The 922,746-nt window shown below is 42.8% G+C and carries 817 protein-coding genes, 13 tRNA genes, 9 rRNA genes, 7 pseudogenes and 11 riboswitches (2 of these 857 only partly in view); of the genes and pseudogenes, 193 read left to right on the top strand and 653 right to left on the bottom strand.

Going from position 1 to position 922,746, the window contains the following annotated elements; all coding sequences use genetic code 11:
- The 8 genes from EQM06_RS04705 to EQM06_RS04670 form a co-directional block, all read right to left on the bottom strand.
- Positions 1 to 1,947: the 5' portion of a DUF5693 family protein gene (locus EQM06_RS04705; RefSeq protein ID WP_128745226.1), read on the bottom strand. Its footprint begins 255 nt before the window's first position; 1,947 of the gene's 2,202 nt are visible here — the first part of the coding sequence; its start codon is at positions 1,945 to 1,947; its stop codon lies beyond the left edge, outside the window.
- Positions 1,948 to 1,976: 29 nt separating this feature from the next.
- A complete protein-coding gene (locus EQM06_RS04700; protein WP_128745225.1) occupies positions 1,977 to 2,375 on the bottom strand; it encodes a hypothetical protein in 399 nt (132 codons plus the stop codon).
- 70 nt (positions 2,376 to 2,445) lie between these two features.
- On the bottom strand, positions 2,446 to 2,805 hold the full coding sequence (locus tag EQM06_RS04695) for a type II toxin-antitoxin system PemK/MazF family toxin (protein WP_128745224.1): 360 nt from the start codon (positions 2,803 to 2,805) through the stop codon (positions 2,446 to 2,448).
- A 43-nt stretch (positions 2,806 to 2,848) separates the two neighbouring features.
- Positions 2,849 to 3,697 carry an NAD(P)H-hydrate dehydratase gene (locus EQM06_RS04690; RefSeq protein WP_128745223.1) on the bottom strand — a complete coding sequence of 283 codons (849 nt, stop codon included), beginning with the start codon at positions 3,695 to 3,697 and terminating at the stop codon, positions 2,849 to 2,851.
- 13 nt (positions 3,698 to 3,710) lie between these two features.
- Positions 3,711 to 5,087 carry a magnesium transporter gene (gene mgtE / locus EQM06_RS04685; RefSeq protein ID WP_128745222.1) on the bottom strand — a complete coding sequence of 459 codons (1,377 nt, stop codon included), beginning with the start codon at positions 5,085 to 5,087 and terminating at the stop codon, positions 3,711 to 3,713.
- Positions 5,088 to 5,334: 247 nt separating this feature from the next.
- Positions 5,335 to 6,417, bottom strand: coding sequence for a flavodoxin family protein (locus tag EQM06_RS04680; RefSeq protein ID WP_230975025.1), 1,083 nt, complete (start codon positions 6,415 to 6,417; stop codon positions 5,335 to 5,337).
- A gap of 65 nt (positions 6,418 to 6,482) precedes the next feature.
- Positions 6,483 to 7,448, bottom strand: coding sequence for a lactate dehydrogenase (locus EQM06_RS04675; RefSeq protein WP_230975024.1), 966 nt, complete (start codon positions 7,446 to 7,448; stop codon positions 6,483 to 6,485).
- 26 nt (positions 7,449 to 7,474) lie between these two features.
- Positions 7,475 to 12,346: a nicotinate-nicotinamide nucleotide adenylyltransferase gene (locus EQM06_RS04670; RefSeq protein ID WP_128745221.1), complete on the bottom strand. Its 4,872-nt coding sequence runs from the start codon at positions 12,344 to 12,346 to the stop codon at positions 7,475 to 7,477.
- Positions 12,347 to 12,623: 277 nt separating this feature from the next.
- Here EQM06_RS04670 and gdhA point away from each other — a divergent pair, with 277 nt between their 5' ends.
- Positions 12,624 to 13,970, top strand: coding sequence for an NADP-specific glutamate dehydrogenase (gene gdhA / locus EQM06_RS04665; RefSeq protein WP_128745220.1), 1,347 nt, complete (start codon positions 12,624 to 12,626; stop codon positions 13,968 to 13,970).
- A 139-nt stretch (positions 13,971 to 14,109) separates the two neighbouring features.
- On the opposite strand, the gene EQM06_RS04660 is transcribed toward gdhA, so the two are convergent.
- The 16 genes from EQM06_RS04660 to EQM06_RS04580 form a co-directional block, all read right to left on the bottom strand.
- Positions 14,110 to 17,550 carry a pyruvate carboxylase gene (locus EQM06_RS04660; RefSeq protein WP_128745219.1) on the bottom strand — a complete coding sequence of 1,147 codons (3,441 nt, stop codon included), beginning with the start codon at positions 17,548 to 17,550 and terminating at the stop codon, positions 14,110 to 14,112.
- 245 nt (positions 17,551 to 17,795) lie between these two features.
- Positions 17,796 to 18,593 (bottom strand): mechanosensitive ion channel family protein, encoded by a 798-nt coding sequence (locus EQM06_RS04655; RefSeq protein WP_128745218.1) that lies wholly within the window; start codon positions 18,591 to 18,593, stop codon positions 17,796 to 17,798.
- A 34-nt stretch (positions 18,594 to 18,627) separates the two neighbouring features.
- Positions 18,628 to 19,611 carry an ADP-ribosylglycohydrolase family protein gene (locus EQM06_RS04650; RefSeq protein ID WP_128745217.1) on the bottom strand — a complete coding sequence of 328 codons (984 nt, stop codon included), beginning with the start codon at positions 19,609 to 19,611 and terminating at the stop codon, positions 18,628 to 18,630.
- Between the two features lie 26 nt (positions 19,612 to 19,637).
- On the bottom strand, positions 19,638 to 20,510 hold the full coding sequence (locus tag EQM06_RS04645; protein ID WP_164914350.1) for a carbohydrate kinase family protein: 873 nt from the start codon (positions 20,508 to 20,510) through the stop codon (positions 19,638 to 19,640).
- 2 nt (positions 20,511 to 20,512) lie between these two features.
- Entirely contained in the window at positions 20,513 to 21,487 is a 975-nt protein-coding gene (locus EQM06_RS04640) for an ABC transporter ATP-binding protein (RefSeq protein WP_128745215.1), read from the bottom strand.
- Positions 21,488 to 21,489: 2 nt separating this feature from the next.
- Positions 21,490 to 22,284 carry an ABC transporter permease gene (locus tag EQM06_RS04635; RefSeq protein WP_128745214.1) on the bottom strand — a complete coding sequence of 265 codons (795 nt, stop codon included), beginning with the start codon at positions 22,282 to 22,284 and terminating at the stop codon, positions 21,490 to 21,492.
- Entirely contained in the window at positions 22,281 to 23,102 is an 822-nt protein-coding gene (locus EQM06_RS04630) for an ABC transporter permease (RefSeq protein ID WP_230975023.1), read from the bottom strand. Before EQM06_RS04630 ends, EQM06_RS04635 begins: the two co-directional genes overlap by 4 nt.
- A 116-nt stretch (positions 23,103 to 23,218) precedes the next feature.
- The gene (locus tag EQM06_RS04625; RefSeq protein ID WP_128745213.1) at positions 23,219 to 24,298 is read right to left on the bottom strand and encodes an ABC transporter substrate-binding protein; all 1,080 of its coding nucleotides are present in this window, start codon (positions 24,296 to 24,298) and stop codon (positions 23,219 to 23,221) included.
- 141 nt (positions 24,299 to 24,439) lie between these two features.
- Positions 24,440 to 25,087 (bottom strand): undecaprenyl diphosphate synthase family protein, encoded by a 648-nt coding sequence (locus tag EQM06_RS04620; protein ID WP_128745212.1) that lies wholly within the window; start codon positions 25,085 to 25,087, stop codon positions 24,440 to 24,442.
- A gap of 55 nt (positions 25,088 to 25,142) precedes the next feature.
- The gene (locus EQM06_RS04615) at positions 25,143 to 25,973 is read right to left on the bottom strand and encodes a DUF368 domain-containing protein (protein WP_128745211.1); all 831 of its coding nucleotides are present in this window, start codon (positions 25,971 to 25,973) and stop codon (positions 25,143 to 25,145) included.
- Positions 25,974 to 26,027: 54 nt separating this feature from the next.
- Positions 26,028 to 27,020, bottom strand: a complete 993-nt coding sequence (gene galE, locus EQM06_RS04610; protein WP_128745210.1) for a UDP-glucose 4-epimerase GalE — start codon at positions 27,018 to 27,020, stop codon at positions 26,028 to 26,030.
- A 237-nt stretch (positions 27,021 to 27,257) separates the two neighbouring features.
- Positions 27,258 to 28,487, bottom strand: coding sequence for an ATP-binding protein (locus EQM06_RS04600; RefSeq protein ID WP_128745209.1), 1,230 nt, complete (start codon positions 28,485 to 28,487; stop codon positions 27,258 to 27,260).
- Positions 28,488 to 28,780: 293 nt separating this feature from the next.
- Positions 28,781 to 30,652 carry a translational GTPase TypA gene (gene typA / locus EQM06_RS04595; protein ID WP_128745208.1) on the bottom strand — a complete coding sequence of 624 codons (1,872 nt, stop codon included), beginning with the start codon at positions 30,650 to 30,652 and terminating at the stop codon, positions 28,781 to 28,783.
- 162 nt (positions 30,653 to 30,814) lie between these two features.
- Entirely contained in the window at positions 30,815 to 31,981 is a 1,167-nt protein-coding gene (locus tag EQM06_RS04590) for a class I SAM-dependent methyltransferase (RefSeq protein ID WP_128745207.1), read from the bottom strand.
- 135 nt (positions 31,982 to 32,116) lie between these two features.
- Complete coding sequence (locus EQM06_RS04585; protein ID WP_128745206.1) at positions 32,117 to 32,674, bottom strand: N-acetylmuramoyl-L-alanine amidase family protein; 558 nt, start codon at positions 32,672 to 32,674, stop codon at positions 32,117 to 32,119.
- A gap of 121 nt (positions 32,675 to 32,795) precedes the next feature.
- Positions 32,796 to 33,473: a uracil-DNA glycosylase gene (locus tag EQM06_RS04580; RefSeq protein ID WP_128745205.1), complete on the bottom strand. Its 678-nt coding sequence runs from the start codon at positions 33,471 to 33,473 to the stop codon at positions 32,796 to 32,798.
- Positions 33,474 to 33,629: 156 nt separating this feature from the next.
- On the opposite strand from EQM06_RS04580, the gene EQM06_RS04575 reads away from it, so the two are divergent.
- The 4 genes from EQM06_RS04575 to EQM06_RS04560 all read left to right on the top strand — a co-directional run bounded on the left by EQM06_RS04575 (position 33,630) and on the right by EQM06_RS04560 (position 37,155).
- The gene (locus EQM06_RS04575; RefSeq protein WP_128745204.1) at positions 33,630 to 34,349 is read left to right on the top strand and encodes a DUF6873 family GME fold protein; all 720 of its coding nucleotides are present in this window, start codon (positions 33,630 to 33,632) and stop codon (positions 34,347 to 34,349) included.
- Positions 34,346 to 35,413, top strand: coding sequence for an elongator complex protein 3 (locus EQM06_RS04570; RefSeq protein ID WP_128745203.1), 1,068 nt, complete (start codon positions 34,346 to 34,348; stop codon positions 35,411 to 35,413). The genes EQM06_RS04575 and EQM06_RS04570 overlap by 4 nt, the downstream gene beginning before the upstream one ends.
- Before the next feature lie 99 nt (positions 35,414 to 35,512).
- Positions 35,513 to 35,776, top strand: a complete 264-nt coding sequence (locus EQM06_RS04565) for an ACT domain-containing protein (protein ID WP_128745202.1) — start codon at positions 35,513 to 35,515, stop codon at positions 35,774 to 35,776.
- A 20-nt stretch (positions 35,777 to 35,796) separates the two neighbouring features.
- The gene (locus EQM06_RS04560; protein ID WP_128745201.1) at positions 35,797 to 37,155 is read left to right on the top strand and encodes a PFL family protein; all 1,359 of its coding nucleotides are present in this window, start codon (positions 35,797 to 35,799) and stop codon (positions 37,153 to 37,155) included.
- Positions 37,156 to 37,266: 111 nt separating this feature from the next.
- Here the strand turns inward: EQM06_RS04560 and EQM06_RS04555 are convergent, their stop codons facing one another.
- From EQM06_RS04555 to murB, 7 genes are all read right to left on the bottom strand, one after another.
- Positions 37,267 to 37,479 carry a zinc ribbon domain-containing protein gene (locus tag EQM06_RS04555; protein ID WP_128745200.1) on the bottom strand — a complete coding sequence of 71 codons (213 nt, stop codon included), beginning with the start codon at positions 37,477 to 37,479 and terminating at the stop codon, positions 37,267 to 37,269.
- A gap of 94 nt (positions 37,480 to 37,573) precedes the next feature.
- Positions 37,574 to 38,260, bottom strand: a complete 687-nt coding sequence (locus tag EQM06_RS04550) for a DUF554 domain-containing protein (RefSeq protein ID WP_128745199.1) — start codon at positions 38,258 to 38,260, stop codon at positions 37,574 to 37,576.
- Between the two features lie 360 nt (positions 38,261 to 38,620).
- Positions 38,621 to 39,565: a DNA-binding protein WhiA gene (gene whiA / locus EQM06_RS04545; protein WP_128745198.1), complete on the bottom strand. Its 945-nt coding sequence runs from the start codon at positions 39,563 to 39,565 to the stop codon at positions 38,621 to 38,623.
- Between the two features lie 114 nt (positions 39,566 to 39,679).
- Positions 39,680 to 40,534 carry a 3-keto-5-aminohexanoate cleavage enzyme gene (gene kce, locus EQM06_RS04540; RefSeq protein ID WP_128745197.1) on the bottom strand — a complete coding sequence of 285 codons (855 nt, stop codon included), beginning with the start codon at positions 40,532 to 40,534 and terminating at the stop codon, positions 39,680 to 39,682.
- 83 nt (positions 40,535 to 40,617) lie between these two features.
- The gene (gene rapZ, locus EQM06_RS04535; RefSeq protein ID WP_128745196.1) at positions 40,618 to 41,463 is read right to left on the bottom strand and encodes an RNase adapter RapZ; all 846 of its coding nucleotides are present in this window, start codon (positions 41,461 to 41,463) and stop codon (positions 40,618 to 40,620) included.
- A gap of 6 nt (positions 41,464 to 41,469) precedes the next feature.
- Complete coding sequence (locus tag EQM06_RS04530) at positions 41,470 to 42,237, bottom strand: PHP domain-containing protein (protein WP_128745195.1); 768 nt, start codon at positions 42,235 to 42,237, stop codon at positions 41,470 to 41,472.
- A 28-nt stretch (positions 42,238 to 42,265) separates the two neighbouring features.
- The gene (murB, locus tag EQM06_RS04525; protein ID WP_128745194.1) at positions 42,266 to 43,198 is read right to left on the bottom strand and encodes a UDP-N-acetylmuramate dehydrogenase; all 933 of its coding nucleotides are present in this window, start codon (positions 43,196 to 43,198) and stop codon (positions 42,266 to 42,268) included.
- Between the two features lie 389 nt (positions 43,199 to 43,587).
- Between murB and EQM06_RS04520 the strand changes: the two genes are divergently transcribed.
- Positions 43,588 to 44,856 (top strand): argininosuccinate synthase, encoded by a 1,269-nt coding sequence (locus tag EQM06_RS04520; protein ID WP_128745193.1) that lies wholly within the window; start codon positions 43,588 to 43,590, stop codon positions 44,854 to 44,856.
- Positions 44,857 to 44,918: 62 nt separating this feature from the next.
- On the opposite strand, the gene EQM06_RS04515 is transcribed toward EQM06_RS04520, so the two are convergent.
- Positions 44,919 to 45,641, bottom strand: coding sequence for a Fic family protein (locus tag EQM06_RS04515; RefSeq protein ID WP_164914349.1), 723 nt, complete (start codon positions 45,639 to 45,641; stop codon positions 44,919 to 44,921).
- 111 nt (positions 45,642 to 45,752) lie between these two features.
- On the opposite strand from EQM06_RS04515, the gene EQM06_RS04510 reads away from it, so the two are divergent.
- The 5 genes from EQM06_RS04510 to EQM06_RS13240 are packed head-to-tail and all read left to right on the top strand — an operon-like array spanning position 45,753 to position 47,622.
- Positions 45,753 to 46,451: an MgtC/SapB family protein gene (locus EQM06_RS04510; RefSeq protein WP_164914348.1), complete on the top strand. Its 699-nt coding sequence runs from the start codon at positions 45,753 to 45,755 to the stop codon at positions 46,449 to 46,451.
- A gap of 19 nt (positions 46,452 to 46,470) precedes the next feature.
- Positions 46,471 to 46,662: a hypothetical protein gene (locus tag EQM06_RS04505; RefSeq protein WP_128745190.1), complete on the top strand. Its 192-nt coding sequence runs from the start codon at positions 46,471 to 46,473 to the stop codon at positions 46,660 to 46,662.
- Positions 46,663 to 46,676: 14 nt separating this feature from the next.
- Positions 46,677 to 47,039 (top strand): hypothetical protein, encoded by a 363-nt coding sequence (locus tag EQM06_RS04500; RefSeq protein WP_128745189.1) that lies wholly within the window; start codon positions 46,677 to 46,679, stop codon positions 47,037 to 47,039.
- 27 nt (positions 47,040 to 47,066) lie between these two features.
- Positions 47,067 to 47,351 carry a metallophosphoesterase family protein gene (locus EQM06_RS13245; RefSeq protein WP_128745188.1) on the top strand — a complete coding sequence of 95 codons (285 nt, stop codon included), beginning with the start codon at positions 47,067 to 47,069 and terminating at the stop codon, positions 47,349 to 47,351.
- The gene (locus EQM06_RS13240; RefSeq protein ID WP_128745187.1) at positions 47,332 to 47,622 is read left to right on the top strand and encodes a metallophosphoesterase family protein; all 291 of its coding nucleotides are present in this window, start codon (positions 47,332 to 47,334) and stop codon (positions 47,620 to 47,622) included. The genes EQM06_RS13245 and EQM06_RS13240 overlap by 20 nt, the downstream gene beginning before the upstream one ends.
- On the opposite strand, the gene EQM06_RS04485 is transcribed toward EQM06_RS13240, so the two are convergent.
- The 12 genes from EQM06_RS04485 to EQM06_RS12860 form a co-directional block, all read right to left on the bottom strand.
- The gene (locus tag EQM06_RS04485; protein ID WP_128745186.1) at positions 47,623 to 48,708 is read right to left on the bottom strand and encodes an HD domain-containing phosphohydrolase; all 1,086 of its coding nucleotides are present in this window, start codon (positions 48,706 to 48,708) and stop codon (positions 47,623 to 47,625) included.
- A gap of 44 nt (positions 48,709 to 48,752) precedes the next feature.
- Positions 48,753 to 51,566: a hybrid sensor histidine kinase/response regulator gene (locus EQM06_RS04480; protein ID WP_164914347.1), complete on the bottom strand. Its 2,814-nt coding sequence runs from the start codon at positions 51,564 to 51,566 to the stop codon at positions 48,753 to 48,755.
- 183 nt (positions 51,567 to 51,749) lie between these two features.
- Positions 51,750 to 52,400, bottom strand: a complete 651-nt coding sequence (locus tag EQM06_RS04475) for a superoxide dismutase (RefSeq protein ID WP_330548366.1) — start codon at positions 52,398 to 52,400, stop codon at positions 51,750 to 51,752.
- A gap of 206 nt (positions 52,401 to 52,606) precedes the next feature.
- Positions 52,607 to 52,762, bottom strand: coding sequence for a hypothetical protein (locus EQM06_RS12865; RefSeq protein WP_164914346.1), 156 nt, complete (start codon positions 52,760 to 52,762; stop codon positions 52,607 to 52,609).
- A 92-nt stretch (positions 52,763 to 52,854) separates the two neighbouring features.
- The gene (locus EQM06_RS04470; RefSeq protein WP_205666593.1) at positions 52,855 to 53,982 is read right to left on the bottom strand and encodes a hypothetical protein; all 1,128 of its coding nucleotides are present in this window, start codon (positions 53,980 to 53,982) and stop codon (positions 52,855 to 52,857) included.
- A gap of 119 nt (positions 53,983 to 54,101) precedes the next feature.
- Positions 54,102 to 54,184, bottom strand: a tRNA-Leu gene (locus EQM06_RS04465).
- Between the two features lie 6 nt (positions 54,185 to 54,190).
- Positions 54,191 to 54,265: transfer RNA gene (locus EQM06_RS04460), tRNA-Glu, on the bottom strand.
- Between the two features lie 8 nt (positions 54,266 to 54,273).
- Positions 54,274 to 54,390: ribosomal RNA gene (gene rrf, locus EQM06_RS04455) — 5S ribosomal RNA — on the bottom strand.
- A gap of 114 nt (positions 54,391 to 54,504) precedes the next feature.
- Positions 54,505 to 57,399: ribosomal RNA gene (locus tag EQM06_RS04450) — 23S ribosomal RNA — on the bottom strand.
- A gap of 319 nt (positions 57,400 to 57,718) precedes the next feature.
- Positions 57,719 to 57,794 (bottom strand) — tRNA-Ala (locus EQM06_RS04445).
- Positions 57,795 to 57,835: 41 nt separating this feature from the next.
- Positions 57,836 to 59,353: ribosomal RNA gene (locus EQM06_RS04440) — 16S ribosomal RNA — on the bottom strand.
- Together the 16S, 23S and 5S rRNA genes with 3 tRNA genes alongside form the textbook arrangement of a ribosomal RNA operon.
- A gap of 568 nt (positions 59,354 to 59,921) precedes the next feature.
- The gene (locus EQM06_RS12860) at positions 59,922 to 60,071 is read right to left on the bottom strand and encodes a hypothetical protein (RefSeq protein ID WP_164914345.1); all 150 of its coding nucleotides are present in this window, start codon (positions 60,069 to 60,071) and stop codon (positions 59,922 to 59,924) included.
- A gap of 338 nt (positions 60,072 to 60,409) precedes the next feature.
- Between EQM06_RS12860 and EQM06_RS04435 the strand changes: the two genes are divergently transcribed.
- Positions 60,410 to 60,484: transfer RNA gene (locus EQM06_RS04435), tRNA-Glu, on the top strand.
- A 105-nt stretch (positions 60,485 to 60,589) separates the two neighbouring features.
- Here the strand turns inward: EQM06_RS04435 and EQM06_RS04430 are convergent.
- The 11 genes from EQM06_RS04430 to EQM06_RS04380 form a co-directional block, all read right to left on the bottom strand.
- Positions 60,590 to 61,624 (bottom strand): PQQ-dependent sugar dehydrogenase, encoded by a 1,035-nt coding sequence (locus EQM06_RS04430; RefSeq protein WP_128745183.1) that lies wholly within the window; start codon positions 61,622 to 61,624, stop codon positions 60,590 to 60,592.
- A 101-nt stretch (positions 61,625 to 61,725) separates the two neighbouring features.
- A complete protein-coding gene (gene abc-f, locus EQM06_RS04425) occupies positions 61,726 to 63,204 on the bottom strand; it encodes a ribosomal protection-like ABC-F family protein (RefSeq protein WP_128745182.1) in 1,479 nt (492 codons plus the stop codon).
- A gap of 334 nt (positions 63,205 to 63,538) precedes the next feature.
- Positions 63,539 to 64,741: an FprA family A-type flavoprotein gene (locus tag EQM06_RS04420; protein WP_128745181.1), complete on the bottom strand. Its 1,203-nt coding sequence runs from the start codon at positions 64,739 to 64,741 to the stop codon at positions 63,539 to 63,541.
- A gap of 44 nt (positions 64,742 to 64,785) precedes the next feature.
- Complete coding sequence (locus EQM06_RS13545; RefSeq protein ID WP_128745180.1) at positions 64,786 to 66,690, bottom strand: acyl-CoA dehydrogenase family protein; 1,905 nt, start codon at positions 66,688 to 66,690, stop codon at positions 64,786 to 64,788.
- Between the two features lie 68 nt (positions 66,691 to 66,758).
- Positions 66,759 to 67,181 (bottom strand): RrF2 family transcriptional regulator, encoded by a 423-nt coding sequence (locus EQM06_RS04410; protein ID WP_230975022.1) that lies wholly within the window; start codon positions 67,179 to 67,181, stop codon positions 66,759 to 66,761.
- A 196-nt stretch (positions 67,182 to 67,377) separates the two neighbouring features.
- A tRNA-Leu gene (locus tag EQM06_RS04405) sits at positions 67,378 to 67,460 on the bottom strand.
- Positions 67,461 to 67,466: 6 nt separating this feature from the next.
- Positions 67,467 to 67,541, bottom strand: a tRNA-Glu gene (locus EQM06_RS04400).
- An 8-nt stretch (positions 67,542 to 67,549) separates the two neighbouring features.
- Positions 67,550 to 67,666: ribosomal RNA gene (gene rrf / locus EQM06_RS04395) — 5S ribosomal RNA — on the bottom strand.
- A 246-nt stretch (positions 67,667 to 67,912) separates the two neighbouring features.
- Positions 67,913 to 70,807 (bottom strand): 23S ribosomal RNA (locus tag EQM06_RS04390).
- 391 nt (positions 70,808 to 71,198) lie between these two features.
- A tRNA-Ile gene (locus EQM06_RS04385) sits at positions 71,199 to 71,275 on the bottom strand.
- A gap of 41 nt (positions 71,276 to 71,316) precedes the next feature.
- Positions 71,317 to 72,834: ribosomal RNA gene (locus tag EQM06_RS04380) — 16S ribosomal RNA — on the bottom strand.
- Between the two features lie 1,030 nt (positions 72,835 to 73,864).
- Between EQM06_RS04380 and EQM06_RS04375 the strand changes: the two genes are divergently transcribed.
- The 3 genes from EQM06_RS04375 to EQM06_RS04365 all read left to right on the top strand — a co-directional run bounded on the left by EQM06_RS04375 (position 73,865) and on the right by EQM06_RS04365 (position 75,690).
- Positions 73,865 to 74,569, top strand: coding sequence for a DUF421 domain-containing protein (locus EQM06_RS04375; protein ID WP_128745179.1), 705 nt, complete (start codon positions 73,865 to 73,867; stop codon positions 74,567 to 74,569).
- On the top strand, positions 74,566 to 74,949 hold the full coding sequence (locus EQM06_RS04370; protein WP_128745178.1) for a DUF4363 family protein: 384 nt from the start codon (positions 74,566 to 74,568) through the stop codon (positions 74,947 to 74,949). Before EQM06_RS04375 ends, EQM06_RS04370 begins: the two co-directional genes overlap by 4 nt.
- A gap of 65 nt (positions 74,950 to 75,014) precedes the next feature.
- Positions 75,015 to 75,116: riboswitch (THF riboswitch) on the top strand.
- A gap of 73 nt (positions 75,117 to 75,189) precedes the next feature.
- The gene (locus EQM06_RS04365) at positions 75,190 to 75,690 is read left to right on the top strand and encodes a folate family ECF transporter S component (RefSeq protein WP_128745177.1); all 501 of its coding nucleotides are present in this window, start codon (positions 75,190 to 75,192) and stop codon (positions 75,688 to 75,690) included.
- A 104-nt stretch (positions 75,691 to 75,794) separates the two neighbouring features.
- On the opposite strand, the gene EQM06_RS04360 is transcribed toward EQM06_RS04365, so the two are convergent.
- From EQM06_RS04360 to EQM06_RS04340, 5 genes are all read right to left on the bottom strand, one after another.
- On the bottom strand, positions 75,795 to 76,037 hold the full coding sequence (locus EQM06_RS04360) for an RNA-binding S4 domain-containing protein (protein WP_128745176.1): 243 nt from the start codon (positions 76,035 to 76,037) through the stop codon (positions 75,795 to 75,797).
- A gap of 72 nt (positions 76,038 to 76,109) precedes the next feature.
- Positions 76,110 to 76,388 carry an HU family DNA-binding protein gene (locus EQM06_RS04355; RefSeq protein ID WP_128745175.1) on the bottom strand — a complete coding sequence of 93 codons (279 nt, stop codon included), beginning with the start codon at positions 76,386 to 76,388 and terminating at the stop codon, positions 76,110 to 76,112.
- A gap of 48 nt (positions 76,389 to 76,436) precedes the next feature.
- Positions 76,437 to 77,285, bottom strand: a complete 849-nt coding sequence (gene mazG / locus EQM06_RS04350; RefSeq protein ID WP_128745174.1) for a nucleoside triphosphate pyrophosphohydrolase — start codon at positions 77,283 to 77,285, stop codon at positions 76,437 to 76,439.
- Positions 77,286 to 77,303: 18 nt separating this feature from the next.
- Positions 77,304 to 78,902 (bottom strand): putative polysaccharide biosynthesis protein, encoded by a 1,599-nt coding sequence (locus EQM06_RS04345; RefSeq protein ID WP_128745173.1) that lies wholly within the window; start codon positions 78,900 to 78,902, stop codon positions 77,304 to 77,306.
- A 14-nt stretch (positions 78,903 to 78,916) separates the two neighbouring features.
- Entirely contained in the window at positions 78,917 to 80,206 is a 1,290-nt protein-coding gene (locus EQM06_RS04340; RefSeq protein ID WP_128745172.1) for an amidohydrolase, read from the bottom strand.
- A gap of 238 nt (positions 80,207 to 80,444) precedes the next feature.
- On the opposite strand from EQM06_RS04340, the gene EQM06_RS04335 reads away from it, so the two are divergent.
- On the top strand, positions 80,445 to 80,936 hold the full coding sequence (locus EQM06_RS04335) for a stage V sporulation T C-terminal domain-containing protein (protein ID WP_128745171.1): 492 nt from the start codon (positions 80,445 to 80,447) through the stop codon (positions 80,934 to 80,936).
- A 74-nt stretch (positions 80,937 to 81,010) separates the two neighbouring features.
- Here EQM06_RS04335 and mfd read toward each other — a convergent pair whose 3' ends face one another.
- The 5 genes from mfd to murC all read right to left on the bottom strand — a co-directional run bounded on the left by mfd (position 81,011) and on the right by murC (position 88,207).
- On the bottom strand, positions 81,011 to 84,436 hold the full coding sequence (gene mfd / locus EQM06_RS04330) for a transcription-repair coupling factor (protein ID WP_128745170.1): 3,426 nt from the start codon (positions 84,434 to 84,436) through the stop codon (positions 81,011 to 81,013).
- Positions 84,429 to 85,019, bottom strand: a complete 591-nt coding sequence (gene pth, locus EQM06_RS04325) for an aminoacyl-tRNA hydrolase (protein WP_128745169.1) — start codon at positions 85,017 to 85,019, stop codon at positions 84,429 to 84,431. The genes mfd and pth overlap by 8 nt, the downstream gene beginning before the upstream one ends.
- A 29-nt stretch (positions 85,020 to 85,048) precedes the next feature.
- A complete protein-coding gene (locus EQM06_RS04320) occupies positions 85,049 to 85,999 on the bottom strand; it encodes a ribose-phosphate diphosphokinase (protein WP_128745168.1) in 951 nt (316 codons plus the stop codon).
- Between the two features lie 107 nt (positions 86,000 to 86,106).
- Positions 86,107 to 86,808: a UDP-N-acetylglucosamine diphosphorylase gene (locus tag EQM06_RS04315; RefSeq protein ID WP_128745167.1), complete on the bottom strand. Its 702-nt coding sequence runs from the start codon at positions 86,806 to 86,808 to the stop codon at positions 86,107 to 86,109.
- A 10-nt stretch (positions 86,809 to 86,818) separates the two neighbouring features.
- Positions 86,819 to 88,207 (bottom strand): UDP-N-acetylmuramate--L-alanine ligase, encoded by a 1,389-nt coding sequence (gene murC / locus EQM06_RS04310; protein WP_205666592.1) that lies wholly within the window; start codon positions 88,205 to 88,207, stop codon positions 86,819 to 86,821.
- 258 nt (positions 88,208 to 88,465) lie between these two features.
- Between murC and purR the strand changes: the two genes are divergently transcribed.
- From purR to trxA, 4 genes are all read left to right on the top strand, one after another.
- Positions 88,466 to 89,275: a pur operon repressor gene (purR, locus tag EQM06_RS04305; RefSeq protein ID WP_128745165.1), complete on the top strand. Its 810-nt coding sequence runs from the start codon at positions 88,466 to 88,468 to the stop codon at positions 89,273 to 89,275.
- 124 nt (positions 89,276 to 89,399) lie between these two features.
- Positions 89,400 to 89,684: a septation regulator SpoVG gene (gene spoVG, locus EQM06_RS04300; RefSeq protein WP_128745164.1), complete on the top strand. Its 285-nt coding sequence runs from the start codon at positions 89,400 to 89,402 to the stop codon at positions 89,682 to 89,684.
- 238 nt (positions 89,685 to 89,922) lie between these two features.
- A complete protein-coding gene (locus EQM06_RS04295; RefSeq protein ID WP_128745163.1) occupies positions 89,923 to 90,834 on the top strand; it encodes an NAD(P)/FAD-dependent oxidoreductase in 912 nt (303 codons plus the stop codon).
- Between the two features lie 123 nt (positions 90,835 to 90,957).
- The gene (trxA, locus tag EQM06_RS04290; protein WP_128745162.1) at positions 90,958 to 91,269 is read left to right on the top strand and encodes a thioredoxin; all 312 of its coding nucleotides are present in this window, start codon (positions 90,958 to 90,960) and stop codon (positions 91,267 to 91,269) included.
- A 130-nt stretch (positions 91,270 to 91,399) separates the two neighbouring features.
- On the opposite strand, the gene EQM06_RS04285 is transcribed toward trxA, so the two are convergent.
- The 3 genes from EQM06_RS04285 to EQM06_RS04275 form a co-directional block, all read right to left on the bottom strand.
- Entirely contained in the window at positions 91,400 to 92,590 is a 1,191-nt protein-coding gene (locus tag EQM06_RS04285) for a coenzyme F420-0:L-glutamate ligase (protein WP_128745161.1), read from the bottom strand.
- Positions 92,591 to 92,630: 40 nt separating this feature from the next.
- Positions 92,631 to 93,446 (bottom strand): lytic transglycosylase domain-containing protein, encoded by an 816-nt coding sequence (locus tag EQM06_RS04280; RefSeq protein ID WP_128745160.1) that lies wholly within the window; start codon positions 93,444 to 93,446, stop codon positions 92,631 to 92,633.
- Positions 93,447 to 93,515: 69 nt separating this feature from the next.
- Complete coding sequence (locus EQM06_RS04275; protein ID WP_128745159.1) at positions 93,516 to 94,874, bottom strand: NCS2 family permease; 1,359 nt, start codon at positions 94,872 to 94,874, stop codon at positions 93,516 to 93,518.
- A gap of 238 nt (positions 94,875 to 95,112) precedes the next feature.
- Between EQM06_RS04275 and EQM06_RS04270 the strand changes: the two genes are divergently transcribed.
- Both EQM06_RS04270 and EQM06_RS04265 read left to right on the top strand, forming a co-directional pair.
- On the top strand, positions 95,113 to 97,062 hold the full coding sequence (locus tag EQM06_RS04270; protein ID WP_128745158.1) for an FtsW/RodA/SpoVE family cell cycle protein: 1,950 nt from the start codon (positions 95,113 to 95,115) through the stop codon (positions 97,060 to 97,062).
- Positions 97,059 to 98,432: a penicillin-binding transpeptidase domain-containing protein gene (locus EQM06_RS04265; RefSeq protein ID WP_128745157.1), complete on the top strand. Its 1,374-nt coding sequence runs from the start codon at positions 97,059 to 97,061 to the stop codon at positions 98,430 to 98,432. Before EQM06_RS04270 ends, EQM06_RS04265 begins: the two co-directional genes overlap by 4 nt.
- A gap of 62 nt (positions 98,433 to 98,494) precedes the next feature.
- Here the strand turns inward: EQM06_RS04265 and pyrE are convergent, their stop codons facing one another.
- The 4 genes from pyrE to EQM06_RS04245 form a co-directional block, all read right to left on the bottom strand.
- A complete protein-coding gene (gene pyrE, locus EQM06_RS04260; protein WP_128745156.1) occupies positions 98,495 to 99,181 on the bottom strand; it encodes an orotate phosphoribosyltransferase in 687 nt (228 codons plus the stop codon).
- Positions 99,182 to 99,278: 97 nt separating this feature from the next.
- Positions 99,279 to 100,187 (bottom strand): DUF3298 and DUF4163 domain-containing protein, encoded by a 909-nt coding sequence (locus EQM06_RS04255; protein ID WP_128745155.1) that lies wholly within the window; start codon positions 100,185 to 100,187, stop codon positions 99,279 to 99,281.
- Entirely contained in the window at positions 100,177 to 100,692 is a 516-nt protein-coding gene (locus EQM06_RS04250; RefSeq protein ID WP_128745154.1) for an RNA polymerase sigma factor, read from the bottom strand. The genes EQM06_RS04255 and EQM06_RS04250 overlap by 11 nt, the downstream gene beginning before the upstream one ends.
- A gap of 181 nt (positions 100,693 to 100,873) precedes the next feature.
- Positions 100,874 to 101,536 (bottom strand): peroxiredoxin, encoded by a 663-nt coding sequence (locus tag EQM06_RS04245; protein WP_128745153.1) that lies wholly within the window; start codon positions 101,534 to 101,536, stop codon positions 100,874 to 100,876.
- A gap of 187 nt (positions 101,537 to 101,723) precedes the next feature.
- Here EQM06_RS04245 and EQM06_RS04240 point away from each other — a divergent pair, with 187 nt between their 5' ends.
- The 3 genes from EQM06_RS04240 (at position 101,724) to EQM06_RS04230 (ending at position 105,227) form a co-directional block, all read left to right on the top strand.
- On the top strand, positions 101,724 to 102,221 hold the full coding sequence (locus EQM06_RS04240; protein WP_128745152.1) for a PH domain-containing protein: 498 nt from the start codon (positions 101,724 to 101,726) through the stop codon (positions 102,219 to 102,221).
- The gene (locus tag EQM06_RS04235; protein WP_128745151.1) at positions 102,214 to 103,677 is read left to right on the top strand and encodes a PH domain-containing protein; all 1,464 of its coding nucleotides are present in this window, start codon (positions 102,214 to 102,216) and stop codon (positions 103,675 to 103,677) included. The genes EQM06_RS04240 and EQM06_RS04235 overlap by 8 nt, the downstream gene beginning before the upstream one ends.
- Before the next feature lie 74 nt (positions 103,678 to 103,751).
- Positions 103,752 to 105,227 (top strand): spore germination protein, encoded by a 1,476-nt coding sequence (locus EQM06_RS04230; RefSeq protein WP_128745150.1) that lies wholly within the window; start codon positions 103,752 to 103,754, stop codon positions 105,225 to 105,227.
- A 70-nt stretch (positions 105,228 to 105,297) separates the two neighbouring features.
- On the opposite strand, the gene EQM06_RS04225 is transcribed toward EQM06_RS04230, so the two are convergent.
- From EQM06_RS04225 to EQM06_RS04100, 26 genes are all read right to left on the bottom strand, one after another.
- On the bottom strand, positions 105,298 to 106,230 hold the full coding sequence (locus EQM06_RS04225) for a dihydroorotate dehydrogenase (RefSeq protein WP_230975021.1): 933 nt from the start codon (positions 106,228 to 106,230) through the stop codon (positions 105,298 to 105,300).
- Positions 106,223 to 107,032: a dihydroorotate dehydrogenase electron transfer subunit gene (locus EQM06_RS04220; protein WP_128745149.1), complete on the bottom strand. Its 810-nt coding sequence runs from the start codon at positions 107,030 to 107,032 to the stop codon at positions 106,223 to 106,225. Before EQM06_RS04220 ends, EQM06_RS04225 begins: the two co-directional genes overlap by 8 nt.
- Before the next feature lie 8 nt (positions 107,033 to 107,040).
- Entirely contained in the window at positions 107,041 to 107,943 is a 903-nt protein-coding gene (pyrF, locus tag EQM06_RS04215) for an orotidine-5'-phosphate decarboxylase (protein ID WP_164914344.1), read from the bottom strand.
- A gap of 57 nt (positions 107,944 to 108,000) precedes the next feature.
- Positions 108,001 to 109,293, bottom strand: a complete 1,293-nt coding sequence (locus EQM06_RS04210; protein WP_128745148.1) for a dihydroorotase — start codon at positions 109,291 to 109,293, stop codon at positions 108,001 to 108,003.
- 3 nt (positions 109,294 to 109,296) lie between these two features.
- Complete coding sequence (locus EQM06_RS04205) at positions 109,297 to 109,728, bottom strand: aspartate carbamoyltransferase regulatory subunit (protein ID WP_128745147.1); 432 nt, start codon at positions 109,726 to 109,728, stop codon at positions 109,297 to 109,299.
- A gap of 11 nt (positions 109,729 to 109,739) precedes the next feature.
- Positions 109,740 to 110,666, bottom strand: coding sequence for an aspartate carbamoyltransferase (pyrB, locus tag EQM06_RS04200; RefSeq protein WP_128745146.1), 927 nt, complete (start codon positions 110,664 to 110,666; stop codon positions 109,740 to 109,742).
- Between the two features lie 409 nt (positions 110,667 to 111,075).
- On the bottom strand, positions 111,076 to 112,401 hold the full coding sequence (locus tag EQM06_RS04195; protein WP_128745145.1) for a diaminopimelate decarboxylase family protein: 1,326 nt from the start codon (positions 112,399 to 112,401) through the stop codon (positions 111,076 to 111,078).
- 99 nt (positions 112,402 to 112,500) lie between these two features.
- Positions 112,501 to 112,716: riboswitch (cobalamin riboswitch) on the bottom strand.
- A 158-nt stretch (positions 112,717 to 112,874) separates the two neighbouring features.
- Positions 112,875 to 115,586 carry an S-layer homology domain-containing protein gene (locus EQM06_RS04190; RefSeq protein ID WP_128745144.1) on the bottom strand — a complete coding sequence of 904 codons (2,712 nt, stop codon included), beginning with the start codon at positions 115,584 to 115,586 and terminating at the stop codon, positions 112,875 to 112,877.
- Between the two features lie 73 nt (positions 115,587 to 115,659).
- The gene (locus EQM06_RS04185; protein WP_128745143.1) at positions 115,660 to 118,242 is read right to left on the bottom strand and encodes an energy-coupling factor transporter ATPase; all 2,583 of its coding nucleotides are present in this window, start codon (positions 118,240 to 118,242) and stop codon (positions 115,660 to 115,662) included.
- Entirely contained in the window at positions 118,215 to 119,120 is a 906-nt protein-coding gene (locus EQM06_RS04180) for an energy-coupling factor transporter transmembrane component T (protein ID WP_128745142.1), read from the bottom strand. Before EQM06_RS04180 ends, EQM06_RS04185 begins: the two co-directional genes overlap by 28 nt.
- A complete protein-coding gene (locus EQM06_RS04175; protein WP_128745141.1) occupies positions 119,110 to 119,931 on the bottom strand; it encodes a DUF4430 domain-containing protein in 822 nt (273 codons plus the stop codon). The genes EQM06_RS04180 and EQM06_RS04175 overlap by 11 nt, the downstream gene beginning before the upstream one ends.
- 11 nt (positions 119,932 to 119,942) lie before the next feature.
- Complete coding sequence (locus EQM06_RS04170; protein ID WP_128745140.1) at positions 119,943 to 121,613, bottom strand: S-layer homology domain-containing protein; 1,671 nt, start codon at positions 121,611 to 121,613, stop codon at positions 119,943 to 119,945.
- Positions 121,614 to 121,719: 106 nt separating this feature from the next.
- Positions 121,720 to 121,934, bottom strand: a riboswitch (cobalamin riboswitch).
- A 95-nt stretch (positions 121,935 to 122,029) separates the two neighbouring features.
- Positions 122,030 to 123,058 carry a homing endonuclease associated repeat-containing protein gene (locus EQM06_RS04165; protein WP_128745139.1) on the bottom strand — a complete coding sequence of 343 codons (1,029 nt, stop codon included), beginning with the start codon at positions 123,056 to 123,058 and terminating at the stop codon, positions 122,030 to 122,032.
- Positions 123,059 to 123,140: 82 nt separating this feature from the next.
- Complete coding sequence (locus tag EQM06_RS04160) at positions 123,141 to 124,109, bottom strand: TIM barrel protein (RefSeq protein WP_128746789.1); 969 nt, start codon at positions 124,107 to 124,109, stop codon at positions 123,141 to 123,143.
- Between the two features lie 108 nt (positions 124,110 to 124,217).
- The gene (locus tag EQM06_RS04155; RefSeq protein ID WP_230975020.1) at positions 124,218 to 124,496 is read right to left on the bottom strand and encodes a hypothetical protein; all 279 of its coding nucleotides are present in this window, start codon (positions 124,494 to 124,496) and stop codon (positions 124,218 to 124,220) included.
- 212 nt (positions 124,497 to 124,708) lie between these two features.
- Positions 124,709 to 124,884, bottom strand: a riboswitch (cobalamin riboswitch).
- Positions 124,885 to 124,976: 92 nt separating this feature from the next.
- Positions 124,977 to 126,026 (bottom strand): homing endonuclease associated repeat-containing protein, encoded by a 1,050-nt coding sequence (locus EQM06_RS04150; RefSeq protein ID WP_128745137.1) that lies wholly within the window; start codon positions 126,024 to 126,026, stop codon positions 124,977 to 124,979.
- Positions 126,027 to 126,090: 64 nt separating this feature from the next.
- Complete coding sequence (gene addA, locus EQM06_RS04145; RefSeq protein ID WP_128745136.1) at positions 126,091 to 129,681, bottom strand: helicase-exonuclease AddAB subunit AddA; 3,591 nt, start codon at positions 129,679 to 129,681, stop codon at positions 126,091 to 126,093.
- Positions 129,682 to 129,795: 114 nt separating this feature from the next.
- Positions 129,796 to 131,175 carry a nitrogenase component 1 gene (locus tag EQM06_RS04140; RefSeq protein ID WP_128745135.1) on the bottom strand — a complete coding sequence of 460 codons (1,380 nt, stop codon included), beginning with the start codon at positions 131,173 to 131,175 and terminating at the stop codon, positions 129,796 to 129,798.
- Positions 131,141 to 133,441 carry a nitrogenase component 1 gene (locus tag EQM06_RS04135; RefSeq protein ID WP_230975019.1) on the bottom strand — a complete coding sequence of 767 codons (2,301 nt, stop codon included), beginning with the start codon at positions 133,439 to 133,441 and terminating at the stop codon, positions 131,141 to 131,143. Before EQM06_RS04135 ends, EQM06_RS04140 begins: the two co-directional genes overlap by 35 nt.
- A 24-nt stretch (positions 133,442 to 133,465) precedes the next feature.
- Complete coding sequence (locus tag EQM06_RS04130; protein ID WP_164914343.1) at positions 133,466 to 134,119, bottom strand: Dph6-related ATP pyrophosphatase; 654 nt, start codon at positions 134,117 to 134,119, stop codon at positions 133,466 to 133,468.
- A gap of 235 nt (positions 134,120 to 134,354) precedes the next feature.
- On the bottom strand, positions 134,355 to 139,460 hold the full coding sequence (locus tag EQM06_RS04125) for an S-layer homology domain-containing protein (protein WP_164914342.1): 5,106 nt from the start codon (positions 139,458 to 139,460) through the stop codon (positions 134,355 to 134,357).
- Between the two features lie 150 nt (positions 139,461 to 139,610).
- Positions 139,611 to 140,186: a hypothetical protein gene (locus EQM06_RS04120; protein WP_128745131.1), complete on the bottom strand. Its 576-nt coding sequence runs from the start codon at positions 140,184 to 140,186 to the stop codon at positions 139,611 to 139,613.
- Between the two features lie 176 nt (positions 140,187 to 140,362).
- A complete protein-coding gene (locus EQM06_RS04115; protein WP_164914341.1) occupies positions 140,363 to 141,088 on the bottom strand; it encodes an enhanced serine sensitivity protein SseB C-terminal domain-containing protein in 726 nt (241 codons plus the stop codon).
- 227 nt (positions 141,089 to 141,315) lie between these two features.
- Positions 141,316 to 141,522, bottom strand: a riboswitch (cobalamin riboswitch).
- Between the two features lie 117 nt (positions 141,523 to 141,639).
- Positions 141,640 to 141,966, bottom strand: coding sequence for a hypothetical protein (locus EQM06_RS04110; protein ID WP_128745129.1), 327 nt, complete (start codon positions 141,964 to 141,966; stop codon positions 141,640 to 141,642).
- 271 nt (positions 141,967 to 142,237) lie between these two features.
- Positions 142,238 to 142,451: riboswitch (cobalamin riboswitch) on the bottom strand.
- 117 nt (positions 142,452 to 142,568) lie between these two features.
- Positions 142,569 to 142,721 (bottom strand): hypothetical protein, encoded by a 153-nt coding sequence (locus tag EQM06_RS13095; protein WP_230975018.1) that lies wholly within the window; start codon positions 142,719 to 142,721, stop codon positions 142,569 to 142,571.
- A gap of 67 nt (positions 142,722 to 142,788) precedes the next feature.
- On the bottom strand, positions 142,789 to 144,387 hold the full coding sequence (locus EQM06_RS04100; RefSeq protein WP_128745128.1) for a putative polysaccharide biosynthesis protein: 1,599 nt from the start codon (positions 144,385 to 144,387) through the stop codon (positions 142,789 to 142,791).
- A gap of 220 nt (positions 144,388 to 144,607) precedes the next feature.
- Here EQM06_RS04100 and gpmI point away from each other — a divergent pair, with 220 nt between their 5' ends.
- Complete coding sequence (gene gpmI, locus EQM06_RS04095) at positions 144,608 to 146,146, top strand: 2,3-bisphosphoglycerate-independent phosphoglycerate mutase (protein ID WP_128745127.1); 1,539 nt, start codon at positions 144,608 to 144,610, stop codon at positions 146,144 to 146,146.
- A 63-nt stretch (positions 146,147 to 146,209) separates the two neighbouring features.
- Here the strand turns inward: gpmI and EQM06_RS04090 are convergent, their stop codons facing one another.
- Positions 146,210 to 146,746, bottom strand: a complete 537-nt coding sequence (locus EQM06_RS04090) for a TetR/AcrR family transcriptional regulator (RefSeq protein WP_128745126.1) — start codon at positions 146,744 to 146,746, stop codon at positions 146,210 to 146,212.
- Positions 146,747 to 146,891: 145 nt separating this feature from the next.
- On the opposite strand from EQM06_RS04090, the gene EQM06_RS04085 reads away from it, so the two are divergent.
- Entirely contained in the window at positions 146,892 to 147,530 is a 639-nt protein-coding gene (locus EQM06_RS04085; RefSeq protein ID WP_205666591.1) for an oxygen-binding di-iron domain-containing protein, read from the top strand.
- 131 nt (positions 147,531 to 147,661) lie between these two features.
- Here the strand turns inward: EQM06_RS04085 and EQM06_RS04080 are convergent, their stop codons facing one another.
- The 10 genes from EQM06_RS04080 to EQM06_RS04035 form a co-directional block, all read right to left on the bottom strand.
- The gene (locus EQM06_RS04080; RefSeq protein ID WP_164914340.1) at positions 147,662 to 148,513 is read right to left on the bottom strand and encodes an RNase LS family HEPN domain-containing protein; all 852 of its coding nucleotides are present in this window, start codon (positions 148,511 to 148,513) and stop codon (positions 147,662 to 147,664) included.
- Positions 148,514 to 148,653: 140 nt separating this feature from the next.
- The gene (locus EQM06_RS04075; protein WP_128745123.1) at positions 148,654 to 149,259 is read right to left on the bottom strand and encodes a TIGR04100 family radical SAM protein; all 606 of its coding nucleotides are present in this window, start codon (positions 149,257 to 149,259) and stop codon (positions 148,654 to 148,656) included.
- 94 nt (positions 149,260 to 149,353) lie between these two features.
- Positions 149,354 to 150,802 carry an aminoacyl-histidine dipeptidase gene (locus tag EQM06_RS04070; protein ID WP_128745122.1) on the bottom strand — a complete coding sequence of 483 codons (1,449 nt, stop codon included), beginning with the start codon at positions 150,800 to 150,802 and terminating at the stop codon, positions 149,354 to 149,356.
- Positions 150,803 to 150,923: 121 nt separating this feature from the next.
- Entirely contained in the window at positions 150,924 to 151,577 is a 654-nt protein-coding gene (locus EQM06_RS04065; protein WP_128745121.1) for a CpXC domain-containing protein, read from the bottom strand.
- A 1-nt stretch (position 151,578) separates the two neighbouring features.
- Positions 151,579 to 152,085, bottom strand: coding sequence for a hypothetical protein (locus EQM06_RS04060; RefSeq protein WP_128745120.1), 507 nt, complete (start codon positions 152,083 to 152,085; stop codon positions 151,579 to 151,581).
- 31 nt (positions 152,086 to 152,116) lie between these two features.
- Positions 152,117 to 153,670, bottom strand: coding sequence for a glycoside hydrolase family 26 protein (locus EQM06_RS04055; RefSeq protein WP_164914339.1), 1,554 nt, complete (start codon positions 153,668 to 153,670; stop codon positions 152,117 to 152,119).
- 16 nt (positions 153,671 to 153,686) lie between these two features.
- A complete protein-coding gene (locus EQM06_RS04050; protein WP_128745118.1) occupies positions 153,687 to 155,246 on the bottom strand; it encodes an NAD(P)/FAD-dependent oxidoreductase in 1,560 nt (519 codons plus the stop codon).
- Positions 155,247 to 156,530, bottom strand: a complete 1,284-nt coding sequence (locus tag EQM06_RS04045) for an aminoacetone oxidase family FAD-binding enzyme (protein ID WP_128745117.1) — start codon at positions 156,528 to 156,530, stop codon at positions 155,247 to 155,249.
- Between the two features lie 29 nt (positions 156,531 to 156,559).
- Complete coding sequence (locus EQM06_RS04040) at positions 156,560 to 157,132, bottom strand: HdeD family acid-resistance protein (protein WP_128745116.1); 573 nt, start codon at positions 157,130 to 157,132, stop codon at positions 156,560 to 156,562.
- A gap of 41 nt (positions 157,133 to 157,173) precedes the next feature.
- On the bottom strand, positions 157,174 to 157,554 hold the full coding sequence (locus tag EQM06_RS04035; RefSeq protein ID WP_128745115.1) for a universal stress protein: 381 nt from the start codon (positions 157,552 to 157,554) through the stop codon (positions 157,174 to 157,176).
- Positions 157,555 to 157,698: 144 nt separating this feature from the next.
- Here EQM06_RS04035 and dinB point away from each other — a divergent pair, with 144 nt between their 5' ends.
- Positions 157,699 to 158,931: a DNA polymerase IV gene (gene dinB, locus EQM06_RS04030; protein ID WP_128745114.1), complete on the top strand. Its 1,233-nt coding sequence runs from the start codon at positions 157,699 to 157,701 to the stop codon at positions 158,929 to 158,931.
- 75 nt (positions 158,932 to 159,006) lie between these two features.
- On the opposite strand, the gene EQM06_RS04025 is transcribed toward dinB, so the two are convergent.
- The 9 genes from EQM06_RS04025 to EQM06_RS03985 form a co-directional block, all read right to left on the bottom strand.
- Positions 159,007 to 160,539 carry a DEAD/DEAH box helicase gene (locus EQM06_RS04025; protein WP_128745113.1) on the bottom strand — a complete coding sequence of 511 codons (1,533 nt, stop codon included), beginning with the start codon at positions 160,537 to 160,539 and terminating at the stop codon, positions 159,007 to 159,009.
- A gap of 95 nt (positions 160,540 to 160,634) precedes the next feature.
- On the bottom strand, positions 160,635 to 161,150 hold the full coding sequence (locus tag EQM06_RS04020; protein WP_128745112.1) for a cob(I)yrinic acid a,c-diamide adenosyltransferase: 516 nt from the start codon (positions 161,148 to 161,150) through the stop codon (positions 160,635 to 160,637).
- 21 nt (positions 161,151 to 161,171) lie between these two features.
- Positions 161,172 to 161,603 carry a Fur family transcriptional regulator gene (locus tag EQM06_RS04015; protein WP_128745111.1) on the bottom strand — a complete coding sequence of 144 codons (432 nt, stop codon included), beginning with the start codon at positions 161,601 to 161,603 and terminating at the stop codon, positions 161,172 to 161,174.
- A 32-nt stretch (positions 161,604 to 161,635) separates the two neighbouring features.
- Complete coding sequence (locus tag EQM06_RS04010; RefSeq protein WP_128745110.1) at positions 161,636 to 162,472, bottom strand: metal ABC transporter permease; 837 nt, start codon at positions 162,470 to 162,472, stop codon at positions 161,636 to 161,638.
- Positions 162,469 to 163,200 carry a metal ABC transporter ATP-binding protein gene (locus tag EQM06_RS04005; RefSeq protein WP_128745109.1) on the bottom strand — a complete coding sequence of 244 codons (732 nt, stop codon included), beginning with the start codon at positions 163,198 to 163,200 and terminating at the stop codon, positions 162,469 to 162,471. Before EQM06_RS04005 ends, EQM06_RS04010 begins: the two co-directional genes overlap by 4 nt.
- Positions 163,197 to 164,087, bottom strand: a complete 891-nt coding sequence (locus EQM06_RS04000; protein WP_230975017.1) for a metal ABC transporter solute-binding protein, Zn/Mn family — start codon at positions 164,085 to 164,087, stop codon at positions 163,197 to 163,199. The genes EQM06_RS04005 and EQM06_RS04000 overlap by 4 nt, the downstream gene beginning before the upstream one ends.
- A gap of 363 nt (positions 164,088 to 164,450) precedes the next feature.
- Positions 164,451 to 166,679: a formate C-acetyltransferase gene (pflB, locus tag EQM06_RS03995; protein ID WP_205666615.1), complete on the bottom strand. Its 2,229-nt coding sequence runs from the start codon at positions 166,677 to 166,679 to the stop codon at positions 164,451 to 164,453.
- A gap of 121 nt (positions 166,680 to 166,800) precedes the next feature.
- Positions 166,801 to 166,886: riboswitch (ZMP/ZTP riboswitch) on the bottom strand.
- A gap of 46 nt (positions 166,887 to 166,932) precedes the next feature.
- Positions 166,933 to 169,524 (bottom strand): ATP-dependent chaperone ClpB, encoded by a 2,592-nt coding sequence (gene clpB, locus EQM06_RS03990; protein WP_128745106.1) that lies wholly within the window; start codon positions 169,522 to 169,524, stop codon positions 166,933 to 166,935.
- Positions 169,525 to 169,727: 203 nt separating this feature from the next.
- Positions 169,728 to 170,444, bottom strand: a complete 717-nt coding sequence (locus tag EQM06_RS03985; RefSeq protein ID WP_128745105.1) for a site-2 protease family protein — start codon at positions 170,442 to 170,444, stop codon at positions 169,728 to 169,730.
- Positions 170,445 to 170,615: 171 nt separating this feature from the next.
- Here EQM06_RS03985 and EQM06_RS03980 point away from each other — a divergent pair, with 171 nt between their 5' ends.
- Positions 170,616 to 170,975 carry a LysM peptidoglycan-binding domain-containing protein gene (locus EQM06_RS03980; RefSeq protein WP_128745104.1) on the top strand — a complete coding sequence of 120 codons (360 nt, stop codon included), beginning with the start codon at positions 170,616 to 170,618 and terminating at the stop codon, positions 170,973 to 170,975.
- 154 nt (positions 170,976 to 171,129) lie between these two features.
- Here the strand turns inward: EQM06_RS03980 and cls are convergent, their stop codons facing one another.
- The 8 genes from cls to EQM06_RS03940 form a co-directional block, all read right to left on the bottom strand.
- Positions 171,130 to 172,602, bottom strand: a complete 1,473-nt coding sequence (gene cls / locus EQM06_RS03975) for a cardiolipin synthase (protein ID WP_128745103.1) — start codon at positions 172,600 to 172,602, stop codon at positions 171,130 to 171,132.
- Between the two features lie 13 nt (positions 172,603 to 172,615).
- A complete protein-coding gene (locus EQM06_RS03970; protein ID WP_128745102.1) occupies positions 172,616 to 174,034 on the bottom strand; it encodes a PstS family phosphate ABC transporter substrate-binding protein in 1,419 nt (472 codons plus the stop codon).
- A 4-nt stretch (positions 174,035 to 174,038) separates the two neighbouring features.
- Positions 174,039 to 174,755 (bottom strand): hypothetical protein, encoded by a 717-nt coding sequence (locus EQM06_RS03965; protein ID WP_128745101.1) that lies wholly within the window; start codon positions 174,753 to 174,755, stop codon positions 174,039 to 174,041.
- A 30-nt stretch (positions 174,756 to 174,785) separates the two neighbouring features.
- Positions 174,786 to 176,162, bottom strand: a complete 1,377-nt coding sequence (locus EQM06_RS03960; RefSeq protein ID WP_230975016.1) for an MFS transporter — start codon at positions 176,160 to 176,162, stop codon at positions 174,786 to 174,788.
- Positions 176,163 to 176,208: 46 nt separating this feature from the next.
- Positions 176,209 to 177,483 carry a sialate O-acetylesterase gene (locus EQM06_RS03955; RefSeq protein WP_128745099.1) on the bottom strand — a complete coding sequence of 425 codons (1,275 nt, stop codon included), beginning with the start codon at positions 177,481 to 177,483 and terminating at the stop codon, positions 176,209 to 176,211.
- A 191-nt stretch (positions 177,484 to 177,674) separates the two neighbouring features.
- Complete coding sequence (locus EQM06_RS03950) at positions 177,675 to 178,517, bottom strand: serine hydrolase (RefSeq protein ID WP_128745098.1); 843 nt, start codon at positions 178,515 to 178,517, stop codon at positions 177,675 to 177,677.
- Between the two features lie 8 nt (positions 178,518 to 178,525).
- Positions 178,526 to 179,818, bottom strand: a complete 1,293-nt coding sequence (gene lysA, locus EQM06_RS03945; protein WP_128745097.1) for a diaminopimelate decarboxylase — start codon at positions 179,816 to 179,818, stop codon at positions 178,526 to 178,528.
- Positions 179,819 to 179,908: 90 nt separating this feature from the next.
- Entirely contained in the window at positions 179,909 to 181,363 is a 1,455-nt protein-coding gene (locus EQM06_RS03940; protein ID WP_164914338.1) for an amino acid permease, read from the bottom strand.
- A gap of 294 nt (positions 181,364 to 181,657) precedes the next feature.
- On the opposite strand from EQM06_RS03940, the gene EQM06_RS03935 reads away from it, so the two are divergent.
- Complete coding sequence (locus EQM06_RS03935; RefSeq protein ID WP_164914337.1) at positions 181,658 to 183,484, top strand: sigma-54 interaction domain-containing protein; 1,827 nt, start codon at positions 181,658 to 181,660, stop codon at positions 183,482 to 183,484.
- A 125-nt stretch (positions 183,485 to 183,609) separates the two neighbouring features.
- On the opposite strand, the gene EQM06_RS03930 is transcribed toward EQM06_RS03935, so the two are convergent.
- The 3 genes from EQM06_RS03930 to EQM06_RS03920 are packed head-to-tail and all read right to left on the bottom strand — an operon-like array spanning position 183,610 to position 187,183.
- Positions 183,610 to 184,368: a serine hydrolase gene (locus EQM06_RS03930; RefSeq protein ID WP_128745095.1), complete on the bottom strand. Its 759-nt coding sequence runs from the start codon at positions 184,366 to 184,368 to the stop codon at positions 183,610 to 183,612.
- Between the two features lie 36 nt (positions 184,369 to 184,404).
- A complete protein-coding gene (locus EQM06_RS03925; protein WP_128745094.1) occupies positions 184,405 to 185,763 on the bottom strand; it encodes an amidohydrolase family protein in 1,359 nt (452 codons plus the stop codon).
- A 25-nt stretch (positions 185,764 to 185,788) separates the two neighbouring features.
- Positions 185,789 to 187,183 (bottom strand): APC family permease, encoded by a 1,395-nt coding sequence (locus tag EQM06_RS03920; RefSeq protein WP_128745093.1) that lies wholly within the window; start codon positions 187,181 to 187,183, stop codon positions 185,789 to 185,791.
- Between the two features lie 552 nt (positions 187,184 to 187,735).
- On the opposite strand from EQM06_RS03920, the gene EQM06_RS03915 reads away from it, so the two are divergent.
- Positions 187,736 to 188,302: a M15 family metallopeptidase gene (locus tag EQM06_RS03915; protein ID WP_128745092.1), complete on the top strand. Its 567-nt coding sequence runs from the start codon at positions 187,736 to 187,738 to the stop codon at positions 188,300 to 188,302.
- 105 nt (positions 188,303 to 188,407) lie between these two features.
- Here the strand turns inward: EQM06_RS03915 and EQM06_RS03910 are convergent, their stop codons facing one another.
- The 11 genes from EQM06_RS03910 to EQM06_RS03860 form a co-directional block, all read right to left on the bottom strand.
- Positions 188,408 to 189,205, bottom strand: coding sequence for a serine hydrolase (locus EQM06_RS03910; RefSeq protein WP_164914336.1), 798 nt, complete (start codon positions 189,203 to 189,205; stop codon positions 188,408 to 188,410).
- Positions 189,206 to 189,212: 7 nt separating this feature from the next.
- A complete protein-coding gene (locus EQM06_RS03905) occupies positions 189,213 to 191,012 on the bottom strand; it encodes a sigma-54 interaction domain-containing protein (protein ID WP_128745090.1) in 1,800 nt (599 codons plus the stop codon).
- Between the two features lie 49 nt (positions 191,013 to 191,061).
- Entirely contained in the window at positions 191,062 to 192,396 is a 1,335-nt protein-coding gene (locus tag EQM06_RS03900; protein ID WP_128745089.1) for a Na+/H+ antiporter NhaC family protein, read from the bottom strand.
- Between the two features lie 413 nt (positions 192,397 to 192,809).
- Positions 192,810 to 192,995 (bottom strand): hypothetical protein, encoded by a 186-nt coding sequence (locus EQM06_RS03895; RefSeq protein WP_128745088.1) that lies wholly within the window; start codon positions 192,993 to 192,995, stop codon positions 192,810 to 192,812.
- Positions 192,996 to 193,726: 731 nt separating this feature from the next.
- Positions 193,727 to 198,406: a DEAD/DEAH box helicase gene (locus EQM06_RS03890; RefSeq protein WP_164914335.1), complete on the bottom strand. Its 4,680-nt coding sequence runs from the start codon at positions 198,404 to 198,406 to the stop codon at positions 193,727 to 193,729.
- A 1-nt stretch (position 198,407) separates the two neighbouring features.
- The gene (locus EQM06_RS03885) at positions 198,408 to 201,614 is read right to left on the bottom strand and encodes a hypothetical protein (protein WP_128745086.1); all 3,207 of its coding nucleotides are present in this window, start codon (positions 201,612 to 201,614) and stop codon (positions 198,408 to 198,410) included.
- 167 nt (positions 201,615 to 201,781) lie between these two features.
- Positions 201,782 to 204,526: an AAA domain-containing protein gene (locus tag EQM06_RS03880; protein ID WP_128745085.1), complete on the bottom strand. Its 2,745-nt coding sequence runs from the start codon at positions 204,524 to 204,526 to the stop codon at positions 201,782 to 201,784.
- A gap of 124 nt (positions 204,527 to 204,650) precedes the next feature.
- Entirely contained in the window at positions 204,651 to 205,247 is a 597-nt protein-coding gene (locus EQM06_RS03875; RefSeq protein ID WP_128745084.1) for a hypothetical protein, read from the bottom strand.
- A gap of 177 nt (positions 205,248 to 205,424) precedes the next feature.
- On the bottom strand, positions 205,425 to 205,673 hold the full coding sequence (locus tag EQM06_RS03870) for a PF20097 family protein (RefSeq protein ID WP_128745083.1): 249 nt from the start codon (positions 205,671 to 205,673) through the stop codon (positions 205,425 to 205,427).
- A gap of 219 nt (positions 205,674 to 205,892) precedes the next feature.
- A complete protein-coding gene (locus EQM06_RS03865) occupies positions 205,893 to 208,277 on the bottom strand; it encodes an AAA family ATPase (protein ID WP_128745082.1) in 2,385 nt (794 codons plus the stop codon).
- 296 nt (positions 208,278 to 208,573) lie between these two features.
- Positions 208,574 to 211,054 (bottom strand): HD domain-containing protein, encoded by a 2,481-nt coding sequence (locus tag EQM06_RS03860; RefSeq protein WP_164914334.1) that lies wholly within the window; start codon positions 211,052 to 211,054, stop codon positions 208,574 to 208,576.
- A gap of 481 nt (positions 211,055 to 211,535) precedes the next feature.
- Between EQM06_RS03860 and EQM06_RS03855 the strand changes: the two genes are divergently transcribed.
- Positions 211,536 to 212,222: a helix-turn-helix domain-containing protein gene (locus EQM06_RS03855; RefSeq protein ID WP_128745080.1), complete on the top strand. Its 687-nt coding sequence runs from the start codon at positions 211,536 to 211,538 to the stop codon at positions 212,220 to 212,222.
- Positions 212,219 to 213,253, top strand: coding sequence for an IS3 family transposase (locus EQM06_RS03850; protein ID WP_205666590.1), 1,035 nt, complete (start codon positions 212,219 to 212,221; stop codon positions 213,251 to 213,253). Before EQM06_RS03855 ends, EQM06_RS03850 begins: the two co-directional genes overlap by 4 nt.
- Positions 213,254 to 213,508: 255 nt before the next feature.
- On the opposite strand, the gene spoIVA is transcribed toward EQM06_RS03850, so the two are convergent.
- From spoIVA to miaB, 6 genes and pseudogenes are all read right to left on the bottom strand, one after another.
- Positions 213,509 to 214,987 carry a stage IV sporulation protein A gene (gene spoIVA / locus EQM06_RS03845; protein WP_128745079.1) on the bottom strand — a complete coding sequence of 493 codons (1,479 nt, stop codon included), beginning with the start codon at positions 214,985 to 214,987 and terminating at the stop codon, positions 213,509 to 213,511.
- A gap of 72 nt (positions 214,988 to 215,059) precedes the next feature.
- Positions 215,060 to 216,265, bottom strand: a complete 1,206-nt coding sequence (locus EQM06_RS03840) for a pyridoxal phosphate-dependent aminotransferase (RefSeq protein ID WP_128745078.1) — start codon at positions 216,263 to 216,265, stop codon at positions 215,060 to 215,062.
- Between the two features lie 21 nt (positions 216,266 to 216,286).
- Positions 216,287 to 217,357 carry a butyrate kinase gene (buk, locus tag EQM06_RS03835; protein WP_128745077.1) on the bottom strand — a complete coding sequence of 357 codons (1,071 nt, stop codon included), beginning with the start codon at positions 217,355 to 217,357 and terminating at the stop codon, positions 216,287 to 216,289.
- A gap of 51 nt (positions 217,358 to 217,408) precedes the next feature.
- Complete coding sequence (locus EQM06_RS13400; protein WP_128745076.1) at positions 217,409 to 217,981, bottom strand: indolepyruvate oxidoreductase subunit beta; 573 nt, start codon at positions 217,979 to 217,981, stop codon at positions 217,409 to 217,411.
- A gap of 1 nt (position 217,982) precedes the next feature.
- Positions 217,983 to 219,751: pseudogene (gene iorA, locus EQM06_RS03825) on the bottom strand (indolepyruvate ferredoxin oxidoreductase subunit alpha).
- Positions 219,752 to 219,764: 13 nt separating this feature from the next.
- On the bottom strand, positions 219,765 to 221,150 hold the full coding sequence (gene miaB, locus EQM06_RS03820) for a tRNA (N6-isopentenyl adenosine(37)-C2)-methylthiotransferase MiaB (protein ID WP_269140039.1): 1,386 nt from the start codon (positions 221,148 to 221,150) through the stop codon (positions 219,765 to 219,767).
- Positions 221,151 to 221,379: 229 nt separating this feature from the next.
- On the opposite strand from miaB, the gene EQM06_RS03815 reads away from it, so the two are divergent.
- On the top strand, positions 221,380 to 222,984 hold the full coding sequence (locus EQM06_RS03815) for an N-acyl-D-amino-acid deacylase family protein (RefSeq protein WP_128745074.1): 1,605 nt from the start codon (positions 221,380 to 221,382) through the stop codon (positions 222,982 to 222,984).
- Positions 222,984 to 223,754 (top strand): serine hydrolase, encoded by a 771-nt coding sequence (locus EQM06_RS03810; protein ID WP_128745073.1) that lies wholly within the window; start codon positions 222,984 to 222,986, stop codon positions 223,752 to 223,754. Before EQM06_RS03815 ends, EQM06_RS03810 begins: the two co-directional genes overlap by 1 nt.
- A gap of 77 nt (positions 223,755 to 223,831) precedes the next feature.
- On the opposite strand, the gene EQM06_RS03805 is transcribed toward EQM06_RS03810, so the two are convergent.
- From EQM06_RS03805 to EQM06_RS03745, 13 genes are all read right to left on the bottom strand, one after another.
- Entirely contained in the window at positions 223,832 to 224,836 is a 1,005-nt protein-coding gene (locus tag EQM06_RS03805) for an NAD(P)H-dependent glycerol-3-phosphate dehydrogenase (RefSeq protein ID WP_128745072.1), read from the bottom strand.
- An 11-nt stretch (positions 224,837 to 224,847) separates the two neighbouring features.
- Positions 224,848 to 225,480, bottom strand: coding sequence for a glycerol-3-phosphate 1-O-acyltransferase PlsY (plsY, locus tag EQM06_RS03800; protein WP_205666589.1), 633 nt, complete (start codon positions 225,478 to 225,480; stop codon positions 224,848 to 224,850).
- Positions 225,481 to 225,523: 43 nt separating this feature from the next.
- A complete protein-coding gene (gene der, locus EQM06_RS03795) occupies positions 225,524 to 226,849 on the bottom strand; it encodes a ribosome biogenesis GTPase Der (protein ID WP_128745071.1) in 1,326 nt (441 codons plus the stop codon).
- Positions 226,842 to 227,738 carry a signal recognition particle-docking protein FtsY gene (gene ftsY / locus EQM06_RS03790; RefSeq protein ID WP_128745070.1) on the bottom strand — a complete coding sequence of 299 codons (897 nt, stop codon included), beginning with the start codon at positions 227,736 to 227,738 and terminating at the stop codon, positions 226,842 to 226,844. The genes der and ftsY overlap by 8 nt, the downstream gene beginning before the upstream one ends.
- Positions 227,739 to 227,773: 35 nt before the next feature.
- Positions 227,774 to 231,322, bottom strand: coding sequence for a chromosome segregation protein SMC (gene smc, locus EQM06_RS03785; protein ID WP_128745069.1), 3,549 nt, complete (start codon positions 231,320 to 231,322; stop codon positions 227,774 to 227,776).
- Entirely contained in the window at positions 231,304 to 232,008 is a 705-nt protein-coding gene (rnc, locus tag EQM06_RS03780) for a ribonuclease III (protein WP_128745068.1), read from the bottom strand. The genes smc and rnc overlap by 19 nt, the downstream gene beginning before the upstream one ends.
- Positions 232,001 to 233,014 (bottom strand): phosphate acyltransferase PlsX, encoded by a 1,014-nt coding sequence (plsX, locus tag EQM06_RS03775; RefSeq protein ID WP_128745067.1) that lies wholly within the window; start codon positions 233,012 to 233,014, stop codon positions 232,001 to 232,003. Before plsX ends, rnc begins: the two co-directional genes overlap by 8 nt.
- A 201-nt stretch (positions 233,015 to 233,215) precedes the next feature.
- A complete protein-coding gene (locus tag EQM06_RS03770; RefSeq protein WP_128745066.1) occupies positions 233,216 to 233,866 on the bottom strand; it encodes a single-stranded DNA-binding protein in 651 nt (216 codons plus the stop codon).
- 116 nt (positions 233,867 to 233,982) lie between these two features.
- Positions 233,983 to 235,158, bottom strand: a complete 1,176-nt coding sequence (locus tag EQM06_RS03765) for an AfsR/SARP family transcriptional regulator (protein WP_164914333.1) — start codon at positions 235,156 to 235,158, stop codon at positions 233,983 to 233,985.
- A complete protein-coding gene (locus tag EQM06_RS03760) occupies positions 235,151 to 236,752 on the bottom strand; it encodes an amidohydrolase (RefSeq protein ID WP_205666588.1) in 1,602 nt (533 codons plus the stop codon). The genes EQM06_RS03765 and EQM06_RS03760 overlap by 8 nt, the downstream gene beginning before the upstream one ends.
- 104 nt (positions 236,753 to 236,856) lie before the next feature.
- A complete protein-coding gene (locus tag EQM06_RS03755; RefSeq protein WP_205666587.1) occupies positions 236,857 to 238,479 on the bottom strand; it encodes an amidohydrolase in 1,623 nt (540 codons plus the stop codon).
- Positions 238,480 to 238,664: 185 nt separating this feature from the next.
- Positions 238,665 to 239,756 (bottom strand): alanine racemase, encoded by a 1,092-nt coding sequence (alr, locus tag EQM06_RS03750; RefSeq protein ID WP_128745063.1) that lies wholly within the window; start codon positions 239,754 to 239,756, stop codon positions 238,665 to 238,667.
- 43 nt (positions 239,757 to 239,799) lie between these two features.
- Complete coding sequence (locus tag EQM06_RS03745) at positions 239,800 to 240,999, bottom strand: M20 metallopeptidase family protein (RefSeq protein WP_128745062.1); 1,200 nt, start codon at positions 240,997 to 240,999, stop codon at positions 239,800 to 239,802.
- Positions 241,000 to 241,057: 58 nt separating this feature from the next.
- Here EQM06_RS03745 and EQM06_RS03740 point away from each other — a divergent pair, with 58 nt between their 5' ends.
- Entirely contained in the window at positions 241,058 to 242,095 is a 1,038-nt protein-coding gene (locus EQM06_RS03740; RefSeq protein WP_128745061.1) for a dipeptidase, read from the top strand.
- A 7-nt stretch (positions 242,096 to 242,102) separates the two neighbouring features.
- Here the strand turns inward: EQM06_RS03740 and EQM06_RS03735 are convergent, their stop codons facing one another.
- The 25 genes from EQM06_RS03735 to EQM06_RS03615 all read right to left on the bottom strand — a co-directional run bounded on the left by EQM06_RS03735 (position 242,103) and on the right by EQM06_RS03615 (position 268,999).
- Positions 242,103 to 242,825, bottom strand: a complete 723-nt coding sequence (locus EQM06_RS03735) for an amino acid ABC transporter ATP-binding protein (RefSeq protein WP_128745060.1) — start codon at positions 242,823 to 242,825, stop codon at positions 242,103 to 242,105.
- A complete protein-coding gene (locus tag EQM06_RS03730) occupies positions 242,812 to 243,483 on the bottom strand; it encodes an amino acid ABC transporter permease (protein WP_230975015.1) in 672 nt (223 codons plus the stop codon). The genes EQM06_RS03735 and EQM06_RS03730 overlap by 14 nt, the downstream gene beginning before the upstream one ends.
- A gap of 114 nt (positions 243,484 to 243,597) precedes the next feature.
- Positions 243,598 to 244,359: a basic amino acid ABC transporter substrate-binding protein gene (locus EQM06_RS03725; RefSeq protein WP_128745059.1), complete on the bottom strand. Its 762-nt coding sequence runs from the start codon at positions 244,357 to 244,359 to the stop codon at positions 243,598 to 243,600.
- Between the two features lie 218 nt (positions 244,360 to 244,577).
- Positions 244,578 to 244,874, bottom strand: coding sequence for a hypothetical protein (locus tag EQM06_RS03720; protein WP_128745058.1), 297 nt, complete (start codon positions 244,872 to 244,874; stop codon positions 244,578 to 244,580).
- 193 nt (positions 244,875 to 245,067) lie between these two features.
- Entirely contained in the window at positions 245,068 to 245,805 is a 738-nt protein-coding gene (locus EQM06_RS03715) for a polysaccharide deacetylase family protein (RefSeq protein ID WP_128745057.1), read from the bottom strand.
- A gap of 86 nt (positions 245,806 to 245,891) precedes the next feature.
- Complete coding sequence (locus EQM06_RS03710; protein WP_128745056.1) at positions 245,892 to 246,353, bottom strand: GNAT family N-acetyltransferase; 462 nt, start codon at positions 246,351 to 246,353, stop codon at positions 245,892 to 245,894.
- 18 nt (positions 246,354 to 246,371) lie between these two features.
- Positions 246,372 to 247,466, bottom strand: coding sequence for a tRNA 2-thiouridine(34) synthase MnmA (gene mnmA, locus EQM06_RS03705; protein WP_128745055.1), 1,095 nt, complete (start codon positions 247,464 to 247,466; stop codon positions 246,372 to 246,374).
- A 74-nt stretch (positions 247,467 to 247,540) separates the two neighbouring features.
- Positions 247,541 to 248,464, bottom strand: a complete 924-nt coding sequence (locus EQM06_RS03700; protein ID WP_128745054.1) for a YegS/Rv2252/BmrU family lipid kinase — start codon at positions 248,462 to 248,464, stop codon at positions 247,541 to 247,543.
- Between the two features lie 34 nt (positions 248,465 to 248,498).
- On the bottom strand, positions 248,499 to 249,800 hold the full coding sequence (locus EQM06_RS03695) for a bifunctional folylpolyglutamate synthase/dihydrofolate synthase (protein ID WP_128745053.1): 1,302 nt from the start codon (positions 249,798 to 249,800) through the stop codon (positions 248,499 to 248,501).
- 20 nt (positions 249,801 to 249,820) lie between these two features.
- On the bottom strand, positions 249,821 to 252,535 hold the full coding sequence (locus EQM06_RS03690; protein ID WP_128745052.1) for a valine--tRNA ligase: 2,715 nt from the start codon (positions 252,533 to 252,535) through the stop codon (positions 249,821 to 249,823).
- 422 nt (positions 252,536 to 252,957) lie between these two features.
- Positions 252,958 to 254,520, bottom strand: coding sequence for a uroporphyrinogen-III C-methyltransferase (gene cobA, locus EQM06_RS03685; RefSeq protein WP_230975014.1), 1,563 nt, complete (start codon positions 254,518 to 254,520; stop codon positions 252,958 to 252,960).
- A complete protein-coding gene (gene hemC, locus EQM06_RS03680; RefSeq protein ID WP_330548363.1) occupies positions 254,510 to 255,397 on the bottom strand; it encodes a hydroxymethylbilane synthase in 888 nt (295 codons plus the stop codon). Before hemC ends, cobA begins: the two co-directional genes overlap by 11 nt.
- Positions 255,398 to 255,455: 58 nt before the next feature.
- Positions 255,456 to 256,712 (bottom strand): precorrin-6A reductase, encoded by a 1,257-nt coding sequence (gene cobK / locus EQM06_RS03675; RefSeq protein ID WP_128745051.1) that lies wholly within the window; start codon positions 256,710 to 256,712, stop codon positions 255,456 to 255,458.
- A gap of 17 nt (positions 256,713 to 256,729) precedes the next feature.
- Entirely contained in the window at positions 256,730 to 258,022 is a 1,293-nt protein-coding gene (hemA, locus tag EQM06_RS03670) for a glutamyl-tRNA reductase (protein ID WP_128745050.1), read from the bottom strand.
- Positions 258,023 to 258,052: 30 nt separating this feature from the next.
- Entirely contained in the window at positions 258,053 to 258,745 is a 693-nt protein-coding gene (gene cobI / locus EQM06_RS03665) for a precorrin-2 C(20)-methyltransferase (protein WP_230975013.1), read from the bottom strand.
- 57 nt (positions 258,746 to 258,802) lie between these two features.
- Positions 258,803 to 259,600 carry a sirohydrochlorin cobaltochelatase gene (locus EQM06_RS03660; protein ID WP_128745048.1) on the bottom strand — a complete coding sequence of 266 codons (798 nt, stop codon included), beginning with the start codon at positions 259,598 to 259,600 and terminating at the stop codon, positions 258,803 to 258,805.
- A gap of 142 nt (positions 259,601 to 259,742) precedes the next feature.
- Positions 259,743 to 259,928: riboswitch (cobalamin riboswitch) on the bottom strand.
- 89 nt (positions 259,929 to 260,017) lie between these two features.
- The gene (gene hemL, locus EQM06_RS03655; RefSeq protein ID WP_128745047.1) at positions 260,018 to 261,313 is read right to left on the bottom strand and encodes a glutamate-1-semialdehyde 2,1-aminomutase; all 1,296 of its coding nucleotides are present in this window, start codon (positions 261,311 to 261,313) and stop codon (positions 260,018 to 260,020) included.
- 40 nt (positions 261,314 to 261,353) lie between these two features.
- Positions 261,354 to 262,337 carry a porphobilinogen synthase gene (gene hemB, locus EQM06_RS03650; protein ID WP_128745046.1) on the bottom strand — a complete coding sequence of 328 codons (984 nt, stop codon included), beginning with the start codon at positions 262,335 to 262,337 and terminating at the stop codon, positions 261,354 to 261,356.
- An 82-nt stretch (positions 262,338 to 262,419) separates the two neighbouring features.
- Positions 262,420 to 263,268, bottom strand: a complete 849-nt coding sequence (locus tag EQM06_RS03645; RefSeq protein ID WP_128745045.1) for a bifunctional 5,10-methylenetetrahydrofolate dehydrogenase/5,10-methenyltetrahydrofolate cyclohydrolase — start codon at positions 263,266 to 263,268, stop codon at positions 262,420 to 262,422.
- Positions 263,269 to 263,322: 54 nt separating this feature from the next.
- On the bottom strand, positions 263,323 to 264,999 hold the full coding sequence (locus EQM06_RS03640) for a formate--tetrahydrofolate ligase (protein WP_128746781.1): 1,677 nt from the start codon (positions 264,997 to 264,999) through the stop codon (positions 263,323 to 263,325).
- A gap of 40 nt (positions 265,000 to 265,039) precedes the next feature.
- Positions 265,040 to 265,921: a methylenetetrahydrofolate reductase gene (locus tag EQM06_RS03635; protein ID WP_230975012.1), complete on the bottom strand. Its 882-nt coding sequence runs from the start codon at positions 265,919 to 265,921 to the stop codon at positions 265,040 to 265,042.
- Between the two features lie 57 nt (positions 265,922 to 265,978).
- Positions 265,979 to 266,644: a ribonuclease HII gene (locus EQM06_RS03630; RefSeq protein ID WP_128745044.1), complete on the bottom strand. Its 666-nt coding sequence runs from the start codon at positions 266,642 to 266,644 to the stop codon at positions 265,979 to 265,981.
- Entirely contained in the window at positions 266,641 to 267,486 is an 846-nt protein-coding gene (gene ylqF / locus EQM06_RS03625; RefSeq protein WP_128745043.1) for a ribosome biogenesis GTPase YlqF, read from the bottom strand. Before ylqF ends, EQM06_RS03630 begins: the two co-directional genes overlap by 4 nt.
- Positions 267,487 to 267,597: 111 nt before the next feature.
- On the bottom strand, positions 267,598 to 267,942 hold the full coding sequence (rplS, locus tag EQM06_RS03620) for a 50S ribosomal protein L19 (RefSeq protein ID WP_128745042.1): 345 nt from the start codon (positions 267,940 to 267,942) through the stop codon (positions 267,598 to 267,600).
- A gap of 160 nt (positions 267,943 to 268,102) precedes the next feature.
- Entirely contained in the window at positions 268,103 to 268,999 is an 897-nt protein-coding gene (locus tag EQM06_RS03615) for a site-specific tyrosine recombinase (protein WP_128745041.1), read from the bottom strand.
- A gap of 148 nt (positions 269,000 to 269,147) precedes the next feature.
- Here EQM06_RS03615 and EQM06_RS03610 point away from each other — a divergent pair, with 148 nt between their 5' ends.
- Entirely contained in the window at positions 269,148 to 269,774 is a 627-nt protein-coding gene (locus EQM06_RS03610; RefSeq protein ID WP_128745040.1) for a stage II sporulation protein M, read from the top strand.
- Here the strand turns inward: EQM06_RS03610 and EQM06_RS03605 are convergent.
- The 6 genes from EQM06_RS03605 to EQM06_RS03580 form a co-directional block, all read right to left on the bottom strand.
- Positions 269,771 to 270,313, bottom strand: a complete 543-nt coding sequence (locus tag EQM06_RS03605) for an NUDIX domain-containing protein (RefSeq protein WP_128745039.1) — start codon at positions 270,311 to 270,313, stop codon at positions 269,771 to 269,773. The genes EQM06_RS03610 and EQM06_RS03605 overlap by 4 nt on opposite strands.
- 13 nt (positions 270,314 to 270,326) lie before the next feature.
- Positions 270,327 to 271,127, bottom strand: coding sequence for a pyrroline-5-carboxylate reductase (proC, locus tag EQM06_RS03600; protein WP_128745038.1), 801 nt, complete (start codon positions 271,125 to 271,127; stop codon positions 270,327 to 270,329).
- Between the two features lies 1 nt (position 271,128).
- Positions 271,129 to 271,932, bottom strand: coding sequence for a glutamate 5-kinase (proB, locus tag EQM06_RS03595; protein WP_128745037.1), 804 nt, complete (start codon positions 271,930 to 271,932; stop codon positions 271,129 to 271,131).
- A gap of 215 nt (positions 271,933 to 272,147) precedes the next feature.
- Complete coding sequence (locus EQM06_RS03590) at positions 272,148 to 273,740, bottom strand: ABC-F family ATP-binding cassette domain-containing protein (RefSeq protein WP_128745036.1); 1,593 nt, start codon at positions 273,738 to 273,740, stop codon at positions 272,148 to 272,150.
- Positions 273,741 to 273,931: 191 nt separating this feature from the next.
- On the bottom strand, positions 273,932 to 274,450 hold the full coding sequence (locus tag EQM06_RS03585) for a spore coat protein (protein WP_128745035.1): 519 nt from the start codon (positions 274,448 to 274,450) through the stop codon (positions 273,932 to 273,934).
- Positions 274,451 to 274,728: 278 nt separating this feature from the next.
- Positions 274,729 to 274,989 (bottom strand): stage V sporulation protein S, encoded by a 261-nt coding sequence (locus EQM06_RS03580; protein WP_128745034.1) that lies wholly within the window; start codon positions 274,987 to 274,989, stop codon positions 274,729 to 274,731.
- Positions 274,990 to 275,403: 414 nt separating this feature from the next.
- Here EQM06_RS03580 and EQM06_RS03575 point away from each other — a divergent pair, with 414 nt between their 5' ends.
- Genes EQM06_RS03575 through EQM06_RS03560 form a run of 5 tightly spaced genes read left to right on the top strand, consistent with a single transcriptional unit; the run spans position 275,404 to position 279,600 of the window.
- The gene (locus EQM06_RS03575; RefSeq protein ID WP_164914331.1) at positions 275,404 to 276,420 is read left to right on the top strand and encodes a ribonuclease H-like domain-containing protein; all 1,017 of its coding nucleotides are present in this window, start codon (positions 275,404 to 275,406) and stop codon (positions 276,418 to 276,420) included.
- On the top strand, positions 276,417 to 277,364 hold the full coding sequence (locus EQM06_RS03570; RefSeq protein ID WP_128745032.1) for a metallophosphoesterase: 948 nt from the start codon (positions 276,417 to 276,419) through the stop codon (positions 277,362 to 277,364). The genes EQM06_RS03575 and EQM06_RS03570 overlap by 4 nt, the downstream gene beginning before the upstream one ends.
- 5 nt (positions 277,365 to 277,369) lie before the next feature.
- On the top strand, positions 277,370 to 278,650 hold the full coding sequence (locus EQM06_RS03565) for a glutamate-5-semialdehyde dehydrogenase (RefSeq protein WP_128745031.1): 1,281 nt from the start codon (positions 277,370 to 277,372) through the stop codon (positions 278,648 to 278,650).
- Positions 278,651 to 278,705: 55 nt separating this feature from the next.
- Entirely contained in the window at positions 278,706 to 278,843 is a 138-nt protein-coding gene (locus tag EQM06_RS12855) for a hypothetical protein (protein ID WP_164914330.1), read from the top strand.
- A 31-nt stretch (positions 278,844 to 278,874) separates the two neighbouring features.
- Complete coding sequence (locus EQM06_RS03560) at positions 278,875 to 279,600, top strand: nitroreductase family protein (protein WP_205666586.1); 726 nt, start codon at positions 278,875 to 278,877, stop codon at positions 279,598 to 279,600.
- A 134-nt stretch (positions 279,601 to 279,734) separates the two neighbouring features.
- On the opposite strand, the gene EQM06_RS03555 is transcribed toward EQM06_RS03560, so the two are convergent.
- From EQM06_RS03555 to EQM06_RS03405, 31 genes and pseudogenes are all read right to left on the bottom strand, one after another.
- On the bottom strand, positions 279,735 to 280,262 hold the full coding sequence (locus EQM06_RS03555) for a manganese efflux pump (RefSeq protein ID WP_164914329.1): 528 nt from the start codon (positions 280,260 to 280,262) through the stop codon (positions 279,735 to 279,737).
- A 450-nt stretch (positions 280,263 to 280,712) separates the two neighbouring features.
- A 5S ribosomal RNA gene (rrf, locus tag EQM06_RS03550) occupies positions 280,713 to 280,829 on the bottom strand.
- Between the two features lie 246 nt (positions 280,830 to 281,075).
- Positions 281,076 to 283,970 (bottom strand): 23S ribosomal RNA (locus EQM06_RS03545).
- Positions 283,971 to 283,976: 6 nt separating this feature from the next.
- Entirely contained in the window at positions 283,977 to 284,177 is a 201-nt protein-coding gene (locus tag EQM06_RS03540; RefSeq protein ID WP_128745028.1) for a hypothetical protein, read from the bottom strand.
- Positions 284,178 to 284,371: 194 nt separating this feature from the next.
- Positions 284,372 to 284,447: transfer RNA gene (locus EQM06_RS03535), tRNA-Ala, on the bottom strand.
- Positions 284,448 to 284,488: 41 nt separating this feature from the next.
- Positions 284,489 to 286,006 (bottom strand): 16S ribosomal RNA (locus EQM06_RS03530).
- 1,051 nt (positions 286,007 to 287,057) lie between these two features.
- On the bottom strand, positions 287,058 to 287,336 hold the full coding sequence (gene eutM, locus EQM06_RS03525; protein WP_128745027.1) for an ethanolamine utilization microcompartment protein EutM: 279 nt from the start codon (positions 287,334 to 287,336) through the stop codon (positions 287,058 to 287,060).
- Between the two features lie 74 nt (positions 287,337 to 287,410).
- Positions 287,411 to 288,058, bottom strand: coding sequence for a phosphate propanoyltransferase (locus tag EQM06_RS03520; RefSeq protein WP_128745026.1), 648 nt, complete (start codon positions 288,056 to 288,058; stop codon positions 287,411 to 287,413).
- Between the two features lies 1 nt (position 288,059).
- Positions 288,060 to 289,664 carry an acetaldehyde dehydrogenase (acetylating) gene (locus EQM06_RS03515; RefSeq protein WP_128745025.1) on the bottom strand — a complete coding sequence of 535 codons (1,605 nt, stop codon included), beginning with the start codon at positions 289,662 to 289,664 and terminating at the stop codon, positions 288,060 to 288,062.
- Between the two features lie 439 nt (positions 289,665 to 290,103).
- A pseudogene (locus EQM06_RS13390) lies at positions 290,104 to 290,355 on the bottom strand (BMC domain-containing protein); the annotation flags it as partial.
- Positions 290,356 to 290,386: 31 nt separating this feature from the next.
- Positions 290,387 to 291,049: a cupin domain-containing protein gene (locus tag EQM06_RS03505; RefSeq protein WP_128745023.1), complete on the bottom strand. Its 663-nt coding sequence runs from the start codon at positions 291,047 to 291,049 to the stop codon at positions 290,387 to 290,389.
- A gap of 40 nt (positions 291,050 to 291,089) precedes the next feature.
- Positions 291,090 to 291,638 carry a BMC domain-containing protein gene (locus EQM06_RS03500; protein ID WP_128745022.1) on the bottom strand — a complete coding sequence of 183 codons (549 nt, stop codon included), beginning with the start codon at positions 291,636 to 291,638 and terminating at the stop codon, positions 291,090 to 291,092.
- Position 291,639: 1 nt separating this feature from the next.
- Positions 291,640 to 292,968, bottom strand: coding sequence for a 4Fe-4S dicluster domain-containing protein (locus EQM06_RS03495; protein WP_128745021.1), 1,329 nt, complete (start codon positions 292,966 to 292,968; stop codon positions 291,640 to 291,642).
- A gap of 17 nt (positions 292,969 to 292,985) precedes the next feature.
- Positions 292,986 to 293,249 (bottom strand): EutN/CcmL family microcompartment protein, encoded by a 264-nt coding sequence (locus tag EQM06_RS03490; RefSeq protein ID WP_128745020.1) that lies wholly within the window; start codon positions 293,247 to 293,249, stop codon positions 292,986 to 292,988.
- Positions 293,243 to 293,620 (bottom strand): BMC domain-containing protein, encoded by a 378-nt coding sequence (locus EQM06_RS03485; RefSeq protein WP_330548361.1) that lies wholly within the window; start codon positions 293,618 to 293,620, stop codon positions 293,243 to 293,245. The genes EQM06_RS03490 and EQM06_RS03485 overlap by 7 nt, the downstream gene beginning before the upstream one ends.
- 150 nt (positions 293,621 to 293,770) lie before the next feature.
- The gene (locus EQM06_RS03480; RefSeq protein ID WP_128745019.1) at positions 293,771 to 294,484 is read right to left on the bottom strand and encodes an ethanolamine utilization protein; all 714 of its coding nucleotides are present in this window, start codon (positions 294,482 to 294,484) and stop codon (positions 293,771 to 293,773) included.
- A 16-nt stretch (positions 294,485 to 294,500) separates the two neighbouring features.
- A complete protein-coding gene (locus EQM06_RS03475; protein ID WP_128745018.1) occupies positions 294,501 to 294,947 on the bottom strand; it encodes a EutP/PduV family microcompartment system protein in 447 nt (148 codons plus the stop codon).
- Positions 294,944 to 295,297, bottom strand: coding sequence for a BMC domain-containing protein (locus EQM06_RS03470; RefSeq protein ID WP_128745017.1), 354 nt, complete (start codon positions 295,295 to 295,297; stop codon positions 294,944 to 294,946). The genes EQM06_RS03475 and EQM06_RS03470 overlap by 4 nt, the downstream gene beginning before the upstream one ends.
- Before the next feature lie 41 nt (positions 295,298 to 295,338).
- On the bottom strand, positions 295,339 to 296,292 hold the full coding sequence (cutD, locus tag EQM06_RS03465; protein WP_128745016.1) for a choline TMA-lyase-activating enzyme: 954 nt from the start codon (positions 296,290 to 296,292) through the stop codon (positions 295,339 to 295,341).
- A gap of 134 nt (positions 296,293 to 296,426) precedes the next feature.
- Positions 296,427 to 298,973 (bottom strand): choline trimethylamine-lyase, encoded by a 2,547-nt coding sequence (cutC, locus tag EQM06_RS03460; RefSeq protein WP_128745015.1) that lies wholly within the window; start codon positions 298,971 to 298,973, stop codon positions 296,427 to 296,429.
- A gap of 55 nt (positions 298,974 to 299,028) precedes the next feature.
- The gene (locus EQM06_RS03455) at positions 299,029 to 300,528 is read right to left on the bottom strand and encodes an aldehyde dehydrogenase family protein (protein WP_128745014.1); all 1,500 of its coding nucleotides are present in this window, start codon (positions 300,526 to 300,528) and stop codon (positions 299,029 to 299,031) included.
- Positions 300,529 to 300,581: 53 nt separating this feature from the next.
- Positions 300,582 to 300,887: a BMC domain-containing protein gene (locus EQM06_RS03450; RefSeq protein ID WP_128745013.1), complete on the bottom strand. Its 306-nt coding sequence runs from the start codon at positions 300,885 to 300,887 to the stop codon at positions 300,582 to 300,584.
- Positions 300,888 to 300,919: 32 nt separating this feature from the next.
- On the bottom strand, positions 300,920 to 301,216 hold the full coding sequence (locus EQM06_RS03445; RefSeq protein ID WP_128745012.1) for a BMC domain-containing protein: 297 nt from the start codon (positions 301,214 to 301,216) through the stop codon (positions 300,920 to 300,922).
- 150 nt (positions 301,217 to 301,366) lie between these two features.
- Positions 301,367 to 301,633, bottom strand: coding sequence for a hypothetical protein (locus EQM06_RS03440; RefSeq protein WP_128745011.1), 267 nt, complete (start codon positions 301,631 to 301,633; stop codon positions 301,367 to 301,369).
- Position 301,634: 1 nt separating this feature from the next.
- Positions 301,635 to 302,729 carry a hypothetical protein gene (locus EQM06_RS03435; RefSeq protein WP_128745010.1) on the bottom strand — a complete coding sequence of 365 codons (1,095 nt, stop codon included), beginning with the start codon at positions 302,727 to 302,729 and terminating at the stop codon, positions 301,635 to 301,637.
- 444 nt (positions 302,730 to 303,173) lie between these two features.
- Positions 303,174 to 303,503: a DMT family transporter gene (locus EQM06_RS03430; RefSeq protein ID WP_128745009.1), complete on the bottom strand. Its 330-nt coding sequence runs from the start codon at positions 303,501 to 303,503 to the stop codon at positions 303,174 to 303,176.
- Positions 303,504 to 303,846: 343 nt separating this feature from the next.
- A complete protein-coding gene (locus tag EQM06_RS03425) occupies positions 303,847 to 304,677 on the bottom strand; it encodes a MerR family transcriptional regulator (RefSeq protein ID WP_128745008.1) in 831 nt (276 codons plus the stop codon).
- 119 nt (positions 304,678 to 304,796) lie between these two features.
- Entirely contained in the window at positions 304,797 to 305,918 is a 1,122-nt protein-coding gene (locus EQM06_RS03420; RefSeq protein WP_128745007.1) for a copper amine oxidase N-terminal domain-containing protein, read from the bottom strand.
- Positions 305,915 to 307,891: a thioredoxin domain-containing protein gene (locus tag EQM06_RS03415; RefSeq protein WP_128745006.1), complete on the bottom strand. Its 1,977-nt coding sequence runs from the start codon at positions 307,889 to 307,891 to the stop codon at positions 305,915 to 305,917. The genes EQM06_RS03420 and EQM06_RS03415 overlap by 4 nt, the downstream gene beginning before the upstream one ends.
- Positions 307,892 to 308,088: 197 nt before the next feature.
- Positions 308,089 to 308,541 (bottom strand): hypothetical protein, encoded by a 453-nt coding sequence (locus EQM06_RS03410; RefSeq protein WP_205666585.1) that lies wholly within the window; start codon positions 308,539 to 308,541, stop codon positions 308,089 to 308,091.
- A gap of 33 nt (positions 308,542 to 308,574) precedes the next feature.
- A complete protein-coding gene (locus tag EQM06_RS03405) occupies positions 308,575 to 308,943 on the bottom strand; it encodes a VOC family protein (protein ID WP_128745004.1) in 369 nt (122 codons plus the stop codon).
- A 168-nt stretch (positions 308,944 to 309,111) separates the two neighbouring features.
- Here EQM06_RS03405 and EQM06_RS03400 point away from each other — a divergent pair, with 168 nt between their 5' ends.
- Genes EQM06_RS03400 through EQM06_RS03390 form a run of 3 tightly spaced genes read left to right on the top strand, consistent with a single transcriptional unit; the run spans position 309,112 to position 313,300 of the window.
- The gene (locus EQM06_RS03400) at positions 309,112 to 310,848 is read left to right on the top strand and encodes an ABC transporter ATP-binding protein (RefSeq protein ID WP_128745003.1); all 1,737 of its coding nucleotides are present in this window, start codon (positions 309,112 to 309,114) and stop codon (positions 310,846 to 310,848) included.
- Positions 310,835 to 312,601: an ABC transporter ATP-binding protein gene (locus EQM06_RS03395; protein WP_128745002.1), complete on the top strand. Its 1,767-nt coding sequence runs from the start codon at positions 310,835 to 310,837 to the stop codon at positions 312,599 to 312,601. Before EQM06_RS03400 ends, EQM06_RS03395 begins: the two co-directional genes overlap by 14 nt.
- A gap of 27 nt (positions 312,602 to 312,628) precedes the next feature.
- Positions 312,629 to 313,300 carry a B3/B4 domain-containing protein gene (locus tag EQM06_RS03390; protein ID WP_128745001.1) on the top strand — a complete coding sequence of 224 codons (672 nt, stop codon included), beginning with the start codon at positions 312,629 to 312,631 and terminating at the stop codon, positions 313,298 to 313,300.
- Positions 313,301 to 313,369: 69 nt separating this feature from the next.
- Here EQM06_RS03390 and EQM06_RS03385 read toward each other — a convergent pair whose 3' ends face one another.
- A complete protein-coding gene (locus EQM06_RS03385) occupies positions 313,370 to 314,806 on the bottom strand; it encodes a glycosyl hydrolase family 18 protein (protein WP_128745000.1) in 1,437 nt (478 codons plus the stop codon).
- 235 nt (positions 314,807 to 315,041) lie between these two features.
- Here EQM06_RS03385 and EQM06_RS03380 point away from each other — a divergent pair, with 235 nt between their 5' ends.
- Positions 315,042 to 315,581, top strand: coding sequence for a hypothetical protein (locus EQM06_RS03380; RefSeq protein ID WP_128744999.1), 540 nt, complete (start codon positions 315,042 to 315,044; stop codon positions 315,579 to 315,581).
- Positions 315,582 to 315,718: 137 nt separating this feature from the next.
- Here EQM06_RS03380 and EQM06_RS03375 read toward each other — a convergent pair whose 3' ends face one another.
- The 4 genes from EQM06_RS03375 to EQM06_RS03360 form a co-directional block, all read right to left on the bottom strand.
- Entirely contained in the window at positions 315,719 to 317,089 is a 1,371-nt protein-coding gene (locus tag EQM06_RS03375; protein WP_128744998.1) for a tripartite tricarboxylate transporter permease, read from the bottom strand.
- A gap of 11 nt (positions 317,090 to 317,100) precedes the next feature.
- Positions 317,101 to 317,523, bottom strand: a complete 423-nt coding sequence (locus EQM06_RS03370; protein ID WP_128744997.1) for a hypothetical protein — start codon at positions 317,521 to 317,523, stop codon at positions 317,101 to 317,103.
- A gap of 25 nt (positions 317,524 to 317,548) precedes the next feature.
- Positions 317,549 to 318,811 carry a hydroxymethylglutaryl-CoA reductase, degradative gene (locus EQM06_RS03365; RefSeq protein WP_128744996.1) on the bottom strand — a complete coding sequence of 421 codons (1,263 nt, stop codon included), beginning with the start codon at positions 318,809 to 318,811 and terminating at the stop codon, positions 317,549 to 317,551.
- 220 nt (positions 318,812 to 319,031) lie between these two features.
- On the bottom strand, positions 319,032 to 320,591 hold the full coding sequence (locus EQM06_RS03360; RefSeq protein ID WP_128744995.1) for a sigma-54 interaction domain-containing protein: 1,560 nt from the start codon (positions 320,589 to 320,591) through the stop codon (positions 319,032 to 319,034).
- A 246-nt stretch (positions 320,592 to 320,837) separates the two neighbouring features.
- Between EQM06_RS03360 and EQM06_RS03355 the strand changes: the two genes are divergently transcribed.
- Positions 320,838 to 321,824 carry a beta/alpha barrel domain-containing protein gene (locus EQM06_RS03355; protein WP_128744994.1) on the top strand — a complete coding sequence of 329 codons (987 nt, stop codon included), beginning with the start codon at positions 320,838 to 320,840 and terminating at the stop codon, positions 321,822 to 321,824.
- A gap of 110 nt (positions 321,825 to 321,934) precedes the next feature.
- Here the strand turns inward: EQM06_RS03355 and EQM06_RS03350 are convergent, their stop codons facing one another.
- From EQM06_RS03350 to EQM06_RS03330, 5 genes are all read right to left on the bottom strand, one after another.
- Positions 321,935 to 322,279, bottom strand: a complete 345-nt coding sequence (locus EQM06_RS03350; RefSeq protein WP_128744993.1) for a GIY-YIG nuclease family protein — start codon at positions 322,277 to 322,279, stop codon at positions 321,935 to 321,937.
- A gap of 161 nt (positions 322,280 to 322,440) precedes the next feature.
- The gene (locus EQM06_RS03345) at positions 322,441 to 322,629 is read right to left on the bottom strand and encodes a ferredoxin (RefSeq protein WP_128744992.1); all 189 of its coding nucleotides are present in this window, start codon (positions 322,627 to 322,629) and stop codon (positions 322,441 to 322,443) included.
- Between the two features lie 58 nt (positions 322,630 to 322,687).
- Positions 322,688 to 323,923, bottom strand: coding sequence for an MFS transporter (locus EQM06_RS03340; protein WP_128744991.1), 1,236 nt, complete (start codon positions 323,921 to 323,923; stop codon positions 322,688 to 322,690).
- 434 nt (positions 323,924 to 324,357) lie between these two features.
- Positions 324,358 to 325,959, bottom strand: a complete 1,602-nt coding sequence (locus tag EQM06_RS03335; protein ID WP_128744990.1) for a M20/M25/M40 family metallo-hydrolase — start codon at positions 325,957 to 325,959, stop codon at positions 324,358 to 324,360.
- A 45-nt stretch (positions 325,960 to 326,004) separates the two neighbouring features.
- On the bottom strand, positions 326,005 to 327,399 hold the full coding sequence (locus EQM06_RS03330; RefSeq protein ID WP_128744989.1) for an amino acid permease: 1,395 nt from the start codon (positions 327,397 to 327,399) through the stop codon (positions 326,005 to 326,007).
- A gap of 450 nt (positions 327,400 to 327,849) precedes the next feature.
- Between EQM06_RS03330 and EQM06_RS03325 the strand changes: the two genes are divergently transcribed.
- Complete coding sequence (locus EQM06_RS03325) at positions 327,850 to 329,250, top strand: sigma-54 interaction domain-containing protein (protein WP_128744988.1); 1,401 nt, start codon at positions 327,850 to 327,852, stop codon at positions 329,248 to 329,250.
- Between the two features lie 79 nt (positions 329,251 to 329,329).
- Here EQM06_RS03325 and EQM06_RS03320 read toward each other — a convergent pair whose 3' ends face one another.
- From EQM06_RS03320 to EQM06_RS03310, 4 genes and pseudogenes are all read right to left on the bottom strand, one after another.
- The gene (locus EQM06_RS03320) at positions 329,330 to 330,103 is read right to left on the bottom strand and encodes a hypothetical protein (protein ID WP_230975011.1); all 774 of its coding nucleotides are present in this window, start codon (positions 330,101 to 330,103) and stop codon (positions 329,330 to 329,332) included.
- A gap of 21 nt (positions 330,104 to 330,124) precedes the next feature.
- A pseudogene (locus EQM06_RS13475) lies at positions 330,125 to 330,226 on the bottom strand (zf-HC2 domain-containing protein); the annotation flags it as partial.
- Between the two features lie 2 nt (positions 330,227 to 330,228).
- Complete coding sequence (locus EQM06_RS03315) at positions 330,229 to 330,708, bottom strand: RNA polymerase sigma factor (RefSeq protein ID WP_128744986.1); 480 nt, start codon at positions 330,706 to 330,708, stop codon at positions 330,229 to 330,231.
- Positions 330,709 to 330,768: 60 nt separating this feature from the next.
- Positions 330,769 to 331,167: a hypothetical protein gene (locus EQM06_RS03310; RefSeq protein WP_128744985.1), complete on the bottom strand. Its 399-nt coding sequence runs from the start codon at positions 331,165 to 331,167 to the stop codon at positions 330,769 to 330,771.
- Between the two features lie 253 nt (positions 331,168 to 331,420).
- Between EQM06_RS03310 and EQM06_RS13090 the strand changes: the two genes are divergently transcribed.
- The 3 genes from EQM06_RS13090 to EQM06_RS03300 are packed head-to-tail and all read left to right on the top strand — an operon-like array spanning position 331,421 to position 332,593.
- Positions 331,421 to 331,612 (top strand): hypothetical protein, encoded by a 192-nt coding sequence (locus EQM06_RS13090; protein ID WP_230975010.1) that lies wholly within the window; start codon positions 331,421 to 331,423, stop codon positions 331,610 to 331,612.
- Positions 331,613 to 331,645: 33 nt separating this feature from the next.
- Entirely contained in the window at positions 331,646 to 332,236 is a 591-nt protein-coding gene (locus EQM06_RS03305; protein WP_230975009.1) for a DDE-type integrase/transposase/recombinase, read from the top strand.
- Between the two features lie 48 nt (positions 332,237 to 332,284).
- The gene (locus tag EQM06_RS03300) at positions 332,285 to 332,593 is read left to right on the top strand and encodes a transposase (protein WP_128744984.1); all 309 of its coding nucleotides are present in this window, start codon (positions 332,285 to 332,287) and stop codon (positions 332,591 to 332,593) included.
- Between the two features lie 1,195 nt (positions 332,594 to 333,788).
- Here the strand turns inward: EQM06_RS03300 and EQM06_RS03290 are convergent.
- From EQM06_RS03290 to EQM06_RS03165, 25 genes are all read right to left on the bottom strand, one after another.
- Entirely contained in the window at positions 333,789 to 334,307 is a 519-nt protein-coding gene (locus EQM06_RS03290) for a phage integrase SAM-like domain-containing protein (protein WP_164914327.1), read from the bottom strand.
- 166 nt (positions 334,308 to 334,473) lie between these two features.
- Complete coding sequence (locus EQM06_RS03285; RefSeq protein WP_128744981.1) at positions 334,474 to 335,604, bottom strand: AAA family ATPase; 1,131 nt, start codon at positions 335,602 to 335,604, stop codon at positions 334,474 to 334,476.
- Positions 335,601 to 336,347 carry a DUF6414 family protein gene (locus EQM06_RS03280; protein ID WP_128744980.1) on the bottom strand — a complete coding sequence of 249 codons (747 nt, stop codon included), beginning with the start codon at positions 336,345 to 336,347 and terminating at the stop codon, positions 335,601 to 335,603. Before EQM06_RS03280 ends, EQM06_RS03285 begins: the two co-directional genes overlap by 4 nt.
- Complete coding sequence (locus EQM06_RS03275) at positions 336,340 to 337,761, bottom strand: FRG domain-containing protein (protein WP_128744979.1); 1,422 nt, start codon at positions 337,759 to 337,761, stop codon at positions 336,340 to 336,342. Before EQM06_RS03275 ends, EQM06_RS03280 begins: the two co-directional genes overlap by 8 nt.
- Before the next feature lie 18 nt (positions 337,762 to 337,779).
- Positions 337,780 to 337,962: a helix-turn-helix domain-containing protein gene (locus tag EQM06_RS03270; RefSeq protein WP_128744978.1), complete on the bottom strand. Its 183-nt coding sequence runs from the start codon at positions 337,960 to 337,962 to the stop codon at positions 337,780 to 337,782.
- Between the two features lie 137 nt (positions 337,963 to 338,099).
- Complete coding sequence (locus EQM06_RS03265; protein ID WP_128744977.1) at positions 338,100 to 339,035, bottom strand: recombinase family protein; 936 nt, start codon at positions 339,033 to 339,035, stop codon at positions 338,100 to 338,102.
- Between the two features lie 363 nt (positions 339,036 to 339,398).
- Entirely contained in the window at positions 339,399 to 341,135 is a 1,737-nt protein-coding gene (gene arsA / locus EQM06_RS03260; protein ID WP_128744976.1) for an arsenical pump-driving ATPase, read from the bottom strand.
- On the bottom strand, positions 341,136 to 341,507 hold the full coding sequence (gene arsD, locus EQM06_RS03255; RefSeq protein WP_128744975.1) for an arsenite efflux transporter metallochaperone ArsD: 372 nt from the start codon (positions 341,505 to 341,507) through the stop codon (positions 341,136 to 341,138). It lies immediately after the preceding gene.
- 22 nt (positions 341,508 to 341,529) lie between these two features.
- Positions 341,530 to 342,594, bottom strand: coding sequence for an ACR3 family arsenite efflux transporter (arsB, locus tag EQM06_RS03250; protein WP_128744974.1), 1,065 nt, complete (start codon positions 342,592 to 342,594; stop codon positions 341,530 to 341,532).
- The gene (locus EQM06_RS03245; protein WP_128744973.1) at positions 342,591 to 344,240 is read right to left on the bottom strand and encodes an FAD-dependent oxidoreductase; all 1,650 of its coding nucleotides are present in this window, start codon (positions 344,238 to 344,240) and stop codon (positions 342,591 to 342,593) included. Before EQM06_RS03245 ends, arsB begins: the two co-directional genes overlap by 4 nt.
- A complete protein-coding gene (locus EQM06_RS03240) occupies positions 344,228 to 344,569 on the bottom strand; it encodes an ArsR/SmtB family transcription factor (protein ID WP_128744972.1) in 342 nt (113 codons plus the stop codon). Before EQM06_RS03240 ends, EQM06_RS03245 begins: the two co-directional genes overlap by 13 nt.
- Before the next feature lie 564 nt (positions 344,570 to 345,133).
- Positions 345,134 to 345,385 carry a hypothetical protein gene (locus EQM06_RS03230; RefSeq protein WP_128744971.1) on the bottom strand — a complete coding sequence of 84 codons (252 nt, stop codon included), beginning with the start codon at positions 345,383 to 345,385 and terminating at the stop codon, positions 345,134 to 345,136.
- 176 nt (positions 345,386 to 345,561) lie between these two features.
- On the bottom strand, positions 345,562 to 346,344 hold the full coding sequence (locus EQM06_RS03225) for a hypothetical protein (RefSeq protein WP_128744970.1): 783 nt from the start codon (positions 346,342 to 346,344) through the stop codon (positions 345,562 to 345,564).
- A gap of 3 nt (positions 346,345 to 346,347) precedes the next feature.
- Positions 346,348 to 347,454 (bottom strand): SAP domain-containing protein, encoded by a 1,107-nt coding sequence (locus tag EQM06_RS03220; RefSeq protein WP_128744969.1) that lies wholly within the window; start codon positions 347,452 to 347,454, stop codon positions 346,348 to 346,350.
- Between the two features lie 16 nt (positions 347,455 to 347,470).
- Positions 347,471 to 347,710 carry a hypothetical protein gene (locus EQM06_RS03215; protein ID WP_128744968.1) on the bottom strand — a complete coding sequence of 80 codons (240 nt, stop codon included), beginning with the start codon at positions 347,708 to 347,710 and terminating at the stop codon, positions 347,471 to 347,473.
- Positions 347,711 to 347,722: 12 nt separating this feature from the next.
- On the bottom strand, positions 347,723 to 348,403 hold the full coding sequence (locus EQM06_RS03210; protein WP_128744967.1) for a hypothetical protein: 681 nt from the start codon (positions 348,401 to 348,403) through the stop codon (positions 347,723 to 347,725).
- 14 nt (positions 348,404 to 348,417) lie between these two features.
- Positions 348,418 to 350,433: an NUMOD1 domain-containing DNA-binding protein gene (locus EQM06_RS03205; protein WP_164914326.1), complete on the bottom strand. Its 2,016-nt coding sequence runs from the start codon at positions 350,431 to 350,433 to the stop codon at positions 348,418 to 348,420.
- 51 nt (positions 350,434 to 350,484) lie between these two features.
- On the bottom strand, positions 350,485 to 351,834 hold the full coding sequence (locus EQM06_RS03200) for a PH domain-containing protein (RefSeq protein ID WP_128744966.1): 1,350 nt from the start codon (positions 351,832 to 351,834) through the stop codon (positions 350,485 to 350,487).
- A 31-nt stretch (positions 351,835 to 351,865) separates the two neighbouring features.
- Complete coding sequence (locus EQM06_RS03195; RefSeq protein WP_128744965.1) at positions 351,866 to 353,758, bottom strand: transcriptional regulator; 1,893 nt, start codon at positions 353,756 to 353,758, stop codon at positions 351,866 to 351,868.
- Positions 353,759 to 353,848: 90 nt separating this feature from the next.
- Complete coding sequence (locus EQM06_RS03190) at positions 353,849 to 355,321, bottom strand: LlaJI family restriction endonuclease (RefSeq protein WP_128744964.1); 1,473 nt, start codon at positions 355,319 to 355,321, stop codon at positions 353,849 to 353,851.
- On the bottom strand, positions 355,318 to 357,261 hold the full coding sequence (locus tag EQM06_RS03185) for an McrB family protein (protein ID WP_128744963.1): 1,944 nt from the start codon (positions 357,259 to 357,261) through the stop codon (positions 355,318 to 355,320). The genes EQM06_RS03190 and EQM06_RS03185 overlap by 4 nt, the downstream gene beginning before the upstream one ends.
- Before the next feature lie 11 nt (positions 357,262 to 357,272).
- Complete coding sequence (locus EQM06_RS03180; RefSeq protein WP_128744962.1) at positions 357,273 to 358,625, bottom strand: restriction endonuclease; 1,353 nt, start codon at positions 358,623 to 358,625, stop codon at positions 357,273 to 357,275.
- Between the two features lie 2 nt (positions 358,626 to 358,627).
- Positions 358,628 to 359,692 (bottom strand): DNA cytosine methyltransferase, encoded by a 1,065-nt coding sequence (locus EQM06_RS03175; RefSeq protein ID WP_128744961.1) that lies wholly within the window; start codon positions 359,690 to 359,692, stop codon positions 358,628 to 358,630.
- Positions 359,689 to 360,753, bottom strand: coding sequence for a DNA cytosine methyltransferase (locus EQM06_RS03170; protein ID WP_128744960.1), 1,065 nt, complete (start codon positions 360,751 to 360,753; stop codon positions 359,689 to 359,691). The genes EQM06_RS03175 and EQM06_RS03170 overlap by 4 nt, the downstream gene beginning before the upstream one ends.
- A 19-nt stretch (positions 360,754 to 360,772) precedes the next feature.
- Positions 360,773 to 360,973, bottom strand: coding sequence for a helix-turn-helix domain-containing protein (locus EQM06_RS03165; RefSeq protein ID WP_128744959.1), 201 nt, complete (start codon positions 360,971 to 360,973; stop codon positions 360,773 to 360,775).
- Between the two features lie 801 nt (positions 360,974 to 361,774).
- On the opposite strand from EQM06_RS03165, the gene EQM06_RS03160 reads away from it, so the two are divergent.
- From EQM06_RS03160 to EQM06_RS02950, 45 genes are all read left to right on the top strand, one after another.
- The gene (locus EQM06_RS03160; protein WP_230975007.1) at positions 361,775 to 362,149 is read left to right on the top strand and encodes an RNA polymerase sigma factor; all 375 of its coding nucleotides are present in this window, start codon (positions 361,775 to 361,777) and stop codon (positions 362,147 to 362,149) included.
- A gap of 88 nt (positions 362,150 to 362,237) precedes the next feature.
- Positions 362,238 to 362,498, top strand: coding sequence for a hypothetical protein (locus tag EQM06_RS03155; protein WP_230975006.1), 261 nt, complete (start codon positions 362,238 to 362,240; stop codon positions 362,496 to 362,498).
- Positions 362,499 to 362,523: 25 nt separating this feature from the next.
- Positions 362,524 to 362,745, top strand: a complete 222-nt coding sequence (locus tag EQM06_RS03150; protein ID WP_330548360.1) for a hypothetical protein — start codon at positions 362,524 to 362,526, stop codon at positions 362,743 to 362,745.
- Positions 362,735 to 363,862, top strand: a complete 1,128-nt coding sequence (locus EQM06_RS03145) for a DUF2800 domain-containing protein (protein ID WP_128744956.1) — start codon at positions 362,735 to 362,737, stop codon at positions 363,860 to 363,862. The genes EQM06_RS03150 and EQM06_RS03145 overlap by 11 nt, the downstream gene beginning before the upstream one ends.
- 1 nt (position 363,863) lies before the next feature.
- Positions 363,864 to 364,439 (top strand): DUF2815 family protein, encoded by a 576-nt coding sequence (locus tag EQM06_RS03140; protein WP_128744955.1) that lies wholly within the window; start codon positions 363,864 to 363,866, stop codon positions 364,437 to 364,439.
- Positions 364,440 to 364,452: 13 nt separating this feature from the next.
- The gene (locus EQM06_RS12850) at positions 364,453 to 364,623 is read left to right on the top strand and encodes a hypothetical protein (RefSeq protein ID WP_164914325.1); all 171 of its coding nucleotides are present in this window, start codon (positions 364,453 to 364,455) and stop codon (positions 364,621 to 364,623) included.
- A gap of 63 nt (positions 364,624 to 364,686) precedes the next feature.
- Positions 364,687 to 366,627 carry a DNA polymerase gene (locus EQM06_RS03135; protein WP_128744954.1) on the top strand — a complete coding sequence of 647 codons (1,941 nt, stop codon included), beginning with the start codon at positions 364,687 to 364,689 and terminating at the stop codon, positions 366,625 to 366,627.
- A gap of 80 nt (positions 366,628 to 366,707) precedes the next feature.
- Positions 366,708 to 367,145 carry a DUF7768 domain-containing protein gene (locus EQM06_RS03130; protein WP_128744953.1) on the top strand — a complete coding sequence of 146 codons (438 nt, stop codon included), beginning with the start codon at positions 366,708 to 366,710 and terminating at the stop codon, positions 367,143 to 367,145.
- On the top strand, positions 367,129 to 367,452 hold the full coding sequence (locus EQM06_RS03125) for a hypothetical protein (protein ID WP_128744952.1): 324 nt from the start codon (positions 367,129 to 367,131) through the stop codon (positions 367,450 to 367,452). The genes EQM06_RS03130 and EQM06_RS03125 overlap by 17 nt, the downstream gene beginning before the upstream one ends.
- Positions 367,452 to 369,728 (top strand): phage/plasmid primase, P4 family, encoded by a 2,277-nt coding sequence (locus EQM06_RS03120; protein WP_128744951.1) that lies wholly within the window; start codon positions 367,452 to 367,454, stop codon positions 369,726 to 369,728. The genes EQM06_RS03125 and EQM06_RS03120 overlap by 1 nt, the downstream gene beginning before the upstream one ends.
- A gap of 142 nt (positions 369,729 to 369,870) precedes the next feature.
- Entirely contained in the window at positions 369,871 to 370,152 is a 282-nt protein-coding gene (locus EQM06_RS03115; protein ID WP_128746776.1) for a VRR-NUC domain-containing protein, read from the top strand.
- Positions 370,133 to 371,497 carry a DEAD/DEAH box helicase gene (locus tag EQM06_RS03110; RefSeq protein WP_128744950.1) on the top strand — a complete coding sequence of 455 codons (1,365 nt, stop codon included), beginning with the start codon at positions 370,133 to 370,135 and terminating at the stop codon, positions 371,495 to 371,497. Before EQM06_RS03115 ends, EQM06_RS03110 begins: the two co-directional genes overlap by 20 nt.
- A 78-nt stretch (positions 371,498 to 371,575) precedes the next feature.
- Positions 371,576 to 372,016 carry a hypothetical protein gene (locus tag EQM06_RS03105; RefSeq protein WP_330548359.1) on the top strand — a complete coding sequence of 147 codons (441 nt, stop codon included), beginning with the start codon at positions 371,576 to 371,578 and terminating at the stop codon, positions 372,014 to 372,016.
- 102 nt (positions 372,017 to 372,118) lie between these two features.
- The gene (locus EQM06_RS03100; protein ID WP_330548358.1) at positions 372,119 to 372,499 is read left to right on the top strand and encodes an HNH endonuclease; all 381 of its coding nucleotides are present in this window, start codon (positions 372,119 to 372,121) and stop codon (positions 372,497 to 372,499) included.
- A gap of 120 nt (positions 372,500 to 372,619) precedes the next feature.
- Complete coding sequence (locus EQM06_RS03095) at positions 372,620 to 373,165, top strand: P27 family phage terminase small subunit (RefSeq protein WP_128744948.1); 546 nt, start codon at positions 372,620 to 372,622, stop codon at positions 373,163 to 373,165.
- Positions 373,166 to 373,167: 2 nt separating this feature from the next.
- Positions 373,168 to 373,950, top strand: coding sequence for an S-adenosylmethionine synthetase N-terminal domain-containing protein (locus EQM06_RS03090; RefSeq protein WP_128744947.1), 783 nt, complete (start codon positions 373,168 to 373,170; stop codon positions 373,948 to 373,950).
- A complete protein-coding gene (locus EQM06_RS03085) occupies positions 373,947 to 375,182 on the top strand; it encodes a site-specific DNA-methyltransferase (protein WP_128744946.1) in 1,236 nt (411 codons plus the stop codon). Before EQM06_RS03090 ends, EQM06_RS03085 begins: the two co-directional genes overlap by 4 nt.
- Positions 375,175 to 377,079, top strand: coding sequence for a DNA cytosine methyltransferase (locus EQM06_RS03080; RefSeq protein WP_128744945.1), 1,905 nt, complete (start codon positions 375,175 to 375,177; stop codon positions 377,077 to 377,079). The genes EQM06_RS03085 and EQM06_RS03080 overlap by 8 nt, the downstream gene beginning before the upstream one ends.
- Positions 377,080 to 377,170: 91 nt before the next feature.
- Entirely contained in the window at positions 377,171 to 377,872 is a 702-nt protein-coding gene (locus tag EQM06_RS03075; RefSeq protein WP_128744944.1) for a virulence protein, read from the top strand.
- A complete protein-coding gene (locus EQM06_RS03070) occupies positions 377,863 to 378,099 on the top strand; it encodes a DUF4314 domain-containing protein (RefSeq protein WP_128744943.1) in 237 nt (78 codons plus the stop codon). Before EQM06_RS03075 ends, EQM06_RS03070 begins: the two co-directional genes overlap by 10 nt.
- A complete protein-coding gene (locus EQM06_RS03065) occupies positions 378,089 to 378,265 on the top strand; it encodes a DUF5049 domain-containing protein (protein ID WP_128744942.1) in 177 nt (58 codons plus the stop codon). Before EQM06_RS03070 ends, EQM06_RS03065 begins: the two co-directional genes overlap by 11 nt.
- Before the next feature lie 90 nt (positions 378,266 to 378,355).
- A complete protein-coding gene (locus EQM06_RS03060; RefSeq protein WP_230975005.1) occupies positions 378,356 to 378,664 on the top strand; it encodes an Nmad4 family putative nucleotide modification protein in 309 nt (102 codons plus the stop codon).
- The gene (locus EQM06_RS03055; protein WP_128744941.1) at positions 378,636 to 378,941 is read left to right on the top strand and encodes a hypothetical protein; all 306 of its coding nucleotides are present in this window, start codon (positions 378,636 to 378,638) and stop codon (positions 378,939 to 378,941) included. The genes EQM06_RS03060 and EQM06_RS03055 overlap by 29 nt, the downstream gene beginning before the upstream one ends.
- A gap of 81 nt (positions 378,942 to 379,022) precedes the next feature.
- Positions 379,023 to 380,588: a terminase large subunit gene (locus EQM06_RS03050; protein ID WP_128744940.1), complete on the top strand. Its 1,566-nt coding sequence runs from the start codon at positions 379,023 to 379,025 to the stop codon at positions 380,586 to 380,588.
- Positions 380,589 to 380,603: 15 nt separating this feature from the next.
- On the top strand, positions 380,604 to 381,968 hold the full coding sequence (locus tag EQM06_RS03045; protein WP_128744939.1) for a phage portal protein: 1,365 nt from the start codon (positions 380,604 to 380,606) through the stop codon (positions 381,966 to 381,968).
- A complete protein-coding gene (locus EQM06_RS03040) occupies positions 381,865 to 382,596 on the top strand; it encodes a head maturation protease, ClpP-related (protein ID WP_128744938.1) in 732 nt (243 codons plus the stop codon). The genes EQM06_RS03045 and EQM06_RS03040 overlap by 104 nt, the downstream gene beginning before the upstream one ends.
- A 6-nt stretch (positions 382,597 to 382,602) precedes the next feature.
- The gene (locus EQM06_RS03035; protein ID WP_128744937.1) at positions 382,603 to 383,805 is read left to right on the top strand and encodes a phage major capsid protein; all 1,203 of its coding nucleotides are present in this window, start codon (positions 382,603 to 382,605) and stop codon (positions 383,803 to 383,805) included.
- A gap of 18 nt (positions 383,806 to 383,823) precedes the next feature.
- A complete protein-coding gene (locus tag EQM06_RS03030; RefSeq protein ID WP_069193840.1) occupies positions 383,824 to 384,135 on the top strand; it encodes a head-tail connector protein in 312 nt (103 codons plus the stop codon).
- Positions 384,136 to 384,137: 2 nt separating this feature from the next.
- Positions 384,138 to 384,479 carry a head-tail adaptor protein gene (locus EQM06_RS03025; protein WP_128744936.1) on the top strand — a complete coding sequence of 114 codons (342 nt, stop codon included), beginning with the start codon at positions 384,138 to 384,140 and terminating at the stop codon, positions 384,477 to 384,479.
- Positions 384,466 to 384,897, top strand: a complete 432-nt coding sequence (locus EQM06_RS03020) for an HK97-gp10 family putative phage morphogenesis protein (RefSeq protein ID WP_128744935.1) — start codon at positions 384,466 to 384,468, stop codon at positions 384,895 to 384,897. The genes EQM06_RS03025 and EQM06_RS03020 overlap by 14 nt, the downstream gene beginning before the upstream one ends.
- On the top strand, positions 384,894 to 385,235 hold the full coding sequence (locus EQM06_RS03015) for a hypothetical protein (RefSeq protein WP_069193837.1): 342 nt from the start codon (positions 384,894 to 384,896) through the stop codon (positions 385,233 to 385,235). Before EQM06_RS03020 ends, EQM06_RS03015 begins: the two co-directional genes overlap by 4 nt.
- A 3-nt stretch (positions 385,236 to 385,238) precedes the next feature.
- Positions 385,239 to 385,835 (top strand): major tail protein, encoded by a 597-nt coding sequence (locus EQM06_RS03010; protein WP_069193836.1) that lies wholly within the window; start codon positions 385,239 to 385,241, stop codon positions 385,833 to 385,835.
- A 13-nt stretch (positions 385,836 to 385,848) separates the two neighbouring features.
- Complete coding sequence (locus EQM06_RS03005) at positions 385,849 to 386,232, top strand: hypothetical protein (protein WP_128744934.1); 384 nt, start codon at positions 385,849 to 385,851, stop codon at positions 386,230 to 386,232.
- Positions 386,233 to 386,437: 205 nt separating this feature from the next.
- Positions 386,438 to 388,933, top strand: coding sequence for a phage tail protein (locus EQM06_RS03000; RefSeq protein ID WP_128744933.1), 2,496 nt, complete (start codon positions 386,438 to 386,440; stop codon positions 388,931 to 388,933).
- 16 nt (positions 388,934 to 388,949) lie between these two features.
- Positions 388,950 to 389,726, top strand: coding sequence for a distal tail protein Dit (locus EQM06_RS02995; protein ID WP_128744932.1), 777 nt, complete (start codon positions 388,950 to 388,952; stop codon positions 389,724 to 389,726).
- 4 nt (positions 389,727 to 389,730) lie between these two features.
- Positions 389,731 to 392,256 carry a phage tail spike protein gene (locus EQM06_RS02990; RefSeq protein ID WP_128744931.1) on the top strand — a complete coding sequence of 842 codons (2,526 nt, stop codon included), beginning with the start codon at positions 389,731 to 389,733 and terminating at the stop codon, positions 392,254 to 392,256.
- 12 nt (positions 392,257 to 392,268) lie between these two features.
- Positions 392,269 to 392,466, top strand: coding sequence for a hypothetical protein (locus EQM06_RS02985; RefSeq protein ID WP_069193831.1), 198 nt, complete (start codon positions 392,269 to 392,271; stop codon positions 392,464 to 392,466).
- Positions 392,459 to 393,022 (top strand): hypothetical protein, encoded by a 564-nt coding sequence (locus tag EQM06_RS02980; RefSeq protein WP_128744930.1) that lies wholly within the window; start codon positions 392,459 to 392,461, stop codon positions 393,020 to 393,022. Before EQM06_RS02985 ends, EQM06_RS02980 begins: the two co-directional genes overlap by 8 nt.
- Positions 393,022 to 395,487 carry a glycosyl hydrolase family 18 protein gene (locus EQM06_RS02975; protein WP_128744929.1) on the top strand — a complete coding sequence of 822 codons (2,466 nt, stop codon included), beginning with the start codon at positions 393,022 to 393,024 and terminating at the stop codon, positions 395,485 to 395,487. Before EQM06_RS02980 ends, EQM06_RS02975 begins: the two co-directional genes overlap by 1 nt.
- A 70-nt stretch (positions 395,488 to 395,557) precedes the next feature.
- Positions 395,558 to 395,977: a phage holin family protein gene (locus EQM06_RS02970; RefSeq protein ID WP_128744928.1), complete on the top strand. Its 420-nt coding sequence runs from the start codon at positions 395,558 to 395,560 to the stop codon at positions 395,975 to 395,977.
- Positions 395,961 to 396,917: an N-acetylmuramoyl-L-alanine amidase gene (locus EQM06_RS13335; protein WP_330548357.1), complete on the top strand. Its 957-nt coding sequence runs from the start codon at positions 395,961 to 395,963 to the stop codon at positions 396,915 to 396,917. The genes EQM06_RS02970 and EQM06_RS13335 overlap by 17 nt, the downstream gene beginning before the upstream one ends.
- Before the next feature lie 125 nt (positions 396,918 to 397,042).
- Entirely contained in the window at positions 397,043 to 397,444 is a 402-nt protein-coding gene (locus tag EQM06_RS02960) for a zinc finger MYND domain-containing protein (RefSeq protein WP_128744927.1), read from the top strand.
- Positions 397,362 to 397,673 carry an SHOCT domain-containing protein gene (locus EQM06_RS13470; RefSeq protein WP_408608678.1) on the top strand — a complete coding sequence of 104 codons (312 nt, stop codon included), beginning with the start codon at positions 397,362 to 397,364 and terminating at the stop codon, positions 397,671 to 397,673. Before EQM06_RS02960 ends, EQM06_RS13470 begins: the two co-directional genes overlap by 83 nt.
- Positions 397,658 to 398,959 carry a recombinase family protein gene (locus EQM06_RS02955; protein ID WP_128744926.1) on the top strand — a complete coding sequence of 434 codons (1,302 nt, stop codon included), beginning with the start codon at positions 397,658 to 397,660 and terminating at the stop codon, positions 398,957 to 398,959. Before EQM06_RS13470 ends, EQM06_RS02955 begins: the two co-directional genes overlap by 16 nt.
- Complete coding sequence (locus tag EQM06_RS02950) at positions 398,952 to 400,532, top strand: recombinase family protein (protein WP_128744925.1); 1,581 nt, start codon at positions 398,952 to 398,954, stop codon at positions 400,530 to 400,532. The genes EQM06_RS02955 and EQM06_RS02950 overlap by 8 nt, the downstream gene beginning before the upstream one ends.
- A gap of 256 nt (positions 400,533 to 400,788) precedes the next feature.
- Here the strand turns inward: EQM06_RS02950 and EQM06_RS02945 are convergent.
- The 10 genes from EQM06_RS02945 to potA all read right to left on the bottom strand — a co-directional run bounded on the left by EQM06_RS02945 (position 400,789) and on the right by potA (position 409,216).
- Positions 400,789 to 400,874 (bottom strand) — tRNA-Leu (locus EQM06_RS02945).
- A gap of 226 nt (positions 400,875 to 401,100) precedes the next feature.
- Entirely contained in the window at positions 401,101 to 401,916 is an 816-nt protein-coding gene (locus tag EQM06_RS02940; RefSeq protein WP_205666584.1) for a TatD family hydrolase, read from the bottom strand.
- A complete protein-coding gene (locus EQM06_RS02935) occupies positions 401,913 to 402,650 on the bottom strand; it encodes an ABC transporter ATP-binding protein (RefSeq protein WP_128744923.1) in 738 nt (245 codons plus the stop codon). The genes EQM06_RS02940 and EQM06_RS02935 overlap by 4 nt, the downstream gene beginning before the upstream one ends.
- 15 nt (positions 402,651 to 402,665) lie before the next feature.
- Positions 402,666 to 403,667, bottom strand: coding sequence for an ABC transporter substrate-binding protein (locus tag EQM06_RS02930; protein ID WP_128744922.1), 1,002 nt, complete (start codon positions 403,665 to 403,667; stop codon positions 402,666 to 402,668).
- Positions 403,668 to 403,678: 11 nt separating this feature from the next.
- A complete protein-coding gene (locus tag EQM06_RS02925) occupies positions 403,679 to 404,437 on the bottom strand; it encodes an ABC transporter permease (RefSeq protein WP_128744921.1) in 759 nt (252 codons plus the stop codon).
- Between the two features lie 110 nt (positions 404,438 to 404,547).
- Positions 404,548 to 404,658: riboswitch (TPP riboswitch) on the bottom strand.
- Positions 404,659 to 404,709: 51 nt separating this feature from the next.
- Positions 404,710 to 405,258: a beta-class carbonic anhydrase gene (locus EQM06_RS02920; protein ID WP_128744920.1), complete on the bottom strand. Its 549-nt coding sequence runs from the start codon at positions 405,256 to 405,258 to the stop codon at positions 404,710 to 404,712.
- On the bottom strand, positions 405,248 to 406,522 hold the full coding sequence (locus EQM06_RS02915) for an ABC transporter substrate-binding protein (RefSeq protein ID WP_128746772.1): 1,275 nt from the start codon (positions 406,520 to 406,522) through the stop codon (positions 405,248 to 405,250). The genes EQM06_RS02920 and EQM06_RS02915 overlap by 11 nt, the downstream gene beginning before the upstream one ends.
- A complete protein-coding gene (locus EQM06_RS02910) occupies positions 406,522 to 407,358 on the bottom strand; it encodes an ABC transporter permease (protein ID WP_230975004.1) in 837 nt (278 codons plus the stop codon). The genes EQM06_RS02915 and EQM06_RS02910 overlap by 1 nt, the downstream gene beginning before the upstream one ends.
- Positions 407,355 to 408,167, bottom strand: a complete 813-nt coding sequence (locus tag EQM06_RS02905; protein WP_128744919.1) for an ABC transporter permease — start codon at positions 408,165 to 408,167, stop codon at positions 407,355 to 407,357. The genes EQM06_RS02910 and EQM06_RS02905 overlap by 4 nt, the downstream gene beginning before the upstream one ends.
- Positions 408,164 to 409,216, bottom strand: a complete 1,053-nt coding sequence (potA, locus tag EQM06_RS02900; protein WP_128744918.1) for a spermidine/putrescine ABC transporter ATP-binding protein — start codon at positions 409,214 to 409,216, stop codon at positions 408,164 to 408,166. The genes EQM06_RS02905 and potA overlap by 4 nt, the downstream gene beginning before the upstream one ends.
- 203 nt (positions 409,217 to 409,419) lie before the next feature.
- On the opposite strand from potA, the gene EQM06_RS02895 reads away from it, so the two are divergent.
- Positions 409,420 to 410,433, top strand: coding sequence for a uroporphyrinogen decarboxylase family protein (locus EQM06_RS02895; RefSeq protein WP_128744917.1), 1,014 nt, complete (start codon positions 409,420 to 409,422; stop codon positions 410,431 to 410,433).
- 163 nt (positions 410,434 to 410,596) lie between these two features.
- Here EQM06_RS02895 and EQM06_RS02890 read toward each other — a convergent pair whose 3' ends face one another.
- Together EQM06_RS02890 and EQM06_RS02885 are read right to left on the bottom strand one after the other, a co-directional pair.
- Positions 410,597 to 411,760, bottom strand: a complete 1,164-nt coding sequence (locus EQM06_RS02890; RefSeq protein WP_205666583.1) for a YibE/F family protein — start codon at positions 411,758 to 411,760, stop codon at positions 410,597 to 410,599.
- A complete protein-coding gene (locus EQM06_RS02885) occupies positions 411,757 to 412,692 on the bottom strand; it encodes a DMT family transporter (RefSeq protein ID WP_128744915.1) in 936 nt (311 codons plus the stop codon). The genes EQM06_RS02890 and EQM06_RS02885 overlap by 4 nt, the downstream gene beginning before the upstream one ends.
- Before the next feature lie 163 nt (positions 412,693 to 412,855).
- Between EQM06_RS02885 and EQM06_RS02880 the strand changes: the two genes are divergently transcribed.
- Complete coding sequence (locus EQM06_RS02880) at positions 412,856 to 413,440, top strand: hypothetical protein (RefSeq protein ID WP_128744914.1); 585 nt, start codon at positions 412,856 to 412,858, stop codon at positions 413,438 to 413,440.
- Between the two features lie 107 nt (positions 413,441 to 413,547).
- Here the strand turns inward: EQM06_RS02880 and EQM06_RS02875 are convergent, their stop codons facing one another.
- The 8 genes from EQM06_RS02875 to EQM06_RS02840 form a co-directional block, all read right to left on the bottom strand.
- Complete coding sequence (locus tag EQM06_RS02875; protein ID WP_128744913.1) at positions 413,548 to 414,798, bottom strand: D-alanyl-D-alanine carboxypeptidase family protein; 1,251 nt, start codon at positions 414,796 to 414,798, stop codon at positions 413,548 to 413,550.
- Between the two features lie 27 nt (positions 414,799 to 414,825).
- A complete protein-coding gene (locus EQM06_RS02870; RefSeq protein WP_128744912.1) occupies positions 414,826 to 415,629 on the bottom strand; it encodes a hypothetical protein in 804 nt (267 codons plus the stop codon).
- A 526-nt stretch (positions 415,630 to 416,155) separates the two neighbouring features.
- Positions 416,156 to 418,216 (bottom strand): methyl-accepting chemotaxis protein, encoded by a 2,061-nt coding sequence (locus EQM06_RS02865; protein WP_128744911.1) that lies wholly within the window; start codon positions 418,214 to 418,216, stop codon positions 416,156 to 416,158.
- Between the two features lie 191 nt (positions 418,217 to 418,407).
- The gene (gene hcp, locus EQM06_RS02860) at positions 418,408 to 420,000 is read right to left on the bottom strand and encodes a hydroxylamine reductase (RefSeq protein WP_205666582.1); all 1,593 of its coding nucleotides are present in this window, start codon (positions 419,998 to 420,000) and stop codon (positions 418,408 to 418,410) included.
- A 126-nt stretch (positions 420,001 to 420,126) separates the two neighbouring features.
- Complete coding sequence (locus EQM06_RS02855; RefSeq protein WP_128744910.1) at positions 420,127 to 420,792, bottom strand: hypothetical protein; 666 nt, start codon at positions 420,790 to 420,792, stop codon at positions 420,127 to 420,129.
- A gap of 2 nt (positions 420,793 to 420,794) precedes the next feature.
- Entirely contained in the window at positions 420,795 to 421,118 is a 324-nt protein-coding gene (locus tag EQM06_RS02850) for a PadR family transcriptional regulator (protein WP_128744909.1), read from the bottom strand.
- Between the two features lie 347 nt (positions 421,119 to 421,465).
- Positions 421,466 to 421,906: a GyrI-like domain-containing protein gene (locus EQM06_RS02845; protein ID WP_128744908.1), complete on the bottom strand. Its 441-nt coding sequence runs from the start codon at positions 421,904 to 421,906 to the stop codon at positions 421,466 to 421,468.
- A gap of 109 nt (positions 421,907 to 422,015) precedes the next feature.
- Positions 422,016 to 422,912, bottom strand: a complete 897-nt coding sequence (locus tag EQM06_RS02840; RefSeq protein ID WP_128744907.1) for a helix-turn-helix transcriptional regulator — start codon at positions 422,910 to 422,912, stop codon at positions 422,016 to 422,018.
- A 38-nt stretch (positions 422,913 to 422,950) separates the two neighbouring features.
- Between EQM06_RS02840 and EQM06_RS02835 the strand changes: the two genes are divergently transcribed.
- The gene (locus EQM06_RS02835) at positions 422,951 to 423,484 is read left to right on the top strand and encodes a DUF6512 family protein (RefSeq protein ID WP_128744906.1); all 534 of its coding nucleotides are present in this window, start codon (positions 422,951 to 422,953) and stop codon (positions 423,482 to 423,484) included.
- Positions 423,485 to 423,552: 68 nt separating this feature from the next.
- On the opposite strand, the gene EQM06_RS02830 is transcribed toward EQM06_RS02835, so the two are convergent.
- The 5 genes from EQM06_RS02830 to EQM06_RS02810 form a co-directional block, all read right to left on the bottom strand.
- Positions 423,553 to 424,458 (bottom strand): magnesium transporter CorA family protein, encoded by a 906-nt coding sequence (locus tag EQM06_RS02830; RefSeq protein ID WP_128744905.1) that lies wholly within the window; start codon positions 424,456 to 424,458, stop codon positions 423,553 to 423,555.
- 99 nt (positions 424,459 to 424,557) lie between these two features.
- A complete protein-coding gene (locus EQM06_RS02825) occupies positions 424,558 to 425,619 on the bottom strand; it encodes a M23 family metallopeptidase (RefSeq protein WP_128744904.1) in 1,062 nt (353 codons plus the stop codon).
- 158 nt (positions 425,620 to 425,777) lie between these two features.
- The gene (locus EQM06_RS02820) at positions 425,778 to 426,779 is read right to left on the bottom strand and encodes an ABC transporter substrate-binding protein (protein ID WP_128744903.1); all 1,002 of its coding nucleotides are present in this window, start codon (positions 426,777 to 426,779) and stop codon (positions 425,778 to 425,780) included.
- Positions 426,780 to 426,852: 73 nt separating this feature from the next.
- Positions 426,853 to 427,659: an ABC transporter permease gene (locus EQM06_RS02815; RefSeq protein WP_128744902.1), complete on the bottom strand. Its 807-nt coding sequence runs from the start codon at positions 427,657 to 427,659 to the stop codon at positions 426,853 to 426,855.
- Positions 427,652 to 428,416 carry an ABC transporter ATP-binding protein gene (locus EQM06_RS02810; protein WP_230975003.1) on the bottom strand — a complete coding sequence of 255 codons (765 nt, stop codon included), beginning with the start codon at positions 428,414 to 428,416 and terminating at the stop codon, positions 427,652 to 427,654. The genes EQM06_RS02815 and EQM06_RS02810 overlap by 8 nt, the downstream gene beginning before the upstream one ends.
- A gap of 160 nt (positions 428,417 to 428,576) precedes the next feature.
- On the opposite strand from EQM06_RS02810, the gene EQM06_RS02805 reads away from it, so the two are divergent.
- On the top strand, positions 428,577 to 428,873 hold the full coding sequence (locus EQM06_RS02805) for a DUF3892 domain-containing protein (RefSeq protein WP_128744900.1): 297 nt from the start codon (positions 428,577 to 428,579) through the stop codon (positions 428,871 to 428,873).
- A gap of 129 nt (positions 428,874 to 429,002) precedes the next feature.
- Here EQM06_RS02805 and EQM06_RS02800 read toward each other — a convergent pair whose 3' ends face one another.
- Together EQM06_RS02800 and EQM06_RS02795 are read right to left on the bottom strand one after the other, a co-directional pair.
- A complete protein-coding gene (locus EQM06_RS02800; protein WP_128744899.1) occupies positions 429,003 to 430,193 on the bottom strand; it encodes an iron-containing alcohol dehydrogenase in 1,191 nt (396 codons plus the stop codon).
- 616 nt (positions 430,194 to 430,809) lie between these two features.
- Positions 430,810 to 431,367: a hypothetical protein gene (locus tag EQM06_RS02795; RefSeq protein WP_128744898.1), complete on the bottom strand. Its 558-nt coding sequence runs from the start codon at positions 431,365 to 431,367 to the stop codon at positions 430,810 to 430,812.
- A 142-nt stretch (positions 431,368 to 431,509) separates the two neighbouring features.
- On the opposite strand from EQM06_RS02795, the gene EQM06_RS02790 reads away from it, so the two are divergent.
- Entirely contained in the window at positions 431,510 to 431,800 is a 291-nt protein-coding gene (locus EQM06_RS02790) for a hypothetical protein (protein ID WP_128744897.1), read from the top strand.
- A 79-nt stretch (positions 431,801 to 431,879) separates the two neighbouring features.
- Here the strand turns inward: EQM06_RS02790 and EQM06_RS02785 are convergent, their stop codons facing one another.
- Complete coding sequence (locus tag EQM06_RS02785; protein WP_128744896.1) at positions 431,880 to 432,461, bottom strand: helix-turn-helix domain-containing protein; 582 nt, start codon at positions 432,459 to 432,461, stop codon at positions 431,880 to 431,882.
- Positions 432,462 to 432,706: 245 nt separating this feature from the next.
- Here EQM06_RS02785 and EQM06_RS02780 point away from each other — a divergent pair, with 245 nt between their 5' ends.
- Positions 432,707 to 433,156 carry an Hsp20/alpha crystallin family protein gene (locus EQM06_RS02780; protein WP_128744895.1) on the top strand — a complete coding sequence of 150 codons (450 nt, stop codon included), beginning with the start codon at positions 432,707 to 432,709 and terminating at the stop codon, positions 433,154 to 433,156.
- A 43-nt stretch (positions 433,157 to 433,199) separates the two neighbouring features.
- On the opposite strand, the gene EQM06_RS02775 is transcribed toward EQM06_RS02780, so the two are convergent.
- From EQM06_RS02775 to EQM06_RS02765, 3 genes are read right to left on the bottom strand one after another with little or no spacing between them, the layout of a single operon-like run.
- On the bottom strand, positions 433,200 to 434,594 hold the full coding sequence (locus EQM06_RS02775; RefSeq protein ID WP_164914322.1) for a sensor histidine kinase: 1,395 nt from the start codon (positions 434,592 to 434,594) through the stop codon (positions 433,200 to 433,202).
- 20 nt (positions 434,595 to 434,614) lie between these two features.
- The gene (locus tag EQM06_RS02770) at positions 434,615 to 435,319 is read right to left on the bottom strand and encodes a response regulator transcription factor (RefSeq protein WP_128746769.1); all 705 of its coding nucleotides are present in this window, start codon (positions 435,317 to 435,319) and stop codon (positions 434,615 to 434,617) included.
- Positions 435,320 to 435,376: 57 nt separating this feature from the next.
- The gene (locus tag EQM06_RS02765) at positions 435,377 to 436,867 is read right to left on the bottom strand and encodes an urease accessory protein UreH domain-containing protein (protein WP_128744893.1); all 1,491 of its coding nucleotides are present in this window, start codon (positions 436,865 to 436,867) and stop codon (positions 435,377 to 435,379) included.
- Between the two features lie 286 nt (positions 436,868 to 437,153).
- On the opposite strand from EQM06_RS02765, the gene EQM06_RS02760 reads away from it, so the two are divergent.
- The 3 genes from EQM06_RS02760 (at position 437,154) to EQM06_RS02750 (ending at position 441,211) form a co-directional block, all read left to right on the top strand.
- Positions 437,154 to 438,350, top strand: a complete 1,197-nt coding sequence (locus EQM06_RS02760; protein WP_128744892.1) for a transglutaminase-like domain-containing protein — start codon at positions 437,154 to 437,156, stop codon at positions 438,348 to 438,350.
- A gap of 90 nt (positions 438,351 to 438,440) precedes the next feature.
- Entirely contained in the window at positions 438,441 to 440,354 is a 1,914-nt protein-coding gene (gene cooS / locus EQM06_RS02755) for an anaerobic carbon-monoxide dehydrogenase catalytic subunit (RefSeq protein WP_128744891.1), read from the top strand.
- 221 nt (positions 440,355 to 440,575) lie between these two features.
- Positions 440,576 to 441,211 carry an SIMPL domain-containing protein gene (locus EQM06_RS02750; protein WP_128744890.1) on the top strand — a complete coding sequence of 212 codons (636 nt, stop codon included), beginning with the start codon at positions 440,576 to 440,578 and terminating at the stop codon, positions 441,209 to 441,211.
- 128 nt (positions 441,212 to 441,339) lie between these two features.
- On the opposite strand, the gene EQM06_RS02745 is transcribed toward EQM06_RS02750, so the two are convergent.
- The 18 genes from EQM06_RS02745 to ku form a co-directional block, all read right to left on the bottom strand.
- On the bottom strand, positions 441,340 to 442,989 hold the full coding sequence (locus EQM06_RS02745; protein ID WP_128744889.1) for a methyl-accepting chemotaxis protein: 1,650 nt from the start codon (positions 442,987 to 442,989) through the stop codon (positions 441,340 to 441,342).
- Between the two features lie 192 nt (positions 442,990 to 443,181).
- A complete protein-coding gene (gene larB, locus EQM06_RS02740) occupies positions 443,182 to 443,937 on the bottom strand; it encodes a nickel pincer cofactor biosynthesis protein LarB (protein WP_128744888.1) in 756 nt (251 codons plus the stop codon).
- Positions 443,938 to 444,011: 74 nt separating this feature from the next.
- Positions 444,012 to 445,055 carry a calcium/proton exchanger gene (gene cax, locus EQM06_RS02735; protein WP_128744887.1) on the bottom strand — a complete coding sequence of 348 codons (1,044 nt, stop codon included), beginning with the start codon at positions 445,053 to 445,055 and terminating at the stop codon, positions 444,012 to 444,014.
- Positions 445,056 to 445,162: 107 nt separating this feature from the next.
- On the bottom strand, positions 445,163 to 446,509 hold the full coding sequence (locus EQM06_RS02730) for an amino acid permease (RefSeq protein WP_128744886.1): 1,347 nt from the start codon (positions 446,507 to 446,509) through the stop codon (positions 445,163 to 445,165).
- Between the two features lie 121 nt (positions 446,510 to 446,630).
- Positions 446,631 to 446,717, bottom strand: a riboswitch (glycine riboswitch).
- A gap of 156 nt (positions 446,718 to 446,873) precedes the next feature.
- Positions 446,874 to 449,525, bottom strand: a complete 2,652-nt coding sequence (locus tag EQM06_RS02725) for a translation factor GTPase family protein (protein WP_128744885.1) — start codon at positions 449,523 to 449,525, stop codon at positions 446,874 to 446,876.
- 194 nt (positions 449,526 to 449,719) lie between these two features.
- Positions 449,720 to 450,505 carry an OmpA/MotB family protein gene (locus tag EQM06_RS02720; protein WP_128744884.1) on the bottom strand — a complete coding sequence of 262 codons (786 nt, stop codon included), beginning with the start codon at positions 450,503 to 450,505 and terminating at the stop codon, positions 449,720 to 449,722.
- 12 nt (positions 450,506 to 450,517) lie between these two features.
- Positions 450,518 to 451,303, bottom strand: coding sequence for a flagellar motor stator protein MotA (gene motA, locus EQM06_RS02715; protein WP_128744883.1), 786 nt, complete (start codon positions 451,301 to 451,303; stop codon positions 450,518 to 450,520).
- Positions 451,304 to 451,478: 175 nt separating this feature from the next.
- Complete coding sequence (locus tag EQM06_RS02710; RefSeq protein ID WP_128744882.1) at positions 451,479 to 452,663, bottom strand: pyridoxal phosphate-dependent aminotransferase; 1,185 nt, start codon at positions 452,661 to 452,663, stop codon at positions 451,479 to 451,481.
- Positions 452,664 to 452,695: 32 nt separating this feature from the next.
- Positions 452,696 to 453,757, bottom strand: a complete 1,062-nt coding sequence (gene buk / locus EQM06_RS02705; protein WP_128744881.1) for a butyrate kinase — start codon at positions 453,755 to 453,757, stop codon at positions 452,696 to 452,698.
- 14 nt (positions 453,758 to 453,771) lie between these two features.
- Positions 453,772 to 454,452, bottom strand: coding sequence for a hypothetical protein (locus tag EQM06_RS02700; protein ID WP_128744880.1), 681 nt, complete (start codon positions 454,450 to 454,452; stop codon positions 453,772 to 453,774).
- Positions 454,453 to 454,496: 44 nt separating this feature from the next.
- Positions 454,497 to 455,408: a bifunctional enoyl-CoA hydratase/phosphate acetyltransferase gene (locus tag EQM06_RS02695; protein ID WP_128744879.1), complete on the bottom strand. Its 912-nt coding sequence runs from the start codon at positions 455,406 to 455,408 to the stop codon at positions 454,497 to 454,499.
- 12 nt (positions 455,409 to 455,420) lie between these two features.
- On the bottom strand, positions 455,421 to 456,848 hold the full coding sequence (locus tag EQM06_RS02690) for an APC family permease (RefSeq protein WP_128744878.1): 1,428 nt from the start codon (positions 456,846 to 456,848) through the stop codon (positions 455,421 to 455,423).
- 42 nt (positions 456,849 to 456,890) lie between these two features.
- Positions 456,891 to 457,463 carry an indolepyruvate oxidoreductase subunit beta gene (locus EQM06_RS02685; RefSeq protein ID WP_128744877.1) on the bottom strand — a complete coding sequence of 191 codons (573 nt, stop codon included), beginning with the start codon at positions 457,461 to 457,463 and terminating at the stop codon, positions 456,891 to 456,893.
- Positions 457,460 to 459,232: an indolepyruvate ferredoxin oxidoreductase subunit alpha gene (gene iorA, locus EQM06_RS02680; RefSeq protein WP_128744876.1), complete on the bottom strand. Its 1,773-nt coding sequence runs from the start codon at positions 459,230 to 459,232 to the stop codon at positions 457,460 to 457,462. Before iorA (EQM06_RS02680) ends, EQM06_RS02685 begins: the two co-directional genes overlap by 4 nt.
- Positions 459,233 to 459,491: 259 nt before the next feature.
- Entirely contained in the window at positions 459,492 to 461,552 is a 2,061-nt protein-coding gene (locus EQM06_RS13330) for a sigma 54-interacting transcriptional regulator (protein ID WP_128744875.1), read from the bottom strand.
- A 301-nt stretch (positions 461,553 to 461,853) separates the two neighbouring features.
- Entirely contained in the window at positions 461,854 to 462,621 is a 768-nt protein-coding gene (locus EQM06_RS02670) for an SDR family NAD(P)-dependent oxidoreductase (protein WP_128744874.1), read from the bottom strand.
- 138 nt (positions 462,622 to 462,759) lie between these two features.
- Positions 462,760 to 465,201 carry a DNA ligase D gene (gene ligD, locus EQM06_RS02665; RefSeq protein WP_128744873.1) on the bottom strand — a complete coding sequence of 814 codons (2,442 nt, stop codon included), beginning with the start codon at positions 465,199 to 465,201 and terminating at the stop codon, positions 462,760 to 462,762.
- A gap of 4 nt (positions 465,202 to 465,205) precedes the next feature.
- On the bottom strand, positions 465,206 to 465,979 hold the full coding sequence (ku, locus tag EQM06_RS02660) for a non-homologous end joining protein Ku (protein WP_128744872.1): 774 nt from the start codon (positions 465,977 to 465,979) through the stop codon (positions 465,206 to 465,208).
- A gap of 163 nt (positions 465,980 to 466,142) precedes the next feature.
- On the opposite strand from ku, the gene EQM06_RS02655 reads away from it, so the two are divergent.
- Entirely contained in the window at positions 466,143 to 467,042 is a 900-nt protein-coding gene (locus EQM06_RS02655) for an SDR family oxidoreductase (protein ID WP_128744871.1), read from the top strand.
- Positions 467,043 to 467,214: 172 nt separating this feature from the next.
- Here the strand turns inward: EQM06_RS02655 and EQM06_RS02650 are convergent, their stop codons facing one another.
- Genes EQM06_RS02650 through feoB (EQM06_RS02640) form a run of 3 tightly spaced genes read right to left on the bottom strand, consistent with a single transcriptional unit; the run spans position 467,215 to position 472,235 of the window.
- Positions 467,215 to 467,826, bottom strand: coding sequence for a DNA-3-methyladenine glycosylase (locus EQM06_RS02650; RefSeq protein WP_128744870.1), 612 nt, complete (start codon positions 467,824 to 467,826; stop codon positions 467,215 to 467,217).
- A gap of 13 nt (positions 467,827 to 467,839) precedes the next feature.
- Positions 467,840 to 469,870: a Na+/H+ antiporter gene (locus EQM06_RS02645; RefSeq protein WP_128744869.1), complete on the bottom strand. Its 2,031-nt coding sequence runs from the start codon at positions 469,868 to 469,870 to the stop codon at positions 467,840 to 467,842.
- 16 nt (positions 469,871 to 469,886) lie between these two features.
- Positions 469,887 to 472,235 (bottom strand): ferrous iron transport protein B, encoded by a 2,349-nt coding sequence (gene feoB / locus EQM06_RS02640; RefSeq protein ID WP_128744868.1) that lies wholly within the window; start codon positions 472,233 to 472,235, stop codon positions 469,887 to 469,889.
- Positions 472,236 to 472,744: 509 nt separating this feature from the next.
- Between feoB (EQM06_RS02640) and EQM06_RS02635 the strand changes: the two genes are divergently transcribed.
- A complete protein-coding gene (locus EQM06_RS02635; RefSeq protein ID WP_128744867.1) occupies positions 472,745 to 473,884 on the top strand; it encodes an L-dopachrome tautomerase-related protein in 1,140 nt (379 codons plus the stop codon).
- 142 nt (positions 473,885 to 474,026) lie between these two features.
- On the opposite strand, the gene EQM06_RS02630 is transcribed toward EQM06_RS02635, so the two are convergent.
- From EQM06_RS02630 to EQM06_RS13465, 8 genes are all read right to left on the bottom strand, one after another.
- The gene (locus EQM06_RS02630) at positions 474,027 to 474,932 is read right to left on the bottom strand and encodes a DUF2935 domain-containing protein (protein ID WP_128744866.1); all 906 of its coding nucleotides are present in this window, start codon (positions 474,930 to 474,932) and stop codon (positions 474,027 to 474,029) included.
- A gap of 227 nt (positions 474,933 to 475,159) precedes the next feature.
- Positions 475,160 to 475,525, bottom strand: coding sequence for a DUF4180 domain-containing protein (locus EQM06_RS02625; protein ID WP_128744865.1), 366 nt, complete (start codon positions 475,523 to 475,525; stop codon positions 475,160 to 475,162).
- Between the two features lie 90 nt (positions 475,526 to 475,615).
- The gene (locus tag EQM06_RS02620; protein WP_128744864.1) at positions 475,616 to 477,655 is read right to left on the bottom strand and encodes an AAA family ATPase; all 2,040 of its coding nucleotides are present in this window, start codon (positions 477,653 to 477,655) and stop codon (positions 475,616 to 475,618) included.
- Position 477,656: 1 nt separating this feature from the next.
- Positions 477,657 to 478,121, bottom strand: coding sequence for a DUF6530 family protein (locus EQM06_RS02615; protein ID WP_205666581.1), 465 nt, complete (start codon positions 478,119 to 478,121; stop codon positions 477,657 to 477,659).
- Positions 478,122 to 478,443: 322 nt separating this feature from the next.
- Positions 478,444 to 479,214: a 4,5-DOPA-extradiol-dioxygenase gene (gene ygiD / locus EQM06_RS02610; protein ID WP_128744862.1), complete on the bottom strand. Its 771-nt coding sequence runs from the start codon at positions 479,212 to 479,214 to the stop codon at positions 478,444 to 478,446.
- 74 nt (positions 479,215 to 479,288) lie between these two features.
- On the bottom strand, positions 479,289 to 479,681 hold the full coding sequence (locus tag EQM06_RS13065; protein ID WP_230975002.1) for a type I restriction enzyme subunit R domain-containing protein: 393 nt from the start codon (positions 479,679 to 479,681) through the stop codon (positions 479,289 to 479,291).
- The gene (locus EQM06_RS02600) at positions 479,663 to 479,977 is read right to left on the bottom strand and encodes an MGMT family protein (protein WP_128744861.1); all 315 of its coding nucleotides are present in this window, start codon (positions 479,975 to 479,977) and stop codon (positions 479,663 to 479,665) included. Before EQM06_RS02600 ends, EQM06_RS13065 begins: the two co-directional genes overlap by 19 nt.
- A 2-nt stretch (positions 479,978 to 479,979) precedes the next feature.
- Positions 479,980 to 480,225, bottom strand: a complete 246-nt coding sequence (locus EQM06_RS13465) for an N-6 DNA methylase (RefSeq protein WP_128744860.1) — start codon at positions 480,223 to 480,225, stop codon at positions 479,980 to 479,982.
- 225 nt (positions 480,226 to 480,450) lie between these two features.
- Here EQM06_RS13465 and EQM06_RS13460 point away from each other — a divergent pair.
- From EQM06_RS13460 to EQM06_RS02580, 4 genes and pseudogenes are all read left to right on the top strand, one after another.
- Positions 480,451 to 480,528 (top strand): annotated as a pseudogene (locus tag EQM06_RS13460) (hypothetical protein); the annotation flags it as partial.
- A gap of 195 nt (positions 480,529 to 480,723) precedes the next feature.
- Positions 480,724 to 481,374, top strand: a complete 651-nt coding sequence (locus EQM06_RS02590) for a TetR/AcrR family transcriptional regulator (protein WP_128744859.1) — start codon at positions 480,724 to 480,726, stop codon at positions 481,372 to 481,374.
- A gap of 78 nt (positions 481,375 to 481,452) precedes the next feature.
- Positions 481,453 to 482,664, top strand: coding sequence for an MFS transporter (locus tag EQM06_RS02585; RefSeq protein ID WP_230975001.1), 1,212 nt, complete (start codon positions 481,453 to 481,455; stop codon positions 482,662 to 482,664).
- Between the two features lie 527 nt (positions 482,665 to 483,191).
- Complete coding sequence (locus tag EQM06_RS02580; protein WP_330548355.1) at positions 483,192 to 483,428, top strand: sigma factor-like helix-turn-helix DNA-binding protein; 237 nt, start codon at positions 483,192 to 483,194, stop codon at positions 483,426 to 483,428.
- Between the two features lie 200 nt (positions 483,429 to 483,628).
- Here EQM06_RS02580 and rlmD read toward each other — a convergent pair whose 3' ends face one another.
- Positions 483,629 to 485,143 carry a 23S rRNA (uracil(1939)-C(5))-methyltransferase RlmD gene (gene rlmD / locus EQM06_RS02570; RefSeq protein WP_128744857.1) on the bottom strand — a complete coding sequence of 505 codons (1,515 nt, stop codon included), beginning with the start codon at positions 485,141 to 485,143 and terminating at the stop codon, positions 483,629 to 483,631.
- A gap of 199 nt (positions 485,144 to 485,342) precedes the next feature.
- Entirely contained in the window at positions 485,343 to 485,762 is a 420-nt protein-coding gene (locus EQM06_RS02565) for an acyl-CoA thioesterase (protein WP_128744856.1), read from the bottom strand.
- 545 nt (positions 485,763 to 486,307) lie between these two features.
- Between EQM06_RS02565 and EQM06_RS02560 the strand changes: the two genes are divergently transcribed.
- On the top strand, positions 486,308 to 487,471 hold the full coding sequence (locus tag EQM06_RS02560) for a hypothetical protein (protein WP_128744855.1): 1,164 nt from the start codon (positions 486,308 to 486,310) through the stop codon (positions 487,469 to 487,471).
- Positions 487,472 to 487,588: 117 nt separating this feature from the next.
- On the opposite strand, the gene EQM06_RS02555 is transcribed toward EQM06_RS02560, so the two are convergent.
- The 13 genes from EQM06_RS02555 to EQM06_RS02500 all read right to left on the bottom strand — a co-directional run bounded on the left by EQM06_RS02555 (position 487,589) and on the right by EQM06_RS02500 (position 498,883).
- Positions 487,589 to 488,170, bottom strand: coding sequence for a GDSL-type esterase/lipase family protein (locus EQM06_RS02555; RefSeq protein WP_128744854.1), 582 nt, complete (start codon positions 488,168 to 488,170; stop codon positions 487,589 to 487,591).
- Between the two features lie 77 nt (positions 488,171 to 488,247).
- Positions 488,248 to 489,801: a DUF4153 domain-containing protein gene (locus tag EQM06_RS02550; RefSeq protein ID WP_128744853.1), complete on the bottom strand. Its 1,554-nt coding sequence runs from the start codon at positions 489,799 to 489,801 to the stop codon at positions 488,248 to 488,250.
- Positions 489,802 to 489,866: 65 nt separating this feature from the next.
- Positions 489,867 to 490,073 carry a helix-turn-helix domain-containing protein gene (locus EQM06_RS02545; RefSeq protein WP_128744852.1) on the bottom strand — a complete coding sequence of 69 codons (207 nt, stop codon included), beginning with the start codon at positions 490,071 to 490,073 and terminating at the stop codon, positions 489,867 to 489,869.
- Between the two features lie 11 nt (positions 490,074 to 490,084).
- Positions 490,085 to 490,537 carry a DUF2975 domain-containing protein gene (locus EQM06_RS02540; RefSeq protein ID WP_128744851.1) on the bottom strand — a complete coding sequence of 151 codons (453 nt, stop codon included), beginning with the start codon at positions 490,535 to 490,537 and terminating at the stop codon, positions 490,085 to 490,087.
- A gap of 411 nt (positions 490,538 to 490,948) precedes the next feature.
- A complete protein-coding gene (locus tag EQM06_RS02535; protein WP_128744850.1) occupies positions 490,949 to 492,013 on the bottom strand; it encodes a phospholipase D family protein in 1,065 nt (354 codons plus the stop codon).
- 116 nt (positions 492,014 to 492,129) lie between these two features.
- Positions 492,130 to 492,468 (bottom strand): helix-turn-helix domain-containing protein, encoded by a 339-nt coding sequence (locus tag EQM06_RS02530; protein ID WP_128744849.1) that lies wholly within the window; start codon positions 492,466 to 492,468, stop codon positions 492,130 to 492,132.
- A 300-nt stretch (positions 492,469 to 492,768) separates the two neighbouring features.
- Positions 492,769 to 493,917, bottom strand: coding sequence for a 1-propanol dehydrogenase PduQ (locus EQM06_RS02525; RefSeq protein WP_128744848.1), 1,149 nt, complete (start codon positions 493,915 to 493,917; stop codon positions 492,769 to 492,771).
- A gap of 272 nt (positions 493,918 to 494,189) precedes the next feature.
- A complete protein-coding gene (locus tag EQM06_RS02520; protein ID WP_128744847.1) occupies positions 494,190 to 494,945 on the bottom strand; it encodes an exodeoxyribonuclease III in 756 nt (251 codons plus the stop codon).
- A 15-nt stretch (positions 494,946 to 494,960) separates the two neighbouring features.
- On the bottom strand, positions 494,961 to 495,818 hold the full coding sequence (locus EQM06_RS02515; protein ID WP_128744846.1) for a putative ABC transporter permease: 858 nt from the start codon (positions 495,816 to 495,818) through the stop codon (positions 494,961 to 494,963).
- Between the two features lie 173 nt (positions 495,819 to 495,991).
- Positions 495,992 to 496,225, bottom strand: a complete 234-nt coding sequence (locus EQM06_RS02510; protein WP_330548354.1) for a manganese catalase family protein — start codon at positions 496,223 to 496,225, stop codon at positions 495,992 to 495,994.
- A 14-nt stretch (positions 496,226 to 496,239) separates the two neighbouring features.
- Positions 496,240 to 497,793 carry a recombinase family protein gene (locus EQM06_RS02505; protein WP_128744845.1) on the bottom strand — a complete coding sequence of 518 codons (1,554 nt, stop codon included), beginning with the start codon at positions 497,791 to 497,793 and terminating at the stop codon, positions 496,240 to 496,242.
- Complete coding sequence (locus EQM06_RS12845; RefSeq protein WP_164914321.1) at positions 497,790 to 497,936, bottom strand: hypothetical protein; 147 nt, start codon at positions 497,934 to 497,936, stop codon at positions 497,790 to 497,792. The genes EQM06_RS02505 and EQM06_RS12845 overlap by 4 nt, the downstream gene beginning before the upstream one ends.
- Positions 497,937 to 497,992: 56 nt before the next feature.
- Positions 497,993 to 498,883 carry a LysR family transcriptional regulator gene (locus tag EQM06_RS02500; RefSeq protein ID WP_128744844.1) on the bottom strand — a complete coding sequence of 297 codons (891 nt, stop codon included), beginning with the start codon at positions 498,881 to 498,883 and terminating at the stop codon, positions 497,993 to 497,995.
- Positions 498,884 to 499,131: 248 nt separating this feature from the next.
- Here EQM06_RS02500 and EQM06_RS02495 point away from each other — a divergent pair, with 248 nt between their 5' ends.
- A complete protein-coding gene (locus EQM06_RS02495; RefSeq protein WP_128744843.1) occupies positions 499,132 to 500,058 on the top strand; it encodes a DMT family transporter in 927 nt (308 codons plus the stop codon).
- Between the two features lie 120 nt (positions 500,059 to 500,178).
- Here the strand turns inward: EQM06_RS02495 and EQM06_RS12975 are convergent, their stop codons facing one another.
- Positions 500,179 to 501,390: a hypothetical protein gene (locus EQM06_RS12975; RefSeq protein WP_205666580.1), complete on the bottom strand. Its 1,212-nt coding sequence runs from the start codon at positions 501,388 to 501,390 to the stop codon at positions 500,179 to 500,181.
- 348 nt (positions 501,391 to 501,738) lie between these two features.
- On the opposite strand from EQM06_RS12975, the gene EQM06_RS02485 reads away from it, so the two are divergent.
- Positions 501,739 to 501,996: a hypothetical protein gene (locus EQM06_RS02485; protein ID WP_128744842.1), complete on the top strand. Its 258-nt coding sequence runs from the start codon at positions 501,739 to 501,741 to the stop codon at positions 501,994 to 501,996.
- 222 nt (positions 501,997 to 502,218) lie between these two features.
- On the opposite strand, the gene EQM06_RS02480 is transcribed toward EQM06_RS02485, so the two are convergent.
- From EQM06_RS02480 to EQM06_RS13060, 3 genes are read right to left on the bottom strand one after another with little or no spacing between them, the layout of a single operon-like run.
- Positions 502,219 to 502,641 (bottom strand): manganese catalase family protein, encoded by a 423-nt coding sequence (locus EQM06_RS02480; protein WP_128744841.1) that lies wholly within the window; start codon positions 502,639 to 502,641, stop codon positions 502,219 to 502,221.
- A gap of 2 nt (positions 502,642 to 502,643) precedes the next feature.
- A complete protein-coding gene (locus EQM06_RS02475) occupies positions 502,644 to 502,892 on the bottom strand; it encodes a spore coat protein CotJB (protein ID WP_164914320.1) in 249 nt (82 codons plus the stop codon).
- Entirely contained in the window at positions 502,889 to 503,275 is a 387-nt protein-coding gene (locus EQM06_RS13060; protein ID WP_230975000.1) for a spore coat associated protein CotJA, read from the bottom strand. Before EQM06_RS13060 ends, EQM06_RS02475 begins: the two co-directional genes overlap by 4 nt.
- 59 nt (positions 503,276 to 503,334) lie before the next feature.
- Here EQM06_RS13060 and EQM06_RS12965 point away from each other — a divergent pair, with 59 nt between their 5' ends.
- Positions 503,335 to 503,625 carry a hypothetical protein gene (locus EQM06_RS12965; protein ID WP_205666579.1) on the top strand — a complete coding sequence of 97 codons (291 nt, stop codon included), beginning with the start codon at positions 503,335 to 503,337 and terminating at the stop codon, positions 503,623 to 503,625.
- A 217-nt stretch (positions 503,626 to 503,842) separates the two neighbouring features.
- On the opposite strand, the gene EQM06_RS02465 is transcribed toward EQM06_RS12965, so the two are convergent.
- Positions 503,843 to 504,337 carry a DUF1836 domain-containing protein gene (locus EQM06_RS02465; RefSeq protein ID WP_128744838.1) on the bottom strand — a complete coding sequence of 165 codons (495 nt, stop codon included), beginning with the start codon at positions 504,335 to 504,337 and terminating at the stop codon, positions 503,843 to 503,845.
- 191 nt (positions 504,338 to 504,528) lie between these two features.
- Between EQM06_RS02465 and EQM06_RS02460 the strand changes: the two genes are divergently transcribed.
- The 5 genes from EQM06_RS02460 (at position 504,529) to EQM06_RS02440 (ending at position 506,257) form a co-directional block, all read left to right on the top strand.
- Positions 504,529 to 504,605 (top strand) — tRNA-Arg (locus EQM06_RS02460).
- Between the two features lie 165 nt (positions 504,606 to 504,770).
- Positions 504,771 to 505,235 carry a VOC family protein gene (locus EQM06_RS02455; RefSeq protein WP_128744837.1) on the top strand — a complete coding sequence of 155 codons (465 nt, stop codon included), beginning with the start codon at positions 504,771 to 504,773 and terminating at the stop codon, positions 505,233 to 505,235.
- Positions 505,236 to 505,432: 197 nt separating this feature from the next.
- Positions 505,433 to 505,585, top strand: coding sequence for a tyrosine-type recombinase/integrase (locus EQM06_RS13455; RefSeq protein ID WP_128746768.1), 153 nt, complete (start codon positions 505,433 to 505,435; stop codon positions 505,583 to 505,585).
- Between the two features lie 146 nt (positions 505,586 to 505,731).
- A complete protein-coding gene (locus EQM06_RS02445) occupies positions 505,732 to 506,004 on the top strand; it encodes a type II toxin-antitoxin system Phd/YefM family antitoxin (RefSeq protein ID WP_128744836.1) in 273 nt (90 codons plus the stop codon).
- Positions 505,997 to 506,257 (top strand): Txe/YoeB family addiction module toxin, encoded by a 261-nt coding sequence (locus EQM06_RS02440; RefSeq protein ID WP_128744835.1) that lies wholly within the window; start codon positions 505,997 to 505,999, stop codon positions 506,255 to 506,257. Before EQM06_RS02445 ends, EQM06_RS02440 begins: the two co-directional genes overlap by 8 nt.
- A gap of 218 nt (positions 506,258 to 506,475) precedes the next feature.
- On the opposite strand, the gene EQM06_RS02435 is transcribed toward EQM06_RS02440, so the two are convergent.
- From EQM06_RS02435 to EQM06_RS12840, 4 genes are all read right to left on the bottom strand, one after another.
- Entirely contained in the window at positions 506,476 to 506,724 is a 249-nt protein-coding gene (locus EQM06_RS02435) for a phage holin (protein WP_128744834.1), read from the bottom strand.
- A 564-nt stretch (positions 506,725 to 507,288) separates the two neighbouring features.
- Entirely contained in the window at positions 507,289 to 508,158 is an 870-nt protein-coding gene (locus tag EQM06_RS02430) for a hypothetical protein (protein ID WP_128744833.1), read from the bottom strand.
- A gap of 56 nt (positions 508,159 to 508,214) precedes the next feature.
- On the bottom strand, positions 508,215 to 508,784 hold the full coding sequence (gene dcd / locus EQM06_RS02425) for a dCTP deaminase (protein ID WP_330548353.1): 570 nt from the start codon (positions 508,782 to 508,784) through the stop codon (positions 508,215 to 508,217).
- Between the two features lie 257 nt (positions 508,785 to 509,041).
- Positions 509,042 to 509,194 carry a hypothetical protein gene (locus tag EQM06_RS12840; RefSeq protein WP_164914319.1) on the bottom strand — a complete coding sequence of 51 codons (153 nt, stop codon included), beginning with the start codon at positions 509,192 to 509,194 and terminating at the stop codon, positions 509,042 to 509,044.
- 148 nt (positions 509,195 to 509,342) lie between these two features.
- Between EQM06_RS12840 and EQM06_RS02420 the strand changes: the two genes are divergently transcribed.
- The 3 genes from EQM06_RS02420 to EQM06_RS02410 all read left to right on the top strand — a co-directional run bounded on the left by EQM06_RS02420 (position 509,343) and on the right by EQM06_RS02410 (position 513,599).
- Positions 509,343 to 509,810, top strand: coding sequence for a hypothetical protein (locus EQM06_RS02420; protein ID WP_128744832.1), 468 nt, complete (start codon positions 509,343 to 509,345; stop codon positions 509,808 to 509,810).
- A 116-nt stretch (positions 509,811 to 509,926) separates the two neighbouring features.
- Positions 509,927 to 511,678 (top strand): ABC transporter ATP-binding protein, encoded by a 1,752-nt coding sequence (locus EQM06_RS02415; protein WP_128744831.1) that lies wholly within the window; start codon positions 509,927 to 509,929, stop codon positions 511,676 to 511,678.
- Complete coding sequence (locus EQM06_RS02410; protein WP_128744830.1) at positions 511,671 to 513,599, top strand: ABC transporter ATP-binding protein; 1,929 nt, start codon at positions 511,671 to 511,673, stop codon at positions 513,597 to 513,599. The genes EQM06_RS02415 and EQM06_RS02410 overlap by 8 nt, the downstream gene beginning before the upstream one ends.
- A gap of 62 nt (positions 513,600 to 513,661) precedes the next feature.
- Here the strand turns inward: EQM06_RS02410 and EQM06_RS02405 are convergent, their stop codons facing one another.
- On the bottom strand, positions 513,662 to 516,130 hold the full coding sequence (locus EQM06_RS02405; protein ID WP_330548352.1) for a homocysteine S-methyltransferase family protein: 2,469 nt from the start codon (positions 516,128 to 516,130) through the stop codon (positions 513,662 to 513,664).
- Positions 516,131 to 516,165: 35 nt separating this feature from the next.
- Positions 516,166 to 516,939: a hypothetical protein gene (locus tag EQM06_RS02400; RefSeq protein ID WP_205666578.1), complete on the bottom strand. Its 774-nt coding sequence runs from the start codon at positions 516,937 to 516,939 to the stop codon at positions 516,166 to 516,168.
- Positions 516,940 to 517,153: 214 nt separating this feature from the next.
- On the opposite strand from EQM06_RS02400, the gene EQM06_RS02395 reads away from it, so the two are divergent.
- Together EQM06_RS02395 and metA are read left to right on the top strand one after the other, a co-directional pair.
- On the top strand, positions 517,154 to 518,458 hold the full coding sequence (locus tag EQM06_RS02395) for an O-acetylhomoserine aminocarboxypropyltransferase/cysteine synthase family protein (protein ID WP_230974999.1): 1,305 nt from the start codon (positions 517,154 to 517,156) through the stop codon (positions 518,456 to 518,458).
- A 98-nt stretch (positions 518,459 to 518,556) separates the two neighbouring features.
- Positions 518,557 to 519,477: a homoserine O-acetyltransferase MetA gene (metA, locus tag EQM06_RS02390; protein WP_128744827.1), complete on the top strand. Its 921-nt coding sequence runs from the start codon at positions 518,557 to 518,559 to the stop codon at positions 519,475 to 519,477.
- An 81-nt stretch (positions 519,478 to 519,558) separates the two neighbouring features.
- On the opposite strand, the gene EQM06_RS02385 is transcribed toward metA, so the two are convergent.
- The 7 genes from EQM06_RS02385 to EQM06_RS02355 all read right to left on the bottom strand — a co-directional run bounded on the left by EQM06_RS02385 (position 519,559) and on the right by EQM06_RS02355 (position 530,477).
- Positions 519,559 to 521,508 carry a fructose-1,6-bisphosphatase gene (locus EQM06_RS02385; protein ID WP_128744826.1) on the bottom strand — a complete coding sequence of 650 codons (1,950 nt, stop codon included), beginning with the start codon at positions 521,506 to 521,508 and terminating at the stop codon, positions 519,559 to 519,561.
- Between the two features lie 147 nt (positions 521,509 to 521,655).
- Positions 521,656 to 523,815, bottom strand: a complete 2,160-nt coding sequence (locus tag EQM06_RS02380; RefSeq protein ID WP_128744825.1) for a DNA topoisomerase 3 — start codon at positions 523,813 to 523,815, stop codon at positions 521,656 to 521,658.
- Positions 523,816 to 523,934: 119 nt separating this feature from the next.
- Positions 523,935 to 525,332, bottom strand: coding sequence for an oxaloacetate decarboxylase subunit alpha (locus tag EQM06_RS02375; RefSeq protein ID WP_128744824.1), 1,398 nt, complete (start codon positions 525,330 to 525,332; stop codon positions 523,935 to 523,937).
- Positions 525,333 to 525,619: 287 nt separating this feature from the next.
- A complete protein-coding gene (locus EQM06_RS02370; protein ID WP_128744823.1) occupies positions 525,620 to 526,633 on the bottom strand; it encodes a glycosyl hydrolase family 18 protein in 1,014 nt (337 codons plus the stop codon).
- 159 nt (positions 526,634 to 526,792) lie between these two features.
- A complete protein-coding gene (locus EQM06_RS02365; protein WP_128744822.1) occupies positions 526,793 to 528,070 on the bottom strand; it encodes a Sapep family Mn(2+)-dependent dipeptidase in 1,278 nt (425 codons plus the stop codon).
- A gap of 15 nt (positions 528,071 to 528,085) precedes the next feature.
- On the bottom strand, positions 528,086 to 529,198 hold the full coding sequence (locus EQM06_RS02360) for a DUF917 domain-containing protein (protein WP_128744821.1): 1,113 nt from the start codon (positions 529,196 to 529,198) through the stop codon (positions 528,086 to 528,088).
- Between the two features lies 1 nt (position 529,199).
- Positions 529,200 to 530,477, bottom strand: coding sequence for a purine-cytosine permease family protein (locus EQM06_RS02355; protein WP_164914318.1), 1,278 nt, complete (start codon positions 530,475 to 530,477; stop codon positions 529,200 to 529,202).
- A 232-nt stretch (positions 530,478 to 530,709) separates the two neighbouring features.
- Between EQM06_RS02355 and EQM06_RS02350 the strand changes: the two genes are divergently transcribed.
- The gene (locus tag EQM06_RS02350) at positions 530,710 to 532,272 is read left to right on the top strand and encodes a PucR family transcriptional regulator (protein WP_128744819.1); all 1,563 of its coding nucleotides are present in this window, start codon (positions 530,710 to 530,712) and stop codon (positions 532,270 to 532,272) included.
- Between the two features lie 23 nt (positions 532,273 to 532,295).
- Here EQM06_RS02350 and EQM06_RS02345 read toward each other — a convergent pair whose 3' ends face one another.
- The 13 genes from EQM06_RS02345 to EQM06_RS02285 all read right to left on the bottom strand — a co-directional run bounded on the left by EQM06_RS02345 (position 532,296) and on the right by EQM06_RS02285 (position 545,361).
- Positions 532,296 to 533,564 (bottom strand): stalk domain-containing protein, encoded by a 1,269-nt coding sequence (locus EQM06_RS02345; RefSeq protein WP_128744818.1) that lies wholly within the window; start codon positions 533,562 to 533,564, stop codon positions 532,296 to 532,298.
- 68 nt (positions 533,565 to 533,632) lie between these two features.
- The gene (locus tag EQM06_RS02340) at positions 533,633 to 534,514 is read right to left on the bottom strand and encodes a polysaccharide deacetylase family protein (RefSeq protein ID WP_128744817.1); all 882 of its coding nucleotides are present in this window, start codon (positions 534,512 to 534,514) and stop codon (positions 533,633 to 533,635) included.
- Between the two features lie 17 nt (positions 534,515 to 534,531).
- Positions 534,532 to 535,221 (bottom strand): response regulator transcription factor, encoded by a 690-nt coding sequence (locus EQM06_RS02335; RefSeq protein ID WP_128744816.1) that lies wholly within the window; start codon positions 535,219 to 535,221, stop codon positions 534,532 to 534,534.
- A 19-nt stretch (positions 535,222 to 535,240) separates the two neighbouring features.
- Positions 535,241 to 536,371: a HAMP domain-containing sensor histidine kinase gene (locus EQM06_RS02330; protein ID WP_128744815.1), complete on the bottom strand. Its 1,131-nt coding sequence runs from the start codon at positions 536,369 to 536,371 to the stop codon at positions 535,241 to 535,243.
- A 6-nt stretch (positions 536,372 to 536,377) separates the two neighbouring features.
- Positions 536,378 to 537,139, bottom strand: coding sequence for an ABC transporter permease (locus EQM06_RS02325; RefSeq protein WP_128744814.1), 762 nt, complete (start codon positions 537,137 to 537,139; stop codon positions 536,378 to 536,380).
- 46 nt (positions 537,140 to 537,185) lie between these two features.
- Positions 537,186 to 537,920 carry an ABC transporter ATP-binding protein gene (locus EQM06_RS02320; protein ID WP_128744813.1) on the bottom strand — a complete coding sequence of 245 codons (735 nt, stop codon included), beginning with the start codon at positions 537,918 to 537,920 and terminating at the stop codon, positions 537,186 to 537,188.
- A gap of 87 nt (positions 537,921 to 538,007) precedes the next feature.
- The gene (locus tag EQM06_RS02315; RefSeq protein WP_128744812.1) at positions 538,008 to 539,135 is read right to left on the bottom strand and encodes a hypothetical protein; all 1,128 of its coding nucleotides are present in this window, start codon (positions 539,133 to 539,135) and stop codon (positions 538,008 to 538,010) included.
- A gap of 223 nt (positions 539,136 to 539,358) precedes the next feature.
- A complete protein-coding gene (locus tag EQM06_RS02310) occupies positions 539,359 to 540,207 on the bottom strand; it encodes a nucleotidyl transferase AbiEii/AbiGii toxin family protein (protein WP_128744811.1) in 849 nt (282 codons plus the stop codon).
- Complete coding sequence (locus EQM06_RS02305) at positions 540,204 to 540,797, bottom strand: type IV toxin-antitoxin system AbiEi family antitoxin domain-containing protein (RefSeq protein WP_128744810.1); 594 nt, start codon at positions 540,795 to 540,797, stop codon at positions 540,204 to 540,206. The genes EQM06_RS02310 and EQM06_RS02305 overlap by 4 nt, the downstream gene beginning before the upstream one ends.
- Before the next feature lie 162 nt (positions 540,798 to 540,959).
- Positions 540,960 to 542,228 carry a nickel pincer cofactor biosynthesis protein LarC gene (gene larC, locus EQM06_RS02300; protein ID WP_128744809.1) on the bottom strand — a complete coding sequence of 423 codons (1,269 nt, stop codon included), beginning with the start codon at positions 542,226 to 542,228 and terminating at the stop codon, positions 540,960 to 540,962.
- A 29-nt stretch (positions 542,229 to 542,257) separates the two neighbouring features.
- Positions 542,258 to 543,154: a cation diffusion facilitator family transporter gene (locus EQM06_RS02295; RefSeq protein WP_128744808.1), complete on the bottom strand. Its 897-nt coding sequence runs from the start codon at positions 543,152 to 543,154 to the stop codon at positions 542,258 to 542,260.
- A gap of 43 nt (positions 543,155 to 543,197) precedes the next feature.
- Positions 543,198 to 543,662, bottom strand: a complete 465-nt coding sequence (locus EQM06_RS02290) for an acyl-CoA thioesterase (RefSeq protein ID WP_128744807.1) — start codon at positions 543,660 to 543,662, stop codon at positions 543,198 to 543,200.
- A gap of 244 nt (positions 543,663 to 543,906) precedes the next feature.
- Positions 543,907 to 545,361, bottom strand: a complete 1,455-nt coding sequence (locus tag EQM06_RS02285; protein ID WP_128744806.1) for a basic amino acid/polyamine antiporter — start codon at positions 545,359 to 545,361, stop codon at positions 543,907 to 543,909.
- A gap of 1,041 nt (positions 545,362 to 546,402) precedes the next feature.
- Here EQM06_RS02285 and mscL point away from each other — a divergent pair.
- Positions 546,403 to 546,831, top strand: a complete 429-nt coding sequence (gene mscL, locus EQM06_RS02280) for a large-conductance mechanosensitive channel protein MscL (RefSeq protein WP_128744805.1) — start codon at positions 546,403 to 546,405, stop codon at positions 546,829 to 546,831.
- An 81-nt stretch (positions 546,832 to 546,912) separates the two neighbouring features.
- Here mscL and EQM06_RS02275 read toward each other — a convergent pair whose 3' ends face one another.
- Both EQM06_RS02275 and EQM06_RS13235 read right to left on the bottom strand, forming a co-directional pair.
- Entirely contained in the window at positions 546,913 to 547,596 is a 684-nt protein-coding gene (locus tag EQM06_RS02275; protein WP_128744804.1) for an HD domain-containing protein, read from the bottom strand.
- Between the two features lie 604 nt (positions 547,597 to 548,200).
- On the bottom strand, positions 548,201 to 548,332 hold the full coding sequence (locus EQM06_RS13235; RefSeq protein WP_269140037.1) for a hypothetical protein: 132 nt from the start codon (positions 548,330 to 548,332) through the stop codon (positions 548,201 to 548,203).
- On the opposite strand from EQM06_RS13235, the gene EQM06_RS12835 reads away from it, so the two are divergent.
- A complete protein-coding gene (locus EQM06_RS12835; protein WP_164914316.1) occupies positions 548,331 to 549,008 on the top strand; it encodes a GGDEF domain-containing protein in 678 nt (225 codons plus the stop codon). The two genes, EQM06_RS13235 and EQM06_RS12835, sit on opposite strands and share 2 nt — an antisense overlap.
- 39 nt (positions 549,009 to 549,047) lie before the next feature.
- Here the strand turns inward: EQM06_RS12835 and EQM06_RS02265 are convergent, their stop codons facing one another.
- From EQM06_RS02265 to EQM06_RS02240, 6 genes are all read right to left on the bottom strand, one after another.
- A complete protein-coding gene (locus EQM06_RS02265) occupies positions 549,048 to 549,701 on the bottom strand; it encodes a 3-oxoacid CoA-transferase subunit B (protein ID WP_128744802.1) in 654 nt (217 codons plus the stop codon).
- On the bottom strand, positions 549,689 to 550,369 hold the full coding sequence (locus tag EQM06_RS02260) for a CoA transferase subunit A (RefSeq protein WP_128744801.1): 681 nt from the start codon (positions 550,367 to 550,369) through the stop codon (positions 549,689 to 549,691). The genes EQM06_RS02265 and EQM06_RS02260 overlap by 13 nt, the downstream gene beginning before the upstream one ends.
- A 162-nt stretch (positions 550,370 to 550,531) precedes the next feature.
- Positions 550,532 to 550,831, bottom strand: a complete 300-nt coding sequence (locus EQM06_RS02255; RefSeq protein WP_128744800.1) for an AtuA-related protein — start codon at positions 550,829 to 550,831, stop codon at positions 550,532 to 550,534.
- A 3-nt stretch (positions 550,832 to 550,834) separates the two neighbouring features.
- Complete coding sequence (locus EQM06_RS02250) at positions 550,835 to 552,187, bottom strand: acyclic terpene utilization AtuA family protein (RefSeq protein ID WP_128744799.1); 1,353 nt, start codon at positions 552,185 to 552,187, stop codon at positions 550,835 to 550,837.
- A 58-nt stretch (positions 552,188 to 552,245) separates the two neighbouring features.
- On the bottom strand, positions 552,246 to 553,550 hold the full coding sequence (locus EQM06_RS02245; RefSeq protein ID WP_128744798.1) for a CitMHS family transporter: 1,305 nt from the start codon (positions 553,548 to 553,550) through the stop codon (positions 552,246 to 552,248).
- A gap of 297 nt (positions 553,551 to 553,847) precedes the next feature.
- Positions 553,848 to 555,179 (bottom strand): sigma-54 interaction domain-containing protein, encoded by a 1,332-nt coding sequence (locus EQM06_RS02240; protein ID WP_128744797.1) that lies wholly within the window; start codon positions 555,177 to 555,179, stop codon positions 553,848 to 553,850.
- Between the two features lie 151 nt (positions 555,180 to 555,330).
- On the opposite strand from EQM06_RS02240, the gene EQM06_RS02235 reads away from it, so the two are divergent.
- Both EQM06_RS02235 and EQM06_RS02230 read left to right on the top strand, forming a co-directional pair.
- Entirely contained in the window at positions 555,331 to 555,732 is a 402-nt protein-coding gene (locus EQM06_RS02235; RefSeq protein WP_128744796.1) for a DUF134 domain-containing protein, read from the top strand.
- A 57-nt stretch (positions 555,733 to 555,789) separates the two neighbouring features.
- A complete protein-coding gene (locus tag EQM06_RS02230) occupies positions 555,790 to 556,992 on the top strand; it encodes a P-loop NTPase (protein WP_128744795.1) in 1,203 nt (400 codons plus the stop codon).
- A gap of 82 nt (positions 556,993 to 557,074) precedes the next feature.
- Here the strand turns inward: EQM06_RS02230 and EQM06_RS02225 are convergent, their stop codons facing one another.
- From EQM06_RS02225 to EQM06_RS02195, 7 genes are all read right to left on the bottom strand, one after another.
- The gene (locus EQM06_RS02225; protein WP_128744794.1) at positions 557,075 to 557,398 is read right to left on the bottom strand and encodes a DUF2325 domain-containing protein; all 324 of its coding nucleotides are present in this window, start codon (positions 557,396 to 557,398) and stop codon (positions 557,075 to 557,077) included.
- A gap of 18 nt (positions 557,399 to 557,416) precedes the next feature.
- On the bottom strand, positions 557,417 to 557,842 hold the full coding sequence (locus EQM06_RS02220; protein ID WP_128744793.1) for a flavodoxin: 426 nt from the start codon (positions 557,840 to 557,842) through the stop codon (positions 557,417 to 557,419).
- Positions 557,843 to 557,871: 29 nt separating this feature from the next.
- Positions 557,872 to 558,432 (bottom strand): DUF3793 family protein, encoded by a 561-nt coding sequence (locus tag EQM06_RS02215; protein ID WP_128744792.1) that lies wholly within the window; start codon positions 558,430 to 558,432, stop codon positions 557,872 to 557,874.
- A gap of 139 nt (positions 558,433 to 558,571) precedes the next feature.
- On the bottom strand, positions 558,572 to 558,754 hold the full coding sequence (locus tag EQM06_RS12960) for a FeoB-associated Cys-rich membrane protein (protein WP_205666577.1): 183 nt from the start codon (positions 558,752 to 558,754) through the stop codon (positions 558,572 to 558,574).
- Positions 558,736 to 560,883 carry a ferrous iron transport protein B gene (gene feoB / locus EQM06_RS02205; RefSeq protein ID WP_128744791.1) on the bottom strand — a complete coding sequence of 716 codons (2,148 nt, stop codon included), beginning with the start codon at positions 560,881 to 560,883 and terminating at the stop codon, positions 558,736 to 558,738. Before feoB (EQM06_RS02205) ends, EQM06_RS12960 begins: the two co-directional genes overlap by 19 nt.
- A gap of 38 nt (positions 560,884 to 560,921) precedes the next feature.
- Entirely contained in the window at positions 560,922 to 561,143 is a 222-nt protein-coding gene (locus EQM06_RS02200; protein WP_128744790.1) for a FeoA family protein, read from the bottom strand.
- Positions 561,144 to 561,208: 65 nt separating this feature from the next.
- Entirely contained in the window at positions 561,209 to 561,424 is a 216-nt protein-coding gene (locus tag EQM06_RS02195) for a FeoA family protein (RefSeq protein WP_128744789.1), read from the bottom strand.
- A 263-nt stretch (positions 561,425 to 561,687) separates the two neighbouring features.
- Here EQM06_RS02195 and spoIID point away from each other — a divergent pair, with 263 nt between their 5' ends.
- Complete coding sequence (gene spoIID, locus EQM06_RS02190) at positions 561,688 to 562,689, top strand: stage II sporulation protein D (RefSeq protein WP_128744788.1); 1,002 nt, start codon at positions 561,688 to 561,690, stop codon at positions 562,687 to 562,689.
- A 95-nt stretch (positions 562,690 to 562,784) separates the two neighbouring features.
- Here the strand turns inward: spoIID and murA are convergent, their stop codons facing one another.
- The 8 genes from murA to EQM06_RS02150 form a co-directional block, all read right to left on the bottom strand.
- Complete coding sequence (gene murA / locus EQM06_RS02185) at positions 562,785 to 564,047, bottom strand: UDP-N-acetylglucosamine 1-carboxyvinyltransferase (protein WP_128744787.1); 1,263 nt, start codon at positions 564,045 to 564,047, stop codon at positions 562,785 to 562,787.
- A gap of 350 nt (positions 564,048 to 564,397) precedes the next feature.
- On the bottom strand, positions 564,398 to 565,462 hold the full coding sequence (locus tag EQM06_RS02180) for a type IV pilus twitching motility protein PilT (protein WP_128744786.1): 1,065 nt from the start codon (positions 565,460 to 565,462) through the stop codon (positions 564,398 to 564,400).
- 14 nt (positions 565,463 to 565,476) lie between these two features.
- Positions 565,477 to 565,977, bottom strand: a complete 501-nt coding sequence (locus EQM06_RS02175; protein WP_128744785.1) for a hypothetical protein — start codon at positions 565,975 to 565,977, stop codon at positions 565,477 to 565,479.
- Between the two features lies 1 nt (position 565,978).
- Positions 565,979 to 566,362, bottom strand: coding sequence for a hypothetical protein (locus EQM06_RS02170; RefSeq protein WP_128744784.1), 384 nt, complete (start codon positions 566,360 to 566,362; stop codon positions 565,979 to 565,981).
- Positions 566,355 to 566,855 (bottom strand): DUF4860 domain-containing protein, encoded by a 501-nt coding sequence (locus EQM06_RS02165; protein WP_128744783.1) that lies wholly within the window; start codon positions 566,853 to 566,855, stop codon positions 566,355 to 566,357. Before EQM06_RS02165 ends, EQM06_RS02170 begins: the two co-directional genes overlap by 8 nt.
- Before the next feature lie 9 nt (positions 566,856 to 566,864).
- The gene (locus EQM06_RS02160) at positions 566,865 to 567,152 is read right to left on the bottom strand and encodes a hypothetical protein (protein WP_230974997.1); all 288 of its coding nucleotides are present in this window, start codon (positions 567,150 to 567,152) and stop codon (positions 566,865 to 566,867) included.
- 15 nt (positions 567,153 to 567,167) lie between these two features.
- On the bottom strand, positions 567,168 to 568,199 hold the full coding sequence (locus EQM06_RS02155) for a type II secretion system F family protein (RefSeq protein WP_128744781.1): 1,032 nt from the start codon (positions 568,197 to 568,199) through the stop codon (positions 567,168 to 567,170).
- Between the two features lie 68 nt (positions 568,200 to 568,267).
- Complete coding sequence (locus EQM06_RS02150) at positions 568,268 to 569,227, bottom strand: transglutaminase-like domain-containing protein (RefSeq protein WP_128744780.1); 960 nt, start codon at positions 569,225 to 569,227, stop codon at positions 568,268 to 568,270.
- A 116-nt stretch (positions 569,228 to 569,343) separates the two neighbouring features.
- On the opposite strand from EQM06_RS02150, the gene EQM06_RS02145 reads away from it, so the two are divergent.
- Complete coding sequence (locus tag EQM06_RS02145; RefSeq protein WP_128744779.1) at positions 569,344 to 570,480, top strand: exosporium glycoprotein BclB-related protein; 1,137 nt, start codon at positions 569,344 to 569,346, stop codon at positions 570,478 to 570,480.
- A gap of 61 nt (positions 570,481 to 570,541) precedes the next feature.
- Here the strand turns inward: EQM06_RS02145 and EQM06_RS02140 are convergent, their stop codons facing one another.
- The 15 genes from EQM06_RS02140 to EQM06_RS02070 all read right to left on the bottom strand — a co-directional run bounded on the left by EQM06_RS02140 (position 570,542) and on the right by EQM06_RS02070 (position 589,473).
- A complete protein-coding gene (locus tag EQM06_RS02140; RefSeq protein WP_128744778.1) occupies positions 570,542 to 571,759 on the bottom strand; it encodes an AfsR/SARP family transcriptional regulator in 1,218 nt (405 codons plus the stop codon).
- Between the two features lie 199 nt (positions 571,760 to 571,958).
- Positions 571,959 to 577,772: an S-layer homology domain-containing protein gene (locus EQM06_RS02135; protein ID WP_128744777.1), complete on the bottom strand. Its 5,814-nt coding sequence runs from the start codon at positions 577,770 to 577,772 to the stop codon at positions 571,959 to 571,961.
- A gap of 26 nt (positions 577,773 to 577,798) precedes the next feature.
- Positions 577,799 to 578,668, bottom strand: a complete 870-nt coding sequence (locus tag EQM06_RS02130; RefSeq protein WP_128744776.1) for a hypothetical protein — start codon at positions 578,666 to 578,668, stop codon at positions 577,799 to 577,801.
- A 17-nt stretch (positions 578,669 to 578,685) separates the two neighbouring features.
- A complete protein-coding gene (locus EQM06_RS13055) occupies positions 578,686 to 579,180 on the bottom strand; it encodes a hypothetical protein (protein ID WP_230974996.1) in 495 nt (164 codons plus the stop codon).
- Between the two features lie 285 nt (positions 579,181 to 579,465).
- Positions 579,466 to 580,038, bottom strand: a complete 573-nt coding sequence (locus tag EQM06_RS02120; protein ID WP_128744775.1) for a PduL/EutD family phosphate acyltransferase — start codon at positions 580,036 to 580,038, stop codon at positions 579,466 to 579,468.
- Between the two features lie 79 nt (positions 580,039 to 580,117).
- On the bottom strand, positions 580,118 to 580,654 hold the full coding sequence (hpt, locus tag EQM06_RS02115) for a hypoxanthine phosphoribosyltransferase (protein ID WP_128744774.1): 537 nt from the start codon (positions 580,652 to 580,654) through the stop codon (positions 580,118 to 580,120).
- Positions 580,644 to 580,994, bottom strand: coding sequence for a DUF1232 domain-containing protein (locus tag EQM06_RS02110; RefSeq protein WP_205666576.1), 351 nt, complete (start codon positions 580,992 to 580,994; stop codon positions 580,644 to 580,646). Before EQM06_RS02110 ends, hpt begins: the two co-directional genes overlap by 11 nt.
- Positions 580,995 to 581,016: 22 nt before the next feature.
- Complete coding sequence (gene yihA, locus EQM06_RS02105) at positions 581,017 to 581,622, bottom strand: ribosome biogenesis GTP-binding protein YihA/YsxC (protein ID WP_128744773.1); 606 nt, start codon at positions 581,620 to 581,622, stop codon at positions 581,017 to 581,019.
- 44 nt (positions 581,623 to 581,666) lie between these two features.
- Positions 581,667 to 583,958, bottom strand: coding sequence for an endopeptidase La (gene lon, locus EQM06_RS02100; protein WP_128746763.1), 2,292 nt, complete (start codon positions 583,956 to 583,958; stop codon positions 581,667 to 581,669).
- 257 nt (positions 583,959 to 584,215) lie between these two features.
- Positions 584,216 to 585,493 carry an ATP-dependent Clp protease ATP-binding subunit ClpX gene (gene clpX, locus EQM06_RS02095; RefSeq protein WP_128744772.1) on the bottom strand — a complete coding sequence of 426 codons (1,278 nt, stop codon included), beginning with the start codon at positions 585,491 to 585,493 and terminating at the stop codon, positions 584,216 to 584,218.
- Positions 585,494 to 585,508: 15 nt separating this feature from the next.
- Positions 585,509 to 586,093: an ATP-dependent Clp endopeptidase proteolytic subunit ClpP gene (clpP, locus tag EQM06_RS02090; RefSeq protein WP_128744771.1), complete on the bottom strand. Its 585-nt coding sequence runs from the start codon at positions 586,091 to 586,093 to the stop codon at positions 585,509 to 585,511.
- A gap of 154 nt (positions 586,094 to 586,247) precedes the next feature.
- Positions 586,248 to 587,531: a trigger factor gene (gene tig / locus EQM06_RS02085; protein WP_128744770.1), complete on the bottom strand. Its 1,284-nt coding sequence runs from the start codon at positions 587,529 to 587,531 to the stop codon at positions 586,248 to 586,250.
- 287 nt (positions 587,532 to 587,818) lie between these two features.
- On the bottom strand, positions 587,819 to 588,514 hold the full coding sequence (locus EQM06_RS02080; RefSeq protein ID WP_128744769.1) for a CYTH domain-containing protein: 696 nt from the start codon (positions 588,512 to 588,514) through the stop codon (positions 587,819 to 587,821).
- Positions 588,515 to 588,615: 101 nt separating this feature from the next.
- Positions 588,616 to 589,038: a hypothetical protein gene (locus EQM06_RS02075; RefSeq protein WP_128744768.1), complete on the bottom strand. Its 423-nt coding sequence runs from the start codon at positions 589,036 to 589,038 to the stop codon at positions 588,616 to 588,618.
- A gap of 42 nt (positions 589,039 to 589,080) precedes the next feature.
- A complete protein-coding gene (locus tag EQM06_RS02070; RefSeq protein WP_128744767.1) occupies positions 589,081 to 589,473 on the bottom strand; it encodes a hypothetical protein in 393 nt (130 codons plus the stop codon).
- 268 nt (positions 589,474 to 589,741) lie between these two features.
- Here EQM06_RS02070 and EQM06_RS02065 point away from each other — a divergent pair, with 268 nt between their 5' ends.
- Positions 589,742 to 590,323 (top strand): accessory gene regulator ArgB-like protein, encoded by a 582-nt coding sequence (locus EQM06_RS02065; protein WP_128744766.1) that lies wholly within the window; start codon positions 589,742 to 589,744, stop codon positions 590,321 to 590,323.
- Positions 590,316 to 590,450: an AgrD family cyclic lactone autoinducer peptide gene (locus EQM06_RS02060; RefSeq protein ID WP_164914313.1), complete on the top strand. Its 135-nt coding sequence runs from the start codon at positions 590,316 to 590,318 to the stop codon at positions 590,448 to 590,450. The genes EQM06_RS02065 and EQM06_RS02060 overlap by 8 nt, the downstream gene beginning before the upstream one ends.
- Here the strand turns inward: EQM06_RS02060 and EQM06_RS12830 are convergent.
- From EQM06_RS12830 to EQM06_RS02045, 3 genes are all read right to left on the bottom strand, one after another.
- Complete coding sequence (locus EQM06_RS12830) at positions 590,442 to 591,062, bottom strand: sensor histidine kinase (protein WP_164914312.1); 621 nt, start codon at positions 591,060 to 591,062, stop codon at positions 590,442 to 590,444. The two genes, EQM06_RS02060 and EQM06_RS12830, sit on opposite strands and share 9 nt — an antisense overlap.
- Before the next feature lie 654 nt (positions 591,063 to 591,716).
- Entirely contained in the window at positions 591,717 to 592,469 is a 753-nt protein-coding gene (locus EQM06_RS02050) for a LytR/AlgR family response regulator transcription factor (protein WP_128744763.1), read from the bottom strand.
- 170 nt (positions 592,470 to 592,639) lie between these two features.
- Positions 592,640 to 593,941, bottom strand: coding sequence for a peptidoglycan-binding protein (locus tag EQM06_RS02045; protein WP_128744762.1), 1,302 nt, complete (start codon positions 593,939 to 593,941; stop codon positions 592,640 to 592,642).
- Between the two features lie 57 nt (positions 593,942 to 593,998).
- Here EQM06_RS02045 and EQM06_RS02040 point away from each other — a divergent pair, with 57 nt between their 5' ends.
- The 3 genes from EQM06_RS02040 to EQM06_RS02030 are packed head-to-tail and all read left to right on the top strand — an operon-like array spanning position 593,999 to position 599,152.
- Positions 593,999 to 595,729 carry a S8 family peptidase gene (locus EQM06_RS02040; RefSeq protein WP_205666575.1) on the top strand — a complete coding sequence of 577 codons (1,731 nt, stop codon included), beginning with the start codon at positions 593,999 to 594,001 and terminating at the stop codon, positions 595,727 to 595,729.
- A complete protein-coding gene (locus EQM06_RS02035) occupies positions 595,726 to 597,417 on the top strand; it encodes a S8 family peptidase (RefSeq protein WP_128744760.1) in 1,692 nt (563 codons plus the stop codon). The genes EQM06_RS02040 and EQM06_RS02035 overlap by 4 nt, the downstream gene beginning before the upstream one ends.
- Positions 597,418 to 597,466: 49 nt before the next feature.
- The gene (locus EQM06_RS02030) at positions 597,467 to 599,152 is read left to right on the top strand and encodes a S8 family peptidase (protein ID WP_128744759.1); all 1,686 of its coding nucleotides are present in this window, start codon (positions 597,467 to 597,469) and stop codon (positions 599,150 to 599,152) included.
- Positions 599,153 to 599,233: 81 nt separating this feature from the next.
- On the opposite strand, the gene dapB is transcribed toward EQM06_RS02030, so the two are convergent.
- From dapB to EQM06_RS02010, 4 genes are all read right to left on the bottom strand, one after another.
- On the bottom strand, positions 599,234 to 599,974 hold the full coding sequence (gene dapB / locus EQM06_RS02025; RefSeq protein WP_128744758.1) for a 4-hydroxy-tetrahydrodipicolinate reductase: 741 nt from the start codon (positions 599,972 to 599,974) through the stop codon (positions 599,234 to 599,236).
- A 130-nt stretch (positions 599,975 to 600,104) separates the two neighbouring features.
- Positions 600,105 to 600,635 (bottom strand): hypothetical protein, encoded by a 531-nt coding sequence (locus EQM06_RS02020; protein WP_128744757.1) that lies wholly within the window; start codon positions 600,633 to 600,635, stop codon positions 600,105 to 600,107.
- An 8-nt stretch (positions 600,636 to 600,643) separates the two neighbouring features.
- Complete coding sequence (locus EQM06_RS13325; protein WP_128744756.1) at positions 600,644 to 601,234, bottom strand: J domain-containing protein; 591 nt, start codon at positions 601,232 to 601,234, stop codon at positions 600,644 to 600,646.
- Between the two features lie 51 nt (positions 601,235 to 601,285).
- A complete protein-coding gene (locus EQM06_RS02010; protein WP_164914310.1) occupies positions 601,286 to 602,179 on the bottom strand; it encodes a DUF5685 family protein in 894 nt (297 codons plus the stop codon).
- A gap of 464 nt (positions 602,180 to 602,643) precedes the next feature.
- Here EQM06_RS02010 and EQM06_RS02005 point away from each other — a divergent pair, with 464 nt between their 5' ends.
- Together EQM06_RS02005 and EQM06_RS02000 are read left to right on the top strand one after the other, a co-directional pair.
- Positions 602,644 to 603,777, top strand: a complete 1,134-nt coding sequence (locus EQM06_RS02005) for a M20 metallopeptidase family protein (RefSeq protein ID WP_128744754.1) — start codon at positions 602,644 to 602,646, stop codon at positions 603,775 to 603,777.
- 207 nt (positions 603,778 to 603,984) lie between these two features.
- Entirely contained in the window at positions 603,985 to 604,509 is a 525-nt protein-coding gene (locus EQM06_RS02000; protein WP_128744753.1) for a transcription repressor NadR, read from the top strand.
- 70 nt (positions 604,510 to 604,579) lie between these two features.
- On the opposite strand, the gene EQM06_RS01995 is transcribed toward EQM06_RS02000, so the two are convergent.
- The 12 genes from EQM06_RS01995 to EQM06_RS01940 all read right to left on the bottom strand — a co-directional run bounded on the left by EQM06_RS01995 (position 604,580) and on the right by EQM06_RS01940 (position 622,374).
- Entirely contained in the window at positions 604,580 to 605,407 is an 828-nt protein-coding gene (locus EQM06_RS01995; RefSeq protein WP_128744752.1) for a hypothetical protein, read from the bottom strand.
- A gap of 325 nt (positions 605,408 to 605,732) precedes the next feature.
- Positions 605,733 to 607,415, bottom strand: a complete 1,683-nt coding sequence (locus EQM06_RS01990; RefSeq protein ID WP_128744751.1) for an MBL fold metallo-hydrolase RNA specificity domain-containing protein — start codon at positions 607,413 to 607,415, stop codon at positions 605,733 to 605,735.
- Between the two features lie 170 nt (positions 607,416 to 607,585).
- Entirely contained in the window at positions 607,586 to 608,977 is a 1,392-nt protein-coding gene (gene gltA, locus EQM06_RS01985) for an NADPH-dependent glutamate synthase (RefSeq protein ID WP_128744750.1), read from the bottom strand.
- Positions 608,970 to 609,818 carry a sulfide/dihydroorotate dehydrogenase-like FAD/NAD-binding protein gene (locus tag EQM06_RS01980; protein ID WP_128744749.1) on the bottom strand — a complete coding sequence of 283 codons (849 nt, stop codon included), beginning with the start codon at positions 609,816 to 609,818 and terminating at the stop codon, positions 608,970 to 608,972. The genes gltA and EQM06_RS01980 overlap by 8 nt, the downstream gene beginning before the upstream one ends.
- Position 609,819: 1 nt before the next feature.
- The gene (nifJ, locus tag EQM06_RS01975) at positions 609,820 to 613,380 is read right to left on the bottom strand and encodes a pyruvate:ferredoxin (flavodoxin) oxidoreductase (protein ID WP_230974994.1); all 3,561 of its coding nucleotides are present in this window, start codon (positions 613,378 to 613,380) and stop codon (positions 609,820 to 609,822) included.
- Positions 613,381 to 614,685: a 4Fe-4S binding protein gene (locus tag EQM06_RS01970; RefSeq protein ID WP_128744748.1), complete on the bottom strand. Its 1,305-nt coding sequence runs from the start codon at positions 614,683 to 614,685 to the stop codon at positions 613,381 to 613,383.
- Between the two features lie 412 nt (positions 614,686 to 615,097).
- A complete protein-coding gene (locus EQM06_RS01965) occupies positions 615,098 to 616,270 on the bottom strand; it encodes a M20 family metallopeptidase (protein ID WP_164914309.1) in 1,173 nt (390 codons plus the stop codon).
- Between the two features lie 55 nt (positions 616,271 to 616,325).
- Positions 616,326 to 617,741, bottom strand: a complete 1,416-nt coding sequence (locus tag EQM06_RS01960; RefSeq protein ID WP_128744746.1) for a YfcC family protein — start codon at positions 617,739 to 617,741, stop codon at positions 616,326 to 616,328.
- 80 nt (positions 617,742 to 617,821) lie between these two features.
- Complete coding sequence (locus tag EQM06_RS01955; RefSeq protein ID WP_128744745.1) at positions 617,822 to 619,198, bottom strand: amidohydrolase family protein; 1,377 nt, start codon at positions 619,196 to 619,198, stop codon at positions 617,822 to 617,824.
- A 270-nt stretch (positions 619,199 to 619,468) separates the two neighbouring features.
- On the bottom strand, positions 619,469 to 620,242 hold the full coding sequence (locus EQM06_RS01950; RefSeq protein ID WP_128744744.1) for an IclR family transcriptional regulator: 774 nt from the start codon (positions 620,240 to 620,242) through the stop codon (positions 619,469 to 619,471).
- 130 nt (positions 620,243 to 620,372) lie between these two features.
- Positions 620,373 to 621,128 carry a lysophospholipid acyltransferase family protein gene (locus EQM06_RS01945; RefSeq protein ID WP_128744743.1) on the bottom strand — a complete coding sequence of 252 codons (756 nt, stop codon included), beginning with the start codon at positions 621,126 to 621,128 and terminating at the stop codon, positions 620,373 to 620,375.
- A gap of 10 nt (positions 621,129 to 621,138) precedes the next feature.
- Complete coding sequence (locus tag EQM06_RS01940) at positions 621,139 to 622,374, bottom strand: pyridoxal phosphate-dependent aminotransferase (protein ID WP_128744742.1); 1,236 nt, start codon at positions 622,372 to 622,374, stop codon at positions 621,139 to 621,141.
- Positions 622,375 to 622,467: 93 nt separating this feature from the next.
- Between EQM06_RS01940 and EQM06_RS01935 the strand changes: the two genes are divergently transcribed.
- Positions 622,468 to 623,142, top strand: a complete 675-nt coding sequence (locus EQM06_RS01935) for a M23 family metallopeptidase (protein ID WP_128744741.1) — start codon at positions 622,468 to 622,470, stop codon at positions 623,140 to 623,142.
- A gap of 76 nt (positions 623,143 to 623,218) precedes the next feature.
- On the opposite strand, the gene trmB is transcribed toward EQM06_RS01935, so the two are convergent.
- The 38 genes from trmB to EQM06_RS01745 form a co-directional block, all read right to left on the bottom strand.
- A complete protein-coding gene (gene trmB / locus EQM06_RS01930; RefSeq protein ID WP_128744740.1) occupies positions 623,219 to 623,857 on the bottom strand; it encodes a tRNA (guanosine(46)-N7)-methyltransferase TrmB in 639 nt (212 codons plus the stop codon).
- Positions 623,858 to 623,878: 21 nt separating this feature from the next.
- The gene (locus EQM06_RS01925) at positions 623,879 to 624,946 is read right to left on the bottom strand and encodes a L,D-transpeptidase (protein ID WP_205666574.1); all 1,068 of its coding nucleotides are present in this window, start codon (positions 624,944 to 624,946) and stop codon (positions 623,879 to 623,881) included.
- Between the two features lie 27 nt (positions 624,947 to 624,973).
- Positions 624,974 to 625,774: an energy-coupling factor transporter transmembrane component T family protein gene (locus tag EQM06_RS01920; protein ID WP_128744738.1), complete on the bottom strand. Its 801-nt coding sequence runs from the start codon at positions 625,772 to 625,774 to the stop codon at positions 624,974 to 624,976.
- Positions 625,771 to 626,616, bottom strand: coding sequence for an energy-coupling factor transporter ATPase (locus EQM06_RS01915; RefSeq protein WP_128744737.1), 846 nt, complete (start codon positions 626,614 to 626,616; stop codon positions 625,771 to 625,773). Before EQM06_RS01915 ends, EQM06_RS01920 begins: the two co-directional genes overlap by 4 nt.
- Positions 626,601 to 627,440, bottom strand: a complete 840-nt coding sequence (locus tag EQM06_RS01910; protein WP_128744736.1) for an energy-coupling factor transporter ATPase — start codon at positions 627,438 to 627,440, stop codon at positions 626,601 to 626,603. The genes EQM06_RS01915 and EQM06_RS01910 overlap by 16 nt, the downstream gene beginning before the upstream one ends.
- An 83-nt stretch (positions 627,441 to 627,523) precedes the next feature.
- Entirely contained in the window at positions 627,524 to 627,865 is a 342-nt protein-coding gene (rplQ, locus tag EQM06_RS01905) for a 50S ribosomal protein L17 (protein ID WP_128746761.1), read from the bottom strand.
- Positions 627,866 to 628,025: 160 nt separating this feature from the next.
- Positions 628,026 to 628,973 (bottom strand): DNA-directed RNA polymerase subunit alpha, encoded by a 948-nt coding sequence (locus EQM06_RS01900; protein WP_128744735.1) that lies wholly within the window; start codon positions 628,971 to 628,973, stop codon positions 628,026 to 628,028.
- Positions 628,974 to 629,020: 47 nt separating this feature from the next.
- Complete coding sequence (gene rpsD, locus EQM06_RS01895; RefSeq protein WP_128744734.1) at positions 629,021 to 629,641, bottom strand: 30S ribosomal protein S4; 621 nt, start codon at positions 629,639 to 629,641, stop codon at positions 629,021 to 629,023.
- A 23-nt stretch (positions 629,642 to 629,664) separates the two neighbouring features.
- Positions 629,665 to 630,063 (bottom strand): 30S ribosomal protein S11, encoded by a 399-nt coding sequence (gene rpsK / locus EQM06_RS01890; protein WP_128744733.1) that lies wholly within the window; start codon positions 630,061 to 630,063, stop codon positions 629,665 to 629,667.
- A gap of 14 nt (positions 630,064 to 630,077) precedes the next feature.
- Positions 630,078 to 630,449, bottom strand: coding sequence for a 30S ribosomal protein S13 (gene rpsM, locus EQM06_RS01885; RefSeq protein ID WP_128744732.1), 372 nt, complete (start codon positions 630,447 to 630,449; stop codon positions 630,078 to 630,080).
- A 100-nt stretch (positions 630,450 to 630,549) separates the two neighbouring features.
- Complete coding sequence (rpmJ, locus tag EQM06_RS01880; RefSeq protein WP_128744731.1) at positions 630,550 to 630,663, bottom strand: 50S ribosomal protein L36; 114 nt, start codon at positions 630,661 to 630,663, stop codon at positions 630,550 to 630,552.
- Positions 630,664 to 630,676: 13 nt separating this feature from the next.
- A complete protein-coding gene (gene infA, locus EQM06_RS01875; RefSeq protein ID WP_128744730.1) occupies positions 630,677 to 630,895 on the bottom strand; it encodes a translation initiation factor IF-1 in 219 nt (72 codons plus the stop codon).
- 23 nt (positions 630,896 to 630,918) lie between these two features.
- Complete coding sequence (gene map, locus EQM06_RS01870) at positions 630,919 to 631,665, bottom strand: type I methionyl aminopeptidase (RefSeq protein WP_128744729.1); 747 nt, start codon at positions 631,663 to 631,665, stop codon at positions 630,919 to 630,921.
- A gap of 3 nt (positions 631,666 to 631,668) precedes the next feature.
- A complete protein-coding gene (locus EQM06_RS01865; protein ID WP_128744728.1) occupies positions 631,669 to 632,313 on the bottom strand; it encodes an adenylate kinase in 645 nt (214 codons plus the stop codon).
- A 27-nt stretch (positions 632,314 to 632,340) separates the two neighbouring features.
- Positions 632,341 to 633,615: a preprotein translocase subunit SecY gene (secY, locus tag EQM06_RS01860; RefSeq protein ID WP_128744727.1), complete on the bottom strand. Its 1,275-nt coding sequence runs from the start codon at positions 633,613 to 633,615 to the stop codon at positions 632,341 to 632,343.
- A gap of 7 nt (positions 633,616 to 633,622) precedes the next feature.
- Positions 633,623 to 634,063, bottom strand: a complete 441-nt coding sequence (rplO, locus tag EQM06_RS01855; RefSeq protein WP_128744726.1) for a 50S ribosomal protein L15 — start codon at positions 634,061 to 634,063, stop codon at positions 633,623 to 633,625.
- Positions 634,064 to 634,082: 19 nt separating this feature from the next.
- Complete coding sequence (rpmD, locus tag EQM06_RS01850; RefSeq protein WP_128744725.1) at positions 634,083 to 634,265, bottom strand: 50S ribosomal protein L30; 183 nt, start codon at positions 634,263 to 634,265, stop codon at positions 634,083 to 634,085.
- Positions 634,266 to 634,278: 13 nt separating this feature from the next.
- A complete protein-coding gene (gene rpsE / locus EQM06_RS01845) occupies positions 634,279 to 634,785 on the bottom strand; it encodes a 30S ribosomal protein S5 (protein ID WP_128744724.1) in 507 nt (168 codons plus the stop codon).
- A 15-nt stretch (positions 634,786 to 634,800) separates the two neighbouring features.
- Complete coding sequence (gene rplR / locus EQM06_RS01840) at positions 634,801 to 635,166, bottom strand: 50S ribosomal protein L18 (RefSeq protein ID WP_128744723.1); 366 nt, start codon at positions 635,164 to 635,166, stop codon at positions 634,801 to 634,803.
- A gap of 17 nt (positions 635,167 to 635,183) precedes the next feature.
- Positions 635,184 to 635,726 (bottom strand): 50S ribosomal protein L6, encoded by a 543-nt coding sequence (gene rplF, locus EQM06_RS01835; protein WP_128744722.1) that lies wholly within the window; start codon positions 635,724 to 635,726, stop codon positions 635,184 to 635,186.
- A gap of 12 nt (positions 635,727 to 635,738) precedes the next feature.
- On the bottom strand, positions 635,739 to 636,137 hold the full coding sequence (gene rpsH, locus EQM06_RS01830; protein WP_128744721.1) for a 30S ribosomal protein S8: 399 nt from the start codon (positions 636,135 to 636,137) through the stop codon (positions 635,739 to 635,741).
- A gap of 61 nt (positions 636,138 to 636,198) precedes the next feature.
- Complete coding sequence (locus tag EQM06_RS01825; RefSeq protein WP_128744720.1) at positions 636,199 to 636,384, bottom strand: type Z 30S ribosomal protein S14; 186 nt, start codon at positions 636,382 to 636,384, stop codon at positions 636,199 to 636,201.
- Between the two features lie 87 nt (positions 636,385 to 636,471).
- The gene (gene rplE, locus EQM06_RS01820) at positions 636,472 to 637,014 is read right to left on the bottom strand and encodes a 50S ribosomal protein L5 (protein ID WP_128744719.1); all 543 of its coding nucleotides are present in this window, start codon (positions 637,012 to 637,014) and stop codon (positions 636,472 to 636,474) included.
- A gap of 17 nt (positions 637,015 to 637,031) precedes the next feature.
- Positions 637,032 to 637,337, bottom strand: a complete 306-nt coding sequence (gene rplX / locus EQM06_RS01815; protein WP_128744718.1) for a 50S ribosomal protein L24 — start codon at positions 637,335 to 637,337, stop codon at positions 637,032 to 637,034.
- Between the two features lie 13 nt (positions 637,338 to 637,350).
- Positions 637,351 to 637,719 (bottom strand): 50S ribosomal protein L14, encoded by a 369-nt coding sequence (gene rplN, locus EQM06_RS01810; protein WP_128744717.1) that lies wholly within the window; start codon positions 637,717 to 637,719, stop codon positions 637,351 to 637,353.
- A 14-nt stretch (positions 637,720 to 637,733) separates the two neighbouring features.
- The gene (rpsQ, locus tag EQM06_RS01805) at positions 637,734 to 637,994 is read right to left on the bottom strand and encodes a 30S ribosomal protein S17 (RefSeq protein WP_128744716.1); all 261 of its coding nucleotides are present in this window, start codon (positions 637,992 to 637,994) and stop codon (positions 637,734 to 637,736) included.
- Positions 637,995 to 638,012: 18 nt separating this feature from the next.
- Positions 638,013 to 638,216, bottom strand: coding sequence for a 50S ribosomal protein L29 (gene rpmC, locus EQM06_RS01800; RefSeq protein ID WP_128744715.1), 204 nt, complete (start codon positions 638,214 to 638,216; stop codon positions 638,013 to 638,015).
- Positions 638,216 to 638,650: a 50S ribosomal protein L16 gene (gene rplP / locus EQM06_RS01795; protein WP_128744714.1), complete on the bottom strand. Its 435-nt coding sequence runs from the start codon at positions 638,648 to 638,650 to the stop codon at positions 638,216 to 638,218. Before rplP ends, rpmC begins: the two co-directional genes overlap by 1 nt.
- Positions 638,651 to 638,733: 83 nt before the next feature.
- Positions 638,734 to 639,606: a 30S ribosomal protein S3 gene (gene rpsC, locus EQM06_RS01790; RefSeq protein ID WP_128744713.1), complete on the bottom strand. Its 873-nt coding sequence runs from the start codon at positions 639,604 to 639,606 to the stop codon at positions 638,734 to 638,736.
- A 17-nt stretch (positions 639,607 to 639,623) separates the two neighbouring features.
- Positions 639,624 to 639,959, bottom strand: a complete 336-nt coding sequence (rplV, locus tag EQM06_RS01785; protein WP_128744712.1) for a 50S ribosomal protein L22 — start codon at positions 639,957 to 639,959, stop codon at positions 639,624 to 639,626.
- Between the two features lie 19 nt (positions 639,960 to 639,978).
- Positions 639,979 to 640,257, bottom strand: coding sequence for a 30S ribosomal protein S19 (gene rpsS, locus EQM06_RS01780; RefSeq protein WP_128744711.1), 279 nt, complete (start codon positions 640,255 to 640,257; stop codon positions 639,979 to 639,981).
- Positions 640,258 to 640,272: 15 nt separating this feature from the next.
- Positions 640,273 to 641,106 (bottom strand): 50S ribosomal protein L2, encoded by an 834-nt coding sequence (gene rplB, locus EQM06_RS01775; RefSeq protein ID WP_128744710.1) that lies wholly within the window; start codon positions 641,104 to 641,106, stop codon positions 640,273 to 640,275.
- Positions 641,107 to 641,121: 15 nt separating this feature from the next.
- The gene (rplW, locus tag EQM06_RS01770) at positions 641,122 to 641,412 is read right to left on the bottom strand and encodes a 50S ribosomal protein L23 (RefSeq protein ID WP_128744709.1); all 291 of its coding nucleotides are present in this window, start codon (positions 641,410 to 641,412) and stop codon (positions 641,122 to 641,124) included.
- Positions 641,412 to 642,035 (bottom strand): 50S ribosomal protein L4, encoded by a 624-nt coding sequence (gene rplD, locus EQM06_RS01765; RefSeq protein WP_128744708.1) that lies wholly within the window; start codon positions 642,033 to 642,035, stop codon positions 641,412 to 641,414. The genes rplW and rplD overlap by 1 nt, the downstream gene beginning before the upstream one ends.
- A gap of 30 nt (positions 642,036 to 642,065) precedes the next feature.
- Complete coding sequence (gene rplC, locus EQM06_RS01760; RefSeq protein WP_128744707.1) at positions 642,066 to 642,701, bottom strand: 50S ribosomal protein L3; 636 nt, start codon at positions 642,699 to 642,701, stop codon at positions 642,066 to 642,068.
- 131 nt (positions 642,702 to 642,832) lie between these two features.
- Positions 642,833 to 643,144, bottom strand: a complete 312-nt coding sequence (rpsJ, locus tag EQM06_RS01755) for a 30S ribosomal protein S10 (protein WP_128744706.1) — start codon at positions 643,142 to 643,144, stop codon at positions 642,833 to 642,835.
- Between the two features lie 609 nt (positions 643,145 to 643,753).
- Positions 643,754 to 644,683, bottom strand: coding sequence for a carbohydrate kinase family protein (locus tag EQM06_RS01750; protein ID WP_128744705.1), 930 nt, complete (start codon positions 644,681 to 644,683; stop codon positions 643,754 to 643,756).
- Positions 644,680 to 646,248, bottom strand: coding sequence for a nucleoside kinase (locus EQM06_RS01745; RefSeq protein ID WP_128744704.1), 1,569 nt, complete (start codon positions 646,246 to 646,248; stop codon positions 644,680 to 644,682). The genes EQM06_RS01750 and EQM06_RS01745 overlap by 4 nt, the downstream gene beginning before the upstream one ends.
- 215 nt (positions 646,249 to 646,463) lie before the next feature.
- On the opposite strand from EQM06_RS01745, the gene EQM06_RS01740 reads away from it, so the two are divergent.
- Positions 646,464 to 646,655 carry a DUF378 domain-containing protein gene (locus EQM06_RS01740; protein ID WP_205666573.1) on the top strand — a complete coding sequence of 64 codons (192 nt, stop codon included), beginning with the start codon at positions 646,464 to 646,466 and terminating at the stop codon, positions 646,653 to 646,655.
- 336 nt (positions 646,656 to 646,991) lie between these two features.
- On the opposite strand, the gene EQM06_RS01735 is transcribed toward EQM06_RS01740, so the two are convergent.
- The 12 genes from EQM06_RS01735 to fliD form a co-directional block, all read right to left on the bottom strand.
- Positions 646,992 to 647,264, bottom strand: a complete 273-nt coding sequence (locus tag EQM06_RS01735) for a YdbC family protein (protein WP_330548350.1) — start codon at positions 647,262 to 647,264, stop codon at positions 646,992 to 646,994.
- 170 nt (positions 647,265 to 647,434) lie between these two features.
- Positions 647,435 to 648,253, bottom strand: a complete 819-nt coding sequence (locus tag EQM06_RS01730; protein WP_128744702.1) for a PHP domain-containing protein — start codon at positions 648,251 to 648,253, stop codon at positions 647,435 to 647,437.
- Positions 648,243 to 648,791: a DJ-1 family glyoxalase III gene (locus tag EQM06_RS01725; protein ID WP_128744701.1), complete on the bottom strand. Its 549-nt coding sequence runs from the start codon at positions 648,789 to 648,791 to the stop codon at positions 648,243 to 648,245. Before EQM06_RS01725 ends, EQM06_RS01730 begins: the two co-directional genes overlap by 11 nt.
- A gap of 39 nt (positions 648,792 to 648,830) precedes the next feature.
- On the bottom strand, positions 648,831 to 649,502 hold the full coding sequence (locus tag EQM06_RS01720; protein ID WP_128744700.1) for a hypothetical protein: 672 nt from the start codon (positions 649,500 to 649,502) through the stop codon (positions 648,831 to 648,833).
- Positions 649,503 to 649,721: 219 nt separating this feature from the next.
- Positions 649,722 to 650,648 (bottom strand): ABC transporter permease, encoded by a 927-nt coding sequence (locus tag EQM06_RS01715; RefSeq protein WP_128744699.1) that lies wholly within the window; start codon positions 650,646 to 650,648, stop codon positions 649,722 to 649,724.
- Between the two features lie 2 nt (positions 650,649 to 650,650).
- The gene (locus EQM06_RS01710) at positions 650,651 to 651,736 is read right to left on the bottom strand and encodes an ABC transporter permease (RefSeq protein WP_330548349.1); all 1,086 of its coding nucleotides are present in this window, start codon (positions 651,734 to 651,736) and stop codon (positions 650,651 to 650,653) included.
- Entirely contained in the window at positions 651,723 to 653,264 is a 1,542-nt protein-coding gene (locus EQM06_RS01705; protein WP_128744698.1) for an ABC transporter ATP-binding protein, read from the bottom strand. Before EQM06_RS01705 ends, EQM06_RS01710 begins: the two co-directional genes overlap by 14 nt.
- Before the next feature lie 156 nt (positions 653,265 to 653,420).
- Positions 653,421 to 654,533 (bottom strand): BMP family ABC transporter substrate-binding protein, encoded by a 1,113-nt coding sequence (locus tag EQM06_RS01700; protein ID WP_128744697.1) that lies wholly within the window; start codon positions 654,531 to 654,533, stop codon positions 653,421 to 653,423.
- Positions 654,534 to 654,769: 236 nt separating this feature from the next.
- Positions 654,770 to 655,342, bottom strand: a complete 573-nt coding sequence (locus EQM06_RS01695) for a xanthine phosphoribosyltransferase (protein WP_128744696.1) — start codon at positions 655,340 to 655,342, stop codon at positions 654,770 to 654,772.
- Positions 655,343 to 655,370: 28 nt separating this feature from the next.
- Positions 655,371 to 655,799, bottom strand: a complete 429-nt coding sequence (locus EQM06_RS01690; protein ID WP_128744695.1) for a hypothetical protein — start codon at positions 655,797 to 655,799, stop codon at positions 655,371 to 655,373.
- Positions 655,800 to 655,813: 14 nt separating this feature from the next.
- Positions 655,814 to 656,245, bottom strand: coding sequence for a flagellar export chaperone FliS (gene fliS / locus EQM06_RS01685; RefSeq protein ID WP_128744694.1), 432 nt, complete (start codon positions 656,243 to 656,245; stop codon positions 655,814 to 655,816).
- Between the two features lie 79 nt (positions 656,246 to 656,324).
- Positions 656,325 to 658,748 (bottom strand): flagellar filament capping protein FliD, encoded by a 2,424-nt coding sequence (gene fliD, locus EQM06_RS01680; protein ID WP_128744693.1) that lies wholly within the window; start codon positions 658,746 to 658,748, stop codon positions 656,325 to 656,327.
- Between the two features lie 163 nt (positions 658,749 to 658,911).
- Between fliD and EQM06_RS01675 the strand changes: the two genes are divergently transcribed.
- The 3 genes from EQM06_RS01675 to EQM06_RS01665 all read left to right on the top strand — a co-directional run bounded on the left by EQM06_RS01675 (position 658,912) and on the right by EQM06_RS01665 (position 661,729).
- Entirely contained in the window at positions 658,912 to 659,673 is a 762-nt protein-coding gene (locus EQM06_RS01675; protein ID WP_128744692.1) for a ParA family protein, read from the top strand.
- A 4-nt stretch (positions 659,674 to 659,677) separates the two neighbouring features.
- Positions 659,678 to 660,544, top strand: coding sequence for a late competence development ComFB family protein (locus EQM06_RS01670; RefSeq protein WP_128744691.1), 867 nt, complete (start codon positions 659,678 to 659,680; stop codon positions 660,542 to 660,544).
- A 99-nt stretch (positions 660,545 to 660,643) separates the two neighbouring features.
- Entirely contained in the window at positions 660,644 to 661,729 is a 1,086-nt protein-coding gene (locus tag EQM06_RS01665) for a response regulator (RefSeq protein ID WP_128744690.1), read from the top strand.
- Positions 661,730 to 661,751: 22 nt separating this feature from the next.
- Here the strand turns inward: EQM06_RS01665 and EQM06_RS01660 are convergent, their stop codons facing one another.
- From EQM06_RS01660 to EQM06_RS01620, 9 genes are all read right to left on the bottom strand, one after another.
- The gene (locus EQM06_RS01660) at positions 661,752 to 662,237 is read right to left on the bottom strand and encodes a chemotaxis protein CheD (protein ID WP_128744689.1); all 486 of its coding nucleotides are present in this window, start codon (positions 662,235 to 662,237) and stop codon (positions 661,752 to 661,754) included.
- A complete protein-coding gene (locus EQM06_RS01655; RefSeq protein ID WP_128744688.1) occupies positions 662,230 to 662,856 on the bottom strand; it encodes a chemotaxis protein CheC in 627 nt (208 codons plus the stop codon). The genes EQM06_RS01660 and EQM06_RS01655 overlap by 8 nt, the downstream gene beginning before the upstream one ends.
- A 29-nt stretch (positions 662,857 to 662,885) precedes the next feature.
- Positions 662,886 to 664,682 (bottom strand): DUF342 domain-containing protein, encoded by a 1,797-nt coding sequence (locus tag EQM06_RS01650; protein ID WP_128744687.1) that lies wholly within the window; start codon positions 664,680 to 664,682, stop codon positions 662,886 to 662,888.
- Between the two features lie 53 nt (positions 664,683 to 664,735).
- Positions 664,736 to 665,488 (bottom strand): flagellar hook-basal body protein, encoded by a 753-nt coding sequence (locus EQM06_RS01645; protein WP_128744686.1) that lies wholly within the window; start codon positions 665,486 to 665,488, stop codon positions 664,736 to 664,738.
- 14 nt (positions 665,489 to 665,502) lie between these two features.
- Entirely contained in the window at positions 665,503 to 666,258 is a 756-nt protein-coding gene (locus tag EQM06_RS01640) for a flagellar hook-basal body protein (RefSeq protein ID WP_128744685.1), read from the bottom strand.
- Positions 666,259 to 666,270: 12 nt separating this feature from the next.
- Positions 666,271 to 667,053 (bottom strand): sigma-70 family RNA polymerase sigma factor, encoded by a 783-nt coding sequence (locus tag EQM06_RS01635; protein ID WP_128744684.1) that lies wholly within the window; start codon positions 667,051 to 667,053, stop codon positions 666,271 to 666,273.
- A 27-nt stretch (positions 667,054 to 667,080) separates the two neighbouring features.
- The gene (flhA, locus tag EQM06_RS01630) at positions 667,081 to 669,144 is read right to left on the bottom strand and encodes a flagellar biosynthesis protein FlhA (RefSeq protein WP_128744683.1); all 2,064 of its coding nucleotides are present in this window, start codon (positions 669,142 to 669,144) and stop codon (positions 667,081 to 667,083) included.
- Positions 669,145 to 669,227: 83 nt separating this feature from the next.
- Positions 669,228 to 669,620, bottom strand: coding sequence for a flagellar basal body rod protein FlgB (gene flgB, locus EQM06_RS01625; protein WP_230974993.1), 393 nt, complete (start codon positions 669,618 to 669,620; stop codon positions 669,228 to 669,230).
- 197 nt (positions 669,621 to 669,817) lie between these two features.
- Positions 669,818 to 674,389, bottom strand: coding sequence for an S-layer homology domain-containing protein (locus tag EQM06_RS01620; protein WP_128744682.1), 4,572 nt, complete (start codon positions 674,387 to 674,389; stop codon positions 669,818 to 669,820).
- Between the two features lie 405 nt (positions 674,390 to 674,794).
- Here EQM06_RS01620 and EQM06_RS01615 point away from each other — a divergent pair, with 405 nt between their 5' ends.
- The 4 genes from EQM06_RS01615 to EQM06_RS01600 are packed head-to-tail and all read left to right on the top strand — an operon-like array spanning position 674,795 to position 681,660.
- Positions 674,795 to 677,428, top strand: a complete 2,634-nt coding sequence (locus EQM06_RS01615) for a chemotaxis protein CheW (protein WP_128744681.1) — start codon at positions 674,795 to 674,797, stop codon at positions 677,426 to 677,428.
- Between the two features lie 26 nt (positions 677,429 to 677,454).
- On the top strand, positions 677,455 to 678,264 hold the full coding sequence (locus EQM06_RS01610) for a CheR family methyltransferase (RefSeq protein ID WP_128744680.1): 810 nt from the start codon (positions 677,455 to 677,457) through the stop codon (positions 678,262 to 678,264).
- 12 nt (positions 678,265 to 678,276) lie between these two features.
- The gene (locus tag EQM06_RS01605; RefSeq protein ID WP_128744679.1) at positions 678,277 to 679,401 is read left to right on the top strand and encodes a protein-glutamate methylesterase/protein-glutamine glutaminase; all 1,125 of its coding nucleotides are present in this window, start codon (positions 678,277 to 678,279) and stop codon (positions 679,399 to 679,401) included.
- 21 nt (positions 679,402 to 679,422) lie between these two features.
- Positions 679,423 to 681,660, top strand: a complete 2,238-nt coding sequence (locus tag EQM06_RS01600) for a cell division protein FtsA (protein WP_128744678.1) — start codon at positions 679,423 to 679,425, stop codon at positions 681,658 to 681,660.
- Between the two features lie 622 nt (positions 681,661 to 682,282).
- Here the strand turns inward: EQM06_RS01600 and EQM06_RS01595 are convergent.
- From EQM06_RS01595 to serC, 46 genes are all read right to left on the bottom strand, one after another.
- Positions 682,283 to 683,746 (bottom strand): flagellin N-terminal helical domain-containing protein, encoded by a 1,464-nt coding sequence (locus tag EQM06_RS01595; RefSeq protein WP_128744677.1) that lies wholly within the window; start codon positions 683,744 to 683,746, stop codon positions 682,283 to 682,285.
- A 152-nt stretch (positions 683,747 to 683,898) separates the two neighbouring features.
- Positions 683,899 to 684,144: a carbon storage regulator CsrA gene (csrA, locus tag EQM06_RS01590; RefSeq protein WP_128744676.1), complete on the bottom strand. Its 246-nt coding sequence runs from the start codon at positions 684,142 to 684,144 to the stop codon at positions 683,899 to 683,901.
- A 3-nt stretch (positions 684,145 to 684,147) separates the two neighbouring features.
- Positions 684,148 to 684,594: a flagellar assembly protein FliW gene (fliW, locus tag EQM06_RS01585; RefSeq protein ID WP_128744675.1), complete on the bottom strand. Its 447-nt coding sequence runs from the start codon at positions 684,592 to 684,594 to the stop codon at positions 684,148 to 684,150.
- A 30-nt stretch (positions 684,595 to 684,624) separates the two neighbouring features.
- On the bottom strand, positions 684,625 to 685,227 hold the full coding sequence (locus EQM06_RS01580) for a DUF6470 family protein (protein WP_128744674.1): 603 nt from the start codon (positions 685,225 to 685,227) through the stop codon (positions 684,625 to 684,627).
- Between the two features lie 90 nt (positions 685,228 to 685,317).
- The gene (locus tag EQM06_RS01575; protein WP_128744673.1) at positions 685,318 to 686,382 is read right to left on the bottom strand and encodes a flagellin N-terminal helical domain-containing protein; all 1,065 of its coding nucleotides are present in this window, start codon (positions 686,380 to 686,382) and stop codon (positions 685,318 to 685,320) included.
- A 28-nt stretch (positions 686,383 to 686,410) separates the two neighbouring features.
- Entirely contained in the window at positions 686,411 to 689,062 is a 2,652-nt protein-coding gene (locus EQM06_RS01570) for a FlgK family flagellar hook-associated protein (RefSeq protein ID WP_128746757.1), read from the bottom strand.
- A gap of 18 nt (positions 689,063 to 689,080) precedes the next feature.
- The gene (gene flgN, locus EQM06_RS01565; protein WP_128744672.1) at positions 689,081 to 689,569 is read right to left on the bottom strand and encodes a flagellar export chaperone FlgN; all 489 of its coding nucleotides are present in this window, start codon (positions 689,567 to 689,569) and stop codon (positions 689,081 to 689,083) included.
- A gap of 57 nt (positions 689,570 to 689,626) precedes the next feature.
- Positions 689,627 to 689,938 (bottom strand): flagellar biosynthesis anti-sigma factor FlgM, encoded by a 312-nt coding sequence (locus tag EQM06_RS01560; protein WP_128744671.1) that lies wholly within the window; start codon positions 689,936 to 689,938, stop codon positions 689,627 to 689,629.
- A 174-nt stretch (positions 689,939 to 690,112) separates the two neighbouring features.
- Positions 690,113 to 692,293 carry a glycosyltransferase family 2 protein gene (locus EQM06_RS01555; protein ID WP_164914307.1) on the bottom strand — a complete coding sequence of 727 codons (2,181 nt, stop codon included), beginning with the start codon at positions 692,291 to 692,293 and terminating at the stop codon, positions 690,113 to 690,115.
- Entirely contained in the window at positions 692,277 to 693,446 is a 1,170-nt protein-coding gene (locus tag EQM06_RS01550) for a polysaccharide pyruvyl transferase family protein (RefSeq protein ID WP_128744669.1), read from the bottom strand. The genes EQM06_RS01555 and EQM06_RS01550 overlap by 17 nt, the downstream gene beginning before the upstream one ends.
- A 23-nt stretch (positions 693,447 to 693,469) precedes the next feature.
- The gene (locus EQM06_RS01545) at positions 693,470 to 694,723 is read right to left on the bottom strand and encodes a glycosyltransferase family 2 protein (RefSeq protein ID WP_128744668.1); all 1,254 of its coding nucleotides are present in this window, start codon (positions 694,721 to 694,723) and stop codon (positions 693,470 to 693,472) included.
- A gap of 12 nt (positions 694,724 to 694,735) precedes the next feature.
- Positions 694,736 to 695,419 carry an acyltransferase gene (locus tag EQM06_RS01540; protein WP_128744667.1) on the bottom strand — a complete coding sequence of 228 codons (684 nt, stop codon included), beginning with the start codon at positions 695,417 to 695,419 and terminating at the stop codon, positions 694,736 to 694,738.
- Between the two features lie 43 nt (positions 695,420 to 695,462).
- Positions 695,463 to 696,563, bottom strand: coding sequence for a Coenzyme F420 hydrogenase/dehydrogenase, beta subunit C-terminal domain (locus EQM06_RS01535; RefSeq protein WP_128744666.1), 1,101 nt, complete (start codon positions 696,561 to 696,563; stop codon positions 695,463 to 695,465).
- A gap of 21 nt (positions 696,564 to 696,584) precedes the next feature.
- A complete protein-coding gene (locus EQM06_RS01530; protein WP_128744665.1) occupies positions 696,585 to 697,538 on the bottom strand; it encodes an aldo/keto reductase family protein in 954 nt (317 codons plus the stop codon).
- A gap of 62 nt (positions 697,539 to 697,600) precedes the next feature.
- Positions 697,601 to 698,545: a glycosyltransferase family 2 protein gene (locus EQM06_RS01525; protein WP_128744664.1), complete on the bottom strand. Its 945-nt coding sequence runs from the start codon at positions 698,543 to 698,545 to the stop codon at positions 697,601 to 697,603.
- Positions 698,546 to 698,575: 30 nt separating this feature from the next.
- Positions 698,576 to 699,376 carry a glucose-1-phosphate cytidylyltransferase gene (gene rfbF / locus EQM06_RS01520; RefSeq protein WP_128744663.1) on the bottom strand — a complete coding sequence of 267 codons (801 nt, stop codon included), beginning with the start codon at positions 699,374 to 699,376 and terminating at the stop codon, positions 698,576 to 698,578.
- A gap of 270 nt (positions 699,377 to 699,646) precedes the next feature.
- Complete coding sequence (locus tag EQM06_RS01515) at positions 699,647 to 701,062, bottom strand: ATP-binding protein (protein ID WP_128744662.1); 1,416 nt, start codon at positions 701,060 to 701,062, stop codon at positions 699,647 to 699,649.
- Between the two features lie 225 nt (positions 701,063 to 701,287).
- The gene (locus EQM06_RS01510; protein WP_128744661.1) at positions 701,288 to 701,557 is read right to left on the bottom strand and encodes an EscU/YscU/HrcU family type III secretion system export apparatus switch protein; all 270 of its coding nucleotides are present in this window, start codon (positions 701,555 to 701,557) and stop codon (positions 701,288 to 701,290) included.
- On the bottom strand, positions 701,544 to 702,959 hold the full coding sequence (locus tag EQM06_RS01505; protein ID WP_128744660.1) for a hypothetical protein: 1,416 nt from the start codon (positions 702,957 to 702,959) through the stop codon (positions 701,544 to 701,546). The genes EQM06_RS01510 and EQM06_RS01505 overlap by 14 nt, the downstream gene beginning before the upstream one ends.
- A gap of 3 nt (positions 702,960 to 702,962) precedes the next feature.
- Entirely contained in the window at positions 702,963 to 704,036 is a 1,074-nt protein-coding gene (gene flhB, locus EQM06_RS01500) for a flagellar biosynthesis protein FlhB (protein WP_128744659.1), read from the bottom strand.
- A 6-nt stretch (positions 704,037 to 704,042) separates the two neighbouring features.
- Positions 704,043 to 704,819 carry a flagellar biosynthetic protein FliR gene (locus tag EQM06_RS01495; protein WP_128744658.1) on the bottom strand — a complete coding sequence of 259 codons (777 nt, stop codon included), beginning with the start codon at positions 704,817 to 704,819 and terminating at the stop codon, positions 704,043 to 704,045.
- 3 nt (positions 704,820 to 704,822) lie between these two features.
- Complete coding sequence (locus EQM06_RS01490) at positions 704,823 to 705,089, bottom strand: flagellar biosynthetic protein FliQ (RefSeq protein ID WP_128744657.1); 267 nt, start codon at positions 705,087 to 705,089, stop codon at positions 704,823 to 704,825.
- Between the two features lie 27 nt (positions 705,090 to 705,116).
- On the bottom strand, positions 705,117 to 705,773 hold the full coding sequence (fliP, locus tag EQM06_RS01485; protein WP_128744656.1) for a flagellar type III secretion system pore protein FliP: 657 nt from the start codon (positions 705,771 to 705,773) through the stop codon (positions 705,117 to 705,119).
- A gap of 27 nt (positions 705,774 to 705,800) precedes the next feature.
- Complete coding sequence (locus EQM06_RS01480; protein WP_330548385.1) at positions 705,801 to 706,121, bottom strand: flagellar biosynthetic protein FliO; 321 nt, start codon at positions 706,119 to 706,121, stop codon at positions 705,801 to 705,803.
- A gap of 62 nt (positions 706,122 to 706,183) precedes the next feature.
- Positions 706,184 to 706,549, bottom strand: a complete 366-nt coding sequence (locus tag EQM06_RS01475) for a response regulator (RefSeq protein WP_128744654.1) — start codon at positions 706,547 to 706,549, stop codon at positions 706,184 to 706,186.
- 67 nt (positions 706,550 to 706,616) lie between these two features.
- Positions 706,617 to 707,750 carry a flagellar motor switch phosphatase FliY gene (gene fliY, locus EQM06_RS01470; RefSeq protein ID WP_128744653.1) on the bottom strand — a complete coding sequence of 378 codons (1,134 nt, stop codon included), beginning with the start codon at positions 707,748 to 707,750 and terminating at the stop codon, positions 706,617 to 706,619.
- Positions 707,751 to 707,765: 15 nt separating this feature from the next.
- Entirely contained in the window at positions 707,766 to 708,773 is a 1,008-nt protein-coding gene (gene fliM / locus EQM06_RS01465) for a flagellar motor switch protein FliM (RefSeq protein WP_128744652.1), read from the bottom strand.
- Between the two features lie 246 nt (positions 708,774 to 709,019).
- Entirely contained in the window at positions 709,020 to 709,265 is a 246-nt protein-coding gene (locus tag EQM06_RS01460; RefSeq protein ID WP_128746756.1) for a flagellar FlbD family protein, read from the bottom strand.
- A 62-nt stretch (positions 709,266 to 709,327) separates the two neighbouring features.
- Positions 709,328 to 710,350: a flagellar hook-basal body complex protein gene (locus tag EQM06_RS01455; protein ID WP_128744651.1), complete on the bottom strand. Its 1,023-nt coding sequence runs from the start codon at positions 710,348 to 710,350 to the stop codon at positions 709,328 to 709,330.
- Between the two features lie 110 nt (positions 710,351 to 710,460).
- Positions 710,461 to 710,892 (bottom strand): TIGR02530 family flagellar biosynthesis protein, encoded by a 432-nt coding sequence (locus tag EQM06_RS01450; RefSeq protein ID WP_230974992.1) that lies wholly within the window; start codon positions 710,890 to 710,892, stop codon positions 710,461 to 710,463.
- A 41-nt stretch (positions 710,893 to 710,933) separates the two neighbouring features.
- Positions 710,934 to 711,494 carry a flagellar hook assembly protein FlgD gene (locus tag EQM06_RS01445; protein ID WP_164914306.1) on the bottom strand — a complete coding sequence of 187 codons (561 nt, stop codon included), beginning with the start codon at positions 711,492 to 711,494 and terminating at the stop codon, positions 710,934 to 710,936.
- A 16-nt stretch (positions 711,495 to 711,510) separates the two neighbouring features.
- Positions 711,511 to 712,731 carry a flagellar hook-length control protein FliK gene (locus tag EQM06_RS01440; protein WP_128744649.1) on the bottom strand — a complete coding sequence of 407 codons (1,221 nt, stop codon included), beginning with the start codon at positions 712,729 to 712,731 and terminating at the stop codon, positions 711,511 to 711,513.
- 40 nt (positions 712,732 to 712,771) lie between these two features.
- Complete coding sequence (fliJ, locus tag EQM06_RS01435) at positions 712,772 to 713,215, bottom strand: flagellar export protein FliJ (protein ID WP_128744648.1); 444 nt, start codon at positions 713,213 to 713,215, stop codon at positions 712,772 to 712,774.
- A 40-nt stretch (positions 713,216 to 713,255) separates the two neighbouring features.
- A complete protein-coding gene (locus EQM06_RS01430) occupies positions 713,256 to 714,560 on the bottom strand; it encodes a FliI/YscN family ATPase (RefSeq protein ID WP_230974991.1) in 1,305 nt (434 codons plus the stop codon).
- Positions 714,561 to 714,572: 12 nt separating this feature from the next.
- Positions 714,573 to 716,090: a FliH/SctL family protein gene (locus EQM06_RS01425; RefSeq protein WP_128744647.1), complete on the bottom strand. Its 1,518-nt coding sequence runs from the start codon at positions 716,088 to 716,090 to the stop codon at positions 714,573 to 714,575.
- Entirely contained in the window at positions 716,083 to 717,096 is a 1,014-nt protein-coding gene (gene fliG, locus EQM06_RS01420) for a flagellar motor switch protein FliG (protein ID WP_128744646.1), read from the bottom strand. The genes EQM06_RS01425 and fliG overlap by 8 nt, the downstream gene beginning before the upstream one ends.
- On the bottom strand, positions 717,089 to 718,681 hold the full coding sequence (gene fliF, locus EQM06_RS01415) for a flagellar basal-body MS-ring/collar protein FliF (RefSeq protein ID WP_128744645.1): 1,593 nt from the start codon (positions 718,679 to 718,681) through the stop codon (positions 717,089 to 717,091). The genes fliG and fliF overlap by 8 nt, the downstream gene beginning before the upstream one ends.
- Positions 718,682 to 718,704: 23 nt before the next feature.
- Positions 718,705 to 719,055, bottom strand: coding sequence for a flagellar hook-basal body complex protein FliE (gene fliE, locus EQM06_RS01410; RefSeq protein WP_128744644.1), 351 nt, complete (start codon positions 719,053 to 719,055; stop codon positions 718,705 to 718,707).
- 38 nt (positions 719,056 to 719,093) lie between these two features.
- Positions 719,094 to 719,564, bottom strand: coding sequence for a flagellar basal body rod protein FlgC (gene flgC, locus EQM06_RS01405; RefSeq protein ID WP_128744643.1), 471 nt, complete (start codon positions 719,562 to 719,564; stop codon positions 719,094 to 719,096).
- 257 nt (positions 719,565 to 719,821) lie between these two features.
- Entirely contained in the window at positions 719,822 to 720,190 is a 369-nt protein-coding gene (locus EQM06_RS01400) for a PAS domain-containing protein (protein WP_128744642.1), read from the bottom strand.
- Between the two features lie 117 nt (positions 720,191 to 720,307).
- Positions 720,308 to 720,391, bottom strand: a riboswitch (cyclic di-GMP riboswitch).
- A 252-nt stretch (positions 720,392 to 720,643) separates the two neighbouring features.
- Positions 720,644 to 722,029: an NAD(P)/FAD-dependent oxidoreductase gene (locus EQM06_RS01395; RefSeq protein ID WP_128744641.1), complete on the bottom strand. Its 1,386-nt coding sequence runs from the start codon at positions 722,027 to 722,029 to the stop codon at positions 720,644 to 720,646.
- A gap of 561 nt (positions 722,030 to 722,590) precedes the next feature.
- Complete coding sequence (locus EQM06_RS01390; RefSeq protein WP_230974990.1) at positions 722,591 to 722,914, bottom strand: DUF1292 domain-containing protein; 324 nt, start codon at positions 722,912 to 722,914, stop codon at positions 722,591 to 722,593.
- Positions 722,915 to 722,998: 84 nt separating this feature from the next.
- The gene (gene uvrC, locus EQM06_RS01385) at positions 722,999 to 724,852 is read right to left on the bottom strand and encodes an excinuclease ABC subunit UvrC (RefSeq protein WP_128744640.1); all 1,854 of its coding nucleotides are present in this window, start codon (positions 724,850 to 724,852) and stop codon (positions 722,999 to 723,001) included.
- A gap of 2 nt (positions 724,853 to 724,854) precedes the next feature.
- Entirely contained in the window at positions 724,855 to 726,255 is a 1,401-nt protein-coding gene (locus EQM06_RS01380; RefSeq protein ID WP_128744639.1) for a D-alanyl-D-alanine carboxypeptidase family protein, read from the bottom strand.
- A 26-nt stretch (positions 726,256 to 726,281) separates the two neighbouring features.
- Positions 726,282 to 727,556 (bottom strand): cofactor-independent phosphoglycerate mutase, encoded by a 1,275-nt coding sequence (locus EQM06_RS01375; RefSeq protein WP_128744638.1) that lies wholly within the window; start codon positions 727,554 to 727,556, stop codon positions 726,282 to 726,284.
- Between the two features lie 132 nt (positions 727,557 to 727,688).
- Positions 727,689 to 728,786: a 3-phosphoserine/phosphohydroxythreonine transaminase gene (serC, locus tag EQM06_RS01370; RefSeq protein ID WP_128746752.1), complete on the bottom strand. Its 1,098-nt coding sequence runs from the start codon at positions 728,784 to 728,786 to the stop codon at positions 727,689 to 727,691.
- Positions 728,787 to 728,973: 187 nt separating this feature from the next.
- Here serC and EQM06_RS01365 point away from each other — a divergent pair, with 187 nt between their 5' ends.
- The gene (locus EQM06_RS01365) at positions 728,974 to 730,137 is read left to right on the top strand and encodes a 3-phosphoglycerate dehydrogenase family protein (protein WP_128744637.1); all 1,164 of its coding nucleotides are present in this window, start codon (positions 728,974 to 728,976) and stop codon (positions 730,135 to 730,137) included.
- Between the two features lie 83 nt (positions 730,138 to 730,220).
- On the opposite strand, the gene EQM06_RS01360 is transcribed toward EQM06_RS01365, so the two are convergent.
- The 3 genes from EQM06_RS01360 to EQM06_RS01350 form a co-directional block, all read right to left on the bottom strand.
- A complete protein-coding gene (locus EQM06_RS01360; RefSeq protein ID WP_128744636.1) occupies positions 730,221 to 731,057 on the bottom strand; it encodes a YihY/virulence factor BrkB family protein in 837 nt (278 codons plus the stop codon).
- Complete coding sequence (locus EQM06_RS01355; protein WP_128744635.1) at positions 731,054 to 731,671, bottom strand: XTP/dITP diphosphatase; 618 nt, start codon at positions 731,669 to 731,671, stop codon at positions 731,054 to 731,056. Before EQM06_RS01355 ends, EQM06_RS01360 begins: the two co-directional genes overlap by 4 nt.
- 85 nt (positions 731,672 to 731,756) lie before the next feature.
- The gene (locus tag EQM06_RS01350) at positions 731,757 to 732,311 is read right to left on the bottom strand and encodes a manganese efflux pump MntP (protein ID WP_164914305.1); all 555 of its coding nucleotides are present in this window, start codon (positions 732,309 to 732,311) and stop codon (positions 731,757 to 731,759) included.
- Between the two features lie 254 nt (positions 732,312 to 732,565).
- Here EQM06_RS01350 and EQM06_RS01345 point away from each other — a divergent pair, with 254 nt between their 5' ends.
- From EQM06_RS01345 to EQM06_RS01335, 3 genes are all read left to right on the top strand, one after another.
- Positions 732,566 to 733,477 carry a D-2-hydroxyacid dehydrogenase gene (locus EQM06_RS01345; RefSeq protein ID WP_128744633.1) on the top strand — a complete coding sequence of 304 codons (912 nt, stop codon included), beginning with the start codon at positions 732,566 to 732,568 and terminating at the stop codon, positions 733,475 to 733,477.
- A gap of 136 nt (positions 733,478 to 733,613) precedes the next feature.
- Complete coding sequence (locus EQM06_RS01340; RefSeq protein ID WP_128744632.1) at positions 733,614 to 734,273, top strand: flagellar brake protein; 660 nt, start codon at positions 733,614 to 733,616, stop codon at positions 734,271 to 734,273.
- Positions 734,274 to 734,297: 24 nt separating this feature from the next.
- On the top strand, positions 734,298 to 734,927 hold the full coding sequence (locus EQM06_RS01335; protein WP_128744631.1) for a hypothetical protein: 630 nt from the start codon (positions 734,298 to 734,300) through the stop codon (positions 734,925 to 734,927).
- A gap of 12 nt (positions 734,928 to 734,939) precedes the next feature.
- Here EQM06_RS01335 and EQM06_RS01330 read toward each other — a convergent pair whose 3' ends face one another.
- The 5 genes from EQM06_RS01330 to EQM06_RS01310 all read right to left on the bottom strand — a co-directional run bounded on the left by EQM06_RS01330 (position 734,940) and on the right by EQM06_RS01310 (position 739,895).
- Positions 734,940 to 735,512 (bottom strand): hypothetical protein, encoded by a 573-nt coding sequence (locus tag EQM06_RS01330; RefSeq protein WP_128744630.1) that lies wholly within the window; start codon positions 735,510 to 735,512, stop codon positions 734,940 to 734,942.
- A 92-nt stretch (positions 735,513 to 735,604) separates the two neighbouring features.
- Positions 735,605 to 736,798 (bottom strand): glycoside hydrolase family 3 protein, encoded by a 1,194-nt coding sequence (locus tag EQM06_RS01325; protein ID WP_128744629.1) that lies wholly within the window; start codon positions 736,796 to 736,798, stop codon positions 735,605 to 735,607.
- 181 nt (positions 736,799 to 736,979) lie between these two features.
- Positions 736,980 to 737,891, bottom strand: a complete 912-nt coding sequence (locus EQM06_RS01320; protein ID WP_128744628.1) for an HAD family hydrolase — start codon at positions 737,889 to 737,891, stop codon at positions 736,980 to 736,982.
- 613 nt (positions 737,892 to 738,504) lie between these two features.
- Positions 738,505 to 739,563, bottom strand: coding sequence for a helix-turn-helix domain-containing protein (locus EQM06_RS01315; protein WP_128744627.1), 1,059 nt, complete (start codon positions 739,561 to 739,563; stop codon positions 738,505 to 738,507).
- A gap of 17 nt (positions 739,564 to 739,580) precedes the next feature.
- Entirely contained in the window at positions 739,581 to 739,895 is a 315-nt protein-coding gene (locus EQM06_RS01310; RefSeq protein WP_128744626.1) for a type II toxin-antitoxin system RelE/ParE family toxin, read from the bottom strand.
- Between the two features lie 123 nt (positions 739,896 to 740,018).
- On the opposite strand from EQM06_RS01310, the gene EQM06_RS01305 reads away from it, so the two are divergent.
- Positions 740,019 to 740,840: a sce7726 family protein gene (locus EQM06_RS01305; RefSeq protein ID WP_128744625.1), complete on the top strand. Its 822-nt coding sequence runs from the start codon at positions 740,019 to 740,021 to the stop codon at positions 740,838 to 740,840.
- 30 nt (positions 740,841 to 740,870) lie between these two features.
- Here the strand turns inward: EQM06_RS01305 and EQM06_RS01300 are convergent, their stop codons facing one another.
- The 4 genes from EQM06_RS01300 to thrC form a co-directional block, all read right to left on the bottom strand.
- The gene (locus tag EQM06_RS01300) at positions 740,871 to 741,974 is read right to left on the bottom strand and encodes a hypothetical protein (RefSeq protein WP_128744624.1); all 1,104 of its coding nucleotides are present in this window, start codon (positions 741,972 to 741,974) and stop codon (positions 740,871 to 740,873) included.
- Between the two features lie 223 nt (positions 741,975 to 742,197).
- Positions 742,198 to 742,285: transfer RNA gene (locus tag EQM06_RS01295), tRNA-Ser, on the bottom strand.
- 299 nt (positions 742,286 to 742,584) lie between these two features.
- Positions 742,585 to 743,061, bottom strand: coding sequence for a methylglyoxal synthase (locus EQM06_RS01290; RefSeq protein WP_205666571.1), 477 nt, complete (start codon positions 743,059 to 743,061; stop codon positions 742,585 to 742,587).
- 104 nt (positions 743,062 to 743,165) lie between these two features.
- Positions 743,166 to 744,644, bottom strand: coding sequence for a threonine synthase (gene thrC / locus EQM06_RS01285; RefSeq protein WP_128744622.1), 1,479 nt, complete (start codon positions 744,642 to 744,644; stop codon positions 743,166 to 743,168).
- Positions 744,645 to 744,840: 196 nt separating this feature from the next.
- Between thrC and EQM06_RS01280 the strand changes: the two genes are divergently transcribed.
- Genes EQM06_RS01280 through EQM06_RS01270 form a run of 3 tightly spaced genes read left to right on the top strand, consistent with a single transcriptional unit; the run spans position 744,841 to position 748,142 of the window.
- On the top strand, positions 744,841 to 745,749 hold the full coding sequence (locus tag EQM06_RS01280; RefSeq protein WP_128744621.1) for a polysaccharide deacetylase family protein: 909 nt from the start codon (positions 744,841 to 744,843) through the stop codon (positions 745,747 to 745,749).
- A gap of 19 nt (positions 745,750 to 745,768) precedes the next feature.
- A complete protein-coding gene (gltX, locus tag EQM06_RS01275; protein WP_128744620.1) occupies positions 745,769 to 747,445 on the top strand; it encodes a glutamate--tRNA ligase in 1,677 nt (558 codons plus the stop codon).
- The gene (locus tag EQM06_RS01270) at positions 747,429 to 748,142 is read left to right on the top strand and encodes an acyl-[acyl-carrier-protein] thioesterase (RefSeq protein WP_128744619.1); all 714 of its coding nucleotides are present in this window, start codon (positions 747,429 to 747,431) and stop codon (positions 748,140 to 748,142) included. The genes gltX and EQM06_RS01270 overlap by 17 nt, the downstream gene beginning before the upstream one ends.
- A gap of 93 nt (positions 748,143 to 748,235) precedes the next feature.
- On the opposite strand, the gene EQM06_RS01265 is transcribed toward EQM06_RS01270, so the two are convergent.
- The 7 genes from EQM06_RS01265 to EQM06_RS01235 form a co-directional block, all read right to left on the bottom strand.
- Positions 748,236 to 749,798 carry a GGDEF domain-containing protein gene (locus EQM06_RS01265; protein WP_128744618.1) on the bottom strand — a complete coding sequence of 521 codons (1,563 nt, stop codon included), beginning with the start codon at positions 749,796 to 749,798 and terminating at the stop codon, positions 748,236 to 748,238.
- A 393-nt stretch (positions 749,799 to 750,191) separates the two neighbouring features.
- Positions 750,192 to 751,442, bottom strand: coding sequence for an adenosylhomocysteinase (locus EQM06_RS01260; RefSeq protein ID WP_128744617.1), 1,251 nt, complete (start codon positions 751,440 to 751,442; stop codon positions 750,192 to 750,194).
- 21 nt (positions 751,443 to 751,463) lie between these two features.
- Positions 751,464 to 752,087 carry a GerMN domain-containing protein gene (locus tag EQM06_RS01255; protein WP_128744616.1) on the bottom strand — a complete coding sequence of 208 codons (624 nt, stop codon included), beginning with the start codon at positions 752,085 to 752,087 and terminating at the stop codon, positions 751,464 to 751,466.
- A 77-nt stretch (positions 752,088 to 752,164) separates the two neighbouring features.
- Complete coding sequence (locus EQM06_RS01250) at positions 752,165 to 754,027, bottom strand: APC family permease (RefSeq protein WP_128744615.1); 1,863 nt, start codon at positions 754,025 to 754,027, stop codon at positions 752,165 to 752,167.
- Positions 754,028 to 754,341: 314 nt separating this feature from the next.
- Entirely contained in the window at positions 754,342 to 755,517 is a 1,176-nt protein-coding gene (locus EQM06_RS01245) for a M20 metallopeptidase family protein (protein ID WP_128744614.1), read from the bottom strand.
- Between the two features lie 40 nt (positions 755,518 to 755,557).
- Positions 755,558 to 756,733 carry a M20 metallopeptidase family protein gene (locus tag EQM06_RS01240; RefSeq protein ID WP_128744613.1) on the bottom strand — a complete coding sequence of 392 codons (1,176 nt, stop codon included), beginning with the start codon at positions 756,731 to 756,733 and terminating at the stop codon, positions 755,558 to 755,560.
- Between the two features lie 70 nt (positions 756,734 to 756,803).
- Positions 756,804 to 757,988: a hypothetical protein gene (locus tag EQM06_RS01235; RefSeq protein ID WP_128744612.1), complete on the bottom strand. Its 1,185-nt coding sequence runs from the start codon at positions 757,986 to 757,988 to the stop codon at positions 756,804 to 756,806.
- A 360-nt stretch (positions 757,989 to 758,348) separates the two neighbouring features.
- Here EQM06_RS01235 and EQM06_RS01230 point away from each other — a divergent pair, with 360 nt between their 5' ends.
- On the top strand, positions 758,349 to 758,750 hold the full coding sequence (locus EQM06_RS01230) for a hypothetical protein (protein WP_128744611.1): 402 nt from the start codon (positions 758,349 to 758,351) through the stop codon (positions 758,748 to 758,750).
- A gap of 26 nt (positions 758,751 to 758,776) precedes the next feature.
- Positions 758,777 to 759,418 carry a hypothetical protein gene (locus EQM06_RS01225; RefSeq protein ID WP_128744610.1) on the top strand — a complete coding sequence of 214 codons (642 nt, stop codon included), beginning with the start codon at positions 758,777 to 758,779 and terminating at the stop codon, positions 759,416 to 759,418.
- 131 nt (positions 759,419 to 759,549) lie between these two features.
- Here EQM06_RS01225 and glmS read toward each other — a convergent pair whose 3' ends face one another.
- The 30 genes from glmS to EQM06_RS01075 form a co-directional block, all read right to left on the bottom strand.
- Positions 759,550 to 761,388, bottom strand: a complete 1,839-nt coding sequence (glmS, locus tag EQM06_RS01220; protein WP_128744609.1) for a glutamine--fructose-6-phosphate transaminase (isomerizing) — start codon at positions 761,386 to 761,388, stop codon at positions 759,550 to 759,552.
- Positions 761,389 to 761,400: 12 nt separating this feature from the next.
- Positions 761,401 to 762,750 carry a phosphoglucosamine mutase gene (gene glmM / locus EQM06_RS01215; protein WP_128744608.1) on the bottom strand — a complete coding sequence of 450 codons (1,350 nt, stop codon included), beginning with the start codon at positions 762,748 to 762,750 and terminating at the stop codon, positions 761,401 to 761,403.
- 46 nt (positions 762,751 to 762,796) lie between these two features.
- On the bottom strand, positions 762,797 to 764,002 hold the full coding sequence (locus tag EQM06_RS01210; protein WP_128744607.1) for a CdaR family protein: 1,206 nt from the start codon (positions 764,000 to 764,002) through the stop codon (positions 762,797 to 762,799).
- The gene (gene cdaA, locus EQM06_RS01205) at positions 763,986 to 764,846 is read right to left on the bottom strand and encodes a diadenylate cyclase CdaA (RefSeq protein WP_128744606.1); all 861 of its coding nucleotides are present in this window, start codon (positions 764,844 to 764,846) and stop codon (positions 763,986 to 763,988) included. The genes EQM06_RS01210 and cdaA overlap by 17 nt, the downstream gene beginning before the upstream one ends.
- A gap of 138 nt (positions 764,847 to 764,984) precedes the next feature.
- Positions 764,985 to 765,512, bottom strand: coding sequence for a ribosome hibernation-promoting factor, HPF/YfiA family (gene hpf, locus EQM06_RS01200; protein ID WP_128744605.1), 528 nt, complete (start codon positions 765,510 to 765,512; stop codon positions 764,985 to 764,987).
- A gap of 412 nt (positions 765,513 to 765,924) precedes the next feature.
- Entirely contained in the window at positions 765,925 to 766,677 is a 753-nt protein-coding gene (locus tag EQM06_RS01195; protein WP_128744604.1) for a ComF family protein, read from the bottom strand.
- 26 nt (positions 766,678 to 766,703) lie between these two features.
- Positions 766,704 to 768,917 (bottom strand): SF1B family DNA helicase RecD2, encoded by a 2,214-nt coding sequence (gene recD2, locus EQM06_RS01190; RefSeq protein WP_128744603.1) that lies wholly within the window; start codon positions 768,915 to 768,917, stop codon positions 766,704 to 766,706.
- Positions 768,918 to 768,922: 5 nt separating this feature from the next.
- Positions 768,923 to 769,885: a 3'-5' exoribonuclease YhaM family protein gene (locus EQM06_RS01185; RefSeq protein WP_205666570.1), complete on the bottom strand. Its 963-nt coding sequence runs from the start codon at positions 769,883 to 769,885 to the stop codon at positions 768,923 to 768,925.
- A gap of 377 nt (positions 769,886 to 770,262) precedes the next feature.
- On the bottom strand, positions 770,263 to 772,248 hold the full coding sequence (locus EQM06_RS01180; RefSeq protein WP_128744602.1) for an NAD(+) synthase: 1,986 nt from the start codon (positions 772,246 to 772,248) through the stop codon (positions 770,263 to 770,265).
- Positions 772,249 to 772,489: 241 nt separating this feature from the next.
- Positions 772,490 to 774,928: a HAMP domain-containing sensor histidine kinase gene (locus EQM06_RS01175; RefSeq protein ID WP_128744601.1), complete on the bottom strand. Its 2,439-nt coding sequence runs from the start codon at positions 774,926 to 774,928 to the stop codon at positions 772,490 to 772,492.
- Positions 774,903 to 775,589, bottom strand: coding sequence for a response regulator transcription factor (locus EQM06_RS01170; protein ID WP_128744600.1), 687 nt, complete (start codon positions 775,587 to 775,589; stop codon positions 774,903 to 774,905). Before EQM06_RS01170 ends, EQM06_RS01175 begins: the two co-directional genes overlap by 26 nt.
- A gap of 210 nt (positions 775,590 to 775,799) precedes the next feature.
- Positions 775,800 to 777,143 carry an ABC transporter permease gene (locus EQM06_RS01165; protein WP_128744599.1) on the bottom strand — a complete coding sequence of 448 codons (1,344 nt, stop codon included), beginning with the start codon at positions 777,141 to 777,143 and terminating at the stop codon, positions 775,800 to 775,802.
- Positions 777,144 to 777,154: 11 nt separating this feature from the next.
- Entirely contained in the window at positions 777,155 to 779,275 is a 2,121-nt protein-coding gene (locus EQM06_RS01160; protein WP_128744598.1) for a COG1361 S-layer family protein, read from the bottom strand.
- Entirely contained in the window at positions 779,265 to 779,996 is a 732-nt protein-coding gene (locus tag EQM06_RS01155) for an ABC transporter ATP-binding protein (protein ID WP_128744597.1), read from the bottom strand. Before EQM06_RS01155 ends, EQM06_RS01160 begins: the two co-directional genes overlap by 11 nt.
- Before the next feature lie 463 nt (positions 779,997 to 780,459).
- On the bottom strand, positions 780,460 to 781,785 hold the full coding sequence (gene tyrS, locus EQM06_RS01150) for a tyrosine--tRNA ligase (RefSeq protein ID WP_128744596.1): 1,326 nt from the start codon (positions 781,783 to 781,785) through the stop codon (positions 780,460 to 780,462).
- Positions 781,786 to 781,840: 55 nt separating this feature from the next.
- Positions 781,841 to 782,470: a uracil phosphoribosyltransferase gene (gene upp / locus EQM06_RS01145; protein ID WP_128744595.1), complete on the bottom strand. Its 630-nt coding sequence runs from the start codon at positions 782,468 to 782,470 to the stop codon at positions 781,841 to 781,843.
- A 55-nt stretch (positions 782,471 to 782,525) separates the two neighbouring features.
- On the bottom strand, positions 782,526 to 782,957 hold the full coding sequence (gene rpiB / locus EQM06_RS01140; protein ID WP_128744594.1) for a ribose 5-phosphate isomerase B: 432 nt from the start codon (positions 782,955 to 782,957) through the stop codon (positions 782,526 to 782,528).
- A gap of 35 nt (positions 782,958 to 782,992) precedes the next feature.
- Positions 782,993 to 784,012 (bottom strand): L-threonylcarbamoyladenylate synthase, encoded by a 1,020-nt coding sequence (locus EQM06_RS01135; RefSeq protein WP_128744593.1) that lies wholly within the window; start codon positions 784,010 to 784,012, stop codon positions 782,993 to 782,995.
- Between the two features lie 72 nt (positions 784,013 to 784,084).
- Positions 784,085 to 785,146, bottom strand: a complete 1,062-nt coding sequence (gene prfA / locus EQM06_RS01130) for a peptide chain release factor 1 (RefSeq protein ID WP_128744592.1) — start codon at positions 785,144 to 785,146, stop codon at positions 784,085 to 784,087.
- A gap of 162 nt (positions 785,147 to 785,308) precedes the next feature.
- Positions 785,309 to 785,509 carry a 50S ribosomal protein L31 gene (gene rpmE / locus EQM06_RS01125; RefSeq protein ID WP_128746750.1) on the bottom strand — a complete coding sequence of 67 codons (201 nt, stop codon included), beginning with the start codon at positions 785,507 to 785,509 and terminating at the stop codon, positions 785,309 to 785,311.
- A gap of 170 nt (positions 785,510 to 785,679) precedes the next feature.
- Positions 785,680 to 786,867, bottom strand: a complete 1,188-nt coding sequence (locus tag EQM06_RS01120) for an MFS transporter (RefSeq protein WP_128744591.1) — start codon at positions 786,865 to 786,867, stop codon at positions 785,680 to 785,682.
- Positions 786,868 to 786,882: 15 nt separating this feature from the next.
- A complete protein-coding gene (gene prmC / locus EQM06_RS01115) occupies positions 786,883 to 787,752 on the bottom strand; it encodes a peptide chain release factor N(5)-glutamine methyltransferase (protein WP_230974989.1) in 870 nt (289 codons plus the stop codon).
- Between the two features lie 23 nt (positions 787,753 to 787,775).
- Positions 787,776 to 788,858 carry a DUF1385 domain-containing protein gene (locus EQM06_RS01110; protein ID WP_128744590.1) on the bottom strand — a complete coding sequence of 361 codons (1,083 nt, stop codon included), beginning with the start codon at positions 788,856 to 788,858 and terminating at the stop codon, positions 787,776 to 787,778.
- A 37-nt stretch (positions 788,859 to 788,895) separates the two neighbouring features.
- Positions 788,896 to 790,269 carry a transcription termination factor Rho gene (gene rho / locus EQM06_RS01105; protein ID WP_128744589.1) on the bottom strand — a complete coding sequence of 458 codons (1,374 nt, stop codon included), beginning with the start codon at positions 790,267 to 790,269 and terminating at the stop codon, positions 788,896 to 788,898.
- 107 nt (positions 790,270 to 790,376) lie between these two features.
- Positions 790,377 to 791,510 (bottom strand): LCP family protein, encoded by a 1,134-nt coding sequence (locus tag EQM06_RS01100; RefSeq protein WP_128744588.1) that lies wholly within the window; start codon positions 791,508 to 791,510, stop codon positions 790,377 to 790,379.
- Positions 791,511 to 791,609: 99 nt separating this feature from the next.
- A complete protein-coding gene (locus tag EQM06_RS01095; RefSeq protein WP_164914304.1) occupies positions 791,610 to 792,572 on the bottom strand; it encodes an LCP family protein in 963 nt (320 codons plus the stop codon).
- Between the two features lie 119 nt (positions 792,573 to 792,691).
- The gene (locus EQM06_RS01090; RefSeq protein ID WP_128744586.1) at positions 792,692 to 793,540 is read right to left on the bottom strand and encodes a 3-hydroxybutyryl-CoA dehydrogenase; all 849 of its coding nucleotides are present in this window, start codon (positions 793,538 to 793,540) and stop codon (positions 792,692 to 792,694) included.
- Between the two features lie 114 nt (positions 793,541 to 793,654).
- Positions 793,655 to 794,923 (bottom strand): glucose-6-phosphate isomerase, encoded by a 1,269-nt coding sequence (locus EQM06_RS01085; RefSeq protein WP_128744585.1) that lies wholly within the window; start codon positions 794,921 to 794,923, stop codon positions 793,655 to 793,657.
- Positions 794,924 to 795,002: 79 nt separating this feature from the next.
- The gene (locus EQM06_RS01080; protein WP_128744584.1) at positions 795,003 to 796,904 is read right to left on the bottom strand and encodes a polysaccharide biosynthesis protein; all 1,902 of its coding nucleotides are present in this window, start codon (positions 796,902 to 796,904) and stop codon (positions 795,003 to 795,005) included.
- 210 nt (positions 796,905 to 797,114) lie between these two features.
- The gene (locus EQM06_RS01075; protein WP_128744583.1) at positions 797,115 to 798,170 is read right to left on the bottom strand and encodes a copper amine oxidase N-terminal domain-containing protein; all 1,056 of its coding nucleotides are present in this window, start codon (positions 798,168 to 798,170) and stop codon (positions 797,115 to 797,117) included.
- Positions 798,171 to 798,441: 271 nt separating this feature from the next.
- On the opposite strand from EQM06_RS01075, the gene EQM06_RS01070 reads away from it, so the two are divergent.
- From EQM06_RS01070 to EQM06_RS01060, 3 genes are all read left to right on the top strand, one after another.
- Positions 798,442 to 799,821, top strand: coding sequence for an undecaprenyl-phosphate glucose phosphotransferase (locus EQM06_RS01070; protein WP_128744582.1), 1,380 nt, complete (start codon positions 798,442 to 798,444; stop codon positions 799,819 to 799,821).
- A 29-nt stretch (positions 799,822 to 799,850) separates the two neighbouring features.
- Positions 799,851 to 802,871 carry an O-antigen ligase family protein gene (locus tag EQM06_RS01065; RefSeq protein ID WP_128744581.1) on the top strand — a complete coding sequence of 1,007 codons (3,021 nt, stop codon included), beginning with the start codon at positions 799,851 to 799,853 and terminating at the stop codon, positions 802,869 to 802,871.
- A 110-nt stretch (positions 802,872 to 802,981) separates the two neighbouring features.
- Positions 802,982 to 804,076: a nucleoid-associated protein gene (locus tag EQM06_RS01060; RefSeq protein WP_128744580.1), complete on the top strand. Its 1,095-nt coding sequence runs from the start codon at positions 802,982 to 802,984 to the stop codon at positions 804,074 to 804,076.
- A 185-nt stretch (positions 804,077 to 804,261) separates the two neighbouring features.
- Here the strand turns inward: EQM06_RS01060 and EQM06_RS01055 are convergent, their stop codons facing one another.
- The 19 genes from EQM06_RS01055 to EQM06_RS00970 all read right to left on the bottom strand — a co-directional run bounded on the left by EQM06_RS01055 (position 804,262) and on the right by EQM06_RS00970 (position 825,058).
- A complete protein-coding gene (locus EQM06_RS01055; RefSeq protein WP_128744579.1) occupies positions 804,262 to 804,537 on the bottom strand; it encodes a DUF4236 domain-containing protein in 276 nt (91 codons plus the stop codon).
- A 70-nt stretch (positions 804,538 to 804,607) separates the two neighbouring features.
- Positions 804,608 to 805,948, bottom strand: coding sequence for a hypothetical protein (locus EQM06_RS01050; RefSeq protein ID WP_128744578.1), 1,341 nt, complete (start codon positions 805,946 to 805,948; stop codon positions 804,608 to 804,610).
- 236 nt (positions 805,949 to 806,184) lie between these two features.
- Complete coding sequence (locus EQM06_RS01045) at positions 806,185 to 806,832, bottom strand: HAD hydrolase-like protein (RefSeq protein ID WP_128744577.1); 648 nt, start codon at positions 806,830 to 806,832, stop codon at positions 806,185 to 806,187.
- Positions 806,829 to 808,412 (bottom strand): aldolase catalytic domain-containing protein, encoded by a 1,584-nt coding sequence (locus tag EQM06_RS01040; RefSeq protein WP_128744576.1) that lies wholly within the window; start codon positions 808,410 to 808,412, stop codon positions 806,829 to 806,831. The genes EQM06_RS01045 and EQM06_RS01040 overlap by 4 nt, the downstream gene beginning before the upstream one ends.
- The gene (locus EQM06_RS01035) at positions 808,405 to 809,157 is read right to left on the bottom strand and encodes a 3-deoxy-manno-octulosonate cytidylyltransferase (protein WP_128744575.1); all 753 of its coding nucleotides are present in this window, start codon (positions 809,155 to 809,157) and stop codon (positions 808,405 to 808,407) included. The genes EQM06_RS01040 and EQM06_RS01035 overlap by 8 nt, the downstream gene beginning before the upstream one ends.
- A 77-nt stretch (positions 809,158 to 809,234) precedes the next feature.
- A complete protein-coding gene (locus EQM06_RS01030) occupies positions 809,235 to 810,008 on the bottom strand; it encodes an ABC transporter ATP-binding protein (RefSeq protein ID WP_128744574.1) in 774 nt (257 codons plus the stop codon).
- A gap of 11 nt (positions 810,009 to 810,019) precedes the next feature.
- Entirely contained in the window at positions 810,020 to 810,817 is a 798-nt protein-coding gene (locus EQM06_RS01025) for an ABC transporter permease (protein ID WP_230974988.1), read from the bottom strand.
- A gap of 267 nt (positions 810,818 to 811,084) precedes the next feature.
- Positions 811,085 to 814,168, bottom strand: a complete 3,084-nt coding sequence (locus tag EQM06_RS01020) for an HAD family hydrolase (RefSeq protein ID WP_128744573.1) — start codon at positions 814,166 to 814,168, stop codon at positions 811,085 to 811,087.
- Entirely contained in the window at positions 814,155 to 815,102 is a 948-nt protein-coding gene (locus EQM06_RS01015; protein WP_128744572.1) for a glycosyltransferase, read from the bottom strand. Before EQM06_RS01015 ends, EQM06_RS01020 begins: the two co-directional genes overlap by 14 nt.
- Before the next feature lie 4 nt (positions 815,103 to 815,106).
- Positions 815,107 to 816,081: a glycosyltransferase gene (locus EQM06_RS01010; protein WP_128744571.1), complete on the bottom strand. Its 975-nt coding sequence runs from the start codon at positions 816,079 to 816,081 to the stop codon at positions 815,107 to 815,109.
- Positions 816,082 to 816,322: 241 nt separating this feature from the next.
- Complete coding sequence (locus EQM06_RS01005; protein ID WP_128744570.1) at positions 816,323 to 817,246, bottom strand: class I SAM-dependent methyltransferase; 924 nt, start codon at positions 817,244 to 817,246, stop codon at positions 816,323 to 816,325.
- A 42-nt stretch (positions 817,247 to 817,288) separates the two neighbouring features.
- Complete coding sequence (locus EQM06_RS01000; RefSeq protein WP_128744569.1) at positions 817,289 to 817,873, bottom strand: D-sedoheptulose-7-phosphate isomerase; 585 nt, start codon at positions 817,871 to 817,873, stop codon at positions 817,289 to 817,291.
- A 4-nt stretch (positions 817,874 to 817,877) separates the two neighbouring features.
- Positions 817,878 to 819,188, bottom strand: a complete 1,311-nt coding sequence (locus EQM06_RS00995) for an HAD-IIIA family hydrolase (protein ID WP_128744568.1) — start codon at positions 819,186 to 819,188, stop codon at positions 817,878 to 817,880.
- The gene (locus EQM06_RS00990; RefSeq protein ID WP_128744567.1) at positions 819,176 to 820,117 is read right to left on the bottom strand and encodes an NAD-dependent epimerase/dehydratase family protein; all 942 of its coding nucleotides are present in this window, start codon (positions 820,115 to 820,117) and stop codon (positions 819,176 to 819,178) included. The genes EQM06_RS00995 and EQM06_RS00990 overlap by 13 nt, the downstream gene beginning before the upstream one ends.
- A 1-nt stretch (position 820,118) precedes the next feature.
- Positions 820,119 to 821,111 (bottom strand): GHMP family kinase ATP-binding protein, encoded by a 993-nt coding sequence (locus EQM06_RS00985; RefSeq protein ID WP_128744566.1) that lies wholly within the window; start codon positions 821,109 to 821,111, stop codon positions 820,119 to 820,121.
- Positions 821,098 to 822,138 carry a glycosyltransferase gene (locus tag EQM06_RS00980; RefSeq protein WP_128744565.1) on the bottom strand — a complete coding sequence of 347 codons (1,041 nt, stop codon included), beginning with the start codon at positions 822,136 to 822,138 and terminating at the stop codon, positions 821,098 to 821,100. Before EQM06_RS00980 ends, EQM06_RS00985 begins: the two co-directional genes overlap by 14 nt.
- Before the next feature lie 101 nt (positions 822,139 to 822,239).
- Entirely contained in the window at positions 822,240 to 822,395 is a 156-nt protein-coding gene (locus EQM06_RS12825) for a hypothetical protein (RefSeq protein WP_164914302.1), read from the bottom strand.
- 28 nt (positions 822,396 to 822,423) lie between these two features.
- Positions 822,424 to 823,692 (bottom strand): hypothetical protein, encoded by a 1,269-nt coding sequence (locus EQM06_RS00975; RefSeq protein ID WP_128744564.1) that lies wholly within the window; start codon positions 823,690 to 823,692, stop codon positions 822,424 to 822,426.
- 172 nt (positions 823,693 to 823,864) lie between these two features.
- Positions 823,865 to 825,058: a glycosyltransferase family 4 protein gene (locus EQM06_RS00970; RefSeq protein WP_128744563.1), complete on the bottom strand. Its 1,194-nt coding sequence runs from the start codon at positions 825,056 to 825,058 to the stop codon at positions 823,865 to 823,867.
- A gap of 345 nt (positions 825,059 to 825,403) precedes the next feature.
- Between EQM06_RS00970 and EQM06_RS00965 the strand changes: the two genes are divergently transcribed.
- The 5 genes from EQM06_RS00965 to EQM06_RS00945 all read left to right on the top strand — a co-directional run bounded on the left by EQM06_RS00965 (position 825,404) and on the right by EQM06_RS00945 (position 830,302).
- Positions 825,404 to 826,753: a TolC family protein gene (locus EQM06_RS00965; protein ID WP_128744562.1), complete on the top strand. Its 1,350-nt coding sequence runs from the start codon at positions 825,404 to 825,406 to the stop codon at positions 826,751 to 826,753.
- 153 nt (positions 826,754 to 826,906) lie between these two features.
- Positions 826,907 to 828,907, top strand: a complete 2,001-nt coding sequence (locus EQM06_RS00960) for an O-antigen ligase family protein (RefSeq protein ID WP_128744561.1) — start codon at positions 826,907 to 826,909, stop codon at positions 828,905 to 828,907.
- A 152-nt stretch (positions 828,908 to 829,059) separates the two neighbouring features.
- On the top strand, positions 829,060 to 829,452 hold the full coding sequence (locus EQM06_RS00955) for a type II toxin-antitoxin system RelE/ParE family toxin (protein WP_128744560.1): 393 nt from the start codon (positions 829,060 to 829,062) through the stop codon (positions 829,450 to 829,452).
- A 3-nt stretch (positions 829,453 to 829,455) separates the two neighbouring features.
- A complete protein-coding gene (locus EQM06_RS00950) occupies positions 829,456 to 829,845 on the top strand; it encodes a helix-turn-helix domain-containing protein (RefSeq protein WP_128744559.1) in 390 nt (129 codons plus the stop codon).
- A gap of 1 nt (position 829,846) precedes the next feature.
- Entirely contained in the window at positions 829,847 to 830,302 is a 456-nt protein-coding gene (locus EQM06_RS00945) for a protein-export chaperone SecB (protein WP_128744558.1), read from the top strand.
- A gap of 68 nt (positions 830,303 to 830,370) precedes the next feature.
- Here EQM06_RS00945 and EQM06_RS00940 read toward each other — a convergent pair whose 3' ends face one another.
- The 13 genes from EQM06_RS00940 to EQM06_RS00880 all read right to left on the bottom strand — a co-directional run bounded on the left by EQM06_RS00940 (position 830,371) and on the right by EQM06_RS00880 (position 847,772).
- The gene (locus EQM06_RS00940; RefSeq protein WP_128744557.1) at positions 830,371 to 831,546 is read right to left on the bottom strand and encodes a LegC family aminotransferase; all 1,176 of its coding nucleotides are present in this window, start codon (positions 831,544 to 831,546) and stop codon (positions 830,371 to 830,373) included.
- A 2-nt stretch (positions 831,547 to 831,548) separates the two neighbouring features.
- Positions 831,549 to 832,199: an acetyltransferase gene (locus tag EQM06_RS00935; RefSeq protein ID WP_164914300.1), complete on the bottom strand. Its 651-nt coding sequence runs from the start codon at positions 832,197 to 832,199 to the stop codon at positions 831,549 to 831,551.
- A 17-nt stretch (positions 832,200 to 832,216) separates the two neighbouring features.
- On the bottom strand, positions 832,217 to 832,822 hold the full coding sequence (locus tag EQM06_RS00930; RefSeq protein ID WP_128744555.1) for a sugar transferase: 606 nt from the start codon (positions 832,820 to 832,822) through the stop codon (positions 832,217 to 832,219).
- 2 nt (positions 832,823 to 832,824) lie between these two features.
- Positions 832,825 to 833,931: a glycosyltransferase family 4 protein gene (locus EQM06_RS00925; RefSeq protein ID WP_128744554.1), complete on the bottom strand. Its 1,107-nt coding sequence runs from the start codon at positions 833,929 to 833,931 to the stop codon at positions 832,825 to 832,827.
- Entirely contained in the window at positions 833,931 to 834,935 is a 1,005-nt protein-coding gene (locus EQM06_RS00920) for an NAD-dependent epimerase (RefSeq protein ID WP_128744553.1), read from the bottom strand. Before EQM06_RS00920 ends, EQM06_RS00925 begins: the two co-directional genes overlap by 1 nt.
- Position 834,936: 1 nt before the next feature.
- Positions 834,937 to 836,253 carry a nucleotide sugar dehydrogenase gene (locus EQM06_RS00915; RefSeq protein WP_128744552.1) on the bottom strand — a complete coding sequence of 439 codons (1,317 nt, stop codon included), beginning with the start codon at positions 836,251 to 836,253 and terminating at the stop codon, positions 834,937 to 834,939.
- A 10-nt stretch (positions 836,254 to 836,263) separates the two neighbouring features.
- Positions 836,264 to 837,301: a polysaccharide deacetylase family protein gene (locus tag EQM06_RS00910; RefSeq protein ID WP_205666569.1), complete on the bottom strand. Its 1,038-nt coding sequence runs from the start codon at positions 837,299 to 837,301 to the stop codon at positions 836,264 to 836,266.
- A complete protein-coding gene (locus tag EQM06_RS00905; RefSeq protein WP_128744550.1) occupies positions 837,270 to 838,472 on the bottom strand; it encodes a glycosyltransferase in 1,203 nt (400 codons plus the stop codon). Before EQM06_RS00905 ends, EQM06_RS00910 begins: the two co-directional genes overlap by 32 nt.
- A 77-nt stretch (positions 838,473 to 838,549) precedes the next feature.
- On the bottom strand, positions 838,550 to 840,058 hold the full coding sequence (gene murJ, locus EQM06_RS00900) for a murein biosynthesis integral membrane protein MurJ (protein ID WP_128744549.1): 1,509 nt from the start codon (positions 840,056 to 840,058) through the stop codon (positions 838,550 to 838,552).
- A gap of 160 nt (positions 840,059 to 840,218) precedes the next feature.
- Entirely contained in the window at positions 840,219 to 842,828 is a 2,610-nt protein-coding gene (locus tag EQM06_RS00895) for an S-layer homology domain-containing protein (protein WP_128744548.1), read from the bottom strand.
- Positions 842,829 to 843,239: 411 nt separating this feature from the next.
- Positions 843,240 to 844,634, bottom strand: coding sequence for an S-layer homology domain-containing protein (locus EQM06_RS00890; protein WP_128744547.1), 1,395 nt, complete (start codon positions 844,632 to 844,634; stop codon positions 843,240 to 843,242).
- Between the two features lie 52 nt (positions 844,635 to 844,686).
- Positions 844,687 to 845,298: an S-layer homology domain-containing protein gene (locus EQM06_RS00885; protein WP_164914299.1), complete on the bottom strand. Its 612-nt coding sequence runs from the start codon at positions 845,296 to 845,298 to the stop codon at positions 844,687 to 844,689.
- Between the two features lie 95 nt (positions 845,299 to 845,393).
- Positions 845,394 to 847,772 (bottom strand): S-layer homology domain-containing protein, encoded by a 2,379-nt coding sequence (locus tag EQM06_RS00880; protein WP_164914298.1) that lies wholly within the window; start codon positions 847,770 to 847,772, stop codon positions 845,394 to 845,396.
- 182 nt (positions 847,773 to 847,954) lie between these two features.
- Between EQM06_RS00880 and EQM06_RS00875 the strand changes: the two genes are divergently transcribed.
- Together EQM06_RS00875 and EQM06_RS00870 are read left to right on the top strand one after the other, a co-directional pair.
- Positions 847,955 to 849,079 (top strand): acyltransferase, encoded by a 1,125-nt coding sequence (locus EQM06_RS00875; RefSeq protein ID WP_164914297.1) that lies wholly within the window; start codon positions 847,955 to 847,957, stop codon positions 849,077 to 849,079.
- Between the two features lie 75 nt (positions 849,080 to 849,154).
- Positions 849,155 to 851,959 (top strand): S-layer homology domain-containing protein, encoded by a 2,805-nt coding sequence (locus EQM06_RS00870; protein ID WP_128744543.1) that lies wholly within the window; start codon positions 849,155 to 849,157, stop codon positions 851,957 to 851,959.
- Between the two features lie 383 nt (positions 851,960 to 852,342).
- On the opposite strand, the gene EQM06_RS00865 is transcribed toward EQM06_RS00870, so the two are convergent.
- The 6 genes from EQM06_RS00865 to EQM06_RS00840 all read right to left on the bottom strand — a co-directional run bounded on the left by EQM06_RS00865 (position 852,343) and on the right by EQM06_RS00840 (position 859,592).
- Positions 852,343 to 853,653: a ClC family H(+)/Cl(-) exchange transporter gene (locus EQM06_RS00865; RefSeq protein WP_128744542.1), complete on the bottom strand. Its 1,311-nt coding sequence runs from the start codon at positions 853,651 to 853,653 to the stop codon at positions 852,343 to 852,345.
- A gap of 22 nt (positions 853,654 to 853,675) precedes the next feature.
- Complete coding sequence (locus EQM06_RS00860; RefSeq protein WP_128744541.1) at positions 853,676 to 854,506, bottom strand: energy-coupling factor transporter transmembrane component T family protein; 831 nt, start codon at positions 854,504 to 854,506, stop codon at positions 853,676 to 853,678.
- Positions 854,499 to 856,196 carry an ABC transporter ATP-binding protein gene (locus tag EQM06_RS00855; RefSeq protein ID WP_230974987.1) on the bottom strand — a complete coding sequence of 566 codons (1,698 nt, stop codon included), beginning with the start codon at positions 856,194 to 856,196 and terminating at the stop codon, positions 854,499 to 854,501. Before EQM06_RS00855 ends, EQM06_RS00860 begins: the two co-directional genes overlap by 8 nt.
- A 4-nt stretch (positions 856,197 to 856,200) precedes the next feature.
- The gene (locus tag EQM06_RS00850) at positions 856,201 to 856,860 is read right to left on the bottom strand and encodes an ECF-type riboflavin transporter substrate-binding protein (RefSeq protein ID WP_164914296.1); all 660 of its coding nucleotides are present in this window, start codon (positions 856,858 to 856,860) and stop codon (positions 856,201 to 856,203) included.
- Between the two features lie 182 nt (positions 856,861 to 857,042).
- Entirely contained in the window at positions 857,043 to 857,987 is a 945-nt protein-coding gene (locus EQM06_RS00845; RefSeq protein WP_128744539.1) for an AEC family transporter, read from the bottom strand.
- Positions 857,988 to 858,077: 90 nt separating this feature from the next.
- Positions 858,078 to 859,592, bottom strand: a complete 1,515-nt coding sequence (locus EQM06_RS00840; RefSeq protein ID WP_128744538.1) for a DUF1846 domain-containing protein — start codon at positions 859,590 to 859,592, stop codon at positions 858,078 to 858,080.
- Positions 859,593 to 859,756: 164 nt separating this feature from the next.
- On the opposite strand from EQM06_RS00840, the gene EQM06_RS00835 reads away from it, so the two are divergent.
- Positions 859,757 to 862,459 (top strand): calcium-translocating P-type ATPase, PMCA-type, encoded by a 2,703-nt coding sequence (locus EQM06_RS00835; protein ID WP_128744537.1) that lies wholly within the window; start codon positions 859,757 to 859,759, stop codon positions 862,457 to 862,459.
- Positions 862,460 to 862,489: 30 nt separating this feature from the next.
- On the opposite strand, the gene EQM06_RS00830 is transcribed toward EQM06_RS00835, so the two are convergent.
- The 5 genes from EQM06_RS00830 to EQM06_RS00810 form a co-directional block, all read right to left on the bottom strand.
- A complete protein-coding gene (locus tag EQM06_RS00830) occupies positions 862,490 to 863,944 on the bottom strand; it encodes a S41 family peptidase (RefSeq protein WP_164914295.1) in 1,455 nt (484 codons plus the stop codon).
- Positions 863,945 to 864,011: 67 nt separating this feature from the next.
- Positions 864,012 to 864,440 (bottom strand): DUF1934 domain-containing protein, encoded by a 429-nt coding sequence (locus EQM06_RS00825; protein ID WP_128744535.1) that lies wholly within the window; start codon positions 864,438 to 864,440, stop codon positions 864,012 to 864,014.
- Positions 864,409 to 865,464 (bottom strand): D-alanine--D-alanine ligase family protein, encoded by a 1,056-nt coding sequence (locus tag EQM06_RS00820; RefSeq protein WP_330548348.1) that lies wholly within the window; start codon positions 865,462 to 865,464, stop codon positions 864,409 to 864,411. Before EQM06_RS00820 ends, EQM06_RS00825 begins: the two co-directional genes overlap by 32 nt.
- Positions 865,465 to 865,475: 11 nt before the next feature.
- Positions 865,476 to 866,390: an Hsp33 family molecular chaperone HslO gene (gene hslO / locus EQM06_RS00815; RefSeq protein ID WP_128744533.1), complete on the bottom strand. Its 915-nt coding sequence runs from the start codon at positions 866,388 to 866,390 to the stop codon at positions 865,476 to 865,478.
- Between the two features lie 30 nt (positions 866,391 to 866,420).
- Positions 866,421 to 868,307 (bottom strand): phospho-sugar mutase, encoded by a 1,887-nt coding sequence (locus EQM06_RS00810; protein WP_128744532.1) that lies wholly within the window; start codon positions 868,305 to 868,307, stop codon positions 866,421 to 866,423.
- Between the two features lie 200 nt (positions 868,308 to 868,507).
- On the opposite strand from EQM06_RS00810, the gene EQM06_RS00805 reads away from it, so the two are divergent.
- The gene (locus tag EQM06_RS00805; protein ID WP_128744531.1) at positions 868,508 to 869,776 is read left to right on the top strand and encodes a S1C family serine protease; all 1,269 of its coding nucleotides are present in this window, start codon (positions 868,508 to 868,510) and stop codon (positions 869,774 to 869,776) included.
- Between the two features lie 117 nt (positions 869,777 to 869,893).
- On the opposite strand, the gene EQM06_RS12955 is transcribed toward EQM06_RS00805, so the two are convergent.
- The 4 genes from EQM06_RS12955 to EQM06_RS00790 all read right to left on the bottom strand — a co-directional run bounded on the left by EQM06_RS12955 (position 869,894) and on the right by EQM06_RS00790 (position 874,363).
- Entirely contained in the window at positions 869,894 to 870,574 is a 681-nt protein-coding gene (locus EQM06_RS12955) for a hypothetical protein (protein ID WP_205666568.1), read from the bottom strand.
- A 304-nt stretch (positions 870,575 to 870,878) separates the two neighbouring features.
- Positions 870,879 to 871,130 (bottom strand): hypothetical protein, encoded by a 252-nt coding sequence (locus EQM06_RS12950; RefSeq protein WP_205666567.1) that lies wholly within the window; start codon positions 871,128 to 871,130, stop codon positions 870,879 to 870,881.
- 148 nt (positions 871,131 to 871,278) lie between these two features.
- Positions 871,279 to 872,052 (bottom strand): stage II sporulation protein R, encoded by a 774-nt coding sequence (locus tag EQM06_RS00795; RefSeq protein ID WP_128744530.1) that lies wholly within the window; start codon positions 872,050 to 872,052, stop codon positions 871,279 to 871,281.
- A 73-nt stretch (positions 872,053 to 872,125) separates the two neighbouring features.
- The gene (locus tag EQM06_RS00790) at positions 872,126 to 874,363 is read right to left on the bottom strand and encodes a DUF3794 and LysM peptidoglycan-binding domain-containing protein (RefSeq protein ID WP_164914293.1); all 2,238 of its coding nucleotides are present in this window, start codon (positions 874,361 to 874,363) and stop codon (positions 872,126 to 872,128) included.
- 228 nt (positions 874,364 to 874,591) lie between these two features.
- On the opposite strand from EQM06_RS00790, the gene EQM06_RS00785 reads away from it, so the two are divergent.
- Positions 874,592 to 875,176 (top strand): chemotaxis protein CheC, encoded by a 585-nt coding sequence (locus EQM06_RS00785; RefSeq protein ID WP_164914292.1) that lies wholly within the window; start codon positions 874,592 to 874,594, stop codon positions 875,174 to 875,176.
- A 112-nt stretch (positions 875,177 to 875,288) separates the two neighbouring features.
- On the opposite strand, the gene EQM06_RS00780 is transcribed toward EQM06_RS00785, so the two are convergent.
- The 5 genes from EQM06_RS00780 to EQM06_RS13450 all read right to left on the bottom strand — a co-directional run bounded on the left by EQM06_RS00780 (position 875,289) and on the right by EQM06_RS13450 (position 878,695).
- Complete coding sequence (locus tag EQM06_RS00780; protein ID WP_128744527.1) at positions 875,289 to 875,948, bottom strand: GntR family transcriptional regulator; 660 nt, start codon at positions 875,946 to 875,948, stop codon at positions 875,289 to 875,291.
- Between the two features lie 17 nt (positions 875,949 to 875,965).
- Positions 875,966 to 876,937, bottom strand: a complete 972-nt coding sequence (ispE, locus tag EQM06_RS00775) for a 4-(cytidine 5'-diphospho)-2-C-methyl-D-erythritol kinase (RefSeq protein ID WP_128744526.1) — start codon at positions 876,935 to 876,937, stop codon at positions 875,966 to 875,968.
- A gap of 60 nt (positions 876,938 to 876,997) precedes the next feature.
- The gene (locus EQM06_RS00770; protein ID WP_128744525.1) at positions 876,998 to 877,867 is read right to left on the bottom strand and encodes an Ig-like domain-containing protein; all 870 of its coding nucleotides are present in this window, start codon (positions 877,865 to 877,867) and stop codon (positions 876,998 to 877,000) included.
- A 17-nt stretch (positions 877,868 to 877,884) separates the two neighbouring features.
- A complete protein-coding gene (gene tadA, locus EQM06_RS00765; protein WP_128744524.1) occupies positions 877,885 to 878,361 on the bottom strand; it encodes a tRNA adenosine(34) deaminase TadA in 477 nt (158 codons plus the stop codon).
- 166 nt (positions 878,362 to 878,527) lie between these two features.
- Entirely contained in the window at positions 878,528 to 878,695 is a 168-nt protein-coding gene (locus EQM06_RS13450; RefSeq protein ID WP_408608683.1) for a DUF4368 domain-containing protein, read from the bottom strand.
- 52 nt (positions 878,696 to 878,747) lie between these two features.
- Here EQM06_RS13450 and EQM06_RS00755 point away from each other — a divergent pair, with 52 nt between their 5' ends.
- From EQM06_RS00755 to EQM06_RS00740, 4 genes are all read left to right on the top strand, one after another.
- On the top strand, positions 878,748 to 879,131 hold the full coding sequence (locus tag EQM06_RS00755; protein ID WP_128744523.1) for a LysM peptidoglycan-binding domain-containing protein: 384 nt from the start codon (positions 878,748 to 878,750) through the stop codon (positions 879,129 to 879,131).
- 102 nt (positions 879,132 to 879,233) lie between these two features.
- Positions 879,234 to 879,524, top strand: a complete 291-nt coding sequence (locus EQM06_RS13230; RefSeq protein WP_330548347.1) for a stage II sporulation protein R — start codon at positions 879,234 to 879,236, stop codon at positions 879,522 to 879,524.
- Complete coding sequence (locus tag EQM06_RS00745; protein ID WP_128744521.1) at positions 879,515 to 879,976, top strand: stage II sporulation protein R; 462 nt, start codon at positions 879,515 to 879,517, stop codon at positions 879,974 to 879,976. Before EQM06_RS13230 ends, EQM06_RS00745 begins: the two co-directional genes overlap by 10 nt.
- 148 nt (positions 879,977 to 880,124) lie before the next feature.
- The gene (locus EQM06_RS00740; protein ID WP_128744520.1) at positions 880,125 to 881,363 is read left to right on the top strand and encodes a hypothetical protein; all 1,239 of its coding nucleotides are present in this window, start codon (positions 880,125 to 880,127) and stop codon (positions 881,361 to 881,363) included.
- Between the two features lie 220 nt (positions 881,364 to 881,583).
- On the opposite strand, the gene EQM06_RS00735 is transcribed toward EQM06_RS00740, so the two are convergent.
- Positions 881,584 to 882,678 carry a S1C family serine protease gene (locus EQM06_RS00735; RefSeq protein ID WP_128744519.1) on the bottom strand — a complete coding sequence of 365 codons (1,095 nt, stop codon included), beginning with the start codon at positions 882,676 to 882,678 and terminating at the stop codon, positions 881,584 to 881,586.
- A 265-nt stretch (positions 882,679 to 882,943) separates the two neighbouring features.
- Here EQM06_RS00735 and EQM06_RS13445 point away from each other — a divergent pair.
- The 4 genes and pseudogenes from EQM06_RS13445 to EQM06_RS13385 all read left to right on the top strand — a co-directional run.
- A pseudogene (locus EQM06_RS13445) lies at positions 882,944 to 883,788 on the top strand (hypothetical protein).
- 87 nt (positions 883,789 to 883,875) lie between these two features.
- Positions 883,876 to 884,097: a hypothetical protein gene (locus EQM06_RS13025; protein ID WP_230974984.1), complete on the top strand. Its 222-nt coding sequence runs from the start codon at positions 883,876 to 883,878 to the stop codon at positions 884,095 to 884,097.
- Positions 884,090 to 884,770: a phosphohexomutase domain-containing protein gene (locus tag EQM06_RS13020; protein ID WP_330548346.1), complete on the top strand. Its 681-nt coding sequence runs from the start codon at positions 884,090 to 884,092 to the stop codon at positions 884,768 to 884,770. The genes EQM06_RS13025 and EQM06_RS13020 overlap by 8 nt, the downstream gene beginning before the upstream one ends.
- A gap of 60 nt (positions 884,771 to 884,830) precedes the next feature.
- Positions 884,831 to 885,004: pseudogene (locus EQM06_RS13385) on the top strand (Hsp33 family molecular chaperone HslO); the annotation flags it as partial.
- Here the strand turns inward: EQM06_RS13385 and EQM06_RS13380 are convergent.
- The 7 genes from EQM06_RS13380 to EQM06_RS00685 all read right to left on the bottom strand — a co-directional run bounded on the left by EQM06_RS13380 (position 884,947) and on the right by EQM06_RS00685 (position 896,138).
- Positions 884,947 to 885,366, bottom strand: coding sequence for a helicase-related protein (locus EQM06_RS13380; protein ID WP_334295838.1), 420 nt, complete (start codon positions 885,364 to 885,366; stop codon positions 884,947 to 884,949). The pseudogene EQM06_RS13385 and the gene EQM06_RS13380 overlap by 58 nt on opposite strands.
- 296 nt (positions 885,367 to 885,662) lie before the next feature.
- Positions 885,663 to 886,844 (bottom strand): hypothetical protein, encoded by a 1,182-nt coding sequence (locus tag EQM06_RS00715; RefSeq protein WP_128744516.1) that lies wholly within the window; start codon positions 886,842 to 886,844, stop codon positions 885,663 to 885,665.
- A gap of 74 nt (positions 886,845 to 886,918) precedes the next feature.
- Positions 886,919 to 888,310 (bottom strand): hypothetical protein, encoded by a 1,392-nt coding sequence (locus tag EQM06_RS00710; protein ID WP_128744515.1) that lies wholly within the window; start codon positions 888,308 to 888,310, stop codon positions 886,919 to 886,921.
- Complete coding sequence (locus EQM06_RS00705; protein WP_128744514.1) at positions 888,307 to 890,934, bottom strand: DrmE family protein; 2,628 nt, start codon at positions 890,932 to 890,934, stop codon at positions 888,307 to 888,309. Before EQM06_RS00705 ends, EQM06_RS00710 begins: the two co-directional genes overlap by 4 nt.
- Positions 890,935 to 890,949: 15 nt before the next feature.
- The gene (gene vsr, locus EQM06_RS00700) at positions 890,950 to 892,494 is read right to left on the bottom strand and encodes a DNA mismatch endonuclease Vsr (RefSeq protein WP_128744513.1); all 1,545 of its coding nucleotides are present in this window, start codon (positions 892,492 to 892,494) and stop codon (positions 890,950 to 890,952) included.
- Between the two features lie 65 nt (positions 892,495 to 892,559).
- On the bottom strand, positions 892,560 to 892,730 hold the full coding sequence (locus EQM06_RS00695; RefSeq protein WP_128744512.1) for a MerR family transcriptional regulator: 171 nt from the start codon (positions 892,728 to 892,730) through the stop codon (positions 892,560 to 892,562).
- Between the two features lie 795 nt (positions 892,731 to 893,525).
- Positions 893,526 to 896,138: an FAD-dependent oxidoreductase gene (locus EQM06_RS00685; RefSeq protein WP_128744510.1), complete on the bottom strand. Its 2,613-nt coding sequence runs from the start codon at positions 896,136 to 896,138 to the stop codon at positions 893,526 to 893,528.
- Between the two features lie 208 nt (positions 896,139 to 896,346).
- Here EQM06_RS00685 and EQM06_RS00680 point away from each other — a divergent pair, with 208 nt between their 5' ends.
- Positions 896,347 to 897,015 (top strand): Crp/Fnr family transcriptional regulator, encoded by a 669-nt coding sequence (locus EQM06_RS00680; protein ID WP_128744509.1) that lies wholly within the window; start codon positions 896,347 to 896,349, stop codon positions 897,013 to 897,015.
- Between the two features lie 28 nt (positions 897,016 to 897,043).
- On the opposite strand, the gene EQM06_RS00675 is transcribed toward EQM06_RS00680, so the two are convergent.
- A complete protein-coding gene (locus tag EQM06_RS00675; protein WP_128744508.1) occupies positions 897,044 to 898,036 on the bottom strand; it encodes a hypothetical protein in 993 nt (330 codons plus the stop codon).
- A 60-nt stretch (positions 898,037 to 898,096) separates the two neighbouring features.
- On the opposite strand from EQM06_RS00675, the gene EQM06_RS00670 reads away from it, so the two are divergent.
- Positions 898,097 to 898,732, top strand: coding sequence for a CvpA family protein (locus EQM06_RS00670; RefSeq protein ID WP_128744507.1), 636 nt, complete (start codon positions 898,097 to 898,099; stop codon positions 898,730 to 898,732).
- Between the two features lie 13 nt (positions 898,733 to 898,745).
- On the opposite strand, the gene EQM06_RS13315 is transcribed toward EQM06_RS00670, so the two are convergent.
- From EQM06_RS13315 to EQM06_RS00650, 4 genes are all read right to left on the bottom strand, one after another.
- Complete coding sequence (locus EQM06_RS13315) at positions 898,746 to 899,246, bottom strand: PadR family transcriptional regulator (RefSeq protein WP_128744506.1); 501 nt, start codon at positions 899,244 to 899,246, stop codon at positions 898,746 to 898,748.
- A gap of 39 nt (positions 899,247 to 899,285) precedes the next feature.
- Positions 899,286 to 900,170 (bottom strand): DUF2812 domain-containing protein, encoded by an 885-nt coding sequence (locus EQM06_RS00660; RefSeq protein ID WP_128744505.1) that lies wholly within the window; start codon positions 900,168 to 900,170, stop codon positions 899,286 to 899,288.
- 261 nt (positions 900,171 to 900,431) lie between these two features.
- A complete protein-coding gene (locus EQM06_RS00655; protein WP_128744504.1) occupies positions 900,432 to 901,325 on the bottom strand; it encodes a helix-turn-helix domain-containing protein in 894 nt (297 codons plus the stop codon).
- Between the two features lie 2 nt (positions 901,326 to 901,327).
- On the bottom strand, positions 901,328 to 901,585 hold the full coding sequence (locus EQM06_RS00650; protein ID WP_128744503.1) for a PucR family transcriptional regulator ligand-binding domain-containing protein: 258 nt from the start codon (positions 901,583 to 901,585) through the stop codon (positions 901,328 to 901,330).
- 228 nt (positions 901,586 to 901,813) lie between these two features.
- Here EQM06_RS00650 and EQM06_RS00645 point away from each other — a divergent pair, with 228 nt between their 5' ends.
- Positions 901,814 to 902,029 (top strand): helix-turn-helix transcriptional regulator, encoded by a 216-nt coding sequence (locus EQM06_RS00645; protein WP_128744502.1) that lies wholly within the window; start codon positions 901,814 to 901,816, stop codon positions 902,027 to 902,029.
- The gene (locus EQM06_RS00640; RefSeq protein ID WP_128744501.1) at positions 902,013 to 902,498 is read left to right on the top strand and encodes a DUF6773 family protein; all 486 of its coding nucleotides are present in this window, start codon (positions 902,013 to 902,015) and stop codon (positions 902,496 to 902,498) included. The genes EQM06_RS00645 and EQM06_RS00640 overlap by 17 nt, the downstream gene beginning before the upstream one ends.
- A 36-nt stretch (positions 902,499 to 902,534) precedes the next feature.
- On the opposite strand, the gene hisC is transcribed toward EQM06_RS00640, so the two are convergent.
- Positions 902,535 to 903,620, bottom strand: a complete 1,086-nt coding sequence (hisC, locus tag EQM06_RS00635; protein WP_128744500.1) for a histidinol-phosphate transaminase — start codon at positions 903,618 to 903,620, stop codon at positions 902,535 to 902,537.
- Between the two features lie 215 nt (positions 903,621 to 903,835).
- On the opposite strand from hisC, the gene EQM06_RS00630 reads away from it, so the two are divergent.
- Entirely contained in the window at positions 903,836 to 904,939 is a 1,104-nt protein-coding gene (locus EQM06_RS00630; RefSeq protein ID WP_128744499.1) for a DUF3810 domain-containing protein, read from the top strand.
- A 196-nt stretch (positions 904,940 to 905,135) separates the two neighbouring features.
- On the opposite strand, the gene EQM06_RS00625 is transcribed toward EQM06_RS00630, so the two are convergent.
- Positions 905,136 to 905,681: a flavodoxin family protein gene (locus EQM06_RS00625; RefSeq protein ID WP_128744498.1), complete on the bottom strand. Its 546-nt coding sequence runs from the start codon at positions 905,679 to 905,681 to the stop codon at positions 905,136 to 905,138.
- Positions 905,682 to 905,815: 134 nt separating this feature from the next.
- Here EQM06_RS00625 and EQM06_RS00620 point away from each other — a divergent pair.
- The 3 genes from EQM06_RS00620 (at position 905,816) to EQM06_RS00610 (ending at position 907,580) form a co-directional block, all read left to right on the top strand.
- Positions 905,816 to 905,890: transfer RNA gene (locus tag EQM06_RS00620), tRNA-Arg, on the top strand.
- A 252-nt stretch (positions 905,891 to 906,142) separates the two neighbouring features.
- A complete protein-coding gene (locus tag EQM06_RS00615; protein ID WP_128744497.1) occupies positions 906,143 to 907,168 on the top strand; it encodes a Fic family protein in 1,026 nt (341 codons plus the stop codon).
- Positions 907,077 to 907,580 carry a winged helix-turn-helix transcriptional regulator gene (locus EQM06_RS00610; protein ID WP_128744496.1) on the top strand — a complete coding sequence of 168 codons (504 nt, stop codon included), beginning with the start codon at positions 907,077 to 907,079 and terminating at the stop codon, positions 907,578 to 907,580. The genes EQM06_RS00615 and EQM06_RS00610 overlap by 92 nt, the downstream gene beginning before the upstream one ends.
- Before the next feature lie 189 nt (positions 907,581 to 907,769).
- Here EQM06_RS00610 and EQM06_RS00605 read toward each other — a convergent pair whose 3' ends face one another.
- The 6 genes from EQM06_RS00605 to EQM06_RS00580 all read right to left on the bottom strand — a co-directional run bounded on the left by EQM06_RS00605 (position 907,770) and on the right by EQM06_RS00580 (position 915,379).
- Positions 907,770 to 909,179, bottom strand: a complete 1,410-nt coding sequence (locus EQM06_RS00605; RefSeq protein WP_128744495.1) for an APC family permease — start codon at positions 909,177 to 909,179, stop codon at positions 907,770 to 907,772.
- Between the two features lie 45 nt (positions 909,180 to 909,224).
- Positions 909,225 to 910,973: a M28 family peptidase gene (locus tag EQM06_RS00600; RefSeq protein ID WP_128744494.1), complete on the bottom strand. Its 1,749-nt coding sequence runs from the start codon at positions 910,971 to 910,973 to the stop codon at positions 909,225 to 909,227.
- 23 nt (positions 910,974 to 910,996) lie between these two features.
- The gene (locus EQM06_RS00595) at positions 910,997 to 911,944 is read right to left on the bottom strand and encodes a dimethylarginine dimethylaminohydrolase family protein (RefSeq protein ID WP_128744493.1); all 948 of its coding nucleotides are present in this window, start codon (positions 911,942 to 911,944) and stop codon (positions 910,997 to 910,999) included.
- Between the two features lie 182 nt (positions 911,945 to 912,126).
- Entirely contained in the window at positions 912,127 to 913,512 is a 1,386-nt protein-coding gene (locus EQM06_RS00590) for a sigma-54 interaction domain-containing protein (RefSeq protein ID WP_164914287.1), read from the bottom strand.
- A 72-nt stretch (positions 913,513 to 913,584) separates the two neighbouring features.
- Entirely contained in the window at positions 913,585 to 914,532 is a 948-nt protein-coding gene (locus EQM06_RS00585; RefSeq protein ID WP_128744491.1) for a dimethylarginine dimethylaminohydrolase family protein, read from the bottom strand.
- Between the two features lie 61 nt (positions 914,533 to 914,593).
- Positions 914,594 to 915,379 (bottom strand): TraX family protein, encoded by a 786-nt coding sequence (locus EQM06_RS00580; protein WP_128744490.1) that lies wholly within the window; start codon positions 915,377 to 915,379, stop codon positions 914,594 to 914,596.
- Positions 915,380 to 915,528: 149 nt separating this feature from the next.
- On the opposite strand from EQM06_RS00580, the gene EQM06_RS00575 reads away from it, so the two are divergent.
- The 3 genes from EQM06_RS00575 (at position 915,529) to EQM06_RS00565 (ending at position 917,011) form a co-directional block, all read left to right on the top strand.
- The gene (locus EQM06_RS00575) at positions 915,529 to 915,993 is read left to right on the top strand and encodes a DUF1648 domain-containing protein (protein WP_128744489.1); all 465 of its coding nucleotides are present in this window, start codon (positions 915,529 to 915,531) and stop codon (positions 915,991 to 915,993) included.
- A 362-nt stretch (positions 915,994 to 916,355) separates the two neighbouring features.
- Positions 916,356 to 916,922, top strand: a complete 567-nt coding sequence (locus EQM06_RS00570) for a GNAT family N-acetyltransferase (protein ID WP_128744488.1) — start codon at positions 916,356 to 916,358, stop codon at positions 916,920 to 916,922.
- A gap of 13 nt (positions 916,923 to 916,935) precedes the next feature.
- Positions 916,936 to 917,011 (top strand) — tRNA-Ala (locus EQM06_RS00565).
- A gap of 47 nt (positions 917,012 to 917,058) precedes the next feature.
- On the opposite strand, the gene EQM06_RS00560 is transcribed toward EQM06_RS00565, so the two are convergent.
- A complete protein-coding gene (locus EQM06_RS00560; RefSeq protein WP_164914286.1) occupies positions 917,059 to 918,288 on the bottom strand; it encodes a Fic family protein in 1,230 nt (409 codons plus the stop codon).
- Between the two features lie 297 nt (positions 918,289 to 918,585).
- On the opposite strand from EQM06_RS00560, the gene EQM06_RS00555 reads away from it, so the two are divergent.
- Positions 918,586 to 919,128, top strand: a complete 543-nt coding sequence (locus EQM06_RS00555) for a glutathione peroxidase (RefSeq protein WP_128744486.1) — start codon at positions 918,586 to 918,588, stop codon at positions 919,126 to 919,128.
- 15 nt (positions 919,129 to 919,143) lie between these two features.
- Positions 919,144 to 919,572, top strand: coding sequence for a MarR family winged helix-turn-helix transcriptional regulator (locus EQM06_RS00550; protein WP_128744485.1), 429 nt, complete (start codon positions 919,144 to 919,146; stop codon positions 919,570 to 919,572).
- Positions 919,573 to 919,662: 90 nt separating this feature from the next.
- Here EQM06_RS00550 and EQM06_RS00545 read toward each other — a convergent pair whose 3' ends face one another.
- Both EQM06_RS00545 and EQM06_RS00540 read right to left on the bottom strand, forming a co-directional pair.
- On the bottom strand, positions 919,663 to 920,265 hold the full coding sequence (locus tag EQM06_RS00545) for a hypothetical protein (protein WP_128744484.1): 603 nt from the start codon (positions 920,263 to 920,265) through the stop codon (positions 919,663 to 919,665).
- On the bottom strand, positions 920,259 to 922,421 hold the full coding sequence (locus EQM06_RS00540) for a DUF3160 domain-containing protein (RefSeq protein WP_128744483.1): 2,163 nt from the start codon (positions 922,419 to 922,421) through the stop codon (positions 920,259 to 920,261). Before EQM06_RS00540 ends, EQM06_RS00545 begins: the two co-directional genes overlap by 7 nt.
- A gap of 221 nt (positions 922,422 to 922,642) precedes the next feature.
- On the opposite strand from EQM06_RS00540, the pseudogene EQM06_RS13440 reads away from it, so the two are divergent.
- Positions 922,643 to 922,746, top strand: a pseudogene (locus tag EQM06_RS13440) (metal-sensing transcriptional repressor); it runs 179 nt beyond the window's last position.

Raw genomic sequence — 922,746 nt, 5'->3', positions numbered from 1 at the left:
AGTATAGACCATCAGCATAATCGAAGGGAATGCGAACAGAAATTCCTTATTTCTAGGTCTTGCGACTAACATATCCTCCAGATAATTTCTAAAGATCATTTCGATGCTGGACACTTCAACAGAGGATTCATGACCAGTCCTGGCGATATAGTAATATCCCACTCCGGCGAGCGCAGCCCCCACAAGAATCATCCAAATCTTAATGGAGGTGTTCATCATGTCTTTTAAATCATGAAACTCCAGTTTTCCTGCATTCTTTTTCTTTTCACCGAATCCAAAATATGCCAAATAGGCAACGGCAAAATACGCGATCGGCAGCAGCTGTGCCAGCTTCACTCCTCTGAAAATGTCGATTTCAAGCATATAGCTGGTGGAGGATAACGGAGCTGCCGTCATCATGCCGCCCATTAGGGAAATCAGCACACAGGCTATCAACGTCAACGCGGACAACCCCATCAGCTTTATTAAAGGAGTATCCGGTCTCAAGGTATCCCGAAGTCCTTGGCTCACTCCTGTAAACAGTGTAATAGCCAGACAGGCAAAAACCACCGCTGAGACAAAAGAAAGCAGAAGCACAAAGCTGTTAGGTATCACATAGGAAGCGGCCAGTGCACCAGCTGCGCCTAATACGCCCAAGATAATTTTTCCTCTTTTTTTCAGAGGCAAAAATGCGCTGAGCAGAAGAACTGCCGCTGCAACACAGCCGAAAGCTGTAAACATCTTTAAAGCATAGCTTACCTCATGGTACTTCATGACAGAAGCGGAACCATAGGAGAAGTTATGTGCTTCCAGCCTTTTATCAAGGCTTGTAAACATCTTTTCGTATACCTTCATGTCGGTTACATAAGTAAATAAATCCTGATTTTCTTTGATCGGTTTAAAATAAATGACCCGGACATTTCTTTCAGTAATGGCTCTAAACAGCGTATTTTCGATTTCCTCAGCACCTTCGTACCCATAGAATTTATATCTATATTGTATATAATTCCACACAGAGAAAACCCGTACGGCATCATACTCCGTGTCTTTAGCAATCTCCTCCACACCATCCTGCAAAATGTTCTGAAGCTGCGTAGTATTTTCTATCAATCCAATCTTAATGTGGTTATCTTTTATATACTTTTCAGCCAGCTTGATACCGTCATCATATCCAATCACACCTTCTCCGCCCGCAATAAGATACTCTGGCTTAATGCCGTACTTTTCGTACTCGGCAATGACAGCTTTCCCATACTTATCTCCGTTATATCCGCCATAGCACAGCGTTCTCGGTATGATTTCAAGCCCCAAAGCCTGAACCTTTTCAACCTTTTCAGGCAGCAGCCCTAGGCTGATATACATAATCTTGGAGCCGACAATATCTGTTCGTTCTATAAATCCGCCTTTCTTGGAATTGGCCAATTTATATGGCTGCGAGTACAAAGCGGTCTTAGAATCACCGTCAATGACCACATAGGCAGAATCGCCGAAATCCATGGCATAATATTTGTTCTTTTCAAATCTGTTCTTTACAGCATTCAACACAAAATCTGCCGCTCTGCGGGAATCCATCTGAACCAGTACATCGTACGAATCATACCCGTGTTCTGTGAGTCCCTGAACAAATGCTGCCGGAAGCTTATCCTTCCAGTCCGCTTCCTTCGTGACTTCATCCATGGTCTTACCGCTTACTTCCAGATCCGTATCCTCCATAAGCGTCACGATACTCTCCTCAGAAAGGCCGATCTTCGTAATATTCAGCTTGTCCCTGAACTGCTTCAACCAATAGGAAACATCTTTATGCGACTGTTCCGCCATCAATTCAAGCTCATTGTAATCTGCTATGATATCATAGGTCTTATTATTTTTTTCTATGGCAATCCTATGTCCTATAGAAATGCCTGAAATAAGTACAAAAACAAAAATGACAATGATTAACCATTTGTTTTCTTTAAAAAATGCCCTCATAAAATATGTAACTCCTTACTTTTTCCATGTTACTGAATCGTATATGTACCTCTGATCATCACCCATATGTCTGTTGTCGCGGTTATACCTCTGTCGTCATTTCTTGGAACCAGCAGCAGGTGGTTTACCGCCACCTGACTGCCGGTCGTCAAATCCGTACCGGCCGTAAGGTCTGAGACACCATTTGCGCCGTTGTCGATAGCCGTAGCTTCCCCGCTTCGCAGTATGATTTCTGTTCCTTCTCCGCCGATCAGTTTTTGTCCCGCTGTAAGACTTATAGGGGAATATGAAGTTCTGCTGTCTACATAACTTTTCGTAACAACCGGATCTGATTCAGAACCGGGCTGGTCTGTGGCTGCCATAGCCATTGAAATGCCAAACACCAGTACAAGTATCGTTACTATAGAAATTATTATGCTTTTCTTCATATCTTCCTCCCATTTCCCTTTCTCCACTCGTTTCCGAGTGTTTTTGTATTTACTTTATATATGGTTACACCTAGCTCATGTTGTTCGGTGCAATTCCTAAACTTACGGTCAATGCCTCATTCACATTTGGAAGAAGCGCTTCATCAATGGTTCCGATTCTCTCTTTTAATCTCTTTTTATCTATCGTTCTGAGTTGTTCGAGCAGAACCACTGACTTTTTGCTTAATCCATTATCTTTAGCGTCTATCTCAACATGTGTAGGCAGCTTCGCCTTGTTCAGCTGTGAAGTAACAGCAGCTACTATAATAGTAGGACTGTACTTGTTGCCTACATCGTTTTGCACTACAAGAACGGGTCTTATACCCCCCTGTTCAGAGCCTATGACCGGACTTAAATCTGCGAAATAAATATCGCCTTTTTTCACTAACAAGTCACTCACTCTCCAATTTTTAGTTAATCTCTTTTACTATATTTTATCCCATTGTTTTTTGGATGGCCAAAGCTGTCATATCTGCTATATCTCCAGCTATCAGGCCGTATTCTCCAAAGCGTTCCGCTCCCAAATCGCCTGCCAGCCCATGCAGACAGACACCCGCTTTAGCAGCGTCCTCAGGTAAAAGTCCCTGCCCCGCAAGGGAAGTGATGATTCCCGTAAGAACATCTCCCGCACCTCCGGTGGCCATACCGGGATTACCTGTAGTATTAGTATATGAATTTCCCTCCGGCGTTGCCACAATCGTCCCTTCCCCTTTTAGCACGACAACGGCATTTGTCTCTTCTACGAGACGGGCTGAAAGCTCCTGCCTGTCCATCTCCTTGGCGCTGGTAATATCAATGGAAAGCAGTCTCGCAGCTTCGCCTGTATGCGGCGTGATGATGACGCTGCACCGGGCATTTTTTAATTCTTTCTGCATGTGATTTAATGCGATCTGATTTAGACCGTCGGCATCCAGAACAAAGGTTCCTTCATATCTTTGCAATATTTTTCTGATCAATTGTACATTTTCCGATTCCTCCCCTAACCCCGGACCTGCTGCAATCGCATGGTATCGCTGCTTGTCCAAATTAAGAGACGTTCTTGAAACACAGGTTGCTTCGGGTATCCCCGTCTGAAGGATGGGGAAAAGCTCCTCCGGCACCGCGATCTGCACAAGACCCGCACCGCTTCGCAGTGCTCCTCTTCCGCACAGAATGGCAGCACCTGCCATTCCCAAGGACCCTGCAATCAAGAGAATTCTTCCGCAATCACCTTTATGTATGTCTCTTTTTCGTCTCTTGATTACAGTATTTACATATTCTAAAGTAATTAAACCATTTTTCATAAAAAAACCTTTATTAAATTCCCAGCAAGACGGATGCCATCAAAAAATACGTAATAACAGACACCATGTCTGTCAAAGAGGCAATCATAGGGGAGGCCATTAACGCCGGATCGATTCCTACCTTTTTGGCCAGCATCGGCAGCATACTTCCGATTACCTTTGCCGCTATAACAATAACAAGCATAGAGCTGCACACCGTCAATGCAATCATGGAGCCCTGCCCATCCAGCCAGCAGATCCGCACGAAATTTAAGGAGCTTAAAATAATTCCTACAATGGTGCTGACCCGGATCTCCTTCCACATGACCTTGCCGAAATCGGAAAGATCGATTTCATCCAGGGACATCCCGCGTATAATAAGCGTAGCCGACTGGGAACCGGAATTTCCTCCCGTGCCCATCAGCATGGGCAGATAGGCTACTAAGCTGATCACCTTGGACAGCACATCCTCAAAGCTGGCTATAATTCCGCCTGTAATCACATAGGAGCACATTAAAAGAAAAAGCCATGGAATTCTGTTTTTTACATGATGCCAAACGCTCATATCCAAATATTCTTTATCGGAGCTGTCAATAACTCCCGCCATTCTCTCAAAGTCTTCGGTAGTTTCCTCTTCGATAACATCTAAGATATCGTCTACCGTAATGATGCCTACCAGCCTGTTTTCCTTATCTACTACAGGCACCGCAAGGAAGCCGTATTTTTTAAAGATATCCGATACTTCCTCCTGATCATCATACACGTTGACACTGATAAAATCCGTATGCATGAACTCGGAAATACACAAGTCGTCATCCGCGATAACCAATGTTCTGAGAGAAACGATTCCTAAAAGGGTTCGTCCCCTGTCCTTCACATAGCAGGTATATACGGTTTCACTGTCCATACCTTCTTTTTTTATATAGGCTAGTGCCTCTGCCACCGTCATATTCTTTTCCAGACTTATATAATCCGGAGTCATCAGACTTCCGGCGCAAGTATCCGGATAATTTAAAAACGTATTGATCAGTTTTCGCTCATCCTTAGGGGTCTTTTCAAGAATCTTATCCACTACATTGGCAGGCAGCTCTTCTAACACGTCGATCATATCGTCGAAAGCCAGCTCGTCCATGATGTAGCTCACTTCTTTATCCGTTATGACATTGATAATAGCCACCTGATCCTCGATCGGCAGGTATGAGAACACTTCTACGGATACATTTTTAGGCAGTGTCCGAAATACGATAACAGCGATTTCCACGTCGAGTTCTCCCATGATGTCTTCCAGTATCTCGGCTATATCGACGGAATTGTTTTTCAGCAAGAGGTCTCTTGCCTTTCCGTATTTTTTATTCTGCAATAGCTCCAGAATTTCTTCCAGTATTTCGTTTAATGTTTTTTCCTGTTCCATTGGAATATACCTCCTTTATTTTATATGGGGCAAATCCAAATTTTTGAAACAGGGTCAGTTCGTCATAACATGCAAAAACTGCGGATTTACCCTATATTTATATGTTGCTAAACTTCTCCGCTCGGGACTAGGTCCAAGTTCCACAATCTTCACATCCTTTCGTTGTTATCTTTTTATTTTAGTTTTACTCATAACTAATAAATTATACTCCATTTAAGGGTAGGTTTGCAAGACCTTGCTTTATTTGTTATTCTTTTAACGTTTTATTTATTAAAATGTGGTTGGCAAAGGCCGCCGCCCTCTCTTCGATTCCCGGAATGTCCAAAACCGTCCCCGGGTTATTGGCAGTTTCCATCAGGACAAAACCGGCCGGCAGATAAAAGGTCTTATTCATGTTGAGAGAACTGATCAGCTGCTGGGCGACGATGTCACCCCCGCTATATCCCGATACAATGATACCAAACAATGCTTTTTCATAAAATTTATGGGTCATAAATAAAGCCGTCAGCCGATTAATAAAGGCGGCAATATTGGCACTGACCGCATCATTATAATTCGGACATACAAGCAGCAACGTATCTGCCTCTAAAATAGCCGGATAAACTTGATCCGATATGATTCCTCCATAAAAGCAGGTATTATTTTCGCCAAAGTGCAGACATTGACCATATGGACATCCGATACAGTCTACCACCGTCCCGTTGAGCAAAGAAATTTCCTTTATATCGCAGCCTTTTAAATGCCCCTTTACCTTTTCCCATAAGAGCAGACTATTGGAAATTCTTTTATTTCCTGCATGAAGCATCAAGATTTTGGGATGATCTTTTTTAAGGTAATCAAATGTCATCACCCTTTTTACCAATTCATGACCGGACTCCATATAAGCCCCCATGTTATCTGTTTCCAGATTCTTCGCCGCAATATTAAAATTCTGCAAAGATCTTGTACCTTCTACAAGAGGCCTTCCCACAAAGGTACAGCCCGCCAGATTGGCACTCAGGACCAGTTCTCTGGCAAAGGATTTGGTATAGAGCTCACTGTTTCCGTCCACAAGAATTCCGCCGATGCTTCCCTGAAAGCACAATCCGCTTTTTCTGATTTTTTTTAAAATGGCATACCATTCCAGATTGATGCCGGATTCTCCCAGGGACACAGCAAAGAGGATCCTCTTATTGGTCAGATCATATTCTTCAAATTCTTCTACTGTAGCAATCGTATCAAAGGTATATCCCTCTAAGCTTTTAGCCAATATAGCCCTCAACCTCCCGGCTTTATTCTTCTCTCTGCAATAAGGCTTGATCAATACCAGGTCATCCTTCTCCATACACATTCTGTCCGCCTCCTTCCGCATTCTGTCCGGTGCTTTAACACTGCGGCAAAATTGATAGCGAGTTTTCAAATAAAAGTTTTTAGGTTATCATATGCATTTTTTATCCGCAAGAATAGAGGCTCCGGCAGGAACGTATCCTCCCATTGGGTCCCCCGCTCCGTCATGCGATTTAACGCACCTATGAAGGCTCCCTCCTTGCTCCTTCCCATAAAGTTTGAACTGTAATGCCATTCTCCCCGCAAAGTGAGCAGCAGGGAAATAGCCCCTGAGGACAAAGCCGGCGCTATATAAGGTTTAAAACCAAGCTCTCTGACCTCTGTATTGGCATCAATCGTTAATCTGGTCAACTCCCGGGATAACTCATCATCGTAATCCTGTACACTGTCTGCAAGAACCAGATCCTGTCCATGCGGTCCGAAAGCTCTGCCTTCGCTCAAATAGCGTCTGAACCGTTCCTCCCTTTTTGCATAATAGATAGCTCTGCTGTTCATGACTCCCAGACCAAATCCCTGTATCTGTTCGGCGCACAGTCTGCCTCCTGCGGCCAGCCAGGCTGCCTTGCACAGCGGATCCACCGGATCTGACAGAACGGCAAATAATCCTTTGAAATTTTTATCTGCCGCCATCCTTGCATATTGTTCCACTATTTTTTTATTGCCTGCAAACTGAGCCATTCGCACATCCTGCACTTTTTCATTTAGGGGCGGCACCGCTTTTGCCGCACAAAAGATGAACAGATCACAATGAAACAGCTCTTCTGCGGTAATGCTCCGAACCTCCGGAAGCTTCCTTGGATCAAGCGGGAATGTAATCTGATTTATTTCCATTTCATATCTTCGGCACAGGTCAGTGTTCATGTCGTAAATCCCTATGCATTCAATAACATCCGCCCCCATCAGCTTTAATCCGGTCAGGAGCGTACTGCCCACATCTCCTAAAGCAAGCAGATTTACTCTCTTTTTATGCTGAAACGAAAACGGCATATATCCTGTCCTTTCAGCTTGGGAATCCAAATCAGTTAATCTGTACACCTTTACACTTCCTCATCCGGTTCTTTTTAAACCATATTTTTTAATCGCATTAGTTTTTCAATATCATTGGATACATATACGGAAGGGGCCAGATTTTCATCATACCCGATGCAATATCCCTTGTCCGGACACCTTGGGGAATAAATGACCTCTCCAAGCCTATTCAAGGTCAAATTTTTCTCAAAAGTTCTTTGAAACTCTTCCTCCAGCACTTTCAGAATCTTTTCAGCATTTTTTAAGCAGGTCAGTGAAAATGTAAAGACCGCCCTCCTATCTTCTCCGGCCAAAAATGCCGGCAGTACATAGGGCAGTATCATATTGACAGACGGAATCAAATTTCCGGTAAAAGAATATTCTCTTTCTACGCTGTCCCCTCCTAAAAACGGATACATGGCATCCTCTATGAACCAAGTTCTGAGGTGGGGGATAAAGTAAGCGCTGTCTACGTTTCTTCCCTGAATCGCCATCAAATCCTTTCCCTTGCCGGAAAGAACGCCTACAATGATTTTCTCTACCTGGATATCTGTCTTTTTAAAAATGGGATCTAACTCCTTCAGCCGATATCCCTTATGCAGCATGTCATCTACCAACAGCACAGGCCGATGAAAGGATTCTATGGTACCGATCTGATTTTCAAGGGTTGTATAATTTGGAAATTCCTTAATTTTAAAGCTTCTCACCTGCGTATCAAAAATTTTTTCCGTATGAAGGGTTTTTGTAACGGTATTTGGTACGGCTTTGCCATCCAAAATTTTTCCAAAAGGCACACACATGTATGGCCCTAACCTTCGAATTTTTGTATGCTCTCTTGAAACGCCGTTTACCGCCGTGATCATGTCTACCAATCGATGGTGCATAATCCCCGAGTTGAAAGACAGCACAAGACTTCCCTTATAAATCTGAGTCAGGGAATTCTGCATATTGATATGTGCCTGCTTTAACACTTGTAAAATCCTTTGGTTTGTATCAAAAGGACTTTTTATTCTCATTTCCATATTTTCAAATAAGATGACCGGCGATTGCATGTCGACAAAATAAATAGCCGAGCCGTTCAAATCCTCCGATATGTTGAAAAATCCCTGACGGCGCATTACCGCTTCTACCCTCTGGCTGTAGGCCTCCGATTTTGAAAATATGGGATTGTATACCGCATACGTAAAGCCCGTTCTCAGACAGTCGGCAAGAGCTTCCGTCAAAAGGATCTGCTCCAAATCGTCGATCTTACTATCCGCACTGACAAGGAGTGCTCCCAAAACGGCAACTTTTCCGGAGGAATGCTCTCTGATATAAGAGGCTGCTTCTGACTGGTGAAATTCTCTATATAAATTTACCGTATCCAGCTCATGAAATAAAACGACCCCCAGGACCCGGTCATAATCGCTTCCATTTTTTATAACCATCGCGGTGACCTCTTTATTTTCCACATAATCCGACAGACTGTCCTTAATGGCTGAAAGGCCTCCCATTGCTGCACTGACAGCACAAAAGATTTCTGCATTATCATGCTTGATCACCTCAAGAATAATGGAAGAGGATCGTATGACGCTTTTGTATTGCGGTTCCCTCAGATACAGACTATTCCTATAAATATAGTTTTGCGCCACCGTATCAATTAAATTGGAAATGTCCCGATCATTATCTATATTTTCTCTGATTCTGGTAGAACTGATGTCCTCCAGATGAACCGGAAGCTTCAACTCAATGACAGCACCTTGAATCGGATTGACTGAATGGGATGAATCGTTCGCTTCTGCGGAGCCTTCCACCTCACTGTCTCTTTTAAATACGATGTGATTCATATGGTGTATAGAATCCGGTTCCGGTGATTTTTTGTAAGAAGAGGCATGGGCGATTACATCACTTCCTACCACCATATATAAATCCTTATCTGCGAATATCTTTTTCAACCGCCTTAAATCAGCAGGATTAGCAAGGTTTACGGAGATATGGTCCGGAAAAATATACACGCCGCTTTCGTCCGCTACAGACATGCTGACAATCTGTTTTCGTATCATGCGGGGCTGTGTTCTTTTGGACCAGGAAAACTCATCCAAAGCCAAATACACTTCAAATCCCAGCTTCTTGATTTCCTGCACGATTCCCTTATGACTGAGGGAGAATGGATCAAACGTACCCGGGAAAAAAGCCACCTTAGAAGGATCCGCGAAATCAAAGCTTTCATTCTGCATCAGATAATCCGTAATAAATCGGTAGATATGATTTAAGGCTGCGGCATTGTTGTAAAAGGAAAGTTCATTTTCTTTTTTATCTGCTATAAGAGTCACTATTTTTTTATAGGTCTGTTCAAAGACAGTCCGTTTGTCCTGAAGGGACAACTCCCCGCTGCCAAAAATGCTCTGTCCAATCACCAGAAAGGCCTCCTGACTGATTATTTCATCATAATTGGCAAACCCTCTGAGAAGGATACCAATCATCAGTTCTCTGCGCTTTTCATAGATTTCAGCTGCTTCCTCGAACCGCTTCCCATAGCCCGGATATTTCTTGATCATAACGCCCAGCGTATCCAGCGCAACAGAAGCAATCCGCTGATTTGTACTGTCTGAAAGCTTCTTTAAATCCCCTAACAGTTCATCCAGTTCACGTGGATGCAGATACATAGCCAGCTCGCCCAAATACTCCGGTATATATTTTGAAAACTGGTATTCCCCAATTTCCAAGCCCTTCGTCATTTCGATGATGATCTCATTTCTCTGATCCAAAGACAAAAGCTTTATGACCTGTAATAACCCTTTGCCCGCACTGTGTCTCACGGTAATTCGTTCACTGACTTTGACCAGATTAGAAAAATGCGTGGCAATATGAAGCTTTTCCTCGTACATGCCCCGGTTTAGTTTATCCAGCAAAAACTCTATATTCACTGCTTTGATGACCCACGGTGTATCTATTTTTAGATTTTCCAGATATAAATCAGACTCCACCTGATTTTCTTTATATAATTTTTCTTCATACAGGCATTTCTCTTTCGTATATTCTCCTAAAGCAGATAAAATTTTATATTTGAGATAAGCCACAGATATCCGGTCTTCATGCACACCTTCCATGATTTGCACGATAGAAGGCTTTATTTTTTCTATCACGCAAGGATCTTCGCATTCCGCTGCCACATACTTTGCACATCTTAAAGCGGCTATTTTAATTTCTAAGGAGTCCCTCTCAGACATTTCGCCGGCAAAGGTCATCAAACGTATCATACTTTCCTTGCTGTAGATTCCAAGGGGAACAACTAAAGCCGTAGCCAGCATCATAAAAGCTGAACCATCTTCCATACGCCTGTTTTGAAAATGGGAGAAGAACACATCCAGATATTGCTGTCTCTCTACCTCTGTTCTGCATTTTTCAAGCATGATAGTCATAAGCGTCTTTAGGCTGTATCGAATCCACCGCTTGTGCTGTTCTGTCACTTTATAATCCGGAAAAATAATTTGTTCTATGAATTGTTTCCACAGCTCCAGTGCGGTCATTTCTTTAGAATCCACATGGGCATCCTCCGGAAGTTCCTTTCGGAAGTCCTCGTCATAGTTCACGATGATGGCCGCCATAATACCTGCGGCCTGTCTTCTTATATCGCCCTCTCTGTGCATAAGCAGTTCATACAGAAAATGCAAGGTATATAATTTTTGCTTCTGCGTCATGTACGTGGAATATTCACTAAAAATATTCAAATATGCCCGAATGCTTTTCCATTGCTTTTCACTTCTAGCCTTTTCCAAAAGATTTGCAAAAGAAATATCATTGTTTAAATGGCTCATCAAGGTTATGTTGTGTTCGATGGCAAGAAACTTTAATTTTGCTATGGTCTGCTGTGTATTTAAGAGGGATTCCCCTTTCTGATCTGCTTTTAAAACGCAATTGGAATTTAAATCCACAGAAATACCTATGTCCTTCATGTATTTCTCAAAATCACTGAGCTTGGAATATACCCGGATATATCGTCTGCTTTTTTCTTCATTCACATGATCCAGCTTGTTAAGAATAATATCAAAAGACTCTTCCAAGGAATAAAAATGCACGATTTCATCCCCATCCTTATCTCTGCTGCTCTTGACTCTAAAATCGGCATAAATCAATACCAGCGATTCCACTGAAAGATTCTCCAGCTCCAGATCCCACGTGGAATGATTGGCCGCAATATGAGCGATGGTGGGCATACCATTTTCTTTAAACAGCTGGTCGGAATAATAATAGTGCAGGTAAGGAATTTTTTCTGTTTCATGAGGCTTACATCCATACTTTCCCAGATCATGTCCGGCAGCCGCACCCGAAACAAGAGCCATATCAATGGGCATGCCCAGCTTCTTAAGCTGCCTTGCTATATGCATCGCCACAAAATGAACGCCGGCTATATGGCCCACCGTATTAAAGGAGGTCAGCTCTTTAAAAATCAGCATAAATTCGTAAATGTAAGAATCATTCCAAAATCGGATGAACTTCATATATTCATCCCTTACCGGGCACGATTTAAATTCTTCCTCCGCCAGTAATTCTATATTTTGAGAAGGATCAAATGCCCTGTTTGCGTTCTGCCATTGAATAAATATACGGATGATGCGAAGAAGCATATCCGTTCCTGCTCTTTTTTCTTCTCTCGTTCCCGTAGGAAATAATCTTTCTATCGTATTGTTTTTTATGCATTCAAGCCACCCCTCTTCCGGTTCCGTATCCAGAGCGGAAATCGTGGAACGGCTGGCTTCTGCTATGGCTGTACAGGTCATTTTCTCTAAGGAAAGAAGCTCTGCAATGCGTGCCTGCCAGTTCTGATCCCGTAATAACTTGACCATTATCTTCTTTGGCACATCCGCCTCTTTTAGAAAATCTCTGTCCGTCAAGGATTTTTCCAGCTGCCTGTATATCTCTGTCACTGCTTTTTTATACATCATACACCTCTCCGCTGTAGCACCGTACTACCCGCACCGCAACGCTTCTCTGCGGCAACGCTGACTTTAATAGTTGCGTTTAGTATACCACTATTTGAGTTATTGTTCCACTATTGCCACAGTATAAAATATTTGTTCTTTTCAGAATATTTCAACTTTGTATTCTGCATACATTTGACAGATAATTTCGTTGACTAGAAATTACCAAAGTGCTATATTGAAACTAAGTTGAGTACTTGTTTTTGGAGCAAGAGTATTAAATGAGAAGAGGAGAAAAAAGATGTCAAATTATGTTGAAAGAGTTATCGCTCAGTGTATCAAAAATAACCCTGGCGAAACCGAGTTTCATCAGACTGTTGAAGAAGTGCTTTCTTCGTTAAAACCTGTTATGGAACAACATCCGGAATACGAGGCTGCCGGTCTTCTTGAAAGATTAGTGGAACCCGAAAGAGGAGTCACTTTCAGAGTTGTGTGGACGGATGACGCCGGCAAGGTGCACGTGAACAAAGGGTACAGATACCAGTTCAACAGTGCGATCGGACCTTACAAAGGCGGTTTGAGATTTGCACCCAGCGTGTATCCCGGAATCATTAAATTTTTGGGCTTTGAACAGATTTTTAAAAACAGCCTGACCGGTCTGCCTATCGGTGGAGGTAAAGGCGGATCAGACTTTGATCCAAACGGAAAATCTGATGCTGAAATTATGAGATTCTGTCAGGCCTTTATGACAGAATTATACAGACATATTGGCTCGGAAACCGATGTCCCTGCCGGTGACCTTGGCGTTGGTGCAAGAGAAATTGGTTACATGTACGGTCAATATAAGAGAATTGTAAATAGATTTGAAGGCGTTTTAACCGGTAAAGGCTTATCCTACGGCGGTTGTCTGGGTAGAACGGAAGCCACCGGATTCGGTATCGTATGGTATGCCGAGGAAATGTTAAAGGCCAACGGAGAAAATTTAAAGGACAAAACAGTTGCCATCTCAGGTTTCGGAAACGTATCCTGGGGCACTGCCATAAAGTTAAGAGATTTAGGAGCTAAATTGATCACGATTTCCGGTCCGGACGGATATATTCTGGATGAAGCCGGAATCAACACCGATGAAAAAATTGCTTGTCTGCTTGAACTGCGCGGATCCGGTAAAAATGTCTGTGCACCTTATGCGGATAAATTCCCGGGGGCTAAATTCTTCCCGGGCGAAAAGCCTTGGGGGGTTCAGGCCGATCTCTATATTCCTTGTGCGACTCAGAACGAAATACATAAAGAAGATGCTGAAACATTCGTTAAAAACGGCGTTAAATTTGTCTGTGAGGGTTCCAATATGTCCTCCACCAATGAAGCGATCAAAATCATGCAGGAGGGCGGAATCATCGTCGGTCCTTCCAAAGCAGCCAATGCCGGCGGCGTAGCTACCTCTTGTATTGAGATGGGGCAAAATGCCGGACATACGGTATTTACAACAGAGCAGGTCTATGAACAGCTCCACAACATTATGGTGGGCATCCATAAGGCTTGTGCTGAGGCTTCCCAGAAATACTACGACAAGTATGACCTGGTAGCCGGTGCAAATATTGCCGGTTTCCAGAAGGTCGCCGATGCCATGATGTCTCAAGGTTTAGTATAAACACTACTTCTAAAAATCAAGGAGTCTGCAAGCAGCATTGCAGGCTTCTTTTTTTCAAACAAAAAGGATTGCTTCTTTCTGATGTGATACATCTTCTTCAAGCAATCCTTTTTCATCTCTATTCTTTTATTTTTTTGTCTTATTTGCTCAATTCAGCGATTAATTCTCCTGCTTTTACCTGCTGGCCTTCTTTGACGTAAACCTTATCAACGGTTCCTGCCATAGCAGCTAAAATATTGGTTTCCATTTTCATCGCTTCAATAACCGCTACAGGCTGTTTTTCTTCAACCTTTTCGCCTTCCTTCACGAGAACCTTGATAATATTTCCCGGAATATTGGCGCCGATCTGTGCGGGGTCATCCGGATCAGCCATAGGAGCAGAAGATTTGACAACGCCCATATTTTCTAAGTCCTTATCTTTAATGGAGATGGAATGTCTGTTGCCGTTTACTTCAAATACAACCTCTCTCATACCTTCCGAATCCGGACTCTTAACTTCCACCAGCTTAATAACGAGGATCTTTCCTTCTCCGATCTTGATCTCACAAGTTTCCCCTTCTGCAAGTCCGTGGAAGAAGATATCACTTCCCATCATTCGGAAGTCTCCATCTTTCCTTACGCTCTGAATATAATCCACAAATACTTTTGGATACAGGGCATAACTGATGACTTCCTGAGGCGTACCCTCAAGACCCAGCTTCTCTACCAGACCTTTTCGGATATATTCAAAGTCTTCCGGCTGTAAAAGTTCGCCCGGTCTGCAGGTAATCGGCTTCTTGTCTTTCAATACAAGCTTCTGAAGCTTTTCCGGGAATCCGCCCTGAGGCTGGCCCATCATTCCTTCAAAATAAGATACGATGGAATCCGGGAAATCAATGTCCGCTGCTTTTTCATAAATATTTTCCGGAGTCAGGTCGTTTTGTACCATAAAGATAGCCATATCGCCCACCGCTTTTGAGGAAGGCGTTACCTTGACAATATCACCAAGCATTTCATTTACGGTTTTATACATGTCTTTTACAGCTTCAAATTTATGTCCCAATCCAAAGCTTTCAACCTGAGGTCTCAGATTTGAATACTGACCTCCCGGAATCTCATATTTATAAATTTCCGCAGTACTTACTTTCAGATCGGATTCAAAATCATGATATACCGGTCTTACGGCATTCCAATAGTTTGAAATCTGCTGAATGCCATCCAATTGAATACCTGTAGCTCTTTCTGTATTTTCAAGAGCCGCAACCATGGTATTCAGTGCAGGCTGGCTTGTAAGACCTGCCATGCTGTTAAAGGCTGCGTCGACGATATCCACACCGGCTAATGCCGCCATCAGGTACGTAGCTCCGCCATTACCGCTTGTATCATGGGTATGAAGATGGATTGGAATATCAATCTCATTCTTCAAGCTTTCAACCAGCTTTTTAGCCGCCATCGGTCTTAAAAGACCCGTCATGTCCTTGATGCCTAAAATGTGTGCGCCTCTCTTTTCAAGCTCCTTAGCCATGTTGATATAATATTTCAGGTTATACTTTTCTCTGGTTTCGTCTAAAATATCTCCTGTGTAACAAATACAAGGTTCTGCTACCATTCCCTGTTTCAGCACTTCGTCTAAAGCAACCTCCATGCCTTCTATCCAGTTTAATGAATCGAAGATACGGAATACGTCGATACCTGCCTGAGCAGACTCTTTAACAAATTCGCGGATAACATTATCCGGATAGTTTTTATATCCAACTGCGTTGGCACCTCGAATCAGCATCTGAAATAGAATATTAGGAATCTTTTCTCTCAGCGTAGCAAGTCTTTCCCATGGGGATTCTTTAAGGAATCGATACGAGGTATCAAAGGTCGCCCCGCCCCACATTTCCAGCGAGAACAGATTCTGGCCATAAAGTGCAGTAGCCGGAGCAATTTTCTCCATGTCAATGGTTCTTACTCTTGTAGCCATAAGAGACTGCTGTGCATCTCTCATGGTCGTATCGGTCAAAAGAAGTTCCTTTTTAGCTCCGATCCACTTGGACAGCTTTTCCGGACCTTCTTCATCCAGTCTCTGCTTTGTGCCTCTCAGTTCCTTGATGACCTCCGATTTTATCCTCGGGAAGACCGGTACGTCAAACTGCGGCTTTTCGCCCTTGGTTTCGTTGACGAATTTATTTCCGAGGAAGTTTAAAATCTTCAGTTCCGGATCGTCGCTTTTGATTTCAAATAAAGCCGGATTGTCCGCGATAAATCCCGTATCGCACTTTCCTGCCCGGAACATCTCATGATTCAATACATTCATGATAAATCCAATATTCGTCTTTACTCCTTTGATCTTCGCTTCATCCAAAGCTCGAAGGGCTTTGGCAATGGTGTCATCAAAGGTTCTGCCGCATGCGGTTACCTTTACCAGCAGGCTGTCATAATAAGGGGTAATCGTAGCTCCTGAGAAGCCGTTACCGCCATCCAGTCTGATACCAAAACCGGAGCCTGTTCTGTATAGATCAATCACCCCGGTATCCGGAGCAAAGCCATTGCTCGGGTCTTCTGTGGTTACCCTGCACTGAATAGCGTATCCTCTCGGCTGTATGTCCTTCTGGCTCTTGATATTGATTCTGTCAGAATCCAGCGGGTATCCTTCAGCCGCTAAAATCTGTGACTGTACGATATCAATTCCCGTGACCATTTCTGTTACGGTATGCTCTACCTGGATTCTTGGGTTCATTTCAATAAAATAATGCTGTCCTGTCTTATCTACTAAAAATTCAACAGTACCTGCACTTCTGTAGCTTACCGCTTTGGCCATCTTAAGTGCATCTGCACAAATGTTTTCTCTCTGTTCCTGAGTAATACAAATAGCAGGTGTAAATTCTATGACCTTCTGATGTCTTCTCTGGATGGAGCAGTCTCTTTCGTGAAGATGAACAATATTTCCGTAGTTATCCCCAAAGACCTGAACTTCGATATGCTTTGGACTTTCCAGATATTTTTCAATAAAAATATCGTCGATCCCGAAGGCTTTTTTAGCTTCACTTCTTGCACTTCTGAACTCAGCCAGCAGATCTTCTGCCTTACGTACAATACGCATCCCTCTTCCGCCGCCGCCGGCAGCCGCCTTAAGCATAATCGGGTATCCGCAGGCCTCCGCTATTTTTTTAGCTTCCTCTTCATTTTCTATGGCCTTTTCTACGCCCGGAATCGTTGGAACACCCACTTCGTGAGCTACAATTTTAGATTTGATCTTATCGCCCAATCTATCCATCATTTGATAAGTCGGCCCGATAAAGACGATTCCCTCTTCCTCACATTTTCTTGCAAATTCAACATTTTCTGAGAGGAATCCATAACCCGGATGGATGGCATCAACGCCTTTGGCCTTTGCCAGCTCAATAATTTCATTGATGCTTAAATAAACATCAACCGGTGATTTTCCTCTCCCGATCTGATACGCTTCATCAGCTTTTGTACGGAATAGCGAATTTCTATCTTCTTCTGAATAAATTGCTACTGTTCTAATGCCTAACTCTTTACAAGCTCTAAACACTCTGATTGCAATTTCACCTCGATTTGCAACCAGGACTCTTTTAAACTTCTGCTGCATTATAAATCTCTCCTCATAACTAATAACTTAACTGTCTAACCCTTTATGGTTTTTTAATTCTTGTGAAATCTTACAAAATTTATGCCACGAATTGCCTTATTTTTTTGTTTTATTCCACAATGTTTTTTTCTCTCTAGTTCAATTATACGAACTATTCCATTCCCTTGTCAACGAAATTTTCTTAATACTTAATCGTTTTTACGTATATATCGATAGTTTTTAATTATTGACAGCATAAAAAAACTTTATTTTTTGTAATGTACTTCTATCTGCGGATATGGAATGGAAATCCCCGCCTCGTCAAAAGCTACCTTCACATTCTCCTCCAGAAAATATTTTATATCCCAATAGTCTTCTGTTTTACACCAAACTCTCAAGTCAATGAGCACACTGTTATCCCCATGTCCTGAAACGCACACAAAAGGAGCCGGGTCACGGAAAACCTCAGGTTTCGCTTCGGCAACTGCCAAAAGCAGCTCCTTTGCCTTGTCCATATCATCCTCATAACCGATTCCAAATGTACAGTCTACCCTTCTCGTGGCTTCCGCAGAGGAATTGATCATTACTGCAGTGGTCATCTTTCCATTGGGTACACTGACCACTTTATTATCCGCCGTTTTCAGTCTGGTGCAGAGCAAATCAATCTCTTCCACCACGCCTGCCACCTCAATAATATCGATATAATCGCCCTGTTTGAAAGGTTTTGTCACAAGGATGATGATTCCTCCTGCAATATTTCCCAAGCTATCCTTTAATGCCAGCGCAATAGCCGCTCCGGCAGCCCCAAGCACCGCAATAAACGTAGACAACGGAATACCCAGCACACCTAACACGGTAATCGTCAATATAATCCAAAAAACGACCTTTACCGAATTTTCAATAAACGTATGCAGGGATGCATCTAATGTAGTTTTATTCAAAGCACGTCTGATAATTCCCAGTACGATTTTTATGATAATGTACCCGGCAATTAAAACCACTGCAGCTTCTCCCAGTGAAGCTGCAAAACTTACTAACTTTTCTAACGCTCTTTCTGAAAACATAAAACACCTCTTATCCCATTTTATTTCTTGGGGCTTATCCTATTAATTTTTTTGCAGTCTCCAGAAAATCTAAGCTGCTCACCTTTTGTACCCGCTGCTTCCAGCTTTCAGGCAGCACTGCCGCACCGGAATAGGCTCCGCAGATATTGCCGCAGATGGCACCGTTGGTATCTGCATCGTCCCCGCAATTTACAGCCGCAGGTATACCTTTCTTTGCATCCCCATCCACGGCATAAAAAACGCCCAGTGCCAAAGGAACGGATTCGTAGACATACATACTGGCCCCTATCGTACCTACCAATTCGTCTAAAACGCATTCCAGACCTTCCTTTTTATATTCCTCCACAATCCGTTTGGCTAAAAGGATTCGTTTAGAAACCAGAGGGGCCGTTATATCCCTGCCAATGGTTTCACCAAAGATGGCTGCCTCACAGGCTTTATTCATCACCTCTTCCGGAGTATATCCGCCATGCACGCCCGCCGCAACAGCTGCCGCCACTGCACAGGCCCCGGCTACACAAGGCCGGCTGCCATGGCTCGGCAGGGAAGATTCCGCCGCCGCTTGCAAACAGCCTTCCCAGTCATTCCAATATTTAACTCCCACCGGAGCCACTCTCATAGCACTGCCGTTTGTGGCACTTTCTCCTGAAGTCTCTTCCGGATTTTTTCCTTCTATTAAAGCCGTTAAATACTTTCTGGTAGCTGGGCCGATCACTGTAGTTTCCAGCATTTTTTGCCGGATAGCCCATTCCTTCATAGCCTGATTAAAAGCTTCCTTATTAAAGCCTCTATATTCAATTAAAACATTACTGATGATAACACTTTCCATGGTATCATCCGTAATTTCTCCTGCCTGCAGGCTTCCGTGACAGGTCTGAACTTCTGCTTCCGGCGTAACAAAATCATGGATATACCCATACGTATTTTTCATCTTCTCCCGGGTAAAAAAGGATGCCGGCATCCCCATGGCATCGCCGATTGCCCCTCCTACCAAGGCACCATATGCTCTGTCTAACATCAAACTCCTCCTCTCCTATTTCTGTTTTATAGTTCTTTTAGTTTATCCTCCAGCTTCCAAAAGCCGTGAGGCCCGTTTATCCCAACTGTTATGGCAGAAGTCAGACTGCCCAGTCTCACAGACTCCGCCAGTGTTTTACCCTCTGCGATTCCAAACAGAGCACCCGCAGCAAAGCTGTCTCCGGCGCCAGTGGTATCTACCGTATCCACTACCAATGGTAAATAATCGAAGGAATGATTTCCCTCATATACCGTTCCGCCCAATTCACCCCGTTTAAGAATGACCACCTGATCCCCAGTCAGCCACTCTCTGACAACCCCTATCTCACTTGTGTTGGGCGTGACCATATCGCTGATACGGATCATGCGCCTCAATAGCTCCTGATCGATACTTCCTACCAAAGGACTGGGGTCAAATAAAATATATCCGCCGTCCCGATGAAAAGCTTCCAGTACTTGAACAATATGTTCTGTCTGATCGTTCAAAAGAAAATATCCCGTTACTGCCGCATATCTTATCCCCTTTAATTCGTCTGAAAGAATCTCTTTTGAGAAATTTAGCTCCATACCGGTTTTTGTGAGAAAGGTCCTTTCGCCGTCCGGCTCCAGAAAGACCATACAATACCCGGTCGTTCCTTCCCTTTCCCGTACATACCGGGTGGACAAATGGTGTTCCTTCATATATTTCATAATGGACTGTCCCGTTTGGTCTTTTCCTATATAGGACACAATATGCGCTTTGCCCCCCAGATTGTCAAAAGTCACCGCCATATTGACAGAGCATCCTCCGACGCATTCAAATTCGCCGTTTATAAACCCATCCTGACCTCTTTCGGGCAGCTCTTCAATCTCGAAGTATTTGTCCAAAAGCAGCCCGCCAAATATTACACATTCCGTCATCCTCATACCTCCAGAGGGATCTGGGATTCTTTTTCCCATCCGATATACACTTCATCGCCCTTATTGATCTGTTCCTGTAAAGAAGTATTCTGTTGCTGTACCACTACAGTCTTTTCTTCGGCTTCTATAGTATAGCTGGTCAGACTTCCCGAATACGTCACAAAACTTACTCTGCCCTTTTTCTTGGCATTTTCCATTCTTTCTTTAGATATGCTTACCTTTTCAGGTCTCACCGCATACAGACGGTTTCCCTGTTCAAAGAAATTAGCCTTTCCTAAAAAACTGGCTACAAAAGCATTTTTAGGTTTTTCATAGATCTCTAAAGGCGTTCCTATTTGCTCGATTATACCGTTATTCATGACAATGATATAATCCGATAAGGTCATCGCTTCCTCCTGATCGTGAGTCACAAAGAAAGTGGTCACACCGGTCTCTTCTAAGATCTTCCTCAGCTCCAGCTGCATTTCTACTCTCAGCTTTTTATCTAAAGCACTTAAACATTCATCCAGAAGCAATACTCTCGGCTTTATGACCAGAGCACGAGCCAGAGCGACTCTCTGCTGCTGTCCCCCCGAAAGCTGTTTGGGTTTTCGGTTTGCATACTCTTCCATATGAACCATTTTCAATGCAGTATTTACCTGTTTCTCTATTTCACTTTTTGTAAATTTACGCTGCTCCAATCCGTATGCAATGTTCTGTTTTACTGTCATATGAGGAAACAGTGCGTAGCTCTGAAAAACCATCCCAATATTTCTTTTGTTTACAGGAATACCGGTTATCGGCTGGTCATCAAAATAAATTTCTCCTTCCTGTGGGATCTCAAAACCTGCTATCATTCTAAGAGTCGTGGTCTTACCGCAGCCCGAAGGTCCCAGTATGGAAACCAGTGTTCCGTCCGGAACCTCTACAGATATATTGCTTACGACCGTATTCTCTCCGTATACCTTCGTTAAATTTTTTATTGTTACCTTTGCCATGATTATTTGCCACCTCCCAGCACACTTTTAAAGCTTCTGCCCATAATGAGCCCCACTATGGCCAGACAAGCAAGGGATATTCCTATTATTATGGTAGATATTGCATTGATTTCCGGTGTGAATCCAAACTTAATGGAGGATTGGATTTCAATAGGAAGGGTGGAAATCCCGGACGGCATCAAGAAATAACTGATCGGAAAATTATCAAAGCTGATCATAAAGGATAAAAATCCTCCTGCCACCATAGCCGGAGCTATGGCGGGAAGCGTTATTTTTCTGAACGTCGTCCATGCATCCGCACCCAGGGATAAACTCATCTCCTCCAGCGCCGGATCTATGGAATGAATACGAGCCTGTAATACCAGCATGGCATAAGGAAGCGATATGACCACATGCCCCGCAGCTACGAAAAACAAATTCTTATCCATATCGATGAACCGAATCATCAGCAGCATGGAAAGCCCCATGATCAGCCACGGTATGCTCATGGGCATCATCATGACACTCCTGCATAGCCCTTCCGCCCTTTTCGATAGGGACTCCGCTCCCAATGTAAAAAGCGTCGCCAGTATAACACAGATGATTCCGGTGACAATCGCCAGATAGAAAGAGTTCTCCGCCGCACTCAGCAAGGTCACATTCTGCGACAGCTCTTCATACCACCTGGTACTGAATCGAAACGGCAGGGAGTTGTATCGGGATTCATTAAATCCCATGACCATCAGTACCACAATCGGCGTATATAAAAATAAAATAGTCAACAGCACATATAGTTTCATTCCAATGCTTTTTATCATGAATCATACCTCCTGCCTAAGCGATTAATAACAGCCATACTTATAAGAACCATGGCAAGAAGAAGAAAGGCTATGGCGGCACCAAAATTCCAGCCATAAATTTCGAAGAACTGGTCTTCAATAACCGTTCCTATCACGGTTCCGTTCACTCCGCCCAAAATCCTCGGCTCAACGAAGGTTCCAAGACACGGCACAAATACAATCATGATCCCTGTCACGACTCCGGGCATGGACATAGGCAGAACCACCCGGGTAAAGGTGGTAAGCTTCGATGCCCCAAGGCAGCTGCTGGCTTCCAGAAGGGTGTTGTCCAAACGTTCCAAAGCCATATAGATCGTTATGACCATATAAGGAAAAAAAGCATGGATCAAACCGATTATTACGGCTGTTCTCGTGTACAACAGCCCCATCGTTCCGTCTATAAGCCCAAGCGCATTCATCATTCTGTCAAATACGCCCCCATCCTGCAAAAAAATGAGCCAGCTGTATACCCGGACCAGCTGATTGGTAAAAAAGGGTATGATCAGAAGCACCATGACGATATTCTTAAGTCCTTTTAAATGCTTTGCCATGATATACGCCAACGGGTATGCGATAACGAGACTGATTACCGTCACTAAAAAACTGTTCACGATGGTTCTAAAGGTCAAGGTGAGATAAAAAGTCTTCGTAAAAAATCTGGAATAGTTCTCCAGTGTAAGCCCTGTTCCGTTGTCGCTCTGAAAGCTGTACGCCAACATGATGAAAAGCGGTAAGATCGCAAATAGAAAGAGTACCGCCATGCCGGGCAGGGTCATTACCTTCTTATTATTTTTCAATGTTACTCCTCCAATAAAATACTATACTGTCCTTTATTTTAACATAAATTTCATCCAATGGCTTACAAAAAAAGCCGTACTAAAATAAATTAGTACAGCTTCCTTTATTTATGAGATTATTCTGCCTTTACCTCTGTCCAAAGTTCATTCCAGGTATTCTTCACTTTATCCGTTCGGTATTCCATAAAGTACAGGCGGTTCAGCGAGGCTTCATCCATTCCTGCCGCTGCAGCGTATTCCGGGTCGATGGAGGCTGCGGCTGCCTGATTGACAGGAGCCGGACCGCCTTTGGATGCCCAGTTATACTGAAAGTCCTTGCTGATCATCCAGTCGATGAATGCATAAGCCAGATCCTTGTTCTTGCTGCCTGACGCAATGCCCCAGTTGTCTACCCAGCCGATTGCTCCATCTTCAGGAACAGTAAACGCAATAGGCTGGCCTTCCTGTTTCATAGAAGCGGACTGGCCGGACCACATCAGTCCAATATCGATCTGTTTTCCTGCGAAAAGCTTAGAAAATTCGTCTCCAGTCTTCCAGTAGGTCTTATTTAATGCTTTTTGTTCGATCAGCTTTGCCTTGATTGCATCTAAATCGGAAGGATTATTCGGGTCTTGACCTAATACAATTGCCGCTGACATAACCGCATCGTTGTAATCGTCCCGGAAAGCAATTTTTCCGGCATATTTCTTATCAAATAATGCGGCCATGGACTTTGGAGCTTCCTTAACAGCGTCTGTATTATATGCAATAGCCGTTGATCCCCATACAAAAGGAACCGCATACATTTTGTTGTCTTTAAAGCATTCCTTTTGCGTCTTGAATTTTTCAAACATTCCGTCATAGTTCTTGAGTTTTGAGGTGTCGATCTCAGCCAGCAGCCCTTCGTCAATAGCTGCCGGAAGTATGGAGCAGTTCGGAAGACATACATCAATTTCTCCGGCTTTGGATGTCCTCAATTTTGTTAAAAGCTCTTCTTCACTGGACATATACGTATTGACGATTTCACAGTTATATTGTTTTTCAAAAGCTGCAATGAAATCCTTGTCATCCGATCCGTAGTCCTTCCAGTTCACAACGTATAGTTTTGTCTTTTCTTTGTCTGCAGTATTCTCATTTTCTGATTTACTGCCGCAGGCCGCCATAGAAAGCATTAGTGAAAATGCCAAAGCAGCAGCCAATAGCTTTTTACCCTTCATTTTTTTCCTCCTCGTCTGGCTGTTACAAAAAATTAGTTTCCTTGCTCTTGTCCGCAAATATATGTTTAAGACTATCACTATTATATTCAAAAATCAACCATACTTTTCCAGTGTTCCTCTATCTCCGGAATCCGAAACTTCTCAGCCCCCCAGCGTTTTATCCTGCGTCTGATACCATGCAATGCCCCGATAAAATTGCTCCTCCGTAAACTCCGGCCAAAATTCATCTAAAACATAAATATCTGCATATACGGACTGAACCGGTAAAAATCCACTCAATCTGCGCATTCCTCCCCACCGCATGATCAAATCAATTCTGGAAATATCTCTGGAAGCCAAGCCGCTTTCATTCATCAGATCCCAATCCCATCCGTAATTCACCAGAAAATTCACTTTGATACCGCCTTGTCCAAATTTCGTTCGCTTCGTAAAGGCTCTTAGTTCTTCCGGGAAACACGGAGATCGGTCATTCCCCATGACCAAAAGCTCTGCATCCCGTTTTGAAAGCTCCAGTACCGCATCCACGCAGGCACGTTGAAAAGCACTTTTTTGTTCTGCCGGGCGTTTCGTATTGTCCACAGTAAACCCGTAAAGGGTCAATTCTTCTACACCCATTTCTCTGCATAAATCATACAGCTGAAATCCCGGATCAAGACCGTGTTGATACCCGTCTTTCTTTTCCAGACCGCAGTTGACAGCCCAGCGCCGGTTTCCATCGGGTATGACCCCAATGTGCCGGGGTATCCTCTTAAAAGCTCGTTTTCTTTCATTTACCTCACTGTTCCGCATATCCATTTCCCCCACTCATATAGGAGGTATTATGTTCTATCCATGGTAAATTTATTCACGATCTGTCCTTACTGATCCAAAGGATTACGAAAAGCCCCACCATAAACATACCCGCTGACTGAACCAGTTCCACTCCCTGAGGCACACCGGGGAAAACCTCCAGCAAAGAGCCGATCATAAACCCAATAATCAGCATATATGTAAACTGCGGGTGCCTTTTCATTTCTCGTTCAATGATTCCCGCCGTAAGAAAAGTTCCGGCCAGGGTTCCCACGACCAGCGGGACTAAATAGGCCATATCCAAATATCGAATGGCCTTCAGTGTCAAATCATACATGCCCAGCATCAACAAAACATAAGAGGCACTGATTCCCGGCAGGATCAAAGCCACAGCTATGACTACACCGGCAAGGAGGAGCATAAAGCAGCTCATCAGATGAAATCCCGGCTCAAAATCCAGCATCCCCTCCGGAAACAACGTAATCAGATAGGCAATGGCTGCACCGACCACTACAGCCACTTTATTCACATGCTTCACCTTATCGGCTGTGGCTTTTTTATATAAAGGAGGAAAGCTTCCAAGGATGGCGCCAAGAAATAAAAACATCATCGGCTTCTGCCATGCAGTGACCGCATTCAGCATAGGTCCCGATAATAAGAGTATCCCTATGACCCCTGCGATTCCATATTGTAATAAAAACAATCCATTCCCTTTAAAATTACTTCTTAAAGAATTTACAGCATGTATCAAATCATCATAAATCCCCAGAATAATGGCCATCGTCCCACCGCTGACTCCCGGAACCAGCATGGAAGCGCCAATAATAAACCCCTTTATGAACCGTATAAAAATATGTTCGTCGTTATTTTTTTGTTTAATCTCCATTTGTCACTACCCTCATAATCGCTAAAATTCTGTACCTGCTACAGCCCATACCCACTATCCAAGATTTTTTTCAAATCTCCACGCATCCCTGCACATGTCAAGAATACCCCGCCTTGCGGTAAATTCTAATTCACGCTCCGCCTTTGATGCATCTGCATAAAATTCTGCAATATCTCCCGGTCTCCGTTCGCTGATTTCAAATGGCACCTGAATGTGATTTGCTTCTTCAAAGGCTCTTATCAACTGTAGTACACTAGTGCCTTGGCCGGTGCCAAGATTATAAATTTGTACACCCTTCGTAAGCTTTTCCAAAGCCAGTACATGACCTTCTGCCAAATCCATCACATGGATATAATCCCGGACTCCCGTTCCGTCGACGGTTGGATAATCCTTTCCGAATACTTTTAATTTATTTAGCTTTCCTTTTGCGACCTGAGTTATATACGGCATCAGATTGTTGGGTATCCCGTTGGGCATTTCTCCTATCAGACCGCTGTCATGAGCTCCTATCGGGTTAAAATAACGTAAAAGAGATACACAAAACTCAGGATTTGCTTTCTGCATATCCATTAAAATTCTTTCACTAATGACCTTTGTTTCCCCATATGGGTTTGTCGTTGGTAATAAATTCATCGTCTCTACAAAAGGGATTTCATTTTCTCCATATACCGTAGCAGAAGAACTGAATACAAATCGATTTACTTTGTACTCTTGACACATGCGAGCCAACATAATCGTGCTCAACACATTATTGTAATAATATTTAAGCGGTTCCTTTACTGATTCCCCCACAGCCTTAAGCCCTGCAAAATGAATCACACCGTCAAATTGATGCTTTGAAAATACAGGTCTTATATCCTCTTCTTTTGTTACATCAATTTGATAAAATACAACTTTTTTATTGGTAATTTGCTCTATTTTATGTATGGTTTCCGCTTTACTATTGCATAAATTGTCAGCCACCACTACGCGATGTCCTTCTTTAAGTAAAGCAACACAGGTATGGGATCCAATATAACCTGCACCGCCAGCAACTAAAATTTCCATATAAAATCTCCTTTTTATGTGCAGCTATTCCAGCATCCATTTCTTCAATATTTAATGTTGTTTCAAACCTCCAGGCATCCTTGCACATTTCAATAATGCTTCGCTTTGCAGTAAACCCTAATTCGCACTTTGCTTTTGATGTATCTGCATAACACTTTGCAATGTCTCCGGGTCGTCGCCCTACAATCTCAAAGGGTACCTGAATGCCATTTGCTTCTTCTAACACCTGTAAACAGTTCATATCCCCCAAATGGGAACAATTAAATTTTGGCCATCAAATGCCGATAGCCTATCTGTTGTGCAAAGTACTGCCCCTGTGCCACGTTCTAAAGAGGCTTTATCTATAACCCCAAATACCCGGGTAAGTTGACTATGTGGCATAGCAGTTTTCTTGATTTCCATAGGGTATAGCTTACCGCTGTCTTCCAGCAGAATATCTATTTCTTTGGTATCTTTGTCACGATAGTAATAAACGAAAGCTTCCCGGCCACAATTCTGATAGCTCTTGACAATCTCCGACACCACAAAATTCTCAAGAATCGCACTGCTCATGGCACCATTCATCAGCATGTCGCTGCCTCTCCATTTGGTCAGGTATGCCACCAAGCCACAGTCGTAGAAATAAAGCTTTGGTTTCGTCACCATACGCTTAAGCATATTGTTGGAATATGGGTGTAGATAAAATACAATTCCCAGCCTCTCCAAAATCCCAAGCCAGTTTTTAGCGGTAACCTGGCCAATCCCGGCAACATCAGAGATAGTCTTATAATTCACCATCTGTCCACACAGAGCGGCGGCCGATGTGATAAAATCCATAAATTTAAGTGAATCAATGGCACCAGATATCTCTTTTACATCCCGGTCAATATAGGTGCTGATATAGCTGGAATAAACTGCCCGATAATCGCTGTACTGCCCGCTGATTAGAGCAGGCATCCCACCTCTGAAAATACGTTCATAAAGTGCAGGAGTATCAACAGGAGTCCGCTCTTTTATCCGCTGTGACAGCTGCTCCAAATCCAGCACAAAAGGTGCTGAAGCAGCACCGTAGATTTCAGCCTGTGACATAGGAGCCATATGGAGCAGGCAAACGCGCCCAGCCAGAGATTCCTGTATTCCCTCCATTAATTTGAACACCTGTGAACCTGTCAGCCAGAAATCACCGGCACGATGGTTTTGATCAACATGTATTTTAATATAGGAAAACAGCTCCGGTGCATACTGCACCTCATCGATAAATACCGGTGGCTTATGAATTTGCAGGAACATCTTGGGGTCATTCTTTGCCATTTGGCGCTCTGTCAAATCGTCCAGTGTAACATACTCCCGTCCTATGTTCTCCTCTGCAGCCAGCTTTTGCAGCATGGTGGTTTTTCCGACCTGCCTCGGACCGGTAAGCAGCAAAGCAGGAAACTCATTGGAAAGGCGGAGAAAGGTATCCTCCATTACCCTGTGCATATAATTCATGAAATCACCTCTTCGTCTAAAATTATTATATACTATATTATAGCCGATACGCTCTACCTGGTCAATGTATTTTCGGCTATTACTTATATTGATTGCATTTTAGACGAAATTATCGTTGATTTTCTTCAACGGATAATACTGTGGTATAATCCTATTTTCTTACTTTATCAACAAAAATCGGATTTCATTCCATTTTATTTAAAAGGAACGATATTTCCTACTGAACAAAAAGACTGAATCCTGCACGATGCAAAACTCAGCCTTTATAATATCTTTTAATTATTATTAAATTACTATCTTCCCGATCTTCTTCGATCCAATTCTTTTAAAAACTTCTTCCTCAGTCGAATGTCATCCGGTACAACCTCTACCAGCTCATCGTCGTTAATAAATTCAAGAGCTTCCTCCAGTGTAAAGACCCTTGCAGGAGAAAGCTTGACCGCATCATCACTGCCGGCAGCACGCATGTTGGTTGCCTTCTTTGCCTTACATGGATTTACGACCATATCGTCATTTCTGCTGTTCATGCCCACGATCATTCCTTCGTACACTTTTGTACCCGGTTCTACAAACATCTGAACTCGCTCCTGAATATTAAAAAGCGCATATCCCGTACAAGTTCCTTCTTCCTGAGCAATAGCTACACCGTTTGTTCTCTGTGGGATTTCTCCTTTATATTCATCAAAGCTGTCAAAATGTCTGACCATGGTTCCTTCCCCGCGGGTATCGTTGATAAATTCACTTCGGTATCCCAGCAGCCCTCTCGTCGGTACTAAATACACCAGCTTGGAATATCCGTTTTCTCCGGACATTTCCTTCATGATGCCCTTTCGGACATTCAGCTTTGAAATAACACTTCCCGAGTATTCATCGGGAACAGAGATAACCACCTCTTCAATGGGCTCTAATTTCTTCCCGTGCTCGTTTTTGTGCATGATGACTTCCGGCTTGGATACCGCCAATTCATATCCTTCACGTCTCATATTTTCAATTAGGATGGAAAGGTGCAGTTCCCCTCTGCCCGATACCTTAAATACGTCCGTAGAATCTGTCGGCTCTACCAGAAGTCCTACATTTACTTCCAGTTCCTTTTCCAGTCTTTCTTTAATGTGTCTGGAAGTTACAAATTTCCCCACCTTTCCGGCAAAAGGAGACTTATTTACCATAAAGTTCATGGATAATGTCGGTTCTTCTATATGGATCATTTCCATCGGCTGCGGATTGGAGCTGTCACAAATGGTTTCTCCGATAGAAATGTCTGCAATGCCGGATACCACTACGATATCTCCGCATTCCGCCTGATCCACAGGGGTTCTTTTCAGTCCTCTGTATACAAAGACCTGATTAATTTTTCGGGAAACGATACTGCCGTCAGCCTTAGCCACCGCAACAGTTTGTCCGGTTTTTATGATGCCCTTGGTCACACGGCCGATTCCCAGTCTTCCGATATAATCGTCGTATCCCAGTGAAGAAATCTGCATCTGCAGGGATTCTTCTCTAAGATCCGGATAAATTTCCACATGCTTGGTAATGGTTTCAAATAATGGCTTAATATCTCCGCCTTTGCCGCCCTGTGGATTTTTTTCAGATTTCTGCCCGCCTACTTCCACTTCAACATCCTTCACATCTGCCGGATCATACACCACGATGCCCTGTCTTGCTATGCCGTATAAAATCGGAAAGTCCAGCTGTTTATCATTTGCGTTCAAATCCATGAACAATTCATATACTTCATCCACTACTTCATCAATTCGAGCATCTTTTTTGTCGATCTTGTTGATCAGCAGAATAGGATTCAATCCCTGCTCCAACGATTTATTTAAAACAAATCGTGTCTGAGGCATCGGGCCTTCACTGGAATCTACCAGCAATATGACCGTGTCCACTGTTTTCATGATTCTCTCTACTTCGGATGAGAAATCTGCATGTCCCGGTGTATCTACGATATTGATCTTTACATCGTCATGCATAACGGAACAGTTTTTGGAATAAATCGTAATTCCTCTTTCTCTCTCTATGTCATCGCTGTCCATAACGCAGTCAACGACTTCTTCGTTTGCACGGAAAACTCCGCTCTGATTTAAAAATGCATCTACCAAGGTAGATTTTCCTGCATCAACATGCGCTATGACCGCTATGTTAATGATCTTTTGTTTGTTTGCCATAATGACTCCTACTTTCTATACCACTTTATTTATTATAAAAGGAACCAATGCATTAAGTTCCACATTTTACATAAATTGTAACTCGTCGTATCCCGAACCTTAATATTATATCACAATGCAAAATAAATTCAATATTTATTAAAAAAATAACGGCATCAGCCGCTATTTGATTTTCAATTGGTCCATGGTAGGATTTACATGGTAATACGTTTTTAGCGCTTCATATTCTTCCTGAGCCTTTTTCCTGGATGCTGTTTTCATGGCCTCTTCTTTTTTAACAGCACGGATCATGATATTTTTAGCCGTATGCTCCAAGCTGGTGAACTCAATCATAGCCACCTCATACCCACAGGCTTCCAGCTTTAGTCCTCTCAGCCCGTCCGTTAGCAGCTCCGTAAACCGATCCTTTAAAATCCCGTGCTTATACAAAGGCTGATGCAGGTCACTTCTAATCTGATGAAACAATTCGTGCTGACAGCAGGGAACGGATAAAATGACCTTAGAGTTCCATCGGACCGCATTGATCAGCGCATAATCGGTCGCCGTATCACAGGCGTGAAGAGTAACCACCATATCCGCATGGTCGCTGGTGTAATCAGCAATGTCACCTTTCAAAAAATGCAGCTCCGGGTAGCCCAGCTCCTCCGATATGTTATTGCAGAATTCTATCACATCTTCCTTTAAGTCCAACCCGATTATTTCCACATTCCGTTTCTTCATGATTCGAAGGTAATGGTATAGCGCAAAGGTCAAATAAGATTTACCGCAGCCAAAATCAATAATCCTTAAGGGTTTCTCTTCTCTTTCCGGTAAATACTCCAGCACATCCTCCACGATCTCCAAATATCGGTTTATCTGCCTGAACTTGGCATAATGCTTTTGAAAGACCGTGCCGTCCTCTCCCATAACACCCAATTTGATTAAAAAATCGCAAGGTTCCCCTTCCTGAATGATATACTTTTTCCCTTTATTATGTTCCAAATGAGCTACTGCTCTTTTTTCGGTCTGCCTTCTTATGATTTTAGGCTTTTCGGGTTTCGACGCCAGAATCTGAATCTCTTCATCCGTTGTCTGCACATTTACCTGCTTAAACTCCTCGTTGATGAGTCTCTGACACAGCAAAAGGATTTCTTCAGCAGATAAATTTTCATGAGTCACTTTTTTCTCGAAGTGGTATTCCACCTGATATACCAGCTGTTTCTTCAAAAGAATCGGCCGTATGGTAACCTTTTTACAAGGGTTTGATTTTTTTCGCATATTCCCCAAGGTAATCTTGATGACCTGATCTTCTTCCAATATTTTTCTAATTAATTCAATAAGCTTGTCCATTGTACACCGCTTTCTCCGTTATTTCAGATGTCATTTTAATCTAAATTTATATTATACCAAAAAACTTTATAACCGCCAATAGATTTGACGGCTATTACAGTATTTCGCCAGCCTCAGCTGCCGAAATTTTTTCAATTAAAGTGGATCTACAAAAGGAATTCCAAAGTATTCTGCCAGAGAAAATACCAGATTCTCTGCAATAGCTTCGATATTGCCTGCGATCCAGTTGGCATCTTCATAATTATCGTGATAGGCCAATTCTATAAGAATGGATGTGGCTCTGGTTCTCCTCAGTTCGGCAAGCGTAGTATTTGGAATAGTGGTTACTAAATCAGGATTTGGATAAATATCTGAAAGATTTTTGGCAAATATGTTTGCGGCTTTTTCACCATCCTGACTAAAGGCATAATAATAAACGTCCGGTCCCTGCAGCATGCCTGACAAATTTTCCGGAGAAGCATTGGAATGAAGGGCTAAATGCAGATCATATTCTCCCGCATTGGACTGTTCAATGACTTGAGCCAGAGAATCGTTTGGATTATTCCGATTGAAGGAGATATCACTTGCCCTCAGATAAGGCACCATGGCATCAACGATGAGATTCATGTAATATTCTTCACTTCCTCCAATAATATATTCATTATAATCTTGAACTGAAGGGCTCAAATAAACACTTGGCGTTGTCGTCTCCATATATCCTCCTAACTTATGCACAACAGGCATAATTCTCAATATATATCATATATATGCCAGCGTTATTCGTTATGTACCTAAAGCTTCATAATTGTTTCGGAGGTTTAGCGAGAGTCTCTTCCTATACGTCCTCGATCTGCCAGTCTATCGGTTCCACGCCGTTGGCAGACAGAAATGCATTGGCCTTACTGAAATGCCTGCATCCGAAAAAGCCCCGGTAGGCGGATAAAGGACTTGGATGGGGGGCTTCCAGAATCAGATGCTTCGGATTCGTCAACATTCTCTTTTTTGACTGTGCAGGCCTTCCCCACAAGAAATATACAATAGGCCGATCCTCTTTGTTTACCGCATGGATAACAGCATCTGTAAAGATTTCCCATCCCTGTCCCTGATGAGAATTTGCCTGATGAGCTCTCACGGTTAAAACCGTATTTAAAAGTAACACGCCCTGATCTGCCCATTTTTTCAGGTATCCATTATTCGGAATCCTACAGCCCAGATCATCATGCAGCTCCTGATAGATATTCACAAGGGACGGCGGGATTTCCTTCTGGCTGGCAGGAACGGCAAAGCTCGTTCCGATGGCCTGATTTTCATTATGATAAGGATCCTGACCAATCAGCAGTACCTTCACTTCCTTCAACGGAGTAAAATGAAAGGCATTGAAAATATCGTCTGCGGCAGGATAAATTCTACGGGTCTTATACTCCTTTATTAAAAACTGGCGTAACTGTAAATAATAGGGTTTTTGAAATTCATCTCCGATTACATCCAGCCAATCATTACTGATCTTTGGCATGATTTCTTTCCTCCAATTTCTATAAATTATTATGATAAGTTCATTATACCATTTTGTTTTGTGCTATAATAGTAAAAACCTATAACAACTTATCTACGACAAAAATCTGCCTGCAGTGCAAGGCACCGGGCAAAAAACAAAAGGATCTATTTTTATATGAGTACGATATATGTATCAGAAAACGCCCACAGCATACTGCTGAACTATCTTATAAGCCTGAATCATACGCTGGTGCCCATAAAAGCTACCGGCTTTGTTTATCCGGAAGTCGCTTCCCATGCGGATATGTATATGTGCAAACTGGGTGCGGAACCGGAAGCTCCTGTTTTTTGTGCAGATTTCCCGCCCTCATCCGATCTGGGTTATCGATATCCGGAAAATATAAAATACAATGCCGTATGCATGGGAAATTATTTTATTCACAACCTGAAATACACCTCCCCGCTTCTGCTGGAAAAGATCTGCCAGTCCAAGCGGAAGACCCTACAGGTCAATCAGGGGTATACAAAATGTAATATGGTGGTTATCAACGACCGCTGTGCCATTACCTCCGACCAGGGAATCTATGCCAGTGTCAACAAATACTTTGATACGATAAGCCGTTCTGACTTACCACCCTCCGAAAGGAATTCTCATGGCATTCATCTCCTTTTAATTCAGCCGGGACACGTAAGACTGGGCAAATTTCCCTACGGATTTTTAGGAGGAGCCTCCGGCCGAGTAGGCGATGAAATCATTTTTAACGGAAATCTGAAAGCACATCCCGACTTCGAAAGGATTTCAGAATATATATCAGCACAGAATCTGAAAGTAAAGTATTTTGAAGAATATCCGCTGGAGGATATCGGATCGATTATCGAATGGAGACATCAATGAAGAAACATGCCATTATACCCATTTTTATTCCCCATGAAGGCTGTCCCAATGATTGCGTTTTCTGTAACCAGAAAAAGATTACCGCCCGGCAGAAGCCCATTCACGCGGAAGACGTAAAGCATATTATAGATCAATATCTCCCGACCTTAACCGGGCGTGGTCTGGAAACAGTGGAAATTGCCTTTTTCGGCGGCAGCTTTACAGGGATACCCATCGAAGAGCAGCAAGCCTATCTGGCCGTGGCAAAGCAATACAAAGATGAAGGACGGATCGATAAGATTCACCTTTCCACAAGACCGGATTATATTAATGAAGAAATTCTGGATAATCTGAAGGCATACCATACGGACATTATAGAACTGGGCGTCCAATCCTTCGATGATTCGGTGCTGCAAGCTTCTAACCGCGGTCATAACAGTGAGATTGTATATAAAAGCTGTGAATTGATACAAGCCTATTCATTTGAACTGGGTATTCAGTTGATGATTGGTCTCCCCGGAGATACGCATGAAAAGTCTGTTTATTCCGCTATGGAGGCCGTCAAAATCGGGCCGTCTATCGCGCGGCTTTACCCCACGATCATCATTGAGGATACCGAGCTTCTGCGTATGTATGAGCGGGGAGTCTATCAACCCCTTTCACAAAAGGAAGCGGTCTTCACCACAAAGGAAATGTACAAAATATTAGATGCGGCGGGTATCCAAATCATTCGGGTGGGACTAAAAAGCACGGACATTATTAATGAGCACGGTGCCATTACCGGCGGTACGTATCACCCTGCTTTCAGACAGCTTGTAGAATCAGAAATTGCCAAGGAAATTCTCGAGGAGAAGCTAACATCCCTGTTATGCTCCGGCGCATACCGTGCTCCGGGTTCAGAATTCCCGGAGGATCCCGAGCAGAAACCGTGCTTTACTTTTCAAAGCAACAGTCGGTGCTTTTCAAATATGATTGGCAATAAGCGCAGCAACAAAGAGTATTTTGCCGCCAAATATCCTCATATTGAAATCCGATATACTGAAAATACTTTACTTGCGGACAATCACTATAATGTGATAAAATAATAAAATATTATATAAAATTTTGTTTATGATCACAATACACATACACTCTGCCCCCTACATCACAAGATAGGAGCAGAGCTTTAAAGGAGGATTAAATATATGAAAGCGGTAGTAACAGTAATAGGTAAGGACATGGTAGGCATTCTGGCCAAAGTCAGCACCACCTGCGCCGAAGCCAATGCCAATGTAGTAGAAGTGACACAGTCCGTTTTACAGGAATACTTCGCCATGGTCATGCTCATTGATATATCCGAAATGAACTGTGAATTAGACACGTTAAGAGAAAATCTGCAGAAAAATGTAGCAGGGATGACGATTCATGTCATGCACGAAGACATTTTTAATTCCATGCATAGAATTTAATAGATGGGGAGGTACATGTAATGCTGAATATGACGGACATCATGGAGACCATCACCATGATACAGGATGAAAATCTAGACATACGAACGATCACCATGGGTATATCGTTGCTGGACTGCTGTGACAGCGACATTGATAAATCCTGCGAAAAGGTGTACAACAAAATATATAATTACGCAAAGGATCTGGTAAAAACCGGAGAAGATATTGAAAAAAAATATGGTATTCCCATTGTAAACAAAAGAATTTCTGTCACTCCTATCGCTATGCTTGTGGGAGCATCAGGGGGTGACCCGGTCCAATATGCGAAAACGCTGGATCGAGCGGCAAAAGATGTAGGGGTAAATTTTATCGGAGGTTTCTCCGCTTTAGTTCATAAGGGATTTTCGCCCGGAGACAAAAAACTGATTGAATCCATTCCAAGAGCACTCAGCGAAACGGACTTCGTTTGTTCTTCTGTCAACATTGGTTCCACCAAAGCCGGAATCAATATGGATGCCGTGAAGCTCATGGGCGGTATCGTAAAGGCTGCTGCCGAAGAAACCAAAGACCGTCAGTGTATCGGAGCGGCAAAGCTTGTGGTTTTCTGCAATGCTCCTGAGGATAACCCCTTTATGGCAGGTGCCTTCCACGGACCCGGTGAACCGGACTGCGTTCTGAATGTAGGCGTTTCAGGTCCCGGTGTAGTGCGTGCGGCTCTTGCAAAAATGCCGGACGATGCCGACTTGACCGAGGTCGCAGACATGATTAAAAAGACCGCTTTTAAGATCACCCGAATGGGTCAACTGGTCGGAACAGAAGCTTCCAAGCGTCTGGGCGTGCCCTTTGGCATTATTGACCTCTCCCTCGCCCCTACGCCGGCTATTGGAGATTCCGTCGCCCACATACTGGAAGAAATAGGTCTGGAGCAATGCGGTACCCATGGAACCACCGCTGCGCTGGCCATGCTGAACGATGCCGTAAAAAAAGGCGGTGTAATGGCCTCTTCCAATGTAGGCGGACTTTCCGGAGCCTTCATTCCTGTGACAGAGGATGCCGGAATGATCGATGCCGCACGAGCCGGAAGCCTGTCCATTGAAAAACTGGAAGCCATGACAGCCGTATGCTCGGTAGGTCTTGATATGATCGTCATTCCGGGAGATACAACGCCTGAAACCATTTCAGCCATTATTGCCGACGAGGCAGCTATAGGTATGGTAAACTCCAAGACCACAGCTGTACGAGTCATCCCGGCTGTGGGATTAAAAGAAGGAGAAGAGCTGGACTTTGGCGGACTCCTTGGAAATGGTCCGGTCATGAAGCTTCACTCCAAATCTCCTGCTAAAATGATCAACCGGGGCGGAAGAATTCCAGCTCCTCTTCAAAGCTTAAAAAATTAAATATTTTCGGGGAACCCCTCTGTACTCCCCGTTTTAACAGAAAACGATATTTCCTGTTAGATAAAAAGTGCTAAGGAATCTATCCTTAGCACTTTTTATCTCATTATTCTATCAGGATCCCGTCAGGAAGTCCAATGTATCCCATCCGGAAGAGCCCATTTGCTTATACAGTTCCGTATACCCGCATTGAGCACAGCTTATTGTCGTAAACTTCTTATTTTGTACATCAAAAATTTTTGCAAAATTTCCTCCCGTAGCCTGAAATTGATCACACTCATATTCATGGCATCCGCATTTCGAGCATACATATTGCTTCTTTTCCATTGTCTAATCTCCTCTCATAAATTAATAGTATTATATTCCTGCTCACTCAAACATACTATCACTTTATTCTTAAAAATTTATGAACAAATGATAATTAAGCCGGAATGAACATGCATAGCAAAATTGGTAAAAATATAGCGGGCAGAAAGTTCATCACCTTTAATCGGGTAACGCCTAAAATATTAAGGCCTAATGCCAAAATCAGCAAAGAACCGGCACAAGTCATTTCTGCAATCACGTAATCCCCTAAAAAAGGCGACACATACTGCGCCAAAAGAACAATAGCTCCCTGAAAGAACAAAACAAATCCCGCCGAAAAGAGAACACCAATCCCCAAAGCCGAAGCGAAAACGCAAGAGGAAATTAAATCTAAAACAGACTTTGTCATCAGCATTTCATAATCGCCCACCAGTCCTGCTCTAAGAGAGCCCACTATGGTCATAGCTCCCACACAGAACAGCAGGCTGCCTGTCACAAAACCTTCTGCTACAGATACTTTGTCCCCCGGCTTTTTAAACCGACCTTCCAGCTTCTCGGCGAAACTGTTGAGCCTTTTGTCCAAATCCACCCCTTGTCCTATAATGGATCCAATGACCATAGATAAAATTAATATTAACGTGTTTTGCCCTTTTAACGTACCGGATATCCCAATATAAAGCGTACATAAGGCGATTCCTTTCATCACAATATCTCTTATGCTCTCAGGAATGCCCTTTTTTAAAAGCAGACCTATGGTGCTTCCGATAATGACAGCTAACGTATTTACAAGTACTACGAGCAATGATTTTTACCTCCTTCTAGGCTACAATTTCTATCCTATCTTATTACAAAAAATAATATTTCGTCCATTATTTTGACAGTATTATGTAAACTTTCTGTGTAAAATCCTGTCGTTTTCCACAACCTGCAAATGCCAGTTTTTTAAAACATTCGTCACTTTTCCACATAATCCGCAAATATTGTATACAATTTTATCCCATGGAGCCTGTGAATAACTATATTTTACACATCCCTTGATTTTACTTTATTCCAGCTTTTTTTACATTTGTCAACAGTAAGTTATCCACAGGTTTACTGCCTTTGTGCATACCATGTTTTTTCAAAAAAACTTGACATTCGACAGCAAATTTCTCCATCTTATTTATATCAGTTTTTCCGCAATGTCCTCTATCTTTTTTAACCGATGATTTACACCGGACTTTTTTAAAGGCGGTTCCATCATATCTGCCAGCTCCTGCAAGGTAGCATCCGGATTTTCCAACCGCAGAAAAGCCACTTCCTTCAACTTGTCATTCAAAAAATCCAATCCTTTTTTCTGGTCTATCCATTTTATAGCTTCTACCTGTTTTTCAGAAGCATTTAAAGTCTTATCCAAATTTGCACTGTCACAATTATTGATTCGATTGGTCTTGTTACGCATTTCCTTCATGATTCTGATGTCTTCCAGCTTGAGCAGCTGTCCATGCGCCTTTAATATATTTAAAATGTCTGCGATTTGCTCCGATTCCTTCACATATACCACATAACTTTTCTTTCTCTGCACTTGTTTTGCATGTAAATCCACAAAACTATTAATCAGTTTTTTCACATCGTTAGATAAGGTTTGAGTGCTGCATACAAATTCCATATGATAGCTTTTTTCCGGATCACTGATAGTTCCGGATCCCAAAAACACACCTCTCAAGTAGGATTTTCGGCAGCATTTGGTCTTGATCAAACCCTCATAAATTCCGTCACTTATGAAGTTCATTCCCTCCCGAACCATGAGGATTCCTGTTTCACGCAGGATCTGCTCGCTTCGTTCCTCCGGTCCGATATTCAGCAAATACACATGCCCTTTTTTTAGCGTCGTGCCCTGTCCAATTTCAAGGTTCGCATCTACATCGAAATAATCTTTTATGATCTTTTTAAAGTGTCTTGCAACGGCCGGATTTTCTGTGGTAATGATGATATTAAATTTACCGCCGCCTGCCAGCCTAATGCTCCCGCACATTCGAATAAAGCCTGCAATTTCAGCAAGCATACAGCATTTTTTCTCCGGCTCTAATCGAGCTAATTCATTTTTTGTATCAACTGAAAATGACATAATATCTCTGTACTCCTCTTTTTTATATAAGCAGGAAACCCTGTTTCCTGCTTATATAAAAAAGAGCGCCGCAAACTTGATCACCAGCTTGAAGCGCTCCTATCTATGTTTTTATTACTTCTTCTGCTTTTTTGGCTTTTCCTGTTTCAGTGGCTTTAGGCTTAAAATTTCTCTTGCTTCAGCAGGAGTAGCAACTTCTCTTCCCAGAAGCTTAGCCAATTCTACAACCTTAGCAACCATTTCTCCGTTGCTCTTTGCCAGAACGCCCTTTTCCATATAAAGATTGTCTTCAAATCCAACTCTTACATGTCCGCCTAAGGCGATTGTAGCAGCAGCTATGCTCCATGCGTTCTTTCCCAGTCCGCTAGCAGTCCAGGTTGAACCTTCAGGAATACTCTCGGACATGAATAATAAATCACGGATAGTAGCAGACATCTGAACGCCAAGTACAAAGTCAAAATGCAAAGGACGTGTCAGGAATCCCTTCTTCTCTACCTTTAATGCCGTATCGATCATACCCTTTTCAAATACTTCCAGCTCAGGCTTAATGCCTCTTTCCTTCATGATCTTTGCAAAGTTAATAATCGTATTGTCTGTATTAATAAAAATATCATCTCCGCCGAAGTTGCAAGTACCGCAGTCTAATGTAGCAAATTCCGGAGTTGGCTCGATCTCTGTAGACTGTAATCTTTCTAAATCAGTCATACCAACTGCACCGCCTGTTGAAGGCTGAATGATAGCCTCTGGGCACTCCTTTCGGATAGCATCTACACATACCTGAAATCTGTCCTTAGACTGAGTCGGAGTTCCGTCATCTTCTCTTACGTGAAGGTGAATAACAGATGCACCTGCGTCATAAGCGGATTTCGCTTCTCTTACAATTTCTTCCACTGTATAAGGGACAGCAGGGTTTTGTTCCTTTGTTACTTCTGCGCCACATATAGCAGCTGAAATAATTAATTTTTCCATAAGTATTTTCCCTCCTAAATTAATTAATAAAAATTCAGCATAGCTAATCTCTAGCTGTGAAACTAGCCATTATAAGTATACCACTAGAGGTCTCTATGCTCAATAGTTATTCGTAAACCTTGCTCTTTAAATTTTTTTGCAAAAACATTGGCCATGGTCACAGATCTGTGCTGTCCGCCGGTACAACCAAACGCAAGATTTAAATGATATTTTCCCTCTCGTATATAGCAGGGGATCATTTCCGTGATCATTTTGTCCGCACTTTCGATAAAGCTTTGCGTTTCCGGAAACTTAAGAACATAATCCTGAATTTTTTTGCTGTTTCCCGTTAGTTTTTTTAGACTTGGCACATAATACGGATTTGGAATGAACCGCATATCAAAAACCATATCGGCTTCAAGAGGTATCCCGTGCTTAAACCCGAAGGAGGAAATATTCAAAATAAATCCGGCCTCCTCGCCTTTTGCAAAAATATCTTTTATTTCTTCTCTGAGCTTTGCTGATTTCATATTGGACGTATCAATAACAAAATCAGAAATCGCCCTTATTTCCTTTAATACTTCCCGCTCCCGTCTCAGCCCGGATAAGGTTTCCCCTCCTTCTGCCAGCGGATGCTGTCTTCTGGTCTCATTAAATCTTCTGATCAGAACTTCGTCCGACGCCTCTAAAAATAATACTTTAAAATTCAGGCCCATCGCTTTCAGATCCTGCAGGCAGGGTTTAATTTCCTCAAAAAATTCACCGCCGCGTATATCCGTAACAAAAGCCGCCTTTTCTATGGAACTTTTTTCGTTCATCGCCAAGGTGATAAAATTTTTAATCAGAGCCGGGGGCATGTTGTCGATGCAATAGTACCCTAAGTCCTCCAAACAGTTGGCTGCCTGGGATTTCCCTGCGCCGGATAAACCCGTTATAATTACCGCTTCCATTGAAATTTATACCCTTTCTATATTAACAATTCTGGATAAATCAAGACCGGCTTCCATCGCTCTGTCCAGGCCGCCTTCAAAATCTCCCACTCGGCTGGGATGATGCGCATCACTGCTGATGATGAATCCCACTCCGGTAAGCGCAGCCGTCTTGATTTCTTCCACGGTCAGGTGCGCATGCCATGTACTTATTTCCATCAGCGTTCCCCTCTCATCACACGCTTTTGCTATTTCCAGTATATCAAAAGGCCCCTTGTCTCCGGGATGTGTCAATATTTTTAAATCGTTCTCATAAATGGCCTTTACGGTCATCTCCGTATTCTTGCTTCTCAGCTTTTTTACCGACCTGGAATCGGTCATGCTTTTTTTCTTTTTATGGTTCTCCAGATAATTGCTTATGCAGTATCCGTTCAATACACCATAATGATACCCTCCGATAACAAAATCGTACTGCAGAAATTCATCCGGGCTTACATCCAAACAAGAGCCTCTGTTAATAATGTTTGCCTCAACACTGAGACAAATATCAATTTGAGGAAATTCCTTTTTCAGCTGCTCAATCTCCTCTCTCATTTCAGGGACAGCACTTTTCTTTATTCCATAAGTCAGATGACCCGGCCCGTGGTCCGAAATCGCAATCTTGTTCAAGCCCCGTTCCAGTGCAGCCAGTACATTGTCTCTTATGGTTCCCTTTCCATGAGAAAATATGGTATGAGTGTGTAAATCATACATCATCCTAAATCCTTGATACACTTTAATATCTTTGTTCTCCATCACAGGCGCTCTTCCCTTCTATCTTTGATCAGTCCCCAAGTATTCTGACCTCAGGTTCCAATCTTACACCAAACTTTTCAAAAACTGTGTTTTGTATGAGTCTCATTAATTTTAAAATATCGGTGGCGGTGGCGTTTCCATTATTTACAATAAATCCGGCATGAAGCGGAGATACCTGCGCTCCGCCAACGCTCAAACCCTTTAAGCCCGAGTCCTGAATCAATTTTCCGGCAAAATATCCTTCCGGCCTTTTGAAAAAACTTCCGGCACTGGGCAGATTGACGGGCTGCTTCCGATTTCTCCGCTCCATCAGATCTTTCATGCGCGCGGAAATCATCTCCTTATCTTTCTTCTCCAACTGAAACTCAGCACAGATTATAATATCACCGTTTTTCTGAAAAACACTGCTTCTATATCCAAGCATCAGATCCTCGCCGGAAAGGCTATATTCTCTGGTGCCATCGCTGGTTATCGCTCGAACCGATAGAATAATATCTTTCATTTCACCGTCGTAGGCTCCCGCATTCATGAAGACTCCGCCGCCAATACTTCCCGGAATCCCACTGGCAAATTCCATTCCCGACAGACCATGCTCCATAGCTTCTTTCGCTGCCGCCGATATTTTTGCGCCTGCAAAAGCCGTAATCACGTTTTCCTCCGCTTGAACAGTATGAAAGCTGCGCCCAAGCTTAATAACAATTCCATTATATCCCCCATCCTTTACAAGGATATTGGAGCCACTGCCCAAAATAATATGAGGGACTTTCTCCTGAGTCAGCAGATTTAATAGCCTCCTAAGCTCTGGAATCGTTTCGACCACCGCCATCGCCGCGGCTTTTCCGCCTGCTCTGAAGGATGTATATTCACTCATGGAAACATTCGTCTTTATGTTTTCAAATGCCAGAAACTCTTTCATTTTCAAACATAAGGACTCTATATCAATCTGTTTTTCAGATTCCATCCATTCCGTTCCTCCCTAATTCATCATAATTCACCTGAACCGAAGCTGCTTCTTAAAAAATAGCCGATTCATACTTACGATAAGTATACCATATTTTTTGTATTTCTACATTGTTTTATCCCACTGTACCTTTCTTTTTATATTATATATACTTTATATACACCCATTTTTTGGATATTAAAATCATTTTTTTTAATTTTTATTAGTTTCTATAAGTATATTATATATTTTAGTTCGTTTTCACAAAAAAAGCCTTGATTTTTGTGATTTACCCATGTATAATCTTTTTAAGTTACGAATAATTAATATTTTTTATGTATAAATTCGCAGTGGGTTTCTGCAAATCAGAAATTTGTGATACCCTTGCACAATAAGTAGGAGGCACTTAAATGGAAAAAGAAAAAATCGTACTGGCGTACTCAGGCGGATTAGATACGTCTATTATCCTGACCTGGTTAAAAGAAAATTATAACTGTGACATCATTGCAGTCTGCTGCAATGCCGGACAAAGAGAAGACTATGATGCGATTGAAAAAAAGGCATACGCAACCGGAGCATCAAAAGCGTACATACTGGATATACAGGATGAATTTGTCACAAATTATATATGGCCCACTTTGAAAGCCGGAGCTATATATGAAAATGATTATCTTTTAGGTACTTCCATGGCCAGACCTCTTATGGCAAAAAAACTCGTAGAAATTGCTGAAGCAGAAGGAGCTTACATCATTGCCCACGGCTGTACAGGAAAAGGCAACGATCAGGTTCGTTTTGAAACCACGATCAAGGCTCTGAACCCTGCCATTAAAATTATAGCCCCTTGGCGAATCTGGAATCTGGAATCCAGAGAGGACTTGATTGAATATGCAAAGGCACACCACATTCCTATTGCACAGACCACGGAAAAAATTTATTCAAGAGATGAAAATATATGGCATATCAGTCATGAGGGCGGTAATCTCGAAAACCCATGGAATGAACATAAAGATGATATTCACGTCTTAAGCGTACCGGTAGAACAAGCTCCTGATACGCCTACGTTTGTGGAAATCGACTTTGAGCAGGGTATTCCGATTGCAATAAACGGAGAAAAGATGAGTGGCGTCAAAATCCTTGAGGCTTTAAATGTACTGGGCAGTGCCAACGGCGTGGGCACCATAGACATTGTTGAGAACCGTCTCGTAGGCATGAAGTCCCGAGGCGTATATGAAACCCCCGGAGGTACTATTCTCTACAAAGCGCACGCTGCATTAGAGAAGCTGATTCTCGACCGAAATACCATGCAGTACAAAAATATTGTAGCCCAGAAATATGCCCAGCTTGTCTATGACGGATTATGGTTCACCCCCATCCGAGACGCGATTGCAGCTTTTGTAGACGTCACGCAAAAAGAAGTGACCGGAACCGTAAAAATAAAGCTCTACAAAGGAAGTGCCATTCCGGTAGCCTCCAAGTCTCCGTACTCGCTGTACAGTGAAGAATTTGCTACTTTCAGCAAAGATGAAGTGTACAATCAAAGCGACGCAGAAGGCTTTATCAATTTATTTTCTCTGCCTCTGAAAATCCGAGCTATTCAAAAACAACAGCAATGCGGTGAACTAAAGGGCAGCGATACATTAGAAAGAAAGATCCTTAAAGGCGGCGATTTTATCCGCTAGTGCAATAAAAGAGGGTGTCTCAAAAGATTTGAATAAATCCGGAAGAGGCATCCTCCTTTATGTTATTCCTCTGTCATTTGCAGCAATACGTCCAATTTATTGAAAATTCCCCGCTCCACTGCTTTATAAAAAGGTTCTATATTCTTATGTTTCAAGTATTCGATAATAGAAGTATTATATTCAGATTCACTTAAACGAAGCTCAAAAATGGGATATCCGTCTCGCAAAAGAGAATAATACAAAACCAGTCTGGCTGTAGATTCGCTGTTCTGCTCAAAGGGATAGATCTCAATCATTTTATGGTGCAGGTAAGCTGCTTTTAAAAGGATGTTTCCCGCCAGCTTCTCCTCTGCCTGATAGGACCACTTTATGAACTGCTCCATCTTTTCCCTGATTTCCTGCCAGTGAGGGGGATTGTAATCCAGTGTATACAGGATGGGGTTGCTTTTTCGCCACACCGTGCGATCTGTCCCGCAGCTCATCCCATGAAGCTCTTCTATGACTTTCAAACTGACATCACTTTCCATTCCCATGAGATTTTCCATAAGCGTTAAGGTGTCTAGGTACCTTTCAATGGCTACGTGATCGTTCAATGTGACCTCCGGAACCACATCACCCTGCAAAATTCTTTGGAGCTGCTCCTTTTTTATCGGGCTTCCATCTAAATGAAGAGAGGTATAAATGAGGTCGCACCGCCCCATTTCTTTGATTTGTTTTCTGACTTCTGTGCTATACGGTTTTCTGCTATCTAAAATCAATTTCTTTTCTAAAATCTGTTGATACATATTAGACCTCCGCATATACGAATTTAAAATACTTTCTTTTGTATATATTAACACATTATGGTACAATTACATATACTTAAATACTACATATCAACAAAAAGGAGTCTTTTTATGTCTGTATTTCAACTGCCGCATTACTTTTATGACGTGAATCTGCTGTCGGTCATACTGCGATTGCTGCTTGCCGTCTTATTCGGAGGAGCCATTGGGCTGGAAAGAGGCGCCAATAGTCACCCCGCAGGATTCCGAACACATATTTTGGTCTGTGTAGGGGCTGCACTGGCCATGCTTACCAATCAGTATATCTCTCAGTATTTAGCTCCCGGCTCTGACCCTGCCCGGTTAGGTGCACAGGTTATTACAGGAGTCGGCTTTCTTGGAGTAGGAACTATTTTTATGACGGGAAAGCATAAAATAAAGGGACTCACCACAGCTGCCGGCCTTTGGGCCTCTGCATGTCTGGGTCTTGCTCTCGGAATAGGATTTTACTCCGGGGCAATCATTGCCGGAATTCTTATTTTTATAAGTCTGGCACTGCTTCCCAAGGTTGAAAATTATTTTTATCAAAATGCCCGCATGATCAATTTATACATAGAAATAGATTCCCTTCAAAACTTTAAAGCTTTCATAGCTGCCTTGAAGAAGATGGATATCCTTGTACTTGAAAGCCATGTCAGCGGGTCCGGGCCTGTTGCTTCCAACGGCATAGCATTTCACCTTTCCGTTAGACTACCGAAAAATCTTAAATTTGAAGAATTCAGTGTTATGTTTAGCGAATTTGAGGGAATGCTTTTGTTAGAACAAATTTGAAAAAATGTGAGGTGATACTTTGAATTTAACGGATGCAAAACTAAAAAGCATAATTTCCTTTCTGCTTAAAAATAAAAAAGAAGTCCTTGCTCTGACAGATTACTTTGAATATCAGGATATTGAAAACGGTTTGCTTAAAATACCCGATTATCTGGTCAACGTGGGGATAAAAGATAAGATCATGAGCATTAAAATGTCCGTGATTACTTAAAGGACTATACGCTCTTGTTCCAGGGCGATTGTATCCTGCTGGATTTAAGGCTTCATTTAAAACAATTAGGTCCGATTTCAGCCAAATATGTATTCTCTGTTAAAGACTTCCGGTTTTCAGAGGACTATACGCGTATTTACGCTACCTTTCAGGAAGAGGTCTCCTCTCTGGGAAATATCATGCAGTCCATGGCATTAAAAGCAGCTATTTCAGGCAGCACTGCCCTTCAAAAAGCCATAAAGCTTATAAACTGCGATTTTATTTTTATTGATCAGAACAATATCATGGTGGATCTAGGCAAATTTGATATAATAAAGACAGCTTCCGGATTCTTTGAGATTCAATATAGACAGTACAGAAGGCTGCCTGACCTTTAACTTTCATTATACAGGAGGAGAAAAAAATTGAAGTTTTTTGTAATAAGCGATACACACGGTGAATTGGACAAGGTCTACGAAATCTATAAGACCTTAACAGGTATTGATGCCATTATTCATTTAGGCGACTTTGTAAAGGATGCCGAGGAATTGAAAAAAACACTTGGAATAGATGTGATTTCTGTAAAAGGCAACATGGACAATTCCTTTAGTACGGCAGCGTTTAAAATAGTGGATACGGAATGCGGTAAATTATATCTGGCTCATGGGCATATGGAAAATGTAAAGCTGAATGCCCAGAATTTTTTATAGAGCGGAAGAAGAGGGCTGTGTTGCCGCACTGTTTGGGCATACGCATAAACCGCTCTTTGTCCAATGTGACGATATTTATCTCATCAATCCCGGCAGCCTGACTCTGCCCGCAGATGGGACAAAGGGTTCCTATGCAGTCGTAACGACCTCTCCCCAAGGCTTAGAGGGCTCTGTCATATATTATGAAGAGAAAAAAAATACCGTCCCAAAGCCTGCTAAGGTTCAGGGCGGTTACATACGCGGACTCTTAAATTACAGTGATCGATTTTGATTAATCATTCCTTGAGATTTCTTTCACTCTGTCCCGTAATTCCAAGAAAACATTTGATATTTCAGGATCAAAGTGAGATCCGCCGGAGACTTTTATAATTTCAAAAGCTTCCTCGCTATCCATAGGTTCTTTATAACATCTTTTGGATACCAGTGCATCAAACACATCGGCAACGGCCATAATCCTCGCACTCAAAGGAATATCTCTTCCGGTCAAGCCCTTGGGATACCCCTGGCCGTTCCATTTTTCATGGTGGTAAGTGGCAATATCAAACGCAATATCAATAAACTCTTGTTTCTCAATCTTTGCCATGGTAGATCGTATCACTTCACCACCCCGCTCCGCATGTGTTTTCATTATATCGAACTCTTCTTCCGTCAGCTTTCCGGGTTTTTGTAAAATAACATCGGAAATACATATTTTACCAATGTCGTGCAGCGGCGCTGCCTTACAAAGATTTTCAATGTATTCCTCCGTCAGAATATCTGAAAATATTCCCTTTTCCTTTAGAGCTCTTGCTATTAACTCTACATACTGGCTTGTCCTTTTTATATGGCCTCCGGTGCTTCCGTCTCTTCCTTCAATAAGATTCGCCATTCCTATGATGACTTCCTGCTGAATCGCCATCAGCTCCTGTTGTTTATGAGCCAGCTCCCTCGCCTGCTGTAAGATTTTCCGAGACTGATTTTTTACTGCATCTTCCAGATTTTTTCTATACGCCTGCAGCTCCAGGGTTCTGTTTATCCGGTTTTTTATCACTTCCGGTATAAATGGTTTCGATATAAAATCAACCGCACCCATTTGAAAACATCTGGCTTCCGTCTTAGGTTCTGAATTAGCAGTCAAAAAAATCACGGGAATATCTTTCCATTCTTTATGCAGTTTTAATTCTTCCATCACTTCAAACCCATTCATATCCGGCATATAAATATCCAATAATATCAGATCAGGTACCGCCAGTGTCAGAAATTGTATGGCTTTTTTACCCGACAGCGCTGCCGCCACCCTATATTCTTTTTCCAGAATGGTCTGAGCAATTTTTATGTTTGACCGGTTATCATCGACAATAAGAATCATTTGCTGCATGTGCCTACCTCCAGAAACAAGTTACAAGCATAAAGAGCATAAGACTATAGCTGTTTTATTAAACTATGGATTGCCTTTTTTGCTTCTTCATACTCAAAATCGTCAAGTTTTTTACAAATGTCTGTTATATACGGATTTAGCCGTTCGCCTTGATACGCTCTGTTTGAAAGCTCTCCTAGAATCTTTTGAGCCTGTATCATTTCAAAATCACTGATTTTCTCATCCAACTCCATTAAGCGTTTTTTTAGCAATTCTTTTTGTATTTCCCGTTCAGATAGTTTTTCTTTCCTATCCTTACAGCCTTGCTTTCTCTCAAGCTTATCCAAATATTCAGTAATATCTAAAAGAACCTTTTTATATAATTCTACTACTTGTGCATGATTATGTAAAATATAGACCTTATCCGGAGACTTTCCGGCAGATTCCAAAAGTCTGGCCTTCTCAGCCAGCACTTCTGCTCCAATCCCAAGCGACGTACTTTTTAATGCGTGAAGCAGAGTCGTATATAGCGTCCAGTTTTCTGTATCATATGCCGCCTGTATCTTTTCTATGGATTCTGAGCCCATATCTCTATATATTTTTAAAATCATATGATAATTTGTTGCATCCTCGCCGGAATAAAACAAACCCATTTTAGCATTTATGTAGTCTCCTAATCGATCGTCTAAAAGCACTGGAACATTAGATTGGATATCCCTCTTTTCCCATTCTGACGTCTCATGTACAAGCTCGGAAGGCAAATATTTAATTAAGATACGCTCCAGCTTACTTCCCTCAATCGGCTTAGAAATATAGTCCGTAAAGCCATAATCCAGATACATTTTTTTTGCATTTGATATGGCATTTGCTGTCAATGCAATGACCGGAACAGCTTCACATAAGTTATTGCTCATGGACTTCATTCGCTCAAAGGTTTCAATACCGTCCATGTCCGGCATCATATGATCCATAAAGATCAGATGATAAACATTCTTTGCTATTTTATCCAGGCATTCTTTTCCGCTTGACGCCGTATCGATTTTCAATTCCGTATTTTTTAAAAGCCCCGTAACCACAGCGAGATTCATGGCATTGTCATCAACGATAAGTATCTTTCCCTCAGGTGCTATAAAGCTTTCCCTATAATGCTTTCTCTGGGCAACACTTTGTTCATATTTTTCCTGAAAGTCCCCAATTCCTTCCCGGCTGACAACCTTCTGCGGAACGCTGGCCGTAAATACAGACCCTTTTCCATAAACACTTTTAACACTTAGCGTTCCTTCCATCATTTCCAGCAAGCTCTTTGTGATATTTAAGCCCAAACCAGTTCCTTCAATACTCCTATTTTTTTCCGTATCCAAACGGGTAAAAGAAATAAATAATAAATTCAGTTCCTCTGCCTTGATGCCCACGCCCGTATCCTCTATCTCTGCAATCAATTGTATATGATTACTGTCCTTTTCCTTCCAATTTACGCGCAGAGTCACACTGCCCTGTTTGGTATATTTGACCGCATTCGTTAAAAGGTTGCCTATTATTTGGGTAAGCTTCCTTTCATCTCCCCATAGCCTATGCGGAATATCCGGTGCAATATCCAATTTTAAGGAAAGTCCTTTTTCTTCTATTTTAGTGGCAGTCATATTGATCAAGTCACTGAGCATAGAACTCAGTTCATAGTCTATTGGGGTAATTTCCATCTTTCCTGATTCTATTTTAGAAAAATCTAAAATATCATTAACCAGAGAAAGCAGCATTTTCCCTGCATTTCGAATATTTAAAGCATACTTTTCAATATTTTCGTTTAAAGTCTCTCTCAAAATCAGCTCATTCATTCCTAACATAGCGTTAATAGGAGTACGTATCTCATGAGACATATTTGCCAGGAAATCCGATTTTGCCTGAGATGCGGATTCTGCCATGCTGACGGGCTTAAGCAAGGCCTTAACTACTACAGAAATGCTTAATATACTTATACCAAAGCACAGTACGGCCATAATCACCGCAAATTCAATCAGCAGATTTTTGACATCCTTTGCCCAGGCACTCTCTGCAATAGCAATGCCTACATGCCAGCCGCAGCACGCCACATCACTGATAAAAAAAGCCCTCTTTTTTCCGTCATAATCACGAATCCAAAGCAATTTTTTTGAATCGGTTCCACTCTCTATTTGATCAATCAGCTTGCCATACGGATTTCCTCTTAAATTCTGCAAGGAATTAGGCGCATTATCCACGTAGCCATAGTCTTCATTCGGATGAACTACCAGCCCATTTTCATTGTCCAGCAAAAACCCATAAGAATCAGCAGGAACTTCCATGGCGTTAATCGTATCTATCATCTGATCCACAAAAATATCAACGGCAAGTACACCCTCCAACTTTCCATTAATCACAATTTCTCTTGAAATCGTAATGATCTCCCGCCCCGTATCGGTATCCTTATAGGCTGTTTGTACCGATAATTTATGAGTTGTTGTCGGGGTCGTATACCACTTTCTCTGGGTGTAATCCATACTGCCGTCCGGCACGAAATCAGTGGCACAGACCATATTACTGTCCGGGTATTGAAAGAATAAATCATAAATGGAATGATCCGGATTAGAATTTTTGAGAATTTGGTTAAAATAGGTGTGTAAATATTTTCGATCTAAATTGTCTACCAAAATAACAGATTCGGCAACTGTATTTAAAAAAACCGCCTTTTCCCAGATCCAGTTATCGATCTGATTGGCATAGTCAGAGGCTAAAATCACTGCATTTTCTGTGCTCTTAGCTTTTAATTCACCGGATGCTGCCGAATATCCGATAAAAGAAGTCAAGGTTATACACGCAAGACAAATGGAACATACGATAATTATAAATTTTTTCTGTACACTCATACCCGACCTCTTCATATTTTTAAATCGCTGGTACCATTATGCCAAACATATTTTTTTCATTATACCATTAAATTACAATTATAAATACACTTTATTACTTTTATTGCATAAATTTTACAAAAAAAATAATCTGTACTAATTTGTCAGTATAATATATACCTCCAATTTAATACAGATCCTTTTTTATCGAAGCCAATCCAAAGTTTTCAAATAATTATCTGAAACTTTATTCCAGTTTATTACCTGGAACCAGTCGTCAATATAGTCAGCTCTTTTATTATAGTGTTTTAAATAGTATGCGTGTTCCCAGACATCAATATTTAAGATCGGAATCCGGTTCAAAGGAAACGGCGTATCCTGATTGGCAGTCGTTATAATTTCCAGTTCCTTATTATCCGGATTTAGTACCAGCCATGCGTACCCAGAACCAAAGACAGATAATGCTGCATCTTTAAACTGCTTTTTAAATTCATCAAAGCTTCCGAACTGATTGTTTATTGCCATAGCCAGCTGATCGGCGGAGCCTTCATCCTCGGACCCGTCAAATTGATTGAAATAAAAATCGTGATTATATACGCCCCCTGCATTATTTAAGATAGGCTGCCGTATGTTTTCCGGAAATAGGTCCGCATTGCATATCAACTGAATTAATGTAGAATCCTGCAATTCCGGATAATCCTTTAAAATATTATTCAGATTATCAATATATGTCTGCAAATGCCTGTCGTGATGCAGTTCCATTGTTTTCGCATCAATATAAGGTTCCAGAGCATCATAGGGATAAGGTAAAGGAATATTCTCAAATTTGTAATGACGATTCTGTTGATTCATCATTTCACCTCGCTTTCTGCAAATCTATTGGATCACTTCTTAAATCTATTACTGCTTCAAATCATTTATGACTAAACTTATTTATATTTTAATCCCGTTCTATTTGAATCAGCAGTTTCAAAATTTTTGAAGCTGTCCAGCCACGCAAAAACCGCTCAAAAAAGAGCGGTTTTGCCTGATTAAGCGAAACTCGTGCAAACTAAAAAAATCTAACGCATATCCCTATTTTCTTCTTCTATTTTTTCCTTCATTTCACGAACTTTTTCTTCCGTCTTATCTAAAATATCTTCTCCCATTTCTTTAAGAGAGTCTGTCGTAGCTTTTCCCAGATCTTTTAATTTAACATCGCCTAAATTTTTATTCATCTTTATCACCTCCGTAATATTATGAACGGATTCCCATAAAATATGTATCTGCAAGAATCAAGATACAAAAATTTCCCATTTTATTCAACAATTTATACGGTTTTACGCAGTTCACTGTTATTTATGGTCAGCTTCATGTCTTTCCACTCTTCCCCCAATAAACTGGTTTCTTTCCAGCCTTCATTACCAAGAATATATTCGTGAAGTAGAATATCATATCCATTGGTAAGTCTGACAAAATCAAACCGATAGCTTTTTCCGTTTCCAGATGCATAAATACGAACCACATGGTCTTTTTGTTCTGTGCTATCAATTTTATCGATTCGTTTTAAATTTTCCCCATAAACAATTTGTACTACGGCATCAGAAAGATAGAACCAACTATGCATGGGCGCGCAAAGAAAGTCTTCAGGAATATAGTAAATATTTTTAATCTTCCAGCCTTCATTATTCGTTTGCTCCACTGTGATCAAACCATAATAGTAGGCAAATTGACTTCCTTGGTTATACCCCTCATCCGTGTCTGCTTTAGCTCCAGTTATTATCTCGATTTCAACCATATAGTATTTTATATGATGATCCGTATCGGCAGGTGTATATGCGGGGAGCAGTTTCAAAAGTGTTGTATATCCGATTCCACTAAATGAATCCACATATTGATCAAAGGGCATTTCTTGTTGTTTGTCTCCAGTCAATAATTCATATGAATAGGGATAAGGCAATCCAGACCACCCAATGGTACCGCATCCACCCGAATAGCCAAGCATATTGGAGGCTTCTTGCAATATCCCATAATATGCAAGAATTAAATCCTCAGGATTTTTAAATTTTTTCGAAATCAGCGGTAATTTATTATTGTCTTTTCGAAAATCTTGGAACGTGTATGGATTAGGGTATGGGCACTCCTTAGACGGCCTCTGAAAACGTTCACTGCTAAGATCCTCTGGTTTCATTACGGGTATAGATCCGCCTGAGACATGCAAAGAGGAATGAAGTATACCTCCTGCAATAATTTTGTTTGGCGATTCTTCAGACAAATTTATTAAATCGGATAGTAGGAAATAACAAATAGTTCCAAATAAAGCAACTAAAGCAACGCAAATAATTGAAAGGTATATCTTTTTCTTTTTCTTATCCTCATAATCATCCCCCTCCATATTATAAATATATGAAGAGCAAAAACTTTCAGAAGGGCAGTATAGAGAAATATAACTCCACATCGATTCCCATAGATAGTGTGTAGGAATCCGGTAATATATAGTAATAATATCCCATAAAAATAGATAAAAAAACACCTTGATCACATTGAATTATCAATGATTTCAAGGTATTTCTTACGTGGTGCGCGATGAGGGACTTGAACCCCCACGGTCGCCCGCTAGATCCTAAGTCTAGTGCGTCTGCCAATTCCGCCAATCGCGCTTATTCTGGTGACTCCACCGGGAATCGAACCCGGGTTACCGCCGTGAAAGGGCGGTGTCTTGACCGCTTGACCATGGAGCCATTTTAAAAACCGGCAACGTCCTACTTTCCCAGGCAGCTGCCCGCCAAGTATCATCGGCGCTAAGGAGCTTAACTTCTGTGTTCGAGATGGGTACAGGTGGTTCCTCCTCGCTATTGTCACCGGATTTAGCTTGTATTCCTACTCGCTATCTGCTTATTCACTTGTTTCCTCTTGAGAGCATACTCTCAAAACTGGATAACATACCTTCCTATCAGTCCTCTTCCCTTGAAACCTTCTCTTGGTCAAGCGCTCGACCTATTAGTATCGGTCAGCTCCATACATTACTGCACTTCCACCTCCGACCTATCTACGTGATCGTCTCTCACGGGTCTTACCATTTCTGGAGGAAATCTCTTCTTGTGGGGGGCTTCGCACTTAGATGCTTTCAGCGCTTATCCCTTCCATACGTGGCTACCCAGCTATGCCTTTGGCAAGACAACTGGTGCACCAGAGGTATGTCCATCCCGGTCCTCTCGTACTAAGGACAGCTCCACTCAAATTTCCAACGCCCACAGCGGATAGGGACCGAACTGTCTCACGACGTTCTGAACCCAGCTCGCGTACCTCTTTAATGGGCGAACAGCCCAACCCTTGGGACCTACTTCAGCCCCAGGATGAGACGAGCCGACATCGAGGTGCCAAACACCGCCGTCGATGTGGACTCTTGGGCGGTATCAGCCTGTTATCCCCAGGGTAGCTTTTATCCGTTGAGCGATGGCCCTTCCACTCGGTACCACCGGATCACTAAGCCCGACTTTCGTCCCTGCTCGACCTGTCTGTCTCGCAGTCAAGCTCCCTTCTGCCTTTACACTCTTCGCGCGATTTCCGACCGCGCTGAGGGAACCTTTGGGCGCCTCCGTTACTCTTTAGGAGGCGACCGCCCCAGTCAAACTGCCCGCCTGACACTGTCCTCATACCGGTTTACGGTACTAAGTTAGAACTTCAACGTTACAAGAGTGGTATCCCAACGGTGGCTCCGCTAATACTGGCGTACTAGCTTCTTTGCCTCCCACCTATCCTGTACATGCAACGCCGAAATCCAATATCAAGCTGCAGTAAAGCTCCATGGGGTCTTTCCGTCCTGCTGCGGGTAACCGGCATCTTTACCGGTACTACAATTTCACCGAGTCTATTGTTGAGACAGTGCCCAGATCGTTACGCCTTTCGTGCGGGTCGGAACTTACCCGACAAGGAATTTCGCTACCTTAGGACCGTTATAGTTACGGCCGCCGTTTACTGGGGCTTAAGTTCTGTGCTTCGGTTGCCCTTACACTTCCCCTTAACCTTCCAGCACCGGGCAGGCGTCAGCCCCTATACTTCAGCTTTCGCTTTCGCAGAGACCTGTGTTTTTGGTAAACAGTCGCCTGGGCCTTTTCACTGCGGCCTGCTTTCGCAGGCACCCCTTCTCCCGAAGTTACGGGGTTATTTTGCCGAGTTCCTTAACAATAGTTCTCTCGCTCACCTTAGGATTCTCTCCTCATCTACCTGTGTCGGTTTGCGGTACGGGCACCTACATTCTCACTAGCGGCTTTTCTTGACAGTGTGAAATCAGTTGCTTCGGTACTTTTATTTCCCTCCCCATCACATCTCAGAATTGATACAGCGGATTTGCCTACTCTATCTCCCTTAATGCTTAGACGCGCTCTACCAACGGCGCGCTCAACTTATCCTTCTGTGTCCCCACTTCGCTCAAACGAATTTCGGTGGTACTGGAATCTCAACCAGTTGTCCATCGCCTACAGCTCTCGCTCTCGGCTTAGGCCCCGACTAACCCTGAGTGGACGAACCTTCCTCAGGAAACCTTAGATTTTCGGTGGACAGGATTCTCACCTGCCTTACGCTACTCATGCCAACATTCTCTCTCGTATACAGTCCACATAGACTTCCATCTCTGCTTCTGCCCGTATACGATGCTCCTCTACCAACATCATTACTGATATTCCAAAGCTTCGGTAGTAAGTTTTAGCCCCGTTTATCTTCGGCGCAGAGCCACTCGACTAGTGAGCTATTACGCACTCTTTAAATGAGTGGCTGCTTCTAAGCCAACATCCTAGCTGTTTATGCAGCTCCACATCCTTTTCCACTTAACTTACATTTTGGGACCTTAGCTGTTGGTCTGGGCTGTTTCCCTTTCGACTATGAAACTTATCTCACATAGTCTGACTCCCAAGTTTAATACTTCGGCATTCGGAGTTTGATAGTTTTCGGTAACCGGTGAAGGCCCCTAGAACATTCAGTGCTCTACCTCCGAGTATCACATTCCTTGAGGCTAGCCCTAAAGCTATTTCGAGGAGAACCAGCTATATCCGGGTTCGATTGGAATTTCACCGCTATCCACACGTCATCCCAGCCTTTTTCAACAGACATGAGTTCGGTCCTCCACGAGATTTTACTCTCGCTTCAACCTGCACATGGATAGGTCACCCGGTTTCGGGTCTACAGCATATAACTAACTCGCCCTTTTAAGACTCGCTTTCGCTTCGGCTCCGGTGCTCCAGCACCTTAACCTCGCTACACACCATAACTCGTTGGCCCGTTCTACAAAAAGTACAAGGTCACTTGCGCTCCCTTTGCTTGTAAGCATAAGGTTTCAGGTTCTCTTTCACTCCCCTCCCGGGGTTCTTTTCACCTTTCCCTCACGGTACTATTCTCTATCGGTCACTAGGTAGTATTTAGGCTTGGGGGGTGGACCCCCCGGCTTCCCACCGGGTTTCACGTGTCCGGTGGTACTCTGGATCCACTCTGCATCTTGTGCATTTCGTCTACGGGACTTTTACCCTCTTCGGTCTGCCTTTCCAAACAGCTTCGACTATACACGCCATACATGATGAGTGTCCTCAACCCCATAGTAAACTATGGTTTGGCCTCTTTCCCTTTCGCTCGCCGCTACTTAGGAAATCGATGTTTCTTTCTCTTCCTCCGGGTACTTAGATGTTTCAGTTCCCCGGGTTACCTTCTCTATGACTATATATTCATCATAGGATACCTACGCATTACCATAGGTGGGTTCCCCCATTCGGACATCTGCGGGTTCACGGATGTTTGCTCCTCACCGCAGCTTTTCGCAGCTTGCCACGTCCTTCGTCGGCTCCTAGTGCCAAGGCATTCACCTTATGCTCTTTATTGCTTGACCAGCATTTTACCTGTTTAGCGTTAAACAGGATTTGTATTTGTTAAGAAACTTCGCTTTAGTAAAAAAGCTTGCATTTCTTCTGGTTTCTCGGTTGAAATCGTAGTCATATTTTACACCCGACATCATTCTTCCTTGCCTCTCGGCTCGAAAAGACTCTGTCTTGTTATATAACTGTTTGCTATCTATTCTCATAGATAACCTCGATTTCGTTGTCAATTTGTATGAAGATATTTTCATATCACATACTTTTGATTTCTGATATTTATTGCATATTATCCAGTTTTCAAAGTACATTCCCGAACTTCTTCCAAAGTTCTGGTGGTGGAGAATAAGAGGATCGAACTCTTGACCCCCTGCGTGCAAGGCAGGTGCTCTCCCAGCTGAGCTAATTCCCCATGTATAAAACTCATAGTGCAAAAGACTTTAGTCTCCTTAGAAAGGAGGTGATCCAGCCGCACCTTCCGATACGGCTACCTTGTTACGACTTCACCCCAGTCATTGGTTTTGCCTTAGGCAGCCTATTTACTAGCCGACTTCGGGCACCCCCAACTTCCATGGTGTGACGGGCGGTGTGTACAAGACCCGGGAACGCATTCACCGCAGCATTCTGATCTGCGATTACTAGCAACTCCAACTTCATGCAGGCGAGTTGCAGCCTGCAATCCGAACTGGGACTGGTTTTCTAAGATTTGCTCCACTTCACAGTCTCGCTTCTCTCTGTTCCAGCCATTGTAGCACGTGTGTAGCCCAGAACATAAGGGGCATGATGATTTGACGTCATCCCCACCTTCCTCCGTGTTATCCACGGCAGTCTCAATAGAGTGCCCATCTTACTGCTGGCAACTATTGACAAGGGTTGCGCTCGTTGCGGGACTTAACCCAACATCTCACGACACGAGCTGACGACAACCATGCACCACCTGTCTCTACTGTCCGAAGAAGGACCCCGTTACGGGTCTGTCAGTAGGATGTCAAGTCCTGGTAAGGTTCTTCGCGTTGCTTCGAATTAAACCACATGCTCCGCTGCTTGTGCGGGTCCCCGTCAATTCCTTTGAGTTTCACACTTGCGTGCGTACTCCCCAGGCGGAGCACTTAATGCGTTAACTGCGGCACCGAAGCCTTGCGGCCCCGACACCTAGTGCTCATCGTTTACGGCGTGGACTACCAGGGTATCTAATCCTGTTTGCTCCCCACGCTTTCGTGCCTCAGTGTCAGTTACAGTCCAGAAAGCCGCCTTCGCCACTGGTGTTCCTCCTAATATCTACGCATTTCACCGCTACACTAGGAATTCCGCTTTCCTCTCCTGCACTCAAGCCAGACAGTTCGCAAGGCTTACAATAGTTAAGCTATTGCCTTTCACCCCACGCTTACCTGGCCACCTACGCACTCTTTACGCCCAATAATTCCGGATAACGCTCGCCCCCTACGTATTACCGCGGCTGCTGGCACGTAGTTAGCCGGGGCTTCCTCAGAAGGTACCGTCATTTCTTTCTTCCCTTCCAACAGAGCTTTACGACCCAAAGGCCTTCTTCGCTCACGCGGCGTTGCTGCATCAGGCTTTCGCCCATTGTGCAATATTCCCCACTGCTGCCTCCCGTAGGAGTTTGGACCGTGTCTCAGTTCCAATGTGGCCGATTACCCTCTCAGGTCGGCTACTGATCGTTGCCTTGGTAGGCCGTTACCCTACCAACTAGCTAATCAGACGCAGGCCCATCTCATGCCGATAAATCTTTGACCAGAAGAACATGTGTTCCTCCAGCGTCATGAGGTCTTAATCCCGGTTTCCCGAGGCTATCCCTCTGCATGAGGCAGGTTGCCTACGCGTTACTCACCCGTCCGCCGCTTTCCATCTACTCGCTCTTCCGAAGATTCGCTTATAGATTTCTCGCTCGACTTGCATGTGTTAGGCACGCCGCCAGCGTTCATCCTGAGCCAGGATCAAACTCTTTATTAAATGGTATCTTACTCGTCTTTCCTCTGCATCTCACCTTTACGGATCGACTTAGAATTGAACGAGATAAAATCGAGTCTCTAACTCAAGCTAAACGCGTTTGCGTTTTGCTGATTCTTTAATTTATGCAAAGCATAAATCCTAGAATTATTGTTGTTTTTTAGAATTGTACGTTGACTCCTTCAACTTTGAATTCGTCTTACCAATTAAAGCCTTAACCGAATTTACATTCAAATTATAGCTTTAAGTGTGTTGTACTTAGTTTTGAGAACAAGCTAATGTTCTCTTGACTAATTCTTTTACACTATGAAGTTTTCAAGGTTCATGCGCTTCTGCGGTTTACACCGTCAGCGCCGTTCCGTAAGGAACTTTTATATCATAATACTATTCCGCAACTTTGTCAACATCTTTTTTCATTTTTTTCTAGTTTATTCAATCATTCGAGTTTTTCAGTTCAAACAAAATATAGATTTGTTTTGTCCTTATTTCAGCTCGAACTACAAGATGTAGGGGGTATCCTTTTTAGAAGGAGTAGCCCTGTCTCACGGGACAGCTTTATTAGGATACCAAACTATCCTCTCTCTGTCAACACTTTTTTCCCTTTTCTATTCACTTTTTTATTACGTAGGAAATATCGCTTGCCATATGTTGCAATATCATACAAAGCTGTCATTAAAATGCCAGCTAAAACGGTAGTGGCAAAGCTGCTTTTTTTATACATATAGTTATTTCTTCTTATTTTTCTATTATTACCGCTTAATGTTTTCTTATTATTTTCTATTTATACTATTCTTGATCAGATTTAACAATAGCTGCTTCATTCCTCCCTGATTTCGACATATCCATTGCAACTTGAATTTTTTACAGTATATTCTACGGGTACAATCTGCTGATCTTACATAGATCTTAACAAATTCTTTCCGAAAATTTATTCATTTTATAGGGAAATTACTTTCTTTTATATAATTTATATCGAAAATGCTTATTTTAAGAGTAATTAAATATTAGTACTTTACATCTTTAAAATATATGTTATAATATAGAACGTGGTCGCAAAATGGCTCCATGGTCAAGCGGTCAAGACACCGCCCTCTCACGGCGGTAACCCGGGTTCGATTCCCGGTGGAGTCACCAAATTCAAACAAAAGAACGTAATCAACTGATTACGTTCTTTTGTTATTCCATCATTTCCGCTTTTTATCGGTTAAGCCAGCTGATTTTCCTTTCTCGACCAGAGCTTCACGTTCTAACCGTAAGATGTATTATTTTATCGCCTCCGCTTCTGGAGCTTCCTCTTCCATCCGTATTGTTTGTAGCTAGATAAAAAGATCCATCATTAGCCTGGACGACTTCACGCAAACGTCCATACGTATCTTGCAGCCAATTTCCTACATTTATTACTTGTGTTCCCTCTTCATTCAAATCCATAACTATTAATCGATTTCCCCTTAAAGTCGCCGCCAGCAATCTTCCCTGCCAGACTCCCCGATCTGCAAATGCAATTCCGGAAGGTGCCCAGGTTTCTTCCCCGCTTTGTATCAAAGGAGAAGTTACGGTCCTATCTGAACTTTCCTCATCTCCTTGAACCAGAGGCCAGCCATAATTTGCCCCCGGCAAAACGATATTGATCTCATCATGAGCTATCGGTCCATGTTCAGATGCATATAAAAGGCCATTTGTATTCCAAGCCAGTCCCTGAGGATTTCGATAGCCTAAGCTGTATACCGGAGAATTGCTGAACGGATTATCCTCAGGAATCGTTCCATCTAAATTGATTCGAAGGATTTTGCCTGCCAAACTGTTTGGATCTTGTGCCTGCATAGGATCCCCCGCATCGCCTGTAGTTATATATAATTTTTGATCCGGACCGACTTTTATCCTGCCGCCGTTGTGTGTCCGTCCTCCGGGGATTCTGTCTATCAATACTTGATCAACAAAAGCTTCACCGCCTTGCAGCCTTAGTCTAACTACACGATTATAAGTCTGTTCTTCCTCCATATATGTATGCATAACATACATATAATTATTTTGTGAAAATTCCGGATCCAGTGCAAGACCCAATGCTCCGCCTTCCCCTACAGCGATAAAAGGCTCCGTAAAGGTAAAAATAAGCTGTGGCATATTCGTGCCTCTTTTGATCATTTTAATATTTCCGGAACGCTCGGTAAAATATATGGTGTCATCGTCGCTGATGGCTATAGCCCATGGAACATATAAATTATTAACGATTGTTTGGACTTCAATATCCAAATTATTATCCAAGCTTTTTATCATATTTAACTCCCACTTTTTACTTGCAGATATTCTCCTTACATTTAAATATATTATTACAAGTATATAAAGGAAAGATTCTTTTGATGACTGTAGATTTTTCTTTATAAGATTATTGTTTTTGTTGCAACTTTTTCACAGAAGACCCGGTCATGTTCAACGAACAGAATCGTTGGAGCATATTCCAGCAGCAGACTTTCAATTTGCATGCGGGAAATGACATCCACATAATTAAGGGGTTCATCCCAAATATATAGATGGGCTCTCTCACAAAGACTTTTGGCAATCAAAACCTTTTTCTTCTGTCCTCCGCTATAATCTGACATATCTTTTTCAAATTGTATTCTGGAAAAATCCAGCTTACGCAAAATAGCTTTAAAAAGACTTTCGTCTAGCTCATGATTCACAGCATAGTCTGTCAGATTTCCACAAAGAAAAGATGCATCCTGCGGTACGTAAGAAATCTTTAACTGGCTTTTTTTCCGAAAGTCCCCTGTGTATACCAAGGACTCCCCACCTATAAGCTTCAACAGACTTGATTTTCCCGAACCATTTTTACCGCACAAAGCAATTCGTTCCCCTTGCTCTATAGTAAGGCAGATTGGTTTACAAACCATTTTTTCTCCATAAAATATAGAAACATCCCTTAATTCAATCAATTGTTCATCATGAAAAGGAAGAGAAAATATTTTTAGGTCATCTGATCTCTCAACATTCATTAAAAGCTCCGATTTTTCTTTTATGGCAGAATTTTTTCTCCCTTCAATCGATTTAGAACGTTTCATCATTTTTTCCGCTTTATGCCCAATGTATCCTTTATCTGGTTTCAATCCGGCATTTTTAGTTCCATTCTTTGTCTGCTCCACCTTATTAGACCAGACAGCGGTTTGCTTTGAAGCCTCTCCCAAGCGTTTAATATCTTTTTTTAATTTCTCATTTTTCATCAGCTCAAAATTGTCTTGCATTTCCTTGTTTATCCACCAGGATGAAAAATTACCTTTTTGTACTTCAATATTTGTCTTATTAAATGAAAGAACATGGTCAATACAATGGTCCATAAAAGCCCTGTCATGGGATACCAAAATAAAACCCTTTTTAGAATTCAAGTATTTGCAAACAATCTCTCTGGCACTCAGATCCAAATGGTTGGTCGGTTCATCAATCAACAAAAATCTATTTTCTTTTAAAAATAAGGCAGCCAGTAACACTTTCGTTTGTTCCCCATTGCTGAGTGTATAAAACGGACGATATAAAACATCTTCTGAAACATAAAGCAGTGATAACTCACGCATCATCTCCCAATAAACATAGTCTGTACAAATACTGTCTATCACATCTATGGTGTTTAATTCAGGATCCTTTACTTCATAAGGAAAGTATTCAAATTCTACATTAGCTGATATATGCCCGCTGTAATCATACTGGCCGAGCAATAATTTAAGAAAGGTTGTTTTTCCCTTGCCATTTCTCCCAATGAAACCTAATTTCCAATCCGTATCAATTTGGAAGCTTGCATTTTCAATAATATTATCGTAACTGCCGTCATAAGCAAAGGTTAATTTAGAAATATTTATCTGAGACATAAAAGTACCTCCTGTATTAAAAATGATTAAAGCTGCAAGAAAGTCCATTCTTGCAGCTCATAAAATACAGTAAGGCCGTTCCCTGTTCAAAACAGAGAGAATCCAGCAATATATTATTATGGAGTCAAAATCATTTCGTAACTTTCTTGCATAAGCACAACAAAACAGGCGGTATGACACAAGGTCATATTCAAAATTTTATTATGCTTTATAAAATTAGCAAGAAAAATTACGCATTTTTTCAACTCCTATCTCTTTTAAATTCTGTTGTAATAGTACCATATCACAGAGAATAAAGCAACTTATAAATATTGTTATTTATAAACAGTACAAATTACTTCATAGATTCTATAATACTGTCTACAAGAGTATCCATATCCGGAAGTTTATCCTCATTCATAGCTGAATTCAATGTAAGTCTATCATCCAGCACAGTCATCTTCTTCATCTCATTTTCTAAAAACTCCTGCATCAATGTCCCGGATTTGCATGCCCAAGATCCATTCTCTACTATGGCTATGGTACGATTCTGGAGGTTTAAGGCTTTCATATCCATAAGATAATTGTGCATAGGAGGATATATTCCCAAATTGTAAGTCACAGAAGCTAAAACCACATGGCTCACTCGGAAGGTTTCTGAAATTAAGGTTGAAACATGTGTTTTGGATGCATCATACATGGAGACATTCGTTACTCCCTGCTCCACGAGCTTAGTGGCAAGAGCCGTTGCAGCGCTTTCCGTATTGCCATACATAGATGCATAAACGATCACGACTCCTTTTTCTTCCGGCTCATATCGACTCCACTTGTCATATTTATCAATAAAATAACCTAAATCGCTTCTCCAAACAGGACCGTGCAGCGGACATATGATTTTTATATCTATTCCGGAAGCCTTTTTCAGCAGGGACTGTACATGAGGACCGTATTTCCCTACAATGTTGGTATAATATCGTCTGGCATCATCAATCCAATCCCGGTCGAAATTCACTTCATCATTAAACAGCTTTCCGTCTAAAGCTCCAAAAGATCCAAAGGCGTCTGCTGAAAACAGGACACCATTGGTGGTATCAAAAGTGACCATGACTTCTGGCCAGTGAACCATAGGGGCTGCTACAAATGTCACCGTATGTTTCCCAAAACTTTTGGTATCTCCCTCTTTTACTTCTTCTATTCTGCCATCGATAGGAAAAGCAAATTGCCTCATCATCATAAATGCTTTTTCATTACTTATAATCTTGACTTTTGGGTAACGAAGTATTATTTCCTCTATGGATGCCCCATGATCCGGCTCCAAATGATTTATTACTAAATAGTCTAATGTTCTTCCTGCCAAAACATGCTCTACATTTTCTAAAAATTGCCGGCAAACTGCCCAATCTACCGTATCAAACAGAACAGTCTGTTTGTCAAGAAGCAGGTATGAATTATAGGATACGCCTTTTGGAATCGGATGAATATTTTCAAAGAGTTCCAAACGATGCTCATTAGCACCGACCCAATAAAGATTATCCGTTACTTTTCTAACACAATACATTTTCAATCCTCCTTATCAAAGATGTTCGCTACCGAAATCCTATATCAGACTTCTATAAAACTGTCTTTTGCCTCTCCGCAGTCCGGACATATCCATTCTTCCGGAAGTGCATCAAAAGTTGTCCCCGGTCTTATATCATTTTCCGGATCTCCCACAGCTGGATTATATTCATATCCGCAACCGCTGCATACATATGTTTTCCATGCAGGCGCAGTGTTTTTAGGAATAGATCTCTTCATTTTTTTCATAGGAGGGGCTGGCTTTTTCGGTTCGCCATTGTCCAAAGCTGCCGTCAAAAGCGGTAATATTTCCAATACGTCTCCTACAATACCGTAATCACAATTCTTGAAAATAGGTGCATTGGCATTGTTATTGATGGCGACTATGGTCGTCGCATCTTTAATTCCTTTTAAATGCTGACCGGCCCCGGAAATTCCACATGCAATATAAAGATTTCCGTTAAATTTCTGTCCAGACATTCCAACATAACGATTTAAAGGCACATACTTCAGCGTCTCAGCTACAGGACGTGAAGAGCCTACAGCTGCTCCCGCCTGTACAGCCAATGCTTTAATCAATTCCATATTCTCTTTGCTTCCGATTCCTTTTCCTGCACTGACTACTCTTTCGGCTTTTGAAATCGGAGTATCTATATCAATTCCTACAGTGAAATCATATCCATCCGCTTTTAAAGACTCTACCAAAGCGTCAACCCGCTCTTTTGCTGTTCCTTCTTTTAAAATCAGCTTTTTTCGAACACCGGTAAGTGCTCCTTTTTTAGGGCCTGGAGCAGTTTCTTCCTTTGGCATCTTTCCAATAATATGGGAAGCTATAACAACTCGCTGAATTTCATTTGTTCCCTCATAAATAGTACAAATCTTTGCATCACGATATGCACGTTCAACCTCCATACCTTTAAGGTAACCATTCCCTCCGAAAATCTGCAATGCGTCATTTACAATTTCAAGACATCGATCTGAAGCGTATTGTTTGGCCATAGCAGACTCCAAGCCATAAGGTTCGTGATGTTCTTTAAGATCTGCGGCACTATAAATCAGCAGCCTTGATGTGCGAAGCTTAGTTGCCATATCTGCCAGTTTAAAGGAAATCGACTGCTGCTGGCAGATTGGTTTCCCAAACTGAATACGTTCCTTGGAATATTCCAGAGCATTTTCATATGCTCCCTGTGCAATGCCTAACGCCTGAGAAGCAATTCCGATACGTCCGCCATCTAAGGTAGACATAGCAATCTTAAATCCCTGCCCCTCTTGTCCCAATAGATTTTCTTTTGGAACTTTTACATCATTGAAAATCAGTTCTGCCGTAGAAGAGGATCTAATTCCCATTTTATCGTAATGGTCACCGAAGGTAAAGCCCTCCCAGCCTTTTTCAACTATAAAAGCACTGATTCCTCTCGTACCAATATCTGGTGTTGTAACAGCAAAAATAACATAGGTTTCCGCTTTATCTGCATTTGTAATAAAGATCTTACCACCGTTTAATATGTAATGATCTCCTTCCAGAACTGCAGTGGTTTCAGTTCCGCCTGCATCGCTTCCTGCGTTTGGTTCTGTAAGACCGAAGGCTCCTAATTTCTCTCCTTTCGCTAACGGAATCAAATATTTTTGTTTTTGCTCTTCTGTGCCGTATGCAAAAATAGGCCATGAGCCTAAAGAAACATGAGCAGAAAGGATAACGCCTGTACCGCCGTCCACTCTTGCCAATTCTTCAACAGCTATAGCATAGCTGATAATATCCAGTCCCATGCCCCCATATTCTTTTGGATAAGGTATCCCTAAGATTCCCATTTTTCCTAACTGCTTAACAATTTCTGTCGGAAATGCATTTTCCTTGTCCAGCAGAAAAGTTTGTGGCTTTAATTCGGTTTCTGCAAATTCTCTGATTCTCGCACGTAAAGCTTCGTGCTCTTCTGTAGTTTTAAACAACATATCCTATCCTCCCTTTAAATAATTGTTATTTTATAGGCATACTATTTCCGCAAAACGGATGGTTCCTCCTATTCTTCAAACAAGATTCTATAAATACTATAAGACTTCAGTTGTTCATCTAAAATCTTTTGTATTTTAGTAAGATTGCCGTGTACCTTACACGGCGAGCCGGATTTCTGTCTCCATGCACAAGAATAGCCTTCTTCCATACAACTGCTTATAGGCTTTTTAGCCTCAATAATATTCATCAAGTCGTATAAGCTCACCTCTCTTAAATCTGCGGAAAGTTTACATCCACCTTCTGCACCCCTTGTTATATGAACAAGACCCGCCCTATTTAATTTTTTTAAAATTTTATATACAAAAGTTTGAGGCAATACCTCTCTTTGGCATATTTCACCCGACGTAAGCTGCTCTCCGTCTGCCAGTGCCCTTAATATCCTCAAAGCATAATCTGTTTCTCTTGTAATCAGCAGATTCGTCCCCTCCACTCTTTCTATAAATTTTTCTTTCTATATTCAATATACTATTCTGGACATTTTTTGTCAAGTTTGTTTTGAAAATTTTACCTAATTATTACCCGTTTTTGAAATGAAAGATCTGTCATAATGTCGAGTCGGTGCTCATTTGGCCTTTTTTATAACAAAAAAACCTTAGAACCATTAAAATTCTAAGGTATTTCTTACGTGGTGCGCGATGAGGGACTTGAACCCCCACGGTCGCCCGCTAGATCCTAAGTCTAGTGCGTCTGCCAATTCCGCCAATCGCGCTTATTCTGGTGACTCCACCGGGAATCGAACCCGGGTTACCGCCGTGAAAGGGCGGTGTCTTGACCGCTTGACCATGGAGCCATTTTAAAAACCGGCAACGTCCTACTTTCCCAGGCAGCTGCCCGCCAAGTATCATCGGCGCTAAGGAGCTTAACTTCTGTGTTCGAGATGGGTACAGGTGGTTCCTCCTCGCTATTGTCACCGGATTTAGCTTGTTAATTTTTCATTAGCCTTCGTTCTTGCTCTCTCATGCGGTGCTCATGTACCTTTGTACATTCCGCTCCTCTTCCTTCGCACGCCTTGGCTATTAAAAAATTCCCTTCGCTATTCTGTTCGCTTCTAGCTTGTATTTCTACTCGCTATCTGCTTATTCACTTGTTTCCTTTTGAGAGCATACTCTCAAAACTGGATAACATACCTTCCTATCAGTCCTCTTCCCTTGAAACCTTCTCTTGGTCAAGCGCTCGACCTATTAGTATCGGTCAGCTCCATACATTACTGCACTTCCACCTCCGACCTATCTACGTGATCGTCTCTCACGGGTCTTACCATTTCTGGAGGAAATCTCTTCTTGTGGGGGGCTTCGCACTTAGATGCTTTCAGCGCTTATCCCTTCCATACGTGGCTACCCAGCTATGCCTTTGGCAAGACAACTGGTGCACCAGAGGTATGTCCATCCCGGTCCTCTCGTACTAAGGACAGCTCCACTCAAATTTCCAACGCCCACAGCGGATAGGGACCGAACTGTCTCACGACGTTCTGAACCCAGCTCGCGTACCTCTTTAATGGGCGAACAGCCCAACCCTTGGGACCTACTTCAGCCCCAGGATGAGACGAGCCGACATCGAGGTGCCAAACACCGCCGTCGATGTGGACTCTTGGGCGGTATCAGCCTGTTATCCCCAGGGTAGCTTTTATCCGTTGAGCGATGGCCCTTCCACTCGGTACCACCGGATCACTAAGCCCGACTTTCGTCCCTGCTCGACCTGTCTGTCTCGCAGTCAAGCTCCCTTCTGCCTTTACACTCTTCGCGCGATTTCCGACCGCGCTGAGGGAACCTTTGGGCGCCTCCGTTACTCTTTAGGAGGCGACCGCCCCAGTCAAACTGCCCGCCTGACACTGTCCTCATACCGGTTTACGGTACTAAGTTAGAACTTCAACGTTACAAGAGTGGTATCCCAACGGTGGCTCCGCTAATACTGGCGTACTAGCTTCTTTGCCTCCCACCTATCCTGTACATGCAACGCCGAAATCCAATATCAAGCTGCAGTAAAGCTCCATGGGGTCTTTCCGTCCTGCTGCGGGTAACCGGCATCTTTACCGGTACTACAATTTCACCGAGTCTATTGTTGAGACAGTGCCCAGATCGTTACGCCTTTCGTGCGGGTCGGAACTTACCCGACAAGGAATTTCGCTACCTTAGGACCGTTATAGTTACGGCCGCCGTTTACTGGGGCTTAAGTTCTGTGCTTCGGTTGCCCTTACACTTCCCCTTAACCTTCCAGCACCGGGCAGGCGTCAGCCCCTATACTTCAGCTTTCGCTTTCGCAGAGACCTGTGTTTTTGGTAAACAGTCGCCTGGGCCTTTTCACTGCGGCCTGCTTTCGCAGGCACCCCTTCTCCCGAAGTTACGGGGTTATTTTGCCGAGTTCCTTAACAATAGTTCTCTCGCTCACCTTAGGATTCTCTCCTCATCTACCTGTGTCGGTTTGCGGTACGGGCACCTACATTCTCACTAGCGGCTTTTCTTGACAGTGTGAAATCAGTTGCTTCGGTACTTTTATTTCCCTCCCCATCACATCTCAGAATTGATACAGCGGATTTGCCTACTCTATCTCCCTTAATGCTTAGACGCGCTCTACCAACGGCGCGCTCAACTTATCCTTCTGTGTCCCCACTTCGCTCAAACGAATTTCGGTGGTACTGGAATCTCAACCAGTTGTCCATCGCCTACAGCTCTCGCTCTCGGCTTAGGCCCCGACTAACCCTGAGTGGACGAACCTTCCTCAGGAAACCTTAGATTTTCGGTGGACAGGATTCTCACCTGCCTTACGCTACTCATGCCAACATTCTCTCTCGTATACAGTCCACATAGACTTCCATCTCTGCTTCTGCCCGTATACGATGCTCCTCTACCAACATCATTACTGATATTCCAAAGCTTCGGTAGTAAGTTTTAGCCCCGTTTATCTTCGGCGCAGAGCCACTCGACTAGTGAGCTATTACGCACTCTTTAAATGAGTGGCTGCTTCTAAGCCAACATCCTAGCTGTTTATGCAGCTCCACATCCTTTTCCACTTAACTTACATTTTGGGACCTTAGCTGTTGGTCTGGGCTGTTTCCCTTTCGACTATGAAACTTATCTCACATAGTCTGACTCCCAAGTTTAATACTTCGGCATTCGGAGTTTGATAGTTTTCGGTAACCGGTGAAGGCCCCTAGAACATTCAGTGCTCTACCTCCGAGTATCACATTCCTTGAGGCTAGCCCTAAAGCTATTTCGAGGAGAACCAGCTATATCCGGGTTCGATTGGAATTTCACCGCTATCCACACGTCATCCCAGCCTTTTTCAACAGACATGAGTTCGGTCCTCCACGAGATTTTACTCTCGCTTCAACCTGCACATGGATAGGTCACCCGGTTTCGGGTCTACAGCATATAACTAACTCGCCCTTTTAAGACTCGCTTTCGCTTCGGCTCCGGTGCTCCAGCACCTTAACCTCGCTACACACCATAACTCGTTGGCCCGTTCTACAAAAAGTACAAGGTCACTTGCGCTCCCTTTGCTTGTAAGCATAAGGTTTCAGGTTCTCTTTCACTCCCCTCCCGGGGTTCTTTTCACCTTTCCCTCACGGTACTATTCTCTATCGGTCACTAGGTAGTATTTAGGCTTGGGGGGTGGGCCCCCCGGCTTCCCACCGGGTTTCACGTGTCCGGTGGTACTCTGGATCCACTCTGCATCTTGTGCATTTCGTCTACGGGACTTTTACCCTCTTCGGTCTGCCTTTCCAAACAGCTTCGACTATACACGCCATACATGATGAGTGTCCTCAACCCCATAGTAAACTATGGTTTGGCCTCTTTCCCTTTCGCTCGCCGCTACTTAGGAAATCGATGTTTCTTTCTCTTCCTCCGGGTACTTAGATGTTTCAGTTCCCCGGGTTACCTTCTCTATGACTATATATTCATCATAGGATACCTACGCATTACCATAGGTGGGTTCCCCCATTCGGACATCTGCGGGTTCACGGATGTTTGCTCCTCACCGCAGCTTTTCGCAGCTTGCCACGTCCTTCGTCGGCTCCTAGTGCCAAGGCATTCACCTTATGCTCTTTATTGCTTGACCAGCATTTTACCTGTTTAGCGTTAAACAGGATTTGTATTTGTTAAGAAACTTCGCTTTAGTAAAAAAGCTTGCATTTCTTCTGGTTTCTCGGTTGAAATCGTAGTCATATTTTACACCCGACATCATTCTTCCTTGCCTCTCGGCTCGAAAAGACTCTGTCTTGTTATATAACTGTTTGCTATCTATTCTCATAGATAACCTCGATTTCGTTGTCAATTTGTATGAAGATATTTTCATATCACATACTTTTGATTTCTGATATTTATTGCATATTATCCAGTTTTCAAAGTACATTCCCGAACTTCCTTCAAAGTTCTGGTGGTTTAAAAGAATTCTTTCCTTTTCAGGTTCTCATCCCTTTAGACCTTTTCACACATTAAAAAATGTGTTCTGGTGGGCTTGGGAGGACTCGAACCTCCGACCTCACGCTTATCAGGCGTGCGCTCTAACCACCTGAGCTACAAGCCCATGTATAAAACTCATAGTGCAAAAGACTTTAGTCTCCTTAGAAAGGAGGTGATCCAGCCGCACCTTCCGATACGGCTACCTTGTTACGACTTCACCCCAGTCATTGGTTTTGCCTTAGGCAGCCTATTTACTAGCCGACTTCGGGCACCCCCAACTTCCATGGTGTGACGGGCGGTGTGTACAAGACCCGGGAACGCATTCACCGCAGCATTCTGATCTGCGATTACTAGCAACTCCAACTTCATGCAGGCGAGTTGCAGCCTGCAATCCGAACTGGGACTGGTTTTCTAAGATTTGCTCCACTTCACAGTCTCGCTTCTCTCTGTTCCAGCCATTGTAGCACGTGTGTAGCCCAGAACATAAGGGGCATGATGATTTGACGTCATCCCCACCTTCCTCCGTGTTATCCACGGCAGTCTCAATAGAGTGCCCATCTTACTGCTGGCAACTATTGACAAGGGTTGCGCTCGTTGCGGGACTTAACCCAACATCTCACGACACGAGCTGACGACAACCATGCACCACCTGTCTCTACTGTCCGAAGAAGGACCCCGTTACGGGTCTGTCAGTAGGATGTCAAGTCCTGGTAAGGTTCTTCGCGTTGCTTCGAATTAAACCACATGCTCCGCTGCTTGTGCGGGTCCCCGTCAATTCCTTTGAGTTTCACACTTGCGTGCGTACTCCCCAGGCGGAGCACTTAATGCGTTAACTGCGGCACCGAAGCCTTGCGGCCCCGACACCTAGTGCTCATCGTTTACGGCGTGGACTACCAGGGTATCTAATCCTGTTTGCTCCCCACGCTTTCGTGCCTCAGTGTCAGTTACAGTCCAGAAAGCCGCCTTCGCCACTGGTGTTCCTCCTAATATCTACGCATTTCACCGCTACACTAGGAATTCCGCTTTCCTCTCCTGCACTCAAGCCAGACAGTTCGCAAGGCTTACAATAGTTAAGCTATTGCCTTTCACCCCACGCTTACCTGGCCACCTACGCACTCTTTACGCCCAATAATTCCGGATAACGCTCGCCCCCTACGTATTACCGCGGCTGCTGGCACGTAGTTAGCCGGGGCTTCCTCAGAAGGTACCGTCATTTCTTTCTTCCCTTCCAACAGAGCTTTACGACCCAAAGGCCTTCTTCGCTCACGCGGCGTTGCTGCATCAGGCTTTCGCCCATTGTGCAATATTCCCCACTGCTGCCTCCCGTAGGAGTTTGGACCGTGTCTCAGTTCCAATGTGGCCGATTACCCTCTCAGGTCGGCTACTGATCGTTGCCTTGGTAGGCCGTTACCCTACCAACTAGCTAATCAGACGCAGGCCCATCTCATGCCGATAAATCTTTGACCAGAAGAACATGTGTTCCTCCAGCGTCATGAGGTCTTAATCCCGGTTTCCCGAGGCTATCCCTCTGCATGAGGCAGGTTGCCTACGCGTTACTCACCCGTCCGCCGCTTTCCATCTACTCGCTCTTCCGAAGATTCGCTTATAGATTTCTCGCTCGACTTGCATGTGTTAGGCACGCCGCCAGCGTTCATCCTGAGCCAGGATCAAACTCTTTATTAAATGGTATCTTACTCGTCTTTCCTCTACATCTCACCTTTACAGATCGACTTAGAGTTGAACGAGATAAAATCGAGTCTCTAACTCAAGCTAAACGCGTTTGCGTTTTGCTGATTCTTTAATTTATGCAAAGCATAAATCCTAGAATTATTGTTGTTTTTTAGAATTGTACGTTGACTCATTCAAACTTTGAATTCGTCTTACCAATTAAAGCCTTAACCGAATTTACATTCAAATTATAGCTTTAAGTGTGTTGTACTTAGTTTTGAGAACAAGCTAATGTTCTCTTGACTAATTCTTTTACACTATGAAGTTTTCAAGGTTCATGCGCTTCTGCGGTTTACACCGTCAGCACCGTTCCGTAAGGAACTTTTATATCATAATACTATTCCGCAACTTTGTCAACATCTTTTTTCATTTTTTTCTAGTTTATTCAATCATTCGAGTTTTTCAGTTCAAACAAAATATAGATTTGTTTTGTCCTTATTTCAGCTCGAACTACAAGATGTAGGGGGTATCCTTTTTGGAAGGAGTAGCCCTGTCTCACGGGACAGCTTTATTAGGATACCAAACTATCCTCTCTCTGTCAACACTTTTTTCAAGTTTTTATCTTAGCTTTTTTATTTATACTGTAATTTACATTTTCTTTTAAATCCAGCCTTATTATATCATGCGAACTACATCGCAGCATGATTCAATCAACGCTTCTTTACAGCAACGCCGATTTTAATCATTGCATTCGTTCATTATATCATGTAAGCACCGTCTCCATGCAATTCTACGAATGCTTCCCTGCGGCAACGCCGTTCCAATTCGTGTTTATTTTACCTTCCTGCACATTTATCGTGAGCCTTCATTTCACCTTTCATATTTTTTATTGATTTAGATTATCGAGGTTTTCTTAATTTGTTCTGCTTTTATATGTCTTTTAGCTAGTTTTCAAGTATAACCCTTTTAAATTATGTACAGAATACTTATAATTGCGGAATTATGGAGGCATTTTTAATATTAGACATTAGGAGGTGCTGTAAAATTGACTATAATATTAATAAGAACCGGAATTTTATATTTAATGGTTCTGTTTGCAATTCGCATCATGGGTAAATCGGAGCTTTCAAAACTCTCACCGTTTCAAATGGTCATTCTCTTCATGATAGCTGAACTGGCATCGCTGCCGATTGAGGATACGAATTTATCTTTAATTAATGGCACTATTGCGATTTTTACGCTGCTATTCCTTCAAGTTACTATTTCTTACTTATCTTTAAAGTGCGAATGGTTTAAAAACTTTATCAATGGTAGGCCAAGTATATTAATAGAGGATGGAGCGATTAATGAACTGGAATTAAAAAGGCTGCGAATCAATATTAATGATTTGACGGAGCAACTAAGATTGAAAAACTCTCCTTCTCTGTCCGATGTAGCCTATGCTGTGATCGAATCCAACGGGGATCTATCGGTTATTCCCAAACCAGATAAAAGACCTCTTACCCCTAGTGATATGGGAATCGTTAAACCAAAAGAAATCATGCCTTTGGTGTTAATATGTGACGGATTCTTATACAAAAGCAACCTCAATAAAGTAGGTTGGGACGAGGACTATTTAAAATCTCTTTTGCTCCCTATGAAAATAGTTTCTTACAAAGAAGTCTTAATGGCGTTCTGTGATGAGCAGAAACAGCTTCATGTATACCAACCTTCAAAAGACGGGAAAATTTCCGTGGAGGTGATTATATGAGGTCTTTCCTTATCTCTTTATCCTGTCTTCTCCTGTTAGTAGGTTCCTGCCTGCTTTATACGAATTATTCGGACAATAAGATTCATGAATTTACAGATACCATAGAGCAGGATATTTTAGCAGATGTGGAAGATGGTAATTGGGAACAGGCAAAAGACAGATTCAATAAATTTGAAGATGACTGGCATGATTATAAAAAAATTGCCTGCTTCTTTTTCAGTACGGATAAGCTCAATGCTGCCGATTATTCCATTGCGCGGGCAAAATATTATATTATATGCGAAGATGATTCCAATTCCTCCGGAGAATTGTCTTGTTTGAAAGAGCAGCTGAAGTTCCTTCATGATAATGAAACTTTTTCTCTGTCCAACCTCTTTTAGAAAAATTATTTTTAGACGGAATAATCATTGCATATATGCATTGATTGTGTTATATTGTCCTAAAAAGTAGAGTAAATATTGTGCGTCAAGTGTCATAAGATGGGATGTTGCTTATGAACGAAAAACAGCGATTCGTTGGTTTGCGGTACAATATTGCGTCCGCTACTACATAAAGAGACGTTTGCTCTTTTCTCTTTCATGTAGTTCACTACTTAATTTATAGAGAAAGGAGTTTTTTATATGCAAAATAACTCAAAAATCAGACAACTTATCATAATGGGTCTGTTTATTGCTCTGGAAATCATCTTAACCAGATTCTGTTCCATAAACACCCCTATTCTAAGACTGGGGTTTGGCTTTCTGCCGGTTGCTATGCTAGGTATCCTGTTTGGTCCTCTTTGGTCCGGAATGGCCTATGCACTGGGAGATCTGATCGGCATGATGATTTTTCCCACCGGCGCATATTTCCCAGGCTTCACCCTGACAGCATTTTTAACCGGTGCCACCTTCGGCATCATCCTGTACAAAAAAAATATTACATATCAGCGTGCTTTCCTCGCTTCCCTGTTGGTCTGCTGCCTTTGGAATCTAGGTCTGGATACTTTTTGGCTATACATCATGACAGGAAAAGGCATCCTGGTATTGTTACCCGCAAGACTTATTAAAATAGCTTTTGCCATACCGGTTCAAACACTTCTGATTCCGTTAGTGTGGAATAAGTATCTAAAAAAAGTCATCTGACAAACAGAAAAAACGTGTATTTTTGATAAAATCCCTCTAAAAGCAGATCATGTAAATACAAACTGCTTTAGAGGGATTTTTCATGTGCGCAGAACCTCATCAGATTACTGAATGATTTCATACATAGATGCCGCATCTTCTTTTTTACAAGATTCCGACAGAACAAGAACTCTCGCCTTTATGGAACTGTTACCAAATTGAATGTGAATGATGTCACCGGGCTTTACTTCACTTCCCGCCTTTGCGATTTTATCATTGATGGTAATGCGTTCCTGATCGCAGGCTTCTTTTGCAATCGTCCTTCGTTTAATTAATCTGGAATTTTTTAGAAATTTATCAATTCTCATGTACCCTTTTCCCTTCTGCCAATCATATAAAAAGGGTAACCCTGAGGCTACCCTTAATTTGTATATCTAAGCTTATTTGTTTACAGCGTCCTTAAGTGCTTTTCCAGCTTTAAAGACAGGAGCCTTTGCTGCAGCGATTTCAATAGTTTCTCCAGGCTTTCTAGGATTTCTTCCCTGTCTTGCCTTTCTCTGACGAGTTTCAAAAGTACCAAATCCAATTAACTGTACCTTTTCATCCTTTACCAATGCCTCTTCAACACTTGCAACAAATGCATTTACTGCTGTTTCAGCATCCTTCTTTGTAAAACCTGTTTTTTCTGCTACGCTAGCAACTAACTCAGCTTTGTTCATGAATATAAACCTCCTTAAAATATAAAACGTGACTAAAGCAACTCGAAATTAATCAGCATTAGGCTTTTTCTCTAACATCTTTGCCATATCCCACAGCTTGTCCATCTCTTTCAAAGACATGTCCTCAAGTGAAACTTTACGAGCCCTGGCTGTGTCTTCAATAAAGCTAAACCTCCTAATAAACTTATCGGAAGTAAGATTTAACGCCTCTTCCGGGTCTACCTTTAGAAATCGAGCAACATTAACAACTGAAAAAAGCAAATCGCCCAGTTCCTCCGTAATGCCGTCCTTATCATCCCTGTCATAAACCTCTTTTAGTTCTTCAGTCTCTTCTCTTATTTTGTGAAAAGCGCATTTCACATCATCCCAGTCAAAACCGACTTCCGCCGCTTTGGCTTGAACCTTACAACTACGCATCAAAGCAGGCAATGCTCTTGGAACATTCTCAAGCCTTGACTTGCAGTCTGTGATCCCCTTCTCATTTCTTTTCACATTTTCCCATTTTTCAATGACTTTGTCAATAGTTTTAATGGTTTCTTTCAAAAAAACATGTGGATGTCTTCTAAGCATTTTTTCGCATTCTCTATTGACAACCGTCACAAAATTAAATTTATTTTCTTCTTCTGCCAATCTACTGTGGAAAATCACTTGAAGGAGAACATCTCCTAATTCCTCCTCCAGATTATCCACATCGTCATTATTAATGGCCTCAACCGCCTCATAAGCCTCTTCTATCATGCATTTTCTAAGGCTTTCATGCGTCTGCTCTCTATCCCACGGACATTCTTTTCTTAAAATCTTAATAATTTCAATTAAACGTACAACGGCTTCTCCTTCAGTTGCCGCTTTCTCATATAAGTGCTTATATTCTTCCAAAATCTCTTGTTTTTGTTCCATCTCTATCTCCGATTGCATTTATCGCTTAAACTTATCCATTATGTTAAGTAAGGTCTTTCCCTTAGGCATATGAACAATTTCTTCCCTCTTAACAGACTTTGTGACAAAAAGCATCACACAATAAACCGCACCTGCTACGCAGACAGCCATTAATGTAGCTAAGGCATTTCCCACCATACCAAATAGGACACGATGAACAAACACAGCGGCAGCTGCCATAAATAAGGTGGAAATCGTTGGTTTTACATAGGTGAGCATAAAGTCAAATTTTGCTCCGGTGTACTTTTTAACAGCCATTACATTCAACGTCGCCGCAATCATATAAGCTGCAACAGTTCCAATGGCCGCGCCCTTTACGTTGATCTGTTCGACTCCAGTTAATGTATAAGTAATAATGACTTTCATTATTGCCCCAATGAACAGATTCCTTACAGGGATCATTTGCTTTCCTACGCCTTGCAGTACGCCGGTCAAGGTCTGCACGGTAGATAAGAAGATCACCCCAATGGCCATAATAAACAGGCATGGTGCGGCATTCATGGCACTTTCTCTCTGCATTGGGTAAAGAAGCAGCATGATGGGCTCAGACAGAGCCATCAGCCCAAAGGCACACGGCAATCCGATAATAATAGCCATTCTAAGTCCCATTTGAACGTTTTCACGAAGAAAATGCATATCCTTCTGCTTATGAGCCGCAGCTACCGCCGGAACCAGACTCATGGCTACAGCCTGAGTTAAAACCTGCGGAAAATTAATGAGCGGTCCTGCCATGCCGGTAAGCTGACCATACATGCTGTTAGCCGCTGCATACGTCCACCCCGTGGCTTGCAGCCGGCGCATGACGATGCCCACGTCGATTGCATTCATAATCGGCATAATGGCTGCACCAATGGTAACCGGAATGGCGATCATAAAGATTTTTGCTAAAATACTGCTGCTGCTCTCACTGCTGCTTCTCTTCGTCCTCTGGATGTTATGCTCTAAAGAACCTCTTTTATATAAATAAATGATTACGACTGTCAGAACACCTCCGATGGCGCCTGCCGTGGCTCCAAAAGAGGCTCCTGCCGCAGCATATTCTCTTCCGAATTTCACAAGAAAATAGGCTAAAAACAAGCCGACAACTACTCGGCAGAACTGTTCTGTAACTTGAGACACTGCCGTTAGCTTCATATCCTGCATTCCTTGAAAATATCCGCGGTATGCAGCCTGCATCGGGACAAACAGCAAAGCCGGAGCGATAGCCATCATAGCCAGTTTAGCACCGGGATTTCCCATGGTTCCTACCAGAAGACCGGCACCAAAAAAACATATGGCGGCGGAAACAATTCCGATACAAAAAAGCAGAATAAAAGAAACCCGAAAAACTTTATGAGCCTCATAATAATCATCGACGGCAATCCTCTCCGAAACCATTCTTGAAATAGCGATGGGAATGCCCGCAGTTGCCAGGGTTAAAAACAGAACATATATAGGATATGCAGTCTGGTAATATCCCATACCCTCAGATCCTATTAAATTAGCCAAAGGAATTCTGAAGAATGCCCCTAACACTTTTATTATTATACCCGCAATACCAAGGATTACGGCACCTTGAACAAAGGATTTTTTTGCCATTCTCTAAACTCCTTTTATAGCTGACTTATTATATTCTTCGTTGCCTTATTCGTCTCAAACATTGTCTTTTCAAGGTCTATAGTGGTGTATACTCCATCTTTATACAGTACCTTTCCATCGACCATTGTCAACACAACATCTCCCCCACAGGCGGAATATACGATATTATTTACCATATCGTGAACAGGCACAAAGTTTGGTTTCATAATATCCAGAACGATCACATCGGCTTTATATCCCACAGCCAGCTTTCCGCAATCTTCTCTTCCCTGCGACAGAGCACCTGCTCTTGTGGCTGCATAAAGAGTTTCTGTCGGTGTGACAGCCGTCGGGTCTTGATACTTTTCCTTAGAAGAAATTGCAAAAATCTTCATTTCTTCAATAAAATCTAAACTGTTATTGCTGGAAACACTGTCCGTTCCTATGGAAACATTGATTCCCCTTTTCAGCAATTCGGGAACGTTGCAGACACCGCTGGCTAATTTCAAATTGCTGATTGGATTACTTGCCACTGTAACGCCTTTTTCTTTCATGATATCCATATCCTCCGGCTCCACCCAGACGCAATGCGCCGCCGTTGTCTTGGAATCCAGCAGACCCAGATCATTGAAGTACTGTATAGGCGTCATGCCGTTATGCCTTGCCTTACATTCTTCATGCTCCAATTTCGTTTCTGAGACATGTACGTGCATATTGGCTCCGATAGCCTTTGTATAGGCTGCCATTTGCTGAACCGTCTTTGGATTGGAGGTATATTCTGCATGCAGGCTCATGTCAATTTTTATTCTTCCGCCGGCTGTATTATGATAGTTTCCATACAAAGCTTTCATTTCCGAAAAGCTTTCCAGAGAGTATAAATCGGAATCCGTAAAATTGGTAACCCCTCTGCCCACATTGTCTTTTGTTCCGGCCTGTTCTATGGCTTTTACCATGTCTTCACAAAAATAGTACATATCTGTAGTTGATACAATGCCGAATCGAAGCGATTCAGCCATAGCCAACATGGTTCCCCAATAAACGGCGTTGCCGTCTAATTTAGCTTCAAAAGGAAAAATTCTTTCATTCAGCCATGCTTGCAAGGCCAGATTTTCACCATATCCTCTGAGCAGGGTCATCGGAGAATGAGCATGAGTATTATAAAATCCGCTCATCAAAAGCTTTCCTTTTCCGGGATAGCTTTCTCCATAATCCGTAAATGGCATCTCCTTACCAATATAATCGATTTTTTCATTTTTTATTCCTACATACATATTTTCCTGTAACTGCATATTTTCATCTAAAATTGATATATTTGTAAAAATCATTTGAAACCTCCTCTATTTCGTAATTTTATTACATAGACATTATATTATACCATGCAAGTAACTATATTTCATCTTTTTTCTCAGAACCGTTCCATATGGTTTCCAACTTTTGTTAGCATTATTTTTCTCAATGCCGAGTATAAATTTTCCTCAGTTACAAACAATATGAATAAAATTTTAGCAAGAATTAAAAACAACTTGCATTTTAAACCAAAATAGTATTTAGGAGGAATCATTTATGAAAGCAACAGGCATAGTTAGAAGGATAGACGACCTCGGCAGAGTTGTTATACCAAAGGAAATAAGAAGAGTCCTCAGAATCCGGGAGGGAGATCCTCTTGAAATTTATACCAGCAAAGACGGCGAAGTAATATTGAAGAAATATTCTCCTATTAACGAGCTTAGCCAATTTGCAGGTGAATATGCAGAAACAGCATCTAGCGTTTTGGGGAGCACCGTTGTTGTATCTGATACGGACCAGATCATCGCTGTATCAGGCGGGATGAAGAAAGATTTGTTAGACAAAAAGATTGATCATGAATTAGATCGAATTATTCAAAGTAAAAACAGATTAACAGAGCAAAACAAAATCGTTGTACCTATTATCTCTCAGGGAGATTCCATAGGCTCCATTACCATATTGCCAAAAGACGATAAAGTATTAGGCGATGCGGAACTGAAAGCCGCTGAAATCGGTGCAACCTTCCTTGCACGTCAAATGGAAAGCTGAACAAAACAAAACCTGGCTAAAATGAACGGATTCCTTCAGGGCAGTCCGTTACTATATCGCCAGGTTTTTTATAGCTACTCTTCTCTCATGATTTCAAGCACCCTAAGGGTTTCTTCCAGCTTGTTATTTTTCTCCATAGTGTATCTCACCATCGGTTTTACACCGCCGTGAATAAAGATTCGCATTCCAAAGCTGGCGGACAGCCTTCCATAAGCCTGTGCCTTAAGTGGGTTTTCCGGAGCGAAATCAAAGACGATCTTATTTCCGTCCTCATGTATTCTTGTAATACACAAGCTCTCAGCCATGGAGCGTATTCTTGAAACCTTAATCAAGTTCATAGTTTCTTTAGGAATTTCTCCAAACCGGTCAATCAATTCATCAATAATCTCTTCCTCTGCCTCCAAGCTGTCAATAGCAGCAATTTTTTTATACATTTGAAGCTTAAGGACTTCATCTGCGATATATCTGTCCGGAATATAGGCCGTGACCTGAAGCTCTATGGAAGCCTCTTCCCGATCCGGATTTACGACTTCTCCGCCTAAAGCTCTCACCGCATCATCCACCAGTTTACAGTACAGCTCGTAACCAATCATCATCATATGCCCGTGCTGTTCCATTCCCAGAAGATTTCCTGCTCCTCTTATTTCAAGGTCTCTCATAGCCACCTTAAATCCGGCACCAAACTCCGTAAATTCTTTGATTGCCCGCAGTCTTTTTTCAGCCACCTCAGAAAGGACCTTATCCCTTTGGAACATCAGATAGGCATAGGAAAGCCTCGTACTTCTGCCGACTCTGCCCCGCAGCTGATAAAGCTGCGCCAATCCCAGTCTGTCCGCATCCAGCATAATAATGGTATTGGCATTTGGAATGTCTATACCGGATTCTACAATGGTAGTGGCCACCAGTACATTGCTTTCGTTATTGATAAACCGAATCATAATATCTTCCAGCTCATGCTCGTTCATCTGCCCGTGAGCCACTTCCACCTTTGCATGAGGAACAAGCCGGTTTATCTGGGCAGCTATTTTGTTGATTCCAAGTACCCGGTTAAAAATAATATAGACCTGTCCATCCCTTGCCAGTTCCCTTTCAATAGCCGTTTTAATCAGTTCGTCTTCCTGCTCCAGCACATAGGTCTGCACCGGATATCTTTCTTCCGGCGGTTCTTCTATCAAACTCATATCCTTTATACCTACCAGGGACATATGAAGCGTCCTTGGAATCGGAGTAGCGGACATGGTAAGAACATCCACATTCTTCCTCAGCTGCTTGATGGCTTCTTTATGCTGAACGCCAAACCGCTGCTCTTCATCTATGACCAGCAGACCCAAATTCTTAAATTTAACATCCTTGGAAAGCATCCTGTGCGTACCGATCACTAAATCCACGGTACCTTTTTCCAGCTGAGTCACGATCTCATCCTGCTGCCGGTCACTTCGGAATCTGCAAAGCATTTCCATCTTGAACGGGAATTTTTCAAACCGGTCTTTCAGCGTCATATAGTGCTGATTCGCCAATATCGTAGTCGGCACTAAAACAGCAGCCTGTTTTCCTTCCGCCACACACTTAAACAAAGCTCTGGCCGCTACTTCCGTTTTCCCATAGCCCACATCTCCGCAAAGGAGTCTGTCCATGGCAATCGGACGTTCCATATCGGCCTTTATTTCGCTGATTGCTCTCAACTGATCTGCGGTCTCCTGATACGGAAAACTATCCTCAAACTCTTTTTGCCAAACCGTATCTTCTGAAAAAGCATGCCCTTTTTCGATCTGCCTTGCTGCCGAAAGCTCCAGCAGCTCTTTAGCCATATTGGCAATAGCCGCCTTCGCCTTCGCCTTTGTTTTTTTCCACTCACTGCCGGATAATTTGTTGATCTTCGGCGTCGCACCGTCTGCGCTAACGTACTTCTGAATCAGATCCATCTGCTCTACCGGTACGTAAAGCATATCCTCTCCGGCGTATTTTATCTTTAAATAGTCCTTTTTTACCTGCTGTACAACCAGCTGCTCAATCCCCAGAAATTTACCGATTCCATGGTTCTCATGTACGACAAAATCTCCTTTGCGCAAATCGGAAAAGCTTTGGATTGCTTTGCCCTTCTGATTGTTTTTTTTCGGCCTGTGCTTCCCTTGTTTTTGATTGGTAAAAATATCGCCGTCCCAGATGTAGCATACCTTTTCCTCAGGGAATTCCATTCCTCCGGTAATGCTGCCTTTCTTAAACGTAATTTTTCCCGTCAGACCGCTCCGCTCTACAAATTCAGACAGGTTTTCAACCCGCTCGTCTGTGGAGCATACAATAGTGATTTGATAATTTTCGCTGACATATCGTTTTAATGCTTCTGCCAGGAGATCCATCCTGCCGTTAAATACAGGTCCCTGTTTACTTATGACATGATGAAGCTCTGCAAGTTTGACATCCCCCTTGATCCGCTTCTGAAAAGGCGTAAATAAGTATACAGCAGGTTGTTCATATAGTTTAAAGTACTCTTTTTCATCCGAAAAAGATTTATAATCTTTTGGTATCACGTAACCTGTTTCAAGTAAGACTTCAAAATCCATCTTGAACTCTTTGATCCGTGCTTCCATGGCTTCGATCACCCTATCCGGATCATCGATCATAACCGTGGAACCTTCGGGCAGGTAATCGTGCAAATAAGCTGTTTCTTCGTAGAAATAATAAATATAGTTTTCCAGCAGCTGAATATTTGTGCTGTTTTCAACGTATTCCAACAGTTCATTTTTTCTTTTTTCAAGCTGCTCGATTTTATGAATTTCTTCTTTACTTTTTTCTTCTTTATTGCTTAAGCGTTTAATATACGCAGAATATTCCTTATTTATTTTTTTAGCTGCTTTATCAAAGATTTCTCTCTCGTTCTGCAAAAGCTCCGCCGGAAAAATGGTTATATTGTTTAAATTTTTTGAAGCCCGTTGAGTATCCAGATCAAAACTTCTTATGGAATCTACTTCTACGTCAAAAAGCTCAACCCTGTATGGATGTTCCGCATCCGCCGTAAAAACATCTATGATGCTTCCGCGAACACTGAACTGTCCCTTGGCATCTACCATAGGAACTCTCTCATAACCCATAGCTACCAGTCTCTGCTTCACGTCCTCCAGGTTCACTTCATCTCCCAGATTCAGCCGAATTACATTCTTTTTAAAAGTATCCGCAGAGGACATTTTTTTCAATGCGGCAGCTATGGGTGCCACGACAAGGCAGTCTTCTCCGGTTACCAATGCCTTTAAAATTTTTAGTCGATCCAGAAGCTCATGATGCGTCTTTGCTTCATATCTAAGAAACATTTCTCCCGTATCAGGCATGATATAAACCGTTTTATGGGCAAAAAAAGACAGGTCTTCCCCCAGTCGCTTTGCTTTGATAGCAGAGGAGGTCACCACCAGGGTCGGCCCCGTTTTCTTCCCTGCAATATAAGCGCTGACAGGTGCTACCCGTCCTTCTGATATTCCGGATATATTTATGATTTTATTATCACTCATTACCCTTCTCTTCTCCTACAGCTCCTTTTGTATTGTATTCATTCATCGCCTTGTCTATGCCAAATTGTAAAAAACACTCTATAGCATCAGCTGTATGAGCCACGGCCTTTTCAAAAATTTCTTTCTCCTCTTTGGAAAAGCCGGAAACGACAAAATCTTTTAAGTCGGCATATTTACTGTTTCCCATGCCAATTCTTATCCTTGGAAATTGATCGGACTGCAGATCATATACCACCGAACGCATCCCGTTATGAGTGCCTGCACTTCCTTTTTTCCGAATGCGCACACTCCCTGCCGGTATGTCGATATCATCATAGATGACCAGCAACTTTTCTATGTCCGCTTTATAATATTCCATAACCTCACGCACAGAATTGCCGCTTAAATTCATATAGGTCTGCGGCTTGACCAATAAAACTTTTTGGCCGGAGATGTTTCCTTCTCCGACCAAAGCCTTATGTTTTATCTTTGTAATTTTGATTCCATGCCTGTCAGCCAGATAATCCAAGGTGATAAATCCAATATTGTGCCTTGTATTCTCATATTTCTTTCCCGGATTTCCAAGTCCAACAATTACGTACATAATTTTATATTATCCTTTTATCTATAGTATTAATCAAATAGCTTACTGATTGAATCGTTTGTAAAAATTCTCATCATAGCTTCCGCAAACAGCGGTGCTACAGAAAGCACTTTAATTTTATCGATTATTTTTTCCTCCGGAATTGGTGCGGTATTTAAGAGAACCAGTTCTTTAATCGCTGAATCTGCAATTCTTTCAATAGCCGGACCGGAAAGAATCGGATGAGTAGCACATGCGTATACTTCCTTTGCTCCAAGGCCTTTTAAAGCATTTGCAGCATTGGTAATCGTACCGGCCGTATCGATCATATCGTCTACCAGAATAGCTGTTTTGCCTTCAATATCACCGATGATATTCATAATTTCCGACTTGTTTGGTTCAGGTCTTCTCTTATCAACAATGGCAATCGGAGCATTTAAAGGTTGTGCCATATTTCTTGCTCTCGTAACACTTCCATGATCCGGAGATACGATAACCAGATCCTCCAGATTTTTATCCTGGAAATATTTCACTAAAATAGGCATCCCTACCAGATGATCCACGGGAATATTAAAATATCCCTGGATCTGTGCCGCATGTAAATCCATTGTAACCACTCTGTCAGCTCCCGCAGCAACGATCAGATCTGCTACCAGCTTTGCCGTAATAGGATCTCTTGCTTTTGCTTTTCGATCCTGACGAGCATAACCATAATAAGGGATAACCGCATTAATTCTGCCGGCTGACGCTCTCTTCATCGCATCGATCATGATCAGGACTTCCATCAGGCTGTTGTTTACAGGATTGCAGGTCGGCTGAACAATGTAAGTATCCATACCTCTTACCGTTTCCCATAAATTTACGGATATTTCTCCGTCGCTGAACGTACTCACCGTAGCCTTGCCTAATGGTTTTCCCATAATCTTAGCAACTTCCTCGGCCAGTGCCGGATGTGAATTGCCCGTAAAAATCTTGAAATCTGAAAATGCTCCGCTTTTCATTTGTTTTCTACACCTCTTTCTGTTTTTATCCATAGCTTCTTCGATAATACTATCTTAATTCTTAAATAAAAAATTAACTTCCGTTTTCATTTTCATCCAAATTAAAATTATTTATTCTTTTTCTCTAATAGCCCCCTGCGTTCTACCCAGCCTTCGATAATCCTTTCCTTAGCACGAGCCACATAAAGGGAACCCTTCGGAACATTCTTCGTTACTGTACTGCCCGCTGCTATATAGGAGCCTGCCTCAACGGTTACCGGTGAAACAAGATTCGTGTTACAACCGATAAAAGCGCCGTCCCCAATAACCGAGCGGTGTTTATTTTTCCCATCATAATTTACAAATACGACTCCACAGCCGAGATTTACGTCTCTGCCCACATCGGAATCCCCGATATAGGTGAGGTGAGATGCCTTTGCTCCATCGCCCATGCTGGAATTTTTAACTTCCACAAAGTCACCTACCTTGCAATGGTTCCCAATCGTACTGTTCGGTCTGAGATAAGCAAAAGGTCCGACCTTTGTATTGCTTCCCACTGAGCTTTCCGTAATAACCGAACTCTGAATATCCGTACAGTCTCCGATGGTAGAATCCACGATTCTGGTATTCTGCCCAATAACGCAGTCAACTCCGATTATAACTCTTCCTTCTAGTGTAACACAAGGATAAATTACAGTTCCTGCTCCTATTTTTACCTCCGATCCTATGTAAGCAGTCCTTATATCCACAAATCTTACTCCATTTTCCAAATGTTTTTTATTTATTTCCAATCTTTGCTTTTCCAATTCAAGACATTCTTCCATTGTCATAATTCTTCTGTTATCTCCTTCTGTCTTTTTCCAAAATAATTTCCGCGACCTTATAAATATCTCCCGCTCCCATAGTTATGACCAAATCTCCGCTCTGAGCATTATTAATAACAAAATTGGCAATTTCATCAAAATCGCTGAAATAGTATACATCCTTTGTCGGATGTAATCTCTTTATTTCGCTCACCAGTTCCTTGGAACTGATCTTGTATACATTTTTTTCTCTGGCAGCATAAATCTCAGTCATGACAATTTTATCTGCCTTGTCAAAGGACTCGGCAAACTCGTCAAACAGGGCAAGTGTTCTGGTATACGTATGGGGCTGGAATAGGCACCACAGATCTTTATGGGGAATGTTCTGCGCCGCGGCAAGCGTCGCTTTAATTTCCGTCGGATGATGGGCATAATCATCAACAATCTGAATATTGTCGGAAGTGATGCCGATAATATCAAATCTGCGCTGAGTTCCAGTATAACTTTCTAAAGTAGACACAATGTCATCAATATCCACTCCCAGAGAATGACAGCACGCAAAAGAAGCGAGCGCATTTAAAATATTGTGCTCACCCGGTATGGACAACTGAATGGTGCAAAGTCTATTTCCCTCATGATTCACGTAAAATTGCGGCATTCCAAAAGAATTGAAGGCTACATCCGTTACATAATAGGTGCAGTTTTCATTGTATCCAAAAGTCACTGCATTGGGTAAATCTTTTATAATACCATTTACGAAGGGATTTGCTTCGTAGGCAACGATCATACCGTCTTCCCCTACGAGATCAGCAAACTTTTTAAAAGAACTGACAATATGGTCGATATCCTTAAAGTAATCTAAATGGTCTGAATCTATATTAAGTATAATCTCAATTTTCGGTTTTAAATGGAGAAAACTGTCCATATATTCGCATGCTTCCGTAATGAAAAATTCACTTTTTCCCACTTTTACGTTGCCGCCGATTTCGGATAAATTTCCTCCTACCAGAATAGTTGGATCCTTTTGTGCATGTTCCAATATCAATGAGATCATGGATGTAGTAGTCGTCTTTCCATGGGTTCCAGATACGGCAATGCTGTTTTTATATTCCGACATAAGCACGCCCAATATGGTGGCTCTGGTCACCGCAGGAATATTCAATTCTGCAGCTCTCACCATCTCGGGATTATCCTGGGTGACTGCCGAAGAATACACGACTAAATCTGCGCCATCCACATTTTTTTCCCGTTGCCCCAAAAAAATATGGGCACCCTTTTTAATCAGCCGATCTGTTATTTCGCTTTCTTTCATATCAGATCCTGAAACAGTATACCCTCTATTTAATAAAATCTCAGCAATGGCACTCAGGCCGATACCGCCGATTCCTATGCAATGTATATGATTATAATCAGATAAATTTATCACAATTTATGCCTCCAAAATATATATTTAATGTTGAATAGGCTCCAATAAACCCATCATGGTTCATTATACCATAAATTGTTCAAAAAAATCCTGCATTTTATTAAAATATTATTCGATTTTATTAGATGCTTGTGTGTTATAATGAACGCAATGATTAAAATCGGCGTTGCCGTAAAGAAGCGCCATTGGATCATGCTGCCACGGAGCTTGCATGGTGCAATGAACGTCATGATTTATTTAACACGTAGGAGGACACTCATGAAAAGAGCTGAACGCGTAGCAGCCATTATAAAAATTTTATCGGATACTCCAAATAAGCTATACAGCTTAAACTATTTCTGTACTCTTTTCGGAGCGGCAAAATCCAGTATAAGCGAGGACTTGCTAACGGCAAAGCAGACGCTTCAATCCGTGAATCTGGGAATCATACAGACCATATCCGGATCTGGCGGCGGTGTAAAATATATTCCCTATATTTCAGATGAGAATTGCAGACTGCTTCAAGAGGAATTATGCGAAAAGCTCAGAGACGGCAGCAGAATTTTGGGCGGAGGTTTTTTATATACCTCAGATGTGATGTTTGATGCCAATATAGCCAGACAGGTAGCAACCGTTTTTGCCAGAAAATTTCAGGATTACAAAGCCGAATACATCGCAACCATTGAAACAAAAGGTATTCCTATTGCAACCATGACCGCACATATGTTACATCTTCCGATGATCATCATTCGCCGGGAAAGTAAGATATCGGAAGGCTCCACTTTGAGCATTAATTATTTTTCGGGCTCCTCGGATCGGGTGCAGAAAATGTCCGTGTCAAAGCGGGCTGTTGTTCCCGGTTCAAAGGTTTTGATCATAGACGACTTTATGCGTGCCGGCGGCAGTGTAAAGGGCATTAAAGATATCTTGGCAGAATTTGAAGTCGAAATTGTCGGTACCGGAATCGTGATTGCTTCCACAGAACCCGAGAAAAAAAAGATACAGGATTATTGCACATTATTGTATCTGGGCAAAGTGGATGAAAATACCAAGGAAATTGAGGTCTACAGCAATTGTCAGATTTTTTAAAAAATACTTATTTTTTAGTCAAAAACCCTTGTATTTTTTTGGTTGTTATTGTATAATACTGGCAAATATCTATTTTATTAAATGTGCAGCATATTTTTGTGGCATGAAAGGATGGTGACCAGATTTGAATATTACTGATGTAAGGGTTCGTAAGGTTAATGATGATGGAAAGATGAAGGCCGTTGTTTCTGTTACCTTTGATGATGAGTTCGTGGTGCATGATATCAAAATCATTGAGGGCCAAAACGGATTATTTATTGCAATGCCTAGCAGAAAGATGGGTGAAGGGGACTTTAGAGATATTGCCCATCCACTTATTTCGGAAACCAGAAACAAAATCAAAGACGCAATCTTTGCCGAATATGAAAAAGTTCTGGAAGAAAAAGTTGACGTTGCGCCTGCAGAGTAGTCTCAGGGCGAGTTACATAGTAGGTATTATAACATTTTTAAATCGATGGAGGAGCAATTTTTATAACTGTCTCCTCTTTTTCTTTTATATCTTTACCGTCTTTTTCCTGCACACTGAATATTTTCCGTCATTTTCAGGAAAATAAGCATATAATAGTTGAAATTCTAAGTTTATCTATGCTTTAATATAAATATAAAATTAGTTGACAGAATATAAAACAGAAAGGTTTAGGCTGATTATGAAAAATGTGATCATTATAGGTAATGGCCCCGCCGGTATTTCCGCAGCCTTATATACGGTGCGAGCTGGGATTCACACCACCGTTATCGGAAGCGGCCTCGGTTCTTTGGGAAAGGCTGATAAAATTGAAAATTATTATGGTTTTGAATATCCTGTATCCGGTACTCGCTTAGTCGAAACAGGCATCGCACAGGCAAAGCGTCTGGGAGCAAAGGTGATCAAAGAAGAAGTCGTAAGCGTCAGTAGCATAACGGCTGAACCGGATTCTGCACCGAATGGGCAGACCTTCTCCGTCCGTACGGATAAACATGAATACCTTTCGGATTCGGTCATTCTGGCTACAGGTACCTCCCGCACGGCTCCTCCTATCAAAGGCCTGCAAGAATTGGAAGGAAAGGGAGTCAGCTATTGCGCCATCTGCGATGCTTTTTTCTACAGAGGTAAAAATGTGGGTGTACTGGGGAACGGTGAATATGCATTAAATGAGGCAAAAGAGCTTCTCCCCGTTGCCAATTCGGTTACATTACTGACAAATGGTACGGAACCTGCCGTTCCGTTCCCACAGGAAATTAAAATTGAAAGGCAATCCGTTTCCAGCTTTAATCCCGGCCCTTCCAGCCCGCTGTTAGGCGGAATCGGATCTCTGGAATCCGTCACGCTGAATCATGAAAACCAGATCAGGCTGGACGGCGTCTTTATTGCTTACGGAACTGCGGGAAGTACTGCTCTGGCTAAAAAAATAGGTGCTTTTACCGAAGGGAACAAAATCATAGTAAACGCTGATATGTCCACAAACGTTCCCGGGCTATATGCGGCGGGAGACTGCACCGGCGGGCTGCTTCAAATATCTAAAGCCGTAAGCGACGGTGCTATTGCCGGAACCTCCGCCATCAAATATCTCCGCGGATAAATTATTTTTTAATTCGGTGATAATGTCACAGAATCTGGGTATAAAATATAATATAATTGTGACATAAAATAAACCAATACATTTTGAACGCATAGAAAATATAAGATAAAAAGGAGAAAAGATATGTCAGCATTAACAGTAACAAAAGATAATTTTCAAACAGAAGTAATGGAATCCGACAAACCGGTACTCATTGATTTTTGGGCTTCATGGTGCGGTCCATGCAAGATGGTCTCCCCTATTGTCGATGAAATTGCAAAAGAACTGCCGACCGCAAAGGTCTGCAAGGTAAATATTGACGAACAGCCTGAGCTTGCCAGTGCTTTTAATGTCATGAGCATCCCGACACTGGCTGTAGTCAAAGAAGGCAAGGTAGTCAATGTGGCTGTAGGCGCACGTCCGAAGCAGGATATCGTGTCCATGTTAGACGATTAATTTTACACAAGTCTGCTCTTCAATGACCTTGCACAGGAGACAAGGCTTCATACCAAAAATAAAAAACAGAAGCAACGCGCTTCTGTTTTTTCGTTTATTTATTCTTTCATTTTCACTTTTTTATCTTGTTTTATATCGTATAATTATCGAAATATCCTTGAATATAAACAATGGGCGTGCCCTTATCTCCGCTTCCAGACGTCAGATCGCAAAGAGAGCCGATTAAGTCCGTTAGTCGCCTCGGCGTGGTACCCTGCGCAGCCATGGAATCGCCCAGATGGCTGTCCTTCTTCTTGATACGGTCTGAAATAGCTTCTTTGAGAGCATCTCCGCACAGATCAGCAAAATCATTGTCCGCAAGATATTTGATTTTGATTTCATTTGGAGTGCCTTCCAGCCCTTCCGTGTATCCCGGTGAAACCACCGGATCTGCCAGCTCCCAGATCTTGCCTACCGGATCCTTAAACGCACCATCCCCGTAGACCATTACCTCAATAGTCTTTCCGGTTCTCTCCCGGATTTCTTTCTGAATGCTTTTTGAAAATGCCGTACAGTCATTGGGAAATAACTTGACTGTATCTTCCGTTGCCTTATTGGATCCAAGAATCCCATACTTTGTATTGAATCCGCTTCCCGACACACTCTTATTGAGCAGGTCGTCCAGTCCCAGCACGATATCCGCTCCGGCTTTCTTTAAGATTCGCTTGGTTCTTTCTCGGGTATGAATATCGCAGGTCAATACATTCTTGGTGTAATTTAGAATTGTTTTTGGATTATTTGAAAAGATAATTTCTGCTTCGGCTCCTTCGTTTTCAATAAGCTGTTTATAATAATTTACATAATCCATCCCCGTAAAAGTGTGCTTTGATTTTCCAAAAAGATTCTCAAACTGTTCCTGATCTAATACATCCGTGTACGGATTAATATTTTTTTCATCCAGTAAATCAATATCCACCAAATGATTTCCCACCTCATCGCTGGGATAGCTAAGCATCAGTATGACTTTTTTCGCTCCTTTAGCAATTCCTTTCAAACAAACGGAAAATCGATTTCGGCTCAGAATGGGAAAAATCACGCCTATGCTTTCTCCTCCCAGTTTCTCTTTCACGTCCTCTGCAAGCTGCGATGTGGTAGCATAGTTTCCCTGTGCTCTCGCCACAACCGCCTCCGTAATGGCCAAAATATCTCTGTCCTGAATCTCGAAGCCGTGGATTTCAGCAGCCTCCAGCAATGTATCTACTGCTATCCTTTTCAAGTCATCTCCTTGTCTGATAATTGGTGCTCGTAATCCTCTGGAAACTGTTCCGATCCTTCTCTCCATTGATATATCCTCTCTTTTCATCGTATTTTAACTGCTGCCTTTATAGATTCTTCAACGAATTTATCAGCTGGCTTACACCCAGATCGTAGCTGTTATTTTCTTCTTCGTCATCCGATGCGAAGATTCCCTGCATATCCAGCTGGTGGCACAATATTTGCAGTCTTTCTGCCAGATATGCTTTTTCTGTTTCCTGATCTGTAAACGGCTGAGTTCCCCCCAGAAGTTCGGCAATTCCCGAAGAAACTGAATTCGCAGTCTGTGTTTGAAGCTCAGGCAGTTTGATGTCCTCGCCCATATATCCATAAATCTTTTTTATGTAATTCTGTGTTTCTGAAAAAGGCGGCACGCCTCCGTATTTGGCAACATTTCCCGAACCGGCGTTGTATGCCGCCAAAGCCAGCGTAATATCCCCGTTATAAGCTTTTAACTTTTGGGATATATAATGAGCTCCGCCCATGATATTCTGCTCCGGATCGTACGCATTCACCACGCCCAATGCCTTAGCTGTAGCCGGCATTAACTGCATGATGCCCATTGCTCCGCACTTTGATACCGCATTGGGATTAAATCCCGATTCCGCTTTTGCCACAGCTTTTAGCAGTTCTACCGGGACATCATACGTTTCTGCGGCTTTCGTAAAAATATCTTCCAAATCCGAATGAGCTCCCGTACCATTCGTATGATCCGGGGAACTTACAACATTTGAAAGCAAATCATTTCCCTGATTTTCAGAAACAAATTTTTTTAATGTCTGTTCAAAAGCATTCCCATTCTTTTCAGATCCGTTAATACCAACGTTTCCCTGATTTATTCCGTCAAAATATTGATTGATCGACTTTACTGTATCAATACTCATCTCAAGCTCCTATCTTGCCATATAAATAACATCTTCATTATTGTATCATATTTTTTAAATATCTCCAAACTAAAAAATCATCGTGATGATTCTCAAAATAAACAGCAGGCTGCTGACCCACATTACCGCCGGTATATCTTTCATTTTTCCGGAACACAGCTTCAAAATGACCCAGCTCAAAATACCAAACATAATGCCGTTTGCAATGGAATATGTAAAGGGCATCATGATCATGGCAATGAATCCCCCTATGGAGTCTGCGGGATCTCCCTCAAAACTCATCTTTTTAATGGAATTCATCATGAGCCACCCCACAAATATCAAAGCCGGAGCTGTGGCAAAACCCGGTATGGCGATAAAAACTGGTGAGAAAAATAAAGCAAGCATAAAAAAAACAGCTGTAGTGACCGCAGTCAATCCGGTTCTTCCTCCCTGTCCCACTCCCGCACAGCTTTCCATATACGCCGTCACCGTGGAGGTACCCAGACACGCTCCAGCAACGGTTCCAACGGCATCTGCCATCAGGGCTCTGCTTGCTTGGGGAAGTTTTCCATCCTCATCCAAGAGATCTGCCTTATCCGCTATACCGATCAATCCGCCCACCGTATCAAATAATTCCACAAACAAAAACGAAAAAACAATCACCGCAAACTGGATAAAGTTCTTTGTGATAAATCCGAAGTCAAAGGCAAACAGGGCCGGTTTTTCCGGAATAAATCCACTGCTATTGAAGTCAGGAAAGACAGAATACTGTCCGACATTTGGATTCACCGTATACCAGCCGATTTTCTGCGCAAGCATGCCTACTCCCCAGGTTACCAATATTCCCCATAAAATGGGACAAATGACTTTGTAATGATGCAGGATGCAGATGACTAAAAACCCTAAAAAAGCCAATGCAAACGGTGCAGAAGGAACCGATCCCAAATCCACTAAGGTGGAGCTGCTTGCAATAACGATCCCCGCATTGCTCAATCCGATCAAGGTTATAAATAATCCAATTCCGACGGTGATGCCATACTTTAAATTTTTAGGGACATCGTTTATAAGCTTTTCCCGGAATCGGCAGAGGGTCAATAAAATAAATATCAGTCCCTCAACAAATACTGCCGCCAGAGCAATCTTCCACGGATCCTCTATTCCCTGCTCCGCCAGAGGTATGCATACAGAATAAGTAAAATATGCGTTGAGGCCCATGCCGGAGGCCAGTGCTACCGGATAATTCGTAAAAAAGGCCATAATCAGTGTGCCGACTGCCGCCGATATAGCGGTCGCCGTGAACACGCCTCCGCTGTTCATCCCCGCATCTGCCAGCATAGCGGGATTGACCGCCAAAATGTATGCCATAGATAGAAATGTAGTAATCCCTGCCGTAATTTCCGTTTTTACATCTGTATGATGTTCTTGTAATTTAAAAAATCTTTCCATCTCATTTCCTTTCCCGTGAAGTCCTGCCCACATTGACAGATCGCATAGAGATACTAACCTGTTCCAATTTCCATAAAAACACAATAAACTATTACCGATTTTGCACGAAATAGTTAAATTTGTCAATACACGAACCGCCTTCCTATGATATACTGTTTTAGTTAGTATATCTTTTGAAACCCTGCCGCATTTACAGCACTGCGGCGGATTTCATTACGATGAACATGGAGGTAATAAGTTGTCAGACTTTATGAATAATATGGGAGAAATTCTTTCAGATTTCGGATCGCGCACCGGTGAAATCATTCAATACGCGTTTCAGTGGATCTCAGAAAATCCCACAACAGTTGCAGATTGGTACGGCGGAATCGTAAGATGGATTTTTCCCGTTCTTGCACTGGGCATACTTTTATCTGTTCTTCACGACATGCTTCGGGTAAAAAATCCGGAAGAGACCTGGGGTTATCTGGTATCTCCTGAACTCGGCAGATTTCCTATTCATCATTGGGAATGCACGGTAGGACGTGCCCGCCACTGTGACGTGATCATCAACTTTCCTACCATTTCCAGAACCCAATGCTCGCTTATCCGCGATGATGATGGAAATTGGAAAGTCTACAGTCTGTCAGAAAAAAATCCGACGCTGTGCAACGGACATCCGGTAAAGGATTCCGCTCCGGTAAAACCTGGTGAAACCATTCTGTTTGGCGGTGTACTCCTTACCCTGGAACAGATTTCAGAAGAAGAGCACGAAAAGCAGCAGCAGAACAGGCTGGCTCAGAGCCGTCCGGCACCCCCTTGGAGTTCTTTTGCCATGCTCACACTTTTCCAGATATTGACCGTACTTCAACTAATCATCACCCGGCCCGACTATGCGGATCGGATCGTGTTATGCTACGGTGTACTTTTAGGGATCATGTGGGTCTATGTTATGTTTTCAAAACTGGCAAAACGGACAGGTTTTGAACCGGAGATTCTGGCCTTTTTCGCCTGCACCCTAAATCTTGCGGTCACCACCTCTTCATCCCCCGAATCTCTTATAAAACAGACCTGCACCATCATACTGGGCATTGCTGTATTCCTGGGCTTAGGATGGTATTTGAGAGATTTAAAAAGAGTGATTCAAGCCAGACATTTTATGGCAGTGTTCACGATAGGACTTCTTTTAATCAATTTGATATTTGGTTCGGTCATACACGGCGCTCAGAACTGGATTTCCATAGGCGGTATATCTGTCCAGCCATCTGAGCTGGCCAAGGTCTGCTTCATTTTCGCCGGATCTGCCACCCTAGACAGGCTTTTTGTCAAACGAAATGTGTGGGGCTTCATGCTCCTGTCAGGTTTCTGTTTGCTGGCCTTAGCCATTATGAGTGATTTTGGAACGGCCGCCATCTTCTTCGTGGTATTCCTGGTAATAGCCTTTTTGCGTTCCGGTGACTTTGCCACATTATCCCTGGTCTGCGGAGGAGCCGTCGCCGGCGGAGGATTAATTTTAAGGTTCAAGCCATATATTGCTTCCCGTTTTTCCGTCTGGGGGCATGCTTGGCAAAACGCCACCGGCTCCGGATATCAACAGGTTCGCACCATGTCCGCAGCAGCCAGCGGCGGCTTGATAGGGGTGGGAGCAGGAAACGGATGGCTCCACAATGTAGCTGCGGCCAATACCGATCTGGTCTTTGGCATGTTATGCGAAGAATGGGGGCTTGTCATCGCTCTGCTGGCCGTTGCCAGCATCGTCACTTTATCCATTTTTGCATTTCGGGTCACGAAAACAGGACGTTCTGCTTTCTACACCACAGCAGCGTGTGCGGCGACCTCCCTGTTAGTATTCCAGACTATTTTGAACGTATTTGGTTCTGTAGATTTGCTGCCGCTGACTGGAGTGACCTTTCCGTTTATCTCCTGCGGAGGCTCCAGTATGATAAGCTCCTGGGGGCTGTTAGCCTTCTTAAAAGCAGCGGATACCAGACAGAACGCCAGCTTTGCCGTTCGCAGTCTGCCTCATTTAGGGGAGGGCTTAACGGATGCGGATGCGGAAAGAGAAAGCCAGAATGACATCGATTCTTTCCTGAAACAGTTCGACCAGATGGATACAGACCGGGAAAGTGATGAGACAAAGCAGCACCAGATCAATGATTTTCTGGATCAGTTTGACCGGCTTGATGATGAAAAGGAGGATCGATCATGAAAAAAATAACCTCCCGAACAATAGTATGTTTTTTTCTTGCGCTGGCTTTAGTTGCCGGTACAGGAATTTTTACTGTTAAATTTTTTATGGAAGGAAGTACTTGGTCTGCTTTTTCAGCCAACCGCCATTTATACACCAATAAGGTTTTAAACACCGGCAGAATACTGGATGAAACAGGTCAAGTTCTCGCTGAATATGACCGTACAGACAATAAATGGAAATACTCGAATAACTCCTATATCCGAAAGGCCACGCTGCATACCGTCGGTGACTCTACCGGAATGATCGGTACCGGCGCATTGACCCGGTTTGCCGATAAATTGACCGGGTACAACGTGATTACAGGAGCTAAGCCCATTTTCCCCGGCGGAAGAGACCTGTATCTGACATTAAATGCAGACGTATGCCAAACAGCGTATAAGGCACTGAATGGTCATAGAGGTACTGTAGGAGTTTACAATTATAAAACCGGGGAGATCATCTGCATGGTCAGTACACCGACCTACGATCCCGCCTCCCCTCCCACTATTCACGATGGAGACAAAACGTATGACGGCGTTTATATGAATCGACTGCTTTCCGCCACATTTATTCCGGGATCTACTTTTAAGTTGATTACAGCTACGGCTGCCCTGGAAAAAATTGATGGAGTGGAAAACAGAACCTTTCATTGCAGCGGAAAAGTTATGATCGGCGATCAGCTCATCACCTGTCCCGATGCGCATGGGGATCTGACCTTGGACCAGGCTCTGGCTGTATCCTGCAACTGTGTTTTCGGTCAGCTGGCTGCGGAGATCGGCAGTGATCAGCTGGCGGAATATGTAAAAAAGGCCGGTCTGACCGGCAGCCTCTCCATAAATGGCATTCATACCGCCAAGTCTACCTTTGACTTTACTTATGGAGGAAAAGGCGGATTAGCATGGTCCGGCATCGGTCAGGGAAAAGATCTGGTCAATCCGTGTGCCTTAATGGTCTACTCGGGTGCGATTGCCAATGGAGGCTCCGCCGCAAAACCTCAGATTATTTCACATACGGCCTTTGAAAAAGGCGTCCGAACCAGTTTATATTTAAAACACTCCACGAAAAAATTAATAGAGGAAGATACAGCATCCAAGCTGGCCGATATGATGCGAAACAACGTAATCAATCAATACGGTCAGGGAAATTTTCCCGGACTTACGATCTGCGCCAAATCCGGAACAGCCCAAAGTGATCATACCGATGAAGACAACGCCTGGTTCACCGGTTTCCTTCAAGATCCGGATCACCCTTACGCATTTATTGTTCTGGTAGAAGAAGGCGGCAGCGGGAGCAAGGTTGCCGGAAAGGTGGCTAACACCGTACTGCAGGCTGCTGTTAAGTCCGAATAGAGCATAAAACCCCCTTTGTCAGGTTTTTAATCTAACAAAGGGGGTATTTTATACTGGATGAACTACAGGACACAATATTGAGCCAAGTATCCTTCCATTCGTTCCTTCATTTCATCATTGATAACGATCTTCCCATCTATTTCCACGTTATACATGGTATCAATGATCTCTCTGACAGTCACCAGAGGATAGGTCTTGATACCGAATTCTTCCTCAATTTCCTGAATAGCCGTCTTCTCTCCCTGGCCTCTCTCCATGCGGTCTACAGAGATAATCAGACCTTCGACCTTTACCTTGGCTGCTGCCATTAGTTGGGGCAGTGTTTCTCTGACAGCCGTTCCGGCAGTGATAACATCTTCGACTATCAAAACCGAATCACCGTCTTGAAGCTTATATCCCACCATCTTTCCGCCTTCTCCATGATCCTTCTCCTCTTTTCGGTTGAAGCAGTAATTCATATCTCTGCTAAAATCTCTGGACATGGCAATCGCCGTAGCCACCGAAATGGGAATGCCCTTGTAAGCCGGTCCGAATAGTGCCGCAACACCTTGATCTATATTGCCGTTTTTCATATTTTCCGCTATGCAGCTGGCATAAAAGTGCCCCAGCTTGTCTGCCTGTGCACCGGTCTTATAATTTCCGGTATTTACAAAATACGGTGTCTTTCTTCCGCTTTTGGTTGTGAAATCGCCGAAAGTCAATACGCCCGATCTCACCATAAACTCCATAAACTGTTTCTTATAGCCCATATTTGTCTCCTTCATTTTTCACCAGGGATGTTTCAATATCTGTTTTATTCATTATACCAAAAAAGGAGCAGATACAACACTATAAAATCCTTATAAATTATTTTTGAATTTCAAATTCCTGTATGCCCATATAGCCCGGTGCGATTTCGTATTTATTAAAGACAATCACCGGATTTCCCGCTTTATTTACATAAAACTGCTGGTCATCTGCAATGGTTTTAAAAGCTTCATCTTCCATGCCCTCACACGTATCCCAATACATACTGCCCGGCTCTTTTTCCCGTTCTGCGATTTGTTCTTTAATCTGCTTATTGGCAATTTCCTTATAATCCTTGCCCAGCAAACCTTTTAAAGTGATAGGCTTTCCGGTCGTTAAATCATAATTGTAATAAAACATATCAAAATAAGCACTTGCCATAGTCTGTGTTTTATATACGGAGAAGGACAAGATCTTATCATTCAGGCATTTCACGTCATAATCCACGCTTATTTCAGGATGCATATAATCTTCCTCTTTCCCTCCGGTGGCCAAATAAGCCTTTTTATCCGCTTCTGTCGACTTTTTGGTTTCATTTACTGCTGTCGTTACTTGCTTGTGAACCAGCTCATTAATTTGCTGTTGAAGCTTTTTATCCTTTAAGCCTTCAATCCCCGGAATTTTCATATCCGCTACGTAATAATCGGTTTCCTCATGAACCTGTTCGATGGTAAATACCTTTGCCAAGCTGCTCAAAACAGGAATATCTGAAACGGTATCCGCAAATGCCTTACTTGTATTCACCCCTAATCCAAAGGATCCCACTATAATTACTACTGCTGCTGCTGCACTTCCCACTCGTCTTTTCATCTTTCTACCTCTTTGCTTCTTTTCTCTCTCTGTTTTTTCCTGCAATAATTCCGTTTCCGCACGGTCTATGGTTTGCTGCACAATTTGTTCCAGGTCTTCAGGAATTTCCACATCCTCATAATTTTTCTTAAGATTTAAAAATTCTTTATCATTCAGCATCACTAAAATCCCCCTCTCTCATTTGAAATTTCAATAAACGCAATCCCCTGTAAAGCCTGCTTTTCACAGAATTAATGTTTTCTTCCAGTATCTTTGCTATTTCTATCAGTTTCATGTCTTCAAAATAGCGCAGTACAATAACGGTTTTGGTTTCGGTGTCCAAGCTTTCAAGGGCTTTATATAAAACCATGTAATCCGCTCTGCTGGATAAGCTGTCCTCTGCTTCCTCCGGCAGTTCCTCCGGTGCAGTGGCAATCATACGATTGCTCCTTCTCAATTCATCCAGACAAGTGTTCACCAGTATTTTATAGAACCACGGCTTTACACTGCTCGGATCTTCTATTTTCTCATAAGCCTTTATTGCTTTGTAAATGGATTCCTGAACCATATCCAGCGCCGTATCCTGACTTTTTACGTAACTGTAAGCAAGCCGGTAAATATTATTCTGGTTTTTTTCAATAAATTCAATTAAGGCTTCATAAACTTCATTTTTTAATGTCGACATTCTGTTCTCCGCCCTCCTTACACTATTATAACGGTACAGCCGGGCAAAAAGTTTCAAAAATTTTTATTTGGTTGAATGCAAACTGCATTTATTTTTGCATTCCGTTAAAAGCCATAAAAAAAGGAAGCTCTTTTAAAAAGGTTTCCTCTTTTTCTCTTTCTATTTTTATTTTCCTTCTGCTTTATGCCTCTTCCTCTTCATTCCCCGGTTGTTTAAAGCACCAATACCAATCATTGCAGATCAGGCCTAATGCCTCGGCATTCATTTGCCTCTCCAATAATTCTTCATAGGTATCCGGCGGCGGCACCAGAACAGGATTGCCCGGTTTCCAGTTTGCCGGCGTCAGCACATGCTCCGCATCCGTCATTTGAAGAGCTGTCACCAGTCTGAATATTTCAGGTATGTTCCTGCCGTTGGTCATAGGATAAGTCAATATCGCTCTTATCTTCTGATCCGGATCAATGATGAATACACTTCTGACCGTGGTCTGAGTACTTACATCCGGCGCGATCATGCCGTATTCACGGGCAATATCTCCAATGCGGTCAACTACAATCGGAAACGGTATTTGAATTCCCGAAATTTCATAGATGGAATTTACCCAGGCCAAGTGAGACGGATTGCTGTCTATGCTTAACCCCAGCAGTTTTGTATTTATTCTTTCAAACTGATCATTTACCTGAGCAAATGCTACAAATTCTGATGTGCAGACCGGTGTGAAATCTCCGGGATGGCTGAAAAAAACAAGCCAATGTCCTTTATAATCGGATAAACTTAACGGGCCAAAAGTAGAATTTGCGGAAAAGGCGGGTGCAGTCATTCCAAGAGTTAGATTGTTTTCCATTATAACATCTATAACCTCCTTCATTTATAATTATAATATCTGCTTATACTGTAATATGCACCGCAGGCAGGGGCTATTACATAAAAACTGAAATGCTTCAATGGAAAAGATTAATTTTTTGTTATGTACCTTTGAATCTATTTCCCCCGGTACATTTATGATATACTGAATAAAAGGAGTAAACACCATGGAATTAGAATACAAAGCATTAAATAAAAAAGCAAAAGGGTGCATGAGGCTTTCATCAGTAATCCGGACAGCAATATTGTTGTCTATTTTGGGTATCGCCAGAGCACTCTGTTATTTCAGCCATATATTGCTGCCTGCATGGGTAGATATTTTATTTGCAGCTATTATCCTGCTCTGCATTTTAGAAATTTTAGTTGCACCGATCATCCGATACAAAAGATACAAATATTACATTGATGAAGACAGACTGGTAGTAATTGAAGGGCTTTGGTTCATTAGCAAAACAATGGCGCCCATAGAACGGATTCATCAAATTGAAATCGGAAGAGGTCCCATAGACCGATTATACGGTCTCAGCGAGGTGGTAGCTACAACCGCCGGAGGGCATATCACCATACGTTTTCTTGAAAATCAAGTTGCCGAAGAAATTGCGGAAAGTCTGGGGATTCGGATTGCTGCAATCGTAAAGGAGCAAAGGAGTGATACGCATGCCTAAAGTCCGATGTCACTTCATCTCTGTTATCATGAAAACCTTTAAGACTATCTGGTATATCATAGCGATGTTCGTTTTTCAGTTTCTGGATGCCTTAAAAGACATACGAATGCAGTCCCTTCCGTCACAATCGGTATTATTGGGCCTGATTGCTATTTTTGCCATCATCATGATTTTCTTTGTCTTTAACCTGCTGAGGTGGTGGAAAACTAAAATATATATTGAAGGAGACACTTTAATTGTAGAGCGGAATCAGCTTTCACAAAGCAAAACAACGGTGAAGCTCTCCAGTATTTCCACTGTAAATCTGCAGCAGAATATTTTTGAAAAGATATTTGATGTCTATACGCTTCAATTAGATATTAATTCTTCTGTAACGGCCAATAAAACGGATTTTAGCTTAATCTTTGAAGATCAAACAGCTTTTGCTTTTAGGGACTATATCCTTTCGTATTTAGACAACGGCATTACCTTTAATGAAATACCGTCCGAATCCGCTTCCTCCCATTCATACGGCATGGAAAAGAATTCAGAGCAAATTATCAGCTTCCCGTTTAAAGAAGTACTCCGGCATTGTGTGCTGAGCTTTTCATTTCTCGGCGGAGTCTATGCCATAGCTATTGCGGCTGCAGCAGTCTGTGCATACTTTACCTCCGGAGAAAAGACTCATCCGGTATTTTTTCCTGCTGTTCTTTCTCTCTTTCTCGCAGTGATACCTTTTATATATAAAAGCCTTACCGCCTTTCTCTTATATCACAATTTTATTTTGGAAAAAAACGGGGATAAAGTCATTGTCTCCTATGGCCTTTTCACTAGAAAACAATTTACGCTCCCCCTAGATAAAACGAATGCATTGATTATCAGACAACCTTTTCAAGCAAGATTATTTAACCTCTGTTATGGAGAGATCCTTAATGTAGGAATGGGCGGGGATTCATCACAGAATCAATCACCGATATTCTGTCTTCTGGTCAAGCCTGATGTTCTGCAATCCATCATTCATCAAATTGCTCCACAGTTTGTTCTGGAAGAAAAAGAAGAAAAGTCCCCTAAGACAGCCATGATACCGATTTTAATCAAGTGGGGATTCTGGGGAATCCTTTTTCTGGCAGGATTTTCTTTCTTTTATAAGTGGTGGATTGGATTGATTCTTTTTCTGGGTTTTCTCTTGTGCGGTATTCTTTCCTATACCACTAAAGGCTTAAAATTATATGAGGACAAGCTTTCTGTCACCACCGGCGTTTTTGATAAAAGAACCATAACCGCTTCTTACAGCAAAATTCAGAATACCTCGGCAAAATATGGACCCATCAGCCGCCTTTTAAAGCTGGCTCATGGAAATGTGTCCATTTTATCTTCTGCCAGCAACCAGAATAATTCCATTGGGTATTTTCCGGAGCAGGTCTTTGATACCATATTTAATCAAACGGTATCTCACGATAGTATGAATAAAAAATAGCACGACCCTCCCTTTAGTTGATGCATTCTTTTTGCAAAAAAAGGAACACTATTCATGAACAGGAGGGATTTTTTATGCAGGTAAATAATTATTGGGCAGAAACCCTGAAAGGTGCTCTGCCCGTGGGCGAAAGCTTTGATATGTTGGCCAGAGATATTCAGATTGGCGATAAAAAAGCTGTGATGTTTTATGTGGATGGCCTGGTAACCGGTCAATCCATGCCGCTAGTCATGTCATACTTATTTCGTGTGGATACGAGCCATGCCGGAAGTATAACAGATACGAAAGAATTTATAGAAACAAACCTGCCTTATTTAAACGCTCAGGCGGAATCAAAGATGGATAAGGTCTTGAAATTTATTTTTTCCGGATTAATCGCCCTAGCCGTAGAAGGCTTTAGTGAGGCAATCATCATTGATGCCAGATTCTATCCGGACAGGGGCGTCGAAGAACCATCTAAGGAAAAAAGTCTGCGCGGAGCTAAAGACGGTTTTACGGAATCCTTTATGACCAATATTGCTTTAATCCGCCGTAGAATCCGCGACCCGAATCTCATTTTTAAATCGCATACGGTAGGAAAAACCACTCAAACGGATATCAGCCTTGCCTATGTGAAGGGAAAGGCAGACGATGCACTGGTTCAAAAAATCTCAGATAAACTAAAGACCATCTCTATCGATGCCTTATCCGTGGGAGACCAGACCATTGCGGAGCATCTTCTGGATGATCCAAAGCAGAAAAGTTTTCTCGGTTGGCTGAATCCCTACCCTAAAGTACGGTATACCCAGCGTCCCGACGTGGTCGCCGCTCATCTGACCGAAGGAAAAATTGCAATCGTAGTGGATACTACCCCTACTGTTATTTTATTGCCTACCGGTATTTTTGACTTTTTACAGGATGTCGACGATTATTATTTTCCGGCAATAACAGGCAATTACTTTCGCTTACTGAGGACGATTGATTTTATAGGGATCATATTTATCACCCCGCTTTACCTCCTGTTTGCCCAAAACTATTTGCCTGTATATGACGCCCTGAAGTTTTTCATTCCCAGAGGGGATTTTGCCATCTCTTTATTTTGGCAGTTCATTCTTTTGGAATTTGCCATAGACGCACTAAAGCTGGCGTCTTTGAACACGCCCGATTCCCTCGGCATGTCTCTTTCGGTCATAGGGGCGTTAATATTGGGAGAATTCGCCGTTTCATCCGGCTGGTTCATTCCTCAGACCATACTCTGTATGGCCGTAGTTGCCCTTGCCAGCTTTACACAGCCCAGCATTGAACTGGGATACGCTATCAAATTTATGCGAATGTTCATCCTGATCGGCATTCAACTCGGAGCGCATATCGGGGCAACGTCTATAGCCATGAGTTTACTTGGCGGCAACGCTGTTTCCATTTGTGCCATATTCGGTGCCTTAATAGCTACAGCTGTTGATTTTATTTCTATTGGGGCAACAAAAACCCTTGCCGGGACTTCTTATTTATATCCGCTTTTTCCCTTTGACGGGGATGCCATGAAGCATCTGGTATTTCGTACAAAAGCTTGATTTTATTATCAAAAATGGCTGTACCACTTCCTATTATAGAGAAAGCGGGTGAAAATTTCACCCGCTTTCTCTATTTCATAAATGCCTCATGGATTTCTCCTATTGTTTTAAACCCTTGCTCCCTCATATATTGCTTTAATTCCCGCAGAATATCGACCGGCGCCGTCGGATTCACCAGAGCCGCCGTCCCCACGGAAACAGCATCTGCTCCGGCCATAATAAATTCTGCCGCATCTTCACCGGTCATAATTCCGCCAAGTCCGATAATCGGTACTTGAACCGCTCTTCTGACTTGATAGACCATTCTCACCGCTACTGGTTTTACCGCCGGTCCCGAAAAACCGCCCATGATATTTGCCAATACCGGTTTTTTTCGCTGAACATCTATTTTCATGCCCAACAGGGTATTGATCAGAGAAATGCCGTCTGCTCCTTCCGCTTCAACCGCCCTTGCAATTTCTGCAATATCTGTTACATTTGGCGTCAGCTTAATAATAACAGGCTTCCGACTCACTTTCTTCACGGCCTTCGTTACGGCTGCTGCCATCTTAGGATCCGTACCGAATCCGATACCGCCCTCTTTTACATTGGGGCAGGAAATATTAATCTCCATCATGGCGACCTCTGTTTCGCTCAGCCGCTCTGCCACAGAACAGTATTCCTCTACGGTTCTTCCCGCCACATTGGCTATAACAGGGGTGCCAGTCTGTTTTAAATACGGAAGTTCTTCCTTTATAAAGGCTTCCACCCCGGGATTTTGAAGACCTACAGCATTCAGCATGCCGCCGTATACCTCTGCGATCCGTGGAGTGGGATTTCCGCTCCACGGTTCACTGGCAACCCCTTTTGTAATAACGGCTCCAAGCTCACTGATATCATAAAATTCTCCGCTCTCTCTGGCTGAAAAGGTTCCGGAAGCTGTCGTTATAGGGTTTTTCAGCAGGACACCGGCAAAGTCAACACTTAAATCCAATTCTCTTTCCATTTCTTTCAGATTATTCATCCCAAACTACCTCCTCCCCGAAAAATACAGGTCCATGCTTGCAGACACCTTTTTGCTGTATTTCCATACCTTGATTGGTTTTCACTTTGATTTTACAGGTGCATCCCACACAGGCCCCATACCCGCAGCCCATTCTTTCTTCCAGAGAAACTTGGCAGTGAATCCTTTTTTCTGTGCAGAAATCACTTAAGGCTTTCAGCATGACTTTCGGTCCGCAGGAAAAGTATTCGTCTGCATCAATCCTTTTTTCTTTTATCATCTGCACTGCATTGCCATGAAATCCACATGTTCCTCTATCCGTCGCTACATGTACCTCCCTGCAATATTGTTTTAATTCTTCTATTAGAAACGGCTCTTCCTGAAACCCTACGGCAGCAAGAACCTCCGCTCCCTTTTCTTTCAACCTTCTGGCCAAAAGTACCATAGGAGGCACACCAATACCTCCCCCTGCTACAACGACTGTTTTGCCGCTGTAATCATCGATCTGTCCGCCAAGGGCAGTGCCTTCGATAAAATATCCGTTTCCAAGCGGTGTACTTACTCTGATTTGATTCATCGCCTGATACGCTGAAAGTTCCCTTGTTCCTTTTCCTGCGATTCTGTAGACAATTGTTATGCTGTCTTCCTCTGCATCACAAATACTGAGGGGTCTGGGGAGCAGCATGCTTTTATCCTCCAGATAAATATTCACAAACTGCCCCGCTTTAACAGGTCCCATCTCCGAACTTTGAATCTGCATTTTATAAACATCCTTTGCAATCGGATCATTGCATAGAATGTTTCCCCATACTACTTTTTTCATAACTACTCCTAATACTGCAGGTCTGCCTTCATGGCAAGTGCCGCAGCCCGTGCAGCTTCTCCCGCACGTTCACCATATTTATTATTTTTCTTATAGGCTGCTGTGATTCCTCTGGAAGAATTCACGATGCACCCTCTTCCATCTTTGTCAAAAAAGCCTTTTAAATCGGCTCCGGTTCCCCCTTGAGCACCGTATCCCGGTACTAAGAAAAAGGTATGGGGCATGATTTTTCTCAAATGCGCTCCCTGCTCCTTATGGGTCGCACCTACGACTGCTCCAATTCTGCTGTAGCCCATGGTTCCCATGGACTGTGTTCCCCATTCCTTCACCAGCTCTGCTACCATTTCATAGATAGTCTTATCCTTCACCACAATGTCCTGAATCTGACTGCTGGAAGGGTTGCTCGTCTTGACCAGCACGAACACTCCTTTGTCTTTCTTATTGCATGCGTCGATAAAAGGCTGAATTCCATCTATTCCCAGATATGGATTGATGGTAATCCAGTCCTCTTTCCATAAATCAAATTCTTCCCCTGCGATCTCCGTCCCTTCGATATGCGCCGCATAAGCTGCCGCAGTAGAGGAAATATCCCCTCTCTTTATGTCGCCAATGACTGTCATTCCTTTTTCCCTGGCGTATTCTATGGTTTCCAGATAGGCTCTGATTCCTTCCACTCCATACTTTTCATACATAGCGATCTGAGGTTTTACCGCAGGTACGATATCTGCCACACTATCTATGATTTCTTTATTGAATTTTATAAACATGCTGCCTACTGCATCAGGTGTTTTCCCGTATTTCTCAAACATTTCTGCCTGCAAAGGTTCCGGAATCATCTCCAGGGTAGGATCCAGCCCTACCACCGTAGGATTTTTCATCGCATCTATTTTTTTGAGTAATGTATCGATCATCTCATACCTCCATCCTCTTCCATTCCACAGCTTCGCCTGCTCTTAAAGCTTATGCGGCTATTCAGCCGCATAAACGATCCTGCCGTCTATTATTGTATACAAGATTTCTCCATAGACCTTCATGCCCAGAAAAGCCGAGTTTTTTCCTTTGGAAACAAAGTCCTCCCCCTTGATCTGAAAGCATTTCTCTATGTCTATAATGGCAATATCTGCCGTTTTGCCTGCCGCAAGAATTCCTCTGTCCAGCCCCAATATTTCAGCTGGTTTACAGCTCATTTTATCAATCAGCTCCAAAGGAGTCAATACTCCGGTTCGTACAAGAAAGGTATAGCTTACTGCAAAAGACGTTTCCAATCCGACTACGCCGTTTAACGCCTTCTCATAACCGCATTCCTTTTCTTCTCTGCTGTGAGGAGCATGATCGGTGGCGATAACATCCAGCGTTCCATCCTGCAAGGCTCTTTTAACGGCAGCTACATCCTCTTTGGTTCGCAGCGGCGGATTCATTTTCTTGTTTCCGTCATTACCCGCACAGCTCTTGTCCAAAACAAAGTAATGGGGTCCGGTTTCGGCTGTAACCGGTATTCCTTCGGCCTTTGCTTTTCTGATGATTTCCAGGCTTCCCGCCGTACTGATATGACAAAGGTGAATGGGGCTGTCCGCTTCTTTTGCCAGCATGATATCTCTGGCCACAATCAGCGCTTCACCGATTCCGGTTCCTGCCAAGCTGTCGTCCTCCGTATGAGAAAAGGCGATTAATCCATTCTTTCTGCCTTCCCATATTCCCCGGAGCATCATCCCCGCATTCATCACAGAACGCCCGTCTTCACTGATGGCACAGATTCCCTTTCCGGTCAATTCCCTGCACCGTGTTTGGGTCTGACACATTCCGTGAATGTCAGCCAGATTTTTGCCTCTCTGGCCCTCGGTAATACTGCCCACGGACAAAACATGTACCCCGTTTGCACGCTTGGCTTTTTCATCAATATATTTTACGACCTCTGGGCTGTCTATGACCGGTCTGGTGTTCGGCATACAGCACACCGTGGTAAAGCCGCCCTTTGCAGCAGCTTTACAGCCTGTAAAAATATCTTCTTTATATTCCTGACCCGGCTCTCGGAAATGGACGTGAAGATCGATCAATCCCGGCACCACCCATTTCCCCGCAGCCTCTATCTGTGTGACTGAATCGGTTTCAAAAGGCTCTTCGCCCCATATAGGCATCACACCTGAAATTCCTGCTTCTGTTTTCATGCAAACTATTTTTCCGTTTTCGATGTAAAGATTTCCTACGGCTTCCAGTCCAAGATCCGGATCAATAAGCATCCCATTCTTGATCAGAATTCTCATGAATTAATAAGCTCCCTTCATGGATACGATTTCATCGCAGTATTCGCATCGGTACTCTCTGTTTTCGGCATCAATCAAGTGGAAGATATGTGGTGCATTGGTCTCTACAGAGGTCACGCACCTTGGGTTTTTACACTTTATAACATTTGTCACCGTTTCAGGCACTTGCAGTGTAATCTTTTTAACGATCTCACCATTTTCTATGACATTTACCGTAGCATTTGGCTCAATCAATCCAAGAACATCCAGATTTACATCGGTTACATTTTGAATCTTGACAATATCCTTTTTACCGTGCTTCTTGCTGCATGCATTCATGATAAATGCAACGGTATTCGTATTCAGGTCGATATCAAGATATTCTAAAATCTTGGCACCGAGACCGGCCGTGATATGATCAATTACAATTCCTTTTTCTATACTGTTTACTAACATTTAAATCCCTCCTAACCTTCTATTCCAAGAAGACTCATGATAAGAGCCATTCTGACAAACATACCGTTCTTCGCCTGAACAAAATACATGGCTCTCGGATCCTCATCCACCTCCACGGCGATCTCATTTACTCTCGGAAGCGGATGAAGTACGATCATGCTCTCTTTAGCCAGCTTCATCTTTGCTTTGTCTAAAATATAAGTGTCCTTCAACCGGATATAGTCCTCTTCATTGAAGAATCTTTCTTTCTGTACTCTCGTCATATAAAGAACATCCAGCTTCGGCAGGGCTTCCTGCAAGCTTCTCACCTCTTCAAATTCAATGCCGTTCTTTATGAGGATTTCTTTTCTTACATAGTCCGGGATCCTCAATTCCTCCGGAGAAATCAGAATGAACTTCACATTTTTATATCGGGAAAGTGCCTTGATCAGAGAATGAACTGTTCGTCCAAATTTAAGATCTCCGCAGCAGCCTACTGTGATGTTCTCAAATCCGCCTAAAGTTCTTCGGATTGTCAGAAGGTCCGTAAGAGTCTGAGTCGGGTGCTGATGTCCTCCGTCCCCGGCATTAATGACCGGCATGCTCGTACTGTGAGCTGCTACCTTGGGAGCTCCTTCTTTCGGATGCCTCATGACGGCAAGATCGGCATAGCATGCAACGGTCTTGACCGTATCTGCAATACTTTCCCCCTTTGCCACTGAACTGGAATTGGGTTCGGAGAATCCAATGACCTGTCCCCCCAGTCTAAGCATGGCTGCCTCGAAACTGAAACGGGTTCTTGTACTTGGTTCATAAAACAGTGTAGCCAGCAGCTTACCATCACAAGCATGCACATATTTTGCAGGGTCGCCTATAATTCTGTCCGCCAAATCAAATACTTCCTCAAGCTCGCTTAAAGAAAAGTCCATAGGTTCCAATAAATTTCTACCTTTTAACATATTAAATCTCCTTTCCAGCAAAAAAAAATCTTCCAATAATGGAAGATTAAATAATACAATCATCTAAAGAAAAGGGCATCTCCAATAGAGACGATTTCCCGGACAACGGCAATAAACAAATTAATTCTAAAACCGAAGGATATGCCGCCGAGTTCTCAAAATCTTTTGTAAGGTCGTAATTCTCTCTTATATAATTTTCAAACGTCATTAACATATGTATAATTCCTTCCTACCATTCACTTTACAGCAAGGTTTTAACACACTAGTATAACCTGCCATAAATTCCACAAAATCGCACTTTCTCTTTTTCCTCGTGCCTAAATCTTCAATATAATACCATGCCTATCATGTGATGTCAATAGAAAAATGCATGGCAAAACTATGTATTTATTTTTTACCAAAATAGTCCTCAAATCGCGCATACATTTAATTCCTCTCGGAAAGGTTCTTCCCCTTCCAACAGATCTTCATATCGCTGCGGCCTTTTAATCTGTTTTACCGTACCATTCTTTTTGATCATAATGGCACCCGGTCTTGGCCTTCCGCTGAAACTGGACAGGTACGAATGGCTATATGCTCCCGCATTAATAAAAGCAATGAAGTCTCCTGCGGTTATGCTGCCTGGAAGTCTGATGCCCTCTGATGATGCATAAGACAGACCGCTGATTTTATAGGACATGTTATGGTTTTCCGTTATTTTATTAGCGCAGAGCAGCTGATTATAGCTCAAAAGCCTTTCAAATTCCATTCCGTTGTTTAGGCCTTCATCCAGAACCAGCCAATTTTCATTTAAATTTTTTCGATATTTTTCATTTACAATACTGGTCAGCAGGATTCCTGCAGAAGCGGCGATTTTTCTTCCGGGTTCAATAATCAGTTCTATATCTTTAAAAAATTGACCATATTCTTTTCCTGCCCATTTCTCCACTGTAGCTGCATTTAATTCTTCTGACACCGCTTCTGCAATCTGCCCCATGTTGTCGGACGAAATACCCCCTCCGATATTTAAGCTCTGCGGGGAAAAGCCAGTCAACTGATACATTTTTACCGCCGTTTCAAGCATAGTAACAAAAGCTTCATGAACGGATTCCGGCTCATGTGATCCATTTTGAAGATGGAAGTGGTATCCTTTGAGCTTTACGTACTTCTTGTTTTTTTGAGACATCCGAATAGCGGTTCGAAGCTGTTCAAATGTAATACCAAATTCAGATTCCTGCCCCGACAGCCTATGACGATCGGAATGGTAATAGGAAATTTCAGGGGCCACCATCAAGGCAATATTTACCGGAGTATCTAAAGCTTCGGCAATCTTAGCGATTCTGGTCAGTTCATAAATGGAGTCAATATTAACAGACTTTACTCCGCTCTTTATGGCAAGTTCAATTTCCTCACCTGTTTTGCACGCTCCGGTGAATATGATCTGATCCCCCTCGAATCCGGCCTGCAGGCCTTTAAACAATTCCCCTCCGGAGTTGACCTGTAAATTACACCCCGCATCCCTTATGACCTGCAGGTTGGCCAGGGTGGATTCACATTGCGCTGCATAATGTATACTCGTTTTATCATAAAAGGTCCTAAAGGCAACAATTACTTCATTCACATTCTTTCTCAGTTCCCTTTCAGAGAAAACATATAGTGGGGAGCCATATTTTTCAACCAGCTTTATTAAATCCCTTCCATCAAAACATAAATGCTCTTTTTCAATTTTAAATATCTTATTCTCAAAAATATCCATTTGTAATCCCCCCACATAACAAAAAAACTGCGACAAAAATCGCAGTCCGTTTTACTGTTCTATTTCTAGTATTCTTGCCAATGATCCATGCTACCCGTGGATTGGCGTGCTTCTCATGCAGGTCTCCTGACTTGTGTATCTACATTTCTTTTAACCTTCCCGAATAATCTTCAGTGGCTATTTATCCTTTTCAGAATAAATCTTAAAAGAAACTCCTCACTCACAGTGGCGGGTCCATTCCGGATTTTCACCGGATTCCCTCTTAGTCAGACTTTATTGGAACATAAAGCTGAAACATGGAAGTAATATAATTTCTATTTTTATTAGTTTATCACACATACGGTGTTATTTCAAGCCCAATTTTACCCTTTAAAAGACTGGGCTCAGAAGAATCGATCTTAACGATATCATTCTAATACCCACTCTTTAAAAAATAACTTTCAGTAACAACTGCGCACATATCTTCCCTATGTTTATAAATAGTTCTGCATCAATACAGAAATCATTTTGGAGCACTCTGCTCTTGTGGCACTTTCTTTCGGTGCAAAAATATCTACAGTTTTTCCGTTTATCACTCCTGCTTTTTGTAATTCGATAACCGCTGATGCTGCATACTTTCCGATTTCCTCTTTATCCCGAAACTCCACTTCTTTGTTTACTTCCTCTAATTTTTTATTTTCAATTTTTGACATATATCTGGAAAGAATTACAGACATATCTTGCCTTGTTATGCTATCATTCGGATCAAAGCTAAGACCTCCGCCATTCTCTAAAGATCCTGTGACAAGACCTTTTTCTTCAGCCCACGCAGCTGAACCGGCGAACCATTCTCCTGCCTTGACATCTTTAAATTTAGGATCTCCGTACGCACTTAAATCCGCACCTGCCAGATTAGCAAGCATTTGTACGAATTCCGCACGGGTTATTTTATCATCTGGTGCAAAGCCTGCATCATTTATACCTTTGACCACATCTCTTGCCGCCAAAAAAACAATTTGATCCTTTGCCCAATGTTTTGATATATCATTAAACGAAATATTTCTATATCCTACCGCATAGCTAGAAAAGTGATCCGTTGAAAAGCTCAGCATCTTTGTCTGTAAATCATACACACAGTTTTTCATGATTTCCAGACTGCCTTTATCTTTTATATAATAGGCCACGATGCCGTTTGAATTCTCAGACTCCGCTGCTGCATATGGTACAGAAATCTGTAGATTATCTGCAAATTGAGAGACTTTTTTATCTCCTGTAACTAAATTAAAATCAAATATAAATCCCCCTTTGATCTTTTCTTGGAGATTACTCTTATTTTCTTCTGTAAGCTCCGCTTTCTTTTCTAATTCTACTTTTTTGACCGTAAAAATTACATCTCCATCAGCACTTTTTAAAAGATAGTCTAAATTTTGTTTATCCAGTCTGATATTTGCTATAGGAGTCTGTACTGTCAGCACATCCACTTTCTTTCCCAGCTCTGTCACAGCAGCCTCGGGCAACTTTGTTTTTATCTCGTTTATCTTGCTGTCTGCATTAATTACTATCTTTATTTCTTTCTTGGGTTGAATACCAGAATTTTGATCATCTTTTTCGGCAGCTGCTATGGCATCACTTATATCCTTTGCCGAAACATCAGCGGATCCCTTGCCATCTTTGTCTATAGTCGCTTCTACTTCAATCCGTCCTACGGTATTTTCTTTTGTTAGCTCCTCAAACTCCTTAATGGCTGCCTTCCCGCCGGCGGCTTCTACTGCATCCGGATCTTTTGTCCAGTCATTTGTGTAATACCATACCACATTGTCCCCATCATGCAATTTATACTTTGTCAATGCAATATCTGGCAGCTCATCATTCACCTTATAAAGCCAGCCCGAATGCTTCCCTTTGTCAAATTCAACTAAGCTTTTACCTGATGCATTGGTTATAGAGGACACGTAGTTTTTATTCGTTATGACATAAGAAAAATCTTTTTCATCCAATGCTTTCGTAAATGCATGATATACAGTTGCATCAGATTTTAAGGTTACCGTTGTACGTGGAATCCAAACCCCCGAATCAGCCTTTAATGTAAAGTTTACCTTCATTTCCTTTTCAGATATCGGATCTGCAGGATCCGCTTCCTTACCTCCTGCACCATTTGCATAAGCAGCACTTTTAGATTCTTTTGAAAAATCGTATATATTATATGGTAAACCGTTTTTCATGACTTCTGATGCAGCAATCAAGGCCAGAAAGCTCTGCTGTGTAGCATACTCGTTATAAACTCCATCAGAGTACCCGAAACCATCATCAGACGGCATCTTATACGTTAAAAGTCCGTCCATCAGACTTTTTCCATCTTTTATGAACCTGCTGTCTGTGTGAGGATTTATGCCCAGCTGAGCCAGAGCAACTATTACAGAAGCATCGCTATTGGCACTGCCATAACTTCCATTTTCCGTCTGCTTTTCAGATAAGGTGACAAGCATCTTATCTATTTCCGGTTTAACATCTTCTCTGTTGTAATATGGCGCCAGTCCCTGCAGAATCATAGCCGGAGTATCCACGCCCCAGCTCCAGTCCACATTTTCTAATTCTCCAAGCAGATAGTCTACATATTGATTTTTTAAAGTATCCGAACTGTATTCCCCTTGATTCAGCGACAAGAGTACATAAGGGGCAATCGTTGAATACCAGCTCTTTGTTGCATCTTCCAATTTAATGTTATTCAATTGCTCTACCGCATTTATCCTGGTCTTATTTACAGTCCACAAGGCGGTCGGATCATACCCCCATGCACTCATTCCATTAACTGCATTTGCCAGTTTATTTGCATTGGTGGATACCGTTGTCCCTAAGGAGGTAATATCTGAAATAGTTTTATTGATAAATGCCTGTTTTGAATCATCCGATATATCTTTTGCCGTATCTGAAAAAGCTTTTTTATATGCACTCATTCCTGTAGCATCCCACCATGTACCGGACGTACCCCACCAATCAGCACCTTTTTCTGCATAAACAGCTGCAATTTTCTCCGTTATATCTTTTATCTGAGATTCCGTGCTATAGTTCTGCTGATCTTCGCCGGTGGAATCCACTTCTTCATCTGAACTGTCGGCAAAGGTAGTCAAAGGCATCATGGTCAGTGTCATAATCAGCACCAGTAAAAATGCAATGCTCTTTTTTAACACTTGATTTCTTGTACTCATTTTTATTCTTTTTCCTCCTTTTTGTCTGGATTATTAACTTTAACTCTTTAACTCTTGAATTCTTTTAATTTTCTTATTCCTGTATCAGCCCGTATTTCACCTTGATTCGATCCAACTTCTCCAGCATGGAATCTGCCATAATCCACAAAAAAAAGACCGTGGAGGATGCATGAACTAAATCCACAGGAACTCCTCGCATGTACGCCAAAATGAACATTTCGGTCGTTGGCTTTGGATAGAACATCAAAACCGATGCGGGATTTAAAATTCCCCCATAGATAAAAAAGGTGGCCAGCCCGCCAAAAATGGCTAGTGAAATCCTGTTGCTCCGCAGAATTCCTTTTTGAAACAAGACGCCGGCCAAGAATCCGATCACACCAAATCCAAACATCTGCCAAGGCGTCCACGGTCCCTGACCAAAAAACATATTGGAGGCAAAAGCAATCATGGAGCCCACCAGGAACCCTGCTTCTCCCCCAAAGGCCACACCGGAAATGATGGTAATGGCTGCAATGGGCTTAAAACTGGGAAGCATAAAAAAGGCACATCTTCCCGCTACGCCAATAGCACACAGGCAGGCTATGACTATAAGCTCCCTTGCCTGCGGCTTTCTGCCTTCAAAAATCATTGCAAAAGGCAGCATAGTTTCCAGTATGATCATCATGGATATAAAATAGTATTTTCGATCATTCAAATAATAAATACCTATAAAAAGAGTAAGGGGTATCAGAAGCAGCATCATAGCCGCCGCGCATTTCGTTCTTTTGGCAAGCTTTCGCTGATTGACAGCTACCTGATCACAAAGAATCTGTCTTTTTTCTACAGCCTGTTCGGAGCCTTCCTTTTGTTCTTTCAGAAATCTAAGGGTACGGGCAGCCAGACTTTTTTTATCTTTCGTTCCTGCGCTTCCCTTGAAACCTTTTCCTTGAGAGTCAAACAAGTTTAAAAAAGAATGAATCTGATCCCTTCTTTCATTTTTTGAGATTGTTTTTTTCCCTCCGCATATTTGAATAATGTCCTCGGCCGTGACGACCTCCTGAACCAGATGGCGCGCCATGCGGTTGGCTTCCGTGGTATAAAAACTGTTTCCGCTGAAAAACTCTCTGGGGGTTCCTTCTGTCACGATATCTCCGTCAAAGAACATGGCACATCTGTCCGCATATTTGGCGCAGAACTCCACATCATGGCTTACCATGATAATAGTGATTCCGTATTCCTTTAAGCTTTCTAAAATCTCTGCAAAAACCTGTTTAAATTCCGCATCTAAGCCCTTTGTCGGCTCATCCAGAAGCAAAATATGCGGTCTTAAAAGAAGCACCTTCGCTAAAGCCGCCCTCTGTTGCTCTCCTCCCGATAAATCATACGGATGCTGTTCCAGAAGCGGGGTGAGCTGACATAGCTCAGCTGCCGCATTGACACGCGATTCCTTTTCGTCTTTCGATATTTTTGCGGAGGAGAGCATTTCATATAAATCCCTTTTTACAGACTTTTTTACAAACAATGCCTGAGGGTTCTGGGGCAATACCCCCAAAAGTCCCCCGAATTTTTCCTTATCTGATATATCAGACAAGGCCTTGCCTTCTATTTTAACAGAACCTCGATAAGGCTTGTTTATACCGGATATAAGAGATAATGTGGTGCTTTTACCGGTACCGTTCCCCCCTAAAAGGGCAAAGAATTCAGCCTTTTTCACTTTTAAGCTGACCCCCTTCACCACATCCGGCAAATCCCTTTCATACTTGAACCAGGCCTGATCCAGTTCCACCACAATCTGTTCTTCTTTATTTTCTCTGCTTTCTTTCTCTGCCAGCGGCTGAAGCGTTACCTGTTCCGTCAGTTTATTCAGCCATTCCCGGCCTTCCCGAACCGTAACGGGGCAGTCCAGATCATTGGGTACCCCGGCATAGACCTGCATGGGAACCGGCATGGCAGAAAACATTTTATGGCCTTTTTCTCCGAGCAGCTGTCCCACATCTTTTGGAGCTCCGTCTGCAATAACGGCTCCTTCGTCCATGACGATAACTCGGTCAGATAAAGGAAGGACCTCCTCCAGCCGATGCTCCGTCATGATGATAGTCGTGCCCAGCTCTCTGTTTATTTTTCCGATGGTTGCCAGAAAGTCAGACGCCGCAATAGGATCCAGCTGACTGGTAGGCTCATCCAAAATGAGTACCGAAGGCTGCATAGCCATGATTGCCGCCAGATTCAATAATTGTTTTTGTCCGCCGGATAGCTCGGAGACATTTTTATAGAACCAAGTCTGTATACCAAAAAAGGAAGCCATTTCCGCTACCCGAAGCCGAATCGTAGGGGTATCGTATCCCAGGCTTTCCAATCCGAAAGCCAATTCATGCCACACTTTGTCTGTAACGATCTGGTTGTCCGGTGATTGCAGCACAAATCCAATCTTAGCACTCTGTGCTCTTTGATCCAGATCCGCCAACCGTTCTCCTTCAAAAAAAATCTCTCCGGTCCGGTTTCCGTGCGGGGACAAGATTGGTTTCAACTGCCGCAGTAACGTGGTCTTTCCGCATCCGGACGCTCCGCATAAGGTCACAAACTGCCCTTGAAAAATGGTCAGATCAATGTCCTTGAGTATTTCTCGCTGGGATTCAGGATAAGAAAAATTTAACTGTTTAATTGAGTAGCTTTCCATTGTTTTTCCTCCTGCTGGTTTATAATAATTGGTACGATGCATAATGCGGCATAAGCTAAAAAAGGCAGGGTCGACAGTATGCCTAAAGGGTGTCCCTTTGCTGTGGGATAATACCTGAAATAAAGACTTCCAAAGCATACGCCAAGCAGCACAAAAAAGCCCAGACCGCCTATGGCCGTCAGTGCTTTTTTATCTCTGGGTTCCAATTTGAAGATGGAGAATGCCGTTCTGCCGGGCAGACCGTACCCTCTGCTTTTCATACTGTCCGCTGTCTCAATGGCATTTTCCATAGCCCAGGTAATCATAATGGATAAAATGGTCAAGCCATGTCTCGCCCGTTGAAGAATACCTCCATTGGAAATATCTCTGCCAACACATTTCTGTGCATTAGATATCACTGCGATCTGAGCCTTAAATCGCGGCACAAAACGGAGAATCATGGACAATATCAAGGATAATGCCGGAATGATCCGTCCAAACAAATATACAAATTTATCCGAGGTCATGACTTCATTATAACAGGAGAACCAGCATATGACCGCAGCCATCATAGTAGAGGCGGCCACTCCGTATAAAATAGATTCCAGTGTCAACGGATTTCCGTTGGGCAAATAGGTCAAAATAGTCGCACCCTCATGATTGAATGCCGGATTAATAACAGCGGTTACCACCAGCATGGGAAGGAGAATAAAAAAATTAAATTTTACAGCCTTTATCCCCTTCATATAAATGGAATATGTAAAAGCACCGATCAAGGATATGGCCAGACAGGCGGGATGCATCAACACCATGGAATACAGGAGCACCAAGGCAAAATATAAAAAGTTTACCAAGGGATGATAAGAAGAAAATGCATCAATATGGCCTTTATTGTTCATTAAATCCGCCTCCGATGTCGCGCCCCAGATCACAGGTATAAATCCACTCGATTACATCACCCTGCTTAATCACATACCGGCTGCATCCGTAATTCGGGAACCAGCCGTTGACCTTATACATCCATCCGGACAGTTCACCGCAGTCAAACTCATAGAGGTTATTAATTCCCTCGATATAGGCAGAATTGTAAATCGGTGTATTGACAAACTCCATATGGATCTTATTCTTTTTCGTCTCCCGCTGCAGCAGATTAAATACACTTTCTCCTTCATAAAAGGTCACGGTAGTAGGCGGCATAATAACGCCGTTTTCCGGTACTAATTCTACTTTTTCTTTATTCAAGTTATCCATGTTGTCTAAAATCGTCTTACATTCAATCGACATCGTACAAGTCTTTGCTGTTTTGGTAATATTCGCAGTGCCCGGTTCTACCGGTATCGGTTTTCCTTCCGGTACGGGATCGGTCTGATATTTATCTTTCCCGGTTGATTTGTCAATTTTCATACCCTTAGATTCAGAATAGGCTACAGCCTTTTGGTCTACCTTTACCGCACTGGCCGTAGCTTTAGCCGCTTCTGCCGATTTCTCGGTTTCAACGGCTCCTGTAGTAGTTCCTATGGCACTTTTTGTTTCTGTGTCTGCCTTCACGGCTCCATCTGTAGCAGCCTTCTGGGCTGTCTCTACACTGGTTTTATTGTCTAAATCAGAGGAAGGGCTGCCTTTGGCAAACCCTCCACCCCAACAGAATGCAATCACTAACACAGCAACAATCGCTATTGCTGCATAGATTTTATTTCTGCTTATCTTCACAATTTCATCTCCTACAATAACTCTGCTTTGTTCAACGTGCGATATAACATTTCCGCAATTTCACAACGCTTGATTGCCGTCTTAGGTAAAATATTCACATCGGCTTTATCCAGAACGTCATTGCTGTAACAAAATGCCAAAGCACCGGTCGCCCATGAAGCCGCATCTACATAATCCGTAAACGGGGCAAGCGTATCCTGAACAGTTGCCGCATCCATGTCCGTATTCATTCCGCACAATGCCGCAGCACGAGCTACCATGCTGGCTGCTTCCTGTCTGGTGATACTTCCGTTTGGATTGAAGGTTGTCTCAGATGTGCCGTTTACAATCTTATATTGATAGGCTGTTCCTACATAGCCTGCAAACCATGCCGAATCCGATACATCCTTGAACACACTGTCTGCCTTCGGCGTAAGCCCAAGAGCCTTTACTACGATGGTCGCAAACTCAGCACGGGTCATGGTTGCATCCGGATCGAAAGCCGCGTCCGTCTTGCCGTTGATAATACTTCTGGAAGCTAATGCTTCAATAGCCTTCTGGTTTTTATGTCCTGTAATATCCGGGAAAGTCGTTCCTTCCTTTGTGACCGGCATAGCCTTTACATCTGCATTTTTATCTTTTAAGCCAGCAGCCGTACTGATTGGAGCTGTTGATACGGGTTGGGCAGCAGCCTTTACATCACTCATCCTGTACAGGCTGTTTTGTCCGTTCAAAGCTCTTTGCACGGCTACTAATGTATAAAAGCCCTGTTCCGTAGCCATCTGATTGGCACTGGATTCCGATAATACATGCTTAAAGCCGTTATCCTTTATGTGATATTTCAGTAGGTTGTCTACTAAGGAATGTCCGTTTTTCACAAATCGGCTGTCATCTACCGATATGCCCAGTTCTGTAAGGGCTACGATTACCTGATCTGCACTCTCGGAATTTTCCACTCCCCATGAGCTGTATCCTCCGTTTTCATTCTGCATCTTGGATAGGCAGTTCAGGGCTTTTTCCGTGGCTGCTTTTACCTCTGCACGATCCTGATATTTTGCCAAGGCCTGTAAAGCCATGCCTGTAAGATCTGCATCAGCCACATTATCACTGTCACTGGCACCCTCAGTTCCTCCGGACAATGAAAACCCGCCGTCGGATAACTGTCTTTTCAAGATTTCATTTACATACATATCCCGAGTAGCCTGAACTTCTGCATCCTTGTTCTGAGGCATCGGATAATTTGCTGTGTCTAATGCGATAAGAGCCCAAATCGGTCCGTTTATTCCCTGCCAGATGGTCTTATTAAAATCTCCAAGAGGAGTGAGCAGATTATATCCGGCTACATTGGCAGGATCTTTTCCTATGGCACTTAAAGCAAGTATCGTTCGTGAATACTCCGTATATTTCTTGTCGTGCAGAATTCCTTTGCATTCTTTCACCTGCTTTTCCAAAGCCGCATAGTAGGTATCATAATAGCTCTGCGGAACTTCATAGCCGCTGCGAGCCAGCGCCATGACCGCCCATTCTCCCCCTATGGAAGCATTCTGTGGATTAGATACCGTTTTTTGTACATACTTTGCAGTCTCTGTTACCGCCTGATCAACCGTGGTTTTCTCCGTGGCGGCAAAAACACCTGCCACATTGCCTAGAATCAGGACCAACACTAAGAAAAGCGGCAGCATACTTTTTTTCATCTGTTTCATTTTCTCTCTCCTCTTCTTTTTCCACAAAAAAAACTGCAGCAGTTTATTCTAACTGCCACAGCCGTATTTCTGCGTATCAGCTTATTCAATCCCATTACTCGTGGGCTAAAATTCAAGCATTTGCGAAGATGTTCTGACTCACACTTCAAGGATTACTATCCAACGCATATGTTTGCCTTCCCAATTTCTCAGTGGCTGACCTTGTCAAAACATATGCTCCGTGCTTACAGCGGCGGTACCGTCCGAGAATTACACTCGATTCCCTATTATATCCTCCGGATCCATAGAATCCGAAAGAAAACACAAAAGCAAAATATTCAATTATATGCGGGTCAAAGCTCCGCATTGATTTGTAAAATATTGTATCACTAAAGTCGGTTCTTGTAAATAGTTCGGGCTTTAAAATCCAATCCCTACTATCTTCTCTTCTTCCTTAATTCTTTCTCAATTTCCTTTTCCTTTAACTTTTCCATCGGCTCCAATCCGATCTGATACAAAATATTTCTGTAATTTACACACTGTTCGATTAAATTATTATAAATATCCTTAGGGATTTCTGCTTTTACTAAAGTCCGATCCACTTGATCGGCCTTTTTCCGGAGCAGGTTCAACTGTCTCACTGTATTTTCATCCGGATTGACCAGCTTGAACACACTTCCTTCTAAAAGTTCCGTATGCTTGATCGTCTTGGTTCCCCTCCCGTCCAGATAGGTGGCATTAAACGATCTGATTTTCTGAATGGGCTCCAGTCCTATTTGATATAAAATGTTTCGCCAGGTCCCGCACTTTTTCTTTAACGTTTCTCGGATCTCACCGGGTATCTCCGTACGCATGGGAGGTCTGCCCAGTTCAATGGCCTTTTTATGTATGATTTCCAGCAGCTCTTTGTCCTCTTCTGATAAATCTGTTACCTGATAAACCGGCTTCCGGCTTTTCCATTGGTTGTCCAGCCCCGCCGCATCGAGAAGCTCTGCCCAGGTGCTGAACTTGATCTTAAAATAATCTGCCACCTCTCTCATCTCATGCATATGAGGGGGTCGGCCTAATTCTTCTGCCTTGACCCGAAGCTTATCCAGCAATTCTTTCTCCAGCAGCTTATCCGTTTTTACTTTTTCATAGGAATCTCCGCCTTTTCCGGCTTTTTTCGACAATCCGGCGGCAGTCAATGCCTTCGGCCAATTTCCGAACCGTCTCTTAAGGTATACTCTATATAACCAATAGATTTCCTTTTGAGCCGGAACATGCTCCAGTTCCTTTGTTTTCTGAATCAATATGTTGCATAATTCCTGATCGGAAAAGCTGGAATACACCGCCTTACCTTTACCGGAATCAATTTGAGAAAATTCAAATATCTGTTCGGCATTTTCGGCGTTTTCATCATATTCCAAAATCCCTGATTCTATACCTTCCCCTGCAATTTTATCAAGCTCTTCCCTATACCTCATTGCTATATTCTCTCGCTGTATCTGCATCTTGAAGTTCCCTTTCCTTTACGATCCGATTCTTTCTTTTTTAGTAATCCGCACACTAATACGACAGGAGGGTATCGGTCTGAACCTTTAAAACTCGCTCTTTTTCTTTCCGGTCAGAAGCTGCCAGCTCGTGTACCAGATACTCCGGATTGATCCGGGCGATGACACCTTTCATTCTGGAATTGCTTACAGGCTTATGGGTATCTATATTCAATATGTGCTCGTAAGCAACGCCGAATTTTTCCCAATAATCCTCCGGCAGCTGAGGTGCTATACGGGTATTCTCTTTTACATAATCACCGCTTAAGGATTGATGTAAATGAATTCCTTTGATATATCTGCAAAGGATATCATGTTCGTCCAGCATTTTATGTATGTAATCTATCGCCTGATCCGTATTTTGAAGCTCCGGATTGGTGCACATGAGATGTCCTATGTCCAGCATGATCCCTTTATTTTTATAGTGCACTTTCTGCAGAAGCCTTTTGGTTATCTCCGGCCGTGTAAAGGTAAAACCGGACCAATTCAGATTTTCCAACAATAATTTAAATCTATAGTTTTTATGATCCATCAGCTGATTTATTAATTCCGCTGACGTATCCACTACTTCTTCATCTGTGTGCAGCCATTTATATGTATATACTTCTTCTACAGAAACATCCGAAACATGAAAGACCACATATTCAGCGCCTGCCCGATCAGCTCGGTCTAAATCATCACCAATCATTTTCAGCAGAGCGTTTCTGTCCTTTCCTCCATAGAAGGTTTCCCAGGTTTCTCTATGTCTGAATTTGCGAATCAATTCAATCTCATTTTTATTCCAAAAATCCACCCAATCACAAAAAAAGGCCAAATGCCATCCTCTTATCAAGGATTTTTCTACAGGAAAGCTGCAATCCTCACCGCCCCAAATGGCTTCAATTCCATCACACCCATATTTGCGGCACACGCTGTTTAATTCATCATTACTATTATACTCATTCAAAATATCATCTACAAGCGGCATATTGATCAGTTGAATCATATTGTCATTAAATCCTTTCAAAATTTTTACTAACTAAAAAAAGCCTCCGTGAGCAATGGCTTCCCTACTCAGCTAAGAGGCTTCCAGCTTTTATCGATTACCGTTTAGTTAGTATAGGCAATAGCTTTCATAGTTTTCTCCCATATATACCCAGACATTCTCTCCCATTTCAATTTTTTCATGGAAGGTCAGATTGGGGACCAAAAGCTTGATGCTTGTTCTTTTTCTGCCAATTACGGTAACTCCTTCTTCGTTTGGAGCTTTTCTGAATTCTTCAATCTTCTCTTTAAGGTTGGAGATACCTGTCTCCTTTGCAAAATTATCTACAAATTCTTCCGTATTTGCATAAACCACATTATCTTGATTTTTAAACCAATTTACATTCATAATGTCCCTCCTTTGGCATTAAAAAGGAATGAGGGTTGCAACAGATCTTTTAACGTAATTAAAATCTGTTACACCCTCAGGAATGAAAAGACTTCTCCATGGAATGAAAACAAACAAAAAAACTGTAGCTAGGTTGCTACAGTCCGTTTTTTCTGTACATCATCATTCTTAAAAACCCCTAAGGCTTATAAGCATCACCGATTACCCGTCGGCTACTTTGAACAGTTTATGCAGGTCTTCTGGCTTGCGTATCATCATTTTTTTCTGCCTTCCCAGTAAAAACCAGTGGCATATTGAAAAAACTCCTCGCTTACAGCGGCGGGACCGCGCAGGACTTGAACCTGCTTCCCTCTTAGCTGCGAAACCGACTTCATCCTATCCGTTAAACTCGGTTTGCAGAACATAAATGTCTATTTACTTATTGTCATAATCTTATCATCTTTAGATTGGCTTTGTCAACCCCATAGTCCGATTTAATTATTATTTTCCGCCCTTTATTCTTTTTCTTATTCGCTGTTCCTCCGTTTTTTCCAGCGGAACGGCATCCAGCTGAAACAGGACATTTCTATAGCTTCCGCAGGCCTTCATCAATCCCTCATAGACTTCCTTCGGCAGTTCTTCCTTGATAGGCGCACGGTTCAAAGTCTCCATGATCGTTTTAAATTCTGCCAAATACTCCTTTTCTTTTTTGCCCAGCCTAAAGACTTTATACAGACCATTGCTCAAAATATCCCTGTGACGCATACCTTTGTCTTTCCTGCTATCCAGGTATGTTTCAGCAAAGGGTTTTGATTTTTCTACCGGCTCCATTCCTATCTGATACAGGATATTTCGCCATGTTTTACATTTCCGCTTGAGCGTTTCCTTCACATCCTCTTCAATCTCCTTGCGAAGAGGCGGGCGTCCAAGCTCAACAGACCGATCCTTGATCTTTTTCAGCAGAAGCTTTTCTTCCTCTGAAAAATCTTCTACCCTAAAAAGCATATGGGTGTTTTTCCATTCCTGATTGATACCGGCAGCTTCAAGAACTTGATTCCATGTATCAAATTTATATTTCAAGCCTTCGATACAATCCTGCATTTCCCCCATGTGAGGCGGCCTTTTAAGCTCCTCTGCTTTTTTTCTGATTTTATCAAAGATTTCCTCACACTGCTTTTCTCTTTCTTCTATGATTTTATAGCTGTGCCCTCCGCTTCCTGCTTTTGTAGACATCACCGCATTTTTTAATGCTTTTGGCCAGTTTCCGAACCGATGCTTGATATACATGTGATAAATCCAGTACACTTCCTTTTGAGTGGGCACATGGTCTATCTCCTTTGCCCGCTTTCGTATGTAATCGCAAAGCTCCTCGTCGGAAAAGCTGTTATAGATCACCCTTCCTGTTGCGGATTTTATTTTGTAAATATTCATCAGCTCCTTATGCTTCGGCGATTCAAGGTCATGCTCCAGCTCGCCGCATGCCGCAGCTTCGGAGGCCAGATGTTCCAACGTTTTCTTATACTCATTGATTTTATCTAATTCTATGTCCATGTTATCCCTTTACTTTTATCTTTTTTATTTTACTAACGTTTTTTATTAAACAAAGCTTTCCTTTTCATTTTTCTATTGTCGGCGGAACTCCATATTGAATGGTGACCCCCGCATTCATTAAATAAATATAAGCTTCTTTTACTTTTATACCCTTTACCTCTTCAATGGCTTCCCGATAAAGTTCAATCTGCTGCCTGTAGGTTTCCTTTAGTGCTGTCATTTCTTCCGCATCCTCCGGGTCCCTGATCTTATTCGTCTTGTAATCTAACAGAATATACTGATTTCCTTCTCGGAAATAACAGTCAATGATCCCCTGTACCAGGATATCCTCTCCTTTGATTTTTTTCATCAGGTTAAAGGGCGTTTCTTTGTAAATTTCCTCTGCGTGAGCCAATCTCTCTCCCAAAGAAGAGCATTGAAAGGAAACAATCATCTTGGCGTGTCTTCTTGCTTCATCTGCCTCCTCATGCGTGAACATTTGCTTGCTTTCCATATTAGTAATAAAAGCACGAACAAAATCCAGTGCTTTGCTTTTTTCTTGGATACATTCCCTATATCCTTCTTTAAAATCCCAATGCTCCAGTACACTGTGCAGAAGAGTTCCCCTCTCTGCAGCCGTAAAGCCTTTTTTTGTCCCCTGTACAAATTGCGGAACGGCCAGCTCGGTCTCGTACGAGCTTTCATAGTAGAGCCGCTTATATTTTTCCGGAGTCATTCCTTCCTCGGAAAGCAAATCGCTTATCTGGTTCAGCTTGCTTACGGAGAATTTCGACTTTAACAGCCTTGCATACTCGTATCCATATGTAAAAGACAGCTGGTCGCCAATCTGTGTATAAAGCTTCCCATATTCGGCAGACTCTTCCTCCTTTTTTATACCATATTTCTCCACATTGTCAAATAATTTTTGGAGCTGCTCTTTGCTTTCATTGTTCTTGGTCTTGTCCAGCGACATCTCCTGTGCATCGTGATAGTGCACCGAAATGCTGCTGTTGGAAAGAACCGGCATCATCATATCCAGATAGCAGGACGCCCGAAATACATCGGGTCCTTCTAAGCTTTCATTCAGCTCCCTGAATTTCTCCAGATCCTTTACGCTTCCAAGCAAGACCAGTTTATCCTGTGCTCTGGTCAACGCCACATACAGAATACGAACTTCTTCCTCCAAGTCCTCCTGCTTCCTCTTATTTTCAATAGCGGTCTGAATCAACGTCTTTCTGTAAAAATGCTTGTCTCGCTGAATATAGCGGATTCCCAGTCCGATATTTTTATGGATGTCCACGGGTTTTCTGGAATTGGCACTGTTGAACCGTCTCCCCAGCCCCGCCACGATCACCATGGGGAACTCCAGACCCTTACTCTTATGAATCGTCATAATCCGAACCACATCGTCATTTTCCCCCACAAGAGTCACCTGTCCCATGGGAACCTTCCGGTCTTTTATGGCGTCCACATAGGTAATAAACCCATACAATCCTTTCATCTGGGAGGACTGGAACTGAACCGCCTTATCAATCAGCGCCCGCAGATTTGCCTGTCTTTGAGTCCCCCCGGGCAGTGCTCCCACAAAGGTATAATACCCGGTATCCCATAACAGTTTCCAAATCCATTCGTCTAAGGGCATAAACTCCGAAAGCTGTTTCCACTCCGCCAGCTTTTCCAAAACCTCTGCACACTTTTTCGAGAGCTTATCCTCTGAAACCGCACAGTCATAAAAAGCCTCAAAGTAGGAGGTATTTTTACAGCGGCTTCTTATTTTGGCCAGTTCCTCTACGGTAAACCCAAAGATGCAGGAGTGAAGTACACTGATCAACGGGATATCCTGTCTTCTGTTATCAATCACTCTTAATACATTTAGGAAGATCTGTATTTCCAAGGTATCAAAATAACCATCGCTGTCATTAATATGGGCCGGGATGTCCATTTCCATCAAAATCTGCTGGAATTTATCGGCATAGTTTTTCTGCCCTCGCATCAGTATGACAATATCTCGTTTTGTCATAGGTCTTTCTCTGTTTCTTTTCACGTCAAAGATGGACTTTCCCAAAGCTTCCTTTATCAGCTGTCCGGCAACAAAAGCTTCCCTTTCTGCCGATTTCAGTTCCCGAATCTCCGCATCCACCTCCATTTCATCCGTAATCTTCTGATCCACCAGATGGATTTCTGTGGGATAATCCAGTTCGCCTTCATACGAAACTCCTTTATACAGAGCCGCATCTTTATCGTACCCTGCCATAAGCTTTGAAAACAGTTCGTTGACTGCCTGTATGACATGCCCTTTGCTTCTGAAATTAAAGTTTAAGTCGATCTTGGCATCCTGCACATTTTCTTCTTTCTTAAAGCACTCATACTTTTCCATAAAAAGCTCAGGCTCTGCCAGCCTGAATTTATAGATACTCTGCTTAACATCACCAACCATAAACAAGTTATTTTCCCGCTTTATGGCCGCAATGAGCGTATCCTGAAGAACATTGCTGTCCTGATATTCATCAATAAAAATATACTTGAACTTTTCCCGGTATTCCTCTGCAGCCTGTTCATTTTTTAAAATCCTTAAAGCCGCATGTTCGATATCGTTAAAATCAATCAGTTTCTTTTCTTCTTTTTCCTGCCTGTAGTATTCTCCGAAAGCTTTTACCAGCATTGCCAGAGTTCTGGCGTAGGGATATACTTTATTCATATCTTCAAGCTGTTCCCTTAAAGGTCTTGAGAAGTACGAAGCTTTCAATTCTTTAAGAGCCTCTTTGCATCGCTCCCTGTATCTCCCCGCCAGCTCCTTTACTTCATCAAATGCCTCTTTTTCGTCTTTGGCAGTCACCATACGGGCATAAGAAACCCGGCCGACCGCCTCCCCAAGCCTGTCCCAATCTCCGGATTGAAAAGCCGACCAAACGACATCTATGGACTCCAAATCCGCCTTGCATTTCAGGGCAAACTTTGCGGCTCCTGCTTCTTCAAAAATAGCGACAGATTTTTCGTAATTGGCTTTGGCGTAAGCCAGTTCCTTTTCAATATACTTCCGAATTTCTTTCAAGACCGATGACTGTAAAAAATGCTCTTCATCCATAATGAAATGCTCTATACTGTCATCCAGCCATTCCCACGGTTCCGGTACGCTCTGAATCGTTTGATATACCTCTGCTATCATTTCCTTTACGGCATTTTCGTTCTTACTGGAAGCGTAGTGATTCAGAAACTCCACAAATTCAGGGCTTCCCTTTTCAAACATTTCTTCGAACAAACGATCCATCGCATTTGCTTGAAGGATAATCTGCTGAGCTTCATCACAGATTTTAAAATTGGGATCCATTTCGATCACATGAAAAAAACGTCGGATGACCTCTAAGGCAAAGGCATGAAAGGTGCTGATATTGGACTTAGCTATCAGATTCAGCTGCCTGCGCAAAAATGCGGTATCGCCCGATGTATTTTCAATCTCAGCGGTGATAGCCTGAACTATTTTCTCTCTCATTTCTGCCGCCGCCGCATTGGTAAAGGTCACGACCAGCAATTCATTCACTGAAACTCCTTCACGGAGAATCAACTGCTTGATTCTTTCCACCAAAACCGCTGTTTTGCCGGAGCCTGCCGCTGCCGCCACCAACATGTTCTTATTTCGCAGCTCAATTGCTTCAGCCTGCTTTTCCGTCCATTTCATACTTCACCTAACCTCTACTGCCCTTTATGTAAAATCTCTTGTTTCAATCTGTTTCTAATCTCTCTCTATTCTATAAAGAAACCGAAAACATTTCAACACTAAAATTCCAAAATATCAGAACATCAGCCCATTGATCACCTGCTCTGTTAAAAGCATGGCACCTGCGATTCCCATATGAGTCTTTGGAAGTATATCCACATAGCCCATAGTCGGCAGTGAAATTTCAATCCCACTAAAGGCCAATCCTCTGAGCTTCAGTCTGGCAATAGTGTTTGCATTGGCAAATACCAGCTCACTGTTTGTCTCCGGCAGCTCTCTTTCAAGTGCCTCTTCCATGTGATGAAGCTTTAAAAAATTCCTCAGCTTTTCCTCCACCTGGCCGGAATCACAGCCGGCGTTCAGTATGGATATGCTTTCCGCTGCCATACCAAAATACTCCACCAGAAAAGTGACATAACTATAGCACTCCGACCAATTCCCTTCCACTGCAAACTGCACACCCTTTGGAAGTCCTGTCAGGGAATTTAATCTGGACAAATAGACATATGCCCGGGCTCTTGCCCGCTCACTTTCTTGTATAAAGTTCTCTCGTCTCTCTCTTTCTATTTGAAAAATGCCGCAGATATCCTGCACGAACCGTTCCGTAGCTTTAAAGCCCACAGGCATTCCTTCGCACAGATAGTATGGGGTACCGAACTCCTGTTTTAAATGCTCCGCTGTTTTTACCCCATATTCTGCATGGATCACTAGGTTCAAATCTGCCTCTCCTATTTTTCTTAGCTGCTCCATGGTCAGGTCACAGGCTAAAACAGCATGAACCTCAACCCCGCACATATTTAATAAACGAGTCAGTTCTTTTACGTCCCCTTCAAAGTATTTATGCAGAATAGACACCCCTATCAAATTGACTGTTTTCTTAACTGTTTTCTCCGAAGGGCCTATCTGGTCTTGAGCTTTTATTTGTTTTACCTGCTCTGTCTTTAATTCAGAATTTTTATTGATCCATCCCCGCTCAGTTAACTGAGTAAGAAGCTGTATCATAGCATATTCAAAGCCTTCACATACGGTTTTAGAATAGCCCGGTGTCTGTATAAACACACAAGGAATATTTTCGCAAAGGTCCTCTGCTATTCCTCTTAAATCATCCCCAATCAACGATGCTCCCGGAGAATTGACGATGCATAGAATGTCAAAGTCTATATTTTTCTTAAAAAAGTCCAAAGCTTCTATGATTTTATCTTTGCTTCCATATACATAGTCCCGCTTATCCAAATACGTACACGGGACTCTGGGCTGTCCGAAATACCATTGCTCCGGATAGTTTAACGGATCAAATTGCAGCTGCTTTATACTTTGATTATCCGACGTAGCAGAGTGATAAAATTTGCAGCCGGTAGGTCCGTTTATTAAAACGATAGCCTTGGACATGCCTTCCAATCCAAAAACAATGCCGGAAAAACTATCCGGTGTAATATTTTGCAAATAATCGTTCATCCTTTTTCCATTCTCCCTGTAAATTTAATTCCATTAAAGCGGCCCACCGTTCTACCATATTGCAGCCCGAAAAAAATCCTACATCCGGGCACATGGGAATCGTATCGGTCATGCAGTTATCATACGCTCTGCCCGATTCATAATTCGATAACAGGATATCCGGCGCATATTTTTCCATATCGCTTTCCCTCTTTTCCGGATCGTAATCTTCTTCCAGGGGAAAGTCTGTATGAAGCCGGGTCCGAAACCCTTCATCCTGTGAAAAATTTAAAATACCGATCTTAACAATCTCCATGCCCGCATCAAGGGCGGCTGTCAGGATCCAGTCCAAATCATGGTTATAGGTCATGATCATGAGCTTCTTTCCTGTCAGGGTGGGTCTTATTCGTTCTATTCTTTTTTCATATACCTGTTTATTTTCTTCTACTATCCTCTGTGCCGTCTCCCTTTCCTCCATGAGCGCACCAAGGTCTAAAAGCCACTGCTCGGTCTCAAGCGAGCCCACCGGAAATTGCTTATCAAAGAATCGGCACGGATAGGTCTCTGTAAAGAAATTTTCCAGAATCATGCCGGTATAATCCTTATATGCCAGCAAATTCAGCTCAGCCTTACAAAAGTTTTTCAATTTATCAAAAGAAGTGCTGCACAGGAACCGGCAGTTGACGGTTATATTCATCTGATTCAAATACTTCTCTATGATTTGAAAATTGCTTTCCGTATTCTTGGCCACCACTTTTTCAAAAACAATGTTGACTACCTTTTTCTCCGGTTTTATGCTCCGATCTATGATTTGAGCGGCCAACCCAGTATAACAGAGAAGCATCCCCTGCAAATAATCTCCGGATAAGTTTCCATCTGTTTTTATGGTAATAATGGGGATATCTTTTTCTGCCAGCGCTTTTACCCGGTCAATGTCATCCCCTATGATACCGGCAGGACACGAGCTTATAACGATAATAGCTTTCGGCTTTTGCTTTTTTACCGCTTCTATTTTTTCCATAAGCTTTTGCGTTCCGCCGAAAATCATATCGGTTTCATTCATATCGGTACATTGAAAGTTAGGGGAGATGGAAACAGGCATCAAGGCTCCCCGTTCAAAAAGTCCACGCCTGCCCGAAGAGCTTATACTTTGATAGGACAGATACGCACAGCTCTTGGGAGCATGAGCCAATATGACTGCGTCCTGAATATGGATGCTCATGGTTACCGCCCCGTTAAAAGCGCAGCCGTGGAGCGGTTCATTTCTTATAACATTTTTAGATAAGTATGGGTTCAGAGAATTTTCTCCTTCCGGCTTCAATTCTTCGTTTTTCCCTGTTGCCTTGCTTACCGATGCTCTCTTTAATTCCCCCTGCCATTTGGAAGAACGATGAACTGCAAGTAGGCTCTGATCTTCATTTTCATGGCCTGCCGCCCTTACTGTATTGTAAATGACAGCTTCCAGTTGTTCATCTGTTAAAGGCTTTGCTTCATGCATTGGAATGCCGGTTATAATATTCTGACTTAGGCTCTGAAAAATATCATAAATTTTCTTTTCCTCTTCCGGGAGATCTTTTTCACCGTTTTCCGTCCTTTTGCGGGATACCAGTTCTATGACCGTTTTATTTTTCCGTTCAGCCCGGGCAAAAACATCGCTTCTCGGAATTCTGGCACAAATAGGCAGCCCCACTGCTTCCGCAAAGGCCTCTACCTTTCGGTCTTCATCTTCCACATTGCGGGAGTTGTATAATAAGCCTGCGACCCTGCACCTTCCCGTATCATAATTCTTTATTCCCCGAAGGATGTTATTGGCGGCATACATGGCCATATACTCCCCTGAGGTCACTAAAAATATGGTATCTGCGTATTCTCTCCGAATGGGAACCGCAAATCCGCCGCACACCACATCCCCCAGCACATCATAGAGAATAAGGTCATAGTCCTCTTTTATTTTAAACTGCTCCAGCAGTTCAAAGGACGTAATGATCCCCCTTCCTGCACATCCTACTCCGGGCTCCGGACCCCCGGCTTCCACACACCCTATACCGTGATAGCCTTGAAATAAGATGTCTTCCTTTTTATAGTCCAATGCTCCCGTTATTTTAATGTAATCCAGTATGGTATTTATTTTTCTTCCGTTTAAAAGCAGTCTGGTGGAGTCGTGCTTTGGGTCGCACCCAATTTGTAATACACGTTTTCCCGAATCCGCCAGTGCCGCCGATAGATTGGCACTAAGAGTAGACTTGCCTATCCCGCCTTTTCCATAAATGGCTATTTCCTGTTTCATGCTTTCCTCCATATCTGCTAAAAACTATACAATCTCTATCCTTGCATATCTGCCGTCAAAGCTTTGCTTCTCCACGTCCAGGGGAACAGGCCGGCTGAAAATCGGGCCGTCGCATACAAAGGTATGGTATTCGCCATTTTCACCGCACACATCAACACCTTCTGCTTGAAGCTGTGCTATCAGTTTTCTAGTCAGCTGTTTTCCGATATATTTCCCGTTCATCTTTTCCGTATCTACTACTGTGATATAGGTTATAAATCCGCTGTCTATAAAATCATAGACCACCTGTATCCTTGATTTCTTCCACAAGGGAAGTAAAGGGTTTAATCCTGAAGCCCCACATCGTTCCTTATTCCATTTCAGATGGTCTGCTATGTCAATATCTCCGAATACGCAAATTTCCGCCCCTTTTCGCTTTTCTTCCTTTAGGGCATCCTCAAAATTTCTTTCATACTCCGTTCCCGCGGTTCTTATTAGTTTTATGGGAATTTGCAGAGATTCTGAAAGCCGATGTATCATCTGCTCCGTAATGCCGTGAAACCAGGTTTTGTTTCTGTCTTCATTATAAGTCATAATTAAGCTTTGAGGTTCCAGCCCCATGCAGATTGCTTTATAAATCGCCAGTGTGCTGTCCTTTCCGCCGCTGTAGGATGCTGTAAATAGAATCTTATCTTTCAAATGCATGTACCTCCATTGGTTATAAGTAATTATACCACTTTATCGATAAATAGCTGCAACAAAATGTTACAGTCACAAACCATGCTCTCCGCTCATAAAAAAGTAAATACACGCCTTGAGCTGTTAAAATCCAAGGCGTGTATTTTATATCAGATATTTTTATTGGTTGATGTATTTGGCAATCATCGTTGCCGCTTCTGCTCTTGTGGCATTATTCTTCGGATAGAAGTGCCTTTTATTTTGCAACCCCTTCTGAAAAGCGCATAAGAATGGTAGCCACCTCTGCGCGGGAAGCACTGCCATCAGGTACAAGAGTTGCGGTCGTCCGTCCATTAATCAACTCTTGACCTCTTGCCCATTTTACAGAATCCAACGCCCAACTTTGAATTTGTCCGGCATCGGTGAAGCTAGAAACTTCTCCGGCTTTGGTCACATCATATCCCTTATATTTAGCATAATTATACAAAATAGTAGACATTTGCTCTCTGGTCACATTTTTATCCGTGCCAAAGGTGTTATTTCCAATACCTGACACGATACCATTTGTGTTGGCCCAGATTATAGCATTTGTATACCACTGATCACCCTTCACATCGCTAAAACTGTTACTTCCTGTAACTGCAGGCGAACCCTCTAAGCGATATAATACGGTCACCAGCATAGCTCTACTCATCTGAGTGTTTGGACTGAAAGCAGTCGCAGAAGTACCGTTAAACAGACCATTTCTTGTAGCAAACGCCACAGCCCCATAGAACCAACTATCTGACTTTACGTCAGCAAAAGGATTGGTCCATGCATCATACCCCACTGCATAGCGAGATAGGTGAGTCGTAGAGAAGGTCGCCATTTCTATACTCTTGCTATAGGTACAATTAATTTTTTCAAGTCCCGCTTGATCGTTAAGATACCATACCGCAACACCGCTTTCTTGCTGACCTGCCTTAAGCTTATACGGCAGTGAAATCTTTATACTCTCACCGTCAAAGCTGCTAATATTTTCTTTTCCGCTTATGATAGAAACCTCATAAACCGTACCATCACCTGTAAGCTTCTGCTGTGATGTGGATAAGGCGGATTGTTCCAGCTTTTCAGCGGATTGTTCCAGCTTTTCAATAGAAATTATTGCCGTTGTTCCGGTCATCTGAGAAGCAATAGAATCAAGCACCTTATTCGGAAGCGTTACATAGCCCTCCGGCGTTTGGAGTTTCAAGTCTGCTTTGGTCTGCTTGGCAACTGCACTTAGGGCTTCCTTGTTTAATTCAATCCTGACTGCCGTCACTTCTCCCTTGATAACAGGCGCAATAACGATATCGCCGCCTGTCTTTGTGCTTACGATAGCATCCTTCAAGTCTGATAACGTCAAGGAGACGCTGGCTGCCCCATTACTGATTTTTGCAGTTGGTTCAAGCCTTACATCCGCCGTTTTCTCTGCAGCAGCAGTACTTCCTCCGCTCCATTTTTCACTGCCTTCCTCTTGGGTATAATCATCTGTGTAATGCCATACGATCTTTGAACCATTTGAAACCTTGCATGCTTTTAAGCCTACTGATGGATGGGTGCCATCTACCACATACATCCACCCGGAGTTTGGGCCATTATCAAATTCTCCCAGCCATTCACCATCTGGATTTTTAATTTTAGAAACATAATTACTGTCTGCTCCTACTGAATCTAAACCATACTGTGCGAGCGCCCTTGTGAGCACCTGATAAACCGTTACAGACGAACTGTTAAAAGTATAGGAAGTCTCTGGTATCCATGTTTCAAATTTTCCTTTATTCTTGGCATAAATATAAACTGGTGTGGTGTCACCATGTTTCTCACCTCCGAGCAATTTAAAGGTCACTGTCATGGTTTTTACTGGATCTGTCGGGTCTGACAATTTTTTGATCATTTCCTCTGCCGCTGTCAATCGTTCTAAAACAGAAGTTCCAGCCCAATCAATCCACGTTTTTTGTTCTGCTGTCAAAGCATTATAAGCCTTTCTCGCTGTTTCTACTTGTGATTTATCGTCTAAAGTAATAATAAGCGAACTTGGCAGTGCTAAAATTGTCTCAAAAGCAGATTGAGCATCATTTCCTGCTTCCAAACCAATAATCGCTCCTTGGCTGTTTCGGAACTTCAATAAAGTGGCTGCATTAGCTGTTTCCTTGTTTGTTTGAGACAGTCCTTCATAAAAGTCACGAACAGCAGCAATGCTTTCTTTGTCCTGAGCTGTAATACTTTCAGGAAGTGCATTAACCATGTCATTGAACATATCCAAAGGACTTCCTACTAAGACATCTGCTTTCAGTCCTGTATCTATAGCCGACATAGCTTCATAGAGTGCAAAGTATTCCTTCCCGCATTTGGAAATGTTGTTTGTGTCTTCTTCAGCTGTTTTGGCTGCCGTTAAAGCACTTTGTACGGCATTTCTCTCAGTCTCACTGCCAGCAGAACCGCCCATCAAGGCCTGTCCGTCTTTCAGAAGCTTCTCATACTTAGCATCCGTCAACGTATATCTCTGCCATACGTTGCTGCCATGGAGAATATCTCCCAAAGCAATGATCACATCTTTGCTGTAGCCAGAAAAACCTTGCCGATTATAGTTAAACTCGCCATCTTCCAGCATATACTCCTGCTTTAAAGCAGTTAAAGGGTCTCTTCCGCAGGCCGCAAACAAGCTTCCCTGCACATCCATACCCGCTCCTGCAATACCGGTCATCACGCACCCATGCGTCATGGTATTAATTGTAAGATAGGATGGGTGTTTGAACATACCTATTTCCTCACCGGAAGTCATCTGAGTGTTCACTATGCTGGATGCCCATCGAGCAATTTCCAGCGGTGTCATATACTCTGCGGCGGCAGCCATCGCCCAACCTCGCATATCCAAATCGCCGCTGGCCGTCATCGCCTGATTCTTTACAGCAGTTTTTAAAGCTTCGGGTATTTCTGCTCCTGCTGCTTTGAACGCCATAAGAGTCCAAATATTATTGGCAAACGGGCCAAAGTTTCCTGTGCCGTCATTTTCTTTCATCAATTCCGCTACATAATCCGTTCCTTTATAATTATACGGATTCTGTCCCAGCATGATCAGCTCTAAAATTACCGCGGCATAATCGGTAGCCTGCCTGAAATTGTGCTTAGTCACATCGTAGACGTAAGAACCTTCCAATGCTTTCAGTGCATCTTTTTCTTCTGTTACATTCTCGGGATCCATGGTGGAGATGGTCTTATACAATTCCCAATAGCTATCGGAAATATCCTTCTTCTCTTCTTCTGGCCGACTATTCCACCCTGACAGCATGTCTTCCGCATAAGCGGCTGTTTGCTTATTTACCTGAAACAGGGGTACTGTCGCTCCGCCAATTCGGGTCAAAAATATGTATGTCTGCTTAGAAATGCCGTCAGCCGCTGTAACCACCAGCTTGTGCACAGGAAGAGAAGCATCCAGACTTATCGTGCCTTTTTCTCTGTTCACCCCATCCACAGCAAAAGTAATCCCATCAGGCACATCCACCATAAAAGAAAGTTCTCCTTCCGATGAAGGCAAATCTACATAATAGTTATATACTCCAGACGAAAAAACTGCCGGTGTCTCGTCCTCTGTAGCCAAGGTTCCGCCGTTGACGGTCAGTGAATTGATGTCTGTCTTGCTGGAAGCACGGACAATTTTAATGGTATGCGTCTTCTCAGTACCATCTGCCGCTGTCACCTTGACCAAAATCTCGTTCTTATGCCATGTATTGACTGGAGTGAACTGATTGCCCCATGGGGCTCCGTCAATCATTGTAATCGCCGCTACAGTAGGAGTGTCTGTATTTCGATTTGGATAATCATAAATATAGTCCTCTCCTTCAGCAGAACTCAAGGTGTCCACCACCTCAGCTTTTGCATACGGGTCGGATGTTTTCAAATTCAAAAGAATGGTTTCATGAGTCCAGCCAATTCCGTTGCTAGGCTTAGTCTCATTTACAATTCCATTCAAGAAAAACCTCTGATCTGCCATTTTGGGCATTTTTTCTGGCAAGGCAATCACATACCCCTCCCCATCTTCTGCCACCTGAGCCGGATAAGCGGATTGAGCCGGGTTGTTGTTATTTGAAGTATACTGAGTCACACCGATATAAGAAATATCCGTATTATTAGACGGAGGATCAAGTTCTTTTTCCTCTCCTGCATAATAAATTAGATAGACAAATCCCTGATAAGCATATGGTAAACTGTTATAAAAGCCTCTTTGAGCAAGGTTTTTTGTATTAGCAAAGTTCGTAGCCTTCAAATCACTGTCGCCACTATTTGCACAAAAAAGTGAAACAACATTTAACCCCGGTTTTAAGTTTAAATTAGGGCTATACCGTTCTTCATTTTCGTTGCTGGCTGTATCAAAGCGAACTGGATCGCTGCCATTCAGGCTGACCCAATTCTGATCTGCCACCATCCATTTTAAACTCTTTTGTGTTTCATCCCGAGCTGTAATATTTCGATGAACCTGCAGTTCTACCGAAGAAGTATCTTCATCTGCCTCATAAATCCGGAATAAACTGTTAAGATCACCGTCTACCGGCTTCATATCGGTATTGAGATCTACAAGGTTAACCGCATCCAGTAGAGAAACCGACAAAGGATCAGTAGCAGATTTCACATATGCAAGAATCCACGTATAGGTTTTCTGATTACCATCCTCCGCCGTAGCTGTGACCTGCAAAGCATATGCACCATCATAAGGATAATCAAGTGTGACCTCAAAATCTCCACCAAAATCTTTCGGTTGTTTTGTAATAGTCCAGAACTTTCCAGTCGACTGATTCGTCGTACTATCCCCATTTAGGATAGGATGGCTTATACTGATGGAAATCAGCGAATCAGATGCAAAGTGTCCCGTGATAGCCTTTCCAAGAAAGGTAGTACTTGTAGTTAATACCCATACTGAAGGATCTTTTTTCAAAGGCTGTGCTTCGTCAGAGTTGAACAGAACCTTTTCCAATGTAATTTCCTGCGGATCAGCAGCTTCTAAAGTAACAGGGGCTATGCCCTCCTCCGTCTTTTGCAGCGAGAGCTCTGTTGTCTCCTGAGCCTTTTCTGTATCACCCGAAGTCTGTTGACTGCCGTCTGTTGACAATTCCTGCGGCTCTTGAACTGCTTCCGGTATTTCTTCTTCTGTCTTTTCTTCTTGCATCCCCTCATTTCCAGACTGAGATACTTCTTCCTGTGCCGCAAGCTGGTCTGTCACGCCGGATTCTTGACTCACGGCTTCTTGCTGCTCCTCTGCAAAAACATTGCTCACCGGCAAGGCTGACAGCAGAGCTATGCAGCAGAGCAAACAAGTCCATCGTTTTATTTTTTCTCTATATTTCATTTTATGTTTCATCTGTTTAACCTACAATCTATAAATAATAACGAAAAAATCTCTATAAAGCTCAGTCTTCAAGGACTGAGCTTTATAGAGCAGTCAACAGTTCTTTTTACAAAAAACCATCATCCATTGGTTTGATACTAAAACCTGTTTTTACCAAGTCTCGGTGTTTTCCTGATATACAACACGAACTACGTCTCCGTCTTTAATCTGAACATTGCTGGCATATAGGCTGGTCAGTGTACCGTTCAGATAAATAGACCAGGAGTATCCCTTCCAAGAGTTGCTGGTCGAAGACTCAGTGATAGTACCGATATTAAACAGTGTCGTGATATATGCACCGTTTGGAGTGCTATAAGTATCCCAGCCCATAGTGAATCCGGCCATGCTAGGGCTGTACTGATGATAAGCATTGTAAATGGCATCCATAACGGTCGGATAACCGGCCAGCTCATGAACAGCTCCTGCATCAACTGGGAATTCGGTGCTGAACGCTCCTGCCGACGCATACTCCACAGTTTTACTTACTGCAATAGCCGGAATATCATGGTCAACATCATTGATATCCGTCACCGTTCCTTCTGTGGCTTCAAATTGTACATTCACCGATATAGGATAGGTAGGTGTTACAGGCGTTATACTGCCGGCAAATGCCGTAGCTGACGTTGCGAATACCATGGCTACTGCCATTACGAAAATCATCATTCTGGATCTTAAAATTTTCTTCATTTTATATATCCTCCTTGAACTTTTATCGGCTTATTTAATCAATAAACCGCTCTTCTGAAATAAAATCAACTAGCTAAAAACTCAAGTCAAAACTACCTCCTTCCCTTTTGATTTTATATCCAAACACCGAAGTGCTTGAAACAATTTCATCCGAACCGCCTTCTTTTCAGCAGTCTCTAGTTTTGAACCAACTCATAAATCTGGGTCTGTTTCATATTTTCTGTAGAAAAGTTAGAACTTTTCTGCACTAACTCAAACCGCTCCCCAGACTTCATGTAGGGCTTGACTACTTCCGCCACCTGAGGAAACACTTTCGTCTTCTCTCCGTGGAAATCCATCAACAGCAGCCAATAATCCTCACTTTCCCCTTCTCTTTGTGCTTTTATCATCCATGCAGCCTCGATTTGACGATGTTCTGTAAAAAAACAATTCAAGGCAGCTTTCAATCCTGTAGGCAAGACCTCTGGCGTCCGCAGCATAATCTTCCCTTGAAATTCTTCTCTTTTTAAAGTCATGCCCATGGTTCGTGCATCTATCAGTTCCATAACTTCCCTGTCCAATAGAATATTTTCATCAAAGGGATTGAGTGCCACACCGTTGATTTTCTCTGGAGAATCAATAATCAGATATTTGAGATTTTCATAGGTCATGGAAACCAGATTTTCTCTTTGAAAGCGGCCTATGTTTGCCTCTTTGTCTAAAAAGGCCGGGACAAATTTTCTTCCTTCACCGGTCAGCAGCAAAGCAAAGCCTTTTTTGTTGCCGTCAACCGCTTGGGGCACTCTAGGAATCCATAGCTCTGTTTTCACCAGTTCCTTAAAAAACTGGTCTTCACAGGCTCTGGTTTTTTCCTGCATGAGCAGCTTATATAAATCTATTAGTTGATTTTTTCTATCTTCCATGTGATGCCCTCCCTTTTGCTCCATTTGTCCACATCTGTCTTATCACTTTGCCTGTTAATCATTTATTTAGGGTAATATTTTGTGAGAATCAAATGATTTATGCAAACAAAAAAACTGTGACCTTACGTCACAGTTCCGTTTTTAACTGTATTCTAATGCACTTTAAACCGTTGCTAAACAAACCCACACCTTTTTCAAGCGTGCTGTTAAGTTTTTTTCCCTTACCGAGGACTGTTTAAAACTATGTCTGTTTTCTGACTCGTGCATCCTCATCTTTCGCCTGCCTTCCCAAGTTCTCACTCAGTGACTGCTCATCTTAAGAGCTACGGCTCAGACTCCTCACTTACAGCGGCGGTACCGTCCCGGACTTTCACCGGAGTTCCCTTTACCCACATGCGGTTTCCCGCTGCGGTACATAAAATACATTCCAAATTTTCACTTTTTCTTTGTTTACTTCATACTATCAACAAATTTCTGGTTTGTCAATCTGTATTCCCAATTATTTCATTCCTAAGATTCGTCTTTTTTCGGCATTTCTATCTCATCTTAAGCTATGCCCTGAACCAATGATTGAAGTTGCACAGAACCCTTTCTTTGGGCCAAAACAGGCAAAAACTGCCATAGGGTTCTCCCAAGCAGGCCCATACCTTTTCACCGTTCTCAATCGCCTGTCCAAAGGTCAGATTGGGAATCATCAATTTAATATATTCGTTTTCTTTATCCCTGATAACCTTCCCCTCTTTAATCGGATTTTGCTTAAACTCTTCCAATTTTTCCCTAAGGTTTTCAATGGTAGTCTTTCCGGAAACAACATCAGAAAAAACATCCACATCCACACAGGATACATTGTCGGGGTTTTTAAACCAATTAATATTCATCTTCTCTCCTCCTCCAAATCCAAATTGATTGCCTTTTTTAGAATAGAGAGTTTGACATCCATTTTTTATACAATAGAAAGCAGATTTTTTCTACTGTATAAAAATAAGCTGCAGCATAAATGCTACAGCCCGTATTTCTGTGCAATGAAAAACTAAAAAATTTCTAGCAGCTACAACTGCTGAAATTATTATATAAGACCTGCGGCCACATAAATGGGAGCAGGGCTTCAAACGTATTGCTACGTCTAAAAGCTTACCGATCACCCGTCGGCATCCTTTTTCATTTCATGCAGTTCTTCTGGCTCGCGAATCATCATTATTGCCACACCTTCCCAAACTGCCGTTCAGTGGTGCATATACCTTTTCATATATGCTGTGGCAGAACTATCGCTTACAGCGGCGGGACCGCACAGGACTTTAACCTGTTTCCCTCTTAGCTGTTTACTCTGTTCAGAGTAAACAGAACATCAAATGCTCTATTCAATTCTCTATAAACTCATGTTACCATCAGTACTACCTTTTTGTCAACCTCCGATGGAAAATATTAGCCTTAATTCATTTGATAATTTTGATAACTTCATTTGATTTTACTGTCAAAAATTCTACTGCAATTTCCGTAGAATTTCCCGCTGTAATTCCCGAAACATGCTCACATAAAGCTTCTTCGTTTTCAACACAATATCGTACGGCTCATCATATTTATAAACGTCTTCCAGATTATTTAACGCTTTGCTGAAATTCTCAAACTGTTTCATAAAAAGAACATCTCCTTTTACGCTTGGACCGTCTCCTTCTTTTGCCTAGTTGAATCCGCCAATAGCATTATACCAGCTTACATTTTTTTAGAAGCTTTACCAAGGCTCCTCCTTTTGGCAGCAGGATAATCTCATTTTCTTCGATGGCTTTTATCTTGAGCAGCATGATCCCGTATACTGCCGCACCGATGCCAATCGCTACTACGGTAGCCAGACTGTTCCCTATTGCTCCGGAAAGTCCTTTATAAGCTCCGATTACTAACACGAACATAACGATACCGGATAGAAGCGGTTTCCATACAGAAAGCTTTAAATCAAATGTAATCCCAGTCATTTTTTTAACCGCTGCAAAATTTATAATTCCAATGGTAATATATCCAAGTGTACTGCCGATTGCCGCGCCCTCTACGTTCAGCTGCGGCAAGCCCGTTAAAATAAAAGTGGATGCACATTTCACAACAAAGCCCGCTGCTAAGCCCCAGACCGCTATTCCCGGCCTGCCAAGTCCCTGCAGCGTTCCCGCCATAGTTTGAGCGATGCAAAGGAATACAATTCCTATGGCAAGGAAGAACAGACAGCCGGAAGCATTTACCGCACTTTCTGCTTGAAGGGGGTAAATCAGTTTCATAATAGGTTCTGACAGAGCCATTAAGCCAAAGCTGCACGGAACCCCAATAATCATAGCCGTTCTAAGACCCAGCCGCACGTTCATCTTTAAGAAAGCAGTGTCCTTCGTGCTTGCCGCAGCTGCAATGGCTGGTACCATGGATAAAGCCATGGACAGAGCCAGCGCCATCGGAATGTTTATGACCGGACCTGCCATCCCTGTCAGTTGTCCGTAAAGGGCATTGGCTTCTTTGGCGGTAAACCCAACGCCCTGCAATCTTCTCATAACGATTACAACATCTGCAATGTTCATGATCGGCAGGATGGACACACCTATGGTAATAGGAACAGCAATAGCCGCTAAGGTTTTTAAAATGCTTCCCGCACTTTCTTGGCTTGCGTCGCTTGTTTCATTTTTAAGAGGCAGTCTATTTTTCTTGTAGAAATAAATAACAATCAATACAAGAACGCCCGCAATGGGTCCGATGCTTGTCCCAACTGTAGCTCCGGCTGCTGCGTATTCAAGACCTTTGGGAACCAGCATTACGGCCAATACCAGACCAATCGTCACCCTGACCGCCTGTTCCATGAGCTGCGAAGTAGCTGTAGGCCCCATCTCCTGCATTCCCTGAAAATATCCTCTGAAAACTGCCATAATCGGTACAAAAAGAAGCGCCGGGGCGATGGCAAGCATGGCATAATAAGCACCGGGATTGCCCAGTGCATTTACGATAGGCTTTGCCCCAAAGAAAAAGATGGAAGAAGCCACTATACCCAAAAGAAACATCAGTATAAAGGATAATTTGAACACTCGGTGTGCCTCATCACTTCTTCCGACGGCTATACGCTCCGAAGTCATCTTTGAAATGGCGGCAGGCGCACCATTTGTAGAAAATACAAGCAGAAATACATAAATCGGATAGGCTGTCTGATAATATCCCATACCGTCAGCTCCTATGATGTTTCCAAGAGGAATTCTAAAAATTGCTCCCATAACTTGTACTAATAATCCTGCGATGCCTAAAATCGCAGCACCCTTTAAAAATGATTTCTTACTCATCTATATAAATCTCCTCTGATCCTTTGTTTTTATATTTCCTCGATCGTCATTTAGCGCAAACGAATCAATTATATATTATACCAAAAAAAGTGCTCCGGTGTATATGTTTTCTTTGTGAATTTTGTTATACTAATCTTAAACAACTTCAAATTGTTGCCTGTCCTCCAAAACTCTTGTAATCAGGACAGGAAAATAATAAGAAATAGTAAAGAGGTAGAACATGAATAAATTTGCCAGACCAACTATGCTGATGATTTTAGACGGCTATGGAATAAATAAGAATACGTACGGCAATGCCATTGCAGCCGCTTCAAAGCCTAATTTAGACAAAATTTTTGAGAAATATCCGCATACTACCCTAAAAGCCTGCGGACTTGACGTGGGACTCCCCGCAGGGCAGATGGGCAATTCGGAAGTAGGGCATTTGAACATCGGTGCCGGCAGAATTGTTTATCAAGAGCTGACTAAGATCACAAAGGAAATTGAAGAAGGAAGCTTTTTTGAAAACAAAGTAATTCATGAAGCTATGCAGCACGCCATAGAAAACCACTCTGCTCTTCACCTGCTTGGATTAGTTTCGGACGGAGGAGTTCACAGTCACATTGGACATCTTTTTGCCTTATTGGATATGGCAAAGAAAAAAGGGGTGGAGACAGTTTATGTCCATGCACTTTTGGATGGAAGAGATGTACCGCCCAGATGCGCCAAAAAATATATAGAGCAGCTTGAAGCCCACATGAAAGAAATCGGTCTTGGCAGCATTTCAACGGTTGCCGGCAGATATTACGGAATGGATCGGGACAAGCGTTGGGAAAGGGTGATTAAATGTTATGATGCCATGACCTTGGGCAAAGGTGTGCAGGCAAAATCGGCCGTCGAAGCGATTGAAACTGCTTATGATAAGGATCAAAGCGATGAATTCATCGTGCCTGCTGTTATTCAAAGCGGAAACTCTGCCCCTGCTACTGTCAAAGACAAGGATGCGGTCATTATGTTCAATTTCAGACCGGATAGAGCAAGAGAAATAACAAGAGCTTTTGTCAGCGATGATTTTGATGGGTTTGAAAGAAAAAAAGTGATCAAGAATCTGTTCTACGTTTGTATGACTCAATACGATGCGGAAATGCCCCATGTATCCGTTGCCTTTCCGCCTCAATCCCTAAAGAATACGTTGGGAGAATATCTGGCAAAACAGAATCTAACTCAGCTCCGGATCGCTGAAACAGAGAAGTATGCCCACGTCACCTTCTTTTTTAACGGCGGCGTGGAAGCTCCGAATAAAGACGAGGATCGCATTTTGATTCCGTCCCCTTCTGTTGCCACCTATGACTTACAGCCGGAAATGAGTGCATACGGCATAACAGAAAAGGTGCTGGAACAGATTCATAAGGAAACATATGATGTCATCATCTTAAATTTTGCCAATGCGGATATGGTCGGCCATACGGGCGTTTTTGAAGCTGCTGAGAAAGCGGTTGAAGCCCTTGACAACTGTGTAGCACAAATCGCAGACGCCATACTTGACAAGGGGGGACAGATTTTATTAACAGCGGATCACGGGAATGCGGACTGTATGCTCAACGAAAAGGGCGAAATTGTTACCGCACATTCCTTGAACGACGTACCTCTGGTGCATATCGCAAAAGAACCGGTTCATCTGAAAGACGGAGGAATTCTGGCGGACATTGCCCCTACTATGCTGGATCTGATGGGAATAGCCATACCGGATGAAATGACGGGAAAAAGTCTGATTGATTAGGGTATGGAATAACTTCCAAATAGTCAGATGCCTGCTTGCCGGTTAGTGTAAAGCTGAAAAAAGCTACTTTAACCACATATAAGGGCGTAAGTTTGAAGGATAATATGAACATGTAATTTTTGTTATTTCAGCAGGTGTTTCTTTCATACCACCCTCGAACCACAAAAGGAAAACATTATATATTCCCCCTGTGTGGTAGCGTGTAGCATAGTGACTTTCAACTGTTGTATCAGTGTGTATGGCTGAAAAAGCTTCATCCAATGCTTCAAGGATAATATGAGTTACATTAGCTCTGTGCATGAGTAGTAATTCTTTTTTATAACCATAATAATGGGTAAACATTTCAAGTAAATAATTTGGTATTGATGTAGGCTCTGATGAAACGCTGAAATAGTGTTTATAGATAATTTGCTTAAAGTAATATTTAATAATTTCATTTTTTGAATTGAAATTCCGATAGAACGTGGAACGATTTACTCCAGCTTTAGCTGCAATTTCGCTGATAGAAATATCGGCATAATCTTTTTTCTCCATCAGCATTAAAAGTGCCTCCGCCATGTATCCTTTCATCATATCGGATGTTGTATTTTTTCTTCTCATAAAGCAACAACCCTCCCCTCTTTGTTGCAATTAAGGCTGGCATACTTGCCAACCTGTCCAAACTTAAGATATAATAAAAGCAACAGATGTGGCTTTTATTATATCTTAAAGCTATTTTGTATGTCAATATGAAAGGAAAATGAACATGACAAATATTTATTCAGATCTTTACCAATTTACTGATGTGATGGAGCCGATAAAACTTTCCATGCACCAATACTTGTTGTTGACCGATGAACCAGTGCTAATTCAAACGGGTGCTGTTCCTCAAGCGCAGAAAACGCTGCCACAAATTAAAGAGCTTTTGGGCGGCAAACCGCTAAAATACATCCTTATTTCTCATTTTGAAAGTGACGAGTGCGGCGGCTTATCTTTGGTTCTTCAAGAATTCCCCGAGGCAATCCCTGTATGTTCAGAAGTCACAGGACGGCAGTTATGGGGCTTTGGGCTTGCTCGAAATATCCAAATCAAACAACCGGGCGAAACCTTTAGCGGAAATGATTTCGAGTTTAAGACAATTAGTTACCCATCAGAAATGCACATGTGGGAAGGTCTACTTTTTATGGAAACAAAACGTAATATTTTTTTCAGTAGCGACCTCATGTTTCAGATGGGAGAAACACACGGACAGGTTATCGAAAGCAACTGGCCGGACGCAATAAAAACAAGCGGAGCCGCCCAACTTCCAACTCCGGAAATGCAAAACAAGTTATTGACTGATTTAGAAACACTTTCTCCTGCTTTTATTGCATCAGGACACGGCCCCTGCATAAAAATTGTTTAATATATAATCTGGGATACGAGGTGGTAGGTAATTAAATACGCACTTTTAAGGTCTTCCAATGACAGTATTGCGATTGGAGGGCCTTTCATGTATATTCAAATTGTTCCGATCAACTGAGACTTTATTTTTGATTATTTATGTATGTTTATATAGGATGTCTCAATCAAATTCAGTACATTATTTACAATTTCATCAGCCTCTGGTTTATCTTTAAGCATAGTTGTCCCTATCAAAAGCTGCTTTTTGTAAAAAACGACATGTCTGCTATTCATTAGATAATGATACAGTCTTTCCAGTTCTTTCTGATAATTTTCATCTGCAATTTTTAATGCAGTGCTTTCCCTCATTAGCTCTTTATCAAATACCTCCAAAAAATTATACCCTATATGAATTCCTTTTATCCCGAACAGATACTTCATATATCCTTCTAGGGCTCGCAGGGCCGGAAAAGCGTAATAAGAATACTCTTCCTCAAGCTTCTTTACCGTTCTCAGAGAAATAGATGGAGACAATAATTTCAAGACCATATCATCTAGTTTTCCATAAGAACGCGGCAATAAGGTTTCCATTTCACTTCTTACATCTTCCGTTTTGATATTCACATCATGAAAACGATTAATCGCCCCTACCATATCATCGACGGATACATCATCACAATAGGATAAAAAATATATAGCTTCCCCCTGCAAATAGGAAGGTTTCCCTTGCAGGTCAATCGTTCCGCTCTGGTATAAGCGGACGCTCAAGGGCTCTCCAATATCACTTGTAAATTTATAGATTTCATAAGCCGGTTGTTTTTCTGCTTTTCCGTGCGCAGGTTGCTTATTCACCTTTTTATGGCTTACTGGTTTACTGACCAAGGTAGTCAAATATTCAACTAACGCAGATCCCCATTCAAATGGCAGATTTTTAAAAGCATAAGTTCTATCATCTGCTTTGGCTATTTCTTTATAATTAGTAGAAGCGCCCTTTTTCTTCGCCACGTTTTTGTCCTCCTTGATAATGCGATCTTTTTCTTTCAGTATATCCCATATTTTCCTAAATTTCTACATTTGAATTTCGACAAAAATAAATCCCCCTCACTTATATAAGCAAAGGGGAATAAAAAAATTCTATTAAACTATTACCTTACCCGAAACTTTACGCCAAGTTCTTCGGCTATTCTCCTGCATTCTTGAATGTCTTCTTCCGGTATGACGCCCACCACCGACATCCGCACATCGGGAACGTATTGTTTCACATCCTCTGTCCATTTCAAAATGGCATCAAAGGATTGAGGCCCAAATTCAGGATGACATAAATTGAAATACTTTTCAGCGGTAGGAGCATTTAGGCTGACAGAAACGGCATCTACCACGCCTTCCAGCAGCGGAGCTGTTTTCTTTTTATGAATGAGATCTGCCAGTCCGTTCGTATTGATTCGGATAGGTTTATCGGTAAACGCTCTTATTTTTTTAGAAATGTCGATTAACTCTTCCAATCGTTCCATGGGTTCGCCGTACCCGCAGAAAATAATTTCATTTACCTTTGTCTTTTTCTCACAGATCTCCTCTTTTATACGCGATACCACCTGGTCTGCGGTGGGTTCTTCCTCCAGCCACAGATTATCCGCATCACCCAGATTATCTGTATAGTTTCTGATACAGAAATCACAGCTGTTGGGACATCTGTTTGTCAGATTGATGTACAAGCTCTCTCCATAAAGATACACAATTGTTCCTTTTTGCATGTTGCCTCATCTCCTAACCTTATGCTAAAACGAATTCTTTATGCCCTGTCTTATAGTATTTATACTTTGTTTTCACTTTATCTCTTTATCGTATCTATTTGCTTTCTTTCAAGACTTCCAGCAATAAATTCCAGGTTCTCTCTACAGAGGATATGCTCAGTCTTTCTTCCACCGTATGAACGCCTGTCATGCTTGGTCCGATGGAAATGCAGTCTACGCCTTCTATCTTTTCTGAGAAGAATCCGCATTCCAGACCTGCGTGAATGGCTTCGATAGCAGGTTTCTTACCGTACTGTTTTTCAAATACTCGAACCACTGTTTCCCGAAGAGCGGAGTCTTTCTTGAATTCCCAGCCCGGATAAGCTCCTGCAAATTCCACCTTGCCGCCTAAGAACTCCAAAATGGACACGATTTTGTCACAAACGGCATTTCTGGCAGTCTCGATAGAGCTTCGAACAGAAAGAACCAGATGAATACCGTCTTCAAAGAATTTCAGAATGCCCAGATTCAAAGAGGTTTCTACCAATCCCTTTATATCTGCGCTCATAGCCTGAACTCCGTTTGGAAGATTTAAAAGCATGAAAACAGTTTTGTCTACAGATTCTTTATTTAAAACCTCCGCACTTGCTTTTCCCAGATTTTCCATTGTAACAGTAATGGCCGGATCACTGGTCTTATACTCGTTTCTCAGCATCTTTTGGCATTCCTTTACAACACCTTCTGCTTTTGACACGTCGCTCTCTGATACGATCATATTTAATACTGTCTCTCTTGGTATGGCATTGTCTGCCTGTCCGCCGGTTATATCTATGATATGCAGATCCAGCTCCTTTTTCAGATTGCAGAGCAGTCTGCCCATAAGAATATTGGAGTTTCCGCGTCCTTTATCGATTTCGGTGCCGGAATGTCCGCCGCTCAAACCGGATAATACGATCTGAACACGAGCCCCCTCTACTTTTTCACGGATAACCGGAAGTATGCACTCGGCAGTCACCCCGCCTGCACAGCTCACAGTAATAATTCCTTCCTCCTCAGAGTCCAGATTGATCAGCTTTTTGCCTTGAAGCATGGAAACATCTATCGCCTCGGCTCCATAAAGGCCGGTTTCTTCATCCACTGTAAATACAGCTTCTATTTTCGGGTGCTCAAGACTGTCGGAATCCAATATGGCCAGTGCCATAGCTATGGCGATACCGTCGTCTCCACCGAGAGTGGTGCCTTCTGCATAGAGCGCATCTCCGTCGATTCCCAGAGTAAGTCCGTCCTTTAGGAAATCAATACTGCTCTCGGCTGTTTTTTCACAGACCATATCCAAATGTCCCTGAATGATAATGGCCGGAGAATTTTCATATCCTTTGGACGCCTCTTTGATGATGATCACATTGCTGAGACTGTCTCTATGATATTCCAAATGATGTGCTTTCGCAAAAGCAACACAATAATCGGCTATAGGCCCCATGTTTTCGGAGCCGTGTGGAATACTGCACAATTCTTCAAAATACCTGAATACACTTTCTGGCTTTAAACCTTTTAATACTCCCATTTCTTACCTCTCTTCCATATGTAGGAACACATCGCTTTTTCTTAATTATACCATATCATTACAAAGATTACAAAATATTGTCAAATAATTTTGTGATCTTTTAAGAAGGCTCGGGTCCAATCTATGCTAATATTTTGCCGACCCATTCCACGTTGATGGCCTGATAGCCTTCCTTGGTGTTTTCTTCAATGGATTCCTTCAGGTTGTCCATAGTTTCCTTGATCAAATTCTGCTCAATGGGGATAAAGGATTGCTTTCCGTCGTTGAACATAATGACGATCTGGTGCTGTCCGTCCTTTCCCGGATAATAGAACATGCCCGCAATGCTGTCTACATCCATGCCCTCATTGCCTGATTTGAATAAAATCAGCATTTTGATGATCTCTATCACCCGGTCATCCAGCTTCATGTCGTGTATCATGATTTTCTCGGCCATTTCATTCACCGTGCCCACCGCTCGATACACATATCCCTGTTTTGCCTGCATTTCAAAAGTTTCCGGAGACTGGAACAGAATTTTATTCATTTCCTCTATGGCCTCCTGCTCGGTCGTTAAATATACCATCAGATGCTTCCCCATATCGTGGTATAGACAAGGATATGTTATAGGGAATTTTTTTCCGCATTTCTCACAGTGAAAGACAAACAGCTCACCGTTCAGGACTTTTTCTTTCAGCTGGGGGTCGATGTCTGCCAGAATGCTCTGCCACCGTACGAAATTCTGCTTATTTCCGCACTCAGGGCACTCGATTTCATTGGTTATACATTTTGACATATCATTTTTCCTTTCTTTTCCTGCTTGCTATTTCAAACGCATTTTTCAGCATCATATTTTTAAATCTTCGTATGGTCTCTTTCTCTAAATCCGGAACATTGGCCATGCTTACGATTTCAATTTTGTTGAAATAATCGGAAGCTGTCAAGGTTTCTACTACCTTTCTGTAAATGACCTTAGTTACCGTCTCATTGTCCTCCTGCAAAAATATAAGAAAGCTCATCCTCCCCCAGGCCTTTCCAAATTCAATATGAACCGGACTGCTGGTCACCTTATGAATCAGTTCTTCTACTCCATTTTTCAATTCTCCGCCGATCACATCGACAATCCCATTATTTATCATAAGGAAAAAGCTCATGCCGAAGCCTGCGGCCAGAATAAAACCGAGAGCATAGCCCCAAGCTCCCGAAGCGTAATAAAACATCAGCATGGAAAGGGGAATAAACAAAAGTCTAATCCCCTTAAAAAACATGATTTTCATATTTACTTTTTTATTTGTATTTTGCATTTTCGATTCTCTCTTGTATAATTATTTTCTTTTATGCATACACATCTTTGTCCCATGAGCTCTTTAAATACTTTTTAAAAATATCCAGCAGAGCCGGTGTTTCATCCATAAAATAAGATCTGGCTACGTTTCCGTTTGCGTCCCAGTCACATCCATCCCACCATACGGCAGCTTTGATGCGGTCATAATCTTTTATGGTATTGAACATGTTAATGACCCATTGGTTCTTATCTCCGCCCATGCTGGCACTGGAGAACTCTGTGATCATCAGCGGCTGCTGAAATTTCGCACAGTAATCATAATAAAGTCCCTCATACAGCTCTTTAAATTCGTGCCACTTCTCCCCGGTGGAAGCGTAGTAGGTGCCGGTATTATACGCCGTCATACCTACAATATCCACATATTTATCTCCGGGATAATACATCATTTCATCATTCCAGTTGAAGTTCGGGAAGGAAGCACAGTTTGGATTCCAAATCCAGATGACATTCTGTGCGCCGGCCTTTTCGAAAAAGCTGTACACATATTTGTAGAACTCTTTATACATGGTCGTATCTCTTGATGTATTGTAGCTGGAATACGGGCACCAGTCTCCATTCATTTCATTGCCCAAACGAAACAGAACAGGATGTCCAAAATCTGCAACGACCTGAGCATAATCCCTTAAAAATTCATCATACTGTCCGTCCAGTATGTCGTATACCATGTTTCCGTCCTGCTTCCACGTGGTCTGCAGGGTAAGCTCCAGGACCTTATTGTGATCATACGCCGTGTCTAATCTCTGTTTCAGATTCGGATGCTTATAAGTATTGTCAAATTCACTGTAATTTAAAAGAATCGGAAATTGATAATCAAAATAATATTGATAATAATCCAGCATAGTATAATCAAAAGCAGAAGTGTCCGGTTCAAAAATTCCCCATGTCAGATCAGATTCATCACTGAAATACTGCTGATAAAAAGCTTTTGTTTCATCATTCCAGTTCTTATCATCCAAATCTGTTTTCTGAGCCACTCTCATATAGGCTGCCTTGGTCGGTGCGAAGGTACTGAAATGATCGATCAAATAAGTGTATCCGCCCATGTTTGCGATGGGATCTGTGGCCTTCATAAATATAGTATAGCAATAATTGCCCTGCTGTATATCCATGCAGATGTAGTAATTTTTGTCATTTGCCACTCGAGACAGCTTATTTCGGTGCCATACCACAATGTTGACCGTGTGTCCGTTGATGGTCTGCACACCGTTGTATTCCGTCACATGATCATTGGTATTGCTCAGAAATTTATTGGAATAGTTAATGTATCCGGCCTTACCTGTGCTGCCGATATATTGCTTATAAATTTCTATTCTCTTATTTGTATTTTCCAGTATGGTTCCCACGCTGGAATATCTCATGTCTACATTCATGCCGTGATCCACATTCAGGCTGTACCCGTCTACATAATTAGTAAAAAGGTCATAGGCTCCGGCATCTGTTAAGCTGTATTGTTCAGATGTCATGGCGGAAGATTCGGCAAAGGCTGCTCCTGTTGTTCCGAAAATCATGGCAAGTAGTACGAATACTGCTAAAATCTTTTTCAAATTAATCATTCTCCTCTCAAGCTTCTGTTTTCTGTTTTTCCTGTATCGGTCTGTATTTTGCTGCAATTTTTTCCGCAATCTTTATTCCGTCCACTGCCGCCGAAGTGATACCTCCTGCATAACCTGCGCCTTCTCCGGCAGGATATATTCCCTTAAAATTGCTTTCAAGTAATTCATCCCTTACAATTCTTACAGGAGAAGAGCTTCTGGTTTCAACCGCTGTTAAAACGGAATCCGGAGCGTCAAAGCCTTTCAGCTTTTTCCCCAGATGGGGCATGGCTTCCAGGATGGCTTCCACAGCAAAATCCGGCAAACAGGCTCGAACTTTGTTTCCTTGAACCGACTCTTCGTTAAACTCTTTCCATGAAGCTTTCGGTGCCTTATAACAGCTTCCGCCTTCCAAAAATGCTTTTCTCTCATATTTTTCCTGAAACGCTACGCCGGCCAAGGGATGTTCGGAGCCGAAGTCCTCGGTTCGGACATCTACCAGAAGCGCACTGTTTGCATATTTGCTGTCTCTTGCGTGATAACTCATGCCATTTGTGACCACTCCGCCGGTTTGGGAAGAAGCCACGATAACTTCCCCTCCGGGGCACATGCAGAAGGTATACACCCCTCTGCCGTTTGGGCATCTGTAGGATAATTTATAATCTGCCGCACCCAGACCGGTCTCTGTTCCGCCGTACTGGGCTTCGTCAATCATTCTCTGTAAATGTTCAATCCGCACGCCGATAGAAAACGGTTTTTGAGACATAAAAAGACCCTTCTGATTCAGCATCCGGAACGTGTCTCTCGCACTGTGACCAATAGCCAGAATCAGATTCTCTGTAGGAATCCATTCCTTCCCATTGATTTCTACGGCTTCTACAGCACCGTCCGTCTCTCTTATATCTGTCAATTTGGAAGCAAAACGGATTTCGCCTCCGTTTTCAAGAATTTTCTTTCGGATATTCACGACGACCCGGCGAAGTACATCAGTTCCTATATGCGGTTTCTGCTTATAGGAGATTTCTTCGTTTGCTCCGGCTCCGATCAGTTCCTGAACCACTTTATGAATTCGATAATCCTTGATCTGAGTCGTGAGCTTACCGTCTGAAAAGGTTCCGGCACCGCCTTCGCCGAACTGGACATTGGACTCTTCATTTAAAAGCCCCTCCTGCCAGAATGCCTGCACATCGGAGACTCTCTCTTCCATTCGGTTTCCTCTCTCGAGTATCAGCGGTTTATATCCCATCTCTGACAATATCAAAGCGGCAAACATTCCGCAAGGTCCAAAACCTGCTATAATTGGTCGATTCTTCATGTTCTGAGTACCAAAAGGTACAAATTTATAGTGATTGTCAGGGGCTTCTGTTATGTTTAATTTTGAAGCTTTTGAAGAAATATCTGCATTGACAGAGAAATCAACGGTATACACTCGTTTAATGTGTTCCTTGTCTCTTGCATCAATAGACTCCCTAATTATGTTATAATCAGTTACAACAATATTATCCCTGCCAAATTTTTTTGATATTTTTTGAGGGATGATAGACTGATCTTCCTTTAAATTTAGTTTAAGCTCGCTGATTCTATACATTTATTCTCCTATTACGGTCTTCTGCGCAAGAGCTTTCGCCGCACTTTTCCCCGCCTTTATTCCGGTAAGCCATGCATGGTGCAGATTGTATCCGCCGCAAGGACCGTCATAGTCAAGGATTTCACCGGCAAAATAAAGTCCTTCTTCCATCTTGGATTCCATAGTATCCATGCAGACCTCATCCAGAAGGACTCCGCCTCCTGTGCATTGAGCCTCTCTCCAGCCTTTTGCCCCGGTCACCGTATATCTGCTGCTTTTTAGCAGCATGGCGATTTCTTCTATACCTTCATACGTTATATTTCCTACGGTACTGGTCTTGTCTCCCAGTACTTCCGATATGATCTGTTCTCCCAGCTCCATATTGATAACGGAAGCCAGATACAGCGGTGCGGGAACGGCCGCCATCACGAATCTTCTCTCCTTTAAAAACTCGATCACTTCGTCTTCCTCCATCTCCGGCAGAAAATCTATTTCAACGGTATATTTTTTGAAAGCTTCGTCTAAGTCTATGCTTTCCGGTTGTTCCAATATAAGGTATCTGGTCAAATTAAAAATACAGATACCGGACAGTCCCTCCTCCGTAAATTGTATTTCTCCGCACTCTTCGGCGATAGGCTTTTCATTCTTCAATAAGGTAACCTTTCCCTTTGCTCTTATACCCTTTAAAGATTTTTTTATTCCCTCGCATTGGATCGGCATAAGAGCCGGGTGTAATTTTGAAACAGTATGTCCGAAGGCTTTGGCTATTGCATAGCCGTCGCCTGTGGTTCCGAACTGAGGGGCGGATTTGCCTCCGCAGGACATGATTACTTTTCTGCACGGTATAAAGACTTTTTCTTCCGCACAGTCAATATGTATATTGAACTCTTTTTGTTCTTCTCTTTTGACTTTTATAATGCTCAATACCTGACAATTGGTAAAAATGGTGATGTTCAGCTTTTTAGCCCGCCATTTCAGAAGCTCTGTCACTGCGGCAGCCTGTTCGCTTCGAGGATAGACACGGCCTTCCTCCTCCTCTTTCAGCATGATACCGCTGCTGTATAAAAAGCTCTTTACTTCTTCATATTCCTCACAGGAAGAATTTGTAATATTACATCTGCCATTTCCTGTGGCGAGAAGTTTTTTGCCTATGTCTTCTTTCTTTTCTATGATGCAGACGCTTAGCGTGGGGTTCTGTTCCATGATGCTGATGGCTGCCGCCAAGCCGGAGGCTCCGCCCCCAATAATGCATATGTCAAAGAAAATATCATACAACGATTTCGTACATTTTTGATTATTACCCATAACTTTACACCTCGTATCCGAATTCTTTCCTAGCGTTTTTCCTGTCTTGCTTCCTTATCTCTTTCTCTGTATGTAAGATGATGACGCCTTTTGACATGAGGAAGAGAAATACCAAATATTAACACATTCGTACCCTGCATTAAAAAGAATATTCCTATTAATATTCCTAAGGCTATCCCGCCAGCATTAAAGTTAAAAAAAGAATAGATTCCGGACAAGGTACAAATCAGTCCCAAGCCCATAGTCCAACTCCAGGATTTGTTTTCCTGTTTCTTTAAAGTCAGCGCCCCCACCAGACGGCTGCACCCGGAAAACAGCATCCACATGCCGAAAAACATCAGAATCATTAGATCCGTTGCCAGCTGGTTCGACAGTACGATGCAGCCTAAAATGATTCCCACCAGCGCATCCGATAAGACCCAGCCCAATCCGTCCGGTCTTTTTTTCGTCTTGATCAGTGCTGCCGCTACGACCGCACCGTTAATCACCATGGCGGTTCCCAGCACAAAGGCCAGTGCCGCAAAAGCCACCCCTTGATTGGCTATGCACCACAATCCCGTCAGGATCAGCATCACTCCTGAAATAATTGTTAAAACTCTCACAAATCAGTACCTCCATTCCCTCTGACCTTACTGTGGTAAAACTACTGCGCCGGCACCACAATTAATTCTGCTCTGTCTTTGATCTTTTCTCTGAATGAATCGATCAGGTTGTCTGCCGCCTTTGCTTCTCCGGATTCGCCGAAAACAACGTGAGAAATCTCGTTCTTGTTTACCAGATCTACCAGAGTATCCAACACGTGATTGGATCGAACCACCGTCAAATTTGCACCATATTCCAAAGCTTTTTCATATAAATATTCCAAAGCTTCACCTTCTTTATTGTTTCCCAGGAATTTGAATTGATAATGCGCTACATGTATAATGAACAGTTCCCCCTCTTCCTTTCCGAGAAGTTCATGCCCATATTTGATCAACCGTTCGCAGGTTTTTTGCTTGGTAACGCAGACCATAACATTTTTCATAGGAATCCCCCTTTATATCTATCGTTTTAATCGATTGTCTAACTCATCAATTATACACTAGAATTTTAAATTTTTCTAGTATAAAATACAAGTAGGGGTTTAAGTCAAACCCGATAAAAGAATGCACAGGAGGTGGGAGCATCGATGGACAGAACGATTATACACTGCGACATGAACGGATTTTTTGCATCGGTCGAATTGCTCGCAAGGCCTGATTTAAAAAGCGTACCTATGGCGGTGAGCGGTAACCCGGAAAGCAGGCACGGCATTATACTGGCAAAAAACGAACTGGCAAAAAAATATGGGGTCGTGACTGCCGAGACCATTTGGTCTGCCAAAAAGAAATGTCCCGGCTTGCAGCTTGTCCGCCCTCATCACGATAAATATAAAAAATATTCCCGGATGATCAATGACATCTACTTTCGTTTTACCGATATGGTAGAACCTTTCAGTATTGACGAGTCTTGGCTTGATGTGACGGGAAGTCTGAAGCTCTTCGGAAGCGGTGTTCAAATTGCGGACCAGATCCGTGAAACAGTAAAGCAGGAGCTGGGGCTGACCCTTTCCGCCGGCGTATCTTACAACAAAATTTTCGCAAAGATGGGCAGTGAATATAAAAAACCGGATGCCACCACTGTGATCGACCGGACAAATTTCAAAGAATTGCTTTGGCCCATGGATATTTCAGACATGTTCTTCGTGGGTTCTGCGACGGCAGATAAATTGAAACGCATGGGAATCCTGACGATCGGTGATTTAGCTTCTTCTCATAGAGAGGTTCTGCAGGGCCTGCTTGGCAAACAGGGCGGTCTTCTCCACGATTATGCCAACGGCCTGGATGACAGCCCGGTCGCAAGCTCCTATGACAAACGGCAGATAAAATCCGTGGGAAACGGCATCACTTTTAAGAGAAACCTGATTTCCTCCGAGGATGTACAGACCGCATTGAAAGCCCTTTCAGATACGGTTTCCAGCCGCCTGCGTGCAGACCATCTGAAAGCCGCCGGGATTAAGCTGGATATTAAGGATCCGTATTTTAAGACCATTTCAAGGCAAAAGCAGCTGGACTCGGCCACCAATATTACAGATGAAATCTATGCGGCCGCTTATTCCCTCCTACTGGCTTCCTGGAAACTGGGAAATCCCATCCGCCTGTTGACGGTAACCGGCATCAACCTCACAGATGAAAATGAGTCCGAGCAGCTCAGCCTGTTTGCAAAGGACGTACAGTCCCGGGAGAAAAACACTAATTTAGATAAGACCATGGATGCCATACGGGGAAAATTCGGCGGACAGGCTATCACCTTTGGCGGAATTCTAAAAAATGATTTGGGGATCGGACACTTGGATAAAGAAGAAGAGCAGGAAAAAAAATAACAGGAAGAATTCATTTCTCCCTGTCTTACAGAAGGCTGCTAAAAATTTTTCAGCTCACTGTTCCAGCCTATTCCATTAATTGTTTGGCTTTTTTCTGCTCTGAGATCGGCTTCTTCCGTCTCTGCCGGCTCCGTCTTTCCCTCTTCCGGAATCGCGTCTTCTGTCTCTGCCGCGGTTCTTATCTGAGCCGTATCCGCCTCTGCCCTTTTGATGGCTTCCTTCTCCTCTATATTTTACTACATCTTTAAATTTGTCTCTCTTGTTGAGTGTAAAATCATTGTCCAGCTCGGACTCTTCGTAGCTTCTGCTGTCCAGCTCGCTGAACTTCATTTTAAACAGGGCAGCTGCAATATCCAGCGTGGTGATATCGTCGGATTCCTCCAGAATCCTTTCGATGGCTTCCGTATATTTGGAAAATCCGCCGGCCGCAAGCGCTGCCATGACTTCCTCCGTGGCAGATTGCATCCTCACGGCTTCAATGCTGGAAACCGTAGGAGGTTTGGTTCTGGAAATCCTCGACTTCGTATATCGTTCAATATCTTTTAATTTATAAATGTCCCTGCCGAACACAAAGGAATACGAAACCCCTTTCTTTCCGGCTCTGCCCGTTCGTCCGATCCGGTGAACATAATACTCGGTATCCGTTGGTATATCATAGTTAAATACCGCTTCTACGTCGTTGACATCGATTCCTCTTGCGGCAACATCCGTAGCAATCAGCAGCTCTACCTGACCTTTTCTGAATTTATTCATGACGCGGTCACGTTCCCGCTGTTTCATATCCCCGTGCAGTGCTTCCGCAGAATACCCCCGAGCCTGGAGAGAGGTACAAAGCTCGTCTACCTTCCACTTCGTATTGCAGAAAATAATGCCAAGCTTGATATTCTTGGAGTCGATCAATCGGCAGAGCAATTCCAGCTTGGAATTTTCTCTGACTTCAATATAATATTGGTCTATGGTGTCAATGGTGACCTCTTTCTGTAGGGTTACCACATGCTCCGGATGATTCATATATAATTCGGCAATATCCAAAATCCCCTTCGGCATGGTAGCGGAAAAAAGCATCGTCTGTCTTTCTTCCGGAATCTGAGAAAAAATCGTATCGATATCCTCCCGAAATCCCATATTAAGCATTTCATCCGCTTCGTCCAGTACGGCCATCTTCAGATTCTGAAATTTCAAGGTATGTCTTCGCATGTGATCCATAATCCTGCCGGGTGTGCCTATAATAATCTGCGGCTTGCCCTTTAACGCCATAATCTGTCTGTCGATGGACTGTCCGCCATAAATAGCTAAAGACTTAATTCCTTTTTTATATTTACAAAGGTTTCTGAACTCTTCGGATACCTGAATGGCAAGTTCTCTGGTGGGGCATAGAACAAGCACCTGCACGCCCTGATGTTTCGTATCGATCATTTCTACCGCAGGGATTCCAAACGCACAGGTCTTCCCCGTACCGGTCTGTGCCTGCCCGATCACATCATGTCCTGCCATGACCACCGGAATGGCCTTTGACTGGATGGGAGTCGCCTCTTCAAAGCCCATAAAATCCAATGCTTTTTTCATTGCATCGGATAAATTTAACTCATTAAAATTTAAGTTTTCCATTTATTTCCTCATTTCGTAATGCATCGCTTATGCGATACGCAATCATATTATTATATTTTTAAATCCCTCCAATGTCAAACGATTTATTTTTTCATCTAACAGTCAATACCCTTTCGGGAAAGGACTCCTTGGGTATAATAATGTTTTATTTCCTTCATCTCACTGACCAGATCAGCGGCTTCAAGAATCCCCTCCGAAGCATACCGCCCCGTAAGAATCACTTCTACCTTCGCATCTCGGGCCTGAACGGCAGAGAGGACTTCTTTTTCTGAGAGCAGATGAAAAAACAGGGCAATGGTGATTTCATCCAATATGACCACTTCATATTCCCCGCTGCAAAGAGCTTCTCTGCAGCGCATAAGGCCTGTCTCCGCACGCTTCTTATCATCCTCATTGGGTTCTCGGTCAATCAGACAGCTCGTTCCGAACCGTTCTATCTTGATCTGAGGAATCACTGCAGTGCACTTGGTCTCTTCATAAGCCATTCCCTTGATAAACTGCCCGATATAGACCCTTTTCCCGGACATCGCTGCTCTTAAAGCCAATCCAAAGGCCGCTGTCGTCTTTCCTTTTCCATTTCCCGTATAGACTTGAACATATCCTTTTTCCATTTCTCTGTCCTCCACTTTTCATCAGGCTTTTTTCTGGCATTCCGGGCAAAGTCCGTAAATATCCAGCTTGTGACCTGTTATGATAAAACCGGTTTTCTCTTCCAGTAATTTCTCATATTCGTGCAGAGGGCAGCCCTCTATTGCCATGATTTTTTTACAGCCCGCACATACCAGATAATGCTTATGCACTCTGTTATTATATTCAAACAGAGCCTTGCTTTCATTGGCAACAATGTGCTTCAAAATCAATTCTTTCTCACTTAAGGTCTCAAGGGTTCTATACACGGTGGACAAATTAATGGAAATACTTTTTTCTTTCAATTCACAGTAAATCTGTTCCGCACTGACCGGCTGATTGACGCTTCTCAGAAACTCTAAGATCGTTTTCCGGTGCTTTGTATTTTTTAGTCCGCTTTCCTTTAATAGCTCTTCATATTTCTCATTCTTTTCCATTTGTCTTTTCTCACCGCCTTTTACTCTATAGCCTATGCTTTTTCCAATCGGCCTGCTTGTATCTTCTTCTTCATAAAACGTATCCCATAACATAAAAGATAACACAGAACCGATAAAATTACTATAGAAGCACCGGATGCCATATTTGTTGCGTAAGAAATCCACAGCCCTGCAAAGCAGAAAATATTTCCAAAAATAGTGGCATAGATCATCCGATTCTTTAATCGATCGGAAAAATTCTCTGAAACTGCCGCCGGTGCTGTCAGCAGAGACAGGACCAAAATAATACCTACCACGCGTATGAGCACCACTATGGTCATAGCTGCCAGAACCAGAAGCAAATATTCCAGCAAGGCAGTTCTTATACCAATAATGGAAGCAAATTCCTCATCGAACAGGTACGCCTTCCAGTCGTTGAACAATGCAATGACAATAAATACAACGATCACCGTCAGCCCGAACATCAAATACAGGTCGGATTTGGTCACCGACAAAATATTACCAAAAAGATAGGAAGTCAAATCCGGCGGATACCCCTTCATTAATGAAATGAACAGGATGCCAAGTGCCATTCCAAGGGACCAGAGCATGGCGATAATCACATCTGAACGGGCTCCTCCCTTTCGTTTGATCCAGCCGAGGCTCAAAGCCGCTCCCACCGCGAAAGCAAACGCCCCCAGGATTGGTTCAAAGCCTGCAAGATATCCAAGGCCTACCCCTCCATAAGACGTATGGGCGATTCCTCCGCTCATCATCACCAGCTTTTTTTCCACGATAATGACGCCCATAATGCCGCAGACAATGCTGGAAAGAATACCGGCACATATGGCATTTTGTAAAAACTCATATTCTGCAATGGCATGAATCAATGTATCGCACCTCCCATTTCCACCGGGCATCCGTAAAGCCTTGTGAGAATTTCCTCGCTGAGCTCCGGATTCCCCCAGTAGATCAAGCCTTCATTCAGGCAAGCCAGCTTGCTTACTCTGGAAGATACCGCCAGCAGATCATGGCTTACCAGAATAATGGTCATATCCTTATTTAACTCATCAAGAAGGTTGTATATCTGCGCTCTTGAGCTTACATCCACGCTGGCGGTGGGCTCGTCCAAAATCAGAAGCCTGGGTTCCACTGCCAAGGCTCTTGCTATAAGCATCCGCTGAAATTCTCCGCCCGAAAGAGCGGAAATCTGCCTGTCTGCCAGGTGCTGTATACCAACCTTCTCCAAAGCTTCATACGCTTTTTTTCTGTCCTCTGCCCGAAATGAAAAGAAGGGAGAGATTCCCTGCTTCAATCTTCCCGTCAGGACGACCTCCATGACAGATATGGGGAAACGCTTGTCTACGGCAGACATCTGAGGGACATATCCCATTATCTTCCTTCCTTTGTTTATTCTTTTACCATAAATTTCGATTTTTCCGCTGTTTACCGGTATCAGACCCAAAATGGCCTTTAGCAAAGTAGTCTTGCCTCCTCCGTTAGGGCCTATGATTCCCAAATAGTCCCCCTCTTCAATATCCAGAGACACCCTTGAAACAGCAAGGTTCTGATCGTAATATACCGATACGTCTTCTATGTGGACAGCTGTTTGTTTCACTGCATTACCTCCGCCATTGTTTTCGCCATTTTTTTAAGATTTTCAATATAGTCTGCGGACAAAGGCTCCAGTTTCATGGTCTTTCCGCCGATTTCCTCCGCAAATGCCTGCGACTGGCTGCTGTCTATCTCTTCCTGATAAAAAATGACCTTTATATGCTCCCGTTTTGCCAGATCGATCATCTCCTGCAAATGCTGTATGGTAGATTCTTTTCCTTCTTCTTCCAAGGCATACATTTGCAGGCCATAATCCTCGGCAATGTAGCCAAAGGCAGGATGATACACAATAAATTTTCTGTTCTGCACCCCTTCCAGAGAGGCTCCTATCTCTTTATCCAGCTTATCCAGCTTCTGAATATACTGCTCTCCATTGGCTTCATACGTCTCCTTATTAGCCGGATCCAGCTGACCCATTTCCTCTGCAATGGCCGCTACCATAACCTCCACTCTCTTGGGCGAAAGCCAGATATGCGGATCTCTGTCTCCGGATTCAAAGGTTCTGTCCGGATAAGCTGCCGAAACCCTGTCTTCCAGATGAATGACTTTGACATGCCCCGCATGGGGCAATATATTGGCCTGCTCGGTAGGGACGCCTATGGCAAAATAAACGCTGGCCTTTGAAAACTTTTCCATGGCCTGAGGAACAGGCTCATAGTTTTCCGGACTGCTTCCCGGCGGAACCATGGTAATGACCTCTGCCAGATCTCCGCAGACCGCCTCCACAAAGGTTTTTTCCGGAACAATGGTTACTGCTACGATGGGCTTGGTATCTCTCGCTTCTGCGTCGTTCTGATCCGCCGCCTTTTCTTTAGGTGCGGTGCAGCCGGCCAGTAAGGTCAGACTCATAATAACTATAAAACATGATATGAATATCGTACTTTTTCTCACTTTTATTCCATTTCCTTCCTACTCACACCGCTGCTTTGTGTCCATTGCTTTCTGACACAGCGGAGTTTTAATCTTGCAAACGATTTGCATTTGCATGAACATCATATCATTATACAGCGAACTATTTTAGATTTCAATAGTTCTTTTCAGATTCTGCACAAAAAAGCGGCTTCGCCACTCCCGCTAGGGGCCCTATGGTTCCCTTCGGCGGCTGCAAGCAGCCTGAGCACCCTCCTTTATCGGCGAGGGTTGCCCCCTCTGCCCTCCCTATTTTTTATTTAACGGGAAACGATATTTCCTGTTAAATAAAAAGAAATCTCATCCGCTTTCTTTTGCAGATGAGATTTCAAACGGTTTTTTCTTTTATACGGCGCTGTGGAAGGTTCTCGCAATGACCTCCCGCTGCTGTTCCTTAGATAACTTATAGAAATTCACCGCATATCCGGATACCCGTATGGTCAGATTCGGATACAGTTCCGGATGTTCATAGGCATCCATGAGAATCTGCCGATTCAGTACGTTTACATTCAAATGATGCGCTCCCTGAGAAAAATAACCGGTCATCAGCCCCAGCAGATTGCTTATTCGCTGATCCATGGTTTTTCCCAGGGCGTCCGGCACGATGGTGAAGGTATTTGAAATGCCGTCCCGGCATACGTCATAGGACAGCTTTGCAACGGAGTTCAAGCTTGCCAGTGCACCGTTCTTTTCCCGGCCGCTCATGGGATTTGCCCCCGGTGCAAGCGGTTCGCCCGTACGCCGTCCGTCCGGCGTGTTGCCGGTCTTCTTTCCGTACATCACGTTTGAGGTAATGGTCAAAATGGATAAGGTGTGCACCGCGTCTCTGTACAGAGGGTATTCCCGAAGAGCCTGATAGAATTTTTCCACTTGTTCATAAGCGATCTCATCCACCCGGTCGTCATCGTTGCCGAACATGGGGAAATCCCCCTCCACCATGAAATCCGTGACCAAACCGCTCTCCGGATCTCGCACGCACTTTACCTTGGCATATTTTACGGCGGACAGGGAATCGGCCAGACAGCTCATACCGGCTATGCCAAAAGCCATCAGGCGACGGACTTCACTGTCGTGCAGCGCCATCTGACTCTTTTCATAGGCATATCGGTCATGCATCCTATGAATAATATTCAGCGCATCCACATAGGTCTTTGCCAGCCAGTTCCTGTAAAAGTCCATTCTTTCCATTAAGGGCTCATATTCCAGATATTCTTCTTCCCATACCGGCATCTTTGGCGCGACCTGTATTTTTTTCAATTCATCGGCTCCGCCGTTTACTGCGTACAGCATCAGTTTTGCCAGATTTGCCCGGGCTCCGAAGAACTGCATATCCTTTCCCACTCTCATGGCTGACACACAGCAGGCGATGGCATAATCGTCTCCATAGACCGGCCGCATGATGTCATCATTCTCATATTGCAGTGCATCGGTTTCTATGGATACACGGGCCACGTAATTTTTCCAGTTCTTCGGCAGGTCTTTGGACCACAGCACGGTTAGGTTGGGTTCTGCACTCGGTTTCAGATTGTACAGAGTATGCAACATGCGGTAACAGGTTTTCGTCACCATATGCCGGCCGTCTTCGCCTATTCCGCCCACAGCCTCCGTAATCCACATGGGATCTCCGCCGAACAATTCGTTGTACTCCGGTGTGCGCAAATGTCTTGCAGCTCTTAATTTGAGCACAAAATCATCCATGATTTCCTGCGCTTCCGCTTCTGAAAGCCGCCCTGCCGCCAGATCCCGTTCAAAATAAATATCCAGAAAAGTGGAAACTCTGCCCAAGCTCATAGCGGCGCCATTCTGCTCCTTAATGGCGGCAAGATAGCCAAAATACAACCACTGTACGGCTTCCTTAGCGGTTTCAGCCGGACGGGAAATGTCATATCCGTATTCCTCTGCCATCTCTTTCATATCCTGCAATGCCTTGATCTGATCTGCCAGTTCCTCTAACAAACGAATCTTTTCTTCCGATAAGGCACTCTTCCCCAGCTCGTGCTTATCTGATTTTTTTCCTTCGATCAAAAAATCAATCCCGTATAAAGCGACTCTTCTGTAATCTCCGATAATACGTCCCCGTCCATAGGCATCGGGAAGTCCGGTAATAATTCCTGCCTTTCTTGCGGCAAGAATATCTGCGGTGTACGCGTCAAACACAGCATCGTTATGAGTCTTATGCTGGCAGAACTGTTGCTCTATCCCTTTGGAAACCTTTTGTCCATACTCTTCGCAGGCATTGTGTACCATACGCATCCCGCCGAACGGATTGCAGGCACGTTTCAGCGGTTCGTCTGTCTGAAAGCCTGCTATGATCTCTTCTTCCTTGCATAGATATCCAGCCTTAAAAGCGGTGGGCGTGATGACGGTTTCCGTATCAATAGCGTACACGCCGCCCTGCTGTTGTTCTGCCCGGAGCAATTCCTCAAACCGCTGTCTCATGCGCACCGTGCGGGAAGTAGGTCCTTCTAAAAACTCTTCATTTCCATCATAAGGGCTGTAATTCTTCTGAATAAAATCCCTTACGTTAATCTCCTGCGTCCAGCTTCCTTCTGTGAAATTCTTCCACTCGTTCATTTCTTTCATATCGCCAACTCCTTTTCAACATTCCTCATACCATCTGGCGGGGAGCTGCCTCAGACAGGAAATAGAATTCCCTGCTCGTACAAATGTACAAAAAAGGGCAGCACCACAAACATGGTACTGCCCAGACGGTCGGCATGAGATCTGTTTTTGTTTCCCGGTGGTTCAGCCCACCTATTTCCGTCAGTCGCAAAAACAGCTTATATGAAATTTATAACATATTCCCAAACCCTTGTCAATTATATTATTACTGAACTTTAAAAGTCAGTTTTTCCCCGCCGGCATCCAATAATATCCTGCTTCCGTCCATGACCTCTCCTTTGATGATCATCGCGGCTATTTCAGTTTCCACATATTTTTGTAAATATCTCTTGACCGGTCTTGCCCCGTAAGCAGGCGTATAGCTTTCATCTGCAATGAGCTTCTTCGCACTGTCCGTCAGTTCAATGGATATATTTTTATCTGCCAGCCGTTCTCTTAAGGACACCAGAGAAATATCGATAATTCGGATGATCTGATTTTCCGTCAACGGCGAGAATACCACAATATCATCGATTCGGTTCAGGAATTCCGGCTTAAAGTATTTTTTCATTTCCTCTGAAACCTGATCCTTTACCTTCTGATCAATGGTTCCATCCTGATTGATGTTGTCGATCAGGTATGGACTGCCAATGTTTGAAGTCATGATGACAATGGTATTTTTAAAGTCTACCGTTCTCCCCTGATTATCGGTCAGACGCCCATCATCTAAAAGCTGCAATAAAATGTTGAATACATCCGGATGTGCCTTTTCTATTTCATCAAAGAGGATCACACTATAAGGTCGTCTTCTGACCGCTTCTGTCAGCTGACCGCCTTCATCGTATCCCACATATCCCGGAGGAGCTCCTACCAGACGGCTTACCGAATGTTTTTCCATATATTCGGACATATCGATTCGAATCATATTTTTTTCTGTGTCGAACAGAGCTTCTGAAAGTGTTTTAGCCAGTTCTGTTTTACCTACGCCGGTAGGTCCTAAGAAAATGAAGGATCCGATTGGTCTGTTCACTGCTTTCAAGCCTGCTCTGGCTCTTAAAACAGCCTCGGACACCACCGTCACTGCTTCTTCCTGACCGATGACCCTCTTGTGAAGGATTTCAGGCAGCTTTAGAAGCTTTTCCCGTTCGGATTCCACCAGACGGCTTACCGGTATTCCGGTCCATCCGGCCACCACCTCCGCAATTTCTTCTTCGGTCACCTCTTCCTTTAACAGCTTTCTTTCTACTTTTTCTTTCTGGGCATGTTCAGCTTCCTGAAGCTTTTTCTCCAATTCAGGCAGCGTACCGTATTTCAGCTTTGCCAACAGCTCTAAATCATACTTTCTCTCCGCATCTTCTATCTGATGCTTTACCTCCTCTACCTGCTGTTTTACCGCCTTTACATCAGTGATGGATTTCTTTTCGTTTTCCCACTGCGCCCTCATGGAAGCATTTTCAGCCTTTAATTCCGACAGTTCCTTTTCCAGATTTTCCAGTCTCTGTTTGGAAGCCTTGTCCGTTTCCTTGGACAGGGCCTGTTTTTCGATTTCAAGCTGCATGATCTTTCTGGAGATCTCATCCAGCTCCGCAGGGAGACTGTCGATCTCGGTTCGAATCTTGGAAGCCGCTTCATCCATCAGGTCAATAGCCTTATCCGGTAGGAATCGGTCGCTGATATATCGGTCGGACAGCGTGGCACAGGCGATCAGCGCCCCGTCTGTTATCCTTACTCCGTGATGAATCTCAAACCGTTCCTTTAACCCTCTCAAAATAGAAATGGTGTCTTCTACTGTAGGCTGATCCACCAGCACCTTCTGGAAACGCCTTTCCAGTGCTGCATCCTTTTCAATATATTTTCTGTATTCGTCTAAAGTCGTCGCTCCGATACAATGCAGTTCCCCTCTTGCAAGCTTTGGCTTTAACAGATTTCCGGCATCCATCGAGCCTTCGGTCCTTCCGGCACCCACAATGTTATGGATTTCGTCGATGAATAGGATGATTCGTCCTTCTGATTTTTCCACCTCATTCAGAACTGCTTTCAGCCTTTCCTCAAATTCGCCCCTAAATTTTGCTCCGGCAATTAAAGCACCCATATCCAGGGCAAAAATGGTCTTATCTTTCAGCCCTTCCGGCACATCGCCGTTTAGAATTCGCTGGGCAAGACCTTCCACGACTGCCGTTTTACCGACACCCGGTTCTCCGATTAAGACCGGATTATTCTTTGTCCTTCTGGATAATATCTGAATCGCATGACGAATTTCTGCATCCCTTCCGATAACCGGATCCAGCTTTCCGTCTCTGGCCATTTCCACCAGATCTCTTCCATACTTGCTCAGGGCTTCATAATTTTCCTCCGGATTCTGGCTGGTCACTCTCTGATTGCCCCGTACCTTGGTCAGGTTCTGCAAGAACTTCTCTTTGGTAATACCATACTTCTTAAAAATTTTTGCGGAAGGAGTCATCTTCTCTTCCAGCAAGGACAAGTAAATGTGTTCTACACTTACATACTCATCCTTAAAGTTGGCGGCAATCTTCTCGGCCTCCATCAGAATCTTGCTTAAACGCTTTGTGGAATAGATATTGTCATCTCCTCCGGCCACCTTTGGCAGTTTATCCAGCTCTTCCTGCAAGTCTCTGACAATGTCCGCCGGATTGCTCCCCATATATTGAATCAGTTTGGGAATAAGACCTTCCTGCTGTTTCATCAAAGCTAAATGTAAATGTTCTCCGTCCAGCTGCTGGTGCCCCTCCTGAATCGCTATGTTCTGACAATCCATCATTGCGCTCTGCGCATTTTGTGTATATTTATCAAAGTTCATTAATCTTCCCTCCCTTACATGTTGTTGTTTCCTTATAATGTTATCTTATACCTCTATTTGCAAAAAGTAAACAACATTTTTAGCACTCTTACCTCGAGAGTGCTAAAAAATTATCCTGTGTCAAAAGAGCATTTAAAAACCTCATCCCGGAGGATGAGGTTCCATACAAGAAAGCTTTTTCGAAAGCTGTTCCGAAAAATGACCTAGAAAAATAGGCCTAGGATACCGCTGTAGCATAAGCTCACTAACGGCGTAAGGACTAAATCGGTGATATTGAAGATAATAAGCACCATTAAAATCAGAAAACCCTTATCATATATTTTATAATAGAATTCTGTGTTTCTCAAATTGAACAATTCGGTGATGATACCGAACCCATCCAAAGGAGGTATCGGCAGCAAATTGAAAATCATCAAGACGAGATTGATCAGGATAATATTTATCAAAATCTGCTGTACAATACCGCCCATATAAGACATCGCAATAAAAGAAGCGGCAAACTGATAAAACAGCTTCAAAATTCCGGCAGCAGCTATGGCAATCAGCAGATTCATCGCTACACCGGCCACCGATACGATCAGTTCATCTCTTCTGGGATTTTTAAAGTTCCTGGGATCGATCTGAACGGGGACTCCCCATCCAAAACCGGCAATCAACAGACATAAAAAGCCAAAAGGATCCATATGCGCCATAGGGTTCAAGGTCACCCTTCCCTGATATTTAGGAGTCATATCCCCCAGCTTATATGCAGCGATTGCGTGGCCGAATTCATGAAATGACAGGCCGATCACGATGGCGGGCAGAGACAGAGCCATCCTCATCAGCCAATCCAGCGGATTGGAAAAGCGGCCGCTGGTAAACGACAACACTACCATAATCAGTATTAAAACCAAAATAGTCGGGTTAAAAAATCTCTTCAAAATAATACCATCCTTTCAGTAGTTTAGATATTAGTGAACTGCCGCCACTTAGATCCCCCGGGATTGCAGTCCCCTTATTTCAAAATTATACTCGAACATTTTATCACAAAATACAGTTCATGCAAATAGTATATAGTATATGAAATTGCGCAAGGGGTGAATTGAAGGAATATGAAAAGAAAATGTTATTGTGTGGAGGTCTATACGATCAAGCCGGGTGATACCCTTTATTCTATCTGTAAACAGTACAGCGTATCCGTCTGCGATCTGATGATGGCAAACCGTATCCAGAACCCATATAACTTAAGAATCGGAACAAAAATCTGCATTCCGGGTGAAATGGATCCCACAGCGGGTATGGAGCCTGCGGAACCGGCTTGTCAGGGTACGCTGTACACCGTCGAAAGAGGGGATACCCTATACATGATCGCCAAAATGCACGGGGTTACACTGAACGCCATCATGGAAGCAAACCCTGACATTGATCCATATAACCTAAGAGTAGGAATGAAACTCTGCATTCCTAGGTAACAGAAAGCTTTTCGGCAGCAAAACTACCGGAACTGCATTAAAGATGCAGCAGGGCTTCAAAACATATGAACTAAGGGGCTGTTACAAAATAGTGAATTTACAGGCAAAGCCATTTATTTTCTATTTTGCAACAGCCCCGTTGTTTTATCCTTCTTTACAGTATATCCGTCAAAAGTCTGGCAACCGACTCTTTAAACTTTATGACCAGACCTCTTTGAGCATAGAGTTCTTTCGTCAGCTCATGGCAGTCCGCCATATCCTCCTCAAAAATATCCTCCATTTTACGCGCTTCCTTTTCATCAAAGAAAAATGCATTGGCTTCAAAATTCAATTTAAAACTTCTCACATCAAAATTTGCAGAACCAATAGACGCTACCTCTCCGTCCGCCACTAAAGTCTTGGCATGAAGGAAGCCCTTGTCATATACGAAAACCCTTGCACCGGATCGAATCATTTCTCCGGCATAGGCATAGGTTGCCCAATATACAAACATATGATCCGGCATGCACGGAATCATCAGCCTCACATCCACCCCCGACTGTGCCGCCATTTTTAACGATTCCAGCATACTGTTGTCCGGTACAAAATAAGGCGTCTGAATATAAATATTTCTCATGGCGGAGGTTATCGCTTTCATGTACCCACGCTTTATCTGTGATTTTCCCTGATCCGGACCACAGGATACGATCTGTACTCCCGTACATCCCCCTTTAATAATGTCACTGTAATAGGCTTCCGAAAGAACCAGTTCTTCCTTGGAGGCCGACCGCCAGTCCATCAGAAATCTGGCGTTCAGATCTTGAACACATCCCCCTAAAATCTTAAGATGCGTATCCCGCCAATAACCAAACTTTTTTTTCATGCCTACATATTCTTTACCGATATTAAAGCCGCCGATATACCCGATTTCACCATCGATCACAACAATTTTACGGTGATTTCTGTAATTTAACTTCATAGTCAGAAATTTCAATTTAGGCGGAAAGAAAAAAGCCACCTGTCCGCCTGCTGCCATAAGCTCCCGAATGCACACTGTTCTTTTGGAAAGCTGTCTTCCGCCCATTGCATCAATCAGCAGCCTGACTTCCACCCCCTGTTTTGCTTTATCTGTCAAGGCGTCAATCAGTTTTCTCCCGACCATGTCATTTTTTATAATAAAATATTGTATATTAATCGTATGCCGGGCGACTTTGATATCCTTCAGAAGTTTATTCAGCATATCCTGTCCATCTGTTATGATCTTTATTTTATTGTCCTGCGTAAAATACGCCTGCCCATAAACCTGGTTCAGCCGGATCAAGTCTTTCCAATACTGCGCCGCTTTAGTGGTAAAGGAATATTCTCCGTTTTTCATTTCTTTGATCTGCGTTTGAAGGGAAGTATGGATGATCTCCTCTTCAAATCTCGTCAATTTAAAAATCTTCTTTCTGGAAAGATTTTGTGAAAACATAAAATAAAACAGAATACCCACTACAGGAAGCAAAAATAATATCATGATCCAAGCCAAGGTTGCCGACGGATTTTTTCTCTCCAGAAAAATAATCGTAAACGCAATAACTAGATTGACCATAAACAAAGTGCTTACAAAATAGGGCATGCTGCTCAATATGGAATAAAATAAATACAATATGGCCACCTCTTTATCGATTACTATGCTTTATAAAACCCTTTTTCTCTGCCAGCTTCTGACCGTCCTCACTTAAAAGCCATCGAATAAAATCGATTTTCGTGAGCCGTTCTTCTTCTTTCGTGCCTTCCATGCTGCTCCCGTCTTCCTTCTCCGCAATAACTACATACGTATACGTTGTCAGGGGATACTGAGCATATTCAATAGTCTCTTTAGCCGGCTCTACACCGTTTACGGCAATCATTTTAACGTCGTTCTTATTTTTTAGCCTTGCCACGTAATAATAGTAGGAGTATCCGATTCCTCCTTTTTCCGAGGAAATGTCTTTTACTACAGCCTCTGTATCACCCACCTTCATCTTGATTGAAGTCTTCATGATCTCCTCTTTTTTGACCACGTATTGATACATTCCCCGCTGGCTGCCCGTATTCTCCGCCCGCTGGTAGGCAACAATCGGTTCATCCTTTCCGCCCAGTTCCTTCCAGTTTGTAATAGTACCTGAGTAAATTCCTTTTAATTGCGGCATAGTCAGGCTTTCCACAGGATTATCCTTATGAACAAGGAATACAAATCCTCCGTTTAAGACCGGAGCCTTTTGTAATTCCAGCTTCGCCTTCTTTGCCATCTCCAGCTCCTTCTCCGTCGGCGGAGCAGCTAAAATTAGATCCTGTTTGCCTGCTATTAAACTTTTATAGGCATCGCCTGTATTAAATGCACTGCAATATTTCTCGGTTTCTTTACCTTCCGAGCCCAGAAATTCTTTTAACGCCTCCGAGTAAAAATCTTTTAATGCGGTGTTTCCGCCTATGTATAATTCAGCAGTCTCTTCATCGGCTTTTTCTGTTTTCTGATCTGCCGATTTTTCTGCTTTTTTATCGGAATCTGTTTTATGTAAAGAAGAAATAGCAGGAAACTTTTCTTCGGCAAAATGAATCAGCTGAGATCCGAACCGAACTCCTACAAATACCAGTATGCCCAAGGCCAGTAAAACAATTACCTTTGGCAGGATTCTCTTCATTTTGAGTTTTCGATCCACTCTTTTTTGTAATGGGGTACGCGCTGCAAGCTCTGCCTTTTTCTGCATTTTCTGAGCTTCTAGCTTTTCCTTTTTTTCTTGCTTTTTAATTTTTCCCGTTTCTTTCTGTGCCTGTTTCTTCTCTTTCTGCTTGACCTTCTTTTCCTGCGCCTTTATTTTATTGGACGCCTTTTTATCTTTCTCTTTCTGTTTTTTTTCAGAGGACTTTTCCTTGTCCCTAGAAGCCTGTTCTGCTCTTCTGACCTGAGCCTCTGCTCTTCTGACCCTTGCATTGGCTGCCCGCTCCACCTTCTGCTTGTTCTTGACTGCTTTTTCCTCAGGTGTTTGCTTTGATTTTTTGGTTTTCTTTATTTCAAAGGCTTCCTCTTCTATCGCATCCTTGCTGTTATTTACCATCGTGCTACTCTCCAATTATACTATATACTGAAAAAATAACTTGCTTGCCCCTATCCTTCCATTCAGTATTACATATGTATAGTTTTCTTATATTTCCCGCTTCCGCAGCCGGTTCCTTTTCTTTATTTAAGAAAGGGATTTTCGCTTTTATGTTTTCTGTAATCTCCGTTATGCTCATATCATGTATCGGAAGGATTTTAAGCATGGTCGGTCCAAACTTCATTCCGGCCAGTATGAGACATGCGGCAATCAGTATAATCAAAAGTTTGGAAAGAATTTTTTTTCTTTTTATTCGTCTGTCAACCTTTTTTTGCAGTGGAGACCGGGCTGCAAGCTCCGCCTTTCTCTGCCTTTTTTCTGCTTTTTCTTGTTCCTTTTCTTCCCGCCTTTTTATTTTATCTGCTGCTTTTTGCGCTTTCTTTTGTTCTTGTTCTTCAACAATCTTTTCTTCTTTTTTAATGAGCTCAGCTAATTTTTTTTCTTTTTCTTGTTCTTTTTTTTCAGCGGCCCTTTCTTTCTTGGTCGCAGCCTGCTCCGCTTTTTGAATTTTGGCTTCGGCTCTTCTGACCTGATCGGCGGCAGACCGTTTTACCCGCTGTCTCTTTTTCAGAGCCCTTTCATAAGAAGAGGATTTCGACTTTTTAGATTTTTTTGGTTCTGCCTTCTTTTCAGAGTTTTCCTCCTCTGTTGCTGCATCCTTGCTATTTTTATTCAACATCATGTTACTCTCCAAAATCAAATATTCCGTTTACTATTTCCTTTTTAAAGAAAAAAAGGTTCCTATAGCACAAATTCCTGTAAATATAATAAAAGACATATGCATCGTCTTTATTAACACGTAGGGTTCTGCTTCCGCCAGAGCCGTATTTCCCATATACATTCCGACCACAAAAGTAACCGTGGCCATACTTGAAGTATGCCCTATGGTTCGCATGGTCGCCAACAGGGACGAAGCCACGCCGTAATCTTTTTTCTCCACACAGGCCATGACTGCATTGGTGTTGGGGGAGGAGAAAAAAGCGAAGCCAACACCGGCCACCATCAAAACCGCAATAATGCTCCACAGCGGAAAGCTTTCCGATAAAAAGGAGAAAAACAGCAAGCAAACGGCACATAGACCCATGCCAAAGGATGCCAGCTTAAAAGGGGATATCCTGTCCGACAGCTTTCCCGCATACGGTGACAGAAGCGCCATGACCACCGGCTGTGCCACCAAAATAATCCCGGCAGTCTGAGAGCTGTATCCCATGACCACCTGCAGATATATGGACAATAAATAGCTGATTGCAAATGTAGCACCGTAATTTAGCAGGGCGGCAATATTTGAAAAGGTATAGGCTAAATTATGGGTAAATAATCTTAACTCCACAATGGGATTCTCCGTTTTCAGTTCATGCCTTCCGAACAGTATGGCGGAAGCCGCCCCTATCGGCAGTAAGACCTTCGCCAGAAGATTTGTGGAAAAAGCAGACAATCCGTATAAAAGGCAAAGGATCATTGCGATATACAACACATTTCCGGCAATATCAACATCTATTTTTTCATTTTTCTTCTCCGTCTTGGGAAGTCCTCTTACCGCCATATAAAATACAGCGGCACTAACTACGGAGGTCAATATAAAAATGGAACGCCATCCAAAGTAATGATTGCACAAGCCTCCTATAACAGGTCCCGCCGAAAGCCCGATGTAAGTAGATGCCGTAGAATATCCCAGAACCTTACCTCTGGTACTTTCCGGAAAGGCACTGATTAGGACAGCTATATTGGTACTGAAAATCATGGCAGCCCCAAACCCTTGAAGAGCCCTTAAGGCTAAAATGATTTTCATATTCCAAGCAAAAGCAGCGGCAAGGGAGCATAGGGCAAAAATTAAAATACCGGTTACCAATACTTTCTTTCTGGATGTAATGTCCGCCACCCTCCCAAAAGGTACAGAAAAAGCTGCTGATGCCAGCATGTAGGAGGTCACGATCCAGCCTACCAGACCGGCACTGACCTGAAATTCAGTGCCGATAGCCGGCACGGACAAATTCAATGCGCTTCCGGTAAAGGTCGTTATAAAAGAGGTCACTATCACCACAATTAAAGTTGCTCTTTGTTTTTTATCATATATATTATTCATGTTCATATTATGCGCTTTTCATAAAAAATAATGAATTATTTTACCAATTCGTTTAATAATTCCCCGTTACGGAATCCATTCCCTCCGTATATGCCTTGACAATGGTTCGAGCCGTCTCTTCCCCCAGCAGGTTATCTCCGATCTGGGAATAATGCAGGTCGTCAAACCGCATTTTGCCATTTTCTACTGTAAAATGATCGGAAGATCTGGTGGCTATGGCAATATCCTCATTCTCACTGGCCAGTTCTTCCTGTGCTTCTGACGGATTCGGAAAAATGGATCGCACCTTTATGATAAATCCGTATTTAAATCCATAGTCTGAGCTTGTCAGCATTTCATGAAGCTTCATATAATCGTTTTTATATACCCCGATATCCAAATCCGGATCGGATTCTCCCTGCGCCCAAATGTAGCTTTTTATATGGGGTTCATAATGATTTAAAAAGGTCTCGTCGTTAACATATCGTTGTACGATCTGCCAGACCTTGCTGATATACTGGTACGATTGCCCGTTCAGCGGTACAAAGGTCTCTATTTTCTGACCGCTGACACCCGCATTGACCATCAAGACCTTGTTTCCCGTCAAATCATACAGGGTCTTTCCGAAAGACGCTTCCAGATTTCCACGCTGCATGGCGCCGCTTTCATCATTCATGGAGCAGATTTGAACCCCTCCGGCCAGCTCACTGTAATGATATGCGGTTCCGGGTTTTGTCACCGTGGCCAGCGCCGGGTCTGCATAGTAATAAGAAGCATTGCTCTGTCCCGTTATAAAATAAATGTCCAGAGGGGCTCGGACCGTTCTGCTTATCGTTAATTTTTCTTCATGCTGTCCATCTGTTGCCGTGATAACGGCTCCGTCGTCACTAACGCCTACAATTTTAACATTTCCAAGGTCATCCACCTGAGCCACATTCGGATTGCTGCTGGAAAAACCTGTAGCGGTTATGGTTTTGGGTATGAATTTATACCGATCATCATATTGAAGTTCAAATCCCAGAGAAGCCTCCTTTATGAAACGAACCGCGTAATACTGATCCTTGGTATAGATTTTTGCCAGAGCCTCCTTGCATCCGTCCGGGAACATAGCTTGAACCACATCTGCCCCGGCGCACTGCAGCTGCGGCACTCTGGGCCTTCCTTCCGGCAATCTTATGACCAGACTGTTGTCCTCTGCAATTTCTATCCTATAATGATTATCGTCCATTTTTATTAATTCATTAATTTTATTTTCTTCTGAGGAGCTGCATCCTGTCAAAAGAAGGGTGGTAAAAATTAAATTTAATACTATAAATACTAAAGTTTTTCTTTTTATGCTATGATTCATCTTATTATTCCTTTTTTTCTAGTATAAACCAATTTATATTATACCAATTTTCTACAAAACAGTAAAGGATATAAGTTAAAAGTTCCCAGCCGGCTGTAGACATACCGAAGATTTTCTCCAATCAAAAAGAGGATGATTCCTCTATTGAGTCTTCTTCCTCTTTCGAATAGATGTTTATTTTATTTTACCTATCAGCTTTCTGATAAACGTTCCATACCCAGACTGTATCGATATGCCGCTCTTGCGATTTCCTGACAAGCTTGATTTGCACTTGGAACATCCGCATCATTTGCAGCAAAGCATAGAATGAAAGGCACCTCGCCGTATACGATTCCTACATCATTGGTTATGCCGTTATCTTCACCCGTTTTATGAGCTATGGGAATCTGAGGCAGAAAAAAAGGTATTTTAAAATTAGCCTGCTGGTTCTGCAAAATCGCACACATTTCCCGGCTTGCTTCCGGAGAAATCATTTCACCTCTATAGATTTTTTCCAGAAAAATTCCAGCCTCTTCAAGAGAAATGGTGTTCTCCTTTTCTTTGCTCGTGTCGAAAAGAAGCCTGTTCAATCGAGTCTTACTCATGTGAAGGGATGCAATAAACTCATTGATTTTATCTATTCCCAATAAACGAATCAGCATATTGGTTGCCGTGTTGTCACTGATGACGATCATAAGCTTATATAGATCCTCTACAGTAAAGGGAATTCCGCTATGGAGATAATTAAGGACTCCGCTTTCCGGAAACATGTCATCTGATAAAACACCTTGTTTTTTTTGAGCCAAGTAGTCCGGCATTCCGCCCTCCGGGATTTTATCAGAGTCGCATAAAAGGATCTTTTGCTCTCTTTTTATTTTTCCTTCTCGTATCTGATAAAAAGCTTCGGCCATAACCCATATTTTTATCACACTGGCTGCCAGGAACTGATCTTCCCCTTTGGTCAAAAGGGTCTCCCCCGTTATTAAATTTTTATAATATACGCCGGTATGACCTTTCAGCAAGCCTAATTTTTCATCAATATATTGTCTAAGCATATTCTCACCTACCAAAGTTCCTCCGTTGACTCCCTGCTAATGATATCTTCATAGCTTTGTCTGCGGATGATTTCTGTGGACTTACCATCTTTAACAAGCACAACTGCCGGAACAGGATTTTTATTATAATTACTTGCCATGGAATAACCGTAAGCTCCTGTTGTGAAAATCACCAGAATATCTCCTGCCTGTGCTTCCGCAAATTGACCGTCTTTAATTAATATATCACCGGATTCACAGCATTTACCGCATACGGTAATCGTATGGTCAGCAGGCTCATTCATTTTATTTGCAAGAGCTCCTCTGTACGCTGCCTGATATAAAGCCGGGCGGATATTATCTGTCATGCCGCCGTCCACAGAAACATATTTTCGAATCCCTTTAATATCTTTAATGCTTCCCACTTTATATAACGTGACTCCGGCTTCTGCCACCACACTTCTGCCAGGTTCAATTACTACTGCCGGTCTTTTTATGTTCATTTTTTGAGAAAATTCAATGATTCTTTCCATAATGGGATCTAAGAAGTACTCATATGATTTTTGTTTTTCATCTGTATAAGTAACTCCAAATCCACCTCCGACATTTAATTCTGTCACATCATAATTGAACCGTTCTTTAATATTTTTCACTAGCTGAAGCACCGTTTCCAACGCCAGTAAATGAGATTTATTGTCAAATAACTGAGAGCCCACATGAAAATGAATTCCTTTAAAGTTCACATAAGAGCTATTGATAGCCGCTTCAACGGCAGGATAGATAACATCATCATCCAGTGGGATTCCAAATTTAGAATCTTTTTTACCCGTCGTAATGTAATTGTGAGTATGACTGTCCACCCCCGGCGTAATTCGGTAAAGAACATCCATAGTCTTATTTTTTTGTCTGCATATGGATTCAATTAAATTTAATTCCTGCAGACCATCCACGATAATTCTTCCGATCCCATAGTCAATCGCAAGTTCCAATTCTTCTTTCAGTTTATTATTTCCGTTGAATTCAATCCTTTCTGCCGGAAACCCTGCTCTTATCGCGGTAAAGAGTTCTCCGCCGGAAACCACGTCCAGACACAGACCTTCTCTTTCTATAATTCTGCACATAGCTATACAGGAAAAAGCTTTTGCCGCATAAGCAGCTCTGGTATTTTCATACTTATTCAAGAAACATTCTTGTAATTTTCTGCATTCCTTTACAATGGCATTCTCAGAGTATACATACAATGGAGTCCCATACTTTTCTGCTAATTCGATTGTATTGCATCCATCTACATACAAAACATTATTTTTTATTTCTGATATCATACTATTCCTCCTAATATATTTTCGTATATGTAAGCTTTGATCTTATGTAATAAATTTAATAAACGCGTTTTATTATTTTCTTCTGATACTCTATTCCTCAACCCCGGATAAATCAGCGTCTTCTGGTTTTATGATCTTTGTTTTCTTAATGATTTTATAAGCAACATATAGTATCAGGAACAAAGGCAAACCAATGTAGGATACCAAAATGCCCTTCCAGTCTATTGTTCCGCCGAGAAAAGCTGCATAATTCTGTCCTAGAATTACAATGATGCATAACGCCATGGCAAAGATTGGTCCAAAGGGATAGAATTTTGCTTTGAACTGCAATTCAGACAAATCATGTCCTTGAGCCAGAAAGGCCTTTCTAAATTTGTAATGACAGATAGCAATGCCGAACCAGGTAATAAATCCGGCCAGGCCTGCGGCATTCACCAGCCATGCATATACAGTACCTTCTCCAATTTTGGTTGTCAAGAAGCATACCGCACCGATTGCTGTGGTCGCCAGCAAGGATATAACAGGAACTCCGCGTTTGTTCAGCCTGCTGAATATCTTCGGCGCTTTCCCTTCTCTAGCTAAAGCATATAACATACGGGAAGACACATAAAGTGATGAATTTCCGCAGGAAAGAATGGAGGTAAGAATCACCGCATTCATAACAGAAGCGGCCGCTGCTAACCCGGCTCTTTCAAAAATTAAAGTGAACGGACTGACAGCCACATTATCAATATCTCCCTTCAACAGATTCGGATCTGTGTAAGGCAGTAAAAAGCCAATAACAATGATTGCCCCAACATAAAAGAGCATAATTCTCCAGAATATGGTCTTAATCGCTTTCGGTACATTTTTTTTCGGGTCTTCACTTTCGCCGGCAGCTACGGCCACGATTTCAACGCCTCCGAATGAAAATCCTGCCACCATGAAAATGTTTACAAGGGATGCCCATCCCCCCACAAAAGGAGCATCTTGAAGGGTCCAATTGGAGAATCCGGGTGAATGACCGCCTAAAACCCCCAGAATCATTAATATGCCCACAACAAGAAAGATAATAATGGTGACTACCTTAATCCCTGCGAACCAAAATTCGCTTTCCCCATAGGATCTGGCTGAATAATAATTCAACCCAAATAAAAGAGCTAAAAATAATACGCAAATTAATAATTCGGACGCATCCGGCAGCCAAAACTTTATAACAATAACCCCTGCAACCAGTTCACATGCCACCGTAATAGCCCAGTTATACCAATAATTCCAGCCAAGTGCAAAACCAAGAGCCGAATCTACATACCTGGTTGCGTACGTTTCAAAAGAGCCGGCAACGGGCAGATGTGTGGCCATCTCCCCAAGACTTGTCATAAGAAAATAAACCATGATACCAATAATTCCGTAGGCTACTATCGCCCCTCCGGGTCCGGCAGTACTAAGAGAACTTCCCGTTGCTACAAATAACCCTGTTCCGATTGCTCCGCCAATGGAAATCATGACCATATGCCTTGGTTTCAGACTTCTTTGCATTTCTTTACTTTCCGTTTTAGAATCCATTTTTATACCTCCTGTAATAATGTTAAGAGATTCTTCTCTTATTTAATCGATAATATAAAAAGCAATTTTTATGCCAAAATAATTCTTTTGTATACATTCGGCTTACGTCCAGTGTTTTCAAGGCTGAATGGCAAAATTAGATCGTGCAAAAAAAATGATAAGTTCACAATAGTGAAATCTGTTCATATATGTGAACAGATTTCATTGATAGAGAAATGTATTGTTTTTTCTTTTCTTTTAAAGTATATTAATTATAATCATATCAAAATAGGAACTGAAGGAAAGGAATACACGATGTATAAAGATTTAGACAGTATTTCAATCGAGGAATATATTTTCGAAGGGGTTATTTTGATTGACAAAAATGGTACAATTATAAAATACAATTCTAAAGCAAAAGAAATTCTTGGTCTCACCGGTTATAATGCAACCTCCCATCAGGCTGGCAAATTGGAATCAGAAGATATTTTACTATTTGCAGATACTTCAGTTGGAGAGGATGATGGAGGCTTAAATACAAAAATCCTAAAAGCATATGGGGTTAAATATGATAAGCCTTTAGAAAAGAAAGGCCTTTTATATATAGGCAAAAAAGATGTAAAGAATTCCGTTCATTATTCAGTAATTGAATATAATGACAACAAAGCGCATGAACTTAAATGCAATATGGACGGACAAAAATTATACTGTGCCATTGATTATTATAATAAAGAAACTACCATTTGCGTAGACAGCAAAGAATACAAATTAAATTATATTCTAAATATTGCCAACGTAGTTATTATAAGAAATAAGGAACTTGCTTTTTATCAGATAAAAGGGTACACGGCGAGAAAAGAATCTCTGTTTGATATCATGTGCGGCATTCCTTTCAAGAAAAAAGATGGTATGTTTAATCTAGACGTAGAAGGAAAAAACATTTACAGCTTTCATGCAGAAAATTCATTAACAGTTGATTTAGTAAACTGTGCTTCAGGAAATTGTGACGGATATATTGAAAATAAATTGAGCAATATAAACGGTTTCACTGTAATGGCCTCCATTCATCCTGTCAATATCGGGGAAGAAAGATGTGGAGCCTTATTAACAATGTCTGATATTTCTATGCTAGAGAAAAATCAAAATGAATTAAATGCAGTGTTAAATGAACTAGAAAATCTAAAAAGACACTATCAAACCAACGATTTATTTCCTGAAATCATTGGTAGCAGTCTATCTATGAAAGAAGTTAAGCGTGTAGCAATGAAAGCCGCCAACAGTGATGCAAATATTCTTATTTTAGGAGAAAGTGGAACAGGAAAATCCTTTATCGCCAAAAAAATTCATGAAAAAAGTAAACGCAATAAATTTCCCTTTGTAGAAATTAATTGCTGCGCTATACCAAAAGAATTACTAGAAAGTGAATTATTCGGCTATGAAAATGGTGCTTTTACCGGAGCACGTCCGGATGGCAAAAAAGGTATTTTTGAAATAGCAGATGAAGGAACTGTCTTTCTGGATGAAATCGGTGATATGCCCCTAGAAATGCAGGCCAAGCTTTTATTGTTCATACAAAAGAGATCCTTTTACAGAGTTGGCGGAAATACAGAAATTCACGTGGATGTTAGAATTATTACAGCAACAAATAAAAATTTAGAAGATGAGATTAAGAATAAGCATTTTCGGGAAGATTTATTTTATCGGCTGTATATTCTACCCATTTATATAGAGCCCTTAAAAAGACATAAAGAAGATATAAGCCAGTTGATCGACTATAATATGAAAAAAAATAATGCCTCTCTCGATGAACATAAGGTTCTCTCTGTTCAGGCTAATAAAATGCTTCTTTCTTATAACTATCCGGGGAATGTACGGGAATTAGAAAATATTATTGAACGAGCCTTTGTTCTTTCGGAAGGAGAAGTCATCTATCCTGAACATCTTATGCTGAAACGGGCAGAAAATACAGCAGGCATCGATATCCGCGAAAAAACATTGGATAAATTGATGGCTGCTTATGAAAAAAAAGTAATCCTTGAAGCTTTGAAATTAAATGAACAGGACTATATTAAGACCTTTGAATATCTGGGAATTGGGAAAACCTGTTTCTATAATAAATTAAAAAAATATGGTATCAAATAAAAATGTTGAGGCAGAAGTCCCTTTAGCCGGGATTTCTGCCTCAACATTATTATGGATTCTTTTGACTGTATATTTTTCTCTATTTCTATATTTTCCGAATTTGATTTATAATCTCTTAAAATATCCTATTGCAATTGACAACATTGATAAGTCACATCCCGGATAATTTGTTCAAATGCAGGTACATCCGTTTCATTCGATAGAAAAACAATTACAAAAGGTTCCTTTGCATATACAATTCCAACATCATTAGTAATGCCATCATCATCCCCTGTCTTGTGTGCCACTCCAATTTCTTCAGGCAGTCTTCCCGGAATCTTATGGTTGACTTGCTGAGCCAGCAATGTTTCCGCAATTTTTTCAGAGACTTCCTCATTCACAAATTCTTTCCGATAGATTTTTTCTAAAAGCCTGCCAATCTCTTGGGGAACAACGACATTTTCTTTCCCCTGTGCCGCTGCCTCCATGTCAAACAGCAACCGGTTTACCCTTGTCTTTTCCAGGCCCATTATACGAAACCCTTCATTTAAGGCTTCTATACCGAATCTTTTTATCAGAACATTTGTTGCCGTATTATCGCTTATAGCAATCATTAAATTGCAGAGGGTTCGGATATCTACTGCCGGCTCATCCGTAAACAGCGTTAGAGCACCGCAGCTCGGTACCTTTTCACTGTTTTTAATCACAATTTTTTCTGCCATATCCGCCGTTTTTAGGGCGTCACGTCGTGATATCTCAGCAAAAATGGGCAGCTTTATAACACTTGCCGGTCTAAAAGTCTCATTTTCATTGAACTTAATTTCTTCTCCGGTAACTAAATTTTTATAATAAAACCCTACTTTTCCGTCCGCTTTCGATATTTTCTCTATTATTTCATCTCTCATAAAACTTTCCTCCTATGCTTTCTGAACTCTTTTCCGTTATTTACACCTAACCGTTCTTCCCAGACTATCACAAACCAATTTTCCTTCCGACACCGCTACTTTTCCTCCTATCAGCACATAGTCCATGCCAGCAGGGGGAAGCGCAGGCTGTTCATAAGTCGCCTGATCCTCAATGGTATCATAATTAAATACCACAATATCTGCATCGGATCCGATCGTTAAATTACCTTTATTTTTTAATCCCAAGCGGCTTGCCGGCATCTCTGTCATTTTACGAATGGCATCCATCAAAGGCAGCTTGCCTGTTTTAACGTATTTATTAATAAATCGCGGGAAGGTGCCAGCCGCACGTGGGTGACCCTGATCTCCATTTCGAATCCCATCACTTGCTACCATGATTTCAGGCTCCAGCATAGCCAGCGCGATATCCTCTTCCTTCATGAAGTACCCCACCGTCATGGTTTCCGGTGCCGTGGCTCTCAATTCATCAAATATAGCTTTCGTACATCGTTTTCCCGCATATTTCCCATCACAAATCAAAATATTGTTATAGTCGGAATCATACAGTTTCAGAAATCCATCATCATAAGTGGTTTCTCCAATAGCCGTACTGAAAGCGTCATAAGGATAACAATCACATTTTATATCAATCCCTTCCTGTTGATATTTTCTTATATCCCCAAGTAATTCTTTCATCTGCCCATATCCTCCCATACTCCCTATATGGGAGATTTGGACAGGCAGCTCTAATCGCTTTCCTACATCTGCCATTTCCTTTACCGCTTCGAATACGCGCTCCACATCATACCTGACATGTGCAGCTATTAATTTGTGACCGCTATTGCACAAGCTTGCCATTTTAGTCAATTCCTCACAGGAAGTCCCCGGTACATATTTTAACCCAAAGGAAATGCCAAAGCAACCTTCTTGCAAACACCTTTCACCATACTGATACATTTTCTCTAGGGTCTGCTGACTGACGGGAGAATACTTATCGCTTCTCCCGCAAGCCTTTCGTATAAAAGTGTGGCCTGCTAAAAGCCCAAGATTGGTTGCCGTACCTTCTCGGTCTAAAATATCCAAATACCGGGAAGGGTCCATAACATTATCTCCGCAATTTCCTCCGACAGCCGTTGTCACTCCCATTAGAGCCATTGATTTTGCAATGCTTTTATCCAATAACCCCTTCTCCTGATCATAGGGATCCTCATGCATATGTATATCGATAAATCCGGGACAGACCGTTTTTCCTTTTACGTCAATGCAGCAATCGGCTTGAGGAAGCTCATGGGTCAAATCAGCAATTTTACCGTTTCGTATCAAAATATTCAAATCTTCCTCCAAACCATTTAAAGGATCCACTACATGCCCATTTTTTATTAATACTGTTTTCATTTTTTAACCTTCTTTTTTCTAACTGCTACTCTATACTTTTTCCTGTATAATCTGCTCCGCCGTTTACCTTTTTAAAATACAAATATACAAAATATCCAACAAGTGGGATTACCAGCCCTATCAAGGAATTCATCGGATCGGTGATCAGCTGATTCACTAGCAGAACGCCAAATAGTATCAAAGTAACAGCAACTGTAACGGGTCCTCCCCATACTTTATAAGGGCGTTCCATATCCGGGTATTTCTTTCTGAATATTAAAACGGCGAAAATGGCTAAAGTATTCAAAGCCGCACTCGTAAATATTACCAGATCCGTCAGCTGCTCTAAATTTCTCAGTAGCACCATGATAATCGCTACAGCAGAAGATGCAAGGATAGCAGCAGAAGGTACACCGGTTACAGGATTAATTTTGGCAAATGATTTTGGAAAATAGCCATCCTTTGCCATAGCATAATAGGTACGCGGAAAAGTTAAAATATCTCCGTTTACCGTTCCAAGGATTCCTACTACCATGCCGATCAAAACAATCCAGTATCCAAAATTGCCCATCAGCCGATTTGCTACCTCATTGCCAAAATAAATATTTCCTGCTTTCATCATATCCGTAATTTCATTAGCCGGAATAACCTTATATATGGCAAAATTAAATAAAGTATATATAATCATAATAAAGCCCAGAGAAAGAATAATAGAAAGAGGAAGATCTCTTCTGGGATTCTTCATTTCTTCGGCTACGGTATTCAAATTCGTCCAGCCTTCATATGCCCATAAAGAAGCAAAGGTCGCATAGGCAATTATTGTAACCATACCTCCAAAAGTAAAGCCTGTGCTGTTGCCTGCCGGAACAAAGCTCAAATCTGGTGTTTCATTTCCTAAGGCAAGGCCTAGGGCAATAATAAGAATAATCGGTATGACTCGGACGACCATTGTAAAATTCTGAAACAAAGACGCAAATTTAACGCCTCGCAGGTTCAGTGCCGTAAACAATACTATTATAATGATTGCTAAGATCTTTACCGTCATTTCCCCTATTGCAAACGTACCGGCAAAGACAGTCACACAAGCTATTGCCAATGCCGCAATAGAGCCGGATCCGTTTGCCAAGAATAAACAGAATCCATTAATAAACCCAACCGCAGGATTATAGGCTCTGCTGAGATATGTAGTCATACCTCCCTGTACAGGCATAGAGGCTCCAAGCTCGGCAAAACAGAGCCCGCCCAGTATGGATACAATACCGCCAATAATCCAGCATATCAGAGCCAGCCCCATGCTCATATGGGTACGCTCTAATACATAGCTTCCAAGATAATAAATACCTGACCCGATTGTCATGCCGGCGACCAAGCTTATACCGCCAAATAATCCGATCTCACGTTTGAATTTTCCATTTCCAACAGTTGTTGATTTGTTTTCCATGATTATCTCTCCTTAACACAATTCATTTTCAATATGATTTTAAAATCAAGAAATCAATCCCTTCTTTCCTGAATCAGCTAGCATTTACTCTGAGTGATCATATACACATATTTTAACTTGTATATAATACTATTTCCCCCTGACAGATTTATAATATAAACTTGATGCATCTGCCATTAAATATAAGCAAATATTGTGCCAGCGGATAAAATACGGCGTAACCCCATGTCATCTCTTAAATGCCCGATATATTGTGTTGTATCTGCAAGCTTTAAGTTCACTTTTTATAACATTCAGTTCATTTTTTTGAACATCATTTATACGGTTCTTTCTATTTTAGCAGTATTTTTTAATAAAGCTTCAAAATACACAACTTTTTTTCTGTCCTGTTCTCAAGTTTGCAAGCTTGCTTATATGTATAGTAATTAGAAATAAAATGTTGGAATATTACATAACTCATGCTACCGGTTCATGCTTTACTCGTCTCCAAAAACCCATTTTGGCATAATCTTTGCTTTAATACAATATATATCACAACATGGAGGTACTTTAATGGAAAAAAAAGGAGATTTGATCAGACTATTGGACTTAGACTCAGACTTTATTATTGAATTAAAATATGCTACGCCGGATAACTTTACTGGTCGGATCATTTACGAATCAGGTGAATGCTATATAAATAAAAATACGGCGAAGCTCTTAATTGAAGCTAAAAATATTTTTAAATCAGACGGTTACTCCGTAAAAATATGGGATGCATATCGGCCCATTCGAGCTCAAAAGAAATTCTTTGAAGTATTACCGGACCCAGATTTTGTGGCAATCCCGCCGGACATGCATACCTTAAAAAACTTTAGAGCTACTCATTTGAACGGTCTTTGTGTAGATCTCACCTTGGTAGATAAAAACGGAAATGAATTAGAAATGCCTTCCGGATTTGATGATTTTACAGAAAAAGCAAGCCTGTCTTGTCCCGATATTTCAGAGAAGGGCAGAGAAAATGCATTATATTTGAAAAAGGTTATGGAAAAAGTCGGCTTTGAAGGTTATGACCGTGAATGGTGGCACTTTTATGATAAAAAAACACCCCCTACACCCTTTCTGGATTATCCCATATAAAAGAGGCTTTATCATGAATAGATTAACTTTCTTAAAGCCGTGTCCGCAGCAAATCAGCAGACACGGCTTTTAACTTCTGTTTCAATTTCTACTAAAATTCAGTTCTTATAAAGACTTTGAATGGTTAAAGCAAATCAGTGCCACATCTCGCATTACACTTTCGGCCTTTCGGGTATCTACATTGCTGGCACTCATACAAAGTACAAATGGCCTCTCCGAAAGAACGATACCCATATCATGTATGAGATTTTCATCAAACCCCGTCTGATGGGCAATACTGAGTTTTTCACTGAAATAGTAAGGGATAATATTGGTTCGCTGGTGGCGTTTAAGAAGCTCCAGCATCTGGCCGGAAGCCTTATTTGAAATAAGCTGTCCCAAATATAATTTTCTGAACATATCCGCCACCTCTTTTACTGAGTGATAATTGTCAATGCCCGCATTTATCTTATCCCAATCAAAAAAGGCTCTGTTAATAACCGTATCATTAAACCCGTTTTTTCTTAATGTTTGATTTATATTATCCTTTTGCACCATTTTTAATAATATATTGAAAGCTACGTTGTCACTGATTGTAATCATTAAATTGTATAAATCACGTACATTGAGCTCCAGACCTTCGTGAAGAAAGCTGAGCACACCATAAGTAGGCTCTTCGATCTGCAGCCCTTTATAGTATTCCGAATCCGCTTTTTTTAATATGTACTTATCTTCTTGGTTCAGCTTCCCTGATTCCAATTGATTAAAAACTTCTATAAGGACCATTAATTTAGCGATACCGGAAGAAGGAAAAAGATCACAGTTTCCCGCAAAACATCCCATCCCTGTGGTCAAATCAATGTAATCTATTCCAATATTGCCCTTTAGACTTTCCAGCCTGTCTTCAATTTTGTTCAGTATCATAACTCTTTTATTCCTCCGGATTACTCTCAAATTCTTCCAGTCCATATTTTTTTATCTTTTCAAACAGGTTCGTTCTTCCGATGCCCAAATATTCTGCAGTTTTAATTCTTTGACCGTTATACTTCTTTAAAGCCTCCTGTATAATCTTTTTTTCATAAAACTCTTTTTGTTTCTTATACGTTCCGCAAACTGTGTCATCTTCATCTATTTCTGCATCCTCGTCCTCCTGAAATTCAATGTCTTCCGGTAAAATTATCTTTCCGTCACACATAATGGCAGCTTTAGCCAAAACATTTTCAAGCTCTCTAATATTTCCCGGCCATCTGTACTTTCTCAGCTTTTCCATCGCCTGATTGCTCACCATCAGTGGTTCGATCTCGATATTCTCACAAATTTCAGGAAGGACATCATTTATAATCTCAATCAGAGCATCCTTTCTGCTTCTTAACGGCGGCAGTTCCACGGGAAATACATTGATTCGGTAATACAAATCCTCTCTGAACTGTTTTTCTTCTACTAATTTTTTCAAATTTCTATTAGTTGCCACAATAAATCGGACATTAATATTTATTTTTTCAGAGCCTCCGACCCGGTAAAAGGTCTTGTTCTGAATAACTTCCAATAGCTTCCCCTGCAGCGACAAGGGCATTTCGGTGATCTCATCCAAAAAAATAGTACCGTTCTGAGCTAATTCAAAATATCCTTTTTTCCCGCCCTTTTTGGCCCCTGTAAAAGAACCTTCTTCATATCCGAAAAGTTCACTTTCAATAAGCTGATAGGGAATAGCCGCGCAGTTCACATGGATAAAAGGAAATTTATTGCGCTTACTATTCTGATGAATCTCTTTTGCCAGGAAGGTCTTTCCTGTGCCGCTTTCTCCTGTAAGCAGTATGGTGATGCTGGTAACACAGGCTTTCTGCAGCAGGGATTTGATCTTCACCAGAGCACTGTCCTGCCCCCATAATCTGAATCCGGAAGCTAAGGTATTATTACTCAGGGAATACTCTGATTTGACTAATGCCCTATAGTAATTGGTTGCAGAACTCATGCACACCAGAAAATCTTGCTTTTGCCCGATATAATACTGATAAAAAAAATTTTCTCTTATCTTAATCTTATTGGCAAAAATATAAAAATGTTTGTCACTATCCTTTACGGCCATAAATGCTTGATGTTTTCTTGCTTCATGTAATGCGTACACAAAAGAGGATTGAAAAATATCCGTCTCCTTTATGTCTACCATAGAATAATCCTGAATTTGGGAATAGCCTAAATAAGGCTGACCATTTAAAACATTTTCAAGCCCCAATATCCTATGATTTTTACTGTAGTTAAAATACTTTATTCCGTCATCATTAAAGCAAAAAAGAGCATTCGTTTGAGCTCCCATACAAAAATTAAAACGTTGGTTATTTACCGTAATATGGATACTCCAATCTGCCGGATTATATGAAACCATTATTCTATTACAGTTAAAGATCGTATCTATCGACACGTTTTTACTCTCGTGAATCTTTTTATCTATACTTTTCTGTACGGATTGTATTTCTTCATTGTCATAAATTCCTACACTAATCAGTTGGGGCTTTACCTGGTCTATTCCGATTTTAGGGAGAAGCTTCTTTTCCTGCGGTATTAATTGTCCGCAGTTAAAATCAATGTATAAAACCAGATCGCCTTTATTAAAAGTCCCATCAGGATATGCAAAAACCCTGTCCGTCTTTAAGTTTAAATAAGATAATACTTTTCTTCCTAAAAAAATAATTTTGCCATCTTCTGCCGCTATAAAACTATTAGTCTTATCCATTTATATCTCCTCTACCATCAAACTGTTTATAGTTTAACATACCGGATTTTTAAACACAATCGATCTTCTTAACGATATTTTCTCGCAATTTTAAATAGAGCAAATTCCATAGAGGAATCATATATATGTATGTCAAATACGGTATACAGGCCGAATTTGTGCCTAATATCGTCATCGGAGTAAGCATCGCTACATTCCACGGGACCAGTGCCGATACCATTATAGCTGTATTCTCGAGATCCATGGCAGCATAGGAATTATCCAGTTTGTTTTTTTCGTATCCTTTCTTGTTCAGCATATAGGTAAGCATTACCGCAAAAGTCTGACTGCATCCTATAATTGCTCCAAACAGACTTGTAATGAATACATTTCTGAAAATTTCATATCTGGAACTCACATTTGAAGTAATCCGTTCTATATTGCTGAGTATCTCAGCCTCTTCCAATATTTCTGCAAAAGCGGAGGCCAAAAATACGACTAAAGCTGTTTTGAGAAGAGAAATGATTCCGCCGCCTTTTATTATGGGATGAAGAGGACTTGAGTCATCCATGCTGAACCCGAACACTATAAACTTTATACAGCTTAATACGGTCTGATGCTGCACGGTAATACTGATTATAAATGCCGCAATTATACTTAGCAGCATTAACTTTTTAATGTCCACCCTAAATATTGAGAAAATGAAAACGACAAGCACAGGAATCAATACAACCCAATTCAGGTTGAACTCCTTGAGTATCAGATCATGCATAATGTTTGTCCGCCCGTGAAGAAGATACCTTTGTGACACTGCCGTATAAAAAGCCACTGAAATTGCAAATGGAATGATGCTTGTCTTAAACATGCTTTTGATGTTGTCATATATATTGGTTTCCGTTATATAGGCAACAAAGCTGGCACTTGAAGAAACAGGGGAACACCTGTCACCAAAATAAGCGCCTGCAATGATTGCTCCGGCCGCAGCTGCTAAGTTCACATCGCCGCTTTTCGCAATAACCATTAGAGCTGCTCCGACAATGCCGGAGGTTCCAACCGATGTTCCTATTAAAAAGGATACAAAACAACTGATTAAAAATGACGATAAAATGAACAGATTGGGTTTAATTAATTCTATTCCGTAATAAACGATAGCCGGCACCGTACCGGAAGCTGTCCATATGGGAATAAGAGCTCCGATCATAATAAAAACTCTTATCACTACATAAGATTTTTTTCCCCCTCTGTATGCCATATTAAATATATCTTTAAAACTATATCCTCTTCTCCATGCAACTATAAAAAATAAAATTATTCCGGCAGCTAAAGGATACGCAAGAAAGATTCCCTTAAATGCACAGATTACTAGCAGTAAAAATGTCATGATAAAAGCGGCAACAAGATCCAATAGAGCCACATCCTTTCAGTATAGAAAATTACAACTTTACATATCATTATAACAGCAAATATTATATATTATATTTCAATTTTTTTTTATGTATTTTAGGTATTATAAAAATACTCTTGAGAAAACTGCAATTTCTCAAGAGTAAATAGGTTGATATATAGTATTAATTTATTGTAGCCGATTCAGGCCTATTGTCATCTATTTTTTTAACAGATGATAGCCTAGTTGTGAAAGGCTAAAAAGTAAAAAAATAGTTATAAGATTTTTTGAAATTATATATCCATCTACTGCAAGAATATACGATTCAGAGCGTATTAAATTAGTATTAAATAGGAATAATAACGTAATAAAAATGCTTAACCCAATTAATGTGTACCCTAATACTTTTGTGTGTTTCATGGTGCTTTATCCTCCTAGTAATCAAGCAGTTTATATTCTGTGTCCACATTTAAAGTCGTATTGTCTGTTGTTAAAACTGTACTAGTACCATTTACATTATTAATAGGTGTAGATTCTTCAATAACTCCGGCAAAAACCATTGAGCTGTTTCCCATTATCATTATAACAACTAAAAACAAACCTAAAATTCTTTTTTTCACACTTTGTCTCCTTTACAGAATTTATTTTTTACAATAACGGATGAATCGGCTAAATAAACTAGACAGCTTTTTAAAAAGCAAATACTGCATAACTTTGCATACACAGTATATCATAAGCGATTGTTATAATATGTCGAATTTTTCACAAATTAAAATTTAATATTTTAAACTGTTCCTACTTAGTAGTGATAATTGTCATCAGCCGGCCATAATAAAACCTCCAAACGAAGTAATTTCTTACATCTGTCTGAAGGTTTTCATTTACCTATTCACAATAAATGACAGTGGGAAAGTAAGTTTGGACTAAACATATCACAGAAGTATTAAACTTATATTCAATTTTTTATTTTTAGGAAAATAAGTTTGGACTAAATATTATTTTCACCCAATATTTTCCTAATTTTTAGGAAAATAAGTTTGGACCAATTGATTAAGCATTTTAAAATTTTATATTATATAATAATTTTTTTGTTATGTCCAAAAAACGAAATAAGGACATCTAGATGTCCTTATTTTTCTTATATTTTAATTTTTAAAAATGTATCACTATTCAATTTTTTTAAATAGAATCTGCAAACTTTCCGGTTCGTGTTCATTTTTTCTCGAAAATGTTAAATTTTATTATAAAATATCATTTTTTTAATATTTTGCAATACAATTTTTATTAAGATTTTCGTAATTTGTTTAATCATACCCTCTGATAAAAAGGAGATACTATCATATTCTAAAACTCATACGCCTATTTCACATAATATTTTTTCAATAACTTCTTTTGCATAAATTCTTCGAAGTCTGCTATGATGCGCCTGGTTATAATAATTTCTCAAACAATTATAGCAGGATGTATTTTCATCACAGCACTGCTGCGAGACCTTATTATGCGCTGAACGAAGTGAATTGATAATTGCAGCTTTATTCATAAGTCGCTTTACATGCCCTGCACCACCTGGCACATTGTCATATAATAGAATATCATAACTATGTTCTTCCAGGTTTAATTCCAAAATACCATCAATATCATTTCTTTCTATGCCAAGAGCATTGCTTACACCTTCCAGAAAAGCGTACATAAATGACAACGCCCTAGAATAGCTTGTCACATCTATTGAATCTAGAAGTGGAATCGTAAATCGTGCTACATCCGTCTGGAATCTATGACCAAGCTTTAGCTGTTCTAAATTTTCATTCTGACAATCAAACTGTCTAAAATTCTTATGCTTCTTTAATAATTCAGGTGTAATAACTTTTCTCTTCATAATATCACTGTAGCCGCATATTGGACACATATAAAACCCAGATTTATTCATAACAAGAAGTTCATCATCTGTACTAGTTTCTATCGTGAACGCTTTTCCAATTTCAAGGCGATTCTCATCCTTAATGCCACCACCAAGATACGATACCTCTCCTGCATAAGAACGTTTTGGCTTCATACGTGTACTTTCTTTTGTAACACCAGTTTTAAAACCGTTGATTGGTTCAATAAAAAACTCTGACCGCTCTGCTACAATTGATTCTCCACAGTACTTGCATTTGCTAGCTGTTCGTGTACTAACATAAACATTAATTTTCTTGCAATTAGGACAAGTACAAAAATAATGGCGCGGAAACTGTGATGCTTTTGGTAAGGAAATATATTTCGATGTATATTTTTTCCCATCTACAATAACTTCCGAATCAGGTGCATACTCCGATAATCCAATCTTCAAATCACGATTCAAATCATATCTATTATCTAAAACACCTTCTTTGTAAATTTGTAACTCAACGACATCAACTGGGAATCCATACTTAGGAATAACGCAGTATTTTGATAATGAATCAATCACTTTTTCTTTATGAAGCTTTTCAATCTGTCTTGCATAATAATCTGCTTCTTGGTATTTCTCTTCTGTTAAGGCGTGTTTCTTTGCTTCCTCATATTCTTTTGCTATATCTCTTATACTTTCGACAAAATGTTCCATCTTCTCATCATTTCCATTCATTTCATCAAACCACTTGAAATTATGATATTCTGCATAGACACTTTCAGGTAAAATTTTTTCATTAATATAGCAATTCAAGTCCTCAGGATGATTTGCTACATACTCCTTAAATCGTTCAACTCCGTCACCAAAAACAAGACCATTAATTGTGTTAAAATAACTTGGGTTCTGCCTAAAGAAGAATCCTAAACAAGTTGTCATCAAATGACGTACAATAATTTTCTTGTTCAACACATTAAAATACGGAGGATTTATAACTCCTGATATCATTTTCTCTGGTGCCATAAAATATGTAAAATCATGTGAACCAGTGCCACAATAAGTGAGTATATATGCAGCACTCTCTTTACGCCTTCCAGCACGACCTGCTCTCTGTACATAGTTGGCTGGTGTAGGCGGTACATTTCGCATGAATACTGTTTCCAAATCACCAATATCGATACCCATTTCAAAAGTAGTAGAACAACTTAAAATATTGATTTTTTTATTCTTAAAATCTAACTGATATTTCTTTGCTGTTTTTCTATCTAATTGTGCAGTATGTTCTTTAACTACAATACTTTCAATTTTTTTATGTTTATACTGTTCCCTATAATAATTCGTTGCAAAAGCTACATCAGGATCCACTTCACTCAAATTGCCATCACACTTGTCCTGAACACATACATTATGTACATTATAAGGCGTTAACCGTCCACACTTTGAACACTGATAATACTTGGATCTTCTATAATTCTTTATACAATACTGACTAACATCTATCTGATATGCATCCTTGGTATCGTGTTTCTTCAGCAGACCACTTTCCACTGCCAAATTATTGAAGATAATATTCAAAACATCTTTAGCTTCTGTATCATCACAAGCGCAAACTCGTTCTATATATCTCACAACCATATTCTCTTTGCCGTTTACCGGCAAAAAACTTCTAGTATTCTTAATCGCCTTAGGGCTATTAAACATGACATAATTGTCAAATCTTCTATATTCCAAATACTCCATTTTTTCGTCTGGAGTCAAAGTAGATTTTACATAGTTAATCGCCGGTGTTAGTTTAAAAACACCAAACACTACCTGAATAATTGTTTCTAACTCAGTTTTATTGATATTATACTTTCCAAAAGCTTCCTCTACATCTTCTTCATCAATGTTGTCCATAATATCCGAGAGGTCCAGATCAAAATAATATAATCCCAAACCTTCTCCATCATATGCACCATCAATACGAAGTAAATCTATAAGTAGCGCAATCCAGGCATTCTTATGTGTAGTCAAATCATTTGGGAACAAATCTTTTGTTTTAATTATTGATGTCAAAAAAGCCGCTAGCTCATCAATTGGAATATCTCTATAATTTTGTTCTTCAATAATTTCCCATATCAAGCGTTTTTGCAGCAGTCTTACCTGATTCGAATCCAAAAAGGCTGCTGCAAAACTTGCCTGCTGTCTGCTATCTGAAAAAGATAAGAATTGCTTTACTTTTGCATTTTTTGTTACAGTTTCCTTTTTAGTATTCATTTTCAAAGACAGTTTTCCAGGTTGTTTTATCTCTAATTCTCCCTCGTCAATAGCTTCTAACAAAATCTGTGCAATTAAAGAGGTTCCTTCATCTTTACCAAGGTTCAGACTCTTAACTACACCTGACTGTCCTTTATGTCCACAACATGGGCACTGGTTAATATTATTAAATACTGTTTCACCTTCATCATCCTTGGATTGAACTACTCTATAAATAATAAATTTGAATTCATCACCACATCCACATTTTTTTGCATTTAAGTTGCCAGCTGGATGAATTGCACCGCATTTTGAGCAAACTGTAAATTCTTTTAAAATTGACTTATCTGTTTTCTCCTCGTTTACAGCATTTTCCATGAGGAAATAATCTAATTTTACAAATTCATTATTTCCATAGTTCTCGTAAATATCAATTTCTTTATTTTGGAACAAATAATCAAGCTGATCCACTTCATTATGCTGAATTTTTCCAATAATATATGGTGAACTACAATACCTGCAATTACCAACTTCAAATGCTTTTAACCCCTCGATCATATTTGTTTTTGTAAGACCTAATCGTTGTTCATTTCCTAATGTTATATACGCCCCTGATAGTGGCCTAACAAAAGAGTGGTATTTTAAATCAAATAATCCAATACCATTCTTTTCGGCCAGATTAATTAAGTCAATAAGTACAATAAGTTGCTCTGTTGACAAAGTGTCACCAACTTCCTTATGTATCTCATTAAAATTTTTACTTTCATTCTTTAAGAAATTATAAATTCTGAAAACATTTCCATCTCTAGCAAGAAGTTCATATAAGCAGGTTCGAATATCTGTTACAGGAATCTTTAAATACTTCGTGCAAAGCTGGTTTACTGTATCCAAATTATCGATATTATCTTTTATTTGCAAATAATCAGTACCATCAACCCTATATTGAATGCTTGATGCTTGTAGTAGAATTCTCTTTGAAAAAATAATATCTTCAACCTCAAAAGTAGCTGAGGTAAGACTTCTTGCAAAATCCACAATTTCTTTTTCAGACTTCCCCTGTTCTCCTAATGTAGCACTGGTAAGTATAAATCTTGGTTTCTTTTCAGCCAGACCTGTCAATCTTCGCATTAATAAAGAAAGCTCTATTCCCAATGATCCATAATAAGAATGGGCTTCGTCCAAAACAACATATTTCCAATTGTTCAATATGTTTGGTTCAAATATTGCATAATCATTTGGCCTGATAAGTAAATATTCCAGCATAGAATAGTTCGTAAATAAAAGATGTGGAGGATTCTCCCTTATTTCCTCTCTGGATACAAGTTCATTGTCTGGGATAAAAGTATCATTTTCTTCACCATACTTTACCCTATAATTCTTTGCAACAGATTCTTTCGTGTCACCTGTAAAGAATCCATATGTAATGTCTGGGCACTGAGTTAATATTTTCCTAACACGATCAATTTGATCATTTACCAATGCATTCATTGGATATAAAAAAATTGCTCGAATCCCAACCTCTCTATTTCCTTGTTCTATGTCACTCATCAGTTCATTTAGAATGGGATAAAGAAAACTTTCTGTTTTTCCTGATCCTGTACCGGTGGTAATAATTGCACTTCTACCTGCACCAATCCTGCGGATTGACTCTTCCTGATGTGAATACAGGGATCTCTCAAAATTGATATCACCTAACTTAGAAAAAGACTTACAAACCACTCCCTCATCCATAAGCTCATTGAGGCAATGCCCTCTCTGAAATGGAAGATTTAAATCTACATATGGACCTTTGAACAGTACCTCACTGTTCAGCCGATCTTCAAAAAGTTTCTGCAGTTTCCCATTTCCAAATTTGAAGGAAGACCTCAGATAATCTTTATATCTATCGTTTATATATTTTGATCTTTCAATCGAATTTAATTTGCGCAATCTACTCCACCTCATTCATATCAATTATGTAAGAAAAAATATCCGTCGCAGAGTCATCATACAAGGTATTTTTTATTTCATGTTTCTCAAAATCTAAAAATAAGCCATCGCCATCTTTTGTCATAGATAACTCTATTGTCTCATCAAGTACTTCGCTACATATCTCTATTGATACAGGATTTATGCAATATAGCAAATACTTTCCTTTACCGGTCTTTACAAACACATCTCCCATATATAAATCTTCATCTTTCTTACTTATGAATCTTACATAAGTTGTGTTGAAATAATGGTTCCTACGTAAAAATTTGCCTTTGACAAATTGATCAAAATATACTTCCCTAATTTTGAAGGAGTGACCTATGAAATCCTCCCATGCATAGAAGACTTTTTCATACTGCTGCATCAGACGATCTTTTTTAAGTGAAATACCTTTAACCTTTTCATAAAAACATATACTATACTTCTCGAAGGACCTTAATCCAACTATACGTTCAGTCCTTCCGTTTTCAATAATATCACTCTTATAAACCTGCTCTCCTAAAGTATTGTACATTGAGAAAAACACCTGACCTTGCCCATAATAGCTTGTTGAAACATCTAGTATCTTATTAACAGAGTCAAAAATAATATCCGTTTCACTCTCATCCAAAATACAACGGTTATAGCAGAGTATCTCCTTCTTTTCTATACCATCAAGCAAAAATATTAGACGAATATAATCATAAGAAGATTTATATGACATAATAAATCCAATCGGCACTTGTTGATATACACCTTTACTTTTTAACTTTATTACTTCATCTAAAGGTTCTCCTGTACTAGCATATACCTGTAGTTTATTAACTTCTGTACCATAGATATTAAAAATACTTTCCTGTGTAATATCACCAATCCATAGTGCTTGATTCATTGGTTTCCAACTTGAGCCTTCTATCCTATATATTTCAAAATTAAACGGAATACAATATATATATTCGCCTTGATTACATTCAATTTTTATAAGATCCTCTGAAAAGTCACTCACATTGATTTCTGCATTAATGACAGCAGCACACATATCAGTTTTAACACTAACCATATATCTTTCGTCATCCAATTTTAGTTCATCAACTTCTAATGCTTTATCTAAAGCAAAATCAAATAACCATAGTTTTACTTTCTTTCCATTTGCCAACTGATACACACAAATAGAATGTATTCCTGACTCATTAATTTCTAGATCGACAACATATTTATTAACACCTTCTCTTTCTGTAATTGTGTAATTAAATTTACTCAGTCCATACGATTTTCCGTCAAGTACAATTTCAAAAGATAATGATGTATTTTCACTTTCAAACACAAGGAACTTTACATGCTTATAAACAAGTATCTTTTTTTCTGACTTCACTTCTACAAGATAATGATTTGAATATTCCTCCCCAAATATGCCTGGTTTAATCAATGATGAAAAGTTAAAAATTGTATCCTCAATTACATATGCAGAACCTAATCTTACATTTTGTGATGCTAGTTTGTAATAGCTGCAATTATAAAAAGCTTTTAGCTTCTTATGTTCATTTTTATAGCAAAATACTGATGTTCCTGAATAATCACTATTATTTTGAATTTCATTTCCATTCGTATCAAAAACAATCACATTTCGATATAGTTTATCTTTGCTATCATAAATAACATCTTTGCCAGCCATTAGTTTATATGATATCCTTCCGAGTGGTTCTTCAATATTAATTTGGCTAATGCTAATCTGATATCCTCCAATAATTTCTCGTATATCAGGTTCAGCATTTACATAAATTTCTTTTTTTCCATTCAGTACAACGACCTTGATATCACGATAGTTGTATTCAGCTTTTACCTTATGAATTGGTGGCACAATATGTATTTCATTATTATTCAACAGATATTTGGGCTCCCAACGAGAGTGAATATCAGAAAGCATCCTGCCGTGTTTTTTGTCAGAGATATCAGCCTTCAATGTTGCAAGCCATCCCTCATATCCTGCCTTCAAATATGGGTTATTAATTTTTATTTCCTTATTCCAGATTTTCTTATCTATCAGCCTTACAATAATCATACTTAGCCTGATGGCTGATTCCATATCCCTATCATTTGCAATCAATCTTTTGGTTGATCTAATCAGCTTGTACGTCTTCTTGGTAACGTTTAATTGTATATCATCTCCATCTGACAACATATGAGATTGTAGCCCTTCATATACAAACTTAAATTCTCCATATAAATCTTCCACTAATGCATATTCAAAATTAAGCTTATAGATATCATATATAAATTCAAAAAATGGTGTAAGAAAATGACTTGGTACAATTGCATTAGCTAAAACCACATTAATAATACGTGATCTGCTGGTTCTTGTTTCTTCGCCTGTTCTGTATCGATTTAATATGGTTCTAATAAGACCTTCAATCTTCTGTTCAGGATACAAACGATATAGCGTTGTATAAGTTGTCTGTACATTATCATAATAATTGCCATCGTATTTCAACATTGCAATTAGAACTAGGGATATAAATACAATTTCACTATCACTAACGAAGCTTACTGTATAAGAATTTAATGTATTTTTTAGCTGTGCTTCTGCAAGTCTATGTATTTCATCCATTGCACCTTTATTATCCAGAATATCTATTAAATCAATACCTATATTATTTCGAGATTTTACTAGTTTTCGCAAGTATTCTAGCTTGGTTTCAAATTGAGAACTACTTATTTTTACTGACAACATTTGCAGCAACTGCTCTTGTTCTGCCTTTGTTACAATTCCATCAGCTAAAATAGCTTTTATAATATTGCAGAGTGATTCACTTGATTTGTACCCTTTAATACAATTACCATAGGCATCCATCCAAGCTTTTAAACGGTACACTTCTTGTTCATTAACTTCTCCATCACAAATAATGCCCTCTATAATTCCATTAAGTTCATAAATTCTTGTGGAATTATCCATGGTTTTCTTAAGAAATCGTTCAGAAGAGCGGAGCATCAAATCTCGCTCCTCATCAGTGATAAAACTGTCTTCCAACACTTCATCCACTAATTTAATTAGCTCCACCTGCTGAACTTCATATGCAAGGTTACGATTCTTATCAACCCAGGATTGAAGCCGCACCACTTCCTTTTCGTTAATAATACCATCAAAATTTATGCCTTTTATTATTCCGATTAATTCATTAATATTGCGCAATTCGTATCCTCCTTACTAGTGCCGAAGTCTTATATTTTGTATGTGTCAAAACATATACTGATTCAATGTCAGTATTCACAAGAAAATTAAGTTTTCCAACAGGTATTTATTGAGACTTAGAATAATAGTTTACTAATATATTTCATTCTCATTATAAACATTAAATCTTATTTATTGTTTGCATACTCAGTTAGGAATTGCTCGATTTTTTCCCTTTCTCCACTTCCGTTAGTAGGGAAACGCAATAAAGGAATGTTATAAAGTTCAAATATATGGTTTTTCATCTTATCACGCTCACTTTGCCGAGTCCCATCCTTGTGATTGTGGAACCCATCCACTTCTATTCCAAGGACAGGCTTTTTACTGATTCTGTTATAAATCAGAAAATCTACATGAGTGGCCATATTCATTGCGTAACGACACTCTTCATCATTCAGCCTCTTCGGGTTATGGATTAGCATATTGATTGGTTGATGACAAATAACGTTTAGTGAAAGGTTTGAGTGGCTATTTAGAATGTCCACAATTGTGCCATACATAATTTTTTCTGAATCATATTCAGATACCCTCAAATGTTTTTTCAAAAAAGCAATTCTCGCGTCTGTATATTGTTGATAGAGCAAGTCAAAAACCGAATAGATTTCACTCTGAACTACATGAAAATTGTTATATTCTATGTACGAAATTAAATCCCCGATGTTACTATCGACTGGCTGCTCATTACCCGATACCACAAGGCATAGCCTGTTCTTGGCACGTGAAACAGCCACATTCAAGAGATATGGATCATCGGAAAAATCTGTAACTATATCATCGACAGTGGTCAATACAATTGTATCCTTTTCACGTCCTTGAAACTTATGCACGGTATGTACTTCAATTTTATCTGTGTTCAGTTGCTTGACAATCGTAGCCACCTGATCCTTATATGGCGCAACAATTCCAATATTCTCCGGTTTCACGTTTTCTAACAGAGGTAGTGCTTCCTGGATTGTTACATCGATTTGGCGTTGATTAGTATGATCGCGACGATGATTTCCGACCACCGTTTTAAAGACCGCCAATGTATCTGATTCACCATGATCCTCCGTCATAACAATCAGCTCATTATTATAAAATTTCTGGTTGCAGAAGCCTATAATCTTTGGATGACAACGATAATGCTCTCTCAGTAGAGTCTGCGGTACCTCAGACAGAATGCTGCACACAGATTTCAGGAAACTATTTTCTGAGAAGGAATAAGCTTGAGATAGCTTATAAGAATTAAAAATTGCATCGCATTGTTTCTTCATATTGTCTTTGACTACGTTTGGAAGTTGTTTTAAATCCCCAACAATAACTGCGTTTCTAGCGCATGAAAGCGCCAGCGCACCGGTAGCCACGTCTACTTGTGAAGCTTCGTCCATTATAAGGTAATCATATGTGATGCCCTTTAAACTACTACGGGACGAAAATGTAGTGCTGAGGACGATGGGATATTCTTTGACCACATCTCTGGCTCGTTTCCACAAGTCTTCTTCTGTGAACAGCACACGCTCTTGCTTGTTCCCATATCGCTCAAACAATTTTGCACGCAGATAATCCATAGACCATTCTGTGAGTTCTTCCATTTTCCCTTTAACATCAACGGCTTCTAAATGCTTTTTCAGTGCGGAAAGTTCATTAGTTAATTCCCGCTGTCGCGCCTGATAGAATAAATTCTGCAAAAGCGTAATAATTATCGTTAGACTGTTCTTATAAAAGTTCCAATCTGAGATACCGTAGACAAAGAGACTCTTGATTTTAAACCAAAACGAAACGTCACGGTCACCCTCTGAGAACTCGTAGCACTCCTGCCAGAGCTGCATAATTTTTTGCGACTTTAGACTCCGACGAGGTTTTATATTTGAAAAAATATGGTTAGAATCACTGCAATACTGTTCAAAATACTTGATTTCCAAGAGCAATGCATCCTGCTCCAACTGCACCTGTGCAAGACGCTCTTGCTTGGCAAACGTACTAGCCAATTCTTTTGTGTGGTTTTTGATTTTCTCGCGTAGCTCTGCCTGCTTGCCGATTTCCATCTCCCAGCTACAGAGATCCGGATAGTACCCTAGCTGGTTCTTAATAAATTCTTTTTTGTTTCCTGAGTTTCCTAACTGTGCCACGATAAACCCCATGTTGTATTTGGGTGAGGCCAGTTTTTCCAATACGTTAGCCGTAGCAGAATTGTTGTTGGAAACTATTTGTACATTTTTCTCATCCACCAGCAGATTTGCGCTGATGTTTAGTATTGTCTGCGTCTTGCCGGTACCGGGTGGACCTTGGATTACACTAACCTGATTATTCAGCGCATTTTGAACCGCTTTGAACTGACTGGCATTACCGCCAAACGGGAATATGAGGTTACTCTTTTGATAGGTATCAATCTTATGCTTGTCTGGATTAAGATAGAGTGCCATAGTGGTGTCATCGCCAATAAAGTCTAGCTTCTCATACTGCTTCTGCAGTAGAATTTCTCCATCATCGCTTTTGAGTTCATTTATGGACGCCAATTGCCTTAGATATCTAAGGCAGTCTTGGGCCTCACTCTCACTAAGGCAGGAATTCACGATTTTTAGTTCCTGTCGTTCATACGTTCTTTCGCTTTCATCAAAGAAACGAATATGCCAGTAATCCGTCGCAGATGCGTGGAATACGGAGATTTCCTGTATTTTAAATAGTTCTATGCTTCCATGTGAGATATGTACCATGGTTGGGCTCAACACCTCAGGATCCTTCACCCATTCGATTGAATGATAATCATATGTATAGGTCTTGCCACTTTGAAAAGTGACATCATATTTTCGTGTCTCCTTATTATATTTACAGAACTTCACATTTTGTGTAATATCCTTGCCTTTATTCAAAATCAAGTGTTTGCTTGTGTTCACTTAGTATCCTCCGATAGGGTAGTTTCTTGTATTTATAGTTAATTGAGGAATAGAAATCTTTTAAGAGTTTGCTGATTATTATAAACATAATGGGAAGTTCAGAATGTAAAAAAATATGATAAATTCATCCCTCTCTCTGCTTTGCAAAATAAATGCCCCAATCCTTTAATTCATCAATAAGACAAAAAACATTCTTCCCATCAACTTCAAAACAAAAACTTTCACCTGGAGTATCATCATTGAATGTATCCCATGCCGTAACAAGTTTATCAGTTCTATTTATATTATGCTGTTCAAAGAAGCCATCATATTTTTCCATGTTATGTGTCCATAAGGTAACAACATTATATTTATCGACCATTATTTCTGCTGTATTATCATGCGAGCCAAAGCCAAAACCGCTTAATCCATCATTAATAAGAAGATCACCGTAATTTGTAATAAGAGTAAGAATTTCTTCTTTACTTAATCCATCAATATAATAAATATCCTTATGCATTGAATCATAATCACATTTTCTAAGACGCTTTTCATCAATTTCATTTGATGGTAACTCCAATACAAAAAATAATAGTGAAGTTTGAGAAAATATAAAATGCTGTATCACTTCCCTAATTTTGTCCGCATTTACATTTGCCCTCATGGTAAATCCATTTATTTCGTAATGTTCCTGAAGTTTATTTAATCCGTATATTTTACATCCTTTAATCATTTTTAACATCGACTAGTATACTCCTATTTATTATAAGTCTAATATATCATAAACCTAATGGGAAGTTTGATAATACCTTTTACGCTAGGCCATAGCTATAATTAGAACTTTACACCATTCACTTTCAAAGGAGCAGTCGAATTTACTGGTCATATTTGGACAGCAGAATTTTAAATGATTGCAATACTATATATTAATAGTAAATATACCTACAATTTTATTGCAGGATTCACAGAAATACGCATTATTAAACTTTTCTTCACCCATTAAGCTTCTCTTAGCATCTATGTTTTTTCTATTACTTCTGTCCCAGGCTTTTAGCCCTTTTTTATCAAACTCATTTTGTGAATACCATGTAAATTCCCCATCTAATTTTATCCCGCTAAGGATTATACCGCCTTTAGTCATTTCTTTTCCACAAATCGGACAAATCATATTTTACCTCACAATTTATTATTAATATCATTTTGTTTATTAGCTTAAGTTAATTTTATGCTAAATAGGCAAATTTTCAACTTCCTACTGGATTTTATGTATAATAAATTAAACATAATGGGAAGTTCAGCAAACCGTAATCCGTCAATCGGATATTTAGCGGGCTTTTCCAATCATTAAATCTATCTCGTAGAAATAATTTCTCGATAGTCTGCAACTTTACAAGTTCAATGCTTTAATATCTTCACACCAGTTATTAATAGTTAATTCAGCATCCGGATGCTCCTGAAGATGCGCCATGACATGTGTAGGATTCAAAAGATATATAAACGAAACTATATCTCTTGCAGTTTTTTTCTTTTCAGCCATGGTAAGCATTTCCACAAAATCAGTATCAGAGCCGCCTCGCACCCTTTCTTCCATGTGGCTTTCACCGTTCAACACTAATCTATACATAAGGTTTTCAAAATATTTCTTGTAGCTTTGATCTGATAATGCGCTTAGTATCGTTTCATCACAAGACACATCGTCGATACCCTTTTTATAGAAAAATGTTGAATATGTCTCCAATACTCTTCGCATTGTATTTCCAATAGTCATTTCTTGAGCTATAGGTGCAGAACAGCCAAAAACAAATACTTGATTAAGCATACTTGAATATTCATTACTTTTTTTGTACTTAAAATCAACTAATGATTTCTGTTGTAATTCCCAAAGTTTATAAGATCCAATCCTATTTCCATGAATTCTATTCGCATTGTTCTTCACTTCATCACAAATTTTCTGTAAATCAAAAAAGGCTTGGATGTCATGGGTTAACAGCACAATCCTAGAATTGATATTCGCACATATTATCGCGTTGAGTTTTGCTTTTAATAAAGACATGATTCCGATTTTGTTCTCGCGGTCAAAGCTAGATATGGGATCATCTATCAATAGAAACATTTCTTCACAATACGATTTTCTCTCTTCTTGCTGACGGAGTATCTCTGTAAAGAAGTAGCAAAGAGCAAGAATATTTCTTTCACCAACTGATACATCACTTGGCTTCACTTGACATCCATTTGAATACAATTTGTAGCACTCATCTTCACAATGTACTTCCAACCTGCCATTTGCAAAGAATACATACCTCAGACTAGAATTAATGATTTCGAGTGCAATGCTAACACTCTTTTTCAGGTCATTTAATGCATCCAATGCCGTCTTCTTTTGTTGTGAAGCAATGATCATAGCATCACATTTTTCCTTTGCTTCTTTTGCTTTTGCATCTTGATTAATAAACGAATTGTAGAAATCAAGAATCTCATAGTATGCAATATTATCATTTAACTTAAACAAGTCATTTCGCAATAATGCTGTGCTTTCAAATGGCTTATTATAGTTTGTTCGAATCTGTTCAAGAACAAACAGTGCACCATTAAGAACTTTCCTTTTTTCTTGTATATCAATTGAATTCAAAATTATCGGGGTGAAAGGCTTATCAATCTTCTCTTGAATTCTGGCGTTAAATCCTTCAATTGTATCATTAAGCTGTTGCAATTTTGCTTTACAATCTTCTAATACATCTGAATGCAAATCCACATATGGCTGAAAATCAATTACAATTTTACTGACAATCAGTCTATTCAAGGCATCCTTATGTTCTTCAACTATTCTGGACAATACTTTTCTAATGCTATCAGAAAGTGAAACTCTGTATTCTGCATCTATCGGTTGAAGGCAAAATGGGCACGCCACTGTCTCTTCATTCGAAAATTCTGTATCCATTTGACTAAGCCAGTTACTTTTTCCGTCTTCAATTAAAGAAATCAAATATTCCTCTCTCTTATTCAATTCAGGATGTTCGATCTGCCCAGCAAGAAGAGTGATAGCATCTTCCTCTATTAGAGATATTTTTAAATCCGACTTCACGGGAGTAGTGATTTTCCCTGTTCCAGCTTCTGCCTTTCGTAAAATCGCAAGCTTTTCGTTAAACTCTTGCTGTAGTTCTTCAGACGATTTGGTCGGCTTATTGAAGATAACCTCAGCGTATGTATTATCGGTTACAGACGCATTTCTCCTACGCGAACTGTCAATCACCCTTATACGCCCAGCCCAGTGGTTGTCTCCAGATAATGCGAGATTCATTTTGGCTATGTAATATCTAGGAGCTGTTACTAATGACGAATCCGAGTATTGCTTGTAATTTTCTTCTTGTTGCTGGCGTGCAATTTCAGCCGCATCAAATTCAGCCTGTGCTGCAGTTATTTGATTATCTAAATCCACCTGCTGGCCAAACATAATGATTGTTTGCAAGCCATCTTCTTTCAGGCGAATGTTCTCCTGAACATAATCCTCATTAAAAACATACACTCTCTGTTCATCAGGATTTTGAGGAAGGGCTACAATTTGGCCTTGTTCATCAAGCAAGCTTGCCTCTGACAATTCTTCCATCAATCTACCAGATGCCTTTAATACCGCTTTTGATATGGTACTTTTACCTGTTCCATTTTTACCATAAATCAACGAAATCCGGTCTTTGGAATCAGAAAACAACGGCAGTATAGTCTCCTCAGCAAAAGCTGCACCTTTAAGCTTTAGTTTATAAATACTTTCAAACATACTATTTCTCCAACTTTATAAATTCCGGTTTCTCGTGTTTCCGCTTACTTCTATAAGTTTCCAACTCATTAAGGATACGGTACAACACTTCCCACTCCACACTTTGATCTGAAAGGCCTAACCGATTATTGTAATGACCTACTATTAACAAAAGTACCCATTATTGCTAGCAATCGTCTTGTCCATCATAAACATAATGGAAAGCTCACTAACACAAAGTATGTAAACTGTTCCTTGCGATGTCATCGAGTGATTTATTTTAAAAAGTCTGTGTACCTTGACACCACCCAGTGAAGTTACTTCATATATTCATTTTTATCAGGATAACATTTTTCTAAAAATCCTTGCATTAACTGTTTATTTTCTACTTGTAATCCACCTTCATCACATATCCAAAGATGAATAGCTCTACCAATAGCATAAGATAAAAATTGTAGCTGAGGCTCACTTATATTATTCCTTGAAATATTTGGAACGATTTTTTTTCCAACAGCATTTATAACCAACCCTTTTAGTTCAATTCCTTCAGCCAAAAAAGGTATTTTAATATGTGCAGATGAAATTAATACATTTTTAATATATAACGAATCTTTCCATTGAAATGAATATTTTCCTCTAAAGTACTTCTCTATATCGTATGGCAAAATCTTATTTCCACTTCCATGGATTACTTTCTTCTTTTCCAAATAGGTATACGTCGGAGCTTCTTGTGAATGTCCAACTTCACTTCTAAAGTCGGATAGGGAATAAAAATCGACAATATAGTCATAATTGTAGCGTATCAGTTGTGATTCATTATACAGTGAGCTATCTTCTGCGATAATATTTGCTTGTTCATAGTTTATTTTATCTAAAGCCTCATCAAAGTCATCAAGCACTTCATAAGATTTTATGAATTCGTCTTCTTCAGAAGGAGTTATTATAGGGACTCTTAAATATTTAATTGATCCATCATCAATAAAATCCTTTAATAGCTTTCGAGGATGAATTTCTTCTTCCTTGAAAAGTGCATTTGTTTTTTCTTGATAAACCAGACTTTCATCACAACTTATATCAGAAAAAAATTCTAAATATTGAATGCCTTTATAGCTAAATTTTGCTTCAACCTCAATTCCATCAAAATACCTATCAAGTCTGATTGACTCAGGATAAAATGATCCTATTTTTTTCAAGTTAATACTTTTTGTTGTAGTACTACCTTCCTTACATATAACTAAGGATATAGGAATTGAACAATCCACAAAGTTCTGTCTAATAAACTCTTCTACATTTGATTCTTTACCGCTAAAAGCACTCATAAATTTATCATAATCAAGAACAATTTCAGTACCTTGACTTCTTGGCTTTTCTTCAAATGTTAAGCAAATATATTCGCTACTTTTCTCAAAGTCAATTTTATTTATTTGACTCTCACCATAATATTTAGTAACAACAGAAACTGTATCTGATAACATAAAGCAGGCTAAAAATCCTATACCATAATTTCCAATCGGGGAATAATTGTTTCCTTGAAACAGGTAGTCATCAGATACATAATAAGACACGCCAACATTTAAGAAATATTTTTTTAATATATCAATCGACATTCCTTTTCCATTATCAAATATTATTGCTTGCTTACGTTCTTTATCCAAAATAATGCTAATAAAGGGGTTGTATTTAGAATATTTAAATTCTTCATTTTTCTTTGATTCCTCAGCCATAATCATACATGCGTCTATTGAATTTTGAACAAGTTCTCTCAAACCATATTTTTCGTCCCCATAAATATTTTCCCCCATCAAAAGATTGGTCACAGCTTTATAATCCAAGGCCAACTTGAAATCTGAGAACGCAAATCCTTTTGTGCGAATTTTGTTGTGAACAGAAGATCCTATTGATAATAAATATTTTTTATCTCTAAAGGTTTCTGAATAGTCAATAGCATTTTTCAATTCGCCATTAACAGCATCAAAATATTTTAACAACTTTCTATGTATTTCAGGGTTTGCACTTTCTCCATAGATTTCAATATTCTTTTTGCCTGTTTTTTCATCAACATAAATTTTATCTTTGTTTTCAATAACATAGTGTTGTTGCCACTCTAGGTCTCCATAATCTTTCGGGTTAAGAAATTGATAAAGATAAAAGGGAGCTCGTTCTTCGTCAATATCTAAATAATCTGCGATGCGCAATAGCATTGCAATATATTGAGAGTTAAGTGCCCATTCACCTTTTCTTTGGTCAAGAATCATATTAGATATCAGCCATTCAAAGCTCTCATTATGAGCAGCACATATTTTAGCAACATCTTCTTTAAATGACACAGCTGTGCTCCCTGGAAGCATGAAGTGTTTTTCATCCATGTTCATAATATGGCTGTGTGAGCGCTTCCCATGTGTCGGGCGAATACATTCTTGAAGAGCAACAAGTTCATTTTGATATTTTGAAAGGACCACCGTATATTTACGACTTGAAAAAACGTCGTCATCATTTTTTATAGAATCGATTTCCGCCTCCGTTACCGCCATACCAATATCATGAAGTAGTGCACTATAAATTAATGTTACTATTTCTAAATCACTTAGCAACTCAGGCTTATCAATGATTTCAAACATATAGTCGGTAACATTCAATGAGTGAGCCATTCCATGCCCTGTATAGTTTGAAAAAAGTCGGTTAATTTGTGGCAAAAATTTATCTGCATACTCATACAAATCTTCTATTTGACTTATAAATGGACTATCTTTACTTTTTAAAAGAACATATGCTTTTGTATCTTTTATAGTTTTAATCATAAATACTCCTTTATTAGAATGCATTCTTGTTAATGTTATTCCGCAAGTTAGTTCCTCTACAAAATTATAAATAATTCTAATATTTTAAATCGTAACACCCTCAACAATCTGTTTTTTACCAACAATCATCTTATAAATGAAATGCTATCGTTTAGATTTATCAAGTTCTGCAGATAATTGAATTTCGTATTATTGCTATAACCCTAACCATAAACATCGAAAGCACGACCAATGTTTATATTTCAGTTATTTGATAAATCCTGAATTTATTTTAAAATTCTTCTTTATTATAAGTATACTGCTCTTTTTCTACCTTTTGTGCTTTGTTCTTTCCCATTTTTCGACATATTTTGACATTATGTATTATTTTTCAAATTACTTAACAAATAACAAATAAAAAGCACGCCTAATGATACAATCCCACTTAAGTAGACATATGAAATAATTAAATTTCATTTATCTATGGAGGTGGGACTTTATTATGTCCAGAAAATCAAGCTATACAGTTGAAGAAAAAATAAAAGCATGTACCGACTATCTGTCAGGTTTCAAATCAGCTATTCAAATTGCAATAGAACTGAATATGGGAAAACATGGACGAGGTGTTGTTCGTGGTTGGGTTAAAAAGTACGAAGCATATGGTGCATCTGTATTTATTAATAAGGCCAGAAATAATTATTATTCACAAGAATTCAAGGAACGAGTTGTTAAGGAGTACCTTAACGGCACTAATTCTCCAAACGAATTAGTTATTAAGTATAATATACCATCAAGAACTACACTCATTAGATGGATAAAGATGTATAATAATCATATAGAATTAAAGGAGTACGATCCTAAACCGGAGGTCTATATGGTAGATACATTAAAAACTACTTTTGAAGAGAGAATAGAAATCATTAAATATTGTCTTGCTCAAGGCAGAGATATCAAGGGAACTGCAGCTAAATATGGATGCAAATATGCCCAATTATATCAATGGGTTCGAAAATATGAAGCTGAAGGGCAAACAGCTCTTATTGATAAACGAGGAAAATGCAAACAAGAGGATAAATTATCAGATTTGGAAAAAGCTGAAAGGAAGATTGCTCAGCTAGAACGTGAAAAAGAAGAATATCGAAAGAAATATGAATTGTTAAAAAAAGCCGAGGAACGAGAAAGGTGGTGATTGAGGGTTTAGCTAAAGCAAAAAGAACTTACTTTGCCCATTACAATAAAATCGCAGATTATGAACTTATAAAGGAACTTCATGAATCTGATGAAAAATGGGATATATCTTTCATGTGTAATCATCTTAATCTTTCTAGGTCTGCTTATTATAAATGGCTCCATTCTACTCCTACAGGAAAGCAATTGGAAGACGAAAGAATTCTTATCAAAATCAAAGAAGTCGCTGCCTCTAACAATTCTTTATTTGGTGCAATGAATATGTATTACACGCTTAAAAACAAGCATCACTTTACATGTGGGCATAACAGAGTTTATAGAATTATGTGTATCAACGATATTCAATCCTCTTATAGAAGGTCATCCAGCTACACTTACATAAAATCAACGCCAGAGGAAACAGCGGATAATGTTTTAAAAAGAGATTTTAATTCTAACAAGCCTAATGAAAAATGGTGTACTGATGTTACAGAAATTAAAATACCAATAACCGGTGAAAAACTATATATAAGCCCTGTTTTGGATTTATATGATAGATATCCTGTTAGCTTTGCTGTATCAGATAGAAATGATATTGCTCTCGCAAATACAGCATTAGAAATGGCTCATGACGCTTATCCTGAGGCTATGCCACTTTATCACAGTGATAGAGGCTTCCAGTATACAAGAACAGTATTTAAAATAAAGCTTAAGGGGTACGGAATGACACAATCCATGTCTAGGGTATCTCGATGTATTGATAACGGACCTTGTGAAGGATTCCAAGGAATTTTTAAGGATATGCTGTTTATTCTCTATCCGAATATTCAATCCAAAGAAGAAATGATCCACGCTATATATGGAACACTCGATTATTACATAAATGAATATCCGCAAAAACGATATAAAGGTAAGACCTGTGGACAGGTTAGAAAAGAAACTCTGCAATCCGCAGAACCAACTATATATCCAATCAAACAAGCTAATCGATACATTAAGTTTTGGACGGAGATAGAACAAAAGAAACAACGGGCATTACAACAAGCAATATGAAAATCTAACCAGCACTCTAATGAACGCTGGTTAGATTAGAACCTACAATTTAATTATTTTCTTTGTCTACTTGACAAGGGATGTATCATAATGACGTGCTTTTTTAATGTCTATATTTTTTCATTTTTTTGAATATATACAAATCAGATGATATATTTATATATTCCATTTCTTTACATGTTTGGTCCAAACTTATTTAACTTAGTCCAAACTTATTTATGTTGGTCCAAACTTATTTTCCTACTGACAATAAATTTATAAAATGATGCATATAAAGTAGTCTTTTCCTTCATCACTGATTTTTTGAAGGGATTTCTGCACCTTTCCTCTGATATGCTCTGGAACATTGGACAATTTATTCTCCATCTGCTCCGTCACCATTTCCTGAAGGGATTTACCGAAAATATTGGTTTCCCAAATTTTTGACGGGTCATTTTCAAATTCCGTGAGCAGATATTTCACCAGATCCTCCGACTGCTTTTCTGTTCCGACGATCGGTGAAATCTCAGTGGAAATATTTGTCTTGATAATGTGAAGGGATGGGGCTTTGGCTCTCAGGCATACACCGTATTTATTTCCCTGCTTAAATATTTCAGGTTCATCCAAAACCATTTCCGCAAGCTTCGGCTGAACAATGCCATACCCATTTTCCTCCACCTGCACCATGGCATCCTTAAGCTTATCGTACGCTTTTTTAGAAGTAGCAAATTCTTTCAGCAGTTCAAAGAATTCATAATCATTTTTAACCGGCTGTTCCATCATTTCTTCTACCACCTGGTAGAACAAGCCATTTACCATTTCTACTTGGACATCAATATCTCCTGTTCCAAGATCCATATTGGTAATGGTGATTCCGGATATTAACTGTCCATCTTCCAGCGTGCTTATAGACTGTTTCACCTGCTCTACGTTGTCAAGCTCCTTAATCCATTCCTTAATTCCTGAAATAATTTCCGCTTTGATCCAATGCTCTTTTGTAAGTCCTTCCACAAATCCGGGGAAATAAAAATTAATCTGAGATGCCGGGAACTGCATTAGGGCATCCGTAAGAATTTCTTTTACCGTAGCCTCGCTCATCTTCGCGCAATTTACTGCTCTTACGGGTACGTTAAATTTCTTTTTTATTTCCGCTGCCACCTCACCGGCAGCCTTGCCAGATGGTTCGATACTGTTCACAATCACAACAAAAGGCTTCTTTAACTCCTTCAATTCCCGGATGATCCGCTCTTCCGCTCCCAAATAGGCCTCTCTGTCGATATCTCCGATGCTCCCATCCGTTGTTACGGCAATTCCTATGGTAGAATGATCTCTTATGACTTTTTTGGTTCCGATTTCCGCCGCTTCTTCAAAAGGGATTTTATTGGCATTCCAAGGGGTACTTACCATGCGCGCTTTACCCTCTTCAATATGACCAAGTGCTCCGGGCACCATATACCCAACACAGTCCACCATGCGCATCTTGAAATTCATATTGCCTTCCAGCTTGAAAGGAACTGCTTCCGGAGGCACAAATTTAGGCTCTGTTGTTGTAATGGTCTTACCGGCACCGCTCTGTGGCAACTCATCTTGCAACCGCTCTTTTACGTATGTATTATCAATATTAGGCACTACAAGCAAATCCATGAATCTTTTAATGAAAGTTGATTTGCCGGTTCTGACAGGACCAACGATGCCGACATAAATATCGCCCTGCGTCCTTTCCCAAATACTTTCATATATGTTCAAATTCTCCATAAAAAATACCCCTTCCGTACAATACTGATACAATATATGAAAGGGATATCCAAGTTATTCTATTTTATTTTGCTATTGCTTTTCGTTCCGCGAACTTTTTATTTCATTCATAACTTCCTGCATCTGCGGCAGCGCACCAGTAATCGTGTCGTAGGATACACAGTAGGCCATTCTCACATAACCCGGGCAGGCAAAGGAGCTTCCCGGCACGATCAGTACTCTGTGTTCTTTCGCCATATCACAAAATTCAGCCTCATCCTCTATAGGCGACTTCACGAACAGATAAAAGGCGCCCTCCGGTTTCGCGCATTCGTATCCCATTTCAATCAATCCATTATACAGGGCTTCTCTATTTTTGTTATAGACATCTATATTCACCGAAGAATTAATGCATCGAGCCACTGCTCTCTGCATGATGGACGGCGCGTTGACGAATCCCAGGATCCGGTTGGCGGTAGTCGCCCCGCTCACAATGTCATCAAAATCTGAAAGTTCATCCGGCATCACCAGATATCCGATTCTTTCACCCGGAAGGGACAAGGATTTACTGTAAGAATACCCAATAACTGTATTTTTATAGTATTGGGGAATATAGGGAACCACCGCTCCGTCATAAACCAATTCCCTGTACGGTTCGTCGGAAATGACATAAATATCTGCGGCAAATTCTTTTTCCTTTTCAGTTAAAATTTCTGCTATTTTCTTGATGGTTTCCTCTGAATAAATCACCCCGGTGGGGTTGTTCGGCGAATTAATAATAAGCGCCTTTGTTTTTGCCGTAATGCTCTCAGCCAGTTTCTTCAAATCCGGTTGAAAGGTTGGCAGGTTCGGCGGAATGACCACAAGCTCCGCTCCATAATTTGCTGCATAGCTTCTGTATTCACCAAAATAAGGAGCAAACACGATCACTTCATCTTCCGGATCGATCAGGGTCTTTAAGATGACATTCAGACCTCCTGCCGCACCGGCAGTCATCAGGATGTTTCGTTCCGTATACTGCGTCCCGTGCTGCTTATTCAAATGCTGCGCTATGGCATTTCTTACGTCTTCATATCCGGCATTATTCATATATCCGTGAACAAAGGTAGGCTCCTCGGACTGCAAAATGTCTATGATAGACTGCCGGATCTCTTCCGGCGGCTCCACATTGGGATTTCCTAAGCTAAAATCGTATACATTTTCTTTGCCATATATTTTGGCCAGTCTGCCCCCTTCTTCAAACATGGCTCGAATAGCCGAACTGCCCTTTACATAGCTTTCCATACTCTTTGCAATCATTTTTTACTTCCTCCTGACTCTTTACGGATGTACATATTCTTTTGCCTCTTCCTGCCCTTTAAGAATTCTCCGTGCTCCCATAGCCAAGGCTTCCATTTCAAATTCTCCCGGAACTACTTCCACGGGGGCGATAAATCCTACTCTCTCCGAGATCTTTTCCATCAGGCTCTTGGAATAAGCCATTCCTCCCGTCAAGATGATACAGTCATATTTTCCGCTGAGAACTGCTGACAGGGTGCAGACCGCCTTGGAAATCTGATAGGCCTGTGCCTCAAAAAGAAGCTCTGCCTGCTTATTCCCGTCGTCTATCATGGCCTGCACATCCCTTAAATCCTGTGTTCCCAAATAAGCTTTCAGACCACCGTTGCCCCTCAGCTTTTTGATCATGTCTTTCTTCGTATATTCCCCGGAATAACACATGTCCACCATATACAGCATAGGGATGCTCCCTGACCGCTCCGGTGCAAAGGGTCCCTCATCATCCCGAATGCAATCGATGATCCTTCCCTGATGGTGTACGCTCAGACTGATGCCGCCGCCGAGATGTGCTGCCAGAATATCCATATCTTCATATTTTTTCCCATACTTGTCTGCAATTTTTCTCGATACGGCTCTCATATTTAACACATGACATATACTTTGTTTTCTGATTTCCGGCAGACCGGTTATCTTTGCAATCTCCTGCAATTCATCCGAAGTCACCGCATCATAAATATAAGCCGGAATTCCCAGAGGTTCCGCAAGGTCATGAGCAATCAATGCGCCCAGATTAGAGGCATGAGGAGATGCCAATCCTTCTTTGAAGGTATCCAGCATATCTTTATTGACCACATACCCTCCAGCCTTCATGTTTGGGAGCATCCCTCCTCTTCCCACTATTGCCGATAAAGCCTTTACATCTATATTCTCTTCATTTATAACAGACTTTATTACATTTTTTCTAAATTCAAATTGATCCAGTACTTCATCAAACCCTTCCAGTTCTTTGGCTGTATGGGTGATGGATTTTTCAAAAACCTTCGTTTCCTCTTTATATAGTGCAATCTTAGTGGATGTAGATCCCGGATTGATGGCCAGAATATTGTAACTCATACTTTTCCTCCTGTTTTTACTCATCATCCTTTGTGTCAGGTATTTTGCCTTCTAAAGCTTATAGCCTTCGTCAAAGGCCTTTAGATTCAGTTCTTCAAAACCCTTTTTCACATTGTTTTCAATTGTTCTCTTCCAATTTACACCTTCTACATTCATAGCCTTTACCAGGGCGCCCAATAAAACAATGTTCATGACCTTACTGTTTCCTAATTGTTCAGCTATTTCAGCAGCCTTTACTACGAGAACAGATGCATTCTCCGATAATTCTTCCAAAATGCCCTCTGGATACTCCACTTGGCCCATTAAAATAGGTACCGATGGGATTTCAAAATCATTGATGACCATTTTCCCGTCCCTTTTCAGGTATTCAATCCATCTCAGAGCCTCCATTTTTTCAAAAGCAACGATAACATCAGCTTCGCCCTTTCCTACAATGGGGGAATACACCTTTTTACCATACCGGATCTGTGTGCTTACATTTCCGCCTCTCTGGGACATTCCGTGAATTTCAGACATCTTTACGTCATAACCGGCTTCCACCAGTCCCTCGGACAAGACTTTGCTGGCTAAAATAGTCCCCTGTCCGCCGACACCCACCAATAAAATATTCTTTACATCATTCATGCTATACCTCCTCAATGGCACCAAACGGACAGACCTGCTGGCAGACCGTACATCCCGTGCAAGACACCGGTCGATCTCAATCTGAGCACCGGAATGAATCGCAGGACAGCCCACGCCTACGCACAACTTGCATTTTCTGCACTTATCCTGATTAACCGTACACTTTTTCGGTGACAGATCGAATTCTGTTTTATCCTGCGGGCTGAATTTTTTTAAAATGCATGGCCATTTGGTAATGACAACAGTAGGCTCGTCTTTTGCCATAGCTTCATCCAGAGCTTTATTTACGTCCTCCAGCTTATTCGGATTCACTATATATATATTTTCTTCCTTCACGCCGATAGCCTGACAAAGCTTCGGAATATCCACCTCGGCGGTCTCTTCTCCCATCAGAGTATAGCCGGTGCCCGGATTCTGCTGGTGTCCGGTCATGCCCGTGATACGGTTATCTAAAATGACAGACGTATTGCAGCCCTTGTTATATACGGCATCCATCAAGCTTGTGACACCGGAATGGAAGAAAGTAGAATCTCCGATTACCGATACCACCTTTAAATCTTGATTTCCCACCTTCTTTAGCGCCTGAGCAGCTCCATGCCCTGAACTGATACTTCCGCCCATGCAGAAGCATGTATCCATAGCGGAAAGAGGCGGGGCAGAGCCTAAGGTATAACAGCCGATATCTCCGGTAATCATAACATTCTTTTTCTTGCTCAGTGCATAGAAAAAGCCGCGGTGCGGACATCCTGCACAAAGGGTAGGCGGTCTCATGACAGCGTCCCTGCTCACTTTAATGACCTCTTCCTGCTCACCAAAAACAGCCCTTCGGACAATATCGGGATTCAACTCGTCATATGCCGGAATCACATCCTTGCCCGTGCACTGGATTCCTGCCATTTTCAGATGATTTTCTATGTAAGGATCCATTTCCTCAATAACGTAAATTCTTTTTACCTTTTCCGCAAATCTCCGGATCAGATCCATCGGCATAGGAAAGGTCATGCCCAGCTTTAAATAAGAGGCTTCTTCCCCGAAAACCTCTCTGGCATACTGATAAGAAATGCCGGAGGTGATGACACCGATTTCCGTTCCGTTATATTCCGGCTGATTGATTTCTGCAGTGTTTGCGTACATCTCCATAGCCTTAAGCCGCGGTTCCAAATTCTTTCTCATGATTTTCCCGTTTGCCGGAGCCGCAACAAATTTTGCAATATTTTTTTCGTAAGGGATGACCGGCACCTCTGCTCTGTCTGAGAGTTCTACTAAACCTTTGCTGTGGCAGACTCTGGTGGTCATTCTGAGCAGAACCGGTGTATCGAACTTTTCCGAAAGCTCCAGCCCCAATTTCATAAAGTCCTTGGCTTCCTGACTGTCGGAGGGCTCCAGCATCAAAAGTCTTGCTGCTACTGCGTAGTTCCTATTATCCTGCTCGTTCTGAGAACTGTGCATCCCCGGATCATCTGCAGAAACCAATACGCACCCTCCGGTCACCCCTGTGTAGGCAAAGGTAAACAACGGGTCTGCAGCCACATTCACCCCCACGTGCTTCATCGCTGCCATGGAACGGACTCCCGCAACAGAAGCGCCTATGGCAGCCTCCATAGCTACTTTTTCATTAGGTGCCCATTCGCAGTAAATATCTTCTTTATATTGAACCATGTTTTCCAGTATTTCCGTGCTGGGTGTTCCCGGATAAGCCGAGGCGAAAATCAATCCGCCTTCGTACGCACCTCTGGCCACTGCTTCGTTCCCTGTCATAATGATTTTCATAATCAGCCTCCTTTTATGCTTCAAGTATGCCTTTTAAATTAAATTGCTTCCCTTCGGTTATCTTCACTTTTACAATCTGTCCAGTCAGCGCTTCGCTTCCCTGAAAATTCACCAGCTTTGCTGATTCCGTCCGCCCCGCCAGGGTGCTTCCGTCTTTCTTGCTGCTGCTCGGGCCCTCTACCAGAACCTTTTGAACGGTATCTTCGTAGGTTTTATTGATTTCTCCTGAAATCTGATTCATTCTCTCTAAAAGCCTGTTGAACCGATCATGCTTCACTTCCTCAGGAACTTGATCCTCATACTCTTCTGCCGGAGTTCCCTTTCTGATAGAATAAATAAAGGTGAACGCCGAATCATATCGGACCTTTTCAATTAAATCCATCGTCTCTTGGAAATCTTCTTCTGTTTCACCCGGAAATCCAACGATTAAATCTGTTGTGACAGCTATATCCGGCGCCGCAGCTCTGAGTTTTTCGATCAGCGTTACATAATCTGATTTGGTATACTTTCGGTTCATTCGCTTCAGCACCTTGTCACTTCCCGACTGCACTGGCAGATGGATGGCGTGACAGAGCTTGTCGCAGTCCCTGTATGCCTGAATCAATTTATCCGACAGGTCTTTGGGGTGGGACGTCATAAAGCGGATCCTTTCCAGTCCTTCTATTTCATTCAATGCATAAATCAAATCAGCAAAGTCCATACCCTTTTCTTCGGAAGCACAATAACCATCTTCATGCTTACTTACTCCGTAAGAGTTCACATTCTGTCCAAGCAGGGTAATTTCCTTTGCTCCGTTTTCCACTAATTCCTGGACCTCTTTAATAATCTCCTCCGGTCTGCGGCTTCGCTCGCGGCCTCTTGTGTAAGGGACGATACAATAGGTGCAGAAGTTGTTGCAGCCATACATAATATTCACCAGAGCCTTAAAATCATACAGCCTTTTTGCCGGCAATCCCTCCACAATGGCTCCGCCGTCCTGCCAGACATCTACAATTTTCTTTCTCTCTTGGATCACATTATCCAGCAGCTGCGGAAATTGATGAATGTTATGGGTTCCAAACACCAGATCCACCCAGGGGTATTTGCTCTTCACTTGATCTATGATGTGCTGCTGCTGCATCATACAGCCGCATACACAGGCAACAAACTCCGGGTTCTTTTCCTTTATTTTTTTCAGCTGACCCAAAGTTCCGAAAAACCGTTTGTCCGCATTTTCCCGGACACTGCACGTATTGATAATGACAATGTCCGCCTGATCTCTTTCTTCTTCCGCTTCAAAACCCTTTTCGTTTAACATACCAGCCATGGTTTCGGAATCATGCTCGTTCATCTGACAGCCAAAGGTTATGATGTGGTATTTTTTATTTCCTGATTTTTCCAATATCGTATCTTTTTCCAAAGTAACCTCCATAATATTAATTGAATTATTATACCATTAAGTCTTGTAGGTGTAAACGATTTATCAGGCTTTATCGTCCTTTTCTTGTTAAACTGCCACAATTTTTTGCTTCTCTTCTTTGATAATATTCACCATAAAATAGTTAAAAATTTTGTGTAAACTACTGAAATTTATTTTTAGGTCTGGTATACTGAATACAATAAGAATGTACATCAGAGAGGAGTGATTGATGATGAAGGATAGTTTTATGTATGACTTGATTATTAAAAATGCCAGAATTATTGATGGCACGAATGCACCTTGGTTCCGAGGCGACGTGGGAATAAAGGACGGAAGAATTGAAAAAATCGGAGTTCTTGAAAAAGCACAGGCAAAGGAAACCGTAGATGCGGAGGATCAGTATCTCGTTCCAGGATTTATTGATATTCATACCCACAGCGACAGTACACTGTTTGATTATCCTCTGGCAGAAAGCCGAATTTTTCAGGGAGTTACTACAGAAATAGGTGCAAATTGCGGGATCTCCCCTGCTCCGGTAAATCCGGACAGGATGAAGCTTCTTAAAGACTATGCGGGACATTTGGACTACGACTGGCAGCGGTTTTCTGAATATCTGGACAGACTGGAAAAGGCCGGCACAAGCACGAATTTCGGAACACTGGCTGGGCATGGTACAATCCGGCTGGCCGTTATGGGCTTTGATGACAGAAAACCGACCGAAAAGGAAATGGAAGAAATGATTCAGCTTCTCAGGCAGTCTATGGAGGATGGCGCTTATGGCATGTCCAGCGGCCTGATCTATCCGCCGGGATGCTTTTCCGACGTAGATGAGATGGCTGCTTTAGTAAAGGAATTGAAGCCTTACGGCGGATATTATGCAACTCACATGCGGGATGAAGCAACACAGACTGTAGAGTCCGTGAAAGAAGCCCTTGAGGTCTGCAGGCGTTCTGGTGTCCCACTGCAAATATCCCATCATAAGGTTACAAGAAAGACCCATTGGGAGCTGGACTGCAAAACGACCATAGCCATGATCGAAAAGGCCAGACGGGAAGGTCTGGACGTTACCGTTGACCAATATCCTTATAGTGCGTCCTCCACCACCATGGACAGCAATGTTCCTTTATGGGGCTTTGAAGGCGGTATGGAAAAAATGCTTGAACGATTGCAAACACCAGAGATACGAGAAAAGCTCAAGGCGGAGAGCAATGCCAGCCACGTTGGTCGTTGGGGAGATATTTTCGTGTCCTACGCGGAAAGTGAAAAAAACGCCTGGACCATTGGAAAGTCCATTGCTGAAATTGCTGAAATCAGAGGGGTGGATCCGGCGGATGCCTGCTTCGATTTGATCGTAGAGGAAAAAGGCAGAGTCAACGAGGTAAACTATGGTATGTGTGAGGAAGATATCGAATATATCATGTCCCAGCGCTTTACTATGACCGGCTCCGACGGAGATGCTGCTTCTCTGGATTATCCGGGACAGCCCCATCCGAGATGGTATGGAACCTTCCCTCGTGTCATAGCACATTATTGCAGAGACAGAAAGCTTTTCCCTTTGGAAACAGCCATCTATAAAATGACCGGACTTCCTGCTGCTCGTCTTGGACTGCCTAACAGAGGCCTGATTAAAGAAGGAATGTGCGCCGATTTAGTTCTGCTGGATTTTGCTACGATACAGGATACCCCGGATTACCACAATCCTAAATGCGCATGTCAGGGCATTTTAAAGGTCTATGTAAATGGCATATTGACGGCGGAAAACGGCCGGCATACCGGCGTAAAGGCCGGACAGATATTGAGAAAAGGTAAAGAAAGGTGCAGAGGGGAGAAATAATGAATATGTGGGAAGAACTTTTCAAAGAACTGGAAGGCATGCGCGGAAAGGTGGGCTTTTACTATAAGAACCTTGTCACGGATGAAACCGTAGGATTTCATGAAGACGAACTGTTTCGCGCCGCCAGCATTTTTAAATTCCCGCTGTTTGCGGCCATGGTTTATGAAAAAGAACACAATCATGTGGATTTCAGCGAAAAAATCAAAATTTTAGAAAGCGAGAAAATCCCGGGCTGCGGTGCGGTTCAGCATATGACAGGCGACCCTTCTGTGGATATTCTTACCCTGGGGAAGCTGATGATTACTATCAGTGACAATACGGCTGCAAATGCCCTTGCAAGACATTTCGGAATCGAAAAAATGAAAGGCGTTTTTGAAAAGCTTGGAATGAAAAAGACGAGATTGAACCGCTGCCTTTACGATTTTGAAAGCGAAAACAAGGGGATCATGAATGTGTTCACACCAAAAGAAATGGGAGAGCTTCTGGAAAAGATCTATAAAAGAACTTTAATCAGCAAAGAGGCCTCGGAATTTATTGAGGACATTCTGCTGAAACAACAGATCAACAGCAAGATACCGGCCAAACTGCCCTACGCCTTTAAAGTAGCTCATAAGACCGGAGAGGAAGAGAAAACCACCCATGACGTGGGCATCGTATACGCCAAGGAACCTTTTATCGTATGCTTTGCATCAAACGACACAGATGTTCCGACCTTTGAAAGCTTTATGCGGGATACATCGTATAAGCTGTTTTGTAAGGCAGAAGCGTAATCCTATAAAATGCATAAAGGGCGCCTTTTTTCGAGGTGCCCTTTTTTTATTCCAATTTATAATGGATATACCATTCATTAAAACATAATTTCGCTTTTTTTATCTCTTGTCATCAGCTGATTGACCGCATCTCTGGCATCGATCTTATCGTTGATCACGGCATAAATTCCTTCCGTAATGGGCATTTCTACCCCTTCCCTTTTAGCAAGCTCATAGGCTGCTTCTGTAGTATACATTCCTTCCACCACCATTCCGACCTTTTTCGTAGCTTCCTTCGGTTTCATGCCCTCTCCGATCAGGATACCGCACCGCCTGTTTCTGGAATGCATACTCGTACAGGTTACGACCAGATCTCCGATTCCGGTCAATCCGGAGAAGGTGTGTATGTCTGCTCCAAGCTTAACACCAAGTCTTGCTATTTCAGCAATTCCCCGGGTCATCATAGCCGCTTTTGCATTATCCCCATAGCCCATTCCATCGGATATACCAGCTCCTAAGGCGATAATATTTTTCAGTGCTCCGCCGATCTCCACGCCGATGACATCGCTGTTCGTATACACTCTGAATTTGTCCGTCATAAAAATATCCTGAACATATTCCGCCAGCTTAATGTCTGTTGAAGCCACTACAACAGTAGTCGGCAGTCCTAAGCCCACTTCTTCCGCATGGGATGGGCCTGATAACACCACATATTTCATATTGGACATCTTATCCCGGGCAATCTCGGACATTCGTTTCAGCGTTTTCTGTTCGATACCCTTTGCCACATTGATAATGATCATATCCTGACTGATAAAAGGCAGGGCATTGTCCAGTGCACTTCTGAAATGCTGGGCAGGAGCCGAGAACAGAACCACTTGGGCATCTTCCAATGCTTCCTTCACCGCAGCCACCGGCTGTAATTTATCCGGAAATGGAATACCCGGAAGGTATTTCACATTTTCTCTGTTCACTTGCAGTTCCTGCACATGTTCTTTATTTACATCCCAGATTTTTACTTCATGACCCTTATTACTTAAAGTAAGCGCCAGAGCTGTACCCCAGCTTCCGGCTCCAATGACCGCAATTTTCTTAAACTCCATGCCTATGCCTCCTATTTTTTAAAACTGATTTTGGACTCTTCCCCTTTTACTAATCTCGATATATTGGTATTATGCTTGTAAAGAACAATTAATGCCATCAGTAGTCCCCAGCCTAAATATCTGGGATCATAATAATTTACAATAAAGGGAAATGCAATGGCTGCCACCACCGATCCCAGAGAAACCATTCTGCTTATCAGCACCGTCGCCACCACAATCCCCAGTTCGGTAAGGCCCAAAAAAGGGGAAATAGCCATTAATATACCAAAAGCCGTAGCAACTCCTTTACCGCCTTTAAAGCCGAACGCTACAGGCCATATATGCCCGCAAAAAACGGCCAGCCCGCAGGTCATGACCATATACGGTGCATATTCCGGCGATAACAGATAGGCGGCGGCCAATTTCCCAAGAAGTACGGCAAACACGCCTTTAAAAATATCGATCAGCAGCGTAGCAACCGCCGCCTTTTTGCCCAGAACCCGAAGGACGTTCGTCGTGCCTGCGTTGCCGCTTCCTTCCTTCCTGATGTCTATACCATGCAGCTTTCCAATTAATATGGCCGGTGAAATGTTCCCCATAAAATAAGCGATGACCGCTGTAATGATCATAACTGCTATAGCCATTCCTTCACTTGAAGTAAGCATCCTTCTCCTCCTTTCCGTTTCTTCTTAAATCAAAATCAGCTATCTAGTCTTCCTTTTCGCCTTTTTCACGGAATACGAACTTAAGGGAAGTCCCTTTAAATCCATAAGCATCTCGGATTCTGTTCTCCAGATATCTGGCATAGGAAAAGTGCATCAAATCCTTCTTGTTGATCTGGAAAGAGAAGAGCGGAGGTTTCACGCCAACCTGAGTTGCATAGTAAATCTTTAAGTGCTTTCCCTTATCCGACGGAGGCGGCTGAAGCATGGTCGCATCCGCTATGAGGCTGTTCAGCTGACCTGTCGGTACTCGCATAGCTCTGGTTTCTGCAATGCTTTTTACGGTGACCATTACATTTTCCACTCTCTGACCTGTCAGAACCGAAATGAAAACGGCTGGGGCATACGCCATGAACGGCAGTTCCTTCTGGATTTCCTTTTCAAAATTCTTCATGGTATGGTTGTCCTTTTCCAGTAGATCCCATTTATTTACGACCACCATGATGCCTTTGCCTGCTTCGTGGGCAACTCCTGCAATTTTTTTATCCTGCTCGGTGATACCCTCCACCGCATCAATCATCAGAAGGCAGACATCACACCGCTCAATGGCGGCAACTGCCCGAATTACACTATACCGTTCAATGTTCTCCGTGACTTTGCTCTTTCGCCTGATTCCTGCCGTATCGATTAAAATAAAGTCTTCTCCGCCCCATTGAAACGGTGTGTCGATAGAATCTCTCGTTGTTCCTGCAATGTTGGAAACAATCACTCGATTTTCTCCTACCAGCTTGTTGATGAGAGAGGATTTTCCTACGTTCGGCTTTCCTATGACAGCGATTTTCGTGATGTCCTCATCCTCTGTAAACTCTCCCTCCGGAAAGCTTTCTACGATTCTGTCCAGTGCATCCCCAAGCCCCAGCATGTTGGCCGAGGAAATCGGAATGACTTCACCCAGACCAAGCTCATAAAAATCATAAAAATGATCCGGCAGGTTTTTGGGATTATCAATCTTATTAGCAACGACCAGAACCGGTTTTCCGGTTCTTCGCAGCATACCTGCAACTTCTGCATCCGCATGGGTCAGACCATCTTTACCGTCTACCATAAATAAAATAATGTCGGAAGTCTCCATGGCGATTTCAGCCTGCTCCCTCATCTGAGACAGGATTACATCACTGGTATTTGGTTCAATACCGCCTGTATCGATCAATGCAAAGTGAGTACCGCACCATTCCGCCTCCGCATAGATTCGGTCACGGGTAACGCCCGGAGTGTCCTCTACGATAGAGACTCTCCTCCCCACTACTCGGTTAAAAAATGTAGACTTTCCTACATTCGGTCTGCCCACTACGGCAACTAACGGTTTACTCATTAAACAATCCTCCTGCAAATTCCGCCGGGTCAAATTCTTTCAAATCATCCATTCCTTCGCCTACGCCAATAAACTTGACTGGCATGTTGAATTCATCGGCTATGGTTATAACAATACCACCCTTTGCTGTGCCGTCCAGCTTGGTCAGTACGATTCCCGTAATATCTGTAATTTCTCCGAACTCCTTGGCCTGAGAGATTGCATTCTTTCCGGTGGTCGCGTCCAGCACCAACAACGTCTCCCGGGCTGCTTCCGGATATTCTCTTCCAATGATCTTATTCATCTTTTCCAGTTCCACCATCAAATTCTTTTTTGTCTGGATTCGTCCTGCCGTATCGCAGATCAGGACATCGATATGTCTCGCCTTTGCAGACTGTATTGCATCAAAGATGACTGCGGAAGGATCCGCTCCCTCATGATGGCTGATCACATTGACGCCGACCCGCTCTCCCCACAGTTCAAGCTGCTCTCCCGCTGCTGCACGAAACGTATCTGCCGCCGCAAGAAGTACGGATTTTCCTTCCTGTTTGAATTTATTGGCCAGTTTACCTATGGAAGTGGTCTTGCCCCCGCCATTCACACCTATCATCAGGATGACCAGCGGTATTTCCTGACAGATCTGATGGTTTTCCCCTTTATCAATAAGGCTCTCCACAATACCGGCAATTCTGTCCTTTACCTGCTGTTCTGTCGTTAAACCCTGCTTCCTGACATCTTCTCGAAGCTGTCCGATGATTTTCATGGTGGTGTCCATACCAATGTCTGACGTAATCAGTACTTCCTCCAATTCTTCCAGCAGCTCTTCATCTACTGTTCTCCCCAAGAAAACCTCTGAAATCTTTTCAGATAACTTCCCGAAAAATGATTTTTTTGGTTTATCAAATAGCATGTGCTTCTCCTTCTGTTTTTTATTTTTACAAAATTTTAGTTCAAATCGATCTTATCTCCCAATTTAAGGGATAATACCTTTGAAATTCCCTGCTCCGGCATAGTGACACCATAAAGCACATCCGCATATTCCATCGTGGCTTTCTGGTGGGTCACCAAAGCAAATTGTATATTATCAAAATTTTTTAAATACCCTGCAAAGCGTTCAATATTTGCATCGTCCAAAGCAGCTTCCACCTCGTCCAGAATACAGAACGGTGTAGGCTTCGCCTTGAGTACCGCAAACATCAAAGCGATGGCTGTCATGGTCTTTTCGCCTCCGGACATCAGATTGATGTTCTGAAGCTTCTTTCCGGGCGGCTGTGCTATAATCTCAATGCCGCACTCCAGCGGCTTTGTTTCATCCTCCAACCGGAGCATAGCCTGGCCGCCGCCAAACAACTCCTGAAAGACCTTCTCAAAATTCTCAACGATTAAATCAAAGCTTTCTTTAAACTTAATACGAATCGTCTTGTCCATATCGTCAATGATCTGCTTTAAGGAATTCATGGCACTCAGAATATCTGCCCGCTGCTCTGACAAAAATTCATACCGTTCGCTGACGGTTTCATACTCCTTGATGGCTCCGATATTTACTTCTCCGAGGGCTTTGATTTTTGTCTTTATTTCTCGGCTGGACTTCACGGATTCATGCATGTTAAATTCCTTTTTTCGGAACTCGATCGCTTGCAGATAAGAGACCTCAAATTCATCCCATAATTTATTTTTGTAAGAGTCCAGTTGAGTCTCATTCTTAGCCTTTTTAATTTCCAGCTCGTACTTTTGAGACTGACTGGCATTCACTTTTTCTTCAATAGAAGCTCTGGCAGCCGATTTTTCATTTAATTGCTTAGCAAGCTCTGATCTCTCCTGAACAATCTCTTCTATGTACCTTTCCAGAGAAGCTCTGGCCTCTTCCTTTTCTTTTACGGAAACCGAACTTGTCCCGGCGTGCAGCAAAAGCTCCCGGTCTTCTCTCAGCTTGTTCAAGGCCGTCTGTCTCATGTCTGCATCACTGTTTATTTCGTGAATGGAATGCTGTATTCTTTCCACCAGCGTGTCCGCATTGGCTTTATCACTCTCGCAAGCGGTCACTTCAATCCTCGCTCTTGTAATGCTTTCGTTGCCTTCTTCCGCTTTCTCTTTGAACTGCTCCAGTTCTGTCATCTGACTTTCAATGCGTTCTTCCAACGCTTCGATCTGAGCATTTCTATCCTCGATCTCCCCGTTCAGCTTCTCGATCATATTGTTTGCGGACAAAATTTCACTCTGCATGCTGTCCAGCTCTCGCTGTCTTTTACTTTCTCCTTCCGCTAAATCCTTCATGTTGCCGTCAAAGACGGAAATCCTGTTTTCAGCAGACAGTAAATTCAGTTCGGTCTCCCTATGCTGTTTTTCCGTGCTTTCCATCCCAGCAGAAGTTTCTGCAATGCGGTTCTTGAGCTCAGAAAGCTCCTTCGTCAGCCTGTCCCTCTCATGTACCGCCTGATCCAGCTTTTCCTGTAAGGCTGTGACTTCCCCTTTTCTCTCCAAGAGATTGGCCGTATTGTTTTTAAAGGTTCCTCCGGTAATCGCTCCGCCGGAATTAATAACTTCTCCTTCCAGCGTGACAAAGCGAAGCCCGCCCGAAACCTGCTTGGAAAGCTTAACTGCATTCTGAAGCGTATCTACTATGACCACCCGGCCCAGCAGATACTCCATCACATTTTTATATTTTCTGTCAAATTCGATGCAGTCTACACCAAGACCTTTAAATCCCTCCCGGTTACGAAGACTGCTGTCCTGATTATACGAACTGCCTCGGATGGATTCAATCGGGAGCAAGGTCAGCCGACCGGCCTTATTGGCCTTTAGCGCCTTGATGATATTCTGTGCATCCTCATCAGACTGACAAACAATGTTCTGCATGGATGCTCCCAAAGCGGTTTCAATGGCCACTTCAAAGCCCTGCGGCACATGAATCAGATCTGCCACGACCCCGTGCACCCCTCTGAAATGATTTCTCATCACATACTTGACGGCATAATTGTAGCCTTCATAGTTGCTCTCCATCTCTTCAATCGTTTTCTTGCGGGCGGAAAGCTGACCTATGGAAATTCGTATGTCCTCCGTTTTTCTGGTCAAATCTCTTTCTTGCAGGGTCGCTGACTGATACGTCTCTTTCAGCCGTCTCAACTCTTCGGCAAGGCGTTCACGCCTTTCCCTCAAGCTGTCTCTTTCCTGTAGGGCTTCTTTTTGTACTGCCAGAATATCTTCATTCTGATTTTCCGCAGAATCCTTCTCGGATAATAAAAGCTCCTTCCGTCTGTCCAGCGTGCTCTTCAAGTTTTCCAAACTGTTGATTTCACTTTTTTTAGCACTGACATCACTGTGGAGCTTAAATAAACTGTTTTTATCGTTGTCAATTTCAGCGGAAACTGCCGTTTGCTCCGAGATCAGCTTGGAATAGCTGTCGATTTTTTCTTTCAACTGATCCTGTAAGGCCGTCATTCTCCGATCAATGTCGTTCTTTGTTGTTATCAGTTCCTGCGCATTTTGCTGCTCTTTTTCCAGTTTTTGCTCCAGGTTCGCCAGCTCACTGTTCAATCGGGCTTCTTCTTTTTCCATGGAAGCCAGCTTTTCTTCTTTCAGCTTTCCCTCATTTACCAGCAGATTGATTTCTTCAATGTTCTTTACCAGCTTGTCCCTTGCCTCATTGTTCAAGGACTCTAAAGCCTCACTCCTTATTCTGCTTTCTGCCAATTCTTTGTCTAAAAGGACTCTTTGCTCTTTTAGATCATCTATTCCGGCAGCTAACTCCGAAATATCGTCTTTTAAATATTCATTTTTTAGTTCCAGATTCTCTATATTTTTTAAAGTAATATTAATTTCAAGTTCTTTATATTGATCCCGCAGAGTCAGATATTCTTTGGCTTTTTCGCTGTCTTCCTTCAATCCGCCGATTCGGCCTTCAATCTCACCGACAATGTCGTTTACCCTGTCCAGGTTGGCATTGGTCGCCTCAAGCTTTCTTTCGGCCTCTGCTTTTTTACTCCGGTATTTTACGATACCGGCAGCCTCTTCAAAGATTTCTCTTCGGCTTTCCGGCTTGTTGCTTACAATATCCGCAATCTTACCCTGTCCGATTAAAGAATACCCATCCACGCCGATTCCGGTATCCATGATCAGTTCGCGAATATCTTTTAACCTGCATTGGTTATTATTAATATAATATTCGCTTTCGCCGGACCGAAAAACTCTTCTGGTTATAGCGACTTCGCTGTAATCAATGGGCAGGATCCCTGTGGAATTGTCGATGACCAGCACTACCTCCGCCATGCCTCTGGATTTGCGGTTAGCCGTTCCTGCGAAGATCACATCTTCCATCTTGCCTCCCCGCAGGGTCTTCGGGCTTTGCTCCCCCAGCACCCAGCGAAGTGCATCACTGATATTGCTTTTACCGCTGCCATTTGGGCCTACGATACAGGTAATGCCATGATTGAATTCTATGGAGACTGGTTCGGCAAATGACTTAAAACCATGCATATCTATTCTTTTAAAATACATTTGTCTCCACCACTTTCTAAAGCATATCGGGCAGCGTTCTGTTCCGCCTCTTTCTTACTCTTGCCGACCCCTTTTCCCAGAAGTTTTTCCTCCACAAGAAGGGACACAAAAAAGGTCTTATCGTGATCCGGCCCCTCCTGTCTGTCCACTTGATATTGGATCTTGACGTCGCCGTTGGTTTGAAGACTCTCCTGAAGCTCTGTCTTATAGTCTCTTGACAACTTTCCCGAAACTGCATTTTCGATGGTTTCGCCAAAGGTTCTGAGAATGAACTTCTTTGCTTCTTCAAAACCTCCGTCTAAAAAAATAGCTGCCATAACAGCTTCCATGGCATCGGCAAGAATGGAATCCCGTTCTCGTCCGCCCGTGTTTTCTTCGCCTTTTCCCATTTTAAGGAACTTTCCCAGATTCAGTTCCTTGGCTTTTTGAGCCAAGGATTTTTCACAGACAATAGAAGCCCTTAATTTTGTCAATCTTCCTTCGCTGACATGAGCCAGCTTCCTATAGAGATCCTCGCTGATGACCGCATCAAAAAATGCATCTCCCAAAAATTCCAGACGCTCATTGTCCTTTCCGCATCTTTCATCCTTCTCTTTCACAAAAGAGCTATGGGTCAGTGCTTTCTCCAGATAATCGGGATTTTGAAATTCATAGGATATATTCTTTTGAAATTCAACGCTATTCACTGATTTTTATCTCCTCAAGTTCTAATACTGAATCCAAAATAGTCTGTACCACATTCTGCTCCGCATAAGGAATACCTTTCAGAATCGTATTCTTGACGGCATTTGAATTGGAGGCTCCATGCATTTTAACAATAGGACCCTTCACGCCTAGAATAGGAGCTCCGCCATATTCTGAATAGTCAAATTCACTCTTTAATCCTTTTATTTTATCGTACAGTAAAACGGTTCCCAATTTTGCTTTAAGTCCGGCAGTCAGCGTCTCTTTTAATTTCTTTAAGACAGAAAGAGCCATTCCTTCCGTCAGCTTTAAAACGACATTGCCTACAAATCCATCACAGACAATAACATCACTGGCACCAAAAGGAATCTCTCTCGCCTCCACATTGCCTACGAAATTGAGACTGCTCTTGAGCAGTAGTTCATGCGCAGCCTTTGTGACCGTGGTTCCCTTGGTCTCCTCTGCTCCGATATTGACAATTCCCACCTTTGGGTTCTTTCTCCCCAGAACCTTTTCCATATAGATGCTGCCCATGGTAGCAAACTCTAACAGATTATCCGGTTTACATTCTGCGTTGGCTCCTGCGTCCACCAGCAAAGAAGCCTGTCCACCAAGTATAGGGTATATACTGGCCATTGCTGGTCGGTCTATACCTTGTATCCTTCCCAATATCAATAAGCTTCCTGCCATTAATGCGCCGGAATTTCCTGCCGAAATAAATAAATCGCCCTTTCCTTCTTTCACCATGGTAATTCCCTTGACCATGGAGGATTCTTTTTTCGTTCGTACAGCCTTTACAGGAGCATCGCAGTTATCAATGACATCACTGGCATGCTCAATAAGGATCTGTTTCTTATCGTATTTGTATTTTTTCAGTTCTGCCTCTATTTTCTTTTGATCGCCTATGATCACGATCGTATGCGTTATTTCTTTGGCAGCCTCCACCGCACCCTTTACGATTTCCAAGGGAGCATGATCTCCGCCCATTCCATCCAATAGTATTCTCATGTTTATTTCCTCCGTTCGTACGGTTTTTTCCCTAATCATTGCGTTTATTGTACCACAAAGCCACGTCGCCGTGTGGTTCAATGATTCCTTCCTTACGGCAATGCCGCACCTCAATCGACGGAATCATTATACCATAAATTCTAAATGAATAAAAATACTATTTTCATATTCTGCCCACTGCTGCGGGATTTATTTGTCTGTCTATTCTTCGATTTTCAGGATGGACACTTCATATGCGATCCGGTTCAAAATATTTCCCTCGGCATCTCTTTTTTTATATTCTCTGCTTTGTATCCTCCCAATAATAGAAAGCTTCGTCCCTACTTCCAGCCCTCCTGCATATGTGGCATTGCGTCCCCACGCAATGCAAGGGATGTAGTCGGATTTATTGTACATCCGGTTGACTGCAAGCATGATATCACAAAGTTCCCGGCCTAAAGGTGAAGTTCTTCTAATAGGAGGCTTACACAGAAAACCGTCCAGATATATGTAGTTCTCATCCGGCTCGCTGTCCTGTTCTCCCACGAGAGTGACTCCTCTTGCAAAAACTACAATGTTCAGCCGGCTTTTTCCTTCATTTTCTTCATTATAGGTCCGTATTTGTCCCTCTATTTTTACCCGGGCTCCCGCATTGATAGCAATATCCCATATCAATCTCTCGGAGATAACAATTTTTATTTCATCTCTGTATCCGCTTTTTCGCCCGATTCCTACTTCAAACAGATAAAAACTCTCCCCATACGATTTATGGCTGAACTTTAGTTCAGTCAATACAACACCTTGAAGTACCGCCTTATTTGTTTCACATCTATTTTCGTCTAACACAGTACCTTGAAGCTGAACGTTTTCCATTTACTTTTCCCCCTTATTCCTAATGCAGCACGAAACCTTGCTATTTTACATTTTATTAAATTAGCAGATATTTATTCGCAAAATTCCGTCACCGCACAAAAATAAGCAGGAGCCGGTCAGGACTCCTGTATCAGCAGGTCAGCGATTTTCAGGCGTTTGAGATACTGTATGATCTGTGAAGAGGCCTGATCTATTTTATCCGCGTTCTTCAGGCTTACATGGAGATCGTAAATATCATTTACATACAAAATAAATCGGATACACGCATCTGCAATCCGAACGTCCGGCAGCCACGTACGCAGGCTGCATTTCTCCCCGTGCAGTCTCTCGTAGCCGATCCCCACTTCTAACTGAATAAAGTTCAAATCCTCCAGATAGCATTTATTAAACTGAAAAATATACTTTCTGTCCCCCCTCAGAATGATTTTTCTGATCAAATCCGCTATACAAAAATAATCGATATTCTCTGCACACTGTACCTCTATATCCAGCTTTTGTCTCTTAAAGCCGCTGCTCCCCGAAGCTTTTTTGGTGCTGATCTGAGGTTTTCCCAGCAGCTTACTATATACAAGCTTTAATTTCTGGCTGGGAGAGACATTCAAATCGCTTCTCAAAGAGGCTTCAAACTTTTTATAACAGGCGATAGCGTCACTCCACTGTCCCAGCTGTATGTAAGCGTTCAGCTTGCTCTGAATAATTCCCTCATTATATGGTTCCATACCGGCTAATTCACTTAAAATTTGAATGCATTCCTCAAATTGACTGCCTGTTTCATACTTCTCAGCGATAGCTTTTAATAATTTCACATATTTATTTTGATAGACGATTCGCTCTAGGATAATTTTTTCATTGAACTCATCACAATTTTTTAAATAGACCCCTTCCAAAAAATCTCCTCTGAATAACTGTTTACAGTGACCTAACTCCTCGATGGATCGTTCGGTCTCCTGATTTTCAAAGCTCATGAGCTGCAAAATATCTGATTCGAAGAAATAATTCTGATTTAATCGGCAATAGTCTTTATTGGCCAAAATAAAGTCCTGCCCCTTTTCATCTGCCGGGATCACCTTCTTGATATTCCAAAGGTTATAGCGGAGGTTATACTTGGCGGCTTCTTCGTCGCTGTCCGCCCAAAGGTAGGAGATCAGCCGCTCTCTGCTGACCCCATTCTTCATGTGAAGCATCAAAAGGCTGATGAGCGCAATCCCCTTGTTGCTCAACTTATGTTCTATATTTTTTTCGCCGTACTTAAATTCTACCCGCCCCATCAGATTAATCTTCAATTCAGTCATGATCATCCACTCCTAGGCACAATTCATTCGTATGATATAGGATGTGTCCGGATTTAATGGTAGTTGCTACTTCCACATCCTTTATCTGTTCTTTAGGTACTTTCATAATGTCTTTGTTTAGAATAACCATATCGGCCAATTTTCCAAGCTCTAGGCTGCCCTTTTTCTTTTCCTCAAAGACAGCGAAAGCCCCATTGAGCGTAAACATTCGAATGGCTTCCATTCGCTCTATTCTGTGCTCTTCCACCGGATGGTTCACCGCAGAATGGATTCCCATAGCAGGGCCGATGGGCGTCACATCGCTTTCTGAGCTTCCGCAGATGACAACACCATGATCAAGGATTTCTCTTAAAGGATTTGATTCCCTGTAATGTTCCCCGATTCGCGCCTCGTACATCCTTCCCTTTCCTCCCCACAAATATTCGTAAGTCGGCTGCATAGAAAAGACGAGGCCCAATTCTCTGGCTCTCAAGATCTGACTGCTGCTTACCAGTTCCACATGTTCCAGCCTATGACGAAGTCCAGCATTCCCTGTCATGTTCAATGCATGCTCATGTGCCTTAAGAGCCAGCTCTATAGCTCTTCCCCCAATCACATGAAGCGAGGTCTGCAATCGGTTTTTATAGCATTCTACTAAAAACTCATTTAACTCCTCCTGTGTGAAATACAGTTCGCCTATATTATCCGGATCATCTATGTACGGATAATTCAAGGCTGCATTTCTGGAACCTAACGTTCCGTCTATAAATGGATTCGATCCAATTCTGGGCAGGCGCAGCTCCTTTACCTTGAGAATATCGGAAGTCTGGTAATATAAATTGACATCAACGGGAAAGGCGTCTTTGTAGTCATAAATCAGCTCTGCATCCTTATTACAGAATAAAAAGCCTCCCTCCATGGTGTCTATGGTCGTAATCCCATGCTTGACCGCATCATCTAATACGCCTTTTATCGCCTCCAGACGATGGGCATTGGATACATTTTTTAAAATATTTTCCCGCAGTATGACATTAGCCTGTTTTTTAAATATTCCGGTGGGCATGGCTTTACTATCCAGTTCGATACCGCCTATGGTAAATGGAATTTTATAGTATAAAATTCCATAGGTATTTAGTGCGCTTATATGAAAGTCACTGCTGGTGACCCAGACGGGAACATCATTGCAGAACTTGTCCAGTACCGTCCTGCTGGGAAAGCATTTTTCTTTTAGATTGTAGGGATACAGCCCCTTCGCATGGATCGGCTGCTCCGGAGTCAATCGGGATTGCTCCTTGATCAGGTCTCCGATATCATCAAAAGAGGTTGCCTCGGATAAATCCAAACTCAAAGAATCTAATCCGGTTTGGACCAAATGAAAATGACTGTCATAAAAGCCTGGAAGGACTGTGTTGCCATTTGCGTCTATGGTACAGTGAATCCTGTCAAAGGTTCGTTTATATTCCTCTCTGTAACCCAATCCGGAAATCTTATGTCCGGTCACGGCCACCCAGTCATACACGTTGTCATTCGCCACACATAAACATTTTCCATTCTTTATCAATAAATCTGCATGCATTTGATTTTCCTGCCTTTTTGGTAATACTGTTTTGTTCAATCCGGTTTTCCCGATAATTTTCGCTATTTTTACTGTATGATAACATAATGCGGGTTCATATTCAATGACCCGCATTATGTTATCCGTTTTTATGAAGTTTATTTTTACAAATCGGAATATTTTATTTCACCATTTACCATGGTCATTTTTACTTGAATGTCTTTAATTTGATCTTCCGGAACCTGATACAGGTCTTCACTCAATACCACCATATCGGCATATTTTCCTACGGAAATCGTTCCTCTCTCGTTCTCTTGAAATGCTGCGTAAGCGCCTTCCCAGGTGAAGCCTTTCACCGTTTCATCTACAGTCAGGCAGTTTTCCGGGTGCCATGCGGGATCACTATCCCTTTCCGGATTTTTCCCGGTGACCGCACAATACATATTGGGAATGGTATCGAATTTTTCTACAGGACAGTCTGAACCTCCGCTCAGATGCATGTTTCTGTCTGCAAAGGCTCTCCAGTTGTAACTTGTGCTTCCCAGTTCCTCTCCCACTCGCTGATTAATGATATTCTTGTCTGCTCTTATAAAAATCGGCTGTGCATAAATCAATAAATTCAGTTTTTTAATTCGTTCAATTAGATTGATGTCGGTGATCTGGCAATGTACGATACCATGTCTCGGATCGGTTCGGGGCGATTCCAGCATGACCTGCTCAAAGCTGTTGACCGCCATTTCTATGGCGGCATCGCCGATGCAGTGAATGGCTATCTGCATACCGTTCTCGTGACCCATTTTTATCATTTTCGTGAGCTGCTCCGGATCGTATAAGGCCACGCCCTTCGTACTCGGATCGTCATGGTAAGGCTCTCTCATGTAGGCGGTTCTTGCCCCTAAGGAGCCGTCATTCAGCAGTTTCAACGGGCCTATTTTATACAGTCCGAATTCATAGCCGGTCTTATACCCTTTGTCTAAGAAGGCTTGGAGTTTCTCCGGGGTACGCAGCAAGCACTGCTGATAAACGCGAACCGGCAGCCGGCCTTCCGATACCAGTTCATGATAGGCTTTTATGATCAAATCTATCGTATCTCCCGTAAAGGTTTCAAAGTCATCCGTTTGAATAGCGGTAATTCCCTTTGAAGCCGCGTCCAGACAGGCATCCTCTATTCTGTTCTTCAAATCCTCAAGAGTCGGTACGCCCATGTAATTCCAAACAATGTTCTGCGCACTTTCTCTTAAAATTCCGTTTACCTGCCCGTTCTCATCTACCTCTACAATCCCATTGGAAAGCTCCGGAATTTCTTTATTAAGGCCTAATAGCTCTATGGCTTTGGAATTGATTACTGTGGCATGGTAACAGGTCCTTGTTATAGCAATCGGAATATCCTGAGATATTTTATCCAAATCTATCTTTGTGGGAAATACCGGTACTTTCCAGTCTTCCTGATTCCAGCCGCATCCCAAGAGCCATCCGTCTTCTTTGGATTTTTCCTGAAGCTGCGCTTTACATAAGGAAATAGCCTCTTCAATGGATCTGGCTTGAGACAGCTCCACCTTTCGTTTCGTATTTGCATAATAAATCAAATGTAAATGGCTGTCTGAAAAACCCGGCAATGCGAACTTTCCTTCCAAATCCACTTTTTTCGTATGTGCTTCCGCCAGAGCAAGAATCTCCTCATTACTGCCGACTCTGGTGATAATACCATCCTTAACAGCTACGGCTTCCGCTTCCGGGTTCATTTTATCCATGGTTCTAAACTTTCCGTTGTAAAAAATAGTGTCCATTTTAATCCCTCCGATTATTTGATCTACGGTAATTTTAACCATCATAACACGATGCCGTTTACATTCCGGTTTAAAAATGAAAGAATTTGTGTACACATATAGGTTTAACGCTTTTTTTCTAAAAAATAATAAAACACACAGTCGCTGTTACAAAGAACACAAAACATACGCTCGCCTTCCTTACATTATTTTATATATTCTCTGGGAGGCCTTGCTGATATTCTGGCAACGATTTCGTTTTTATTTGTTCCCGCAAGCTCTGCAGCCTCTTCAATAGTCATGGTGCTTTCACTTCCGTCACCGTAAATAATGGCCGGATCCCCCTCCTTTACTCCCGGTACTCCCGAAAGATCCACCATACATTGATCCATGCAGATAACTCCAATAATCGGGCATTTAACTCCCTTAATAGTAACGTATCCCTTTCCCCTCATGTTACGCGGATATCCGTCTGCATATCCAAAAGGAAGCGTTCCTATCGCCATATTTTCAGGGGCCTTCCACAGATAATCATAGCCAACCCCTTCCCCTTTGCGCACCTGGCGGATTTGTGAAATTCTGGTGACAAAGGTCATTGCCTGCTCCACATCTACAAAACCCTTCTCAAAACTCCGAAGGCCAAATACTAATGCACCGGGGCGAATCATATTCATTCGGTATTCCGGGTAATCTACAGCAGCTATGCTGTCTGCAATGTGTTTATATTTAAAGTGAATTCCCTGTTTCTCCAGCTCATCTACAATGCCCAAAAACTTTTTGACCTGTTTTTCATTTTCCTCCTCATTGACCAGTGCTAAATGAGAAAAAATCCCTTCTGTTTCTATTTCCTTAAAAGAACATATTTCTTTTAGCTCCTGAAGGTCATCAATTCCAAGCCTATGAAATCCCGTATCTACTTTTATATGTATTTTGGCTTTTTTGCCGGCCTTCTTACTTTCTTCTGCTAATATTCTTGCTTGCGCTGAAGAAAAAATAGTCTGTGTAATGTTCTGCTCCACCACAATCGGCAATAATCGATCCGGTGTGTGCCCTAAAATGAACACAGGATAGTCTTTATACTGTGTTCTTAATTCCAATGCTTCCGTTAAAGTTGCCACCGCCAAATATGCCGCTCCCTGTTCCATAAGCGTAGGCGCAATGCCGACTGCCCCATGCCCATATCCATCGGCTTTTATAACGGGCATTACAGCAACGCCTTTACCCACCATTTCACAAATTTTTTTCATATTGTCTGCAAGGACGCCCAAATTGACCTGCACTACCGTATCCCTTAACATTTCTACCTCCGCTCTGCAACGTATCCTATACCATACGACTTCCTCACCTGATTTGCTTAAAAAGCTCCAGTGCGCCAAATACCTCCATAAGAATTCCTGTTCTTATACATTCCTCATCTGGATTCAGCTGTTCGCTATGAAGCGCCTGACGGACAGTTTCTCCTTTACCGAGACACCCAATATTAAAATATACCGCTTGTATTGCTTCCGAGAAATAGGAAAAATCATCGGCACCAAGACTCGGTTCCGGTAAGAAACATACGTTTTCCTTTGATAGAACTTCTTCCGCAACGGCTTCAAGAATATCTTCCACCTCATCATCATTTGCAAGAGCCGGATAGCCATCTGTAAACTGAACATTGGCTTTAGCACCAAAGCCGCTCGCCACATTTTCTGCCATTTCTTTTACTCTCTTTTTAAGAAAACTCCTTGTGTCATTGTCCAATGCCCGGATCATTCCTGAAAGTACTGTTTCATTGGCAATGATATTGTCTTTATTTCCCCCGTGTATTTGTCCTATCGTTATAATCCCCGGATTGGTAGGCGACAGATTTCTGGTCACTATGGACTGCAGCATGCAGACCAGACTGGAAGCCGCTACAATAGAATCCACACCATTTTCAGGATGTGCTCCGTGACATGCAACGCCTTCTACAGTAATTTCAAACTCCGTTGATGCCGCATTCATTTTTCCTCTTCGAAATTGTACCATTCCCGTTTCTACTTCCGGCGTTATATGAAGCCCGATAGCAGCATCCACCGTAGGATTCATTAAATATCCGGCTTCTATCATCTGTTTCGCCCCGCCGATGGTCTCTTCCGCAGGTTCAAAAAATAATTTAACAGTCCCGGAAAAATCCGCTTCCGCTTCTTTCAAAATTTTTGCGGTTCCCAAAAGGGCCGCCACATGAATATCGTGTCCGCAGGCGTGCATGACGCCTTCTGTCTTAGATTTAAACGGTACATTAACCTCTTCGTTAATGGGAAGTGCATCCATATCCGCCCGTATTCCTACCGTTAGAAATTTTTGACCTTCTGCAATTTTTCCTTTTCCTTCAATTATAGCCACAATACCATGGCCTGCAATTTCTGTTTCATGAGGGATTTCATACTTTGTCAGAAATTCACTTATTCTTTGTGACGTTTTTATTTCCTGCTCTGAAAGCTCCGGATTTTCATGCAGCGTTCTTCTTATTTCAACGATCTCTTCAAAAATCTCATCGATTCTTTCTCTTATTTTCATAGTATCCTCCTTTTTGACTGAGTATCCTGTCTTTTTGTCTTATATTTTCGTAATTATTATGCTAACACAAGTTATATTAGGTATGGCTCTTGCTTTAATATTAGTGTATCATAATATTAAATATTATACGAGAGGAAACAGAAACATGAAAATAATCGATATGCATTGCGACACTCTGCTAGAGTGCTACAGAAACCCCAGTCATACACTTTCAAGCAATTCAGGACATATTAGCATTGATAAGCTGTTACAAGGAAATGCCTTAGCCCAATTTTTTGCTATATTTATATCGCCTAAGGAAAAAGAGGGCATGGATCCTTATGAAATTTTTAATACGGTTTACGAAACATATAAAGCACAGCTTGAATTAAATTCTGATTCCATAAAACCGGCCTTATGGACGGGCGATATTTTATCTAACGCAGAAAACTCCAAGCTTTCCGCTATCCTAACTATAGAAGATGGTGTGGTTCTGTCGGATAAAATTGAAAGGGTTCAAGAAGTCTTTGATAAAGGAGTTCGACTGATTACTCTAACGTGGAACTTTGAAAATGCCATCGGATACCCTTCAAGTGATGATCCGGCTGAGCATGCCCGTGGACTTAAGCCCTTTGGCATAGAGGTCGTGGAAGAAATGAATCGTTTAGGAATGCTTATAGATGTTTCTCACCTTTCCGAAGGCGGTTTTTACGATGTTGCAAAGTATAGTAAAAAACCTTTTGTAGCCTCACACTCCTGTGCAAGGGCTCTATGCAATCACAGAAGGAACTTGAGCGATGACCAGTTAAAGACTTTAGGAAATCAAGGGGGGATGGTCGGCGTGAACTTCTACTCTGCCTTTTTAAAGGAGGATTCGGAATACGCCACCATCGATCAAATTGTGGAGCATGTGAAATATATGGTAAATAAAGCCGGCATCGAATCGGTGGGCTTCGGTTCTGATTTTGACGGAATCGACTGCGAACTGGAATTTAAGGATTATGCAAGTTATCCGCTCCTTCTCTCTGCTTTATCGAAACATTTTACAGAGGATCAAGTCGATGCTATCTGTAATGGGAATGCACTTAGAGTCTTAAAAGAGAACTTGGGCAAATAAGGCCAGCTTACAAGACCTTACTCAAGAACTCCTTTGTCCTCTGACTTTCCGGATGGTTAAAAATGTGTTCCGGTGTGCCCTGTTCCACAACAACACCATCGTCCATAAACAGAATTCTGTCCGCAACCTCTCTTGCAAAGCCCATCTCGTGGGTCACAATCACCATGGTCATGCCCTTATCCGCCAGGCCTCTCATCACTTCAAGAACTTCTCCCACCATTTCAGGATCCAGGGCGGAGGTCGGTTCATCAAACAACATGACCTCCGGATTCATTGCAAGAGCTCTGGCAATGGCAACACGCTGTTTCTGCCCTCCTGAAAGGGAACTGGGATACACCTGCGCTTTATCGGCAAGCCCCACTCTTTCCAGCAATTCAAAAGCGATCTTTTCTGCATCTTTTTTATTCATTCCCATCACATTTACAGGAGCCAGTGTAATATTTTCAAGGGTCGTCATATGCGGGAACAGATTGAAATTTTGAAATACCATTCCCAATTTTTGGCGTATTGCGTTCAGATTTACTCCATCTTTATTGATCTGCTCTCCATCTATATATATTTCGCCGCCTGTAGGTTCCTCAAGCAGATTCAGGCATCTTAAAAAGGTACTTTTTCCCGATCCGGACGGACCGATCACACAGACCACTTCCCCGTCCTTTACTTTCGCATCAATATTCTTTAAAACCTCTAAATTCTCAAAATTCTTTATTAGCTTTTTAACTTCTATCACTTTGAGCCATCCTCCTTTCCATATACAATACAACTCTTGAAAGAGGAATTGTAAGGGTCAGATATACAAATGCTGTTCCTAAATAAGCAGGCCAGGATTGAAAGGTAACGGAGGACCAGAGCGTGCTCTTTCTGGTGATTTCCGTAATGGTAATGACGGACAGTACGGCTGTTTCTTTAATCAGGGATACAAATTCATTTCCCAGGGCCGGCAAAATAATCCGAAAGGCCTGCGGAATAATGACCAGCTTCATCGCCTGAAAATTCGTCATTCCCAAAGAGCGGGAAGCTTCTGTCTGCCCCGGATCCACAGCCTGGAGCCCAGAACGTATGATTTCTGCCACATAGGCCGAGCTGTTAATCCCGCAGACAATCATCCCGGCTATAATGGGATAATCCCATCTAAACATGATTTCATGCTGCTGCAGCAGCATAGGTACTCCGTAATACAAAATCAATGCTTGTACCAGGAGCGGGGTTCCCCGCAGCAGCTCTATGTATACCTTCGCAGGAAGGCTGAGTGCTTTGTGCTTTGAAAGCTTACACAGCGCTGCGATCAATCCCAGCGTTACACCGATAATCACGGCGACCACAGTAATTGAAAGTGTTGCCCCGACACCGCTGTATGCGATTTTTATTCCCATCAAATAATTTTCCAAATATGTTTCCTCCTATTTATCGGTTCTGCTATAAAGGATATTTCCCGTATAAAAACGATCCCCGCGTTCTGGCGCGGGGGTTTTTCATATTCGGTCATAGCCCTTGTTTCTCTTTTACTCAAACCATTTGCTGTAAAGCTTATCAAAGGTTCCATTGTCCTTTATGTCTTTCATTCCGGCGTTGATTTGATCCAAAAGCTCTTTATTCCCTTTCTTGACTGCGATTCCATAGGATTCTGCATTTAATACATCCCCAACGATTTCTATGGTCCCCGGTTTTGCTTTCATATAAGCCTTTGTTACCGGAAGATCATTGATCAAGGCATCAATTGTTCCGTTCTGCAAATCCATCATGGCGACATCTAATCCGTCATAAATTTTAGCTTCTTTTATTTTTCCGGCCTTTTGAAGTTCATTGCACTTATCTGCACCGGTGGTTCCGATCTGACCGCCGACCCTCATGTCCGGAGTCAAGTCCTTAATGCTTTTAATGGCAGTATTTCCGTCCTTCACTGCGACTACCAGTCCCGAATCGTAATAGGTATCTGAGAAATCGACCTGCTTTCTTCTCTGATCACTGGCATTCATACCGGATGCAATGATATCAATGTTTCCGGATTGCAGCGCCGATATCAGCCCGCCAAAGGACATGTTCGACCATTCCAGTTCAAAGCCCTGATCCGCAGCAATAGCTTCCATCAAATCTACATCAAATCCGCTAAGCTCACCGGTCTTACTGTCTGTTGTGTCAAAAGGAGGGAAAGTAGGTTCCATCGCGACCTTATAAACATCCTTCTCCTGCCCGCCACATGCGGCAAATGAAAATACCATAACAACTATCGAAATAAACAGTAACCCTTTTTTTATATTTTTCATCTGACTACCTCCTATTGTCACTAAAAATTTAATTTCTGTAAAGTGTATTGCATAATTATACATGTATGTTTATTCGCATTCAAGTGTTTTTTTGCAATCTATCAAAGTTTAAATTTTCAGAAAACGTGTAAATACGCTTTAAAGCGCTGTACAAAAAACAAAATACGAGGGAGCAGAACACTCTCTCGTATTTGAATACTTTATCTGTTTTTTGTATATTATTTAAATTCCTTTATCTCCTGGGGTTCTGTAAATTCTAAAGGATTTTCATCGATCCACCCCAAAGCCTCTTTGGCACATTCCTTATACAGCTCATGTTTTTCCAGTTTGGCAAAAGTGCTTTCCTTCTTCTTGCCTTTTCCAAGCTCAGGGCTAAATATTCTATAGATTGCCGCCTCAAATTTCTCGTTCAATTTAACAATCTCAATCACAGCTTCTCTGCCGTTCTTCATCAGTACGCTCATCGTACCGTCATCCAAACTGTCAATTTTCTCAATATTTTTATATTCCTTCATCCATATCACATCCTTTCGTTTGTATTTTCAATTAAATGATATAAGCTGTACCGCCTATATGCTTTAATGAATTTTTTTTATTAGATTCATTGTAACATGAACTTGCTGAATTTTCAATTCTTACCATAAACAAAAAGATCTGCCCAACGGGAGCTGTATCCTCCCAGTGAGCAGACCTCAATCTCTCTTTTGCTTATAATTTACACTGCTTTCCCGTATGATCCATCTGATACCCCTTATAATAAATCAGCTGGCCCACAGGAACAATCTGAAATCCCTGATCCTGAAGGCTTTTTAAGACTAAAGGCAGATACTCACTGCTGTGCTCCGCATTATTGTGGAACAAAATAATATCGCCTGATTTAACGTTTCTCGTAACCCGTTCCACGATTTGCTCTGTGGAAATATCCTTCCAGTCCAAGCTGTCTACAGACCATTGGATGACTTTGTAGCCCTGGCTTTCGCAAGTCTCTATCACATGATTGTCATACGCGCCGAAAGGCGGCCGAAACAGGGTAGTCTTTTTTCCGGTAATTTTCTCAATCACATCCGAGGTCACCTGCAGTTCACTGGCAATCTTCTCGGAGGTCAGTCCGGTCATATCCGGATGAGTTGCGGAGTGATTTCCGATTTCGTGTCCGCGCTTCTGTATTTCAGCCACATCCTGAGGATACTTTTCCGCCCAGAATTTAGTCAGGAAAAAGGTCGATTTTACATGATATTTATCCAGATTGTTTAAAATATCCATCGTCCGATCGTCACCCCAGGCAGCGTCAAAACTGATAGCAATCTTCTTTTCCTCTGTTTGTACACTATATATAGGCAATTTCCTGTCCTGATTAAAAACAGCACTTACATCGATTGACTGATAGACCCATATTGCTGCGGCTATAATGATCAATGCCGCAAATATTCTTGAAAGTATTTTCATTGACAGTATCCTCCGATTCAAAAACTGATACTATCATAATATGCACGCCCATATGGATTCATTCGATTTTATATCCAAAGAAAAGACTAGACCAGGTCAAGCCTCATGACTTCCGGATGGCACTGTACGCCGAACTGAGGACAAGTCATGCAGTCAAATACATCCGGTGCCGCTTTGCTGTCAATGGTAATGAAGCCTTCTTTTCTGAAAAATTCAGGAGCTCTCGCTACCAAAAATATTTTTTCTCCGCCCAGGCTCCTCACTTCAGCGACGGCCTTTTCCAAAAGGGTTTTTCCTATTTTCAGTTTTCTGTACTCCGGTTCCACGGCAATCCCGTCTATGATATATTCGCCTTCATATTTAGCCAAGGTCAGCCCGGCCACCAGCATCCCCTCTTTATCACACCCAAGAGTTATTTTCCAATTCTTAACAACTCCTTCCGGCATAGGTTCATCCGGATCCACTTCTAAATCATTTTTTATATACAAGGTCTTTAAGGCTTCATAATCATCTGTCTGTGACATTCTCAACGTTACTTTATTTTTCACCGTTTTTACCTCCCTATTTTACTTTTCCTGAAAAATTGCATGTACAATAGTGCCCCCGCCCACAACAACATCTCCGTCATAAAAGACGGCGGCCTGTCCCGGCGTAATAGCTCTTTGTTTTTCATCAAATATAACTTTTATATCACCCTTTTCCAAAGGATAGATCATGGCTCCTACTTCTTTCATCGAATACCTGGCCTTGACCGTTACCTTTAAAGGCTCTGCCAGCTCTGCTATGGAAATCAAATTCATATCCTCCACGATCATGCCCTCCGCAAAAAGTTCTTCATTTTTTCCAAGGGTAACGGTGTTTCCTTCCTTATCCTTTGATAAAACGTAGACTGGTTTTCCAAAAGTCTGTCCCAGCCCTTTCCGCTGTCCTACTGTATAATGAATAATTCCCTGATGCCTGCCAACCTTGCGCCCATCCTTATCCACAAAATCTCCGGGTTCAGATTTGATATGCATCACATTCTGTAAAAATCCGGCATAATCTCCGTCTTTTACAAAACAAATATCCTGGCTGTCCTTTTTCTTTGCATTCACAAAGCCTTCCCGCTCCGCTATAGCACGGATTTCGCTTTTCTTCATCTTTCCTAACGGGAACAGGGTTCTGGACAATTCCTCCTGCGTCATGGTGTACAGAACATAGCTTTGATCCTTTGAAGGGTCCGCTCCCTTTTTAAGCAAATACCGGCCTGTCACCGGATCCTTTTCTATCTGCGCATAATGGCCTGTAGCAATATAGTCAAATTCTAAAAACTTTGCCCTTTCCAGCATTCTGCTGAACTTGATATAACGGTTGCAGTCAATACAGGGATTCGGCGTTCTGCCTTCCTCATAGCTCCTGGCAAACCTTTCCACCACGTCCTGCATGAACCATTCACTGTAATTGAACACATAGTGCCTGCACCCCAGCTTGGTTGCCACACTTCTTGCATCCTGTACATCGGATAAGGAACAGCATGTCTTTTCCTTATCCTCAATTCCTATATCGTCATTGTCAAAAAGCTTCAGGGTCACTCCGCTGACCTCATACCCCTGCTGTTGCAGTAAATATACGGATACGGAGCTGTCCACACCGCCGCTCATGCCTACTAAAACTTTTGTCATAAAAATTTCTCCTACTTAAAGAAATCGGCAGATCCATGCGAGTCTGCCAATTCATGTCCTATATTATAATAAATTTACCAAAAGGGACCCTTCATGTCCTGATGCAGCGTTGAAATTTTTAACTTACTCGGTAATACCGTAAAATGCAAGGGGAATTTTTCTCCTTTTTCTCCGTCTACATCTGTGGACACATCCTGCGTGGATTCGATCATCAAGTCATCGGTCTTAAAATAAATAACATTTTTATTTTCCTGATGATTTCCCTGTAATATGCTTACCAGTAACGGACCGAATTCTAAAATCGGCATTTCCTTAAACAGCATCACATCCAGCATTCCGTCATTAATTTCAGAATTGGGGGAAATCTTCTTAAAGCCTCCCGCCGATCTTCCGTTCATCACCAGCATAAAATACATATTTTCTTCTCCTGAAAATTCATTGCTGGTCAATTTCACAGGAATAGGCCGCAAATTGGTAACCTCTGTAAGTCCTTTCAGGTAATACGACAGAATTCCCAACGTATTTTTCAAATTAGGGTCTGTTTTCTGACTTACATCCACCAGCATCCCCATGGCCGCCACGTTTATAAAATATTTATTGTTTACCTTTCCTACATCCGCATAAGTAAATTTCCCGCCGAGGGCAATGTCCATCATGTCGTTGATGTCGTGAGGCAGATCAAAGTAATAAGCAAAATCATTGGCCGTCCCCGCCGGCATGACCGTAAGCGGCAGCTCGATATTATTTCGGAGCATGGCGTTCACGCAGATATTGATCGTTCCATCCCCGCCGGCCGCAATGACCTGACTGAACTGGCTCTGATCCATGCATTGAAAGATACGGTCCAGCGTCTCTCCGTGAGCGGCTCTGACAGGCTCTACAATATAGCCTTCAATCTGAAATCTGTCAATGATCAGATCTAAATTATTTTTAAACATCCCATTTCCCGAATGCGGATTATAAAATAATAATACTCGCTTCATTCCTGCTTCATTCATTTTAAACCTCCAAACTTATCCCTATGAAATGCTCCTACTTGTTCTCTGATTTTAATAATCCCCTAACTTGTCCGATCAGGTAGAGCGAACCGGCAAACATGATTGCTTCATATTCTGTTTTATGTTTCAAAGCATACCGGCAAGCTTCGATTGGATCTTCAATGGTTATGCAGTTCTTCCCTCTCTCCTGCAAGTCCTTTGTTAATTTCATGGCCGGATACCTTCGTGGATTATCCGGTTCCGTAAGAACAAAATCGTCTGCCATTTGTGCAAAGTGATCCAATATTTTTTGGGTGTCTTTGTCCCCAAGCATTCCTGTGACAAAAAGCATCCTTTTCCCCGGCAGCAGCTCTTCTGCTGTTTTTTCCAGAGCGGCTGCACCGTCTTCATTGTGAGCTCCATCTATTATAACATACGGATCCCGGTTCATAACCTCAAATCTTCCATTTTGTTTGGCTTTTTTTATTCCTGCGTACAGACGGCTTCTTTCCACTTGAATGATTCGGTCTTTCCTCAGCAGTTCCAATGTGACCAGAGCGGTCAGGACGTTCTGGAGCTGATGTTTTCCTACCATGCCGATTTCCACTTCCGCATAATCCGTTCCATAGATAGTGGTATCCATTTTATATCCTTCTATGCTCTTTTCTGTGATAGCATATTTAATTTTTTTCACATCGTATAGAACGCAATTTTTTTCATAGGCCTTTCGTGCTATTACCTTAGCCGCTTCCGGCCGTTCCACATTTATTATAACGGGTACGCCTTCTTTTATGATTCCAGCTTTTTCCGCCGCAATTTCTTCTAACGTATTTCCCAGTCTATCCATATGGTCAAAAGAAATAGAAGCGATCACACAGGCCAAAGGCCTTTCTATGATGTTAGTGGAGTCTCCTCTTCCGCCCAGTCCTACTTCCAGCACGACAAAATCTGCTTTCTTCCTGTTGAAATACACAAATGCCACTGCGGTTATCACTTCAAATTCCGTAGGGGAATCAAAGCCGTTTGAAAGCATGACTTCCACCTTTTCAAGAACCCTATCCGTACAGATTTTTAAATCTTCATCTGAAATCAGCTGACGGTCAAATTCAATCCGTTCATTGAACACTTCAAGAAATGGAGAAGTAAACAATCCGACCTTGTATCCGTTTTCCTGTAATGCTTCATATATATATTTGCAGACGGAGCCTTTTCCATTGGTTCCCGCTACATGGATGCACTGTAGATTTTTTTGGGGATTTCCCAAAAGCTCCATCAGTACATTCATTCTTTCCAATCCAAGTCTGCTTCCAAAACGTTCAAATTCTTTAAATTTTTCAACTACATTCTCTGTATCCATTTATTCTCCCATAATACCTATTACAGTTTTTTTTCGACAAGTGCAAGTCTTGCGGTAACCTTTGCAAGCATATCCTCATACTTCACCTGTTTTTCCCGTTCTTCCTGGATCACCTTTTCCGGAGCCTTAGCTACGAATCCTTGATTGTTCAGCTTTCCAGCCACTCGTTTTACTTCGCCCTCCAGTCTGGCTTTTTCCTTCGTAAGCCTTTCAAATTCTGCTTTATAGTCCAGCAGATCATCCAGCGGAATAAACAGCTCAATAGCTCCCATCACAGCAGACATGACCTCTTCCGGCACCTCGGATTTATTTTCTGTAAAGCGAATCTCGGTAATATTGGCAAGGGCCTTAATGTACCTCTCTCCGGCCTTAATATAGTCCAGATCCTTTCCCGTTGAAACGATAATCGCCCGAAGCTTTCGGCTCGGTGCCGCTTCTGCTTCTGCCCGGATGTTTCGGATGGCTCGGATGGCTTCCATGGCCGTATCTAATTTTTCCACTTCTTGCCCAAAAGTAAGCGCAGCATCAAATATCGGCCAGCTGGCTTTGATCAAAAAGTCTTCCGGGTTTCCCTCTGCTTTTGCTTCTGCCATTTCCTGCTCTGTCTTAGGTAAAAAGCTCCAAATTTCCTCTGTAATAAACGGCATGAATGGGTGAAGGAGTTTCAGCATGTCTTTTAATGCTCGTACGAGTACATATCTGGCAACCTTCTTGTCCTCTTCATCCTCTCCGTACAATCTGCCCTTCACCAGTTCAATATACCAGTCGCAGTACTCGTTCCAGATCACTTCATAGACTCTCTGTCCTGCCAGCGACAAGTCAAATTTTTCCATGGAATTGGTCACATACTGAACCGCATCATTTACTCGTGCAAGAATCCATTTATCCTCATCTTGAAGGGCAATCCTATCCAGTCCGTCATGCTCTGATGCCATTTCTCTGAAATGGCCCTCTTCATCCTGCAAATTCATGATAACGAACCGGGAGGCATTCCAAAGCTTGTTGGCAAAGTTTCTGGCTGACTCCAGCTTATCTTCCTTAAACCTCATATCATTTCCCGGTGTGATACCTGTCATCAGCATGAACCGCAGGGCATCCGCACCGTACTGATCGATGATTTCCAGCGGATCAATGCCGTTTCCGAGAGATTTGCTCATCTTTCGGCCTTCCGCATCCCGGACAAGTCCGTGAACATAAACATATTTAAAAGGAGATTCTCCGGTTACTTCAAGGGCAGAAAAGACCATCCTTACGACCCAGAAGAAAATAATATCATAGCCGGTAACCAGCACATCCGTCGGATAGAAATATTCAAGATCCGGCGTCTTTTCGGGCCATCCCAAGGTTGAAAACGGCCATAGTCCCGATGAGAACCAGGTATCCAGTACATCCTCATCTTGTCTCATCTTAGTACTTCCGCACTTTGGACACGTATCCGGAGCTGTTCGCGAGACCACCATTTCACCGCATTCCTCGCAGTAATACGCCGGAATTCTATGCCCCCACCACAACTGTCTGGAAATGCACCAGTCTCTGATATTTTCCAGCCAATGCAGATAAATCTTTTCAAACCGTTCCGGCACATGCTGCAGTTTTCCGGTTTTAGCCGCTTCAATAGCCGGCTTTGCAAGCTCTTCCATCTTGACGAACCATTGATCGGAAAGCATCGGCTCAATGACGGTGTGACATCGGTAGCATTCTCCTGAAGGAATGACCTTCTCTTCGGTCTTTACTAAAAATCCAGCAGCTTCAAGCTCCGCTACCCAGGCTTTTCTGCATTCAAACCGATCCATGCCCGCATATTTGCCGGCCAGCTCGTTCATCGTCGCATCGGAATTAATGCAGGAAGGTCTGGACAAATGGTGCCGTTCACCGACCTCAAAGTCGTTAGGATCGTGAGCCGGTGTAATTTTTACAGCACCTGTACCCTTTTCAGGATCCGGATACAGATCGGCAATAACCGGAATTTCTTTTCCCACGATAGGAAGAATTACCTTTTTCCCTACCATATCTTTATACCGTTCGTCCTCCGGATGTACGGCTATGGCCTCGTCGGCAAACATGGTCTCAGGTCTTGAGGTAGCTACTACAATCCCTTCGCTTCCGTCTGCACCGGGATACCTGAAATACCAGTACTTACCGTTCTTATCTTCATGTTCCACTTCCGCATCCGAAAGAGAGGTTCCGCATTCCGGACACCAGTTGATCAGCCTGTTTCCCCTGTAAATCAGTCCTTTTTCATAAAGCCGTACGAACATTTCATTAACAGCCTTGCTGCAGCCCTCATCCATCGTAAAGCGTTCTCTGTCCCAATCGCAGGAATCTCCCAGCTTACGGCATTGTTTGGTAATTCGGCCGCCGTATTCTTCTTTCCATTCCCATACACGCTTTAAGAACTCTTCTCTGCCTAAATCTTCTTTTTCTTTGCCTTCTTCTTCCCGGATCTTATTCACGACCTTTACTTCTGTGGCAATACTCGCATGGTCTGAGCCCGGAAGCCATAGAGCGCTGTATCCCTGCATTCTCTTCCATCTTGTCAGCACGTCCTGGAGGGTCTGATCCAGCGCATGTCCCATATGAAGCTGTCCCGTAATGTTTGGAGGGGGCATGACAATCGTAAAAGGCTTTTTATTTTTATCGATTTTCGCTTTAAAAGCCCCTTTTCTCTCCCACTCTTCATATATTCTGTCCTCAAAATCTTTTGGATTATAAGTCTTTGCCAGGTTTTTTTCCATATATTTACTCCTTTTTTATATTTTTTATATATTTTCTATAATAGCTTTTTATGATACTCCGTCATATCGCAAGCGATATTCCTGCGTAATAAAAAACCGTCCTTCGGGCAATCTCTGCCAAAGGACGGATAAACTTCCGCGGTACCACCTTTGTTCTGTGCACTCCACATGCCCAGCACTCATTTCATCTTTCACTATGTTTTCATCTGCTCATTATTTTTCGATTAGATTACATAAAGCAACCTTCAGAACACGCTTTCCTTGAAATCTTACAGCCTGCGGATTTCATTCTCTGATGCCGTGAATCAATACATTGTTTCAAAGGCAAGATGCGAACCGTTCCTACTCCTCTTTATCATAGTTGGTATATTTCATTCTATTTATTTAGTTTATATCATTTCGGTTAATTGTCAAGCCCCAAATTACGGCTGCAAACTCAGGAAGCATTCCACCATGCTGTCGATGGTCGCTTGCTTGGATGTGGATATCTGCATTCCATACTTTTCAGCCTCTTCCGCGGTCTTCTTTCCAATGCATACGGCTTTCACGGAAGAAAAATCACTCAGCCCCGAAGCGGTCACAAATCCACGAACAGTAGAAGCACTGGTAAATGCCACATAGTCTACGTCTTCTTCCGCAAAATCAATCAGCTTGGAAATGGCTCCGGCTTTGTCCGTTTCACCGTAGCTTGCCTCAAAGGTATCGTACACCGCAATATCCGTAAATTTAACGGATGCCTCTTCCAGCGGTCTGATCACATCGTCTGTGCCGATCTTAGCTCTCGGAATCAAAACCTCCGGCTTTCTTCCGATTTTGGAGCCCCACTCTTCCGATTCAGCCGCAATCAGGCTGCCCAAAGCCTTTCCGCTGTAGACAGATGGCATCAGGTCCACCAGAATGCCCCTCTTTTCTATGGCTTCCCTGGTAGCGGAGCCTATGGCCGCGAATTTAATGCTTCCTAAGTCTCTTATATCTTTTTTCATCTCCCGAAGCTTGTTAAAGAAACCTTCCACTCCTACGGGGCTTGTGAAAGCAAGGTAATCAAACCGTCGTATATCATGAATAGCGTCTTCCAGCGGTTTATTATCCGCAATCACCTTCGTCTCTATAGTCGGCATCAGCATGATTTCTGCTCCTAACATGGACAGCTTATCCGCCAGGGAGGAATCTCGGTCTTTCGGTCTGGTAACAGCTATCTTAAAACCTCCCAAAGGCCTGTCCTCTGCCCAGTGAAAGTCCTTTTCCAAAGCACAGACCTTTCCCACGATAATGATCGCCGGTGTCTGGATGCCCGCTTTCTCTGCGTCCTCCGCCAAATGCGACACATCCGAAACCACCCTTCTCTGGTGGGCGGAAGTTCCCCGTTCCAAAACAGCTGCCGGCATATCTTTTTCGATGCCCGCTTTCAACAGCCCTCTGCAAATTTTCGGCATGGCCGTAATCCCCATCAGGAACACAAAAGTGCCTCCCAGCCTTACAAGGGCTTCATAATCGATTTCCGCTTCATCCTTTTTCTTGGTATGCCCCGTGATGATGTGCAGAGAGGATACAAAGTCTCTGTGGGTGACAGGAATACCGTTATAAGCAGGTACTGAGACCGCAGACGTAATGCCCGGCACGATCTCGAAAGGTATCTGGTGCTGGCGAAGCAGCTCCAGCTCTTCTCCTCCTCTTCCGAATACGAAAGGATCCCCGCCCTTCAAACGCACCACTCGCTTTCCAGCCTGGGCTTCTCTCAGCAGAATTTCATTGATTTCATGCTGGGGAATAGGATGGTGCCCGGATACCTTTCCCACAAAAATCAATTTGGCCTGTGCAGGAATCATTCCCAAGACGCCCTGTCCTACCAGTTTATCATAAACCACTACCTCTGCCTGATCTAACACCTTTTTTCCTTTTATAGTAAACAGTCCGGCGTCTCCGGGACCTGCACCTATCAACCAGACCTTACCTTTTTTACACTCTTGCATCATTCTATTTTCCATCCTTTAACCGCTTTGCTAATGTGACAGCCAGCATTTCTCCATCGCTTATTTTGCCTGTTTCCCTGCCTTTATGGTATTCTTTTGTTTCCTCATTATAATAAAGGCCTCTTATCAAGATTTCATCACCGGATATTTCCGCGAATGCGCCGATAGGGGAACTGCATCCTCCGTCTAAATAGGTCACAAAGGCTCGTTCTGCCTTGGCGCACATTTCTGAGTTTTTATCGTTTACACAGTCCAAGAAAGAATAATCTTCCTCTGCTCTGCCCTGAACAGCAATAATGCCCTGTCCGGCAGACGGAATCACCTCATCTGCTGTAAAGACTCTGCTGATACGATTTTTCAGCCCCAAACGGGCTATTCCGGCATAAGCAAGTATAATGGCACCGTATTGGCCGCTGTCCAGCTTGGAAAGTCTGGTCTGCAGATTTCCTCTGACGCTTTCGACCCTCCAGTCCGGATAAATCTCCTTTACCTGCAGTTCTCTCCGCAAGCTGGAGGTTCCTAAAGGCAGCTTTTGATCCGCACAGGATGCCCCTTCCGGATAAACTAATACATCCAGCGGATTTTCCCTTCCGGAAAAAGCCACTAAAGGAAGTTCCGGTGAAGTTTCCATAGGCAGATCTTTCAGGCTATGTACGGAAATATCAATCCTGCCTTCCAGTAAGGCTTTATCCAATTCTTTCACAAACAAGCCCTTTCCGCCTATTTGGTCCAACCGCTTATCCAGAATCAGATCTCCTGTTGTTTTCATCGTCACCAGCTCCAGTTCAAGTTCCGGATGTGCCTTTGCTATCTGAGCCATTATCAGTTTGGACTGAGCTACCGCCAGCTTGCTGTCCCTGCTTCCCACTATTATTTTTCGTCCGGCCATCATTTTCTCCTTTAATATTTCCTCCAGTGCGCTGCCCTATCTGCTGAACGCGTCCTTCTATTTATTCTATATTTTTCCAGGCATGCCGTATGGCATCTGAACCCTTTTTAGCAAGGCTGTGACTTTTTCCTTGAGCAGTAACACCGGCTATCAGGCTGCCCTGCATGATAACCCCCGGAAAATAAAAGTCACATTCTTCCTTTGCGTCAGCTACATTGATCAGCATGCCCCGCTCTCTGCACTGTATGCCGATGTGCTGATTTAGCTTTCGGTCATTGGTTGCCGCTAAAACCAGATCTGCTCCTGCCAGATCTGCTATTTCGAACTCTTTTTCCAGCAGCTCAACAGATCGGTTCTGTCCGGCTCGTTCATTTCTGTTCCTATAGTTCTGAACCAGCTGTTTTATTTCTTCGGGGATCTCCTTGGATACAATCCTCAGATTGCAGGAAAACTTTAACAGGGTTTCAATCCGCCTTCGAGCAATCTTTCCTGCACCAATCACGGCAATATTCCTGTCGTTTATATTGACAAACATGGGAAACCATTCTGCCGGCTCCGGCTCCTTAAGCTCTCCGGTAACCGTTTCTATTACCTGTGTCAGAGACAGCCCAGCTTCCTGCTTTGCTCTGCCCACCACCACTAATGTGGCACCTGCTGCCTTGGCCGCCTGATATTTTTCATAGGCACCGCCCTCTGTTCCCGTATCCTTCGTTACCATATATGTACAATCCAGCTGTTCTAGCATGGCTTTATTCAGCTCTTGAGAAAAAGGCCCCTGCATACAGATCAAATGCCTGCCTGAAAGTCCCAGCGCACTGCATCCTGCCAGAACTTGTTCCATGGGAAGTACTCTGGCATAAAGCCTTTCTTTATAGTTATAAATGCTTGTATAACTTTCCAGTTCCTTACTTCCTGTTGTTAGCAGTATATTTCCTGTAGTGGTGTTCAAATAGTCCGCCGCAGCAGCCGTATTTTCCACAAATACACAATCGGATCCAAAGTTTGTTTTTTCCCGCAGCAGCCGGATATATCGAGCCTTCGTTTTTTCGCAGGCCTCTTTTATATTCTCCGTTACCACCGTGGCATAGGGATGGGTGGCATCTACGACCCAATCAAAGCCTTGAGCTATCAGGCTCTCCATTTCTTCTCCGGTCAGCCTGCCCGTCTTTATTTCAAAATTTTCCGCAGGTTCATGCTCCAGTATTTCTTTTCCATATTCCGTGGCTACACAGGCACACACGAATAGCTTATTCATATTTAAAAGTGCTTCGATCAGCAGTCTGCCTTCTGTAGTCCCAGCAAATACTAAAATCTTCATACCTGCCCTCCTGTTTTCTAATGTTTCAACGTTTCTCGGGATGCCGATCTGTGCAAGGCATCCAAGCACTGCTCCCAAAGTTCCTGCGGTAACTGTTCCCGCAGCCCGTACAGCAGCTTAGAGGTAGCTTTCCCGGCAGCCTTCTCTGCTGCCAGAACCGAATTTTCGGAATCCTCTTCTATTTCAGAAGCTGTATGGATGAATCGTTGCTCCGCATCCTCTGAGACCAGATTCACGATTTCCTGAATCTTAGGGATATACTGTCTGAACTCAAACCATCGGTCAAGCTCCTCCTGATATTCCGTCAAGATGTTGATGGCCAGCTGAACCTGTTCCGCATTTTCCTCTCGGGAGCTGCCGCTGTTCATAGAATCAATGTCAAACAAGTTTACGTAAGGCATTTTTGCAATCGCCGGATCCACATCCCTTGGAACAGCCAAATCAAATAGGTAATATTTATTTTTTCCTTCCGAAACCGCCTTACCGGTTATGCAAGGAACCGAAAAAAACTCCTGAACCTCTTCTGAACGCAAGGTATAATGGGGGCTTAAGGTCGCACTCACTATGACCTGTTTTCCCTTGATCTGAGAAATTCTGTCGTCATACGAAACCATGCTGCACCTTTCCGGTACAATGGACTCCTGTTCGTCCATTCCATGCATTTTCCGCCGCAAAGTCATGGAAACAGAAGCTCCGCATGCCACCAGCATATTCACCACGAGCTTTCCCATCTGCCCGTTTCCGATGACCAGACAGGGAACTCCTTTTAAATCGCCCAGTTCTGATTTTAAAATATCGATCACATTACTTGCGGAGGAACGGCTTATCATAGACAGACGCACCTCTGTCTTGACCTTTTTCCCTGCTGCCAGTGCCGTTTGAAAGACCTTTTCCAGAGCCATATCCGCACAGCCTTCTTCTCTGGCCATCTGCAATGCTTCCCGCACCTGTGAGATGATCTGATCCTCCCCAAAGATTTTTGAATCAAATCCACAGACCAGCTTAAGAAGATGTTCTATAGCCTGACGGTTATCCCTCTCTATAAAATATTCTTCATATAAGCTGGTATCTATTTTTTTAATTTGACAGAGCATGTCATAAGGACTGATCTTATTCAATTTTTCGTTATCGCACTGACTGATCCAAAGCTCTGTCCGATTGCAGGTGGAAAGGAGTATGCAGCCTTTCAGCTGAAACCGTTTTTTCATTTCCCCGAGAGCTTCTTTTACTCCTGCTTTTGTAAAGGAAAAGGCCTCCCTGTAGTCGAGCGATGCTTTGCTGTGATCAATGCCTACCATTCTAATACGCATTCCGATTCGCCTTTCAAATGTATCTGTCCTCTATTTTTTATCTCGGACGATGAGTACGGAAAAATAGCTGGCATTTTCATCAATGGCCTCTATATTTTCAAATACCCGCTCACCTTCCATGCCGCAGCGTTCCACCATTTTAACGGTAGGAGGATTCTCCATGGAATGAATATATTCTTTCAGCTTTCCTATGGATTTTCCGCTCTTCATCAGAACCTTGGTTCCTTTCATCAGTAAGGCCTCCTCGGTTCCCTTATAAGAAGCCGGTATAATATGCAGAGCCTCCTCCCCTTCGGTCAGGCTGTCATTCAATCTGGCTGAAACCGCACAAAAAGAAGGAATGCCCGAGAGAATTTCTGTTTCATATCCGGCATCCCGCACCCGATTATGAACATAGGCGTATGTGGAATAGATCGTCGGATCTCCCAAGGTCAGAAAGGCCACATTTTTTCCTTCGTCGAGCCATTTTTTCACCTGTTCTGCCGCCGCATCGTGACTGGCTTCGAGCTTTCCCCTGTCTCTGGTCATGGGCATATCCAGCTCTGCCACCAGCTTTTTATCTAAATCCGGGATTGCACCCTTCGCTATGGTATACGCCACATTGATACTCTGACCGGACTTGGGAATGGCTACAATATCACATTCCTCAATTACCCTCACCGCTTTTAATGTCATGAGTTCCGGATCTCCGGGTCCGACACCTACTCCATATAATTTTGCCATTCCATTCCTCCGCATTTCCTTTTTCGCTGTTTTCCTTGGTTTTTCAACACTAATCGTCTATTCACAATCAGCTGTATGATCTAAATACATTTTTTGTATTCCCGTAAATTCTCCGATTCCTCTTAGGATGCAGGTCACCTTATATCCCGCATTTTTAAAGAGGACTTTCCATGAATCTTCCTGCTCTCCTGCCATATCGTTGACCGCATGATCTCCGGCCACTACCATAAGCGGCATCAGCACGACTTCATCCGGTGCGTAGTCCTTTACCTGTTTTAAAACCAGACTCACCTCCGGATAGCCTTCCACAGTACCTACGAAGACATTTTCATAGCCCAATGCCTTAAATCGGTAATCCAGTGCCGCATAGGCGGCATCCGAGAAATGTCCTGTCCCATGTCCCATCAGAACCAACGCCGTCTTAGCCGCCTGATCTGCATTTTTTTTCTGATCCAATTCCGGTACTTCCGCCATAATTGCTTTGCAGACTTCATCATAGTCTCTGGAAGAGGTCAGGAGAGCCTTGCCCACGGAAATAGCGTCAAAGCTATTCTTAAAGGGCGTGATCTGCTCCATCATCTTTTCGTATTCTTCTCCGTTTATAATATGGGTAGGCTGCACCAGCACATCTTTAAATCCGTCTTCTGCTAACCTTTCCATCGCTTCCCGAACATTGTCCACATGCATGTGATCACGGGTTTTAAGAACCTTCATAATAATACTGCTGGTAAAGGCTCTTCTGAGCTCCCTGTCCGGGTAAGCTCTGCTTATAAATCGTTCAATTTCACCAATAGTCTTTTCTCTGGTCTCCTTGTGACTGGTCCCAAAGCTTACGATCAATAGGGCTTTCTTCATTTCATTTAACCTTCCTTAAAAAAAATCGCCATTCTGAAAATCAGAACAGCGTAATACGGGGGCTGACAATAAGCCCCTCTTATTACACTTATTCATCCTTCGCAAAAAAAGTGTAACCTCTGTTGCAGTCTGAACGACCGAACAGAATCCGATACCGTAGGCAGGTCTTCTGACTCTGGCGTCAACATCGTACTCTCCTTCCCATTTTTACACAGTGGCTTCATGAAGCACGACTCTTCCATTACAGCGGCGTGACCGCGTGGGCTTTTACCCAACTTCCCTATTCTCCCGGTAGGAATCCCCGGGCACCTACAATATTTCTCTATTGTCCAATATATTGTAACACTAAAACAGGGGGTCGTACAACCCCCTAAATACATTCTATACAGCCTGCTCCATTGAAAGGCAGTGCCTGTTTTATACGCCAAAAAATACAGCCGCGTCGGACAACGTTTTTTGGATATCCGCTTCCGTATGCTGATCTGAAATAAACATGGCTTCGAATTGGGCCGGTGCAAAATAATTGCCATGCTGAATCATATATCGGAAATATTCTGCATATCGCTTTAAATCTGACGTTCTGGCAGAAGTATAATCGGTTACCTGTCCGCCTGTGAAGAACAGGGTTCCGATGGAGCCGATATGATTGACCGTGCAGTCCACTTTCGCCGCAGCTATGATCTCCTTAAGGCCGCCGTACAACATTTCTCCCAGGGAATTAATATGCTCATATACAGACGGATTTTCCTTTAAGCAGGTCAGTTGAGCAATACCTGCCGCCATTGCCACCGGATTTCCGCTCAGTGTACCCGCCTGATACACCTTCCCTACCGGTGCTACACATTCCATGATGTCCCGTCTGCCGCCGTAAGCCCCTACCGGCATACCGCCTCCAATAATCTTGCCGAAGGTCGCCATATCCGGCGTCACACCAAACAGCTGCTGCGCCCCGCCGGGTGCTAATCGGAAGCCGGTGATTACTTCGTCGAAAATCAGAACAGTCTGATGAAGATCACAGATTTCACGAAGGTTTTTCAGGAATCCATCTTGCGGCAGAACCACGCCCATATTGGCTGCGACTGGTTCAATAATAACGGCGGCAATATCTCCTTTGTATTCTTCAAACAATTTTTCTACGCTGTCCATGTCGTTGTATCTTGCTGTCAGCGTATCCTTTGCACAGTTTTCTGTAACACCTGCGCTGTCCGGCGAGCCGCCTTCCGCAATCAATGCGGAACCTGCTTTCACTAAAAGACCGTCGCTGTGCCCGTGATAGCAGCCTTCAAATTTGATGATCTTATTTCTTCCCGTGTAGCCTCTTGCCGTGCGGAGGGCAGACATGGTGGCCTCCGTCCCCGAATTTACCATCCGCACCATCTCAAAGCACGGAATCATCTCGCAGGCGAGCTTTGCCATGGTAATTTCCCTTCCCGTGGCGGCACCGAAGCTAAGTCCATGGACGATTGTTTCCTGCACAGCCTTTAAAACTCCGGGATTGTTATTTCCAAGGATCATCGGCCCCCATGAACCAATATAATCGATATATTTATTTCCGTCCGCATCGTAAATGAACTGAGCGTCTGCTTTTTCTATAAACCTGGGAGTCGTGCCGACTGCCTGAAAGGCTCTGGCCGGACTGTTGACTCCACCCGGTATGTAGTGCTTCGCCTCTTCAAATAAACGTTCTGATCGATCTGTCTTATTGTTCAACATTTGCATTTCCTCCATACGTATCCAGGTGCCATCTGATAGGTTAACCAATTTGTCCGCTCTGAATCATTTGTGCCGCTTCTTTGGCAAAATAAGTGATCAGCATATCTGCACCCGCTCTGAAAATGCTGGTCGTCGTTTCTGCGATAATGGAAGCTTCATCTACCATGCCGGCCATTCCCGCGGCCTTGATCATAGCGTACTCGCCGCTCACGCTGTAGGCCGCTACCGGAACATCTATATTATCCCGAACCTCTCGGATAATATCCAAGTAAGACAGGGCAGGCTTCACCATGATAATGTCCGCGCCCTCCTCCAAATCCAAAAATACTTCTTTCAACGCTTCCCGCCTGTTGTGATAGTCCATCTGATATGTTTTTCGGTTACCTTTAAAGTTATCTGAGCCTGCGGCTTCCCTGAAAGGCCCGTAAAAAGCAGAAGCATACTTAGCGGCATAGGACATAATCGGCGTATTTTCATAGCCGGCTTCATCTAAAGCGTCCCGAATAGCCAGCACTCTGCCGTCCATCATATCAGAAGGCGCCACCATGTCTGCACCGGCTCGAACCTGCGATACTGCGGTCTGTGCCAAAAGCGGAAGTGTTTTATCATTATCCACGGTCTCCCCTTTCAAAATGCCGCAATGCCCATGGGATGTGTATTCGCACATGCATACATCTCCGATGTAATACAAGTCCGGAAAATCCTTTTTCGCCGCCCGCAAGGCTTCCTGTACGATCCCGTGCTCGTCATATGCTCCGCTTCCGCATTCGTCCTTATGAGCAGGTGCCCCAAATAAAATGATATTCCTCACACCTGCTTTTGATACGGATTCCAGTTCTTCTCCCATGGTATCTATGCTGTACCGCTTCTGTCCCGGCATGGTAGTGATTTCCGTGCGGATATCTTTTCCTTCTTCTATAAAAATCGGATAAATCAAGGAGTCCTTTGACATTCTCGTCTCTCTTGTCATATTCCGAATTTTTTCGTCTAATCTTAATCTTCTAGGTCGTGCTAATATATCCATCCTTGCTCCTTCTCCTAGAAAAAACGACCCGTCATAATGATCAAGGCCGCTCTTTCCAATTTGCTGTTATATTTATCAAAATTTAGATTGTTTTCTTTGCTGCATCAATTACGTGCATCATCAGCAGGCTGGTGGTCACTTTGCCGACTCCTCCCGGCACCGGTGTAATCGCTTTTACAATGCTCTGTGCCGCTTCAAAATCTACATCGCCACAAAGCTTTCCATCTTCCGTCATATTGATGCCCACATCAATGACCACCTGCTTCTCACTCAGATATTCAGCGCCAATGGCCTTAGCCTGTCCTGCCGAAACTATTAACACATCGGCATTCCGGCAGATGGTTTCCATATCCTCTGTCTTTGTATGGCAGATAACCGGTGTTCCATTTTTTTCCAGAACCATCATAGCCGCAGGTCTTCCTACTACTAAGCTTCGTCCGATGACGGCCACCGTTTTGCCGGTTATATCGATTCCGTAATGGTCTAAGATTTCAATACAGGCTCGCGGCGTACACGGAGGATAGCCCAAATCGGTTCCCGTATAGACTCCTGCCATGGACTGATCTGTGATCCCATCCACGTCCTTACACGCCAGCAAGGCTTTTCTTATAGTATTGTCATCAATATGATCCGGTAACGGTCTAAATAATATCACACCGTGTACCGTCAGGTCAAGGTTTATGGCTGCTATAACATTCAGCAGCTGCTCCTGCGTAATGCTCTCTTTAAAAAGATATTTTTTTACATCCACACCAATAGATTCTGCACATTTAATCGCACCCTTTTCATACGAAACATCCTCTACCTTCGCCCCCACTCTGATAATTCCAAGAGTAGGCGTAATCCCTTTTTCTTTTAGAAGTAATACTTCTGCTCTAAGCCTTTCATTTACAGCATCTACTACTTCTCTGCCATTCAATATCTGTGCCATAAACTACTTTGCTCCTTTCTGCTTGCCTTTATCCGGTCTTTCACCGTTTCTTTGTTAAAACAGTCCGGATATTTTTCCGGTGTTATCCACATCAATCTTCTCCGCTGCGGGTACTTTAGGCAGTCCCGGCATGGTCATAATATCTCCTGTCAAGGCGACAATAAACCCTGCTCCGGCTGATACTTTTAAATTCCTGACTGTCAGCACAAAGCCCCTTGGTGCTCCCAGCAGCTTCGCATCGTCGGAGAAGCTGTATTGGGTTTTCGCCACGCAGATCGGAATATTTCCAAAGCCCAGTTCCTCTAACTGAACCAGCTGTTTCCTTGCAGCCGGGGTAAATGCTACTCCGTCTGCACGATAAATTTTGGTCGCGATCGCTTCTAATTTTTCTTCAATGCTCATGTCCAAAGTATAGCTGTACGAAAAATCATTGGGCTGGCTGCATAATTCTACGACCTCTTCCGCAAGAGTCTTTCCGCCTTCGCCGCCTTTTGCCCAAACCTCGCTCAGCGCAACCTTTACACCCAGCTTCCTGCATTTTTCCTCCACCATGGCCAGCTCAGCGGGGGTATCGGTTGGAAAGGCGTTGATAGCAACCACTGCCGGCAGCTTAAATACTTTTGTAATATTTTCAACATGCTGTAACAAATTCGGCATACCCTTTTCAAGAGCCTCCAAATTTTCATTATTTAGATCTGCTTTGGCAACACCGCCGTGATGCTTTAGGGCGCGTACAGTGGCCACGACAACGACTGCCGAAGGCTTGATATCAGCGGCTCTGCATTTGATGTCCAAAAACTTTTCCGCTCCCAGATCTGCTCCGAAGCCGGCCTCTGTAACCACATAATCTGCCAATTTAAGCGCCATTCTTGTGGCCATGATCGAATTGCAGCCATGGGCAATATTTGCAAAAGGCCCTCCGTGAATAAATGCAGGATTATGCTCTAATGTCTGAACCAGATTTGGTTTCAAGGCATCCTTCAGCAAGGCCGCAATAGCACCCTGTGCTTTTAAATCTCCTGCCGTAACCGGTCTATCGTCATAGGTATACCCGACAATAATTCGCTTTACCCGTTCTTTCAAGTCTTCAATATCCTTAGCCATACATAAAATAGCCATGATTTCGCTTGCCACAGTAATGTCAAAGCCGTCTTCTCTGGGAGAACCATTCGGTTTTCCTCCCAGCCCGTCCACTACAAATCGAAGTTGACGGTCATTCATGTCCACACAGCGTTTCCAGGTAATCTTTCTGGCGTCAATATTCAGCTGATTTCCCTGTTGAATGTGATTGTCCAGCAAGGCTGCCAAAAGGTTGTTTGCCGCACCGATGGCGTGCATATCTCCTGTAAAATGAAGATTAATATCTTCCATGGGAATCACCTGAGCATAACCGCCTCCGGCAGCACCTCCCTTTACACCGAATACAGGACCCAGAGAAGGCTCCCTCAAAGCAACAAGGGCATTTTTATTGATTTTTCTCAGCCCGTCTGCCAATCCCACCGTCGTGGTGGTTTTTCCTTCTCCCGCCGGAGTCGGCGAAATCGCTGTCACTAAGATCAGCTTGCCGTCAGGTCTATCGCTTGCATCCCGCAGGATATTATAATCTACTTTAGCCTTATAGTTTCCGTAAAGCTCCAGATACTTTTCATCCACTCCGGCTCTTTTCGCAATTTCACTGATATGAAGTGCTTCCGTTTCCTGCGCAATCTGAATGTCACTCTTAAATTCCATCATCCGCCCTAACCTTTCTGACTCTTGAAGTTATAAACTTTTATCGGCAAAGATCCGATGCTTGGAGAATGTCCACAATGTCCTTATATTTATTTAAGGAATAGATATGCAGCCCATTTACTCCAGCCGTTTTATATCGTAAAATCTGTTTGATCGTATATTCTTTTCCTGCTTTTTTAAACTCTTCCGGATTGTCTCCATACTTTCCGATGATTTCAGCCAGCTCTCTGGGTATGGAACAGCCGTTTGAAACCGTCATGCGGATAATCCCATCCTTGGAAAGAGCGGGCATGATTCCCACTATGACCGGCAAATGGATCTGCTTTTTCCGAATCTGATCGATAAAGCTCTCATAAGCCTCCACATCGTGACAAAGCTGAGTAATTAAAAATTCCGCACCACAATCCTGTTTCAGTTTCAGATACTTTATATCCTCTTCCAGGGAAACCGCCTCCATATGTTTTTCAGGATAGCAGGCCGCCCCCAGGCACAGACTCGGAAAATTTTCCCGAATAAAAGAAATCAGCTGGCTGGCATTATTAAAGTCTCCATTGGTTCCGTCTAGCCCATGGGGAATATCCCCCCGCAGTGCCAGTACATTTTCCACGCCCATGGAAACATACTCTCCGATGAAATCGTGCACGCCTTGTTTTGTGTTTCCGATACAGGTAAAATGAGGCATCACGTCATGCCCGCTTCTTTCAATCATGTCGCACAGCTCCGTACTTCTGCCTTTATTCGTACCGCCTGCCCCGTAGGTGCAGCTGATGAAATCCGGCTTGAACCGATAAAGCTGATCCAGTGTTTCTTTTAAAGGCTCTAAAGACTGTTCTATTTTAGGTGGGAATACTTCAAAGGAAAATGAGGCTCTCTCTTTTAACAATCCACTGATCTTCATACCATTCCCTTCCTTTCTTTCCACTTGTAAGCTCCTTTATAGCTTACCTTCTGGGGAAAAGCTTGTCAACAATTTACTCCCCTATCCCAACACCTTTTTTAAAAAAGTTTTTCTATGTATTTCGCAAATTCCTGCTTTCTCTATGCCGGCATAATGTGCTTTCGTCCCGTATCCTTTATTTTTTTCAAAGGCATAATCGGTATATTTTTCTGCGTATTCCACCATCATCCGATCTCTCGTTACCTTTGCTACAATAGAAGCGGCCGCAATGGAAACGCTGCTGGCATCTCCCTTGATAATTCCGGTTTGGGGAGTATCCATCCCTTTTAAGGTCAGCGCGTCTATCAGAATGTGCTCGATTCCCTTTTCGCCTTGTTTCTTTAGTTTTTCATCTGCCTTCAGGATCGCTTCTGTCATGGCTCTTTTCGTTGCTTCTAATATGTTAATTTCGTCTATGGTATGGTTGTCCACCATGCCTATGGCATAAGCGATTGCTTTTTCCTTAATTTTTTCAAATAATTCATTTCTCTTTTTTTCCGACAGCTTTTTAGAGTCATCCACCCCAAGAATATCAAAGTCCGGCGGAAGGATGACGCAGGCGGTGACCACAGGGCCTGCTAAGGGTCCTCTTCCTACCTCGTCAACACCTGCTATGAAGCAAAGTCCCTGTCGGTACAGCTCCTCTTCATATCTTTTCATTTCTTGAAGCTTTTCTTTCAGTAAAGCTTCCCGTTCTTCCTTTTTCATGCTTCCTCACATTGCTCCAGTGTAATTTTACCTATGATTCCCGATCGGAACTCGTCCAAAACAGTTCTTGCGGTTCGCTCATAGTCTATTCTTTTTCCGGACAGGATGAACCCCCGCTTGGAAGCAATGGCTTCCATGGTGTCAAGAGGCATTTCGCCCAGCTCGATCAGTTTATACCGCTCCATCAGTTCTTCCGGGTAGTTCTCCTGTAACACTCCTATCAATTCCAAAGCCAGTGAAGACAGATCCATCGTCTCATCCCGGATGGATCCGCAGAAGGCCAGATTTAGACCGACCTCCGGATCTTCAAATTTTGGCCATAAAATACCCGGTGTATCTAAAAGCTGCATACCGTTAGACAGGGTCAGCCATTGTTTTCCCCTTGTCACCCCCGGCCTGTCTCCTGTTTTCGCACTCTTTCTGCCCAGAAGCCTGTTTATCAGAGAAGACTTTCCTACATTGGGAACACCTACAATCATCATTCGCAAGGTTCTTTTTCTGGATAATTCCTGATTTCGGGCATCCTGATATTTCGTCAGCAGACTTAAAAGGCTGGATACACCATTTCCGTTCATGCAGTTCATCGGAACCACAAAATGGCCTTCCTCCTTGAACTGCTTAGTCCATCGGTCATTTTCTCTGCTGTCGGCCAAATCCATCTTGTTTAAAATAATTACCCGCTGCTTTCCCCCTACCAAATCGTTGATAATGGGATTCCTGCTGGATACGGGTATCCTCGCATCGATTACCTCTATGACCAGATCCACCATTTTCAGGTTTGCCTGTATTAATTCCCTGGTTTTTTTCATATGACCCGGATACCAGTTTATATTCTCAATCATGCCTTCCCCCCTAACATGTACTATTCCTTTATACGATTTACTTTTTATCTATTATAATACATATGCTTTAAAAAAATAAGGGATCCCGAAAAAGGGACCCCTCGATTTTCACTATACGTGCTTGCTCTTAATTTTAGCAGCCTTACCAGTTCTTTCTCTCATGTAGTTAAGCTTAGCTCTTCTTACATCGCCTCTCTTAACAACTTCAACCTTATCAATCTTCGGTGAGTTTATAGGAAATGTTTTTTCCACACCAACACCGGAAGCAATTCTTCTGACAGTGAACGTTTCACTGATACCTCCGTTCTGCTTTTTTAAAACAAAACCTTCAAATACCTGAACTCTTTCTCTGTTTCCTTCTTTGATCTTGATGTGTACTTTTACCGTATCACCAACATTAAACTGAGGAATATCATTTCTTGTGTATTCCTGTGCAATTGCCTGCATTACATTCATCGTTATTTCCTCCTTCCTTCCCAAGACGTTCATGGCAAACTCTAAAATAAATTCTTTTAGATTTGTTTGTATTTCAACAATTTACAATGTCCAGAGGACCGTCCGTAATAACCTTAACTACTATATCACAATGCACCTTGTATTGCAAGTACTTTTTAACCTATGCTCTAGGGTGCGTTCTGTCATATACATCCTTGATTCGGTTCTTCGTTACCGATAAATAAATTTGGGTAGCCGTTATATCCTCGTGTCCCATCAGTTCCTGCAAGGATTTCAAATCGGCTCCGTTTTGAATCATATGAACCGCAAAGGAGTTTCTAAGGGTCTGCGGTGTGATTTTGCTGTCAATGCCTGCTTTTCCCGCATACTCCTTCAAGATCTTCCAAAGACCTTGTCTCGTCAGCCTTTCACCAAAATAATTTACAAATAAAGGGCCCTTTGAAGGGTCTTCTTCTTTCTTTTTTATAAATTGATCTCTGATTTCAAATATGTACGTTTCCACTGCTGCTCGAGCCGGTCTTCCCATGGGAATGATTCTGGCTTTTCCGTGCTCTCCGTTGCAGGTGATGAAGCCCAGTCTTAGATTGATGTCTTCCACCTTTGCTTCTATGACTTCACTGACCCGGATGCCGGTAGCATACATTAATTCCAGAATCGCTTTATCCCGCTGCCCTTTTATGGATTCATCCGGCAGGGAAAGCAGCTTGTCCACCTCTTCAATCGTCAGGTATTCCAGTTCCTTTCGCTCTATTTTAGGAGACTTTATGTTCACCACGGGATTTTCTTTGACATACCCTTTAGCCAGCATAAAGTTATAAAAGGCTCGTAAGGAAGCTACTTTTCTGTTTACAGTAGCGGAAGACTTTCCATCATTTTTTAATTTTAAAACAAATGCTACAACCTCCGTATTTGAGCCATCCTCCAGCGATGCTGCATTTTTTTCTTTTAAAAATCGACTATACTCCGCAATGTCTCTGCAATAGGCCTGCAGAGAGTTTTCAGACATTCTGCGTTCACTGGTCAAATATTTTTTAAACTGCTCCAAATAATCGTTCATATTCTACTCCAATTAATTTACTCTGATTTTATTAGTATACTCTAGGGGGACAAGGTTTACAATAATAATTTATACTAAATTTGTACTATTTTTTATCCGCACAGCATATCCTTTTATCATAACTACCGTTGTTTATGAGGATACGAACATGAGAAAAACACCATTTTCCAATACGATCGAAACGCTTTCTTTTTCAAAGGAATGCACTACTTTACTGTTCTTTGTTTTCATTTTTGGAATTTCTACCGGCGTCTTTTTTGAAGTGATGATGAATACCGATATGAAGTCTGACATGCAATTTTACCTGCAAAATCTGCTTCGTTCCCCTCTGGATGCAGGGGGAGCATCCGGTGATTCATTTGCGTCTTTAATCGATTCCGTTATCACGAACATGCTGGCCATTGTTTTCATTGGTTTGTCCGGCTATACAAGATTTTCTTATCCGGCCGCCTCCGTTATACTGTTTGTAAAGGGGATTTCTTTAGGCTATTGCTGTGCCTTAATACTGGAAACTTTATCGTTGAAGGGAGTCTTTATTATTCTTCTGTCTCTTTTTCCGCAGAATACCCTGTTGATCCCGACCTTCTTCGTATCGGCCAACATTGCCATTACCAAGGCATCCTCCATGAAATACAAAAAAAATAAAGGTATAGTCAGAAGATTCAATGCCTCGGATGCTCCATACCTTTATGCTCATTTGTTTTTATGCATACTGGTTCTCGCCAGCTGCATCATTCAAAGTATCTTTTTACCGGCTGCCGCAAAGTTCATTTAGTGATTTAGCTTGATTTTTGCCCAGGCCTGCATAACGCCTATGGCTGTCTTTCCATCTTCAATTTCACCGTTCACAGCCATTTTAAACAGTTCATCCAAATCGATCTCAAAGATATCCAGTGCTTCATTTTCATCAAACTCCGTTTCTCCGGGGACTAAATCGGTGCAAAGGTAAATATATAAGACCTCTTTAGAATATCCTACCGAAGGATAAAATTTCGTCAAATACTCTATTTTGCCAGCTGTGTATCCGGTTTCTTCCTTTAGCTCCCGAACGGCCGTACTGTAGGGATCTTCTCCCTTTTCAATTTTTCCGGCGGGAATCTCCATAATAACCTTTTCAATAGGTTTTCTAAACTGTCTGACCAGAATGACTTTTCCGTCCTCTTTTATGGCAATCATAGCCACACCGCCGTTATGCTCCACAATTTCCCGGTAAGAGGTGCCCCCATTAATTACCTGCACCTTATCCTTTCGCAGGTTTAAAATGGCACCTTTATAAATCATCTCGCTTGATACTGTTTTTTCCTCAAAAGTCATATTGCTTCACCTCTTATTCGCTCATCCGTTTCGATTTCTCCACAGCCGCCTGAAAGCCGGACTGTACCAACTCTGTAAACCCCTTTTCCTGCAAGGTATTTACAGCTTCAATGGTCGTTCCTCCCGGTGAGCACACATTGATTCTCAACTGAACGGGATCCACACCGGTCTCCAATACCATCTTTGCCGCCCCCAAAACAGACTGCGCAGCAAAGATAACCGCCTGCTCCTTATCCATCCCATTGTGCACAGCTGCTTCCGCCAAAGCATCAATATACATATACGTATAGGCAGGGCTGCTTCCGCTGACTCCGATCACACAATGAATCAGCTGTTCATCTACCTCTTCCGCCCTGCCGATGGATTGAAAGATATCAAAAACCTGTGAGAAGCACTCATCTTCTACATTGGCATTTCTGCTCACGGAAGTCATAGCCTCTTTTACCATTGCAGGCGTATTAGGCATAACCCGTATGATTTTAGCATCCGGTCCTACAAACTCACTGATATTTTCTATGGTAATGCCCGCTGCCATGGAAACCAGCACTTTATTTTTTTCATATTTTTCTGCCACCTGAGGCATGATCTCTGGAAACATATTGGGCTTAACGCCAAGCAGGATCACATCACAGGCTTCCATCAGTTCGGTGATGGTTCTGCATCCGTGAACTTCCAGCTCATGGCAGAGCTTTTCCAGCTTCTCCATATTTCGGCCGCAAACAAACACATCATCCGGCTGAATTTTGCCCGATGACAAATATCCTCTCAGGATAGCTCCCCCCATGTTGCCCGCTCCTATAAATCCAAGTTTCATATTAATCCGCCTTTCCAAAGAAAACAGTCCCGGACTCTTCACCGCTGGCCGCGTCTTTAATAATATTTAATTTCTTACCATTTAAGAGAATCATTGGTATTCCATATTGATTCACCCTTCTGGCAGCTTCAATCTTGCAGGTAATGCCTCCGGTTCCAAAACTGCTCTTTCCTTTTACATCTATGTTTTCCAAAAGTTCACGAATATCATGAATTTCTTCAATTAATCTTGCACTTTTGTGGGATTTCGGATCTTTATCAAAAACACCATCTATATCGCTCAGTATAATCAAGGTATCTGCATTCCAAAGGGCTGCTGTGAGTGCGCTCAAGGTATCATTATCCCCGATTTTTATTTCATCTACGCTTACACTGTCATTTTCGTTGATGATCGGCACCACGCCTTCATCAATCAAGGTAAACAACGCATTCCTGATGTTCAAATTTCTTGTATGCTCTTCAAAATCTTCCTTTGTCAGCAAAATCTGTCCCACGTGCAGTCCATAATCACTAAAATACTCCTTATAGGCCATCATCAGCTCCACCTGACCAATCGCACACAGGGCCTGCTTATAATTAATATCTCCTCTTCTGCTCCATTTATTAATGGCACCAACTCCGCAAATGCCTGCACCTGAAGACACGATCACAACCTGCTTGCCCTGCTCGATCAACCCATTTACCTGTTCCACAATATTATGTAATGCGGTTTTATTCACATTTCCGTGGTCATCGGATAAAACATTGCTTCCCAGCTTAATCACAATTTTTTTACTATTATTAATTACGTCACTTATCGCACTCATATTTACTCCCATTCTGTCGAGGCTTCGAAACACTTCCCAATATTAAAACCGGACGACCGCCCCAATTCATTAATTTCCGTCTATCATATAGCCTAATATTATACACCCTTTTCCCGGTAATATAAATATATTAACTGAAAAATTTATAAAAACGGAACAGAAAAAACGGGTGAAATTTTTAAAAGAATCTCACCCGCTTTAATAATTTTGCTTGCTTATTTTTCAAACTGCTCAATAAAGTCATCGTACGTGCACAGTCTGTCAAGGATGCTTCCATCCTCCTGTATCTCAATGATTCGATTGGCAATGGTCTGAATAAACTCATGGTCGTGGGAAGCAAACAATAGATTTCCCTTAAAATCGATCAGTCCGTTATTCAAAGCGGTAATCGATTCCAGATCCAGATGGTTGGTCGGCTGATCCAACAGTAAGATATTGGATCCAAACAGCATCATTCTGGAAAGCATGCATCGCACCTTTTCCCCTCCGGACAGTACCTTGACCGGCTTGTAAACATCCTCTCCGGAGAAAAGCATTCTTCCTAAGAATCCTCTCAGGAACGTTTCCGTGGTTTCTGTGGTGAACTGTCCCAGCCATTTAATAATAGTCAGATCGCAATCGTCAAAGAATTCACCGTTTTCTCTGGGGAAATAGGATTGAGAGGTGCTGACTCCCCACTTGAAGCTTCCTTCATCCGGTTCTATTTCTTCCATAAGTATTTTAAACAAGGTCGTATTGGCGATTTCATTTTCCCCTACAAAGGCGACCTTATCTCCCTTATTTAAACGGAAAGAAACATGATCCAGAACCTTTACCCCATCAATGGTCTTGGAAAGGTCTTCTACTGTCAACAATTCTTTACCGGCTTCCCGATCCATTTGAAATCCCACATAGGGATATCGTCTGGAAGAGGACGGCATTTCGTCTACCGTCAGTTTTTCGATCAGCTTTCTTCTGGAAGTAGCCTGTTTGGACTTGGACTTGTTGGCAGAGAACCGCTGAATAAAGCTCTGCAATTCTTTTATCTTGTCCTCGTTCTTCTTGTTCTGATCCTTGATCATTTTCTGAACCATCTGAGAGGATTCATACCAGAACTCATAGTTTCCCACATACATCTTAATCTTTCCATAGTCCACATCCACAATGTTGGTGCACACCGTATTTAAGAAATGTCGGTCATGGGATACGACCAGCATGGTTCCCGGATAGTCCAAAAGGAAATCCTCCAACCAGTTGATTGCTACGATGTCCAACCCATTGGTAGGCTCGTCCAGCAAAATAATTTCAGGTTTCCCAAATAAGGCCTGTGCCAGCAGCACCTTAACCTTTTCTTTTTCCGTCAGCGTACTCATTTCACTATAAAGAAGATCCATGGAAAGCCCCAGACCCTGAATCAGCCTGCCGGCATCCGACTCCGCTTCCCATCCATTCAGTTCCGCAAATTCGCCTTCCAGCTCAGAAGCCTTGATTCCATCTTCATCGGTAAAATCTTCTTTTGCATACAGGGCATCCTTTTCTTTCATAATCTGATAGAGTCTGGGATTTCCCTGAATGATCGTATCCAGTACGTTGAAATCATCAAAAGCAAAGTGATCCTGCTTCAGAACAGACATTCTCATATCTTTTCCTATGGTAACATTTCCCGTAGTAGGTTCTAAATCTCCGGATAAGATCCTAAGAAATGTGGATTTGCCCGCACCATTGGCTCCGATGATACCATAGCAATTTCCCGGAGTAAATTTTAAATCTACTTCTTTAAAAAGTGTCGTACCACTAAAGTTCATACTTACATTTGTAACATTTATCATATTTTAACTGTACCTCCATTTAACTGACAAAATACATAAATTATTCCGCACAATAATTAAGAGCTACGCAACGCAGCTCTTAATTTATTTGGTCTTATATAGACTCTTTCTATTATACTATCTTCGCCTTTAAATTTCAATACAATTATCAATATTTATCTATTTTTCAAGGCTTTTGCGATTTAACAGATTTAACTGTACATACCATTTTGGGACATATAGTCATAAATCTTCTTGCCATGCTCCTGCTCTTCCTTTTGAATATGATTCAACGCATTTCTTACGTTTTCATCCTTAAACTCAAAGATACAGGTATCATACATGGAAGACACATGCTTTTCAGTTCCCAGTGCATCTGAACACAAATATTTATCCTTGGTCTTATCCTGCCCGCCGGACTGGCTCTGACCGGACATTTGCTGGGAGGACTGACTCTGTGCAGACATCTGCTGTGAAATCGGATTCTGGCCGGACATTTGCTGCAAATTTGGTTTCTGGCTTCCGCCCATTCCCATACTTGGTGTATTTCCGTTCAAAATCTGGGTTATCGTATCATAGTGATTCTGCTCAACCCCTTCCAAACTGGAAAATAAATTTTTTAACTCTCCGCAGCTGGCTTCTGAAGAATATTTATTGTATTTATCGATACAAAGCTTCTCCTCAGATTTTAAATCATTTAAAAGGGTTCTTTCCTTTTCCGTTAATACCATAGCTTACGCACCTCTCTTTACAAATCTTTATTGAACTTATTTATTCGTGCGTTATTATTCCTAGATTTGTAAAAATTATTCTTCATAAAAGCGACTTTACTGCTACAATAGGAAACACTATTTCCTATTGTACAAAAATAAAGCCATAAAGTATTGAGCCGACCTCCCAATCGTTAAACTGTTGTTCGAACTGATTGAGGTCACATCCATACTCTATGGCTCCTTTAGAAAATTAAAAAATCCTTTTTCCTATAAGTTCGTTATGAGATATGTATCTTTTAGCGAGGTTCAATAATTAATTTGATGGCAGTCCTTTCTTCCCCATCAATTTGTATATCTGTAAATGCTGGCACACAAACCAAGTCTACTCCTCCCGGTGCTACAAACCCTCTGGCAATTGCAACAGCCTTTATAGCCTGATTTAAAGCTCCAGCCCCTATGGCCTGTATCTCTGCATCTCCCTTTTCTCTCAGCACACCTGCCAGTGCTCCTGCTACAGAATTGGGATTTGACTTTGCTGACACTTTTAAAACTTCCATTACTTGTATCCTCCTAAATAATTATTTGTGTTACCCCTTTCGTTTGGGCTAAGCTATTGTTTATGTTTTAATTATATAGGTAATAAAATCCAATTTATATAGAAAGTGAACGTCAAAATATATTTTTTTATAGTTTTTTGCGACGAACTCTTGCATATTACGACAAATTTATGTATAATAACGTTGTGGTTATCCCCCTGATAACCTCATTAATCTCTAATCCCAATACCCCTTTTGAACAAAATAGACTGCACCCCTGCGGTCTATTTTGTTTTTTGTAAAGAAAATAGAAGCTTGTGTGGTATAATAAATACAGATACCGAAAGCGGCGTTGCCACTCATTGCATCATGCAGCGGCGTTGCTTGCATGGTAAATTAAATTATATATTGCAGGCACTTAGGATGGTGATTACGATGTACATAATGCAGAACGATTATATAGATAATAAATATACGAAATACCAATCACGTCTTTTAGATTTTTATATAGGCAATATCGACAGCAGTAAAATAGGCGTATTAGATATTGAAACAACCGGATTATCCCCACGCACCAGTCAATTTATCCTCGGAGGGCTTCTGATTTATACAGACTCAGGAGCAACATTAAAACAATATTTTGCCGAGAGCCTGGAAGAAGAAAAAGATACACTGATTGCCTTCCTGGATGATATAAAAAACTTAGATATTGTTATTACCTATAATGGCAAACATTTCGATCTGAATTTTTTGAAGATACGAATGCAGAGATTAAACATATATCCGGATTATCAATTTCCCTATAACTTAGACTTATACCTTCTGTTAAACGGGCATTCTTCTTTAAGAAAATTATTGCCGAATCTAAAGCAAAAAACGGTTGAAAACTTTATGGGGCTCTGGTCTGCCAGAACGGATGAAATTTCAGGAGCTGAAAGCGTAGAAATGTACCAGCGTTTTTTAGTGACTCAAAGCGAAGAGCTTCGCCGCTTAATCATGCTTCATAACAGCGACGATGTTCTGCAGCTTTCGCAGCTTCTTCCTGTCTTAGAAAAATCTGATATTCATAAAGCCTTTTTTTCCTTGGGTTTTCCCATAGGAGACTTACATATTTCTAAAATTTCTTTTGAATCCAAAGATATTAAAATTTCCGGGCATCAAAAGAATCCATTGACCTACTGTGCCTATGATCTGGATAATTGTCCCTGCTCCTTAAATTTTAACAGATTTTCTGAAGAATTTTACGTAAATCTGCCCATAATAAGAAAGTCCGGATTAATTATCGCGGATACAAAAGCTTTTGAAAAAGATTTTTCTGACTTGCAAAAATATGATACCTATGACAATGGTTTTGTAGTATTAAAGCAAGGGAATTCTATAAATTATATGGAAACAAATCACTTTATAAAAATACTAATGGAGCGGATTTTGGAGGTAATAATACCAAAATGAAAACAATTTCAAGATTAAACGAAGTTTATAAAAATGCAAAGGAAATCCCTTTCGACGATACATCAAAATTCGTATTTTTTGGTGATACACATCGTGGAGACGACAGTATTGCAGATGAATTTGGAAAAAATAAACATATTTTTTACCATGCATTAAATTATTATTACCAGAACGATTTTACATATGTTGAAGTCGGTGATGGGGATGAGCTTTGGGAAAATTCCAATTTTGAACACATAAGAAACAGTCATTTCTCGGTGTTCAACAAGCTTAAGGAATTTTATGATGCCGGCAGACTGTATATCATTTTCGGCAATCATAATATGAAGATGAAATCCCCGGATTGGGTTGAAAAGAATATGTACAGTGTTTACGACGAATATCTGGGGGAAAAGGTGGATTTATTTCCCGGCTTGAAGGTCTATGAGGCTTTTCGTTTTAAACATAAGAAAACACATCAGGAAATTTTTGTGGTGCATGGCCATCAGGGAGATTTGATCAACGATCAGCTGGCTTTTATTTCCCATTTTATCATTCGGTTCTTCTGGCATTTTATGCACTTAATCGGCGTGCGTTACGCGGCAAGCCCTGCAAAGAGCAGACGTAAAATGCACAAGGTTGAAAAAAACTATACAAAATGGAATGCACAAAATGATACCATTATCATATGCGGGCATACCCATAGACCAAAATTCCCCGATCCCGGAGAATCTTCATATTTTAACGTGGGATGCGGTATGCATCCACGGGGTATCACCTGTCTGGAGTTAATCTACGGGAAACTTATTTTAGTGGCCTGGCGGGTTCACTCTAAAAAAGACGGCACCTTGTTTATTAAGCGCACGGCCTTAAAAGGTCCTGTTCCAATTAAAGCGTATGACAAAACCCCCCCCATAAAGGGCAAAGAAATCAAAAATAAATCAATACAAACAAAACAGGAGTAATAGGTATGATCAATTATAATGAATTGGCCCGCTGTGCCAAAACAGCCAGCTTCAAAATGGCTACGCTGAATGAAGATATAAGAAATAACGCTCTGCAGGCCATAGCTAAAGCATTACAGGACAACCGGGAAGCTATTTTCAGAGAAAATGCCGAAGATATGTCCAAAGCGGAAGCGGAGCATTTAGCTCTCCCCATCATCAATCGATTAAAATTCGACGAGCATAAGCTTCAGGATATTTTGAGCGGCATCGAAAGCCTCTTAACCCTTCCCGACCCACTCTTTAAGAAGCTTCTTGAACGGGAACTGGATGAAGGTCTGACCTTAGTAAAAACCACTTGCCCAATCGGAGTCATAGGCGTTATCTTTGAATCTCGTCCCGATGCTCTGATTCAGATTTCTACTCTATGTATTAAAAGCGGAAACTGTTCCATCTTAAAAGGGGGGAGTGAAGCCGTCCGAACAAACAAAATCTTATTTGAAACGATCAAAGCCGCCGGACTTTCAGCAGGACTTCCTGAGAACTTTATTACACTAGTAGAGACTCGTGCGGGCATCGATGAATTAATCAAGTGCCATGAGTCCATAGATTTATTGATTCCCAGAGGTTCCAATGCCTTTGTCCAATACATAATGGCAAACTCAAAGATTCCGGTGATGGGTCATGCAGATGGCATTTGCCACATTTATGTAGATAAAGCTGCAGATTTTGAAAAGGCTGCCTCCATTATCGCAGATGCAAAAGCTCAGTATGTGGCCGCATGCAATACCGTTGAAACGTTACTGGTACATCAGCAGATCGCTAAAGAGTTTCTGCCTGTGCTGCAAAAAGCTCTGAAAGCCAAACAAGTTTTGATAAAGGGCTGTAAGGACACCCAAAAAATTATTGCCTGCGAACCGGCTGATGAAGAAGACTTTAAAACGGAGTATCTTGACTATATAATATCTGTAAAACTGGTAAATACTATTGAAGAAGCTATTGAGCACATCAACAGATACGGTTCTCATCACACGGACTGCATCATAACAGAAGACGCTGCCGCCGCCGAACAGTTCATGAGCTTTGTGGATTCTGCGGGAGTCTATCAGAACTGCTCCACGCGATTTGCCGACGGTTTCAGATATGGCTTCGGAGCGGAAGTCGGTATAAGTACCAGCAAGCTTCACGCACGGGGTCCGGTTGGCTTGGAAGGGCTTGTCACCTATAAATATAAGCTTTTTGGTAATGGTCACATTGTTTCCGATTATGCCGAAGGGAAAAAAAGCTTCCACTTTAAGGATAAATAAGTTAAAATGACTATATTAGCTATATTTAAATAAATTACGGGAATGGAGTAAGATTATGAAAACAATCGCAAAAGTAAATCTGATGTTATCAATTTTAAATGTATGCCTTGGCACTGCTATGATCGTACTGTCTGCTATTACAGCCATAAAATTTTCTAAGAAAAAGAATGATAAAATACAAAATTTAGTATAATTCTCAGTGAACAAAGGATATGAGTGATTTTATGGATTATAAACATGCAATATCAATACGGTACTCTTGTCGAAGCTATTTGCCCGATAAGATTGAAGCTTCTATTGTTGAAAAGCTCCAAGCATCTATTACAGATTATAATCTGTTGTCTGGCTTAAACATTCAGCTGATTTTAAACAATGGCGATGCTTTTAGCGGACTTTCCAAAAGTTATGGTATGTTTTCCGGGGTAAACAATTATATCGCCATGATTGGAAGATCCAATGGTATTCATGAAAAAGAGAAAATCGGATATTACGGTGAAAAACTAGTACTTGAAGCGACTGAATATGGTCTTGGTACCTGCTGGGTCGCCGGTACTTATAATAAAGACGCCTGTGTCTGCAAGCTAGGCTCTCGTGAAGAAATTTACTGTGTCATACCAATCGGATATCCCGCAGTTAAAAAAAGCTTTAAAGATAAACTGATTAATACTGTAGTGAATACAAAAAAGAAGCCCGTAAAGGACTTCTTTGATTCTAAAAATAATATTCCGGATTGGTTTTTAGAAGGTATAAAAGCTGTTCAATCAGCGCCTTCTGCCGTAAATAAACAGCCCGTGAAGTTCTCGTTCACGGATGACACAAATGAAACACTTCCATCTGTTCATGCATGGATTACTTCTAACCGTTACGGAACAGAACAAATAGATCTGGGAATTGCCAAACTCCACTTTGAAATAGGAGCTTCTGATGTAGACTGGGAATGGGAAGATTAACAAAGTCCAGCACATCTGATACAGGCTGAAAAGATATTTTTTGAATCCTTGTGGTGCAGTGTTCAGGCAGCTATATGGGGAAGTTTCCCCGCTTATATATGCTCACCTGAACACCGCATCTTGCAGAGGCTTTTTTATATAAAAATCTCCAAACAACCTAAAAGGAGTATAATCATTCCCGAAGCGGGTTCTGCATATTTTCCTATCAAGCTTGCAATGCGGCCTTTTCCCGCCGTATTCCCCAAATATATAAACATAAAACTAAAAATAAACGAAGTAAAGCAAGTCATTGTTATATTTAGTCCCGTAATACTGGCACCTATACCCAGACCGACATTATTTACGGACAGGGCTAAAGCCAATAGCATAATATCTTTATACGGAAGCTTTTTCTGTTCAGTCGAACTCTCTTCATCCAATATCGCTTTTTTCTCTTTATTCACTTCTTTATTCTTAATATCTGAATCTTTCTCTTTCATATAAAACGCCATAAGGTAGTACAGCCCTATGCCGATAATGACTACCCCGCCCAAAATTCCGGCAAAATGTGCAGGTATAAGGCAGAGCAGACTCTTCCCAAAAAACATGGATGCCAACGTACCCAATAAAATAATTCCGCTCAGAATACTTATTTCAATAAAATTAAAATATACCTTTTTCATTCCGCAAGCGGCTCCTACAATAAAATTATCTATATTGGCTGAAAAGGCAAATAATAAAATAGATATATAATGCATAAGAACTCCTTAAAATAAATTATTAACGTCGCAACACGTTCAATATATTCTAAAGAGCTTGCTTTGTTACCGGCTCATTTCAATTCTTCTTCAAAAAACAAAGAAACACACTGCATGTGCAATGTGCTCTTTGTTAAAACCGGCAACGTCCTACTTTCCCAGGCAGCTGCCCGCCAAGTATCAACACTTCGCACTTCGTGCTCGTTCCTACAGTCGCTTCGCTCCTTACGCTGTCCGTTTTGTCTTGCCAAGCTTCGCTTGGGACAAAAAGGCATCGGCGCCTGCGCCTCGATTCTTGGCACATCTACTTGAAATGAAAACCTTGCTGTACATAAAAAAAGTGACTATCCTTTTGGATAATCACTTTTTTTAAAAAACCGGCAACGTCCTACTTTCCCAGACAGCTGCCCGCCAAGTATCATCGGCGCTAAGGAGCTTAACTTCTGTGTTCGAGATGGGTACAGGTGGTTCCTCCTCGCTATTGTCACCGGATTTAGCTTGTTAATTTTTCATTAGCCTTCGTTCTTGCTCTATCATGCGGTGCTCATGTACCTTTGTACATTCCGCTCCTCTTCCTTCGCACGCCTTGGCTATTAAAAAACTTCCTTCGCTATTCTGTTCGCTTCTAGCTTGTATTCCTACTCGCTATCTGCTTATTCACTTGTTTCCTCTTGAGAGCATACTCTCAAAACTGGATAACATACCTTCCTATCAGTCCTCTTCCCTTGAAACCTTCTCTTGGTCAAGCGCTCGACCTATTAGTATCGGTCAGCTCCATACATTACTGCACTTCCACCTCCGACCTATCTACGTGATCGTCTCTCACGGGTCTTACCATTTCTGGAGGAAATCTCTTCTTGTGGGGGGCTTCGCACTTAGATGCTTTCAGCGCTTATCCCTTCCATACGTGGCTACCCAGCTATGCCTTTGGCAAGACAACTGGTGCACCAGAGGTATGTCCATCCCGGTCCTCTCGTACTAAGGACAGCTCCACTCAAATTTCCAACGCCCACAGCGGATAGGGACCGAACTGTCTCACGACGTTCTGAACCCAGCTCGCGTACCTCTTTAATGGGCGAACAGCCCAACCCTTGGGACCTACTTCAGCCCCAGGATGAGACGAGCCGACATCGAGGTGCCAAACACCGCCGTCGATGTGGACTCTTGGGCGGTATCAGCCTGTTATCCCCAGGGTAGCTTTTATCCGTTGAGCGATGGCCCTTCCACTCGGTACCACCGGATCACTAAGCCCGACTTTCGTCCCTGCTCGACCTGTCTGTCTCGCAGTCAAGCTCCCTTCTGCCTTTACACTCTTCGCGCGATTTCCGACCGCGCTGAGGGAACCTTTGGGCGCCTCCGTTACTCTTTAGGAGGCGACCGCCCCAGTCAAACTGCCCGCCTGACACTGTCCTCATACCGGTTTACGGTACTAAGTTAGAACTTCAACGTTACAAGAGTGGTATCCCAACGGTGGCTCCGCTAATACTGGCGTACTAGCTTCTTTGCCTCCCACCTATCCTGTACATGCAACGCCGAAATCCAATATCAAGCTGCAGTAAAGCTCCATGGGGTCTTTCCGTCCTGCTGCGGGTAACCGGCATCTTTACCGGTACTACAATTTCACCGAGTCTATTGTTGAGACAGTGCCCAGATCGTTACGCCTTTCGTGCGGGTCGGAACTTACCCGACAAGGAATTTCGCTACCTTAGGACCGTTATAGTTACGGCCGCCGTTTACTGGGGCTTAAGTTCTGTGCTTCGGTTGCCCTTACACTTCCCCTTAACCTTCCAGCACCGGGCAGGCGTCAGCCCCTATACTTCAGCTTTCGCTTTCGCAGAGACCTGTGTTTTTGGTAAACAGTCGCCTGGGCCTTTTCACTGCGGCCTGCTTTCGCAGGCACCCCTTCTCCCGAAGTTACGGGGTTATTTTGCCGAGTTCCTTAACAATAGTTCTCTCGCTCACCTTAGGATTCTCTCCTCATCTACCTGTGTCGGTTTGCGGTACGGGCACCTACATTCTCACTAGCGGCTTTTCTTGACAGTGTGAAATCAGTTGCTTCGGTACTTTTATTTCCCTCCCCATCACATCTCAGAATTGATACAGCGGATTTGCCTACTCTATCTCCCTTAATGCTTAGACGCGCTCTACCAACGGCGCGCTCAACTTATCCTTCTGTGTCCCCACTTCGCTCAAACGAATTTCGGTGGTACTGGAATCTCAACCAGTTGTCCATCGCCTACAGCTCTCGCTCTCGGCTTAGGCCCCGACTAACCCTGAGTGGACGAACCTTCCTCAGGAAACCTTAGATTTTCGGTGGACAGGATTCTCACCTGCCTTACGCTACTCATGCCAACATTCTCTCTCGTATACAGTCCACATAGACTTCCATCTCTGCTTCTGCCCGTATACGATGCTCCTCTACCAACATCATTACTGATATTCCAAAGCTTCGGTAGTAAGTTTTAGCCCCGTTTATCTTCGGCGCAGAGCCACTCGACTAGTGAGCTATTACGCACTCTTTAAATGAGTGGCTGCTTCTAAGCCAACATCCTAGCTGTTTATGCAGCTCCACATCCTTTTCCACTTAACTTACATTTTGGGACCTTAGCTGTTGGTCTGGGCTGTTTCCCTTTCGACTATGAAACTTATCTCACATAGTCTGACTCCCAAGTTTAATACTTCGGCATTCGGAGTTTGATAGTTTTCGGTAACCGGTGAAGGCCCCTAGAACATTCAGTGCTCTACCTCCGAGTATCACATTCCTTGAGGCTAGCCCTAAAGCTATTTCGAGGAGAACCAGCTATATCCGGGTTCGATTGGAATTTCACCGCTATCCACACGTCATCCCAGCCTTTTTCAACAGACATGAGTTCGGTCCTCCACGAGATTTTACTCTCGCTTCAACCTGCACATGGATAGGTCACCCGGTTTCGGGTCTACAGCATATAACTAACTCGCCCTTTTAAGACTCGCTTTCGCTTCGGCTCCGGTGCTCCAGCACCTTAACCTCGCTACACACCATAACTCGTTGGCCCGTTCTACAAAAAGTACAAGGTCACTTGCGCTCCCTTTGCTTGTAAGCATAAGGTTTCAGGTTCTCTTTCACTCCCCTCCCGGGGTTCTTTTCACCTTTCCCTCACGGTACTATTCTCTATCGGTCACTAGGTAGTATTTAGGCTTGGGGGGTGGACCCCCCGGCTTCCCACCGGGTTTCACGTGTCCGGTGGTACTCTGGATCCACTCTGCATCTTGTGCATTTCGTCTACGGGACTTTTACCCTCTTCGGTCTGCCTTTCCAAACAGCTTCGACTATACACGCCATACATGATGAGTGTCCTCAACCCCATAGTAAACTATGGTTTGGCCTCTTTCCCTTTCGCTCGCCGCTACTTAGGAAATCGATGTTTCTTTCTCTTCCTCCGGGTACTTAGATGTTTCAGTTCCCCGGGTTACCTTCTCTATGACTATATATTCATCATAGGATACCTACGCATTACCATAGGTGGGTTCCCCCATTCGGACATCTGCGGGTTCACGGATGTTTGCTCCTCACCGCAGCTTTTCGCAGCTTGCCACGTCCTTCGTCGGCTCCTAGTGCCAAGGCATTCACCTTATGCTCTTTATTGCTTGACCAGCATTTTACCTGTTTAGCGTTAAACAGGATTTGTATTTGTTAAGAAACTTCGCTTTAGTAAAAAAGCTTGCATTTCTTCTGGTTTCTCGGTTTGAAGCCCTGCCTGTATCTTGATACAGCGCGCAGGCCTCATACGGAAATTCTCTGGCTTTAGCCAGTTTGAATTTTTCCGTTAAATCGTAGTCATATTTTACACCCGACATCATTCTTCCTTGCCTCTCGGCTCGAAAAGACTCTGTCTTGTTATATAACTGTTTGCTATCTATTCTCATAGATAACCTCGATTTCGTTGTCAATTTGTATGAAGATATTTTCATATCACATACTTTTGATTTCTGATATTTATTGCATATTATCCAGTTTTCAAAGTACATTCCCTGAACCTCTTTCAAAGTTCTGGTGGTGGAGAATAAGAGGATCGAACTCTTGACCCCCTGCGTGCAAGGCAGGTGCTCTCCCAGCTGAGCTAATTCCCCATGTATAAAACTCATAGTGCAAAAGACTTTAGTCTCCTTAGAAAGGAGGTGATCCAGCCGCACCTTCCGATACGGCTACCTTGTTACGACTTCACCCCAGTCATTGGTTTTGCCTTAGGCAGCCTATTTACTAGCCGACTTCGGGCACCCCCAACTTCCATGGTGTGACGGGCGGTGTGTACAAGACCCGGGAACGCATTCACCGCAGCATTCTGATCTGCGATTACTAGCAACTCCAACTTCATGCAGGCGAGTTGCAGCCTGCAATCCGAACTGGGACTGGTTTTCTAAGATTTGCTCCACTTCACAGTCTCGCTTCTCTCTGTTCCAGCCATTGTAGCACGTGTGTAGCCCAGAACATAAGGGGCATGATGATTTGACGTCATCCCCACCTTCCTCCGTGTTATCCACGGCAGTCTCAATAGAGTGCCCATCTTACTGCTGGCAACTATTGACAAGGGTTGCGCTCGTTGCGGGACTTAACCCAACATCTCACGACACGAGCTGACGACAACCATGCACCACCTGTCTCTACTGTCCGAAGAAGGACCCCGTTACGGGCCTGTCAGTAGGATGTCAAGTCCTGGTAAGGTTCTTCGCGTTGCTTCGAATTAAACCACATGCTCCGCTGCTTGTGCGGGTCCCCGTCAATTCCTTTGAGTTTCACACTTGCGTGCGTACTCCCCAGGCGGAGCACTTAATGCGTTAACTGCGGCACCGAAGCCTTGCGGCCCCGACACCTAGTGCTCATCGTTTACGGCGTGGACTACCAGGGTATCTAATCCTGTTTGCTCCCCACGCTTTCGTGCCTCAGTGTCAGTTACAGTCCAGAAAGCCGCCTTCGCCACTGGTGTTCCTCCTAATATCTACGCATTTCACCGCTACACTAGGAATTCCGCTTTCCTCTCCTGCACTCAAGCCAGACAGTTCGCAAGGCTTACAATAGTTAAGCTATTGCCTTTCACCCCACGCTTACCTGGCCACCTACGCACTCTTTACGCCCAATAATTCCGGATAACGCTCGCCCCCTACGTATTACCGCGGCTGCTGGCACGTAGTTAGCCGGGGCTTCCTCAGAAGGTACCGTCATTTCTTTCTTCCCTTCCAACAGAGCTTTACGACCCAAAGGCCTTCTTCGCTCACGCGGCGTTGCTGCATCAGGCTTTCGCCCATTGTGCAATATTCCCCACTGCTGCCTCCCGTAGGAGTTTGGACCGTGTCTCAGTTCCAATGTGGCCGATTACCCTCTCAGGTCGGCTACTGATCGTTGCCTTGGTAGGCCGTTACCCTACCAACTAGCTAATCAGACGCAGGCCCATCTCATGCCGATAAATCTTTGACCAGAAGAACATGTGTTCCTCCAGCGTCATGAGGTCTTAATCCCGGTTTCCCGAGGCTATCCCTCTGCATGAGGCAGGTTGCCTACGCGTTACTCACCCGTCCGCCGCTTTCCATCTACTCGCTCTTCCGAAGATTCGCTTATAGATTTCTCGCTCGACTTGCATGTGTTAGGCACGCCGCCAGCGTTCATCCTGAGCCAGGATCAAACTCTTTATTAAATGGTATCTTACTCGTCTTTCCTCTGCATCTCACCTTTACAGATCGACTTAGAATTGAACGAGATAAAATCGAGTCTCTAACTCAAGCTAAACGCATTTGCGTTTTGCTGATTCTTTAATTTATGCAAAGCATAAATCCTAGAATTATTGTTGTTTTTTAGAATTGTACGTTGACTCATTCAACTTTGAATTCGTCTTACCACTTAAAGCCTTAACCGAATTTACATTCAAATTATAGCTTTAAGTGTGTTGTACTTAGTTTTGAGAACAAATTAATGTTCTCTTGACTAATTCTTTTACACTATGAAGTTTTCAAGGTTCATGCGCTTCTGCGGTTTACACCGTCAGCGCCGTTCCGTAAGGAACTTTTATATCATAATACTATTCCGCAACTTTGTCAACATCTTTTTTCATTTTTTTCTAGTTTATTCAATCATTCGAGTTTTTCAGTTCAAACAAAATATAGATTTGTTTTGTTCTTATTTCAGTTCGAACTACAAGATGTAGTGGGTATCCTTTTTGGAAGGAGTAGCCCTGTCTCACGGGACAGCTTTATTAGGATACCAAACTATCCTCTCTCTGTCAACACTTTTTTTAATTTTATTCCACTTTTTTAATAAGGGGTCCATATCCATACCCATATCAGATAAGGATACCTTTGCACACAGCAGCGGTAAATAAACGCCGCTGTAAAATACAACTATATTCGTCCATTATAAAATCCTGAATTGTTTTCTTGAAACTGAGCCGCTATAATATTAAGATATAAAGGCAAGAAGTTAAGGGGAATGACAAAAGGGGATTCAAGCCGCACGAAACAGCACTTGTTCTTTATGAGGATACCCGAAGAAGCGGGAATCTTTTCGGAGATTTCCTATTTTTATTACGTAGGAAATACCGCTTGCGAGATTGATGGAGTATCATAAAAAGCTACCATTAAAATGCGAGCTAAAAGCGCCTCGCAGAGGTTTTCTTAGTATTGTAAGCCTTAACCATCTATAATGAAAAAGCGATCCTGCGGGATCGCTTTTTCACGTTTACTTTATTTATCTTATTTTGCGTTTGGAAGAATTGTTTCAACCTCAGCATGTGGTCTTGGGATTACATGTACTGAAATTAATTCGCCAACTCTCTGAGCTGCAGCAGCACCGGCATCTGTTGCTGCCTTTACTGCTCCTACATCTCCTCTTACCATAACTGTTACAAGTCCGCCGCCTACGAATTCTTTACCAATAAGAGTTACGTTTGCTGCCTTTACCATAGCATCTGCTGCTTCAATGGAACCTACTAAACCTTTTGTTTCGATCATACCTAATGCATCATATTTCATTTTAAAATCCTCCTAAAATTAATTATAATTTTAATTTATTTTTGTATTTTATTCAATAACTTATTTAACACTTTTTATTTTATGATGGTGATTTTTGCAGATGAACCTAAGCCCATTGCATTTGCTTCTTCTGTATCCAAGTGGCATTCAAGAGCCGAAGTATCGTTTGCTCTGACAGCAACGTTGCTATACATGCCGCCCTTTGGTCCTTCCACCTTTATGCAGACTGTCTGACCGTCCTGTACCCCAAAACGCTGTGCATCTGCCGGTGTCATATGGATATGTCTCTGGGCTACGATTAAGCCTTCTGTGGTCTGTACAGAGCCTCTGGGGCCAATCACAGTAATTCCCGGTGTCCCTGACAGATCACCTGAAAGTCTTGCCTGTGCAGGAGCACCTAATTTAAAGCAGTCACCGGTCAAAACCTCAACCTGAGTCTTGCTTCGAACCGGTCCCAGCACTCTTACTTTTTCAATAGCACCTTTAGGACCACAAATGGTTACGGTTTCCTTGCATGCATATTGTCCCGGCTGTGACAGGTCTTTCATCTTTGTCAGCTGATAACCCTCTCCGAATATTGCATTTAAATCTGCCTGTGAAAGGTGGATGTGTCTGTTTGAAACACCTACTGGAATCTCATTTGAATTGGGCTGATTTTCTGCAGTCACACCGCTTTGTACAGCTTCCAGTAAAAGCTTTAATACAGCTTCACATTTATCCATATTAGTTAGCCCCTTTCATTGCACTTACCAAATGGTTCACTAAGTCCATCAGATCTTCCTGATTTATTTCATGCTCTACAGAATTTCCTGTTGTGCAGCAGCTTTTGTTTAATGCATCGCCCATTGCTGCATACTGAGCCGGACTAAATGCTCCAGGACCGGAGCAGCAACCGCCGCCAACACTGTTTGGAACACTTGTGCAACCGCCTGAAAGTTCAGGATGATTGAAGGTTGGATCATCAGCAGCCAATGTTTCGCAATCCTTTAAGCCATAAGCTACTCTCTTGATGTTTACTAGGTGCATTGGCGTTACATTCTCGGAAGTTGCACTTCCGCCCCAGGTTCCGCAACCTAATGTGAAGGCCGGCATCAACCCGGTGCTCGCACCAGTTCCGCCCATGCTTCCGCCTGTATTTACAAGGATACGTGAAGCTGGTTTTGCTGCAAATTTCATAACCATGTCTCTGTCTTCTGTGTGTAAGCTCATCGTATGTCCAATGCCATTCTGAAGTAATGCGATGCTTAGTTCACAAGCTTCGTGCCAGTCTTTGACCGTGTAGAAAGCAAGTACTGAAGTCAGCTTTTCATAGGATAGAGGATATCCGTCACCAACGCCACCCTGTTCTCCAATCAGAACTCTTGTGCCTGCAGGAATAGAGATTCCTGCTCCCTCTGCGATTACATCAGCAGATCTTCCTACAAATTTAGCATTCATGCTGTGACCATTCTTAAATAACAGCTTGCAAACTTTTGCTGTTTCTTCTGCTGTCATGAAATAGCCGCCCTGCTTCTTAAATTCAGCTACGACTGCGTCGTGGTTGCATTCTTCGCAGATGATGGACTGTTCTGATGCACAGATTGTACCATTATCAAACGTTTTGCTGGCCATAATGTTTCTTACTGCTTTTTCTACATTAGCTGTTCTCTCAATGTACGCTGGAGAATTTCCTGCTCCTACGCCCAATGCTGGTTTTCCTGCACTGTACGCAGCCTTTACCATTCCCGGACCGCCTGTTGCTATGATAATAGCAACTTCTTTTGCGTGCATCAGTTCATCTGTTGCTGCCATGGACGGCATAGAGATGCATCCGATGCAGTTCTCAGGAGCCCCTGCTTCTACTGCGGCCTTGTACATTAATTCCGTAGCTTTCATTGTACACTTTGCAGCGGAAGGATGTGGTGAAAATACAATGGCATTTCTTGCTTTAATAGCAATCATTGCCTTATAGATAGCTGTTGACGTTGGGTTTGTAGATGGTACGATACCCATAACCAGACCCACCGGATCTGCTACCTCAATAATCTTGTTTACTACATCTTCCTGAATCACGCCAATTGTTTTCATGTTTTTGATTGCGTTGTACACGGTAGTGGACGCCATATGGTTCTTATATGTTTTGTCTGCAACTTTACCAAATCCAGTTTCCTCTACGGCCATCTGTGCCAGGCATACTGCATTTTCCTCCGCTACTCGAACCATATTTTGCAGAATCTTGTCAATCTGCTCTTCTGTGTAAGTAGCCAGCTTATCTGTTGCTACTTTTCCAAGTCTTGCAAGATTTCTCACTTCCTGTACGGAACGTAAATCATAATCAAAATTTTCCATTTTGTGATTCCTCCTTTCTTTCTCCCTCAGTACATATTTTTAGTCTTCTGTCTTTCTAGTTTTTCCCGTAATATTTTTTAAATTCCTCTGTCAGAGAAGTCTTATCTGCCTTAGAGATAACTCTTCCTGTGATGCCGAATTCTTTAAATTCACGAGCTAAGTTTCTCAGCTTTGTCACCTTTAATTGATCTAAGGCTTCCAGAGCTTTTTCCATACCGCTTTTCTCTACCAGTTTATCCAAGTCTTCTTTATGGAATTCATTCAAATCAAGCTCTGCACTTTCAGCTTCCGAAACAGGAGTTACTTCTGTCTCCGCCTTTTCCGGTGCTTCTTCTTTATTCTCTATGATTGCTTCCACTTTTTCTTCATGCTCGGATATCTGTTCGTCTGCTATTTCTCTAGATTTTTTTTTTGAAGTTGGATAAATAATTGTTTTTCCAACTTCTTCATGTGGTCTTGGTATTACGTGTACCGATATTAATTCTCCGATTCTCATGGCTGCAGCAGCTCCGGCATCTGTTGCCGCTTTTACTGCTCCTACATCTCCTTCAATGATAATCGTTACAAGTCCGCCTTTTACAAAGACTCTGTCTACCAGCTGTACATTTGCTGCTTTAAGCATTGCATCTGCACTTTCTATTGCAGCGACCAGTCCTTTTGTTTCTATCATTCCAAGCGCCTGCATCTGCATCTAACATACCTCCTTCCGTCTAGATCTCCCTCTAATACGTCGCATAAAATGCTTTCATCTTATTCGGGGAACCAAAGGCTACCTTTGCACCGTTCGGGAAGAATACTGAGTCTCCCGGCTGTGCTGTATATACTTTGCCGTTTGCTGTTACTGTTAATGTTCCTTCTATAATATGATATAGCTCTTCACATGCACATTCCCAGTCAAACTGACAGTTTTCAATGGTTATAAATCCGGCATTCATAGAACAGCCGTCTTCTTTATTGATAATTTCCTGATAAAAGACCTTATCGGATGGGTTTCCTGTATCCAGTACGTCATACTGTACAGTATTACCGCGAACAATTTTCAGTCCGCATGCATCGTGCTCTGCTGTATATGGCTTACCGCTGCAAGCTGTTCCGTCAAGCACTCCCTGCAGCAGGCCCTTATCAGCTAAAGCTTTTAGAACGTTGTAAATCATATCCTTATCGATTTCTCCATCACTGCAAGCCTTAGCCGGTTCAGCAGCCGGAGCCGAAGCCGGAGCCGCACAGCATACCGGAGCTGGTGTTTCTGTAGAAAATGTCATTCCACAAGCTCTTGCCGCATCCTTTGCCGACGGAGTTACCAGTGTGTCTTCATCGATATAGAACACTTTTTGCCCCTGCTTTCCCAGGGTCTCAACATCTTTTGCACAAATCAATCTTTTCATTTGGCTTCACACCCTTTCATATTTTAGAGATCATTCTCTATTAGAACAAAGACGGTATCAGTCTGTCTGATGGGGAAGGTATTACTTCCGCATTCACTAACAGACCTTTCTCTTCTGCAATATTTCTTCCTGCTTCAGCACCTGTTTCTACTGCCGCCACATCGCCGGTAAAGGTAAAGAAGGCCTTTCCTCCCAAACCATTTCCCAAACGCAGTTCCAGCGGCTCCAGTTCTGCTGATTTCAAAATAGCATCTGCTGCAATAACCATGGTGGACATAGAGAAGGATTCCATGATGCCAATAGCCTGTACTCTCTCCGGCATTGTGGATCCGGTAATAGCCGGAAATACCTGAGGATGAACATTCGGTATGATAATAGAGTCTACCCAGTATTCTCCCGCTACCTTCTCGCCTATGTGGACAGAATCTTCTACTGCTGCCACATCGCCATGCACGATTGCTATATATTTTCCAGGACATGTCGTGCTGGCTGTCACAATCTCTACCTCTGAAATCTTTACCATCTGGTCTGCTGCGTAAATACCACGTGCAATACTTGTAAATTCTACCATTCCTATTGCATTCGCCATATTAATCCCTCCTTATTGCAATATAATCATTTCCGCACTCTGTTACGGTTCCGGAAATGCTTGCATGAATGGCAGCTCCCAGACTTTCTTCCGGAATCTTTCCGATCTTCTGCCCTGCCTGTACATGCTCTCCTACAGTTACGACCGGAACTGCCGGTGCACCTACATGCTGTCTTGTTGCTATATGCACCACTTCTGGTTGTAAGGTTATGTCTGTCATCGGTGCCGGCTTGTCAAAATCGTGTAATCCAATTCTTGCGATCAGTCTCTTACTCGGTACTAAACGGTCTGCCCTTGCACTTCTTGGTTCAAATACTTCCTTCGTCCGTTTATATCTCATTCCCTGCTCTGCCTGCAAGTCTCTGTAATAATTATTAGCTGACTTTGGATATAATCCGATCGGACATGCGAACAATTCACACAAGTTACATTGACAACATAGTTGAGCTATCATCTGCTCTTCCAAATTATCTGATTTATACCCTAATGCCCTCATTACCTTATGAGGCTGTGTGGCATGTCCCAGTAAAAACCTTGGGCACATATCCGTACACATTCTGCACTGTTCACAAGTCGCTCGGTTTATTCTCTTCGTCTGCTCTTTTGAAGCACTCTTTCTTCGGATCAGCGGATGACCTTTCTTTAAGATCACAAATCCTTTGTCCTTTTTAGTGATGTATCCGCCTATATCGTTCATAACAGGACCCATCATCGGTCCTCCTGCTATGACTGCATACTCATCGAAGTTTTCGATACCGCTGAGTTTCAGAACATCTATAATCGGTGTTCCTACTTCTACCTTTACAGTCATTCTCTGAGGAATATCTCCCGCCAGAGTGACATATTTTTCGGTTACCGCTTTTCCTTCTGATGCATAGTAAATGTTTAATGCTGTTTCTGAGTTTATTACCACACATCCTACCTGAATCGGAATCCCTACTTCCGGTACGACTCTTCCTGTTAGCTCATATACTAATACTTGTTCATCTCCTGCTGGATAGATATCTGGAAGCACTCCTATTTCCACATATCCGCCCAACTGTAACGCTTTAATTCTGTCTTCCAGAATGGCAATTACTTCTTTATGCTTTCCTTTAATTCCTATTATGGCTTTCTTCGCATTCACTTGTCTACCGGCTGCTTCGAAGCCTTTTATTATCTCATCGGGAAACATCGCCATCAACTGCTGATCCACTCTTAGCAGCGGTTCACACTCAGCTCCGTTAAGAAGTATATATTCTGCTTCTGATGCTAGTTTCGCATGGGTAGGAAATCCTGCCCCTCCCGCACCAATTATGCCGGCTTCTTTTACTTGTTCAAGAAGACTCATTCTTATACCTCCCGAATTCATCCAAAATTGCAATCTTCATCAATGATTCCGACAACTACCGCATCCACCGGGATATTATCATCCCCCAGCATCCTTCTGGCTGAGGAGCCCTGACACACGATCACTCGGTCTCCGATCCCGGCACTGATAATATCTGCTACTACCATTCGCTGGCCTTCACATGCTCCGCCGATTATTTCTGCCAGCATGAGTTTTAAGCCATTCAGTGAGTCCGCTTTTCTTGTTGCCCATACATTGTCTATCAGTCTTGCTGTTACCATAAATCTTTCCCTTCTTCCAATTTCCGTTTTATCTCATGGATCGCATCTTCTACAGATGCTGTATCGCCGAAAATCGCAATCAAAATCATATTCTGAGGGCAGCTTCCTCTAATGTCTTCGACCGTAACACCAACTGCCTTCTCAGCAACATCTGCTGCGCATATCATTTCAATCATTTTCCCCTGAACCAAACCTACCGCATCTACATTATCAAAGTCTGATTTATTGTTCGATCCCATTCGACGTTTGAGAATATCCATGGTACCTTTGGAAGGAGTTTTAATAATTCGAAATTCCATTTTACAACATCCTTTCTGTTCAATGCTTTCCCCTCCGCCTTTTTCGTTCTGCTCCGGCGGAGCTGCAAACATCAGATCCTTTGGCTTATGGGTAAAGATACCTGTTTGTTTCTGTACATCATAATTGTTTTTTATTTAGTTTGAAGCCGCACACGCATCTGCGATGTAACATGTGGGTTTCATATTATACACACCCGAAATGACCGGGGAATATTGTCAGAGTCAGGTTTTTTTCTGACATTCCTTTCCTCCAACAGCTGAACAAATCATTTGAGATAAAGCATTGACAATTTTGTTCACTTTACCGATCATTTCTTCAGACCGTTTCATTTCATTCGGTTGGTCTTCGTATGCTTCCATTATCGCTGGCTCTACTTCCCTCAGCGCGCAGCGCAGTTTGTGGAGACTCAATATTTCCTTGCCTTTTTCCAGCTGCATATGAAATTCTGTTATATCAAAACAGTCCTCCATATCTTCACAGAAATTTTCTCCATTCATTCCGCTGCACTCCTGACAGCATACGACTTCACCTAAGCCCTTACCTTCCGCAAATGCTCTAATTCCCGCAAATTGTTTGCCTAAATTGATCACACTTTGCGCTAAAAAGACATCTTTGCTTAATAGCTCTTGCCCAGTTGAAAGAAATAAAGCTTCCATTGACTTCATTTTACAATAAAGTTTCTTTTCTTTCCAGCTTATTTGTTTCTTTTGCCCGGCTTCCGGATTTTTTCCTTCCGCTTTCACATTTGTCGCATCTTCACTGGTTGTCACTACATATTTCTTTACAAACGGTTGGTCGTCAAACATGTTGATTCCCCGATCCGCTAAAAACTGACGTGCTCCTGGGGTAAGTCTTGTTCCCGGTTCCATTTCATAGGTGGTAAAAGGTTCACTTCGATATAGATCTCTCAGATCTTCTTCGGTTATGAATTTCATATTCATCCCCCTTTACTTACTTTGTAGTACTAATTATATATGCCTTTAAAGCCTCGACTCCTATTCCTTCCGGAACACTTATCTTAAAATAGGGTTCTTTCACACCTATCTGCTTCAACTGCCTTAAACACACTCGCTCATTTTCCGGCTTCAAATCACATTTGGTTATTACACCGATGACCGGACATCTAAACACTCTGGCAAAGCCCGGTGAATAAATTTCCACTGGATTTGATTGATCTACCAGCAGTAATATGTGCGATGCCGCATTTTGTGCCGTAGCGATCAGATGCTTATACATCCAGGGAATCGCTACATATGAACTGGGCATATCAATGGTTTTTTCTCCGTAAATGGTATCCTGTGTTTTTCTTAATGGACCATCATAATCGTTTAATTCATTTACCAGTGTTGTCTTTCCGCAATGCGTAGGACCTATCACCATAACACGCTTTTTCTTCATGTCTTTGTAATAGGAACTGTTGTAAAGCCAAGCAAGTTACACAAGGTGTCAGTTACGGCTTCCAGTGCTGTCGTAACGCTTTGCACATCACCGCTGATAACAACTGAGCCGGTGAAACGATCTAAAAATCCAATTTCTACATCTGCTGTCTTCGTTGCAACATCTGCTGCAATGATAGCTGTTTCATAAGGTGACAGGGTGAGAATTCCTATAGCCCCTCTGTCATCTATTCCCAAACGCTCATATATATCAGGCATGGGCGAAGCAATCACGTGAGCAATGGTGACCTGTTTGCCAGGTACCGATTCCTGTATGATACGCTCTGTAGCTTTTTCAATAGCTGTTCCCATAAAACTTACCTTTCACTTCTGTTCGAATAATCCTTCACCTTCTAATGACGAATAACAGACACAGGGAAGTCATACTTCTTGATCCATCCTTCAATTCTGTCTAAATCTTCATCACTTAAGCTTGGATCTCCTTTAATAGGATATTCTTTACCAAGCTGATTATACTTATTTACACCTAGCTTGTGATACGGAAGCAAATCAATCCCTTTAAAATTCTTTTGATCACGGTAAGGCATTAAAAATTCAATGACCTGCCTTATTTCTTCCTCACTGTCATTTATACCCTTTAGCATAGGCATTCTAACCTTGACGTTATATCTTCTATGAAGAAGTTCTTTCAAATTCGTTAAAATTTGTTCATTACGAACTCCTGTCCATTCAAAATGCTTGTCTGGGTCCATCTGTTTCACGTCATAAAGAAATAAATCCGTAAATTCTGCAATTTTTAAGATGTTTTCAGTTTTCGTATATCCGCAGGTCTCGATTGCAGTATTGATACCTTCCTGCTTGCAAGCCTGCAATAGACTGGTTGCGGCCTCTGTCTGCATGGTTACTTCACCACCGCCCAGAGTAACTCCGCCTCCTGAAACTTCATAAAAGGTCTTGTCTTCTAAAATGATTTCCATCAATTCAGAAATCGTTTTGACTTCCCCCACAATAGTAAGTGCCTTAGCATTACAAACTTCTACACATTTTTGGCATCCAAGACAATCAATGTTGTGCTGTACTTCATGCTCTTGAGTATCCTTTGAAATAGAATGTATTCCAACCGGACAAACAGAAACACAAGCTCCGCAATTCGTACATGAATTGCTTTTGAACATGACTTGAAATTTCTTTTCTAATCCCTCGGGATTTGCGCACCATTTGCAGCGGAGCGGACATCCTTTAAAAAACACGAGCGTTCTTACACCGGGACCATCATACATATTGTATTTTTGTATATTGAAAATCGTTGCTTTTCTTTCAATAACACCTGTGTTTGCATTGTTCATACTATTTCAATCTCCAATTTGATCTATCTTGGTCTTTAACCAATAAGGATTGCTGCCCGCAAATTTCTGCGGCTTTATTGCCGACAAAGCGCAGGCAGCAAAGCTATTTGTTTAAAGTCAATTTAATTTATAGTTTAGAAATGCGTCAGCATAGTTCTGCTGATGATTTCATCCTGAACATCCTTACACAATTCTACGAAGAATGCACTGTAACCGGCTACACGAACAACTAGGTCACGATACTGTTCCGGATGCTTCTGCGCTTCGATCAGCGTCTTGTTATCCAGATAGTTGAACTGCATTTCGCCATTGCCGAACGCACAAGCGGCACGAAGCAATGCAACAATGCCGGCTTCTCCTTCCGGTGTATCCAAAAGACCTGCCATCAGCTTGAAGTTATGAACCATGCCGATATTCATGTTGTCACAAGACAACTTTGAAACGGACTTGATGATCGCTGTAGGTCCTTTAAAGTCAGCGCCCTGACTTGGACTGATACCGTCTGATAACGGAGCCCACGCCGCACGTCCGTTTGCAGACGCACCTGTCATCTGACCAAACGGCGTATTATTGGAAATGGACAGAGTTCCGTGGCTCAGTACAGAGTACAAAGTCTTATATTTTCTGTGATCCATTTCAGTAAAGTTGATTAAATCTGCAGCAATGAAATCTGCATAATCATCATCATTACCATACTTAGGAGCGGCAAGGCAGTCCGCCTTAATCTGTTCATATCCGGCAAAGTCAGACTTCAATGCTGTGTTCAGCTGTTCCAAGGTGCACTTCTTGTCGTCAAATACGACTTTCTTGATAGCAGCCATGGAATCTGCATATGTTGCAAGACCGGACCAAACTACGCCAGGTCCGAAGTTGTACATTGCACCGCCTGCTGAAACGTCTTTACCTTTTTCCATACAGCCTTCATACATGATGGACATAAGCGGCTTTGGTGCCAAGTCTCTGTGAACACGCTGTGAAATAACGGTAGCAACACTTGTCCACTTGGTTACATACTGAATCATTCGCTTAACGGCAGCGTCAAATTCTTCATATGTCTTATACTGACTGATGTCGCCAAAGTCCGGGCAAACCTGTTTGCCATACCAAAGCGGAACACCGTGATTGAGAACAAGCTCAATACAAATCGGCCACTGGGTATAAGCTGTAGATGTCCACTGATATAAACGACCGGACTTCTGAGGTTCTACACAGCCCATCAGGCAGTAGTCTCTGGCGTCTTCAATAGAAACGCCCTTTGCCAGCATCATCTTGATATGGGTATCGTCGAAGTGACAAGCAGGGAAGCCCATGCCGGCACGTACTACATCAACAATCTTCTTCAGGTATTTCTGCGGAGAAGCCTTATGAATACGGCAAGCCAGTGATGGCTGATAAATTCGAACGTGTCTTACAGCGTCCATTAACAGGTAAGTCAAATCGTTTGTTGCATCACGTCCGTCACGAGTAACACCGCCGACGCACATGTTTACAAATGGCTGATATCCTGCAAAGAACTTAGAAGCACCTTCACTTGTAACCCACATCATTTCAGATAGCTTGATCAGCATACAACCGGCTAAATCAAATGCTTCATATTCAGTCATACGGCCTGATTCAATATCAGCCTTGTAGAATGGGTACATATACTGATCCGCACGTCCGATGGACATACCAGTCTGATTTTCTTCTACTACTAGTAAAGATTCAATGGTAAACATAGACTGGATTGCTTCCCAGAAAGTTTCCGGCTTATGAGCAGGAACCTTTGCGTTTATTTCTGAAATCTTCTGCAATTCTGCTTTACGCTGAGGATTTGTTTCCTTTGCAGCCAGTTCAGCAGCATATTCTGACATACGCTTTGCGTAAATCATAACGCCTTCTGTTGTATCAACGATTGATTTATAGAAATAAATCTTTTCGATGTCATCCGGATTTTCATAATCTAATTTAGCAAGATGATCTTTTGCTTCCTGCTGAATATCCAGCATACCTTTTTTCATAAGGATTACATCGTATCCAGGGTTGGAGTCTCCGCCGCCGTTCGTTGCGTGGTAAGAACAATCCGAAACAAAAGATTCGCCGGATAATTCCCATACGCCAGCTTCTCTGTACTGGTCTTCACAGAACTCGTCAACAGACTTGCCTGCCCAAAAAGGGAATAATTCTTCACGTAAAATTTTCTTATCTTCTTCTGAAATGAAGAACGGATCCTGCGGACGAGTTCCGATTGTATCGATTTCATCCTGCAGCCATCTCCACGCAATATCAGGAGAAAATGCTCCGGCACGAGGTGCGCCGCAAGGAGCTCCGACGATCAATTCGTTGTCCTGAATAACCAGTGGTGCGGTTTCGCAGCAATATTTAAAACACTTTGCACGAAGTTCGATCTTCGGCATACCTGGGTTTTCCTTCGCAATTTTTGTAACGGCTACAGCACGGTGTGTGGTAATAGTCGGAACCTGCTTTAAATAAGTTTCCTTTAATAATTTATGTCTCTGGGTCATTCCCTCCGGAATACCAGAGCCATGAGCTGCAGCGACGTGGTCTCCGCTAGTGGTCGTTGCAGGTTTTGTAATTTCGCCTGAAACACCTTCAAACATTTTCATGATAGCTGAGCGTTCTTCTGCAGACATACTCTTGGTAGCTTCTGCAAATTTTTCTGAAAATTCACGAATATCCAAAATTTGTACCTCTCATTCTTCTTTATTTTTATCAGATTCTTCAGTCTGATTTTAGCTATTTATACTCTTGAATTGCTTCTACAGCTTTTTGTAAAATACTGTGAAGCAATTGTATATTCTCAGATTCTTTTTCTTCCTTGCACACTGATGCACAAGAGGAATCGCTTTCTTCTGCTAATATACGCTTGGTAATTTCTTCTGCTTTTCGCACTCCATATCCAACTTTACGGACATAGATCAGATTCATAGGCGAAACATTATCGGAGGTCATCCCTTCTCCTGCCGATCCGCTTCCTAAAGTCATAGCAGGGAACAGATTCGTTGTCGCACCCATACTGCCGAAAACAGCTGGTGTGTTTACAAGAACTCTGCCTACTGGCTTCTTTAATGCAAACTGACGGATTACCTCTTCGTCATTGGAATGAATAACGAGAGTATGTCCATGTCTCTCACTCAATAAGAGTTCAATACACTTTTCACAGGCATGCATCCAGTCGTCTTCAATGTAGTAAGCCAAAACAGGACATAGCTTTTCTTTCGAGTATGGATTCTCATCCGAAACATATTTTTGCTCCGAAATAAGGATCTTTACATTGTCAGGTACCCAGAAACCAGCTTTTTTAGCTAATTGCTGAGCCGTTTTACCAAACATTTCCGAATCTGCACTTCCGTCAAAACGGAAGAATAAAGCACCAAGCTTCTTAGCTTCCTCTTCTGACATAAAATAAGCACCGTTATTTTGTAATTCAGCTTTCACCTCTGCGGCAATGCAGCTGTCTACCACAATAGACTGTTCAGCTGCCGATACAATACCGTTATCAAAAGTTTTGCTGGTAATAATATCGCATACTGCTTGTTTTATATCTGCTGTGCGTTCAATAAATGCCGGGCCGTTGCCATTTCCTCCATATATAACGGGTTTTCCTGCCTGATATGCTGCATTCAGCATGGCGGGAACACCTGTGTTCATAATTAAAGAGGTTGCTTTATGATTCATCAGTTCAATCGTACCGCTTTGGGTAACCGTATGCAGATACGCAATAGCCCCTTCCGGCAGTCCATAGCCCTCCGCTGCACGAATTAAAATGTCAAGAGTTTTTGCAATCGTATTTTTTGCTCTCGGATGAGGGGAAAATATAATCGCATTTCCTGATTTAATTGCTATTAAAGCTTTGTATATTGTAGTAGATACCGGGCTCGTCGCAGGACAAAGCGCTACGATGACCCCCATTGGCACTCCCACATCCATTGTTCTGTTTTGTTTGTCTTCGTCGATAATGCCCACACAGCGCATGCCTCTAAGTCTTGTGCGTAAATATTCGCAGACAAATTTATTTTTAATGCATTTGTCCTGCCAATTTCCATAATCGGTTTCGTCACAGGACATTTTAGCTAATTCGCCGATGTGCTTATCGATTTCTTCCGCCATGCGTTCAACAATCTCATCCAACTTTTCCTGCGGAAAAGTTGCCAGAGCTTTCTGAGCTTCGCGTGCATTCTCCGCAAGAATTCGAGATTCTTGTATGGAGAGCAAATCATTATCAATAATATTCATTTAGGACTCTCCTCTTCGTCAAAATTCTAACTTGCTGATTTAACAGCAGATTATTAACCAAGTAATTTGTCGAGCGAGTAACGAGCAATGATCTTTTCAAGATCCTGATGCGGTCTTGCGATAACAACTGAACTGTAAAGATTGCCGTCTTCCATTTCCTGTACAGCCTTTACTCCGGCAGCTACAGCAGTCTTGCATGCTCCTACGTCTCCTCTTACTAATACTGAGATGTATCCAGATGCTGTGTTTTCGTATCCTACCAATTCCACGTCAGCTGCCTTACACATTGCATCAGCCGCCTCTAAAACGAAAACCAAACCAAAGGTTTCAACTAAGCCTAAAGCTTCAAAATTTGCCATCTGTGTAGTTCCTTTCTTAAAATAATAATTTACTAGGCATCAATATCATGTACTGATACGATGTCCCCTACAGCCGGAATTGGACGAGGCATTACATTCTTTGCGGTCAGCTTTCCGATTGCGGAAGCAGCTTCCGCACCGGCTTCTACCGCCGCCTTCACGGCAGCAACGTCACCCTTAACTAAAATTGTAACCAGTGTCGATCCGATATTTTCATAAGCTACCAGTTCAACATCCGCAGCTTTCAGCATTTTATCCGCACCTTCCAGTGCAGGTACCATGCCAAGCGTTTCAATCAGGCCTAATGCCTGTTCACCATAATATCTCACGAATATCCTCCTTTCATATTTACCCTTAGGCCCAGTGCATTGAGCCTAAGGATACTTTCATTAATAACAAAATGTTTATTATTAATTGCGTTCATTGCCATATTCATAAACTTTCCATATTGCTTCAATATGTAAATTTTATGGCAGTGTTTAGCCGATGGCCTTAAGAATAATATCTCTCATTTCACCAGTTGCTCTGTAGTATACTCTTAGCTTTCCGGTGCTATCCATCTCAAATCTGGATTCTTCCAAAATTCCGTTTGCTTCCGCTGTCATGATTGCTTCGATCATGGCATCTCTTTTCAAACCTTTATAGTTTGAATAGTCACCCTTCAAAGACTCGATGACATCATCTGCACAAGCCTCGTCTACTTTTGTAAAATGTAAAAGCATTGCATAGTTTAATGGTTTCTTCATCTTAGTTCTCCTCCTTTTTGCCAAATAATTCTGAAGGATTTACGGCAATAATAAATATACCGATAATCATAAGAACTGCAGCGAACCAAGCCGCAGGTGCAAGGTTCCAGCCTTCGATGCCCCAAGCTAGTCCTAATACTAACCAGCAGCAGAAAGGTCCCCAGAAGGAGAACGCACCATTACAAGCCATACCTAAAGCAGTACCGCACATGCTGTTTCCTCTGTACCAGAACATATAGGAAGCAAATGCAAATCCGCCGGAGATAACAAAGAATAAAATAGAATTGCTGTCTGAAAAAGCCTGAGCAGCAAGACTCAATGTTTTTCCAGGACCTTCTCCGCTTAACATACCGAATATTGGTACTAAAACGATTAAGTTGGATAAACCTGATGTAAGCTGTCTGATTGTGATACCAATTTCTGAATCCATCATGCAGCAGTTATATCCGCCTACACAACCTTCGATACCCCAGCCGACAGCTGCGATAAATGCGATGCAGATTCCAAGAAGCATTCCATCCGGAGCGTCTAATGCCATTCCCTGTGCTCCAATGATTCCGCTGGCTGCTACGCAGATCAGAATACCAATCAATCTACGTGCTCCTAACGCCTGTTTATAAAGAAATCTGGATATGATAGCTCCAATACAAGGACAAAGAGCGGAAATAGGAACAACAATGGAACCAGCCATCTGCAGGCCTATTACGTACGCCGTACTGGAAATAGGACCCCCTATTAAAGCTACACCAATCATAATTTTGCCCGGTTTTGTTCTTAGTACTCTAAAGAAGTCGCCGGCCTTACCTCTGAATGCGGCATAAGCCAGTGCCCAGACACCGCTTAAAGTATCGTTCAGTGAACTGCCTATGGATGCAATAGCAAATGTAATGATGAAGACGGAAAGTCCTGCTGTATTAGCACCATACCAGTCTGACCATACACCTTTTGTCATGCCAAGAGTAAGAAAGGCCGTATAAAACCCATATAAAATACCGGATAGGATAGCGATCGTTATTCCTTTTTTAAAGAAGGAACTCGCCAATTTTTTCTTCGCAGTTACCGCTTGCGCGCTCACTGCTCCTGAAACTTCGTTCATAAAAATAAAACTCCTTTCACTTCAACGTAAGTTCTGATACATTTACGTTTTTTTAATGTATTATCATTAATAAATTTATAATGACCTTCATTACTGACAAAAGCTATTTTTACATTTTTTACTACATTTATATAATCGCAGTTTTATTATGCCCACATGCCTCATTATTATAGCTTTATCATATTCTGACATTGACCTTTTCTATGCTTTTTCTTTGATTATAATCCTTGCCCTATGGGGGAATGTCAACAGATATTTTGTCCGTATTTTTTTGTTGTTAAAACTCCTTGACAGTATACAATTTCGCTTAAGTTTTATCCTTTATCTAATTTTAAAACCATTTTCGTACTAAAGAAAAGTACAAACCTTCCCCTTAGTGGAATGTTTATGTCCCCTCATATATTGTCTTTTTATAAAATCGTATCTAAGTCTTGTTAAAAACCGTTATTGCGGGGGAGTTCCAAATAAGTTTAAAATAACAATACCTATGGTAATCATAGCCAGAGCAATGATTCCGGCAAGAGTGATCCCCTCTTTGAAAAGAAAAACGGAGATTAAAGATGTTACGATCAGACCCACCGCAGACCAAGTAGCGTAAGCAACACTTAAATGAAGATTCATGGTAAGTGCTTTTGAAAAAACGTAAAAGCAAATAATATATGCCGTCGCACTGATGATGGACGGCTTCAGCTTTGTAAAGCCTTCCGAGTACGCCAAAAACGTTGTCCCGATCAATTCTGTAACAATGGATATTGCCAAAAATAAATAGCCCATCCGATCTCCTTCTTTTCTAATATGTTTTTCTTATATATTCATATGCTTTCATTATAATCCTTGCCCTAGAGGGGAATGTCAATCCATGTTTTTTTCTGTATTTTCTTGCGGTTAAAACGTTTTACTGCCATACAATTACCTCTTGATTTTATGGATTATTTGACTTTAAAAGCTCCATATATCCGCACCTTTACTCTATTCTACCCAGAAAATGTGGTGAGCGTTCTTTTTTTTATTTTTAATGTTTTTATCGGACTAAAAGAAAAAACATTCCCCTTAAGGGAATGCTTTTCTTTTATATCAATCTATTTTATTATACAAATATACAAATTCGAATGACTTTTTATCCTCTGGTGACCTGAATCATCACTTCTGTGACAAACTGATCTTCATTTCTGGTGGTCCAATAGTCCGTAACATACCGCTCATAACATTCTTCCGTACAGATATATCCGTGGCTGTCAGCCCAATTACAAATTTTCTGGTAGGTTTCATGAATGCTCTCAAGGCTTCCTATGTGATAACAGGAAGCGACCATGTATCCGCCCATCTTAGTCACTTGCTCTTCTTTGTATTCCAGAATGGGTTCCTGCATGATCCGAACCTTTTGGCAGGTGCCATCCATCTTCTCTTTGAAAGAAGGGAAACTCAGAACCACAGGCCCTGTTATTTCATTGTTAATACTTTCTAGATAGTTCGTCCACTCTATGTTGATGATAGATTCTCTGTAATTGTATTCAAAAGCTTGATCCATAAAACAGTACGTTGTCGCATCGATATACTTTACCGCTACTTCATGTACATCATTTTCGATAACAAGCTGAGCTTCCAGAATCAGATCATACCAATCCTTCACAGAAGTATAGCTGTTGTGTATGTTTTCTTCCAGCTCCTTCAGCTCATCAATTTTACGCCGAAACTGCCTTTCTATAATACCATACGTATTTCCTTCAAAAAGTTCGCGCATTTCTTCCAGCTTAAAACCCATCTGCTTATAATATTTTATAACCGGCAAAGATAATAGCGTGGTCCTGTTATAAAATCTATAATTATTATCATCGCAGACTTTGTCAGGAGAGATTATACCTATTTTGTCATAAAATCTTAGTGCTTTTTTTGATATATTACAAATTTTACTGACTTCACCTATGGAGTAGTATTCCTTTTCCTCCACAAAACCACCTCCTACAAATTTTCAATGCTAATAGTATATACCAAATGGCTCAAGCTTCACAAGCAGTTTTTTTATCTGCTGCTGAACAGGCAGATCTATCCGAGGATTCTGCCTTGCACTCAATTGGCCTTATATATGGAAACGCCCCCATCCTGGTCGTAATGAAGGTAGGAGGAAATGCAGTCCGCCGTTCCGAACCACATACCTGACTTTCCCAGGGAAGGATTCCATTTATGATATAATTCATACCCATAAAAATCTGAATAAGAATCTGTTCCTGTTTTTGATACCTTCACATTTTCCAATTTCGCTCCTTTGGCTTGTGAAAAGCAATTACTTCCATCAAAGACCTTTGACATGGCCATGGATACCACTGCTTTGGCACAGGCTTTATCAAAATCCGCACGATCTGAAACCTTTCGTACGACTTCCCTGCCGTCTAGTTGAATAACCAGGTCCGCTTGATTTTTTGACACATTTTCTGCATATAATTTTAAATGATGTTTTGAACCCTGTTCTAAATAAGAATTGCTGCCATTCAGCCAGGAGGCTCCCTGCCGCATGAACACGGTCCACTTATTATAACCGGGATGGGCTTCATCCTCTATAAATTGAAAGCCGCCCTCCACATTTCCCAAATCATTTTCCCAATCAAATCCAAAATACACATAAGGGCAGTCTCCTTTCTCCGCAAGGTTGACATAAGGAAGGGTCACATCTCCTTCAATACCGTCAAACCCATCAAAGGTAAGCTGCCTGCGTGAAAAGATTCCCGTAGTTCCGCCATTAATCGTAGAAGCAGTCAGTTCAGTAGCATGAACTGTTCTGGTTTTATTGTCCCAATCCACTGCGTATCCAAAGCTTTCCATTATAGCGCGCAGCGGCAGATAGGTTCTGCCATTTTTAAGTACAGCAGGGCAATCCGTTTTCACCTGTTTTTCATTTACAAAAATAGTGCTTTGTCCTATAGGAATGGTTACTTTTATATCGCCTTTGCTGAGCAAGGCCGTTTTTTCTTCTTGATTCCAATCTACCTGACAATCTATGGCGTTCAGGCATGCTCTTAAGGGCATCATGGTTCGATCCGTTTCACTGACATAAGGGAGCCCTGTTTCAGAATTAAATGCTACACTGGTTCCATTTACCTGAAATGCAGGCGCATCCTCTGCATACGCAAACACAGCACCGGATAATATCAAGCTTAAAACAAGAGCTCCTGTTACAATTTTTCTTTTTATCATACATCCTCCTTTATTTCAAATGCCTTGGTCCCCTCATTTGTCGGCGGAAGGCAGCTGTGATTTCTGCACACGTAAAAGGTCGTTTTATCATTTATCAGCGGATATTCGGCGGTCGGAGCTTCCAATACCTTTATATCGACACCGTGTCTTCTCCTGCCTTTAATCTTGCCTAAATCTGCCGGATCTGCCAGCACACATACCATATGCTCCGGCGGATTCAAATGCATCCACAGAGCGGTCAAGAAAAAGCTGTATCCTGCCGGATATTCTTTAGCCGAAGCAGACATAAATTCCAACTGCTGATTCTCCTTTTCCATAAATTCCCTTACTTCCAAAATATGTGAAAGCTTGACCAAATTATAAGCCATGACAGAGTTACCGCTGGGGATGGCTCCGTCGTAAGTCTCTTTAGGGACTATAATGAGCTGCTGATTTTCTTTTCCATAGAGATAAAAGCCGCCGTTCTCCTCATCCCAAAATTCTTCTATCGTCTTGCGGCAAAGATCGGCTGCCCTGTTCAAATAATCCGTATTTAAGGTAGCCTCATATAACTTGATCAGGGCAAAAATATAAAAAGCATAATCATCCAAGAATCCTCTGGATGAACGGACTCCTTCACGGAAACTGACAAATAAGGCATCCTCCTCCTGTAGGTTTTCCGTAATAAATTGATCGGCTTTTTCAGCAGCTTTCAGATACGTTTCTTCTCCAAGCACACGATACATTTCCGCAAATGCAGCAATCATCAAGGCATTCCAGGAAGTCAGGATTTTATCATCCAGATGAAGCTGTGCGCGGGACTTTCTATATTTATAAAGCTTTGGAAGACATTCCCGGAATCGGTCATCCATATTGGTATGATGCAGCAGATTCGGAATATTTCTGCCTTCAAAATTTCCTTTTTCCGAAATCCCATAATATGCGTTAAACGCTTTACCGGTCTCTTCTCCCAGCAGCCTTGTGATTTCATCATAATCAAATACGTAGTATTTCCCCTCTATCCCCTCACTGTCCGCATCCTGTGCACAATAAAATCCGCCCTCAGGGCTTGTCATTTCACGCAGAACGTATTGTGCTGTCTTCTGCGCAATCTGTTTATAGATTTCCTTTTCTGTCAGCTCAAAGGCTTTCGTATAGCTCATCAGTAAAAGAGCATTGTCATAAAGCATTTTTTCAAAATGAGGTACCAGAAAATATCGGTCTGTGGAATACCTTGAAAATCCATATCCGATGTGATCAAATATGCCGCCTTTATACATATGAAGCAAGGTGGTCTCAATCATTTCCAGAATACTTTTATCCGGCTTGGCTCCATAATAATTCATTAAAAACAATAGGTTGTGCGGCATGGGGAATTTTGGAGCATTGCCAAATCCGCCATAGGTTTTATCAAAGCCTTTTTCAAAAAGCTGCACTGCTTCATCTATCAGCATACCATCAATGGATTCACTTTTTTTAGCCGGAGCATGAAGCTGCCGGATCACCTCTTCCGAGGTTTCTAATAGTTGGTGCCGGTTCGTCTGCCAATTCTGAATAATCGCGTCCAGCAGGTCTATGAATCCCATCATACCATAGTTCGATCCTTTAGGAAAATAAGTTCCGGCAAAAAACGGCTTTTGCTCATACGTCATAAAAATGCTGGTAGGCCATCCTCCACTGCCCGTGAATGCCTGACATACTGCCATATAAATGCTGTCGATATCCGGCCGTTCCTCTTTATCCACCTTTATACACACAAAATGTGTATTCAGAATATCTGCTACCTGCTGATCCTCAAAGCTTTCGTGAGCCATCACATGACACCAGTGACAAGTACTATAACCGATGCTTAAAAAAATCGGCTTGTCCTCTTCCTTTGCTCTTTTAAACGCTTCATCGCACCATGGATACCAATTTACCGGGTTATGAGCGTGCTGCAGTAAATAGGGAGAAGTCTCATTTATCAATAAATTCGGTTTTGTATTTTCAGACATTGAACCACCTTCTTCTCTTTTAAAATCTGTAAATATTGTATCCAACTTTATGAAGTCTACTCTCTGCTGCAAGTCTTTCCTGTGGATATAATAAATCAGCTGGCTTGTCATGATGAAATAAATCACAGCAGGCCAGCTTCTTTCGTCTTTTTTAATGAATATTTGCAAAAGATCTTACTACGGATTTTAAGAATTCTCTAAATGATCTCTTCCATATTGCAATCAAAAAACCCTTGTCTTCGCAATTCCGCCCTGATTATGGTGAGCACTTCCTGTGCGCTCAAAGCGCGGTTCAATATTTTATTTTTCTCAATAATCAGGCTGATGTAAATCAATATGGGCAGACTATACTGATTCAATATGGACCGCCCTTCCTCGATTTCCTTCTGGATCATGCGTTTTGCTTTCTCTTTTTTTGCACGATACCGTTCCGTTTTATATCTCTCATCCAATATGCGCATGAACACGTCTTTATCTGACAAATTGGGATGTAATCGTTTCACGTCAATATATGCTGATAAAATCTGATTTAATATTATTTTCCAGCTTCCTACCCCTGTTAATTTTATGAATAGTATAAATACGAATAAAATTCCTATCATACAGATTAACCCAACTATAAAAATCGCCTCCTGACAAGTCTTGTACATTGAAATAATGCCTGTTAACTCCGGATTCTTTTTCTAAGCAATTTGTTCAACCAGTTGTATCCTCATGCCGTTGGGATCCTTAATAAAGAAAAACTTTACATGCGGGTTCGGCTGAATTGGCCCGCTTTCCACTTTTATTCCCTTTTCTTTCACCTTCTCCAGTGCCTTATCGAGAGAATCCACTTCAAAACCCCACGAAATATCCGGACCAACGTTGACAGATTGGTTGTCTCCGTCACAGATCAGCTCGATTTCTGTTTGGCCGGCCTCCCCTAAAAAGGCGATCTCTGTGTTCGGCCCGCCGCTGACCCTTCTGCTCATCTCCAGACCAAGAATTTCCTGATAAAATGTAATCGATTCGTCCAAGTTCTTCACATTTAATGTGCTCCAACAAAATCTCATATGATATCCTCCTAAAAAAATATTAATGCAACAAAATAAACAAAAAACCTTTATATATTCAGCATACTAGATTCTGCTCCTTTTGTACAGACTAAATAGATAACTCTTATGGTATAATTATATGGTATAGTATACCTATCGGAAAATGAATTATATTGGAGATTTACTTTGAAAAAGCTATTAATTTACTTAAAAGATTACAAAAAAGAAAGCATTCTCGGTCCTCTTTTCAAACTCTTAGAGGCCTCCTTTGAATTATTGGTACCGCTTGTCATAGCCAGAATTATTGATCACGGTATCCGATATGCGGATACGGGCTATATTTTCCGCATGTGCCTGCTCTTAGCAGCTCTTGGGACCATCGGTCTGGCCTGCTCCATCACCGCCCAATATTATGCGGCAAAGGCGGCTGCCGGGTTTGCGAAAAATCTAAGACATGCGTTGTTCGCACATATTCAATCCTTTTCTTATTCCGAATTGGACACGCTCGGCACTTCAACCATGATTACCCGAATGACCAGTGATATGAATCAAGTACAATCCGGTGTAAATCTGACACTTCGGTTGCTGCTTCGTTCGCCCTTCATTGTGTTTGGTGCCATGATCATGGCCTTTATGCTTGATGTCCAGTCTGCACTGGTGTTTGTTGCAGCCATTATTTTTCTGTCTGTTGTAATATTTGGCATCATGCTCTGGTGCATCCCGCTCTATAAGAAAGTGCAATCAAAGCTGGATCAGGTTCTTCGTATCACCAGAGAAAACCTCACCGGAGTTCGTGTTATCCGTGCTTTTTGCATGGAAGAAGATGAAATCCGCAAATTTGAAGGTTGTAATGAAGAACTGACTCAAATTCAAAAATATGTCGGCCGCATTTCTGCTCTGATGAATCCCATTACTTATATTATCATCAATCTGTCTATCATCTGGCTCATCTGGACCGGTGCAATCCGAGTAAATATGGGAATCATCACACAGGGCACCGTTGTAGCTTTATATAACTATATGTCCCAGATCCTTGCAGAACTGGTTAAGCTGGCAAACCTCATTATTACAATTAATAAATCTATTGCATGCGGGAACCGTATTCAAGAGATTTTTGAGATTTCTTCCGATTTTACGGAATCAGAACATATACCTGCCCCTAAAAACAGCCTCTTTATGGTTGAATTCAATCACGTGGACCTCCGCTATAAAAATGCCGGAGATAACGCTCTGACAGATATTAATTTCAAAGTAAGGCCCGGAGAAATCGTCGGAATCATCGGCGGTACCGGTTCGGGGAAATCCTCGCTTGTGAACATGATTCCCCGATTCTACGAAGCGTCGGCAGGAGACATTCTAGTTGACGGAATCCCTGTGAAAGAATATCCCGTCAACATGCTGCGGGATAAGATCGGCGTCGTTCCCCAGAAGTCCATCCTGTTTAAAGGAACCATCCGTTCCAACATGAAATGGGGAAAACAGAACGCAACGGATGAAGAGATTTTTCAGGCGCTGGAGATTGCGCAGGCTAAAGAGGTTACGGAAAATAAAGGCGGGCTGGATTATATGGTCGATCAAGGCGGCAAGAATCTTTCCGGCGGCCAGAAACAGCGTTTTACCATTGCCCGAGCATTGGTAAGGCAGCCGGAAATCCTTATTCTGGATGACAGCTCCTCCGCACTGGATTTTGCAACAGATGCGGCTCTCCGCAAGGCCATTGGCACCATGGAGAACCGACCTACCGTATTTGTTGTTTCTCAGCGGATTTCTTCAGTAAAGCACTGTGACCAGATCATCGTTCTGGATGACGGTGCGGTTGCCGGAATCGGTACGGATAAAAACCTGATGCAATCCTGCAAGGTCTATCAGGAAATATATGCATCCCAGTTCAGAAAGGAGGACTCTGCTCATGGCGGCTTTTAAGAAAACTCATACGGCTCAAAAGGGCACCGGGAAAAAAGTGCTGGATTATTTAAAGCGCTACCGTCTGCTTTTGATCCTTTCCATACTTTTTGCCGCTCTGACGGTTGTTCTGACTCTTTACGTGCCTATTCTCATTGGTAATACCATAGATCTGATCGTTGGAAAGGACAGGGTGAACTTCTCAGGCATCCTGCTGCTGCTTGGGGAAATAGGGGTTATCGTTGGCATTACCGGCCTTCTGCAATGGATTATGAATACGATCAACAATAAAATTACCTTTCAGGTCATCCGTGATGTCCGTAAAGAAGCCTTCCAAAAAATTGAAAAGCTTCCGCTGAAATATATTGATGCCCATGCCTATGGGGAAATCGTCAGCCGTGTCATTGCAGACGTAGATCAGTTTGCAGACGGTCTTCTCCTTGGATTTACACAGTTGTTTACCGGAGCTCTAACGATTTTTGGTACACTGTTCTTTATGTTTTCCATCAGCTGGAAAATTGCTCTTGTAGTCGTCGTTTTAACTCCCCTGTCTTTGTTCGTAGCACGTTTCATTGCCAAGAAGACCTATCGGATGTTCTGGCTGCAGTCCGAAGCCCGCGGGCAACAGACTGCTCTTATTGATGAAATGATTCATGGTCAAAAAGTAGTGCAGGCCTTTTCTCATGAACAGGAAGTGATGAAACAATTCGATAAAATCAATGACCGCCTTACAAAATACTCCCTCCATGCCACTTTTTTCTCCTCTATTACCAATCCGGCTACCCGTTTTATAAACAGTCTGGTCTATGCCGGAGTAGGTCTGGCAGGAGCATTAAGCTGTGTTGCAACCGGAGGTGCCTTCACCGTAGGACAGCTTTCCTGTTTTTTGAGTTATGCCAGCCAGTATACCAAGCCTTTCAATGAAATCTCAGGCGTTATTACAGAGCTTCAAAATGCTCTGGCCTGTGCTTCCAGAATATTTGAATTAATAGAAGAGGAGCCTCAGATGCCGGATTCAGACTCCGCTGTAAGATTGGAAGGCGTTCAGGGAAATGTCTCTATGGAGAATGTAGAATTTTCCTATACGCCGGATAAAAAATTAATACGTAATTTTAATCTTACGGTAAAGCCCGGACAGCGAATTGCAATCGTTGGCCCTACTGGATGCGGCAAAACTACAGTGATCAATCTGCTGATGCGGTTTTATGACGTTGACAGCGGATGCATTCAGGTAGAATCATGTGATATTCGTCAAGTCACCCGCAAGAGCCTGCGGCACAGCTATGGCATGGTCCTGCAGGACACATGGCTGAAATCCGGAACCATTCGGGAAAATCTCACCATGGGAAAACCGGAGGCCACAGACGAAGAAATTATTGCTGCGGCAAAAACCACTCATGCACACAGCTTTATTAAGCGGCTTCCCAATGGGTATGATACCGTCATAGGCGAAGACGGCGGAAGCTTGTCTCAAGGCCAGAAGCAGCTTTTATGCATTACACGCGTCATGCTGTGCCTGCCGCCTATGTTGATTCTGGATGAAGCAACTTCCTCTATCGACACCCGTACGGAGCTTAAAATACAAGAAGCCTTTTCCCTGCTCATGCGCGGAAGAACCAGCTTTATCGTGGCACATCGCCTATCCACAATTCAAGAAGCAGACGTGATTCTGGTCATGAAGGACGGTAATATCATTGAACAGGGCAAGCACGAGGAACTTCTTAACAAGAATGGGTTTTATGCAAACTTATATAACAGTCAGTTTTCCGCATAACTGTGGCATCATAACAGGAGGGTGAAAATGAATTTTATTTTAAATGAAAGTTTAGTGAATCTGGGTATTCACGACATTGTGATAGCAGTTGTAGAAGGAACAGATTCCTCTGTTACGCTGCCTGACAAAATTTTAGAGCTTCTAAAAAGCAGAGAAGAAAGAGCATTAGCTCTTCAACCGGATGAACTGGATGAAAATCCCGTAATAGCCGGGTATAGAAATTTAGTACAAAAAATTGGACGGAGTGCAAAGAAAAATCCCCCTACTGCTGAATCCCTCATTAAAAACATTCAGAGAAGAGGCTCCATGCCAAGAATTAATACGATTGTGGATATTTACAATACGGAAACACTCCAATCGTATTTATCAATAGGTGCCCATGATCTGGACAAAATTGAATTTCCCATTGAGTTTACGGTTTCCCATAGGGAAGATATCTTCTATCCTATTATGGCTCCTGAGAAAAAGGTCGCCGATTATGATTTTATATATCGTGATCAAAAGGGTATATTGGCATATCTGGACTGCCGGGATTCCGAGCTCTATAAAATCGAAGAGAATACAACGAAAGTTCTGTTTGTCATTCAGGGAAACCAAAACACCTCTGTAGAATACCGAAAGAATGCTCTGGAACGAATCTGCGAGAGCCTGAAAGAGATTACGCCGGGGCTGACATACAAAATACAAGTCATATGCTGAGAGGCTGACACAGACCTGCCAAAAATTAAAGACCGTCTCTTATCTCAGGAGACGGTCTTTAAGACTGGTCTAATTCTTATTCTTTGATGTGGCATATACACATTTACCTGCCGCACTGTAGGACATATCATACCCAAAGGCTTCAAGTACTGCACGAGCCGGCAGATAAGTCCTTCCGCCCTTTATCACAGCAGTGGTATCCATGTTCATTTCTTTGTCATTGACCCAATATTGCGCACTGCCTATATTAATCTTAATATGCGTATCCTTCAAGACGGCCTCCACAGATTTCGTCTTTCCGTCTGCATCTGCGCTGTAGCTGACCTCAGCTCCCACAGATTCCAGTAGCTTACGAACTGGGACAAGGGTTCTGTTATTTTGGTCTATAAACGGCATTCCCATTCCATCCTTTTCACTGAAAATCAAAGGCTTATTGTCTATGACAAGCCCTATATAGCTGTTCAGCTGTTCCCTGCTCAATCCGTTCATGGCATGAAGCGTATCATCGATCATTGATACAACGCTGGTATCATCATATGTATCTTCGTTGACATCAAACAGCATAACCCCTCCGGCTTTTCTCAATGCGATCATGGTCTTTTCTCGAAGCGTGTTGAGCCCGTTATAAGTCGATTGGAGCGGCTGCGTATCCACCATATCCATATAGGCATATTCTCTGTTCATGTCCACCAGGAATCGATATTGCTGCCAGCTTGGTCTCGCATACAGTGGCATACCCAGCACTAACTTTTCAGCCGGTATATTCCGATAGGTTTTCCAATAGTTTATCGTTGTCTCCGAATACCATATCGGACTGTGGTTCGGATCGGTTTTCAAATCATAGCACATCAAGCTGATAAAATCAAAACAGCTTAAGGTTTTATCTGTGACGCCTGCCAGAGCTTCCCAGACATTTTGACCATTTGTGGTTCCTGTTCCCGGTAATGCTGTTGACAATCCTTTTTCTAACGGTTTCAGTTTTTCAGACAGCTGCACCACAGTCTTTTCATAATCTGCGCTGGTACTGTATTTGGGATATTCCCAATCCAATTCCACTCCGTCAAAACCATACTGCTGAACCACGTCCATCACATGATCGACGAAAATCTTTCTCAGGTTGTCATCCGCCGCTATTTTTTCAAAAGTCGGGAATAACGGCACTCCGTCCTTATCTGAATATCCGCCTATGGAAACAAAGACCTTTGTTCCTGCATTGTGACATTTTTCAATCAGTTGTTTCAGTTCTTCCGGTTCTTCAAAAGGCTTGAAGCTGCCATCCTCTTTCGGTATCAAAAATCCATACATAATGTGGGTCAGCTTGTCTGCCTGCAGCTTTTCCACCGGCACATCAAACCATTCACCGCAATAATACCCGATGACCTTAAAGTCTTTTTCAGCCCCATAACCATAGGTGATATTCGGAAACAGCATGACAGCTGTCATTACGGCTGCAAGCACTGCACAAAACAAACCATTTTTTACGCTTTTTAATCTCTTTACTCCCATTCTTTACACACTTTTCCCTTTCCCTCCTGCATTTTCTTTCCGTTAAGTTTTTAAATGTTTCGTTAAATTTGGGCTTTTCTCTTATATACTAAATGAAAATGGGGAAAAGAGCAAATAATATTTCATATTGTTGACAAGCCTATCCTCCTATGCTATTCTAGGTTAAACAATTAGCTTTTGCTAACCAAAATTTAAGGCCAAGCGATTATATGAAAAATAGAAAGGATTACGCATAATGAATCATTCACATAACCAGTCCTGCTGTTCTCATAACGACAACGGAAACGAAATGGAAGAGAATGGACAGGCCTGCGGCGGATGCTGCTGCGGGCATCATGAAACCACTATACAGCTGTCAGAAGAAGAAATTGAGATTTTAACAGAATTAGCACAGACACCTTATCTGCCCTTAGCCCAATTTGTTCTGAAAAGCAGCCAGTCCAGCCATTTAGAGTCTGTTGCGCTGGCGCCTGTTTATCTCCACGACAGAAACGATTCTATGGACACAGTGAGGCGTACCGCCGATGTGCTGAAAGCTCTTGAAGCAAAGGGACTCCTTACTTTAGATTATGAAGAGCCCTTAGAAAACGGAGATTATACCGACTATTCGGACTCCACACTGTACGCTTACTTTAAAGAGACTGTCATGCAGGCCAAAGGAAAAGAGAACTTTCTGTTTGATATGGCAGATCTGGAGCTTGGCAGTATTGCACTAACTCATATCGGACAAATTGCAGTTGAAAATTTAGATAAATTGACCGACACGGAGAATTAAAATGAAAGACGGTATCACTTTTCATTTGTATCAATAGTGAATAAAAAATACCGTAATTGTTATTTTACCAACAATTACGGTATTTTTTCATGTATGACGATCAGGACGTTAACCTTGAACCCAGCTGTTCAAAGTTACTATTGGAATCCAAAAAGCTTCGCTACCATCCATGTGGATGCATAGAAGGTCATGAACTGAACGCCTGTATGCACTCCGAAGAACTTATTTAAAATTCCTCCAAAGATACCGATCGTAACAGATACTAAAATTCCAATAATTCCCGCTTCATAGAAAGAGAGAACGATAATCAATCCCATAAACATACAGATAATGGCTTCCTGACTTACTTTTCGAAGAACCAAAACACTGGCTTTTCTTGCGTAGTTCATGGAAAAAGGATAAGCAATCAGAGCTGCCACAATGATTCCGATAAATCCAAACAGCAGGAACTGACTCGGTTCCATCATGCTGTGCAGATTATGTACAGGATCGCTGGAGAAAACCGGCGGAGCATTGAAAAGAGGTCCCGCAGGCCCAAGCGCTACCGGGCTTAGAGGGATTCCAAACGCGATAAGGGGTATGATGGCCTCTGCGATATAAGTTGCTTCTGTCACCGCATTCATCACGGACAGAGTCGTTGTCAGCCTTTGATACGTTCCTTTTACCTTAGATGAAATAATCTCTCCTGCCATTACCGTCATTCCCACAGGGCTGAAAGTGAAGGTCAGCGCAGAAATCCCCGCACCCACTGCGGTATAGGCTGCCTGTTTTGGAGACAGTATCTTCAAAGGATTAGGAAAATATCCCTTCCAGGTCTTCATTTCCGGAGCCAGCCAAAATTCTTTCGGGCCGGTTCTGGTCAGCATGCTGCGGGTAGCCGGGGAAAGCAGGGTAACAATATCCGCAAACATCGGCCCTATGGCAATTCCCAAAAAGATACTGATAGAAACCGCATGCTCTGCTGCCACGGCCATTTTGATAAGGCCTTGAAGAAATACGGCAAATGGAATCAAGAGAAAAATACTGGCCCATTTACCCTTTGAAGTATACGCAATAATGACCGCTGCGATAATGAAAATGATAGGTGCCCATTCTTTTACTATGTCTCCAAAAGGAGCCAACAGGGATGCAAATCCTACAGAAATCGGCAGTGCGATAAAGGCTCCGCAGATCGCTCCGGATATCATTTTACGCAGAGCCACATGAGGAACGCCCAGCCGCCTCAGTACATTGGCGTGCTCCAGAAGCGGAACCGCCATGGTATCTCCTGGAACGCCCATGAGCGCTGTGGGGATTGCATGGGTCATATGCTTCGAGACCGCCGAACCTATAAAGAAGGAAAAAACTGCCACCGGCGGAAATCCCAGCAAAATGATCAGGAGCGTAAGAGGGGCAACGGTGGCCGTCTCATCCGTGCCGGATATCAAGCCCATAAAGGAAAAGATCAGTCCGCCCAGCAGGGCGCCTCCCACTCCCCACATCAAATCATATAGTAAAGTTGCTTCCATTCCTGACTCACCTATCCTTTCGTTTCTTCATCACCGGCAAAAATTTCATATAATTTCAGACTCTTCATTTCAGCAATCACTTGTTTTTCAGCATTTTTCAAGGCTTCTGCCTCTTTTTCCTTATTAATTCCAAGTTCATCCAGTACGGACTTTCGGTCTTCCTCAGAGAAATGTTTTTCATTTAAAATACGTTTTGGTTTAAAAAGGCTTGCAGAAATTACAGCACTGATCAAAGACCCCAGAATGCCAATCAGCAAAGCATAGGCTTTTACAAGATTTGGCGCTACATCAGTGAGCCTTCCCTGAAGGAACTGCAATCCCAAAATAAACAGGGACAAGCTGATAACAATTCCTATAATCACTGCGATGAACAGATCACGAATCTCTACCGTATCTCCCCATACATCCGCGTAAAAATGTTTCTTTTCTTCCATGTTTCATATTCCTCCTTTTTTGTCTTTACTTGGAATATTCTTTCATGAGCTCCTGGGCATATTCCAGTCTGACTTTCTTTTCTTTTACCATTCTGTCAACGATTTTTTCAAGGACATCCCCCTTGGCACCTGCAACTGATGCAATGTTTCTCGCGTGCAGGGACATGTGCCCTCTTTGTATTCCTTCTGTAGCCAGCGCTTTTATAGCTGCCAGGTTCTGTGCCAGACCTACGCTGGCAATGATTTCACCCAGCTCAGAAGCACTCTTTACCCCCAACATTTTTACAGCGATCTGGGCTGCCGGATGAATTTTTGTAGCTCCGCCCACCAGACCTACAGCCATAGGCAATTCAATCGTTCCTACCAAATCACCTTCCGCATTTTTTTCCCATGTGGTAAGTGAAGTATATTGTCCGGAACGGGCTGCATAGGCATGTGCTCCCGACTCAATGGCTCTGGTATCATTACCCGTAGCAATGACCACCGGAATAATGCCGTTCATGATTCCTTTGTTGTGAGTTGCTGCCCGGAACGGATCTGCCGCAGCAAAAGCATACGCTTTAATGATTTTATCAACGACCTCTGCTCCTCCAAGAGATTCTTTTTTAACGGTTACTCTGGAGCGAGCCAGTCTGTGGATTGCCAAATTAGATAGAATCCTCAGGTATACAGTGCCTCCTGTCAGTTCTTCAATATAAGGTGCGACTGCTTCTGCCATAGTATTCACAGCGTTGGCGCCCATTGCATCCAGCGTATTGACCTTGAGATGCACCACCACCATTTTCCCGATGATACTGTCAATAATTCTCACATCTAAATCCTGCATTCCGCCGCCGTGCTCCACCAGCACCGGGTCTTTTTCATTGCAAATTTGAATAATTTTATCTTTGTTTTCATATATTCTGATTTTAGCCCCATTGGGATCCGGAACATCCAGAACCTGAACCTGAGCAATCATAACAGAGCCAGAGTTGCTTGCAAAGAATCCGCCGTTATCTCTGGCCATCTTCGCCGCATTGCTGGCGGCAGCCAGAACGGAAGGTTCCTCTGTGACCATAGGAATCAGATAGTCTTTTCCGTTGATGAGAAAGTTGAGTCCAACACCAAAAGGATACTGATAGGTTCCTATAACGTTTTCGATCATGTGATCTGCTTTATCCATGCTTAAAGCACCAGGAACACTGATAACCTCTGCTTCTTCTTCAGAAATACCTGTAAATTCCCTTACTTCTTTTAACCTGTCTTCTGGTGATAATTTGTAAAAACCTGAATAGCTGCTTGTTTTCATCGTTTTCCATCCTTTCTTTACCGACTAACGTATTAGAATTATTCTATATCTATCAAAAGCAATTTTTGTGCCAACGTTATAAAGGGGTTGAAATCATTGTTTTCAAAAATTTTTCTGGCCTCCTTATCTGTTTCCAGCCAATATAAATAGAAAAAAGTGCCATCTATGACACTTTTAAATAAGGGACAAGGTTTTTAAGTGCCAAAATCGACACTTTAGTTTACTTTTTGTCACAATTAATCTCGTATTCTTTCAGTTTTCGGTAAAAAGTCCTCCTGCTTAGCCCCAAAGCCTGCATAACTTCATTTCTGTTTCCTTTAAACTTTCCCATAGCGTCCAATATTACCGCTTTCTCAAATGTAGACACCGCCTTTTTCAAGGACTCCCCCCGGTATGCTCCTTCTCCTTCTTTTGATGGCGCAGGCTGGAGCATATGAGGAGGTAAATATTCCAGGCCAAAAGAATCCTCCGTGCACATAATCACTGCATATTCCACACAATTTTGAAGTTCTCTCACGTTACCCGGCCAACTGTAAGAATAAAAAAAGGAAAGGACCTCCGGGGAAAGAGCAACAGATTTCTGGTACTGCTGATTATATTTCTGTAAATAGTAATTTGCGAACAAACCGATATCCTCTCTCCGCTGCCTGAGGGAGGGGACATTAATTTCTACTATATTTAAACGGAAATAGAGATCCTGTCTGAACTTCTTTTCTGCTACCATATCTTCCAACGGCTGATTGGTTGCTGCTATCAGCCTTACATTTACAGGAACGTTCTTTTGCCTTCCGATTTTTTCGATTTCCCCAGTTTGCAGGACTCTCAAAAGCTTAGCCTGCATGGAAAATGGCATATCGCCGATTTCATCCAGAAACAGCGTTCCGCCATTAGCCAGTTCAAACTTCCCCATTTGGCCTTTGGCCTTAGCTCCGGTAAAAGCGCCTCCTTCATATCCGAAAAATTCACTTTCAATAAGGTTTTCAGGAATTGCAGCGCAATTCACCGTAATCATTGGGTGATCTTTCCTTCCGCTGTTCATATGGATCATTTTGGCTATGACTTCTTTTCCTGAGCCGTTCTCTCCTTTGATCAGCACCGACGCTTCCGTCTTTGCAACGATCAATGCCTGTGAAACCGTTTTAAGATATTCCGTACTCTTTCCGACGATCTCCAGTTTTGAAAGCTCCTGCTGCGCCTCTATCTGACGTTTAAAGTTCATGGCGATTTCATTGGCCTTTACCACTTCCTCTTTTAACTTGACCTCCTTGGTAGTGTCCTTGAAAATAGATACGGCACCAATGATCTGTCCGTTTTCTTTCATAGGATAGATCTTGGGAGATACATACTTATCCAGAGTCTTTATGTATTGTTTTTGCTTGGTAATGGGGATTCCGGTCTCCAGCACATTGATGATCTCTGCGCCGGGCTCCGCCTGACGAATATTCTTCCCTATTATTTTTCGTATGGGAATATCCAAAATCTTGGAGTACGCATGATTCAGATAAAAAATCCTGCCCCGAGCATCAATAGCAATCACGCCTTCCTGAAATTTATCCAGAATGCTGTCCAACACCTGGGATGTTGAAATATCCACCAAATATTTCAGTATATCTATATCCACTTCTCCAACTTTTCGGCCTTCTTGATCGGTCACATCTGCTCTCGCACCGTAGATATCTAAGTCCACCGCCCTTAACGTCTGAATATCACTGTTCAGATCGATACCCCGCTCCGGGATCCATTCTCCCTCCCAAGGCTTCATAATATCGTATATCTTCATTCCTATTTCCTCCATTGTAGATTAAAAGGTCTCGTGAAGTATTAAACAGACTTATTTTTTGATAATTATAACATAGATTTAAAAAAAATTTCTGATAAAATTACAACTCCTGTTTGGCATAAATTTTGCATTATATATAACCAGATTGCGTAATCACAAAATTGAGTTTGATCATTCATTAAATGTATGTCAGAATCAAAAACCTAGTCCTGCCAGTACAGGTCTATTGAGGAGGTTTATTAACAAATGAAATTAAATTTACCGAAAAAGTTGCAGATCATTGATGTGACCCTTAGAGATGGACTCCAAAATGAGGAACGGTATATTCCATTGGAGGCAAAGCTATATATAGCTGACAAATTGATACAGGCCGGTTTTAAAAAGATTGAAGTGGGCTCCTTAAGTCACATCAAGTATGTCCCACAGTTTAAAGATATTGATGAATTGCTTAAAAGACTGCCGCCGCGTGATGATGTGGAATATACTGTCCTTGCACTGACAAAGAAAGCCTGTGAACGCGCAGCTGATCTGGTAAATCAGGGCGTCAAAATCGACCGCGTATTAACCGGGCAGATTGCCACAAGTGAAGCCTATGCTTTAAAAAACATGAGGCGTACACATGATGAACTGTTCAAAGAAGCCGAAATAAATATAAAAATCCTGCACGACGCAGGAATAAAAAAAGTATTCGGCAATATCGGTACCATTTTCGGCTGTCCGATTCAGGGGAGTGTTCCTATCGAAAAAGCGTATGAATTTATGGATAGAATGTTTTCCATAGGATTCGATGAGATAGAGCATTCAGACCCCGACGGCAAAGCCACACCGATTGAAATCATGGAGTATTTCCAGACAGTACTGAGCAAATATCCTGATCCATCTCTGCACTCCTTCCACATTCACGACATTCGAGGAACGGGCATTGCAGGTTATTTAACTGCCATGCAGGCTGGTATTACCACATTTGATGTCAGTATCGGGGGAATCGGCGGTCAGGTCGCCAACTTTATGGATGGAGTACCTGTGCCCGGCTCCGGAGATTATTATTTTGATTCACGAAGGACCGGTCTGGTCAGTACGGAAGATTTTACTACTATGGTGAACGAAATGAATATCGAGACCGGTATTGATCATCAGCAATTATACCGCTTAGGCATGACTCTGGAAAAAATACTGGGTCGTCCCTTGTATTCCTTCACCAGTTCAACCACAAACACCTATATTCAAGGCTGATTTATTCACAGGACTTCGTTCGTAGCCAGCGTTTCAAACCGCTGGCTTTTTCAATTCCTGATATTCCCATAAAAGCAAGGTATGATAAATTAAATGTGCTGATATCCCGTTCATTTCCAAATTCGCCTTGCTCGTGAATCCTCTGCAAAACACGCGTCCCGCAGGCTCTCCAGCTTAAGGGTGTGATCTTCTTCCCGGTTCTCATATTTCAGAGTTTTTAATACGGAAAGCTCAAAATTGCTTTCTCCGTATTGATTCCAAAGCTCTTGTAAGCGTTTATTCGGATGATAATTCATTGAAAGCTTCGCCCGGTTGCTGTTAAAATCTGCTCTGGTGTCTGTGGAGATCCCCAAAAAGGACTCCCCGGTTGTAGCACATTTAAAAGAAATCACGCCCATTTCCGGCCGGCGGGTTTTATATTCATCTAAAAGTTCTTTTCTTCGTTTCATATCCATGTTCTTATTCACCTCCTGCTTTAATAATAGCGCGGACAGCTTATAAAAGCAATCTACGCTCCGTAGAGCAAAGTAACAGGAACGTACAGTAATTATGGATATCGGCTGATAGCGGATATATTGTACCTTGTGCTGATTTTAGATAATTGCCGTCCGCCACTTTACCAATTAGATAATTCAATAACTTGTGCCGGACATAATTCGACAGCCTCTTGCACTTGACTTAGCTGTGACGGTTCCGGTTGTTTATCCACCTGAGCTTTTCCGTCCTCTTTTAATGAAAAGACCTCAGGACAGGTTTCTTCACATAATCCACAGCCAATACAGCCTTCATTAATTTTTACTTTCATTTCAATTTCTCCTATCTGCTCATCTGGCTTCTGCCTATAAGCTAAGCATTTTTAATTATCAGAACTGGTTTGTTACCGTATGGGTCATTTTAAAATACAGAAAAACGGCGATGGCTTCCGCAACGCAGGTGAAAGCGATAATAATTCCAGTTTGATTCATATCGTACAGCCATCCCATCAACGCCGAGCTGATCAGAAGAGCCAGACCGTATCCGGTGTTAAAAACCCCAAAGCTGGTGCCACGTTTATAAAAGGGCGTAATATCTGCGACAGCCGACCGCATAATGGTTTCATGGGTGCCCATGATCACACCAAAGATCATCATACCAATCACGATCAAAAAGAGAGATTTCCCCATCGTCAGAAATGGAAGCAGCAGCGTAATAAATGGAATCGCCATTAAAACGGTGAGCCCTCCTGTCTTACTACCTGTCCTTTTCTTCATTTTATCATATAGCTTCCCGACAATCAGTGCTGTTACAGCATCCACAGCCATCGCTCCCGAATATAGCAGCGTGATGTTTCCGTCCGACATCAGGTGATCTGCCTTCAGGTGATAGCCTATGAGGCTGAAATTGACGAACCCCAAGGTGCAGAAAAAGGTGAAGGCCGTATAGATCCAGAAAATCGGCTGGAGTCTTTCTGAACGGAACTCCTTTATCTTAAGATTGCTGATCAAGCCATAACCTTTGATCTTGCGGTAGACATAGCCCACAAAAAGCATCAAAAGAATAAATGGAACAACAAGCCATTTATAGCCTAACTGGTATTCCTGGATTCCATTCCTGCCAGCAACAAGGAAAACCAGCGAGAAAATCAGAGGGCCGCTAAATGCGCCGATCTGATCCAGAGCCTCCTGAAGTCCAAAGGCAAATCCGGTTCCCACCTGATTCTCTGCAACTCCGGACAAAATGGTATCTTTTGCGGGATTTCGAAGGGACTTTCCAATTCGTTCCATCAGGAGGAGAACAATCAGGATATCCCAGTTCATCGTAAATCCCATAACAGGCACCACCAGCAGCATCCCATAACCGGCAAAAATAAAGATCCAATGCTTGCCGCTTTTATCCGATAGGACGCCGGCTATCAGCCTTAAAAAGTATCCCAGGAACTCCCCAATGCCAAAAACCAGACCTACTTGTGCCGCACTGACCCCCAGCAGATTAAAATACTGGCTGTTAGCACTCCGGGCGCCCTCATAGACCATATCTCCAAGTAAACTAATTACGCCAAACAGAATTATGACCGTAACCGCGGGAGTAAATCTCTTTATAGACTTAATTTTCAGCTTCATCACTTCCTTTCCGATTTTAACCTGCCACCTGACGCATATTTCTGATTAGGCTCCATTTTTGAGTCCTCCCGCAATCCCTCCAAGATCTTAAGCTCCATTTTTCTAATTCTCTCTTCTGCTTATAACTAATGTGAAGTGCAGCCACTGGAGGAACAATTATGTATCGGTTCTTTTGGTTGATATAGTTCATGGAAGCTCCGTCAGAAAGCCAGTTTATCAGAGCCTCCTTACAATTTCATAATGATTATAGGTCGGCAGAATCAAAAAGTCAATATAACTGTATTTGATGTCCACTTGACTGTAGATGCCCTACACATTATACAATTGGAGCAAATTATAGAAGGAAGCTATCTGCTCCTATTTACAAAATTGAGGACTAAAAAATCCCAGCCATTCGCTAAGAAAGCAGTGAATAGTTGGGATTTAATACTATACTACACCATGTAGACCAAGTTCTGGATCAGTTCCGGCAGTGTCTTTTCCACATCTGGCATATAGACCCGCTCGCTGATGGTATGATAATCCTTGCCCCATGGCCCCAGGATTAAAAATGGCACGGACAGCTTTTCCATATACTCAAATGGAATATGGTACATATTTTCAGAAGTGACCATGCTCGCCATGATTTTTTGCTCTGCAGCCCGGTTGGCACAGCAGGTATAGCTTCCGTCGCTGATTCCCATAAAGTATGCTTCTTTATCCACTTTTAATCCATACTTTTTCGTCAAAATCGTTTCCAGGCACTCTTCAAACCGCTCGCTTCCCTGAGCCAAGTAACTGTTGTTAGCCGGCGGATAATAAGGCGGAATCACGCCTACCACCACCAGTGGCTCCGTTATCTGAGAAAGCTGAATCACTCTTTTTACAATCTGGATACCCGCATCCTGAATGGTCAGTTCTCCGGACTGAACCTGTGCAGAAACTTCTTCATACAACTGATGGCTTTCTTCCCCATAACGAGGATTATTCTTTTTTGCGATTTCCTGTAATTCTTCAAAGGTATAAACTAAAGGCTCAAAATCCTGTTTACTGCCGGTCTGCTCCACGCCTTTTTCGTCCAAGTACCTTTGCGCCGCCTGATATTTCTCAATGACCTTCCGGAATGCTCCTTGCGCTGTGGTCTTTATTTCGCCTAAAATCTGTTCTGCTGTCTTGCTCTTTAAAAAGGAAAAACTCAAGTAAAAGGCGCTGTATTCCGGCATGGAAACATCATAGCTTCCCTTTAAATCTCTGGCATAAAGCACTGTAGGCGGCGTGGTCATCATGCCCAAATCGGAAGAGCAAAGCTCCGGATTCAGTTCCAGCTCGGTTACAATCCGGGATGTGATAAGGGTGGCGTTCAGCCCGTTCATCACGTCGCTGATGTGGGTGGTCTTTCCCTTGGCCACGATCAGCGGCATGATTTTACCCACCGTTCCGGTAAACATTTTAAACCGATCATCTGCACTTCGGGTGTGAGGCTCTGTAATGACCATGAGTTTATAATCTAAATGGTGTTTTTCAGACAGCTCTACCAGAAGTTTGGTCCCTTGCCTCATACCTGCCGATAAATTTTCTTCGTCGTGGACGGCCATAAAGAGAATATTTGCCTCAGCATCTTCAATGGAATCTATGGCATTCAGATTGATGGACAGACCTGCCTTCATGTCATTGATTCCCCGTCCAAAATGCCAATCACTGTTCTCCAGATCGGCCTTTATTTCCGGAGACAGCTCCAGATCTTTTAATTTTTCCTTCAATTCTTCCGGTTTCAAGGCATAGGCCTTCACAGTTCCATAAGGTTCCAAGCCCACCGCATCATAATGTCCAGTGAGAATGATGGTATTTTGGCTCTTTCCTTTTCTCAAGGCCCATACAATGGGTCTCTTTAAAAAGTCATCTCCGTAATACATGCCACAGAGCTGGGGATGCTCCTGAAAATACGCCTGCTCTTTGACGATATCAAAGAGGTATTCCGCCATGTCCACCTCCAGTTTGGTTCCTGTATCACTTTGCACAGATACCAGTTTATAAAGTAATTCCTGAATTTTGCTCATTTGTTCTTCCTTTCTTCTGTCGAGGAAAGCTTGTGCCTTTCCCTGTTATTTATTTATAGATTTTTTTAAAACATTCTGATATAGGCTAAAGAACCCATATAATAGAACCAATGTCGGAATTCCTGTCATCAATGCTAATTTCTGACTAGGATCAAAAAACATGCCTATGAATAGAATAGCACACATGGTGATGAGCAGAACAGGTGTAATCGGATAAAAAGGTGTTTTATATTTTAAACTCTCCGCAGACCCTTGTTCCTCTACGTATGCCTTTCTAAATATCATGAGACAGGCAGCGTACAAAGTGTATGTAAACACATTAGCGATACCGATGACGGATTGCAGGAACAAGTATACGGTATCCTTGGCCACAAAAGCAGATATTACAGCCAGAGAAGCCACTACCATGGTGGTTATCAGTGCCGCAACAGGCACCTTTTTCCTGCTCAGCTTTGACAGAAAGGACGGCGCTTGCCCTAAGCTTCCCATAGACCACAGAGAACGGGTGCAGGCAAAAACGAAAGCATTGCCTGACGACAGGGCTGATGTCAATACACATACATTGACGATAAGTTCTCCTGAATGAAAACCAGCCAGCTTAAATACATCAGCAAATGGGCTGGAATTTAGACTTGCTGTACGCCAAGGTAAAATGGCCAGCAGGATCACAAAGGATACGATGTAGCACACAATCAATCCCCAAATGGTCCAGTTGATTACCTTAGGAAGAGTCTTTTCCGGATTTTCAGCCTCTCCTGCCGCACTGGCACAAAGATCAGCACCGCCAAAGGCGAAAGCCGCCGACATCATAGTCATCACGATACCCTTTATGCCCACGGGGAAAAATCCTCCGTCATTGACCATGTTGGAAAAGCCTGTGGGTTTAAATCCAATCCCCAGAATCATGGCAGAGCCAACTAATATAAAAGAGATGACCAGAAAAAACTTAATGCTGCTAAAAACAAATCCCGAATTTCCTGCTTTATCTACCGGCCCCATATTCATCACAATAAAAAGTAAAATAAATGCGGCTATAAAATAAATGGACGGTACTTGAGGAAAAATGTTGCCGATAATAATTGAGGAAGCTACCAGCTGCGCAGATGCCGTCAAGGCATAGGCCAAGGTTTTAATCCATCCTACTGTAAAACCCATAGCCGGATTGATCATCTCAGTAGCATACGCCTGCACGCCGCCTGCTACCGGTTTTGCTACCATCAGTTCTCCCAGGCACAGCATCATCAGATACATGATGACGCCTCCAAATAAATAAGCAATCAGCGTTCCGCCCGGACCTGCATTCTGCATGACGTATCCCGAGCCTAGAAAGAGGCCTGTCCCCACAGTTCCGCCCATGCTGACCATAACGACGGCAGGAAGCTTTAATGCTCGATTCAGATTGTCAGTCTTTTCGATATCTTTACCGATGATTTTATCCATTTCTAATTACTCCTTCTTCATTTTCATAAATTCCTACTACGTTCTTTTCTAAATTTTGTGAATTTCTATTAATTCTTTCTTTTTCAAATCTGTGAATCTGTCGCAATTTTTTTCTGCGGCTTAATTAATTCATAGGCTTTTCCCCCTCTGCTCCGTTCTGGCCTTTGCATGCAGTCTTATTTTCTGCGCCTATAAAGCGCAAAAAGAATGCCAAAATCAAACTGCTAGAATAAATAGGCTTGGGCTGTTAGGGCATAGGGCTTGAAAACATAAGAATATCAGCAAAAAAACATTTTTAAAGCAGGCTGTTTATTTTCCATATTTTTGAAAACAGGAAGAACTATTCTCAGAATATTTTATAAAAATTTTTACTGAATATGGAAAGATCCTTACACGTTTTTGATTTTTATGCTATGATGAAACTAATTTCAATGAAAAGGAGTATAGGAAATGCTCAATGACGTTTATTATAATCTGGTAACAAACATAGGAAACTTCTTTGACGGAATCATGATTGTGGACGAGAACTGTATCGTCCGCTATAATCGGCTCTTTGTGGACAACGACATCAACTTGAATGAAAAAAACTCCATTGGCAAAACGCCCATGGATATCTGGCCCAATTTGACAGCAGAAACATCTACCTGTTCCCGAGCCGTCAAGTATGGCGAAACCTCCACCAATCAGACCCAGATTCTTCGGCATGCCTCCGGCCGGGAAATCTCTGCTGTAGACAACACCTTTCCCATCGTAGAAAACGGGCAAATTATCGGAGCTATCAGCACCACCAAGTTTATTGATGCTCTGACCTTCCGTAACAGAATCGACTTATCCAATCTGACTGTCACCCATACGGATGACTTATATATGACTCAGGATATCATCGGCGCTTCGGAAGAAATCAAACTGCTGAAATATAAAATACATAAAGTATCTCAGACCAATACCAGTATTCTCATCTATGGAGAAACCGGTACTGGAAAGGAACTGGTAGCTCAGTCCATTCACAGCTCCAGCACCAGAAAAAATAACCTGTTCATCTCTCAAAATTGTGCTGCTATTCCCAACACCCTGCTGGAAAGCATTTTTTTCGGCACCACCAAGGGCAGCTATACCGGCGCAGAAAGCAAAGCGGGTATATTTGAATTGGCCAACGGCGGAACCGTCTTTTTAGACGAGATTAATTCCATGGATTTGAATATGCAGGCCAAGCTGCTAAAAGCCATTGAAGAGAAAAAGATTACCAGAATCGGCGGCTCTGCCCCCAAAAAAATCGATGTGCGCATCATCGCTGCCATCAACGAACATCCGCAGTGCTGTATAAACGAGAACCGCATCCGAAAGGATTTGTTCTATCGATTATCCGGTGTGCAGCTGGAAGTACCGCCTTTGCGGGAGCGAAAAGGCGATATTCCCTATTTGACCACCCATTTTATTAAAGTTTACAACAAGGAAATGAAAAAGAATATTAAGGGTGTTTCACCCGAGGTATCCGATTTTCTGAAATCCTACGATTGGCCTGGGAATGTGCGAGAATTGAAGAATTCCATTGAGGGAGCCTTTAACTTTGCTTCTTCCTCTATTATCGAAAAGGATGACTTTTCTCGGCTCTATTGGCTGGATGATCAAACGCCCTCAACTCCGTCCTATCCGGATCAGTATTGGTTCAACGGTTCTCTCAAAGAAGGACTGGAAACCTTTGAAAAAGCTTTTATTGCCCAGCGCGGAGAACAGACAAGTTCTCTGGCCAAGCTGGCAGATGAGCTGAAAATTTCCAGACAGACCTTGAACTATAAGCTGAATAAATATCAGTTAAAGTTCGGTAGGAATAAATCCACAAAAGTGAAATAAAAAGGCTTAAACTAGGTGCCCTTAGTCCTCATTTTAGAAATGAAGTGGCAAATACATAATATGCATTTCCATATTATGCTCACTTGATTTGGGTCAACTTCCTGTGAAGTAACAATTTAGTAATAAATAAAGCACTGTACAAAAATACTGTTGCCAGCAGTATGGCAAACAGATCTCGGGTTGCAGCGTAAGATACGCCCGTGAACCCTTTTATACAAATATGAGCCAAAAGATAGGCTGCTGGAAGTAGTAAAATATTTACCATAATATTTTTCCATCTTTCATTTTTACGGATTATAAATAATACAATACCGCAAATAACAGCCATAATTAGTGCAAAGGTTGCATAATATGACAGAAATAGGCGCGGAAGCATCATAATACCGCCGTTCGGGTTTTGATCTGCCCCGTATATTAAAATATCTTCCTTGCCGTCTGAAAAACTATAATATATACTTGAAACTTTCTCCCCATCGGGATTTAATACAATATCCTGCACGCTGTTTTTAGCTATATATCTGCTCCACATGCTATCCCATGTGCTAATATGATAGATAAAACCCAAGTTATCTTCTGTGGGATATTTTTCCAAACTGTATCCTGATACACCATTTCCGAATTGCGCAAATACCCTTCCGTCGACTTGTTTGGTTATGGTTATTACATCCTTTGAGTACGGGAGGTAGTCGGGAGTAGATAGGTAACCAATCGCAATAACAGTAACGGCCAGCGTCAGCGCTATAGACAACAAAATAGTAAGAATCTTCTTTTTTTGCAGGGCTGTTCTTAATTTTTTTAATGGCAAAATATTTGTATTAATTGGCATATTATACGGCGCGCGTATTTTTTCCAATTCTTTCTTGCATTTTTCACAGGAACCGATGTGCTCCTCTATCAGTACAACGGTATCTGCACTTGCAATATCCTCAACATATAAGGGAATAAGGTCTTTTATTACATCGCAAGTCACTTTCATTGTTAATCCTCCAATCGTTCTCTAATTTTATTTCTGGCTCGGTGATAAGTAACACAAGCCCAGTTTTCAGTTTTGCCGAATAATTTTGCAATTTGCTTAAAGCTTAATTCTCCGAATATTCTTAATGTAAAAACCTCTTTATAAGGCTCCGTCAGATTATGCAAAATCTCGTGTATTATCAATGACATTTCCGAATTAGCAATTGATTGTTCCAAATCAGGGCGGTCATCCTGTTCTTCAACCACATCTGCCGGTATAACGTTTTTGTTCTTGCGCAGATATGAAAAATAGCAGTTTTTTGCAATTTGGCATAGCCATACTTTTATATCACATCTACCTTTAAAATTGTCGAGGGCGTTTATAGCCTTGAAGAAGGTTTCCGAAGTAATATCTTCTGCGATTTGCTCATCACCGGACAGCCCCTTCATATACAAAAAAACGTCATAAAAATATTCTTTGTATATTTTCTCAATCTCGGTCACTTTTTCACCTCCTTAACTATAAGACGCATCAGGATAGATTATCTTACAAAAATTCAATTATTATCTCTCGATCTCTCCTTGTTGCTTATAAAGCCAATCAATATATTTCTTCTCTGGCATCCGGCCATCCTTTACCGCCGTTTTGCGCTCGACGTTCTTGGCCTTGAACACTTCAAAAGCCGTTTCCACTTTCGTCCGCTTATCAGCGCCGGAAGATTCGTTTTGTAGCTTCTTCACCTTGTTGTACCAGTACATATAGCTGTTTTTGTGCTGCCGCTCATAATCCAGCATTTTAGCCTTTTCGTCAAATCGCTGCTTGTTGAGCCGCACCGCTTCCCGTTTGCAGTTCTCGCCGCAGTAGGTGGGGATATTGGCGGTCTTGGCAAGGAATAAATTGTTGCACAGCTTGCACCGCTGGAAATACAGGTGATTGTCATAGACGCGCTTTAGCCCAAACATCAATAGCGGCATGAGGGAAACGGTGGCAGATATTATCTGATTGATGCAGCCTTTCTAATGTCGCTTGTGACGCTCCGAACAGGGGCGCTTTTTTGTTGTCCATTCCTTCCGCAAGGCCGATGTGCACATCAGCCATTTGTAGGATTACAATACATGTGTTACATTAAGACAAAAATTAAATACAGGAAACACTAAAATTATGTTATGCTTCATTCACCACAAACCAAAACATCACAAATTGGAGGTCTCCCGTATGGCAAGTATAACACAAGATATGAAATATCGTCTATCCTTAATTAAATATGCTCAAAGATTTGGCCTTACAAAAGCTGCTATCAGATATCATCACAACAGGCAATATATTTATCGTTGGTTGCGTAGATATGATGGCTCCATTGAGTCCCTGAGAGAACTTTCTCGTAAGCCTCATTCCCATAAAAATTAGCATACTGCAAATGAGCTTAAACTCATTCATGATATGCGTCGTAGGAATCCAAATGCAGGTCTTGTTGTCTTTTGGGTCAAACTGCGACAGCGTGGATATTCCAGATCCATTACTGGTCTTTATCGAGTACTAATCAAACAATCTTTGATCCCTAAGAAACCTCAGAATCCTAAATATATTGCTAAAAAATATGAGCAAATGGAGTATCCAGGTCAAAGAGTACAAATTGATGTTAAATTTGTTCCATCCTCTTGCCTTGTTGGCGAAGCTTCTGATAAGAAATTCTATCAATATACTGCTATTGATGAATTCTCTCGTTTTAGATATCTTGCTGCTTTTGAGGATCACAGCTCTTATTCTGCTTCTGAATTCCTTAAACAAGTTATGAAAGCTTTCCCATTTAAGATCGAATGTGTTCAGACCGATAATGGGCAGGAATTTACAAAATGTCTTGGTACTTCTAAAAATCCAACGTTAACGCTATTCCAACGAACTCTTAAGGAACAAGGTATTATCCATAAAATGATAAGGCCTTATACTCCAAGACATAATGGTAAAGTGGAACGCTCACATCGTAAGGATAATGAATATTTTCATGCCTGCAATGGTATATTAAACTTGTAACACTCCCATCTAATAGATTAAAATACTTATTAGAAAAGGAGTTTTTGTATGAAAACAGTTAGCGAAGAAACAAAACGAAAAGTCGTAAAATTGCATGTCCAAGATGGACGTACCATTTCAAGTCTTGCCGCCGAATACGGAGTTTGTCACGCAACTATATCCAACTGGATGCGTACTTATCGCCAAGAACGCCAAAAAAATGATGCCACAAAATCCGAATACGAATTAATGCAGGAGGTTCATAACCTAAGGCAAGAACTTGCAGAAGCCAAGAAAGAAAATGACTTCCTAAAAAAAGCAGCGGCATTCTTTGCAAAGGAATCGATTAGTGGTATATCGATTCATAGAAAATCATAAAAATCAGTTTGGCCTCCGTTGGCTACTAAGCAAAACAGGAATATTTCCAAATGCTTACTACAATTACTTGAAACATAGTAAATCGGATTACTATGCCCAAAAGAACGCGATATGCGATGAAATCAAGGAAATCTACCACGAATTAGGTGGAATCCTTGGACATCGAAGTATGAATAATGTACCCCTACACCCCTCAAACCATTGAAATTTCAACACCGATTTTTTGATAAAAATTTTAATAAAAATAAAAAACGTGAAATCCATTGCAATTAAAGGGATAGAGGTGCGTTTTTAGTTTTAAATTTTGGTGAATTTGTGAGGTTACTTGGTAATAATTGTAATTGTTAAAGATTAAATAAAAAATATTTTAGAACTTTTGTTGAATTAAAAATTATATAATGATATTATATAGATATAAAAGGATTACCGCTTTTGCAGGGCGGTTAGTCAAAACTTACGTTTTAAACAACAGCCGCCAACTCGCTAAAGTATAGGCGGTTGTTGCTATTTTTTGTGCTTAAGTATTGCAATGCATACTGTAACACAAATGGAAACGATTCCAATTATCACAAGTGAATAGTTAAACAACCCATCATATGTAACATACATAGCATCACCTACTTCCAATTAAGCCCAAGCCCTTTTGAGAGTAAGTGACTAAACCGCCAAACGGTAATCCTGTAGTTATTATATATTAAAGTTTTATTATTAACAATATTTACCTATGAAATCTTTTCTTTATTTAGCCCGATAAATATCTATTAAATAAAAATATAGAGATTGCAGAAAAAATTTAAAAGTGATATTATGTATTTGTAAGTGTTGATTTAGATTAAGTATTTAATAATTTGTCTTGTGAGGGCTTTTATTATTTGCTTAATCTTTTTTATTGGTTTTATTTTTTATTTCAAATGAATCCTCTTCAAAACTAAAAGATTTAAACCATTCATAAATTCTATTCAAATATTAGTATCGGTTGAAAAAAATAACCTTTCGGTGTATCCCGAAGTGATAGCACCCTATGAAAACATCAAATACTCCGATAGAATGTAAACTACGCCCCCTTATAATTGCATCTTATTTATCAATAAAAATAGCCACTTCTTAATCCTAACTTCAAGTTATAATACCTTTTGGTATTATCTATCCATTAAGAATAAAAAGTGGCTTAAATCTTTATATAATCATGTTTATATTATGTATATAGTAGCTCCTTGAATAATCTAATTCCTGAAATCATTCCTTCTTTAAAGTACTTTTCACTACAATGCTCCCCATGATCTATTATTAAATTAAAGAGATTTTCTGCATCATCATATGTTAATTTAGAATGAAGCTGTTTATTTAATTCTTCTTTCATATATACATTTTTAATTGGCTTTTCAAATTTAGGCCTCTTAATGATAAATTTCTCAATCCAACCTTTCTCCATAAAGAAGTAGAATACTGTTCTGATACCGCCTATATAAGCTTTAACTGTTTTCCCTGCAATCCCTTTATTGTTCAGAAATAGTAGATACTTATTTACTATTAGTTCTGTAACCTCTTCAATGCTACTATCAAGTGGATAGAAAAGTTCAAAGTTGTGTATCACATTTTGATAATACTTAATCGTATACTTGGAATAGTTTCTCACCTTGCACATAAGTAAAAACTCCTCACACCCATCCTTTATACTTTTGTTATCGCTGTCACACATTTTAATTTTAGGCATAATAAAACCACCTTTCTGCCCCACACGGCTCAACATTTTTTTCAAAAGACCGTGTGCGTTAAATTAGTGGTCATTTTCCTTTCATAAAATGAAAAAACCTTGAAACTATTTAAATTTCAAGGTCGTTGTGTCATTAGGTCAAAATAGATGCACTAATAAAGGGGTATTACTTTTTTGAGTTATTTAATATAAATCTATTAACCAATTCCATATCGATAAATTCCTGCACTATTTTATCGACTTGTCTTACATTGGTAAATCTGGAGGCGTTACTATACATAATATCTTTAATTCTCTTGATATTAACGATTTTCCTTTCCTTGAAATTAATGGTTTTCATTTTGTTTGACGCACATATGTCAATAATTCTCTTTATTGATTCTAAAGATAAGGTATCAAACTTTATAAATCGATCAAACCGATAAAAGATTGGATCGCCCAAATACTTTCTAATTTCCTCCTCATTTTGGTAATTAGATGTACATATGATTATTGAATTAAATAATTCGACATGATAATTTTTATCTTCAAAAACACCCTCATCAAACAGCTGATAAAAAGCACTATGAAACACAGGCGCCGGTTTATCAAACTCATCAAGCAAAATTACATTTGATTCCCTTTCTAACAAATCTTTAGCAAAACATGGTTGTGAATGGTTTCCTCCAAATAAATAACCGCTAAACTCTCCACTATGAAACATTGAAAATTGTTTTCTGAATAGTTTTTCACCCAGTGTTTTGCTAATGAATTTTGCCGTTTCTGTTTTGCCTACCCCCGAAGGACCATAAAACATCAAGACCATAGGTTTTCTATTAGATTTATTTAGCAAAGGGTATAATGAAACAAGAATACGTTCTTTAGCCTTCTCTTGTCCAACGATATATTCAGAAAAAGAATTGTTTATTTTTAAGAAAGCTGATTTAGTCAATGTTTTATAATTATATTTTTTTACTTCAACTATTTTGGGGAAAGTCTGTTCAAATTGTTGCCGTATTTGAATAGGCGGATTTTGAAGGAATAGATTATCAATATCATATCCGCTTAATATGCTGATAAAGCTTTGAACGGCCCCCTCGGTAATTCCAGCATATGATTCTGAATAAGCAACTAAATTATTAATATGAGTTTTAATTTTCTCCGCTTCATATTCTTGTCCTTGATTCTGTTGCTTAATGATAATCTCTTTCCTTTTCGCATCATCATTGGTTATAAATTCTGATAATGAAGTGTTGTCATTTGGTATTAGTTTTTCATACCCTTTTTTAGGACCATAAAAAATAGTAATTTTCTTCATATATCTACTCCGGCAAGAATTACGTCGAATACATCCAAGGCATTGCCGTTACTTTGATCTTCAATAATATCAAAAGCAGAACTTATTGATTTCTGCTCAAAATTAAACTCCTTACTAATATCCAACATCTCTTCCTCAGATTTTCCGACCTTGACTGCATAATAATTTAAATCCATTTTAGATAAATCAGCTATACTATAATTATTTCTGAAAGATACAATGTTGAAACGGAATATGTGCTTTTTCAGCATCCCACCTACGGTATTCTCGGCAATTAATTCATAATAGCCTTTGCCGCTGGTAAAAGCCTCATCTAACTTAGAAATATCGAAAACAAAACCCTCATCGGTAGTGAAGTCGGATTTTGTAATTTTTAGAAAGGGTGTAAACATTTTAAAAAATGCGATAGAGTTTTTATAAGCTCTTACTTTATAATCATTAAATACACATATTCTTTCATCATTTTGAGCTCTATTCAAAAAGTCTGTTAAAACAGTATTTGATAGTGTAGTTTTTACTAAGGACGACCCACTTAATGAAAAGTCTGCACTTGCACTTGTTTCAGCACTGCCACCTAAAAAAGGAAGCCAGCTTAGCTTAGCAAACAAATTAGCAGAAGTCTTACTTGCTAACTCTTTATTTTTTTCTTCAATTTTATTTTTAGTTTGTATTTTTTCTCCACCATCATATATGTTTAGATAATCTGTTGCTGACAAGTCATCAAAATATACAACTTTAATCATGTTTTACCTCCATCTTTTCCAAACGTTCTTTGGATTTCTTACAATCTTTCACAAGAACTTCCACCCAGTATTTAAGAAATTGTTCTTTCTCTCCTCTGGAAGTATATAACAACATTTCATCAATAAGGCGTTCTACATCCTTGATATATGCATAAGCAGCATTTGAAAACTTCTCAATATCACAGTTACCTTTTGGAATGTCGTCAGATTTAAAAGATGCTATTTTAACTTGTTTTTTATACGCTTGTATTTTATTTATTAAGTCCTTTATTGAATATATATTATTAGAAACAAAATGCGATATATCATCGAATGCGGCATTAATCAGATGAATTAAATCGCTAAATCTCCTAATTATCTCCTGTTCAGAGGCCTGTTCATTTATATAGCTAAATCTTCTGGTAAAATAATCTTTAGTCCATTTAATTGTGTAAGGACAATCTTGATTCCATTCTGTTCTACAAATAAAGTTGCCTTCAGTCAGATCATTTTCATCAAGAAAAATGTATAGCCATATACGAGCATTAGCACCATATGCAAGAAATAATTTTTTATAAATTTCATCAATTCTTTTAATCAATTCTTCTTTATCAAAGTTAATACTACTAATTTGATAATTGGCCAGAATCTTTCTAAACTCATATTTATCATGAATATCAAACTTAGTTTTAGTTAATGAAAAGTTTTTGGTTGTATTTGTACTTTCAAAAACTTGATATAAAACATCATGTATAAAGCCGAGTTTCCTTAATCTGTCGCTTATTTCACTTTTAATATCACGGGGAACAATAATTTTTTCATCGATATAAGCGTCAAGACCCTTTTTGCCAATAGGACTAATTACATCATTACTGCAATCAAATCCAAATAATATTCCTGTACCTCCTTGAAGAATAGCTCTTTGGTTCGTATAAGAAAAATGATAGTCATATTGTATAATATAATTTGAAGATAAGATTTCTTGAATCTGATTCTTTGAGAATACATCCTCCTCTAATGCGTCAATGGTTGGGTAATTTTTTAGAAGAACTTTTGAAAACAACACAACCTCTTTGCTGCTAAATGGAATAGCAAGCTCTTTATTAAAAACATATACAACGCCATCGGAGTTACTCTGAGAATTATCTTCTATAGTAAAAAACAATGAACTCAGGGGACTAATACTTAAATCACAGATTCTCGTTGAAAATCCATAGTGCTGAAGTTTAAATATTGAAGAAAAAACATCCAATTTGGATAGTTTCATCTCTTCCTGAATTTTTTCACATTCCAACGGTAGACAGTCTTTTTTTCTAAACAAAGATGGAGCTATTTCCCATTGGCAATTTGCTTGTCCTCTAAAATAGTAATTGTTTTTATAGTTTTCTGTGTAAGTAACATAATCATCAAAAGAACTAATAACAGTTGTTTTCATTAAATAACTCCTCGGTATTTATCTTTCAGCTTTTTGTATTCTGCGCCGCCCATCCTTAGGCTTCGCCGCATCCTTGGGTATTGCCCAAGTAACCCCAAACCGAACAGCGCCCGGTATTTTGCCCTGTGCGCAAAGCACCTGTACCCGGCGTGGAGTGATTGCCCATTTTTCCGCTGCTTCTTTCGCTGTCATATAATCCATCAAAACGTTCCTTTTACAAATAAATATTGTATATATTATATATCGCATCGGCGAATAAAGCAATTAGATTTGTGTAAATTATGGAAATACTAACAGTATTATAGTGAAACCCATTGAAAAACAGCAAAATTTCTGCTTTAGAAACAGATTCTATTTATAATTACTTCTTTGTCCTTAATGTTTCCTTTTAAATTCTGTACAACTTCAAACACTTCTTGGCTAATAATCGCTTGGTGAGCATTCTCAATAATAATCGTATCTATTTGTCCTTGGTTTTCTTCTTGTTTACCTGTAAGAAAATCAGGCGTATGAGTTTTGGGAGTAATATTACGGCCAATATATTTTTCATTGGACAAGATTCGGTCAATGGTTGACGTACTCCATTGCTCTTTACCAGTGACCGTTTTTATACCGTAATCTTCGAGATATTTCTTGATCTTGCGACAGCCGTAACCTTGCAGAAACAAATCATAAATAAGCCGTACAATTTTAGCTTCTTCTTCAATGATTACAAGGTTTCCATTGGTATCTTTGCCGTAGCCAAGAAACTGTGAGTGATTTAACTTTATATGTCCGTGGCGACTGCTTTCTCGGATACCCCATTTGATAGCTTCACTTTTCTGTCTGCTTTCTTCCTGATAAGCTGCTGCTACCATAGTAATGTACTTTTTTACTCGAGGATCATTAGACCAAATATTCTCAGTTTCAAAGTAGGCAACCACATTTAATTTTGATAATTCATCAAGCATAAGCAGGACATCCAATGTATTGCGCCCAAAACGGCTAAGGGATTTCATTAAAATTAAATCTACTTTTCCATTTCTGCAATTATTCATTAATCGCTGAATTTCCTCTCTGTTATCCACTCTTGTGCCAGATTCCTGTTCAGCGTAAATACCAGCAAAATCCCAATCCGGGTTACCGCAGATTTTTTGCGTATAGTAAGCCACCTGTGATTTTAGGCTCTGTCTTTGTTCTTCATGCTCTGTGCTGACACGGCAATAGGCAGCAACTTTTAATCTTTTCTCATCTTGATTCGGTCTTGCCGGGATAGTAGTAATTTGTTTACTCATTTCCTAACCTCCTTAACGCAAAAATGCAGCACCCGCTTGGGTACTGCAAACTTCAATTGCTATTTTACATATGAAAAAAGCTACATTCTCATTGGTTTATTACCAACAAAAATGTAGCTTATAACTTGGCGGAACTGGTGAGATTCGAACCTGCCAAATCTTCATTTTTCACTTGTTTTTTTGTCGAGTTACGGCGAATTTTTCTGCTTTTTAAGTGAGTAAATCTTAAAAAGCCCAGCATTTAAGCCACTTTCTCAGAGTATGTGCAAAAAAGATTTTTCAGGATAGCAAGTTACTTCCTCAAAACCCACGCAATCTGTCCATGATAGGAATTATGCATGTAAATCAATGCGATTTTGATTTTTACAGCGTTAACAGGCGGTCGCCCTTAATGTCCTCGCCACTCCACGCAATCAGTGCAAATTTGCCTTTTGTATGGTCATCAATGCGGTTAATCCACTCAACCTGACCTGCTGCTTTTGCCGCCAGCATGGGATTGGTGGTGTTCGTGCTGTAGAGGGACTGATTGACCACCCACCATTTGGCGGCGATGCCCGCCCGTTTTAAGTCGTCCTCCAAGCGGAGCGCCTCATAAACGGGGGTCGCTTCCGGCAGGGTCACAATCAACACCTCGGCTTCATCGGATTTCAGCCTCGGCAACAGCCGCGCCACCGATTCGGGGATTTCGCCCTTGGTACGCTGAATTTCATGGTTATAGCTTTGTGTGGATTCCAACAAAAGCAAGGTATGCCCGGTGGGTGCGGTATCAATAACCACCACCTGATCGTCAGCCATTTCCACGATCTCAGCGAAGGCGCGGAATATGGCGATCTCCTGTGTGCAAGGGGAGCGAAGATCTTCCTCAACATAAGCAATATCCTCATCGCCCATGCCGGACGCGCGGGCTTTGGAAAGCACCTCGGACCGATACTTTTTCAATTCCCCGGCTTCGTCGATATGGCTCATGGATACGCCGCTGGTTTCATCCAGTACAAACTTCAGATGCGCAGCGGGGTCGGTGGTAGTGAGGTGGACTTTATTTCCACGCTTCGCAAGCCTCAGCGCAACGGCGGCAGCGACAGTGGTCTTGCCTACACCGCCTTTGCCCATCGTGAAGATGACGCGCTTGCCCTTTGCCGCCAGTTCATTTATCACATCGTTCAGCGCAGGAATATGCGTGGCGTTCAGCGTTTGCACGGGTGCAGTCACATAATCGGTATGGAGCAGGGCGCGGATATTTTCCAGCCCTGTGACATTGTAAGCCCGCAGAGGGATACTATGGATTGGAAGCGTCCTCAGACTTTCCGGCATTGTGGCAAGTGCGGACTGCTGTTTTTCGTATAGGCTGGAAGACAGCGCATCGTTATGTTCCATCAATATTCCGTTGACAACCAGCATTTGATTGTTGACGCCCAGCGCGGACAATTCGCCGGAAGCCCGCTGTGCTTCCTTGAACGGCGCGGTTTCCGGGCGGGTGACAAGGATCAGCGTGGTAAGACTTCCGTCAGCCAGCGTTTCCACGGCCTGCTTGTAAATGGCTTTCTTGCTCTCCAAGCCGGAGAGTTGTCCGAGGCAGGATGCGCCGTGGGTACTTTCACTGATGAAATTACTCCAAGCGGACGGAAGCTGAAGCATCCGTAGGGTGTGTCCGGTAGGAGCGGTATCAAAAATAATATGATCGTATTCCTGCTGAATCTTACCGTCCGTGATGAAACCCGAAAATTCGTTGAATGCCGCAATTTCTATGGTACAGGAGCCGGAAAGCTGCTCCTCTATATTCGTGATGACGGATGCGGGCAGCTTGCCGCGATAAGGAACGATTACGCTTTCCCGATACTCAGCCGCCGCTTGTATGGGGTCAAGGTTCGCCACCACTAAATTCGGCACATCGGAAATGGGGACTCCTTTATTGGTCAGTTCCATCGAAAAGACATCCTGTAAATTGGAAGCAGGGTCGGTGCTGATGAGTAGCACCTTTTTCCCGTTGTCCGCAAGGGAGACGGCGGTGGCGCAGGCCACGCTGGTCTTACCAACGCCGCCTTTGCCGGTATAAAAAAGATACTTTGTCAGCTGGATATTGCTGGGATCGAACAGATTCATTTAACAGCAGCCTCCCTTGCAACCGCAACCGCCAGAACCGGATTTTTTCTGCTTGCCCAGCACACTTTCGGGAAGGTCCAGCAGCTTTGCGAATTCTTCATTGGCGGGATACCGACCCGTGATGACAATTTTGCCATCGAGCATTACAGCGGGCAATCCCTCTGTGCCTTTCTCATTAATATAGGTATTGATGGTCTGGTCGGCGATAAATTCCGCCGGCGCGCTGCTCAAGTTAAAGCGGTCAACAATAACGCCATGCTTTTTCAGCGTTTCCAGTACCGTGGACATACGCAGCAGTTCGGGATCGACGCCCACGCCGCAAAGTCCGGTCGGGCAGCACATAGCGGGTTCAAAGATTTTCATTTTTTTCATGGTGGAAAACTCCTTAATATGATTATTTGTTATCAACTGCAGGTTCAGGAAACCAGTGACGGGTTTTGTTTGCAAAGCGTACCAGTAAAAGCATAACAGGGACTTCGGTCAGCACACCTACGATAGTTGCCAATGCTACTGGAGATTGTGCGCCGAACAAGGCAATGGCAACCGCTACGGCAAGCTCAAAGAAGTTGGACGCGCCAATCATTCCGGCAGGGGCGGCGATGTTATGTGGCAGCTTGAGTATCCTGCTTGCCAAATATGCGATAAAGAAAATCAAAAATGTCTGAATAACTAGCGGGACAGCAATCAAAATGATGTGCAGGGGATTTTGCAAAATAACATTGCCTTGAAAAGAGAAAATGATAATGAGTGTCAAGAGCAGCCCTGCAATGGTGGTGTTATTAAACTTCGGCAGGAATGTCTTGTTAAAATATTCCTCACCTTTTCGTTTGATAAGCTGTGTCCGTGTAATGATACCCGCCACCAGGGGGATGACAACGAATAACGCCACCGATAAGAGCAGCGTATCCCACGGGATGGAAACGCCGCCTACGCCAAGCAGAAAAGCCACGATTGGTGCAAAGGCCGGGAGGATAATAAGGTCGTTGGTCGCAACCTGCACCACCGTGTAAGCGGGGTCTCCCTTTGTCAAATGGCTCCATACAAACACCATTGCTGTACAAGGGGCGGCTCCGAGCAGGATAGCACCAGCTAAATAGTCCTTTGCCAAGTCTGTCGGAATCAGTGCTTTGAATACCACAAAGAAGAACAGGATTGCAATCCCGAACATGGTGAAAGGCTTAATCATCCAGTTTGTCACCCAAGTTACAAAAAGCCCTTTGGGATTTTTGCCCACATTTTTAATACTCTTGAAGTCCACCTTGAGCATCATGGGGAAAATCATCAGCCATATTAAAACGGCAATCGGGATAGATACTTGCGCATATTCAAAACGCCCTAAAAAAGCGGGAATGACGGGTAGAAACTTACCAATTAGAATGCCTGCCGCCATGCACAGCAGTACCCATACAGTAAGATATTTTTCAAAAAATCCAATGCCCTGTGATCTTTCTTTGTTCATAGTGTTGGCTCCTTATGCGTTATGCCATATTGCTTCTGTCCGCCGGAAAGGTTAAACACCCGCTTAAAGCCCTTGCCGATCAGAATGTTCTGCGCCGCATTACCAGTTGTCCCTTTATTGCAATAGGTGATCGCGACCACATCTTTATCAAGTGAATCGGCCGCCTTTCGCAGTTTCTCATGAGGAATACTTTGGGCCGTATCAACATGATTCTTTTCATATTGAGCAACAACTCTTGCATCAATCAGGTTGTATTTCTCGCCGGATCCCATCAGCTCGTCAAGTTCCTGCGCTATCATCAGCGGTCTGCCTTTATGAATGGCGTTATCCAAAATCATCCCGGTATACATCACAGGGTCTTTTGTCGTAGAAAATGGCGGGGCATAGGCCAGGTCAAGGTGAAACAAATCCTCCACCTTCGCTTTGAAGGTGATGGCAGTAACAAACACATCAAGCCTTTTGTCAACGCCTGCCTCTCCGACAATCTGCACGCCCAAAAGCCTGCCGTCGGATTTATCCGCAATTCCCTTGATGACCATTTCTTTGCCACCCATATATTCCGGCTTATTAAGTTTTATATTGTGACAAACAGCAGCATCATAGCCGAGTTCCTTTGCTTCCCGCTCAGATAGCCCGGTTTGAGCGACGGTCATGTCAAAGCTTTTGAAAATGCCTGTGCCGAGAATCCCCCGAAAAGATAAATTGCCGTCTGTTACGCAGTCACCTGCTATCCGTCCGGTTTTGTTGGCGGTGGAGCCTAAAGGGCGGTATACAGGCATTCCTGTTACCACATGAAAATGCTCGATACAATCTCCGCAAGCATAAATATCGGGCACATTGGTCTGCATTTTCTCGTTCACGCGAATTGCTCCGGCAATACCGAGTTCAATTCCGGCTGTTTTTGCAAGGCCGGTACTCGGACGAACTCCTGTTGACATGAGTATCATATCAGCCTGAATTTCTTTACCATCTGCAAGAATTACGGTGTTGTCGGTAATTTCCGTCACGGAAGTATCTGTATAAACTGCAACGCCGTTCTTTTCGATATGCTCCTGAACATAAACCGACATGTCGATGTCCAGCCCCGGCGTGATCTGCGGCAGTTTTTCGATCAGTGTTACATCTATGCCGAGGCGTTTCAGATTTTCGCAAACCTCCAACCCGATGAACCCTGTTCCGATAATGGAAGCTGTTTTGGGAACAGCCGTATTGATGTATGCTTTGATCCGGTTCATATCGTTGATGTTTCGCAGCGTAAAAACGCGCTCCGAATTTGTGCCTTTTATCGGAGGAACAATAGCCGTTGCCCCGGTTGCAATGACCAGCTTGTCGTAAACATCAGAAAACACCTTGCCCGTCGTCAGACTCTTAACTTGAACCGATTTGGCATCCGGGTGGATTGAAATAACCTCGTGCAACGTCCTGATGTCGACATCGTATTTGCTTTTGAAAAATGCGGGGTCGCGCGGAGTCAATTCTTCCGCGCTTTCGACTTCACCGCCAATATAGTATGGCATACCGCAACCGGAATACGAGATGAAGCTATCCTTTTCATAAACAACGATTTCTGCATTTTCATCGTTTCTTCTGGCTTTGGCAGCGGCAGAGGTCCCTGCGGCTACCGCACCTATGATTATAATTCGCATAATACATCTCCTTTGTTACAGCGATTCTTACTCCCCTTGCAAATACAATTTTCTTTATCGGATGTGATATCGCTCAAAAACTGGCTCGTTTTTTCAATAGCCTCCGCATCCAGCGAGTAATATGTCCATTTACCTTCCTCCCGCCCCTTCACCAGCCCGCACTCGCGTAGGATTTTCATGTGGTGGGACAGCGTGGATTGGGACATTTCAAATTTCTCAAGAATGTCGCAGGCACATAACTCACCACAAGAGAGTATATCTACGATCATCGCTCTCTTGGGATCGCCCAACGCCTTAAACACTTTCGTGTTTTCCGAATAATAGTCCATATTAACACCTCACATCTATAAACTTCGATATGATATATTATATGCACCAAATCGAAAAGTGTCAATATGAAATCTCATTTCTTACCCGAAAATTTGCGAATGCCTACAAATACTGCTTCCGGATGCAGATGAGGTTTTTTTCATCCTCCTATGTCAAAAAAGGGCACTGACTTCTATCGACTTTTAATCAGCCATAAAATCAGCGTTTTTGACAGGTCCGGTTTGCTATTTGATTCGATTTTAGGTAGCGCCTTTTTTCATTCGCTGTGCTCTAAAAAAGGGCGCCACTTCTGAATGCTTTTACTTGCAGGTTCAAGCCCCGTCAGAGTGAAGCTTCTACCTCAATAAATCTACGAAAAAAGAGCTTCCACTTTTTACAGTGAAAGCCCTCGAAAGGCGCAGATTTACTGGCTTTGAGACCAATAAATCTATATTACCTTTTGTTTTTGAAAGTAGTGACCTATTCTGATACGAAATGCACACCCCTCGGATAAATCGTTAAAAGGTTTGCCTTTCGTTAAAAGGTGCAACGGAGATGCAACCGCAGAAATGGTCACTTAGGTGTTATTTCTGCCGTTTTGCCCCGGCATCTCTTTTTTCTTTCCACTCTTCAAGTTTTTTGACATTATCCGGGTCAGCATAGAACCGTTCGCACACTTCTAATGCCGCCCGAGCCAATGATTGCATCTGCCATTCAGTCAGTGATATGTTTTCCAAATTGAATGCCTCCTGCGAGGTCACATTACCGTCTTTGTCCCAATGAACGATGACCATCGGAACGCATGCTTCGATATCAGCTTTTGTTTTATCGTCCATAAAAAGTTCCTCCTCATTATATATGGAGCAACCATTCTACGATGACATCACATATTTATCCCACAATGGAACAAAGGGCACGGCACCCTTTTCCAAATAATCTATCATTTTTGTGTCGCTTTTTCTCCGCTGAATATCGCAATCTCTCCGTTGGCATGGTTTACCATCCATTCGCTTTAGTCATCATTTGGTAAATACCAACCGTGTTCACGGTGAACTCCATAACTTTCATTAGAGTGGTCTTCGCTATTGTACTGATCCCAAGCCCTTTGATTGATTTCCTCATCGATGGCATCCATTGCTTCGATTTCTTTGTCAAAGTCTCCGTCCAAGATTGATCCAGAACGCCAATCTGTGCTGTCACTGATTTCTTTTTTTCTCGCTCGGAGTTCATCCTCGCTTGCAGATTTCAGCCAGTCCTTTTTAGGGGAAACGCCGCTTGTGTCATCTTCGGCTGAGTCATCGCTGCTGATTTGTGATGCCAGATATGCGGCAGTTCCGGCAACTGCGGTAACAACGCCTACAACCTTTCCTGCTTTCGCAAGCCATTCTTTGGCCTTCTGTTCTCGACTCTGTTTGCAGTCTGGGCAAAGTGTGTCTTCTGGGTCAGCAATAACCGTTCCGCAGTCAGAGCAGATACCCTTAATATTATTCAAAGTGGTATCATTCTCATAGCCGCAGTTTCTGCAAACGTGGCGGTCAGCACCGCGGTCAAAGCCCTCCTGGTTATTCAAATATTCATCACAATTATCACAGAACCAAAAAACATAGTTGTCTTCAAATTCGTCTGCCGAAAGCTGATACCCACAATCCTTACAAATCCATACAGTAGACTTTTTATCAATAGTCATTTTACCATCATGACAGTTTGGGCAAAACATCCATTTTTTTACTTTTCGTATGTATGCATAGGTGACGGAATCAACCAGGCTTTTTCTTTTCTTTTTGTTGTCAGCCATAAATTATTGACCCCCTTTACGTTGTAGCTTTGCTTTCATTTCCTCGATTTTTTTAATGTAAGTATCAGCTTTATATGCATATGTCGGTTTTTCCACCTTAAGTCGCTTGACAAAGGCAAGTGCATCATCATAACGCTTGGCTTTTATATATAAATCGGGTAACTCGAAATGCCATCCGGCGCCTTCGAACTTTAAGCCCCCATTGGCCCATACCATTTCCCAAAAATCAATATATCCACTTAAATCCTTGTCTATGTCATATTGCTCTCTGGCTTTTTGTACAGCAGCAATCTGCTGATTCTGGGTTCGTAGCTTACAATATTCATCAGGAGCGATTCTCTTTAAGTCGTGCATAAAGGCAGCATTACGATCGGCAGTTTCTTGGTTCATTTTACGCTCTTGTTCGTCAACGACATCTCTCCATGCGGATTTGTCACCTGTTCCAAGTAATTTATTAATACTCCAAACATTAAAGGTCATGCCGAGCCCCGTGTCTTCGGTTGTTTTATTCGGCACGCTATGCATATAAGGCACATAGGCATTTTCGTCCAGTTCCAATCGGCCGGTCTCTGTCAGAATATACTTTCTCTGTGCACCGGCAGCAATCAATGCTTCGTCTGGAACTCCAGAAAGAACACGCTCTACAAGGTCAGCTTTCTTTCCAGTTGCTGGCATATTTTGGGATGTGAGCAAATCTTTTAATTGTGCCACCGTGAATCCACCGACTGCATCCCGCACAGATCCCCAGGCTATGTAGCCTCGTTCTTCTAAACTCTTGAGGGTGGCTCCAACATCTCTGATGCCGTAAGCAAACCACCAAAAACCCGGATATCCGTTTTTGGGGCCTGGATATGTGCCTTTAGAGCAATATTCTAACAGCAATATTTCAGCAGGATATAATCCTCGTTTTGACGGAACCGCTGTCTTTTTGCGTTCCTCGAATGTGATGACACGACGCTCGAATGCAGTTCCTTCAGCAACAACATCCGTATAGTAGGAGTCCGGCTGATAAAACTTCTTTTCAGATTCTGGCACCGAGGTTTTTACTGGTGTGACTTTCGGTGCGACATCGGTTTTGTCTTTTTTCTTAAATAAATCAAATAAGCCCATATATGTATCTCCTGTGTTAATCGTTCAGAAAAGCATCAAACTCTTCGATACGGTCAATCCACTCCAGATCTTTCCGTTTTTTCTCTCTACTATCGAGGACGGTGGCATTCGGATGTCTTCGCAGAATTTCTGCTTTCATTTTTCTCTGTTCTGATTTTGTTGTGGGGATCAGTTTGGTTCCACCCCACCAAGTTTTTGCAATTTTCTTTGTAACATCAAAGATAGGCTCTGGTGCCTTCTTTTTCTTACTAAACATAAGCAACCTCCATCAATCCATGCTACCGCTGCCTTTATTGCCTCCAAATTCACAGCCGTGTACATGATCGTGGCCATAATACCACCGGCCATAGCGGTATCCGTAGTGAGGAGGACAGTGTGCGCAGTCGCCGTTACAACGACCGTTATGTCTGTGTTGATTGGAACCACTGGCCATGTCAATACCCGCAATTACGCCAAACAGTGTAGCAAAAAAACCTGGTCGCTTCGGTGGTGGGCAGTAATAATCTACACGCATATCAGTTTCTACCAACGGCTCTTCCTCTTCGATTACCTCTGGTTCTTCCTCTTCGTACTCTTCTTCACGCAAATCTTCCGGTAGCATAAGATGCCTTTGTTTGCAGATTTCAATAATAACCTCATCATCAATCTCACCGTACAGATATTCCATGTCCTCGGCAGTCAATCGCTCTGCGGAATTGCGCACTGCGGCTGTTGCCAATTCTTTATCATTGATGCACGCAAACTCGACCAGATCCGAACCCGAAAAAGCCAGTTTTGCTTCGACCGCCTTGCGAAGCAATCGGTTTGCTGCATGTACATTCACCTGCAGTTCAATGATGATTTCACCGACCTCATCAGCGGGGCCTAAAGTAGAAAGTGATGAAAGGTAGCGCACCTGGGTGCTTTCTGCCCAATCATAAAATCGATCATAATAATCTGCCCATGTCATCTTTCGCGCCCCCTTTACTCACAATGCTTGCGAAGCCAATAGTATCCACCGGCTGTTTTTTGCCGACCGTTGAGAACATCACGAATGCTTTTCCTGTTGATTCCTGTCCGACGCTCTGCGGAATTGATAGAATCAAATTCTGCGACTATTTCTCCCGTGGAATCTACCTGGTATATTGACTTAGATGTGTTTTCCGCTGAATGCTGCACTGCAGGTGCGATGGAATATACAGGGGTTCCAGTGTCCACCCGTTCCCACATAAAACCGCCGGCAGTAGAAGCCCTCCCATTTAGCACCTTTGAAATCTGTTGGCTTGATATTGCAACATCTTTGGCGGCATCTATAATAGAGTTGTAGGCGCAAATATAATTTCCGTCTAAAGCATATTTTCTGATTTCGGTCTGTTGCACAAAAGGCTTTGCTTTTTCCGCTTCTTTTATCTGCGCATATGTAACCGGTAAAAACAGGTCTGCTACAGGAAAAGGTAGCCCAAGCGACAAACACCGCTCGACAAATGCGGTGTCTATCGGTTCTGGAAATACATTCTCGTTTAGAAAAGACAACACATTAGAGAATGTAAGTTTTTCCTTGTAAGACCATTCGATTAGTTTCACACCATTATTCTGACATTTTTGGTGTTTATCTGCATCCATTTCGCGTTGCATCAGCAGTTTGGCTTCTCCACCAAAATAATCAATCGCGTCATAATGCTGCCGTCCTTGGTATTCAATTGCACAACTATATTGCGGAATGAATATATCCAATGACTGCGTATCCAACCAGTTACTTCTGTATTGGTATATGGCATCCGAACACAACAACTTAATATACTGGTACAATCTGTATTCTGATGTCCAAAGTGAAGGACGGGCCTCTTGGCTCAAAGAAGACACTTCGGTATACCTTTCTTTAATCCAGGTTCTCAAAGCCTCAATTGACCGATAAAACCTACGCATCACATTAGACGATTGGACTGTGCGCTCGCTATATCGATGAGACACTCGATCTTTAATTTCGCCAATAATCCTTAATATGGGGGAGTTGGTCTCAACATCGGAATAAGTGTTCTTGCACTTATCATCCCCTATAGCATCGCCGGGAGAAAGCATTAATGGGTCAAGCCAATGGGTCCCATACAAACACAGTAAAAGAGGTTCGTTTTCTGCTCGGATTGGAATCTGGTACTGTAACATATCTAACGGGGAAACTATTCTGCCCTCTACCGTGTGATTTTGCGCCAAAAACAATCGGGCATAAAATTTTTGGTTAAATGTACACTCGATTGGGATAAAAATCACCTTATCATTTTCATTCGGAGCAGAGCAATCTATACTCATAATTGACTGTGGCAAAGCCGAGATTTCTTTCTCCAACAAATCGCACTGCGAACTTACCCATGCGAACAATTCAGACAGTTCTGGATACCAAATCCAAGCTGTTTCTATGTGTTCCTCGGTAAAAGGTAGTTTGCGCGTTGATTTTGTTACATTGTCGGTGGCCTTTTCGATTGGCAGTGCAATATGTTGATCTCTGGCACTGCGTATGCATTGGTTGATTTTTTTCTGTTTAGCGGTGATTCTTTGGGGATACGACGTACTTTCAATGATTTGATCGTTATTCCAATACTTTACACCAGTTATGCAGAGCGAGATGCTCTCTGTTATAATTTCCTCATTTATGGGCGTATACAATGAGAAACTATCATTGGCATCGTACAAAATCGTTTGATAGTACTCCTTGTTGTTTATAGGGGTTCCCTCATGCAGTACCCGGCAAAACACACCCCGCACATCTTTTACGCCGTAATCCGTTAATCTGAAATGCAAATAATTGCCTCGTTGCGTGTAATGAACGCTGACGGCAGTTGATTGAAATAAGAACTCCGGGTACCAGCAACCACTCATACGAACCTTTCTCGCCTTTTTACCATAGAGTTCTACATCAATTGCAGGATACAAAGAACCTGCATCTCTGCATTGTTTATCATGGTCATAGACAACATAATGGTCAGTGATGTCAACACCAAACACGCCGATACCCTCCCTTCAAATTCAGTCTGATGCGTACTGTTCAACAGTGTATTAGTCTTGGAATGGTGCATCCCAAGGTTCGGCATACTTTTCAATCCAACCTTTATCCTTGTCGCCGTATGCACTGTAGCCAGTAGAGATTTTCCAATGTTCACCGTCTGCGTATTCTACAATTTTGATGTAGTAATAGTAGGAATACTGCGGTGCAATAGAATTATGATGTTCTACGCCCTCATCGGTTAAGCGGCACGAATATGTATAAATCTTGGTGCCGTCATTTTCGTATACATAAGAGGCATCCGAGGCATAGTACTCAAAGAAATCAATCGGAAGATAGGACACTACTATATCAGCAGCACCCTCAATGGTCATATCGGCGGCAAAATCCGTGTCAAAGATATTGATTTCAATGGTTCCTACATACTCCTCGTTTGTGGAGTGCTGTGTCATATACAGCACGATGTCATCAGCATAAACGGTTTCCAGAGCCATTTCCATTGAAGCCTTCTTGGTTATATCCGTTACAGCGATTCTGCTGTCACCGATGCCGTTGTAAAATGCTTGCACCTCTGCGTAGCTATCAAAAATGCGAGGGTGATCTTCAAGAGCAACCAGTTCGGATGCGGTATAATCCGATATAATGCCGGGGGTTTGACTGCCGCCAAGGGAATCATCGTTGCCTCCAATGATCGAGCCGATGATACCAATCGCAGCCACAAGAATGACCAGGGCAAAAAGAACTTTTACAACCGTCCAGAGACACCCGTTCTTATTCTTTTTCTTTGGCACACGCACCTTGGCGCATTCCTGTCGCACAGCATCGCAGTATGCGGCTTGCTCTGGTGTCAGAGTAGCCTGGTGGTTTTTGTAGACATCGATTCCCGCAGCAACTTCTTTCTGCACATAGGAGATAAACCCTGCAGCATATGCAACGATTGCGGGGTCCATAGCAATATTCTTTGATGTCCGACCAGACTGCAACACGAAACTCTGCCTATCCAGAATTTTGACGGCAGACACTTTCTCTATGGGAAAATCAAAGGAATCATCTTTACCAATGAACACAACCCGCTTATTGGAGATTATCAAATCACCATAGTTGTGGTCACGAACCGTTCCACGAATAGGTTTACCACCGGAGCTCCCCGTGCGGACAGTAACACCTTTTGCCACACGGAAACTTGCTCCGGCAGACTTCCCGGTATAACCGACCACCTGGTTTTTGTCTTTGAAGGTCTGCGCAGGAGCAGCATAAATAATACATTCACCAGGCTGTACGAAAAAGCCTGAGTAGTTGATGGTGGGCATACCGACACCAGTCTCATAGGGAATAATGTCAGCATATGGGTTTGCTCGATTTGCGGCTGCTATCTTTTGTAGCGTCTCATTTGATATGTTCATATCTATATCCTCCTTTTTCAAGGGTACTATCTCATTCTGTACCAGTCATCACCGGCAGATTTTTTGCCACCAACATATCGTTACATTCGTGGATCGAACTCATATAGAGGTGGTTAAGGAAAAAATTATACATCAGATGCGCCTCGCTCTGCGCCAGTCGCAGGGTAAAGCCAGATCTGTTGATAAGTGCATTGCTCAACTCTGGTGGCAGGTTCATGCCAATACACACGGCAACCACGCAATCAACATTTTTGGGGTATGCCGGATTATTACGCAGGCGTTGAACCAACTTTGTGGAGACAAGAGCCTTCTCCGCCAGGGTCTCTTCAGAGATTTCCACCCACTCCATAAGGTAAATGAGAGCGGCACCGAATTGAGCAGGCAGTTCCTGGAGAACTCTCTGAATCTCCATTTCTCGCGCGAGGATGGCATCTGCCTTTCCCATAACATCGGCACTGACCTCTTTGGCAAAAGTTGTCTGGAACACAATGCCGGAATCCACATCTCTAAAGAGAACGCACTCTTTATAAAATTCTTCGCCATATTTATTGGTTGCCTTTACTTTCAGTTTGAAGACCAGGCAACACTCATCAATGTGCAAGCGACCATAATCGGTCATCTGCACGGTGTTATTTTCATCTCTGGTGACATACTTTGGGTCATTCAAGCACATATGCGAATCCACATATATGTAGGAACCCTTTTGAGATTGAGCAGAAAGGCGCATATCGCTGAAGGCGATGATTTGGGCATCGTCCGCGCTGATACAGTATGTCTGGTCTTTCTGCAAACTGCCTTTTTTGAAGGCGTGCGGCTTTACATAGTGTCCGTCAATGTAAGTGAACGCACCGATTGCTTCCTCGTATCCGGCGTCCACCATACGCATTTTGGCAGCGTGGCGGGAGACAACGAAAAAGGTCGCCAGGGCATCAATGACAGCTTCCATTACATCCACGATGTGAGCCGCATTCAATTCTCGTTGGAATTTACGGACTAATTCAGCAGCTTTCGTCTTAAAAGAACCAATCGGCATCTGGATGCGAGGAGCCAAGGAGTTTGCCTGCCACTCCATCCAGTCGGCTGCGGTACGGTCGGAAGATCCCTTCGAACCGCCAATGACCAAGCACTTTATCTGTGTAGCATCGCGGTTATAAAGCCGCTCCAGTTCAAAGGCTTTCCTGTGCTGATCCCAATGGACGCACTCATGCACGATGGTGTTATTGACGGAACCCAGATTTCTCAAGTGAAATGCCTTGGGGTCAACAACGATGGTTTTTGCCGGAAAGTGAGCCGGTTCCATTTCTCCCGTATCTGAATTGAACACTTCGGTATCGCAATCCTGGAAGAAAATCTGCCCGAATACAGAAAAATCCTCTGTCAGTTCCTGGGTAACGACCGAAAGACCGAGCCTGTCGGCAAGAACCGTAGGGTCAACAGGCATAGGCGTTCGCAGGGCTTCCGGGTAGTGTTTCCTCAAAAATTCCGTAGCTATCTTATCGAGGTCAATCTTATAGCTGATAGGAACGAGAGAATCCGACAAAGGCTTGTTTTGCTTGTTTCTTTGATTGTACTGATCGACCCGATGAATACAGAGGTCATCCATATTTCTGGACAGATCGGCAGTGCAGGAGAGGATGAACCACGGGAAACAGGTATCCTCATCTACGTCACGATGACGGTGATGTTCCTTAACATAGACCTCTGCCTCAACGAGAACGTCAAATGCGATACCCATTCCGTCCCGGTCATCGATTCCTACGGATTTAATTTCAAAATCGGAGAGTTCTGCGTAATCGGCGCTGCTGACCGTGCGGGAACTCAGTTCGATATTATGGCGGTTTTGTATGACATACGATTTTATGGCATTAAAGAACTGGTCATAAAATCTGCTGCCGATATATTCCTTAAACGAACGGTCAGCCACAGAAATTCCCCTTTCTATAATTTTGTAAGTGGTCTCATATGCAATGGTTTCAACAAACAATTGCAATCGTATACAATTAAACTCCTCGCATCATAGATTCAACATCCGTACATCCATCTTCGTGTTTTCAATGTAGTGACGGTACATTGTCTCAGCAGGCAGCAGACGCACCTGAATATCCTGCAGTCCCAGATTGTGTAACATGGCAAGGGATGCAGTGCCTTTTTCGATTATTTCCGTAGAAGCGGTTGGCATAAGGAAACAGTTTTTTACTGTGCTGATCTGGTGAGCCTCCACAAAAGGCTGATAGGCCAACTGGTACAAATACTGCTTGGTGATGGACTCGATACCGGGCTGACCACGCAGCTTTTTGCTATGCTCCAATTGGATGTTGTAGTATTTGGCATCAAAAATGATAAACTGATAGTCCCCATCGACATTAACGATGGAAATGAGGTCTGGGATGAGCGTATCCTCGGCCTGCTTTACAAACGACTCGCCGCTCGGCGCAGTTCCAGCCCACTGCGGTTTATCAATCAAATCAATGAGTTTCTTATGCCGCATATCGCGGTATTGCTCGGTCAAAGGTACGGGCAGTCGCAGTCCACCGATTGGCTTCTGCAATTGGTTGTCCATTACTTCCGCACAGACCTTTTCCCATACCAGATTGAAACTGTTCGTTCCGAACATACTGAAGCAGTCCAGATCGTCCAGTGCGCTACTGTTGGCTATGTAGGCATACAGTGTTTTCAGCAGAAGTTGTTTGCGGGTATTGAACTGGACATTGAGTTCTTTGACAATGCGCTCCAGGACATACTCTTTGTCACCAAAGTCCTCGATATGCTCATCGGAAATATCGACACCCATAATATCGAACAGATCCAACAGATCGGCATCTCGCAATTCCTCCGTGCAACGGGTGAGGATACACTCATGCAGACGCTTGAAGAAATCGAAATCGTCATTCACACGCTTCATGGTCAACAATTCCGGGTAATACGGCCGGTTGTTGCTTAAGAGAGTGAAAGTTTCGTTGATGGTCTTATCCCAAAGGATGTCACCGGACCCATTGGATTCGATAATGTCCTGTGTGTTGGTATAGGCACCATACTCGAAATAATCCTGGAGGAGGAACAGCATAACAGCCAACATATTAAATGCGCTGCTGTCACTCGTATCGTTGTACATACGGATGATCTGTTCCTTGGAATTGTACTTTTCCAGAACCTTCAGCACTTGTTTCAGTTCTGCTTTGGGGGCCGTGGCATCGAGCAGATATTTCGGATAGCATTTCAGCACACGACCCTCAATTGTAATAACGCCCACAAAAGTGAACACATACAGATATTCGTTTTCGCCGACCTCAACATCAGCGATTTCGATGTCCTCATCCAACAGATCGGTGAGATCCTTCTGTGTGTCATTTGCTTTTACGGCCTTCAGAACGCCATATTCTTTCAGACGCTTCAGAATGCGGACAGCCTTTTCCTCGGAGCAACGAAACTCTTTAACCAGGTCTTCCTGGGTATAGCGTTTTTGTTCTCGTAAAAATACTGAAATCATTCTCCATCATCCTCTGGGGCATTATCAATAAACTGGCTGCTGATTCCTTCGCAGAAAATGTAAACACCCTTGGTATCAAACTCTCTGCAAATCTTGGAATACTGGTTCTTTGCCTTTTCATCGCAGCCGCCAAACAGCGTAATGCGCTTCTGTTTTGCAGCATCATCGAACAGGTACATAATAACCTTGTTCTTAAAGATACGAGTGAAGACAGCGGGGTCGATCATTTCGCCCTCCGGCAGATTCTTCTTGGAAATGAAATACGGACCCATCAGTTTATCCTCGTTCACCTTATAAGTGAGCAGTTCATTGTTGATGGCTTTGCGGAGCGCATTCCATTCCACAACGCGGCGATAGTCACCTTGACCGAGGATGACCTTTTTGCCAACGATTCCGGCTTCACTGTCATCGATACCTAAATAGGTGAAATCCCATCTACGCTTAAAAGCAGTATCCATCGGGAATACACCCTGGTCAGCACTGTTCATGGTAGCCCAGATGAACATATTGTCTGGAATGCGGATTTCAGCGTAATCGTCGGGATTGCCGCCGAGTTCTCCTGCCAGATACTTTTTGATGTCCTCGGATGCCTGGATCGGATATTCGCTGACCTCGTCATCACCACGGTCAAGCAACTGGAATACATCACCGAACACGGCAGCAACATTGGCACGATTGATTTCCTCAATCACAAGCAGGAAAGGTTTGGGGGCATCAGTTCTGCTGTTCTGGAGGGCTTTCACATAAGTGCGCATGAACGGGCCGGGTACATAGGAATAAGTGATGGCATCCTTGCCATCGCTATCCTTGCAGGGCACAGGCTTATATGTACCGACAAAATTGGCGTAGGAATAGTCTGGGTGGAAGGTCACTCGCTCGTATTCACCGCCATCTACAAGCAGCAGATCCTTTTCATGGTTCAGAGTAAAACTCTTACCAGTGCCAGGAGCGCCGAAGAGAATGCGATTACGGGGATAATCACTTTGGTAGCCTGTACTGTAACAAACATTCTGGACTTGCTCCGTCCGTTCAATCAAGAATCGCTTATAGAGATCCAGCCCAGCAGACAATGAACCGTTACCACGATTGCGATTAAATTCCTCAAAACCAGCATCTGTTTTAATGGCAGACACTGCTCTTTCAAAGGTTCCAATGTCATCAATTTCAAAGATGGATGAGAAAGACCCAATGGCATCCGCAAACGTCAGTCCCACAGCCTTTAAGGCACTGATGTACTGATTCTGAGTGTTTTCAGAGTAATGCTCACCATTGTCCTTTTCCAGTTCTGTAAACCAAACTCTGAAAGCTGTCTCATTATCGACAGGACTGTCTGGCAGGGGGTTGTTGTGATCTGCCAGTTCGGTTACAAGCGAGCCGTGAAGCCATTCAGCATTACGAATGTAAAAATACATAAACTCTTTGCGGAAAGCGCAAGCATACTCGCCAGAGCCCTTGTCCTGCTGCACGAACCCCTCTTTCATGGCCTGTGCAATTGTTGTAATCTTAATTTGTTTTGAGATAGGGGTTTCTGCTCCAGCAGAAGACTGCTTCAGCTTCCACGCACAGAACACAGTCTGACCGTCACGTCTATATACTCCTAACTGAACGGCAGACTCTCCCGCCTGTAATCTTGAATGGGCATAATTTATATATTTACTTTTTTGCTGCGTTCTTTGCTCATCGTTCAAGTTGGATCGTCCGCCAGGAGTCGTACCTTTAGCACAAACAGTAATTCTCCCCAGAGTGGCATCGTCAAAAGTAATTGTGTAAACCTCGGGAAGCTGATCACTAACAGGCTCACAGTGAACAGAGTGACCAAACTGCTGAAAAGCAGATTGCAATTCTGCCAACACTTGCTCGTTTGAAAGCGAGTCATCTGTACGGTTGTAATCCGCAGATACAATATCACCATTGCCAAGTGCCCATTTGTATTCTGGCATAATATCCCTCCTTATTCAAAAACTTTTATATGTTTGGCGTTCAAGGATTCACGGTTGAAGATTTCCAGTATTTTTGTAGGTTCCGCAATAATTGCGTCAATATCAGAACCTTCGACCATAATTATACAAAGATTCATTGTTTTCATAATTTGGGTAGCGTATTCTCGGGCTTTCTCTGAAACAACGCCGGTTGTCATAATAACAATGGCGTTTGTTTTCAGGACGTGAGATAACCCAACCTCTTTTGCGACCTGATCGAGTGAAACTCTGTGAGTGTTTTTACATTGTACTTGCCATCTGGTATAGAGCAACCGACTGGAATCAAAGAGAACATCCACTTCTGCGCCGGCCGTTTCGTTACCCTTAAGGCGAGTTTGAATAAAGTCCAATCCAATGATTCGCATAATTCTAATAGCAAAAGCCTCAAGGGCCAGACCTTTCAAATAACTATCCGTTGCATCAATATCCGTGCGCAATTCTTCCAAAGGTTTCTGAAGATATTCTATAACCTCTCTGTCGATTATACCCTCCAACTGTTGCAGCAGAGGTAATACAATATCTCTCTTTGTCAATTCTGTGAGCTTTACTAGAGGGGTGCGAGCACCATGACCTCCCGTAGCACGCTGAATTTCAATGAGCCCTCTGTCTGTCAAGGGACGAATTACGGACTGAGAGAAATTGCTTTCTACAAAGGTTATCCCATAGGTTGCAGTTGCCAATTGACGGATATCTGCTGCTCTCTGATAGTTTTCTGAGGCAGTATTGCAAAGAGCGCGAAGAAAATAATACTGTTCTGGACGTAGCGTTCTGAGCAATCTGAATTCTCCTTCGGACAATTCAGTTAATTCACTCAGTTTATGCTCGTCGATCCTCCACCCACGAAGAACACCCGCTTTGTTTAACCACAATTTCATAACAGGGACATTATTAGAGGTTCTGCTAAGGTCGAACCCACGAGAGTTTAGTGCCTCAACGACAGTTTCCTTGGAAATCCGTTCTCCATTGCGATGCATACCACGCAAAACATCGATGAGTATCATACCATTAAGGTTTTTAAGTATGTGTTTTACCAAAGCCTCACATTGTTCTGTTTCATCAGCAATCTCATGTAGTTGACGACCAAATGCAGTGATGCGGACACCTCCGCCATTTTCAAGAATTCCATACGAAACTAAAGAATTTTTGCAATTTCCTGCCATATTCCGTTGCTGCTCCACAGCATTCGTACTGAAAAAAGTGTCCACAATAGCCGTAATCAGCGGTGCTGTATCATCTCCTTCATTATCAATAATGAGTTGGAGCAATTGCGGTAGTTCTATTTGGTTTGGAGAAAACTGTGTGCCAAAAGGCAGTGTGTTTGGCATATTTAATCCTCCTTAAAATACTGATCTCTTATAGCCTGTGCAATCTGTGCGACCAACCTTGGGGGAACAGCGTTACCAATCTGGCGCCACTGATCCTTAAAATCACCACAGAATTCGTACTCATCATCAAAGGTCTGAATTCGTTTGATTTCATTAATACGCAGAAAGCGATTCTTCCAGTGGAACGGTCCCATATTGTTTGAGAAACTCGCCTGTATGGTCCAAGAAGGTTTTTCGGGGGAAAGTTTCAGCAGGAAAGACCAATAGCGAGATCTCCACTTGAAAATAGGCTCTGGATAGCCACGTTCCGCTGTGAAATACAGATAATTATCACCGGGGGGTACCAGTTTGAGCAGGTCTTTGTGTTTGGAACCAGCCTGCATATCCTTATCTTCGGGAAGATCATAATCCAGGTCTCCGATGGCATCACCGCAGGTGACCCACGGTTTCTTTCCCAAAGCAGCATCGCCGCCCGGTTTTTCGGGATTGTAATGTGTCTCTTCGGGGAAAACAAAAGGTTTGCCGATATCGCGTCTTACGCCAATGCAAATAAAGCGTTCTCTAATCTGCGGAACACCATAATTTGCAGTATTGATAACTTTGAAGCTAATATCATAGCCGAGAGTATCCGCACGTTCCTTAAGTAAATCAAAAGCCGCCTGGTGGGGCTTATAAACAAAGCCAAACACATTTTCAAAGAAGAACACTTTCGGTCTAATTTCCTCTAAAGCACGGAAATACTCATACAAAGTAAAGGAATTTTCGTCCTCAAGGGCTCGCTTTTTATCGGTGCGGTAAAAACGTGATTTTGAATACGCAGGACAAGGTGGCCCACCAGCCAATACATCAATATCACCTACAGAAAGGCCAATAGATGCCAATTCTTTGGCGTAGTCAACTTGGCGTATATCTGCACATCTAACTAAGCGACCGACTTTATTCTTTTCTAATGTGTCACAAGCCGGCTGCCAAAAATCGGTGGAGAAGCATATATCATAGCCTGCCTTTTTGAAACCGCAGTCTATTCCGCCACCGCCGGAGAAAATGCTTAGAACTTTTATACTCATTTCTGTAAACTCTCTTTCACAAACTCAATCATCGCTTTACCCATAAGTGCAGGAACAGCATTACCGATCTGCTTCTGTACAGATCTTCTGCTTCCATAGAACTTATATCCCTTTGGGAATGTCTGAATAGCTGCAATTTCTGGCACTCTGAGTCTTCGGTTATCCCAATGGAAAGGGCCAACCCACGGACCAGGCTGCGCAGTAATCGTCCAAGAAGGCATATCTGGTGACAGCTTTAAAAGGAAACTCCAAAAACGCTTATCCGCAACAAACTTGGGATTCTCATAGCCATACCAAGCCGTAAGTGCTTTGTAGTTCATGCCGGGGGGTACTTCGCAGAGATCACTATAATAGGTGCCACCTTTGGTTTCTTCCTCGGGTTCGTAGTATTCTGGACCGTCATACCCGGCGATAACTTCACCGACATTTACATAGGGCAACAAACCAGTTCGCTCGCACTCTTCGGGTGCACAGTGCGTTTTTCGCGGCTCATCACTTTGAAATTCACCCAAGGTACCAAGGATAAATAGGCGTTTTCTCTTTTGGGATACACCATAGTCCAGGGCGTTGGCACGAACGATTTTATACTTATACCCTTGCTCTGTAATGATTTCAATGAAGCGGTCAACAATGACGCGATTTGTAGGATGAAGCAAACTTTCTACATTTTCAAACACAAAGCCATCTGGATGAAGGTCACAAACCACACGCAGGTATTCGTCCACCAATGTAGCACGGGGGTCGTTAATTCCCTTACGAGTGTTATTGCCCACCCAATATCCCGCTTTAGAAAAAGGCTGACACGGGGCTCCACCGATGACAATAAACTTATCGTAATCCCTCTTTCTCAGAATATCAGAGAATACACTGCTTTCTATCTGATGTAGATCTCCTTCGATTACTTCAGAGTTTTCAAACAGTTCATTCATTTTGAGTGTCTTTATGCAGTCCGAATCGAAGTCCGTGCTTGAAACCACAGGGACTCCTGCCAGAAAACTGGCCACATCTAATCCACCAGCTCCAGAAAAGAGACTGACAGACACAATCTTTTTTTCTTCCATATCTGTAAACACCTTTTCGTTATTTTTCTATTTCAGCAATGTCACTTAATTCGCAATTCAAAGCACAGCAGATGCGAACAAGGACTTCTAAAGAAACATACTCATTTCTACTCATCTTCGATAGGGTACTCGAAGCTATTTCGGTCTGCTTCCTCAATTCAGTTTTTGTCATGTCTTTATCAATAAGGAGTTTCCAAAGCCGCTTATAGTTAATACCCATAGTACACCTCGCCTTTCTTGTGTATCTGCGAATGCAGACAATATAACATCATATATTATAACACGTTGTGTTCGAGAAATCAATACAATAGAGCGAGTATGCGAATAAAATGTTGCGACAGTCGTGTTACTTTTCTGTGAACAAGTGTATCGTTTGCAGCTGTTCATTATAAACCATACCAGATTTATAGTCCGATAAAGCGGACACAACCGTGTGTCGCAAAAAATTCAAAAATATTTTTTCTCTGGGTGGACATATCATGTCCGGCAAAACGAGGCGAGTTTGACCCCCGCAGCATCTTTGCGCCCTCTCCAATGAGCCATAGCGCTCGTCTGGAGAGGTCTTTTTGCGTTTTTACCCCTGAATTCAGCGGACACGCCGTGTCCGGGTCAAATGACGTCCTTTCTTCTATAATTAAAGCACAGTCAGGCGGAACCCCCGTAGGCTGAACAATTTAATTATTCAAAGCCTGATTTGCAATAAGGGCCGAGGATACAAATATTGTCTTCCCACCGCATCGCGGGTGGGTTGCAATATCGGTACCCTGTTCTTGTTGCGCCCATATTAGGCTTCAAGGGTCTGTGTATCGAATTGCACAGACCTTTTGTGTCCTTCCGCCCTCCGCTGACCAGGCGGAAAGGACAACCTATGAAAAGCAATGAAAATCAGAAGTCAACCCGTGAGTACAAAGTTTACATCCACCGCCTCAAGACCTGGGTAGAAGTGACCGAAGAGCAGTATTACGCATATTACCGTGATATTTGGGCTACCCGCAAACGCGCCCAGGCACACGGTCAGTGTATGTGTCCCAAGTCCAAGACCTGGATGTGTGACGGCGACTGCCTTGCCTGTGAATTCCGAGCCGCCGGAGATAACCTCTCTCTGGATTACACTGTTGAGGACAGCGAAGGTAACCAGAAGAGTTGGGCGGATGACTTGCAGGACGATACCCCCAACGCACAGTCCATCATGGAAGATCGTGAACTGCTTTGCGCCCTTTACCAGAAATTGCAGGAACTCGACCCCGAAGGTCGCCGTATCTGCGAACTGATTATGGAAGGTAAATCCGAGAGGGATATTGCTTCCATCATGGGCTATAACAACCAGAGTGCTGTGAATTACAGAAAACAGAAAGCCTTTGACAGACTGCGTGTTCTGCTCGGAGATTACATCTAAACACCTGCTCCAGTCATCATTTTGGTGACTGGAGATTTTTTTGAAAAATTTTCTGGGTTTCTCTGTTCAAACGCTTACCTCACCTCCAGTGGGTAGTGGAAAGAGCAAAAACGACACCGCTCCTTCCAAGGAGGTGAACAGGATGTACGAAGCCCAGAAGAAACGAGGCACCGGCACCGACCAGGAACTTATCGATGTTCTCACGGCCATCAGCGTGGTGTCCAGGCGACTGGCTATGAAGCTGGCGCTGATTCAAAGTCAATCTACGGAAGGAGGAAAACAGGATGAGCAAAATGAGCGATATGGCTGCGACCGTCGAAGAGCTGCGCACTGCTGCTGCCGCTATTAACGATGCCGCCAACTGGCTTGCAGAGATGTTCAGTGGCGTAGGTGATGTAGAAGCGGCTGCTCCCGTCGAACCCGCACTGACATTGGAACAGGTCAGAGCGGTTCTTGCAGATAAGTCCCGCCAGGGTCATACCGCAGAGATCCGCTCTCTGCTCCAGAAATACGGTGCAGCAAAGCTGTCCCAGATCAACCCCGCCCACTACAAGGCACTGCTTGCCGATGCGGAGGTGCTGACCGATGGCAAATAAACACGCTGTTCTGTCAGCATCCTCTTCCGAACGGTGGCTCAACTGTCCGCCCTCAGCTCGGCTATGCGAGAACTACGAGGATAAAGGCAGTGACTATGCTGCCGAGGGCACCGATGCCCACACCCTTTGCGAGTTCCGTTTGAAGCAGGCTCTGGGGATGCCCACAGAAGACCCCATCGAAAACCTCTCCTGGTACAACGAGGAGATGGAGGAATGCGCTGCCGGATATGCCGCTTATGTGGTGGAACTTCTGGGAACCGCAAAACAGACCTGCACCGACCCTGTGGTCATGATTGAACAACGAGTGAACTTCTCCCATTGGGTTCAGGACGGATTCGGAACTGCCGACTGCATCGTTATCGCTGACGGTGTGATGAACATCTGCGATTACAAGCACGGGAAAGGCGTTGAGGTTTCGTCCGTGGCAAATCCCCAGATGATGCTGTACGCCCTGGGTGCCCTGGAAATCTTCGATGACATCTACGACATCGATACTGTCCGCATGACCATCTTCCAACCCCGGAAGGCCAATGTCAGCGTGTACGAGATGGAAAAGGCCGATCTGCTCGAATGGGCAGATACCGATCTGACCCAGAAAGCGAAACTGGCCTATGAAGGTCAGGGCGATTTCCACTGCGGTGAGTGGTGTCGGTTCTGTAAGGCAAAGGCCGAATGCAGAGAGCGCGCTGCCGCCAACCTGGAACTGGCTCGGTACGATTTCCAGCCCCCTGCACTCCTTGATGATGAGGAAATCGCAGACATCCTCGGCAAGGTTGATGCGCTGACTGCGTGGGCATCCGATGTGAAGGAATATGCCCTTCAGCAGGCTATCAGCGGAAAGGAATGGACTGGGTGGAAACTGGTCGAAGGTCGTTCCAATCGCAAGTACACCAGTGAAGCCGTTGTTGCCGCCACCGTGGAGAGTGCGGGCTTCGACCCCTATGAGCGCAAAGTCCTCGGCGTCACTGCCATGCAGAAGATGCTCGGCAAATCCCGCTTTGAGGAACTTCTCGCTCCCTACATTGAAAAGCCGCAAGGCAAACCGACGCTCGTGCCGGAGAGCGACAAACGTCCGGCAATGAACACAGCCAAAAATGATTTTATGGAGGAATTTTAATATGTCTAACAACGCAAACAGAGTCAACAACCCTATGAAGGTCATCACTGGTCCCGACACCCGTTGGTCTTATGCCAATGTCTGGGAACCCAAGTCCATTAACGGCGGCACCCCCAAGTACAGTGTTAGCCTCATCATTCCCAAGTCCGACACCAAGACTGTCGCAAAGATCAAGGCGGCAATCGAAGCTGCCTACCAGGAGGGTCAGTCCAAGTTGAAGGGCAACAGCAAGAGCGTACCCCCTCTGGCTGCCATCAAGACCCCTCTGCGCGACGGCGATATCGAGAGACCCGATGATCCTGCCTACGCCAACGCTTACTTCATCAATGCCAACTCCGCTACCGCACCCGGCATTGTGGATGCTGACCGCAATCCTGTGCTGACCCGCTCCGAGGTTTACTCCGGCGTGTACGGCCGTGCAAGCATCAATCTGTATGCCTTCAACTCCAACGGCAACAAGGGTATCGCCTGCGGTCTGAACAACCTGCAGCTCATCCGTGCCGGTGAACCTCTGGGTGGTAAGGCAAGCGCCGAGTCCGACTTCGCAACCGATGCGGATGACGATTTCCTGGCTTAATGGAGGTGCGACCATGACTGAATTTCAGGAACTGATGCTTTACACCTGCTTCGGAGCCATGACCGGCGTGTTTATCGCTGAACTCATCTTCCTCATCGCGTCTGCGGTGAGTTGGGTGAAGGACAAGATCCGTAAACGCAAGGAAGCCAAGAAAATCAAGGAATCCGCCACAAAGGTGGACTAACGCACCAACGGGGCGGCGGGGATCAGTCTCTGCCGCCCTTATTCCCGTTGAAAGGACAATAATATGAAAACTCTCTCAATCGATATCGAGACCTACAGCGATCAGCCCCTTGCAAAAACTGGCGTGTACCGCTATGTAGAGTCCTCATATTTTGAAATACTGCTGTTTTCCTACAGCACGGACGGCGGTCCCGTGCAACTGGTCGACCTTGCCTGCGGAGAACAGATCCCCACCGACATAGTTGCCGCTTTGGAGGACGATTCCGTAACCAAGTGGGCCTTCAATGCTAACTTTGAACGCATCTGTCTGTCCCGGCATTTGGGATACCCCTCTGGAGATTACCTTGCGCCAGACTCCTGGAAGTGTTCTATGGTGTGGGCAGCAACAATGGGACTGCCGCTTTCTCTGGAAGGTGTCGGTTCGGTGCTTGGACTTGAAAAGCAAAAATTGACCGAAGGCAAAGACCTCATCAAATATTTCTGTCAGCCTTGTGCGCCTACCAAGTCCAACGGCCAGCGCACCCGTAACCTTCCGGCTCATGCCCCAGACAAGTGGTTGGCTTTCAAAAAATATAACATCCGAGATGTAGAAACCGAGATTTCCATCCAGGCTCGGCTTGCCAAATATCCCGTACCGGACAGTGTATGGGATGAATACCACATCGACCAGGAAATCAACGACCGTGGTGTTGCCCTGGATATGGAACTGGTGCGGCAGGCTATTCAGATGGATGGCAGATCCCGCTCCGAACTGACCCAGGCAATGAAGGAACTGACGGCTCTGGAGAACCCCAATTCTGTGCAGCAAATGAAGCAGTGGCTTTCGGACAACGGCATGGAGACTGACGCCCTCGGCAAAAAGGCTGTGGCTGAAATGCTAAAGACTGCGCCGCCGAAATTACAGAAAGTTCTGACACTCCGTCAGCAGCTTGCCAAGTCCTCGGTGAAGAAGTACCAGGCAATGGAGACTGCTGTCTGTGCGGATGGTCGTGCCAGAGGGATGTTCCAGTTCTATGGTGCCAACCGCACAGGTCGATGGGCAGGTCGCATCATTCAGATGCAGAATCTGCCCCAGAACCATTTGGTGGATCTGGCAGAAGCCCGTGGACTTGTCCGCTGCGGCGATTTCGACGCTCTGGAAATGCTCTACGAAGATGTGCCGGATACACTGTCCCAGCTGATACGCACCGCATTTGTTCCCCAGGATGACCGCAAATTCATTGTTGCCGACTTCTCGGCTATTGAAGCCCGTGTTATTGCATGGCTTGCCGGAGAAGAATGGCGGCAGAAGGTCTTTGCAGAGGGTAAGGACATCTACTGTGCGTCTGCATCCCAGATGTTCGGTGTTCCCGTGGAAAAGCACGGAATCAACGGCCATCTCCGGCAGAAAGGCAAAATTGCGGAACTGGCACTCGGCTACGGCGGATCAGTCGGTGCGCTGAAGGCCATGGGTGCTTTGGAGATGGGGCTGACCGAAGAAGAACTGCCGCCTCTGGTAGATGCGTGGCGGCAGGCCAATCCCAATATCACAAAGCTGTGGTGGGATGTTGACCGTGCGGCAATGGAGGCTGTCCGCTACAAGCACACCAACGAAACCCACGGCATTGAGTTCTCCTGCAAGAGCGGGATGCTTTTTATCACGCTTCCGTCCGGCAGACAGCTTTCCTATGTAAAACCCAAGGTCGGCACTAATAAGTTCGGTGGCGATTGTATCACCTACGAAGGCGTCGGCGGCACAAAGAAATGGGAGCGGCTCGACAGTTACGGTCCCAAGTTCGTGGAGAACATTGTCCAGGCAACCGCCCGTGACATTCTTTGCTATGCAATGAACACCCTCCGCTGCTGTTCCATTGTGATGCATATCCACGATGAAGTTGTCATCGAGGCGGATCGCAGGATGTCTCTGCAAGCAGTCTGTGACCAGATGGGCAGAACCCCGCCCTGGGCGAAGGGACTGTTGCTCCGTGCCGACGGCTACGAAACAGATTTTTATAAAAAAGATTGATGCTTTTGTGTTCAAAACGGGGCTTCACCTCCAGTGGGTAGTAGAGATGGCGGTGAAGCCCATCGTGAAAGGAGTCCTGCATGAGTGTAGATAAATTCAACAGCGAAGGTTATTACGACCCAACCGCATACGAAGCCATGTCCACCGTAGAAAAAGAGGAACGGGCGCTTCGTGCCTTTCGGCCTATCGTGTATATCTGCTCTCCCTATGCCGGAGAGATTGAGAAGAACGTCAAGGCCGCCCAGGAATACAGCCGCTTTGCGGTGGAAAAGGGCTACATCCCCATTGCGCCGCATTTGCTGTTTCCCCAATTTTTGAATGATGCCAACCCCAAGGAACGGCAGCTTGGTCTGTTCTTCGGCAATGCTCTCATGAGCAAATGCTCCGAAGTCTGGGTGTTCGGCAGCCGCATCTCTGCCGGAATGAAAGCAGAGATCAACCGTGCCAAGTGGAAGAATTACCGCTTGCGCTATTTTACTGAAACCTGCGAGGAGGTACACCATGTTTGCAATAACTGAAGGAACCAGAAAAGTGTACGGTAAGGAAATCACCACCTACACCAGAGAAATTTACAGCGCAAATGTCCTGGAAGTCGAAGCAGGCACCAACGGATTCCAGGGTGGCGACAGTGGTCACGGCAGCCGCGCCTACATCCGCATTGAGGATATGGGTTCTACCGATATCCGCATCAACCCTTTGGGGCGAGACGGTGATGAGGGTTTTGAACTGTTCCTCGGCGGTGACTGTGAACTGGAGACTATGATCCGTGCGCTCAAGTTCATCACCAAGGCCCTGGAGGACGGTGCCAAGGGGGTGCATGACTGATGTTCACCCTGTATAGTGCGGATTTAATCAATGCCCCAAGCAACTGCTCCTATCCCCATAAAGTCGAGGTGACCGATCCTGCCTGTTTTGCGGAAGCGGTCAGCCGCGACTATGTCTGCGCCGAGTACATGAACAATTACCGCAACTGTGATAATTTCCTCGGCTCGGACTGTCTGCCCGTGGACTGTGACAATGACCACTCCGAAAACCCTGCCGATTGGGTCACTCCGGCAGATGTCCAGGTAGCGTTTCCTGGCATTACCTTCGCCGTTCATTACAGCCGCTTTAATATGCGTGAGAAAAACGGCAAACCCGCCCGTCCCAAGTTCCATGTCCTGTTTCCCATTGAATACATGACGGACGCTGCTGCCTACAGCGAAATGAAGAAACTGGTCAACACCATTTTCCCGTATTTCGATACCAAGGCTCTGGATGCCGCCCGGTTCTTTTTCGGAACGGCGAACCCGGAAGTGGAACTATACCCCGGCGAGATGACCTTAAGCGAGTATCTGTCCACAGAGGACTTCGATGCTGATATGCCCGGTGGTTCCCACGGCGGCACACAAGTCATTCCCGAAGGTAGCCGTAATGCCACCATGTCCCGTTTTGCCGGTCGCGTCATCAAGAAATACGGTGACAGCGAAGAAGCATTCAACTGCTTTATGGAAGAGGCAGATAAATGCACCCCTCCGCTGGAACAGCAGGAACTGATGACCATCTGGCACAGCGCCCAGAAATTCTATGCCAAGGTGCAACAGCAGGACGGATATGTTCCGCCTGAATTATACAACGATGATACATCCTATAAACCGGACGATTTCTCCGATGTGGGGCAGGCCGAGGTTCTGGCAAAGCACTTCTCTGGAGAACTGCGTTATTCTCCGGCAACCCACTACATCCGTTACAACGGCCGGTACTGGCAGGAAACCGAACCCGGCGCACAGGCTGTTGCTCACGAACTAACCCGCCGTCAGCTTGCAGAGGCATCTTCCGATATGCTGACTGCTCTTGCTGCGCTGAAGTCTTGCGGTGCGCAGGAAATCATGAAAAACAACAGCAAAGCCAAAGCCGAGGGCATGATGAGCGAGGAGCAGATGGAAGCCTATAAAGCATTCCTCGCTGCAAAGGCATATCAGTCCTATGTCATTCAGCGCCGTGCATCCAAGAACATCACTGCCACGCTGAAGGAGTCCCGTCCCATGCTTGAGATCACCCCGCAGGACTTGGATGCCAACCCTTACTTGCTTTGTACCCCGGATGCCACTTATGATCTCCGCCTTGGTATGGCAGGTGCAAGGGAGCATTCCCCGGAGGACTTTATCACCAAGACTACCACCGTTTCTCCTGGCGACCGTGGCAAGCAGATCTGGCTTGACTGCCTGAACACCATTTTCTGTGGTGACCAGGAACTCATCGACTATGTGCAGATGATCTGCGGTCTCGCCGCCGTTGGCAAGGTCGAGGTTGAAGCCCTCATCATCGCATACGGCTGCGGTCGTAATGGTAAGTCCACCTTCTGGAACTCCGTGTCCCGTGTCCTGGGTCTTTACAGCGGCAATATCTCTGCCGACACGCTGACCTTCGGATGCCGCCGTAATGTGAAGCCGGAGATGGCCGAGGTCAAGGGCAAGCGTCTGCTCATTGCCGCCGAGATGCAGGAAGGCGCTCGGCTGAACGATTCCACCGTGAAGCAGCTCTGCTCCGTGGATGACATTTTTGCGGAAAAGAAGTACAAGGACCCCTTCAGCTTCTCTCCGAGCCACAGTCTGGTGCTGTACACTAACCACCTTCCCAGGGTCAGCGCCTCTGATGACGGTACCTGGCGCCGCCTTATCGTTATCCCGTTCAATGCCAAGATTGAGGGCAAGAGCGACATCAAAAATTACGGTGACTACCTGTATCAGAACGCTGCCGAGAGCATTCTTGCCTGGATCATCGAAGGTGCCAAGAAGGTCATTGACCTGGGCTACAAATTTCCTGTTCCCGCTATCGTGCAGAAAGCCATTGATGACTACCGCAGCCAGAATGACTGGTTCGGCAACTTCCTGGCTGAAAAGTGCGAGGTCGGTGACGGTCTGAAGGAAAGTTCCAGTACCCTCTACCAGGCATACCGCAACTACTGCATTGACTGCAACGAGTATGTGCGTAACACTGCTGATTTCTACCTTGCCCTGGAAAACGCCGGGTTTGAGCGTTTAGTGCTGAACCGCAAGCGTTATTTTAAGGGTTTGAAGCTGAAAACAGATGACGGTGACTTTGAGAATTTTCTGAATTAACCGGGACTATGACAAGGTGTATCAAGGTCAAATACAAAAAGTCTCTTAAGGGAAAAATTCAAGAAAAAACCATAAGAAAGAGTTTAGTAAATGACATTGATACACCTTGCACATGGCCAGAAAAACGTATGGAGAAAGCATTATGAGAGAAAAAGCAATCGAGCAAAAATTAACGCTGATGGTAAAAAAGCAGGGCGGCATCTGTCCGAAGTTCGTTTCTCCCGGATTTGATGGGATGCCGGACAGAATCGTTCTTTTGCCCGGTGGCTGTATGGCTTTTGTGGAAGTAAAGGCCCCAGGGAAAAAGCCACGGGCATTGCAGACCTCCCGCCACGCACTCTTGCGGAGGTTGGGGTTCAGGGTCTATGTCCTGGATAACGAAGAGCAGATCGGAGGGATTCTTGATGAGATACGCACCGCATGACTACCAGGCTTATGCCATCGACTACATCGAGACCCATCCCATCGCTACCGTCTTTCTGGATATGGGTCTCGGCAAAACGAGCATCACCCTCACGGCTATCAGCAACCTTCTGTTTGACAGTTTCGAGGTTCATCGGGTTCTGGTGATTGCACCGCTGCGTGTGGCACGGGATACATGGACGGCTGAAGTCGATAAGTGGGATCACCTCCAGAACCTCATCTGCTCCGTGGCTGTCGGCACAGAGGCAGAACGCAAAGCTGCCCTGATGCGACCTGCCGATATTTATATCATCAACCGTGAAAATGTCCAGTGGCTTGTGGAGGAAAGCGGCATCCCGTTCACCTTCGATATGATCGTGATTGACGAACTGTCCTCCTTCAAAAACCACAACACAAAGCGGTTCAAGTCCATCCTGAAGGTCAGACCCAGAGTCAGCCGCATTGTTGGACTGACCGGCACTCCCGCCTCCAACGGTCTGATGGATCTGTGGGCAGAGTTCCGCATCCTGGACATGGGCCAGCGATTGGGGCGTTTCATCACCAAGTACCGCACCGACTATTTCATGCCGGATAAACGCAACGGACAGATCATCTACACCTACAAACCGCTGCCGTATGCAGAGGATGCCATCTACAGGCAGATTTCCGACATCACCATTTCCATGAAGTCCACCGACCACCTGCAGATGCCGGAACTGATAAACAGCGAATACACGGTTCAGCTTTCCGAGGATGAGCAGAAACATTACGCAGAACTGAAGCAGGAACTGGTGCTGACTCTGGAGGATGGTGAAATCACAGCCGCCAACGCAGCGTCCCTCTCCGGCAAGCTGTCGCAGATGGCGAACGGTGCGATTTATGATGATAACGGTGAGGTTATCCAAATCCATGACCGCAAGTTGGATGCTTTGGAGGATATCATTGAAGCAGCAAACGGCAAGCCTATTCTGGTGGCCTACTGGTTCAAGCATGACCTTACCCGTATATCCGAGCGGCTGAAAAAACTGCATATCCCGTTTTCCCGACTGGATGACTCCGACAGTATCCGCAGATGGAATAACGGTGAAATCCCGGTGGCGCTGATCCACCCGGCATCCGCAGGACACGGTCTGAACCTCCAATCCGGCGGTTCCACGCTTGTGTGGTTTGGGCTGACTTGGAGTTTGGAACTGTATCAGCAGACGGTAGCCCGTCTGTGGCGACAGGGTCAGACTTCTGAAACCGTGGTGGTTCAGCACATCGTTACAAAGGGCACCATCGACAACCGCATCATGAAAGCCCTCTCCCAGAAGGAGCATACCCAAACGGCACTGATCGATGCCGTAAAAGCGGACTTGAAAATCTGAGTCAACCTATGAAAATCCGTGCCAATCCGAGGATTACAACATTTCGGAGGTACGAATATGAATATTATCTGGCACTATTTGGATAAACGCGGCGCTGCCATCAATGCACTGAAGGATTATGGCAGTATGCAGTACATCATTGACCACACCGATGAGGAAATCGATACCGTCCATGACAGAATGTCCTCTGTTGGCAGTCCCGTCCTCTCGGATATGCCGAAAGGTCCCCATAATCCGCAGGCAAACGAAAACCGCATCATCGCAGCCATTGATGAAATCGATGTGCTGAAGGAGCGGTACAGACAGGCTGTTGAGTACATGGACTGGTTCAAACCGGCGTGGATGGCACTGTCCGAGGATGAACGCTATGTCCTGCAGACCTTCTACTGGAACGAGGACGAGCGTCAGACCGATGCCGTCTATGACATCTGCGACCACTTCAACATTGAGCGTTCTTCGGCATACAACAAAAAGAACCGTGCGGTTCAGCATCTGGCCTTGCTTCTGTATGGCAAGTGATGAGTAATATCGTGGACGCTTTTTCCGTTACGGCGTTGTATAATAGTATCATGAAAGACTGCACAGAGAGCCTCATGGGAGCAATCCCGTGGGGCTTTTTGTATGCCCCAAGGAGGTGAAACGATGCCGAAGAAACCGAAGCGTCCGTGTTCTTACCCCGGCTGTCCCAAGCTAACTGACGGCAGGTTCTGTGAGGAACACGCAAAGGCAGAAGCCAAACGCTACGAGAAGTACGACAGAGATCCTGCTGTACGCCGTAGATACGGACGGGCTTGGAAGCGTATCCGTGACAGCTATGTGCAGCAGCATCCTTTGTGTGAGGTGTGCCAGAAGGAAGGCAGACTGGTTGCGACCGAGGAAGTCCACCACAAAGTGCCTTTGTCCGAGGGCGGCACTCACGCAAGAGATAATTTGATTGCCCTTTGCAAGTCCTGCCACGCCAGAATCCATGCCGAGCGTGGTGATCGTTGGCACAATTCGTGACCCGGTAGGGGCGGTCAAATCTCTGGGACCTTTATCCCGTGCAACGGGCCTGGGGGTCCGTGTGGAAAATCGCATAAGTTTTCGGGGGAATAGACCCCGGCATGAAGGAGGTGTGAAAATATGGGTCAGAGAGGACCAAAACCCGGCTCCGGCGGCAGACCGAAAAAGCCGATTGCGGACAAGATTGCGGATGGTAACCCTGGCAAGCGACCGCTGACTGTAATTGATTTCAAAGACAGCGCGGCTGATCTGGAGGGGCAGCCAATGCCCAAGCCCTCCGAGTTCCTTTCCGCAAAACAGAAAGACGGCTCTACACTCTGTGCTGCCAAGATTTATGAAAATGTATGGAGATGGCTGTCCGACCGTGGATGCGCCGCCATCATTTCTCCGCAGCTAATTGAACGCTTCGCTATGGCAAGCGCCAGATGGATTCAGTGTGAGTCCCTCACCAGTGAGTTGGGCTTTCTGGCAAAGCACCCTACCACGGGTGCAGCGATCCAGTCACCCTATGTGGCTATCGCAAACACATACATGACCCAGGCAAACCGCCTGTGGTCGGAAATTTACCAGATCGTCCGTGAGAACTGCACCGGCGAATATAACGGTGCAAATCCCCAGGATGATGTAATGGAACGATTGCTTCGAGCAAGGAAAGGAAACGGTTGATTATGTTTGAAAAAGTAAATCCGGCACATCCCGATAAGATTGCCGACCGCATTGCCGGGGCGCTCGTCGACCTGGCATATAAATCCGAGAGAAACCCGCGCATCGCAGTGGAGGTTCTCATCGGTCACGGAACCTGCCATATCATCGCAGAGACTTCCGTGCAGCTTTCTATTGATGATGTGACTGCCGCCGTTCACCGCATCGCAGGCTTCCTCAATGTTGATTACTCCGAAGTTCCCCAGGATGTCCACCTTTCCCGAAATCAGAGTGGTGCTATCCGCTGCGGTGACAACGGTATCTTCAAGGGTGTGCCTGTGACTGCCGAGCAGAAGGAACTGGTGAGCGTTGCCACTGACATCTACAATGCCTACCCCTTTGATGGCAAGTACATCATCGACAACGGCAGGGTCATCATCTGCCAGAGCAACGCAAAGGCTGACCATCTCCGTGAAATCTATCCCGCCGCAGAAATCAATCCGCTCGGTGACTGGACCGGCGGCACGGATGTGGATACTGGTGCTACCAACCGCAAGTTGGGCAGCGATATGGCCGACTCCGTAACTGGCGGTGGTCTCCACGGCAAAGACCTCTCCAAGGCTGACGTCAGCGTGAATATCTACGCTTGGCTCAAGGCCCAGGAGACCGGCAAGCCTGTTCAGTTCTGCTGCGCCATCGGTGATGAGACTGTCGGTGGCATTCCCTACGAGGAAATCGTGGAAACGGCAAGAGCCTACATCAAGTCCGTTGGTGGCTTTGAGGCATTTGCCGAGTGGGGTCTTGTATGATTATTGAGAAAAAGAACACGGCAGACCTTCTGCCTGCCGACTACAACCCTCGCAAAGACCTCAAGCCCGGAGATGCGGAATATGAAAAACTGAAACGCTCCATTGAGCAGTTCGGCTATGTGGAACCCGTCATTTGGAATCAGACCACCGGCCGTGTGGTTGGCGGTCATCAGCGTCTGAAGGTGCTGATGGATATGGGCATGACCGAAGTAGACTGCGTTGTGGTGGCAATGGATGAGGAAAAGGAAAAAGCCCTCAATATTGCTCTCAATAAAATCAGCGGCGATTGGGACAAGGACAAGTTGGCTCTGCTCATTGCAGATTTGCAGGGTGCTGACTTCGATGTGTCCCTTACTGGTTTTGAACCTGCCGAGATCGATGCTCTGTTTAAGGACACCCTCAAGGACGGCGTCAAAGATGATGATTTCGATGTAGGCGCAGAACTGGCACAGCCCACCATGACCAAGCCCGGTGACGTCTGGACGCTCGGTCGCCACCGTCTGATCTGCGGTGACAGCACCAAGGCCGAAACCTATGACCTTCTGATGGGTGGCACCAAAGCCAACCTGGTCATCACCGACCCTCCGTACAATGTCAACTACGAAGGCAGCGCAGGCAAAATCAAAAATGACAACATGGCTGACGAAGCCTTTTATAACTTCCTTCTGGATGCGTACACGCAGATGCACTCCGCGATGGCGGACGATGCTTCCATCTATGTGTTCCACGCAGATACCGAGGGACTGAACTTCCGCAGGGCATTTGCCGATGCGGGTTTTTATTTGTCCGGCTGTTGCATCTGGAAAAAGCAGTCCCTTGTGCTGGGACGCTCTCCTTACCAGTGGCAGCACGAACCCTGTCTGTACGGATGGAAGAAAAACGGCAAGCATCAGTGGTACACCGGCAGGAAGGAAACCACCATCTGGGAATTTGATAAGCCCAAGAAGAATGGCGACCATCCTACCATGAAACCGATCCCGCTCCTGGCATATCCCATTATGAATTCTTCCATGAGCAACAGCGTGGTGCTTGACCCCTTCGGCGGTTCCGGCTCTACGCTTATTGCCTGTGAGCAGACCGACCGAATCTGCTACACCGTGGAACTGGACGAAAAGTTCTGCGATGTAATCGTGAAACGGTACATCGAGCAGGTTGGTGGGTCGGACGGTGTGACCGTTCAGCGTGATGGGCTGACCTACAAATACTCCGAAGTGGAGGTACAACATGAATAATTTGACCCTGGGCAGTCTCTTTGACGGTTCCGGTGGTTTTCCGTTGGGCGGCTTGATTTCAGGCATCACACCTGTGTGGGCATCGGAGATCGAGCCGTTTCCTATTCGGGTCACTACCAAGCGACTGCCCTTTATGAAACATTACGGTGACATCTCCCAGATGGATGGTGGGAAGATCGAACCCGTGGACATTATCACCTTCGGCTCACCTTGCACGGATATGTCTGTTGCCGGTCGCAGAGCCGGACTGGAAGGACAGCAGTCCGTGCTGTTCTACCAAGCCATCCGCATCATTAAGGAAATGAGGTGTGCCACTAATGGCAAATATCCAAGATACATCGTGTGGGAGAATGTCCCCGGCGCCTTCTCCTCAAACGGCGGTGAAGACTTCAAGGCAGTCCTCGAAGCGGTCATCGACGTCGCAGAGCCGAACACCCAGGTGCCTATGCCTGAGAAAAACCGATGGCCCTATGCCGACTGCTACATGGGAGACGGATGGAGCGTTGCTTACAGAGTTCTTGACGCTCAATTCTGGGGAGTTCCCCAACGAAGAAAACGCATCTACCTTGTCGCAGATTTTGCAGGTGGGCGTGCCTTCGACATACTTTTTAAGTCCGAAGGCCTGTCAGGGTATTCTGCGGAGGGCTTCCGCTCGTGGCAAAGAACTGCCGGAAGTACTGCGGATCGCACTGGAACAGCAAGCCTCTGCTTAAATGACCAGGGCGGTCAGCGTATGGATGTGACGGATGATGTAACCGCCACGCTCCGTGCTGAAGCCCACCACCCTCCGTGCGTTCTGGAGTCCGCAGGGTTCTGCACCGAGCATTCTGCCAAGAGTCGCAGCATCGGCTATAAAGAAGAGACCTCGCCCACGCTCCGAGCGGGTGTTGTTCCCGCAGCAGTCGCCTTGGAAAACCATCCGACCGACAGCAGAGTGAAAATTGCCGAGGACGGCAAGGTTCAGACTCTCACCTCCCGTATGGGGACAGGCGGCAACAATGTGCCTCTTGTTATGAAGATCCGCTCCGGCTGTGAAGGTGGCGGCAAGGGGCCTCTCATCCAGACAGAAAAATCCGCCACACTTTCCTGTAACAACGACCAGACATTGTTTGAACCGAAGGCTTATGGCATTTGCTCCAAAGAAAGCAATGCTATGAAGTCGGACAATCCTCACAGCGGAATCTATGAAGCTGAAACCTCCCGCACTCTTGATGGCAACGGTGGCAACCCCGGATGTAACCAAGGCGGCATTGCTGTTGTGGAGAGTTACGCTATCCAGGGTTCTATGATCGGTCGCGATGACAAGAATGGCCCCCAGGGTGACGGCATCAATGAAGATGTCAGCTTCACCCTCAATACAGTCGACCGCCATGCCGTCTATGCTATGACCACCGGCAGCTTCACCCAAGTTGCCGAGGATAAGGCTCCCACGGTGCTTGCCCGTGATTATAAAGACCCCACCGCCGTTTGCTATGGCATCGGCAGAGACACTTTCAACCAGGGCAAGAATGCCAAGTTTGCTCCTACCTTCGAAGAGGAACTTCAGCCCACCCTCGTTGCCAAAGGCCCCGGTGCTATTCAGAGTGGGTACACTGTCCGCAGGCTCACTCCTACAGAGTGTGCCAAACTGCAGGGATTCCCGGACTGGTGGTGCGATGGTCTGGGCGTTGCCGAACCTACGATGGAGGATATCCGTTATTGGTATGATGTGTTTGAAACCCATCGCAGGATTGTGGGCAGTTCCACAAAGCCCAAGTCACTGAAGCAGATTGCCAAGTGGCTGCGCGACCCCCATTCGGATGCCGCAGAATATAAAATGTGGGGCAACGGTGTCGCACTTCCTTGCGTGGTTTTTGTGCTGTCCGGCATCGTGTACTGTACACAATCCGAGGGCTGATAATTTGACACTATTCTGTGGTTATAGGCCTTGCTATTATTCGGTTTTAGAGCGAATATGTGACTACCAAATTTAAAGGAGGTCACACATTATGATTATCAACTACAACGTCAGCGGTTCTGACCGCAAGCAACTGGTCGCAGCCATTGCTGAACACACCGGCGAAAAAGCCAAATACCTCGGCGCACCCGGCTTTGCCTACCAGATTGGCGGTTTCACCGTCAGTGTGGACGGCAAGGTCACCATCGAGGACAACAGCACCGCCGCACCGCTCATCCGCTTCCTGCGCGAGAAGGGATTCCAGGCTGAAGACCCTCTGGCAGACTGCATCGCAGACGATGCCGACGAAGATGAAGAAACGGACGAAGCCTGCGGCATCTGCATTTCCATGCCCCGCAGCCTTTTCACCGACAGCAGCATGGAAAACCTCAAGGCACTCATCGCAGCCAAGGGAAACCTCATCAAAAAGGCTCTGGGTGTGGAAGCCCTTCCAATTGAGGTCACGGACGAAAAAGTTTCCTTCCCCTGGTTTCCGGCAGTGCCTACTCCAGAGGAACTGAAAGCCTATGACACTTTCATTTGCAAGCTGTGCGAAATGGCACGGAACGCAAAGCGAGTGGTGGCAAAGGAAAAGGAAACGGACAATGACAAGTATGCATTCCGCTGCTTCCTTCTCCGCCTGGGCTTCATCGGCGCAGAGTTCAAGACCGAACGCAAAATCCTTCTCCGCAACCTGGCGGGCAGTTCTGCCTTTAGAAGCGGTCAGCCCAAGGAGGTAGAAGTATGCGAGTAATCTCCAGAGATGCCTTACAAGCCCTCCGTGAGCGTTACCCAAAGGGTACTCGGGTGGAACTGGTGCAGATGGACGATCCGCAGGCTCCGCCCGTCGGTACAAAAGGCACCGTGATCGGAGTTGATGATATTGGCAGCATTATGGTTGCCTGGGATACTGGCTCTGGCTTGAATGTAGCCTACGGTGTCGATGTTTGTCGAAAGGTGGCGAATACCGATGACCGATAAAATCAGAGAACAGATCCTCGCAGTCCGCAAGACTGGCCGTACCAATATGTTTGATGTTCCGATGGTGCAGTACATCGCCAATGAAATGCGGTTCTATGAACTGGTGATTTTCCTTGAGGAGCATCGCTCCGAATATGTGAATTTCATCCTCACGGGCGAGTCATAAACTACACAATTTCACCCCGCAAGAACGGCTGAATAATTGTGTAGTTTATTATCGCAAAACCCCTGGATATTATGTGCTTTCAGAGGTAATATGTGTCACACCGAAAGGGAAAACACAGAAAAAACGGAGGAAAACAACATGGAATTCACAACAATGGAACGGCTGCAGATGAAGGTTTCCGCAAGCTACGGCGCGGTCATTCAGTTCGGCGACAAGGTCTTTGTTACGGACTGCCACTGGAAAGGCGGTTTTACGGCAGAGATTTACGAGTTCGTTGAAACTCCCGATGAGACCGGGCTTGGCGACATCGAGTGCAGACTCGCACCCTGGGGAAAGACCGATGAGCGGTTCAAAGACAACGGCCACGCTATTGCCTGGTGCATGGCACAGGTTAAGTAAACGCAAGGAGGAAATCATTATGGCAAAGACTGGACTGGAAATTATTAAGGCACTGGACACCACTGCCGGAGAAATCGCAGAGATCATCAGCAAGGGCCACCCGCCCTTTGAAGAAGGCGGCTCGGTTGCCTGCGACCTGGTCACCTGCGAACAGTGTTGGTTGGCATGGCTGACCACAGGCAAGCCACCGATCCCCACCAAGAAGTCAATCTACATCACAGCCCTGGGATGGAGCCGAGAGGCTCTGTTCCTCGTATACGGAAAGTCGCACCGATGACGGTGGCGGCTATTTTTTATGCTCATTTGAAGGAGGTGACCGCATATCAGAAAGCTGAAGAAATACAAACCGACCCGCTTCATGTCCGAAGGCTCCTACTACGATAAGGATGCCGCTGACTATGCGGTCGGTTTTATTGAATGCCTTTGTCACACAAAAGGTACCTGGGCAAGAAAGCCCTTTGAACTGATCGACTGGCAGGAACAGATCATCCGAGACATTTTCGGAACACTGAAGCCCAACGGCTACCGCCAGTTTAATACTGCATATATCGAAATCCCCAAGAAACAGGGCAAGTCCGAGTTGGCTGCCGCTGTTGCGCTTCTGCTGACCTGCGGTGACGGTGAGGAACGCGCCGAGGTTTACGGCTGCGCCGCTGACCGACAGCAGGCATCCATCGTTTTCAATGTCGCCGCCGACATGGTGCGTATGTGTCCGGCTCTGGCAAAGCGGGTCAAAATCCTTGATTCCCAGAAGCGTCTGATTTATCTGCCCACAGGCAGTATCTACCAGGTGCTTTCCGCTGATGTCGGCAACAAGCACGGCTTCAACACCCACGGCGTTGTATTCGATGAGTTGCACACACAGCCGAACAGAAAACTGTTTGATGTTATGACCAAGGGCTCCGGCGATGCCCGTATGCAGCCGCTGTATTTCCTTATTACCACAGCCGGAAATGATACCAAGTCCATCTGCTATGAGATCCACCAGAAAGCCAAAGATATCATCGAGGGTCGCAAAATCGACCACACTTTTTATCCAGTTATCTATGGCGCGGATGAAAGCGATGACTGGACGGACCCGGAAACCTGGAAGAAGGCAAACCCCTCCCTGGGCATTACAGTGGGTATCGACAAGGTGCGTGATGCCTGCGAGTCTGCTAAACAGAACCCCGGCGAGGAGAACGCTTTCCGGCAACTCCGCTTAAACCAGTGGGTCAAGCAGGCAGTCCGTTGGATGCCGATGGACAGATGGGATAAATGTGCCTTTGCTACCTCCGAGGATGACCTTGAGGGGCGCGTCTGCTACGGCGGATTGGATTTGTCCTCCACCACAGACATCACCGCACTGGTTCTGGTGTTCCCACCTGAATACGATGATGATAAATACATTATCCTACCGTATTTCTGGATACCCGAAGACAACCTCGACCTGCGTGTCCGGCGCGACCATGTGCCGTATGATGTGTGGGAGCGGCAGGGCTTCCTGCAGACCACCGAGGGCAATGTCGTTCACTATGGTTACATCGAAAAATTCATCGAGCGCCTGGGTGAACGCTACAACATCCGTGAGATTGCCTTCGACCGTTGGGGCGCTGTCCAGATGGTGCAGAACCTTGAGGGTATGGGCTTCACGGTGGTCCCTTTCGGACAGGGCTTCAAGGATATGTCCCCGCCCACCAAAGAACTGATGAAACTGGTGCTTGAAGAAAAGGTCGCCCACGGCGGGCATCCTGTTCTCCGATGGATGATGGATAACATCTTCATCCGCACCGATCCCGCCGGCAACATCAAGCCGGACAAGGAAAAATCCACAGAAAAGATTGACGGCGCAGTCGCCACCATTATGGCTCTCGACCGTGCGATCCGCTGCGGCAACGACTCCAGTGCTTCGGTCTACGATGACCGGGGCATTTTGTTTATCTGAAGGGAGTGATGTGATATGGGTATCTTTTCTGGTCTGTTCAAATCCAGAGACAAGCCTGAAAACCGAACTGCGGGAAGCGCCTATGCTTTTTACATGGGCGGGACTACCGCAGGCAAAACCGTAACAGAGCGGTCCGCCATGCAGATGACCGCTGTGTACTCCTGTGTCCGCATTCTGGCAGAAGCTGTGGCGGGACTTCCGCTGCACCTCTATAAATACACCGATGGCGGTGGCAAAGAAAAAGCCCTCGATCATCCGCTGTACCGTCTGCTCCATGATGAGCCGAACCCGGAAATGAGTTCTTTCGTGTTCCGAGAGACACTCATGACTCATCTGCTTCTGTGGGGCAATGCCTACGCACAGGTCATCCGCAACGGCAAGGGTGAAGTCATCGCACTGTATCCGCTGATGCCAAACAAGATGTCCGTGGACAGAGATGAAAACGGCCGTCTGTATTACACCTATTATCGTGGCTCGGATGAAGCCATTAAAAATAAGGATTTTGCGGTAACGCTTCAGCCTTCGGATGTGCTGCATATCCCAGGCTTGGGCTTTGACGGTCTGGTAGGCTACAGTCCCATTGCTATGGCAAAGAACGCCATCGGCATGGCAATTGCCTGCGAGGAGTACGGTGCCAAGTTCTTTGCAAATGGCGCAGCTCCCGGCGGTGTGTTGGAACATCCTGGCACCATCAAAGATCCGCAGCGTGTGCGTGAAAGTTGGCAGTCCACCTTCGGCGGCAGCGGAAACGCAAATAAAATCGCTGTTCTTGAGGAAGGCATGAAATACACGCCTATCGGCATCTCGCCGGAGCAGGCACAGTTCCTTGAGACCCGCAAATTCCAAATCAATGAAATTGCTCGAATTTTCCGTGTCCCGCCCCACATGGTCGGTGATCTGGAAAAGTCGAGCTTTTCTAATATTGAGCAGCAGTCCCTTGAGTTTGTGAAGTACACCCTCGACCCCTGGGTTGTCCGTTGGGAGCAGTCCATTCAGAGGGCGCTCCTGTCCCAAGGCGAAAAGGCAGAGTATTTTGTGAAGTTCAATCTGGAAGGTCTGCTCCGTGGCGATTACCAGAGCCGTATGAACGGCTATGCCATCGGTCGCCAGAACGGTTGGATGTCCGCAAATGACATCCGTGAACTGGAAAACCTCGACCGCATCCCTGCGGAAGAAGGCGGCGACCTGTACCTCATTAACGGCAATATGCTCCCGCTGAAAAATGCCGGGGCTTTTGCAAATACACCTACTGATGACGGAAAGGAGGAAAATCCCGATGAAGAAGTTCTGGAAGTGGAAGAACCAAGCACAGACGGAGACGGCTCCGGCGGAGAGGACTCTGTTTCTCAACGGTACCATCGCCGAGGAAAGTTGGTTTGACGATGACGTCACCCCACAGCTTTTCAAGGACGAGTTGATGGCAGGCTCCGGCGACATTACCGTCTGGATCAACAGCCCCGGCGGTGACTGCGTGGCGGCAGCCCAAATCTACAATATGCTGATGGATTACAAAGGCAACGTCACGGTCAAGATTGACGGCATCGCTGCCTCCGCAGCATCCGTTATCGCTATGGCAGGCACCAAGGTTCTGATGTCCCCGGTATCCATGATGATGATCCATAACCCCATGACCATTGCTTTCGGTGACTCTGCGGAAATGCAGAAAGCCATTGAAATGCTCGGCAGTGTGAAGGATTCCATCATTAATGCCTACGAGATCAAGACCGGGCTGTCCCGCGCAAAGCTGTCCCACCTTATGGATGCCGAAACCTGGATGGACGCAAACAAGGCCGTGGAACTCGGCTTTGCTGATGAGGTCATCAAGCGTTCCGGCGATACCGAAGATATGGAAGCACCCACAGTCTCCATGCTGTATTCCAAGGCCAATGTGGTCAATTCCCTCATGGACAAAATCGCTGCCAAGTGCGCGATTGAACCCAAACACACCCACCAACACAGGGCCGATGACCTTTTGGATCGGCTCAATCTTATCAAAAACTGGAGGTAATTTATTATGACTATCAACGAACTGCGCGCAAAGCGTAACCAGGCTTGGGAAGCTGCAAAGGCTTTTGTAGAGACCAAGCGCAACAGTGACGGTCTGCTTTCCGATGAGGATGCCAAGACCTATGCCCAGATGGAAAAGAAGGTTCAGGACTACGGTGCTGAAATCGAGCGTATGGAAGCTATGTCTGCTATGGACGCACAGCTTTCCAAGCCCACTTCTACTCCCATCACCGAAAAGCCTATGAACGGCACTTCTGTGAATGACCAGAAACCCAAGACCGGCCGTGCTTCCGATGCCTATAAGGACGGTATGCTCAAGGCTCTCCGTACCAACTTCCGCCAGGTCAGCAATGTTCTCCAGGAGGGCATTGACGCTGACGGTGGCTACCTGGTTCCCGAAGAGTATGATTCCCGTCTGATCGAGGCTCTGGAGGAAGAGAACATCTTCCGCAAGCTGGGTCACACCATCACTACCAGTGGCGAGCGCAAGATCAACATCGCTGCCACCAAGCCTGCGGCTGCGTGGATCGATGAGGGCGAGGAACTCACCTGGGGCGATGCAAAGTTTGCCCAGATCAATCTGGATGCCCATAAGCTCCATGTTGCCGTGAAGGTCACCGAGGAACTGCTCTACGACAACGCATTCCAGTTGGAGAAGTACATCCTTCGTCAGTTTGCAAAGGCTCTGGCCAATGCTGAAGAGGATGCCTTCCTCAATGGTACCGGCGTTGGTCAGCCTTTGGGTCTGCTTGCCGATGAGGGTGGCGCACAGATCGGCGTGACTGCCGCATCTGCTACCGAGATCACTGCCGATGAACTCATCGACCTGGTGTACTCCCTCAAGCGCCCCTACCGCAAGAATGCCAAGTTCATCTGCAATGACCAGACTCTGGCAGCGATCCGCAAGCTGACTGACAAGAACGGTCGCTACCTGTGGCAGGATTCCGTGCAGGCAGGCGAACCTGGCAGACTCCTGGGCTACGAGGTTCACACCTCTCCTTATTTCCCCGCAATCACCGCAGGTATGCCTGCCATCGCTTTCGGTGACTACAACTACTACAACATCGGTGACCGCGGCACTCGTTCCTTTGCGGAACTGAAGGAACTCTTCGCCGGTAACGGCATGGTTGGCTTCGTTGCCAAGGAGCGCGTGGACGGCAAGCTGATTCTCCCCGAAGCGGTCAAGCTGCTCAAGATGGCGACTGCGTAATGAATGGAGGTGGCGGTGATGGATGCTTTGCTTGAAAAAGTAAAACAGAATCTGATTCTCGACCATGCGGCGGATGATGCATTGCTGAAGGGCTACATCACCGCCGCTGTTTCATACGCAGAAAGCTATCAGCATATTCCCGCAGGCACCTACAGCGAAAAGGATATGCCGCCCACTACCGAGCAGGCGGTTATTATGCTGTCATCCCACTTTTACGAATCCAGGGACGGCAGCACGGGCGGTTTTTTTGCTGACAATGTACAAGCGGGTCAGCAGGTCTGGAACACAGTCAACCTTCTGCTTCGGCTCGACCGGGAATGGAAGGTGTGACCATGAGTTTCGGAAAAATGAATGGCTTTGCCGACATCATTATCACAAAAAAGGTCAAGGACAGCGAGGGCTTCACTGCTACGGTGGATGAAGTCCTCGCTTCTGTCCGTGTTTACAGAGAGGGACGGCACGGCAGTCAGCGGTGGGCAAACCTCGCCGCTTTCTCCGAAGCCACCGATCTGTTCCGCTTCCGGTGCATCCCCGGTCTGGGCATCACTACCGACCACATCATCGTTACGGATGGTGAGCGGTTCGAGGTGACTTCGGTCGAGGACGTGAAGGGACGCGGTATGTACACGGAAGTCCTCGCCAAAAAGGTGGTGGCTACCGTTGGCAAAGGTTGATATCAAAATGCCGGATGAATTTCTGGAAAGGATGTCCCGTCTGGGAAAGGACTTTGATACCGTTGCCGAAAGCGTACTGAAGGCAGGCGGCGAAGTTGTCCTGCAGAAGGTACAGAGCAACCTTTCCGCTGTGGTGGGTTCCGGCACAAAATACGAATCCCGCTCCACAGGTGAATTGGAAACGGCTCTGGGTCTGACCCCTGCCAAGACCGATAAGGACGGCAACCACAATGTCAAGGTCGGCTTTGCCGAACCGCGCAGTGATGGCGGCAGTAACGAAAAACTTGCAAACATCCTGGAGTACGGCAAGCACGGTCAGCCTGCAAAGCCCTTTCTGAAGCCTGCGAAATCCGCGTCACGGTCTGCTTGCAAGGCTGCGATGCAGCAGAAATTTGAAGAGGAGGTCAGAAAATTATGAGTGTACTGGCAGATATCCAGACGGCACTTTCTGTTTTGGGCATTCCCATCGAGACAGGCGTGTTCACCGATGCTGCCCCTGCGAAGTACATCGTGGTGGTTCCCATCGCTGACACTTTCGACCTCCATGCAGATAACGCTCCCGGCATTGATGTGCAGGAGGCTCGACTATCTCTTTATGTCCAGGGCAACTACATGGCAGATAAAAACGCCATTGTAAAAACGCTTCTGGGCGCTGATTTTACCATAACCGACCGCAGATACATCGGTTATGAAACCGAAACAGGCTATCACCACTATGCGGTGGATGTAGCCAAACACTATGAAATGGAGGAATAAATCATGGCTACTATCGGTCTTGATAAACTGTATTACGCCAAAATCACCGAGGACGAGAATGGCAACGAAACCTATGCGACCCCGGTGCAACTGGCAAAGGCAATGAATGCCGATCTCTCCGTGGAACTGGCCGAGGCTACGCTCTACGCAGATGATGGTGCGGCAGAAATCGTAAAGGAGTTCAAAAACGGCACTCTGTCCCTGGGCGTGGACGATGTTGGTGCATCTGTTGCTTCCGACCTGACCGGCGCAACCATTGATGCGAACGGTGTTGTGGTCTCTACCAGTGAGGACGGCGGTGATCCCGTGGCTGTTGGCTTCCGTGCAAAAAAATCCAACGGCAAGTACAAGTATTACTGGCTGTACCGTGTGAAGTTCGGTATCCCCGCCACGAACCTTGCTACCAAGGGCGACAGCATCACCTTCAGCACTCCTACCATCGAGGGCACCATTCTCCGTCGCAATAAGGTGGATGGCAATGGCAAGCATCCCTGGAAGGCAGAGGTCACCGAGGGTGATTCCGCTGTAACCGCTGACACCATCACCAACTGGTATAAGGAAGTGTACGAGCCTTCTTATACCACTGCTGCAGCTGAATAAGGAGGACTGACCTATGACTACTGAACGCTCTGCAAATATCAACATCGGCGGCGATGAGTATACGCTGCTTCTGACAACCAAGGCCACCAAGGACATCGCCGGTCGTTACGGCGGTTTGGAGAATCTGGGCGATAAGCTGATGAAGTCCGAGAACTTCGAGATGGCCATTGGCGAGATCGTGTGGCTCATCACGCTTCTGGCGAACCAGTCCATTCTGGTTCACAACCTCAAGCATAAGGATGCCCCCAAGGAACTGCTCACCGAGGAGATGGTGGAACTGCTCACCACACCCGTGGATCTGGCAACCTACAAGGCGGCTATCACCGAGGCTCTGTATAAGGGCACCAAGCGAAATGTAGAAAGCGAGTCTGACCAAAAAAACGCGGCGGTCGAGTAAGTGACGAAGAGTTATTTACTCGACTTTTATATTACGGCATCGCCCACCTCCATCTGTCGCAGGATGAGGTGTGGTTGATGCCGTTTGGTTTACTCCTGGACCTTTGGGAGTGCCACAAGCAATATAACGGGCTTGCCAAGCCCAAGCGGGAACTGTTCATCGATGACATTATCCCGGACGGAATCTGATGAAGGAGGTGGTATAGATGGCAGATGATTTTGGCTTGAAAATCGGTCTTGAGGGCGAAAAGGAGTTCAAGAAGGCTCTGTCGGAAATCAACCAGTCCTTCAAAGTCCTCGGCTCGGAAATGAAGGTCGTTCAATCGCAGTTCGATAAAAACGACAATTCCGTGGAAGCCCTCACTGCCCGGAACCAGGTGCTGAACAAGGAAATCGAAGCCCAGAAGCAGAAAATCGAGACCTTGCGTCAGGCACTTGCCAACGCCTCCGAGTCTTTCGGTGAAAATGACCGCAGAACGCAGCAATGGCAGATTCAGCTTAATAACGCCACCGCTGCGCTGAACGACATGGAGCGGGAACTCGACCGCAACAATGCCGCCCTGGACGATGCCGGAGATGCCGCCGATGACTCCGAGGGGAAATTCTCCAAATTGGGCGGCACTCTGAAAACGGTGGGCATTGCGATGGGTGCGGTGGTAACTGCTGCCGCAGCGGCCGCTGTGTCCCTGGGCAAAGCTGTGGTGGAAGCCTACGGTGAGTATGAACAGCTTGTCGGTGGTATTGACACCCTGTTCAAAGACTCCTCCGCATCCCTGCAGGAGTACGCCAATAACGCATATAAAACTGCGGGTATGTCGGCCAATGACTATATGTCCACAGTCACATCCTTCTCTGCATCGCTGATTTCCTCTCTGGGCGGTGATACGGAGGCGGCAGTCAAGTATGCGGACATGGCGATCACCGACATGGCGGATAACGCCAATAAGATGGGTACGGACATCGGACTCATCCAAAACGCGTACCAGGGCTTTGCCAAGCAGAATTACACGATGCTTGATAACCTGAAACTCGGCTACGGCGGCACCAAGACCGAAATGGAACGGCTGCTTGCTGATGCACAGGCGATTTCCGGCATTGAGTACGATATCAGTTCCTACGCCGATGTAGTTGAAGCAATCCACGTCATTCAAGAGAGCATGGGTGTTGCCGGTGCTACCGCTGCGGAAGCGGAACACACCATTGAAGGCTCCATGAACGCCATGAAGGCGGCTATCGACAACCTTATCGTGGGCTTCGGTAATGCGGATGCTGACATTGAGCAGCTTTGCAACAATGTGGTGGATGCCTTCCAGGATGTGCTGACCAACATTACCCCGGTTATCGAGAATATCATCTCGGCTCTGCCAACGGCGCTGAATGCACTGCTTGCGACTGTGGGTGATCTGCTTCCGACCTTACTGGACACCGTGGTCGATCTGTTCTCCCAGGTACTAACTACGCTGCTGACGATGATACCACAACTGGTCCCGGCAGTCATTGAAGCGGTGATGACCATTGTGAACACGCTGATCGAGAACCTTCCGCTTCTGGTGGATGCCGCCGTTCAGATCATCGTTTCTCTGGTAGAGGGTATCGGCTCGGCACTTCCGCAGCTTATCCCCGCCGCAGTGCAGGCAATCATCACCATCGTGGAGGGGCTGATTTCCAACCTTCCTATGATCCTCGATGCCGCCCTGCAACTGATTATGGGACTGGCAGAGGGTTTGCTTGCCGCAATTCCTACACTGATTGAAGCACTGCCTTCCATTATTACAGCGATTGTTGAGTTCATTCTCGGCGCAATTCCCCAAATCATCGAAGCGGGCATTCAGCTTCTGACCTCTTTGGTGGCAGCATTGCCGGACATTATCGTCGCCGTGGTGGAAGCTATCCCGCAGATCATTGACGGCATCATCACCGCTGTTTTGGACAGCATTCCGCTTATCATCCAGGCGGGTATCGACCTGCTGATTTCTTTGGTACAGGCTCTGCCGGAGATCATCACCACCATTGTGGCGGCTATCCCGGAAATCATCGGTTCTGTGGTCAATGCCCTTATAAACAGCATTCCCCAGATCGTGCAGGCGGGTGTAACGCTGTTTATCTCTCTGATTAAAAACCTGCCGACCATCATCGTTGAAATCGTAAAGGCTGTACCACAGATCCTTGCGGGTCTGGTCTCTGCCTTCGGTAAGGGCGTATCGCAGCTTGCCGAGGTCGGCGGCAACCTTGTCCGTGGCTTGTGGCAGGGCATCCAGTCCCTGGCATCCTGGCTCTGGAACAAGGTATCTGGATGGATTTCCTCCATCTGGGATGGCATCTGCGACTTCTTCGGTATCGCATCCCCGTCCAAGGAAATGGGCTGGGTTGGTGAGATGTTGGTGGAAGGTCTGGCCGGTGCTATCAACGACAATGGCAAGGATGCCGTTGCCGCTGCTGAAAGCATGAGTTCTGACATCAACGATGTGATGCACAGCTTGGCTGATGATATGACCACCGCACTGCCGACAGACTTCACTGTTAACGGCACGGTCAACCGCAACGATACCGCTTCCGGCATTGGCGGCATGGGCTACGGTGCGCTTATCACCATTCAGCAGATGGTTATTCGCAGCGAAGAGGATATCCGCAAGATTTCCCAGGAACTCTATAACCTCATTCAGAGTGGCTCCCGTGCGCAGGGGCACTTCACTACAGCATAAAGGAGGGCTTTGACCTATGGGTTTCACCTATAACGATATTACATCGGCCAGTATGGGCGTCAAAGCCCGTCTGACCTCCTGGCAGGTGTGTGGTAAACTTCGCAACTTTACCACCACCGTGCCTGGAAAATACGGTGTTGCAGACTTTGGTGCTGATTTCGATTACAGAGAGATCACCGCCCATTGCAGCATCTATCCCAAGCACAGCTTCACAGCACTGGTATCCGCTTTGGATAACATTGCTGCTTGGCTCGACCCCACCCAGGGGCTTCATCAGCTTGTGTTCGATGATGTCCCGGACAGATATTTTATGGCACGACTGAATGATGCGGTGGACTGTGAAAGGCTCATCCGCTCGGCAGGCAGTTTTGAACTGAAGTTTTTCTGCCCAGACCCCTTTGGCTACGCATTGACGGATGAGACCTTCTCCATCACCGAGGAAGGCACTCACACCGTGACCCGCGCCATTGGCAATATAGAGTCCCTGCCAGTCTACCGCATCGAAGGTGTGCTGACTGCCGGAGCAAGCAACTATATCAGCATCACCACAAACGGCACGGAAACGAAAATCGTAAATGCCACGCTTTCCGAGGGAGAAGCCCTCATCGTAGATACCGACAAAATGACCGCCTATGTAGTGGACGAGAACGGAGAAACACTCCGCAATGGCCTGCCGTATTTGCAGGAACTGAACTTTCCGACCCTGGCGGTCGGTGATAACGCTGTCACCGTGGAGGTAAACAACGCCACGCTGACCGAACTACAAATTCAAGCCAAGAGCAGATGGAGGTGACGGTATGTCTCTGAAAACAATTCTGAACAAGCAGACGGATTTCACGGGTGAGTTTCCGGCAGAGTATGCCGCCTCCGGCTTATGGCGGTTCAATGAGTCCGCGCCGGACGAGGATACGGCACTTGCTGATTCTTCTGGCTATGGACGCAATTTTACTGTTATAAATTGGTCTGGCACTACGGCAAACCTCTCAAAAAGCCCCAAAGGTCGCCAGATCCGTTTTAATATCAATAATCCGACTACAGAAAAGACCCACCTGCAGGTCACCAATGACGGCAGCATCTTCGCAAACCTCGGTGAACGCATCATCGTGGGCGGTTGGATGAACCCCACCACTTACTCGGTGGGTAACACATTCTGCCCGATCTTCAACACCAGATACGGTCCAGGACAACCGATTTTATATCTGTCTCTGTATTCCGGCAAGCCCAGAATTATGCTGTATAACTCGTCTGGTTCACTGATATTGGATAAGACCGTGACCCCGTCCTTCTCTCTGGTCAACGGCGGTTGGTATTTTATTGCCGGGGTCATTGAGCCTACAAGTAAGCAGTTCACTTATGTTGTGGGCGACCGCTCCACAGGTGAAGTTTGGAAGTCCGATGTGCTGACATTCACCGGTGAACTGAACCGCTCCTGCGTTGCCGATTTGGTTATTGGTATGCACGCCGACACCTATTACTACGCAGGTGGCTTTGATGACTGGTTTCTGGATTGCGATTCTGCACTGACCGCAGATGACCTGGCAGATTATTTCAAGGCAACCGTCCTTTGCAACGGTGCGGACAGTTCTTCTGATGTGGATGCTCTTACCGATACAAGCGGTGTCACACTGAAAGCCACCGATGGTGTCTACCCGGAAAGCGGTGTCATTTATACGAAAGCTGCCACCTGCAATCTTTCCGGCACGGGCAAGGTGTCCGTTACCAGTGAGTACACAGCGGGAGTTACCGCCATTGCATCCGTGGAGACTTCCACCAGTGATGATCTCACCGACTGGAGTGACTGGATCGTGGTCGGTTCGGACGGTAAGCTGCAATCTCCCAACCGAAACTACATCCGTTTCAAGGTCACGCTTACCACTTCGGACACCTCCAAGACTCCGAAACTGGTGGATATCCGGCTCTACGACATACCCAAGGCTCCCTACGAGAAGATCGGCTATGCCAGACCAGTGGTTCTGGACAGCAACGGTGCATGGGAAGCAGTTCTGGAAAACGCCTACGACATCATCGTTACGGGCGAGATCAATGGTGAGGATACGCTGACTTTCAGCATTCCGTACCGTGACAGCAAGCGAAAGTACATCGATAACGAGAAGAAAATCCAGATCGTTGATGATGTATATAAAATCCGCACCATCACGGATGTGAAGGACAGCACCGGCAGCACCATTACCCAGGTGTATGCCGAAGCAGAGTTCTATGACCTGACCTTCTCCGTCCGTAAGGAAGAAAAGAAGTTTGATGCCGAGACCGCTGATGTTGCTATGGCTTACGCTCTGGCAGACACCGAATGGAGTGTCGGCACGGTCAATGTGACCACCAAGCGTACCTGGACTTCCACTGAAAAGAACGCTCTTTCCATTCTTCGTAGCATTGCCAATCTCCACGGCGGCGACCTTGTTTTCGATTGCCCCAACCGACTGGTGCATCTGCTGACGGTCAACGGTAAGGACAGCGGTGCGCTGTTTGCTTACAAAAAGAATATGAAAAGCATCGAGCGTATCGTGGACACCCGCTCTCTGGTCACCAGGCTATATGCCGTGGGTGCGGATGGGCTGACATTCTCGGACATCAACGGTGGCAAGCCTTACCTTGAGGATTTCACCTATTCCAAGGAAGTCCGCATTACCACCCTGGACTGTTCCTCCTTCACCAACCCGTACCAGATGAAGGAATTTACAGCCATGCGCCTTGCGGAATACTGCAAGCCCACCGTGTCCTATGTGCTGAATGCGATGGACTTGTCCGTTCTGACGGGCTATGAGCATGAAGCCTGGAATCTGGGCGATTATGTCCGTGTTGAGGATAAGGAGTTGGGGCTTTCGGTCACTACCCGCATTGTGCGCCGTGAGTACAACCTGCAGGAACCCTGGAACACCGTTCTGGAACTGTCCACCACGCTGAAGAACCTGGGCAGTTCGGTCAGCACCCTGGATACCATCGCAGACTCCCTTGAGGGTACGAGCGTAGTCTCCAACAATGACATCCGGGAACTGGTGCCGTTCAATCATCTGCGTAATTCCCGCGCCGATGATGATATGGCCTATTGGGTCAATTCCGGCTTTGAAACAGACGGTGAAAACGGTGCTTCCGGCACGGCATCCTTTAAGGCTGTGGGTGTTGCGGGCATGACCAAGAGTATGTCCCAGACCGTATATCCGTCCAACCGCAGCAGTTATACGCTGTCGGCACAGATTGCTTCGGAGGACTTGGAGAAACTCTCCGATAATGCCCAGGTGGGCATTGAGGTGGTCATCGAATACGAGGACGGCACCACCGAGACCCGCTTCATTGACCTGTATTGATGGAGGTGCGATATGGCATATTTCTCGAAAACCACGGAAAAGATCACGCCGGAGAACTACTTTTCCAAGGTCAAATCCATAACGGTGCGTATCTGCATCACCAACTGCTCCGGCACAATTTATGTAACAGACCTTCTGCTTCAGCCCGGTTCTGTTGCCACGGGATGGGTAGGTCATCCCTGCGAGATGAAGTGGGTGCTTGATGGCTAAACCCGTATTCATCCGACTGGCAGAGGTTATCAATAAAAAGCAGGAAAAGCGTGTCATGAGCGTAACAGTGAAACCTACCGTCACCAACTGCTCCGGCACGATCTGGTTCACTGACCTCATGCTACAGGAAGGACCGGCACTGACGGGCTATGTGCCGCACACAGAGAGCCGACTGGCCAAAGGCGATAAAGTCTGGTTCAATGGCGTAGTTCGCTCTGCTGAAACGGTTATTGTCTGCAATCTTGGCGAGACCTCCGGCGGCTTGGATATCCACATCTATCCCAAGTCGGACATGGCGGCAGGATCGGTTTCCTTGCACCAGGGTGTTGGTGGGCAACGAGTGGTTTTTCCTAATGCCCTCCATGCCGAAGATGACCTGGCGCTCCTTGCTTCGGTGCGGGAATGCACCAGAAACGGCATCACCGAACCGAAAGATGGTTTTTATCAGTACAGCGCCGCCTGGGACTCCAAGCACAGGGTCAATCTGGAAACTGGAAAATCCGCAAGGGTGCTGTTTGAACTGCAACAAATGACAGATGGAGGTGACGCAATCTGATGGATAAACTCAAAGGCAAACGCATCATGGTCTGGACTTTCATGGGCAATGCCAGAATGTATGAAGCCCTGCGCGATTACGGTGACCGCATCGATACCATCGGTCTGTTTTCCTTTAAGGTGGATAAGGCCGGCACCATCACCGAGAGCGGTGTTGCCATCAGCAATATGCTGACCTACATCAACAAATGGCCCCACATCCGTTGGCTGCTCACCGTTGCCAATGACGGTGCAAACTCCATCTTCAAAGCCCTGCGTGACAACACGGATGGCGCACAGGACACTTTCTGCTCCGAACTCGTCCGCATCATGGAGAAATACCCCTGGTGCAGCGGTGTGGACATAGACCTAGAAAAAGGCGACGATTACTCCACCCACGAAGCGTCCACCGCCATGTTTGCCCATATTTACAGCACCGTGAAATCCTATGACCCCACCAAGGAAATGAACATCTGCCTGCCGGGTATGACTTCGGTCAACGGCTCGGTCGGCGGTGAGAACTGGTGCGTTTACGGTGACCTGGATAAATACTGCGACACCGCATCCATTATGACCTATGGTATGGCTTGGGCAGGTTCCGCTCCTGGTCCTGTCTCTCCGAGAAGTTGGCTTGAGGGTGTGTACGATTATGCTGTGCGGGTGATGAACCCAGACAAGGTGTTCCTCGGTATGCCTGCCTACGGTTGGAACTGGCAGATCTATGACACCCCGGAAAATCTGGGCGAATACTACCGTGGCACATCCCACACCTACTATGCTGCAAAATACTGGATGCAGGGCGTGTATAACTTCACCGATGATGCACCGCCGCAGCCTTTCATTCCGATTCTTTCCTATTGGGACGATTACGATATGGGTCCGTGGGCGCTCCCTCATGTGTATGACTACATGGAAGGCAGAGATGCTACGGCAAAAACCTATCCCCAGATGGCAGAGGTCTATAACCGCAGGAACTATCTGACCGCTTATGCCAAGCAGCAAAAGACAGAGTTCGGAGAAATCCTTATCGACCACGATGCCGAGCCGGACAGCTATTCCGGCATTGTTTCGGTTTCCAAGACACTTGTGACCTTGGGAGAGGACGGCTCTGCCACCTATAAGTTCACCATTGATGAGGACGGCACCTACGATGTGGCAGTCCGGCTGTGTTATCCGTTCTGGGATAAAAACAGCATTTATGCTTCCCTGGATGGCAGCACGGTTCATTTTTCCGAGAATCGGCTATGGTGGCCGTACTGGCGAACCACTTTCTGGGCAACCCTCGCCAAGGGTGCAAATCTCACTGCCGGAGAGCATACGCTGAAAATCTCTGTGGGTGTAAACGGCGTCCAGTTCTATGGCTTCCGTGTCTGCACGGACTTTTCCGAAGAGCCCACTGCAGGTGATGCGGAATACACCCTGGCGCCACGAAAGTTCAAGGACATCAACGGAGATATGGTGGGACCGGCGACCGGCTTCAAGCTGACTCTTGAGATGCTGCGCCGAAAGCCGGACTCTGCACTGGTATGGTATGAGGATTTCCGTGATGAGCAGAAGATCCCGGAAAGCTACTGGACAACGCTCTCCGGCGAATGGGATGTGTGGCAAGACCCTAACAGCGATGCCAACCGCCCATACTCGCAGCTTGAGGGCTACGGTCAGCTTGCCTGGAACTATAACGGATTTTCCGACATCCATCTCCGAGCGCAGATCATCATCCCCCCGGATGGTGGCGGCAAGTCCGGCATCTTCCTCGGTTCGCTGTTTTTGTGCATCAACTATGATACGCAGAGGTTGGAACTCTACGAAGGGTCAACGCTCAAGGGAAGCTACTCGTCATCCTATGCAAAGACCTCAAAGGCAGACCTCCGATCCAATCCAAGTGTTTATACCATTGAGATGCGTAAGCGTGGAAACAAGGTGCGGGTCTATTCGTCCACCTCGTACACGCTCCGCTTCACGGCTACGGTCAGCAGTGGCGGTGGTTACGCAGGTATCCGCTCGGATATGCCTGTCAACTGCCAACTGCTTCGTCTGGGGGATGCCTGGACATACGAACCGTATGAGCGTTTCGATGTTATCATGCCGGATGGCACTGAAACTTCCTACGGCAGAATTGAACGGTCGAACTGCACCTGGGATGAGGAGTTCCAGGTGTTCACGCTGACCAGTGATGTGGAAGAATCGTCCACCAGAAGCGAAAGCATCTCTCTGGACTATGAGTTTTACCACTCCCACATCATGCCGCTTGAGTGCGGCAACGACTACTCTGCCAAAATAATCCCCAGGGACATCAACATCTGGATTTCCAGGCTGTTCCTTGGGGATTCGGACGGCTTTTCCATCCTTTACTACCAGGATGTGGACAGCCTCATCTATTGGGCAAACCAGGCAGCATACCGATGGAAGCTGCGAGGGATGTGTATGTGGTCCCTCGGACAGGAAGATATGCGGGTATGGGAATGGTTGCCCAAGCAAACTGAATAAGGCACATAGGGCTTCTGCTTTCGTGGCAGAGGCCCTTTTGCATAATTAAAACGAAATGGAGGATAACGCTATGAAACAAATCTGGTCTGGCATTCAGATCGCATTCACCGCTTTCGGTGGCTTCCTTGGATGGTTCCTGGGTGGTGTGGACGGCTTCCTGTATGCGCTGATCGCCTTTACGGTGATCGACTACATCACCGGCGTCATGTGCGCCATCACTGACAAGAACCTCTCCAGTTCCATCGGCTTCAAAGGCATCTGCCGCAAAGTGCTGATTTTCACTCTTGTGGGCATCGGCAACATTGTGGATGTCTATGTCCTCGGCCAGGGTGGAGTGCTGCGAACCGCAGTCATTTTCTTCTACCTGTCCAATGAGGGTGTCAGCATTCTGGAGAACTCTGCCCATCTGGGACTGCCCATCCCTGAAAAGCTGAAGGAAGTCCTGGAGCAGCTTCACGAGCGAGGAGGTGACGATGATGAATCTGCATAAACTGATGCTTACGGAAAATGCCTGCTACAAGGCAGGTCGCACTATCACCGTCAAGGGCATTATGGTTCATTCCACCGGGGCGAACAACCCCAATCTGAAACGCTATGTGGGTCCCAATGACGGTCTGCTCGGTGAAAACCAGTACGGCAATCACTGGAACACCTATCACCCCGGCGGTAGAGAAGTCTGCGTCCACGCTTTCATCGGCAAACTGGCCGACGGCACTATCGCCACTTACCAATGTTTGCCTTGGAATCATCGTGGATGGCACGCCGGAGGCAGCGCCAACAACACCCATATCGGCTTTGAAATCTGCGAGGACGGTCTTACGGACTACACCTATTTCCAGAAGGTGTACCGTGAGGCCGTTGAACTTTGTGCCTACCTCTGCAAGGAGTATGGTCTCACCGAGCAGAACATCATCTGCCACTCCGAGGGCTACAAGCAGGGCGTCGCATCCAACCACGGTGATGTGATGCACTGGTTCCCAAAGCATGGCAAGAGCATGGATACCTTCCGTGCCGAGGTCAAGGCTCTGCTTGCTGCCGATACCAAGGAGGACACAGAGGACACTGCCGAGCCTGTGGTGACCTATCCTGAAAAGCTGACTTCCGGCTATTACCGTGTGCGTAAGACCTGGAAGGACAGCAAATCCCAGGTGGGCGCTTACCGCGTCCTCGCCAATGCAAAGGCGGCTGCGGACAAAAATCCAGGCACTCATGTGTTCACCAATGACGGTGTTGCTATCTATCCTGTGGATGATGCAACCGACTCCGGCACTGCTGACTACCGCATCCATACGGTGGTTAAGGGAGATACCCTCTGGGACATTGCCGCCCTGTATCTTGGCAAAGGCAGCAGATACCCTGAAATCAAGACCCTCAACGGTCTGAAGTCCAATGTCATATACAGCGGTTGGAAACTGAAGATCCCCAACTAATCACAAAGCCCATCGAGGAGATAATTTCTCTTCGGTGGGCTTATTTTTTTGCTGTTTTTCTGTTCAAATGCCGTTTTCACCTCCAGTGGGTAGTGAGGAAGCCCCTCGGATTGGAGGAACCCACTATGACAGATTTGCAGAAAGAACAAATCAAAACCTTGCGTTTACAGGGCATCAGCTATGTAAAAATCGGTGAAATGCTCGGTATTTCAGATAATACAGTGCGCTCATTCTGCCGCCGAAACGGTCTGAGCGATACAGCAAAGAATACGGTTGCCTGCAAACAGTGCGGAAAGCTGATAAAGATTGTCCCCAAGCAGAAACCCCGAAAGTTCTGCTCGGACGCTTGCCGGACTGCCTGGTGGAACAGCCATCCAGACTGCGTGGATCGGAAAGCGGTTTATGCGTACACCTGTGCCCACTGTGGTAAGCCATTCACTGCGTATGGGAATAAAGAGCGTAAATATTGCAGCCACGGCTGCTACATTGCAGACCGCTTCGGAGAGGAGTGTGGCTGCTGTGACTGATGCCTATCGTGCCAGACTGGAAGACTACCTGGCATCCATGCTCCAGGCAAAACGGATGCTGTCGTTGGGGATTATAACCCCGGAAGATTACGCCATAATTGATACAATGCAGCGCGAGGAATTTGGAATATCTTCGTGTAGTTTATATCGCGGGATTGACTTGATATATAGTGGTTTCAGAGGTAATATGTCACACTACGAGGAGGTGACAAAATGCCAAGAGCAATAACCATTGTACCAAAACCACCGAAACTGGAACAGAAAAAGCGAGTTGCAGCCTACGCCCGTGTGTCGAGCGGCAAGGATGCCATGCTCCACTCGCTGTCTGCACAGGTCAGCTATTACAGCGATCTCATCCAGAATCACGATGACTGGCTCTATGTTGGCGTGTACGCTGATGAAGCCAAGACCGGCACCAAGGAATCCAGAGCAGATTTTCAGAGACTGATCGCTGACTGCCGTGCCGGAAAAATCGATATGGTGATAACCAAGTCCATCTCCCGCTTTGCGCGAAATACGGTCACGCTGTTGCAGACCGTTCGTGATTTCAAAGCCTGGGAGGTGGACATTTTCTTTGAGGAGCAGAACATCCACACCATGAGCGGTGACGGCGAACTGATGATGACCATTCTGGCGTCCTACGCACAGGAAGAAAGCCGCTCCGCCAGTGAGAATCAGAAATGGCGCATCAAGCGAAACTTCGAGGAAGGGATGCCCTGGAACGGGGCCATGCTCGGATACCGGCTGAAGAACGGTCGGTACGAGATCATCCCAGAGGAAGCAGACCTTGTCCGCCGCATTTATGACGAGTACCTTTCCGGCGATGGCTACCTTACCATTGCCAAACGGCTGAATGAGGACGGCATCCCGTCACGCTTCGGAAAGCAATGGGGTCAATCAGTGATTTCCAAGATACTCAGCAATTACACCTATACGGGAAATCTGATTTTACAGAAAACCTTCCGTGAGAACCACATTACCAAAAAGACCGTCATCAACAACGGCGAACTTCCGAAGTACCACGCAGAGGATGCCCACGATGCCATTATCGACATGGAGACCTTCCAGGCGGTGCAGGCAGAAAAAGCACGACGGGCGGCTCGGTTCATCAAGAAGCCAACACCCAAGAAAACATACCCGTTCACAAGCCTTCTGGTCTGTGACGGCTGCGAAAAAAACTATCGGCGCAAGGTCACGAAAACGGGACCCGTCTGGGTCTGCGGCACCTTCAATTCAATGGGCAAAGCCGCCTGTGCTTCCAAGCAGATCCCCGAAGAAACCCTGCAGGCAGTGACCGCAGAAGTGCTTGGGCAGGTGGATTTTCCAGAGGAATTACTCCGCAGGCTGATAAAGAGCATCCTGGTCTGCAATGAAAATGTATTGATTTTCCGCTCCTATGACGGCTCGGAAGTCACACGGAAGTGGCAAGACCGCTCCCGCAGCCAAAGTTGGACGGACGAGATGAAAGCAACCGCCCGTCAGAAAGCCCTGGAAAGGAGGAACCAGAATGCCTAAAGTTACAATGATACCCGCAACCATAAACCCACTGACGCACCTGCCTTCGGTGGCTGCACGGAAAAGACGTGTCGCCGGATACGCCCGTGTTTCCACCGACAGCGATGAGCAGTTCACCAGTTATGAGGCGCAGGTAGATTATTACACCAAATTCATACAGTCCAAGCCGGAATGGGAGTTCGTAAAAGTCTATACGGACGAGGGCATTTCCGGCACTAACACCAAGCGCCGTGAGGGTTTCAAAGAGATGATCACCGATGCCCTGGACGGCAAAATCGACCTCATCGTTACCAAGTCGGTCAGCCGATTTGCGAGAAATACGGTCGACAGCCTGGTCACCATCCGAAAGCTGAAAGAGAACGGCGTGGAGTGCTACTTTGAAAAAGAGGGCATCTACACCTTTGACGGCAAGGGCGAATTGCTCATCACCATCATGTCCTCACTGGCGCAGGAAGAAAGCCGCAGCATTTCCGAAAACATCACCTGGGGACAGCGCAAGAGCTTCTCCGATGGCAAAGTGCATCTGCCGTACAAACGCTTCCTCGGCTATGAAAAGGGCGAGGACGGACGGCCTGCGGTTGTCGAAAGCGAAGCAAGGGTCGTAAAGCTGATTTACGGGCTTTTCCTTGAGGGCAAGACCCAGGCAGGAATTTGCAAATACCTGGAGGAATTGGGCATCCCATCACCGGGTGGCAAGCAGACATGGAGCAAGACCACGATCACCAGTATCCTTCAGAATGAGAAATACAAGGGTGATGCACTGCTCCAGAAGAAATTCACGGTAGATTTTCTGGAAAAGAAAATGAAGCCCAACGAGGGTGAAGTCCCACAGTATTATGTGACGGGCAGTCATCCCGCCATCATTGAGCCGGACGAATGGGAGCAGGTGCAGGCGGAGTTTGCCAGACGGAAGACCTTGGGCAAAGCCTACAGCGGCAAAAGTGTTCTTTCTGCCAAACTGGTCTGCGAGGATTGCGGTGCCTTCTTCGGTCCCAAGGTATGGCACTCCACTGACCAGTACCGCCGCACCATTTGGCAGTGTAACGGCAAATTTGCAAACGAGGAACGCTGCCACACTCCCGTAGTGGACACCGAAACCATACAGCGGCTTTTCATAAAAGCCTACAATCTGATGATGCAGGATCGGGTGCAGATCATTAAGCAGTGTGAAGCGTGGCGTGCGCGGCTGATGGATTTCGGAACACTGGATGCCGACATTGAACGGCAGCTTGAAGAGACCCAGGTTGTTGCCGAACTGGTCAAAGCGGCAGTCAAGGAAAACGCATCCACGACACAGTCCCAGGAAGCCTACCTTAAAAAGTACGAGGCCCTCACCGAACGGTACGAGAAGGCGGCTGCGGAACTGGAGCGGTTGCAAAGCCTACGCACCGCCCGAAGCCAACAGGACAAAAAGATGGAACTTTACATCCGTACCCTCAAGAAACAGCCGGAAGTGATGCATGACTGGAACGACACCATCTGGACGGTTATGATTGAAAAGGCCATTGTTCACAAGGATGGACAAATCACATTTGTTTTCCAGAACGGCACGGAAATCAAGGTCGGAGCGTAACTGCTCCGGCTTTTTTCTTTGCCGAGGAATAATTAAAAGATGCACACCCCTTGGCTCAAAATGCACACCCCGCAGACCTTTCGTTAAATGGTATAGAGGGGTAAAACGGAAAAGGCTCCACGGTGACCATTTCAGAACCACCGTAGAGCCTGTTATCGTTAAAAGGTATAGGAAAACCCTTGCAAATAGGGGCTTTTGCAAAAAGAAACTAGACACCCGCTTCGATACACGTTGTATCAAAACTGGTGTCCAGTTATGGTGCGGATAACAGGATTCGAACCTGCATGTCTGTTCAACACACGGACCTGAACCGTGCGCGTCTGCCAATTCCGCCATATCCGCATATTCTGTTGTAAAAGATAATGCCTGCAAGAAACAGAAATCCATGTAAACAATATCTAATTTGCACGAAATTTGCCGTGCCACGTTGTCTATTATACGTCTAAATTGCCAATCCTGTCAACCAATATTTCACTTTTCTTTAATTTTATTATATAGTTTTTATCCTTTTATTAAACATAGCAGGACTTTTCAGATCCCGCTATGTTCTGACCGTTAAAATGAATGGTTATACAGACAAATAACGATAGAAGTTTTCTTCTAGCCTTATTTCCGCTGTTTCCGGTGATACCCCTTTCACCGCTGCAATAGCTTGAATGGTTTCTTTCAATATTGTCGGTATTTCGGAGGCGTTGACTTTTCTGCCCGTTGCCCATTCTACAGCACTGATTCCATCTGTTTCTACCAACAGCCTGTTTAACGGCACTGCGTGTATGAGCTTCTTCACAGCAGGATTAAACCCATGATCAGGCCCTACTGTAAAGTAGCAGTCCTGGTCTATAAAGGATTTCAGATGCTCTTCACAGGAATACCAGTGCACAAGCTTTTTCAGAGAATAATCTTTTAAAATATCTGCTATTTCTTTTTCCTGACCTTTGGTATGCAGCACAATGGGTTTTTGAAGCTCTACGGCCATGCTCAGCTGCTCCCTAAAGAGCAGTTTCTGTAAAGTCAAATCGCAAGCACACCAGACGCTGTCCATACCAATCTCGCCAATGGCATGAGCTTTCCGGTAATAGTCTTTCAGCTCCTGCACTTTTGTATGGATATACTGCTCTATGGTTTGCTCCCTTGAGCCGCCCTTTTGATTGTTCTCTTCACAAAATTCATCTGCATTCCATGGATGGATGCCAAAGGAGATAAAAATTCCTTTTATTTGGGATAGCTCCTCATATTCAGACGCACAAGCTGCGTTGGCAAGAACCCCCAACTGCTTCTCTTCTATAAGGCTTTTAAAATCCAAAAATTCCAAGGGGCTTTCATGGTCGATACCAATCCCCAGACTGCCTTTATTATCTATGTGTGTATGACTATCCAATATCACTTTGATTCGATTCCTTTCAGTATTCGGTAAATTGCTTTACGGGTCTCATGCTGTTCAAAGAGCCAGTCCTTACTGCGTTCCTCCCCGTGTATCACGACCTCTTTTTTCACAGAAGCCGGCTTGCCTGACAGTACCAGCACCCTATCGGACAGATAAATGGCTTCATCTATGTCATGGGTCACAAACACGATAGTCCGCCCTAACTCTTTTCTAATATCTAAGAGCCAGTCCTGCATATCCCCTCTGGTGATGACATCCAGCGCCCCGAAGGGTTCGTCTAAAAGCAGGATATCCGCTTTACAAAGAGCTGTCCTTAAAAATGCCGCTCTTTGTCTCATGCCGCCTGACAATTCGTGAGGATATTTATTTTCATACCCGGCCAGTCCAAACTTATCGAAATTTTCTGCGGCCTGTTTTCTGGCAGCCTTTACATCCCCATGGATTTTGCCGTACAGGCAAACATTCTCCATAATGGTCTTCCACGGAAAAAGCAGATCCTGCTGGGGCATATAGGCAAAATGCCCGGACACGCCGGCAGACAAGGTCTCATCTATAAAAACCTGTCCCGAATCGGCCTGTACCAGCCCGGCCATGATATTGAGCAAGGTTGATTTTCCACAGCCGGAAGGGCCTAGAATGCTTACAAATTCTCCCTCTTCCACGTCCATATTCATATGTTCCAAAATCGTCTTGCCCTCAAAAGAGCAGTTCACATCTGTAACCCGTAGCTTCATTTTATCTTCCTTCTGCTATTTAGGTAAAAATTCGTTGGTATAGCACTCTGCTGCCGGAATTTTATTCTTGATTAATCCGTTTTCCACCATAAAGTCCGTATAATTATCCCATACCGAATCCTTCATCACTCCCCACCGGTCGCTGTCTTCACTGTACTTACCGGCCAGATACTCCTGAGATTCCTTCAGCATTCCCAGATTATAAGAATCCGCATGTTTGTGTAAAATCTCCGCCGCCTTATCCGGATTCTGGATGGCATATTCATAGCCCTTTGCGGTTGCTGCCAAGAATGCTTTGACCATATCCGGATCCTTTTGCAGAGTGCTGTCACTGGCGATAATCACCGGCGTATAGTAATCCAGCCTTGGATCCAGCTGTCTCAGCTCCATATAGTTTACATCGATGCCCTGCCTTTTGGCTCCGATTCCGTCCCAGGCCCAGAACATCCAGACAAGGTCTATATCTCCCTTTAAAGCTTCATAGCCGGCGCCGTCTGAGGTAATCCTTTTTAACTTACCAAAATCCGCACCATATTTCTCCATGACCGCATGGATTACAGCTTCCTCCGCAGGAGAACCCCATCCGGAATACGTCTTTCCTTCAAAATCTTTTGGAGAGGTAATGTTCTTGCCCACATACGACGCAAATCCGGACGTATTGTGCTGGATGATGGTGGCAATGGCTTTAATCGGGAGAGGGTCTTCTGAAGTCAGCGCATACGTGACGTCCTCTTGATAGCTGATCCCAAAATCGCCTTTTCCCGCTGCAATCAACGTTGGTGTAACACCGTCCGTCGGCTCTACAATTTTTACATTAAGCCCTTCCTCTTTGTAATACCCCAGATCTTTAGCCGCATAAAGCCCTGTATGATTGGTATTCGGAACATAGTCCAGAATCACAGTCACAGGCCTAAGCTCTTTCTCCTTACTGCTTTCCGGCTTCTCCGTGCTGCCGCACGCAGCCAGAGACAGGGTCATGGTCAAAATCAATCCTAAAGACAATAATTTTTTCTTCATTTTCCTTCTCCTTACTTTTTTCGTAAATTCGGCATCAATATGTATTGTAATATCTTAACACAGCCATTCATGAGCAAACTGAGCAAAACGATAACGACTACACAGGCAAATACTTTGTCCAGCATAAAACCATTCTTTACTCTCAGCATATAGTAGCCCAGACCGCAGTCCGATGAAAGCCATTCTCCCACCACCGCTCCGGTAATGCTATAGGTAGCGGCCACCTTAAGTCCCGAAAACAGAGCGGGTGCTGCTCCGGGAATTTTAACCAGGCTATAGGTCCTCAGTCTGCCTGCCCCAAACAATCGAGCCAGATTCACCTGATTTTTATCCACGTGCCTCATTCCGTCCGCAAAACTTATAACGATGGGGAAAAAGCACATCAGCACAACAATTAAGATTTTAGGAGCCATGCCAAAGCCCAGATAAATAATGAAAATAGGAGCCAGTACGATAACCGGCACGGTCTGGCTTACCACCAGAATCGGGTATGCCGCTGTGCGGAAGAGTTCGAACCGATCCATGATAATGGCCAGAAGAATGCCGAACAGAGCGGCCAGAATCAGGCCTATGACCGTTTCCTTCAACGTCACCATCCCGTGCAGGAAAAGCATGTTCCTCTCTGAAACGACAGCCAAAAGAATCTTGGAAGGAGCCGGCAGAATGTACAGCGGAATATCTGCAATACGCACCGTCATTTCCCAGATGCACAGAATCAGTATAAACACAGCCGTTGGAACGGTTATTTTTTTATGATTCATTTTTTTCATATTGTTTTCCTTCATTGATAAAGCATTAATCTGCCAAATAAGCAATAAAAAGAGCGTCTCTTTTGGAAACACTCTTAAAAATTCTACATATCAACTATTTTATCCTAAACATTTGATTCTAAAAGCTTTCCTATCGGTGGTACTGGCCACATCAGGTTCAAAGGGTTCAGCAACATGCAATCTCAGCTCCGTTAAAAAACGTCGCACCCCCAGCATTTTTATTCTATTTTCACTATGAGTCTACACCAAACTGCTTGGATTGTAAAGAGCTTTTAATCACATTCCACCGGTGTCAGCTCTCCTGTGACCGAATCCATGATAAACCCTCTGATCCTTACATCCTTCGGAATCAACGGATGATGGATCAAAATATCCAGCGTGTTCTTAACCGAATTTTCCACGCAGTCAAAACCGGCTAACCATGTCTCAAAATCCAGACCGCAGTAATGCAGTAATTTAATATCTTCCTCCGATACATTTCTTTCCTTTAGTTTTTGAAGCATCTTATGGGCATCCATGTTTTGTGCACCGCAATCGGTGTGTCCGATCACCATCACATCCTCCACATGAAGATCCAATATGGCCACCAGCAGACTTCGAACTACGCTTCCGAAAGGATGAGACACCACACCGCCTGCATTTTTAATGATCTTGGCATCTCCGTTTTTCAAGCCTAGAGCTGCCGGCAGCAATTCCAGAAGCCGGGTATCCATGCAAGTCAGGATTGCCAGCTTTTTATCGGGATATTTCGTGGTAATATATTTTTCGTATCCTTTATCCGCTACAAACTTTTTGTTAAACTCCAAAATATCATTTATCATTTTTTCGCCTCCCCGCATTATTCATTTCTTTTTTTCTTCTTTTCCGAATGCTGTTTATCAACAGGACAAGAACAGAAAACAGCACAAATACCGGCATGACCCAGTCCAGATATGCATCATCCTGGGACAGCACATCCGTCCACAGCTGATCCACATAAAGATTGGTCTCCTCCGATAAATTGACAAATGCCTGTGTATTTTTCAATTCTTCTTTCGGCGGATACAAGTTCTTATCTTCTCTTATTTCATCGTCAAGCAGCTTTACCGCCTCTGAATTGGGAGAAGAGTACATGATGAACGCCGCATTATCTGCTGCAACCTGCGGCTCATTCAGAAAGTTTATATACATCTCTGCCGCTTCCTTATGAGCCGAATCGGATGGGATGCACATGGCATCATAATAAATATTGGTGTTCTGAGGAATGAAAGCCTCCAAATCAGGATTTACTTCCTTCATGATATAATAGTCCCCTATGTAATAAGGGGCAATCAGCGCTTCGTTTCTCTGCATCTTATCAAAAATCTGATCCATGACATACGCCTGAACTAAAGGTTTCTGCTGTTTTAACAGCTCTGCGGCCTGATCCAGCTCTTTCCTGTTCTCTGTGTTAATATCATATCCCAGCTTTTCAAGTGCCAGCGCAAAAGCATCTCTGGAATTTTTAAACATCAGTATTTTATCTGCATACTTTGCATTCCAAAGCTCATCAACGCTGTGAATCTCGTGCCCGATCAACTTTTTATTATAAATAATGCAGACCCGCCCCCACATATAAGGAACTGAATACAAATTTTTCGGATCATAGGCCGGATATAAAAATTCCTTGCCGATGTATTTAAAATTAGGAATATTGTCGTAATTAAGCGGCTGTATCATCTTTTCCTGTATCAATCTGGATATCATATAATCTGACGGAAAAATCACATCATACGAATTGGCGCCGCTCTTTAATTTGGCGTACATTCCTTCATTGGTTTCATAGTTTGAATAATTGACCTTGATTCCGGTCAGCTTTTCAAATTCGGCATTGATATCCATCAATCCGTCTTCACCGGTCGAAAGATATTCGCCCCAATTATAGACATTGATTTCCACGTCTTTTCCCTTGAACCGGCTGTAGTATTTTTGGTCATAAGCCGGAACCTTTTTCCCTGCATGGCTTGTTTCTGCCGCCGCCTGCATAGGGGAAAGGAACAGAGGCAGAGCCATGATTAATACCATTGCCCACACCACGATATGCTTTATTTTATTTTTATAAATCATCAACGTGCAGCACCGCCTTTCCATTTAAGGCTTCCCTGCTTTAATCTTTTCTCATTTCTTCGTTCCAGCAAATTTACAGTCACTAAAACAGCCAGCACCGCAATAAAGATCACCGTGGATAATGCATTTATTTCAGGACTGATCCGTTTCTTTGTCATGGCATAAATCATAACAGACAAGGTCTGATGCTTAGCTCCGGTGGTAAAATAAGAAACCACAAAGTCGTCCATGGAAAAGGTCAGTGACATGAGAAATCCAGCCACAATTCCGGACTTGATCTCATGAATGGTCACCTTTAAAAAGGCCTGCATCGGATTGCATCCCAAATCCATAGCCGCCTCCACCAGAGATTGATCTAACTGGCGAAGCTTGGGCAGAACATTCAAGATGACATAGGGCACGTTGAACGTGATATGTGCCAGAATCAATGTGGCCCATCCGAACTGAAAGTCAATCCCCATAGTAGCAAGCCATTTCTTTGCAGTAACAAACAGCAGCATAAAGGATACCCCGGTAATGATCTCCGGATTTATAATGGGAATGTAGGTCAGATTCATGACTACCGCTTTCAATTTTGTATCCATTTTTTCCAGTCCAATAGCAGCAGCCGTTCCCATGACCGTAGCGATTACAGAGGAAACCAGTGCCACCACGATCGTCGTCCAAAGAGCATCCAGAGCAGCCGCATCGTGAAACAGCTGCACAAACCACTTTATGGTAAAGCCTGTAAAGGTTCTTCCCTTCGTATCATTAAACGAGAAAATGATTAATATCATAATGGGCAGATATAAAAATGCCAAAAATACTCCGATATATGTTTTTGAATACCATTTCACAGCAATCTTTCCTCCACTCCTTCATCATCCAGAAACCCTGATACGCTCATGCACATCAGAACCAGCAGCATCAATACCAGCGAAATAGCCGAACCTAAATTCGGATTATAGGCATTGCCTAAAAACTGCATTTCAATAATATCCCCGATCAACTGATTATGACCTCCCCCCAGCATCTGAGAAATAATAAAGGTGCTGACAGCCGGAACAAAAACCATCATCACGCCTGTTTTAATTCCCGGCTTGCTCAGAGGAAGTACGATCTTAGTAAAGACCTCTCTAGGTCCTGCTCCTAAATCCTGCGCCGCCTCCATCACATCATTCTGGATTTTAACCATGACGGAATGAAGGGGTATGATCATAAATGGAATATAGTTATAAATCATGCCCATTACTACGGCACCCTGCGTATTAATCATATTTAGGTGCCCTATTCCCAAAAATCCCAGCATGTGATTTATAATCCCGTTATTTTCTAAAAGCGTCATCCATGCATAGGTTCTGAGCAGGAAATTCATCCACATAGGAAGCATCAAAAGCATTAGCAAGGTCCTGCTCCCAATGCCCTGCATTCTCGACATGAGATAAGCCACCGGATAGCCGATAATCAGGCAAAGAGCCGTCGACACTGCCGCCAGCCAGATGGATTTTATGAAAACGGAGGAATACCGCCCCGCCCGTATCAGATTGTCCATGCTCAAGCTTCCCTGCATGTCTGTAAAGGCAAAGTACATAATCAGACCCAACGGAACAGCAATAAAGACTACTGTCCACATCAGATAGGGGTAAGCCGCCTGTTTTGAATTCATTTCTTCTCCTCCATCTTTCTCATTACGTGTATATCATTGGGCGTAAGCGTCATCCCAATCATTTCTCCCACCGTCTGGCTGTCTGTGGAATGAATGAGCCAGTTAAACCCGTGTCCGCTCACGGTGATCTCATAATGAACGCCTTTAAATATGATGTCCTCTACTCTTCCCGTTATTTTTCCCTGTTCCAGAGGAACAACATCGATGTCTTCCGGTCTTACGACTACATCAACAGCCTCCATCGGTTCAAATCCCGCATCCTCGCATTCAAAGAGCACACCGGCGAATTCCACCAGATAGTCCTTATGCATCACGCCGCTGAGAATATTGCTTTCTCCGATAAAATCTGCCACAAAAGCATTGGCCGGTTCGTTATAAATGTCCTGAGGCGTTCCGCTCTGCAAAATCTCTCCGTTTCTCATAACGATCACCCGGTCGGACATGGTCAGCGCTTCTTCCTGATCGTGAGTAACATATACAAAGGTAATTTTTAACGCCTGCTGAATCCGTTTCAGTTCAATCTGCATTTCTTTTCTCAACTTTAAATCCAGAGCCCCTAACGGCTCGTCCAGCAGTAATACCTTCGGCTCATTAATAAGGGCTCTGGCGATGGCCACCCGTTGCTGCTGTCCGCCTGACAGCTGGTTGATATTTCTATTTTCATATCCTGCCAGATTGACCAGTTCCAACATGGCTCGAACCTTTTTTTGAATCTGTTCTGACGGCATTTTTTTAAGTCTAAGCCCGAAAGCCACATTTTCAAATACATTTAAATGCGGAAATAAAGCATATCTTTGGAATACCGTATTGACATGCCTCCGATACGGCGGCAGTCCGTTAATGCGCTTTCCGTCAAAAAAAACGTCTCCTTCGACCGGATCGACAAATCCGCCGATAATTCTTAAAGTGGTGGTCTTCCCACAACCCGATGGCCCCAAAAAGGTAATGAATTCCTCATTGCGTATATCCAGATTTAAATGATCAATTACCCTTTCCCCATCATATTCTGCTGCTATATTCTTCAAACTGACAATAATGTCATTCCTCATTCTTTTTCCTCCGAAATACTGTTTTTTATCAAATGAACTTATTATACCACACAAGCTGCGTCACAGTATAGATACGGAATCAATAATTTTTACCAAAATCACTGAATATAGTGATATTCCGCAGGAAAAAGTCTTTATATAATGAAAACATAGGAAACATAATCTATCATTCGATTTTGTCCAGTATATAGGAGGAACACAAAATGAAAAGAAATATGAAAATTTGGTTTGACGAGGCATTGGCAGCCGATCAAAAAAAAGCAATCCCTATTCTTTCCTTTCCAATCGTAAACAAAATGGGAATCACGGTTTCAGAGCTGCTCGGCAGCAGCGAATCCCAAGCGAAAGGAATGAAAGCGGTTGCCGATTCCGTCGATTCATGGATTTCTGTAAGCTTTATGGATTTGTCCGTAGAGGCAGAGGCTTTTGGTGCTCAGGTGAAATCTGATCCCAACGAGGTTCCTACCATTATGGGGCAGTTGATTCAAACTCGTGAGCAGGCAGAAGCTCTTCAAGTTCCGGAGGTAGGTGCAGCCAGAACGGGGACTTATGTGGAAGGAATAAAACGTGCGATGGATCTGATTACGGATCGCCCGGTTCTTGCCGGATGCATCGGGCCGTTTTCTCTGACAGGCCGGCTGATGGATATAACAGAGGTGATGATCAAGTGCCGTAAGGATCCTGAAATGGTACATATTGTGTTGGATAAAGCTACAGAGTTTTTAATTCAATATGCAAAAGCCTATAAAGCGGCCGGTGCTAACGGAATCTGTATGGCAGAGCCGCTGGCTGGAATTCTCTCCCCTAAAATGATTCAGCAGTTCTCTTCCGATTATGTGAAAAGAATCATCGACGCCGTACGAGATGAAAATTTTGCGGTTCTCTATCATAACTGCGGAAACAGTGTCATGCATTTAGCAGATTCCATATTGACCTGCGGGGCAAATGCTTACCACTTCGGCAATGCCATCAACATGGAAGAAATGCTGAATAAGCTTCCGGATCATATCATTGCAATGGGAAACATCGATCCCGCTTCCCAATTTTGTATGGGCACTCCGGAGTCCATTCGGGAAGAGACCCTCGCCCTCATGAAAGCCTGTACTCCGCATAAGAATTTCATTATTTCCTCCGGATGCGATATCCCGCCTAACAGCCCGTGGGAGAATGTAGAGGCCTTCTTTTCGGCAGTAAAGGAGTTCTATTCCCAATCCTAGCCTTTCAAGAAGTATATCTGGATAAAAATAGGCTTCGCCGCTTCCGCCGAAAAACCTTATGGTTTCTTTCAACGAAAACGTCGAAGCCTAAATATCTTTTTTGAGAGTGCGGGATGACACAAACACCCCCCTTACCATCAGATTTCGTTTTTATCCTAAAAAACTACTCTTGAATTTTCTTTGGTTTATTATATAAATATGCGGCAATAACCACCGTTACCGGAACCGCAAATAAAATCCCGGTGCTTCCTATAATTCCCTGTAATACTTCCACCACGATCATTTCCATATTGAATAAATACAGCGGATCCTTATTGGATGCCACCAACAGCAGAACAGAGGATAAGGAACCTCCGATATACGCCAGAATTAAGGTGTTCGTCATTGTTCCAATGGCATCTTTTCCGATATTCATCCCTGACTTGATCATCCTTCCGGCAGATTTGTCTTCCATAGTCTCCGACAGCTCATTCATGGCAGAAGCAATCGACATCGCTACGTCCATTACGGCACCGAGCGAACCGATTACGATACTTCCCCATACGATGGCTCTCAAATCCAGCGGATGGGCACTGTTGACATACATTAAAAATAAGCAGTCCTCATCCACGATTCCCGTGATGCCCAGCAGCTGATTGGTAATCAGGGCGAAAATTCCCGCTACTGCCAATCCTCCTATGTTTCCTAACACCGCACAGAAGGTCTTTATATTGACGCCGTTCAGGAAGGTAAGACTCATCAAAATAATAAATATGGAAATGATAATCGTCGATAAATAAATGTTCTGACCGCTTAAAATACCGGGAATGTAGACCAAAAAAACAGCGGCTGCCGTAAAGAGCAGCGATACAATCGTTGCGACTCCCTTTGCTCTTCCGATAAAAATGAGAAGGCAGAAGAACAGGATACAAATGCCTATGATGTAATGGATCCGATTGTAGTCTATGAACATCCATGTCTGCTGTGAGCTGGCCGGATCCGCCGCATAAGAAACCACGATACTGTCTCCCTTTTCAACCGTCTTAGGCTGTACGGCATACATATAGTCAATATATTGCAGCATGGTCTGCGTTTTTCCTTTATGCGGTCCGTTTGTAAATTCTGCCTTAAAATAGACACTTTTACTGGATATGGAGGATACTCCGTCGTCCAGACTAACCTCTTTCACCTTTACGTCCTCCAAAGCGATGACCTTCGCCCGGTAGAACTGATCGCTGCTGGTCAGAAGCTGTGCTTTGGACGTATTGGCTCCGATAGACACAAACAATACCGATAAAATCGTTATAGCAATAAATGTTATCACTTTCTTTGTAAAAAACTTTTTCAATTCAAACTCCCTTCTGAACCCCCCTGTTTTTCCTGTTGAACCAGATTCATAAGGCAAATGGAAGCGATCACACATCCAATGCCGATCAGCTTTGCCAAGCTGACCGCTTCGTGCAGCACAGCAATACCAATAAAAGCGGCTACAACGGTCTCTATGGAGGCGATAACCGGAACTTTTGAAGCTTCCAGCCCTTTTGCCAGTCCGTTCATATATAAAAAATACGAGCCGACTGTGGGAATCAGCCCAAAACCAACGGCAGCAGCTATAAAATACAAATTCATCCGTCCTCTCATGTCGTTCCAAGGTTGTAAAACCACCCCAAGGAATAAGGTTCCAAACAAAAAACTGTAAAATATAATAGTCAACGAAGAATAATCTTTTATAGAAGTCTTGCCCAATATGGTCATCAATGCGTAAAGAAAACCCGCAGTGACCCCCACGACAGTACCGTACACTGAAAAGTGAATGGAAGTAAAATCCCCGCCGGTAACCGTGAGAATACAGCCTGCAATGTTGACAAGCAAAGCGGCAATCTTTACCTTCCCTATTTTTTCTTTAAAAAATATACCGGACATGATACATACAAAAAGAGGTGCCGTATATAAAAGTACGGATGCAGTAGCCACGCCCATTTTTCTTATGGCTTCGTTATAAGAAAGGTTAAACAAGCCCTGAGAAAAAATTCCTAATGCCAGACAGAGCAAAAGCCCTTTTTTATCGATTTTAAACAATTCGATGCCTTGCATGGCATACATCATGGGAAGGAGCAGGATAAAACCGATTCCAAGGCGCAGAAAAGCAATCAGAGCCGAACCGGCTCCTAAAGCTTTTAATATGGTTACAAATAATCCGATGCTTCCCCACAGCATTCCTGCAATCAATATCAGGAGATAACCGTTTCTCTGCTGTAAATTTTCTGTTGCCTTTTCCATGATGTGATCTCTTTTCTAAAACACTCTTTTGCGATTATAACACAAATTCTTATATTTTTCGATACTCTTCCGGATTTTTGGCTGTGATTATGAAGTATCTGGGTCATTAAAGTTATCCATCCGTAATATACTGTATTACCTATCTAAAAAAGGAGGAGCCTACATGCCTTTTACAGACCAATTGCAGGACTATAACCTGACAACAGGGCAGCTCAATCTGCTATTCCGGTTACGGGTGATTTGGAGAGATATCGCTACATGGATGAGTACATATTTAGAATATGTATTTTTGAGTTCGGACCCGAACCTTATACAATCCGCCAAGGATAAGCTATACGCTCTGCCCGTGACATATGCCAACATTTTCAGACTGTATTTCGGGGATGCCATGGCTGATCAGCACATGGTTCTGATGTCTAATTATATGAACCTTTTAATTTCTCTAATTGATGCGACAAAAGCCGGAGATACTGACGCTGTAAATGATTTTAAAGCACAGATCGATCAGAATATACAGGAACGGGTTGATTTGCTTACTTCTTATAATCCTTTCTGGGAAAAAAATATGCTGTCCACCCTGCTCATCAATTTTAACAATAAGACTATTGATGAAATTAATGCGTTTGCCAGCGGAAATTACCAGAGCAATGCAGATATATTTGACAATCTGTTGTCCTATGCGGACAGAATGGGGGATTTTTTCACAGAAGGCCTGCTCCGCTACTTTACGTTCAGCGCAAGAGGATGAAGCAGCAAGCTATAAGCCTGCAATCAAATAAAAGCCTGGCCGTTCCAGCGGCCGGGCTTTTATTCGAATCTGCTGTTTATTTGAAGTAATGATTACGATAAATTGGGTCATATATGCTTACGGCGTCTAAAGATAAAGGCGGCAAGCAAGACGATTATAATCAGGAAACAGCCGGCCAGAACATAAGACGCTCTATCCGAGATTCCGAGGAACGATAAGGGGCCGCCTTTATCAACGGATACGGCGGCTACCGCGTCCACCTGTCCAATAAGGATATTTCCCTTATAAATCTCAATCGTTCCGATTTTTTGTCCTTTGAATACAGGAGCTTCTATTTTCTGCTCCTTTATCACTTTTGTACGAACCTCAGAAGCTTCAGCCTTCTTTGCAGGAACTGTAACGTAAGCGGTTTTCTCAGCAATCATTTCTACATTTCTCATAGTTCCCCTGCTGACCTTCGTTTCACCTAAAGCCTCTCCTTTTCTTACAGCCGGTACATTCCTGTAATTTTCAAAGCCATAGTCCAAAAGGGCTATGGAGTCGGCAAACTTCCCTTCAGCAGTCGTATTTAACACGACTGAAATCAACTCTGTACCGCCTCTCTTTGCGCTTGCGGCCAAACATCTTCCTGCTTCACTGGTATATCCATTTTTGATCCCCGTGGTTCCTTTATATTTTAAAGGTCTCTGCACACCATTTACCTCAATCTTCGATTGGCTGTACAGAAGCTTATTGGGATTCTTGAGTTCACGGGCATCACTTTTATCTGTAGCCGGAATCGTGTATCTCAAAGTTGTTACAATGTCTCTAAATTTTTCATTTCCCATCGCTCCTCTGGCAATCATCGCTAAATCATAAGCTGTCGTATAATGGTTCGCATCCGGCAGTCCATTGGGTGTGACAAAGTTTGTATTTCTCGCACCCAATTCTTTCGCTCGTGCATTCATCAGAGCCGCAAACTCCGGAACACTTCCGGACACTTCTTTTGCAAGGGCCACTGCCGCATCATTCGCAGACTTGAGCAGCAAAGCATACAGCAGCTGCTCCACAGTTATATGCTCCCCTTCTGCCAGATTAATCTGGCTTCCTCCCGTAAGAGCGGTTTCTTTATCAATAGTTACGGTCTTTGAAAGGTCAAGATTTTCAAGAACCAATAGGGCAGTCATAATTTTCGTCGTACTGGCAGGATACATTTTCCGGTTCATATTCTTATCCAATAAGATCTCACCCGTAGAAGAATCAATCAGAACTGCTGCTTTTGCCTGCAAGGCAGGCTGCTGATTTGTTTCCGCAAAAGAAATGGTCATAGAACTGGCTGTCAGAAACACCGCCAGCAAAATTACAAATATTTTTCTCATGTCATACACTCCCAATAGCAATGATTTCTATAAAGATTGCTTTTTTAAATAGTCTCCTGCTTCGTTAAAATCAAATTTTTTGTCCCAAATAAAAGATGCAATCTTCTCTTCACTCTTACTACTATTACCCATCAGGAAACCTCGAATACGAATATTTCCATACTGAGACTCACTCTCATCATTCACCTGATACTCAAGAATGCACTGTTCATTTTTCTTTAATTTAACAGAACTACTTTTTGATATATCCCCTAAAGGAATCTGATTAATCGTTATATTACTGAAAAGACTTAGCACCTCATCCTTATAGGGATAAGCTATTCCTGTGATTTCAGTATCTTTCGTTAAAGTATACGTCGCCTTTTTAATACCATCATGACCTGTAATATTCATATAGCTATTATCCTGCATATTTCTTCCTGCTACAGTAATACGGCCTATACTTTCAGTAGTTTGGCTGCCATCACTCCAAGTAACAAGAATTTCATTTATTTTTAAATCCTGCCCGATGCCTGTTTCGTCGCTCCAATAATCACAATTAACGCCAATATTTACAGTACCAATCGTATACTTGCCCTTGGGCTCTTTTTCTTCCCCATATACCACACAATCAATGCCTTTGGGAGCATTTTGGATCTGAACTTTTTCTACACTTTTGTCAAAACCCCTGGGCGCTATGTAATTTAAATTAACATCCATATCCTCTGAGTATATTAATGACTTGACAAAAACAGGAGCATCAATTCCTGGTCCAACGAGGTTGCTTTTGCTTATAAAGAACAAAGCAAAAATCAACAATATGGCCAATAACAGCACTACTCTTTTACGCATTTTTAACTACCTTTCTTGCACTGCCTTATGGATTGCATACACTACAAGGAGAATATCCTTGATTTATTGCTATTTCTTTTTTCTTCTGTGCTCCAGCCCAGGACTAGATCTGGCTTAAAAAGTCCAATGACCAAGCATATCAGACACACTATTGTTAGTAAAGAAATTAGTACATCCACACTATCACCTTCTAAAAAACTTGTACTTTATTTCCTGTAATAATGACTCTATTATTTTGTTTAATACCTTATATAATTATCACCTTCTTTTACAATAATCCTTATTATCTTCTGCTACTATGATATCTCCAAGTTATCTGTATCCTATATATATATTGCATCTTTTACAAAATTTTTCAATAGCTTTTGCATAAGATGTTGTCTCAGCGACATGAAATGTGATTATTTATATTATTTCAACAAAAATTCCCACATTGTTCGTGGGAATTTTATCAATGGACTCAAATTTAATTTGTATGATACGATTTATAAATCGTAAACTGTAGATTTTTGACATCCGTTTCATTTTATTTCAGTCGGAATTTGCTGACTAACTCTTTCATCAGATTTGCCTGACTGGACAGTTCTTCGCTGGCAGCCGCACTTTCTTCGGAGGTGGCCGAGTTGGTGTGAACGACGGAGGAAATGTGATCGGTCTCCAGCGAAACATCTACAATGACCTTGGCCAGTTCCTCCGAGTTTCCGGAAATCTCACCGATAAGGGAAACGATCTTATTCACATCCTCGGCCGTTTCAAACAGAGAAGAAGCGGTATCATTGGCGATAAAAACGCCGTTGTCAATGGCCGCAACGCTTTTTTCAATGAGTGATGTGGTGTTCTTTGTCGCATCGGCAGATTTTTGGGCGAGGTTTCGAACCTCGTCGGCAACTACAGCAAAGCCCTTTCCGGCGGAACCTGCACGGGCGGCTTCCACGGCAGCGTTCAAGGCCAGAATATTAGTCTGGAATGCAATGTCCTCAATCGTCTTGATGATTTTAGAAATTTCACGGGAATTCTCAGAGATTTCACTCATGGCGTCTACCATCTGATTGATTTTATTTCCGCTCAGATTCATACTTTCGCCGGTTTTTTCTGCAAAAACATTTGCTTTTAACGCATTTTCAGATGCACTCCTTATTTGTTCCGAAATTTGATTAATTGTAGCCGACAGATGTTCTGTAGCAGAAGCCTGTGCGATAGAACCTTGGCTTAAAGACTGTGCCCCCAGAGAAACCTGTTCGGAACCGGACTGCACCTGATCTGAAAAGGCATTAATTTCGCCAATCGTCAGACTTAAGCTTTCCGTTATTGCCTCCAGAGCTGTCAGCAGGGGTTTAAAATCTCCCACATACTGATCCGCATAGATACTATTTACATCAAAATTATCGTTTGACACTTCCTGTAAGAAATTTGTAATATCTGCTATAATTAATTTCAGATTGTTTGACATGATTTCAAAGGACTGCGACAGTAACCCGATTTCATCCCTCGCTTTTGTTTGGTTTTGATAATCAAAGTTTCCATTTGCTATATGCTCCGCAGCCTCCACTATATGATCAAGTGGTTTGAGCATCCTTTTTACAATGGCATATAAAATAACGCAGATGATCCCCATGGAAAGGAGGGCTAACGTAATTTGTATGAAAATAATGTGTTTTACTGGATTTACCATCTCCTTTTCTGAAAGAGAGACCTCCGACCACCAGATTTGATTTCCGGCTTTAATCGGACTATAGAATTTGTCGGTCTTTCCGGTGTCACTCATAAAGGCCTCCGCACCTTTAAAGTCTTTGACAGTCGCGGCATCTAACTTGCTTCCTACCCCTTTGGCATTCTTCGCATCATAAATTTTGATGCCATTCTCGTTGTAAACAGCAAATTGAATGGAACCATATTTACCGATATCCGATTTTTTTATGGCTTGAAAAATATTGTTGTTGATATCTGCCGTTACCACGCCCACTGCTTTACCATCTTTCAGAATGGGATAACAGACCGTAATCATGTTGATTCCCTGATCCTCATAGACCTCTGTCACATAAAGATCCTGTGTGTTTTTAGCTATGGAATAATAATCCTCGTTGGCATAGCTCTCATATTCCCCATAGTTCTGAACCGTGTCCCCCTCCACATCCTTTTCCGATAAATATAAGGTATAATCCTTTACGGCAGGATCGAAGGCATTCGGCTCAAAAAATACTCCCATGCCCACAATCTCCGCACTGGACTTTATGTTGGATCGGATGCTGGCAATGCTATACTGTTCAATATCCGCTGAACGCTGTGAAATCAAGCTGTTAAATACTTTACTCGGAGCATTTTGTACACCCGCATCCTGGTCAGATAGGGCATCTCCTATGTAATTTCCAAGGAGCTTCGTCGCTTTTTCAGAAGCAGACAATTCTCCTTCAGCAATTTCAGCATTGGTCTTTGAAATCTGCATTACCTGCAGCTTAATCGCCTCTGACAGCTGTCCAGACGATACAAAAGCAGTGATGCCCACCAAAAGAGCCAAAACAATGATTAACATACCCGCAATAGAAAGCGTTAGTTTTGTTGAAATTTTTAGATCTTGAAAGTTTTTCATAAAGCATTCTTCCTTTCGACAAAAAAAGCACCCAAACAAAATATGTTCAGGTGCTGCTTCGCAATCCTTTTTCCGAGCCCCACACTACGTCGCACAGTGCTCCTTTAAATTATATACATATAGTACCTAAATTCGTCAAAATTGTCAATTTATTTTTTGACAATTTTGACAACAGGCGCTATTCCTATAAATTATCCAAGAATCTTCTTCAGATCTTCTTCCGGTGTACTGATCGGTGAGATATTGAAGTTTTCAACCAGGAAGTTCAAAACGTTCGGTGAAATGAAAGCCGGTAAGCTTGGTCCCAGATAAATGTTCTTTATTCCAAGATACAGTAATGTCAATAAGATACATACTGCCTTCTGTTCATACCATGAAAGCACCATAGACAGCGGAAGTTCATTGACACCGCATCCGAAAGCTTCTGCAAGTGCTACAGCCACTCGGATGGCACTGTAAGCATCATTACATTGTCCCATATCCATGATTCTAGGCAATCCGCCGATTTCTCCGATGTTCAGATCGTTGAATCGGAACTTTCCGCAGGCTAATGTCAGAATAACAGTATCTTTTGGAGTCTTGCTGACAAAGTCGGTATAATAGTTTCTGCCTGGTTTTGCACCGTCACATCCGCCTACCAGGAAGAAGTGTTTGATGTCTCCGGCCTTTACTGCATCAATTACTTTATCTGCTACAGAAAGTACCGTACCATGACCAAAGCCTGTGGTAACCTCTTTACCTCCGTTGATTCCTGTGAATTCTCTGTCTTCAGCAAATCCGCCTAACTCCAGTGCTTTTTCTATGACAGGAGTAAAGTCTTTATCCTCGCCGATATGCACTAATTCCGGGTATGAAACGACTTCCGTAGTAAATACTCTGTCAGCGTAGCTGCTCTTTACCGGCATCAGGCAGTTAGTGGTAAATAAAATCGGCGCCGGAAGATTATCAAATTCCTTCTGCTGATTCTGCCATGCTGTACCAAAATTGCCCTTTAAGTGTGAATATTCTTTCAGTAGAGGATATCCGTGAGCCGGAAGCATTTCTCCGTGAGTATAGATATTGATTCCTTTTCCTTTTGTCTGTTCCAGCAACTGTTTTAAATCGTACAGGTCATGACCTGAAATAACGATGAACGGCCCTTTTTCTACCTTCAAAGGCACAACGGTAGGTACTGGGGTTCCATAGGTCTCGGTGTTAGCCTTGTCCAGCAGTGCCATACATTTTAAGTTTACTTCGCCCACTTCCAGAACTACAGGAAGAAGCTGTTCCATGTTCCAGTCTTCTCCGATTACACACAAAGCTTTATAGAAGAATGCATTGACCTCTTCATCCTTATAGCCAAGCACCATGGCATGATAAGCATACGCAGCCATTCCTCGCATTCCAAATAAGATCAGGGATTTCAGAGAACGAATATCCTCATTGTCATCCCATAGTTTTTTCATATCGTAATTATCATTATGTCCGCAGGCCGATCCGCACCCGGAACAGTCCGGTACAATTTTAGCTTTTTCTTTTTCTACTTTTTCAATGAGCTCTTTAATGGTATCATCGTTAAAATTTACATTGGTCACTGTTGTAAACAAGCCCTGAATAATCAGTTTTGTCGCACTTTCCGGTGTTGTGCCGCTTCCGCATGCTCTGGCAAGTCCGATCAAAGCCCCTGTCAGTTCATCCTGCAAATTTGCCGTGCTGGATTTTTTTCCGCAAACTCCTGCTCCGCCAGTGCATCCTGTACATCCTGCTGTTTGTTCACATTGATAACAAAACATCTTCGTTTCCATAACGTACCTCTCTTTCATTCACTATAATAATGATTTACTCACATTCGTGTTTTAACTTATACATGAATTATAAAAGAAATGGTCAAATAATTCTGTTGTTTTCACAACAAATTTAAAATTTTATTTTTATTTTCTGCTACAGCGTTTGCTAATGAGATATAGCACAATAGCCACAGTATATCCTGCGATTAAATTTATTTCAAATAGAACTCCTGTTCCGATATGGAATCCGTACATAAGCGTAAAGAAAGCAATAAACGCTGCAAAAATCATACTGATAAGGATCTTTGTTCTCCTATCATTTTCATCAAACGCATCATTCAATATGATTTTAACCACACCCCATGCTGCAGCTATGCCAGCAATCACAAAAAACAGTTCCAGATAACTTACCGGAACATTCCAGTGAACTGGTTCATTGACGAACACACTGCGGATCATTTCTACTGTAAAGAAAATCATTTTTATCATCAACAATACGGATGCGGACATTAGAACTGTGATAAAGGTTTCTTCTACTCTCTCTTCCACCCCTTTGGGCTTCATCTCTGCAATCACCTCATCGCAGAAGCTTTTATAATCCAGCCCTATGGCCTGGCTCATTTCTTCTCCTCTTTCCTTGGCTGCCAGTATGATGTCCAGTATGTCCTGGCGCACCAGTTCTTGATCCATATCGCTCAGCCTGGAGCCTCTCAAATATACTACTATTTTAGTCATATCGCTGTTTTCACTTTCGCTCAGCTTCTCTTCCTCCAGCCTGTTGTTTCTCTTTCTCAGTTCTTCTACCTTCATTCTCACTCTTCCCCCCTAAATAACGCATTTACTACGGCATCAAGCTCTTTCCAATTGTTCCGAAATTCTTTTAATACTTCTGTTCCCAAAAGTGTGATACTGTAGTATTTTCGCTTTGGTCCGATGTCTGAGTCTACCAGCCTGGATTTCAGCATACCCTTATTGTCCAGCCTTAAAAGCAGGGGATAAATGGTCCCCTCAACGATTTCCGTAAATCCATAGTTTTTTAATTCCTGTACGATCTGATAGCCATAGGTCTCCTGCCCAGATACGACTTTCAGAACACAGCCTTCCAGCACGCCCTTCAGCATTTGTGACGGTATCATTTGTCTCCCTCCATCTATATTGCAATGCATAGTAGTTTAGGTACATTGTAATGCAAAGTAGATGAGCTGTCAAGAAGTTTATCAGATAGCTGAAATTCCTGTGCGAGACTTGCGGGGCACCTCACAGATGCGGACAAGGCTTCAATTAAAAACTACTAACCGGATATTCCCAGTTAGTAGTCCTGTACATTTCCTTGATTATGCTGTTTTATGTCAATAACACCTTTACATAATTTGCGGGAACTCCCATGCGCTCAGCCGCCTGTTCAACGGTCAGGCCGCTGTCCATAAATCTTTTCGCAACGACTGCCATGTTTTCTCCCACCGTTCTTCTCCATAACAGACTTTTATTTTAACGCAATATAAATATCCACGTCCGCATTTTCAAAATCGGCATTCAAATATTCTTCAAAATCTCCGGTAAAGCTCCTGTCCAAATCCATCTTCCATATTTCTTCCCAAGCCTGAGCAACGACAGCTTCCATATTTCCATGAACAGAAAACTTGGCGTACCTCCCCGCAGGTATGACTTTTACAGAAAGCTCTTCATTTTCTGCTTCCGATACCTCATTTCCCGCAGTGACACAATATGTATCGCCTTCATAATCCGAATATAAGCCTATGGCGTATTCGTTCACCTTATTTTTAATGGAGTCATAAACCCCCTCTTGATACAGCTGGCTCCAAAGCCCTCCAATGATTTCTGTCATCCTGGGATCGCTGTTTGATGTGACCGCACTTACGCCTATGACCTTTTTTTCTTTTAATGAAACAACCTGATAATTCATTTTTCTATAACCTCCATCTTAAGATGCAGTGTGCTTTATGGATGAGCACCTGCTTTAGCTGCTTGATGAAGTCATTATATACATCTTAATATGACAACTATATGTCATATTATAAATAATACTGTAATATGCTCTGCAATTTATTTTTGATTTCCATTCTCACCGTTTCGGGTTCCAATACTTCACATTCTTCACCGAAAGAAGCCACATAACTGAATACCCATTCTCCTTTTGGAAACAGGATGTCTGCTGTAAAGCTCCCGTCTTCTGACTGCTTAAACTGTGAAAATTCGTCATATACTCTGTACGCCATCTTAGAGGAAATCCTTAATTTAAGGTTAAAATATTCTTCCTTGAACAGATTGTCCTCAGAAAATATCTTTGGGGGAACAGCCAGATTAAACCCTTCCTCTGTGACCTCCAAATCCTTTATTCTCCTCAGTTTAAAAAATCGGTAATCCTGTCTTTCCACACAGTATCCGTACAAATACCAGCTTTGCTCTTTAAATCCAAGCTTTAGCGGATACACCTTCCGAAAAGTTTTTTCGCCCTTTCCGCTGGCATATAAAAATTGAGCTGTTCTCTTAGATAAAATGGCATTTTTTAAGGTTTCAAAGGTCTCATTCTCTCCGTTCTCGTGAGACCATGAACGAAAATCAATCTCAATCCAGTCGGCATTACCCGAGCCGAACAGACTGCTCAGTTTTTGCAGCACCGTATCCTTTTCCTCCGGCCTCACCGAATTGACGGCGTGAAGGGAGGCCAATACTTCTGATTTTTCCCGGTCTGTCAAGACGGTTTTATTCAGAACAAAGCCGGGCAGAAGAAATATTCCCCCGCCCTTTCCTTTGCTCATATAGACGGGCATGCCTGCTTCTGACAGCACCTCCACATCACGATAAATCGTCCGTACTGAAACTTCCAGCTTTTCTGCCAGCTGGGATGCTGTCATGCTCTTTTTGTCCAACAAGATATAAATAATTTGAAATAAACGGTTAATTTGCATACCATTGCCTCATATAATACTTTAAAGGGGGTGTTTTTTTGAATACGAAATCCTGGAGTATAGCCGGAATGATATTCACGCTAATATTGGGCATTCTTTTGCATTTCACTTACGCCTGGTCGGAAGGAAATTTGCTTGTTGCCATTTTCAGTGTAGTCAATGAAAGCATCTGGGAATATTTAAAGCTATTGTTTACCCCAATGTTTCTGTTTGCCATTCTTGAATTTTTTGCCTATGGTTCCGAGCTGCCCAACTTCATTCCCGTCCGTCTTCTGTCTATTCTTCTGGGAATGATCACTATTACAACGATATTTTATACCTATGTGGGTATTATGGGCGACCATGTTTTAGTATCGGATATAGGGATCTTCATTCTGGGCATTCTTGCAGCTTATTCGTTCAGCTATAAAATGCTCCAGACTGGCTACCTCTCTTCCAGTGTTGCTGTCGCAGCCGGGCTGGCGGGTCTTTTAATCCTTTTAATCTGCTTTTTCATATTTACATTCAATCCGCCTCAGCTGCCTCTTTTTCAGGATCCATTTTCTTTATCTTATGGGATTAGTCTTTATTAAAACAGAATGCAGGCTGTGTTACAATACATGGCAGCTTTAAAAAGCTGCCATGTTCATGAAAATTCTGCTCACATTTTTTTCTTAAACAGCCACAAACAGGCCAGAACGATAACGATACTAAGAGCGATGACCATCGGATACCCATATATCCATGTTAGTTCAGGCATATGGGTGAAATTCATTCCATACCATCCTGCGATCAGAGACAGCGGAAGAAAAATCGTGGTCACCATGGTCAGAACCTTCATCACATCGTTCTGCCGGATACCGATTTCGGATTGATAGACCTCCTGTACCTGCATGGCATACTCTCTGAGCACCTGTGTTTCACTTTGAAGCCTGGTCACTCGATCTGCATATATACGGAAAGTCGCCACATCGTCTTTTCCAAAAAAATCCATCTCATTATCAAACAGACCCTCTCCTAAGTCTGTCAGCTGGCTGTAATAACGATACATACGGGAGAGTTCTTTTTTTAGTCTCAGCATCCGATAATTAAAGTCATCCACTTCTTTTGCTAGAATAGATTCTTCCATTTTGGTTATATCTTTTTCGATTTCAGCCAAATATAAAACGTCCTCTTCAATCAGAGAAATTAAAAAATCATATAAGAACCGTTCTACGGTATACCCCTTCCGGAGCTTACCGGAGCTTATTCTTTCAATGTTTTTCTGGACCAAACCCGTATCATCGATAAAAATCAGTTTATTCTCCATGATGTAAAAGGCAAAGCCAATATTCTCGTTGCGCTCTCTTTTTCTGGGTATGTGCAGTGTACCAAACAAAAAGTCCGCATAGCTTTCCAGCTTACAGAAACGAATATTGTCATGGCTTTGTTCCAGCAAATAACTGGCTCGGATATTCACCGCCTGCTCCCAGTCAGCACTGGTAAAGAGAGCCACACCGTCCTGCTTATTTTCCCATTCCTCCATGGAGGTTTTTTCCATTATGTCGTTCTCAATTTTATAATACATCTTTTCTCTCCTGCCTGGTTGAGGTTAAAAGGTTGAAGATCCGTCATCTCCTCCATAATGTACCTGTATTTACTGTAATTATACAATAAAATCTTCTTTTCAGCTAACCTGTTTTTTTCCTTTTCCCTGATATTCACGTATATCGTACACCCTGCTGTAATCCTTTGTCACCAGATTTTTTACCACCTCAGACCGATGATCATCTAAAAAACGTACGATCTGGTACACATCGATCCAAATTTCACTGTTGCATTCTTTTTGAGATTCATCAAATATCAGCTCCATACCAAAGTGAAGATGCGTTTCATTGATGTTGTTGGTATTTTCTTTCGTACTATATCCTGTTCTTCCCATGTAGCCGATCACATCCCCGGCCTTTACCTCTGAGCCTTCTTTCAGACCCAGTTTATACGGAAAATTTTTTCTCAGGTGTGCATAATAATAATACCGCTTTTTATCCAGGGATCGGATGCCGATACGCCATCCGCCGTATTGATTCCATCCGAGTGCTTCAACCGTTCCCCCTTCCACGGCAACAATCGGCGTTCCAACCTGCCCCATCAGATCATTTCCCAGATGATTTCTCGAAAAGCCATAAGAGCGGCTCTGACCAAAATCATCATAATGATTGTAATAATAATTCTTTGCAATGGGTGAAAAAGCTTTTAATCCATACCTCTTTTCCCAATGCATTCCCCTGCCGTCCTTATCCGCTGCCTCTATTTCATACGCCCCTACAAATCCGGAAAGCACAGCACTGTACGCCTGATAATAATAATCATAATATTTCATGTCTTTAGTCAGCTCTTCCATGGTCTTTCCTTCCCGGAGCTTCTCTGCGATCTCATCCAGCTGTTTATCCTTGTACGATTTGAAATCGTTCCCGTTCTCAGCCGCCAAATAAGATAATAGCTCAATCCAGTTCAGTTTCACGTCATCGGCTTGCGATTCTATATCCAATTCCAACGCTTTCTTCATCGCTTCGCACGGCACATTATAATCCACCCATTTTATGTACTCTTTACCCTCTTCATTTGTTTTCAGGACATCTTTATGATTATGGTAATAAAAAATAATGCGTCCTCCCAGAAGCACTGCTAAAATAATCAATAAGGCAAAGCACAAACAGATCACGGTTTTCTTTCTAATCATAAGCAGCATAAGACAACATACCTCCAAAATTATAAACAGCCTGTAAAAGGCTGAAATGTACAATATTAATATATATATTTCACTCTGCCCCGAATCATTACATTTTGCACACAAAAACTGTCCTAAGCTTTCGCTTGGGACAGCTCTCGTATCACCTGCTGGCGTTTCTATTTTACAGCTTCTTCAGCGTAGGTATTATTGACGACCTCCTTGTAGGGTGCCTTCTTTGTCAATTCTCCGGCCTTCGTCATAACTTCCTGCAATAAATTGTACGGCTCTTCCTTTAGAATAGGATCCGGTGCCCATGCTCCGATATCTTTGTACCGCTGCACAACCGTTGTTAAAAGCTTCACATCTGTGTCAGGGAAGGATGGAGCAACGGCCTCTGCAATCTCCTCTGCACTATGACTCTGAACCCACTGCTGTCCTTTGTATATGGCTGATACGAATCCCCGGATCATATTTTCGTTGTCCTTTATGAAACTCTGTTTAGCAAAATACGCCGTATATGGGATTTCTCCGCTCTCTGCTCCGATGGATGCCACTATGTATCCCTTTCCTTGAGCTTCGAGCATGGAGGCGGTAGGTTCAAACAGGGTAACATAATCCCCGCTTCCGCTGGTGAACGCCCCTGCCATCAGTGCAAACTGAATGCTGTTATCCAGCGTGGTATCCTTTGCCGGATCGATACCATTCTTACGCATCACGTACTCTAATGTCATGTAAGGCACTCCGCCTTTTCTGCCCGGCAGTACCACTTTACCCCGGATTTTATCCCAGTCAAAATTTTCATCCTTCTCACGACCCACCAAAAATGACCCATCGCACTGAGTCAGCTGTGCAAACACCTGGGTATGATCTTTTTTCCCTTCATTATAAACATAAATCGAAGCCTCCGGCCCTGCGAAGCCAATGTCAACATTGTTTGACAAAACTGCCGCCATGACCTTATCTGCTCCCTGTCCGTTCGACAGCTCGATCTGAATGCCCTCATCCTCAAAGAAGCCCAGGTTCATGGCTACATATTGAGGAGCATAAAAGATAGAGTGGGTCACTTCACAAACTGTTACTTTATAGCTTTTCTTTGGTTCAGAACCACATCCGCCTAATAGAGTTATTACTAGAACTAAGGTTAAAATAGCGCATAAAAGTTTCTTATATTTCTTCATACTTCAAACTCCCTTCCACTACTGTTTTAACTGCAATTTGCAAATCATAGATCTGCGATCTTCCATCGGATCTTTAGTGTCCGTACAGCTTTAATACCAGATTCTGCATCAGTACGACTGCTTCATACATAACCGCCGCTACTACAGCCAGAATAATGACGCTGGCCATGACAAGATCCAGCTGAAAAACCTGACCGCCATAAACGATCAAATACCCCAGCCCCGCCTTTGACACCAAAAATTCACCGGCAATAACACCCACTAAAGACAAACCAATATTAATCTTCAAAGAATTAAACAGGGTCAAGATGTTGCAGGGAAATACAATTTTCGTGAAAATCTGCATTTTACTTGCTCCAAAAGTGGTTGCCATTTTTATATATTCTTTATCTGTATGCTGAAATCCATTTAACATTTCCAGCACGGTAACAATCAAGGATATGGCCAGAGCCATAAAGATAATGGCCTCAGTTCCTGCCCCGACAATAATAATGATGACAGGACCTAACGCGATCTTTGGCAAGCTGTTCAATACGACCAAATAAGGTTCACTGATTTTCGCGATATAGCTGCTCCACCAGAGTATAATGGCGAGAATCGTTCCGGTAATGACCCCCAGAACGAAACCGACTAAAGTCTCATATACGGTGACACCAATGTGCATCAGCAGTCCGTTTTGTGCCATATTGATATACGTCTTTAAAATTCTTGAAGGCTGACTAAGTATAAAGCTGTCTATGAGCCCGACTCTGGCTGATATTTCCCAAAGAGCTATCAAAAATACTAAAATTCCGATCTGCCAAAAAAGAATCATCTGCTTCCGATGTTTTTGCTTTTTTAAAAACAGGGTTCTTTCCTTGGAAACAATCTGTTCATTCATTGCTGCTCAGCTCCTTCCAAATATGATCGAAATATTTTCCAAACTTTGGACTGTTTCTGCAATTTAAAGGATTCCTGTTTTCCATTTCAAAGTCTATAGCCAGAACCTCCTTCACCACAGCCGGCCTGGCACTCAACATGACAATCTTATCTCCCATACTGATTCCTTCCGGTATATCATGGGTAACCATAATAGTTGTTACCTGCTCCTGTTTTAATATGCCGTAGACATCATTGGTTACCGCCAGTCTGGTCTGATAGTCCAGCGCGGAAAAAGCTTCATCCAATAACAAAATATCTGGGTTAATGGCAAGGGTTCGGATCAAAGCGACCCTCTGCCGCATTCCTCCAGATAGTTGAGACGGGTACTTATCTTTAAATTCATAAAGTCCATAGGTCTTTAACAATTCTATCACTCTTGCCTCATTTTCATGAGTTACGTTCTTCTGTATTTCCAGCCCCAGCATGACATTCTTATAAATCGTTCTCCAATCCAGCAGGTTATCTTTCTGCAACATGTATCCAATATGAGTCGTTACCCCTTCAATTTTTTCTCCCTTTACATAAATCTCTCCTGCGGTCGGTTTTAGAAGCCCTGCAATAATAGAAAGCAGTGTTGATTTGCCGCACCCGCTGGGTCCGACTACACTGACAAATTCACCTTTTTCCACATGAAAACTTATATTTTCTAATGCGGTTATTTCTCCGTTTAATGCCTGATACTTTTCTTGGATGTTTTTTACTTCTAATACTGCCAAAAACACCACCTCATTATTTTTATAATATATACTTTCATTGTATGTGATTTTAAACAAAATGGTGAATAGGGAACCTTTGAAATAATTTCTGTGACCATTCATAAAATCCCTGTATTCTACGCAGAATACAAATGAAAAAGAAAGAAAAGGAGGTTCGATTATGAACGACCAAAAAAATACAATGGATGCAGCACTGGCACGCAATACTCTGGATCAAATACCTACTCCGTCCAGCGATGCCAAACGCATTACCGGTCTGGTCAAAAGCAGCGGGCGCGTGACAGGTTATCAACTGTCCGATAACAGCATTCTCTCCAAGGAAGAGTGTATTGAACTGGCTAAACGGGGAGGAATTATGGGCGTAGGCGTTTCTCATCGCGGCAATACGGAATATTTAAAATCTATTCCCGACGGCTCTGAAAACAATAATTTAAGCTCACTGCCTTCTATTCATTAGCTTCTGATTTTTTAATGCGCAGAGGATAAAGAAAGAACTCCTTGAATCACTATAATCCAAGGAGTTCTTTCTTTTTTATTATATATTTTTTACGGATTAACATGGTTGGACTGGTATATTACCGCAGCATTAGAAATCAATATCTTCTCCATAATAACAGGCCTTCAACAGCTTTTCCATTTCTTCCTGAGTAGGAATTCTTGGATTAGAACCGGTGCAGGCATCACCTATAGCCAGTTCTGCTATTTTTGAAAGCTTATCCATAAATTCCTTTTCATCGATAATACCGCCTTCATAGGTCTTAATGCAGCAAGGAATATCCAGAGAATCATTCATGGCTTTAATTTCTTTCACCAGTAAATCAATCAATTCCTCTTCGGTATCCCCTTTCAGTCCGATAAATCGAGCAATTTCAGCATATCTGCCGGCTGCTTCCGAATTTTTGGCATTAAACTGAATCACTCTAGGCAGATACATGGCATTGGCGCAGCCGTGGACGATGTGCCCGCCGCTGTAAGCAGCTCCCGTCTTATGCGCCATAGAATGTACGATTCCAAGCAGTGCATTTGAAAATGCCATGCCGGCCAGGCATTGTGCATTGTGCATCCTCTCTTTTGCTTCCTTATTCCCGTCATAAGATTTTTTTAGGAATTCATGCACCATTTTAATGGCATGAAGTGCAAGAGGATCCGTATAGTCACAGTGGAGAGTGGATACATAGGCTTCAATCGCATGCGTCATTGCATCCATCCCCGTATATGCCGTCAATTTCGGCGGCATTGTTTCTGCAAGCTCAGGGTCTACAATGGCAATGTCAGGCGTTATATTAAAATCCGCTAAAGGATACTTGATCCCTTTTTCATAATCTGTAATAACACTAAAAGCAGTGACTTCTGTGGCTGTTCCCGAAGTGGAAGGAATGGCACAGAATCTGGCTTTCGTCCTCAATTCCGGGAAACTGAAAGGAGTGATCAAATCTTCAAAAGTCGTATCCGGATATTCATAGAATGCCCACATCGCCTTTGCTGCATCTATTGGAGAACCGCCTCCCATGGAAACAATCCAGTCCGGCTGGAACTTCTTCATGGCTTCAGCGCCGCGCATAACAGTATCTACACTTGGATCTGGTTCCACGTTTTCAAACAATTCCACCTCCATTCCGGCTTCTTTCAGGAAGCCCTGTGCTTTATCCAGAAATCCAAAACGTTTCATAGAACCGCCGCCTACCACCAAAAATGCCCTCTTACCTTTTAAATTCTTTAATTCAGATAAGGAACCGCTTCCGTGATAAATATCTCTTGGTAATGTAAATCTTCCCATACTAACTTCCTCCTTCATGTTAAAACATTAACAATATCTTTATGTGGTTATTATACATTTTTCATCATTATATTGCAATAGATAATTTATATCCAAAATTCTTTTAAAGCATATAGCTTTAATCGTTATTTTTTAATAGACCGGAAGATCTTATCTCCTCGCCCATCCCTCGTAAGATTTCTTTTCATACCATGTCGGCGGCAAGATCTACCAGGCATCCATTTATTAAATTATTGTATAAAAAGTTCATATAATTGCTATTTTATTAACAAATCAATAGGAAATTTTTAATTAATTAAAATTCTTTACCAATTTTGGGATTTTATACGCATATAAAAGCAGTCTGGGTAGTATATCATTAAAACCATGCGTGGTTTTAACGTTGATATTTTGTTATGATTTGCTGGTCTGTGATTTCGTCAGAAATATTATTTATTATTTTTTCTCTGTCCAACTCAGGTAGATTGTTCTTCTCTAAATACTCACTTTATGTTATATTTTTCAATACCTGTTCGCTGAAATGTGGTTTTTGGGGGTTGAAATGTGGTCTTACAGAAAAAAGGCATATCAGCCGCTCAATGCTCATATGCCTTTTTAACCGCTTTACAGAGGTTTTTTATCTATTAATTTCTACTGTGCATGGAGCTGCACTTAACGGTCTGGATATTTCTTCGTAGGTCAGCCGAAGTCTTGGGCGCATGCCCGCCGTCTCGTATTGATCCGATGCATACATGAGCTGCCGCCCATTGGGTGCTCCGGTCAGAAACAGTCCTTTGTTTTCCATTCTTTCTTGACTCCACGCTGCCGCGATTGCTGTGATATCTATTTCAGTGTAGCTTATGCAAGCCTGATCCTCATAGTCTACTCTCAAACTATCATCAAATCTCGGAGGGATATACCAGCCGCTGTAGACACTGAAAAAATCCAGTAAGGGATAAACAGAATACTGATTGCTCCAAAATGCTGACGGAATCTCTATAACATTCATAGGCATTTTAAAGAGAATCAGCCTTGCCCTTTTCACAGGATTCAAAAAGACAGCAGGGGGAAGTTCAAAGAAAAGATAGGTCGTAAAATTACATCCAATTCGCAACGGATCGTTCTTCCATGCGGAGCACTTGGCGCCACTTATTAAACTGACAGCCTCCATGCAGGTCAAGTCCATAAAACTCATTTTAATATCACCACTATAATAATATGATAATTGGAATACTTAGGTTCTAATTTTACTCCTGACAGTCACACAAACTTTATTTCTGAATACATTACAAGTGGAAGTATTTCCTTTCAAATTTAATAGTAAGGAGAGAGTTTTTATGGCACAAGTTGCTATCACTGTGACAAGTGGTACTCCTTTCAATACTGACAGCAGTGATTCCGTATTGTCCATTGAAGTGACCAATACCGACGCAGTCCCTTGTAAGGCGGGAACAAATGCGTATTATTATGTCAGCTTGTCTGACGGCACAAATAGTGAAACGTACACTTTCGCAGTAGCAGAAACAGGCACAATCGCAGCAAGTCATGCAGAAACCTTTGTTGTAGAAAATACCACATTAGGAACAGTGACCACTTCCTCTGGTGTGATTTATTACACCGCAGCTTAAAAATGGCTTCTAATTTAGAATAGTATCACGCTCCCCGATGGGCAATCTATGCCGGCGGGGAGCGTTTTTAGATGCCGTTCTATTCCTTGGCCCACAAGCCATGCTGATTACAGTAAAAATAAATTTGTCCTTTTCTCATAACCGGAAAACGCACTTCTGCCGCCTGCTCCGGATACAACTTGACCAGCAACATCCTGTCATGAGCTGCACAGGCTACAAAGCTGATAAAATGTGTTTTACTCATTTCATGATCAATTGTAATGTAAAAGTCATCTTCTATTTGCTCCACGTTCAATCGATGTGTTTCATCCTCTATTTTCGGAACCAGTTCTGCCAATTTCCGTCCACAGCAGAAGACTTCGCCTTCACCGGTAGCAGTCAGTATGTTTCCGCAAGTGGGACACACATAAAACTTAATTTTTTTCATATTCCCTTTGTCTGCATCATTTGGCTCTAAATTTCCCAATAATATTTTCTCAATATTTACTTCCAATACCTTGGACAGTTCCCGAAGCAGGGATACATCCGGACATCCCTGACCCCGCTCCCACTTGGAGATTGTCTTGTCACTAATATTCATCCGATCAGCAAGCTGCTTCTGCGTCATTCCTTTTTCTTTACGTAAGCTTAATATCAGCTCTCCTACTTTGCTGCAATCCATGCTGCCACCTCCATATATAGAGTAAGCGCAGATTAAATCATTTTCAATCAACGCTCCGTAGATTTTTATTCACCTTAAGCTTATTATAACAAAAAACATCTTCTATAAAAACTTTTAAAATATTTTTTGAAATCTATTGACAAAATATAAAACAAGCGGTATTCTTTATTTAAAGTTAGCACTCACCAATTGAGAGTGCTAACAAAATTACATGATGTATAAACATATAAAAAGGAGGAGTCAATATGTTTGGATTAACACCTTTAAACAGAAATCAGCTTCAAAAGAGAGATGGACACGATTTTATAGACTTCTACAATATGTTAGATGACTTTTTCAATGACAGTCCATTTGGTTTCAGAGCCCCGGAAACAGGAGTCTTTAAAATGGATGTAAAGGATCAGGGAAATGCCTATCTAGTAGAAGCAGAAATGCCTGGTATCAAAAAAGAAGAAATTAAGCTGGACTATCAAAATGATTATCTGATCATTAAGGTAGAAAAAAATGAAGAAATAAATGAAGAAAAAGAAAGCTATCTTCACAAAGAACGCAGAAGCAGTTCCATGCAGCGTTCCGTATATCTGAAAGATATTGATGCGGCAAATGTGGACGCAAAGCTGGAGGATGGGGTTTTAAAGATTTCACTTCCGAAATCGGAACCGGCTGCCAGCAAGCTTCAAATTGAAATTAAATAATGCGAGTCCGTACAAAATGGGGAGCGACAAGCTCCCCATTTTGTTATTTAAGCAAGGGAAGCTGAACCGTGAAAACACTCCCTTTGCCCAATTCGCTCTTTACTTCAATCGTTCCCCCATGTGCGTCTACAATGGCTTTTACCACGGACAATCCGATACCGGAACCGCCTGTATTCCGATCCCGGGACTTATCCGTTCGGTATAAATGGTCAAAGATATTGGGAATGTCTTCTGCGGCTATCCCCAGCCCTGTATCCGACACGGTCAACCTTACCCAGTCTCCGTACTTACCGGCTGAAATTTCAATTTTTCCACCGTTATCTGTATATTTGATGGCGTTAGACAGCAGGTTCACAACCACCTGAATCATTTTATCTTTATCTGCGTAGACCTCACAAGGGGCAGGACCTACTTCCACTCTAATATTCCGGCTTTCCAGTTCCTGTTGGAAATTGGAAACAACCGGACGGATTACACTTAGTACGTCGAATCGGCTCTTGTGAACTTGCAGACTGTCGTTCTCTATTTGTACAATTTTATCAATATCCGCCAGCATTCTGGTGAGCCTCAAAATCTCTGTTCTGCATCCCTCCAGTCTTTCCGGCGTGTTCTCCAATACCCCGTCAATCATAGCCTCCAGCGTAGATTGCAGAGCGGCCAGCGGCGTTCGAAGCTCGTGAGCGTAGTCCTTCGCCATACGTTTTTGGGAGAGCTGCTGCCCTTCCAGCGAGCTTGCCAGTCTGTTCACGCTTTGAATCAGCTGATTGATCTCAATGGTTCCGGAATCAAAATCCAACCTTTCCGTATAATTTCCTCCCTCAATTTGTCTGGTCTTTTTGATGACTTTTTTAATAGGCAAAGACATTCTGTCCGCCATATACATCCCTAAAAATATGGCGATTATGAGAAAAATTAAGCCTATTCCAATAAATATCTTATTCAGTATTTCTATGAATTGGATGTCTTCATTATTATAAAAATAGGGTCCATAGTACCCCAAAGTAACCGTTGCCACTTTTTTATTCTTTTTTACAACGTCATAATCCTTTTCAACATATTTCCCGTCAAAATGGGGATACCGCCCTGCCATATTGGATCGCATGCTTTCCAGCATATTGTCACACACCCGGCTGTCCAGCGTACTCATGCAGAACAGCTGATTATCTTTTACGTCGGACACCATCAGAATCAACCCCTGGGTTACAGCCGTATTGCCAATACTTTTCAGGATTTCCATATCCGGAAATTCTCCGTTCTCTCCAAATTCCTCTGTCACCAGATGTACAATATCCTGATTTTTCTTTTCCTGTGTATGAACAATATACGTTTGAAACTTTTTTTCCAGCACATAGTTGGATACAAACAAAAAAGAACTGACCAAAATCAGAGCAAGCAGCACATAGGACAGGGTCAATTTAAATTTCAGACTAACATTCATGTGTTTCCTCTCTTCATCCATTACAGCTTTCCATCAAATTTATATCCAATGCCGCGAACAGTGATGATATACTTGGGATTTGCCGAATCCGCTTCGATCTTACTTCTTAAATTTTTAATGTGTGAATCAATGGTTCGGTCAAACCCATCATACTCTGTGCCCAGAACAAGGTTGATCAATTCTTCTCTCGTAAATGTTTTTCTCGGATATTTCATCATCGCACATAGCAGCTTAAATTCAATCGGCGTCAAGCTGACCTCTTTTTCTGACTTTTTCACCGTATACGTATTTAAATCTATTTTCAAGTCTCCATCATTCCAGTTCATGATGTGAAACAGCGGAGACACCCCTTCATCGGCACGTCTCAGCAGGCTGTTTATCCTTGCCATGAGTTCTCGGGGACTGAAAGGCTTTGTCACATAATCATCTGCTCCGATATTGAGCCCGATTATCTTTTCCTCTTCACTCACCTTAGCGGTCAGCATGATGATCGGAACCCGGGACATTCTCCGGATTTCCTTACAGACTTCTTCTCCTGAAAGCTTAGGCAGCATCAGGTCTAAGACTACCAGATCCGGGTGAATATTATGAAATAATACCAGTGCCTTTTCTCCGTCATAAGCTGCGAAGGGATCATATCCGTTTTTTTCAAGATAAGCCATGACCGCCTCTACGATTTTAGGCTCGTCATCCACGATCAGCACCTTTTTCTTTTCTCCCAGCATAACCTCTTCCTCCATACCAACAATATAACATACAATGCTCTTTCATTACAAATTATATTATATTGCGCAGCAGCTCATGGAACCTCCGGTGTTTGCGCCCGCTGATTCTCCCGCAGCCTTGGCCGCTTTAGCCGCATCCTCCCCCTTAATATCTTCAACGACAGTAATGCTGCTCCGCACCATTCCCATCCAACAGCTATATCCAAAGGTGCCAGTTTTAGTCGGCGTAAATTCGATGACATTTTCCCCCGGCTGTAATTCCTGCTGAATGTTGTATTCCGGAATAATCATCTCACGGTTGCATCCATTCAAATCCTCTGCCCCTGCTTCTATAGTCCACTTGACAGGAACCCCTGCCTGCACAGCAATCGGGGAATATCTCCCTCCGTCCAAGCTGGTAGTCACCTGCTGTTCCTCTCCGGCCACCGTGCTCATGATTGCACTGTTACCGGATTCCGCTGAAACAGACGGAAGAGTCATACCGGTAAAAGCCATTCCCCTGTTCAGCATAACAACACCTAATACAATCACCAGTGCGGCACTGCATTTAATCATGTTCTTGGCTGATTTAGAGCTGAGCATGGAACCGAATGCTCCAAATGCAAAAAGCAGCGGCACTGTCCCCAGACTGAATACGAACATGGACACGGCTCCTGACACGAAGCTTCCCGTTCCAAGTGCATACAGCTGCATGGCTTGAAGCGGTCCGCATGGCATCAGACCATTTAATAATCCCACGACAAAAGGGCCTTTGCTATTCTTGGCACTATGTATCTTATTGGCAAAGAGCTTAGGCATGTGGGGATTTAGTTTTCGGAGTGCAGGAAATACATTCAGCATGTTCAATCCCATAATTACCATAAAGGTTCCTGCAATTATGGTGATAAAGGCACTCCCCGCATTGGAAAGAGTAAACACAGAGCCCAATGCTCCCACGATCCCGCCTATCACCGTATAGGATAGGATTCGTCCTCCATTGTATAGAAAGCTTGGTAAGAATTTAGAGAACTTACTCTGTCCCTCCTGTTCAAATTTATAGGATACACAGAGGGATAGATTAATTCCCCCGCACATAGCGACACAATGAATAGAGGACAGCATCCCCACTAGGAACAGAATGCCGTAGCCCATATTGGGGGTTATCTGCGGTATGAAATTAAACCCTATAGTATTTTTTATGATAAGATATATGCCGGCTATAAGGATTCCCATGGTGATGAGCTGACTGTTGGAACCTTTTTCAGGCTCATGCTCGGATGCTGCACCTGATGCTTCGGCTGATACTTTATTCGATGCTCTCCCTGATACTTTCACCGGGGCATTCTTCTCCCGGCGTACTTTATAGCCAAGCTTTTCTACGGTTTTTATAATTTCTCCCAGGGATACTTCCTCCGGACTATAGGTAACCGTTAAACAGGAAGCCGTATAACTGGCCTCCGCCCCATAAACACCATCCATTTTGTTTATTTCATTTTCAATTCTGGTCTCACAGCCTATGCACGTCATCTTATCTACTTTAAGTTTCTTCTTGATTAATCTTTTTCCCACAAATAGTCCTCCCTAACAACTTCGTGTATCTCCATTCAGCATACATTTTGTTCTTTTCATAGTATCAAGCCTTTATGGAGATATTGTGGAGATTCTTAAAAATGGATTCCGAATCGTCCACCGAATTTTTGGTATATTCTGTCGGTAGTTTCTGTTTCCTACCTTGTGGTATAATGATTCCATTCATTAAAATACGGCTTCGCCGTAAAGAAGGAATCATTGAATCCTGCTGCGACATGCTTGCATAGTATAATGATTCTATTCAGCATAAATATAAGGAGCCTCTATGAACTTATTGAATCATATCAATATGATAACAGTTTTAGTAACAGGTATTTTTGCCATGCCTTTACTCATGGGCCTGCTACATCCAATTACGGGAAATCGAGTAGAAAACTCATTTTTATCCATACTGAACAGCTTTATATTCATTATTGGAATTATCTTTGCCTTTCATTTTGCCAGCGGTATTTTTTCTGGCAATCAGGAGGGTATTTTTGCGATTCTATACCAGCACTTTCCAACCGTGCAGAATTGGGTCAGCCGCTATAGATATGATGTTGTGGCATATGTAATCGCTCTGTTCGTTTTACTCTCGGTCATCATCTGGATTCTGGAGGTTGTATCCATTCCCATCTATCGATGGTTGATCCTTCCGCTGTCCGGCAGACTGACCTCGACCTTCAATGCCATGAGCAGCCGGATGAGACGAATGCTCAGCGTCATATGGCAGCTTCCCAAAGCCATATGTATGGTTCTTGTGTTCACGCTGCTGCTCAATTTCTATTCCAGCTATATTAACAATCCCAATGGGGAAGAGTATATCCATCAATCTTCTGTTTATCAGCTGATCAATAAAAATATACTCCATCCGATCTTAAATACAGACATCGTAAAAAAACTTCCTGTACTGTTCAATGATTCTTTTAAACGGGCAGAAGAGGATTTTGCAAAAAAAAATGCGGACAGTACGGATCCTAATTACTGGAAAGTACCTGTTATCAAATATTTTAACGGGGTTACGCTGGATCAAGCGATTCAATCCAACGATGAAATTGACAAAAAAGCGAAAGAAATTGTTGGAACGAAAACAAATGACCGGGAAAAGGCCTACCTGCTGTACAAATGGATCAGCCGAAATATCCAATACGACAGGGATAAGGCAGCTATCATCGTGCAAAACCCCTCTCATGTGGACTCAGGCTCTGTGGTGACCTATGAACAGCGGGAAGGAATCTGTTTTGACTATTCCTGCCTATACATTTCCATGTGCCGTGCGGTAGACTTAAAGGTGCGCTTTGTCACCGGACTTGCCTATAATGGCTCCGAATGGGGGGATCACGCATGGAATCAGATTTATGATGCGGAGGGAAAGAAATGGATCAATGTGGATACCACGTTTGGTCATTCCGGATATAACTATTTCGATAATGCTGATTTCTCCGCCAATCATAAATATGATGTCATTCAAGGGGAATGGTAGCTGTTACAGTAGTGAAAATCTGATAATTTTTTCTAAAACTGGCATACTAATGGCAGCAACTTTATTTAAAGACAAGCCAGGAGGTTAAAGATGTCAGAAACAATTTCTAAAAATAGCGCAGGACGAGTCAGTTATCATGATTCCGTAGAAGAAATGCTGATTCGAATAAAAGAAGATGGTCTTTCCAGCGTATTTTCCAGATGGGATCCCCAGGAAAAAATTCGCTGTAACTTCTGCCTTCAAGGCGTGAGCTGTCAGTTATGTACGCAGGGGCCTTGCAGAATCAGCGAAAAAGCCGGAGCCGATAAGGGAGTCTGCGGAATTGGTCCGGATGCAATGGCTATGAGAAATCTTCTCATGCGGAACATTATGGGCGCCGCGACGTATGCTCATCACGCCTACGAAGCCTTCCGAACCTTAAAAGCTACGGGAGAAGGAAAAACCACATTTGGTATCACCGACGAAAAGAAACTTCGCTGGATGTGCGAAAAAGTCTCCATTAACACGAATCAGGATGTTTATGCTATGGCGGTTCAATTAGCCGAATTTCTGGATAAGGAAATGAAATGTACCCCAGACGAGAAAAGTGTGATGGTTGAAGCTTTTGCCCCGCAAAAAAGAAAACCTGTTTGGGAAAAATTAAATATTTACCCTTCCGGAGTGGAGCATGAGGTAGAGCTTTCCATCGCCAGTTGTCTCACAAATGTAGACGGAGACTATGTTTCTCTGGCTAAAAAGGCTCTTCGATTAGGCCTTTCCACCATTTATACCGCTCAAATCGGCCTTGAAATGGTTCAGGATATTTTGTTCGGCACACCGATGCCCCACGAGGTAGACGTGGATCTGGGCATCATGGATCCGGATTATGTTAATATTGCGTTTAACGGACATCAGCCTTGGGTGGGTGCCGCTGCTCTGCAAAAGGCAAAGCTGCCTGAGTTCCAGGAACTGGCAAGAAAAGCCGGAGCAAAAGGAATTCACATCGTAGGCTCCATCGAAACGGGTCAGGAATTACTGCAGAGATTTGAAATAGATAACGTTTTTGTTGGGTTAATGGGCGATTGGCTATCCATTGAACCCTTCCTCGCAACAGGAACTGTAGACGCTCTGGTCATGGAAGAGAACTGCTCTCCTCCGGCAATAGATCAATATGCGGAAAAATATCAAGTCGCGCTGATCAGTGTCAGCACCATTATCGGGGTTCCGGGCACCGCTCACACTATGCCTTATTATCCGGCAAAAGCCGATCAAATGGCGGAACAATGCATACAAATAGCTATTGAGAACTTCAAAAGACGGCATAGCAGGATTAAACCGTTGGTGCCAAAGCATAAAACAAAAGCGATCGCCGGATTTTCCACGGAAGCTGTACTGGGTGCGATCGGCAATAATTTGGATACCCTTGTAGATGTCATTGCAAAAGGACAAATTAAGGGAATCGTAGCATTAGCAAGCTGTTCCACCCTGCGGAACGGACCTCAGGACTGGAATACAGTGAATATAACAAAAGAGTTAATTAAAGGGGATATATTGGTGGTTGCAGGCGGCTGCGGAAATCATGCCTTAGAGGTTGCCGGCCTATGTAATTTAGATGCCGTTGAATTGGCCGGAGAAGGACTGCAATCCGTATGCAGAGCATTAAACATTCCTCCGGTTTTAAGCTTTGGCACCTGTACGGATACCGGCCGAATCTCCATGCTGGTCACCGCCCTTGCGGATCACCTAAAGGTAGATATTCCGGATCTTCCAATCGCTGTTACCGCTCCGGAATGGATGGAGCAAAAGGCCACCATTGATGGTCTATTTGCAGTCGCTTATGGGGCTTACACCCATCTTTCCCCGACGCCATTCGTAACGGGAGCCCCCAACTTGGTGAAGCTGGTCACGCAAGATGTGGAAGGTTTAACAGGCGGAAAAATCGCCATAGGAGATGACCCGGTTCAGGCTGCAAAGGACATGAAAGCTCATATACTGAAAAAGAGGCAGCAGATGGGTTTAAAGTAATATTGTTTATGTAAACAAAAGGCGCCTCGAGATATCCGGGGATTTTCATATACCAAAGTAGCGTTTAATATGGGTTAAACGCTACTTTTTGTTGCAAAGCATTCTTTATCCCATAGCAAAATTATGATTTAGAAACTGAATTAGGACCCAAAAACGTACCTCTTTAATATACTGGTACTGTAAACATATTTCCTGCATAAAAAAATGAAAGGAGACTTTTTATGGTACGCTCCCTATCGGACAACAACTATTCCAATCATACCATGACCTTGACGGGTCAGGGATATGTTACCGCAGCCCCGGATACAGCCGTCATTCGCTTAGGTGTTCGAACCACCGGATATAATGTATCTCAAATACAGTCGGACAATGCACAAAGTATGAAAGAAGTCATTCAGGCTCTGAACCTGCTGGGAATAACGGAAATAAAAACGGTTCAATATCTAATAGATCAGCTCTATGAATATCAGGAGGGCAAACAAATCGACAAAGGGTATGAGGTAAAACATATAGTCCAGATTCAGACGGATAAGCTCAATGAAGTCGGAAAAATAATCGACACCGTAGTCAGTGCAGGCTCCAATTTGATAGAAGCTATTTCTTTTGAACTCTCTGAGCCGGCTCTCTTTTACCAGCAGGCCTTAAACAATGCTTTGAATAATGCTGTTGACAAAGCCAAATCTATTTCCGACACGCTACATACGAGACTAAATCCAGTACCGATACGTATACTCGAAAACAGTATTCCGCCTGTCCCGTTTCTTTTCACACCGCGAGGGGCGGCCACCACGCCGATCATTCCCGGCGGATTGTCCGTTGAAGCATTCGTTACAGTTGATTTTGCCTACACAGACTAACGCAACAAAAAAGGCGTCTCCAGGATGGATAATATGCTCCCTGCTAAATTGGGAGCATACCATGATTCAACCACGCTGAGACGTCCTTTTTCTTTCTTCTTCTATTACTCTCTGATTAGTAATCCGGTTTATCTATATCCAGCGGTAATTTTCTCTGAAATACCATTTTTCTGCATCTCTTTGCTTCTTTTATTAAACAGCTCACAGATTAAGTCATGATTTTTAACTCTTCCAAACCCCAGATAGGTCTTTACCGGATTTTCTAAAACAAAAGTATAAGGTTCTTTGCAAATCCATTGCTCCATTTTTAATTTTTTTAGATGATAATCTCCGGTCTCCATCTCCAGTACCACCACATCCAAAAGCCCTTTTATCAGCTTTTTGAACAAAATCTCTTCTTTATTGCTTTCTTCAAGCTTTATACCCAGCTTGTACAGCTCCGGAAAATACGTATATCCGGACATCACTCCGACCTTCTTCCCTTCCAGATCTGACAACTGATTTACCTCTATTTCCATGCTCCGGCTTGTATAGAATCCATACGGGCTTTCAAAGCGATAGCTCTCACTAAATTTTAAATACGTCTCTCTGTCCTGATCATAGGATATGGCCGGAAGAATATCTGACAGCCCATTTTTTACCATCTTAACGGAAGTATCCCAAGGAACGATTTTGAATTCGACCTGATATCCGGAATCTTTAAACGCCGCCTTGATTAAGTCATAGTCCATTCCGGATATTTTTCCTGTCTGTTCATCATAAATAATATAAGGCTCATACGGAGAAGTGGCCACTACAACGGTGGTGGGCTTTTTCAGACTTTCTTTCTTCATAAGCTGAAAATTCAGCTGTTCCAGTTCTTCAATCCGCTGTTTAATAGTATCCACGGAATGGGTCTCCTCCTGAATGGATTGGGAGAGCTCTTCTATTTTATTCGATGAGGTGTCAACTGAATCCGTTACCTTCCCAATCACCTCTTTGGCGGAATAAATGGATTCCTCCAACTCTTTTGAATTGTCGGCGATCCAGCTGCTCATTTCACTGGAGTCTCTTGACACATTTTCAATGAGAGCAAAATCCTCAATCGTATTTTCAATCTGCGTATTTTGAAAAACAATACTTTCCATGACCTGATGGACATTTTTTTTAGATTTTTCTACAGACACGGCAATATCGGTAATAATCCCACTGATCACCTTATTTACCTCACTGGTTTCACTGGCCAGATGCCGGACTTCCTCCGCTATGACTGAGAATCCACGGCCATGCTCCCCGGCTCTTGCCGCTTCCACAGAAGCATTTAAAGCCAGCAGATTCGTCTGTGAAGAAATATGCTCAATTTGTTCTACAAGCGATTTGGCTGTCCTCATTTTTTCTTCCAGTTCGGCAAAGGAATTTTTAGCGGAGCTTAAATGTTCACCATTTTCTCCCAGACTTTTGGTAATCTCCTCAAACCGCTTTCGCTTATCCACTATGTTTTCATATGTATGATTGGAAATTTCAGAAGCCTGCGAAGCTTTCTTTCTGCTTTCCTGCACGGTCGTATAAATAATATCAATGACATCATTCATAGAAATCATGCTGGATGCCTGCTCTTTTGCTTCCGACGTAAGCTCTTGGATTCTTACAAGAATCTCATTCATTTCGATATCCAGCTCATCGGCGGAAAAAGAAAATCCGCTGATTAATTCTAAATATTTGTCGGATAGTTCTTTCATGCTGTCTTTTGCCACAGTGCCATTACAGGCATTTACTTCTGACTTTTTAAAAAAATTCATACCCTTACGCCTCCACTTTATTTATACACTTTAAATGTATCATATTATTCCCAGCCTAATATGTCAATAAACCTGAAAATTCTGTTAAAATAGCGTTGTTTTTACTAAACAACGCCGGGAAAACGTCCCTTTATGAAATTTTTAAGACTCCTGCTGTACAAACTGTTTTCAACAGGAAAAAAGCATATCCGCCTATAGGGGGTTTGTTTTGACCCCTAATCGATTAATCTGCGTAGCCATATATCCGGCTCCGTATCCATTATCAATATTTACCACCGCAATTCCGTTGGCACAGGAATTAATCATGGTCAACAGGGCTGACAATCCGTTCATGGATGCACCATACCCCACAGAAGTGGGAACGCCGATGACAGGCTTGTCCACTAAACCAGCCATTACACTGGCCAAAGCACCCTCCATCCCTGCAACAGCTACAATACAATTTGCACTCTGAATGGTTTCAATCTGCGACAATAATCGATGAATACCGCACACGCCGATATCGTAAATCCGTTCTACATAGGTGCCAAAATACTCCGCAGTCTGGGCAGCCTCCTCCGCTACCGGAATATCGGCCGTTCCCGCTGTACAAACCGCAATTTTTCCTGCTCTTTTCTTCTCCGTTTTCTCTATTTTTATAATCCTGGAAACTTCATCGTATTGAGTTTCCGGATATTTCTGCCGAATCATCTCGTATTGCTGTTTGGACGCTCTGGTTCCGAAAACTTCTCCTTCTTCCTCATACAGCTTCCCAAATATACTCAGCAAATGCTCGTCTGTCTTTCCGCTGCAGAAGATCACCTCCGCAAAACCTGACCGTACTTTTCTATGGGTATCCAGCTTCGCATATCCCAGCTCTTCAAAAGGCTGCCTTCGAAAATACTGTTCTGCCTCCTCCAAAGAAAGCTCTCCGTTCTTTAATTTTTGTAATACTTCCCGTGTTTCCATTCCTTCCTCCAATTCGTCTGCTTTCCCTTATTTTTAGATTTATCTGCGTGATTACATCTCCTTTTACTTTCTGATTACAAGATAAAAAATGAAGCTGCTAAAATAATATAGGCCGCAATCAGCTGAACCCCTTCCAACCAGTTGGACTCCCCATCACTGGCCACCCGATTTGCAATCAATACGGAAAAGATCAGGGCAACCAGCTCAAAGGCATTAAATACAATGCTCATCGGTGAAAACATCAGGCTTAAAAAGATAAGAACCGGTGTGACGAACAGTATGATTTGCAGACTTGAACCTAACGCGATCTCAATGGCTACGCTCATCTTGTTTCTATGAGCCATTAAAACAGCCGTACTATGCTCCGCAGCATTTCCTATAATAGGAACCAGTATGATACCCACAAAAAACTCACTCAACCCCATGGCTTTCGTCATAGGCTCCACTGTTCCCACAAAGATTTCCGACTCTATACCAATAAATACAGTTGCAATTACCAAAACAAATACAGCGGCTTTCAAAGACCATTTTGGCTTCTCTTCTTCCGTGGCTTCTACCGCATATAAATCCTTATGTGTGAAAAAAGAAAAAACCATACTCAAAATATATATGGAAACCATAATAATGGCCACTGTAACGCTGAGGCCTTCATATCTTGTAGTAAGCAGTGCCGATGGAACCGTGTGCGTAAAAACGGCGGGAATGGTCAGCCCAATAACAGCAAATAGCAGCATGCTGGCGGTGACATTGATGACCTTCTGATCAAAATACTGCGTTTTATATTTCATACCGCCTACAAACATACTCAATCCAAGTACCAGCAAAATGTTTCCGATTACGGAACCTGCAATGGACGCCTTGACCACATCAAACAATCCGGCCTTCATAGCAAAGAAACCGATGATCAATTCTGTGGCATTTCCAAAGGTTGCATTGAGAAATCCTCCGACTCGGTTTCCTACATAATGAGAAATGGATTCTGTCGCTTCTCCCATGATTCCGGCTAACGGTACGATCGCCAGTGCCGAAAGAATAAAAATCAGGATCTGTGACGCATGCAGAAACTCTGCCGCCAGACTGACAGGAATAAAAATAAGCAAATATTTTAATATCTTCAATGTAAAATCTCCTTTATATAAAACACCTGCTGATTCCACTTTTCAAGTGGAGTCAGCAGATTTATTATAATCAAAGATTTTGCCCAAAACAAGCCTTTTCATTCAATTTATTTTGACTTACATGCGGTATAGATCCCCGCCAGAATGACGAACCACACTGGCGTAACAAACAGGGCGACACGGGTTTCAGCATTCAGTGCTAATACGATCAGTACAAAGGCAAGGAACGCTAAAATAATGTAATTGGAAAGCGGAAAAAGTGGCATTTTAAACTTACTCTTAGCGGCAAGCTTTGGATTGGTTCTGCGATATTTCAAATGGCAAAGCACCATCATAGCCCAGATAAAAATAAAACAGAAGGTGGAAATACTTGTAATCAGCACAAATACGCCCTCCGGCATGATGTAATTCAAAATAACTGAAATTAACAGGACGGCGGCAGAAAAGAATGTAGCATTAGAGGGCACCTTGTTGCGATTTAATTTCTTCAAGGAAGCCGGTGCATTATTTTCCTGGGCCAGAGAAAACGTCATACGTCCTGTGCTGAAAATGCCGCTGTTACAGGCCGATGCGGCAGAGGTCAAAACAACAAAGTTTACAATGCTTGCCGCCGACGCTATGCCCACGGAAGCAAACACCTGCACAAATGGGCTTTCAGCCGGATTAATGGCATTCCACGGATAAATGCTCATGATGACAAAAAGGGCGCCGATATAAAAGATAATAATTCTAATCGGAATATTATTGATGGCTTTTGGGATAACATGCTCCGGATTCTCTGTTTCACCGGCAGTCAATCCGACCAGCTCAATGCCCGTAAAAGCGAATACCACCATCTGGAAGGAAAGAATAAATCCGCTTACCCCATTGGGAAACCAGCCGCCATGCTGCCACAGGTTTGAAAAGCTGGAGGGGCCTGCATCCGTAGAAAATCCTTTCAGAATCATGAAGCAGCCAATTACGATCAGGGATACTATGGCGATAATTTTAATTAAAGCAAACCAGAATTCCATTTCGCCGAAATATTTTACTGCGGTCAGGTTCATAATCAATAAAAGGACTAAAGCCACCAGACTTGGAACCCATTGGGCAATATGGGGGAACCAGAATTGTATGTACAGTCCCACGGCAGTCAAATCCGCCATGGCCAAAGAAATCCAGCAGAACCAGTATGTCCAGCCGGTGATAAAGGCCGCTCCGTTTCCGAAGTAATCCTGAACAAAATCCACAAAGGAATGATGATTCAGGTTGGACAGCAAAACTTCTCCCAGTGCCCGCATGATAAAATAACAAATGATTCCTGTAATTAAATAAGCGAATAAAATAGAAGGTCCCGCCAGATGGATGGATCTGCCGGATCCAAGAAACAGACCCGTACCGATAGCTCCCCCAATGGCAAGTAATTGAACATGGCGATTTTTCAATCCCCTGGATAAATGTTGATTTTCTGACATAACTATTCCGCCTTTCTAAAAGTTCCTATTGTAAGTATATTCAAATTGGAGATTTTAATGGGGAATAGATAATAAAATCTAAAAGAAATAAATAGAAAGATATTACTTTTATAAGATATGTTACCTGTACCCTGTCCTTTTACCTGAGAGTTTCGTCATATGACTTTCCCCTTCGGTGCTCTTTAAGAGTCTCTCCAAGGTTTCATCCAATAGCGGTCATCTCTAATTCAATAGGTACCTGAAAGATTTACTTCTTCGGTGAACGGCTGCAGCCGTTGCTCTCCCGCTATCTTCATCTGAAAAATATTAAATTTACCGTTATATATTAATACAAATTGGATCAAGTTGCAACCATTTCTTCCGGTTATTTAGGAGGAATTTCTGTGAGCTCTTCCATTTTTTTCTTTTCCTCCGGAGATAATGCGTCTTCGAGATAATAGTGATTCTTGCTTTGCATTTCTTTGTATTCCTGCCGAATCCGTTCATTGGTCCTGTCGATTTCTTCTTTTAGCTCTCTGGCAGACAAGAGGGAGCATCCCGCTCCTCTTATAATAATTTGCTGCAATCCGTCGGAGGTGGCCACTGTAATATGGTATTTTTTCTGATTCGTATAGGCGAACCGTTCAATGTACTGATCAGCCGGCTGTGCTTCTCTCGTATATACCATGTGTATATTGTGGTAGTCGATCATTTCCTCCCGGTGCCCCTGTACGCGGTACGCATCAAACACAACAATGATCTGGCATTTTCGGATTCCCTGATAATTGCTGAGACAATCCATCAATTTCGTTCTGGCGCTGTCCATGTTTACTTCCGCAAGTTCTTTTAGATCTTCCCATGCAAAGATGACGTTATATCCGTCTACCAGCAGATATTCTTCTTTATTCTCTTTTGGAATACTGGTATATTGCATATCGACCGGTCCAAAAGAGTTTTCGCGAGCCGGTTTTTGTCTTTTCCATACAGATTTTCTCCCTTGATTTGCATAAAAGGTATGGTTCATAATCTGATCAATTTCCTCTTCACTGATCCACCGTTCCTCCTCCGGCAAAATTCGGTTTGGAAGAATTTCTTGTACCTTGGCATCCCGGCGAAGCCAACGCTCCACATGCATATGATCTTTCACCTGATCCCAGCTCACGATAACCCCCGCTCCATGCGTACAAAAAACAGAACCTGTTGGATTTTCTAAATCTCTTTCCGAGTCATAGCCGGCAGCCGTCAGTACTTCCTCTGTGTTGTGACACGGCTCGTAGCCCTTCAAGCTGCAAAAAAGCCGCCCACGTCCTTTGGTATAGGACGCCACCTCTTTCTGATAGTTCCGCATGGTGCTGACCGGAGCACTTCCTGTAAGAACCGCTGTTTCGCCGTCTGTCTGGGATATTTCACTGGTGCCATACATCTGCTCCACATCCGTCATAGCTCGTCCCACCATTTTTTCAGGTAATTCCAGCTGAAAAGTATAATAAGGCTCCAATAATACGGATTCTGCTTCTTTCAAGCCCTGCCGCACGGCTCGATAGACTGCTTCCCTGAAATCGCCGCCTTCCGTATGCTTCTTGTGGGCTCTGCCCGACACTAAAGTGATTTTCATATCGGTAATGGCTGAGCCGATCAGCACGCCCTTATGCGTTTTTTCCTCCAAGTGAGTCAATATGAGCCTCTGCCAGTTTTTCGCCAACACATCTTCGCTGCACACTGTATCAAACTGCAATCCGCTTCCCCGTGCTCCGGGCTCCAGCAGCAAATGAACCTCTGCATAATGCCGGAGGGGTTCAAAATGTCCTACTCCCTCTACTGTGTTTGAAATGGTTTCTTTATATACGATTTTTCCGCTGTCAAAAGCGACTTCCGCTCCATACCGGCTCTGTATCATGCTCTGCAAAATTTCAATCTGCACCTCGCCCATGAGCTGGACCTGGATTTCCTGCAGCTGTTCATCCCACACGAGATGGAGCTCCGGTTCTTCTTCTTCCAGCTGGCGCAGCTTGGGCAGAAGAGCCCTGGGTTCGCAATCCTCAGGAAGAACAAGCTGGTAAGACAATATGGGTTCTAACAAGGGCAATTCCGACATCTCTTCTATACCCAGGCCCTGTCCCGGACGGGTATAGCTGAGCCCTATTACAGCACATACGATCCCCGCTTCCGCTTCACGAACCACCTCAAATTTCTGGCCGGAATAAATGCGGATTTGATTCACCTTTTCCTCCCAGTCCCCATTTGTTAAGCTGTCTTTCACTTTAAGTGTTCCGCCCGTCAGCTTCATATGAGTCAACCGGTTGCCCTGTTCGTCTCTTTCGATTTTAAAGATCTTTGCACCGAAGGACTCTGGATAAGCAGGAAGTAACGAATACCTTGTTATTCCCCGCATCAGTTCATCAATCCCGTTCAGTTTTAATGCGGAACCAAAATAACAGGGAAATACCCTGCGTACCCGAACAGCCTTCCGAATCTGATCTGTCTCAATCTTCCCGGTTTGCAGATAGGCTTCCATCATGGGTTCACTGCACATGGCCAGCTGATCATAAAAAACATCCGTACAGGCTTCACCAAATTCAATACACCCATCACTCAGCTGATTTCTAATCTCCTGGAGCAGCTTCACCCGATCCGTACCCTTCTGATCCATCTTGTTTATGAATAAAAAAACAGGGATCTGATACAGATTCAGCAGATGCCACAGCGTTTTGGTATGCCCCTGTACCCCATCCGCACCATTTATTACTAAAATAGCATAGTCCAGCACTTGAAGCGTTCTCTCCATTTCAGCCGAAAAATCCACGTGACCCGGTGTATCCAGCAAGGTAATCCGGACATCTTCCGTCTCAAATACCGCCTGTTTAGCGAATATCGTGATGCCCCTCGCCTTTTCCAGTTCGTAGGTGTCCAGATAAGCATCCTTATTGTCCACCCTTCCCAACTTTCCGATTTTACCGCTCCGGTAGAGCAGACCTTCTGACAAAGTCGTTTTTCCGGCATCCACATGCGCCAATATTCCAATCACTAAATTCTTCATATATCTTTCAAATCCCTTACTTACTTCCTTCCGACAACACCGCTTTCAATTACTTCGTTTATTTTACCACACAAACTCAAAAACAAAAAGAAGCCATTTATATCCGATGGAGTGACCCTCGTTCATAAGTGGCTTCTCTCTTATCATTATGAAACAACTTTCCCACTAAATTGTGCATGATAAATCCTATTTTTCTATTCGGTGAGCTGCTTTTCCAGATTATTATACTTCTCGCTTAAAACAATGATGTCGATACGTCTGTTCTTTGCTCTTCCCTCTGCAGTAGAATTGTCGGCGACCGGCCTGTATTCCCCGTATCCAACGGATACCAGTTTTTCCGGCGGAACACTGTTATTAATAAATAGCTGTACGACACTGGCAGCTCGAGCTGACGATAATTCCCAGTTTGAAGGATAAATTTCCGAATGCATCGGTACATTATCCGTATGTCCTTCAATACGTATATAATTATTCAACGTATTGATCATAGTAGCCACCTCTACCAATGTCTGTTCATTTTCTTTTTTGATGTCTGCACTTCCGGATTCAAAGAAAACGGCATTGTTCAGGCTGACAACCAGACCTCTCATATCTATACTGGTGGTTACGGAAGTATCCATACCTTCTTTTACGATTTTAGCATCAATTTCAGCCTTTAGCTCTTTCAGCTTATCCAGCTCATACTCTCCCATATATTTTTCCAAATCAATTTCCGATATTCCTGATTGAGTAGCGGCATCCTTTCCGCTGCTGCTTTGCTTGGTCTGCTGCTGCTGGCTCATTTGAGCGGCAGCGCTTTTGGTCATCATAGATTCGCGAAATTCCTGAGATATTTGTGCTGCTTTTCCGGCATCTACCTTGCTTACCGCAAACAGAACAATAAAAACGGCTAACAGTAACGTCATCAAATCCGAATATGGCAATAACCATGCTTCCCCATTCTCTGCCTCATGACTTGCATGTTTCTTTTTTCTCGACATACCATTCCCTCCTTATTCTGACTTCATCTCCTCAATGATCTGTTCCTGTTGTGATGGCGGCAGAATAGCAAGCAATCTGTCTTTCAGCATAAATGGAGAATCCCCTCTCTGTATAGACAGCAGACCCTCAACGATCATGGTTTTCATGGTCACTTCATGCTGGCTTTTGACCTGTAATTTTTTTGCAAAAGGATTCCATAAAACATAACCGGTAAATATACCAAGAATCGTTGCTATGAAGGCAGCAGCAATAGCCTCAGACATGGCGTCCGTATCATCGATATGTCCCATGGCTGCAATCAGACCGAATACTGCTCCCAAAACACCTAAGGTCGGAGCATACGTTCCGGCAGATGAAAAGATCCCCGCATTGAGAGCATGCCGCTTCTCCATTTCGGAAATCTCATTGTCAAGAATATCTGCAATAACGTCCTCTTCTATTCCATCCACCACCATACGAATCCCTTTTTTGATGAACGGATCTTCAATTTCCTCCACTTTGCTCTCTAACGACAAAAGGCCTTCTTTTCTGGCTGAAGTAGATAGATTAACCATCAATTCAATGATTTCTGTTTCAGAAACATCCTTTTGCTTCGTAAAAAGAATTTTGAACAGGGATCCCAGACTTTTCAGATCTTCTCCCGGATACGAATTCAAAATAGTAGCAACTGTACCGACAATGATTACACAGAACGCTGCAGGATTTATAAAAACAGTAAAACTAATACCCTTAAAAATCATAGCTCCAACTATCGCTGAAATACCTACAATAATGCCCAAAAGTGTAGTAAGTTCCATATCTCCTCCTTATTTATTCGACATATATTTACTATTTCTTCCATGATACCATTTTTTATCAATTTACACAATTATTATTTCTGTCTAAATTGGCCGGAATACAAAAACCGGGGACAGATTTTCTCTGTCTCCGGCTGATGTATAAACTTTTTTGATATTTTGTTGTTTTTACGTTCTATTTGAATTCTTCCATTAATTCTTTAAACTTTGGCAGTGCACCCGTAATGGTTTCATAAGCCACACAATAGGCAATTCTCACATATCCGGGGCAGGCAAAGGAAGTTCCCGGGACAATCAGCAAATGGTACTTCTTTGCTCTGTTGCAAAATTCCACATCGTTTTCTATTGGGGACTTTACAAAGAGATAAAAAGCTCCGTCCGGACGGATACAGTCATACCCAGCTTCCGTCAAGCCATTGTACAGGGCTTTCCTGTTTTTGTCGTAGACACCGATATTGACCTCCGCGTCCAGACACCGTCCAACCGCCCTCTGCATCAAAGAAGGTGCGTTGACGTAACCTAAAATACGGTTCGCTACATTGGCAGCGGCAACCACATCTTGAAAATCATCCACTTCACTAGGAATCACCAGATACCCGATTCGTTCTCCCGGCAGGGAAAGGGATTTACTGTAAGAATATCCAATGACAGCATTTTTATAGTATTTGGTCACATAAGGCACCGAAACGCCGTCATAGACCAGTTCACGGTAAGGCTCATCGGTAATCAGATAAATACTAGTGCCGAATTCTTCTTGCTTGCTTCTCAGTATATTGGATAATGCAGTAATGTTTTTCTCTGTATACACCACTCCGGTAGGATTATTCGGTGAATTCACAATGACCGCTTTGGTTTTGGCGGTGACTTTTTTCTCAAATTCTTCAAGATTTGGCTGGAAATCCACCGTATTCGGTGAGACCTCCACTAATACACCATCAAAGTTTGATACATAGCTTCGGTATTCGCCGAAATAAGGTGCGAACACGATCACTTCATCACCCGGATCCAGCAAAGTCTTTAAAATAACATTCAGGCCGCCTGCTGCGCCTACCGTCATTAAAATATTTTGAGTCTCAAAGTGAGTTCCGTGCTTCTGATTGATGTTTTCCGCCACTTTTTGCCGAATATCTTCATATCCGGAATTATTCATGTAGCCGTGAACAAAGGTAGGAGATTCTTCATGGAGCACATCAAGAATAGCCTGTTTTACCTCTTCCGGCGGAGCCAGATTTGGGTTTCCCAAACTAAAATCGTACACATTTTCAGCGCCGTACAAGGCGGACATTTTCTTTCCTTCTTCAAACATAGCTCGGATAGCCGAGCTGCCCTGCACATATCCAACCATTTTTTTTGAAATCATTTCACTACTCCTTTTTTCACTATTCCTCTTTTTTAATACTCTTGAGCCGTTTCCTCTCCTCTCAGTATCCTTAAGGCTCCCAGAGCAAGTGCTTCCATCTCATCCTCTCCCGGCATGATCTCCACCGGAGCAATAAATTCAACCCGCTCTTTGATCATATCCGTCATCATCTTTGAATAAGCCACGCCGCCGGTAAGAATAATATAATCCACCTTTCCGCTTACTACCGGAGCCAGTTCTCCGATTCCCTTCGCCACCTGGTAGGCCTGCGCTTCATAAAGCAGTTTAGCCCTTTCATCTCCGCTTTCGATCATTTTCTCAATTCTTCTGCAGTCAGCTGTTCCTAAATGAGCTTTCAGCCCGCCCATTCCGCGAATCCTTTTTATCATTTCCTTGCGGTTATATATGCCGGAATAGCACATATCCACGATGTAAAGCAGCGGAATGCTTCCGGAACGTTCCGGAGAAAACGGTCCCGCATCATCCCGGATGGCGTCAATGATCTTTCCTCCTTTATGGATGCCGATAGAAATGCCGCCTCCCAAATGAGCTACCAGCAGGGTCATGTCCTCATATCTTTTTCCATGTTTCTCAGCCACCTTGCGGGACATGGCTTTCATATTCAGCACATGGCACATGCTCTGCCTTTGCACATCGGGAAGCCCGGTGATCTTAGCGATTTCTTCAAATTCATCGGCCATGACCGCATCATAAATGTAAGACGGGATCCCAAGGGGCTCCGCTATTTCGTATGCCAGCAAGGCTCCCAGATTAGACGCATGAGGCGACGCCTGCCCACCCAGAAGCGCCTCTTTCATATGCGGATTTACCAAATATCCGCCTGCATGCAGATTAGGGAGAAGTCCGCCCCTTCCTACCACCGCAGCCAGGTCTGAAAGAACTACACCGTGTTTTTTCAGGATTGCTTGAATGGCTTCCGATCTAAATTCTAATTGATCAAGAACTTCCTCATACGGACTGAGTTCTTCGGCAGTATGTTCTATATTTTCGGAAAAGACCAAGGTTTCATTTTCATATAAAGCGACTTTCGTCGAAGTAGAGCCGGGATTAATAGAGAGAATTTTATAACTCATGTATGTGCCCCTTTCTATTTACTATTTTTTTGTCCTTTTCTTTTTGAAAATCCCAAAATAACGCCTAAGCAGATAGACAGCATGGCTGCCGCCAGAACCCGATATTCCGGATCCAGCATAAATGTAATCGTATGAGCCGGAATCCAGAAAATCGGAATGGTTTTGCAGACGACAAATGAAACAAACCCGTTCAGATCAGCCGCATCTAATACATCTGACAGTTTCTGCCCCCTCATTTCAGTCAGAGAGCCGTTGCTCATTTCTATCCATGTATCGGTGATTCGATGAAATCCCATGAAAGTGGGACCAAAGATCAGATTCATGAATGCACTGATCAAAAATGCAGTCCCCAGAGCGGAAGCCATACCGCCGCCGCTTAAGGAAGGCAGATATCCTTTAGCCATGGCACCGTGAACACCGGCATCAAACAGCACGATCATTAAGCTGATAGCCATTCCAAGGATACCCCATACAATCACACGCCACAGAAAGCCTTTTGGTTTTTTCCAGTCTCCCGATACGATTCGGATGGACAGCAATTCGCCCATGCTGGCCAAAATACCAAACTTTAAAAATGCCATTCCATACGGATGATCGGCAGAGGCAGATAAAAAGACCTGATGGGTGACAGGTACCAAAAGAAATGCGGCAGCACAGGCCAGTACCGCGCCCCATATAAAATCACCTTTTTTCATGCAGCGAACCTCCTAATTTGTTCTCTGTTTTCTGCGATTTCTTTTTATACCTGTTTCTCTGCGGATGCCGCTGACAGTACAAGGGATAAATACTTTTCTTCTGCCGACGCACCTCTTGAAACGATCACGATAGGCACTTCAGCACCCACAATAATTCCGGCCATTTTTCCGCCTGCGGAGAGCATCAGTCCTTTTGCCAAAAGATTTCCCGCCGTCATGTTCGGCACAACAGCAATATCCGTATCTCCTACAACAGGGCTTTTATACCCTTTGATAGCCGCAGATTCAGGGCTGATCATCAAATCATACGAAATAGGTCCCTCTACGATGCAGTTTTCCAGCTTTCCTTCCTGATTCATCTTTTTCAGCTGATCTGCGTCCACGGACTCGGGCATTTTAGGATTTACCACCTCAGTTGCGGATAACACCGCTACCTTTGGGATTTCATATCCCAGCGACTGTAACACCTGTACGGAGTTCTCAATGATCTTCGCTTTTTGGTTCAGATCCGGATACAGTACCATGCCCCCATCCGTTATGACGAGGAGCTTATGGTATCCCGGTATCTCAAACAAGCCAAAATGAGACATAATGCCGCCTTTTTGCAAGCCGTGCTCCTTATCCACCACTTCTTTTAAAAGATCCGCCGTTTGAAGCTTCCCCTTCATGATAAAATCGGCCTTTTTCTCGTGAATCATTTCAACAGCTTTCCGTGCCGCCTTGCGATCCTCTTTTTCCTCTATCATTTCAACGTTAGAGAGATGCAAGTTATGAGCTGTGATAATGTCCTTGATCTTCTCTACATCACCGATCAAGACAGGTTCTGCAATATTTTCCTGAAAGGCTTTATCTATGGCTTCCAGTGTATGTTCATCGTGAGCGGAAACCACCGCTACTCTTTTTTTCACATTTCCGCTTTTCACCTTTTCTATCAGTTCATCGAAATTATGTATCATATCCATCTCCTATCACACAGATCTTTTATCTTCTATAGAGGTTTTTGCGTTCAATTCCTTTCCTAGCAGACTGTGCTGCTTTCCATAACTGAAATAAATAATCAGTCCAAGAGCTACCCAGCAAACAAATGCAATCTTGGTAATGGAGGCTAATTGAAGAGCCAGAAAACCGCAAATGACTACAGCAAGAATAGGAACCACAGGAACCAGAGGTACTCTGAAGGATCTTTCTATTTCCGGATGGCTTTGACGAAGCTTTATCACCGTAATAGAAACCATGATGAAAGCAGCTATTGTTCCCATATTAACCAGTTCGGCTATAATTCCGATCGGCAGGAAACCGGTGATGAGACATCCCAGCAGCCAGATCAGGAACGTAGAGCTGGTCGGTGTACTTGCCTTTTCACTGATTTTAGAGAATTTGGTCGGGAGTAGACCATCTCTGCTTATGGCATAGATCAAACGAGTGCTGCTGTACATGGTGACCAGCACTCCGGAAGTCAGCCCGGTCACTGCGCCCACAGAGACCAGAGCAGAGCCCCAGTTCACTCCTACCTGAGCCAGAGCATAGGCAACAGGAGCAGCCACATCATGATATTTCAGATAAGGAAGCATACCTGTTAAAACCAGCGTAACGGCAATGTACAAAACCGTAACCACAATCAGAGAGCCAATAATTCCTTTTGGCAGATCCTTGGCGGGATCTTTTACCTCCTCTGCGGCATTGGCAATGGCGTCGAAGCCAAGATAAGCGAAAAATACAATAGCGGCTCCTGAAAATACGCCATCCCAGCCATAAGGCATAAACGGTGTAAAATTCGCAACATTTACGTGCCTTACACCAAGGACGATAAACAGAATAACGATACCTATTTTCACTATTACAAGGAAATTGTTTACATTGGCACTTTCTTTTGCCCCCAGAATCAGCAGACCGGCTATGGCTGAAACAATAATGATGGCCGGCAGATTGACCAGTCCTCCTGAGAAAGGCCCTGCTACCAGGAATGACGGTAAATGAATACCTACTACAGACAGTAAGTTCGTGATATAAGCAGACCAGCCTGTTGCGATGGCTGACATGGCAACGATGTACTCCAGCGTCAGGCACCAGCCTACGAACCAACCGAATACTTCACCCAATCCCACGTAGCAGAAGGTATACGAACTGCCTGATGCGGGTATCATGGAAGCCAGCTCCGCGTAGCACAGGGCTGCGCACGCACAGGCAAACCCTGCTATGATGAAGGAAATAGTCAGCGCGGGTCCTGCGTAATCGGCGGCAGCAACTCCCGTTATTACAAAGATACCGGTTCCTACGATTACACCGATTCCCAGCATAATGAGTTCGAAAGCTCCATATACCCTTTTCAGCTGCGGACCTTCCTTTCTCTCATTTAAAATGCGCTCTATCGGCATTTTTCTAAAAATATCTGACATACGATGTCCTCCTTTATTTATGAATTAACGTATTCAAATATATCATAGTTTATATCCTGCTTGAAAGGCTTTCACGTTAATTTCTGCGAATTCTGGTTTTACGTTCTTTTTTATTACCTGCTCCCATTCGATACCCGGCAAGTTCATTGCCTTTACCAGCGCACCGAACAGGACAATATTCATAGTCCTCATGTTTCCTACCTGGGCGGCAATATCTGCTGCCTTAAACACAAAGACATCGGCTTTGGAGGATAGCTCCTCCAGAATTCCTTCGGGATACTTGGCTTTTCCCTGTTGAATCGGTGCGGAAGGAATCTCAAAATCATTGACGACCATTTTGCCCCCTTCCTTTAAATATCCAATCCATCGGAGGGCTTCCATTTTTTCAAAGGCCACAATAACGTCCGCTTCTCCCTTTCCAATAATAGGCGAATAGACCTTCTCGCCAAATCGGATCTGTGTGCTTACATTTCCCCCTCTCTGGGACATGCCATGGATCTCGGACATCTTTACGTCATATCCTGCTTCCACCAGGCCTTCAGATAAAATTTTACTCGCAAGGATTGTTCCCTGTCCGCCTACTCCAACCAGTAAAATATTTTTTACACTATTCATCTCTTCACCTCTTTGATCGCACCAAATTTACATACCTGTCTGCAGACTCCGCATCCTGTACAGGATTGCGGGTCTATCTCAACCATTTCTCCCGAATTAATGGCCGGGCATCCGGTTCTCACGCACATTCTGCACTTTGTACATTTTTCCTGATCAATCTCACATTTTTTCGGACTCAAATCGAACTCTGCTTTATCCTGATCGGTAAACTTTTTCAAGATACAAGGCCATTTTGTAATGATAACAGTAGGCTCATCCGTTGCCAGAGCTTTATCCACAATTTCACCGGATTTATCCAGTTCCAACGGATTGATGATGAACAAATTTTCATCCTTAACGCCGATCGCCTTGCAAAGCATCGGGATGTCGACCTCTGTAGCCGGTTCTCCCATCAAGGTATATCCGGTTCCCGGATTTTGCTGATGCCCCGTCATGGCTGTGATTCGATTATCCAGAATAATGGTAACGCTGTTTCCCTTATTGTAGACTACATCTATCAAGCTGGTAATCCCGGAGTGGAAGAAAGTGGAGTCTCCGATCACTGCGGCTACCTTCAAATCTGAACCGGCTCTTTTTAATACAGTCGATGCACCGTGTCCCGTGCTGACGCTTCCTCCCATGCAGAAGCAGGTGTGCATAGCTGAAAGCGGCGGCGCGGATCCCAGCGTATAGCATCCGATGTCTCCTGTGACCATAAGATTTTTCTTCTTGCTCAGGGTATAAAAGATTCCTCGGTGAGGGCATCCCGCGCAGAGTGTAGGAGGTCTTACCACAGCTTCCATCTCTGAATCAAGGGTTTTCATCTCCGTGCCGAATACCGCTTGCCGAACGATGTCGGTATTCAGTTCATCCATCTCAGGAATCACCTCTTTGCCTATGCACGGGATTCCTGCCATTTTTAGATGATTTTCTATGTATGGATCCATTTCCTCAATGACATAAATCTTTTTTACCTTTGAAGCAAATTCTTTAATCTTCGCCATAGGCATCGGGAAAGTCATGCCAAGCTTTAGATAGGAAGCTTTGTCCCCGAAAACCTCTCGTGCGTACTGGTACGCTACACCGGAGCTGATCACGCCGATTTCAGTATCGTTATATTCTGCCCGGTTGATTTCAGTCGTATTAGAATAGGCTTCCATGTTCTTGAGCCGGTCAATGAGCTTTCTCCTTAAAACCTTGCCGTTTGCCGGAGTAGCCACATACTTTGCAATGTTATGCTCATACGGAATAATCTTTCTCGGTTCCCTGTCTTCTAAAGTGACCAGACTTTTACTATGACATACGCGGGTAGTCATACGAAGAAGAACAGGTGTATCAAACTTTTCACTGAGCTCCAGTCCAAGCTTCATAAAGTCCTTGGATTCCTGACTGTCTGACGGTTCCAGCATTAAAACTCTTGCCGCTGTCGCATAATTTCTGTTATCTTGTTCGTTCTGGGAGCTGTGCATGCCCGGATCATCCGCAGAAACCAGAACACAGCCTCCGGTTACTCCTGTATACGCAAAGGTGAACAGGGGATCCGCAGCAACGTTGACGCCCACATGCTTCATGGCTGCCATCGATCGTGCTCCTGCCACGGAAGCTCCAATGGCCGCTTCCAGAGCCACCTTTTCATTCGGTGCCCACTCACAGTAGATGACGTCCTTGTAATGGACTATGTTTTCCAGTATCTCTGTGCTTGGAGTCCCCGGATACGCCGAAGCAAATTCCAGCCCGGCTTCATATGCCCCTCTGGCTACTGCTTCATTTCCCGTCATTATTTTTCTCATGAATAACCTCCTAATAAAACATCCTGTAAAAAAAACTGTTGTTCAGATTTTCCTTACGGTTCTAATATATTAAGTTCGTAAAGATTTAAAAGCAAAACATATGCCAATTTTCCAAATTATCTGATTACTTTCCCTCCAGCTTCTTCATTTCAACCCTTCGCAATTTTTTCTTTCCGCTTATAAAAGTTTTAGTAAAATTAAAATATGGGTTTTTTGACGTTTTCGGTTTATACCAAAAAACCCAAATAACCCATAATTATTACTTCATCTTTGCAAGCACCTCTAATCCTTTTGGTGTAATGACCGTTCCCGCCTTGTTGGGGCGGATTTCTACCAATCCTCGCTTTTCAAGCTGACCGAGAATCTTACGAATTTCCTGTTCTCCTAAGAACAGCCCCTGCTTCCTTGCCGAATCACTGAGACTTCTCCGCCCCAGACGCCGTCCTTTTTCTAGTCCTTCTTTCAACATGCTCAGAATAAAAATATTTTTTTCATCTATTATCGCAGTTCCGGTCTCCGGGGTCTTCTCTGATTCAATAGATTTTGTCACCACCGGTACAGATTCAACGGTTCCCTGCAGAGGAATCACGTGAGAAAGCTCTTCCACACCTACTTTTATACTGGACAGGTTCGTAAAGTACTCCACGTAATTGCGCAATTCCCTTACATTTCCCGGCCATTTATACTGCTCCAGCGTATCCCAGGCCTCCTCCGTCAGCTCAAAGTTTCCTCCCAAATCTTGTTTGAAAAATTCTGCTAACAGCCGGACATCCCCTTTCCTTTCTCGGAGAGCAGGAATCACCAGCGGCAGAACACTAAGGCGGTAATACAAATCCTCTCTGAATTCTCCTCTTTTTGTCATAGCCTGTAGGTCTACGTTCGTGGCGGCAATAATCCGTACATCCACATGAATGACAGAATCGCCCCCCAGACGGACTACCTCTCTTTCCTGCAGCACCCTGAGCAGCCGTTTTTGCAGAAGAAGGGGCATTTCCGAGATTTCGTCCAAAAACAGCGTTCCCTTGTGTGCCAATTCGAACAGCCCCAGTTTTCCGCCCTTGCGGGCTCCGGTAAACGCCCCCTCTTCATACCCAAACAATTCGCTTTCCAGCAGACTCTCCGGAATGGCTCCGCAGTTTACGGCAACAAACTGATATTCCTTCCTTTCAGAAGCCTGATGAATGGCCTGAGCAAACATTTCCTTCCCCGTTCCGGTCTCGCCCGTAATCAGGATAGAAGAATTGGAAACCGCCATACGTCTGGCAATGCCCCGGCATTGCTTCATTACTGAGCTGCTTCCTACAATATCCTCAAATTTGTATTTTGCACGATGGCCTTTTCCAACGGATAAAGTCCTCAGCTTATGGTGGCGGCGTTCTTCGTCGTTAAACTTTTTAATCACGGCAATGGCTCCGTAATATTTTCCTGAATTGATGATAGGCTTTACGGTTACAATCATGGGCTCATCATTAATAGTGAGCAGAGACTCCACAATGGACTTGGATTCGCTGATAACTTTTTGAAAGGGAATCTGGGGGAAAAGAGTGATTCCATTTTTCCCCATGGCTTCTGATGCGCTGATGCCAAAGAAGGATTCGATCCGTTTGTTGCAGGCTCGAACCTTCCCGCTCTGTGTGACACTGATCACCGCACCGTCAATCACACTGAGCAAAATTTTTATAGAACTGTTAAAGGTATTGGAGTTTTCCAAACTCCAGATGATTCCGTGGTGCTGAGGTAAAAAAGGAATATAATCCTGCGTAATGTTTTTTCGTGTCAGCAGGTCTTTTCGGGGCAGCTTTAATCCCACATCTAAAATGGTAGGGAGATCCAGCATGGGAAGCTTTACACCCACGACCTGCCTTGCATCGGGTATTTCTTCCTGCGGAATCCCGGAAACCAAAACCACCTGATCTTTAAAAAGCTTCGGATCGGAAAGATCGGCCGGCTTCAGCTGAAACCGCTTCACACCAAATTGCAGCAGATTCTTTATTAACTCCAGTGCCAATTCCATGTTGTCTCCGGCTACCAGAACAACCCTTGTTTCCAAAAGCTTTCTCACTTGTTTCAGGCATTCTGTTTGAAGGGTGGATCGAATAAAGATGATATTTGCGCTGGAGGGGAGGCAGGGTTCAACAGATTGATAGACATCATAGGAAGGGATCAGAACAATACTCTCTTCTTTAATTTCCCGGAGCATTGGTTTTCCGATTTCAAGGAACTGAATCTGCAAATCATCTCCGAATAAACTTTTAAGTTGATTGGCATAATTCTCATTCACCTGTTTACGGTATCCCGCAATCACTATATTTTTCCCCATACTTTCCTCCTTGCAGCAACGCAGCTTCAATTACTGTAGTTATAGCAGCATCGAAGTGCGGCTCCATGATTCTTCCCTTACGGCAACGCCGATTTTAATCACTGCGTTCATTATATCATAGATTTTTGCCTCACAATATAATATTACCAGTAATTTCCTTCCCCTGCCAAACAAATTGTACGCAATATTTTACATCAAATTACAAAAACAGAAGGAGCAAAATAAAAATGCAGACTAAAATCCACCATTCGAACTTTAGTCTGCACACCAAGTCTAATCAATTTATCAAAATATACGGCTGTCAATATGCGGTCCAGCCTCCGTCAATAACCAGTGCGGCTCCGTTTACAAATTTTGAATCCTCGCCGGCAAGGAATAAAGCCAAATTGGCTATGTCCTCAGGTTCTCCCATTCCATTGGAGGTATCCAGACCCAGCTTTTGCATTTCATTGCCATACTGGCTGGAATGTTCAAAGCCTACGCCCTTTGTTACGATTTCAGAGCGAACACCGCCGGGGCATATGGCGTTTGCCCGGATTCCCTTGCGCCCGTAATAATACGCTATATTTTTTGTCATTCCGATCACGGCGTGTTTTGCTGTAACATAAGCGGTACCGGCAACTCCTCCGTGCAGTCCGCCAACCGAAGCCGTGGTAATAATATTTCCATACCCCTGGTCAAGCATAATTTGAACTGCTCTTCTCGTTCCCCAAAAAACGCCGTCCAGATTAATTCCCATTATTTTTTTCCAGAGTTCGTCCGTAACTTCTGCTATCGGATAATTTCCGTCTGCCAGACCGGCATTGAAGAAAGCAACATCAAGCTTTCCAAACTTTGCAACAGCAAAATCAATGACGCCCTCTGCCTGTTCCTCAATGGAAACATCTCCCTGATACGGTACAAAAACACCGCCTTTTGCTTCTATGTCCTTTTTCAGCGTATCCAGCATTTCCTTACGTCTTGCCATTCCAATAACCTTAGCTCCCTCTGCAGCAAATAATTCCGCAGTAGCACGTCCCATACCTGAACTTACTCCAGTGATTACAACAACCTTTCCGTCTAAACGCATAAAGATCCCTCCTCATATTTATTATACAGGAATTCGTATTACTTGACTGGCATTTACCTTCTGTCGTCATCATTTTACATTTTTATCAGAATAATGTCAATTGTATTGATATTAAAAACATTATTACTTTTCAGCCAGCTATTTAAGTCTTTGATCGTTGCGGAAAAAATCTTCCCATGGATCCAGGCTGCTCATCCTTGAAAGAGCTTCCGGCATATGGATGCCATCCGGAGCCACCGTATCCAGTTCGTCCCATGCAATAGGCATGGACACGCCGGCTCCTTTTCTGGCTCTTATGGAATAAGGTGCAACGCTTGTAGCACCTCTGCCATTGCGGATCCAGTCGATAAAAATCTTGCCGGAGCGCTTCGCTTTTCTGACGTTGCTGGTGTAACGGTCCGGCCACTTTTGCTCCATAACCTGAGCAACTCCCTTTGCAAAATCATGAAATGTATCCCAATCTGCCACCGGCTTTAAAGGAACAACCACATGATACCCTTTCCCGCCGCTGGTCTTAAGATAGGAATTTAAAGAAAGCTCACTGAGAATATTCCTCATATCCCGTACGCCCTGACGTATCCGGCTCAGTTCCATTCCTTCATCCGGATCCAGGTCAAACACCATCATGTCCGGTTTTTCAAGCTCATCAATGCGGCTTCCCCAAGTATGAAACTCCAGTGTCCCCATCTGTACTTCCGATATTAATCCGGCCGTATCCTCTATATAAAAATAGTCCTCTGTTTCTCCGTCGCTGTTCGTAATAGGTATGGTGATGACCCCTTTGCTTCCTGCTCCCGGATGTTTTTTAAAAAAGCACGCCTGAGATATTCCTTTGGGGCAGCGTACAATACTGAGGACTCTGCGATGTACATACGGCATCATGCGCTCGGAAATCTTTGCATAATACTGAATCACCTCTGCTTTTGTGATGACGGGATCGTTAAACAGCACCTTGTCCGGACTGCTGATCTTTATTCCCTCAATAATCATACTGTCTTGATTGGTTTCCATTGAAATTTCCCCCTCTGCGGCAGGCGATTGAAGCATTATCTCTTCGCTCGCCTTTTCCCTTTTAATCTCCTTCGGATCCTTATCTGTCCGTATTCCCTTAAAGCTTGCCTGCCTTAACAGGTCTTCTTCGGTCCATTCAGCAAATTTTATTTCTGCTGCCAACAACGGTTCAAGCCATATGATCTTTTCCTTTGCTCTGGGTTCCGGTGCAAGCTTGAAGGGAGCTTCTGTCCGCTGTAATCCTTGAAATTTTTCCTCTAACATCTTCCTGTCTGCCTCACCGATGCCTGTGCCTGCACGCCCCGCATATATCAATTCTTTTCCTTCATACACACCGAGGAGCAGAGAACTTATTCCGTTTACTCTTTTATCGGAAATTGTATATCCTCCTATGACGAATTCCTGCCTTTTATCGCATTTGAGCTTGATCCAATCCCCGTTTCTCGTCCCACTATAAATGGCGTCTGCTTTTTTCCCTACAACTCCTTCCATATGAGTCTGGCAAGCCGCATCAAAGCTTTCTTTTCCATGTCCTCTGACATAACGGCTGTAGTAGAGGTTTTTAGGAGCGTCCTTCATGAAAGTTTCAAGGGTTTGTTTCCTGTAGATTAAAGGTTCTTTCCGCAGGTCTTTACCGTCCAATGCGAGAATATCAAAAACGATATAGGTCAAATTTTTAGTTCTGGGATTTTTCATATAGTTCTGTAAGGCTTGAAAATCTGTCTTGCCTGATAAATCTGTGATGACCATTTCTCCGTCCAGCACCACCGCTCTTCCCGCGGAAAGATCGATAAGGGATGCCGCGATATCAGGAAACCGCCCTATATAATCCTTGCCGTTTCTTGTAAGCAGCCTTGCACTGTTGCCCTCCACAAATGCAAGGATTCTATACCCATCATATTTTAATTCATAGAGCCACTCTTCCCCGCCGGGTACCTTTTGCACTAATTTGGCAAGCTGCACATCCGCCTTACTAAAGGGATTTCTCTTTATTTTTTCATCTTCCCCTCTTTGGATTTCTTCCATGGTGCGCCCGGTTCTGATACTGGTAGTCCATTCTGATATGGCATCCTCCGTATTGGCGTACTCATCTTTTTCTTTCAGTAGAAGCCAGTTTTCCGATTTCTCATCGGATCTTGCTTTCCAGCGGATCAAGGCCCACTTTCCTTTCAAGCGTCTTCCCTTCAACACAAACTTCATCTCACCTTTGAGGAGTCCTTCCGATACATTTCCGTAAGGCTCCCAAAATCCTTCGTCCCAAAGCATGACCGTACCGCCGCCGTATTGCCCCTTGGGAATAGTCCCCTCAAAATTCCTGTATTCCAGCGGATGTTCCTCCACCCGAACGGCGAGCCGCTTTTCCTTCGTGTTATAAGTGGGTCCCTTGGGCACCGCCCAGCTCAAAAGAACCCCCATCCACTCTAGTCTCAAATCATAGTGATCCCGCCGTGCTCTGTGATGCTGTACCGCAAATTTCAGCTGTTCTTCGGAATCTTCTATTTTTCCTTCTGGTTCAAAGGTTTTTCCGAAGTCTCTTTTCTGGTTATATTCGCTTAGCTTTTTCTCCATAAGATCACGCCATTTCCTTGTCTTTCTTAGCTTTCTCCACACTGGCTTTCAAGGCATCCATCAGATCAATAACCTTGCCGGCACGATCCGGTTCTGCGGCAACGATCTCTTTTCCGGATATTTTGGTCTCAATGAGCGCGCGAAGCCTTTCCTGATATTCATCCTTATATTTTGAAGGGTCAAAAGGGGTATCCATGGAATCGATCAGTACCTTCGCCATATTCAATTCCTGATCAGAAACCTCCGGCTTTACGTACTGTTTTTGAAGCTCCTTAATGTCGTCGGCATAAAACATGGTCGAAATGAGAATACCATCCTCCCGAGGTATAATGGCCATCAGGGTATCCTTGGTTCCCATGACCGTTTTTCCTATGGCAATTTTCTGTTCGGTCATCAATGCAGAACGGAGAAGTTCAAAAGCCTTTTCCCCTCCTGTCTCCGGTACGGCTTGATACGTTTTTTCATAATACACCGGAGAAATCTGATTCAACTGGGCAAAGTGAAGAATCTGAATGGATTTCTCTTTTTCTGTCTTAACCTTTTCAATCTCTTCATCTGTGACCACTACATACTTGTCCTTGTCATACTCAAAACCTTTTACAATGTCTCCCGCAGTGATTTCCTTACCGCAGTGCGCACAAGTCTTCTTATAACGAATGCGGCTGTTATCCTCCTTGTGCAGCTGGTTGAAATGAATATCATGATCCTGTGTGGTGGTATGCATGGCAATGGGAATGGCAACCATGCCGAAAGTTATTACTGATTTACGTGATATCATAGTAGAAACACCTCCTGAAGGTATTGTTTCCAACTGCATGGTAAGTATTCACATGGACATCACCTGCCTTTACCGCGTCGGAGCAGGGCTTCCAAGAAATAATGTTCTAATCCCTCCGTGTCAAATATATATTATATTATTATGATTTTAGAGGTGATCAAAAATGAATCCATTTTATCCCTATTTAGGATATAAAGAAGAATGTAATCAGGTACCCATTCAATTTCCGCCTCAGCATCAGCCGGTACAACCCGGTCTGGAAACGCTGATGGTGCCAAAGCCCGTCTTTAACGATCCGGCCTACATTGGAACCGGAAAATTAAAAGGTAAGGTAGCATTGATAACCGGCGGAGACAGCGGTATCGGAAGAGCTGCTTCTGTAGCTTTTGCAAAAGAAGGAGCAGATGTCTGTATTGTTTATTATAATGAGCATGAAGATGCGCGAATAACTAAATCATACATTGAATCCCACGGCAGAAAGTGCCTTTTATTTGCGGGAGATATACGAGATGAAGATTTTTGCAGAAAGACGGTCTCCGATTGTGTTTCAGAATTGGGGCGCCTGGATGTGCTGGTAAACAATGCCGGTGTACAGTTCCCGCAAGACAGTATTGAGGACATTTCCATGGAGCAGATGGAAACCACCTTTAGAATCAACTTCTTCGGAATGTTTCTGATGACGAAGCTGGCACTGCCTCATTTAACCTGCGGCAGTGCCATCATCAATACCGCTTCCGTTACCGCTTATATCGGATATGATGATCTGATCGACTACTCCAGTACAAAAGGAGCCATTGTCAGCTTTACCCGAGCCATGGCGCGTTCTCTGGTCTCAAAAGGGATTCGAGTCAATGCCGTAGCTCCCGGGCCTATCTGGACGCCTCTGCAGCCGGCCAGCCGTTCTGCCGAGTACATTGAAACCTTCGGTTCAGATAACCCAATGAAAAGAGCCGGGCAGCCTGTAGAGCTTGCGCCGACCTATGTATACCTTGCCTGTGATGACTCCTCCTACGTGACGGGGCAAGTTCTTCACGTGGATGGCGGCCAGTCTATGCAATCATAAGCTTTAAAATAGGACCCTTCCATTCATAGCATTAATAATTCGTGCAGCATGCTGAAAAAGCCGACTTATTTCCAATAAATCGGCTTTTTCAGTGTTTTTATTTGTTATAGAATTTATACATACCCTTTCTGTTCTCGATGCAGGATTGAAATATTGAAAGAATCAAGGGTATTTACTTGACAGATACATATTCATTGTCTTTTATATAAAATCTCCAGGGATAATCTCTCGCTTCTTCAGCATAGTCAATATTTACACGTTTTGTGGTCACTATATTTGAGTTTCTGGTTTTTCCGTCCTCTACATATACTTCATCACCGCATAAATCCATACCGTTAAAGCTCCGGTCCAATGACAATGCACAGCATAGTTTTCCCGGTCCGTTGGTGAGACCTCGCCGCTGAAGCTTTGTTAACTGCTCATATGGCTTTTTAAATCTCTTCTGCGCCATCCATTCCACTCCTTCCAGTGGCTCAGCGGCTCTTATTAACACGGCCTGAGGCTTTTCTTTTTCATTCGTTACTATATTGAAACAACAGTGCATTCCATAAATCATAAATATATAAGAAAATCCGGAGCTTCCATACATCACTTCTACCCTGGGCGTCCTCTTACCGCCATAGGAATGGGCAGCCTTATCTTCAACGCCCATATAAGCTTCTGTTTCCACAATCTTGGCTGAAATTCTTTGACCGTTTGTTTCGTGTACAAGTATCTTCCCCAAAAGCTCTTTAGCAACTAAAACGGAATCCCGGTCATAGAATTCCCTGTCCAGTTTTTTCATTGCAGTCCTCCTGTTATTCATTATGTTCATACAAAATGATGCTCTCAATATAGTTTGTAAATCTTCTCAGTTCTTTTTCCTGCTCGCCATTTATTTCACCAGCTTCATACAGCCTGCGTATTTCAGAACGTTCAGCATCCAATACCTTAAACCGCAGTTCTTCCTTTTGCTCTTCCATTCTGTCATCATCCCGGTCGTTTGTACGTTTCACCCTCTGGAGCATTTTTTCATAATCAAAAACCACAGCATAAATATATTCGGGCTGCTCTTGTGTTTTAGCGTACTTTTCCAGGCCTTCCACAGCAGCTTCCATGGCTTTGATCTGAACATCTCTTATAAAATGCAGATGTTCTAATTCCACACCTGACTTCTTATATCGTTTTCCGCTTAAACGGCTGAACCCCCGCATCACACGTTTTAAGAAAAACACAGCGCCCGATCGGAAATTATAGTCTACATTTTCTTCTCTATAATCAAGGAACTTGGTCAGAAAGGCAAAAACAGTACTGTCTATCTCATCCTTTTCCAAAAGCTCGCTGATATATTTTCTCTGCATATTTAGAGCCAGCAAACGGATCTCATTGATCTTGCGGTTATAGCGTTCCGCGTGCTCTTCATCTGATTTATGTCCGTAAAGATTCTTCTGAAAGCTGACGGTATATTCATCTATCAGTTGTAACGCCGCAGACTCATTTTCTACAGTTGTTTCCTCTTTAATCTTTTTAATTGCCGACAGCAAAAGCTTGTTTTTAGCCCAGGTCAGGTCTGTACCCTCTTGTGCATTGCTTTCCGGGTTTTCCTTGCAGAGCAAAGGTAGAAGCACCGTAGCAAGAATCAGCAGCAGCAGAATCACTCCCGCTGCAATAAAAATAATCAGCGAACGTGCCGGAAATATTTCTCCATTTTCTAAAACAGCCGGCACCGTCAGAACGCCGGCCATCGTCACCGCACCGCGTACACCGGCTAAGGTCGTAATCAGAGCTGTCTTTATTTCAGGCTTTTCCGCATCCTTTCTTTTCCCCACATAATAACTATATGCCTTGCTCACCAGGGACCAGACGAAACGAATAGCAAGAATGACAAATCCGATAACGGCTACATACCCAAAGACCAGCCAGTTGCCCATATCCGGATTGGAAATCGTTTCAAACATAGCCGATGGAATATTCATTCCCAATAATAAGAAAACAAATCCATTTAAAACAAATAAAATAATCGACCATGTGTTTTCTGTGAGCAGCTGTTCTTCCGCCATATACGTCTCGGTGTGCTCCCTGACAATGGAATAAATGATTCCGGCCGCCACCACAGCAATAATTCCAGAAGCATGCAACAGATCCTCTGTAACGATATAGATGCCAAATGGAGTCAGGATTTGAAGCAGCGAATGGAACACCGGATCATTTATTCCATTTTTACGCAGGTTAAAGCGAGTGAACGTTATGACCAGCCCGAAGAGAACCCCGGAAATTACTGCAATCAGAAAGGTATAAGAAAAATCCAAAGCAGCTTCCTTTAGGGAGAAATATCCGGTAACAGCCGCTGCGATGGCATATTTAAATGCAATAAGGCCGGACGCATCATTGATCAGCGACTCTCCCCTTACAAGAACCATCACTTTTTCAGGCACATTTATTCTTTTAGCAATGCCATTGACAGCCACAGGATCTGTGGGAGACAGAATTGCCGCCAGCGCCAAAGCCGCAGCAATGGGAACACTGGGTATAAGCTGATTAATGACATAGCCGCAAATGACGGTAGTCAGTATAACAAGAACAAAAGCATTGCCAAATATTTGAGCCTTCATTCCCCACAGTTCTTCTCTTGAGAAATGCCGTCCATCATTATACAAAAGCGGTGCTACAAACAAAAGCAAGAACCATTCTGCTCCGATTTCGAACGTATAGTCCCCTATAATAAGTGCTATAATGACCCCAAATATAATTTGAGTCAATGCCATGGGGATAAACGGAACATAATGTCCGATTACATTAGATATCAAAAGAGCAAGCATCAGAAGTAAAATAATTGCTAATAAATCCACGGTACCACCTCCATTCTCATAGTCCGATTAACAATCCGACCATATGTACAATGAATGCTGCCAACCATGCAATGACGCACTGTCCTATCACAACAACCATGGTCCATTTGCCCCCCAGTTCACGTTTGATGGAGGCGACAGCGGCCACACAGGGCGTATACAGGAGGCAGAACACTAATAATCCTGCTGCGTTTAATGGGGTCAGCAAACTGAACAGTATCGTCTTGGAAGGTATAAGCACAGATAAAGTAGAAACAACGCTTTCCTTCGCTATGAAGCCGGTAATCAGTGCCGTGGAAATTCGCCAGTCGCCGAAGCCTAACGGTTTAAAGATCGGAGCGATAATGCCTGCTGCGGAAGCAAGTATACTGTCCTGAGAATTCGTTACAATTTCAAACCGCAGATCAAAAGTCTGTAAGACCCAGATAACAATGGTCGCTATAAAAATAATAGTAAAAGCTCTCTGCATAAAATCCTTGGCTTTTTCCCATAACAGCTGTGCTACATTTTTGCTTCCCGGCATACGATAATTCGGTAATTCCATGACAAATGGCACCGCTTCTCCTCTGAAAACGCTTCCTTTCAATAAAAAAGTCACAAGAATTCCCATGGCAATCCCGGTAAAATACAGGGCAATCATAACCAGTGCCCCATGCTTGGGAAAAAATGCTGCCGTAAAGAATACATAAATAGGAAGCTTTGCCGAGCAGCTCATGAAAGGAGTCAATAATATCGTCATCTTTCTGTCCCTCTCAGAGGAAAGTGTTCTGCTCGCCATGACTCCGGGTACGGTACAGCCAAATCCAATTAGCATCGGGACAATGCTCCGCCCTGAAAGGCCAATTTTTCTTAGGAGCTTGTCCATAACGAAAGCTACTCGTGCCATATACCCGCTGTCCTCCAACATGGACAGAAAAAAGAACAGCGTGACAATAATAGGCAGAAAGCTCAGTACACTTCCCACACCGTTAAAAACGCCGTCAATAATCAAGGAATGAAGAGCGGGATTCACATCCAATGCACCTAAAGCTGTATCAGTTATATTGGTAAGCCAGGTGATGCCCATATCAAGCAAATTAACAAAAAAAGCACCAATAACATTAAACGTCAGCCAAAAGACCAGACCCATAATCGCTATAAAAGCCGGAATAGCTGTGTATTTTCCAGTCAGGATTTGATCGATTTTTCGGCTCCTTGCATGCTCCTTGCTTTCCTTTGGCTTTATCACGGTTGCCGAACACAGTTTCTGAATAAAGCTAAATCTCATGTCTGCAATGGCTGCGGCACAATCCAGCCCGCGCTCTTTTTCCATCTGAAGGATAATATGCTCCAGTATGTCTTTTTCATTGTCATCCAGATTCAATTTCTCCAGAACCAGCTTGTCCCTTTCCGCTAATTTGGTAGCTGCAAACCGCTCGGGAATTCCTGCCTTTTTTGCGTGATCTTCAATAAGATGCATAATGCTGTGAATGCATCTGTGTACGGCACTTCCCTCTCCGTCCGTACTGCAAAAATCCATTCTTCCCGGCTTTTCCTGATATTTTGCCACATGAAGCGCATGTTCTATGGTTTCATCAATTCCTTCATTCTTCGCTGCTGAAATGGGCACCACCGGAACGCCAAGCAGCTGCTCCATTTCATTGATCAATATGGAACCACCATTTTCACGAACCTCATCCATCATATTCAGCGCTATGACCATAGGAACCTCCAGTTCCATCAGCTGCAACGTTAAATATAAATTTCTTTCAATATTGGATGCATCCACTATGTTTATAATGCCTTTGGGCTTTTCGTGTAATATAAACTCTCTGGTCACAATTTCCTCGCTGCTGTAAGGAGACATGGAATAAATACCCGGTAGATCGGTTACCAGAGTATTTTCATGCCCTTTTATCACTCCATCTTTTCTATCTACCGTCACTCCGGGAAAATTTCCAACGTGCTGGTTCGCACCGGTCAGCCGGTTAAAAAAAGTCGTTTTTCCTGAATTTTGATTTCCCGCAAGTGCAAAGGTCAGCTGTTCTCCATCTTTTAAAGGATGCTCATTTGCCTTTACATGGTATTTCCCTCCTTCTCCCAGACCCGGATGAGGAATCTGTTTTTTATTCCGATTGATTTCTTTTTCTTCAGCGGGGGTATCAATCGGTTTGATTTGTATCTTTTTAGCATCTGCTATTCTAATAGTCAATTCATATCCATGAATTTTTAACTGCATAGGATCGCCCATAGGCGCCAGCTTTACCATGGTAACTTCTGCTCCGGGAATCAGTCCCATATCAAGGAAATGCTGCCGTAAGGCACCTTCTCCCCCTACTGATAAAATAGAAGCTGATTTCCCGATTTCTAATTCTTGTAAAGTCATATTATTTCCTCATTTTTATAAAAAAATCCTCTGCGAGGCGCTTTTAGCTCGCATTCGCTCGCATTTTAGTGGTAGCTTTTTATGATACCCCGTCAATATCGCTTGCGATATTTCCTACGTAATAAAAAAATCCTCTGCGAGGCGCTTTTAGCTCGCATTCGCTCGCATTTAGTGGTAGCTCTTTATGATACTCCGTCAATATCGCTTGCGATATTTCCTACGTAATAAAATATTCTAATAGAAGCTATTGCGCAATAATATAGCAACTATTTTGCCTGTTCCTACTTAACAACTCTGATTTATAATGCCTTAACAACTAATTATAAAGCATTTTGTTTATATCTTCAAATTTTTTCGAGAATATTACAAATCAAAACCCTGCAAATATAGAAGGGCGGTAACATTAAAAGAGTCTTTCCATATTATAATTGGAACAGAATAATAAAGCCTAGTGCGTATTTTTTACTTGAGCTTAATCCCGCACTAAGTCTATAGGAGGATACTACTGCATGAAATATCATATATTATTATCCTGGAACCGCTTGGACTGGAATTTTCCAGATGCAAATATGAAGTCTGAATTTGAGATGAATCAATACTGGAAACACGCTATACCTACAGGAATAAAAGTCGATCAAAATGGTATCATCTATGCCGCCGTTCCCCGTTGGGCTGAGGGAATACCCGCAACCATGAATTACATTACGATTGAGAATGAAAAGCCGATTCTTCATGCATTTCCCAGTTGGGAATGGAACCAAGCCGGAAATATTCAGGTCCTACAATCTGTCATGGGATATGAAATCGATGAGCATAACCGGATGTGGATTTTAGATCAGGGAAAAATTGCCTACGCCCCTTCTGAACCCGGTTCTCAGAAATTAATTATATGGGATTTGAATTCCAATCAAATGATTGACTACATAACAATCCCAAATGAAATTGCCCCCTACCGCACATCTTTTTTAAATGATATTGTTGTAGACAATAAAAATGGCTTTGCCTATATTACCGATTCCGGAAGTGGGTGGCCCAATCATCCGGTCGTGGGCGGAATTATCATTTATGACATGAAAACCAAAGCCTTCCGGCGGGTACTGGATCAGCATTACAGCACACAAGATTTCCCCGGATTCATATTTGAAATTGACTATAGACCAGTATACAGTGATCGCCCTATGAAATTGGGTGCGGATGGCATCGCCTTGTCAGCAGATCGATCCACTCTTTATTACTGCCCGCTGACAGCCCGAAATTTGTACGCCGTCGACACAGCACTGCTTCGGGATTACAATATACCTTTAGAAGTAATTAGCAACGCTGTCCAATACCTTGGCAGCAAAGGCACCACAACAGATGGCATGTGTGCTGATAATAAAGAAAATGTTTTTTACACCATGCTGGAAGGAAAGGGTATTGGCTTCTATCATGCTGATACCGGTCAATTCCACAAACTTATTGCTGAAGATCGGATGGTGTGGGTAGATGGCGTAGCCTTTGACCAAAATGGCTCTATTCTCTTTAACAGCAATCGGCTCAACCAGATTTTTGAAAACCCTCAGACCCAAATTGACTGGGACTATCCATACAATTTCGTTCTCTGGAAAGCCTGTATTAATCAAAATATAAAATCCTACTTATATGGATAATAATGGATGGATAGGGGTATGCGGAAGGAACTTTTTAAAAGCTTTCCTTTCAAAATCCGGCAAAGCAAAAACCGCATCTACGATTACAGGTAGTGCGGTTTTTGTGCTTTTTATTAAAATATTCAGTCTGAAACCATTGATGTCATGCTTGTGCATTTTCCCCTAAAATGCGCAGATAATAGTTTGCTTCACGCAACACATGATCTGAAAGCAGAGGGTTAATAATGGATTGGATTTTACATGAAAGTATACCTTGTGCACCTTGCGACTTAAAATTTTCAATACCGTATGTAGCGTCCTTACTGTCGGCCGTGACCTGTGGTAAAATCTCCGGGTTCTCTTCTGCGTTTTCAGCCTGCTGAACAAGATTTGCAAATTGTTCAGCAAATACCGATGCCTGCTCCTTAAGTCCAGTTTCAGATGGATCAAGCAGGCCATCGATGAATTGGGCATGTTCTCTCATAATTTCATTCCAGAAGGCTTGTTCTCCGGCAAATTCCTGAGGGGTTATCTCCATATCCCCGGACAACAGCATTTTCAGCATGAATATATAATGCCGCACTTCACGGGCAAGGTGGTCGATCTGAGTTGGATAGAGGGTTGTAATAGCACGGCATGCATCAACATCCCCCAGTACTCTTTTCATAAATTGCAGCAACTGTTGTGATAAGGCTAAAGCATTCTGGTTGAGTGCATCCATGTATGGTTTCATAGAAGATGGAGGAATCATTGCACCGCCCATATCATACTCATCCATGGTAATCTGAATATCTATCGGTACTCCAGTGAAGCCTTCCATCTGCCGCTCGGCCTCTTCCGTATATTGTGTGAATAGTTCTCCCGAGGTCATGACTTCTTGCGAAATATATCCTTTAGAGAGTATCACGGCTTGCTTAAGTAATTGTGTCAGTCGCTCGCGAAGATCCACAGCCATGTTGGCCCATTCCTTGTCCCTCGGCATAAAAGAAAGCTGCATGAACAGCGCGTGCTCCTTGAGTATACGCAAAAAAAATAAATTGAGTTCCATTGAGTTTTGTAAATATGGCATATGAAAATCCTCCTATAACACCACTTTTTTGTAAAACTTCTTTATCATATGCAAGAACTCTGGTTTTGGTTCGGTATTGAATTTTAGGCAATATCCGTCCACAGGGCTAAGCGTCGCAACGACTATTCGCGTTTATTATGTCTTTCAAGGTAACATCAGGATTAAGCCAACGCTTGCCGCTTTTTTCATTTTTAAGGTGTATGGCATGCCTTATAAGCCTTTCTAAATTAAAATCTACTTAATTTTTCAACTGCCTGCTGTTCATCAGGTAAAAAGAATATATCTTTTCCATTATTACATTCGTAAATAAAATCCTTTAAGCTCTTACTCGTATAAATTGAAAAGTCTCCTATAATAGCTATTTTTTTATGATAGGTTATAAACTTTTGTAATATCTCACCAGCTATTTTTGTACTCAAATTAAAAAAGTCCTCACAGATTGCTGATTTGTTTACGATAAAACAGCTGCATCCGGTTTCATACTCTGTTGTACCCATAAAATCTATTGCAGATTGTACATCTGTTATCAAAAGCTCATTACTATTTACGATAGCTATTTCAACATTATTTTCTTTAATAATTCTTATTTCCATAGATCTAACTCCTTGTTTTCTCACTCTTTTTGATTCAAAGTTGGCCTTAATCGGCCATAGGCAGATTCATTTCTACTTAGTATAGCATCCTTATAGAAGCCTTGCAATTATTTGTACCAACCTTGCCGGGAGCTGCTTCAAATCAGTTATATCCAATGTATTTTCAGCTCCGTAAAGCTCACGGATAGCCTCTTTATCCTGCCCAATAGCAGCAGCAAGAAATTGAATACCCTTACGCCTAAATTCCTGTAAAGTATCTTTCATATCATGAGCTGCTTTTTCACCGGAATAATCAGGCATAGCCTTAGGCTGCCCGTCACTGATGCTGATTATTAATTTGGTTTTTTGAGGTGCATGAAGTAGCCTATCAGAAATAATACGTAAAGCCATACCATCTCGGTTGTTGCTGCGAGCCTGAATATTCATAAGAGTATATTTTTCATCCGCATCCCTACTTTCAAAGTCCACATATGCATAAATAGACATTTGTTCCAGCTTAGAGCGGTCTGCTGTATCACCATAAATCATTATCGGAATACCGCATCCCGTACAGAATTCATATAAAGCGACTGCAGCCTGTTTTGCTGCTTCTAAGCGTCCGAAAGCAGACATTGATGCGGATTCGTCAATCCGGAGAGCCACTGCGAGAGAGGGTTCTTCCTCGGGCGGACGCTTGCGGGCAAATACGCGGAAATCCAGAGCAGCAGCTTGATCTGCACAGAACTTTGTACCATAAAGCCGAGATTTAGCGAATTCAGAAGAAACCTCATGCTCTAAAAGTGGATTTGTTTTGCGAATTAATTCCCGAATGACTGGAAGTAAGTCAGCAGCCATGTTGTGATATTCCTCCCTGCTTTGGGAGGTGGCTTCCGGGCGATGGACAATAAGTCGGATTGCTTCATGACAGGTGCCCTGATTGCTTTGACGTGCTTCCCTGTTTAATTGTTTACGGAATTCCTTTTTTTGTAACTCCGTTGTAATAGATTGATTAAGCTCATGGTAAAATGGCGTACCGTTATCTCCATTATCATTGCTTGTGACATCAGTACTTTTATCACTGTTCGTATCCGAATGTCCTTCACTGTCTGTTGATTTTCTCAGTCGGATTGCATTTTTATCAGTTTGATCCAATTCCGCAGAGTATTCCCCATTTTCGGCAATATGAAGTTCCATTACTTCTGGATTTTCTCCATCTGGATGAGAATGGCATGCCCTATCTAATTCCTCAAGTTTAGCTGTCAAGCCATGACTTATCAATGCCTGTTCTAAAAGGGCAAGTTCCTGTGGATCCGTGGTAATTTTGTAAAGCACCTTGTAATATAAAGTGTTTTGCACGGAAGCACCGCTTGCAACGGCATCAACCCAAAAGATATAGGATCGCATCCCGGCCACACCTTTAATGGCATTAGCCTGAGCCGTTTTATCCAGCAAAATAATAGCTTCGGCTAAAAGAGAAAGAACCTTTTCAGAATGATAGCCGGTCTTAGCTTCGGCTCGCTCCATCATAACTGCTTTAGGGGGTAAGTCTAGTTTTTCAGCATGCTGTACTCGATCGCGCAAGGCTTCATTTAAAGGCCTGCATCCATTGTATCCACGGTTTGTTGTAATAACAGCAATAAAATCAGGATGCCGGTGTACAATACGAGTAGGTAAGTTTAGGCTGCCATCTGGTTCTAAGGCAGAATTTAACGCCATTAAAACAGCCGCATCCCGAATCACTGTGGGCTCCTGAATCTCTAAAAGCCATCCATTTTCATATGCACGGACAATTTCTGACGGATAATATTGATATTCGACAGTACCTGATTTATCATCTTTTTCAGACAGCACCGGAAGGATGGAGCCCAGCACATCGGATTTGTCCATATCTGCAAAACAAGTTACTTTAGTATAAGGTAGGTTGAAATCAGCAGAGAGTGCTTTCGCAAGTTGGGTTTTTCCCGAACCGGCATCACCCTCCAGTAGAATTGTACTGATTTTCATTTCACCGCGATTCCAATTTCTTACTACTTCTTGATATATACGTCTTTCTGCTTCACTTTCAATATGTGAAGACGGTTTTTGCCAAACAAGGGATTCTTCCTCTTCGGTCATCTGTCTGGCAGGGGATAGCCGATATGTTTGTTTCATATTAATAACACTCCAATTCCTCTAAAATGCGACCCAGTACTCGTTGTCGTTCTCCAATTAATTCCCCTAAATCATTCAGACTCTGTGCAAATGCTTTGATGTCTTCATTGATGTTTTGATTGTCAGTACAAACCTCTACGGGCAATACATCGCCTTGTACTCCAATACGTTCCACGGTGGGCTTTTCCGGGTCATATAAAAGCGGAAGTCTATAAGCCTCTTTAAAGTAAAGCAATGTCCTGGACAAAAATATCATCATGTCAAATACTTGATGAACAGGCAGTTCCTGAGCCACAATCAATTCATCCTCTTTATTCATTTTCCAAATTTGTACTGCAATCTGCATTTTTTTATTTTCTTCCAGCATAGGAGCACCTAACGTTAAACGTTTGATGTCCGATTGATAAGCATTTCTGCCATCTATACGATCATAACCATTTGATATAATAACAACTTTTTCATTCATTTCCATGTCCTCCTTGTGTTCGAATCAGTAATCATTTATTCGGATGCCGTTTTCTCTATATCGGTAAACTATAACGTCCTGTATTCATTGTGTTCACCTTGACTCTAGTATAAACTAATGTACTCCAAAAAATAATCCACGCTCCGTAGACCACCATATAAATTGCAAAAAAGTAAGCTATTCCATACCCTTAATGGATTGTAACGTGCAAAGGCCGTGAGAATCATTCATAGACTCTCACAGCCTTTACTTCATTTGCGGGCAGAACCTCAACATCTTAGCTCGGTCCTGGCATGGTTATCAAAATATGTCTCGTTGCTGTCTATGTAAATAAATAGCTTGTCATAGACAGAGACCCCATCATGCAACTGTTGTTATATACTAATATATTATCTTCTTTATCAACGGCACCAAGTATATATAAGATGGGGTTAAAATGATCCGGCGTAGGAACTGCTAATCTTGCTGTTTCTCCCATTCCTTGATAATGAATAACTTCATCGTGATTCCCATTTTCAATATTTTCTTTAATAAAATCATCAAACTGATAGGCCCAATTAAACCCCTTGTCTTTCATTTCCCAATCAACCAGTTGTAGATTGTGAACAATATTTCCGGTGCCCAGCAAAAGAACACCCTGTTGCCTTAAGGACTTTAATTCCATACCCATCTGGTAATGAACCTCCGGGGGAGCAGAAGCATCTATGCTGATCTGAAAAACAGGAATATCCCTTTCAGGATACATATGAACCAGAACAGACCAGGTTCCGTGGTCAATGCCCCAAGAATTATCGAACACACTTCGTCTGCTTATTAAGCTTTTTGCATTTCCGGCAAGGGGCGGATTGCCCGGAGCATTATATCGGATCTCATACAATTCTTTTGGAAATCCATACATATCATAAATAGTTTTTGGATTTTCCTCATTCATAATTTTCGTACCTTTTGTATACCAATGAGCTGAAATCGATATGATTGCCTCAGGTTTAGGTATTTTCTCCACCATTTTTCTCCAACCTCTGGTATAACGGTTATCTTCTATTGCATTCATAGGCGAACCATGGCCTACAAACATCATTGGCATTTTAGACATATTTCATCTCCTTGCTTTTGAACTTTTGACATTATGCGATAATGAATCAAAAATCATAATAGATTTCTTTTGCTTCATTGTATCACGTGAAGAAATGATTTCCAACCAATGAAGATAATTGCATCCAGATTGTAATACTTTACCGATTTTATCTGAGTTTTTCCTTCCATTGCACCGTGTTGAGTGGTATGTGCAATTTCTGCACATACCACCTTTTCATCAAGTTCCCCAGTTTCAAAAATATTTTTCAAATGACGGGAAATGGATGTTCTGTCCACATAAAGAGTGTTCAGTTCAGGAGCATCGAATCCCGTTAATAGTTGATCCCCCAAAACATTGCGGTCGGCAATGGCTTCACGAATGGTATAAGCAACTGGTGCAAGATCATCAATTATAAACAAATCACACCCCCAAGAACCCGGCCATACAACATAGAAGAATTGGCCCTTCAAAGCAGAATCTGCCATTGACATTTCTTTAAATCAACATGGGTTTCATCTTTTAAAGGGATGCCCTCATTACGAAGCAAGTTACCTTGTTCAATCCATCCTGGCACCAGTCTGCCTGCATGATTAACTACTCTATGACAAGGATATTCTCCATAATATTCTGCTCGGCTGAGAACTTTTCCAACAAGTCTTGCATTTTTATCTCTGCCTACTAACCTTGCAATTTGCCCGTATGTGGCGACACTGCCCTTGGGAATTTCCTCTACAACGGAAAGAATTTCATAAATTAAGTTTTCTTCTAAAACTTTCTTCATAGTTACCTCCATATCTTCCTTATATGCTTTTTTACGTCTCTTGAAAATATGTGTATTTTAAAAGTTCTTCGCAATTTACCAGATTCTTGATAAGTTTCTATAATCTTATTAATATTTTTATCCGTAAGGTTATCTTGATTCTTTTCTTTTTCAAATTCATTAGCGGCATCAATAAGCAAGAGGTCCTTCGTTTTACGATTTTCCTTGAACACTAAGCTTGTAATTGGGATGTATACCCCGAAAAACAAAAAAGTTGCCTACCCTGCTAAATAACGAACAACTTTTTACCCAGTATTACCAAAATAATTATCTACGATAATGCCCCTGTATTACCAACATAGCGCCTTAATTATTCTAAGCAAATGTGCCCGGAGAATGACCACTTTCGCAAGTTTGAGAGGCGATTTATATTAGGCCTTTTACACTATTATTGTAAGCTGTTCCTCTTATCGGATTATGTAAGCTAGTTTAACAACCACAGAATCCACTCGTCACTGGGTTATATGACCCCAAGAGAATATCGGCTTACTAACCTTAAAAAAGTTGTCTAAAAAAGTGTTGACAATCCACATTATAATTAAGGCTTTTTATATTGATAAAAATGATATTCCTATGCATTTAGGGTGATTTGCTTCATTTTAGAATTTATTTGAAGTGCTTTGTAAACAGGGGCTTACCTTTACATAAATAGGCTTATACTATATAATACATACTAAGGGTCGGTATGTTTAGTGAGGTGATATAGTATGGCTCGTAATAAGTATCCAGAAATAACAGTAAATCGTATCCTTGATACAGCAATGAAATTGTTTATGACAAAAGGGTATGAACATACAACAGTTCAAGATATTATCAATGAACTGGGAGATTTAAGCAAAGGTGCAATTTATCATCATTTCAAATCCAAAGAAGATATAATGGGCGCTGTAAATAACCGCATGTTAAAACAAGGCCTTGGAAGTATGCAAACAATCGCAGCAGATAATAGCTTGACCGGAATTGAAAAACTACACAAAGTCCTTTTGTTTTCTATATCTTCGGCTAAACAAGAAGCTATTGATAGTATCATGCCCTCATTTATGAAAAATCCACAGTTATTAGCTCTGCACATGCGTGATACTTTAGGCTCTGCATCTAATCTATTTGTTGGTATAATTGAAGACGGGCTAAGGGATTGTTCTATACATACGTCGCAACCGCGCGAATTATCCCAAATGATACTTTTATGTTTCAATGTTTGGATAAACCCTTGGATGTATTCATGGAAGCCGGAAGAAATAAAGAATATTGTGGTCTTTATCAAAAATACTTTTGAGCAAATTGATATTCCTATAATGACGCCGGAAATCATAAAAGCCTTAGAAGAACTTTATGCAATTACAGGCAACGAAAAATAGTCGTTCCTTATTTTGAAATGACTATTTTTTTACCCTAATACATACCAAACGTCGGTTTGATATAAGGAGGTAACTATTTTGAAAAATGCTTCATGGAAACAAAAGTTTTTTACTATTGCATTAGGGCAGACAATCTCACTGATTGGGAGTTCTGCTGTTCAGTTTTCATTGATATGGTGGATGGCAAGTAAAACGGAATCTCCAATGTTGCTTGCATTAGCGGGTTTATCTGCTTACGTACCGCAATTTTTTCTGGGGCCGTTTGTCGGCGTTTGGATTGATCGCTTAAAGAGAAAACAAGTAATCATTATCGCAGACTTATTTACAGGCATGATAGCTCTAATGTTTTCAGTATTCTTTTTTATCGGTGAGCCGCCGTATTGGTCTGTTTGCATAGTTCTTGGTGTTCGGGCAATAGGGAATATCTTTCAAACTCCTGCTATACAATCTGTCACACCAATGCTTGTTCCTCACAATGAGCTTGTTCGTGCAAATAGCTGGAACCAATTTATGCAATCTGGTTCGTTAATGTTAGGGCCAGTTGTGGGAGCGGCTATGTATGCTATTTTACCTATGCCAATCATTTTAATTTCTGATATGGCAGGAGCGATAATAGCAGCAACTACTGTTGCTATAACTAAAATACCCGAACTAAAGCCACAATTAAAAGACAGCTATAACTTTATTTCAGAATTGAAAGATGGCATTTCGGTTTTTTTACAAGATAAAAAACTCTGTATTGTAACTGTTGCAGCCGCAATATGTATGATTTTCTATATGCCCATTTCTTCGTTTTTCCCACTGATGTCAAGCAGCTACTTTCATGTTACAGTTTGGCACGCAAGCATTGTTCAATTCGGTTATGCCGGAGGGATGATGTTATGTTCTCTTTTGATTAGCCTATATGGAACGATTAGAAATAAGTTGAAAACCGTGCATTTGGGGCTATTGGGATTAAGTATCACTATCTTCTTATGCGGTATTCTTCCTCAAACTGAATTTGCCTTTTGGGGGTTCGCATTATTATGCACACTTATGGGCGCAAGCGGTAACTTTTATAATATTCCTTATATTGCTTATATGCAAGAAACAATACCAAAAGAGAAGCAAGGGCGGGCATTTTCTATAATGAACAGTTTAATGTCAGTAACAATGCCTTTAGGTCTTATAATTGCTGGCCCATTTGCGGAAGTACATGGAGTTTCATCTTGGTTTTTTATATCAGGAATTGTTTTTATTGTAATTACGGGAATGAGTTTTTTTCTAATACGAATGCAAGACAAGCGGTAACTTAGAAATATGAAAACCGCTTTTTGGAAAAGGTGTTTAACAGCAGAACTCTTTCCAATTGGCGGTTTTGAAATAACAATCAAATCCGCCGTTTTCTTTTTGAAAAAATTGGATAGCGGAGGGTGTATTAAAGTTACCCTTTTTTGAGGACATGGCGGTATAAGGAGGATACCGCCATGTCTACTTTTATTTACAGCAGACCCCCTAACCCCTATTTGTTAAAAAAATCCTATACCCACCAACGGGATATTCCGGCTACCAACATGAACACACACATCACCCTATAAGTTCCAATGATTCCCTTTTGCCCGATTGTGCTATACAGCCGGGCTTTTTTGCGTTTATAGAGCCCCACTGCCGCCCTCCACCGCTGTCCTTTCGATTTCAGCAAACCAAAAAAATCGAAAGGATGGTAAAACCATGAAAACAATTAATCTGAAAGAGTTGAGGCAACATATGAGAGAAAGAAATACCGCTATAAAGCTCACTACTCTCTTGATCGTGGCGATGGAATTGAGCATGACATCTTGTTTGTTTCTCTTTCACCCGATGAGATTTACGAACGTAAGCTCACAAGTCAGCAGCTCCACGCTGCCATTGCTTCTCTGCCGGAAAAGCAGGCAAAGCGGATCTATGCTCATTATTTTATGGGCATGAGTAAGACAGCTATTGCTAAATCAGAAGGTGTAAGTGAAAAAGCTGTCCGCATTGGTATAAAAAGAGGTTTACATACCATAGAAAAATATTTAAAAAGTTTTTTCTAAATCACGTTCCGTTTCCAGAGGAAAAAAGTCAGGGTATTAGAAAACATCTACACCCTACTGGCAAACTTTGATAAAGTGTATGACAAAATCATCGATGAAGAGAAAAAATCCCTAATTTCTTCGCTAATCAAAGAAATAGAGATTTTCCCATGTGACGAGGCTGAATTGCCTTTGAAGTCCATTTTATTCAATTTTCCGGTTTATAAAGATGGTGGAGATGTTTGTGGGTTTTTGTGGGATAAAAGTACGCACGTCTCAACGCACCTCGTCCACGGAAACATGTCCACCGGTGTTCCTTCCACGAACTTATACCCCAATTTCCCCAGTATTTTCACATCTCTTGCCAGTGTCGCCGGGTCGCAGGACACGTATATCACCTTATCCGGCGCTGCGGCTGCCGTTGCTTCTAACAGTTCCGGTGCGCATCCGGCCCTCGGCGGATCCAATATGATAAGATCCGGCTGGAACGGCGGGATTTCAAATCCTTCTTTATCCACGTATCCTGCCAGCACCTTCGGCAGCTCTTCTTCTGCCCTTCCGCAAAGAAATTGTGCATTGACCAGTCCGTTGATTACCGCATTGCGGTTTGCATCGAGAACAGCCCCTTTAACGGATTCAATCCCCAAAACCTGTCCCGTATTGCCTGTATCTGCATCCTTCCCGGCTTTCCGCATCGCTTCCGCACAAAACAATCCTATGGTGCCCACTCCGCAATACAAATCCAATATTCTCTCATGTCCTTTAAGCTGTGCATATTCCAGCACCTTATTGTAAAGCACTTCCATTTGAACCGGATTTACCTGATAAAAGGCCAGCGGCGATATTTCAAACTCCATATCTCCCACACGCTCTAAAATAGTTGGTTTTCCTGCAATAGTCAGACATTCCTTTCCCATAATTTCTGATGTTTTTCCCTTGTTAATATTGATGACAACACTTTCCAAACTATATTCGATACCATTTTCTTGAACCGGAAGGTTGCCGACCGCTTCATCCATCATTTCAATCAGTTTAGAGCTATTAGGAATGCCTTTGCCATTGATGACAAGAATAGCCATCACTTCGCCTGTTCCCATAGCAGTTTTAACCACCAAATGCCTCATCAGCCCTTTTTCCCATTTTGGATCATAGGCTGTTATATTATCACTTTTCATAAATTGCCTCAAAACTTCTGCAACAGCTGTCACCGGCGGAGCCTGCAGCAGACATTGAGTACAGTTCACCACATCATGACTCTTAGCTTTATAGAAGCCAATGGTACATTTCCCCAGATTTTCAATGATCCCGCCCTTTCGGGTAATAATTCCGCCTGTACTGATGGGCATCTGAGCTTTATTTCTATAGGCGTAAGGCTTGTCCATACCCACTATAGGATTCAGTTTCGGATGCTCCAGTCCGCCCAACCTTATAAGCTTTTCTCGCACCTGTCTTTCTTTCACTGCCAGTTGACCCTCGTAGTTCATTCCCGCATACGTACATCCGCCGCAGTCTCCTGCATATGGGCACTCCATTTCAATTCTATAAGGCGACGGTTCTATAATTTCCGTTGTCACAGCAAAAGCATAATTCTTTTTTACCTTGGTAATTTCAGCGATAACCGTATCACCGGGCATCGCTCCCTTGACAAATACAGCCATCCCCTCTGCTCGTCCAATTCCCTGCCCTTCATTGCTCATATCGTCAATTTGTAATTGACATTTTTGTCCTTTTTCCATTCATATTCCTCACAATTCGTTATATTGTATTTTCATCTTACAGTTTATATTGGTTTCCATACATCCATTGATTTTGCCTACTAATCGTAAATCTACATTGAACGATTACTTTCGACAAATACTATCGTTCCATCCACTCTCGCTTATTTATGCAATTCCTGTGCTTCTTCTTGCATTACTTTACACGTCCATATTACGGTCAACCGCCCAAATCTTCTGCCAGCCTGTCATATAATGTCGGATTAACTTTTTTCAGTCTCACTGGTTTTAATTCGGGTGAAGTAATTCCATGCTTTGTGGTACCGGTTACCAGCAACTCCCCAGTTTCCTTTCGGAAGATCTCGTAGCCCATAAGCACCGTCGCCGCTCTCAATTCCTTGACCCATGATTTAATCAGCAGGATGTCATCATACTTTCCCGGATGTTTATACTCACAGGTCACCGCGATGACAGGAAGCCAAATTCCCTCTTCTTCCAGTCTGGAATAAGGGTATCCTATTTGTCTCAGCAATTCGTTTCTCCCAGCTTCAAACCATTTGATATAATTTGTATGATAAACGATGCCCATGGCATCTGTATCCGCATAAATCACTCGTATCTCTGTTTCATATTTTTTCATATCTTCCCTCCTAAATAGAAGAAGCTTTCTATCGCGCAAGCTGCATCGCCGCATGATTCAATGATTCCTTCCCTGCGGCAACGCCGATTCCAATCAATGGAATCATTATACCATAAATCCAATCCCTCCGATATTTAATTATGCTGCTGTGCTCACAGGGAAGTAAAACATCTTGTATTATTGCATAGCTATGTGAAGTCTATAAATTAATTCTTTCCAGTTTATTTACATAACTTAAATTACGTAAACGCCTCTTTGAATCGATTGTTCCTTCATTACAATTTCCAGTATTTCAAGGCTTTTGCTCACTCTCTTCATTAAAAGAATTTTACGCAGATATCTGACCCCCTACTCGCCCTACTGGTTTAAAAGACGGACCTTCTGCTTATCCGAACTTAACCTCTTACCAAGCGGCTCTCAGCAATTTACGGTGAAAATTTCCAGGCAGCAGGACATTATTTTTCTTCAAGCTGTTATGTTTTCTCTATTTCTACCGACGTAATAAATAGATGGGTGTAAAAAATTAAGTAAAAGGGGGAACTAAAATGAAAATTGAATCCAGTACTATTGCCGTAAATTCGGCCAGAGAATACGAATCTGTTGAGTTTACTAAAGCTAAATCAAAAAACGAAATATGGGTGCCGGCAGACCCAGATAACAAAAAAGATCAAATAGAGGAAGAGGATAACTTATCTAAATTCCTAAATGCTACAAAAAAGCTTTTGGCAGATGACGGTTCGCCGATGCAGTCCGGCTCTGCTTCCTTTTTTTCATACAATAAGAAATCGGAAAAATCATCCTCAGGCTCCGTTCTATCCACGGGTAAATCAGAAGAAGGCTCCTTTTCCCTTATGGATATGGAGGATTACAAAATCATGCTCTTGCGAAAGATGATAGAACTCCTGACCAGAGACAGTAAAGGCGGTTTTTGTTACAAGGGACTGACAGAACGGTCGCAGCAGACCCTAAAGAGTTTATCTCTGAATTTTGAAGTACCTGCCGAATTGAGCGGAACTCAGGCAGCACCTGCTCCCGGTATGTGGGTCAGAAATGTCTACGCGGAGCACTTTTTATCGGAAGAAGAAAGTACGACCTTCTCTTCTGTGGGCATAGCAAAGACGCAAGACGGCCGTGAACTAAGTTTTGGGATTGATTTAGAAATGTCCAGAAGTTTCATGGAATATACTGGAATAAAATGGTCCGAACAGGTTGTTATGTCAGACCCACTGGTCATCAATCTCGACAATAATCCTGTCAGCCTGAGCGATCAGAAATTTTGCTTCGACATAGACAGCGACGGAAAAGATGATCAGATTTCCTATCTTTCCAAAGGCCGCGGCTATTTGGCATTAGACAAAAATGAGGATGGAAAGATCAACAATGGAAAGGAACTCTTTGGTGCAAAGACCGGAAACGGTTTTGCGGAGCTTTCTGCCTACGATACCGACAAAAATGGATGGATTGACGAAAGCGATGAAATCTATAATAAACTGAAAATCTGGATCAAAGCAGAAGATGGAACCGATCAGCTGCTTTCTTTAAAAGCTGCCGATATAGGAGCCATTTATCTTGACAGCGCCAAGACAGACTTTTTACTGAAATCAGCGGAAAGCGGGCAAGTCAACGGGCAGATTCGCCGTACCGGACTGTATCTGAAAGAAAGCACTGGAGAAGCTCAAACAGCTCAACAGATTGATGTATCCATATAGAAAAATTTATTGTAAAAACAAAGCAAAACCAATCGTTATCGGTTAGATTTTGGCTCTAAAATAAATGTTGGGGTAAGGAAATTATCCCAGCATCTTTTATCAAATAGGATGTTTGATTTAAAGAAATCGACCAATGATTTCGGCTAAAAAGCGGTGTCCTTCTCTGGTTGGATGGATGCCATCATAATATGCCGTCTGTACACCTACCTTTTCCACATATTCTGAAAAGGCATAATTCGTATCGATTACCTGAACGTAATTTTCCTTTCCATACAGAATCATCCGCTTTTTCAATTCCGTTATCTGTTCCTGAACAAGCTCATAATCCACATCATCACAGACCATCCATCGGGATTTGGCCATTACAGGATCCACGGGGAGCGGGGTCAAAAGCACCGGCTCTATATGCTGCTTCCTTGCAAGCTCTGCTAAATAAGCGATTTCTTTCATACACTGCTCTGGAAGAGCTTCCTTATAAATAAATTCATTGGTTCCGGTCAGTATGGCCACCTGATCCGGCTTATAAGCCAGAACATCTTGGGCAAACCGTCCTGCGACCCCACGAATGGTATCCCCGTTTATTCCCTTATTGATGACCTCATTTCCCGATGCCTGCCTGTACAAGCTTACAAATTCCTGATTCCGGTCGTACGGAAAGCCATTTATGATACTGTTTCCTATAAATACTATCTTTGACATGTCCTTTTTTATTTCTCCTCTGCTGCTTGATTCATTCCTTCGCTTAGCAGCAGCCCTTGTATGCCGTCTGCCTTGCTTTACTGAATATTAAAATCTCTGAAACTTTTTTCATGGGTAATATTCTGCCCTTCTTGATTCCCATAAACAATATAATTATATAATATTTGCTTCTTCTCTGCATCCTCTGTTTTCTTATATAAATCATACGCATACGGCACTGCGCCGTCTGACAGCGTGAACAGGGCATTATAGTCCATTTCCTCCAGTCTGCCGTTCTCATAGTTCTCAATATTATATTTGGCAATATTGCCGTCTGCATTGCCGTAAGAAAGCACCATAAATCCCAAGATTCCACCGATAATCATGATTCTGGCGGCATTAAAGACCTTTATCTGTCTTATAAACAGGATAATAAAGGCAAGCAGCAGCATGACCATGAACCACGAAGTGTATACTCTAAGCTGCGTTAATCCATAAAATTGAATATACATATACATTTTTCTCAAGGCGGTAATAATCAGGCTAATGGTCATGACCGACATAAACGCTGTTTGAAATCTGAGCATTTTAGGGCTTTTATACACTTCTTCCGACTTTTCTTTTTTTGTTACAAAAGCATGCGCTAAAAAAATAAGGAATGCGTTGACTCCCGATACCTTACACAATTCAAAAAATCCTCTCCTTGCATATTCGGCGTAAGTAAATGTATCCGGCAGAATATTTTGAAAAGCGGAAAGAAAATAAGCAGTCTGTGATACAAAAAACAAAAGATAAATCAAATTGAAAACAATCATCACTGTATAAACCGTTAATTTAGGTGCAAAACTAACGGTATCAGAAATCCGGCGAATTTCTTCACGGCTCATGCTATCCGTATTTCGTCCGGCCGTATTGCCGTAAATCAATCCAAATAAATAGCAGGCTACAGGGATTCCCATTATGAACTGGAAGGTATAGGTCAACACACTGTTCAGCGAAATCGACTGCAAAATTTTATCTAAAACCCCCTCAAACGCTGCATCTGCCAAAGAAAGCTGCTCTGTTACAAATACCATTAACGGCAAAAACACAATAGCCCCTGCCGCGATGTACACAACATTTCTCCCATACCTGCTTTTAGACAGCCCCTGTTTTAATCCAAAGAATTCACACGCTATATTAGAAAAAGGGACAATAAAGGTCTGGTTCAACAAATCCCATAAGGTATACCCGGATAATTTTATATCCAGACATCTTCCTGTGCTGACAGCAATCCAATAAATAAAGCATGCCGATGTGAAAAGCAGATTAAGGCATTTGACAGTATATCCATCGAACAGCAGGAACTGCACGGAAGACACCGCTGTCAGAGCCAGCCAAACCATACTTTTTCTGCTTTGAGTCACTCCCTTTGCTTTAAAATAGAGGTATACGGCACCACACAGGATGAAAGAAAATGCTGTAACCCCTGCTCCCATGTCTGTTGTCCAGATAAAATTCCAATATAAAAATCCACAGAATAAAAGTGCCGCAGCAAACCAAAAGTCTGCAAGTTCAAACTTCATTGGTTTCATGCCAATACCCTTTATATCATAACTCTTTTCATGTCCGTTCGGATTCACTTCCCCTGATTTTGTAAAATAATACTTCATTTCTACTCCCCCCGCTCTCTCCTTGCTCCTTTTATCCTTCGCTTTTTACCGTGAGCCTTGTCGCCCTAGTCCTCTACAAATTCTAGTATATCTCCCGGCTGGCAGTCCAAGGCCTTACAGATTTCCTCCAGCGTTGAGAACCGTATCGCCTTTGCTTTGTTATTTTTCAATATGGAAAGGTTCGCCGGTGTAATTCCGATCTTCTCTGATAATTCCCCGGCCGACATCTTTCTTTTTGCCATGATCACATCTAAATTCACTATTATTGCCATGCTGCCGCCTCCTATATGGTAAAATCATTTTCGGCTTTTATAATGACAGCCTGCTCAATGACATTTTTCACCACTCGAAGAATCAAACCGATGAAAGCTATAACAACGGCCACAAAATAGAAGAGAAAATAATAATATCCCGCCATCACCACAAGAACTGCTGCGCCAAAACAGCACCATGAGATTCTTCGTAGGCAGGTCACATTTTTATCCGTAAAGACCTCTTCTTTTTTAATATTTCTCAGCAGTCTGTCTAGGTTAAACAATGCCGCAAGTGCCGGAATACAACAGGCATATAAAATAACCATAAACGGTCCCATATCCATTTCACTTATATAATGTGGCCCTATAGACAAATAAATATCAATTAAGTACGGCAGAGCAGCCGCACACACCACTACTAAGACCATCACAAATCGGGTACATATACAGGATAGCTGCAAAGACTTATTGGAATTCCACATGTTAAGATTCTCCCTTGTTTTCTCTGAAATAAAGCTTTATTTTAGCTTTATTATATTTTTATTTTATTTGTTTGTCAATATATTTTTATTGTTTATCGATAAAAATATATTGTTTTACATCATTTTGCATCTTAGTTGGCTTAAATGGAACTTAAATGTAGAACGAGATGCCACTTTGTAAGTTGAGATGCCATCTTTGTAACTGACAACTGAATATTTGTAAACGAGATGCTACTTTTGTAATCGAAATGCATGTATTGTAAACGAAAAGCAACTTTTGTAACCAAAATGCAGTTTGATTTTTAGATTTTATTACAGTATGATAATAAAAACGGGCATGTCAAAGGGAGGTCGACTCCCTCTCGATTTCTAATTAGCCATTATCAAAAGTTACTATTACAAAAATGCCAGCTATCTGTTCAGATAATCTAAGATGGCAAGTGCATTCACCCGTTCTTTTAATTGCCCCCCATTGGTATGATACCTGATCAGACCTTCTTGATCTCTCGGCATACGCTTTAGCTGCCTTCTCAGTTGTTTATAGCCTCTTTCATCCGGAAGAATGATCGTATAAAGGAAGGTTCTTGGGGCTAACCGAACAAAAACAGTAAACGGGCACCCCTTTATTTTTTTTTCTTCATTTTCCTGTATTGTAAATTCCATTCGATATTTTTTATCTGAAGTAAAAGACATCGTCTTGGATTCGATCTCCTCCAGATTTCCCCTTGCCGCTACTTTTTTTAAGACAATTTCTTTTTCCGGCAAAAACCCCAGTCCAAAGAAAAAATTCCCTGTAGGCAGATCCACATCCATTTTATAGCGAGTACTTTTCCAATGATCTCGTATTTCAGCAATAAAGACTTCGCTGTCCGGTCCAAATGTCCAGACGCCCTTTTCGTCCTCCCAACCCGCTGTTTTAAGATTTTTAACAGCCAGACCGGCGTTTTCACTGGCTTTTAAAATGACTTCCGGATCTTGCAGAGATTTTATACATTCTCTGGAGCTATCAACCCAGTCCTTCCACTTCGTTTCTATTGAAAGGATTTCCTCTTCATTCAGCTTCTGCACCACAAAAGCCTCTGTATTTTTCCGCAAGCCCCTCGCGGTCAAATTGCCCGACCCCAATACCAGCATTCCTCCGGTCTCATATTTGAACCAACTGTATTTGGGGTGGAAGGTAGAGCCGGCCGTATGGTGTATAAATGCATCAGACCGCAAATTTGGGAATTTCCTTCCATATTCCTTTAATGCTGCCAGTGTTTTTATATTGGTGATTTCGTCCATGCCGATAATCAAATGATAGGTGCCTCTTGTTATAAATTTCTCAAAGGTTTGATTTTTCATGAGCAAATGAACACCATCCGCAGATACAAACGCATAGGTGCCTGCTCCGTAAACAGCATACTCACATGCCTCCAGCAGCGCTTCATTTAACAGACGGCTATTTTGATACCTTGGATCCTGTATGTTAAACATTTTATTTCCCCCCGATACTATAAACTTTTTATTCTCCATAAATAGTATGGAGCCTTCTGCAAAAAAATGAAAAAAGATGCAGTCATCCTACATCTTCATCTCTTGGTTGATTTCACCTAATCCCACGTATCCATTAAAGCTTTTATCGTTTTATTCAACTTGCGGTACTGATCTTCGTCGCAATCCTTTATCATTAAACTGTATTCCAGCTGATATGCATTACCAGAGTTCCGTAAACTGTCACACATCAGATCATTTAGCGAGACGTCCAGAAAATTCGCAATATCTGTCAAAGTGCCAAGGCTGACTTTTGTATGCGCCCTTTCAATATTTGAAATATGCTGTACAGTCTTTTCTATAGCCCCCGCAAGTTCTTCCTGAGTAACGCCTTTTTCTTTTCTCCATTTTCTTACTCTGTTTCCAAGTGCCTTATAATCAATTTGCTTTTTATCCATGCCTCTATCCCCCAGAACCTAATGGATTTATTATATATGTAATTTGTAGAAGCCGTAACAGTCCTTGGAAATAATATATTTACACAGTTTAATATATTGTAAAAAATTTTATTTATGCAGTTTAATTCTTCTCTGGATAGGTAAGAGGTTTTTCTCAGATGACATCCTTTTATGATATTTCGTTCCGTCATATTCTAAGCGATATTTTCTACATAAAAAAAATGCTTTAAAAAATAAAGCATTTCTTTTTTATTACGCACATATTTTATACGCTGAGTCTTTAAAACTCTTATATTCAGATTATTTTGCTCCTATGAGCTTATCTAAAATCTTTGATAAATCTTCTTTGTTCGTTTTTCTTGGATTTGTTTTTGTACAGATGTCATTCATAGCTGCTTCCAGTATATCGCCCCGTTCTTCCTGCACCAGATTTAAATCTGCACCCAATTCCTTCAAGGTTGCGGGAACCTTCAGCATTTTCTGCAGTTCAACAATCTTTCTGGTAAAACTGTTGACACCCACATAAACTGTATTTGCCGGTAAATCTAACAATTTAGCCAGTCTCTGATACTTTTTAGCAGCTACATCAAATTCTTTATTATATCCGCCCTTATCCAAATTTGCATTGTATTCGATGACACACGGTAAAAGCATCGCGTTGCTTCTACCATGAGAGATGTGAAGCTTTCCGCCCACTGCATGAGCTAAACTGTGATTGATTCCAAGACCTGCCGCATTAAACGCCATACCTGCCAGACAGGAAGCGTTGTGCATCTTTTCTCTTGCAAGCAGATCATTGCCGTTTTTAAAAGCTTCCGGTAAGAATCGGAATACCAGAGTAACTGCTTTTTCTGCCAATGCATCTGAGAAATCTGTAGCATCCGTAGAGACATAAGCTTCTATGGCATGTGTCAATACATCCATTCCCGTATCCGCTGTGATAAAATCCGGTACGGAAGTAACCAATTCCGGATCAAGGATGGCAACCATAGGAATAAGATCCTTGTTAGCCATCGGATACTTTATGCCTTCCTGGGCATTCGTTATAACGGAGAATTGTGTAACCTCCGAGCCGGTTCCGCTTGTAGTAGGAATTGCGTAGCATTCTTCCACGGTAACACCTATATCCGGCAGTCTTCTTGCAAAGTCTCTGATCGCTTTGGCCGCATCTATAGAAGAGCCGCCTCCCAGAGCGATCATAACATTGGCACCGCAATTCTTCAGTGCCATCATACCGGCTGCGATCACTTCTACCGGAGGATCCGGAACCACATCGCTGAATATGGCGACCTCACAATCCTTCAGTCGATCCTTTATTTGATCTACCATGCCCGATTTTACCATAAAGCTGTCGCATACGATCAATACCTTCTTATTTACAATCTGGTTAAGCCTGTCCAAGGAGCCTTCTCCAAAAAATACTTGTGTACTAATACTAAATTCCTTCATCTTCTTTTTCTCCCTATTTGTTTTTCCTCATCTCTGTGTTAGTTTAACTATCATCTTTAATTTTATCCTCAATCTTTGGAATCATTATACCACACAAGCTACGTCGACGTGTGATTCAATGATTCTTTCCTTGCGGCAAAGCCGACTCCAATCTTTGGAATCATTATACCACAAATACAGATGAATGCAAGCCTTTGAAACCCGCTTTGATATATTATTAACAATCAAAATTATCTGTCAAATTCAGCTGTATAATTCTAAAAATTCTGAGCTTATAAATCTATATGCAGGATCACCGGGCAATGGTCGCTTCCAAGGATATCGTTCCTCAGCTCTACCTCCCGAACCCTTTCCTTTATCCTGTCGGATACAAGAAAATAGTCAATTCTCCATCCCGCATTATTTGCTCTTGCATTGAACCGATACGACCACCACGTGTATGCGCCCGTCTGTTCCGGATATAAATGTCGGTACGTGTCCGTCAAGCCCAACCCCAACAGCTCGCCAAATGCATTTCTTTCTTCATCTGAGAATCCTGCATTTCCGCGATTCGTCTTGGGATTCTTTAAATCAATCTCCTGATGTGCCACATTTAAGTCTCCGCACAGGATCACCGGCTTTTTCAGATCCAGTTCTTTCACATACGCCCGTCTGGCAGCCTCCCATTCCAATCTGTAGTCGATCCTCGCCAGTTTATCCTTTGCATTGGGCGTATATTCTGTCATTAAGTAAAAATCCTTGTATTCCAAGGTAATAGCCCGTCCCTCTGTATCATGCCCTTCCGCATTGATATGATAATGGACGGACAGCGGCTCTTCCTTAGCAAAAATGGCCGTACCAGAATAACCCTTTTTTTCTGCACTGTTCCAAAATTGATGATACCCTTCGAGAGGGACTTCTGCCTGTCCCTGCTGCATTTTTGTTTCCTGCAAGCACACGAAATCTGCCTCTTCTTTTTTAACAAATTCCAGAAAACCCTTTCCCATGCATGCCCTAAGCCCGTTTACATTCCACGTTATCAGTTTCATAAAAGAATTCCTTTCCTATAATTGCTTGATTTTATCCTTTAGCTTTGTTAAATGTTCCCCATTTGCAATGGATTTTAGATTCGGAAATGCCTTTAACATTCTTTTCTGTCCAAAGAAATGTCTTTCAATCTCCTCTTCATACGCATTTCTTAATTCATTTCTGAAATCCCCGGCTCTCTTTTCAAGTGCTTCTGCCCTCTTTTCCAAGCCTTCAGCTTTTCTCTCCAATTCTTCCTTCAATTCCTCTGATCGTTCTTTGATAGCCTCGGATTTTTCTTTTATAGTGGTAACACTTTCATAGATATTCTCTCCCAAATCATCGGAAACCTCCCGGAGCTTTTCGCTGATTTCACTTAAGCGAGCCAGCTGTTTATTCAAATTATTTACCGTAACCACCGTGCTGATGGCATCTGCCAGCATAACGGCACAGATTGCGGACAATAAAATCCATCCGGCTGTCACCGGAAGCTTGCTGACTATAGTAAAAATAACCGGCTGTATCACATCCATAATAAGAACACACGCCAACCCCCACATGATAGAGAACTTCAAGCATATGTAGCCATTCAGATTAAAAGGCATTTCGGAATAATCCCACCATTTTCCATGAAAGATCTTCTCCAGAGCGAAGCCTGTGATCCATTCCAGTGCCGACGTCAACACGACTGCTCCCAGGAACAAAAATACTTTATTATACAAAAGAGGAGTCAAACAAGATATAACAATGATCATTCCAAAGCCATAAATCGGACAAACCGGCCCATTTAAAAATCCTCTGTTTACAAATCTTCCCGAATTAACTGCCGCATAAGCAACTTCCATGCACCAGCCTAAAAAGCTGTAAATTACAAAGTAGCACAAAAACTCATACATGTGCTGAGTCCTCCAATCCCATTCCTCTTTTTTCGTTTATGTCCACAAACCGTCAAATATACATAAAACCGCAGATATATATCTGCGGTTCTCTCTGCCTTATTTAATTATATACACCTTAAAATGAATTGTCAAACACACGAAATGACCTTTTCTCTCAAAGTTTTTGAGAGTTATCTCGTGCTTCTTCCGGAAGACCGTGCCTGCCCGTCAAATTCAGGATTGCAGGCATAGAAGTTCCTGCTGTCTAAATTGTCCTGCACGACTCTCAAAGCTTCCCCGAATCTCTGGAAATGAACAACCTCTCGTTCTCTTAAAAACTTGATCGGTTCAATAACGTCCGGATCGTCCGCCAATCTTAAGATGTTATCATAAGTTGTTCGGGCCTTCTGCTCTGCTGCGACCATATAAGAGCAGCTCTTCAAAAGCTCCAGTGAATTTCTATGGGGAGAATTCCTGTGATCTGATCTCTTTTTCCTATGGAAATAAAGTCTATTAACTCTTCCACCATCTGTCTATCCAATTTTTCCAAAGAACGGCACGGGTCTACTGCCTGTTCTTTGTGAGCTGTGTCGCTCAGCTTCTCGATCACCTCATCCAGCTCCTTTCTGGACACTTGTATAAGCCTTTCCATTTTCTTTTTATCTGCTTCAAAGCCTTGGGTAAACTCCAGGTACTGTTCTTCCGTCATCCAATTTTTAGCCTTATCCAGATACAGTTGTTTTAGAGCCCGGCTATACTCTTCCTTCCTATTTATATATGCCTGGATCCTGCTCTCCAGTTTTTTCTTTCGGGGGAGCAAAGGACTGTCCATATCCATATTCTTTTTAATGTATTCCTCATCCATATACTGAGCTATCAGGGCATTTATCTCTAAAAGCACCGTTTCTTCCAGTTTTTCTACCGAAATAAAGGCTCCCTCACAGGCTTTCTTGAGAACATATCGGGTGGGACATTTTAGGTAATATTTTTCATGACTTTTGCTGCTCCTCATGGTATACCCGCAATTTGCACACACCGCCTTTTTAGCAAATAATCCAAGCGTGCCGCCTTTAAAAGGCTTTGCATGATGTCCGATAATGGCCTGGACCTTATCCCATAATTCCCTCTCAATAATAGGTTCATGAGTCCCCTCCACCACATACCACTGCGCTCTTGGCCGGGGTCTGTTCTTTTTACTCTTATATGAAACACTTCCGTATTTTCCCTGCACCATGTTACCAATATAGATTTCATTGTTCAGCATATCCGCTATGGTGTAATATTTCCACAGGGTGCTGTTTTCATCCTTCGGCTGTCTATATCGCAGACCCTTTAGCCTTTTGTATTCTGTGGGATTGGGTATGCCTCTCTCATTTAAGCTTCTGGCTATGGCTGTTTTCCCATACCCTTTAGAAAAAAGGAGAAAAACTTCCCGGACGATTTCAGCCGCTTCTTCGTCAATAATCAAGTGCCCTTTTTGATTGGGATCCTTCTTATATCCATAAAGAGCAAAAGCGCCGATGTGCATCCCCTTTTTTCTTTTATCCGTCAATACACTTTTAATGTTATCCGACATATCCTCCAAATACCACTCGTTCACCAGCCCGTTTATCTGTCTGGATTTTTTATTTCCTTTATTTTCCGTATCGGCATTATCCACGATACTTATAAAGCGTACGCCCCATACAGGAAATAGCCCATGTATATATTTTTCCACCAGCTCCAGCTCTCTTGTAAACCTGGACTGTGTTTTGCAAAGAATGACATCAAATTTTCCACTCTCCGCATCAGCCAGCATTTTATTGAATTCCGGCCGGTTTCGGTCTGAGCCGGTATAATCATCGTCGCTATAAATGCGGTAGATGTCCCACTGCTTTTCAACTGCATACCGCACCAGCATGGATTTTTGATTTTGAATGCTTTCACTGTCATCCTTTTCCGTCCGTTTATTCCGATCTTCTTCTGACAGCCTGCAATAAAGGGCCGCTCTCATGGTTTTTTATCCTTTGAAGCTTTATCGGATAAAAAACGTTGTTTAAAGACTTCCAGTAATTTTTTATTAAATTCTGCTTTCAGCTGGTCTTCCTCTTTATTTTTAAAAACATTACAGCTGACAATTTTCGTTTTTCTTGCCATGCCCTATACCTCCTCACAGGAAATATATTTTAGCTTGCATGTACAATATGCCGGGTTTATTCCTCCTTATAAAAATCATTTACCCATTGTTCCGCACACTCCAAGAAACTAAGAGTTGCCGTAGATGCGGTCTCATATGAACGTATGGCAATGGCCAGCTCCCGGTATACCGGGCTCTCCAGCTCCTTCCTGACCATGGGAAAACAAGGGCTGAGCAAGCTCAGCTCCGGAAAAATACTAAATCCGAAGCCTTTGCTTACCAAGGCCATAACGGTATAATCATTTTCTGCCGTAATAAAAACATTTGGTTTTATGTCATGGCTGGTAAATACCTGCTCGGTCTCCGAATATAATTCCTCTTCCTTTAAACCGATATAAGGATATTCCGCTAAAGCTGCAATCGGAAAATAGGGTGCATCTGCTAAAGGGTGATTTTCCGGAAGTACGGCCATCAGATGCTCCTTTTTTAGGGGAATGGTAATCAGATCCTTGGGAGCCGGAAGAATCAAAAATCCACAGTCCACATCTCCTCGATAGATGAGCTGTTCCAGTTCGTTTGAATCATCCGACCAACGCAGATCAAATTCTACCTTTGGATGCTCCTGAAGAAACGCATGAATCATTCCCGGAAGCCAGTGAATGGAAATGCTGGTAAACGCCGCCACCCGGATTATACCGGATTCCACACTTTTCAGCTCGTTTAATCTGGCGTTCAGCCGGCGCTCACTATTGCACACATCCCGAATCCACGGCAGGATCTGCTCTCCCTCTGAGGTCAAACGAACCCCGCCGTAATCGCGAATAAACAGTATGACACCGAGCTCATCCTCCAGAGTATTGAGCATGTAGCTGATACCTGCCTGCGTATAGCCCAGGGACTCTGCCGCCTTTTTAAAGCTGCCCAGCTCTGCCGTTTTAATAAAAGCTTCATATTTTTGAGTACTCATTTTTTATCTCCACCTATCTCCACCTGTTAGATATAATATATTCTTTAAATTGCTAATGGAAAATCTCGTTTTACTTATATGCCATAATGTATTATAGTATAAAGTAGTTCTTGATGCAACGCCGACGCGTCAAGAATTTCCTTACCTTGAAGAAAAGCAGTGTAGCTTTTATGATTACACTGCGTTTCTTCAAACCCCATATAAGAATTATGGAAATAACTTATCCACCTTGAGATTTAGGAGAATATATGGAAAAGAAAAAGACAATTTTATACGGATCTTTGTTACTAATAGAATGCTTTCTTTGGGGTGTTGGAAATCCAATTATGAAAATAGGACTGGAGGTTATTCCTCCTTTATTTTGTTTATCCGTCCGTTACATATTGGCTTTTCTTATTTTTTTATTGTTTTTTGCAAAAAAAGTTTTTGCTCAGGTCACCGTGAAGCAATTACCTGCTTATATTATCATCGCAGCATGTACAGCAGCTTCCTTTATTACCTCTGCATTTTCCTTAATGTATACAACTGCCACAAATGCGGGTTTTCTAATGTCCCTGGCCGTTATTTTTACCCCTTTTTTATCGTATTTTGTACTGAAAGCAAAAATGAATAAAAAGCATATTTTTGCCGTGCTTATGGTTACGATCGGCTTATTTCTGCTGTGCAGCAGCGGAGGCAGCTTTCAATTTGGTCTGGGAGAGGCCATTGCTTTGTTGTGCTCTGTTTCGGGCTCCTGTATGCTGGTCTTCAGCTCCAAGTATATTCAAGATATGGATCCGCTGGTTACCTCCGTTATGCAAACAGGATTTACCGGTTTATTTTGCTTGATTTTCACCCTGATGTTTGAAGATATTCCAAGCCTGACCTCTATACCAATGGTGGGCTGGGGCGTCATCGTATATTTGGCCGTGGGCTGCACCTGCATCGCTTACATTTGCCAAAATATTGCATTGAGGCATGTATCTGCTACTTATGTGGCGCTTGCCTTCTGCTCCGAGCCAATCTTTACAGCCATTGCTTCTTACTTTTTATTGGGAGAAGTTCTCTCTGCAAGAGGGCTTTTGGGAGCAGTTTTAATAATGATCAGTATCGTTATTGCTTCCCTACTGCCGGAAGAAGTGCCAAATACTGTAGAGGAAAACCGGCTGGAAGTATCTGCTGAAGCTGAACTTTAAAAAAAATCAGTATGAACCATACTGACTTTTTATAACGCAGAAAATATCGTTTACAATACCAACGAACATCCGCCTGCCTTTTGAATAAAATGGCAGGTTTTTATTGTCTTTCAATCTAAGCTACCACAGATTAAAGTTCAAGGGAGCCTTGGAAGCTCTGGGCATCTGTGGGGTCTGAGTTGGTGCTTGAGCCGGTGTTTGCGGCGTCTGGCTCGGTGTTTGTGGTGTCTGGCTCGGTGTCTGCGGCGTCTGCGTCGGTGTTTGCGGCGTCTGAGTCGGCGTTTGCGGTGTCTGGGTCGGCGTTTGTGGGGTCTGAGTCGGCGTTTGCGGCGTCTGGGTCGGCGTTTGCGGTGTCTGGGTCGGCGTTTGCGGTGTCTGGCTCGGCGTTTGCGGTGTCTGCGTCGGTGTTTGCGGCGTCTGCGTCGGTGTTTGTGGTGTCTGGCTCGGTGTCTGCGGCGTCTGGCTCGGCGTTTGTGGGGTCTGAGTTGGCGTTTGCGGCGTCTGCGTCGGTGTTTGTGGTGTCTGGCTCGGCGTTTGCGGGGTCTGAGTTGGCGTTTGCGGGGTCTGAGAAATATTTTGCTGTGACAAATCTGTTTTTAAAACATCTAATTGATCAAAAAAAAGATTCGTATTATCAATTGCGGTCTGATAAATTCTACTGCTTATCGCTTCTCCCAGTCTGGTCATAATCCCTTCCAGTTCCTCGATGTCGCTGGCATATTCTTCATTAATGCTTGGTCTTAATCTTTCCCAAATTTTCTCAATCTCTGAATAATTTGCACTGGCTCCGCTCCAGTTCATATTTTCCACATTAAGTATAATTTGCCTGCCCAAATACTCTAATCTGTTTATATCTGTCGGCAGATCTGCATTAAAATAATCCAGCACATCGGCTATGTACATGGTAATCTGATTGGCATATGCTAAAGATTGATTTCTATTATTTTGTGCTACGTATTGATTCAGGTTATTGACTGCCACATTCATATTATTGATTAATCCGGCAGGAACTGTGGCCTGTTGCAACAGGGGAACTAACCCATTCATATTGGCTTTTATGATAGTCATATTACTCATGGCATCTTGCCAATTAGATGCATATATGTTGTCTATCATGTCTTCAGTATTTGTTTTCATTACACCTAATTGATTGGGAACTTCCGGTAATTGATTTGGGATCTCCTGTAATGGTCTGACTCTTATGAATTGTCCTATATAAACGGAATTGTGGCCTTCCCCCATTGAATTTGTTCTGATGAAATCCAAAGGAACTTTAAATTCATTCATAACATAAAACAACCCATCATTTGTTTTTATGTAATAATTTTCCATTTCAAACCTCCATTTTTTATTATGTAGGAATATCGCTGGCAGCGATATTGACGGAATAACAAAGAAAGCTGCCATTAAAACACCTACGAATGCATGCTAAGACTATTTTGCAGAGGCTTTTTTTATTATTCTATTTATACTATGTTCCTTGATATTTATTTGACACAGTATGATTTTATTTTTTCATAAATGAAAAATCCTGCCAGCCTTCATCTAAAAAGCTTTGCAGAAGCCTGTAATTTCACATTTCAAAGAATTAAACAGGTTCTGAAATGTAATAATTCGCTTTTTTTAATTTTAATAATTACAAAGATACTGTACATACTAATAAGGTGGAGGTGATTAAATATGGATAATTTAAAAAACACAAGAAACGCTGAAAACAGAACTCAAAATTCACGAAATAACGCTGAGAACAGAACCCAGAATTCGCGAAACAACGCTGAGAACAGAACTCAAGATTCACGAAATAACTCTCAGAATACTACAGGTTCAAACAGCACGGATTCAAGGAATTCTACAGGAGCTAGAAATGATTCTAAAGATTGCAGAAATAATACGCAGAATTCATACCGTGATGCTGCTAAGGATTCAAAGCAACGCTAAAGATTTGAAAAGCAGAATATGACATGAAAAAAATAAAAAGCTAATATTTATATTGGCTTTTTATTTTGCCTATATTTATATAAAATATACACCGCAATTAATTTATCCGTTAAAAAAAGCTTTTTGAAGGTAATACTTCCTATTGAGGAATTGGCAGCTAATCGCAGCTATTCAACAAATTGGTTGCTGATTTTTCAAATATAATAAAAAAGATTGTTGTTTTTATAAGAGCGCAGCATCTGCTGCCATATCCTCCATTAAATCCGTTATAGCATCCCCCTTCGATGCAAAGCAAGTTGCATCAAATGGTATTCCCGCCGCTGAAACCGTATAGATTCCAGTGGTATGATCTACAAAATAGTCTCCAAAGCCAGATTCCTTAATCTCATCAATGGTCAAATTTCTTGTAAGTTGATGTACAATAGTAGCGATCATTTCAAAATGTCCGATTTCTTCTGTTCCAACATCGTTTAATATACCTATGCATTGCTTAAATGGCATACTGTAACGTTGGGACAGGTATCGTAAAGATGCCCCCAGCTCACCGTCAGGTCCGCCATACTGCGAAATAATATACTTAGCCATGGCAGGATTCGGGTTCTTGATATTTACCGGAAACTGTAATTTTTTATCATAAATCCACATACCTAAACCTCCCTCTGCCAAGGCCACGGTTCATCAATCCATGACCAGCTGTTTGTATCATTCGTGCCTGCTATCGTTAAAGGACCGTAATTTTTTTCATATTCTTCCTTTGCACTCTGATATAACGTATTATATTTGTTAAAGAAATTTAATCCAGCCTTATCGGTGGGATGCGTATCCAGATAGAGACTTACATCTACTAGCACAAAGCTAAGCATCTGTACACGCCGCATCAAATCAATTCTGTTCATTTGCATGCACCTCCTACCCAAGGGAGATCCAGCTCAGGAAATATTGTACCGGACAAAAATCCCTTTTCCAGGTCATAAGTATCATTCCATTGCTGCCAAGGAACATAGGCCATTGCTATTGGGCAGTTACCCACGCAGTCGTCAGGCATCCTGCCTCTGCCGTCACCCATTTCCGGCATCCGTCCTCCGCCATTGCCTGTCTCTGGCGAAACCTTGCCGCCGTTACCTGTTCCCGGTGCCATATTTCCGCCATTGCATCGATCCTGCATCCAGTCTCTGTTATTGCATCGGTCTGACATCCAATCATCATCACGTCTGCTTGGCATTCGGCAGCCATCATTGCAGCCACCTTGCATCCAATCATCATCACGCCTATTTGGCATCCGTCCTCCGCCATTGCACATATCTGGCATCCAGCCGCCGTTATCTGGTGTCGGCGTTGGTGCTGGTGCTGGTGTTGGTGTTGGTCTTGGTGCTGGCGTCGGCGTCGGCGTTGGTGCTGGTGTCGGCGTTGGTGCTGGTGTCGGCGTCGGCGTTGGTGTTGGTGCCGGCGTTGGTGCCGGTGCTGGTGTTGGCGTTGGTGCCGGTGCTGGTGTTGGTGTCGGTCTTGGTGCTGGCGTTGGTGTTGGCGTCGGTGTTGGTGCTGGTGCTGGCGTCGGCGTTGGTGATACTTCATTCATATCTTCATCCGTATTTTCGGGCACAGGACATTCAAAGCTTCCATCTCCGCTAAAAAGGTCAAAGAAGGAATCATCTAAGTATATAGGCATACCTACATAAGGTTCGTTAGGTTCTCTGCGGGTTTCACCTTTTTTTTGCAAAACCGCGCCACCCCGTGCAGGCCCACTAATGTTGCTGTTCAAAACAAAATCCCCTTTCATAGTCAAATTTATATACGATATACTATGATTGGGGATTCATAAAGGTCACAAATTCTTAAATATATTCAGTTAAACTAACAGCTCCAACAGCCTCTCACAAGCAATTTTTTGAGCATAGCTAGAGATAGCTAATTCCAGAACCAATTCAGAGATATCCTGCTTTGTCATTTTTTCATCTATTTTTTCGGCCACGCCAGTGTATTCCTGATCCAGTTTTACACAATACTTTTCATAAAAACTCTTTATATCTGAATCAGCAAGCTGGCTCTTTAAAAGCTCTTTTGTAGAGTCTACGGATAAAATCTGTTTAAACAGGCAAATTGCCGTCAAATAAGCGATATGCTGCCGTTCATACCGCTTGCCTTTTGCTCGGGGCAAAAGTTCTTTCTTTATATAATTATTGACCATGGCAGACGTCAAGGTTTCACCGCTCTCCAGCCCAATATGCTGCCTGACCATATAATTTAAAACCTGATCCATATATAAATCAATATCCGGTATATCCTCCCAGTTATTCGGCCTCTGCTCCTGTAGGATTCTTTTTAACTCTTTCAGCTCTTCCATTTAAAATTTCTCCCAACTGTTCTTGCTTTTATGTACCTTGATTATATCATTAAGCACTCCCTGTCACAACAATGAGTTTGGCAATATATTCACTCCTTCATACAATTTAGCTCAAAATCTTATTTTTTATATTAAAAGGTTTTGACAATATTTATTTAATATTGTATAATTAATCACGTGTCAAAACACATGCGCCATTAGCTCAGCTGGATAGAGTAGCATACTACGAATATGAAGGTCGGGGGTTCGAATCCCTTATGGCGCACCAAAAAGACATAGCTTTCCGCCAAGGGAAGGTATGCCTTTTTTTATTTGAAAAAGCATGGTATTATAGATTCAAAGCTTATTAGATCAGGTTATAGCGCAAAGATAAATAAAAATTTCCTAGCCTGTATTGAACTGCGGATACTTATCTTTATCGGAGGTGACTCAAATGAAATATCAAGGCGTATGTGTAGCTGTGAAAGATGTAAACCTTTCCAAAAAGTTTTATCAGGATTTATTTGAGCTTGAGATATTTCAAGACTATGGCATAAACGTCTCCTTTGACGGATTGTCATTGCAGCAGGAATTTGATCGTCTGTTAAATATTCCGAAAGAACGCATATTGAAACAACCCCATAATATGGAATTATATTTCGAGGAAGACCAATTTGATGACTTTATTGTGAAATTAGGGCAACGCAATGACATTAGGTATTTGGAAGATGGCGTTCAAGAAGCAAGATGGGGTCAACGCTTCATACGTTTTTACGATTTGGACGGGCACATTATTGAAGTCGGCGAGAATATGAAGATGGTCGTAAAGCGTTTCCTTAATTCCGGGATGTCAATGGCGGAGACCTCCAAACGTATGGATGTATCTATAGCAGATTTAGAAACGCTTTTGCACAGTTAACCCCTGTACCGTACGAAAAATCTTTTTTCCATTATGATTACAAAGCCCGTTGCATAAGCATCGGGCTTTTATTTTTTCTCGAAATTTCAACAATTCTTCGTACTTAGTATTTTTGATGTTTTTTCTAATTTGGATTTTTCTGTAATAATTTTTGTGTCCTTCAATAACTCTTAGGGGAAAAATAGGGGAAATTTAAAATTACTCATTACAAACGTATCGGTATAGAGAATAAGAGATTCCACCCATACCGACACACTTTCTGTACCAATCTGTGCAAAAAAGGTGTACCCCTACAAACAGCTTACAAGCTCATGGGGCATAGCAGCATAAATGTGACAGCAAGATTCTAGGTAAATATTGATGATGAACAGAAGAGAGAAGCCATACAGAAAATAACAACTGAACTTTTTTAATAAATTATTGCACTCTTTGGCAAATATGGTTATACTATAATTGTACAATATATTGAACAATTATAAACAAAGGAGTGATCGAGATGTTAGCCGTAAACTACTCTACGATTCGCAATAACTTAAAAAATTATTGCGATTTAGTAACAGACAACTGTGAAACTGTAATAGTTACACGAAAAGATGAAAAAAACGTAGTGATGATTAGTCTTGATGAATACAACAATATGCTTGAAAACTTATTTATTATGAGTGATAAAGTGAATTATGCCAGGCTTTTAGAAAGCAAAGAACAATTTGACAAACACCAGGGCGTGACTAAAACTACAGAAGAGTTAGAGGCTCTAGCCAATGAATAAAATGTTTTCAGGAAATGCATGGGAGGACTACACCTTATGGTTGCAAGAAGATCACAAAGTCTTACGGCGTATAAATGATATTCTCAAAGACATTGAACGAAGCGGAAATGAAGGGATCAACAGACCTGAACCTTTAAAGCATTCTCTATCCGGTTACTGGAGCCGTAGGATTACCGAAAAATACCGTTTAGTATATAAAATTGCGGATGATACCATTTATATTTTAGGCTGTAAGGGTCACTATGATGATTAAGTATTCCGCATGATATTTTAGCTGTAATTAAAACGTCATATGGAAAAAATGAGGGAAATCGCTATTTTATTTTATCTATATTCCACGTTTTTCAATCCTTATTGCACTTATTCCCACCATTTTATCACCAAAGTTATACATGGCCATAAGATCTTATTCCCCAAAAACTAAAAAGCCGCCCAAGGATTTACCCTCAGACGGCCATGCAATATAATGATTTAATGCGGTTTTTCATAGGTGAGAGCCCTCGGGCTGTCACTTGTCCCGGCAGTGGTGGGATCCACCAGAATGCCAACCATACCGAGTATATTAATAATAACTCCCACTGCCTGGGTGACCTGATCCTGAGATATCGGAGCGGTAACTCCAAATATACCCAGAAGCTGATATACAAAAGCCACGATACAAGCTGCCAGTGCCGTAAACGTCGTTTTATTTTTCAGTCTTAATTTCCAATTAATATTCATATTCTTCTCCCTCCCCGTTATCAAATTAGTGTGTGTGATTAAGCGCGAGCCATTATTGGTACAATTTTCTTATTTTTTTCTCTGATTTCTTACTCTGGTTCCGCTTTCCCGTGGATACCGGGTATGACACCCAATTTGCCATTCATTGTACCCTAATATACATAGTATCGTATTGAGCACATACTTGTGCCCATTTTTATCTCTTGCGGCATCCGTGCAAACAAATTGTCTGCATGCCGGTAAGTCTTTATACTACATAATATATATGGTCTGAGCATCCAATCCATTGCACCTTATAATAATTATATGTATGCACCCTGTTACTTACCCCATTCAGCAGCGATTTTATGCTCCCTGCCTAAAACTGGCCTTAGCACCGGAGCAGTCACGCATGCTATTACTGCCTATAACAGCAGAAGCTTTAATTTTGTCAAAAAGAAAAACGCTGCGATCCGTATCGACTGCAACGTTTTTCAATCCATATCTGATTATACTTCCCGCAGGTAATCAGCGTTTTCAATATCAAATTTTATCTTGTGGAGCGGCCGAAAAACCTATCATTTCTTATTCTCCGTAATATTCGGCAAAAACCAATTTCACCTGAACCGGATTCTGGTCGGTTGCGCTGTCCATCTGAGTGGTCATAAATTCAAACGGAGTAATCTTCGAGTCTGTATTGGCTCGAAGCCCGCCTTTTCCATCCGGCATATAGCCATAATACTTTGTGCCTTTGTAATTCGGTAAAAGCGCCGCATCCGTCCAAAAATCATACTGCTTTACATTGTTAGCCGGATAAGCCGCCGTTCCATCTGAAATGTTGACAGCTACCATCTCATATAAAATGGAGCTTACTCTCAAATCAGTATGCTGAAGCTTGCTTCCCTTCGGATAATACTTGTAAAAAAACTTATTTTCCGAGTATACGCCCAGTCCTAAATCCGGTAAAAAATTTGTATAGATGTTGAAACTTTCCTTTGTAAATTTAAAAGTAAGCGGAAAATACGTTACATCCTTATAGCGTAGAAATGGATAGGGCTCCTTTACATTGTTAATCTTTACCCCATTGATCGTAATCGGCGTATTTACCACGGCTGCAATCATCTTAGGCGCATTGCGGCTGCTTGAAGTATACTCGTTCACCGTCGGAACGATACCGGCACTTTGGCGTGAAACCACCAGCCCGCCCTCCTTCGTCCAATTACTTTCCAATCCGAGAAGATGACAGTAGTCATACGTCATCGGCATATAGGTTATATCCTTATACACCAGCAGTGGATATTCCGCTGTTTTGCTGTTTACAGCAGTTCCGTTTATTTTAACGTTAAATTTGGGCAGGGCAGCCTGCACCTTTTTTTCTGCACCAAAGCACTCAGTAACAGTAACGCCTTGAAGCAATATCAATACAAAGAAAATAATAAATAGTGACTTCTTCATTTGTGTTCCCCCTTCTTCTTTTAAAACTGCACACCTAGCTAGGTATCAAAGCCTCCTCATTCCGTCTCCCGATCCATAAACACTCGGGAGCCCGTAGCACCCTTTTGACCTTGATACTTTCCCCGATAAGGATTTTTTGCAGGAGCATCCATCTGCGCAAATACAAGCTGCCCCACTCTCCTTCCGGACTGCAGTTCTATGGCACAGCGGTTTGCGTTAAACAGCTCCAACGTAATCTCCCCTTCAAATCCGGGATCTACCCACCCCGCATTTTGAATAAATAAACCCATCCTGCCAAGAGAGCTTCTTCCCTCCACAAATGCCGTCAGATTATCCGGAAGCGCAAAATATTCCAGAGTAGTAGCGAGGACAAATTGCCCCGGAAGCAAAAGATACCGATTCGTCCGAATGGTTTTATATGTAATCTCATGTTGCAGGGTAATAATTCCGCTGGAGGAATCCTCAACAATACTGAAAGTATCCCCAAGGCGGATGTCCACGCTTGCGGGCTGTATCTGGTCTTTCTCTATAGGCTCTATTCGTAATGTTTTTTGTCTTAACATTTCAAGGATCGTTTTATCAGATAGAATCATATCAGACCCCCTTCCTTTCATCGGTTTTTTCATATACGTGAAAAACCTCTTTATTCATAGAATACTATAGGCTTTATAAACTATCAATATGAAATTTTTAATGTACCGTATTTGAATAAATTTCACATGGTTACCCATAATAGGAAGGGAGCTTTTATTAAAAAGCTTCTATTCGAAATTCTATGGGGAATATAGTACGATACCGCTGTATTCCCCTACATATTTTTTGTTCCTGGCGGACAGCCATTTTTTAAAAATGGATTATCCGGATCATAGAAAAGCCGGCTGCACTATTTAATAGGGCCATGAGATGAATTGAACTGGTTGATCTGCTTTTGCATGGATTCTTCATTGCTGGCCATCTCCGGTACTTCTGCTAATTTATCGTGGACCTGCAGACTCTCCAGATTGGATTCAGTGACTTTGATTTCATCTGTTTGCATTGAATTTACCTCCTATCTTAATAAATGATTTGATAATAGTATTTCATAAGGAATAAAAAATACTCTTAAACAAAGTCCTCTCACATCAAGTTTTTGACCTTTTAATCTTTTTATTGTATACTCATATGAAAAAGCAGGAGGTGCTTAAATGGATTCACTAAAAAAAGCCGGCATTATAACCGGCGCTGCAATAGGTGGTGTTATCGGAGGTACCTTATCTGTTGTAGGGAAAGTAACAGATATAAAAATCATGGATACCATTGGTTCAAGCATTGTAGATTCCACCATATATACCGGCTCTATTGCCGGTGATATCGCCAGTGGCGCTACAGATGTAATAACTGGTAAAATAACTAAAAACTCGGATAAGGTCAGCGATGGAGTTCAAGATTTAAAAGAAGGCGGTGCCAAAACAGTTGAAAACTTTGTCGGCAGCGTTAAACTCGTAACCGATAACAGCGGAGAAATATGGAAAGGGGTCAAGGAAAAAGATACTAAAAAAATAAAGCATGGTATCAAGACCCTTGCTAAGGTAGCTGCCGTCGGCTTCATAACCGTAGGAGCTATCAAAATCGAAGAAGAGGAAGAAGATACAGAAGAGACCGGCAATAAATGACATATTGCCGGTTTATTTTTCTATTCTCCGGAAATTGACCTTGACGCCATGACTAATTAAAGGTATAATGAAGTTTCGTCTATAATCATTTAGTAACTAAGATAGGAGGAAAATATATGATAAAAAAGTTATGGGAATGCATCGGCCAATATAAAAAAGACTCGTTTCTCACACCCGTTTACGTTACATTAGAAGTTGTAATGGAAGTCATCATACCACTGTTAATGGCCAATCTGATCGACTACGGCATAGACGGGAAAAATATGCCCTATATCGTAAAAATGGGAACGGTCTTGCTGGTCTTGGCTCTCATCTCTCTGATATTCGGTGCTCTCGCGGGCAGAAGCGCCGCCATTGCCTCTTCAGGTTTTGCCAGAAATCTCCGCCGGGGCATGTACTATAATGTACAGAATTTTTCCTTTTCCAACATTGATAAATTCTCTGCTGCCAGCATTATAACAAGACTTACCACAGATGTGACCAATGTACAGAATGCGTATCAGATGATCATTCGTACAGCCATACGCTGTCCGGTCATGCTGATTTTTTCCTTAGTTGTAGCTTTTCACATCGACGCAGAGCTTTCCTGGATATTCCTAGGCTCTATTCCTATTTTAGGGATCGGCTTGTGGTTCATTATTTCTCATGCGCACCCAATCTTTGTTCGGGTATTCAAAACCTATGATAAGCTGAACAACATCGTACAGGAAAACCTTCACGGCATCCGCGTCGTAAAATCCTTTACCCGAGAACCTTTTGAAACAGAAAAGTTCGGTACTGTATCGCAGTCGATTTATAAAGACTTTTCAAAAGCGGAAAAGCTTTTAGCGTTTAATATGCCTTTAATGCAATTCTGCATGTACGCCTGTATGCTTTTGGTCTCCTGGTTCGGCGCACGAGCCATAGTGGCCTGCGGAGGAGATCCCGCCACAGGTCTAAGCACAGGAGAATTAATGGGTCTGATCAGCTATGCGACACAGATTTTAATCAGCCTTATGATGCTTTCCATGGTTTTTGTTATGATTACCATTTCAAGGGCCTCCGCAGAACGTATTGTGGAAATATTGACCGAGGAAAGCGATCTGAAAAACATAGAAAATCCGGTCACTGAGGTGAAAAACGGTGCCATTACCTTTGAAAACGTATCCTTTGCCTATGCCAAGCAATCCCACAAACCGGTTCTGGACAACATTGATCTGACCATTGATTCCGGTGATACCATTGGGATTTTGGGAGGAACAGGTTCATCAAAGACAAGCCTTGTGCAGTTGATTCCAAGGCTTTATGATGTTACCTCCGGCAGGATTACGGTAGGCGGCATTGATGTCAGAGAATACGATATTGACAGCTTGCGAAACCAAGTGGCTGTTGTTCTTCAAAAAAATATTTTATTTTCCGGAACGATTAAGGAAAACCTCAGATGGGGCAACGAGAATGCTTCTGACCAGGAACTGGTTCATGCCTGCGAGCTTGCTCAAGCGGATACCTTTATCAGGCAGTTTCCGGAGCAATATGATACGTACATCGAGCAAGGCGGTTCCAATGTTTCTGGCGGACAGAGGCAAAGGCTCTGTATCGCCCGTGCGCTGCTGAAAAAGCCTAAAATACTTATTTTGGATGATTCCACCAGCGCCGTAGATACGAAAACAGACTCTCTGTTTCGAAAAGCCTTAAGGGAAGAAATTCCGGATACCACAAAAATCATTATTGCACAGCGGGTCTCTTCCGTACAGGATGCAGGCAGGATTGTCGTTCTGGATGATGGAAAAATCAACGCAGTCGGCACACATGAGGAGCTTCTCAAAACCTGTGAGGTTTACAGGGAGGTCTACGAGTCTCAAATGAAAGGAGGGCTGAAAAATGAGTAAGGAAAAATCCCCATCCAAAAACACCATGCAAAAAAGAAGAAGGCAAAAACCCGATCCTCAGACGATCAAACGTTTATTATCCTATATGAGCGGCTATAAGCTGCAAGGCTTCTTCGTCATCGTCTGTATCATAATCAGTGCGGTTGCCAGTGCTCTTTCTGCCCTGTTTATTCAGAGATTGATCGACGATTATATTTCGCCCCTTCTTCTGTCGGCGGCTCCTGATTTCTCAGGATTGTTCAAGGTCATTATTATTATGGGCTGTATCTATCTCATGGGAATCCTTTCCGCCTTGTTTTACAATAGAACCATGGCAGTTATTGCCCAGGGTACACTGAAAAAGATTCGGGATAAAATGTTTTCTCATATGCAGACACTTCCCATTAAATATTTTGATACCCATACACACGGCGATATTATGAGCCACTATACCAATGATACGGATACGCTAAGACAAATGATCGCACAGGCTCTTCCTCAAATGCTTTCCTCGGTGATTACCATTGTATCTGTCTTTTGCTCCATGCTGTACCTGAGCTTCTGGCTGACGCTTCTGGTCCTGGTTTTCGTTTTTATTATTCTGAAAACCATCAAAAGCATTACAGGCAGAAGCGGAGCTTACTTTGCCGGACAACAGGCGTCGCTCGGCAAGGTCAACGGTTTCATTGAGGAAATGATCAACGGGCAAAAGGTCGTAAAGGTTTTCTGCCATGAAGAAAAAGCTAAGGAAGACTTCGACAAATTCAATGATGAGCTTTGTCATAATGCAACACAGGCAAATAAATACGCGAACATCCTGATGCCCGTCATGAGTAACATCGGTTATGCCATGTACGTTGTCCTCGCCATCGTAGGCGGAGCTATGGGGCTGGCAGGTGTGACCAATATGAACCTTATGGGAACAGGCGTCTTGACCTTGGGCATCATTGCTTCCTTCCTCCAGCTGTCCCGCAGCTTCGTCATGCCGATCGCCCAAGTCTCTCAACAGTTAAATGCGGTGATCATGGCTCTTGCCGGTGCTTCCCGAATCTTCCAGTTGATGGATGAAGAAAGTGAAATGGATGACGGCTATGTAACTCTTATAAATGCTAAATATGAAAATGGCGTATTAATGGAAACCGATCACCGAACGCATCTATGGGCTTGGAAACATCCCCACAGGGACGGTTCTGTCACCTACACAGAATTAAAGGGAGAGGTTCGGTTCTATGATGTGGATTTCGGATATGATGAAGATAAAATGGTTCTCCACAACGTCAGCCTTTACGCCAAGCCGGGCCAGAAAATCGCCTTTGTAGGGGCTACCGGTGCAGGAAAGACCACCATTACAAATCTGATCAACCGTTTCTATGATATTGCCGATGGAAAAATCCGCTATGACGGGATCAATATCAATAAAATCAAAAAAACAGATCTGAGAAAAAGCTTGGGTATTGTTTTGCAGGATGTTAACTTATTTACAGGAACCGTGATGGAAAATATTCGATACGGAAAACTGGATGCCACGGATGAAGAGTGTATGGAGGCCGCCAGACTGGCCAATGCGGACAGTTTCATACGCATGCTTCCGGACGGATATGATACCGTGTTATCCGGAGACGGAAGCGGTCTGTCACAAGGACAGAGACAGCTGCTTTCCATAGCCCGTGCAGCCGTTGCCGATCCGCCTGTCATGATTCTGGATGAAGCGACTTCCTCTATTGATACCCGAACCGAAGCCATCGTACAGCGAGGCATGGATTCTCTGATGCACGGCCGAACCGTCTTTGTCATCGCACACAGGCTCTCCACCGTGCAGAACTCTAACGCGATTCTGGTCTTAGAGCAAGGCAGGATCATCGAGCGCGGTGATCACGACGATTTGATTGCTGAAAAAGGAACCTATTATCAGCTCTATACCGGAGCCTTTGAATTAGAATAAAGAGAACTAAAAACAGGCTGGAAAAGATTTCCATCCTGTTTTTATATAAAATTTCAAAATTGTTAATTTCCAAACACTTCTTTAGCAATATCCACCGAGCGTTTTGCATCTTTCGCATAATAGTCCGCCTGAATGGTTTTTGAATACTCTTCCGTTAGAACCGCACCGCCGACCATGATCTTGCAATCCAGTCCGGCCTTGCGAATAGCTTCTATGGTATCTGCCATGCTTTTTAAAGTCGTCGTCATCAGGGCACTAAGTCCCACCACTTTAGCCTCATGCTTTTTCACGGCTTCTACCACAGTATCTATCGCCACATCTCTTCCCAGATCTATAATCTGGTATCCATAGTTCTGCAAAATAATCTTTACGATGTTTTTACCGATATCGTGAATATCACCCTTTACTGTTGCCAGCACGATTTTCCCGCGGTTCACCGTCTCGGTATCCTGAGCGGCCAGTCTCCTGTTTACGACCTCAAATCCTGCTTGTGCCGCCTGGGCTCCCTGTATGAGCTGCGGAAGGAAGATGTCGCCCTTCTCAAAGAGAGCACCCAGCACGTCTAATGCGGGAATCAGCTTTTGGTTGATGACGTCCATTTCTTTCATGCTTTCGAGCAGGTTTTCTGCCGCCGCCCTTGTCTCGTTTTTCAAGCCCTTCCTGACAGTATAAAATATGTCCGGCTGAGCTGTTTGATCTTGGCTGTTTGAATCCCTCTTCACAGGAGCAGTGCTTTGTCCGCCCGAAGACTTTCCTGCGGTTTCCCCTTGGGCAAAGGCCTCAATATACTGCTTCGCCCCTTCATCATGCCCGGACAGAACATTATACGCGTAAATGGATTCCTTCATGCCGTTATCCTTTGGATTCATAATGGGCATATCCAGACCTGCGTCCAACGCCAGTGTTAAGAAATTTCGGTTTATGACCTCTCTCTGAGGAAGTCCAAAGGAGATATTGGACACACCGAGCAAAATCTTCACACCCAGCTGTTCTTTTATCATGCGGATTGCTTTTGGCGTTTCAGAAGCTTCCTTTTGTTGAACAGAAGCAGCCAGAGTCAGACAGTCTATGATGAGATCCTCTTTGGGAATACCATAGGAAAGCCCCGTCTCCACGATGCGTTCTGCCAGTTGGAACCGTCTTTCTGCCGTTTCCGGTATGCCCCCTTCATCCAGAGTCAATCCTACGATTGCCGCACCGTACTTTTTGGCCAGAGGAAAAATTTGTTCCATTAATGCCGGATCTCCGTTGGTGGAATTAATCATGGGTTTTCCGTTGTAGATCCGAAGAGCTGCCTCTAACGCTTCCGGATTTTGTGAATCCAGCAGAAGAGGTGCGTCTATGACGGATTGAAGCAGTTTTACCACGCGGCGGAGCATTTCTGTTTCATCAATGCCCGGCAGTCCTGCGTTCACATCCAAAATTTCTGCTCCGCTTTCCACCTGATCGACCCCGCAGGCAAGAATGGTGTCCATATCCTCCTCCAAGTATGCCTGTTTAATGAATTTCCGACCCATGGGATTTATGGTCTCCCCTACAACCGCTACATGATCCACCCGCAAAGCTGTCGTCGGCGAGCAGGCTCTGAGCACCGGCACATAGTTTGCGATTCTTTCGGATGCCTTTGTCTGCACTCCGCCGAATTTTGAAACAAGCTGTCTGATATAGCCGGGCGCCGTTCCGCAGCATCCCCCAAGCATGGAAATCCCCAGCTCATGATAAGGGAGCATCTGTTCTGCAAATTGTTCTGCATCAATATCATACTCTCCGGTCTTTAAATTGGGAAGTCCGGCATTGGGTTTTACAAAAACAGGTAATCTGGTATTCTCACAAAGTTCCCTGGCAATAGGGAATATCTCTGTAGGACCTAAGGAGCAGTTGATTCCTATGGCATCCGCTCCAAGACCTTCCAGCGTCATGGCCATGGATTCCACTGTGCATCCCGAAAAAGTTCGATGGTTGCTCTCAAACGTCATGGATACCATGACCGGCAGATGGGAATGTTCCTTTGCCGCTAAAACGCCTGCCTTTACCTCATACAGATCCGTCATGGTTTCAAAGATGATGACATCTGCTCCGGCTTTCGTTCCGGCCTCCACCATTTCCCGAAACAGCTCATAGGCCGTTTCAAAGGATAAGGTCCCCGCCGGTTCCAGCAATTCGCCCAGTGGTCCAATGTCCAGAGCCACCAGAGTCTCCGTATCTCCGCAGGCTTCTCTTGCCACTTTGATTCCGGCTGTAATGACCTCCTCCACGGTATACCCAAATCCGGCCAGCTTATGTGCATTTGCGCCAAAGGTGTTGGCATAGATCACATCGGATCCGCTTTCCACGTACATCCTATGAACTGCTGTTATTTTCTCCGGATGGGTGATTGAGAGAAGCTCCGGCCGTTCACCCAATTCCAGGCCGCTGTTTTGAAGCATGGTACCCATCGCTCCATCCAGTATTACATACTCCTTTGTATTAAAAATATTTCTCAATTTACTTTCCTTCCATTCCTTTTTCCTATTAAAAGCTGCTTTCTGCACAAAACACCTTCCAGACATCCTGCAATTGTAACACTTTACCGCCTCCCGCAATAACCTCCGTTTATCCGAAAGAGGCAAGAGTCTCGTCTCTCACAAGTTTCGCAAGCTGTTTGGGCTTTCTCATTTTTTCTACCCGTACCGCCTTTTCTGCTGTCCCTCGCTTTTTCCTCCGGCAGGATTCCGATTACTGCCGTAACAGACTTACGAGGTATCAGCAGGTGCTCGCTGCTCTTTGTCAATCCGATTTTTCGCTCCATATTCAAAAGATTTGAAAACACATCCTGAGCCTCTAAGGGCAAATCGCCATACCCCGGACTGAACCTTGCGGTCAGCGCCATACCCTTCTTATGATAGGCTTCAGTCATCCGAAGCTGGAGCTGGTCGCACAAATCTTCAATCAGAGATGAGGCACACGCATCCAGGGCTACGGCCTTGGCCATATCCGTTACCTGTGCTCTTCGAATAAGCCTGTCCATCTGAACTCCCAGTGTGACTGCCATTAAGATACAGGATTCACAGCCGGCAAGGTGTTTCGCAACGGCGCTTCCTGCCAGCTTGTTCTTTGGATGGATCACATAAGCCTCGCCCAAGTCTTCCGTAAAACGGAGGGGAAATTCCTGACAGACAGCGTGGGGAACGGCTGTGTCCAGCACCAGTCTGGAACAGGTCTGTATCAGTTTCAGGCTGTCCGGATCCGGTTCCTTCTGCCCAAACCCCATGCAGGCATAAATAAAAGAAGGGCTTATCTCTTCGGGTATTGTTATTTTCATCTGATCCATCTCTCTGCTCTGTGCAGTCCTCTCTTTCACACATCTTTCCTGCCGGAAATAAATTATCAAATTAATTATATCACAAATCATTGATTTTATTTTTAATATAGTATAACATATCAAATATGTATGTATATACCAAAAAAATATTATTTTTTTGTGTCTAAACCAAATTATATTGAATAAAACTTTGCTTACATCTAAAAACAAATTAAAATTCCGCTTATTAGCGATACTTATCGGAGGTAAAAATATGAGTCATATGAATGAAATGAAAAATATGTCTTTTGAAACGAAGTGCGTCCACGGTGCATATAAAGCCGAAAGCGGTCAGCCTCAAGTACTGCCCATTGTGCAGAATACCACTTACAGATATTATGATTCCAAGGATGTTGCGGAATTATTTGATCTGGAAAGCCCCAATTTTATGTACACGAGGTTAGGAAGCCCTACCGTAAATGCGCTGGAGGAAAAGATGGCTCTTCTGGAAGGCGGAACGGCCGGTCTTGCCGCTTCTTCGGGCATGGCGGCCAGCTTTATCACCATCTGCAATATTTGTCAGTCCGGTGATCACGTCATCTCTGCCGCCAATATTTATGGCGGTACACATAATTTATTGGGAGTATCCCTCAAAAGATTGGGAATTGACGTCACTTTTATTGATCAGGATATTCCTTTGGAAGAAGTCCTAAAGGCTGTCAGGCCTGAAACGAAAGCCATCTTTGGTGAAACGATCGGAAATCCCGCTTTAAGCGTTTTAGACTTCGAGAAATTCTCCAAAGCGGCAAGAACCATAGGAGTTCCTTTCATTGTGGATAACACTTTAGCCTCACCGGCTCTTTGCAGACCCATTGAATACGGGGCTGACATCGTGATTCAGTCGACCACCAAATATGCGGACGGCCATGCCAGCTGTGTCGGTGGTGTGGTGGTGGAATCCGGCACCTTTGATTGGTCCGCTTCGGGGAAGTTTCCGGGGATGGTAGAACCGGACGAGAGCTATCACGGATTGTCCTTCTATCACAAGTTCAAAGATGCTGCCTTTTGTACGAGGCTTCGTGCCGTTATGCTCCGGGATTTCGGATGCACCATGGCACCTATGAACGCTTATTTAACACATCAAGGACTGCAGACACTTCACTTAAGAATGGAACGCCACTGTGCAAACGCTCTGGCTTTAGCCGAATTCTTAGAAAATCACGAAATGACGGATTGGGTCGTTTATCCGGGACTGGAGGGAGATAAATACTACGATTTGTCTCAAAAATATCTGCCAAAGGGTGCCGGCGGTGTCTTATGTTTTGGCGTAAAGGGAGGTAAAGCGGCAGGAGAAAAATTCCTTTCGAACTTAAAGCTTACAAGTATCGTCGTTCATGTAGGAGACATCCGAACCTCTGTGCTGCATCCTGCCAGCACGACACACAGACAGCTTTCAGAGGAAGAACAGATTGCCGGAGGTATCCGACCGGAATTGATCCGAGTCTCCGTAGGACTGGAATCCATTGAAGACATCAAGGCTGATTTCGATCAGGCACTGAGAGCAGTCCGTTTACTATAGAAAATGACAGGTCAGAGACTTCAAGGCTCTGGCATATATTAATCTGCCAGCTCATGCACAAGCATGAACTGGCGCCATATTAAAAAGGAGGAGGCAACATGCCTTTAATTATACCAAATGAATTACCTGCCTCTGACGCATTGCAAAAAGAAAATATCTTTATTATGCACAAGGGCAGAGCTGTAACACAGGACATCCGGCCATTAAAAATATTGATTGTCAATCTGATGCCCACTAAAATCGCCACGGAAACCCAGCTTGCCAGAGTTTTGGCCAACTCCCCTCTACAGGTGGAGTTGACGCTGGTATGCATGGATTCCCACGAATCCAAAAATACCTCACAGGAGCATATGACTTCTTTTTATAAAACGCTGGATGAAATAAAGGATCAGCGCTTTGACGGAATGATTATTACGGGAGCTCCGGTCGAAACGCTTCCATTTGAAGAAGTGGATTACTGGAAAGAGCTTTGCGAGATCTTTGAATTTTCAAAAACCAATGTATACAGCAGTATGCATATTTGCTGGGGAGCTCAAGCCGCACTGTACTATCACTTCGGTATCCCCAAGTATCCTACCGACGGAAAGGTCTTCGGCGTATTTGAGCATAAGGTGACAAGACCCTACACCCCCTTGGTAAGAGGGTTTGACGAGCTTTTCTATGCCCCACACTCCAGACATACGATGGTAAAAAAGGAAGATGTGCTGATGCACCCTCAAATCCGTATTTTAGCTGAATCAGAAGAGGTCGGCGTACACATTCTGGCCACCGATAACGGACGTCAAATTTTTATTCTGGGTCATCAGGAATACGATAAGGATACGCTGGCGGCCGAATATTTCAGAGATGTGAATAAAGGGCTGGACATCAGCGTTCCATGCAACTATTTTAAAAACGATGATCCCAAAGAGGAGATCCTTTTCCGGTGGCGTGGTCATGCCAGCCTGCTTTTCTCAAACTGGCTGAACTATTACGTATATCAGGAAACGCCTTATGATTTATCCACCTTAGTACGGTGAAGGTGGTGAAAAAGGAGCGAATGGATCAGGCAGCCTCAACAGGCCGCCGTTTCCATCCGCTCCTTTTATTATGAAGTCTTTTTATTTGGTTTCTTTAATCAGGCCGGACTTGTATGCCTTTACCAGGTTTTTCAGATCTTCTACCTGTAATTGCAGATCCTCCCCTATATCGGAGGTCTTTACCGTCAGTCTTACCGGCATATTCTCTACGATTTTAATAGTCGGCGTGTGGAATTCCTGACTGCCATCCTCCTTCATGGGACTGTATGTCTTGTGCTCCGCAAGAGCCATGAATCTGGAATTGAAAATAAAGGTATACCCGGCAATCCCCGTTTGCTTTTGATAGGCCTTTGAAATGCCTCCGTCGATGATAAACAGCTTGCCTCCTCCTCGGATCGGGCTTTCTCCATCCTTGATCTTGACCGGTACATGCCCGTTCAGGATATGAGCGGTAGCTGGATCCAATCCAAATTCCGTCAGAATTTTTTCACAGGTCGTGCGGTCATTTACCAGCTTATAATACGGCACCGTATATTCCTTATGGGATTTTTTATCCTCTATAAACGACCGTTCAAAAGTGGTCATCTGATCTTTTCCGAACAATGGAGATTTGCTTCCCAGCCATAAGTACCACATAATGTCTCCGGTAATGCCCGTTTCATCGGATGCCAGCGGATTAAAATAGGCTTTTCGCACCTCATCATCCAGATAATCCATAAACGCTTTTCCCTTATGAGTGGAACCGTTTAAGGTAACATCCTCAAATTCTCCGTCTTCCGTCATTGGAATGCACCCATGATAGAGCAGATTTCCATTTACACATTTGTACATCGCTCCATGGCTGTATAGGAAACGAATATGCTCCTGCAATTTTTCACTTTCCAGAAAAGAAGCTTCCAGCGTATTCATCAGCAAATTCTCTTCATCTGTAAGCTGATACGGATTCTCAGGATCAATGGTAGGAAAGTTCGTATCTCTCAGCTTCCATTCTATCCCTTTGATCTTTATGGTGTTCTTTTCAAAATCAATTTTATCCAAAAGCAGCCGGTGATCCATTTTATATTCCGGATGGGACATAATTCGCTGGCCTTCCACCTTATGCTGTATGATTGCAATGGCTTTATGCATTTTAGCCGCTAATTGTTCGTCCACCGGATCAAAGGTGTTTCGGTCCAGCATATGCGGAGCAAAGTGGGTACAAGGGTCATTGGCATATACCTTTGCTGCGAAAACTGCCAGCGGTCTTAAATTGATACCGTATCCGATTTCAAGCATATCAAAATTATTATAGCTGATGTTCATTCGTATGACATTCGTTATACACGCCCAATTTCCGGTGGCAGCACCCATCCAGACAATATCATGGTTTCCCCACTGAAAATCCACATCATGAAAGTTCATCAGGTATTCCATAATGTAATCGGGGTGTGCTCCCCTGTCAAAAATATCTCCTATAATATGTAATCGATCTACGGCCAGCCGGCTGATCGTATCGGACAGCTCTGCAATAAACTGCTCGGCCACTTGGCATTCTACGATAGAGTTAATGATCTCATTGTAATAATGCGCTCTGTTGGCTTCGTCATCCGCATGTAAAAGCTCATCTATAATGTACGCACTGTCTTTGGGCAGCCTTTTTCTCACCTTGGATCTGGTATATTTAGTAGAAACGGATTTACATACCTCAATCAGCCTGTAAATCGTGACTCTGCACCATTCATTAAAATCGGTTTCTTCCTTTTTTCTTCTCTCCAGCTCCGCTTCCGCATTATAAATCAGGGATGCCAGCTTATCCCGTTCTTTTTCCGGCAGGCGCTTTCCAAAGATTTCATCGATCTTAGAGCGGATGACTCCGGAAGCACTCTTCACCATATGAATAAAGGCTTCATGCTCTCCATGCAGATCGCTCAAAAAGTATTCAGTTCCCTTCGGCAGGCTTAAAATCGCCCTTAAATTTATAATTTCTGCTGACGCCTTTTCGATATTCGGATATTCCTTCGACAACAGCTTTAAATATTTTTCTTCAAACATTTCCTGCTTCCCTTCTGCACTCCCTGTTTTTTTGTATGCAGGAAATACCCTTCCCCCGCATTGCAAAAAAACATCACTATATAAAATAATACTAAAGCCTTTCCATAAAAGCAACAAAAACGTTTACAATATACTTCTTCATTCTTTTTAAAAATTCATATTCTTGGGAAAGTAAAGCTTAAAATTCACATACTGTCCGGTATCTTCCATAAATATATAAGCGGAATAGGTGGTATCTTTCTTTTCCGAATACAGATTGACAGCCTTAATCCTGCCTTTTTCCAAAAAAGCTTTTACCATAGGCCTCGTCAGCGGTTTTCGCTTGCTCAAGAAGAACTTATCTTCTTTCCAAATCGTAAATCCGCATTCCTTTCCGCCCTCGCAATAATAATTTTTCTTTCCTTCATAAATGTTTTTACCGCACCTTGGACATTTGCCGATAATTTCCCGTCCACGCTCATCAAACACGCAGCCTTCGGTATAGCTTTCTACCATTTCGTCAACAAAATCAATGATTCCGTCTATAAATTCTCTGCTCTCTATTTCTCCCTTATAAATCTGCTCCAGCTTTTGTTCCCATTCTGCTGTCAGGACCGCACTCTTTACTTTTTCCGGCACTAAATCCACCACTTCATAAGCCTTTGCAGTAGGAAGAAGGTTTTTCCCTTTTCGCTCTACAAATCCGGTTTTTATGATACGTTCTATAATGCCTGCCCGAGTAGCCGGAGTTCCTAATCCAGCGCCTGCCACCTCCTTTTTCAGTTCTTCATCCTCAAGGGTCTTCATGGCATTTTCCATGGCGGAGAGAAGGGTATCCTCCGTATAAGGCTTTGGAGGCTGAGTGCTCTTTTCCTTTGAAGTAACGTCTGCACGCTGAATGGTCTGCCCCTCTGTCAAAGCAGGGATGATCTCTTCTGCTTTTTCTTCTGTCTTTTTCTTAGGCTTTTTTCCTTTTCCTTTTCCGCTGCTTCCTTCCTCTGTTTTCGGACTGCTCTTTAAAAGCTCGGATAACTGAGCGGTGATTTCCTTAAATCCATTTTCAGTGATCTGTCTGCCTGTGGCCTTAAATTCTTCTCCCTCAATGTTTAAGAATAATTCGGTCTTTATGTATTCATGAGGCAGATAGGCTGAGGTCAGCAGCTTATATACAATCAGAAGCAGGATATGAAACTCGTTTTTCGGAAGCTTATCCGATGCCCTCCAGGCTTCTATCGTCGGTATGATCGCATGGTGATCCGTTACTTTTTTGTCATTGATGAGCCGCTCTATATTGATATGGTTTAAATCGTAATGGGAAGAGGTCTGTTTGTCCAGATAAGGTGCTTTTAACAGGCTCTTTACGATTTGCCCGGCGCTGTCTTTCATATCCGCTGTCAGATATCTGCTGTCCGTTCTCGGATACGTCACCAGCTTCTTCTCATATAGATTTTGAGTTGCATCCAGAGTCTGCTGTGCGGACAGTCCCAGCATTTTGTTAGCTTCCCTCTGTAATGTGGTCAGATCGTATAAGGCCGACGGGTTTTCCTTGACCGGCGCCTGAGTCATCGCCGCTACCTGAGCAGTCTTTCCATGGCACTTTTCTACAATCTGTTCACTTTCTTCCTTACTTTCTACCCGCTTGGTCGCTGTAAAATTCATGCCGTCATGGCTGCAGGCGGCTGTAAGAATATAAAAGGGTTTTGAGTCAAACTGGTCAATGGCTCTTTGCCTCTCCACAATTAAATTGACCGTAGGCGTCTGAACCCTTCCGATATTGATCTGCGCGTTGGCCATACAGGCAAACAACCTGGAAAAGTTGATGCCCACCAGCCAATCTGCCTGAAGCCTGCAAAGAGCTGCCTGATACAGCCTGTCGTATTCCCTTCCTTCTTTCAGCTTCGCAAAGCCGTCTCGGATGGCTTTCGTCTCCATCGAACTGATCCAGAGCCGTTTAAAACTTTTAGTGCATTCCGCCTGATTATATACCAGTCGGAATATCAGCTCTCCTTCTCGCCCCGCATCGGTCGCACATATGATTTCATCAATATCATCGCTCTCCATCAGCATTTTGACCACGCCAAACTGTGCCTGCACGCCTGCAGACACTTGATATTTCCATTCCTGCGGTATGATGGGAAGGTCCATGATATGCCACTTTTGATACTTTTTATCATAGACTTCCGGCATGACAGTCTCCACCAAATGTCCTACACACCAGGATACTACATATTCAGTTCCTTTAAAAAATCCGTTGCCCCGCTTGTCCGCACCCATGACTTTTGCAATTTCGGCGGCCACGCTGGGCTTTTCTGCTATTACTAATTTCATATCCTTAAGTATAACATAATCCGCCTAAAATGCCAACAGACCGCTGGATCCTATAGGAATCGGCGGTCTGTCTTTCGCGCTGTATTTCTTTGTATTTTTCGCTTTATCTCTCTGTTTTTTTACACCGGATAGGCCATAGCCTCTTCATCTACAAGACTCCAGTCCATACCGTATATTCTTGCCGCTCTTTTTTGGAAAAATTCTTCCGCATTTTTGGGGAACATGGCCTGAGTCAGCACATCTTCCTCCTGCTCCAGATATCTCGCACATTCTCTCTTCATATTTTCCAATTCCGGTTCAAGCAAATCTGCCGGCCTGCACGTGATCTGTTCCTCATCTCCGATAATTTTCTGCTTGATCTCCGGGCTGATGGGAACGGTAGTTTTTCCGTACATCCCCTTCACGATCATCTTTACCTCATTGGGAACCATTTTATAGCGTTCGCCGGTCAGGACGTTCAATACTGCTTGTGTTCCTATGATTTGACTGGTCGGTGTGACCAGCGGCGGGTAGCCTAAATCCCTTCTCACCTCCGGAACTTCTTTCAGCACCTCGTCAAACCGGTCTTCCGCATTGGACTGCTTTAACTGGGACAACAGATTGGACAGCATTCCGCCCGGAACCTGATATACCAGCGTGTTGACATCGACACCTGTCAATTTGATGTCAATGAGCCCTTCGGCGATATACTTTTCCCGAACCGGTTTAAAATGTTCGGCAATTTTATTTAACTGCCCTAAATCTAATCCCGTATCATGGGATGTACCCCTAAAAGCAACCACCATCGCCTCTGTGGAAGGCTGAGAGGTTCCCTCTGCAAACGGAGAAATAGCAGTATCTATGATGTCTATTCCGGCTTCTACTGCTTTCATATAGGTCAGGCTTCCCAAACCGCTGGTAGAGTGCGTGTGAAGCTCCAGCGGCACGGTAATCACCTGCTTGATGTCGGTAATCAGCTTCTGTGCATTATATGGGTCGAGAAGCCCCGCCATGTCTTTGATGCAAATGGACTTTGCTCCCATCTGCTCTAATTCTTTTGCCAGATTAATAAAAACCTGATTATCGTGAGCCGGACTTTTGGTGTATGAAATGGCTCCTTGAGCGTGGCCGCCGGCTTTATTGCAGGCTTCAATGGAACGCTGCAGATTTCTCGTGTCGTTCAATGCATCAAACACCCGGATAATGTCAATTCCGTTGGTAATTGCCCGGTCTACGAACTCATCCACCAGATCATCCGCATAATGTCTGTATCCCAGCAGATTTTGTCCCCTCAGCAACATCTGCAATTTTGTATTCTTTACCCTTTTTCTTATTTTTCTGAGCCGAACCCACGGATCTTCATCCAAAAAACGGATACAGGCATCATAAGTCGCCCCTCCCCACATCTCTATGGCGTGATAGCCCACATTGTCCATAACCTCTAAAATAGGCAGCATTTCCTCGGTTTTCATTCGGGTCGCCATCAGCGACTGCTGTCCGTCTCTGAGAACAGTCTCTGTTATTCCCACTTTTGCCATTGCATATTCCTCCCAATATTCGTTCCTTTAACACCCTGCCCCGTTTAGCGCGGCTGACAGAATTTGTACCGCAAATCACAAATTTTGATTTCTATCTTTTATTATATCCTATTAATTGTAATAATATTTTTAAATTCTAATATTTTTAATTTCTAACTATTTATCTTATACTATAATGAACTATTACAAAAAAGTCAACAGGACTATCCAGTTTATTTTTACCAGACAATCCTGTTGATATAAATATTTATTCATATTTTGAGGAACAGCTTGCTTAAAAGCTTTATTTAGAACAGTTTCGTTACCGAAAAGGCTCTTTTTATCGCATTTGCCAGATTGGGATCATAGCTCATAATATTCCAGATGCTGATACCCGCCAGCCCATATTCCCGGACTACATCCATTTTAGCCTTATAGCTTCTGGCATCTTCAAACCACACTTCGTGCTGCTGATATACGGTTTCTTCCGTCCCGTCCTCATTTGTGGTGACGGCTTCTTTCCAATAGACAAAATGTGGACTTTGTGCTTCTTCGTCAAACTGTATTTCTGCGCCAAACTCTTCCGCTCTCCTGACTGCCTCTTCATTCGTAATTTTTTCTGCCATGGATTCCTTCGGTACGAAAGGCAGAGTCCAATCATACCCATAATTCGGAATTCCCATCAGAATTTTTTCCGGAGGTATTTCGGTGACACCGTATTCAATCACCTGCCGTACTTTATTGATCGGAGCCACTGCCATCGGCGGTCCATAGGTATACCCCCACTCATACGTCATCAGAAGCACAAAATTAGCGGCTTTTCCCATGCCGGCATAATCGTGCCCCTGATATAAAAGCCCTTGCTGTCCTGCCGAGGTTTTAGGCGCAAGCGCAACAGTCACTAAAAATCCTTCCGGACTAAACATCTCGGTCGCTCTGGAAACAAGCTCCGTATACTGATCTCTGTTTTGTGCCGGTACATATTCAAAGTCAAAATCTACACCAAAAAGATTTTTTCTTCTCAATTCATATAGTATTTCCTGGAGCAATCTCTCCACCGCTTCCGGATTTTCAACCACATCGCTCACCAGCTGTTCTGAGAACTGTCCCTGTTCGTTCATCGGTGTCAATACCATCATGGAGCCTACTCCGGCATTATCAGCAGCTTCGATCAGCTCTTCATCATTTAAAGGGATCAAATATCCCTCCGGAGTCATGCCGTAGCTAAAGGTTGCAATCAGCGATAAATTTGGCAGCCATGCTTCCAGTACCTCCGGCTGAACACTTGGATAGACGTATCCGTTTACAATTATTTCATCCATATAAAAAGCACCCCCAGCTACAGTTTATGCTTCCGGGGATGTCTTTATTTTATATATCCGCAAATAGTATAAAAATATAACTTCTGCCGGCAAAACAGGCACTAGCATTGCCGGCAGAACTTTATAGGAGAGGACGTCAGCCCAAAGGAAATACAACAGTCATACGGAAACAGAGCAAGCCCTTTCCATTGCCAGCCTATAGATTTCTCTCGCCTTATACAAGTCCTCTATAAAAATGTATTCATTGGGCTGGTGTTCCGTGCATTCTCTGCCGGGAAAGGTCGGGCCAAAAGCCACGATATGCTCCATGGCTTTGGCATAAGTGCCGCCGCCCATAGTCATCGGTTCTGTAGAATCCCCTGTCACATCGCGATAGGCTTTCAACAGGCTCTGTATAAACTCGCTGTGTTTATCCATAAATACAGGCTTTTCTCCCCCAAGGATTTCTGCCGTAATTCCATAATTAGCTACTTTGCTTGTGATTCTGTTCACAATATCCTCTTGCGTATAGCTGACGGGATATCGGATGTCCAGCACCAATTTGATCCACTGTTCGTCACTGATGAGCATTCCGGGATTGATTGTAATTTCTCCGCTCTGTTCATCTTGAAGCTTGCAGTTCAGTAATGCGCCGTCCCAGGTCTGCCCGAAATTTTCATTATAGAATTCTGCAAATCGGCCTGGAAGCTCTTTCATGACAAGACCAATGGCATTGGCACCCAGCCACGGCATACTTCCATGGGCGGATTTGCCGTCCCTTACGATAGTGACCTCACGGCCATCCAAGCCGAGGGCAGTCACCTCGCAATGAGAGGCCACCATATTCGGTGCATCTCCCGCTTTTGCGTTTTGAATGCCGGATTCTTCCCTTTTCATTTTCAGCTGAAGGATCAGTATCCCCTTTTCCGCATAAATCAGCGGGAAATCCGCATCCGGAGTAAATCCGAAATCCGGTAATTCCTCATGCTGCTTATAGTATTCCATATCCGGCCAATCGCCGGTCTCTTCTGTACATCCGAAGAGCAGGCGTATACGCCTGGAAAGGGGCTTTCCGCTGTCCAGAAGCTCTTTCATGGCATATATAACGGCTACGGCAGGGCCCTTGTCATCAATAACGCCCCGGCCGTAAACTCTGTCCTCCTTGACCGTCACGTCAAAAGGTTCACAATCCCATCCGCTGCTTGCCGGTACCACGTCAAGATGGACAAGTATTCCCATGATCTCATCCCCTTGCCCAATTTCCGCATAGCCCATGTAGTTTTCACATTGCTTTGTCTGAAATCCAAACTTTTTGCACAATTCAAGGCAATATTGCAGGGCATCAAAGGATCCTTTGCCGAAAGGATATTTTCCTTCCGGCGGACCGCTTACGCTGTTTATGGAAACCAACTCTTTCAAATGGAGCAGCATATCGTCTTTTTTAATATAACTTTCCATATTATAATCCTCTTTTTATTTTTTTTCATTAAATGGTATATAGTCCACATCAAAACCAAAATGTCTTGGGCCGAAACACTCCAGACCTTCTTTTGTCTTCCATATATCGGGTGAAGGAAGAACTAAGACATTGATTTCCATGCCCTTTTGGAAATTCGGACTGGTGACAGGAATCCCGTCTGCACCGATCATGCAGATTAAGTCCGGAGCGGTTACATCAATCTGGTCGTTTCGATAGGCGATAATGTTCTCATTTTTAAACCAGATTTTATATTTCTCACCGGCATAAGTATCTGTTCCGGTGAGATAAATTTCTCCGATATTAAATCCTCCGGTCTGTTCCCACGGCGTTTTTTCCACGCTGCCCTTGAAGAGTACCTTACCCTCCACGGCATCTGCAATGGCTCCGGCAACTCCTTCTCCATCCTTCCCGCTTTCTCTGGCCTTTCTCAATTCCTCGCCGATTTTCATGGCATAACTGATGGCATTGGGAATAATGGACTCCTTATAGTCTTTTCCTTTCATGGGATGATCTGCAACGCCCACCATAGCACCGCTTACACAGGCAATAGATCGGGCGATCTCCTCTGCTCGGAAATCATCCACAACATCCTTTAGGATGACCACATCTCCATATTCCGTAGCCACTGTCATCGGGTTGATTGGTTTATTTTTTACAAAATAACTGGAATGCTGAAGCTCCGGTACCGATCTTCCGGCAGGATCGCCATCCATCAGAGGAATCCCCAGCTGGCAGGCGGTATGTAATGCTTCTGCTGTATTGGCTCCCCCAAGTTCTGTAGAGGAAACCGCAAAGAATTTCTCGCCGAAATACTCTTCCAGACTTCTGAACGCCAATATGGAAGCGGGGTAGCCAATATGAGGCAGCTCTTTGTACTTCTCATCTTCCTCCGCATCCAGCGCTGCCGGAGCTCCGCAGCAATACGGGGTGGCAATATAGGCCTCATCCGGCAATTCGTCCAAACTTGCCAGATACAGTTCCTTTCCTTCTTTAAAATCCTGTTCCATAACGGCGATTCCATCCTCAAGGTTTCCTCCGCCGCCTGTTCCAAGTACGGTGCATCCGTATAAAATATCAATAATATTTTCTTGTGTTAATTTTTTCATGCTACGCCTCTACTTTCTTTTCTGCTCCCCTTGATAAAGAAGGGACAAACCTTTCCAATATTAAATATATAACTAGACCAACCACAATTCCTAAATACTCAATCTTGCATAAATAAGCGATTACGGCTGCAAGAGCCCATGAAAGAACTCCTATTTTATTGAATCCCTCTACAGGGTGCCAGTTTTCAGCTTTTCCCTTACCCACAATCCAATAATCTGCCATCATAACGCCGCCGATTGGGCATACGAGGAAGGACAGAAAGCTTAAAAAGCCTTCCACATGATCCAAAATACCAAAGGCTCCCAGAACGATTCCGATGAGTCCGGCTACAACAGTCACTTCCCTTCTTCGGTTATCCGGAATTTTAAAGATCATGACAATGTCTAAGCCTGAGCTGTACGCATTGGTTGAGTTGGTCGTCCAGGTTGCCAGAATCAATGCAACGACTCCCGCTACAGGCAGCCCTACATCGATTAAGACCATACTGATGTCATAATTTCCGGCTATTTTTGTTAAGAGTACGCCTAAAACCAGCGTAATCACACCCATAGGAAAGACACCCCATACAACGGACTTGATCGTATCCTTTCTCGTCCTCTGAAATCTTGTAATATCTGCCGCAGTAATGGTTCCCACCGCATAAAAATTAAAAGATAATCCAACGCCGCCAAGAAAACTCATGGTCTGCGTTACCTCGCTTCCCATTCCCGTCAATCCATTCACCTTAATCGCCATGACCGTTCCCATGGTCATAATGATCATCAAAAGAGGAATCGATACATAGTCCAGCTTTTCCAGAGCACTGACACCATACACAGCTGTAAGCAGCATAATCAGTCCCCAAAGAACATTTGAAGCTACCAGCGGTATGCTGATTCCCACATATTCACTCATAAAATTCGTAAAAGCTTCTCCGCAAAGGCCATTTTGGATGCCAAACCATCCAATCAGGTTAATGGCAAATAAAACACTTACAATATACCGCCCGCCTTTGTCTCCAAAGGTAGCTCTGGTCAGGGTACAGGACGGTACACCCAGATCGCACCCCATCATTCCCAGAATGGACATGACCACAACCACGATAACATACCCCAGTGTCCCGGATATGATTGCCGGCCAGACAGGCATAGCCTCCGCCAGTATGGCTCCCTCCAGAAAGGATGGCACACACACGCAAATACCGGCTTGTACAAATGCCATTGCGATCCAACCTTTCCGCTCATCCGTGGGAACCGGAGTCAAGGCATTTACTTCTGCTTTACTTTTTTCTTTCTCCATTACAGCCTCCTTCATTTTTACTATTTGTTATAATCAGTCGTCATCCTATTTCAAATTTTCTGTATTTTAACATGAAACCATGCACTATGTCATTCATCACTCCATTAAAAATGGCTCTCCTTTTTTGTGCATGTGCACAAAGGTGTGTTGATTTATTTGTTTTATTATGGTAGGATTTAGCCAAGATTTCATATAAGGAGGAGTGTATGGACCGATTTCATACAAGAGCATTATGAGTATAACAGTCAAAGACTGCCTGCAGCTGCCTTCCCTGTTTCTTGGAAATGTCATTGCAGGACGTAAGGGTCTGTGTAATATTGTAAACACTGTATCGGTATCAGAGTTTGAATTCTATGATGATTGTTTCCAAACTGCAAATGAACTTCTGATAACAGCCTTTTATTCTATAAGAGATGATGTGGATGCACAGTGCAAAGCAATTGAAGAATATAAAAAATGCGGAGAAGCCGGCTTGATTTTATTTTACTCGAACATGATTTTAAAGCATGTGGACCAGAGGTTGATCGATACAGCCAATCGCCTGAACTTTCCTGTGATCCTGCTCCCCGGTGAAAACATGGGACTAAGGTATAGCGATGTAATAAGCGATATTATGGAGGCTGTTTTCATGGACCGCAAAAACAGTAATTTCTTTGTTAATAATACCATGGAAAGAATTTCTCAGCTTCCCGCCTCCGAAAGAAACATTGCAAATGTGCTCCGCTTCGCCTCCGACCACGCCAAGGCTGCTTTCTTTTTATGCGATCCGCATGAAAATATCATCGGTCATTCATACTGGCCGCAAACCAACGTTTTGCCTTTTAAGATGGTTCAATCTTCCTTTACGGATACCGGCAACGGTTTACAGCATAAAGACTCAACTTCCTACAATTTCTTTCAAACGCACTTCTCTGATCAGAAGGGTTCTCTGCTCACCCTGTATGGTGCTGCCATGAATGATGTACTGACCCCTGCCATGATGAATCAGGTGATTGAGATCATTCAGCTCTTTGCTGCGATTTGGAACTATAATCTTAACCTTTCTACCAAAGAATCGTTGATTCCTGCGCTGATCGAGGGAGACTGCGATTTAGCGTCTCACATTGCAAATGGATTAAATTTGAATCAGTCTCACTACAATTCCATGATGATCCTCAATATACGCCCAACCCATCAGAATACACTCGTGACTATATCCATTCTTGATGACATACGACATCTTTTCGAAAGTCATCATAAGCATTGCATTGCCGATTCTTTTGGCAGTCATATTATTATTTTAAGCAGTTATTCCGGAAACCGTACGTTAGATGACCTGCTCATAGAAGAGTTGAACCGCAAATTTTCCGGCGAGGGCAGCATCCAATGTTACAGTCTTTTTAATAATTTAGAATCAGCGAAAGACTTCCGCAGTGCCTATGTACTATATTGTGACAGTATTGATATTACATGCAAAATTTATCCGCTAAAAAAATTCTATACCGATCGGGAGATTCATTTTGCAAATCAGTGCTTATCCATTATAAATAACTCGTCTAAAAAGAAGGCCTATTTAAATCTGCTCCATCCCATTATTGAGGATTCGGAGGCGGATCTCGTCCTGACCCTGACGACCTATATGCTGGATGCGGATTCTGAGGTAAAAAAAACGGCGGAACTTTTGTTTGTCCACCGCAATACCATACAATACAGATTGTCAAAAATCCGCAATCTGATCCATATGGATTTTAATAAAATGCCTATGAATTTTGATGTCTATACGGCTGTCGCCCTGAACCGGATCCTGCCGCAATAAAAAGGGGAATGGCGGAGCTAAGTTTAACGAATATTGTTCTGATACGTTCCGGCATCCGTTATATCCAGCGGAATCAGCGGTTTCACCGGTGTTTCAAAGCTGTACGCCTTTCCGTCTGCTTTCATGATAATGGTTCCCGATTTAAAGGTTCCATACACGATGGCTCCTTCCTGGAACATCCGCTTTAAGGCCGATGCATGCGGATGGGTGTAATTCACGCCCTTTCCGGCGGAAATCACCACATATTGCGGCTTTATGGTGTCTAACAGAAGGCTGCTGTTGGCATTGTAGGATCCGTGATGCGCCCCCTTAAAAACATCCACCTTTCCGACCTTTTTTGCAATCACCGCTTCCTCATCTGTTTGACTGTCACCGGTAAAGAGTACGGAAACAGCCTGATATCGCAGAAGTGCCACCACACTGTTGTTATTTTCCAAGGTTTGTCCATCCAGTGCTTCTATAATGTCTAGGGTGACTCCATTAGGCAGCTGAATGGTTTCATCCGCATCCTCGCTGACGATGCAGTTGGGTTCCCTATCTAAGGCCTGTTTATAGGCCTGCCATTGGGGGGTGTTCACAGAGCTTCCGCTTCCGATGACCCGGTCTATCTGATAATCTTCAAAAATACGGGGCAGACCGCCCACATGATCCTGATGTGCATGGGTAGCGATCAGCAGATCAATACTGCCATCCACATAAGGTCTGATATACTCTGAAATCAGCGCTCCGCTGGTGGTCAGTCCTCCGTCGATCAGTACCTCATACGTCCCATCATCTATGAATATGGAATCTCCATGCCCCACATCCATGAAGTGAACCGATATCTGATTGCTTTGCGATTCAGGAGAAGTGACCATAACAGTCTTTGTGGCCTGATTCCACTGAACCTCTGCTCCGAAAGCTTCTGCCACAGCCCGTATAGGCAGATAGACTCTGCCATTGGACAGGCTCGCCTTTGTGTCTGTGAAAATTTCAAATTCTTCCCTCTTAATATAGTGTTGTCCCATGGGAACTTCAACTCGGATTCCATCCTTCTCCAGCACAGCAGTAGAGCTTGCCGCATCCCATGTTACGTCACACCCGTATGCTTCCATGGCCGCTCTGAGCGGTACTAGGGTTCTCCGGTTTTCATCCACATAAGGATATCCCGTTTCCGGCTGAAAAGCTACAAATTGCCCATTGACATCTACCTTTATAGGGGCATCCTTCTCCGCAGCCGCACTTACCGTTACAGCAAAAGTCAAATTCAGCACAATGGCTGAAACAATTAATACAAATCTTAAAGCTTTCATATTGATTCCTCTGATACAAAGCGGCGGCTTCACCACTTTCGCTGATACAAAAAATCTCTGAGATCAGGTCATCTGATTCCAGAGCTATTTTCTGTCTGCGGCTGCGGTTCCAGCAGCCTGCCTAAATCGGTGTCCATTCCCACAGAAAACCGATTCAAATAGTACAGATTTCCTTTGAGGTCACCTGCACCGTAGGTGGTTCCGAATCCGAACAATACACCATTTTTTTGAAGGATTTCCTTGCCCCATTCCTCATAGGTGCCGTAAGGGTAGGCAAAGCAGATTACATCGGTTCCCACATTTTTCTCGATGACATCGATGCTTTTTTCTATGTCTTCTTCTACCCGCAGGTCATACTGTGCCCGGCATTCGATCAGTCCTCTTTGTATGCCGTTGACTTGAAACTTCATATATTGTCCCTTTAAGTTCTGATTATGTAAATTGTATGAATGACTTTGTATATCAAATACCCCGCTTTCATACATTTCCTTCGCCTCGGCCCAATTCAGCTTCTTTATTTCAGATTTTTTAGGCTGTTCAATACTTCCGACGATAACGAATGCCGTTGCCTTCATGCCTGTTTTTTTCAGCACAGGATAAGCAATCGTATACGCCGATTCATATCCGTCATCCATCGTAATCATAACAGGCTTTTTCGGCAGCTTCTTTTTTCCTTCTTCTATCGCTTTTAAATCCTGCGGCAATAACGGCGTATAATTATTTTCGGCCAGATACGTCATATCCTCTTCCAACTTTTCTTTTGTAATGGTAGCATCCATTCTTCCGTTCAACGGCTTTTCTTCTACAAAATGATGATACATTAAAATCGGTATATATACATGGTCTGCTTTTGCTGCTCCCACAGCCGGCTCCTCGGCATAAGCAACACTGCTCCACGCCAGCACCATAACTAAACAAACAATTCCTGCAACTATTTTTCTACATTTCATTTCTGCGTATCTTCTTCCTATCCTTTAAATCGATAGCCTACTCCCCAGACAGTCTCAATATATTGAAGATTGTCCATGTCTGTTTCTATCTTCTCTCTCAGCCTTCGGATATGCACCGTTACCGTAGATACATCCCCGATAGCATCCAACCCCCAAATTCTATCAAAAATATGCTCTTTTGAAAAGACCCTATTGGGATTTTCTGCTAAAAACAATAGCAGATCGTATTCTTTGGCAGGCATGATCTTTTCCTCTCCGTTGATAAATACCCGTCTGCTGTCCTTATCAATTTCCAGCTCCCTTATCTTCAAGATTCTGTTCTGTCCCGCCTTATTGCTTCCGGTCAGTCTGTCATACCGGGCAATGTGGCTCTTCACTCTGGCCATCAATTCGTTGGGGCTGAAAGGTTTGGTCATATAATCATCCGCGCCCAGACCCAGGCCCCGAACTTTATCAATATCCTCTTTCCTGGCAGATAAAAGGATGACCGGCGTATCGCTCTGCTCCCTGAACCTCGCACAAAGCTCAAAGCCATCTATTCCGGGAAGCATGATGTCAAGAATAATTAAAGCATATTCCTTTTTCAGAGCCAGATCCAGCCCGCTTAATCCGTCCGATGCAATATCGCATTCATATCCGTTTATTTCAAGATAATCCCGTTCCAGTTCCGCTATACTCTTATCGTCCTCTATGACTAAAACTTTCATCTTCTCCTCCAGTCTAAGCTCAGTAGCTCCGCAGCGGCAAATAAATATATACCTCTGTACCTACATCCTCTTCACTTTTTATCCATATCTTTCCATGATGGCTTTCAATAATCTGTTTCGAGATGCCCAGTCCAAGACCGTTTCCTTTTATATTGCTTCTGGCCGCATCTCCCCTGTAAAATCCGTCGAAGACCTTGTTGATATCTTTCTCTTTGATTCCCTTTCCCGTGTCACTGATACAGATCAGCGCACCTTTTCTTTCCTTCCTCAGGCTCAAAGAAATGGTTCCGCCCTCCCGGTTATATTTCACCGCATTTGACATTAAATTATCAAATACCCTTTTCAGCTTGCTCTTGTCTCCTACAATAACCATTTTCTCCGGTATAATATGGTTTTCCATCTGAAATCCCTGCTCTTGAGCCTCTGTTTTATATCCCTCGGCAAGCTCCGTGAGCATTTCGGTCATATCTATGAACTCGAATGCATACTGCATTCTCCCCAATTCCAGTTCCGAGTATTCTGCCATGTTGTCTACCAGCTTCTGGAGCACAATAGTCTTGCTATAAATCGTATCCAAATATTTATCCAGCTTTTCCGGTGAATTGGCGACTCCGTCCTTTATGCCTTCCAAATAGCCTTTTATCGTTGTAATAGGAGTTCTCATATCGTGGGAAAGGTTCGCCATGAGCATATTCCTTTCCTCCTTGCTTCTGCGTTCCTGTTCCTCATTCGCTTTCAGCTTTTTTCTGATCTCATCAAAGGCATTGCATAGATCGTTCAGCTCCTGATCTCTGCAAGCCATTACTTCAAAGTTCAAATCACCGTCCTTGATCTTCTCCGCTGCCATTCTTAATTGCTTTAGAGCTTTCAGCATATCTCTGGACAATTTTGCACTTAAGAAGGTGCAAGTAATTAAAACCATGGCCACCGCAAGAACAGCCCATAAAACGGCATATCTCAAAAATGAATGTCCGTTGCTGTGGCTTTCTGCCGACATACTGCTGATTCCCATCCAAATACGCTGAAACCCGTACGGTTCACAAATAGAGTAAACAAACAACAACAGCAAGGTAACACAAACCACCAATGCTGTTGAAATAATTGCCATTAATATTGTTGTTTTTATGAAACGCTCTCTCAAAGATTTCATGCTGACCTACACTTCTTTTCTTTCAAATAAATAATAGCCTATGCATCCGAAAACCAGTCCATATCCCACAAGCAAACTAATCTTAGATAGCATGGAAACAAATGGAAGAGTGATTCCAAGCCATAGCTTATGCCATTCGGCATAGCCTGTAAATAAAAGTCCGCTGGCCTGCGGCACAAGAATTCCCATAATATACAGCCCTGCATATAGTATAACGCATATGATGATAGAAAGCGATGGGCTGCTTGAAAATTGGTTCAGCATGGCAGCAAATAAAATTAAAATGATCAGCGGAAATATATCCAGAAAATAAGCGGCAAAGCTGCCCACAAGTCCCATTGCCGCTGTACTTGCGGAGCCTCCTGCCCATCTCATGATCGTGGTCAATACAAATAGTACCCCTAAATATAGGACCGACATAATAGTAATAGCGGTAATCTTTGATGCGTACAATTTAAACCTGCTGACCGGTCTCATGAAAGAGGCCCGTATGGTTCCGTCCTGCACTTCCAATGCGAACAAGTCACAGGAAGCCATAAAGATCATCAGAGGTATATAAATCTGAATAAAAAAGGACAGCATATTCATCGGCATATTGGAAAGCATCAGCGATGTAGAAACAGCTCCTGCCGAAGCCTTGCCGATTAAATAGTTGACACCCCCGCATAAAATACAAATCAGGATCTCTATAATAAGTAAGACCAAAAACTTTTTTCTCGTAAAAATTTTCATGAGTTCATTTTTTAAACTTGCAATAAATGTTGTCACTAGACATTCCTCCCATATATCTCGTTCAGCTCTGCTGTGAAAGCCCTCAAATCAGTACGGATCCTCTTTTATCTTTTACTTTCGATAAAAAATAATCCTCTAAAGTAGGATTCAGCCGCAATGCCTCTTCCATGGTCTCAAAAGATAACAGTTCCCCATCGTGGACAATTGCCACCTTATTGCAGGTTTTTTCAATCTCAGGTGCAAGATGACTGGCAATTAAAAACGACGTTCCTTTTTCTGCCGACATCTTCTTAATAATTTCTCTTATTTCTACCGTTCCTTCTATATCCAGCCCATTCGTAGGCTCATCCAGTATGACGAGCTCCGGATCGGACAAAATCGCCAGTGCCAATCCCAGTCTCTGTTTCATTCCCAATGAAAATTTTCCGCACTTTTCTTTCTGGTATTGGCTGATTCGGGTTGCCTCCAGCACCTGTTGAATTCTTTCCTCATCCACATGCGGATAATACCTCGCCATCATTCTTAGGTTATCCTTAGCGGACAAATGCTCAAAAATAGCCGGCCGTTCAATTAATCCCCCTACCTTTTCCAATGTCTTTTCTACGTCTGTCTCCACATCGTTTCCAAATACGGTGACACTGCTCTCGCTTCCGTGAGTCAGACCCATGATCGTCTTCATGATCGTGGTCTTTCCGGAGCCATTTGGCCCCAGCAGTCCGACGATATCCCCTTTTTGAATTGAAAAACTGATATTTTTAACACCTCTTCCGTTCTTATATAATTTTGTAAGATTTTTTACCTCAAGTATCGTTTCCATATATAAAAGTCCCCTTCTACCATTTACAATCGTACATAAAGCAGGGCAGGTCTGAAATCTCATCCCTGCCTGAATAAAGTGGTCTCTTTAGTCGATCTTCTTTTTTCCTGTGGTATCAAATGCATCGACCTTTGTTTTTCCATAGTCGAAGATCTCACCTTTGATCTTCATGGTGATCGTATGTGTTTTACCGCTGCGGTCCTTCCCCGTCATAGAAGCTTTTAATTCATTGGAGATCAGCCTTCCCTCCTTATCGAGAGTGAAATCGCAGGAAGCATTGTCGATGTAAGGATCGTCTCCCAGCATCCGCATCATATCTGCCTCTTCTATACCATCCGCTTTGACATTTTTGTAATATTCATCATACGTCTTATAATAGTCATACGTACCGTCCGCTTTGACATAAAGTATGCCGCCGTCCTTACCATCTAAAATATCACTGTATTTAGCATAGAATTTATTATATAAGGCCTGGGTTTTATCATCCCACTTACCTGCCGCCATATCCTGTGTCATTTTTTCGCCGGTCTGCTGCTCATAATAAGACCCAAAGGCTTTGTCCGTATCTTCAAAGCGAAGGTCATACGGCGAATTTGTTTGATCATTAGCGGCGGTAAACAACAGAGATATTCCTGCATTGACTATTTCCGGAATTTGACTTCCCGAAACATTGACAGAATACGTTCGGTTATCTCCGTCTTTTGACTTCAAAACAAAATTATTTTTTAAATCTCCGACCATGGTATCTGCAAACAGTTCTGCAAATCGGATTCCCTTTTTCACGGTGGCGTCCTTCATATCCGGTCTGTACGTACTAACAGCTCCAACGCCCTTATCATAGACCCTGTACGTATTTGTTTCAGGGTAATAGAAGTAACTCTTGCCGTCTTTCGTCGTGCGCTCATCTTCCATTCCTTGATCCGCACTGTTCATATTATCGTGGCCTGCCATTTTCAGGTAGCCATCGTCTCCATCCATCTTAAATGTGGCTTTTACCGTTCCCAGCTCTTTGTCATCCATGAAAGCGGATATTTCTCCCTTTGCGGAAAAATTATCCTGATACAAAGCTAAATCCTTGACCGCCTCTTTATAATTCGTATAACCTCTGGCATCATCATAATTTGCGTAGACCGCCGAAGTCAGTACAAACATTCCTACAAGCAGGCAAGTTGCGGTTACTGCATGCTTTCGGCCTTTAAAATTAAACTTTTTCATCCAATACCTCCTATTTCTTCATTTTATCTAATCTCTAATCCCATCCGCAGGTGCGCTGTTTTAATTTCATACATGCCGCGCTCCTCTTGACATTTTTTATTGTAGCCTGCAATCTTTAATATTATATATCTTATTTCTTAACTGTTTATTAACAATTAAAGACAATTTATTACGCATTTAAATGGATATCTTTAAACAGTTTATTTCCAGTAGTTGAATTCTGTCATTCGAAGGATACTTTATTCATCAGCAGAAGGATCGTACGGCAAGTATCGTCGAAGCTGATATCTTTTGCATAATTGAATTCTCGCTGATACCGCCCCCAAAATCTGTGCATCTGTGGATTTTCCCGTATGCTCTCAATAATGCTTTCATATTGCCCTAAGGCAGCCCGACTACCCCGTTTGTTTGCCGTTTCATCAAGCGCCTGCCGCAACATGGGTATGTTGCACTCAGAACTGCGCAGTGCATATAAAATATGGATATCGTAAAAATCCCTCGGTCTTGTATTTGCTATATTTCGCGACAAAACGGTTTCCAGTTTCTCCGCAAGTATCGTTTCAAGGTTGTATGCCAGAACCGATAAGCTTCGGTCATCAAACATCAGCTTAAAAGAATATTCCACCTCACGGGGCGTGATTTTATCGCCTGTCGTCACATCCACAGTCAACGGTACTGCCAGCGGCGGATAATTCGCCATTAAGCTGACACGTAAGCCGGGATAATCGTCACCCTCTCGGATACCAATGATTCGGGTCGCAGAAAAGGTAACATCATCTTCCACTTTAATAGCACAGATCTCTCCAAATATTTTGCCAAGGGATTCATAAGTCAGAGGAAAGCCTTTTATAGTTGTATCCAGATCCATGGTCGCCCGGGTATCAAGCCCCACAATAGCAGCAATAAGGAAACCTCCCTTTAAGATGAAATTGTTTTTATAGCTTGAGAGCGATATTCGTTCAAGAAACCGCTCCATCATATAGTTCTGCATGACAAGCTGAGCGGAGATATTCTTTTCCTCCGCTCTTTTCTTGATAAACGCTTTCAGCTGCATCGGGTTTTTTGTAATCATAACAGAACCTCCATATATTTTAATATTTTAGGCTTCACACGCAGTTGCTCGGCGTAAGCCAACAACTTTGCCATGTCCCTTTCTTTACAGACCGCATAAGCTTTCATCGCCTGATTCACAAGCTGAATATCACAGGCGTTTCTGCCTTTTACAATGTCACACAATGTCCGCTCAACATCGTAGACACGGAGTAGATTTCCGCAAGGTGACAACTTCTCCATAATGCCCAAACTGTAGATCTCGGTTATTACAAATTTCGCTTTTACATTTTGTTCTTTCAGTCCCGCTGCATTATACCCATGTGGAAAGGTCAAGGTGTAGCTGATCGGTGTCCGATCAGAAAGCCCATGCAGATACAGGGCTGTTTCATTTGAAAAAATTCCTTTTGAAAAACGAGATTGCAGGAAATACATCTCGTCCTCCCACGTTTCCGGCAGGGCATAAAGGCCTCGTGCCACGCGATAAATGCGTTTCTCTACTATAAGTTCAGCAAGCACCCGACGCTGAATTCCTGCCGCCGTTACCTGCGCCGTGGTTATATAGCCTTTGTTTTCTTCCAGCAACCTTTGGATTTCTTTGTAATCATTCAATACGATCACCTCCCTTTGAACTTTTATACTTCAAATTATACTATATTGTAGTGTAAATGTTCAAGAGAGTTTTTTCACTGACCGCGGAGACTCGACAGTATAGAACCAAGGGTTGTTTGCTTGGAGCTATAAAACTGCAACAAGCTCCACGGAAACCTCTTTTCAGAGATTCCCGTGGAGCTTGCAATATTCTATTATTTCCTGATACACTGTTTTATACTCTTTGTTCTGCGACAAACAAATTTTCTTTATGTCTTCATACTCCGGATACAAATAAACTTGTTCCCGATGCCGGCATACCTTTACCGATACTTCTCCGTACGGAGTACTTACTTGTTTGATCTCCCGTTTCAGAACAGTCCGCTGGAATTTAGTCCTGCGGATTCCTACAGTGGTTGTGTGGGAAAAAATAAGATCCTGCATTTCCTCAATCTGTTCCTCCCTGCACAATACTTGAAGCGTATAAGCAGGCCTGTTCTTCTTCATATAAGCAGGCGTGTACCATGCATCTGCTGCCCCTGCGCTCAATAAGCACTCCAAGGTAAATCCCATGGCCTCTCCGCTGCAATCATCCATGTTGGTTTCCAGCTTCCACATTTCGTCCGATTGAGCATCTGTATCCTTCCATTCCTTATTTGGGCGGGCAGTCTCAATAATCATAGCCCTAAGAATATTGGCGTGAGGGAAATCCTTTTTCCCTGCTCCGATTCCGATTTTTTTAATGCAATATTCCGAAGGAAGTGATTTCCCGCTGTTCAAAGCGGCTGCGATAGCTGCTCCCGTAGGCGTCACCATCTCCCCCTGGTTTTCAGTCTGTTTTAATTTCAGTGCGTGTTTTGAAATAATATGAGCCGCAGCCGGCGTAGGCACCGGTATAATCCCGTGCTGGCATGTGACAAAGCCTTGACCCTCCCACAGAGTTGATACAATGACTTGATCAATCCCTAAATTGTCAATACAGATTGCCGTACTAAGAATGTCCACAATGGAATCAATAGCTCCCACCTCGTGAAAATGTACTTCCTCCACGGGAATTCCGTGGGCTGCTGATTCGGCTTCCGCCACAATGTTAAATATTTTTTTTGATAGAACCTTCACTTTATTGCCGGCGTCCATTCGATCTATGATGTGATGGATGTCCTCTATATTTCTATGGGTATGGGAATGATGTCCATGATGATGCAGGTGCTCATGGTGCTGATGTTCACCATGCTCACCATGTTCTTCTTCCTCTTCCAGAGAAACGTCAAAATCATATGCGTCAATTCCGCATTTTTTAGTCCGCCCAAAGTGCAGGGAATACCCCCCAACCTGTAAACTCCGAAGAGCTTTCTCCAGTACGTCCCGGTCTGCTCCCAGATCCAGCAGAGCACCGACTGTCATATCCCCGCTTATACCAGAATAACATTCCAGATATAATATTTTACTCATTATGCTGCTCCTATCCGTTTATATGTCCTCTATTCAAAACTTTCCGGTATCAATTCTATATAGATTTGATCGAAATGTTGTGTAAGTTCCTTCTTTATCTCAGCATGGGCCTGTTTCAGCTGGCTGATCCTTATGCAATCACTTTCCGCCTTAAGGTACACTCCGACCCATGCCTTTCTCCCCGTCTGGATCACATCTAGAAAGTTCACCGTATACGGATAGTTTTCCAGATGCTTATTGATCACATTTCGGATAGAATCCATAATCTCTTCCTCCGGAGCAAAAAGTACCAAATTTTTGATGCCGTTTATCACCATGCGAACCGGTTCAATGCTGAAAACAATGGCCATAACAATGGCAACGATGGGATCCACATAGGGAATCAGCCAGCTGAACCCCGTTCCGTCCATAGTGCTTTGTACGGTAAAGGTCAAACCCACACCCAGACTGTTAATGATGTCCATCCGCCACATATAAAGGTCTGCCTTGATGGAGGGAGAAGAAAACATGCGATTGTAATGGCGCAAAATAGCATAGATTAGGATGCATCCTGCGGACAATGCCATTTCAAAAGCTGCTATTACGCCGCCATTTACGTGATTTCCGCCTTTGAATATGATGTGAATGCTGTAAAACATCACCTGTGCCGTTATCAGCAGTAAAATGACGCACTTAATAATCACAAAAAGAGACTCCACTTGAGAATATCCATAGGGGTGCTTTTCTGTGACCGGTTTATACAATAGGGGAATCAACATCAGGAAAGGGCCTACCATGATTAAATCCGCCGTATCAAATATACAGTCCATTAAAATGGAGTTCGATCTGGTAATATAGGCCATCACACCCTCTGCCAGCATAAAAACGATACTTCCCACTATAGATATCTTTAAAATCCTTTTTTCCAAATGAAGCTTTTTGTTCACAATTTCACTTCCAATTTATTTTTATTTCTTCATTTTCTGTTTTTTATTTTAATCTTTTCATTTTCTTTTCCTTATGCTCCTGAACTCTGATTTTGGCTTCTTCATGCCGCTGTATTTCCTCTTCCGTCTCCGGTATATATTCGGGAACTGTCTGGGGTTTTCCATTTTTACCCATTGCTACCATGGTAAAGTATGCGGATAATGCCTTCTGGGGACCGTTATCGGATTCTAAATCTTCTACCTCCACATTTACAAATACCTCCATAGAGGTTCTTCCTACATATACCACGGTTGCGGTACAGGTTACCAGTGCTCCCACAAAGATAGGCAGATGAAATTCCAATTCATCCACTCTTGCTGTTACACAATTACTTTTGGAATATTTCATGGCTACAGCACCGGCCGTCGTATCCATAAACTTCATGATTTCGCCGCCGTGTACGTTTCCTGCCACATTTGCCTGGTTGGGAAGCATTACTTGGCTCATAATAATCTGTCTGTTTTTCATGTCTCTCTTATCCTCCTGAATATAAATCATTAAAACCGTTACCCGATTATTTTCTTTTTCTTTAGTCCTTAGTATAAACTACCAGCGCCATTACGTCAAAATATAATTATAGAAAAAGTGGCTATTTCCTGTTGGACAAAAAATGCCCCCGGAGAGATTTTTTATCATCTGCTCCGAGGGCAGCATATCAAGGGAGGGGGGTAGGGTTCCCCTTTTAATATGTCTTTTTTATCATGTTTTCATCCTATAGCGGACTGTACACACCCATTGCGATCAGAACGATTGCAAGAACCGCTAAGGCTGCCAGTATAATGGCAATGACCAAATTGATTGGATGGCCGAAAACTTCCTGATTCTTTTCTTTCTTACCCTTTATATACACCAGGATGCCCGGTGCATACAGGATAGACGTTACCAGTAAGCTCATTACGCCGCTGGAGTACAGCATCCAAAATCCATAAATGGTTCCCAATACAGAGAATACTCTTGCCGCAAGCATCTGAGAGCCGGTAGAATTCTCTAAACCGTCTTTTTTCAAAACGACTTTCAGGTAATACAACGCACTCAGCAAATATGGAATCATAATCATGCTGGCTGATAGGTTATAGAATACCTGATATGTAGAAGCCTGGAAAAAGATTACGATCAGGAACAACTGAATGATTCCGTTTGTCATAAACAGGGAGAATGAAGGAGATCCATGTTTATTCTCCTTGGCAAAGGCTTCTGTGAAAACACCAAGCTTTGCTGCCATGAAAGGAGTTTCAGCAGCTATGATGGTCCAGCCTAAAAGTGCACCTACAAGGGACAGAATAACGCCTAAATTGATTAATGCGCCGCCCCAAGGTCCAACTACAGATTCAAAGATCGCTGCCATTGGCGGATTTCCCAGTTCTGCCAGTTCTGCTCTGGTCATAATGCCCATGCTCAAAACGCAAGTCAATACATAAATGGCAAGTAAGCCCAAGAAACCAATCAGAGAAGCTTTTCCTACATCAGAAGATTTCTTCGCTCTGGCGGAAACAACAACCGCTCCTTCTACTCCGATAAAGGCCCATACCGTTGCTCCGGTAGTTGCTTTGATCTGCTCCAGGAAAGAAGGTCCGCCCGCTTCGCCCCAGAAGTTTGACATGAAGATAGCAGGATCAAAAGCTCTGATAACAATTACCGTTAGGATAAATACGAAAATCGGGATAATCTTCGCAATCGTCGTAACGATATTGATAGCGGAAGCTTCCTTTACACCTCTGAGAACCAGGAAATTTAAAATCCAGATCACTACAGATGCGCAAACAATCGAAAGTAAATTATTGCCTTCCTCGAAAATCGGGAAAAAATAGCCTATCGCTGCAAATAAAAGCGTGGTATAGGCCACATTGCAGAGCAGAGCACTGATCCAGTAGCCCCATGCGGAGTTGAAGCCTATAAAGTCTCCAAAACCTTCTCTTGCGTAACTATAAATGCCGTTTGTTAGTTCTGGTTTAATCTTGTTCAATCCGAAGAAACACATCATAAGACCAAACATACCTACGCCGCAGATAGCCCATCCAGCTAATACAGCCGCAGTGTTCGCGCCGCCTGCTGCCATATCGCCTGCCATACTGAATACGCCGCCACCAATGGTGGAACCAATGATGATACCAGTCAGCCTTATCAGGCCGAGCTGTTTTGTGCCTACATTACTACTGTCGTTATTCATTCCTATCCTCCTAAAACATATAAGTCCACGAAAGGGAAAATAATAATGATAATCATGCAAATTGTTTCTCCCTTCCACAAGCAATTTACATGTAATATAATACTGCAAGCCTTCTCTTAGATCGGATTGAATAGCCCTGCAGATCATATCCCAAAATGTTGAAGTATAGTTATGTAATTATTTAGTGTAATTGTAATTTAGCGCATTAAACCGATTTGTCGGATACATGAAAACCAACCCAAATAAAATAGGAGCAGAAGTCTTGATATAATCAACATTCCTGCTCCTATTAATCCGCCCGTTAGTTCTATTGCCCTGCTCTTCTAAGTCCAAATGCATCATAATGAATTCTTGATGTTGAAAATATGATATCTTACTTGATCGCTTTTATCTGATGTGATTTCGTTGGCAATTCTTTTTCGGCACCCCGGTGCCGCCGGATTCTTTATTGGGTCATCCTGTATATTGCATACAAAATAAACGGGTAAAAAAAAGAATCCAATCTGTTTTTATTTATTTTTTCACGTTTTGTATTTTGTATACATTGTATACTCAAAACGCATTTTTGTCAATCTTTTTTGCTCTGCTTCACTGCGAACTTTTTTGACTCTATCCGCAAAACTTTGTCCTTACTTGGAACATAAGCTTTAATTCATACAATGGCTAAAGCCTTGATTTTTCAAGCTATCATTCCTTATTAGAACTTTTTACGATTCCATATTATTCCGATAAATCAGATCTGTCAATGTGCGATTTGGATTCTATATAATGGGAAATGATTTATACCAAAAAAACGCAGAAAAATGTCCTTACCTAGAACTAATTTGAGTTCATACAATAATAAACTTGTTCTTTTTGGGTCCATTTCATCTGCCATGTGCATACGCAGGGTTGGCATAGCAGGTTCAATTGAAACCGACAAAAAATTTTTGAGCATTCATAAGATTGTTCAACGAACAAAATTATGATATTATGTGTCTAATATTACATTATTTTGGGATCTGCTGAATCATAAAAGCAGGAGGAATAAGGAGGAATAAAATGAACGAAAAAAAAGGTTTTATCACAGAATTTAAAGAGTTCATATCCCGCGGCAGCGTTATCGATCTGGCAGTAGGCGTTATTATTGGCAGTGCCTTCACCGCAATCGTTACATCTCTTGTGAACGATATCGTCATGCCCATCATCGGCTGTATCCTGAATGGTATCAACTTTACGGATTTAAAATATGTTATTACTCCGGCTGCAAAGGACACAGCAGAAGCCGCTATCTACTACGGAAACTTCATCCAAAGCGTGGTCAACTTTCTGCTGATTGCTCTGGTGATTTTTATGGTGATTAAGGGGATTAATACATTCCATAAGAAGGAGGAGGCGCAGGCAGAAGAACCAAAACCGGCAGAACCGTCGGAAGATGTAGTTCTGCTCCGGGAAATCCGAGATTTGCTTCAAGAAAAGAAACAGCTTTAAATAAAAAAAGAAATGGATCAAATGATCCATTTCTTTTTTTGGACGTGCTCACTGTCTCCTTAAGCCGTATAGCAGTCATCCCTATAACAGCCGAATATTATTGATGCTCAGTTCAAAGGACAGTCCTAAAAACTTAGCTGCATTTCGGCACATGATCATTCTGGTCAGGAAGATTTCAAAGTATTCCATTACCGCACTGATCTCCGTGTCGATTTCCAGCTCAAGCAGAATGGATTTTTGTTCCGTGTCCACGGTGAGGTGGGTGTGGTGAACTGCATAGTTTACCCGGTCATGTATATCCTCCGACAGTTTTTCTTCATTTCTGTTCTTATATCGCACCCTGCTCCTTCTGACGTCCGACTTATCCGCCAGAATCAATGCCGCAGAAATGGGGCTGAAGGCCTCACCTGTCCCTTCATCGTGATTTCCTACCGCTCCGATAATATCTGCCAGTTCTTCTGTGTCGAACTGCATGCGGTCTAAAATCCTAAAGGCCATAATCGCACCGCTTTGAGCATGGTCATTTCTGTTGATACAGTTTCCGATATCGTGTATATAGCCGGCTATCTTTGCAAGCTCTATGGTTCTTTCGTCATAATCCAGAGCCGTTAATATTTCTGCTGCTCTTTCCGCTACCTTTCCCGCATGGGCAAAGCCGTGCTCGGTGAAGCCTATTGCTCCCAGCAAGTCATTTCCTTTTTTTATATAAGTAGAAATCTCTACATTATTCTTAATCTCCTCATATGTTATCTGTTTCTTGTTCATCTTTTCCTCTTCTTTCTCCTTGCTGCCCCCACATCCGGCAGCAAACCTTTTTTTTATTTTGCATCTATATTTATATTTTATAATAACATCTAAATGTGTTCATCCTGTTAAGACAAGATTAAATTATTATTAAGTTTATACTATACCCCCATCCTGTGTTTCCAAACATGTCATTTTTGTAAACTTCTTACAATTTAGCCGTATTATTCGTTTTCGAATCAAAATGTGACCGACTTCCCCTTATTTCCCACATTTTTATGGGGATTTAAAGGAAGTTTCATTGCAGATTGCCTTTTTAAATGTTATACTCCATGATAGATTTGTATCAAAAGGACTTAGTTAAAATGGTAAAAAAAAGTATATTTATCCGAAATTTTCAGCAGATTTGTAAAGTAAACAATCATATACTCAGTCGATTATCCCTTACTATTGCACTGATATGGGGGGTTTTTTTCTTCTTTCTCAGTATCGCTGCTTCGGAGCGTTCTTTTCTGCCTTTTTTTGGCCTTTGTTTTTTGGTTTCCGGAAGTGTTTACCTCCTGTCCAAATTCATTGTATCCAAGCATGTTTATCTGGTTTTGCCGTTAATGTACGCCTATTTGATTTACTGCCTTTTAGCGGCTATATATTTTGGCGTTTTCACTCCGCCCCAATCTGTCAGCGTTACCTTTATCTGTCTTCTGGTGATGTCCCCTTCCCTCATAATAGATAAGAGATGGCGTATAAACAGTATCATGATATCATCGGCTATTCTCTTCGGTCTGACCTCCTTTTTTTATCAGGCCGCACTCATTGCTAAGATGAACATAATAAATTGTATTGTCTTCGGTATCTTAGGACTCGTCATGGGCCAGCTTATGTATCCGATCCAGATCAACTATATTGAGACGCAGCGTAAGCTGACAAAACAACGGGATACAGACATCCTTACTTCCCTTTTCAACCGGCGTAAGCTGTCAGATACGCTGGACAACTGGGACAGTAATTATAATCCGCACCCGCTGACTGTTGCCATCATGGTGGATATTGATCAATTTAAACAGTATAACGACCGCTACGGACACCAACGAGGAGATGTCTGCCTCAAGCAGATGGGAAGATGCTTTTCCTCTTTTTTCAAACCGTACGGATTGTCCATTTTTCGGTATGGGGGAGAAGAATTTGTGGCTTTAGGAAAAGAATATGAGTATGAAGAGCTTCGTTCAATATGCCAGAAGCTTTTAAAGACCGTAGAGGCCTTGCAGATTCCTTTTCCGGAATCGCCGGATGGTATTCTCACCATCAGCATCGGATTTGCGGAATACAACCTCTGTCATGCCTATGACTATAAAGATTTAATTGATATGGCGGATCAGGGCTTATACAAAGCAAAGGAAGCGGGCCGCAATCGGGCAGTAGGATATCTGGATTAAAAAAAAAGTGGCTTTGCCACTTTTTTTATTCAATCGGGATTATTCAGCCATTTCTTTCAGGTCTTCAGCAATGATCAGCTGGCATTCTGTAGCAGCCTGAATATCCTCCAGGGTGAAATCCGGGTGCAGTTCTGTTAAGACAATGCCCTCCGGGGTCACTTCCATAACACCCATCTCGGTAATAATCATATCCACTACATTTAATGCAGTAAAAGGAAGCGTACATTTTTCCAGTATTTTATGATTGCCCTTCTGGGTATGCTGCATAGCAACGATAACCTTTTTAGCGCCTACCACTAAATCCATAGCTCCGCCCATACCGGGTACCATTTTCCCGGGAACAATCCAGTTTGCCAGGTTTCCTTCCTTATCCACCTGCAGTGCTCCTAGGATGGTTGCATCTACATGACCGCCTCGGATGATGCCGAAGGACGTGGCGCTGTCAAAGTATTGTCCGCCATGATTAATGGTTACATACTGTGCTCCTGCATTGACCACATCCACATTTTCGTTTCCGTTTTCCGGTGCCGCTCCCATACCCATGATGCCGTTCTCCGATTGAAGTACGATTTCCACACCTTCCGGAAGATGATTTGCTACCATGGTAGGAAGTCCTATTCCAAGATTTACTACATCTCCGTCATTCAATTCCTTCGCAACTCTTTTGGCAATTCTTGTTTTTATATCTCCCATGACTTTTCCCCTCCTACTATAGAATCTACGAAAATACCTGAAGTGACCACATTATTCGGGTCAATTTCTCCTACCTCAACCACTTCACATGCTCCTACGATAACATGATCGGCAGCGGTTGCCATCATCGGATTAAAGGTTCTGGTCGTACCATTATATATGGTATTTCCAAACTTATCGGTAACGGAACCTCTGATCAGTGCAAATTCTGCTCTCAGCGGTTCCTCCAACAGGTAATCTCTGCCCTGCACATTGATCACTTGCTTTCCTTCAGCTACAATCGTACCCACTCCTGTAGGGGTCAAAAATCCTCCCAGTCCGGCTCCGCCTGCCCGGATTCTCTCAGCCAGCGTTCCCTGAGGGATTAAAATGCATTCCAGCTTATCTTCTTCCACATCCGTATTCATTCTTAGGGCTACTTCCGGATTCAATCCTACGTGAGACGCAATCAGCGTTTTAATCTGACCATTTGACAGAAGCTTTCCGACACCTCTGCCGGGAACGCCTGCATCATTACAAATAATCGTTAAATTCTTCACATCCTTTTTTACCAGAGCATCGATCAAAATCTCCGGTGTACCACAGGCCATAAATCCGCCTACCATGATCACAGCTCCATCATTGATGTCTTTTACTGCTTCATCTGCTGTTTTGATTTTGTTCTTCATAAACCTACCTTTTCCCTTGATAAAAAGCCATCACCTCATGTCATTATAACAAGAACGTGATGGCTTTTCTCTTTAGCTGATTATTAATACATTTATTTCTGTATTTATTATACTATCATAGCCCGGATAAAATAGTCAATATAATTGTGCTCCCGCTTCTTATTAAATTTCCATTTCCAGAAGTGCCATGCAAAGAGCCTTCCCGTGCTTATCCTGAGCAAGTGATCTGGTCACGCCTCCGCCTAAGGTTTTGTCCAGCACAAAATTCATGGCACAGATGCTGTCAATTTCATAGCGAACGACCTCTCCCCGGCATATTTCCGAAAAATACTCCTTTACCCTTTGTGCCGTAACCTTCTCCTTTAGCATCGGGTAGTCTTTTTCATCATAGGGTATTAAAGAAATATTTGAAATATCTCCCTTGTCGCCTGTTCTTGAATGTGCAATCTCTTTTAATTTCATTTTCTACACCTCCTGATAGGATACTTTTATATCAACAATTTCTCTTGGAACAAAAATGGAGCATATGGAGACGACCTCAGAAACCTTTTTCGTTGCTCCTGCACCGCCTGCCGGACCATTTGTATAAAGAGCTTCTACTTCATTTGCAATTAACGCCGCATTTGCCCGATCCTTTGTTCTGCCTGAGCATCTTACTCTGATTTCAGAGAAATGATCCGGAGCGAGCTTATCAGAAATTTGATTTTTGTAAAGGGAATTATATCCGATAAAGTCGGTTCTGTATTCCTCCATTTGAACGCCTATTAATTTTAAACGCTTTTCCACAATATCTGCCGCCAGCTTTGCACGGTTCATACAATTCGATCCGCCATAGCTGATTTCGCCTTCACCGATAAAGCAGTCCTTATAGCCGACACTGACCTTGAGTGTTTCAGGCCGTCCATGAGAAGCGGCATGCTCTGCCCGTACCACATCCTTGCCTGCCTGCGTAAACGTTACATGAGAGAAATCTGCAATCACGTCCGGTGTCATATATTTTTCCGGATTGTGTATTTCATAAATCATCTGCTCCTTGCAAGTGTCCGTTGTGACCATGCCGCCGGAGCCTTCTACCTTTGTTACAAGCAATTTACCCGTTTCGTCAATTTCTACGATTGGGAATCCCAAAATCTCCAGGTTAGGAACATCTTTATATCCGGGATCCGCATAGTATCCGCCGGTCACCTGTCCGCCGCATTCAAGCAAGTGTCCTACCAGAACAGCCTGCCCCATTTGATTCGGATTGTCATCAACATTCCAGCCGAATTCGTGAACCAGCGGTCCGATAGCCAGTGCCGGATCGGATACTCTCCCTGTAATAATAATATCCGCATTATTTTCCAAAGCTTCAATAATGCCATCCGCTCCGCAGTATACATTGGTGGACAGCACCGATTCCTTTATTTCTCCCAAAGGGCAGCCCAGCTCCAGAACATCGTTTCCGTAATATTTTGCAATATCCTTTGAGATATCATCCCCTGTTACAGCTGCGATTTTAAGTCCTGTGACCCCCAGCTCTTTTGCAATGGCAACGGTGACATCTGCTGCTGAAAGCGGGTTCGCTGCCCCCATATTGGTAATGACCTTAATTCCATTTTTCTTGGCAAGTGGCAGAATTTTTCTCATTCTGGCTTCCAATAACTGATTATAGCCTTTGGAAGGATCCTTCATCTTGTCTTGCTGACCGATTGCAATGGTTCTTTCAGCAAGGCACTCAAACATGATGTAATCCAGATTTCCCTTCTCCATTAGTTCAACTGCCGGTTCAATACGGTCGCCTGCATACCCGGCTCCGCTTCCGATTCTAATTTTTTTCAATATTCTCATCTCCTCTAATTTCTGATCTGAACCTATCGGTTCAAATCAATCTACTCTATTAAAAAGCTATAACACCCGTTATGGTTGCTGTAATGACAACAACGATAGAAGCCGCCCAAGCTAAAGGCAGCGTCTTCTTCTGATGCTCGGCCAAATCCACCCCGGCAAGTCCGATCAGCAAGAAGGTGGCTCCGGTCAGCGGGCTGATCGGAAAGCCCAACGTCATCTGTCCCGCTATAGAAGCTCTCGCAATAGCCAGCGGATCGCCTCCCATCATGTCTACCGCCTGAGATAACACCGGCAGTACACCGTAATAGTAGGAGTCCGGGTCGAAGACCAGGCTTAAAGGCACGCCTAAAACACCGACTAAAATCGGAATAAATCCGCCTAAAGAAATCGGGATAAAGTTCACAATAGCCTTTGCAATGGCGGTCAGCATGCCCGAACCCTGCATAATTCCGATAAATGAGCCTGCGGCAAACAGCATGGAGGCCATCATCAGAGCAGCCTTTGCATGGGAATCCACTCTTTCCTTCTGAACAGAGATATTCGGATAATTAATAATCAATGCCAGTGCCGTTCCAATCATAAATACAACGGCCGGGGGTAAAATAGACTTCAGCATGACAAAAACAGCCAATATAATTAAAATCAAATTTACAGGGAATAATTTAGGCCTTTTTAAAGCCTCTGCTTCCGGGTCTGCCTCTTCTTCCAATTCTTCCAGACAAATATCATTTAATGTATCACCCAGTCTTTTCTTTTCGGCTCTTCCCAAGAATACTGCAATCACCAATATGGAGATAAATCCTGCTGCCATTGGAATCAGCATGGGAATAAATACTCCATTAATATCTGATTTCATAGCAGTTATGGCTCTCAAGGTCGGTCCTCCCCACGGGAGCATGTTCATAATACCTGCACCCAAAGCCACTAAGGTCGCTAAAGTAGTATTCCTCATTCCCAATTTTTGATAAAGCGGCAATAGTGCAGGAATGGCGATCAGAAATGTAACCGCACCGGAACCGTCCAAATGTACAATGGCAGCCAGCAAAAAAGTTCCTATACAAATCTTTACCGGATCCTTTCCCACCACCTTCAAAATCCCTTTTACGATGGGATCAAAAGTACCCGCATCCGACATGACACCGAAGAATAAAATAGCAAAAATAAACATGACACCTGTAGGCGCAATATTTTGCAGGCCTTCTGTAATGAATTCGCCCAGCTTAGCTCCCTGTCCGGCGACCAGACAGCCTATAATAGGAACGAGAATCAATGCAAGAAGGGTCTGCAGCCTTTTAGTCATAATCAACGTTAACATGATAACAATCGTTAAAAATCCAATCAGTGCTAATGACATAAGTGTTCTCCTTTTCTTTTATTATTGTCACAGAAAATGGAATCATCCTGGCCAGCGATGTTCCATTTCTACTTACGCATTACATATATAGCAAATTGCATACCAACTTTATTTTTGCCCCAAAGGCTGGATTTTACATGATTGTCTTTTTATTCGGCCCCAAAGTTTCTAAAATTTTAGAATATGAATTACTATTTTTTATAAAAGGATAGGAAAAGACTATCCTTTTAGAGTTTTCTAAAAAGCTAGAAACGAGCAGAATACTTCTAAAAAATTAGAAACATCCTGCTCGTTTTCTCAGTTATTTAATTTATTATAAAGTGTAGCCAGTGAAATTCCCAATTTTTTTGCAATCATTTTTTTGCTTTCCACTGTATCTCCATACATTTCAACGGCCGTGCTTATCTGCTCCTTTTCAAAAGCGCGAACTGCCTCGGATAACCGTCTAAGCTTATAGTCTGTCTGCTCCGAATGAGGTAATACCGTTGGCGGTAAACTTGCAGTTCCGATCTCATCATCATGGCAGACCACGGTGCTATATTCCAGCACATTGTTCAGTTCCCGAACGTTGCCCGGCCAATCGTAGGCATAGAGAATCCGCTTGGCTTCCTCGCTGATGGACAGCTCCCGTTTCTGCTGGATGCCAAGCACCTTTAGGTGTTTTTCCATCAACGGAAGAATATCCTCCCGCCGTTCCCGAAGCGGGGGCAAGTGCAGCGGAAAAGCCGAAATCCTATAATACAGGTCTTTTCTGAACCTTTTTTCTTCGATATACCTTAACAGATCCACATTACATGCACAAATAATCCGAACATCTATGGGAATTTCCGATGTTCCGCCCACCCGCCTGATTTTTCTTTCTTGAAGAACCCGAAGCAGCTTGGCCTGTAAATTATAATTCATTTCAGATACCTCATCTAAAAAAACTGTTCCTTTTTCAGCAATCTCGAAAAGCCCAGGCTTTCCGTTCTTCTTCGCACCGGTAAAGGAACCTGCCTCGTACCCAAAGAGTTCACTTTCCAGCATATTTCCGGAAAGTGCAGCACAATTAATCGCCACAAAGGGGTAGTCCCTTCGTGTGCTCTCATTGTGGATCGACTGGGCATAAAGCTCTTTACCGCAGCCGCTTTCACCGTTTATGAGTACGGTAATATCTGATTTAGCAAGCTTTTTTGCATTTTCTACACATTGAACAGACACAGGGCTTTCACATACAATATCTTGAAAATCAAATTTTGTGCCATTCGTATGCCGCATCCTTTCTTCCAAATCGGATTGCTTTCTCTCCAGCTCCTTTAAGGTATCCACAATAAATTTTGCGTTTTTTAGGAATGTAACTGTTGAAACTCCGCCTTTCAGTTTTCCGTTATCAAAGATGGGATAGATATTTGTAAAATATTCTTCCCCCTTTTCTTCCCTGAAAACAACTTCCATCGGTTTTTTCATTTTTAAGACCTGCGGCATTTTAGCCCCCGGCCTGATGTCCGTCAAGCGTGCTCCTTTTACCTCTTCCAACGTATAGCCTATAAAGTTTCCATATGCATCATTAAAGTACACAATTTTATTATCTTTATTCACGATCAGTACGCCTTCATCCATAGCGTTTAAGACCATTTCTAATTCTATCATGTAAAACCCTCTTTTTGCTCTTTTTTACATCATAGCACTGTCCGTTGACAGGAGCAATTATTTATTTTTATTGACATATGCCGGAAAAGTGTTATGATGGATATAGTTAATGACATATGACGGAAACTGTTTTCAATAAAGGAGGAAAATCATGTCCAGACCACGTAAATTCAGACGCGTCTGCTGCATGCCGGTAACAGAGTGTTTTGGACCCATCTGCTCTGATAAGAATTCAACGGATGGGGCAGCCTACACCTTTCCGGAGGGCTGCCAGATCATACAGATGTCCGTAGATGAATATGAAGCTATACGCCTGATGGATCTGGAAGGCTGTACACAGGAAGAATGTGCCCGTCAAATGGGTATTTCCAGAACCACTGTTCAAGGCATATACAATGATGCCCGAAAAAAGCTTGCAGATGCTCTGGTTCACGGGAAACTCCTATCCATTACCGGCGGCGATTATACGCTCTGTGAAAATTTTGAAAAAGGCTGTAGGGACGGATGCAGGAAAAAATGCCGAAAAAAGTGCCATTCGTCTGTTAATCTTTAGATTCTTAAATATTTTTGAGATAAAAACATAAAACTATAACGTAAAGGAGATAGAAAAATGAGTGATTGTTCAAACGAATGTGGAAGCTGCGGTTCAGACTGTGAAAACAGAACAGCTCCCCAGAGCTTTCTGGAAGAAACAAATGAATTCAGCAGTGTTAAAAAAGTGATCGGCGTTGTCAGCGGAAAAGGCGGCGTCGGCAAATCTCTGGTCACCTCTCTTCTGGCGGTTACCATGAACAGGCGGAAGTATTCTACCGCAATACTCGATGCAGATATTACGGGTCCCTCCATCCCTAAGGCTTTTGGTCTGACTGAAAAAGCAGCCGGCACGGAAGCCGGTCTTTTAACGGTCGATACGAAAACAGGGATCCGTACCATGTCCGTCAATTCGCTTCTCGAAGAAGATACCGACCCTGTAGTCTGGAGAGGACCTATTATCGCCGGAACAGTAAAGCAATTCTGGACAGATGTTATCTGGGGAGATGTGGATTTTATGTTCATCGATATGCCTCCGGGTACTGGGGATGTACCGCTGACAGTATTTCAATCCCTGCCGGTGGACGGAATCATTATTGTCACCTCCCCTCAGGAATTAGTTTCCATGATTGTGGGCAAAGCGGTAAAAATGGCTCAGTTAATGAATGTTCCTATTTTAGGAATCGTAGAAAATATGTCTTATTTTGTATGCCCGGACTGTGGCAAAAAATATTCGATCTTTGGGGAAAGCCATATAGAAGAAGTGGCATCACAATTTAATATTAAAAATGTTTGCAGACTTCCTATTCACCCGGAACTTGCCTCAAAAATGGATAAGGGTACGATAGAATCCTTTGATGGAGCATGGCTGGATGAGCTTGCCGACTGCATTGAAGGTACCTTGAATATAAAGCTGGCTGTGCCTTATGAGAATGGTCAGATCTTTCAGCATTTCGGCCACTCTGAGCAGTTTGAAATATTTGAAATAAAACAGGGCAAGGTGCTGAATAAGGAAATCATTCCCTCGGATTGCGAAGGTCACGGTGCACTGGCCGGCTTCCTTGCGGGCAAAGGGGTCACCACTTTAATCTGCGGAGGTATCGGAGATGGTGCGATCAAAGGGTTAGCCGCTGCCGGTATTCAAGTCGTAGCCGGGGTATCCGGAAAGATTGAAGAACAGGTACAGTTCTATTTAAACGGTTCCCTTCAATCCACCGATAAAGCAACCTGTGACCATCATGAGCACAGCGAAGGCCACAGCTGTACCGGGAATGGTCACTGATACCTTTCTGGCGAAAAAATATTGAAACGCTAAAAATTCCGGCAGAGAGCAGACTCTGCCGGAATTTTAATTCTTTGCCGTATTAGGATAAATGACAGTTGAATAATCCGCATTCCTTGCAGTTTCCGCTGCAATGTGCTTCCAATGCTTTCTTTAAAGCGCAGGAACTGCTGCTGTGACACCGGATAATATCCGAATTACATCGTTCTGCCTCTTGAACCGCACTGTTTACTAATTTATGTGAAACAGTGTTGGTAAATAAAATGATCAAGTCCGGTGTTCCTATTTTTTTCTTAAAGTCTGTTGTCATTTTTGCGAAAATCTTCGCCTTATATCCAAATTCCTTGCAAATACCTTTATACTGGGCAACCATTCTCTCATTACCGCCTACTATTACCACACTCATATATCCTAACCTCTTCCTTTATTTTACCAGGTTTATCCCATAGTTCCTGCACTCTTCCAATCCTGCATCGTCCGGCATTTCGTTGAGGATCAAATACCCCTGGGGAAGCAATGCTCCCGTATCCAGTACGTCCTGCTCCCAATTTCTCATCCATTCTCCATCGCCCCATCCGTAGGATCCAAAGATTCCGACAGTCTTTCCGCTTAACCAGCTCTTACAAGCGTTATATACCGGCTCAAACTCATCCTCTTCCAGCACTTCCACTCCCATAGAAGGGCAGCCAAAGGCCAGTACATCAAAATTACCCGCATTTTTACTGTCAAACTCATTGACAGCAAACAGCTCTGCCTCTGCTCCCGCCGACTTGGCTCCCTGATGAACAGCTTCTGCCATTTTCTCCGTATTTCCTGTTCCGCTCCAGTAAATGACTGCCATTTTCTTCATATTTGTATACCTGTCCCTTTCTTTTTTCTTTAACATGCAACGGTCAGCTTATGAATGTCTGCACCCTGATTGCACATCATTTTATATACTGCTTTACACTTATCAAATTTTGCAAAGGTTCGCGCTGCATTTTCTTCTTCTTCATATACCTTCCAGTAACCGCAGCACTTGCAATTTTTGCCCCGATTCTCAATGAACCCTTTTACATCCTGAGCCGGGTAGCTTAAGAACAGCCCGATTTCATGAGGAAATTCATCCGTTGAATTTTCCCCGCCGATTCTCCTGTGCAGCTGCCGGATAGAAGCTTCCACATCATCTGACAGGTATCCTTGCTTTTTAAGGAGTTTTTTGGCAATCGGACATGACAGATCGCACGCCAGCCGATTCCTTCTATATACATAAAGCAGAAAGCTCTTTTCTCTCTCCGCAAGGATTTCTATACGAACCCCTTTTATATCCAATTTTTTGTTGAGCCATTCCACTTCTTTTTTTGCCTGCTCCGGGTCTTGAAATCTGTAATTTACAATTTCTCCTGTCTTTAAATTTGCCAGCGTCGGCGCACAATTTTCAATAATTAACTTTTCCAGCATATTCGTCTCCCCTTTTCATACACCATGAGCATTGGCAAAACAACGTTTTGTTTTATAGTTAGCTATAGCTAACCGCAGGCTTATTTTTTAGGGTGGCTTATAACGGCCACCCTTTTAGCTGAGTACTCCTGTTTTAAGTTTATTTCTCCTGTTCGTCATGCGGCTCTTCACTGCTGCAACAGCTGCAGCAGCCTCCTGCATTAGAACTGTCACATCCGCTGCAGCCGGTGCATTTACCGGCTTTTGCATTTTTAGCCACATGTCTTGCGGCCAGAATTATTAAAACAAGAAATATTACGCCTATTATGATTGTTGATAACATACCACATTACCTCTTTTCTTAGGCATTGGTCTTACCAGTAGGAATATCATGACTGCCAGCAGTGCGATTGCTACTACGGTTCCCGCCCCGAAGGTCGTTCCGCCGAATAATATACCTCCAAGCTGGTTGATTATTAATGCCACTACGTATGCCAGAACTGTCTGATATCCGATTGCAAACCAAGTCCATTTCGCATTATTCATTTCTCTCCTGATTGCACCGATAGCTGCAAAGCAAGGAGCGCAAAGTAAATTAAATACCAGGAAGGACAGGGCTGCCGCACTGTACGGGAACATAGAAGCTATGCTTGTTAGAAGTCCCGTATCGTCTTCCGCCACATCTCCTCCAAATCCAAAGAGTACGCCGAACGTACCTACCACGTTTTCCTTGGCAACTAAACCGGATATCGTGGCAACCGCCGCTTTCCAATTTCCGAAGCCAAGCGGAGCAAAAATTGGGGCAACAAAGGTTCCGATTACGGCCAGTATGCTGTCGTCCTCTGCTACCATGCCAAAGCCTCCGTTGGTGAACCCAAAGCTGGACAGGAACCAAATCGCTGCACAAGCCAGGAAAATAATCGTTCCGGCTTTTATAATAAAGGATTTTCCTCTTTCCCACATGTGAATCCAAACGCCTTTAGGGGCAGGCATGTGATATTGAGGCAGTTCCATTACAAACGGTGCGGCATCTCCCGCAAACATCTTTGTTTTCTTCAAGACAATTCCGGAGAAAATGACTGCGCCAATTCCCACGAAGTACATAACCGGAGCCAGCCAAGGAATGTTCGGGAACATAGCCCCTCCGATCAAAGCAATGACCGGCAGCTTAGCACCGCACGGAATGAATGTGGTGGTCATGATCGTCATACGTCGATCCTTTTCATTCTCAATCGTCTTTGTTGCCATAATCCCCGGTACGCCGCAGCCAGAGCTTACTAAAAGAGGGATAAAGCTTTTTCCCGAAAGTCCGAACCTTCTAAAGATTCGATCCATGATGAAAGCAACTCTTGCCATATATCCGCAGTCCTCCAGTATGGACAGGAAGAAGAACAAGATAAACATCTGCGGCACAAATCCGAGCACGGCTCCCACGCCGCCGATGATACCATCTACCACCAAGCTTTGAAGCCATTCTGCGGTTCCTGCATTTTCCATGAAGGTGGCCACTCCGCCCTGTATGTAATCGCCGAACAGCACATCGTTCGTCCAGTCTGTAGCAATGGCTCCTACCCACGAAATCGATACGTAATATACCACGAACATGATGGCTATAAAGATTGGCAATGCCAGTATTCTGTTGGTTACCACCCGGTCAATTTTATCGGAGGTCGTAAGGCCTCTTTGTTTCTTTTTCAGAACCTTTTGAACAACCTCACCGATAAAGATATACCGCTCATTTGCCACGATGCTCTCACTGTCATCATCCATTTGCTTTTCTATCTTTGAAATCACATTGTCCAGTTTAATACCGATATGCTCGCTCAGTTTCAGCTCTTTTAAGACCTCTTCGTCATGCTCAAAGAGCTTGGAAGCATACCATCGGATGTACTCCTGAGGTACCATCCCCTTGATCAACGTTTCAATCTCCTCGATGGCCTCTTCTACCTCTTTGGAAAATCGGTGCATTCTTACTTGGTTAGCTTTAGCTAACTCTACAGCACATTGAATCAATTCGTTGCAGCCCTCTCCCTTTAGGGCAGAAACCTCTCTTACCGGGCAGCCCATCTGTTCTGACAGCTTCTTTAAATCAATCTTATCTCCGTTCTTTCGGATCAAATCTGCCATATTCACGCCAATTACAACAGGAATGCCTATTTCGAGCAGCTGTGTTGTCAGATATAGATTTCTTTCCAGATTTGTACCGTCCACTAAGTTTATAATAACGTCCGGCGTTTCTTTAATCAAATAATTTCTTGTGATGACCTCTTCCAAGGTATACGGTGAAAGAGAATACACACCCGGAAGGTCCGTAATAATAATATTTTTGTTTCCTCTGAACTTTCCTTCCTTTTTTTCCACCGTAACGCCGGGCCAATTCCCCACATATTGGCTGGATCCCGTTAAGGCGTTAAAAATCGTGGTCTTACCACAATTTGGATTTCCCGCTAAGGCAATTGTAATTTTTTCCATTTTAATTCCTCCTGTTTCAATTAAATCAGCGTTTTTCTCTATGCAACGATGATATTTTCCGCTTCGCTTTTTCTAATTGAAAGCTCATATCCTCGGACCGTTATTTCTATCGGGTCACCCAAAGGTGCCACTTTTCGAACAAATATGGCTACCCCCTTTGTAATGCCCATATCCATAATTCTTTTTTTAAGTGCGCCTTCACCTTGAAGCTTTTCCACCGTCACGGTCTCTCCGCACTTCACGTCTTTTAAATTTCTCATGTTTCCTCCATTTTAGCGGGAGATGCTGCCTCCGCTTTGTTCTATATTTATCGATGCAAAGCACCTTAATGAATCAAGATTCGGGAAGCCATCGCTTTGCTTATGGCAACTCTGGCCTCTTTCACATTTACAATAACATTTCCTCCCAATTCAGAGATAACCATTACCTGCGTTCCTGTAACAAACCCCAGGGTTTCAAGAAAACGCTTTGTATCATCTTTGCCTTTAATAGTAGAAACAGTTACCTGAGTTCCCGGCGTGGTCATTGTTAACGGCATCATACTACCTCCTTCTTTTGGTTTGTTCCTCTCATTATTTGTGTATGAAAATCTACGAATCAGTCCCTCGTGATTTTCTAAAAATTAGAAGTAAGCTTTCGCTAACTTTAACATCTTAAAAATAGTTAGCTCTTGCTAACTTTTTTATCCTACACTGAGTTTACCATGGCTAACTGTTCTTGTCAATAGCTATTTTATTTTATTTTTGTCCGGCATACTTTGTCCTTCCGGTTAATATAATGAATTAAAATAGAGAGGATTTACTTATGAAAATAACAAAAAAAACGATACTGTACATTGTTATTGCAGAACTGTTTACGTTCATCCTGCTGCCTTCCCTTCTCTTGGGCGTACATGGCATTTTTAACAAGCTGCCGGCTCCTGCAGTACCAAAAATATTTGTGAATAAAGTTGAGATACCTAAAAACATACGAGTATATCGGCATACCTACGGTGTCACAGAAGTGGTTCCCTTTGAGGATTATGTCAAAGGCGTTGTAGCCGGAGAAATGCCGTCCAATTTTGAAACGGAAGCACTGAAAGCTCAAGCGGTAGCAGCCAGGACCTATTCCCTTTCCAAAATTATACGCTCCGGAGACGGAGGGAATCCACCGGCGCATCCGGATGCTCCCCTTTGCGACGACACACATTGTCAGGTATATCGCAGCGTGTACGACCTCACCGCATTGAAAGGCGACAATTGGATGCAGAAGAGCTGGCCAAAAATCTGTAAAGCTGTAGATTCAACGAAGGGCCAGTTGATGTATTACGACGGGCAGCTGGCGGAGCAGGCTCTTTTTCATTCCTCCAGCGGCGGGCGCACGGAAAATTCGGAAGATGTTTTTGCTTCAGCCGTGCCTTATTTAAGAAGTGTAGATAGTCCTTACGAAGAAGGGGCCACCCACCAGGAAGAGACCAAATACTTTTCCACGAAGGACTTCATCTATTTAATCAATTTAAAATATCCGGACAGAAAACTGTCCGCTCCCATCAGCAAGGTTGAAATCGTCTCAAAAAGTGACGGCGGCCGTGTCGAAGAGATAAAAGTAAATAATTCCTCTTATCAGGGCAGAGAACTGCGGGATGCACTGGGTCTTTCCTCGGCAAACTTCAAAATATCGTTGTCAAACGGTACCATAACCATCACCAGCACCGGATTCGGACACGGAGTCGGAATGAGCCAGTACGGAGCCAACGGCATGGCGCAAAGGGGTTCCAACTACAAAGAAATCCTAGCGCATTATTACACCGGCGTCAAGATTTATTAAAACAATGTTCTGTACATCATGGAAAGCAAAAATGGCCAGTCTTAAATCTTAAGACTGGCCTGCTTCTTTTCTTTCATCCTTGCGGCCTTATTCTTTCATTCTTCTACTCTTATGATCGTGGCACCGATTCCTTTGAACTTCTCCACAAACTTTTCATACCCTCGCTCGATATGATAAATCTCTGAGATTTCGGTGGTTCCCTCTGCCGTCAATCCGGCCAGAACCAATGCCGCACCTGCTCTTAAATCCGTGGAAATGACCTGTGCGCCCTGCAAAAGCTTTTCTCCCTGGATCACAGCACTTCTGCCCTCTATCTTTATGTTCGCACCCATTCGGTTCAGTTCCCCCACATGCATGTATCGATTTTCAAAAACTGTTTCAATCACGATGCTCGATCCCTTTGTGGTCGCCAGAAGAGACATGAACTGAGACTGCATATCCGTCGGAAATCCCGGATATGGCAGCGTCTTTATGTCTGTCGCGACAAGGGGAGCTACATCTCCTCTTACGATCAATCCTTCATCTGTGACTTCCACAGCTGCACCGCATTCCTTGAGCTTCGCTATGATTGGCTTTACGTGATCGGGCACCACATTTTTAATCAGGACATTCCCTCTTGTAATCGCTGCGGCCACCATAAAAGTACCGGTCTCGATCCGATCCGGTATAACGGAATGCTTTGCGCCGTGCAGCGAGGAAACCCCTTCGATTTTAATGGTATCGGTTCCCGCACCTTTGATCTTGGCACCCATCCTGTTCAGGAAATTTGCCAGATCTACGATTTCAGGCTCTTCTGCCACGTTTTCCAGGATGGTAATTCCTTCGGCCAATACAGCCGCCATCATAATGTTCTCTGTGGCACCTACGCTGGGAAAATCTAAATATACATTGTTGCCTGTCAGCTTGTCGGCAACGGCCTCAACATATCCATGACCTTCCTCAATCTTTGCACCCAGAGCCTGAAATCCCTTCAAATGAAGATCAATAGGTCTTGCCCCTATAGCGCATCCTCCGGGCAATGCGATTCTGGCCTTTCCGGTTCGCGCCAAAAGCGGCCCCATCACCAGTATAGATGCTCTCATCTTCTTGACCAGCTCATAGGGCGCCTCACATGTCATAATCTCTTTCGTTTCTATTTCAAGCTTGTTATCACGATATTCTTCTTTTATTTTCGAGCCTAAACTTCCAAGCAGTCTGCACATTACGTCTACATCTCTAAGGGCCGGAACTTCTGTAAGCTCGCAAGCTTCATCGGTTAAAATGGCAGCCGCCATAATAGGAAGCACGGCATTTTTAGAGCCGCTTATAGTAACTTCTCCTCTAAGCGGTCCGCTTTTTTGAACTAAATATTTGGCCAACTTTCCCTCCAAAACAATCTGTTATTATCTATCTATCTCGTCGTTTACAATTTGCTGTAATCTCATACAATTCTTTCACTACATACCAAGACAGCATATCCAAATTTATCTATCTCAGCACACCTTAATTATTATAACATTATTATATTTTTTTACAAGAAAAATAATTTCATGCAGGCACTTTATCCGCAAACAAATTTTTCCATTTTATGCTATAATCGCAAACAAGTTACAAAAAATAAAGAAAGAAGCTGCTTTTTTATGCTAAAGGGGGACAAAACATACTATTGAATAGCCTCTTTCTTTATATGGTTAGTATGAACCATTTCACCGTTAAATAATCATTGTATTTATACTCTTTGCAGTCTCTTTTCAAAAAATTCTCGATTCGTACTGTAGGCCAGTGCAACCTCTTTTGTGATTTTTCCGTCCTTGTACAGCGTCAATAAGCTGTTGTCCATGGCAAGCATTCCTTCTTCCTGCCCTCCTGCAATAACAGAATCAATCTGGTGGTTCTTCCTTTCCCTTATCATATTTCGGATGGCACTGTTCAAAAACATAATCTCAAATGCCGGTATTGTTCCGCCCTCCACTGTAGGAAGCAGCTGCTGAGAAACAACGGCCTGGAGTACCATGGAAAGCTGGATTCTTATTTGGCTCTGCTGATTTTCCGGAAAAGCATCCACCACTCGGTCGATGGTATTGGCAGCACCGGTGGTGTGCAGCGTAGAAATCACCAGATGCCCTGTTTCTGCCGCAGTCATAGCCGTTCGAATGGTCTCATAGTCTCTGAGCTCTCCCAGCAGGATTACATCCGGAGCCTGTCTTAAGGCGGCTCTTAGTGCGGAAACATAGTCTTCCGTATCCGTAGAAATCTCTCTCTGAGTCACAAGGCTTTTCTGATGTTTATGTAAATATTCAATAGGATCTTCTAGGGTGATGACATGAACATTTCTGGTCTTGTTTATCTGATCTATGATGCATGCCAGCGTGGTGCTCTTGCCGTTTCCTGCTGCTCCCGTAACCAGAACCAGCCCCTTTTTCATATTGGCAATATCGATAACCGTTTTCGGAATATGAAGCTCCCTAAAATCTGGTAAATCAAAACGGACGACCCGTATGACCGCCGCCAAAGACCCCCGCTGCTTAAAAATACTTGCACGGAAACGGGACAAGCCCTGCACAGAAAAAGAAAAATCATCATCCCCGGTATTTTTTACTTTCTCCATGGATCGGTTCTGGGCCATCTCATAAATTTGAGAGATAATATCCGCCAAGTCACCCGGGAGCAAGCTTGTTCCCTCATAGGGGAAAATCTTTCCATTTATTTTTAAAGAAAAGCCTGCACCGGGAATTAAAAAAATATCAGATGCATTTTTTTCTACTGCTATATTTAATACTTTTAATGCCTTCATATCCTCTTCTCCATTCAATCTATATCTTCATTGCCGTTCCAAACAGGCATTTTACTGTCCACTTCATAATCTTCCTTATTCTGTATGCTCCATGAGAGTATTTTATAATTGGCCTTTCCCTCCTCCATTTCTTCATAGGGAAGCAGCTGAAATTGAATCCGCAGGAGCTGTCCCGAGCCGGTATCTACGGCATAGCTGATCTGATTACTGCTCTGGTCAAAGGCCTGTTTAAAGTTCTGCTGAACCAGATTTCTGAACACTTCTTCTGACGGTGCTTCTTTTGCCAGTTGAATTAGTTTCCGGTTCATGTCCCTTTTTAATTCTTCACCTCTGGCATCTGCGGCATAGTATGCTTTAACGCTTTGCTGAGTCTTAACAGCCAAGCGGTAATCTGCTCTGGCGCTCGCTAAAGACAACGTACTGAACACCACCAGGCAAAGCACTGTAAAAATCAGCAAAAGCGAGCTGGTGCCGATCTGAACTCCACGATTATTAAAACCCTTTTTCTTTTCCATCTCATACCTCACCCGGCAAATATTTATGAACCGAAATACTGCAAATTTCTTCAGGACTGTCCTTTGCTTCATAAATACTAATATCTGCTCGGAGCATATCTAAAAGAACTTGATCTTTTACCTTCACAATAAGCCTACTTCCAGCTTCCTTATTGATCTGATCCACTGCAGCGACTATCTTCTCATGGTCGGGAGCATCCATTGCCTTTATGGTTTCTGCCATGCTCTGTGCTAGAATCAACGATTCATTTAGTTCACTTCCCTGCCTGCTGATTCTGTCCGCCTTTACAAAAGCATTCAAGCACAGTGCGGCGCACAGTGCGAAAAAAAGCACAACACAAATGAACTCCATGAGAAACAGTTGGGATGAATTCCTTCTACTCATAGCCGCCCTCCCCGCTTCTTAAAGCTAACAGCAGATATTTTCCATGCTCCCCATAGGTCCGCACTTTCAACAGGTTCTTGCCTATCATTTCAAAAGACATTTCCGGAACGTCCATAATATCCATCCCATCTTCCAAAGCAAGCCCGCTGCCTTCATCGCAGAAGAGCTCCTTTAATTCTCCGTCCTTGCAATAAATCAGGGTATCATAAAGCTCCTGATCATGCTTTTCAACCAGCTTTAAAACCGGTATCCCATCCACCTGCTCCACGGAAACCATTTCGGCTTTATCATTCTGTTTCACCTTGTTTGAAATATAGGATAACGCCGTCACGCTGTTAAAATTTTCATTCATTCTTTCTTCAATATTCTTATAGACCTCCGCACCGAATAAAACCGTAAAGATGGCACTTATGGCAAGAAAAAACAACAGTACCATAGTAAACAAAAACTGTATGGGCTGTTCTGTGTTATTGTAAAATTCTCTACTCTTCATATGTTTCTCCTATAATGGATGAACCGTAATATCCGGCATGATGTTGGAGGCAAAGCCTTCATAAAATACAGCATATTTATCTCGATCGATCTGGATTCCATAGTTTTCCGTCAGGTATTCTACGGATGCAGGATACCTTCCTTCTATAGCGTAACACTGTACGGAGGCACGCTGAATGGCCTGCTGCAATGCTTCAGCTCCTTCTGCCTCAGACCGTTTTGATACGGCATTTATGGAATACAAAAAGACTGCTACCGTACATAAAAAAACAGCAATGGATAACATATAACGCTTCATGCCCATTCACCACCCTCACTGGCCTATGGATGCCATAATTCCAACCAGAGGCATCATAACAGATAACAAAATCAAACCGACAATCGCAGCTAAAACGATCACCATCGTAGGTTCAAATCTGGTTACCATATCGTCAATGGATGTATCCACTTCACTCTCATACTTTTTGGACAGCTCATCAAAAACCGCATCAGACTTGCCCGATCGGACACCGACTTTAATCATCTGCAAATCCATTCCTGTAAAGATGCCCGTATCTTTTAACGTATCGTACAAGGGGTTTCCGGCTTCCAACTGTTCCTTACAGATCCGAAGCTTTTCCTGAATTTTGTGCTGTGGTATTAATTGAACAGCCATCTCCATGCCGGCTTCCAGCTCCAGCCCACTCTTTATGGAGAGAGCCAGAACCGCAGCAATTCGGCGTTTTGTCAGTGCTATAGCAATTCGGCTCTTTTCCTTTACAGTTTTCAGTAATTGTTCTGCCCACATCTGCTGGTGTCCTCTTTGATCTGAAATCATGACTCCTACTGCCGCCAGAACGAGCAAAACAATAACGGCAATAGCGGCTCCGCTGAAAACGGTACCAATCCGCACTGCACTTTTTGTAATGGGAGACAACTGTGCTCCCAGCTGGCTATATACTTCTTCAAAAATAGGCATGACCTTGGTCAGCAATACAAACAGGACCACCATCAGCATGGATACCATGATCAGCGGATAAGTGACCGCACTCTTAATCGTCTGCGCCAGCATACTTTCTTTTTCATAATATTGAGCAAGAGATTTCATAACAATTTCAAGGTTGCCGGTTTCCTGCCCTACTCGGGTCATTTGCACCAGATACTTGGGGAATTGTTTTGTTTTTTCCATAGCGTTCGCCAGGGATGCTCCCATTTCTACATCTTCTGACATCTGCATCAGCATATTCTTTTGCTCCCGGTTCTCCTCATCTTCTGCCAACACGGAAAGCCCCGCATCAATAGAGATTCCTGCTCCCAGCAAAAAAGCGACTTGCATACAAAATGGCGATAATTCCTTTGCTTTCATCTTCACTCCTTAACCGATTACAAAAGGGCAAATATCACTATCTGCCCTCCACATATTTATTCACATCATTAATAAATGTACTTTGCCGTATAATTGTTCGAATCTCCGATATATTTCATCACAGACTCACTCTTTTTACTGGATGAGGCCAAGGTTGGATCCATAAGCTGCCACTTTTTCCCGTCAAAGAAAATCATTCCGTCGACCCAGCCTGTTTCCGGTGTATAAACATTGATCCACGCATGATAAAGACTTCCTGTATATCCTACTACCAGCTTGCACGGAATATTCTGTGAACGCAGCATCGTTGCCATCACAGAAGCATAATCAAAACAGATTCCCTTTTTAGACGCAAGAACTGCATCTACATCCGGCAGATACCCGGTCTGTACGCTGGCTGCTTTTGCTTTATCATAAGTCAAATGACCTACTGTATAATCATAAATAAGTTCTACCTTCTTTAAATCGTCACTGGTAGATTTCGTAATCTGGGCGCCAATTTTAACGGTATTGCTTCCCGCATTGAAATTGACGTACTGGTTTGGATATAAAAAGGGAAGATACGGATTGGCCAGCTTTACGCTGATGCTCTTACTGAAGGCTTGAGAATATTTTGTACCTGAAATATTCTCGAAAACCTTTATCGAATACGTTCCGTTCCCGTCGGTAAGCGGAAAAGTTTCATACGCATTTCTTGCATTTAAATTGTAGGTATATGTGGTTCCCGAGCTTTTTACAATCTGCACCTTAATTTTCTGATTCTGCCCGCTATATTTAATCATCACATATCCTTGATTTGTATTGGAAGCATCCATTGCAACATTTTTTTCCTGATAGACCGTTGTTCCCGGCGCTGAAGGCACTAACACCTTTGCAGGCGAATTGGCCAAAGGCACCGCTTCATCCGTAATGATCACTTCCTTTGAATTGGTGCTGCCCATATCCTTTGCAAAGAAAGTCCACCCACCCAGGGCAAGTGTTCCGCAAAGTATTCCTGTTAAAAACAAAAACTTCCTCTTTTTCATCATTTTTAAATCTCCTGTTCCAAAAATATTAACATATTAAATCAAATTTCATATAGTATAATATAGAGTTTTTGCTCTATAGGTTATTTCATTTAAAATATTTTAGGAGCGTTGTTCACATGCTTATTAATAACTATCCAAGTATAAATCCAAATAATTTTGCAGTTGGCTCCTGCTATCCGCCAAAGCCTTGTGATCCTTGCAGGCCTCCTTGCGATCCTTGCATCAAATGCCCTCCGGGGCCTCCGGGACCTATGGGTCCTGCCGGTCCGCAAGGTCCTCAGGGTCCTCAAGGTGCTGCCGGTCCTCAGGGTCCTATCGGTCCTACCGGACCTGAAGGGGCTACCGGACCTGCCGGTCCTGCTGGCCCTGCTGGTGCTCAGGGACCTGCCGGTGAAATAGGTCCTGCTGGTCCTCAGGGTGCTGCCGGTCCTGCCGGTGCTACTGGTGCTACTGGTGCTACCGGTGCTCAAGGTCCTGCCGGTGAAACCGGTCCTGCCGGTCCTCAAGGTCCTGCCGGTCCTGCCGGCGCTACTGGTGCCACAGGTGCTACCGGTGCTCAAGGTCCTGCCGGTGAAACTGGCCCTGCCGGTCCTCAAGGTGAAGCGGGTCCTGCCGGCGCTACTGGTGCCACGGGTGCTACCGGTGCTCAAGGCCCTGCCGGTGAAATAGGCCCTGCCGGCCCTGCCGGTGCTCAAGGTCCTGCCGGTCCTGCCGGTGCGGATGGTGCGGACGGATTGGGAGCGATTATCCCATTCTCCTCCGGGCTGCCTATTAATCTGACCTCCATTGCCGGAGGTCTGGCCGGAATTCCATCCTTCGTTGGTTTTGGAAGCTCCGCAGCAGGCTTGACCGTACTGGGATCCACTATTGACCTGACAAATGCCGCAGGAACACTGACGAACTTTGCCTTCTCTGTTCCTAGAGACGGTGTTATCACAGATTTAAGTGCTTTCTTCAGTACAACGTTAGCTTTAAGCTTAGTGGGTACTACAATTACCATCCAAGCACAGCTGTATGAATCGACTACACCGAACAATATCTTCTCGCCGGTGGCCGGTGCAAGCGTTACGTTAGCACCGCCCCTAACTGGACTCATCAGTATCGGTGACATCAGTTCCGGAACGACCTCGGGATTGTCTATACCGGTAACTGCCGGTACGCGGCTGCTTCTGGTGTTCTCCATGACAGCTTCGGGATTATCGCTGCTCAACACCGTAGCCGGATATGCAAGCGCAGGAATTGCCATCACCTAAACACTCCACGCCAGCATGAAAAGCGTTTATGACCGCCGGAAATCTTTCCGGCGGTTTTTTCTTAAAATTGTTTGGGATCTAACGGCTGCAATTTATAATGCATTGTGACCGTTCTGCCCACTTTATTTCTCTTATAGGCTCCTTCAATCCTTTTTCCTACCTTGCATCCGTTCTCATAGGAAAGATCCGGAAGCATGACAACAAATTGGGAATGACTGTACCGCGAAAATAGATCGCATTTGCGAAGAGATTTTCCTATGGAATTTTTCAGCGCATCCATTGCCTCCGCCAGATATTCCTTCGACGGGATTTCACCATTGGCATCTGTCAACGTACAGAGCATGATAAAAATGGATTCTCCGGTGCGGTTGACCCGCCGGGCAATAAAGCGGTATATATCTTTAAAGATTTGATACTCACAAAAATAACTGTACTCGGCACGTCCGCCTTCGTTTAAATCTTCCTTGATCGTTATCAAATCTGTCTCTACACTTTTTAATGTTTTAATAATATCCCTGTAAAGGTCTCTCAGCTCCTTGGACGGATTCACGCCCATTTCATCATACAATCGGTTGGTGATGGCTTCATAGGCTGAAAGAGCTTCCTTATGTCTTCCGGTTCTGGTCAGACAGTGAATATAAATTCTGTGAATGTCTTCATCGTAAGCATCAATATTGATCGCTTTTTCACACACGGGAAGCATCGTTTCATACGCTTCCTTTTTTTCTAAAAGTTCATATAAGGAAATAACACTGTCTATAAATAATCTGTGATAATATGTAGTGGAATTTACTGCCCATTCGTCATAGGCTGCATGAGGCAAGAATTTACCTTTATATAGAGAGATTGCTTTCAGGTAATATTCCTCAGCCTTCTCCGGATCATAACTTACTTTTTTTGCCTTGTTGTAGGCTTCCGTAAATTCTTCCGTGTCTATAGTACAGTCTAAACCATTATTCCAGCTGTATGTGCCGCCTGTCTGCAAAATATAATTTTCTTTAGGCAGTCCGCTGTCCGAAAGAACACATCTCAGTCGGTAGACCAGATTCTTTACGGCTTTCGACGGATCATTGCTCCTGTCATCGTGGCACAGCAGCTCCGGTAATTCCTGCATACCGAGCTTTCGGTTGTGATTAGCGATCAAATATCCCAGTAATGTCCATACTTTATGGATTCTTCCTTCGTCTTCAAGTATAACTTTTCCTTCATATTCAAGCGCAAATCTACCTAACATATAAATTTTCAGTTGCTTATTAATTGGGACTATTTTTTCCATCATAAAACTCTATACTTTCTTTCACGATGAAAATCTACGAATCAAAAATTCGTGATTTTCTGGCACAAATTCCGTCAGCAGTACAAAATATGCTGAACAGAATGTTATCAGAAAATAAAATCGTATAAATATTGGAATATTTATACGATTTCATTATATATCATTATTTTATAAAACACAATGAATTTGAATACTTTACAAGCTATTCATTCCAAGTCTTATCGCTTAAAATCTCCGTCCATTTTTCCATATCGCTTATATTTGCTCTGTCAGCATAATCATGATTGTTAGTCGCCTCAATTACTTGATAATAGTACCATTCATTGCTCTTATTATCCGGAAATACCTTATAACCATTGATCAATCCTTCTGCATCCACTCGTCTTTCAAGAACTCTGTTTATAAGAGTCATCGCTTCTGCTCTGGTGATATATTGATCTGGTCTGAAGGTCCCATCCTCATACCCGGTGATCCAGCCTTTCTTAGCTGCTGAATTAATATAGGATTTTGCCCAATGATTTGAAATATCGCTGAACTGGTTGTCAGTTGTCTGATCCAGTGTATCAAATCTGGAAGCAATTGCAGCAAATTCAGCCCTCGTAATCGGTCTGGATGCTCCAAAGGTTCCATTTTCATATCCGGTCAAAATCTTTCCGTTTGCCAGAGTAGCAATGGCATTTAAGGACCATCTATTGGATGCCACATCGCTGAAATCCTCATCTTGTGAGAAATACATATCTCTTGAGGTATCTGTTAATAATCTGTAAAAGATGGTTGCAACTTCTTCTCTGGTAATAGAATTCAGCGGTCGTACGTTTCCGTCTTCATAGCCCTTCACATAATTGAAATGATCCTTTTTGTTCAATTCAACAGTGCCGGCTAACGGAACATCTTCGTCGTTGATCTCTGTTGTATCATTTTTGTTACCATTATTATGGTGGTGGCCGCCTCCGCCTGAACTTGTCACAGTCAATACGCCGGCTTCTGTGTCCACCGCATAGTTTGAAGTCACATCCTGTCCCTCAGGGTCTTCGATTTTCACTGCTGAAATGGCACTTGCCGTTGATCCGACTGCGGTCTGACTGCCTGTAACCGTTACGGTGATGCTCTGTCCTGTCACAACAGCACCTGCTGAAATAGCATATCCGGTCGTCGTTAAGGCTGATCCATCATAGGTTTTGCTGGCACTTCCCGCAACGAGAGTGAGTTCTCTCTTTGTGATATTGACAACAGCACTTCCGGTTACATCCTTGTATCCGGTTTTCATTACAGTATATTCTACCGTATAAGTTCCGGCATCTACAAAAGAATTATCATCGTTGTGATGATCTCGGAACACGGTTTCGGATCCTTCCGGTACATCCAGCGTGATGCCATGCGTCATACCGTCATACACCCCTTCAAATCCAGTTGCCTTTACCTGATCGGTCATATCCAGAGCCTTGATTTCAAAATCTCCCGGTACTACAGTCACTTTGTAATTACTGTTTTCCTTATAGTTTGCTGTCAATACTCTCTCGTATACACCGACTTCGTCCATATCCCCATTGGTTCTGGTGTACGCTATTGTTCCCAGATCGCCTTCTGTAACTAAGCCTTTTACACTGCCTGTGAATTGCGGATCCGCTTCTCCAAAGTTCTTAGAAGCTTCGTTAACCGTTATTTCGACATCTTTCTGCTTAATAACAAGCTTTGAATCAGAATTGGTACTGATAATATACTTTCTTGTAACATCAACCTTATCGATGTCAACTATTTTTGCTGTTTCCAGTCCGGTGAATGTCACAGGGTATTCCTTTGCATCCGTTCCCTTTGCTCCGACAGTCAATCCTTCAATCCTACAGCCTTCAGGTGTTCCCGTGAACCCTTCGACGGATTGCTCCCTACCATTATAAACAACTTCGCTGCTATTAGCTGTTAAGGTTATTACTTCTTTAGCCGCAAAGATTGCTTCAATCCTATGGTCTGTCAAAACCTGTGTAAAAGTGTATACTCCACTGTTAATAATATCATTTAACGTATCTAAGCTTACACTGTTACCGTCAATTTTCACATCCTCCAGATAGGAATCCTCCGCCGGTGTAATCGCATAAACTGCAGCTTCACCTGCCTTCACTTTCACGGCACCTTCACTTGTAATGGTTCCGCTTCCGCTCTTGCTTGCTGTAATTGTAAACTGATCCATCTCCGTAGTAACTTCTACCTTGATCGGTCCTGCTACATTTATCTGCTCAGGATAGGTGTAGGATTTTCCTTCGTCAAAAGCGACGGAAGAACCGTTTACCGTAACAGATGCAATATGATAATGTTCTTTAGCATCAAATGTAATGGCCGGAGAAGTTGCTCCAAACAGTACACTGTTCTTTCCTAAAGTCGTTCCGTCTAAGAAACCTTCTACATCATATTTTTCTCTATCATAGTATACTTTCAGCACAGTCGATTGATTTAAGGATTCGTCACTTAAAGTGGATTTTTCTCTGTTCAAGTCAAATCCTGTGACATCATTATCTCCTGCTTCAATCTTTACAGGGGTTCCTGTCAGCGCTGATGCAGTAGTCGTGTCATACTTTTCGTAGCCCGTTCCGTCTGCTGTCTGTTTATACCATTCAATCGTATACTCTGTATCCACAGCTTTCCACTGTGCCGTATAGGCCACATTTCCTGTAACAGTTCCTTCAATAGCGGAAACGGTAGTCTGTGTGTCGCCCACTTTCCAGCCGTCAAATTCATATCCCGGATTATGGCTTAAGTCTCCGGTAAATGCCGGGATAACATCCCCATAAATCAGGTCATCGCTGCTCTGTTCTTTAAACAGACCTTGATCTCCCGGTAAATAGCTTACCATAAACTTTTTGGAAGTATCCGGAATGATCTTACAATCTACGTGAATGTCGCCATTGCCGCAGTCCACTAATCTGAACGGAACGATGGTAAGACCTTCCACTAACTGGACGCCCTGGTTGGTGTCATAGTTGTCTTGGTACAGTTTAACCAGCTCTCCTGCTGTCTTTCCAAACTGTAAATCCTCCAAAGCTACCAGTTCCTTTTGGGAAGTCGTGCAGTTCGTGAAGTTGAGTCCGCTTCCGCTTACCACCTCTACGCTTCCCTTCCAGCCGTCTGCTTTAGCTGTATACTTGGAAGTGTCGTGGCTGATATGATCCTTAGGGCTTATTTCGTCTTTATATACATAGTAGGTCACATCAAATCGAGTCTGCTCCCAAACCGCATATAAAGTGGTATCTCCTTCCGGAAGCTTATATGGGTCATCTTTCACATATTCGGCTTTTACCGCAGTTGAAGTGGTTGCCCAGCCTAAGAGCTTATATCCGTCCCTTGCCATATCCTTTCCCGAATCCGGAATAGCAACTTCCTCTTCCACTTCCTTTGTTATAGATCCCGGAGGAGTTCCTGTACCTCCATTGACATCAAACCTGACAGTAGCCGAATCCTTATGCCAAATGGCATATAAAGTCTCTGTTGCTGTAATCTTAAAAGTATCTCCTGCTTTAAAGATATTTTCCGAAGCTTTTTCAGCCGCATTTCTGGCCCATCCCACAAAATAATGGAGCCTGTTTGTCAGGCCGTCGCCGCCTGCAAGAGGTACTTCCTGATCCTTTATCCCCTTGACAGAAGTCGGAGGAGTTCCTGTACCTCCGTTGGCGTCATAGGTCACCGTATACTCTTTTTGTACCCAAATAGCGTATAGCGTTGTTGAATCTTGAACCGTAAAGTCTGCATTCTCAGCGTATGCCACCCCAGTTCCATCCGGTTTGGTATTCCATTCCTTGAAAGTATATTCATCCTTTACAAATTGGTTCTCCGCAGTTTTGATTTTACCTCCTGCGTAAGCGGATTCAGAATCTGCTACAGTTCCGCTATCTGCGCCGTTTCCGTCATACGTTACCGCAAACTTGGAATCCTCCGCCGTAGTAACTTCTACCCGGATCGGTCCGGCTACATTTGCCTGCTCAGGATAGGTATAAGACTTTCCTTCAGTAAAAGCTACAGGCAAACCGTTTACCTTAACAGACGCAATATGATAATGTTCTTTAGCATCAAATATAATGGCCGGAGAAGCCGCTCCAAACAGTACACTGTTCTTTCCTAAAGACGTTCCGTCTAAGAAACCTTCTACATCATATTTTTCTCTGTCATAGTATACTTTCAGTACAGTCGATTGATTTAAGGATTCGTCACTTAAAGTGGATTTTTCTCTGTTCAAGTCAAATCCTGTGACATCATTATCTCCTGCTTCAACCGTTACAGGCGTACCTATCAAAGCGGATGCAGTCGTTGTATGATACTTTTCATAGTCCTTTCCATCTGCTGTCTGCTTATACCATTCAACTCGATACTCCGCATTTAAAGCCTTCCACTGTGCCGTTAATATTGTATTTTGAGTGATCTTGCTTCCTACTTCTACTGTAGCGCCGCTTGCATCCTTCCACCCGTCGAAGATATAATTTGCCGGTGCTGTGAACCCATTATCCTTTACTGAGAGTTCACTTCCCACATAAGCAGTATCCGGGGTCATGGTTCCAGTTCCGCTTCCTGCATTATACGTTACTGTGAACTTATCTTTTTCTGTCCACGTTCCCGTAAAGGCAACCGATTTCTTCGGCATAGTGAATGTGCCGCCTGTCACCGTGACATCGTCAGTAGTCCATCCGCTAAAGGTATATCCCGCTAAACCAGGAGCTGCCGCCACAGCAACATTCTCTGTTCCAAGAGCAACCCTTTGAGTTGCCGGTGCTGCCGGTGCTCCTTCCGGTATGGTTCCCATATAGCTGTAGGTCACATTATATTGACCTCTTTCCCGGTTGATGACCGGTTTTTCTTTGCTCGGAGCCGTATTGCTCACCGCCAGATTTTCCACATCTCCGGTAGCGGATACATAAGTGGCTCCTGCACTTTCATTGGTGACAAAATCCTTGTACTGATTCATGTTATCTGAATTTAATTGAATCGTAATCTCAAGGGTATCTCCCTCCGGTCTGAAATTGTCTAACGTCCAGATGACCGTCTTTCCATCGGAAGATTTGCTTGCTTTACCGCTGGTCGGCTCGCCTACAGAAATAATATTGAACACTTCCTGATTGATGACATCTGTAACCGTAACCTTGGAATTGATCACCTTGGAAATATCCCCGAATACATCGGACAAGGTGCTTGGATCGGTAACATTGTTATGATAGCTTCCGCTGGTCGCATAGCCTTTCAGCTTATTGCTTGCACTGCTATCCAAAGATAGACCTACCGTGTAAACCGTGGCGTTCTTTTTCATTGTTGTACTTTCGCTGGTTCCGGCTGACCCACTGTCCGGTGCGCCATCAGATAAAAAGATGACGTAAACAGGCTTCTTATTCTTACTGCTCTTTTTAAAGCTGTCTACATATTGATTTGCCTTTTTTAAAGCAGCTTCATAGTTCGTTCCTTTTCCGTCACCTGCTTTTGGCTGTTCTAAATTGTTCACCAAGTTTAATATTGTGTCTTTATTCTTGGTGGAATCGACCGTGTAACCGTTTCTTACTTTGCTGTCAAAAGCCACAAATGCTACGTTATTATAACTGCTCGTGTTAGGAATAATGGTGTTCAAGGATACCCCTAACGCTTCCTTTGCCAGCTTCCAACGTGTTGTACCTAACGAGATCTTAGCGTTGCAGGTTCCCTGCCACTCAGGGTAGAGGATACCACTACCATAAGTAGCCCCGCATTTTGTACAATGATGAACTCCCCAAAAGTCTTTATCTGTAACAGTCGTATTACCGCAGATCTTTTCGGCATCATAACCCATGCTTCCCGAATAGTCCATGACTACTACAACATCCGCACCGTTATTGATTTCTATCGGATCACCTGCTGTTCGCAGAGTAATCTTTGCAGTTCCCTCGTCCTCGTTTATCCACTGGGCTGTTTTCGTCAATTCCCGACTGCTTCCCGCAAAAGCAACGGGGGATATGAGGGTCGTGCACATTACCGCAGAAAGCAATATGGCCAATTTCCTTTTAAACTTCATCTGTCAACCTCCATCGCTCAAGCGATCTAATCCTCCAATGAATCATTTGGTACCTCACCGGAAGAGGATTCTTCCTTCGCTATTTTGTATTCCAATACGACTGTTTTATTTTGTTCATCCATTTGAACGGTTCTTATATCGGATATACATTTTACTTCCTCTGTTTCTGCTATTAAAGAGGAAATATCATAATCGGAACCCAATTCAATTTCCTCAATAACCTGTGTATGCACTAATTCTCCCACATCCAGCTTCAAAATATGGGTTACGGTCAGGGTCGCGGTTTCCACTTCAATGGCGGGCTCCGTTACGACCTCCTCCATTTCGACAGCCGGTTCTGTTACGGCTGGTTCCATGATAACCGGCTCTGCTTCAACAGTCGGCTCTGTTACAACCGTTTCCGGTTCTGTCTGTTCGCCGTCGGCCGGTTCAGGTTCCGTTGCCGGTTCTGTTACGACCGGCTCCGTTTCAACAGCTGGTTCTGCTTCATCTGAATTCTCTGTGACAGGCTCTTTCGATGCCGGTTCTTCTGTGACTGACGAGCTGTCCTCCGATTGAATGGTTGATTCCGCCGGATTTTCTGTCTCCGGTTTTACCGCTTCCTTGTTTTGTTCCGCTGTTCCCGAAACTGCTGTCTGACTGCCGTCGGCTTCGCCGTTTTCAGTTCCGCTGTTCAAGGCTCCCTGGTTTACTGCTGCTTCCTGCTTTGTGCTGTCACTGCTGTCGCTCTTCTTCACTGCGTCGCCGGCAGCTCCGCCGTTTGCTTCGGTTATGCTGCTCCCGCCGGTGCCTGCATTGGTTTCTGCAGCAGCCGCATCACTTGCAAAAGCAAAAGATGGTATGCTGATTGCAACCACCAGAGCAACCAGTGCTGCACTAAATCGTTTTTTTCGCATTTCGTTAAACTCCTTTCTTAGATAATAGCTTGTTCAAATCCAATCACGTCTGCTTGGTACCCTTGTTCACACGCACTGTCAATGATCTTAATCAGCTCCAACGCACTTCTAAAATTGATCTCCTGCTTCTTTTCTACCCATTGGACTGTACCCTGCCAACTGGCATTCTGTCTAAATTTTATTTGCAATATGAAAGTTGCCTTTTGGCCTCTTTCACTGCCAGTATCAAATTGTCTCATTGCTTTTTTTGCCTCCCTTGTTTCAGTTCCACTGAGAGCAACGATTTCCTCGTCATTCCTGAATTGCCTTTTGTTAATGCTCGCTTCCGGACATCCGATCCTGTCCATTATTTTTTCTACAGTGAGGACCATTTCAGGTAAGTCTTTAAAGCGAATATCATGAAACGGCCTATACCCGGAATATATACGTCCTGCCAGAGCCCCCTCTTTTCGACGGTCTATGCAGACCAGATAACGTGGCAGAAATGGTATGAGTGTATCTAAATCTCCCATAATTTTCCCTTCTATTGATAAATCATTTCTTTTTTATTCAATGTATGTATTATGGCACCGGAAGGTCACAAACCGGTCACATTTTTCATTTTCTACGTGTTTTTTTTCCATTTTTTATTTTTGAGTCATATTCATTCTATTTTTCTATTTTTTGTTTCTTTTCCTGTGACTTTTAAGGTAAACTGAAAAAAGCCCTCAAGCTGATGTTTTTCACCAGCCTGAGGGCTTTTTATCGTGATTATTTCTTATGGATACTATTTCATTCGTGACTGTTTTTTCTGAGTACTATTTAAGGATGGTACATACGGAATTTGGTCCGCAGCCTGCTGCATTTCCTTCATCTGTGTCCAAATGTACTTCTCTCTCATGCTTGTCTCCCGCACGAACCAGTACGTTGTCAAAAATCAGGCCTCTTTCGCCGTCGATCTTAATGCTTACTACATCCTTATCCTTTACACCGGCTTCCTTTGCCTGTGCGTCTGACAAATGAACGTGTCTAAGTGCGATTATTACACCGTGATCCAGTTCTACTTCTCCGCACGGTCCGATCAGCTTACATCCCGGTGTTCCTTCCAGCTTTCCTGATTCTCTGATAGGAGCCTTAATGCCAATCGCTCTGGCATCGGTCATAGCCAGTTCGATCTGCGTTTCCGGTCTGGCAGGTCCAAGTACTCTGATTCCTTTCAGCGTTGCCTTCGGTCCTACTATGTCCACCTTTTCTTCACAGGCAAACTGTCCGGGCTGCACAAGATCCTTGGTCGGAGTCAGCTTGTGACCCGCTCCGAACAATACTTCAATATGCTCTTCACTTAAGTGTAAGTGCTTGTTTGATAATCCGATTTTTACTTCATAGCTCATTTTATGTTTCTCCTTTTATGTATAAATATAGTATACCATTCTGATAATCAAAATGGCACAAAGCTTAACAAAAACCTGTTTAATCCTCTAAGAAACTGATATAAGGCAAATTTCGATACCTCTGATCATAATCCAGACCGTAACCAATGATAAATTTATCCTCTACCGTAAATCCTACATAATCCGCATTCAGCTCGATCCGTCTGCCGCAAGGCTTGTCCAGCAAAGAACAGATCTTGATACATTTTGGTTTTCTTCCTTCCAAGTTCTGTTTTAAATACTTCAAGGTAATGCCGGAATCTACGATATCCTCCACAATAATCACATTTCTTCCTTCTATGGAGGTATCTAAATCTTTCAATATCCGAACCACTCCGGAAGTTTTCGTAGAGGCACCATAGCTGGAACAGGCCATAAAGTCAATCGCGCAATCCAGCTTGATGTTTTTCACCACATCCGCCATCCAAAGAACAGCACCCTTTAATATTCCCACCACAAGAACTTCCTGTCCTGCAAATTCTTCTGTGATCTGAGCCCCAATCTCTTCGGCTCTCTTTAGTATTTGTTCCTGTGTAATCATCACAGTCCCGATTTTATCCTGATAATTATTTTTCATCTTCTGACTCCTTGTCATCCTGAACATTTACTTCGTACTCTGCGTCCTCTATAATATCTTTTCCCTTGTAGTTCTTAGACAGGTCTTCCGCTTTGTCACCTACCCAGTACTTATCCAGTTCATCTTTTAAATGCAGCAGAATCCAGATCCACACCACCAAATCATCCATCCATGCGATAGGGAAAAGCACAGGAGGAATCAAATCTATAGGGGAGACTAAATAAATGATGCCCAAAATAATCAGCAGTTTCTTTCTTCGAGGAACTGACTTATCCATCATCATAGACTTTATCGCTTTAATTCTCTTTAAGAGAACATTGAAACCAATAAACTGATACATTTAGCCTCACCTCTGTTTCATATCATTCGGTTGCACTTGCAGAGGACTCTATAAGCTGTTCAAGCTCATCAAGCAACACTTCATAGCCGGTCTTTTTTAACGCTGAAACGGGAATTACCTTATCTTCTGCCGATAGCTTCAACGTTTTTCTGATAATGCTGATACACTTTTGCCTTTCATTTGAGGATACTTTATCTGCTTTGGTAGCCACCACGATGCCGTCTAATCCGTAGTGCCGCAGGTATTCGTACATCTGCACATCCTGTGCCGACGGAGCATGCCTGATGTCTACCAGCTGAACGACCTTCAACAGCGTTGACCGCCCTTCCAGATAGGCTTCTATCATTTCACCCCAGCCCTCTGTCTGCGATCTGGAAATCTTTGCGTATCCGTATCCGGGCAAATCGACAATTCTGAATTGGTCATTGATCCGATAGAAGTTGATGGTTCTGGTCTTTCCGGGGCTTCCGCTGGTTCTTGCCAGATTTCTTCTATTGGTCAACAGGTTCAAAAGAGAAGATTTGCCCACATTTGAACGTCCCGCAAAAGCGATCTCCGGTATATCCGCATTGGGATATTGATTTGGCTTTACAGCAATCGTTTCAATATCCGCCTTCTTTATAATCATATCACTTTTCCTTCATTCTTTCAATGTCCTTGATAATGGGTTTTTTATTTGACCAGTGCATGTTCAAGAGCATCATCTACTGTTTTAATTAATACGAACTCTATTTTTTTTCTGACATTTGCAGGAATATCATCAATATCCCTTTCATTGTCCGCCGGTAAAAGGATCTTGGTGATCCCCGCTCTGTAGGCTGCAAGTACCTTTTCCCGGATGCCGCCTACCGGAAGGACCTTTCCTCTCAGAGTAATCTCTCCGGTCATAGCCACATTCTTCCGAACTGGTTTGTTGGTCAGGGTGGATATAATGGCTGTACACATCGTCACTCCGGCAGAAGGTCCGTCCTTTGGAGTTGCCCCTTCCGGTATATGAATGTGCAGATCCTGTGTTTTATAGAAATCCTCCTGTATGCCCAGCTTATCCGCAATAGACCTGATATAACTGATGCCTGCCTTGGCCGATTCCTGCATGACTTCGCCCAGCTGACCGGTCAGTACCAGTCTTCCTGTTCCCGGAACGCATGTTGTCTCAATGAACAGGGTATCGCCGCCTACAATCGTCCAAGCAAGTCCGGTCGTAACACCAATTTCGTTTTCCCCTTCAATGATGTCATATCTATATCTCTTTTTGCCCAGATAATTTTCCAGATTCTTCGGCGTGATTCTATAGCTTCGCCCTTTATTCGTTACAATCTTTCTGGCCACTTTTCTGCAAAGGTTGGCAATTTCCCGCTCCAAATTTCTTACGCCGGATTCTCTGGTATAATAATTGATCAGATCCCGCACCGTCGCTTCCGATATACTGATGTCTGACGGTTTCAACCCGTGCTCCTTGACCTTCTTCGGAATCAGATACTTTTCAGCGATCTTGACCTTCTCTTCCTCTGTATAACCGGATACGTGAATGACCTCCATTCTGTCCATCAGCGGTCTTGGAATGGTGTCGATGGTATTGGCCGTCGTTATGAACATTACCTTGGAAAGATCAAACGGGATTTCCAGATAGTGATCCATAAAGTCTTTATTTTGTTCCGGATCTAAGACCTCCAGCAGAGCAGAAGCCGGATCTCCTTTAAAGTCCGCGCCGATTTTATCCACCTCATCAAACAGGAATACCGGATTGTTGGTTCCCGCATCCTTGATACTGGATATAACTCTGCCCGGTATGGCTCCAACGTACGTCCTTCTATGTCCGCGGATTTCCGCTTCATCCCGGACTCCGCCGAGAGACATTCTGACAAAATCCCGGTTGGTAGCTCGTGCTACGGATTTAGCGATAGACGTCTTGCCCACTCCCGGAGGGCCTACGAGACAAAGGATCGGTCCTTTGATGCTGTTGGAAAGATGCACCACCGCCAGATATTCCAAGACTCTTTCCTTGACCTGTTCCAGCCCGTAATGGTCTGCATTCAAAATCTTTTCCGCTTTTTTCAAATCAATATTTGATTTTGCAGACTTGTTCCACGGCAGCGCCAAAATGGTTTCCACATACGTCCGGATAATGCTGCTCTCTGCCGAAGAAGGCGGCAGCTTGCTGAAACGATTGATCTCCTTGCCTACCTTTTCCGCTGTTTTTGCAGGCAGCTTTAATTTTTTCAGCTGTTTGTTCCAGTTCTCTGCCTCATCCTCAACGTCCTCTGTCTGACCCAATTCATCCTGAATAACACGAAGCTGCTCCCTTAAGTAGTATTCCTTCTGATGCTGATTGATGGCTGTTTTCAGCTTAACATTGATATCCTTTTCGATATTCAGGATTTCAATCTCCCGAATCAGAATTTTATTGACCTTTTCCAGTCTTTCATCTATGTCATAGCATTCAAGAATTTCCTGCTTTTCTTCTGCCCGGACAGCCGTGTGTGACGTAATCAGATCGGCCAGCCTGCCCGGCTGACTAATGGACGAAATACTGGAGAATACATCTTTGGCATTTTTAGTGCTGAGGGATAAATATTCCTCAAAGCTTGAAAGCGCCGCTCTCATCAATGCCAGCGTCTTTGAAGAGACCTCCTCCGGTTCATGATCCGGAGCCGGGATGACACTGCACTTAAAATACGGAACTTCAAGCACTACTTCTTTTATCTCACCTCTGCTTACGCCCTCTACCAGAACTCTTATGGAATCGCCGGGAAGCTTGAGCATCTGCTTGATCTTGGCGATAGTTCCCACATGGTAAAAGTCGCTGGTGGTCGGCAGATCGGTGTTCTCATCTTTTTGCGTAGCCAAAAAAACCTGCTGATTCATGATCATGGCTTTTTCTAAAGCATTGATAGACTTTTCCCGTCCTATATCAAAATGGAGAACCATGCTCGGAAAAACGGAAAGCCCTCTGAGAGGAATCATCGGCAGCACCCGGCTTCCGTCTTCTCCTATTTCCTGCAGCTCTTCAGTATGTTCATCTTTTTCGTCGGAGGAACCATCCTCTTCTTCATAGTCTGCAAAATCTGAAAGCAGACGGTCGGATTCATCCAACGCTTTTTCTAATTCATCTTTTAGTTTATCTAATATATCTTTCTTTTTCTCATCAGTCATATATTACCCTCCTGCAACATGCCCTTCTAAACAAAATAAGGCGACATAATTGCCGCCCGCTCTTTCTGTTATGATGCAGATTCTGTATTTTTTTCTTTGCTCGAATCTACAAGCACCAATGTTGGCATTATGTCATTATCGATTGTGCCCTTTGTAATGATGCATTTGCGTACATCGCCTCTTGACGGAATTTCATACATAATGTCTGTCATAATGCGTTCCAGTATACTTCTGAGACCCCTTGCTCCGGTTTTTCTCTCAATAGCTTTCTCGGCGACGCGTTCAATGGCATCCTGTTCAATTTCAAGCTCCACGTCGTCCATAGAGAACAACTTTTTATACTGCTTCAGTAATGCATTCTTTGGTTCTGTAATAATGCGAACCAATGCATCCTTTGAAAGATCCTCTAAAGTTACAATGACCGGAAGTCTTCCGATAAATTCAGGAATCAATCCGTATTTCATCAGATCTTCCGGTTGAATCTTCTTTAGAATTTCCTTCACTTCAACCTCGTTGTCATTGATCTCGGAATTAAATCCAATGGTCTTTTCTCCGATACGTCTCTGAATCACCTTGTCAATTCCATCAAAGGCTCCTCCGCAGATAAACAGCACATTCGTGGTGTCGAACTGTATGAAATCCTGATGCGGATGCTTTCTTCCACCTTGCGGCGGAACGCTGGCAACCGTTCCCTCCAGAATTTTTAAAAGTGCCTGCTGCACCCCTTCTCCGCTCACGTCTCTTGTGATAGAAGGATTATCTGATTTTCTTGCGATTTTGTCTATTTCATCCACATAGATAATGCCCTTCTGAGCCTTTTCTATGTCGTAATCCGCCGCCTGAATGAGCTTCAATAAAATGTTCTCCACATCTTCGCCCACATAACCCGCTTCCGTCAAGGCCGTAGCATCTGCTATGGCAAACGGAACATTTAAAATCTTTGCTAATGTCTGCGCCATCAGGGTCTTACCTGAACCCGTCGAGCCGATCATAATGATGTTGCTCTTCTGAATCTCCACATCATCGTCTACTTTTTTATTTAAAGAATTAATTCTCTTATAGTGATTATATACAGCAACAGCCAGTGCTTTCTTTGCGTCGTCCTGTTCAATAACATAATCCGACAGAATCTGGGCAATTTCCATAGGCTTTAGTAACTTAAAGCCTTCGTCTATTTTTTTATTTTTATCCATAGACGCAAATTCTTCTGTTATGATATCCTGACAAAGCTCAATGCATTCATCGCAGATATATACCCCAGGTCCCGCAATCAATCTTCTGACCTGATCCTGAGGTTTTCCGCAAAAGGAGCACTTTAGTTGCTTGCTTTCGTCATATTTGGTCATAATTGTCCCCCTTAGTTATGGTCTAAATTCAATTACTTTATCGATTAAGCCGTATTCTGCGGCTTCTGCTGCGCTTAGGAAATTATCTCTGTCCGTGTCTTTTTCAATCCTGGCTAAATCCTGGCCCGTATTGCTGCTTAAAATTTTATTTAGCTTTTCTCTGGTCTTTAATATCCAGTCCGCATGAATTTTTATATCGGAAGCCTGACCGTTCACACCGCCAAGCGGCTGATGAATCATGACCTCCGCGTTTGGAAGCGCATATCTTTTGCCCTTTGCCCCTGATGACAATAAAAACGCACCCATACTTGCTGCCATCCCAATACATATAGTCGATACATCCGGCTTAATATACTGCATCGTATCATAGATAGCCATCCCTGCTGTCACAGACCCCCCTGGGCTATTAATATAAATACAAATATCCTTCTTGGCATCTTCTGCCTCTAAGAATAAAAGCTGTGCGACAACTAAGCTTGCCACATGCTCATCAATGGCTTCGCCAAGAAATATGATTCTGTCTTTTAACAGTCTTGAATAGATGTCATAAGAACGTTCACCTTTTCCAGTATTTTCGATAACATAAGGTATCATTGGCATGTACCATACCCCCTTCTTCTTTGCATTTTCACAGCAGGCTTCTCTAATAGAAAAGTCCTGCTAAAAGTTTGTTTACATAGATTTCTTTTTTACATACTTAGATATTATGTGCAGTTGATTCCTGTTTTAACCAACTGCACATAAAATTATTTTCTTATTTAATTACTGCATTGTCATATGCAAAGTCTACAGCCTTTCGCATCTTGATATCTTTTTCAAGAAGAGCAAAGTTATCAGAACCGAGCATAGATTTGATTTGTTCTACTTCCATCTTATACTGAGCAGCCATCAATTCAAACTCCTTGTCTATGTCTTCCTGCGGAGCTTCCAGCTTTTCAGCATCGGCAATAGCGGAAATCAGCATTCTTGTCTTGGTCTTCTTTGTGGCATCTTCCCTCAGCTCTTCTCTGAAATCCTTCGGTTCTTTGCCCAGGTACTGGAAGTACTGATCCAGGCTCATTCCCTGATATCGAAGCTGCTGATCAAATTCCTGTATCATGCCGTCTATTTCATCTTCGATCATGACCTGCGGAATCTCAATGTCGTTTGCCTCATAAATCTTTTCTAAGACAGCATTTTTCATTTCATTTACCGCTCTCTCCTGAGCCGATTTTTCTAATTTCTCTTTTTTGTCCTTCTTTAATTCTTCAAGGGTATCAAATTCACTGACATCTTTAGCAAATTCGTCATTCAGCTCCGGCAGTTCTTCTTCCTTCACTTCGTGAATCTTGCACTTGAATACGGCTTCCTTACCCGATAGATCCTCTGAGTGGTATTCCTCTGGGAAAGTGACCTTAACATCCTTTTCCTCTCCGGCACTGCAGCCGATCAGCTGCTCTTCAAAGCCCGGAATAAAGGTATTTGAACCAAGCTTCAGCGGCTGTCTTTCAGCCGTGCCGCCTTCAAACTGTTCTTCTCCTACAAAGCCTGCATAATCAATGAGAACGGTATCCCCTTCTTTAGCAGCTCTTTCTGCAAGAACCATTCTTGCATTTCTCTTTTGTAATGCTTCCAGTTCTTTATCTACATCTTCATCTGTAACGGCATTTTCAACCTTTGCAATCTCAACGCCTTTATAATCCTTTACTTCAAATTCAGGATATGCAGTAACGGTAATTGTAACGGTAAATCCTTCGCCCTTCTTGATTTCACTGAAGTCAGCATTTGGTCTGTCTACAACATTGATGTTCAGTTCATCCAAAGCATTGAAGTAGTTCTGTGAAAACAAATCATTGATGGCATCTTCAAAGAAAACATCTTCTCCGTAATGTCTTTCGATCAATGTCCTCGGTGCTTTACCTTTTCTGAATCCGTCCACAGAAAACTTTCCTTTGTTGGCCTGATAAGCTTTTATAACAGCCTTTTCAAATTCTTCTGCGGAAAACTCCAGGGTAAACTTTACATCGTTGTGTTCTCTTGAAATAAATGTTGATTTCATTCTATATTTTCCTCCTAAATATCCAACCCAGCGGGTCATGTATTATATATACCTCTTTCTCTCCCGGGTAATCATTTCTTCTATATTTTATATGCGCTGTAAAGCTCAACACATAATGCACATTATTATACCGCGTAAACGGCTGAAAGTAAAGAATTATAGCAAAAATACCTTGTAAAAAACTTAGAAAAGTCCTCTTAACAGCCAAAAAGCTCCGGAAAAACTAAAAAATGGCCCTTTACACAGCCATTTTATTAGTTTATTCCTATTTTTAATAAAAATCAAAACTATTCGTTCTCTTTTACTCCTCTGTTAAAGCCTAAGAGTGAAAGTCCTCTGACATATTTGCTTTTCGTCTCCGGCTGCAAGCCGTATTTTTCAGCAATGGTTTTGGTCACATCCTCCAGCGCTTCCTGTTCTCCCGAAAACAGCTCAATCTCAATTTCACAAATAGGAGCTGTTCCCTTGGTGGTGATAATCTCTCCATCATCTAAAGAAACTTCCATGATGCCATTGCCTGTATCAATTCTAAATCGATTCCTCATAAAATTCGTTTCCATAATGCTGTGAAGCTTTTTAAATCCGATCAAAGCAATCACTTCCTGACCGATTTCACTTTCCTTAAAAATCTGAAGATCGGGCACGTTAAAATAGGACTCATCATTTACAGGTACATTGATCTCTTCCCTGATATGAAGCCCTCCTTCATTCTTTCCCCGCCATTTTAGAGTTGCAACGGTTCTGGTTCCCTCCATGCGCACTCTCAGCGCAATGTCGTTCTTTGAAAGAACAAAGTCTTCCGTATCAAAATATGCCGCCTTCATCAAAACCTTTTCTCTGGTGTCAGACTCTTCAATACTTAAAAGATACTCGTCATCCCAAATGTTAGCGGCAGTCTCTTTGTCCCCAATGCCGTATTTCATTTCAATTTCCATCTTTGTACCTTTACCCTTTAATGTAATCCATTCAATATATGTCGTCATATGCGCTTTTTTAAGCCTATACAAATCACGTAAAGGTAATGATACCACTTTTTACAAAAAAAATCAAGTGCTTTGGTTCTTCCCGGAAGACCCCTTCCCTGCTATTTTACACCTACCGGCGATACGATTTGATCCATTACCACTTGCGTATCCGGCGGCAGACGGAGTTCTCCGGGATAAAGCTTTTTATTTAGAGGGTTATAATTAAACCCCTTTACTTCTTTATCTCTGGCATTATAAAACGTTATTTTAAAGCTCTCTTTCTTATCTGCTTTCAATGCTCCCAGACCCATGGAAGGAAATACCTGCATATGGAACTGCCGGTTTACCTTCTCAATAATATCCCGGGAGGTGATGCTGATTTCCCTTTGAGAGGTCTGCACAACGATCCGTTCTACTTTCTGATTGGCTTTTAAATGATAAAATGAATTGACGAACAGATTACACATCAGAAGATAAGCGACCAAAAAACACAGTATAAATCGTATAAATTTATGAGATCTGATATTTTCTAACAAGTTCATTCTCTTTCTCCTATTTTTCCCTTGTGTTTCCCCTATTTTTTCTTATTCTTCTTCCATTTTTGCCGCTTTATAATGGGCGTGGTGAAGGATGAGACTGTCGATAAAGGCAATCTTCAGACCCAGCGGATATAATACAAAGCTTAATACGATCGTGCTTTTGGTCATATAAGACACCGCCAGCAGAGCTGTGCTAAATAGAATGTAAAAGCCGTTGAACAGGTTATCCAGCCTTATCCGTTCCTCCTCTTCTTCGCTCTCCTCCCCATTGTTTTCATACTCCTCATTGATGTCCTTCAGTAAGTATAGAATGTAAGCAAATGCCTGTACCAGCGGATAAAGAGCATACAAATTATCCAGATCCTTTACGTTTAAAATCGCCATGAGGGGACAGCTCATCAGATAAAATAACGATAGATATAAAGATAAATACGCCAAAAGACTCACCTTCTTTCCATGTACAAATCCTATATATATGAAGCGGCTGTTTTCATTATGTTCTTTTTTTCATCATACCTGCCCAGAGATTTTTTTCAACCCTTTTTACATAAGATGTTGTCTGAGCGACATGAAATGTGATTTTTGCACATTTTATGTCGCTCAGACAACATCTTATGCAGAACCCCTTGATTTTTTTGTGAAAAGAAATATGATTATGTCAAAAGCACATATCGAAAGGGTAATGATATAAAAAGGATAGAACCATATGAAAAGTATTTCTGAAGCTTATATTTCAAAACTGAAAGAAAGTAACGTTACAGATGAACTGGGGATTATTAAGATAAGATATGCTCTGGCGATCTTAAAAAATGAACTGGTCAAAACATTTTTATTAATTTGTATCTTCGCTCTGATTGGACAGCTCCAAGCCTTTTTGATCGTTATGCTGTTCATGATGCCCATCCGGCTCAGTACAGGCGGCATACATTTTAACACCAATGTTCCGTGCTTTTTGTTCAGCTTGGGATACTTTTTACTGGCAGTATGCGTACTGTCGCTGCTTCCGATTAAAATGCCGGCTTACTATTTCATTTTAGGGCTCAGCATTTTAATCGTCTGTCTCTGTCCGCTGGCACCTTCTGCCAAACGGCCTATAAAGAGCAGAAAAAAGTATCTGCAGAACAAATACTTTTCACTGATCTATCTCCCTATATTTACGTTCCTGCTGCTGTTTTTTATAAAAGATCAGCAGATCATCGCCATGAGTATATGGGGCTTGTTTTTACATGCTATTGAGTTGTTATTTGTAAGATTGCACAAAAGAAAGGATGGTAATTTCAATGTTTAAGAAACTTCAAACCGTATTAATGAGTACAACTGCACTATTTCTGATCGGAGTTGCAACCTCTGCTATTTCTGTTGCATCAATCAACTTTCACGGTGAACCGGACTGTCCGGAGGAACTGCTAAAATAAGACTTCCACTATAAATTCGTTATCTTCTTGGAAAATATTGAATTTTCCGTGATACTTCTGGGTGACAGCTCTTACATTTTGTAATCCATACCCTCGTCGTTCACCCGATTTCGTACTATAGTTCTTATCTTGAGAAATACTTATCTCTTTGCCCTTCTTTCGCTGATAAGTATTTCTCACTTCAATTTTCTTTTTATTTTCCCATTCACTGATGGACAGCATAACACTTCGCTGCTCCCGTTCCAACCCTTCCACATATTCAAACGCATTGTCCAACAGGTTTCCAAGGATCTGAACCAGTTCATACTGCTCGCAGGGAAAATCCGGAAAAACACCGCTGGGAACATAGTATAACTGTATCTGCCTTTTTTCCGCTTCTCTGGTCTTGGAATACAATAGGGCATTCACAACACCGTTTCCAGTGTTAGCCGACACGCTACTTTTCCTTTTATTTTGTTCCTTCGTTTTTAATTCCTCAATATACAGCTCGATTTCCCGAACCGCCTTGGAAGGCTCTTCAAATTGGCACAGGCTCTGGATAGCCTGCAAATGCTTATTAAAATCGTGTTTATCGCTATACAATCCGTTCAGCAGATTTTCTGTCGTTTCCATATACTGCTCATGCAGTCGAATATTTTCTTTCTGTTTCTTATTTTCTATCAACTTTCTTAATAAATACAAACAAAACAGAAACCATATTGTAGTATAAGCTGAAATTATTGTAGATTCACTGAAAACGACTTCATTGTCACTCTTCCAAAAAAACATTTCAATCATACTAAAGCAAAATAATGTTACAGAAATCAAGTAAAATTCTTCTTGATATTCTTCATAAAATAGCCTTATCTTTAGCCTCAATTTATAATTTAAGCCTATGATACTACATATTATAGATGTAATTAAGAGTTGAGCACACCTATTAATAAATTCTAATGACTCCATCCCCTCTATTCTATAAAACACGATTAGTAGCACATGTTCAATTAAGATAATCATTGCTGTTGCAAAAATGAATTCAAATAATATATTGAATATGTCTCTTTTAACTGCTACCTTCAAAGTTATAAATATTATTAGATAAATCAGTAAGGACGTAAATGGTAATTCTGTTAAATCTATTAACCCCACTATTATCGATATAATAAGCATAGACACTATCAACTTAAACTTATTTTTAAAATAGTCCGGACTAAACAGACTCATTAAAATCACAGTATTCAAAAATTCAATAGCAGATCCGAATATATCTTGTGTAAAGCTCATTTTTTACCCTTTCTCGTCTACAACGCCTACTCTGATTTGTTCATCAATTGCATCATAAAACTTGCTGCTCACAAATAGCTGGTTTTCCGAATCCCGCAGTACAATTTTCCAAAGCCTGTAATTGACCCGTTCTATTGTCTTTATTTTGTTGACATTGACCGCATAGGATTTATTGCATTGAAGAAAGTAAGGCTCGTCCACCTCTGCTATAAGTTCTTTCAATATGATTGTATTGCTCTCGAAAGGTTCCTCCTGCAAATCCGTATGGAGAAAGCAGCGTCTGTGCACGACCTCTGCATAAGTAATCTGATCTACCGGAATCAGGACCTCACTGTTTATATCGGGATATAAAATCACCTTAATCCGCTGTTTGGTCTGTTTTTCCACATTCACGTTCTTGATCAGCGTGACGATCTTTTTGCGAAACTCTCTGGAATTAAACGGCTTTATAATGTAGTCATAACAATGAAACCGCTTAAAGGCCTCCAGCTGATTTTGTGTATAGCCTGTGATGAACATGATCAGCGTCAGGACGTATTCCGGCATAGCCCTTAGCTTTCCTGCCAGTTGAAGTCCGCTGATACCGGGCAGTTCTATATCCAATACAAAGATATCAAAATGTTCCCGCTGGGCGATCCCCAAAGCTTCTTCACCAGATAAAGCATAATAAACTTCAACGCCCTGTATCTTATTTAAAACATTTTTATAAAGTAACGCATCTTTTTCAGAATCTTCTACAACCATAATCTTTATCATTGCTATCCTCTATCTACTTCAAAAAAACTGCTTATTTTCCTTATGAGGTAAATTATACCATAAACTATTCCTGCGTAAAACCCTAAGAACAAGCGGAATACACTAAAAAAACAGAAACTTGAGCGCCATTCCGCTCCTTGTTCCTGTTTTTTCATACATTTCATATCTATTTAGTATCTATACGGTTCATTTATGTTATGAATTCGCTGTACGGACAGCTCCGCAATTCGGGTAATGGCCACGTAAATGTTTGAAATCCGATACCATGTAGCGAAGTCCACCACACCGGATACAGGCATATTGAATATCCGTTGGAAAGCGGATACGGCATCTGCTGTTTCCTGACCGTATGCACCGTCCACCCGAACCTTGTTTATAGCCGAATATGTATCTGAGATGGTGTTGAGCTGAGTCTGAATGGTTCGCACCGCCGGACCGGAGGAGCCTAAAACGAGGGTTTCTCCCGGGAAGGATACCGGAACCCCTTCCACTTTCTCCGCCTGCTGCAGGAAAATATCATACCCGTAAAAGTTCCGGAGAATGCTCAAATGATCGTAGCCCTGATCGCCCAAATCTTTGGAGCCCCATTGGGGCATTCCCTTTGTACACACAGTTCTCACACCGTCACAAAATTGGGTGAACAAAGGCTGACGAATACCCGGCCTTGTTATATAGGTAGTAAAGATATCATCTACCACATCTGATATTTCCTGAAAAATGTTTCTTCCGTAAAAAAATGCCTGATCATAAGCGGTTGAATTGGTAATCGTGAAATTAAAACCTTTTCCCCGATACCATTCCGTGTAGACCCGGTTCAGCACAAAGGACAGGATTGCCAGAACATTAGCTATGATGGTTTCCCTCGGCCACGTGGAATAAATCTCGGAGCTGGCTACATTTTTTATATAGTCCTTAAACGGAATCCACACATTTTGAGCTGTCGTATCTTCCGGAACCCCCAAATGAACCACCACAAATTCCGGAATGACCGGCTCCGGCAGTACAATGAAGCCGCCTGCATCCGGCAGGGGTTTTACTTCATCCTCCGGTATTTTCGGCGGAAAAACGCCCCAAAGTGTATGTTGGTCTATCAGGATAGTCTCCGTGGTAGTCTCCGTCTGCTCCGTCCGCCTTAACTGGATGTTCTGAAAGGATTTAGTATGAGGCAGAATTTGTACACCTTCTATGTCTATGGGTTCAAATCCATCGACGCTTACGGATAAATCGTACTCACTGTAAGGTTTGCCGCTCTCTGGAGTCAACGAGTATTCCAGCGGAGGCGCGCCTAAATCCACGGTATCCGTCTGACCCGAGCTATTCGTATACAATTCCTCTACTACAGTAGAATCCACCTTTCTCACCACTTGTACTCTAACGTTATCTACAGGCCTCGCCTGATTTTCCTCTCTTACGTTTACTTGAAGCTGTCCTTGATCTATGATCTGGTTTTTGAAATAATTAAAATTTCTCATATTTCACACCCTCCTCAAATATAATATGTATATGCTTTAGGAAAGAAGGTAATGTCTATGATCCACTCACCATTTATTCCAATTGATCAGCTTACGCGATTTGAATCAGATGTATCCAGTGATGAGGACCTTATGGAGGTTATTGTAAAATACAGCGGAGACGTAATGGCTGTAGGAGCGGCACTGGGGGCTTTTGTGGAAATACTGGATCCCAACTACGCTATTTTGACCATTACTCTGGGCAACCTGGAAAGACTTTACACCTATGATGAAATAGAATATGTAGAATTGCCTAAAAACCTGACCTATTTTTTACGGGAAGAATTGAACAATTCCTGTATTTCTCCGGTTCAGCGCCCCACCTCTTTTGGGCTCACCGGGAACGGTGTCGCCATCGGAATCATTGATTCAGGAATCGATTACACCCATGCCGATTTTCAAAATCCGGATGGAACGACCCGGATTTTGTTTCTGTGGGATCAGACAGTGGACGGAAATCCGCCGGAAGGCTTCAGAAATGGTTCTGAGTTTACAAAAGCTCAAATTGATGAAGCACTGGCCAGCGATTCACCCTACGAATATGTCCCCAGCATAGATATGGCCGGCCACGGCACAGCGGTTGCCGGCGTTGCCGCAGGAAACGGCAGGTCTTCTGATGCGGTAGAAAAGGGAGTGGCTCCCAATGCTTCTCTGATTATCGTGAAGCTGGGCCACACCGGCAGCAATACGTCTTTCACCAGAACAACAGAAATCATGCGGGCTGTCAAATATATTTCCGACAAAGCTCAGCAGGTGAATATGCCGGTTGTGATGAATATCAGCTACGGCACCAATAATGGCTCCCACGATGGAAATTCTTTATTTGAAAGTTATATCGACAGTGTATCGGATCGATGGAGATCTTGTATTTGCGTTGCTTCCGGCAACGAAGGCACAGCCGGCCACCACTACAGTAATTTTTTGCTCCAAGGTGCGGTAGATACGGTGGAATTTTCTATTTCCGATAACATTCCCCGGCTTTATATGACCATCTGGAAGGATTTCGTAGACACTATGACCTTTGAAATCATTTCGCCCAGCGGACGATCCACAGGAGAAATTTCTCCTCTTCAACGGGTCACCCGCTTTACTTTAGATGATGTACTGGTTGCTGTTTTGTACGGTCAGCCTACTCATTACAACAGCTTACAGGAAATCTATATTTTATTCAGGGGTGTCAGCAAGCCCATATCGGCTGGCTTGTGGAGCCTCGTGGTGAGAGGGAACGACATCACCGGTGGATTATTTGATATCTGGCTCCCCACCTTGGAGGAAGTCACCCAGTATACGAGCTTCCTGCGTCCGATTATATTAAACACCATTACCATCCCCGCCACCGCCAACCGGGTTATTTCTGTGGGCGGTTACAATTCCTCCCTGAACAGTATCGCGGATTTTTCCGGGCAGGGTACTTTGAGAAATCTGAACTTTATGAAACCGGATTTAGTCGCACCTGCCGTAAATATTCTGACCACCAGAGCCGGAGGCGGATATGACCGGTTTACCGGCACCAGTGTAGCGGCGCCTTTTGTGACCGGTTCTGCGGCTCTGATGATGGAATGGGGACTTATACAGGGCAATGACCCTCTCCTTTACGGTCAGCGAATCAAGGCCTTTTTATGGAAAGGAGCCGAAAGGCCTCCTCTTCTCACGTTCCGAAATCCGGTGTGGGGCTACGGTGCATTGAACCTGTGCGACACCATGGATCTGCTTGTAGACTATAATCAGACAGGAGGTGCCTTTTCGTGAATGAGGACGCCTTATATTCGCCGGACGTGGTGGATTTTACCATCCGAACCGGTTCTTACTATGAAAGCTATGTCTTAAATCATCCCGGTCTCATCACCAGTTATCGGGTGGATGATACCTATCTGATCTGTTATACCACATTGGCGGCATTTGGGGAAATTGCCGGTTTCATAGGCGTGGATGCCCGAAACAGCATTCCGAACATCGTTGGGCTTACCGATCAGCAAAGTCTGGAAACCGCCGGCATCACACAGGTTCAGCAGCAGCCTTATTTAAATCTGAACGGACAGGGTGTTTTGCTGGGATTTTTGGATACAGGCATTGATTATACTCAGCCGGTCTTCCGGTATGAAGACGGAACGAGCAAAATTATATACTTGTACGACCAGACCCAGCCGGGAGCGCCTCCCGCCGGATTTCCCATCGGCACGGAGTACACCAATGACCAGATCAATGCTGCTCTGGCTTCCGATACCCCTTATGATATCGTCCCGCAACGGGATACAGTCGGTCACGGTACGTTTCTGGCTTCTATTGCTGCCGGACGTCCGGTAGATGATTTTATCGGTGCTGCTCCGGATTCGGACATTATCATGGTCAAACTCCGAAAAGCCTATCCTTTTTATCTGGAACAGTACTGCGTTCCTCCGGATCAGGAAAATGCTTTTGCTTCTACGGACCTGATGCTCGGCGTTCAATACATCCTGAAAAGGGCCAGAGAATTAAACCGGCCGGTGGTTCTCTGCTTAGGGCTTGGTTCAAACTATGACAGTCACGACGGATACAGCATCTTTGAGGAATATCTCTTTGACATTTCCAATATTCCCGGCGTATGCTCCTGTGTTTCAGTGGGCAATGAGAGTCAGTCCCGGCATCACTTTTCCTATAAAATGGAAGCCTTAGGGACTCCGGCTAATATAGATATCCGGGTGGGAGAAAATGCGGGAGACATTTATGTGGCCGTAGCCAACCGAGTCAGTGATCGAGTCTCCTTATCCGTCCGGTCTCCTTCGGGAGAACTGGTAAACCGGGTGCCGTCCAAGGCGGGATATACTTTTGAGGCGTCTTTGGTGCTGGAGCGTTCCAGAGTTACCGTTTCATACTATTTTCCTCTGGAGGGCAGCGGGGATCAGCTCAGTATCGTGCGAATCTTAGATGCCACGCCGGGGGTGTGGACGATTACGGTCTATGGGGACATCATCATTGACGGCCGGATTAACGCATGGCTGCCGCTGACCGGTTTCATCTCTCCTTCCGTGGAATTTCTGACTTATGATCCCTATACGACGATTACCTATCCCGCTACTTCACTAAGCTCCATCCGGTGCGGTGCGTACAACGGCTTCCGAGACAGCCTGTTTCCGCGCTCTTCCTGGGGGCCTACCAGATTGTCCGCCTATGTGCCGGATTTAGTGGCTCCGGGCTATCAAGTAGGCGGATACTATCCGACGGGCTACGGCACCATGGACGGAACCAGTGTGGCTGCCGCTATTACTGCCGGAGCATGTGCATTGCTGATGCAGTGGGGAATCGTGGAAGGAAATGATTTAGGGCTTTCTACTCCTGCGATTCGGGCCTATCTGGTTCGTGGCTGTACCCGCAGCGACGTGATTCAGTACCCGAATCTCCAGTGGGGTTATGGCGTCCTGAATTTAATGCAGACCTTCGTTTATATGCGGGAGATATAAAAACGTTACATTCCATTTGAAAATATGAGGGAGCAGGAGGTGCGCAACCTTGGATCAGGACACTTTATATTCGCCGAATATCGTGGATTTCATCATCCGGAGAGGTTCCTCTTTCGATTCTCTGATCTTAAATCATCCGGGCCTTATCACATCCCATGATATCGGTATATATACCATTTGCTATACAACAGCGGAGGCTTATGCAGAAATGATTCCGTATCTGGGTGTAGATTACATCAACAGCGTTCCCAAGGTGCTGGGGCTTTTGGATCGGGAAAGTCTGGAGGCCTCCGGCATCATACAGGTTCAGCAGCAGCCTTATTTAAATCTCAACGGACAGGGTGTTCTTATCGGTTTTGTCGACACCGGCATTGATTATACCAAGGACATCTTTCGGTATGAGGATGGAACCAGTAAAATCCAGTATATTTATGACCAGAGCATCCCCGGAACTCCCCCAAATGGATTTCCGTTCGGAACAGAATATACCAGAGAGCAGATCAATGCTGCCTTAGCTTCGGATACGCCTTACGAAACCGTTCCTCATCTGGATACGGTAGGTCACGGTACTTTTTTAGCTTCTGTGGCAGCAGGCCGTGCGAAAAATGATTTTATAGGCGCTGCGCCCAATTCCGAAATCATCATGGTAAAGCTGAAAAAGGCTTATCCTTATAGCTTAGAACGTTTTTTTGTCCCGCCAGAACAGGAAAATGCTTTTGAATCTTCTTCTGCCATGCTGGGTGTCCAATATATCCTGCAAAAAGCAAAAGAACTGAACCGTCCGGTGGTTATCTGCCTCGGTCTTGGCTCCAATTTTGACAGTCATGACGGATTCGGCATTATGGAGGAATATCTTTTCAATATTTCCAATATTCCCAGTGTCTGTTTATGCATTGCTGTAGGCAATGAAAGTCAGGCCCGGCATCATTACTCTCAGCCATTCACCGACGATATGCCGCAAAGTATAGACATTCAGGTAGGTGACAATGCCGGAGATATTTTTATAGCCATTACCAATACCATCAGCGACCGGATCTCCGTATCGGTTCGATCCCCCACAGGGGAACTGGTCAGCCGGGTGCCTGCTAAAGCCAATACCACGTTTTCAACACAGCTGGTTCTGGAACGTTCGGAAGTGAGTATTTCCTATTACTTTCCCATAGGCGGAAGCGGGGATCAGGTTACCATCGTGCGGATCAGAAATGCGACGCCGGGCATATGGACGATTTCTGCCTATGGGGATATCGTATTAGAGGGGAGTATCAACGCCTGGCTGCCTTTGACCGGATTTGTTTCCCCTTCGGTTGAATTTCTTTCCTCCAGTCCGTACAACACGGTTACTTCTCCGGCCAATGCACCGGGAGGCATACGCTGCGGAGCTTATAACAGTGTTCGCAACAGCCTCTATCCGAACTCTTCCTGGGGGCCGATCAGGCTGGCTCTGGATATTCCCGATTTGGTGGCTCCCGGTTACCAGATCGGCGGATACTTCCCTTGGGGATACGGAACCATGAGCGGCACCAGCGTGGCTGCATCCATCACTGCCGGAGCTTGTGCGTTGATGTTGCAGTGGGGATTTGTAGAAGGCAATAATGTGGGACTCAATACGTCAGTCATACGGGCTTTTCTGATTCGAGGCTGCAGGCGCAGTGACGCTATGAATTATCCCAGTCCGCAATGGGGCTTTGGAAGCTTGAATCTGATGCAGACCTTTTTCTATATGCGCGAATTGTGATGCACCCACGCCGGGCGCACCGCAAAACAGGCAGGGGCATACCTATGGGCATGCCCCTGCCTGTTCCTTTTATTCAGATCCTCAAAAGAGAACTTCTTCTATGTCGTACAGTCCGGCGGCAGCTTTTTTCTCCATGCTGCCGGCCCGAAGGCTTTCGCCGATAAATTCGGCTGCCTTCAACGCTCCCAGAGCAAAAATCTTTTTAGAATCCGCCGTATGCCTGATTTCCAGGAGCTCATCTTCTCCTGCAAAAAGAACAGCATGCTCTCCCGCTATGGTTCCTCCCCGAACCGCATGTATTCCTATTTCCTTTCCTCTTTTCCCGTCCCCTTTTCGTCCGAATACCTCCAGAAATTCTCCGTCAGGGTTCATGGTTTCCAGCAGCATTTTTGCCGTACCGCTGGGAGAATCCAGTTTTTGATTGTGGTGCTTTTCTATGATTTCCATATCAAAGCTATCCTTTAAAATCGGGGTAATTTGTGCCAGAATACGTTTCATCACAGCAATGCCCAAGGAAAAATTGGCCGCTTTTACTACGGGAACGACTTTAGACAGCTCCAGGATCTGCTGCCGCTGTTTTTCACTGAACCCTGTGGTAGCAATAACCACCCCGCAGGACTCCTCCCTTGCGAACTCTTCGATCATATTTAAATTGGCCGGATTACTAAAGTCCATGATGACATCTATTTTTTCTTTTATATGGCTGAGCTTTTCCCCTCTCAGCGGTTCTACCATACCGACGCACCTCAGCCCGTCCCTTTTGTCCACAAGCTCTTTTAAAACCTTTCCCATGGCGCCTGTTCCTACGATGGCTATATTCATAAAATTGCCTCCTCATTTATAACTCCCCATTTTATATCCATAAAACAGGTCTTATCAATAAGCTATTTTTTATATTTACAGAATATGACCACAAATATTTCTTGAATAAAAAAATCCTCAATATGAGGATTTAAATGCGTCCGTAGAACCTTCTATAATAATAGTTTATAACACCTGTCAAAATAATATCGTACACCAGAAAAAACAATTCACCTATTAGCAGCAGAATCACCGGGGATATATCTTTTAGCGTAATAACACTAAAAAACAGCTTATAAAAGAAATGGTATGCCACCACTACAATCCCTGTAAAGACGATAAATTTCAGAACCAGCTGCAGGCTGGGACTCTTTATTTTTTCGATATAAAATTTGAGCAGCCCATATATTCCAAAGAAAAAAATATACGGAAAAGCCGCCAGCTTATTGGGCAGCAGGAGCAACGCCATGACAGAACAGGCTATATATAAAACCCAGCCGCCTTTTCCTTTGCTTTCAATCATCATGATCGGTATAAATACCGAGCTGACCGTGTAAAGGGTTATTTCAAATCCGGGAACAAAAGACGCTCCATACAGGCATAACAAGGATAAGGCCAACAGCACACCGCCCAAAGCCGTCACTTTTCCGCTCTTATTTTTTATACCGGTCTCTTTCATCATAGCTTCACCTAAAAGCAGTCACACAAGCAATCTGCACACATATAAGCCTGACACAGCTTACACATCATATCATCATTTCCATAGCCTCTGCCGTAGGAATTATTCTGATACATTCTTCCTGAATTCATTATATTGTTCAGGGCGGTCTGATATTCAAAATTATTCGGATTCATGCTGGCTGCTGTGCGAACCTTGGTCACAGCATCATCATACCAGCCCTTTTTATACGAAATCATGCCGGACAGGAAAAACCACTCTGCATCACGGTTTCGCATCTGCGCCAGCTTCTGCTCCGCATATCCCAGATTGCCGGAGTCAATGATGCTTCGAATGTCGTTATATTCGGGGGTGGTCTGGTTCTGATAGCTGTTCTGAGCGCCGCCGTACGAATTGCCGTAGGCTCCGTTTCCTCCGCCGTTTTTCATCAAAGCGTCATATGCTTCATTTACTTCCTGAAGCTTTTCTTCTGCCAAGTCTGACAGCGGATTATTCTGATATTTATCCGGATGATATTTCTTTACGAGTTCTCTGTAAGCTGTTTTTATTTCCTCTTCGCTTGCATTTTGTCTTACGCCCAATACTTCATATGGATTGTTCATATATTATTTCTCCTTGTATTCTTCGAATTTTCATAAATCACTTGATATTGCTTATTCTTCCGTTTTTTTACCTGAAAGGATCTGTTCCGTGCGTCCCCGCAATCCGAAATATACGACATTTTCAATGATCCCTTTATTTTTCTTTATATCTAAAAGCTCTGCGGCGTTGCTTATCTCTGCCAGATAATGCATCAGGTTAAATTCTACCGCGGATTTTATTCGCATTTTAAATTCCGGTATGGATTCTTTTTCCCCGTCATATTCAAATCGATATAGGAGCGGATTGTAGGTATTTTTTGTAATATTCTCTTCAATATCCTCATAAGCATCCATCAGATAGATCCATTTTCCCAAATGGTATCCAATATGGCTGAACAGCTTTATATTTTTTTCCTCCGCCGGTCCTGTCGACATTTTTTCTACGCCGGACTTGAAGATTTCCAGCATAATTTGTGCAAAAGGCTCTTCCACTCGATCCAGCTCAGAACACTTGTCCTTTTCAAGCTTGGACAGAAAGTTCAGATTTTCTTCCGTCAGCCTGCACAATTCTCCTTTATCCGACTGTATTTTGCGAATCGTAGGCAGCAAGCCCACAGCGGCAAGCTTTGCCTTATAGCTGTGATCGTCATGATAATCATCCATCAGCTTATAATAAGCCATGATCAGCATGACATCCCCCGCATAGGCAACTGCCTCGCTCTCTTCCACTATAGGTTTCCTTTTTATATGATGAATGATACAATGTTCTTTTTCGATATGATCCGCTTCTTTCTCAAGCGCTGTCAATAATACAGCAAGAAAAACAAAATCATAGCTCAGGGTAAAACGGGGCAGCTGACCGTACCGCCTGCCGATACTTTTGCACATCCCGCAATAGTAAGAGCTGTATACTTCATATTCTCGCATTTTCAGCTCTCCCTTATCAGGAACCACATAGCCCAGCATATTAAAAACTCCCCATTCGTCTAATTTATATCAATGATACGGCAACGCCGCTTCAAATCATTCGGTTCATTATACCACACAAGCCTCGTCGCCGTGCGATTCAATGAACGCTTCCCTGCGGCAACGCCGCTTCAAATCATTCGGTTCATTATACCACACAAGCCTCGTCGCCGTGTGATTCAATGAACGCTTCCCTGCGGCAACGCCGCTTCAAATCATTCGGTTCATTATACCACACAAGCCTCGTCGCCGTGTGATTCAATGAACGCTTCCCTGCGGCAACGCCGCCTCAAATCACTGCGTTCATTATAACATAGCTTTGTGAAGTTTTTATGTTGCAATAATATTACAAAATACAAATATTATTGATTTTATTTGACATAAGAACATAAAAGTTGTATCATAATTGATAATTTGTGTATGGCACTTATCCGGCCATCAATAATTTTAGGAGATACAAGATAATGGCTGTTGAATTTGACGATCATAACATGCTCAATACTTTGATTCAGCACCACCGTTCACTTCACAAAATTCCGGAAATCGGCGATCAATTATTTGAAACCAGAGAATATATTATGAACATAATGGGCGGCATGAGCTGTGAATTTACGACAGTAGTAAACACAGGGATTTGTGCCTTTTTTAATAAAGGAAAAGAATCCACGATTGCCTATAGAAGTGATATGGATGGGCTGACTATTCCCGAAACCAATACGCACGGTTTTGTTTCGGAGCATCCCGGCAAAATGCACGGCTGCGGTCACGATGCCCACATGTCCATGCTGCTTGGTTTTGCAGAATATGTAAATCATACGGACCCTTTGCCCTATAACATATTGCTTATATTTCAACCGGCAGAGGAAACCACCGGAGGGGCAAGACCCATTGCGGAATCTGGTATTTTTGAAAAATATCACGTGATCAGAACCTTCGGACTGCATTTGTGGCCAAACATTCCAAAAGGACAAGTCTCAACAAAGGGCGGTCCTCTTATGCCAAAATCCTCCGAAGTAAACATCGAAATAAAAGGAAAAAGCACTCATGCTGCCACATCCCAAAAAGGGATTGACGCACTTTATGTTGCCACACAGTATATATCGGATGTATACACCATGCAGCAGACTGAAACGCCTGCGGATGAACGGACGCTGTTAAAAATATGCCGATTGAACAGCGGCTCCGCGCGGAATGTCATTGCCGGAAAGGCTTCCCTTTTGGGTACGATGCGGGCATTTAAATTGAAGACCTTTGATTTTATGGAAGCTCGCCTGCATGAAATTGCTAATGAATATGAAACGCAATACGGTTGTCAGATCAGGGTGGATTGTTCGGACGGTTACCTTCCGGTCATAAACGATATGGAGCTTTACCAATCCATCAAGCCTTATTTGGAAAAACTCAGCTATTATAAAGAGCTTCCCGAAGCCGTCATGATTTCGGAAGATTTTTCCTACTACGGAACAAAAGCTCCTGCGGTTTTCGCCCTATTGGGAACCGGAACTAAAATTCCTCTTCACAGCAATAACTTTGACTTTGACGAAGAAATTTTACTGTCAGGCTACGAATATTACAAAATGCTTGCACATATTAATTAGCCTTAATCATATAATATATATAACTCAACTTAAAGGAAAAGTTGTTCGCTGTCAGACCTTCTGATTTGGGACAGCTTTTTCTTTTTGCTTATTCCTCTTTACCCCGTTATTCTGTCTTTACAGTTGTATATTGACCGAAATATAAATGGATGGTATGATACTTCATATGAGATTTATCCGCATGAAGGCGGAAAGGGAGGTAACCAGATGAATGCAGCTAAACGAAGAGAACGAATTATATCCTATTTAAAATCCAGCTCTATGCCCACCAGTGCTTCCCATTTAGCTTCTTTACTTGAAGTCAGCAGACAGATCATCGTCAGCGATATCGCTTTGCTTCGCGCCGGTGGTGTAAACATTTCCGCAACGCCTAGGGGATATATTCTCTCCGAGGATGGCAGTGCAAAGAGCGGCCATGATTTTGAAGGAATCCTTGCTTGCAGGCACACATCCGATCAGCTTCGCGAGGAACTGTACACCATTGTAGATTTTGGGGCCGAAGTACTGGACGTGACGATCGAGCATTCTCTGTATGGGCAGCTGTCCGGAAAACTGAACCTGTCTTCCCGATACGATGTGGATTTATTTCTCAACAAAATTCAGAATAACTCCGATCTGCCCTTGAGCTGTCTCACTGAGGGGATTCACCTTCATAAAGTGGGCTGCCGGGATGAAAAAACCTTTCAGCTCATAAAAAAGGCACTGGAATCAAAAAATATGTTAATTAAATAAAATACTCCTTGGATTTATCCTGTGACCCCAATAAGTTAAACTTTATTGGGATACTTTTAATTGTTCTATATTAACCTTCACTCAGTTCCTTAAATAAATCATTCAGCTCTTTCTGAACCTCTACACCATAGATTTCAGCAACCTTCATAGTGCCGAACATAAATTCCTTCATTTCTCCCCAGCTCATCTGCACATCTTCCATGCTCCCACTCCTGAGCCAGTTCTCAAAGGCATTGATATCCTTCGCTGCTTCTTGTCCAAAAGTTTCTCGGAATACTTGCCTTTGTAAATGGGCTATGCTGCTATGAAATGCCATAACCGTTATATCGCTAATAAGACCCATACCAGCTAAACGGTCTCTTATTTCTATTTTATTTTCCAAACTTCCATCATCTGGGATTTCCTCCTTTACCTTCTGAATGATTTCAGAGTTGGATAAGCCTTGATAGCCAAAGTATTCTTTAGCACGATTATAAGACGCTTCTCCTCTTAACTGTACGAAGTTTGGATTTTTAATGGCCTCTCGCAAATTAGCCATATTTTGTATCCCTATGTCTTGATACTTTGGCGTATTTAACTCCATTTTAGCCCCCCTGTGAGGAAATGCCTGCTCATACCTGTCATTGATCAGTTTATAGATCTCCATATCCGTCATCCCACTATAATCGGTTTCCTCGTGCAGCTTCTGCAGCTCCGCCAATCTCTGGGGTACGTTGGCATACCCCGAAATGTTCAGCGTGTCTTTGGTTCTGTCCGTTGCTCCGACCTCTTGACTCTTTTTTGTTTCCAGCAAATCCCTAAATCCCACAGCCAGATTTCCGTCTACCGTGGTGGTTTTTTTCTGCTGATTTTTGCTTCCGGCATTGCTTCCTATGTTACTTATACCTATTCCATTCATACTTCTCTTTCTCCCTCTCTTACTAGATTTTGAAAAAATTTTTTTCTACTACATCTTACCTTTCCGGAAAAAATTGTCAATACTGTTTGCATAAGATGTTGTCTCAGCTACATGAAATGTGCAATTATTTTAAAATGATATAAAAATTTACAAAAACTCTCCATTTTTTTAGTCTACATTCCCAATTCATAAAAAATGACTTTATTTCATTCCCCATAAAATCTTATACGATATGCATAATTAAAAAAGCCCATTTAGACTGCTCCTTGCGAAGCGCCTAAACAGGCTTTCCAATAACTTTTTAATGCTATTAATTCAAGATATACTATTTTCCCGCATCTTCAAATGCTGACTGCTCTGTCTGATCTTCCTTTGTCACTGCAGAACCTAAATTCAAAGACATCTTCTCCAGTTCCAATACCATGTTATTGATTTCGGCCACTCTCTCCGGCGGAAGTTCTTCATCCATTGCCAGCTGAGTGTGGTATAAAATGCTCTCCAAATCATCATGAATATTGGAAATACGCTTCTTAATTTTAAAGAGCTCTTCCTGATTTACGGCCTCTCTTAAAGCCTCCTCCATATTTATGATCTTATGGTTTTCAAGAGCAAATTCAGACATTCCCTCTACCACAACAGCCTCATAGCCCAGTTCTTTTTTTATGGTCTCTGCAAAATCATGTTTCGCTTCGGATTCTCCATGTACCAGAAATATTTCGCTTGGTTCTTCCCTAAAGCCTGCCAGCCAAGAAAGCAGACCATCTCTGTCTGCGTGACCGGAGAAGCCTTCCAGATTGTAGATCTCTGCATTTACATGAACCTCTTCACCAAATAGAGTCACATCCTTTATTCCGTCTACCAGCAGTCTTCCTAACGTTCCTTCCGCCTGATATCCTACGAATATAATGCTGGATTTCGGATTCCAAAGATTGTGCTTTAAGTGATGTCGGATTCTTCCGGCTTCACACATCCCGCTGGCAGAAATGATGACCTTCGGATGCTTGTCCAGGTTCAGTTGGATGGAATCTTCCGTACTTCTGGTGAATCGTAGGTTTTTGAAGTCCAGCGGATTGTCTCCTCTTAAGATGTATTCTTTCGTTTCTTCATCAAACACTTGAGCATTTTTTCTGAAAACCTCTGTGGCTGTGGTAGCCATAGGGCTGTCCACATAAATCATCAGATTTTCCAGCTGCTTTTTGTATTCTGAATTATCCTGATAAAAACGGTTGAACATATAAATCAATTCTTGAGTCCTGCCCACTGCAAACGATGGTATAACAACAGTTCCTCCCCGTTTAATGGTCTTTAGCACAATCTTGATGATCTCATCCACGCTCAGAGAATTTTCCGGATGAAGACGGTTGCCGTATGTACTTTCCATAATGACATAATCGGCCTTTTTAATAATAGTAGGATCCCGTAAGATTGGACGGTTCTTTACGCCCAGATCGCCGGAGAAAACGAGCTTAGACACCTTTCCTTCTTCTTCTACCCAAAGCTCTATGATGGCAGAACCCAAAATATGCCCTGCATCATTAAATACAACCTTCATTTCCTCATTTAATTCAACCAGCTGATCATATAAGACCGGTTTTAAATATTTGATGGAATCCAGCGCATCATTGTAAGTATACAGGGGTTCCACCAGAGCTTTTCCCGCTCTTTCCGCCTTACGGTTTTTCCATTCGGCTTCCTTTTCATGTATGTATCCGCTGTCCTTGAGCATGACCTCCACCAGATCGGCGGTAGCATCCGTACAATAAATATCACCTTTAAAGCCTCTTTTGATGAGCAGGGGAATCCTGCCGCAGTGGTCAATATGTGCATGACTTAATATCACATAATCTATTTCTGCCGGATTAAAAGGGAAGGGTTCATAGTTCATGGCTTCCATAGCCTTTCCTCCCTGAAATTGCCCACAGTCCAAAAGAATCTTGTGCTTTTCTGTTGTAATTAAATGACAGGAGCCCGTGACCCCCGATGCTGCCCCGCAAAATTGAATCTTCATTCTTTGAACCTCCTAATACCAAATATTATCAGAATGTATTGACAATTTAATTATACCCTTTTTTTAGCTAAAAAACATCTAATTCTTTCGCATTCTTTTCAAAGGGACAAAAACCCCTATCATTTTATTACTAAATGATGGGGGTTTTAAATTTCTAAAGAAGGTATGGCTTAGTTTGCCTCCAGATATTGGTCAATACTGTCTGCGGCATTTTTTCCTGCTCCCATGGCAAGAATGACTGTTGCCGCTCCGGTCACTGCGTCGCCGCCGGCAAAAATGCCTTTGTGGCTTGTGGCTCCGGTCTTTTCATCCGCACCGATTCCGCCTTTCTTATTTGGCTCTAAGTCTTCGGTCGTCTCCAGGATCAATTTATTCAGCCTTGTTCCGATTGCCATGATGACGGCATCCACATCCAGAATAAAATTGGAGCCTTTCTTTTCTACCGGCCTTCTTCTTCCTGAAGCATCCGGTTCTCCCAGTTCCATTTCCACACACTCCAATCCGCAGACATAAGCTTCCTCCGTTCCTTTAATGGCCACCGGATTAGTCAGTAACCGGAAGATGATTCCTTCCTCTATAGCATGATGGATTTCTTCCTTGCGGGCAGGAATTTCATCCATGGAACGGCGATATACGATATACACTTCTTCTGCACCCATTCTTTTCGCACAGCGAGCCGCATCCATAGCAACGTTACCGCCGCCGATTACGGCCACCCGCTTTGCGATTTGAATCGGCGTATCGTATTCCGGCTTGTATGCCTTCATCAGATTGATACGGGTCAAATATTCATTAGCCGAATAAACCCCCAGCAGATTTTCTCCGGGAATATTCATGAACTGGGGCAGACCAGCTCCGGTCCCCACAAATACGGCTTCATATCCGTCCTCAAACAATTCGTCTACCGTCATGGACATCCCAATGACCGCATTGTTTACGAATTCCACCCCTTTCTCCTGTAGAGCGGAAACCTCTGCGGACACGATGGCTTTCGGCAGACGAAATTCCGGAATGCCATAGGCCAGCACACCGCCTTCCTTGTGCAAGCTTTCAAATACAGTGACATCATAGCCTTTTGCGATTAAATCACCTGCGCAGGCAAGACCCGCCGGACCGGAGCCTACCACCGCCACCTTATGCCCATTGCCTTCTGCTCTTTCCACTGATTCATCTGTGCCATGCTCCCGGTGCCAATCCGCAGCGAAGCGCTCCAGCCGTCCAATGGCTACAGGCTCGCCCTTTGTTCCTTGAGAGCACCTGCCTTCGCACTGATTCTCCTGCGGGCAGACACGTCCGCAGATAGCCGGAAGGGAACTGGTCGTACTGATGATCTGATACGCTTCCTCAAATTCACCTTCTGCAATCTTTGCGATAAATTCAGGAATACGCACTCGAACCGGACAGCCTGTGGTACATGGTTTCTTTCGGCATTGCAGACATCGCATCGCTTCATTGACCGCCATGTCTTCCGTATAACCGGTAGAGACTTCTTTAAAATTTTTATTACGAACCATAGGATCCTGTTCAGGCATAGGATTTTTTTCTTTCGCCAGATTAAGCATAGTAACGAACACCTCCTGTCAAACGGCATACATGTGTGATGTCTTCCTTTTCCTGCTCTTTATAGAAGGAATTACGCTGAATAAGCTCATCCCAGTCCACAAGCTGACCGTCAAACTCCGGGCCGTCCACGCAGGCAAATTTATTTTCGCCCCCTATGACCACACGGCAGCCGCCGCACATGCCGGTTCCATCCACCATATAGGCTGTAAGGGAGACTACCGTTTTAATTCCATATTTTTTTGTAAGCTGACAGACAAACTTCATCATGACAGGCGGCCCTACGGCAACGACTTCATCATACGGATTGCCTGCTTCAATCAATGCTTTCAGCTTATCCGTCGTGAAGCCTTTTTCGCCGTATGACCCGTCATCTGTTGTAATATAAAGGTTGGTGGTTCCCGCTCTGAATTCCTCTTCTAAAATCACCACATCCTTTGTCTGAAAGCCGGCAATCATGTCGACTTCAATACCCGCATCGTGCATGCCCTTTGCTATAGGATAGGCCAGCGCATTTCCCGTACCGCCGCCTACCACAGCAACCCGTTTTAATCCTTCCATTTCGGTGGGTTTTCCCAAAGGCCCCACCACGTCTGCCAGAGCATCTCCCACTTCAAATTGATCCAGAAGCAGGGTGGTCTTGCCTACTGCCTGATAAATGATATCAATCGTGCCTTTTTCTGCATTATGTCCGGCCATCGTAAGCGGAATTCTCTCGCCGTATTCATCCGTGCGCAATATGATGAACTGTCCCGGTCTTGCCTTTCTTGCCACTAAAGGTGCTTCGATTTCAAGCCATGTAATCGTTGAGTTCAAACGTCGCTTTCCTACGATCTTATACATACTACTGTTCCCCTCCTTCTTGCGGTTCCAAGCTCTTTTTCTGCCTGATCAGTGCATTATACCGGTTCATCGCTATGTCTTCTGCTTCAGCAAACAACCTCTTTGCCCGATCCGGGAATTTTAAGGTCAGCGAGTTATATCGAACCTCTCCCATGATAAATTCATTGTAGCTTTCGGTAGGAACCGGGCTGTCAACAGAAAGAGGATTCTTTCCTGCTGCCGCAAGTTCAGGATTGTACCGGAGCAGATTCCAATATCCGGCTCGTACAGCCCTTTTCATTTCAAACATGGACTTATTCATTCCCGCTTTGATTCCGTGGCTGATACAAGGAGCGTATGCGATAATCAAGGAAGGTCCGTCATAGCTCTCTGCTTCTCGGATGGCTTTAAGTGCCTGATCCGGATTGGCGCCCATGGCAATCTGTGCTACGTAAACGTATTCATAGGACATGGCGATCTGTGCCAGATTCTTTTTCCGAACGGCTTTACCATTGGCGGAGAACTGTGCCACAGCACCTACCGGCGTTGCTTTGGACGCCTGACCGCCTGTATTGGAATAGACCTCCGTATCAAATACCAAAATATTTACGTTTTCTCCGGATGCGATCACGTGATCCAGCCCGCCGTATCCGATGTCATACGCCCATCCGTCACCGCCGAACATCCAGATGGATGGTTTCGGAAGCATATCACGGTTTTCGGCTACATATTTTGCATCTTCGTTCTCCGGTTCGGTTCGGCAAAGCTCCAAGAGCATGTTTCCTGCTTCTTCCGATTCTTCTACTTCGTCCATTCCCTTGATCCATGCCCATGCAGCCTCTTTAAATTTCGGTTCTTCTGCCAGTCTGGTAACAGCTGACTTCATCTCCTGACGGCGTGTTTTCATAGATATGGCTAACCCTAAACCGAATTCAGCATTATCCTCGAACAGCGAATTGGCCCAAGCCGGACCTCTTCCCTGCTTGTTGACCGTATACGGTGTGCTCGGAGCACTGCATCCCCATATGGAGGAGCAGCCTGTGGCATTGGCGATGAACATTCTGTCTCCGTACAGCTGCGTGATTAATTTTGCATAGGGAGACTCCCCACATCCCGGACAAGCTCCGGAGAATTCAAGCAGCGGCTTCTTGAACTGGGATCCTTTTACCGTATCTTCTTTAAACGGAATGACCTTATCTGTCACATGCTTCACCGCATAATCAAAGACCTTCTGGGATTCTTCCGTTCCCTCTTCGGCAGGAATCATTTCCAAGGCTTTATTTCTTGCCGGACAGACACTGGCGCAGGATCCGCAGCCCGTACAATCCAGTGCTGAAACAGCGATAGAGAACAGCTTGTCATCACAGCCCTTCATCTTTACCGTTTTTGCTCCGGATTCTTCTGCTTCTTTCTCGTCCATAACAAAAGGCCGAATGACACCGTGCGGACAGGAATAGGAGCACCAGTTGCACTGCATACAGTTTTCCGGCAGCCATTTTGGAATTTCCACCGCAATACCGCGCTTTTCAAACGCCGCAGTTCCCGAAGGAATAAATCCCGATACCGAATCCATAAATTTTGAGACCGGAATGGAATCCCCGCGCATGGCGTTGGTCGGAATTAAAATCTCCTTTATGTAATCCGTATGAAGCTTATCGCGTCCGTCGATGACCTTTTCTTCCTGCAAATCTTCTGCATCCGCCCAGTTCTTAGGGATTTCCACTTTATGAATATGCTTTGCTCCGGCATCCACGGCCTGAAGATTCATATTTACGATTTTATCGCCCTTAGCGCCATAGGTTTTTTTGATAGCATCCTTCATATACCCTACCGCCTCATCGATCGGAATGATGTTGGCCAGCTTAAAAAACGCTGCTTGAAGAACGGTATTAGTCCTCCTTGCACCAAGACCGATGTTCATGGCAATGCTCACGGCATCGCAGGTATAGAATTGTATATTATTTTTAGCGATATACCTCTTTGCTGCCGCCGGAAGGTGTTCCTCCAGTTCTTCATCTGTCCAAGGACAGTTCAGCAGGAAGAAACCGCCGGGTTTGACATCCTGAACGATGTCATATTTCTTCATATAGGACGGGTGATGACAGGCAACAAAATCAGCCTGCTTTACGTAATAGGTGGATTTAATCTGCTGATCTCCGAATCGAAGGTGGCTGATGGTGATGCCGCCTGATTTTTTCGAGTCATACTGGAAATAAGCCTGCACCTTTTTGTTTGTATGGTCCCCGATAATTTTAATGCTGTTTTTATTGGCGCCTACCGTACCGTCTGCACCCAGGCCCCAGAACTTGCAGGATACGGTTCCCGCTGCCGTGGTATCCGGATTGCTCGAAACGGGCAGAGACAGCCCCGTCACATCATCTTCAATGGAAATGGTAAACTGTTTTTTTGGTTCTGCCATCCAAAGATTCTCATATACAGAAACAAGGTCTCCCGGCTGAACGTCCTTTGATCCCAACCCATAACGGCCTCCGACCACAGTGGCAGTTTCAAAGGCAGTTTCTCTTAAAGCTGCTACCACATCCAGATACAGTGGTTCGCCGATAGCACCGGGTTCCTTGGTTCGATCCAGTACAGCTATGCTCTTTACAGTCTCCGGTATGACTTCCAGAAGATACTTTGTAGAGAAAGGGCGATACAGATGAACCTTCACCATCCCTGTCTTTTTACCCTTTGCATTCAAGTAGTCGATAACTTCTTCTGCCGCATCACAAACTGAACCGATGGCTATGATGATCTCTGTTGCATCCGGTGCGCCGTAGTAATTAAACGGCTTGTAATCCGTACCCAGCTTTTCATTGACCTTATTCATATATTTCACGACCACCTCTGCGGTTTCCTCATACCGTTTATTGCTGGCCTCTCTGTGTTGGAAAAAGGTCTCCGGCTGCTCCGCTGAGCCTTGGCTGTGCGGATGCATCGGATGATTGGCGTTACGTCTGAATTCGGCCACAGCCTCCCAGTCCACCATGGATTTTAACTCATCGTAATCCCAGACTTCTATTTTCTGCTGTTCATGGCTGGTTCTGAATCCGTCGAAGAAATGGAGCATGGGAACCTTTCCAGCGATTGCCGAAAGATGCGCCACAGAAGCCAGATCCATGACCTCCTGCGGATTATTGGAAGCCAGCATGGCAAATCCGGTGGAACGACATCCCATTACATCCGAATGATCTCCGAAAATAGACAAAGCATGAGAAGCCAATGCCCTTGCCGCTACATGCAGCACGGCCGGTGTTTCTTCCCCCGCCAGCTTATACATGTTAGGAATCATCAGAAGCAGTCCTTGAGAGGCCGTAAAAGTACTGGTATAAGCTCCTGCTGCCAGAGAACCGTGCACCGCTCCTGCTGCTCCTCCCTCTGATTGCATTTCCAAGACCTTTACCTGTTCTCCAAATATATTTTTTCTGCCTTCGGAAGCCCATTCATCTATATTTTCAGCCATTACCGAAGAAGGTGTAATCGGATAAATAGCCGCAACTTCTGAAAATGCATAAGCCACATGAGCTGCCGCCGTGTTACCGTCCATTGTTTTCAACATTCGCATCAAATCACTTCCTTTCATCTATATCCCCATCGCTTTTCTTTGCAGATAATTGGCTTCCGGAACCACCAGCTCTACAAGCGCCGTTCGGGAGCACATATAAGAACATACGGAACAATTCTCACACAGCTCGCCGTTTACCACCGCGTGTAGATCCTTTATGGTAATGGCGCCGTTCGGACAGTTGGAAGCGCAGTCTCCGCAGCCGATACAGCCCTCTCCGCAAACTCTGAGCTTTTCGTCACAGTCATATGTAGACGCACAGGCGACCAATTTACCGCCTGCATACGGGACTTCAACAATTAAATCATTCGGACAGGCGGTGACGCAATCCAGACAGCCGACGCACTTTTCCGGATCAATCTTTGCTGTGCCGTCGGCTATGGTAATCGCATCATAACGACAGACTTTTGTGCAGTCCCCCAGGCCAATACATCCAACCTGACATAAATCCATAGCTTCGTTTCTGATCTTTGAGGCATCCGCACAGGTTTCCACACCCAAGGCCTTAAATTTAGCATTTGCCTTCTTTCCGCCTCTGCATCGAACAAAAGCGATATTTTCTTTCAGCTTGGTCAGGTCATGAAGCTCGTCAACAATGATTTTCTTACGGCACTTTACCGCACATGCTATGCATCCGACACATTTGTCATAATCGATGACCGCACAATTATCTATTATAGCGATTGCATTCTCCGGACAGACTTCCTCACAGTCCCCGCAGCCGATACAACCGCTTCCGCATATTTTTCTGGTGGTTTCTTCATCATTTTGAGAGGCACAAGGAATAAAATTGGTAGCTTCCCTTGGAACCATGACGATGATTTCCTGCGGGCACATTCCCAAACAGGCTTGGCAGCCGTTACATTTTTCTTTATCGATCTTTACAGTACCGTCTACCAGCGACATGGCATCAAATTTACACCGTTCTATGCAAGAACCAAGTCCTATGCAGCCAAAGCTGCACTCTCCCTTTAAGAAGCCCTTCTTTTTAGCCTCTTCACAATCCGAGCAGCCTTCCAGTCTCTTTTTTCCTGCTGCGTCCCCTGCACAGCGAATAAAGGCCACTTTTTCCTGTATGGTTACAGGCTCTGCGCCCATCAATTCAGCAAGGGCAGAAACCTTTTCCTGAGAGCAGGCCGGACACAAAGCAATGGATGCTCCCTGTGCGATGGCTATGGCACAGGCTTGACAGCTTTCACATTGACATCCTCCATATCCGCCGCAGTCCCCTCCCGGCAGTATTTTTAAAATTTCTTTTGTTCTTTCATCAACATTTTTGTTGTTTGGCACTGAGGTACAATTATTTTCCCGAACGTTACCCATTTACCTTTCCTCCTACAATAGATTTTTGTGCTTTGCATAATATATTATGGATACTGTATACATAATAAAGTACACTCCATATTTTTACATAACCAGAATAGCATAGAAGCACCAAAAATCAACTAGACTTTTTCAATTCATTTCTCTTTTTCCCTTCCTTTTTTAACGAAAACATTTGAAATATAACAAGTTTAACAAATTGTTTTTACAAAAAAAATAGAATTTGTTCTCAGACAAAAGCTTTCTTTGCTATAAATTAGACTCTTTTAAATACTATTATGCGGTATGAGATTTTAGAAGGTTATACAAAAAGAACCAGATTTTCATGAGCTTTCTCCTGTCCATCGGATCAGAAACCGTTCATTCAATCTGGTTCTTTATTGACTTTTTTATCTCCAATTTTTATTTGTTCTTATTTCCCGTCAAAGTCCTTTTTCATGGCTTCTAACTTTTCTGGATCTGTAAAAATTTTCAGTATTTGCAGGATTAAAATCCTTGCCCCATTCATCATGCCCTCATAAGCTCGATCAGATTTGACGGCCTCCGCAAACTCTCTGGTATGAATCGCCACGGTAGGCTCCACAATTTGAACTAAAGGGTGAAAGGTCGGACACACCATACTTACATTTCCCGCATCGGAGGAACCAAAGATTTTTTCTGTATCGCCTATTTCAAGCCCCAGTTCCGCATACGTCTCTGCCAGTACGGCATTGCCGGTTCGATTTCCTTTCAGATTGTCATAGGACTCTGCGGTAGCCACTCTTTCAAAAGTGGTCTGAGTGGCAATCGCCGCTCCCTTTGCGCAGTCATCCGCTTTTTTAACCAATTCATTTAAATCGCCCCGATCCATGGATCTAAAATAAAATTCTGCGGAAGCGGACTCGGGAACGATGTTGGGTGCAAGACCGCCCTCTCGAACTACGCCATGTATTCTCACATCCGGTTTCACATGCTGTCTCAGCATATCGAGGGCATGAAACATGAGCTGCACCCCATTTAGGGCATTGTTTCCTTCCCAAGGAGCTGCCGAAGCATGGGCGGATTTTCCGTGAAAGGTATAAAGATAGGAATCCAGCGCCTGAAGCTTAGGGGCTAACAGATTTTCACCATATAAATGAACCATCAGCGCCATATCATACGAATCAAAAACGCCGTCTCGTGCCATGGTACATTTTGCTCCGTCTGTTTCCTCAATGGGCGTACCGATAATATCTATGTCTGCATCCAGTTCATCCTGCATGTCCTTGACGCTCAATCCGGTAAGTAGGCTGATCGCCGCACTGGTACAATGTCCGCAGGCATGTCCGATACCGGGCAAAGCATCGTATTCTGTCAAGATCGCAATTTTTCGGGTATGTTTTTTATTTCCGTATGTGGCTTTAAAAGCTGTTTCATATCCGTCAAAGGGCTTCTCCACTTTATAGCCCTGCTCTTTCAGAATATCTGCAATTTTCTGGGATGATTGAAATTCTTCACCCGAAATCTCAGGGTTATCTGCAAGAAAATCATTTAATTCTTTACACAGACTTTTATAGTTCTCCATGTTTAAATATGCTTTTTCTTTTAACTGCTCATAAATACTCATGTCATTTCCTCTCATAAACTGCTCTTATACAGAATTACTTTATTCTAATCTGCTGTTAAAATGGGCCGTATCCCATGGAATTTGCAATGACTACAACCACGATAGCAACCAGATATTCCCCTAGAACAAAAGGCCACATCTTCTTTGCCCACTGTCCCCATGAAAGTCCTGCTACTGCAAGGGCTGCCATGAAGTAACCGGAGGTAGGGAGAATGGTGTTTCCAATTCCATCTGCCAATGTAAAGATCAGGCAGGCTGTCTGACGGGTCACGTGCAGTAAATCTGCCAGCGGCACCATAATCGGCATGGTCAGCATAGCCTGACCGCTTCCGGAAGGAACCAGCAGATGAAGGATAGCCTGAACGACGAACATTCCGGCAGCACATATGGACGTAGAGGTCTGCTCTAGCACAGTGGCCGCACCGTTCAAAATGGTATCAATAATATTTCCGTTGGTCAGCACAACGACGATGCCTCTGGCAAAGCCGCAGATCAGTGCACCGGATAAGATTCCCTGCGCTCCCTCCATAAAGCTGTCGATGTATTCGTGGGATGACATCTTTCCGAGGATGGCAAAGATAATGGATACGATAATAAATACACCGGAATATTCAGCCATATAGAAACCGTACTTGATAACGCCAACGACCAGACATAGGATAGCACCGACAAAGGCCACTAAAATCAATTTATGACGGATAGTGAACTCTGCATTTTCGATAGTTGCCACACCTTCATATCTCCTGTCGCCCCAAATCCCCGCAGATGGGTCTTTTGCAACCTTTTTTGCGTGATTGTACACAAAGGCTACCGCTGCTATATATACGACAATATATAATCCCAGTCTTAAATGAAGCCCTGAGAAAATCGGCAATTCTGCAATGCCCTGAGCAATACCGATCGTAAACGGATTCATGACAGCGGTTGTAAATCCGATGGACATGCCCAGAAGAACAATAGCACAGCCGGTAAAGGTATCAAATCCCAAAGCCAGTGCAAAAGGAATGATAATAGGAAGGTACATCAAGCTTTCCTCCGCCATACCGATGAAGCTTCCGCCCAGTGAAAATAAAAGCATTAAGATTGCGATGAAGGCCAGCCTTCTATGGGATAGTTTTTCCGCTGTGGTGGAAAGCAGTCCGTTGAGTGCCCCCGTGGAATTCATGACGTTGATCATGCCACCGATGATAATTACATAAAAAACGATAGGAGCCGCTTCTACAAGCCCTTCATGAATAGCTGTAAATAGGTGGAAAATATCTACTGGTGTTCTGTCTACCTGATGATAGGTTCCCTGTACGACTACATTCCTTCCGTCTACCTCTTGTCGGTCATATTGGCCGGCAGGAAGGATGTAGGTCAAAATAGTCATGGCGACCAGAACGGAGAAGAGCAGGACAAAGGTGTTTATGCCCCTTTTCTTTTCTTTGGGCTCTTCTTGAATGATTTCTTTTTTTTGTTCCTTTTCCATATTGAGTTTCCTTTCTTTTACATATTACAGAAAATCCCGAAGCTTTCCTCTGCAGATTTTCAGCTTAATATGATATATATCTATATTGAACCCTCCGGCATCATTTCATACGAAATGAACCTGCCGGCCCGGTTATTTTTTATCTGGTTGTGATCCACTGCAATTTTTCCATTTACAATAACATAGTCGATTCCCTCCGGGGGAAGATCGGATTCTGAAAAGTCTGCTCCGTCCTTTACGTTTTCCGGGTCAAAGATGGTAAGATCTGCGTCACAGCCTTCAAAAATACAGCCTTTTTTATTGAGGTTCAGCCTTTTTGCCGGTTCCAGCGTCATTTTTCTCAAAGCGTCTATTAAAGGCAGAACCTTATCTTCCCGCACATATTTACCTAATACTCTCGGAAAGGTTCCGGCAGCTCTGGGATGTCCTTTTCCATGATTGATAATCCCGTCACTGGCTATCATTCCATACGGATTTGCAATGGCTTGAGCTATTTCCTCTTCATTCATTACAAATGCTACTACCAGCATCTCCGGATGCTCCTTCCGCACCTTTTCAAACAGCTCTTTATCACAATACCGGTTCCTGTATTCTCCGTCTGTCAGCAGAATGCTGTCATAGGATTTTCCCCAGATGTCAAAACAGCCGTCATCAAAGACCGCAGAGCCGATTTCTGTTGAAAAAGCGCAATAAGGATAGGTATCGTAATTTAATTTTGGGTTTTTATCCATCTCCTGATTTATCAAGTTCAACGCTTCAGTCATCCATCCCATAGCCGTACAGCTGCTTAAATGTGAAATCTGGAATTTCATCTGAGACTGATCGGCAATGCGCACCATTTCCTTGATGGCCTCTATTGATTTAGCCGCATCTGATCTGTAATGAACCGAAACAAATAGATTTTTATCTTCAAAACTTTTCAGCACATTCATGATTTCGTCTATATCCATGCCGGGATCATATTCAATACCAAAGGAAAATCCATAAGCACCCTGCTTTAACTGCTGTTTCATCTTATCCAACAGTATTTTCTGCTGTTCTGCGTCCGCTTTTGTATAGGGGCCTGCTCCAACTTTCTTTCGGTAGGCGTTATATCCCACCAGCATGAGGTAATTGACAGGAGAACCCCCCAGTCTGTTGATGGTATCCTTAAAAACCTCCAAGTCCTGATGCTGCACACCGCAATTTCCGCCCAAGCAGGTAGTCACTCCCATTTTCAGCATCATATCTGCTATGACGAACTGTTCTCCCTCTTGAAGAAAGTCCTCTTCATGCATATGAATATCTATAAAGCCGGGAGACACGATTTTCCCCGCAGCATGGATCCTCCTTTGTGCCGGAGTCTTTATATTTCCAATCTCCACCACTTTTCCGTCCTTTATTCCAAGATCTCCAGCTGCGAAGGTTCCTTTGCCATAATCGGGGTAGCTGCCGCCTTCAATGATAATATCTAACATATTCTTCTTCCTACCTTTTTCCTAATATTTTTTGTAGAAATCATTTAATTTATTAAGTCCATATCACGGAATCTGTTTTGCAATATGGACTGTTGTATTTTTTATCTAAGTGTAGCACCTTTTTTTGTTTTGGTCAACAATTTTTAGAAAATTTTGATAGGTGTGAAGTATTTATTATATTCCTTTAACAGGTCTTAAATACAAAAAAATACTGTAATTTTGCCTGTTGTAAAACTACAGTATTCCTTCTATAAAACGTAATATAGTTACTTACCAGATAACATTTTTTAGTTGGCCGGCTCCTTTAAACAATTCTTTTAGATATTGCTCCCGCAGCTTGCAGAATCGGTCTGATTTAATGGCGCCAAGCGAGATGCAGCCGGCCAGGCTTCCGTTCTGCTTGAACACCGGAACGCCCAGCCCCACCGTGCCGTCCAGATATTCGTCCGCACTTTCTCCGTATCCACTTTTTCGGATGTTCCGATATTCCTCCAACAGCTCTTGAGGATCCATGATGGCTCCGCGGGATACCTGCTTCAATTCCAATTTGGGAACGATTTCACAAAGCTCCTCTTCGGTATGGGAAAACGCCATCAGCACTTTTCCATAGCAGCCGCTGTTAATCGGATAGACAGCCCCGGCTACATACCGTATTCGGGAATCCTGCATTTGGGATTCATAGATGCTTAAGGCGTCCGTACCCTCCAAAACAGCATATCCCACTTGTTCTCCCGTGGAACCGGCTATATTTTCTATGACCTTTCGGATTTCCATATAGAGATCTGTGTTATTGGCATATATCATGCCCACTTGATAGGCCTTATATCCTATGGTATATTTGCCGTCAAAGCTGCGCCTTACGTAATTCTCCTTCTCCAATGCATTTAGAATTCTATGAACAGTCGGTTTTGTAAACCCCAGCTTCTCACTCAATTCCTTTGCTGAATAGGTATATGGGCTGGCTGTAAAAGCGTTCAGCAATTCCAGCATTTTTTCTATCGCTCCAAATTTTTTTAACAGGTTCTCCTCATGACCTTCCATCATACAGATTCCTCCCTAACAATCTAAATACTGGATATAGCATAACACACTTAAAATCTTATTCCAATTTAATTTAAAAAAATAAATCCTTTAGAAATAAACTCCTAAAGGATTTAATCGTACTAAACAATATTTATTGATACACTGCTTTTTCATCCTGCCTGCCTTCATCAGGATTCGGATTCTGGTTGCACTCCATGATTTGGGACCTGACAGAAACACCCAGATGCTTTATTTCCTCTCTTGAAAGAGAAGCGGGATCAATGGGCGGCAATACCGTTATCCGGACATCTGCCGGATGGATCCACATGCCGTTTGCTTCCATTGCCCGGTAGGATCCGTCGATTGCTACGGGAACGATAGGGACTCCTGTTTTTAAAGCAATTTTAAAAGCACCCTCTTTAAACTCTCCCGCTTCATCCTTTCTGCTTCTGGTTCCCTCCGGAAAGATGATAACCGATCTGCCTTGGCGGATGAGGTTTTCTGCTTCTCCAAAGACCCGTACAGATTGTCTGGCATTTTCCCTGTCAAGAAACAGGCAGTCAAATAGCTTCATCCAATTTGATATAAAGGGGATTTTCTCTATGCTGTTTTTGGCCACCAGCGGATTGGTCTTATCCAGCCGGGTAATCATCAGAGGAATGTCAAAATAGCCTTGATGATTGCTGGTAAAAAGTACCGGCTGATCCTTCGGTATATTTTCCAGTCCCTTTACCGTACAGGTCACCCCTGCCATCCTTAACAATCGGGCTGCCCAATCCTGGACAACCTGATTAATCCCTTCAAGATCATTGAACCCTGCCTTTTTCCGTTTTTCAAAATAACGCTGTTTCGGATAAATCATGATCAAATACAGCCAAAAATATATAAACCATATAATCGTTCGCATGTTTTCGTTCCTATTCCATGGCTGCTAAAATCTTTGCAGGCAGCTCTCTGCATTCTTTTTCAGTTATAGAAGCTATCGATACCCGGAGTCCCTTTTTCAGCGGAATAAGGAAGATGCCTTCTTTCTGAAGCTTCTTGTTGATTTCATCGGAATTTTCACAAGGAATGGAAGCAAAGAATCCGGCATCAAACGGAACAATCCTTAAACCTACCTTGTCCGCTTCTTCTGCGAAAGCTCTGCCTCTTTTCAGCAGAAGGTCACAGTAAAAGCTTCGCTCCTGATCCACCTTTGCAAGCAATGTGCTGTCTTCATATATTTTAGAAAGGACCACCATAGACGCTCTCGTACAGTTAGACCAGGAAGCTCTGGAGGAGAATTGGCAGACCCGCACAAACTCTTCCGCAATTTCCTTGACCGGCGTCATGCAGATCATAGCGGCACACCGCATGCCATACATAGTAAAGGTCTTTGAAGCACTGTAGGCAATTATCGGAAGGATATTTGAAGGAAGATTTTCCAGCTTAGGAAGAAACTCTCTGTATTCATCCGGATCTCCCGCAAAATCGATATAGGCCACATCTACTACCAGCGTAACCTTTTTGTCCGGCGTTGCGGTGCCCTTTACGGCCTTGAGCAGGTTGTCCCAATCTTCAAGTGTAAGAGAATATCCGGTGGGATTATGCGCTGGCGTGTTGATAATAATCACCAAGCTTTCCTGCTTTGCCAAGAGTTCTTCTGCTCTTTCTTTCAATCCTGCAATGTTGAACTGATCCTCTCCGTCAAAAAGATTATACGTTACTACACTTCTTCCCATTTCATTTGCAACGGAATCGTAGTTCGCCCAGTGCCAGTCAGACGTTAACACCTGATCTCCGATCTTTGAATAATTATCGATAGCGTTCCGGATGGCTCCTGTTCCTCCGGGTGTTGCAACTGCTTCTGTAAAGCAGTTCGGCTTGTATTTTCCAAACGCTGCTTTTTTGATAGCTGTTCTAAACTCCGGAGTACCGCCGATTGGTGCGTATTCGGCATAGTCCGCAGGCTCCAGGTTTTTCAAAACCTCTACAACGGAAGAAAGTACCACTAAATCTTTACTATCGGAAAGCAAAGCGCCGATAGTCGCATTCATTACTGCTTCTTTTCCTTTTTCAGCAATCATTTCCTTTGCCAAACGATTAATTCCAAAAACTTTATCTTCTAACGGAATATTTCTTCCGTTTTGCTGTGCCATTATAAACTCACTCATCTATCTACCTCGCCTTTATAAAATTATAAAACATTATACTACAAAGTATGAAAAACCGCAATAAGGCAATAATACAATAAGGAGGTGTAAATTATGCGACATAATATAAAAGAGAAAAAGCCAATGGATAAAGCTGCTGTAGCTATGATACTTTGTTTCAGCGTTGTTGCCCTTGCATCAGTTTTTACGGTAAAATCAAGCTTGGATAAAATTAATTTATCAGATAACACGGACATTTCGGTTCCTCAAAACGATGAATCCAAAGACAGAAGTGTGACCAAACGGGTTCCCACTGTAGACAGCCAAGACAATTCTCAGTCAAACGTTCAGAAAGAAAACACTGGTAATCCTTCCGGTTCTTCTGCTTGGACTGCCCCTGTAGATGGTCTTATAACATTAGAGTATTCCACAGAATTACCAATTTATTCGAAAACCTTAAATCAATACATGGTTCATAATGGGGTGGATATTGCGGCACCGCTTGACGCAAGAGTTCAGGCAGCAGCAGCAGGAACGGTAGTGGAGACCGGCAAGGACGATCGCCTTGGATATACGGTGAAGATCAATCACGGAAATGGATTTATTACGACCTATTCCAATCTGTCCGATAAAATTCTGGTGGAATCCGGTGATGTGGTCAAGAAAGGAGACATTATAGGCGGAATAGGGAATACCAGTCTATTTGAGTCTTCCGAGGATTCACATTTACATTTTGAAATGCAAAAGGACGGTAACCTGGTAAATCCTGCGGATTATATTAAATTCTAAGTACTTTAACATTTATTGTAATATCCTCAAGCTGAAAAAAGTGATAAACCTAAACGGTATTATCACTTTTTTCCATTCACAGGATAACTTTCACGAAATTTATATTTTTATCCAGTGCGTTGAACTTATCTTCATACTCTGTCGTCACATGCCTTGAAAGAAATTCAGAATTGTGGAGGTCCCTACTGTATTCTATGATCTCATAATCATTTGCCTTTATTTCTTGAATGGTAAATTCAAACAGCGAATCGTTATCTGTTTTAAATTCCAGGATGCCGCCATCTTTAACGACCCTTGCATAACCCTTCAAAAAATTGGAATGGGTCAGCCTCCTTTTTGCATGCCTTTCTTTAGGCCAGGGATCGCTGAAATTTAAATAAATGCCCGAAAGCTCGCCCTCTTCAAAATATTCGGTCACATCCCGCATAAAAGCTGAAAGAAACCTTATATTCGGAATGTTTGCTGCCGCTGCTTTTTCTAAAGCTTGAAGCACAACACTTTCCTGCCCTTCTACTGCTATGTAGTTCCTGTCCGGATGAAGCTCTGCCTGCTTTAAGACAAATTGTCCCTTGCCGCATCCCAGTTCCATGTAGATATCATTTTCGTTCTGAAACACACTCTTCCACGAGCCTTTCATCTTTTGTCCGTCTGCTATGGAATACGCTGAACAGGCTGCCAATCGTTCTTCCATATTTTTTGCTTTTCTCTGTCTCATGATTTTTTCCTGTCCCTCTGATTAAATTACAATGACGATGGTTTTTCCGTGCTCATACCAATCGTATATAAATTTGGCATGAGACGTATAATTTCTCACACATTTATGGGAAAGCGGCACGGTTCCTATACTGTTTGAAAATTCATGGATACCCGGATCTATTTTCGTTCCGCTTTCCGTATATTTGTAACTTGTTGCCACTCCGTGAATGTACGCACCTGCCGTAAAGCGCACAGCGTACGGGGCATAGCCTTCTATTTTATCTGTTCCATCTTTTACATAAAAAAATTTAGGCTTCTTCTCTATGGCATAATAATACCCCAAAGGTGTCGGCTGATGATAATCTCCCACTTTTCCTGTAGTTGCCATGCTATAGGATGTAATATTCCAATTATCCTTCTCCTTTTCAAAGGTGGCTATATTTTGATTGGTCCGGTCTACCACAATAGCCTTTTTCAGGCCTTTTAAAGCATCCTTCGAAGCGACGTACCGACTTGGAACAGAATATTCCTGCTCTGTCCCCACAAGACCTATCAGAGTGTATTCCTGATCCTCCTCCAGTATCTCTACCAGCGTCCCATCTGCCAGGTATACAAATTCATCTAATTGATCTATACTGGCATAGGCAGGGGCTGACGCACCTCTGCTGTTTCCCAGGGAATCCTCTTCTCCACCTTTATACTTAGGGGCCATTCCATTTCTGTTTTTATAATTATCGATATAAGTCAACCGATACTTGCCTGCGGCTTTTTCGGCCGTATCTATTTTCTCCCGCATAACATTAAATTGAAAATACCGCTTTTGCCCATTTACCATATATGTATAAGGCTTTCCGACCAGGTATTTCGTATATTTTAAATCAAACCCGTATTGGAGAGGCTCTTTTTCGTATGCAGACTGCTCCTCCGTACCTAAAGCTTCCGGAGATGCATTCTCCTTTGCATCGCCCTGAGACGCTGCATTTGTTTTGACTGCCGGCTCTTTGTCCTTATGAAGCAGAGCGCTCTCTGTATCAGGCCCCACTATAAGGATAAATACGAAAACTACTGATAACGATAAAGCTATCAGCAAAAGATGTAAATGTCTCACTTAATCAACCCTTTGTATCTATATTTTCTATATTATACGCGACTCAAAAATAATTAATGCCAAAAACAAAGCAAGTATTGTCAATGCACCGAGATCACGGCCTGCCATCTTCATTTCATGCAGACGGGTTCGATGCTTTCCCCCTCTGTAGCATCTGGCTTCCATAGCCATAGCCAGATCCTGCGCGATACGAAAAGCGCTTATGAACAACGGCACCAGTAACGGAACAAGGCTTTTAGCTCGTTTCATCAGATTTCCGCTTTCAAAGTCTGCTCCTCTGGCCATCTGTGCTTTCATGATTTTATCGGTTTCCTCCAGAAGAGTGGGAATGAACCGGAGGGCAATCGTCATCATCATAGCCAGTTCATGCGCCGGAACGCCTACCTTTTTAAGCGGCTTTAAAAGATATTCAATACCATCCGTCAGGCTGATGGGCTTCGTGGTCAACGTCAATACAGAGGAACCGAATATCAACAGGATCAATCTGATGCCCATAAAGCAGGCATTATAAAGACCTTCTTCCGTCAGCCTTAAAAATCCAATTTGAACCAGTGTTTTTCCGCCAGTCATAAACATATTGATCAGAAAGGTAAACGCAATAATTAAAAATACCGGCTTTAAGCCTTTGGCAATGAAACTGAACGGAACCTTTGAAATGCCTATGACCATAGCAAGGGCAAGCGCCGCTATAGCAAAGCCTATAAAGTCACTTACTACAAATAGCGCAATGATATATAGGAAGGTTCCCGTGATCTTTACTCTCGAATCCAGCTTGTGAATGAGCGAGCTGCCGGGGTAATACTGTCCTAATGTGATGTCTCTAATCATAATTTCTTCATTAATTCCTCCACAGCTTCCTCTATCGTTAAAACATTGGGATTGACTTCCATGCCCTTATCCCGGAGCCTGTACAAAATCTCCGCTGCCGGCGGCACACTGAGTCCTATTTCGTTCAATTCTTCTCTTCTGGCAAATACCTCTCTGGGCGTTCCCCACATGGAGAGCTTCCCCTTATCCAGTACCAGAACCTTATCAGCCAGCCTTGCAATATCCCGCATGTTATGGGATACCAAAATTAAAATGCTTCCCTGTTCTTTATGAATGGTTTGGATGACCTCCAGCAGTTCCTTGTGCGCTTTCGGATCCAGTCCTGCCGTCGGTTCATCCAAAATAAGTACTTCAGGCTTCATAGCTATGACGCCGGCTATAGCTACCCTGCGTTTTTGGCCGCCGGACAGGTCAAAGGGCGACCTCTCCGCAATTTCTGAGTAGTCCAGCCCCATCAGCTCTATGGCTTCTCTGGTACGAAGGTCTGCTTCCTCCTGACTCAGACCCAAATTCAACGGGCCAAAAGCGACATCTTGCTTTACGGTTTCCTCGAACAACTGATATTCGGGATATTGAAAAACCAGACCGATCTTTCTTCTTATGTCTCTCATGGAAACACCCGGAGCGGTAATGTCCACGCCGCTGATTACAATATTCCCTGATTTGGGTTTCAGCAAACCGTTCAAATGCTGCAGCAAAGTGGATTTGCCCGAACCGGTATGCCCGATAATGCCCACGAACTCGCCGTCATTTATTTCAAAACTCACGTCATCCAAAGCTATCGATTCAAATGGCATGTTTTCACTGTATACGTATTTCAAATTCTTTACTTGTATTGACATAAATACTCTACCATTTCTTCCGTACGAATAATATTTTTAGGAATCCTTATTCCCTTTTTTCTTAATCGATCTGCCAAATCGACCACTACCGGAACATCCAGCCCCAGATCTCGGATTTTCTCCGCTTCCGAAAATATTTCTACAGGAGTTCCGTTTAAAAGGATTTCTCCTTTATCCATGATGATAACACGGTCTGCATCTGCTGCTTCTTCCATGAAATGTGTTATCAAAATAACAGTGATACCATCCTTATGCAGATTTCTTATAATAGACATCACCTCGTCCCTTCCCTTGGGATCCAGCATAGCTGTAGGTTCGTCAAAAATAATGCAGTCCGGCATCATGGCCACGACTCCCGCAATGGCGATCCGTTGCTTCTGGCCTCCCGAAAGCAGATGCGGAGCCTTTTTTCGATGTTCATACATGTTCACCGCTTTTAGGGCATTATCTACCCGCCGGCGGATTTCCTCCGGGGGAATGCCCATATTTTCAGGGCCAAATGCCACATCATCCTCCACGATGGAGGATACCAGCTGGTTGTCCGGATTTTGAAAGACCATGCCCGCCGTTTGGCGAATCTCCCAGAGATGCTCGTCGTCTCTTGTATCAAAGCCCTTTACATATACCGCTCCGCCGGTGGGAAGCAGCAGGGCATTTATATTTTTTGCCAGCGTTGATTTTCCGGAGCCGTTTCTGCCGATTATCGCAACAAAGCTTCCCTTCTCCACCTCTAAAGAAACATCTTTTACGGCTTCTACGGAAATCTGGTCGGCTTCTCTGACATAACAAAATTTTAAGTTTTCTATTTGAATGATCTCTTTCATCTATTTATTCCATCAAGCACTGCTTGTTATATTCAATATTAAAAAATGGGTGCGCAAATTAACTGCGCACCCTCAGTTCTTTCTTATACAAGCTCTAAGAATACTACTTCTGCGCAGTCTCCCTGTCTTGGTCCTAATTTTAAGATTCTTGTGTAACCACCGTTTCTTTCACTGTACTTTGGAGCTATTTCATCAAATAGCTTTGTAACAACGTCTTCGTCGTATACATACGCAAGAACCTGTCTTCTGGCATGAAGATCACCGCGTTTAGCAAGTGTGATCAACTTCTCAGCTTCTCTTCTGGCTTCTTTTGCTCTGCAGTCAGTTGTAGAAATACGTCCTTCTCTGAAAAGGTCAGTAACAATATTTCTAAGCATTGCTTTTCTATGAGCAGTAGGTCTGCCTAGTTTTCTGTATCCTGGCATAACTATTCTCCTTTCCTGGCTTGTCTTTTTTGCCTGCTGCTTTATCAGCCAGTTTGCTCCGGTACTCACATACCCTATGTATGTTCCGCTCCTCGCAATCTGGCTTTCTTGCATTAGACAAAAAATCCTTCGCCACCGATTATCGCTTATTCGTTATTGCTTATTCGTCGCTTGGTCGTAATCCAAGGCCTAATTCTTCAAGTTTGTGTTTTACTTCGTCTAAGGATTTCTTACCCAGATTTCTAACCTTCATCATATCCTCTTCGGACTTATGAGTAAGCTCCTCTACTGTATTTATTGCAGCTCGCTTTAAGCAGTTGAAGGAACGTACTGACAGCTCCAGCTCTTCAATCGTCATTTCCAGAGCCTTTTCTTTCTGGTCTTCTTCTTTCTCTACCATGATCTCCATAGAATCTGTCGCGTCCGTAAGCTCAATGAACAAGTTCAGATGTTCCTGCATGATCTTGGCTCCAATGGACACACCTTCTTCCGGAGCTATGGAACCGTCTGTCCAGATTTCCAGAATAAGCTTATCGTAGTCTGTCACCTGACCGACTCTCGTGTTTTCAACCGTAAAGTTCACTTTTCTAACTGGTGTATATATTGAATCCACAGGAATCACTGCGATTGGTGTGTTTTCAGTCTTGTTCTGTTCAGCAGGGACATAGCCTCTGCCTCTTGCCAAGTTTATTTCCATAACCAGTGTTGCATTTTCTTCTAGTGTTGCTATATGCAAATCGGGATTGAAGATTTCCATTTCCATATCGCCGATAATATCTGCAGCAGTTACTTCTTTTGGTCCTACAGCATTAATAATAACTCTCTTGGTGTTTTCACCGTTCAGTCTGACAGCCAATTTCTTGAGATTTAATATTATTTCCGTAACATCTTCCTTTACGCCGGGGATCGTTGAAAATTCATGAAGAATACCATCGATCTTAACAGATGTTACAGCCGCACCCGGAAGGGAGCTAAGAAGGATTCTTCTTAAGCTGTTTCCGAGTGTAGTACCATATCCTCTTTCAAGGGGCTCTACTACAAATTTACCATAATTCGCATCTTCTTCTGAGAATATACACTCTATTGTTGGTTTTTCGATTTCTATCACTAAAAAACCCTCCCTTTTCTTCCAAAATATCCCATATCCTTAAGATATTATTTGGAATATAATTCGACGATTAGATGCTCTGCAATCGGAGTATCGATCTCTTCTCTTCTTGGAATAGCAACAACCTTTCCTTCAAGCTTTTCGACATCAACTGTAATCCATGACGGTACGCTGATTGCCATTTCTTTCACTTCCTTGAATTTAGGTGAATTCTGACTCTTTTCCTTGACTTTGATCACATCTCCTGCTTTTACTTCCAGTGAAGGAATATCTACCTTCTTACCGTTTAAAGTAAAGTGTCCGTGTGTTACCAGCTGCCTTGCTTCTTTTCTTGATGATGCAAATCCCATTCTGAATACTACATTGTCAAGTCTTGTTTCCAGCATAATTAAAAGGTTTTCACCAGTGATTCCCTTTTTCTTTGCAGCTTTTTCAAATAAATTTCTAAACTGAGTTTCTAACAAGCCGTAGAATCTCTTAGCCTTTTGCTTTTCTCTTAACTGAAGTCCATATTCAGACATTTTCTTTCTTGCCTGACCATGTTGTCCAGGAGCGTAACTTCTTCTATCAATAGCGCACTTTGAGCTATAACATCTTTCGCCCTTTAAGAAAAGCTTCTGACCTTCTCTTCTGCATAACCTGCAGTTAGCACCTGTATATCTTGCCATTTCTAAATTACTCCTCCCTTCAATTAAACTCTTCTTCTCTTTGGCGGTCTGCAACCGTTATGAGGAATTGGTGTAATATCCTTAATCATATTGATTTCAAGACCAGCAGCCTGTAATGCTCTGATAGCAGCTTCACGTCCGGAACCTGGTCCCTTTACGTATACTTCTACTGTCTTTAAACCATGTTCCATTGCAGCTTTAGCCGCTTCTTCTGCAGCCATCTGAGCTGCGAAAGGAGTTGACTTTCTGGATCCTTTGAATCCAAGAGCTCCTGCACTGGACCATGACAGTGCGTTACCGTTTAAATCTGTAAGAGTAACAAGAGTATTGTTAAAGGTGGATTGGATATGTGCCTGGCCTTTTTCAATGTTCTTACGTTCTCTTCTCTTTTTCCTAACTGTTTTCTTTACAGTCTTAGCCATGATTTCCTACCTCCTTACTTTTTCTTCTTTCTACCTACAGTCTTCTTCGGACCTTTTCTGGTTCTGGCGTTTGTCTTTGTCTTCTGTCCTCTGACAGGCAGACCTCTTCTATGTCTGATACCTCTGTAGCAGCCAATTTCCATCAGTCTCTTTATATTTAAAGAAACCTCTCTTCTTAAATCACCCTCTACAAGGTATTCCTGTTCGATGATTTTTCTAATTTTACCGGCTTCATCCTCAGTTAAATCTTTAACTCTTGTGTCAGGATTGATGCCAGCCTTTTCAAGAATAGCGTTGGATGACTTTCTTCCGATACCGAAAATGTACGTAAGTCCAATTTCTACTCTTTTTTCTCTAGGTAAATCTACTCCGGCTATACGAGCCATAAATTCCTCCTTCTCCCATCTTCCGTCACGCAAACCCTGCGGCAGCGTAATATAAACGGGGTAATCCATTTTAACTTTTCTAACTTAAATGATAATTATATCAACCTTGCTTCTGCTTGTGCTTTGGGTTTTCACAGATAACCATTACTTTTCCGTTTCTCTTGATTATCTTGCACTTTTCGCAGATTGGTTTAACTGATGCTCTAACTTTCATCTTAAACCTCCTCTTATTTATCTCTCCATGTGATTCTTCCACGGGTCAGATCATAAGGTGAAAGCTCCACCTTTACCCTGTCTCCGGGAAGAATTCTGATGAAATTCATTCTGATTTTTCCTGAAATGTGTGCAAGTACTTCGTATCCATTTTCGAGCTTCACCACAAACATGGCGTTTGGCTGTGCATCTACAACGGTACCCAATACTTCGATGACGTCTTTTTTCGCCATAATATAATTTACACCTTCCTTATTTATAAGGTAAGCAACTCGGGCTCACCATCCGTAATAACAACAGTATTTTCATAATGTGCTGCCAGTTTGCCATCCTGAGTAACTACTGTCCAGTTATCCTGAAGGGTATCCACCTCATAGGTTCCCTGAGTAATCATCGGCTCGATGGCAAATACCATACCCGCTGCTAACCTCGGTCCTCTTCCCGGTCTGCCATAGTTGGGAATCTGCGGATCTTCATGCATATTCTTTCCAACACCATGACCTACAAAATCTCTTATTACAGAGCAGCCTTCTCCTTCTGCCTTTTCCTGAATGGCATGAGATATATCTGACAGTCTGTATCCTACCTTGCAGAATTTCAGACCCTCAAAGAAACTTTCTCTGGTAACTCGTATCAATTTCGCAGCATCTTCGCTGATTTTTCCTACGGCATAAGTCCTTGCGGCATCGCTTACATATCCTCTGTAGGTCGATCCTACATCTACGCTGACGATGTCTCCCTCTTGAAGAATTCTCTTTTTGGAAGGAATTCCATGAACGACTTCTTCGTTTACAGATACGCATGCAGCGGCAGGATAATCATAATACCCCTTGAAAGTAGGAATCATATGATTTTTAAGAATTGTCTGCTCTACAAAGTGGTTTACATCCATGGTGGACATACCCGGCTTTATAAAGTTCTCTAATTCTCTGAGGATATAACCTGTAACCTTACCGGATTCGCGCATTATGTCAATCTCTTGTTCTGATTTGATGATGATCATTGCTTATTCTCCTAACACGTTTACAATGGCAGTAAATACGTTGTCAAGGCCGGCTGCTCCATCAATATGGGCGATATTTCCCTTTTCTGTGTAGTAGTCAACTAACGGCATCGTCTGTGAGTTGTACACTTCAATTCTATTCGCTACAGTTTCCTCCGTATCATCACTTCTCTGATACAGTTCGCCGCCGCAAACATCACAGATGCCTTCTTTTGCAGGAGGCATGTTCACAATATGATATGTTGCACCACAAGCCTTGCAAACTCTTCTGCCAATCAACCGAGTCATTAATTCTTCTTTTTCCACGGCGATGTCTAAAACCTTATCAATTTTTTTACCATGCGCTTCTAAAAATTCGTCTAACTTTTCGGCTTGATAAACAGTTCTCGGAAAACCGTCCAAAAGGAAACCCTCTTTACAGTCCTCCTCAAGCAATCTGGTGGTCGCTATTTCTATTACTAAATCATCAGGAACAAGCTCGCCCTTGTTCATATATTCTTGAGCTTTTTTCCCAAGGGCTGTTCCTTCTTTTATATTTTTTCTGAATATATCGCCAGTAGATATATGCGGAATGCCATATTTTTCTATTATTCTGGTCGCCTGTGTGCCTTTGCCTGCACCCGGAGGGCCTAATAAAATTAAATTCATTTCGTGTTCCTCCACTTATAGGATGTGCTATTTCAAGAAGCCCTTATAGTTACGCATAACCATTTGGTTCTCAAGTGCCTTCATCGTATCCAGTCCAACGCCGGTCGCAATCAGCAAAGACGTTCCGCCGAATCTGGCATCAATGGCAGTAAAGCTGCTGAGCAGTGTCGGCAGTGTAGCGATAACAGCAAGGAATATAGCACCTACAAAAGTAATTCTTGTCATTACTTTATTTAAATATTCAACGGTCGGTTTTCCCGGTCTGATACCGGGGATAAATCCGCCGTTCGCTTTCATATTGTCTGCCACTTCAAGCGGGTTAAAGGTAACCGCCGTATAGAAGTAGGTAAAGAATACGATTAGCAGAACATTCAATATCGCGTAAATCCATACGCCCGGATCACCGTGCGGTGACAGCCACTTTGTAACAAAGGCCGTAAAGCCTGCGTTTGGAGCAAAGTATGTTATAGTCAACGGGAACTGCAACAGGGAAAGGGAGAAGATTACCGGAATAACACCGGCCTGGTTTACTTTGAGCGGAATATGGGTTGATTGTCCGCCGTACATCTTTCTTCCTACTACTCTTTTTGCATACTGTACAGGAATCCTTCTCTGACCCTGTTGGATCTCAATGATTCCTACTATAACAACGGCTGCGAAAACAAAGAACAATATTACTGTAATAGCTTTTAATTCACCTGCAGTAAATTTGATCCAATTTGTATGAATCGCGGTCGGTATTCTGGCAACGATTCCTCCGAAAATAATCAAGGAGATACCATTTCCGATACCGTTTTCGTTGATTTGTTCGCCCAGCCACATCAAGAATGCTGTACCTGCTGAAAGGGTGAGCACAATAACTGCTACTGAAAAGAAATCTGTGCTGATCAATGCCTTTCTAAACAAACCAACGGACAGGCCGATAGCCTGGATAAATGCAAGCACGACCGTCAAATATCTGGTGTACTGTGCAATTTTTTTCTTACCTTCTGTTCCTTCTTTAGCCAGTCTTTCTAAGGAAGGAATTGCAATAGTTAATAATTGTAAAATAATCGAAGCAGTGATGTAAGGAGTAATACTTAAAGCAAATATGGTAAAGTTACTGAAAGATCCTCCCGAGAATAGGTCAAACAAACCAAATAATCCTGTGCCGCTACTGAACATCTGAGACAGTACGTCTCGGTTGATGCCGGGAACCGGAATATTGGAGCCCACTCTGAAAATTACCAGCATTAAAAGGGTAAAAATAATTTTCCTTCTAATATCCGGAACTTTCCATGCATGAGCAATTGTTCCAAACATACTCATCTTAGATCACCTCTGCCTTTCCTCCGGCAGACTCAATTTTTTCTATTGCAGTTTTGCTAAATTTGTGAGCCTTCACAGTGACTCCTTTTTCCAGAGTCCCCTCACCCAGAATCTTAATTCCGTCTTTAACCTGCTTTACCATTCCTGTTTCTTCTAAAAGTTCAGGGGTGATAACGGTACCCGCTTCAAATCTGTTTAAGTCATCAACGTTTAGAATTGTATATTCTGTTCTCCAAATATTAGTAAAACCTCTTTTTGGAATTCTTCTGTATAATGGCATCTGACCGCCTTCAAAGCCAAGTCTGACACCGCCGCCGCTTCTGGACTTCTGACCGTTCATACCTCTGCCGCCAGTTTTACCCTGACCTGTAGCAGTACCACGGCCTCTTCTCTTTCGGTTCTTAGTTGAACCCTCGGCTGCTCTTAATTCATGCAGTTTCATATTTCCCGCACCTCCAATCCTACAGTTCTTCTACAGTCACAAGATGCTCAACCTTTTTGATAGCACCGCGGGCTTGCGGGCAATCAGGCATTTCGTTTGAACTGTGCATCTTCTTTAAACCTAAAGCTTCAACAATTTTCTTATGTTGAGGAAGAGCTCCAATTGTACTTTTAGTTAAAGTTACTTTAATCATTTTAGCCATTTGTTTCTTCCTCCTATCCTAAAACTTCTTCTTTAGTCTTTCCTCTTAATCTGCTGATCTGTTCAACAGTCTTTAAGCCTCTGAGACCTTCCAGTGTAGCGTAAGCCATATTTACGGTATTACTTGAACCGATGGACTTCGCTCTAACGTCTTTCAATCCTGCAGCTTCCAGTACCATACGTACGGATGAACCTGCAATAACTCCGGTACCCGGAGCAGCCGGCATGATCAATACATTGCCTGCGCCGAATGTTCCTAAAATTCTGTGTGGAATTGTTGTCCCCACTGTCGGAACATATACTAAATTTTTCTTTGCATCTTCGATAGCTTTTCTTACGGCCTCAGGAATTTCCTGAGCCTTTCCAAGACCTACACCAACATAACCTTCGCCATTACCAACAACTACGGATACGCTGAATCTCATATTTCTACCACCCTTAACAGTCTTAGCAACACGTCTGATGTTAACGATAGTTTCTTTTAAGTCTAGCTTGGATGCATCAATCATATTTTGTCGCATTCCTTTTTCCTCCTGTTAGAATTTCAATCCTGCTTCACGTGCAGCTTCTGCTAATTCCTGTACTCTTCCGTGATATAAATATCCGCCTCTGTCGAAGCATACAGTTTCGATTCCCTTAGCCTTTGCTTTCTCAGCAATAGCCGTTCCAACTAATTTAGCAGCTTCCTTGTTACCACCATAAGCACACTTAGCCTTTAATTCCTTATCAGCTGTTGATGCTGCAGCAAGTGTTACACCGTTTACATCATCAACGATCTGTACAGAGATATTCTTAAGGCTTCTGTAAACGCAAAGTCTTGGTCTTTCAGGAGTTCCATGTAAGTTCTTTCTTACTCTTTCATGTCTAGCTACTCGTCTATCATTCTTACTTTCTTTTGCCATTTGATTTCACTCCTTCCTTATTTTTTACCAGTCTTTCCTTCTTTACGACGGATAATTTCGCCTTCGTAACGAATACCCTTTGCCTTATATGGTTCAGGACGTCTCCACTTTCTGATGTTGGCAGTATAGTTTCCAACTGCAGCCTTGTCGATGCCCTTTATCAGTACTTCTGTAGGAGAAGGTACTTCGGTAGTGATTCCTTCCGGATCTTCCATCTCAACCGGATGGGAGTATCCCAGATTCATCACAAGCTTCTTGCCTTTTTTCTCAGCCTTGTAACCAACGCCGACCAGCTGAAGCTTCTTTTCATAGCCATTTGTAACTCCTGTAACCATGTTGTTAATAAGAGTTCTGGCAAGTCCGTGCTGTTCTCTTGAGCTTTTGTTATCGTTATCTCTGGTTACTGTCAGAACGCCGTCTGCGATTTCAACCTTTACAAGCTTGCTCACAGTCTCTGAAAGCTGACCCTTAGGTCCCTTTACAGTAACCACATTGTTGCTGTCAACCTTTACCTCTACGCCTGCAGGAAGGTTAACAGGTAATTTACCTATTCTTGACATTTTCTATTCCTCCTACCAAACGTAACAGATTACTTCTCCGCCGATTCCAAGCTTTCTTGCTTCTTTATCGCTGATTACTCCGTTTGAAGTTGAAATAATAGCGATACCCAGACCTCCTAGTACTCTTGGCACTTCGTCAGCCTTTGCATAAACCTTTAAACCTGGCTTTGAAATCTTCTTGATTCCACTAATAACTTTTTCTTTATCCGCACCATACTTCATCTGAACTCTGATAGTGCCCTGCTTGTCGTCTTCAATAACGTCATAGCCTTTAATATATCCTTCTTCAGTTAAAATGCCTGCAATGGACTTTTTCATCTTTGATGCAGGAATATCAACTGTTGCGTGTCCTACAGTATTGGCATTTCTGATTCTTGTTAGCATATCTGCTATTGGATCTGTCATTGTCATTCTGAATGTTCTCCTTTCCTTGCGAGGTTCCCCGAAAGGCCTCCGCAATCAATTTTAAAAATTACCAGCTCGCTTTTTTAACGCCTGGGATTTCTCCCTTGTAAGCAAGTTCTCTGAAACAGATTCGGCAGATACCATATTTTCTTAATACTGAATGTGGTCTTCCGCAAATCTTGCATCTTGTATATGCACGAGTAGAAAACTTCGGTTTTCTAGCCTGTTTTACTTTGAGAGATGTCTTTGCCATCTTAACCTCCTACTATAATTTCCGAGCGAAGTCGAGGAAATTATATAAAAACTTCCTTGCGGCAACGCCGTCTCACTCTTAATTTTTCTATTTCTCAAACGGCAGTCCAAGTAACTGCAATAATGAAGCAGCTTCTTCATCTGTCTTAGCCGTTGTAGTAAATACAATGTTCATGCCCTTGATCTTATCAATCTTATCGTACTCTATTTCAGGGAAGATCAACTGTTCCTTGATACCCATGGAATAGTTTCCTCTTCCGTCAAAAGAGTTTTTGCTTACTCCCTTGAAGTCTCTTACTCTTGGAAGAGCGATGTTAAATAGCTTGTCAGCAAACTCAAACATGTTATCTCCTCTCAGAGTAACTTTTGCTCCAACAGGCATACCCTGTCTAACCTTGAAGTTTGCGATAGATTTCTTTGATTTTGTGATGACTGGTCTCTGACCACTGATGATTGCTAATTCTTCAACAGCAGTTTCCATAATTTTAGCGTTTTCTTTTGCTTCGCCAAGACCCATGTTAAGGGTGATCTTTTCAAGTACAGGAACTTCCATCACATTCTTATAACCATGCTTATCCATCATAGCCTTAAATATTTCGTTTTTATAAGTTTCTTTTAGTCTAGCTGTCAAAATCGTCTCCTCCTTTCTTAATCGATTACTGCTCCAGTTTTCTTGGATACTCTGACCTTTTTACCGTTCTCTTCTTTGTATCCAATTCTGGTAGGAGCTTTTGCTTTAGTATCGTAGAACATCACGTTTGAAACGTGGATCGGTCCTTCAACGTGCTTAATTTCAGATTTTGCAGTTCTCGTCTGCTTCTGATGCTTTGTCTGAACGTTGACTCCCTCTACGACAACTCTATCTTCTTTAGGCATTGCTTTCAGCACTTTGCCTTTTTTTCCTTTATCTTTACCAGTGATAACTAACACTGTATCGCCTTTTTTAATTTGCATCTTATAACACCTCCTATAGTACTTCTGGTGCCAATGACACGATCTTCATAAAGCTCTTATCTCTAAGTTCTCTGGCTACTGGTCCGAAGATACGAGTTCCTACCGGATTCTTATCTTCTTTAATAATTACAGCGGCATTCTGATCGAACTTTACATAGCTACCGTCACTTCTTCTGGCGCCAGTCTTTGTTCTTACTATTACAGCCTTTACAACGTCGCCTTTTTTTACAACGCCGCCGGGTGTTGCTTCTTTAACAGCGCAAACAATTACATCTCCAATATTCGCACACTTTCGGCTCGTACCGCCAAGAATACGGATACATAAAAGTTCTTTCGCACCTGAATTGTCAGCAACCTTTAATCTAGTTTCTGTCTGAATCATAATCTGGTGCCTCCTTACTTAACTTTCTCAATAATGTTCACAAGTCTCCATCTCTTATCCTTGGATAGAGGTCTTGTTTCCATGATTCTTACTTTATCTCCTATATTGCATTCGTTGTTCTCATCGTGCGCTTTGACTTTCTTAGTTCTCTTTACGGCTTTTCCATAAAGGGAATGTCTTACGAAGTCTTCCATAGCAACAGTGATAGTCTTATCCATCTTGTCACTTACCACAACACCGACCTTAGTCTTTCTTCTGTTTCTCTCAACTGTCATATTACATCCTCCTTTCTATTAGCCCTGAACCTTTTCAAGTTCTTTTTCTCTGATAATGGTTTTAACTCTTGCAATCTGCTTTTTCGTATCTCTTAATTTAATAGGGTTTTCTAACTGCCCTGTTACATGCTGAAATCTTAAATTAAATAATTCGTTCTTCATCTTCTTTAACTCAGCAGTAAGTTCAGTCTCAGTCATTTCTCTCATTTTCTTTAATTCCATTATGCTTCACCACCCTCTGCTAATTCCTGACCTTTGATGGCAAACTTGCACTTTACCGGTAGCTTGTGCATAGCAAGTCGCATTGCTTCTCTGGCCTTTTCCTCTGAAACCCCTTGGATCTCAAACATGACTCTACCAGGTTTAACTACTGCTACCCAATATTCAGGAGCACCTTTACCGGAACCCATACGTACTTCAGCTGGTTTCTTTGTAACCGGCTTGTGTGGGAAAATATCGATATATACTTTACCACCTCTCTTGATAGATCTTGTCATGGCTATTCTGGCAGCCTCGATCTGATTTGAGGTGATCCAACCACATTCTTCTGAAATTAATCCGTATTCACCATAAGCAATTTTGTTACCCTTAGTTGCAACGCCTTTCATTCTTCCTCTGTGGACTCTTCTGCGTTTAACGCGCTTTGGCATTAACATCGCTGTCTTCCTCCTTTCTCAATGCCGCAAGTACAATTTATACAATCTTCGTATAAAATTTTGTACCCGGCTTCTTCTATCTATTATTCAGTCACTTCTACGTTTTCTTCAGCGGGAGCTGCAGCAGCTTCGCTTACAGGGGCAGCTTCTACTTTTGGAGACTTTCTGACTCTTGGGTTTACTGCTTTTGGACCTTCAGGCTTAGCGTCTCTGTCTCTTCTAGGTCTTCTGTCTCCGTCGTTTCTGTCTCTTCTGCCTCTTCTGTCCCCGTCACGTCTGTCTCTTCTGCCTTCTTTTTCTTCAGGAACAGCGCTCTTTAATCCTTTATCAAGGATTTCACCGTGATTGATCCAAACCTTTACACCGATCTTACCGTACGTAGTATCCGCTTCAGCGAAACCATAATCGATATCAGCTCTTAAGGTGTGTAGAGGAACATTTCCTTCACTGTATTTTTCGTTTCTGGCAATTTCAGCTCCGCCAAGTCTTCCCGAACAAAGAACTTTAATACCCTTTGCACCGGATTTCATCGTTCTTCCGATTGCCTGCTTCATGGCTCTTCGGAAAGAAATTCTTCTCTCCAGTGCCTGTGCAATGCTTTCAGCAGTAAGCTGAGCATCCATTTCGACCTTTCTGATCTCTACGATGCTGATTTCTACCTCTTTGCCAGTCATCTTAACGATGTCTTTCTTAAGAGCGTCAATACCGTCTCCGGCTCTTCCGATTACCATACCCGGCTTACCAGTCAGCACGATAACTTTAATCTTACCGGCTGCTGCTCTTTCGATTAAAACTCTTGAAACGCCTGCAACATATAACTTCTTCTTTACATATTCTCGAACCTTCTGGTCTTCTACAAGAAAATCAGCGAAATTGTTCTTGTCTGCATACCATTTGGAATCCCAGTCTTTTATAATGCCCACTCTTAAACCATGTGGACTTACTTTCTGACCCATTCAATGAACCTCCTATCTTAGTTTCTTTCCTTAAGAGTAACACCAACGTGGCTGCTTCTCTTAAGAATTACTGATGCTCTACCTTGTGCTCCCGCTCTCCATCTCTTCATAGTTGGTCCTTGATGAGCATAAACCTCAGCAACATATAGATTATCCGGATTCATGTCGAAGTTGTTTTCAGCGTTTGCAGCAGCAGACTTAACAACCTTTTCAACTATTTCAGAACCCTTACCAGGCGTGAATTTTAAAATGGTAAGTGCCTCATTTAAATCTTTTCCTCTTACTAAATCAGTAATCGGCTTTAGTTTTATAGGAGACATTCTTACATATTTTGCAATTGCTTTTGCTTCCATCTTCTTACATCTCCTTTACTTATTTTTTCTTAGTCGTTTTATCAGCAGCGTGACCTCTGTAGGTTCTTGTCGGAGCAAATTCTCCCAGTCTGTGTCCTACCATATCCTCAGTGATATATACAGGAACGTGTTTTCTGCCGTCATGCACTGCAATTGTGTGCCCCACCATCTGTGGGAATATTGTAGATGGTCTTGACCATGTCTTGATTACTTTCTTTTCGTTAGCTTCATTCATTGCTATGATAGCTTTCAAAAGCTTAGCGTTCACGAAAGGGCCCTTTTTAAGTGATCTACCCATTATTTATGCTCCTTCCTATTTTTCATTTCTTCTCTTTACGATATACTGATTAGAAGCCTTCTTCTTCTTTCTAGTCTTAAGACCAAGAGCAGGCTTACCCCAAGGAGTAACCGGACTTACTCGACCGATTCCAGCCTTACCTTCACCACCGCCGTGTGGGTGATCGTTCGGGTTCATAACGGAACCTCTTACAGTAGGTCTCCAGCCCATGTGTCTCTTTCTTCCTGCTTTACCGATCTGAATGTTAGAATGTTCGCCATTTCCAACTTCTCCGATGGTCGCTCTGCATTCCATTCTGATCTTTCGAACTTCTCCGGAAGGAAGTCTTACCTGAGCGTAATCGCCTTCTTTAGCCATCAGCTGTGCACCGTTACCGGCTGATCGAACCAGCTGTGCACCTTTTCCGCTCTTCATCTCAATGTTGTGGATGATAGTACCTACCGGAATGTTTGCAAGCGGAAGAGCATTTCCTACTTTAATATCTGCATCAGCTCCGGAAACAATAACATCTCCAACATGTAACTTGTTAGGAGCAATAATATATCTCTTGTCACCGTCTGCATAAACGATCAATGCAATGTTTGCACTTCTGTTCGGATCATATTCGATCGTAGTTACCTTACCCGGAATACCGTCCTTACGTCTCTTAAAGTCGATAATTCTGTATTTCGGTCTGTATCCGCCGCCTCTGTGTCTTACTGTAATCTTACCTCTCACATTTCTTCCGGAATGCTTCTTAAGAGTTACTGTAAGAGACTTTTCAGGTGTGCTCGTTGTAATTTCTTCAAATGTTGAAACCGTCATTCCTCTTAATCCAGGAGTGGTCGGATTATACTTTTTGATTCCCATATTTTTCGTCCCTCCTTATAGACCCTGGAAGAATTCGATTTCCTTACTGCCATCAGTAAGAGTAACAATCGCCTTCTTTGAAGCCGCAGTTCTACCTACGTTTCTTCCCATTCTCTTAACTTTACCTTGAACATTCATGATGTTTACTTTTTCTACTTCTACACCAAAGATTTCTTCAACAGCTAATTTTACTTCTGTTTTATTAGCGTCTCTAGCAACTTTGAAAGTGTATTTCTTTTCCTGTGCGTTATCCATACTTGTTTCGGAGATAACCGGCTTAATAATTACGTCGTAAGCAGTTCTCATTATGAATACACCTCCTCAATCTTATTGATCGCTTCCTTCGTTACGATGAAGCTTGTGTAATTGATGATCTCATACACGTTCATTGTCCCGACTAAAGCGGTTCTTACTCCCGGAATGTTAGCAGCTGAACGGATAACGTTCTCATCCTTTTCAGCCATAACGATCAATGCTTTCTTAGCAGCCTTTACATTTCCTAACACTTTGATCATTTCCTTTGTCTTAGGAGCTTCAAAGTTCAGTGTATCAAGTACGATAATTTCCTTTTCTGCAACCTTTGAGGAAAGAGCAGACTTCATTGCAAGTCTTCTCAGTTTCTTAGGAACTGTATATCTGTAATCTCTCGGCTTTGGTGCGAATACTACGCCGCCGCCGATCTGTGATGGGTCTGTTGAACTACCCTGTCTGTGACGACCAGTACCTTTCTGTCTGAAAGGCTTTCTTCCGCCGCCTCTGACTTCGCCTCTATTTTTAGCTGACTGCGTACCCTGTCTTTGGTTAGCCAGATAATTTTTTACTACTGCATGAACAGCGTTCTGATTCGGTTCAATACCGAATATTGCATCGTTTAAATCAATACTTCCAACTTCTGCTCCTGCCATGTTTAGCATAGTTACTTTTGCCATTTTCTACTTCCTCCTTTCTGAAGTCTTTATCTATTTGTCCTGACCTTTTACTGCATACTGGATGCGTAGAATGCCGCCCTTAGGACCCGGCACAGCACCTCTTACCAGCATCAGGTTTCTGTCATCAATAACCTTTACTAATACAACGTTCTGTACTGTCACTGTATCGCGACCCATTCTACCAGGACCCTTATTTCCTTTAAATACTCTTGAAGGATAAGTACCTGCTGCCAATGCGCCAGCAAGTCTCTTATGCTTTGAACCGTGACTTGTAGGACCTCTGTGATGTCCGTGTCTCTTGATGTTACCCTGAGTGCCTTTACCTTTTGAAGTTCCGGTTATATCCAGTTTTTTACCGATTTCAAAATCAGCAGCCGTGATAGTCTGTCCAATCTCATAAGCTTCGCCGTCTTCCAGTCTGAATTCAGCCAAATGCTTCTTCAGTCCAAGACCATTCTTGTTGAAGTGGCCCGTCATCGGCTTGTTTACTCTATGAGCCTTCTGATCTTCAAATCCGATCTGAACCGCTTCATAGCCGTCTGTTGCTGCTGTTTTTACCTGAGTTACTACTACAGGACCAGCTTCAATAACTGTTACAGGAATAACTTCTCCTGCTTCTGAGAAAATCTGAGTCATTCCGATTTTCTTTCCTAAGATAGTTTTCATATTCTTCTCCTTTTCTACTTACAGCGGATTGCCCTGGTTTTAAATCCTCAGTTTCTTTCCGCAACACAGGATGCAGATTTACACTGAAATTTACTCTCATGCAATCTTTCTAAGGGGAGTACCCTTATCTATTAAAGTTTGATTTCAATGTCCACTCCAGCCGGTAAGTCAAGCTTCATCAAAGCATCAACTGTCTTTGGAGTAGTGTTCGTGATATCAATCAATCTTTTGTGAGTTCTCTGTTCGAACTGCTCTCTGCTGTCCTTATACTTGTGAACTGCTCTCAAGATTGTTACCACTTCTTTTTCTGTTGGAAGCGGAATCGGGCCTGAAACATCAGCACCTGTCTTCTTAGCTGTCTCAACAATTTTAGCTGCGGACACATCTAATGATTTGTGATCATATGCCTTAAGCTTGATTCTGATTTTTTGTTGTTCGCTCATTTTTTCTTTCCTCCTATTTTTTGTACGTTTCGCTATGCCTGTACAAGGGGTTCTAAGTCCCGCTTTTTCAACGCATGCATTCAATCGCTTACTTTGCACACGCGTCCGTGTGTTTCATTTTATTGGCACAGACAAAAAGCTGGCGAATCCCTCCGCCCTCATCTGGTGAGGACAATTCTCAGTAGAAATTACCTGATAGCTCAGCAACTTCCTACTTCATCGCCTTAAGCAAGCCTTTATAATATATAACAATTTTTAACCAAATGCAATACTTTTTTTAAAAATAATTGAAGGGTTTTTTAACTTTTTTATAATCTACTCTTCGCTTATTTCAATGCTTATAAAAGTTACGCTCTGCACACGTTTCCTTGTGTTTCATAATTGTTATTTTTAACAAGCCTGCTTTTTTTATTCTTTTTTTAATAAATTTAGAAAAATTTAGGGGAATTTTTTGTTAATGCATAGAAAGGGCTAAGAATTTCAATGGTTTCACAGGAGAGAATATTTTCTGAAAAATAGAAATGAATGCAAAAACCACTCACCGGATTGAACCCCTATGAGTGGTTTATTGCAAGCAGCCAAAAGAATAAAAAAGCCTTATAAGCATACTTAATCCAGCTGATATATCCAGTGCTTTTTCTCTTCTATATTTTTGATGCTCATATTTGGATTTACCGCTGTTTTAGATTCCATGGCAACTCCCGAGGCCGCCATCCCATATAACGCAGTTTCCTTTATATCCCGTCCTTTTACAAAGCTATCCAGTATGGCTGCTGAAAAAGCATCTCCTGCTCCGGTAGCGCTTACGATTTTAGTTTTCCCCGGCCTTATAATGCCTTCTTCCGCTTCATCCTTATAATATACTCCCCTTGCATTTAAGGTAATAAACACTCGCTTGACCCCTTTTGAAATAAAATATTTTCCGGCTTCCGATAAATCCTTTTCATCTGCAATTTCTATGTCGGATAATACTTGTGCTTCGCCAATGTTCGGCTTAATCGTGTGAAACCTGCCAATATATTTTTTGGATCGTTCCGCTTTCGGAGCAGAAACAGGGTCTAAAAAGAGAGGAACTTCTTGAAGCTTGTCCATAATATATGTCTGCACCTCTTCTATCAGATTCGCATCAATTCCCACGATCTTTGAACGTTTAAGAAGCGGCAGAGCCTTGTTTATGATCTCAACTGAAATACGTTCCAGAACATCCATATTGCAAAGAGCCATTTCCATATCTCCGATACTGTTTAAAATGGACAAATACATAGCGGTATTTTCACCTTCAATTAAATGTACGTTTTCCACTCCCACGCCCAGAGCAGCCAGCTCCTGTACGGCCATCCTGCCTACAAAATCATTTCCCGCAGCCGATACAAAAGAAATACTTGCCCCCATTCTGGCTAAATTCTCCGTAATATTTCTTCCAACGCCTCCATAAGAAATAGAAATTTTTCCGGGATTCGACTCTCCCGGCTTCAATACATCATAAGGATGTCCCTCAATGTCTGCCGCAATTCCGCCAATAACAGTTATATCGCTCATACTAAAATACTTCCTCCAATAAATTCTCGCAATATTGAATTGTTCGCAATAATGGAATCATCTTCAATCACTTCAAAAAAATCTAAAATCTTTAACAAACGCTGTGCTTCGCTATATACCGGCTCTTCCTGCTGAATCTCCTTGAGAAGCGGTTCCGCATATTTTTTAAGCACAGAAATTTCGTATAAATGCACGGAATTAAAAAAGGCATCCGCTTCGTTGCTAAAAGGGAAGATGTTTTTATCCTCTCCGGCTCTGACCTTTGGCCAGGAATTAATCGTATTTTTAGCAGAATGACCTCTGAAATTATAATCCCTCACCATTCTCCTAAGCATACGTGCGTCGGTGGTCGGAATTCGATTGTTTTCATCTATGTTTAGCTGAGTCAACGGACTTATATAAATTTTAAATTTCTCGGTGTCGGGTATTAATGCAGTCAGTTCCCGATTCAGGGCATGAATCCCTTCAATGATGATCGGCTGTCCGGACGTGATCTTTGTCAGCCGTTTTCCAAACTTCTTATGGCCGTCCATAAAGTCAAAGGTCGGCAGGTCTACTTCCTCACCGGCCAGCAGAGAATTCATGTTTGCATTGAAAAGCTCAATATCGATTGCTTCTAAGTCCTCAAAATTAGGCTCACCGTTTTCGTCAAGGGGGGTGTTCTCCCTTTCTACGAAATAGTCATCCGTTCCCATATATAACGGCTTTAGCCCGTTGACCTTTAACTGGATCAGCAGCCGTTTGGCAAACGTAGTCTTTCCCGACGAAGAGGGCCCTGCTATTAAAACAATTCGTTTCTTTTCCTTTTTTATAATATCTGCCAGTTCCGCTACCTTCTTCTCGTGCAAGGCTTCTGAAAGCTGTATAAGCTCTTCATATTCGCCGTTTCTTACCTTTGCATTCAAATCCCTTGCATACGAAACCTCCATCAGTTTTCCCCAGTTGGTGGCCTCTCCAAAAGCGCCGTACAGCTTCACCTCATCCACATAGTCCGGGATTACATTGGGGTTCTTAGGATGCGGAAACCTTAGCAGAACGCCTCTTCTGTATTTCCTGATTTCAAAAAGCTTTATATATCCGGTAGAAGGCACCATCAGCCCGAAAAAGAACTTTTTAAAGCCTTCCAGAGAATAACACGAGTCTTCTTTTACATACGGAATATCTAAATCTACTAATTCACGCATTCGTTTATATATGCCGTCAACCTCGGCCTGCGTTACAGGCATTTTCCTCCGAATCATGGTATAAAGGCCTTTATTAATGGAATTTTGTATTTCTACTACAATATCGCCCAACACATCGTATACGGCCTTCATATATATGAGAGATAAGCTGTTTTGATAAATCAAATTGGCTGATTGGTTTCTCATATCCAGCAGTTCAATTTTGCACGGTTTATCTATTTTGTGCGTCAGTTCAACAATCTTGTTATCTACATGGGCCGCCAAAATAGCATATGGTAATTTGCTCTGAAGCTCTTTCACAATAGCTTCTATAGTACAGATATCCTTTACTTCTATTTTACAATCCGGCTCTCTTGGCCCGTTTTTTAATATAACTTCCATAAGTTTCATATTCCCCTTTAGCAATCCTTGCAGCAACGCTGATTCAATCGATGGAGTTCATTATACCATAAATTTCATTTAACATTTTTGCCCGTAAACCTGCTATGGTAATTTATGGTGAAATAACCTAAGCCCGTTTGAAGGCTCGTTGAAGGTTATTATAACATATTTTCTGCGTAAGTGGGTAAAATACTCTCCGGAAAGGAGTGATAGCTTTGAAAAAAATCGTTCTTGCACTGATTATTATTGGTTCTATAAATTGGGGACTGATCGGATTTTTCCGATACGACCTGATTTCTAACATTTTTGGAAGCAATCTCGAATTCGTAAGCAGAATTATTTTTGCACTGGTTGGCCTCTCCGGACTTTATGCAATCACATTCTTTAAAGGCCAGCGTTCGTATTGAACTGAAAATTTTTGATGCTGACAGCTGGTGGGATTATCAACAAAAGGACAGCACTCCTGCCGAGAGGCAGGAGTGCTGTCCTTTTTTATTTACGGTTACTTAATTTCTTAGCAATTTCCGCAAGATGTATCACCACATCCAAATACGTTAGGCATACAGAACATTAAAACCAGAATTAAGAAAAAGAAAAGTAAACTGGAGTCTATTCCTCTCTCATGATCATATCCACATCTTCCCATTTTGTTACCTCCTTTATGATGCATGATCAGTAGAATCTACAAATCAAATTTGAGATTCTCTTTCTTAATACTATATGCATCTACCCCTCATAACGTTCTACACCGCCTGCTCCCCAGTTTCAGGTTCCGCCAAATTCTCTTTTAACAATCCATATAGCACCTGCATCTCTTCCTCTCGAAGAGTAATCCCTCTGGACATATGCTGATGCTGTTCATCCCAATCCCGAATGTCAAACTTAGGCTTGCTCCCATTCCATGCAATTTTGTTCACTTCCTTTGTCCAGTGATTGCTATACTGTGCAATCACACCAATACGTTCTGTAATCTCAAAAGTGATTTCTTCCTTTTTCTTGTCCATTCCCGTCATCATTAATCTCCTCTCTTTACATAGATCTTATTTTCTATATTTTAATATATATGTAAATATTTGTCAATTAAATTGTTAAAGATTTTTTGCTCCTTAATTGAAAAAGTACATTCCGCTTTTGTCCCATAACAGACGAGGTTTCTTATTGTACAAAAAAAGACGGGATATACCGTCTATTTTTCAAAGTCAGGGCCGTGATAATCCGATCCCTCCGTGATATGCAAATGATATTTCTCCGCCAGCCCCACCAAATACAAACTTTCTTCTTTTGTATGAGCCGGATGAAAACATTCTATTCCTTTCAGCCCCATTTTTTTCATTTCTCGTGTCAGAGCATCCAACTTTTCATAAAATTCTTGGCTTCCCCGCGTTCCAAGTTCCTTGATTTTCATGGGATGAGCCAATACAGCAATTCCACCCGCACCTTTGATAAGCGCTATGGCTCTTTCAGCCGAAATTTTTTCCTTTTTTACAGCCTTTGCGGCAGGCGCTTCTAAAAGTCTTCCCGGTTCAAAGGCTTCTTTTACATGATCAATATAACCGCGTTTCACCATTGCTCTGGCAATCAGCGGTTTTCCAATGTACTCCCGATCGTCCTCTGTAGGAAAATCTTCTTCTGACAGTTCATATCCCATTTCTTTCAGAACCGCCAACAGCTTTTCATTCCTGATCTTACGCTTTTCTTTTATTTTTTCCAGTTCGGCATTTAACTCTTTATTTTTTATATCCATTCGATATCCAAGGATGTGTACAGGAACTGCTTCCTTGAATTTCTCTGTCTTAAGCTCAGCAGCCAGCTCGATTCCGGAAAGAACATTGACTTCCAATGCATCCCCTGCAATCTGAGCTTCTCTGACGCCATCGATCCCATCGTGATCCGTTATGGCAATTTCTGTATATTCTAAATCCTTTGCCCTCTTTACCATTTCAGTCGGGGACATGGAGCCATCCGAATAATACGTGTGCAAATGATAATCTACCTTATTTTTCATACATCACCAAGTCCTTTTCCAGCAATTCTGCAACGTTTTGTCCTTTTAATACACCTACTATGGCAACAGCAAACTCCATCGCGGTGCCCGGTCCTTTTGAAGTGATCAGGTTTCCGTCGATTACCACTCTGTCCCGTACTGCTTCCGCACCAGTCAAATGGTTTTCCATCCCCGGAAATATCGTGGCTTTTCTGCCCTTCAAAAGGCCTTCACGACCTAAGATCATCGGAGCTGCACAAATAGCAGCGATCCATTTATTCTTTTGATCAAATTCTCTGATTTTCTGTACCAGGCCTTTATGCTCTCCCAAGTTCTTCGCCCCCGGCATTCCTCCCGGCAGCACGATCATTTCACAAGCTTCGTAATCCGCTTCTTCAAACAGCAGATCAGCTTCTATCCCTATGCCTCTGACACTTTTTACGGATTTCTCCCCTGTCATGCTCACGGTGACAGCTTCCATGCCGGCTCTTCTCATTAAGTCCACGCACGCGATTGCTTCGATTTCTTCAAAGCCCTCAGCCAAATGTACATATACCATTCTTTCCCCTCCTATAGACACTGAACCGATTGATCTCTATCAATAATAGTTCCTGGAAAAAATCCTTTTCGGCTCCGTAATTTTATATATAATGTAGCCAAATATACCCATGATGACCGCAGACACCACAGCAGAGGAATACAGCAAGCCTCTTTGCAGCTCCCCTGTAATAATCTGCGGCAGCAGATCATCCTCATGGGGTTTATATCCCAGCATGTCCCCCAGGGAATGTCCGGTCTTGGCCGCTATAAGGAATCCGGCTATATAAACTGCTATCAGGCATACATAAATAACAGCTCCCAATTTAAATCTTTTACGTATTTCCTTGTCGAAATCATACTTCTTAAGCATGACAAAGGATGTCACCATAAGAATAAGAGCAAGTATTCCTATGGCAGCAACAATATTTATATCTTTACGAGCCGTAGCAGCGGCCATCATTTCATTTTCATTGAAGCTCCGCTGAGTCCGATCCTCATCCTCCGTAATAATCTGCCATTCGGCAGTCTTTCCAATCATAAAATCAGAAATAAATTTGCCCATCTGATCATTATCTTTTTCCAAATCCAGATTATGCAGTACATCCGCGGCCTTAAATTCATACTGATATACATCCGGCATCCTGGTAGCAATGTTAATCCCTAAACACAATGATGTAATTGGTATGGTTACTGCTAATGCAATAGAAAGTGTTTTCATCAAAATTCTCATAGTTCCGTTCCCCTAATTATTATCCCCGTATACAATTTTACATATACTTTTATTATATCTGCAACACCCGCGTAAAACAAGCCCCAATAATACGGTAATTCTGTCAACCGCGTTAAAGCGTTAGACAAAAGAATAAACGAGACTCGTTAATATATTTATATGGAAATTTTCATATAATATTAATCCGTCTCGCTTTTTATGATCTGTTCTATTCCGTTATCAACGTTCTTCTCTGAAATAATTGTTGCCCAAATCGGCAGGCGGCTGATTTTCCTTCTTTTTTTTATGAGAACTGATGATCACGATGACCACCGTCGCCACATAAGGAATCATATCCACCAAATACTGAGAAACCGCAACCCCCATGGCTTGAAGCCTCAGCCCCAATATGCTCAGCCCGCCGAAGAAGATAGCACCCAGCAAAGCTTTTACCGGATTCCATGATGCGAATATGACCAGAGCTACCGCAATCCAGCCTCTGCCTGTAACAACATCCGACTGCCAGATCGGAACGCGGATAAGAGCCAGATAAGCTCCGCCCAGCCCGCAGAGTGCACCTCCTACAAGAATATGCACATATTTATACAGCGTAACATTAATGCCCGATGCATCAGCAGCTGCGGCATTTTCCCCTACCGCCCGCATATTTAGACCCAAGCGGGTTTTATACATGTATACACAAGACAAAATTACGATCACATAAGAAAAGTAAACAAAAATGTCCTGCTTGAAAAATATAGGCCCCAATACCGGAATTTTTCCAAGAATCGGTATAGATGTCTTATTGAAAAACGCCCCTACGGAACCCGGAACGGAAAATCCGATCATCGGCTGACCCACAAAGCTGGCAAAGCCTGTCCCGAAAATAGTCAGCGTCAGCCCTGTAACAGTCTGATTTGCCCGGAGCGTGACCGTTACCAACGCGAAGATCAGTGCGCCTCCTGCTCCCGCAAGTCCGGCACAAAGAACCGCCAATATGGGATTACCGGTATTATAGGCCGCCATAAATCCCATAACAGCACCCATCAGCATCAGGCCCTCCACCCCTAAATTGAGGCTGCCCGATTTTTCTGTTATAAGCTCACCCACAGTGGCCAGTACCAATGGAGTCCCCGCTACAACACATGCGGCTAAAAAAGCTTCCATAACTATGCCACCTCCTTTTTGGAGCGTCTGTCCGTTTTTCCGGCAAGATTCACCCTATATTGAAGGAAAAATTCGCTTCCAAGCACAAAGAATAAAATCGTTCCTTCCACAACGCTTGCCACAGCACTCGGCACATTCATAGCAAGCTGAATATAAGCGCCGCCCTGAATAAGCATGGCAAAGGCCAAACAGGCAAAAAGAGTTGCCACTGCATTCAATCTGGCCAGCCAGGCTGTGATGATGGCTGTAAAGCCATACCCGCAGGAAATGCCTGACACCAGTGTCTTTTCAATAGCCGAAGCCTGAATCATACCCACCAGACCGCAAAGACCGCCTGAAATCATCATGGCCACGATAATGATCTTATTGATATTCATTCCTGCATATCGAGCCGTTTCAAAGCTTTCTCCGACTACCGTTATCTCATAGCCCAGTTTTGTGTACTTCATCAGGAAATAAATCAAAACAGTGCACAATATGGCTAAAATCCAGCCTGCGTGAACGCCCAGCACAGACGGCAGTATCGCATTCTCCGGAAAAGGAGCAATCTTTGGAAAACCGTTTGCATTGGGATCCATCCACGGTCCGTATTGAAGATAAGTAACAAATTTAATTGCAATATAGTTCATCATTAACGTAAAGATCGTTTCATTGGTCCCCATTTTTGCTTTGAAAACAGCGGGAATAAATGCCCAGAATCCACCGGCAAGCATGGCGGCTATCATCATGAAAAGCAGCATCAAAGGTTTGGGCAGATCCCCAAAATGGAGAGCTACAAAAGCCGCAGCCAAAGCGCCCATCACGATCTGTCCTTCGCCTCCAATATTCCAGAATTTCATTTTAAAAGCCACTAAAATTCCAAGCGAAGTAATAACCAGCGGCACCGCTTTAATAATCGTCTGCTGTATCCGAAGCTCCGTCCCCAAAGACCCGTCTATAATCGCCTGAAAGATGTTGACGGGATTCAGTCCGAAAATCAGCAGAATCAGCCCGGAGCAAACAATGGAAAGGCAGATGGCAAGTGCTCGGATAAGCATTTCCTGATTTTTATTAAGGTTGTCTCTTTTGGTAATTTTAAGCAAGTTCATTAAATCCAACCTCCTCTTCCTCCAATAATGTTCCCGTCATCAGCAGTCCCAATTCCTCCTTGGTCACCTGATCTGCATTTACAATGCCGGTGATCTGACCGCCGCACATCACCATAATTCGATCGCAGAGCTCAAGGAGAACATCCAAGTCTTCCCCTATAAACAGTACACCGACTCCCTTTTTCTTCTGCTCATTTAACAAATCGTAGATTTTATAAGAAGCGCCGATATCCAGTCCTCTGACCGGATACGCAGTGATCAGTACTTTAGGGTCTAAATCGATTTCTCTGCCCAACAGCACTTTTTGAATATTTCCTCCGGACATCTTTTTAACAGGCGCATAGATGCTGGTAGTCTGAATATCCAGTTCCTCTACAATCTGCTTTGCCTTCTCCACACAAGGACCTCTTTTCAGAAGAAATCCCGGACGGTTCTGATAATCCTTTAAAATCAGATTGTGAACAATGTCCATGCTTCCCACTAAGCCCATGCCCAGCCTATCCTCCGGAATAAATCCCATGCTGATGCCCAGCTTTATAATATCTCTGGGGGTTTTCCCTGTGAGGCTTTCCCCTTCAAAATAAATTTTCCCTTTTTCGGTTGCGGCCAGACCTGCGATTGCTTCGCACAGCTCCTTTTGCCCGCTTCCGGCTACGCCTGCCACGCCTAAGATCTCTCCGCCCCGCAAATCAAAAGTCGCGTCGGACAATGCCGGCTTTTTCTCCCGATCCAGCACCGTAACGTCTGAAAGCTCCAGCAGTACTTTCTTCTCTGCAACAATATCTCGTTCCAGAGAAAGATCCATTTTCTTTCCGACCATCATTTCAATCAGACTTGACACCTCCACTTCATCGGTTTTTACCGTTTCTACGGAATGCCCTTTTCTCAGAACCGTGATCCGGTCACTGATTTCCATGACCTCGTTTAATTTATGCGTGATGATGACCACCGCACAGCCTTGTGCCTTCATGTTGCGGATAATATTGAAAAGCTTCTCTATTTCCTGCGGAGTCAGTACAGCTGTAGGTTCGTCCAAAATCAGAATCTTTGCCCCACGAAACAGCACCTTTATAATTTCCAGGGTCTGCTTTTCTCCAACCGACATATCATAGACCTTTTTATCCGGGTTGATATCCAGCCCGTATTGATCGGAAATTTCTCTGACCTTTTTCGCCAGAACCTTTCCCTTTGTAAAAAATCCGGTTTTTTGCCCCAGTATAATGTTGTCCTTTGCCGACAGAACATCGATTAACTTAAAATGCTGATGAATCATGCCGATTCCCATTTTAATGGAATCCTTCGGAGATGCGAAATGTACCTCTTCCCCATAAATCTGAATACTGCCTTCATCCGGGGTATAAATACCGGACAGCATATTCATCAAGGTACTCTTACCCGCGCCGTTCTCTCCGAGAAGTGCATGCACTTCCCCTTCGTAAACAGTCAGATTCACATCTTCATTTGCTTTCAGCGCACCAAAAGTTTTCGTAATGCCGCTCATTTGTATAGCTATTCGCCTTTCGTCCATGAAATCCTCCGCTACTGTGATGATTAAAATTCAATAAACAATACCATTTAGTATAGCATGTCTTATATGGAAAAGAAAGGGGGTATGTCGAGTCTGACATACCCCTTCAGATGATTTTTATCGTACGATCTAAATCAATGATCTTGATTGTTTGGATTATTTCGTTCCGTTAGCACCCTTGACTAATCCGTTTATGCTCCAGATCGCAGCTCGATCTAAGGTTTGTCCGGCTTCGCAAAGAACTTTTCCGTCGTTGTAATAGATCTCTCCTGAGAATGGACTGAATTCCCCGGATATCATCTTCGCTTTTACTTCATTGACCCTAGCCTGTACATCCGCAGGAACTAAGTCTGTCATAGGAGCAATGTCTACATATCCGTCTGCTAAAGTACCGTAATATGATTCAGGAGTCCATGTACCTGCCATAATTTTTTCAATAGTAGGAATCAGGAACTTTTCGTGATGCCAAATAGGTGAAGTCAAATAGGAGGCTTTTACAGCGTCTACCTTTCCGTTGTCTACATTGTAACCGATTGCAAATTTACCGGCTTCAGCCGCAGCTACCTGAGGTCCTGTGGTATCGCAGTGCTGTGTGATCACGTCACATCCCTGAGCCAGCAGCTCATCCGCCGCACTTCTTTCCTTTTCAGGATCATACCAGCTGTTGATGTAAACGACCTTCACTTCTACGTTTGGATTTACAGACTGAGCACCAAGAGTAAATGCATTGATTCCGATCTGTACCTCTGTATAAGGATAAGCACCTACATAACCCAGCTTATTTGATTTTGTCATCATGCCTGCAATCATTCCTGTTAAATATCGCGGCTGCTCCATGGCACCGAAATAGTTGCCGAAGTTCTTATCATTCATTTTATTCCCTGAGAAATGAAGGAATTTAATGTCTTTATATTGATCTGAATTAGCTAATTCATCAAGCGCATCCATGAAGCCGTAGCTTGTTCCGACAATAACCGTACAGCCCTGATCGATCAAGTTCGTTGCGGCAGTCATGGCAGCAGATTTATCCTGATCGCTTACATTTTCTTGATAAAGTGCTTTGACCTTACCCTTAAAATACTTTTCCATAGCAATCGTACCCTGATGCTGTGCCTGAGTATATCCGCCGTCATTGATGCTTCCAATATAGATAAAACCTACTTTTAGTGCATCATCAGCTGCTTTGTCTTCCGTCGTATCTGTCTTACCGCATGCGGCAATGCCAAATACCATCACGAATGCCAATAAAATAGCTAAAAACTTTTTCATTACTTTTCTCCTTCTCTTTTCTTTCTATTCAGCACCTTATCCCTGCTGACAGATCGTTCTCGCAATATCCATTTGCGTTTGTATATTTATTATAATAACCCAAATTAGTATAGTAAAGTCATTTTGATTAAATTTACGTAAAGAAAATAATAAAAAAAGACTAAAGTTCGTGTCCGCATGAACCTTAGTCTGTCTTATTCATTTTATAGTTCGTGTTTTAATCATATCGCTATTCATCACTCAAATAGGATGCTGCCGTTTTCAAACTTCTTTATGACAGCCAGAGACTCCACTCTGCATCCCATATCGCGAAGCTTAGCACTTCCTCCCTGAAATTGCTTTTCTATGACGGTACCGACTCCGACCACTTCGGCTCCGGCTTTTCTGACCATTTTGGCAAGAGCGATCGAAGCTTCTCCGGAAGCAAGAAAGTCATCTACGATCAATACTTTATCTCCAGGCTGCAAAAATCGTTTTGCCACTCGGAGATTAGAAACTGTTCCCTTTGTAAAAGATCTGGCTTCCGCACTATAGCAGCCTTCTGCCATGGTGTTGGGCGTAGCCTTTTTAGCAAAAACTACAGGAACATAGTCAAAAAACTTAGCGGCTTCGCAGGCAATGGCAATGCCGCTGGATTCCACGGTCAAAATCCGGGTCACCTCCGCATCAGCAAAGCGTTTCCTGAACTCCTTCCCGATCTCCTCCATAAACTTCACATCAATCTGATGATTTAAAAATCCGTCGACCTTTAAGATATCCTCTCCCAAGACCTGACCTTCTGCTAGTATTTTCTGCTTTAAACTTTCCATGTTCTCTCCTCGGTATCCGTGATTACAGTTATCCTCTCACATGTAGTCGGTGAGCTTGACTCTGTCCTTTTATCTTTTGATTGATCTCGTTATCCAGCTTAATAATCTTTGATAACAATACCGCGATTCTTTTGTTCGTATCATAAATATTGGTCTCCAACGGGTTGTCCAAAGTCATAGAGTCCCCCGCCTGTCCCTTTTCAGGCAGAATAATCGCAGAAAACTTTTCTCTGAGAGAATCGGGCAGATGGCTGATGATTTCTCGGTTCTCCTGATTCAACTCATCCACTGTGATCATGATGTCGCCCCTCATATCGAGAATCGACCCAAAAGATGCGGAATCATCTGCCATCATAGCTCTTTCCATGTCCTTTGTCAAGTTCATAATGTTGTCCATATACCTGTATTTTAGTTTCAGGTTTTCCAGTATTTTATTTGTTGCTGTAAAACTGTCCAAATCCTCTGCCTCCATCAACCTACGCCCAGAGTCACACTACTGGTCGTCGTTCCGATACCGGCGCCGACACTTGGGTCTTTCTTACTGAGCCTGTCTGCTTCCTTAAAGCTCTCTCTGAGATCCTTGATCAAAGGAGTAATATCATCGATCAGCTCTAAATTTCTGCCGGTTTTGACTCTGGTCAATTCATAAGTAATAAAATCATATAGTCTATATAAATCATTACTTATGGGATACTTTCTGTCAAGGCTTTTTTCAAGATAATTTACAATATCAATAGCTCGCTGGATGTCTGCTTCAAACAGCGCAATATCCTCTTTCTCAAAATATGCCCTTGCCCGCAGAAGCCGCTTATTGATTTCATCATATAGAAGGATAAGCATTTCGCCCTTTGTCATGGTCTCTACGGCCTGTGTTTTATATTGCTGATAACCATAATTCATCATAAAAGTATTAACATCCTTTCTTTCAAGTAGTCTGCAGCGTTCACTTTTTCATACCGGCATAATGCCCTGCGTCTATATTTTATGACATAGAGGAAGAAAGCCATGAGCTCTGTGCGTTCATTTGGGATATATATTGTTCCAATTTTGTGAACTGGCTTTGATATCGGTCCTGTCTGGTAGCCAGCAGAGTCTGAAGGGTTTCCAGCTTATTATCTAATATTTTCTGTTGTCTTGCAATATAGTTATTGCTTGTAGTGGTATTATTCTGGAGGCCTGCCAATTGAACCAGCTTTCCTTTATAGGAGCCGGTACTCTTTGCATAGGACTCGAACAGGTTCTGCATTCGAACCGCAAATCCGCCCGACAAATTGGACATGGCAGAATTTGGCGCATCCTCTGCAGAGGAAACAAACATTTCCTTCACTTTTTCCGGATTGTTCGTCAGCGCTTCCCGCAGCTTATCCTCATCTATGGACAGCTTTCCGTTGCCGGAATAAGAAGAAGCGGTGGTTATACCGATGTCCTTTCCAAATCCCAAGTCACCGACTTTGGAAGAAAAGGCAAACCGTAAGCTGGAAGCCAACTGGGTCAGTGTACTGTCTCCAAACAAAATTCCTGCCTTTGCTTTCGTTTCCCACGCTTCGATTTCCTCACTGGTCATGTCTTTTTTCTGTGCGTCCGTAAGCGGTTCATATACGTTCTGACCGTTCTTGGTGCTTTCCCTGCTCTTGGTGGTGACCAGTTCGTTTACGGAATCAATGATCTTGTTATAATCCTCCACCATCTGTTTGATTACGCTGACTGCATTGTCTGTATCCGAAGTATTCTTGAAGGTGACCGCTTCTGCCGTGGTATCTCTTACTTCTGAACCTTCTGCTCCAGTCCATCCAAAGGTTCCCTCCACATTAAAGCTGATGCCGTCTACCGTTACCGAATTGGAACTTCTCGTAAGGGTGGTCTCACTGGCATCTCCGTCATACTTAATGGTCATCACCAGATCCGTACCTTTTACAGTTCCTGCACTGATTGCAGCCGTATCACCAAATAAGGCCGCAGCCAGGTTTCCGCCGCCTGTGCTGTCCTGTATATCAATTTTGCCTGTGGAACCGGATTGGTCTGCCGCAATGGAGAACTTATTGGTAGTGCTCAAATACGTAATGTTGATTCCTGCAGTTTCGTCGTTGTTTATTTTATTCAAAACGGTGGAGATTTCATCGTCCCCCTTGAATTCAAATTCTTTGCCGTTCACCGTGATCTTGTAGGCATAGAGACTCGTATTATCTGGATCGGAAGCATCCTTGCTGGTCGGTGTAAATCCCAGCTCTGCCAACGTCTTGTGGGTGTTCAACCGGTTGGTAATGCCGCTTTCCATGCCAAAGATACTGCCGCTTCCTATGGTGTCTGAGCTGGTAGAAGAAATCTTAAGAATGGAAGTGGAATCCGTCACCGTAAAGCCGATTTTTGTACCATCTGTCACGTCAGCCACAATTTTATTTGCACCAAAAGCAGCCGCCAGCTTAGAATTGATGGTTTCTGCCAGTTTTTGCAGCTTAGCCGCATCATCTCCGGCACCCGTAATGGCAGCGGAATCACTGGCATCAAAGCTTATGGTCTTGCTCAAGCCATCCAGATCAAAGGTCAGCTTTTTGCCTTCCAAAGAAAACGCCTTCGTCTGCACCACATCTACAGCACTTGTTCCCTCAATCGCGCTGGCCGCACTCCCGCTCTGCCCTGCTGAAAATCCCAAAGCAGCCAAGGCTTCTGAATCCCCTCCGCTGATACTGAAAGTATTGGTACTTCCGCTGTACAGGGATTTAAGAGACAGAGTATCCCCGCTTAAATCAAAGCCGATCTTTTCTGCCAGTGTTCCGGAACCGTCCTCAAGAGTGACGGACCGCAGAGCTTCATTGAGAGCTGACTGCATGGATAACGCCTGAAAATCAGAATCTGTCGTACCGTTCTCCGGTATGGTAACGCTATACCGCACATTGTTATAGGTGATTTCCATCTCCTTACCCGAGGCTACATTGACGGTTCTGTCTCCAAAATCAATACTACCGGTAGAAATCTCATTGCTGCCCAATCCACAGGCTCCGGTATATCGGGCCTTTGTGGCCAAAGACTTCACACTGGATACCTGATATGCCGCATTGTTTGAATTGCTCGTACTGGTTACAGAAATTTTACTGGCATTTGCCCCCTGTGACGTCTTTTTGCTGCAATTATATATAGCAGAGCTCAATAAATTCGTAGACGGTGATGAATACGATAAATACTTATCCTGAAAATTGATAAGAGACGCGATCACCGTTCTGTAAGCATCCTGCTTCCAGGTGTTCTTCTGCTGCTCCTGCTTTACCTTATCAATTTTTGCCTGTATATCCGCTGTCATGCTTTCTACGACCGATTCCGTATCCATACCGCTGACAAGACCGGAAAAACCCTTTGCCGTATATGTAGATGTTGTGCTTGCTGTTGACGCAATACTGTTTATAGCTGTCATAATTTATCCTCCCTAAAAATTTTTATCCTGGCATCCCTGCCCTTTTCGTGTGTATATCAATCATCAAAATGCTAAAATTTGTATACTTATATATCGTCCTGTGCTAAAATAAATTAAGCAAAAATAAAGAAAACATAAACAAAATCTTAAAGGAGAAGAAAAATTGGCGAAGATTATAGCAGTCACAAATCAGAAGGGCGGCGTTGCAAAAACAACCACCTGCAATGCCCTTATAAGCGGACTTTCCAGAATGGGATATAAAGTCCTCGGAATTGATTTGGATCCGCAGGGAAGTTTGGGGTTCAGCTTAGGGATTAACATTGAAGAAGGAATCACTCTTTACGATGTATTCAAAGGAAAAGCCACGATCACCGACGCCATCAGACCCATTGACTGTGGTCATTTCATTCCTTCAAATATTTTACTGAGTACGGCAGAACTGGAATTTAATCACTCAGGCAGGGAATTCTTATTAACGGAGGCTATTAAAGACATTAAAAATATCTATGATTATATCGTGATAGATACTCCGCCTGCGCTGAATATTTTGACCGTCAATGCGTATGTCTGTGCCGACCATTTGATTATTCCCATGATACCGGAGATTTTAAGCCTTTTAGGCATCTCGCAGATCAAGGATACCATTGAAAATGTCAAAAGATATTATAATCCTAAGCTGGATTTAACTTGTATATTGCTTACAAAATACAACAAAAGAGCCTCCTTGACAAAAGAGGTCTGCGATATGACGGAGGCGATCGCCTCCCAATTAGGCACGAGGGTGGCTGATACGGTCATACGAAACAGTGTGGCTGTGGCCGAAGCTCCGGCCCATGGCCTTGGGCTTCTGGACTATGCGCCTAAATCCAATGCATGCGTGGATTATTATAATTTCATAAAAGAATTAATTCAGGGAGGATTATAGCATCATGCCAAAGAAAAGTAACAAAACAGCCCATGTTTTAAGTCTTCTGACCAATGGAGCGGCAGATCTTTTAGATGAGGACTCTTCCGTACCCGCATCAACACATGAAAGGAAAACGCATTCGGACGCTCCAAAAAAAGAGGTGGTCGTAGAATTGCCGCAAGCTTCGGATGCCGACCCGATTTCAGATTTAGTGAAATCAGATCTGCAAAAAGAGCTGGACAAGCAGCTGCACAATAAAACAGCTCCCGTCTCTCCCAAGACTCCTGACCATAAGGAAGAAACCGATGCGGATGAACGCCTCCCCTACTCTACTGCTTTCATGGAAAAATTTGGTCTGCAATCCTCACAGAACAGACACCTGCATCAGGAAGCCCTGGAACGGGAAATACAGGAAAGAATCGTTGCGGAAGAAGCAGAAGCATGCGCTCCCACTCCCTCCGACCAGATAAAAAGCGAGCTTTATGTATTGGAGGATTTTAATGATGAAGAAGACACTATAGTTTCAGAAATGAAGAATACCGTATTTCACCAGGAGAAGGATACTTCGGCAGGCACGCTTCCGCTGTCTGAAAGGAATAGAAGCTTTCTTCACAATTTTGCAGAAGATATTATGATAGCTGAGGCTCCAAAGGTCATGAAAAGCTTTAACATGTGTACCTGTCAGGACTGTATTTATGAGGTCGTGACTGCCGCCTTAAACGATGCAAAGCCGCTGTATGCCATGACAACTCAGCAACAGCTTGCACAGGAGCTGAGCCACTATGAACAGCAGTATGGGGCAGAGTTGACCTCAGAGCTTACAAAAGCCTGTATAAAGGTCAAGATCAATCCCCATCGTCCGGCACACCGTGTTTCCCCTAACAAATAAATGAAATACGATCTGCAATCAAGATAAAATATGGTTTGATATTGTTTTAACGGGCAGTGCTAAGGCACTGGACAAAATATCGGAAGGAGCTGATAAGGTATGGATATGAACAAAAAGATACTTATTGCAGACGCCTCAAGTTTTGACCGTTCCGTTATGCTGAACGCTCTGAAAAATACCTACCCTGTTTTAGAGTCGAATAATGGATTGAAAGCGCTGGAGCTTTTCACAGAGGAAGCCGAGCATATCAAACTGGCGGTTATCGACATTACACTGCCTTATCTGGATGGGTTTCAGCTGCTAAAGCAAATCAAGCGAATGGAGAATACGGAAACGATTCCTATTATTTTGACCAGTGCGGAAGCCGTAAAGCAGGACATATTAGACGCCTTCCGGTATGGTGCCGCGGATTTTGTGGTAAAACCCTTTGAGGCTGACTTTTTCCGTCAAAGAGTCTTGTCTCTTCTTGGCACTTCTTCCAGTCTGCCCGGTCAGGCCCTCAGCCGTCTGGTTTCGGATAATGCGGTCAGTCTGGACGACATCATTGAGTACGATAAGTCTTTAAACAGAACCTTCCGAAACCTGTTCAGTTATCGCCGGATTGAGACTCCTTATCACATCAAGCGTGTTTCTCTTTTTACCGGAGTACTCCTCAGAGCTTTATCTGAACACACTTCCAGCGGAATTCATCTAAACGAGCCCCAAATTCAGCTGATCATACGAGCGGCTGCATATCACGATATCGGCAAGATTGCCATTCCAGATCTTATCTTAAAAAACAGGGATCGCCTGACCGAAGAGCAGCGGCTTATTTACCATGCGCATACCACAAAGGGCGCAGAGCTGTTACAAATCAACAACAATCCTGCCCTGCACAGTTTTGTGCAGCTTGCCGTAAATATTGCCCAAAACCATCACGAGAAATGGGATGGTTCCGGGTATCCCGGAGGATTAAGAGGAAACCGGATTCCCCTTTCGGCTCAAGTGGTCGGATTTGCTGCAGATTTTGACAAGTATTCCCGCAAATTGTACGGCTTTACCGACTCACCATTTGAAGAATCCATCAAAAAAATGCTGCAATTCCAGCACACATATAACCCGATGCTGATACGCGCTTTAGCTTATTCCGAATGGTCTATTAACGAGATCATCGATAAATATCCGGAGAAAAAATCAAAAAAATAAGAGCCTTAACTGGCTCTGTTTTTTACCATGTACTGATACCTTTTGAAAAGGCTTTAATGGTCACCATTCCGTCCTCTGCACTGAAGCTCATCGTCCTCGCATAATCAAATCCCACATCCTGCCCGATAATGGGGATGCGAAGCTCTGCCAGCGTTTTCTTTACGGCTTCTATGTTTCGGTCCCCAATGTTTCCGACTACCGAATCGCCGGGTATATCGAACATTTTAGCACCTCCGGCAATTTTAGCCGTCATATTTCTGCGTACTGCACCCAGGCTTTCCATTTTCTTAATCAAAGCCGGAATACCCGAATCGGCATATCGGCATATGGCTTTACCGCTGCCGTCTGCTGGAGCCGCCGGCAGCATGATGTGCACCATGCCCGCAATTTTTAAATTTTTATCGTGGATGCAGACACCGATACAGGAACCTAAAGCATAGGTGATCAATTGATCCTCCCCTTTTACTACTCCCATCTCAGCAATACCCACCGTGGCCATACTACTCATTATATACTCCTAATCTTGTTAGAACTTTTGTCAGGGATTCTACATCCGGTATCAAAAGCAAGCTATGCTTGTGCATGATTCCGTCGAAAGAGAATTTTCCCTCAATCATCATAATCTTTTCTGCTTCGTAGCAGTAAGTAGCCATCGGAACGGTTATCAGTGCTCCTATCATATTGATGGATATAGCCGGAACAGAAATATTGACAGGCATTCCCGTCATATCCGAAATGGCATTCACATAAGAACCCATTAGGATATTTGCGATTTCACATACGGCTGATATATGCATTTCGTCCATTTCTTCATAGCTGTTTACCGTCGTTCCAAGCAGACTTTCCAGCATCAGATTGATTACATCCAAAGTTTGAATGCTCATCATGGCTCCGTGGATACCTTCCTCCAGCTTGACCAGTATCCCCGCAACAACTTGTTCCGCACCGCCTAAAGCTTCTACTGCTTCATTGATGTCCAAAATTTTTACGGTAGGAACATCTATGTTAACGGGTTTTCCTATGGTCAGTGATAAGGCAGTTGCAGCATTGCCTGCTCCGATATTTCCAATTTCTCTTAATGCATCCAGCTGCATGCTGTCTAAATCTTCATAGCTTTTTATCCCCATGTTTTTTCTCCTTTAAAATTCTCCGGTTTTTATACGGAACCCGGCGTGATGCTGTGGGTTTCAATCAGCCCGTTTTCCTCAACAAAGGTTTGATGTTTAATGGTATCATGAATCCAAAGCATAGCATTTCCGATGGTAATCCGAGCACCTGCATGAGCCATTTTTCTGGCGATGACCATACACCCCTCGCAGGAAGCCATTCGGTTGACACTCTCTTTTTTTTCTTCGATCTCTGTCATCTGCTGTCGGATTTTTGATTTCTGATCCATCAGATGCACCACCTTCTTATGCTTCGCCTCTATATCCTCCGGTGCGTCCATGCTGTTCCTTCTGGAAGCTCTGGAAATCTCCGAATCCAAGCTGTCATACTTATGTTTTAAGTCCGAATACTCTTTTTCCCACTGGCATACCAGTTCCTTATTTTCCTTAATCCTGTCCTCCGGCTTTAATTTAAAATTCTTAACCTCCTGCCAGTCCGGTACGATCTGCACTTCCATAGGAATATTCAGATCACTTCCGATAATATTCACATCGATGGTTGTCCCGGCTATATAATTTCCGCCCAGCAAAGAGCCTCTCTTTCCCTTTCCAATGATGGACGCTCCCACTTTCACATCACAGTTGATGCAATAATCAAAATGGAAATCTCCTCCGGCTACAATTCTGGCCATTTCAGCAAATCGAACAGTTACATCCCCGTCTGCCTTAAGCAGCCCCTTTTTCATACCGCTGATACCATTCTTTATGACAATATTGCCGGCAGCATTTAAAATACTGGATTCCACATATCCGTTGACAATGATATCCCCTTTGGCATAGATGGCATAATCAGAAAGAACACTTCCTTTCACCATTACTGTACCGTTGAACCGGATATTTCCGGTGGCAGGACCTACATCTCCGTTAATGGTGTAGATCTCTTTTACCTCCACAGTACCGCCGTTCAGCTCCACCATACCGCTTTCTATGGCAATATATTCAAGTCCGTCCTCCGAAGCCTGTACGCCCTTTCCGTAGTTCACGGAAACAGGCCTGCCCGGTGCAGGTTTTACCGCTTTTCCTAAGACATCTACACCCTCCAGGCCTTCCGTAGGCGGTGTAATTCTGCACAAAACATCTCCGGCTTCTACATTGCGCACCATTCCCAGCTCTTTATAATCCACCGTGCCGTCATCCTTCTCTTCCGGGGCATATTTTACATCCAGTGAAAATAAATATTCTACTCGTCCGTCTTCTCCGGCTTTGGGTCTTGCACCTGTTGCCACCTGAAAATCCTTATAAAATTTTCTTCCTTGACAATAGTCCTCTATTCCGGATTGATCCATTCCATAAACAACCCCTTTTTCCTTTAGCAGATCGTATATAACACTTGTAGGAATTCGGTTGTCCGCATCTTTTCCATGTTGGTAATCCTGAGCTCTGATATAAGCCGCCATTTTATCGGCAGAAAGAAATAAAGTAAAAGTAATGGTTTTTTTATTGCGGTTCATCACTTCTTCTGCACTTAGCGTTGCTTCTTTTTGAGTCAATAAGTCTTTCTCCGCTTTAAAGGCTTCTTCCTCCGGCGGCGCATAAGCTTTTACAGGCTCTTCCACTTTCATCGATTTCTCCGCCGGTTGTTTCTCTTGATCCTGCCCGGCAGTCTCTGTCTCATGTTGCTCTTGCCCGGAAGCCGAAACAGCATTTTCAGTCTCTGTTATTCCTTCCTCTGCACGTTCATCTTCACTCCCACGATTGAACATGCCTACTGCTTTTTGATAAAACTTATCGAACTTTCGTTCCGTCCCCTTTTTTTGCTCTTTAGTTGTGTATGATATTTTATCCATCTCAGCAACTCCTAATTTTCAAAAAAATAATTGACTCAAGCAATAACCAATCACTATCTGAGGCTATTGATAACCTCTTCGATCTCATTTGAAGTCTGCACCATCTTTAAGGACATAGAGTAAGCCCTCTGTGCCTCTATAAGCTTTACCATCTGATCGGACACCTCCACGTTAGAAAGCTCCAGACATGCATTCTGCAGCTTTGCATCCTCCTGTAATACAGGCTGACCGTTTTTGGCAACAGGCTGATATAAATTATCTCCCTTAAGAAGCATGCCATCTTTTATCTTAAAGTCAAAAATGCCCGGCTCAGCCATACTTTCCATCCTGTCTTTACCGTCCGTATTCTCTTTATCTTCCGCATCCTCTTTGCCCGTTTTTATTTGTTCAAAATTCTTATCCAGAACCAGTTCTCCGTTTGCCGTCGTTAAATAGAATTCACCGTCGTTCCGCAGAGAACGCTGAAAGCTTCCGTCCCTTGTGTAATACACTTCATTAGTGGCCGGATCCTGAACCGCAAAAAAACCGGAGCCGATTATAGCATAATCTGTAGGATTATCAGTAGCTTGCACTCCGCTTCCCTCAAAATTAATGTCTGTTTTCTCCACGCGGGTTCCGCTTCCCACCTTAAGGGAAGTATTGGTTCCCGCCGTGTCTCTGATATTACTGTATAGCAGATCTACAAATCCCGCATTTTGAGCCTTATAAGCCGTTGTATTCACATTGGCTATATTATTTCCGATAACGTCCAGCTTGGATTGATGTGCTTTCGCACCTACTCCAGCCGTATAAAATGAAATGTCCATTTACGCCTCCTCTATTATAACGCAGCCAAGTCAACCGCTTTACCCATTAACTGATCGTATGCCTTAGCAATCTGGCTTGCGCTTTGAAAAGCTCTCTGACTGGACATCATGGCCAGCATCTCATCCATGGCCTGAACATTGGAGCGTTCCAGAGCGCCCTGCATGACTGTACCGTCTGCCGCAACCGGATTTACAGGATTCGCCGTTCCAAACATGCCTTCTCCCAGCTTTTGAAGCTGGGTATAGTCTGTAAAATTGACCAGACGCATTTTTCCAAGGGCTTCTCCCGTCTGAGAATCGGTTATACTTCCGTCTGAGCTCACACTGATTTGATCTGTTCCCAGTTGGATCGGTCCGTTTTCACCGACTACCCGTCCTATATGCTGCAAGCACAAATATCCGTCACTATCTATATTGAAGGAACCGTTCCTCGTATATCTGTTCTGTCCATCCGGTGTCTGAACTTGAAAAAAGCCATTGCCCGATACGGCAAAATCCAACTTTCTTCCTGTAAAATCAGGCGCTCCCTGGGAATAGTTCGTCACCAGCTCATCCGCTGTCTTTATCATGGAAGAATGATTCAGCGGGGTATATACACTTTTGTCCTTATTTCCCGTCCTGTTGATCAGAACATCTCCAAAGGTCGTGGTCGCCAGCGTATCGCTCTTATAGCCCGGCGTGGATACGTTGGACATATTGTTACTGATCGTATTCAGTACTCTCGATTGAGTAAGCATGCCTGATGCAGCCATATAAAAGCCTTTAAACATTATTTTCTCCTCCTAAGCGGTATAATAGCTTTCCAGATGGGCTCTAAGCTTCTTTAATGCGGCCGAATGCAGTTGGGATACTCTCGGTTCACTTATTCCCATCACTTTAGCGATTTCTTTCATGTTCAATTCTTCTTTATAATATAAGGAAACAACCATTTGTTCATTTTCTCTCAGGTTTTCCACCGAATTTTTTAGAATCAGCTGCAGTTCCTTCTGTTCCAGACGTTGGGACGGCATCGTGTCCGAGTTGTGATCCTTTAGATATTTTTCATTCTGTCCTTCTTCCTGAAAACCGTCCACAATGGCATCCAGCGATAAAATATTGAACAGATTGGTCTCACTCAGTGCTTTATAATACTTTTCTTCCGAGATTTCTAAGGCTTTGGCTACTTCCTGATCGGTGGGATACCTGCCGAGTTCAAAGTATAATTCTGAAAATGTCCGGTCAATTGCTTTTCCCAATTTTCTCACATTACGAGGCACCCAGTCCTGCTTTCTTGCCAAATCCACGATTGCCCCTCTGATACGAAGGGAGGCGTAGCTTTCAAATTTTACATTCTTTTCAGGATCAAACTTGTCCACCGCCTGCATAAGCGTAATAATGCCTTCATTAATGATGTCATCCATATCCGTAAAGCTGACGTATACGCCCCGAAGCTGAATCGCAATGGTTTTCACGATTCCGCTGTAGTGCATAACAATTTCCTGCTTGATATGGCTGTCACCGGTTTCGCGATAAAGCTCGAATAATTCCTCCGGCGATTTAGATTTTAGCAAGTTATCATCCATCATGACCCAATCCCTTTTGCTTCAAATAAATTACATACTGATGTTTCCCAATGCCTGAATCTGTATGTTGTTTGCGATTTCATTAAAGGCCAGAACATAGACATTCGGATAGAATTGTTCTATAAGCCTGTAAAAATATACTCGTATTACGTTACTGGTCAATATGATAGGAACGGTATTTAAATCTTTAAATTTTCCCAGATGTTCTCCCAGCTGTGTTACGATTTTCTGAATCAGATCCGGACTCAGCGCAAGATAAATCCCCTGCTCACTTCTGGTCAGACTGGACAGAACAGCTTTTTCCACTTCACTATCCAACGTAATGACTTTCAGCTGCCCGTTCTCGCAGAATCGTCTGGTTATGGTACGTTTCAGAGCCGTGCGCACATTCTCTGTCATAATATCGATATCGTTCGTGCCCTGTGCAGTGTCGATCAGACTTTCCAAAATAGTCACCATATCTTTTATAGGAATTCCTTCTTTTAAAAGATTATATAATACCTTTTGCAAGGTGCCGTAGGCTATGACATTAGGAATCGCTTCTTCCACCAGCTCCGGTGAAATTTTCTTGGTATTTTCAACGATTTGCAGTACTTCTGCCCGATTGAGAAGTTCGTGTACATGACGTCTTATGGTTTCCGACAAATGCGTCAGCATAACAGACAATGGATCGATAACGGTATATCCGTAGACTTCCGCCATATCTCTTTTTTCCGGTGTGATCCATTTGCTGGGAATGCCATAAGCAGGTTCAATGGTTTCAATCCCATCGATGTCCCCTGCCGGATTAGGCGGTTCAAGAGCCAGATAATAGTCTACCAACAGCTCTCCCTTTGCGATTTCTTCTCCCTTAAGCTTGATCACATACTGATTGGCATTTAAGGCCGCACTGTCCCGCAATCTCACAGAAGGAACGACAAAGCCCATTTCCTGAGCAAACTGCCTTCTGAATATGACGATTCGATTGATCAGATTTCCTCCGCTGTTCTCATCCACCAGAGGAATCAAGCTGTATCCGAATTCCATTTCAATAGGTTCTACATTAATAAGCGAATAAATATTATTTATATCTTTAAAGTATGCATTTTCATCAAACTGTTCTTCCGAATAAGTGTCTGCTTCTGCCTCCGCCGTACTGATCTGTTGTGCTTCTTCGGCTCTGGTTCTCACCAGCCGGATCCCTAAGAATATGAGAAATATTCCCAGAACGGTAGGCTGAGGATGCGGAGCTCCCGGAATCAGATTCAAAAGAAGTATAATTCCGCCCGCCACCACCAGCACTTTAGGCTGGGAAGTAAACTGTTTGATTACGTCCTCATTTAAGGTTCCCTCAGCTACCGATCGGGTTACGATCATACCCGTAGCTGTAGAAATCAAAAGAGCCGGAACCTGCGCTACCAATCCGTCTCCGATGGTTGCAATGGAGTAGATGTTCAGCACTTCCGAGAAAGGAAGCCCGCTTTGTACCACACCAATGATAGTGCCGGCTATAAAGTTGATCAATGTAATGATGATGGACATAATCGCATCACCCTTTACAATTTTCGTAGCTCCGTCCATGGCGCCGTAAAAGTCGGATTCTCTCTGAATCTTACTTCTTCTTGTTCTGGCTTCCTGTTCATCAATAAGCCCTGAGCTTAAATCTGCGTCTATGGCCATTTGCTTGCCCGGCATCGCATCCAGCGTAAATCTTGCGGCAACCTCAGCTACACGTTCAGCACCTTTCGTGATTACTATGAACTGAACTAAAACCAGAATTAAGAATATAATAACGCCGACAACAATATTTCCCTGCAGTACAAAAGTACCAAAAGTCTTGATAACCTGCCCTGCTTCCCCCTGATGTGTTAAAATCAGTCTGGTGGAAGAAATGTTAAGGGCCAATCTAAATAAAGTGGTTATCAGTAAAAGGGAGGGGAATATGGAGAACTCCAGAGCCTCTTTTATGTACATGGTAGTCAGCAGGATTATCAGGGCAACTGTAATGTTGATGATGAACATCATGTCCAGCAAAAATGGAGGCAGCGGTACGATCAACAGGATAACAACCATCAGAACGAATAACGCTACCACATGATTTAACAGTTGTTTCATTTAAAATCCTCTTTATTTTTGTCTATAAATTTTACCAATTTTCTTCTCTCTTACTTTTTCTTATGTAAGCCATGGGCTTCTGTTTATTTGCCAATAGCTGTTCTTATTCTGGTAAACTGATCATTGATCTGATATACCTGATACATATATTGGAGCTGTGCTCTGTTCAGTTCCACTTCCTCCACATCCAGATTCACATTGTTGCCATCCAGTCTGTTGCTTTCTTCCTTACTGACATCCACCCGAATCTTGGAATCCAAAATAGCGTCTCGCACGTCTTCCTTGGTGGTATCCTTCCGATTTGAAAATTTATCTAAGTTCGCGTTGAGTTCATCCTCAAAAGAAATTGTTTTTGCTTTGTACCCCGGCGTTTCATTATTAGCAATATTTTCAGAAATAATCCTCTGTTTTTCCCACAAATAATCCAGACTTTTCTGAGATAAAAGTATATTATTATTACTATCCAGCCAGCTCATATTTCTTTCCTTTCATTTCTTTGGTATTTTCTTATGTCTGTAATTTTTATTATGTCTATTTTTTTATATTACAACTTTTATCATTATACTATTTTTTTCCTGCTTTCACAACGTTATTTGACAAAAAAAGTCACAAGCCTCTAAATGTCTTAGAAAACTTGTGACTTTATCCTGTTTTGTTTCGGAAATTGCCTTAATTATTCACCCGTACTGGTAGAACTGTCTTTTTTCTCGCCTGTGACAAATTCCACTTCAAAATGCGATTTTTTACGGTCTGCTTCATTTTCCACGAAGGTCATGACAAACTGTCCGGCGCGCCATCCGCCCCTGTCGTAGATTTCAGCATTAAGACCAATGGTACTTCCATCCTGGATTCCTGTAAAGGTGAAATCAATTCCTGTAATCGGATACTTACCATTGTCTCCATCACTTGTGGAATATACCTTGGCCGCTACTGTAACGCCAGTACTGTCAAAGGTAATTAATCCGTCTTCCTTTGCGGAACCACCGTTGGTATTGACAAGATCTGTCATCGTCAACGGATACATTTCATCTCCTGCCAGCGAATTCTTGTAATACAATGGTTCGCTGAACCGAACGGTTACCGTTCCCTTGTATTTGGTAATATTCGTGTTAGAGTTTGTACTGTAACTCTTGATTGTCGTTGCAGTCGATACGATGTACGGCGGCGTTGCATCCTTGGACCGAACATTTTTATAAAAGTATACCTGCGGAGATATTTTATTGGAATATTCACTTTGAAGAGCTACGAAAACATCATAGGTCTTTGTCGGCTCCATATTCTTACAAGTAAATGCAAATTGTAAACCATCTTTCAGTTCATTCAAGTCGTTCGCCGTAGTTACGGAGAAGTTTCCGGAATCTACCACGGTACCGTCCGTGTTGCTCAGCTGAATGACCTGCTCCGGTGTCAGACTCGTCGTTCCGGAGGAATTGGTATAAGCACCTCCCGTGTACATGACCCAATATACCTTTGTCGGCGTATTAGCTGTTCCCAGCATTTCAACCGAGATTGTATTGGAGGTTCCGCTCGGCACAGGTCCCTCTGTCAATATTGGGGTCAATTCTTCCGTAGTGGTGAAATCAGCTGTAAATTTACCGTCGGCATCCACTTCCGCATTTTTTACCGTCAATTTATCGGCTGCCTGACCTTTTAAAACATAAAAGAATTTATACGCTGTTTCGGGAGTTAGTCCCTCCAGCAGCTGCTGGTATTCCACCTGGCCATCCAGAATATTGATCTGACCGTGCTGGCTGTTCAAGTAGGACGGCTGTCCTGCCAATATCTGATCTACTGTAGGCGCTGCCTTTCCATCTACATTGACTTTTGGCGTAACCACATAATATAAAGTTGCCGCTTTATCTGTCATAAACACAACATTTGCAGCCGTATCATAGGTGGTGTATGTAATGTCTCCAATCAGCTGCGGCTCTTCTGAATCTGCATATACCCGCTTCACACCGAACACTTCCGGATTGCTGACAATGACTGTATCCGCATTATTCTTCACAATGTCAATCGGATTTTTCTTGTTCAGAATATCTGTTCCCAGATTAGTCAGACTGTACGGCTCGCCTATCACGGCCATGGCCTGAATGTTTAACGTTCCGTCCCATGAATTCTGTCTGGATTCGTCGATTGCCTTAAAGTTTCGAATGGCCAATCTGTAATGGGTATTCTTTACATCCATAAATGGTTGATAGCTGCTGGAAGACAGCATGGAAGCTACGCTTCTGGCCTGTCCGGCTTCTAGCCTGATACCGGTGGCTGCCGGAGTCGCTGCGGCTCCCCCGTTTGATTCGTCGTCAATATATAAATCAAAGGTGATCAGCTGATCGGTCTGTATGATGACGTCAAAGTATTTATCGCTGTTCACGCCATCTGCCTTTTTTAAACTGAATCCGATTTCATTGTTGGCTAATGTTGCCGATCCGTTATAACGGGTCATATATACCTGAGGTGCCACGATTTTAAAGGATTTTAGCAAAGTAGCCTGACTCATGGCATTTCCGTCGGAATCCACCACGTTATTCAGTTCAAATTGATAAATCCCGCCGCTGTTCAGTCCGGTCCCGCCTCCAAAGGCCTCCTGCGGGAAGGTTACTACGGTCTTTCCGTCCTTTTCTCCAATGACCACCTTATCATAATCAATGTCCGCCAGGTAGTCCGGCTTGGAAGGGGACAGCAAATCGTGCACGGAAAACATGCTCTTTAAAACATCTGCCTTTTGATCTGCCGGAACCTGAGTCAATCTGACATCTTTTTCCGCTCCGTCATAGTAGACGATTTCATCAAACGTTACGCTGATGTTGGAACTGACCAACGGATTTCCTTCTAATACCTTATCGAAGTCCATGGATGCCACCGGAGCAGTCTTATCCAAAGTCTTTACCCCTTTTAATGCTTTAGGCTCCGAATAGTTTCCTGCCTTATCCATCAGAACAAAGTAAAGATCATAAGGAGTCTGCTTAGCAAGTCCCCCAATATTCAATGTAGCATCCTTTTTTTCCGTTACGGTCACTTTCCCGTTTTTGACTGCCTTCTGTCCTGTGGTAATAGCTCTGATCTGCAGCTCTTTTTTGATTGCCGAATCCGTTATGGAATCGTAATCCTCCACCGGAGGGAATGAAAAGTCAAAAGGATATACCGCCCAGTACAAGGTACCGGCTTCATTTGACATGTGCCTTATATTTAAAGCAGTAGCGGCACCCGGCTCATTCCAAGGGTATCCTTCTATGAACTCCGGATTGGTCTGGTCTAAGGTAATGCCTGTGACCTTTGCCAGTCTGGACAAATTATCGCTGTCATCCTCCATGACCATGTAGATGTCATAGGTCACACTTTCCGCCAGCTGCTTTTCGCCAGCTCCCCTCATGAGGATTTCCTTCGGATCATTCATTGCACAGTTTGCCTCACTGCCTAAAGCAAGAGCGCCCGAAACCTTTAAGTCTGACAGGGATTCCACTGTCGGCGGAACTGCCTTGTTCGGCAGTACGGCCCAGTACATGGTGACCTTCTTGGACGGCATGGCCACCATCGTAAAGGAATCCTTTGTGGAGCTTACGATTCTAGGCGTACCGTTTAAGAACTGAGGTGCCACCACATCCACGGTCATAAAATCTTCATCCTCCACGTCGGTGGTTTCTTCTTTAAAGTCCTCAAAGACCATATAATATTCATATCTGGTGCCGCTCTTAAGACCGCCCACATTAATCGTGATCTCTTTTTCACCGACTACGCTGACGGTTCCGGATTTCACCACATAACGCTTATCCGGATTCATGACCTCGTCCTCATCCATGCCGGAAGCCACCAAGTCAATATTCTTTACAGCCCAGTACACCTTGCCCGGTTTGTTGGTCTTTGCCAGCAGCTTCACGCTGGTGGAGGTCAGATCTTCATATTTTGGATAGTCGTCCATAAATTCCGGATCCGCATTGTTCGCTTCTGCATCCAAGCTGGTCATGGTCTGTCCGTTGACGATGGCCGTGACCCCCGGACGGATGTAAATGTGTTCCGGCAGCATGGAGATGTTGCACCCGTTTGCATTAATGGAGATCTCATCGATGTCTCCCGTTCCGGTCACAACGGTAGCCGTATCGCAATACAGTACATTGACCGAAGCATCCTTTTGTATAAATACGGACCCTTTTACAGCATCTTCATCTACCGTCAGGGAATCCACCGTTCCCTGATCTACGCTGATCTTATTGTTCGGTGCTTTCACGGATACATTGTCAAAGTCTCCTGAAAGGTTCAAAGTAGTTCCGCTGGGTCCCTTTAAGATAACGTCTTTAAAGGCGGTTCCTCTCGAATCGTCTTCTTCCAGATAGGCGTTGCTCTTTACAGTTGTCGTCTCTATAACACTGCCGCCTTCGGCACGAACACTCATGGTGTTGGTATCGCCCGAGTCAATGACCAGATTGTGAATATCACAGTCGGTCAGTATAACGCTCACCTGCCCGCTTTCAGCATTTCCTGTTCCGCTGATAATCAGATCCCCGCCTACGGTCAAGTTGTCCAATTCCGTATAGCCGGTCCCCATTCCCGCCGTAATATATAAATCTCCCGGGACAATGGTATTTCTTAAGCTTGCTCCGGTCTGTACCACGGAAACATTTCCGTTGGCATATCCTATATAGTTAGAGCCTTTTTCCTTTACGATCTCTCCTGCTACATCAGACAGAACCTTTGCCATTTCCCCGCGCTTCATATAGTCCGCAGGTTTGAAGGTCTGATCCGGATAGCCGGTCAGAAAATGCTTTTCTACTGCCGCATTAATATAGTCTTTGCTCCAGCTGCTAAAAGTCCTGCTGTCCGAAAACTGGAGAGAGTCACTTTGAACTCCTTCTATTTTCAGCGCACGGCAAAGCATCGTGACAGCCTCCTCACGTTTCAGCGGTTTATCCGGGCCTGCTGTATCCGGATAAATGCCCGTAAAGTATCCCTGTTTCTTTGCTATGCCAATATCGTCATAATACCAAGCTTCCTCCGGCACATCATTAAACGATACGCTTCCCTTCTGACTATAGCCAAACGCTCTGTTCATCATAGCAACGAACTCCGCTCTCGTTATCGAATTGTCAGGATAGAGATTTCCTTCGTCATCTCCCCGCATGATCTGCTGGGAGACCAGATTGTTCAGATATTGATCTGCCCAGTGTGCCGCATAACTTGGACTCGTAGTAACATAAGCTCCGACGCATACAAATACTCCGCACAGTAATATCGTACATATTCTTCTCATATATTGCGTCCCCTTTCCTTGTAGTGATAAAAATCTGCGAATCAAATCCTCAATTTTCTAATGCAAATTCTGTGTGTCCTGCTTATCGCATCACAGAACATTAAGAACAATATTTTCAATTAATATTTCGACATAAAAATCCCTTTCTTTAATCTTTTCGTAATATTTTTATTAAATTATCGCGTTCATTATACCGTATCCCATTTGTATGTTCAATAATCTGTCGGATTAAATTCTACATTTCTCCATTTTTTACTCATTTTTACCTGTTTTTTAATCCTTTTTTATCCATTTTTCTTTCAAATTCTGACAAATTTCTATTTATAAATTACAAATACTATGCTAATATATAGTGTATATAAGTTTATGCAAAATTCGCATCAATTGTAAGGTGGTGTTCATGTTATGGATAATGGTTTAGACAATATGTTAGATATGTATTTGTTCGAAACAAATACTCTTTTGGAACAGTTGGACGAGCTCCTGCTGGAAGCAGAGGCGGCCGATTACTTCTCGCCGGATCAGATCAATGAAATTTTCAGAATCATGCATACGATAAAGGGTTCTTCTGCTATGATGCAGTTCAATTCTTTAATGACAGTTGCACATAGAATAGAAGATATGTTTTTTCTCATCCGTGAAAATGGTTCGGTTGAAGAAATGTACAGTCAGAAGCTTTTCAATCTGATGTTTAAAGCCAGTGACTTTTTAAAAGCACAGGTTGCCCGTATTGAAGGCGGCGATTCCGAAGAAGAAAGTGCTGATGAAATCGTTGCTGAAATCGAAAGCTTACTGGCCGTGATGAAGGGAGAAGCTGCGGATAGTTCCGCAGGAAAAAATCAACCGGCTCAGTCCGCCCCAGAAGAATCAAATAATGCGCAGCCCGTTTCGCTTGCTCATCAAAACTCCGGACTTTCAGTCCAGTTATATTTTGATCAGGGCAGCGGCATGGAAAGTTTAAGAGCCATTATGCTCCTGAAAAACATTGCAGAGGTGTGCATCGACGATATTGCCACCATTCCTGCCAGTATTGAAGCGACTACCGAAATCACGCAGATACTCATTGAGCAGGGCCTGACCATCACCTTTGGCTGTGATGAAGACTTTATAAACGGACTTGAAATTATAAAACAGGATATATATGTAGATAATTATGAACTTCTGGTGACCGGCAGCGGAACGGCTGAAGGTTCTGTTCCGGCAGAAGCAATGAAAGCAGAGGTCACAGAAGAAAAAGCTCCGAGCACAGGCAAACCGGACAACAGCGACGCAGCGAAAAAGCCGGCTCCGGCTGCCGCCGAAAAAGACACAAAGAAAGAAGAAAAACACGATCTTGCAAAGCACAACAAGACCAATTTGATCAATGTGAACCTGTCCAAGCTGGATTCCCTAATGGCGCTTGTAGGCGAACTGGTCATTACCCAGTCCATGGTTACTTCTTCTTCAGACTTAAAGGATCTGAAGCTTGACAACTTCACAAAATCTGCCAGACAGCTCAGAAAGCTCACCACAGAGCTTCAGGACATTGTTATGTCCGTTAGAATGGTTCCGGTAGCAGGCGTATTCCAGAAAATGAACCGAATCGTCCGGGATATGGGTCAAAAGCTCGGCAAGGATGTACAGCTTGTCACCATCGGCAATGATACGGAAATCGACAAAACGATTGTGGACAGCATTCAGGATCCGCTGATGCACATTGTACGAAATTCCATGGATCACGGAATTGAACCGGATGTAAACGACCGTATTGCACTGGATAAGCCGGCACAGGGTACGATTACATTAAAAGCGGAGCATACCGGCAGTGAAGTCATCATCACCATTTCCGATGACGGGCGCGGCATGGATCCCGACAAGATTCTGGCCTCCGCCAAAGAAAAAGGCCTGCTGATCAAGCCTGAAAACGAATATACCAAGAAAGAAATTCTCCAGCTCACGCTGCTTCCGGGCTTTTCAACTAAAGAACAAGTTACCGAATTCTCCGGCAGAGGCGTCGGCATGGATGTGGTAACGAAAAACATCGAAAAGGTCGGCGGAAATGTATATATTTCGTCTGAGGTGGGAGAAGGCACTGTCACCACCTTTAAAATCCCTCTGACCCTTGCTATTATTGATGGGATGGAATGCAGAGTCAACGACTATCAATTTACGATTCCGATTGCCAATATCAGACAATCCTTTAAAGCGACGAAGGAGGATATCATTCACGATGCGGCTCGAGGAGAAATGATTCAGCGGGGAGAGGAGTTCATCACACTGATCAGGCTGAACGAGCTTTACAAGATCGACGGCGGTATCAGTGAAATCGAAGAAGGCATTATTATGTGGGTGGAATTCGCCGGATTCTCTTACTGCTTAATGGTCGATGAACTGATCGGTCAGCATCAGGTAGTTGTGAAGCCGCTTCCTCTGTATTTCGGTGCATATAATCTTCGGGATGTGGGCATCACCGGCTGCACGATTCTTGGGGACGGCAATATCAGCATTATTCTGGATGTGCCGAATATCTTCAACTTTGCAACAGGCAAGCTTGAGAATCGAAAAAATGCGGCGAAGGATGCAGGCCTTGAAGAAGCAGACGCGATTAATGATTACATATCCGAAGATAAAATTGATGCTGCTATGCTGAAACTGCTCACCTTCACGGTAGGCGAAAAAGCGTTCGCTATGAACACGGACTATGTCATGGAAATTATTAATGTTTTTTCCATCACGCAGTTCCCATTGCTTCCGGACTATATCAAGGGCGTTATCAATCTGAGGGGTCAGATCATTCCGGTTTTAGATATGAGGCTAAAGCTGGGAAACGAACAGGGCGTCGATACGGACAGCATCAAATCATGCATTATCATACTGGAAGTGAACTCTACCACCTTAGGCATTCTTGTGGACGAAGTATTCCTTGTTGCCGATGTGGATAAATCAGCCGTTGCTCCGCCTCCGGCAAACAATAAACACGATTTGATCACAGGTATCGTTGAAATTGAAGAAATGGTTCATCTGATTTTCGATTTGTCAGCGCTTACCAAAGTGGCTTAAATAGATCTGCTAGAAGGAGTCTTGTTATGCTTTCTATTTCGGAAAACGATTTTATCCGACTAACGGATTTTGTCATTAAAAATTACGGTATCAACTTAAAGTCGAAAAAGGTCCTGATCGAAGGCAGGCTGTCCAATTACCTCTCCGCAGAGGGATACCAATCATTTAGGGACTATGTGGATTATATTACGTCTACAAAGAACAGCGGTGATATCGAAATCATGCTGAACAAATTGACCACGAACCATACCTTTTTTATGCGAGAGGAAAAACATTTTGCCTTTTTTAATGACACCATTTTGCCCTATTTAGAGAAAACCAATAAAAATCACAGCATCAGCATCTGGAGCGCAGGCTGTTCCTCTGGGGAAGAGCCTTACACCCTTTCTATCATTATGAAAGAGTTCTTTAAATCTTATTCCATGCGCTGGGATACCAGACTGCTGGCAACAGACATTTCGCAAAACGCTCTGGGCAAGGCCGCGAAAGGATTCTATACGGAAGACTCTTTAAAAGCGCTTCCCGATGTATGGAAGCGGGCTTATTTTACAAAAAAAGAGGACGGTTATCAGGTAACGGAGGAATTGAGAAAAAATGTAATATTCCGAACCTTTAATCTGATGGAACCGATCCAATTTAAAACAAAATTTGACGTTATTTTTTGCCGGAACGTGATGATTTATTTTGATAAACCTACAAAATCTGCTCTGATACGGAGATTTTATGATGCTTTAAATCCGGGCGGCTATTTATTAATCGGGCATTCGGAAACGGTGGACAGAGAGGAATCTGATTTTCAATATATTATGCCCGCGACTTACAGGAAACCGCTTTAAGGAGGTAGTCTTATGACCATTCAGGGTGCAACTATACGCGTATTAGTAGCTGACGACTCAGCGGTATACAGAACATTAATTGCTACGAATTTATCCAGCAAATCCGGCGTTGAAGTTATCGGAATTGCCAGTAATGCTTATGACGCTCAGGAAAAGATCCGAGAACTGCAGCCTGATGTATTGATTCTGGATGTTGAAATGCCTAAAATGACCGGCATTGAATTGACAAAAAAATTAATGGCTTCAACACCATTGCCTATTATATTGATCAGTTCGGCCAATATTAACGTATTTGATGCCTTGCAGGCGGGTGCTGTAGATTTTGTGAAAAAACCGGACTCTACCCACCCTGTTTCCCCCGGAGATTTCGTGGAGGAATTAGCCGGAAAAATTAAGATTGCTTCTGTGGCAAAGGTTTCAATGCATCTTTCGGCAAGGCCTGCCGATCCAAAAAACACTGCCGCACCGTCCAACGCTGCAATATCCCCTTCCCTTCACGCTGTCTCTTCCGTAAGCGACATATTGGGCAATGCATTCAAGGATTGTTCTGATGCAGTCTGCAATTCAACCATTATTGCTCTCGGTGCTTCCACCGGAGGTACGGAAGCGACCTATGAGGTTCTTCGAAAGCTTCCGGCAAAGATTCCGCCGATTTTGATCGTTCAGCACATGCCCATTGTTTTTACTAAGCTTTATGCAGAACGGTTAGACAGACTTTGCGCCATGAATGTAAAGGAGGCCCAGGATAACGACGTGGTCGTTCCCGGTCAGGTCTATATCGCACCGGGAGACCGTCAGATGCGGCTGGTCCATATAGGCGGTGTATACCGGCTGCAATGCCGCGGCACCGAGAAAGTCAGCGGTCACTGCCCTTCAGTAGATGCCCTGTTTGAATCGGTGGCAAAAGAATCCTCCAAGAAGAATGTTGGCATCATTATGACTGGAATGGGCAAGGACGGTGCTTCCGGACTCCTTGAAATGAGGAATAAGGGAGCTTATACGATCGGTGAAAGTCAAGAGTCCTGTGTTGTTTACGGCATGCCTATGGTCGCACAAAATATTGGTGCCGTTATGGTGCAGGCAACGAATAAAGAAATCCCAAGCATACTGATGAAGCACCTCAACACACTGGGATAGCAAAGGAGTTAACAGTCTGACATGGATGACAGAAAAATTGTTTTTGCACTGGATATCGGCACACGCTCTGTGGTAGGTATCGTCGGTGCATTAAAAGATGGTTGTTTTAATGTTCTGGATTATGAGCAGGAATTTCACGAAAAACGTGCTATGCGAGACGGCCAGATCGAAGATATCGACTTAGTTGCACAAGTCGCCACTCAAGTTAAAACCAAGTTGGAGCAGCGCTGCGGACAGACCTTCACAAAGGTTTCCATCGCTGCTGCCGGCCGTGCCTTACGCACAGCAGCGGCTTCCTTTTCTTTTGATTTGATTCCAAGCGAACCAATTACCAAAAAGATTGTTCAATACATGGAATATTCCGCCATAGAAAAAGCTCAGGAAGCCTTTCTATCGGAAACAGCTCATCAGGATGCTGGCATTAAGGACTATTACTGTGTGGGATACAGCGTCACGGAGTACTCGCTGGATAACTATAAAATTAAAAATCTGGAAGGCCAAAAAGGAACAAAGGCTTCCGTGGATATTATTGCCGCGTTCCTGCCTGCCAGTGTACTGGTCAGCCTCTATGCTGTCACCGCGCGCTGCGGTCTTGAAGTAGACAATCTGACACTGGAGCCGATTGCCGCCATTCATGCGGTGGTTCCCGATGATGTACGATTTTTAAACATTGCACTGGTGGATATTGGGGGCGGCACGTCTGATATTGCTATTTCCCGGGACGGCAGCATCACAGCCTACGACATGGTCACCATTGCAGGAGATGAGATCACAGAAGCTCTCATGCAGCATTATCTCACAAATTTTGCTACAGCTGAGCAAATCAAGCTGATGCTGAGCGGAGAAGAAACCATTTCATTCAAGGATATTCTGGGAAATCAAGCGGAGGTAACTCCAGACGAAGCATTTGAAGCGGTAAAAGAACCGATTGATTCTTTAGCAGAGGCCATCAGCCAGCGGATTCTGCTTATAAACGGTTCTGCCCCTGCCGCTGTCTTTTTGGTGGGCGGCGGAAGTCAGATACGGGATCTTTGCAAAATAGTTGCAAAGAAGCTGGGAATGCCTGAAAACCGGGTGGCAATCGGTGTTGTAAATACAGACAATAATTTGTCTTTGTTCAGCGAGAACTTATACAGCCCCACATTTGTCACACCCATCGGTATCGGTATTGTTTCTTCCCTCTACAGAGGCTGCGATTTCTTTGCGATTACAGTAAACGGAAAGCGAATCATGCTTTTTAACCATCAGGTCATCAAGGTCATCGACGCGCTGATGTTCTCCGGAATAAAGCCTGCCGGTCTGATCGGCCTTACGCCGCCCAGTCTGGTATATACCATAAATGGAGTCAGAAGAACACGAAAAGGTTCTCCCGGAGTTCCCGGAGAATTACTGGTGAACGGTTCCCCTGCTACTGTGGAGACAGAAATCCGACAAGGTGACGAAATCACTGTGACGCTGGCTCAAAACGGCCAGCCGCCTTCATTGACCCTTTTGGAAGCTTTAGATTTAGAAGGTTTCGATTTAGCTCATATCGTCTTTCTTACAGTGAATGAGGTGAAGATAGATGCCTACGACGTAAATGCTTTAAAAATGCGTCCGATCGGTTATATGGATCAAATTATGGTGGCTCTGTCAGAAAGGGCAGTAAATGAAACGGCTTTTTTAGGAATAAAGTCCGTAAAGGAGTCCCCTTCCCTGGAGACGAAGCCAACAAAGGAGTCCCCTTCCCTGGAGCTTGCCAGAGACAGCGTGGAAATTAACAAGATTTATTCTCGTGATTTGAACAAGTCCAGCGTTTCCCTTCTGCTTGCAGAGGACGAGCCAACGGCTTCTCCAGTGCCGACAGATTCGCAGCCGAAAAGCAAATTAACCTTTGCGGCGGAGGAGATAGAAACCGAACCCGAAGCAACAACGAACCCCGATTCCATGAAATCCACCGACCGGGTAGAATCCTCAGAGCCTGCAGAACAGGCTGAAAAAGCATCCGAATCTAAAACAGCTTCCAGCTTTTTAACCTTTGAGGGAAACGAGCCTTTAAACGGAATGGAGCTGACGGTAACGCTAAACGGTTCGCCCGTACACTTAGTACAGGAAACGGAAGAGCCTCTGATACTCATGCACCTTCTAAAATATGCAGATCTGGATGTTTCAAAACCTCGCGGTGAACTTGTCTTAAAACTGAACGGAATAGATGCAAACTATGCCGATTCCCTTCACGACCACGACGTGGCAGTTATTAAGTGGAGCGAAGAACTGTAAGGGATAGGTGAAAATGATTAAACTTTTACTAATTTTAAAGTTGCTATTTTAGAAATTTCAATAAAGACATAAAAAGAGGGCTAGCGTAAGCGATTTTTAATTTTTTAATCACTTGTATTCAGTCCTCTTTTGTTTAAAGGCGATGATTTATGTAGCTCTGTTTCATAATGGTGTATAATCCTTTCACGGCGTTTAGCACTGCTTCCTTTTCATCGGATTAATCTAATTTTTCCGTTAAGGGGTCGGATTACGATTTCGACAAAAAAGCCCTCTGCGAGGTGCTTTTAGTTCGCATTCGCTCGCATTTTATCGGTAGCTTTTTATGATACTCCGTCAATATCGCAATCGATATTTCCTACGCAATAAAAATGCCGCTCAAGCTGAATCCAAGAGCGGCAAAGCTCAAAAGAGCTAACCCATTTGGTTAAGCCGTAAGGCTTCCCCTGTTGGCATTATTATATCGCTGCTATAAGCTGAAAACAATAATAAAAAGAAAAATCAACTAGCAGCAATGTAAAACGATAATATGCCGAACAAAAAAGCAGGCTCGTACGGTGCCTGCTTTTTTTCTATGCTCTCTAAGAGCGGTTTTTTAGTTATACTTAAAACTTGAAGCTTTAGCTTACTGTAAAAGCTGCAGTACGCCCTGAGGTAACTGGTTAGCCTGAGCAAGCATAGCCTGTGATGCCTGTACTAAGATGTTGTTCTTCGTGTAAGCCATCATTTCCTTAGCCATATCTGTATCTCTGATTCGGGATTCAGCTGAAGTCATGTTTTCTTCAGTTACGCCTAAGTTGTTGATTGTGTGTTCAAGTCTGTTCTGTACAGCACCTAAATCACCTCTTGTGGAAGATACGCTGTTGATTGCTTTGTTGATCTTATCAATAGCATTCTTAGCGCCATCCTGTGTACCGATATCAATATCAGCAATTCCCAGAGAAGATGCACTCATGTCACCAACCTTAACAGATACCTTGTTGAAGGACTGAGCTGTATCACCAACCTGAAGGTCTAATGATCCGCCGTAACCAGCAGCACCAGTTCCATCCGTTTTAGTAATGCCTCCTACTGCTGTTGATGTTTTTGCCAAGTCATCGCCTGTATATCTTACCGTAGCTCCGGCATCTTCCAGCATTCTGTTAATTTCGTCACTTGTATAACCTTTATGGGTTAGATCCAAAGATAGAGTTATAGCTCCGGTATTGGCAACATTAACCCCTTCTCCAGTTGTGTTAATACTTAATGTGGCAGCACCAGCACCGGCAACTGTTGATTCAAAGGTCATGCCTAATGTTGCTTCCTTATAAGTTGCCTTCTTAGCAGCAGCAGCCGCAGCACCACTTCCAGTAACAGTCATACCACCGGAACTTACTGTAATATCGCCCTTTGTGCTGGTGTTGAACTTAATACCGGCGTCGGAGAAAATCTTATCCAGGTCATCCTGCGTATAAGTTTTTCCTTCCTGCAGATTAATCGAATACTTATAAGTACCCTTATCAGCATCCAGAACTTCTTTTGTTACGCTGGCAGCGCTCCCTGATGAAGCAAAATCGACAGTATCCCCTGTCTGAATACCGGAAACAGAAACTTTAATATTTGCACCAGCTTCATCCGTTAAGTCTGTGACTGTTCCGAATGTTACACCAGTTGCTCCTGCTCCGCCCATGGAACCATCTAACAGCTTGATTCCGTTGAAGTTTGTTCCCTGTGAAATTCTGTCGATTTCATTCTTCAGGGAAGTAACTTCCTTCTGCAGGTTCTTTCTGTCCAGTTCATCATCAAATGTTCCGTTGGAGGACTGGTCAGCCAGTTCAACCATTCTGTTCAGCATGCTATGTACTTCTGTTAAAGCACCTTCAGCAGTCTGTACTAAAGAGATGCCGTCGTTTGCATTGTCCTGAGCCTTTTTTAGACCAGTGATCTGGGATCTCATTTTTTCGGAAATGGCTAATCCGGCAGCGTCGTCTCCGGCTCTGTTGATTTTATAACCGGATGATAACTTTTCTAAGTTCTTGCTTAAAGCATTGTTGTTTCCGCCTAACTGTCTGTAAGAGTTCTGCGCAGCTATATTATGTTGTATTCTCATTTTATTTCCTCCTTGAAATATCTTTTTACGAGCAATCCTTTGCTCTTAAAAATGAAAATTTATTTAGAACCGCCTTGCAATCCGTACGTTTTGCAGCTTGGTATCTTTATGTGTAATATATCGTATATTTATGACGAAACTTAAGATATTTTCTATTTTTTTTCTTTAAATTTTTCAGCCAGGTTTGCCAGATTGGAAAGAGCCGCCGCAGAGCCTGCAGAGGTAGCCGCTTCCTTATTGGATTCACCTGCTTCTTTCAATTCCTTACGCAAAATTTTCACATCTTTCGGTGCATCAATAGCGATCCGCACCCGATCGCCGCTGATTTCCGTGATGGAAATCTCGATCTCTTCCCCTAAAAGGAACGCTTCTCCCTGCTTTCTTGTCAATATCAGCATGAATCAATCCTCCCTTTCAGCAACAGGATGACGCATGGAATAGTCAGAATCCTCCAAAATGAACTGCTTCGCCTGTCGGTTCTCCAGATTGATGATAATCGGACATTTTAAATTGATAGTGGAATCCTCAAAACGATCCCGGACAACTGCTATGCAGTATACCGTATGCTTGGTCTGCTGTCCCAGATGTATTTCAGATAAAAATTTTTCATCCATCTGATAAGGATTGTAATCCGCGCATATAAAGTACGGATTCATCACGATAAAAGCTAAGTCCGGATCCTCTGTGGATTGAAGGCACATGAACAAGTCTTCACTGCTTTCTCCCGATTCATCCAAAAAGCTCAATAACATATATTTCGTCTTATCTTCAAAGCCAAATATTCCAGAATCAAATGTTATAATTTCTTTCTCATCTACTGGTACGTCACCAAAATATCTTGTGTTCATTCTTCATCCTTCTTTTATTCCTGTATTCTGTTATTCCTCGTCCACATATCCCGGTTCAGCACTCGGCGGAACATAGAGCGGGCCTCCGATATAGGTTATCACCACATCCGGTTTCTGAGTCACTGTAAATTCAATATCGCCCGGTATAAATTTAAGAGGTCTCGTCTGCTGCTTAAAATCAAAATTGATTTTATCCATCTGATATTTTATGGTCATTTCTCCCGGCTGCCACTGAATGTCGGGAGGAACATCCGGTATCCACCTGATATTTGGTGTCTGATGTTCGTTGTTTCCTAAACGCAGGTCTGCAATCTGTTGAAATGCTTCCTCATTCGGCTCCACATCCATTAGGATATTGCCTTCCTGCCCATAGCGTGCGGTCGCCTGATAGGCGGCTTTTCTTCCTTCGGCAGCATATTTTTTCACACTGTCAAAGACGTCTCCATTTCCCGCACTTTTTTTGGTTTCAAAGGTATCGATATTCACCCTTATCGGTCTGCTTTTAATTTGAAGGCCGCCCTTATCCGTGCTCATTTCCAGTTCGGCCGTGGCCTTTTCAAGTCTTAGTTGGGGTGCCCTCGTTTTAAACTCGATACAAATAGGAACTGTCTTTATATCTAATAATGGTTCCATATTCATTCCTCCTTTATTATAATGATAACACCTCGCTTCCCTGCGAAGCACCATTTATATCATCACACTTTTTCTTATAGCATTTTAGAATCAGGTCATAAAATCTATAAATGAGTTGGACAGAATCTTTTGGCTGGTCTTTAACAGAGCCTGATACATGTAGTCTACCGTATTCAGATTCATAATAGCTTCTTCTGAGTCAATATATTCCGTATCACTGATTTTATTGGCTATGTTATCCTGCATATCTTCCAGCCTGGTCTGTGTATATTCCAGGAACATACTGTCACTGCCCAGCTTTGTGGTCTCGTTCAGAACATTTTGCTTCTGTTCTGTAAATTTTGCCATGTAGTTATTCAATGCGGAGGAGTCGCTGTTATTCTCCAGTTCGCCTGCCATCTGTCCCAACAGAAGTACGATATTGTTGGAGTAGCCTGCAGGGCTTGTCCCGTATCCCAGCACATTGATGCCCGGAAGAGCCGTACTAAAAGCACTGCTTTCTACCACGTTTCCATTTTCAAAAGACAATCCGAAGCCTAAATCGGTATAAAGCTTATCCCCCGACAAATCCTTAAGCAGATTCAGCACATCATCCGATCCATTGTCGGTTCCCTGCACCACTTGGCCTGCTTTGGGATGGCCGGCAGGATATACATAATCCTTTTTTCCGCTGACATCCACACCGAGGTATGTGAGCGTACCATCGTCCGCAAGCTCAAAAGGTGCATCGGTCATATTGCTTCCGCCGAACAGAAATTTATCGCCGTATTTGGTATTCATGTCCTTCACGATGGTTTCCTGAATGCTTCGGAACTGCTTTGCAGCTACCGCTCTGTTTTCTGCATTATCCTGAGAGCCGTTGACGATTCCCAGCAGAGTGTCAAACGCATCCTCCAGAGATTTACTGACCTGCATCAGGGTGCTGTCCTTCGTAGTCAGGTTTTCCTGTGCATCCTTTACGTTGGCCACATAATCATCACACTGGGCGGATTGTCTTCTTAAATAGTACGCCTTTGCCGCAGCTCCCGGGTTCTCCGAAACCTTAAAGAACTTTCTTCCGGTTCCTACCTGTTTATTTACATAGGCATAATCATTGATAACAGAGCTGACACGCCTTGTGTACTGCTTTGCCATCATTGTTTGAGTAATCCTCATAATACATTCACCTCATTTTATATCTATATTATCTTCCGGCCGTGCCCATCTGACTAATAATTCGTTCCACCATTTCATCCAGTGAAGTCATCAGCCTTGCCGCGGCATTATAGGCTTTCTGATACTGCATGATATTGACGCCTTCTTCATCCAGAGAAACACTGGAGATGGCGTCTCTTGCATCTACTATGTCATCCAAAATCGCTTCATGATTTGCTGCAAGGTTGTTGGTGGAGCTGACATCATTTCCGATTACCGTGCTGAGATTGGATAAGAACTCACTAAAGGAGCCGGTAAATAAAAAGCTTCCTTCCCGATGATCCAAATTGCTCTGGGTTCCATCCAAAATGTAGTTCCCGTCTGAATCTTTTTGAGGCTGTCCGGCGGCATCTGTTTTATATAAAATGCCATTGGAATTCGCTACCAAGGTCACAGTTTTGACTCCTGTAGCGGCATCTGTCGTCGTCATGGTGTAATTTCCTTCGTTGTCCTTGCCATTTGCCACAAGGGTTCCGGAAGAGTCCAAATAAGTTCCCGGATTAGCAGCATCCTCGGTGACGGTATTTGCATCCAGCTTGTATGTACCGGTGACACTGTCGTATACATAATCAATCATGTCCTCGTTGGCAACCGGCACGCCGTTTAACGTATAATTTCCATCCGCATCTCTGCCGTTGGCTGCTATGGTGGTCACTCCGCCGGCATCGGTCTTTAAATAATTTCCGTTAATGTCTTTGTTTCCGATCGACCCGGTCGTGTAGTTCAGCTTAGACGTTATCGTTGAGATCATCAGAAGAATATTGTCGCTCTGTCCGGTTCCGTCTCCGCTTCCTGCGGAAGCATTCTGAGTTTGGGTTATCCCGTATTTGCCGTTCAGCCAGTCATCGGAAAGTCTCAGGTTCTTTGCGGTAAAGGTGCTGGAGCCATCCGAGGTCTGGAAAAGATATTCTTTATCTGTCGTACTTGTTTTATCATTTAACTGGTTCAAGACAGTGGCAAATTTCTCGGCAAGGGAATCCAGCATGCTTTCATAGTAGCCGATTCCGCGAACCTGAGTGGAATTGTAATCAAAGACTCCTTTGTTGTTGAGCATTTCCAGCTCGCCCTTTAAGGCCCCCGGAGAGGCAAAGGTTTCCGCATCAAAGTGATCCTCAAAGGTCATGCCGATCTTGGTCAGATCGTCTCTGGTCACTGTTGTACAAGAGCTTCCTACCTTCCAAACGATTTCATTTCCATCTGAATCCAAAACCGGATTTCCCGACGAATCTGTGAAATTGTAGTAGCCAGTCGTATAATCTCCCGCCGTTCCGTACACCAGATTAGCCGTTACGCCTTTTGCCGCCAGCTGTGCTTTCAACGCCGTATCACACACTGAAACATTGTTTGCGGCAGTGGTCGCTATAGAATTATATTTGGAAAGCAGGGTCTTGCTTTCCAGCGCAGTGTTTCTTTGCTTAACCAGTGTGGACTGGGAAGTAACTGCATCTGTTACAGCTTGGCGCAGCACCGTTATCTCTGCTTCTGTGGCTGTAGAATCCGCCAGCTTCGCCTTTAACGCAGCCCGGGCATCACTTACCGCTGTATTGGCAGCTGTAATCTGTTCATTCAACCCGCCTGTACTTTCAATGGAATCCGTAAGCTCCGTTATCTTCGCTGGTAAACCCTCATAGGTAAGCGGCGGGATCGGCGGAACCTGGGTAGAATCTCCCGGATAAAGCTTTGCCAGTTCCTTATTGATGGATTGAAGGCTGTTATTTCCTCTGAAAATCGTATTCAATAAATTATTGATGGAGCGCTGGGCTGCTACTGCGGGAATGGCAGAATTATCAATAGTCACGACGGCCTTATCTGTACCGTCATCTCCCGGCGTCTGCACATTAAAGGTAGCTGCCGTATCATTATAAATCAAAGGCTGTTTGCTGCCGTCTGCTCCTACCATATTGATTGAAACATCATCCACAACAATTCCGCCTGCAAGTTCTTTCGGAGAATATTGTACATCCAGCTTCACATAGCTGGAAAGCTGATCCAGCAGCAGATTTCTTTCATCTTTCAGCTCCAGTGCCGGTCCTCCTGTACTCTGAACCTTTCGGATACTGTCGTTAATATCTGCGATACCCGACAACAAGTCGTTAATCGCACTGCAAGTAACATCTTTCAGATTATATTCCTTTTCTTCCCGGATATTAGAAAGCTGTGTCGCATATTGGTTGAACTGTTTTACCAGAGCGGAAGCAGAATTTCTGGCGATGCTGTCAAATTCCGAACTGTTCGCGTTCCCTGCCAGTGAATTCAGTTTTGAAATAAAATCGGTAAAGCTCGTCATAAGCGCACTTTTTTCAATTTCATCAAAAACCAAAGAAATATCATCCATCGAGTTTAATTTTGCCTGTTCTTCACCCAACGTAGCACTTTCCCGTCTGAATCTCACATCCAGAAATTGATCCCTGCACTGAGAAATGCTCCCTATGACGGAGCCTTGTCCCACGAGAGTGGACGGCCTGGAACCGTACTTATCTCCGTAACCTGCCGGAGCCGCTGAATAAACATCGGCCCGCTGTCTGGTATATCCGGTAGTTCCCACATTGGAAATGTTATTGCCGGTTATATCCAGTTGTTTCTGTGCTGTATTTAAGCCTCTTAAAGCAGTTGTAAATGAGTAGAATGTTGATCGTAACATGTATTTTCCTCCGTGTTTTTAAGCCTTTGTAAATTTTATAGGGCGATTTGCTGCTTTTTCGGAATTTCTGGCTATCCTGTCATAAATACCGGTTTGGTCGGTCTGCATGGATTCGTTTCCAAACTGCTTCATGACCTCATCAATCGTATGAAGCCGTATGCCGATATATGTTTTAAGGGTGCTTAACAGTTCATTGAACTGCTTTGTTTTTTCGGATAGGATGTTATAAGAGTTCTCCATTTCAATCCGTGTATCCCCTTCCGTTCTCTCAATAATCTGTCTGTATGTCAGGCCTTCTGCTCCAAGCTGCTTTTGCAGCTTTTCCCGTTTTTGATCCAAGCCTCTCAGCTTTAGCAGATATGCCTGTTCTTCTTTCAAAAAGGCATCCAGCTTTTTAAGATCTTTTACTTTAACGGCCTGCAGCTTCTCCTGTTCAAAATCAATAAGCTTATCCATCAATGTGATATATTCGTCTATGATTCCTCTGATTTCCGCATAATCTTCCATACTTCAGCGCCTCCGTGGTTATACCAAAAGCTTGCTAAACGTTTTCTATAAATCCGTTTAGCACTCGGTTTCAGTCAATAATATTTTCTTTGCGATTTCGTTCGCATTCAGTTCATATTCACCTTTTGCAATTTGTTCTTTCAGGCTTTCCAGTTTTTCGTCCGAAACACCAGCCTTAACTTCAGCAGAAATCCTGCTTCTTAACGTATCTACGAACTGAGCTTCCGCCACTTGTTCTTTTGAAGCACTAATCGTTATGGAATCTCTGTTTCTGAGATTCTCACTAAAGGATACTTTTCCGGTGCCTGTCTGGTTCGGTATATTCTTTTTATTAATAGGGGAATTGAAATAATTGCCCGTAATTTTCATAATAAACACCTCTTTATTTTACTTAAGTTCATAAAACCTTAGTGTATATATCGGATAAAAGGTTAAAAGCTTTAATAACTTTTTCAAAAAATCACAAAGAGCAAATCCAAATTTTGGAACTGCTCTCTTAAATTTATTTTATTAAACGATTTCTTGTAACACCTTTTCCCCTGATTAATTGTCAATCCTTAGAAGCAAACGCAATTCAGCAATTCCCTCTTCATCTTTCGGATTAATTTTTTTATAGGCATCCAGCAGCTTTATGGCTTCATCCCGCAGCCTTTCTTCTTTAGCTATTTCTTTAATCTTCCTTTTTACACTTTCAGCGTAAAAATCAAATTCCGATTTATTTGATGGCTCTTTCTCAAACTTTTCTTCCATGGTGTTCACAAGTGAATCCACTACGCCCCCCATAATCGGGTACACCGCCACAGCCTTTTTTAACTGCTTGACATAGTCATGCCTGTTTCCTTCTACAACAGCCTTTTTTGCCTCATACATGTAATAGATAAATCGGTACGATCTCGGTAATAAATAGATTTGTTCCTCACAAAGCACTGCATGATTATATAGCTGCGTCATGTATTCATGGGCTTTTTCAACATAAATATCGGTCAGCTCACTCTTTGTACTTTTTTCAACCTTGGCATTACTTAATAAAATAATTTCCATAAAGCAAATAATCCAGTAATTAAATCTTCTGCTCCCAGTCATCCGGAGTCCATTCCAGCCTGAGAATAAGTAGATAAACAATTCATGTAAATTACTGTATAAAGATACCACCTTATGCGTATATAAATGCAGATCCTCCAGATCAATCTTGTCCAGCACCAAATCTCTATAGGTGGGATTTGCCAAAGCAAACAGCACAAACTCAGCAAAAACCGGTTCAACCCTAGCCCCTTTGTTTTTTTCTAAAAACCGATCCGCTATACTTTTGGACTCATTATCAGAAAGCACCATGCTCCAACGTAATTTCTGCAAAAGCACATAGTTATCCTCTGGGAAATCCTTCCGGAGATTTTCATTACAAGCAAATTCTTTTGCTAAAGCTTCATATGCCGACAAATATTCAACGATCTTCTTTTCTAATAATTCAACAAACAACTGACTCTTTCCCTGCTGTCCCGTTTGTAAGAGACGGCTGTATATGTCCGGAAGAAGCATCCATTGACTTCTGGTAAAAACCATATGGAAAAGTAAATGCAAGCTGATGTTCAAATCCTCTAAAATCATAATATTCCAATCCAGATGCTGAATAATATTCATCGCTTGCTCATATTCTTCCAGCTTTATATACGATTTAAGCATCACATTATATAAGGTTATCGTGCTCTCTTCATTTACAAAAGTGGGCTGAGTGGTTATGCCTGAGATTCCGGTCGGCACGTCTCCTTTTTGAAAAGCAGAGAACAATTTAAAATACTCTTTGGCATACTTGATCGCCGCCTTAAATTTGCCGGCTGAAAAGCATGTGTCTGACAGAGCCGCTAAAATATCTAAGTCCCAGACTTCCGCTTCCTTCCGGTTCTTTTTATACTTCTTTAAAATTTCTGCTCCTTGCTCTGGATTACCTTCCTCCTTACAAATCAATGCAGTCTGATAAGTAAAGTACGGCAGATACTCATTCTCCCAATCTTCCTGATGCTTTTCATAAAACTCTCTTATTAAATTTCTGTAACTTTTCTTATCTTTTCCTGCCGCATACTGTTTAGCAAGAAGGTAGGCCAGTCTGCAATTGTCCGGATCCTTCTGGTATTCTTTTATTAACAGGCTCAAATTCCTCTGATGCTTGATTTGTTTGTGCTCCTTGGAATTGTCCGTAGAATATCCATAATGATTTGCGTAGGAATGCAATTCTTTTATGGGAAGTTCCAAACTGATGTATTCATGAATGCTTCCCTGAAATGCCATGCCCTTTCTGATTTTATACAATCTGCCTAAATGTTGATCCTCGTAATTACTTTTATCCTTTTTGTTTACATAATTTCGAACGATATAGGTAGCATTCTTATACTCCTTGTATTCCCCAGATTGGAAGAAATCAATTAAATCCTGACAATCCTCGAACCATTCATCTCCATCGATAAACATGAACCACTGCCCTTTGGCCTTCTTCAGACCGGCATTTCTGGCAGCTGCAAAATCATCACACCATTCAAATTCATACACTTCGTCCGTATACCGTTTGGCTATTTCCACCGTACTGTCCGCAGAGCCGGTATCCGTTATGATCAGCTGGCAGGGGATGGTCTCCATAAGAGGCTTTAACGAATCAAGGCAGCGGGCTAAATTTTCTTCTTCGTTTTTTACAATTAAACCGATCGATAATACTATATCATTTTTTCTGGTCATATCCATTCTCCTCCTGAAACAGCATCGCATTAAGACTCGTTATATTGCGGTTTGCTCGTCCCTCTATTATTTGTTTTTGATTTGTTAAAGTTCTTTTAATCTCCTCTTCTTCATGGCAAAGAAGCTTAAATCTGTCTAATAACGAAAAAGAATTTGATATATTGTTTACAGGCAGTACATATTCTTCCATATTTAAATCTTTAGCAATACCCTGTGCTTTAACAGAATACCCAATAGCAACAGCCGGTATGCCAGTTGAATATGCAGCAATACTTGCATGGGTCCTGGCAAAAATGCCATATCTGCACTGTGATATGATGTACTTTAGCTGCCGCACATTATAATCTGTTCCTACTAAGCTGATCCGGGCTTTGTCCTGAATCCCCCCATAAATATCTTCCAAATATGCGAAATCATTATCCATTGGCATCGTTACATGGGGAATAAGAGCTATTGCCATATCCGTATGGTTTAATATGAAATGGATTAAATTCCATACACCTTTCTTCAATATATCTTTTGAAGCTTCTTTCCTTGCAGTCAAGGGGCTCACATTAATTGCCACCGTATTACCCCTTATAAAATTCTTTGGTAACGTAACTTCCTCGGGTTCCAATAAAAAGGCTATGTCGGATACGAGGACTGCATTATTTAAGCCTCTGCTCTTTAATGCTTCGTAGGTCAAGCTTTCTCTGGCTGTTATAAGGTGATGGGACTCCAAAGTTTTAAGCATATCCTGATTTATCTGATCCGGTTCTATGGAACAGCTCCACAAGACAGATTTAGCTCCGGCTTCTAAAGCTCTTTCATGAATCACTTTCCATTTATGCCAATTGGGATAACAGTAATTATCCCCGCCGACCGACAAAGCAACGGTCTCTTTATTGATTGCGGCTAAAGTTTCTTCATAAACCTCAGCAGTATAAAGCCCTTGATTTCCACTTTTCTTTTCTTTTTCCAGAGAAACTGGATTCCGTTCTAAAAACTGGTCTACAGGAAGGTTGAATTCTTTATCCTGATTTTTAAAATGCGTTGATAAGCTAATTTCACAGTTTTTATTCTGCTTCCTAAGCATGTCCACTGTCGTACGTACAATCGCCTCTGCTCCGTGGTTGTAGGATCCACCGTGACCATATAATAAAAATTTTTTCATTGAAATTAATAGTACCCCATTCTCTATATTGTTACAGTACTTGACTGTGCTCGAATCTTTAAGTTATCTAATCTGGCGGTAAGGTTCAAAATATCTTCGTCTTTGGGGAGCAGCGTCCTCATTTCACCTAATTGATGCTCCGCCTCTGTTATGTCGTTTCTATCAAGCAAATAATTTATCTTAATCTTGTTGAAGGAAATCCACCCTTCTTGGAAATGAAGAAATGCAGTAAGAAGCTCACCAATCATGCAGTATTTTTCAATTTGATCATCGTCCACTTCTTCTAAAGATAAAATCCACCTTAAAATCTCAGAAAAGAAAGCTTCCCGTTGTTTAAAAAAGTCGCCAGAGGTCTCAAAAATCATTAATTGCTTTGTATAATCGCAAGAAAAAATCTCATATAGCGCATCTATCTTTATGTGCGCCGATGCAACTGAATGAAACAGCACATCACAGGTGTCTTTAAGGGCATTCAAATAAACATGAGATAAGAACTCTTCATTTTCTTTGCTAATTTTCCCATAGGGCTTTAAGTATTCAAGTGCTGCCTCATGTAATAATTGATCCGCTTTCACTCTTAAGGAATTCCATATATAAGAACTAGATTTCAAGCTTACATAATATACATGTAATGGCTTTGCATACAAACCTACTCTCTCTGCACTGTTGAATGATTGCATGGCATTATAGGTATCTCCCCCATATCCAACCGGACATTTAGAATCCGGCTTGCTTGGATCCTGCACCGTATTTTTTAAGGTAAAACCTTTATATAGCTTGCCCCATGTGGTACGCATAAAAACATGATAATACCGAAAGTATTCTTCAAATAAAGTTCCCTCAAGAAGTAAATTTTGATTTACGATTCGACGCCCTATTAATTGGGTATTCTCAGCGGTGCTCAAGAAATTACTACCGCAAACACCAATGTCAAGATTATTTTCATTCATGAATGCAAGCATTTCTTCAATAAAGGTCGGCAGATATTCATCATCGGCATCTAAAATACAGTAATAATCATCGGATTTTATGTTATATGGCATGAGCAGGCATTCCGGTGCTTCCGAATAATTTCGATTTTTATTCTGATAAAAAGGCTTTATACGGCTGTCCCGTTCTGCATAGCTTTGAATGATCGCACGGGTGCCATCTGTTGACCCATTATCGCAAAGATAGTAAATAAAATCGGAATACGTTTGATTAAGTATACTTTCAATCGCACGTGCCAATGTTTTTTCTGCATTATATGCATAGGTTCGGATATATACTTTATTCATTTTCAGCCCTCTTTAATTTATCCTTTTGTTTGTAGATCTTCTACTCCAAAATATCTCATCTTTAGCAACTTTCGCTAAAGATGTTCCACTAACCAAGACTCCTTTAGGAACATCTTTTCTAATTAAGGTCTGTGAACTAATTAAGCTTCCTTCACCAATGCAAGTTCCCTTCAATACGGTTATATTGGAAGTCAACCAAACATGATTTTCAATTATTATCTCTTGTGGAGGGTTTGTCATTTGTTGCTTTTTATTTAAAACTTGATGAAAATCACTGTCGTAAATGATTATATTTCTTCCTAACATCACATCTTCTCCAAATGTAATCTTTTTGGATGCAATAATAACACTACCACCATTTATAGAGAAATATCCCGTATCCAAAACAGCGTTTTCTTTAACTTCAATAACAGTATTATAAAAAATATCGGCACCATTCCTAGCGTTCCATAATGAATCGTTTTCCATTCTTAATTGTGTTTCTGCTTTAGATCCAGATAATTTGTTATACCCAAGTTCAATTTTTCGACCTCTTAATATAATTTTTGCGTTTTTATGAATATCCAATATTGCATTTTTATGGATTATTAAATAACAGCCTTCTTCTCTTTGGACTTGTTTTGCAAAGAAGTTCCAATATATGCACTTTATTACATCTAAATCACGCAATATCCTAAGCTTACTTATAAAACCCATTTCGTTCTGTACCTCTTTAATAAATTTGTTTATACACATAAAATTACTTAAAATTTTCAAAACATTTTTTAACTGCTTCTGAAAATACCATTTCATTTATAAGTTTAAAAAAGTCACTACGATTTTTCCCTTCTGTCGCTGAATGAAGTATGCAAGGATTTCCCTTAACCGCAAGACTTAGAGCTTTCTTCTCTAATACTACCTCACTCTCTATATGCTTTAATAAATTTAAACCTTTAAAAGAATTGCACATTATTAAAGATATACCTTTAAATTTATCCTCTTCGGAAGCTTTATCGATTCCCCAAAAATCACCTATAGTTATATCAGAAAATCTAGGTAAAGTCTTAAACTCACAATGATGGCACGATTGTCTCATATATAAATTACCCTTTATGAATCCCTTTATCCACCAATCTTGCTCTCTATCTTTGTGATACTCTTGACCATTTTTAAGCTTTATATAAGTAGCTAAACTTTCCCAACCAGTTTTTTTATTTTTTAAATTAACAAACTGAATATCCGAATGATATTTCCCCTCGATTTCCTCCATATAAGCCTTAAAAGCTTTTGGTGAATTAACGCCTCTACATATAAAATCTACGACAGTAAGATTTTCTTTATAATTTTCTGCATATTTTTGCATTGCTACACACTGACAAGGAGTACCACAAAAAAGAACCTTTTTCCCGTGATCTAATATTTCCTTCGTCAGTTTAAAAATGTTCTCTGTATCGCTCTGAAAATATTTTGAGCCCATTATTGCTACTAACCCTCTTTCGTCATTAGCAACAACATGTTTTGCACTTTTATAGCCTGAACAATATGCACAACCAACTATATAATTCTCTGACTTTACAAAAGCCTCTGCTAATGCGTAGTAAATTCCACCTGAGGTGCTTTTTATTCTTATCTCATTATTTTTAATCCATCCTGCGTAAACGATTGGCATACATTTCGTTGTTACTAAAGGGCTCTCTATGGGGCACATATCTAAGCATTGCCTACACATGGTACATTTTTCATAATCTACTATAGGATACCAAAACCCGTCTTCATTCTCACTAAAAGAAACCGCAGATGCATGGCATACATCTGCACACAACTTACATCCAGTACATCTTTCTTTTACTTTATCTATCATAAAATCAATTCTTTCCTTTATTTATAACCTGTCAAAATCACAATTATCTGGATCATATCTTAATCTGGAATTAACATTCAAACTTGATATAAGTTTCACATCTTCAGCAGATAATTCAAAATCAAAAATATTCATATTGTCAATTAAATGTTCTAAGCTAGTTGTATTTACAATTGGAATATTATTAATTTGGATATGCCATCTCAAAATAATCTGAGCTAAAGATTTATTATATTTACTAGAAATTATCTCTAGTTTTTTACTTCGTTTCAATCTGAAATCCATACGCCCTGTCGGGGTATACGCCATAACTTGTATTCCATTTATATGACAATATTCTCTTAATTTTTCTTGTGTAAATAGTGGATGGCACTCAAATTGATTGACCATAGGATTTATTAAGGCGCCTTTTTTAATTGCCTCCAGATGATGTATGTTGCAATTGCAAACCCCTATTGCCTTACACAGCCCTTTAGCGTATACCTCTTCCATTCCCTTCCATGACTTTATATAGGTTTCAGTCTGTGGCCAATGTATTAAATACAAGTCTACATAGTCTAAGGCTAATTCATCCAAACTAATTCTTAAAGCTTCCTCAACCGTCCTTTCTCTTTGGTCAAAATTGCTTAATTTAGTGACAATATAATAGGAGTCCCTAGAAAAGTTCTTCTTTAGCTCTCGCCCTAATACATACTCACTTCCTCCATATGCTCGTGCTGTATCAAAAAGATTACAATTGCACTGAGGTGCATTCCTTATAATTCTTGGTAAGGTTTTATCAATTTTTATGCTTCTTTTATCACTATTTTTTATACTTTTCGCATATTGTTTGATAAACATATATGTTTTAGTAGGGAAAGAATTGGCCGACCTCCATGTTTTTGCTATATCTGTACCATATCCAATCGGTGGAATCTTATTACCATTCGATAAAACCCTATAATTTAATTCTCTTGTTCCCTTATATCGTTGCATTTATTTGAACCTCTTGTTGTCTTGACAATCCACCTATTTTATCACTTTCACAGCCTTAATTTTCATAATAAAATCTTTATGTACTTATCCATAAACGATTTTTCAAAATCGTGGATATATATTGAGTAATAAAACTCATTAAAATACTTTATTAGCTCCGTTTCAATAACACATAATGAACTAGCACAGTTATTTAATTCATTAACATGAATCTTATTACAGATAGAAATCATATAAGACCACTCGCTATATTGCACATACCCTGCTATTTGTGGAAGCTTTTTACTCAAATATTTGGTTCTCTCCTTAAAAGCTCTTAAATATTCGTTGATTTGCCTTGGATTTAATAATCTGTCATTCGTAGTACAAGCGGAATTGTTTCCTTGATGTCTTGAAAAACAATATTTAGGAATGCCTTGAGCTGCAATCCTATCCGCTTCAGCAAACAATTTGTATATTACGGTAATGTCATCATATTTCCCGGTATTTAAAAATCGTATTGTATTGAACAATTTTCTTCTCCATAGTTTTGTTGGGGATGCGGCATTGTACTTTTTTCTCCGTAATAACTCTACCACAGCAGTTTTCGCATCCATAAGAACAAATTCCGAAAACACGCAGTTGGGTACTATTTTATTTCTCTCCTCCTTATAAGACCCACATAAGGATACATCTGCATCATTTTTTTCTGCTAGCTCGTATAAAAATTCCAGCATATCTTCATAGGCAATATCATCATCGTCTATAAACGTCACATATTTTCCCCGTGCCAGGTCTAATCCTGCATTTCTTCCTGAGCCGATATTTCCTTTATCCTTATGCACCACTCTGATTCTATTATCTTTTAAAGCGTATTCATCTGCAATTTTACCACTGTTATCATCGGAGCCATTATCTACAATAATATATTCAAAATCCTTAAAGCTCTGGTTTAAAATGGATTCAATAGCTCTGCTGACCAAATTTTCTCGATTATAGGTCAGCATAATCACACTAATTTCAGGCATATTTATCTCCTACAGGTATATTTTCTATTTCTATAACTGATTCCATCTATTTTCATCCCAAAGTTTCCACGGGGCTTTACCCGATTCCCAAAGAGCTGTAAGCATCCCTTTATCTCTCTGTGTATCCATACACTGCCAGAAGCCCACGTGTTTATAGGCACAGGTTTTTCCCTCAGCTGTCATTTTCCTCATGGGTTCTTTCTCCAGCACACATTTATCTCCCTCTAAATAGTTAAATATTTCTGGCTCCATAACCATAAAGCCACCGTTTATCCAGCCTCCATCTTCTTTGGCTTTTTCTACGAACCCATTTAGCTCCTGTGTTTCGTCATCAATATCCAGTACGCCGAAACGGCCACCCGGCTGTACTGCCGTCAATGTAACTGCTTTTTTATTTTTTTTATGGAATTCCAGAAGCTTTTGTAAATTCACATTGCTTACTCCATCTCCATAAGTCAACATAAATCGTTCATTGCCTATATACTTTTTAATTCTTGTCAGCCTTCCGCCGGTCTGCGTATTTAATCCGGTATCAACCAGCGTAACCTTCCACGGCTCGGCTACATTTTGATGAATTTCCATTTTATTTTCGGCAGTAAAGTCAAAGGTCACATCAGACATGTGCAGATAATAATCTGCAAAGAATTCTTTTATCATGTGCCCCTTATATCCCAGGCAAATGATAAATTCATTAAATCCATAATAGGAATAGTGCTTCATGATATGCCAGAGAATGGGTTTATCCCCTATTTCAATCATTGGTTTGGGACGCAAATGGCTCTCTTCCGATATGCGTGTACCAAGCCCACCTGCTAAAATTACTACTTTCATCTGTACGCTCCAACTCCTTTGGTGGCCATTCAATTTTTTATATATTTTAAATTCTAAATTTAAGAAACCTTAAAATCCAACATTTGCTATATCGACATTTTACCACAAAACTTTACAAATTTATACACTCCCCGCTTATAAATTTGATGCTAGTTTATTTCTGCTAATTTCCAAGGTAAGTCCCATAGTAGGGAGAAAACAGGCATTTAAAACCTATAAAAGAGCGACCTTAATTCTAAAGTCGCTCTTTCTATAGGCATCGGTAATATTTTATCTCAGTCGATATCTTCTATCCCGCTTAGCCCCAATTGTTTCTATCTTTTCACTTTCAGTTAAGCCTTTCAAGATGGTCTTTGTGCGGCTCTCTTTTAATTGAAGAAGGTCACAAAAATCTTGCATTCTATATTCCTTATTCTTTTCCATATAGTTTAAAATCAAATTATATTGTTGCTGAGTTTTATTGGTAATTTTTTTATCGCCGCTTTTTATCGCCGCTTTTTTATCGCCGCTTTTTATCGCCGCTTTTTGAGAATAGTTCAAATTTTTAAGTATGAGTAAAAATGAATCATTATCAGATTTAAATTCTGGTTTCATATTTTCTGTATACTGTGGCTGTATTTTATAGTCCCCAAGAATCTTCTTAAATCCACTTCCTCTGCGATCCATATATTTTAAACGGTTAAAAATGTCTGCAATCACTGGATTTCTACGCCTTGAAGGTATTTGCATCAAATCTCTTTCCTGAATCTTAATCCCATCATACATTCCACCTGGAGAATAAATCTCGATTCTATCATCAAACATATCTATATGCACTTCACTGCCTACCTCTAAGTAGTTACGATGAATTAGTGCATTTACAATACCCTCCAACACTGCACGTTCTGGATAATCTGGCATTTCCATTCTTCCGTCTGTGATTTTCTTCCAAGCCCTTTTAGAGTTATTCGTGACAAAATCCATTCCATTCTGTAAAAGATTTATTAATCCACCAGAATATTCTTTATCGTCAATGGCATCTATTATTCCTGGCGCTTTATCTGTTCCATTCCAGCGGGTGCAAAATAATCGTGAATGCCTGATTGGTGATTCGTCTGCCAATAATGCTCCCGCATTTGTCAGAATTCCCTCTTCCTCCACAATACCAAATGATTCATAATCCGAATCTTCAAACTGAATGCCGGTTCGCTGCTTGTAAGTAGATTTTAATTTAGTAAACGCCATGTTGTCAAAATTGTACTTAGATTTTAAGCTGTCATAAGAAGTTGCACTTCCCCTGAGGACTAGCTCTTTTAGTTTTGCAGGTGATACAGGAATGCTCTGATTTCCTACCCGATGAAACGCTGTTAACGACCCATCTGCATCATAATAATAAGGTGTCTGCTCTCCTGCATATATATCAAGAATAATTAACCTTTTTTCATCTTCTGTATTATAAAAACGTAGCTTAAAATTAGGAATTGGGTTGAGCCTAGTCTTGATTTGTTCACTGATAATCTCAGCATCATGTTCTGCATCGGTAAGCCCTACAATCTCATCATCATCGGAAATTCCAAATATTAATATTCCACCCGCCCCATTAGCAAAGGCACTGACACTTTTGCACCAACTCTTGGGCTTCTTTACTTCCAGTGCTTGCTTCTTGTCATATTCCGTTGTTTCACCTATTAAATCCGCAATACTCAATCCACTGCCTCCCTCATCCCTTTGATTTCTTAATTCCCCACTCTCGTCTTGCTCTTATTATACTCAACTTCTGCCATTTTTACAATGAAATGAATGGTTTCTAGTTTTTTAAGTCACATGTAGAGCCTCTGATGCCTTTCATGAGCTGAAAGTTTGTAATATGGACAAAAAAATCTGGAAACACTTTATCTCTAAAGTTTCCCAGATTCACATTGCTATTTGATCTTACTTCTTCGCATCAAAATTCAAGAAATAAATATAAATCTCTACCACGGCTCGATACACTTCCTCCGGGATTTGTGCTCCCAGCTCCAGCTGAGACAGAACGGTTGCCAGCGAAGTATCCTCGTAAACCGGTACGTCCTGCTGATTGGCCATCTCTACGATCTTTTCTGCCATATATCCGAGTCCGGAAGCCACGATAACCGGCGCGGCGCCTTTCTCTTCATCATATTTCAGAGCCACTGCTCTTTTGGAACCATTATACTGTGACATTGACCATATTCCTCCCTTCAAAGAGCTTATGAAACACATCTGAAACCGGTGCAGGCTGAGCACACTTTTCTGCCATATAGGATCTAAATTTTAAATCATTTCTCTCCACTATAGTAAATATGCCATCTTTAATCTGGCTTTTCATGGGTTCCAGCTGTTCGGGATAAAATAACTGCATATCTACTTTACTGTTCTGAACCAGCATAATCATTTCAAAGAAGCCCAGATCCTTAATATCGAATTTCACCAGCAGCTTTACGGCGCTTCCGCCTTCTTTTTCGCTTCTCTCGTCGCTGTCCGGGTCTACCCATATCTCTGAAAACATCTGTCTTCCATTGTAATCCACCGGCAGCATCATATGAAGCAGAGGCATGTACACGCTTTCATTCAGCAAAGCAGACTGCAAGATATTTTGAAATACCTGCGTGTTCTGATATCCTGCCTGTCCTTCCAGTCCCTTTGTTAAAACAGTGACCAGTTGGCTCTGGAGCATCTTGGCCTGATCGCTGTGCATATCAGAAAAAATACCGTCCACCAACTGCGCCACCATGCTGTTGGACACCTTTGAAGACACCTCCGGTACGCCCAGCAGTGAATTGAGGGCGTCCGAAAATCCTTCCTTGCTGCCCATCTCATACCGGGTAAAGTTCAAAATAAACAGACTGATATTATCCCTCACACTGCCAAAATCCTTGGTCTGTGATATGTAAGCGGACAGAAACGGAATAATACTTTCTCTCATTCGGGCGAGATTTTCCGTTACGCTTCCGTTCCCGGCTTTGGTATCCAGCGAGGCAATCATTTCTTTCAGCTGTTCCGCTGAATTTCGCATCATCCTGTCCGCAATGTTATTCAGGTTCGATATCATATTTTTCAGGGTGTGAGTATTAGCTGTAATAGCGTCATATCTTCTGAGAAATTCCAAAATCATGGATTTTGCATCCGGAGAAAGATTTTTGTTTCCCACCAGACCTCGGAGAATATCGAAGAAATCTCCTGTAAATTTTATGGCTGAGCCCTGCATCCCTTTCAGCAGATTCAAAAGCTCGGCGTCACTGACTTTCATCATCTGAAGGTATTTGCTCATCTCAAGAGCCATGCCTTCTCCCAGTCCTGAGCTGACGATACTTCCATATCGGGTAAAAAATAACTTAGCCGTTTCTGCGGACATACCCGGCATACTGGCCAGCTTATGCAAAAAAGAATCAAAGTTCGACTTTAGGTTCGGAGAAAATTTATTGGTCTCCTGATCATTGTATAGTCCCTTGGACTCGTTTTTGGGTACTCGGTTAGGATTGATCACATTATTGATGTTTGTCGTGGGATCCTGAACGTTGGGTCTTACCTTCGTGGCCGGATCCTGTCCGGTCAGCGGCGTTGTTACTCGAAGTATATCTGCCATACACTAATTCCTCTTCTTACCTTTATCATTTTTTCTTATACTGTAAACCAATGCGAAAATTTCTGCAATAGCCGTATAGTACGCATACGGGATTTCCATTTTGATTTCTGCCGTGGCATAGATCGCCCTTGCCAGCGGCCTGTCCTCTATGATATACACCCCTGCTTTTTCTGCTACGGCTACGATTCGAAGGGCCAGTTCATCCTGCCCTTTAGCAACCACGACAGGGGCTCTGTCCTGTTCCGAGTCATATTTGAGTGCCACCGCAAAATGGGTCGGGTTTCTGATGACCACATCGGCAGTAGGTACTGCCTGCATCATTCTGGAGGTCGCCATCTCACGCTGCTTCTGCTTGATCTTTCCCTTGATCTGCGGATCTCCCTCCATCTGTTTGAATTCTTCTTTGATCTCCTGTTTGCTCATCTTGATCTTACGCTCATATTCCCATCTCTGATACAAATAATCCAGCCCGGCAACAAAAACAAAAATCATACTCACCATATACACCATTTTAACAACAGCACCCAGCACATAAATGGAAGACTGCATGGGTTCGATAAACAACATTTTCGCCATTTCTACGAACCGAGCATAGATGAATTTATATAAAATAATCAAAATAATAGCAATTTTCATCAAGTTTTTTATCAGTTCCACACCGCTGCGCAGGGAAAAAATTCTTGTAATCCCATTGATGGGGTTAAATTTGCTTAGCTTTGGCTGCAAGGCTTCCGACGAAAACATGAACCGGGTCTGAGCACCGGTCGAAAGGATAGATATAGCCGCGCTGATCAGAAGCAGCGGAACGGTACAAATAATGATTACTTTAATGGTTTGTCCCGTTACCTCGCTCATACTGTCTCCGGTAAACGCATCAAGAGAAAGCATCTTCCCCATGATAAAAGCGATAAAGGTTTCCATACTGTCATACAGATAGGGAAACATTTTTTTTAATACGGAAAAAATAACAACTAAGGATATGACACTTGTAACATCCCTGCTCTGCGGCACATTTCCTTTTTTTCGCTCGTCTTGCCGTTTTTTCGGCGTGGCTTTTTCGGTTTTAGATTGTGACAAGCCTCATCACCCCATTAATTTTGCTATCTGGATGATAGCATTGAATAATTGATCGATGGCATTCTCTACAAAAGACATCGTCGGTGTAAAAATAATAATTAAAAATATAAAACCAATAAAAATCTTTGCCTGAATATTTATCATAATCACATTAATCTGTGGAATATTCCTCATCAACACGCCAAAGGCCATTTCAATAAAAAATTGAAGTGCAATAATCGGCATAGCCAGCTTGACGCCCAAAATAGTACATTGGCAAAACACGGAAATCATACCGGTCGCCAATTCTTTTCCAAACAAAACGTGGCCATAGGGAATCACCTTTGCCAGTTCTAAAAACAGCTTGAATAAAGTCAAATGTCCATTGATTGAAAAAAACATGAACATAAATAAAACCGTGTAAAACGTCGCGTTCAACGACATGGCGACATTGCTTCCCGGGTCGTAGACCTTGGACATGGAAAGACCCATCTGCATATCGATTACTTCTCCGCCCAGTATGATAATGTACATAAAGAGACTCACAACAAAGCCTATGGCAAAGCCCACCAGGAGTTCTTTTGCGCTGAGCACAATATATTCCACCGTAGACTGAACGGCTGGAACAGAAGAAATATCCGTGTAATAATAAATAAGGATTGCAAGCATTAAAGAGATGCCAGCTTTCATCATGACCGGAACATTTCTTCTACCTAAAATAGGATTAAATGCTATGCAACCCAACATTCTCATCAAAATCAGTCCAAAGACCGTTAAATTGTCGATTTCTAAAAATTGCTGCATGTTTTATAACTCCAGCATCGTAGCAAAAACGGCTTTTGTAAAGTCAACCATTGTGGCCATGATCCAGGATCCGGTCATCACCAAAATAAGACCGATGATAAACAGCTTCGGTACAAAGGTAATGGTCTGCTCCTGAATAGACGTAGCCGCCTGAAAAATAGCGATAATCAGTCCAACTGCCATACTGATCAAAAGAACCGGTGAAGCGACTTTGGCAGCCACCATAACGGCCGTATGTAAGATATCAAAAACCGGTGTATAATAGTCCATTTCTGCCCTCACTTAAATAATAACGAATCAGTTAAAGCTGCTCACCAGCGTACTGAAAAGAAGCTCCCATCCGTTTACGACCACAAATAATAACAGTTTGAACGGCATAGAGATCATGGACGGCGGTAGCATGACCATACCCATGGACATGAGCACGCTGGCTACAACGATATCTATTACCAAAAACGGTATATAAAGCAAAAATCCCATCAAAAAGGCTCTGCTCAGTTCACTGGTCATAAAAGCAGGAACCACTACATGCATGGGAACCTTCATCAAATCTGCTGGTCTTTTCATATCCGCAAATTTTAAAAATACATTTAAAGACTCTATTTTTGTTTGTTTGAGCATAAATTGCTTCAAGGGAACAGACGCCTGCTCTATCGCCTGCTCCTGTGTTATCTGATCTGCCTTATAAGGCTGATATGCATTCTGATCAATATCGGATATGACCGGCTGCATGATAAACAGTGATAAAAATAAGGCAATGCCTATGATAACAGTATTTGGCGGTGTTTGCTGGAGCCCCAGCGCATTTCGCAAAAGCGAAAGGACTATGACGATTCTGGTAAAAGAAGTCATCATAATCAATATGGACGGCAGCAAGGCAATCAGTGTAAGGAGCACCAATATCTCCAGCGTCTGCATACCGGTTCCGTTTATTGAGACTATTGAATCAGTCATGTAACTATTTCCTTATCCCTTCAATGATTATTTCGATTCATGATCTTTCTTTTCCAAGTGCTTTTGCAGCGCATTCTTAAAAGTCATGACCTGCTGAAAGGCGGCAGACGAAGCAGGAGCCTCCATTTCAATAAGCTCCTCCTCTGCAAGTTCTTTTATGATCTGAACACTCTGTGATGCCACGCCGGCCAGATAATACTTCTCGCCAATTTGGACAATGATCATCATTTTGTCCTGTCCCAGAACCAGTCTGTCAACCACACGCATATATTTTGTGCCACTCATCTTACTGGCACCCAGGGCAATATATTTGCTGAATATATAACTTAGATATATAACGGCAACCACTGCAAAAAGCGCCAGTACCAATGGTATAATCGTACTTAAAATTCCAATCACCTCTTAATGAACTAAGCCTGTGGCAGAACCGCAGATACAGTCTTCAAAATTCTGTCCGGTTTAAACGGTTTCACAATAAAGTCTTTTGCTCCCAGCTTGATTGCCTCTATGACCATGGCTTCCTGACCCATGGCAGAACACATAACGACTTTTGCGTCCGCATGCTTTGCTGTAATAGCCTTTAATGCTTCCAAACCATCCATGTTCGGCATGGTAATATCCATGATTACTAGATCGGGGTTGATTTCTTCATATTTTTCAACAGCCTGTGCCCCATCTCCTGCTTCATATAAATCTGTGTAGCCATTCTTGGACAAGGTATCCTTAATCATCATACGCATAAATGCCGCATCATCCACTAACAAAATTTTTGCCATCTTTTTACCTCTTTCTTTAAAAGCATTTTAAAAATAATAGAACTTTTAATTTGTTTTTAATTTAAATCTACAGACTGTTAATGAGATCAGTCTTTTTTATTACTTCGGTGATTCGCACACCAAAGTTATCATCCACTACTACGACATCCCCTTTTGCAATGCATTGACCATTTACATATACATCGACCTGATCGCCCGCCAGCTTATCCAATACGACTAAGGAACCCTGTCCCAATTCCAGTATTTCTTTTACCAGCTTCTTGGTTCTGCCGATTTCAACGGAAATCTGCAAAGGAACCTTCATGATCAGATCCAGATTGGTGCCTGCTTCCGCCGGAGTCACCTCGTAGTTGTGATAAGTCGGCTGCACATTGATCAATCGCGGATCCATCGTGTACTGCGGCTGTGCATACATTTGCGCCGGGTATCCCTGCATCATTCCCTGCGGCGGTATCTGCGGCTGCGTCATTTGCGGCTGCTGCTGCATTTGCGGCGTCACAGAAGGGTTCACTGCCCCTTCGTTCACAGGATTTGCGATTGGCGCGGCCTGCGGCTTTTCCGCCACAGACTTCTCTGCTTCTTCCGTATGAGTCTTGGTATTATCCATGAACCCAAAAGAAGAAACCAACTTTTTGCACAAATCAACCGAAAGCATGGTAATGAATTTACTAGAAAATGTATCTTCAATGTCAATATTGAAATATACCTCTACCATCGGTTCATCGGATTTAAAATATTTCTGCTTAAAAGCCTCTGCATTTTCTACTTCAAATGCCACAGGAGTGGAAATGTTTACTGTAGTTCCGATGATATCGGCCATGGCCGTTGCCGAAGCTCCCATCATCTGATTCATCAATTCACAAACAGCACTCAGGGAAAGCTCATCCAGTTCAAAATTTTCTTCGTCAATTTCGGTATACATCAAAATTTCAAGAATTTTTCTGACGTCGTCTCTCCTGAGCAGCAACAAATTATTTCCGCTAAGTCCTGTCACATATGTAATCTCTACTCCCACAGCAGGCTCTACTTCACTTATTTCAAATTCATCGTAGCTTCTGACCCTTACGTTGGGAGTGGTTATAGTCACCTTTCTGCCAAGCATATCCGACATGGCAGTCGCTGAAGATCCTAAACTTATATTTAGTATTTCACCAATGCCATCGATCTCCATGGGGGTAAAATAATTATTATTATCGCTCATATATCACCTCTGCTACTACCGGGTTATCGTGGTCCCGGTTATTTTAACTGCAACATTGCCTTTCTTCTCTCCCAGACGTCCCTTATACCATGGTTTATCCTCCACGTATATGGCGACCTCGGAGTCCTTGGGCTTTCTCAAATTTATGACATCTCCGGGTTTCAGCGAATATACATCCTCCAAAAGGATATTCGCTTCTCCTAAGAATGCTCGCACATCCAGCTGGGAATCTCTCAGGCTTTCCAGAATCTCTTCTCTGGCGACCTCGTCCTGGTGCTCTCTTTTTCTTCCCAGTATATTGGACTGATCTGCCATTTTAAACACATCTTCCATGATTCCGCCCGGAATGCAGATATTGAAAGTACCCGTCGTATCTTTTATTTCTATATTCAGGACGACAATGACTACAACTTCATCTGCCTGAATACTTTGAATCAATCTCGGGTTTGTCTCTATCTTGTCAAATTTAAACGCTACATCAAAATAATTCTGCCACGATTCTTCCATGATAGGCAGCAAATGAACCATTACATTCTCGAAAAGAGAGATTTCTATATCTGTAAAACTATCGTCCGGATCAACACCATCCGCATCTCCCGACCCTCCTATCATTCTGTCAATCAAGGAATAGATAACAGAATTGCTCATTTGAATCATCAAGGTCTCCGAATCGCCTTTTCCATTGTTTACGGACCCGTCCACCATGGCTACGATATCATTTTCTGATAACGCATTGTTAAATTCAAAATATTTCTGTTCCTCTATGTCCACCATCTCAACCTGACAGGAAAGACGCATCATGCTCGTTAAATATGATGACATGACTCTTGCAAAATTCTCATACACACTAAACACCAGCTTAAGCCGATCTCTTGTGAATTTTTTAGGAGTCTTAAAGTCATATTTTTTTATTTTCTTATGTTCCTCTTCCTCAATCAGTTTTTCTTCCTCGGCAGCTGCCGAGTCGGAGTTCAGAGAATTGAGTAAGGCGTCAATTTGACTTTGTGATAATACGTCAGCCATCTAAGTCTCCTACATTCATTTTTAATTTTTTCGCCCCTGTATGTTGAAATCCAATATTTTTATTTTTCTCTTTTCCTTTTCCCCATGCTTTTGTTCTCTGCCCGCCCCTGCTGCATAATATATAAATCCTAATACATTTCGGCAAATTCAGCTTTATTCACTTTATCTGCTTTTTAAAAAATAGGAAATTGATTTCTTTTTAATAAATTGGGGGGCTCTCCTTCGCATAAATTTTCAGTTATTGCTTTAGATGTACCCTTTGTTTTCAGTTATTTCTTTTACACTTCTTTTCATTTTCAAATAGCTTTCTTTATCTGCTATTCGAGCATTAAATTCTATAATTCGATCAATAATTTCCTCAAATGATTCCCTGACAATATAATAGTCTTTATTGCTTAAGACGACCTTAGATTCCGGTATGGAATCAATCATTTGAATTTGAGCGTCATTCAGCAAGAATTCCACTCCGTTCAGCTTGGTAAGTTTTATCATGTTATCCCACTCATTCATCACAGTATGGAGGAACGGATTGCGCTCCTCCATACCATATTTGATTATCTCTTCATATTTACTAAATCCTGAAGCATTTCGTCTGTTACAGTGATGATTCTTGTATTTGCCTGAAAGCCTCTTTCCGTCGTGATCAGGTCTGTAAATTCTTTAGACAGATCCACGTTGGACATTTCCAGATATCCCGCTTCCATCGTTCCCGTAGAATTCTGTCCCGATGGATTTACGGTAATTGTTCCGGTATTACCTTTTGCTGTATAATAAGAGTTTTCACCTCTTTCCAGGGCATTCGGATTCGGAACATTTGCCAAAGCGATTTTACCGATCAGAATGCTTTCTCCTGCATCATTGGTTCCCGTAATGGTTCCATCCTTACCAATGGCAATTCCGCTCAACGACATCGGTTCATATTCATCCTTGTCAGTTCCCGTACCCGTGCTGTCTTTCTTGTTAGCGTTTGGCAGCCGGATTGCAGTAAGCTGATCTGTTTGAATCGAATATCCGCTCTTGGTGGTATCGGAAGCATCTTCTTTGTATTCACTTGGGAAGCCATAGACCATTCTTCCGTTGGAATCTACCAGATTTCCATCGCCGTCAAAGTTAAAGATACCAACTCTCGTCAGGTTAAGAGCAGATACTTCTGTTGGATCCACTTTTCCGGCCGTTTCGTCCTCTGCAGCAGATCCGTCGTCCTGCAGTCCATCTTCCACTGCAATGGTGTCGTATTCTCCGGCGGTTTCCTCCGGCTTTCGCCCCACAAGGAAGAATCCGTTTCCGACGATCATGCAGTCCATCGGATTATCCGTGGCTGCTGCTCCGCCGCCGGTCATCAGAGAATCAACGGAACCCAGCTTTGAGCCATAGCCCAACTGTATGGGGTTTGTACCTCCGTATACGGTTCCCGGGTTACCTGCCCCCGAAGTGGTGGCATAGAAAACATCCCGGAAGGTCGCCCTTGCAGCCTTATATCCGTATGTATTAACATTGGCGATGTTATTGCCGATAACGTCCATCTTGGATTGATGGGCGCGAAGTCCTGCTACTGCAGCAAACATTGATTTAACCATCTATTTTCTCCTTTCAGAGCCGTGCCAAGATATATCAGTCCACATATCTCATAACCTCCATAAATGGTCCAGTTATTTATCCACGGCCTATCCAATTGTTTATTTGCGATTTACAGTATTACCGCACCGTCTATATTGGTGAATACGTTGTCCCGCATTTCGTTTCCGGACATGGTCGTGACCACTGTTTTGTTCGGAACATTTACGATAAATGCGTTCATAGAATCAAAGATCACCACGTCCTTTGCTCCTTTTGCATCTGCTTTTTTAACAGCTGAATTCAGGTCTTCCATCAACTCCGGAGTCAGGTCGATTCCTCTCTGAGCTACTCGTTCCTGTGCATGCTTGGAAAATTGCAATCCCTGATTTTTATCAGCGCCGCTGTTCTTGTCGAGCTGCTCTTTTAAAAGGGTTCCAAAATCTGCTCCTATGGTGGTAATGCCGGCCGGATTGCGGTTCAGGTTATTCATGTTGTTTACACTTCTGCCGCCCGCTGGTCCGTTTAAATTCTGATAGTTATTTCCTACCTTTATGTCAGCCATTTTCAACACCTCCTTTTCTCATCAGATTTTCTTCCTATGCCTCAATCTCCATCATCCGTTGGTGGGGTTTCCTCTTTATCTGTGCTGCCGCCTCCGGAATTTTCATCATCTGAATCCGGTGGGGTTACGTCGGTCGCCACATCTCCTACAATCATGATCTGATTCAAAGAAAACGGCTTTCCGTCAATATATATTTTGGGTTCGCCCTCAAATAAAGTCACGCCGGTAACGGTTCCCTTGGTGGTAACCAGTGTATCCGTTGTGCCCGTCGTTGTGGTCGTCGTTTGGATGGATGCCGTTGTTACCTCTTTTCCAAGTAAGGACGCCGCATAAGAAGTCGTGTTCATCGCATAGATATCTTCCTGTTTGGAAACCATTTCCTGCATGGATTGGATTTGGGAATACTGTGCCATTTGGCTCATCATTTCCGTATTGTCCGTCTGATTATACATGTCTTGATTTTTCAGCTGTGCTACCAGAAGGGACAACCAGTCCGTTGTCTGTAGATCCAGATTGGCTTTTATGGAAGTACTTTTGCTTTTGTCGGTTGTAAGGGCTTTTAATGAGCTTAAAATTTTGTCATTAATCGTCGTATCTGCCAAGCTTCTTTCCTCCTCTCTACACAGCTTCTTCCCAGTCGTTTACCAATCCCAGTCTCAGCCGATCCGCAAACGAGATTTCTGATGTAGTTTTTCTCTCCTGCTGATGATTTTGCTGGTTCTGTTGACTGTCCTTCTGCTGTTGGAAATTGTCTCTGTCAAATTGTCCGTCAGTTGTCTCTGTCTGCCTTATGTTGACGGTGCTGTCCGCGCCTGTGTTTGCCTCCAATATAGCTCTCAGCGTATCTGCCTGTGCAGAAAGCAGCTGATGTGCCTTTGCGTTGGATGTGCTCATGATCAGTTCGGCGCTTCCATTTTGGAATATCATTTTGATATTGACTTTTCCAAGGTCTCTCGGATTCAGTTCCAAATCAAATTCCTGTTTTCCTGCATTCAGCTTGTACAGGATCTTATCCGCAAGCTGCTGTGCTGCATCCGCCTGATTCATATCAACAGGGGCATCTGCCACCTTGATATTTACTTTGGACAAATCCAGCATATTGTTTTTCATCGGAACATTTTCCTGAACCAGATCCGGTAGCTCTGAAACCGACTCTTCTTTCGCAGCTGTCACATGCTGCATGCCAAGGCTCTCACCGGAAGCATTGGATTTCTCCTGTGCTTGCTTTCCCGCAAGCAGACTTCCTTTTGTCTGATTTTCCGCAAAGTCCGGGGTCTGATTTTCTTGACCGCCGCTTTGCTTTGGCTGAATCATAGACGATTTCACCAAATCTGCGCTGTTTTGAAACGGTAGTTTGATTTCGCCTTCTTCGGTTCCTGCCGCAGTTTGCATGTTCTCGGTTGAATGAAGCGGCATTTCTGCCAGGTTAGCCGCAATCGGCGCAGTAGTCACCGCTTGAGCCTGTGTCTGCTGTAGTGCATTGGCGATACCGTTCAGGTCGTTTGCTGCCAGCAGAACCGGCTGCTGTATCTGAGCTGCGGCCAGTGCCTGTTCCTCTGGGGTAACATCGGTACACGAATCCTTCTTTTCGGCGTTTACGCCGCTGTCCGGTACGTTCTCCGGCTCTTCTTTCTGCTGTACCTTACCGGATGTTCTGCTGTCCTTAGTGATACTGCTTTTCTCCGAATCATTGGATCGGCTCTGCTTTCTTTCAAAAATCTGATCCATTTCCTTTTTAAACGATCCGGTTGAACTGCCGTCTGCACGAAGCATCTGAGCGTTTCCCCTTTTTACAGCGGAATTGCTGTTCATCGTTTGAAAAAACACTTCTGTATTCATTCAAGCTCCTCCTTTCCTATTAAGTTTTTATATCAAACCGCTAGGTGCGGCTGGATAACTGATTCGATAGGAATTCCTCCGTAGCCAGTCCTTCTTTTTTGCTTTCTTCTTTTCTATATTCCTCAAATCTTTTTTCGCGAAGCTTCTCTATGGACATGACATCGGTCTTTGCCGCAATCATCTCACTTCTTCGCCGGTATTCGATCTTCCTTAGTCCTTTTAATTTTTCTTCTTCATTTTTAATGTTGCTTTCCAATATCTTGATATAACTCTTGTATCCTTTATGTTCAAGAATACTAATGCCCTGACTGTTTTTATAGTTCAGCTCCTCGTTTACGGCAATCAGCTCACTCTCTATCTTTAAAATAAGCTCTTCCTGCCTGCTGACATCGGAGGCTGCTTTGGCAAACCTTGCCTTGGCACCATCTAACATAATATTTCTATATTTCTCTACGGATTTTAAAGAAAATCTAAATTTCGCCATAATAATCTATTTTATACCTTTTTCCCCAAATTTTCAACGATTATTCCAAAATTCTGGTCATTCCCTCCAAGACTTCCTCGTAGTCAAAGAACTCTGTAGTCGACTGTTTCAGGAATCTGTTAATAGCATCAATTCTTGCCACTGCGTTGTCCAGTCTGGCATTCGCTCCGGCTTTATACGCACCAATGGATATCAGGTCTGCGTTTTCCTCATATAAAGCTAATATATCTCTTATCTTGGAAGCCATAGCCTTGTGATTTTCATCTACTATGGCGGTCATTAATCTGGAAATACTTCCGCCGATTTCAATGGCCGGAAAATGATTTTTGGCCGCAAGCTTTCTCGAAAGAATAATATGCCCGTCCAAAATACCCCGGACGGTATCAGCAATGGGTTCGTTGGTATCGTCGCCTTCCACCAGAACGGTGTAGATGCCTGTAATAGACCCATTCTCAAAGTTTCCGCTTCTTTCCAGAAGCTTTGGCATTTCTGCATAAATAGAGGGGGTATATCCTCTGGCAACCGGCGGTTCACCCACGGCCAGACCGATTTCTCTCTGTGCCATGGCAAATCGGGTCAGCGAGTCCATCATCAGCAGTACATCTTTTCCCTGATCTTTAAAATATTCTGCAATGGCGGTGGCCACCACCGGGCATTTTGCTCTCTGCACCGCCGGCTGATCCGAGGTGGCGACCACCAGCACAGATCGTGCCATGCCCGCAGGCCCCAAGTCCCGTTCGATGAATTCCTTGACTTCTCTTCCTCGTTCTCCTACCAGTGCAATGACATTGATATCTGCTGACGCCTGTTTGGCGATCATTCCAAGCAGTGTACTTTTACCCACGCCGCTTCCGGCAAAGATACCGATTCTCTGACCTTTTCCTACCGTGAGGAAGCCGTCTATTGCTTTAATACCAAAATGAATTCGCTCCGTAATAGGCGGCCGGCTCAGCGGATTGATATAGTTATTTTCCACACTGCACAGCACAGAGTGGTCTACGGAACCCATCCCGTCTATGGGCTCTCCCATCGCATTGATAGTTCTGCCGCACAGAAACTCTCCTACCGGAATCCGAAGCCGATTCTTGGTACTCCTGACAAAATCTCCAGAGCCCATTCCTTCAATAAAGTCATAGGGCATCAATATGGTCTTATCACCCTTAAAGCCGACCACTTCGGACATTACCTTCCGCTTGCCGTCTTTTGAGGTAATTACGTTAATATCTCCAATGCTTGCCTTAATACCGGAAGCCTCAATACTCATACCAACAATATTTTCAATTTTACCGATATGTTCGAATGTTTCCGAATTTTTTATTAGCTCCGATAAGTCCTTCAAGTACAAGCCCGGCTCCTCCTACGTTCTATTATCACTGACGATCTGCCTGATATTATCAAGCTGTGTCCCTACACTGGCATCCACGATCTGATCCGGGGATTCTATGATGCAGGTTCCGGAAGGCTCGTCCTCCATAACGACCACCTTCACATTTGATGAAATCTGATTCAGCGCGTCAATCAGTTCTTTTTCCAAGTTCATGGCAAGCGCTTTTTCATCCTGAGAAATGTATACCTTAGCCCATTGCTTGTCCCGACAGTCTTCAGCGGCTGCCACGATCATTTTAGCCACTACATCCTTACTGGATCTCAAGCTGATTTTAATGACCTTTTCAGCGATATTAACAGCTAAATCTGTCAAATCATTTAAGCTGTTTCCCAGAATCTCTTCTTTTCTTTCCTCGAATTCTTTTAAAGAAGCTTCCAGCTCCTCTCTAAAAGCAGCCGCTTCCTGTATCATTCCCTCGTTTACAGCGTTTTCCGCTGCCATATAGCCTTCGTTCTGTCCTTTTTTATATCCTTCGGCAAAGCCCTTGTCTGAGGCCTCTTCCGTAGCTTTTTGAACAGTCTCCTCTATGAGCTTCTGGGCCTGCTGTTTGGCTTCCTCTATAAGCTTTTCTGATTCAGCCGAGGCATCTGCCAACATTTCTTGTGCCTGTTTTCTCGCTTCTTCCAAAATTGCTGCTTTGGCCGCTTCCAGTTCTTCCCGATTGATTTCAGGCGGCTCTTCCGAACTCTCCGCCTCTTCCTGATCTCCTTCTTCGTTCTGAGCTTCCGCCTCCTGTTCACCGGATTCAGGCGGAAGGTCTTCTGAAAGGTGATCCGGCGGAATGACCTCTCCTAAAACCAGGGCTTCATTGATATCATACGGCTCAATCTTCTCTTCCTCTTCCTCATCAAAGGAATGAAGGAAGAAGTTCGTCGGCATGATATCATCGGCCTCATATTCGTAGGACTCATCCTCAAAGACATTTTTTTCATTAAAGCACTTCATTTCATAGTCTTCGCTCTCGTTTAGAATATGTTTCTCCTTGGGCTGATCGTCCGTTTTGTTTAAATCCCTGTTAAACTCAGCAATTCGAACCAGGGAATCATATCCATCATGAAATTCTTCGTTGAGCAGATCCTGTTTCAGCAGCTCTTCCCGCCGCAGGGCTTCTTCATTTTCATGTTCCTGCAAGGCTTCTTCACCCAAAAGCCTCGTCAGTATGCCCTTTTTTTCTTCGTCTATGTCGCCTATATCGCGGTCTATTTTACTGGGACTTGAAAATTCAGGTGCATATCCGTAAAGTGGTTTAATTCCGCTGTTTTCCTTTAAGCCTTCCTTTTGCTGTTCCTCCAGCACCGCCTTCTTGAACGCGGACATGGCTTCTTCTACAGCTTTCTGAGCCTCACTGTCTTGGGGATCCGGATATTTGCTTTCCATTTTTACACGTTCTATAGCTTCTTCCAGACTTTTTTCCGCCTTCTCAAGAGAAGACTGAACCTGAAAACGCTCATAGGTTGTCTCATGGGCTTTAGACTTCGACTTACGCAATTATCTCATCCTTTCCCCCCTTATTGATCATCAGCCGTCCTTCTTCTTCCAAACGCCTTATGATACCAACAATTCTCTGCTGAGCTTCTTCTACATCCTTTAAGCGGACATTATAGGTAAACTCTAATTCGCTCTTGACCGTTTCTGTCATACGGCTGGACATATTCTGGAAGATCATATTGGCAACCTCCTGAGTGGAGCCCTTTAATGCATATACGATATCCTGTGTATCCACCTCTCGCAGAAATTCCTGTATGCTTCTGTCATCAAGAAGCGTAATGTCTTCAAATACGAACATTTTATTTCGGATGTCATCGGCAAGCTTGATGTCTTTCTTGCTCAATTCATCAAATATGTATTTTTCATTGCTTCTGTCTATGCTGTTCATAACTTCGGCAATGTAGTCTACACCGCCAACCTGTGCAAAATCCAATGAAAGAACCGAAGCGAACTTTTTCTCCAAGATATTTTCGATGATCTTAATGGTTTCCGGAGACGCACTATCCATTTTGGCAATGCACTCTACTACCCGTACCTGTTTTTCTTTTGGTAATTCGGTAATGATCTCCGAGGCCTGTTCCGGTTTGGCATAAGATAAAATCAATGCGATGGTCTGAGGCCTCTCATGCTGAATAATCGCAAAAAGATTCTTGCTGTCAGTCTTTCTGATAAATTCAAAGGCTCTGGTCTTTAGGTTTCTGGTGACTCTTTCCAGCAGTGCCGTAGCCGTTTGAGGGCCAAAAGCTTTTTCCAGTACCGTTTTGGCATAATCTACACCGCCTTCGGTAATGACCTTCTGAGTCAGGCAAAGCTTATAGAAATCATCCATAGCCGACTCGGTCTGCGTAGGTGTAACATGATTCAGTTTTGCAATCTCCAGGGTGAGGGTTTCCAGATCTTCCTCCCCAAGGAATTTATAGATCTTGGAGGCCCTTTCGGCTCCAAGGGAAATCACAACAGCCGCCGCCTTCTGCTGCGCTGTCAAGCCGCTGGCATCTCTACTCATTTTCCTCTTCTCCTCTTAGCCAAGTCTTAAGCAGCTGAGCTGAAATCTCCGGATTGATGTCCGTAAAGTCCTGAATTTGGCCTTTCAGTTCTTCTTCTCTGGTCTTTCCAAGCTCGTCCAGACGTACCAGCTCTTCTGTTTCTGGTATGATTTCCGGAAGCTCTTCCTCTACCTCTTCTTCTGCTTTCTTCTTTAATCTGATCTTTCTAATGACCACAATCGTAACCACGATCAAGGCAATAATCAGCGCCAGCACAGCCGGAATAATAACCTTCAATGCCGGGTTTTTCTCCAGTACAGCTCCAAATCCGGAAGCCTGTTGTGTTTCCGGCTCATAGAACTGCGCGTTAAAAATCGCAATTTTTGTGTCCGCCAGCGAGGGGTCAACACCCACAGCAACGGCAATCGCCTGTCTCAGTTCTCCGGCCTTTGCAGGCGTCAGGCTCGCACTGTCCACTGCTACGGATACCGTAGTGTCGGTCAGGTCTGCTGCATCGCTCTGAACCTGTTCCTTCACCTGGCTGACCAGGTATTCAAAAGAACGATCGTCTTTGAAATAAATATCTTTTCCGTCCGTGGAAACCCCAGGATATACCGGAACATCCGCGTTGGTCTCCGTACCTGGTACGCCTTCCGTGACCTTACCTTCTCCCTGGACCTCGTAATTAGAAGTGGATTTTGACAAAACCCCCTTGTTGTCCTCAGAAGGAATATATTCGATAATTTCTTTAATTTTCTTGTCTAAATCTACGGAGCAAGTCACACTTACCCGGATATTATCTTCTCCAAATACCGGTTGGAATAAGTGCAAAACTTTTTCCTTGATGCTGTCCTCGATTTGTTTTTCAACTTTAAGCTTTAATGCTGCTGCGCCTTCCTGAGCGTCGGCTTCATCGTCGGGCTGTACCTCTTCCCCATTGCCGTTGAGGACTGCCACATTTTCAATTTTCATGCCCGGAACACCTTTGGCAACCAGCCTCTGGATACCCTTCACCTGCGCTGCACTGGGGGAGCCGCCTTCTTCCATGGTCACTGTAACGGAAGCGGAGGATTCCTGTTTGTCCTCCTCCAGGGCGTATTTCTGTTCATCCGCCATGGCAATGGCAACCGTTGCGTTCTTCACGCCGTCAAACTGCTTAATGGTTTCCGCCATACGGTTCTCCAGCTCAAACTGCGCATATTTATATTTTTCAAAGTCCGTGGACATTAAGCTGACATTGTCTTTAAAAATGTCGTATGTAAAACCGCTCTTCGGATAGCCTTCCGATGCCAGAGCCACCTTGACCTTGTCAACCGTCTCTTCGGGTACATAGATCGTATTGTCCTGATGCTTATATTTAATGCCCTGATTTTCTAATATACCGATTACTTCCGTAGCCTCCGGATCCTCCAGCCCCGTATACAGCACCGCATACTCGGTAGAGTTCAGGGAAAGAGCAATCGCAAAAGAAGCTGCAATAACCAATATCGCAACCACCGCAATAATAATCTTAGCTTTCTTACTGAGCTTACTGTTTATGGGACCCAGTTTGTCTGCTATATTTGTCTTTATCTGTTTAAATCGTTCTATCAACCGTTCTCGCAATGTCCTGCCACCTTATCCTAACCTTACACACTCATACGCATGATTTCATTGTATGAATCAAGAGCCTTATTCCTCAATTCAGCCAAAAGGTTAATCGACAGCTGAGCTTTTGCGATGTCGATACTATATTGATGCAAGTTGTCGCTTTTTCCAGTTGCCAGCGCTTGAGCATCCACATTTACCTGCTGATCGGTGTTAATGACATCCTGAATGGCTTCTTCATACACGGTCTTGAATGGAATCTGCGCACCCTGCGCTGATCCGGCATCAGTGATATCATTTGTGCTGTTTACAAGCTTGTCGCTGCCGTCCGCTTTGTTTAACCGGCTTATATCCGCAATGCTGTTCAGTGTCTGTATAGGATCTATAAACATACTTTTACTACCTCCAATTACTTTTGCACACGAATCGGTTATTTACCAATCTCCAGTGCCTTCTGTGCCATCATTTTTACGGCGTTCAAAACCGTAACATTCGCCTGATAGGATCTCGTAGCGGCCATGCTGTCAATGGTTTCTTCCAGCATATTTACGTTGGGAAGTCTTACATATCCGTTTGCATCCGCATCGGGGTGTTCTGGATTATATTCGGTCTTAAAATCGCTCTGATCTTCAATAATGCCGCTGACCCGTACTCCCGGCGAATAGTCCCGCCGGATCATTTTTCCATCTTCATCCTTTTCAAGGATGGCCTGATTGAGAGAATCTTTAAAGGAAACGTCTCCGGCCTTATCTTCAAACACTACCATTTTTCGTCGATAGGGTCCCCCGGCTTCCGTCCGCGTTGTGTCGATGTTCGCCACATTCTCAGAAATAATATCCAGCCTCTGCCTCTGTGCAGTCAATGCGGAGGCGCTTATATTCATAGAATTTAAGAACGACAATATACATACCACCTTTCTGGCTTCGTGAATAAGATCATTCACGCATTTATCATAAATAAAATGTATTCGTAATAAATCAAGTTCGTTTATTTTTACATTTTTTCTAAAAAATGGATATACCCTTATCCACTTTTTTATTCTTCCTAAATTATATATTATTCAACATTTTTTGCAACTATTTTGCTTTATAAAATGTTGAATGTTGTAGAAAAATGTTCATTATTTTTTAATTTTCAGCAAACTTCAGGCGGCATCTTCTATAAAATACCCGCTGCCAGGTTCTGACTCACATCAGTTATATCCGTTTCTACGATATTCATCGTGACGCGTTCCGGATTGCATATTAATTTTCCCTTGCAAAGCAGGCATTTATATCCCCCATCCTTGCACCTGACCTTTATATCAAAATTCAGTGTATTTTTTTGATACTTCAATGCCTCCTCAATTAATATGTTCATCTGGATTCTGCTTTCTGCATCCAGCAGCTCCCATACATTATTCTGATACGCAGCCTTCAACTCCTCCGGCTGATATTTTCTGGTCACATAATAATTCTGATTCGCATACAACAATTTGTGCACATTTGATGCGGTTATATCCACTACCGCAATTCCTATATTACTCATGCTTCTCTGCTCCTTTTGACTTATATGTACCCTTTGTTAACCTTTACATGCGATTTACTACTTGATATGATTTATTACACGAAAAAAACTCCTATTGCACAATTTAGGAGTTCTAATATATGCAACTGGCTGCCATCTCACTTGAGTTCAGGCCCTATAGCTTTGCGTCACAGGCTTTCGGCTGCTTTGCTAAATCTTCAGTTTTAACCATTCATATCCCACAAATTAAACCGGATTAAAACATTTTCACATATTACATCTTATTTATGGAAACAGTGCAATTTTTTAATATTATAGCATATATTTTATATTTATCAATATAAATTCTTGATAATTCTACCAAATCTACCCTTATTTTTACTTTAACTTGTCTAATTTTGTAGATTTTTGTCGAAAAAATAAAAAGCAAGGTATGTTTGATGTAATTTACCTTGCTTTTCCTTCTAAAGTGACTTATTTTGAATATTTTTCTGCTAAAATTCGACCCAGGTGAACGCCGCTGGCTGAAGCCTGCGAGAGCGAGTGGGTCACACCGGAGCCATCTCCCAAGGCATACAGGCCCTTTATCTTCGTCTCAAGATTTTCATTGACCTCTACCCGTGAATTGTAAAATTTTACTTCCACGCCATAAAGAAGGGTATCTTCATTGGCCGTTCCCGGGGCAATCTTGTCCAGCGCATAAATCATTTCAATGATATTGTCCAGCTGTCTCTTAGGCAGCACCAGACTAAGGTCTCCCGGCGTTGCCTTCAAGGTCGGTCTTGTAAAGCATTTTTCCATACGCCTTTCACTGCTTCTTCTTCCCTTCACCAGATCCCCGAATCGCTGCATCAGGACTCCGCCGCCCAGCATATTGGACAGTCGGGCTATGGATTCCCCGTATTCGTTGCTGTCTTTAAAAGGAGCTGTCAGCTTATTGGAGACCAAAAGGGCGAAGTTCGTATTCTCTGTTCGAAGAGACGGGTCTGCATAGCTGTGTCCGTTTACGGTCACAATTCCGTTGGTGTTTTCCGCCACGACCTCTCCATAAGGGTTCATACAGAAGGTCCGCACCATATCGTTATACTTATCCGTCTTATAAACAATCTTACTCTCGTATACTTCGTCTGTAATGTGCTTGAAAATTTCAGCGGGCAGCTCCACTCGAACGCCTATATCCACGCGGTTCTGCTCCAGCCCGATATGCATCTGATCACAGATGCCTGAAATCCATTTGGAGCCGGAACGCCCAGTTGCCAAAACCAGATCGTCGCACTGATATTCTTCTCCTTTATTGGTCTTAACGCTAAAGGTCCCATCCGGATTTTGGGCGACCTCCGTAACGGTTGCATAAAATTCCATTTCGACCCGTTCTTTCGTGTAGTTACAGATTCTCTCCAGAATCTGAACATTTCGGTCTGTTCCCAGATGTCTTACCTTTGCATCCAGCAGATTCAAATTATTCCTCAAGGCCGTCGTCTTTAAATCGGAATTTCCCGTGGAATAAAGCTTGGCGTCCGCCCCTCCGAAGCTGCAAAGGACCTCGTCCACATACTCCATAAGCTCCATGGCTTTTTCCTGACCTATGTACGTATGCAGGTCTCCGCCGAACTTGGTCGTAATGTTGTATTTTCCATCCGATAAGGTTCCCGCTCCGCCATATCCGTTCATAATGTGACAGGGTTCACATTTAATGCAATTATCTGTTTTTCCAAGCTTAATAGGGCATATTCTTTTCTCAAGAGGCGCCCCTTTATCTAACATTAAAATCTTTGCTTTATTATCAAGCTTTGTAAGCTCATAGGACAAGAATACTCCGCTTGCACCGGCTCCGGCAATTATAATATCATATTTGTTCATACTATCTATATCCTCCAACTGCTCGGTCTTTTTTTGACCACACATAGTTACTATATCCGAAACCGTATTACAATTCAACTATTAAATAAATTTATCTGTTATTTCATATGCATAAACATGTATCTCTGTATGCAATAGCAAAATTACAGATAAAAATTTCAATTTTATTCCTCAAATTACAGCAAATTTGTGTTCTGTTGAAAATTTCCTGTAACCTATTATAAAACTGCCTATTGACATTGTTTTTTAATAGGTATATGCTTAAAAAAATTAAGGGAATTGGTCAGGTTTTATCCCCATAGAGTCTGATTATTCTTCATAGTCTGCTCCGATTATTGCAAAATCATCGAAAGACAGGCTTGTGCAAACGTTTTTTTAAATCGGCGATTTGACAAAACGGATTGCTTGGGTTCCCCTAAATAAATAAAAAATCAGCAAATCAAAAAACAGAGAGTGTACACTCTCTGTTTTTTGTTGTTTCTATTTTTGAAAGGCAGGAAACAAACCCAACTGATCTAATTTTTAAGATGATGAAATTTCATATCTTTATAAAAGAATCGGCTATTCTTCTTCAGCTGTCAGCTTGTCAAATTCAGCTACAACTCGCTCAAATTCCGCGTCATCATCGATATCGACTAATTCGAATTCTTCTTCGCCCACTTCCTTATATCCATAGATGTATACATCATCTGTTCCATCGTCAGGAATAAGCGCGATATATTCTTTTCCTTCGAAATCAAATACACCCATAATTTCGCATTCTACTTCTACGCCATCATCAAATTCCAACGTTAGAAAGTCTGATTCATCGTGATCATGTTCTTCGCAGCCGCAGTCACAACCGCCGGCGCATTTTTCTTTATCTGACATATTAAAGTCCTCCATGTAAAAATCGTTTTGGTAACTCCCTTAGTATATGTGAATTTTCATATACTATTATCATTACTATACCACCTTCATTTATCTTTATCAATCAAAATATTCTTTGATATTTTTTGCTACCTGTTCCGTAATGCCGGGCACCATGCACAATTCTTCCAGTGTGGCCTTTTTAATCTTGTCAAGGCTTCCGAAATACCCTAAAAGGGCATTACGTCTCTGCGGGCCCACACCGTCTACTTCATCCAGTGCGGAGCCCTGGATTCGTTTTCCCCTCAGTCCCCTATGATAATCGATTGCAAACCGGTGAACCTCTTCCTGAACGGCTCCTGTATATTTGAACAGCAGGGGATGCTCTTTCAGAAGCAGCTCCGCATATTCCTCCGATCCATACGGCTTATATACCAGGGCTCTGGTCCGATGCTTATCATCCTTGGCCATGCCCGCCACCGCTATGGACAGCTTCATGGCGTCCAGAATCTGCTGTACAGCCGTTACCTGCCCTTTTCCGCCGTCAATGAACAAGATCTGCGGCAGTGTACTAAAAGCAGGATCTCCGTCAAGCGCTCGCTTGAACCTTCTATACAGAACCTCCTGCATGCTTCCGTAATCATTTGGGCCTTCAATCGTTCGGATCTTGAACCGTCTGTATTCTTTTTTGTTGGGCTTTAGTCCCTCAAATACCACCATAGCACCCACGGAATCCACCCCGTTGGTGTTGGAAATATCGTAGGCTTCTACCCGATAGTCTCCAGACTCTGTTGATGGAGGCTCTCCGGTAATCTCTGTAATCAGATTACCGATTTCCTTTGATAAAGCCTCTCTTCGTGCTCTGTGGTTGTTTTCCCGCTCATCAATAGTCTTTAACATTTCTATGGAATCTTTTTGCGCCAGCTGCAGCAGATCTCTTTTATCCCCTCGTTTAGGCACCGTGATCCTTACCTGTCTGCCCGCCATTTCACCCAAAAATCCTTCTATTAATTCGGTTTCTTCCAAAGGCTGTTCTACCAGAATCTCATACGGAATGTTTGGATTTTCACTGTAATGCTGCTTGATAAATTCACTGACCAGTTCATGCTTTTCCTGCGTTCCTTCCATAGCAAAGCTTTCCCGGCCTGTCAGCTTGCCGTTTCGCACAAAGAATAAGACTACGTAAGATTTTTGACTGCTGGAAATAGCCAGAGCAATGTCCAGATCCTTGATGCCGAGCAGGACCACCCGCTGTTTTTCAGAAAGAATCTTGACTGCTTCAATATAGTCCCTCAGCTCAGCCGCTTTTTCAAAGTGGAGCAGCTCTGACTCTTCCTGCATTTTCTCTGCAAGCATATCCGTCAGAGGCTTGGTTTTACCGTTCAAGAACTCGATGACCTGCTCCACGTCCTGCATATAAGATTCTCTGCTCACCTTCCCCGTGCAGATACCTCTGCACTGATTAATATGGTAATTCAAGCAAGGCTTTATGATTTCCGGAAATTTTCTTGTGGCACACCTTTTGAGAGCAAATATGTTATTTAAAAGATCAATGGTCTGATTCACCGCTCCTGCATCACTGTACGGTCCAAAATACTTGCCGTCATCCTTTTCAATCCTTCTGGTCTTGACCAGTCTTGGATACGGCTCATTCATGGTCAGCTTGATATAGGGATAGGTTTTGTCATCCCTCAATAATACATTGTATTTCGGCATGTACCGTTTAATCAGCGTACACTCCAAAATCAGAGCTTCCATCTCTGTCGCAGTAGTAATATATTCAAATTCTTCAATATGGCTCACCATAGCCCGCACCTTTGCCGGCATGTTCTTAGGCGACTGAAAATACTGGCGCACCCGGTTTTTCAAAGAAATGGCCTTTCCTACATAAATAACCTGCCCCAGTTTATCCTTATGAATATAAACTCCCGGGCTATCCGGGAGTTTTTTTAAATTTTCTTTAATATCAAACATTTCTACCTGTTCATATAGTTTTCTCTATTGTAATACAATTTATCCTTTTCCCTGTCCATGGCAATTCTCAGAGCACGCTGCTGTCTTCTGAGCTTTCTGCGCTTTATATTTTGATATCTCATATAAAGCAATATTCCCACAGCCGCAGCAGCTATTGCCACAGCGGTTCCAATGCCTGCTGCAATTTTAACTGCGCCCTTGTCCAGTCCGCTAAAGGCAGAAAAAATACCGCCCTTTTCGACCGTCTCTCCTGAAACGACAGGGACAGATCCCAAAAGCTCTCCATTTCGGAAAAAGTCAACACTTCCGAACTTTTGTCCCGCCTGAACGGGAGCCTTGACTTTCTCCGCCGTTTTTACGACCTTCTGAATCTGCCTTGCGGTCTGATTGACAGGAAGCGTCACATATCCGTTTTGCTTCGCCACCAGCGGAGCCTGCCTTTGGGCACCGCGGCTTACCTTTATGATACCCGCAGCTGCGCCTTTATTAACAAGCTTGACCGTATGATAGTTTTCAAAACCCCAGTCCAAAAGGGCTATAGAGTCCCCGAACCGCCCGGAATCAGTAGATTTCATGACCACAGCGATCAGCTCTGTTCCGTTTCTCTCCGCTCCGGCGACCAGACAACCTCCTGCCTGCCCGGTATATCCGGTCTTTATTCCGACTACACCGTCATATTTGGCCGGGCGAAGTACACCGTTCACGGAAACCTTTGTCTTATTGTCATAAAGCAGCCGGTTAGTATTGTATAAATATCTCGGTTCCTCCTGTTTGTTGGTAGGCTGGATGGTATATTTATAGGTGCTCACATATTGCCTGAAAACAGGATTTTCCATAGCTGTTTTTGCAATCACGGCCAGATCGCGGGCAGTTGTCACATGTCCTTCCAGATGCAGTCCATTCGGATTGCGGAAATTCGTATTTTCAGCTCCTAATTCCTTGGCTTTTTGGTTCATCATCACCGCAAAGTTATCCACACTTCCCGCCATTTCCACAGCTAAAGCGACTGCCGCATCATTAGCAGATTCCAAAAATAAGGCATACAGCAAATCCCTCACTGTAATTTTTTCACCTTCCATCAGGTATATTCTGCTTCCCTCTGTAAAAGGAGTTTCAGCATCAATAGTTACCACCTTATCCAGCGGCAGCTTCTCTATTGCTAAAAGGCCTGTGATGATCTTCGTCGTACTTGCAGGCTCTTCTTGTATATCCATTCCCTTATTGTACAAAACGGTGCCCGTCCTTGCATCGATTAAAACCCCTGTTTCTGCCACGATAGACGGTGCTGCTGTGATTGCCGGTGTTTTCGCACCGTCTGTCTCTGCAAAGACAGCAGCAGTATTGGCTCCCAGATTTGCAATCAAGGAAAATAACACAATCATTACTGTAATCGTTTTCTTCATTGCTTCCCCAAATCTAAATCTCTTTCTCAAAATTTTTCAAAAAAATAATCGGCTAATTCATATCCGCTTCCAAAGCTTTTTCCCATCCTGCCGGAATCCTCATTAAAAGCTCTGGCTCTATCCTGCTTCTGCTCCCCTGTGCTGTCATAGAGCACAAAGGGTACCGGGTCAGAGGAATGAGTCCGAAGGCAAAGCGGAGTTCTGTGATCGGGAACCACCAGCACTCTGAATGCTTCTCCCGCATCCCTTAAATAATCTATCACCGGCTTTGCAATTTTTTCATCGATCAGCTCCATACACTTTATTTTTCCCGGCTGATCTCCCTGATGAGAGCATTCGTCCGGTCCCTCCAAGTGCATGTAGACAAAGTCCTTCCCGTTTTTAAATTCCTGTATGGCTGCCTGTGCTTTTCCGTCATAGTTGGTATGTATCGTACCGGTAGCACCTTCCACATCCACAGAATCCAAGCCCGCACAGATAGCGATTCCCTTGATCAGATCCACGGCAGAAATGGCCGTTCCCGTGATCTTATATTTATCATAGAAGGAAGATAAGCTTGGTTTCTTTCCCTGGCCCCAGATCCACGCGGTGTTGGCAGGATTCAGTCCTCTGGCCTTTCTCGCCTGATTCACAGGATGCTTCCGTAGGATTTCATAGCTTTTTTTCATTAATTCTGTAATAAATTCGGCGTCCTGTGCCGCCGCACCTTCCACCAGTCCTTCCCCTTTAGGAAGATGAGCTCCCACTGGCTTTCCCAGTACATCGTGTGGAGGCGTCAGCTGATAGTCTGTCGATCCTTCCTTTGCGATCATGCAGTGGCGATAACTCACTCCTGTATAGAATCGAAGCTTTTCGCTTCCCAATTCCTGCTGGATGGCTTTGATCAACGCATCCGCTTCTTCTGTAGTAATATCTCCAGAACTGTGATCCGTAATAATTAAGTCTTCATAAGCGGTCGTAGTGGTTTCATCGGCGGGCTTACCCGTTTCAGGATCCACCAATGTAATAATGTTCGTTCTGAAAGCCACATCCGTATCCGACATATCAATGCCGATGCTGGCTGCTTCCAGCGGAGATCTTCCGGTCAGATAGACCGCCGGATCATACCCCATAACAGACAGGTTCGCCGCATCGCTTCCCGGTGCGACTCCTTCCGGTATGGTCTGCACCATACCGACCTCACCCTTTGCCGCCAGCCCGTTGATCACAGGCATGTTTGCGGTCTCAAGCGGCGTTTTTCCGCCCAGGCTTTCAATTTTTTCGTCCCCCGCTCCATCGGGGACTATAATAAAATACTTCATGATACTTCCTCATTTTACTTCGTTTGATTAAAAATTAAAAGTGATAAAAACTTTGCATTTTTACCACTTTTTATTCTATCATATTTCTGCGTTCTAATATATGAAATTTTTATGGTTTTTTATTCCACCCATTTATTTTGCGTTTTCCTCTTCAAACTTCTTCATGAAAGCGATGAGTGTATCCACGCCTTCCATTGGCATGGCGTTGTAAATACTTGCTCTCATTCCTCCAATAGAGCGATGTCCGCCAAGGTTTACCAGTCCCTTTTCCTTTGCTTCTGCGATAAACTTCTTATCCAGTTCCCCATCGCCCGTTACAAATACCACATTCATGAGAGAACGGCTGTCCGCCTGAACCGGGCACTTATACATCTTACTTTCATCGATATACTTATAAAGCTTTCCTGCCTTTTCAACGTCCAACTGGTGAAGCGGAGGAATCCCGCCGTTCTTTAAAATATGCTTGAACACTTCTCCTGCCACATAAATCGTAAAGCACGGAGGGGTGTTATACATGGAACCGTTTTCCGCATGCACCTTATAATCCAAATAGGTAGGAGTCTCTGCCGGAGCAAATCCGATCAGGTCTTCCCGAATGATGACGAGGGTCACACCGGCCGGTGCAATGTTCTTCTGCGCCCCTGCATAAATCAGTCCAAACTTGGTCACATCGATTTCTTCTGAAAGGATGCAGGAGGACATATCTGCCACCAGCGGGATATCGCCTGTATCTGGGATATAACCGTAGTGCGTTCCATAAATCGTATTATTAAAAGTAATATGTACATAATCCGCATCTGCCCGAAAATCTTCCTTCTTTACTTTAGGAATATAGGAGAAGGTCGTATCCTCTGAGGATGCCACGATTTTAATATCTCCGAACTTTTTAGCCTCTGCCGCGGCTTTTTTAGCCCATGTACCGGTTACAATATAGTCCGCTTTCTTGGACTTTCTCAGAAGGTTCATAGCCACCATGGAAAATTGCAGGGTTCCTCCCCCTTGAAGGAATAGCACCTTATAGTTCTCCGGAATCTTCATGAGAGTCCTCAAGTTTGCTTCTGCTTCATCAATAATCGCCTGAAATTCTTTGGAACGGTGGCTCATCTCCATAACGGACTGTCCGCATCCCATATAATTTGTTAGCTGTGCCGCTACATTTTCCATCACCTCTAAAGGCAGCATAGATGGTCCAGCTGAAAAGTTATATACTCTGCCGTTGTTTTTGTTCATCAAAAATTCACCTCTTTCATATAATTTATTGTTACTAAAAAACAATATTTTGGGTTTTCTAATGTTAATTAAATGTCATTATAGCACTTTACTCATGGCTAGTAAAGTGGTATAATGTGCTCCAAGATAAATTTTTTCATGTGTTTATCACAAAATTTCTATTAAAATTTGTTATGAGGTGACAAAAATGTATAATATCGCAACACTAAATAAAATATCTCCTGTAGGCCTCGGCCGTCTTACAGACCAATATACAATTACTGAAGACATAAATTCAGCAAACGGTGTTCTGGTAAGAAGCCAAGATATGCTTTCCATGGAATTCTCCGAAAATCTGCTGGCTATTGCAAGAGCCGGGGCGGGAGTCAACAACATTCCGGTCAGCCGGTGCGCGGAAGAAGGAATCGTGGTCTTTAACACACCGGGTGCCAATGCAAACGCTGTAAAGGAACTGGTACTGGCTGGTCTGTTCCTTGGATCCAGAAACATTCCGGATGCCATTACATGGTCCTACGGGCTGGTGGGAAACGAAGATGCCGCAAAGGCTGTAGAAAAAGGGAAAAGCCAGTTTGCCGGCAATGAAATAAAAGGCAAGACGTTAGGCGTCATCGGTCTTGGAGCTATCGGGGTTTCAGTTGCTAATGCGGCTGAGAAGCTGGGGATGAAGGTCATCGGTAACGACCCCTATATGACCCTGCATGCCGCCCATAATCTCTCCAACACGATTCCTGTTGTACATAGCCTGGAAGAGCTGCTTCCAAATTGTGATTATATATCCATCCACGTTCCGGCTATGGATAAAACAAAAGGAATGATCAATAAAGATACCATTACCCTGATGAAAGACGGCATGATCTTCCTGAACTTTTCCAGAGATAAGCTGGTAAATGACGAAGATATGCTGGTGGCACTGGCCTCCGGCAAAATAAAAAAATACATTACGGACTTCCCAAATAACAAACTGGTGGGAAAAGAAGGAGTGATCTGCATTCCTCATCTGGGTGCTTCCACAGAAGAAGCCGAGGATAACTGTGCGGTCATGGCTACCGAAGAGCTGATGGATTATATCGAAAGCGGAAATATTACAAACTCTGTAAATTATCCGGACTGCAGCTTAGGTTCTGTGACCGGAACAAGAATCTGCGTCTTGAACAAGAACATTCCGGCCATGCTGAGTGCGGTGACCAGTGCTGTATCCGATCTGAACTTGAATATCAACAACCTCTTAAATAAGAGTAAAGGCGATTACGCCTGCACCCTTCTGGATATTGACGGTACGGTAACAGAAGCGGAAGTTGCGTCTAAGCTGAACGTTCCGGGTATTATCAAAATCCGAATCATTACAAAATAGTAAGGCTTTTACCAAACAATAACCCCGCATAGTCGAAAGTTTTTATAGAGCAAAAATGAATTCCCCACGGGAATCTACGGATTTCAATGGGGAATTGTTGTATCTGCCCATACCTTGTTGCACAGGATTCCTAAGACCAGCGCCCATGCCAAAAAGTAGAACCACATCATAACAGCTACCAGTGCCGCCATGGAACCGTACAGAATATCATAATTGGAAATATACTCGGTATAAATCTTATATACGGATGTCACGACCAACATGCCCACAGAAGCAAAGATGCTCCCCGGCATGATCTGTCTGAATTTCAGCCTATGAGAAGGCAGGATATAATAGGTGTAGCTGACCATCAGAAAATAAAGAGCCATGGTGATCGGCCACCGGATTACCAGCCAGAACAGATCCACCTCATAATTGAGTCCAATATTACGCATCAATGCCGCTGCCACGATCTTGAGGATCAATTCACCATAGACCAGTATGACCAATCCAAAAGCCAGCGTAAAAAGAGTGACTATCATGGTCTTAATCGCTCTTATTCTTTCACGCCAATACCCTTTTCCGGTGCTTCGCCCTCCGGTCAGCGTATAGTTAGCGATCCGCATCAGCGCAAATTCAGCACGGGATGCCGCCCACAGGGTGATTCCGATAAAGGCAATATTCATACCGCTGGTGGACTGACTGGATATTAATTTCAGCACAATATCCGCCGCATCGCTGGCCACATACTTCTGAATCAAAACACTGAGTGCGTCCAGAGATATGGAAAAAAAACCCAAAAGCTGTGAAAGCACAATCAAGGTAGGAACAATAGACATCAGAAAATAAAAGCCCACTTGGGCGGCAAAGCCTTGATAATATGGATCCCGCATCTGCTTCACGCCCAATACGATCATTTGAAAAATTCTTTTTTTATTCATAGTCCACCTTTTAAATAATGGAATTGTTCCAATTGTTTTTGCAACTCTGCCAGTGCCTTTGCCCGGTGGCTGATTTTATTTTTTTCCTCCGGCGGAATCTCCCCGAAGCTCACTTCATAGCCTAACGGCCTGAACAGAGGATCATATCCGAAGCCGTTGCTTCCGGAAGCTTCGAATAGAATATGTCCCTCGCATTCCCCCCTTGCCACGACCTTACTTCCGTTGGGATAGACCATGGTGATAACAGAAACAAACCGAGCGGTTCTCTTTTCCATAGGAACGTCTTTCAAAAGCTCCAGCAATTTCTGATTGTTTTTCTGATCGTTTCCTTCCTCTCCGGCAAATCTCGCCGAATATACGCCTGGTGCTCCGTCCAGAGCATCGACCATTAGCCCCGAATCATCCGCAATGGTGATCTGATTGCACATCATGCAGATTTCTCTGGCTTTTTTCAGGGAATTGGCTTCAAAGGTCTCTCCATCCTCATCAATCTTTACCTTTGGCAGCCCAAACTCATCCCTGCCTACGATAGTCATACCAAATTTCTCTGTAATAGCTTCCATTTCCTTGATTTTATGCTGATTCTGCGAAGCCGCAACTACGATCATTGTCATTTCTTTGTCCTCCATTTGTCTTTTGTTGACTTTATTTTTCATCTTTTAGATAAATCTTTCCTGTTGATTGGTTCTATCTTTCCCATCATTTTGTAATAATCGCTTTTACACCGATGATGACCAGAATAATACCGCCCAGAATTTCAGCTTGACTGCCCAGGATGTCCCCAAACTTACGCCCTATTTCAATGGCGGCAGTTGTCATGATCACGGTAACAACGGCAATGACGGCAACAGCCGGAAGAATATTTACCTGCATGGCACTGAACCCAACACCTACAGCGAAGGCATCCAGGCTTGTTGCAACGGCCTGGCACAGGAGAATACCCGAACCCAGTTCTTTGCACCCACAGACCCTTTCAGAAGGATTCGTGTGCTCTACCCCTTCTTTTATCATGTTTCCGCCGATAATGCCCAAGATCAAAAGAATCACAATGCCTGCATACTTTGAAATAAATTCATCGAATAAACTGCCGGCAAAATTTCCGATCAAAGGCATGAAGCCCTGAAAGGCTCCAAAAAACAAGGGCATGGCGATATACTCTCTGGCTTTTAGGTTTCTGTACACCATCCCATTCGTCATAGATACGGCTACAGCATCCATTGCCAGACCTATACCAATTAGAATGATTTCTGTCAATGTCATCTCTTCTATTATTTTCCTTTTTGCTTAAATTATGTTTATGGTTCAATTTGCGTTTATTATACCGCACAAACTACGTCGACGCATGATTCAATGATTCCTTTTTTACGGTGAAGCTGTATTTTTTATGGAATCATTATACCATGAATTGGTAGACCTTCAAAGAATAATGATGTAATATAAACCTATATTACAATTTATTAATTTGGAAAATAAAAAATAACTGTTTCTGTCAAAGGAGTGTGATAAATATGAAAATAGTTATATTGGACGGAGCCACAGTGGATCCGGGACTTTCCTGGGACGGCCTTCGGGCTCTGGGAGAGCTGACAGTGTACCCCCGTACCCCAGAAGAACTGGTGCGGGAGCGGATCGGTGATGCCGAGGCTCTTTTCATCAACAAAATATCTCTTAACAAAGAGCTTTTGACCCGATACCCAAAGCTTAAATTTATAGGAGTGATGGCAACAGGATACAATAACGTAGATATAGATGCCTGCCGGGAACTGGGAATCGCCGTGTGCAACATTCCTTCTTATTCTACCGATTCCGTGGCTCAGCATACCTTTGCACTCATTCTGGAAATCTGCAATCAGGTGGCACTGCACAATCAGTCGGTCAAAGAGGGCGAATGGTTCCGTTCCGAAGATTTTTGCTACTGGAAAGCTCCTATTCTGCTTTTAAAGGGAAAAAGTCTCGGCATCGTCGGATATGGTCATATCGGAAAAAGAGTTGCAGAAATTGCTTCCGCTTTTGGGATGACGGTTCATATATACAGCCGAGATCAGGAACAGACCATAAAATCAGATATTCTGTCCCTTCACTGTCCGGCAACCGAAAGCAACAAGGGATTTATTAATAAGGACTTTATCGACCGGATGAAGGACGGAGCCATTTTGATCAATACAGCTCGCGGCGTGCTTCTCAATGAGGCGGATGTGGCAGAGGCGCTTAAGACCGGCAAATTAGCGGCAGCGGGAGTAGATGTCCTGGCCAGTGAGCCTGCTGATCCGGCTAATCCGCTGGTCGCTCTGCCTAACTGTTTTATTACCCCGCATATGTGCTGGACGCCTAAAGAAATGCGTCAGATCATTATAGACGGCTGCATTTCCAATTTAAAATCCTTTCTGTCCGGGGAATCCCTAAACCGGGTAGATCTGTGAATTTTGTTGAAAACTCTTTACTTCATTATTTAGATATTATAAAATAATCACGACGAAAATCTACGAACCAAGGATTTATGGCTTTTAAAGACTTGTCGCACCAGATTATTTGTAATCAATCGTAGGGAGAATAAAAATGATTTCACAGTTAAATATATTGGATACGGTAGAGATTTGTGTCACGGACAAAAATATGCAAAAGCATTATTACAAAACAAAGATTCAGGATATCGATTCAGAGGATACCTTTTCTACCATGCTTCCAACCTCTGAAACAGGACGGCCTGTATTATTTTTTAAAGATCAGCCGTATGAGCTTTATGCCAAAACCCAGGGCGGGATTGTGTTATGGGTCATCCGCTATATTTGTACGGAGAGAATCGACAATCTGCGCTCCTGTAAATTCCAAGTGCTCTCAGGACCGCAGTGCACTCAGAGACGCGAATTTTTCAGACAGCCCGTAAACGTAGCCTCCACATTTCATCTGATAAAAGACGGAGCAAATATGGATCAGGTTCAGCATGAGGGAAAAATTTTAGATCTCAGCGGCGGAGGCTGCTCCTTTATGTGCGACGATTCGCTGACTCTTCATGCCCTTCTGTTCTTCCAGTTCACTTTCCGTGAAACGGTGTTTGAATTTCATTGTGAAATTCTTGACAGAATAGATTACACGGAGTCCAGAGCGGCCTGGAACTATAAATACCGGGTAAAGTGGATACAGCCTGATCCCAAAGAAGTAGAAAATCTTATTAAGCTTGTATTTGCCCAACAGAGGGAAATGATCCTGAGCAATTAGGCTCGGAAATTGGAGAAATGAATTATGAAAAAAATCTTGCTGCTTTTTTTAATATGCACTGTACTTTTAAGTATGAGTGCCTGCGGAAAGGATGCGGAAGAGACCTCAGACCAAGCCTATCCGGCCAGTACGGAAGCTTCCTCTGATAAAAACGACACGACTGCTTTGGATACCGGGAGCTCCGGCAGTATAGATTTATCAACGGCCCGTTCTTCAGAACAAGGAATTGAAAACACAGCCAAACGCCTTATAAATGCTCTTGACGGAGTGCAGATCGATACCTTGACCGTCATGGGAGCGGCTAATGCATCTGAACCCGGTCAGTATAAGATCTATGCCATCATTACATGGGATAGAAAGCATAATTCGGCTGACAGCCAGAAAATCCTTCAGGACTATTCAGACAGCATTGCCAATTCTGCCGATGTGGAGTTGGGCAATATCCAAGATCTTTCTCTGGTCTGGCTTGTTCCAAGTTTACAGGGAAGAGCCTCTATAACGTATGAAAAAACAGAAGGCATGCTGGCTTTAAAAGAAGAAGCGTATGACAAAGGCTTTGGAAATTTATCCGGAGAAACCAGCGGTTCTGCTTTGCAGGCCAATCCGGATACCGCTGCATCAAACGCTGCAACAGGATCCGCAGTGACCAATTAAATTATTTCCTTCTTATCTGGAAAAAGTCAGATATTGAAGCAAACCGGTAGAATAGTAATCTCCGATTAGTGAAGTTAAATTTAAGATCGAATCAAATACCTCTACATTTTGTCTGAATTGCCCGTTTTGAAATGTGGTGGATTGACTGATTGTTTTCTGATCGAATTGATATAAGAGGTTTTTCCATTCACTTTCTACCCAATATGGATTGATTTCTGCCAAAAAAGCGGCTCTCCGATCTGTATTTTCATACAACTGCCTTGTATATTCCGCTACCGCATCTTCATCCCCTCTGATCTGAGCGTCCACTAAGGCATCAAAAATATTCAGGGCATTAGATAAAAGAATAACGTATTGATCTGCCAAATATTCTCCGAAAATCAAGCTGAATGTACTGGTAAATCTTATCAGCAAATCGTTTAACTTTCCCCTTATGGCGTCTATATCGCCCAACCCGCCATGCTTACTTGCCAAATAAGCTCTCATCCAGGTAGCTAAATCCCTCCAGGCTGTTCTCGACTGAAAGATCAAGTTCAGCTGGCTTTCCGGAATGCAAGAAGTCTGCATCATACGGATCAACGTCATTCCAACCCCTCCTTTTTTCCCAAACGATACAGTATATTATTTCAAACCGTTGTTTATTACCCTCACAAAATTTTAAATACAGACTGCTTGATTCATTCCAACAGGCCATATTTCTCCTTTAAAGATAAAATACGCAATACACTTTCATCCATTCGTTTTTCACTGATCGTCCCGTTTTTTACAGCATCATAAATTCCATTATAAGCTTCCTCAAATTGTTCCGGCATTAAGATCATATCAGCTCCCCCTGCAATAGCTTTAACCGCAGCAGTATCCGAGGTATATTCCTGGGTAATGGCCCCCATTGCCATCGAATCCGTGATAACCACACCATTATAATCCAGCTCGTTTCTCAGCTTTCCTTCAATCATTTCATGGGAGAGAGAGGATGGGAGCCCATCAGAGGTTATGTTGGGTGCTGTAATATGAGCAATCATGATCATATCCGTATTTTTAAACGCACTAATAAATGGAATGAGTTCGCATTGCTTTAGTTCCTCCCACGTTTTTTCCGTGGATACAAATCCCTTATGCGTGTCCCCTTTTGTATCACCATGTCCGGGGAAATGCTTTACGCAGGTCATAATGCCCGCTTCATGAAATCCCTCTATCTCTGCCGATACCATTTTTGCCACCAGTTGGGGGTCACTTCCGAAGGAACGATTTCCGATCACAATATTTTCTGGATTTGTGTTCACATCTGCTACCGGAGCAAAATCTAAATTAAATCCATATCTTTTTAGGTAGGAACCTATCGTAAGCCCCACGTCTTGTGCATTTTTACGGTCCGAAGTCCGTCCCACCGCTTCCATACTTTCATATTTTTTTACATCAAACCCCGTTGAGTTGGCAATTCTGGACACAGAACCACCTTCCTCATCAACGCCTACAAATAATGGGATTTCACTTTGTTCTTGCAGGGCGTCAATAAAACCGGTCAACTGTTCAGGAGATAAAATATTTTTTTGAAAGATCGCAATACCGCCAATGTGATATTGTTTCAAAGATTCAATCATTTGATCACTCAATTCCGTCACACCGTATTTTGTTGAGTTGCTGATCTGCTCCGGAGTAAGATTCGGATCAAGAGAGTCCGGGCGGATAATAAAAAGCTGCCCGATCTTTTCCTCCAGGGTCATACCTTGCAGGACTTGCTCTGCATTTGACAAGGGTTCATCCGCCGGTGCTTTATTGATCGAATCCGGCTTTTCTTCACTGGGTGCACTGCATGAAGTGAGAATTAGCAGGAGGATAAGGGTTACTATATTAAAAATTGTCTTTTTCATTTTTGCTCTCCATACGAATAAATAATTGTTTCTATGCTCGTAAACATACCCCTTAAAATGAGCGTTTCTAGTTTCAGGGGGCATCTTAAAGGAAAAGTACATTGGTGAACCCCTTAAATCAGCACCACCCGTTGAACGGATGGTGCTGATTTTTATAGCCTTAGAGAAATGTCAGTAATTATTATGTAAGATGCATAGGTGTTGCTGATGTAAATTGGGCCAACTTTTCCTTTTCTTCGGTTCTGATCCGTTCTGCAAATTCAGTTATTTTATTGCAAATCCACATATAAGCGGTTGTTCCCTCTGAATAGTCTGCCTCTGCAAACATGTTTATTCTGCCATCTTTGCGCATTTGTTCAACCTGTTTCATAGCCTTCATATCACCTCGTGGAAATATCGCAAATGTTGCACCATTATGCTTATTTACAACGGAAAAAGCGGGAATATCGCTAGGTCCATCAGCCACATATACCATATTAATAAAGTGCACCCTTCGGTGATCTTCTGGGATAGATGTATTAACTTCAACACCTTCTCTTAAGTGTACTCCTTTATTAATTTCAAACAGTGCACGAGTTTTACTTGTATTATCAATAGTATATCCTACTTCGCTGATAATATTTTGCCCATCTTCATCTGGGGCTTCTATTAGTTCGCATCCCCAAACATGTTCTACATGTGGCATAACAGAAGAGCCCTTTATTACCCTACTCATGCCTGTACTTACAATATAATGTTCCACTTTTATATCATATTCTTCATAAATAGGATCTTCTTCAATGAGTTGTTTTGTATGTTCAAATATCTCGGGAACCCCTTGATAGAACTTAAGTTTCTTGCCAAATTCCTCTAACTTTTTATTATTTAATCCCTTAAATTTTCCTTCCTTAGCATATTTAATAAATTGATTTAAATAAATTGTGTCAGGATTCACCTTAACGCCTTGTTCCTTCCAATATTTTTCAGGAAGTTCATTGACTTCCTTCCAAAACTCTTGAGGATTAACCCCATATTCTTCAAATATCGGGTCTTGCATATATCCATCCACTAAGGTTTTATCAAAATCCCATACTAATGCAATTATATTCGCCATTATGTTCCTCCTGTTTTCTTATTTTGATAGTAATATCTTACCAAACTCTATATAGGAAATCAAGAAATAAGGAGGCCAAAGGCCTATGCTAATCTGTAATGCTACCTAAATCCTACATCTAACGGAAGCCTCAACATTGTATTATACCAGTCTAATGTTTTGTCATGTTCATTTTTTAAAACAAGTCATTCAAATTCCAATATTTTCATGCATATTTAAGCAATGAGCTCATCAATTTGGACCTTGCTCCATACGATCTAGGGGTATTTCTTCGTTGTTGCTTGCCCTTATAACGTAAATGAAACCTCATTTACGAAGGTTCCCATCCGGATTATCTCTGGTCTTTCCCGGCTGTCAACTGACTTACGGCAAATGTACGAAATAAGAATGACAAAAATAAAGAAAATGCTTTTTGGAAATTGAAATACGGTATAAGCATTCCTGAGGGTATGAAAAAATGCATACAATCTACATTCAACCTTAATAATTACTGTTTCAGAGTATTTTCCAATTTATGCTGAAACAGTAACTTATACTTTTAATCTACGAACCTAAAAAGGAGCTATTTATCTTACGAACCACTCCTTTTTATAAAAACGACTGTATTCTCTTTCTATTTTAAATAAGCCAATTGACCGTACTGAATATATTTATCGTGTTGTAAACGAGCAACAACAATCCCCGGTAAAACTATTTGACTTTTTGCAAATTCACGTATACTTTTTTCAGTAAAATTTGATTTTGAAACAAACTTTCTGAAATCTTCTGGATTAATAAAAAAGTCGCGCGCAAAGGTATTTGCAGTAATTTCCTTTTCATTTTCATTTTCGTCATTTTTCAATTGTTCGAAGGAGACTATTGTATTTTTTTTGTCATAATCATATAGCAAGTGTGCTATTTCATGAATAAAAGCAAACCAAATATTATCATGAGTTTTAAATCTCCCACTTAAAAAGATTGCAGGATGCCCATTGTAACTACTTAAAGCCCCTCGTACTTTACTATTTGTTATTGCTTCGCAAATAACTAAATAAATACCTAATTTATTACATAATTTTCTACAACTATTCATGGAAAGCTTTATATCACTGTTGGTTGCTATTAGTTTAAATTTATCTAATGCCTTCTTTAGTTCATTGCAATCATACTTGACATCCGTTAAATCTAAATTTTGAATTTCTATTTCTGATTCACATAAATTCAGCCATATTGCGATTGGCTCAATTTTGCCTCCATCTTCCATAAAATTAACTTCTAAATTCGAATAAGTTGCATCAAAATTATTAAAGTCGCTAATTTTAAGCAATTTCAACATTTCTTTAGCTTGTTCGTATAAAGTTAATTCTAAATTTGCAAAGACTTCTTTAAAACAAAATCTTTTAGATATTTCTTCTAAGTTAATTTTTCTTAATTCCAATTCCTTTTCTTCCCTAGCCAAGCACTCTCGATACTTTGCCTCATAGTTCAACCAATATGAAGCGGGAACTTTCGGTAAAACTAGCTCTAAATTAATTGCAAATTCTTCTGTAATCCGAGTTTTGCCATTAAGAAGATTTGAAATATGTCTCTCACTCATCCCTAGTTTTGCACACAATTCTTTCTGACTTATATTATTTTCTTCTAAATATTCTTTTATTATCTTTCCGGTGGGAACGATAAATTCTTTATTCATGATATCACACCCTTCCTTTAATGATAATCTTCTAATGCGATAATAAGTACTTCTGAAATAGTTGCTATGTCACTAATATCATATTCACCAATGGGTTGCAAAATAATACGATAATTTTTAGAATAATCTATACCCCAACAATCCCTATATTGACCATTTAATTTATGCCTTCTAGGAGGTGGCAGTTCTGAAATATCACTTAGATTATTTGCAAATCTTAGTTCAGAAAGACGATTTCTTAATTTAATATGAGCTGTACCATAATATTTCTTTAGTAGTCTTACATCTGTAAGAATTTTTTCTTGCTTAGCTGACGAATAATGTATTTCCATTGTTTTCTCCCCTAGATATCAATAACTGCACTATATCACAATTGACCTATGGGGTCAATTATTTTCCTCTATTATTTTATATATATATCTGTTATAATGAGCATTTAGAAAGGAGTTTTTATTATGTCTAAAGAAGTTAACAGAGAACAGTTGTCACTAGATTGCAAGTTTAAATTAGCCCAATCATTGTACTCTGCTTATTCCACTCTTCAATCAACTTCGGAATTAGAACATATGTTATCTGAAATTCCTAATACTGATTCAACTTTTAATTATAAAAATCCTAGAGCTTTAATTAATTCTATTATATTACAAAATTATCCTAATGAAATTTCTGTTAAATCCAACTTTATTAACGAAGTTCTTTTTAAATCCAATAATCAAGTTACTATATTTGAATTGATTTTGGGAAAAAGCCGTGCTGATTTATGTAAAGTTAATGGTGCAAGTGTTGCTTATGAAATTAAAACAGATTTAGATAATTTATTGAGACTTGAAAAACAGTTAACTGATTATTTAAATGTTTTTGAGAATGTTTTTGTAATTTGCTCCGTTAATAAGTTACCTGAAATCGAAAAAACTATTCTAGAAGAATGTGGAATTTATATTTATTCTATTTCTCAAACAGGAAAATATAAATTTAAAAAATATCGACCAGCTCTATCATCAAAAACATTAAATTCAGAGAAGCAATTAAAAATTCTTAGAAAGAAAGAGTTGTATGATTATTTTAAGCTAAATACATATTGTTCTAGAGAATCTATGGAGCAATATATATTACAACATTATTCTAACAAAAAAATAAATTTAATATTTAAAACCATCATGAAAGATAGATATCGAGAACAGTGGGAATTTCTTAGAAATAATAAAGACAATATTTACGAAATAGACTATCAATGGTTTTTTAAAAATGCAATAAATCCAAGCTTAATTTATGGTTAAAAGGCTCTTTGAATTCAAAGAGCCTTTTTATTACTTGAAATTTGAATAAATTTGATAAATATATCTAGTTAAAATTATATTAGTCCACACAGGCCAGTTTCCTGAACTCTTCCTTTCATATAAATCATTAATTTTAAGATAAGCCGGACACTTTCCACTTTTATTCAGGTCTGCTTCTAACTCTAACATACTAGGTATAATAGTTAAATATCCCCTTACTCCTAAATGAGTATTTGGATTAACAAATGAATAAAACTCATTTGTATTATAATCAAATAATAATGCTAAAGCAGCTCCCGTTCCATTTGAACCGCCATTTGAGGGTAATACATCTTTAAGTCCCCCATAATCTCCAAATCCATTAAAACTATATTTTTCATACTCAGTTAAGGCATCATTACATATTAGTGCAGTAATGCTATTTTGTTCATAGCCTCCATTTTTATTGCTTGCTTTACGTGGGGAATTTAATAGTATAATTTGTGTATTTAAATTTAGTTCAGCTAACTGCTCTAATTCCATAATTTTGGATTTAACATTCTGTTCCCCTATATCAAACAGAAAATAGTCACCACCTCGTAGTTCATTTTCTAATATATCTTTATAATCATCTAAGAATTCTTCTGTAATTCTTAAAGCAATACTCTCATTATACTCTTGTAATTCCTTTATAAATTGGCTCAATTCATTGGAAGGCATAGAAAATCCTGGCTTTATTGATATTACTGGAATTAGATTTTCATATTCAGATATTTCCATTACTCTTCTTTTATATAATTCACTATCATTACGAAATCGCAATGATAAAGTTACTTGCTTAGGGTCAAAATCTTCTCCATATTTTTCTGTAGTAAAACGGAAAAAATCTATAAAAGCCAATTTGCTGTCAGTAACTTCCGAAATATTTTCTAATGTTATAATGTCATTCGCTGTAGGTGGTAATAAAATACGTTTTCTCCTGTTATTCGTCATTTCATAAACAAATTTGCCTTTTTCATCAGTTTGGTATTTTTTTTCATACTTATCTGCTAAAATTTCAAATAATGGAATAATATTCTCAGAGAAGCAATTGCAAAGACTGTGAGCAACACGCAATTCTTGTTGTCGAGCTTTTAACAACGGTACATATATCATCTATTTTCCCCCTTTTTTACACACTTTTACCTTATATGTATAATATTACCTCCCTTTATTTACATATGCAAGGGGTTTTTATTATGTCTAACCAAAAAAAGCTACCAACTCAACTGGTAACTTCTGTTTTACATAACTTATGTGGAAACTTTTATTTTTAACTATCCTCTTCAAAAAACAAAATAACAACCCTTAAATTTAAGAGTTGTCATTTGGGTACATTTGGCGGAGGACATGGGACTCGAACCCACGGGGCTGTTACACCTTACCTGATTTCCAATCAGGCTCCTTAGCCACTCGGTCAATCCTCCAAAATGTGTTTCTGTTCTCAGACACATTTGCTATTATACTATACTTTGTGATACGTTTCAACATATTTATTTCTTTTTTATAAATATATTATCACAGGTAAATTTCAACAATAAATTGTATAAAAGATATAAAATCTACATTTTCTTACAAAAACTACCCGTTAGAGTAGGGACTGTTGCACTACGAACGAATATACTAAAGATGTACCCTTAATATATGACCTCTGCTTTACAGTTAATGCATCGGTAGAATCCCACCTCCGGCGCAATAAATTTAAAGCAGTTGTCATATGCCATGTTTATTTTGAAAAATCTTTTATTCGATCTTCAAGAACTTTGTTATAATCTAACACCTCGTGTTCGTACTCGTTGTTCATATATTGTGAAGATATCAGAAAATCAGCAGTTGCTCGATTATTTGCTACGGGTATATCATAAACAACCGCTATACGGAGCAATGCTTTGACATCCGGATCATGCGGCTGTGCTTCTAAAGGATCCCAGAAAAATATAAGCATATCGATTTCGCCCTGCGCAATTCTTGCTCCGATCTGTTGATCTCCGCCAAGAGGACCGCTTTTAAACCCTTTTACAGGCAAGCCTGTGGCCTCGGCTATGAGCTTCGCAGTCGTTCCGGTACCCAACAGAAAATGCCTCTTCAATGTATGCTTATTTTCATCGCACCATTCCACCAGAGCTTCTTTCCTATTATCATGAGCCACCAATGCAATCCTTTTATGTTCATCCATGATCTGCGCTGTTCCTTCACGTGCCATATTCATATCTCCATTCTTCTATTCTATAAACCCAATAAATCGAACTGTCACAGGCTTCCATACACTTTACCCCGCACAATGCTGAGCTTAGTCCACTGGCTTCGTTATGCCAGAGATGCTTTTACGGATTCTTTCATCTGTTCAAGGTCAAGAACGCCCGTATGTCTGATCGGTTTACTTTCCAGAGCCTTCAGACCGGCCGGAATCCGCACGCCTGTTTTCTCATGAAGTGCTTTCACATAAGCAAATCCGTCTTTTTCTTCCTCCAGTCCAATGGACCTTGCCACACTGTCTGCAAACTTATAGGCACTGGCCGTAGAGGCGATAATAGCAGGAGTATGATCTCCTGTTTCAGCCACATAATCCTTATAAACCTTATATGCAACGGCTGTATGCGTATCCATCAGATATCCATTTTTTTCATACATTGCACCAATCGCCCTATTGGTTTCCTCTACTGTGGCAAATCCCGCATAAAAGTCTTTTAATCCGTCCTTGATTTTGCCGCTGACTTCATAGACCTTTTCTGTATCCAGACTTTCCATGAGAGCCTTGACCTCTGCCGCATTTCCGCCGGATAAATGATACAGCAGCCTTTCCAGGTTACTGGAAATCAAAATATCCATGGATGGAGAATTGGTCAAATAAAAGTCTCTTCTGATGTCATATATCCCTGTATTGATAAAATCGGTCAAGACCTTGTTCTCGTTAGAAGCACAAATTAATTTGCCCACAGGAATACCCATCTGTTTCGCATAATAAGCCGCAAGAATATTCCCGAAATTTCCGGTGGGGACAACGATATTCATTTTCTCACCCGCTTGAAGACTACCTTTTTCCATCATCTTTGCATAAGAATGCACATAATAAGCCACCTGGGGAACCAATCTTCCTATGTTAATGGAATTGGCGGAGGACAGCTTACAGTTCATTTTACCCAGTTCTTCCGCAAATACCGCATCGTTAAAAATCCGCTTTACACCGGTCTGAGCGTCATCAAAGTTTCCGTTGATGGCAAACACATGAGTATTTTCCCCTTCTTGTGTTACCATTTGCCTTTCCTGTACCTGACTGACTCCCTGATTGGGATAAAAAACGATAATCTCCGTTCCCGGTACATCTGCAAATCCCTCCAGTGCAGCTTTCCCTGTATCTCCAGATGTGGCTGTCAGTATGCAGATCCGCTTTTCTTCCTTCTCTTTTTTCATGGCCGTTGTTAAAAGGTACGGAAGAATGGAAAGTGCCATATCTTTAAATGCCGCCGTCTTTCCATGGTACAGTTCAAGAAAATACGCGTCTCCCCCCTGAACAAGAGGGGCAATTTCTTTTTCTTCAAACTTGTTGTCATAAGCTCCATTTACGCAAGCTTTCATCTCTTCTTCCGTATAATCCGTGAAAAAGGCAGATATCACTTTTAAGGCGATCTCCTGATAGGTCTTTCCCGGTAATTCTTCCAGCCGGAACGGCAGAACCGGCAAGTTCACAGGCACATAGAGCCCCTTGTCTTCCGCAATTCCCTGAATGACAGCCTGAGCTGCTGTTTTGGTATTTATACTTCCGCGTGTGCTTACGTAATTTATCATAACCGTTCTCCTTTGCTTCACTATTGGTAACCATTTTACCAAAGTATTGGGTAAATTTCAAGGAATTCTAAAAGGTTAAGGGGATAATATTTTTGCACTGCTGTTCCAAAATTTTTGACTTTTTTGTGGTAGGGAAGATTCCATTTATGGTATACTAGACCTATACAAATTAGCTGATTTAAAGGAAGGTATCTAAATGTATTTTGGCAGTATTCGTTTTTATAAGCATGTTATACTAATCGTTCTGACTCTCGTGGTCGCTTGTTCTGTTGCTTCCTGTGTGCTCATGGGAATTTCCAACCGGCACCTTAAGAAGATCCTTCAGGAAAACGGGCTGGCTGTGAGTGCCGAATCCCCTTCTTTTAACTCGGATTCGGAAAATCAATCGGACGAATTGCGTTCACATTACCCGGCTTCCTTTGACTATCAAAAGCTATACCCCAATTTAGCAATAGATAACGATTTTATCTACAAGGAGGATTTACCCAAATCCGTTTATCTGACCTTTGATGACGGGCCTTCCAGCCTGACACCGCAAATTTTGGACATCTTAAAAGAATACAACATTAAAGCGACCTTTTTTATTGTCTATAATGACAGTATGGAATCTCAGGCACTATATAAAAGAATGATATCGGAAGGTCACACCATCGGAGTCCACAGCACTTGTCACCAATATCATACGATTTACCAATCACCCGACGCATTTTTAGATGATTTTGCACAGACAGCATTGATGCTGGAGCAGGTAACCGGTGTAAAACCTGAAATTCTAAGATTTCCGGGAGGCAGTATTAATTCTTACAATAAGGCGGTCTACCCGCAGATCATTGGTGAAATGCTCCGAAGAGGCTATACTTATTATGACTGGAATGTCTCTGCGGATGATGCCACGAGCACTGTTACTGAAAAACAAATTTACAGCAATGTGATAAACGGAGTCAAACGATATAACAAATCTATCGTTCTGATGCACGATTTAAGCAATAAATCCGATACGGTATCCGCACTGCCGGATATCATCAGCGAACTGAAATCCGAAGGGTATACTTTCTACCCACTTACAAAAGACGTTAGACCCGTAGCGTTTGATTACGTTGACTAAATTATAAATGGAGGAAAATATGGATTACAATAAATTAGCGGAGCTGTTGTTTCCGCACATCACCAAGTCACCTGAGGATTACGAAGAAATCTTCCCGAAGCGGCAGCTTCCGGAAGGGGCAAAAGTCACCAGATTGGGGCCGAGTCCCACAGGGTTTATTCATCTGGGAAACCTTTATGGGGCTTTCGTGGATGAACGGCTGGCGCATCAGAGCGGCGGCACCTTTTATCTCCGTATTGAGGATACCGACGATAAACGCTATGTGGAAGGAGCCGTAGAAGTCATCATTAATTCCCTTAAGTTTTTTGATATCAATTTTGACGAAGGGGCGACTATAGACGGACACATTGGAGATTACGGTCCTTATTACCAAAGCCAGCGGGGCGAAATCTATCAGTGCTTTGCCAAAGAGCTTGTAAAAAAGGGACAGGCTTATCCCTGCTTCCTGACCTCTGAGGAACTGGAAGAAATCCATACGAAGCAGGAGGCCGGCAAAGAAAACTTTGGTATATACGGAAAATGGGCTATAAACCGCAATCTATCCATAGAAGAAATTGAAGCGTGTATCAATGCCGGTACATCCTACGTTATCCGCTTAAAATCTGACGGAGATCATGAACTTCCTGCGGAAGACATAAAAACCATATCGGTGGAGGATGGCATCCGCGGTACACTGACCATGCCCGAAAACAATCAAGATGTGGTCCTATTAAAGGCAAACGGCATTCCTACCTATCACTTTGCTCATGTAATCGACGATCACTTTATGCGAACCACTCATGTGGTAAGAGGGGCTGAATGGCTGCCTTCTCTTCCAATCCACGTGGAACTGTTTGAAAAGCTTGGTTTTGAAATGCCGATTTTCTGTCATACCGCCCAGTTGATGAAGTTGGACGAGGAGGGCAACAAGCGAAAGCTTTCCAAACGAAAAGACCCGGAATTATCCTTGGATTATTACAGGAACGAAGGGTATCACCCCGCCGCTGTAAGAGAATATTTAATGACGATCTTAAATTCAAATTTTGAAGAATGGCGCATCGCTAATCCGGACGCTTCCATTGATTCCTTTGAATTCACTGTTGAAAAAATGAGCAACTCGGGTGCTCTATTCGATCTGAATAAATTAAATGATATATGCAAGGATGTGCTTGTTAAGATTTCTGCCTCTGAGCTTTGTACGTTCATGAAGAACTGGTCCAAAGAATTTAAGCCGGAGATCCTGCCGCTGCTTGAAGGGCATGAGGAATATATTGAAAAAATTCTGGATCTGGGCAGAACCGGGGCAAAGCCTAGAAAAGACCTGATTTATGCAAAACAGATCTTTGAATTTATCCGCTATTTCTTTGATGATTATTTCAGAATTGAAGATACAGAACCTGAAAATGTAAGCAGGGAAGATGTGAAATCAATCCTGACAGCCTATCTGGATACGTACGATCACGGAGACGATCAATCCGTATGGTTCGATAAGATCAGAAATATTGCTGCAGAGCTGGGATACGCCGCAAAGCCGAAGGACTACAAAAAAAATCCGGATCAGTACAAAGGTCACGTGGGAGATGTCAGTACCGTCATTCGTATTGCCGTCATGGGGCGTTCTCAGTCTCCGGATATCTGGGAGATCCAGCAGATTCTTGGAGAAGAGCGAACCCGCAGAAGAATAAAGGAAAGATTGGAAAATGTACACATACAATGATCGCATAAAAATCAGTGAAACCGATAAGCGCCGCAACTGGACTCTTCCCGCAATCGTAGATGCCATGCAGAATTGTGTTATGTTTCAGCTGGAAGACTTAGGCGTCGGTCTCGATTTTTTCGACGAACAAAATAAAGTGTTGGTGGTCGCAGGCTGGCAGGTAAAGATTTTTAAACTGCCTAAGCTCTTTGACAAAATTACGGTAGGCACACAGGTATACGGTTACAAGGCGGCTACCGGGCTTCGCCACTGCATGATATGGAACGATGCGGGGGAATTGGTCATCGCCTCCCATTCGATAGGAGTTTTTGTAGATCCCCAGACCGGACGTCCCATTAAGACCTCTCCGGAGGAATGGCAAAAGTATGATGTCAATCCGGATACGCCGTGCAGCTCCATCCTGTTTCAGGATCGGCGGATTTCGCTTCCGCAGCATTTTGAAATAGCAGAGGAATTTGATGTCAACATTCATCATCTGGATGTCAATAACCATATGAATAACGGACAATACGTAAGGATTGCCTACAATTATCTGCCGGAGGATTTTGCGGTTTCAGAATTTAGAGTAGAATATAAAAGGCAGGCCACTTTAGGGGATCGGATCCTCGTAAAATTGTCCAGGCAGGAGCACATTTTCTGCGTCGTACTGTGCGATCCGGAAAATATTCCTTTTGCCGTAGTGGAATTCAGTAACTGAACCGAAAACAAAAGCTCTGAGACAACTTATTCGCAGAAGTCCCAGAGCTTTTTTAGTTAAAGGTGCCTAGCAGAAGCAGCACAGCCACTTTTTTTACTGCGTATAGGATACCTTATTTCTTCCTGATTTTTTGGAATGGTACAAATTTTGATCTGCCAGATTATATAAATCATCTGCCTGCCCCGAAAAGGCTACTCCGGCACTGATTGTCACCCTTCTGCCTTCTTCCCAGTCCATCTTTTGAACATTCAATCTGAACCTTTCAGCCAGACTGACCGCCTTTTCTAATTTCTCACATTTATACAGAATGCAGAACTCCTCTCCGCCCATTCGAAAAAGCTTCATGTCTCTTTCTTTTTTATCGTTAAAATTTTTGCACAAACGCGCCAGTACCTCATCACCGAAATCATGTCCAAAGCTGTCATTCACATCCTTAAAGCAATCCACATCGATCATAATGACCGCGAAGGGTATGTTTTTCCGAATGTATTTATGATATACACTGTCAAAATGCCTTCGGTTATAGGTATTTGTCAGAACATCTGTAATACTCTGCTTCCTGCTTTGCAGGAATAAAAGAAGCAGTATCAGCATGAACATAAAAATGATAGAAACCATCATAATCAACCGGGTTCTATCGGCTTCATCCCGAATTTTTACATATTTACTTCCATAAATAGTAAAGATGTAATCTGCGCTTAACTGGCTTTCCTGCTTCATGACCACCGCATACATGTCCAAAGCCTGCACATTATATTTACTGTAGGCCGCCGGATCCCGTGCTTCATATAAGGGGGCAATCTCCTTTAAAAAGGTCAGACATTCCGCGCTATATCCCCTTTCCTGTTGCATTTTGACTACTTCATCGCACATTTGCCGGCTTTTCTCAAGATTTCCGTTTACGATTTCCAGTTTTGCCTTCATCTCTTTTAACGGAATGGTAACATTTGCAATAATAAGTTCGTCTTCTGCCTTCGGCTCTTTAATATCCTTCAGTATCCTTTCAGCCGATTGATATTCCCCGTCATTCCAAAAATTTCTTGCCCGGATGATCTTTCTTTTGGACAGCATTTCCTCATAATCATAGGCGTCCTTTACCACATAGTTCATGGATAATTTCAAATATTTGTTTGACTCCGATGTACGTCCTATTTTAGATTTCAAATCTGCCAGATAAATATAGGCGGTCTCTCGAATCCACCTCTGATCCTTGGGATCCTTAAGGTCATAGGATAAGGCTTTGTCAATGAGTTCTTCTGCCATATCATAATCATAGAGCATCATGAAAGTATCCGATAGATTTATGTAATTCCAAGCAGAATAATCATATTCTTCTTTTTTATCCGCCATATAAATAGCGGTGACCGCATTCTCTATCATTTTTGAATATTGCTGATTCAGCGAATAAATAATAGAAAGATTCGTATAAACCTGGATTTTATTTTCTGGCGTGACCCATTTCAGCTTAAGAACCTTCTCTAACTGTTCAATTTGCTCCTCATGGGTATAGTCCCCGTCAAAAGCTTTCATCAGCGTGTTATGAGCACGCTCATTGTTTGCTTCATAAACCTTCCAGATACCAGCAGCGGAACAGCCCAAGATAATCAAAACTGAGATTATTACTACAACCATTCTTGTCTTTTTTTTGGGACTCATAAGATATCTTCCTCCCTAGTGTCTCTCTTTTCCCCGCTTTTCTTCATTGTATCACATCAGGAAAACACCTGCATTAAAAACATCTGCTATATTTTATCTAAAGCACTGTATCTGAAAAGAATAGGGCGCCTTAAACAAGGCGCCCCTTTTCTGACTTTTTATATGGGTTGATGTACTGCTAATTTAGCTGTAGCAATTACAGAAAATAATCACCAATAGTAAGAAGAAAAACAGTAAACTAGTATCAACGCCTTCGCCATTAAATAAACCACAACCGTTTGACATTTATAATCACCTGCTCCTTTAAAAATTATTGTTTGTATGATATGATATGTCTTTTCTTCAAAATATGTTACTACTTTCTGAATGAATAAATTGTTTTGAATTTATCGTTTATACCCTCCAACTGTTCAGATATTTTTCCTGTTCGGGGGTCAGCTTATCAATTTCAATTCCCCACGCTGCCAGTTTTCTGGTGGAAACCACATCATCAATCTCAGCGGATACGTCGACCACGCCATTTTTCAGATTTTTATGGTTTTCCTTTATATAGAGTGCAGATAAAGTCTGTACGGCAAAGCTCATATCCATGATTTCAGCAGGATGTCCGTCAGCCGCCGCAATGTTCACCAGTCTGCCCTCCGCTATGACATTGACCATCTTTCCATTGCTGAGCTTATATCCCATGATGTTCTTTCTGGTCTCCATCTTTTCTACTGCCGCAGCTTCCAGCCCCGCCATATCGATTTCGCAGTCAAAATGGCCTGCATTGGTCAAAATGGCTCTATCTTTCATAGTCAGCATATGCTCTACCGTGATCGTATGGTTACAACCTGTGGCTGAAACAAAAATATCTCCTAAAGGAGCGGCCTTCGCCATGGTCATAACGCTGTATCCATCCATGCGGGCTTCAATAGCCTTCACCGGATTGATTTCTGTAACGATTACATTGGCTCCCATAGCGGCAGCCCTCATGGCAATCCCTCTGGAACACCATCCGTAACCGGCCACTACAACTGTCTTTCCCGCTACGATCAAATTGGTATTTGCCATAATGCTGGTCCAGACAGACTGACCGGTTCCGTATCGGTTATCAAATAAATGCTTGCACTGGGCATCGTTTACAGCTACCATCGGGAATTGAAGTATTCCTTCCCGTTCCATAGCCTTTAACCGAATAACGCCGGTAGTGGTTTCTTCACAGCCGCCCCAGACTTCTTCTGCAAGATCCGGTCTCTTTCCGTGAACCATGCCTACCAGATCCCCGCCGTCATCAATAATGATATTTGGTTTGTGCTCCAGACACATTTCAATATGTCTTTCGTATTCTTCCGCAGTCGCACCATGATATGCATATACCATGAGGCCGTCCTCCACGAGGGCTGCGGCAATGTCATCCTGGGTGGAGAGGATATTGCTGCCTGTTACGGACATTTGTGCTCCGCCTGCAGCCAATACCTTGCAGAGGTAGGCTGTTTTTGCTTCCAAATGCACGGACAAAGATATTTTAATGCCCTCAAAAGGCTTGGTCTTTACAAATTCCTCTTCAAAGCCTCTGAGCAACGGCATGTTATTTTTGACCCACTCAATTTTCTGATGCCCCGATGGTGCCAGAGCAATGTCCCTAATTTCATATTTCTTCATTTTCATCCTCCTCTTCCTATATTATTCTTCCTCAAGTTCTGGTTGAAACAAGCTTCCCTTTATAGGCTCTGTCGTATCGCAATGGCCCATAAGCGTCTCCGCTTTTTTACCATCCACCAGGAATTGTACCTGCTTTATTTCATCAAAGCTATTGATAAGAGTTTCCGCAATCTGACTTATAAAAACAGATTCCTGCAGCGAGCCGCCCCCGCCTTCCAGATCCTTTCCGATCAAATCCACATAAGCGGTTCCGTCCTTGCAGGTGATGCCGTGCATGCCAAATTTCTCGGTGACTAACGTATCGGCATTTTTCAAATTCTCCGGTACCTCCCAAAGGTGGGTGATGGCCTGTGTGTAAGCATAAGAAGCCGCTTCCTCATCCGTCATGCCCTTTGGCGTCGTTTCCGGCAGATAAATTGAAATGCCGTCATATTCGACTAAAGCCCCTTTACTTTCGTCACCTGTCTCAATAAAATCACTGTTGGCATAATAAAGCTTTAGCGGTTTATTGAGCTGTTTTTCATCTTTTGCAGCACCACATCCCGATAGCCCTATCACGGAAGTTATGATCAAAACAGCTCCCAGTGTGAAGCAGAACATATTCCGCATGAATTTATCAAAGTTTCTCTTTTGTTTTTCTCCCATTTCTGGTTCCCCCTAGTCCTTAATATGTTTCATATCTATTATACTATAAAAGAGGGCTCTCTTGTTAAGAAATTTTCCTACTCTTCATACTCTCCGCTATCCAGATTGTACGGATAAGTGGCCACAATAATGCTGCCCTTTTTCAGGAGGCTCTCCCGGATAAACAGACCCGTATGGTTGTGCAGCAATCCGCCCCAAGGCTCATGAGTCATAAATTGAGGCACAATGACGGTTATTTTCTCATCCTCGCCGGATTCATCTGCTATTTTATAAATATAGTCCAGCAATGGAGTTACCACGGCTCTATAGGGGGAATATCGGGAGATCAGATTCATACCTGTATTCAAATTTAATTCATTCCATTTATGCTTTAGCTTTTCCATAGCTTCCTTATCCGTTGAAATATTCAGGGCAATCACTTTCCCTCCCAGGCTTTGGGCATATTGCAGCGCACCTATAGCCGCCTTGTTCAAGGAAGCAATCGGCACGATTATAATATGGTCGTACTTTATTCTGAAATTGACCTGATTCAGCTTGAGATTGCTGACACTCAAGCCAGCTGCGATCTTGTCGTAGTGTGCTTTGATCTTTAACTGTCCTATAATGAATATCGGTATAATGATAATAACAACAAAGGCTCCCTCCGTAAATTTTTCTGCTAAAATAATCAGAGTGGTCAGAAGGGTGACCACAGAACCGATGCTGTTTATAACAATACCTGTTTTCCAGTTTTTCTGTTTGGTCTTGATCCAATGGGTCACCATGCCGAATTGTCCAAGGGTAAAGGAAATAAATACTCCGATTGCATACAGCGGGATGATCCGGTGGGTATCCGCCTGAAATATAATGACCAGAATGCACGCAATAAAAGATAATGCTATGATTCCCACTGAAAAGCCAAGACGTTTCCCTCGAATCGTGAATTGTTTCGGTGCATAACCATCCTTGCCTACGATGTACATCAGCATCGGAAAGCCTGTAAAAGCTGTATTGCATGCCATCAGTAAAATGACAGCCGTGCTGAACTGGATGACGTAGTACATAAACCCTTTATGGAACACGGCAAATGCTATTTGAGATATTACCGTCGGTCCATTGGTAATCGGTACAGCTGTATAAAATATCGCCAGTATGGACGTGCCGCCAAATATGCAAAATATAAGAAGCCCTAACAAGACCATAACGATTTTAGCATTCCTGGCGCTGGGTTCTCTAAAATTAGGAACTGAATTGCTCACCGCTTCCACCCCGGTCAAGGCCGAACATCCGGAGGAAAAAGCTTTTAAAATCAGAACCAGTGAGATTCCTGAAACCGTTCTGTCCGGAACAGCATACATGGGTTCCGGGTGGATGCCCAGTACAAAATATTTAAACAAACCATACACAATCATAAAAAGCATACTGAAAATAAAAATATAGGTGGGCAGTGCAAAAATTTTAGAAGACTGGCTGATCCCCCTTAAGTTCAGTATGGTTAAAAGTACAATCAAAACTACAACGATCTGCACTTTATACGGCTGTAAATTTTCAAACGCCGATAAAATGGCGTCCGCTCCGGCACTGGCACTAACTGCCACGGTAAGAATGTAGCTGATGATCAGTCCGGCACTGGCACACAATCCGGCCTTCGCCCCCAGATTTTCTTTGGCTACTTTATAAGCACCGCCTCCCTGCGGGTAGGCATTAATGATCTGTATATATGAAATGGTCAATATGGCAAGCAGACCTATGATCATGAAGGAAGTCCATGTCAGCCATTGATACGCATATGCACCGAGAACAATCAGCACAAAAAGTATTTCCTGAGCGCCGTAAGCTACCGAGGAAATCGCATCACTGGCCATAATAGCCAATCCAAGTGGGATGTTATATTTTTCTCTGCTTCCCTTTTCATTTGCCAGAGGTCTTCCAATTAAAACATCTAAAAACTTATTTATCATGTTTTCTCCTTTTTCCTATGTCCTGATAACAACAGAAGGAATCGCCCGACTCCCTGCTGTATAGTATAGAATAACACTCTTGCTGTGAGAATTGTGTGAGAATTTCATTCAAAAGAAAATTTTTAATAAAATCTACCATTTTTATACCGGGTATATTTGATATTGTTCCCTTCCTTGCCTCTATCCAATCATTTCTTACATAAAAAACTACCCCCGCACAACGCGAGGTTTTCTTTATACAAAAAGACCGAAACAATGATCAGCTGTTCATCGCTTCGGTCTTTATAAAATTCTTTACTGTTTAAGTTTGTATTCTACTTTAATAATTCAAGGGCGGACTGCACATATACTGCTACGCCGTTTGACAGGGCATCCTCATCAATTTTAAAGTGATTGGAATGGATCGGATAAACGCAATCCTTTTCTTTGTTACCGGTGCCAAGGAGTACCATCATACCCGGAGCGAACTGCTGGTATTCGGAGAAATCTTCTGACCCCATCACCATCTCAGTTCTGATCACATTCTCTTCCCCGAGAACAGCAGCGGCAGCCAGTTTTACCTTCTCCGCCACAGACTTATCGTTGTCTACAGCAGGGCAAAGGAAATGATAATCCAGCTTTCCCGTGCATTCATAGGCCGCACAGATACCATTTATAATATTTTCCATCCAAGCGGGGACTTTCCTTCTGACTTCTTCGCTGAAGGTTCGCGTGGTGCCGGTCATAACCGCTTTGCCGGAGGTAACGTTAAAGCGTTCCCCAGCTTCGATCGTACCAACATTTAAAACCAACGGCACACGCACATCGTTCTTTCTGCTGACGATGGTCTGCAAGGCTTGTATCACAGCTACCGCGCACATGTTGGCATCATTGCCCTGCCAAGGAGCCGAGCCATGACAGGAATTTCCCAGGATTTCAAGCTCAAAAGAGTCACAGCTGGCCATAAACGGACCTTCCTGCACTACAACCGTTCCAACGGGATAATCCGAAAAAATATGCATGCCAACGATGGCATCCACCTTTGGATTATCCATTACGCCGCTTTCAATAGCGGCCTTAGCACCCACGGCCATCTCTTCGGCCGCCTGAAAAATCAGCTTGACAGTTCCGTTGAACTCCTCTCTCATTTCAGACAGGATTCGTGCTGCTCCAAGCATCATAGAGGTATGTGCATCATGTCCGCAGGCATGCATCACACCCGGATTGGAGGAAGTAAAGGAAAATCCGGTGTCCTCCGTTACCGGCAATGCATCCATGTCACCTCGAAGTGCCACCACCTTGCCTTCTCCTTTTCCGCGAATGATTCCCATCACGCCGGTCTCCCCAAGATCTACGGCCTCAATGCCCATTTTTTTCAGTTCTTCCTTGATGATTCCGGTGGTCCTGAACTCTTGAAGGGACAATTCCGGATGCAGATGAAAATCCCTCCTGTGTTCAATCACCCATCCTTCTATATCTTTTACTTTCTTTGTAATTGCTGTATCTTTCATAATCAAAACCTCTTTTCGTCTTACAATTACGTAATAAGTCTTATTTCAGCAACGCCAGCGCAGACTGTGCATAGATTGCCGCCCCGATCGGCAGCACATTCTCATCCACCTTGAAGTGATTGGAATGAATCGGATAGACGCAGCCCTTCTCTTCATTCCTTGTTCCCAGAAACAACATAGCTCCCGGCGCTTCTGTCTGGTAGGCAGAAAAATCTTCTGAACCCATGGCCAGCGGAATCTTTTTCAGCACATTCTCCGTGCCGACAATCTCTCCAAGGGCAGGCTGTAAACACCGTATAATCGGAATATCGTTGTGCACCGATGCACAAACGTATTGATAATGAAGCTCGCCGGTGCATCCGTATGCATCACAGATTCCCTTGAGTACCTGCTCCATCCAAACCGGCACCTGACGTCTGATCTTCTCATCAAAGGTCCGTACCGTTCCGGTGAGAACCGCCTTCCCCGAAGTCACGTTGAACCGCTCGCCTGCTTGAATCGTTCCTACGTTCAATACCAGCGGTACACGCACATCGTTCTTTCTGCTGACAATAGTCTGAAATGCCTGAATCACAGCCGTTGCACACATATTGGCATCCTTTCCCTGCCAAGGAGCCGAGCCGTGGCAGGAATTGCCGAGAATCTCCAAATCGAACTGGTCTCCGCTGGCCATCAAAGGTCCTTCCTGCGCCACCACCGTACCTGACGGATAATCCGCCATAATGTGCATTCCCACGATAGCCTCTACGGCAGGATCTCTCAGGACGCCCAGCTCAGTCAGCTCCCGCGCTCCGCTGCCCATTTCCTCCGCAGGCTGAAAAATCAGCTTGATCGTACCGTCAAACGTATCTTTCCTTTCTGACAGAATCTTAGCGGCTCCCAGCAGCATGGACGTATGCGTATCATGGCCGCAGGCATGCATAACACCTGTATTAGCAGAAGCAAATTCCACACCGGATTTCTCTTCGATTGGCAATGCATCAATATCGCCTCTCAAAGCTACGGTCTTGCCGCCATTCTTTCCATGCAGGATTCCCATGATGCCGGTCTCGCCCACAGCTGCTGTTTCCATTCCCATCTTTTGAAGCTCTTCCTTAATGATGCCCGTCGTGCGAACCTCGTGATAAGACAGCTCCGGATGCAAGTGGAAGTCTCTTCTGCGGTCGATAATCCAATCTGCTAGCTCATATGCCCGCTTTAAAATTGTATTTTCCATATTTCATCCTTCTTTTGACTCTCGTTTCTTGGTCTTGTATTTCCCGAATGTATAAATGCACCCTCAGGTTTTATACCAGGTTTACAAATACCGTTGCAATGATCACCGAAGCGATGGAAACGGTGGCAAATCCACCGACCAGCATTCTCGGCACAAGGACATCGGCAACATACTCTTTTTCTTCTTTCGTTTGACTGATGGAATTGCAGACCTCGTTTGTAATAATATAGTCTGCCGGGAAGCCAAACAATGCAGTCAAAGCACATGCAAAGCTCATCTCCTTAGACAGTCCCACCATTCTTCCCGAAACAGCGGAAGTAAGGAACATGCCGGTAATACCGATAACGATCAAAACGATGATCGGAATGATAATCTCTAAGAACAATGCCGGTGTCAGCTCACTCAGCTTGGACATAACGTATGCCAAAAGACCCATCATCAACCAGTCGAATACGCCGGCCTTTGATAAAGCGCTCTCCTCTAGGAATCCAAGCTCACAAAATACCACGCCTAAAATCAAGCAGATGATGTATTCATTGACCATACCTTTTGTCAAAACAGAAAGCTGGTGAGCGATAATGCCCACAATTATAAGCTTTACGAGAATAAGTGTACTGGTCAAGTAGTTTTCCGGCACCTGCGGAAACAACTTCTTTTTCGCCGTATGTACTACAGCGGCACTTTCAGATGCCGCCCCGCCCGTACCATTTAGCCTGTACTCAGCCAGCACCCTTTTACCTTCCCGTTTCAAGCACCACGAAGTCAGAGGGTATCCGATAAAGCTGTGAACAATAAACATAGCCACCGGGAAAGCCGCCATTGCCACTAATCCCTTTTCTGTCAATGCATTGGACATCAGTACGGCAGCAACAATACCGCCTGTAAGCGGAGGAGTCAAAGCAACCACAAACTGATACCCGAAGAGCATCCTGCCGATTGTCATAGCCAAAAGCACTGTACCTGCAACACCCACAACAGCCACTACAACAGCTTTCCACTGCTCAATTAATTTTTTGATGTCCATCATGGTTCCCATATGAACCAAAAGCAGACTCATGCAGACCGATACAAATTGCGGTCCGAAGGAAGCTGTATCGACCAAATCCTTCGGTGTAATTGTCCAGTAGCCGATTAAAAAAAGTACTCCGGTCACGAAAACCGATGGTACATATGCCTTTGTTCTTGTGGAAATAGCTTCACCTATTGCTAAAAATACCGCCACGAACAAGAAGGCAATAATTGGGGAAAAATTCATTAGATATCACCTCTTTATAAAATTTAAGTAAGAATATTACATGTAGAGGTGAAGGGCACCTTCTACTGCACAAATATGTAATCTACGTGCTATGTTTTTGTGCAATATAATAAACTTTTTCTTTTATATTATATCTGTAAACAAATAAAGTCAATAGTTTTTGTTTAAAAAACCAAAAACTATTGACTTTATTTGTTACGTATTCCGTTTGATGATTTTTTATATTTATTTGTTTTTTTATCAAAAAAGTATATCCTTTGTCAAACCTATTGCAAAATCAGCTTAAACTAATGTATAGTTAGTGCGAAAGCTTTCAAACTAACAACAAATTATAAAGTTTTTACAGGATCTGTTCCCGATGTGGGATCGTTGATAGCTTGGGGGGTCAATCTTAATATTATTGGAAATTATAGTACATCAACTTCTAACTATACTCTAAATACCATTTCTGCCAATGCTTATATTGATCCAAAACAGCCCCCTACTACAGGCGATGGAAAACTGGAAGCATCAATTTCCGAGACTATAGATTATGGAAATAAAGTAACTAGACAAATTTCGCCTGCACCATCTTCCTTTTGGTATTCAGTTTCTGAAGTCTGGAGCAAATCTGCATATGTTTATTTTAGTAAATATGGTGATCCTAAAAAAACCTTTTACTATTCTGCTGAAGAAGTAGGAAATTATACATTTTCGCATCCTTCAGGCATTATTCATAATCCGAATTGTTCTTTAACCTTATCAATAAGCGGCCCTAAATAGAAGTTTGAATTACGGAGGATGTATAAATGAGCAAAAAAGCAAAAATATTAATAATTGTTGCCATTCTTGTTTTAACCTGTGTTACCGCAGTGGCAGCACAAAATAATTTTCCTGGGGAAGAGTCTGCAAAGCAAATGGGTTTTGCATTAAAAGATTCTGCTAAAACCTTAATAAACAAAGATTCTAATTTATCAAAGAATTATGGACAAGATCAAGATAATACTGTTGCAATTATTATGGGGGAAGAGGTTTCTAAGGAGTATTTCATGTATCGAATGAGTCTATATGAAGCTTGCCATGCAGAAAATCCTGCTCAAGACACTTGGAATCTAGTTAAAAAGCAGGCCTTTGAGCGAAACTTTGCCGATTCCCACCAGCTGCTTCCATCGGAAGCAGACATCATAGCCGCTACAAATCAACAGCGGAAATTAGCGGAATCCACAAAAGAAAGCCATGAAATTGCAAAAACATTAATTAACTCCATGGGGCTCAGCGAAGACGAGTACTGGAATACCTTTAAGCCCAAATATGAGACAGAGCCGTTGTTGATAAGTGAAAACGTTGCAGCATATTGTTCCGAAAATAATGTATCGGAAGCAGACCTAGGCGACATAGAATATGAGGTTACAAATACAGCTTTCTTTGATGAACTTAACGTTAAATATTAAAAACCCTCTTAACCTGCTTTTACTTGTAGTTTTTTAATATTCTTCTAAACAATAAAAAGGACGAGAAGTTACTAGCTTTTGAGCTGAGGCTTTTTCGTCCTTTTTCTTTTTACGCTCTACCGCAGTTTATTTTATTCAACCGTTACACTTTTCGCTAGGTTTTTCGGCTTGTCGATGTCACAGCCTCTTTCCTTGGCGATATAGTAAGCCAATATCTGAAGGGGCACTACGGAAAGGAATGGGGAGACCTCATCCATGCAATCCGGGATATAAATCACCCGGTCTGCCTGTTTCTCAATCTCCTTGTTGCCCTCCTTGGCAACGCCGATTACATAAGCCCCTCTTGCTTTTACCTCCTGTATATTGGACAGCATTTTTTCATAAAGCTTATCCTGAGTAGCAAGGGCTATGACCAGCGTATCCTTCTCAATCAAAGCAATCGTACCATGCTTTAGCTCGCCTGCTGCGATAGCAAAGGAATTAATATAAGAAATTTCTTTCAGCTTCAAAGAGCCCTCATAAGAAACCCCTACATCTGCCCCTCTTCCGATAAAGAAGACCTGCTCTCTTTTGTACAGTTCTTTAGCCAAATCGTGTATTGCCGATTCACCTTCTAATAGGTTTGCCAGCTTATCCGGGATTTGTTTCAGTTCAGACATATACTGTGCATACTTCTCATCGGAAACCACTCCTTTTTTACGCCCCATATACAATCCGATCAAATACATGCACATCAGCTGAGTCGTATAGGCCTTCGTGGAAGCCACTGCGATTTCAGGCCCTGCCCAGGTGTAGAACACATCATCCGATTCACGAGCCACGGAGCTTCCTACTACGTTTACAACAGAGAGAATTCTAGCTCCCTTTCGCTTTGCTTCTCTAAGCGCGGCCAGCGTATCCAGCGTTTCTCCTGATTGGCTGATGGCAATGAACAAGGTCTTGTCATCCACAAACGGATCCCGGTATCTGAATTCAGATGCCACGTCAATTTCAACCGGAATCTTAGCCAGATTTTCCAGGATAAATTTTCCTACCAGCCCTGCGTGGTACGCCGTACCGCAGGCGACGATAAATACCTTATTGAAATTTTCAATGTCTTCTTTGGTCAAATGGATTCCATCCAGCTTGATGCTTCCGTCCTTTTCAATACGCCTGTTCAGCGTTTCATAAAGACCCTTCGGCTGCTCGTGGATCTCTTTCAGCATAAAGTGATCGTAGCCTTCCTTTTCGGCAGCTTCTGCATCCCAAGTCACATGGAATACTTCCCGCTTCACCTGTTTGCGGGCTTCATTGTAAATCTTTACGTCATCGGCAGTCACCACCACGGTCTCATTATTTTCAATCAGGTAGATCTCTCTTACATGCTTTAAGAGTGCCGGAATATCCGACGCAATAAAATTGCAGCCTTCCCCAAGTCCGGCAATAAGCGGGGCGTCCTTTCGCACGGCAACGATCTTATCCGGTTCTGCCGCCGCCACCACGCCGATAGCATAGGCACCCCTCATCTTGGTTACCGCTTTAAAAACGGCGTCCTCCAGATCTCCGTCGTAATAAATTCCAATCAGATGAGCGATGACTTCCGTATCGGTCTCGGATTTAAATTGAACGCCGTATTCCTTGGTCAGCCACTCCTTGATTTCCACATAATTCTCAATGATTCCATTATGTACGACCGCAATGGAGCCGTCCGCATTACAATGGGGATGTGCATTTAAATCAGAGGGCGCCCCGTGAGTGGCCCACCTTGTATGTCCGATACCAATATGGCTGTTTAAGGTTTCCCCCTTTATGAGCTTTTCAAGATTTTCGATTCTTCCCACATGTTTCCTGATCTCCAGCCTATCTCCTGTATTCAGTGCGATTCCAGCTGAGTCATATCCTCTGTATTCCAATTTTTTTAATCCGTCAATGATAATGTCCTTTGCATCCGTTACCTGATGCTTACCCACATATCCTACGATTCCACACATATTCGTGTCCTCCTATCCCAACCTTTTCGTTATCAGAAGTGCCAACTCCTGAGCCAATTCTGTAATGACCTCTATATCCCGGCCCTCGATCATGACCCGAACCAGAGGCTCTGTCCCGGACGGCCTGATCAGGACTCTTCCCTCTCCGTCCATCAGCTTCTCTACCCGCGCGATTTCATCACGGACCTCAGGGTCTTCCATATAGGTCTTTTTGTTTTCATTTTTAATACTTGCATTCTTTAGGACCTGCGGATAGATGATAATCTGATCCGACAGCTCAGACGGCTTTTTCCCACTGGCTCGAACAGCCTTGACCAACTGCAGAGCGGATAGAATTCCGTCTCCGGTCGTTGTATAATTTAAGAAAATAATATGGCCGGACTGTTCGCCGCCTATGATGCCGCCTGTTTTTAACATGCTTTCCAGTACATACCGGTCTCCCACCTGCGTCACTTCCACATTACAGCCCATTTCCTCCACCGCCTTATGAAAGCCCAGATTGCTCATGACCGTGGCTGTTACCTTATCCTTTACTAACAGGCCTTTATCTTTCAGCATCTTTGCACACATAACAATGGTCTTATCCCCATCAATAATGCGGCCTCGCTCGTCTACAGCGATCAGCCGGTCTGCATCGCCGTCAAACGCGAGCCCCAGATCAGCTTTGCTTTCCAGTACACATTTCTGTAATCCTTCCGGATGCGTAGAGCCGCAATTCTCATTGATATTGGTTCCGCTTGGATTGTTTGCTATCACAGTGACCTCTGCGCCCAAATCTCTGAATACCCTTTCTGCGGCTTTGTAGGATGCGCCGTTGGCGCAGTCTAAAACAAGCTTCATGCCTTCCAATCGAATATCTATGGTACTTTTAAGAAACTGAACATATAGATCCAGTGCATCCTCTTCTGCTTCCAGACATCTGCCTAATCTATCCCCTGTAATGTGACTGTTTATATCCGTGCCTCTGAGAATGATGTCCTCAATCTGTTCCTCCAGTTCATCATCCAGCTTAAACCCTTCTCCGTTAAAAAACTTGATTCCATTATACTCAAACGTGTTATGTGATGCAGATATGACCACACCTGCTGTTGCTTTGTAATACTTTACAAGATATGCCACTGCGGGAGTCGGTAATACTCCTACCTTTATGACATTTCCTCCCATAGCCAGAATTCCTGCACTCAGAGCATCTTCCAAAAGATCCCCCGATATTCTTGTATCTTTGCCAATCAGAACAACCGGCCTCTGCTCTTCCTTGCTGAGCACATAAGCACCCGCTTTACCAAGATTAAATGCCAGCTCCGGAGTAAGTTCCGAATTTGCTACGCCTCTCACTCCATCCGTTCCAAACAATCTACCCATTCAATAATTCCTCCTACCTATGTATTTAAACACACGAAAAACGAGGTTATACAGCCTCGTTAATCGTTATATGAATTTCCTCAGGGGTTACCGAGATATCTGAAATTCCATTCTCCTTCTCAACTTTTAAAGGAACCGTATAGATTCCCGCCTCTAGGCCTGTCAAATCAATGGAAAGATTCACATCAGCCTCCGTCAGCTTTGCAACGTCTGCTTCCTTTCCCGAAACCTTGACATTGACAGTCTGTGTATTGATCACCAGTGAAAGCTTGTCACCCAGTCCGTTTGCAGTAATACTGCTGCTCGGTATCTCAAATTCCTTTACACTGATGCCCTTTATCGCTATGCTGACCGCTGTCTTTTTAGACTCCTGTGCCAGCATGACCCCGCGAGGCAATTTTATCGTAAGCGGGATATCCGTCGTAGCCGTGACCTTGCTTATGTCCACCGGTTCTGCCGTTACTTTGCTGATATCCTGCAAATCCTCTTTTAAGCCTTTAATCTTGACCTTTTGCGGTACATCCATACTGGTGACCTGATAGGCCTTGTTCACTTCTCCGGTTACATCTACTTCCAGCGGCACTTCTTTGGTTTGATAGATTTCCGCCTCAATGTCGGCAGTATCTGAGGACAATTTAATATTTTTGACACTCTGCCCTCTAAAATCCACCGCAGTCAGCTCTGTTGTAAAAGACTTCGGAGTAGTGGTAAGCTCTGAAATATCAAGATATGCATTGACTGATTTGATAGATGCCACTTTGGACTTGGCACCTTTTACTTCTACTTCCTTCGGTGTAATGCTGGAAACCGTCGCTTCCTGTTTTGAGTCGGCCGCTCCGTTGAAAACAACATTCACCGGCTTGTATACCGATACCATTTCTTCGATAGTCACCGTCAATCTGTTATTTTTTTGATTGGCTACGCTTACAGAATCCGGTACGGTAATGGTGACCGGAATATCATTCTGCCCCACTCCATATCCGAAAACATCTGCTTTCGCCTCAATATCATCAGCTGAAATCTTCAGCACATCGGAACGGGCTCCTTCCACGATTACATCCATGAAGTAGTCCTCTTCTGAACTGATGGCCAACCCCCTTTGGTTTAAACTGTCCACATTGACCAGCTTAATCGGCACATTCGGCACCTTAACTTTTGTCGGCGGATTTTCAACAGCTACCACATATACCCACAAGAAAATCGCCAAAAGGATGGATAGAAAGATTGTAAATTTCTTATTTTGCAGCATCATTTTTTCTCCCCAACATATTGAAAATTGCAGCCAAACTCTTTACCGCTACATTTTTCTCATCCCCCGTCGCATTTAAGAACAGGTTGAGCAGTGTTTTTTCAACTGTCTTAATATCCAGAAATCTGGATAGCTTCCCGTCCACAGCGATGGATATAATCCCCGTTTCCTCCGAAACAATAAGAGTAATGGCATCTGAATTCTCTGTAATGCCAATCCCCGCTCTATGCCTCGTTCCAAGTTCCTTCGACAAATTTTTATTCTGCGTCAAGGGCAGCACACATCCGGCCGCATAAATCTTGTCGCCCCGAACGATGACTGCACCGTCGTGAAGGGGTGCACCTTCATAAAAGATGTTTCCCAGCAGTTCTGTTGAAATTTCTGCATTTAGAATCGTACCCGTTTCAGCGATATCCGTTAAAGAGGTCTCTCTTTCCAATATGATGAGAGCGCCTACCTTATTAGCCGAAAAATCATCTACCGCCCTTATGAACTGAGCCGTAATATTCTTGGCTTTTTCTTTATCGAACTGACCGAAGGGTGCTTTTACCAGCTTGCTCCTTCCCACATATTCCAACCCTCTTCTGAGTTCCGGCTGAAATACGATAACTAAAGCCAAAACGCCCAAGGTCATCGTCCCTTTTAAAATCCAGTTTAACGTGTACAGATGAAATTGTTCGGAAATTAATGTTGCGAACACTAAAACAAGCAGACCCTTAACCAACTGCTCTGCTCTTGATTCTCTGATAAATCCCAGTACCTTATATATTATAAATGCCACGATACAAACATCGATCGCATCCGTAATGCTGATACCGGAAACAATATTGCTAATATAACTCTGCATATACATTCCCCTATTCTCTCCCTCATGTTTACCCTTTTTCCATTGTACAAAAAAACAGCGGTATTTTCAATAGTTAAAGTACAGCTAAAAGTAAAAATGGCAGGGATTTTTATCCCCGCCATAGCCTTTTTATATGATTTAATATACGGTTTCTATCAGGCCATAGTCCCCATTCTTTCTTTTATAGACCACATTGACAGACTCCGTATCCATATTCATAAATACAAAGAAGGAATGTCCGATCAGTTCCATCTGTAGAATGGCTTCTTCGATATTCATCGGAATAATTTCCATCTTTTTCCTTTTTACAACGGTCATCTCTTCCGGCTCATTGGTGTAATCCGGAATCTCCGCAAATCTAAGACCCTTGTTGTCTTTGTTCCTCTTTTGCAGCTTTGTTTTAAATCGAGACATCTGTGACGACAGTTTATCAACAACTCCGTCGATTGCATCATAAGCAACATCCGCAGTATTTTCTGCTCTGAAAATAGTTCCCCCTGCATTTATAGTCGCTTCTATTTTCTGCTTATCCTTTTCAGCTGAAACCATTACATTAGCCACAATATCATTTGAAAAATATTTGCTCAATTTTTGCAGCTTCTTTTCAATGGTGTCCCTTAGATAGTCACTTGAACTCAGGTTCTTACTCGTAATTTCAATCTTCATATAGATGCCCTCCCTTTTTGTAGTTAGTTTCTGCAAATCATAGATTTTAAAAAACTCTTGCACCAGCCTGACTTCCAATTTATTACAACTGGGACAAGCTGTGGATTGAGTTGTTGCTTTTATTATAACACCTTATTTCGACAGTTTCCACAATTTTCAGAAAAAATAAATGGGAATATTGGGATAAGGCGGCTGCTCAGCTGACCTGATCTTTGCCCCCACACCTGCCTTTACCTGACTTTGTCAGAGGACTTACTTCTAAGCTACGCCATGATCACTGCCGCCTTGCGGATCAGCTTACGTGGGTCCCTTTGCCCGTAACTGGCCTGGACTTTCAATCACAGACCTGAACAGCCGCCTTATCTCAATATATGTAGCATGGAATTCAATTATCCTTTGCTTTTCCGCTGCCTCAATCAGCACCTGCCGCCAAAGTCAGCACATAAACGTTTTCTGCTCCCGCTTCCTTTAAAAGCCGGCTGCATTCGTCCGCAGTGCTCCCCGTAGTATATATATCGTCTATCAGCAATATACTTTGATTCTGAAAACAACCGAATTTGGGATGAATCCCATAGGAATTTTTTACATTGGAAGCCCTTTGCTCCGCATCCAGCTTGTTCATGGGCGCTTTGTATTGTTTTCGGATAAGCACCTGATCATTATAGACTACTCCAAGACCTTTCGCAACTACTTTTGCCATAAGGGCAGATTGATTATACCCCCGTTTCAACTGATTCTTGGAGTGCATGGGTACTGCTGTGACCACATCCACCGACAAATTCTCCAGCAGAATTTTATCCAGCAGAATGTTTCCCAGCTTATCCCCCATATAGGCACAGCCGTTGAACTTAAATCGGTGTATCATTTCTTTCTCCATGGAACCGTATTGCATACAGGTAAATCCACGGTCAAAATAGTGGGTATTGTGACGGCAGTCCGCACACAGGTGCTGTCCTTCTCCCAGTTCGTCCAACAGCCGCCTGCGCTCCGTGTCTGCCAGTATTTTCCCGCATTTTATACAGGTTCTGTCATTCGCCCAGTGTATCGTCCCCAGACATTGGTCGCAAAGGGCATAGGTTCGGCTCTTGTCGATCAGATTTCCGCAGCAGATACAGTAAATATTGGACGGGAACAACCAGTCCAGCAACATTTCCCTTACATTCAATCTCCCTTTTCCCCCATTATAAAAATCTACAGCAAGCTTTTTAATCGAGCCTTTAAACCCGTATACCGGTCTGTAATTCTGTTATTTTCCACCATGGCGTACATTTTGTTCACGGAGCCCACCAGCACAACAGCCTGTTTTCCCCTTGTAACAGCTGTATAGAGCAGATTTCTGGTGGCCAGGACCGGCGGGAACCAGCTTATAGGCATGATCACAATGGGGAATTCACTTCCCTGACTTTTATGCACAGTCACTGCGTATGCCAGTTCCAGTTCATCCAGCTGTGTCACGTCATAAGTCACATATTTATTGTCATCAAAGACCACCACGATTTCATTGAATTCCTTGTCAATGTGGCTTATAAAGCCTACATCTCCGTTAAAGATTCCCTGGCCCTCTGTGAAATCGTCCAGACGCTTCCACGCCATCTGATAGTTGTTTTTTATCTGCATGACTTTATCCTGAACCCGAAAAACCTTTTCTCCGTATTTCTGCTCGGCTAACTCCGGATTCGGCGGATTCAGTACTGCCTGCAATTCTTTGTTCAGATTGATACTTCCAAGCAGCCCCTTCCTGACCGGAGTAAGAATCTGCATATCTTTCATGGCATCACAATCTGTGAAATAGGACGGCAGCCGCCGGCAGCACAGATCCTTGATAGTATCCAGCATGTCCTTTTCGCCACTTTTTCGAAGAAAGAAAAAGTCCTTATCCTTTCCGTTGCATTCCGGATACTCCCCCTTGTTGATTTTATGAGCATTCACCACGATTAAGCTTTCCTTGGCCTGCCTGAAGATTTCCGTCAGCTTCACCGAATAGATGACCTCGCTGTCAATCATATCCCGGAGCACATTACCTGCGCCCACGGACGGAAGCTGATCCGAGTCGCCCACAAAAATCAGCCTCGTTCCCGGTACCACCGCATTCATCAGCCCATTCATCAATAATATGTCGATCATAGAGGCTTCATCTACGATGACCACCTCATAATCCAGCGGATTTTCCTGGGTCTTTCCGAACCGCATGGTATCTTCGCTTTCCGAATAATAGTATTCCAAAAGGCGGTGAATGGTGGAGGCATAATAGCCCGACGTTTCTGTAATACGCTTTGCGGCTCTCCCCGTAGGTGCCGCTATAGCGGTTTTCAGACCGCTGTGCTCCAAAATGTTCATAATCGCATTGATGATGGTAGTCTTTCCGGTGCCGGGGCCGCCGGTTATAACGGAAACGCCGTTCTCCAGCGAGCTTTTTACGGCAAACTTCTGATTTTCTGACAGCTCCAGCCCCTTCTCATTTTCCGTAATGCGTATGAGGGTATCTAAATCCGCATGAATTGCCTTAAGGGAGGCACTGTTCACGGCTGCCAGTCTTTTGCATACATTTTGTTCCGCCATGAAATACGGCATTAGAAAAACAACGTTCTGTCCTTCCAGATTTTCAATCTGAATATCTCCTTCAAAGGCCATTCCGACCAAATTCTCATAGACCGTTTCCGTGGAGACCTCCATAAGCTGTCCGGCTCTTTCACACAAAAGCTTTTGGGGCACATATGTATGACCTTCCCCCACATAATAGTTCAGCGTAAACCGGACACCGCTCTGAATGCGGTATTCATCATTTCGGTCTATGCCCATTTTCTCCGCAATGGCATCTGCCTTTTTAAAGCCGATTCCATAAACATCATTGACCAGCTGGTACGGGTTCTGTGACACAATATCTACGGCAGCTTCACCATATTCCTTATATAAACGAATGGCACAGCCTGCGGATATATCAAACTTTTGAAGGAACAGGGTGACTTCTGCCACCGCTCTTTTTTCTTTGAACGCTTCGCCAATAGCCGCCGCCTTTTTCAGGCCGATTCCTTCAACCTCTGACAGCCTGTCGGGTTCCTCTTCCATGATCCGCAGCGTATCCATCCCAAATTTTTTAACGATCAACGCCGCTGTTTTCTTCCCAATCCCTTTTACGGCACCGGAGGCCAGAAAATTTTCCATTCCCTTGGTCGAAACCGGCAGCTGCTCCTTTGCTTCCGACACGTCGAACTGCTCCCCGTAGACCGGATGCGTCTTCCAGGTGCCAGTAAGCTCATAGCTCCGTCCCGCATCCGCAAAAGGCAGATACCCTACGGCGGTGAACTGCTCCTCTTCATTTTCAAATACGGCTATGGTATATCCATTTTCCTTGTTTCTGAAAATAATATCTTCAATTATTCCGTTTTTTACCTCAGTGCATGCCATTTTTATTATTCTCCCAGCGGTTTGTAAATCTTCCTGTTATCCAAAGTCCAGACCCGGTCTGAGAATTCGCCCGGCTGAACGCCCTGAAGGGCATCTGTCATATCGAACATTCTGGCATCAATAATATCCAGATAGTGCAAAATCTCCGCTTCCGGGAACATAGGCTTCTTCGGACTTCCGAATTCCGGTTCATAGTGATGAGTCAGGATCATATGCTCCAGCATGATTGCCTTTTCCCTGGGCATTCCAATCTCTTCCGAAATTTTTTCTATGGTCTTGATTCCTTGAACCAAATGCCCCAGCATTTGCCCTTCAAAAGAATAGCCCGTAGAAATGCCAAGCTCATTGGAATCGATCTCATTCAACTTTTCCATATCGTGCAAAATGACTCCTGCCGCAACCAAGTCTGCATTTAGATTGGTATAGACCTCACACATTCGTTCCCCGTTCATCAGCATTCGCTTGACGTGATACAAAAGACCCGCCAGCTCCGCATGATGATTCTTCTGCGCTGCCGGATAATACATCAGTCTTTCCTTGTTTTCCGTTAACAGCCGCACGCATATGGTCTTGAGATCCTCATCCTTCATGGCTTCGGCCCGGTTATATATGTATTCATACATATCCTCTGCCCGTTCCGGAGCGGCTTTTATCAAGTCGACCATCTCCACCGGATCATTTTCGACTTTTTTTCGTATCTTCATGACCCGAAGCTGCTTCAATCCGTTCCACTGGGTTACATGAGCCTTTATCTTCACGATGTCTCCATCTTTTATTTCATTAATGGACGGCAATTCCGCATCCGCCACATCCCATTTCTTAGCAGTCACCTCTCCTGTGGCATCTGCCAGCAGGAGATCTAAATACTGCTTTTTATTGGAGCCTAATTTTACTGCTATGGTCTTTATAATAAAAAAGTCTGTTATCTCTTCATCTGTTCTTAAATCTGCAATATAAAATTCCTTCATATGTCTACCCTACGGCAAGTCCTGCCGCCCTTTCTTCGCCCTTCTGATTGTCTTTGGGCACTTATAAGTATATACTACATTCTTTGCCCCGTGCAATAAATTCCAAAAACTTTGGCAGAATCAAATAATAATTTTTCTGGAAAATAGTCTCCTAACAGATTTACAACATCTCGATCGTACTGTATTTTTTTTACATTTATATTATAATATGTAATTTTCCTATCGTCAATGATTTTCTGCACTCCACTTTTCATTTAATAAGAAACAATATTTCCTATTGAATGAAAAACGGCTGGCACATTTACAGCACCAACCGCACTTCTATATCGTTCCGCCGTCCAAAGCTTCTGCTTTTAAACTGGTTATTATAGAGCAGATTATTCCAATTCCGCCAGCCACATGGCTGCATCCGCATCACTGGGCATTCTCCAGTCCCCTCGAGGAGACAGGCTGACAGAGCCTACTTTCGGACCGTCAGGCACACAGCTCCTCTTGAACTGCTGTCCAAAAAACCTTCTGTAAAAGGTGATCAGCCACTTCTTGATGAATTCCTCGTCGTACTCGTCTGCAAATGCCTGTTTTGCCACATAAAGCAGCTTTTCAGGCGGCATACCGTGCCGCAGCGTATAGAAAATAAAGAAGTCATGCAGGATATACGGACCCACACTGTCCTCCGTTTTCTGCGCTATATTTCCGTTTTCATCCGGAGGCAGAAGCTCCGGAGAAATAGGAGTATCTAAAATATCCTGAAGGGTCTTTTTCAACAGCGGATTATCCCGGCTGAACGCCCTATCCTCCGAATCTCCGCTGAGCAGGTTCTCCATGACCCATTGCACTACGAATCGCACCAGGGTTTTTGGGATTCCTGCATTGACTCCATACATAGACATATGATCCCCATTATAGGTACACCATCCCAAGGCCAGTTCCGACAGATCGCCGGTTCCCACCACCAGCCCGCCTTCTTTGTTTGCAATATCCATCAGGATTTGAGTCCTTTCCCGCGCCTGACAATTTTCATAAGTCAGATCGTGGACCTCCTTATCCTGCCCGATATCTTCAAAATGCTTTAAGACTGCTTCTCCAATAGGAATTTCCCGAACCTCTGCCCCCAGCAGCTTCATAATGGTAAGCGCATTATTATAAGTCTTTCCGGTGGTTCCAAACCCCGGCATGGTGACCGCCACAATATCGGATGCGGGTCTGCCCAATAACCGGTGAGTCTTGGCTGTAACCAGCAAAGCGAGAGTGGAATCCAAGCCTCCTGAGATTCCCACCACACTTTTTTTCGCGTGAGAATGTTCCATTCGTTTGGCCAGACCGGCCGTCTGAATGTTAAAAATTTCACGGCAGCTTTCATGAACCACCGCCGGATCGGAAGGAACGAACGGATTTTTTTCATAGGTTCTCCGGATCTGCATCCCAGGTTCCACCAGCTGTACCGGTTCCAGTTCCACTGTTACATAAGCATTTCTGTCTGCATACGCAGCGGCACTGTTGCTGAAAGTCTGCCCATGGCTTCTTTCGAAATGAATCCGCTGAAAATCCAGATCTCCCGTCAGCATGTTTCCTTCCCGCTGGAATCGATCGCCTTCCGCCACCATGGTTCCGTTTTCGGCGATCATGGTGTGTCCGCTGAACACCAAATCGGTCGTAGACTCGTTCACGCCTGCTGACGCGTACACATATCCGCAATTATTTTTCGCGCTTTCCGAAAGCACCAGACTTTTTCGGTATTGCGATTTTCCGACCGTTTCATTACTGGCGGACGCATTAAAAATGATATCTGCTCCATTCAGAGCCAGATGCGTCCCCGGGGTGACAGGCATCCACAAGTCTTCGCAGATTTCTATCCCCACACCGAACCCGGCCTTTTCATCTCGAAAAATCAAATTTCCAAAAGGAACCTCTTCCTCAAAAATTCTTACCGATTTTAAATCCTTCACAATCTGAGAACCCGGTGCAAACCACCTGGCTTCATAAAATTCCTTATAATCCGGAATGAACATCTTCGGAACGATTCCTCTGATCCTGCCGTTCTGAATCAACGCCGCACAGTTGTATAAGTTCCCGTACACCCTGTAATAAAATCCGACAATAATCACCAGACTCAAACCCTTAGAAGCTTTAACAATTCTCTCAAGCCCTTTTAAATTTTCCTCATATAAATGCGGCTGATAAAATAAATCCGCACAAGTATATCCCGTAACACATAGTTCCGGAAATAAAACAAAGCCGGCTTTTATTTTTTCATCGGCCGCCTGTCCTATATAGCGGAGGATCTGATCTACATTGTACTGTGTGTTGGCCACTTTGATTTTGGGTGATACGGAAGCCACCCGGACGAAACCCATGTTTGTCATGTTGTTTTCCTTTCCATTTATCGTTCTTAAGCTATCCTATGTTCTCAATACAAACCGAATTTTTCTTTTATTTTTCAATTATATGCAATCCACATCATATATACTAACCTCAAGCTATATATGCGTCAACAATATTATAGATAAATTTATCTATAATATTCGTTCCCCTAGATAAAAATATAACACCACAACAAAAGGGAACGCACACTACTTTTCCCGTTTGTGAGTTCCCTTTTGATTTTTACTGATTTTTTTCTTTTTTATTTTCCGGCTCTTCGTCTTTTTTATCCTCCGGATATTTACTCAGCATGACCTGTGCCTTGAACAAATCCCCGTCGATCACCACGTCAAGCCAGCCATTCTGCAATTTCACCAAATCCTTTGCGATAGCCAAGCCTAAGCCGCTGCCTTCAGTGGTTCGAGACTCATCTCCGCGCTTGAACCGTTCCATCAGTTCGTCTGCACTGATATTCAGCGGATTCTTTGAAATGTTTTTCATCTCCAGAGTCACAATGCTTGCCGGCTTTTCGCTGCCGCCTCTATCCTTTATATCAATATAGACCCGACTGTTTTCCAGCGCATATTTCAGGACATTGCCCAGAAGATTTTCCACCACCCGCCAAAGCAGCTGCCCGTCTGCGAGGACATAGTACTTGTCGCGTTCTGCATGGACGATAAAATCCAGCCCGGAATCCTGAATCCGCTGATCCATCTCCCCCAGCCCCTGGTTGATCAGGGAAAGCAGCTCCACCTTTTCTAAATGGACGGGCATAGCGCCGCTGGAAGCCTTAGCCGCCTCAAACAGATCTTCGGTCAAGTGTCGAAGCCGTTCTGTTTTTTCATCCAATATTCTTACGTATTCCGGCGCATTCTCACTGTCCAGCCCCTCACTTTTGAGAAGATCGATATACGTCACCATGGAAGTAAGAGGTGTTTTCAAATCATGAGATACATTGGAAATCAAATCTGTTTTCATTCTCTGATTCTTCAATTCGTTTTGAACAGCCACGTTGGAAGCTTCCGAGATCTCATTGATACTTCTGGCCAGCCTGTCTAACTCGCCGTTCCCTTCCGCAGGAATTTTATACGTGAGGTTTCCGCTCTTGACTTCTTCAATGCCTTCCTTGATTCCTTCAAATTTCTTCACCCATTTTGGGGCAAAGGCAATGATTACCAGAAAGACCACCGGTGCTAAAAAAATCGTGGCAGAAAGGACACATCCCACTAGAGCACCAATCACAATCTTTTTCATCAGACTGCTTCCCGTATAGACTGCTTTAACACCTTCCCATACCTTACCCCACCATTTGAGAATAATCAGGTTCCACAGCTTATAGATCAGTGAATTTTTTATAAATTGATGCGCTTTAAGCAGTCTGATACAGGATAGGATGAACCATAATCCGGCTCCGGCCAGAAGGACACAAATCCCGGACACAACGGCTATTTCCATCGAAGGCGCTGCCCCGGACCAGACCCAATTATAAAAAGCCGTTCCGCTGACCCAGATTCCCAGGCCTACTGCGGTACAGATTCCTATCAGCTGAAGCTCCGTCCATATTCTGTCCAGTGTATAGAGCTTTCTTCTTCCACTGGTATCCCTTCTTCCGGTAGTCACTGCAAGGTATATGAATAAAATCAGGCAGCCTGTGCCGCATCCCGCTATCAGCGGAATCAAATGAAGCACATCGGACGTGTTCTGATATACCGCCTGCTTTTCAGCAATGTAGTCCTTATTAAACGCCACATATACTTTTAGACCATCATTGTATAAGGTAAAGAAAGAATCTTCGATCTCCGCATCCGTCCCTCTTACAGACGGAGCCGAGCTCACCGTCGACTTGGGATTCTTTGTCAGATTACCGTCCTTATAGATCATATAGGCCGGATTTTTCTTGAATTCTGCTATGTCCGGAGCAGTTACATTTCCCTCAGCCGCTGCCGCTTGTTTCAGATTGGTAAAAGTACTCGATCCATCCGTAACGAAATACAGCATGCCTTTCTGAGAGTTCAGTTCACGCTTCAGTTCATTGAAGCTTCTCAACTGATACTTAATCAGTATCGCCTTTATTTCCTCAATCTGAGTTTTATTGGCTTCCATAAAAGCCTTTTTAACATAAGAATTATTGTCTATGTCTGCTTCACTTGTAACATATCCCTGCGCATACTGCAAAGCCTCTTCCCGATCCGCACCGCTGTAGGAAATATACGCTTCGCTGCTTTCTATAGGATAGGAGGTACCGTTGATGAGCATCACCGGCTTATAAGTACCATTCGCCTCTGTCACATCGTATGAGATATGCAGCGGAGATGCACTGATCTTTTTATTTCCGTAATAATAATACCCTTCATAATAAAGCCCTGCAATGGCATCCCCCAGGGTTCCGCTGTTTTCATTCAGAAGCTTTCCGGCTTTAATGTTCGCTTCGTTTTTATAAAATCCGATCAACTGAGCAAGATCTTGAGCTTCCGATTTAAATTCCTGCTGCAAGTCGTTACTGTCTAAATACTCCTTCGTACCGAAAATCTCTTCCAGAGTAAAGCTCCTACCTGTTTTTTCAATACCTACGATTGTGGCTAGGCTTCCTATGAGCGTAGCTGAAAACAGCATCGCACACATGAGGAAAGCCAGTACCCGAACCACCTGATTATCATTAAAATTTTTCAACTTTGTATCCAATTCCCCACACCACCTTTAAATATCTCGGATCCTTCGGATTAATTTCAATTTTCTCCCGAATCCTTCTCACATGCACTGCTACGGTATTTTCCGGATTATATGCCGGTTCGTTCCAAACCGCTTCATAAATCTGTTCCATCGAAAAGACCCGCCCTGCATTTTCTGTCAATAGCTTTAAGATTCCGTACTCAATAGGCGTTACAATGACCTGTTCTCCATCCAGAGTGACGGTCTTTTGTTCATCGTCTATTTCTAATCCCCCTGTTTTAAAAACCCCATTCTTCTTTTCCAGACTGCCGAGGGTTACATACCTTCTCAGTTGAGATTTGACTCTAGCAATTAATTCCAGAGGATTAAAAGGCTTTGTGACATAATCATCCGCCCCCACGTTTAATCCCGTGATCTTATCATAATCCTCTGACTTGGCGGAGAGCATGATGATGGGAATATTTTTTCCTTCTCTGATTCTCATAGTTGTACGCATACCATCCAGCTTCGGCATCATAATATCCATCAAAATCAGATGAATCTGGTTCTTTTCAAGGATATCCAGCGCCTGAAACCCGTCATAGGCTTTAAAAATCTCATATCCCTCATTTTTTAAATAAACCTCTATGGCATTCACAATCTCTTTATCATCATCGCATACTAAAATGTTCATTTTCAACCCTCCGCTTTCAGAAAAGCTGCTCCTGACTGCGCATCTGGCCAGTTTGCCTCTTTTCTGATTCTATTTCAATCATAAAATCCAATTCTTACAAAAAAACCGTTGAAACTCTTACGAATTTCTTAAGATTACTGTTCTCTTCCTATTATACAAAAAAGACCGCAGCAAAACAAATCGCGGCAGTCTTCTGACTTTTCCATAAGGCTATTCATTTTTTAAGCTTTCCAGTGCGCTCAAATTCATAGCACGCTTCGCCGGATAATATCCGGCCATCAGGCCAATGGCTGTAGCAAAGGCAACAGACGCCGCCGCAAGCCAGAGCGGAATTTTTGAAATAGAGGAACCGTATCCTCCCCCAATGCTTCCAAGGGCAAGACTGATAATGTCTTTCAGAACGGTATTCATGAGCAGGGAAACGATCAAACTGAATAGCAGTCCCACCATACCGCCTATAAACCCGATCATTCCAGCTTCAAGCAAAAACATTTTTCGAATATCCCGAAGATTTGCACCAATGACCTTCATAACACCGATTTCCTTGGTTCGCTCATAAATGGACATGATCATGGTATTGGTAATGCCCAGAGCTGCTACCAGCAGGGAAATTCCGCCTATTCCCCCCAGAATTCCCTGAATCATCTTGGCCGTCTCTTTCATGGACTCCAGCCAGTCGCTGGGACTTGAAGTCTGAAACCCCTGCTCCCGAAGCTGTTTGCTTATATCCGCAGAATCGTTGATATCCGATACGTATACCAAGGCTTGTTCATAGGTTTTCGTTCCGCTAGAAACAGTATTTTCCTTTCGAGCCTTTTTAATTTCCTTCGATATATCCTCCAGTGCGGTAATGTTCATATAGGCGCAGTATGCCGAATCGTCGTCTGGATTTTCCAGTACGCCCACCGCTCGGGTCTCATACTCCTTATATACGACCTTATCTGAATCGTCCTTTTCGCTTTCCCCGTTCTGCTTTTTCTGGCCATATGTGTCATCCCCCGTAATAATCATTTTCTTGGCTGACATAACGTCCAGCGGCTCGCCGCTCCATTCATCGCTTCCGGGGTCCTGAAACCAGGTGGGAACCTGATTGCCAAACAGGATCTCATACTTATCCGAAGGCTGAAGCAGCCGTCCGCCCTCCAGCACCTTATAATTGAACTTTTCCAATACCTCCGGGCGAATCCCCAGCACCTCGGTCTGGGCAATTTTTTTACCGACTCCAATGACAAGATATTCGCTTACCACCGGTGTAACCGCCCCGACCCCTTCCATTTTTTCCATTTGCACAAGAGCCTTATCGTTGATGACTCCTTTTGCATCTTTCATCTGCTGCATCATCTGACCATCTCCATTACTCATGACCGTAATCATATGAAGATTTCCATAGCTTTCAATTTGTTCCTGATAGCTGTCCGTCAGACCAAAGCCTATGGACATCATGACAACAATAGCACAGGTGCCCACCACCACGCCGACTACCGCCAGCAAAGTCCTCGTGCGCCGTCTCAGCAGATTGCGAACACACAGGCCGATCAAATCTCTGTTATTCATACCTCTGCTCCTTATTTGCCCTCTGGTCTTTCACTGCTGTCCGCCGGTTCTTTTATCTCAAAATCAAAATCATCCTCTATTTCAAGAGCCGCATGAAGCTTTTTCTTCCGGTGCCTTTTAAACAGTATGCCGCCCACAATACCGGCAGCGATCACCCCTACGGCTATAATAAGTGCCCAGGGAGCCTTTTTTTCTGCTTCCGGTTCCTCCATGTTCAACCCATCGTCTTCGGGAGCTTCCATGGCCTGAAAGGTAAAGGGGACTTCCAAAAATTGCGGATCACCGTTCCCATCCTCAAAGGTAAAGGTGATGGTCCCCTCCATGGGTCCCACCTCTCTGGGAATAAAATTAAACCGGTAGCTGTCGCTCTTCCCGCTTTCCATGTTTCCCGCATAGTAACTATTGGACTCCATCACATCAAAATTTCCCTCGCAGTTGACCCGCAGATTATTTAAAGGAGTTTTCCCCATGTTGTAGAAATCCAGCTCGCAGGATCCCTGCTGGCCCACATAAAGCTCCATGGGCGGCACGATGTCATCCACAGCAAGCCGGGTCTTCTGAGTCACCGGAACTGCTATGACATCCTCGGATTCCAGCGGGTCTCCGGAACCGGCTTCATACGACATTTTTACAGTGATAGGCGTGGTCTTCTGTTCAGCCTGCGGCTTTGTATTCATCTTGATGCTCTTTGTATAATGTCCCTTGGCTTTTAGGCTGTCAATAAAAAAGGAATTACTCCCGCCCACCGGCACGAAAACCCCGTCCTCATTACTTAAAGAGACCTTAACATTGGTAAGGGTCTTTCCCGAAGTATTAAAAAGACCCAAATTCAGATAAAAGGCTGTTCCGGCCTGAACGACACTTCCACCATAGGAATAGTTGTCCACCATTAACTGTGGTTTTTTAGAGGTGCTTCCGTCTGACAGGATCGTAACCGTAGCATACTCCGTCACACCGGGCACCGTATCCTTCTCAGCGCTGCTGTTCGTAGGCGATGCCGTTATCTTTATGGGATAGCTTTTTTCGTCTGCTCCGTCAAAGGAATACAGCTTTACAGAATATTGCTTGCTGCTTCCTTTGGGAAAGTTGTCAATAAAAATATTTCTGGATTTATTGATAATTCCTTCTGCCGGCTCTACGGCTATTTTTATATTTTTAATCGCAGCGGATCCGGTATTTTGAACGGAAAACGCCAAGCTAAACGGCTGTCCCGCCTGAACCTCTTCCGGGCTGCTCACATTTGTAATCGCAATGTTGTTGGTATCCACGCTGCCGTCGCCTTGCACCGGTATGTAAAAGGTTTTCTTTGCTACTACCTCTCCGTTCATGTAGTTGAGTCCCCAGACCTGAACCTCTATGGGATAATTTTTACTCTCCACTCCATCCTTTACTGTAATAGGAAATTCTATGCTTTTTCGGCTTCCCACAGAAACATAACCCAGCTCAGCCTGATTGCTGCCGTTATAAATGGACAAGCCTTCGGGAAGCGTCAGCGAAACGACTGCGTTTTTAATGGTGGTATTTCCAAAGTTGTACACTTCCAGTCTTAATTTATTTCCGTCTCCCTGAACAAAACCACCGGCCGGTTCTATAGAATGAGAAATATCTGCACCTGCCACTGTTTTGGAATCCACTCCATCTGTAGCCATTTTCTCATAGACCGTAAAAGAGGTATGCTCCTCTAAGGCCTTCTGGTTGGCCAGGTCGGCTCCGCTTTCATCCTTCAGGCTTGCCTGGAAACTACAGTTCCGCTCTCCGGTATCCGCATGCTTGGCGATCTTTACGGAAAAGCTTACCATCTGCTTTCCGCCGGAAGGGATCAGTACGCTTCCCGTATTATCGGCTACCGTGATACCGGAACCATCGATGCTCAGCTTCATATTTTGTACGATAACATTCTCTCCTCTGTTATTTTCTATCTGAAACCCAATCGAGGCATTGTCGTCTCCCTGCATACCTCCCGGAGATCCTATGGTTTCAATAAAAACGCCCCCATTGCCGGCGGCTGCATAAGCAAAAGCTCCCGGCAACTGCTGGGGCAGATAGACCGGCATCAAGGAATATAATAAAACCATGGCAACGGTCATTGCCAGACTCCCTCTGCGTTTTGTGCTGCTTCTTCTACTGTTCATCTCTTTTTTCTCCCTTTTCTTCTTTCTCCACACAATCTCTTACAGTAACACTTAATATATTTCCATCCTGAATGGTCACGATCTTATCCGCATAGTCTGCAATACTCCTGTCATGGGTGACCAGAATCAAGGTCTGTTTATGTTTTCTTACCTGTCCGACAATCAGATTCATAACTTCTTTTGTGGTATTGGTATCCAGATTTCCTGTAGGCTCATCCGCAAATATTATTTTCGGAGTTCCCACTAAAGCTCTTGCAATCCCCACTCTTTGCTGCTGTCCTCCGCTCATCTGGGCGGGTCTGCGGTTCCCGTACCCCTTTAATCCCACCGCACTCAGTATCTCTTCGGCAATCCGGTTTCTTTTTTTCTTATCGACCCCCCGAAAAATCAGCGGTAAGCTAACGTTTTCTAAGGCTGTCAGCATAGGGAGCAGATGATACGCCTGAAAGATAAAGCCTATATTTTTCTGTCGGAACAGGGTCACCTTCTCCTCGTTCAATTTATGTATGGGGATCCCACCAATATAGATTTCGCCTCTGGTGGGCTTTTCCAAACCAGCCACCATATTGAGAAAGGTCGATTTCCCTGATCCTGATGTTCCCAGGAAACATACAATTTCTCCTCTGTATATTTCCAGATTCACATGGTTCAGGGCTACGACCTTTTCATCTCCCATCCGGTAAATCTTCCGGACATTTTTTACTTGTATTAATGGTTCCATCCGTTTCCCTCTGTTTTCCCCTTACTTTTAAAAAGCGAACTCCACCCCTAGAGTTCGCATTTTAAATGTATTTCTGTTTTTCTGTATGTATACCGATATCCCCTGTTTTTTACAGTACACCTACTGCACAATACACCTTCTGTTCTTTTAGTGTACTACCTGTAATAGTACACTGTCAATCCCCTATTTTTTTATCTTTTTCAACAAGTATGCTCCCCTATAATCTCCAGTCCCAATAATCCTATATTATATAAGACGCAGCTAATCGCTAAAACGTTTCATTTTTTTACAAAAAAGTAGAAAAAAATTTTTTAAGCTTCATTTTGCGGCTGCTTCCTTAATGTAATCTACCATTCTTAAAGCAGCCTTAATATAATCTTAAATAATATTAAGATTTGCCCTTTATCGTATTCTTCCGACAAAAAACAAAAATGGTGCTCCGAAAACGGAGCACCGCAACTTATTAAATTTCTACCTTGTGGAAGGTCTTTTTTCCTTTTTTTATGATGAGGATTCCATCCTTGAACAGCTCTTTTGTTACCATCATTTTCGGGTTGGTGACCTTTTCATCGTTTATCAAAAGACCGCCTCCTTCAATGGTTCGGAAGCCCTCTCCATTGCTCGGCACTAATTTCAGGGTTTTGATCAGAGTGACCACGCCCATGCCTTCTCCTTCAAAATCAGAAGCCGACATTCGGGTCGTCGGAATGTTGCTTAAATCCCCTCCGCCGCTGAATGCTGCTCTGGCCGCTTCTTGAGCTTTTACCGCCTCTTCTTCCCCGTGAACCATCTTCGTCACCTCAAAGGCCAGCACTTCTTTCGCCTTATTGATTTCCTGATCTTTCAGGGAGGACAACTGCTCTACCTCCTCCATAGGAAGGAAGGTCAACATGCGCAGACACTTGTTTACATCCGGGTCCGCCACATTTCTCCAATACTGATAGAACTCATACGGAGAAGTCTTCCCGGCTTCCAGCCATAAAGCGCCCTTCTGGGTCTTGCCCATCTTAATGCCTTCACTGGTGGTCAAAAGGGAGAAGGTCATTCCGTAGACCTGCTTGTCCAATTCGCGGCGGCAAAGGTCTACGCCCCCAAGAATATTGGACCACTGGTCATTTCCGCCGAACTGCATTTTACAATCGATGTCCCTTGCCATAACCATAAAGTCATAGGACTGCATCAGCATGTAGTTAAATTCAAGGAAGGAAAGTCCTTTTTCCAACCTCTGCTTGAAGCATTCTGCACGCAGCATATTGTTCACGGAAAAATGCCTGCCAATGTCCCGAATGAACTCCACATAATTCAGATTCATCAGCCACGATGCATTGTTGAGGCAGATCGCCTTTCCCGGATCCGGCTCTTTATTGGCGGAAGCCTTTCCAAAGGTCCTGCCGTCTCCTCCGGTATAGACCCATTCCTCATCGAAATCCAGGAATTTGTCAAAAAGCTTTTTAAATGCATTGCAGTTTTCCTGCACAGTCTCCGGAGTCATCATCTGACGCATATCCGACCTGCCGGACGGATCGCCTACCATTCCCGTACCTCCGCCGATCAGAACAATGGGAGTATGTCCATATTTCTGCATGTACATCATAATGATCACCTGCATAAAATGACCGACATGCAGGCAATCCGCAGTGGGATCAAAGCCGATATAAAACTTGATCTTTTCTTTCCCTAAAAGTTCTCGGACTTCCTCTTCATTGGTGCACTGCTCTATAAAGCCTCTTTCCTTCAGTACGTCATACACGTTGTCGTACTTGCTCACGTTATCGGGTATAAAATTCATATGTTCCTCCAATCAGCCACTTTTCAGCAGCTTCATGCTGCCAGAAAATTTTTACTTATTTCGTACCGTATAAACGGTCCCCTGCATCGCCCAATCCAGGAATAATATAAGCATTTTCATTCAGCTTTTCATCCTTTGCCGCGATAAAAATGTCTACGTCCGGATGTGCTTTCTGTAATGCCTCAATTCCTTCCGGTGAAGCAATCAGGCACATAAAGATAATGTCTTTTGCGCCCTTGGCCTTAATAAAATCAATCGCCGCAATGGCACTTCCGCCTGTAGCAAGCATCGGATCCACTACGAATACCTGCCTTTTGGCAATATCTGTCGGCAGCTTACAGTAATATTCAACAGGGATATGGGTTTCCGGGTCTCTGTACAGTCCCACATGTCCTACCTTTGCATTCGGAACAAGGGCCAGCATTCCATCTACCATGCCAAGACCTGCTCTCAGGATCGGAACAATTGCAATATCTTCTCCCTGAAGCATTTTCATCGTGGTCTTGCACATCGGTGTTTCGATTTCAACTTCTTCCAGCGGAAGATTTCTGGTAGCTTCATATCCCATCAGCATGGAAATTTCTCTCACCATTTCTCTGAAATCCTTTACACTTGTGTCTGCCTTTCGAATCATTGCTGTCTTGTGCTGAATTAACGGATGATCAAATACATATACTTTACCCATTTATTATTTCCTCCCTTGCTTTGCCTGCGTTTGTTTTATTATTAAATTTTGTATTTTACATGTTGTCCAACATATCTACACGGCGCTGATGCCTGCCGCCCTCGAACGCTGTCTCCAGCCACACCTTTGTAATGGCTCTGGCTGTTTCGGTGTCCGTGGTTCTTCCGCCCAAAGCGAGAAGATTGGCGTCATTATGCTTTCTCGCCATTTCTGCCATGCTAACGTCGGTACACAGGGCACACCGTACCCCTTTTACCTTATTTGCCGCAATGGAAATGCCGATACCTGTACCGCAGAAAACGATACCCCTGTCCGCTTTTCCTGAAACCACCGCTTCACCGCAGATTTTTCCATAATTCGGATAGTCTACGGATTCCGTCGTGTGCGTTCCCAGATCGAGAACTTCCACTCCCAGCTCTTCCAAATACTTTTTAATCGTTTCTTTTAGTTCGAAGCCACCATGATCGCTGGCCAGTGCTATTTTCATATTTTTTCCCTTTCTTTTACAAATCCATACATCTTTTATACATTTATTATATGATAGCCTGCTGATTTCAGCATTCTATTCATGACTGCAAAGCCTACCCCATCATTGGGATCCAAGGCACCCGCTAAAATAAGATCCGCCTTCTGTTCATCAAATTCACGAAGCCTGGCAAAAAAGTCGTGGGCCGCTTCCCGGGATTGATCCTTTTCAAATAAAATCACGCCTACTTTTTTACCTTTTGCTTCATTCTCCGATTTCAGCCTGTCTATTTCTGTCTTAACCTTAGCTATTTCCCCGGAAATGATCAACATCTCAGCTTTTGGGGCGTAATGCTTATATTTCATGCCGGGAGCCTTTGGTTTAAAATCTGGTTCAGAAACGTCTCTGGGCCTGTTTACCAGCAGGGCGGGATCCAATTCCACTTTCTTCCCGATTTTTACTACTGCATTCTCAAGCTCTCCCCTTGTAATAATCCCCGGTCTCAGAATCATGGGGTTCTCACCGGTCACATCCACCACGGTAGACTCTATGCCAACTTGACATTCGTCTCCCATCAAAATGGCATCAATTTTTCCGGCCAGATCCGTCACTACATGCTGAGCCGTAGTAGGGCTGGGTCTTCCCGATATATTGGCACTGGGCGCGGCAATCGGACATCCGGATTGACGAATAAGCGCTCTGGCTGTTTCGTCGGAAGGCATTCGGATGCCCACCGTATCCAGCCCCCCCGTAGTGGCATCCGGGATACCCGGCAGCTTATTCACAATCATCGTCAGCGGTCCCGGCCAGAAAGCTTCCATCAATGCTTTCATGACCTCCGTTACCACCGGTGTCAAACGGGCTAAATCCTTTTTGTCTGCAATGTGAACAATCATCGGGTTGTCGCTGGGCCTTCCCTTCGCGGCATACACCTTTCCCACTGCTTCGCCGTTCATGGCATCCGCTCCCAGACCATATACGGTCTCCGTGGGAAAAGCAACCAGCTTTCCGTCTGCGATCATCCTCGCCGCCTGCTCCATATTTTCAGTTGTGATTTCTAAAAGTTTGGTTTCCATTCGTTCTATCTCTTCTATGATTCGTGTATTTGTGTTTTATCCTTTATCGATTCCCGCAAGCCCGACCGCTCTTTAGAAGTTTTTCATCTTCTCCGCCTGGTCGCTGGTGATCAATCCGTCAATAATTTCATCTAAATCTCCATCCAGAAAATAATCCAGTTTATAAATGGTCATATTGATTCGGTGATCGGATACCCTTCCCTGTGGAAAGTTATAGGTTCGGATTCTTTCACTGCGGTCGCCGCTTCCGACCTGACTCTTTCTCTGATCTGCAATCTCTTTATTTTGTTCCTGCTGCATCAGGTCATATAATCTGGAACGCAGAACTTTAAACGCTTTTTCTTTATTTTTTATCTGGGATTTTTCATCCTGACAAGTCACCACCAAGCCGGTAGGAATGTGGGTCAGTCTTACGGCTGAATCGGTAGTATTTACACACTGTCCGCCGTTTCCTGATGCCCGGTACACATCTACGCGAACATCGTTGGGATTGATTTCAACCTCTACGTCATCCACTTCCGGAAGCACGGCAACGGTGGCAGCCGAGGTGTGAATTCGCCCGGAGGATTCGGTTTCCGGCACACGCTGAACCCGGTGCGCACCGCTTTCATATTTCAATCGGCTGTAAGCTCCCTTTCCTTTGACCAGCATGACCGCTTCCTTAACGCCGCCGATACCCGTATCGTTCAGCTCCAGAAGCTCGGTTTTCCAACCTCTCCGCTCTGCATATCTCGTATACATTCTTAAAAGATCCGCACCGAACAACGCGGCTTCGTCTCCGCCGGTTCCGGCTCTCACTTCCAAAATGACGTTTCTGTCATCATTGGGATCTTTCGGAAGGAGCAGGATCTTCAGCTCCTCTGAAATGCTTTCAATGGCAGATTCCAGTTCACTGATCTCCATTTTAGCCATTTCCCGGAGTTCCTCATCGTTTTCCTCCAGCATTTCTTTAGCATCCTGCAGATCTTCTTTTGCTTTTTTATATTCCCTATACTTATTTACAATGGGTTCCATCTCACCCATTTCCTTGATGTGTTTCTGCCACACCGGCTGGTTATTAATGACCTCCGGGTCTGAAACCTTCAAAGAAAGCTCTTCATACTTTTCTAATATGAAATCCAATTTATCAAACATCTATCGTTCTCCTTAATTTTTGGTTATATCTCTCCATGCCGATCGGAACTGTTTTGGCAAAATGCCCAGTTCCCTCCATACTAACTATTTAGTATAACATAATTTATAGTAAAAAAAAACTGGAAATTGATATTTCCAGTTAATTTAAAGCTACTTCTTGAATTAGTCGATGTGATACTTTGTCTTGAACTTTTCAACACGACCGCCACGGTTAATGAACTTCTGCTGTCCTGTAAAGAACGGATGACAAGCTGAACAAACTTCAACTCGGATCTCTTCTTTATTTGACTTTGTCATGAACGTGTTGCCGCATGCGCAAGTAACTTTACATTCCTTATAATCTGGATGGATTCCTTCCTTCATGCTATGCACCTCTCCTTTGCTCTTGGCCCCGCGGCCTCCGCATTATTGCTGTAACTACAGCCTTTACATTATATCAAATGCCTGACCCATTAGCAAGATATTTTTACAAAAAACTACATTTAAAAAGATCCCCCAAAATTTGGTTAAAGCCGGATTGAACCAAGGGCGCCTTAAATCTGCCGATCCTGACCTGCTATATATGCCGCAATCAAGTCAAATATCATGATAAAAACAGCCAGAAGAACGGGAAAATTCCAATCTCCCCACAGGTCATAAACCGCCCCCGCCAAGGCAGGGCCTACCGCCGCCATCACATAGCCCGCACTCTGAGCAAAACCGGACAGCCGAGCCGCCTGTACCCCGTCGGAAGTCCTCATGCCAAATAAGACAAGGCTTAAGCTAAAGGTTCCTCCCAGACTCAAAGCCACAACAGCCGCACTGACAAACAGCACGGCCAGCGATTTAGCCAGCAGGATTCCCAGCAAGCCTATTACGCCCAGACCGGCTATGCCTGCCGCCAGCCTGCTTTGATTTTTGCAGCGGCCCGCCAGTAAAGGGATTCCAAAATTGGCAGGAATGGCAGATACGGAAAAAACCGTTGCAAGGACCCCTGCGGCCATGGCAGAAATCCCCCGGTCTGTGGCTATAGTCGGCAGCCAGGTGACCATCATATAAAAGACACAGGACTGTCCGCCGAACATTCCCGCGATCCACCAGACCAGCGGGATCTTATACAGCGGTGTCTGCTCTTTCCTTTTAACAGCCTCTTCCCCTGTGCGGGAAGGGGTATCCTTCATTCTTCTCATCTGCATGAGGGATACCAGGATGGCCGCCAGTGCGGCAACCGCCCAAATGCAGAAGGTCAGCCGCCAGCCCCAGCCCCATGTTACGGCCAGCGGAACACTGATGCCTGCTCCGATTCCCGAACAAATGGACATGGTCGTGGTGAACATCCCCGTCATCGTCCCGATCTTGTCCGGGAAAAAGCTTTTTATGATAGCCGGAATTAACACATTTCCGAAGGCGATACCGGCACCAACCAGAGCTGTTCCAACGATCAGGCCTATGATGCCGCCAAAGGACCGGAGAAGGATTCCTGTCAGCAGGATACCCATTCCAAGCAGCAAGGACTGATTGACGCCGGTTCGTTCACTGATCTTGCTGACACAGGGCGACAAAAGTGCGATGACGATCAGCGGGATCGTCGTGATAGAACCGGCGACCGTGCTTGACAGTTTCAGATCCTCCACGATGCAATATAAAATAGAGCCCACCGAGGTTATGGGAGCTCTAAGACAAACAGCTGTAGTAATAATTACCACAGCCATGAGAACTCTGTTTTGTTTTATCGCATTCATTCCATTAACTTTCTGCTACTTCACCTGTGTTTTACAGATGACAACTCTGTCAAATTCATTATAATCTTTTCGAACTTCTATATCGGTATACTGTCCCATATGGGCAAGCTTATCTGCTAAGATGTTTCCCTGATTGTGACCGACTTCCAAAAAGAGCATGCCGCCTTTGTTTAAATACTTTGGGGCCTCCTTCAGAATCTGCCTGTAAAACTCCATTCCGTCTTTTCCGCCATCCAGAGCCAGATGCGGTTCGTGCAGCCGCACCTCTTCCTCTAAGGTGGAGATGACTTCTGTTTCTATATAGGGTGGATTGGAGACGATGATGTCAAATTTTGTATTGCCTAATCGTCCCTTAAAGGGTTCGAACAAATCTCCTTTTTTAACGGTAATATTCGCCTTTAAGGCTTTTGCATTTTCCTTTGTGAGCCGCACAGCGTCTTCGCTGATATCGCTGCAGACAATTTTCATATTTTTGCACAGTTTGGACAGACTTATGCCTATGGCTCCGCTTCCGCAGCAGAGATCGAGAAGCATAATTTTCCCCTTAAAATATTCCGCGTATTCCATGACCGCTTCTGCCAAAAGCTCTGTATCGAGCCGGGGAATCAGCACATTCTTGTCGATCTTGAAATCATAGCCCATAAATTGCTGTACCCCGGTTATGTGCTGCAGAGGCAGTCTGGTGGCTCTGGCATCAATCAGCTCAAAGTAGCGGCTGCACTGGCCGTCCTCCATCCTCTTGGACCAAATCATAAAAAGTTCGCCTCTTTCTAGGCTGAGCATATGACAAAGCAAACGTTCCGCATCTACCTTGGCGTCATAAATTCCTGCACCCTCCAGAGTCTTCTGCCCCATTTCAAGCATTTCTTTTACAATCATCGCCATTTATATATTCCCCCTTGATCAGGTTATTTACCTAGCAAAACCTCTTGCGTATATGCTTCATAGGAAGGCATATACAAGTCTAATTCTTCTGTCTCTGCCGGAACCATGACCGCCTTCATCGCCACGATAGCCACTTCCAGCTGTTTCTCATCAGGTTCCTTCGTGGTGAGCTTCTGTAAATACAATCCCGGCAGGCTCAAAATCCGAACCACAATGTTATCACTGCGTCCCGCCCATTTGAGCAGCTCATAGGAAAGCCCTGCTATCACCGGTATCAGCAATATTCTGGAGGTCACCCGCAAAAGCAGGTTCGGCCAGCCTAAAAGTGAGAACAGGATTAAGCTGATCACCATAATGAACATCAGAAAGCTGGTTCCGCATCTGGGATGTAAAGTATAGAACGGTTTGCAGTTTGCCGGCGTAAGTTCCAGACCGTTTTCAAAGCAATGGATGCATTTGTGCTCCGCCCCGTGGAACTGAAATACCCTTTTAATATCCTCCATCTTTGAAATAAGCATGATATAACCTACAAACAATACGATACGCAATATGCCTTCAATCAGATTGAGAAGAATTTCATTCTGGATCAGCCGGCCGCACCAGTTGACTGCGATGGTAGGCACCACGATAAAAATTCCTACGGTAAAAAGAAGGGCAAGCACAACAGAAGCATAAATCATCATGTTCCACGCTGCTTTTTCTCCAAAATGCTTTTCAGTCCATAGGGTAAATTTATCTTTTTCGTAATACTCCGGCCCTTTAATACTTCCGTCCTCTGTTCCCGCAGCTCTCTGTTCTTCACGAATTTTTGCCAACTCTTCTGCGTGTTCGTTTTCATAGTTTTCCAAAGCTTCCGCAGAATACATCAACGTTTTCGTTCCGGTCACAAGGGAAGAGCCAAAAGATACCACACCGCGAAGGAGGGGAATCTTCCACACCTTTCCTTTGGGTTTTAACTTTTCTGTTTTCAAATGGATGACACCGTCCGGCATACGCACCGCTATGGCTGTGCGTTCTTGTCCCCGCATCATGATGCCTTCCATGACGGCCTGGCCTCCCACACTGGTAGGGCAGGCTTCTTTTAAAAATATTTTACTTAAATCCATATTTTGCTCCTGCTTAAGTTGTGTACAATCTCAACTTCTACTTTTGCTCTGCAAGCTTGCTCTTTTTTATGACCTGAATAAAGTCTGCATTGTTTCTGGTGTGAGCAAGATTATCAATAATTGTTTCTGTTACTTCCTGAGTCCCCAGATTAGCCATGGCTCTTCTCATCATCCACACAGCCTCTACTTCTTCCGGAGTCATCAGCAGATCCTCTCGTCTGGTTCCCGATTTATTTAAATTAATAGCAGGGAATATTCTCTTTTCGGACAGCTTTCTGTCCAGATGAAGTTCCATGTTACCGGTTCCTTTAAATTCCTCAAAAATCACATCGTCCATACGGCTTCCGGTCTCTACAAGGGCTGTGGCCAATATGGTGATGCTTCCTCCTTCTTCCAGCTTTCGCGCCGCACCGAAAAATTTCTTTGGCTTATGCAGGGCTCCCGGATCCAATCCTCCCGACAGCGTTCTGCCCGAAGCCGGTACTACTAAATTGTAGGCGCGGGCTAATCTTGTAATGCTGTCCAAAAGGATCACCACATCCTTGCCGTGCTCAGCCAGTCTCTGAGCTCTGGCCAAAACCATTTCCGCAACCTTTACGTGGTGCTGCGGCATTTCATCAAAGGTGGAATAAATGACTTCTCCGCTGGTCAGCGACCGCTTCATGTCGGTTACTTCCTCCGGTCTTTCATCTACCAGAAGAACGATCATTTCAATCTCCGGATATTTTGTTTCAATGGTGTTGGCAATTTTTTTGAGAAGAATGGTTTTACCGGCTTTAGGAGGTGCGACAATAATACCTCTCTGCCCTTTTCCTATAGGTGCTACCAGATCGATAAGCCTCATGGCCGTATCATTTCTGATGCCTGTCTCTAAAGATAACCTCTCCTTGGGAAAGATTGGTGTCAGATCATCAAAATCAGGCCGCCTCATGGCAACGCCCGGTTCATCTCCATTTACGGTAAGTACATAAAGCAATGCGCCAAAGCGTTCTCCCTCATTTGGTTTTCTGGAGATGCCCTTTATTTTATCTCCCGTCTTTAAATTGAACCTTCTGATTTGCGACGGGGAGACATAGATGTCTTTATCGCTGGTCAAAAAATTGGAGAATCTCAGGAATCCGAAGCCTCCGTCCGCCAGCTCGAGGATGCCCTCTACTTCCGGTCTTTCTTCTTTGTGCTGTCTTTCCTCCGGGGACGGCACCTGAGAAGTTTCTTTCTGCGCCTCTGCCTTTCTTCCGGTATTGGAATCGGACGTGCCGGAAGGACTCTCCTCCTGCGGTTTGGTTTCCTGTGCCTCAAGCGCAGTCAGAAGCTCCGCTTTTTTCATTTTTTCATAGCCTTCAATAGAAAAACTTTTCGCCATTTCCCTAAGCTCTGAAACTTTTTTATTTTTTAAAACATTTTGTTCCATAAAAACTCCCCTTCAAAAATATTATATAACCCCCAGACCCGGGGGTATATAATACATTTCTAAATTATTTCGACAAACTTCACTCCATCACCGGAAATTGTGACATTTTAGTCGGTGGTCACAGCACTTTCCGTGGTGGATTCCGTTTGAACCGAATAGATTTCTTTAATCATTTCTTCTGTTTTTTCACGATCTGGGTATACATAGAATGGCGGATCGGGATCCAGAGTGTTGGGAAGAGTATAGGTCTTGATGCTTTCCCCGGAAATTCCCACAGCTTTCGTAGATAATTTTAAAGCGGTGCCCAGTGTTATATCTGAGTCCACATTTTGAAAAACAGTTTTGGCCACAGCGGGCAGATTCAAACCAATACATTGCCGGAACGCACTTTTCATAAATTCCTGCTGAGCATTTACTCTCCCTAGGTCTCCCGCTGCATATCCGTGCCGGAATCTTAAGAACTGCACCGCCTGCTTCCCGTTCAGTGTCTGCGGCCCTGCTTTCAGAGCAATCTTCAGAGGCGGTTTATCATAGGGATCTGTATAATACATCCCACCCTTATTGTTGATATTCGGGACATCCATAGGAACGCCTCCCATGGAATCCACAATTTTCTCTACGCCGTCATACTTAATGACCGCATAATAATTAATCGGCATCCCGCACAAAAGCTTACTTACTGCTTTTGCCGTGTTCACCGGATTGCCCCGGTATGCCGCATTTAATTTTTTGTCAGCTAATCCGTTATACCCTCTTCTCTGATAATATGTATCTCTTGGCACGGAGATCACATCTACCTGCTTATTGTCCATATCAAAGCTGACCAGCATGATCGTGTCTGTCAAACCGCCGTTTACGCCAAGCAGTAAGATGTTTGCCCTTTTAGAATCCTTAAAGGATTGAAAGAATGGACTGTTTTCATCTACCAGTGACTCCAGCTGCAGTTCTTCCTCAAATACCGGCGTATATTCTTTTCCTGCATCAAAGGGATTAAAATTTGATACTTTATTGATTGCGGAGGTAATCCCCAGACTACCGGCCGTTAAAACCACAAATGCAATGAAAAAGGTTTTTAAAAAAATCTTTCCACTGCTGCTTTTTTTCTTGCTCTTCCCTTGGGGTTGTGCCTGAATAGCCTGTACCTCTCTATACTTGTCGCGGCTGCTTGCTTCCTCTGTCACCCGCTGCCGCGCTCTTTCTTCTCTTTCGCGTGCCCTCTGCTTCTTCTCAGCTCTGCTCATTTGTTCGTTTATAACCTCTCTTGTTACCGTTTCCCTCTTCTATTATTCCTGAACTTATATTTTATACTATTTACACCTAAAAATAAATAGGCTAAATTTTTATTCTGCGTCCTCTGTATTTTTTGAGGCATCCTCTGTAACCGGCTTGTATATCTGTTCTACCATTTCACCGGTTTTTTCCGTATCCACGAACCAGTAAGAAGCCTTATTCACCGTCTTCGGGCCGCCCGGTGCCAGATAGGTCGATATGTTCTGAGGATCCAAGCCAATGGCTTTTGTGGCAATCTTCGTGGCTGTGCCAAGTGTGATATCAGACTCAATTTCTTCCAGCCCCAGCTTTACCACACCCGGAAGCTCCGGTCCGATGGCCTGCTTCATGGCAGATTTAATAAATTCCTGCTGCGCCTTGACCCTGCCGATATCTCCTTCCGGATAACCGTGCCTGTACCTCAGAAATTGAACTGCTTTTTTTCCATCCAGCGTCTGCTGTCCCTTCTCAATATAAATATGGAGAGGCGGCTTGTCATACGGATCGTTATACTTCATAGTAAATGGAATGTCCATCGGCACGCCGCCGATTTTATTCACGATTTTTTCCACGTCACTGAATTCAATGACGGCATAGTAATTGATAGGCATGCCTAATAAGGTGTCGCTGACAGCTTTGGCTGTTCCGATCACCCCTTCGCTTCCATAAATTGCATTTATTTTCTGGGCGGCAGCCCCCTTGTACCCTTTTCTTAAATAGTACGTATCGCGGGGAACTGAAATGATGTCCAGCCTCTGGTTCTTCAAGTCATAGCTGGCCAGCATAATGGTATCTGTCAGTCCGTCGTTATCGCCCAATACCAAGATGTTCACCCGGTCGCTCTTTGAAAACAAATCGTAATACGGTCCGCTCTTGTCCACAATATAGTCCATTTGATCCATGATCGACTCGTTTCCCCCAAATATACGAGTCTCCCCGACTTTCCCAAGTGTAAACCGCACCGGCATAAGGGCTATTGTGAATATTACAAACGCTATCAGAAAAAATGTTGCAAATTGTTTTTTATTACTCATTTCCTTGTCCCCTTTTATAATCATCACTTCAATATATAACAATTTGTAGATTTTTGCAAGAAAAAAAGGTCATCCTATAAATAAGATGACCCAAAATAATTATTTCATGTACCTATATTTTATTTGCTGTAGTCAAAGAAACCAACGCCGGTTTTTCTGCCCAGCTTATTTGCTCTTACCATTTTTACCAGTAATGGGTGAGGTCTGTATTTTGTATCACCGAACTCCTTGTAAAGAGTTTCCATAATGGCCAGACAAACATCCAGTCCGATTAGATCTCCTAATGCCAGCGGTCCCATCGGGTGGTTGGCACCAAGCTTCATCGCTTCATCGATACCCTCCGCATTGGCTACGCCGTCTGCCAGAATACCAACTGCTTCGTTGATCATCGGAATCAGGATTCTGTTTACAACAAATCCCGGAGCTTCCGCAACATCTACAGGAGTCTTTCCTAAATTCTTTGCCAGTTCAACAATGGTAGTTCTCGTTTCCTCGGAAGTAGTAAGTCCCTTAACAATCTCTACCAGCTTCATAGCCGGAACCGGATTAAAGAAATGCATACCGATGACCTTATCCGGCCTGTTTGTTGCCGCAGCAATCTCGGTAATGGAAAGGGCTGATGTATTTGTAGCAATGATTGTCTCCGGTTTGCAAAGTTCGTCTAACTCTTTAAACAGTGCCTTTTTTGCGTCCATGTCCTCTACGGCGGCTTCCATGATCAGATCTGCATCCTTGACGATAGCAATATCTGTTGATCCATGAATTCTGCCCATGATCTCTTCTTTGGCTTCTGCTGTAATCTTCTCTTTAGCAACCAATCGATCCAAGTTCTTGCTTACCGTTGCAAGCCCCTTTTCGATAGAAGCTTCTCTTCTTGCCCGAATGGCCACCTCATATCCATTCTGAGCAAGAACCTGAATAATTCCGGCACCCATCGTGCCTGTTCCTAATACACCAATTTTCTTCATCTTCATTATCCTCCTTGGTTTATGTTTAATCCTTCATATCGCATGATTCATGCTATCTGTATTATAACATATTCAGGAACCTTGTGTTGTTTTTTTTTAACAATATTTTTTATTTTATTCCAGCTCGTTCAGCTTTTTTCGCATTTCTGCCTTATACTGCTCCACCCCCGGCTGGTCAAACGGATTGACTCCCATTAAATAGGACGTGACCGCACAAGTCGTTTCAAAAAAGTAAAGCATTTGTCCAAAGTAAAAAGCGTTTAATTCAGGTATGTCAATCTTAATAATGGGAATTCCCGCTGCGCTGTGTGCCGATATGACGCCCTCCATAGCCGCTCTGTTGATCTGATTCAGACTTTTTCCTCCTAAAAGCTCCCCTGCACTGGCCGGAAGAATGATATTTCTGGATGGTTTTTCTATGTTCAGAACCGTTTCAAAGAAAATTTGACGTCCTTCCTGTAAAAACTGCCCCATGCTGTGCAAGTCAGAACTGAACCGAAGGGAATCTGGATATAGCCCCTTTCCGTCCTTTCCCTCGCTTTCTCCAAACAGCTGTTTCAGCCACTCTGAAAAAAATTCCAGCTGCGGCTCATAATATTCAAAGATTTCCACAGATTTACCTGCCTGCAAGAGCGCATAACGCACTGCCGCATAATCGGCGGCATCAAAGTCCCAAGCCGGCGATGTGGCCATCGCCTCCGCACCGGCCAGCATGGCTTTGATGTCAATTCCTGCTGCCGCCATTGGCAGAAGGCCTACCGGTGTCAGAACCGAATACCGCCCTCCGATATCGTCCGGAACGGCAAAGCTTACATAGCCTTCCCGTTCCGCTTCCTCACGAAGCACCCCTTTTTTTGCATCGGTCACTGCGTATATCCTTTTGGACGCTTCTTCCCGGCCGTACTTTTTGATCATGGCTTCCTTCAGCACCGCAAAGGCTATACTCGGCTCAATCGTCGTTCCCGATTTAGAAATGACACATAAGCAGACTTCTTTTGTCCGGATGTCTTCCTGAAGCTTCTGCAAGTACACAGCACTCATGGTATTCCCCGCAAATTTTATGGAAGGATATCGGTCGGAAGGAATCCCCGTATCATACACTTCATCAAAGCCTACCAGCGCATTTACAGCCGCACGAGTACCCAAATAAGAGCCGCCGATTCCAATCACGATCAATTCCCGGCACTGCTCCTGAATGACGATGGCCGCGTTTAAAATACGCTCCAGTTCCTCCGAATCGGTCTGCATCGGCAGCTTCACCCAGCCGGTCATCGGCTCCTTTCCGGACCACAGTCTGTCCATGGCTTTTTCGATCTCCTTTGAATATATCCCGATTTCTTCTTTTGAAATTCCGGATTTTGTCCTATCAATTTTTAAGTCCATTCACCGTTCCCCTTTACAGATATATCGTCTATCAGCGATACACACTTTATTTGTATGGATTTCTCTTTTTCATCCCTGCTTATTTCTGAGGCGTATAGTTCGGAACAATATCATGAAGCCATTCCTTCACTTCTGCTTCGCTCATATCCGATACCTTCTTTACTTCTCCTTCGATGGAGTCCTGCCTGTCCTCCGAGTCCAGCATGGCTTTCAGTGCCGGATTAGCCGGAAGCGGATGCCCCACATAGATTTTATTGTGGGCTGTCTTTTCTATGCCCTCTTCATCGAGAAGCAGCTCTTCGTACAGCTTTTCTCCCGGCCTCAGCCCGGTGATCTCAATGTCAATATCCACATATGGAATATACCCGGACAGCCGAATGACATTTTCAGCCAGATCCAGAATTTTAACAGGCTCACCCATATCCAGAATAAAAATTTCTCCTCCTTGGGCCATGGCACCTGTCTGTATGACCAGTTCCACCGCTTCCGGTATGGTCATAAAGTATCTGGTGATGTCCTTGTGGGTTACCGTCACCGGACCGCCCTTTTCGATCTGCTTTCTGAAGATCGGAATCACAGAGCCATTACTGCCCAATACATTTCCAAAACGCACGGCGGCAAAGGTCGTACGGGAATGCTGGCTCTTCTCCTGAAGAATCATTTCTCCCACACGCTTAGTAGCTCCCATTACATTGGTGGGATTCACAGCCTTGTCCGTGGATATCATGACAAATTTTTCCGTGGCGAACTCTTCTGCCAGATCGATCATATTTTTAGTTCCCAAAATGTTGTTCACAACGGCTTCCTTTGGGTTTTTTTCCATCAAAGGCACGTGCTTGTGGGCTGCCGCATGAAATATGACATGGGGTTTGTATTTGTCAAATACCTCCCGCATCCGCTGCTTGTCCCGGATGGAAGCGATAACAATTTCAAATTCCAGATTTTTATAGGTTTCCCGAAGCTCGTTGGAAAGCTCAAAAACACAGTTTTCATAAATGTCGACTGCAATCAGCCTGCGGGGCCTGAATCGGGCGATCTGACGGCAAAGCTCCGAACCAATGGAGCCTCCTCCCCCTGTGATCATGACAATCTTTCCTTCTATATAACTGCTTATTTCACGCAAATTTACATGTACGGGATCCCGCCCGAGAAAATCCTCAATGTCCACGTCTCTAAGCTTGCTGACGCTTACTTTATCATTGATCAGCTCGATCAGGCTAGGCAGAATCTTAATTTTACAACGGGTACGCTTACATTCCTCCATAATGGCCTGAATAGCCTTTTTCTTGGCAGAAGGTATCGCGATGATGATTTCATCCACCCCGTACTTTCTGGCTGCATGTCTGATCTCACTGCGTCCTCCGTACACCTTGACCCCGCAGATTCGATGCTTCTGCTTAGCTGTGTCATCATCTATGGCAACCACCACTTTCTTTCCGTATTCGTGATGATTCCTGATTTCATTGATCATGGAGGCTCCCGCTTCACCGGCACCTACGATCATAACCTTTGTCACATTTCCGCCGATAATGTCCCTCCTGCCGATACGCAGTACAAAACTGTTAAAAGTCCCGGGTGTTCTCAGATTTCGGATAAACCGGTAGGAAATCCTGAAGGCCGACAATAAAAAGACCATAAACAAAAAAGCAATGACATAAATTCCCCTCGGCATGGACAGAACGGAAAAGGTCACATAAAACATGACGAGGAGCTGTGCCAGCCCGGAGGCTGCTACTATTTTTATCAGCTCGTCCGTACCGGCATACCGCCACATACTGGTGTATAGCCCGCAGATGCTGAATGCAAGAATGCATGCAACGGTGATGGGCAGCAGGTTGTTGGCATAAATAGCGAACCATGCGTCAAACACCGGGTCATTCACATTAAATCCAAATCTCAGCAAGAATGCCGTAATGTATGAAAAGGTCACAATGCAGGCATCTATAAATAAAAGTATGACAATCCTTGAAAATTTAACCATTTTATTTCTCCCATATTTTTATAATCCCAATCCTCTCACAAATGGGCTTTCTCTTTTTCTATACATATTATACATGCAATCACGCCATTCGTGAAATGGAAATCCTACCCTGCTTTCCTTACCTCACAGAACTTCGCAGAGTCTCAAAAATAGGGCGGATTTCAAACCCGCCCCTTTTCTGGCTATTCTAAACAACCTTTTATGATATACCTATAGTGCGTTTATAAGCTTCCGTGCGATGTTCATTTTAGACTGGGAATCCAGTGCAAAATTTACAAACGTATCCGACAGCATGGAATAATCTTTTCCGGAAGAAGATAAATACGCGATATTTTCCAGAACCAGCAAATAATTCTCAGAGATTTGAGCCAAATCATATAAAGCCTTCTGCGCCGCCTGCTCGTTTTCTGTCATTTTGCTTCTCTTCATACTGTTTATGGTGATGGTCTGCTGCTCAGCGGTTCGTACATCGGCACTGATAGAGTCTGCCAGCATCACCTTCATAGCAGAATCGGTGCTCTTCTGTAAATTAACGATCTTCGCATTGGCCTGATCGTAAAGCTCAATAGCGTCCTCCAATTCAGTCTTAAGCCGCTTGGTATAAATGGTTTCCTCTTTCTGACTCTCAGAGGTTTCCTTTTCCTGGCCAATCACCACTGTCTTATTCAAGTCATCCCACTGAATTTCTTCATTCATCAGCTCGGATACGGAACGGATCGGTAAATACGTACTGCCTTCATATACGAGAGGATAGATTCGGTTCCCGCTTATGTCCTTAAACTTCTGTATCTCAAAATCATACATAATGGTTATATCCGGCCGGATCTGAACCGTTGCCTGAGCAGATTTCCACGTCGGCTTTAAATAATCGGATGGTTCAACGCTTTGTGCCGCTCCTTTATTTTCATCGTTTTTCTTCACTTTTGATTTGTTGGGATTATTCAAGGTCTTCCCAATATAAACGGTCTTACTGTAATTGTCCCATTGTACGTCCTCATCCATCATGGCAGAAATGGCCCGAACAGGCAAATAGGTGTTTCCATTATAAACAATAGGGTACACCCGCTGCCCCTTTACATCCTTAAAAATCTGCAGCTTTTGGTTCAGCTGTACAGCGAACTCCGGTTTTACATAAGCAATGACCTTCGTCGGCAACGCCTTTACCGATGAACCTGCTCCTGCTTCTGATGCAAAGGCTGCATTTGACGTTCCCACTACCAAAGACAGCATTAGTAAAATCCCTATAATCCTCTTCTTCTTTTTCATGCTTCGTTCTCCCCAATGAACCTTACCCGTTAGTAAAAAGTGCTACGTAAAAAACTATATTATTATATAGTATACCATTTTATGGTTAAAAATCAAAATAAAATTTTAAAATTCTGTTTTACAATTATGCTGCAATCTGCCTCCCCGTTCAACAGATAGATTTTTGTCGTATAATATCTTATTTGAGTACCCAATCCATCTTTTAATATGATATAATTAATATCTATGCTTATGATTCTTTTCATACCATTAGAAACGGGAGAACTTACGAATGATTAAAGAAAATCAAAAGATATTAAATCAGTTCAACATATTTACCGATGGAGTGGTTATTCTTCTGTCCATGGTGTTAGCATATGCCGTCCGTTTTCTGGTGTTTCAGGGAGAAGCCGGGCATATCACTTTAAAAGGATATATCAGCTTAGGCGTTGTGGTGATTCCGCTATACCTGTTAATATATGCAGGCTTCGGAATGTACGAATCCTTTCGGCGAAAGGACTTTTCCAAAGAACTGGGGCTGATTATAAAAGGAAACCTTCTGGGAATCATTATTCTGCTCACCTGTTTGTTCGTGTTCAAGAAAATCGATCTGTCCCGATGGACTCTGATCATTTTCCTCGTCCTGAACATATTGGGCACCACCTTGAAGCGTTATATCATGAGAGACATTTTAAAGAACTACCGGAGAAAAGGATATAATATAAAGCACATCATCCTGATCGGCGATGGTCCGCTGGCAAGAGATTATCTCCATACGATTTCCAAACATAAATCTCTGGGCTTTTCGATCATGGGCTATATAGCTGCCGGCAGGAGGTTCAAGGAGCTTCGATATTTAGGAGATTTCAGCAATGTATACGAAACCATTGATTTGTTCAACCCGGATGAGGTGGTCGTTGCATTGGAAGCGGAAGAATTTCACCTGCTTCCTGACATCATCAGCGGATGCGAAAAATCCGGAACCAAGCTGTGCGTGATTCCCTTTTATTCCAAATACATGCCTGCCAAGCCGTACATGGACGAAATTGATGGAATCCCCCTGATCAATATGAGGCGCATTCCCTTGGACAACCTGCTCAATGCTCTGGCGAAAAGATCGATGGATATCTTGGGTTCCATCCTTTTAATCGCAATTACGTCCCCGGTGATGCTGGCAGCGTCTATCGGCATTAAGCTGTCCTCGCCGGGGCCTGTGATTTTTAAACAGGAACGCATCGGCCTGAACAAAAAACCGTTCACCATGTATAAATTTCGCTCTATGCGGGTAAATCCAATAGAACGGACGGGTTGGACGACTTTGGATGATCCCAGAAAAACCAAGTTCGGCTCCTTTATACGGAAATGTTCCATCGATGAACTGCCGCAGTTCTTCAATGTACTGAAAGGAGACATGAGTCTGGTAGGTCCAAGGCCTGAACTACCTTTTTTTGTAGAACAGTTCAAAGAAAAGATTCCTTTATATATGGTCAAGCATCAAGTTCGTCCGGGCATTACCGGCTGGGCACAGATCAACGGACTGCGAGGGGATACGTCCATAGAAAAACGGATTCAGTACGATATTTATTACATAGAAAACTGGAACATTCTTTTTGATATACGCATACTATTCCTGACGCTGTTCAAAGGGGTAGTCAATGGGGAAAAATTATAGATTAATAAAAATACGGAGGAAAAAACAATATGACTAAGAAATTAACGTATCTGCCTGCAGTGCTCGCGGTGCTTCTGGCGCTGGCCACTGCAATGATGGGGTCCTTTGACCTGATGACCCAAAAGTGGGCTGCATGGATCGGATTGATCGCCATCCTCGTTTTAACGATTATGCCAAGGTTTAAAAATACTTTTAAAGCCTACACGGCTCCTTTATTTATAGTTGTCATAGGGTATGTCATCTGGAATGGCGTTTCGATCTTTTATGCAGACGTTCCTAAAGCAGCTTTATTTGAATTTACCAAATTAGTAGGGGCTGCCGCAGTCTTTTTAGCGGTGCTTGCCCTTACCTCACCGACAAAAAAGGGGGTCAAGACCATTTGGTTCATTCTCTCTGCTGTAACCGCTTTCTTCGGAATCCTCTCTATCGATGCGGCTTCAAACGGCCCATTAGCCTCTGCTTTTAAGGCGTTCATGGGTCTGTTCACAAACAGCCTGGAATACTGGGGTGTTTTTGAAAATGGAATTCGTATTACCGGTATCTTTGGTAATGCCAACACCTTTGCAGGATTCATGGTTCTTGGCGTTCTTCTTTCTCTGGCACTTGTTATCCACAGTGAATCGAAAAAGGAAAAGACCGGAGCGTTAGTCCTTCTGGCTGTTAATGCCTTATCCTACATCTTGCTGTTCAGTATGGGTTCCCTGTTCATGTTCTTCCTTGCCTGCATCCTGATGATTGCCGCAAGCCAAAAGGGGGAACGGCTTTCCCTGTTCATATTGATGGCAGAAACTGCTGTGATTACGCTGATTTTCACCGGCGTTTCACTGATCAGTCTGGGAACCTCCCCGTGGATTCCTTTGCTTGCACTGGTGCTTTCCTCGGCAGTGCTCTGGGCTGCGGATAACTTTATCAGACAGCCTGCCGCCGATCGTTTGGCTTCTCATACAAAAACCGGTATGATAACAGGAATCGTTCTGATTGTTTTGTTGCTCGGCTACACACTGGCCGCTCTAAATATTACCGGACCTCTGACCCTGTCTCAAAATGAGACCATCATGCGTGCTTCCTATCTTGAAGCAGGATCATACAAATTGAGTGCGGCCGCTCACTCCGGCGGAACGGATTCCGGATCAGTTCCTACCGTCAGAATCGTTGCACAGAATCATACAGATCTTAAGGTACACTCTTCTACAGAGCTTTTTAACGGCCCTTTGAGCGACGCCGCATTTACTGTACCGAAGGATTCGGAAATTGTTAAACTATATTTTACAGGCGGCACGGAAGGAAGCACCATTGAAAAAGTGACCTACGGTCCCGGTGATGGAGCAACTGCAGGAACAGAAACCGGTTCTGTAAAGCTGGATTATAAGCTTCTGCCTGCCATAATAGCCAACCGTATTCAGGACCTTGGCGCCAATGAGAACTCCGTACAGCGTATGGTGTTCTTTGAAGACGGTTTAAAGCTGTTCAAGCAAAGCCCTATCATCGGCCATGGCTTAAGCGGTTATGAAGAAGGGGTCGCTTCCGTACAAAACTTCTTCTACGAGACCAGATATGTTCACAATCATTACATTCAGGCACTTTGCGATTTGGGTATCATCGGCTTTGCCCTGTTTATATCCATGCTCGTTCTGTCTGTAATGTCCCTTATAAAAATGTTTAGGGCCAGCAGACTTGCTGAATACAAAAACAGCAATGCGTTTGCCCTTCCTGTTATGGCTGCCTGTATTTTTCAAATGTTCGGACAGGCTGTCACAGACCTTACCTGGTCTGCAGGGCCGTTCCTTTTAATCGCTTTTGCTATCATGGCTCTGCTGATCGTAGTGGATTCTGAAAGCTTTAAAAGAGCTGCTTCCGCCGATTTGGACGGTTCATCCGGTCTTATGGGCGGTACAGTCGGTGCACAAGAGGCGGCCGCTGTTTCCGGCGGCAGACCGGCTTTTACCGGTGACAAGATTTCAAGAGCCGGCATCATTGCCGTAACGCTTGTTATGACCATCCTGCTGAGCCTGAACTTATACGCCCATTACAAGGCTTCTACCGGCAACTGCACCATGGATCAAATAGCCGGTCTTACCAAGATCGATAAATTTGAAAGTGATGATTACAAAGTAACCTATATCGTTACGGCCAGCACGTACGGTCTGCAGCAGAACTTTGATCAGGCAAATAAATATGCCAAAGAATTGACAAATAACCCAGACGCCATATTGAATTATCTTCTCCCTTATTATTTTAATACGGGACAGGATGAGCTGCTGTTTCAAACGGCTTCCATTGCCGTGAAGGAAGGCAAGGCTAATCCAGCTATGTGGAACCAATTGTTCCATGTCTTTGATGAAGCCATCGATATGAATCGGGAAGATCCTGTGCCGGTCATTCTGCACTTATTTAAGGACAAGGAATATTATATCGAAGGTCTGATCGGATATTATAAAGACCTGCAAAAAAGGAATGCCGCTTATCTGGACGATGCCACTCTGGATGCTAGAAATATCACGTTTATCGGCAAGCTTCTAGGCATAGAACCTCTGGGTAATAAGGACTTGATGCAGGCCATCGACGTATTTTCAAAGACCCTCTTCGACTCTGCTTATTCGGTGGACGCCAATAACGATCAGATACCGGACAACATTTCGGTTTTATCCGGCAGCACCGTATGGGGGCAGACTGCAACAGGCGAAGCTTCCTCAGCCAAAGGAAAGAAAGCGCCTCTCGGCAGTGGTTTTGACGGAAGTATGACAGCCGCTGCAGGTACTTCCATGGAGCTACAGGCTTATTGCGTAAAGGGCGGTGAATACACCGTAAGGCTGGCCGGTATGACCGGACTAGACGGTTCTGCTGCTCCAAGAAATCTTACTGCATTTGTAGACGGACAGCCGGCAGCCGTTCAATATGACGGGGAAGGTGCTTTTGTCAAAGTGAATTTAAAGGGTGCAACAGCAGAAGATAAGGCGAAGAACGTGGAAGCTGTGCCTGCCAGCACCGAGAAAATTCAAATAAACTTCCCGACAGGAGCTCAGATGGGGAAAGTGACACTGAAAAAATAAGAAATTCCACAGAGGTTATGCTCCCTTTGATAATCCGATGAATAGATTTGAATAATGAATAAAGAACCGTGGGTATCCGCCTGCGGTTCTTTTAGGAGGAAATAAATTATATGAACGACATTATTATAGATAAAGCAATTTTACACATATTAGATACAAGTATTGAAGCCCCGGTTCTTGCAGATCGGTTGATGTCTTTCTCTCCGCAGGCAGACGAATTTCTCAAAATGCATATCCTGAGAGCCATGGAGGACGGGGATATTAAAAAAGGAGGATTTAAAGGCAGAAGATCCCACAATGAAGAGCCTCTTCCTATATCGGAACCAGAATCGACAGAAGCTGGACTGGCAGAAACCGAAACCGGATCGACTGCTGGTGAATTTGATACAGAAGGACTGAAATCCGCTATCAGTAACTTAGAGCCAGCCAACTTTATCACCGTCTCCCAGCAACTAGCGCAAAAGATATTTGACCTTGCTGTTGCAAATCCGGATATTCCCGCGGCAGATTTACTGATGTGCCACTTTCAATATGATAACGGCATCTATTTCGGTGTGCTGAAATTTAACTACAAGCAATCCTACATACATCACTTTGCCATGATAGACAACGAAAAAGAAACCGGCATCATTCAGCAGAATGCTACCATTGCCAATGAAAATCAAAAATTAGATGAATTTGCATTTATTCGTCTGGATGATTTCAGCGTACTGATTAAAGAAAAGAAATATGAAATAAATGGAGCGAAAGAATTTTATCTCTCCAACCGAATTCTGCACGTCACCACAGACCTTTCCCCCAAAACGAAAGTTAAAATTGTAGAAAAGGCCGCTGAAAAAGTGATAAAAGAATATTACGGCGAAGATCCGTTGAAAGTTTCCCAGCTCAAAACAGAACTGAAAACTTGCGTAGATGAGAGCAGCATCGTGGAAATAGACCGAATAACCAACGCCGTTTTCGACGGGAACTTTTCCGCCCAGCAACGATACAAAGAGGAAGTCGCGCAGAAGGGCATTTCGGGGCGAGCCTTTGAAGTCACCTCAGAAATCGAGAAAACAGTTGCCAGAAAGCAGAAAATAACAACAGATACCGGAATCGAAATCAGCCTGCCCGTCAACTATCTGGAAAACCAGAAAAATATCGAATTCATCATGAATGAGGACGGGACCATGTCCATCTTAATTAAATCCGTGAACATTCGTTAGAAACGAAAATAGAGCCTTTAGGCTCTATTTTATTGTGGCAATAGCTTTTTAAAACTATTTTCTATCCCTATTTCCCCTTATTTGCTGTAAATTTTGCTTAAAATTATTCTGAGATATCCTTTTCATGATAACTAAACCCTTATAAAGTCTCGAAGTAAGGCATCACAATTTATGCAAACTTCTCATTAATTTCCACCTACAAAAACATATGCAATGATCACGACCATCACCGCACCTGCCAAAATACCTGCCGCCTTCTTAATCTTACTTCCTTTGGGAAAGCTCTTCTGCTTGGAATAGGACAATCCGCTTCCCGGAATGCCGACACTCCCCCGCACTCCATCCTTGTTGACAGATATTCTAGCACCCTTTTTACCAATACTTAGGCTCGGCCCATTTTTACTGACTGTAATCCGTACATTTTTCGATAATGCTTTGCTCTTTCTAAAATTAATTCCCATGTAACCTCCTGAACCTTTTATATTTTAATCCATTTAGCTCATTTTTTTAATTCCCCTGCAAGCCTTCACATCATGCCGCATCTCCAAAGATTTCTCCGTCCTCTGGTTCAATCTCTGGATTTACATAAATATTATTTTCCTTTACTTTTACCAAAATTTCTTTTTTCAGCTTTTTCAACTCAGGATATCCGTCAAAGAAATCAAATTTAGCCTGCATAGCAGGTGTGGCTGCTGATTTTAAGAACACATAAGCGCAAAAACTCTCCGCCAAATCTTCCGCACATTCTGTAGACGCATATCCGGTTACGAACTCCGACTTGTGACGATCATAGAAATATGGATTATCTGGATTGGTAGCCCAATCGTTTATCATGCTCTTCCAAAACTTTTCATAAAAGCTCTGCAGATATGAATTTTCTTTTGCTACGCATTCCCAGTCACTGTATCTGTCTGCTGGATAAGCCGTTACATTATCGCTGTAATAGTCCACTTGTTTCTCATTTAACGTCAAGTAATGGCACATTTCGTGAACCACTGTATATGGAAATAGTCCATCATCTTTTATGTCGGCAGGATCCACCGTCATACACCAGACTTTCCCTTGATCGTCTACAGGTATGACATATGCATATGTACCCAGTTCTCCATCGCCTCCGACCTTAAAATATTTGAAGTGGACAAACAGGTCTTTCGGTATAATATCTGTAACCGCTTCCCAGCTTTCTTGAAGTTTTTTACGTTCTTTCCAAGAAAGAGAATTCAGACCATTCTTCGATCCATCCTGATAAACAGCCCTGAAATCCGATGTAATGGTAAACATTCCAATATTTTTCTGATTCTTATCATCCAGCAGATTCAAGGCCACTGCATCTGCATCCAGCCTCTTATACTTGCCTATTATACTTTTAATCTCCTTGTTTATATCTACATCATACTCTTCATCCTCATTCTCCACGGATTTGAAGTATTCTTCTCGGAGACTGTTCAGCTTGTTCCAATCTCTTCCGGAAAGTGTTTTCTTGAGATTGGACATGGTTTGTTTGCCATAATCTAAGTTTGGATCAGGCTTGTCCTCCTGATAGTTGTCTTCTCCAAACTGCCGGATGGTTTCTTCATCCAGCAGCTTTGTGATATTCCTCCAGATTTCCGTTTCTTCCTCCGGCATTTCGTAGTTCGCCTGGGCTTCACGTTCCTTCATTAAACTATCCGCCTGGTGTAATAATGTGCCCACATCATTTCGAACCTGCTCCGGAGCATCTTCATTTAGGTCCCCAAGCAAGGCTGACAGCTGCACACCTTCCTCTTCTGATAAGATCGGTTTGCCGCCGTTGGCACCCACACTGGTGGAAGTGAGAAAGGTTATACTGATCAACACCAAAATAAATAATTTTCCGATTTCTCTCCTTCTCATATTCTCCCCCTTTTTCCCATTTGCTTTTATTCGTATGCCAACGCTGCAGGTTATCCTTGCTTTTATCTGTACTGCATGCCTACCCAAAGAGCGGCCCCTCTTTTCAACTTGCTGCCATTTGTAAAGCTCTTCTGTTTAAATAAGGATTTGGGTTTTCAAAGGCTGCTTGACATATGTCCTCCAGTTTACTCCATATCATATTCTCTAAACAACTACAAGAACTTAATGCTACCTCACTATAGATTTAGTTTTTTTATTGCGTTTAAAATCTCACAAGGATTCTTACAAAAAATCATATTTGTAGATGTTTCAGAACCCGTAAATCCAAATCCATATGTTACGCCAATGAAAGAAACACCACATTCCTCCGAACCATTAAGGTCATGGATACTATCTCCAATTAAAACTGTTTCATTTACAGAGACTTCCATTGTATCCATGCATGTCCGAATTAATCCCGACTTAGTTCGCGTATCTGCTTCATCCATTCCACATACTATATCGAAATAGGAATATATCTCCATGTTTTGAAGCATCAACTTTGCAAAGTTCTCGGATTTCAAAGTAGCAACACCCAAAAACAATCCATCTTGCTTCAACTTAATCAAAAGCTCTTTAATTCCTGGATAAAGTTCAGCCTCATAGATACCTTTTTCTGCATAATGGTGTCGGTAAAATTCCACTGCCCTTCTAGCCTCTTTTTCTGGAAACCGGAATTGGGATTGATAAGTTCCTAGAAGTGGTCCCCCAATTACTCCATTCAAGTCATCAGCAGTTGGCTCTTTACGTCCCATCATTGCATGTGCGAAACGATGAGAGTTCAAAATACCAGGAGAAGTGTCTGCTAATGTTCCGTCCATATCAAAAACCGCTAATCGAATCATTGTAAGCCGTACCTCGTTGGAGTAACTAGCTGATATGGAATCCCATTCAGTGCTAGTCTTAATTGCCGTGTGATATCTTCATTTTTTTGCTCTGCTGTCTTACGCTCAATCACACTTTTAAAAGAATTAATATAATAATTGTTGGTGGAATCCACATCAAAGCCATCAAAACCAGCCAGTGCAATTTTCACTACTCCGGCCTTATTCAAAATACGAATCAGCATTGCACCTGCATTATCAGCAGCTTGTCCTTCCCCTAAATAGCTAGAATAATTCATAAATTTCACACTACTAGGAAGCTCTTCTAACAAGTTAGATGTCGCCATGATATAAGGCTGCAGCGCAATTTCTTTCTGCATCGCATTCAGGCGTTTTCTATTGCTGACAAAAAGGATATCCGATTCAAATTCTCTGGAAATAAAATTGGTCGAAATAATCAATGGATCTTCTCGCTCAACAAAAGTCTGTATCTCCCCCTTATGTGTGTCCAGCGTAATGCCGGGCGCCAAGAGCAAAACAGTTTTACCTGATATAGACTTTTTTAAGTATTCAATACTTGTCTCATCGTCAATCTCACAATTTTGCAAGTCTAAATATAGCTTATCTACCATCTCTGGGTGATAGATATCTTTTTTATCAGCGGGTAGCAGGCTCAGGATTTTAAAAATTGACTCTATCGTTAATGTTTCTTTTTTCAACAGATGTGCTGCATAATTGGGATGGCACTGCTCCACCGCAGACAGGAAATATGGCAATGCATATCCCCAACGCTGTTCAGAAAAAATGCTCGATAGATATTGATCCGCTATTGTTAGCAGCGGCGTAATATGATACCGTGGTTCAATGTTCACATTAATATATTCTGCCAGCAGCTCTGTAGCTAAATTCCCAACGCCTCTCCCCATTCCGTAAACAGATGCGTCCAGAATCAACTCACGTTTTGAATGCAACCGCAACAGTTCCTGAGCATTAGCAAAAGATAGCTGTAAATTATTATGAGAATGGAATCCAATTTTGATTTGAGGATCTAAATTATGGTCTATTAAATAAAATAATCTTAACAAATCATGCCGATAGAGAATTCCCAATGTATCTACCAAATAGAAAGCATACGGTTGCAACCCATTAACTTCTTTAATTAATCCGAGCAATTCCTCATCAGAATAAGATGTAGTCCCAACAGGTTGTACAAATACTTGATAGCCTTTTTCTTTTAGGATGGCGGCTGTGCTTTTGGCCTCAGCCCACTCATGTTTATGAAAAGTTAAACGAATTCCACCAATAGAAGTACCGTCATATGGCAGGATTTTTTCTGGATTAATATCCCCTAGTGCAATCATCGCCACATATAATGCCTTTTCTTTTTTAGATGCTATGAATGGAGTGATTTGAGAAACACAAGAAAAAACAGCTACGTCCTCTTGATAAGGCACATCTCGTAAAAACCCGCATTCTATAATCTCAATGCCAGATACGGTTAGATTAGATATTATTTCTTGAATGGTATCTCTGCCAAAATTCCAATGATTGATATATCCCCCATCACGCAATGTACAATCAAGTATTCTTATTTTATTCATTAACTATTTCCTCTAGTTTCATTGTTTTTGTAATAATATCACGCACAACCTCCAAATCTTTCGGAGTGTCTACCGATAGGGTATCTGCATCAACCTCAATCATTTTTATTCTCTTCCCATGTTCAATAAATCGCAGTTCATTGATATCCTCTATCAATTCATTTTTACCCTTTGGGGTCTCTGAAAAAAAGCGAAGAGCTTCTAACGTATATATCAGTACACCTATATGCTTATAATAAACATAATCCAATGAGGATTTCGGATAAGGGATGGGACTGCGCGACATAAAAAGTGCACTGTTCTCCTCATCAGTTACTACCTTGATATTGGTAAAGTCAATAACTTCCGCAGGATACTTTATTTCTGTCATTAAATTGCTTACATAAAAACTACCATCGGGCACATCAGAAGGTATAATTTGTTCTATAGTGTTGGGGGTAATTAAGGGTTCATCACCATTAATGCATATGTATAGGTTTGCTGGGATTTTTTGCGCCACTTCGTATAAGCGTTCCGTACTCGTTTTGTGTTTTGATAATGTCATGACATAATTCAAATTATAATCGCTACATACTTTGGCAATCCTTTCATCATCAGTTGCCACATAGACCTCATCAATATTTTGCGTTTTCTTTACTTGGTGATAAACCCACCAAATCATTGGCCTTCCGCAAATATCTGCTAGCGGTTTACCTGGAAATCTTGTTGAAGAATATCTAGCAGGAATTACACCTATTATTTTCATCTTGACCACCTCTTTATTTCCTTTTAAAAAGCTCTTTGCATAGAGCTTAAAGTATGTAATCTATTAATCAAAACAACTTAGACTGGTGTAGAATATTCAGCTAGGATTGTTGCATGGCCTTTTGTATACTCCTCATAAGAATCACATATTCCTTTTACATCTCCAAAAGCAATTTGTTTCCCATGATCTAACCAAAGGACCTTATTGCACAACTTACGGATTTGAGATAAAGAGTGAGACACTAAAATGGTAATAGCACCACCATCTATAATTTCCATCATTTTTTTCGCACTTTTAGCTTGAAATGCTCCGTCTCCTACTGATAACACTTCGTCTAAAATCAAAATCTCTGGCTGAACCAATGATGCAATTGAAAATGCCAAACGAGATTGCATACCTGTAGAAAGCTGCTTAAATGGACGTTCTGTAAAGTCCTGTAATTCGGCAAAAGATATAATTTGCTCAAAGGTCTTATTCATAAACTGGCGTGTATATCCTAGCATCGCACCCCTTAAATATGCATTCTCCTTTACTGTAAGATCGCCGTCAAACCCTGAACCTAATTCTAATAGTGCCGAAATGTTACCACTACTAGTTATATGCCCTTCGCTTGGTTCCATGATTCCGGCCACAGCTTTTAATAGTGTAGACTTTCCAGCTCCATTAGAGCCAATAATACCTAATAAATCACCTTGCCTTAATTCAAAGGATATCTTATCTACAGCCATAAATTGTTCCACATGAAAATTATGAGTCACATGGCGCATGACCCATTCTTTAAGTCCAATGTCCTTAAAATCACCTAACTTATAACTTATTGATACATTTTCAATCTTTAAAAAGCTCTCCATTGTCTCCTCACTTACACATAATAAAGAAATTCATGATTGTATTTTTTATACATCCAGCATCCTACGCCAAAAGCAATTAGTGCATAAGCTGCAGCCAGCAAATGAAATTGTGGAGTAGGTATGTCAGAATCAATGACTATTTTTCTAAAATATCGGATGTATAAGTATACTGGATTAAGCAGAAATGCACATTGAACCGTATAACTATAATTATCAATTGTATAAAAAATAGCTGACATCCACATAATAAGCTGAGTTAATATTCCCCATAAATATTGCATGTCTCGAAAAAACACCTGCATTGCTGAAAGAATTAAGCCTAATCCCGTATTAAATATAACTAGACAAACAATCGGGTAAAATAGAAGCAGAAACTTCCATGTAAATGGTAATCCCTCCGCAGCAACAAAAATAAAGAAGATTACAAGAGTCAACCCAAAGTTAATAAGTGAAGATATATTCTGTGAAAACAAAAATAAATACTTTGGTATATTTATTTTTGTAAATATGGCAGAGTTGCCCAGTAAAGAGTTCATCCCCATACTAGTAGCATCCCCAAAATAAGAAAACACTAGTTGCCCTGCAAACAGATAAATCACATAGTGATTAACATTATTACCAAAAAATGTATTAAAAACCATCCACATAATTAAAAGGTTTAAAAGTGGACTTAAAATACTCCACGCCATACCCAAAACTGTGCGTTTATACTTCTTTGTAAAATCCCTCTTAACTAGCTCTTCAAAAAGAAATTGATGCTTTTTCAGTTTTTGAAACATTAAATTTATCCCATCCTTTCTATTCGTCATTTCTCAAGTTCTTGAATTACACCGTTCCTCATCGTTTTTCAAATAAATATAATCTGCCTGATTTTAACTTCTTCAATTGTATCTGCAAACCAGACCAATCTGTCGAGTCATCATCACATACAGAAACCCTCTTCTCAGGTTGCAGCCTATACTTTTCAGCAATTTAGTTAAACACGTTGACCTGCCTTCAATTCGCCAAATCCTGAATTTCCTACAATATCTGCCAGTCGTTGAAAATACAAAGATTCGTAATGCATCAGAATAACACTAATGGTTTTCTTTTGAATTATGTACAGTTTCCGGGTGATCCTTGAGGTAGCACTCTGTATATTCATCTCTAAATAATCCTTTTAAAGCCACAGGGTTTACAGAGATAAATTCTGTATCAGGGTAATACGCCTTGGCAAAATCATAAAACTTTATCCAAAATCCCCAAATGTAATCATGCGACCAGTACTTAATTTTATCATCGTCTTCATGCTCAATCTGTTCCCGCGTACTATTAAGATTGGTGAAATAACCAGTTGGGGCAAAATCATTTCCAACAAGATATACCTTTGCCGGATTAGTATACAAGACAAACTGTAAGGCAGGAAATGCAATAGAGAAAAAATTTCCTAGTGGATAGGTTGCAATATCATAGGCTAGCTCTGAATGAGTAAGATTATTATTAATCCCAAACAAATCTGTATTAAACCTAATTGCTCTACATTGCTCCGCATATGTTACTGGGATTTCTTTCCCATTCCAGCCGTTTTGTGTGCCAAAAAACTTTACACAATTATTTCCCTTATATTGTTTAAGCTCTTCTGTCACATGCGCAATTCCTTCAAAATCCTGTACAAATATATAATCAAAATTAACTTTATCATATAAAAAGGCTCTGTTAAGTGCTACATGTACGGCTCCCTCTATAGGATCATAATAATTTAGAGAATGAGCAGCACCGCAAAGCACTACAGTTTTTCCTGCATATTTATTCTTATATTGCAAAAAGCTCTCCCGATGTAATGTAGCCGTTGACATGCACCATTGCATACCACGTATAAGTTGCTCATAGTTTATAGTTGATAGAGCAGATTCCATTCGATCTAAACTTTTCTGACTTCTTTCTAGTGATGGTGACAACTCTAAAATTTGTTGTTCTAACTTCGTTTGTATTTCCGAATGTATTTCCGAAATTTGCTGAGCGGACTTTGACTGTATCCCAGAAAGTAGTTGCACTATCTGTAGATAAAGCTCTGATATTTGTTGTGTCAGTTTCAACTGCGTATCTGAAATTTCTCCTAACCTTAATTGTAGTTTCTCTAAATCTCGACCGTTTTTCTCAAATATCTGACGCTTTTCCTCGTTCACTTGCCGTTCTTCCACAAACCACCGCTGAATTTCTGCTAATTGCCCATCAAGATTGTTCATTCTTCCATGAAATGATCGAGATGATGCTGGAAGATATGATTTTAACATGATTAACATTTGAGAGCATCCTTTCCTCGACATTAATACTGCATTTTTAATACTACGTAGAAAACGATAGAGATTACCCATAGCCACAAGTAATCTTGGTTTTCCGGCATAGACACTTTTCACTCTGTGCTTTAAGGTTGCACGATCATTTTTTAACAAGCTCAAACAAGTTTTAATTTTTTCTAATTTGCCTAATCGGACTGGATACTGCATTTTCAATTCATCATTATACCAAAGCGGAATTACATTTCTATACAAGGAGTGCCCTGGATCATATGCATGATAAACTGATCGAAAGGCATCCACATCCTCCCTGGAAGGATTCTCTAAAAAGGAGTTAATCCAGTCAGCAAGATTACTACTGTCTAGTTTTAACAAATCAGTAGCAGGATTGCTCAAAATATCATCTACAAATTTTAGCGCACTTGGTGCAAGGCTACTAAAAATTTCTATTCTTTTTTTATCACGATCATCTGCTTCTTTATATACCGGTGTATTATTTCTAACGGTAACAATAGGTAGTTCTGGAGCCGTCATAATCAATTCCATAAGATCCCAGTTTTTAATGTCATGCCATTCTACAGTTGAAAAAGAATCTGCAAGATAATTTGGGAAGTTAACCCTAGCTTTGTGTAACTTTATCCACCAGAATCCCTGTGTCCTACGGTTAAGGACAGCATCTAACAATCGCTGTGAGGAATAAGCCTCCGTAGCAGTATCCACAACCGCAATGTGAGGTTCAGTTGTTTTTATTAGTGTTTTTAAGTATTTTTGGTAATTGTCTTTTTCCCGTTTACAAAATTTCTCCAGCAACTCCTTTTTGCTTTCTATAATATTATCCGTTAAAACTGTTCCTCGGTCTAAATTCAGTTCATCACGATAATAATTCATCAAGATAGCCCAATCTTCAGGGGTTTTATCTTCTTTTAATCCACATATTAGAAAAAGAAGCCTTGGCGCATAGACATAATGAGTGGAGATGTCGTGATTTACAGTAATTTTTTCAAAAGCTTTTTTTAGCAAATAACCATCTCGTGCAACAAAGAAAATATCAGTAATATCATTATGTTCAGTAGTAAGTCTTTCTTCTAACCATTTCATATATGCCCAGATTACCGGCCCACCATACTCATAACCAAAACGTTCCCAATATGAAGTATAGCCCTGAGCAAATCGTTTAGCAAGCTGCATAACAACAGCTGAAAATGAAATATCTCCAATATGTTCATTTAATAAAATTTCCATCTGAGAATTTTGATTGAAATACCGATCAATAAGTTTTGGATAATAGCATGATTTCATACCTAATTGTCGAGGCATTAAAAAGTCTGACTCATAATTATCCCCAATATGAACAACTGAACCTGCCAAAATTTTTTGGTCTTCAAGCATATATTGATAGAGATTGCCAGTACTTTTAGTCAAACCTACAGTGCAGGATAAATAAAGCTTATCGTAATTATTATAACCATTTTTCTTTAGCATTTGACAGATAGTGGGTTCTGGCAGGTACATGTCTGAAATTAAAACTATACGTTTGTTTTTTTCCTGTGCATATAAATATATTTTCAGTAACTCAGCATTCGGCAATGACAATTTTAATTCGGTCCCTAACTCACAATCAGCCAACTCCCTATATTTTGGAATCCTATCATAGATACGCTCAAACGTTATCTCTTCCTTTTCATGTAATTCAATACGACAAAGGTGCTCCTGCTCAATACGTTCTTTTGCAAATCCAGAGATATCAAAAAACTTTTCCATATACCAAAAAAGATCAGTTGGTCGAGCGAAAGGCCGAATCAATAGTGTATCAAAAATATCAAAAGAAACCAGTTCTGCTGCATCTATGGCTTTATAGATGTCCTTCGTATTATATTCTACCATTATTCATCCTCTTAAGCCTTTTAGTTATCTTTTCCTTAAGTCTATTCGAATCAAAAATCAACATTACAATAATTCTTTTCCATCGGGGAAAGGTATCATAATGAAAAGTTCGGGTATGGGGGTAGTCGCCTGTTTTTAAGTATTTAATAATTATATCAATTTTCTCATTAATGTTCTCATCGGTATAATACCCTGAGGGGTATAGCCAAGTCATTAATTCACGATGAGTTCTTAGCCATTGCATATAGCCCTGATGACCCGAAATAACGGTACCATTATTTTCGTGAATACGATATCTGAGCAATATCTCTTGAAGATTATGGATTTTGGTATAACGCATAACCCTACACCATAAATTTTGATCTTCACATGCACCTATAAAAGACTCATCATATTTTAGCCCATAATGTTGGAAAAGTCCACGACGAAACATCACAGTAGGATGACAGACAACCGTATCAATTAGTTGGTGCATCAACCCCGGAGATTCTATCCAGCTATCTTTTCGCTCCCTTAAAATAACATCACCAAACAAGCCAAGATCCCCTTCAGCATTAAAAGCCATTGCCAATGAACCACAAAGCCCAATCTCTGGATGTTCGTCCAGATAACCCACCTGTCTTTCTAAGCGTTGTGGCAGCGCAATATCATCTGCATCCATTCGAGCAATATACTCTCCTTCTGCTAATTCAATTCCATAATTCAGCGCCGGTACAATTCCTTTTCGCGGAGCTTGCACAACTCTCATTCTATTATCATGAATATTCTCCAATATTTGTAGTGTATTATCAGGTGAAGCTTCATAGACAATTATTAACTCCAGATCGTCCAATGTCTGAAAAAGGATGCTATCAACGGCTTCCTTGATAAATAATGCTGAATTGTAGCATGGTAAGATTACTGATACCTTATAATTGCCTTTTTTTTTCGTCATCTAGCTACACCCCCTTTTTAATTAAGTGATAAATCTTTCGAAAAAAACTGTATAAGCATTTACAAAAAAACAAAACTGTTGGTCGTTGTGTAAGATGCTTCTTCACTTCTTTTTTTAAACTATCTCTATCAAATAAAGACATTGCTATAATACGTTTCCAACGTGGATACATAGAGAAATCATACCTATCAATATAAAATGAACTTAACTCCTGGGATTCAGCGACAGCAATCATTTTTTCTGCCATTACTTCAAGTGTACCATCACAAGGATAATCTATTCCAGGAAATAACCAGTCAAGGATATCTTTATGAACTCGGCAGAGATTGTCCCATCCCCCTTTATCTGATTTTGCGATCGATGCACCTTGAGGATGAACACGATATCTAAGTAACACTTCCTGTATATTATAAAACTCTATGTAGCGCATTGCCCGTGCCCACAATTCTTGATCCTCTGTGGTAGTCCAATCTTGATTATACCTCAGACCATAAAATTCAAATAATTCCCGGCGAAACATTACTGAAGGATGACAAACGACACAGCGTGATAATAAATCAAACAAACCCGGATGTTCTACACTTCGACCTGCCCACAATCCTATATCGCCTTCATCGCAAAACTGCATGGCCAAAGATCCACATAGACCCACTTCGGGTTTTTCTTCCAATAATCTGACCTGTCTTTCAAATCGTTCTGGAAAGGAAATATCATCTGCATCCATTCGTGCTATATACTCGCCCTTAGCCAAATCTAGCCCTGTGTTCAATGCAGCAGCAATACCACAACAAGGACCAGTTACAACTTGAATCCGTTCATCACTATATGATTCAAGTATCTCAAGAGTTTTATCGCTAGATTTGTCATCTATAACTAAAAATTCAAAATCAGAAAAGGTCTGATCTAAAATACTTTTTACCGCTTCACGTAGGTACTTTTCTGCATTGTATGTAGGCATCACAACTGATATTTTAGGCATAAATCACATATCTCCCCTATTCCTTAACATTTATTAGTACTAACAACACTTAACTCAATCATAACATCCAGCTGTATATGGTAAAATTCTATAACTTTATCACTTTCAGCATTTACAAATTCATATACAACGAAAATCGTACCCTAAAGTGTTTTTCAAAAAGGTAACTTTTTATGGTACTAAGCTAAATAGTTCTATAGTTCCATAGTTTTTTATCTTTCTAGATATCTCCTTTAGCCCCTTAATTAAAATCATTTTCTGGGTTTTCCCAATTCATCTCAATAATATCACCATAAAAAATAAAGCTTCCCCACTCGTTATAATGGTCTACATATTTTATAACATCTTCTGGGAACAAACGTTTTACTCTTCGAAAATCCAAATCGCCCCAACAGTTAAGCTCTGAAGAGACATCAATACTATGCTTTTCCAACACAACGCTTAGGTTATATCCATAAGCTTTGATTCGAATATCTCGACAATTGAAACCGGCCAATAATAAATGATGTATCAACCGCCCTGCATCCCAATATGACACATGACCTGGACAAATTGTAGTCTCAGCATGAGGTACCGTAATCGCTAGAACTCCGTTTTCTTTAAGGGCTGAAAAGATTTTATCTAAAAAATGACCTGGATTCCGCTGATGTTCTAAGCAGTGGGAACACCAAATACAATCAAATTGCTCTGAAAAGGTATGGTTATTAAAATCGTCAATAATAGCGTCTATTCTCGTCTCTTTATGAAAATAGTCGTTATCTAAGTTATTGATAGCTGTTACCTTTTTTCCATGTGATAAAAAATAATCACTTTGTAAACCCTCACCACATCCAATATCAAGAACTGATTCAAATTGATACTCCTGTAATAGTAATTTTATTGCTTCATATCCTAGGAAAGGGGCTTCCTCTATGACTTGTTGTGGTGGATCTAACGGTTCTATTTTTAATTCCGATTCCGAAAAACTAATTTTCTCGTCATTAGCTAATTGTATTATAACAGGCAACTGATCTTTTATTTCACTAACACTATTCCTTATTAGTTCATCTAATTGGGTTATACTTGAATTGGATAATTGATTTTGTGCCTCCAATTCATCCATTCTCGTATGAAATGATTTTGAGGATGGAGGAAGTAGCCTCATTTTCAGGGATTTAAATGACATTCTATAGTACCTCTTTCTAAAAAACAAATTTAATTTCGACCTTTAACTCAAATGTTCTCTTCCACATAAATATTTATAAAATACGCTCATCATCAAATGGTCAAAAATCATATGTACATCTTCTGTTATCTGCATGCTGTCGATTGGAACATGCAGATAACAGTCGCTCATTTCCTTTAATCTTCCACCATTATACCCAGTAACACCAATGACCTTATTCCCACAGGACTTGGCGTATTCCACAGCCTTTATCACGTTTTTTGAATTACCGCTTCCTGAGATAGCCATTATCAAGTCTCCCGGCTCAAGTTGCCCGTCCAACTGAAAACGGAATATATCATCGTATCCAATATCATTGGCGATGGCCATCATTGTCGCAACATTATCATTCAAGCAATGAAATCGAAACTTCGTTTCGATCCATTCAGATACACCCTTGTTGAAATCATTCTGCATGTGGGAAGCTGTGGCCGCACTGCCTCCATTGCCAAATACATAAATTCGTTTCTTATTTCGTCTCGTCTTCTCCAACAGATTAAGTACCGTATTTATTGCATCAACATCTATTTTTTGAAGAACTTCAATTTCACACGCAATATAATCTTTAATATCTTGTTTAAAATCCATTTCGCTATTGTTCCTCCCTTATTCTCCGAACTGCATCCAAAAGGTCAGTGCAAGTCATATCTGGAAGAGTATTTTCGTATTTCCCATCTTTTCCCGCCTCACCAGTTTGCACCAATACAGTTCTCATTCCTGCATTTTTTCCAGTTTGTATGTCTGTAGTTGTATCTCCTACAAACCAAGATTGCGACAAGTCTATATTATATTTCTCTACGCACTCTTGAATCATCCCAATATTAGGTTTCCGACAAGAACAAGGAACCTTATAGATTGGATTTTCCTCTGGGTATCCCTTATCTGGATGGTGTGGGCAAAATTTAATATCATCTAAGAACGCTCCTTCTTTTCCCAGCAAAGTCTCCAACTTTTTGTGAATGTTCTCTACATCTTGCAGCTGGCACAGACCTCGTGCTACTACAGGCTGGTTGGTAATTACAATGGCTAGATAACCCGAACGATTAATTTTTCTTATAGCTTCTATAGTGAAATGGTATAATTCAAAGTCATCTTGTTTCCAAATAAGTCCCTTATATTTATTAATCGTCCCATCCCGATCAAGAAAAATGGCTTTTTGCTCGTTTTTTAGATTGCGAGCTGCCGCAAATCCGTTATTAATTTCTTTTTCGGCAATCCCAATACGTTCTGGTGTTCCTACATCCTTAACGTATTCCGGCGAACAATATGCGACAAGAGCTTCCTTTTTCTGTGCCATGAAAAAAAGTAAGTCCTTTTCTAAGTCTGTTTTGACGGGTTTTTTTATACGTTCACAAAAAGATCGTTCCAGCAAATAGACACCTGCATTTACAAGATTATCATACCAGTATCCAATACGATCATTATTCTTTGAATCGAATTCAATCACCTTGTCATTCGTATCTGTCACAATGAGATCTGAATCAAAAGGGTGGGAATTAGGATGCGCAAATAACGTAACTACTGCCTTTTTATCCTGATGAAACCGTAGCATTCGTGCCATATCGATATCAAAAATTATATCACCAAAAATCAGAAAAAAGGCTCCTTCCTCCAATAAACTCCGTACATAATATAAAGCTCCTGCACTTCCTAGAGGGGTGGTTTCATGAAAATATCTCAGATTAACACCAAATTTGCTGCCATCCCCAAAATACTTCTTAATTTTCTCCCCCAGATGGCCGATAACTAAAATGATATCTGTAATGCCATTATTCTTTAACTGCTCAATCTGCCACTCCAGTATGGGTCGTTTCGCGATCTGCGCCATGGGCTTCGGGACTTGATCTTTCGTTAAGGCTACAAGACGCGTACCCTTGCCTCCAGCCATAATCACAGCTTGCATGAAAGTACCTGCTCAACAGTTCTCATTACCGCTTCATCAGAAGTCATGCTAGCCTTCCATCCTGCTAAATGAATTTTTAAAAGATTATATTGAAATTGAGGTACGTCACCTTTCCATCCACCTCGTCCGCCAGTATACTCAAAGGGGATTCCTGCCAGTCCCATTTTTTGGGTTACAATTTCCGCAATACGTGTAACGGAGGTAGCCGTATCAACACCTACATTGTATAGAGTCACACCTTTTGGCACATTCATGAAGCGTATAATTGCTTCTACCAAATCATGAACGTGCAGGTACGGTTTTGTTTGATTTCCATCACCAAGAATTCGAAGATGGCTTGGTTCAGCCCTTAACCGATTGATAAAGTCAAATATTACCCCATGTGTTAGTCTAGGTCCTATAACGTTAGGAAAACGAAAAACCAGTGCTTCCATATCATTCATATAAGCAAATGCCGAAATCATTGCTTCACTCCCAAGCTTTGCACCGCCATAATACGAAATAGGGGTTAATCTCGCATCTTCTTCGCTTGCATTTCCTTCCACCTCACCGTATACAGCTGATGTAGACGAAAAAAATAGTTTTTTTGCTCCTGTCCTTCTCATGCATTCCAACACGTTAAAAGTGGTTGAATACGTATTTTTATACTCCACAAGAGGCTCTAGTGCACTTGCTTGAATGTCTGAATTAGCTGCCAGATGAAAAACATAATCTGGCTTTTCTCGTTCAAAAACTTTACGTAAGGATTCTAGTTCATTGGCATCAACTTCGTAGAATTTAAAAGCTGGATGATCCCTTAAATGTGCAATATTTTCTTTTGTCCCAATATAAAAATTGTCTACACATACAACTAATTCCCCTTTTGCCAGTAATGCGTCACATAGATGACTTCCAATAAAACCTGCTCCGCCTAAAATAAGTGATTTCATTTTATTCCCAATCCTTTTCTCCAACATATATAACTTTAGTGCCACCGCTCTCGGTAGCAAAAGGAAGCTCAACCAATTTATGAAGCGCTGACCGCAGTCGCTTTTGCTTATTATGCTCACAATATAAAAGTAAAAATCCGCCACCGCCAGCACCCAGCAATTTACCTCCTAATGCCCCATTTTCACGAGCCAATTTATAATACTGATCAATTTCAGGGCTTGTGATGCCCCCTGCCAGTTGTCGTTTTAGTTCCCATCCTTCGTGTAAAATCTCACCAAACCTCTTCAAGTTTCCTTTTGTCAGTGCTTCCCTAATCTCATATGCCTGCTCTGTCATTTTTACTAAACAATCAAATTTTTTCCTATCAGTAACAACATTTTTATTCTGCTCTTTTAAAATATTTCCTGCCGAATGTGTTACTCCAGTATAAAATAACAGAAGCTCATCGTTAAGCTGATTTTTTATATTTCCATCAACCATTACTGGTTCAACATCAACCGAGCCATCGGTGAGAAAACGAATAAATTTAATGCCTCCAATTGCCGTGCCATATTGATCCTGCTTTCCTATAGGTTCACCTAACTCCTCTATTTCTACTTCACAAGCCCGACGTGCAATCTTTTCTTGTGAATAATATTTACCAGAAAAAGCATTCAAGGCATTTATAAGACCGACAGTATAGGCACTGGATGAAGAAAGACCTGTTCCTGCCGGAATATCTGCCGTGCTTGTGACTTCAACACCAGAGATATCATAATTCATCAATAGTTGCCTCGCTATTGGATGTTGAATGTATCGAACATCATGCACAGTTTCAGTTAAAGAATATTTAATACTTGTTTCCATCCGATTAAACGAGGGATGAATGGTTACATACATATATTTATTTATAGAAGTTGAAAGTACACATCCTTCATGTCTTGTATAAAAAGATGGCAGATCACTTCCTCCTCCTGCAAAACTTACCCGAAAAGGTGTCCTAGTGATTATCATCTAAATACTCTCCCCTCTGTTTTTTCCCAGATCCTCTTTTTATGAATCTCCTAAAAAGCTTTAATCGATGAAGTATTTCAGCAAACATTGAAAGAGGTACTATATGAAGAATCCTTTTTACAAGGTGAGCGGTTAAATCTGAGCCAACAAGAAGAATTTCCAAGGTTTCTTTATATAATAACCGCGCTTTTCTTATTTCTTCTTTCGGAACCTCTTTAATAATTGCAATGTTAAGAATATATTCAAACTGATATTGACCTATCAAAATTTGCGAATACATAAACGAAGATTTTTCCAGCATACGGATACTATTGCACAGAAACTCCAAAGTATCTCGCAATTGTTTATAAGAAGGACAATCCATAAGAGAATCCCCTTTTCCTATGCTATAGTAATAAAACGGGCAGTGCACAAATACCATTTTGGGGCGTGCTATAAGAACCTTCGTTGTATAATCAATATCTTCACTGAATTTACCTTCGACAAATCGAATATTATTTTGCTGCAAAAATTCCCTGCTGTAAATGTACCTCCATACATTCCAAAAACAATGCTTTTTTTGAAGCATTGTTGATAGATATCCTATACCGTATTGGGGTTCCGTGTTCCGACCAATTTGATAAACATTTTCTATTTTATCACTTTTACCACTACTTACTGCAATACGTCTAAAGTCTGTGGCAATTAAATCCATATCATTCCATGTTGCCCTTAAAGTTTCTAACAGTTTCCTGAAAAGCTCACTATCTACATAGTCGTCACCGTCTATGTAGACAATATATTTCCCCATTGCTACATCCAATGCACAATTTCGAGCATTAGAAAGCCCCTTTCCATTTTGCCCCACAAGTTTGATATTCGAAAAAGTAGATTGATATTCATCACAAATTTCATTGCTTTTATCAACAGAAGCACCTGTAACTAAGATGATTTCACAGTCATCAAAACATGCTTCCAGTACACTGTCCAGGCACCTTTTGATATATTTCTCGATATTTAAAACTGGTATAATGATGCTGAGAAACATGCTAAACCTTTCTATTGTCGACAATATGGGCTACTACAATCAAAAATAAACTAGGATTAGTATATCACACAAAATGAGATATCGTCTATCATTAATTGATCTTAGTCCCTTTTTCTACGTTCTTCTTCAACATTTTTCTTATTCTTTTCGCAACTTTTCTGCTGATTATTTCCTTTTTCCTGATTCTCTTCTTCAACCTCTATCCCAAGTAATTTCCATATTTGAGAATCAGGATTTCCTATTACATTAGTTCCCATTTTTAGCCTCCGTATTTTTTACCTAATATTATAATAGTTTACCTTCTCCAAAAATAATACCGTTAAACACCCGATTTAGATATTCTGTCCAGGCATTCAGGCGATTTTGACCCGGTGATGCATCTAACAGACCGTCCACTTCAAAGTATTTTAATATCATCAGCGCTGTTATACGCTCCAATATATCAAGCTTGTTGTTTTCATAAGAGAATTGTGGGGTTTGACCTGCATGAACAAAGTTGTTGCGATCCTTATATAATTCATCTATTATCGTTGCTAATTCAAATGCGGCAATGCCATCTACGCTTACAAGCTTTGGAATAACCGCAGCAAGCCGAAGTCTCTTTTCTTGCTGTCCCTCTGTAATTAGTGATTCTAAAGCGGTAATAAAAAGTAGTAAGGCAAGTGAATCGTCATGCCGTATCCGGCGTTGAACAATCCCTCGAGAATACAATACAAACAAATTCATAAATTTATAGGATAGATCATCCTTATCATTATTTAATGCAAAAGCATTGAACAGATTATCAAAGATCTTCTGATACTTTTCTTCTCCCATAAAATCTAAATCTAACTTACATTGCAGATGAGCATTCCATTGATAGCTATGCCCACATCTCCAGCCATCCTTTGATAATATGGCTACATGCTTGTTTTCCTCTTCCCATATATCTGCTGTCCTAAAAATACTTGATTTCATACCAAATGCAGAATGAATTAAAAAAAGAAAATGAACGGAGTGCTGAGCTAATTGATATGCTGACAGCCTAATATTTTCAGTTTGATTTTCAGCCTCAATAATCATGATATTCGATTTTAAAAAGTCTTTAGAACGGCTCTTTTTCGTATGTTCTAAGAAACTTGCAGCTTCTGTCTCATCTATAGATGTAATATCAGATATTTGTTTAATCATATCCGCTTCACTTTTTTCTGTAAGCATATGAAATCTTGAAAAGGAAATATCGCTCTTTAGCCCCGACCCCTGTAATGGAAATATTAGGTAGTGCATTTCCTTATTAATATCAAAATTCTTACTAATATGTTCAATAATATCATCAAGCTGTTTCTCCGTTATGTCACTGGGCAATCCACTTAAACCTTCTAAATGCCAAACAATGGAGGATACAAAAATATCATTACAATAGAACTTATGCCCTTTTAATATTGGATATAGTAGTTCAAGGAAGTTTACAAATGGTTTATCCTCAAAGTCCGGTTCCTTCCTTCCCGTCCTGAAATAAAATTGCAGCAGCTCTTTATACCTTGCAATAATTCTCTTTTTTTGTTGAGCATCCATCTATATTCACCTCAAATCTGTTGTGCATCATCCTTTAAAATCATTTTATTCCAACACTGATTTGACGCATTCTAACACATCAAATCAAGTGTTAAATCAGTGTTAGAAAACATTAAATATCCTGGGTAACAGAGTCGGCATATACTCTGTTTTCTTTTTCGCCCCAATATATTTACAACCCATCATATACAGCCAACACCTCATCCATTACCTTTTTCAGCCCATATTTTTCTGCCTTTGAGATATTATTTTGCGACATTAAAATAGAATCCTTCTGCTCCATATGAATGATCTTCATTATTGCATTAACGAATCCCTGCTGATCATTAAATTCATATAGATAACCGTTTATCCCCTTTTCCACCAGGTCCTGATGCCCTTTTACATCTGTCGCCACAACCGGCAGCCCCATGGCCATCGCTTCCATAATATTAAATGGTAGGCCCTCACTCCTGCTGGCGGATACACATATGTCGGACAGGTAGTAAAAATATTCCAGCTTTTTTACATGCCCCAGGAACAATACTCTGGAATCCGTCTCAGTGATTCCCTCATCTGACAAGGTTTCAGATTGCCATAAGGTTTCCGCCAATTGCTTGCATTCTTCCAGCATCTCGCCTTTCCCCGCTAAAATCAATTTCACATTGGATGGCAGTTTTGCCATGGCTTCTATCAGCATTTTTTGATTCTTTCGTTTGGAAAACTCTGCGGCGTAAATGAGCAGGATGTCCTCTGTTTTAATACCCAGTTTGTCTCGTTCGTGCTGTATCCTTTGTTTCATTTGCTCCCCATTTCCCTGCTTCCGGCACACCTTTTCTTCAACGGCGGCCCTGGAAAAATGGTCTATATCAATACCGAATCCGGGGATTTGAACTAACTTGTCCTTATATAAATGGTATTTCTCCGCAATTTGATAATCTTGATCATTCATAACTGCCACTATATTTGTAACCGGTTTTGTAAGCTTTTCTGCCCACAAAAGAAGGCTTCGCTTAAGGCGCGGTGTACGTTCATCAAATAAATATCCGTGCACCGTGTTTATGACGGTCGGTTTTGGGCCGTGTGTAAGCATTACCGCAACTCTTACAAAAAAGGCGGCTAAGGAAGTATGCACGCTTATGACGTCATACCGCTCTTCCTTTATTAACTTCATCAGCTGAAAGGTACAGCTTATATTTTTAATAGAAAACATACTTTTTTCAAAGGGAATGTTAATCTTTTTAGTGTCCCTTGGCTCTGTACCGTCGGAAGCTCCCGCACCTGCCGCATGTACTTCAAACCCCATTTGCTGCAGCCTTTTTATATATGGTATATGAAAACTAAGTATGTGCCCATAACTGGAAGCAACATAAAGTAATTTTTTCATGCTTTTGTCCTTTTTCTCAAATCTGATTGTTTAATCAACAGTTTTATTATCTGCTCTTCATTGTATTATGTTTTAATGCATTCATCAAGCTTGTTATACAAACTTTGCATGTAAAATAGAGGGCAAACTAATTCTTAATAAAGATTTAATATCTAATTCCACATCTTCTGCTATAATGTGTATTGACACGATTGTGCAAAGGGGCGTAGAATGAATCTCAGCCAATGGGCTGATTCGATTGAATGAAGTCAAAAATCAGACTAAACTTGCAATATTTTGCTCATTTTATCCATATAAAATGAAGCGAATACATATCAATCAAATGATAAGGAGGAAAATAAAAAAATGAAAAAGCAATTATTTACAGCTTTACTCGCTTCTGCATTGATAGTTACTTCTATTCCAGTAGCATCTATTGCAGCAGCGACTACGGCAAATACAGGGACTACGGTAGCCAACAGCCAAACGGCTGCAAGTAGTACCATTACCACTACAGGATCAGGGATTTCAACTACAGGTTCGGCAATAACAACGACTAACAGTGCTGTAACTACTACCGGTGCGGCTGTGACCACCAACGCAGCAGTAACGACCACAAATGCGGCTGTTTCCACTACCGACTCTGCGATTACAACAAATTCTGCTATTAATGCAGAAGCACAGTCCCCTACCGTTACAGCTCCAATTAGCCTTTCTTTGGATGGCGCTTATAAAAAGATGCTGGCAGACAGTCCACAGGCGACCTTTGCACAGTATACACAAGAAGATCAACTTTCAAAAGCGAAGGGCTACAGTGAAAAAATATCTCAAATCAACAAGCTTGATTTAGACACGGCCAGCAAACCGCTGTTGCAGGAGAGTAAAAAATTTATAAATGAACAGGCTCCTCGAAATTATGAGGCGGCTATCAATAAGCTAAAGTCTCAGACCTATGAAATGTATTATACGTATAAATATACCGAAGCTCAGGTTCAGGTTGCTAAAGATAATTTGACCAGAGCTCAGGCCATTTACAGCAGCACCATGCTGAAATACAAGCTGGGTACCGTATCAAAGCTTGATACTTTAAATGCAGAAACCTCTTTAAATACAGCAAAAGACAATTATACTTTAGCAGTCAATGGCTTTGAACAGATAAAAATGAACTTTAACTTATTTATGGGTTATAATATTCACCAAAAAGTAACCTTGACTGATAGTCTAACTGCTCTGGCTTTCCCGACAAAATCAGTGGATGATGCCATTAAAGAGGCTCTGGTCAACAGAAATGAAATACACGGAGCGAATTACAGTGCTACGATGGCGGCTTACCTGTTAAACGATGTAAAGGCTTACCCAAGCACTTCAGCAACGTATCGTTCCGCCAGAACTGCGCTTCTGACCGCGCAGGAATCTGCTGAACTGGCTCCCGGTCAAGTGGAAGTTGATGTGCGCACAAAATATATGGATATGAAGCAAAAGTATGAAGCGGTAACATCTGGAAAGGTCTCTTATGAAAATTCAAAAGAAGCCTCCAGATTAGGTCAGCTCCAATATGACAGCGGTGTGATCACAGTAACAGATCTATCCGGAATTAATCTCAACACATTTAATGTACAGCAAGCATATTACAAAGCAATTTTAGATTATAATATCGCTGTTAATGCGTATAACCTTGCTTCTGGTATCGGGATTGAAGGTATATCCATTCAATAGTCCGACTTGAAGCAATAAAAAGTTCATCATACTTAACGCCAGACTGAAAATCTGGCGTTTTTATGTGCAAAGGTAAATTTGCAATTTACCAATTTCTGATGTACAATATAGTGGCTTATAAGTTAAAAAATTATATATTTGGGGGATTTATAAATGGCAAATAAAAATAAACAGGGGAGTAAGGCTGCTGAATCAAAACACGCTACTAAACCGCAACTCTCTAAGAAAACGGATGCCACAGGCAGAAAATCGGATTACCTGTTTTCTATGAGTATGGCACCAAGAATTGATGAGGAAATGCATTGGTTCCAAACGTTACCTGCTGCATTTTTCACAGCTTTCGTTATTATGCTTGTGAGAATGCATCAATATCATCGTCCAATGAACCAGTTTTTCTGGACAAACTCCGGTAACAACTTAACCGAATTCTTTAGCTATTATAAAATGGTAGCCATCGTGATTTGTGCCGTATTGGCGCTGGTATTTATACTGTATAGGGTTTTTACACAATCATTTTTTATAAAACGCACGCTGTATTATATTCCTATGCTGGTATATTCCATATTTGTGCTGATTTCATACGTAATGTCTGACTATAAGGAATTTGCTCTGTGGGGTTGGAATGATCGGTTTGAAGGCACGGTAACATTACTGGCCTATATGGTCATGCTGTTTTTTATCATGAATACAATCAATAATGAAAAGAATATTAAATGGATTGTATATCCCGCAGCTGTATCCAGCCTGTTACTGAGCCTCTTAGGTCTTTCGCAGGCTCTTGGCCATGACTTTTTTCAAACGACCTTCGGTAAAAAATTGATTACCTCCAGCCAGTTCTGGGATCAGCTGGACTCGTTAACCTTTACATTCACTCATAGAGAAATTTACCAAACAGTTTATAATATAAATTATGTTTCCTTTTATTTAACCTTATTAATTCCACTTTTTGGCTTGTTATTTATTCATTCTGTCGTAAAGGAAAAAGAGGAGCCACTCTGGAAGAAGATATTATGGGGTGTACTATTTGGGTTAAATATGTACAATTTGATCGGATCGAAATCCTCCGGAGGATTCCTGGGAATGGCCGTGGTTGTTTTGGTCGCACTTATTTTACTAAACAAAACTATTATTAAATGGTGGAAGCCTCTTGCCATTCTTCTGGTCATAACAGTTCTCGTGGGAGGCGTTACTTATGAACGTTGGGTTCCGGAGCTTACCGGAGCCGCTCGAAGCGTACTCGGCATAAATAATAGTAAAACTCAAGAAGTACCAGGTAAGCCGGACAGTACTGATACTGCTCAAACAGAATCCGCTTCAAAGGGACATATTGATTATCTGGAAACAAAAGGTAATAAGATTATGATGAGCTACAACGGAAATCCGATTACTTTTACAACTTATCCTGAAAATCCGCTTGCAGTAAAGCTTACGGACAAAGATGGAAAAGCCCTTGATATTGCTCCACTTGAAGGAACAAATTTTTATACGATTGCCGATGACAGATATCGTTCATTTGCAATCGGGCCCGCACAAGATACTGCAGGAATCAACTACTTTATCGTCAAGGTGGATGGATCCGAATGGGACTTCGCTATGCTGAGAGGACAAGATATACAGTATAGAAATACTTTAGGTAAGTTTGTTCCACTTAAGAAAGTAGAAAGCTTTGGCTGGGAAAAGAATCAAGGTTTCGGATCGGGACGTGGTTATATCTGGTCCAGGACACTGCCTATGATGAAAAGCACCGCACTCATTGGTCACGGTGCAGACACGTACTGCATTTATTTCCCTAATGACGACTACATCGGCAAATATAATGCGAACTGGGATAATATAAACCTTATCGTGGATAAACCTCATAACATGTATATGGGTGCATGGATTGGCACCGGCGGCATTTCTGTATTAGCTCTGCTTGCTTTGTGGATTATATACATTCTCCAAAGCATTAAGGTTTTCTGGAAGAGAAATTTAAACAGCTTTACCGAATATACCGGCGTGGGAATTTTCCTTGGTATCTGTGGTTTCCTCGTATCCGCCCTTGTGGATGATTCCACAGTATCGGTTATGCCGATGTTCTACGGATTGCTCGGAACAGGTATTGCTATTAACATCATGCTGCAAAGACAAAATACTGAGCATAAGGCTCATTAACAATAAGCAATCAAATAAAATAGCGCATTTAAAAACCGAAAAGTTTATTATTAAAATTGACTTTTCGGTTTTTTTATGTTGCAAATATTCCTTATAAGTAATATCATGTATATATATTATTACTTATAGCTATAATAATAGGAGAAAATAATGTGAATGTACTTTCGGGTCCAAAGGAATGGAATACTTTAAAACGACCTAATATCTATTTTCATGACGAAGCATACAAAGAATTAAATGAATTAATGATGCAAAGCAGCTGCAGTAAAAAGATCTATGCCCTATTAGAAACAAGAATTGAGCAGCTTGAACAACTTAAAGCAAATGTTTTTATGATCAAAGAATTTGAAAAATTAAAAAATGCCAATGGATTATGTGCTATGCACATTAAGGTTAAAGATGCTAATATCCGGGTATTATTTTCAATGACTAAAAATAATGACTATATGCTGCATGCTTTTTATAAGAAATCAGGTAAGAAAGCGACAGATTATGCAAAGCATATCTCTATTGCGCTGGCTAGACAAAATGAAATGGAGGAATGAAAAATGGAAAAGAAAACATGGAATGCTAATGAGGTATTAGATGCTTTGTCTTCTAATCTCACAAAGGCGGAAGTTATAGCCGCAAGGTTAATCGCTAAAATTTCAGTCTCAATAACTAGAAAAAGGATTGAATTAGGTATGAATCAAAAACAATTTGCGGAATATATGAAAGTTACTCAAGGAATGATATCAAAATGGGAAAATGGCAATTGCAATTTTACGATTGAAAAATTAGCAGAAATTTGTGAACAGCTGGATTTGGAATTAGATATAAAGATTCAAGATGTAAAAAAGCAGTATTTAGATACTTTCCAAGATATCGAAAATACTAACGAAATCAAATGTGTTAAATATAAAAATTTTGGAGAGAAATTATGGGGAGACATTGCATAACATGGAAACAAATAAATTAAAGGCAGATTTTCAATTATTGGGAACTACTATTATTTTCCTTCAAGTTAGCAATAATTTTGTACACATTGAAAATCTACAAGAATTAGAAAAAAAGTTCAATGTTGAATATGAAATACTAAACATTACAACAGATGCAGATAATCATTTTGCCAAAATTCAAATTCACATTAATGTGCAAATTGATAGTGCCGAGTCAGAAACCATGGAAGTCGAATTGATTCTTGAAGGGGCTTTCATCGCAACATCTGAAATGCCAGTTGAAGTATTTAAAGAATTTGTTAATTTAAATGGATGTGCTACTCTATATTCAATAGCAAGATCCATCATCATCAGCATTACAAGTCAAACTTGTTCGGGCGGTCAAATCATACTTCCAATGATAAACTTATCCAAATTAGAAGAAAAAAATCCAGATGACAATGACAGTAAAAACTAATTGTCATAAGCAAGCAACATTCTCCAGTAAGTGTTAATGGGTTCACTTATTTAACGCTTACTGGAATATCATCTATTCTTAATCCTATCACACACATACTTCACGTCTTCAACGCTCAAACTCGTTGAGCAAGGCACATTCAGTATATGGTCAGCGTAATCTACTGCTTTTTCAATTTCATAGCTCTGAGAGCCTATATATGGGTCTAACGTACATATTAGTTTCCAGACAGGCCTGCATTGAATCCCGTTTTCAAGCAATCTATACATAAGTTCATCTCGGCCCTCACCAAATCGTTCATTGTCGATATACAAAGAATAGAACCAATGGTTTGATCGAATGTCTTGCTTAAATGGCAGAAGTTGAATTCCCTCTGCATTTTTTAATTCTTCCTTATATTTGTTATGATTCATCACCTTAGTTTCAATAAATTGCTCTAATTTGTCCATCTGGCTGACTCCTAAAGCCGCTTGCAGATTTAACATTCTATAATTGTATCCTACTTCTCCATGAATAAAAAACAAGGCTTCTTCCGGACTCGTCCCTTTAGCTGTTATGGTCAGGTACCTCGCCTGATCCAAATATTGCTGATTTTGGGATACAATCATACCGCCGCCGCCGGTAGTGATTATCTTATTGGCATTAAACGAATATACACCCATATCGGCAATCGTCCCAGAAAACTTTCCTTTATATCTGCCCTCTTTAAAATAGCTCCCTAAGGCTTCTGTGGCATCTTCCAACACCTTTAATCCGAACTGATGGGCTACATCCATGATTTTTTCCATATTTGCCAGATTTCCAAATATGTGTACTACTACCACTGCCTTAACGGCTCTTCCGGTTTTCTTATTGATGAGCTTTGTCCCATCAAAGCTGCATTCCTCTTGGCAAAACCTTTCAAGCTTATCCGCATCCATGCACAGGGAGTCATCACAGTCCATAAAAACAGGTTCTGCCCCAAGATATTTCACAGGGTTTACTGCTGCTATAAAGGTCAAAGCAGGTACAATAACCTCATCACCGGATTTTACACCCAGAATTCTTAGAGCGACATGCAGTCCGGCAGTGCCGCTCTGAGCCGAAACGGCATCATCAATCCCCACATATTTAGCTACCTTTTGCTCAAATTCAGCTATAAATCTTCCCCCGGTGGATACCCATCCGGTTTCAATGCATTCCCGCAAATTGTCTACGATTTCTATATCTAAATTAGGTACACTTAATGGTATTTGCTTCTCCATAATTATCTATTCTTCCTTTTTACAATTTTAGCCGGTACCCCTACCGCAGTGCAATCAGATGGCATATCAGATATTACAGCTGCTCCGGCACCAATTTTTGAAAAGTCTCCAATCTTAACACTCGGGCATATGGAAGCATGACTGCCTAAAAAGACACCCTTGCCAAGTTCTGCAAACCCTGTGATATCACAAAACGGACTAATCGTACAATAAGATGAAATTTTCGAATCGTGTCCACAGTTGGAATGGCAATTCACAAAAATAAAATCCTCTAAACAAACATCCGTTGTTAAACACGCATTAGGGCAAATCACATTGCCCACACCTAATTTGCATCTTCTACCCACTCGAGCCAACGGATGAATGATATTGATAAAAAGCGCCCCACGATCCATAAAATCCTTGCAAATTGCACTTTTTATGTTTGGATCACCAATCGCACAAATATATACATTTTCATTCGATATGATATGATCTTTAATGTTCTCTATAACCTCAAATTCCTGATTATATTGCTGCAAACACGCTAAATTATCATCTATAAAACCTTTTACTTCCCAGTCTATTTGAGGATTAGCCTCTTTCATATCTAACGCATACTCCAAAACTTCTCGGCCAAATCCGCCCGCACCAATTATAATAAGCTTTTTCACATATTCACCCTCTTTGGTTATTTCTTGGTTCCCATAAATTCTTGCATAGTCGCTTCTCCAGTCGAATTTATTCCTTCATGTTTAAAAACCTTTAAAAATGTTAAGACAAAAATCTTTAAATCCAACCAAAGATTCCAGTGATCCACATACCAGACATCCAGTTTAAATTTTTCCTCCCAGTTGATAGCATTTCTGCCATTTACTTGAGCCCATCCAGTCAAACCGGGTTTTACTTCATGCCTTCTGGCCTGCTCCTCGGTATATCGATCTAAATAACGCACCAAAAGCGGTCTTGGTCCGACAAAACTCATATCCCCTTTTAAAATATTAAATAGCTCCGGCAATTCATCCAGGCTAGTCTTTCTAAGTAATTTTCCAAAAGAAGTCAATCGTATCTCATCTGAAAGCAATTGACCAGCTTCATCGCGTTCTTCTGTCATACTTCTGAACTTATACATTGTAAAAACCTTCCCATGTATTCCCGGTCTTGCCTGTTTAAAAATCGCAGGTGATCCCAATTTTAACTTGCATAGTAAAAATAACAGAAAGAAAACTGGAGATAATATAATGAGTAAAACCAAAGAACAACATATATCTAATATTCGCTTAGCAACACTTTTCATCTCTATTTCCCCTGCTGGCTTAACATATTTTGAATTACATTTATATAGCTTGTGACAACTAATTTCCTATCAAACTCCTTAATCATTTTTTCTCTACCTGCATCTCCCATCTTTTTTCTGGATTCAGGTGCCAATAGTAGAAAACTTTTAATAGATTCAATTAAGCTCTGTGCATCTCTGGGTTCACATAAAAAACCAGTCACTCCCTCGTCAACAGCCTCCTTACAACCGTGAATATTCGAAGTTATTAAAGGCAATCCAAAAGCGGCACCTTCTAAAAGTACATTAGACATACCCTCATGATATGATGGCAACACTATGCAATCCGCCTCTTCCATCTCAATTCGAGTATCCAAAGAAACTCCAAGATAGCTAACACTTCCTTCGCTTACGAGGTCATTGATTTGATTTTTTAATATCTCTTCATCATAAAAACCAAGTATTTGAAAGTTTACAAAATTATAAGTTGGTTTCAAGACCCGAGCAGCCTCAAGATATTCTCTGATGCCCTTATCCTTCATAATTCGTGAAATATATAATATATTTATCCCATCATGTTTACACCTTTTAGGGCGAAACTTCTCCGTATTTACCCCTGAACCATTTACTCTTAAAGCCTTCCCTGCCTCTATTAATTTATTATTAATAAAAAAATTTTTGTTTTCTTCATTTTGAAAGAAGATATAACTAGCGCCTTTCAGACCATATTTATATAATATTTTAATAAAGTTCGTTTTTTTCCCTTGACCTTGCATCGAAGTTCCTAAACCCGTAATTGTTGCAATACACGGAATCCTTAGAACTTTAGCTACTAAACCGGCGTAGATATTCGGTTTTATTGTGTATGTAAGAATTACCTGAGGTTTCACCATCTTAAACAATTTTCTATAGTTACACATTAATATAAAGTCTTCTTTTATATTCATTCCTCTGCGGTTCATATCTATTTGGTGATAAATAGCACCACAGTCTATTAAAAGTGGTACCTTTTCTCCATAAGGAACGGTAAAATGAACCTCATACCCCAGAGAAATTAATTCTTCTATCAATTCTATTCTAAATAAATATAAACCACCATCGTTATTTCCTATTAATAATATTCGTTTCATTATTTATAATATTCCTTATACCAATCTATAAATTTAGAAATTCCTTCTTCCACGCTGGTTTCTGGTTTAAATCCTACGTCTCTCATCAAATCATCTACCTGAGCATAAGTTGCCGGAACATCTCCTGCTTGTAATGGGAGATATTCTTTTATAGCTTTTCGACCCAAACATTTTTCTATGACTTCAATATAATGTTCAAGTTCTACTGGATTATTGTTACCGATATTGTAAATTTTATATGGTGCTACAGTACTACTTCCAGTATCTCCTCTTTCGTCTGCATCTAGCATTTTCTTCGGAATATGTTTCATTACCCGGAAAACTCCCTCAACAATGTCGTCAATATAAGTAAAATCTCTTATCATTTTTCCATAATTAAACACCTTAATAGGCTGATTTTGATCAATAGCTTTTGTAAACAAAAATAATGCCATATCTGGTCTTCCCCAAGGGCCATAGACCGTAAAGAATCGCAATCCTGTACACGGAATGTCAAATAAATGACTATAAGTATGAGCCATTAACTCATTTGATTTTTTAGTGGCTGCATATAAGCTTATTGGATGATCAACATTATCAGAGGTAGAAAAAGGTAAACTTTTATTTCCTCCATAAACAGAACTTGATGAAGCAAAAACTAAATGCTTAACTGTAAAATTCCTGCAACATTCTAGAATATTTAAAAATCCAACTATATTCGAATCTATATATGCTCTAGGATTGTCCAAGCTGTATCGAACACCTGCCTGTGCTGCCAGATTGACAACATAATCTGGTTTTTCCTGTTGAAATATATATTCTAATAATTCTTTATTTTCCAGTGTGCCTCTTACAAAAACAAATTTGTCCTTTTGCTCTAAAACTTTCAATCTATCTTTTTTTAAATTTACATCATAATAATCATTTAAGTTGTCATACCCTATTACATCATATCCTTCTGAAATAAGCCTTAAAGATAAATTAAATCCAATAAATCCTGCTGCACCGCTTACAAATACTTTCATATTACAATCTCCAATATATAAAATCTTTTTCTATTTGTTTTTTATTCAAAACGCCTTTTACATCAATTAAAACATTTTTCCCTTGCCCTTTTATATATAAGCTTTGCAACTCGTCCAAACTCATTTGCAAGTACTTGGTATGAGCTACTGCTATAATGACTGCATTGGCTTTAATATTAGCTAAATCCTTCTCCATAACCATTTTAACTTTATATTCCTTATATACATCTTTCGGGTCAGCCCAATCATCTGTCGGAATCACTTCAATCCCGAACTCCTCTAATTCCTTGATTATATCAAATACTTTAGAATTTCTCACGTCTGGACAATTTTCCTTGAAAGTCAGCCCTAGAATTGCTACTTTTGCATGTTTTATTGGTATATCAGCTTCTATTAATTTTTTAACAGTCTTTTCTGCAATCAATTTTCCCATATTATCATTAATTTTTCTACCAGATAAAATCACCTCGGGAAAATATCCCAGTCTCTGAGCTTTATATGTCAAATAATATGGATCTACCCCAATGCAATGTCCTCCAACCAGCCCCGGTGTAAAGTTCAAAAAATTCCATTTAGTTCCGGCTGCTTCGAGAACTTCCTTTGTGTCAATGCCCATTTTATCAAAAATAAGAGCTAGTTCATTCATAAAAGCTATATTAATATCTCTCTGAGAGTTCTCTATTACCTTAGCTGATTCAGCTACTTTAATACTGGAAGCTTTATACACTCCGGCTTCCACCACGATGCTATAAGTATCAGCTATAATTTCCAACGTCTCTTCATCCATACCTGATACTATTTTTATAATATTTTTTAATCGATGTTTTTTGTCACCAGGGTTTATTCTTTCCGGCGAATATCCAACCTTAAAGTCTTTTCCGCAAATTAATCCGGACTCTTTTTCCAATATTGGAACACAAATTTCTTCCGTCACTCCGGGATAAACAGTCGACTCATAAACAACTATGCTGCCTGATTTCAAATGTTGTCCCAATATTTTACTGGCATCTTCAACGGGTTGCAAATTAGGTGTATGGTCATCATTAACTGGAGTAGGTACCGCAACAATATGAAATCTACTAGTCTCTAGCGCTACCGGATCACTTGTAAAAATTATATTTTGAGTATTTCTTATTTGTTCATTTCCCACTTCTTTTGTGGGATCCATTCCTCTTTTATATAGACTCACCTTTTCCCTATTAATGTCAAAAGCAATGGTCTGCACCTCTTTCTGTGCAAAGGCCACAGCAATAGGTAGACCTACATAACCCAGCCCAATTAAAGATATTTTATTTACTCTTGTAAAACTTTTTTGCATCTTAATGTCCTCATAAAATAATTAGTTTAAAAATAATTCCAGTTATTATACATAAAACAACCAAGCCAGTTAAATATAATTTAAAATACTTTTTACTATTTCTTGCCATATGCATAAATCTGATAAAATTGTACCATAAAAATCTTACTTTTTTCCTTATACTCTGCTCATATGGGTCATACAGAAAATCTACATTGTTCTGCCTTAGTAAATCATCAAAAGTTAAATCTTCTAACTTGCCAAATTCATACTCCATATTTTCAAGTTCCTTGATCCAATCATTTAATTTATCAATATTTTTATGATCTGGTCGAATTTTATTACTAAAAAAATACCTTTTAAACAAATCCCAAACATGCATAGTTATCACAATATTCTTATTATCTAAGTGCTCTATAACATCGAACAATTCTTGTTTACAGGTTTGTGCCACATCCAAACCTAAAATTTTTTTAAATTTACCTAGGTGGAAACCAACATAAGAAGTATTGGGCAACAACAGATGTCCTTTGTAGCACATGATATTATTGGTGGGAAACTCTTTATCTTGTAATTTACACATTTTAGAGTTTCCATATGTATAAGATAAATCTATTACTTTGATTTTTTCTTCATTCAGGATATCATAAAAGGTATTATCTACCCCATATCTTCCCATGCGAAATACTAAAGTATCGTCTTTATTCATGCCCATCAAATTCAAATATTGGCTATATACTTCTTTAAAAATCTCTCGCTGTTCTTTTTTATCATATTGCCAAAAATAGCTCTTTGTCTCATCTCCACTGATATAGTTTGGATGTAAATGTAAATATACAGGTTGATTATATTCTTTTATTTTATTAATTATGTCATCTATATATTCTTTTCCATAACGATTCATTTCTGGTACATCAACAAAAAAATTAATAGGTATTTGTAACTTTTCGGCAACTTCTAAGATCTTCGCCAACCCATATTCTTCTTTCTTATATTTTCCCGTTATCCATCTATTTATATGTTCTATGTCATGGCATTCAACGTCCACTGTTAAAAATACTTTTTTCATCATTCCATCCCATTTGTTTTTTTACAAAAGTTTGTAGCGTATTTTTAAAAGACAACTCCTGTAATAATAAATCTATATTTCCCTTTCTGGATTCTATAGGCTCCATATTTTCAATGGCCGTAATTATATCGCTATCTAATTTTCCATTGGTTGTAAAACCTACTCCATATTTATCCGTAAGTGCCGCCTGGTCATAAATAAACTTACTGCAAATTATATACATCCCGCTCAGTAGGTATTCATAAAACTTATTTGGGAATGCCAGATTATTAGTTACAGTATTGTTTCTTAAGAGCATAGCAATATCTCCGGCACATAGTATATGCTGTACCTGTTCTGCTGTGAAACTTCTAATAATAATATCCTGCTCCCTGCTCTCATATTTTTTTATTGTATGAATATCTCCTGACATAATGAGTAACTTGCATTTTCTGCATATATTCCCCTTAATCTCTATATATAGCTGAATCATTTCATCTATAGATTGCCATGGCGATATTCCACCTGAATAAATAAACAAAATTTCTTCATCCGCTATATTTAACTCTTCTCTCCAAAACAAGCGATGTTTTTGAACTTCTTCCAGATCAATTTTCTCCTTGTTCCCACCACAGGGTATCACATAAATTAAGTTGGAGTCAATACTATACTTAGCAGCATACCGTTCCTTTAAAGCTTTGGAAACAACTAATACTCCTTTAGCAAACACAAGTATTTCTTTTTCTGAATTAGAAAAAATCGTATATCGTATATAATTTTTTAATTTAGAAAAGCATGTATCAGAAACATATTCTTTCAATTCCTCCAATGTTCCATGGATATCTAATATCGTTTTAACTCGTAATTTTTTTATATTTTGTATCAAATATCGAGGCATGTATCCCGATATTATAATTATATCCTCGTCGCTTATTTCTTTTGTTATCTCTCTAATTACTCTCTTTGTTTGTTTCTTTAATCCCCAGTAACTTTTAAAATAAAAGGCATGAAGCTTACTTCCATCTCCTAGACTTTCTTTAGGTCTATCCTTCCTCTTTATTGGTGACAACGAAAAATAATAAGTCTCCACCCCAAAGGTATTAAACAAGGCCTGACCCCTGTTCTTTATTAATCTTAACTCACCTGATGTATTAATAATATTTCTGGTTGTTATAAAAATTATTTTTTTCATTTCATTCACTAAACCTCTATTTTAGATATTCAATGCTCCAATATAAATGCAATTCCTATATTCAGGTAAATTCTCCTTTATACAATTTTTTTAATTAAATTTATTTCTTCTATTTTAAAAATTTTCAATAATATTCCATATATCAAGATAGCAAACAGAACCACCAGAGCCAGCCTTATCAATTCTGCATGAATACTCTCTAAAATCGACTTATATAATACATATGATAAAGATACGGATATTCCTGCTGAACCGAAAATCATACCTAGCTTTCCCTTTGAAGGGAATATTATAATATCACTGTATTTATATTTCATATAAAAAAATAACAGGCACATATTAAATCCAGAAGCTACACTGGAAGCCAAGGCTAATCCTTCGTGTTGCATAGGCCCTATCAATATTAAGTTTAATACAATATTAAATCCTACACTAACCATGCCCAAAATCATTGGAACTTTCATATTGTGCATGGAATAATATACCTTGGTTAAAAACTGATTCATGGCAACAAAGAGCAGTCCCATAGAATAGAAAAAAAAGGCCCCTACCGTCATAGCGGTAGCTCCGCTACCAAAAGCCCCTCGCTCGTAGACAATCTGAATAATTTGCCGACTATACAGCATTGCTCCCAACGAACAAGGAATCGCTATCATTACAACCAAATTGCATCCTACGCTGACCAACTTATTAAATCCCGTGTTATCATGAACGGCATAAGCTTGTGTCAATTTAGGATAAATCAAGGTAGAAATCACTGTAATTGTAACAATTATAATCATGTTGTCGATTAAATTGGCATAATTTAAAGCCGCAATGCTTCCTTCTCGTAAATGAGAAGCCAGTGTGCGGTCTATGAACTTACTGATAGAATCTACAGAGCTTCCTAAAAAAATTGGTAAAGCCAAGGAGAGCACCCCGCTTGCTTCCCCTTTTAATGAAAGGGTAGCTCTATGTCGGTATCCATTTTTTTTGGCTACGGCAGAGACACATAGAAAGCGCAGAACATTACCAATCAACATACCATAAGCAATGTAATAGTAAGAAGTATATGCGCTGATAACAATCACTATAGCACTGGAAAAACTTATAAAATATCCGCTGATAATCTGGGGGATAAAAATACCACGATACTGCAAATAAGGTTCAAAAATACCAGTTATTGAGGAAAAAATAATATAGGAAAAAATAACCTTTATATAATAGCTAGCTAATCTAGCCGTTTCACCGGTAAAACCCCCAGCGCACACCGCAATAATCTGATCTGAAAACACAATTCCAATGAGAGATAGGATAAGGGTCACACATAACAGAAGATTAATTGCTTGTGAAGTTAAAATTTCACCTTCTTCAGAACCTCTCTGTGCCACTACTTTGGAATATAAAGGCATATACGCCGATGTAATCGCCACAATCAATCCCCCAAACAACAGGTTCAGAATCGTATTAGACATCGCAAAGGCATCTACAATATAGCTGGTTCCAAAGTAATTCGCCATCACTAATTCTCTAATAAATCCAAGGAATTGTGAACCCAGTGTTAGTATTGACATCAAAATCGCTGTTCTTATTATATTTTCTTTCATTAAAGACCCCTTTTCTTTAATGCTACTTTGTTCTTTGTTTTTTATCAACTTTTAATATTATAACCTTATTTAGCAAAGGATACAAGTTAAACGCCTTTTTTGAGAAAACAAAAGACGAGCCAAAAGCTCGTCTTTTGAAATATTATAAAGTTATAATATTTTAGAGGTTAGATGGTCTAGCCATGATTACTACATCATAACCGTCTTCATCATCGTCAGTTTCATATAGTCTTACAAAATCACCAGACTTCAAGTTACCAGTAAATAACTTGTATTCATTATCCTTGGTTACCTGATATACAACAACCTTGTCAGATAAAGCATATCTCTTATTGTTGTTATCTTTATTTGTAACGGAAGATCTGCTATCAGCACTACCAACAGTAAATCCGCCATTTGTTCCGCCTACATAATGAACTTTTTTAGTTGTATCAGTTGAATCAACCAGTTTACCGGAAGTAACAACACCACTTGCGTCAACCTTTACTTCATATAAAGCGATGCCCTTAACAAATCCAGAACCCACTTTATAAACTGGAGCTACATAACTGCCCTTGAAATCGTCTTTGTCATCAGTCAAAGCGTCTAGTTTTGCACCATCTTTATATCCGATTACATGCCATACGTCATCGCTGTCATCGTTGGAGTCTGCATTCTTTTCATTCAAAACTGCATAAGACTTGTCTCCGCCGTTAGCCATTGTATCCGGAATCAACATAGCAACAACTGTGTAGTCATCATCAACGGATTTATCATTGTTTTCATCGAACAGAAGTACAGCACCTGAAATCACGTCATCTACTTCAACCTTATCAATAGTAGTTACATCATAGTCACTACCATCGTAAGTGAATACTACGCAATCAGAATCAATCTTAACTCCGTCTGCAATGTCAGCAAGAACTCCGCCTCTAGCAGCAAACTGAGATTCACCCATTACGCTTGCACCATTAACTTCGGAAACTACAGACTTACTTGAAAGTTTAATGGAAGTAGTCGTTACAAACAACTGGTTTGCTTCAGTAATCTGACCGGAAGAATCCAATCCATATCCGATTACAGATACAGCACCTAAAGTTGGACCGCCATCTTCTGCGTCAATATCATAAGATAAAGTCTTTTCAGTTCCGTCTGAAAGCATTACCTTAACCTGATCGTCGATTCCAGTAGTTCCAATTTTTTCAACTACTGCATAGTTATCGGCCTTTGTTGTATTTTCGAAGTCATATACATAACCTCTAGCATCCAAGAAAGCAGTTACGTTATCAGATACATCGCCTTCTGAGATTGCAGTTCCGCCATCAGCTTCACCGTTTAAAACATCAGCAGCGTTCTTATAAGTGTTTGCACCGATTGCGAACTTAGTTGCAACATCTTCTTTTGCATCCTTAAAGTTCTTTACAACTCCTTCGGCCTTCTGAGTACCAACTTCAATCTTTACGATTTCTTTGTCGCTATCCTGATATACGTAAATTACGTTATCAGCCTTGATATCGCTTAAGCTGTTTACTCCAACTAAGTTAAACTGAGTGTAGTCAATGTTGTCTTCGTCATCAAGAGTAAAGTCTGTGGACAGTAAGCTCTGATCGTCTTTGATATCAGAAATATCAGCAGCATCAATTGTATCTGCAGAAGATACATTCCAATCTGTTACGCCATAGATTTCCTTAATAGTGGAACCGCTTAAATCTACACTAAGTGTAAATTCTGGGTTAGCAACAGAATCCAGAGATAAATCTTCCTTATCGCCATTGCCAAAATCAATAGCAGCAATAGTTATGCTGTTTCCGCCACCTACGTTGTCACCGTTTAATAACAGGGCAGCAATCGTTGTGTCTTTTGAATTAGTAATTGTATATTCTTTTTCTGCATCAGTAGTCTTGAACTTAACAGCACTACCATCTACAAAGAATCTACCAGTTAATAAGTCCCCATTGTCAATGAAAGCTACTACTTCATCATCGGAATTTCTATAAATAGAACCATATTTGCCGATGTGTTTAGCCATATTGATTAAAGAATCATCGCAGTCAGATCTGTCTACTACAGCATCTCCATCTGTTGTGCAATTTAAGCCAGATGAAAGAAGAGTTGTAGGAACACCATCGATGTCCTTCGTAGCGTTTGGTTCCTTATCCCATAGCTTCTTTGTTTCGCCATCGGAGTTTACAGCAACCTTCTGAACACCTAACAGATTGTAGATAATCTGAGCAGCATTTGCTTTGTCAACACCGCTAGCATCCTTAGCTACATCATCATAAAGGTCTAATTCCTGAGCCTTTGTTACGTAGTTTGAAGGCCAAACGCCAACTAACTCAGCACTGTTTGCAGTGTATCCGATAGCTCTTAAAGCCATAGTTACTGCTTCATTTACAGTGATTGTCTTACCAGGCATAGCATTTCCTGCTCCATCGCCAAGCATGATGCCCTTTGAGTTGCAGAATGCAAGGTAAGGAACAGCCCAAGTATATCCTGCTGCATCCTTGAAGCTTGTTGTTGAATAAGCAGCAAGGGCACTGTCAGGAATAGCCAAAGCTCTTGTAAGCATAGCAGCGAATTCTGCTCTTGTTACAGCTTTAGTCGGCTGGAATGTGCCGTCTGGATTACCAGTGATGATACCCAGATCATAGTTTACTTCAATAGCTTCTTCGTTAAAGTTTCCAGCAATATCGCTTAATGATTTAAGCTCAGTGGATGAACCTGCGAAAGCCATTGAGAAACTGGATAGTACTAGTGCTAATACAAGCACGTATGAAAGTACTTTCTTCATTTCTAATATTCCTCCTTTAGAATTGTTCTTCGAAGGGGTTCCGTTGTTTTACTGTGAGCAAATCACCTTCCCCTTCTGAAGATAATTTGACATGATGAATAGATTATGAACACAGGAAACCCCTGTACACATATCCTATCACAGTGCATTATACCCTTTAAGAAATGCTCCAGTCAACCCGTAGCAGGAAATGTAACATAACTGTAATACACCTTTATGCTGCTTTCTCTGCGGATTTGCAGAGCATTCTTGGTATACTGACATTATACCAAACTATTTGAATAAGTCCATTACAAGAGTATTACAAGACTGTTAACGTTTAAATTTTATAACAATAAAGGCGCCAGCTTATTAGCCCGACGCCTTTACTCCTGTTTTTTCATTTAATTCGTTTAAAATAAAGCGTTTTCCTTATTCTTTCACAATAACCACATCAGCTTCTGTCACATCATCATCTGAGCAGTCATATGCTCTTACTTCTCTGTCCTTCTTAATGCCGGACAAGGTTCCTGATTTATACTCACCTTTTTTGTCATCCCATACATATATGGAAGCATTTTGTTTTACTGAAATCAGTCCATTGGCTGTGGTGATAACGTTATCGCTATAATTAGTAACAGCCGTCCAAGACTTGTCTGTTGTCAATTCCTTGAAAACTTTTCCTTTTGCTCCTTCTGTGGTTGCTACATTCTTCACTTCACCATCTGAGGTCTTTAATTCATAGAGCTGTCCGTCACCCTCCGTAAAGTTCGGCACAGTTAAGCTTTTCTTACCGAACCATGTAACGGTCTTTGTAGCTGTTAGGGTTTCAAATCCGGTTACTGCTTCTTCATTTACATTGGATTCGGTAACAGTGCCATTGATCACACAATATACATTTCCAGTAAATCCAGTATCTCTAGGTAAAATCATTTTAGTTATTTTACCGTCTTCTACCAGATACCACGCAGGTGTCTTTGCATATTTGAACTTATATAAAGTATCCTCTCTATAAGCGTCGGCTTTATCGGAGAACTTCATATCGTCCTTGTATTCCGTTTTGGTTCCATAGGTATAAATTTTAACACCCTTTGAAACACTTTTCCCTGCAAAGGTTGTTAAATTGCCATCAAAGCTTCCTGTTGCAAAGGTCATACCTGTTGCGGACGGAATAGCGTCCGGCTTATCTTCTGCCGTTCCCTGCGGGTCATCTGTCGCAGCCGGAGCCATTGCTTTCAGTTCTTTCATCTGATTGAAAGCCATCTGTGCGGCCATGGCCTTTGTTGCATTTTTCGGATAGTCCTCGTCGATATTATTTAGTACGCCGGCCTCCTTTGCCGTTGAAATGTAATCTTCCGGCCAGTTGGCACCGATCTTGTCTTCCGTGTAGCCTGCTGCTCTAAGAACCATAGTCAGCATTTCATCCGTACTTACGTTCGTACCCGGCTTAAAGGTTCCGTCCGGATACCCCTTCACGATGCCATGCTCTACTGCATATCCAATATATCCGGCAGCCCAGCTGTATCCTGCCATATCTTTAAATCCGTTTTTTGAAGCAGACTGCGTTGCTGTGCCGTTTACCAGTGAAGCAAGCGGATCAATCGTTTTAACAATAATAATGCAGGCCTGCGCTCTTGTTAAGTTATCCTCCGGGTGGAATTGTCCGTCCGTATCCCCGGTTATGGCTCCTGCTTCTACCAGCGTTTTAACGGCTTCTTCATTTTTTGTTCCCGCAATGTCTGTTGGAGCCGTTGCTGCAAACGCAGTGGATGTTGCCAGCATCATGACAACTAACATCATGGAAATGGTTTGTATTGTTTTTTTCATTTTTTCGTTTTACCCCCTCATTTTTATCTACACTTAGAGTCAATATTTATTTCTAATTCTTCGGCATGCTTCGATACAGCATGGTTGCCACGTCACCCTTTGTTGCCGGAGCTGACCAGTCTGAAATGTTACGGTCTGAAATCATGCTGTTCATGTTCATTTGCGCATATAAAATATAGTTGTCCGGCCATGTTCCTGTGGTTACGGCAGATGGGTTTTTACTCCTGATGATAATCGTAATCACCTCCGCATAAGAGACGTTTTTACCCGGAGCGAACTTTTCATTTCCCACGCCCTGTATCAGGCTGGCTTTTGCGCAGGCGTTGATATAGCCTTTTGCCCAATCGTATCCTGCCAAGTCATTGTAATAGTTCTGCTTTGCCACGATATCCAGTTCATTTGTATTGTTTGTGGCTTTTGCCATCATTGTCGCAAATTCTGCCCGGGTAATGCTCTTTTCCGGATGGAATAACCCGTCCTGATCACCTGTAACAACCTTCTTATCTATTAAAAATTTTACCGGTGTCAGCAGCTTCGTGTTTAGTACATCCGACGGATAGACATTTCCCGAATCCCAGCTGGTGGTGTCCGCAAACGCCATAATACCGCTGCTCAAGACTAGCACGGCGGATAAGGCCACTGCTGCTAATTTTTTTCCAATCATATGATTTCCCTCCTGAATTACAATTCTTTTCATTATTTTCTTCCATTAATTATATCAAAATATAAAATTAAATCCATTACACAGATATTACAGTTTTATTGTTTAAGCTGAATCAGTTCCGGATACAGGTACGCAGACCGTAAATCCGATGCGGTGATCACATTTCCTTTTTCTTCTGCTGTGGAAATGGAAATAGGCGGAACAATCCCGCCGCCGTCAGAAATAATGTCGGAACTGTCACTGTCAGCTGACTGCTCGGTACTATAAGTATACGTCCACACCTCTGAGCCGGCCTTGTTGTTTAAATAGCTGGTCAGCAGCTGAAATCCGTTATCCAGCTTTACTTTTAGCTGTCCCGAAAGCTGCTCTTTGGAGAGCACCATGACGATGCTTTTTTCAGAACCGGAATCCTCATAGCCAATCCCCGCATTTGCTGTGCCCAGAAGCCAGAAGCAGTTTATCAGCTTTGCCCGGTTCCTCCCGATCAATGCTCCTATGCCACTGTCACCGTCAACATCGCCTACGTTGTAGGATCGTTGAACAAGTGCATAGTTCAGGCCTACCAACCCGCCTGCTGTATTCGTTGCTTTAATATCTCCGGTGTTATAGGCATTGAAGATCTTGTCCTTGCTCAGCCCGGCAATTCCTCCCGCATTGGAATTGGAGGTGACATTTCCCACATTATAACATTCATGAATGCGTCCGCCCCCGGTATTTTGGTACGCCACAATACCTCCTGCTTCGGAATCGGCTATAATCTTTCCTTTATTGTAGCATTGTTGGATATCGCCTTCATTGCTGCCGGCAATTCCTCCGGAATATTTCCCGTTTATCTCACCGGTATTGGAACAATCGCTTATTTTCGTCCGGTCTCCTTTAGCATAGCCTATAATGCCGCCGTTCGTACCTTCTCCTGAAACTTCGCCTGTATTATAACAGCTTTCAAGATATATGCCATATGAGGAGCCGTCCACCTGTCCGGCAACACCGCCGGCATAATCAGCTGTGCTGCTCACTTTTCCGGCATTATTGCACTCTTTGACCTGAACAGTGGCTGTAGAAGCCGGTATATATCCTGCAATCCCGCCGGTTCTGGACTTTCCTTTTACAACACCTTTGTTTACACAGCCGGACAAGGCATCGCCTTCCGTATTTACTGTCCCCACTATTCCGCCTGTATTTGAACTGGTTCCTTCTACGGTGCCTTTATTAATATTACTTTTCATCAGCTGCTCTGAGCAGCCGGCAATGCCGCCCGTATTGCTTTGCCCCTTGACCGTACTGTCTGCACCGAGGACACAATTAGTAATGCTGCCCTTACTGTATCCGGCAACACCGCCTACATAAGCGGAACCCTTAATGGCGGAATCTTCTATGGTTACTCCGTCAATGGAGCTTTTAGAATCCACATATCCGAAAAGTCCGGCATAACCAGCCGCATTTCCGCCGTCCTTTCCTTTAACTGTTCCCGTTATATCCAGTCCGCTGATGCTATGTCCGTCTCCGTCGAAGTTCCCCACAAAGGGGTTTTCTTCTGTACCAATCGGCTCAAAGTTTCCTTCGCTCCAGTTTGGAGCACCGGAGGATGCACTTGGCACTGTCGCAGCAAAGTCAGAGTTCACTTTTATATCCTTGGTCAATATGTAATACCCACCTTCATTCAAGTGTACTCGGATGTGGTTGAGCTGTGCTTCTGTGGAGATTTCATAGGGATCCTTTGCTGTTCCCGTTCCCACGGTAAATGCTCCCCCCATAACTGCGTGGATTTTCTGGCATCCGGCATCTCCTGTTGGGGTGGTCACATCAGGTGTAGGAGATACGGCCGTAGTTCCCGGGCCTTTTATCACCGTTTCTTTCTTTTTGACATTTAGAAGCAAGGTTGCGGCCTCTGCTCTTGTCAACGCCATAGTGGGTCTGAAGTTTCCTTGATCATCGCCCTGCATATAGCCTTTTTGAAACATGATATTGACATAAGGAAGCGCCCAATCACCGATCAGTGCCGCATCCTTTACCGCAGATGCATTTTTCGACGTATCCAGATTGTCCGCAGGGATAACAGAAGCTACCACTTTAGCCGCCTCCTGCCTTGAAATCATCTGGCCGATTCCGAAGTTTCCGTCTTCATATCCCTTGGTTATTCCTGCCGCCACCGCAGTTTTAATGGTAGGAACATACCATTCAATCGGATCTACATCCTTAAAGGTGACCACCGTACTGGACGTATCCGGAACCACCGTCAGAACATTTGTGATGAGCTTATAAAATTCTTCCCTCTTCATCAGGTTGTCCGGCAGAAAGTATCCCTCAGGATACCCTCCTACAATACCCAGTCCGGCAGCTTCATTAATAATAGACTGCCCCCAGTGTCCATTCAGATCTGTAAATTTATCGGCACCTGCTGATGCAAAGCTGACATTCATCGTACATACCATTACTGCTGAAAGCATGATTGCCAGCACTCTTTTTTTCTTCATTTTATCCCTCCTCTCTTTTTTTACCATTATATCTCCCTCCGGCAAGGCTGTCCACCATTAAAAAGTCTAGCCTTATATTACATATTTATGTTAAATTCCGTATAGATATTGCCCCCGCGTCTGTTGGACAGTATAATAATACCAGATATTGGTTTATAAACCACATGAAGCAGGGGGCATGGATGGAAGCGAAGCATTTATCTGAAAGATTAATTCATTATGACATATTGCGCATATTGGCAGCATACCTCATCGTTATGCTGCATCTTTCCGTACAATATATTAATAAGGCACCGGCTTCGGTAGAAGAATATTTACAGTGGCAGCAGGCGGTTAAGCTGGGAACGGCGGCCAGAGTAGGTGTTCCTATTTTTGTTATGCTCAGCGGTGCGTTTTTACTCCATCCGGATAAGCAAATCCCGCTGTCTGCCATTTTTAAAAAATATCTGCCAAAGCTGGCTGTTCTCTTTGTTTTTTGGTCATTCTTCTATGCACTGACAGAGCAGAACTTTTTTGAGCATATAGGCAGGATAGGTCTTTCCCATAGCTGGCAGGAGATTAACTGGAGTAAGTTTTGGCCTTATTTTGCGCAGGGACATTATCATATGTGGTATCTTTACATGCTGGCAGGATTATATCTCCTGACGCCTTTGCTAAAGCATATCACAGCACAGGCCTCCAAAGCGCAAATGACATATTTTGTTATCCTATGCGTTTTAATGACCTCTGTAACGAAGTTGAATACTGATCTTTGGCATCTTTCTGTACTTGGTGCAATTCTGGATAAGCTGTCACTTTCGTTCTTCTTAGGGTATATAGGATACTTCGCAGCAGGTTTTCTTTTAAGCTTCTATACGCCGGGCTGGCGTGCATCTCTGGTTGTTTTTGCATTGGGTCTTTTATCCTTCCGATTTACCTATGAGGAAACCTGGAAACTGAATCCCATGTTCGGTTTTGACACACCCAATCTGCTCTATTTCAGCAATTATTCGCCCACCGTATTTTTGATGAGCTTTGCTCTCTTTCTATTGTTTGCCAAGCTGGGCTTCATCAAGCTGTGGAAACCCCTTCAGATGCTGCTCCTTCCACTGCCCAAATATATGCTGGCTGTATATTTAGTTCATCCGTTTCTTATTGATTTGTGCCGTGACACCTCTGTTTTATTGCCTGCTCAGTCTGCCTGGTCTTTGCCCGGCAATGCGTTTATCATTTTTATTCTTAGTTTCGTGGTAAGCATGGTTTTAATGCAGGTCTACTGGCTTCTTCTTCGAGGGATTCGACTTGTTTTTCGCACTGCAAAGTGTTAAAATACTAATAATTGACAAATAAATACAAGGAATAATTTGTTTCATTGGTGTATCCATCAAAAAGGGGGAAATTTTATGAACAGTACTTTAACTAATTTTATAAAAAGGATAGTGGCGTGTTTCTTGGCAGTTCTGCTTGCTATTCCTTTTATTTCGGTTCCAATGGAGTCTCATGCCGCTTCCTTTGGCGACATACGAGGACATTGGGCAGAATCCTATATTAACAAAGCCGTATCCTCGGGATTTGTAAAGGGATATCCCGACGGTACCTTTCGTCCGGACAATGCCGTGACTCGAGCCGAATTTACCAGCATGGTGAACAAGGCGTTAGGGAACACCGGAAGCGTCAACGTGACCTTTTACGATGTGCCGCGCAATGAATGGTTCTACAACGACGTGGCCAAGGGGATGTCTGCGTCCTTCGTGGGTGGTTATGATGATAGTACCTTCAGGCCAAACAATGCCGTGACCAGAGAGGAAGCCGCTGCTATGATTTCCAGATTTGTACCGACCTATGGAACGTCCGGAAATATTTCTTCTTTCAAGGACAAAGGTTCCATTTCCAGCTGGGCATCGGATGCTGTGGCAAGAGTCAACGGAAAAGGCTATATGGGTGTATATGATGACGGAAAGTACCATCCGCAGGATTCCCTTACAAGAGCTATGACTGCAAAGATTCTTTGCGGCATTCTGGATAAGGAAAACATTGTTTCCTCCAGTGTCTCCGTAAAGACCAAAGGAACAACTCTCTCCAACCGCATCTATTCCAACAGTGTCACCATGGCTTCGGATTTGGGGGATGGGGAAGCAGAATTATCCAACTGCGTCGTTCTCGGAACGTTATATGTATATGGCGGTGGGGATGATACCATTACCGTATCCAACTCCAGAGTGGCAAATGCCTATGTAGAGCGAAGCTCCTCCTCCGTACGGCTTCTTGCCAAAGGGCAGACTACCATCAACAAGGCAACTGCCGGAAATACTGCTATTCTCGAAACCTCAGGTTTATCCGGGGGACTATATGGCACCGGTTTTAATGATGTGGATATAAAAGGTTCTGCCAATACGACCTTAAAAGGCAGCTTTGTCAAAGTGAACATAACCGGTTCTTCCGCAGATGTGGACGTAAAATCGGGTTCTATTACAACTCTTAACGTGAACAGCTCCGGCAGAAGCAGTGAAATTAATCTGGACAGCAGATCCAGCATCGGAACTGCCAATGTCAATGCCAGCACTGCTTTCCGAGGCTCAGGCAGTATTAATACCATGAATGCCAATTCCAGCGGAATCACCTATGAGACAAAACCAAAATACATTAAACAAGGCTCCGGTACTTCTTCTTCCTCTGTCTCCAATTCAAAGGATGACGATGGTGATAATTCCGATTTAGACATTGAAGTACGTCCGAAAAATGGAGCAACTAATGTAGATCTTGATACAGAAATTACGATTACTTTTGACACTGCCGTAAAAAAGTATAACGGCTCTACCATCAAGAATTCAGATATAGAAGATATGGTCTACCTGCGACGAGGCTCTTCCTCCGGCAGCAAGATTTCCTTCTCCGGCAGCATAAACAGCAGCAAAAAGGTTATTACCTTGACACCGGACGAAGATCTGGATGAAGACACAAAATATTATATTGTCATTCCTAAAAATGAATTTCTGGACACTCATGATGATGGGAATTCCTCTCAGACCACTTATTTCAGGACAGGAGACGATTCGGACAGTGACGTTACCTTCCGTCCTAAAAAAGGAGAGTCCGACGTAAAGATTACGATTAATCCGACCATTGCATTTGATGAAACCATAGAGACCTATTCGGGAAAATCTATCACGGATTCTTATGTGGAGAGCTGCATTATCTTTAGAGAAGGAAGCTCCAGCGGTACAAAGGTTTCCTTTGATGCCAGCATTTCGTCCAAGAAAAAGATTACCATAGAGCCTAAAAAGGATTTAAAAGAGGGACAGAAATACTATTTAGCCATTCCGAGCAAGAAGTTCCGAACCATTTCGGACAAAACCAATATTGACGCCTCCAGCGTAACCTGGACGACGGCAAAGAATACCCCTAGCGTAGACACCAGTTCTATTGATAAGGCTGTCACGGATGCGCGCTCCGCACAATCCGGAGTAAAGGTCAGTGCGGACGGCAAAGATGTTTATACGGATGTTCACTGGGTCACTCAGGCACAAATGAATACATTGAATAACGCCATTTCAACGGCTACGAATGCAAAATACTCCGTTACGACTGTTGCACAGGCCCAGGACGCTGCCAATGTATTGAGAAACGCTATAACCGCTTTTAATAGTCAAAAGGATAAGCAGATCGGAACAAAAATCCGAATAGATATTTCCGCTATGACTCTGGCGATTTCCGATGCGCAAGCGGCAAAGAAAAATGTGACGGTCAGTGTGGATGGATTTGATATTTCACCGGGCAGCAATTGGGTCACCAAAGAAGATATGGCAGCCTTGGACGATACTATTTCTAAGGCGCAAGCGGCAAAAGACAGCGTGGATACTTCTGCTCAGGTGATAAGCTATGCGAAGTCCCTGAACAATGCCATCGATGTGTTCAACGGTAAGATTCAGGACGGCAAACGGGCGGATAAGAGTGAATTGAATTCAGCCATCAAGTCCGCAAACGGCAGAGTCAACGGAGTGCGTGTCAACGACAAAGCGGAGGATGTGCCGACTGGTACCACATGGGTAACGGAAAAAGAATATAAGGATTTCACCGATGCCATCAGTGCTGCCACAGCCGTTTATGAAAAAAGAAATGCACTTCAATCCGAAGTAAATGCTGCTATTACAGCGTTACAATCGGCGGCAAATGCCTTTACCCCGAAGCCGGGTACAAAGACAGAATAGGCTTAGCCTGCATCCGCAATTACCACTTGCATCTTTTTCAGCTTGTAGTATAATAAACATATAAAAGTGCTACCGGTAAACGGTTAGCCCAGAATTTATAGTTTGATTAAAATAATCGCCTAGTTTTCCGGACCGAGGCGATTATTTCTTTTTTGTGATATTATATGTAACTAATACAATTTGAACAAGTAAAGCCAATAAGGCTATTGTTTCCATTGTAGACATAATCACCATCCCCTCGTAAGGGCATAACCGCCTACCGTGTCTCAGGTAGCACTCTTTTATTGTACAATAATTATACTTATTTGTAAATATTTTACTTATTTTTAAATGATAAATTTTAGCTTTCCCTATTTTAATATTGTAATCCAAATTTACTATATTTATGTTCGGCTTGAAAGTTCTCTTAAAATCCGATCCAGCAGTTGTTCATAGACCGGTTTTGCCTTCAATATATCTGCAACAGTATATGCCGCCAAAGAAACCAGCGACAGAGCCAGCAAATGAGATAAGGTTCCTGTCATTTCACTGATAAGAATAATTCCGGTTATCGGTGCCCGCACAATAGCGGCAAAAGCCCCCGCCATACCCACGATAACAAACGTTTCCAAATAAGTGCTTCCAAATCCGAGAGAAGTTCCTGCCAGCTGTCCAAATATACTTCCCAAGATTGCCCCAAATACCAATAAGGGCATAAAGATTCCACCCGGTGCGCCAGATCCGAAACAAATCATGAAAAACAAAAATCTGATAATAAAGAGGACGCACAGGCTTCCGATTAAAAGCCTGCCTGTGCTTGCGATTTCTGCCAGATGGCTTCCCGAGCCAATCGCTTCCGGATAAAACAATCCTAAAACAAATACAAATGCAAAGGGAAGAACCATTTTTAAGGAAGTCCTGAACGACTTTTTATACAAATTTTGAAACATATCCAGACACTTATTAAATAGCGCACCAAAAACTCCCAGGAGAACACCCAAAAGAAGAAACAACCAATAATATCGAAGCGGTACGGTCTGACCGACCTTTAATATAAAAATAGGTTTTAATCCAAAAACATAACTGGCCACAAAATCTGCTGTAATCGTCGACGCCATGGCTGTAATCAGCGTTTTTTCAGAAAAGCTTCGGTTCATTTCTTCCAAACAGAATATGGCTCCGGCAATTGGAGCGTTAAAGGCCGCTGTCAATCCCGCACCTGCACCGCAAGTCATTAAAAATCGCTCTTCTGCTTTTATTCTTTTTGTTATGCGGCAGAATCCCTTTCCCACCATACTTCCCAGCAGAACGCTGGGACCTTCTCGCCCTAAGCTCAGTCCACTGCCTAAAGCCAGCAGACAGCCCATAAATTTGCAGAGCAGAACCTTCCACCATTTTAAAGATAAATCTCCTCCTAATTCGGCTTTTACCTGAGGAATCCCACTTCCGGATATCATCGGTTCTGCTTTAAGCAAAAAGGAAATAAACAGGGATATAAAAAATAAAATAAACAGCCATACAACAATAAAAAAAGCACTGTGGTGTGCATATTGCATGATCTGCTGACTGATTCCCCACAGCTTATCTACACCCAGGCGAAATAGAACAATCACCATTCCCGTTATGGCTCCTACCGCCGCCCCTTTCGCCATTAAGGTATATTTAAAAATCTTAAATCGCCCGATTGCCTTAATCGTTTTATGCGTTATATACATGTCAATATCTCACCTCCAGCCCTCAAAACGGATACCAGAACCCCGCATAGTGGCTTGATTTTATCAGGATGCCCGCCAGCAGAGCCGCAACAGACAAGGCGGCAAAGACGAAATCAAGAGAGGATAAAGGTTCCCGGTGATACCAGGTTCTTTTCTTGCTTTTCCCAAAGCCTCTCAAATCCATGGCGTTGGATACGGCCTCAATCCGGCTGAGGGAAGACATCAACAGCGGTACCATGACGCTTCCGTAATTCTTAAGCCGTACAAATATACTGGCATCACCCTTTTTAAACGCCACTCCCCTTGCCTCCTGTGCATTTACAATGTGATCGACCTCAGCTTTGACATCCGGCATATAACGAAGGGCGATGCTTACCGCATAAGCCACTTTATATGAAACACCGAGCCGATTAATACTCCCCGCAAAGCTGCTGGGATGGGTGGTAAAAATAAACAAGATGGTGACGGGCAAAATCGAAATATATTTTAGCGTCAGCGTCAGACAATAAAATATGGTTTCATAGGTTACCCGATATACTCCGAACAGCGTGAACAGAACCGTATACGTCCCCGTGAGCTTGGAGCCGTATGCCGGCGTAACTGCCACCAGAAAAGCCGAGTTAAAAAGGGTGAAAACAATAATAAATGCAAAAAACGGCCAAATTGCCCTCCACGGCAGATTAGAAGCCTTCAGCATGAGAAGCCCCAGAAACAAAATCCCTGCAAATATGCGAATATCCATAAAGGCAAACACAAAGAAGGTCCAGCCGATCAACATTAACAGCTTTATACTTCCATCCATTCGGTGAAATACAGAATCCCTTTCAATATATAAGGAACCACTTTTAGTCATGTATGCCACCTCCTGTAACCCTGCGGGTAAAATAAGCGATAAATCCGCTTAAATCCGATACACCATAGAGCCTGCCCATGCTCTCAATGGACGTGTGCTTCAAATTGGCACGCTCCACTAAGGAACTGTCCGACAGCACTTTATCCATGGTATCCTGAGCAATGACCGTACCGCCGGATAGAACCACCGCCCTGTCCGCATATTCTAAGGCCAGATGCATGTCGTGGGTGATCAGAATGATTGCTGTTCCACTCTCCCTGATTCTTGACAGATAGTTCATAAATTCACGGTAGCTGGTGTAATCCTGACCGGCTGTAGGCTCGTCCAAAATAATCACCTTCGGCCCCATCGCCAAAATGGAAGCAATGGTCAGCCTTTTTTTCTGTCCGTAACTGAGAGCTGACGCCGGCCAGTTCCTGAAAGCGTAAAGGCCACAGGTCTTCAGCGCATTTTCTGCTCTTGTTTTTACTTCCTCTGCCGGTATTCCAAAGTTTCTCGGTCCAAAGGCTACCTCATCAAAAATAATATTTTTCGTAATCATGTGATTGGGATTCTGCATGACAAAACCAATGGCAGACGCACGTTTCCCCGCCGACCACTTGTCAATACATTCTCCCATGTAATACATGGATCCCTCCTGATATTTGGCAATCCCGGAAATGGTTTTCAGCAGAGTGGATTTGCCTGCCCCGTTGTTTCCTACAATGGCAAGCATTTCACCCTTTTTTACATCAAAAGTTATATCTTTAATGGTATAGGGATCTTCTTTGTAATAGGTATAGCAAATCCCTTTCAATTCCAGTAGTTTTTCCTGAGACCCTGCTTTCTTTTCAAACGTATCCGACAAGTATTTGCTCATTACCAGTTCTTTAAACTTTATGGTATTCTCCAAATCGGATATGTTGTCCTCCGGTTTCAGTTCTGCACCGCACAAGTTTAACATTTCCACATACAGCGGCTGCCTTAACCCCATCTGCGGCAGCTGGCCCCCCGCGAGGATCTCATCCGGCGTTCCGTCAAAGACAATCCGCCCCCCTTCGATGACGATGACCCGATCGAAGTGATGCTCAAGCACCTCCTCGATGCGGTGCTCTATAACAAGAATCGTTTTTCCTTCTTTTTGAAGCCGGTCGATGGTTTCCATGGCTTTTTGCCCGCTGGCGGGATCCAGATTTGCAAGAGGTTCATCAAACAGCAGGATAGGAGCTTTCATAGCCAAAATTCCTGCAATAGCTACCTTTTGTTTCTGCCCTCCGGAAAGGTTCTGCGGTGTAATATCTTTCTGCTCCAGCATATCCACCTGCTCCAGTGCTTCATCCACCAGCTTCCGCATCTGCTCCGTAGGGATGCAGTCGTTTTCAAAGCCAAAGGCCACATCCTCCCCGGCAGATAGACCCACGAACTGACAGTCCTGGTCTTGCAGGATGGTTCCCACATGACCGCCCATCTCAAACAGGGAATGCTCTGAAGGAATCGCTCCATCCACAAGAATTTCACCCGACAGCTCTCCCTTGTAATTAAACGGAATCAGTCCATTCATACAATGCGCTATGGTAGACTTTCCGCTTCCGCTCTTCCCGGTGATCAGGACCTTTTCGCCCTGCCGGATTTCAAAGCTTATGTCTGTCAAGGTATATTCGTTCAAATTACTATATTTAAATGAAAAGTTCTTAAAAGAAATCATGCTCATGCTGTCAGTCTTCCTTTACCAGTCCCTTGCTCTTGGATCTGCTCTTTGCGATCAGACCGATTGCCGGAATTCCTATAACAAATATAACAACAAGATTGGAAATATTGGCAAGTGTGACCTGAATAAACAACTTTTCCGCAGGCTCTCCGTACAGATACACGTCTCCGAAATACGCCATCAGGCTTCCGGCAGCCATACCTACCGCCGACCATATGTACATGCTCAGCATATGAACCTTAGTGCAAACGCCGTTCAGCGGATCAAACCTTCTGTCCAGACGAACGAACCCGCCGAAGAAGCCCAGCATAGCTGACATGAATACCCAGCTCCACCATACGTTTCCTCCCAAAAAGGCATCGTTCAGCGCATGTCCGATAAATCCAACGAGAAAACCCGCTGTAGGGCCAAAGAATGCTCCAAAAATAGGCAGCAGTATAATGGCTAGACGAAACGTCGTGTTCGGACCGATGGGAATGGAAAGAGCCGAAAGTGCCGCATAAAGAGCCGCACCAATTCCGATTGCCACAACCGTCTTGGTACTCATAGGCTTTCCAAACTTTTTACCAAAGAACAATACAACGGCACAAAGCACCACTGCAATTACCACTGCAACGATGCCCTGCGTGGTTGCGATCGAACTAAAAAATCCTTTAATTCCTTTCATATTCATTCCTCCTAAAAGCTGTTATTCTCTCCAAACCCAAACCCAGACCTGAACCGGATATCTCCCCCTGATTTTTCCAATATAATTTGACATAAGTATACCATTAGTGTCCTTGAAGTTCCAGCCTTTTTCGCTTCCCTCCGACTCTTTTCCGCAGCGTTCTGCTCCCCTACTGAATTCTTCTAAATAAATACGCTCACGAGCTGCACAGCCAGCGGCACGGTCGCTGCCGACAATACAGTGCTTAAAAACAGAATCTCACTGCCAAGTCGCGCATCCTGCTGCTCCTGTTCGGCCAGCATCGGCACGGTCGCCGCTGTAGGAAAACAGGCTCCCAGTACACAGGTCATCTTAATCAGATTGCTGACCGGCAGAAACACGACCAGACCATAGGTCAGAAGCGGCAGCCCAATTAATTTCATCAGACTGCATTCCACGATCTGCTTATTTTTGATGATCCCTATAAAGTCGCTTTTTGCCAAAGAGGTTCCAATATAAATCATGGCCATGGGCGTAGACACATTTCCGATATACAGAAAATAATCCTTCAAGGGTACTGGGAGTTTGACGCCTGTGCCGCACAGGATCAATCCAGCCGTAAGAGCCAGAATATTTGGGTTCATGATCAATTCCGCCGCTGCTTTAAAAAGCCTTCTTCCCGTAATCGGCGGTTTACCTGTTTGATTCCTTTTCATCATGCAAATGCCTAACGTAAAAAAGTACAGATTCAAAGCCGCATTGTGGGCCAGCATGAACAAAAGTCCCATATCTCCGAAAAATAGCAGGGCTACAGGAAAGCCCATGAAGCCATCATTGGGACTGGCCATGGCAAATTCTGCTACGTTGGCATTTTCCCTCGGAAATTTCCGTATCCTGCCATATACGTAAGAGGCTCCGTAGCCAATATAGAACAGCAAGGTAGAGAGTACCAACGTCAAAATAAAATTGAGAAAGGTCTCTTGATTCATTTCCAGTGCACTGATCTTTTCTACGATCAGGCAGGGATAAGCGAAATAGACGATAAAACGGTTTATGGCATGGGTAGAATGACTGTCAAAGATATTCTTTTTTGCCAGAATATATCCGGTTATCATTAAAGCGAATAAAACTAAAAAACGCCCATACATACGGTCTGTTTCCTCCTTTCTGAGGCTGTCACGGTAAAAGGCTGTCTCAACGGACAGCCTTCTTATGCTTTTCTTTTAATATATCAGATTTTAGCCAAAATACAAGTTCGTTGTTACATATTCCGGATCGCAAGTCACATCAAGACCCAAAGAATTTAATAGCTGTTCGTCCTTATCACTTAAAATGGCTGTACAGTGCGCCTTGCACCCCTTCAGCAGAAGCAGCTTTTCCGCAGCAATCTCAGCCGGCGGGTTGGTCGTAGCTGAAATCGTCAAAGCACTTAAAATCTCTTCGCAGTTCAAGCTGGATCGATCCTGATTCAAGATGTCTTTTCTGAGGTGCTGGATCGCTTCCAGTGCAGTATGGGAAATGAGCGGCATATCATCCGCAATACCCGCCAGATATTTGATGGCGTTCAGCACAGCAGCGGCCGCCGCAACCATTCTTCGGGAGCTTCTGCCGGTTATGAACTTACCGTCCGACATCTCGATAGCCATGACCACCACATTTTCATACCTTGGATCACAATTCCTCTTGCCTTCGGCATAGTCTCTGGCAGGCTGAACCACGGCTCTGTCCAGTGGCTTAAGACCCAGGTCGTCCATTAAAAGCTTACATCTTTCCAATGCGCCCCCGTCGATCTTCCCCTTCTTATAGTTACATTCGGCAATAAAATACCGACGGATGATCTCTTGTCTGGCGGCCTCTTTACAGACCTCGTCATCGATGATCCCAAAACCGGCCCGGTTTACGCCCATATCCGTAGGGGACTGATATTCGGACTCTTCTCCGGTTATCTTCTCAATGATTCGTTTCACCACTGGGAAAACCTCCAGATCTCTGTTGTAGTTTACGGCTTTTTCTCCGTATGCTTCCAGATGGAAGGAATCGATCATATTAACGTCCTTCAGATCTGCCGTGGCTGCTTCATATGCCACATTGACAGGATGCTTTAAAGGCAGATTCCAAATGGGAAAGGTTTCAAATTTAGCATATCGGACTTTTGCTCCGCGCCTGTTGTCGTGATAGAGCTGAGAAAGACAGGTCGCAAGCTTTCCGCTTCCGCCGCCCGGACCTGTGACCACCACCAGAGGCTTTGTCACCTCGATATATGGGTTTGCTCCGTATCCCTCTTCACTCACGATAACCTCTACATCCGTGGGATAGCCTTTCGTAAATTTGTGTTTATAAGTTCGGATTCCTCTGCGGTTCAATTTGTTAATAAACATATCTACCGCCGGCTGTTCTTCATATCGGGTCACGACTACACTGTTAATGGACAGATCATATTTTCTGAATGTATCAATTAAACGGAGGACTTCTAAATCATATGTAATACCAAAGTCCTGACGTGTTTTATTCGTTGTAATATCACCCGCATAAATACAGATGATGATTTCTGCATGGTCTTTCATTTTTTCCAATAATTTTACTTTTGCATTTTCGTCAAATCCGGGCAGAACTCTCATGGCATGCTTGTCGTGAACCAGCTTGCCGCCAAATTCCAGATACAGCCGTTCACACTTCTCCGCATTAATTCTTTCCAAAATGTGCTGTGACTGTTCCTCAATATATTTCTCTGCACTAAACCCTACTTTATTCATGGTCCTCACCTCTTCCTAAGCTTCTTTTTTTAAACAACAGCCACTATTATACCATGCACCATTGTAATTTAAAAGTAATAATCTATTGTTTTTTTGGAGGGATTTCATGCTGTAGTACTATTTCACAGCTTGTCTGAATACTCTTAATCTGGAGGTGAATTTATATGTTGTTAAACTCAGGCAATGTAACATTGGATTCTCTTGTGGGACTAACGGAAGAAGAAACCGCCTTATCCAGAGACAAGCATGGAAGCAATCAATTAGGCCAGCGGAAGAAAAATCAATTTATGAAACAGTTTATCCAGAATTTTAATGATCCCATCATTAAAATTCTGTTAATAGCCTTAGCCGTTAATGTGGTTCTGCTCTTACATAACTTTAATTGGTATGAGTCGGCGGGAATTGCTATCGCCATTTTCCTGGCTACCTTCGTATCCACTTTATCTGAATATGGAAGTGAATCCGCTTTTGAAAAACTGCAAGAAGAAGCGGATGCGACTTTTTGCAGAGTAAAACGAGCTGCCGGACTGCTGGAATTGCCGGTGAATGATGTGGTGACCGGCGATTATGTCCTGCTGCAGGCCGGTGAAAAAATTCCGGCTGACGGATTGATCCTATCTGGAGAGCTGTACGTGGATCAGTCTGCTCTGAACGGAGAAGCTAAAGAAGTGCTGAAAATTCCGCAGGGAAGCAGCTCATCCGCTTCAAATCAATCCGCCGTAGATTTCATGCAGCCAAACAAGCTTTTCAGGGGCAGCGTCGTCTGCTCCGGAGAAGGTATCATGCAGATTACAAGTGTAGGTCTGCATACCTTTTACGGCCATATCGCCCATGAAGTGCAGGATGAGACTAGAGACAGCCCGCTTAAACACCGACTGAAAAATCTGGCGGAGCTGATCAGTACCTTCGGATATGCGGCGGCGGCAGTGGTGGCTATAGCAGATCTGTTCAATTCCCTAATTCTGGATCAGGGATATAATATGAGCAGAACTCTGGAAGTCATTCAGACGCCTTCTGCCATCGTTCCCGCTCTTCTTCATGCGCTGACGCTGGCTATTACAGTAATCGTAGTAGCCGTGCCGGAAGGGCTTCCCATGATGATTACGGTAGTCTTATCCTCTAACATGAAAAAAATGTTAAAGGACAACGTTTTAGTCCGAAAATTAGTAGGAATTGAAACCTCCGGCAGCTTAAATATCCTGTTTTCAGACAAGACCGGAACCATTACCAAGGGCAAGCTTCAAGTCGTTTCTTTTATCAGCGGAAAGAATACCGAATACAATCCGTCACAAATTGTAAACAAAAGAGAACTTTACAGTCTGCTGGAGCTTTCCTCTGTTTATAATACAACAGCGGCTCTCTCCTTAAAAAAGGGTCACAAAACTGTCATTGGCGGGAACTCCACAGAACGTGCCTTACTGGAATTCAGCATGGAGCATTCCGTCATCGACCCGAGAAATATCAAGGTGCTCTCAAAGCTTCCTTTCAACAGCACCAACAAATATTCTGCTGTTACTATAGCAAATAAGGGGGTTCCCCTTACCCTTATAAAAGGCGCACCGGAAAAAATTCTGCCCAAATGCACCAAATATTATGATGAATACGGCCATACGCAGCATTCCGTCAATCTATCCGCCTTAAATCAGACCCTAAGCCAGTTATCCTCTAAGGCGATCCGTCTGCTGGCGGTTGCTGCAAGCGATTCTCCGGAAAACAGCGGGGATGGATTCCACGATCTGACGTTAATCGGTATCTTTGGCATACGGGATGAAATCCGGCCGGAGGCAGTCAGTGCCATCCGTCAGGTGACCAAAGCCGGCATACAGGTAGTCATGATAACCGGGGATAATAAAGATACGGCTTCCGCCATAGCCAGAGAAGCACATCTGATTCGGGAAGGGGAGCCCTCGGCAGTGATGACGAGCAGCGAGCTATCCCTTATGAGCGATGATATGCTTAAACGTGCTCTGCCGCAGCTGCGAGTTGTGGCCCGTGCTCTGCCCTCGGACAAAAGCCGCCTAATCAAGGTTTCTCAGGAAATGGGACTGGTTGCCGGGATGACGGGAGACGGAGTAAATGACGCACCTGCTTTAAAAAAAGCAGATGTAGGTTTTTCCATGGGAAGCGGTACGGAAATCGCAAAAGAAGCCAGTGATATTGTGATTCTGGACGATAACTTTCAGTCCATTGCCAAAGCGATTTTATATGGGCGGACTATTTTTAAAAGTATCCGAAAGTTTATTGTTTTTCAGCTTACGGTAAACTTATGTGCGGTCATTGTGTCTATCGTAGGGCCTTTCCTCGGAGTCGACACACCGGTCACTGTGATTCAGATGCTTTGGATCAACATGGTTATGGATACGCTGGCGGGACTGGCCTTTTCCGGGGAAATTCCTCTGGAGGAATACATGAAAGAACCGCCGAAGCGGAGAGATGAGGTCATCATTAACAAATATATGTGGAATCAAATTCTTTTTACGGGAACCTATACGTCTGTTTTATGCCTGTTGTTTTTAAAGCTTCCCGTATTTCACCGATTGTTCCGCGGATATGAAGGAATGAGCTATTTTATGACGGCTTTTTTCAGCCTGTTCATCTTTGCCAGTATATTCAACAGCTTTAACGCCCGCACTTACAGGCTGAATCTGCTGGCCCATTTAAAGGGAAATAAAGCATTCATTGCCATTATTTCTCTGATCTGTGTGGTTCAGCTCCTGCTGATTTACTTTGGCGGCTCTGTTTTCCGTACCGCCGGTCTAACTTTTTGGGAATTACAGATGGTGCTTTTACTGGCCTTCTCCGTAGTTCCTGTAGACATGATTCGAAAGGTTATTATCCGGATGAACGGAAGAAAAGGATACCTTTAACATGTGAAGGTATCCTTTCCGCCTATTTCTTTATTTCTTTAACAATTCAACAGCTTTTGCCAACTGCATATCATCGCCCTTTTTCGTATTTCCGTAAGCCAGACCGTATGCACCGATTTCCAGCTTGCTCTTCGTAGAGTTATCAATGACCGGATAGGCAAACAAGCCTTCATCCTTCTGGAACTTCTTTACAGCCGCAGCGGTATCTTCGTCCATCGTCCCGGTGATCTTGCCGGTATAATAGCCAAGCAGAGCCAATCTTTGCTGAGCCCCATAAACATTCAGTCCGGTATCGCCCAAGGTTGGTTTGTCTTTTTCACTCATAGGGGCAAAGGTAATATATTTTGCTTTTGCCTCTTCACTTCCTATGGCGCCGTTTCTGACCACATAATCCGGCGTAATGCCTACATGATCTATATCCTTTTTATTTGGTGTCACAAAATAAAACACGGAGACCTTGGCTTTATCCCCGGCAGATAAGGTAACCATCTGCTGTGCAACACCCTTTCCAAAAGTAGTGGTGCCCACAAGCGTGGCCGCTTTGTTATCCTGCAGGGCACCGGCTAAAAGCTCAGAGGCACTGGCACTTTCTTCATTTACCAGAAGCACGGTCGGCATCTTAGGACCTGCAATTCCGGTGGCTTTTTCACTTTCAATAACCTTTCCTTTATTTACAAAGTGCGAAATATACCCGCTGGGAATGATCTCATTGGCGATCTCCATGGCTCCGTTTATGTATCCACCTGGATTATTGCGCACATCAAGGATTAAAGCTTCTGCGCCTTTATTCACCAGAGCCGCTTTAGCCATTCTAAATTCAGTGGCTACGTCTGCATCGAACCCGGAGATCAGCATGTACCCGATTTTATCCTCCAGCATTTCATAAGAAACACATGCTGTGGTCACAATCTCTCTGGTAATGGAAATTTCCTTCTGCTGTCCTGCCCTTTCTACGGTCAATACGACCTTGGTTCCCGTTTCGCCTCTCATAAGAAGCACCAGCTGATCCAGGCTTAGGGCGGTGGTGTCTTTTCCGTCTATTTTAATAATCCTGTCACCGACCTCAACGCCTGCTTTGATAGCCGGACCCGCCGCATTTACCGAAATCACCTGGTGTTTTCCGTCCACATCCTGCATGGTAACCCCAATGCCCGCATATTCACCGGATACAGCTTCTTCAAATTTTTCACTGTCCGCATCTGTTGTATAGAATACGCTGTACGGATCCCCCAGTGCTTCGGTAGCACCTTTCATAGCCGCATCCATCAGTTTGTCGTAATCTACGCTGTCTTTATAATATTTGTTCAGAAATTCCATGTAATTCTGCATTTCCACTAAACGATCCATTAAGTATTCCGTAGAAGCCGTATCTTCTTTTTCCGTATCTGCGAATGCGGAGGGCAGAAATACAACAAAAGAAAATGATGTGATAATCATCGCCAGTGCAATGACAAAGGCGATTACTTTTACAATTTTTTTATCCATAGTGTCCCCTTTAATTCCCTTTAACCTTCTATCCGGTGCTTTCGCACTGCTGACAGATTTCATTGTATTAAATAATTTGTATATTCAACTTGCTTCTGCCTTCCGACAGACCCTTCAAACTGACGTGATAGTCGATATCAATCGAACCTTTCCCCTCCGGTGTAAGATTATTGACCAGATCATTGGTCAGGACTTCCATTTCAATAGCTCCAAAAGGCGTATCATAAAATCCCTCATACCGCCTGCCCTTCTGAAATTCAATCACCGTATCCAGCCCGACACTGTCTCCAAAACGCTTCATTTTAATCGTATCGCCTTTCAGCTTCAAGCTGGTCTTGCATCCGGGCATTCCGGATACTTCACTCTCTTCATATATTAAATAGGTTGTCTGATCCTTTTTATAGATTTTGCCCTCTGTAACAAACTCGATCTGATCTTCATTGTCCGAATCTATTGAGACCTGCCTACCTACTATTTTTAGCATGATATCTTTCATAACCAAAATCCACAATCCTTTCAATCAATTGGGAATACGGAACGCCAGCTTCTTCCCACAGTTTAGAGAACATGCTGAATTTCGTAAATCCCGGTATGGTATTTATCTCATTTATATAAACCCTGCCCGTCTTTTTCTCCAAGAAGAAGTCCACTCTGGAAAATCCTGCACAGTCCAGTGCCATATAGGCTCTTACGGCAATATCCCGCACTTCTTCTTTTATTTTCTCCGGTATATCTGCCGGCACACAGACCTTGGACTGGCCTCCGTCAAAATATTTAGCTCTGTAATCGTAAAATTCTGAGGACGGTAATATCTCGCCCACTGCGGCGGCCTCCGGATGATGATTCCCGATCACGCCGGTTTCAAGCTCTCTGCAATCCAGCCCTTCTTCGATCACAATTCTTCGGTCGTATTTGGCCGCTTCAATCAGTGCCTTGCACAAGCCGTCCCGATCCTTTGCCTTAGTGATTCCCACACTGGAACCCATATTGGCCGGTTTTACAAACATAGGATAAGGCACTTTTGCTTCAATTTTTTCTGCTTCCTTTTTCAGCCGCTTTTCGTCTGCTTTACCCTTATCTAATGTGAAATCCTCCGCATAGGAAAGGGCATGCTTACAGATCGGCAGACCCGCCTTTGCAAAGATATCCTTCGCCACAGCCTTATCCATCGCCACTGCCGACGCTAAAACACCGCAGCCCGCATACGGAATATCCAACATTTCAAACATTCCCTGAATGGTTCCATCCTCACCGTACGGTCCGTGCAGGATGGGCAACACAAAATCCACCAGCTCCTTCAAGCGGCCCGGGTTAAATTCTGTGGCTGTTTTCTCCCATTGCCCGCTTTCAATTTCCGCAGCGGTTCCTTCAAAGTGCTTCCATCTGCCTTCCTTGGTAATACCAAAAAAAAACGGTTTGAACTTCGTTTTATCCAGCGCGTTTATGACAGATGCGGCCGACATAAGCGATATCTCATGCTCACCGGATCTGCCGCCAAAAATGACGCCTAATTTAATCATTATTATGCCCCCTACATCCTTGAAAGTATTTCTTCCAAGTGTTTCTTGTCAAAAAAATATTTTTTCTCACAGAATTGACAGACCAGTTCTGCCTGACCATCCTCTTCAAGGATTTCGGTCAAATCTTTTCTGCCAATAGTCATCAGCGCCTGTTCCAGACGCTCTTCACTGCAATCGCAGTTCCATTTGATTTCTCTGAATTCTAACGTCTCAGGCCTATATTTCTCCGGCATATCTTTAAAAATATATGCCATCAAAGCTTCTAACAGGCCTTCTTCCGTTTTCCCCGCAGCTTGTAACAGGACTTCTTCAATCAAAGTGGTCAGCGGTTTCATTTTATCCAGCATTTCCTCCAGCGCATCTACAGCTTCCTCTTCAAATCCGGGCAGCATCTGGATGATCATTCCTCCCGAACAGAGTACGGATAAATCTCTTGCGACTTTTACTCCCAAGGCAACAGAAGAATTCTGCTGTTCTGAAATAAAAAAGTACGCCGTCAGATCATCTGCAATTTCACCGGAAACAAGAGCAATACTGCCCATATACGGTTCTTTTAATCCCAGATCCTTGATGACCTTTAAATCTCCGACTCCCAGAGATCCGCCAACGTCCAGCTTTCCGGCTTCCGTAAGAGGAAGGTCTACATCGGGATTTGCGATATATCCTTTTACGTTACCCGCAGCATCCGCTGTGGCCAGAATCTGTCTCGCAGGACCGTCTCCGGTAAAGCTCAAGGTCAGTTTATCTCTCTGCCCTTTAAGCATAAGACCCATCAGGCCTGCTCCCGTCAGAACACGACCCAGCCCCGCAGTTGCCAGAGGCGTCGTATTGTGAATTTTTCTTGCCTCTTCTACCATGTCTGTGCTAATGGTCAGATAGACTCTATACATTTTACTTTTATCTATAGCAATTAATGCTTTTCCCATTTATAAAATTTCTCCTTTTAAACATATCGTTTATTTACGATGAACTATCTTTGTTAATTCTTCTGTCAGATCGACGATAACCTTTTCAGATTCTTGAGCTGTATTGCCCTTTGCCGATAAATAGATTTTAATTTTAGGCTCCGTTCCGGAAGGTCTCACCGTAAAGGAGCTTCCTCCTTCCAGCACCACTTCTATTACGTCTGACTTGGGAAGATTGATACAGACCGAACCGGACGGCTGTCCGTCTTCATTCAGAAAATACCGTTCCTGCTTCTGATAGTCTGCTACTTCCAGAATCGGTCTGCCGATCAACCGGCTTGGCAGTTCTTCTCTGAATCTCTGCATGAGCTGATTCATGATTTCCATGCCCTTTGAGCCTTCAAAAGTAAAATCGATCAGATGATTCTTAAAGTATCCGTATTCTTGATACAGTTCCTCCAGCCGATCAGCAAGCGTCAGTCCTTTTTCTTTGTAATACGCCGCCATTTCGCAGATGAGCATGGAACCGTTCACCGCATCCTTATCTCTTACATAGGTTCCCGACAGATACCCATAGCTTTCTTCAAATCCAAACAGGAACTCCGCTTCTCTGTTCTCATTTTCCAGAAATGCAATTTGTTCTCCGATAAACTTAAAGCCGGTCAGCGTCAAAATCATCCGAACTCCATGCTTCGCCGCAATAGCAGCCGTCATCCGAGTGGATACAATGGTGGTTATCACACACGGATTCTTTTTTAATCCGGTTTCTGCCTTCTTTTTAATCAAAAAATCGAATAGAAGGACACCCACCTCGTTGCCGGATAGAAGCCGGTAGACCGGCCGGCTCTCCTTCGCCTTACCATTTCTGCCTTCTTCTCCCCTGCCGCTGCTTTCGCAAACAGCAAGACCCACTCTGTCACAGTCCGGATCCGTCGCCAGAAGAATATCCGGAATATCTGCGGTCTGCCCGGAAGCGGCGGCTTCTCGGGCAAGCCTGCCGCAAAGTTCAAGCCCCAGTTCAAGAGCTTCTCTTTTTTCAGGATTGGGATAGGGGCAGGTGGGGAAATGGCCGTCCGGCAGTTCCTGTTCCTTCACCACAGCAATTTTTGTGACGCCGATCCGCTCCAAAATAGCCCGTACCGGTTTGTTCCCTGTGCCGTTCAGCGGGGTATACACTACGGACAGCCTGCTTAAAGCCTTTCTTTCTTCCTCAGAAGATAAGGTGCTCTCAGCCTGCACCGCATCCAAATAGTTTTTGACCGTTTCATCCCCCAGCATATTCAGTATACCATCTCCGCCACTATATTTAACATCTGTAAAAATATCCAGCCGTTCTATATATCTGAAAATTTTCTCCGCAGCGGTCAAGGTGACCTGACATCCGGAATCGTCGTAAACCTTATATCCGTTATATTTAGCCGGGTTATGACTGGCCGTGATCATAATGCCCATAGAACAGTCCATCTGCCTTACAGCAAAAGAAAGAGCCGGTGTGGGCATCAATTCCTCATATAAATATACATCGATATCGTTGGCAGTCAATACCTGCGCAGCTATTTTAGCAAAAACCTCAGAATAAATGCGGCTGTCATAGGAAATGGCAACGGAAGTCCCTGCCTGATTCTTTTTCTGCCTTAGCGGAGAATCCATCCGGTACTCCCCTGCTCGAATATAATCTGCTATTCCCTGAGTCGCCTTCGCCACCGTGTATATATTTAATCGGTTCGTACCCGCTCCTAAAATTCCTCTCAACCCGCCGGTGCCAAACTCTATATCTTTATAGAACCGCTCATAGATTTCCTCTCCGGCATTTTCCAGAGCCGCACATTCTTCCAGATCTTGAAGTAATTGCCGGTTTATATTTTTGATCTCTTCATTACTATTATGTAAATGAATCTGTTCTGTTAAAAATTCTTTCCAGATCTCATATGTTTTCATTCTGCAATCTCCCGTGTACCCGTGAATATTCGCCTGTAAAGGTCATTCTATACTATTAACAATATATTTTACCACATAAACATCTTTTTTTCACAAAAAAATCACAATACCGAGTTAATATATCAATATACATTAATTATTGTACCAATCAGGAACCTGAGTACAATAAAAATTTAATATATTAGGAGGGGATTTGTAATATGGATCATTTTAAGAACTATTATCCGGGGGAAAATCAACAGGAACCGATACAAGATGTAAACTTCGTCATCGTGGACGAACCATCATCTTCGTCTGATTCGAATGCAAATCACGGGTCAAGACCGAAACACAGGTTTCACTTTAAATCTACTAAGGGAAGTATCGCACTCCTGGTTGTCTTATGTCTCCTTGCTTCGACCATTTTCGGATTCGGCGGCGCCATGTTCGCCAACCATATGATCACCGGAAGTGACAGCTTCGGCAAACGTTCCGAAGCAGACGGCAAGTTAAGTATATCCAATACCGGGACTACCATAGAGCAGTCCACGGACGGAAATTTGACCATCAAAGAGATTGCGGCTCTGAATGCCAACTCTGTGGTGGAAATAAAGACCGAAGCTATGGTAACAGATTCCTGGATGCAGCAATATGTTACGGAGGGTGCCGGAAGCGGAGTGGTCATTTCTGCTGACGGGTACATCGTAACCAACAACCACGTGATTGAGAATTCCAATAAAATTACCGTTACCTTAAAAAGCGGCAAATCGTATTCGGCAAAATTAATCGGCCGGGATGATGAAACGGACATTGCCGTTTTAAAAATTGATGCCTCAGGGCTTACTCCGGTGGTCTATGGGGACAGCAGCGCACTGGAGGTCGGCGATTTATCTGTCGTAATCGGAAATCCTCTGGGAAGTCTGGGCGGAACCGTTACTGCCGGAATCGTAAGTGCTCTGGATCGCTCCATTACCATTGACGGCAAGAGCATGACGCTGCTTCAAACAGATGCTTCCATTAATCCGGGCAATTCCGGCGGCGGCATGTTCAATCAGAATGGAGAGCTGGTGGGAATCATTGTTGCCAAATCCTCCGGTTCCGATGTCGAGGGGCTGGGCTTTGCCATTCCGGTCAACAAAGTGAAAAAAATCGCTCAGGAGCTGGCGGATTACGGATATGTACGAGGAAGAATCGATACCGGCATGACCTTCGTAGATCTAACTTCCATGCGGAACGCCGTTTATTACGGGGTGACCAGCCTGGGGATCTACGTCAAGAGCGTGGACAGCGATTTTGCCAAGGCAGCCGGTTTTAAGAGCGGTGATATGATCTATTATGTAGGCGATAAAAAAATCAATTCCGCATCGGATCTGACCAGTGCCTTTGACGGATATAAGGTGGGGGACAAGGTGCAGATTACAGTGGTCCGCAACAATGATAATGAAATGAAAAAGCTGAATCTGACGCTGGGAGAAAAGACCAGCAATTAGTCCGGAGAAAATTCAATCACTCTACACGGTGTGATTTTCTCATATACAAAGAGGGTGTGTCCTGATTTTATTCCATCAGGACGCACCCTCCTTTTGCTTTTCGATTAAATTTTAATTTTATGACAGGATTACTCTTAATAACTTTTTCCACGTTCGCTGGGTCAAGAGGAATTGATTGTAATGCCTCTTAACATTTTTAGCGTACCTTTCAAATTCGGTCATCATCGTAAAAAAACGATCGTCGTGAAAATGCGCTGCCATTTTAGGCAAGGTCTCAGCCAGTGCACTTTTCAGGAAGTGCATTCTTTGTTCATATTCTTCCGGATCCGTAATGTAGACCAGAAGCGGCTTATACCGTACCCATCCGATGCAAGCATTTAAAAATCTTGTATTGATAGTCGAGGAGTTTGCTGTTATTTCTGAAAGATGGATTGGTAGCACGCCTTCCAGCAAATATTGATAAATGGAAAAGCCGTCATGAAAGGTATAGCACGGAATTCTGCGGACGACTCGATCTTGCAGCATAGTAGATAAAAATGTATCCTCTCCTCTGGCTCCCGGAGGGTTGAAAAATGGAAGTGACTTATCCGGCTTATTCAGATTGATGCACAGATTCGCTCCTGAAATAAATTTACATCCCCCTATCAGAGGTACATCCGATGCGTCGTTTTGGGTCAGCACATCAGTCGAAGCGTATGTAACGCCGCCGGACTCCATGAGATTTTTAATATTGGGCCAGCTTATAATGTCGTTGCTGATGGCTTCAATAAATAATCTAAAATCCTGTTCGCTCAGCATATCGTTGAATTTTACCTGCGGAATCGGAGAAATATATCCGCAATGGAATCCATTCGTATAATCCGCATTTTCAATTTCTTTTATATGAGAGAGAAAAACCTGCTGGCCGCTCCAAAGGCAATATTGTGGTTATTCGTCACAGCCAGGGGGTATTCATCGTCATCCAGGAATAGCAGGGCGTTCATTTGATTCTCAATGGCCGCATACAATACGGCATTTCTCTTTCCGGCATATCCTGCCCCAAAAACACTTGTTAATTCGGCCTGAGTAAATTCTCCGCTCCGCCGAAGCTTCTCAACACTTCTTAATGCGTTTTTGCTCCGACAAAAGTAATGCTGTCAAAAGTGTCCACAATTTCCTGACTCAGATTCGTATAATCGGTAGACTTCGTGTGATGATATTCCACGTCATATGCGACAAAGAGATGCAGGCTAAGCTTTACATCTTTCTGAAGGCTGGCTTTTGAAGCGTTCCAAGTATTGATGTAAGTCGCCAGAACTTTTCTGAAGTTTCTCCTGCCGGTAGTAAAACCAATTCCCATACGAATTTCTTTCATTTACACGCCTTCTTTCCTTTTCCTGTTTTTTGTATTACTTTCTTATTCCACTTGACTGGGTATTACATATATACTATCAAATGCTTATACCCCTGTCAAATCGGCAGGGGTTGCAAAACAAGAAGCAGATTGGCGCCAGAAAAAATTTTTAATGATTTTCCAACAATTCCAGTGTTTTAAATTTAAGCTTAATCGCGGTCTGCGTTGAAAGCTTTTCTTTATTGGACTCCCGCAGTTTCAACAAATCTTCTGTCATGCCTACGGCCGCATAGGTGGTCGTCTCAAAGGTTTTCAGCTGATTGGGATCATCCGATCCATCGATCAGGCATAGCGGCGGGAATAATACGCACCACCAATTATTTCCTTCCCCATTTCCAATGGTAATGTTCAACGCTTCATAATTCCCTGCCGGAAAAGTCATGTCTCCATAAGTCTTTTCGGGAATCCATCGTACTCCCAGTTCGGCATTAACCTTATAATCATAGCCATTTTCTTTTATTATCTTTTCTGCGACCTTTTCGATTAAATCTAAGTGGGATAATAAATAGGCCCTCGATTCTTCCGCATCCAATGAAACCTGTGCGGTCGTCCTGCTGTCCACTACGGCCATGGTTTCTTTCGCGGGCTCTTCTTCCCCTTTGTTTCCGGTCTCCTCCTGGCTCTGCGGGGCTGCTTCCACGGAATCATACTTTTCCATGGTCTCTTTTATCAGCTTTTGATTGACCGCCTCAAGCACTCCGTCCCGTACCTTCAATTTCAGCTGTTGGTCTTCCGGCGAATTGCTGTTCGCCACCACGTGAAAACGGATAATTCCGGAATGAACATCGCCCTTCTTATCGTTTTGGGTATACCACCCTGTATATAAAATCATGCATATTAAAATAAATAACATGGCCTGCATCTGCCGTTTATCAAATCTCATAAAAAAACCTCCTGTAAGGTTACTTCCTTATTTGGGAGTATTGCCAACAGAAGGCTTTTTATTCATGATTCTATTATTTTACGATTAAAAGCTTCAGACCTGGCTGCAAGGTCTGGTCTGCAGCCAATTCATTGATCTCTGTTATCATTTCCATGGTGGTCCTGTATTTTTTGGCAATATTCCAAAGTGTGTCTCCATTCTTTGTAATATATACCACCATTCCCGGTTTCCTGCCTGCTTCATCCTTAGCCTCTACAAAGCAAACATTTTGAATGACCTCATATTTATCCTGACCATATACGGAGGAGGAAATAAATAGGTTGGCGTTGACTTCAATTTGTTTTGCGTTAATTCGGTCAAACCACAATTCTTTGATGGCAATCTCGCTGTTTGCTTTCGTATCGCCCCGTCCCATTGGAATTTCCATGGCTCCCCTGAAAGGAACTTCCTTATTCAATCTGAACGCTGCCTTCTTTTCATCCTCCGGAAGACACAGCAAGGTAATATCAATGGTTCCTTCCACAATGTTTTTATTCTGCTCCAAAAAGCTTTTACTGTTTTTAATATTCCCGTATATGTAAATAACTCTCTTCACTTCGCCATATTTTTCAGGCACATTGATAATTTCTCTTACGGCGGCCTCTGTCACACCGCTGCCGCCTAGGGACATGGCTTCCAGTTCTACTTTGTCACAGATAACATCCTTCGACCTATGGTAGATATCCGTCACGATCTCCCGCTCCAGATTTTTGTAAATTTCAATGGTGGTTTCCACATTTCCTTCCAGCGCAAAAGCGTTTTCGGAGGATTCTTCCGGATCCGGCTCTTTAATATGCACCGTCAAGTCGTTGTAGTTAAAATCAATCTTGCTTCCCTCTGCCGGATTTGCAATCGGTATAAACTGTGTAAATTCAGTTTTCCCTTGGAACAGCTGAGGCGAAAGCTTCGGTGCTCCGCTCTCTTCTAGGCTCATGGCTTCTACATCATTGGTGTTTCCCAGATAGAGCACGTTGCAATAAATGGTTGCATTTACTACCGCCTTATCCTCTGTAATCTGTTTATGATTCTCTACGATGTCCACATCATATTTTAAGATCCGTTCAGGCTTTGGCTGAGAATCTTTTAAAGCCAGTGTTTCATTGATTTCCATTACATCTGATTTTCGTTCGGATACATGGGTCATTTGGATCTTTTCTTTTAAAAGCTGTAACTTTTCACCCTTTATGCCCTGAAATACCTGCATTTCAACGTTGGCATATTCACGCATGGCCAGCCTCACGGTCAGCTTTGCCCTGAATTTTCGTTCATTTATTACGGTATAATCAATACTTTCAATAGTCGGCTTGATGACCAGCCTGGACTGAGGTTCTGCGGATACATTCCATTCGGTCTTAAACGGCAGTCTGGATTGAATGCTGATGATATGGTGTTCTCCGATATAGTTCTCCGGAATATATAAGGTGTGCAGTTCAATCTCTCCAGTTACCTTTACGGAATCCTGACTAAGCTGCCCCACACGGATTTCCGAATCAGCCAGACTTGCTTTGCCGGTCATGGAAAGAATAGAAGCTAAGTCTTCTTTTGTATCCGGCACTAAAATATCTTCCTCTATATATACTTTGGTTTCCGGTTTTTCCCGGATATCGGTCATTTTTAATTCATTGGTCACCAGTGCTCCCGCTGTAGGAACAATCACTGCAGCTTCACTGTTCGGCGCCGCTGCCTGCGGAGCAGCCATGGCGGGCTTTGCCGGTTCGGTGGGTTCGATCGGTTCGGCTTTCGTTTCCAATTCTTTTTCGAGCTCCAGGTCATATTCAGGTCTGCTGATGACCTGAATTGTTTCCGGTTCCGGTTCTGGCTCCGGCTCTGCTGCCACTTCGGTTATCTCTTCCGGTCCTTCAACGTTTGCGGCCTCTGCTGTCTCAGTGCTTTCAGCTTCTGCTTGGGAGTTTTCAAGGTTTACCGTTTCTGCTTCCTCATACAGCATATCCGGCTTCGCTTCTGGCTTTTCCTCATAAGCCGTGTCTGCTTTCTCTATTTCTATCGGTTCCGGTCTTTGCTCTCCCATAATCATTTCTTCCGGTATCTCTATTTTTTCTGACTTTCTTCCGATGTCCTCTACCCCTGAGAAGGAAGGAAAAACATAATCCCGAACAGTATGGTGCTGTAAATCCGGATCCGGTTCTTCTGTCTGCTCCTGACTGTGCAAATTTAATAGTCGGTCATATGGTGACGGATCAAACTCCTCTGTTTCCTCCGATTCCTTGGCTGGCTGAAGTGCAAAATCAGGTATATTCTTATCATAGGTCATGATATTATCCCCCTTATACGTTAGATTTGGAACTTTAATTCTGCGGCATTGTCCGCCTTGCATACATTAAACACAATACATTTTATTCCGCGTCCTTTGTTTGTATTACTACTTGTTTCATATAAATATAATCCGAATGAAACGAATTGAATAATGGGGGCATTTGTGATAATCTTAAAAGGTAAATTTCTTCAATTTATATGCAGTTTAAGATGCAAGGAGATTAATATGGATGTAACAAAAAAAGAGATAGATGCAATAGGTGAGCTTTTCAATATTGGCATTGGTTCTTCCGCTACTGCCTTATCCACTATACTGAGCAGAAAGGTTGGTATTTCTATTCCAACGGTAGAAATCGTAACTTCCAGAGAGTTGGATATCACCTATCTGGAACCTGCTTATGGTATCAGCGTTGATTATGTTAAGGGGTTGAAGGGTACGAATTCCTTGCTTCTAAAGCGTGAAGATATTTTAAAGATGGTCTGTCAGATGACCTGTATGGAGATCACGGAGATAGACGAGATTTCAAAAAGTGCAATCTGTGAACTGATGAATCAAATGATGGGTTCTTCCTCCACCGCCCTGGCAAAATTCTTAAATAAAGAAATTGATATTTCTACACCAAAGCTTGAAGAAGTTCAAGATACAAATTCCTATAAAGACTTTATGTACGGAAAGTATGAATCGGTTATGACAGTAACGTTCACACTGGAAATAGAAGATTTTTTAACCACTAATTTTGTAACGGTCATGAGCGATGATATTTGTCAGGCCATATTGAATGAAATGAGGAAAATGCATCCGCTTACCTGAACGTAGCTTTTTATGATATTCCGTCAATATCGCAAGCGGTATTTCCTACGTAATAAAAAAGGCCTGTTTTTAAAGGGAACTTTCCTCTAAAAACAAGCTTTTTTGTGAGTGCTTACACAACACCCTCCGTCCTTACTAATTCTTTTAATTTTTTAATATGGGTATCGGCGGCCTCTTTCGCAGCCTCTGCATTCCCCTGTGCAATGGCATCTATAATGACCTGATGCTCGTGAGGCATGTTCTCGGCTCTTTTGAAATCATCATAATAAAGGTATCGGAATCTCAGTGCCATTTCCTGCAGCGGCTCAATAAGCTGCAGCAGCGTTTTATTATTGCTGGCTTCCACAATTAATTTATGAAACTTGGAATCGTAATAGATCATATCAGCCGTATTCCCATCCTCAACGGCCTTATTATAGGCTTCCTCTGCCTGCTCAATATTCTTCAGCTGCTCAGGTTTCATCCGCTCTGCTGCAATATAGGCGGCAAGGCCTTCCATGTTCTGCCGTACCTCCAGAATCTCAACCATATCCTCAGTAGAAATCTGAGAAGCATAGGCTCCTCTGCGCGGCTCTATGGTTACAAGTCCTTCTTTCTCCAGCTTTCGGATGGCTTCCCGAATAGGGGTACGACTTACGCCCATATCTTCGGCCAGCTCCACTTCCATCATTCGCGTACCGGGAACAATTTTTCCCGTCAAAATTTGCAGTTTTAATTCTTCATAGACGATCTCTCTAAGGGGCCTATGATTCTGAATATCAAAATTTAACATCTTTCACCTCATCTTTATTATTTTACTAATGTCCTAGTAACATACGTTTCTTCGTTCATCTCACACAGGAGCTTATAATCCCCATCAGGTTCTGAGCCGTCAAAATATATGGCAAATACAGTGGGGCCGCTTCCGCTCATCAGGACTTTGGCAGCACTGCCCTGCCGAATAATCTTGTCTTTTGTATACATAATGATAGGATACCTCTTTGCACTGAATAATTCAAGTACATTTAACATGTTCTCCGCTATTTTTTCGCAATTTTTTGAATTTAATCCATCTATGAGTTCTTCTGTCCTCAAATGACGCTGAACCTTTCCGGCAGCCTCTCCATTTGCAGGCTTTCCGAGTCCCAGCTCTGCATCTATTCCTTTATAAACCTCGGCTGTTGAAATTCCTATAGGCGGTTTGCTGAGCAGCACTTCACAGCAAAGCGGCGTGACAGGGGTAAGCTTTTCCCCGATTCCCTCCGCAAGGGCGCAGGTGCATGCCAACGAATCCTCACTTATTTTGGAACCAAGCTGAACATTTCCTTTCGCCTGACCCATGATGCAAAAAGGCACATCTGCTCCCAATTTAAGTCCTGTCTCACAAAGCTCTCTCACCGACAGCCCGGTATCCCAAAGATAATTTAAAGCATGCAGCACTGCTGCTGCATTTCCGCTTCCTCCGGCCAGGCCTGCTGCCACCGGTATGTTTTTCTCTATATGGATTTCTATTTTTCCCGTTTTATGTAAACTGCTGCACATTATCTCGGCAGCCTTATACGCAAGATTTTCACGATTCAACGGAATACTGCTCTTGTTTGCCGTTAAAAGAATGGTTTCCTGGTCCTGTTCCCTGGTTTCTGTCCATTTGACGGTCACCAGATCATGAAGCTCAAGCTGCTGCATGATCATTTCCACTTGATGGTATCCATTGGGAAGAACCCCCAGGACATCTAATGACAAGTTTATCTTTGCATAAGATTTTATCGTGATTTCTTTCATCCGCAGTACCTTTCCGAAATTTGGTCTCTCCGTAAACAAAACAGCTCACCTTATCCTATATCATAAAGTGAGCTGATCTTTATTGATTATCTTTTTCTTTCCTTTATTCTTAGGTCTTGTGGTTCCCGCCAGAGCTTTTTTTCTGGCGGCTTCTTCTGCCGCCGCTTTTCTTCCTGTAATGTAGGTGCCTCCGCCTGCCGAAATTGGCCGCGGTCCTTTTACCCGTTTATTGTCATTTTCAATGATTTCGTCGTCTTCTTCGTCTTCATCCGCCTCTCTTGCAAGTTTCCTCTCCATCTTTCTTCGATGCTTTTCTTTTTCCTTCTGATCCTTTGCAACGATTTCTTCTACGGATTTTCCGGTTTCCTTTGCCACTTTATACGGATTTACTGGTTCTTCTGCTCCCGCTTCTTCTTTCTCCTTTTCTACCTGCTTCTTAGCGGCTTTACTGGAAGCCCAGATAACACCCACCATCATGATGCCCATCATGACCATATTCGCTTTCATGGAGGAGCTGGTATCTATTGTATTAAAATGAATCACCTGATTTTTTCCAAGACTGTCTCCCGAGGCTGCCGTTACATTCTTTGAAATAAAAAGCTTATACGAACTGTCGGACGCCAGAGTCTGCTTATTCACAAGAACAAGAACCAGTCCTTCTTCCTTCGGACTGTAAACCACCCGAATCGGCAGAGCCTTTCCTTTTGCATCCGTAAGCTTAAAGCTTTTTAAATTTTCTTTCACGTTCTCTTTATTGATCATATTTTGGTTGAAGTACAGCTTTACACCTGAGTTCTCGACCTGCATTCCCTTTTCATTGTCCCTCGGATAAGAATCCTCCAGCTTCAAGGTTCCTGCAAAACAAAGAGATGTTGTCATCATTACCAGTAATAACGCCAGTGCAGCCACTGCACTTATCGATTTTTTCATTTAAGTTCCTCCACTTTCTATTTTGTAAGCCCTGAGTTCTTTTGCTTATCCCATCTCGAACCCCGCCGCCGTAAATTTTTAAAAAAATCTTTTAACAGGCTTGAGCATTCTGTTTCCATGACACCTGTTTCCATTTCAACAAAATGGTTCAGCTTTTCTTCCTGAATAATATTAAACACTGAGCCGCAAGCTCCGCCCTTGGGATCCATCGCCCCAATAAAAACTTTTTTCATTCTGGACCAGACAATAGCCCCGGCACACATGGCGCACGGCTCGCAGGTTACATATAGATTGCAGCCGAGCAGCCTCCATCCTCCTAAAGCTTTGGCCGCTTCCCGTATGGCAATCAATTCTGCATGTGCTGTCGGGTCTTGTAAAGTTTCTGTTAAATTATACCCTCTGCCAACGATTGTCCCATCTTTTTCAACAATAGCTCCAATGGGAATCTCACCGCAGGCATAGGCTTTTTTGGCTTCAGCCAGTGCATCTATCATATAATTTCTCATATACCTTACAATGTTACCACAGTTATCTGTGATTTTCAAGAAAAAAACGACCCCGTTCCCCACGGTGTAATAGGGACATTCTCCAAGCCGTGGTGAAGTGGGGCGGTATGTATATCGGCAGGCAGTGGGTTTCCGCTGTCTGCCGATTGCCGTTTTATGCGACCTCTGGTGAATCACTCTGTGTTTTTTGCTCTGTTTGCTGTTCAGTTACGCTGTCCATTAAGCCAATGTCCCGGTAGTAGATATTGATTTCCTGCGGGGCGGTGTGAGACCATTTTGCTTCTCGTTCACCGATCTCCACCCGCTCAATAAAGAGGTGCAGGATTCAGCGGTGAGCTCGTTATCTCGAGGATGAAAAGAAGGCAGCGTTCAGATTGAATAAGGAAGTTCCTTTCAGGGGAGCCATGGAAATTCCAATGGGACGGGGCGATACGAAAGCAAACAGCGAGATTGCCATCAAAGAATTGTGGTTTGACCGAATTAACGCAAAACAAATTGAAGTCAACGCCAACCTATTTATTTCCTCCTCCGTATATGGTCAGGATAAATATGAGGTCATTCAAAATGTTTGCTTTGTAGAGGCTAAGGATGAAGCAGGCAGGAAACCGGGAATGGTGGTATATATTACAAAGAATGGAGACACACTTTGGAATATTGCCAAAAAATACAGGACCACCATGGAAATGATAACAGAGATCAATGAATTGGCTGCAGACCAGACCTTGCAGCCAGGTCTGAAGCTTTTAATCGTAAAATAATAGAATCATGAATAAAAAGCCTTCTGTTGGCAATACTCCCAAATAAGGAAGTAACCTTACAGGAGGTTTTTTTATGAGATTGATAAACGGCAGATGCAGGCCATGTTATTTATTTTAATATGCATGATTTTATATACAGGGTGGTATACCCAAAACGATAAGAAGGGCGATGTTCATTCCGGAATTATCCGTTTTCACGTGGTGGCGAACAGCAATTCGCCGGAAGACCAACAGCTGAAATTGAAGGTACGGGACGGAGTGCTTGAGGCGGTCAATCAAAAGCTGATAAAAGAGACCATGGAAAAGTATGATTCCGTGGAAGCAGCCCCGCAGAGCCAGGAGGAGACCGGAAACAAAGGGAAGAAGAGCCCGCGAAAGAAACCATGGCCGTAGTGGACAGCAGGACGACCGCACAGGTTTCATTGGATGCGGAAGAATCGAGGGCCTATTTATTATCCCACTTAGATTTAATCGAAAAGGTCGCAGAAAAGATAATAAAAGAAAATGGCTATGATTATAAGGTTAATGCCGAACTGGGAGTACGATGGATTCCCGAAAAGACTTATGGAGACATGACTTTTCCGGCAGGGAATTATGAAGCGTTGAACATTACCATTGGAAATGGGGAAGGAAATAATTGGTGGTGCGTATTATTCCCGCCGCTATGCCTGATCGATGGATCGGATGATCCCAATCAGCTGAAAACCTTTGAGACGACCACCTATGCGGCCGTAGGCATGACAGAAGATTTGTTGAAACTGCGGGAGTCCAATAAAGAAAAGCTTTCAACGCAGACCGCGATTAAGCTTAAATTTAAAACACTGGAATTGTTGGAAAATCATTAAAAATTTTTTCTGGCGCCAATCTGCTTCTTGTTTTGCAACCCCTGCCGATTTGACAGGGGTATAAGCATTTGATAGTATATATGTAATACCCAGTCAAGTGGAATAAGAAAGTAATACAAAAAACAGGAAAAGGAAAGAAGGCGTGTAAATGAAAGAAATTCGTATGGGAATTGGTTTTACTACCGGCAGGAGAAACTTCAGAAAAGTTCTGGCGACTTACATCAATACTTGGAACGCTTCAAAAGCCAGCCTTCAGAAAGATGTAAAGCTTAGCCTGCATCTCTTTGTCGCATATGACGTGGAATATCATCACACGAAGTCTACCGATTATACGAATCTGAGTCAGGAAATTGTGGACACTTTTGACAGCATTACTTTTGTCGGAGCAAAAAACGCATTAAGAAGTGTTGAGAAGCTTCGGCGGAGCGGAGAATTTACTCAGGCCGAATTAACAAGTGTTTTTGGGGCAGGATATGCCGGAAAGAGAAATGCCGTATTGTATGCGGCCATTGAGAATCAAATGAACGCCCTGCTATTCCTGGATGACGATGAATACCCCCTGGCTGTGACGAATAACCACAATATTTGCCTTTGGAGCGGCCAGCAGGTTTTTCTCTCTCATATAAAAGAAATTGAAAATGCGGATTATACGAATGGATTCCATTGCGGATATATTTCTCCGATTCCGCAGGTAAAATTCAACGATATGCTGAGCGAACAGGATTTTAGATTATTTATTGAAGCCATCAGCAACGACATTATAAGCTGGCCCAATATTAAAAATCTCATGGAGTCCGGCGGCGTTACATACGCTTCGACTGATGTGCTGACCCAAAACGACGCATCGGATGTACCTCTGATAGGGGGATGTAAATTTATTTCAGGAGCGAATCTGTGCATCAATCTGAATAAGCCGGATAAGTCACTTCCATTTTTCAACCCTCCGGGAGCCAGAGGAGAGGATACATTTTTATCTACTATGCTGCAAGATCGAGTCGTCCGCAGAATTCCGTGCTATACCTTTCATGACGGCTTTTCCATTTATCAATATTTGCTGGAAGGCGTGCTACCAATCCATCTTTCAGAAATAACAGCAAACTCCTCGACTATCAATACAAGATTTTTAAATGCTTGCATCGGATGGGTACGGTATAAGCCGCTTCTGGTCTACATTACGGATCCGGAAGAATATGAACAAAGAATGCACTTCCTGAAAAGTGCACTGGCTGAGACCTTGCCTAAAATGGCAGCGCATTTTCACGACGATCGTTTTTTTACGATGATGACCGAATTTGAAAGGTACGCTAAAAATGTTAAGAGGCATTACAATCAATTCCTCTTGACCCAGCGAACGTGGAAAAAGTTATTAAGAGTAATCCTGTCATAAAATTAAAATTTAATCGAAAAGCAAAAGGAGGGTGCGTCCTGATGGAATAAAATCAGGACACACCCTCTTTGTATATGAGAAAATCACACCGTGTAGAGTGATTGAATTTTCTCCGGACTAATTGCTGGTCTTTTCTCCCAGCGTCAGATTCAGCTTTTTCATTTCATTATCATTGTTGCGGACCACTGTAATCTGCACCTTGTCCCCCACCTTATATCCGTCAAAGGCACTGGTCAGATCCGATGCGGAATTGATTTTTTTTATCGCCTACATAATAGATCATATCACCGCTCTTAAAACCGGCTGCCTTGGCAAAATCGCTGTCCACGCTCTTGACGTAGATCCCCAGGCTGGTCACCCCGTAATAAACGGCGTTCCGCATGGAAGTTAGATCTACGAAGGTCATGCCGGTATCGATTCTTCCTCGTACATATCCGTAATCCGCCAGCTCCTGAGCGATTTTTTTCACTTTGTTGACCGGAATGGCAAAGCCCAGCCCCTCGACATCGGAACCGGAGGATTTGGCAACAATGATTCCCACCAGCTCTCCATTCTGATTGAACATGCCGCCGCCGGAATTGCCCGGATTAATGGAAGCATCTGTTTGAAGCAGCGTCATGCTCTTGCCGTCAATGGTAATGGAGCGATCCAGAGCACTTACGATTCCGGCAGTAACGGTTCCGCCCAGACTTCCCAGAGGATTTCCGATTACGACAGATAAATCGCCGACCTCCAGTGCGCTGCTGTCCCCATAGACCACCGGAGTAAGCCCTGAGGCATCAATTTTTAAAACGGCAATGTCCGTTTCATCATCCCGGCCGATTAATTTTGCCGAATACGATTTGCCGCTTTTTAAGGTAACGGTAATTTTATTGGAATTCTCAATCACGTGGTTGTTGGTTACGATGTACCCGTCAGCAGAAATGACCACTCCGCTTCCGGCACCCTCCGTAACATATTGCTGCATCCAGGAATCTGTTACCATAGCTTCGGTCTTTATTTCCACCACAGAGTTGGCATTCAGAGCCGCAATCTCTTTGATGGTCAAATTTCCGTCCGTGGACTGCTCTATGGTAGTCCCGGTATTGGATATACTTAACTTGCCGTCTGCTTCGGAACGTTTGCCGAAGCTGTCACTTCCGGTGATCATATGGTTGGCGAACATGGCGCCGCCGAATCCGAAAATGGTCGAAGCAAGGAGACATAAGACAACCAGGAGTGCGATACTTCCCTTAGTAGATTTAAAGTGAAACCTGTGTTTCGGTCTTGACCCGTGATTTGCATTCGAATCAGACGAAGATGATGGTTCGTCCACGATGACGAAGTTTACATGTATCGGTTCCTGATTTTCCCCCGGATAATAGTTTCTTAAAATGATCCATATTACAAATCCCTCCTAATATATTAAATTTTTATTGTACTCAGGTTCCTGATTGGTACAATAATTAATGTATATTGATATTAACTCGGTATTGTGATTTTTTTGTGAAAAAAAGATGTTTATGTGGTAAAAATATATTGTTAATAGTATAGAATGACCTTTACAGGCGAATATTCACGGGTACACGGGAGATTGCAGAATGAAAACATATGAGATCTGGAAAGAATTTTTAACAGAACAGATTCATTTACATAATAGTAATGAAGAGATCAAAAATATAAACCGGCAATTACTTCAAGATCTGGAAGAATGTGCGGCTCTGGAAAATGCCGGAGAGGAAATCTATGAGCGGTTCTATAAAGATATAGAGTTTGGCACCGGCGGGTTGAGAGGAATTTTAGGAGCGGGTACGAACCGATTAAATATATACACGGTGGCGAAGGCGACTCAGGGAATAGCAGATTATATTCGAGCAGGGGAGTACCGGATGGATTCTCCGCTAAGGCAGAAAAAGAATCAGGCAGGGACTTCCGTTGCCATTTCCTATGACAGCCGCATTTATTCTGAGGTTTTTGCTAAAATAGCTGCGCAGGTATTGACTGCCAACGATATCGATGTATATTATATGAGGAATTGATGCCCACACCGGCTCTTTCTTTTGCTGTAAGGCAGATGGACTGTTCTATGGGCATTATGATCACGGCCAGTCATAACCCGGCTAAATATAACGGATATAAGGTTTACGACGATTCCGGATGTCAGGTCACCTTGACCGCTGCGGAGAAAATTTTCAGATATATAGAACGGCTGGATATTTTTACAGATGTTAAATATAGTGGCGGAGATGGTATACTGAATATGCTGGGGGATGAAACGGTCAAAAACTATTTGGATGCGGTGCAGGCTGAGAGCACCTTATCTTCTGAGGAAGAAAGAAAGGCTTTAAGCAGGCTGTCCGTAGTGTATACCCCGCTGAACGGCACAGGGAACAAACCGGTACGGGCTATTTTGGAGCGGATCGGCGTCACAAAATTGCTGTGGTGAAGGAACAGGAACTGCCGGACGGCCATTTCCCCACCTGCCCCTATCCCAATCCTGAAAAAGAGAAGCTCTTGAACTGGGGCTTGAACTTTGCGGCAGGCTTGCCCGAGAAGCCGCCGCTTCCGGGCAGACCGCAGATATTCCGGTATTCTTCTGGCGACGGATCCGGACTGTGACAGAGTGGTCTTGCTGTTTGCGAAAGCAGCGGCAGGGGAGAAGAAGGCAGAAATGGTAAGGCGAAGGAGAGCCGGCCGGTCTACCGGCTTCTATCCGGCAACGAGGTGGGTGTCCTTCATTCGATTTTTTGATTAAAAAGAAGGCAGAAACCGGATTAAAAAAGAATCCGTGTGTGATAACCACCATTGTATCCACTCGGATGACGGCTGCTATTGCGGCGAAGCATGGAGTTCGGATGATTTTGACGCTGACCGGCTTTAAGTTTATCGGAGAACAAATTGCATTTCTGGAAAATGAGAACAGAGAAGCGGAGTTCCTGTTTGGATTTGAAGAAAGCTATGGGTATCTGTCGGGAACCTATGTAAGAGATAAGGATGCGGTGAACGGTTCCATGCTCATCTGCGAAATGGCGGCGTATTACAAAGAAAAAGGACTGACGCTTGCTGATCGGCTGGAGGAACTGTATCAAGAATACGGATACTTTAAGAATCATCTGATCGATTTTACTTTTGAAGGCTCAAAGGGCATGGAAATCATGAATCAGCTCATGCAGAGATTCAGAGAAGAACTGCCAAGCCGGTTGATCGGCAGACCGATTCTGGAAGTAGCAGACTATCAGAAGCAGGAACGGTATTTTCTGAATGAAGACGGACAGCCGTCCGGTTCGGTCTGTATCAATCTTCCCAAGTCAGACGTAATAGAAGTGGTGCTGGAAGGAGGAAGCTCCTTTACGGTGAGACCTTCCGGAACGGAGCCTAAAATTAAAATCTATTTATCGGCAAAGGGCCAATACAGCTCAAGAATCTGAAAAGGTTATCGTCGATCTGACAGAAGAATTAACAAAGATAGTTCATCGTAAATAAACGATATGTTTAAAAGGAGAAATTTTATAAATGGGAAAAGCATAATTGCTATAGATAAAAGTAAAATGTATAGAGTCTATCTGACCATTAGCACAGACATGGTAGAAGAGGCAAGAAAAATTCACAATACGACGCCTCTGGCAACTGCGGGGCTGGGTCGTGTTCTGACGGGAGCAGGCCTGATGGGTCTTATGCTTAAAGGGCAGAGAGATAACATCGCCGTGACAACGGCGTGTAACGCTCTCTCCCGTGCGGGTTTTGAGAACGGTGTGGCTCCGGTGGGTTCAACAAATCGATAAAAGGACTCGTGGTAGGCTCTGAATCGCTCGTAATGAGAACGGTCACGGCTTTTTGTCGCATCATACTGCACAAAAGCGACTCCGGGATATGAACGACCGACACGACTGGATGCCTGAATGTATTCGCTGGTCAGCTTCGGCTGTCCGACGAGAAGCATAACATTCAATCGCGCAACATCAATACCGACGGAAATCATATTTGTGGCAAGCAGAACGTTGGAAGCATAACGTTTATTGTTCATATTGATTCGTGAGTATTCCAGTTTTTCAAGTTTATCCAGCGTTTCATTTAATTCGGTAGTGGTGACACGGCTGGTAAGCTCATCCGCACTGACAATCAAACGACGCGATGTGAACAGCCTGTTTGCGGTTCGGATGATAAAGTCTTTAACGTCATCTTCCACAAGTGTGGAAGCTTTGCCCAAATCTTTCAAGCTATTAAAATATGCGGTCAGTGTCCATAGCTTGTCTTTGACTTCATCGGGCAATTTCATCATGTGAATCCTTTGTAATAAAGCCGCCATTGCACGAATTTCCATCATTGCCTTAGTCTTGCCGGAAGGCATAAGCCCGACATATTTTCGTCCGAAGACTCCGTTTTCATAAGATATTTCCGCTTCACGAGCAAAGAACGAGTTGCCTGAATCCAATCCCGGTGCCGGGAATTGAACAACATCGCGATTATATAAAACCGAGCATTGTTCCTTGGCTCTTTGATTGTAGCCGTAGAAGCGATAATTTTCGGACGCACCCCTTTTTGACTGCAAATAGCATCTACGGCTGTTTCATACAGACCCACTATAGTTCCGAGGGCTCCCGATATAAGATGAAGCTCGTCTTGAATAATTAGTTCGGGAGCACGGTTGTCGCTATTCACGGCAAAGAAAGAACCGATGCGACCGTCCCAAGGCAACATGGCGAATTTATCAACTGTACCAAACAGAAGTGTCGGAGGATTGTTGTAGAGTTCCTCATCGATTATTTGAATCGGCAGTTTCGCCGTAAAATCACAATCTTCATGTGTGCAAGACATATAAAAGTGCTTTCCGTCCCGCATTTTATATCCCCAAGAACCGACGAGCTTTTTGTCTTTATCATCCTTAACAAGTTTTGTGCCGCACCACGGGCATTTCAAAACTTGAAACTTGTTGTGACGATCTTTCTCATTCCTCACATAGAAATGATCTTTAACGGCAAGTAGCTTCTTAAGATGGAAATTGGCATCATCATTTTTGTTCGGAATGTGACTTCCTCCGATCCAAAGACCAATCGTTATCGGTTCTTTGCCAAGAGGATATGCCGGATAAACGCGCTTTCTGGCTTCGCAGTCTTGGCGGATATACTCACAGGCGCAGATGAGCGTTGCCGCTCTGGTAAACTGTTGAGCCGCAAGCAAGCGCAAAGTATAGCGCATAATAACCGCCGTGCCGCCTGACTCGGTAAGATGTGTCAGTCTGCGATAGAAGATCGTAAAAGCAGTTAATCCAAGGTAAGCCTCAGTTTTACCACCGCCTGTGGGAAACCAAATCAAATCAACGATATCCCGTTCAGGTGATTCGTCGTTTATGATAGAATTAATGTCCATCAATAGAAACGCAATCTGGAACGGACGCCATCGGCAGTCCTTATCATCCTGCTGACGATAATCCATATCTTGAAGAAGTTCTGCAATTTTTTCATCACCGGGATAACAGTCAGTATCCGAAGTCTGTTGTTGCATCCGAAGGTGTACCCTTTGCATGAACATGGCTCTGTTCGCGAGGACAAAAGCGGAGTATGCTTTCTCATCACTTTCTAGTGCGGCAAGCCCAGAATACATTCGTTTATAAGCTCGCTTGCATTCGGCGATGTTTTTGGCAGCAGCGGATTTGTATCTCGATCAAGCGTTGAAGTGATGCCTTCCAGTTCAACAACCCATGTTTTGTATAAGTCCACGAGACTTTGTAAGGCACCAAGTTTCGTAGATTTGTCCGTTTTGTCCAAATCGGAAAGATACTTCATGGATAACTGCTCAACCGATATTTTATCGTTTGACGGCAGGTCAAAACTCATCGGCGGCACTTCGGAAATCGGGAAATAATCGCTCCAGATACTGCCGTCACCGTTTTTGTCAATACTCCAATCCACGGACACGCCAAGCCCGGTTCCAAAAATTTTCTTGTCTCTGTATAGCAAGTCAAGTGACTGCTCTTCATCGTCCATGTTGTCAATATCGGCTTCAGCACTGCTTTCAATAAAAACAAAATCGTTATCCGCAGAAGAGATTTCCAAAACGGGCTGATAAATACAATGATATGCCTTCGCAGGCACTTCAGATAATCCGTTAACGAGCATTATGCTAAGTGACCATATGCCTTCGGAAATTTTTGTTCTGAGTGCCGTAACCTTTGCCGTCGTTCCGTCAATATCCCTGTTTGCATCAATATAATCACTTCCGGAAAAATCAAGGACGAATTCGATATCATTGTGCGGCTCGCGAACATAAGCTGAACGACAAAGCTCCGCCAAACGATAAGCAGGCTGTTTCAAAATATCGTGATCGGTTTCCGAAATTGTGTCTCGCTCGAAAATATCCCTAATTTCTTTCTTCTGAACCGACCTTAACAGACGGAAAACTTTTTCCTCTTTGTCATAATTCATAATGTGCGAAAACTCCGACGGCACAACATAGTCATCCGCTCCGTTGGCAGGAGTATAAGGCACCACACAATCGGGAATTTTGGCGTTTCTGTAGGTAGCAAGAGAAACCTTCCCGCGAACGATATCCGCCGAGCCTTTGACGATGAATGTTATCCCCATCGAAGAAGGCATATATTGCGCCGAAAGTTCAATTTCCTCATCAAGGTTCTCATCGGCGGTTTCGTCAAATTCATAGCTGCGGTTGCCTTTGCTTTCAGTCAATACCAACTCTGACGGTTCCGTTTCTCCAATCGCAGATTCATCTTCAAAAACGCTTTCTTTCGTTTCGGTTATAGGCACGGTTTCGTCATTATCTTGGTTCACCTGATTCCCTTGCGGATACAGAATTCCTACGGAATAGCGGCTCATCGGACTGCTGGAGATTAATTCATGTTCAATGTCAGGAACGCTAAACTCCGAGCCCGGTCCGAGAAGTTCGGATTTTATCAAGTTGATGTATTCATCTCGGGCATTAATAAGATGGTTCCGAATTTCGTTGCTTGTCATGATATAACCTCCATATCTGTAATAGGTTTGTTAATAAGGTTAATCGGAACCGAAACGCCCTCATCCAATAGAGTTATGACTTCCAATTCCAATATCTCCGACAGGTTTTCGACATTGTTGTAAACGATTTCAAGCACGCTATCATGAGGTGGCTGATTTCTGCTCAGTTTATCTTCAATCGCTTTTGCGATAAGTTCTAGAATCTTTTTGCGTTGCCGTCGAACGGTTCTACAAGCGTTGAAATAACCTGACACATCACCAAGTAAATCGGGATCTTGTGTCATTTCCGCAATTTGCCGCAAGGTGGATTCTTCTCTCGGACCCACAATGTGGCTGTCGGAAACGAGCCACTGTCGTATGCCTTGTTCTTGAACGGTACAGCCGAACCCATTTAGTTGTTTCGCAAGCTGTCTGTAGGACAGATTTCTTGATTTCTGATAATCACGAAGAATTTCTTTCCACCAAAATGCTTTATCTGCGGCGTCGCATACATCCTTGCTTAATTTCCGCGAAGCTTGCAAAGCGTCAAAAACGGAATCAACAATGTTTCTGGTGAAATTGTCACGCTTTGTAAACACGAGTCTGTCACCAGCATTTAGTTTATCGACATCAGTTTCTGATATCGTTTCTTTGCTGTATGCTGGATTATATACAACCGCTTTGTAAAACCTGGAGAACATTATCTGCTCGCCGCTTGTAAAGCGACCTATAGCCGTAACTTCCGACATCTGTGCATTTTCACCGGTAGCAGCGACTCCAGCGACAAACTTGCGAATGTCAAAGATGCTTATTGTATCTACATATTCATTCAAATCTAAAGACTCGCCTTCGAAACGCTCTACAGTTTCGTCATCCTCGTCGAATTCGTCAATAGCACTCTCGTCTAAATTGTTATATAGACCGCTGATTAAATTAAGCTTCTTTTCGAATTTTAAAGCTTTGCGCTTTCTGCGCTTGAACCAGTGGGTCTCGCATTCATAAAGAAGCACGATAATATCGGCGGTAGCTCTGCATTTCAGAGCGTCAAACCGTTTCCCAGAAAAGTCTCCGACAACAATCACTTTATCATAGCTTTGGCTTGTGTCAAAACGGTTTGCGGTCATTATGTAAATCCGTTTGTCGGAGAAAAGAGGTTCCTTTTTCAAAATATCAGCATAATACGCTTTAGGAATAATGATAGCTATTTTTTCACCAAATGAGTTTTTTACCAATTCACGAAGAGCCTGATATTTGGGGGAATCCTTCAAAATAGACTTATACAAATCATCCAGAGCATCGGCAACAAAAATGCACTGCAATTCAAAAGAGCCGGAGCTTTCTGCCGCCTTCCAAAGTTCGTTTATTTTGGCGCAAGGGGAAGCGACACCGAGTTGAAGTTCACCGTTTGCAACCGATGATTCCATTGCTTCCATCGGAAATACAGCGGTGGTAAATAAGTTAAGTAATGAATGCGCCGGAACGATAAAGTTCTTTTTTCTCTCCTCATCCCAGTTCGATTGCCTGATAATAAACAGTGTATTTCTAATGTCTCTGTAGACATCCCAAGAGCAACCTCCATCGATTACATCAATCCTCACTTCGTTATTGACGATATTATTTACTTGTTTATCAAGCTCGTTAGTAAACGGATTATAAACTACAGTTGGTTTTAAATGCTGAAGCAAAAAATCTTTTGTGCAAGCAAAAACCGCAGATATTTCCTTTTTGTCGACATACTTTTCGACATTTTCAGAATCAATGCTCATGGAAATATGCGTAAATTTTAAAGACTTTCTTTCGAGCAAGTCCTCAAGTTCCGAGGCACCTTTCGATGTGGGTTCAGAACCAATAACCATAAGTCCAACAGCCCTGTTTCCGTGCTTGTCCAGCACAAGGTCACGGGCTACTGACACTCTTCCGGCAATTTTCAGTACCGGTTCTGCCTTTGAAGGATTGTTTCCAAATTGATACGGTTCTTCGCCGTCTGTGTAATACGATGCCGGAACGATATCAAGAAGAGTAATACTTTTTTCGTCGTATTCTATACGAACACCTTTTTGAATACGGTCAAACACTGCTCTGTCTGCCACAATGACAGCCGAAACGCCGGTTGTGGCGGGAATTTCTGACAACGGTTTCCCAGTAATATACGAAATAAAATCAGAACGGTTGGATTTCTTTCTTCGTATGCCTCTGCCGTCAGTTGTAACAGCGGTACCGTTATATGGCTTGATTTTATGTTTATTCCGCTCGACAGGTAACCAAGAAGTTGTATTGCCATAGTTCTTCTTGCCGTCTTGCTCCAGTTTCATATACTGCATTTCGTTTCTTGTATCAAAACCGAGCCAACGATGACGTACATTGTTATACAGCACCAAATCGCCAATATTTAAAGAAGCGATAATTTCATCAGCATCGGTTTCATCCATCGAAACACAAGCAAGAGCCGCCATGATAAAGGCAACAATATCAAAACACACTGACCCAGTGTGTAACGCCACGCTTGATGAGTGCCCTTTAGAAAAAATTGATTTCACAAAAAAATCAACGTATTTTTGGATAATAAGCTCTTTGGATATTAGTGAATTTTCGAAAAAGATGTCACAGTTTTCAGTAAGTCGACACAGGATTTGTTGGTCAGTCATATCCGAGTCCTCCTATTACATCTTACGGCAGAGTATCTCAAAGCACTCCGCAATAAACTTAGCCATCTCTTCTATTGCCGGAATGGTAACAGAATTTCCGAACTGTTTATATTTTTGGGCGTCAGGGATGCCGTCCGGGAAAGAAAAGACTTCTTGCCCGTTCTCGTCCAAAAACGCATAATTTATAAAACCCTGTAATTTCCCCCATTCGGTGGGAGTCATTACACGGATGCCTTCATCGTTCAGCGGTGTCTTTTTGCCCTTAATTTCCGTACCGCCGATTCCTTCTCGCGGATCATATATCAGATTACGTTCCTTGCCGGAACCTCCGGTTGCCAATAAAGTGTTTGCCACGGGGGAAGCAATTCCTTCCTCGTTGACCACACGGTATCCAAAGCCGTAACCTCTGCCTTCCTGCCTTTCGCGATGGCGTTTGAGGGTTTCAAGGTAGCCGGAAGCCATGTAATATTTTGCTTCCACATTCTGTTCCAACAAATCGTTCAAATCGGTGTATATTCTTTCCTCTCGCTCTTTCGGGATTTCCGTGGGCAACACTTCCAAAAGCTCTGTCGGAAATCGTTCGCTGTCAAATCCGATGATGTATGTTCTCGGACGATTTTGAGGAACTCCGAAATTTCGTGAGTTGCGAATAAAATCCTTGCCTGTATAAACGGGTTTGCCGTCGTTGTTTAGTGAAACACCGATGACTTTATATTTAAGCCTTAAGGTCAGTTCTTCAATAATAAACTTGAATGTAGCGCCTTTATCGTGCGTCACCAAATGATCAACATTTTCAAGAAGGAAAGCACACGGACGCGTACGCTCAATAATTTCAACTATATGGTGAAATATCTTCCCTTTTTCTTCGTTCTCAAAGCCTTCTTCCAACCCAACTCTACTGAAAGTCTGACACGGAAAACCTGCGAGCAACACATCGTAGGGCGTCCGATCAACGAGTAGTTTAAATTCTTCGGAAGTCACGTCATTCTTAGGATCTTCGCCGAAAATGTGCTTATACGTTTTACAAGCCCATGCATCTTTTTCTGCTGATAAAACATTTTTGAAAAATCCGGTCAATTCAAAACCGCGCCTTATTCCTCCGATTCCCGCACAAAGATCAATCGTTCTGTACGGTATCTGCGGCATTGGTGTTCTGAGTGCTGTTATAATTTCATCGATGCATTCGTTCAACGATTTTTTTATTCTGTGTTCCCAAAAACGCAGCACAGTCCAACCCTCGGCTTTCAGCCTATCAGTAACTTCTTTATCACGTTTAATATTTCTTTCAATCTTTGGAATCCAAAATTCACGGTTAGACTTGATAGCTTTTCTTGCGTTTTCCCAGTCATATCCGTGCCAAAATTCGCTGTCACAAAAAACAGCAATTTTACGAGCCTTAAAGACAAAATCAGGCTTTCCAAAAACAGAGCGATCGTTTTTCGAATATGTAGTGATGCCACGACGCTTTAATTCATTGACGAATGCTCGTTCAAGAGCCGAATCGGTGCTATGCACTTGGCTCATATTATAGCTTATCTGCTCTTTTGTTTTTTGAGCCATATGTACACCCCTCCTTCACTCTGTTGTATGCCTTGATATATGAAAAATCTCACATACTGGTAATATTATTTTGCTTTACGCCTTGCCTCCGGCCTGTTAGCGGTCTCTGGAATAATCCAAATACGGCTGTACATCTGAGCGCCCGGAATTTTATTTTCTTTGCACCAGAGTTGAACTTGACGTGACGTAACACACCACTTTTTTGCGGCTTCCTGAACCGTCATGTACCCATTCATCACAGTAGCCTCCAATTAGCTCAGCATATTTATTTTATTATGCTTCGTCTAAACGAAAAAATCAATAGAACTCTGGAATTTCAGTAAATAAAATAACGAAATACCTATAACAGCTTGTGTACGGACAACATTTTTAATGTTTTCTTTGTCATATGAATATGGAAACGGGCAGTTTGTACCCAACCACACAGTTTCTTGTGAGAACCTGCCACACATACCGTTGCAACATACGCGGATGCTTCGACGTTGACAATGCTAACAAAATAGTAGTAACAGCTGTTCAATACGGGCATTATGATAGATGGCAGCAACCGCCAAGGCCAGTGGATCAGCTACAAGGATGGCAAGTCCCTTACCAGTATGCGAACGATTGACAGCGTGAAGTATTTCTTCAACACCGTTGGAACACTGAAAATTGGCTGGGAGAAAGACGGCCACAACCATCGGTACTATTCTGGCCATCGGATGTTGATCGGCTGGTAGGTTATCGGCGGAGCCAACGCTTAAAAAGACCAGTTGCTTTACCAAGGACGGTTGGATAATATCCGGCAATTTGTACTACTTTTACGCCGATGGTTCACTCGACAGGAGCGTCAAGGTTGACGCTTACGAAACATGTAAGGACGGTGTGAGAAAAGCAAATAGCAACTATGTACGAAAAACGAGGGCAGGAACCGATTAATGCTGGTTCCTACCCTCGTTTTTCGTATTCGGTTTGCTTTCCATAAATTGTCCCTATAATACCGTGGACTTGGAGTCGTTTTCTCTTTTCTATTTTGTTCTTATATTTTTATCTTAAACAAACAGGTTTACGTTAGACTGCTCCGCATCTCCCAGATACGATGCAACACCTGCAAACTCAACACCTTCTATTAATTCTTCTTTGGTGATTCCCATCACATCCATGGACATGGTACAGGCTACCAGCTTGACGCCGTTTTCCATAGCCCTTTTCATTAAATCCTCTAAGGATTCCACATTTTTATCATTCATGACTTTTTTCATCATTCTGGTTCCCAAACCGCCCATATTCATGTTGGAGAGCCTTAATTTAGAGGTACCTCTCGGCATCATCCTGCCAAACATTCCATCAATAAAAGGCTTTTTTACTGGCTGCTTTTCCGCTTTTCTTAAGGCATTGAGTCCCCAGAAGGTAAAAAACATAGTGACCGGTCTGCCCATAGCTGCTGCGCCGTTTGCGATAATAAAGGAAGCCAGGACCTTATCCAGATCGCCGCTGAATACAATCAGTGTCTTTCCCTGAGGCAGCTCCGCTACTTCCTGGGCGCCCTTCCCGACACCGCCTTTATCCTTCTGACGGTTTCCTTTTTGGATGTACACAACATGCTGCCGACCCTCTTTACAAGTCTTTACCAACGTATTGCCTGTTCTCCTGCACCAGGAATCTATATCTGCAACAAAACCCATGTCTGTAGCCGATACCTTGATGATCTGACCATCCTCCATCTGGTTGATTGAATTGAATACGCGCATGATAGGCCCCGGGCACTGCAGACCGCTGCAATCCAGCGTTTCTGTTATAACCACGTTGTTTAAATCTATTTCATCTCCCTGCTGTGCACAGCCCCTTCTATCACCGTCTTCTTTCTGCGGTTCAATGGGCTGCTCAGTCAAACAGCCTTGCAAAGCTCCGCCGCTCTTGTCGTGAAGCACCGATTTATAAAAGCCCGCTCCACCCGGATAAACCGCCACATGCGGGAATCCGGCGTTCGTCAGAATTCTTGCTGCATTATAAGCACGGACGCCTATGGCACAAAAGGTGACGATTAGATGCTCCCTATTCAGTTCATTGATCCTGCCTCGAAGCTGTCCAAGGGGTATGTGTACGGAATCTTCTACTTCAAATGCCATTCTTTCAACACGTTCTCTCACATCCAATACCGTAACCCCGGATACTCCCGTTTTTTGAGCAAGCTCTTCTCTCTTTTCAAGTCCGTCCCAAGGAACAAATCGGACAAGCCCATTCAGAAGATTGTCACTGACGAAGCCCAGCATGTTTACCGGATCTTTAGCGGAAGAATACGGAGGTGCATAAGCCAGCTCCAGTTTTTTCAAATCTGTAACCTTTGCCCCCAATCCAATGGCTGTGGCTATTACATCAATTCGTTTATCCACACCATCTGCCCCAACAATCTGTGCTCCAAAAATTTGACCCGTTGGCGAAAACAGCAGCTTTAATGTAATGGGCACTGCTTCCGGATAATATCCTGCGTGAGATTTTTGGCTGATAATTGTTACAAAATAATCCTCCTCCGCTTTCTTTCCCATTCGGATAAGTGTCTTTTCATTTAATCCGGTTGCAGCCACTGTTAAATCGAATACTTTGGCTACGGAGGTTCCCTGGGTACCGCCATACGTTCCTGCTGTCGTTTCTTTATGAGAAGCCCCTATGCCCTGATCCGGCTCTCTAAGTTCAGCGGCAATGTTTCCCGCACAGATACGCGCCTGCTTATTTGCCGGACCTGCTAACGGAATCATTGTTTTTCCTTTTTCAATAAATTCGGTCACCTCAATGACATCGCCCACGGCATAAATATTCGGATCGGAAGTTTTCAAGCTGCCATCCACCACAATTCCGCCCCGCTGGTTTAATTCTAATCCGGCTTCCCTGGCAAGCCCACTGTTGGGTTTAATGCCTATGGACAAGATGACCAGATCCGCATCCACCGTTTTCCCGCTGGCCAGTGTGATTCGAGTCTTTTCGGTACTTAAGTCCGGAAGCTTCTCAAAGGTTTTTACACCATCTGACAGAATAAGCTCCACCCCATTCATCCTAATATTTTCATGCACCAGCTGTGCCATTTCAAAGTCTACGGGAGTCATGACCTGATCCTGCATCTCTATAATAGACACGGTACAGCCTGCCTCTTTAAGATTTTCTGCCATTTCAAGCCCTATAAATCCCCCTCCGATAACAGCTGCCGTCTTTGGTTTTTTTTCAATAAGGTACTGCTTTATTTTATCTGTATCCGGAATATTCCAAAGGGTAAAAATGCCGTCTCCATCCACTCCGTCTATTGGCGGAATGATTGGCGCGGAACCTGTTGCGATTACCAGCGTATCATAGCTTTCTTTATAATCTTTGCCGTCTGCCGCTTTCCTTACCGTTACATTCTTTTCCTCTCGGTTTATGGAAAGCACCTCATTCCCTGTCCGTACTTCTATATTAAAACGTTCTTTCATCGCTTCCGGCGTTTGGAGAAGCAGGCTTTCCCGCTCCTTTATGACATCCCCTATGTAATAAGGAAGCCCGCAGTTGGCATAAGAAATATAATCGCCTTTTTCCAGAATAATGATTTCTGCATTTTCATCCAGTCTTCGAAGCCTAGCCGCAGTAGTAGCTCCCCCTGCAACTCCGCCTATTATAACAACCTTTTTCTTATCCATCGATTTATCCTCCCATCAAAATGTACATTCATTTTAGCAGGCTTTCTAAAATGTTTCAGTGATAAAGTCACATTGTATGGTATAATGATTCTATTGATTGAAGTCGGCTTTGCCGCAGGGAAAGAATCATTGCATCACACGGCGACGTAGCTTGTGTGGTATAATGATTCTAAGCATAAAACTAAAATCAGGTTTAGAGGTGATATGTATGGTTGACAAAAACCTTCTTTCTGAGTTATATCCTTTTTGGAAGGAGCTTACACCGCCCCAAGAAGCAGAAATTGCCGCAAATACGGTTATCCGTACTTTTAAGCCCGGAGAGGTTGTCCACGGCGGAGGGCAGGAATGTACCGGAGTTTTAGGGGTTATCCGCGGAAGGCTTCGTACCTTTATGCTCTCTGATGAAGGAAAGGAGATTACTCTTTTTCGCCTTGTTGACGGGGATACCTGCATGCTGTCCGCTTCCTGCATGATCAGGAATATCTCTTTCGATGTTCATGTATCTGCTGAAATCAAAACAGAAGTAGCAATCATAAATGCGGCTGTTTACGATAAAGTTGCCAAAAGAAATCCCCACGTGGAAAGCTTCATGAATGAAATCATTTCTATGCGGTTTTCCGAAGTCATGTGGGTAGTGGAGCAGGTGTTATTTATGAAAATGGATAAACGCCTGTCCATTTTCCTCTTAGAGCAATCTGCTTTAGATCAAAGCGATACGATTGTGATGACCCACGAACAGATTGCCAGTCATTTGGGAACCGCCAGAGAGGTCGTCTCCCGGGTACTGAAATATCTGTCCAATGAAGGACACATAGCCGTATCAAGAAAGGGTATAAAGATTTTAAATCGAAACGGTCTATTAAAAATGACAGGGTAACCCCCTGTCATTTTTTAGATTTCGCCAATTACTTCTGCATCGGATCAATAATATCACCAGTTTCTCTATCTATAGCCGTAATCCAGTAGCCATAAGCAATCATTCTGTTCTCCAGAGAACACTCTGCTTTTGTGGCTTCCAAATTCTCCGCACCCACAATGGGCTGCCATAAAACGAAACCGGATTTTCCCCCTTCGGGCTGCTCTTCATTTAAAAATCTTCCCGGTATGCCTACATAATACAGCTTCTGGTCTTCTCCGAATATATAATGTCTGTACTTGGAGGCTCCCCACATGGCTCCCGGTGAAACCAGCGGCAAATTTTTAATATTTGCAATCCGCTTCCACTTTGCTCCTGTCCGGTCTCTGCTGAAAGGCAGAATCAAATCATAAAGCTCTGCTGCTTTAGCAGTCTTTTCACAAAGATCTTTCACATACTGATTATAAAAATAATTATAGGTTGTTCGCTGCTTCTTCGCAAAATCCTGCACATCGTAAGGATTAGTCTCCAAAGCTTCATCAAATAAATTGCGCTCTTCTTTCGTCTCCTGTTCTTCTGTTTCTTCCTTGTTGTTAAGCTTCTCTGCCGTAGCTGCGATTACATTGCTCCCTGAAAAGGCCAATTTGCCCTTTAATACAGGATGCAGCGGTTCCTTATTATCCCGCATGGATACTGCGGCCACAATGGCTACCGAATAATCTGAAAGCTGTCCTCCTCTTCCGTCCACATTGCCGGGATCAAACCGAAAATAATTCTCACCCGTGCCAAATCGGTTTAGAATCAGTGAGCCCATGACGGCATGAATTGTCCGCTCTTTTTTTTCGCCAAACAAGATCAGCTTGTAGATATAACGGTTCCGCTCAAAAAACCGTAGATTTTGGACGCTTAAGGAAATGGCACCCTTGCTATTGCCGGTTTCGATTCTTAAGTTTCCATATATCGCCTGATCTGATTTTGCAGCAAAATCTCGATTTTCCTCAGAAAGAAGCACCATCGCCTTGTTATATTTTGAGTATTCCATATTGCCCTCCCCTGTCATTTTTAGTACTATATACATATATATGGGGAAGGAGATTAATTTATGATACTTGATATGTTCATTGCAGCCGTGGTGATCGGTACTATGGTGCGGGGCTACAGACATGGGCTGCTCCGAAGCTTCATTCACACCATCGGGTGGTTCGCTGCCCTTGGCGCTGCATTTATATGGTCACCCCAATTTAATACCTTTATTTTAGATCACACCGGTCTGTATCCCGCGATTTACGGAAATATAAACGAAAAAGTCAGCACGACCATTTCTCCTGCTGAAATGCAGGGAAGTATGCCGACTATTATTCAGACACCTCTGACCAATATGATTCACTCTTTATCCGATTCTGTTTCAACAGGTTTATCCAATCTGTTCTTTACCATCGTCTGTTTTCTGGCGGTGGTATTTGCTGTACAAGCATTCCTTCATGTCCTGATTTCCCTTCTCTCGAAAGAGCACAACGACGGCATTACCGGTTTTTTTGACGGATGTATGGGAATGCTTTTCGGTTTTATCAAGGGAATTGTGTATACCTTTATTCTATTAGCCTTGATGCTTCCCGCAGCTACTTTGATCCATCCGAATGTCTTACCTCTTTTAATAGAGAACCTGGGCCGTTCCCATTTTGCGCTGGAGCTTTATAATAATAATTTAATCCTGCTGATCGTGAAGGATCTTTTATAACGAACTTTTTTCATTATACTGGAAAGAATGCGCCTTTTCTAAGATTTCCCGTCCCAAATCCCTTTTCAGGTTGCCCATCTCCCCGCGGGGTTTCTCTGTCCTTTCCTCCGGCAGGAGCAGCTGCCTGCTGATCGGCCGTTTCATTCACCGGCATGGAAATGCCAGTACCCGTGTTATCCTCCGGCGGATCCGGTCTTGTTCCTTCATAGTCCATAAATTTCTGCCCGTCACGAACCATCTTATTTAATCGTTCAAATTCTTCTTTTAAAATGTTCTGTCCTTTTTCAGATAACTTGTAAATTTTTCTTCGGTTTTCTTCTGCTACTTGAATAATGATTTTTTCTTTTTCAAATCTGCCAAGCAACGTATATAAAGTTCCCGCGCCTACCGTAACTCTTCCTTCCGTAAGCTGGCTGATCCTCTGCATGATTCCATATCCATGATTTTCTCTAATCAGTGAAAGCAAAATATAATACATAGGTTCTGTTAAAGTCTTTAATTGTTCTCTTGCCATTTTTAACCTCCGTCCACATTTATTCTGTACCTCGGCCTTTTAAAGGATATAAGTTAGAAAAGACCATAATGCTGCAAAATACATAAAAATCCCAATAAAGTCTAATACTTTCCACCGATCCTTGTCCGGATACATTGCCACCAGATAGGTCGTCACGGATGTGATCAATATAGAAGCCATACACAGCAAAAGCTGTATAAGCTCCAGTTCCATTCCGGCAGCGCCCTTTATAACAAATTCTTTTTCCCACATATGATAAAAAAATCTTATTAGACAAACGACAGGTAAAAATAAAAAAAAGAGGATTTGGCATACTTTATTTATTTCTCTTAAAGCTCGTTGGATTTGCTCTTCTGCATGCGTATCCCGTGCCTTCCAGCCTTTCAATGCATATATCAATTTTATTGCCACTTTCAACGCATAATATCCCATGATCAAGCTGAAAAATATCTTAAAACCATATACCGTTAAATCATTTCTGTTTTCTTTTCCTCCCATGAAACTGCTGGAAATAATCAGCATGCAAATGAATTGAGAAATATGATTGGATAATTCTCCGTTATTTATGACCGCTTTTTTCAGCATGCTTCTTTCTGAAAGCTTATCCGTATAAAACTTCACAGTATTATTTTTTTGTGCAGAAAAAATATACATGCTGCTATGAAAACAATCTACTTTTTCCCAGCCTAAATCTTTATAAAATCTGTAATAGCTTTCTTTTTCCTCTTCTTTTCTTTTAGCCACATCTATAGCATATTTCCTTTCCTTGGCTCTTTCATTTTTTTCAAAAATGGCTATATTGCGAATCCATCCTTTTCCTGTACCTTTAAATTCATAGCCCCTTTCCGCCATGTCATTTAAGAATCTCTCGGCGGCTCTATAGTCCAGTGTGTCAAAGCTAAAGTATCTAAAAATATGCCTCATGTAATCACTCCCCTAATGTTTATGTCTATTCCCTGTACTCTTTTATGATATAGCATCCCTGTTTTGCTGTCATTTATATCGTAATTAGATATATCAATTATCAATATATATGTTTACCTGATGTTTGTCAACAAAAAGTGGTCTCGATATTTTTTACATAAAAAAATAATCCCAGTACAACATATCTGAGATTATTTTATACTACAGGAACTTCTTTGTCCTATAGGCAATAGCGCTTCTTCTTATTTTGTATCCAACCTTCTAATTTAAAGCCCTGTTCATTAATATTCGGAGTTTTACGGCAATGGCGAGGGTCTCGTTAAATTTAATATTATCATTCTCCATATTCAGTGCATACTTCACCTTGTTCACCCGGTATCGGATGGTGTTTTCATGCTGGCTCATGACTTTTGCCGTAACTTTATAATCCCCTGCATTCGCTACATAAGTCTCCATAGTCAACAGAACCTCTCTCAAATTCTCTGCGGATACTTTATCCTTTACTGCATTCACATAGGCATCATAAAAATCGTGAGCCTCCTGCGTGTCCTTTAAAGGAACCAGCAGCTGCATAACAGACAGCGGATTATATTCTTTAAACTCCATATTCATCGTTTTAGCGGTTTCCAGCGAACGCTTCCCCTCTTCAAGAGCTTTGCTTATATCCTTCTTATGATAGATCCTGCTGAACCCCACTCTTGGGTTCTCTATAAATTCTCTTATCTGGGCTGCCACATCATCCGAATGATGTTTCAGCTCTTTTAATTTATCCGCACTCAGAATAAAAATCTTATATTCATTATTTCTGACATAAACGTCCTTTGCATTGTTCAAATAGGTCGAATAATTCTTCAGTTCCTCCATTTCAGAATTAAATTCTCCGTCTACATAAACTGTGCGCAGATATTGCCTGACATCCGGTTTGATACTGTATAGAATGTCCATCTTTTCATCTTCCGAAATGCTTCCATACATAATCTTGTCCAATTTTAAATTATGAATCAGATTTAAATTTTCAATGGAAATATATTGGTTCACTGTGTCCATGATCACAGCATAGGGTAAATCGTCTTTAATAAAAATTAATGGAAATTCCTGATCATTACAGATTTTTTTAATGTCCTCTGTAATAATGTCAATATGCTCATCTGTCACGATCAGCAGCCACTGCTTTTTGTTGCGATCAGAGCGTTTATGTAATCATAAATCCCATCCCGGTCCTCCCGGAACTGCTCCAGGCACGTAATAAATAAATCCCCGCTGGCCAGGGTCTTTCTGTTCAAGATTTCATTATTACAGGGATAATCAAATACTAAGATTCTTTTTACTTCTCTGCCAATTCCATTTTGTCCCGCCAATACAACTGCGCTGTTAAATATATTGTTTTTTAAGATTTCATTTAATGATATATTCATTTGCTTACCTCTTATCCGGGAAAATTTACCCCATGCTTATTTATACCATATTTTTTGAAGTTTACAAAATTATTTTTAATAATTGGACCCAAAAATTCATTCTTTTTTACAAGTTTGCTCTATTATTTACTTTAACATTGCATTTCGCAATATATTATAATTAAAATGTAATATATATTTGACATTTACTTTGATGTATCCTATAATGAACCTGTAGGAGGCGCGCTGATGAAGAATAAAAAGATGAAAATAGCTCGAATCGAATGCGATTTATCTCAGGAAAAGCTGGCAGATCAAGTAGGCGTTACCCGTCAAACTATCGGAATGATAGAAGCAGGGAATTACAATCCTACCCTGAATTTGTGCATAGCAATTTGTAAAGCACTAAACAAAACACTGGATGATTTATTTTGGGAGGTGAACCACGATGTCCATGAAAAGTAAAAAAATACTGGATGAAAGACAAGAATTACAAAGTTTAAAAAATACGAGGATATGCTGGACTATAGCCATATTTCTGCTGGCCTTTAGTGCCATCTTACAAATGGTCATGCTGGATGCTCCGATGTATTATATGCCGGAGCTGGTGATCCTTTTTGCCGTCTGCATTTTAAATTTGATCCTGAACGCAGTACAAGGCAACCTATATACGAAAGAGATGCAGAACTATACGTTTAATATGTTCTTATATATCATGTCCGCACTGACCATGAGCCTAATAATCGGCGTTGGGAACTATATCAAATATGACCTGCCGCCTATCGCCGTTTTGTTTATCACCATTCCGTTGTTTTTATTTACATTTGCACTGATGCTTCTGTGTGATTATATTTATCGAAAAGTAACCCTGAGAAGATTAAGGAAATTTGACAAGAAGCTGGAAAAAGAAGAAAAGAAAGGAGCACTTCTATAAAGAAGGGCTCCCTTTTATCTCCGCCATAAAATCGAATCATAAATTCTCGCTTGGTTCTTCTTCTATCCCCAAAATGTCTTTTGTCACCTTGATAAAGGATTCCATCTGTTCGAACGTCCCTATGGTGATTCGGACATAGTCTTTTATTTTAAAGTTCGTGTAATGCTTCACCAATATATTTTTGTTTCGCAAAGCCTCGCAGTATTCTTCCCCTGTCAGGGAATTATTTTTGACTAAAACAAAATTTGCTTTAGAATCTAAGACCGTGAAACCCAAGGCCTTCATTTCTTTGGAGAAGTTTTCTCTTGTTTTCTTCACATCATTAACACCCTTTTTAAAATAATCCTTATCCTTCATTGCGGCGGTTCCTGCAATGAGCGATAATGTATTGATACTATACGGATCAAAGGAATGCTTGATTCTGTTCAGATCAGAAATAATTTCAGCATTTGCAATAGCAAAGCCTACTCTGGCACCCGCTAAATTCCTTGATTTTGAAAGGGTCTGTACAACCATTAAATTATCGAAGCGTTCCACTAGCGGAATGCAGCTCTCAGCCCCGAAATCTACATAGGCCTCATCAATAATTACCAGATTGTTGGGATTTGTTGAGAGAATTTTTTCAATCTCACAGGTCGCCAGCGCCATGCCTGTTGGTATATTCGGATTAGTAAGCACAATAGTCCCATCCAGATCAAAATAATCCTCCGGATTTATACTTAGTTCCTCCGATAGCGGTATCTCTACTTTATTTACTTGGAAAGCATCCGAATATATGGCATAAAACTCATTGCTCATTTCAGGAAAGTAAAACTTTCTGCCCTCGTTTTGAAATACCATAAATGCCAAAGCCAAGATTTCATTTGAGCCGTTTCCGACAGCTATCTGGTTTTCATTTATCCCAAAGTGCTCTGCAATTACCTTTATCAGCTTACCCATATGCGAATCCGAATACATTCTTAAATTATCTATTTCAAACTGATCAATCGACCGGTAAACAAATGGGCTGGCCGGATATGGGCTTTCTGTTCGATTTAAAACGATAGTCTTTTTTTGCTGTATAGCTTCTTCAGGGGTGTACGGTTTCAATCTATCATACTTCTTACTAAAAAAACGGCCCATTCAGTTTTCTCCTCCCGTCAATTCGTGATTTATGGTTCAATAACCTGAACTCGTTTGAAAGCTCATCAAGGACTATTATACCATTTTCATCCTTAAAAATGTCCCATAAATTACAAGATTAATTTTTGTTTATTTTTGAAAACAATCATGTATTTTATTATATACTGTTATAGACAGCATTGCTGCTTAAAATAAAATTATATAAGGAAGTTACTATGTACATAAATCTGCTCTCGTTTTTTAAAACCTATAAATACCCGCTGCTTTATGCTGCTTGCGGGCCGGTCATATGCGCGGCTCTGATTTTTATTGCACGCACATGCCCTGATTTGGCACAGTTATACGCCTCCTATATCTTCCCTATCTTTCCTAACACGCTCGGCAGGCTTTTGTCGTTCTTCCCCTTTTCGGTTTTTGAGGTCAGCCTATATCTGTTGTCTCTCGGCGTGTTGTTCACATTATTTGCGGCTTTGATCAGTCTCCTTCATAAAAGCGGAAGGCACTGGTTATTATTGCGTACTCCAAAAATCATGGTTACGGCACTGTGTCTCTGCACCACAATTCTTTTAATGATTACGTTGACATGCAGTATAAATTATTCCCGGGATGGGATTGCCAAAGATATGGGAATCGTAACGGGTCCTGCTTCTCATGACAACTTGGTCAGTTTATGTTTATTGCTTATAGACGATGTTAACTCGCTGACACCCGAAGGGGATATGAGTATGACTGCATTACATAAAAAAACGAAAAAATCCATGGAAGCTTTAGGGAAAAAATATCCATCTCTTAATGGTTATTATCCTAACCCGAAGCCTGTGATTATGTCCTCCTGGATGTCCGATATCGGTCTGACCGGAATTTTTTCTCCTTACACCATTGAAGCCAATTATAATAAGGATGTGCCCGATTACATAAAGCCTTATACGATCTGTCATGAGCTTTCGCATCTGCAAGGTTATATTGGGGAGGATGACGCGGGATTTATCGCATATCTGGCATGTGCCAATTCCGAATCGGAGGAACTTCGTTACAGCGGCGCAATAAATGCCCTCAGTTTTGTGCTGAATGCTCTGTACGAGGACAGTACGGAAGAAGAATATCAGCGTATTTTGAGCAAAATACCGGAAAGAGCTACCGCGGACCTTAAAAGGAATCAACAGTACTGGCAAAAGCACCAAGGCACAGCTTCCCGCATTTCAACAGCTGTCAACGATACTTATCTCAAAGCAAATGCTCAGTCTGACGGTATACAAAGCTACGGCCGCATGGTAGACCTGCTTTTGGCCTATTATGGACTGAACAGCCACGCCATATAAGCAGCCTCACTCCGCCGGGAATCACATGGCACCCACCAGCTGCATTTCATCAGGACTTTTATAAAGCCGCTTTTAAAACAAATACCCTGAGCATACTGAACTGACTCCAATAAAGTCTAACGTATTGGGTCAATTCATATTCGATTCAGGGTATTTCTTTGATTCATATTCACATAATTTTTATTTATATAAAAGCTTATAACTCATTTCCCAAGGCCCTGGCTTTATGTAATGCCGTTGTCTTAACCACATCGCCCACATGCTGGACGGCTGGTACAGCAAGACATCCTCTGTCTGTCCACTGTAAAAAGTCCACGATATGATCATACGTAGCTTTCACGCCGTCGAAAACCGACATATCGTCCATCTCAGCGCAGGTCAATAACACCGATTCCTTTATTTTTAAAGGTTTTTGTCCCATATAAAAAGAATACATCTTATCAATCGCGGCCTTTATTTTGGAAGGATAGCTGAACCAGTAAACAGGTGTTGCCAGCACCAGCACATCCGCCTTGGCTAAAAGAGGTGCCAATTCATTAAAGTCATCATCATAGCTGCATGCCTTCCCCGTGCTGAAACAAGTCTCACAGGCATGACATCCGTCAATATTTTTTTCGGCAGCTTTCCATTTCGTTACCGTATGCCCGGCAGACTGTGCCCCTTCAATAAAAGCATCTGCAAGTAAATCGCTGTTCCCTCCGTTTCTTGGACTCCCAGTTATCACAAGTACATTCTTTGTCATTTTTCCTCCGTCCTTTCCGCTTCATCATCTTATGTTATGCGTATATCATAGCACTCCCAAGGGGGACTTTCAAGTAACCTCTTGAAAGTCTCAGATAAATATGCTACTATAGACTATAATGAAAATTTTGTTATGTCTCCGTAGGTAAATGGATATACCAAAGCTCTCCTAAAGCTTAATTGTGGGTTCGATTCCCACCGGGGATACCAATTGGGGAACCGCTAGAAATAGCGGTTCTTTTTCTATGCGTTGGGATTGCCAGGTTTGATTGGTTACATCATTTTCTCTGGCAGTTACTCTTCTGATTAGACAGAGCGGGCATTGCCTATTTATATAGGTGACGATGGCATGAAAAAATGTTATTATGATTACACAGGGTAAAGTAAAAATTGTACAAAAGGGTGCAGTATATCCAGGTATCACTTTCCACATAATAAAAGGAGAAAGAGGTGTATTCAAACATGAGCGAGTATAAACCACCGTTCCATATGACGGATAGAATAATAAATCTGGTTGCCGCAATCTGTGAACAGATCGGTCGTATCACCGTGCTTTCTCATGGAAGCTTGAATCCGCACCTAAGGCGTGAAAATAGAATAAAGACGATTCATTCTTCTCTTGCTATTGAGCACAATTCCCTGTCACTGGAACAGGTGACTGCGATTCTTGATGGGAAACGTATTTTGGGCAATCCAAATGAGATCAGGGAGGTTCAGAACGCATACGAGACTTATGAGATGATGCTTACGCTAAATCCTGCGTCTGTAAGGGCTCTGTTGAAGGCTCACAAAATGATGATGAATAGTTTGATATTGGAAAACGGAAAATTTCGCTCTGGTGGAGTGGGCGTGTTTGACGGAGATGTGGTTGTCCATATGGCACCTCCGGCAGCATTCGTGCCAGAACAGATTCAAGACCTGTTTGACTGGTATAAGGCATCCGAAATGCATCCCCTAATCAAGAGTGCTGTTTTTCATTATGAATTTGAGTTTATTCATCCTTTCGCCGATGGGAATGGCCGCATGGGAAGAATGTGGCATAGTATGCTTCTTGGCAAATGGAATGAACTTTTCTACTGGCTTCCGATAGAAGAGCTGATCCGGACAAGACAGCAGGAATATTACGATGCTCTCGGTAAATCTGATAAACAAGCAGACAGCTGTACTTTTGTGGAGCTTATGCTTAAAATAATTTTGGATACACTGAGTGGAACATCAGTTGTTGGAAGTGCAGCCAATACAAATACGGATAAGATTTCTGTTTCGGTTAGAAAACTTTTGAATGCGCTGGGTGATGAAGAACTTTCAACTGTGGAACTCATGGAGCGGCTTAGACTTTCACACAAACCGACATTCAGGAAGAACTATCTGAATCCAGCACTGGAACAGGAACTTATTGAGATGGCAATACCTGACAAGCCGAACAGCCGGAATCAAAAGTACAGAAAAAAACAACTTAGTCGCTTTCCGATCAAGAAAAGCGACTAAGTTACCGACCAAGTCAACCCTTTTAAGGAAGGTTGAGGGGATCTTCAAGGTTGTAGGCCTTGTAGAACAACTTGGTTCTGGTATGAGCCGAATACTCAAAGTCTATGACAAAGATATTTTCCGTATTACAGACCATTTTATTAAGGCAATATTTCCGTTTTCTGACGAAATGACTTTGGAGAATACCGCCAGTAGCAATAAAAGTGGCGGTATAAATGGCGGTATTCTATCGGATGAAGACAAGCTGGTAAAACTGATGCAGTATGTTCCGTCTATTACTGTGAATGAGCTGAGTAACCAAACTGGATTAAGTACCAGAAAAATCAGTCGTATTAGCAAGGAACTCCGTGAAACTGGAAAAATCACACGAATTGGCTCAACACGAAAAGGTGCGTGGCAAATTAATGATTAGGATGTGAGATCGTGACAAGTTATGATAAGCAGTAATGAAATACCAGAAAAGTTGAAGCAATGGCATTCTTAGGTGCAATTCCCACCGGGGATACCAATTGGGGAACCGCTAGAAATAGCGGTTCTTTTTATGATAAAGCAAAAGAGCCTGCACAGCATTTAGCGTACAAGCCCCTTGCTATAAAATTTCTTATTCTGTTATATCGGAAAGGATCTCCTCTGTTTCTGCGTAAACTGGCGCATTGTTTGACTTTATACTTCCTGTGTTTTTTATCTTATTGTAAATGTAGAATGGTATGCCCGCCATAATGAGCAGGAATCCCCACATAACCGATTCGGCGCCCGTTCCGTAGCTTGCATATATGATATACGCCAGTGCCAGCAGCGGTAAAATCGATTTTTTAATATAACTGCCCACCGTAATATCTCCATCCTGATTTTTCAGTAATGCAATCTCAGCAGCTGCTGTTGCTGCATACGCAATCATATAGGCCATTGTTGTAAGCAAGGCTGCGAAAATATAGGCTTTATTTAGTCCCTTTGTGTAGTTTGATATGAGCAATAGATTCCCAATAATGCCGAATACGATAAGGGATGTATCCGGTGTATGATAGCGAGGATTTACTCTTGCTAAAAACTTAGGGAAAACATTATCCATAGCAATTGCATAAGAGATTCTAGCTCCGGTCAGCGTAATTCCATTGGCGCATCCCACACATGAAATGACGATAAAAATCGCTATAAAAATACTGCCTAAATGGCCGCCTGTCATCATCTCAATCATTTCTGCCACAGGCGCATTAGAGTTTGCAAGCTCCTTTTGCGGCATAATTCCAACGGCCAAAATCGTAATGATAATATAAAGAAGGATGACAAACAATGTTCCGTAAATCGTGCTCCTTTTAATGTTCTTTTCCGGATCTTTAATTTCTCCGGCGGTAATGGTGGAGCTTTCAATCCCTACAAATAGCCACATGGTAATCGCGATAGTTGCCGGCAGTTGAGAGGATACTCCTCCTTCCAGCTCCGGATTTACGCTATGAGCAATAGAAGGATCAAAATGAGCAGCCCCCAAAATTATAAATAATGCAATAGGGATTAATTTTAAAATAACTGTAATAATTTGAAATGCACTGGCTTCTTTTACTCCTTTAATATTTAGGACTACCAATATCCATAAAATCAAGCTTGAAGTAATCAATGCTGCAAGGTTACTGGTTCCCAGTATTGGGAACAAATAGCTGAGATACCTGACGGCAGCGGTTATGATGGCCGCAACACCACAAGGCTGGCAAAGCCAAAAGACCCATCCCACAATAAAAGCTGCAAAGTCCCCAAAGGCCTCATGCGTATACACAACGCAGCTTCCGGATTTAGGGAATGCACACGCCATGTTTGAAAGACTGATAGCAATTAATACTGCTCCGGCAGCGGTTAAAATAAATCCTGCAATCGAAATGGCCGGTGTAGAAATAGCCGCCAAATTTTGAGGCAGCAGAAAAATTCCAGAGCCAATTGTATTTCCGATAACCAGTGCAATGGCGGCCCAAAATCCCATCTCACGCTTAAGCCCAATTTCTCCGTTATTATTTTTATCCATTGATAATTCCTCCTTATCAAACAGAAAAGCTTTAACGAATAGTCTCTAATCCATTGCAGAAAGGCCTAACTCTACATAGCGAATTGAATAATTCATCGCATCATATACCATGTTCCTCACCCGCAAAATCTGTGTTTCCCACAAATAGTATTCGTGAGAACCTAAAGGGGCTTCATTATATTTTTTTATGGCCTTATCCAATGCCGGAATAGGGTTTTCCGTTTGTAAGGCACAGCATCCATCCTGGCCGTAACGACCGGAATAGCCTCTGAACATAGCCGTTTGCCGTTCACATAGTATGACTAGCTTGTTATATAGAGCTGCCTTAGTCTCATCATTTCCCAGAGAAATCTTAACCAGATCCAGCTTTTCAAGCATGGCAACATATTGATCTACTATGGGCGTCGTATCCAAAATCATTTCTGTGGCTCTGCCTGCTTCCGTCAAAATAGCCTCCCATTGGTATTTGACATCCTGCGCAAGAGCTTTCATATCATACAATACAAGCGGTGCGTTTACTAATTTCTCTGTTATATACGCAAAAAACTCACTATGCTTTTTCAGCAGTTCTCTATCCAGCTTATCAATCGTATCGGAGTCGCTGTGCAGCCATGGACTGTAAAATGCATAGTTCAATTCTTTCAGTTTCTCCTCTGTATATTCGGTTGCGAAGGATATGTACGGAACACCCACACCAAAGAACGAAGAATCTCCGCCGCCCTTATAGGCCTGATGCCACACGCCTTCTGTATCCCATATGGTTTTGATGGCTTCCATAAGCATCTGCTTCATTTCTGGCTGCCCTTCTACTCCGGGTATTGTGGTTCCCTTAATAGCCAGATTATCCACATTAATATACGCTACACAGCCTTCATTCATTTCAGCCCAGTGGCTGTCACAGTACCAGGTTGAGCCGCCTCCTTCAGCAATCTCATGTCCATCCCAGAAGACAAATACAACATCCCGCTTCAGCTCAGCACAATGTTTTTGAAATACTCTTGCCAATTCCAAATTCAAGGAATCTCCCGAAGCATTACAAATGGCTGACTTTCCCCATGCATCTACATGGCTGCCCACTAACACATACTGACCCTTGCTCTGTTTTCCCCTGACAATTCCTACAGGCTGATCTGCCGTTATCCATTCTCTTGAAGCATTTGCCTTTAACCAAACCGTTGTTTTTCCTTTTTGGCAAAGGGCTTCCAAATATTCCCCGTCACGTCTGGAAATACTTATGACCGGCAGCTCAACAATATCTTTTTCCGTATCCGGTGTTGGATTTCCCCATTGTGTTTTTACGGCGCCCATTTGAATCAGATCCTCTTCTGCTCTTCCCCAATTCATAATAATCAGTGCTTTTGCACCAAGCTCCCAGGCAATTCTTGCTTTCTCAGGTCTCCCCGGACTCCAGTTCATGTCGGTAAGAATAATCTTTCCTTTTGCATCCTTTCCTTCATAATCTTTATAACTGCCGGATCCCACATACATTAATTCCCCTTCAATCCCCTCTTCTGCGGTGGATTGAATGTGACACACCGGTCTGGCCTTTATTTCTTTAGTACAAGGCTCCATAACCTTTAAGGCCGCCTCGCCCGGATAGCTCTGATACATGGGGAAGTGGTCAATATGAGCATCCACTCCGTACTCTGTTAATTTTGAACAGATATACGCTGTTGCTTTTCTCATTTCTTCTGTTCCGGAAAGTCTTTCGCCAACCTCCTCCACTAAATAGGACATATTTTCATATAGTTCATCCAATGAAATTTCTTCCTTTAACCTTTCATACAAGCTCATTTCTGATCCTCCTTCACAAGGCTTTAACCACGTTTTAAAAATCCGGTGCAACAATGGATGGAGCCGTAACCCTTAAGCACTTCATCAAATTCCACCGGAATAACCTCAATGCCATTCTTTTCAAGTAATTCCTGAGATCTGGGATTTCCTGCGGCCATAACGATTTGCCCCGGTTTTATGGCTACAAAATTAATAGCCAGCCCTTCCTTAGCCTCCACGCGAGACGGACACTCCAGTAACTTAATACCCTTCCTTTTCAAGGCGTTACAAACATCATACGGAACCTGTGAGGCATGAATCATGGCCACGTCTTCACTGACCATATTTAGCAGCCCGTCAATATGTGCGTGGCCATAAGGAATCTGCATGTGGAGAATATCCGTCACACCCATTCGCTTTAATTCAGATTCCACCATTTCATATCCCTCTCGGTTGGTTCGTACCCCCGAGGCTAAAACAACCGTATGTCTGTCGATCCACAGCCCCATTGCTCCTTCAAAGGTAGCCCCCCCGCATACGGTCCGGATAATGGGAACTCCTATGTCTGCCAGCTTTTTAGCAACATATCGCTCTTCCCCTCTTCTGGCTTCCATAGCGGGTCTTGTCACGATGGCGCCTTCCGGAGTCATGAAGATCAAATCTCTGCAGAAAATAGCATTTGGTCTGTCCTCTCTGGCCTCTTCAACATAATACACTTCCACACCGTGGGCTCTGTAAATATCAGCCAAAGCATCATGCTGTGCTCTGATTTTTTCTGGGGAAACAGATGCCTTAAATCTGGCTGCCGCCCAATCAAAATTTTCGATTTCCTTTCCGGGTCTGCGCATCAATGCCGCCTTAAGGGGTTCCACTTCTGAGCATACTCCCCAATCTCCCCAAAGGCTTTTCATATCCTCTATCAGGGTCGTCTCTTTCGGAAACCATCGCTCGCCAGGAAGCGCATCAATGTCTTTTACTTTATCTTCGCTCATTCTTTCTCCTCCTTAATCCTGAAAATGATTTATTAGTAAAATGTTTTATTATTAAGTATTGCAATAATAATGCCAAATAATTTTTGATGAAATCCGGTTAAACGGAATCTAAAAAAGGAAAAGTGGTAAAAAAATATTTACTAAGTAAAAAGAACTTCACCCCAATGGTAAAGTTCTTTTTACTAGCTATTTTTAATATTATATTTTTTAATTTTGTAATTCAGAGCCTGCTTTGTAATCCCCAATTTTTTTGAAGCTTCCACCAAACTGTTTGAGGAATTTATCGCCGCGATTATAATTCTTTTTTCATATTGTGCCATGGCTTTCTCCAGAGAATAATCCTCCTCTATTAAAGGAAATTCCTCCAAAGCTGTTGATAAAGCAGGGGTTCCTCCCGAGCGGGCATTTAGGTATTCCGGTAAATCCTTTCGCTGAATAAACCGGGAGGAAGCAACATTGAACGCTCCTTCAATGATATTTTTAAGTTCTCGGACGTTGCCCGGCCACGAATATTTCCTAAATATAGCCTCCACTTGTTCATCAATTCCAAGAATATCACGATGCATGAGCTGATTATATTGTCCGATAAAATGCGATGTCATAAAAAATAAATCTTCTCTTCTTTCCCTTAGAGGAGGAATATTTATTTGTACTACGCTCAACCGGTAAAATAAATCCTCTCGAAGCCTGTTTTCTTCCAGGCATTTTTGCGGACTTTCATTAATCGCTGAAATAATCTTAATATCTGTCTTAATGGGTTCAAACCCACCTAAACGAGTAACTTGTTTCTCTTCTATGGCCTTAAGCAATTTCGGTTGAACGCTCAATTCCATGGAGTTGATTTCATCCAGGAATAAGGTTCCTCCGTTGGCTATTTCAAACAATCCCGGCTTGTTTTCGGCTCCTGTATAACTGCCCTTGGTCGTACCAAATAATATGCTTTCCAGCAGATTGCCGGGGATGGCGGCACAATTCTGTGAAATGAACTTTTTATTGCTTCGCCGGCTGCAGGTATGAATTGATTGGGCAACCAGTTCCTTTCCGGTGCCGGTCTCTCCATAGATCAGTACCGAAGAATCCGTACCGGCAACCATGGGAATCCGCTTTTTTATCTGCATCATGTTGTGCGAATTGGTGATTATATCGTCCGTAACATATAGGTTTTTAGCTATTACATTATCTTTTATCGATATGGATATATCCTGCCTTTCATAGGGGAGATCAATGTATCTGGATACATCTACCGCCCCTATGATTTTATTGTCTTCTTTTATAGGCAGCGTAACGTTTACTGCACGAATACTCTGCCCCTTGTAGGTCACCAGATCCTGATATTCATTGGCTATGGGTTTTCCGGTTTTAAGGACGCGCATGATACTGCTGCTCTCCTCGGTTAAAGCCGGGTATACTTCTAAGACATGTTTATGCAGAACATCTTTTTCTTTCAGATGATTTACATCAGGCCTAAAATTAGAATAATACTCAATATATCCATTCCGATCTGTAACCATGATGCCGTCTATGTAATTATATACACTCAATATCTGTTCAACATATCTTCTAAGCATTTCTTTCCTCTCTGAAATATCCATATCCATATCAGAATCAACGAATTGCTGTTATACAAGCATTTTTCAAGGTTATCCCCTTTTAAGATATGCCGTGATACAATGCAGAGCCCCTTTCCCTTTCATGATCTCTGAAATATTTACCGTAGTAACCCGGATCCCATTCCTTTCCAGCAGTTCCTGTGTTCTCGGATTGCCTTCCGGCATGACAATATTGCCCGGCTCCAGTGCTACAAAATTACACCCGAAGGTTTCTCGTACTTCCGTTTGAGATGGGGCTTCCAAAATCTTGTATCCTTTGCGTTTCAGCATATCCAATATGTCGTACGGAACTTGTGAAGCATGTACTAATACCATATCATTACTTGCCGGATTCATCAAGCCATCAATATGGATATTGCTATAGGGCTGCTGCATGGGATATACTTCTACGCCCATTCGCTTTAACTCATAGGACACCTGTTCAAATCCGTTTTTATTGCACCTGCTGCCTGTGGAAAGCACACAGGTATGCCTGTCAACCCACATGGCATTGGCACCTTCAAAAAATCCATCCCCTGCAATGGTCCTTAAAATCGGTACGCCAATTTTACTCAACGCCCCCGCCACATATCGTTCTTCTCCTCTTCTGGCTTCCATGCCGGGTCTTGAAAGAATGGCTCCCTCCGGAGTCATGAATACTAAATCTCTGCAAAAAATAGAGTTTGGCCGATCTTCCCGCTGATTCTCCACATAGTACACCTTAACACCAAAGTCCGTGTAAATCTTAGCTACTTCATCGTGCTGTTTTCTCATGAGTTCTACGTTCAGCGGTTCATCCGAGAATCTAACGGCATGGGCATTAAAACTTTCAACCTCTTTTCCCGGCCTTCGCATCAGTACGGCTTTTAATGTTTCAACCTCAGAGCTCACGCCCCAGTCTCCCCAATATTCATTCATATCCTCTTCAAAAGTCGTTTCTTTGGGAAACCACCGTTCTCCGGATATTGCATCAATATCGTCATACTTTTTATCTTGCATACTTTACCTCCTATTAGTTTTTAATAATAGAGAATGCAAAAAGAGTGCCAACAATTTACGGCTAATGGGTGTATAGATATGCTGAAATCAAATATAAGACTGCAATGTGGGCCGGATAAAAGAAATAAAAGAAGTATTTCATACCATGCCCTTTCTCACCATTATAAAACCAGACCGGCAGGATGGCAAAGACCATGATCCATTGAGTCGCACCTAAGATGCCATATAAAACGGCGGTTACTGCGATCAAAAAGCATTGAAGCTTACGGTTGTCTTTAAAAATATATAAAAGCGGGATCAAGAGTACCATGAAATTATTTTCGGCAAACAAGATTCCCGGGGTTATACTCATAACGGATATAAGCAAAACCCTATTTGCAGCCCAATGATTTGCTACCAGAACTAAAGCCATACTGGAAACAAATGGAACCGAAAAAATTAAAAGGCCCAAACAAAAATTTTTCGCCTTATGGTTCTGCATTCCGATCCTCAATTGATCCACTCCAAACATGAAGATGACTCCAACCAACAGATCTCGGAAAATGTTATTCATCAGAACAACCTGCTCATATTTCACAATGCTTTCTAAAGCCAGCATTCCCAGTGACATTAAGATCATAGCAATATATAAACGTATTAGGTATTGTTTTTTACTGTGGGTATGACTAAAGCCAACAACACTGGTAAAAAAGAAAAGGGTCGCTACAGGACGACCGAACCAATCCAGCCAGCCCGGCGCACCAAAGGGCAAGAACATCTGATGAATGTGATCAATAACCATTAAAACGATTCCGATAATCTTAATATCAAAGGTTGACAGCCCTTTTGATTTTACTTCTATATTCATGTTTTTCTCCTATCTCCTTTATCACATAATGCCAGTTGAAAAGCTTATTTTTATATCATATAATTATAATGCTTCGTTGAAAAGAGGGTTTTTAAAGTTGGGTTCCCTTTTTTTCTTTTTATCAACCCACTTTGGAATGGAGAGAGCTTATGAAAATAAAAAAAAGCAGCTGGGATATTCCTATGCAGTTGATTTGCTTGCTGTTGTTAGGAGCTATGACCGCCTACTTGATTATAAATTGGAAGGGACTCCCTGACACCATACCTGGGCACTATAATGCCAGGGACGTCGTAGACAGATGGGGCGATAAAAGTGAACTGCTAATCCTTGCTATGCTCGGGTGGGGACTGTACCTAGGAATGGCCGTTATAGAGAAATTCCCATCCATTTGGAATACAGGGGTTGCGGTCACCGAGAAAAATAAAGAAGCGGTATATGGTATTCTCAAGAATATGCTCAGCACGTTGAAATTAGTAACCGTAACAATCTTTGTCTTTTTAACCATGAATTCTGCCTTATCCAATCACCTGCCGGTTTGGTTTCTGCCCCTTGTTCTGATTTCAACCTTTGGTCCCATAATTTTCTTTAGCATACAACTAAGGAAGGTAAAATAAGTTCCAATGCGGCTTTTACGCATGAATGGTATATGTACCCACCTGTGCGTCCAGCCCCAGTCCTTACACACAGGCGGCCTCCAAGGATCAGCGATCAGAATCAGCGTTTTCTTGTTCCAATTCTTCTCGGGTGCCTACTGGATACACATCTAATGGCATGGGATTATAAATATCGCCGTCTTTGCTGGGTGGGATTTTTACATTCATTTTTATCACCTCGTTTCAGCATTAGGATAACCAGAAAAAAAGAAATTCATATACAAAATTTAAAAAAATAGGACTCGACACTCCCATTATTTTATAGTACAATATCAAAGGTAAGGCTGGTTTATATAAATCAGTTCTGAAAGAAGGCTATGAATATGAGCACAACGGTATCTATTCGCATGGCGGAAGCAACCGATGCAGGGGAATTGTTAAAAATTTATGCACCTTATGTTACAAATACGGCCATTACCTTTGAATACGATGTACCCTCTGTTGAAGAATTTTCAAAGAGGATTCAGAATACTTTAAAAAGGTATCCCTATATCGTTGCTGTAGAAAAAGAGCAGATTATCGGTTACGCCTATGCGTCGGCTTTTAACCCGCGCGCCGCATACGACTGGGCGGTTGAAACGACCATATATCTCAAACAGGAATGCCGAGGCAAGGGTTTGGGCAAAAGACTATATTTAAAATTAGAGGAACTGCTCAAGCGTCAGAACATTATTAACTTGAATGCCTGCATTGCATATACTTTCAATGAAGATACTCATCTGAATAATGCAAGTGAGGCTTTTCATCAACACTTGGGTTATACAAAAACAGCCCATTTTACCAAGTGCGGCTATAAATTTGGAACTTGGTATGATATAATCTGGATGGAAAAGATGATGGGAGAACATTTAGATAATCCTAAGGCATTTATTCCAGTGACACAACTGTAACTTCATATTTTGAGGGGCGTTAGCGCAGCTGGGAGCGCACCACACTGGCAGTGTGGGGGTCAGGAGTTCGAGCCTCCTACGCTCCACCAAAACAAAAAATAGCAGACTATTTCTGCTATTTTTTATTTAGATTCAATTATACATTCTTTTGCTTAAGGTACTCGCCTACTTTGTCTAAATCTAGCGTATAAACTTTTTTATTGCGTTCTTCCGTCTTTTCATAAATTGGTGCGCCACTTTTTATTAAAGCGTTAAGAGTTCCCTTAATGGTAGGGTAACTGCGTTCTAACATAACCGCAAGTTCATTTCTGCCCAGTGCATCATTACTAAAAAGAGAATTTTGAATTAAGCAAAATAAAATATCCCGCATCAGATTTTCTTTTGAATTCGTAAAGGCCTGATTTATAAGCTCAAGATAAAATTTTAATTTTTCAAATCCATCATTAATTTTATTTGATAAATTATCAATAGCTCTATCAATCATTTCAAGAAACATGATAACAAAAGGAGTAATATCCCCTTTGTTTTTTTTATCGTTGCAAAAATCAAATGCTTTATAATAGTCTTCCTTTTTTTCTTTAATAGCAAATGATAATCGATAAGCAACTAATGGACTCAGCTCCTGAGAAAGGGTATAACTGCTGATAAATCTGCTCGTACGTCCATTGCCATCGTAGAAGGGGTGTATATAGCCGAAGAGATAATGAAATATGGCAATACGGATAAGCGGTGTGATTCCTTCACTATTTAATATGGAAAGAGCCTGATTCATGGCATTTATAATTTTAGACTCAGGAAAAAGTCCGACATGCTTTACTTTTTGTGTTCCTGAAATCACTTCGGCTATTTCGGTACGGAAAAGCTCCCCATCCGGAATATTTTCTTTTGACTCTGATTTAACTTCATCTAACACAATTTCATCATATAAAGAACGAATATCTTCGCAAGTCTTTAAAGGAATATTGATATGCTGCTCCAGTAAAAGTAAATATTTTTTTACAAGTCCATTAAATCGTTTACTTCTGTCTTCTCGAGACGCATCAATCACATCTTTAATTTCTCTTCTTGTGCTGTGTATCCCTTCAATGTCATTTGTCAGCATGATTTCATCAACGAGACAGCTTTTTTGATAGCTATCTAATGCAATATACGGAAGCTCTAGTATTTTTTTATTAAGCTCTGAATTTTTCTTGTAAATTTTTGCTATCAAATTAATTAGTTCTATGGTAGAAACAATAAATATCGGATCAGAACCAAGTTTAAAGTCAAATATTGTACAACCAAAGCTGTTTATTCTTTTGTTATATTCATCTAAATAAATATCGTTTCCTTTATAATAATATTTACTTAACAGCTCATACTTCATAAAAATTTCACCCCCTATTTTAAATGATAGCTTCATTATAATAACCTAGTTTGAAAAAATCAATATATATTTTCAAACTGAATCCATCTTATTTTAATATAGTATAAATATAACCTGATTTTTTACAAATTATTTATTTGAAAACATTATAATAATGCTTTGGTTTTTCTATCATAATAAGATGTAATTTTCTCCATTTCAAAAATTTTATTGACTTTTAATTTTTATTATTTTATAATGATTTCATAATAATTTTGCACAATTAAATTGTGATAAATGTAAGTAGGAGGTAAATATATGTCTATTTATGATTACGAATACACATCCATTGAGAACAAACCGGTACAAATGTCTGACTACAAGGGTAAAGTGCTGCTCATTGTCAACACGGCCAGCAAGTGTGGTTTCACTCCTCAGTATAAGGGGTTAGAGGAACTCTATCAAAAGTATAAAAACCAGGATTTTACAATTATTGGCTTTCCGTGCAACCAGTTTATGGAGCAGGAGCCTGGGAGCGAACAGGATATTGCTGAATTTTGTTCTGTACGCTATGGTGTTACTTTCCCATTATCCCAAAAGGTTGAGGTGCGGGATGAAAATGCTATACCGCTTTATCAGTATCTGACTGCTCAAAAAGGATTTGAAGGCATGGGAAAGGGTGTAAAAGCTAAGACCTTTGAATTGATGCTTAAAGGCAGATACAAGGATACTTTTTCTGATAGCCAGATTAAATGGAATTTCACCAAATTTCTGATTGACCGAAATGGAAATGTCATTTCCCGTTATGAACCAACCGTTGAACCGGAAGATATCGCTGATGACATTGAAAAATTGCTGTAAAAGGAAAGGCGCCTGATGAATGACGAAATTCTTAAGCTGGAAAATCAACTTTGTTTTCCGCTCTATGCCGCATCAAAGGAAATCGTAAATCGATATAAGCCCTTTCTCGATAAAATTGATCTGACCTATACGCAGTACATCGTCATGATGGTGCTGTGGGAGCATAAAAGCATCAGTGTAAAAGAACTCGGCAAACATCTGTACCTGGATTCCGGTACTCTGACACCCGTTTTAAAGCGTCTTGAATCCAAAGGATTTGTTGAGCGCATACGTTCGCTTGAAGATGAACGAAATGTCAATGTCACTCTCACTGAAACTGGAGAAGGATTAAAAGAAAAAGCCGTAAGCATTCCCTCAGAAATGGGAAAGTGCCTACCGCTTTCTCCGGAAGAAGCGAAAACCCTGTATACGCTTTTATACAAGCTTTTAGATCAAATGGGTTGAAGCGGCCCCTGCGCGGCACAATAAAAAGTCCGAAACTTGTTAATTTTTAACGAGTTTCGGACTTTTTCCATACCTTCTTCTTATGCAGAACTAATTTTTCCGCCTATCATCTGCATAAAATCCCCATTCCTGCCACTGCCACACCGTAGTTCGGGCAGAGCCTTCCGGATCTACTATATATCGGTTTCCTGTCAGTTTCTTGTATTGTCCTTCCTGTACAATCAATTCATTTAATCCGTCTCCGTCCACATCCCGAATATCAATAGAAAGAATCGGGTGAGCCAAATTGGAAGAGCACCAGACCGGTTTCAAGGTTTTGTCTTGAAGCTTATAAACAAACAAATGATTTTTATACTCGTCATTTTGACCTGTATACCAGAAAGGCCGCATTTTTCCAAAACTGCCCTTTTTCCAAAGGCTGACCACCACATTGTCCGTGCCGTCATTATCTGGATCTGCCAATACAACACGATCTATGCCATACCCCTGCGGCGACTTCCAGAGCACCTTTGTTCCCTCCGTCACGGTAAGAGCCTGGCTGTTCCATACATATTTTTCTATTACCCCGTCCCCATCCAGATCACCTTGTGTTTGAAGCTCAACCTCTGGGTTCCCTGTTTTTGAGAAGGACAAAAGGAAAATCAGCAGCAACAGCAGAAAAATACCTGCGCCCAAAGCTGCCTTTCTTACCACTGAGACGCTCCCTCCGGTGCCGTATACATTTTAGTCCAAGATGGTGCAGCCGGATTTTGTTTGTCTTCAAGCATTTCCTTCCACTTTTCATCTGTCAGCCGATCGTTGGACGGCCATGCAAACTCATAATAAGAATAAACGGCACCTTTTGCTATACGTAATGTTCCGTCAACAGGTACAACCGCATAAATGTCATTGACATATCCGGTTCCTTCCTCTAAGACCCTTCCGTTCGGGTCGGTGGCAATATCCGTAATCAAAGCGGATGGGTTCGCTCCGGCAGCTGACGGACCATCCACTCCTTCATCTTGCAATGCTTCCAGCCAGAAATGTTCCAGCTGTCCGCCAAAGCTCCGGATTAAATCATATTCGGACGTACTGAGCGGCTTTTGCGCCAATTCTTTTTCGGAAATGGTTTTTAGCTGCAGGGCCAATTCTTCCAACTGTGCAAGCGATTCACGCGTTTGTTTTTTTAGCAGCTTTCTGCTCTCTAGCCCGTCCGCAGTCATTTTTGTAAGGGCGGCAATTCTTCCATAAACCGCCGCATTCGGCTCTACATAGCCCCTGTCGTCTTGCTCTTCACCGCCGCCGCCCATTTCGGCATAGGATTGCTTTACGTATAAAACAGTATCATGCTTGAGTTCGGTAAAACTGCCCATATAGGTTTCCAACTGTTTGCGGGTCCAAGCTTGATTCTGCATGAACGAAGGGTAGCCTTCTCCTTTTGCTTCTAACAGGGGTGAAAGGGTATAAAGCCATGCTCCGTACAGATTTCGGGTCTGGCTGACCGTATCCATAGCTTTCACCTTTTTCTGCATCTTTTCCATATTTTCAGGATAGTTCTTATACGCCGTCTCTCCCATACCTTTCAGAATATCATACGCTTCCGGAGAGCCCATTGCAGCCGGCATATCCAGCCCCTTTGGGAGCATACGAAAATCCTTCTGGTTGTTCTCTTTCACCTGACGGTATATTAAATTCTGAAAAATCGAAGCATCCAGTGTAAATCGCTGTCCCATAAAGCGGAATCCTTTTATAGCCTTTTCCTGATCCGGCTGGATAGCTTCGTTAAATATCGGTATAGAGTTGATGGCAGGCGGATCGAGCTTTTTGATTTGAGCAACCAGAGTCTTCCACTTTTCGGAATCGCTTGTTAATTCTTTTACGGAAGGATTTTTACCGTACACCTTCTGTAACAGGGCGCTGTATTGATTTATGCCCAGATCATCACTCTTTCCTACGAAGAAGTTTGTCGGTTCATAAATATTGTTCCAATGGTCATAATCTTCTTGGTTGAAAAGCGAGGTAATTAAAACAGCCGATTTTGTTTCCTCTGCATTAAAGGCTCGAAAATTCATGCGGCCATACCACATCATGGTTTGAAAATAGGTTTTTAATGCATTGGACTTTGCGTAATGCCCCCGAGGAATATATTGTGTGTAATCCTCCTTCAATGCGTCAACCGAGCTGACCTTAGCATTCCCAATATTCATCACCGGAGAAGGATAAAAATTTTCCTGATGATTGGCAATCAGCTGTAATTCCTGTTCTACTTCTTTGCTTACAAAAGAAGGAACGTCCAAATCCGGATGAAGTATTTTCGCTGCTACGGCAAAGAATGCCACATTGCGTTTGGCAGCCGTTTCCCATTCGGTATTTTTCAGGGATTTATATCGCTTCTCACTTTTGGACAGCATGGATTCCGTCAGCACCTCCAGTTCATTTCGAAGCGTGTCCTTCTCAATCGTCCTCAAAAGATAGCTGAAATACAAATGGTAATTGTGCAGCATAGCGTCTGTTGTGATGAAATTCGGGGTATCACCATATCGATTCAACTCATATGTAATGAAAAATTCCCGTGCAGGATAAGGTATGACGACAAAACCATTTTGAACCAGAAGCTTCTGTGCCTCATCAGAAAAAGCGAAAGCATCCCGATTCGTAATATTGTCAAGGCCTGGAGAGACCTTATAGTTCTGCATGGCCGGATTTATATCTACCGGCACATCTTTATAGGCTGCGAACCCACTGTCTGCAATGACCGGCTGGCTCTCGGCTGTCTCTCCCTTCGAGAACATTTGACAACCGCTGAAGCTGGTCGCTAACAGAAGCGTCACCAGCACCATACTGATTTGAGTTTTCCTTCTTTTATTCATATCCTTCTTAACCTCCCCCATTTTATACTATTTTTATCTTTACCTTATTTTGCTTCAGCAAAAAAGTCAAGGCTTTCTTTCCTCTGTTGCATTCATGCAACAGGATTTGAACTGTACAACAAAATATTGTTTTCAAGGAAAAATAGGAGGAAAGATCATGGACAGAGCAAAGCTCTCTCAGGCGTATGCCCATAATTTAAATGGCAGCATAGGTCCTGTATATGCCTGCAATCCGGCCGAAAAACATAAAGGCGTCCACCAATACAAAAACTGTACTGAACCGGCTGGCCCGGGCACGAGGCCACCTGGATGCTGTAAAAAGAAT

Origin of the sequence: Aminipila luticellarii, assembly GCF_004103735.1 — a bacterium.
In the GTDB taxonomy this organism is placed as follows: Bacteria; Bacillota; Clostridia; order Peptostreptococcales; family Anaerovoracaceae; genus Aminipila; species Aminipila luticellarii.
Note: the sequence above shows the minus strand (reverse complement) of the source record. Positions and strands in the feature narration are given on the sequence as shown.

Bases quoted from the DNA above. Each gene is read 5' to 3' on its own strand.
- EQM06_RS01160 (WP_128744598.1), bottom strand. From the start codon at position 779,275: ATGAACAGTAGAAGAAGCAGCACAAAACGCAGAGGGAGTCTGGCAATG.
- EQM06_RS03865 (WP_128745082.1), bottom strand. From the start codon at position 208,277: ATGTTTGAAAGTATTTATAAACTAAAGCTTAAAGGTGCAGCTTTTGCT.
- EQM06_RS03560 (WP_205666586.1), top strand. From the start codon at position 278,875: ATGGATTATAAACATGCAATATCAATACGGTACTCTTGTCGAAGCTAT.
- EQM06_RS03485 (WP_330548361.1), bottom strand. From the start codon at position 293,620: ATGTTTGCAGCTCCGCCGGAGCAGAACGAAAAAGGCGGAGGGGAAAGC.
- EQM06_RS01070 (WP_128744582.1), top strand. From the start codon at position 798,442: ATGATTAAAGAAAATCAAAAGATATTAAATCAGTTCAACATATTTACC.
- ylqF (WP_128745043.1), bottom strand. From the start codon at position 267,486: ATGATTGAGAATATAAACTGGTATCCGGGTCATATGAAAAAAACCAGG.
- EQM06_RS03695 (WP_128745053.1), bottom strand. From the start codon at position 249,800: ATGGATACAGAGAATGTAGTTGAAAAATTTAAAGAATTTGAACGTTTT.
- EQM06_RS01560 (WP_128744671.1), bottom strand. From the start codon at position 689,938: ATGAAAATTACGGGCAATTATTTCAATTCCCCTATTAATAAAAAGAAT.
- EQM06_RS02500 (WP_128744844.1), bottom strand. From the start codon at position 498,883: ATGAGTACTCAAAAATATGAAGCTTTTATTAAAACGGCAGAGCTGGGC.
- EQM06_RS00670 (WP_128744507.1), top strand. From the start codon at position 898,097: ATGATACTTGATATGTTCATTGCAGCCGTGGTGATCGGTACTATGGTG.
- EQM06_RS01665 (WP_128744690.1), top strand. From the start codon at position 660,644: ATGGATATGAACAAAAAGATACTTATTGCAGACGCCTCAAGTTTTGAC.
- EQM06_RS02050 (WP_128744763.1), bottom strand. From the start codon at position 592,469: ATGATAAAGATTATGGTTGTAGAAGATTCTGAAAAAGATGCGTTACTT.
- fliM (WP_128744652.1), bottom strand. From the start codon at position 708,773: ATGGCTGACGTATTATCACAAAGTCAAATTGACGCCTTACTCAATTCT.
- motA (WP_128744883.1), bottom strand. From the start codon at position 451,303: ATGGAACTTACTACACTTTTGGGCATTATTGTAGGTATTTCAGCGATA.
- EQM06_RS04165 (WP_128745139.1), bottom strand. From the start codon at position 123,058: ATGAGGTATAGGGAAGAGCTTGATAAAATTGCAGGGGAAGGTATAGAA.
- EQM06_RS04520 (WP_128745193.1), top strand. From the start codon at position 43,588: ATGGAAAAAGAAAAAATCGTACTGGCGTACTCAGGCGGATTAGATACG.
- EQM06_RS04235 (WP_128745151.1), top strand. From the start codon at position 102,214: ATGCCTAAAGTCCGATGTCACTTCATCTCTGTTATCATGAAAACCTTT.
- EQM06_RS03025 (WP_128744936.1), top strand. From the start codon at position 384,138: ATGAGTTTCGGAAAAATGAATGGCTTTGCCGACATCATTATCACAAAA.
- EQM06_RS03875 (WP_128745084.1), bottom strand. From the start codon at position 205,247: ATGTTAAAAATGATTAAAGGATGTAAAATATACGGATTAAATAAACTT.
- EQM06_RS04470 (WP_205666593.1), bottom strand. From the start codon at position 53,982: ATGTGGAGTTATATTTCTCTATACTGCCCTTCTGAAAGTTTTTGCTCT.
- EQM06_RS03435 (WP_128745010.1), bottom strand. From the start codon at position 302,729: ATGAACGAAGTTTCAGGAGCAGTGAGCGCGCAAGCGGTAACTGCGAAG.
- EQM06_RS02510 (WP_330548354.1), bottom strand. From the start codon at position 496,225: ATGGTCGCAGCAGAGCAGAAGGCCCGAACAACTTATGATAACATCTTA.
- EQM06_RS04050 (WP_128745118.1), bottom strand. From the start codon at position 155,246: ATGTATAGAATCAGCGAGCTTAAACTAAATTTAAAGGAAGATCAGTCT.
- EQM06_RS03575 (WP_164914331.1), top strand. From the start codon at position 275,404: ATGTACATAATGCAGAACGATTATATAGATAATAAATATACGAAATAC.
- EQM06_RS02880 (WP_128744914.1), top strand. From the start codon at position 412,856: ATGCCTTTTACAGACCAATTGCAGGACTATAACCTGACAACAGGGCAG.
- rfbF (WP_128744663.1), bottom strand. From the start codon at position 699,376: ATGAAAGTAGTAATTTTAGCAGGTGGGCTTGGTACACGCATATCGGAA.
- ku (WP_128744872.1), bottom strand. From the start codon at position 465,979: ATGATATCACGTAAATCAGTAATAACTTTCGGCATGGTTGCCATTCCC.
- map (WP_128744729.1), bottom strand. From the start codon at position 631,665: ATGATCATCATCAAATCAGAACAAGAGATTGACATAATGCGCGAATCC.
- EQM06_RS01165 (WP_128744599.1), bottom strand. From the start codon at position 777,143: ATGAATAACAGAGATTTGATCGGCCTGTGTGTTCGCAATCTGCTGAGA.
- rapZ (WP_128745196.1), bottom strand. From the start codon at position 41,463: ATGGAAGCGGTAATTATAACGGGTTTATCCGGCGCAGGGAAATCCCAG.
- EQM06_RS01735 (WP_330548350.1), bottom strand. From the start codon at position 647,264: ATGATGACGGGAATGGACAAGAAAAAGGAAGAAATCACTTTTGAGATT.
- EQM06_RS02650 (WP_128744870.1), bottom strand. From the start codon at position 467,826: ATGAAAAAACTGGACAGGGAATTCTATGACCGGGATTCCGTTTTAGTT.
- EQM06_RS00940 (WP_128744557.1), bottom strand. From the start codon at position 831,546: ATGGAGAAGCAAATACCATTAAGTGTACCTAATTTAGATATAGAAATC.
- EQM06_RS12845 (WP_164914321.1), bottom strand. From the start codon at position 497,936: ATGGCAAGAAAAACGAAAATTGTCAGCTGTAATGTTTTTAAAAATAAA.
- EQM06_RS02995 (WP_128744932.1), top strand. From the start codon at position 388,950: ATGGGTTTCACCTATAACGATATTACATCGGCCAGTATGGGCGTCAAA.
- EQM06_RS02825 (WP_128744904.1), bottom strand. From the start codon at position 425,619: ATGCTGCTTATGATTAGAAAGAAAACCGTGATCTGTTTGTGCTTTGCC.
- larB (WP_128744888.1), bottom strand. From the start codon at position 443,937: ATGGAAACACGGGAAGTATTACAAAAATTAAAGAACGGAGAGCTTTCT.
- EQM06_RS03870 (WP_128745083.1), bottom strand. From the start codon at position 205,673: ATGATTTGTCCGATTTGTGGAAAAGAAATGACTAAAGGCGGTATAATC.
- EQM06_RS01180 (WP_128744602.1), bottom strand. From the start codon at position 772,248: ATGACAAACATGGGTTTCGTCCGGGTGGCTTCCGTATCACCCAAAATC.
- pyrF (WP_164914344.1), bottom strand. From the start codon at position 107,943: ATGATCGATACATTACTCAAAAAAATAGATGCGATGAAAAATCCTACG.
- gltA (WP_128744750.1), bottom strand. From the start codon at position 608,977: ATGCTTAATCTGGCGAAAGAAAAAAATCCTATGCCTGAACAGGATCCT.
- lysA (WP_128745097.1), bottom strand. From the start codon at position 179,818: ATGATATCAGAAATAAAAAATAATGTTTTGTATGTAGATGGATGCAAT.
- dapB (WP_128744758.1), bottom strand. From the start codon at position 599,974: ATGAATATAGCCATCGTAGGAACAGGCGCCATGGGAAAGGTTTTAAAA.
- EQM06_RS01655 (WP_128744688.1), bottom strand. From the start codon at position 662,856: ATGGGGATAAAAAGCTATGAAGATTTAGACAGCATGCAGCTGGATGCA.
- EQM06_RS01015 (WP_128744572.1), bottom strand. From the start codon at position 815,102: ATGACGAAAAAAAAAGGCAATTATAAGGTATCAGTAATCTTACCATGC.
- EQM06_RS01360 (WP_128744636.1), bottom strand. From the start codon at position 731,057: ATGAATAAAAAAAGAATTTTTCAAATGATCGTATTGGGCGTGAAGCAG.
- EQM06_RS02420 (WP_128744832.1), top strand. From the start codon at position 509,343: ATGGATTCACTAAAAAAAGCCGGCATTATAACCGGCGCTGCAATAGGT.
- EQM06_RS03150 (WP_330548360.1), top strand. From the start codon at position 362,524: ATGTTCAGTGGCGTAGGTGATGTAGAAGCGGCTGCTCCCGTCGAACCC.
- EQM06_RS04045 (WP_128745117.1), bottom strand. From the start codon at position 156,530: ATGGGTAATAATCAAAAATGTACGAAATCGTTGTATGATATTTTCTTT.
- EQM06_RS00830 (WP_164914295.1), bottom strand. From the start codon at position 863,944: ATGGATAAAAAAATTGTAAAAGTAATCGCCTTTGTCATTGCACTGGCG.
- EQM06_RS02020 (WP_128744757.1), bottom strand. From the start codon at position 600,635: ATGATGAAAGAGACCGGTATAAAAAATAAGAGCGGAAAAGTGACGGCT.
- EQM06_RS02120 (WP_128744775.1), bottom strand. From the start codon at position 580,038: ATGAGCTATGAAGTAAAAATCGGATTATCAAACAAGCACTTACACTTA.
- EQM06_RS01635 (WP_128744684.1), bottom strand. From the start codon at position 667,053: ATGATGGATGATAACTTGCTAAAATCTAAATCGCCGGAGGAATTATTC.
- flgB (WP_230974993.1), bottom strand. From the start codon at position 669,620: ATGAGCTGGCTGGATAGTAATAATAATATACTTTTATCTCAGAAAAGT.
- EQM06_RS03955 (WP_128745099.1), bottom strand. From the start codon at position 177,483: ATGAATCATAGCATAAAAAGAAAAACTTTAGTATTTATAGTATTAAAT.
- tyrS (WP_128744596.1), bottom strand. From the start codon at position 781,785: ATGAATTTTATACCCGATAACGTGAGCAAGTACGACAACGTGTATGAC.
- EQM06_RS02260 (WP_128744801.1), bottom strand. From the start codon at position 550,369: ATGAAGAACAAAATCAAAACAGCAGATGAAGCAGTAAAAGACATCAAT.
- EQM06_RS03415 (WP_128745006.1), bottom strand. From the start codon at position 307,891: ATGTCTGAAAATACAAAACCGAATTTATTGATAAATGAGACTTCTCCC.
- EQM06_RS12860 (WP_164914345.1), bottom strand. From the start codon at position 60,071: ATGTATAAAAAAAGCAGCTTTGCCACTACCGTTTTAGCTGGCATTTTA.
- EQM06_RS04530 (WP_128745195.1), bottom strand. From the start codon at position 42,237: ATGGAGAACAAAGATATTAAAGTGTATCAAGGATTTAGGATGATGTAT.
- serC (WP_128746752.1), bottom strand. From the start codon at position 728,786: ATGAACAAAAACAACGGCAGAGTATATAACTTTTCAGCTGGACCATCT.
- EQM06_RS02160 (WP_230974997.1), bottom strand. From the start codon at position 567,152: ATGAAGCGTTATATGTTATCCATTGCTGTTTTTTTATGTACGGTAGCA.
- EQM06_RS04420 (WP_128745181.1), bottom strand. From the start codon at position 64,741: ATGTATTGTGTTAGAAAAGTAACGGATAATCTTTATTGGGTCGGTGCT.
- EQM06_RS02225 (WP_128744794.1), bottom strand. From the start codon at position 557,398: ATGAGTGTGGTAATAGTAGGCGGTAATGAGAGAATGGTTGCCCAGTAT.
- EQM06_RS01185 (WP_205666570.1), bottom strand. From the start codon at position 769,885: ATGAAGGAATTTTATATTGCAGATTTAAGAACAGATGAAGAGATAACA.
- EQM06_RS03160 (WP_230975007.1), top strand. From the start codon at position 361,775: ATGTGTCCCAAGTCCAAGACCTGGATGTGTGACGGCGACTGCCTTGCC.
- EQM06_RS00715 (WP_128744516.1), bottom strand. From the start codon at position 886,844: ATGCAACAACAGACTTCGGATACTGACTGTTATCCCGGTGATGAAAAA.
- metA (WP_128744827.1), top strand. From the start codon at position 518,557: ATGCCTTTAATTATACCAAATGAATTACCTGCCTCTGACGCATTGCAA.
- EQM06_RS01970 (WP_128744748.1), bottom strand. From the start codon at position 614,685: ATGGGTAACGTTCGGGAAAATAATTGTACCTCAGTGCCAAACAACAAA.
- EQM06_RS04250 (WP_128745154.1), bottom strand. From the start codon at position 100,692: ATGTCGACATTAAAAAATGAAGTTTATGAAGCCTTAATTGAATTTATT.
- EQM06_RS02245 (WP_128744798.1), bottom strand. From the start codon at position 553,550: ATGTCATTAGCACTGATTGGATTTTTAACGATTGTTATCATGTTAACG.
- EQM06_RS03365 (WP_128744996.1), bottom strand. From the start codon at position 318,811: ATGAAAACAAGCAGCTATTCAGGTTTTTACAAATTATCACCAGAAGAC.
- EQM06_RS01550 (WP_128744669.1), bottom strand. From the start codon at position 693,446: ATGAAAAAATTTTTATTATATGGTCACGGTGGATCCTACAACCACGGA.
- EQM06_RS00950 (WP_128744559.1), top strand. From the start codon at position 829,456: ATGGAAAAGAAAACATGGAATGCTAATGAGGTATTAGATGCTTTGTCT.
- EQM06_RS03815 (WP_128745074.1), top strand. From the start codon at position 221,380: ATGATGAAGGATAGTTTTATGTATGACTTGATTATTAAAAATGCCAGA.
- EQM06_RS00680 (WP_128744509.1), top strand. From the start codon at position 896,347: ATGGTTGACAAAAACCTTCTTTCTGAGTTATATCCTTTTTGGAAGGAG.
- EQM06_RS03190 (WP_128744964.1), bottom strand. From the start codon at position 355,321: ATGATTTCAGTATTTTTACGAGAACAAAAACGCTATACCCAGGAAGAC.
- EQM06_RS00630 (WP_128744499.1), top strand. From the start codon at position 903,836: ATGTACATAAATCTGCTCTCGTTTTTTAAAACCTATAAATACCCGCTG.
- EQM06_RS04510 (WP_164914348.1), top strand. From the start codon at position 45,753: ATGTCTGTATTTCAACTGCCGCATTACTTTTATGACGTGAATCTGCTG.
- EQM06_RS02730 (WP_128744886.1), bottom strand. From the start codon at position 446,509: ATGTCAGAAAATCAACATTTATCCAGGGGATTGAAAAATCGCCATGTT.
- EQM06_RS01455 (WP_128744651.1), bottom strand. From the start codon at position 710,350: ATGGTTAAATCAATGTTTGCTGCAGTAGCAGGACTTCGCGCCCATCAA.
- rplX (WP_128744718.1), bottom strand. From the start codon at position 637,337: ATGCAAATTAAAAAAGGCGATACAGTGTTAGTTATCACTGGTAAAGAT.
- EQM06_RS03015 (WP_069193837.1), top strand. From the start codon at position 384,894: ATGAGTGTACTGGCAGATATCCAGACGGCACTTTCTGTTTTGGGCATT.
- EQM06_RS13325 (WP_128744756.1), bottom strand. From the start codon at position 601,234: ATGAACAATCCATATGAAGTATTGGGCGTAAGACAAAATGCAAGCGAA.
- EQM06_RS02975 (WP_128744929.1), top strand. From the start codon at position 393,022: ATGGATAAACTCAAAGGCAAACGCATCATGGTCTGGACTTTCATGGGC.
- cdaA (WP_128744606.1), bottom strand. From the start codon at position 764,846: ATGCAGAGTTATATTAGCAATATTGTTTCCGGTATCAGCATTACGGAT.
- EQM06_RS13235 (WP_269140037.1), bottom strand. From the start codon at position 548,332: ATGATACTGTTTATACGCCATCTCTTATCTATTATGAGGGAAGGGGAC.
- EQM06_RS00910 (WP_205666569.1), bottom strand. From the start codon at position 837,301: ATGAAAAAAGTATTTTTAACAGTGGACGTTGAATGCCATGACATAGAA.
- EQM06_RS00685 (WP_128744510.1), bottom strand. From the start codon at position 896,138: ATGGATAAGAAAAAGGTTGTTATAATAGGCGGAGTTGCAGGGGGAGCT.
- EQM06_RS02970 (WP_128744928.1), top strand. From the start codon at position 395,558: ATGAAACAAATCTGGTCTGGCATTCAGATCGCATTCACCGCTTTCGGT.
- EQM06_RS01090 (WP_128744586.1), bottom strand. From the start codon at position 793,540: ATGAAGAAAATTGGTGTATTAGGAACAGGCACGATGGGTGCCGGAATT.
- buk (WP_128745077.1), bottom strand. From the start codon at position 217,357: ATGAGTTACAATATTCTGGCCATCAATCCGGGATCTACATCCACTAAG.
- EQM06_RS03065 (WP_128744942.1), top strand. From the start codon at position 378,089: ATGACCGATAAAATCAGAGAACAGATCCTCGCAGTCCGCAAGACTGGC.
- hemB (WP_128745046.1), bottom strand. From the start codon at position 262,337: ATGGATATATTAGCACGACCTAGAAGATTAAGATTAGACGAAAAAATT.
- EQM06_RS02870 (WP_128744912.1), bottom strand. From the start codon at position 415,629: ATGCGTAAAAGAGTAGTGCTGTTATTGGCCATATTGTTGATTTTTGCT.
- EQM06_RS03310 (WP_128744985.1), bottom strand. From the start codon at position 331,167: ATGTTTGGGCTAAAGCGCGTCTATGACAATCACCTGTATTTCCAGCGG.
- EQM06_RS01035 (WP_128744575.1), bottom strand. From the start codon at position 809,157: ATGAAAATAATAGGTGTAATTCCTGCTAGATATTCTTCAACAAGATTT.
- EQM06_RS01605 (WP_128744679.1), top strand. From the start codon at position 678,277: ATGACCATTCAGGGTGCAACTATACGCGTATTAGTAGCTGACGACTCA.
- EQM06_RS03765 (WP_164914333.1), bottom strand. From the start codon at position 235,158: ATGACTGAATTGAAGATTAATCTGATGGGGCGGGTAGAATTTAAGTAC.
- EQM06_RS01040 (WP_128744576.1), bottom strand. From the start codon at position 808,412: ATGAATAAAATAAGAATACTTGATTGTACATTGCGTGATGGGGGATAT.
- EQM06_RS02155 (WP_128744781.1), bottom strand. From the start codon at position 568,199: ATGAAAGCAAAGGAATTATCGCCATTTTGTATGCAAGTCGCTTTTTTG.
- rplQ (WP_128746761.1), bottom strand. From the start codon at position 627,865: ATGCCAGGATACAGAAAACTAGGCAGACCTACTGCTCATAGAAAAGCA.
- EQM06_RS00790 (WP_164914293.1), bottom strand. From the start codon at position 874,363: ATGACCTATGATAAGAATATACCTGATTTTGCACTTCAGCCAGCCAAG.
- EQM06_RS03915 (WP_128745092.1), top strand. From the start codon at position 187,736: ATGGAAAAAAAAGGAGATTTGATCAGACTATTGGACTTAGACTCAGAC.
- rpmE (WP_128746750.1), bottom strand. From the start codon at position 785,509: ATGAAGGAAGGAATCCATCCAGATTATAAGGAATGTAAAGTTACTTGC.
- EQM06_RS04230 (WP_128745150.1), top strand. From the start codon at position 103,752: ATGCAGGTAAATAATTATTGGGCAGAAACCCTGAAAGGTGCTCTGCCC.
- EQM06_RS03585 (WP_128745035.1), bottom strand. From the start codon at position 274,450: ATGGTATTAACGGAAAAGGAAAGAACCCTTTTAAATGATTTAAAATCT.
- cutD (WP_128745016.1), bottom strand. From the start codon at position 296,292: ATGAACAATGCAAACACAGGTGTTATTGAAAGAAAAGCAACGATTTTC.
- thrC (WP_128744622.1), bottom strand. From the start codon at position 744,644: ATGATAAATTACGTAAGCACACGCGGAAGTATAAATACCAAAACAGCA.
- EQM06_RS02435 (WP_128744834.1), bottom strand. From the start codon at position 506,724: ATGAATATTAATTGGAAATTAAGACTGAAAAATAAAACGACGTTTACG.
- EQM06_RS04650 (WP_128745217.1), bottom strand. From the start codon at position 19,611: ATGTTAGACAGAGCATATGGTGCCTTGGTAGGAGGGGCAATCGGCGAT.
- EQM06_RS02935 (WP_128744923.1), bottom strand. From the start codon at position 402,650: ATGAAGCTACGGGTTACAGATGTGAACTGCTCTTTTGAGGGCAAGACG.
- fliP (WP_128744656.1), bottom strand. From the start codon at position 705,773: ATGACTGATTCAATAGTCTCAATAAACGGAACCGGTATGCAGACGCTG.
- EQM06_RS03580 (WP_128745034.1), bottom strand. From the start codon at position 274,989: ATGGAAGTTTTAAAAGTGTCAGCAAAGTCAAATCCCAATTCTGTAGCA.
- EQM06_RS02485 (WP_128744842.1), top strand. From the start codon at position 501,739: ATGGATAATTTAAAAAACACAAGAAACGCTGAAAACAGAACTCAAAAT.
- EQM06_RS00915 (WP_128744552.1), bottom strand. From the start codon at position 836,253: ATGCAAAAAAGTTTTACAAGAGTAAATAAAATATCTTTAATTGGGCTG.
- EQM06_RS02385 (WP_128744826.1), bottom strand. From the start codon at position 521,508: ATGTTTGAAGAAAAATATTTAAAGCTGTTGTCGAAGGAATATCCGAAT.
- EQM06_RS02145 (WP_128744779.1), top strand. From the start codon at position 569,344: ATGCTTATTAATAACTATCCAAGTATAAATCCAAATAATTTTGCAGTT.
- EQM06_RS04220 (WP_128745149.1), bottom strand. From the start codon at position 107,032: ATGAAAAAAGTAGTATGGGGAAACATTCTATGCAATGATCCGATTGCA.
- addA (WP_128745136.1), bottom strand. From the start codon at position 129,681: ATGAAATGGACGGAAAAGCAGGCTGAAGCAATTGAGCTGCGAAATAAG.
- EQM06_RS03660 (WP_128745048.1), bottom strand. From the start codon at position 259,600: ATGAAGAAAGCCCTATTGATCGTAAGCTTTGGGACCAGTCACAAGGAG.
- EQM06_RS04585 (WP_128745206.1), bottom strand. From the start codon at position 32,674: ATGGAGACGACAACGCCAAGTGTTTATTTGAGCCCTTCAGTTCAAGAT.
- feoB (WP_128744868.1), bottom strand. From the start codon at position 472,235: ATGACTTTACAAGAATTAGAAATCGGGAAATCAGCTTCTATTTTATCA.
- EQM06_RS02395 (WP_230974999.1), top strand. From the start codon at position 517,154: ATGAGTCATATGAATGAAATGAAAAATATGTCTTTTGAAACGAAGTGC.
- rplC (WP_128744707.1), bottom strand. From the start codon at position 642,701: ATGAAAACTATCTTAGGAAAGAAAATCGGAATGACTCAGATTTTCTCA.
- cobI (WP_230975013.1), bottom strand. From the start codon at position 258,745: ATGGCAAAATTATATGGAGTAGGTGTCGGACCCGGAGATCCGGAACTC.
- rplN (WP_128744717.1), bottom strand. From the start codon at position 637,719: ATGATTCAGACAGAAACTAGATTAAAGGTTGCTGACAATTCAGGTGCG.
- EQM06_RS02010 (WP_164914310.1), bottom strand. From the start codon at position 602,179: ATGCTGGGCTATGTGGTTCCTGATAAGGGAGAGCTGAAAATGCGAGAA.
- mgtE (WP_128745222.1), bottom strand. From the start codon at position 5,087: ATGGAACAGGAAAAAACATTAAACGAAATACTGGAAGAAATTCTGGAG.
- csrA (WP_128744676.1), bottom strand. From the start codon at position 684,144: ATGCTGATATTGACAAGAAAGCAGGGAGAAGCGTTCCTTTTAGGGGAA.
- EQM06_RS03285 (WP_128744981.1), bottom strand. From the start codon at position 335,604: ATGAAGAAAATTACTATTTTTTATGGTCCTAAAAAAGGGTATGAAAAA.
- EQM06_RS03085 (WP_128744946.1), top strand. From the start codon at position 373,947: ATGATTATTGAGAAAAAGAACACGGCAGACCTTCTGCCTGCCGACTAC.
- pyrB (WP_128745146.1), bottom strand. From the start codon at position 110,666: ATGTTAAAAGGTAGAAATTTATTGGAACCTATGGACTTTTCTTTAAGC.
- EQM06_RS04565 (WP_128745202.1), top strand. From the start codon at position 35,513: ATGAAAGCGGTAGTAACAGTAATAGGTAAGGACATGGTAGGCATTCTG.
- EQM06_RS04205 (WP_128745147.1), bottom strand. From the start codon at position 109,728: ATGTTAGTAAACAGTATAGAAAAAGGAATTGTAATTGATCATATCACG.
- rpsD (WP_128744734.1), bottom strand. From the start codon at position 629,641: ATGGCAAGATATACAGGTGCTAACTGCAGGTTATGCAGAAGAGAAGGT.
- EQM06_RS04340 (WP_128745172.1), bottom strand. From the start codon at position 80,206: ATGATTTTTACAAATATATCAATTTTAGATGAAAATATGCAGTTACAG.
- EQM06_RS02315 (WP_128744812.1), bottom strand. From the start codon at position 539,135: ATGAAAAAGTTTAATTTTAAAGGCCGAAAGCATGCAGTAACCGCAACT.
- EQM06_RS02925 (WP_128744921.1), bottom strand. From the start codon at position 404,437: ATGAAAAAAATGAATCATAAAAAAATAACCGTTCCAACGGCTGTGTTT.
- EQM06_RS03165 (WP_128744959.1), bottom strand. From the start codon at position 360,973: ATGGGTATTAACTATAAGCGGCTTTGGAAACTCCTTATTGATAAAGAC.
- EQM06_RS03170 (WP_128744960.1), bottom strand. From the start codon at position 360,753: ATGGAAGAAAAAAAGATTGTGTCTGTCAGTCTCTTTTCTGGAGCTGGT.
- EQM06_RS02600 (WP_128744861.1), bottom strand. From the start codon at position 479,977: ATGAAGAAAGTTTTAGAAGAAAACTTAATTTATGAAATTCTTTCCGTT.
- EQM06_RS01705 (WP_128744698.1), bottom strand. From the start codon at position 653,264: ATGGACGAAAGGCGAATAGCTATACAAATGAGCGGCATTACGAAAACT.
- EQM06_RS00550 (WP_128744485.1), top strand. From the start codon at position 919,144: ATGAATGACGAAATTCTTAAGCTGGAAAATCAACTTTGTTTTCCGCTC.
- EQM06_RS01945 (WP_128744743.1), bottom strand. From the start codon at position 621,128: ATGCGAACGATTATATGGTTTATATATTTTTGGCTGTATTTGATCATG.
- upp (WP_128744595.1), bottom strand. From the start codon at position 782,470: ATGGGTAAAGTATATGTATTTGATCATCCGTTAATTCAGCACAAGACA.
- EQM06_RS00945 (WP_128744558.1), top strand. From the start codon at position 829,847: ATGGAAACAAATAAATTAAAGGCAGATTTTCAATTATTGGGAACTACT.
- EQM06_RS01825 (WP_128744720.1), bottom strand. From the start codon at position 636,384: ATGGCAAAGACATCTCTCAAAGTAAAACAGGCTAGAAAACCGAAGTTT.
- cobA (WP_230975014.1), bottom strand. From the start codon at position 254,520: ATGGAAAATAGAATGATGCAAGAGTGTAAAAAAGGTAAGGTCTGGTTG.
- EQM06_RS02565 (WP_128744856.1), bottom strand. From the start codon at position 485,762: ATGAAAAAATATGAAACAGAGATACGAGTGATTTATGCGGATACAGAT.
- EQM06_RS12835 (WP_164914316.1), top strand. From the start codon at position 548,331: ATGATATCATCGGCTATTCTCTTCGGTCTGACCTCCTTTTTTTATCAG.
- EQM06_RS02000 (WP_128744753.1), top strand. From the start codon at position 603,985: ATGAATGCAGCTAAACGAAGAGAACGAATTATATCCTATTTAAAATCC.
- EQM06_RS02700 (WP_128744880.1), bottom strand. From the start codon at position 454,452: ATGAAAAAAGGTGATTTTATATGGGGCGCGGTACTGGCCTGTGCTGCC.
- EQM06_RS00840 (WP_128744538.1), bottom strand. From the start codon at position 859,592: ATGAATAAAGTAGGGTTTAGTGCAGAGAAATATATTGAGGAACAGTCA.
- plsX (WP_128745067.1), bottom strand. From the start codon at position 233,014: ATGAGAATACTATTGGATGGAATGGGCGGAGATCATGCTCCCTTGGAA.
- EQM06_RS01990 (WP_128744751.1), bottom strand. From the start codon at position 607,415: ATGAAGATTCAATTTTGCGGGGCAGCATCGGGGGTCACGGGCTCCTGT.
- EQM06_RS02635 (WP_128744867.1), top strand. From the start codon at position 472,745: ATGAAATATCATATATTATTATCCTGGAACCGCTTGGACTGGAATTTT.
- spoIID (WP_128744788.1), top strand. From the start codon at position 561,688: ATGAAAATAACAAAAAAAACGATACTGTACATTGTTATTGCAGAACTG.
- EQM06_RS00865 (WP_128744542.1), bottom strand. From the start codon at position 853,653: ATGTATATAACGCATAAAACGATTAAGGCAATCGGGCGATTTAAGATT.
- EQM06_RS01650 (WP_128744687.1), bottom strand. From the start codon at position 664,682: ATGGATAAAATATCATACACAACTAAAGAGCAAAAAAAGGGGACGGAA.
- EQM06_RS00740 (WP_128744520.1), top strand. From the start codon at position 880,125: ATGAAAGAAATTCGTATGGGAATTGGTTTTACTACCGGCAGGAGAAAC.
- EQM06_RS03605 (WP_128745039.1), bottom strand. From the start codon at position 270,313: ATGACTTTTGAGGAAAAAACAGTATCAAGCGAGATGATTTATAAAGGT.
- typA (WP_128745208.1), bottom strand. From the start codon at position 30,652: ATGGCAAACAAACAAAAGATCATTAACATAGCGGTCATAGCGCATGTT.
- EQM06_RS02980 (WP_128744930.1), top strand. From the start codon at position 392,459: ATGGCTAAACCCGTATTCATCCGACTGGCAGAGGTTATCAATAAAAAG.
- EQM06_RS02710 (WP_128744882.1), bottom strand. From the start codon at position 452,663: ATGATTTCAAAAAAAATGGTTGGATATGTGCAGGGCAGCTCGGCTATC.
- EQM06_RS01075 (WP_128744583.1), bottom strand. From the start codon at position 798,170: ATGAAAAAGAAGAAGAGGATTATAGGGATTTTACTAATGCTGTCTTTG.
- EQM06_RS00580 (WP_128744490.1), bottom strand. From the start codon at position 915,379: ATGAATATAGAAGTAAAATCAAAAGGGCTGTCAACCTTTGATATTAAG.
- EQM06_RS00625 (WP_128744498.1), bottom strand. From the start codon at position 905,681: ATGACAAAGAATGTACTTGTGATAACTGGGAGTCCAAGAAACGGAGGG.
- EQM06_RS01345 (WP_128744633.1), top strand. From the start codon at position 732,566: ATGAAAATAGTTATATTGGACGGAGCCACAGTGGATCCGGGACTTTCC.
- hemA (WP_128745050.1), bottom strand. From the start codon at position 258,022: ATGCGTATTAGAATGGTAGGCATTGATCACAGCAAAGCATCGCTCGAC.
- EQM06_RS02725 (WP_128744885.1), bottom strand. From the start codon at position 449,525: ATGAAGAATTTAGTGATTGGAATATTGGCGCATGTGGATGCCGGAAAA.
- EQM06_RS04580 (WP_128745205.1), bottom strand. From the start codon at position 33,473: ATGCCAAAGATCAGTAATGATTGGCTGGATGTAATCGGAGATGAATTT.
- EQM06_RS03420 (WP_128745007.1), bottom strand. From the start codon at position 305,918: ATGATAAAAAGAAAAATTGTAACAGGAGCTCTTGTTTTAAGCTTGATA.
- EQM06_RS01730 (WP_128744702.1), bottom strand. From the start codon at position 648,253: ATGAAAAATAAGGTAGATTATCATTTGCACACGTATTATTCGGATGGC.
- EQM06_RS03000 (WP_128744933.1), top strand. From the start codon at position 386,438: ATGGCAGATGATTTTGGCTTGAAAATCGGTCTTGAGGGCGAAAAGGAG.
- EQM06_RS03565 (WP_128745031.1), top strand. From the start codon at position 277,370: ATGATCAATTATAATGAATTGGCCCGCTGTGCCAAAACAGCCAGCTTC.
- EQM06_RS04345 (WP_128745173.1), bottom strand. From the start codon at position 78,902: ATGGCAAAAAAATCCTTTGTTCAAGGTGCCGTAATCCTTGGTATTGCG.
- EQM06_RS12955 (WP_205666568.1), bottom strand. From the start codon at position 870,574: ATGCTGAGCGAACAGGATTTTAGATTATTTATTGAAGCCATCAGCAAC.
- rpsE (WP_128744724.1), bottom strand. From the start codon at position 634,785: ATGCGACAAAATATGATTGATGCATCCAAGCTAGACTTAAAAGAAACT.
- infA (WP_128744730.1), bottom strand. From the start codon at position 630,895: ATGGCGAAAAAAGACGTCATCGAAGTATTGGGTACCGTTGTAGATGCA.
- EQM06_RS00585 (WP_128744491.1), bottom strand. From the start codon at position 914,532: ATGCAAGATAAAAAGTATGACGATATTGATGCAATATCCGGAGAACGG.
- EQM06_RS01010 (WP_128744571.1), bottom strand. From the start codon at position 816,081: ATGCCTAAAATATCAGTTGTGATGCCTACATACAATGCAGAAAAGTAC.
- EQM06_RS02535 (WP_128744850.1), bottom strand. From the start codon at position 492,013: ATGTTTAACATACAGGATCCAAGGTATCAAAATAGCCGTCTGTTAAAT.
- rpsC (WP_128744713.1), bottom strand. From the start codon at position 639,606: ATGGGTCAGAAAGTAAGTCCACATGGTTTAAGAGTGGGCATTATAAAA.
- EQM06_RS02365 (WP_128744822.1), bottom strand. From the start codon at position 528,070: ATGGAAAGTTATATTAAAAAAGACGATATGCTGCTCCATTTGAAAGAG.
- EQM06_RS04110 (WP_128745129.1), bottom strand. From the start codon at position 141,966: ATGAATATTAATTGGTTTAAAAACCCCGACAATGTATCCTGTGTGGAT.
- EQM06_RS02235 (WP_128744796.1), top strand. From the start codon at position 555,331: ATGTCCAGACCACGTAAATTCAGACGCGTCTGCTGCATGCCGGTAACA.
- EQM06_RS00925 (WP_128744554.1), bottom strand. From the start codon at position 833,931: ATGAAACGAATATTATTAATAGGAAATAACGATGGTGGTTTATATTTA.
- EQM06_RS02850 (WP_128744909.1), bottom strand. From the start codon at position 421,118: ATGATACCGTCACAAATGCTGAAGGGCGTGCTGGAAGGCTGTGTTCTG.
- EQM06_RS02795 (WP_128744898.1), bottom strand. From the start codon at position 431,367: ATGAGTTTTATGGACTTGACCTGCATGGAGGCTGTCAGTTTAATAAGT.
- EQM06_RS03540 (WP_128745028.1), bottom strand. From the start codon at position 284,177: ATGATGTCGGGTGTAAAATATGACTACGATTTAACGGAAAAATTCAAA.
- EQM06_RS01555 (WP_164914307.1), bottom strand. From the start codon at position 692,293: ATGACCAGAAAAAATGATATAGTATTATCGATCGGTTTAATTGTAAAA.
- EQM06_RS01155 (WP_128744597.1), bottom strand. From the start codon at position 779,996: ATGGAACCATTAATACAAGTAAAAAATGTCCGGAAGATTTACCGGATG.
- EQM06_RS01620 (WP_128744682.1), bottom strand. From the start codon at position 674,389: ATGAGAAGAATATGTACGATATTACTGTGCGGAGTATTTGTATGCGTC.
- EQM06_RS00810 (WP_128744532.1), bottom strand. From the start codon at position 868,307: ATGAAAACATATGAGATCTGGAAAGAATTTTTAACAGAACAGATTCAT.
- EQM06_RS02905 (WP_128744919.1), bottom strand. From the start codon at position 408,167: ATGAATTCAAAACAGGCGGCTTACCCCTATCTGATGTGGACAGTAGTC.
- EQM06_RS01935 (WP_128744741.1), top strand. From the start codon at position 622,468: ATGCGACATAATATAAAAGAGAAAAAGCCAATGGATAAAGCTGCTGTA.
- EQM06_RS01940 (WP_128744742.1), bottom strand. From the start codon at position 622,374: ATGAGTGAGTTTATAATGGCACAGCAAAACGGAAGAAATATTCCGTTA.
- EQM06_RS12975 (WP_205666580.1), bottom strand. From the start codon at position 501,390: ATGGAAAATTATTACATAAAAACAAATGATGGGTTGTTTTATGTTATG.
- EQM06_RS12830 (WP_164914312.1), bottom strand. From the start codon at position 591,062: ATGGAAACGACAGAAAATCTGCTGAACGGATTGTATAGCGATAAACAC.
- pth (WP_128745169.1), bottom strand. From the start codon at position 85,019: ATGTACGTAATTGTTGGACTTGGAAATCCGGGAAAGAAATATGAGAAT.
- rplW (WP_128744709.1), bottom strand. From the start codon at position 641,412: ATGAGAACTGCTTACGACGTAATTATTAAGCCGGTTATCTCCGAAACA.
- murJ (WP_128744549.1), bottom strand. From the start codon at position 840,058: ATGAAAGAAAATATAATAAGAACAGCGATTTTGATGTCAATACTAACA.
- EQM06_RS02655 (WP_128744871.1), top strand. From the start codon at position 466,143: ATGAATCCATTTTATCCCTATTTAGGATATAAAGAAGAATGTAATCAG.
- rpsK (WP_128744733.1), bottom strand. From the start codon at position 630,063: ATGGCTAAGACTGTAAAGAAAACAGTTAGGAAAAAGAGAAGAGAACGT.
- EQM06_RS03300 (WP_128744984.1), top strand. From the start codon at position 332,285: ATGAAAACAGTTAGCGAAGAAACAAAACGAAAAGTCGTAAAATTGCAT.
- galE (WP_128745210.1), bottom strand. From the start codon at position 27,020: ATGGAAATTTTAGTTGCTGGCGGTGCAGGTTATATTGGATCCCATACC.
- EQM06_RS01045 (WP_128744577.1), bottom strand. From the start codon at position 806,832: ATGATTCGATTAGCGGTTTTTGATATGGACGGAACATTAGCAGACACT.
- EQM06_RS03490 (WP_128745020.1), bottom strand. From the start codon at position 293,249: ATGGTAACAGCAAGACTGATAGACAATGTATGGGCAACAAGAAAAGCG.
- EQM06_RS02790 (WP_128744897.1), top strand. From the start codon at position 431,510: ATGGCACAAGTTGCTATCACTGTGACAAGTGGTACTCCTTTCAATACT.
- EQM06_RS02350 (WP_128744819.1), top strand. From the start codon at position 530,710: ATGAGTATAACAGTCAAAGACTGCCTGCAGCTGCCTTCCCTGTTTCTT.
- EQM06_RS00615 (WP_128744497.1), top strand. From the start codon at position 906,143: ATGAGCGAGTATAAACCACCGTTCCATATGACGGATAGAATAATAAAT.
- EQM06_RS01490 (WP_128744657.1), bottom strand. From the start codon at position 705,089: ATGGACTATTATACACCGGTTTTTGATATCTTACATACGGCCGTTATG.
- EQM06_RS03855 (WP_128745080.1), top strand. From the start codon at position 211,536: ATGTCCAGAAAATCAAGCTATACAGTTGAAGAAAAAATAAAAGCATGT.
- EQM06_RS04560 (WP_128745201.1), top strand. From the start codon at position 35,797: ATGCTGAATATGACGGACATCATGGAGACCATCACCATGATACAGGAT.
- EQM06_RS02370 (WP_128744823.1), bottom strand. From the start codon at position 526,633: ATGGATGAAATAATTGTAAACGGATACGTCTATCCAAGTGTTCAGCCG.
- EQM06_RS02985 (WP_069193831.1), top strand. From the start codon at position 392,269: ATGGCATATTTCTCGAAAACCACGGAAAAGATCACGCCGGAGAACTAC.
- EQM06_RS04190 (WP_128745144.1), bottom strand. From the start codon at position 115,586: ATGAGTACAAGAAATCAAGTGTTAAAAAAGAGCATTGCATTTTTACTG.
- EQM06_RS02040 (WP_205666575.1), top strand. From the start codon at position 593,999: ATGATCCACTCACCATTTATTCCAATTGATCAGCTTACGCGATTTGAA.
- EQM06_RS03380 (WP_128744999.1), top strand. From the start codon at position 315,042: ATGAATCATTCACATAACCAGTCCTGCTGTTCTCATAACGACAACGGA.
- cooS (WP_128744891.1), top strand. From the start codon at position 438,441: ATGTCAGAAACAATTTCTAAAAATAGCGCAGGACGAGTCAGTTATCAT.
- fliD (WP_128744693.1), bottom strand. From the start codon at position 658,748: ATGACAGCTATAAACAGTATTGCGTCAACAGCAAGCACAACATCTACA.
- EQM06_RS03515 (WP_128745025.1), bottom strand. From the start codon at position 289,664: ATGGAAAATTTTGATTATGATTTACGTTCCGTACAGGAAGTGAGAAAT.
- iorA (WP_128744876.1), bottom strand. From the start codon at position 459,232: ATGAGAAAAATAATGACGGGAAATGAAGCAGTAGCCAGAGGGGCATAT.
- EQM06_RS02195 (WP_128744789.1), bottom strand. From the start codon at position 561,424: ATGATGCCGTTAACAATGACCACGCCGGGAACTCAGGTAACTGTTTCT.
- fliW (WP_128744675.1), bottom strand. From the start codon at position 684,594: ATGAACACAAGATATTTTGGTGACGTACCAGTAGATGAGAAAGAAATT.
- EQM06_RS03130 (WP_128744953.1), top strand. From the start codon at position 366,708: ATGAGTGTAGATAAATTCAACAGCGAAGGTTATTACGACCCAACCGCA.
- EQM06_RS02495 (WP_128744843.1), top strand. From the start codon at position 499,132: ATGGAAAAGAAAAAGACAATTTTATACGGATCTTTGTTACTAATAGAA.
- fliJ (WP_128744648.1), bottom strand. From the start codon at position 713,215: ATGGCGAAATTTAGATTTTCTTTAAAATCCGTAGAGAAATATAGAAAT.
- EQM06_RS01080 (WP_128744584.1), bottom strand. From the start codon at position 796,904: ATGGTTAAATTTTCAAGGATTGTCATACTTTTATTTATAGATGCCTGC.
- EQM06_RS02180 (WP_128744786.1), bottom strand. From the start codon at position 565,462: ATGAAGGCATTAAAAGTATTAAATATAGCAGTAGAAAAAAATGCATCT.
- EQM06_RS02445 (WP_128744836.1), top strand. From the start codon at position 505,732: ATGTTAGCCGTAAACTACTCTACGATTCGCAATAACTTAAAAAATTAT.
- EQM06_RS02930 (WP_128744922.1), bottom strand. From the start codon at position 403,667: ATGAAGAAAAAATTATTGTCTTTAGGATTGATTTTGACCATGACCCTG.
- EQM06_RS02800 (WP_128744899.1), bottom strand. From the start codon at position 430,193: ATGGGAAGATTTACATTACCAAGAGATATTTATCACGGAAGCGGTTCC.
- EQM06_RS00605 (WP_128744495.1), bottom strand. From the start codon at position 909,179: ATGGATAAAAATAATAACGGAGAAATTGGGCTTAAGCGTGAGATGGGA.
- EQM06_RS02230 (WP_128744795.1), top strand. From the start codon at position 555,790: ATGAGTGATTGTTCAAACGAATGTGGAAGCTGCGGTTCAGACTGTGAA.
- EQM06_RS03930 (WP_128745095.1), bottom strand. From the start codon at position 184,368: ATGAGAGATGAAATAATAGAGAAAATATCGAAAGCGGACGGAAAAGTA.
- rplV (WP_128744712.1), bottom strand. From the start codon at position 639,959: ATGGAAGCAAAAGCAATTGCAAAATATGTAAGAATGTCTCCTATAAAA.
- EQM06_RS01030 (WP_128744574.1), bottom strand. From the start codon at position 810,008: ATGGAGAGCTTTTTAAAGATTGAAAATGTATCAATAAGTTATAAGTTA.
- EQM06_RS01330 (WP_128744630.1), bottom strand. From the start codon at position 735,512: ATGACGTTGATCCGTATGATGCAGACTTCTTGCATTCCGGAAAGCCAG.
- purR (WP_128745165.1), top strand. From the start codon at position 88,466: ATGAAAAGAGCTGAACGCGTAGCAGCCATTATAAAAATTTTATCGGAT.
- EQM06_RS04210 (WP_128745148.1), bottom strand. From the start codon at position 109,293: ATGAGAATTCTGATCAAGAATGGGATGCTTATTGATCCGGATCTTGGA.
- EQM06_RS02475 (WP_164914320.1), bottom strand. From the start codon at position 502,892: ATGAACAGAATTGATTTGATGCGGCGTGTACAGATGCTTAGCTTTGTG.
- mazG (WP_128745174.1), bottom strand. From the start codon at position 77,285: ATGGAACAAAAACAAGAGATTTTGGAAGAATATAAGCACTTATATGAG.
- EQM06_RS03270 (WP_128744978.1), bottom strand. From the start codon at position 337,962: ATGGATTATATGACAGCGAAAGAAGCAGCGGAAAAATGGGCAATCACT.
- EQM06_RS01475 (WP_128744654.1), bottom strand. From the start codon at position 706,549: ATGGCAAAAATTTTGTTAGTGGATGATGCGGCATTTATGCGTATGATG.
- EQM06_RS04360 (WP_128745176.1), bottom strand. From the start codon at position 76,037: ATGAGAATTGATAAATTTCTAAAAAATTCCAGATTAATTAAACGAAGG.
- flhA (WP_128744683.1), bottom strand. From the start codon at position 669,144: ATGAAACAACTGTTAAATCATGTGGTAGCGTTATTCGTTCTGATGGTT.
- EQM06_RS01440 (WP_128744649.1), bottom strand. From the start codon at position 712,731: ATGAATACAGAAGTGTTTTTTCAAACGATGAACAGCAATTCCGCTGTA.
- EQM06_RS03940 (WP_164914338.1), bottom strand. From the start codon at position 181,363: ATGGATTCTAAAACGGAAAGTAAAGAAATGCAAAGAAGTCTGAAACCA.
- EQM06_RS00870 (WP_128744543.1), top strand. From the start codon at position 849,155: ATGAACAGTACTTTAACTAATTTTATAAAAAGGATAGTGGCGTGTTTC.
- EQM06_RS01495 (WP_128744658.1), bottom strand. From the start codon at position 704,819: ATGCAGCAATTTTTAGAAATCGACAATTTAACGGTCTTTGGACTGATT.
- EQM06_RS02505 (WP_128744845.1), bottom strand. From the start codon at position 497,793: ATGAGAGCGGCCCTTTATTGCAGGCTGTCAGAAGAAGATCGGAATAAA.
- EQM06_RS04065 (WP_128745121.1), bottom strand. From the start codon at position 151,577: ATGTCAAAATGTATAACCAATGAAATCGAGTGCCCTGAGTGCGGAAAT.
- EQM06_RS04150 (WP_128745137.1), bottom strand. From the start codon at position 126,026: ATGGACATAGAATTAGATAAAATCAATGAGTATAAGAAAACGTTGGAA.
- EQM06_RS00710 (WP_128744515.1), bottom strand. From the start codon at position 888,310: ATGACAAGCAACGAAATTCGGAACCATCTTATTAATGCCCGAGATGAA.
- EQM06_RS02560 (WP_128744855.1), top strand. From the start codon at position 486,308: ATGAAAATTGAATCCAGTACTATTGCCGTAAATTCGGCCAGAGAATAC.
- hpf (WP_128744605.1), bottom strand. From the start codon at position 765,512: ATGAAGATTGAAATTACGAGTAAGAACCTGAGTTCAAGTGACTATCTA.
- EQM06_RS03210 (WP_128744967.1), bottom strand. From the start codon at position 348,403: ATGACATGGGCAGATTATTATGATCGATTTTATGATTGGGCAGAAAGC.
- EQM06_RS04020 (WP_128745112.1), bottom strand. From the start codon at position 161,150: ATGGAAAAAGGATATGTTCAAGTCTATACGGGAAATGGAAAAGGAAAG.
- EQM06_RS04515 (WP_164914349.1), bottom strand. From the start codon at position 45,641: ATGTATCAACAGATTTTAGAAAAGAAATTGATTTTAGATAGCAGAAAA.
- EQM06_RS01745 (WP_128744704.1), bottom strand. From the start codon at position 646,248: ATGGAAGTTATATTAAAAAACGGGCCAAGAGAGCCGGATTGTAAAATA.
- EQM06_RS01050 (WP_128744578.1), bottom strand. From the start codon at position 805,948: ATGAGAAGGAGAGAAATCGGAAAATTATTTATTTTGGTGTTGATCAGT.
- EQM06_RS03220 (WP_128744969.1), bottom strand. From the start codon at position 347,454: ATGGGCTTATTTGATTTATTTAAGAAAAAAGACAAAACCGATGTCGCA.
- EQM06_RS04115 (WP_164914341.1), bottom strand. From the start codon at position 141,088: ATGGAAGATAGAAAAAATCAACTAATAGATTTATATAAGCTGCTCATG.
- EQM06_RS03860 (WP_164914334.1), bottom strand. From the start codon at position 211,054: ATGATTAAAACTATAAAAGATACAAAAGCATATGTTCTTTTAAAAAGT.
- EQM06_RS03725 (WP_128745059.1), bottom strand. From the start codon at position 244,359: ATGAAAAATATAAAAAAAGGGTTACTGTTTATTTCGATAGTTGTTATG.
- EQM06_RS03245 (WP_128744973.1), bottom strand. From the start codon at position 344,240: ATGCGAATTATAATCATAGGTGCGGTAGCCGCAGGGACCTCTGCCGCT.
- EQM06_RS04035 (WP_128745115.1), bottom strand. From the start codon at position 157,554: ATGAAAAATGTTATGGTCTGCGTTACCAAGCAAAAAACCTGCGAACGG.
- EQM06_RS03615 (WP_128745041.1), bottom strand. From the start codon at position 268,999: ATGAACGATTATTTGGAGCAGTTTAAAAAATATTTGACCAGTGAACGC.
- fliY (WP_128744653.1), bottom strand. From the start codon at position 707,750: ATGAGCGATAATAATAATTATTTTACCCCCATGGAGATCGATGGCATT.
- prfA (WP_128744592.1), bottom strand. From the start codon at position 785,146: ATGTTTGATAAATTGGATTTCATATTAGAAAAGTATGAAGAGCTTTCT.
- EQM06_RS04430 (WP_128745183.1), bottom strand. From the start codon at position 61,624: ATGATAAAAAGCTTGGATAATAATTTGGATATTGAAGTCCAAACAATC.
- gdhA (WP_128745220.1), top strand. From the start codon at position 12,624: ATGTCAAATTATGTTGAAAGAGTTATCGCTCAGTGTATCAAAAATAAC.
- EQM06_RS04225 (WP_230975021.1), bottom strand. From the start codon at position 106,230: ATGAATAATCTGAAAGAAATGGAAAGAGAATTGGATTTAAGTGTTGAC.
- secY (WP_128744727.1), bottom strand. From the start codon at position 633,615: ATGTTTGGAACAATTGCTCATGCATGGAAAGTTCCGGATATTAGAAGG.
- EQM06_RS01340 (WP_128744632.1), top strand. From the start codon at position 733,614: ATGATTTCACAGTTAAATATATTGGATACGGTAGAGATTTGTGTCACG.
- EQM06_RS04060 (WP_128745120.1), bottom strand. From the start codon at position 152,085: ATGCAAAATACAAATAAAAAAGTAAATATGAAAATCATGTTTTTTAAG.
- EQM06_RS04660 (WP_128745219.1), bottom strand. From the start codon at position 17,550: ATGCAGCAGAAGTTTAAAAGAGTCCTGGTTGCAAATCGAGGTGAAATT.
- EQM06_RS02345 (WP_128744818.1), bottom strand. From the start codon at position 533,564: ATGAAAGCTTTAAGATTTGTATTAATTGTTTCAGCCATTGTGCTGAAT.
- EQM06_RS02840 (WP_128744907.1), bottom strand. From the start codon at position 422,912: ATGCAAATTAACCGTTTATTTCAAATTATTTATATCTTGTTGGACAAA.
- nifJ (WP_230974994.1), bottom strand. From the start codon at position 613,380: ATGAAAGGAAGTGATTTGATGCGAATGTTGAAAACAATGGACGGTAAC.
- rho (WP_128744589.1), bottom strand. From the start codon at position 790,269: ATGGAACAAAATGTTTTAAAAAATAAAAAAGTTTCAGAGCTTAGGGAA.
- EQM06_RS13315 (WP_128744506.1), bottom strand. From the start codon at position 899,246: ATGGCAAGAGAACAATTAAAGACTTTAACAGAACCTATGTATTATATT.
- EQM06_RS04125 (WP_164914342.1), bottom strand. From the start codon at position 139,460: ATGAAATATAGAGAAAAAATAAAACGATGGACTTGTTTGCTCTGCTGC.
- EQM06_RS01580 (WP_128744674.1), bottom strand. From the start codon at position 685,227: ATGGAACCATTATTAGATATAAAGACAGTTCCTATTTGTATCGAGTTT.
- EQM06_RS13380 (WP_334295838.1), bottom strand. From the start codon at position 885,366: ATGAACAATAAACGTTATGCTTCCAACGTTCTGCTTGCCACAAATATG.
- EQM06_RS01245 (WP_128744614.1), bottom strand. From the start codon at position 755,517: ATGAAAGATACAGCAATTACAAAGAAAGTAAAAGATATAGAAGGATGG.
- EQM06_RS03200 (WP_128744966.1), bottom strand. From the start codon at position 351,834: ATGAACATATCAAATGAGACGCTACAAAAGATAGCAGCCGCAAATCGA.
- EQM06_RS01320 (WP_128744628.1), bottom strand. From the start codon at position 737,891: ATGGCGAATATAATTGCATTAGTATGGGATTTTGATAAAACCTTAGTG.
- EQM06_RS04370 (WP_128745178.1), top strand. From the start codon at position 74,566: ATGAGGTCTTTCCTTATCTCTTTATCCTGTCTTCTCCTGTTAGTAGGT.
- EQM06_RS03980 (WP_128745104.1), top strand. From the start codon at position 170,616: ATGAAAAGAAAATGTTATTGTGTGGAGGTCTATACGATCAAGCCGGGT.
- EQM06_RS04085 (WP_205666591.1), top strand. From the start codon at position 146,892: ATGACAAATATTTATTCAGATCTTTACCAATTTACTGATGTGATGGAG.
- EQM06_RS03450 (WP_128745013.1), bottom strand. From the start codon at position 300,887: ATGGCAAATTTTGAAGCTTTAGGCTTAGTTGAAACCTTTGGTTTGGTT.
- EQM06_RS03225 (WP_128744970.1), bottom strand. From the start codon at position 346,344: ATGGCTGACAACAAAAAGAAAAGAAAAAGCCTGGTTGATTCCGTCACC.
- EQM06_RS03240 (WP_128744972.1), bottom strand. From the start codon at position 344,569: ATGGACTATTATTCGGAAAACACGAAAGTGTTTAAGGCGTTGGGCGAT.
- EQM06_RS01365 (WP_128744637.1), top strand. From the start codon at position 728,974: ATGTATAATATCGCAACACTAAATAAAATATCTCCTGTAGGCCTCGGC.
- dcd (WP_330548353.1), bottom strand. From the start codon at position 508,784: ATGAAAAAACCGATGAAAGGAAGGGGGTCTGATATGATTCTATCTGAT.
- EQM06_RS02615 (WP_205666581.1), bottom strand. From the start codon at position 478,121: ATGAATGAAAAAGTTGTTATTATATCAAATGGTTATGATCGTATAGAT.
- EQM06_RS02415 (WP_128744831.1), top strand. From the start codon at position 509,927: ATGATAAAAAAGTTATGGGAATGCATCGGCCAATATAAAAAAGACTCG.
- EQM06_RS01055 (WP_128744579.1), bottom strand. From the start codon at position 804,537: ATGGGAATTAATTTTAGAAAGAGCAAAGCATTATCGAAAAATGTACGG.
- fliS (WP_128744694.1), bottom strand. From the start codon at position 656,245: ATGATGAATTATGGTTATCAGCAATATAAAACACAGGCCGTAGAGACC.
- EQM06_RS01915 (WP_128744737.1), bottom strand. From the start codon at position 626,616: ATGTCAATACAAGTAAAGAATTTGAAATACGTATACAGTGAAAACATG.
- plsY (WP_205666589.1), bottom strand. From the start codon at position 225,480: ATGCTTACTTCAAGTGAAGGAATGGCTATAGCAGTTATGATCATTACA.
- EQM06_RS02670 (WP_128744874.1), bottom strand. From the start codon at position 462,621: ATGCGTTTAGACGGAAAGGTTGTTGTAATCACTGGAGTAAGTTCAGGT.
- EQM06_RS01535 (WP_128744666.1), bottom strand. From the start codon at position 696,563: ATGATAGATAAAGTAAAAGAAAGATGTACTGGATGTAAGTTGTGTGCA.
- EQM06_RS13335 (WP_330548357.1), top strand. From the start codon at position 395,961: ATGATGAATCTGCATAAACTGATGCTTACGGAAAATGCCTGCTACAAG.
- EQM06_RS03355 (WP_128744994.1), top strand. From the start codon at position 320,838: ATGAAATTAAATTTACCGAAAAAGTTGCAGATCATTGATGTGACCCTT.
- EQM06_RS02530 (WP_128744849.1), bottom strand. From the start codon at position 492,468: ATGGATAAAAAGCAAATTGATTATAAGGCACTTGGAAACAGAGTAAGA.
- EQM06_RS13230 (WP_330548347.1), top strand. From the start codon at position 879,234: ATGTTATTTATTTTAATATGCATGATTTTATATACAGGGTGGTATACC.
- EQM06_RS01715 (WP_128744699.1), bottom strand. From the start codon at position 650,648: ATGGAAGCTTTTTTAGCCGCATGTGTTGTAGCGGGGACTCCATTGGTA.
- EQM06_RS03345 (WP_128744992.1), bottom strand. From the start codon at position 322,629: ATGAAAGTAAAAATTAATGAAGGCTGTATTGGCTGTGGATTATGTGAA.
- EQM06_RS00595 (WP_128744493.1), bottom strand. From the start codon at position 911,944: ATGAGCGAAGATAAAGTAAAAGACATTGATGCGCTTCCTGGCGAGCGA.
- EQM06_RS02380 (WP_128744825.1), bottom strand. From the start codon at position 523,815: ATGAAATTAGTAATAGCAGAAAAGCCCAGCGTGGCCGCCGAAATTGCA.
- der (WP_128745071.1), bottom strand. From the start codon at position 226,849: ATGAGTAAACCGTTAGTTGCCGTAGTGGGCAGACCGAATGTAGGAAAG.
- EQM06_RS12865 (WP_164914346.1), bottom strand. From the start codon at position 52,762: ATGAATAAAAATTTAGGCGATGTTAAATTAAAAGATCTGGGAAAAGCT.
- EQM06_RS00650 (WP_128744503.1), bottom strand. From the start codon at position 901,585: ATGAATATATCATTAAATGAAATCTTAAAAAACAATATATTTAACAGC.
- EQM06_RS02695 (WP_128744879.1), bottom strand. From the start codon at position 455,408: ATGATACATAATTTCGATGAACTGATAGAAAAGGTGAAAAGCGGAAAT.
- EQM06_RS01355 (WP_128744635.1), bottom strand. From the start codon at position 731,671: ATGACAATGATCGTAGTTGCGGCTTCGCAGAATCAGCATAAAATCAAG.
- trmB (WP_128744740.1), bottom strand. From the start codon at position 623,857: ATGAGACAGAGAAAAGCAAAAAATATGGAAGAACGATTGGCAGCCTGT.
- EQM06_RS04315 (WP_128745167.1), bottom strand. From the start codon at position 86,808: ATGACAATGGAAGAATGTCTTGAATTGGAAAAGCAAAGATTGGAAATA.
- EQM06_RS03590 (WP_128745036.1), bottom strand. From the start codon at position 273,740: ATGATAAATGTTACAAATGTAAGTATGAACTTTAGTGGTACGACACTT.
- EQM06_RS01390 (WP_230974990.1), bottom strand. From the start codon at position 722,914: ATGGAGGACTTTAATATGTCAGATAAAGAAAAATGCGCCGGCGGTTGT.
- EQM06_RS01065 (WP_128744581.1), top strand. From the start codon at position 799,851: ATGACTAAGAAATTAACGTATCTGCCTGCAGTGCTCGCGGTGCTTCTG.
- EQM06_RS02045 (WP_128744762.1), bottom strand. From the start codon at position 593,941: ATGAGAAATTTTAATTATTTCAAAAACCAGATCATAGATCAAGGACAG.
- EQM06_RS01460 (WP_128746756.1), bottom strand. From the start codon at position 709,265: ATGATAAAACTTACCAAGCTGAACGGAGTGGAATTCTTGCTGAATGAC.
- EQM06_RS01000 (WP_128744569.1), bottom strand. From the start codon at position 817,873: ATGGATTTTAAACAAGATATTAAAGATTATATTGCGTGTGAAATTGAA.
- EQM06_RS03475 (WP_128745018.1), bottom strand. From the start codon at position 294,947: ATGAAGAAAAAGCGTGTTATGGTGATAGGTCCTACGCATTGCGGAAAG.
- EQM06_RS02780 (WP_128744895.1), top strand. From the start codon at position 432,707: ATGTTTGGATTAACACCTTTAAACAGAAATCAGCTTCAAAAGAGAGAT.
- EQM06_RS03340 (WP_128744991.1), bottom strand. From the start codon at position 323,923: ATGAAGCTGAAAATTAAGTCTATAAAGAGATTTACTCCCGCGGTTACG.
- kce (WP_128745197.1), bottom strand. From the start codon at position 40,534: ATGGAAAAATTAATTATTTCAGCTGCTATATGTGGCGCAGAAGTAACA.
- EQM06_RS04485 (WP_128745186.1), bottom strand. From the start codon at position 48,708: ATGCAGCAAATGATTCTTATTGTCGATGATAACCGGTCAAACATAAAA.
- rpmJ (WP_128744731.1), bottom strand. From the start codon at position 630,663: ATGAAAGTTAGAGCATCAGTTAAACCAATCTGCGAAAAGTGCAAGATA.
- EQM06_RS01240 (WP_128744613.1), bottom strand. From the start codon at position 756,733: ATGGAAAATACAATTTTAAAGCGGGCATATGAGCTAGCAGATTGGATT.
- EQM06_RS02410 (WP_128744830.1), top strand. From the start codon at position 511,671: ATGAGTAAGGAAAAATCCCCATCCAAAAACACCATGCAAAAAAGAAGA.
- EQM06_RS01965 (WP_164914309.1), bottom strand. From the start codon at position 616,270: ATGAGTATTTATGAGCAGTTAAAAGAAAAAGCATATTTAAACATGGAG.
- murB (WP_128745194.1), bottom strand. From the start codon at position 43,198: ATGGAATCTGAAAAACAGATTGATATAGAGTCCTTATGTTTGAAAATG.
- EQM06_RS00825 (WP_128744535.1), bottom strand. From the start codon at position 864,440: ATGAAAGATATCATGCTAAAAATAGTAGGTAGGCAGGTCTCAATAGAT.
- EQM06_RS02990 (WP_128744931.1), top strand. From the start codon at position 389,731: ATGTCTCTGAAAACAATTCTGAACAAGCAGACGGATTTCACGGGTGAG.
- EQM06_RS03290 (WP_164914327.1), bottom strand. From the start codon at position 334,307: ATGCCTAAAATTAAAATGTGTGACAGCGATAACAAAAGTATAAAGGAT.
- EQM06_RS02555 (WP_128744854.1), bottom strand. From the start codon at position 488,170: ATGTCAAAGATAGTATTTATAGGAAACAGTATCATAAATGGCTTTCCG.
- rpsH (WP_128744721.1), bottom strand. From the start codon at position 636,137: ATGACAATGACAGATCCAATAGCAGATATGCTAACAAGAATCAGAAAT.
- EQM06_RS02620 (WP_128744864.1), bottom strand. From the start codon at position 477,655: ATGAAACAAACATATCGGCTATCCCCTGCCAGACAGATGACCGAAGAG.
- EQM06_RS04155 (WP_230975020.1), bottom strand. From the start codon at position 124,496: ATGAATGTAAATTGGTTTAAAAATCAAGATAATGTGGTTTATGCAAAT.
- EQM06_RS03045 (WP_128744939.1), top strand. From the start codon at position 380,604: ATGGGTATCTTTTCTGGTCTGTTCAAATCCAGAGACAAGCCTGAAAAC.
- EQM06_RS01170 (WP_128744600.1), bottom strand. From the start codon at position 775,589: ATGAACATTTTAGTATGCGATGATGATAAAGAGATTGTGAATGCCATA.
- EQM06_RS12850 (WP_164914325.1), top strand. From the start codon at position 364,453: ATGACTGAATTTCAGGAACTGATGCTTTACACCTGCTTCGGAGCCATG.
- arsA (WP_128744976.1), bottom strand. From the start codon at position 341,135: ATGAATCTGTTCGATCCCAGCAATATCCAGCTGACAAAGTATCTTTTT.
- EQM06_RS04555 (WP_128745200.1), bottom strand. From the start codon at position 37,479: ATGGAAAAGAAGCAATATGTATGCTCGAAATGCGGATGCCATGAATAT.
- EQM06_RS01545 (WP_128744668.1), bottom strand. From the start codon at position 694,723: ATGAATAAAGTATATATCCGAACCTATGCATATAATGCAGAAAAAACA.
- rpiB (WP_128744594.1), bottom strand. From the start codon at position 782,957: ATGAAAATAGCACTGGCCAGCGATCATGGTGGCTTCGAACTAAAAGAA.
- EQM06_RS01950 (WP_128744744.1), bottom strand. From the start codon at position 620,242: ATGATGGAAGGTCATGAGGAGAACCTGTTAAAAAAATTTGGAGCGATA.
- EQM06_RS03455 (WP_128745014.1), bottom strand. From the start codon at position 300,528: ATGAATATTATTGATAATGATTTGCTCTCCATACAAGAATCTCGAATT.
- EQM06_RS00540 (WP_128744483.1), bottom strand. From the start codon at position 922,421: ATGAATAAAAGAAGGAAAACTCAAATCAGTATGGTGCTGGTGACGCTT.
- EQM06_RS01085 (WP_128744585.1), bottom strand. From the start codon at position 794,923: ATGGACTTAAAAATTGATAGGACAAAATCCGGAATTTCAAAAGAAGAA.
- arsD (WP_128744975.1), bottom strand. From the start codon at position 341,507: ATGAAAAAAATGAAAATCTTTGAACCCGCTATGTGCTGCCCGACCGGA.
- EQM06_RS04590 (WP_128745207.1), bottom strand. From the start codon at position 31,981: ATGGACAAGCTTATTGAATTAATTAGAAAAATATTGGAAGAAGATCAG.
- EQM06_RS00660 (WP_128744505.1), bottom strand. From the start codon at position 900,170: ATGAGGCATATTTTTAGATACTTTAGCTTTGACACACTGGACTATAGA.
- EQM06_RS02915 (WP_128746772.1), bottom strand. From the start codon at position 406,522: ATGATTTATAAAAATAAAATAAAGCATATCGTGGTGTGGGCAATGGTA.
- EQM06_RS01615 (WP_128744681.1), top strand. From the start codon at position 674,795: ATGGATAATGGTTTAGACAATATGTTAGATATGTATTTGTTCGAAACA.
- EQM06_RS03495 (WP_128745021.1), bottom strand. From the start codon at position 292,968: ATGAGTCTTCTTGAACAAGTAAAAGAAGCCGGCATAATTGGTGCGGGA.
- EQM06_RS01395 (WP_128744641.1), bottom strand. From the start codon at position 722,029: ATGAACAAATATGATATTATAATTGCCGGAGCCGGTGCAAGCGGAGTA.
- EQM06_RS02440 (WP_128744835.1), top strand. From the start codon at position 505,997: ATGAATAAAATGTTTTCAGGAAATGCATGGGAGGACTACACCTTATGG.
- rpsS (WP_128744711.1), bottom strand. From the start codon at position 640,257: ATGGGTAGATCACTTAAAAAGGGCCCTTTCGTGAACGCTAAGCTTTTG.
- EQM06_RS02955 (WP_128744926.1), top strand. From the start codon at position 397,658: ATGCCAAGAGCAATAACCATTGTACCAAAACCACCGAAACTGGAACAG.
- EQM06_RS02275 (WP_128744804.1), bottom strand. From the start codon at position 547,596: ATGAACAAGAAACAGATAACATATGAGGAGATTAAGAATAATGTAGAG.
- EQM06_RS03430 (WP_128745009.1), bottom strand. From the start codon at position 303,503: ATGGGCTATTTATTTTTGGCAATATCCATTGTTACAGAATTGATCGGG.
- EQM06_RS00780 (WP_128744527.1), bottom strand. From the start codon at position 875,948: ATGTTAAATTTTGATATTCAGAATCATAGGCCCCTTAGAGAGATCGTC.
- rplF (WP_128744722.1), bottom strand. From the start codon at position 635,726: ATGTCAAGAATAGGTAAATTACCTGTTAACCTTCCTGCAGGCGTAGAG.
- EQM06_RS01960 (WP_128744746.1), bottom strand. From the start codon at position 617,741: ATGGAAAAGGAACAAAAAAAAGAAATCATTCAAGAAGAGCCCAAAGAA.
- EQM06_RS04575 (WP_128745204.1), top strand. From the start codon at position 33,630: ATGAGTACGATATATGTATCAGAAAACGCCCACAGCATACTGCTGAAC.
- EQM06_RS03470 (WP_128745017.1), bottom strand. From the start codon at position 295,297: ATGGGAACAGCTATTGAAAAAGCTACAGAGCGTATCATACAGGAATCG.
- EQM06_RS03755 (WP_205666587.1), bottom strand. From the start codon at position 238,479: ATGGACACTATTTTTTACAACGGAAAGTTTAGAACCATGGATAAAATG.
- EQM06_RS03440 (WP_128745011.1), bottom strand. From the start codon at position 301,633: ATGAAGAAACCATTAAACTATGCAATGCTTTTACATTTTACAAAAGTA.
- EQM06_RS03840 (WP_128745078.1), bottom strand. From the start codon at position 216,265: ATGATTGCAAAGAGTATGGAAAGCTATGTAAAGGGCAGTTCGGCTATT.
- prmC (WP_230974989.1), bottom strand. From the start codon at position 787,752: ATGGCGATGATTGTAAAAGAAATGCTTGAAATGGGGCAGAAGACTCTG.
- EQM06_RS03280 (WP_128744980.1), bottom strand. From the start codon at position 336,347: ATGATTAAAGTTGTATATTTTGATGACTTGTCAGCAACAGATTATCTA.
- EQM06_RS13545 (WP_128745180.1), bottom strand. From the start codon at position 66,690: ATGTTGTTTAAAACTACAGAAGAGCACGAAGCTTTACGTGCGAGAATC.
- EQM06_RS02550 (WP_128744853.1), bottom strand. From the start codon at position 489,801: ATGAAGTATTATTTTACAAAATCAGGGGAAGTGAATCCGAACGGACAT.
- EQM06_RS02140 (WP_128744778.1), bottom strand. From the start codon at position 571,759: ATGATGGAAAAAATAGTCCCAATTAATAAGCAACTGAAAATTTATATG.
- EQM06_RS02330 (WP_128744815.1), bottom strand. From the start codon at position 536,371: ATGAAATCTTTGAGAGAGCGTTTCATAAAAACAACAATATTAATGGCA.
- rpsQ (WP_128744716.1), bottom strand. From the start codon at position 637,994: ATGACAGTTGAGAGAAACAGAAGAAAGACTAAGGTCGGTGTTGTGGTA.
- EQM06_RS03120 (WP_128744951.1), top strand. From the start codon at position 367,452: ATGTTCACCCTGTATAGTGCGGATTTAATCAATGCCCCAAGCAACTGC.
- EQM06_RS03230 (WP_128744971.1), bottom strand. From the start codon at position 345,385: ATGGACGATAAAACAAAAGCTGATATCGAAGCATGCGTTCCGATGGTC.
- EQM06_RS00795 (WP_128744530.1), bottom strand. From the start codon at position 872,052: ATGAGATTTGATAAACGGCAGATGCAGGCCATGTTATTTATTTTAATA.
- EQM06_RS01660 (WP_128744689.1), bottom strand. From the start codon at position 662,237: ATGAGTAGTATGGCCACGGTGGGTATTGCTGAGATGGGAGTAGTAAAA.
- EQM06_RS02290 (WP_128744807.1), bottom strand. From the start codon at position 543,662: ATGAAAAACAGACAGATTATTATGAGCCAAGTAATGCTTCCCAACCAG.
- EQM06_RS01325 (WP_128744629.1), bottom strand. From the start codon at position 736,798: ATGAAAAAGACAATTTTTAATATAGTAACCCTTATCCTCCTGCTAATT.
- EQM06_RS13055 (WP_230974996.1), bottom strand. From the start codon at position 579,180: ATGGGAGATTTAGATACACTCATACCATTTCTGCCACGTTATCTGGTC.
- EQM06_RS00895 (WP_128744548.1), bottom strand. From the start codon at position 842,828: ATGAAGAAAGTACTTTCATACGTGCTTGTATTAGCACTAGTACTATCC.
- EQM06_RS03690 (WP_128745052.1), bottom strand. From the start codon at position 252,535: ATGGAAAAAAACCTGGCAAAGACTTATAATCCAAAAGATTTTGAGGAC.
- EQM06_RS00845 (WP_128744539.1), bottom strand. From the start codon at position 857,987: ATGTATGGGCGTTTTTTAGTTTTATTCGCTTTAATGATAACCGGATAT.
- EQM06_RS01250 (WP_128744615.1), bottom strand. From the start codon at position 754,027: ATGATAAATAAGTTTTTAGATGTTTTAATTGGAAGACCTCTGGCAAAT.
- EQM06_RS04645 (WP_164914350.1), bottom strand. From the start codon at position 20,510: ATGACGGAATGTGTAATATTTGGCGGGCTGCTTTTGGACAAATACTTC.
- EQM06_RS03610 (WP_128745040.1), top strand. From the start codon at position 269,148: ATGAGAAAAACACCATTTTCCAATACGATCGAAACGCTTTCTTTTTCA.
- EQM06_RS03500 (WP_128745022.1), bottom strand. From the start codon at position 291,638: ATGGCGAATGCAATAGGAATGGTAGAATTTACAAGTATTGCACGTGGT.
- EQM06_RS03385 (WP_128745000.1), bottom strand. From the start codon at position 314,806: ATGGGAGTAAAGAGATTAAAAAGCGTAAAAAATGGTTTGTTTTGTGCA.
- ispE (WP_128744526.1), bottom strand. From the start codon at position 876,937: ATGAAAGAAATCACGATAAAATCTTATGCAAAGATAAACTTGTCATTA.
- EQM06_RS04090 (WP_128745126.1), bottom strand. From the start codon at position 146,746: ATGAGAAGAAAAAATACAACATCCGATATGATGAAAGGATACATGGCG.
- EQM06_RS02920 (WP_128744920.1), bottom strand. From the start codon at position 405,258: ATGATAAATGATATTTTGGAGTTTAACAAAAAGTTTGTAGCGGATAAA.
- EQM06_RS02320 (WP_128744813.1), bottom strand. From the start codon at position 537,920: ATGGAAACGATACTTGAGGTAAAAAATCTTACAAAATTATATAAGAAC.
- feoB (WP_128744791.1), bottom strand. From the start codon at position 560,883: ATGGAAAAAATTACAATTGCCTTAGCGGGAAATCCAAATTGTGGTAAG.
- EQM06_RS04285 (WP_128745161.1), bottom strand. From the start codon at position 92,590: ATGGAGAGAAGGATCGGAACAGTTTCCAGAGGATTACGAGCACCAATT.
- EQM06_RS03410 (WP_205666585.1), bottom strand. From the start codon at position 308,541: ATGTACAAGACTTGTCAGGAGGCGATTTTTATAGTTGGGTTAATCTGT.
- EQM06_RS02170 (WP_128744784.1), bottom strand. From the start codon at position 566,362: ATGAGTAGAAGGAATTCATCCCAACTGTTTCTCATGGAGTTCATTTGT.
- EQM06_RS04335 (WP_128745171.1), top strand. From the start codon at position 80,445: ATGAAAGCAACAGGCATAGTTAGAAGGATAGACGACCTCGGCAGAGTT.
- EQM06_RS00890 (WP_128744547.1), bottom strand. From the start codon at position 844,634: ATGAAAAAAACAATACAAACCATTTCCATGATGTTAGTTGTCATGATG.
- EQM06_RS01110 (WP_128744590.1), bottom strand. From the start codon at position 788,858: ATGGATTTAAGTAAAATATTTTTAAAAGAAGCCTGCCCTACCAGTGTG.
- EQM06_RS00980 (WP_128744565.1), bottom strand. From the start codon at position 822,138: ATGTTTCTCAGCATCATTATACCAGTTTTAAATATCGAGAAATATATC.
- EQM06_RS03810 (WP_128745073.1), top strand. From the start codon at position 222,984: ATGAATATGTGGGAAGAACTTTTCAAAGAACTGGAAGGCATGCGCGGA.
- alr (WP_128745063.1), bottom strand. From the start codon at position 239,756: ATGTTAAGGGATACGGTAGTGCAGGTCAATTTGGGCGTCCTTGCAGAC.
- EQM06_RS03110 (WP_128744950.1), top strand. From the start codon at position 370,133: ATGAGATACGCACCGCATGACTACCAGGCTTATGCCATCGACTACATC.
- EQM06_RS02220 (WP_128744793.1), bottom strand. From the start codon at position 557,842: ATGAAGAAAATGGCAGTCATTTACTGGAGCGGAACAGGAAATACGGAG.
- EQM06_RS03080 (WP_128744945.1), top strand. From the start codon at position 375,175: ATGAATAATTTGACCCTGGGCAGTCTCTTTGACGGTTCCGGTGGTTTT.
- EQM06_RS00600 (WP_128744494.1), bottom strand. From the start codon at position 910,973: ATGAGCTTGTATGAAAGGTTAAAGGAAGAAATTTCATTGGATGAACTA.
- EQM06_RS00645 (WP_128744502.1), top strand. From the start codon at position 901,814: ATGAAGAATAAAAAGATGAAAATAGCTCGAATCGAATGCGATTTATCT.
- EQM06_RS04295 (WP_128745163.1), top strand. From the start codon at position 89,923: ATGAAAAATGTGATCATTATAGGTAATGGCCCCGCCGGTATTTCCGCA.
- EQM06_RS02080 (WP_128744769.1), bottom strand. From the start codon at position 588,514: ATGACGACATATATTGAATGGATTACATTAAAGGGTAAAGGTACAAAG.
- EQM06_RS03395 (WP_128745002.1), top strand. From the start codon at position 310,835: ATGGCGGCTTTTAAGAAAACTCATACGGCTCAAAAGGGCACCGGGAAA.
- EQM06_RS02950 (WP_128744925.1), top strand. From the start codon at position 398,952: ATGCCTAAAGTTACAATGATACCCGCAACCATAAACCCACTGACGCAC.
- EQM06_RS03100 (WP_330548358.1), top strand. From the start codon at position 372,119: ATGCCCCAAGGAGGTGAAACGATGCCGAAGAAACCGAAGCGTCCGTGT.
- EQM06_RS02130 (WP_128744776.1), bottom strand. From the start codon at position 578,668: ATGCGAAAAAAACGATTTAGTGCAGCACTGGTTGCTCTGGTGGTTGCA.
- EQM06_RS02630 (WP_128744866.1), bottom strand. From the start codon at position 474,932: ATGCCATATTTACAAAACTCAATGGAACTCAATTTATTTTTTTTGCGT.
- EQM06_RS02845 (WP_128744908.1), bottom strand. From the start codon at position 421,906: ATGAATTATCAGGTTGTTTCATTAAAAGAAAAAAAGGTCATAGGCGTA.
- EQM06_RS01235 (WP_128744612.1), bottom strand. From the start codon at position 757,988: ATGAATTTTTCCCCAATTATTGCCTTCTTGTTCGTGGCGGTATTTTTA.
- EQM06_RS00880 (WP_164914298.1), bottom strand. From the start codon at position 847,772: ATGAAGAAAAAAAGAGTGCTGGCAATCATGCTTTCAGCAGTAATGGTA.
- EQM06_RS03090 (WP_128744947.1), top strand. From the start codon at position 373,168: ATGTTTGAAAAAGTAAATCCGGCACATCCCGATAAGATTGCCGACCGC.
- ligD (WP_128744873.1), bottom strand. From the start codon at position 465,201: ATGGAGAAAAAGCTAAGCGAATATAACCAGAAAAGAGACTTCGGAAAA.
- EQM06_RS01380 (WP_128744639.1), bottom strand. From the start codon at position 726,255: ATGAAGAAAACGATTACAGTAATGATTGTGTTATTTTCCTTGATTGCA.
- EQM06_RS04185 (WP_128745143.1), bottom strand. From the start codon at position 118,242: ATGGAAAGCTACTCAATTAAACAGTTAAATTTTTCTTATCCTGAATCC.
- EQM06_RS03335 (WP_128744990.1), bottom strand. From the start codon at position 325,959: ATGAGCAAAATTCAGGAATTACTTTATAAACTGGTATCTGTGCAAAGT.
- EQM06_RS04570 (WP_128745203.1), top strand. From the start codon at position 34,346: ATGAAGAAACATGCCATTATACCCATTTTTATTCCCCATGAAGGCTGT.
- EQM06_RS01540 (WP_128744667.1), bottom strand. From the start codon at position 695,419: ATGGGTTTTATAAGTAAGCTTAGGATATTGCGTGATTTAGATGTAATA.
- proC (WP_128745038.1), bottom strand. From the start codon at position 271,127: ATGAAACTTGGATTTATAGGAGCGGGCAACATGGGGGGAGCTATCCTG.
- EQM06_RS01720 (WP_128744700.1), bottom strand. From the start codon at position 649,502: ATGAGAATTTTGATGAAAACACTTTCTATTGCATTAGCAGTAACCATA.
- EQM06_RS02785 (WP_128744896.1), bottom strand. From the start codon at position 432,461: ATGGATTGCAGCAAAGTAGGAGAGCTGATATTAAGCTTACGTAAAGAA.
- EQM06_RS03175 (WP_128744961.1), bottom strand. From the start codon at position 359,692: ATGAGTATAAAAGTTCTAAGCATTTTCTCCGGCGGTGGCGGAATAGAC.
- EQM06_RS01980 (WP_128744749.1), bottom strand. From the start codon at position 609,818: ATGTATAAGATCGTAGGAAAGCGACGTTTGAACTCAACGATTACATGG.
- EQM06_RS03520 (WP_128745026.1), bottom strand. From the start codon at position 288,058: ATGGATAAATGTGAAGCTGTATTAAAGCTTTTACTGGAAGCTGTACAA.
- EQM06_RS13240 (WP_128745187.1), top strand. From the start codon at position 47,332: ATGCCCAGAATTTTTTATAGAGCGGAAGAAGAGGGCTGTGTTGCCGCA.
- EQM06_RS12840 (WP_164914319.1), bottom strand. From the start codon at position 509,194: ATGCAAACAGATGAAATCAAAGTCACTGAATCCAATCTGGAGAGTCTG.
- tadA (WP_128744524.1), bottom strand. From the start codon at position 878,361: ATGATAGATGCACTGGCTGAAGCCAAAAAAGCCTATGCCTGCGGTGAG.
- rpsJ (WP_128744706.1), bottom strand. From the start codon at position 643,144: ATGAGCGAACAACAAAAAATCAGAATCAAGCTTAAGGCATATGATCAC.
- EQM06_RS02340 (WP_128744817.1), bottom strand. From the start codon at position 534,514: ATGAAATGTAGAAAAATAGTTGCAGGAATTGTTTGTTTAGTTATGGTG.
- yihA (WP_128744773.1), bottom strand. From the start codon at position 581,622: ATGATTATAAAGAAGGCGGATATTGAAACGATTGCTGTAAAGCCAAAT.
- EQM06_RS04275 (WP_128745159.1), bottom strand. From the start codon at position 94,874: ATGGAAAGATTTTTTAAATTACAAGAACATCATACAGATGTAAAAACG.
- EQM06_RS02215 (WP_128744792.1), bottom strand. From the start codon at position 558,432: ATGCTGGAAAAGTTAATTATTGAAAATTGTGCGCCGACGCTGGCAAAT.
- EQM06_RS02815 (WP_128744902.1), bottom strand. From the start codon at position 427,659: ATGAATGAACAGATTGTTTCCAAGGAAAGAACCCTGTTTTTAAAAAAG.
- EQM06_RS00575 (WP_128744489.1), top strand. From the start codon at position 915,529: ATGAAAATAAAAAAAAGCAGCTGGGATATTCCTATGCAGTTGATTTGC.
- EQM06_RS02720 (WP_128744884.1), bottom strand. From the start codon at position 450,505: ATGTCGAGAAAAAAGAAACATGCAAGTCATGAGGCAGAGAATGGGGAA.
- EQM06_RS04600 (WP_128745209.1), bottom strand. From the start codon at position 28,487: ATGAATTATATGCACAGGGTAATGGAGGATACCTTTCTCCGCCTTTCC.
- hcp (WP_205666582.1), bottom strand. From the start codon at position 420,000: ATGGAAACGAAGATGTTTTGTTATCAATGTGAACAAACAGCAGGATGT.
- EQM06_RS03910 (WP_164914336.1), bottom strand. From the start codon at position 189,205: ATGATACTGAACAAAATTGAAGACAGGCTGGAAAGTCTAAAGGGCAAT.
- EQM06_RS00850 (WP_164914296.1), bottom strand. From the start codon at position 856,860: ATGAAAGGAATTAAAGGATTTTTTAGTTCGATCGCAACCACGCAGGGC.
- EQM06_RS02520 (WP_128744847.1), bottom strand. From the start codon at position 494,945: ATGAAACTGATAACGTGGAATGTAAACGGGCTTAGGGCATGCATGGGA.
- EQM06_RS03070 (WP_128744943.1), top strand. From the start codon at position 377,863: ATGCGAGTAATCTCCAGAGATGCCTTACAAGCCCTCCGTGAGCGTTAC.
- EQM06_RS04690 (WP_128745223.1), bottom strand. From the start codon at position 3,697: ATGAAAAATGGTTTAATTACTTTAGAATATGTAAATACTGTAATCAAG.
- EQM06_RS03075 (WP_128744944.1), top strand. From the start codon at position 377,171: ATGATTATCAACTACAACGTCAGCGGTTCTGACCGCAAGCAACTGGTC.
- EQM06_RS00960 (WP_128744561.1), top strand. From the start codon at position 826,907: ATGGCAAATAAAAATAAACAGGGGAGTAAGGCTGCTGAATCAAAACAC.
- cobK (WP_128745051.1), bottom strand. From the start codon at position 256,712: ATGAAGATTTTAGTATTTGCTGGGACTACAGAAGGCAGACTGCTGATC.
- EQM06_RS03180 (WP_128744962.1), bottom strand. From the start codon at position 358,625: ATGCCAAACACACTGCCTTTTGGCACACAGTTTTCTCCAAACCAAATA.
- EQM06_RS04180 (WP_128745142.1), bottom strand. From the start codon at position 119,120: ATGAACAATAAAGGCCATATTGATGCATTTTCTTCTTATCATCCCTTG.
- EQM06_RS03715 (WP_128745057.1), bottom strand. From the start codon at position 245,805: ATGAAAATACTTTCAAGAATATTTGCGGCATTGATCATTATAGCCGCA.
- EQM06_RS03805 (WP_128745072.1), bottom strand. From the start codon at position 224,836: ATGGAGTTTAAGAAAATTGCGGTCATTGGAGCCGGAAGCTGGGGTACA.
- EQM06_RS00705 (WP_128744514.1), bottom strand. From the start codon at position 890,934: ATGACTGACCAACAAATCCTGTGTCGACTTACTGAAAACTGTGACATC.
- hisC (WP_128744500.1), bottom strand. From the start codon at position 903,620: ATGGGCCGTTTTTTTAGTAAGAAGTATGATAGATTGAAACCGTACACC.
- EQM06_RS01570 (WP_128746757.1), bottom strand. From the start codon at position 689,062: ATGTTACGATCAACATTCTACTCATTTACAACTGCTTTAAGAGGCTTA.
- EQM06_RS13090 (WP_230975010.1), top strand. From the start codon at position 331,421: ATGGCAAGTATAACACAAGATATGAAATATCGTCTATCCTTAATTAAA.
- EQM06_RS03375 (WP_128744998.1), bottom strand. From the start codon at position 317,089: ATGGAAGCAACTTTACTATATGATTTGATGTGGGGAGTGGGAGGCGCC.
- EQM06_RS00770 (WP_128744525.1), bottom strand. From the start codon at position 877,867: ATGAAAAAATCGATAAGTGCAGTGGCTGCACTGGCGTTATTACTGGTA.
- EQM06_RS02240 (WP_128744797.1), bottom strand. From the start codon at position 555,179: ATGATAGAATTAGAAATGGTCTTAAACGCTATGGATGAAGGCGTACTG.
- EQM06_RS04160 (WP_128746789.1), bottom strand. From the start codon at position 124,109: ATGATTCAACTGATCAATATGCCGCTTGTAGATGATATTTTGAATGAG.
- EQM06_RS13330 (WP_128744875.1), bottom strand. From the start codon at position 461,552: ATGGGGAAAAATATAGTGATTGCGGGATACCGTAAACAGGTGAATGAG.
- EQM06_RS01225 (WP_128744610.1), top strand. From the start codon at position 758,777: ATGAGCAAAAAAGCAAAAATATTAATAATTGTTGCCATTCTTGTTTTA.
- rpmD (WP_128744725.1), bottom strand. From the start codon at position 634,265: ATGGCTAAAATGATTAAAGTAACTTTAACTAAAAGTACAATTGGAGCT.
- EQM06_RS03405 (WP_128745004.1), bottom strand. From the start codon at position 308,943: ATGAGATTTTGTTGGAGCACATTAAATGTGAAGAACTTGGACGAATCG.
- EQM06_RS00820 (WP_330548348.1), bottom strand. From the start codon at position 865,464: ATGATTAAATTAGGCGTCATTTTTGGCGGCAGATCCGGTGAGCATGAG.
- EQM06_RS04615 (WP_128745211.1), bottom strand. From the start codon at position 25,973: ATGGAGATTAAACAAAAAAATAACGACGAACATATTTTTATACGGTTC.
- EQM06_RS03185 (WP_128744963.1), bottom strand. From the start codon at position 357,261: ATGCCAGAATACAAATGGGCACTTGGCAATGGTGATATTGTATCTGCG.
- EQM06_RS04015 (WP_128745111.1), bottom strand. From the start codon at position 161,603: ATGGAAAAGAATGAGAAATATGAAGAGCTATTAAAGGAAAGCGGACTA.
- EQM06_RS12960 (WP_205666577.1), bottom strand. From the start codon at position 558,754: ATGTTATCAACAATCATAATAGGCGTAATATTTCTTGTTTTAATAATT.
- EQM06_RS00785 (WP_164914292.1), top strand. From the start codon at position 874,592: ATGGATGTAACAAAAAAAGAGATAGATGCAATAGGTGAGCTTTTCAAT.
- EQM06_RS03390 (WP_128745001.1), top strand. From the start codon at position 312,629: ATGAATTTTATTTTAAATGAAAGTTTAGTGAATCTGGGTATTCACGAC.
- potA (WP_128744918.1), bottom strand. From the start codon at position 409,216: ATGAGGAATGACATTATTGTCAGTTTGAAGAATATAGCAGCAGAATAT.
- EQM06_RS01695 (WP_128744696.1), bottom strand. From the start codon at position 655,342: ATGGAAAGTTTAAAGCAGAAAATACTAGCAGAAGGTCAGGTCTTGGGA.
- rplS (WP_128745042.1), bottom strand. From the start codon at position 267,942: ATGAATGTAATGCAGGCAATTGCACAGGAATACACAAGAAATGATATT.
- EQM06_RS02375 (WP_128744824.1), bottom strand. From the start codon at position 525,332: ATGGCAAAAGTGGGAATAACAGAGACTGTTCTCAGAGACGGACAGCAG.
- EQM06_RS02685 (WP_128744877.1), bottom strand. From the start codon at position 457,463: ATGAATAGTGTAAAAAATATTTTACTGGTTGGAGTAGGCGGACAGGGA.
- EQM06_RS01670 (WP_128744691.1), top strand. From the start codon at position 659,678: ATGCCAAAGAAAAGTAACAAAACAGCCCATGTTTTAAGTCTTCTGACC.
- EQM06_RS03770 (WP_128745066.1), bottom strand. From the start codon at position 233,866: ATGGAAAACGTTCAGCTTCAAGGTACTGTGTTAGACGAAAATAGATGT.
- eutM (WP_128745027.1), bottom strand. From the start codon at position 287,336: ATGAAATATGATGCATTAGGTATGATCGAAACAAAAGGTTTAGTAGGT.
- EQM06_RS02895 (WP_128744917.1), top strand. From the start codon at position 409,420: ATGAAAAGAAATATGAAAATTTGGTTTGACGAGGCATTGGCAGCCGAT.
- EQM06_RS01575 (WP_128744673.1), bottom strand. From the start codon at position 686,382: ATGAGGATTACTCAAACAATGATGGCAAAGCAGTACACAAGGCGTGTC.
- EQM06_RS03920 (WP_128745093.1), bottom strand. From the start codon at position 187,183: ATGGAAAACAAATCAACAACTGTTGGAAATGGAAAATTCAAACGTGAG.
- EQM06_RS12855 (WP_164914330.1), top strand. From the start codon at position 278,706: ATGAAAACAATCGCAAAAGTAAATCTGATGTTATCAATTTTAAATGTA.
- EQM06_RS01310 (WP_128744626.1), bottom strand. From the start codon at position 739,895: ATGGAAATACATTATTCGTCAGCTAAGCAAGAAAAAATTCTTACAGAT.
- EQM06_RS03745 (WP_128745062.1), bottom strand. From the start codon at position 240,999: ATGAAAATAAGAGAAAGAATCGATGAGATTTTTGAAGAGATCGTTGAA.
- EQM06_RS01120 (WP_128744591.1), bottom strand. From the start codon at position 786,867: ATGAATGCGATAAAACAAAACAGAGTTCTCATGGCTGTGGTAATTATT.
- whiA (WP_128745198.1), bottom strand. From the start codon at position 39,565: ATGTCATTTTCAGTTGATACAAAAAATGAATTAGCTCGATTAGAGCCG.
- mnmA (WP_128745055.1), bottom strand. From the start codon at position 247,466: ATGACAAAAGTTTTAGTAGGCATGAGCGGCGGTGTGGACAGCTCCGTA.
- EQM06_RS12950 (WP_205666567.1), bottom strand. From the start codon at position 871,130: ATGAAAGAAATTCGTATGGGAATTGGTTTTACTACCGGCAGGAGAAAC.
- EQM06_RS04480 (WP_164914347.1), bottom strand. From the start codon at position 51,566: ATGAGTGTACAGAAAAAATTTATAATTATCGTATGTTCCATTTGTCTT.
- EQM06_RS00640 (WP_128744501.1), top strand. From the start codon at position 902,013: ATGTCCATGAAAAGTAAAAAAATACTGGATGAAAGACAAGAATTACAA.
- EQM06_RS03215 (WP_128744968.1), bottom strand. From the start codon at position 347,710: ATGTTTAGTAAGAAAAAGAAGGCACCAGAGCCTATCTTTGATGTTACA.
- EQM06_RS00745 (WP_128744521.1), top strand. From the start codon at position 879,515: ATGGCCGTAGTGGACAGCAGGACGACCGCACAGGTTTCATTGGATGCG.
- EQM06_RS02865 (WP_128744911.1), bottom strand. From the start codon at position 418,216: ATGAAAAACTTTCAAGATCTAAAAATTTCAACAAAACTAACGCTTTCT.
- EQM06_RS01920 (WP_128744738.1), bottom strand. From the start codon at position 625,774: ATGATTAGAGACATCACATTAGGACAGTATTACCCCGGCAGCTCGCTC.
- gpmI (WP_128745127.1), top strand. From the start codon at position 144,608: ATGAATAAATTTGCCAGACCAACTATGCTGATGATTTTAGACGGCTAT.
- EQM06_RS04620 (WP_128745212.1), bottom strand. From the start codon at position 25,087: ATGCGGAACAGTGAGGTAAATGAAAGAAAACGAGCTTTTAAGAGGATA.
- EQM06_RS03950 (WP_128745098.1), bottom strand. From the start codon at position 178,517: ATGCTTAGACAATATATTGATGAAAAATTAGGCTTGCTGAAAGGTCAT.
- EQM06_RS04640 (WP_128745215.1), bottom strand. From the start codon at position 21,487: ATGGCAAAGGTAACAATAAAAAATTTAACGAAGGTATACGGAGAGAAT.
- EQM06_RS04475 (WP_330548366.1), bottom strand. From the start codon at position 52,400: ATGATGAATCAACAGAATCGTCATTACAAATTTGAGAATATTCCTTTA.
- trxA (WP_128745162.1), top strand. From the start codon at position 90,958: ATGTCAGCATTAACAGTAACAAAAGATAATTTTCAAACAGAAGTAATG.
- EQM06_RS04195 (WP_128745145.1), bottom strand. From the start codon at position 112,401: ATGGATATTTTTGAGAATAAGATATTTAAAATTGAAAAAGAGCATTTA.
- EQM06_RS01020 (WP_128744573.1), bottom strand. From the start codon at position 814,168: ATGGTAGAATATAATACGAAGGACATCTATAAAGCCATAGATGCAGCA.
- EQM06_RS03265 (WP_128744977.1), bottom strand. From the start codon at position 339,035: ATGAGTAAACAAATTACTACTATCCCGGCAAGACCGAATCAAGATGAG.
- EQM06_RS04680 (WP_230975025.1), bottom strand. From the start codon at position 6,417: ATGTGTATGGAGAAGGATGACCTGGTATTGATCAAGCCTTATTGCAGA.
- EQM06_RS03145 (WP_128744956.1), top strand. From the start codon at position 362,735: ATGGCAAATAAACACGCTGTTCTGTCAGCATCCTCTTCCGAACGGTGG.
- EQM06_RS00885 (WP_164914299.1), bottom strand. From the start codon at position 845,298: ATGATTGGAAAAAAATTAGCAGCAGTGGCCTTATCCGCCGTGCTAGTC.
- EQM06_RS01595 (WP_128744677.1), bottom strand. From the start codon at position 683,746: ATGAGAATACAACATAATATAGCTGCGCAGAACTCTTACAGACAGTTA.
- clpP (WP_128744771.1), bottom strand. From the start codon at position 586,093: ATGCCAATGATACCTTATGTTATCGAAAATACTGGAAAAGGTGAACGT.
- EQM06_RS02200 (WP_128744790.1), bottom strand. From the start codon at position 561,143: ATGAGAAATTTAAAAGACGTGAAGTGCGGAGAGACCGTGACGGTGGAA.
- EQM06_RS03720 (WP_128745058.1), bottom strand. From the start codon at position 244,874: ATGAAGGAATATAAAAATATTGAGAAAATTGACAGTTTGGATGACGGT.
- EQM06_RS01290 (WP_205666571.1), bottom strand. From the start codon at position 743,061: ATGGCACGTGAAGGAACAGCGCAGATCATGGATGAACATAAAAGGATT.
- rplP (WP_128744714.1), bottom strand. From the start codon at position 638,650: ATGTTAATGCCAAAGCGCGTTAAACGCAGAAGAGTCCACAGAGGAAGA.
- proB (WP_128745037.1), bottom strand. From the start codon at position 271,932: ATGAGTGCGATAAGTGACGTAATTAATAATAGTAAAAAAATTGTGATT.
- EQM06_RS01280 (WP_128744621.1), top strand. From the start codon at position 744,841: ATGTATTTTGGCAGTATTCGTTTTTATAAGCATGTTATACTAATCGTT.
- EQM06_RS04120 (WP_128745131.1), bottom strand. From the start codon at position 140,186: ATGAAGAAAATTTTAAGATCCAGAATGATGATTTTCGTAATGGCAGTA.
- EQM06_RS02065 (WP_128744766.1), top strand. From the start codon at position 589,742: ATGAAAAGTATTTCTGAAGCTTATATTTCAAAACTGAAAGAAAGTAAC.
- EQM06_RS03935 (WP_164914337.1), top strand. From the start codon at position 181,658: ATGTATAAAGATTTAGACAGTATTTCAATCGAGGAATATATTTTCGAA.
- EQM06_RS00835 (WP_128744537.1), top strand. From the start codon at position 859,757: ATGTTGTTAAACTCAGGCAATGTAACATTGGATTCTCTTGTGGGACTA.
- recD2 (WP_128744603.1), bottom strand. From the start codon at position 768,917: ATGGCATGCACTGAGGTAAAAAACGGAATAATTGAAGATATTATTTTC.
- EQM06_RS03480 (WP_128745019.1), bottom strand. From the start codon at position 294,484: ATGAAATTCATAACCGAAGAAGATCTGAGAGATCTATATCGAAGTGAA.
- EQM06_RS01700 (WP_128744697.1), bottom strand. From the start codon at position 654,533: ATGAAAAAGTTTTTAGCTATTTTATTGGCATTCGTGATGGTATTTGGC.
- EQM06_RS02770 (WP_128746769.1), bottom strand. From the start codon at position 435,319: ATGCTGGGAGAAAAGAAAAAGGTGCTGATCGTGGATGACGAGCCTAAA.
- EQM06_RS02135 (WP_128744777.1), bottom strand. From the start codon at position 577,772: ATGAAGTTTAAAAGGAAATTGGCCATATTGCTTTCTGCGGTAATGTGC.
- EQM06_RS04135 (WP_230975019.1), bottom strand. From the start codon at position 133,441: ATGAAACAGGAAATAGCCATTTATGGAAAAGGCGGGATAGGCAAGTCT.
- EQM06_RS04245 (WP_128745153.1), bottom strand. From the start codon at position 101,536: ATGGAAAACAATCTAACTCTTGGAATGACTGCACCCGCCTTTTCCGCA.
- ftsY (WP_128745070.1), bottom strand. From the start codon at position 227,738: ATGCTATTTGATAAACCAAAAAAATCATTTTTCGGGAAGTTATCTGAA.
- EQM06_RS04670 (WP_128745221.1), bottom strand. From the start codon at position 12,346: ATGATGTATAAAAAAGCAGTGACAGAGATATACAGGCAGCTGGAAAAA.
- EQM06_RS00590 (WP_164914287.1), bottom strand. From the start codon at position 913,512: ATGCTTAGAAGATATGTTGAACAGATATTGAGTGTATATAATTACATA.
- EQM06_RS02455 (WP_128744837.1), top strand. From the start codon at position 504,771: ATGAAATATCAAGGCGTATGTGTAGCTGTGAAAGATGTAAACCTTTCC.
- EQM06_RS00990 (WP_128744567.1), bottom strand. From the start codon at position 820,117: ATGAAATCACTTATTTTAGGCGGAGCAGGTTTTATTGGAAGTCATCTA.
- EQM06_RS03370 (WP_128744997.1), bottom strand. From the start codon at position 317,523: ATGGAAGAAAAGAAACATTTTTACGCGGATGTATGGGGAGATACGGTA.
- EQM06_RS01710 (WP_330548349.1), bottom strand. From the start codon at position 651,736: ATGAACTTGCTTAAAATTACCAAAAGAGACAACCTTAATAAAAATCAG.
- EQM06_RS00570 (WP_128744488.1), top strand. From the start codon at position 916,356: ATGAGCACAACGGTATCTATTCGCATGGCGGAAGCAACCGATGCAGGG.
- EQM06_RS03275 (WP_128744979.1), bottom strand. From the start codon at position 337,761: ATGAAAACAACTGTTATTAGTTCTTTTGATGATTATGTTACTTACACA.
- EQM06_RS03135 (WP_128744954.1), top strand. From the start codon at position 364,687: ATGAAAACTCTCTCAATCGATATCGAGACCTACAGCGATCAGCCCCTT.
- EQM06_RS02335 (WP_128744816.1), bottom strand. From the start codon at position 535,221: ATGAAAGTTTTAGTCATAGAGGACGATAAGAGTATAGCGGAACTGGAA.
- EQM06_RS02750 (WP_128744890.1), top strand. From the start codon at position 440,576: ATGGTACGCTCCCTATCGGACAACAACTATTCCAATCATACCATGACC.
- EQM06_RS04700 (WP_128745225.1), bottom strand. From the start codon at position 2,375: ATGAAGAAAAGCATAATAATTTCTATAGTAACGATACTTGTACTGGTG.
- EQM06_RS01400 (WP_128744642.1), bottom strand. From the start codon at position 720,190: ATGAGTAATATAGGAATTGCGGTAGTGGATATAACCGCATCAAATGTG.
- EQM06_RS04140 (WP_128745135.1), bottom strand. From the start codon at position 131,175: ATGAACGATTATTTGCAAAATATTACACCGGATAGTTTTTCCGGCATT.
- EQM06_RS03050 (WP_128744940.1), top strand. From the start codon at position 379,023: ATGTCCGAAGGCTCCTACTACGATAAGGATGCCGCTGACTATGCGGTC.
- EQM06_RS02525 (WP_128744848.1), bottom strand. From the start codon at position 493,917: ATGAAGGAATTTAGTATTAGTACACAAGTATTTTTTGGAGAAGGCTCC.
- EQM06_RS03645 (WP_128745045.1), bottom strand. From the start codon at position 263,268: ATGGCACAGATATTGAATGGCAGAGAAGTAGTAGATGCTGTAAATGAA.
- EQM06_RS03970 (WP_128745102.1), bottom strand. From the start codon at position 174,034: ATGGTAAATAACAGCAAGGATGCGATAGAAGAGGAAGCCTTTGAAATA.
- EQM06_RS01025 (WP_230974988.1), bottom strand. From the start codon at position 810,817: ATGACGAATAGAAAGGATGGGATAAATTTAATGTTTCAAAAACTGAAA.
- rlmD (WP_128744857.1), bottom strand. From the start codon at position 485,143: ATGGAAAAAGGACAAAAATGTCAATTACAAATTGACGATATGAGCAAT.
- EQM06_RS00555 (WP_128744486.1), top strand. From the start codon at position 918,586: ATGTCTATTTATGATTACGAATACACATCCATTGAGAACAAACCGGTA.
- vsr (WP_128744513.1), bottom strand. From the start codon at position 892,494: ATGGCTCAAAAAACAAAAGAGCAGATAAGCTATAATATGAGCCAAGTG.
- EQM06_RS03035 (WP_128744937.1), top strand. From the start codon at position 382,603: ATGACTATCAACGAACTGCGCGCAAAGCGTAACCAGGCTTGGGAAGCT.
- EQM06_RS01095 (WP_164914304.1), bottom strand. From the start codon at position 792,572: ATGAGTAATAAAAAACAATTTGCAACATTTTTTCTGATAGCGTTTGTA.
- EQM06_RS00930 (WP_128744555.1), bottom strand. From the start codon at position 832,822: ATGAAAAGTGTTGCTAAGCGAATATTAGATATATGTTGTTCTTTGGTT.
- EQM06_RS02885 (WP_128744915.1), bottom strand. From the start codon at position 412,692: ATGGAAAAGGCAACAGAAAATTTACAGCAGAGAAACGGTTATCTCCTG.
- EQM06_RS04100 (WP_128745128.1), bottom strand. From the start codon at position 144,387: ATGAGTAAGAAATCATTTTTAAAGGGTGCTGCGATTTTAGGCATCGCA.
- pyrE (WP_128745156.1), bottom strand. From the start codon at position 99,181: ATGGGCTATAAGAAACAGTTTATGGAGTTTATGGTGAGATCGGGCGTA.
- lon (WP_128746763.1), bottom strand. From the start codon at position 583,958: ATGATTCCTCTCAGAGGGCTTTCCGTTTTTCCGAGCATGGTTCTCCAT.
- EQM06_RS03040 (WP_128744938.1), top strand. From the start codon at position 381,865: ATGAAGAAGTTCTGGAAGTGGAAGAACCAAGCACAGACGGAGACGGCT.
- rplB (WP_128744710.1), bottom strand. From the start codon at position 641,106: ATGGGAATCAAAAAGTATAATCCGACCACTCCTGGATTAAGAGGAATG.
- EQM06_RS01645 (WP_128744686.1), bottom strand. From the start codon at position 665,488: ATGGACATTTCATTTTATACGGCTGGAGTAGGTGCGAAAGCACATCAA.
- mfd (WP_128745170.1), bottom strand. From the start codon at position 84,436: ATGAGTGATAATAAAATCATAAATATATCCGGAATATCAGAAGGACGG.
- EQM06_RS03570 (WP_128745032.1), top strand. From the start codon at position 276,417: ATGAAAACAATTTCAAGATTAAACGAAGTTTATAAAAATGCAAAGGAA.
- EQM06_RS13095 (WP_230975018.1), bottom strand. From the start codon at position 142,721: ATGAAACAGTTTGAGAATTTCAGCAAAGCGTTAAATAATCTGGAAGAC.
- EQM06_RS03555 (WP_164914329.1), bottom strand. From the start codon at position 280,262: ATGAAAAAGGTATATTTTAATTTTATTGAAATAAGTATTCTGAGCGGA.
- larC (WP_128744809.1), bottom strand. From the start codon at position 542,228: ATGAGTAAAATATTATATCTGGAATGTTATTCTGGTATAAGCGGGGAT.
- EQM06_RS13060 (WP_230975000.1), bottom strand. From the start codon at position 503,275: ATGCCAAATAGGCGTGATGATGATTGGATGCAAGGTGGCTGCAATGAT.
- EQM06_RS04355 (WP_128745175.1), bottom strand. From the start codon at position 76,388: ATGAACAAAGCTGAGTTAGTTGCTAGCGTAGCAGAAAAAACAGGTTTT.
- EQM06_RS04240 (WP_128745152.1), top strand. From the start codon at position 101,724: ATGGAATTAGAATACAAAGCATTAAATAAAAAAGCAAAAGGGTGCATG.
- hemC (WP_330548363.1), bottom strand. From the start codon at position 255,397: ATGATGGCCGGACGAAAAATAATAGTGGGAAGCAGGGACAGCAAGCTG.
- arsB (WP_128744974.1), bottom strand. From the start codon at position 342,594: ATGAACAAAGAAAGATCACAGGGCATTGGATTTTTTGAAAAATATCTT.
- EQM06_RS00975 (WP_128744564.1), bottom strand. From the start codon at position 823,692: ATGGATGCTCAACAAAAAAAGAGAATTATTGCAAGGTATAAAGAGCTG.
- EQM06_RS01955 (WP_128744745.1), bottom strand. From the start codon at position 619,198: ATGTTAGATATTATCATTGAAGGCGGCAGCTACCCCGATTATGGCAAA.
- EQM06_RS01750 (WP_128744705.1), bottom strand. From the start codon at position 644,683: ATGAGCGATATAACTGTTATTGGCGGAATTGCGGCAGACATTGAGGGA.
- EQM06_RS03115 (WP_128746776.1), top strand. From the start codon at position 369,871: ATGAGAGAAAAAGCAATCGAGCAAAAATTAACGCTGATGGTAAAAAAG.
- EQM06_RS02480 (WP_128744841.1), bottom strand. From the start codon at position 502,641: ATGTGGATTTATGATAAAAAATTACAGTTTCCGGTAAATATCAAGAAC.
- EQM06_RS02075 (WP_128744768.1), bottom strand. From the start codon at position 589,038: ATGAACTTGTTAGAAAATATCAGATCTCATAAATTTATACGATTTATA.
- EQM06_RS02690 (WP_128744878.1), bottom strand. From the start codon at position 456,848: ATGTCAGATATTTTTAGAAAAATGCCGATAGAGCGCATTTTAAATGAG.
- EQM06_RS02960 (WP_128744927.1), top strand. From the start codon at position 397,043: ATGACAGATTTGCAGAAAGAACAAATCAAAACCTTGCGTTTACAGGGC.
- EQM06_RS01100 (WP_128744588.1), bottom strand. From the start codon at position 791,510: ATGAGCAGAGCTGAGAAGAAGCAGAGGGCACGCGAAAGAGAAGAAAGA.
- EQM06_RS13065 (WP_230975002.1), bottom strand. From the start codon at position 479,681: ATGGCAGATTCTGCTTTGAAGGGCCAATTCTTCTATGTTGTATGGCCG.
- EQM06_RS01640 (WP_128744685.1), bottom strand. From the start codon at position 666,258: ATGTTTAAAGGCTTTTATATGGCTGCATCAGGCATGCTTACTCAATCG.
- EQM06_RS01530 (WP_128744665.1), bottom strand. From the start codon at position 697,538: ATGCAACGATATAAGGGAACAAGAGAATTAAATTATAGGGTTTTATCG.
- EQM06_RS03630 (WP_128745044.1), bottom strand. From the start codon at position 266,644: ATGAAAAAGGAAGAACGGGAAGCTTTACTGAAAGAAAAGCTTCAAGAA.
- hpt (WP_128744774.1), bottom strand. From the start codon at position 580,654: ATGAAAAATAATTATCAGGATAAAATCGGGACTGTGATGATTACACAG.
- EQM06_RS00995 (WP_128744568.1), bottom strand. From the start codon at position 819,188: ATGCAAGCTGTGATTATGGCTGGAGGCAAGGGTACGCGTCTTGTAGCC.
- EQM06_RS01375 (WP_128744638.1), bottom strand. From the start codon at position 727,556: ATGAAGTATTTTATTATAGTCCCCGATGGAGCGGGGGACGAAAAAATT.
- EQM06_RS04170 (WP_128745140.1), bottom strand. From the start codon at position 121,613: ATGAAACAGATGAAAAAAAGTATGCTGCCGCTTTTCTTAGTGTTGGTC.
- EQM06_RS02590 (WP_128744859.1), top strand. From the start codon at position 480,724: ATGGCTCGTAATAAGTATCCAGAAATAACAGTAAATCGTATCCTTGAT.
- spoIVA (WP_128745079.1), bottom strand. From the start codon at position 214,987: ATGGAGAATTTGAACATATATGAAAGTATTTGGGAAAGGACGCAGGGC.
- EQM06_RS00875 (WP_164914297.1), top strand. From the start codon at position 847,955: ATGGAAGCGAAGCATTTATCTGAAAGATTAATTCATTATGACATATTG.
- EQM06_RS04625 (WP_128745213.1), bottom strand. From the start codon at position 24,298: ATGAAGGGTAAAAAGCTATTGGCTGCTGCTTTGGCATTTTCACTAATG.
- clpB (WP_128745106.1), bottom strand. From the start codon at position 169,524: ATGAACTTTGATAAATATACACAAAATGCGCAGAGCGCAATGATGGAT.
- EQM06_RS00985 (WP_128744566.1), bottom strand. From the start codon at position 821,111: ATGATAATCACTAGGACACCTTTTCGGGTAAGTTTTGCAGGAGGAGGA.
- EQM06_RS02540 (WP_128744851.1), bottom strand. From the start codon at position 490,537: ATGTGGAATTCCAATAAGTCTTTGCAGCTATCCTGTATATGTACCCGA.
- hslO (WP_128744533.1), bottom strand. From the start codon at position 866,390: ATGGGAAAAGCATTAATTGCTATAGATAAAAGTAAAATGTATAGAGTC.
- EQM06_RS00905 (WP_128744550.1), bottom strand. From the start codon at position 838,472: ATGAAAAAAATAATTTTTATAACAACCAGAAATATTATTAATACATCA.
- EQM06_RS02805 (WP_128744900.1), top strand. From the start codon at position 428,577: ATGAACGACCAAAAAAATACAATGGATGCAGCACTGGCACGCAATACT.
- EQM06_RS12825 (WP_164914302.1), bottom strand. From the start codon at position 822,395: ATGGGAACTAATGTAATAGGAAATCCTGATTCTCAAATATGGAAATTA.
- EQM06_RS01335 (WP_128744631.1), top strand. From the start codon at position 734,298: ATGAAAAAAATCTTGCTGCTTTTTTTAATATGCACTGTACTTTTAAGT.
- EQM06_RS01135 (WP_128744593.1), bottom strand. From the start codon at position 784,012: ATGGAAACCAAACTTTTAGAAATCACAACTGAAAATATGGAGCAGGCG.
- EQM06_RS04070 (WP_128745122.1), bottom strand. From the start codon at position 150,802: ATGGGAGTATTAAAAGGTTTAAAGCCAGAAAGTGTATTCAGGTATTTT.
- EQM06_RS04320 (WP_128745168.1), bottom strand. From the start codon at position 85,999: ATGAAAAGCGGAGCATTTTCAGATTTCAAGATTTTTACGGGCAATTCA.
- buk (WP_128744881.1), bottom strand. From the start codon at position 453,757: ATGAGTTATAAAATTCTCTCTATTAATCCCGGCTCTACTTCGACGAAA.
- EQM06_RS01315 (WP_128744627.1), bottom strand. From the start codon at position 739,563: ATGAATAAAGAATTTATCGTTCCCACCGGAAAGATAATAAAAGAATAT.
- EQM06_RS01210 (WP_128744607.1), bottom strand. From the start codon at position 764,002: ATGATGCTGCAAAATAAGAAATTTACAATCTTTCTATCCATCCTTTTG.
- EQM06_RS03905 (WP_128745090.1), bottom strand. From the start codon at position 191,012: ATGGATAAGACTAATAGTTTTATAGCGGCAGAAGATGGCAAAATTATT.
- EQM06_RS02745 (WP_128744889.1), bottom strand. From the start codon at position 442,989: ATGAATTTTTTTAAAAAGTCAGAAGTAAATGCCTGTAATGGCACTGTG.
- EQM06_RS04075 (WP_128745123.1), bottom strand. From the start codon at position 149,259: ATGCAAAAAGGAACAATTGTGTATCTTTATGGAGAGAGCTTGTACATC.
- EQM06_RS03925 (WP_128745094.1), bottom strand. From the start codon at position 185,763: ATGAAAACAGTATTAATAAAAAATGGGCATGTAGTGGATCCTTTAAAT.
- EQM06_RS02110 (WP_205666576.1), bottom strand. From the start codon at position 580,994: ATGTATCAGTTTATTGGTTTCAATGTTCTCTTAAAGAGAATTAAAGCG.
- glmS (WP_128744609.1), bottom strand. From the start codon at position 761,388: ATGTGTGGAATCGTAGGATATGTGGGTAAGCATCAGGTAACGGATGCA.
- EQM06_RS01865 (WP_128744728.1), bottom strand. From the start codon at position 632,313: ATGAATTTAATTTTATTAGGCCCTCCGGGTGCAGGCAAAGGCACACAG.
- rpmC (WP_128744715.1), bottom strand. From the start codon at position 638,216: ATGGAATTAAAGAAAATGAGAGAAATGACTGAGACTGAACTTACTGCT.
- EQM06_RS02545 (WP_128744852.1), bottom strand. From the start codon at position 490,073: ATGGCAATAATAGTGAATTTAGATGTGATCATGGCAAAAAGAAAGATG.
- EQM06_RS00860 (WP_128744541.1), bottom strand. From the start codon at position 854,506: ATGACTAAAAGTGGTTCCTTATATATTGAAAGGGATTCTGTATTTCAC.
- EQM06_RS02830 (WP_128744905.1), bottom strand. From the start codon at position 424,458: ATGTATTATAAAATTGAGAACGACATAATGGAAAAAACCTCCATGGAG.
- EQM06_RS02265 (WP_128744802.1), bottom strand. From the start codon at position 549,701: ATGGGAGATATAAAAACAAGAATTGCCAAAAGAGTTGCGAAGGAATTG.
- EQM06_RS03030 (WP_069193840.1), top strand. From the start codon at position 383,824: ATGGATGCTTTGCTTGAAAAAGTAAAACAGAATCTGATTCTCGACCAT.
- EQM06_RS02855 (WP_128744910.1), bottom strand. From the start codon at position 420,792: ATGAAGGTAGAAGAACTGAGAAAGAGAAACAACAGGCTGGAGGAAGAG.
- EQM06_RS04280 (WP_128745160.1), bottom strand. From the start codon at position 93,446: ATGAGTATTGATACAGTAAAGTCGATCAATCAATATTTTGACGGAATA.
- EQM06_RS02255 (WP_128744800.1), bottom strand. From the start codon at position 550,831: ATGAAATTAAAAGAGATTGCACATTCAAGAACAGGCGACAAGGGAGAT.
- EQM06_RS02775 (WP_164914322.1), bottom strand. From the start codon at position 434,594: ATGAATGTTAGTCTGAAATTTAAATTGACCCTGTCCTATGTGCTGCTT.
- EQM06_RS02820 (WP_128744903.1), bottom strand. From the start codon at position 426,779: ATGAAGAAATATAAGAAACTTTTATGCGCTATTTTAACCTTAGTTCTA.
- rplD (WP_128744708.1), bottom strand. From the start codon at position 642,035: ATGGCAAAAGTAACTATGCTAAACATGGCAGGAGCAGAAGTTGGAAGT.
- smc (WP_128745069.1), bottom strand. From the start codon at position 231,322: ATGTATTTTAAAAGAATAGATATGCATGGTTTTAAGTCATTTGCCGAA.
- EQM06_RS03350 (WP_128744993.1), bottom strand. From the start codon at position 322,279: ATGGATATGAAACGAAGAAAAGAACTTTTAGATGAATATAAAACCCGC.
- EQM06_RS02165 (WP_128744783.1), bottom strand. From the start codon at position 566,855: ATGAAGAGTAGAGAATTTTACAATAACACAGAACAGCCCATACAGTTT.
- EQM06_RS03740 (WP_128745061.1), top strand. From the start codon at position 241,058: ATGCTAACACAAGTTATATTAGGTATGGCTCTTGCTTTAATATTAGTG.
- EQM06_RS00965 (WP_128744562.1), top strand. From the start codon at position 825,404: ATGAAAAAGCAATTATTTACAGCTTTACTCGCTTCTGCATTGATAGTT.
- rplR (WP_128744723.1), bottom strand. From the start codon at position 635,166: ATGGCAAAAGAAAGTAAGAATGATAGACGAGTAGCTAGACATGAAAGA.
- EQM06_RS01910 (WP_128744736.1), bottom strand. From the start codon at position 627,440: ATGAAAGAGATCATTCAAATAGAAAACTTAAAATTTTGTTATGTCAGA.
- EQM06_RS00675 (WP_128744508.1), bottom strand. From the start codon at position 898,036: ATGGAATACTCAAAATATAACAAGGCGATGGTGCTTCTTTCTGAGGAA.
- EQM06_RS13400 (WP_128745076.1), bottom strand. From the start codon at position 217,981: ATGAATGATGTAAAGAATATTTTATTGGTGGGTGTCGGCGGACAGGGG.
- clpX (WP_128744772.1), bottom strand. From the start codon at position 585,493: ATGACCAAATATGACGAAAGCAAGCAACTAAAGTGCTCCTTTTGCGGA.
- EQM06_RS01005 (WP_128744570.1), bottom strand. From the start codon at position 817,246: ATGTCATTTAAATCCCTGAAAATGAGGCTACTTCCTCCATCCTCAAAA.
- rplO (WP_128744726.1), bottom strand. From the start codon at position 634,063: ATGAAACTGCATGAATTAAGAGCAGCCGAGGGTTCAACTAAGAACCGA.
- EQM06_RS00805 (WP_128744531.1), top strand. From the start codon at position 868,508: ATGGATCATTTTAAGAACTATTATCCGGGGGAAAATCAACAGGAACCG.
- EQM06_RS04365 (WP_128745177.1), top strand. From the start codon at position 75,190: ATGCAAAATAACTCAAAAATCAGACAACTTATCATAATGGGTCTGTTT.
- abc-f (WP_128745182.1), bottom strand. From the start codon at position 63,204: ATGTCTCAGATAAATATTTCTAAATTAACCTTTGCTTATGACGGCAGT.
- uvrC (WP_128744640.1), bottom strand. From the start codon at position 724,852: ATGTTTGATATTAAAGAAAATTTAAAAAAACTCCCGGATAGCCCGGGA.
- hemL (WP_128745047.1), bottom strand. From the start codon at position 261,313: ATGTTGAACAATAAGACAGATCGATCAGAACGTTTATTTGAAGAGGCG.
- EQM06_RS03640 (WP_128746781.1), bottom strand. From the start codon at position 264,999: ATGGAATTTAAGAGTGACATTCAGATTGCGCAGGAAACGGAAGCACTT.
- EQM06_RS03010 (WP_069193836.1), top strand. From the start codon at position 385,239: ATGGCTACTATCGGTCTTGATAAACTGTATTACGCCAAAATCACCGAG.
- EQM06_RS01300 (WP_128744624.1), bottom strand. From the start codon at position 741,974: ATGATATATGTACCGTTGTTAAAAGCTCGACAACAAGAATTGCGTGTT.
- EQM06_RS01525 (WP_128744664.1), bottom strand. From the start codon at position 698,545: ATGCCTGAAATTAGTGTGATTATGCTGACCTATAATCGAGAAAATTTG.
- EQM06_RS02060 (WP_164914313.1), top strand. From the start codon at position 590,316: ATGTTTAAGAAACTTCAAACCGTATTAATGAGTACAACTGCACTATTT.
- rpsM (WP_128744732.1), bottom strand. From the start codon at position 630,449: ATGGCTCGTATAGCCGGAGTAGATTTACCTAGAGAAAAAAGAGTAGAA.
- EQM06_RS01510 (WP_128744661.1), bottom strand. From the start codon at position 701,557: ATGTCACAGTATAATGGTTCCAAAAGAGCAGTGGCTCTGAAATATGAT.
- EQM06_RS02875 (WP_128744913.1), bottom strand. From the start codon at position 414,798: ATGAGAAAAATATTTGTAATTTTGCTGGCGGTGTTTCTGACAGCCAGT.
- EQM06_RS00560 (WP_164914286.1), bottom strand. From the start codon at position 918,288: ATGAAGTATGAGCTGTTAAGTAAATATTATTATAAAGGAAACGATATT.
- EQM06_RS13470 (WP_408608678.1), top strand. From the start codon at position 397,362: ATGGGAATAAAGAGCGTAAATATTGCAGCCACGGCTGCTACATTGCAG.
- EQM06_RS02465 (WP_128744838.1), bottom strand. From the start codon at position 504,337: ATGGAAGAGCTGAAAGAGTTAAAAAGAATCCTACAGGAGCAGAGGCCG.
- EQM06_RS04635 (WP_128745214.1), bottom strand. From the start codon at position 22,284: ATGATAAAAAGCATTGGAATGAAACTATATGTGCTGTTGACTATTTTA.
- fliE (WP_128744644.1), bottom strand. From the start codon at position 719,055: ATGTTTATAGATCCTATACAGACACTGAACAGCATTGCGGATATAAGC.
- EQM06_RS02760 (WP_128744892.1), top strand. From the start codon at position 437,154: ATGAACTTATTGAATCATATCAATATGATAACAGTTTTAGTAACAGGT.
- EQM06_RS03505 (WP_128745023.1), bottom strand. From the start codon at position 291,049: ATGAAAAGATTGATTTGTGCAAAAGATGTTGAGACCCTGGGAAAGCAG.
- EQM06_RS04265 (WP_128745157.1), top strand. From the start codon at position 97,059: ATGAAAAAAATAACCTCCCGAACAATAGTATGTTTTTTTCTTGCGCTG.
- EQM06_RS01505 (WP_128744660.1), bottom strand. From the start codon at position 702,959: ATGGCAGATATACTTCGAGTAACAACGCCGCTGACCGGACAGGATCCG.
- EQM06_RS03305 (WP_230975009.1), top strand. From the start codon at position 331,646: ATGCGTCGTAGGAATCCAAATGCAGGTCTTGTTGTCTTTTGGGTCAAA.
- EQM06_RS01260 (WP_128744617.1), bottom strand. From the start codon at position 751,442: ATGAAGAAATATGAAATTAGGGACATTGCTCTGGCACCATCGGGGCAT.
- pflB (WP_205666615.1), bottom strand. From the start codon at position 166,679: ATGAACGAGTGGAAGAATTTCACAGAAGGAAGCTGGACGCAGGAGATT.
- tig (WP_128744770.1), bottom strand. From the start codon at position 587,531: ATGAAATCAACATTTATTTCAAGAGAACACAACGATGTAAAGTTTACC.
- EQM06_RS02430 (WP_128744833.1), bottom strand. From the start codon at position 508,158: ATGAAGAAGTCACTATTTATTATTTTCTTTGTATTGATATTGCTTCAA.
- EQM06_RS00695 (WP_128744512.1), bottom strand. From the start codon at position 892,730: ATGAATGGGTACATGACGGTTCAGGAAGCCGCAAAAAAGTGGTGTGTT.
- EQM06_RS03140 (WP_128744955.1), top strand. From the start codon at position 363,864: ATGTCTAACAACGCAAACAGAGTCAACAACCCTATGAAGGTCATCACT.
- glmM (WP_128744608.1), bottom strand. From the start codon at position 762,750: ATGGGTAGATTGTTTGGAACGGATGGAGTGAGAGGCGTAGCAAATTCG.
- EQM06_RS03125 (WP_128744952.1), top strand. From the start codon at position 367,129: ATGTTTGCAATAACTGAAGGAACCAGAAAAGTGTACGGTAAGGAAATC.
- EQM06_RS02515 (WP_128744846.1), bottom strand. From the start codon at position 495,818: ATGTATGAGTTTTTGTGCTACTTTGTAATTTACAGCTTTTTAGGCTGG.
- EQM06_RS02005 (WP_128744754.1), top strand. From the start codon at position 602,644: ATGGCTGTTGAATTTGACGATCATAACATGCTCAATACTTTGATTCAG.
- EQM06_RS01305 (WP_128744625.1), top strand. From the start codon at position 740,019: ATGTCTAAAGAAGTTAACAGAGAACAGTTGTCACTAGATTGCAAGTTT.
- EQM06_RS03700 (WP_128745054.1), bottom strand. From the start codon at position 248,464: ATGAATGAAGCAGGAATGAAGCGAGTATTATTATTTTATAATCCGCAT.
- EQM06_RS03960 (WP_230975016.1), bottom strand. From the start codon at position 176,162: ATGAACATGAATAATATATATGATAAAAAACAAAGAGCAACTTTAATT.
- EQM06_RS01995 (WP_128744752.1), bottom strand. From the start codon at position 605,407: ATGAATGGAATAGGTATAAGTAACATAGGAAGCAATGCCGGAAGCAAA.
- EQM06_RS02285 (WP_128744806.1), bottom strand. From the start codon at position 545,361: ATGAATAACGACAGTAGTAATGTAGGCACAAAACAGCTCGGCCTGATA.
- EQM06_RS02175 (WP_128744785.1), bottom strand. From the start codon at position 565,977: ATGGAAAAGAAAAAGGGTTTTAATAATCGTGGAGTTCAGATCGGCACC.
- EQM06_RS00855 (WP_230974987.1), bottom strand. From the start codon at position 856,196: ATGAGCATGATTTCTTTTAAGAACTTTTCATTTAAATATAGTAATTTG.
- dinB (WP_128745114.1), top strand. From the start codon at position 157,699: ATGGACAGAACGATTATACACTGCGACATGAACGGATTTTTTGCATCG.
- EQM06_RS04025 (WP_128745113.1), bottom strand. From the start codon at position 160,539: ATGGAAAACTTAAATTTTAATGAGTTAAATTTATCCGATGCAATGAAA.
- EQM06_RS01600 (WP_128744678.1), top strand. From the start codon at position 679,423: ATGGATGACAGAAAAATTGTTTTTGCACTGGATATCGGCACACGCTCT.
- fliG (WP_128744646.1), bottom strand. From the start codon at position 717,096: ATGAGTAGAGATGCCAGCGGCTTGACAGCGCAGCAGAAGGCGGCGGCT.
- gltX (WP_128744620.1), top strand. From the start codon at position 745,769: ATGGATTACAATAAATTAGCGGAGCTGTTGTTTCCGCACATCACCAAG.
- EQM06_RS03360 (WP_128744995.1), bottom strand. From the start codon at position 320,591: ATGAAGATATACGATATTATGAAGCCTTGGGAGGGAGAATGGATCCCG.
- EQM06_RS03325 (WP_128744988.1), top strand. From the start codon at position 327,850: ATGCTCAATGACGTTTATTATAATCTGGTAACAAACATAGGAAACTTC.
- flgN (WP_128744672.1), bottom strand. From the start codon at position 689,569: ATGGAAGATTATGCGGAAATCAGAGGAATCATAGACGAATATATCACA.
- EQM06_RS04255 (WP_128745155.1), bottom strand. From the start codon at position 100,187: ATGCTGAATGATAAAGAATTTTTAAATCTTAAGAAAAATTATGAGGAT.
- EQM06_RS00970 (WP_128744563.1), bottom strand. From the start codon at position 825,058: ATGAAAAAATTACTTTATGTTGCTTCCAGTTATGGGCACATACTTAGT.
- EQM06_RS01270 (WP_128744619.1), top strand. From the start codon at position 747,429: ATGTACACATACAATGATCGCATAAAAATCAGTGAAACCGATAAGCGC.
- EQM06_RS03095 (WP_128744948.1), top strand. From the start codon at position 372,620: ATGGGTCAGAGAGGACCAAAACCCGGCTCCGGCGGCAGACCGAAAAAG.
- mscL (WP_128744805.1), top strand. From the start codon at position 546,403: ATGAACGAAAAAAAAGGTTTTATCACAGAATTTAAAGAGTTCATATCC.
- ygiD (WP_128744862.1), bottom strand. From the start codon at position 479,214: ATGTCTAAAATGCCAATGATGTTTGTAGGCCATGGTTCGCCTATGAAT.
- EQM06_RS02355 (WP_164914318.1), bottom strand. From the start codon at position 530,477: ATGGAGAAAGAAAAAAGTAAAGCAGAAGTAAATGCCTTGACTCCGGTT.
- EQM06_RS02310 (WP_128744811.1), bottom strand. From the start codon at position 540,207: ATGATTACAAAAAACCCGATGCAGCTGAAAGCGTTTATCAAGAAAAGA.
- EQM06_RS01060 (WP_128744580.1), top strand. From the start codon at position 802,982: ATGAACGACATTATTATAGATAAAGCAATTTTACACATATTAGATACA.
- EQM06_RS01610 (WP_128744680.1), top strand. From the start codon at position 677,455: ATGCTTTCTATTTCGGAAAACGATTTTATCCGACTAACGGATTTTGTC.
- EQM06_RS03060 (WP_230975005.1), top strand. From the start codon at position 378,356: ATGTGTCACACCGAAAGGGAAAACACAGAAAAAACGGAGGAAAACAAC.
- EQM06_RS04655 (WP_128745218.1), bottom strand. From the start codon at position 18,593: ATGTTTTCAGAAAGAGCGTTAGAAAAGTTAGTAAGTTTTGCAGCTTCA.
- EQM06_RS03005 (WP_128744934.1), top strand. From the start codon at position 385,849: ATGACTACTGAACGCTCTGCAAATATCAACATCGGCGGCGATGAGTAT.
- EQM06_RS03330 (WP_128744989.1), bottom strand. From the start codon at position 327,399: ATGGATAAAATCATCGGTAAAGATATCGAAAAGACTGACAATCTGAAT.
- EQM06_RS00920 (WP_128744553.1), bottom strand. From the start codon at position 834,935: ATGAAAGTATTTGTAAGCGGTGCAGCAGGATTTATTGGATTTAATTTA.
- EQM06_RS02360 (WP_128744821.1), bottom strand. From the start codon at position 529,198: ATGAAAAAATTAACACAAGAAAATATTATTGATATTTTATACGGATGC.
- EQM06_RS02625 (WP_128744865.1), bottom strand. From the start codon at position 475,525: ATGGAAATAAGAATTATTAAAGAAAATAATGTTGAAATAGCTATCGTA.
- EQM06_RS01450 (WP_230974992.1), bottom strand. From the start codon at position 710,892: ATGGCTGACATAAAGGTAGGAAATAACTATCAGAATTTAAACGGACCA.
- EQM06_RS02150 (WP_128744780.1), bottom strand. From the start codon at position 569,227: ATGATGAAAAAGAGGAAGTTTTTGTTTTTAACAGGAATACTTTGCGGA.
- EQM06_RS01265 (WP_128744618.1), bottom strand. From the start codon at position 749,798: ATGAGTCCCAAAAAAAAGACAAGAATGGTTGTAGTAATAATCTCAGTT.
- EQM06_RS01725 (WP_128744701.1), bottom strand. From the start codon at position 648,791: ATGGTATATGTACATTTGGCTGAGGGCTTTGAAGAAATCGAAGCAATC.
- EQM06_RS01255 (WP_128744616.1), bottom strand. From the start codon at position 752,087: ATGGGAGAAAAACAAAAGAGAAACTTTGATAAATTCATGCGGAATATG.
- EQM06_RS03965 (WP_128745101.1), bottom strand. From the start codon at position 174,755: ATGATGTTGAATAAAAATAGCAAGGATGCAGCAACAGAGGAGGAAAAC.